Genomic DNA, 907,179 nt, shown 5'->3' on the forward strand with positions numbered 1-907,179 from the left:
ATGAGCTACACGGCCGCCTCGACCGGCGCCGCGCAGCGCGTGGACGGCGCGTTCCAGCAGATCAACACGCAGCTGGCACAGGGTGCGAGCGGGCAGATTGCCGCCTCGGGCTTCATCGCGGGTGCGGCGCAGCTGCAGCAATCGCCGAACGTCGCCGTGGCGCAGCGCTCGCTGGAAAGCCTGTCCGGCCAGCTGCACGCGGCGAGCGCGGCAATGACGCTGCAAGCCATCGATGCGGGCACGCGCGCGCTGTCGGATCGTTTCGATCAGCTCGCGCAGGCGCCCGCAGCCGGTGCGTGGGCGCAGAGCCTCGGCTATCAAGGTTCGATGGGACGCGCCGGCTACGGCAACGTCGGCCTGGATCTCAACGGCTGGATGGTGGGGCAGGACCGGCGCCTGGGCGCGAACGGCTTCGCCGGTTTCGCGGTGGCGCGCATGCAGGGGCTGGGGCGTCTGACCGAAAGCGCTGACGCCGGCCGCAGCCGTGCCGTGGAAGGCAGTTTCTATGCTGGCGTCACGCGCGATGCGTGGTACGCGATGGGCCGCGTCGGCGTCGGCGATTACCAGGAAAACATGCGTCGCCGCCTGCAACTGGGCGACGCAAATACGGCGGTGGCCAGCGACACGCGTGGGCGCTACGGCGTGGCCTACGGCGAAAGCGGCTATCGCCTCGACGTCGGTGCGGTGCGCGTCACGCCGTACGTGGATATGCAGTACACGCGCATCCAGCGCGATGCCTTCAATGAATTGGGTGGCTACGGTTTCGGCCTGAAGGCCTCAGGCCAGACCATCGAGCGCTGGCAGGCCGGCACCGGCCTGCGCGCCACGCGCAGCTGGCTGGTGCCGAGCCTGGGCCGCCTGGACCTGAAGGCACGCGTGGCCTGGCAGCAGTCGTTCGCCACGCGAGGCGATGTCTTCGACGCCAGCTTCACCGGCCTCAACCAATGGGCCCCGCTGGGCGGCATCGGCCTGGCGCGCTACGCGGGCCAGGCCGGCCTGGGGCTGGACTGGCGCTTCTCTTCGCGCGGCAGCCTGCAGCTCGGCTACGACCATTACTTCGGTCAGCACGATCAGTCGCAGATGGCGACGTTGGCGTACCAGTACGCCTGGTGAGCCGGCAGCGCCGGCTTCGACCTGCCTCCGAAAACGCGACGGCCACGGCATGCCTATGCCGTGGCCGTTTCTTCTCACGGAATGGATGTCGCCGCTTACGACTTGCCGTGAAACAGCTCGCGTCCGATCAGCATGCGGCGGATTTCGTTGGTGCCCGCGCCGATTTCGTAGAGCTTGGCATCGCGCAGTAGCCGGCCGGCGGGAAATTCGTTGATGTAGCCGTTGCCGCCCAGCGCCTGGATCGCCTCCAGCGCCACCTTCACCGCGTTTTGCGAGGCATTGAGCAGGCAGGCGGCCGGATCGATGCGCGACTTGCCGCCGCGGTCGAACTCGGCGGCCACCATGTAGGCGAAGCCGCGCGAGGACTGCAGCGCGGTGTACATGTCCGCCACCTTGGCCTGCATCATGCCGAAGGTGCCGATCGGCGCGTTGAACTGCTTGCGCTCGCGCACGTAGGGCAGCACAAGATCCAGCGCGGCCTGCATCAGGCCGATCGGGCCGCCGGAAAGCACCAGGCGCTCGGTGTCCAGGCCGCTCATCAGCACGCGCACGCCTTCGTTGACCTCGCCGACGATGTTCTCGGCGGGAATCTCGCAATCCTCGAACACCAGTTCGCAGGTGTTGGAGCCGCGCATGCCCAGCTTGTCCAGCTTCTGCGCCGTGCTGAAGCCTTTCATGTCCTTCTCGACGACGAAGGCTGTCATGCAACGGCTGCCGGCGGCGCGCGGAGCGGTGCGCATGTACACCAGCAGCACGTCCGCGTCGGGACCGTTGGTGATCCACATCTTGGAGCCGTTGGCCACCCACACGTCGCCGCGCAGCTCGGCCTTGCAGCTCATCGAGCCGACCACGTCCGAGCCTGCGCCCGGCTCGCTCATCGCCAGCGCGCCCACGTACTCGCCCGAGCACAGCTTGGGGATGTACTTGCGCCGCTGCGCCTCGGTGCCGTTGTGGAACAGGTTCTGCACGCACAGGTTGGAGTGCGCGCCGTAGGACAGGCCCACCGAGCCGGAGGCGCGGGAGATTTCCTCCATCGCGACCATGTGGGCCAGGAAGCCCAGGCCGGTGCCGCCGTATTCCTCGGGGATGGTCATGCCCAGCAGGCCCATCTCGCCGAACTTGCGCCACAGGTCGGCGGGGAAGAGGTTGTCATGGTCGATCTGGGTGGCGCGCGGCGCGATTTCCTTTTCCGCGAAGGCATGCACGCTCTCGCGCAGCAGGTCGATTTCTTCACCGAGGGAAAACGGTCGCATCGCGGGCTCCAGCGAAGGGGGACAATAGGGAGCCGGAAATGGTAGCGCAGGAGGTCCGGGGGGCTTTGGCGCGGCGCACCACGCGGGGCGGGCAGGTCGGAAAACGTCCGATTGCGCTTGTCCGTGAAGTGGATCACAGTTGCGCGCACATAAGGGGTTGGGGGCACTTCAGGAAGAATATGGACGTGAGAGGGTTTCTCGCGCTTCCGGCATTGCTCGGAGGTGTCGTTGCGTGGATGGCCCGGCGACGCGGGCTGAGGGGGCGGCACGTGTCTCCCGTCACGATCGAACTGGGCGCGCTGCGCCTGATCCTGCTGAACCGCGAAGCGCCGGAGGCCAAGGACCCCTGGGCCCGCAACGCGTTGCTGACCCACGCTGCCTGTGCCGTACAGGGGCGCGAGCTGCATGCGTCCGGCGAGCTGATGTCGGCGGTGGATCTGCAGGCATGGCACGGCAAGCTGCCGGCTTTTCTGGACGGCGGAGACGCCGAGCTGCACCTGTGCAGCGTCAGCGATTGCGTCGGCCTGCACCTGCAACAGCCGGTGCGCGACAACATGGCGGCGGTCACCGTGGTGCTGGTCGATCCGTTGGACGACACCCAGACCTTGCACGAGGCCTGGCATGCCGGGCGCGGCCTGCTGTTCCTGGTGACGCGGGGACAGCTGGAAGGTTTTCGCGTCCAGCTGGAAGAGGCCATGCGCCGGTTCCCTGTGCATTACGGCCGCGTCCTGCACGGCATGGCTTGAGCGACGTCACGTCGGCCGCGCTAATGGCGCGTGGCCGGCAGCGCTTGCAGCCGGGCGTAAAACGCGTCAATCCAGTGGTCGCTGGCTGAGCCCTGTCGGCCCATGCCGAAGCCATGCCCGCCGGTGGGATAGATATGCACCGGCGGATTGCGCCGACGTGTAGCGGCCGTCAGGGTACGGGGTGGCCCTTGCTCGCGGTCCAGATGGCGTACCAGTCCTCTGCCGCCAGCCGCACGTCCAGCGCGGCCACGGCTTCGCGCAGGCCGTCGATACGGCCAGTGCCGGTGATCGGATGTGGCCGCGACGGATGGCGCAGGATCCAGGCGAAGGCCAGCGTAGCCACGCTGATGCCGAGCCGCCGCGCGATCTCTTCCATCGCCTGCCGCACGCGCACGGCCTGCGCGTCCTCGCCGGCGAACAGCCGGCCGCCGCCCAGCGGCGACCAGATCATCGGGCGCAGGCCCAGTTGCTGGGCCTGGTCCAGCGTGCCGTCGTCCAGCGCGTTCAGATGCAGCGGCGACAGCTCGATCTGATTGGTCGCCAGCGGATGGCGCGCGTGCAGCAGCGCGAACTGGCTGCTGCGATGGTTGGAGACACCCCAGTGGCGCACCTTGCCCTCGCGCGTGAGCGCCTCGAAGGTGTCGGCCAGCGCGGCCGCGTCCATCAGGTAATCGGGCCGGTGGATCAGCACCAGATCCAGCCAGTCGGTATGCAGGTTGCGCAGCGACTGCTCGACCTGCGCACGCACGTAGCCGGCGGTGGTGTCGTAGTGATTGATGCGGTAAGGCAGCCGCGGCGAGCACAGGCGGATGCCGCACTTGGTCACCAGCTGCATCCTCGCGCGCAACGCGGGCGACGCGGCCAGCGCTTCGCCGAACAGCCGCTCGGCGCCGTAGTCGCCATAGATGTCCGCATGGTCGAACGAGGCGATGCCCAGCTCGAGCGCCTGCTCGATCCAGCGCACGCGTTGTGCCACGTCCAGATTCCAATCGCCCAGCCGCCACAGCCCGGCAACGATGGGAGAGAGTTCGAGACGCGTGGAGGAGGCCGAAGCTTGCATGGCGATGCCGATGGAAACGGGCGCCCATCCTAGCGATCGCTTGCCTCCGCCGCACGCCGGGCGTGCGCAGATGACGCCGGCTCGACGCCCGTCGGCGTAGATGGGCTGCGGGGCAGGTCGCAAGCCATGCCGGCGGCCAGCTCCCTCCCTCTCCCTTTCCGCCCGTGAGGTACGACGCATGAATCGTCTTCTTTCCGCCGTGCTTGCCACGCCGCTGGCGCTCGCCAGTCACGCGGCATTGGCTACCGAAGCGCACGACTGGGCCGCCGTGACGCATGCCTTGCAGCACGGCCAGCGCGTCACGCTGGTGACCGACTTCGCTCAATGCCGCACACCCACCGGTGCTGGCGGCCCGCCGCTGGTCGGTGGCCTGCCCATCGCTTCGTTCCAGCTCGCCGGCAACGCGCTGGTGTTTTCCGAATACCACCCCACCGTGCTGGCCAGCTCGGGGACGCGTGTCGATGAATTCATCCGCTATCGCGCGCAGGCCGACCAGACCTTGACGATCTCGGTGTTCCAGTCGCCGCCGGGCACGGAAAAGCCGACGCAGATCGGTGAGTACCAGTGCGTCATCGGTCAGGGCGCGAAGTTCTACGTCGGGCACCGCTGGGGCAGCGAGGATCGCGGTTGAGCCACCGGGCGGCTCAGCGTTGCTGGGCCGCCACCTTCAACCCGAGCGAAATGAAAATGGCGCCGACGATCTTGCCCTGCCAGCGCACGAGCCATGTCAGCCGTCCGAGCAGGCGGCCCAGCGGGCGGATCGACAAGGCCAGCAGCGTCGTATAGAGCGAACTCAGCGCGACGAAGATGAGCCCGAGCACGGCGAACTGCGCGAATGTCGAGCCATGCTCCGGATGCACGAACTGCGGCATGAAGGCGAGAAAGAACAGCGCCGTCTTCGGATTGAGCAGCTCGGCCGGAATGGCTTGCAGAAAAGCCTTCGCCGGCGCGATGGGCGCCATCGCGGGCAGCGAAGGCGTCTGCGGCTTTTCCAGCATCGCGCGGACGCCGAGATAGATCAGATAAGCGGCGCCGACATATTTCACAGCATGGAAGGCCAGCGCCGAAGTCATCAGCACCGCCGACAAGCCTGCCGCTGCGAACAGGGTATGCATGAAGTCGCCTGCCGCGATACCCAGGCCGGTCAGCACACCGGTCTTTCGCCCACCCTGGATCGTGCGGCTCACCACCAGCAGTACGGCAGGACCTGGCACCAGGAAGAGGCCGATCACGACGGCGACAAACGTAACCAGACTGGCGAGGTCGAACATGACGAATCTCCCGGGAATGGCCGATCCGTATGAATCCCGGACGCGATCACTCTGTCAAGCCAGCCGGGCAGCTTCTGGCGGCACAAAAAAAGCGCGCTCCGGGGAGCGCGCTTCGCGGCGGTTGCGGCGGATGCTCAGTGCACCTTCGCCAGCTTCGCCTTCAGCTGCACGCCGGACATCAGGAAGCCGGCGTGGCATTCGTACTTCTCGCCATCCTTGTATTCGGCGCCGTTGTAGTTGCTGACGATGTCGATCACGGCATTGGCGCCGGCGGCCTTGGCCTCGTCCTGCAGGCCGATCAGCACCGACTGCAGCACCCAGTCGCAGGACTCCTGTTCCTTCTTGCCGAAACCGTTGGTCTTGCGGCTGACGTCGACGTTCTCCTTGACCACGTCCACTTTGCCGGCAGGCGTACTGCCGGCAAGATAGAACTTCACGCTGCCGTCCAGCTTGCCGGCCTTCTCGGCTTCGGCCACCACGGAAGCGAACGGCAGGTGCACCACTTTGTCGGCGGCGAAGGAGGCGACCGGCAGCGCGGTCAGCAGGAGGGCGAGACTGAGGCGAATGGCTTTCATGCGAGTGGATCTCCTTTGGGGTTGATAAGCGCGCGAGGACAGGATGCCCCTGCGAATCAGCACAGCCCGCCGTTGACGGCGAGCACCTGCCGCGTGACATAGCCCGCTTCCGGGCTCATCAGGAACTGCACCGCCGCGGCGACTTCCTCCGGCGTGCCCATGCGCTGCATCGGGATCATCGCCAGGATTTCTTCCAGCGGCAGGTCGGCATCGATCATGTCGGTATCGATCAGCCCCGGCGCGACGCAGTTGACGGTGATCCTGCGCTTGGCCAGCTCGATCGCCAGCGCCTTGGCGGCGCCGATCACGCCGGCTTTGGATGCGCTGTAATTGACCTGGCCGCGGTTGCCGATCAGGCCCGAGACCGAGGTGATGCACACGATGCGGCCCGGCGCGCGGCGGCGGATCATCGGCATCACCAGCGGATGCAGCACGTTGTAGAAACCGTCGAGATTGGTGCGCAGCACCTGGTCCCAGTCGTCGCCGGTCAGCGCGGGGAACGCACCATCGCGGGTAAGCCCGGCATTGCACACGACACCGTAGTAGGCGCCATGCGCCTCGACATCCGCGGTCAGCGCGGCGGCGCAGGCCGCGCGGTCGCCGATATCGAACTGCAGCACGCGCGCCTGCCGGCCCAGCGCCTGGATCTGTGCCTGCACGGCTTCCGCTTCCTCGCGGCGCGAGCGGCAGTGCAGCGCGATGTCGTAGCCGGCGCCGGCCAGGCGCCATGCGATGGCGCGGCCGATGCCGCGGCTGGAGCCGGTGACCAGGATCGTGTCGGTCATGCGGGGGAACCTTTGTCGAGCGATGCGGCAAAGGTAGCCGCGTCGGGGGGGCTGAAGACAGTGAGCCGGGCCTCGGCCGACACGCCGCCGCCGTCGATGCGGCAGGCGAACACGCCCATGCCTTCGTCGTCGTGGAAGCCGCGGGTGGCCTCGACGCGCAGTTCGACGCCGGCGGGAAAGGCGTCCGCGTCGCAGCGGTATTGCCGCGCGCCGAGCAGGAAGCCGAGCCGTACCGGTTCGCCCGCCGCGCGCGCGTGGCAGCCGGCCCAGGCCGCGATGGCCTGCGCCATCAACTCGATGCCGGCCCAGGCGGGCAGGCCGCCGTCGGCATCGACGAAAGGCTCGCCCGCGCGCAGGCCGCGCGCGCACACGATGCGCTCGGCTTCCAGTTCGTCCACGCGGTCGAGCAGGATCATCGCGCCGGCATGCGGCAACACCTCGGCGACCGGCCACCGGCTCATGCAGCGTCTCCCAGCACCAGCGCGGCATTGTTGCCGCCAAAGGCGAAGGAACTGCTCATCAGGCGGCGCGGCCCTTGTGCCGGCAGGCGGTCGCCGACGCGGGCGAAGCGCAGCGGCGGCAAGGCCGGATCGCCTTCGCCATCCCACACGTGCGGGGGCAGACGACCGCCCTCATCGCGCAAGGCCAGCCAGCAGAATGCCGCCTCCAGCGCGCCGGCCGCGCCGAGCGTGTGGCCGGTAAGCGACTTGGTGGAAGAGCACGGCACGCCCTGCGGGAACAGCGCAGCCATCGCCAGGCTTTCCATCGCATCGTTGTGCTCGGTGCCGGTGCCGTGCAGGTTGACGTAGTCGATCTGCTCCGGCGCGAGACCGGCATCGGCCAGCGCCGCGCGCATGGCGGCGCTGGCGCCCACGCCCTGCGGATCCGGCGAGGACATGTGATAGGCATCGGAGCTGGCGCCGCCGCCCAGCAGCGCCACCGGGCCGGGTTCGCGCGTCATCAGGAACAAGGCGGCCGCTTCGCCGATGTTGATGCCGTCGCGCTGGCGCGAGAACGGGCGGCAGCGCTGCGCATCCAGCGCTTCCAGCGCGTGGAAGCCGTTGATCGGCAGGCCGGCCAGCGTATCCGCGCCGCCGCACAGCACGGCATCGCATATCCCCATGCTCAGCAGGCGCCGTGCGCTCAGCAGCGCACGCGCACCGGACGTGCATGCGGTCGAGATGCCGAAGCAGGGGCCGGCCAATCCCAGCCATTCGGCCAGGAATTCGGCTGGCGCGCCCAGTTCCTGGTGCGCGTAGCGATAGCCGGCTGGCCACGCGCCATCGCGGCGGAACGCGGCGATGCCGTGGCAGGCCTCGTCGATGCCGGTGGTGCTGGTGCCGATCACCACGCCGATGCGCTCGCTGCCGTAGCGTGCGATCGCAGCGCGGATCGAAGGCTCGATGTCCAGCGCTGCGGCGTAGAGCAACCGGTTGTTGCGGTTGTCGCGCGTGGCGGCCAGCGCGGGCGGCAGGGCCGGCAGCGCATCCTCCACCGCGGCCAGCGGCACCTCGCGTGCGGGAATCCAGCCACCGGTCGCGCGGATGCGCGAGTCGTCGCCGGCGAACAGCGCTTCGGCCACGGCGGCCTTGCCCATGCCCAGGGCACAGGCCACGCCAAGCTCGTTGAGCCAGGTACTCATGCCGCCACGGCGGGCTTGCGCGCCGCCACGTTGACTAGCGTCTCCTCGCGCTGTCCGGGCGGCGGCGGGGCGCGCAGCCCCCAGCGCTCCAGCAAGCCGAAGTCCTTGGAGCGGCTCCACCACAGATAGGGCAGGGAGACGTGGCGCGGCTCGAACACGAAGCCGCGGCCGCGCAGCATCGCCAGGTATTCGTCGGCGCTCTTCTGCACATCCATCGGATGACGGAAGAACCAGCGGATCACCCAGGTATCGATATAGGCCTTGGTCGATTCGGCGAACAGCAGCAGGCCGCCCGGCTTGAGCACACGCCAGAACTCGTCCAGCGCGCGCTCCTGTTCCACCAGGTGATGGAAGGTCTGATGGCAGAACACGATATCGACGCTGGCATCCGCCACGCGCATCTGCGCGCAGTCCGAGGCGATCAGTTCGGCGTCGATGTTTTCGCGCTGCGCTTCGGCGCGCGAAAGCTCCAGGCTGTGCGGGTCGGCATCGAGGCCGATGATGCGCCGCGGCTGGAACGCATCGCGCAGCAGGCGGAACGACTTGCCCTGGCCGCAGCCGGCATCGAGCAGCACGCCGCCGGTGGGCAGCGGCTCGCCGATCAGGCGCTTGAGGTCGTTGATCGCCACGCGCAGCACATGGTGCTGCCAGGTATGCGTGCGCAGGAACTGAAAGCCGAGGCGGGTTTCCTCGACGTAAGTGGGGCTGGCGTATTTCAGGGAAGGGACGTTCATGTCATGCCACAGCCTCGGCGGCTTGCGCCGCCGGCAGGGTAAAGGGAGCGGTGCGCGCCAGGCGACGCTCCACCGCATCGGTGAAGACGCGCGGCGACAGCAGCTGCATCTCGCCCGCCAGCGTCACCGCCACCTGCACGGTGGCGCCGCGGGTCAGGCGCTCGCCGGTCGCGGCGTCGCGGATCAGGTAATGCACTTTCAGCCGGTTGTGCCATTCGACCAGCTCTGCGGTGACCACCGCGCGCTGCCCGAAGCGCGCCGGGCGTACATAGCGCAGTTGCAGATCGACCACCGGCCACACGTAGCCGGCGGCCCTCATCTGCGTGTAGTCGTGGCCGATGTCGCTGAGCAGGGCGCAGCGGGCGATTTCCAGATACTTCACGTAGTGGCCGTGCCAGACCACGTCCATGGAATCGACGTCGAAGAACGGCACCAGCACGTCCGTGTCGACGCTCAACACGCCTTTAGCGCGCATCGCGGCCCCCTTTGTCCGGCATGCGCCAGTACGGATAGAAATTGAACCACTGCTGCGGCGCTTCCAGGCAACGCTGGCCGAGCCAGTCGGCATAGCCCTGCACCCACGCGCGGATGGCCTCGTCGCGCTGGCCGCGCGGCCAGGTGGTGTGCTCCACATAAGGCTCCAGATGGATGCGATAGCGCCCCTCCACCTTGATGCAGCAGATCAGGTTGACCGGGCAGCGCAGCAGGCCGGCCATCAGCCAGGGCCCCTGCGGGAACGGTGCGGGGTGGCCGAGGAAATCCGCCTTTACGCAACGCTCGCCGTGCAGCGGCACGCGATCGCCGGCGATGGCCAGCCATTCGCCGCGTTCGAGCCGCTGCGACAAGTCCATCATCAGCGCGGCATCCAGCTCGCTTACCTGGATCAGCCGCAGGCGCTGTTCGCCGGCTTCGCCGAGCAGGCGGTTGAAGCGCGCCACGTGGCGGTTATGCACCAGCACATTGAGCGGCACCTGCTCGCCCAGCTCGGCCATCGCGCGCGAGACATCGAGGTTGCCCAGGTGCGTGCACACCAGGATCTGCCCGCGGCCGCCATGGCGCCCGGCCAGCAGCCGCTCGCGCACGCCATGCGGATCGTGCAGCTCCACCTGTTCCAGCCGCAGCTTGCCGTTCCACACGTCCAGGCGGTCGAGCAGGCATTCGGCGAAGGCCATGTACTGGCCGAACACGCGGCGCGTGCTCGGGCCAAGCGCAGGCACGCCGGCCCAGGCTGCCAGGCGCTCCTGATATTCGCGCACCGCGCGGCGCGTGCGGGCGCTGGACAGGAAGAAGTACGCGACGATCCCATGCAGCATCGGCGCCAGCGCACGGCGCCCGAGGCGGCGCGCCACCAGCGCGGTGAACTTCATCAGCACGAAGCTGCCACGCTCCTTCTGCGCGGCCCAGTGGCGCACGCCGTCGGCGGACGCACTCGCGGCGAGGTCGTCGTTCATGCGGCGCCTCCTTCCCAGGCGAAGCGGCCGGAAGAAGCCTCGGTGTCGCCGAGCAGATAGGCGAAATGCAGGCGATGTGCCGCCGCATCGTGGCGCAGCCGCAACAGCGGGCGATCGCCCGGGCGCAGCAGATTCTGGAACTTCAGCATCTCCATGCGGCGGCAGGCGCGGGGCGTGCCGAAGCGCTCCGCGCCGAACGCCAGCGCCCATTGCAGCTGCAGCACGCCGGGCAGCACGGGCAGCGTAGGGAAGTGATCGTCGAAGCAATCCAGGTCCAGCGGCAGGCGCAGCGCCAGGGCCAGCGCGCCAGCGTCGCCGGCGTGTTCGCCGTCGATGAGCGCCGCCGTCGGCTGCGGCTGCCGCAGTACGGTTTCGGCCTCGGGCTGTGCCCAGTCGTCGCATAGCCGCCACGCGGCCGGCGTCGGCGCACCGTGTTCGGCCAGCCAGGTACGCCACGCATTCAACAGCGCTTGCCGTCCATGCGCGCGCAGCACGTCGACGCCGGCGCCGGAAGGCAGCACGGCGGCACCGTCCGCGCACATCGCCGCACGCGTCACCCAAGGGTGCGCGGCGAGGACGCCGGCGACGGTCTCCCAGGCAGTCACGCGGCTTTCCTCAACCGGCGGCGCAGCAGCCATTCGCCGCCGAACAGCACGCCCATGATCAGGTAGGCGATGAAACCGTTGTACAGCGTCCACCACTTCAGCGGCGCCCACAGCGTCAGCGCCGTGGACATCAGGCCGTTGAACACGAAGAAACCCACCCACACCCAGGTCACTTTGCGCGTGTAGGGAATCGCCTCCGGCGGCAGCTCCGGCTCGCGCACGCGCGCGATGCGCTCGACCATCGGCGGGCCGTACTTGAGGCTGATGCCGAACACGAACAGCAGCAGCGCGCTGATCAGGGTGGGATACCAGCGCAGCATCAGCGCTTCGCCACTGAAGGCTAGCATCACGCAATAGGCCAGCGCCGCGCCCAGCATCCAGTGGCCGCCCGGCTGGCGCAGCAGCGCCGGCGCGCGGATCAGCCATACCGCGCCCAGGATCAGCGCGAACACCGGCGTGGAGACGTGCTCCATCCCGAAGTACACGAAGAAGGGATAGAGCAGGCCGATGACCGGCAGCAGGATGGAGCTCAGTTTGCGCATGCGGCCCGTTGCGATTCGACGAAAGCGGCGAGGCTGGCCACCGTCTCGAAATGCCGGCGGGCATCGCGCGAGTCGGAGGCGATCTGGATGTCGTAACGCTTCTGCAGCGCCAGCGCCAGTTCCAGCGCATCGACCGAATCCAGGCCCAGGCCCTGGCCGAACAGCGGCTGTTCCGGCGGGATGTCGCCGGCCTGCATACCCTCCAGGCTCAGGGTGTCGATGATCAGCTGGGCAATGTCCTGTTGCAGTGCATTCATGGCGATGCGAGTTCCTTCAGATAGAGGCGGTGCAGATGTTCGTTGAGACGTCGCGAGGCTATCGGCAGCGGCGCGGCGTCATTGAACGTGTTCGGCTGGATGTCCTCACCGACGCGCACCCGCACATGGATGCGGCGGTCGGGAATGCGGTACCAGGGCTCGGCCTTGGTCAGCGTGGTGGGGTTGACGGTGATGAATACCGGCGTGATGACGCGTGCGCCGCGCAGCGCGATGGCCGCGGCGCCGCGGTGGAACACCGGCGCGTGGCCAGGCGTGGTGCGCGTGCCCTCGGGAAACACGATCAGCGTCTGGCCTTCGCGCAGCACGTCGGCGGCCTGCTCGAGCATCTCGGGGCTGCCGTTGTTGCTGATGTATTCGGCGGCGCGCACCGGGCCGCGCATGCAGGGATTGCGCCACAGGCTCTGCTTGACCACGCAGTTGGCGTCGCCCATCAGCGAGCCCAGGAAGACCACGTCGATCAGCGAGGGATGGTTGGCGATCACCATCTGTCCCGGTTTGCCCAGGCGCTCGCCGCCATCGACCTGGAAGGTGAGCACGCCGCTGCGATGCATGAACCAGACATGCAGATGGAAGGCGCGCCGGATCGCCGCGCGCACGCGGCGGCGATGCGCCAGTCGGCCACCCGGCAGCAGCGACAGCAGCGGGAACCACAGCAGCCGCAACGCCAGGCCGCCCACGCCGAAGAGCAGGAAGCTCATGCCCGTGGCGAGCAGCCGCCACCAGTAGAAATCGCGCCGTCGGCGCATCGTCAGGGCGTCGGCTGCCATGTCCATCGGCGTTGTTTCCAGGCGTGAGTGAGCGGAACCCGCGGCGCGTGCAATGCGCGCAGGAACGACAGCGCGTGCGGCCACGCGGCGGCCGCATCGTTGGTGTTGCGATCCAGCCGCAGGCGCCACGCGGCGTTCGGCGGTACGGCGTCCTGCGCGCGAGCGGCGCCTACGCGCAGGGCTACCGCGTAGGAGAACGGCACGTCGTCGATCCAGCTGTCGTAGGCGGCCGGCGGACGCTCCTCGGCCAGCACCACCAGGGCCGCGGGTGCGCCGCCGTCCAGCAGCATCGCTGCTTCCAGCATGGCGTGTTCGAAGGTGTCGGCCTCGCCGGCGATGGCGCTGGCCTCGCCGCGCTGTCCGCGCAGGATCGACCATTGCCCGGCGATGGCGTTGTGCACCGACAGCCCGAACGAGGTGGGCGACAGCGGCTGGCCATCGGCCACGTCGCCGAGCAGGGCGTAGGTGCGTTGTGTTTCGCCGTGGCGCGAGGCGAACACCAGCGGCAGCTGCTCGTCGTCGCCGCACAGCGGCCACGCGGTCTCCAGCGCCATGCGTGCCATGCGGCTCAGCCGGCGGCGCTGCATCGGCGGCAGGAAGGCGCAGTCGGGCTGCTCGCCCTGGTCGGCGGGCGTCCACGGTTCGCGCGCCCAGGCAAGCCACGCCGCTTCGTCGGTGAGCGACGGCGCCCAGGCGCGCCAGGCGGCGATACGCAGATCGATCATGCGGCGGTCTCCGCGGCGCCGAACATCAGCGCGGCGCAGCTGCCGCCGAAGCCGAAGCTGTTGGACAGCACGCTGTCCACGCGGCGCGCGACCGGCGCGGCGAGCAGCGGCGCCTCGGCGAAGGCGGCATCCGGCGTGTCCACCGGCGTGCCGGAAGCAAGGAAACCTTCCTGCAGCATCAGGATCGAAGCCACCGCATCGAGCGCGCCGGCCGCGGCCGGCGCATGGCCGAGCAACCCTTTGATCGACGACATCGGCGGCACCGCCGCGCCGCGCTCGGCGAACACGCCGGCGATGGCCTCCCATTCGGCGAGATCGCCCTGCGGCGTGGAGCAGGCGTGCGTGTTGATGTAGCCGGGCAGCGTGGCGGCCTGGTCCAGCGCCTCGCGCATGGCGCGCGCGATACCCTCGGCGCCGGACATCACCATGCTCTGCGCATCGGTGGCCGCGCCATAGCCGAGCACTTCGGCCAGCACCCTGGCGCCACGCGCACGCGCATGCTCCAGCGATTCGAGCACCAGCGCGCCGGCGCCGGCGGCCAGCACCAGGCCATCGCGCCCGGCGTCGTAAGGACGCGAGGCGCGTTCGGGATGTTCGTTGCCATTCACCGACAAAGCGGCCATGGCGTCGAACCATAGCGCGGTGGTGTCGTGCAGTTCTTCGCTGCCGCCGCACAGCACCACGTCCTGGCGGCCCAGCTGGATCAGTTCCATGGCCTGGCCGATGGCGTGCGCCCCGCTGGTGCAGGCCGAGCTGACCACGTGGCTGCGCCCGCCGATGCCGAACGCATGCGCCAGGCCGGCGGCCAGCGCGCTGCTCATGCCGCGCGGCACGATGAACGGCGACAGCTTGGCCACGCCGCGGGTGTGGAAGCTGTGCAGGGCCGCCTCGTGCTCGCTCAGCGCCGCGCCGCCGCCCATCACCAGGCCGCAGCGTGGCGAGGCGAGCGCGGTCTCGGCGAGGCCGGCCTGTGCGATGGCTTCGCGCAACGCCTGCCAGCCGTACCACGTGGTGGCGGGAAGAAAACGGCGCAGCTTGCGCGGCGGTTCGTCCAGCGCGCTTTCGTCCACCGGCCCGCCGACATGGCAGCGCATGCCCAGCGCGGCGAGGCGCTCCATATGGCGGATGCCGCTGCGGCTGTGGCGCAGCGCGTCGAGCAGCCCCGCGTTGCCGATGCCAGCGCACGACACCGAGCCCATGCCGGTGATCACGACGCGTGGCGTGGCGGTGCGGCGCTGCGGTGCGGCGTTCATGCGTCAGCGGCCTTGAAGATCAGCGACGTATTGATGCCGCCGAACGCGAAGTTGTTGTTCATCACGTATGGCGTATCGATCGCGCGGCCTTCACCCACGATGTAGTCGAGCGTGGCGCACTCCGGATCGATCTCGTCGAGATTGATGGTCGGCGCGAACCAGCGTTCGCGCATCATCTCGATCGCCCACCACGATTCCAGCGCGCCGCAGGCGCCCAGCGTGTGGCCGACGTAGCTCTTCATCGAACTGACCGGCACGCGGTCGCCCATCACGCTGGCGGTGGCATGGCTCTCGGCCACGTCGCCGCGATCGGTGGCGGTGCCGTGCGCGCTGACATAGCCGATGCGTTCCGGTGCGAGGCCGGCATCGTCCAGCGCCATGCGCATCGCCACGGCCATGGTCTCGCGCGTGGGCTGGGTGATGTGGGCGCCGTCGGAGTTGCAGCCGAAGCCGACGATCTCCGCGTAGATGCGCGCGTCGCGCGCCTTGGCGTGCTCGTATTCCTCCAGCACCAAAGTCACCGCGCCTTCGCCGACGACCAGGCCGTCGCGCTTGCGGTCGAACGGGCGCGGCGTGTGCTGCGCGTCGTCATTGCGCGTGCTGGTGGCGAACAAGGTGTCGAACACCGCCGCGCCTGGGCCGGAGAGTTCCTCCGCGCCGCCGCACAGCATCAGCGTCTGCTTGCCCTGCTGGATCGCTTCATAGCCGTAGCCGATCGCCTGGCTGCCGGAGGTGCAGGCGCTGGAGGTGGGAATGATGCGGCCCTTGAGGCCGAAGAACACGCCGACGTTCACCGCCGTGGTGTGCGCCATCATCTGGATATAGCTGGTCGCGGTCACGCCCTGCATCGAACCGGTGTTGAGCATGTGGCCCATCGCACCGATCGGCTCCACGCTGCCGCCGGAGGAGCCGTAAGCCACGCCCATGCGGCCGTCGCTGATCCGCGCATCGCCTTCGAGTCCCGCGTCGCGCAGCGCGCGCTCGCTGGCGGCCACGGCCAGCTGCGCCACGCGACCCATCGAGCGCACCTGCTTGCGCGGCCAGCCGGGCAACTCGAAATCGTCGACCGGACAGCCGAGGCGTCCGTTGAGCGCGTCGAAGTAATCCCACTCGGGCATGTAGCGCACCGCGTTGCGGTAGGTGCGCAGCCGCAACGCGATGGCGGACCAGTCATGGCCCAGCGGTGTGATGCCGCCGATGCCGGTGATCACGACGCGCTTCATCGGGCGCCTCGCATGAGGAAAGAACAGTTCATGCCGATACGTACTCGCGAACAGGCCGGGCCACCGGCACCAGCAGTGCGGTGAAGCCGATGCCCAGCAGAAGGGTGATGCCGAAATGCTGCAGCGCAGGCATCGAGCTCAGCGCCAGCAGGCCGAAGGAGAGCAGGGCGGTGGCCGCCGAAAGCAGCACGCCCGCGTAGGCCGCGCCCGGCACATGGGCAGCGTGCGGTTCGCCTTCGTGCAGGAACACGGCGTAGTTGGCGCCGACGCCGAGCACCAGCATCAGCGCCATCCAGTGGAACAGGGTCAGCGGCTGCCCGAGCCAGCCCAGCGCGGCCAGCGTCAGGCCGATGCCGAGCAGCGGCGGCGCCAGCACGCGCGGCGCGGCGCGGCGATAGCGCCAGGCGAACGCCGCGGCGACCGCGACCGCCGCCGCGGCCAGCCACAGGCTGGCGTATTGGCGATAGCGGCCGAACAGGGTGGAGATGCTGGCCGGCTTGTCCACGAAGGAGACGCCCGGCAGCGCCGCGGCCACCGCGCGCAGTGCGGATGCGTCGGCATTGCCTTGCGGCAGCACGATGGAGGCGATGCCGCGCGCGCCTTCGTCCATCCACAGATAGCGATACGGCGTGCTGGCCGGCAGCTTGAGCCAGGCGGCCGGTTCGAGCGGATGGCCGGGCCACGTCGCGAGATAGGCATCGGCCGCTTCCGCGCGCAGTCCCGCCTGCGTCATCAGCGCAAGCAGCCGCGCGCGGTCGGCGAACAGCGGGGCGAGCAGGGCCGCGTCGGCCTGCTGGCGCGCGAGCGAAGGCAGCATCGCGGCCATGCCGAGCCAGCCGTCGAGCTTGCCGTCGGCGGCAAGTGCCCGCAGGCGGGCCTCCAGTGCTTCGCCGCGCTGAAGCACCTGCTCGGCGCTGTCGCCGGTCACCAGCAGAAACTGGGTGCCGCCGCCGATGCCGGCGATCTGCCCGATGCGGGCTTCCTGCCGGGTGAGTTCCGCGGGCGGTGCGATCAGCAGCCGGATGTCGTCGTCGTGGCCGAGCCGCCACCAGCCGGGCAGGGCGAAGGCGAGCGTCAGCGCGAAGGCGACCATGGCCGCACGGCCATGCCCGAGGCGGCCCGCGCCGCGCTGCAGCGCGCGCGCGAGGCCTGTCAGCGATGGCGCCAGCGGCCGCCGCGCCGGGCGGCGCAGCAGCGCGGGCAGCAGCAGGAACACGCTCAGGCAGGCGGCGCTCATGCCGGTGATGGCGAAGCAGGCCATCTGGCGCAGCGCCGGAAACGGCACCAGCCCGAGCAGGGCATAGCCCAGCAGCGACGTAGCCAGTGCCAGTAGCAGTGCCGGACGTACCTGGCGCAGACCGCACGCCGGCTCCCACGCGGGCCCCGCGTTGGCGCGCGCGCACAAGTACTGGATCGAGTAATCCACCGCTTCGCCCAGCAGTGCGGCGCCGAACACCAGCGTGAGCAGGTGGATGCGCCCGAACACCAGCACGGTCACGGTGATGGCGCAGGCCACGCCGATCGCGGTGGACAGGAACGCGAGCAGCAGCGGACGCGGCGAACGGTAGGTCCACATCAACAGCAGCGCGATGCCCAGCGTGGAAGCGATGCCCACCACATGCACGTCGCGCTCGGCGGATGCGCGCGCGGCGGCGGCGTGGAACACCGCGCCGGCGCGCAGCAGTTCGATGCCGGGATGCGCCTGGATGGTCGCCGCTTCCGCGCGCGCCAGCGCGGCCAGCGAATCGCGCTGCACGCGGTCGTCGTAGGCCGAGCCGCGCAGCGTGGCGATCACCATCGCGTAGGTGCGATCGTCGCGGTGGGCGACGAGCAGGTCGTCTTCCGGCAGCAGCGACGAGCGGTTCCACGGCTGCTGGTCCAGCCAGTGCTGCAGCCAGCCGAACGGATCCTCGCCCAGGCTGGTGCCCACGCCGGCGAGGAACGGTTCGTTGAGGCGGCGCGCCAGCGCCTGCGCTGGATCGAACCCGGGCTGCGCGAGTGCGGCGCGATCGGCGTCAGTCAGCAGCTGAAAGCGGTGAGCGAGATAGGGAGCGACCAGGTCGCGCAGATCGAACGGCGGCAGCTCGGCGGTCACCGCGGCGAATGCAGGCTCGGCGGCAAGGCGGCGGCCAAGCTCGCGCGCGGCGTCCTTCGCGACCGCATCGTCGGCATGGCCGAGCAGCAGCACCATGCGGTCGCCACTGGCGTGGGCCAGGCGTTCCACCGCGTCCTCGGCCAGCGGATCGCGCTCGGTCGCCGGCAACATCGCCAGCAGGTCGGTCTGGATGGGCGATGCCCCGCGGCCGAACAGCAGCCAACCGCCGAGCAGGACCAGTGCGAGCACGGCCACGACGAACGTGGCCGTGCCGGCCAGGCGCGGCGAACGGGCGGGCGCGTTCATGGAGGCATGCCCAGGGCGCGTTGTTCGAGCGTGCTCAGCGGACCGGCCTCGCGCGTATCGGCGAACTGGATGCGCGTGCTTTCGCCGTTCTCCATGTCCACCACGATCCCTTGCAGGAATTCGCCGCCGCTCAGCTCGATGCGGCGAAGCACGCGTGCCATGCGGGCTTGGCGCGGAGTGAAGCGCAGCGTCCATTGCGCGCGGCTGCCCTCGGCGGCCACGTCGAACTGGCGCAGGGCCTCGTCGGGCTTGCCCGAAAGCATGCCTTGCAGCATCTGCGACACCTGCGCCACGCCGCGGTCGCCGCGCACCGGCTGCGGGCGACCATCCTCGTTCACGCGGGCGGCGCGTTCGCCGGTGAGCGCGAGGGTTTCCTGGTATGGCGCCTGGACCTGCCACAGCATGCCGCGGCCGAGTACGAACAACAGCTTGCCGCTGCTGGATTGCGGTTGCGCCAGGGCGGGGTTTTCGCGTGTCTGGGTGAAGCCGGCGCGCACGGCGGCATGGCGGCCCAGCTCGTCCAGCACTTCGCGCAGCAGGTCCGGCGACTGCGCATGCGCGGCGAGTGCCGCGCACCAGCCCAGCATGATGGCGATCAGGCGGCGCATGGCGCCTCCGCGCGGCGCAGCCGGCGCCACAGCAGGGTGGGCGCCCGCGGCAGCATGCCCAGCAGCAGGCGGGTGTGCATGGCCGAGATGCGCAGGTTGTCGCGCCACATGCGGAAATGCGACAAACCGTTCTCCGGATAGATCACCCGCGTGGGCAGGTTGCGCACCGGCACGCCGCGCCAGTACAGGCGTACGGCGATCTCGGTATCGAAATCCATGCGCGCCGGCAGCGGCTTGCGCGCGATCTCGGCGCGGGTCGGCGCCAGCGGGTACAGACGAAAGCCGCACATCGAGTCCTGGATGTCCAGCGACAGCGTCTCCACCCATACGAAGAAGTGCGTGACGTAGCGGCCGTAGAGACGCGCGCGCGGCACGCTGTCGTCGTACACCGGCTTGCCGCAGACCATCGCGCGCGGATCGGCCTCGGCTTCGGCGAGGAAGCGCGGCACGTCGGCCACGTCGTGCTGGCCGTCGGCGTCGATCTGCAGCACGTGCGTGTGGCCGGCCTCATGCGCGGCGATGAAGCCGGCGCTCAGCGCGCGGCCCTTGCCCTGGTTCTGCGGCAGGCGCAGCAGGCGGATGCCGTCCTCGGTGGCGAGCACGTCCAGCACCGCGCGCGTGGCCGCGTCGCTGCCATCATCCACCACCAGCACGGGCAGGCCGTGCGCACGCAGCGCCCTCGCCGTGGCCGCGATGGTGTCTTTGTGGTTGTAGATGGGAATGACTGCGCAGGGCGAGAACGCCCCGGCGCCACCGGCACGGATCTGCATCGGCGAAAGATCCGCGCTCAGCGCTCGAGCAGCGTCTTCACCGTGGCGACGACGTCGCTCACCGTGCGCACGCTCTTGAAATCCTCGGGCTTGATGCGGGTGCCGGTCATGTCCTGCACGTGGATCGCCAGATCGACCGCGTCGATGCTGTCCAGCTCCAGATCGGTGAACAGATGCGCGGCCGGCGTGACGCGGGCCGGCTCGATCTCGAAGGTGTCGTGCAGCACCTGTCGCAGACGGGCGAGGATGTCCTCGTCGCTGATGCCGCTGGCCATGATCGTGCTCATAGAGAATCCCTGTTCTGTGCGCGCTCGGTACGTTCCCTGTCGCGTCGTGCGGTGCCCGCGGACCGGCCGGCCCTGCACGGGCCAACACGGGAGCGCGACGGCGTCCTGGTAAGACGTAGCCGTGTTGTGCTTCTTCTCGTTGGATCAACTACCCGCGAGGCGGGTCCCCTGTTTTTTGCCTTGCCATGAGGCGAGGCGGTGCCGCTCGTAACTTATGGCGCCCATGCTACCAGAATCGCCCCGGGAGCTCGCCCCCGCCGGAAGTCCTGGCCCCTCAGGCGCCGTCCAGTTCGCCGGCCAGCTGAGCGAGGCGCTGGCGTTGCGCGAGGATCAGCCCGAGCTGGGCGAGCACCAGGCGCGCGGTTTCGTCCTCCGCGGCGGCGGACGGTACCGGCGTCGACGCCAGGTCGGCGGGCGTGTCGTGGGCGGCGAGGTCGGCGGCGAGACGTTCCAGGGACGCCACCGCTTGGGCGCCTGCCTCCAGTACCGCCTCGCGCGCCGGCCCGGATGCGATGGCTTGCCGGTTGGCGCCGAGTGCCGACAGGTGGCCAAGCAGGCTGTGCGCGGCGCTGAGGAAGCGCAGCGGCGCCTCGCTGCCCGGGCGGTACCGCCCGGGTTCGCGGAGCATGTTGGACAGCACGCCGCTCAGGGTCGCGTCGGCGTTGTGCGCGTCGCGCCGGGCGATGCGGTAGGCGAGGCTGTCGTGCCGCCCGCCGGCATACTGCGCCAGGATGCTCTCCAGGTAGCGCGCGTCGCAGCGCACCGTATCGGCCAGCACCGCGTGCAGCCGGCGGCCCTGCCAGTCCGGCAGCACCAGGTGCACCGCCAGCGCCGCGATCGCCACGCCGATCAGCGTGTCGAGCATGCGTGGCCACATCACCTCGTAGCCGCGCCCCACCTGGTTGAAGCACAACACCACGAACAGGGTGATCGCTGCCGTGGCCAGCGTGTAGCGGCGCTGGCGCGCGGCGAAGAACACCACGCCGGCCACGATCAGCAGCGGCACCTGTACCGTCTCGAACGGCAGCAGCCGCAGCGCGGCCCAGCCGGCGACCAGGCCGGCCAGCGTGCCGGCCATGCGCTCGAGCAGGCGCCGGCGGGTGGCGCCGTAGCTGGGCTGGCACACCAGCAGCGTGGTCAGCAGGATCCAGTAGCCGTTCTGCGGATGGACCACGCGCAGCACGCCGTAGCCGGCCAGCAACGCCAGCGCCAGGCGCAGCGCGTGGCGGAAGCGGAACGAGCGCGGCGTGAACTGGATGCGGATGCGCTCCCACGCTTCGGCCAGGTCGCGCGGTCCCGGATCCTGCAAGGCGCTGTCTTCGCCCGGTATCGGGCCGGCCGGCGGCGTTTCCCGCTCCAGCAACGATTGGATCGCGCCCATGTTACGCAGGAGCGCATCGAGCGAACGCAGCAGGTGCGCCGCCGGTGGGGCTGCCTGCGCGCGCAGCGCCTCGATCGCCTGGCGCACGTCGTCCAGCGCGGCAGGGGCGTCGGGATCGGCACGCAGCGGCACGCGCAGGCGCAGCGCGGCCGCGCGGCGACGGCACAGCTCGGCATGGCGGCGCAGCAGATGCTCGCAGCGGAACAGCACGTCGCTGTGGAAGAACGCTTCAGCCAGCGCCTCGTACGGGTAGTGCGAGGAACTGACGCGCTCGTGGATGTCCTGCGCGGCGAAATACAGGCGCAGCCGCGCCGCGGTGGGGCCGCGCGGCCGGCGCGGGCCGATGCGGTCCAGCAGCACCAGGCGCGTCTCGTTCAATGCCCGTACCACCGCTTCATTGCGCATGGCCAGCGCCAGCTGCATGCCTTCACGGTCCAGCCCGGGCAGCGGCGCGAACAGCGCGGCCTTGCCGTCGAGGTAGGCGGCCAGCGCATCGAAGGTGCGCGCCAGCGCGTGGCGCACCGCCTGTTGCGGCGACAGCGCGCTCCACAGCAGCGACAGCACGCCGTACCAGGCAGCGCCGGCCAGCAGCAGGCCGGGTTCGCGCAGCGGATCGGCGCGCACGGCCGCATCGGCGCCGATCATCGTGTACACCGACAGCAGCAAGGTGGCGCCGGCAATGGTGGCGTAGCGCTGGCTGACCGCGCCCAGCATCACCAGCGCGAAGGTCGCCAGCGGCAGGCCCAGCGCGAACAGCGGCGGGTACGGCAGCAGCTGTTCGACCGCAAACGCGGCGACGGCGAAGCAGGCGAGCGTCACCAGCAGCGTGCCGAGCCGGTTGCGCCAGTGGTCTTCGGTTTCGGCGAGGGCACAGGCGATCACGCCCAGCAGCGCCGGGATCGCATCGGCGAAGCGCCTTTCGGCCAGGCAATAGAGCACCACGCCGCCGAGGCCCAGCAGTACGCGCAGGCATTCGGCGAAGCGGTCGGAGCCGCGCAGGCGGCGCCAGTTTTCGATGAGGGAGGCGGGGAGGACGGTCACGCGTGCGAGGATACGACGCGCGTGCCGTCGGGATGCTGTCCGGCGGCGATACCCTTGAACAGCGATCGTTGCGCGGCCACGCCTGTCATCACGCCGGCCGCCGCGCCGCGCGTGGCATGGGTGAATGATGTGGCGGCATCGCTGGCGGCGAAGACGCCCGGCGCGCTGGTCTGCTGCATGCCGTCCGTGCGGGTTGCGGCGGTGTGTTGGTCTTGGTCGCGCTGGTGTTGGGTTGTCGCGATCTGGCCGCTTATGCGGCGGGCGTTTCTGTGGGGCGTCCTGTTGTTTGGGTTATCGCGACCTGGCCGCTTATGCAGCGGGCATTCCGGACGGCTGCCGCCGCCCGGGTCACTTTCTCTTTGCTGGCCCAAAGAGAAAGTAACCAAAGAGAAATGGCCTGAGAGCCAAGGCTCGTGGCTGGACTATGGAGAGCGGTGGACGGTCATGGCAACGGATTAACCTGGGGCGATCCGAGGCCGCACTGCGGTTTCGGAACGGGGACTTCGAGGCATCCGTAGTGGAGAGGACGCAGGGAGGTAGATGGGGCTGGGTGGTTTTTCGCGCCTGGTTGCTTCGTGCGTTGCGCGGATAGGTGAGCGTGTCGCCTGTGCTTTCGACTGAGGGGATAGAAGCGGTGCGCTTCGTAGGGCCCCTCACCCCGGCCCTCTCCCCGGCGGGGAGAGGGAGAAGTGCGGGACCGCCGCAACGTGGCTCGGAGAGCGTCACGCAAACTCGTGAGGAGACGCCAAGGCAACCGCTCCTTGTCTATCTCCCTGTGTCCTCTCCACCACGGATGCCTCGAAGTCACCGTTCCGAAACCGCACGGCGGCCTCGCGTCGACTCAGGTTAATCCGTTGCCATGACCTATCCCTGCTCTCCTTAGTCCAGCCACGAGCTCTGGCTCTCAGGCCATTTCTTTTGGGTTACTTTTTCTTTGGGCCAGCAAAGAAAAAGTGACTCGGGCGGCGGCAGCCGTCCGAAACGCCCGCTGCGTAAGCGGCCAGATCGCGGTAACCCGACCAATAGCGCGACACCCAGAAACGCCAACTACGAAAGCGCCCAGATCGCGATAACCCACCAGCGCTGCGCCCAAAAAAAAACGCCCCCCACACGGGAGGCGTTTCCAAAACCAAACCAGTCGATGCGGCTTACTGCCCGCGCATCCGGCCCGCAAAACGCGGTGCGCCATTACCCATGTGCGGCAGCTTGATCTTGCCGATCGCCGAAATGCGCTCCTCCGCCAGGCGATCCGCCGCCTTGTAGGTCGGCACATTCTCCGACTTCGAGATCTCGAAGATGCGGCCCAGGTTGTAATAGATCGTGCGCATCATGCGCATCGCACGCTCGCGGTTGTAGCCGTCGATCTCCAGCGACACGTTCATCACGCCGCCGGCGTTCACCGCGTAGTCCGGCGCGTACAGCACGCCGCGGCGGGTCAGCTCGTCGCCGATCGCGTCGGTGGCCAGCTGGTTGTTGGCGGCGCCGCAGATGATCTTGGCCTTGATGCGGTCGATGGTCTGCTCGTTGAGCGTGCCGCCCAGCGCGCAGGGCGAGTACACGTCGGCGTCGACGTCGTAGATCTCGTCCAGGCCCACGGCTTCGCAACCCAGTTCGTCCACGCAGCGCTGCACCGCATCCTTGTTGATGTCGGTGACGAACACCTTCGCACCCTGCTCGCGCAGCAGCTTGATGAACTCGCTGCCCACGTGGCCGCAACCCTGCACGGCGTAGCTGTACTTGCCCACGTCTTCATTGCCGTGCTTGACCTGCAGCGCGGCCATCAGGCCCTGCAGGGTGCCGAACGCGGTGAACGGCGACGGGTCGCCCGAGCCGCCGTGCACCTGGTGCACGCCGGTCACGTATTCGGTCTCGCGGAACACGTATTCCATGTCGTTGACGTCGATGCCCACGTCTTCGGCCGTGATGTAGCGGCCGTTGAGCGAGTTGACGAAGCGGCCGAAGGCGCGGAACAGCGCTTCCGACTTGTCCTTGGAGGGATCGCCGATGATCACCGCCTTGCCGCCGCCCAGGTTCAGGCCGGCCACGGCGTTCTTGTAGGTCATGCCGCGCGACAGGCGCAGCACGTCGTTGACCGCATCCTGCTCGGTCTTGTACGGCCACATGCGCAGGCCGCCGAGCGCCGGGCCCAGCACCGTGTTGTGGATCGCGATGATGGCCTTCAGGCCGGCGTCCTTGTTGTGGCAGAAGACGACTTCTTCGTGACCCGTTTTGGCGATGGTTTCGAAAATCATTGGAACTCCACGTGGTGGCGCGGTTGGGGATGCGGTGGCCGGTCCGGCGGTCGCTGAAGAAAAATCTTCCCGCGGCCGTGCACGAGCCTGAAAGTCAAAGCCCCGACCAGAGGTCGGGGCGGGAATACAGTCGAATATTCTAGTACGGCCTCGGAGCAATCGCTGCTGCGACGCAGCACCTGCCCGAACGCGGGGGCAAGCGGCGCGTTCGCCCTGATCCGGCAGCGAAACAAAAGGCCCCGCCTGGGCGGGGCCTTCGATCCTGCAAGTCGGGCATGGGCGTCCGCGCGGACGCGCCGTCAGAACGTGAGCGTGGCGCGCACCCAGTAATACCGTCCCATCACGTCATAGGTGGCCACGTCGGTGTTCGAGTTCGTCACGTTGTTCTGGTAGAGCAGCGGCGGTTGCTTGTCGGCGAGGTTATCGACGCCGATGTCCAGGCGCGTATGCCACGGCTTCACCTCGTAGCCGGCCTGCACGCTGTGATAGGCATACGCGCCGACCTTGCGTACCACTGCGGGGACGGAGAGATCGGCGGACAGCTGCTGGCGCTCGTCCGCGCTGCCGACCTCGGTGCGACCGACATAGCGGATGCGCCAGCTGGCGCTCCACGGTCCGCGCGACCAGCTCAGCGTGGCCAGTCCGCGCCAGCGCGGGAAGTTGCCGTAGGCATAGGTGTAGCGTCCGGCGTTGTGGATGGTCACCGAGGTGGGATCGGACGGATCGGGATTGACGTCGTAGCGCGCCACGTACGTCGTATCCAGGCGCAGGCCGAAGCGCCCGTAGCGCTCGGTGTCGAAGCGGTAGGCCACGGCGCTGTCCACACCCTTGGTGGAGAGCGCACCCAGGTTCACCGTCGGCTCGGCGACGTAGTTGATGTCGCCGCTGGCGAAGCGGTGGATGAAGCCGCAGAACGCGCTGGACGGATTGGCATAGCATTGATTGAGCACGGTCTGCGCCGAGATCGCGGTGATGGTGTCGTTGAGGTTGATGCGCCACACGTCGGCGCTCAGCGACAGCCCGGGCAGCCACTGCGGGTCGTACACCACGCCGAAGTCGAACGATTTGCCTTGTTCGGGCTTGAGCTTGTAGCCGGCGGCGATCGAGCCGGAAGTCTTGGCCGAGACCTGCGGGTTGGCCTGCTGGTAGCTGCCGTCGGTGGGCACGTTGGCGCAGGCCTGCGAATGGCCGCCGGTGTAGAAGTTGCACGGGTCGTTGACGGTGGGCGAGTCGCCCGCGATACCGGAGTAGAGCTCGCTGATGTTCGGCGCGCGGAAGACTTCGGACACGGTACCGCGCAGCAGCAGGTTCTCCACCGGGCGCCATTCCACGGCCAGCTTGCTGTTGGTGCTCTTGCCCGCGCTGCTGTAGTCGGACCAGCGCGTGCCCAGGGTCAGGTTGAGCGTCTGCGCCCAGGGCTGGCCTGACAGCAGCGGGATCAGCGTTTCGGCATAGGCCTCCTTCACGTTGAAGCTGCCGGCGAGCACAGAGCTGCAGAACTCGACCACGCCGCACAAGCCGTTGAGATCGGCGACCGCGAGCGGATCGGTGCGGGTCGAAGTGCTCTCCTTGCGGTAGGAAATGCCAGTGGCGAGATTGACCGTGCCGGCGGGCAGGTCGAACAGGTTGCCGTTGGCGTTGGCCTCGAACTGCTTGACCGTGTATTCGGTGGTCGTCGCCGGATTGCGCTGGATACTCTTGAGCGCCGCGATGGTGGTCGGGTCGTTGACGTTGAAGATGTTGATCGGCGTGCAGCCGGCGATCGGGTTGCCCGGCGTGCCGCAGGTCACCTTGCCGGTAGCCGAATCCAGATAAGAGGGGCCGAGCCCCTGCTGCAGGCCCGCATAGTCGAGGAAGCCGTAGTTGACCGACTTCTGCCGCACCTTGCCGTAGTTGAATGCGGCATCCCACTGCCACGAGCTGTCGCCAAAGTTGCCGCGCAGGCCCGGTGTCACCTGGAGGTTGTAGGTCTGGTAGGCGTAGCGGCGGTAGCCGAGCGTATTGAAGCGGGTGTTGAAGTCGCCGTTGTTGGCTCCGCTGACGCGGTCGGTGCCGAAGTCCACGCCGAACGGGTTGTAGTAGTTGCTCCTGGAGACGATGAAGTTGTCGCCGTTGGCGAACACGGGGACCGGCGCGAGCTGCGAGTCCGACTGCGTCTTGGTGTAGTAGAGGTTGCCGTAGGCTTCGATCGAATCGGTCAGCTTGTACTTGCCGAGCACGAAGAAGTTGTCGCGCTTCTGCGGCGTCTGCAGGATGTTGTCGCCCTGATAGTTGTAGCTGTCGGCCACGCTGTAGCAGTGATAGTCGCCGAGCGAGGTGGCGCCGCTCACGCCGTGGTTGAGCGCCACGCGCGAAGAACATCCCAGCGAATTGGCCAGCGCGCGCGGCAGGGTGATCGCGCCGTACGGGTTGGCCGAGGAGCCGCTGACGATCACTTTGCCGTCGGTAAGGTTGAGCGCGTCGCGCGAGAACGCGCGGTCGCGCGCGGACACCGCGTCCAGGCTCTGGTGGCCCAGGCCTGCCACGATGCTGCCGCGCTCGCCGCTATGGCCGGCGGTGAGGGTGAAGTTGCGGCGCAAGCCGTCGCTGCGGCTGCTCTCGGCGAAATCGCCGGATAGCTGTACGCCGTCGAAGCGTTCGCGCAGGATGAAGTTCACCACGCCGCCGATCGCATCCGAACCGTAGATCGCCGAGGCGCCGTCGCTGAGCACTTCCACGCGGTCGATCATGTTGGCGGGAATGCTGTTGACGTCGTTGTAGGCCAGGCGCACGCCATTGACCAGGATCAGCGTGCGCTTGTCGCCCATGCCGCGCAGCGAAATGGTCGCCGCGCCCGTGCCGCCGCCATTGTTGGTGTTGGCGTTGGTGGCGTTGCCGGCGATGGAGGGCAGTTCCTGCACCAGGTCGCCCAAGGTGGCCTTGCCGGTGGCGGCGATCTGCGACCGGTCGAGGGTGACCACCGGATTGGCGGTCTCCACGTCCACACGACGGATGCGCGAGCCGGTGACGGTGACACCCTCGAGATTCTTGGCCTTGTCCGGATTGGCGGCGTTTTCGCCAGTGGCGGCATCCTGCGCCCAGCCGTGGGCGGCGATGCTGAGCAGGGCGACACCGAGGGCGAACTTCACGGCATGGCTCAGGGCACGGCGGCCGAGCGGTGCGCGTGGACAGCGATAAGCGGATGGCAGAGCGGATCTGGGCAGCATGAGCGGGTACCTCGCATGGCGTGTGGCGTCGGTGACGTCGGCGGGTGAAGCGGGCCCTCCTGGGCGCATGGTTTTCCTCAGGCAACAGTTCGCCGTGCCGGGTGGAAACCCGACCGTGTCCGTTGCGGTTTTGCGGCCCGCGCGAACGGGCAAAGGCGCGCTCAGCCTTGGCTGGGCACGCCTGATTCGAATAATCCGTACACGGCGCGGCGTTTGCCGCGCATGTCGTTCAGCGCCATCGGCGCGAACGTGGCGGCCGCGGCAGCCGTGTTCTTCAGAAATCGCCTGTGGTGATCGCTACAGCCTGACGGCATGCCCTCTCCCCGTTCGTGCCCGCCGCGCGCGTGCGCGGCATGGCGGTTGGCGGCGCATTCCCCGACGCGCATGGTTTCATCGTGCCGTCACATGTCCGGAGCGTCTTGTCGTATTTGGGGAGGGAGCGTGCGGAATTCCGCACAGACGTCCATATCGTGACGTCGGTGCGGTTCGCTGAGGATGTAACAAACGTAACGATTCGGCACTTGCTTCATGGCGCCGCCGCATCGTTCACGACGGTCACGACTAGGCGAAGCTGGCCGAAATCCGCACGATCCGTCCCGCTTCGCCACTCAGTCGCACCATCTCGCCGCGGCGCTGCTTCGCTTCGACACCGTCGACGAGTACATGGTCCAGACGCTTGCCCTCGGGCGCGCGCAGGCTCAGCCACACCGCCGCGGGCATCGAGCGCTCCGGCAGCGTCACTTCGCCAGCGACGCCGCCGTGCCCATCGGGTTGCAGGCGGACGCTGGTCCGCCCCCATCGCGTTGGCGCGCTCATCATGGCGATCGCCTGGTCGCCGCCCATCCAGCGCCGCGGCACCGCGCGTGCGAGATAGAGGGTTTCCCCGGCGCTGTCGTCGAACACCATCATCCAGCGCAGCAGCAACGGGATGGTCAGCTGTGCGGGTATGCAGAAAAGCGGCATGCCGCCGCTGAGGTCCGAGACCTCGCCCGCGGTCCAGCTGCCCGGCGTGTGCGCGTGATAGCGGTGCGCGTAAAGGAAGAGCAGGTACTCGTCGATGCGGTCAAGGCGCAGCAGCTGCTGCGCGTAGCCGTAGGAGATGAAGCCGAGGATGTCGCGCCCATCTTCGCTGGGCGGCGCCACATTGGCGACCACGCCGAGGCTGGTGGCGCCGTGGCCGCGCATGCAGTCGATCACCAGGTTGGCGAGTTCGGCAGGCAGGACGTCCGCCTGCAGCAGTTCGGCGTAGGCGCGGTGCGGCCATTGCTGTTCGCTCGGCTTTTCCTGCGTGAGCGACTGGCGGAAGGTGAGCTTCGCGCCGGGCAGGGGGCCGACGTAAGGCGGATGCAGGTCGCGCCGCACGTTGGCGCGCAGCGTGCGTTCCACTTGTGTCGCGAGTATGCGTGAGCGCTGCCGCCAGCGTTGCGCGGATTCGGCGCCGCCCGCGTCGATGCGCGTCCATACCACAGCCAGATCCTGCAGGCCCCGCGCGGCCAGCGCGCTGTTGGCATAGTAGGGCTTCCACCAAAGCTGCGGCTCGGGGAAGAGACACGCATCCGATTCGTTCCAGCCGTGAATCAGGCCGTAGCCCGGGTTGTCGCTCGGCAGCTGCAAGCTGGCGTCGTGCAGGTCGAGCAGGATGCGGGCGGTGGCCTCGATCTTGCCGCGGTGCTTGCGCAGCAAGGCATCGTCGCCGGTGTACTGGAGATAGCGCGCCAGCAGCGACAGGGTGAGGCCAAACTGGCCGGTTTCGGCGCCGCGCATGTTGATCATGCCGTCCGGTTGCACGAAATCGGTGAAATAGCCGTCGAGCACGATGGCGGCCTGCGCGAAGCGGCCCCATTCCAGATTGGCGTAGAGCGAGCTGGTGAAGGTGTCCTGGAAGCCGTCGTATTCGTTGCCGTAGTAGTCGCGATCCACCGCGCCGTACTTCGGGTAGCTGCCGCCAGGGCGTACGACCAGCTCGCGGGCGAAGGCGAAACGCGCCATGTCGCTCCAGCTTGGATCGGGCGCCTGGAAAGCGGCCGCATCGGCGAGATGCCGCTGCCACGCGTCATGGAAGCGCAGCAGCGCGCGATAGAACTCGGCCGCGGAAGGCGCCTGGCGCGTCGGCGGGTAGGCCGGATAGCTGTGACCGTAGTGCACCTGGCTGACCTTGCCGTGCTCGACCAGCGCGGTACGGTGCCAGGTCTGCACCACGAAGCGGTCGTCCGCATCCACGTCGGCGAAGACCAGCACGTCGTACCAGCGGCCTTCGTTCAGCGGAAACACCTTGTGAACGGCCGGCAGCCATCCGCCGAGCAGGCCCTCGCGCCGCCGCGCGGCGAGCTTGTCGTCGCGCAGGGCGGCGATGTCCTGCTCGGGATGGAATGTGCGCGTGCGGCCGTTGGGGAATACCGGCATGGTGTCGGCGCAGGCGATGGTACCGACGAAGGTCGTCCACGGGAGGCGGCCGGCATAGTCCTTCGGATCGAGCTTGGAGGCGAGCGGCGGCGCCGCGAGGCGGACCTGCGCCGGATCGGGCTCGCCATCCCGAAGCAGGCGGTCGGCAAGCAGATCGGCGTCGGTCAGCGCGATGTCCTTGAGCGCCAGGCCGAGATAGGGCGTTGCCGCCTCCGTCGCGCAGGCCTCGGTGCGTTTGCTCAATACGCAGCCGCCGTCGGGGCCGAGCAGGACCAACCGACCGTCGGTGGAGCTCAGATCCTCGAACACGGTCCACGCGGCGCCGTCCAGGTCGAAGCTGGCAAGGCGCGCAAGGCCATCGGTGGAAAGCGAGGCGGTCGGCAGGCGCGGAACGGTTGCGGATTGCCGGCTTGGCGGCCGGGCTGTGGTCTGTGCCCATGCGCCATCCAGTCCACCTAGGCCGGCGGCTGCGCCAGTCGCGGTCAGCCCTTGCAGAAATCGGCGCCGATCCATTCTTCTCCCCTCTTTGGCTTCGCTCCCCCGTATGCGGACCGACAACGGAGCAGGCCCGCGTACGGGGCCGCTACGCGAGCGGAAGGGGGAGGCGCATCCGCACGCGGGCCTGATCGGCAGGCTCCCACGCGCCTGTCGACCGGTCTTGCATGGATGCGTCGGCTACCGTGCGGAAAACCGCATAACGCCCTGGCGCCGGCGCAAGCGCGGCTTGATGCAGATCAATTCCACACCGCGGGCCTTTGACTAGCGTGAAGTCAGGCCGCCGCGCTTTCCGACCGCGCAATGGCAGACGCCATGTTCACTCACATCCTGCTCCCCACCGACGGCACCACGCACTCCGAATGCGCCATCCGCCTAGGCGTACGCCTTGCCGCTTCCCTCGGCGCGCGCGTCACCGGATTCGCGATGATTCATCTTCACGGCAGCAGCAGCGCGAGCCTGCCCGTGGGGGATGAAGAAACCCTCCGCGCGCGGGCCCGGCTGCGCTTCATCAAGGAGGTGGCCAATGGCCGTGGCGTGGATTGCGATGTCACCTTGGCGCATGGCAACGATGTCGCCCAGGCCATCCTGGCCGCCGCGAAAGAGCTCCACTGCGATCTGGTGGTGATGGGGTCGCACGGGCGCAAGGGATTGCAGGCATTGGTGCTGGGCAGCGAGACGCGGAAGGTGCTGCTGCACGGGAGCATCCCTGTGCTCGTATGCCGCTGACGGCACGCATGGCTCCGCGGTCCGCTCGGAAAGGTAAGGGTCGGCCGCGCCGTGTTCTTGCCCGGCGCTCGATGGTCAAGGCCGTGACCTACCGCCTGCTGATCGTGTGCCTGGACTTCACCACAATCTATCTGCTGACTGGCAAAGCCCATCTGGCCCTGGGCTTCATGATTGCCAGCAACCTCTACACCACCGTCGCCTACCTGCTGCACGAGCGAATCTGGGCCAGAATCCGCTGGGGTCTGCGGCAGCAGCCCGACAGGCGGCATTTGCGCCAGAGCAGCTGACGAGTCCGGATCCGGCGAGTCAACCTCGAGCGGGCGGTGATACTGAAACCCCAGTCCCTGCCTCGGCGCCGGAAGCCAGCCGGCTGTGGCCCCGCCCATACGCCAGATATACGACAAACCCGATCAACAGCCAGATACCAAAACGCACATACGTCACCACCGGCAACCCCCAGATCAGCCAGCAGGAAAACCCCACCCCGATCAACGGCACCACCGGCACCCACGGCGTGCGGAATGGCCGGGGCAGATCCGGCCGGCGGAAGCGCAGCACCGCCACTGCCATGCAGATGACGATGAACGCGCCCAGCACGCCGATATTCACCAGCTTCGCCAGCTCATCCAGCGGAAACGCACCCGCCGCGACTGCCGTCACCGTACCCAGCAACAGAGTGGAGCGATGCGGCGTACCCCAGCGCGCGTGCACGCCGGCGAACCAGCCCGGCAGCAGGCCATCGCGGCCCAGGCTGAAGCCAATGCGCGCGCCGGCCAGCAGGTTCGCGAAGATCACGCTGGTGATGCCGCACACCGAGGCCAGCGAAATCACCACCATCGCCCAGGGCAGGCCGATGCGGATGAAGGCATTGGCCACCGGTGCGGCGTTGTCCAGCGTGCCGTAGGGCACGATGCCGGTCAGCACCAGGCAGATCGCGAAGTACAGCAGCATCGCGACACCGAGCGACAGCAGCACGGCGCGGGGCAGATCGCGCTGCGGATTGCGCGATTCCTCCGCGGCAGTGGTCAGCTGGTCGTAGCCGAACACGGCGAAGAACACCACCGCCGCGCCGGTCACCACGCCGTGCATGCCGAACGGCATGAAGGGATGCCAGCGCTCCGGCTTCACGTAGGCTGCGCCCACTACCACGATCAGTGCGGCGCCGACGATCTTGATCGCCACGATCAGCGTGTTGAAGCGCGCGCCCCATTCCATGCGCATGGCCAGCAGCGCGGTAATGGCCAGCGAGATGAGCACCGCCGGCAAGTTCACTACGCGGCCTGGTGCGCTGCCCCAGGCGCCGCGTGCCCATTCGGGCAAGGTCAGGCCCATCGCGTCGAGCAGGGCTTGCGCGTAGCCGGACCAGCCCACCGCGACCACCGCGGCGATCAGCGCGTACTCCAGAAGCAGATCCCAGCCGATGATCCATCCGGCCAGTTCGCCCAGCACGGCATAGCTGTAGGTGTAGGCGCTGCCGGAGACCGGGATCATGCCGGCGAACTCGGCATAGCACAGCGCCGCCGCGCCGCTGGCGATGCCGGCGATGAGGAACGACAGCAGCACCGCCGGCCCCGCCTGCGTCGCGGCCACGGTGCCGGTGAGCACGAAGATGCCCACGCCGATGATGCCGCCCAGGCCGATGGCGGTGAGCTGCCACAGGCCGAGCACACGGCGCAGGCCGGTGCCTTTGTCCGCTTCGCCTTGCAGGCTTTCCACCGGCTTGCGCCGGATGATGTCGTCGATCAGCGCCATCGTGTTCCTCCCCGGAACCTCGTTTCGTGCGTTACGGTGCTTTCGCTTGCGCGTACGGCGACTTGCCGCCATCCGCGATGAACTGGTCCACGCGCTGCTGCAGCACCGGCAGCGGCACGGAGCCGAGCGACAGCACGGTGTCGTGGAAGGCGCGCAGATCGAAGCGCTCGCCCAACGCCTTCTCCGCCTTCGCGCGTGCATCGACAATCGCCATTTCGCCCAGGTAGTACGACAGCGCCTGGCCGGGCCAGGCGATGTAGCGGTCCACCTCGGTCTCGATCTCGTGCTCGCTCAGCGCGGTGTGGTCGCGCATGAAGGCCTGTGCCTGCTCGCGCGTCCAGCCCAGGTGGTGAATACCCGTATCCACCACCAGGCGGCATGCGCGCCACATCTGATAGCTCAGATAGCCGAAGCGGTCGTACGGCGTGTCGTACATGCCCATCTCCACGCCCAGCCGTTCGGCATACAGCGCCCAGCCTTCGCCATAGGCGGAGATGTATGTGTAGCGGCGGAAATCCGGCAGCCCTTCATGTTCGGCCGCCAGCGGCATCTGCAGCGCATGGCCGGGCGCGGATTCGTGCAGGGTCAGCGCGGGCAGCGAATACAGCGGGCGCGAGGGCAGGTCGTAGGTGTTGACCAGGTAGATGCCCGGTCCGCCACGGCCGCCGGTATAGAACGGCGCCAGGTCCGGCGGCACCGGCTCGATGGCGAAGCGCTGGCGCGGCAGGCGGCCGATGTACTGGCCGATCTTGCCGTCCACGCGCTTGGCGATCCACGCCGCGTCCTTGAGCAACTCGTCGGCGCTCTTCGGATAGAACTTCGGATCGGTGCGCAGGTAGTGCAGGAACTCGGCGAAGCTGCCCTTGAAACCGCTGTCGTGGATGGTCTGGTCCATCTCCGCGCGGATGCGCGCGACTTCCTGCTGACCGATCGCATGGATCTGCTCGGGGCTCAGGTCCAGCGTGGTGAACTCGCGGATCTGCGCCTGGTAGAACGCCTTGCCGTCCGGCATCGATTCGGCCGCGAGCGTGGTGCGTGCCTGCTTCATGTAGGTATGGCGCATGAAGTCCAGCAGCTTGGCGTAGGCCGGCACGACTTGTTCGCCGATGATCTTGCGCGCCTGGGCGCGCAACTGGTCCTGCGCGGCAGCCGGGATGGTGTCCGGCATCTTGCGGAACGGCGTGTAGAACAGATTGTCCTCGCCCTTGGCCTGCGCCACGTCGGCGATGGACTGATCGCGCCCGGCGAGCGTCACGCGCGGCACGCTGAAGCCGCGCGCAAGCCCGGCGCGCATGTTGGCGATCTGTTCGTCGAAGTAGCGCGGGATGTCGCGCAGCTGGCCGAGATAGCGGCGGTAATCGTCCGCGGTGCGCATCGGCTTGCGCGCGGTGAAGCCGAGATTGGTCCAGAAGGCCGTGTCGCTGTTGAACGGCATCTCCCAGGTGCGAAAGCGCTGGTCGGCCAGCAGTGTCTCGATCTGGTTGCGGTAGACCGCGTAGTTCACCGGGTCGTCGCCGCGCAGGTCGTTCGGCGACATCGCGTCGAGCCGCTTGAGCACGTCGGCCCAGTAGCGTTCGCGCTCCGCCTGCGTCGCCGGATCGATCTTGGGCAGATGGTCGGCCGCCTTGCCTTCGCCGTTCTCGTCGTCGTCGCCGGCGAACTGCGCCTGGCGCCACTGCCACTCCTGCGTGTAGATGGCGCGGAAACGCTCATCCGCATCGTCGGCGGCGTGGCCGAGGAGAGGAGCGATGGCGAGGCAGATAGCGCAGGTGAGCGTGGCGATCGGTCTTTTCATCGGCTCCTCTCTCGGTGCATCAGGCGAAGGGCTGGTCGATGGCCGGCGACGGTGGGGTGAACCAGGCGGCGCCGTTCTCGGTGACGTAGAAGTGATCCTCGAGGCGTATGCCGAAGCGCTCGGGCACCACGATCATCGGTTCGTCGCTGCAGCACATGCCTGGCCGCAGCGCGGTGCGCGACCCGCGCACCAGGTAAGGCATTTCGTGGATCGCCATGCCGCAACCGTGACCTGTGCGGTGCGGCACGCCGGGCAGGCGGTAGTCGGGGCCGAGGCCGGCGCGTTCCACCACGGCGCGTGCGGCATCGTCCACGGACTCGCAGGTGGCGCCGGGTCGTGCGGCTTCGAAGGCGGCGCGCTGCGCGGCCTGTTCCAGCGCCCAGATGCGCGCCTGCTCCGCCGTCGGCGTGCCGAACACGTAAGTGCGCGTGATATCGGAGTGGTAGCCCTGCACGGTGCAACCGGTATCGATCAGCACCAGCTGATTGCGTTCCAGGTACTGCTCGCCCGGAATGCCATGCGGATAAGCGGTGGCGTGGCCGAACTGCACGATGCAGAAAGTGGAGCCGTTGTCCGCGCCCATGGCGCGATGCGCCTCGTCGATGAAGCGCACCAGCTCGGTGCGCGAGATGCCTTCGCGCATCAGGCCGGCGGCGAGGCGATGGACTTCCAGCGTCATCGCGGTCGCTTGTTTCATCAGCGCCAGTTCGGCCGAGGATTTGCACATGCGGCAGCCGTCGACGATGGTGCTGGCATCGATCAGTGGCTTGCCGCCGAGCACGGCGCGCAGGCGCTCGGCCACGACGAACGGCGCGGCGGGATCGAGCGCGAGGCTGCCGGCGCCGCGTTCGGCCAGCGCATCCGCCACGAGCTGCTGCGGATCGTCGTGCTCTTCCCACAGCCGCACGTCGGCCGGAATGCGCAGCACGGCGGCGAGCGAGCCGGCCTCGAAGCCGGGGCAGATCAGGATGGGGTCGCCGTGCGCGGTGAGCAGCATGCCGACCAACCGTTCGCTCGCGCCCCAGGCCACGCCGGTGAAGTAGCGCAGCGAGGTGCCGGCGGTGATGAGCAGCGCATCGAGCCGCTGCGCGCGCAGCAGGGCGCGGGCGTGTTCCAGGCGGTGCTGGTATTCATCCGCGCCGATCGCCGGCGCGGGGGTGTGCCACGAACCCAGGCGCGAACGCGCCTGGGCAAGGTCGAGGCCGCCGATCTGCGTGGCGCTCATGCGTGCCTGGTGTCCTGGCCGAGATCGTCCACGCACCAGCAGCCATCGATCTGCCGCGCCACCCCGCCCGGGTTGTGGTCGCGCAGTTCGGGCGGCAGCTGATGCTCGGGCACGTTGTCGTAGCTGTGCAGGGCGGCGAAGCGGCGGATCGCCGCAGGCATGCCGACGGCGGTGAAGCCAGGATGGCCGGTGCTCGGATACGGACCGCCATGGTTCATCGCCGGGCTGACCGCCACGCCGGTGGGCATGCGGTTGCCGATCAGGCGGCCGACGCGCGGACGCAGCGCATGAGCGACTTCGCTCCACGCCGCATCATCGGAACCGTCGGCGGCCGAATACAGCGTACCGGTGAGGTTGCCCTCGAACGCCGCGGCGACCTGTGCCATCTGCGCGACGCCGTCGACGCGCACCAGCAGGCTGGCGGGGCCGAAGGCTTCGGTCTGCAGGGCCTGCGGTTCGCGCAGGAATTGCGCGGCATCGACCTCCAGCAAGGTCGGGGCATGACGGTATCCGGGGGAAGCGGTCGTGCCGCCCGTCAGCAGTCGCGCACCGGCCGATTGCAGCGTGGCGATGCCTTTGCGCAGGTGTTCCAGTACGCCGCCGGAGAACAGCACGCTCGGCGCGGCGGCGGCGAAGTGTGCCTTGGCCGCTTCGACGAACGCATCGCCGGCCGCGTCACGCGGCACGATCACCACGCCGGGGTTCGTACAGAACTGGCCGCTGCCCATGGTGCAGGAGGTGAAGAATTCCTGCGCCAGCGCGGCGCCGCGCTCGGCCAGCGCGCCGGGTAGCAGGAACACCGGGTTCACGCTGGACAGCTCCACATACGCCGGTACGCCGGCGGCGTCCGCCGCAGCCTTGAGCGCCAGGCCGCCCGCGCGGCTGCCGGTGAAGCCGATCGCGCCCAGGCGTGCATCGCCGGCGAGCTTGGCGCCGATGGCGTGGTCGAAGTGATACAGCATCTGCACCGCGGCGGCCGGCAGGCCGCTCTTGCGCAGCGCGTCGAACGCGAGGCGCGCCAGCCGCGCGCTGGTGGCCGGGTGCGAGGGATGCGCCTTGGCGATCACCGGATTGCGCGCGGCGATGGCGGAGGCGAAGTCGCTGCCGGCGATCGCGTTGAAGGCGAACGGGAAGTTGTTGGGACCGAACACGAGTACCGGCTTGCCCAGCGGCGCGAAGTGCGCGCGCAGGTTGGCGGCGGTGTCGATCACCGGCTGCGTCCATGCGTAGCTGCGCACGGCCTTGGCGGCCTGGCGCAATTGGCCGGTGGTGCGCGGCAATTCCACCGCTGCCAGACGCGGATGCTTGGGCAAGGCGGTCTCGGCGTGCGCCGTGTCGACCAGCGCTTCGGCATCCGCCTCGATGCCGTCGGCATAGGCTTCGAGGAAGGCAGCGATGCGCTCGGGCGGCGTGGCGGCCAGCTCGGCGGCCACGGCGGTGGCGGCGGCCAGGGCCGCCTCCACGTCCGCTGCGCCGCAGACCGGGAATGCCGGGCCGATGGGTTCGCCGGTGGTCGGGTCCTCGGCGCGGAACTGGCCGACCGGCGCGTTTGCCGCGCGCCAGTCGCCTGCGATCAGAACGGGTTGGATGTCCATGTCATACCTTTGGGGCGTGGGCGATGGCGTGGTCGATCACGCGCAGCGCGGCTTCGCGTTCCGCCCCGGCGACGGCCAGGCGCGGTGCGCGGACGTATTCGCTGCCCATGCCGACCTTGGCCTGCACCAGCTTGATCAGCTGCACGAAGGTCGGCACGGTATCCAGGCGCAGCAGCGGAAGGAACCAGCGGTACAGCTCCAGCGCCGCGTCGGTGCCGCCGTCGCGGGCCAGCTCGAACAGTTTCACCGATTCCTTCGGGTAAGCGTTCACCAGGCCGGCGATCCAGCCGCGCGCACCCATCGCCACGCCTTCGACGATGGCATCGTCCATGCCCACCAGCAGCTCGATGCGGTCGCCCAGCAGCGCGCGGATGCCGGCGAAGCGGCGCACGTCGCCGGAGGATTCCTTCACTGCCTGCACGTTGGGGAATTCGCGCGCGAGCTCGGCAATATGCTCAGGCGAGAAGTCCGTCTTGTAGGCGACCGGGTTGTTGTAGAGCATGCACGGCAGGTCGGTGGCGGCGATCACGGCGCGCAGGTGCGCGCCCATCTCGCGCCAGTCGGTGGAGTACACGTACGGCGGCAGCACCATCAGGCCGGAGCAGCCCAGCGCCTTGGCTTCCTTGGCCAGGCGCACGGCCTCGGCGGTGGAGAGCGCGGCGATGCCGGGAATGACCGGCGCGCGGCCGTCCAGCGCTTTCACCAGGGTGCGGATGATCTCGACCTTCTCCTCGAACGTGAGCGTAGCCGCTTCGCCCAGCGAACCGAGCGGCACGATGCCGGTGCAGCCGGCGTCGATCAGCTGGTTCGCATGCTTGGCGAGGAAGGCATGGTCGACCTGGCCCTCGGCGGTGAACGGCGTGGTGATAGCGGGGATCACGCCGCGCCAGATGGATGCGTTGCTCATGTCGATGACCTCTCGTCGGAAGGGGAAAGAGCGAGCCCCGCCAAGGTGGCGAGGCGCGCGGGAAACAGGGGCGGGCGGCCGCCGTGGCGCGGGAAGCGGCCGAGCTCGGCCAGCGCCGCGCCGCAGATGCGGCCCTGGCAGGCGCCCATGCCGCAGCGGGTGGCGAGCTTGGCATCGCGTGCGTCGGCGAAACCGTCCAGCGCGCCGAGCGGCACGTCTTCGCAGCGGCATATCAGGGTCTGCGGCGTGGCGAGCGCGTGAACGCGTTCGCCGGGCGCGAAATGCGTGGCCAGCAAGGCGCCGAAGCGTCGCGCGCGTTCGCGCCCGGGCAGCAGTGCGCGCGCCGGGTCGAGTTGCCCGGCGGCGACATGGCCGGCGATCGCGCCTTCGATGCGCGCGGTCGCCAGGCCGCCGATGCCGCCGGCTTCGCCCGCGGCGAGCACGCCGGGCACGCTGGTACGCATGAACTCGTCCACCTGTACGCGCGGATGCGTCGCGGCGTGGTCGAGGGCGCAGCCGAGCAGTTGCGCAAGCTCGACATTGGGGACCAGCCCGTAGCCGACGGCGAGCAGATCGCAGTCGACGCAGGCAGTGCCCTGGGCATCTTCGATCTCCACCATGCGCAGCGCGCCATCGCCATGCGCACGGCGCACGATCGAGCCGAAGCGATACGGCACGCCGGCCAGCCGCGCCCGCAGCATCAGTGCCTGAGCGGCGCGCGCGGGCCAATGAATGAGCTGGCGCGCGAAGGCATGAACGCGTTCTGCCGGTGCCTGCTCGTGGATGCCCAGCACCTTCGCGCCATGCGCGTGCAGTGTGGCCGCCGCGGCCAGCAGCAGTGGGCCAGTGCCGGCGACGACGACCCGTTTGCCCGCGACGGGCCAACCCTGCTTGGCCAGCGCCTGCAGGCCGCCGGCGCCGCTGACGCCGGGCAGCGTCCAGCCGGGAAAGGGAAGCAACAGTTCACGCGCCCCGGTGGCCAGCACCAGGCTGCCGTAGGTCAGAAGCGCGGAGCCTTGGGGCGTTTCGGCGCGCAGCGCGCCATCTTCGCTGGCGATCACGCTGTGCTGCGTCAGCAGCGCGACATCACGCAGGGCGGCGACGGCGTCACGCGCCGCGCCTGGAGCGCCCTTGCGCACGTCGTGGCGCCACACTTGGCCACCCGCGCGCGGCTGCGCATCGAGCAGGCCGACGCGGGCGCCGTGCGAAGCTGCCGCGGCCGCCGCGGCGAGGCCAGCGGGGCCGGCGCCGACGATCAGGACGTCGTAGCGCTCAGCCATCGCTGTCCACCCGCATGCCGTCGCGTGCCGGCGTCATGCATGCGCGCTGGTGCGCGACGCCGTCGATACGCACGCGGCATTCGAAACACACGCCCATGCCGCACAGCGGCGCGCGCGCTTCGCCGCTCACCGAGGTGCGGAAATGCAGCGTCCAGTGCGCCACCGCGGCGGCGACGCTGGCGCCTTGCGGCACGTCGACCGGCTGGCCGTTGATCTGCAGGCGCACGGTGGCGCTCATGCGGCGAGCCTCGCCGGCGCGTACGGCAGCGGATCGATCGCCGGCTGACGGTTCTGGATCAGATCGAGCAGCAGGCGCGCGCTGCCCAGGGCGGTCGTCACGCCCAGGCCTTCGTGGCCGGCGGCGACCCATTGGTCGGCGGCACCGGGCACGGCGCCGAGATACGGGCGTCCGTCCGGCGTGGTAGGACGGAAGCCGGTCCATGCGCGCAGTGCCTGCAAGTCGCGCAAGGCGGGGACGAAAGTGAAGCAGCGCTCGAGCATCCGGCGCAGCATCGCCGGCGAGACGTCCGCATCCGTCGCGCTGAATTCGCGCGACGAACCGATCAGGATCTGGCCGGTCGGCCGCGGCTGCACATTGAAGGCGACGCTGCTGTCCGAGTCGCCATGCGCGCTGTCGGCGTAGCCCAGTTCGAGCAGCTGGTGCCGGACGAGGCCGGGATAGCGGTCGGTGATTACCAGGTGCCCCTTGCGCGCGCGCATCGGCAGCTGCGGCAGCAGCGCGGGCAGGGCGCAGCCGGTGGCGACCAGCACGGGGCCGCTGAGCGACGAGCCGTCGTCGAGCTGCGCGCCGCCGCGGCGCAGCGCTTGCGCGCGGCGTCCGGCATAAAGCACGGCGCCCCGGGATTGCGCGCGGCGCACGAGATGGCGCGCGACGCGCGGCGGATACACCACCGCTTCGCGCGGCACCAGCATGCCGCCGGCCATGCCGGGGGCGAGCGCCGGTTCCTGTTCGTAGAGGGTCTTGGCGTCCAGTACGTGCGCTTCGATGCCGGCGGCGTCCAGGCGCTCCGCGCGCATGGTCGCGGCGGCCAGTTCGCTGTCGCTGCGCGCCACCCACAACGTGCCGCAGCGGCTGAACTCGGCGTCCGGCAGATCGGCGAAGGCTTCCCACTGGCGCAGGGAGTAGCGCGCGAGCGCCAGCTCGGCCGGATCGTCGTCCATCGCCACCAGATGGCCCATCGCCGCGGCGGTGGTGCCGCCGCCGATCGGGCCCGGTTCCACGATCGCCACGCGCAGGCCGTCGGCGCTGGCCGCGTCCGCGCAGGCGGCGCCGACGATGCCGGCACCGATGACGATGAGGTCGTAGCTGTTGGTACCGCCGGTCATTCCGCGCCGCTGCCCCAGGTAAAGGCATCGGCCTCGTCGAACAGCAGGGTGGAGCGCGCCACGACGTAGGCGCTGCCGGTAATGCGCGGCAGCACGCCGTGCGCGCCGGCGGTATATGTGGCGGTGAACTCGCTGCCGAGGATGCTTTCCTGTCGCCAGGTCTCGCCCGGCGCCAGCTTGCCGTCGGCGGCCAGGCAGGCGAGCTTGGCGCTGGTGCCGGTGCCGCAGGGCGAGCGGTCGTAGGCCAGGCCCGGGCACAGCACGAAGTTGCGGCCGGCCTTGCCGGGCAGGTCGGCGTTGATCTCGATATGGTCGATTTCGCCGCCTTCGGCGCCGCTGATGCCTTGCGCTTCGAGCACGCGACGGATCGCTTCGGTGTACGCGGTCAGCTCGCGCTGGTGATGGATCTCCAGCGGCAGCGGCGTGTCCTTGGTGATGAAGAACCAGTTGCCGCCCCAGGCGATGTCGCCGGTGACCTTGCCGTAGCCCGGCACGTCCACCTGCACGTCCTTGGCGTGGCGGTAGCTCTCCACATTGTCGATGGAAACGCGGCCATCGGCGTGCAGTTCGGCACCCACCGTGCCCACCGGCGTCTCGATGCGATGCAGGCCCGGGCCGATGCGCCCCATGTGCTGCAAGGTGCGCACCACGCCGATGGTGCCGTGGCCGCACATGCCCAGGTAGCTGACGTTGTTGAAATAGATGACGCCCACGCAGGCATCCGGGCTCTGCGGCGGCAGCAGCAGTGCGCCGACCACCGTGGCCGAGCCGCGCGGTTCGCAGGCGATGGCCGCGCGCCACGGGTCGAAGTCGCGCCGGAAACGTTCGCGCTGCTCCATGAGCGTGCCAGCGCCCAGGTCGGGAAAGCCGGCGATGACGGTGCGGGTGGGTTCGCCGCCGGTGTGCGAGTCGATCACGTCGATGGTATGCATGGCGGCCATGCTCGCCGCCGGGGCGACGCAGCGTCTAGAAATGCTTGGCGACGGCACATGCGGAAATCCGCACAATGCTTTCTGCCGATTTTGTGCCATGCTGCGGCTGCACAAGGCTTCGCGACCGGGCAGGACCTGCGATGGACATGAAGATTTCAGCCGACGAACTGGAGGCGCTGTTCGACGCCTTGCCCGACGTGGTGTTCTTCGTGAAGGACGGGCAGGGCCGCTACACGCATGCCAATCTCACCCTGGTGCGACGCCTGGGCCTGAAGCAGCGCGCCGACGTGATCGGCCGCAGCGTGGTCGAGCTTTTCCCCGCCACGCTGGGCGGCTCCTATGCCTCGCAGGACCGGCGCGTGCTGGAGGGCGAGGTGATCGAGAACCAGCTCGAAGTGCACATGTTCCCCAACCGCGTGCCTGGTTGGTGCCTTACCTGCAAGCGGCCTCTGCTCAAGCGCGGTGAAGTGCAGGGCATCGTCGGCATCTCGCGTGACCTGGGCAAGCCGGACGGCCGCCATCCCACCTATGTGCGCCTGCGCCGCGTGCTGGCCTACCTGCAGGAGCACTACGCCGAAGGCGTGCGCGTGGCGAAGCTCGCGGAGCTGGCCGGCGTCTCGGTGGCGCAGCTGGAGCGGCATTTCCGTCGCGTGTTCCAGCTCACGCCGCAGCAGGTGCAGACCAAGCTGCGCATCGAGGCGGCGATGCGGCTGCTGCGCGGTGAGGAAAGCGTGGCGGCGATTGGCCTGGCCTGCGGCTTCGCCGACCAGAGCGCTTTCGCGCGGCAGTTCAAGGCGACGGTGGGTATGACGCCGCGGGATTACCGCGCGCTGGCGCCGAGCGCCATGCGCTCCGCGCCAGCACGGGCCTGAATCACGGCCACGTTCGCGCGGCCAGGGCGTCGCGCACCTGCATCACCACCGAAGCCCAGTCGCCGCGTGCCGGCTGGAACAGCCGCGCGCCGGAATACCAGGGGCTGTCGTGCCGATCGCGCAGCCAGCGCCAATCCGCAACGTGAGGCAGCAGGATCCACACGGGCCGGCCGAGCGCGCCGGCCAGGTGCGCCAGGAGGTGTCTATCGAACCCTTCTCATAAGGAAAACAGCGAAGGCGCTTCCGCTCGAGCGCCTCCGCCGGACTGCCGCACGAATGATGCTTAGCCGTTCACCCACACGCCAACATTGAGATGCCAGCCATCGTTGTGGCGTTCGTAGTGCGGATGCACGTAGCGATAACCCGGCCGCACCACTTCCCAATGTCCAGGCACCGCGACGTACTCGCGGCCGCTCCAGCGCCAGTAGCCGCGCGCCCACAGATAGCCGGGACGCGGCGCCGGTTCCACCTCCACCACGCGCGGCGGCGGAGGCATCGGCGCGATCACTTCCTCGATCACTTCGCGCTGCACTACTGGCCGCTCCACGATCACCGGTCGCTCCACGACCACGGGGCGCGGGTGCACCACGCGTTCCTCGACACAGCCGCTGGCGAGCAGGGTGAGCGCGGCCAGTGCCGCGATACGGATTTGCATGAGTCAGTCCTTAAGTAGAGAGGCGATATGAAAAGCGCAGCCGCGTTCGCTGCAGCCGCGCAGGTGAAAGCGAGCGCTCAATGGCGCCAGTAGCCGTCGTGAAAACGCCAGCCGCCGCGGTAGGGCTCCCAGCGTGGCGGGCGGTAGTAGTAGCCGCGGCGCGCCGGCATCCAGCGGCCGACCGTCCAGATGTGGCGGCGCGCATACGGATCCCAGCGCCAATAGCCCGGCGCCCACACGTAGCCGATGCGCGGCGGAGGCACCACTTCGTAGCGCGGCGGCGGAGGCGCCACGCCGATCTGCACCGAGACCTGGGTGCGGGCGGCTGCATCAGGCGCGTAGGCGGCGCAGCCCAGCGCCAGGCCCGCGGCGGTCAGCGCGGCGAAGGTGCGGATAAGCGGCTTCATGAGTGTCTCCCGGAAGCCACGCAACGAGTGGCTCGCAGGGGGAGAAACGGAAGCTGGCCGCGTCTGTTGACGCGTCGGACCGCGGTTCGTTCAGAAGCCGGTGGGGTTGAGGGGAACCGTCGACTCCCGCCCTGGCATCAGAGCATGCAGTTGGGCTTGTGCCCGCTGGCGCGCGCCTGCTCGTAGACCGGCATCAGCTGCACGGCCTGGTTGCCGAGCGCCTGCTGACGGTTGTAGGTGGCGGGATGCGTGGAGAGGAAGGCCGGCGGCTTGGAACCGCCCTGCGAACCCATCTTCTGCCACAGCGTGGCGGCCGCGCGCGGATCGAAGCCCGCCTGCGCCATGTAGCGCTGGCCCAGCGTGTCGGCCTCGCTTTCCTGCGTGCGCGAGAACGGCAGCAGGATGCCCACCTCCGCGCCCAGACCCAGCGCGGCCGCGGCGTAGCCGGCATTGGTGCCGCGGCTGGCGGCGTACGCGCTGCCGGCGATCACCGCCGCCTGCGCGGCCATGTTGTCGGACACGCGTTCGGCGCCGTGCCGTGCCACCACATGCGACAGCTCGTGGCCCAGCACCACGGCGAGTTGATCCTGGTCGCTGGCGATCTTGAACATGCCGCGATTCACGCCGATGCGGCCGCCGGGCAGGGCGAAGGCATTGGGCGTGTTGTCGTCGATGATCTGCACCTCCCACTGCTGCGTATTCCACGGCGGCGGCAGCACCGCGATCAGCGCGTTGGAGACGCAGGTGGCGTAGGCACGCTCCTTGGGCGAATCGACGAATTTGCCCTGCTTGCGCATGTCATTGAACGCGGACAGGCCCATCTTCGACATCTCGCCATCGGAGACCATCATCAGCTGGGAGCGCCCGGTGGGCGATGTGACGCAGCCGGAAAGCAGGGCGCCGAGAACCAGCGCGAGCGGCAGGCGGAGCTTCATGCGTTTACCTCCCTGGAAAGCTGGGTCGAAGGATAGTGCGGCCTGGCCCGGGTAAGACAGTTCGTTAAGAATGTTCTTGAAAAAGAACGAACGGTCGTGCTATTCATGCCCGCCATGAACGCCACCGCAATCCCCGGCAAACGCGCCGCCACCCGCGACATGATCCTGGACCGGGCCTACGCCATGGCCTGCAACGACGGGCTGGAAGGCCTGTCGATCGGTGGCCTGGCCCAGGCCGCCGAGATGTCCAAGAGCGGTGTGTTCGCCCATTTCGGTTCGCGCGAAGACCTGCAGCTGGCCGTGCTCGAGTTCGGCGCCGCGCGGTTCACCGCCAACGTGCTGATGCCGGCGCTGAAGGCGCCGCGCGGCTTGCCGCGCCTGCGCGCGATCGTCGAACACTGGTGCGCGTGGAGCCGCACATATGCGCGCGGCTGCGTGCTGCTGTCGGCCGCCAGCGAATACGACGGCCGCGACGGTGTGCTGCATGATGCTGTCGCGCGCCAGCAGACCGGCTGGCGGGGTCAGCTGGAAATCGCGATCGGGCAGGCCGTGGCGGAAGGGCATCTCGCCGCGGATACCGACGCGGCCCAGCTCGCCTTCGAGATCTACGCCCTGATGCTCGGCCTGCACCACGACGGCGGCCTGTTCGGCTTCGACCAGGCGCAGCACCGCACCTTTGCCGCCGTCGATCGGCTGTTCGCCAGTTATCGCCCCTGACACTTTCGAGGAGCATCGCCATGCCACGTCCGCAGCGTTCGCATCGTCATGGCCGACCCTCGGCCGGCATGCTGCTCAAACTCGGCGCGGTGCGCGCGGGCTTCGCGCTCGGCGGGCGACTGGCACCTCACCGCACCGCGAATCGCGCCGCGCGCCTGTTCGCCACGCCTTTCGCCAGCAGCCGCAGCCGCGCGCACGCCGCGCGGCCGGACGAGGCCATGCGCCAGGGCGAGCTGAAGGTCGGCGAGGAAACCATTGCCACTTATGTGTGGGGCGACCCGCGCACGCAGCCCTATGCACTGCTGGTGCACGGCTGGTCCAGCTTCGGCCTGCGCTTTCTGCCGTGGGTGCAGCGCCTGCGCGAACTGGGACTGGCGGTGGTCAGCTTCGACCAGCCCGGCCACGGCCGCAGCAGCGGGCGGCTGTGCACGCTGCCGGATTTTATCGCCACCATCCGTGCGATCGGCCAGCACTACGGCAACGCGGAACTGGCCATCGGCCATTCGCTCGGCGGCGCGGCGCTCGCCTTGGCGCAGGGCGAGACCTGGCTGGCGCGGCGACTGGTGCTGATCGCGCCGGCCGCCGACATGGAAGCGGCCACCGGCCGCTTCTTCCGCTTCGTCCGGCTGGGCGATCACCTGCGCGAGATTTTCTACGGCTGGCTGGAACGACGTACCGGCGTCACCGTGCGCGACTTGCAGGTGCACAAGCATCTGCCGGCGCTCGGCCAGGCCGGCCTGGTCGTGCACGATCTGGACGACCGCGACGTGCCGTGGGAGGAGGGCGAGCGCTATGCGCGCTACTGGCCCGGCGCGCGTCTGCTCACCACCGAAGGCCTGGGCCACCACAAGGTGGTCGACGCGCCCGAAGTGATCGAGGCGACCTTTGCCTTCCTGCGCGGCGAGACGGTGGGCGACCGCGTGGTAGCCACGCCGAACCTGCCGTACGGCGTGGCCTGAGTATTCCTTTCATCGCGGCAACGCGCGCGCGGTGTGATAGCTGCGATACCTGCATATGTCGAAGCCGCGGCTGACCAGTACGCGGCCGTCGGCGAACCTCGCGCGCAGGTCGCGGCGGCAGCCTTCGCGGCCATCCAGCTCGACCGTCACGGCATGGCCGCCGCCCGGCAGCGGGCGGTCGCCGATGGCCAGGTCGCGATAGCCGTCGCCGCCGGCCGGCGCGGCCGCCAGCGCCACCATGCTGGCGGGCGCATCGTTGTAGATCTCCAGGTAGCGCGTCTGCGCCGCGGCCGTGACAGCGCGGTGGCGAATGCAAGCAGCAGGACCGTACGCATGTTTCTTCTCCACGAGATCGCCGCGACGGCGGCGGACACGCGGATTGGGATGCAGGCACCGGCCAGGCGGTTGCCGCCGCGGCCTGAGCATCCGCACGCTGATCGTGGACGACGAGCCGATCGCCCGGCACAGCATCGCGCGCCTGCTGCGCAAGGAAGCGGAGTTCGCGATCGTCGGCGAGTTCGGCGATGGCGCCAGCGCCCTGGACGCGATCCGCCCGCTCTGGTTTTCCTCGATATCCAGATGCCCGAGATGACCGGCATCGACGTGGCCGCCGCGCTCGGCGAGGACGCGCTGCCCGCCACGGTCTTCGTCACCGCCTATGAGCAATACGCAGTACGCGCGTTCGAGGCCAATGCGGTGGACTATCTGGTCAAGCCCTTCAGCCGCGAGCGCTTCGACGCCATGCTGCACCGCGCCCGGCGGTGGCTGGCGGGAGAAGGCGGGCAGGCCGCGCCTGCGCAGGTCTGGCAGGCCCTGGCGGAACTGCGGCGCGAGCAGGGCTATGCGCGCCGCCTGCCGATCCCGGTGGACGGCAGCGTGATCCTGCTGGACGTGGCGCGCATCGACTGGATCGAAGCCGACCGCAACCGCGTGCGCCTGCACGTGGGCAAGGACGCCTACGAACTGCGCGAGACCATGGCCGCGCTGGAGCAGCGCCTCGACCCGCGCCGGTTCGCCCGCGTGCACCGCTCGGCCATCGTCAACATCGACCGCATCCAGGCCATCCATCCCTGGTTCCTACCACATGGTGGTGCTGAGCACGGGGCAGGAGCTGCACATGAGCCGCTACTAGCACGAGACGTTCCGCGGTCTGGCGCGGTTCCAGGCGCGGACGCCGTAGCGGCGCCCGCGCGCGGCGGTCAGGACGGATCCAGCGCGGTGATCAGGTGCGGGCCGTCGCCGACTAGGTGAAGGCCGTCAGGCAGTGCGTCGGCGCCCACGCTGTCTTCCTTGTGCGTGCGGCGGTACTCGTCCAGCCACGGAATCGATGCCTTGGGGCCAGGGCTGTAAACCTGCCAGGCGAGATCCCGCGGACCCCGGGTCTGGTCCGTCTGCAGCTTGTAGGTGATGGGCATGCGGATGATCCAGCTATCGTCGTCCTTGTGCGGGCCGGCGGGCGGATTGAATACCCACTTGCGCGCGACGCGGACGCTGGATTCGGCCAGCGCGTTGCGCAACTGGCGCAGGACGCCTTCGCTGCCGGTATGGTCGAGATTGACCTGCTCGGCTGCCGCGTCACCCACCGTGCCGTCGCGCTGGATGCGCAACACCAGGAACACGGTGCCGCCGATGCCGGCCCTGACCGCGGCATCGGGGTAGGTGAGCATCGCGCTGTGATCCTTGTAGGTCACGCCATGCGCGTAGCTGCCGTTGGCGAAGGTGGCGCTGGCGATCCGCACCTGGAAGGTCTGTCCGTCGGCCGCGGGCGACGCCACTATCCGCAGGTGCATCGGCGCTTTCGCGGCGACCGGCGCGCCGTTCTCCAGCACCGGCTCGAAGCGCCATCTGGCGGAACTGCGCTTGATCATGTCCACCACGGGTGCCGGCAGCTGATCCTGATGATCCAGATCGAACGCGCTGACCGTTCCATCCTGCGCGAGCAGGATATGTCCGTTGACCAGCAGGCTGGCCTCGGTGTGCCCAGGCGCCGTGTCGGCGGCTTGCGCGGCGGCGATGCCGCACAGCGCCAGGCAGAGCAACTCCATTCCCCATCGTTTCATCGACTTCCCCCTTTCGTCAGTCGTGTCAACGCATGAATATCCGTGATGGCCGAGGCGGCCAGGCCGGCGGCCGAGTTGCCTCGGCGTCTTCTTACGAGCGATTCAGCGGCGTGATCAGGCGCGGGCCGCTGCCGACCAGGTAGAGCCCTTCGTCGGGAAGCGCATCGCTGCCGAGCCCTTCTTCCGGGTGCGTGCGGCGATAGGCTTCCATCCACGGAATCGGGTCCTTGGGGCCGGGAATGTAGGCCTGCCAGGTGCCGTACTCGGAGCGCGGCATCTTGCCCATTTCATTGAGGTGATAAGCCACCGGAACACGCACGATCCAACTGTCGTCGTTCTTGTGAGTGCCGTCGGCCGGCCGGGTGAAGGTCCAGTTGCGCGCGGTCCGGATGCTGGCCTCCGCCAGAACGTCGCGCCAATGGCGCATGGCTCTTTCGTTGTCCACCACGGTGAGGTTGACCTGTTCGGCAGCGATGTCGCCGACCGTGCCGTCCGGCTGCACGCGGATCAGCAGGAATACCGTGCCGGCCACGCGGCTCCTGATCGCATCCTCTGGGTAACGCGGCGCCTTGTGCTCCTTGAAACCCGGGCCCGTTCCCGCCTTGCCGTCGCTGAACGTGGCGCCGGCAAGGTGCACGTGAAAGGTGTCGCCATCGCCGGTGGGCGAGGCCACCACGCGCAGATGCATGGGCGCTTCGGCCGCCACCGCGGTGCCGTCGACCCGTATCGGCTCGAAGCGCCAGGTCGCGGCATTGCGCTTGATCAGATCCACCACGGGCGCGGGCAGCCGGTCCTGCTGATCGAGGCTGCACGAACGGACGCTGCCGTCCGGCGCCAGCACGATATGGCCGTTGACCAGCATGCTGGCTTCGGCCTGCTTGCGCACCGCGCTGGCGCTCTGCGCGAGGCTCGTGCCGCAAAGAGCGAGGCCCAGCAACAGCGCTATCCCTGACCGTTTCATCGACATCCCCTTGTCTGCGGTGTGAGGGCGCGAGTATCCCTTAGGGTCGTGGCGGCCGCCAGATGGGGAGATGTCGATTTGCGGCGCCCTGGTTCGTCGATCAGACGAGCCGGCCATGGCGCCGGCGTAAAGCGATCATCCGCACGTCCATCCCTTAGGAGTCCGATCATGCGCATCCTGCCCCGCCGTTCCCTGCATCGCTTCGCCGCCGCCACCGCCCTGGCCCTCGCCGGCACCGCCGCACACGCCGCCTCGGCGACCTACACCATCGATCCGATGCATACCTATCCGAGCTTCGAAGCCGACCACTTCGGCGGCCTGTCGGTATGGCGCGGCAAGTTCAATCGCACCAGCGGCAAGGTCACGCTGGACAAGGACGCTGGCACGGGCAGCGTCGACATCACGGTGGACATGAACAGCGTGAACTTCGGCCTGGACAAGATGGACGAAGCCGCGCGGGGCAAGGAGCTGTTCGAGACGGACAAGTACCCGACCGCCACCTACAAGGGCAAGCTGGCCGGCTTCGTCGACGGCAAGCCCACCAAGGTGGTGGGCGAACTGACTCTGCATGGCGTGACCCGTCCGCTGGAGCTCACCGTCCATTCGTTCAAGTGCATCCAGCACCCGATGTTCAAACGAGAGCTGTGCGGCGCCGACGCTGGCGCCACCTTCCAACGCGATGCCTTCGGCATGGGCGCGGGCAAGGACTACGGCTTCAAGATGGATGTGGCGTTGCGCATCCAGGTGGAAGCGTTGATCGATGAGACGGATGGCAAAAAGGTCGCCGAGCGCTGACCTCGGATGCGGGTCAAAGGCAGCTCTTGAGCCGGCGCACCGCTTCGTCCAGGGCGTGTGCGTCGGCACCGCCGTAGCCCATGATCACGCCGCCGCGCGCCGGCGGTTCGGCGTAGCACGGCGACAGCGGCCGCGCCGACACGCCCATTTGCGCAGCGCGGCGCGACAGCGCCACGTCGTCCACGCCCGGCGGCAGCAGCGCGGTCAGCTGCATGCCGGCTTCGGCGCCGATCACTTCCAGCGTGTCCGGCAGATGCGCATGGATCGACGCGACCAGCGCCGCCCGGCGCTCCGCGTACAGCATGCGCATGCGGCGGATGTGCCGCGCGAAGTGGCCTTCGCGGATGAAGTCGTGCATGGCCAGCTGCGGCAGCGTGGCCGTGCAGGTGTCCAGCGCGTCGCGGCAGGCCGTGAAGGCGGGTACCAGGTCCTTCGGTACCACCAGGTAGCCCAGGCGCAGGGAAGGGAACATGACCTTGCTGAAGGTGCCTACGTAGATCACGCGCGCGTCCGTATCGAGGCCCTGCAGCGAGGCGATCGGACGGCCGCCGAAGCGGTACTCGCTGTCGTAGTCGTCCTCGACGATCCAGGCGCCTGCGCGCGCCGCCCATTGCAGCAGTTGCATGCGCCGCGCGGCGCTCAGCGTCATGCCCAGCGGGAACTGATGCGAGGGCGACACGTAGGCCAGCCGCGCGTCGGGCGCGCGGCGGATGCCTTCGGCCACGTCCAGCCCTTCCTGATCCACCGGCACCGGCACGGCGCGCGCGCCCACGGTGCCGAAAGCCTGGCGCGCGCCGGGGTAGCCCGGATCTTCCAGCCAGGCGCGATCGCCCGCATCCAGCAGTGCATGCGCGCAGATCTGCACGCCCTGCTGCGAGCCGGTGGTGATGAAAACCTGCGAGGCGTCGGTGCGTACCGCACGCATCGCGCCGAGGTAATCGGCGATGGCTTCGCGCAACAGCGGGCAACCGCGCGCGTCGCCGTAGGCGAGCGCTTCGGCGCTGGGCGCACGGGCATGCCGCGCCAGCAGCCTGGCCCAGAGTTCGGAGGGAAAGTGTTCCAGCGCAGGCAGGCCGACGCGGAACGCGCCCTGGCTGTCCAGCCAGGTCTGCTCGTACGGCCGCATTGCGGCCACGCGTTGCGCCACGCGGCGTGCGGTGCCGCCGGTCGCCAGCGGCATGGAGGCCTTCGGGCGCGGCGGTTTCAGCGCCCCGGCCGGGATCGACTGCGCCACGCGGGTGCCGGCACCCACGGCGCTCTGCAGATAGCCTTCCGCCAGCAACTGCTCATAGGCGCTGAGCACCGGCAGCCGCGACACCCGCAGCTCGCTGGCCAGGCTGCGCGTGGACGGCACGCGCTGGCCGGGACGCAGCTGGCCATCGGCGATGGCGCGCCGGAACCACTCGGACAGCTGCTGGTAGATCGGCACGCCGCTGCCCGTTTCCAGGGCGATCGGCGGCAGGAACGATGTGGCGGCGCGGGGCATGGCGGGAGCTCCGGAGGACCTGGCGAAGTGGTCATGCCGGATCATAGCCAAGTGGCTATTCGCCGCGGCCACTGCCATTCGTAGTGTCACGGCCGCCGGCGCGTGGCCGGGGCGAGTGACGGAGATGGGCGTGGGTCAGATGGGCGCGTACGGGAAAAAGGCGAACGGAACGGCGAAGCGACGGCTCCTGGCGGCCGGGCTGCTGGCCTGCCTGGCAGGCTCGTCCGCCATGGCGCAGGACGCCATGGGGCCGATCCGCCAGTCGCGCGACGACGCCTGGTGGACCGGCCCCATGCTGGCCAATGGCGCCGAGACGCTGCCTGCCGGCCACATGCTGATCGAGCCCTACATCTATGACGTGATGACGCCCGGCGTGGATGCGTTCGGTTCGCGCGCCTACGTGCTGTACGGACTGACCGATCGCCTGACGGTCGGCATGATCCCGATCATCGGCTACAACCGCGTCAGCGGCGGCCCGAACAGTTCCGGCATCGGTCTGGGCGACCAGATCCTGCAGGCGCAGTACCGCCTGCATCGTTTCCACGAGGGCAGCTGGGTGCCCACCGTTTCGCTGATGCTGCAGGAAGCCTTGCCGACCGGCCGCTACGACCGCCTGGGGCGCCGGCCGGCCAACGGCATGGGGGGCGGCGCGTATGCGACGACGCTGGGTGTGAACATGCAGAGTTATTTCTGGATGCCGAACGGGCGCATCCTGCGTGCGCGCCTGAACATCACCGGCTCTTTGCCCGGGCGCGCGGACGTCGAAGGCGTGAGCACGTACGGCACCGGGCAGGATTTTCGCGGCCATGCACGCGGCGGCAGCAACATCTTTGTCGGCACGGCCGTCGAATACAGCCTCACCACGCGCTGGGTGCTGGCGCTCGACGTCACCTACAGCCACAACGGCGACACCGTGGTGAAGGGTTTCGATGTGCTGCCGGGGGCCGAGCCGGTGCGCGTGAGCCGCAAGTCCGGGCATAGCGACGCGGTCGGGTATGCGCCGGCCATCGAGTACAACTGGTCGCCGAATGTCGGCGTGCTGTTCGGGGTGCGCGTGGTGGCGGGCGGGCATAACACGCAACGTTCGGTGACGCCGGCGATCGCGCTCAACTACGTGCATTGAGGTCGTTCCGGCCACCCGGAGGCGGGTTGGCGTGAGTCGCCGGCGATTCCCCATCGCCGCGAACGTTCGTCCCGGCGCGCATCCCCCGCAGTCGCCGGCGGCTCACGCCAGCCCGCGGGGGTGAGTGGGATGAGAACGATTCGCATCCATGTGCTAAGGTCGCGCACCTTCATCCAGCACCACCATCGTTCATGTCGTCCACACCCCGTCCGTCCACACCCCATCACTGGCGCCCCCGCGACCTGCTGCGCAGGCTGCATCTCTGGCTGGGCTTGAGCGTGGGGCTCGCCTTCGCCGTGCTGGCGCTGTCCGGCACGGTGCTGGCCTTTCAGACGGAACTGCTGCGCTGGCGCCATCCGGCGCTGTTCGAACATGCACTGCCCACGCCGGAACAGCGCGCGGCGGTCCTGCAACGCATCTACGACACGCGCTGGCCGGCGCCGCTGCGCAGCGTGGATACGCCAAGCGCCGTCTTGCCGGTATGGCAGGTCTACCTGGCGGGCGAGCAGCGCGTGTATCTCGATCCGGCGGACGGCCACGAGCTGCTGGTCCGTTCCAAGGACCACGACGCCGTGCTGTGGCTGCGCGATCTGCACACCCATCTGCTTGGCGGCAAGAACGGCGAAACGGCGTTGGGAGTTCTCGGCCTGGCCGAACTGGCGTTGATCCTGATCGGCCTCGCGCTGTGGTGGCCGCGCCGCGGCCATTGGCGCCATGCGGTGAGCATGTATGCGCAGCCGCCGACGCGTCGCTGGCGCAGCTGGCACCAGAGCGTGGGCGCCATGCTGTTTCCTTTGTTGCTGCTGAGCACGTTCACCGGCGTCACGCTGGTCTACAAGGACACCACACGCACGGCGCTCGCGGCGCTGTTCGGCGATAAGCCCGGCAAGCCGCCGAAGGTGCCGACGGTGCCGCCACGCGATGCGCCGCTGCGCTGGGCCGATGCGCTCGCCGCCGCGCAGGCAGCGTTGCCCGCGGCCGAACTTCGCCGCATCACCTTGCCTGGCGAAAAGAATGCGGCACTGGTCATCCGCGCACGCGGACCGGAAGAGTGGAACGCGGTCGGCCGCAGCGTCGTGACCGTCGATCCGTACACCGCCACGGTGCTGTCCGTGCATGATGCACAAGGGCAGGGCAGCGGCACGAAACTGAGCGAGAAGATCTACCCGGTGCACGCCGCTGCGGTCGGTGGCACGCCGTGGCAACTTTTGATTGCCGTGGCGGGCGTGTTGCCGGCGTTCTTTCTCGTTACCGGCTTCCTGTTCTGGCGGACGCGCACGCGGCATCTCAAGCATGCGCGGCGCGCCTCTGTCTAGCGTTCCCGTACGCTCAGGTACGCGCGCTGCAGCAAGCGCTTAACGGCGATCCCCACTAGAATTGTGCGTCTTACGCACATCGAAGTCGGAGTCGCCATGAGTTCCCCCGCCCAGCACGTTTCCGCCAGTGCTGCAGTGCACGAAAGTCGTCCCCTGCGCTTCGTTACAGCCGCCAGCCTGTTCGATGGCCATGACGCGGCGATCAATATCATGCGCCGCATCATCCAGTCGCAGGGGGCGGAGGTGATCCACCTCGGCCATAACCGCTCGGTGGAAGACGTGGTCCGCGCGGCGCTGCAGGAAGACGCCGACGCCATCGCGCTGTCCTCGTACCAGGGCGGCCACGTCGAGTACTTCAAGTACATGGTGGACATGCTCAAGGAACACGGCGCCGCGCATATCCGCGTGTTCGGCGGTGGCGGCGGCACCATTACCCCGGAGGAAATCCGCGAGCTGCAGGCCTACGGCGTCGAGCGCATCTACCATCCCAACGACGGTATGAAGCTCGGTCTCACCGAGATGATCGAGGACGTGATGCGCCGCACTCGCGAGGCCGCCGACCGGCGCGCCAGCGCGGAGCAGGCCACCGCCGTCGCGCCGCGCGTGGACATCGATGACGAGATCTCGATCGGCCACATGCTTTCGGCGATCGAAGAAGGCCACCTGCCGGAGGCGGAACTCGACCACCTGCGCAAGCAGTGGAAGATGGCCGGCAAGCAGACGCCGGTGCTCGGCGTCACCGGCACCGGCGGCGCGGGCAAGTCCTCGGTGGTGGACGAACTGCTGTTGCGCTTTCTGCATGCTTTCCCCGAGATGCGCATCGCCGTGCTCGCCGTGGACCCGACGCGCCGCCGCAGCGGTGGCGCGCTGCTGGGCGACCGCATCCGCATGAACTCGCTGCGCAGCCATCGCGTGTACATGCGCTCGATGGCCACGCGCCGCCAGCACGCCGCCACCAGCGTGGTGCTGCACGACTGCATCGATTTCCTCAAGGCGCAGCCCTACGACCTGGTGATCGTGGAAACCGCCGGCATCGGCCAGAGCGACTCGGAGATCGTCGACCTGGTCGACTTCCCGATGTACGTGATGACCAGCGACTACGGCGCGGCCAGCCAGCTCGAGAAGATCGATATGCTGGATTTCGCCGAGCTGGTGGTGCTCAACAAGTTCGACAAGCGTGGCGCCGAAGACGCGCTGCGTGACGTGCGCAAGCAGTGGAAGCGCAACCGCACCGCCTTCGCCCTGAAGGACGACGAGGTGCCGGTCTACCCGACCATCGCCAGCCAGTTCAACGATCCGGGCGTGACCTGGATGTTCGCCAACCTGTGCCGCCTGCTGCGCGACAAGCTCACGCTGCCCGCGCCCAAATGGACGCCGGATCTGGACACCTCGCTGAAGGAGCCGCGCGCCACCGTGCTGATTCCCGGCAGCCGCGTGCGCTACCTGGCCGAGATCGCCGAGCAGGGGCGTGGCATCAATGCCCAGATCGAGCGCGAAGCCGAGTTCGCCAGCAAGGCGCAGCACTACTACGAGTCGCTGAAAGACCTGGGCGATGCGCGCTTGCCGCGCGAGCTGTCGCGCTACGACAGCGCGTCGCTGCACGAAGAGGGTGCCGACCGCACGCTGCTCACGCTGCGTCAGCGCTACAACCAGGCGGTGAAGGAACTGAGCCATGAGGCCGTGCACCTGCTGCACGACTGGCCGGCGCGCTACAAGTCGGTCACCGACGAGTACAACGAGTACAAGGTGCGCGACAAGACGATCCGCGTGGAGAACTATCGCGAATCGCTGAGCCACCAGAAGATCCCCAAGGTCTCGCCGCCCAAGACCAAGGACTGGGGTGACCTGCTGCGCTTCCTGATGCGCGAGAACCTGCCGGGCCATTACCCCTACACCGGCGGCGTGTATCCGTACCGCCGCACGGGCGAAGATCCCACCCGCATGTTCGCGGGCGAGGGCACGCCCGAGCGCACCAACCGCCGCTTCCACTACCTCAGCCAGGGCGGCGCGGCCACGCGCCTGTCCACCGCGTTCGACTCGGTCACGCTGTACGGCGAAGACCCGGCGCCGCGTCCGGACATCTACGGCAAGATCGGCAACTCCGGCGTCAACGTCGCCACGCTGGACGACATGAAGAAGCTGTACTCCGGCTTCGACCTGAGCGCGCCCAGCAGTTCGGTGTCCATGACCATCAACGGTCCGGCGCCGATCATCCTCGCGATGTTCATGAACACCGCGATCGACCAGAACGTGGAAAAGCACCTCAAGGCCGATCCGGCGCGCTGGGCCGAAGCGCAGCAGAAGATCGCCGCGCTGCAACCGCACGGCGGCCCGCGTTATTCCGGCGAACTGCCCAAGGGCAACGAAGGCCTGGGCCTGGGCCTGCTCGGCGTCACCGGCGACCAGCTGGTGGATGCCGAAACCTACGCGCGCATCAAGGAAGAAACCCTGCAGACCGTGCGCGGCACGGTGCAGGCGGACATCCTGAAGGAAGACCAGGCGCAGAACACCTGCATCTTCAGCACCGAGTTCGCGCTGCGCATGATGGGCGACATCCAGCAGTACTTCGTCGACCACAAGGTGCGCAACTTCTATTCGGTGTCGATCTCCGGCTACCACATCGCCGAGGCCGGCGCGAACCCGATCAGCCAGCTCGCCTTCACGCTCTCGAACGGCTTCACCATCGTCGAGTACTACCTCGCGCGCGGCATGCACATCGACGACTTCGCGCCGAACCTGTCGTTCTTCTTCTCCAACGGCATGGATCCGGAATACACCGTGATCGGCCGTGTGGCCCGCCGCATCTGGGCGCGCGCGATGCGCGAGCGTTACGGCGCCAGCGCGCGCAGCCAGATGCTGAAGTACCACATCCAGACCTCCGGCCGCTCGCTGCACGCGCAGGAGATCCAGTTCAACGACATCCGCACCACTCTGCAGGCGCTGTACGCGCTGTTCGACAACTGCAACAGCCTGCACACCAACGCCTACGACGAGGCGATCACCACGCCGACCGAGGAAAGCGTGCGCCGCGCGGTGGCGATCCAGCTCATCATCAACCGCGAGCTGGGCCTGAACTTCAACGAGAACCCCTGGCAGGGCAGCTTCGTGGTCGATGCGCTCACCGACCTGGTCGAGGAGGCCGTCTACCGCGAGTTCGAGGCGATCAGCGAGCGCGGCGGCGTGCTCGGCGCGATGGACACCATGTACCAGCGCGGCAAGATCCAGGAAGAGTCGATGTACTACGAGCAGAAGAAGCACGACGGCAGCCTCCCGCTGATCGGCGTGAACACCTTCCTGCCCAAGGACCACGGCGGCGAGATCGCCACTGAGATCGAACTGATCCGCTCGACCGAAGAAGAAAAGGGCCAGCAGATCGACAACGTGCAGGCCTATGCCAAGGCTCGCAATGGCCTGGCCCCGGACAGCCTGAAGGTCCTGCAGAACACCGCGCGCGAACGCCGCAACGTGTTCGAGCAGCTGATGGAGGCGGTGAAGTACAACTCGCTCGGCCAGATCAGCCACGCGCTGTACGACGTCGGCGGCGAGTATCGCCGCAACATGTAACCGAGAAGGGGCCGCAAGGCCCCTTTTCTTTCGTCGGGCCTCGCGCCGGCGCCCCTCTCCCCGCCGCGGAGAGGGCAAGGTGAGTGGGCTCGCGCCGCCGCTGCTGCCGAAGGACCGGCCGCAGCACCCACACACCACAGGGGGCCCGCCATGACCAGATGGACTACTTCCATCGCCTTAGTCGTCGCACTTTTCGCCAACACCTGCGCTGCCCATGCAGCAGCAACGACACCGCCGATCGCCGTCGACGACGTCTACCGCTTCTACGAGCTCTATGACGCTGCCAGCGGCCATCCCACCGCCGAACAATTGCAGCATGACTATCTGGATGCCGGCTCCCCGGGACTTCACCACTTGGCCGGCATTCGCAAGGTCACCGGCGAATCCATCGCCAAGTCCTTGGTCGCGCAGCCAGCCGTCTACGCGGATGCCAAGCGCTGCATGGCGGTGCTGCCTGGCGTGCGCGAACGACTGGCCGCCGCGCTGGACCGTTTCCGGCAACTCTACCCATCGATGGAGCTGGCGTCATCGACCGTCGCCGTCGGCCGCGGCAAGCCGGTGGGCGTCACCGACAAGGAAGGCGTCATCATCGGCCTGGAAGCCCTGTGTGGCGTCAGCTACCTCGAGGCCAACCTGGAAGACCGCTTCGTCCATGTGATGGCCCACGAATATGCCCACGTGCAGCAAGCACGGAAGTCGCCTGAACTGTCCAGCTTGGACAAGCCCACGGTGCTGCAGCAATCCCTGCTCGAAGGCGCGGCGGAATTCGTCGGCGAACAGATATCCGGCAGTGTCGCGTATACGGGTTTGCCTGCGATGGCACGAGGTCGCGAGAAGGCGCTGGAAACGTCGTTCCTCGCCGACCAGGACAAGACCGATCTCTCGGCCTGGCTCTACAACGGCACGCTGACCAAGCCGGGCGATCTCGGCTACTGGGTGGGCTATCGCATCGTCAAGGCGTATTACCTGCGCGCGAAGGACAAGCCGCGCGCGCTGCGCGACATTCTGGAGATGAAGGACGCCAAGGCGTTCCTTGCCGCCAGCGGCTGGACGCCGGGGGTGTCGCTGCCGTAATGCCGCATCCGCGGGTGCGATGGTCCTCGGCCAAAGCAGCTATTGCGGCGCAGCATCCGCGCTGGCATGGTGTGGGGCCGGCGGCCTTGAGCGGCGCCGGTCGCTTCCCGAGGCACGACATTCCATGAATCACCTACGCCGGTGGGCTTCGCAGCTCGTCCGCCGCCCGTTCGCTTTACTCGCCGTACTGGCGTGGCTGGTGCTCGCATCCTTGCCTTTGCGCGCGCAGGACGTGAACGTCGTGCCGCGCATCGCCGCCAGCCCGCTCGATCGCCCCCTCGCCGAGCTGCATCACACCGCCTACGCCGAGCGGCAGGATGCGCCCGCCTCGTTCAACGGCGCGGCCCAGACTTCCGATGGTTTCCTGTGGTTCGGCAGTTCGCGCGGGGTAGTGCGCTTCGACGGTGTGCGTTTCGAAGACCTGCCGGGCCGCCTGCCGAACCTGCGCACCATGGCACTGTACGGTGACGAGCGCGGTGGCCTGTGGATCGGCTACAAGATGGGCGGCCTTACGTATGCGCGCCATGGCCGCCTGACCCACTATCAGGGCGGCAAGGACATTCCCGACGGTACCTTGTTCGCCATCCTGCCCGGTCCCGATGGCCGTCTGTGGATCGCCACGACAAAAGGGGTGGCGCGGCAAGCGGGCGACCGCTGGGAATCGGTCGGTCCGGCCATGGGCTACGACGGCACGCAGCCGGAAGGCATGCGCATGATCGACGGCACGCTGTGGATCATCGACGTGGCCGGTGCGTGGCTGCTCGATCGCGGCGCGACGCGCTTCCGGCGCATGGACCGCGAGGCCGCGATCGTGGCGATGTGGAGCCGGCAGGGCGACCCGCCGCGGCTTTACAACGCTTCGACCGACGGCGCCGCCATGGCCGATTCGTCCGGCGCACTGTGGCTGTCGGTGAGCGAGGGACTGGAGCGCCATCGCTGGGTTGCCGACGCCCAGGGCAGAAAGCGGCATATCACCGAACACTTCACTCACGCCGACGGCTTGTCCAGCGACGAAGTGATGGATTTCTTCGAGGACCGGGAGCACAACGTATGGGTGCTCACCGGCGGCGGACTCGACCAGTTCCGCGCGAGCAAGCTGCGGCCGGTAGCCTTTCCCGGCCACTTCAGCAGCCCGGCTCTGGTCGAAGGCGGTGACGGCAGCGTCTGGGTCGGCAATACCTGGATGCCGCCGTTCGTCCTCGGCGGCGAGTCGCCGGTTTCGAAGCCTGGCCTGCCCGATGCGGTGATCACGGCGATGCGCGACCGGCACGGCACGTTGTGGATGGGCGGGTATCGCGGCCTCGCTGCCTACCGCGACGGCGAGACGCAGGCCATCGCGCTGCCGTCCGCGCTGAAGGACATCGGCAACCGGTTTCAGGCGCTGGCGCTCGATGAGGAAGATGCGCTGTGGGTCAGTGCCTCCGGCTATGGTCTATATCGCTACGCGCATGGCCAGTGGTCGCGCAAGGACGGCAGCGACGGTTTTCCCGAAGGCCCGCCGCTGCGCATGCTCGACGACGGACAGGGGCGCTTGTGGCTGGCCTATCCGCATGATGTGCTGATCGTGCGTTCGGGTCAGGGTATCCGGCGTTACGACGCCGAAAACGGCTTGCAGGCGGGCGGCCTCACGGCGGTCCAGGTGCGCGGCGAGCACGTATGGATCGGCGGAGACAATGGCCTGTTCGCGCTGCGTGGCGATCGCTTCGTGCCCGTGCTCGGCGAGGGCGGCGAACATTTTCGCGGCATCAGCGGCATCGTGGAGACGGCGCAGGGCGATCTGTGGCTCAACGCGTTCGATGGCGCCTATCGCCTGAAGGGCAACGACCTGGCCATGGCGCTGCAAGATGAGACGTATCGCGTGCCGTTCCTGCGCTTGGGCGCCGACGACGGCCGCTTGGGCGTGCCTGCCTCGATCCGGCCGTTGCCGACGCTGCTGCAGGGCGCCGACGGGCGGCTCTGGTTCGCCACCAACAGCGCGGTGTCATGGCTCGATCCGGCGCACATCCTGGAAAACCGCCTGCCTCCCACCGTGTCGATCGACGCCGTGCATGCCGGGGACCGGCGCTATCCGACCGGCGCCGCGATCGAGTTGCCGCCGTTGACGCGCCGCCTGGAGCTGGATTACACCGCCGCCTCGATGACGCAACCGCAGCGCGTACGCTTCCGCTATCGCCTCGATGGCGTGGACGAGGATTGGCAGGATGCCGGCGACAGCCGTCGCGCTTCATACACCAACCTCTCGCCCGGCACCTATCGTTTTCGCGTGCAGGCATTCAACGAAGATGGCGTGCCCAGCCAGGATGATGCACATGTCGACTTCGTCATCGCGCCCGCCTGGCATCAGTCAGCGTGGTTCCGGCTGGTCTGCCTGGCGCTGTTCGCGGCGCTGATCTGGCTGGCTTTCCTGCTGCGTGCGCGCTACGTCCATGCGCGTACCTGGGCCGCCATCGAGGCGCGCCATGGTGAGCGCGAACGCATCGCACGCGAGCTGCACGACACCTTGCTGCAAGGCATCCAGGGCTTGCTGTTGCGCGTGCAGGCATGGGCCGCCGATGCATCGCTGTCCGCGACACGGCGCCAGGAGATGGAAACGGCGGCCGACCGCGCGCGCGACATTCTCGGCGAAGGCCGCGACCGCATCATGATCTTGCGGCACGGCGCGATCGTCCAAGGCAGCCTGGCCGACGCCCTGCGCGAAACCGGCGAGGAAGGCGCCGCCACTTACGGCGTGCCGTTCAGTTTGACCGAGCGAGGCAGGCCGCGTGAACTGGACGCCGACGTCGTCGCGCAGGCGGTCGAGATCGCGCGCGAGGCCATGCGCAACGCCTTCGTCCACGCCAGCGCCCGCCATGTCACCGTGACCATCGTGCACACCTGGCTGTGCCTGCGCGTGACGGTCAGCGACGATGGCCAGGGCATCGATCCGGCCCTGCTGCGCGCGGGTGGCCGCGACGGCCACTGGGGCATGGACGGCATGCGCGAACGCGCCTATTGCATCGGTGCGCGACTGCGCTGGCGTTCGCATGGCGGCAAGGGAACCGACGTGCGGTTGATCGTGCCGCGCTGGGCGCATCGGCCGCTGCATCGGAAGGGGCGCGATCGCTGACGCGTGGCGGCGAGACGCGGTCTCGCCGCCGCTTCATTCTTCCGGCCGCTGCCGCCAGGCCCACGCCTTCGCCAGGATCGGATGGGTCTCCGGCATCTGCACCAGCACCGGCAGCACGATGATCGCCACCAGCGCGATCATCGCGCCGGGCATGGCGTGCCACCCCGTCATGCGTACGAACAGCTCGGCGAGGAACGGCGTCAGCCCGCCGAACACCGCCGTCGCCATGGTCACGCCCAGCGCCAGTCCGCTCAGCCGGCCTTCGCCGGGAAACTGCTCGGCGGTGGCCGGCGCGCCGACCGCGCTCACGCCGCCGGCGAGGCAGGCCAGCACCATCGCGCCGGCGAGAATCTGCGTCAGGCTGCCGCGCGCCATCAGCGAGAACATCAGCAGCGGCAACAGCACCCCGGCCACCGCCAGGCCGATCAGCACGGGGCGGCGGCCGACGCGATCGGACAGTGCACCGGTCAGCGGCGTCACCAGGATCACCGCCACCGCGGCGACGGTCGACAGCCACAGCGAGCGGCTTTCGTCGAGTACGGCAGCCGAAGTGAGGAACGCCGGCACATAGGTGATGCCGACGTAGTAGGTGATCGAGCCCAGCGCCGAGATGGCGAACGTCCGCAGCAGGGCAGGGCGATGGTGCGCCAGCGTATGGCGGATCGGCGAGTCGGGCACGGTGTGCTGCTTCACCTGCCGCATGAAATCCGGCGATTCCTCCATCGCCGAACGCGCGATCCACACCGCGCCGGCCAGCGCCGCGCCGACGAAGAACGGAATGCGCCAGCCCCATGCATCCAGGTTGGCGACGCTCATGGCGCCGACCGTCGCAGCCGAGACACCCACCGCCAGCAGCGCACCGACTTCGCTCGCCGCGGAAGCGGAAGAGGTGATCAGTCCGCGCCGGTCTTCACGCGCGCCTTCCAGCAAATAGGCCACTACGCCGGTGTATTCCCCGCCTACCGAGAAGGCCATCAGGCAGCGCAACAGCAGGAGCAGGCCGCCAGCGGCCGGGCCGATCCGCTCGAAGGTCGGCAATAAGGCGGTGGCGAGCATGGCCACGGTCATCAGCGTCATCGACAGCAGCAACGTAGCGCGCCGCCCGATGCGATCGCCGATATGCCCGAAGACGACCGCGCCGAGCGGGCGCATGGCGTAGGAGATGGCGAAGCCGGCGAGCGTGGCCAGCAGCGAGGTTTCGCCGCCGCCGAAGAAGACGCGCGAGAGTACGGTGGCGAAGTAGAGGTACAGGGTGAAGTCGTACCACTCGACGACGGTGGAGAGGGCGGCGATGGTCATCGAGCCGCGGGAGATTTCCTGGGGTGGGCCTGGGGTGGGGGTCCGGGTCATGGCTGGATCGTAACCGCATGGGGCGTGTGTGTGCGGTTGATGGGGGTTTTTTTGTGGGGCTGTGGTTTCTGTGTTTTTTCGTTGGGGGGTATATGGGTTGTCGCGCTGTTGTTTGGGTTGTCGCGACCTGGCCGCTTATGCAGCGGGCATTCCGGACGACTGCCGTCGCCCGGGTCACTTTCTCTTTGCTGGCCCAAAGAGAAAGTAACCAAAGAGAAATGGCCTCAGAGCCAAGGCTCGTGGCTGGACTAAGCAGAGCAGTGGACGGTCATGGCAACGGATTAACCTGGGGCGACGCGAGGCCGCCGTGCGGTTTCGGAACGGTGGCTTCGAGGCATCCGTGGTGAAGAGGACACAGGGAGATAGATAAGGGACGTTTGCCTTGGCGTCTCGTCACGCCGCTGCATGACGCTCTCCGAGCCACGTTGCGGCGATACCGCACTTCTCCCTCTCCCCGCCGGGGAGAGGGCCGGGGTGAGGGGCCCTACGAAGCGCACCGCTTCGAGCACCTCAGTCGAAAGCACCAGCGACACCCTTACCTATCCGCGCAACGCACGAAGCAACCAGGCGCAGAAAATCGCCCAGCCCGACCTATCTCCCTGTGTCCTCTCCACTACGGATGCCTCGAAGTCCCCGTTCCGAAACCGCACGGTGGCCTCGCGTCGACTCAGGTTAATCCGTTGCCATGACCGCCCACTGCTCTGCTTAGTCCAGCCACGAGCCTTGGCTCTGAGGCCATTTCTCTTTGGTTACTTTCTCTTTGGGCCAGCAAAGAGAAAGTGACCCGGGCGGCGGCAGCCGTCCGGAATGCCCGCTGCATAAGCGGCCAGATCGCGACAACCCCACCAACAGAGCGACACACACAAACGCCCGCTACGCAAGCAGCCAGGTCGCGCCACCTCCACCAGCGCGCCAACACAACAACACCCAAGCCACCACCCCCAGCGCGACGCCCCCTAACTCACGCCGCCACCCGCGGAAAATAACCATCCCGATCCACATCCTCGATCAAACCCAGCCCCACAGGCTCCCACCCAAGCGACACCCGAGTCCTCACACTCGACGCCGGAAGATCGATCGCGAAGAAATGCCCAAGAAAACCAAAATGCTCCTGCGCCTCCTCGCGCGGCTTGGACACCACCGGCAAACCAAGCCGCCGCCCGATCACCTCCGCGATGCGCCGCGTCGCCACGCCTTCCTCCGCCACCGCGTGATAGCGCGAACCAGCGCTGCCGCGAGTCAGCGCCAGGGAGTAAACCTCCGCGGCATCCAGGCGATGCACCGCCGGCCAGCGATTCATGCCATCGCCGATGTATGCCGAAACCCCCTTCTCGCGCGCGATGCGAATCAGCCACGGCACGAAGCCATGATCGCCATCGCCATGCACCGACGGCGGCAGCCGCACGATCATCGAGCGCACGCCGCGCCGGGCCAGCGCGATGGCTAGCTCCTCCGTCGGCGCCCGCGGTGAAGCGGAGGAGCCTGGGCTGGCGACATCGTCTTCGCTGCCCACTCGGCCGGGCGACAACAGGCCGATACCGGAGGTGCAGATCAGCGGGCGGTCCGAGCCGGCCAGCGCCTCGCCCATGGCTTCGACCGCGCGGCGTTCGTCGGCCGCGTTCTCCGCGAAGCGCGAGAAATCGTGATTGAAGGCGGTGTGGATCACGCCATCGCAGGCCGCGGCGCCTGCCGCGAAACTTTCCGGCGCCTCCAGCGAACCCCGATGGACATCCACGCGGCGCGTGGCCAGCGCGGCCGCCGCCGCATCCGAACGGGCCAGGCCGAGCACCGTGTGCCCGGCGGCAAGCAATGTATCGACGACGGCGGAACCGACGAACCCTGTCGCACCAGTGACAAAGACACGCACAATGCATTCTCCAGGTTTTGGGGTACGCGCATCCTCCGCGCGCGCGCGACCCGGATGAAGTCGTGATGTCTTACCGGTATAGGAACTAACAGGATGAGCCTTGCATGAGCACGCCAGCCGCCACCGCCAATCTGCTCGGCGACTACCTGCGCGATCGCCGCGCCAGGCTTGATCCGGCCGCGCTGGGCTATCCGCTCGCACGCCGCCGCACGCCCGGTCTGCGCCGCGAAGAAGTGGCGCAACGCGCCAACGTCAGCGCCACCTGGTACACCTGGCTGGAACAGGGACGGGGCGGCGCGCCCTCGGACGAAGTGCTGGACCGCATCGCCCATGCGCTGCTGCTCAACGAGGTGGAGCGGGAGCACTTGTTCCTGCTCGCCCTGGGGCGTCCGCCGGAGATCCAGTACCAGGGGCGCGACAGCGTGACGCCGCGGCTGCAACGCGTGCTCGATGCGCTGGTGCTGAGCCCGGCCCTGGTACGCACCGCCACCTGGGACGTGGTCGCCTGGAATCGCGCGGCCGCCGCGGTATTCACCGACTACGGCACGCTCCCGCCGGCGGAGCGCAACATTCTCCGCCTCGTCTTCTGCGATCCGGGCGCGCGTGCGCGGCAGGCGGACTGGGCAAGCGTGGCGCGTTTCGTGGTGGCTTCGTTTCGCGCGGATGCGACGCGCGCCGGCGCGGCGCGCAGCGTGCAGGCCATGGTGAACGAGTTATGCGAGCGCAGCGCCGACTTCGCGGCGCTGTGGAAGGAGCACGATGTCCACGCCCACGGCGAAGGCACCAAGCATCTGCGTCATCCGGCGGCCGGCACCATCGCTGTCGAGTACTCATCCTTCGCCGTCGACGGCCGTCCCGACCTGGCCATGGTGGTCTACAACCCGCTCACGCCAGATGATGCCGGGCGGATCCGGCGGTTGATCGAGGCGTCGGCCGGCGGAGACTGACGCCGCCTCGCCTTCTGCGGCAACGAAAACGGCGCCCCTGCCGTTGGTCATCTTCCCGCGGGAAGAATCATGTATACACTGTATACATGGCAAGGCTGACTACCCCCGAAAAGATCCTTCGCGCCGCGCATCGGCTGATGGACCGCGAAGGCCCCGACGCCGTCACCATGCGCCGCGTCGCCGAGGCCGTTGGCATCACACCGATGGCGATCTATCGGCATTTCCCCAATCGCGAGGCGCTGCTCAAGCGCATATCCGACGACAGCTTCGCAGGCGTGGCGATGGATTGGGAGACGGCGTCGCGGCATGCGGACACCGTCAAAGGATTGATGAAGTCTTTTGAGCGCTATCTGGACTACGCGCTCGATCATCCGCACATGTTCGATCACGCATTTTCCGTGCGGCGCGACGATGCCCGCCGTTTTCCCGACGATTTCCACGCCCGCCGCTCGCCGACCTTGAACGTCGTCGCCGATCGACTGAGCGAAGGCATGCGCAAAGGCGTGCTGCGCGACATCGACCCCTGGGATGCCGCCATGACGATGTGGGCGCTCGCCCATGGTCTGATTTCGCTGTATCGCGCCGGGCGCTTCAGCTACGACGACAAGCAGTTCCGCGCCTTCTATCTTCACTCACTGGGAATCGCCTTCGATGGCATCAAACGTTGACTTCCGGCGCGCCGGTATGGTTTTCGCCGCCACGATCGTGTCCGCTGCGCTCGCCTATCTGGGCACGAGCCTGCACCCCCAACCCTGGCTGACCTGGCTGGCGCCGCTGCCGCTGGCGTGGATCGCGCCGCGCATTCAGGCCCGCTGGCTTGCGCTGGCGGCGTTTGCTGCCGGCGTGCTCGGGGCCTTGAGTCACTGGCATTACCTGCATGGCGTCATCGCCTTGCCGCTGGGCGTGATCGTGCCCGCCACGCTCGCACCCGGCATCATGCTGGCGCTGTGCCTCCTTCTGTTCCGGCGCCTGCTGCTGCGCGGCCGTCACGTCGCGGCGGTGCTGGCCGCACCGGCGCTGTGGGTGGCGATCGAGTATGTCCGTGCGCTGACGTCTCCGCATGGGACGTTCGACAACATGGCCTACACGCAGATGGACATGCTGCCGGTCCTCCAGCTCGCGTCCGTCACCGGCCTGTGGGGCATCAGCTTTCTGTTGATGCTGGTGCCGCTCGGATGGGCGGTGGCGCTGATGCGGGATACCGCGCTCCGTACGCGGATCGCGGTCAGCGCGATAGTGACCCTCGCGCTGGGCGCCACCCTCGTGTTCGGCATGGCGCGGCTGCGCGCGCCGGCTGTGGAGTCGCTGCGCATTGGCCTGGTTTCCTTGGAGAAGCCGATCCGTCCGGCGCTGGCGTCGCCGGAAGGGCAGGCGTTGCAGCAAGGCTACGTGGCCGCGATCGACCGTCTCGCCGCCGCCGGTGCGCGCGTAGTGGTCACGCCGGAAACCTCGTTCGCCACTGCCGATACGTCGGTACCGGCGTTTGCCGACGCTGCGCAACGCCACGGCCTGATCCTGGCCGCGGGTGTCGATGCCAAAGGCGCGGCGGACGGCGAACGCAATGCGCAGTGGGTCTTTCGTGCCGATCTCTCATCACCGGCCACCTACGCCAAGCATCACCTGATCCCCGGGTTTGAGGCGCAGTACACGCCAGGCACCAGCTACACCATGCTCGATGGCTCGCCGCGCATCGGTCTGGCGGTCTGCAAGGATATGGACTTCCACGACATCGGCCGCGCCTACGCCGAACGCCATGCCCAGCTGCTGCTGGTACCGGCCTGGGACTTCGGCGTCGACGGCTGGTTGCACGGCCGCATGGCCATCATGCGTGGCGTCGAAAGCGGCTTCGCTATCGCCCGTGCGGCGCGCAGCGGACGCCTCACGCTCAGCGACGACCGTGGCCGCGTGGTGGCCGAAGCGTCGAGCGAAGAGCACGACGCCGAAGTCGTGGGCGATCTTCCGCTGCATGCCTCCCGCACGCTCTATGCGCAGTGGGGCGACTGGTTCGTGTGGCTGGATCTGGCGCTGCTGGCATTCGTATTGGTGCTTGCGTGGATGCCCGCCAAGCGCGCCGGGACCACGCTGCCCTGAGCCGACGGACCGGTACCAGACCGACTCGCCGCCTCAGTCGAACGTATCGCCGCATTCCGCTGGCGGCTGGCCGGGTGTGTGGGCCTAATTCGGTCCACCTCAGCCGCCCCGGAGTCGCCGTGAAATCGATTGCCCTCGCGTTCTGCCTGTTCGCCGCCTTGACGGTACCCGTCCACGCCAAGGACGCGCCCGCCGCCGGCCAATCCGCTTCCCGCGCCCAGATCCAGCAGCTGGTCGAACAGTTCAAGCTCGCTATCAAAGCGCATGACGGCGAGAGCCTGCGCAAGCTGTTCCTGCCTGGCGGCTCGTGGCTGCAGGGGCTCGACGATGCCTCGTGGAACAAAATCAAGGACAAGAAGCCCGAAGCCAGGCAATTCATGCCTGGGGATTACCAGAAGTTCTCCCAGTTCGTGGCCGGCGCGACCAAACCCATCGAGGAGACCTTCGACAACGTGCGCATCGAGACCGATGGCACCATCGCCACGGTGTACTTCGACTATTCCTTCCTGGAGTCCGGCAAGCCGACCAACCACGGCGCCGAGACCTGGCAGCTGGTGCGCACGCCGGAGGGCTGGAAGATCAGCGCCATGCTGTATTCGGTCATCATGGATGACATGCGCTGAGCTTCGGGCTAGCGTGCGCCGGACCGGCAGCGGCCGGCGCACTTTCGGGTTTCACCGCCATGCACGTCTTGCCGACGCGACCGACGCTTCCTCCGTTCTGGCTGCCCCTGGTGGCGGGCCTGCCCATCACCCTGTGCATGGGCGTGATGGCCTTGCCGGAGCTGGGCCACGCCTATGCGGGCGCGTTTCGCGCCTTCTTCGCGGCGGCCTACCTGTTCTGGATCGTGCCGTTGAGCGCGTTGCAGCGGGTGTTGTGGCGCCGGCGCACGCCGGCGTACATCACGGCCGCCGTGCTGCTGGTGGCGACCTACATACCCTCGGTGATCAATAACGCCATCGCCGGCCACGCTGCCGTGCAGCTGGGACTGGCTCAACCCATGCCGCTGCGACGCCTTTTCGCCGGCCTGGATGGCTGCTGGCTGGCGCTGATCGCGTTCTGCGCGATCCATGCGCTGGTGCTGCACTACACCGAGCTGCAGCAAGCGCGCCTGCGCGAAGCCGAAGCCGCCCGCTTCGCCCGCGAGGCGCAGCTGCGCGCGCTGCAATACCAGCTGCAGCCGCATTTCCTGTTCAACACGCTCAACAGCATTTCATCGCTGGTCGCCGAAGGGCGAGGCACGGACGCCACGCGCATGCTCGCGCGCCTGGGCGACCTGCTGCGCGATTCGCTCGAGCGCAGAGACGCGCAGGAAGTGACGCTGGCCGAAGAGCTCTCCACCACCGAGCATTACCTCGACATCGAAAAGGCGCGCCTGGGCCGCCGCCTGCATGTGGAGATGCGCATCGGCCCGAGCGTGCTGCATGCGCTGGTGCCGCCGCTTCTGTTGCAACCACTGGTGGAGAACGCCATCCGTCACGGCATCGCGCCGCGCGTGGACGGCGGCACGCTGGCGATCCACATCGAACGCGACGGCGAACGCCTCGGCATCGTCCTGCGTAATGACGGCGTGCCAGCGCACGGTGATGGCCGGCACGGCCGCACCGGCGCCATCGGCCTGAACAATGTGCGTCAGCGCTTGGCGGTGCTCTATCCCGATGCGCACGACTTCCAGCTGGAGCTGGCGCAGGACGGCACCTGTCGCGTGGGCCTGTCGTTGCCGCTGCGTCTGGCGCAGCCGTTGCGCATGGCCGAGGCGCATAGCGCATGATGCGCGTGCTGGTGGTGGACGACGAGGGCTTGGCGCGCGGCGGCGTGCGTGCCCGCCTGGCCGCGCATGCGGACATGCAGCTGATCGGCGAGGCCGGCGACGGCGAGGAAGCGATTCGCCAGATCCAAGTCCTGCATCCCGACCTGGTCTTCATGGACGTACAGATGCCCGGCATCGACGGCTTGGAAGCGCTGCGCCGCTTCGCTCCGGCGCAACGTCCGCTGGCCATCCTGCTCACCGCCTACGATCATTTCGCGGTCGGTGCTTTCGAGGTGCAGGCGCTGGACTACCTGCTCAAGCCGATCGACGACGAGCGCTTCCGCGAGGCGCTGGACCGCGCCCGCGCGGCCTTCCGTCATCGCGCGACGGGCGCGGGCGCCAAGCCTTCGTATGCGCGCCGCTTCACGGTACGCACCGGTCAGCGCATCGCCGTGATCGATGCCGGCGAGATCGACTGGATCGAAGCTTGCGACGACTACGCCGGCCTGCATGTCGGCGTCAGCCTGCATCTCCTGCGCGAGCCGTTGCACCAGCTGGCGGGGCGTCTGGATCCGGCCTGCTTCGTGCGCATTCATCGCTCCGCCATCGTGCGGCTGGATCGCATCGCCGAGATGGAGCCGCTCGCCAATCGCGACTGCCTGCTGCGGCTGCGCGACGGCACGCCGTTGCGGGTGAGCCGCACCTATATCGATCAGTTGAACGCGGCGCTGGCTGCGGCCTGAGGTGGTCAGGGCGCCGGTTTGCCGGCGGATGCATGGACCGACACGGCGAGGGTTTTCAGGGCGGTTTCCGTGCCCTCGCAGGTGTCGTTGGCGAGCAGCGCGAAGCCTTCACCCTGGGTCGGGAACAGCACCACCTGGCTGGACATGCCGAAGCTGCCGCCGCCGTGCGCGAGCATCGGCTGGCCGTCCGCACGGGCAAGGTGCCACGGCATGGCGTCGCCTTCCTGTGCGTTGCCGGCCAGTGGCTGACGCATGCGCTGGACAACGGGATCGTTGCCGTCGAGTTGCCAGCGCACGTACTTCGCCATGTCTTCGGCGGTCGAGTACAACCCCCATGCGGCGCCGGCATTGCGCAGGTGATAGGGCATGGCGCGGCCCTGGCGATCGAAGCCGGTCAGCAGGCGCGCGCGTTGAGGCTCGTTCACGACGAATCCTGTGGCGCTCATACCCAGTGGCTTGAGCAGGCGCTGGCGCATCAAAGCCTCGAAGGGCAGCCCGTACACTTTCTCCAGCCCAAATCCGATCGTCAGGTAGCCAGCATTGGAGTACGCCTCCTTGGCGCCCGGCTCGTCGCGCAGGGTGACGCCGTGCAGCGCCGCGAGCAGCTTGCCGTGATCCATCCCCTTCTGCAGCGCGATCAGCTCATAGGGCAGGGTGGTGAAGTCTTTCTTGGCGAAGATGGCGTCCGAGTCCGGAATGTCGCGCGGCATGCCTGCGCGGTGCGTGATCAGCGTCGCCAGCCTGATCGGCTTGCCTTGCTATGCGAGATTGGCGAAATCGCCCGGCAGATAAGGCCGGAAATCCGCCTCCAGCCGCATCCTTCCATCCACCACGGCGCGCGCGGCCAGCGCGGCGGTGATTGTCTTGGTGACCGAGGCGATCTCATAGATGCTGCGCTGTGTCGGCGGCACGTGGCCATGCGGTTCGGTCGCACCGTAGTCGTAGAAGAACTGGCCCTCGGTCGTTACCGCCGCGACGGACAGGCCGACGTGGCATCGGTTGCGGAAATACTCGCCGGCGGCGATATCGATGGCGCGGTCCAGCGCGGTATGGCGCGGGTTGTCGGTGGCAACAGCGCTGCCTGGCGCGCCGGCAGCCTGCGACGCGGCGACGAGCAGCGCAGCGAAGCCGGCGCAAAGGGCGGCGCGATTCGGCGGCGACATGGCTTGCTCCGGGTGTTATTGCCAACGGGGAGTGGGCAAGGATCCATCCTCCGCTACCGCCCGGGGGCAAGCCTTGTGGCGAAGGTCATGGTGAGGGCGCGAAAATCGCGCGCACCCCATCTGCCGCCATGGCACCATGGGGCCGTAAGGCAAAGCTCGATGCCGCCATGGGCGGCCTGGATTGAATCTGCGGCTCACAGGGACCGTGTGTCGGGGGCGACATGAAAAGAACACGCATGGCATGGGTACTCATCCTGCTTCTTGTGGCGATCAGTCTCGCCGCGACGGTCATAGGCAGGGGAGGCAGTGAGGATGGCCACGCCGTGGAAACGCCGCGAAGGGAGCTTCTGCTCTGGTTCGGTAGCAAAGGCGAAGTCACTCTGGATGGCAAGCCGGTCGATCCAGACAACTGGAAAGAGCCATGGCGGGCGGCATTGGCGGTGGGCCGGCAACGGCAGGCACTCATCGGCGCGGATGATGATGTTCCCTATGCACGCTTGCACGAAGCCTATGCTGCTGCCCGGCAAAGCCGTGTGCGAGAGGCAGGCTATGCGCTCGACCGGCAGGGACGTGCCGTGGTCCTCACCGAACTCACACAGGCCGATGTCTCGACGCAGCCTGGCCCGCATGTGCTCGCCATCGAGGCCGACGGACGGCTTACCTGGGATGGCACGACTGTCGAGCAGCACGGATTGGGTCGATGGATGAAACAGCAGGTCATGCCGAAATTGGCGCAGGATCACTTCGTGGCGCTGGTCGAACTGAGGGTCGATCCACGTACGCCTTATGGCCGCGTCAAGCAATTGCTGAATGCCGTCGCGGAGGGCGGTCCGCCTCGCATCGCCAGCTATGAGGAGAGCGAAACTGTCGCGCGCAAACTTCTGCCCTTGCCACCGGTGCAGAAGGTACCGCCGCCCGGGAGCGGGTGTCCCTCGCCACCGCCGGGAATCACCTGCCAATAAGCGTTGCTGTTCACAGGAGCCCATCCGCATTCGCGGTGGTGGCGCGCATGAGGAAATCCGTTGTGTCAATTGTGCTTCCCGCACTGTTCTCTCGCGATCTGTTCGACCTGCCAGATGACTCGCTCTGGCTCTCCCACTGCAAGGATGGCCCCATCCCGCGCGCCTCGGCACAGCGCATGGCGGCGCTGCTCGACACGGAGTTGCGTCCTTGGTCGCTGCGCTGGAACGAAGACTTCCTCGACATCCAGGCTGCGCTGCGCCGGGCGGGCGCGACGTTCTTCGACGTGGAGGCGGACGACATCAGCCTGACCACCTGCACCACCACCGGGCTGGAGGCGGTGTCACTGGGGTATCCGTGGCAGGAGGGCGATGAGGTGCTCATCCCTGTCGGTGAGTTCCCCAGCAATCGCTTGCCGTGGCTGGCGCTGTCCCGGCGTGGCGTGCGTTGCACCGAGGTGTCGTTATGGCCGGGCCAGAGCAGTAACGCGTCCGCGCCGCCGCAAGCGGATATTGAGCCGGAGCAACGCCTGCTCGATGCCATCACGCCGAGTACGCGCATGATCGCCGCCTCATGGGTGCGCTACCAGGATGGCGTCCGCCTCGATCTGGCGAAGCTCGGGCGCGGCTGCCGCGAGCGTGGCGTGCATCTGGTGATCGATGGCATCCAGGGAACGGGCACCGTGATGCCTTCGTTCGAAGGCGTGAGCGCATTCGCCACCGGCGGGCACAAAGGGCTGCTTGGTCTCCAAGGGCAGGGTCTGCTGTGGACCGATACGGCTTTTCGCCAGCAGCTGATGCCCTTGGGCACCTGGCTCTCGGCACCGGATGCATTCTCGCAGACAGGCACGCAGGTCTTGGGCGGCGATCATTGGGCCGCCGATGGCCGGCGTCTGGAGGCGGGCAGTCCTTCCATCCTGTCCTGCGCCGTGCTGGCATCGTCGATTCAGATGCTGATCGATCATGGCGGCGCCAAGGCGATTCAACATCATGTGGGCGAGTTGCAGAAGGCGTTGCTGACACGACTTGCCTCGTCATCCGCATGGGCTGACGAAGCACGACGCCTGCAGGGTTTGCTGAGCGCGGGCAGACTGGGTTCGATTCTGTCCTTCGCCGTGCCGGGCGACTGGCATGAGACCTTGCTGCGCCGCGCGGAGGCCATGGGTATCGGTATCAGCATTCGCGAGGGCTACCTACGCGTGGCGTTCCACGGGTGGCACTCGGGGGAGGATGTGGAACGGTGCGGGGACTGGCTGCTGGCGGGGCGCTAGTTGTCGCGCATACACACCTCAAGCAGTGCTGGGTGGTGGCTCCCTCATGCCAACTGTTGGGTGCGGACTGATCTGACAGAATTCTGGCAATTGTCGGGCAGCATTAGCGGCCTGTAAGGTCACGTACTTCAGATGTCAGGGACATCGGAGTACGTCATGAAATATCTGGTTATGGCTGCATGTATGGGCGTTGTCATGCACGCTGCTGCAAGCGATGTCGGGCCTTCGTTATCTGATATCGGGGTTCGGTCTTCTTACATGGCCTGTTTGACGGCGCCGACCGATGCCGTTCCGGATTGGTACTCTTGCTCGGCTAGCGAGTATGCGTACCAAGACACGCGCTTGAATCGCGCCTACAAGGCGCTGATTACTAAATTGCCTAAAGGCGATAGAGCGGCGTTACGAATCAGCGAACGCCGTTGGATTGATGTGCGCGATCAATCCTGCGCTATCGACGGCAGCGATCTCGACGGCCGAAGCCTGAAATCCAATGACTGTGTCGTACAACTGACGGCCCGTCGAGCGTCTGATCTGGAGAAGGGGGCATATGGTGATATGCCGGCGCCATTCGCCTGGAGGCGGCAGATCGAGGCTTTCGCTGGAAGCGATCGCAAGGTGGTGGCTTATCAGGTGGGCTTCTTAGGGAAGGGGGCGGAGCTCGGCGCTCTACTGATTCTCGATAAAGCAACAGATCGATCGGTGATTCTGGCGGCGCTCACAGGTGGGGTGCTCAAGACCATTGCAGAGAACGACAAACTTGTACCTTGTGCCACCTGCGCGGGATTGCGAGGTGATCCCTTGGGCTTTGCCCGCATCGCCGCCGGGCGTTTCTTCGTTACGGCCGAAGGTGGCGGCGCTAATCGTTGGTCGAGCATCTATGTGTTCGCTTACGAGCCTGTGCACAGCGGGTGGTATCTCAGCGAGGTTCAGCGCAGCGTTTCGGATATCGACGATGGTCGGCTCAAGGTGCAGCGTCTGACTGCAAAGGATTTTGGGGCTATTCGATTCGAGACCTTCGATCCGGCGAAGCTCCCCGGCTTCAATTTGGAGTGAGTTCCGGGGGCAAAGTAAGAAGCTGGTCACTAAGGAGTAAGGCATGGCTACGGAACGCGAGGTCCAACTGCTACTGGCAGCACGGCATGCGGGCATGACATCGCCGGCGGAGTTGGCGAACTTCATGGCTCAGGTGGGCCAAGAATCGGCAAATCTGACTAGGCTGGAAGAGGGTTTCATATATACGAAGGGCATTCGGCAGATCACGGAAGATGCCAACGTGAAGTCGGCATTGCGTCAAGGGGCCGAAGCTTTGGAGGCCGCTCGGGTCGAGGCATTGAATGGTCGCCCGCAGGAGCTTGCAGAATTGATGTACGGCGGACGAATGGGGAATGACGAGCCAGGTGATGGTTACAAGTACCGAGGCCGTGGATATATCCAGCTGACCGGCAAGAATCAGTATCGCGCAGCGGGCGAGGCATTGAACTTGGACCTTGTCGGAGAGCCTGGCCTGGCTGCTAAGCCGGAGAACGCTAGCCGCATTGCGACGTGGTATTGGAACCAGAACGTTCATGCTAGGGCGCCGGAAGACGTCGCCCAGGCTACGTTGATCATCAACAACGGATTCAATGGCCTAAAAGAGCGACAAGCACGATTCGCTGCTTGGCAGTCTCAGCTCACGCCTGACGTGATGGAAGGTTTGGCCCAAGGTGAAATGAGGGTGCTCATCGAGGTCAGGGCCCAGGTTGTCGGTGGACACCTACTCCGCCAGGGAAGTCGCGGAGAGGAAGTAGAGCGTCTACAAGACCGGCTGGCAGCGCTGGGTTATACCGGACAGGATGGTCTCCCGTTGCAGGCCGATCAGCGCTTTGGCCCTTCCACGTTTGCAGCGGTGCAGGCATTCCAACAGGATCATGGCCTTGAACCGGATGGCGTTGTTGGCAAGGACACGCTGAAGGAACTGCAGGCCCAGCTCGAGTTTCGGCGGCAGGTAGATCTGACGATTTCCGAATCCGTGCTGACGAGGCTGGATGACTCCAGTCATCCGGCTTACGGCATGTATCTTCAAGCACGCGACCAGGTCTATCTGTTGGACCAGCAGCAGGGTCGCACGCCGGATGAGCGGAGCCACAACCTGGCCGCGGCGCTGACGGTGGAGGCAAGCAAGGAAGGTCTGCAACGTATCGACCAAGTTGTATTGAGCGATGATGCCAGTCGTGTATGGGCAGTGCAGCGTCCGCCGGGAATGCGAGATCACTTCTTCGATAGGCATGTGAGCGTGGATACGGCATGGGCAGTCGGTGCAACGATTGAACAGAGCAGCGCGACCTGGATCCGTAATCAGCACGAACAAACCAGCCATACGGAACCTGCGCAACAACAGGCGCAGGATCAGACTCAGCAGAGCCAGCAACCACCGCCCCCGGAGATATCGTTGCGGCGCTAGCGATGGAAGTGCATTCTCAAATCATTCATTTGGCGCGGTTGAGGTTACGCGTCGATAGCTATGAAGCTCTTTTGGAGGAAATCAAATTCACGCATGATCAGAACGAGGCGCGCGCAGTCTAGCTGTTCAGGAATCTGTGACTCACCACCCATGGCGTCCCACACTTGATTCACTAGGCTTGCCACTCATCGCCTCAGGACACGCCAGCATGTGCAGCTTAGGTATCGGTCTAGCCCTGAGCCTTATGGCTCAGGCCAGCTTCGCAGAGCAGCCGTCCTTGCTCCCTGCCAGGGTAGAGACGGCGATCAAGGCACGCCTCGACGCCAACCAGTATTCGGCGCTTACCGTCGTCGTGATCGACGGCGACAAAGCGGCGATCTATCCGTTCGGCAAGCTGGGCAACGGCAAGGCCCCTGCGGCCGATACGGTGTTCGAGGTTGGTTCGGCGACCAAGACCTTCACGGCCACGCTGCTGGCCGATCAGGTGCTGCAGGGCAAGCTGAAGCTTGATGCGCCGGTGGCTTCCCTGCTGCCGGGTTTCAGCATCCCGTCGCGCAACGGCAAGGTGATCACGCTGGAGAATCTCGCCACGCAGCATTCCGGCCTGCCGCGCGTGCCGACCAATGTCACGCTGTCGGATCTCAAGGATCCTTATGCCAGCTATGGCGCGCCCCAGTTGAAGCAGTTCCTCGCCGGTTATGCGCTGCAGAGCGATCCGGGCGCCAACTACGAATACTCGAACACCGGTTTCGGCTTGCTCGGCTATGCGCTCGGGCAGCAGGCCGGGCACGGCTATGGCGCCGCGCTCAAGGCGCGGGTGATCGATCCGCTGGGGATGCGCGACACCGTGCTTCTGCCGGAAAAGGTGCGCGCCGGCAAGCTGGCTGATGGACACGACATGCTGGGACGGCCGACACCGCACTGGCATTTCAATGTTCTGGCGCCGACCGGCAGCGTGTTGAGCAGTGCGCGGGACATGCAGCGCTATCTGCAGGCCAATATGGGGCGGCTGAAGACGTCGCTGTACCCGGCGATGCAGCTGGCCCAGACGCCGCGTGCCGAGCTTCCCAAGGGCGGCGCGCGCATCGGCCTGGCCTGGATGACCTCGCCGACCAAGGATGGCCCGATCGTCTGGCACGACGGCATGACCGGCGGCTTCGCCAGCTTCATCGGCTTCACGCAGGACAGCAAGCGGGGCGTGGTGGTGCTGGCAAGCCGCGCCGAATCGGTCGACGACATCGGCATGGCCGTCCTGGCGCCTTCGGCACCGCTGGCCCCGGCGCACGTGCAGGTGAAGCTGCCAGTCGAGACTCTGGACGATTATGTCGGCCGCTACGAGCTCGCGCCGCGCGCCATCATGACCATCTCGCGCCAGGGCGATCGGCTGTTCGTGCAGAACACGGGGCAGGATGCGCTCGAGCTTTCGGCCAGCGCCAAGGATGAATTTCACATCTGGAGCATCGGCGTCGGCATCAGCTTCCAGCGCGGCAAGGATGGCAAGGTGAGCGGCCTGGTGTTGCACCAGAACGGCGATCATCCGGCCCCACGGATGGCCGAAGCGGATGCGGCCAGGCCGGCGCAGTAGTCCGGCCGGAACCACACGCCGCGCCGCCGCGCCGCAGACGCCTGTTCGCGATGTGGCGAACGAAACGCGGGCTACGACACCCGATAGAACTGAAGCACATTGCCGCCGGGATCGCGCAGGTGAAACTCGCGCGTACCCCACGGCGTTTCCGCCGGGACCGACCACGGACCGGCACGGTCGGCATCCGCGTCGATCCGGCCGCTGCCGGCGAACTCCTCGTACAGCCGATCGACGTCCTCGACGAGGAAGCGGTAAGCGGGGCGATCCGTCGGATAGGCCCATTGCGTCGGATCGCCCCATTGAAGATGCAGCTCGACATGGTCACGGCGGATGCCGGCGTACTTCGGCGCTTCCGGCAGGTCCTGGAACAGCAGGTCGAAGCCCAGATCCTGATAGAAGCGCACCGAGTCCGTCACATCCCGCGCCATCAGCACAGGATGGACGCTTTGGAGAAAAGTCTTCATGCCTGCTCCTCGATGCTTCACCGGTCGTCCAGTGCGCGGATGCCCACGCCACCACGCTCGCCCGATATTGCCACCTTCCGGCCGAAGCCTCTTGAGGCAAGGCGCGTGCCCCTCTAGGTCCGCTGCAGGAAGCTGCTCACCCGATGTGCGATGGCGTCCGGCGCGTCCTCGAAGCTGTAATGGCCGACGCCTTCGAGCTCATGCACCGGCGCCAAGGGAAACAGCTCGGTGAACAGCGGCAGGAAGTGTCGCGCGTGCAAGGTGCGATCCGCCATGCCCCAGATCGCCATGGCTGGCACGGCCTGGATCGCGCGACGGGCGGCCTCGTCCGGTACCTCAAAGCGATGCATGCCCTGCGCGAAACCTTTCGCCCACCCGATGGCGCCCAGGCATTGCGAGGGTGTCGGGAAAGGTGAGCCGTAAGCGCGCAACCAGGTGTCGTCGATCAGCGCATGGTTCTGGAAGCCGTTGAGCTTGAGCGTGCTGAGGATGCCGTAGCCGAGTTCATCGAGCACCGGATCGAGGCGGCCTTCGGCGTCGGCACGGACAATCCATTGGAACCAGGGCGCTTCCTGTGCGTTAGCCGTCAGCCGTTCCAGCAGGCTGGCCTGTCCGAACGGCGTGGGGCCATTGACCGAGACGATGCGGTGGATGCGTTCCGGGCGTCGCGCGGCCAGGCCCATGCCCACGGGCCCGCCGAAGTCGTGCAGCACCAGCGTGATGCCGCGCAGGTTCAGCGCAAGCACGAAGTGTTCAAGATTGTCGATGTGATCCTGCAGCCAGTAGCTGCGCTCCGGTGGCGTGGCGCTTTTGCCGAAGCCCATGTGATCGGGCACGACGACGCGGTATGCAGGCCGCAACCTTGCGATGAGATGGCGGAACAGGTATCCCCACGTGGGTTCGCCGTGCAGGCAGAGCACCACGTCGCCGTCGCCGGGGCCTTCATCGACGTAGTGCATGGCAAAGCCGGGGGCGTCAGTGAAGCGGGGTGCGAACGGAAACGTGCCGTCGAACGTCTCGTCTGGGCGGATCATGGTCTCGTCTCGAAGTAGGGAGGGAAGCCTGGCGTGCGGGCGCAGCATGCCCTCACCCGGCGCGGGTGCCTGCGGTTGCGAAAACGGATGCGTGCCGCCACCGTCGAGCGGGTAGCGTCATAGGTTTCAAGTTGAAACCTGTTGCCTTTGTAGCAAGTCCGGTTTTATGTTGCAACCACTGTCGCCGTTGCGGACCGAACTCGACCATGGTCAAACGCGTTACCCAGGAAGACTCGCTGTGCGGTGTCGCCCGTCCGATGGACGCGATCGGCGACGGCTGGTCGCTGCTGATCGTGCGCGATGCGTTCGACGGCATGCGCCGTTTCGGCGAGTTTCAGAAGAGCCTGGGCCTGTCCAAGAACATCCTTGCCGCGCGCCTGCGCCATCTGGTGGCGCACGGCATCATGGAAGCGGTGCCGGCGGCCGATGGCGGGCCCTACCAGGAGTACGTGCTCACCGAGAAAGGTCAGGGCCTGTTCCCGGTGCTGGTGGCCCTGCGGCAATGGGGCGAGGACTTCTTCTTCATGCGCAAGGAGCCGCGGGTGAGCCTTGTGGACAAGGCGACCGGAAAACCTTTGCAGAAGATGCGGCCGCAGGCGCAGGACGGGCGCGAGGTGGCGCCCGGGGACACCGAGCTGCGCTGGCCTGGCCGGCGCGCCGCGGCGAAGACCACCGGATGAAGGGCGGGGGGAATGCCATGCTCGCGCAGTGGCTGGGACTTCACGACCGCCGTAGCGTCATCGTGTTCACGCTGGCCGGCGCTGGGGTGGCGATCTGCTTGGTATTGGCCGTGCAGCGCGATGGCCATGCGCGCGGACACCTGCTGTTTGCCGCAATGATGATGTCGTGGCTGGGAAGCATGACGATCGGACAGCGCTGGCGCTACTTGACGAAGACGCCGAGGCAGATCGTAGAGGACACTATGCGGCGTGGCGTGCGCAGGGGCTTCGCCGAACGGTTGCTGTCGCTGCTGACCATCGTGCTCGGGGCTCTGTCGATATATGCGCAGTACGTGGCGTAATTCGAATGGGGCATGCCGTGCCGAACTCGCTGAATAACCGAATGAGAAGATGAGAGAGCTCACTTACTCAAGGCATAGCCACTCGTCGGTCCGGTACGACGGCGCTACCGATCAAGCGATCGACGAGTTTTTCCGCGCGCGTGGCTTGGCATGCCCGACTGATTACGCGGACTTTCTGCGGCGATACAACGGTGGCTGTTTCAGCGAAGGCTTTCTTGCGCAGACGCCGCTGGGGCCATTGCTCGTGTCGTATTTCTCGACGCTTGCACCGAGTCCGCGCAGGTACATCCCCGCGATGATGGAACACCTGGAGGAGTACATCCCCGCGGGCTTCGTGCCGGTGGCCGACGATCCCGGCGGCAATCTGTATCTGCTCGACTGCGGACGTGACTCGGAGCACAACGGCAAGGTTTACTTCTGGGACCACGAGCGCGCGCTGCCCGCCGAGGATCCGGTCCTGGACAGCTTCGACAATCTCACACTGCTTTTCCCCTCGTTCACCGCATTCCTGGATGCGATGAAGGACAAGGATTCAAGCGTGTACTGAACGGCGAACGATGCGGCGAAGTGTCAGCTCGAGGGTTTTGCGGCGGGCGTCAGTTCGACAAGCACGATGTCGTTGTCGTGCATGGGCACCGACAGTTCAGCGTTGCCGGATGCGTCGACATGCAATTGGCTGGTGCGCGGCTGGTCCGCCGTCGCTTCGCGCAGCTGCGCCAGTTGCGCCTCGCTCAACGAAGCGGGCGAACCCATGCGCAGATACGCGGTGTACGCATCGTTGGCATCGAAACCGGTGCGGCGGATCGCGACGCGGTAATCGCCGGGGCGCAGCCCCTTGAGCGCGAAGCGGATGCCTGGTGCCGCCGCGGCCGGCTGCACGCGCGTGTAGAAGGAGCGGTTGCTCTGCGTCTGCTCGGGCTGGCGGAAACGCCACACCAGCGTCTTGAGCGTAGTGCCGTCCCAGGTCGCGATGCTTTCCGGGTCATCCATCGGCAGCGCACGTTCGCCGAGCTGGTGCAGGTACTTGTAGGCGAAGTAGGCGGGCTTGCGGATGCCCTGCGGATTGAGCAGCCCGAAGCCGCCCTGGAATGGCGCGCTGGGCGGGCCCGGTTCTTCGAACAAGTCGCTGAAGGTCCAGTAGCTCATGCCTTGCGCCACGCCATCGACTGCCTTGAGCTTGGCGAGGATGTAGGCCGCGCTGACATACGAGTCGTGTACCGCGTCGCGCGGCGTGTAACTGGTGCTCCATTCGGTGAAGTAGAGCGGCAGGCCGGGGTGCGCCGAGGCCTGGATCTGTTCCCGTACGTGGCGCACGTCCCCGACGATGGCGTCGGGCGAGGGCGAGAGCTTGGTGTCTTCCTTGCCTTGCTCGTCCAGGAAACCGCCGTCGACGCCGTAGGTGTGCGTGGCCACGAAGTCGACGGGCACCTTGGCGGCCGCGGCGTGCGCGATGAACTCCGGTACCCAGGCCGCGCCCGCCGTCGCCGGTCCGCCGACGCGCAACTGCGGGTCGACGCGCTTGAGCGCGCGGGCGGTGGCGTCGTAGAGCGCGAAGTAGGCCGCCTGATCTGCGCCTTCCCAGAAGCCGGCGAGGTTGGGTTCGTTCCACACCTCGAAATACCAGCGCCGGATTTCGTCGCGGCCGTAGCGTTGCTGCAGATGGCGCGCGAAGGCGTCGATCAGCGCGCTCCACTTCGCCGGATCCGGATGCGAAGTGTTGCCCTTCCAGTAGAAGATGCGCTGGTCCGACGTCTTCATCGCTTCTGGAGTAAAGCCGAGTTCGACGAAGGGGCGGATGCCCATGGCGAGCAGGTGGTCGTAGAGCGCGTCGATCCGGGTCCAGTCGTAAACCGGCTTGCCGTGGTCTTCGCGGTAGGTACCGAGCACGTCATGGAAGATCGCGTGGAAGCGGATATAGCGGAAGCCCAGTTCCTCGCGCACGGTCTTGAGCTGCGCGAGGCTGTCTTCGCGCTGCAGCGTGCCTGGGTAGTCCGAGCCGATGGAAAAGGTTTCGAAGCCGCTGCGCGCCTGGGTGGGGCGTGCGACATTGATGGTGATGTTGCGCGTCGGCGCTGCCGCCGCGTAGGTGCCGTTTGCCAGCAGCAATGCGCACGCCGCTGCGGCGAAGCGTTTGGTCAAGGTCATCACGATGCCTTGTCTCCCCATCCGGTGATCGTGTCGCCGGATCGTATCGGCGTGCGCGAAGGATGCGGCATCGCGCGCGGCGCGGCTGACGCAAAACGTAACGTGCGGCGGCGGATATCGCAAAAATCCGCGACCGGAAAAGCATCGCGGTGGCAGCGCCCAGCCGCGCCTCGCGCTTTGCTACGCTGCGCGCCACGAATCCGGCGAGGGGAAGCGGGGCATGGCGGTGGAGCACCAGGGCGTGGCGTTGTTGCCGGTCATCACGCTGCTCGCGGCCGGTGTGGTCGCCGCGCCGCTGTTCAAGCGGCTCGGGCTGGGCGCGGTGCTGGGCTACCTGGCCGGCGGCCTGGCGATCGGCCCGTTCGGGCTGAAAGTCTTCAACGATCCCGGCGCCATCCTCCAGGTGGCGGAGCTGGGCGTGGTGATGTTCCTGTTCCTGATCGGCCTGGAAATGCATCCCTCGCGCCTGTGGAGCCTGCGCCGGCAGATCTTCGGGCTCGGGCTGGCGCAGGTGCTGGTGTGCGCGGTCGCGCTCACTGCGGTGGGCGTGCTGACCGGCTATCCGGTGGCGCCGTCGTTCGTGGCCGGTGCGGGTTTCGTGCTGACCTCCACGGCGATCGTGATGCAGCTGCTGGAAGAACGGCGCGAGGTGAACGAGCCCAGCGGCCAGCGCATCGTCTGCGTGCTGCTGCTGGAGGACTTGATGATCGTGCCGCTGCTGGCGGCGGTGGCCTTCCTGGCGCCGATCGCGCCGGGCAGCGCCGCGGCGCATCACGGCATCGACTGGCGCGGGGTGGCCATCGGCGCGGGCTCGATCGCCGGCTTGCTGCTGGCGGGGCGCTACCTGCTCAATCCCATGTTCGGCTTGCTGGCGAGCGCACGGGCGCGCGAAGTGATGACCGGCGCCGCCCTGCTGGTGGTGCTGGGCTCGGCCTACCTGATGGAACTGGGCGGCCTGTCGATGGCGATGGGCGCGTTCGTGGCCGGGGTGCTGCTGTCGGAGTCCTCGTACCGGCACCAGCTGGAGGCGGATGTGGAACCGTTCCGCGGCATCCTGCTCGGCTTGTTCTTCATCGCGGTGGGCATGTCGCTGGACTTGCGCGTGGTAGCGGCGAGCTGGCGCACGATCCTGTTCTATGTGTGTTGCTACATGGTCGCCAAGGCGCTGGTGATTTACGCGGTGGCGCGACTGTTCCGCTCTTCGCATCGCGAAGCGGTGGACCGCGCGGTGTTCATGGCGCAGGGCGGCGAGTTCGCTTTCGTGCTGTACGCCGCGGCTGCCGCGGCGGGGATTATCAACGCCGAGCAGCATGCCCAGCTCACCGCGATCATCATCCTGTCCATGGTGCTGACGCCGTTGGCGATCGCGCTGCTGAACGCGATCCGCGCACGCCTGCAACCATCGACTGCCGGCTATGAGCGGCCGGATGGCCTGAACGGTGCGGCGCTGGTGATCGGCTTCGGCCGCGTCGGCCAGATCGCCAGCCAGTTCCTGTTCGAGCGCGGCTACGACATCTCGATCATTGACACCGACGTGGAGATGATCGATACCGCGCGCAGCCTGGACTTCAAGGTCTACTACGGCGACGGCACCCGCCTGGACATCCTCGAGGCCGCCGGCGCCGGCCGCGCCGGCGTGATCCTGGTGTGCGTGGACAAGGCCGACGAGGGCACGCGCATCACCGAGCTGATCAAGGCCGAGTTCCCGCTGGTGCCGGTGCTGGTGCGCGCCGTCGATCGCCGCCACAGCATCGCCCTGATCAAGGCCGGTGCCGATGTGGAGATACGCGAGACCTACGAATCGGCCGTACTGCTGGGCAGGGCGGCTCTGGAGAGGCTCGGCGTCGATCCGGCGGAAATCGACGCGATCGGCCAGCGCCTGCGCGAGCGCGATCGGGAGCGGTTGCAGCTGGAGTTCGTCGGCGGGATGTTCGCGGGGCGTGCCTTGTTCAGCGGGAAGCGCGATGCGTCGTCGGACCATGGCGCGTCGTAGGCTTATGCCTCGCCGCGCATGCGCCGGCTAAGCTGCCGGTACGCCAGAAGGAAAGCTATGGACAGCGATACGCAACGACCGGAACCGGGCACCACCGCCGGAGTCACCAGAGAAACCTGGCGAGCACGCCTTGGCTACGGCGTTGCGACCACCTTGCAGCTCGCGGTGTTCTTCTGTGCCGGCCTGCTGTGCACCAAGTACGCCAGCATCCATACCGAGGGCGCAGCATTCGCCGGCGCCTTCCTGTGCCTCGCGCTGATCTATCCCTGCGCGCTGATTCATGAGCTGGGTCACTGGTTCGCCGCGCGGCGCGGTGGCATGAAGGCGGTGCGCGTGCGCGTGGCGGCGCTCGAGGTGATGCCGATGCGGCGCGGCTGGCGGGTGCGCTGGCGCAGGCCGTTGAAGGGCGAGCCGGCAGGCGCGGTCATCGCCTTGGGCGATCCCGCGCATCGTCACCGCCGTGCACTGCTGGCCTTCATGGCCGGCGGTCCCGCGGCGAACGCCGTGGCCGCCGCGGCAGCGTGGCTGGCGAGCTGGCCGCTGGCGGCCTTCTCCTGGGGCTGGATCGCCGTGCTGGTGGCGGGCATGAACCTCGCCTTCGCGATTGCCAATCTGATTCCGCGCGCCGGTGCGAAGCCGACGGATGGCATGTGGATCTGGCGTCTGCTGCGCGATCGTGCGCCGCAGTTCGACACGCCTCAGTACCGGGTCATCGCGCGCTCCCTGTTCGGCTGCACGGCGGATCGCCTGCCGGAGAGCGAGCTTGCCGCGGTGGAGCAACAACCGTTTCCGTTGTCGCTGGTCGGCCTGTGGTTCCGCCTCAAGGCGAGCTTGCATCGCGGCGAATGGGCGGCGGCTGCGGCGATGCAGCCGGTGGTGGAAGCATTGCTGGCGGCCACGGACAGCCGGCAGAGAACGGCGGTCCGTTCGCTGGCGGCATGCGTGCGTACCGAGCTGGCGTTCGCCCGCGCGATGCACACGGGCGATGCCAGCGCACTGACCGACGATCTGCTGCCCCGCTACGCCGCGTGGGAGGAGCCGCATCTGTGGCCACGATGCCTGGCGTTGCGGGCGGCGCTGGCGGGAGATCGCTCCGGGTTCGAGCAATGGATGACGACGTCGCAGAGACATGCACGCAACTCCGTGGACGATTCGCTGCCCGTGAGCGAGGCGATCATTCGCGGATATGTGGAGGCGGTGCTGGAGGCGCGGCGCGTAGTAGCCGAGGCAGGATCCCGAGCAACGTAGGTTGGGGTGAGCCATCGGCGAACCCCAACGGACCTGGCACGCTGTCGTCACGTTGGGGTTCGCTGCGCTACCGTTACTGCACCGTCAGGTAATACGTCAGCGTGTTGGTCATCCCCTTCATGTCCGTCATCGTGCGCACGATGGTGTGCTGGCCCGGGCGCAGCGGGCGGAACATCAGGTAATAGCCATAGTTCACCGCGGGCTGCCAGTTCGTGGTGATGCATGGATCGAAGGTGGCCTGCAGGCTGGCATCGCCCTTGAGCGAGAACACGTTCTCCGACGTGTAGAGATAGTCCATCACGTCGCGCAGCGGGCGGCCGTCGAGGGAGACGCTCATGCTGCCCATCATCATGTAGGTCTTGGCGTCCGCGACAAGGAAGTCATAGAGCGACTGTCCCGGCTTGGGACCGAAGTTCGGGTCCGGGCACGGATAGGTGTCGCTGACGAAGCCGATCATCAGCAGCACGGCTTTGTCGTGCGGCAGGGTGCAGGTGCGCGACACGTTGCCGGCCATCATCATCTGCATGGAGGCCGGCGGCAGGTTCCAGACCGGGCCGTCCTGGTTTACCGCGCATAGCGCGCCGGTATTGTCGAAGAACGGGTTGCTGGCAAACGGCTGGGCGTACAGCCATTGGAGCGAGCGGTCGGCCCAGCCATAGATGCTCTTGCCGAAGGGGCGGGAATGCTTCGGATACAGCGCGGGGTTAGGGCCGAAGCCGAGCAGATCCTGGCCGGGCGGCTCGGCCGCCTGCGCGGCGGCGAGGGTGGAACAGGCAAACAACAGACCGCAGAACGTCTTGTACATAACGCCCTCCTGGTGAGTGTGCATGTGCTTGAAAAAACGGTGGGGACGGTGGGTGCCGCGGGTGCAGCTTGGGCGCCCAGGGTGGCGGAGCGCTTCCGGAAACGTGCTTCGTCCGGCCGCGCGAAACGCGCGCTTTTTCCAGGGAAATCAGCCAGGATGCGCGGTGTCTCCGGCGGGCGCTTCCGGAAACGTGCTTTCGTGCGCGTGGCCGCTTTATCGGCCTGGCGCGGGCGTATGATCGGCCGCGGATGCCGGCGGGGGCCTTCGGTCATGGCGACTTTGCAGACGGTGCTGCGTTCCCCTCACGTTGACGTGATCAACCAGGAGTGCCGCTACCCGCGCGTGAACTGCGGCGGTGGCGGCGGTGAGCCGGGGCGGTTCCTGTTCACGCGATGCGGCGCGTTCGCGCTGCGCATCGGCCAGCAGGCGTGTCTCGCGCGGCCGGGGCAGGTGGTGTTCATCGGCAAGGACGTGGAGTATCGCGTCACGCATCCCGATCACCAGGGTTGCGCCTGCTGCACTGACGTCTTGATGGACGAAGCCTGGCTCGATGCGCTGGGGCTGGCTGGCGCGAGCGCACCCGACTGCCGCGAGTTTCCGCACGACATGCCGCTGCAGGAGGCGCACGTGGAAATGCTGGCGGGGATGCGTCGTGGCGTCGATGCGCTGGATGCCGAGGAAGCCGTGCTGGCGGTTCTCGACGGACTCATGGCAGGTGACCGTGTGCCGCTGTCGGCGGTAAGGAGCGCGAATGCGCGAGGCCAGGTGCGTCGCGTGGAAGAGGCGATCGTCGCGCGTCCAGGCGACAACCTCGACGTCGACGGGCTGGCGCGGCTGGCAGGTTGTTCGCCGTTTCATCTGTGTCGGATCTTCCGCCAGGGCACCGGGCAGTCGCTGCGCCAGTTCCGCCTGCAGCAGCGGCTGGGCACGGCGCTGGGGCGGCTGGGCGATGGCGAGGAAGACCTCGCCGCGCTTGCCTGCGACGTAGGTTTCAGCAGCCACAGCCATATGACGGACGCGTTCCGCCAGGTGCTGGGCGCTTCGCCGAGCGAATTGCGCGAGCGGCTGCGCACGGGACAGTTGCGGGAACTCGAGCGGAGACTGCGCTCGCGGCGCCCGCTGCATTGACGCGCAGGCGTGCAAGGCAGGCCTGCGCCGGCGAGGCCGATCAGGGTGAGTGTGGTGCGGGCTTGGCATCCGTGGCGTGGCTTGCCACCGGCGCCATCCGCTTCGATGCATTGATCCAGTTGATCTCCCAGGTCTTGCCGCCATCGGCGGAGAACGCCTGTTCGTCGCGGTTCGAACCTTCGGCGAGATTGAGGAACGAGAAGCGCGCGAGTATGGCCCTGCCGTCGTACGGTTCCTGGTCATAGAAATCGCCGCGCCCGTTGGCGAAGGCACCGATCATCGGCGAGCCGAACACGCCGCTGTTGCTGCTGACGAAATTCAGGCTCCACTGGTGCGCGGTGGGGTTGAACAGGCGCAGCGAGAGAAATTCCAGGTGACCGGACGGTCCCTGCGTGTCGATTTCCGCGAGATTGGCGCGGCCGTTCCACAGCTTGCGCACGCGCACGCTGCCGTCGAGTGGCGTCCAGTCCTGCCGGACGGAAAGCGGGTGTCGCATGCGCGACATATGGATGTCCCAGTCGCCGAGCTGCCAGTCGAAGTCGCGCTGGCCCGGCGTATCGCCTACCGGCTTCATCGCGGTGACCGCCTCGCCGGATTTTACGCGCGTGAGGTCGGCGATGAAGTTCGTTTCCCAGGTCTTGCCGCCGTCGTCGGAGTAGGCCTGCTCGTAGCGGTGCGCATCCGGCGAGATGTTCGACCAGGTGCCGCGCAGCAACACGGCGCGGCCTGCGTAGAGCTCCTGGCTGTAGAACTGGCCCTGGCCGTGTTCGAAGCGGCCGACGGACGGCGTTTCCAGCGTGCCATCGTCGCTGTTGGCGAAGTACTGGCGCCATTGGCGGTGAGCCGGATCGTAGAGGAACACGGTCATGCCTTCGAAGCGGCCATCGGCACCATCCGCTTCGATCTCCTCCACTTGCGCCTTGCCGTTCCAGATCGGGTTCACCCGGACGGTGCCGCGCATCTCGACCCAGTCGACATGTCCGGACAACGGCTGCTTGAGCCGGCGAATGTGGGTATGCCAGGTGCCGAGGTTGAAATCAAAATCATGACTGCCGTCGGCGCGGGATACGGACGGAGCGACGGGCGCCTGCTCGGCCCACGAGGCCGGACAGGCGAGGCCGGAGGCGATGGCGGCGCAGAGCAGGAGCCTTACCGTGACTTGCATGGCGCATCTCGACAGTGGAGGGACGCGACAGAAGCTACGTGGACAAGTGGTTTGCTTGAATAGCCACTTTTGCCATGTTTGACATAGCCACTTTGACGTTGCGGCCGGCCTTGCCGTGGCAGTCCGCGCGATATGCAGCGGCGGGCGTCATAGGTAGCCCTGCTTCTTCCATGACGCGATCGCGAATCCTTCCGCGGCGTAGGGAATATCGCCCGCCAGCAGCCTCGCGTTGTAGCGCAGCAGCATGCGCCGGCCCCGCTCGAAGATCCGCACCGCCTGCCGCAGCGCTTCGCTGCTGGCGATGTAGCTCAAGGGCACCGAGCTGTCGTCCTCGGTCGGGCGGTAGCCGATGGCGACGCATTCGCTGCCGTCCAGCTGGCGCTGCACGGTATACAGGAACACTTCGCGGCGTTCCTCGCCGCTGCCACCGGCGGCGTACTCGCGCACCAGCCGCAGCATGGCCGACTGAGGTTCGCCCTTGTACAGCTCGCCCTCGCGGCGGAACGAACAGAACAGCGGGCCGGCCCAGAAGCCGGTGCGGTCTTCGTCGTAGAAGTCGTCGTAGGGCGCCGTGACGGGCAGGGCCAGCAAGGCATGCACGTCTTCGGCGCGGATCAGATGCCGTGCGTATTCGAAGGTGGACATGCCGCTCAGCAGCGTGAGCCACGCCGTGCCGAGGAATGTGCGCACGGCTTCGGGCGCATCCGTGCCGCAGGGTTCCCAGGGTGTTTCCTCGTCGCTGACGCGGCGCACGTGCGCGGCGAACACCCAGGCCGGCGCGCCTTCGGTCGTACGAGTGCGGTCGCTGCGCAGGCGTACCGCGTAGTCGTCGCCTTGCAGGTAGACGATGCGGAAGGCGTTCTCCTGCGCGGCGGGCGCGAAGGCGAGCACGCGGCAGAACGTGTCGCCATGCCAGAACGCGTAGCGCGAGCTGACTTCGTCCGGTGCGGGCGCCGGCAGCCAGGTCGGCGAGGCGAGGCGATCGATGTTGGCCGGCGCGATCGACGTGTCGGGAAAGGCGAGAGGGATGGCCGGTGCCGATACGGCGACGAGATGTTCGGCGCGAAACACCGGACGCTTCGAGCGCACGCGCGCGAGGATCGCTTCGCGATCCAGCGCCAGGCCGTCGTCCGCATCGTCCAGGCAGTCCGGCTCCATGAACGCCGACGGGTCGTGCGTTTCCAGATCCTGCCATTGGCTTTGCTCGTCCCACTGGCTCAGGTGCCGCACGGCGTCGAGTCGTCCTGCCACATTCACGTGATACTGATCGGTATCGATGAACAGCGCGGCGCGCACGTCGCCTTCCACGGTGAGGTCGCCATGGTTGTAGTCGCCCCAGAACAGGCCGTCGACATGCACGTTGCCGGTGACATAGATCTCCTGGCCGCCGACGACCATGTCGCGCGCATGCAGGTCGCCGAGCACGATGAGGCCCATGGCGCCGTCGGTTTCCTCGTTGGTGATGGCGCCATCGACGCGCAGGTTGCCGGCGACCAGCAACAGGAACGGATACTCGCCGTCTTCGTTGCGTGCCATGTCCAGGTCGAGCTGATCCAGCCGCAGATCGCCGTCGTGGAACAGTACGAGCTCGTTCTCGAACTCGCCGTCGTTGCGCGCATTGCGCCTCGCTGCCCATGCCTTGGACGGCAGGCGGTGCTTGATTGCGGAGAGACGGTGGGGCTGCAGCGGGGAGGTCGACATGCGGCGATCCTTGCCGGGTGCGAAGTGGTGAGCGGCGATGATAGACCACGGTGCATTGCGTCGCTCACGGCCATGCCGCACATTGCCGTTCCGGCCGAAGGAGAAGGCAGATGGAATGGAGCGACGTACGGATCTTCCTCGCGGTGGCGCGCCAGCAATCCCTGGGCGCGGCCGCGCGTTCGCTGGGCATCAGCCATCCCACCGTGGGGCGCCGCCTGCGCGCGCTGGAAGAGGCGACGGGCCAGACGCTGTTTCAGCGCCATAACGAGGGCGCGGTGCTGACCGAGGCGGGGATCGCGGTGCTTCGCCTGGCCGAAGACATGGAGGCGAGCGCGCTGGCCTTGCAGCGGCGTCTGGCCGGCGAGAGCGATTCGCCCGAAGGCGTGTTGCGCCTGTCCGCGCCGGCCTGGTTCGCGGCCTATGTGCTGCCGCCGGTACTGGAAGAGCTGGGGCGACGGCATCCGCGCATCGTGCCGGAACTGATCGCCGATACGCGGCTGTTCGATCTGTCGCGGCGCGAGGCCGACATCGTGTTTCGAGTGGTGCCGTTCGACGAGGCAGATATCGTGCAGCGTCGCCTGATGCGCGTGTCTTACGCCGTCTACGTGGCGAGCGATGCGGGCGATCCGGCGGAGGACGGCGAGGGCTCGGCCCTGTTGGCCATGGACACCAGCCGCCTGCAGTACCCGGACGTGCCGTGGCTGCACGAGCGGCTGCCGCGGGCGCGCAGCGTGTTCACCACCAATAGCCGCGAGGTGCAGGCGCGGCTGTGCGCACGCGGCATGGGCGTGGCGGTGCTGCCCCGCCCGGTGGGCGAACAGACGCCCGGGCTGCGCGAGGTCGATCTCGGCGAGATGCCGCCCGGACGCGATGTCTGGATGGGCTATCACCGCGATCTGCGCCGCATGGATCGTCTGCGCGCGATCGCCGATCTGGCCGTGCAATGGCTGAGTGACGAGCGGATCGGCCCCCCCTGACGGAAGTGAACGGGCGCAGTACGTTTTCATCAGTGTTCGCGCCGTGGCGGGCTACGCATCCTGGCGGCCTCTTGATGACGAGGATCAGCCATGTGTCCGACCGTTCCGGTTTCGTCCCGCGCCACCGCCGCGCTCATGCCATCGTTCAAGCGCAGCTTCTTCGCGATGGCATGGGGCGACGCGAGGGTGATCGCGCTTTCGGATGGCCAGTTCGACCTGCCTGCCGGGCGCCTGCTGATCGGCGAGCGACCAGGGCAGGTCGATGCCTTGCTGGCGCAAGCCGGCCTGGCGCCGGTGGTGCGTAGCGCGGTCAACGCTTTCCTGATCGACACCGGTGAGGCGCGCATCCTGATCGATGCGGGCGCCGGCGACCTTCAGGGAGCGGGATTGGGAAAGCTGGAAGTTTCGTTGCGCGAGGCGGGCTATGTGCCGGAGGACGTCGACGCGGTCTTGCTCACGCATCTGCACCCGGATCACGTCGGCGGCATCGCGCGCGAGGGGCGCCGCGTGTTTCCCACCGCGACGGTGTGGGTGGATGCGCGCGAGGTGGCGTTCTGGTGCGACAGCGAGCGCCGCGCGCGCGTGGATGAGAGCGTGCGCGCCACGTTCGATGGCGCGATCGCTTCGTTGCGGCCGTACATGGATGCGGGGCGCTTGCGGACGTTCACTCCGGGCGAACAGCCGGTGCACGGCATCCGTGCGCTGGCGTTGGAGGGGCATACGCAAGGCCATACCGGTTTTCGCGTGGAACGCGGTGGCGAAGGCCTGGTGATCTGCGGCGACGTATTGCATGTGGCGCCGGTGCAACTGGCGCAGCCGCGGCTGGCGATCCGCTATGACAGCGAGCCGGCACGTGCCAGCGATGCGCGGGAGTGCCTGCTGGCGGAGGCGGCGGAACGCGGCGACTGGCTAGCCGCGGCGCATGCGCCGTTTCCGGGCATCGGGCGAGTACGGCGAGAAGGGCACGGCTTCGCGTGGCTGCCGCACGAAGAGTGTGAGCGCAAGTGAGCCGGAGCTCGCTTGCGCCCGCACCCGTGCCGGCATGGGCAATGACTCAGCGCACGCCGCCGCCGGCGTACAGCTTCTCGCCGGTCAACCAGAACGAATCGTCGGAAGCCAGGAACACCGCGATGGAAGCGATGTCTTGCGGCTGGCCGATGCGTCCCAGCGGGGTCTGCGCGATCGCGTGCGAATGGAAATCCGAGCCGATGAAGCCGGCGGCATGAGTGCCTTCGGTTTCCACCATGCCGGGGTTGAGCGCATTGACGCGGATTTGGCGCGGGCCAAGCTCGCGCGAGAGCACGCCGGTGATGGCGTCGACCGCACCCTTGGTGGCGGTGTAGACCGCGCTGCCTTCCGGCACGATGCGGGTGACCAGCGAGCCGATGTTGATGACGCTGCCGCCATCATTCATGTGCTTGGCAGCGGCCTGGGTGGTCAGCAGCAGGCCCAGTACGTTCACGTTGAACTGCTTGTGGTAGTGCTCTTCGTTGATCTGATCCAGCGGCGCGAACTCATACACGCCGGAGTTGTTGACCAGTACGTCGAGGCGGCCGAACTCCTTGACGGCGGCGTCGACGATGGCCTGCGCGTCGGCGGCCTTGGAGACGTCGCCCTTCACGGCGACGGCCTTGCCGCCGGCCTTGGTGATGGCGTCGACCACGGCATCCGCGCCAGCCTTGCTGGACGCATAGTTGACGACCACGGCGGCGCCTTCGGCGGCCAGCGCCTTGGCGATGCCGGCGCCGATGCCCTTGGAGGCGCCGGTAACCAGCGCGACTTTGCCTTTGAGCTTGCTCATGACGGGGTATTCCTGAGGTGGAGTGGGAGGTGTACTGACGGGTTCAGTAATCCAGTAGTTCGCAACTTATGAACTAACGAACTCAAAGTCAAGGGCTGCTAAGATGACGGCCATGCGACCGCTCGTTCACCCCGCCATCGAAGACGTCACCGTGGAAGGCATCCTCCACGCGCTGGCCGACCCGGCGCGGGCGGCCATCTACGCCGGGCTGAGCGCGAGCGAGCACGGCACGAGCTGCTCGGCCTTCCTGCAACTGGAAGACCGCGAGATTCCCAAGTCCACGCTTTCCCAGCATTTCCGCGCGCTGCGCGAGGCCGGCCTGATCCGCAGCGAGCGCCATGGCGTGGAGATGCGCAACACCACGCGCTGCGCGGAGATCAACCAGCGCTTTCCCGGGCTGCTGCCGGCATTGCTGGGGGCCTACAAGGCGCAGATGGAAGAGAAGGCAAAGGCGGCCCGGCGCAAGGCGCAGCGCGCCAGGGGCGCCTGAGGCGCGTCATCGTCGGATCGCTAAAGAATCTGACAGCGTCGCGTCCTCCCCGATGGCTCAATGACACTCACCCGGACGTCGGGTGTCACCAGCGAGCCAAAGCCATGTCTGAGAAAACCTGTGCCGCCTGCGATTGCGAGCTCGATGCGAGCGCGATCCAGGTGAAGATCGGCGGCAGGACCGTCGAAGTGTGTTGCGAAGAGTGTGCGGAAAAGCTGCGCGAGGCGCATGCCTCGACGGCGCCGGCACGCTGACGCGTCATGGGCGAACACACGGGCCGCGTTGACCGCGGCTCGTGTCATGTCAGGGCATCTCAGGTCGTCTGCTTGAAGGCGCTCGGCGTGCGCCCGTAAGCCTGGCGGAACGCATTGGCGAAATGGCTGTGGCTGGAGAAGCCGAGGTCCGCGGCCAGCGCCGAAAGATCCTCGCAGCCCGGCACCAGGTCCAGCGCGCGCGCGAGGCGCAGATGCAGGTGATAGCGATAGAGCGGCACGCCTTCCACCTGCCGGAACACTTGCGTGAGATAGACCGGCGAGCAGCCGGTTTCCAAGCCGATGTCGGCCAGCGTCCAGCGTCGTGACAGATCGCTGGCGAGCAGCACTTTCACCCGATCGGCCAGGCGCCGCCGCGCATGCGTGGCGGCAGGTTCGCGCGTGCTGCGCGGGCCCAGGGCGCGGCCGATCAGGGTAAGCAGCAAGGCTTCCGCTTCGAGCGGCTCGATGCTGTCGCGTTCGAGGTTATGGCGCAGCAGCGCGACCAGCGCCTGCGCGCGCGGATCGATCGGCTGCGCCTGCCGGTTGAAGCCGACCTTGTCGCCGCCGTGGCGCAGGATCGGACGCGGCGCCAGCTCGTCGAGCATTGCATCCGGCAGCGCCACCGACAGGCAGGCATCGCCGCCGTCGACCGGGTGGCTGACCTGGTACGCCTCGTCCGCGTTGAAGAACAGCATGTGGTTGGCATCGGCCACCGACTGGTCGCTGCCGACGTGGCGCACGTAGACGCCCCGATAGGGAAACACCAGGTTGGTCGACGAGGCGCACTCTTCCGCGCTGCGGTGCCGGCAGGCGCCGTCGCAGCGCACATTGCGCAGCGCCACGGTATCCGTGCTCAGCCAGTGGTCGACGTGGAAGGCGGACATGGGCGCAGGATAGCCGGATCGCGGCAGGGATGCCGCACTCAGGGCGGGGCGGGATAGCCGAAGGAGAGACTGGCGAAATCGGTCTCGAAATCGACGTCTTCACCGGGCGGCAACGGGCGCGTCCAGATCACGTTGAGCAGCCAGCTGCCATTGGCCGGCACGGTGAAAGTGGCGCGGCCGGCGGCATCGGTGCGATGGGTCTCCAGCGGGCTCTCGTCGTGTTCCAGGCGGGTCAGTTTGACCAGTGCGCCGGGCAGCGGCCGGCCGAGGTAGAGCACGCGGACAGGGAGCGTGTCCTGGTGGGGCAAGGCGTAAGGGCTGTGTTCGGGCACGATCTCCAGAGGCATGCCGAGCGCTCGTGTGGCCGCGTTGGCGTCTGCTTGTGTACCGATTTGCACCAGTGCCTTGGCATGGCGGCTGTAGCGTTCGGCGCCATCGCGGTCGGTGCGGTGCGTGCGCTCGCGTTCGGCCAGCGCCGGCGTCAGGCCCTCCGCGTGGAGATAGTCGTTGAAGCGGATCGCGGGCAACGAAGTGACCGCGCGATCATCGGTTTCCAGCACCAGCATGTGGGTACCGGGCGCTGTCAGCGACGCGTCCGCGTCGCTGACAGCGCCGAGATGCAATCGCGTGCGCAGGTCGATGACGTCGCCATCCGGCCCGATCGCCTGGAAACGCACGATGCGCCGCGCCGGGATCGGTGAGCGTTGCCGGTACGGGCCATGTCCGACTTGCAGCGTCAGCGGCACGAGGGTCGCTGACGCGGACCAGTACGCTTGTGGCTGCAGCCAGAAGTCGTGGGCGGCCGCCGGCAGTGCGATCCAGGCAAGCACGGCGCCGCCGAGCCACATGCAAATCTTCTTCATTCGAGATGATCCGGCAGGTAGCCCGGGGTGACGGGCAGATAGGGCAGGGCAGCGGCGAGCACGGCGATGGCGATCAGCCAGCTCGATACCACCTTGGCGGCGACGGCGAGGCGCCAGCGCGGCGCGAGCGCGGCGGGCAGCAAGGCGAGCACGCCGCACCATGCGTGGAACACATCGGGCCCATGTCCGTCGAGAGCGACCAGCGCACCGCTCCACAGGCCGGCGTTGAACGACAGCAGCATGGCGGGGCCAGGCGACAGACCTCGCGGCAGATGCACCGTTGCCGCGCAGGCGATCACGCTGACCCAGCCGCACAGAAATGCCGCGCCAGCGATCGCCGGAGGGATCGGCAAGGCGAGTCCCGGCATCGTGGCGCCGGCCAGCAGCGCAAGGCAGACCGGCCAGGTACGGCGCGGCGCGAAGGCGAGCGCCACGCCGAGTGCTGCGCACAACAGCGTGGCCGCGAGCACGCCGCCTCTCATGCCACCGCTCCGGCCAGGAAATACAGCCCCGCCATGCCAATCGCACCGCCAAGCCAGCGCGTGACGAGCAGGCCGGCCGGACGCGCGTGCAGCAGCCCCAGCGCGATGCCAGCCACATGCAACAGGCCGGTGGCGAGGACGAAGCCGGTGCTGTAGCCGACCGGATCGGCGGCAGCCGGCAACTCGCGGCCATGCGCATAGCCATGGAACAACGCGAACACCGCCACCACCGCGATCGCCGCCCAGGCCGGCGCCTTCCATGCAAAGGCGATGCACAGGCCCAGCACCAGTACCGACAGCGCGATGCCGCATTCCACCGGCGGCAAAACCGCGCCATACATGCCGAGCATGGCGCCGCCGACCATCATCACGGGGAACACCACCGGCAGCACGTGCACCAGAGGACGGCCGAGGAAGGCACCCCACAAGCCGACCGACACCATCGCCAGCAGATGATCCGCGCCCGACAGCGGGTGGGCGAAGCCGGCGCGGAAGCCGCCGGCCAGGCCCGTGCCCGTATGCGCCTGCACCGGCAGCGCGCAGGCGATGAGCATCGCCATGACGACGAAGTGCGCCGGCCGATTCGTGATCATTGATAAGCCCCGGCGGGAGCGACGGCCGAGGGTGCATCCGGTGGCGCGAGGAAGGGAAACACGCTGTCCGAATGGGTGCGTTCGTCGTGCTCCAGGCCGTCGCTGACGCTGTGGATGGTGCCGTCGACCAGCATCGAGCGATAGATGTTGGACGCGCTGTAGTTCGGCGTGCGTCCGCCGCAATCGTTCGCCAGCGCACGCTCGCCGCTCAGCGCGGCACGCTCCACCGCGAAGAACTGGGTGCAGGTCGCGGAGGCGCCGTTCACCCACAGCCGGTCGTCGGCGAGCAACGCAGCGAGGGCGTGATAGCGCTTGGTGGCCGGCGCCTTGGCGTCGGCCAGCCACTGGTTGCCGCACTGGCCGTCGAAGCCGTCGTACAGGCCGAGGTTGCTGGCGATCTCATCGACGAACTTCGCACCATCCGCGGGCGTGGCAGCGTTATAGGTTTCCTTGAACGCGTCGCTGATCTCTTCCGGCGCCAGCGTGCCGAGCAAGGCATTGCCGGTGAGCGGCCGCCCGGCGCGATCGATCTGGCGCTTCGGGCCGTTGGTGCTGGCCCATACCGCGAGCAGCGGGCCGCCGCGGTTGACCTGGTCCAGGTCGATGGAGACCGCGATGGCCGAGGTCGTCCAGCCGGCGAGCAGATTCTTGGCCGGGCCGCCCTGGGTGTGACGCCACTCGTCGGCGATGACGCGAACCGTGGCCGCGTCGAAGGCCGGGCAGCCGGCGGCGTCCCTGCGGGCGCCGGCGTGGAGTGCGGCCAGCGCCTTGTCATACGCGGCACGCGTGCCCTTGACGTTGTTGAAGAACGGATCGTCGCGCTGTCCGGCGAAGACGCGGAAGCGGTGATGCGCGCTTTCCAGCCCCTTCGGATCGCTGGGATCGCCCTGAGCCTTGTCGTCGCCAGCGGTGCAGACCACGTCGGTGCCGGAACGGAAGCGGCAGACGATGTCGGTGGTGGCGGTGGTGTGGCCCAGGCGCTTGCCGCTATCGATGTGGAGGACGTAGTCGAGCCGGTCCGAAAAGGTGTGCCCGACGATGTCCAGCACGAGGTTCAGGCGCTTGCCGTCGGGCGAGGTCCAGGCGTACAGGTCGCCGATGTCGGCGCGCGGGTCGCCGATTACCGATGGCGTGTCGAGATGGTCGGAAGCCTGCGCGGCGTTGCAGCCGCCCAGGCACAGGGCCGTGGCGGCGAGCGCCCGGGCTGCTTGCATGGCTGTGGTTCGGATCATGTCCGCGTGCTCGTTGAGGAAGGCGTGGGCAGTAGGCCCGAGGGGGCCGGAACGGGCTATCAGAATCTTTAGCTGACGCCGGCGGACATGGACGAGGTCGTCGGTTCTATGATGGCTTCTTGGCAACCCAAGATTGGCCTCCATGACCACCGCGCTTCTCGTCGTCGACATGCAACAGGCGCTTTGCGCCGGACCGTGGGCCATGGCCGGCATCGAGGAGGTGCTGTCGCGCGTCAACGGGCTGATCGACCGCGCCCGCGCGGCCGGCGTGCCGGTGGTGCTGATCCAGCACGAGGAGGACGGGGACGAGCTGCGCTACGGCACCGAGGGCTGGCAGCTGGCCGACGGCCTGCATGCCGAGGCCGGCGACCCGCGCGTGCGCAAGGCCACGCCGGATTCCTTCTACGAGACCGAGCTGGGCCAGCTGCTGCAGCAGCGCGGCATCGATCATCTGGTGGTCTGCGGCGTGCAGAGCGATTTCTGCATCGACACCACGGTACGCCGCGCGCTGGCGCTGGGTTACCACGTCACGCTGGCTGGCGATGCGCACACCACGATCGACAACGACGTGCTGACCGCGGCGCAAATCACCGCGCATCACAACTGGGTGCTGGCGAGGCTGCAGACGTTCGGGACGCGGATGTCCGTAGTGCCCGCCGAGCAAATCCGGTTCGCCTGATATCCGGGTAGTTTCCCTGGCAACCGACGGTTGCGCAGGATGATCTGTGGCAGGGGTATCGCTTCGTATTTGCTTACATGCCGTACCCGCAGCTTTCACCGAGCTGAATCCTTCCACAGCAAGTTGTTGCGGCGCGGAATGACGGCGCGCAGGCGCTCGCTCATTCTCCGCGCAAATTCGCGCGCGCATCGATAAACAGAAGCGGGCATCTCGCGATGACTCGCCGATTTTGCGTGCGTGCCTGCGCTCAGGGGAGCGCTCATCAAAAGAGGGAGGAAGGAGCATGAACGAGGATTTCGTGCCGCGCATGCGGTCCAGCAAAGGCATCGCGCGCCGGCCGCTCGCCGTCGCCTGCATCGCTGCGTTGATGATGTCTGGCGTCGCCGTCGCCCAGGACGCGACGCCGCCACCGGCCAAGCCAGCCGACCATGCGCAGCCGTCGCAGACGCCACCCGATCAGGCCGACCAAGCCAAGAAGAAGCCGGCGCCGGGGCAGGTGAGCAACCTGCAGGAAGTGGTCGTCACCGGCATCCGCGGCAGCATCGAGAGTTCGATCCGCGCCAAGCAGAACTCCGACAGCATCATCGAGGCGATCTCGGCCGAGGACATCGGCAAGTTGCCGGATGCGAGCATCGCCGAGAGCCTGGCCCGCCTGTCGGGCCTGGCGACGCAGCGCGTGGATGGTCGCGCCAACGTCATTTCGATTCGCGGCCTGTCGCCGGACTTCGCCGGTACCACGCTCAACGGGCGCGAGCAGGCGACCATCGGCGAAAACCGCGGCGTGGAATATGACCAGTATCCGTCGGAGCTGATCAGCGGCGCGGCCGTCTACAAGACCCCGGACGCCAGCCTGGTCGGCCAGGGTCTCTCCGGCACCGTCGATCTGCATACGATCAAGCCGCTGGATCTGCCCAAGCGCGCCATCGCCGTGAACCTGCGCGGCGAACACACGACTAACGGCAAGCTCAACCCGGGCTCGGGCGTGGGCGACATGGGGCATCGCGCGAGCTTCTCCTACATCGACCAGTTCTTCGACCACACGCTGGGCGTGGCGGTGGGCTTCGCGCAGCTGGATTCGCCGATTCAGGAGAAGCAGTACCAGGCGTGGTGGTGGAGCCTGAACAACGGACCCAACGGCATCGAAGGGCAATGGGGCGGCTCGCACACGCCTGGCCTGCCGGACAACGTGCTCTCGCAGGAAGGCATGCAGCTGCGCGCGCAATCGGAGAACCAGCTGCGCAACGGCCTGATGACCGTGCTGGAGTGGGCGCCGGGCGACCACTACCACACCACGCTGGACCTCTATTACTCGACCTTCAACGAGCGCAAGTACAAGAACGGCGTGCAGTGGTCGAGCAGCCCGTACAACACCAATGGCGTACCGGTCTACAGCAACGTCGGCATATCGCCGGCTTCGCCGTATCCGATCGTCACGTCCGGCACGATGAGCAACATCGCGCCGATCCTGCAGAACGAGTACATCAAGGAGAAGGACAAGCTGTTCTCCGCCGGGTGGAATCACCAGTACGACTTCGGCAACGGCTGGGTGCTCACTGGCGACCTGTCGTACTCCATGGCGAAGCGGCGGCTGCGCGATGCCTATCTGTTCGGCGGCCTGGCTGGCAGTCCCACCACGGACGTGTTCTTCCACACGCCGACCGGCGACGACTATCCGTATTTCCGGCCGGGCGTGGATCTGGCCAACCCGGCCAATATCGTATTCACCGATCCGGACAACTACGGTTACAACGGCCGCCAGGAGTTCGACAAACAGAAGGACACGATCAAAGCCGCGCGCTTCCAGGTATCGCATCCGGTGGGCTGGATCTTCAGCACGGTGGATGTCGGCGCGGCGTACTCGGAGCGCAAGAAGACCAAGCAGGCCGATGTGTTCTTCGCGTGGCTCAACGGCAATGGCGACGGCAAGGATCTGGGCCCTTATGACCACACGCTTGGCGTGCCGGTCGGCTCGGCATTTCTGCGCGGGCCGACCGATCTGGGGTACGGCGGCATTCCGGGCATCCTCAACTACAACGTGCTGGACGCGCTGTCGAACCAGTTCTACCTGACCCAGCGCAATGGCCAGGCCGACTGGAGCCGTAACTATTCGATCACGGAGAAAGTCCCGGTCGCCTACGTCAAGTTCAACATCGACACGCATCTGGGCGATGTGCCGCTGCGTGGCAACGTGGGCGTGCAGTTCGTGCGTACGGATCAGTCGTCCACCTCGTACCAGACCAACGGCGATGCGCTGGTGGGAACGCTCAAGGGCGGTGCGAAGTACAACAAGTTCCTGCCCAGCTTGAACCTGGTCGCGCAGATCGCCGACGGCCAGTACCTGCGCTTCGGCCTGGCCAAGACCATGGCGCGCGGTCGCATCGACGATGAGAAGGTGGCCAGCTCCGCCTCGGTGGCGCGCGTCACCGAGGGGCCGGGCGCGGGTCAGGTGTTGTGGTCCGGCAGCGGCGGCAATCCGCAGCTGCGGCCGTATATCGCGGTGGGCACGGACCTGTCGTGGGAGAAGTACTTCGGTAAATCCAGCTATGTGGCCGTGGCGGTCTTCAACAAGAACCTGTTGAACTACATCTACGACAAGACCGTGCTGGATTTCGATTTTCAGAAGGCCGGCTTCGTCAATGACAACCCGACGCTGCAACCGACCAGTCCCTTCGGTTCGTTCACCCGTCCGGAGAACGGCACGGGCGGACGCATGGAAGGCCTGGAGTTGTCCGGCGCATTCGAAGGCGGGCTGGTGTCGCCGGTGCTGGACGGCTTCGGCGTGCAGGCCAACTTCTCGCTGACCAACAGCTCGATTCCGGAGAGTTCGGTATCGTCCATCCCGGGTGGCCCGAAGACGCTGCCGGGCTTGTCGCGCAAGGTCGCCAATCTGGCGGTGTATTACGAGAAGTACGGCTGGTCGATCCGCGTGGCCGAACGCTATCGCTCGTCGTTCACCGGCGAAGCGGTGCCGCTGTTCGACCAGCTCGGTTATGTGAAGGTGCTGGCGGACAAGCAGACCGACCTGCAGGTGGGCTACGCCTTCGACGAACACACCCGTCTGAACGGTTTGTCGCTGCTGCTGCAGGTGAACAACCTCACCAACTCGCCGCAGAAGACCCAGCAGATAGCGAGCCTGCCGAACGGCGTGCAGGTGGGGCGCCCGCTCGACTACACCACCTGGGGTCGCACGATCATGTTCGGCTTGAACTACAAGCTCTGAGCTTCATCGCAGTCCGCGAGAAAACAACGCCCGGCCATGGCCGGGCGTTGTGCTTTCGGGGGGGGGCATCAGAACGAACCGGCCAGGTCTTCCTGTTTCGGCCGGGTCAGCATGTTGAGCCGACCGGGCACGCCCTGGACATCGATACCCGCAACGGGGCGCGCTTCGAGCAGATCGCAGGAACCGCTCATACGTTTGACGCGATCCTGCCCGACATAGGTGAACTGGTCGCGTGAGCTGGTAAGGGTGAGATACCGCTCATTGGGCAGGCCCGGACACACGCTGGTATGCAGCAGCCAGGTATGGCCGTCGCCGCCCCGCACCAGCAGGTGCTGGTTGCCCAGCGCTTCCCACGAGGCGTTGTCCGATGGCAGGCGGAACATCGCCACCTCCGGCCCGGCATGCGCCAGCGCGGTATCGAGGCGATCGTCGGCATGCGCCTGCTGGCGCAGGCGCTGCTCGGCGCAGCCGGCAAGAACGAGGGAAAAAGGGAGGAGAGTAACCAGGGTCTTGATCGCTTGCATACACGCTCCTTGGGTATGAGGACCAGCCGCGCGAGTGTGCGCCCGCCCCAGGGGCCAGGCAAGGTGCGTCCGCCATGCCTGGCGAGTCCGCCTCGTCCGTCGGGCAGGGGAGATGGTGGCGAGCGCTTGCAAGGGTCAGTCGTACTGCAACTTCGGATACCAGTCGGTTCCGCGTCCCTCCGGCGTCATGTCCAGCAGCGTCCACAGCAGCATCGGTCCAGGCGCGCCGCGCGGATCCTGGCCCGGATCGGCGGTGGGAAAGGTCATTTCCTCGCCCCAGAAATGGCGAATGATGCCGTCGCGGCGCGTGAATACGTTGAGCGATGGGATGTCGCTGCCGTCATCGGCGATACCGCGGAAGTCGCGTGTGTAGTTGCCGTTGAGATCGGTATACAGCGGCAGGTCGCGCCAGCCGCGCTCGCGCTTGAAGGCGAGCAGGCGTTCGATCGGAGCGCCCGCGATCACCGCCAGCGCCACGCGCTGCTCGAGGTCGCGCGCTTCGCCCTCCCAGGCGCCGAGCATCGAGGTGCACATGGGGCAAGGGCGTTCGCGCTTGGCGCCGAACATGTAGCCGTAGACGATCAAGGTTTGCTTGTCGCCGAACAGGTCGGCGAAATCGGCCGAGCCGTGTTCGCCCTGGAAGCGGTAGTCGCCTTCGATCGGCGCGCCGGGCGGCAGCGCGCGACGCAGTTCGGCGACGCGTTCGAGGTGACGACGCAGCTCGATTTCCTCGGCCAGCAGGGCGGTGCGCGCACGGCGATAGGCCGCGCTTTCGCCGGGGATGGTGACGCCGGCGCGGGCGGCCAGCTCCGGCGCGGGAACCAGTGGAGTGCTGCTCATGCTTGTGTCTCCTGTGTGAGTGACAAGGCGTCAGTCGCGATCGGGCGCGCCCAGCGGGAACAGCGGGCGATAAGGACGCGCTTCGTCCACCGCGCGCGCGAACGAGGGGCGCGCGAGCAGGCGCTGGCGATAGGCAATGACGTTGGCGAAAGACGGATCGATCCGATGCGTCCAGTCCGCGTAGAACAGGAACGGCGCCGCGCCGCAGTCGGCCAGACTGAAGCGGTCGCCGGCGGCCCAGGTACGGTCGGCCATGGTGCGGTCCAGCCAGCTGTAGGCGGCGTCGAGCATGCCGCGCGCTTCCTGCACGCCGTAGGCGTCGCGCGAGTCTTCCGGGCGGAGCGCGTTGAACACGATCTTCTGCTGCGGCGTGGAAATGTAGTTATCGAAGAAGCGATCCATCGCGCGTACTTCCAGTGCCTCGCGTGGATCTTCCGGCAGCAGGCGCAACGGCCCGGGATAGTGCAGCTGCAGGAACTCGATGATGGTGGTGGCCTCCGTGATCATCCGCTCGCCGTCGATCAGCACCGGAAAGCGCTTGACCGGCCACATCGCGAGCCAGTCCTGAATGTGTTGGGGATAGTCGGGCGCAAGCATGCGCCATTCGAACGGCGTGTCGTTTTCGTAAAGCGCGACCAGGACTTTCTGGCTGTAGGACGAGAAGGGGTGGGCGTAGAGCTGCAAGGCCATGACGGCTCCGTCGGGTGGGGTCTCCTGAAGATGACGAACGGCCCGGGCGCGGATCGACATGACGGTGCGTGACAATTTACGAAGGTAAACTTTGTAGTTTTCCTGTTGATCGGCTACGATGCCGGGCCATGAACGCAAAGTCCTCACGCAGCGATACCACCCACGTCCTCGCCGTAGAGATGCGCGTCGTGCTCGGCAAGCTGGCGCGGCGCCTGCGCAAGCAAGGCCGCACGGATCAGCTCAGCTCGGCGCAGACTTCGGTGCTGATCCAGCTCGAACGCCACGGTGCGATGACCGTGACGGCACTGGCTCATGCCGAGAGCGTGCGCCCTCAGTCGATGGGCGCCACGGTCGCCGCGCTGGAAGCGGCGGGGCTGCTGGCCGGCGCGGCGGATCCGGCGGACCGGCGGCAGACGCTGTGGACGCTGACGCCCGCCTGCCACGAACTGGTGCGCGCCAGCCGGGCCGCGCGCGAAGACTGGCTGTACCAGGTGCTGCGCGAACAGTTGGACGAGCGCGAGCAGTCGCAGCTCGCCGCCGCGATGCCGTTGTTGCGACGCCTGCTCGAGGCGTCGACGGAGCCCGGCGTAAGTTGACCGTTCTTTCTCCCCCTGGCGCGCCCGCGCGGTGCGCCTGTCCCCTTCCTGCCGATGGAGCCGCGCCATGAGCATCACTGCAATCGACGAAAAGACCGCCCTCATCCTGATCGACCTGCAGAAAGGCATCGTCGGCCAGAAGACTGTGCATCCCTCTGACGATGTGCTGCGGCATGCCGGCGAGCTGGCTGCTGCGTTCCGCAGCCATTGCCTGCCGGTGGTACTGGTGAACGTGATCGGCGGCGCACCGGGACGCGTGGAGCAGCAGCGCAGCGGCGGCGAGCGTCCTGCGGACTGGGCCGAGCTGATGCCGCAGCTGGATGCGCAACCGGGCGATCATCGCGTGAGCAAGCGCACCTGGGGTGCTTTCGCGAGTACGGATCTGGCCGAGTATCTGCACGGCCAGGGCGTGACCCAGGTAGTGATCGGCGGCGTGTCCACCAGCATCGGCGTGGAGTCCACGGCGCGCCAGGCCTACGAGGGCGGTTTCAACGTGACGCTCGCGGTGGACGCGATGACGGATACCAATGCGGACGCGCACGCCAACAGCATCGGCCGCATCTTCCCGCGCCTGGGCGAGACCGGCACCGTGCGCGAGATCGTCGAGCACCTCGACGCGCGCGCATGAGCGACGCCATGCCGGCACGACAGGGAGTGCGCCGATGCTAGGCGCCTTCCGTTCGCTGCGCAGTTACAACTACCGCGTGTGGGCGGCCGGCGGACTGGTCTCCAACGTCGGTACCTGGATGCAGCGCACGGCGCAGGATTGGCTGGTGCTCACCGAGCTGACGCAGAAGAACGCCACTGCGGTCGGCATCGTGATGGCGTTGCAGTTCGGGCCGCAGCTGCTGCTGTTGCCGCTCACCGGCTATGCGGCCGATCACTTCGACCGGCGCAAGCTGCTGTCTTTGACGCAGGGGCTGATGGGCGCGCTGGCCCTGGGGCTGGGCCTGCTCACGCTGATGGGCTGGGTGAAGCTGTGGCACGTGTACGTGTTCGCCGGATTGCTCGGCGCGGTGGCAGCGTTCGATGCGCCCGCCCGGCAGACTTTCGTATCGGAGCTGGCGGGCGAAGACGATCTCTCCAATGCGGTGGCGCTCAATTCCACCTCGTTCAACGCCGCGCGCATGATCGGTCCGGCGGTGGCCGGTGGCTTGCTGGCGACGATGAGTTCGGGCTGGGTATTCCTGCTGAACGCGCTGTCCTACATCGCGGTGCTCATCTCGCTGGGCATGCTGCGGCCCGCGCAGTTTTTTCCGCGCCATCGTCCGGCGCAGCGTGGCGGCTTGCTGGAAGGCTTCCGCTACGTGTGGGATCGCCACGACCTGCGCGCGGTGCTGCTGATGCTGTTCCTGATCGGCACCTTCGGCCTGAATTTCCCCATCTTCATCTCGGCGATGGTGGTGAAGGCCTATCAGGGCGGTGCGGACAAGTACGGCCTGCTCACGTCAGTCATGGCTGTCGGTTCCGTGGCGGGCGCGCTGTTCGCCGCGCAGCAGATGCGGCCGCGTCTGGGCTACCTGATCGCCGGCTCACTCGGTTTTGGCGTCGGCTGCATGCTGGCAGCGGTCATGCCGACGTACGTGTGGTTCGGCGTGATGCTGGTGGCGGTGGGCATGGCCGCGCAGATGTACACCACCTCGACCAATAGCCTGGTGCAGCTATCGACGGAGCCGGCGATGCGCGGCCGCGTGATTGCCATCCAGTTCGCCATTGCGTTGGGCGGCACGCCGCTGGGCGCGCCGCTGGTGGGCTGGGTGGCGGACACCTTGGGGCCGCGCTGGTCGCTGCTGCTAGGCGCGTTGTCGGGTTTTGCCGCGGTGGTGGTGGGGTTGCGCTATCTGGTGCGTTACCGCGGACTGCGCGTGGTGACTATCGACGGGCGCCGGCGCTTCAGCGTGTCGCTTGCGCCGCAAGGGCAGGACGCGGAGACCCCCGAGCGAGGCACGGCGGCGTAAGGCTGGCGCGACGCTTTCCCGCAGGCAAAAAAAACCGCATCCGGCGGGGTGACGGCGGATGCGGGAAAAAGCGCCTACAGGGTGGACGAGGCGCCCGAGGATGGGAGGCCCGGCGGCCAGCTGGCCGCTCCCCGGCCGGGCGCGAGATATGCAGGCGATGGCGTGAGGCGGCCGTGAAAACAGCGACGGCGGCTCTGGGCCGCCGTCGCGTCGCACTCCCTGCGGATGGTTCTCCCGGATGGCTAACCCGGCATCACGGCGTGGTGATGTGCGTGCTGCATTCGACCGGGTCCTTGCAGACCGGCTCGGCGAGCAGGCGCAGGAGGCCATTGGCCTGCGGCGCGGCCGTGACTTGCACGTCGCCGTCGCGATAGACCGTCTCGCCCTGCGCGGACGGCTGCGTGGCGCTGCCGACGTCCACGCCGGCGGTGCCCATCGGCAGGACCAGGAACACGCCGTTGGCGGTGGCGAAGGCGCCGCGCACGGCGCCGCGCGCGTCGTTGATCTGCACGTAGCGGACGCCGTCGCGTTCGAAGGCATACACGTGCCAGCGCGGGCTGACGGAGAGGTCCGGCGCGTTGGGCCAGGCCTGACCCAGGCCCGATGCCGGCTGTGCGGCGAAGGCGAACGCCGGGGCCAGCAGGCCGGCGAGGACGAAACAGCTCAAGGCGCGGTGCATGGTGGAACGGATCATGGTCAACCCCCTTCCTGTGGATGTTGGTGGACACGCACTTCACGAGCGGGAGTCACTTTAGCGCGGCCCGTTCGCAGAAGCTGCGACGGTTGGAACGCCCGGCCGCGCAACGCGGGGTTGTCCGTCGCGGCCCCGTGAACGGTCGGGCGGTGCAGCATCACGCCGGCTCCACGGGCTCGGCGAGACCTTACCGCCGCCGCGCCAGGGGGGCGCAACAGGGGGCATATCGCGACTTTCCCAACTCAGGCATCCCTGGCGACGACGCGTCGCCGGCAGTGATCGGCATGGCCGGTCCGGGGCCAGGCCGTATCCGGACATCGGTGGCGCGGGCGCAACGCCCGCGCCAGGGGGTACCACGTAAACAGGGAGTGGAACATGCAGAAGATTCGAAGCAGGACATGGGGAACGCTGGCGGCGTTGGTGCTGGCGACGGGCGTGGCAAACGCGGGAACGTTTCCGGACTTCGGCTACCAGCCGCCGTCCGATGCGTACAAGGGGCCGCTGTTCCACCTGAGCCAGGACTACCCCAAGCAGATGCCGCAGACGCCGCCGCCGGCGTTCTTCAAGCAGTTGCCCAGTCCGCTGAGCAACAACTTCGAGCAGTGGCGGCCGTACGTGGATGCGGTGAAGAAGTACTGCCTGGAAGGCAACGTCGAGACCGACTGGGTAGTGCAGAGGAACCCGGTGCGCCGCTGGTACCACGCGCCGTGGCAGCACTACGGCCCGGATGGCCGCGAGGGTGTGCATGGCCTCACCAAGGAAGCACAGATCCAGGCCAAGCAGCTGGCGTCGACGCAGACCACCACCGGCCAGACCTATGCGGTAGGCATCTACAACGACGTAGGCGGCTACATCTTCGGGCAGGTGTGGAAAGACCCGCAGAACCCCGATCCGACCTATACCTCCAAGCCGAACAGCTTTCCCAACGGCACGGTGGTGTGCAAAGCGCTGTTCGCGGACGTGGATCTGAGCCAGGTGCCGTTCCTGAAGAACCCGGTGCAGTGGGATGCGTACATCACCGACTCGTTCAAGTCGTCCAACCGCGTGATGCGCAAGGTCGCGCTGATCCAGATGGACTTCGCCGTGCGCGATACGCGCATTCCGGGCACGGGCTGGATCTTCGGTACTTTCCAGTACAACGGCGCGATGAGCGGCAAGCCGGGTTGGGACAACCTGGTGCCGGTGGGCGTGATGTGGGGTAACGATCCGCAGAACAACGGCAGCACGTACGACAACCCGCAGCCGACGGTCACCAAGATCAATCCCGACCTGAAAGAGACCGCGATCAACGCCAACACCAAGGAGCTGCCGCCGACGCACCTGGGCTGGAACGGACGCCTCAACGGCCCGGTGGACAATCCGGTCAGCGCCTGCATGAGTTGCCACATGACGGCGGAGAGCCCGGCGGTGTCGCCGATGAATCCGACCTTTCAGGCCAACCCGCCGCCGATGGGGTCGCCGACGTGGATGCGTTGGTTCCAGAACGAACCGGCCGGTTGGCCGTTCGATCCGGGCAAGGCGTTGAGCACCGACTACAGCTTGCAGCTGGCTGCGGGCCTGCAGAACTTCTACGACTGGAAGTGCAACCAGGGTGGCGTGTTCGTCGATGGCGGCAATGCCTGCCAGAAGGCCAAGGCGTTGCGCCTGCATCTGAACGAGAAGACGCCGGAGCCGGTGAAGATCTTCAAGGTGACGCGCGATCCGGGGCTGGAGGAAGTCCACTGACGCACTGAGCAAGTCCCGGCGCGTTTTCAGGCGGGCGGCGCAGTGTTGCGCCGCCCGTACTGGGAGACGCTAGCGTTCGACGAAGGCGCTCAGGCGGCCAAGTACCGCATCCCACTGCGCCGCGATCGCATCCAGCGACCGCCGCGCCTCATCCAGGCGCGCCGGTTCCAGTTCCCACATCCGTTCGCGCCCGAGCTTCGCATCGCGTACCACGCCGGCGTCCGCAAGCACCTGCAGATGCTTGGTTACCGCCTGGCGGGTCACGTCGGTACCGCCGGTCAGCTGGGCGATAGACATCGCGCCGCCCGCGCAGAGCAGGGCGACCAGGCGCAGGCGAGTCGGATCGCCCAGCGCGGCGAACACCGGCGCGGCCGCCTGCAGGGCAGCCGCCTGGCGGGAAGGCTTAGTGCGTGTCGACATACTTGCGGATGTTCTCCATCTGCTCGGTCCAGCCGCCGCTGTTCATGCGGTAGGCCTCATCGCGGCGTCCGGCGGGGATGCGATCGAAGCCCGACTCGATGACGCGCACCAGCGTGCCGCCGCCGATCTCCTCCAGCTCGAACTCCACCAAGGTGGTGGGCTCGGTAGAGTAGTCCTTGTCGGGATCGATGGCATACGGATGCCAGCGGAAGGACAGGTAGCGCTCCGGTTCGACGCGCTCGACCAACGCCTCGAACACCAGATGCTCATAGCCGGGATAAGTGATGTGGCCGCGCGCGTATTCGCCCGCGGCGAAGCGCTGTCCCGCGAGCTTGACGCCGAACCACTCGCCGAAGGTTTCGGCGTTGGCGATGGCCTGCCAGACGCGCGAGCGCTTGGCCTTGAGCTGGATCTGGCGTTCGATGCGGTCGGTGGTGGCGTTCATGACTTGCCTCCGCAGGTCGGGGGGGGGGGGGGATAAGCAACTAATAGGTTGCATGTTAGGTCGATGCCGGGGCGGCTGCAACCATTTAGTTGCCTATTGGCCGTAGAGGGCCGCACTTCGATACGCCTGGATGTTCGGCCAAGTGAGAATGGCGCGGCCGGCTCGCGGCTCCGCTGCCGATCATCGCCAAGCAGCAAACTGGTCGGTCTGCTCAGGAGCCGCAAGGGTGGGCCTGATTCTATTTCGATCGCTATGTCTTGACGTGCTTGCCGATGTGCGCGCTTGGCAACGCTACTTCAGCCATGCTGTCGACTCCCCGCAAATCAGTGCCACGCTAAATTAGAGGTCGCCGGGTCGTTCTGAAGTCGGAATTCGACGGGCGTGAGCCCGCCGAGGCTGTCATGGGGAATTTCCTGGTTGTAGTCGGCCAGCCATCGTTCGGTCCGCTCCCGCACCTCGGTCCGCGTCCGGAATACATACATGTCGAGCACGCCTTGTCGGTAGCTGCCATTGAAGCGTTCGACGAAGCCGTTTTGCATCGGTCGTCCGGGTTCGATGAAGTCCAATGCAATACCCTTGCGCTCGGCCCACTCGGCCAGTGCTAGCGCGACAAACTCCGGACCATTGTCCAGGCGAAGCTTCATCGGATAACCGCGCCAGGCTGCGATCCGCTCCAGCGTGCGAATGACACGCGCCGCCGGCAGGTTCAGATCCACCTCGATAGCTAGCGCTTCGCGACTGAAATCGTCGATGACATTGAAGGTGTGGAAACGCCGCCCGTCCCACAGGGCATCGGACATAAAATCGATCGACCAACCCGAATTGATCTGCTCGCCGGCCACCAGCGGCAGTGGATGTCGGTTGGGCACGCGTTTCTTTCCGCGTCGACGGCGATTGAGCTGCATCAGGCAATACACCCGCCACACCCTTTTGTGATTCCAGACCAGGCCGCGTCGCCGAATCAGCTGAAACAGCTTGTCGAATCCCCGCTCGGGAAATCGCTCAGCTAGCTCCGCCAACAAGGCGATGACCTCTTCATCTCGATCAGGCCGAGCTCGATAGCGAGCGGTCGACCGCGACAGTCCAAGTGCCACACAAGCCCGGCGCTCGCTCCAGTCGTGTTGCTGCATCAGCCACGCCAGGAGCGGGCGCTTATGCGCCGGGTCTACAGCTTTTTTGCGATGAGATCCTTCAGCGCGTGGTTCTCCATCGCCAACTCGGCATACATCCGCTTGAGCTTGGCGTGCTCGGCCTCAATGTCCCGCAGCCGCTGCACGTCCGAGGCTTCCATGCCACCGTACTTGGACTTCCATACGTAGTACGTCGCCTCGGAAATGCCTAGCTCGCGGCACACGTCCTTGACCTGCCGGCCGCCCTCGACCTGCTTCAGGGTGGCGACGATCTGGCTCTCGGTGAATTTGCTCTTGCGCATCGTGGGTCTCCTTGGGGGCTACTTTGCCCGGAGACCTCTGGTTATGGGTGGCGTGAGTTTAAGGGGAGTCGACACGACAATATCCAAGCGCGCCACCCAAAAAAGTAAGTAGGCCGCCGAGGGTGATTTTTATTATATGTCCCATGAATTATTGGATTGGCTTGGTTGGTTCTGGTCGTGGCGTTACTCGCAAGCCGTAGCCGTACATTTTGTATCTATATTTCAGTAAATTACGATACATCTGCATGCCCTGTTGGTCGACATAAGCCATATCAGGGGGAGCGATGCCGCTGCTGCGGTAATAGAGTTCCTGGCCCGCAGATTCATCACCCATGATGTAGGCCATGCGCAAAGCAGCTAGTGAATTGAGCTTGTCTTGGAGCAAGCCCGGCGCGGCATAAACATCACTTAGAACATAGGCGCCATATAACGACCCATCAGCCATGCTGCGCAATGCTTCGCGGCTGGCATCCATCTGCGCCCCTTGCTCGAGGATCCGTTCTGCGTACAGGGCGCGCCACACCGGGGATTCCTGGGCTTTTTTTGCCAAGTCGGCGACATTCATGAGCTTGGCATCTTCCAGGTCTTGCTGCGTGGGATAGCCTCTATCCTTGAGCCATTGAGCCATGGCGGGATTCGTGGCGGTTGTGGCGTCTTTACACTTTTTGCCTGTGGGGCACCTGTACGCCTGATAGAGGCGTTCGGAATCTTTGCGGGAGTCGGGTGTCATCCCCTTTTGGGTGGCGGAGGGCGTGGTTTCTGTATTCGTGGTTGCTGATGCGTTAGGCGGGAAGTCGCTGGTTTCTTTCTTTTGATCTGATGGGGCTGTTTTATAATTTTCCGTTTCCTTTGACGTCTCATTAGTGACGCGTATTTTTGCCTCCCACAATGTGATTGCGGCAACGACAGTGGTGAGAAGTGCGGCTAGCCAATATCGGCGTTTCAATTCTTTCTCCTTGAATAATTGTACGTCGTTCGTGGCGTGGCGTTTGATGTGATCTTAGTGCCTGTTATTTGTAGTGTCTGTCAGGTATCGACTACAAGGTGAATGGTTTTCTTCTTGGTGTAATTAGGATTAATGAATTTGAATTATCTTAATGGTGTTATTCGTATGTGTTGCTCACGGATGGTATTGAGATTGATGAACGTCATTCTTGTTGGGTCGCAGCGAAGGGCATGGTGGTGTCGCCCACCCCATCGGCCTGTATCAGTGCTACCGTTCCGTGGTCTCGACGCAGTAGATACGGTTAACCCATGAATCACCCATTTCGGCGGTTCGTCGCCGCCGCCTTGCTCTTTACCGCCGCGCAGGCGGGCCTGGCACAGACGCCCAGGACGGTCTTGCTCGAAGACCTCACCTGGACCGAAGTCCGCGACGCCGTCCAGGCCGGCAAAACCACCATCATCATTCCCATCGGCGGCACCGAGCAGAGCGGTCCGGGCATCGCGTTGGGCAAGCACAATGCGCGGGCGGCGTTCCTCGCCCGCAAGATCGCCGAACAACTGGGTGATGCCTTGGTGGCGCCGGTGGTGGCGTACGTGCCCGAGGGTGCGGTGACGCCGGCGCAGGGCCATATGAAATTCCCGGGGACGATCACCGTGCCCGACGCCGCGTTCGAGGCCATGCTGGTCTCGGCGGCGCAGAGCTTCGCCGCGCATGGTTTCCGCAACGTGGTGTTCCTGGGTGACCACGGCGGTTACCAGAGCGATCTGAAGCGCGTCGTGGCGCAGCTGGACAAGGCCTGGGCTGGCAAGCCGGCGCACGCGCTGGTGCCGGCGGCTTACTACCAGACCAGCTCCGACGGCTTCGACGCCATGCTGCGCAAGCAGGGTTATCGCGACGACGAGATCGGCACGCATGCCGGCCTGGCCGATACCTCGCTGCAGCTGGCCGTGGCGCCGGAGATGGTGCGGCTGGCCGCGCTGCGCAACGGGCCAAGGCTGGGCGCGGCGGACGGTGTGTTCGGCGGCGATCCGCGGCGTTCCAGCGCAGCGCTCGGCCAGGCCGGCGTGGATGCTATCGTTGCGCGCACCGTGGCGGCGATACGCCAGGCCACGGGCGGCCGCTGAATGCCGGCCGGCGCTTTTTCCCCCAAGAAATCCCTACGAAGAAACGGAACTCCCATGATGTCTCGATCCCGTTGCGTGTCGCGGTCCGCCACTCTGGCGTGCGCCGCGCTGGCCGGCCTCGGCCTTTCCGCTACCGCGTTTGCCGCTTCGTCCGCGCCGGTGAAAACCGTGGCCGGCATGCCGCCGGTGGTCAATCCGGCCAACATGTACACCGAGGCGCGCGCGGGCAATTTCAGTCCGGCGGTGAAGGGCGCGCTGGAGCGCATCTATGTGCCCAACCTGCGTTCCAACAGCGTGTCGGTGATCGATCCGGCGACCTACAAGGTGATCGATACGCTCCCGGTGGGCCGCAGCCCGCAGCACGTGGTGCCCGCGTGGGACTTGCAGACGTTGTGGGTGACCAATAACGCCGAGGGCCGCAACGACGGCAGCCTCACTCCGATCGACCCGAAGACCGGCAAGGCCGGCAAAGCGATCGAGGTGGACGATCCGTACAACATGTACTTCACGCCGGACGGCAAGGAAGCCATCGTGGTGGCCGAGGCGCACGCGCGACTCGACTTCCGCGATGCGCACAGCATGCAGCTGCTCAGCAAGCTCGACGCGCCGGAGTGCAAGGGCATCAACCATGCCGACTTCGCCATTGATGGCCGCTACGCGATCTTCACCTGCGAGTTCGGCGGCAAGCTGGTCAAGATCGACATGGTCAACCGCAAGGTGCTCGGCTACCTCGATCTGGACAAGAAGGGCATGCCGCAGGACATCCGCGTCTCGCCGGATGGCAAGGTGTTCTACGTGGCCGACATGATGGCTGACGGCGTGTACCTGGTGGATGGCGACAGCTTCACCAAGATCGGTTTCGTCAAGACCGGCATCGGGACGCACGGCCTGTATCCGAGCCGCGATGGCACCAAGCTGTACGTGGCCAACCGCGGTTCCAACCATGTGCACGGCGAGCGCCGCGGCAACAAGAAGGGCGTGAACAAGGGCAGCGTGTCGGTGATCGATTTCGCGACGCGCGAAGTGGTAGCCAACTGGCCGATCCCCGGCGGCGGCAGCCCGGACATGGGCAACGTGAGCGCGGACGGCAAGACGCTGTGGTTGTCCGGCCGCTACGACGATCTGGTGTACGCCTTCGATACGTCCACCGGTGCGGTGCGCAAGATCAAGGTGGGCGCCGAGCCGCACGGCCTGGCCGTGTGGCCGCAGCCGGGCCGCTATTCGCTGGGCCATACCGGCATCATGCGCTGAGCGCAGCGGGAGCCTGCCGCACAGGCAGGCTCCCCATGTGTGTCGACGCGCTCAGCGAGCGTCTTCGAGGATCATCGCCGCCGCTTTCTCCGCCACCATCATGGTGGCGGCATTGATGTTGCCGGAGGTGACGTTGGGGAACACCGACGCGTCCGCCACCCGCAGCCCCTGCATGCCATGCACGTTCAGGCGTGCGTCGACGACGCTGGTCGCCGGATCGCTGCCCATCGCGCAGGAACCGCACAGGTGATAGATCGATCCACAGTTCTGGCGGAAATACGCCAGTAGCGCCTCGTCGCTCGCCGCGGCCGGGCCGGGCAGGGTTTCCTCGACGGTGATGGCTTTCAGTGCGGGGGCCTGCATGATTCGGCGCACCAGGCGGCTACCTTCGATGGCCTCGCGCACGTCGTGTTCGGTGCTCAGATACCGGGGATCGATCAGCGGCGCGTCGCCGGGCTGGTCCGAGGCGATTTCCACCGTGCCGCGACTGGTCGGGCGGCAGGGATTGAAGCACAGGAGAAAGCCCGAATAAGGCTCCGGCTGGATCGTGGCGCGGCTGCTCTTGGGGATCTGGTACGAGAGCGGATTGAAATACAGCTGAAGATTCGGATGCGGCCGTGCCGCGTCGCCGCGGAAGAAGCCGCCGGCCTGGTTGACGCTGACCGACAGCGGCCCCTTGCGCGTGAACAGATATTCGAGACCGACGCGGGCCTTGCCCAGCCACGAGCGCAGGTCGTCGTTGAGCGTGCGCACATTGGCTTTGTAGTAGTAGCTGACGCACAGGTGGTCCTGCAGGTTGCGCCCCACGGCTGGCAGGTGATGAACGGTGGTGAGGCCGTGGCGCTGCAACAGCTCGCGATCGGCCACGCCGGACAGCTGCAGCAGCTTTGGCGTATCCACCGCACCGGCGGCAAGAACCACTTCGCGCGCGGCCGTGAACGTGTGCTGCAGGCCGTGCTGGCGCACGCGCACGCCAAGCGCGCGCCGGCGGTCGTCGAAGATCACGCGCTCGACCTGAGCCTCGCGTTCGATGCGCAGGTTGGCGCGGCCGGCGGCGGGGTGAAGATAGGCCATGCTGCTGGAGCAGCGACGACCGTCGCGCGTATTGATGTCGTAGATACCGGCGCCTTCGATCTGCGCGCCGTTGAAGTCGGCGCTGAGCGGATAGCCCAGCTCGTCGCAACCGGCGAGGAAGCGATCGCACAACGGATGCGTCTTGCCGCGCATCGGCGTGACGTGGATCGGGCCATGCGCACCGTGGTATTCGGTGTCACCGGCAGGGTGCGTCTCCAGCTTCTTGAACCACGGCAGCACGTCGCGGAACGCCCAGCCTGGGTTGCCCTGCGCGGCCCAGTCGTCGAAATCCCGCGGCTGCCCGCGCACGTAGATCATCGCGTTGATCGAGCCGGAACCGCCCTGGACCTTGCCACGCGGCGCATACAGCTGGCGGCCGCCGAGCTGGGTCTGCGGCTGGCTGTAGTACATCCAGTTGAACCGCGGGTTGTAGTACAGCTTGACGAAGCCGGCCGGCAGCTTGATCCAGAACGAGTCGTCCTTGCGGCCCGCTTCCAGCAACAGCACCGAGTACTTGCCCGATTCGCTCAAGCGAGCGGCAAGGATGCAGCCGGCGGAACCGGCGCCGACGACGATGTAGTCGTAGTTGAGGGGGATATCGCTCATGCGCTTGCTCCTTTGCTCAGCCACGGGCGGGCGAGTGGTCTCTGACGTCGGCCGGCGTGGCGGCCATCTGCAGGTGGAGGCGTTCGCCGGTGTAGGGCGAGTGGCGGCGCACCACATCCATGTCCAGTTCGACGCCGAGGCCGGGTTCGCGCGAGGGAATGATGTAGCCGTCTTCCCATCGCAGCGGCTGCTTGAGGATCTCGGCGTGGAAACCGTCCCAGGTGCCGATGCTTTCCTGGATCAGGAAATTCGGTGTGCAGGCGGCAAGCTGGAAACTGGCCGCCGCGCCGACCGGGCCGTTGTAGAGGTGCGGCGCGATCTGTGCGTAGAACGCCTCGGCCATGCCGGCGATCTTCTTCGCCTCGAGCAGGCCGCCGCAGCGACCCACGTTCATCTGCAGGATCGACGCGCCGCCGGCCTGCAGCAGCTTGAAGAACTCGTACTTGGTGGTGAGCCGTTCGCCGGTGGCGATCGGAATGCTGGTGTGCGCGGCGACCTGGCCCATGGCGTCCTCCTGGCCGGGCGGAATCGGCTCCTCGAACCACAGCGGATCGTATTTCTCCAGGCGTCTTGCGAGGCGGATCGCGGAGGAGGGCACCATCTGGCCGTGCGTACCGAACAGCAGGTCGGCGCGGTTGCCTATGGCTTCGCGGATCCTGCGGCAGAACGTTTCGCAGCGTTCCAGCACCTCCAGCGAGAGCTGGTGGCCGGAGTAGGCCGTATACGGACCGGCGGGGTCGAACTTCACCGCGGTGAAGCCGCGTTCCACGTTGCGCAGCGCGCACTCGGCGGCGAGGTCCGGATCGCCGTAGTCGTACTCGCCCCTGGCGTTGACCGGATACAGGTAGGTGTAGGAGCGCAGCCGCTCGTGCACCTTGCCGCCCAGCAACTCGTACACCGGTTTGCCGGCGGCCTTGCCGACGATGTCCCAGCAGGCCATCTCCAGGCCGCTGACGATGCCCATCATGGTCAGGTCGGGGCGCTGGGTGAAACCGCTGGAATAGGCCTGGCGGAAGAAGCGTTCGACATGGTGCGGATCGTGCTCGAGCAGGTAGCGTTCGAACACGTCTTCGATCGCCGGCACCATCGCCCGGGGATGGAAGGTGGCGGCATAGATTTCGCCGACGCCTTCGATGCCGCAGGCGGTGCGCAGCTTCACGAACAGCCAGTACATGCCGCCGATGTGCGGCGGCGGCACGGCGACGACGTGGATGTCGAGCGAGATGATTTTCATGACTGGCGAGCCTTCCTGCGCTGGATCATGCGGTGGAGAACGAGCGTCGCGGCCACGCCGAGCAGGCCCGCGACCGTGATGTAGGAGAAATAGATCTGGTAGCCGACGACACCGGGGTAGTGCTGGGTGATCCAGCCGTTGAGCAGCGGCAGGAACGCGTCGGGCAGGTAGCCGATCACCGAGATCACGCCGATGGCCAGGCCGGTGATGCGCAGCGGTACGTTGCAGTCGTCGAGGATGGCCCAGTACAGGCTGCGGATCGCGCAGGTCATCAGGCCGATGAAGATCACCAGCGCAGCCATCAGCGGCACCATCTTCAGCGAGGGCAGGAGGATGAGGCCGATCATGCCCAGCGCGGCCAGCGCCATCGCGAGCGTCAGCATGCGCAGCCGCGAGAAGCGGTCGCCCAGCCAGCCGCCGCCGATGCCGCCGACCGGACGCATCCACAGCTTGATCGTCGTGATGACGCCGGCGGCGGTGGCGCTCAGGCCCATGCCGCCTTTCTCCAGGTAATCGGAGAAGCTGTAGGTGGCGTAGAAGAAATGGAAGCCGCAGAAGACGATGGCGGTGACCAGCCAAAGCTCGCGGATGCGCAGCAGCGCTTTCACATCGGTCCACAGCGAACCTCGGTCGCTGCGCGCGCTTTGCGGCTGTGGCTTTTCCGCACCGGCTGGGTCGCTCAGCAGTGCCAGCACGACGCCGAGCGCCAGGCACGCGACGGCATACAGATGGATGACGCGGCGGAATGCGTCTGCCGGTGCCGCGCTGGCGTCGATGGCGCGGGAGAACAACCAGATCGCGGTGGTGGCCAGCAGCGCTTCGATCAAGCCGCGGCCGCCGTCTAGGATGCCGAAGAAGCGGCCCTGCTCGTTGTCGGCCGCGATCGTCTTCACGCGTTTGAGCAGTGCCGCCCAGAAGGTCAGGCCGGCGAAAATGCCGAAGCCGAAGAAAATGGCCAGCAGCGAGGGAAATGCCGGCAATGTGCCGTACCACAAGGCCAGTCCGCCGACACCCAGCAGCGACAGGCTGATCAGCACGCGCGGCGGCATGCGGTCGGCCAGCCAGCCGCTGGGCAGGTAGCCGATGGCGAAGGCCGTGCCCAGGATCGAGTACAGATAGCCCAGTTGCTCGTCGCTGATGGCGAGCACGTCGAGCATGGTGCTCTGATAGACCTGCCGCAGGTAAAGCACGGGATAGATCGCGCCGGCCGCCACCACCAGCAGCATCAGCTGCAGGTAGCGATAGAAACGGTCGGAGCGGGGGCCGGCGATCGCCGGCGCGTGCAAGGGTGTCTTCATGGGAAATTCCGCGGAAGGGCACGCAATCGCCGGCACGGCGGTTCCGCGCGGGAGAAAGGATTCAGTGCTTCATCACCACTAGGCGGGTCTGGGTGAACTCGAGCATCCCGTGCTTGCCGTCGTCGCCGCCCAGACCCGAGCGTTTCCAGCCGGCATGGAAGCCCTGATAGGGATCGGCCGGCGTGCGATTGATATAGAGCTCGCCCGCCTCGATGCGGCTGGCGACCTTCATCGCGACGCGATAGCTCTCGCTGTACAGCACCGAGGACAGGCCGAACTGATGATCGTTGGCCATCGCCAGCGCATCGTCGAGCGTGTCGTAGCGAAGCACCGGAAGCACCGGGCCGAAGGTTTCCTCCTGCACGATCTCCATGTCCTGCCGGCAATGGCTGAGCAGGGTGGCCGGATAGAAATAGCCTTCGCCTTGCGGCAGCACGCCGCCGGTTTCGAGCACGGCGCCCGCCGCCACCGCGCGCCGCACTTTCGCGTGGACGTCTTGGCGCGCCTTGTCGCTGACCAGCGGCCCCATGCGGGCGGCGTCGACGGCACGGTCGCCGATGCGTATGGCGGCGAAGCGTTCGCGCAGCAGCTCGAGGAAGCGGTCATGGACCGAGGTGTGCACATAGACGCGTTCGATCGCCGTGCACAGCTGACCGCAATGCGTGGTCTTCGAGGCGACGATGGCGGTCGCGGCGGCTTCGAGATCGGCATCCGGCTCGATGATCGCCGGCGTCTTGCCGCCCAGCTCCAGCGAGGGCTTGGCGATGTTCGCCTTGCAGTACTCCAGCACGGTCCGGCCGACACCGACGCTGCCGGTGAGCGTGATCATGCCGACGGCCGGATGGGTGCACAGCGTGGCGGCCACATCGTGGTGCATGGCGAGGATATTCACCACGCCTGCGGGCAGGCCCGCTTCCTGCGCGGCGCGGGCGATGTCGATCGCGCTGAGCGGCGTGTTGTTGCTCGGCCGGACGACCACCGTGTTGCCGGCAATCAGCGCGGGCGCGATTTTGCGCAGCAGCGTGTACACCGGGTAGTTGTAGGGGATCAGGCAGGCCACCACGCCGATCGGTTCGCGCTGCAGCAAGATGGTCTCGTCGGCGCTGTCGCTGGGGATGACTTCCCCTTCGATGCGACGGGCCCATTCGGCGTGATAGCGCATGATCTCGGCGGCGTAGATCGCTTCGCTGGCGGCATCGTCCAGGCTCTTGCCCGATTCTGCGGCGAGCGTGGCGCCGATGCGCGATGCGCCCGCGGTGATCGCATCGGCGAAGCGGCGAAGATATTGCGCACGTTCGATGGCCGGCAGCCGGCGCCATGCTCTCTGTGCGCGGGCGGCTGCCTCGACGGCTTCGGTCGTCTGCGCGGGCGTGGCGGCGGCGATAACGCCGATGGGCAAACCGGTGGCGGGGTTGCGGACGACGATGGCGTCGTCCTCTGCGGCGGCCACGAAGGTGCCGTCGATGAAGTTCGGGGTCATGCGCTTCTCCACGGAGAGGGGCTTGCGGGATGGGTGGCGATTCACGCGCAGCGTCCGCGGCTCAGAAGTAGTAGCCGAGGTTCATGTAGAACTGGGAGCTCCAGCGGTTGGAGCCGCCGCGCGCCAGGCTCTGCGCATAGTTGCTGCCGCCGAGGTATGGATCGTTGCGGCCCGTCTGCCATTCGATGGCGACGATCAGCGAATGCAGCGCGAAGCTCGCGCCGGTGAGCAGTCGCTGGGTGGCGCGGAAGCCGCGTGCGGATTTTTCGAAGCGGCTGTAGCTGATGTACGGCGTGAGCGAGGTCAGTGCGCCGCCGGTGAAGCTGTCGGGCACTTCGTAGGCAAGGTTGGCGGCATAGAGGTTGCCGCGCGCGGCGAGATTGAAGGTGCCGTCGTAGGCGCCGACGGTAACGGTCTCGCTGCCGTCGGGATTGCGCGGCTTCATCTGCTGGCGCGCGAATTGCAGTTTCACCGACCACGGGCCGTTCTGCGCCTGCACGTGCACGGCGTAGGCGTTGCGCGGGCCGCTGCGGTGGGTATCGCGATTACGCAGTTGGCCTTGGTAGGCGGACAGGCCGGCTTCGCCCTTCCAGTCGCCAAGCTCGATCGCCCGTGCGAGCCGCGCGACCAGAGTGTTGCGCTCCTCGTTGCGGCTGCCGCCGGCGACGCCCGGGTCGGCCGGTGTCACGACGACGGAATAGGTGGTGCCGTTGCCGGTGCCGACACCGTGCCAGGCGGGGCGCGCGTAGTAGCCCAGGCTCAGGTCCCAGCCGCCCTGCAGGTGCACGTACTTGACGCCGACCATGTACAGATCTTCGAGGCCGATCGGGTTGCCCAGCGTTTCCAGGAAGCTGCTGCTGAACAGCGGTTGCAGGCCGAACGGCACCCGGTTGAGACCGAACTGCCAGCGGTTGTCGTCGTCCTGGCGGTAACCGACCCAGGCGTATTCCATGAAGCGCAGGGCACCGAAGTAGGTGTACTGGTACGGGTAGGCCTTGCCTTGCAGGCGGTAGCGCGCGCCGGCGCTCCAGCGGCCATCGTCGTAGCTGCCGCGCAGCATGAACGTGTCGACGCCGAACTTGCGGATGTCGCGGCCGGGATCGATGTCCACGCGCGCGCGTAGCGCGCCGCCGAGGTCGAGGTGATCGGTGACCTCCACGGCCGCCGCCGGCATGGCCGGCACGCTGGCGGCAAGCGACAGGAGCCAAAGGTGATAGCGGTTTGCGCGGGCCATGCGGAGCGTCTCTCGAAGCGAGCCGCACGCATCGGATAAATCATGGGGAGCATGCGCGCAGCCCTGGAAAACGGCCCGCTTTATTCCATACAACCGGCGATATGCCCGGCTTTATGGGCGAAAAGTACAAGAACTTCAGGCATTTCCGAGTGAGCGAGGGCGCGGCGGGGTGGGTTGTAGAGGGAAAAGTCCCCGTCACCCTGGGTGGGCGTCACAGGTTTTCGTAGGAAGTTGCTTTAAGCTTTGTCTGATCGATGACGAGGATGTCGCGGCGCCCGCCGCCGCGCCCGCCATCGACGCGGCGACCGCAAGCGCTCGCCGCAGGGATCGACACCAACACTGGCATGGGAGCCACATCGATATGACCCCGACCCGTTATTCCATTCTCGCGGCGAGCCTCGCCGCGCTGCTGCTCAGCGCCTGTGGTCCCGGCGACAAGCCATCCGCCAAGGAAGAGACCGCCGCGGCCGCGCCCAAGGCACCCGCCCCGGCGGCCTTCAACGTCGCGCTCTGCCTCAACGACCACTGCGGTCTGGTCGATCAGGCCGGCGGCATGCTGGTGCCGTTCGAGAACGACTACGACAGCTTTTCGTCCTTCGTGATGCACGACACCGCGCTGGTCAAGAAAAACGAGCAGTGGCAACTGCTCGACGCCAAGACCAAGGCGCCGATCAAGATGCTCGAAGGCGACGTCTACAACGCCGTGCCGGGTTACTTCGGCTTCGAGCGCGACGGCAAGGTCGGCCTGATGGACTACAAGGGCAACGAAGTGCAGGCACCGCGCTTCGACCAGCTCTATACCGGCGGCGAGGACCAGTACATCGGCTTCGACATCGGCGAGAAGCGCGGCCTGCTCGATACGCATGGCAAATTGCTCACCGACGCGCTCTACGACAGCGCGGAGGTACGTGACGACTTCGACCAGCGCGGCGGCCTCGTAGCGGCCGAGCGCGGCGAGACACGCTGGGTGATCGATCTGAAGAACGGCGCGCAGAAGGAAGTGCCGTACGAGCGCCTGGGCAAGCTCTACGACGGCCACATGGTCGCGTCGGTGGTCCTGGCCAACAAGAGCGGCCTGGCCGATGCCTCCGGCGCGCTGGCGATCCCGCTGAAGTACGAGTGGCTGGGTGAACCCGGCGAAGGCCTGGTGGCATTCCGCGAGAAGGGCGACAGCTGCGGTTACATGGATTACCAGGGCAAGGTGGTGATCGAGCCGCGTTTCATCAGCTGCCACGCGTTCGGCAAGAAAGGCGCATTCGTGAAAGAGCACACGGCCGACGGCGGCGTGGGCAAGGCGGGCTTCATCGATCGCTCTGGCGCGTGGATCGTCCAGCCGACCTACGCCGACGTGGGCGAGGCCGAGCACAGCGTACTGGGCATGATCGGCTACGTGCCCGGCTACAACGCGATCTACAAGGAGACCGGTCCGCTCAGTTACGACGTGGGCCTGTTCGACACCAATCAGGGGCGCGAGCTGCTCGCGCCGGGCTTCCAGCAGGTGGGTGTGTTGACACCCGATCGCCTGCTGTTCAGTCCGAAGAATGCGCCGATGCTCGATTTCAGTTTCCTCGGCCAGGCCAACAAGGTGCCGGCGGTAGGCCTGATGGATGCCGGCGGCAAGGTGTTGCTGAAGCCGGAGCGCTTCATCAACCTCACGCTGGACAAATCCGGTCGCTACATCGTCGGTACGGATGGCGCGGAGCGGCCGCGCGAGGCGCTGTACGACCTCGACGGCAAGGAGCTGATCGCGCCGCAATGGCACAAGCTGGTGGTCGATCTGGAGAACGCGGTGGTGTTCGGCTACGAGGTCGAAGGCATGGGCGACGACGAAGTACGTCACCTCAAGGCCGCCTACGATCTCGCCGGTAAGCCGCTGTTCGTGGTCAAGCGCACCGAATGCGGCGCGGAACAGCTGGTGGACGGCGCAGGCAAGACGGTATGGCCGCAGGACCTGAAGCCGTATTGCGCCGCGGACGCAGGCAAAGCTGGCTGAGGCGCGTAAACCCGCACCTTGAGGAAAGGGATGGTGAGGATTCGGACGGAGCTCGACACGGATCGGCGTCGCTCCGCCGTACCCTCATCCGTTCAAAGGCACCTTCTTCAGAGAGGGAGGTGCCGCATCGGAGGCTGTCGCCGGCGTCTCGCCATCCGCCTGCAGGAACGCGATCTTTTTCCCCTTCGGCAACTGCTTGATCGACCATTCCGCGCGCGACGCGGCGGCGCGGTCCGGAAACGCCCTGGCGCCGAGCAGCCGCTGCGGCGGATGCGAGCGCGTGTAGCGCGCGCCCTTGCCCTCGAGGTGCGCACGGTAGCGAGCTTCCAGATCGTTGGTGATACCGGCGTAGTAGGAGCCGTCGCGGCATTCGATCAGATAGAGATACCAGGGGCGTTCGGCGCAGGACACGTGGCGGACAGGCAGCGGGGCTGGCGCGATGGTAGCCAAGCCTGCGGCATCGTGCGCGCGGAGCCGGGCGGGGCGGGCGGCTATAATCGTCAGCCCTTTGCCTTTGCTGGAACCGTGCCATGTCCGACATCCCCGCCTGCCCGATCTGCGGCATGGAGAACACCTATCCGGATGGCGACAACTTCGTCTGCGCGGACTGCGGCCACGAATGGCCGGCCGCCGGCGTGGCGTCGGACGAGGAAACCATCGTGGTGCGCGACGTCAACGGCAACGTGCTCAATGGCGGCGACACCGTGGTGGTGATCAAGGACCTGAAGGTCAAAGGCTCGTCCATCCCGCTGAAGCAGGGTACGGTGATCCGCAACATCCGCCTGGTAGACGGCGATCCGGAACACATCGAAGGTAACTCGGACAAGATCAAGGGCCTGGTGCTGAAGGTGTGTTTCCTGCGCAAGGCTTGAGGGCCGGTCCAAGGCTCGTGGGAAAGCGCGTCCGGTCACGGAACCGGTGCTCAAGAAATCCCGGCGGCTGCCGATAGGCGGTGGAACCCACCGCCGGCCGGAGGCCGCCCATCCATGCAGAAAACGCCCACCCGCTGGACCAATCATCGCGTCGACTGGGATGACGAACGCCTGTCCGCGCTGCTCAAGAAGACCGAGAGCTGGACGCTGGACAACCGCGGCAGCCAGGCGCAGCAGGCCGTGCAGCTGCACGTCGGCTGGGGCGCATCCACGGGGCGCCACGCGATGCTGGTGTGGGAACGCGAGCAGGCCGTGGTGCTGCTGACGGATTTCGTCATCCCCACCGGCGAGCACGTGCGCATCGACCGCTATGCGGGCGAGGACGTCCGCAGCGCCTGGGGCATGGTGATCGACGGGCGCGCCGGTTTCCGCGCCGAGGATCGCCAGAGCGGGGCGTGGGTGCATTGGGTACACCTGCGCTGAGAGACACCCGCCGAGCGTGGCGGTGAAACGCGGCACGCGTTCACCCAAAATCCCCGAGAAGGCGGCAAAATCGGCCCATCCTGTTCCGCCGGTGCCAGCGAATGAGCTTCCACAAGCCGCCGTCCAAGTGGGAATCCAACAAGGTCGACTGGAACGACCCTGATCTCCAGGCGCTGCTGCAGCGCTCGGAGAGCTGGACCCTGGACAACCGCGGCAGCTTCAGCCGGCAGGACGTCGAGCTGCACGTCGGCTGGGGCGCCGGCAGCGGACGGCCCGCCGTGCTGGTATGGGAGCGCGGCCAGGCGCTGGTGGTGGAAACGCGGTTCCCGCTCGCCAAGGAGGAGCCGGTGCGCATCGACCGGCATACACCGGCCGGCCTGCGCAGCGCGTGGGGCGTGGTCGCCGACGGGCGCAAGGGCACGCGCAGTGAAGACGAAGCGCAAGGCATCTACGTGCACTGGGTGCACCTGCGTTGATGCGCCGGTTTCATGCCCCCGCGGGGACATGAAACAGAAGCCCTGCTGCTCGCGACGTTTCTTCAGGCCTCGGCCGCCTCGAAGATCTTGTCCAGCTCGATCTTCTTCATCTGCATCACCGCGCCCATGGCGCGCTGCGCCTTGCCCTGGTCCGGGCCGGTCATCAGCTCCAGCAACTGCTCGGGCACGATCTGCCAGGACAGGCCGTAGCGATCCTTCAACCAGCCGCAAGCCTGTGCCTTCGGGTCGCCGCCGTCGGAGAGGCGATTCCAGAAGTGATCCACTTCCTTCTGCGAGCGGCAATGCACGACCAGCGAGAGCGCTTCGTTGAACTTGAACAGCGGGCCGCCGTTGAGCGCGGTGAACGGCTGGCCGTCCAGCTCGAAGGCCACCACCATCACGTCGCCTTCCTTGTTTCCGGAGGCCTGGGCGACCTCCTTGGTGTAGCGCGAGACATGCGTGATGCGCGAGTTCTCGAAGATGGAGATGTAGTGGTTCACCGCCTCCTCGGCCTGGCGGTCGAACCAAAGAAACGGGGTGATGCGCTGGAATCGGGTGCTCATGGCTCGGGTCCTCTCGTCGGGGGTGGATGAAGAAGGGGGCCGGCCCGCAACGGGCCGGAGGGCATTCCCATCCAGGCGACGAACGGGCGCGCCGGGAATCGACACGGCGCCACGGAAACTTTTGCGATCCTGCCGCCATGCTGGGCGAGTTGGCGTGAAAGCACGAAGGGCGACGCATCCGGCGTCGCCCTGCGCCGATCATGCCTGGCGACGTCTGGTCAGGGTGTCGCGTCGAAATCGATGCCGCCCAGGCCTTGCGCTTTCACATCGGCGAGCACGCGGGCGACCGCCTCATAGGCGGCGCCGTCCGCGACGCGGATCGACAGGCGTGGCGGCGAAGCCTGCTGTGCGGCGACGGCCAGTTCGGCGCGCAGCTGGGTCCGATCGACCGGCACATCGTTCCAGTACAGCGATCCATCCGCGCGGATGGCCACCCGTATCGGATCGACCTGCGGCTCACGCTGGCTGTGGCCGGGATACGGCAGGTCGATGCCGGTGCGATGCGTCACTACCGGCGCGGTGATCATGAAGATGATGAGCAGCACCAGCAGCACGTCGATCAGCGGCGTGACATTGATGGTGGAGATGGCATTGCTGTGGGCACGCGCAGAGAAAGCCATGGTTCTTCCTCCTGGACGAAGCGGCGATGTGGGAACTGCTCTGGACCGCGGCCGATGGGGGAATGCCGCGGCGCTTGCAGGTTACTGCGGCGGGTAAGCGCGTCGCCATGGGGGGCGATACGGCCATCGGAGGCGCCGACGGGATGAACCATCGGGACATCGGCCAGTCTCATCTCACTGGCAGTGAAGATCGAGGATGGTGCAGTGAAGAAAGATCGACAGACTTCGTTCGGCGCGTGGCTGGTGGCCGTGGTCGTAGTGGCGGGCGCGATCGCAGCGGGCGTGTTCCTCTGGCGCAAGGGGTTGCAAGGTCCTGCCGCGGAAGCGCCGGCGCCGGCTTCTGCGGCGACTTCCGCCGCGCCCGCGGCGGCCGCATCGGCGATCCGCCACCCCATCGCGGATGCCGCTCCGGCGCCGGCTTCCACCGCGCCACTGCCCGCTCTCGGCGGCAGCGACGGTATGGTGGCGGACGAACTGGCGCGGCTGGGCGGCGACGATCTCGCCGGTCTGCTCCTGCGGCAACAGATTATTCCGCGCATCGTCGCCACGGTGGATGCGCTGCCGCGCCGTGGCGTCGCCACACGCATCCTGCCGCTGCGCACGCCCGCCGGTGCGTTCGCGGCGGACACGCAGGCCACGGGCGCGACGATCGCGGCGCGCAATGCCGAGCGCTACGCGCCGTACATGCGCGTGGTCGATGCGGTGGATGCCGGGCAGGCCATCGCCTGGTATGTGCGTTATTACCCGCTGTTCCAGCAGGCGTATCGCGAGCTGGGTTATCCGCGCGGCTACTTCAACGACCGGCTGGTCGCCGCGATCGATGACATGCTCGCCACGCCGGCCGTGCCGCAGCCGATCGCGCTGGTGCGCACGGAGACGTACTACCAGTTCGCCGATCCTTCGCTGCAGGGACTCTCGGCGGGGCAGAAGCTGTTACTGCGGATGGGGCCGGACAATGCGGCGAAACTGAAGGCCCGGTTGCGCGAGATCCGTGCCGCGCTGGTCGGGCACGGCCCCGTGCACGGTTGAAGGCGATCTCGTGTAGAGTGAAGGAAGTCAGCGCCACGCAAGGTGGCGCTGACAGCGGGCTTGAATTCAAGAACTCATTAGTTCAATAATTCACCCCTCCGTCGGCATCCGCATTTTCCGCGCACGCCGGCCCGACCGCCCGCCAGGCCGGTCTCCCATCGCAAGGACATACCCCCATGCAATCCCGGTTCTTCGGGGCGGCGCTGATTCTCGGCCTGCTTTCGGCGATAGGCCCCTTCGCCATCGACATGTATCTGCCCGCGCTGCCGACCATCCGCGAGGCACTGCACACGGACGTGGACACCGCGCAGATGAGCCTGATGGCCTTCTTCGGCGCGGTCGGCCTCGGCCAGCTGGTCTATGGCCCCGTATCGGACATGGTCGGGCGCAAGCTGCCCATCTACTTCGGCCTGGTCGTGTTCGGTCTGGGCAGCATCGGCTGCGCGATGGCGAACGACGTGCATACGCTGATTCTGTTCCGCGCCGTGCAGGGCCTGGGCGCCTGTGCCGGCATGGTGGTGCCGCGCGCCGTGGTGCGCGACATGCACACCGGCCACGACGCGGCGCGCCTGATGTCGCTGCTGATGCTGGTGTTCAGTGTGTCGCCGATTCTCGCCCCGCTCACCGGCAGCCTGGTGATCAAGCTGGCCGGCTGGCGCGGCATCTTCTGGACGGTGGCCGGCGCGGCTGCGCTCGGCCTGGTGTTGGCGGCGACGGCGCTGAAGGAAACGCGGCCGCCCGAGGCGCGCGTGAACAGCAGTTTCGCCAGCGCGCTTAGCGCCTACGGCACTCTGCTGCGCGACCGGCACTATCTGGGCCTGGTCTTCATCTGTTCGTTCGGCGTGGCCAGTTTCTTCGCCTATGTCGCCAATTCGTCGTTCGTGCTGATCGATCACTACGGACTGTCGCCGATGCTGTACGGCATGGCGTTCTCGGTGAATGCGGTGTCCTTCATCGGAGCGGCGCAGTTCACCGGCAAGCTGGGCAAGCGGTACGGGCTGGCGCGTCTGGTGCGCACCGCCGTGGTGGGCTACTGCGTGGTGATGGTGGGGCTGTTCGGGCTGCAGCTGGCCGGCGTGGACAACCTCGGCGTGATGATGGCGCTGCTGTTCGTCGGCTACGGTTTCCTGGGCCTGGTCATGCCCAGCTCGGCGGTGCTGGCGCTGGAGGACCACGGCAAGATCGCCGGCACCGCCTCGGCGCTGCTGGGCACGTTCCAGTTCGCCACCGGCGCATGCGTGATCGCCGTGCTGGGGCATTTCCTTGATGGCAGCGCGCGGCCGATGCTCGGTGGCATCGCCGTCTGCTCGATCATGGCGCTGCTGCTGGCGCAGGCGACGCTGCGCCAGAAGCGCTCTCACGTGGCGGAAGCCGCGACCGGCGAGGCCGACTGACTCAAGTCAGCGCCGTGTGCGCATGAAACGGCAGCATGGTGGCGCCGGTGCGCGCCACCGCCGGCTCGGCCATTTCGAGCTGATCCTTGCTGCCGTCCAGCACGACCAGGATGTGGCCGGTGGCCAGTTCGCCGCAGAACTTCCGGTGGATCACATCCGGCACTTCGCTGCCGATCAGCGCGCCGGTCCAGCCGCCCACCGCGGCACCGGCTACCGCGGCGAAGCCGGCGGTCACCAGCGGCACGCCCAGTGGCGGCACCGCCGCGGCGACCAGGCCGAGCATCAGGCCGGCACCGCCGCCGCAGGCCACGCCGCGAAGCGCCGACGGCACGAAATCGGTGCGCCCGGCCATGCGGTGGTCCGGGATCTGCGCCAGCTCGATATCGTCGCGTGCCACCAGGCAGATGTCGTTGTCATCGATGCCGGCATCCCGCGCGGCCTGCATGGCGGCGCGCGCGGCATTCACGTCCGGGGTGCTGAAGACGCAGCGGTTTTTCATGACGACCTCCCGCCGCCGTCGGGCGGCTTGCCGCGCGGCGGTCGTCCAGGTCGCCGCCGCATAGCGGGGCTTTTCCAAGCTTATTTTTCGCCTGGGCGGGTGATGGTTGCGTGGGCTTGTTGTTATTGCCGCGTACGGTGCGCGCCGATGCGCTAAGGTGCGCGCCATGCACGTCTACGACCGCCACGATGCCGCACGTATTTGACGCTCCCCAGCTGGATCTGCTCGGCGGCCAGGCCGAACCGGCGCAGACCCATCGCCTGTTCTTCGCGCTGATGCCGGACGAGGCGACGAGCGTTGCCTTCGCCCGCGCCGCCGACGCGCTGAAGGCCGGGCATCCAGGCTTGCGCGCCCGCTGGGTGGCGCCGACGCGTTATCACGCCACCATGCATTTTCTCGGCGACTATCCGATGCTGCGTGATGACATCGTGCGCGCGGCGAAGCAGGCGGGCGATGGGCTGCGCGGCGCGGCATTCGATTGGGCGCTGGACTACGTTGCCACGTTCCACGGTCGCGAGCCGCCGTGCGTGCTGCGTTCCACCGACGTGCCGGCGCCGCTGGGCGAGTTGTGGGAGCGGTTGCGCGAAGGCCTGATCCGCGCCGGGCAGGGCGCGCACCTGTCGCGCGTCTTCACCCCGCACGTCACCCTCGGCTACAGCCGCGGCGGCATGCTGCCGTCCACGCCGATCGAGCCGATCCGCTGGCCGGTGACGCGGCTGGCGCTGATTCACAGCGTGGTCGGACGAGGGGATTACCAGACCCTGCAGGCTTGGACGTTGCCGCCTTCCTGACGGGGATGCCGAAAGTCACGCCGCCACGCGCGCGCGCGTCGGCGCACAATGCCGCACCCAACCTTCCGCGGAGTTCCGTCATGCGTAAGACCGTTCTCGCTGCGTTGATCGCCCTCGCGTTGCCGCTCACAGCCGCCGCGCAGGCGCCGAAGCCGGCCGGCGCCGCCGTGCCCTCGAATATTTCCGCCGCGCTCGCCGATCCGGCACGCAAGGCGGATGCCGCGATCGATGCGCGCCGCAGAGGCGGCGAGCTGCTGGCGTTCGCGCAGGTCAAGCCTGGGCAGAGCGTGGTGGATCTGATTCCCGGCGGCGGCTATTTCACGCGACTGTTCAGCGCCGCCGTCGGCAGCAACGGGCATGTCTATGCGGTGTGGCCGAACGAGTACGCGCAGGAAGCCGAGTCGGACGTGAAGGCTTCCAAGACGCTGGCGGCGCAGCCGCACTACAAGAATGTCAGCGTGCTGCTGCAGCCAGCCAATCAGCTGAGCGTGCCGCATCCGGCGGATGTCGTTTTCACCTCGCAGAACTACCACGACTATCCGGACAAGTTCATGGGCAGCATCGATCCGGCCGTGCTCAACAAGCAGGTGTTCGACGCGCTCAAGCCCGGCGGCGTGTACGTGATCGTCGACCATGTGGCGGAAGCCGGTTCGGGCATGCGCGATGTCGACACGCTGCACCGCATCGACCCGGCCATCGTGCGCAAGCAGGTCGAAGCCGCCGGCTTCGTGTTCGACGGCGAGAGCGATCTGCTGCGCAACCCGGCCGATCCGCACAACATCAAGGTCTTCGACAAGTCGATCCGCGGTCGCACCGATCAGTTCGTGTACCGCTTCCGCAAGCCGGGCTGAGCCTTGGCAGAGGAAACCGGCCAGCATGCGTCGGAAGGGGGTATGCCTTCCGACGATCCGCGTCCGGCCAAGCCGATCGAGCCGGACGCGCTCGATTGCTGCGGCGAGGGTTGCGTACCCTGCGTTTACGATCTCTATGAGGAAGCGCTGGAGCGCTACAAGGCGGAGCTCGCCGCCTGGCTGAAGCGCCATCCGGACGCAAAGCCCTAGCGCGTCGCGGCGCCGAACTGGTGCTGCAGATCCTGCTGGCAGCGCGCTACCTGCGCCGGCGCGAAACGATCCGGCCAGGCCTGGCTGAGATCGGGGCAGGTATCGATCACGCGGTGGTCGCTCAGCAATTGCGCCATCGACAGATAGTGCGCCACGTGCAGCGTGCGGCCCAGCGGCGTGGGGGTGTCCGGCGTCTCCTCCTGCGCGTGCTCCAGCAGAGCCTGGATGACCGTGTCGGGCAGTTCCCAGTGCCGCGCCGCACGCAGCGTCAGTTGCGCGCTCAGCCGCGCGCAGCTTTCCAGGAAGGCAGGGCTGAGGGTTTCCGGTGTATCGACGTCTTCCATGCTCAGCAAGTGGATCACCGCGCCGGTGCCGGTGTTGCTGACCACGCCGGCGAGATAGGCGGCGAACGCATCGCAGCCGGCGAACTTGCCCAGAAAAGCGCTGGCCTGCGCGCAGCGCTCGGCGTGATCCCACAGCCGCTGGCCCGCGACCAGTCCATGCGCGCCGGCACTGGCCTGCAGGATCGGCTTCATCATGTGCTGGGTCACCACGCGGCGCAGGCCGTCCTGGCCGAGCAGCACCACGGCGTGCTGCAGGCTCTGGATCGAATGCAAGGTGCGGTAATAGATGCTGCGACTGACCCGCATCACCTCGCCGACCAGCATGGGGTCGCGGCCGACCAGCCGCGCCAGTTCCGCACCGGCGACGTCGTCGTTCTTCAGCGCGTGCAGCAGCTGCGGCAACACCGCGGGCAGGCGTGGCAGGCTGCGCACGTCGAAGCGCTCGGCGACGATCTGCAAGCGTCGCAGCAGCGCCGCTTCGCCGGCATTGGCGCCGGGGCGCCCGTCCGGCAAGCCGAGCATGAAGCGCTGGAAGCGGCCGGCCAGTGCATCGAGGTCCGCATGCGGCATGGCTGCGATGGGTGATGGCGCCGCGATGGCGCGAGCGGAAGGCGTGCGCGACGGCGGAGGCCAGTCCGACAGCGTGCGCGTTGCCGGATGCGCGACGGCAGCGGGCCGGGCGGCGAAGAAGCGCCTTAGCCATTGCATCGTGTGGTTCCCCCGATAACCGCAATACGGTCTCCCGTGGGGGTTATCGGCAGCCCGGGCGAAATCTGTAAGGCCGATTTTCTGTACTGCCGAGCGCGGCACAGTTTCTGTACCGATGGGGCTGGGAATGGCCGCAAGCGTCCCCAGATGAAAGGCTTCGTTCGTGAAGGAAGCCCCATGATTCCGTTTTCCGTCCTAGATCTGGCACCGGTCACCCAAGGTCATACGCCGGCCCAGGCTTTCGCCAACAGCCTCGATCTGGCCCGCCTGGCCGAGCGTCTGGGATATCAGCGCTACTGGTTGGCCGAACACCACAACATGCCTGGCATCGCCAGCGCGGCGACCTCGGTGCTGATCGGCCACATCGCGGGCGGCACGTCGACGATCCGCGTGGGCGCCGGCGGGATCATGCTGCCCAACCACGCGCCGCTGCAGGTGGCCGAGCAGTTCGGCACGCTGGCTTCGCTGTATCCCGGCCGCATCGACCTGGGGCTGGGTCGCGCGCCCGGTACCGATCAGCCGACCGCGCGAGCGCTGCGCCGCTATTACGAAAGCGCCGAGGCCTTCCCCGAGGACGTGCAGGAGCTGCTGATGTACTTCGAGCCGGCACAACCTGGCCAGCCCGTGCGCGCGGTGCCCGGCGCGGGCATCGACGTGCCGGTGTGGATTCTCGGTTCGAGCCTGTTCGGCGCGCGCCTGGCCGCGGCGCTGGGTTTGCCGTACGCGTTCGCTTCGCATTTCGCGCCGGATGCGATGGACGAGGCGCTGGCGCTGTACCGGCGCGACTTCCGTCCGTCGGCGCGGCTGGCGCATCCGCACGCGATGTTGGGCATCAATGTGGTGGCGGCCGAAAGCGATGCGGAAGCGCGGCGGTTGTTCACGACGCAGCAGCAGAGTTTCATCAATCTGCGTCGTGGGATGCCGGGGCTGATTCCGCCGCCGATCGACGATATCGAGAGTTACTGGACGCCGACGGAGAAGTTTGGCGTGGAGCGTGCGTTGGCGTGCTCGGTGGTTGGCGATGCGCGCATGGTGCGCGAGGGGTTGCTGGCGTTCATCGGGCGCCATCGGCCGGATGAGCTGATGATTACGGCGAATGTGTTCGACCATGCGCTGCGGCGGCGGTCGTATGAGATGGTGGCCGAGGTGCGGGAGGCGTTGGCGGAAGCATGATCCGGCGGTCGCGTAGGTTGGGGTAAGCCGAAGGCGAACCCCACCACGGCAGATATCTTGAGGGCGGCGAACATTGAGGTTCGCCTTCGGCTCACTCCAACTTACGGCCGATCGACTCTTTCCTGCAGCGCCATCGCCGCGGCCGGATTGCGATGCTTGGCTGCGCTGATGAAGTAGATGAAGGCGTCGCGGGGCGTCTGTTTCGGCAGCGGGTCGGCTGCATGCGGCAGTTCCGGAAGATCCTCGCCCTGCGCCAGGCGTCGTGCGCGTTCGGCCCAGGTATCCAGCGCGTCATTCGTATAGCCGGTGGCGATCTCGTCCGCGCTGCGCATCAGGCGTGCGTAGCTGAAATCGCCGGTGAGATCGGCGAGGTTCGGATAGTCGGGCGAGTCGGTGTACACCGTGGGGATGCGATGTGCGCGCGCCAGCGTCACGTAGGCGTCGCTGACGAAGCTGCGGTGACGCACTTCCAGCACGTGCCGCAGCGGGGCGCCGTTCAATTCGCGTGGCAGCAGGTCGAGAAACGCGGCCAGGTCGTCGGCATCGAACGGTCGCGACGGCGGCAGCTGCCACAGGAGCGGGCCGAGGCGATCGCCCATCTCCGCCAGGCCGCCGTGCACGAAACCGTCGATGCCTTTGCCGGCGGCGGCCAGGCGCTTGCCTTCGGTGACGTAGCGCGGGGCCTTCAGCGAGAACATGAAACCGGCGGGCGTTTCCGCCGCCCACCGGCCGTAGGTTTCGGCCTTCTGCGCGCCGTAGTAGGTGCCGTTGATCTCGATCGCGCGCAGGTGGCGGCTGGCGTATTCCAGTTCGCGCCGCTGCGGCAGGCCGTCGGGATAGAAGTTCTTGCGCCAGGGCGCATAGTTCCAGCCGCCGATGCCGACGCGGATGCGTTCGGCGCGAGGGCTGGCTTGGCTGAAGAGATCGTCCATCGGCATGGTCGTGGGCGCTGCGCGGCGGGCCATCATGCCATGGGGCAACGTGAATCGCCGGTCGTGACTTCAGGCACGCGCCGGCGCGCGCGGCGAAGCGTATCCAGGCGCATCGCCGGTCCGGCGCCCCACCGAGGTCATCCATGAAGCCGCTTGCTTGCGCCTTGCTGTCGTCGGCTCTGTGCATGGCGGCATCCGCCATGGCCGAGACGCGGGAGCCACTCCCGGAAATCTTCGCCCCCGGTGTCATTTCAGGTCCGGCCAATGAAGACTCGGTGGCATTCTCGCCCGATGGCCACACCGTATTCTTCGACCGCATCAGCTGGCCCAACGCGGTGATCCTGGAGTCGCACAAGATCGGCCATGCCTGGTCGGAACCGCGGATCGCGCCGTTCTCCGGGCAGTGGCTGGATCACGACCCGGCGATTGCGCCGGATGGATCGTTCATCGTGTTCACGTCCAACCGCCCCGACACGCCCGGCGGCAAGGCGCTGGATGCGGTGATGGCCAGCGGCAAGGTGCAGCCGGGCGCCGGCGGACACCTGTGGCGCGTCGACCGCAAGGGCGACGGCTGGGGCGAGCCGGTGCGGCTGCCCGATGCGGTCAACAGCAGCTCGCGCACGTATGCGCCGAGTATTGCCGCCGACGGCAGCGTGTACTTCCAGCGACCGGGCGACGACGACGAATTCCGCCTGTATCGCACGCAGTACAAGGACGGCACCTATCAGTCGCCCGAGCCGGTGGCGCTGGGCGATTCGGCGGCGCACAAGCTCGATCCCGCCATCGCGCCGGACCAGTCGTTCATCGTGTTCGACGCGGATTTCGCCGGCAAAGGCAAGCCCGACCGTCTCTACATCGCGTTCCGCGAGGGCAATGGCTGGGGCGTGCCGATCGACCTGGGCGATACGGTGAATGTCGGCGACCCATGGGGTTCGCACCTGGGGCCGGATGGCCGCACGCTCTACTTCAGCAGCCATCGCTCCGAGCAGGTGAGCTACCCGCGTACGCCGGAGCAGGCCGAGCGCGATCTGGCGCGCATGCAGGCGTGGGACAACGCGAGCGAGAACATCTGGTCGGTGTCGCTCGCACCATGGCTGGATGGGCGAGCGAAGAGCTCACGCTGACGCCACGCTCGCGATTCAGGCCGCGGCGCGCAGGCGCAGGTTTTCCGCCATGCCGATGCACAGCAACAGCCAGAGCGTGCCGAAGGCGTAACCGGCCATCACGTCGCTGAAATAGTGCACCTGCAACAAGATACGGCTGATGCCGATGCCGCCGATCAGCAGCATCGCACCGGCGATCACCGCGCGATGCCAGCGCGGCGGCAGCAGGCGCAGCAGCACATAGGCGAGCATGCCGTAGAACACCACCGAACCGAGCGCATGGCCGCTGGGGAAACTCCAGCCGGCCTCGGTGACGAAGCCGTGGTCGTGCAGCGGGCGAGGGCGCTCGACGATCGCCTTGATACCGCTGGTGAGCGGCATGATGCCGATCTGAGCGATCGCCCATACGCCGGCCAGCCCCCATTCGCGACGCAGCAGCAGGACCAGCAGCGTCAGGGTCGCCATCGTCGCCACCCATGGCGTGCCGCCGAGCTGGGTGAACATGGCAAGCGCACGCAGCACCGCGGGAGGCAAGTGCGCACGCAGCTGCTCGGCGAGGGCACCGTCGAATGCGGCCAGCGTGCCCGGCTGGCCGACGCCGATCGCGTAGGCGATGCCGCCGAACACCACCAGCAGCACCAGCGCCAGCGCGAAACCGGTGTGGCGGCGCATCACCGGCGCAAGGCGCCGGCCGGCCTGCGCGGCGACGCGCAACCGCGCGCTGCGTTGCCAGGCCAGGTCGGCGGCGAGCAGTGCGAACAGCAGGACGAGTATCCATAGCGACAGGGCGTGGGCGGCGATCCAGTCCGGGCTCAAGAACATGCAGTCATCCAAGGCGTCACGGCGAAAGCGGCCATCATCCGGACTCGGCGGCGCTCCGTCGAGGCCGTGCCTGGGCCGGATGACTTCCAGCGCTGGCGCGGCGCGGGCTTTGCCGCGATAGTTGGCCGCTTCGAAACGCTGGAGCCCGTTGATGTCGCCGCGAATCCTGTCACTGGCCTGCTGCGCCGCGTTGTCCATCCTGGCCGCCCCGGCCTTCGCCCTGCCGGATTCGGCGCCGGAGATGGCACTGTCCGCTTCCGGAACGGCCGCGCTGCCCGCGCAGCTGCAGGACTTCCCCGCCTACGTCGACGGCGTGCGCAAACAGTTCGACGTGCCGGGCATCGCGGTGGCCATCGTCAAGGACGGCAAGGTGGTGCTGGAGCAGGGTTTCGGCGAGAAAGAAACCGGCAAGCCCGGCGCGGTGGATGCGCACACGCTGTTCGCCATCGCTTCGAACACCAAGGCTTTCACCGCCGCCGCGCTGCAGCAGCTGGCCGAGCAGGGCAAGCTGAAGATGGACGACCGCGTGATCGATCATCTGCCGTGGTTCCAGATGTCCGATCCGTACGTCACGCGCGAGATGCGCATCCGCGATCTGCTCGCGCACCGCAGCGGCCTCGGCTTGGGCGCCGGCGATCTCCTGTATTGGCCGCCGACCAAGTACACCACCAAGGAAGTCGTGCAGCGCCTGCGCGAGGTGCCGCTGGCGACCAGCTTCCGCAGCGCGTATGCGTACGACAACATCCTGTTCGCCGTGGCCACGCTGGTGATCGAGGAAGCGTCCGGCCAGAGCTACGCGGACTATGTGCGGGAGCATCTGTTCGCGCCGGCGGGCATGGACGAATCGCTGGTCGACATGACCTACCTCAAGCCGGGCATGGACGTGGCCATGGGCCACGCCAAATTCGATTTCAAGGATCTCAAGCCCGTGCCGCCGATGGCGTGGGTCAACAATCCCGGCGCCGGCGGCATCTACGCTAGCGTGCACGACCTGGCCAAGTGGATGAACGCGCAGCTCGCCGGCGGACGCCTGCCGGACGGCGCCGACGGCAAGGAGCGGCGGTTGTTCAAGGAAGACAGCCAGAAGCAGATGTGGTCGATGCTCACCCCGATGAAGATCGGCGAGCCGCCCGTGCCGGAACTGGCCGCCGTCAAGCCCAACTTCGCCGGCTACGGCGAGGGCTGGTTCCTGACCGACTATCGCGGGCAGCGCCTGGTGTGGCACACCGGCGGCTGGCCGGGCATGGTCTCGCGCCTCACCCTGGTGCCGGAACTGAAGCTCGGCGTGGTGGTGCTGACCAATCAGGAATCCGGCGCGGCCTTCAACGCGGTGACCTACCGTGTGCTCGATGCGTACATGGGCCGCGACAAGACCGATTGGACGGCCGCCTATGCCGCTGCCGTGAAGAAGTCCGAAGCCAAGGCCGACGACAGCTGGAAGAAACACGAAGCCGCGCGCGACAAGAACGGCAAGCTGTCGCTGGCGCCGGCCAAGTACGCCGGCACCTACCGCGATCCGTGGTACGGCGACGTCATCGTCGCGCAGGAAGGTGGCAAGCTGCGCCTGCGCTTCGGCAAGACGCCGCAGCTGGTGGGTACGATGACGCCGTGGCAGCACGACACCTTCATCGTGCGCTGGGACGACCGCTCGTTGAACGCGGACGCTTTCGTCACCTTCACGCTGGACGCCGACGGTGTCATCCGCGAAGTGCGCATGGAGCCGATCTCGCCGTTGACCGATTTCAGCTTCGATTTCCAGGACCTGCGCCTGGCGCCGGTGAAGAACGCGAAAGAAGGTTGATTCACGCACGGCGGCGCGACGGAAGCCCGCGCCGCCTTTTTTGCTCCGGCTTCCGCGCAGGGGAGACTGTCATGCTGTTTCGCCGTTCCGTCGCCGCCACGCTGCTGAGCTTCGCGCTCCTGGGCGGCACCGCGCAGGCGCGCAACGATGCGCCGCGCGCGCATCACTACGTTCCGGTGGAGTTGGGCGGCGCGCAGAACGCGCCGGTCGGCGGCCGCTTGCTGCTATTCGTCACTCGCGCCGACGCTGCCAAGGCGCAGGCCAAGGACGGCAAGGTCGACGAAGTCGACATCGATCCGCTGCATCCGGATCAGACGCTGGTAGCCGCGCGTGAAGTGACGCGCCTGGCGCCCGGCGACACGGTGACGCTCGATCCGGACGACCTGGCCTTTCCCGGTCCGCTCGCGCAGTTGCCGCCTGGCGATTACCTGATGCAGGCCGTGCTCGACGTCAACCACAACTACAACTACGGCGGACGCGGTGCGGGCGATGTGGTCAGCGAGGTGACGCCGCTGCATCTGCCGACGGCCGACCTGCCCGCGCTGAAGCTGGCCAGGACGCTCCCGGCGCGCGAGGCGTGGAGCTTGCCGCCTTCCGCGCCGCAGGCGTTGCGCGACGCCTTGCCCGCGACGCGCGAACACGCGAAGGCGATCGATGTCGTCAGTCCCGCGCTGTCGGCATTCTGGGGACGTCCGATCCATATGCGCGGCTGGGTGCTGTTGCCGCCGGACTACGACGCGAAGAAGGGCGAGCGCTATCCGGTGGTGTATTACACGCACGGTTTCGGTGGCGGTGGCGATCGTCTGTACGGTCCGATCGTCAACAGCTACGTGGCGATGAGCAAAGGCGAGATGCCGCCGATGATCTGGGTGTTCCTCGACGAGTCCAGTCCCACCGGCACGCACGAATTCGCCGACTCGGTGAATAACGGCCCGTGGGGCAAGGCTCTCACCGAAGAGCTGATTCCCTCGCTGGAGAAGCAGTACCGCATGGACGGCAAGGCGCAGGGGCGCTTCCTCAACGGCCATTCCTCCGGCGGCTGGGCCACCCTGTGGCTGCAGACGCGCTACCCGAAGATCTTCGGCGGTACCTGGTCCACCTCGCCGGACCCGAGCGACTTCCACGATTTCACCGGCGTCGATCTGTACGCACCGAACGCCAACGCCTACCGCAAGCCGGACGGATCGGCCAACCCGCTGATCCGCGACAAGGGCAAGGTGCTGGCCACCTTCGAGCAGTTCTCCCGGCTCGAACGCGTGCTCGGTCCGTACGGCGGCCAGATCGCCTCGTTCGAGTGGGTGTTCTCCCCGCGTGGTGAAGATGGACGTCCGCAGCCGATGTTCGACCGCGATACCGGTGTGGTGGATCCGGCGGTAGCGACGTACTGGATCGACCACTACGACATCGCCCATCGCCTGCAGAAGGAATGGCCGGCGTTGAAGCCGGACCTGGACGGCAAGATCCACCTGATCATCGGCACGGCCGACACTTTCTATCTGGATGGCGCGGCGCATCGCCTGAAGGCGGTGCTCGATGGCCTGCACGCGAAGGCGGAGGTGCGCTTCGTGCCGGACCGCACGCATTTCGATCTCTACGTGGAAGGCGGCGACCGCATCGCGCTGCTCAAGAAGATCACCTGGGAGATGTATGCGATCGCCCGCCCCGACGCCAAGCTAAACCCGGCTAAAGCCGCGCCGTAAAAGCTTGCGAAACGGCAGCATGAAAGATGAACGCGCCTTGCCGCAGGGCATGGCGCGTTCTTTTTTTTGATGCATAGTCGCGCCGCGTGCGCCGGTCGGCGCACTGGGCTTCGCGGCGTCGGGCGCATCGGTGCAGCCGCCGTGAAGGCAATGGAAAGTCATTCGCGTTGGAGGGAGTGGAAATGAAATCGTTCGTTTCGATGGCGGTGTTTGCGGCTTGTCTGCTGGCCGGGTCCGCGGCGTTCGCGCAGCAGGCGTCCGCGCCGGCCGGTTCCACCGGCCAATGCAAGGATGGTTCGTATACCGACCATGCCACCAAGAAGGGGGCTTGCTCCGGCCATAAGGGCGTGAAGGAGTGGTATGCGGCGGCGAATGCCGCGGCCGCGACCGCACCCGCCGCCGCTCCGGCAGCTCCGGCCGCCACACCTGCCGCGGCACCCGCTCCGCAAGCCGCGGCGCCGGCGCCGGCGCCGGCAGCGCCTGCCGCCGCTCCCGCGACGAAGAAGATGCCGCCGGCACCGCCGGCCGCCGCGGCGCCGGGTGGCGGCCCGGGCATGGTGTGGGTCAACTCGAGCAGCAAGGTCTATCACTGCCCGAGCGACAAGTGGTACGGCAAGACCAAGCAGGGCTCGTACATGAGCGAAGCCGACGCCAAGGCCAAGGGCTTCCATGGCGACCACGGCAAGACCTGCACGCCGTAATCGCGACGCGGAATATAAAGAAACAGCGCAGGTTGAGGTGAGCGCAGCGAACCTCAACGTCGCGGTACCAAAGCAAAAGGGGCTGGCGTTTCCGCCAGCCCCTTTTTTTGCGCCGCTGAATGATCGATGGTGCGATGTCGGGGTTCGCTGCGCTCCCCCCGACCGACGTCATTTGACCACCGGCAGACTGATCGAGCTGGCGGTACCGGGCGCGTGGAACACGCGCTGCGTGGCCTTCTGGTAGTCCGCGGGCTTGGCGTCGAAGATGTTCGGCACGAAGGTCTGCGGATTGCGGTCGTACAGCGGGAACAGCGTCGACTGCACCTGCACCATGATGCGATGGCCGGGCTGGAACACATGGTTCACCGTCGGCAGACCGAAACGGTACTGCAGCGGCTGGTCCGGCGTGATCGCCTGGGGATGCTCGAAGCTGGTGCGGTAGCGGCCGCGGAAGATGTCCAGCGACACCGGCAGTTCATAGCCGCCCATGTCCGGATCGGAGGCCACCGTGTCCGGATACACGTCGATCAGCTTGACCGCCCAGTCGCTGTCGGTGCCGCTGGTCGACGCGAACAGATTCACCTGCGGCGCGCCGCCCACATGCAGCGGTGCCTTCAGCGGTTCGCTGACATAGGTGAGCACGTCCGGACGGCCATCGACGAAGCGCTGGTCCATTACCAGCCAGCGCGTCCACGCGTCATGGTCGGCGAAATGCACCGGACGTGGCTGGTAGGGCACGGGCTTGGCCGGATCGGAGACGTATTCGTCGAACTTCGCCGCGCCGTCGGCCGGCGCGTCGAACGAGAGCTTGCCGCCGGCTTCCAGGTACAGCGACTTCGGCTTGCTGGCGCAGCCGCTGTCGCAGCTGAGCGGCCAGGACTTGTAGCGGTCCCAGCGGTTCTCGCCGGTGTTGTAGATCAGCACCGGCGGCGTGTTCGCCTTGGGCGCGCCGTCCACCAGGTACTGGTCGAAGAACGGCTTGAGCACGTCGCGGCGGAATTGCAGCGCGGTGTCGCCGTCCCACTTCAGCGGGCCCAGCGAGGTGCCGTCGTAGTTCACCTGGCTATGGCGCCACGGGCCCATCACCAGGAAGTTCTTGTCGTTGCCCTTGTCCTTGGGTTCGGTCGCTTCGTAGCTGTGGATGGCGCCCCACATGTCCTCCTGGTCCCACAGGCCTTGCAGCCACATGGTGGGCACCTTCAGCGGTTGCTGCGCCATGATCTTGTCCAGCGCCTGGCCCTGCCAGAAGGCGTCGTAGGCGGGATGCTCGTCGAGCTTCTTCCAGAACGGCAGCTGCTCGAAGCCGTTGGCGCGCGCGTAGTCGCCGGCCGAGCCGGCGTCGAGGAAGTTGCTGTAGTCGTCGTAGCCCTCGCGCGGTGCGCTCGAGCCCTTGCCCTTCTGCGCGGTCTGGCCGCGGATGTAATCGAAGTTGGTCTGGCGGTAGGCGCCATAGTGGAACCAGTCGTCGCCCATCCAGCCGTCGACCATGGGACTTTCCGGCGCGGCGACCTTCAACGCGGGATGCGGATTGATCAGCGCCATCACCACGGTGAAGCCTTCATAGGAGGAGCCGAGCATGCCGACCTTGCCGTTGGACTCGGGCAGGTTCTTCACCAGCCAGTCGATGGTGTCGTAGGCGTCGGTGGAGTGGTCGACCTCGCTGCTGTTCAGAGGGCCGCGCAGCGGACGGGTCATCACGTACTCGCCTTCGGAGCCGTACTTGCCGCGTACGTCCTGGAACACGCGGATGTAGCCGCCGCGCACGAACACTTCATCGCCTTGCGGCAACTGCGCGAGCATGCTCGGCGAGTCCAGCCGGGCGGCACGGCCGCTGGCGTTGTACGGCGTGCGCGTGAGCAGGATCGGCGCATGCCTGGCGCCTTTGGGAATCACGATCACCGTGTGCAGCTTCACGCCGTCGCGCATCGGGATCATCACGTCGCGCTTGACGTAGTCGTAGCCGGCGGCGGGCGCGTCGAACTTGGCGGGGATGTCCGGCGTGAGAGGCGCGGTCTGCGCGTGGACGGCACCGGCGCCGAGCGCAGTGACCAACGCGGCGGCGAGGAAGGACGGAGCGAACGGGCGGCGAATCGGCATGAAACCTCCGGGCAGGGCCGCAGAGCGCTCCGTCGCGGGCGGCATGGCTGAAAAAAAGAGATGAACACCGACTTTACGAGCCAGGGGCGAGCCTGCCCACCATGACTTCTTGCCTAGAGCGCTTGCGGCGGGCCATGTGCACTGCGCAGGATCGGAACCGCCGACGCCAACCGGCGCGGCGATGCTGGCCTTCCCGCCACCGCCCGGAGCCATGTCGTGAAAAGCCAGACCCGCAACCGTTATGTGCAGCGCATCGATCGCGCCGTCGCCCTGCTGGAGCAGGCGATCAACGCGGGCGAGGAACTGCCCGACCCGGCGCGCCTGGCCGAGGCCGCGCACCTGTCGCCGTTCCACTTTCACCGCGTGTATCGCGCTTTGACCGGCGAAACGCCGGGGAACACCGCCTTGCGCCTGCGTCTGCTGCGCGCGCTGCGCCTGCTGGCCGATCCGGTGCAGCCGGTCACCGACGCGGCGCTCGCGGTCGGCTACGAAACGCCGCAGGCGTTCGCGCGGGCATTCCGCCAGGCCTTCGGCGATACGCCGAGCGCACTGCGCGCCGACCCCGCGCGGCTGGCCGCGGCGATCGAGCAGTGCCGCCATGCGCCGGCCGAACAGCGCGTGCCCGCGCCGCCATTGCAGGTGGAAGTGACATCGGTGGAACCGTTCCGGGTGATCGCGCTGCGCAACCGCGGCGACTACGCGGATCTCGACCAGGCCTTCGTGCGCCTGTTCGGCTGGGCGGCGGAAAAGGGGCTGGTGGAGCGCATCGCCGGCATCTATGGCGTGCCGTACAGCGACCATCGCGACACGCCGCCGGACGACTTCGTCTTTGACAGCGCGCTCGCCTTCGATGCACTGGCCGAGCCGGGGCAGGGGCTATTCGCGCTCGAACTGGGCGGTGGCCGGTGGGCGCGCCTGCGCCACGTCGGCAACTACGACGGGATGGATGCGCTCACCGAACGGCTGCTGGCCGAATGGCTGCCGGACAGCGGGCATGAGTTGCGCGATACGCCGCTGTTCCATCACTACCTGGACGATCCGGAGCAGACGCCCGAGTCGATGCTGCGTTCGGACGTCTATCTGCCGTTGGCCTAGGAAGCTGGCTTCGGATCCTGCGGCTTCGCCGGCACGACGGTGACGGGCGCGGGATCGGGTGGCACGGGTGCCGACGGGCGGCGCAGCACCATGTCCTGCGGCGTGGACATCGGCAGCTGCGCCGTGGCGAGCTTGTCGAGCATGTCGAACAGCAGGTCGCTCTTCACCGCGGCAACTTCGCGCGGACTGCCGACATAGGCGGTACATACGAAGATCAGCGACTGGCCGTCGATAGTGTCCAGCTGCACGCTCGGCTTGGGCGTCTCGAGCGTGGAAGGGTGCTCGCCCATCACGCCCAGCAGCACCTTGCGCGCCTTGCCCGCCTCGGTGCTCAGCGGCATCGGCAGGCGGATCTGCACGCGGCCCAGCGCGCCGGCCTGGGTCACGTTGCGCACGTTCTGGGTGATCAGCTGCGAATTGGGCACGATCACGGTGGAGCGGTCGCCTTGCTGGATCTCGGTGGCGCGCACGTTGATGCGCTTGACGTCGCCTTCCACGCCCGCGCCGGGCAGGCTGATCCAGTCGCCCACTTTTACCGGACGCTCTGCCAGCAGGATCAGGCCGGAGATGAAGTTCTGCACGATCGCCTGCAGGCCGAAGCCGATGCCTACCGAGAGCGCCGAGGCGACCCAGGTGATGCTCTGCAGATTCACCTTCAGAGCGCCGAGCACCAGCACGAACACCAGCACGCCGCAGACGTAGCCGAGCAGGGTGACGATGGACATTTGCATGCCCGGCTCGAGCGCGGTCTTGGGCAGCAGTTGCTGCGACAGCCAGCGCCTGATCAGGCGCGTCGCCGCCACGCCGGCGGCCAGGATCACCGCTGCCGTGAAGATGTTGCCCGGGTCGATCGCCACCGTGCCGACCGTGCGTACGGCGAACAGCTGGCCGCCGCGGTTGAACAGTTCCTCGGGACCGGCGCCGTAGGGGGCCAGCAGCAGCGGGATCGCCAGCAACAGCAGGAACGCGCGGCTCAGGCCGGAGAGCACCACCGCCGTCTGCTCCAGCCGTATGGGCGATACGCCGAACGACTCCTGCATGCGCATGCCGGTGCGCGACTGCGGCGAGAACAGCGTTTCGAACAGGTCGTTGACCAGGTGCATCAGCAGATACACCGAGCCGACGATCACCCCGCCGGCAAGCATCTGGCGCGCCACGAAGAAGGCAAATGCGATGTAGCCGGTGAGCAGGCCCAGCCATACCAGGGCGACGCCGGCGAACGCCGCCGCTACCAGCAGGCCCACCCACAGCGGCCGCTTGCCCGGCACGGTGCCAGCCGCGAGCAATGCGCGCCGCGCACGGCCCATGCGCACCAGCGCAGCGGCGATCAGGCCGGCCACCAGCAGCGCGAGCAGGCCGTTGACCGCCACGGTAGCCGACAGCGACGCACCGATCTGCGCGGTGATGCGCTCAGCCAGGCCGAGCAGCAGGGTGCACCAGGCCAGCAGCGGCGGGAACGGGCGCAGGCGCCGCGCCAGGTCGTCGCTCAGCGCCGGCATGCGCCAGGACGGGCGGCCCGCGCTGAGCAGTGCGCGGCCCAGGCCGGCGATGTAGGCACTGGTCCAGGCGAGCACGACCATCGATACGGCGAGGCTGCCGATCTCCTCGCCCAGCGTGCCGTTCCAGTCCAGCGCGAGATAGAGCAGGTAAGCGGCGAAGCCGTAGGTGAGCGTAGTGCCCAGTGTGATGAACATGGCCAGCGCGCTGCGCCGCAGATGGCCGGCCGGCATGCGGTCGCTGGTCAGGCGCAGCAACACGCGTTCAAGCAAGCGGCGGCCGACGGCGAACAGCGCGATCGCCGCGGCCAGGCAGATGAAGAATGGCGTACGGTTGCCTGGTTGCCAGGCCTGGCTGGTGGCCGTCCACACATCCCGGCCGAGCTCGGCCAGGCCTGCGCCGTCATCCGGCGCGTTGCGCGACAGCGAGGCCCAGAAGGCGCGACTCAGCGGCGAGGAGGTGCGCTGGCTCAGCCGCGCCTCGAACAGCTGACGGCGCAATGCGGCGACCTGGTTGGCAAGCTGCAGGCTTTCGAGGCTGACCGTCTTGGCCTGCTTGATCTGCGCGTCCAGGTCGGCCTTGTCCTTGCCCAGCTGCTTGCGCTGATTGGCCACTTCCTGCGGTTCGGCCGGCTGGCCCTTCTCCGGGGCGGGCCCGAGCACGTCGAGCTTGGCCTTCAGTCCGTCCGCCTGCGGCGACAACAACGCCACCAGCTGATCGGCCTGCTGCTGCAGCGCCTGGGCACGCGTGCGCAGGTCCTGCAGGGCGGTGTCGCCGAGCTTGTCGGTCTTGGCCAGCACTTCCCTGAGCTGCTCGAGCTGGCCGTTGAGCTGGTCCACGCCTGGTGGAGCGGATGATGGGGCGGGGGCGGCGGTGTCCGGCGCGTCCTGGGCCAGGGTCAGGGAGCTGCCGCCGATGGCCAGCAGCAGGATCAGCACGGTGCGAAGCAGGATAGACATGGCGGCATGATCCGGACGCGCCCGTGCAGGGTCAATCAATACGCAGCCGGTTTTGACGGCGCGTTCAGTCGCCTGCCGCCACCCTTGCCCGATGGACTGGACGACGATCAACGATGCCGTGCCCGCGTGGGACGGCGACGTGGCCAAGGCCCGCGAGCTGCAGACCGAATGGGCCCGGCGCGTGAGCCTGGTGGAAGACTTCCCCGAACCGGAACGCATTGCCGGCGTGGACGTGGGTTTCGAGGAGCAGGGCGCGATCACGCGCGCCGCGGCCGTGCTGCTGGACGCGCACACGCTGCAGCCGCTCGCCGAGGTGGTGGCACGCTTGCCCACGCGCATGCCCTACATCCCTGGCCTGCTGTCGTTTCGCGAGCTGCCGGCGGTGCTGGAAGCGCTGGCGGCCTTGCCCGAACGTCCCGGGCTGGTCTTCGTCGACGGGCAGGGCATCGCGCATCCGCGCGGGCTGGGCATCGCCTCGCATCTGGGCGTGATCACCGGATTGCCGACCATCGGCGTGGCCAAGACCATCCTGGTCGGCACGCACGGCGCGCTGGGCGAAGAGCGCGGCGCACACGTGCCGCTGCTCTATCGCGGCCGCACGATCGGCACGGTGTTGCGCAGCAAGGAGCGCGTGCGGCCGCTGATCGTCTCGCCGGGGCATCGGGTGAGCATCGAAGGCGCAGCGCGGCGCGTGCTGGCCGGCTGCACCCGCTACCGCTTGCCGGAGGCCACGCGGCTGGCCGATCGCCTGGCTTCGCGCCGCGCCTGACCGCGTGGTGCGGATCGCATCACGCGTGCCAGGGATGCTCCGGGAAATACCGCGCCATCATGCGCGAGGCATACGCGACGAGGTTCGCGTGTCCCTCCGCCGTTTCGCGCAGAGGCGATTCGAAGAACGGCGTGAGCACGCCGGCGAGCATCGCCGACGCGGTGGCATCGGTGGCGCTGGGGCGATCGCCGAACAGGTACTCGCGATCGCCCAGCCATGCCGATGTGGCGTCCAGGCTGCGCCGGCCGAGGTCGAGGATCTCATCAGGGGCGTGGCGTCCCAGGCCATGCATGCGCAGGGTTTCCGCCACGCGTGCCTGCATCTCGGCACGCAGCTGCGGACGCAACGCTTCCGGCGCATGGTCGACGTTGTGCGCGGGGCCTTTGGCGAAGTTGTCCAGGTCCATCCAGCGGTAATAGATCAGCGCCCAATAAAGGTGATCTTCCAGCAGGCGCTCCAGCGTCCAGGCCTGCGCGCGCTGCTGCGCGGACAGCCCGGCGTCGAGGTCGATGCCATCGCGGCGTTCGAGATAGGTGCGGATCAGCGTCGAATCGCCCATGCGCGTGCCGGCGTCCTCGATATAGGGGAACTTGCCTTTGGGCGCTTCTTCGCGACTGCCGGTGCGCTTTTCGTAGGGAATGCCGGCCATCTTCAGCTGGGTTTCGGCCTTGTGCACGAAGGGGCTCTTGTCGGGCAGGCCGAAACCGGCGCCGGCGCCGAACAGGACGATAGATGCGTACTGCATAGGGTTGCCTGGGTGGGAAGAATGGCGCGCAGCTTGCGCGGGGCCTGCTGCCAGCGTGTTGTCAGCAGCGCTCAGCCGGCATCCGTCGTCGTGCCGGCGGCGTGCTCGCGGCGGAAGCGCGCCGGCGTGGTGCCCATGTAGTGGCGGAATGCCTTGCCGAAGGCGGCTTCCGACTGGTAGCCCACGTCCTGGCCGATGTCGCCTGTGCGGCGGCGCGAATGCAGCAGCAGGTCGCCGGCGATCTGCATGCGCAGGCGCGCGAGGCATTCGCCCGGCGTCATGCCGGCGCGTTCGCCGAAGTGGCGGGCGAAGCTGGCGCGTGACATCGCCGCGATGCGGCCCAGTTCTTCCAGGGTCCAGGCGCGTGCCGGCTCGGCCAGCATCGCGCGCACCGCGGCGCCGAGCCGTGCGTCGGCCAGCAGCGGCAGCAGGCCGGCATGCCGCGCATCGCCTTCGGCGTGCGCGCGCAGCGCCAGGGCGAACAGCGCCTGGGTCAGCGCGGTGATCACCGCCAGCGCGCCGGGTTGCTGCCGTCCGGCTTCGGCACGCAAGAGCGCGACCAGGACGCGCAGCGTCTCCATGCCGGCGGCATCGCGCAGCGACACCTTCAGCACGGAAGGCAGCGCCGACAGCAGCAGGCTCGCCGAGGCAGGCGCATAAAGGAAGCGTCCGCACAGGAGGTCCAGCTCGGGCGTGCCGTCGGTATTGCGGCGCACCGGCAGCAGGCCGTCGTGGTCGAGGCGCAGCGGCGCGCGCTGGGCGGCGCCGTGGCAGTCGCGGACCCGGTGCTCCGCGCCACGCGGGAAGATGGCCAGGTCGCCGGTTGCCAGCGACAGCGGCTTGGCGCCTTCCGCTTCGATCACGCAGCCGCCGTCGAGCACCAGGTGGAACCACGCCTCGCCTGGCCGCGCCGGTGCATGGTCGACGGCGAAGCCGCCGGCGAACTGGCAGCGCAGGTCGAGCTGACCCTGCAGACGCGCGAGCTGGATCAGACGGCTTAGGGCATCCATGGTGGGCTCTGAGACGATCGCGCCAGAAACGGAGTCGCACGAGTATTCAGCGTGACGGCGGGCGGCGCAACACTGGTCCTCACGGCGGGCGAGGTGCCTGCCGCTCTTGATTGGAGAATCGTCATGCTCGACTGGGTGGAATACCGCAAAGAACTGCTGGGCCGCATCGGTGAAGTCGGCAAGCTGAGCCCCGGCACGCTGGCCGGCTACCAGACGCTTTCCAGCGCCGGCGCCAAGACCGGCCATCTCGATGCCAAGACGCGCGAGCTCATTGCGCTGGCCGTGGCGGTGACCACGCGCTGCGATGGCTGTATCACCGTGCACTCGGCCGCGGCGTTGAAGGAGGGCGCGAGCCACGAGGAAATCGCCGAAGCGCTCGGTGTAGCCGTAGCTTTGAACGCTGGTGCCGCGCTGGTCTATTCGGCGCGCGTGATGGACGCGGTGAGCGCGCACGAAGCCGCCTGATGCGCGAGCGGCCGGAAACGAGCGTTCCGGCCGCTCGCCCGCGCGGCGAACGAAACCCAGGGAGAACGAACGATGCGTTGGAACGACGGCGGCGCCACGGCGCCATGGCCGGTGGCCTTGTTCGCCAGCGTGATGGGCCTTGCCGGCCTGGCGTTGGCGTGGCGGCTGGCGGGGCAGGGAACGGTGCTGAGCTTGGTGGGCGATGCATTCGCCGCATTGGCCTGGATGTTGTTCGCGTTGCTGTGTGCCGTGCAATGGCGGCGTCTTCGCCGCGACCGCGCCGCCTGGCTGGCCGAGTTGCGGCAGCCGGCGGGCGCGCCGTTCGCCGGCACGTTCTGGATCAGCCTGTTGTTGCTGCCGATGCTGCTGCCGACGTATGCCGTATTACCTGCGCGCGTGCTGTGGCTGTTCGGCGCGGGCGGCATGGTGGTGTTCGTGTGGCGTATCTGTCGGAGCTGGCTGGCCGAACGGCAGGTCATGCGGCACGTCAACGCTGCTTGGCTGATTCCCGCCGTGGGCCTGTTGGACATACCGCTGGCGTTTCCCGCGCTCGGCTGGCCGGCATGGCGCGAGGTCATGGTGATTGCGCTGGCCGGAGGATGGCTGCTGGCGGCGATGCTGTTCGTGCTGGTCAGTGCGCGGCTGTTGTTCCATCCAGCCTGGCCGCCCGCGCTGCGGCCGTCGCTGCTGATCCTGTCGGCGCCATTCGCCGTGGGATTTTCCGCGTATGTCGCTTTAGCCGGCGCGGTGGACGCGTTCGCTCGCGCGCTGTTCCATCTCGATGTCCTGCTGCTCGCGCTGCTGCTTCCGCGCACCGTGTCGTGGTTGCGTGGTCAGCCGTTCCTGCTGTCGTGGTGGGCGCTGGGCTTTCCGCTGGCCGCCAGCGCGGTGGCGGCGCAGCGCTACGCGAAGGCGATGCCTTCGGTGTGGGCCGAGTGGCTGGCGCTGGCGTTGCTGCTCGTTGCCAGCGGCACGATCGCCGCGCTGGCCTGGCGCAGCCTGCGCGGTCTGTTGCGCGGCGAAACGATGCTGCCCATGCCGGCGCGCTGAGCGATCAGCGCGTGGCCGAGGGTTCGCGTTGCGGGCGGTAGCTGCCGGCGAGGCTGGCGCCGCCGCGGCAGAAATAGGCGAGCGAGAAGCGGTCGTCTTCCTGCTCGCTGAGCACGTCGAGATTGCCGTCGGCCGCGCGGCGGATGGTGAGCACGGCGCCGCTCTTCCAGTTCTGCAACGAGGCGAGCAGGCGATCGCCGACCGCCAGCGCGGGGCCGGTGAAGGCGCAATGGCCGGGCGCATCGCCATGGATCTCCAGCCAGTAGCCACCGTCGCGTCGCGAGATGTCCAGGCGCTGGCCGTCCTGGACGTAGCTGCCTTCGAACGACATGGGCGGCGTCGGCGTGGTGGCGACAGGCGCCGGCGAAGGGCTGCAGCCGGCAAGTGCGCCGCCGAGCGCGAGCATCAGAAGGCGAGGCAGGGAGAGCGATGCGCACCGCATGGCGGCGACATTAGCGCAGGCGCCGGGTCAACGGCGTGCCATGCGGAGCAGAGCGCGTAAAATGCCCCGGTTTCCCTTTCGACAAGGCTCGCCGGTGAGTGTCGCCGCCTCGTCCTCCGCGCAAGCCGCGCTGGAGGCCCTGTTCGTTCCCGTCGCCAGCGGCCAGCTCGCTTTGCCGCCGGATGGACGCGTGCTGTTTCTCCATGCGCGCGACGGCTTCAGTCTGCGCGAGATGGCGCGGCCCGGCTGGATCTGCGAGCAGAGCTTCAAGCCATTCGCCGAGATGCTGGAACGCAGCGGCCTGCGCGTAGCGGAACCGGCACAGGACGAACGTTTTCCGCTGGTATTAGTGCTGCCTCCGCGCCAGCGCGATGAGGCGCGCGCGCTGTTCGCCCGCGCGGTGCGCCATGCGATGCCCGGCGGCGTCGTACTGGCCTGCATGCCCAATACGGACGGTGCGCGTTCGGGTGAGGCGGACCTGGCGCGGCTCGCCGGCAGCGTGGCGCAGGCGTCCAAGCACAAATGCCGCGTGTTCTGGACCGCGCCGCTGGATCAGCGCGTGGACGAGGCGCTGCTGCAGGCATGGCTCGCACTGGATGCGCCGCGCATCAACGCAGCCGGATACTGGAGCCGCCCCGGGCTGTTCGCCTGGGATCGCGTGGATGCGGCTTCGGCATTGCTTGCCGCGCATCTGCCTGACGACCTGCATGGGCGCGTGGCCGATCTCGGCGCCGGTTACGGTTATCTCTCCGCGCAGGTGCTGGCCCGCTGTCCGCAGGTAACGGCGATCGATCTTTACGAAGCGGATGCGCGCGCACTGGAACCAGCGCGGTTGAACATGGCAGCCGCGCAGCGCGAAGCGGGACGAGCCGTCGACGTGCGCGTGCGCTGGCATGACGTCGCCGCCGGTTTGCCGGAGCGCTACGACGCGATCGTCAGCAATCCGCCATTCCATCTGCAGAGCCGCGAGGACCTGCCCGAACTCGGCCGCGCCTTCATCGACGCGGCCGCCTCGGCGCTGCGGCCGCACGGACGCCTGTGGCTGGTCGCCAATCGTCACCTGCCGTACGAGGCCACGCTGGCCGCGCGGTTCGGCGAGGTGCGCCCGGTGATCGCGCAAGATGGATTCAAAGTGATCGAGGCACGGAGCGTACGCGCATGAAACTGGTCAAGCTGATCGCCAACCTCGGCTACGGCAGCCGCAAGGACGTGGCGTGGATGTTCCGCGAAGGCCGCATCACCGACGCGCAGGGCGAGGTGCTGTACGCCGACGACAAAGTGCCGCCCGAGCAGATCCGCCTTGATGGCGAGCCGCTGGATCCGGCGCCGGGCATCGTACTGATGATGCACAAGCCGCTGGGCTACACCTGTTCGCGCAAGGATCCGGGGCGCGTCGTCTATGACCTGCTGCCGCCGCGTTTCCGCATGCGCGATCCGGCGCTGTCCACGGTGGGGCGGCTGGACCGCGATACCTCGGGGCTGCTGCTGTTCACCGACGATGGCGCGCTGCTGCACCGGATCATTTCGCCGCGCGCGCAGGTGGCCAAGGTGTACGAGGCGGAGCTGGCGAGCGACCTGCGCGGCGACGAAGGCGAACTGTTCGCCAGTGGCCGCATGCTGCTGGAGTCGGAGGACGAACCGCTGGAGCCCGCGCAGCTGGAGGTACTCGGGCCGCGTCGCGCGCGGCTGGCGGTGACGGAAGGGCGCTACCACCAGGTGCGACGCATGTTCGCGGCGGTGGGCAATCACGTGGAGACGTTGCACCGCCGGTCGGTCGGCGGCCTCGCCCTCGGCGAGGATCTCGCGCCCGGCGCGTGGCGCCTGCTGGCGCCGGACGAGGTGGCGGCGATTTTTCGCTAGCTCAGGACTCGATCGTCGAGAACAGCTGCTGCTGGCGCGCCCGCGCCAGCTCGTCCTCGCGGCGCGAGCGTGCGCCCGGCTGCCAGGAAACCAGGTGGAAGTCCGAGTGCTGCTTGCGCTCGGTTTTCGCGTCCAGGCCCGCTTTCGCGGCAAGCATCCCTGCGATTCGCTGTATCCCGCGCCCGAAGGCGGAGTCAGCCAATGGCATGTGCATGTGGTTCGCTCCGAGGCTGCCCCTGCGCAGCCATGAATGCATAGTAAACAGGTTTATCGGGTTTGTGTGTGAAATGTGAAATTCGTTGGGTTCGGCCTGTTCGATCGAGCCCGGTCGGGGCTTGCAACGTTCATACCGCTGCGATTACGGCGCCTTGCTTTGCCGCCCAGTCGCCGCGATATGGAGTGAGCGCAGCCGCGCGTGTCCGTCGCCATCGCCATGCAAAAACTCCGTTTCGACAATGCCTTCGTGCGCGAACTTCCGGCCGATCCGGAGCAGGGTGCCGCAGTGCGTCAAGTGGCCGCGGCCTACTCGCGGGTGGAACCGACGCCGGTGAAGGCGCCCCGCCTAGTCGCCTGGTCGCCGGAGGTGGCTGCCGCACTGGGGCTGGATGAGACGGATCTGGTCAGGCCGCAGTTCGTCCAGGTGTTCGGCGGCAATGCGCTGATGCCGGGCATGGAGCCGTGGGCGGCCAACTACGGCGGCCACCAGTTCGGCGTGTGGGCGGGGCAGCTCGGCGACGGGCGCGCGATCTCGCTGGGCGAGTTGGCCGACGATGCCGGGCGGCGCTTCGAACTGCAGCTCAAGGGTGCCGGCCCCACGCCGTACTCGCGCGGTGCCGACGGCCGCGCGGTGCTGCGTTCGTCGATCCGCGAATTCCTGTGCAGCGAGGCGATGCATCACCTGGGCGTGCCGACCACGCGCGCGCTGAGCCTGGTACTCACGGGTGACCACGTCGTGCGCGACATGTTCTACGACGGTCACCCGCGCGAAGAGCCCGGCGCGATCGTGTGCCGTGTGGCGCCATCGTTCATCCGCTTCGGCAACTTCGAGTTGCCTGCATCGCGCGGCGACGTGACGCTGCTGCGGCAGCTGGTCGACTTCACCATTCGTCGCGATTTCCCCGAACTGCAAGGCGAGGGCGAGGCGCTGTATACCGAATGGTTCGGGCAGGTGTGCGAACGCACCGCGCTGATGGCGGCGCACTGGATGCGCGTGGGCTTCGTGCACGGCGTGATGAATACCGACAACATGTCCATCCTCGGTCTGACCATCGACTACGGCCCGTATGGCTGGATCGACGATTTCGATCCGGACTGGACGCCCAACACCACCGATGCGGGCCGCCGCCGCTACCGCTTCGGCCAGCAGCCCGGCATCGCCTGGTGGAACCTCAGCCGCCTCGCCGGTGCGCTGTCGCCGCTGTTCGCCGGCGCAGAGCCGCTGCAGGCCGGACTGGACCGCTATGCGGCCGCCTTCGCCGCGGCGGACCGTCGCTTCGTCGCCGCGAAGCTCGGCCTGGCCGAATGCCGCGACGAGGACGTCGAGCTGATGAAGTCGCTGCAAGCGTTGCTGCAGGAAGGTGAGGTCGATATGACGCTGTTCTTCCGTGCGCTGTCCGACGTCGATCCGTACGCGCCGACGCTGGAACCGCTGCGGCACGCTTTCTACGACGAGGCGAAAGCCTGGCGCACCGAGGCGGGCTTCCAGGCCTGGCTGGCGCGCTATACCGCGCGGCTGGTCGAAGATCCGCTGATGCACGACGCGCGGCGCGCGCTGATGCATAGCGTCAATCCGCGCTACGTGCTGCGCAACTATCTTGCGCAGGAAGCGATCGATCGTGCGGAGCAGGGCGACTATGCCGGCATCCATGAACTGCTGGACGTGATGCGCCATCCCTACGATGAGCAGCCGGGGCGTGAGCGCTTCGCGCAGAAGCGGCCGGACTGGGCGAGGACGAAGGCGGGCTGTTCGATGCTTTCGTGCAGTTCGTGATGGCCGAGCGTGCGGTTTCCGGCGTGCATCGCTAACGCGTTTTCGACGGCGTCGTTTCGGTATCCGGCGAAACGATGCCTCGCCGCGGCGTGCAGCATGGGGTGAGGTTTCCCATGAGTACGCTACATGTCGCTTCTGTTTGCCATCGGCCTGGCGGCCGTGTCGTCATCGCATACCTCTTTCCTGTCGGCGGGCGCGGACGGTCAGCGCGTGGCGCTGCACTGCATCGAGCCGGACGTGCCCGCGCGACACGCCGCGTTGTTCGTGCATGGCGCCAGTTTTCCTACCAGCCTGGCAGCCGGGTTCGAGTTCGCGCCCGGCGATTCGTGGCTGGCCTTCATGGCGCGTCGCGGCTTCCTGGCCTGCGGCCTTGATTTCCTCGGCTTCGGCGACTCGAGCCGGCCACCGGCGCTGGCCGGTCCGGCCGATGCGTCGAAGCCGGCGACGGATGCGCTGGAAGCGGCACGGGAGATCGGTCTGGCCATGGACGAACTGCACGGCCGACGCGGCCTTGCCGTGCATCTGATCGCGCATTCCTGGGGCACGATTCCCGCGGCGGCTTATGCCGCGGAGCACCCGGATGCGCTGGCCTCGCTCACCTTGTTCGGTCCGGTGGTGCCGACCGGCGCAACCGCCACGGAGGTCGCACCGGCGTGGTGGGGCATCACCGCACAGGAGCGCTACCGCCAGTTGCGTTTCGAGGACGTGCTGCCGCAAGGCACGCAACTGCTGGAGCCGGCCGTCGCACGCCACTGGGCGGCGGCGTTCGATGCCTCCGTGCCCCATGTGCGCGGCGATGCGCCAGGACTGCTGCGCATCCCCGGCGGTCCGCTGGCCGATATCGCCGAGGTGCAGCGCGGGCGCTATCCCTACGATCCGTCACGCATCGCCGTGCCGGTGTTCGCGGTGTACGGCGACTACGACAATGTCGTGAACGACGCGCAGGCCGCCGCCTTCATGGCGCGTTTCAGCGGCAGCCCGCTCGCATGGCGGCTGCGCATCGATCACGGCACGCACGTGATGCATCTGGAGCGGTATCGGTTTTCGCTTTATCACAGCATCGCCGCATTCATCGATGCGGCCGAGGACGTGCCGATCAGCGCAGCGCGTTCTCGATGAACTGCCTCAGCTGAGCCGGCGGCAGCGCGCCGGCCTGCCGCGCGATTTCGCGGCCGCCGCGCAGCAGCATCAGCGTGGGAATGCTGCGGATGCCGTAGCGCTGCGCCAGCGCCTGTTGCGCATCGGTGTCCACCTTGGCGAAGCGCAGGCGCGGCTCCCACTGCCGCGCGGCTTCGGCGAACACCGGCGCGAACGAGCGGCAGGGGCCGCACCAGGTCGCCCAGAAATCGACGATCACCGGGAGATCGCCGCGCAACGCGACGGCGTCGAAGCGCGCGGTGTCCAGTTCCATCGGATGACCCTCGAATAAGGCCTGCTTGCAGCGTCCGCAGACGGGATGCTCGCCGAGGCGATCGGCGGGTACGCGATTGAGTGCGCCGCAATGCGGGCAGGGGACATTCGCGGTGGCGGACATGGCAGACTCCAGCGGTCTGGAAGACGAATGCACGGGAAGATGGTGATGGCCGCGCGGGAAACAAGACACAAGCCGTCCATGACGCTGCGGCTGCTGCGCCTGGCCGGAGCGCTATGGACCTCGCCCAATACCGTGATCGGCCTGCTGCCGGGCCTGTGCTGCCTGCCGTTCGGTGCGCGCATGCAGTGGCGCGGCGCGGATCTGGCACTGACCTTCGTGCGCATGCCGTGGCGTGGCGCGGGCGGCGCGATCACCTTCGGCAATGTGATCCTCTGCACCGGCGACGAGCTGGATACGCTGTGCCACACCTACGCGCATCGCGCCGGCCATGGCGCGGAACCGCTGGTATCGCTGGCTGCTCACGAACGCGCCCATGTGTACCAGTACATGCTGCTGGGGCCGCTGTTCCTGCCGCTGTATGCGCTGGGCGGTGGCGTCAGTGCGCGCAATCCGTTCGAACGCGCCGCCGACCGCTATGCGCGCGACGGCGGCGCCGCGTGGTGGCCGTGGATCAAAGCGGGTAGCGCACCACCAGGTTGATGCTGTTGTTCCAGTAGCCGGAGCCGCCATTGCTGGCCGATGCCGCGGAGCTGCGCGCCAGTTGCAGATCGAGGCGGCCATTGCCGGGCAGACGGCCCTGCAGCGAGATGCCCACGGTGTAGACGCCCGCGCCGGCGCCATCGATCACCTGGCGCCCGCCGGATACCAGCGCGCGCAGCTTCCACTCCGGGTTGACGCTGTATACGCCGATCAGGCCGAACTGTCCCGAGCGGTAGTTGCGCGGATTGAAGTACACACCGTGGCTGGGCTGGTCGCTGTGGAAGATGCGGCCCGAGAACTCCGCACCGACCGCCGCGCTGGTGCCGGGGATGTCATACGGGCTCAGCAGTACGCGCAGCGCGCCGCCGTCGCGGTGATTGCCGTCGCTGAAGTTCTGCCGGTAGTAGGTCGGCAGCACATACAGGCGCGCGGCCGGCCGCAGGCTGACGCCCGCGCTGAACAGGTTGTAGATCAGGTGGTGATCGATCGCCGTATCGGTCGGCACCGGAGCGCGCTCGGCGCCGGCGGTGAAGCTGAAGCGATCGCCCGGCTGGATCGTCCAGTCGGCATTGCCTTGCAGGTAGTGCCAGCGGCCGGCGCGGCCGGGACCGATATGCAGGTTGATCGCGTTGTCTTCGCCCAGGCGCAGCTGGCCGGTCAGCGAGAGATCGTCGAGGCGGCGCGAATGACCGTCATGGTCGATGTGCGTCGTACCGGCGGCGACGCCCCAGCGTTGCGACCAGTCGTCGTTGCCCGTCGGGGCGAAGCGATAGGCCGCGCCCAGGCGCCAGGTATCGAGCCCGTCGCTGTCGTGGCTGAAGCCGAGACCGCCTTCGAGCTGCGGTGCGCGATTGAACGCGACGTCGTCCTTGAGCAGGCGGTACTGCGTGGCCAGGTAGCCGCTGCCGTCCGGCGCAGGCGCGGCATCCGCGTAGCGTTCGCCGCGATCCAGCCAGCCCAAGGCCTGCTCGGCGCGCAACAGCTCCACCGTGGGGCGGGTCTGGCTCATCGCGTACGGCGCGACCAGGGCATGTGCTTCGCGGGGAAAATCGCGCGCATTCAGCGCCTGGGCCAGGCCGGTGGACGCGGCCTGTCGTGCCGCGTCATCGGCGGCGCTCGTGCGTGCGATGCGGAAGGCGCGATCGGCGGCGGCATAGTCGCCCAGCCACAGCGCGGCCTGACCCAGGCCCATCGCGGCGGCGTAGCGTTCGTCAGCCGGGGCGTCACCGGCGGCGGCCAGCGCCGCGGCGAAGTGGTCGCGCGCCTGCGCCGGCTGGTTCGCGGCGAGCGCCGCGCGGCCGGCGCGGATGTCGTCCGCCACCGGAGCGGCCTGCGCATGCAGGACGCTGACGGGAGCGAGCAGCAATGCCATGACTGCCCAGCGCGTGTTCATTTGGTCCCCCAGCGCTTGCGCATCTTCAGCAGCTCGGCGGCATAGCCGAGCACGCAGCCCGGCTGCAGTACGATGCCGTAGAACAGCGTATAGACCAGCAGCCCCAGCGGGTTGTGACGCACCTTCAGTCCCTGCGCGCGGAACATGCGCGACTGGATGAAGAACATGATGTAGTTGACCAGTCCGGCCATCGGCAGCACCAGCAGCGTCATCGGCCCGGCCAGCCAGTAGATGCCGAAACAGGCCAGGATCAGCCCGGGAATGAAGACCAGCGTGTAGACCAGGTCCATGTAGGGGAACAGGAGGTTCCACCAGATGAAGAGCGTGCTCATGCGGCGCTGGAACAGCAGCGCGCCGTGTGTCTTGAACGCCTCGATCAGTCCGCGCGACCAGCGCTGGCGCTGGCGGATGAACTGGCGGAAGGTGGTCGGCGCGTTGGTGAAGGTGACCGCGTCCTCGCAGTAGCCGACGCGATGGCCCAGGCGCAGGATCGCCCAGGTCAGCACGATGTCCTCGCCCACGCACTCGGGCCAGCCGCCGACCTGGCGCAGGATGTCGGTGCGGTACAGCGAGAACGCGCCCTGCGCCACCAGCGTGCCCTGGAACAGGCTCTGCAGGCGCTTCACCGCGGCGATGCCATGGAAGTAATCCCACTCCTGCATGCGCGTGATCAGGTTCTGGCGCGAATTGCGCACCAGTACCGCGCCGGCCACCGCGGCGGTGTTCGGCGGATCGCTGAGGTAGCGCTCGACCAGGCGGCGCAGCGCATGGCGGTAGAGATACGAATCGGCGTCCAGCGTGATGGTCAGCGGCTGAGTGGCGTGGCGCAGGCCGACGTTGAGCGCGTTGGCCTTGCCGCCATTGCACTTCAGGTCGATCACGTGCAGCCAGGGGTAGGACACGCTGCGCAGCTTGTCCATGGTGCCGTCGGTGGAGCCGTCGTTGATGACGATCACTTCCAGCGTGCCGCCGTAGTACTGGCGGTCGATGCTGGCGAGGGTGGAGAGGATCGAATCTTCTTCGTTGTAGGCGGCGACCAGTACGGTGACGCCCGGCAGCTCGGCGTCGGACACGTAACGGCGCACCGGGCGGCGATCGAACAGCAGGCCGGCGACCAGGAACGCATTCATGAAGCCGGGCAGGATGGCGATGCCGAAGATCATGACCATCGCCAGCACGTTGCCTTCCACCGCGGCCAGATCGTGCAGCCAGCGGCGCGCCAGCGTGTAGGAGAGCACCGACCAGGTCAGCGCGAGCACCACGGTGAGCACGAACTTCACGCGTACCGACAGGTAGTAGCGGCGGTGCTGCTCGCTGTCGACCGGCGTCGCGGGCGCAGGCGCGACCGGCGGCAGCGGCGCAGGGTATTTGGACCAGTCTTGGGCGTGCGTGCTCATGGCGGCTTCCGTGTTGGGCGCCGGCCGGCACGAGGATCCCTGCCCCTGCCGGTGAGTGCCGGAGTGGAACGTCTTTCGCTGATGGTGGAATGGGCCCGCACCCCTTGGATCTTCGCTATCGGCGGGCTTGAAGCCTGTGTTTCGCTGGAGCGGTGGCAAAAGCTATGCCATGGGCAATAGCGCCAAAATGGGTGTAGAAACAGTCGGTTACCAGTGAAGGCGTCTGCACGAACATGAATGAGGCGCAGAAGATGTATGCGCTTTGTCACAAGATGACAGGGCGCGGCTCGGACGAAAGTGATAGGCCAAAGGGCGAACGCCACGGGCGGGCCGTGGCGGTCGCCCGAACGTGGCCGATACGAGGAGAAGCGATCAGTTGCCGCCCTGCGTCGGCGCGGGGCGAGGCTGCGGCCGCGGGCGCGGCGCGGAGCCGTTGCCCGGCCCAGGCGGGCGGGTTCCGTTGCCGGGGCCGGGCGGCCGCGTGCCGCCATTGCCGGGACCCGGGGGACGCGTTCCGGGACCGGGCCGGTTGCCGTTGCCCGGCGGTCGCGTACCCGGCCCGGGTCCTGGCCCTGGATGGGGTCGATGGCCGCCATGACCTGGAGGCCGCGGCGGTGGCGGGCGGACGATCGGCCGCGGCGGCGGCCGGTGGATCGGGCGATGAATGGGGCGGTGGTACCAGTAGTCGCGCTGGCGATAGAACGGACGGTCGCTGTAGTAGCTGCCCCAGTAGGCGCCGATCACGAAGGAGATGATCGGGATGCCGACGCGCGCGCCGTTATCGCGCACGATCACGCGCTGGTCCTGATAGGTGTACTGGACGTAGTCGCCGGATACCCACCCGCGCGTCCCCATGGTGACCACGTCGCACCATTCCCAGCCTTCGGTGCAGCCCTGGATGGACACCGCGGTGCCCAGCGGTACGACGGTGACGACGGGGTATTGCGTATCGGGGCCGGCGCGCAGGTTCACGTTGCCGGTGACGTAGCCGTCGGCGGCGAAGGCGGGCAAGGCCACGCAGGCGAACAGAGCAAGTGCGTACTGCAGGAGACGTCTCATTGCGTTCACTCCCGGGCAGTCGGATGGATGGCCAGCGGGCTGGCCGGCGCACTGTGGCGCCTGGTCCGGTCCGCTGCAAGCGAACGGCGTCAGGATTCCGGGGATATGGGTTTCGCCGTCGCGCGAAGCCGTTGCCAAAGGAAGACCGGCAACCCGAGCAGCAACAGCACACCGCCCCACAGCAGCGCTTCGGCGCCCGTACCGATCAGCGCCCACAGGCTATAGGCCAGCGCGAGCACTGCCACCACACGCTTGGCCAGGCTGGCCGACTGCTCGATGCGCCACCAGGCCAGCACGCTGAGCACGTAGGGCAGCAGCGTGGCCGCGGTCGACAGCAGGATCGACAGGGTGAACAGCGCCACCAGCGATTTGCTGCCGTTGGCGGCGATCAGCACGCTGGCCAGCACGCTGCTGAGCAGCAGGCCGAACCACGGCGTACCGCGCGCGTCGGTACGCGCGAATGGGGCGGGAAACAGGCCGTCCTGCGCGGCTGCGTACGGCGTCTGTCCCTGCAGCAGCACCCAGCCGTTGAGCGCGCCCAGGCAGGACACCGTTGCCACCAGTCCCATCGCCCAGCCGGCGGCGGGACCCCAGACCTGCGCCGCGGCCGCGGCCATCGGCGCGGCGGAAGCCTGCGCCGCCGCGCGCGGCAGCAGGCCGATCACCGCGGTGCAGGCGAGCATGGTGGCGATGCCTGCGATCAGCATGCCGGCCACGGTAGCGCGCGGCACCGTGCGTCGCGGGTCGCGCACCACGCCGGTGGGAACGGTCGCCGCTTCCAGGCCGAGGAAGGCCCATAGCGTGAGCGCCGCCGTGGCGGTGGTCACCGACGGCAGCGATTGCCCGCTCGGGTTGAAGGGGTGGTACGACGCGCCGTGGACCAGGGCGAGGCCGACGATGCCGAACACAAGCAGGGGGATCACCTTCAGCGCGGTAGTGACCAGCTGCATGCGGCCTGCCTCGCGCACGCCGGCCGCATTGATCGCGGTGCACAGCCACAGCACGCCCAGCGCCGCGGCCGTGCCGCGCCAAGGTTCGGCATTCGCGGCGGGCCAGACCGCGCCGAGGCTGCCGGCGAAAGCCACCGCGATCGCCGCATTGGCGGTCCACACGCAGATCCAGTAGCTCCACGCCGCGACGAAGCCGGCGCCGTCGCCGAAGGCGAGCCGTGCATAGGCATAGGCGCCGCCGTGGTTGGCGACGATCTGCGCCAGCCATGCGTGCACCAGCGCCAGCAGCAGCGCACCGGCCAGGGTGAACGCCCAACCGAGCAGGCTGGCCGCGCCATAAGGCGCAAGCGACGCGGGCAGCACGAATACGCCCGAACCGATCATGTTGCCCACCACCAGCGCGGTGAGCATCCATGGGCCGAGCAGCCGTGCCGGGGCCGTCATGCGTGGGCGCTTTCGCGGTAGGCGCGACGCAGCAGTTCGTGGAAGTGATGCACGGCGTTCTCACGCAGAGGGTTGAGCCGGCCCGCCTCATAGGAGCCGGAGGCTAGCCCGCGCTGCACGTCTTCGCAGATGGTCACGTCCTCCACCTGTACTTCGTCGCTGAAAGCGATGTCGGCGGCGCGGCGTGCCTGCGCGGCCTCGCCAACGTCGGGCGCGTAGTAGAAGTCGAATTCCACGCGGCAGCGGTCCACGCCCAGCGGCAGCACGCGGTTGGTCTGCAGGCGGCCGGGCAGGATGTTGAGCATGGCGTTCGGGTAGAGGAAGTAATACAGCGCCTCGCCGCTGCCGTAGAGGTCGCTCGCGCTTTCCAGCGGGCTGAACTGGTAGGAGTACCACTCGGCCGTCTCGGTGATGTAGCTGCGATAGTCGAGCAGGCTGTTGAGGCCCGGATGGATGTGCGGGACGTGGTAACCCTCCAGGTAGTTGTCCACGTACACCTTCCAGTTGCAGGCGACGTCGTAGCCGACGCGATGGTGGAACTCGAAACCATCCAGCGCGCGGCCCGCGCCCAGGCGTGCGTCGATACCGTCCACGAAGCGCTCGAACGGCGGCGCTTCGCCGACGGCGACGAAGACCAGCCCTTGCCAGAGCCGTACGCGCACTTCGGGCAGGCGGATCTGGCTCGGGTCGAAATCGGGCGTGCGCCCCATCTCCGGGGCGCCGCGCAGCACGCCGTCGAGGCCATAGGTCCAGCCGTGGTAGCGGCAGCGCAGCGCCTTGGCGCCCTTGCCGTCGCAGCTGGCCAGCGGACCTGCGCGATGGCGGCAGACGTTATGGAAGGCGCGGATGGTGTGTTCGTCGCTGCGTACGATCAGCAGCGGCAGGCCGGCGATGTCAGTCACCACGTGGTCGCCCGGCGCCGCCAGTTGCGCGCGATGGCAGACCAGTTGCCAGCTGTGCGCGAATACCGCGCGTGCGTCGAGCGATGGCGCGGCGGGGTGGGTATAGAAACGGGCGGACAACGCCAGCGCATGATCGAGCGCCTGCGGTGCGAGGACGTCGGGCGAAAGCAGTTCGGACATGACGGGGGCCGTCGGCGGCGATGGCCGAGTATCGGCCCCGCACGCCGGCGGCGTGAAGGAGCGCCGCAGCATGCGGCGCCGGCACGGTCACTGTTGGAGCTGGGCCTGTACTTCGTTGATCGAGTTGCGGATGCGCGCGCTGAAGATCGAATCGGCGTGGTGGATCATCACCAGCCGCTCGGTCGCGCGCGTCATCGCCACGTACAGCAGCCGCGCCTCTTCCGCCTCGTCCTTGCCCGGCATCGGCAGCGAGCCGAGGCCGGGGACGATCACCAGCGGGAATTCCAGGCCCTTGCTGGAATGCATGGTGACCAGCTTGACGGTGTCCTCGCCGGGCTTGAACAGCGCGCGCTTGCCGTCGCCTTCGGCGAGGCGGCTGGGAATCTCGGCGCGCTGCAGGGCTTCGTGCAGGCGCTCGCCTTCCCATGCATTGCGGAAGATCACGGCCATGTGGGCGAGCGGTCGGCCGAGCGTGCGTTCCTCGCGCAGGCGGTCGATGATCGCCGGCAACTGGTCCTCGGTGCGCTCCACGCGGATCAGCTCGGGCAGGGCGCCCCGGCGGCCGGCGCTTTCGGGCGTCACCAGCGGCACGCCGTCGCCGTCCTCGTCGTCGCGGCCCAGCAGCAGTTCGTTGGCGAAGCCGCGCGCCACCGAGAGGATCTCCAGGGTGTTGCGGTAATTGAGCTTGAGGATGGTGGTGCGACCCTGCGCCTGCACGCCGAGGCTCTTCCAGCTCAGGCGCTTGCGGTCGGGCTTGCCGTAGATGTTCTGCGCGTCGTCGTACAGCACCAGCAGCGAGTTGGTGTTCGGATCGATCATTTGCACGATCAGCCGATACCACTCCGGCTCGAAGTCGTGGCCTTCGTCGATCAGCACGGCGCCGTACTGGAAGCGCGGAATCTGTCCCTTGTCGACGCCTTCGATCACCGCCGGCGGCAGCGCGTCGAAGAAACCGCGGCCGTCGGGCGGCAGTGGCACGTGGTACGCGGTGAGCATCGCGCGGCACCACTTGTGGAAGTTGTAGACCTGCACCTTGTCGCTGAGGCCACGTTCGCCCATCAGCTGGTCCAGCCGCGCCGCCAGCGTCTTGTTGTAGCAGAGCACCAGGATCGGCTTGTTGAGCGCGCGCGCCAGGTGCATGGCGCGGAAGCCCAGGATCATGGTTTTGCCCGAACCGGCCACGCCATGGATGATGCGGTGCTCGTCGCCCAGCGAGCGCGCCAGCTGCTCCTGCTGCGCGTCCATCACCTTGACCAGGTCGGGGATTTCGACCCTGGCGACGGCGCCGCCGGTGGACTGGTCGAACAGGCCGAACTGGCCCGAGCCGGGTTCGACGCGGATTTCCGGGAACAGATGCCAGCGCACACGATCGATCTGCGGCAGCGTGAGCGCGGTGGGAAACACCTGCGGGTACATCGCCCACAACCGCTCCTGGAAGATCTCCGCGTCGACCGATTCGTACATCTCGTCCTGGCAGATCACCAGATGCGAGGGAATCACCGCGTCCAGGCCGCCGGCGTCGAACTGCTTGCGGCTGATGTTGGCCAGCACCACGCCGTAGCCCCACGGCATGATCAGCTTGCCCTCGTAGTGGTGGCCGGGCGGATGGCGCAGCGCCGGGTCGTGCTGGAGCAGCTTGTAGACCTCGCTGGCGCAGTCGCGCGCCTGCATCAGCGGGTTGTGCTCCTTCACACTGGAGCGGCCGGTGAGCAGGGTGAACAGAGTGGGATCGGCCTGCTGGATGGTGTCGGGCTTCCAGTCCTTCACTTCCAGCGTAAGCAGGCCGCGGCGCGGGTGGAACACGATGAAGTCCGGGCGGCGCTGGCGCGGGCCGATCGGCACGTCGTACCAAAGCAGGTAGTCTTCCTCGAGCTTCTGCTCCAGCCGTTCGGAGAAGCGCTTCTCCCCGCTGGTCATCCGCGACAGGCAGCTGTTTCGGGTTGGAATGAGCGTCGCCACCAGCGGCTTCCCTTCAGACAGGTGGCGGCGACGTTAACGGATCACGGTTCGGTGTCAATTCGCGAGGGGGCGGACGGCGCCCGGCGGAGGGTGCATCATGGCCGTTCCATCCCCCAGGAAGACCGCCATGGATGCTTCGTCCTTGCCCGTGATCCACGAAGTTTTCCCGTACCTGCGCGTGCACGACGCGGAGGCCGCGCTGGATTTCTACCAGCGCGTGTTCGGCGCGCGCCTGCGCCTGCGGCTGGACGAAGCCGGCACCGGCAAGATCGGCCATGCCGAGCTGGTGTTCGGCGAGAGCGCGGTCGTAATGGTGTCGGACGAGTATCCGGAGTACGGCATCGTCGGCCCGAAGTCGGTCGGCGGCATCAGCATCACCTTGCACCTGCACGTGGATGACGCCGATCGCTTGATTGCCCGTGCGGTGGAAGCCGGCGCCGAACTGGTACGACCGCCGGCCGATGCGTTTTATGGCGAGCGTGGCGGCACGATCCGCGACCCGTTCGGACACGAGTGGCTGATCGGCCACACCATCGAAGAGGTCAGTCCCGAGGAAATGCAGCGCCGCTACGATGCGTTGATGGCCGGCGACTGATCAGCGCCAGCGATACAGCGCCTCCGGCGGCACGCCGACGCGCCGGCAGGCGCGGCTGGCGATGCCTTCCTTGAGCGCGGCGCGGAACAGCGGGGACATCGCCCACAGCGTGCGCGCCGCCATTCGGGCCTGGGCGCGCTGCAGCGGCGTGCGCTCCAGCAGCGCGGCCGCCCAGGGCGGGAGCAGGGAAGCGCCGGCGAGCAGGAACAGGTCGCGCGAGAGACCCGCCGCCGGCACCGGCAGGCGTACCTGCGACAGGATGCCGAGCACCGTGCGTGCGCGTTCGCCGTAAAGCAGTTCGGACCGCGTGCGTTCGAAGTATGCCGTCACCTGCGCTTCCGAGGCCGGCACGTCGCGCGCGCCCAGCGCCTCGGCGATGCGGCGCACTTCGTCGTAGTAGCGGTCGGTCGCGCCGGGCGGCATGGGGATATGGCTGAAGCGGCGATAGCCTTCGAGGAAGCTGTGCGCCTCGGTGACATGGACCCAGGTGAGCAGGTCAGGGTCGTCCGCCGCATAGGGCCGCCCGTCTTCCGCCGTGCCGACGACCTGGGCGTGGATCTGCCTCACATGGTCGATCAACTGCTCGGCCTGCCCGCGCGGCGCGTAGGTGGTGCCGCCGACGAAGGCGGTGGTCCGGCGCAGGCGGCCGACCAGGTCCTCGCGGAAATTGGAGTGATCCCACACGCCGGCCAGGGCCCGCGGATGCAGGGTCTGCAGCATCAGCGCGGCCAGGCCGCCGGCGAGCATGCCCGGAAAATCCGAGTGCACGCGCCAGGTGGCGCTATCGGGTCCGAACAGGCCTGGATCGCCAGCCGGATGGTCGTAGTCCAGGCCGCCGCTGCCATGGCGGGGGAAGGCGCCGAGCACCCAGCGGCGGATCGAGGCCTGAGCGGGAAGCGTGAGGAACTGGATCGGAGAGGGCATAGGCCCCGAATTCTAGCGGGCGGCCATGCGTGTGCGTTTGGAAGGCCAAATGCATTGGTTGCGAACGCAACCGAATCGGCATTTTCCAACCGGGGGTTTGCATTCGCCGGATGCTGTGTTATCCATACGTCCCATGACCTTCCCCTCCGCCCGCTATTACTTTTGGTTTTACGGCTATCCGATGCCGGCGGCGGAGGAAGGGGCGCGATCGTAAGAAGCAAGATCGAAACCTCATCCAAGAAAGCCGCCAGCTCCACTGGCGGCTTTTTTAATGGCCGCCGCTGGAACCCCCCACCAGGAACCGAGCCATGACACTGCCCCACACCGACGACCTGCGCATCCGCGCCATCACGCCCTTGAGCACGCCTGCCGCGGTGATGCGCGACTGCTTCGCCGGCGAGCGCGCCCTCGATACCGTGGCCCACGCCCGCGCGGCGGTGCACGACATTCTTTCCGGCCAGGATGACCGGCTGGTGGTGGTGATCGGGCCATGCTCGATTCACGACACCGCGGCCGCGCTGGAGTACGCACGGCGGCTGGTGGCGCAGCGACGCCGTTTCGCCGACACGCTGGAGATCGTGATGCGCGTGTATTTCGAGAAGCCGCGCACCACGGTGGGCTGGAAGGGCCTGATCAACGACCCGGACCTGGACGGCAGCTTCCGCATCGACAAGGGGCTGCGCCTGGCGCGCACGCTGTTGCGCGACATCAACGAGCTGGGCGTGCCGGCCGGTTGCGAATTCCTGGACATGATCACGCCGCAGTACATCGCCGACCTGGTGGCCTGGGGCGCGATCGGCGCGCGCACCACCGAGAGCCAGGTGCACCGCGAGCTCGCTTCGGGGCTGTCCTGCCCGGTGGGTTTCAAGAACGGCACCGACGGTAACGTGAAGATCGCGGTGGACGCGGTACAGGCCGCCTCGCAGCCGCACCATTTCATGGCGGTGACCAAGGATGGCCAGACCGCCATCGCCAGCACCGAGGGCAATGAGGACTGCCACGTGATCCTGCGCGGCGGCAAGCTGCCCAATTACGACGCGGCCAGCGTGGAAGCGGCCTGCGAAGCCATCGCGCGCACGGGTCTGGCGCCGCGCCTGATGGTCGATGCCAGTCACGCCAACAGCGCCAAGCGGCCGGAAAACCAGCCGCGCGTGATCGACGATATCGCCAGCCAGGTCGAAGACGGCGAGCGGCGCGTCATCGGCGTGATGGTGGAAAGCCACCTGGTCGGTGGCCGCCAGGATCTGGTACCCGGCGAAGCACTGCGTTACGGCCAGAGCATCACCGACGGCTGCATCGATTGGGACGCGTCAGTCGGCGTGCTGGAACGGCTGGACGAGGCGGTGCGCCGTCGCCGAGCCGGCGGCGGCGTAGCGGCGCGTCTGCGTCAGGCGGTCGGTTGCTGACGGGATGCTCGAGCGCCTGGGTCGGACATGGTCGATCCTCAGCCTTCCAGGGCGGCGTCGAGTCCGATCTGCGCCTTGAGCACTTTGGATACCGGGCAGTTGAGCTTGGTGTCCTGCGCGATGCGATCGAACGCGGCGGTGTCGATCGTCGGCACGTTGGCGCGGCAGGTGAGCTCGACCGAGGTGATGGCGAAACCATTGCCGTCCTTGTCCAGAGTGACGACCGCACGCGTCTGGATATGGTCCGCGGTGAAGCCCGCCTCGCCCAGCGCGGCAGCGAGGGCCATGGTGTAGCAGCCGGCATGCGCGGCGCCGATCAGCTCCTCCGGGTTGGTGCCCGGTCCGTCCTCGAAACGGGCGCGGAAGCCATAGGGCGTGTCGCGCAAGGCGCCGCTGCCGGTGGAGAGGTTGCCCTTGCCATCCTTGAGATTGCCGCTCCAGGCGGCGGACGCGGAACGTTTCATGCTGCGCTCCCGGTGACGGTGAGAAGCGCAGCATGCGCTGCGCCGGATGCAGGGAATGCGAACGACTTGTTCACGCACGCGCCATTCACGGCGAGAGGCCGGCCCGCTGTCTTATGCTGCCGCGCCTGGAATCCCACGGAGAGCCATGCATGAGCTACGAGATCAAGCACCAGCCCAATGAGCAGCGCTTTTCCACCGCGGTGGAGCTGGAGCTGTGCGTGCTCGATTACACCCTGTCGGGCGACGTCATGACCATCACCCACACCGAAGTGCCGCCACCGGTGGAAGGCCGGGGCATCGCTTCGGTACTGGTCAAGACGGCGCTGGACTACGCGCGCGAGCGGCATTGGAAGGTGCGGCCCGCGTGTTCTTACGCCAACGCATGGATGCGCCGCCATCCGGAGTACGAAGACCTGCGCGCGGGTTGACGGCATCGCTATCATCCTGCCGGTCGCCCATGGCCGAGGAGGGCCGCGATGAACAGTACGGTGCCGGGAAAGACCCGGCCGAAGACGCACCGGCGCTTCCACTATCTGCGTTCGCGACCGCGGTTGATGGTCTCGGCGGGGATCTTCCTCGCGGCGCTTGGGGTATTGCAGTTCTGCGGGCTGCGGGCCTCCATGGTGTTGCTGCTGGCGTTCGATTTCGCCGCGCTGGTGTATCTGGTCCTGCTGGCCGTGCTGTTCTCGCGCGCAAGCCCGGAACTGATGCGCTGCCAGGCGCGCGCGCAGGACACCGGGCGCTGGGGCTTCCTGTGGAGCGCGATCGTGCTGACCGCCGTGGTGATGGTGGCGCTGGGCGCGGAGCTGCACGGCGGCCAGGATGGAGGTATGGGCGCCATTGCGCTGGCCGCGGGCAGCATCGTGCTGTCGTGGCTGTTCATGAACACCATGTTCGCCATGCATTACGCGCATGGCTATTACGGCGACTTCGGCAAGAAGCACGAAGGACTGGAGTTTCCCCAGACGCCGGAACCGGATTACTGGGACTTCGCGTACTTCGCCATCGTGATCGGCATGACCTTCCAGGTCTCGGACGTGCAGATCACCAGCCGCTACCTGCGCCGCGTGGCGCTGCTGCACAGCGTGATCGCGTTCTTCTTCAACGTGTTCATCATCGCGTTGAGCGTGAACGTGGTGGCCGGTAAAGCTTGATGCGCTTGCTCCCTCTCCCCGGCGGAGAGAGGGCTGGGGTGAGGGGGACCTGCGAAGCGTAGAAGCGGGAACCTTTCTTTTAAAGCATGCGTCGCTTCGCAGAGCCTTCCCTGCGAGCACCGCCCCTCATCCGGATGTGACCGAAGGGAATCCCCGTGGGACCGCCACCTTCCTTGCTCCTCGGAGCAGAGCACATCCTTGTGCTCTCCCCGCGGACTCCCCGGTGGGGAGAAGGATTCACTAGGGGACTCAGTCGCGGAAGTTATCGAACTGCAGCGGCAGTTCCACTTCCGCCTTGCGCAACACCTGCATCGCCAGCTGCAGGTCGTCGCGCTTCTTGCCGGTGACGCGCAGCTTGTCGCCGTTGATCTGCGCCTCGACCTTGAGCTTGGCCTCTTTCAGCGCGGCGACGAGTTTCTTGGCGATGGGCTGCTCGATGCCCTGCTTGACGGTGATCTTCTGGCGCGAGCCGCCCAGGTTGGTCTCGGGATCGGCCAGGTCCAGGGCGCGGACATCGATCTTCCGCGACACGAGGCGGCCGCGCAGGATGTCCAGCATCTGCTCGAGCTGGAATTCGCTCGGCGCGCTCTGGGTAATCACGAACTTGTCCAGCTCGAACTTGGCGTCCGTGCCCTTGAAGTCGAAGCGGTTGGCCAGTTCGCGGTTGGCCTGGTCGACGGCGTTGGTGAGTTCGTGCTTGTCGACTTCGGATACGACATCGAAGGAAGGCATGGGCATCTCTCGCGGGGAAAACGGATGAGGAAGTGTACGCGGGTAGGCGATAATCCGTCCCCTTGCGGACTGCGGCGGGTGATGGCGTGAAGGTGGATGTGCTGGTGATCGGCGCGGGCGCGGCCGGCTTGATGTGCGCGATCGTGGCCGGGCAGCGCGGCCGGCGCGTGCTGGTGGTGGACCACGCCAACAAGCCGGGCAAGAAGATCCTGATGTCCGGCGGCGGACGCTGCAATTTCACCAACCTGGGCGTGACGCCGGCCAATTACCTTTCCGCTAACCCGCACTTCGCCAAGTCCGCCCTGGCCCGCTACACCCCCGCCGATTTCATCGCGCTGGTCGAAAAACACCGCATCGCCTACCACGAGAAAGAGCTGGGCCAGCTTTTCTGCGACGAGTCTTCCAAGCTGATCGTGCGCATGCTGCTGGACGAATGCGTTGCCGTCGACGCCCGCGTGGAGACCGATTGCGCGGTCGAAAGCGTGCGCAGGACGGAGGAGGGTTTCAACGTGCGCACCGCGCGCGGCGAGGTGCACGCACAGTCGCTGGTGGTTGCCACCGGTGGCCTGTCCATCCCCAGCATGGGCGCGACCGGTTTCGGCTACGAACTGGCGCGACAGTTTGGCCACGACGTGCTGCCGACCCGCGCGGGGCTAGTGCCGCTGACGCTCAGCGGCAAGCACCAGGAACGCTACCAGGATCTGGCTGGCGTGGCGCTGCCCCAGGTGGAAGCGCGTGTAGGCAAGCGACGCTTCCGCGCCGGCATGCTGTTCACCCATCGTGGCCTCAGCGGCCCGGCGATCCTGCAGATCTCGTCGTACTGGCAGCCCGGCGACGACCTGCGCATCGACCTGGTGCCCGGCCAGGATGCCGGCGGTTGGCTGCAGGCGCAGCGTGGCGCGCGTCCGGGGATGGAGCTGAAGAACGTGCTGGCCGACCTGGTGCCGCGCCGCCTGGCGCAGCGGTTGTGCGAGGTGTGGTTCGAGAGCCGGCCGATGAAGCAATACCGGCCGGCCGAACTGGACGAGATCGCCGCGCAGCTGCGCGACTGGCCGGTCGTCGCCAGCGGCACCGAGGGCTATCGCACGGCGGAAGTGACCTTGGGCGGCGTCGATACGGATGGCCTGTCGTCGAGCACGATGCAGTCCAAGCGGGTGCCGGGGCTGTACTTCATCGGCGAAGTGGTGGACGTCACCGGTTGGCTTGGCGGTTACAACTTCCAGTGGGCGTGGGCATCCGGTCATGCGGCTGGCCAGGCAGTCTGAGTCACGCCGCGTCCACCCGGCCGGGCGCACGGTTGCGCGTCAGGCGTGGGTTTCCTTGCAGAGGGTTTCACTATGAAAGTCGGTTTCATCGGCCTGGGCGCGATGGGCAGCGCGATGGCCAGCAATCTGATCAAGGCCGGCCACAGCGTGACGGTATGGAATCGTTCGCCGGAGGCTGCCGCGCCACTCGCCTCGCTGGGCGCGAAAGTGGCCGCCACGCCAGGCCGTGCGGCACAGGGCGACGCGCTCTTCAGCATGCTTGCCAACGACAAGGCGGTGCGCGAGGTCGTGCTGGACGGCGGATTGCTGGAAGAGATGGACAAGGGCACGGTGCACGTCAACCACGCCACGGTATCCGTGGCGCTGGCACAGGAGCTGGCGGCAGCGCATGCGGAGCGCGGCGTGGACTATCTCGCAGCACCTGTGTTCGGGCGTCCGGACGTAGCGGCTGCCGGCAAACTCAACATCGTGGTGGGCGGCAAGCCGGCGGCGCTTGAGCGCGTGCGGTCGCTGCTGGAGGCGATGGGCAGCGCGATCTGGCCGATGGGCGATGCGCCGGAGCGTGCGAACGTGGTGAAGATCGCCGGCAATTTCATGCTCGGTGCGGCGATCGAGAGCATGGCCGAAGCCACGGCGCTGACTCGCGCGCATGGCGTGAGCGCGGCGGATTTCCTCGGCCTGATGACTGGCACGCTGTTCGCCGCGCCGGCTTACCAGGGCTATGCCCGGCTGATCGCCGAGCAGCGCTTCAAGCCGGCCGGCTTCGCGCTGCCGCTGGGCTACAAGGACATCAACCTGGCGCTCGCCGCCGGCGATGCGGCGAGGGTGCCGCTGCCGTTCGCCAGCGTGCTGCGCGACAGCCTGCTCGAAACGCTGGCGCTGGGTGACGAGGACGTCGACTGGTCGGCGTTGGCGACTTTGGCGGCCCGCCGCGCGGGATTGGATCGCGGTCAGCCTTGATCAGCCGCGCGCCTTGCGTGCTTGGCGCAGGCGCACGAGCCAGCTGTCGAGCTGATTGGCGAAGGCCTGCTTGTCGCGGGCATGGAAGGCCGCCGGCCCGCCGGTGTCGACGCCGGCGCCGCGCAGTTCTTCCATGAAGTTGCGCATGCCCAGGCGCTGGGCGATGGAATCCGAGGTGAACAGCTCGCCGCGCGGATGCACGGCCAGCGCGCCCTTGGCGATTACCTGCGCGGCCAGCGGGATGTCCTGTGTCACCACCAGATCGCCCGGTGCCACACGCTCGGCGATTTCCGCATCGGCGACATCGAAGCCGCCGGCCACCTGAATGGCGCGCACGAAGCGCGAGGGCGGCGTGCGCAGGAACTGATTGGCGACCAGGGTAACCGTCACCTGTTCGCGCTCGGCGGCGCGGAACAGGATCTCCTTGATCGCCGCCGGGCAGGCGTCCGCGTCGACCCAGATACGTGCGTCGGGGTGGGCCGCGGGGAGGTTCAAGCGGCGCCGTCCCAGCGCAGCGTGCCGTCGATCACCGTGTTGGTGCGTCCGCCGATCCACACGGTGCCATCGATGATGCGCACGCGCAGGCTGGCGTCGTGGCTGATCTCGCGGCCCTGGCTCACCGTGTAGCCGGCGGCGAGTGCGCCGTGCGGCTCGGCGTGGGCGATATAGGCTGCGATCAGGCCATTGGCGGCGCCGGATGCAGGGTCTTCCACGATGCCGACACCGGCGGGGAAGGCGCGCACCACCAGCTGATAATCAGGGTCTGCGCTACGTGCGAAGGCGCACAGGCCCAGACTGTCGGTGGCACGGGCGAGGGCGCCTATGGCCTGATGGTCGGGGACCCAGGCGCGCAGGCTGGCTTCGTCGGCGCATTCGGCCAGCCACCAGTGGCGGCCGCCGGCGACGTAGGCGGGCGGCAGGGCGCCCAGCGGGATGCCGGCCAGTGCGGCGGCGAGCAACGGGTGCGCGTCGGTGCCGGTCTTCTCCACGATGGCGTGCGGCGATTGCAGCAGCAACTGCCGCGCGTCACCTGCGCCCTCGACGCGAATGGGCAGCACGCCCGCGCCGCACTCCTGCCACAGCAGGCCGTCGCGCGGTGCGGCAAAGCCGCATTCGAGCACCGCGTGGGCGCTGCCGATGCTGGGATGCCCGGCGAAGGGGATTTCCTTGTGCGGCGTGAAGATGCGCACGCGGTAGCTGGCCTTCGGATCGTCCGGCGGCAGCAGGAAGGTGGTCTCGACCAGATCGGTCCAGCGGGCGAAGCGTTGCATCCGTGCGTCGCTCCAGCCGGTGGCATCGGTGACGACGCCGAGATGGTTGCCACCGCCATAAGAAGCGGCAAAGACGTCCAGATGCAGATAGCGAATGAGGGACATGAGGGGACTTGCGTCGCGGGGGAGGAAGCGCGGAAGCCGCGCATCATACGTTGCCGCAGGGCGGCGGGCGAGGTCGACAAGCGCCCGCGCGGCCGCCAAGATGCGCGTTTCGCCCGATCCCCGCTACAGGGAAACGTACATGCTGATCACCCTCGCCATCCTCGCCATCACCTGCATCGTGTCGTTCATGGCGTTCAACAATGGGCGCCTGATGCAGGACCTGATCCTGTGGCCGCCGGCGATCGAGAAGAAGAAGGAATACCACCGGCTGGTGACCTATGGCCTGATCCATGCGGACTTCGGGCACCTGCTGTTCAACATGATCACGCTGTTCTTCTTCGGTCGCGCGGTGGAGCCGTTCTACACCGCGCACCTGGGGATGACGGGGTTTGCGCTGTTCTACATCGGCGCGCTGGTGGTCTCGATCCTGCCTACCTACCTGGCCAACCGGCACAACGCGAACTATCGCAGCCTGGGCGCTTCCGGTGCCGTGTCGGCGGTGCTGTTCGCCTTCATCCTGAACGCGCCGTGGGCGCGCATCGTGGTGTTCGTGATCCCGATGCCGGCCATCATCTACGCCGTGCTGTACGTGATGTATTCGATCTGGATGGATCGCCACGGCCGCGACAACGTCAATCACAGTGCGCATCTGTGGGGAGCGGCTTACGGCATCGCCTTCACCGTGCTGGTCGAGCCCAACCTCATTTCGCACTTCCTGGGGCAGCTGGCGCAACCGCGGTTCTGACGCACGCTGCGGGCTAAACACCTGCCGCACGGTGGTTTTTCGCTCAGTGCGCGTTCAACGCGGCGAGCCTAGCTTGGGTGGCGTCAACCTCCCGAGGTGCCCCATGAAACGCCTGCTTGCCGGCCTGACGATCGCCGCCGCTACCGCGACGCTGTCGGGCTGCTATTACGATCCGGGTTACAGCTACGTGCGCAGTTCCACCTACGTCGGCGACGCCTACTACGGCAGCGGCGGCGGCACGGTGGTGTACGACGACGGCTATTACGCCCCGGCTTATCCGTCTTACTACGGCGGCGGCTACTACGGCTGCTGCTACGCGCCGCCCGTGAGCATCGGCATCAGCGGCGTGTGGTATGGCGGTTCGCGCTGGCACGATCGCGGCGGCCGCTATTGGGATCGCGGCGGTTCCTGGCGCGGCGGCCATCGCGGCGGCTGGGGCGGTGGTCGCGGCCATTGGGACGGACATCACCACTGAGTCCTGGTCCATGCCGGCCCGTCGATAGCAGGGGCGCGCCTTGCCCGGCACAATCGCCGGCATGGGATATCCGGGCCGGACCGCGCCGTTACGACTGAACAGGCTCATCGCCCTCGTGGCGGTGGGCCTTTTGCTATCCGCCTGCGGTGGATTGCGTTACTACGCTCATGTGGCGCACGGGCAGGGCGAACTGCTGCTGCATCAGCGGGCCGTGTCCAGCGTGATCGCCGACCCGGCCACCGATCCGAAGCTGGCCGGACGGCTGCGACTGGCGCAACAGGCCCGCCGCTTCGCATCGCAGCGCCTGGGGCTGCCCGAAAACCGCAGCTATACGCGCTATGTCGAACTCGGGCGTCCCTATGTAGTTTGGAACGTGTTCGCCGCGCCACGCTATTCCGTGGATCCGGTGCGGCACTGCTTTCCGATCGCCGGTTGCGTGGCCTATCGGGGCTATTTCGAAGAGGCCAGGGCAAAAGCCGAAGCGGCGCGGCTGAAGGCGGACGGCAATGACGTGTATGTCGGCGGCGTCTCGGCGTATTCCACACTGGGCTGGTTCGCCGATCCGATCCTCAGCAGCATGCTGCGCTGGGACGACGACGAATTGGCCGGCACCATCTTCCACGAGCTGGCGCACCAGCGGATCTACGTGCAGGACGACAGCGCCTTCAACGAATCCTTCGCCAGCTTCGTACAGGAGCAGGGCCTGCGCGAATGGCGGCAGGCACAGGGTTTGCCGGCCCCGCTCGGCCATGATCAGGCGGTGGAGGATGGTTTTACCCGGCTGGTACTCGACCTGCGTGCCCGCCTGCGCAAGGCCTACGCCAAGGATGGCGGTGACGTTGCGCTGGAGTCGGCCAAGCAGGCGGAGATCGCGGCTTTCCGCGAGCGCTATCGCCAGTGGCGTGAGGCGAACTGGCCCGCGGACCATCGCTACGACGCCTGGGTGGCGGCACCGATCAATAACGCGCGCCTGCTCCCGTTCGGGCTCTACGATCAATGGAAACCGGCATTCGCCATGCTGTTCCGGCAGGCAGAAGAGCAGTGGCCGACGTTCTACGCGGACGTGCGCAGGCTGGCGCAGCAACCGAAATCCGAGCGGGACGGCAGGCTGCGCAAACTTGCGTCGGAATCGGCCCAGGCGCAATCGCCTGGCGGCTAGTATCGTTCTCGACAGGAAACGCTGTGTTGCCGTTTGGCCGTCCAGACGGCCGCGGCCGTTGTAAGGTCGATGTCTTCGCAGTGAGGAGAAAGGCCGTGAAGCTAGTCGCCTGGTGGCTTGGCATACGTTTCTGGAAGCGCGTGCTCGCGGGTTTCGTGCTGGGCGCGCTGGCCGGCTGGCTGTGCGGTCCTGGCGCCGTGGCGTGGTTCCAGCCGCTGGGCGAGGTCTATGTTTCGCTGATCAAGATGATCGCGGTGCCGCTGGTGTTTTTCGCGGTGGTCAACAGCGTGTCCAGCCTGCACGGCGTGCAGCGCATGGCGGCGCTGGGCGGGCGGACCTTCCTGTGGTTCGCGGTGACGGCGACGCTGGCGGTGGGCGTAGGGCTGCTGGTTGGACATCTGACCAATCCCGGCCTGGGCGTGGGGCAGTTGACCATGGCCGACAGCTACAAGGCGCGTGAAGTGCCTTCGGCGATCAAGGTGCTGCTCGATGTGGTGCCCACCAACCCGTTCCGCGCCCTGTCCGAGGGCAAGATTCTGCAGGTGATCTTCTTTGCCGGCCTGCTCGGCCTGGCGCTGGTGAAGATCGGCGAAAAATCCGCGCGTCTGCGTGAACTGTTCGGCGAAGCCAACAACGCGATGATCCAGGTCACGCGCTTCGTGCTGGAGATGACGCCGATCGGCACCTTCGGCCTGATCGCCGCGCTGGTTGCCGGCTACGGTTTCGAGAAGCTGCTGCCGCTGGGCAAGTTCGTGCTGGCGCTGTATGTCGCTTGTGCGGTGCAGATCGTGGTGGTGTATGGCGGTTTGCTGCTGACGCACGGGCTGAGCCCGCGGCGTTTCTTCCGCGGGGTGTTCCCGGCGATGCAGGTGGCTTTCACATCGTCATCCAGCTTTGCCTCGATGCCGGTGGCGCTGCGCAGCGTGACGCAGAATCTGGGTGTGTCGCCTGCGTACGCATCCTTTGCGGTGCCGCTGGGCGCGAGCATCAAGATGGACGGCTGTGGCGCGATCTATCCGGCGATCAGCGCGATCTTCGTGGCGCAGTATTACGGTCTGGCCCTGGAGCCCTCGCAGTATTTCGTGATCTTGCTGGCGTCGGTGCTGGGCTCGTTCGGTACCGCTGGCGTGCCGGGCACGGCGACCGTGATGGTCACGCTGGTGCTCAGTTCCGCCAACCTGCCGGTGGAAGGCATCGGCTATCTGGTGGCTATCGACCGCGTGCTGGACATGATGCGCACCATGACCAACGTGACCGGTCAGATGCTGGTGCCGGTGCTGGTGGCGCGGGAGCAAGGTTTGCTGGATCTGGATGTCTACAACCAGGAGGCGGATCAGTCATTGCACGCCGACGGACAACCGGCGCGCTGAAGGGACCTCAAGGCTTGGTTTTGCGGCCGGCCATGTGGCGCAGGTAGGCGAGCAGGGCATCCAGATCTGCGTCGCTCATCGCCTTGGTGTCGAAGCCCGGCATCTTCGCCTGCGGCCAATGCCGCAGCGATTGCGGATCGCGCACGTAGGCGCGCAGCAGGTCGGCGCGCAGGTATTCGGTCGGGTTATGCGGGATGTTGAGGTCGGGCCCCAGGCGCGCATCGCCCTGGCCGTTGAGGGTATGGCAGGCGAAGCAGTTGCGCTGGAATACCTCGAAGCCGCGGCGCACGGGGTTTTCGGCCGGCAGGGCAGGGTCTGGCACGACGGCGGGGAAGCGCGCGGCCACCGTGTCGAGCTTGCGGATGGAGGCGAGCTGGTAGGGCCATTGCTCCGGGCCGACACCGCCGGCTTCCGGGCGCGTCCAGACCACGTAGAACGGACCGGCGCTGGCGGCCTTGGCGGGCAGGGCCGGCCAGGGCCTGGCGCTGTCCTCTATGGCCAGCCAGGCCTCCGCACCGTGGCCGTCCAGGATCAGGGCGGCGGGCACCTCGGCGGCGAAGCCGTCGTTGGCGACGAACTGCAGGTGATCCGATGCCGCCAGGCCGGCAAGCAGAGCCTTGAGCGGCACGGCGCGGTAGCGCATGGCGCGGTGGTAGGCCACGTCCGCCGGGATATCCACCTCGCGCGCGTCCGGCCGGGCGGCCAGCTTCGCGCCGTCGAGGGTCTGCGGGCCGCGCCCCAGGTCGAGCTTCAGTTCGGCAGCGCCGGCAGGCAGGGCGATCAGCAGTGCGAGCAGGCACAGGCGGCGAAGCAGGGGCATGACGGACTCCTTGTCGGAAAGCCGCGCATTGTAGTGGTCCTGTCGCGAAGCTGGCGGAAACCTGAACCGATCCAAATAGGCCCTTGAACTCCGTTCGGGCCGGCCACACTAAGCCATCGTATCGCCGTGAGGCGACATGAGATGGTGCAGACGATCGCATCGTCGGGGGCCGCCTCTTTTTCTCCCCCTCTTTGTAGAGGACGGCCTGACAAGACCCCGGTAGCTACTCCCCTGGCTACCGGGGTTTTTCATTTTCCGGGTTTCGTTTTTCGGGGTCGCATTCGTCCGCATCGCACGGAGATAATCGGGGACGGCGTGCGCGCCGCTTCTCTCTTCCGTGGATCCGCGATGATCATCCGCTCGTTGCTCGACACCGATCTGTACAAGTTCTCGATGATGCAGGTGGTGCTTCACCACTATCCGGCCGCGCAGGTCGAATACCGTTTCAAGTGCCGCAACCCGGGCATCGACCTGGTGCCGTACATCGGCGAGATCCGCGCCGAGCTGGAGCAGCTGTGCAGCCTGCGCTTCAGCGAGGAGGAACTGGACTATCTGCGCAGCTGGCGTTTCATCAAGAGCGACTTCGTCGATTTCCTCGGGTTGTTCCAGCTCAACGCCAAGTACGTGAGCATCGAGCCGGCCGAGAGCGGCAACGGCGAGATCGAGATCCGCATCGTCGGCCCCTGGCTGCATACCATCCTGTTCGAAGTGCCGCTGCTGGCGATCGTCAACGAGGTGTATTTCCGCCACATGCATCCGGGCCTGGACCTGGCCGAAGGGCGTCGCCGCTTGCGCGAGAAGATCGCGCTGCTGCGAGACACCGCCGGCTACGACACCTGCAAGATCGCCGACTACGGCACGCGCCGCCGCTTCTCGCGCGAATGGCATGCGGAAGTGGTGGAAACCCTGCGCGATGGCCTGGGGCCGCAGCTGGCCGGCACCAGCAACGTCTGGCTGGCCTGGAAGCTGGGCCTGACGCCGCTGGGCACGCTGGCGCACGAATACCTGCAGGCGCATCAGGCGCTGGGGCCGCGCCTGCGCGATTCGCAGGTGGCCGCACTGGAAACCTGGGCGAAGGAATACCGCGGCGACCTGGGCATCGCCCTGTCCGACGTGTATGGCCTCAGCGCGTTCCTGCGCGATTTCGATATGTATTTCTGCAAGCTGTTCGACGGCACGCGCCACGATTCGGGCGATCCGTTCGCCTGGGGCGAGCGCGTGCTGGCGCATTACCGCGCCAACCGCGTGGACCCGCGCAGCAAGGTCCTGGTGTTCAGCGATGGCCTGGACATCCCCAAGGTGATGCGCCTGTACGAGCATTTCCGCGGACGTTGCCTGCTCGCCTTTGGCGTGGGCACCAATCTCTCCAACGACGTCGGCCCCACGCCGCTGAACATCGTGATCAAAATGATTCGCTGCAACGGCCAGCCAGTGGCCAAGCTCAGCGATTCGCCGGGCAAGAACATGTGCGAGGACAAGGCCTATGTGACCTACCTGCGGCAGGTGTTCGACATTCCGGTACCGGTCGATGAGGCGGTGGCCTGACGCTGAAACGAGAAACGCCGGGCATGACCCGGCGTTTCCTCATGGGGCAAGCACGGGCCGCGTTCAGAACGCCGGCAGCACCGCACCCTGGTACTTCTGCTCGATGAAGGCCTTCACCTCGGGGCTGTTCAGCGCCTTGGCGAGCTTCTGCACGCGCGGATCGTCCTTGTTGTCGGGACGGCCGACCAGGTAGTTCACGTAAGGCGAATCCTTGCCCTCGATCAGCAATGCGTCCTTGGTCGGATTGAGGCCGGCGGCGAGCGCGTAGTTGGTATTGATCAGCGCCAGGTCCACTTCGTCGAGCGTACGCGGCAGCATCGCCGCTTCCAGCTCGCGGAACTTCAGATGCTTCGGATTGGCGGTGATGTCTTTCTGCGTCGCCAGTTCGTCGTTCGGGTTCTTCAGGGTGATGATGCCGTTGCGCGCCAGCAGTAACAGCGCGCGGCTGTTGTTGCTGGGGTCGTTCGGCAGGGTGACGGTGGCGCCATCGGGCAGGTCGCCGATGCTCTTGAGCTTGCGCGAATAGGCGCCGAACGGCTCGATATGCACGCCGGTGACGATGGTCAGCTGGGTGCCGCGCTGGCGATTGAATTCATCCAGGTAAGGCTTGGTCTGGAAGTAATTCACATCGACGGCTTTCTCGACCACCTGGGTGTTCGGCTGCACATAGTCGGAGAACACCTTGATCTCCAGCTCGACGCCTTCCTTTTCCAGCAGCGGCTTGACCTGCTTGAGGATTTCCGCGTGCGGCACGGCGGTGGCGGCAACGATGAGCTTCTGGCTGGCGGCGTCGCCGCCGGAGCCGGAGGACGAGCAGCCGGCCAGCGCGAGCAGGGCGGACAAGGCGACGAGCAGCTTCTTCATGGAGGGCGGACCCTTGATGCGGTGCATCAGAATAGCCGTCCATACGGCCGGTTGCAAAGTTGCCGCCGGCGCGGGCCTTTCCCCGTCAGTGCCTGGTGTAATGGGCGACTACGCGGTCGCCGACCATCTGCAACAGTTGCACCAGAACGATCAGGAGTACCACGGTCACCACGGTGTAGTCCGACTTGTAGCCGAGATAGCCGTAGCGGTAGGCCAGGTCGCCCAGACCGCCCGCACCGACGGCGCCGCCCATGGCGGTATAGCCGACCAGGGCGATGCCGGTGACGGTCACGCCGGCGATCAGGCCGCCGCGCGCCTCGGGCAGCAGCACGCGGGACACGATCTGCCAGGTATCGGCGCCCATGGCCTGGCTGGCCTCGATCACGCCGCTGTGCACTTCGCGCAGCGCGGTTTCCACCAGGCGCGCGAAGAAGGGGGCCGCGCCGATGACCAGCGGCGGGATCGCGCCGCGGATGCCCAGCTTGGTGCCGACCAGCACGTAAGTGAGCGGCATCAGCACGATCATCAGGATGATGAAGGGAATCGAGCGCAGGATATTCACCACCAGCGATAGCGCCGCATAGAGCTTAGGCATCTCGCGCAGCTGACCCTTGCCGGTGAGATAAAGCAGCACGCCCAGCGGCAGTCCGATCACCACCGTCAGCGCCAGCGAGCCGCCCAGCATCAGCAGCGTGTCGAGGCAGGCGCGGCCGATCTCCGCCCAGTCGTCGATCTGGGGGAACACGTTTTGCAGCAAGGGGGCGGTCATCGCGTCAGCTCCTCGATTTCGATACCGGCGGCGCGCAGCGCGACAAGCGCCTGGTCCACGCCGTCGCCCTGCATGGCGAGCGTCAGCTGGCCGTAGGGAAGGTCCTTGATGCGGTCGATGCGTCCGGCCAGGATGTTGAAGTCCACGCCGGTTTCGCGGGCGACCCGGCCCAGCGCCGGCGTCCACGTTGCTTCGCCACGAAAGGACAGGCGCAGGACACGGCCCGGCACGTGAGCGTAGGGCGCCATTTCACCCGCGGCTTCCTCCGGCAGTGCCTCGTTGACGAAGCGCCGCGTGGTCGGATGGCGTGGATGCAGAAACACATCGGCCACCGTGCCCTGTTCCACGATGCGGCCGGCATCGAGTACCGCCACGCGATCGCAGACCCGGCGCACGACGTCCATTTCATGGGTGATCAGCACGATGGTGAGCTTGAGCTCGCGATTGATCTCCGCCAGCAGGTCCAGCACTGCGGCGGTGGTCTGCGGATCCAGTGCGCTGGTGGCCTCGTCGCACAGCAGGATGGATGGCCGGTTGGCGAGGGCGCGGGCGATGCCTACCCGCTGCTTCTGGCCGCCCGAAAGCTGGGAGGGGTATTTGGCCGCGTGCTCCACCAGCCCGACCCGACGCAGCAGTTCGTCGACGCGTCCGCGGATCGCGCCTTCGTCGCGCTCGCCGGCCAGCCGCAGCGGAAAGGCGATGTTATCGGCTACGGTCTGCGAGCTGAGCAGGTTGAAGTGCTGGAAGATCATGCCGATGCGCCGGCGCTGGGCGCGCAGTCCCCAGTTGTCCAGGGTGGTCATTTCCTTGCCGTTGACCTGGATGCTGCCGCCGCTTGGGCGTTCCAGCAGGTTGATCAGCCGGATCAACGTGGACTTGCCCGCGCCGGAATGCCCGATGATGCCGAACACCTCGCCATCGGCGATGTCCAGGCTGAAGGGGCGCAGGGCGGGGATGTCCTTGCCGTCGACACGGTAGGACTTGTGGACATCGACGAAGCGGATCACGACGGGCCTTGGACAATGACCGGAGGCGGCATTCTATGCCAGGGCGGCCGGGCTTGGCGTAGACTCCCGCGCACCCTTGCCGGAGCCCATGTCATGACCACTGCCTACGACTTCAGCGCCCGTGACATCGACGGCAACGAACGCTCGCTCGGCGAGTGGCGGGGCAAGCCGATGCTGATCGTCAATGTCGCTTCCAAGTGCGGCTTCACTCCGCAGTACGAGGGGCTGGAGAAGCTGTGGCGTGCCGAACGCGACAAGGGGCTGGTGGTGCTGGGTTTTCCGTGCGACCAGTTCGGCCACCAGGAGCCGGGCGACGAGGCGCAGATCAAGAACTTCTGCAGCACCAGCTACGATGTGAGCTTCCCGATGTTCGCCAAGATCGAGGTGAACGGCGACGGCACGCATCCGCTCTACCGGTGGCTCAAGAGCGAGGGCAAGGGCATCCTCGGCAGCGAATCGATCAAGTGGAACTTCACCAAGTTCCTGGTCGATCGCGAGGGACAGGTCGTCAAGCGTTACGCGCCGACCGATACGCCGGAGAAGATCGGCAAGGACCTCCAGGCTCAGTTGGCCGGCTGAGCCGCCACCGCGCCGGCCTTCTCCGGCGATGGGGCATCCGCGCGCATGCCGGCCAGCATCACCGCGATCGCATCGATATCGCGGCTGGCGCCGGGAGCGCCAGCCGGCGGATCGTAATTGTTGAGCATGATGGCGAAGGCCAGACGCTCGCCGCCCGCGGTAGTGACATAGCCGGCCAGGCAGTGCACCAGCGACATGCTGCCGGTCTTGGCACGCAGATTGTTGCTCGCAGGCGTGTCGCGCATGCGCCATTGCAGCGTGCCGTCGACGCCCGCGACGGGCAGGGCCTCCAGCAGCGTCGGTGCGTAGGATTGCGCGGCGAGAAAGGACAGCAGGCGCACCATCGCGCCGGGCGTGCTCAGATCGCGGCGCGACAGGCCGGTGCCCTCCTCGATCACCGTCGCGCCGGGCGCCACGCCCATGCGCTCGAGCAGTTGGCGCAGGCCGCGCACGCCCCAGTTCTCGGTGCTGAGAAAGCCGGTCGGCGGGTTGGCCCCCTGCATCGCGTCGGATTGCGCGCGCACGCCGGCGATCAGCAGCAGGTTCTGCAGATACAGGTTCTGCGAACGCTTGAGCCCGCGCTGCAGGATCTCGCCCAGCGCAGGCGACAGCACTTCGGCGACTACCTCGGTGTCCTCGCGTAAGGATTCGCTGCTCTGCGGCCAGTGCAGCGCGCGCACGCCGCCCTGCACGGACACGCCGTGGCGCGCCAGGGCGGTACGCAATTGCTCGCCGGCCAGCAGCGCCGGATCGAACGTGGCGAGCTTGAAGCGCTGTGCCGCGCCGCGCGCAGCAATGTTGCCGAAGGCGTAGAGGGTGCGATCACCCGGTGCACGGTAGAGATTGATGTCGTTGCGCACCGATGGCGCGCTGGTGGTGATGCGGTCCAGTACCTCGGGCAACGCACCGGCCGGGTCCAGTGAAACGATGGCGGGCCGGCCCTCGTGCGCGGCGGGGGTAATCGTCACGTCTACCTGGTTTTCCTGCACGCTCAGCGCGGATGTCGGTACCGCGAACCAGCTCTGCAAATCCGCGGCTTCCCAGCCGGAACCCATCGCCGGACTGGCGAAATACGTGTCGTCGGCGATCAGGTCGCCCTTCACCGTATGGATGCCGCGCGCGGCGACCTGTTTGGCCATCCGATCGGCCCAGTCGGCCGTCGATGCGTCGGCGCCCAGCGTGGGGTCGCCCATGCCGTAGAGGATCAGCGGGCCGTCCAGCACCGCGCCGCGCTGATGGTCGCGTGCCAGCAGGCGGGTGGGGATGCGGTAGTCGGCGCCCAGCTCGCTCAGCGCGAGAGCCGCCGTGAACAGCTTGGCGGTGGACGCGGTCTGGTACAGGCGGTCGCCGTCATGCGCATAGAGCAGGTGGCCGGTGTCCAGCGAGACCACCGCGATGCCCCAGCGAGCGCCGGCGAAGCGCGGCTGGGCGATATGGGCATCGATGCGCGCGGCCAGCGAAGCGCCGTCCTCGGCATGTGCGGCGGCGCTCAGCAGCAGCGCCGCCGGCAGTATCCATCCACGGATATGGCGTAGCACGTTCATGGCCGGAGTATCGCTCAGCCGCCCGCCTGCGTGGAGACAAGCGACGCCTTTCAGGCAATCCACGCTCCGCGCCGCCGCAGGCGCAGGGCGAGGGTTCCCAGAGAGGCACCACGAACCGCCATGAAGGCGAGGAAAGCCAGCCACAGGCCGGCGTTGCCCCAGCCGCGCGCGGCCCATGCGAGCAAGGCGAACAGCACGACGGCCAGCAGCATGGCATCGCGCATTTCCCGTGCCCGCGTGGCGCCGATGAAGAGGCCGTCGAGCAGGTAGCTCCACACGGCGACCAGCGGCAGCGCCGCCAGCCAGGGCAGCGCGCGATACGCCACCGCGCGCACCTCGGTCAGGCTGGTCTGTACGTCGACGAACAGATGGCCGCCGAGAACGAACAGCAGCGCATAGCCGAGGCTGCCCAGCAGCGACCACCCGCCCGCGACGACCAGCGCGCGGCGCAGCGCGAGCGAATCGCGCGCACCGATGGCGTGGCCGCACAGGGCCTCTACCGCGTTGGCCAGGCCGTCCAGACCGAAGGCCGTGAGCATCAGTCCATTGAGCAGCAGGGCATTGGCCGCGACGGTGGCGTCGCCCAGGCGTGCGCCCAGCAGCGAGATGCTGAAGAACACGCCTTCCAGCGCCAGCGTGCGCACGAAGATGTCGCGATTGACTGCCAGCAGCGGCACCCAATGCGTGGGTGATCGCATCGCCGACCAGTCCACCTTGCCGGGCAGGCCGCTCAGGGCGTGCCGCGCGCGCCACAGCCCGAACAGCGCGCCGCACCACTCGCCGCAAGCCGACGCCATGGCGATGCCGGGTACGCCCCAGCCGAAGCCGAGCACGAACAGCAGGTTCAAGGCGATGTTCACCAGATTGGCCACCAGCAACAGGCTCAACGTGACGCCCGCGCGCTGCGCGCCGATGAACCAGCCGGCCAGGGCGAAGTTGAGCAGGGCGCCGGGCAGGCCGATGAGGCGGATGTGCAGGTAATCGAGGCTGCGGCTGGCCAGTGCTGGCGTGGCGTACATCTGCGCGATCAGCCATGGCAGCAGCGGAAGCATGAGCACGCCGATGGCGAAGCCGAGCACCGCTGCCAGCAGCAACGCCTGGATCTGCACGGTGCGCAGCGCGGTGTGGTCGCCCGCGCCCGTGGCCTGCGCGGCGAAGCCGGTCGTGCCCATGCGCAGGAAACCCAGGCTCCATACCGGCAAGGCATAGATCGCGCTGCCGACCGCGACCGCCCCCAAGTCCTGCGTGTGCGGCAGGTGGCCGGCCACGGCGCTGTCCACCAGGGCGACCAGCGGCACGGTGAGGTTCGACAAGATCATTGGTACGGCCAGCGCCCAGACCCGACGATGGGTGGGGCGATGGCGCCAGGCATCGAGGAGCAAGGTCATCGGCGGGCAGAAGCGGAAGCAGGGCGCAGGGTATCGCCTATGCCGCCGTGCGGGCATGGGTCGAGGCTGCGCGAAGCGCGCCACGATTCGCGGAAAAAGCGCGTCGACGCCCAAGCTGGTAGGCTTGCCGTTCCTTTCGCGCCGGCCCAGGAACTGGCGCTCCCTTATTTCCCTTTGTGAGAAACACCATGCAGATCGACAAGAACGCCGTCGCGTCCTTCCATTACACGCTGACCGACGACCAGGGTCAGGTCCTCGACAGCTCCGAAGGCCGCGAGCCGCTGACCTATCTGCATGGCGTCGGCCAGATCGTGCCGGGCCTGGAAAAAGCGATGACCGGTCGCGTAGCCGGCGACCAGTTCAAGGTCGACGTCGCTCCCGAGGAAGGTTACGGCGTGCATCACGCGGAATTGACCCAGAGCGTGCCGCGCGAGGCTTTCCAGGGCGTGGAGGACATCCAGCCTGGCATGCAGTTCCAGGGCCATGGTCCGCAGGGCGTCATCAACGTCACCGTCACCAAAGTGGACGATGACGTGGTGCACATCGACGGCAACCATCCGCTGGCCGGCAAGACGCTGCATTTCGCCATCGAGGTGACCGATGTGCGTGCGGCCAGCGAGGATGAACTCGCTCACGGCCACGTGCACGGGGAAGGCGGCCACCACCACTGAGGTTTTCTCGCGTACGCCGGCCCGGCTCATGCCGGGCCGGCGTTTTCGTGTCCGGGCCGCGAGGCCCGTCGCTCAAGGATCGAGTTGCGCCATGCGTGAACGCCTGCGTATCGCTATTGTCGGCTATGGCGCCGCCGGCCAGGCCGCGGCGTTGTTTCTCTCCGCGCAAGGGCACGCGTTGAGCGTGTTCGAGCAGGCGCCCAGGCCGGGGCCGGTCGGCGCCGGTTTCCTGCTGCAGCCCACCGGTCTGGGCGTACTGGAGCGCCTGGGCCTGCACGAACAGGCGCTCGCGCAAGGGCAGCGCATCGCGCGCCTGCATGGCGTCAATCACCGCGGCCGGCGCGTGATGGATATGCGGTATGCCGATCACGCGCCCGATTGCTTCGGCCTGGGCATGACTCGCGGCACGCTGTTTACCTTGCTGCGCGATGCCTACGCGGACGCCGACCGCATTCATACCGGCGTCGCCATCGATGCCGTACTGGGCGACGGGGTCCGGTTGCGCGACCGCCAAGGCAGCATGCACGGCCCGTTCGACCTGACCGTGGTGGCCGATGGCGCCCACTCGCGTCTGCGCGCCGGTTTGCCCGAACGGCAGGTGCGGCGCGCGTCGATGTATCCATGGGGAGCGGTGTGGTGTCTGTTGCCTGCGGACGACTGGCCGCATGGCGACGAGTTGCGGCAGCGCTACGCCGGTACGCGCGAAATGATCGGCCTGCTGCCGGTGGGGCGCCGCGCCGATCGCGATGGCCAATGGCTCACTTTCTTCTTCAGTCTGCCCGGCGAACAGGTGGAACATTTCGACGATGCGGCCCTGGCGCGGCTGCGCGAGCGCGTCGCCGGCATCTGGCCTGAGGCAACGCAGCTGCTGCGTGGCATCGATTCGCCTGAGCAGTTGCATCGCGCCCGGTATCGCGACGTGGTGCTGCGCCATCCGGTCCATGGCCGGACGGTATTCCTGGGCGATGCCGCGCATGCGATGAGTCCGCAGTTGGGGCAGGGCGTGAACATGGCGCTGCTCGATGCCGAGGCGCTGGCTGACGCATTGGCCGGAGACCATGCGCTGGATGCGGCGCTGGCAGGTTATGCGCGGCGAAGGCGTCATCACCTTGCCGTGTACCAGCGCGTGAGTCGCTGGCTGACGCCGCTGTTCCAGTCGCATCGCGATGGCCTGGCATGGTGGCGCGATCTTGCTTTCCAGCCCATGAGCCGTCTGCCGCTGGCGCGCGGGCAGACGCTGAAGATCCTCACCGGCACGAAAAAGGCCTGGTGGCGCTGACCACCAGGCCTTGATGGCGCGCGTATGCTCAGTACCAGTCGAGCAGCGAGATACCCACGCCCAGATACGTCGCGTTGTGGTTGTAATCGATCATGCTCTCGCCGTAGCCCTTGAACAGCTCCATGTAGGCGCGCAGGTTGCCGCTGATCGGGAACGCCCAGGTCAGCTGGCCGGCGCCGTGGCTGCGGCTGCCGCCGCGTAGCGAATGGCGCAGCATCAGGCCGAATTCCTGCCCCTTCCATTCGCGCACGATCTGCATGTCGCCACGCCCTACGTAATCGCTGATGTCGGGGTTGTTATCGTCCTTGGCCTTTTCCGGCACGCGCCACCAGGGGCGGAACATCACCGTCCAGCCGTCGCGTTCGAAGCCGATGTTGCCGATCACGCGATTCCAGCTGCGCGACAGCGGATTGGAGCGTCCATTGGACTGATGGTTGAAGCCGATGCCGAGCAGGCGACCATCCCAGCCCAGCACGTCGTAATGCGTGTTGAAGATCAGCAGCGCTTCCGGCTCGTAGTTGGTCTCGCGGAACGGACGCGAGGTGTGGCTGTTGTAGACCTGCCAGCGCGAGGACTGCGTATAGCCCACCCACAGGTCGCCCTGGTCGCCGAACACGCCTTGCCACACCTTGGACTTGAGGCTGATCTGGAACTTGGCCTCGATGTTCTGCACGTGCTGTGGCGTCTGTACCGTGTTCTCCGGGTTGGGACTGGTCGGGCGTGCGTTCTGGTTGCTGGTGGCGAACACCGGCATCAAGTAGAGCGGCTTGTAGCCGCGCAGGTTGAACGTGCCAAGCTTGCTTTCCGGCGAGAGTTCCCAGCGCGAATCGAGCAGTGACAGCGGGCGGGCGACTTCGGGATTGCCCTGCGTAGCCACGTCGCGCTGACTCTTGTCGGAAGGGAAAACTCCTGGCGCCACGGCGTTCTCATTCGCTTTCTTCTGCGCGGCCGGAAGGTTCACGCGTCCAGTGGCGTGGTCGTAGCAGGCCAGGCGCTGCGAATCGCTTTCGATGGCGGTGCAGGCGCGGATATCCATCGGATCCGGATTCTGCGCATGCGCGGCCGGGGCGGCGAGGCCCGCCATCAACAGCAACGCCATCAGGACGGTCGGTCGCGTCATTGCGTACTCCACGAAAAGGCGGGCCCATCTGGGCAGGAGGAAATGGCGCGGGCGATGAGGGTTGCCGCACACGAAAACGCCGGCCGCGGCGGACCACGGCCGGCGTCAGGGTGCCGGAAGCTCAGCGCTGCTTCAACCAGCGCGCATAGGCGGCCTTGCTCAGATGCTTGTTGCCGCCGGACGCATGCAGGAAGTCGTTGGCGAGCGGCGGATAGGCAGCGGCATCGTCTTCGGTGATGTACGCCTTGCCGTTGGCGAGCGTGGCGAAGTCCGGCGGTGGACCGGCGTCCTTGGTCGCCGGCATGCTCGAGGTAACGCTCACCTGAGCCTGTGCGCCGCTGGCGGCACTGTCCTGCGCCGGTTGCGGCATCGGTTGCGGCGTGGCCCGCGGTTGCGGTGCCGGCATGCTCTGCTGGGCAGGTGCGGGCGGTTGCGAGGGCACGGGCGGCTGCGTTGACTGATCCTGCGCGAGAAGCGCGCCGGCGAACAGCAGCGATGTGGAAGCTATGAGGGTGAGCACGGGTTTGCGTGAAGTCATCGTCAATACTCCATGCCAGAATCACTGGTCTTGAAGGGAAGAGAGCGCGGAATCGCCGCGGCCGTCGACGAACACGCCATGGCGCTCCAACGCTATCCCCACGCTAGCAAAGGGCGGGTAAATGCCTGCACAACCAAGGGATGCACAACGCGTGAAGAATCCGTCATCGCAGCCGCCTGTTGTTTCGATCGCGCGCCTTACGCTCGCGCAGGCACAGCGCCTGCAACTGGCTGCGCAAGGGCTGCTGCAGGCACCCCGCCGCCGCGCGCGGCCCGGCGACATCGTCGCCGCGATCGGGCGGATGCGGCTGCTGCAGATCGACACCATCCACGTGGTGGCGCGCAGTCCTTATCTCGTCCTGCATTCGCGCCTGGGCGACTACGAGCCGGCCTGGCTCGACGATGCGCTGGCGCAGGGACGTATTGCCGAATGCTGGGCGCACGAAGCTTGTTTCGTGCCGGCCGGCGACTATGCCTGGCATCGCGCCTGGCGTGATCGCCGCGGTACTCACTGGGCGCATCGCCACGCCGCGCGCATGCATAGCGAGCAGCGCGCAGGCATGGACGGATTATTGGAGCGCATCCGAGCCGAGGGTGCCTTGCGCGCCGCGGATTTCGAGCACGAGGCGCGCGGCGGTACCAGCGGCTGGTGGTCGTGGAAGCCCGAAAAGAAGTGGCTGGAAGCTTGGTTCGCGCTGGGCGAGTTGATGGTGGCCCGCCGCGATCGCTTCCAGCGGGTGTACGACCTCGCGGAGCGAGTGATCGCCGGGCTGGAGCCGCCGCTCGACCCCGCGCCCGAGGCGATGGACCCTGCCGCGTTGCGCCGACGCTTCGTGCTCGACGCAGTCCGCGCGCTGGGTATCGTCCAGGCACGCTGGGTGGCGGACTACCACCGGCTGAAGCCGGCGGTGACCGATCGCGAGCTGGAGCTTCTGGTGGCGTCGGGCGAGCTGCTTGAAGTGGCGGTAGCGGGCTGGAACGCACGCGCCTATGTGCACGCCGATCACGGCGAACTCCTCGCGCGAGCCGCGCGCGGCCGCTTGCGTGCGACATACACCACGTTGCTTTCGCCCTTTGATCCGCTGGTATGGGACCGGGCGCGCGCACTGGCCATGTTCGGCTTCGAGTACACCATCGAGTGCTACGTGCCCGCACCGAAACGTCGCTATGGCTATTACGTGCTTCCCATCCTGCACCGGGGGCGCCTGGTGGGACGGCTAGACGCCAAGGCGCATCGCGCCGAAGGTGTATTCGAGGTGAAAGCGATATATCTGGAAGAGGGCGTGGAGCCGCAGCCGGTGATGTTGGAGGAGATTGCCCTCGCTATCGCGGCGACCGCGCGCTGGCATGGCACACCGAAAATCAGGCTGGGGCGTTGCCGTCCGGCAGGCATGGCGGCGGCACTGCGCGCGCATTGGCGCGCGCAGGCCTGACTTTTTCAGTGTGAGGCGCCGCTGGCCGGCGCGGCCGGCTGGGTGGCGCAGGATTTACCGTGCAGGGCCTGGTGCAGCTGGTTGGCCAGCGAGGTGCAGCGGTTGCCCAGCTGCGGGCGGATATCCGGGTCCATCGAGTCGCGCAGCAGGCTTTCGCGCATCGCCTCGTAGCGGCCTTCGATCTGGTCGGGCGCATAGATGGCGGCAGCCTGGTGGCAGGCGATGTAGCTGGACAGATAGTTGTCACAGGCGGGAATGCCGGTCTGGTCCGGCAGCGCTTCGGCCGGCGCTGCCTTGGGCTTGGCCGTCGTCGTACGCGCTGGCGCGGCAGTGCGTGTGGTGGTCGCCGACGTGCTCGTCGTGGTGGTCCCGGTGGTTCTGGCGGGGCGGGTGGTCTTGTCGTTGCATCCGGCCAGGACAAGCCCGCCGGCGAACAGGAGCAGGGCCAGGCGCGCTGGAAGCTTGGTCATGATCGATCTCCTTGACTGGCGGCCTCTGGGTGGGCCGGAACCACGAGCGGAAAGGCAACTTCAGGTTGCGCAGGCAGGCGCAATAGACACTGCGGCCCGTAAAGAAAAGCTGAATCGTGCGCGTTTTGGGGTGAAGGGAAAACCCGCCGAAGCCTGTCGTGATTATCTTCGTTCAGCTTTCCGGAAGAAGCGGGATATTCGCTTTTCGCTACGTGGAAAGGCTATGATGTAGCTACTGTAGTTTGCTGGGGTCACCTCGTGACCCGATGCCGCTGATCAGCGATCCGCCTCATCGCCTCACCCCTAGGGTTTTCCTTGCGACTCAGTAAGTCGGCCTTTCCGCTGGAAAGGCTGAGCCTCATCTAAAACCTTATGGAGTGTTTCAAATGTCTGATCGTCAGATCGGTACCGTCAAGTGGTTCAACGACGCCAAGGGCTTCGGCTTCATCAGCCGTGACAACGGCCCGGATGTCTTCGTGCATTTCCGCGCCATCCAGGGCAACGGCTTCAAGAGCCTCGCCGAGGGTGACAAGGTCAGCTTCAAGGTGGTGCAGGGCCAGAAGGGCCTGCAGGCCGACGAAGTGCAGAAGGCCTGAGCGATTCAATCGTTCCAAGCGAAAAAAGCCGGGCTTCATGCCCGGCTTTTTTTATGCGGATATTCCGGCCTGACAGGCTTTCCACGTTGCCTCTCGCGAAAATCCGCTATGCTCCGGCCACTGTGTCTGCTAGGCCACGCGTGCCCCGATGTCCGGTTCCATCCGCATCGCCCCACCGATTCCCTGCATGCCCAGTAAGTCGTCGGCCGTAAGGGGGAGGCCGGCTTGTCTCAGCATCGAGCTGATCGGAGTGAGTCATGTCGGACGATCGTGAAGTTGGTACGGTGAAGTGGTTCAACGACGAGAAGGGTTTCGGCTTCATCAGCCGTGAACAAGGAGATGACGTATTCGTGCATTTCCGCGCGATTGCGGGCAGCGGTTTCAAGAGCCTGAAAGAGGGCCAGAAAGTCAGTTTCAAGGTGGTGAAGGGCCAGAAAGGCCTGCAGGCCGAGGAAGTGACTCCCGCCTGAGCCGGGATCGGTTTTACGTGTAAGAGAAGCCGGGCAGCGACGCCCGGCTTTTTTTCTTCTTATCCTGACTTGGCCCGGTACCGCCGCCGGGTGCGAAAAAATAGGCTATGCTCGGAAGCACTGTGTTTGCCAGGCCACGCGCGTGCGTCCGATGTCCCGGCCCAAGCCTCGCATCGCTTCACCGGTTCCCTGCAGCCCAGTAAGTCGTCGGCCGTAAGGGGGAGGCTGACTTGTCTCGATCGAAATGATTGGAGTGAGTCATGTCGGAAGGTAATGGCCGTAAAAGCGGCACGGTGAAGTGGTTCAACGACGCGAAAGGGTTTGGATTCATCACGCCTGATGACGGGGGCGCGGATCTCTTCGTGCACTTTCGTGCCATTCAGGGGACTGGCTTCAAGTCCCTCAAGGAAGGACAGAAGGTGTCCTTCAAGTCGGTGCAGGGGCAGAAAGGCCTCCAGGCCGACGAGGTGGTTCCCAGCTGAGGGGGCGATTGAGCGAACCACAAGAAAGGCCGGCGCGAGCCGGCCTTTCTTATGTGCGCCTCGGCGGTGAAAGTGCATGCTAGCCTGCCCCTTCGTCCTGACGGGAGCGACCGCGTGCAGCCATCGCCAGCCTTTTCCGCCGAACCGAAGGTGCTGCCGGTCGCGGCGGGCGATGGCGCCCGGTCGGAACTTCTGCTTTCGCTTCCGCCGGGAACCCCGACGGCCCTGTTGTACTGGCTGCCGGCCATGGGCATCGCCGCCAAGCATTACCTGCCGCTTGCGCAGGCGCTGTCGGCGCGCGGTGTCGCGGTCGCGTTGCACGAGTGGCGCGGGATCGGCTCGAGTGACCGGCGCGCAAGCCGGCGCTGCGACTGGGGCTATCGTCAACTGCTCGGCGACGACCTGCCGGCGGGCGTCGCGGTCGCGCAGCGGCATTGCCCCGACGTGGCCTGTTGGTTGGGCGGGCACAGCCTCGGTGGGCAGATCGCCTCCCTTTATGCGGGACAGCATTCGCAGGCGCTCGCCGGGCTGGTGCTGGTGGCTAGCGGGGCGCCGTACTGGCGCCAGTTTCGGCACCGGTTCCCGATTGGCTTGGCCTATGTCCTGGCCCCGTGGCTGGCAGGGTTGACGGGCTACCTGCCAGGGCGGCGCATCGGCTTCGGTGGCAACGAGGCGCGCGGCGTGATTGCCGATTGGGCGCGAAGTGGCCGTACCGGGCGCTATGCGGCGGCCGGCGCGTCGTGGGATCTGGAGGCGGGCCTGGCCATGCTGGACGTGCCGCTGCTGGCAGTCCGTCTGCATGACGACTGGCTGGGGCCGGAGCGATCGCTGGACTGGTTGTTGCGCAAGATGCCGCGGACTGGGCAGCGGCGAGTCTCGCTCGGTGCAGAAGCACTGGGCGGACCGGCAGACCATTTCTCCTGGATGAAGGCGCCAGACGCTGTCGCCGTGACCATCGCCGGCTGGCTGGATGACGCGGGCCAGCGGCCGTCGCGCCGCGCGGCCTCTTGAACCGTGCCTCCGCCGACGGCATGTGAGTGGCTTCGCTTGTAATCGTGCAAGGTCCTTCATGAAGCTTTTTACGCCCCTGGTCCAGCGCGGCGTCACGCTGCGCAACCGCCTGGCGATCGCCCCGATGTGCCAATACTCCGCGACCGACGGGTTGCCAGACCATTGGCATCTCGTGCATTTGGGCAGCCGCGCCGTGGGCGGTGCCGGCCTGATCATCGCGGAAGCGACTGCGGTGTCACCGGAAGGGCGTATCTCACCATCCGATGTCGGCCTGTGGAACGAAGCTCAGCGCGAGGCCTGGCGGCCAATCACCCGCTTCATCGCAGCGCAGGGTGCGGTGCCTGGCGTGCAGCTCGCGCACGCCGGCCGCAAGGCCAGCTCACTGCGGCCGTGGGAAGGTGGCGGCCCGGTCAAGGAGGGGGCCTGGGACACCGTGGCACCTTCGGCGATTCCGTTCGACGCGGGCTGGCATACGCCGCAGGCGCTGGATGAAGACGGATTGCGCAAGGTGATCGACGATTTCCGCGCCGCCGCCGCCCGTGCGCTCGAGGCCGGTTTCCGGCTGATCGAAGTGCACGGGGCGCATGGGTATCTGCTGCACCAGTTCCTTTCGCCGCTGAGCAATCACCGCGAGGACGCCTATGGCGGCAACTTCGAGAACCGTACGCGTCTGCTGCGCGAAGTCATCACGGCGGTGCGCGAGGTATGGCCGGCCGAGCTGCCGCTGTGGGTGCGCATTTCGGCGACAGATTGGCACGAAGGCGGCTGGGACATCGAGCAGAGCATAAGGTTGGCGCGCGAACTGCCGGCGCTGGGCGTAGACCTCGTCGACGTCTCCACTGGCGGCCTTGTGCCGCACGTGAAGATCCCGCTGGGCCCCGGCTACCAGGTTCCGTTCGCGGCACGCATCCGCCGCGAGGCGGGTATCGCCACCGGCGCGGTCGGATTGATCACTACCGCGGAGCAGGCCGCGCGCATCGTCGATCAAGATGAAGCCGATGTGGTGCTGATTGCGCGCGAGAGCCTGCGCGATCCGTACTTCCCCCGCCGCGCCGCGCAGGAGCTCGGTGCGCAAATCGATGCGCCGGCGCAATATCGCCGGGCATGGTGACGAGGAGCTGGACTTGGAACAGAACCCGATATTGATCGATGGGCGCCTGCACGACCTGGGCGACGGTTTTCAGGTGCGCAGGCTGCTGCCCGTACTGCTGGCGCGCCATCTGGGCCCATTCGTGTTCTTCGACCTGATTGGGCCGGTGGATTTCGCGCCGGGCAAAGGCATGGATGTGCGGCCGCATCCGCATATCGGTCTGGCCACGGTCACCTGGCTGTTCGATGGCGCGATCCGCCATCGCGACAGCGTCGGCAGCCTGGCTGACATTCGCCCCGGCGAAGTGAACTGGATGACCGCGGGTCGTGGCATTGCGCATTCGGAGCGCACGCCGCCGGAGCAGCGTCGCGATGGCCAGCGCATGCATGGTGTGCAGGTCTGGGTGGCGCTGCCGCAGAAGGACGAAGAAGTCGCACCGGAATTCCATCATCACGACGCCGCCAGCCTTCCACGCATCCGCCGGCCTGGCGCCGAGCTGGTGCTGATCGCGGGCACGGCCTATGGCGAGCGTTCGCCGGTGAAAGTGTTTGCACCGATGTTCTTCATCGAAGCCACGCTGGAAGCCGGCAGCGAACTCGCGTGGCCGGACGAGCATACCGAGCGCGGTGTGTGCGTGATCGACGGCGAAGTGACCTGGGGCGATCTGACCGTGTCCGCTAACCAGGCGGCGGCCCAGGCCGGCGAAACGGCCGCGTCGCTGATGGCGCCGGTGCGCAGCCGCGTCATGCTGTTCGGCGGCGCACCGCTGGATGGCGAGCGCCACCTGTGGTGGAACTTCGTGTCCAGCCGCAAGGAGCGCATCGAGCAGGCCAAGCTCGAATGGCAGGAGCAGCGCTACGGCAAGGTCGCCGGCGATGAGGAAGAGTTCATCCCGCTGCCGTCCCGCTGAGTCTTGCTGCGGGCGCGCATGCGCCCACGGCACAGTGGCGTTAGGCTGATTCGGTTGATGAGGGAACAACCATGTCCGGCTTCGCCAGCTTCCGCGAGTTCTATCCGTTCTATCTGGGCGAGCACAGCGACCGTCGCTGCCGCCAGCTGCACTTCATCGGCAGCACGCTGGTGCTGGTGGTGATCGCGCTGGCGCTATTTACCGGTCGCTGGGCATGGCTGTGGCTGGCGCCGGTCGCCGGCTACGGTTTCGCCTGGGTCGGGCATTTCGCGTTCGAGAAGAACCGGCCGGCCACCTTCCGTCATCCGCTCTACAGCCTGATGGGCGACTGGGTGATGTACTGGGACGTGCTGCGCGGGAAGGTAAAGCTGTAGACGCGTAAAGCGAGAGCCTCAGCGGTACTTCTGATGGCAGGACTGACAGGTCTCGCCGACCGGCTTCAGCGCGGCCGCGAGCGAGGTGCAGTCCGCCGGCGCAGCCTGCGCCGCCGCCTGCAGGCGGGTATGCAACTGCGTGGCCTCGTCCGTGAACCCCTGGTCGACGCTGGGGAAGGCCTGGGCGATGTCTGTGGAGGTGGAGAGCAGCCGCTCCAGGTGCTGGGCATTGGACGCCGCATCGCAGCGCTGCGTCTTGACCGCGTTGCGCAACTCGCCGGTGTGATGGGCCATGACCGCCATGACGGCATGCGGGAACGGGTTGCGTTGCTTGAGGGCATTCATCGCGAAGACGGTGCCCACGATGCCGATCGCCAGGCCCAGGACGATCAGGAGTGCTGCGCGCATGCGTGTCTATCCATCCAGGGAAACGAAGAGTTCGGGAGGGTAGCACAGCGCTCCGCAGCGCCCGGCATGCTTCGCCGCTAAAATAGGCGGCTTCGTCATCTCGCTTTTTTTCCGTCATGTCAGTTCGCACTTCCATCCTTTGCGGAGCCCCTGCCCATGAGTGAAGTCGCCTTTCCCGCGGAGCGCTTCCAGGGCGTGGAGCGCCTGTACGGCGTGGGTAGCTCCGAACGCTTGCGGCAGGCGCATGTCTGCGTGATCGGTATCGGCGGCGTCGGTTCGTGGGCGGCCGAAGCGCTCGCCCGCAGCGGCGTGGGACGGCTTACGCTGATCGACGCGGATGAAGTGTGCGTTTCCAATACCAACCGGCAGCTGCACGCTCTTGACGGCGAATACGGCAAGCCGAAGGTCGCGGTGATCGCGGCGCGCGTCCGTGCGATCAACCCGGCGATCCAGGTGGATGCGATCGAGCGCTTTCTCACGCCATCCACCCTGGACGAACTGCTGGATCGCGGCTACGACGTCGTGCTCGACGCCTGCGATGCCTTCCGCGTGAAGCTGGAGGCGATCGCCTGGTGCCGCCGCCGCAAACTGCCGATGGTGACGGTCGGGTCGGCCGGCGGACGCACCGATCCGACCATGATCCGCGTGCGCGATCTCTCGCGCACCGAGCACGATGCGATGTTCAGTCTGATCCGCAAGAAGCTGAGACAGGATTTCGGCTTTCCGCGCAATCCCGACCGCTACTTTGGCGTGTCGGCGGTGTATTCGCTGCAGAACGTGCAATACCCGCAACCGGATGGCACGGTCTGCGGCACGCGTCCTCCTGGCGGCGACGCACTGAATCTCGCTTGCGGTGGAGGCCTGGGTGCGGCGACTCACATCACCGGCACGTTCGCCTTCGCCGCGGTGGGCAAGGTGCTGGAAAAGTTGCTCGAACGCTGAAAACGAAACGGGCAGGCACAAAGGCCTGCCCGTCTTGCATCGGCCGCCAGGACAAGGCTTACCAGCCCATGTAGTGGCCGCCGTTGATGGCGAGATTGGTGCCGGTGATCCAAGCGGCTTCGTCGCCGGTGAGGAAGGCCACGGCGTGGGCGATTTCCTCCGGCTTGCCCAGGCGGCCCACCGGGATCTGGGCCACGATCTTCTCGCGGACCTCCTCCGGGACGGCCATCACCATGTCGGTGGCCACGTAGCCGGGAGACACGGTGTTCACCGTGATGCCGAACTTGGCGTTCTCCTGCGCGAGCGAAATAGTGAAGCCATGCATGCCGGCCTTGGCCGCGGCGTAGTTGGCCTGACCATACTGGCCCTTCTGGCCGTTGATCGAGCTGATCTGCACGATGCGGCCCCACTTGCGCCCACGCATGCCGTCGATCACCGGGCGGGTGACGTTGAAGCAGGCGTTGAGGTTGGTGTTCACCACGTCCGTCCACTGCTGATAGCTCATCTTGTGGAAGGTGGTATCGCGGGTGATGCCCGCGTTGTTGACCAGGATTTCGACCGGACCGGCCTGCGCCTCGATCTCGCGCACCATCGCTTCGCAGGAGGACGGGTCGGAGACGTCGCCTTGCACCATGGTTACCTCGATGCCTTCGTGCTTCATCGCCGCGCGCCATGCGTCGGCCTTGGTCGGGTCGCGGTAATTGGTGGCGACGCGATGGCCCTGGCGGGCCAGATACCGAACGATGGCGGTGCCGATGCCACCCGTGCCACCCGTGACCAATGCCGTGCGCTGCGTCATGCCTTGCCTCCAGTTGTCCGCGAAGAAAACTTCCGACCCGATCCTGCCGGGCCGAACCATGTTGAACGAGGAACATGGCAAATCGTCTACGGGAGGCCTGCTGCCGGCCGCGTCATGCGATGGGTCTTGGCAGCGGGTTCTTTATAGCGGTTTATGCGGCCAAACGTACGCTGCAGTGCGGCAAAAAAGCCGGGTCGAAGTGTTCCAGGGCGTGTGCGAGCAGGAACTCGGGATGTTTCGCTGCGGCATCGTCCGGCAAATCCAGAAATCGCAAGGCGCGGCGGAGCGCCGGCAAGGGATCGCGGGGGTCGACCGGCCGGGCCTGCTCCGACTTCGACAGCTTGCGGCCTTCCGCGTCCACCGCGAGCGGGAGGTGCAGGTAAGCGGGGGTGGGCAGGCCCAGGCAGCGCTGCAGCCAGATCTGGCGCGGCGTGGAATCCAGCAAGTCGTTGCCGCGGACTACCTCGGTCACGCCCTGCCATGCGTCATCCACCACGCAGGCGAGCTGGTAGGCATAGAACCCCTCCACCCGGCGGATCACGAAATCGCCTGCCACCTCGCGCAGATTCTGCCGCTGCGGCCCTTGCAAGGCATCGTCGAAGGCGACCTCCAGGTCGGGTGAGCGCAGCCGCCAGGCCGGTGCGCGAGAAGGATCGGCCAAGGCTACGCATTGCCCATCCCGGTGCATGCCGCCTGCGGCAGCCAGGTCGGCGCGGCTGCACCAGCAGGGAAACACATGACCGGTGGCGCGCAGCTGTTTGAAGGCGGCATCGTAGGCCTCGATCCGACGGGACTGGAACACGGCAGGCTCGTCCGCGGTCAGGCCGAAGGCGGGCAGGGCGGCCAGGATGTCGCGCGCGGATCCCGGGACTTCGCGCGGCGGATCGATGTCCTCCATCCGCAGCAGCCAGCGCCCGCCCGCGTGGCGCGCGCACAGCCAGCTGGCTAGCGCGGCGACGAGGGAACCGAAATGGAGTTGGCCGGTCGGAGAGGGGGCGAAGCGTCCGCGGTAGCTCATCCGCGTATTGTACGTGTCGACCTCGGGGTCTCCCCGCGCGTCGGCGGCTGATCCTCGGCAGCGCTCTTGAAACCTGGCCGCTTCGCCACGATTTCATACGGGCGGCAGGCGCCGCTCCCTTTTTCATGACTGCCCAGAGAGACAGCCATGCGACGCATCGCTCTGTTCGTCCTTACCAACCTCGCCGTCCTCCTCCTGCTCAGCATCGTCTGCCGCCTGTTCGGCATCGATCAATGGGCCGCTTCCCGTGGCTTCGGGGGCATGGGCGGGCTGCTGGTCTACGCCGCCGTCTTCGGTATGGGCGGCGCTTTCATTTCGCTGGCGATGTCCAAGTGGACCGCAAAGATGTCCACCGGCGCCCGCGTGATCGAGCAGCCGCAGAACGAGACGGAGCGCTGGCTGGTCGAGACCGTGCGCCGTCACGCCCAGAACGCCGGCATCGGCATGCCCGAGGTGGCCGTGTATGACGCCCCGGAAATGAACGCCTTCGCCACCGGCATGACCAGGAACAGCTCGCTGGTGGCGGTGAGCACCGGTCTCCTGCAGCAGATGGATCGCGAGCAGGTCTCGGCGGTGCTCGGTCACGAGATCGGCCACGTCGCCAATGGCGACATGGTCACCCTGACCCTGATCCAGGGCGTGCTCAACACCCTGGTGATCGTGGCCGCCCGCCTGGTCGGCCGCGTGGTGGACAGCTGGCTGTCCGGCGGGCGCGATCGCGAAGGGGGCGGCGGTATCGGCTATTTCGTGTCGGTGATGGTGCTGCAGCTGGTGTTCGGCTTGTTCGCCTCGATGATCGTGATGGCGTTTTCACGCTGGCGCGAGTTCCGTGCCGACGCGGCAGGTGCCCAACTGGCCGGCCGCGGCTCGATGATCTCCGCGCTGCAGCGTCTGCAGGCCAACCATGGCGAGAGCACGCTGCCGCAGACCATGGCCGCCTTCGGCATCGCCGGCCACCTCGCTTCCGGCTTCCGCCGCCTGTTCATGAGCCATCCGCCGCTGGAAGAGCGCATCGCCGCGCTGCAAAGCCGGGCCTGAGCGGTTACCTTTCCTGGAGGCGGGCGCCCGGCGCCCGCCTCCCTTTCGTCCATTGTCACGAGCCATCCACGCAACGATTCCGCGTCCATGACTACCGCCAACGTCGAAACCCGCAAGTTCGAAGCCGAGGTCGCCCAGGTCCTGCATCTGGTGACCCATTCGCTGTACTCGCACAAGGAAATCTTCCTGCGCGAGCTGATCTCCAACGCCTCCGATGCCTGCGACAAGCTGCGCTTCGAATCCATCGCCCAGCCGGAACTGCTGGCCGGCGAGGGCGAGCTGCGCATCGATGTCAGCTGGGATCCGCAGGCGCGCACCGTCACCGTGCGCGACAACGGCGTGGGCATGACGCTCGATGAAGTGGTCGCCAACATCGGCACCATCGCCAGCTCCGGCACGCGGCGCTTCCTGGAGGCGATGAGCGCCGAGCAGAAGACCGACGCCCGCCTGATCGGCCAGTTCGGCGTGGGCTTCTACTCCGCATTCGTCGTGGCCGACCGCGTCACCGTGCTCACCCGGCGCGCCGGCGCGCCGGTCGGCGAGGGCGTGAAGTGGGAGAGCGACGGCAAGGGCGAGTATTCGCTGGAGAAGCTCGACCTGCCCGAACGCGGTACCGCCGTGGTCCTGCATCTGAAGCCCGACGAGGACGATTTCCTGCAGCCGTGGACGTTGCGTTCGCTGATCACACGCTACTCCGACCACGTCGCCTTCCCGATCCGCATGCCCAAGGATGAGGATGGCAAGCCCGGTAGCGAGTGGGAGACGGTCAACGCTGCGTCGGCCCTGTGGACCAAGCCCAAGTCGGAGATCAGCGACGAGGACTACCAGAGCTTCTACAAATCGCTGGGCCACGATTTCAACGACGCGCTGGCGTGGTCGCACAACCGCGTGGAAGGCAGCCAGAGCTTCACTACGTTGCTGTACATCCCTGCACAGCCGCCGTTCGAGCTGATGATGGGCGGGCGCGATGAGCGCAAGGGGCTGAAGCTCTACATCAAGCGCGTCTTCATCATGGACGCGGCCGAAGAGCTGCTGCCCAACTATCTGCGCTTCGTGCGCGGCGTGGTGGATGCGGACGACCTGCCGCTCAATGTCAGCCGCGAGATCCTGCAGCAGAACCGGCAACTGGAGCGCATTAAGAGTGCCTGCGTGAAGCGCGTGCTCGACCTGCTCGAGAAGCTGGCGCGCGACGAGCCCGAGAAGTTCGCCACCTTCTACAAGGACTTCGGCAATACGCTGAAGGAAGGCATCGTCGAGGACCACGCCAACCGCGAGCGCATCGCCAAGCTGCTGCGTTTTGCCTCTACCAAGGGCGATGGCGCGGCGCAGACGGTGTCGCTGGACGACTACATCGGTCGCATGCCCGTCGGGCAGGACACCATCTGGTACATCACTGCCGACAGCCATGCCGCGGCTGCTGGCAGCCCGCAGCTGGAAGCGTTCAAGGCCAAAGATATCGAAGTCCTGCTGATGTCCGACCGCATCGACGAATGGATGCTGGGCAGCCTCACCGAGTACGCCGGCAAGAAATTGCAGAACGTCGCCAAGGGCGAGCTGCCGCTGGACGAGGCGGACAAGCAGAAGCAGGAAGAAGCCACCAAGGCCGCCGAGCCGCTGCTGAAGAAGCTCAAGGAGCTGCTGGGCGAGCGGGTGAAGGACGTGCGCGTGTCGGCACGCCTCACCGATTCGCCGTCCTGCCTGGCGCTGTCCGATTACGAGATGGCGCCGCACCTGGCGCGCCTGCTGCGCGAAGCCGGGCATGACTTGCCGGAGAGCAAGCCGACGTTGGAGATCAATCCGCGGCATGTCCTGCTCCAGCGTGTCGAAGCCGAGGCCGACCAGGGCAAGGCCAGCGACCTGGCCAATCTTCTGCTGGAACAGGCGGAGATCGCGGCCGGCGCGCCGCTGCCGGATCCGGCGGCATTCGTGCAGCGCATGAATCGCGTGCTGCTGGGTTGACGACTCGCTTCGTTCGCCAACAAAAAAAGCCCGCCATATCGGCGGGCTTTTTTGTTGTTCTACGGCGATGAATGCTAACGCTGCCGCCCTGGCGAGGAAGCGGCATTCGTAGCCGCCGGTTGCGAGGGAGTGATCGTCGGCATGCGTGTTTCGCCCACGGGGGAGCGGAAGCCCCGGTCGGGCATGAAGCGTTCGGGGTAAACGTGCTGCCGGAAGTCATCGTTGGCCAGCATCAGGCGGCGACCGTCCAAGTTGACCCAATGCCATTTGCCGATCGGGACCGGCTGGGTGGACACATAAGCGAAGCCGGCATCGTACTTGCCGTCGGGCCGCGGATCCGCCTTCAAGGCAACGTTGATGATGCACTGGCTGCTGACGGCCTTGTCTTTCCAGTGCGCAGGGCCGGATACCATCTCGTCCAGATTCGTACGCAGGATCCGCTGGATCGCAGGCGGCAGCTGCATCGCCGGCGAGGCGTCGGTGATCTTGCCGGTGTTGTCGACGCTGACCAGGACGGGCAGGGCCTTCAACGGAAAATCGCTGAGCGAATCGCTGGCCGCCGCCGCATGGGATGCGACGAGGGAGACGCCCAGTACCGCGAGGAAACGAAAACGCTTCATGGCTGGCTCCTTGTCTCGACGTGGCCCCCCGGCCGCGTGCGGCCTCCTCCACGGCGGATAACTCTGATCCTGGCCAGGATCGGTGTCAACGAACGCTCGCACGGGGCTGAGTGCGCCCCAGCTCGCTGTCGCTCGAGACGCAATTGCTTGTGGCGCCCGAAAAAAGCTGCCACGCGAAAAAGCTTTGTCGTCTAATGGCGTATCGCGGACTTTCCCTCGTTCCCATGGAAGCTTTACTGCTGATTTTCGCGTGCCTCGGTCTGGGCATGCTGGTCAGGCGCTTCGCGTCGCCGCCGGCCGGGACGGTACACGGCATCAACTGGTGGGTGATCAACGTCGCGCTGCCGGCCCTGGTGCTCGAGCTGGTGCCGCAGGTGAAGGTGGATCCACAGTTGTGGTTTCCCGTCGCCACCATGTGGATCACATTCTTCGGGGCGTGGGGGCTGTTCGCTCTGCTCGGACGCTGGCTGGGCTGGTCACGCGGTCGGGTGGGGGCGCTCACCTTGGTCTGCGGCCTGGGCAATACCTCGTTCATGGGGTATCCGATGATGCAGGCGCTGCATGGAGCCGAAGGCTTGAAGCTGGCGGTGGTGGCCGACCAGCTCGGCTGTTTTCCGCTGCTGGCCTCCGCTGGCGTCGTGGTGGCCAATCTGTACGCGGGACACCGGCCGCAGCCGCTTGCCATCGTTCGCCGCATTCTGACGTTTCCCGCCTTCCTGGCCCTGGTTGTCGGCGCCATCGCCGGGGCGTTCGGAGGCTGGCCGGTGCTGGTGGATGGTGTGCTGGCGCCGGTGGGCGCCACGCTGACGCCGCTGGCGCTGTTCTCGGTCGGCCTTCAGTTCAAATTTCATCTTGGCGAGCGCCAGGGCGGCGCGCTCGGCCTGGGTCTGGCCTGGAAGCTGGCGCTCGCGCCGCTGCTGGGGCTGGCGCTGGGTCTGGCAGCGGGGGTGGGCGGCCTGGTGCTCACGGTGGGCGTGTTGCAAGCGGCGATGGCGCCGATGATTTCCGCGGCGATCCTGGCGGACGAGCATGGCCTGGAGCCTTCGCTGGCCAATACCGTGCTGGGCGCCGGCATCGTGCTTTCCCTGGTGACGGTGCCGTTGGCGAATCTGCTCCTAGGCGCTTGACGCTGGCGCGATAATAAGCGGCATGATTTCGCCCATCCCTGCATCGACCACCGTGCGCGCGGACGTCTGGCTCTGGGCCGCGCGCTTCTTCAAGACCCGCAGCCTCGCCAAGCAGGCCATCGACGGCGGCAAGATCAGCGTCAACGATGTCGGCTGCAAGCCCGCCAAGACGCTACGCCCAGGCGATCGCATCCGCATCACCCGCGGCGAGGAGCGGCTGGAGGTCGAGGTGCTGGTCATGTCCGAACAGCGCGGGCCGGCCAGCGTGGCGCAGACGCTGTATCGGGAGACCGAGGCGAGCCTGCAGGCGCGCGAAGCGGCGCGTGAACAGCGGCGTCTGGTCGGAGCGATTGGCCCGCTGCGGCGCCCGGACAAGCAGGAGCGTCGCGAATTGCGACGGTTGAAGGACTCCGGCTGAGCAGCGTATCGCAGTTTGTCCGGCGCATCTGAGGGAGCATGGGCGCCAGGACAACAAAGCGGCGCGCACGATAAGCGACCGCGCACAGGCTGCAAGGGGGCATGCCATGACGGGGATCGGATTCTTCAAGCGCCTGCTCGGCGCCACCGCGCACGAGCCGGATTCACCGCATCGGCTACAGGCTCCGGAGGGCACCCGCGTACTGGTGGTCGACGATTCGCCGACCATCCTGGCGGTGCTGGGCAAGCAGCTGGACCAGGAAGGCTACGCGACGGTGAAGGCTGCCGACGGCGAGCGCGCGCTGGAGCTGGCGCGCGAGGAACAGCCGGCACTGATCTTCCTGGACATCGTGCTGCCGGGCATCAACGGCTTCAAGGTATTGCGCACGTTGCGGCACGACCCGCTGACGCGCGATATCCCGATCGTGATGATCAGCGGCAATCAGCAGGCAACCGAACAGTTCTACGTGCAACGCTTCGGCGCCGACGATTTCATCAAGAAGCCGTTCGGACGCGCCGAGCTGACCGCCTGCATCCACAAGCTGGTGTCGTCGGGCCGCCTTGCGGCGCGCGAAGTGGTACGCGAGATCGCAGCGCCGCCGATGCCGGAAGAGAGTGTCGTACCGGAATCGGTGGCAGGCATCGCCGCCTGATCGAACAAAAAAAACGGCCCGCGCATGCGGGCCGTTTTTTTGTACCTCATGGCATCAGGCCAGATCGAAGCGGTCCAGGTTCATCACTTTGTCCCAGGCCGCCACGAAATCGTGGACGAACTTCGTCTGAGCGTCGGCGCTCCCGTACACCTCCGCCAGAGCGCGAAGCTGCGAGTTGGAGCCGAAAACCAGGTCCACGCGAGTGCCGGTCCACTTCAGCTCGCCGGTCTTGCGGTCGCGGCCCTCGAACACGTCCTGGGACCGGGAGACCGCCTTCCACTCCGTGCCCATGTCGAGCAGGTTCACGAAGAAGTCGTTGGTCAGTGCCTGTGGCCGCTGGGTAAAGACGCCGTGGCGGGTGTGTCCGACGTTCGTATCGAGCGCGCGCAGCCCGCCGACCAGCACGGTCATCTCCGGCGCATTGAGCGTCAGCAGCTGCGCCTTGTCGACCAGCAGTACCTCGGCCGGCACGCTGTACTTGCCCTTGAGGTAGTTGCGGAAACCATCCGCGATGGGTTCCAGCACGGCGAAGGATTCCACGTCGGTCTGCTCTTGCGAGGCGTCCATGCGGCCCGGCGCGAACGGCACGGTCACCTCGACGCCGGCGTTTCTGGCTGCCTGCTCCACGCCGGCACCGCCACCCAGCACGATCAGGTCGGCCAGCGAGATTTGCTTGCCGCCCACAGCGGACCGGTTGAAATCCTGCTGGATGCCTTCGAGCGTCTTCAGCACCTTCGCCAGCTGTTCCGGTTGATTGGCCTCCCAATCCTTCTGCGGGGCCAGACGGATGCGCGCACCGTTGGCGCCGCCGCGCTTGTCGGAGCCGCGGAAGGTAGAAGCCGACGCCCAGGCGGTCGAGACCAGCTCCGACACGGACAGGCCCGAAGCGAGGATCTTGCTCTTGAGCGCGGCGATGTCCTGCGCATCGATCAGTGCATGGTCGACGGCCGGAATCGGGTCCTGCCAGATCAGCGCTTCGGCCGGCACTTCCGGACCGAGGTAGCGTGCGCGCGGGCCCATGTCGCGATGGGTGAGCTTGAACCACGCGCGGGCGAAGGCATCGGCGAACTGCTCCGGGTGCTCGCGGAAACGGCGGGAGATCTTCTCGTAGGCGGGGTCGAAACGCAGCGAGAGGTCCGTCGTCAGCATGGTCGGCCGGTGCTTCTTCGAGGCGTCGTGCGCATCCGGGATGACCTCGCCGGCATCCTTCGCCACCCACTGGTGTGCGCCGGCGGGACTCTTGGTGAGCTCCCACTCGTAGCCGAACAGATTCTCGAAGAAGCCATTGCCCCAGCGGGTCGGCGTGGTGGTCCAGGTGACTTCCAGGCCGCTGGTGATGGCGTCGCCGCCCTTGCCGGTGTTGAAGCTGCTGCGCCAGCCGAGGCCTTGTTCTTCGAGGCCAGCCGCTTCCGGCTCCGCGCCCACATGGTCGGCGGGGCCGGCGCCGTGGGTCTTGCCGAAGGTGTGGCCGCCGGCGATCAGGGCGACGGTCTCTTCGTCGTTCATCGCCATGCGGGCGAAGGTTTCGCGGATGTCCCTGGCTGCCGCAAGCGGATCGGGCTTGCCTTCAGGGCCTTCCGGGTTCACGTAGATCAAGCCCATCTGCACGGCGGCCAGCGGATTTTCCAGATCGCGCTCGCCGGAATAGCGCTTGTCGCCACCCAGCCAAGTGGTCTCGGTACCCCAGTAGACGTCTTCTTCCGGTTCCCACACGTCGGGACGGCCGCCGGCGAAGCCGAAGGTCTTGAAGCCCATCGATTCCAGCGCGACGTTGCCGGCGAGAATCATCAGGTCGGCCCAGGAAATGTTGCGCCCGTACTTCTGCTTGACCGGCCACAGCAGGCGGCGCGCCTTGTCCAGGTTGCCGTTGTCCGGCCAGCTGTTGAGCGGCGCGAAGCGCTGCTGCCCCGCGCCCGCTCCGCCGCGGCCATCGCCGGTGCGGTAGGTGCCGGCGCTGTGCCAGGCCATGCGGATGAACAGCGGGCCGTAATGGCCGAAGTCGGCCGGCCACCAATCCTGCGAATCTGTCATCAATGCGAGCAGGTCGCGCTTCACCGCCGGCAGGTCCAGGCTCTTGAACGCCGCGGCGTAGTCGAAGCCCGGATCCATCGGATCGGACTTCGACGAATGCTGGTGCAGGATCTTCAGATTCAGCTGGTTCGGCCACCAATCCTTGTTAGTGGTGCCGCTGCCGCCGGCGGCGTGGTGGAACGGACATTTCGACTCGCGCGACAGCTCGGGCGCGGTCTCGGCGGTCGGGGTCACGATATGGGGGTCTTGATTCACGGCGGCGTTCCTTATCTGGTCGGAGTGGCTGGCGTCGGCTGGCTGACGATCCCAATCTACGCAGGCCGCGAGCTTAGGTGAATTAGATTGTTTTGATTCAAACCATAGTCTGCGACTATGACGCGCGAGTGGCTGTCTCCGGGTCGATCAGTTCCAGCGCCACTGTCTGCGCGGCGTGCCGCACCTCGTCGGCGAATCTGCGGTCATCGATCGTGCGGGCGAGGATCATCGCGCCCACGCACATCGCGGTGACCGCCAGGCCACGCTCGCGCGCCTTGGCGTCGCCGACGCTGCCCATGCCGCTACTCATCATGTCGGCCATATGCTCGAGCAGCTGGCAGTAGGCCTGCCGCACCTGCGGTCCGGCGCGGGCGGCGTCGGAAGGCAGGGCGATCATCGGGCAATGGCCTTCGAGATCCTCCAGATGCGCGGTGGAGAGATAGATGTTCACCATCTGCCGCGCGCAGGCGGAGCCCTGCGCTTGCGGATCGAAACGGATGCCATCCCATCGCTCGGTGGGATTGAAGGTCAGGTAGAGCGACACAGCTTCGGCATAGAGTTCTTCCTTGGCTTTGAAGTGGTTGTAGAAACCACCGCGAGTGAGGCCGGCGCGCTGCATGATTTCATCGATGGAGACATTGGCGAAGCCGCGGCGATTGAACAGTTCACGTGCGCACTCGACGATGCGTTGCCGGGTCTTCTGTTTGTGTTCGGCGGTATAAGGCATGGCGACATCACGGACGTGGAGGCACCAGACGGGAGCCGGGCGGCGCAAGCCTACTCCTGAAGCACCTGCTCCTGAAGCAGAATATGTTCTTGAACATATGTAGTGCGCGGGCAGACTGCTGGTCATCCCCCTGGGGCACCAGCCCCTTATCCATGGAGGCATGACCATGAAGCTGTACTACGCGCAGACCATGAACCCGCGCAAGGCTTGTGCGGTGGCGAAGTACCTGGGATCGCCGGTGGAGTTCGTGCAGGTGGACCTGGCCAAGGGCGAGCATCGCTCTCCGGCCTTCCTCGCCGAGAATCCGAACGGCAAGGTCCCGCTGCTGGTCGACGGCGATCTTCATCTGTGGGAAAGCACGGCCATCATGGCTCATCTGGCGGTGAAGGCAGGCTCGGACCTCTGGCCCTCGGATGCCGCCAGCCAGGTGGAAGTGCTGCGCTGGCTGTCGTGGGATATCGCGCATTTCTCGCGCCACGGCGGCTCGCTGTACTTCGAACACATCATCAAGCCCTGGGCCGGGCTGGGCGAAGCGAATGCGGCGGCGGTGGAGGAGGCGACCGGTTTCTTCCGGCGTTTCGCGGCCGTGCTCGATGCGCACCTGGCCACGCGCGACTATCTGGTGGGCGACAAGCTGAGCATTGCGGATTTCGGCGTCGGCGTGCTGCTGCCGTGGGCGAAGGAGGCGCGCCTGCCGGTGGACGGTTTTGCCAACATCCTGCGCTGGCACGAGCGGCTGATGGCCTTGCCTGCCTGGCGCGATCCGTTCCCTGCGCCGCTGCCTGTTGCGGCCTGATCGCGATTGAAAAACGGGGCGCCGCTGGCGCCCCGTTCCATGTGTCTCAGAGCAGAGCCTTGAGGCGATAGAGCACGTCCAGCGCTTCGCGCGGCGTCAGCGCGTCGGGATCCACGTCTTCCAGCGCGCGTTCGGCGGCCGACGGTTCGGCGGGCGCGAACAGGCCCAGCTGCGGTGAGCTGCCGGCTTTCGGCTTTGCCGCCGATGCCTGCTGATGCATGCCTTTCTCGAGTTCCGCCAGGGTGCGGCGTGCGTCCGCGATCACCGATTTGGGCAAGCCCGCCAGCGCCGCCACCTGCAGGCCGAAGCTGCGATTGGCGGGGCCTTCCTTCACTGCATGCATGAAGACCAGCTGGTCGCCGTATTCCACGGCATCCAGGTGCACGTTGGCGATGGTCGAGTACTCATTGGCCAGCTCGGTCAGTTCGAAGTAGTGCGTGGCGAACAGCGTGTAGGCGCGACTGCTCGCGGCCAGGTGCACCGCGGCAGCGCGTGCCAGGGCCAGGCCGTCGTAGGTGCTGGTGCCGCGGCCCACCTCGTCCATCAGCACCAGGCTCGCTTCGGTGGCATTGTGCAGGATGTTGGCGGTCTCGCTCATTTCCACCATGAAGGTGGATTGGCCGCGCGAGAGATCGTCGCCCGCGCCAATGCGCGTGAAGATGCGGTCGATGGGCCCGATGGCCGCGCGGCTGGCCGGCACGTAGCTGCCGATGTGGGCGAGCAGCACGATCAAGGCGTTCTGACGCATGTAGGTCGATTTACCACCCATGTTCGGGCCGGTGATCACCAGCATGCGGCGCGCATCGCCGAGCAGGAGGTCGTTCGGCTCGAACGGTTCGGCGCGCACCTTTTCCACCACCGGATGGCGGCCGCGCTCGATCAGGATGCCCGGCTCGTCGCTGAGTTCGGGCTGGCTCCAGTCCAGCGTGGCGGCGCGTTCGGCGAGCGTGGACAGCACGTCCAGCTCGGCCATCGCGGCGGCGGCGGCTTTCAGCGGTTCGAGACGTTCGGTCAGCGTATCGAGCAAGGCTTCGTACAGTGCGCGCTCGCGCATCAGCGAGCGTTCCTTGGCGGAAAGCACCTTGTCTTCGAAGGTCTTCAGCTCTTCGGTGATGTAGCGCTCGGCGTTCTTGGTGGTCTGGCGGCGCGTGTAGTGCGTGGGCGCCTTGTCGGCCTGACCCTTGCTGATCTCGATGTAGTAGCCGTGGACGCGGTTGTAGCCGACCTTCAGCGTCGAAATGCCGCTGGCGGCTTTCTCGCGCTCTTCCAGTTCGACCAGGAACTGATCGGCGTGGGTGGCCAGGCGGCGCAGTTCGTCCAGCTCGGCGTCGTAGCCGTCGGCGATCACGCCGCCGTCGCGCTGCAGTACCGGCGGCTGCGGCACGATCGCCGCGACGAGCAGGGCGGCGTTGTCGGCGTGGTCGCCGATGCGCTCGACCAGGGCGTGCAGCAGCGGACTGTCCAGCGTAGCGATTTCTTCGCGCAGCAGCGGCGCGGCGGCAAGGCCGTCGCGCAGGGTGGAGAGGTCGCGCGGCCGCGCCGAGCGCAAGGCCACGCGGGCGAGAATGCGTTCCAGGTCGCCGATGCCGCGCAGGCGTTCGCGCAGGCTTTCGTAGCGGCGATGGTCGATCAGCGCGCCGATCGCCTGGTGGCGCCGGCGCAGCGGCTCGCGCGCGCGCAGCGGGCGGTTGAGCCATCGGCGCAGCAGGCGCGCGCCCATCGGCGTCACGCTCTCGTCGAGCACGCCGAGCAAGGTGTGTTCGGTGCGGCCGCTCGGATGCGTGTCCAGTTCCAGGTTGCGGCGGGTGGCCGCGTCCATGGCGATGGTTTCGCTGGCGCTTTCTACCGCCATGCCGGAGAGATGCGGCAGCGCGCTCTTCTGGGTCTCTTCGACATAGCCGAGCAGGCAGCCGGCGGCGGCGATCGCCAGCGGTAGGTTGTCCACGCCGAAACCGCCCAGGTCGCGCGTGCCGAAGAAGCGGTTGAGTTCGCGCCGCGCCGCATCGCCGTCGAAATGCCAGGGCGGCCGCCGGCGCAGGCCGGGCAGGGAGCTGACCAGTTTGGGCCAGGCCACGGCTTCGTCGACCAGTGTTTCGGCGGGTTGCAAGCGCGCCAGTTCGGCGGCGAGGGCTTCGGCGCCCGGTACTTCGCTGAGCAGGAAGCGGCCGCTGCCCAGGTCCACCCAGGCCAGGCCGTAGGAGGCTTGCGGACCGGCGGCGATGGCCAGCAGCAGATTGTCGCGGCGTTCTTCCAGCAACGCGGCATCGGTAACCGTGCCCGGCGTGACGATGCGCACTACCTTGCGCTCGACGATGCCCTTGGCCAGCGCCGGATCGCCGATCTGTTCGCAGATCGCCACCGACTCGCCCAGCCGCACGAGCTTGGCCAGGTAGTTCTCCACGGCGTGGTAGGGCACGCCCGCCATCGGAATCGGCTGGCCGGCCGACTGGCCGCGCTGGGTCAGCGTGATGTCGAGCAGCCGCGCCGCCTTGCGGGCGTCGTCATAAAACAGCTCATAGAAATCGCCCATGCGGAAGAACAGCAGCACCTCCGGATGCTCGGCCTTGGCCGAGAGGTACTGGCGCATGAGGGGGGTATGTTCGAGATGGGCGTCCGTCATCGTGTCCGTGAGTTCCAAGGAGCTCCGCCATGGCTGGCCGGGAGCGTGCATCCCCGGCGCCGGTGAGATGCCCAGGGAGGCGAGGCGGCGGGAGCGAAAGAGCCGAAGGATACGGCCTCGGGCTTCGGTGCACGAGGGGCGACGCATCGGACGGTCGCGGCGGTCGTTTCAAATTTCGCGGGTGACTTCGTCGTTCGGGGGCCTTTCCCCTTTTCGCGAGTGCGACCTTTGAACGCCCGACCCACTTCCTCCGCTTCCGACGTCCTGACGACGGGCCTCGGTGCATGGCACCGGGCGGATGGACCCCTGTTCCGGCGGCCGCGCAACGCCGGCGCCGGCTGGATTGCCTCCCTGCAAGACCGCCACGATTGGCCCGAAGATACGTATCTGCGCTGCCGCGAAGCGGTGAAGTACCTGGCCAGAAGCGCATGCCTGCCTTGGCGGCATTCGCGCTATCTGCATTTCATCCAGGGACAGGGGAGGCTGCGCGCCCTGCGGCAGCGCGATCCCCGGCTGCTCGAGCGCCATCTGCACCGGTTCGTCAACCTGCACTGGCGGCGCCGCGATCGCGTGCGCGCTCTGCTTTCGCACTACCGCTTCATGCTGGCGCGCCTGCCGGGAGCCTTGTTCGATGCGGTTTACCTGGAAGGCGGCGTGCCCCTTGGCCTGCTGCCGCTGAAGGACGGGCGCGAACTGGTGCTCAGCCTGCGCCCGTCCATCCACAAAGGATGCGAGGGCGAACTCACGCTGCAGCTCGACGATCTGGATGGCCGCGCCTTGTACCGCATCGTATTCACCGTCATCGATGACGGCAGTGCGCTGGCCATCGGCTGTCTGCAGGGGCCGGGCGGCGCCGACGCGCGCGACCTGGTGCGCGATCTCACGCGCCAGATGCATGGCCTGCGACCGAAGCAGCTGATGCTGGCGCTGACGTATGCGTTTGCGCGCGAGCTGGGTATCTCCCGCCTGCTGGGCATCGCCAATGCGGCCCACCCCCTGCATCGCCGCCGTGGCGAGCGTTTCCAGGCCGACTACGACGCGTTCTGGCTGGAGCAGCAAGGCGTCGCCGATCCGCGGGGATGGTTCGCGCTGCCGACGGAGGCGCCGCGCAAGAGCGAAGCGGAGGTGCCAAGCAACCACCGCAGTGCGTTCCGGCGCCGCGAAGCGTTGCGCTGCCAGGCGGAGGCACTGCTGACGGGTGCATTGCGCCGCGCCCCGTTGACGTCCACCATGCCGGCCTGTGCCGCGCACGGCACGTCGTTCCCGCTGCCAGTGGAGCACGCTTGGATACCTTGACGCCCTTTCCGGAACCGTCCGGCGCGGGCAAGACGCACGCCCAGCGCCTGGAGGCGCTGTGCCGCGAGCACCACCGTGCGCTGATCGCGTTCCTGCAGTGCCGCCTGCAATCGGCCTCCGACGCACAGGAGGTGGCGCAGGAGTCGTACGTGCGGCTGCTCACGCTGGAACGCCCCGAGCAGGTGGAAGACCTGCGTGCCTACTTGTTCCGTACCGCATCGAATCTTGCGCTGGACCGTCTGCGTCAGCGCGTGGTGCACATGCGCGCGCTGGACGAGACCGCTGTGCGCGAACCGCGCACGGCTCCCGCGCCGGAGCGCAGGGCGATGGCGGTGGAGCGCCTGCAGGGGATGCGCAGCGCCTTGGGCGAATTGCCGCCGAAAACGCGCGAGGCATTCATGGCGCACATCATCGAAGGGCGTGATTTCGGTGTGGTCGCCCGCGCCATGAAACTCAGCGAGCGCATGGTGCGTTATCACGTGAACCGGGCTCTGGCGCATTGCCGCGCCAGGCTCGATCAGATGGAGGAAGGGTGATGTCCCACATCGGCACGAACGATGAAGCGCTGCTGCGGGATGCCGCCGACTGGTGCCTGCGCCTGCGCGCGCCAGAGCTTGCGGACGAGACCCTGGCACAGTGGCTGGTCTGGTCCGAGCAGCCCGGACACTTGGCCGCCTTCGAGCGCATGAGCGCGATGCTCGACGACGTGGCGGCGCTGGACGAGGCTGGGCGCGACGTGCTGCGCAAGGCTGCGCCCGCACCGCGCGCACGGCGCTGGATGCCGCTGGCCCTGGCCGCTGGCCTGGCCACGCTGGCACTGGGCGGGTATCTGGCATGGACCTTTGCCACTGCCGCGTTCTCGCGCGACTACGCCAGCGACATCGCGCAGCGCCGCGATGTGAAGTTGCCCGATGGCACACGAGTAGCACTGGGTGGCGCATCGAGGCTGGGGGCGCATTTCGACGGCGCCATGCGCCGCGTGAATCTGCGCGAAGGCGAGGCGTTCTTCCAGATCGCCCCCAACGATGCGCCATTCGAAGTGAGCGCAGGCGCGGTGCGTATCCTCGATGTCGGCACGGCATTCGATGTGCGGCGTGGTGGCGATCGCGTCACGGTAGATGTAGCCGAAGGGCGCGTGCGGGTATTTACCCCCGGGCACGGCGGCGTGGAGGCCATCGCCGGCCAGCGCATCGTCTATGTGCCGGAGAGCGGCGTGAGCGTGGCGCGGATCGACCCGGCGCGCACGGCCGCCTGGCGCGACAACCGGCTGGAATTCGACAACGAGCCGCTGGGTGCGGTGGTGGCCAGCCTCAACCGCTACAGCGCAAGGCCGGTACGCATCGCCGACAGTGGGCTGGCCTCGCTCGGCTTCACCGGCACCATCCGCACGGATGCGATCGACCACTGGCTCGAGGCCTTGCCACAGGTGTTGCCGGTGCGCGTGGAGTCGCACCCGGACGAAATCGTGCTGAGTCGCCGGTAGTTCCCGCGACAGTCCGGCGCAAGGTCCGGGCAGGCTGGCGTTGTTGCGGGCCAGCGTTCCAGCGGGCGTTGCGCATGTCAAAATCGCCATTTTTCGCACTGGGGAATGGCGCAGGACATGGGGCGTTTCACGTTGCTGTTCGCCTGCGGCTGCCTGCTGGTATCGCCGTGGGCGTGCCGTGCGGCGGCTGAGGCAGCCGATGGTGCCCTGGCGTCCGCGCACCTGCATTTCGCCCTTCCTTCCCAGGCGCTGGCGCCGGCGCTGATCGCCTATGGCGAGCAGGCGAATGTTCAGGTGCTGGTGTCCGGCGAGCTGGCGGCCTCGCTGCGCTCGACGGCGATGCAGGGCGAATTCTCCCGCGAGGAGGCGCTTGCCGGATTGCTGCGCGGTACGTCGCTGACTTATCGCTTCATCGGCGCCACGACGGTGGTAATCAGGCCCCGTTCCGCGCCGGCCGAGGGGCCGCAGGAAACGCCGCCGGTACCGGTGACAGACCTAGCGCCGGTGCACGCCTTCGGGCTGTTTGCCAGAGGATATCGGGCCGAGTACGCCAGCGGCTCCGCGCGCCTGGATGCCGATCCGGCCGATCTGCCGCAGTCGGTGGGCGTGGTGACGCGGGATCTGATGGAAGCGCGCCAGGATCGCACCGTGCCCGATGCGCTGCGCACCTTGGCCGGCGTGCAATACGTGGACACCGACGTGGGCCTGCCACAGTTCCGCATCCGCGGTTTCCGCACCGGCAATGGATTGACCGACGGCATGCCCAACGCGGTGGTCGGCGTTGGCGACATGCCGCCGCTGGTGGCGGTCGAGCGCATCGAAGTGCCGCGCGGGCCGCAGTCGATCCTGGGCGATGTCTCTACCAACAATAATTTTGGCGGACTGGTCGGCCTGGTGATGAAGAGGCCGCAGGCCGAGCCGGTGCGGCGCCTGTCGTGGGCGCTGGGCAGTCGCGGCGATACCCAGCTCGACGGCGATATCGCTGGTGCGTTCGATCATGAAAAGCACTGGCTTTATCGATTGGTGGTCTCCGCCGATCGCGTCGACCACACGCCGCAGGGTTACGTTGGGCGACGTACCAACTACGTGGCGCCTTCGATCGGCTGGAACGGGCGCGATACGCAATGGATCGTGGGCCTGTCGCGCATGGTCAATCGTTTTCCGTTGCCGGACTATGTGACCTGGCTGGACGGCACGCCGTCCTCGGCGACGCCGGCGCGACTGCTGCTGGGTAATGCGCAGGATCACGCCACGTTCCGTACGAGTCGCTACTACTACCTGTTCGAGCACGCCTTCGACGATATCTGGTCGCTGCGCAGCCGCGCGCAGTACGTGCACGAAACCAATCTGCAGGAAGCATGGCTGGTGGACTTTCCATCGTCCGACGGGCCCGCCGATGCGGTGGCGGACAAGTACCGCTACACGGATGCGTTCTACACGCTGCAGAACGAACTGGTTGCCGCTTTCGCGTTCGGCGCGACGCGCCACACAATGATGCTCGGCTTCGACTATTCGCGTGCCCGCGTCGGACGTTTCGAGGACGAGCAGGCGATTATCGGCGACGGCAGCATCGATTTGCTGGGCGGCGAGCGCCTGCCGCCGGTCAGTTCGCTCGCGCTGGACAAGGGCATGGGCCTGCTGGGCGCGGGCAGTTATTCAGGCGAGCCGTGGGTGACCGACAGCGGTTTGTTCCTGCAGGACCAGATGCAGTTGGGCGAGCACTGGAATGCGCTGGTGGCGATCCGCCGTTCCGCCTATGTGCTTTCCACCCAGCATCGTGACGGCTCGCCGTGGGTGCGGCGCAAGGCGCAGTGGGTGCCCAACCTCGGCGTGGTCTACAAGCCGAGACCGGGCGTAGCGCTCTATGCCAGCCTTTCTCACGGCTTCCAGCCGGACACGGTGCTCGGCAGGAACGGCAAGCCGTTGCTGCCAGCGCTATCGCGGCAGCTCGAGGCAGGTGCGAAGTTCGATCTGGCCCAGGAACGGGCGCGGCTGACGGTGGCGTGGTATCGGATCGCGCTCGATCGCAGCACCGATCTGTTTTCACCCAAGCCGCCTTATTTCGGCTATCGCGGGCCGGGACAGACCAATCAGGGCATCGAAGTCGAACTCAACGGCCGGTTGACGCGCGGGCTGGACGTCAGCGCGAGCTACACGTATGCGCGCGTGCAGAAACATGATGGATCACCAGCGACTGGCGCGCCGCGCAGCCGTCTTGATGCATGGGCAACGTACACCTTCGACGCCGGCGCGCGGGCCGGCTGGGGCATCGGCGGCGGGCTGCACGCACGCAGCCGCGCGATCGGCGTGCTGAGCGATGGCCAGACCACGTTCCGCAATCCAGGCCAGTACAGCCTCGATGCGAATGTCTTCTATCGCGCGCCGCGCTGGAGCGTGGCGCTGGGTGTGCGCAATCTGCTCGGGAGGCAGCTGCGCGCCGAGGATTTCGACGACAGCTTCGTTCCGCTTGGCGAGCGACGCAGTGTGCTGCTTAGCGGCAGCTACGACTTTTAAGGCGCATGCGTCGCGTCAAGTCTTGGCCCGGGGAGCGTTAAGGGGTAGAACAGCCCGCTCCGCACCTCTCGAAGGAAGTGCCGTTCGCCCGCTGGAGTTTTCATGACCGTGCCGTCCGTTCCCACCGATGCCGATCTGGAGGCGCTGGCGCGCGACGTCGCCGCCGCCGCGCTGGCCGCCAAGCTCATGCTGGTGACCGCCGAATCCTGCACCGGCGGCTGGATCGCCAAGGCGCTGACCGACCTGCCGGGCAGCTCGGCGTGGTTCGACGCCGGTGTGGTGACCTACAGCTACGAAGCGAAGGAGGCGTTGCTGGGCGTCAATCCGCGCACGCTCGAGCGCACCGGTGCGGTGAGCGAAGAAACCGCGCTGGAAATGGTTTCCGGCGCGCTGGCACGCTTCGGCGCCGGCATGGCGGTAGCGGTTACTGGCATTGCCGGCCCCAGCGGCGGCACCGCGGACAAGCCGGTCGGTACGGTGTGGATCGGCTGGAAGCGCCGCGGCGGGTATGCGCACGGCCGGCTGTTCCACTTCGAGGGCGACCGCGAAGCGATCCGGCGCCAGACCGTGGCGGCGGCCCTCGTCGGCGTGCGCAAGGCGCTGACGGAATAAGCATCTCGCGCCTACACGGACCGGCTTGACCGGTGTGGGATACTGGCCGTCTGCCTGATCGCAGCCCATGAGACGCGGCCGGCGCATCATGCTCGCCACTCACTGACCACTCCTACAGCACTCGGGATACAAGACGATGGATGACAACAAGCGCAAGGCGCTCGCTTCCGCTCTCGGCCAGATCGAAAAGCAGTTCGGCAAGGGCGCGGTCATGCGCATGGGCGACCGCACCGACGACGCCATCGAGACCGTATCCACCGGCTCGCTGGGCCTGGACATCGCGCTGGGCGTGGGTGGCCTGCCGCGCGGCCGCGTGATCGAGATCTACGGTCCGGAATCCTCGGGCAAGACCACGCTCACCCTGCAAGTCATCGCCAATTGCCAGAAGAACGGCGGTACCGCGGCCTTCGTCGACGCCGAGCACGCGCTGGACCCGACCTACGCCGCCAAGCTGGGCGTGAACGTGGACGACCTGCTGGTCTCCCAGCCCGATACCGGCGAGCAGGCACTGGAAATCGCCGACATGCTGGTGCGCTCCGGCGCGGTGGACGTGGTGGTGGTCGACTCGGTCGCCGCACTGACCCCGAAAGCCGAAATCGAAGGCGAGATGGGCGATTCCCACGTCGGCCTGCACGCCCGCCTGATGAGCCAGGCGCTGCGCAAGCTCACCGCCAACATCAAGAAGTCCAACTGCCTGGTGATCTTCATCAACCAGATCCGCATGAAGATCGGCGTGATGTTCGGCAGCCCCGAGACCACCACCGGCGGCAACGCGCTGAAGTTCTACGCCTCGGTGCGCCTGGACATTCGCCGCATCGGCGCGGTGAAGAAGGGCGAGGAAGTGATCGGCTCGGAGACCCGCGTCAAGGTGGTCAAGAACAAGGTGGCCCCGCCGTTCCGCCAGGCCGAGTTCGAGATCCTCTACGGCGAGGGCAGCTCGCGCGAGGGCGAGATCATCGAGCTGGGCGTGGCGCAGAACCTGATCGACAAGTCCGGCGCCTGGTACAGCTATAAGGGCGACCGCATCGGCCAGGGCAAGGAGAACGTGCGCCAGTTCCTGCGCGACAACCCGGCCATCGCCAACGAGATCGACCAGGAGCTGCGCGCGCGCCTGCTGGTGAGCAGCGGCGGCGGCAAGGGCAGCACGCCGGCGTCCGAAGAGGCGCTGGAAGAGGCCTGAGGCCCACATGGGCCGGGCGCCACGCCCGGCCCGGGCCCCTCTGATCCGAACGGCCCGGACGCATGAGCCGTAAAGACGACAAGGATGACAAGCCTCGGCGCAGCGCCTATGACAAGGCGCTGGGCCTGCTGGCGCGCCGCGAGCACTCACGTCGGGAGCTGCGCCAGAAGCTGCGCCAGGGTGGCTACGACGGCGAGGAGTCCGGCGAGGCACTCGACCGCCTCGGTGCGCAGCACTACCAGGACGACGACCGCTTCGGCGAGGTGCTGGTGCGTAGCCGCGCCGCCCAGGGCTACGGCCCGGTGCGCCTGCGCGCGGAACTGAAGAGCCATGGCCTGTCCGATGCCCGTATCCGCGAATTGGTGGACGGGGCCGACGTGGACTGGGCCGAATCCGCCGCTGCCCAGCTGCGCCGACGCTATGGCGCCAAGGCCCCCGCGGACACGGCCGAAAAGGCCCGTCGGGCGCAATTTCTCTTGCGCCGGGGCTTTCCCGCCGCCACAGTAAGAGGTCTTACCCACGCCGAAGTGGACGAGGCCGACGAAAGCGACTGATCGCCCGGCTCCGTCGCGGCGTGGCCTGCAGCTCCGGCGCCACAGACCAACGATCCGCACGCAATGAAGACGGCCGACATCCGCTCCACCTTCCTCGAATTCTTCCGTTCCAAGGACCACACCATTGTGCCGTCCAGCTCGCTGGTGCCGGCCAGCGACCCGACCCTGCTGTTCACCAACTCGGGCATGGTGCAGTTCAAGAACGTGTTCCTGGGCAGCGAGAAGCTGCCGTACGTGCGCGCTGCCGACGTGCAGCGCTGCCTGCGTGCGGGCGGCAAGCACAACGACCTGGATTCAGTGGGCTACACCGCGCGCCACCACACGTTCTTCGAGATGCTCGGCAACTGGTCGTTCGGCGATTACTTCAAGCGCGACGCCATTCGCTACGCATGGGAGCTGCTGACCGGCGTCTTCAAGCTGCCGGCGGAGAAGCTGTGGGTCACCGTCTACCACACGGACGACGAGGCCTACGGCATCTGGCACCAGGAGATGGGCGTGCCGGCGGAGCGCATCGTGCGCATCGGCGACAACAAGGGCGCGCCATTCGCGTCGGACAACTTCTGGCAGATGGCCGATACCGGGCCCTGCGGTCCCTGCACCGAGATCTTTTACGACCACGGCCCGCAGATCGCCGGTGGCCCGCCCGGCTCGCCCGAAGAGGACGGCGACCGCTACATCGAGATCTGGAATCTGGTGTTCATGCAGTTCGACCGCGCCCCCGACGGCACGCTGTCGCCGTTGCCCGCCCCGTGCGTGGATACGGGCATGGGCCTGGAGCGCCTGGCCGCCGTGCTGCAGCACGTGCATTCGAATTATGAGATCGACCTGTTCGAGCACTTGATCAAGGTCGCGGCCCAGCTTACCGGCACGCCGGATCTGGCGAACAAGTCGCTGCGCGTGATCGCCGACCACATCCGCGCCTGCTCCTTCCTGATCGTGGATGGCGTGCTGCCGTCGAACGAGGGCCGCGGCTATGTGCTCCGCCGCATCATCCGCCGGGCGCTGCGCCACGGTTGGATGCTGGGCGTGCGCGGCGATTTCTTCTGGAAGATGGTCCAGCCGCTGGTGGAAGAGATGGGCGCGGCGTACCCGGAGCTGGCCGCCAAGCAAGCTTTCGTCGAGGACGCCCTGCGCACCGAAGAGCAGCGTTTCGGCGAGACGCTGGAGCACGGCATGCGCGTGTTCGACGAGGTGGCGGGCAAGTCCGGTCAGACCATCCCAGGCGCGGATGCGTTCCGTCTCTACGACACCTATGGTTTTCCGGTCGACCTGACGGCCGACATTGCGCGCGAGCGCGGTCTCTCGGTGGATATGGAAGGTTTCGAGCGGGCCATGGAGGAGCAGCAGGAGCGCAGCCGCAAAGGCAGCCGCTTCGAGGCCAAGGGCACCATGCCGGCCGAACTGGCCAGCCAGCTCAAGCCCACCGATTTCCTCGGCTACGAGGCCATCTCGGCCAAGGGCTGCAAGGTCGTCGGCATCGTGCGCGACGGCAAGCAGGTCGAGCAACTGGCCGAAGGCGAGGAGGGGTTCGTGATCCTCGACCGCACGCCGTTCTATGCCGAGTCTGGCGGCCAGGTCGGCGATACCGGCAATCTCGTCAATGGCGCTGGCCGTTTCGACGTGGCCGACACCTTGAAGATGGGCGGCGTATTCTTCGGCCATGCCGGCCGCTGGCACGGCGCGCAGCCGCTGCGCGCGGGCGACGCCGTCGATGCGTTGGTCGACGGCGCGCGTCGCCAGGCGATCGTGTTGAACCATTCGGCTACCCATCTGCTGCATGCTGCCCTGCGAAAGGTGCTGGGCGAGCATGTGACGCAGAAGGGTTCGCTGGTGGCGCCACAGCGCCTGCGCTTCGACTTCGCGCACTTCAAACCGGTATCGCGCGAGGAACTTGCGCGCATCGAAGAACTGGTCAACGCGGAAGTGCGCCGCAACGCCGAGGCCGAAATTCGCCACATGGGCTACGACCAGGCGATCGAGTTCGGCGCCATGGCGCTGTTCGGCGAGAAGTACGGCGATGAAGTGCGCGTGCTGAAGATGGGCGACTTCTCGACCGAGCTGTGCGGCGGCACGCACGTTGGCCGCACCGGCGACATCGGCCTGTTCAAGATCGTCAGCGAAGCGGGCGTGGCCTCGGGCGTGCGCCGCATCGAAGCGGTGACCGGTACCGGTGCGTTGGCTTACGTGACGGATGAAGAGCGTCGCCTGGGCGAGCTTTCGCAACTGCTCTCGACCAGTGGCGAAGAGGTGGTGGAGAAGCTGCGCCAGCTGCTGGACAAGCAGAAGAAGCTCGAACGCGAGCTGGAGTCGCTGCGCGCCAAGGCAGCAGGCTCGGCCACGGCCGACCTGGCCTCGTCCGCGCACGATGTAGGTGGCGTGAAAGTGGTCGCGGCTCGCCTGGAAGGCCTCGACGCGAAGGCGCTGCGCGACAGCGTGGATCAGCTCAAGCAGCAACTGGCCGATTGCGTGGTGCTGCTGGCCGGCGCCGCCGATGGCCGCGTGTCGCTGGTGGCCGGCGTGCACGGCAAGGCGCTGGGCCGCGTGAAGGCTGGCGATGTCGTGGCTCATGTCGCCAGCCAGATCGATGGCAAGGGCGGCGGCCGCCCTGACATGGCCCAGGGTGGTGGCGCGGATACCGCGGCATTGCCCGCTCTGCTGGCGGCTCTGCCGGCCTGGATTGGTGAGCGCCTGGTTGGATAAAACCAAGGTGAATAGACCGCATGCCATAGGCCGAGCGCATTGCGCTGCGCGCGCGCGCTCGGCTAGTATCGGACGAATGTCGGCTACGCTCGTTGCGGTGTCGCCAGGCGGCCGGGAGCTCTCTTCGAGCGACTTGTCGTGTGCCGGGGAAGGCGGTAGGGCCTTCGATGGACAGTTCGTCGAAATTTCAGATGGTGTAGCTCAGGGGTGAGGTTTCACCATCTGCTGGCCTGTGACCACATAGCTTTCATGGAGTGGCAAACATGTTGATTCTGACCCGCAGGGTCGGTGAAACCCTGATGATCGGCGACGAGGTGACCGTCACCGTCCTGGGCGTGAAGGGCAATCAGGTGCGTATCGGCATCAATGCGCCCAAGAACGTAGCCGTGCATCGCGAAGAGATCTATCAGCGGATCCAGAGCGAGCACAAAACCGAAGGCGGCTCCGGTTCGGACGATCACTGATCCACCTAAGGCTTTACGAAAGAGCCGTTGGCCGGTATCCTTGCCGGCTCCGCAGAAATGCGGCACAAAAACGGAGAGATGCCCGAGAGGCCGAAGGGGCTCCCCTGCTAAGGGAGTATAGGGTCAAAAGCCTTATCGAGGGTTCGAATCCCTCTCTCTCCGCCAGATACGCAAAACGCCCCCTCGTGGGGCGTTTTGCGTATCTGGCCAGAGCGTTGTCGGCGAACTTTTCGGGTTCGACAAATGCCAAGAAGCCAAAAACAAAAACGCCCCTTTTTCGGGGCGTTTTTTGTTTTTGGCGATATGAGGGGCGCTTCGAGGGTTTAACCCAGCGCGAGCCCTCGCAGCTCCACATCCCCAGGCGTCACCTTCAATACCGATCCCTGCTCGTACCAGTCGCCCAGCACGATACGTTCGGCCGGCTGGCCGTCCAGATCGAAACCATGAATGGCCGGGCGATGGGTGTGCCCGTGGATCAGCCGCGTCACGCCGGCCTTGCGCATGGCATCGGCCACCGCACCGGCGTTGACGTCCATGATGGTTTCCATGGTGCTGCCGGTATGCGCGCGGCTGTCTTCGCGCGCCTTTGCCGCGAAGGCACGGCGGGCGTCCAGGGACATGGCGAGAATCTGGGCCTGCCATGCGGGCGTGCGCACCTGCGCGCGCACCGTCTGATAGGCCACGTCATCGGTGCATAGCAGGTCGCCGTGCATCAGCAGGGTGGGGCGCCCGTACAGTTCATGCACGGTGCCGTCGTCGAGCAGGGTGAGACCGGCGCGACGGGCGAATGTCTCGCCCAGCAGGAAGTCGCGGTTACCCACCATGAAGTACACCGGCACGCCGGCATCGCGCACGCCTTGCGTGGCGGTTGCGATGCGGCTGGGCTGTTCCGCGTCGTCGTCGTCGCCGATCCAGGCTTCCACGAGATCGCCGAGGATGTACAGCGCGTCGGCGCTGCGGACTTCTTCGCTGGCGAGGAAGTCCTCGAACAGGCGGGTGATCGCCGGGCGGCTTGCGTCCAGGTGAAGATCGGCAATGAATAGCGTATGCATAGCCTGCTCAGCCTTTGCCGTTCTTCTTGGATGCCGGCTTCGCGGCGGGCGTCGCGGTGGCGGGAGCCGGCGTGCTGGCCGCGGTCGCGGGCCCTTCCTCGCCGACCACATTGGCGCTGTCGATCGTGACCAGCGGATTGGGCACGTCGTTGGCAAACGGGCCCAGCGCACGGGTGGGCAGGCCGGCGATCTTGTCGATCACGTCCATGCCTTTGACCACTTTGCCGAACACCGTGTAGCCCCAGGTCATGCCGCTCTGGGTGCCGACGTAATCGAGGCGACGGTTGTCGACCAGGTTGATGAAGAACTGCGACGTACCCGAATTAAGGTCGGAGCCGCGCGCCACGGCGATGGTGCCACGCAGGTTGGACAAGCCGTTGTCCGCCTCGCCGGGCACCGCGGCACGGGTGCGCTTGGGCTGCAGGTCGCGGGTGTACAGGCCACCCTGCACCATGTAGCCGGCGATCGCGCGATGAAACACCGTGCCGCCATAGAAGCCATCGCGGACGTACTGCAGGAAATTGGCCACGCTCTTGGGGGCTTTGTCCGGGTACAGCTCGAGCGTCACGTCGCCCATCGAGGTATGCATCACGACCTGCGGATGAGGCTGGGGGACGGGGGCGGCCGCGGGCTTGGCGGCCTGCGCGGCGAGCGTGAAGGGCAAGATCAGCAACAGGGCGGAGAGCAGGATTCGTGGCATGGCGAGGTTGGCGGCGTCAGGCATCGGGGCATGATACGCGGCAGCGGTGAGGCTGGCCTTAAAGCGGATCGGGCGCATCGACTCAGACCGCGCTCAGGTCGAGCGCGAGACCCAGCTCGGCCATGGGGGAGCGCTCCTGTTCCAGGTCGGCCTCGGTCAGCGGGTGCTGCTCCAGCCAGGCCGTGGGCAGGGCCAGGCGCAGGCGCTGGCTGGTCGCTGCCAGGCGCATCTGGGGCATTGACTCGGGGCGGCGCGCGCGGCGGAACAGCACGGCCAGGCGCAACAACGCGGTGATCTGGCGGGCCAGCGGGCGATAGCGCTGTGGCAGCGCCGAGAACAGCGTCTTCTCGGGTTTGCGGCGATGGGCTTCCACCACGGCGGCCAGCAGCTGCTGCTCTTGCCGGGAGAAGCCGGCGAGGTCCGCGTGGCGCAGGATGTAGGCGCCGTGGTGGTGGTGCTGGCTGTGTGCGATGGCCAGGCCGATTTCGTGCACGCGCGACACCCAAGACAGCCACTCGCGCGCCTCGCCGTCGAGCTTCCACGACTTGGCGACCTGGTCGAACAGCATCAGCGCGGTGGATTCCACGCGGCGTGCCTGGGCGCGATCCACGCCGTAGCGCGCGGCCAGCGCATCGATGCTGGCGGTGCGCGGGTCGGTGCCGCCGGCGCGGCCCAGCAGATCCCACAGCAGGCCTTCGCGCATGGAGCTTTCGCACACGCGCATGCGCTCGATGCCCAGGGCCTCGAACGCGGCCTCGAAAATCACCACGCCGCCGGCGATCACCGGCGCGCGGTCGTCGGAAAGGCCTGGCAACTTGATCGCGCTGATCTGTCCTTGGTCGAGCAGCGCATCGCGCAGCGACGCCAGCGAGGCGGGAGTGATGCCGTCGTCGGAAAACTTCATCGCCTGCACCACGGCGCCGATCGCCTTGGCGGTACCCGACGAACCGTACGCGTCCACCCAGCTGGCCTCGCGGTAGTCCTCGGCGAACTGCTGCAGCAGCACGCCCAGTTCACCGTTGGCGCGCTGCCAGCGCTTGCGATTGAGCTTGCCGCCGGGAAAGAAGCGCATGGTGGAGGCGATGCAGCCGGCCTGCACGCTTTCGGTGTGCAGCGGGGCGAGGCCGCGGCCGATGATGAATTCGGTGCTGCCGCCGCCGACATCGATCACCAGGCGGTTCTCGCGCGAAGCGGGCAGATCATGGGAGGCGCCGAGGAAGATCAGGCGCCCTTCTTCGCGGCCGGAGACGATTTCGACCGGATGGCCCAGCGCGGTCTCCGCCGCGGTGAGGAAGGCCTGCGGCGAAGCCAGGCGGCGCACCGTATTGGTCGCCACCGCGCGCACGCGGGCCGAGGGGAGTCCGGCGATGCGCTGGCCGAAGCGGGCCAGGCAGTTGAGGGCGCGGGCGCGGTGTTCGGCGTCGAGCGTGCCGTCGGCGCGCAGGCCGGCCGCCATGCGCACCGTATCGCGCAGTCGGTCGATCACCCGGGGTTCGCCGTGTTCGACCCTCGCCACGACCATGTGATAGCTGTTGGAACCCATATCCACGGCGGCGATGAGCTCGCCGTCCTTGATCGGATTCTGTTCGCCTTGAATCATGCGGAGCTCGTTCCGTGCGATTGACGGCGGATTCTCGCACGCACAGCCGCGCCTGCGTCAGCCTGGCCGCGCCTCGCTCAGGTGCTGCCGGGGCTGAGCTTGTCCAGCAGCCATTGCTGCGCGCTATGGGGCGGGTTCTCGCCAGGATGGGCGCGTGCGTAGCGGCCGTCGCTGTCGAGCAGCCAGGCCTGGGTGTTGTCCGCCAGGTAGTTGGCGAGCGTCTCGTCGTACACGCGCTGTGCCAGCGCCGGGTCGAGGATGGGGAAGGCCACCTCGATACGGCGCATGAGATTGCGCTCCATCCAGTCCGCGCTGCCGCAGTAGGTTTCCGGCGCGCCGTCGTTGGCAAACCAGTACACACGGCTGTGCTCGAGGAAGCGCCCCACGATGGAGCGCACGCGGATGCGCTCGGAAATGCCGGGCAGCCCCGGGCGCAACGTGCAGGCGCCGCGCACGATCAGGTCAATCTCGACGCCCGCCTGGGACGCGCGATAGAGCGCTTCGATCACGTGGGCTTCGTTCAATGCATTGAGCTTGGCCACGATGCGCGCCGGCTTGCCAGCCCGGGCGTGAGCGGTTTCACGCTCGATCTTGGCCACCACGCTCTTGTACAGCGTGAAGGGCGAATGCAGCAGGCGCTTGAGCTGGATCATGGGGCCCAGCCCCGAGAGCTGCTGGAACACCTTGTGCAAGTCTTCGCCGATGTCCGCATTGGCGGTCATCAGGCCGATGTCGGTATAGGCGCGACTGTTGGCCTGGTGGTAGTTGCCGGTGGACAGATGCACGTAACGGCGCAGCAGTTCGCCCTCGCGGCGCACGATCAGCAGCATCTTGGCGTGGGTCTTGTAGCCGACCACGCCGTATACCACTTGTACGCCGGCTTCCTGCAGGCGCGTGGCGAGGCGAATGTTGGCCTCCTCGTCAAAGCGCGCGCGTAGCTCGATCACCACGGTCACGTCCTTGCCATTGCGCGCGGCTTCGACCAGCAGATCCACCAGCGGCGTGTCGGCGCCGGCGCGGTAGAGCGTCTGCTTGATCGCGAGCACGGCGGGATCCTGCGCGGCCTGGCGCAGCAGATCCACGACGGTGGCGAAGGATTCGTACGGGTGGTGCAGCAGCACGTCGCGCTCGCGCAGCACTTCGAATTTGCACTTGCTGGCGTCGAAAGCCTTGGGCAGCTGCGGCGTGAAGCGCGGGAACTTCAGCGACGGACGGTCGAGGCTGTCATATACGCTGCCGGCGCGGATGATGTTCACCGGGCCATCGCAGCGATAGACGTCGCTCTCTTCCAGTTCGAAGTTGGCGATCAGCATCGACACGATCGCCTTCGGGCAGTCGCCGCCGATTTCCAGCCGCACGGGCTTGGCATAACCGCGGCCGAGCAATTCCTCGCTGAGCGCGCGCGCGAGGTTTTCCACCTCGGCTTCTTCGACCATCAGCTCGCTGTTGCGGGTGACGCGGAACTGGTACGAGCCGGCCACCTTGAATCCGGGGAACATCTGGTCGACGAACCCTTGCAGCAGTTCGGCGAGGAATACGAAGTGGTCGCCCGGGCCGCACACCTCGTTGGGCAGGCGGATGATGCGCGGCAATGAGCGCGGCGCGCGCACCAAGGCCATGTGGCCTTCGCGTCCGAATGCGTCGCGGCCCTTGAGCACCACGGCCAGGTTCAGCGTCTTGTTGAGGATGCGCGGAAACGGATGTGCCGGATCCAGGCCCAGCGGCGAGAGCACCGGCAGCACTTCGTTCTCGAAGTAGCCTTGCAGCCAGCGGCGCTGGCGCTCGCTCCAGCGGTCGCGCGTGAGGAAATGGATGTCCTCGGCACCCAGCGCCGGCTTCAGTTCCTCCTGCCAGGTGGTGTACTGCGCATCGACCAGATCCAGCACGCGCTTACGGATGCGCGCGAGCAATTCGCCCGAAGGAATACCGTCCGGGCCTGGCGCGGCGGAGCCGAAGCTGTGGTGATGTTTGAGCATCGCCACGCGCACCTCGAAAAACTCGTCGAGATTGTTGGCGACGATGCTGAGGAAGCGCAGGCGTTCGAGCAACGGCACGTCCGTGTCGCGGGCCTGGGCCAGCACACGGAAATTGAATTCCAGCGCGGCCAGTTCGCGGCTGAAGAACAGCTCGGGAGCGGCGGGATCGATCACGGGGGAAGGAGTGGCGGGTTTGCGGCGCATCAGAGCATTCTGTCTGATGGCGTTCGTAAGCTCATGCGGCAGTGCCGCGTAGGGTGAAGGCCTGCTTGGCTTGCGTTCATGCCGGCGTGAGCGCAGGCCTTTTCCAGATCCTCCCCCGGAAGAGGGAGGCGCGTCAGACCTCGTCCATACCGCCGGGCTTGAGCAGACGCTCAGGTCCGAAGATGCAGGCGAAGGTGGAACCCTGGCCGGGCTCGCTTTCGATGTCCAGCCTCGCCTGGTGCAGGTTCAGCACGTGCTTGACGATGGAAAGCCCCAGGCCGGTACCGCCGCTGTCGCGCGAGCGGCTGGAGGAGACGCGGTAGAAGCGCTCGGTGAGCCGGGCCAGGTGGGCGGCGGGGATGCCGAAGCCGGTATCGGTGACCGAATAGGTGGCGCCTTCCTGCGTGCGCCTCCAGCGGATGGTGATGGCACCGCCGGTTGGCGTGTAGCGCACCGCATTGCTGACCAGGTTGGACAGGGCGCTGTGGAGATCCTTGGGCGAGCCCAGCAGGTCGGCCTCGGCGGTGTTCTCCACCGTGATGTGGTGGCGGCCCTGGCTCAGCGCCTCCGCCTCCTTGCGGATCGTGGCGAGCAGCGGCGTCATCGGCACGCGCTCGTCGGTGATGTGCTCCTGGGTCTCCAGACGCGACAGCGTGAGGAGATCTTCCACGATCTGCCCCATGCGCTTGGACTGCGCGCGCATCTCGCCCAGCACCGGTGCCAGTTCCGGCACGTCTTCCGGATCGATCAGCTCCAGGTAGCCATGGATCACGGTGAGCGGCGTGCGCAGCTCGTGCGACACGTTCGCCACGAAGTCGCGGCGGATCTGCTCCAGGCGGGTCAGGTGACTGATGTCGCGGGCCAGCAGCAGGCGTTGGCGGCGACCGAACGGCAGCAGGGTGACATTGATGTGGCGGTTGGGATGGCCCGGTGCCACTACGTCATTGAGCGGCTCGTGTGCGCCATTCTGCAGCCAGCCGGCCAGCTCCGTGGTGCCCATGCGCTCATGCAGGTGGATGCCGCGGTCCTGCGGGCGGCGCAGGCCGAGCAGGTCTTCGGCGGCGTGATTGAACCAGCGCACGTGCTGATCGTTGTCGAGCAGCACGACGGCGTCCGGCAGGCTGCCGGCGGCGCTGCGCAGGTCGCGCAGACTGGAGGCGATGCGACGGGAACGCGTCATGAAGCGGTCATGCTGCAGAGAGCTGATGGAGGGAGGCGGCGGCATGATGTGCCGTGTTTCATGACGGATTCGAGTCAGCAGCAAGACGGTTTCGGCGACCGCGACGACGGCCACGCCAAGCGTCGCACCGGCGCCGCTCAGCCAGCCGGCGGAGCCGCCGACAAGCAAGCCGGCCGCGAGGGTGGCCGGCAGTTTCCAGGAGCGGTCGAAGGGCTCAGGCATCGGGAATCGGGCCTTGTGTCGCCGAAGAGCGGGTCGCCGAAAAGGCGAGCAAGCATATCGGCAAACGCCGCCGGCCCGGCAATCCGCCGAGTCCGGCCGGAATCAGACGCTGGCCGAGAAGCGGTAGCCCGCGCCGCGCACGGTCTGCACCATTTCGTCCAATTTCCACGGCTCGAGCGTCTTGCGCAGGCGACGGATGTGCACGTCGACGGTGCGCTCCTCCACATACACGCTGCCGCCCCACACGTGGTCCAGCAGTTGGGCGCGCGAGTAGACGCGCTCGGGATGGGTCATGAAGAAGTACAGCAGGCGGTATTCGGTCGGGCCGATCGGCACCGAATCCTCGCCGGCGAACACGCGGTGGGCCGGGCCGTCGATGCGCAGTCCGCCCAGTTCCACCATGCCGGAACCGTCGTCGCCCTGGCTGCGCCGCAGCACCGCCTTGATGCGGGCGATCAGCTCGCGGGTGGAGAACGGCTTGACCACGTAGTCGTCCACGCCGGCCTCGAGGCCGTTGACGCGGTCCATTTCCTCGCCGCGGGCGGTGAGCATAATGATCGGGATTTCCCGGCTCAGCTCCTCCTTGCGCAGGCGGCGGGCCAGTTCCAGGCCGCTGGTGCCCGGGAGCATCCAGTCCAGCAGGATCAGGTCCGGTACCTGTTCGGCGATGGCGATCTGGGCGGCTCGCGCGTCGGCGGCGTGGACTGCGTCCATGCCGGCCTTGCGGAGGGCGAAGGCGACCATGTCGCGGATCGAAGCTTCGTCTTCGACGATAAGAATGCGCTTGTGCACGCGTAGGGGTCCGCTGGGCCTGTGACGCAAATATTGCAACGATCCAATGTTACGTCCCTATGACATTTCACAGAGTCGCAACGAAATCGTCCGATGCGCCCTGTGACGGGCGCGTGTGCGGGAGGCTCAGCGGGCGCCGTTGGCGCTGAAACAGAGACGGGCGCCGCAGTCGCCGTCGGGGCGTCGCCATTGCTGGGTGCGGCCGTCGGGATTGTCCTCGGTCTGCACCTTGCGTTTGCGCAGTTCCATCACCAGCGGGGTGAGCTCGCTGATGCGGGACTGGATGCGGGCGCGGGCGTAGTAATCCAGGTCGGGACGCTTGAGCAGGCGCTTGAGCTGTTCCATGGCATCGAAAGGACGGCCGGACAGGTAACTGGCGTCCGCGTAGGCCTCGCCCGAACGCACGGCGTCGCCGGCTCGCTCGCTGGCGCGGGCATAGCTGCGATACAGCTCCGGCTCGTCCGCGTTGTCCAGCATCGGGCGCAGCATGTCGGCCGCGCGAGTCGCCTCGGCGGTGCTGCCGCCCTCGGTCAGTGCCTTGGCATAGCCCAGGGCGATGGCGCGGTTGCGCGGCGACTGGCCGTTGAGTTCCGCGTAGATCGCCAGTGCCTCGGCGCGCTGCCCGCCTTGGAGTTTGGCGTCGGCCATGGCCAGCTGCAGGATCTGGTTGCCGGGAGCGTTCTTCAGCAGTGGCTGCAGCTCTTCCACCGCCTTGGCGCCGCGGCCGCTGCGGGTGAGCGCCAGCGCATAGCCGTAGCGATTGGACGGCGTATCGAATTCCGGATGCTTGCCCAGGTTGGAGGCGTAGTAGGTGCTCAGCTGCAGGGCATCGCCGGACAGCACGCGTACGCGTTCGCGCATCAGGCTGTATGTGTCCGGGCCGTTGCCGCCGCTGCCGGAGGCGATCAGCAACGTCGGATCCTTGACGTACGGAATCGGCGCCGTGCTTTTCTCCCACTGGTTCTTGACCAGGGTCGGCGCGGCGGGACGCAGCTTCTGCTGGGCGAGCAGCGCACCGGCGCGCGACTTGGCGTCGCTGATGCGCGACAGCGTTACCGGGTGGGTCTGCAGCAGTTCGGGCACGTCATGGTCACCGCCGGAACCGGCGCGCAGGGTGTCCTGCATACGCTCGAAGAAGCTGGCCATGGCGTTGGGATCGAAGCCGGCATTGGAAAGCGTCTGGATGCCGGCGCGGTCGGCCTCGACCTCGTCCTTGCGGGTGAAGTTGATCTGTCGCTGCAGCATCAAGCCCTGGCCGCCCATCAGCACCGCCCCGGCGGCGTCGCCGGCGTGCGCGCCCGCGCCGGCGGCAATCGCGCCCAGCAGCACCAGCGCCATCAGCGGCGCGTCTTTTTTGGACGCTTCGAACGCGCGCTGCAGGTGGTTCTGGGTGATATGGCCGATTTCATGCGCGATCACGCCGGCCAGTTCGCTTTCGCTGCTGGTGATGTTGATCAGTCCGGAATTCACCGCGATGTAGCCGCCAGGCGCGGCGAAGGCGTTGATCACCGAATCCTTCACGATGAAGAACGAGAAGTGGTCCTTGGGCTTTTCGCTGGAGGCGACCAGGCGGTAGCCAAGGTTGTTGATGTAGTCGTCCAGCATGGCGTCGTCCACCACCATGTCCAGCGCGCGCATCTGGCGCAGCATGGCGGCACCGTAGTCCTGCGCCTCCTGGGGAGAGACCAGGGCGTTGGCCGAACTGCCGAGATCGGGCAGCCGCACGCTGGTGTCCTGGGCGCCTGCGCCGAAGGACAGCAGGGCACAGGCGAGGGCGGCGGCGAGCCGGGAGGGAGCGGTACGTGGTGCCATGCGCATAGGTGGGTGACAATAGCACTTGTGACCGCGTCCGATGGGCCTGGTTCACCGCCTGAGGCGGCTTGTTTTCAGGGGCTGAGCCCCCACCTAGCCAGCCATCGTCGTTGCCTTCCCGGAGTCCGTCGTGCCCAAGATCGAGGTCTATTCCACCGCCGTTTGCCCGTACTGCGTGTCGGCCAAGCGCTTGCTGAAATCCAAGGGCCTGGAATGGACCGAAGTGATGGTCGATGCCGAGCCCGCGCGCCGCGAGGAAATGCTCCAGCGCAGCGGCGGTCGCCGCACCGTGCCGCAGATCTTCATCAACGACCACCACGTCGGCGGCTTCGACGACCTGGTGGCCGCCGACCGCAGCGGCAAGCTGGCTCAGCTGCTGGGAGAGGCGGCATGAGCGGCGGCGAGCAGGGCAAGGACCGCGTCGCCGAATTCACCGCGTTTCGCCAGCGCATGAATGAGCGCATCCTGGCCGAGGACAATCAGGTCGTGCGGCGCTTCTTCGCCCTAGATACGCAGACCTACAAGGCCGGCGCCCTGGACGTGAAGACCAAGGAGCTGCTGGGCCTGGTGGCGTCGCTCGTGCTGCGCTGCGACGACTGCATCAGCTACCACGTCGCGCAGTGCAAGGAGGCGGGCGTCAGCCGCGAAGAATTTTTCGAAACCTTCAGCGTGGGGCTGGTGGTGGGCGGTTCGATCGTGATTCCGCACCTGCGCCGCGCGGTGGACTTCCTGGACCAGCTCGAGGCAGGCTCCACCCCCGCAGGAGAGACCTGCTCCAGCCACGCTTGATCAAGGAGCCCGGCCCTGCGCCGGGCTCTTCCGTGCGAGTTTGTGGAATGCTCCGTGCGAGGATTTGCAACGCCACCCGAGGTCTGCGCACTGGCCGCCTTCGGCGGCATTGGGGATAATTGAAAGGATTTTTCGACGGGCCTCTTCCCACGCCCGTCGCTCGATTCTTTCCTCCAAGGAGTTCCCCCCCATGAGCAAGACCATCGCCGTTATCCCGGGTGACGGCATCGGCCCGGAGATCATGAAAGCGACGCTGCGCGTGCTCGACGCACTGGACTGCGGCCTTTCCTACGATTTCGTCGACGCGGGCATGGTGGCCCTGGAGAAGCACGGTGACCTGCTGCCCAAGGACACGCTTGACGCCATCGCCAAGCACAAGATTGCGCTGAAGGGTCCGCTGACCACGCCGATCGGCGGCGGCTTCACCTCGATCAACGTCACGCTGCGCCGCCATTTCGACCTGTACGCCAACGTGCGTCCGGCGATCAGCTTCCCGGGCACCAAGGCGCGCTTCGACAACATCGACATCATCACGGTGCGCGAGAACACCGAGGGCGCCTACCTGTCCGAAGGTCAGACCCTCTCCGAGGACGGCGAAGTCGCCACCTCGATGGTGCGCAACACCCGCAAGGGCAGCACGCGCATCGTGAAGTACGCCTTCGAGATGGCTCGCCGGAAGGGCCGCAAGAAAGTCACCGCCGTGCACAAGGCGAACATCATGAAGACCAGCTCGGGTCTGTTCCTCAACGTCGCCCGCGAGGTGGCCAAGGAATATCCCGACATCGAGTTCAACGAGATGATCGTCGACAACACCTGCATGCAGCTGGTGATGAAGCCGGAACAGTTCGACGTGATCGTCACCACCAACCTGTTCGGCGACATCCTGTCGGACCTGTGCGCCGGCCTGGTCGGCGGCCTGGGCCTGGCGCCGGGCGACAACATCGGCGAGGGCGCGGCGATCTTCGAAGCAGTGCACGGCTCGGCGCCGGACATCGCCGGCAAGGGCATCGCCAATCCGTGCGCGCTGCTGTTGGCGGCGGCCGACATGCTCGACCATCTGGGCATGGCCGACAAGGGCAACAAGGTGCGCGCGGCGATCCGCGACACCATGGCCAACGACCGCGACGCGGTCACCCCGGACCTGGGCGGCAAGGGCACGACCGACACCTTCGGCGACGCCATCGTCAAGCGCGTCAAGGCGGCCTGATCTTCACCGCTTCAACAGAAAAGCCGCGGCAGACGCCGCGGCTTTTTTTGTGCCTCGCAAACGCCGCGATCAGCCGAACATGCCCGGCTGATAGTCGCCTCCGGGGGTATGCGCCGCCAGGTTGATGCGGTTCCAGGTGTTGATCAGCGTCACCAGCAGGGTGAGGTCGACCAGTTCCTTTTCGTTGAAGACCTGGCTGGCTGCCTGGTACAGCGCATCGGGTACCGAGTCGCCCGGCACCAGCCGGGTCAAGGCCTCGGCCCAGGCGAAAGCGGTGCGTTCGCGCTCGCTGTAGCACGACGCCTCGCGCCAGCCGGCCAGCAGGAACAGGCGCTGCTCGGATTCGCCGGCGGCGCGTGCGTCCTTGCTGTGCATGTCAAGGCAGAAACAGCAGCCATTGATGAGCGACACACGCATCAGCACCAGCTCGATGAGTGCCGGCTCCAGGCTGCCGGACTTGACGTTCTTGCCCAGCGCGAACAGTGGCTGCAGGGCCTTCGAATGGGCGGCGATATTGAAACGGGACATGGCGGTTTCCTTGGTGGGAAGCGGCCGCGGTGGCCGCTCTTCAGTGCAAGGACGCAGAAGCCGCGCGTTTCGTGACCGCTTCCAGCCGAGCCAGCTTTTCCGGGTGGCGGATGGAGTGGATCGCGGTGATGCGTTCCTCGTCGCACTCCACCCATAGCGCGGAGGTAAGCCGACCGTCGGTCCAGATCAGCATCGCCGGCGCGCCATTGAGCTCGCTCATCTGCCGCACGGTGCCGGGGCCGGAGGAGTGCAGGGCGATCTGGCGGTACAGGCGGGCCAGCCGATCCTGGCCGTACAGCGGACGCAGCACGGCGCGCACCACGCCGCCGCCATCGGAGATATGCACGGCATCCTCGGCGAACAGCGCGCGCAGCGAATCGAGATCAGGACGATCCATGGCGGCGAGGAAACGCTGCAGGAGACGCTGTTGCATCAAATGATCGACGCGAAAACGCGGTCGTCCATCGCGCAAACGGGTCTTGGCGCGATGCACGCGCTGGCGGCAGGCATCTTCGGCGATGCCCAGAATGGCGGCGGTTTCGGCGTGGCTGTAATCGAACACTTCCTTGAGCAGGAAGGCGGCGCGCTCTTCGGGGCTCAAACGTTCGAGCAGCAGCAGGAAGGACAGGCTCAGGGTCTCCGACCGCTCCAGCGCATCCTGCGGGGCTTCCTCGATGGGTTCCAGCGGCTCGGGCAGCCAGGGGCCGGTGTAGTGCTCGCGCTCGGTCTTGGCGCGGCGCAGGCGGTCCAGGGCGAGGCGGGTGGTCACGGTGACCAGCCAGGCCTCCGGGTCGTCGAGGACCGTGGCGTCCTGCTCGTGCCAGCGCAGCCAGGCATCGTGCAACACGTCTTCGGCGTCGGACGGCCGGCCAAGCATGCGGTAGGCCAGGCCGAACAGGCGCTGGCGGTGTTGCTGGAAGAGGGCGGTCTGGGCGTCCATCGGGTGCTCCTGGTCGGCGGCGATAATGCCAGGACGCGCCGGGTGGCCGGAACGTGACAGGCCCCGAAGGGGCGGGCGATCCGCTCAGCGCACGAACGGATACGGTGCCAGGAACACCAGCCAGATCATCAGCACGATGCCCGCGTACTTCACCGCGCGGAACAGTTTCGGATGGCGTTTCTTGAACACCCGGCTGCGTTCGCGGGAGCGCTGGTTGAGCGCGAACATGCGGTTGACGAAGCCGGTCTTTTCCTCGGGCGACTCGGTGTTCGGCGAGGCGGTGATCTTGCCCATGAAGGCGCCGACGCGCCGGTTGAGCGCCGTCATCCAGCGCGTGCGCAGCGGGCGCTCCACATCGGCGAACAGGATCACGCGGGTCTGGTCGGTCCGGTTCTCGGCCCAGTGCACGTAAGTCTCGTCGAAGACCACGTCCTTGCCGTCACCCCAGGCGTGCATTTCGCCATCGACGAAGATGCGGCAATCGTCCGAGTTGGGCGTGATCAGCCCCAGGTGGTAGCGCAGCGAGCCTGCGAACGGATCGCGGTGCGGGTTGAGCTTGCTGCCTGGCGGCAGCAGGGCGAACATCGCCGCCTTTACGCTGGGAATGGCGTTGAGCAGCTTCACCGTCTCCGGACATAGCGTTTCGGCCGAGGCCAGCGGTTCGCCGTACCACTTCAGGTAGAAGCGCTTCCAGCCCTGCTTGAAGAAGCTGTTGAAGCTGGCGTCGTTGTGCTTCTCCGCTGCGCGGATGAAGCCCTCGTCGAACAGGTGCAGCGCTTCTTCACGAATGGTCTGCCAGTTGGCTTGCAGCAGGTCCAGCTGGGGGAAGCCGCTGCGATCCAGGATCGGGCGCGCCGGCACCGCGGAGAAGGTGTACATCAGCAGGTTGTAAGGCGCGAACACGGCCGAGTGGTCCACCAGCTGCCGATCGAAACGCAGGCGCGAGCGGCCACGCAGGTGCACCGCGAGCACGCACAGTGCGAAGACGGCGAAAAGGAGCAGCAGGATCAGGCGGGGCGCAAGGATCATCGAGGCGGCGGGCGGACAGGAGAACCGGCCGTCATTCTACCCCCACGGCGCCCGCCGCTCCGCGCGTCAATGCCGCAGCACGCGTGCCTCGCCGCCGCCCGGGCAGTAGCCCTGGGCCAGGGCGCGGTGGACATAGGTCACCGCACGGCGCACCGCGGCTCGCGGGGCTTGCCCTTTGGCCAGTTCGGCGGCAATGGCCGAGGCCAGCGTGCAGCCAGTGCCATGGCCTTCGGCGCGCAGGCGCGGGTGGCGCAGTTCCAGCACGCCGGCCGCGTCGTAGAAGCGGTCCACCACCTCGCCACCGCGAGCGTGGCCGCCCTTGAGCAGCACCGCGTCTGCGCCGAGTGCGCGTAGCGCTTCGCCGGCACGGTCGTAGTCGCGAGCGGTGCGGATGGGATGGCCCAGCAGCGCCTCCGCCTCCGGCAGATTGGGCGTGAGGATATCGGCGAGCGGAATCAGCTCTCGCACCATCGCCTGCACGGCGTCCTCGGTGAGCAGGCGGGCGCCGCTGGTGGCGATCATCACCGGATCCACCACCAGCCAAGCTGGTCGCCGGCGCCTCAGTTCGCGCGCGACCAGCCGCGTAATGGCAGCGTTGCCGAGCATGCCGGTCTTCACCGCGCCGATCGGGAAGTCGTCGAACACCGCCTCGATCTGGCTGCGGATATGCGCCAGCGGCACTGGGTGCACTGCGGTCACGCCGCGCGTGTTCTGCGAGGTAATGGCGGCGATCACCGAGAGGCCGTGCACGCCGCGCGCATGGAATGCCTTCAGATCGGCCTGGATACCTGCGCCGCCGCCGGAGTCGGAGCCGGCGATGGTAAGGGCGATGGGAGGAGAAGGCAGGGAGGTGTCGTCTTTTGTGTGCATGGTGATCGCCGTTCCGGTGTGGGCCGGAACGGCGATTGTCCCATGAGCAGGCTTACAGCGCCTCGGAAGCGAAATCCGCCAGGCGCGAACGTTCGCCACGCCGCAGCGTGATGTGCGCCGAGTGTTCCCAGTTCTTGAAGCGGTCGACCGCGTAGGTGAGGCCGGAGGTGGTTTCGGTGAGGTATGGGGTATCGATCTGTTCCACGTTGCCCAGGCACACGATCTTGGTGCCGGGGCCGGCGCGGGTGATCAGCGTCTTCATCTGCTTCGGCGTGAGGTTCTGTGCCTCGTCGATGATCAGGTAGCGCGACAGGAACGTGCGGCCGCGCATGAAGTTCAGCGAACGGATCTTGATGCGCGAAGCGAGCAGGTCATTGGTTGCCTGACGACCCCAGCTACCGCCTTCCTCCGGGTTGGCGAGCACTTCGAGGTTGTCGGTCAGGGCGCCCATCCACGGCGTCATCTTTTCCTCTTCGGTACCGGGCAGGAAGCCGATGTCCTCGCCGACCGACACCGTGGCGCGAGTCATGATGATCTCGCGATAACGCTGCTGGTCCATCACTTGCGCGAGACCGGCGGCGAGCGCGAGCAGGGTCTTGCCGGTGCCGGCGGTGCCGAGCAAGGTGACGAAATCCACATCCGGATCCATCAGCACGTTGAGTGCGAAATTCTGCTCGCGGTTGCGCGCGGCGATCCCCCACACGGCGTGATTGGCATGGCTGTGATCGTCCAGCAGTACCAGCGTGGCGTCTTCCTCGTCCACATGGAGTACGCGCAGCTCGACGCTGTTGTCGCCGGGCAGGAACAGGCACTGGTTCGGATGCCAGTCTTCGTCGTCGCGGCGCTTGACCTTGTAATAGGTGCGACCGCGCTCGTTCCACGATTGCACTTCCGGATGGTGGTCCCAGAAGTCCTCGGCCAGCTCGGCGGAGCCGGTATACAGCAGCGCGAAATCGTCCAGCGCACGGTCGTTTTCGTAATCCTCCGCATCGATGCCGTAGATCTTGGCCTTGATGCGCAGATTGATGTCCTTGCTGACCAGGATCACCGCGCGATCGGGATTCTGGTCGCGCAGCTCGATCACCGCGGACAGGATCTGGTTGTCGGCCTTGCCATGGCCGTTGGTGGCGCGCTGCTGAAAGTACAGCCGGCCCACTGTGTTGTTGCGCTTGAGCTTGATGCCTTGCGGGCTGGTCAGCTCCAGTCCGTTGCTGATGCCGTGGCCATTGCCTTGCTCGATCAGCTCGTTGAGGAAACGGCTGACCTGGCGCCCGTTGCGGGAGACTTCCGATGCGCCTTTTTTCTTTTCGTCCAGCTCCTCCAGCACTGTCATGGGGATGAACACGTCGTGTTCTTCGAAGCGGAACAGTGACGTGGGATCGTGCAGCAGAACATTGGTGTCGAGAGCGTAAATGCGCTTGCTTCCGGTCATACGGAAGGTGCCTCGCTGGCTTGCTGGTGGATGGAACGCGGCATGGGCCATGCCGTGGATGTCCGGCGCTTGCAGCCGGAAAGCATGCGTCCAGCCCATCGGCACGCGTGGTGCCGATGGGGTCGAACAAATGGCTGGGAAGGCTTCACTTGGCGGGGATGGCGTCGAGCACGGCCTGGGCGTGTCCGGGGACTTTCACGTTGCGCCATTCCTGGATCAGCCGTCCTTCGGGATCGATGAGGAAGGTACTTCGTACGACACCCATGTGACGTTTTCCGTACAGCACCTTCTCGTGAATCACATCGAAGGCCTGGCACCAGGTCTCCTCGGGATCGGAAACCAGCGGAAAGGGCAGCTCCTGCTTCGCGGCGAAATTGGCGTGCGATTTCACCGAGTCGCGGGAGACGCCGACGATCTCGGCGTTGCGCTTGCGGAACTTCGGATAGAGGTCGCGAAAATCCTTGGCCTCGTTGGTGCAGCCCGGTGTGCTGTCCTTGGGATAGAAATACACCACTACCCATTGGCCCCTGAGGGCGTCGAGCTTCAGCTCGCTGCCGTCGCCGGTGTCGCCTTTGAGTTTGGGGGCCTTCTTGCCGATGTCGGGCATGGTTTCTCCTGCGGGGCCGCGGCGGGCTCCGGCTTGCGGGTGTGATCGGGGAGGAGAGGCCGGGCGCCGGCTGGCGGCGCGGAGTGGAAGCGGGCGCATCGCGCGATGGGAATCGCTCGATCTGCTGACTGCATGCGCGCCGGCCCTCCGGTGTTGCCTCTCGGTGGCAAGACTAGCGCTTGCGGCGGCCGATGACAGCCCTTGTCAACCAAGGTGAGGCAGGGGCATGCTGGGCGTCCCTCGCGAAACGGCCGTTCCGGCCCGTGTACGGACGCGAACGCCGCTTCAGAACTTGACCGGATCCATGATGGCATCCAGGTTGAGGCCGTCGCAGAACTCCAGGAAATCGTCGCGCAGCGCCGCGATGTGCGTGTCGGCGGGAATCCCCACGGTGATCTGGGCCTGGAACATGGCGGCGCCGGTCTGCATGGCTTGGTAGCGCATCGAGCTGAGCTGCTCCACGGCGATGCCGTGGCGGTCAAAGAAATCGATGATGCGCACCAGGATGCCCGGCCGATCGGCGGAGATGACTTCCACCAGATAAGGCAGCAGGCGCGAAGCCTGACCATGCGTGTCCGTGCGGTAGTGCACCAGGTGCAGGTCTTCTTCGCGGGCGACTTTGCTCAGGGCGGACTCGAGCTTGGCCACGGCATCCCAGGAACCGGTCGCCAGCAGGGTGAGCGAGGTGTCCGGGCCGAGCGTGGAGACGCGCGCGTCGGCCAGGTTACAGCCGGCATCGGCGATGCGGCGGGCCAGATTCAGCAGGGGAGTCCGTGACGAAGGGGTCAGCGTCTGGATCAGCAGCTGGTGGTCGTTGCCGGTACGCGAGGAACGATTCAAGGGCATGGGCCTGTAGCAAGGCGCGCGCGGCACAGGACGGCCGCGCAGGGCTCGGGGAGCTTACTTGTCGCCCCTCGGAGGTCGCAAGTAACATCACGGGCTTGGCTTTTGGCCGGAGCATGCCTTGAAGATTCGTGGAAGCATTTGCGCCCTGGCGACGCCGTTCACTGCGGACGGCGCGCTGGACATGGACGCCTTCGGGCGTCTGCTCGACTACCAGATCGCTGGCGGTACGGAAGCGGTCGTGGTCGCCGGCTCCACCGGCGAGGCGCACATGCTCGAGCATGACGAGTACGGGGATCTGCTGGCCTTTGCGGTCAAAAGGGTGGCGGGGCGCATTCCCGTTATTGCCGGCACCGGCGAGGCGGGCACGGCCAAGACCGTGGCGCTGACCCGCCGCGCGCGCGACCTGGGCGTAGATGCCGCGCTCGTGGTGGCGCCTTTCTACGTGCGCCCCACCCAGGAAGGCCTGCGCCGTCATTTCGTGGAAGTCGCCGACAAGGGCGGGCTGCCCGTGCTGCTCTACAACGTGCCCTCCCGGACGGGCTGCGACCTGCTGCCCGAGACCGTCGCCGCACTGGTTGATCATCCGGCCATCATCGGCATCAAGGAGGCGGTGGGTAGCGACGAGCGCATCCATGCGCTGGCGGAACTTGCGCGCCCGGATTTCGTCTACCTCTCCGGTGACGATCCGACCGCCGGCAAAGCCATGCTGGCCGGCGCGGCCGGTACCATTTCGGTGGTGGCAAACCTGGCGCCCAAGGCCTTCCGCGAGCTCTGCGACGCGGCGACCGCTGGCGACGAGGCGGCCACGGCGCGCTGCGACGGGATCCTGGCTCCGCTGGTGCAGGCCCTGAACTGCGCGCCCAACCCGATCGCGGTGAAAGCAGGCCTGCCGGCGCTGGGGCTGGGTTCGGCGGTGCTGCGCCTGCCCCTGGTTGAACTGCAGGAGGGGCCGGAGCGGGCGCGCATCACCGAAGCGCTGGCGGCTCTGGCATCCTTGGCAAACGCGGCCTGACGGCCGCCCGATCTCTTAACGGAACTCCAATTCAATGAAGAAATCCCCGCTCGTCCTCGCCATGCCGGTCCTGGCCCTGTCCGCCTTGCTGCTTTCCGGTTGCGGCATGTTCCGCTCGGAAAAGGCCTGGGAAACCGCCAAGCAGGAAACGCCGCTGGAGATCCCGCCGGGCCTGGATACCCCCTCGACCAGCGCCGCGCTGGTCATCCCCGAGGCGGGCGCGAACAACCCGACCGCCAATGGCGCGACCGCCCAGGTGGGCAAGGGTGGCGGCGTCATCGCCGACGGCTTCGTGCTGGCGGATACGGTCGACAATGCCTATCGGCGCGTCGGCCAGGCCCTGGAGCAAGGCGACATCGGCCAGGTCGTGTCGCACGACGATGCCGGCCATACCTACACGTTGAACGTGGTGGCGTCGGCTGCGCAGGGGAACAAGCCTGGTTTCTTCCGCCGCATGTTCGGTGGCGGCAAGAAGGACACGGCCGCCGCGCCGGGCGCGGCGCCGCATCAGGTGCAACTGACCGTCGGCCCGAGCGGCCAGAACGCCAGCGAAGTCCGCGCGCAGGGCGATGCGGCGGCGGTGGCCAAGGTGGTGGATACGCTCAAGGGGCGCGTGGGCGGGAATTGATCCCGCCCCTCAGGCCATGGTCATGACCCAAGAAAAAAGCCGCCCATCGGGCGGCTTTTTTCTTGTTCGGGTGTGAGGCGAGGCGCTGAATTCAGCGTTGCAGGAGGTCCAGCTTGCCCGCCTTGTTTTCCCACTCCTTGGCATCGGGCAGGCCGTCCTTGCGCTCCGTGATGACGGGCCAGGCCTTGGCCAGCTCCGCGTTCAGCGCGACGAAGCCTTCCTGCCCGGCGGGCACGTCGTCTTCGGGATAGATCGCATTGATCGGGCACTCGGGCTCGCAGAGGGTGCAGTCGATGCACTCGTCCGGATCGATCACGAGGAAGTTGGGGCCTTCATGGAAGGCGTCGACCGGACAGACTTCGACACAGTCGGTGTACTTGCACTTGATGCAGTTGTCGGTGACGACAAAGGTCATGCGATCGCGGGCCTGATGTATGCCGGAGGGCCTGTGCTGGCCCGGAGGTGGCGCTCCCTACGAGGTTCGAACTCGTGTTCCCGCCTTGAGAGGGCGGTGTCCTAGGCCACTAGACGAAGGGAGCGAAAAGCACCGGAGCGCGCTAGTATATCGGAATTGTTTCGGCCGGCAATGCCTCCGTGACAATCGTTTCACGCCCGAGGACCATGGCATGGCCGGCGCCCCTCGACGGGGACGCAAGGCCTGACCGGCCTGGTCCGGGCACCCTTCCGCTGCAAGGATTCAAACCGCTTGAACTTGAACGCAAGGAACGAGGCAACGCCGTCGCTGCGCATCATTCCGCGCGAGCAGCACGTGATTTCGCGCAAGAACATCAGCAAGGCTGCGCTGCGCGTGCTGTACCGCCTCCATGAAGCCGGCTATGACGCCTTCCTGGTGGGTGGCGCCGTGCGCGACCTGCTGCTGGGCGGCCATCCGAAGGATTTCGACGTGGCCACCAACGCCACGCCGGAAGACGTCAAGAAGCTCTTTCGCAACTGCCGCCTGATCGGCCGTCGCTTCCGCCTCGCCCATGTCGTGTACGGGCCGGAGATCATCGAGGTCGCCACCTTCCGCGGCACCGGCGAGGACGATGGCGAAGGCGGCGACCGGCACATCGTCGACGGCCGCATCGTGCGCGACAACGTGTGGGGCACGATCGAGGAAGACGCGCTGCGCCGCGACTTCCGCGTCAACGCGCTGTACTACGACATCAGCGATTTCTCGGTGCGCGACTACGTCGGCGGCATGAAGGACGTGGAAGACCGCGTGCTGCATCTGATCGGCGATCCGGTCACGCGCTATCGCGAGGATCCGGTGCGCATGCTGCGCGCCGTGCGACTGGCGGCCAAGCTCGGTTTTCGCATCGACAAGGCGGCAGCCGCGCCGTTCGAAGAACTCGGCCCGCTGCTGCTGGATGCGCCGCCCGCACGCCTGTTTGACGAGTCGCTGAAAATGTTCCTGAGCGGCCATGGGCTGAAGAGCTTCCGCATGCTCGAGCAATGCGGCCTGCTCAAGTTCATGTTCCCGGCCACCGCGCGCTCGCTCAAGCGTGGCGACGAGGCGCTGCGCGCGCTGATCGAGGACGGCCTGAAGAACACGGATGCCCGCGTCGCTGAAGGCAAGTCGGTGACGCCGGCATTCCTGTTCGCCGTACTGCTGTGGGGCGAGGTGCGCGACCTGGCGCATGCGTGGATCGTCAAAGGCGTTGAAAGCTCGCAGGCCTGGGGTCGTGCGGTAGCGCACGTGGTGTCAGAGCAATGCCAGCGCGTGGCGATCCCGCGCCGCTTCACGATCACCATGGAAGAGATCTGGGCGCTGCAGCCGCGCTTCGAGCAGGTGCAGCGCAAGCGCGTATTCCGCTTGATGGCTCACCCGCGTTTCCGCGCGGCATTCGATTTCCTGTTGTTGCGCGCGGCCGAATCGCCGGCTATCCACGAACTGGGACAGTGGTGGGCGCATGCCCAGCAGTTGCCGCAGGAGACGCTGGCTGCGGCTCTGGCGGGCGCAGTGGAGATGCCGACGCCGAGTGGCGGTGGCGCCCCCGCGAGCAAGCCGCGCAAACGTCGCCGCCGCCGCAAGCCGGACGGTAAATCGGGCGCTGCGTGACCACCGCATACGTCGCCCTGGGAAGCAATCTGGGCGATTCCCGGCAGTATCTGGCAGAAGCGATCCAGGCCATGGATCGCTTGCCGGAAACCCGGGTGATCGCGCGCTCCCGCCTGTACCACACGCCGCCTTGGGGCCGGCTGGACCAGCCGCCTTTCATCAATGCCGTGGTGAGCCTGGATACCGGATTGGCCGCCGAAACCCTGCTGGATGCCTTGCTCGGCATCGAGCGCGCCGCAGGTCGCAACAGGGACGGCGGACGCTGGGGGCCACGCACGCTCGATCTCGATCTTCTGTACATGGACGGCGTGCTTGTCGATGGCGAGCGTCTGACCCTGCCACACCCTCGCATCGGCGAACGCGCGTTCGTGCTGCTGCCGCTCAACGACATTGCGCCCGAACTGGATATTCCGGGCCAGGGACGGGTGGCCGAGCTGCTCGCCCAGGTTGATCGGAGCGGTTGCCAAGTATTGCCTTGAGCCTTTTGTGCTGTGCAGCGGATAATCGCTGCCTTCCTTTTTCCCAAGGAATTTCCGTGTACGTGCAGAATGCCAACACCCCTGTGCGCAAGTCCGTGACGGTTCCCGGCCTGCGAGCCATGAAGGGGGAAGGGCGGCGCATCGTCATGTTGACCGCCTACGACTACAGCTTCGCCTGGCAACTTGAGGCGGCGGGCGTGGACGTGGCCCTGGTCGGCGACTCGCTGGGCATGGTGGTGCAGGGACACAAGAGCACGCTGCCGGTGACCCTGGATCACATGGTCTATCACACTGCCGCGGTGGCGCGCGGCCTGTCGGCCACCCTGCTGATCAGCGACCTGCCGTTCATGAGCGACCGCGACATGCCGCACCTGCTGGATGCCGGCGCACGCCTGGTGGCCGAAGGCGGCGCGGCGGCGGTGAAGATCGAGGGCGCTGCGCCGCATATCCTGGACGGCATCCATGCCCTGGTCAGCCGGGCGATTCCGGTCTGCGCGCACCTGGGCCTCACGCCGCAGTCGGTGCACAAGTTCGGCGGCTTCCGCATCCAGGGGCGCGAGCAGGAGGCGGCCGACCACGTGGTGGCCGAGGCCAAGGCGGTGGAGCAGGCGGGCGCCGACCTGCTGGTGCTCGAAGGCGTGCCGACCGCGCTGGGCGAGCGGGTGACCAAGGCGGTCGGCATTCCGGTGATCGGCATCGGTGCCGGTCCGCACTGCGACGGCCAGGTGCTGGTGCTGCAGGACATGCTCGGTATCACGCCGGGCAAGCGGCCGAAATTCAGCAAGGATTTCCTGGCTGGACGCGATTCTGTAGCGGCCGCACTGGTCGCCTATGCCGAGGACGTGCGCAGCGGCGCCTTCCCGGCTCCCGAACACTGTTTCAGCTGAGACACACCTCCATGCAGACTGTGCAAGACGCCGCGGCATTGCGCGCCGTGATCCGCGGCTGGCGCTCCCAGGGCCAGACCGTGGGTTTCGTGCCGACCATGGGTAACCTCCATGCCGGTCACCACTCGCTGATCAAGCTGGCCCGTGCGCGCACCGACCGTGTGGTGGCGAGTGTGTTCGTCAATCCCACGCAGTTCGGCCCGAACGAAGACTTCGACCGCTATCCGCGCACGCTGGTGCAGGATCAGGCTGGCCTCGCCGAACAACACTGCGACCTGCTGTTCGCCCCCGATGTGGCGACGATGTATCCGTTCGGCGCGGCGGGCAGCGTCAGCGTGCACGTGCCGCAGGTGACCGATACGCTGGAGGGCGCGCATCGTCCGGGACATTTCGACGGCGTCGCCACGGTGGTCTGCAAGCTGTTCAACCTGGTACAGCCGGACGTGGCCGTGTTCGGCCAGAAGGATTTCCAGCAGCTGAAGGTGATCGAGCGCATGGTGCGCGATCTCGCCCTCCCGGTGAAGGTAATGGGGGCGCCCACGCTGCGCGCCGAGGACGGGCTGGCGCTCAGTTCGCGCAACCAGTACCTGTCGCTCGCCGAGCGTGCGCTGGCACCGCAGATCTACGCCACCCTGCAGCAGATGCGGGAGCTGGTCGCCAAAGGGCATGCGGTCAAGGTGGTCGAGCAGGCCGCGGCCTCCAAGCTGGCGCGGGCGGGCTTCGACCCCGACTATGCCGTGATCCGCCGGGCGGACGACCTGTCCGAGCCGGCCGAAAGCGAGCGCGAGGGTCTGGTGGCGCTGATCGCCGCCCGCCTGGGCAGCACCCGCCTGATCGACAACTTGCCCTTCGACTGACCCGTCCCCATGTACCGCCGCGTCCGGCCCTCGTTGCGGGATGCCGGGCGCCGATCCGATAATTGCCCGCTACGCAGACCTTTTCTGCTGGAAGTCATGCCATGAACCTGAACATGCTCAAGGCCAAGATCCACCGCGCGACGGTGACACACGCCGAGCTGCACTACGAGGGCTCGATCGCGATCGACGGCCTGCTGCTCGATGCCTCCGGCATCCGCGAGTACGAGCAGATCCACGCGTGGAACATCAACAACGGCAAGCGCTTCGTCACCTATGCGCTGCGTGCGGAAGAAGGCTCCGGCATCATCTCCGTCAACGGCAGCGCGGCCCATCGCGCCCAGCCGGGCGACCTGGTCATCATCGCCGCGTTCGCGCAGCTGTCCGAGGCCGAGCTGGAGAAGTTCCAGCCGATGCTGGTCTATGTCGACGCCGACAACTGCATTTCGCACACCAATCGTTCCATTCCCAAGCAGATGGCGGCGGCCTGAGGCACGTCGTCGCTTAGATGGTCCGGACTGTGCGGGGCATGCTACTCACATGCCCCGCGATGGCTCTAAGATCGGGGTTTCCTCCCCGTCAAGTACGAGCCCATGTCGCAGCAGCGCAGTCCGTCCTTCCTGGCAGCACACGTCGAACGTCTTTCGCGCACGCATCTGCGCGACCTGCTGAAGGATCGCGCACGTGGCGAGCGCCTGCGCCATCGCGTGGGGCCGCTGCTGCTCGATCTCAGCCGGCAGAAACTGGACGAAGCCGCGTGGCAGGCGCTGGGCGAGCATGTCCAAGCCAGCGGCTGGCAGAAGGCGCGCGACGCCATGTTCGCGGGCGAGCCAATCAATACCTCCGAGCATCGCGCGGTGCTGCACACGGCGTTGCGCGCCGGTGCATCGCATCTGCCTAAGATCGCTCCGCGCGATGCGCAGCAGGAAATCGAGCAGACGCTGCAACGCATCGATACTTTGGTGCGGGCGATCGAGCGCGGCGATTCGGCCGGCATGGGCCTGCCGCCGAAGATCACCGATGTAGTGAACATCGGCATCGGCGGCTCCGATCTGGGGCCGCGCCTGGCTGTGCGTGCGTTGACCCCGTTCCACGTGCCGGAGCTGCGCAGCCACTTCCTCACCAATGTCGACGGCCAGGCCGCCTACGAGCTGATGCGCCAGCTCGATCCGCGGCGAACACTGGTGATCGTGGTGTCCAAGACCTTCACCACGCAGGAAACGCTGCTCAACGCCAACGTGCTGCGCGACTGGATCGTGCGTGCCTACGAGGGCGATGCGCGAGCCGCCTCGCGACACTTCCTCGCGGTGAGCGCGAACACGGCGGAAGCCGAGCGTTGGGGCGTGGCCGCTGCCAATGTCTACCCGATGTGGGACTTCGTTGGTGGCCGCTTCTCGCTGTGGTCCGCGGTCGGCCTTTCGCTGGCGTTGGCGGTGGGCATGGACCACTTTCGCGCGTTGCTCGCCGGCGCGGCTCGCATCGACGACCATTTCCGTACCGCACCCTGGCAGGAAAATCTGCCGGTGCTGCTGAGCCTGGTCGAGTACTGGAACCGTAATGCACAGGGGCGCGCAAGTCGCGCGGTGGTGCCTTATGCCGATCTGCTCGGCGATCTCACTTCGTATCTCCAGCAGTTGGAAATGGAGAGCCTGGGCAAGCAGGTCACGCCGCAGGGCGAGCCGGTGGCGCAGGCGACGTCGCCGGTGGTGTGGGGCAGCGTCGGTACCAATGCGCAGCATGCGTATTTCCAGTCGTTGCATCAGGGCACGGACACGGTGCCGCTGGAATTCATCGGCGTGGTGCGCCCGGCTCATCCGCTGCGCGCCAACCATGATGCGCTGCTGTCCAACCTGCTGGCACAGGCTGCCGCGCTCGCCTTGGGCAAGACCTTCGACGAGGCGCTGGCCGAGGCGAAGGGCGGCGACGAAGCCGCGCGCCGCGTGCTGGCGGCGCAGCGTACCTTTCCGGGGGATCGCCCGAGCACCGTGATCCTGCTTGATTCGCTGACGCCGGAGAGCCTCGGGGCCCTGATCGCGCTGTACGAGCACAAGGTATTCATGCTCGGCCATCTGTGGAGCATCAACGCGTTCGACCAGTGGGGCGTGGAGCTGGGCAAGTCGATCGCACGGCAGATCCTGCCTGCACTGGAAGGGCAGGCGGACGATCTCTCTTCGTTCGATAGCGCTACGCGCGCCTTGCTCGACGAGATCGCCCAGCGCCGCGAAGGCTGAGCTTCCGCTTACGTCGCCTGGTGCCGCGCGAGCGCCCAGGCGACATGTTCGCGCACCAGCGCCGACGGATGCGCTGCGCGTGAACGCAACGCGTCGATCACTTCGCCTGAAGCGGGTGCATTGCCGAGCGCGATTGCGATATTGCGCAACCAGCCTTCGTAGCCGGTACGGCGAATCGCCATGCCTTCGGTGCGGCGCAGGAATTCCTCTTCGCTCCAGGCGAACAGCTCGACCAGACGCGCGCCGTCCAGACTGTGGCGCGGCGCGAAATCCGGCTCGGCCGCATCGCGCGCGAATTTGTTCCAGGGGCAGATCAGCTGGCAGTCGTCGCAACCGAAGATGCGGTTGCCCATCGGTGCGCGCAGCTCCTCGGGAATGCTGCCCTTGAGCTCGATCGTGAGGTAGGAAATGCAGCGGCGCGCGTCGAGCCGGTACGGTGCGACGATAGCCTGGGTCGGACAGATATCGATGCAGCGGCGGCAACTGCCGCAATGCGCGGTCGCCGGCTCGTCGACCGGAAGAGGCAGATCGGTATAGAGCTCACCCAGGAAGAAATACGAGCCGGCGCGGCGATTGATCAGCACGGTGTGCTTGCCGATCCAGCCAAGCCCTGCGTTGCGGCCCAGGGCCTTCTCCAGTACCGGCGCGGAATCCACATAAGCGCGGTAACCGAAATCACCCACTGCCGCACGAATGCGTTCGGCCAGTTTCTGCAGGCGATTGCGCATCAGCTTGTGGTAGTCGCGTCCGAGCGCATAGCGCGCGACGTAGCCCGCACCGGGGTCTTCCAGAACGCCCCAGGCGTTGCGCGTGCCGGGCGGTACGTAGTCCATGCGCACGGAGATCACACGCACGGTGCCGGGTTCCAGCTCGGCCGGGCGGCTGCGTTTCGTGCCATGGCGGGCCATGTAATCCATGTCGCCGTGATGGCCGTCGTCCAACCAGCGCAGCAGGTGCCGCTCGTCCTCGCCCAGCTCGATGCCGGCGATGCCGGCGTCGGCGAAGCCGAGTTTGCTTGCCCAGCGCTTGATGTCGCTGGCGAGCGCGGCGTAGTCGTGGGCAAGGGCGGCGGGGGCTGGCATGGCGTCCATTGTAAGTCCGCCGTGGATAGCCCCCGAGGGATGTCTCCTATAATCCGGCCCATGACGCCTCGCACGCATAGCCACGAGCTCTATTCCGTCGACCAGGTGCGTGCGCTCGACCGGCGCGCCATCGATCACCTGGGCGTCCCTGGCATCGAACTGATGCGGCGCGCGGCCGAGGCCGGCTTCGCCATCCTGCGGCGGCGCTGGCCGCAGGCGCGGCGGATCGCGGTGTACTGCGGCCCGGGCAATAACGGTGGCGACGGTTTCCTGGTAGGGCTGCTTGCCTTGCAGGCGGGGTGCGAGGTCGTGCTGTTCGCGTTGACCGATGCGTCCCGCGGCGATGCCGCGGTGGCGCGCGAGCGCTTCGAGCAGGCCGGCGGCCAAGTGCGGCGCTGGGACGATGCGGCAGACCTGCCGGTAGCCGATGTCCACGTCGATGCCTTGTACGGCACGGGCCTCACGCGCGCGCCGGAGCGCACCGCTACCGATCTGATCTGGCGCTTGAATGCGAGTGGTCAGCCGATCCTGGCGCTCGACGTGCCGTCGGGACTGAATGCGGACACGGGGCAGTGCCCGGGTGAAACGGTCAGGGCCGACGTCACTATCACGTTCATCGCGCATAAGCGCGGCCTGCACACCGGCCGCGCCGCCGAATACGTGGGCAAGCTGGCGCTCGATACGCTGGCCTTGCCCGATGCGCTGTGGGAAGGCGTGCAGCCCGATGCGACCTTGCTGGAAGCCGTGTCACTGCCCAGGCGTCCGCGCCATGCGCACAAGGGCGATAACGGCCACGTACTGGCGATCGGCGGCGAACTGGGCACCGCCGGGGCGATCCGTCTGTGCGGCGAGGCTGCCCTGCGCGCGGGCGCCGGGCTGGTCAGCGTGGCGACGCGCGGAGCCAATCTGCTTGCGCTCAACAGCGCGCGTCCGGAGTTGATGGCGCATGGCGTGGACGGCCCGCAGGCCTTGCAGGCATTGCTCGATCGCGCCGACATCCTCGCCCTGGGGCCGGGATTGGGACAAGGCGCCTGGAGCCATGCGCTGTGGCTGACCGCGCTCGACGCGGGGAAGCCGATGGTGCTGGATGCCGATGGCCTCAACCTGCTCGCGCGCGAACAGCGCAGCTTCGAAGCGCCGGTCGTGCTGACACCACATCCTGGCGAAGCCGCACGGCTGCTGGACATGCCGGTGCCGCAGGTCGAGGCAGACCGTTTCCACGCGGCACGTGAACTGGCTCGCCGCTACCACGCGGTCGTAGTGCTTAAGGGCGCGGGCAGTCTCATCGCCGATCCGCACGGCCGCTGTGCGGTATGCCCATGGGGCAATCCAGGCATGGCCGTGGGCGGCATGGGCGATCTGCTCACCGGCATCGTCGCCGCGCTGATGGCGCAAGGCGGCGCGGCGTGGGAGGCGGCCTGCCTCGGCGTGGGGCTGCATGCCCGCGCCGGAGACGCCGCGGCGGTCGAGGGCGAGCGCGGCTTGCTAGCCACCGATCTGCTGCCGGCGCTGCGCCGCCTTCTGAACGGACTGGATGCATGAGCGCCTATCGCCAATCCCTTCCCGACGAGCGGGCCACCGCCGCCTTTGCCGCGCGGCTGGCCGGCATGGCCGGCGGCGACGGTGCCGTGATCTACCTGCATGGCGACCTGGGCGCCGGCAAGACCAGCTTCGCGCGCGCCTTCCTGCAGAGCCTGGGCGTGGGAGAGCGGGTAAAGAGCCCGACCTACAGCCTGGTCGAGTCTTATCAGCTCGGGACGCGCACCGCGTGGCACCTGGACCTCTACCGCATCGCGGACCCCGGTGAGCTCGAATGGCTGGGCCTGGATGCCTTGTCGGACCCTGAAGCCCTGGTCCTGGTGGAGTGGCCTGAGCGCGGCACGGGCGCATTGCCAACGCCCGATCTGCAAATCGATCTGGCTTACGCGGGGACCGGGCGCGAGGCGCAGGTGAGGCCGCGCAGTCCGCGTGGCGAGCGCCTGCTGGAACGTCTTTCGACGGGTAGCTGATGCCGTCAGAGCTAAGTATCGATACTTAATGAGATTTTTGATTTTCCCCACTTCTCCGGGAGAAACCTTCAAGGAGCGTGGCTTGCGGCCGATAGCTGGATAGAGTCTGACAAAGCGGCTGCAGGTTATGGATATTCAAGGAAAAAGCACTTGCATTCAGGAAAGTGCTGAGCTTCAATGCCGCCCCATGAGGGGCTATCCGACCACCATTCGTTCGTTGTCCTGCCTGATTGCGCTGGCGGTGGCACCGTTGTGCGCCGTGAACGCTGCCGACGTGAAGTCCGCGCGCGTCTGGGCAGGCCCGGAATACACCCGCCTGGTGCTCGATGTCTCCGGGCCCGTGACCTACAAGGCGCGCCAGGATGGCGACCAGCTGGTCATCGATATCGACCGCAGCGCCCTGGCCGGCGGTTTCGCCGCGCCGAAGGCGCAGGGCCTCTACAAGAGCCTGGACACCAACCAGCAGGGCGGACGCCTGCAACTGGTTGCCAAGGTCAACGCCTCCAGCAGCTACAAGAGCTTCCTGCTGAAGCCGGCCGAGGACTACGGCTATCGCCTGGTGGTCGACGTCTACCCGGGGACCGGTGTGGCATCGACGCAAAAGGCGGCGCCGACCAAGGCGGCGGCACCTGCCGACGACAGCGGCGGTGATGACGATGCCGCGTCCGTGGCGCCTGCGCCGGTCGTTGTCAAGACGCCGCAAGCGCCCAGCAAGAACAGCGTCAAGAGCACGCAGAGCGGCATGGCTTCCACGCGCCAGGCGGCTGCCTTGCTCAATGGCGAGCGCAAGGTGGTCGTGGCGGTCGATGCCGGCCATGGCGGCCAGGACCCGGGCGCCCATGGTCCCGGCGGCACCCTGGAGAAGAACGTCACGCTCGCCGTGGCGCGCGAGCTGGCCGAGCAGATCAACAAGCAGCCGGGCATGAAGGCGGTGCTGACCCGCAACGCCGACTTCTTCATCCCGCTGAAGCAGCGCTACCAGATCGCCCGCCAGAACAACGCCGACCTGTTCGTCTCGATCCATGCGGACGCCTTCATCAACGGCGACGCCAAGGGCTCGTCGGTATGGGTCTTGTCGCCGCGCGGCAAGACCAGCGAGGCGGCGCGTTGGCTGGCCGACCGCGAAAACCGCGCCGACCTGATCGGCGGCGTCTCGCTGGACGACAAGGACGACAGCCTGGCCGCCGTGCTGCTGGACCTGCAGCAGGGCTACGCCATGCAGGCCAGCGAGTCGGTAGCCGGCAACGTGCTCAAGGCTCTGGGCAGCCTCGGCCCGACGCACCGTGGCTACGTCGAGCGCGCCAACTTCGTGGTGCTGCGCTCGCCGGACGTGCCCTCGATCCTGGTCGAGACGGCCTTCATCAGCAATCCGGACGAAGAGCGCCGGCTGAAGGATCCCGCGCACCAGTCGCGTCTCGCCGCGGCGGTGATGGGGGGCGTGCGCAGCTATTTCGAATCCACGCCGCCGCCGGGCACCTGGTTCGCCGCGCAGGCCGGGCGCCGCAGCGGCACGATGGTCGCCTCGTCCAAGGCCGACGATGGCGGCGATAGCGCCATGTCCACCGCCGCGAACAAGGCGGTCGCCGACGCCGTGGCCAGCTCGCCGAAGCAGGTCGCCGACAAGGGCACCGCCGCGGAGCGTGCCGATGCCAACGTGCGCGACCTGCACCGCGTCACCGCCGGTGAAAGCCTGCGCAGCATTGCGCGCCAGTACGGCGTGAGCATCAGCGCGCTCAGGAGCGCCAACCGCATCAGCAGCGATGCCTCGGTGCGCACGGGCATGGTGCTGGCGATTCCGGCCGGCTGATTTCGCGCAAGCGCCTGATTTCGACGAACGCCACCCATCGGGTGGCGTTCGTGCTTCTGGAGTCCGCAGGACAAGGCTTCGGCATTGCCTTAAGCTTCGCCGATGTCTGCCATCCGTACGCTGCCCCCTGAGCTCATCAACCAGATCGCCGCCGGCGAAGTGATCGAACGGCCTTCTTCCGTAGTGAAGGAACTGGTCGAGAACAGCCTCGATGCAGGCGCGACGCGCATCGAAGTGGATATCGAGCAGGGTGGTTCGCGCCTGATCCGCATCCGCGACGACGGCGGCGGTATCGAGCCGGACGATCTGCAATTGGCGGTGGCGTCGCACGCCACCAGCAAGATCCGCAGCTTCGATGATCTCGAGCACGTGGCCAGCATGGGTTTCCGTGGCGAGGCGCTGGCTTCGGTGTCATCCGTGGCGCGCTTCGCGCTTACCTCGCGCGCGCGCGGCCATGACACCGCTTTCCGCATCGAAGTGGACGGCGGCAAGATGCAAGCCGCGCGGCCAGCCCAGCATCCGCAGGGCACCAGCGTGGAAGTACGTGATTTGTTCTACAACGTCCCTGCGCGCCGGAAATTCCTGCGCGCGGAACGCACGGAATTCGCGCATATCGACGATCTGCTCAAGTCGCTCGCCCTGGCACGTGGTTCGGTGGAATTCCGGCTGAGCCACAACGGCAAGCCGGTGCGCATCCTCAAGGTTGCCAAGAGCGAACAGACCGCGCTGCAGCGCGTGGCCGAGGTGATGGGCGAGGATTTTCCCGCGCAGAGCCTGCGCATCGATCATGCGGCCGCGGGCTTGCATCTGTCAGGCTGGGTGGGCCTGCCGACGGCGTCGCGCTCGCAGGCCGACTCACAGTACTTCTACGTCAACGGGCGGCTCGTGCGCGATCGCGTGGTGGCGCATGCGGTGCGGCAGGCTTATGCCGACGTGCTGTTCCACGGTCGCCATCCGGCCTTCGTGCTTTATCTCGAACTCGACCCGGCGGGCGTGGACGTCAACGTGCATCCGGCCAAGCATGAAGTGCGCTTCCGCGAGCAACGGCTGGTCCATGATTTTCTGTTTCGCACCCTGCACGAGGCGCTTGCGCAGACCCGCGCCGGGCAGGGTGGCGGCATGGCGGCGGCATTCGACGCGCCAGAGGCCGGCGCCACAATGGCGAACTACGTGCCGTCCGTCTCTACGGCGCCCCCCATGTCGACGCCAGCGTGGTCAGGCCAGTTCAGCCAGAGCCGCCTGAACCTCGGTGTGCGGGACGAGCCTCTGGCCGATTACGCCGCTCTGCTGGGCGAGCCTGCGCGCCTGCCGGAAGCGCAGGCGGCGAACATGCCTATGCCGGCGACGGAAGAAGGCGAAGCCCCGCCGCTGGGCTTCGCCATCGCGCAGCTCAAGGGCATCTACATCCTGGCCGAGAATGCGCACGGTCTCGTGCTGGTGGACATGCACGCTGCGCACGAGCGCATCACCTATGAAAAGCTCAAGACCGGCCGCGCCTGCAGCAACCTGCGTTCGCAGATCCTGCTGGTGCCGTTGACCGTGCCGGTGAGTGCGAAGGAAGCCGCGGCAGCGGAGGAGCACGCCGACGCGCTGGCCGAATGGGGGCTGGAACTGTCGCGCAGCGGTCCCTCCGGTGTGGTGGTGCGACGGATTCCCGCGCTGCTGGAGGGGGCGGACGTCGCGCAGCTATGCCGCGATGTATTGGCCGAGCTGGCTCAGCACGGCAGTTCGCGCCGGCTGCAAGAGCTGGAGAACGAACTGCTGGCTACCATGGCCTGTCACGGTTCGGTGCGCGCCGGCCGTCGCCTCACTGCGCCTGAGATGAATGCGCTGCTGCGCGAGATGGAGGCCACGGAGCGTTCCGGCCAGTGCAATCACGGTCGGCCGACCTGGACCCAGCTGAGCCTCGGTGAGCTGGACAAGCTGTTTCTGCGAGGGCGCTGAGCCGCTTGCGGCTACGCCAAATAGACGTCCATACTCGGAACACCGCATCTTCGATGGGTTCCACGTCATGCCGCGCAGCGCTGCCTTTGCCCTCGTCGTCGCCCTGAGCCTTGGAGTTGTCACCGTGCAAGCCGAAACCGCCCACGTCGCCGCGTCCATCGACTACCAGCAGGAGATCCTGCAGTGGCGCGCCAAGCGCACCGCCAACCTCACCGCGCCAACCGGCTGGCTCAGCCTGATCGGTCTGGAATGGCTGCATGAGGGCGACAACCGCGTCGGCAGCGCCAGCGACAATGGCATCGTTCTGAAGGCCGGGCCTGCGCACCTTGGCGTGATCCATCTCGGCAAAGATGGCCAATCGCGCATCACGCTGGAAGAGCACAGCGGCGCGACCGTCGACGGCAAGAGCGTGCGCGAGGCGGTTTTGGTCGACGACATGCACGCCGGCGAGGCGGCACCGACCACCGTGGCGTTCGGTGCGGCGAGCTTCTATGTGATCGAGCGCGACGGTCGCAAGGCGCTGCGTGTAAAAGACAGCGAAGCGCAAACGCGCAAGGACTTCGTCGGCATCGATTACTTCCCGGTCGATCCTTCCTGGCGCGTGGTCGCCGACTGGGTGCCGTTCGATCCGCCGCACAAGCTGGAGATCGGCTCGGTGATCGGCACCATCGACAAAGTCGACGTGCCGGGCAAGGCAGTCTTCCAGCGCGATGGTCATACGTTCGAGTTGCTGCCTTACCAGGAAGAGCCGGGTGGCGAGCTGTTCTTCGTGCTCGCCGATCGCACCTCGGGCAAGGAGACCTACGGCGCAGCGCGTTTCCTGTACGCCGCGCTGCCGAAGGACGGCAAGGTCGTGCTGGATTTCAACAAGGCCTACAACCCGCCGTGCGCCTTTACCCCGTTCGCCACGTGCCCGCTGGCGCCGCCGGAGAATCGCCTGGATGTTGCGGTCACCGCGGGCGAGAAGAAGTATCGCGGCGGCCATCACTGAGCATGGGCATGCAGCCGCGTTTTTCCTCTAGGCTGGCATTCGCCCCCATCGCGCTCGCGGTACTGCCGCTGCTGCTCACGCTGGGGGCCGGAGCGGCGCATGCGGACGACGGTTACACGAAACAGGTCGAGCAGGCGCGTGCGGCACGCGTCCAGGCTTTGCAGAATGCGGATGGCTATCTGAGCCTGATCGGTTCGGGCTGGCTCGAGCTTGGCGATAACACGATCGGCGCGGCCTCCGATAACCACGTCCAGATTCCCGGTACACCGGACCATCTGGGCGTATTGCAGTTGGGTACCGATGGTGCCGTCAGGCTGCGCATGCTGGGCGGAGCGACGGTGACGATCGATGGCAAGGCGGTGACTGCGGCATCGATGCTGACGCAGGGCACGCATGGCGAACGTGCGCCGACGCGCGCATATCTGAGCGCGGAGCGCTACTTTTACGTCATCGAGACGGGCGCCCGCCGTGGCCTGCGCGTCAAGGACAATGCCGCGCCATTGCGGACGCATTTTCCCGGCTTCGCGTATTTCCCGATCGATCCGTCCTGGAAAGTCGAAGCGCGATGGCAGCCGTTTTCCGTGCCGCGTACGCTCAAACTGGCGAACGTGGCCGGCGCCGAGAGCGACGAACCGGTCGCCGGCGAGGCGGTGTTCGAGCGGGACGGGCATCGCTACGCGCTGATACCGATGGAAGAGGACGGGCGCCTGTTCTTCGTCTTCAGCGACCGCACGGCCGGCAAGCTCACCTATGGCGGCGCGCGCTTCCTCTATGCCGATAAACCGAAGGGCGGCAAGGTGGTGCTGGATTTCAATCTGGCGGAGAACCCGCCGTGCGCCATCACGCCGCACGTGGTCTGTCCGCTGGCGCCGCCGGAGAACCGCCTGGGCGTCGCGGTGACGGCGGGCGAGAAGAAATTCGAGGGCGCGGGACATTGATGCCCGCGCCCTCGCGGCGTATCACCGGCCCTTGAATTCGGCCTTGCGCTTTTCCAGGAAGGCCGTGGTGCCTTCGCGCATGTCTTCGGTCGAGAAAGCGAGCGCGAAGGCCTGGGTCTCGAACTCCAGGCCCTGATCGATCACCGTCTCGCCGCCTTGCAGGATGGCGTCGAGGATGCCCGCCGCGGCAAGCGGCGCGGCCGCGGCGAGCTGGTCGGCGAGTGCGTCCACGGCTTCGTCCAGCGCTTCCGGGGCGACGACGCGGTTGACGACGCCCAGTTCGTAGGCGCGCCGGGCGTCGACCGTCGCGCCGGTCAGACACAGCTCCAGCGCGGCGGCGCGACCGGCCAGGCGCAACAGGCGCTGGGTGCCGCCGAAGCCGGGGATCAGGCCGAGGTTGATCTCCGGCTGACCGAAGCGGGCCTTCTCGCTGGCCACGCGAAGATGGCAGGCCATGGCCAGCTCCATGCCGCCGCCCAGGGCGAAGCCCTGGATGCGGGCGACCACCGGCTTGCCGAGCCGTTCGATCGACGCCATCAGGCGCTGTCCGGCGCGCGAGAAACCCTGCGCCTGCATCGGGGTATAGCCGTTCATTTCCGCGATATCGGCACCTGCCACGAAAGCCTTCTCACCCGCACCGGCCAGCACCACCGCGCGCACGGCATCGTCCTGCGCGGCCTGGGCGAAGGCCAAGGTCAGTTCGTTGAGGGTGTCTCGGTTGAGCGCGTTGAGCTTGTCCGGGCGATTGACGGTGATGGTGCGCACCGTGCCGCGGTTGCCGATTTCCAGGTTGCGATAGGCCATGGCCAATTCCTGCGGAACGAAAACCGGGATGGTAACAGCGGGAACCTTTGGCGCCGCGCGCGTTCTCAGCGGGACGGCGCGCCAGTGCTGCCGGTCCGCCGCACTGGCGGCCAATGCAGGCTAGGCGAACAGCGCGAACAGGCCCTAGGATGTGCCGGCTCGCGCGTAGCGATGGAGGATTGGCATGACACGACTGCGTTGGCTGGCCCTGGGCATGACCTTGCTGGGTGCGGCGGCCACACACGCGCAGAACCGCGCCCCCGCGTCCGCCGCGCAGGCGTCGGGGCTGGACAAGAACAAGCTGTCCTATGCGATCGGCTACCAGATCGGCAGCCAGTTCGCCAATGGCGATCCGGACGTGGACCTGGCCACCATGCAGCGCGCCATCCAGGACGCATACAACAAGCGCCGCCCGGCCGTGCCCATGCAGGACATGCATGAGCAGCTGCGTCGTCTCGACAAGCATATGCACGACAAGGCCGAGGCCGACTTCCAGAGCCTGGCGACGGCCAACGCGACCAAGAGCGCCGACTTCCTCGCGAAGAACCGCCAGAAGCCGGGCGTGGTGCAGCTGCCGTCGGGCATCCAGTACCAGGTGCTCAAGCAAGGTACCGGCAAGGATCAGCCGGCGCTCAACAGCACCGTCACCGTGAATTTCCGCGCCACGCTGATCGATGGCACGGAGTTCGACAGCTCCTGGGCGCATGGCTCCCCGGTCAGCTTCATCGTCAACAACAAGGTGATCCCGGGCTGGCAGGACGTGATCCAGCGCATGCACGTCGGTGACAAATGGCGTGTGGTGATCCCGCCGGCGCTGGCCTACGGCGAACGCGGCAACCTGCCGCGCATCGGCCCGAACGAGGCGCTGGTCTTCGAGATCGAGCTGCTGGAAATCAAGCAATAGCGCATGGCGGCACGCCGGAGGCAGGGTCCTTCGGCTAGCATGTCCGGTCCATGCCTCCCGATCCTGCTCCCGTTCCTCCTGCACCCCTGACTCCTTGCATCGGCGTCTGTCGCCTCGATCCGCGCGGCTTCTGCGAAGGCTGCCTGCGTACCGGCGAAGAGATCGCGCGGTGGCGCGGCTTGAGCGATGCGGAGCGCCTGCGCTACATGCGCGACGTGCTGCCGGCACGGCGGAAGGCGCCATGATGGACGACCCTCTGTCGATCGTCGCCGCCGCGGTGCGACCCTTGTCCGAGCCGCCGCAGGGGCCGGGCTGGAACTACCGCGAGATGGCCGAGCTGATCGGCGATTCGCCCCGGCGTGCCGCCGCGGTGCTGCTGGGCTGGCGCGAAGGCGTGCAGCCTCGGCTGGTACTCACCGTGCGCAACGACAGCCTGCAGGCGCATGCCGGCCAGGTGGCGTTTCCAGGCGGACGCACGGATCCGGAAGATGCCGATGCCATCGCCACGGCATTGCGCGAGAGCGAGGAAGAGATCGGTCTCGATCGCCAACTGGTGACACCGCTGGGCTATCTCGACAGCTTCGACACCATCAGCGGCTACCGCATCACGCCAGTAGTCGCCAGGGTCGCGCCCGAGGCGCGGCTGTATCCCGCACCGGCGGAAGTGGCGGAGGTGTTCGAAGTGCCGCTGGCGTTCTTTCTGGACCCGGCCAACCTGCGGCGCTACACCATGGAATTCCGCGGCCATCGCCGCGACATGGTGGAATTCGTCCATGGCGGCCATCGCATCTGGGGGGCCACCGCCGCCATGCTCGTCAATCTGCTTCAGCGAATGGGACGACTATGAATCCGCGCACCACGCTCATCGAAGCCGGCGAACTTGCCGCCATGTCGCCCGACGACGTGCTGATCGTCGATTGCCGCTTCGAACTGGCCGTCGCCGGTGGCGATCCCGACAAGGGCGAGCACGCGTATCGCGCAGCGCATATCCCCGGTGCCGTCTACGCCCATCTGAATCGCGACCTCTCCGACCTGTCGCGTGAGCGTGAGGGGCTGGGACGGCATCCGTTGCCGTCCGAGCAGGCATTTTCCAGAGTGCTGTCGCGCCTGGGCTGGCGGCCCGGCCTGCAAGTGGTGAGCTACGACGCAGCAGGCGGCGCGCTGGCCGCCGCGCGGTTGTGGTGGCTGCTGCGGCTGGTCGGCATCCGCGAAGCGGCCGTGCTGGATGGCGGCTTCCAGGCCTGGGAGGCGGCGGGGCTGCCGCTGGAGTCTGGCGAGGTGCGGCGCGTACCGACCAACGTATCGATGCATTACGACTCGGCGCGCTACATCGTGGATCATCAGGCCGTGGCGGCGCAGCCGGGCCAGTTGCTCATCGACGCGCGCGCCACGCCGCGCTATCGCGGCGAGGTCGAGCCGATCGATCGTGTCGGCGGACACGTGCCGGGGGCGGCGAATCGGCCGTATTCGGACAACCTGGATGCGCAGGGACGCTACAAATCCGCAGATCAGCTGCGGCAGGAATTCGGCGCGCTGCTCGACGGACTGCCGCCGGAGCGCGTCGTGCACATGTGCGGATCCGGCGTGACTGCCTGCCACAATTTGCTGGCGATGGAACACGCCGGACTCGAGGGTTCGCGCCTGTACGCGCCGTCGTGGAGCGGCTGGGTCAGCGATCCGGCGCGCCCCGTGGAAAAAGCCTGACGGCGGACGGCGCTTACTTCTTCTTGAGGCGTGCCACCAGCTGTTGGAGCACGGCCTGGGTTTCGTCGCTGAAGAACGCATCGACGAACTGATCGACCGGCAGCGCCTCCGGGCGGGCCCATACAGCGGTGAGATCGGCGCGCGAGATTTGCCGCGTGGCCAGCATGGCACCGCGCGGCAGCGCGATCAGTTCGTTGAGCCAGTGCAGTGCGCGCGTGGTGACCTGGTCCACCGCGGTCAGCTCGTCCACGAAGCCGCAGGCCAGTGCTTGCTGTGCTTCGATCATCGCACCGGCCACCAGCAGGCGTTCGGCGCGGTAGGTGCCCACCACGCGGCGCAGGGCGAGCTGGATGCACTCCGGCACGATCAGCCCGACCTGCACTTCATTGAGGCCGATGCGATACGGTCCCTCGGCCATCACGCGGTAATCGCAGAACAGCGACAGCACCGCACCCCCGGCGGGCGCGTGCCCGGTGATCGCCGCCACCACCGGCACGGGCGACATGGCGATCGCCGAACAGGTGGCGAAGAACGTGCGCCAGAACGTGTAGACGCCTTCGCGATCCTGGCCGAGCAGCGCGGGCACATCGACGCCGGCCGAGAACATGCCGGACGCGCCGGACAGCACGATGCCGCGCGCGCCATCCTCGACGGCCTTGGCCAGGCCATCCTGGATAGCCTTCAGCAGATCGAGATTCAAGGCATTGACCGGCGGTCGCGCAAGGTTGATCTCGACGATCGCGTCGTGCCTGACGAGGTTGAGCATGGCGGCATCCCCTGCAAAGAAGTGAGGCCCGCGAGCGTAGCAAACTCGCGGGCCTCGTCGTTGCGGTCTTGGCTTACTGCTGCGGCTGGTCGGTCTCGCTCCAGCGGTAGCGCACCGCGTAGTCCAGTGTGGCCTTGCCGCCCGCCGGCACTTCGACGCGGAATTCCAGCAGGTCCGGCTTCTGTTCGGACGGCTTGAGGCTGGACGACACCAGCGTCCATTCGCGCCAGCGGTTCGGGTGCTCGCGCACGGTCACGGTGCGCGCGGCGTCGCCGGCATTGGTCAGCGTGATGCGGAAGGACTCCTCCATGCTGCGGCCGGCTTTGTCCAGCTTGAATTCGGTCCGTTCGCGGTCGGCGCGCAAGTCGAAGGCCTTGCCCAGGGTGATCGTGGCGTCGGTGCCTTTGGGCGTGTCTTCGATGCGCCCTTCGCCGATGAACTGCGGCGTGCCGTCGCGATCGGCGGTGAGCACGCGCAGGTTGCCCGCCGGCAAGCTGTCGAAGGCGCGCAGGCGCAACGTGCTGGTCACCGTGTTGCCGCCACCGTTGTTGAAATCGCGGTTGATCATCGGTTGCGGCGGCGTCCAGCGTCCGCCGGTTTCGTACAGCAGCGTGCGCTCGCAATCGATCTGCCGCGTGGCGTAGAGCGGCACCTGGCTGACGCTGCCGTCCGGGAGGTCAACCGCGCCGGGCAGGGTGTAGCTGCGGTAGTCCGCCACGGAACCCTGCTGCGGCATGTCGGCGGCCTCCGCCTTGCCGCGGTAGGCCATCGCCATTACCGGGCCGGGGCCGGGCGAACGCGTGATTTGCGGCTCGCCGGCGATGAGGGTGAGACCTACGCCGTTCCAGTCGCGCCCGCTGCGGTTGGCGATGCTCGCGCGCGACTCGAAACGCAGCTTGCAGCCATTGCCCGGCAGCAACGTGCCGATATAGGCGGCGCGCCAGCCCAGGCCGGCGGTGGGATAGCTCAGGACGGTGCGGGCGTTGCCGGCGCGGGCAGCCTCGACGCGCAGCTCCAGGCTGGAGCCGGTACTGAAATGGCCGGACGCGCGCACCGCGGCATAGTCGCGGATCAGGCTGGTGCGGCCGCCGGCATCGCTCACCAGCAGGCCGTCGCCGGCGCGCAGCAAGGTGCCGCTGGCCAAGGTCTGGCCACTGCTGCCGAGCACTTCTACCGACTGGCCAACCAGACTGCCCAGCGCGGCATCGCGGCCCTGGGCCAGGCGCAGGCGCTGCGAGAGCACGTGCGCCGCGTCACCTTCGACGCTCAGCGACAAGGCTTCGGTATCGAGATAAGCAGGCAGGCCGCCGAGGCTGATGTCCTGCACGCCTTGCTTCAGGTCCAACTGGCGCGGCTCGCGCGCCATGGCGTAACCACTGCCGACGCTGCCGCCGTCACCGACGTTGAACAGCGAAGCATCATCGCTGCGATACAGAGTCAATTCGGTGCGGCCGGGTGTCGCGGCGGACGCGCTCGCGGCGAATCCGGTGGCGCAGGCCAGGGCGAGGGCGGTGAAGGGGAACTTGCTCACGGGCGAACTCCTTTCGTTGGGCGCCGCCGATCTTACGCGTCGCGCATGAAGGCGCGGCATCCGGCGCGGCGAACGCCTTAACCCCTCGGGAAGCCTGGCGCGTTGCCGCCGTTCAATGGCTGGCGAAATACCCGCGCAGCGTCTCGGTATCGGTGCTCAGCGTAAGCCCGAGCGCCAGCAGGATGCGCGCCTTCTGCGGACTGAAGTCCTCGCCGGCGATGAAACCGGCTTCCTGCAGATACCGGCGGCGCGCGACGCGTCCCAGCGGCGAGCGCGTACATTGCACGACAGCGATGCCACGCGCGATGGCGGCTTCCAGCGCCAGCTTTTCCGCCCGGGTGACCAGGCCGGGCGCCAGGCCGGCGGAAACGATGCCGCGCGCGCCCTTGGCGAGCACGGCTTCGATCATGGTCTCGTCCGCGCCGACGTACGAATAGGCGATATCGACGCGAGGCGGCTGCGCATCGTCGGGAAGACCGGCGAAGGCCGCCGTGGGTGCAGGGCGGCCTTCAGGGCGGCGGCGGTAGCGGATGCCGTCGGGATCCACCGTGCCGAGCACGCCGTGGTCCATCGAGCGGAACGTATCCAGCCGCAGCGTTGACACCTTGATCACATCGCGCGCGGCGTAGATGCCGTCGTTGAACACCACCAGCCCGCCGCGTTCCCGCGACGCTGGATCGCCAGCGACGCGGGTAGAGCCCAGCAGGTTCATCGGCGCGTCGGAGCCCAGCGCGCTCAGCGGACGCTGCGAGCCGGTGAGTACCACGGTCTGTGGGATGTCGAGGGTGAGGTCGAGGAAGAACGCGGTTTCTTCCAAGGTCGCGGTGCCATGCAGGATTACGAACCCGGCCAGTTCCGGCTGCTCGCGCGACAGGCGCCGCAGCGTCGCACGCAGCTCGAACCAGTCCGTCATGGTGAGGTTGTTGCTGCCGACCGAGCGAAATGGCACTGGCTGTGCGTCCGCCACCAGCGATATTTCCGGCACGCGTGCAAGGATCTGTGCGACGTCGAGCTTGCTGCCGTGTTCCGGGTAGTCCATCAGATCCAGGCTGGATGTACCCAGCGAGGCGATGGTGCCGCCACAACCGATGATGGCGACGCGGGGAAGGGCGGTAGTCATGGGGAACGTCGGATGCCTGCGCAGAAAGAAGGAGGTGGCTTCAGCCCGGCGCGACAGCGTCGCGGATGGCCTGCGGCAGCGAAACCGGCTTGCCGGTATGCGGATTCATCCAGACCATCACCACGTGGCCGTCGCTATACAACTGCTGCGGCTGTTCGGCGTCCACGATGCGATGGCCGATGGTCATCGAGCTGTTGCCCAGGCGCAGGCAGAACAGCTCGACGTGCAATTGCGCGGGCCATTCGATCGGCATGCGGTAGTTGATCTCGCTGGCCGCCAGCACCGGCATCGACTCCTCATCGAACCATGGCCCGGGCACGTGCTTGAGCCACTGCAGCCGCGCCTCTTCGAGGTAAGTGAGGTAATTGGAATTGTTGACGTGATTGAACGCGTCCAGATCGCGCCAGCGCACGCCGATGGATGCGGTGAACAGTGCCTGCGGCGCGGTCTGTTCCGCGACGGGCGCAGGCGCCGCGGCCTCCGCCTCGGCGGTCTTGCGGCGACGCGCCGGGGCGGGCTTGTCGGTACTGCTGGAACTCATGCGGTCTTCTTCCGGATGGCCTTGTCGCGGCCGTTGTTCTTCTGCGGCTTGGCCGGCGTCATGCCGAGGTGCGGCGCAAGGAAGCGGCCGGTATGCGAAGCGGCCGCTTCGGCCACGGTTTCGGGCGTGCCGGCGACCAGGATGCGGCCACCGCCCGCGCCGCCCTCGGGACCGAGATCGACGATCCAGTCGGCGGTCTTGATCACGTCGAGGTTGTGCTCGATTACCACCACCGTGTTGCCCTGGTCCACCAGCTGGTGCAGCACGTCGAGCAACTGCTCGATGTCGTGGAAGTGCAGACCCGTGGTGGGTTCGTCGAGGATGTACAACGTGCGGCCGGTGTCGCGCTTGGACAGCTCCTTGGAGAGCTTCACGCGCTGCGCTTCACCGCCGGACAGCGTGGTCGCACTCTGGCCGAGCTTGATGTAATCCAGGCCGACCGCGCGCAGCGTTTCCAGCTTGCGTGCGATGGTGGGGACGTTCTCGAACAGCTTGAGCGCATCTTCCACCGTCATGTCGAGCACGTCGGCGATGGTATGGCCCTTGTAGGTAATTTCCAGCGTTTCGCGGTTGTAGCGCTTGCCGTGGCAGACGTCGCAGGGCACGTACACGTCGGGCAGGAAGTGCATCTCCACCTTGATCATGCCGTCGCCTTCGCAGGCTTCGCAGCGGCCGCCGCGCACGTTGAAGCTGAAGCGGCCGGCGGTATAGCCGCGCGAACGCGCTTCCGGCACCTGCGCGTACAGCTCGCGCAACGGGGTGAACAGGCCGGTATACGTGGCGGGATTCGAACGCGGCGTGCGGCCGATCGGCGACTGGTCGATGTCCACGACCTTGTCGAACAGCTCCAGTCCTTCGACCGACTTGTACGGTGCAGGCTGCTCGCTGGCGCCGTTGAGTTCGGCGGCGGTGATGCGGAACAGCGTGTCGTTGATCAGCGTGGACTTGCCCGAACCGGAGACACCGGTGACGCAAGTGAACAGGCCTGCCGGAATGGACAGGTCGACGTTCTTGAGGTTGTTGCCGCTGGCGCCGCGCAGATGCAACCAGGATTCTTTGTCCTCCTGCTCTCGGCGTTCGGCCGGCACTTCGATGGCGCGCCGACCGGACAGGAACTGGCCGGTCACCGAGCGCTTGGAGCCGAGGATGTCCTTGAGCGAACCCTGCGCTACCACCTCGCCGCCATGCACGCCGGCGCCGGGGCCGATGTCCAGGACGTGATCGGCCAGGCGGATCGCGTCCTCGTCGTGCTCTACCACGATCACCGTGTTGCCCAGGTCGCGCAGGCGCGTCAGGGTGCCCAGCAGGCGCTCGTTGTCGCGCTGGTGCAGGCCGATCGAGGGTTCGTCCAGCACGTACATCACGCCGACCAGGCCTGCGCCGATCTGCGAGGCCAGGCGGATGCGCTGCGCCTCGCCGCCGGAAAGCGAATCGGCCTGGCGGTCCAGCGTCAGGTAGTTCAGGCCCACGTCGTTGAGGAAGCTCAGGCGTTCGCGGATCTCCTTGACGATCTTCACCGCGATTTCGCCGCGCCAGCCGGCGAGCGTGAGCGTGTCGAAGAAGCCGAGCGCATCGTCGATCGAGCGCGAAGTCAGCGAAGGCAGGGCGTGGTCGGCGACGAACACGTTGCGCGCGGAGCGGTTCAGGCGCTGGCCGTGGCAATCGGGGCAGGGCTGGTCGCTGATGTACTTGGCCAGCTCCTCGCGCACGGCGGCCGACTCGGTTTCCTTATAGCGGCGCTCCAGATTGGGCAGGATGCCTTCGAAGGTGTGTTCGCGCGTCACCTTGCCGCCGCGCTCGGTGAGGTAGCGGAACTGGATCTGTTCGTTCCCGCTGCCGTACAGCACGGCCTTCTGCACGGCCGCCGACAGTTTCTGCCAGGGCGTGTCGACGTCGAAGCCATAGTGTTTGGCCAGCGACAGGATCATCTGGAAGTAGTACGCGTTGCGGCGGTCCCAGCCACGCACGGCGCCGCCGGACAACGGCAGCTCCGGATGGCCGATCACGCGGGCCGGATCGAACACCTGGGTCACGCCGAGGCCATCGCAGGTCGGGCAGGCGCCGATCGGCGAGTTGAAGGAGAACAGGCGCGGTTCCAGCTCAGGCAGCGAGTAGTCGCACACCGGGCAGGAGTAGCGCGACGACAGCAATTGCTCCGGCGCCTTCGCATCGTCCATGTCGGCCAGGATCGCCAGGCCGTCGCCCAGGCGCAGCGCGGTTTCGAACGATTCGGCCAGACGCTGCTTGATGTCGTCGCGCGGACGGAAGCGGTCGATCACCACTTCGATGGTGTGCTTCTGGCGCAGGGTCAGCGGGGGCACGGCGTCGAGTTCGTACACGGCGCCGTCCACGCGGGCGCGCACGAAACCCTGCGCGCGCAGCTGCTCGAACACCTGCACGTGTTCGCCCTTGCGCTCGCGCACTACCGGAGCCAGCAGCATGAAACGCTTTTCCGGGTCCAGGGCGAGAGTGGCGTCCACCATCTGGCTCACCGTCTGCGCTTCCAGCGGGATGCCGTGGTCCGGGCAGCGCGGCGTGCCGACGCGCGCATAAAGCAGACGCAGGTAGTCGTAGATCTCGGTGATGGTGCCCACGGTCGAGCGCGGGTTGTGCGAGGTGGACTTCTGCTCGATCGAAATGGCCGGGGACAGGCCCTCGATATGGTCGACGTCCGGCTTCTCCATCATGGAGAGGAACTGGCGGGCGTAGGCCGAGAGGGATTCCACGTAGCGGCGCTGGCCTTCCGCATAGATGGTGTCGAAGGCCAGCGACGATTTGCCCGAGCCGGACAGGCCCGTGATCACGATCAGCTTGTCGCGGGGCAGATCCAGGTCGATGTTCTTGAGGTTGTGCGTGCGCGCGCCGCGGATGCGGATGGTGTCCATGAACGCCGGGGAGTGGGAGGAGGGAAAAACTGCACTATACCAAACCAGTCAGGTCAGTTATTGCCCCTGATCGGAGGTTGGCCGGGTGCCGGGAGAGTTACTTAGGTGGGACGCCATCAAAGTGTTAACAAGGGGGTTGGCTTAATAACTCTTTTGGCCGCGAGGCCGGGGCAGCGAGACAGGTACACATGCGCAAGTGGAAAGGATGGGGGATCGCGCTGGCGCTGGCGGCATGGATGGGCTCGGCGGTCGCCGCGACCCAGCCCAGCGAGGAGCAGGTGCGCCAGCTGATGGATGTGGTCGGGGTGGGCAAGATGCTCAGCCAGATGAACACCCAGGCGGTAAGCGTGATGCAGCAATCGCTGCCGTGCATTCCGGCCAGCTATTGGCAGGGCTACATGGATGCCAATGGCACCCAGCAGTTCATCGGCCGCCTGGTGCCGATCTACCAGCGCCATTTCACGGCCGATGAGATCGAAGGGATGCTGAAGTTCTATCGATCTCCTCTCGGCCAGAAAGTCATCACCGAGATGCCTACCACCATGGGCGAGGCCAACCAGGCCGGCCTGCAGTGGAGCAAGGAGCGCAGCGACCAGATGATCGCCGAGCTCAAACAGAAGGGCAGCCTGGATACCAACGGGCGTTGCCCGGCGGCGCCCGGAGTGACCGCGTCCGGGGCTGCGGCAGCCACCGGGCTGGCGGCAGGAGCGGCTGCCGGCGGCGACGACGAGGAGGACGAGCCCCAGGACGAGGCACCGGCCAAGCCCGTGGCGAAGAAGGCCGCGGCAACCGGTGGCAAGGCCAAGGCCACCAAGTCCAAGGCCAAGGCGCCAGCCAAGACGAACGGCAAGAAGGCCCCGGCCAAGGCTGCGCCCAAGCCGGCGCCCAAGGCTTCGTCCCAGCCGCAGACCAAGGCCCCCGCCAAGTCGGCGACGGACAAGACGACGACCTCCTGAGCGGGGGCGGAAAGGGTGGTCAGTAATTGACCAGTGGCCGCGCGGGTCGCTATACTCCCGCGTTCGCCGGCCCCGAAAAGGCCATGGCGAAACCCAAGAGAATAACGACAGAAGGGATAATCCCATGAGTTATGCAGTCATCAAGACCGGCGGCAAGCAGTACCGCGTCCAGCAGGGCGACGTCCTGCGCGTGGAGCTGCTGAACGCCGACGAAGGCGCCAGCGTGAAGTTCGACCAGGTGCTGCTGGTCGGCTCGGGCGAGACCATCACCGTCGGCGCGCCGACCGTGACCGGCGCCACCGTCACCGCCACTGTGCGCAAGCATGGTCGCGCCGACAAAGTCCGCATCATCAAGTTCCGCCGCCGCAAGCACCACAAGAAGCAGCAGGGACATCGTCAGCATTTCACCGAAGTCGAGATCACGGGCATCAACGCCTGATCCGCCAATTCTGGAGTAATCAGTCATGGCACATAAAAAAGGCGTAGGTTCGTCCCGCAACGGTCGCGACTCGAACCCGAAGTATCTCGGCGTGAAGATCTACGGTGGCCAGGCCATCGAGGCCGGCAACATCATCGTGCGTCAGCGCGGCACCAAGTTCCATGCCGGTACCGGCGTTGGCCTGGGTCGTGACCACACGCTGTTCGCGCTGGTCGACGGCACGGTCGAGTTCAAGACCCGTGGCGAGAAGAACCGCAAGTACGTGAACGTCGTCCAGGGCTGAGCCCGGGCCGTATCGTTGCAAGGGCCCCGCTTCGGCGGGGCTTTTGTTTTTTGAAGGCAGGGAAGGGAGAGCTGGAACGGGAAGAGCGCGTTCCCGGTTCCCTATATGATGCGCAAGGCGCGTCCGATCCCTGTTCCCGTTTTCCTCTTCCCGATTCCTTCCCATGAAATTTGTCGACGAAGCCATCATCAAGGTCCAGGCCGGTGACGGCGGCAACGGATGCATCAGCTTCCGTCGCGAAAAATTCATTCCCTTCGGCGGCCCGGATGGCGGCGACGGCGGCAGCGGCGGCTCGGTGTGGCTGGTGGCCGACGAGGGCCTCAACACGCTGGTCGATTTCCGCCACCAGCGCGCGTTCAAGGCGCAGCGCGGCCAGAACGGCATGGGCAGCGACATGTACGGCAAGGGCGGCGACGACACCGTGATCCGCGTGCCGGTCGGCACCGTGGTGACCAATGTCGATACCGACGAAGTCATTGGCGACCTCACCGCGCACGGCCACCGCCTGCTGGTCGCGCAGGGCGGCAAGGGCGGCCTGGGCAACATCCATTTCAAAAGCTCGGTGAACCGGGCACCGCGCAAATCCACGCCGGGTACGCCGGGCGAAGTGCGCGAGCTGAAGCTGGAGCTGAAGCTGCTGGCCGACGTGGGCTTGCTGGGTTTCCCGAACGCGGGCAAGTCCACCTTCATCCGCGCTGTATCCGCCGCGACGCCGCGCGTCGCCGACTACCCGTTCACCACGCTGCATCCCAATCTGGGCGTGGTCAGCTTGGGGCCGGAGCAGAGTTTCGTCATCGCGGACATTCCCGGCTTGATCGAGGGCGCCGCGGAAGGCGCGGGCCTGGGCATCCAGTTCCTGCGTCATGTCTCCCGCACCCGCCTGCTGCTGCATCTGGTGGATGTCGCGCCGATCGATGGCTCGGACGTGGTCGAGCAAGTGCATGCCATCGAGCACGAGCTGGAAAAATTCGATCCCGAACTGCTTCATCGCCCGCGCTGGCTGGTGCTCAACAAGTCCGATGCCTTGCCGGAGGACGAGCGCCAGGCCGTGGCCGAGGACATCGTGCAGCGGCTCGGCTGGACCCAGCCATGGTTCCTGGTCTCGGCGATCGCACGCGACAACACCATGAATGTATGCCAGCAGATCCAGCGCTTCTTCGAGTCGCAGCGCGAAGCTCGCGAGGGACGTACCGACATGCTGCCGGGCGACGTGCGGCTGCGCGGGGAAGCGCCGCGCGAGTGAGCCTGCCGCGTTCCGCCGTTCTCCGCGCCGCCAGGAGCGACATCCACGCATGAAGCTGCAAGCCCGCATCGCCGGCTATCGCCGGCTGCGCGAACAGGCCCTGTGGCGGCTCCTGGCCGCCGACCATGCCCCCGAACTGATCGGCCTTCTGCAGGCTCTGCTGCAGGACGGCGAACGCCGCCTGCCGGCTTCCGCATTGCATGAGCGCCTGCAGGAGCATCTGGACGCCATCAACGCCTCCGATCTGCCTACCGAGCTGCCGCGCACGGCCCAGGCCTATGTGGCGCACTGGCTATCGCAGGGGTACCTCGAGCGCCGTCTGCCTGAAGGCGCGAGCGAGGAGGAGTACGAACTGTCGGCTCAGGCTGCTCAGGCCGTGCGTTTCATCACCGGCCTGCATACCCCCCGTCACGCGGCGACCGAAAGCCGCCTGTCGCTGGTCATCCAGCAGCTGGTGCAGCTGGCCGAACAGACCGAGACGGATGCGGCTGCGCGCCTCGATGCGCTCCTCGCCGAGCGAGCTCGCCTCGATGCCGAGATCGAGCGCGTCAGAAGCGGCAAGGTGGACGCGCTCGGCGGTCAGCGCGCGATCGAGCGCACGCGCGAAGTCATCCAGCTCGCCGATGATCTCGCCGAGGATTTTCGGCGTGTGCGCGAAGATTTCGAGCGACTCAACCGCGAATTCCGCGAACGCATCATCGATGACGAGGGGCACCGCGGCGACCTGCTGGACCGCCTGTTCGAAGGCGTCGACGTGATCGGCGACAGCGAAGCCGGTCGCAGCTTCGGCGCGTTCTGGAGATTGCTGAACGACGTCGAGCAGAGCACACAGTTGGATGCAGCGATGGAGATCGTGCTGTCGCGCAGCTTCGCACGTCGGCTGCAGCGCGAGGAACGGCAGATGCTGCGCAGCTTCACGCGCGTGATGCTGGAGCGCGGCAGCCAGGTGCACGATGTCATGCAGCATTTCGCGCGCAGCCTGCGCGGCTTCGTGCAGAGCCGCGGCTACCTGGAGCAGCGCCGCCTCAATCAGCTGCTCAAGCAGGCGCAGGCGGAAGCGCTGCAGCTTCGCGACGAGGTGGGGGCGCATCGGCGCATGCCGGTGGAGCTGCCTCTGAGCAGCAGTCGGCTGCGCTCGGTGTCGCAATGGCGGTTGCATGATCCGCGGCATGCACGGGTCGACGGTCGCATCGATGTTTCGGGCGGAGTCGCCATTTCGCTGGACAGCGTCGGCGCGCTGGTGGCGCAGTCGGAGATCAACTTCCGCGGCCTGCGCCGCGACCTTCATGACCTGCTGCAGGAACGGGAGCAGCTGTCGATCGCGCAGGTGCTCGTGGCCCGTCCGGCCGAGCAGGGCCTGGGCAGCATCATCGGTTACCTGTCGCTGGCCACGCGCCATGGCGTGGTCGCCGAGGGCGGGCTGGAAGAAGTGTCGTGGCAAGGCGGTGACGGCCGGTGGCGCCATGCGCGCGTACCCCTGGTGTGGTTCCTGAGAGAGAAGCGCGATGAATTTGCGTGAAGAGGCCGAGCTGGCGGCAGCCATGCCCGTCGTGTCGGATGTTGCCGTGAAGAATGCGCTGTTCGAGGGCGATACGGGCGTGCTGCCGCTTGAGGTGCGCCGCGCGCTATGTCAGCTGCTGGCCGGGCCCAGTATTGACGCGGGTCGCCATGCCGCGTTGTGGCCTGTGCTGTTGCGCTACGAAACCACGCTGCGCTCACAGCTGTGCGAGTTGTTCCTGGAGCTGGTGGTCGATCGTGAATCCGGTGTCGCCTTCGTGCGCCAGGCCGAGACCGGCGAGCTGGACACGCCGGTGCTATTGCGCTCGTCGCCGCTGACTTTCATTGACACGGTGCTGCTGCTGCACCTGCGCCAGCAGCTGCTGGAAGGCGAGGCGCAGGGACGCCGCGCGGTAGTGGAGGAGGGCGCCCTGGTCGATGCGCTGTCCGTCTACGAGAAGAATTTCTCCACCGACCGTGCCGGCTTCGCCAGGCGCGTCGCCGCGGCGATCGGCAAGATGCGCGAGAGTCACGTACTGGAACGCTTGCGCGGCAGCGAAGATCGCTACGAAGTCTCGCCGACCTTGAAGTTGCTGTTCTCCGCCGAGGACGTGCAAGCGCTGACGCAGGTGTATCGCGAGCTGCGCGGTGCCGAGGTAGTGCTGCAGGAGGGTGCGGATGAGCAGTAAGGGCAAGACGCCGGCAAAAGGCGCGGTCGGCAAGAAGGCGGCAGGCAAGGCGCCCGTGAAGAAAGCGAAGACGGCCAAGTCGAGGCCGAATGGCGCCAGTGCGAGCAAGGTCGCTGGAAACACGTCGACGCCGAAGAAAGCAAAGGTCGCCACGCCGGTCGATCTGAGTCCACCCCTGATGACGCCTGTCGCAGCGGCTGAAGTCATGGCGACGGCTTCCGCTCGCCCCTCGAAAGCCAAGACGGCACCTACGGCCGCACCGTCGCTGTTCCTCTCCGACCTGCCCGATCCGCGCGACGAGCAGTTCCGCATGCGGCGGCTGCAGGTGTTCAACTGGGGCACGTTCAGCGGCTTGGTCGATATTCCGATTGCCGAGAAGGGCTTTCTTTTCGTGGGACGTTCCGGTTCGGGCAAGTCGACCTTGCTCGATGCGATGTCCGCTCTGCTGGTGCCGCCGAGCCTGGTGGACTTCAACGCAGCGGCCCGCGAGGCCGATCGCAGCGGGCGCGATCGCAACCTGGCTTCGTACGTGCGAGGCGCATGGGCCGACCAGCACGACAGCGATTCCGGCGAGATCGCCACCCAGTACCTGCGCAAGGGCACCACCTGGTCAGCGCTGGCATTGGAGTACCGCAATGCGATGGGCGCCACGGTGTCGCTGATCCGTCTGTTCTGGATCGCGGGTACCGGCTCGGCCGCGGCTGACGTGCGCAAGCACTACATGGTCACTGAGCGCCCATTCGACGTCGCCAGGGACCTGGACGGCTTCGACCTGGACCTGCGCCGCCTCAAGACTCGCCTTGGCGAAGAGGTGCACCATTTCGACGCTTTCGCTGGCTATGCGGAACGCTTCCGCCGCCTGCTCGGCATCCAGAACGATATGGCGCTCAGGTTGCTGCACAAGACGCAGTCGGCCAAGAACCTGGGCGATCTCAATCATTTCCTGCGCGGCTTCATGCTGGAGGAGCCGGAGACGTTCGTTGCGGCCGATCGGCTGGTGGCGGACTTCGCGGAACTGGACGCCGCGCACAAGGCGGTGGTGATCGCGCGCGAGCAGGTACAGACGCTCGTGCCGGCGCGGCAAGCTCACGAGAATCTGCAGGCGCTGAGGCGCGAAACCAGCGAGCTGCGCGAGCAACAGCAGGGCGTAGATCTGTTCCGTGAGCAGCGGCGCCTGATGTTGCTGGACGACCGCAGGGCCGCATTGGACGTGCAGGCCCAGGCGCTGGAGGGCGAGCTGGCCCAGCGCAAGCAGGTGCTCGAGAACCACGACCAGCGGCTGGCCGACATGGAGCGGCAGCGCCGCGAGCAGGGTGGTGACGCGGTCGATCAGCTCGAACGCGAGCGTGAGCAGGTAGCGCGCGAGCGTGATGAGCGCATGCGCCGCCGTAACAAACTCGAAGCCGCCTGTCGTGAGCTGGACTGGGCGCTGCCGGGCACCGCGCGCGCTTTCGCTGAACTGGCGGGGCAGGCGCGCGAGCTCGTGAGCGGCGCGCGCGATAAGGGAGGCGCTCTCGAAGAAAAAATGGATGCGATCAAGCGCGACAGCGGTCAGGCCGCGCAGCGCTTCGCGACGGTGCGCGCGGAAATCGACGCCCTGAAGAAGCACCCATCCAATATTCCTGCGCCGGTGCAGGCGATGCGTGCGCGGCTTTGCCAGGAGCTTGGCTGGTCCGAGAACGCTTTGCCCTTCGTCGGCGAGTTGCTGCAGGTGAAAGATGAGTTTGCGCCGTGGCGCGGCGCCATCGAACGCGTGCTGCATGGTTTCGCGCTGTCGCTGCTGGTCGATGAGCAGCAGTACGCGCAGGTCGCTGCCTGGATCAACAAGACGCACCTGGGCGGCAAGTTCGTGTATTACCGGGTCGGCCGCGTGGAATCGTTCGGTCAGCGCCGACCAGACGGTCGTTCGTTGGTGCATCGTCTGGAGCTGCGCGATCACGCGCATCGCGACTGGCTGCAGGCCGAACTGGCTCGCCGGTTCGACTACAGCTGTGTGGACAATGCCGCGGCGTTGCGTCAGGCCGATCGCGCCATCACGCGCGAAGGCCAAGTCAAGCATCCGGGCGATCGCTACGAGAAGGACGATCGGCGCGCGGTGGACGACCGTCGTCACTGGGTGCTCGGATTCGATAATCGCGACAAGCTGATGCTGTTCGAAAAGGAAGGGCTCGAACTGGCCCAGGCGCTGGCGCGCGGCGGTGATGCGCTGGCTGACCTCAAGACGCAGCGCGAGCGCGAGGGCGACCGCCGCGTGGCGGCGGCCACGCTGGCGGGCATGGACTGGGAAGAGATCGACATCGCTCCCAAGCTGCAGCGACTGGCCGATATCGAAGATCAGCTGCGCCAGTTGAATGAGGGTGACGAGGGACTGCACGAGCTGGGACGCCGGCTCGAAGCGGAGCGGGCGGCACGTCAGAACGCCGCCAAGAGTTGCGAGGACACGGCCGCCGAGCGCATCGCGGTGGAGCGCGAGCGCCGCGGTCTGGACGCGCAGCGCGACGCCTGTGCTACGCGTGCCGGCGCGGCGACCCTGACGCCCTTGCAGCTGGATGGCCTGCGCGCGCGCCTGCCGATATCGCCCGCGCTGTCGTTGGAGAACATCGACGGGCAGTTCCGTACCTTGGAGCGCTCCTTGCTGGACGTGCTGCAGACGCAGGGCGAACGCGATCACGCATTGGTGCAGTCCGTGGAGGAATGCTTCCGTGCGTTCTGCCGCCGCTGGCCCCAGGACAGCGCAGACTTCACGCCACGGCTGGATTCGGCCGAGGGTTTCCTGGCTCGCCTGCGCCGTCTCGAACTGGATGGCCTGCCCAAGCATGAAGTGCGTTTCTTCGATCTGCTGCAGAGCCAGAGCAAGCAGGATCTGCTGGTGCTCCAGAAACACATGACCGAGGCGCGCAAGTCGATCGGCCAGCGCATGGAGGAGGTCAACGAGAGTCTCGAGCGGGTGCCATTCAACCGCGGAACGCTCCTGCAGATCGAGGTGAGCGATCGCGGTCTGCAGGAAGTGCGCGACTTCCAGGCGCAGCTGCGCGAGGTGCTCATGCAGCACCAGACCGAGGACCGCGAGCGTGCCGAAGCGCAGTTCGCCGTGCTGCGCGAATTGGTGGAGCGCCTGGGGGCGACGGACCCCGAGCATCGCCGCTGGCGTGAGCAGGTGCTGGATGTGCGTCTGCATGTGGAATTCGTCGGCGTGGAGATCGAGGCCGATACGCGCCGGCAGGTCGAGGTGTATCGCAGCGGCGCCGGCAAGTCCGGTGGCCAGCGCCAGAAGCTCGCCACGACCTGCCTGGCGGCCGCGCTGCGCTACCAGCTTGGCGGCGACGACGGGCACCTGCCGCGCTATGCGCCGGTGGTGCTGGACGAGGCTTTCGACAAAGCGGACAACGAGTTCACCGCTCTGGCGATGAATATCTTCGAGAACTTCGGTTTCCAGATGGTGGTGGCCACGCCGCTGAAGTCGGTCATGACGCTGGAGCCGTTCATTGGCGGCGCATGTTTCGTGGACATCAACGGGCGCCACGACTCGGGCGTGCTGCTGATCGAATACGACGCCGAGGAGCGGCGGCTGGCGCTGCCGGAGAAGGCGCGCGAAGTGGCGGCGTAGAACGCTTCTTACGGCTCGATGGACGGGGGGCGTATCGCTCCGCCCCTGTTCTCCTCCAGCTGCCACCACTTTCTCCAGAGAGGGAAGGGTTTCAGCGCGAGCACGCCGAGGGAGCCTGCGCGGCGCGCAATAAAAAGCCGGCTTTGGCCGGCTGGCTTTCAGATACCAAAAAGGCCGGCGAAAGCCGGCCTTTTTGCCAACCCGAATCGCAGGAAGCCGGCTTACGCCAGCTCGCGGATCTTCGCGTTGAGGCGGCTCTTGTGGCGAGCGGCCTTGTTCTTGTGGATCAGGCCGCGGGCGGCGTAGCGATCCATGACCGGCTGGGCGGCAGCAAAGGCTTCGACGGCGCCGGCCTTGTCCTTGGCCTCAATGGCCTTGACGACCTTCTTGAGGGCGGTGCGCACCATGGAACGGGCGCTGACGTTGCGCAGGCGGCGCTGCTCGGACTGGCGCGCGCGCTTCTTCGCGGACTTGATGTTGGCCAAGGTAGAACTCCGGAATCGCTTGGGTTGGGTGGAAAAAGGCGGTGATTATGACGCCAATGAGTCGCTGCGTCAACAGCTTAGCGACATTCAGGCCCCGTGGGCCTGCTCAGCGGCGGGAGAAGTCCGCCGCTCCCGTGAACGGAGCCGGCATTTTGCCACGTTTGGCGCTGTCTTCTCGCCCGCGCCGGCTGTCAAACTACGCGCTTTGCCGGCCGCCCGCCCGGGGAGCGGGGCCGTGCGATTCCCCTGACAGACCACAAGAAGGTACCGGCGCGCGCATGAAGTCTCCCAGCATGTTCCGAGGGCTGCTGTCGTTCAGCGGCATGACCATGATCTCGCGCGTCCTCGGGCTGGTCCGGGATATGTCGATCAACGCGGCTTTCGGCGCCAATGCGGCGACCGATGCGTTCTGGGTGGCGTTCCGCATCCCCAATTTCATGCGCCGCCTGTTTGCCGAGGGCTCGTTCTCGACGGCCTTCGTACCGGTCTTCACCGAGGTCAAGGAGAAGCGCAGCCACGACGATCTCAAGGCCTTAATGTCGCGGGTCTCCGGCACCCTGGGCGGGGTGCTGCTGCTGGTCACCGCGCTGGGCGTGATCTTCGCGCCGCAGGTCACGGTGCTGTTCTCGCCCGGCGCGATCGAGACACCGGAGAAGTTCGCGCTGACGGTGGACCTGTTGCGGCTGACCTTTCCCTTTCTGCTGTTCGTCTCGCTGACCGCCCTGTCGGGCGGTGCGCTCAACAGCTTCCATCGCTTCGGCCTGCCGGCACTGACACCGGTGATCCTCAACCTGTGCATGATCGGCGGCGCGCTGTGGCTGGCGCCGCGCCTGCACACGCCGATCATGGCGATGGGCTGGGCGATCCTCGCGGCGGGCATCCTGCAGCTGCTGTTCCAGCTGCCGGCGCTGCGTCAGCTCAATTTGCTGACCTTGCCCCGCTGGGGCTGGAGCCACCCGGACGTGCGCCGGATCCTCAAGCTGATGGTGCCGACCCTGTTCGGCTCGTCGGTGGCGCAGATCAATCTGCTGCTGGACACGGTGATCGCCTCGCTGCTGTTCATCGGGTCGCAGAGCTGGTTGTCCCAGGCAGATCGGTTCCTGGAATTGCCGCTGGGCGTGTTCGGCGTGGCGTTGGGCACAGTGATCCTGCCGTCCCTGTCGCGTCACCACGTGGCGACCGACAGCGATGGTTTTTCCAAGGCACTGGATTGGGGGCTGCGCACGACTTTGCTGATTGCCGTGCCGGCCATGTTCGCGCTCATGCTGCTGGCGGAGCCGCTGGTCGCCACGCTGTTCCAGCACGGTCGTTTCACGCCGTTCGATACGCGCATGGCCACGTTGTCGATTTCCGCCTTGAGCTTCGGCTTGCCAGCCTTCGCCCTGGTGAAAGTGGTGCTGCCAGCGTTCTATGCCCGCCAGGACACGCGCACGCCGGTGCGCGCGGGCGTCGCGTCGCTGATCTCGAACATGGTCCTCAATGTGCTGTTCCTGGCGCTGTTGTTCGCCCTGTGGGCACCGGCCGACGTGAAGCAGGGGCCGCTGCTGGAGGGGCTGGCCAAAGTCCCTGGCCTGCATATGGCGCTGGGCATCGCCAGCGCCGCCGCCAGCTACATCAACCTTGGGCTGCTGTGGCACTGGCTGGGCAAGGCGGGGGTGTATCAGCGGCAGGCGGGCTGGGCGCGACATCTGGGGCGGCTGGCACTGGCCTGCGCGGTGATGATCGGCGTGCTGCTGGCGGGCCTGTGGGTCTGGCCGGACTGGACGGAGGCATCCAAGTGGACGCGAGTCTGGCACCTGGCCGCACTCGTTTCGGCGGGCGGCGGCGCCTACCTCGCGACGCTGTTCGCGGCGGGCTTCCGTCTGCGTGAACTGCGCGGCGTTTGATGCGCCGCCGCAGGGCATCGCGCTGAGGCTATACTCGCGCGATGACAAGACTTTCCAGGGATATCGCCGGTCCGTGCCTGGCGCCCGGCGGTAGCGTGGTCGCCGTCGGCGCATTCGACGGGCTGCACCGGGGGCACCAGGCGCTGCTGGCGCAAGTACGTGAACGCGCGCAGGCGTCCGGCCTGACGCCAATCGCGGTGAGCTTCGAACCGCTGCCGCGTGCCTTCTTTTCGAAGGAGCCCGTGCCGCGCCTGTCCAGCGTGCGCGAGAAGCTGCTGGGTTTCGAGGCGGCCGGGGTGAAGAAGGCGCTGATCCTGCGCTTCAATCATGAGCTGACTTCGATGCCGGCGGAGGATTTCGTGCGCCGCGTGCTGGTCGAGCGCCTGGGCACGCGCGAGGTATGGGTCGGCGGCGATTTCCGTTTCGGCCACAAGCGTGGTGGCGATGTCGCGCTGCTGGAAAAGATGGGCGCGGAGCTCGGGTTCACCGCCCGTGTGATGCCGCCGGTGCTGCTCGACGGCGCGCGCGTTTCCGCCACGCGCGTGCGCATGCTGCTGGCCGCGGGCGAATTCGCCGGCGCCGCGCCATTGCTGGGACGTCCCTTCGTCATCGAAGGCAAGGTGGAGTACGGCAACCAGCTGGGCCGTGAGCTGGGTTTTCCCACCGCCAACATCCATCTGCGCGATCGGGTACCGCCAGTGCATGGCATTTTCGCGGTGCGCGTGGGCCTGGGCGAGTGCGAATGCGCCTGGCCGGGCGTGGCGAGCCTGGGCATCCGACCCACGGTGAACCAGGTGCTGCAACCGCTGCTGGAAGTGCACCTGTTCGATTTCGAAGGCGATCTCTACGGCCAGCGCATGGCGGTGGAGTTCGTCGCCAAGCTGCGCGACGAGCTGAAATTCGACAGCCTGGAGGCGCTCACCGAGCAGATGCACCGCGATGCCCGTGCGGCGCGCGAAGTGCTCGGCATGAACCCGCGCCTGGCCGAGGCATGAGGCGGCGGATTCCGTTAACGTTCCGGCTCCCGTCCGGCGCGCAGCGCGCGCCGGCATGATCTACGACGGCGACGGCACGAGGGCCGCGCCCGACAACCCCGATGGCATCCGAGCAATGACCCAGGATTACAAGAACACCATCAACCTGCCGCAGACGGACTTCCCGATGCGCGGCGACCTGCCCAAGCGCGAGCCCCAGTGGCTGGCGGAGTGGGAGAAGGTCGGCCGCTACGCGCAGATCCAGCAGCGCACGGCGGGGCGCGACAAGGTGTTCGTGCTGCACGACGGCCCGCCGTACGCCAATGGCGTGATCCACCTGGGTCATGCGGTGAACAAGGTGCTCAAGGATGTGGTGGTGAAGTCGCGCCTGCTGGCCGGCTACCGCTCGCCGTACGTGCCGGGCTGGGACTGCCACGGTCTGCCGATCGAGATCGCGGTGGAGAAGAAGCACGGCAAGGCTGGCGACAAGCTCGATGCCGTTGCCTTCCGCCAGAAATGCCGCGAGTACGCACAGCAGCAGATCGATCTGCAGCGCACCGACTTCAAGCGTCTGGGTGTGCTGGGCGATTGGGAGCATCCCTACCGCACCATGGACTACAAGTTCGAGGCAGATATGCTGCGCGCGCTGGCACGCATCGTCGCCAACGGCCACGTGGTGCGCGGCTTCAAGCCGGTGTACTGGTGCTTCGACTGCGGCTCGGCGCTGGCCGAGGCCGAGATCGAGTACGCGGACAAGGTCTCGCCCGCTATCGACGTGGCGTATGACGCGCTCGATCCCAGGGCGCTTGCCGCGAAGTTCGGTGTGGACGCGGGCGACGCCATCGTGGCCATCCCGATCTGGACCACCACGCCGTGGACGCTGCCGGAAAGCCAGGCGGTGTCGATGGGTGCGGACCTGGAATACGCGCTGGTAGAAGGCCCTGCGCGCGACGGTCGCCGTGTGCTGCTGGTGCTGGCATCCGCGCTGGTGGAGAAGGCTTCGCATCGTTACGGCGTGGAGCAGCCGGTCGTGCTCGGGCATGCCGCTGGCCAGGCGCTGGAAGGCGTGCTGCTGCAGCATCCGTTCTACGACCGCAAGATTCCGGTGTTGCTGGGCGAGCACGTCTCGGCGGAGGACGGCACCGGCGCGGTGCATACCTCGCCTGATCATGGCGTGGAAGACTTCGTGGTCTCGCGCAAATACGGCATCGAAACGCTCAATTTCGTCGAACCGCGTGGCACCTATCGCGCGGACACGCCGCCGGCCGACGGCCTGCAGCTGGCCGGTACACATTTGTGGAAGGCCAACGACGCTCTCGTCGACGTGCTGCGCGCGCGCGGCCTGCTGCTGGCCTACCACAAGATCGAGCATAGCTATCCGCATTGCTGGCGCCACAAGACGCCGGTGATCTTCCGCGCCACGCCGCAGTGGTTCATCAGCATGGAGCAGGCGGGCCTGCGCAAGACGGCGATGGATTCCATCCGCCAGGTGCGCTGGGTGCCGGGCTGGGGCGAGGAGCGCATCGCCGGCATGGTCGGCGACCGTCCGGACTGGTGCATCTCGCGCCAGCGCACCTGGGGCGTGCCGATTGCGCTGTTCGTGCATAAGGGCACGCAGGAGCCGCATCCGAAGTCGGTCGAGCTGCTGGAGCAGGTCGCCAGGCGCGTGGAGCAGGGCAGCATCGACGCGTGGTACGCGCTCGATCCGGCCGAGCTGCTGGGCGATGAGGCCAAGGATTACGAGAAGGTCAACGACGTGCTCGACGTCTGGTTCGATTCCGGCGTCACGCACTTCGCCGTGGTCGGCCAGCGTCCCGAGCTGCAGCAAGGCGATGCGGCGGCGTACAAGGTGATGTACCTGGAAGGCTCGGATCAGCATCGCGGCTGGTTCCAGTCCTCGCTGCTCACCTCCGCCGCCATCCACGGCCGCGCGCCTTACGACGACGTGCTCACCCACGGCTTCACGGTGGACGCGCAGGGTCGCAAGATGTCCAAGTCGCTGGGCAACGGCATCGAGCCGCAGGACATCATGAAGAACCTGGGTGCGGACATCCTGCGCCTGTGGATCTGCTCCACCGACTACCGCAACGAGATGTCGCTGTCGGACGAAATCCTCAAGCGCGTCTCCGACATGTACCGCCGCATCCGCAACACTGCACGCTTCCTGCTGGGCAACCTCGACGGTTTCGATCCGGCGAAGCATTTGCTGCCCGTGGAGGAATGCCTGCCGCTGGACCAGTGGGCGGTGCAGCAGGCCTATGACGTGCAGCAGGCGGTGGCGGCCGCGTACGACCGCTACGATTTCCCGGAGATCGTGCAGCGCGTGCAGAACTTCTGTACCAACGAATTGGGCGCCCTCTACCTGGATATCACCAAGGATCGCCTCTACACGATGCCGACCGACAGCCGCGGCCGGCGCAGCGCGCAGAGCGCGATGTTCCGCATCGCCGAGGCGCTGGTGCGCTGGCTGGCGCCGATGCTCAGCTTCACCGCCGAGGAAATCTGGAAGGCGCTGCCGGGTGAGCGTGGCGAGAGCGTGTTGTTCGAAACCTGGTACGAAGGGTTGTCCGCCGCCCAGGGTTCGCCGGAGCAGCGCCGCTACTGGTCGGATCTGCTGGCGATCCGCGATACCGCCTCGCGCGTGCTCGAAGGCATGCGCAAGGCGGAGCAGATCGGCGCATCGCTGGAAGCGAAGCTGGCCATCCACGCCGATCCGGCGCTAGTGGCCCGTTACGCCGCGGCGGCCGATGAGTTGCGCTTCTTCTTCATCACGTCTGACGTGCGCCTCGATATGGCCGGCGGCCAGCCGGACACGGCCGTGCTGTCGGAGCTGGAGGGCGCGGACGTGTGGGTGTCGGCCACAGTCAGCGGCGCGGCCAAGTGCGTGCGCTGCTGGCATCGCCGCGAAGATGTCGGCCAGCATCCGGATCACCCGGAGCTGTGCGGACGTTGCGTAAGCAACGTCGACGGGCCGGGCGAAGATCGCCGCTGGTTCTAAAGCCGCGGGCGGCCGGCGCGAGCCGGTCGCCCTCCTTGCATTCCTTCAGCAGAACGCGCATGAGCAGCAAACCCAACGCATTGCCCTGGCTGTGGCTGTCCGCCCTGGTGATCGCGCTCGACCAGGCGACCAAATGGTGGGCGCTGTCGGCGCTGCAGCCGGCCGGTACGCAGCACGTGATCATTCCGGGATTCCTCAACTGGACTCTGGCCTTCAACACCGGCGCCGCCTTCAGTTTTCTGGCCGACAGCGCCGGTTGGCAGCGCTGGTTCTTCGTCGGTCTGGCGATCGCGATCAGCGGCGCGCTCCTGGTGTGGCTCACGCGCACCGAACGGCGCGACTGGCGCTCGGCCCTGCCGCTGGGCCTGATCATCGGCGGTGCCATCGGCAACCTGATCGACCGCCTGCATGCGGCCCAGGTGACCGACTTCATCCAGGTCCATTACCAGGACTGGTATTACCCTGTCTTCAACGTCGCCGACTGCGGCATTACGGTGGGCGCCGTGCTGTTGATCGCGTTCGGACTGTTTGCCGGCAAGCAGTCCGGGGGCGTGAGATAATCGACGCCTAGGTACCCGAGCAGGCCACGAGCCGGCCGGGGCCCCACCATCGAGGCTTCTTTTGGACATCCTTCTCGCCAATCCCCGCGGATTCTGCGCCGGCGTCGACCGCGCCATCGCCATCGTCGAGCGGGCGCTCGAGTCCTATGGCGCTCCGATCTACGTGCGTCACGAAGTAGTGCACAACCGCTATGTGGTCGACAAGCTGCGCGCGGGCGGAGCGGTCTTCGTCGAGGAACTGGACGAGGTGCCCGACGGCGCCACGGTCATCTTCAGCGCGCATGGCGTGTCCAAGGCCGTGCGCGAAGAGGCGGACCGCCGTCGCCTGAACGTGTTCGACGCCACCTGTCCGCTGGTGACCAAGGTGCATATGGAAGTGGCACGCCTGGGCCGCACCGGGCGCAGCGTGGTGTTGATCGGCCACGCCGGACACCCGGAGGTCGAGGGCACGATGGGCCAGTGGAATCCGGCCAATGCCGGCGAGATCCTGCTGGTCGAGTCGGTGGAATGCGTGGCGAAGCTGGAGCCGCGTTTTCCGCATGCGCTTTCGTATGTCACTCAGACCACGCTGTCGGTCGACGACACCAAGGCCATCATCGCGGCCTTGCGCGAGAAATTCTCCGACATCGAAGGGCCGCGCAAGGACGACATCTGCTACGCCACCCAGAACCGCCAGGATGCGGTGCGCCGGCTGGCCGACGAAGTCGACCTGGTCCTGGTGGTCGGCTCGGTGAACAGCTCCAACTCGAACCGCCTGCGCGAGCTGGCGGAGAAGCAGGGCGTGCGTGCGTTCCTTATCGACGGTGCCGAGCACATCGAGCGCGCCTGGCTGGACGGCGTGCGCAGCATCGGTATTACTGCCGGCGCTTCGGCGCCGGAGAAGCTGGTGCGGGATGTCATCGCCCGGCTGCAATCCTGGGGGGCGGGCGAGGTGCACGACCTTGAGGGCGAGGCCGAGACGATCACCTTCGCCTTGCCCAAGGAGTTGCGCCTCGCCGGCGGCAGCCCGTCGGCGCAGCTCTGACGCCAGCCCGCTGCTGCAAGCGAAGCAAAGAAAAAGGCCCGCCGATCAGGCGGGCCTTTTTTTTCTGGTGCCGGAAACAGGAGTCGAACCTGCGACCTACGCATTACGAATGCGCCGCTCTACCAACTGAGCTATTCCGGCAGAGAGCCGCGAATTGTACGGATCGTTCTGCCGGGAAGCAAGACAGGGATCTTCCTGCCGGCCGGCCGGACTAACGCACGCTTTAAGTCCTTGGGGGATGTTTTCGGAGCAGTCCCAATGCCTTGAGTGCACCGGTCCGCTTCAGAATGCCTGCAGCGGGCCACATGCCGGTGTAGGTGAAGCGGCATTCCGGCTGTCATCCGACAGCCCAAGGGGACAAGAAGCGCCGGCCTGCTTCCAATCGACCTTCCTATCAGGGAGGCGCTCGACACCGAGGGGAGGTACAGCATGCGTTTCATGGCTTCCACGGACAAGCCACGGTTTTCTTTTGAAGACAGTCTCGGGCTGGGGCTGGTCGTGATCTGTGCGTTAGCTTGCTGCCGCCTCCTGGCACGCGATGTCGCAGCGAAATCCGGGGAATGGGCGCAAGGCGCCGCGATGTCGCCGCATGACGGATCCTGGCCGGATAGCGGTCTGTGGTCCCGGGCCGGCTGGCTGGCCGACCTGTCGCTTTGCCTTGCGTTCGTGGCCATCGCGATCGCGATGGCGTGCCTCTGGCGTCGCCAGAGGATGATTCGGCAGGCCGCTTCGCGACAGGGTGCCGTCTGCGCGGCCATGCTCGATGCCCTGCCGCATCCCGTGTTCTGCGAGGACGCACAAGGCAGGTGCCTCGCCGCCAATGAAGCCTACGGGCATGTCTTCGGCGCGGAAGGCATCTGCGATGCCCTTCGCACGCGTGGCGATGCCAAAGAAGCGTCCGGCACGTTCTCGCGCCGGGATCGGGAGGGTGTCGAGCGCCGTTATCGCCTCGCTCTGTTTCCCGTTGCATCGGTTTGGGACGCTGTGCAGCTTGGCATGCTGGATGAAGCGGAAGATCAGGATCGCGATGAGCTCAGCGCGCCGGGTCTGGACAATTCGCTCCTGGCGGCGATGAGCCATGATTTGCGCACACCGATGACGGGCATCCTCGGGACGCTCGAGCTGCTTGGCTGCTCCGTTCTGGATCCCCATCAGCGAGTGCTTCTGCGTGGGGCGGAAGTCGCCTCGCACACGTTGCAGCACATGCTCGACGACATATTGAACCTGGCCAGGCTGGAAGCGGGTGGTGCGGCGTCGGAGTCTCGCCCGTTCGACCCAAGTGACATCACCGCTCAAGAAGCGGAGACCTGGAGGGCGGAAGGCATGGACGTATCTGCGGGCGTGGCGAGCGGCGTCGACTTCCGTCTGAAAGGAAGCGAGGAGAGTGTGAAGCACGCCCTGCGATCGCTCTGGCGCTATGCCATGACGAAAGGTGGCGCTTCATGGCGGCAGAGTCTCCGCGTGCTGCACGAAGACGACAGCTGGCAGGAAATCGAGTGGCTGCTCGAGCCGATGCGAGAAGCCTCGGATGCGCCCGTTGTCGGCCAGGCATGCCAGACGGAGCTGGTTCGACGATTGATCGGCAAATGGTGCGAACGCGCGGGCCTTTCATGGTGGGAAGAGAATGGCGGCGCAGTACCCATCCGGCTGGGCATGAAAGGACGATTCGAGCGAGGGTGCGGTGACGCGCTATCCACCGGCCACGCCGTCTTGGTGGTCGAAGACAATGACATCGCGCGAACCCTGCTGGGCCGCCAACTGGAACTCCTGAGTTGGGATTGCGACTTGGCGAGCGACGGTCACGAAGCCCTGGAGGCACTGTCGAAAAGGCGCTACGCCATGGTTCTCACCGATTGCCAGATGCCTGGCATCGACGGCCTTGAGCTCGCACGTCGCATCCGCTCCATGGAAACCGTACGTACGCTGCCGATTATCGCGTTGACGGCCAATCCCTCGCATGCTCACCGTGAGCGATGTCTCCAGGCCGGGATGGATGATGTGCTACCCAAATCGATCCGGCTATCGCTGCTGGCGGACAAGCTGCACTCCTGGCTCGGGCCTCGGTCCGGACATGGTGGAGCGAAGCCTTGCGCGCCGACCGATCCGGGCTCGGTCGATGCCGAACATTTGAGCTCGCGCATACGTGAAGTATTCGGCGAAGACTCGTCTCTGCTGGAAAGCTATCTGCGCGACATGCGCGAAGAGCAGGACCGCCTCCGCACGGGTATGGCCGCGAAAGACGCCTCGTGCCTTCGCCAGGTCAGCCACGCCGTCAGTGGGATGAGTGCTTTCTTTGGGGCGATGTCGTTGTCCAGCGCGGCGTCCTTGGTGGAGAGGAGCGAATCGGAGCGGGAAGTCTTCGATCGCGCGCAAAAACTCGATGCATGCATCGACAAGTTCATTGATGGCATGCGTGGATATATCTCATCGAGCGGCACATTTCCGACGAGTACGAGCAAATTTTCGGAAAAGTCGCATAGAACGCTGTGACGTCCCCCATTGAGAATCCCAATAACTGCACGTAAGGCTCAGGGATGGCTTGGCTGGCCTTTTCGGGATGCACCGCGCAGAAGATCCATGCCGACGGAATCATCCGTTCATTTCCTTAGGGCGGCTTTCGACAGCCAAGGAGTTCATCCCGTGAATACGAAGAACGATTCAAGCATCAGAATCATCATCGCCGACGATCATCCCATCATCCGCAAGGGGGTCATGGCCGTCCTCAGCGGCAGCGACATTCAGGTCGTTGGCGAGGCATCCTGCCCGGTTGAACTCCTTTCGCTGCTCGACCGCGTCGAATGCGATGCCGTGGTTACCGACTACGTGATGCCGAGCGACAGTTCACCGGACGGTATCCGCCTGATCGAGCGCCTGCGCCACCTGCGCCCGCGCCTGCCCATCATTGTGCTGACCATGCTGCGCAATGTCGGGCTGCTGCAGGCGCTGTTGTCTTCCGGCGTGAAGGCGATCGTGGACAAGACCACCGCCATAGCTGAGATCCATACTGCGGTCAGGCTCGCCGCGATGGGGCATGTTTTCGTCAGCGCCACTTTCGAAGGCCGCCTGGCGCGCTTCGGGGCGCATTCGGTGAGCAAGCTCACGGAGCGCGAGAGCGAAGTGATCCGCCTGCTGGTAGCCGGCATGAGCGTTACCGAGATCGCCAACAAGCTGGACCGCAGCGTCAAAACGGTGAGCAAGCAGAAGACCGATGCGATGAAGAAGCTCGGCCTTCGTTCCGACATGGAGATCTACGCCTACGCCACTGAAGTCGGTTACTGACCGGTGCTCCGTTTCCACGGGAAGCCCGGCGTGGCGAGGGTCATTCACGGACAAGACGCAGCATGTTTACCGCCGTCATCGTAGACGATCATCCATTGATCAATGAGGCCATCCGTTCCCTGCTGGAGCGGGCAGGGGATTTCAAGGTACTGGCGGAATGCACGGACGGGGAGGCGGCGCTTTCCGTGGTGCTCGAGTTGCGGCCCGACATGCTGATCATCGATCTGGACCTGCCGCTGCTCGATGGCATCGAAGTGATCTCCGCTCTGAGGCGGGACTACGGCAGCATCGCGATCCTCGTGGTGTCGGCCGGCGACGAGCTCGTGGGCGGCGTACGCGCGTTCCGTGCCGGCGCTGACGGCTTCGTACACAAGCGCACCGCCTTGGACGACATCGTGATAGCGGCCAAGCTGGCAGCGCGGGGAATGGTCTATTTCAGCCGGGACATCATGGTTGCCGCGGCCGCTTCGCCGGTAGCACCGCGGAAAGCCGACAATCCGCTCGCCATGCTTGGCAGACGCGAACTGGAGGTGTTTCGCTGCCTGGCGCTCGGCATGCCCAACATCGACATCTCACGGCGTATGGGCATCAGCAACAAGACCGTGAGCGCGCACAAGCGCAACGTGATGGAAAAGCTGGGCTTGACCAATATCCGCGACGTGATCGATCTGGCGAGAAGTCATCGCGTCATCGACTGACGGGCGCACCGTACCGTTGCGAGTCAATCCGTCGACGCTTTCCCATGGTGCAGGCGCCATCGTTGCATCAGCGCAAACGCGCCCACGCCGGCGCAGATCACCGCCACGCATCCGGTCGGCGGCCACCACAGACCGGCACCGCGCAGCAGTCCGATGCTGATGACGAAACAGGCGGCCAATGTGAGCACGGCGATCGGCCACATGCGCGACAGGCCGGGCAGTCCATACAGCAGAAACGGCAGTGCGAGCACGGCGGCGCCAATCGCCAGCTGACCGGTCAGATTGAGCGGCGCCAGCGTCGACCCGTTCCTCACCGATTCGAGCAGGTTGGCCTGGTACTCCACGCCGGGCATGCGTTCGCTGCCGCCGGACGCGGAAGTGTCGAGCAGATCGCCCAGCCCCGCTGCCGTTGCGCCGATCAGCACCCACCGGTTCTTCAGCAGCGTCGCCGGCACGTGCCCCTCGAGCACGTCGACATACGAGACCTGGTCGAAGCTGCCGACCGGCCCGGCGAAATGCAGCATGACGTAGTCGTCGCGTATCCATTGATAGGGCGAACCTTTTTCGGCGGCCGAGCGATGCAGGCTGGCCGGCTCCGGCGCGGACGCGTGTTCGCCTCCAAGATCATGGACGGCGACGGCGAGCGCGGACCAGTAGGCGCTGCCCAGCCCGGCCTTGAGATACGCGCCGCGCACGACGCCGTCCTCGTCCTTGGCCGCGTCCACGTGTCCGAACGTCGCCGCTGCGCTGGCGATCACGGGCGTGGGCAGCATCTCTTCCAGCGTGCCACCGAGTTCCGCCGCTTCGGGAAAAACGGGCATCACTACGTGCGCATTGCGGCGCATCGCCTGGGCCAGCGACTGATCGTTCTCGGGATGCCGCAGGTCGGGCTCGGCCATGGTGACGTCCATCCCGACCGCGCGCACGCCGGCCTCGCTGAGGCGATCGAGCAGCTGCGCATGGATAGCGCGCGGCCACGGCCAGTTGCCCAGGATGGACAGGCTCTTCGGATCGATCGCGATGATCGCCACGGCATCGCCGGGACGATACGTCCACGAGCGCATGTGCAGATCGTAGAAGGCGTTGTCCAGCCGCGTCGCCATGCCGCTGGCGAGGATCAGCGTGAGCGCAGCCACGCCCATCATCCAGCCCAGCACGCGGGCGAGCAGGGCGAGGGGATCCGGACGCTTCATGCGAGGCCGCGCCTCGAAGCGATACACATCCCGTCGCCGTGCTCGCTCATCCGGTCACAGCACCAGCCAGAGCAGGGCAGCGCCACCGCCGGCAAGCGCCCAGCGGCAGGATACGCAGGAAATACGCGTCTTCTGCGCGGGGCTCCACGGGCCGGCATAGCCATCGGTATCGATGGTCTGCACGCGCACGTACCACTTGCCGGATTTCAACTTCTTCAGGTCCAGCTCCGGTTTGTCCACGGTCGTGTCCACCTCCGGCTGCTGGAAGTCGGGCGTGCGCGCCAGTTGCACGTGATAGCGCTGGCCGGGCGTGTCGCCGCCTTGCCAGCTCAGCACCAGGTCGCCACGCGAGCGCTTGGGCTCGCCGGGCACCGGTGCCGGCGGTTCTTCGACCAGATCGAACGGCAGCGCGTGGGTGTAGGGGCCGACCTTGCCACTGTTGTCGCGGCTGGCGACGCGCCAGTAATAGCGTCCCAGAGAGAGCGCCTGCGGAGCGCGCGCGCTGTCGCCACGCACTTCAGGCTGCTCGGCGAGCACTTGCGCGAACGCCGGGTCAGACGAAAGCTGCCACTGATAAGAGACTGCCTGCACGCTTTCGGTCCAGCGGAACGTCGGGCGCTTGTCGCGCACCTTGCTGTCCGGTTGCGGCGACACCACCAGCGGCGGCTGCGGCGTTCCATCGATCGCCACCTTGGGGCAGGTCGCATCGAGGCCTTCGAGGCCGTCGGCGCGGATGCCGCGCACGCGGATCGCATACGTGCCGTCTGGCAGATCAGGCAGGGTGGCCTTGATGCCGGTCACCGTGCGATCGAGCAGCAGCGCCTCGAACTTCTCGTTCGGCGCGATCTGCAGGCGATAGCGTGGCGTGTCCGTCTGTTCGGCCCAGTGCAGCTCGGCGGGAAACTGATTGATCGGACCCACCGGGCACTCCAATGCAGGCGCGGCCGGCAGCTCCTGCGGCTGGCCGGGTGCCGCGCCATCCTGCGTGGCCACGCCACGGCCGGACTTCACCAGCACATGGCGGCTCTTGCCGCCGACATCCACCTTGCCGCCGGTCACCTCGGTGCGCGCCGCGCCGGCATCCGGATCGGCGACCACACGGAAATGCGTGCCGCGCACGCTCGAAATGGTGCCCGGCGTGGACACGCTGAAGCGCGCCGCGCTGCCGGTGAGCGGATGCACGTCGCTGTTGACGCGTCCGCGCTGCAGGCGCAGCCGCGTGTCGACCATGCCGGTATCGCCATAGGCGCTGAGGCGATCCAACGCCAGTTCGCTGTTGGACTGCACGAGCACGCGCGAGCCATCGGCGAATTCCAGCGTGAGGCTGGTGTCGTTACCGGTCGCCAGGCTGGTGCCGTAGCCGAAGCTCATACCGGCTTTCACCGGCATCGGCTGGGCGCTGTCGGGCACGGTGGCGGTGGCGTCGCCGATCACCGCGATCACCTTCGCCTTGGCCGGCTCCAGGCGCAGCCAGGCGACCGGAATATGCAACGTCATGCCGGGCGGGAGATGCAGAGGATCACTGACCTGGTTGTAGTCCTGCAGCTTCTGCCAGGGGATGCCCGGCTTCAGGTAATGCGCGGCCAGGTCCCAGATGTTGTCCTTGGGCCGTACCCGGTAGCTCCAGTCGGAGGACGGGGTCGCGGCGAAGGCCGATGCAGCGAAGGCGAGAACGAACGGAGCGGCGAATAACCAGCGGTCGAGCCTGGGCCGCCCCCAAACCCTGTAGTTCATGGGAAAACTCTCCTGTTGCGCCCCCTGACGCTCGCCCGCACGGTCCCTCTAGGCGGATGGATGTCCGTCACCATGCGCCTACTGCGGAGTTCAGATATTTCCTATTGTCGCGGACGCCTGGGAAAATAGCTAACCGGCTTTCCGCTCGGTCGGCGCATCGTTCAGCTTGGTGAGGAGCCGCTCCACCTCGGCCGCGAAGCCGGCGAGGTCCGGCAGCACCTCCGGCGCGGCTGGCCCGTGCAAGGCTTCCAGCAGATGACGGCCCTGATCCAGCAGCGGGCCATCGCTGAACAGTTGCAGTGCCCCCAGCAAGCGGTGCAGGCTCAGAGCCGCGGCTGCGGGATCGCGCCCCACGACGCTGTGGCGTAGCTCGCCCAGATCGTCGCGGCTGGCGCTGGTGAAGGCGCGCAGCATGTCCGAATACAGCGCCGGCCCGTCTTCCGCGGCCTCCATGCCGGTCAGTGCGCCGGCCGCCAGCGGTCGGAGCGACAGGGCAGCGCCCGGGCCGCCGGGCGAAGGCGGCGCGGCTCCCGCGTCGGGCAGCCACTGGCTCAGCTTCTGGCTGAGCGGCTGCAACTGCAGGGGCTTGGCCAGCACGTCGTCCATGCCGGCGTCGCGCACGCGGATGGCCTCTCCGGCCAGTGCGTTGGCGGTCATCGCGATGATCGGCAGACGCCGCGGACTGCCGCTTTCGGCTTCGCGCCGGCGCCACGCGGTGGCCAGCTCGTAGCCGCTCATGCCGGGCATGTTGCAGTCGGTCAGCAGCAGGGCGTAGTCGTGGCTATCCAGCGCCTCGAACGCATCGACGCCGTTGTCCACCACATCGCAGTTGAGGCCAAGGATCGCCAGCTGCCGCTGGATCAGCTGCTGGCTGACCGGGTGGTCTTCCGCCACCAGCACGTGCCCATGCGGCGCGGCTACCGCGGTCAACGCCGATCCCGGCTGCGCGTCGGCCGGCGCCGCGGATTCCTGCGGAAGCGTCGGCGTTTCCGCGTAAGCGTCCTCGCGCAGTTCCAGCGCGCCCAGGCAGGCACGTATCAGCGCCTGCCAGCGCAGCGGGTTCGTGCTCAGGAACAGGCGCTCGCCGCGGCGTTCGGTGCCGCCGGAGGGAATGGCCTCGTCGGTCACCGCCACCACGTGCGCGCTCAGCCGCGTCTCGCTGTCCTGATCGGCCGGATCGACGAACAACAGGCTGGCGGCCATGCCTTCGCGCAGCGGCTGTTGGGGCGGCGCCTGTTCCACGGTCATGCCCAGCGATTTCAAGTGCTCGCCTACCGCCGCGGCCGGGTCGGCGGCGCGCAGGCGCACTACCGCGTGGCGTCCGCGCAAAGCGGCTGGCGTATCGGTTTCGCGCCGCTCCACCGGCAGACGTACGTCGAAGGCCACGGTCGTGCCGACGCCGGGTTCGCTGTGCAGTTCGACCGTGCCGTCCATCAGCTCCGCCAGGCGACGGCAGATCGCCAGGCCCAGGCCGGTGCCGCCATAGCGGCGGGCGGTGGAAACCTCGGCCTGGGTGAACGGATCGAACAGATGCGCCTGCTTTTCCAGCGGGATGCCGATGCCGGTGTCGGTCACCGTGATGCGCAGCTGCTGTCGCACGCCGTCATCGCCCAGCACCACCACGCGCACGGCCACGCTGCCGCGCTCGGTGAACTTGGTGGCGTTGCTCAGCAGGTTCAGCAGGATCTGCCGCAGGCGCACGCTGTCGCCGCGCACGACACCGGCCACGGTGGCGTCCACCGCCAGATGGATCGCCAGGCCCTTGGCCTGCGCTCGCGCGGCCATCACGCTCACCACGTTGTCGGCCAGCACGCGCGGATCGAACGGCGTCTCGTCCAGTCGCAGGTCGCCGGCTTCGAGCTTGGAGAAATCCAGGATGTCATTGAGTACCTGCAGCAGCACGCTGGCGGAGTCCTCCACCGCGCGCAGCAGCTCGCGCTGCTCAGCATTCACCGGCGTGCGGCCGAGCAGTTCGAGCATGCCGATCACGCCGTTCATCGGCGTGCGGATCTCGTGGCTCATCGTCGCCAGGAAATCGGCTTTGGCTTTCGATGCGCGCTCGGCCACGTCGCGTGCGATGCGCAGCGCTTCGTTGCGCGCATTGATTTCGGTCGTATCGATGAAATAGCCGACCAGGCGCATGCCGCCGTCCGGCAGAATGCGTGGCGCGAGCATGGCGTGGATCCAGCGCAGGCCCTCGCCGCCGAACGCGCGGAAGTCCAGCGAGCGTGGGGCGGTATCGTCGCCTACCGGGGAGATCAACTGCATGAAAGCGCCCACGTCATCGGGGTGGATGCGCTCCTGCAATGGCCGTTCCTGCAGGACGCCGTCCGGCGTGAGCAACTCGGAAGCTTCCACGCCGAACAACGCGCGCGCGTCGCCGGCAGAGAAGGTCACGCGCCGCACGCCATGCACGTCACGGTGCAAGGTGAATACCAGCACCGGAATGTGCTGGGTGATTTCGCGCAGGCCCTGGTCGGTGATCTTCGCGGCACGTTCGGCATCGCGGAACGCCGTGATGTCGAGCAGCAGCGCGAGTGCGCTGTCACTGCCCGCCGCGTGCTTCCACAGCAGCGCCTGGTGCGGGCTGCCCGCGTCGTCGGCGTAGCTCAGTTCGTGCGGCCACGGGCCTTCGCCGTTCGCTTCGAGCGCCGTTCGCATGGCCACCGCCGCGGCGGCTTGTCGTTCCGCTTCGGCGTTGGCCGTCGCCACGCCGCCGTTGGCATCGAGCACCAGCACCGGAGCGGGCAGGGCATCGAGCGCGGCTCGCGAGAACGCATGCTGTGCATCCAGCCGGCTCTGCAATCGCCGCAATTTTTCGGCCTGGCCCTGCAGTCGCCAGGCCAGTGCCATCGCCGCCATGGCGACCAGGATCAGCAGTGCCGCCAGCATCAGCGTGACGCCGGATACCGGAATCGCCTGGTTATCGACCCACAGCATGGCCATCAGCGCGCGTGCGGCGGCCAGCCTGGACGACGGGGGGCGAAAGATCTTCGGCATGACGCTCCTGGGCGACGCGGTGCGGATCGGGTGCACGGCAAGCACGTCGACTTCGGCGCCGCCCGCACAGTGGTTATCCCCATGGCGCAGGCGGCCGGAGTCCATGCCTCGCTGCGCGTTCATGCTACTGTTGCCCGCGGTCCGGTACAAACCGGGCGCGTCGGCCATGGAGCGCCCGGCGCAGGTTGGCGAACGGATTCCCTATCGGCATGGGTGGCGCATCTTGCGGGTCATTATTTCCGACGATCATCCCGTCGTCCTGATGGGACTGAAGGCCGCCCTGCAAAGCTATGGGGACCGCTTCCGCATCGTCGGCGAGGCACGCAGCGGCAAGGAGCTGTTCGAACTGCTCGCTCGCGAATCCTGCGATCTGCTCATCACCGATTTCGCCATGCCCTCCGAGAACCCCGACGAGGACGGCCTGGCCATGCTCGCGCGCGTGCGCGAAAGCCTTCCCCAGCTGCCCGTCCTGGTGCTGACCATGCTCAGCAACCCCGCCCTGGTGCAGAGCATGCTTGCCGCCGGCGTGCGCGGCGTGGTGGACAAGATGGCGATGACCCGCGAGCTGATGCTCGCCATCGACATGATCAAGGCCGGGCGCGTCTATCTCAGCGAACGCACTCGCCGGCAGATCGACGGCGGCGAGGAGACCGGTGCGCTCTCTCCGCGCGAAGCCGAGGTAGTGCGCTTCCTCGCCCAGGGCGTCACCGTCTCCGAAATTGCCCGTCGCACCGATCGCAGCGTCAAGACGATCAGCCAGCAGAAGCGCGACGCTATGCGCAAGCTCGGCCTGGAAAGCGACAAGCAGCTGTTCGACTACGCCCGTTCCAGCGGACTGCTGTAACCGCTTTCCCACCTTCCCGCGAACCCGACCCGTGTCTGCAGCTGCCGGCACGCGGGTCATCGCGCGTCTGTTTTCTGGGCCGGTATGCCTAGCATGCGTCAAGAGCATATAAATGTGACTAAAAGCACATTTTAGCGCCGTTAGGACTTTTCTGATTCAAAGCGTGCGACACGTCACCAAAATATGCCTCACCAAGTGCGACGGGGCACGTCCGCTTTTTCCGGGTCTTCCGCCCGCCCCGTGCCGCACCCGGTTTCCCGCATACCAAGGATGCGTATGTGTCGGCGAGCTAACGCTGGCGGTACTCAGGCTCTAGCCCCCTGGCGCCTGGGTGCCGGGATCTCGTTTCCCAAGGGGGCCCTACAGGGGTAGGCGAAACCACTCCATGACTGGCCGCCGGGCGACTCGCCCGGTGCGGCCCGGTGCGGCCTAGCACACCCCGCTTTCCAGGCGGTGAGGCGCGTTGCGGTGTTCCGCGGCGTCTCCACAGGGTGACCGAGAGGCAGTCATGAACAAGATTTTCAGCAAGGTGTGGAATCGTTCGCTGGGCCAGGTGGTCGTGGCGTCGGAACTGGCCCGCGGCGACAGCGGCAACGCCGCGAGCGGCACGGCCTCCGCCGGACTGAGGCTGGGCACGCTGGCGGCTGCGCTGGCGGCGGTGGTGCAGTTCTGGCCGTCGGCGGCACTTGCCAATACCTACAACTCGAGCCAGAGCTGCACCACAAGCAGCACTGGTCTCGTCGGGCGCACCAATCCGGGCACCACATCAGCCTATGCGGTGGATGGCAGCGGCACGTATTCCAATGTCGCCGGCTGCAACGCATCCGGTAACGGATACACGGGCGTGAGCGTCTACGGCTCGTTCGCCCAGGCCAACGGCAACGGTGCGGCAGCGTTCGGTCTGATGAGCAATGCGTCGAAATGGGGCTCGGCCTTCGGCTTGGAGTCCGTCGCGTCGGGCACGAGCAGTACCGCGCTCGGTTTCGGCAGCAACGCCACCGCCCTCAACACCGTCGCCATCGGCGGCGCCGGCGGCGACGGCACCACTCCGCTGTCGGTCGCCAATTCGACCACCGCCTCCGGTTCGGGCGCGGTCGCCATCGGCAGCAACAGCACCAAGGGCGCGCAGGCGGCCGCGGCGGACGGTATCGCGATCGGCGGCCAGTCGTCGGTCGCTTCCGGCGCCACCTCCGGCATCGCGTTCGGCCGTGGTTCCTCCGTGACCGCGGCTTTCGGTCTGGCCGCGGGCGATGCCGCTACGGCGGCCAACAGCGCGGTGGCGGTCGGCAAGAGCGCCAATGCCTACGGCAGCAACTCGATCGCGCAAGGCCTCAATGCCGTGGCCGGCGTGAGCGGTTCCACCGCGATCGTCAACGACATCGCCATCGGCCCCAGTACCAAGGCGACCGGCGGCAATACGGTGGCAATCGGCGGCAATGCCGCCTCCGCGGGCGTGGACAGCGTGGCGCTGGGCTACAACGCCGCCTCCAGCGGCACGACCAGCACGGCGCTGGGCTACGGCACCGTCGCCTCCAACACCGACGCGACCGCGGTCGGCAATCAGGCCAGGGCCAGCGGGCCGCAGGACACCGCGATCGGTGTGACGTCGGCCGCGACGGGCGGCAACAGCACGGCGGTCGGCAATCAGGCGGCTTCGGCCGGCGCCAACAGTACGGCGGTCGGCGCTACGGCCAATGCGTCCGGCGGACAGGCCTCCGCGTTCGGCCTGGGCGCGGCCGCGAGCGGCACCAACGCCACGGCGCTGGGCATCGGCACGGTCGCCTCGAACTTCGCCGCCACCGCGGTAGGCAATCAGTCCAAGGCCACCGGCGCCAGCTCGGTAGCGCTGGGCAGCCTGTCCACGGCCTCGGCGGGGAGCACGGTGGCGATCGGCGACACGTCTTCCGTGGCTGCGGCCGCGGGGCTGGGCTCGACGGCCATCGGCTACAAGTCCAGCGTGAGCAGCGGCATCGGCGCGGTGGCGATCGGCAACCAGCAGACGGCCAGCGGCAACGGCGCGGTGGCGATCGGCGATCCGAACTCGGCCACCGGCACGGGTGCGGTGGCGGTCGGCGCCGACAACACCGCCAACGGCAACGGCGCCGTGGCACAGGGCAACAGCAACACCGCGACCGGCCAGGGCTCGGTCGCCTTGGGCAATGCATCGAACGCAGCGGCGGCGGGTTCGCTCGCTTTCGGCGACACGGCGGCCGCCTCGGCAAGCAAGGGCGTGGCGCTGGGTTCCGGTTCGAGCGCGGTCAACGCCAGCGACGTGGCGCTGGGTGCCGGTTCGGCGACGGCGGCGCCGCATGCCGGCACGTTCGCGATGTATGGCGGTACGGCCGCGGCGACCACGCCGGCATCGGTGGTCTCGATCGGCGCGGCGGGCAGTGAACGGCAACTGCAGAACGTGGCGGCGGGCGTGATCTCCGCCTCCAGCACCGACGCGATCAACGGCTCGCAGCTCAACACCGTGGTGACCGGCTTGAACAGCCTGGGCGGCTCGACCGCGAGCACGCTTGGCGGGGGCGCCTCCTACAACAGCGCCACCGGCGCCGTCGGCGGCTTCAGCCAGCCGATCAACAGCGTCAGCACGACCGGTGCGGTCGGTGCGCCCACCAGTCAGACCACCGTGGCCGGCGCGCTGGGCGCGCTGAACAGCAACGTCGCCAACACCGCCAACATCGCGGTGAAGTACGACGCGCCCAACGGCGACACCATCACTCTCGGCGCGACCGGCGGTGCCGGCGCGCCCGCGGGCGGCGTGAAGATCACCAACCTCACGGCGGGTACGCTGTCATCGACCAGCACGGACGCGGTGAACGGCTCGCAGCTGTACGCCACCAACCAGCAGGTGAGTACCAACACGACCAACATCGCCAACAACACGACGGCGATCACTAACCTGGGCAACCAGACCACCACCAACACCAACAACATCACGGCCCTGCAGCAGGACGCGCTGCAGTGGAACAGCGCGCTGGGCGCCTACGATGCCAGCCACGGCAGCGGTTCGCCGCAGCAGATCACGAACGTCGGCGCCGGCACGCTGTCCTCGAGCAGCACCGATGCGGTGAACGGCTCGCAGCTGTACGCCACCAACCAGCAAGTCAGCACCAACACCACCAACATCGCCAACAACACGACGGCGATCACCAACCTGGGCAACCAGGTCAACAACGTCTACGCCACTGGCACCAAGTACTTCCACGCCAATTCCACCGGCACGGATAGCACTGCCACCGGCGCGGACAGCGTTGCCATCGGCCAGAGCGCAGTTGCCAGCAACGCCAACGACGTTGCCCTGGGCGCTAACAGCACCACGGCGGCACCGCATGCCGGCACGACGGCAGCGTTCGGCGGTACGGCGGCGGGCATTGCCAAGGCAGCGAGCGGCGTGGTTTCGGTGGGCGCGTCGGGCGCGGAGCGTCAGCTCCAGAACGTGGCGGCCGGCGTGATCTCGTCTTCCAGCACGGACGCGATCAACGGCAGTCAGCTGTACGCGACCAACCAGCAGGTGAGCACCAACACGACCAACATCGCCAACAACACGACGGCGATCACTAACCTGGGCAACCAGACCACCACCAACACCAACAACATCACGGCCCTGCAGCAGGACGCGCTGCAGTGGAACAGCTCGCTGGGCGCCTACGATGCCAGCCACGGCAGCGGTTCGCCGCAGAAGATCACCAACGTCGGCGCCGGCACGCTGTCCTCGAGCAGCACCGACGCGGTGAATGGCTCGCAGCTGTACGCCACCAATCAGCAGGTCAGCAACAACACGACGGCGATCACCAACCTGGGCAATCAGGTCAACAACGTCTACGCCACCGGCACCAAGTACTTCCACGCCAATTCCACCGGCACGGATTCCAGCGCCGTTGGCGTCGACAGCGTGGCGATCGGCACCAGCGCGAGCTCGGGCGGCACCAATAGCGTGGCGATGGGCAACGGCGCCAAGACCACGTTCGCCAACGATGTCGCGCTGGGCGCGGGTTCGGCCGATACGCGCGGTGCGCAGACCAACTACACGGCCTTCGGCCTGGCCGTGCCGCAGACGTCGGCAGGCGAGGTGAATGTCGGCAATCGGCAGATCACCGGCGTGGCCGCAGGCAGCGCGGGCACCGACGCGGTGAACGTAAGTCAGCTGCAGGCGGTGGTGGGTGCGGCCACGGGTAACGCCGTGATGTACGACAGCAGCGCGAAGACCAGCGTAACGCTGGGCGGCGCCGGCGCCACCGCGCCAGTAACGGTGACTAACGTGGCGCCGGGCGCGCTGTCCTCGACCAGCACCGATGCGGTGAACGGTTCGCAGCTCAATGCGACCAACCAGCAGGTGAGCAGCAACACCACCAACATCGCCAACAACACGACGGCGATCACCAATCTCGGCAACCAGACCACCACCAACACCAACAACATCACGGCGCTGCAGCAGGACGCACTGCAGTGGAACAGCGCGCTGGGCGCCTACGATGCCAGCCACGGCAGCGGCTCGCCGCAGAAGATCACCAACGTCGGCGCCGGCACGCTGTCCTCGAGCAGCACCGATGCGGTGAACGGCTCGCAGCTGTACGCGACCAACCAGCAGGTCAACGCCAACACCACCAACATCGCCAACAACACTACGGCGATCACCAATCTGGGCAACCAGGTCAACAATGTCTACGCCACCGGCACCAAGTACTTCCACGCCAATTCCACCGGCACCGACAGCACTGCCACCGGCACGAACAGCGTCGCGATCGGCCAGAGCGCGGTCGCCAACAACGCCAACGATGTGGCTTTGGGCGCCAACTCGACCACGGGCGTGGCGGTCGGTACGGTGAACGCCACCATCAACGGCACGACCTACGGCTTTGCCGGGACCACGCCAGGCAGCACGGTGAGCGTGGGCGCCGCCGGCGCCGAACGCACCGTCACCAACGTGGCGGCGGGGCGACTCAGCAACAGCAGCACCGATGCGGTCAATGGCAGCCAGCTGTACGCGACCAATCAGGCGGTGGATAGCCTGGGCTCGCAGATAGGCACGCTGTCCGGCAACGCCGTGCAATACGACAACACGGGCAAGACCAGCGTGACGCTGGGTGGCGCCGGTTCCACCACGCCGGTCAACCTGACCAACGTGGCAGCGGGCAATCTGTCCTCGACCAGCACGGATGCGGTCAACGGTTCGCAGCTCAATGCGACCAACCAGCAGGTGAGCGCCAACACTACGAACATCGCCAACAACACCACGGCGATCACCAACCTGGGCAACCAGACCACCACCAACACGAGCAACATCACGGCGCTGCAGCAGGATGCGCTGCAGTGGAACAGCGCGCTGGGCGCCTACGATGCCAGCCACGGCAGCGGCTCGGCGCAGAAAATCACCAACGTCGGCGCCGGCACGCTGTCCTCCACCAGCACCGATGCGGTGAACGGCTCGCAGCTCAATGCCACCAACACGACGGTGAACAACCTGGGCAGCTCCGTGGCGACCTCGCTGGGCGGCAACAGCAGCTACGACCCGACCACCGGCACGGTCACCACCTCGCTCGATTACAACGGTGCGAGCTACAGCTCCGTGCAGAACGTGCTGAACCAGATCGGCGGTTCGATCAACGGCGGCGGCATCAAGTACTTCCACGCCAACTCGACGCAGGCCGACAGCGTGGCGGCGGGTTCCGACAGTGTGGCGGTCGGCCCGGCAGCCAATGCCTACGGCAACGGCTCGATCGCGCAGGGCGTCAACGCAGTTGCCGGCGTGAGCGGCAACGCCACCATCGCCAATGACATCGCGCTCGGCAACGGCGCCAAGGCCACTGGCGGCAATTCGATCGCGCAGGGTACCGGCGCCGTAGCGGATTCGGCCGGCGCAGTGGCGATCGGCCAGTCCGCGACCGCCACCGGCGGCAAGGCGGTCTCGATCGGTGTGGGCAACGTGGCTTCGGGCAACGGTGCGGTGGCGATCGGCGATCCCAACACGGCCACCGGCACCGGCGCCGTCGCGATGGGCGCGAACAACACCGCCGCCGGCCAGGGCGCGGTGGCGCTTGGCAATCAGAGCGCGGCGAACGGGCAGGGCGCCGTCGCGCTGGGCAACGCATCGAGCGCCAGTGGCGCCGGCGCGGTGGCCATGGGCGACACGGCCAGCGCATCGGCACAGAACGCCGTGGCGATCGGTTCCGGTGCCAAGGCCAGCAACGCCGGTGATGTGGCACTGGGCGCAGGCTCCACCACGTCCGCGGCGGTGGCCACCACCGGCACCACGATCAACGGCACCAGTTACAGCTTTGCCGGCACGGCGCCGACCAGCACGGTCAGCGTGGGCAGCGCCGGCGCCGAGCGTACTGTCACCAACGTCGCAGCCGGGCAGCTCAACGCCAACAGCACCGACGCGGTGAACGGGTCGCAGCTCTATGCCACCAACCAAGCGGTGAACAACCTCGGCTCGCAGGTCAGCAACCTCAGCAGCAACGCAGTGCAGTACGACAACAGCGGCAAGGGCAGCGTCACCCTGGGCGGCACGACATCGACCGACGGCGGCGCGACCGGCGGCACCACCATCAGCAACGTGCACCAGGGCGCGGTCAGCGCCACCAGCACCGACGCGGTGAACGGCTCGCAGCTGTATGCCACCAATCAGCAGGTGTCGAACAACACCACCGCCATCACCAACCTGCAGAACGGCAAGGACGGCTACTTCCAGGTCAATGACAGCTCGGCCAAGGGCAAGCCGCAGGCATCCGGTACCGATGCCACGGCCGGCGGTGCCGGCGCGGTGGCCTCGGGCAGCGCCAGCACGGCGGTGGGTTCCGGTGCGCAGGCCACGGCGACCAACAGCGTCGCCGTGGGCAGCGGCTCAGTGGCCGACCGCGCCAACAGCGTGTCGGTCGGCGCGGCCGGCAGCGAGCGCCAGGTGACCAACGTGGCGGCCGGCACGGCCGATACCGATGCGGTCAACGTCAGCCAGCTCAAGGCCTCGCAGTCCGGCGCGGTGAAGTACGACACCACCGTGAACGGCGGCACCGACTACGGCAGCGTCACGCTCAACGGCGGCGGTTCGCCCACCGTGATCCACAACGTGGGCCCCGGCACGGCGACCACCGACGCGGCCAACGTCGGCCAGTTGAACGATGCGATCAACCAGGCCAAGGATTGGTCAAAGAGCTACACGGACAGCCGTTTCGAGACGGTGGACCGCAACCTCAACCAGATCGGCAATCGCGCCAACGCCGGTATCGCTTCGGCGATGGCGATGGCGAGCCTGCCGCAGGCCTACCAGCCGAACCAGAGCTCGGCCGGCGTGGCGCTGGGCAACTTCCATGGCGAGACCGGCATCGCCGTCGGCGTGTCGACCATCAGCGAAAGCGGCCGCTACGTGTTCAAGCTCAACGCCACCACCAATTCGCGCGGCGATGCGGGCGTGGGCGTGGGCGCGGGCATGGTGTGGTGACCGGGGAGGGGCGCGGCGTTCCGCCGGAACGCTGCGCGCCAGCCACCGTTTCAAGGAGTGCAGAATCGATGATCCTTTCCTTCAAGCAGTTCGTCCTGTTGCTCGCGGCGCTCGGCGCCGCCGGCATGCTCACCGCCTGCGGCAACGTCAGCCGTGGCATCGCGCGCGATGGCCGCACGGCCGAGGCGCTGGTATGGCCGGCGCCGGAAGACGCCACGCCGATGCACCGCGACGGCACGTTCCCCAGCCCAGCGAGCCTGCGGCTGGTGCAGCAGGGCATCGGCAAGTCGCAGATCGCCGCGTTGATCGGCTATCCGCATTTCAGCGAGGGCGTGTGGGGTGTGCGCGAGTGGAATTACCTGTTCCATTTCCGCGATGCGGGCGGCGCGGTGAGCACCTGCCAGTTCAAGATCCTGTTCGACCAGGACCAGCTCGCGCGCAGCTTCTACTGGAAGCCTGAGACCTGCGCGCGCTATCAGCAGCAAGCCGAAGCACAGGCATCGTCCGCGACGCAGAACTTCATTCTGTCCGCCGATGCGCTGTTCGCTTTCGACCGCGCCACCGTCGCCGATATCACCCACGACGGCCGCGCGCAGCTCAACGCGCTCGCCGCGAACCTGCTGGCCCATCGCGAGCGCATCGCCAACATCCGCATCGCCGGCTATACCGACCGCCTGGGCAGCGACGATCACAACGATCAGCTTTCCGGCCGCCGCGCCTACGCGGTGATGGACTACCTGGCGAGCAAGGGACTGCCGTCGGAACTGTTCCAGGCGGAAGGCCTGGGCAAGGTCGATCCGGTCAAGACTTGCGACGACACCGCGCGCGACGTATTGATCGCATGCCTGGCGCCGAATCGCCGCGTAGTAGTGCAGGTGAGCCTGGCTGATGCCGCGCTGGCCGAGCGCACGCCTTGACCGGCATGCATAGCGGCGCGGCATGGCCGCTTCGGCGTCGACCGCTGCCGGATGTACTGCGTCTGGTGGCGGATGCGCGCACGCTGCCGTACCAACATCCGCGCGACCTTCTTCTCTGGAGAGATCTGGCCGCCATCGCAGCCGAGGCCTCGCCGGACGACGCGGCCTCGCTGGCACGCGTCCGCCTGCCGCTGCTGCGCTGCATCCTGGTATCGGAATGGGGCAAGCCCGCGCTGCAGGATGACATCGCCCTGGCGATGCTGCGCGCGGTGGACCGTCTGGTCGTGATCGACCCGGACATGCATGACGTGCTGCGCCGCGCCGTCGCGACGCTCAAGCGTCTGTACTGAACCGCAAACTCAGGCGCGATCTACCGCGATGGTGTGGCCGCAGCTCACCAGCTCGATGCGTGCATCGTCGTCGCTGCGTTCGCGCGCCAGCAGGCGCGCCAGTTTGATCGCCGGCCCCAGACGCAGTCCGGCCGAGATGGCGTGATCGCCGGTCCACAAGGTCCAGAGTCCGTTCTGGTCTTCCTGGATGCGGTAAACGATGGTTTTCATGATGTCGCCCCCATGCGTTCGCCGTGAGCGCACAGCACCTTGCCGCGCGCCCAGGGCGAGTGATCGAACGTCGCGCTCAGGCGCGGCGGAACAGGCGCACCACGAACAGCAGCACGATCGCGCCGACGGTAGCGGTGACGATGGAGGCGAGCATGCCGCCGCCGAGGCTGATGCCCAGCAGGCCGGCCAGCCAGCCGCCGATGAAGGCGCCGACGATGCCCACCACGATGTCGACCAGCAGGCCGAAGCCGCTGCCTTTCATCACCAGGCCGGCGAGCCAGCCGGCCACCGCGCCGATGATCAGCCAGGCCAGAATGCCGTGAGTCATGCGAAGTCCTCCCTCGAAATGATGCGGTGGGCGGACGTGCCCAGCCGCGCTCCGCGCGCTGCGTATCGGCGCGGGGAGCGGCGGCAGTCTAGGGAGCGGGATCGGAAGGCTCTTTCAGATAATTCCTAGCGACGACGATACGGCCCGTTCCATGCGGTGTTCATTCAGGCTCGCGTGGAAGGGAAAGGTCTTTTTGCGATGCGGTACCCAGATTGACGGCGTTTTCACGGCCAGCGGCGCCACACTCCGCCGGCGCGTGTTCAGCGCGCGTTTTTCTTACGGAAGGTTCGTCGCCGCCGCTCCAACCCGGCGCAGGAGCGGACGACTGGCAGGGGATCGAGGCTCGTGTACGGAGTGCACGGGTAGCTTCGATGGAAGTTGAACCGGCCGCTTCGGTGAAGCGGCAGAACTGGCTCGCGGCTGTTCGGGGGCGTGGACGCCTCCATGGGGAACGCGAACCGGCAACGGTGCGGTGTCTATCGGAAAGGAGGCTGTCATGCAGGTGCGTCGTTCCAGGGCTCGCGGTTACCTGTTCCACTGCGACGGGCCGCCCTAGGCCATAGCCCCCATAGCCCACGCCCGGCCAAGCCGCGCGAGAGGGCTTTTCTCATCCTTGTCAGCTTCGATCCGCCGCCCGCGGGGCGGCGTCGTGGCCGCGCGCGCGCCTTGTCCCCTAGGCGGCGGTAGCGGTGTTTGCCCCTTCGTGCAAAGGAGAAGCGTCATGCCGGTGCATCGTCTTGGCCGTTTCGGCCGCCGTCCCCTGGTCAAAGGCATCCTGCTCGCCCTCGCGCCGGTGATGGCGCTGCCGTTCACCAGCGGCGCGGTATTCGCCGCGTGCACCACCGCGGGCACGACCGTCACCTGCGCAACCGGCTCCAGCACGAACAATCTCGCCAACAGCACCAGCAACGTCACGGTGAACGTGCAGACCGGTGCGGTGGTGAGCTCGCCGCCGATCATCGGCGGCAATTCGCTCACGCTCACCGGCAACGGCATCACGCTCAACAACCAGGGCACGATCGATCCGACCACCAACAGCGCGGGCCTGTCGCTGGTGATGGCCGGTTCCGTCATCGGCAACGCCAGCGCCAACACCAACACCATCGCGGTGAACAACCTGGCCGGCGGTTCGATGCGTGGCATGTTCAACATCGCCACGCTGCTGGGTTTCGGCGGGCAGGCGCTGGTGGTGCAGAACGGTGCCGGCGGCGCGACCACGATCATCAACGACGGCGACATCGGCATGTCGCTGCTGGGCGTAGGCAGCACATCGGATGCGGCAGCCGTGGTGACCTACGGCGGCGCCGCGGTCAATCTCACCAACACCGGCACCATCACCGGCCGCGTCGGTCTGGGCACGGCCGGCAGCGGCAGCAACAGCTTCCTCAATGCGGGCACGGTCAACGGCAGCATCTACCTGGGCGATTCCGCCGCGGGCAGCACGTTCACCGCGGTGTCCGGCTCCAGCGTCAATGCCTCCGGCGGCAGCGCCATCGCCGGCGTCATGACCGGCGTCACCGGCGTGAAGCTGGCCGCCGCCGGCACGGTCAGCGCGGGTACCGGCGCGAACAACACGCTGGTGTTGCAGAACTCCGCGAGCGGTCCGGGTTCGGGCACCGGCGGCGCGGCGACGACAGTGGGCGCGACCGGTTACCTCGGCTTCCAGCATCTGACCGTTCACAGCGGTACCTGGAACTTGCAGGGCGCTCTGGTCAGCGCCGACGCCACGTTCAACGACGGTCTCGTCAACTTCGACAACGCCAACGTTTTCGGCACCGGTTCGCTCACCGTCAACGGTGGCGCGCTGGCGGCGTCGGCCGCCGGCTTGTCGCTGGGCAACAACATCGCGCTCAACGGCAGCTTCTCGCTCAGCGGCGCGAACAACTTCGGCCTCGGCGGCGTGCTGTCCGGCACGGGCGGGCTGGCCATCGACGCCACGGCGCCGATCACGCTTTCCGGCGCCAACACGTTCGGCGGAGGCGTGGCGCTCAACACGGGCGGTCTGGTGGTGGCGAACGGCTCGGCACTGGGCGGCGGCGCGCTGAACGTCGGCGGCAATGTTTCGTTCGATAGCTCGCTGAGCCTGTCGCTGGGCAATGCGGTGAATCTCGGTGCGGGCGGCACGCTCAATCTTCTGGGCGGTCAGCCGCTGGTATTCAATGGCGCGATCGCCGGCGTCGGCGGCCTCGTCAAGAGCGGCGGCGCGCTGCTCACCTTGAATGGCGCCAACAGCTTCGGCGGTGGCCTCTCGCTCAACGGCGGCGGCCTCATGCTGGGCAACGGCGGCGCCCTCGGCGCGGGCGCGCTGAACGTGGGCGGCAATGCGACGCTCGATGCGTCGGTCGGCCTGTCGCTCGGTAACGCGGTGAATCTTGGCGCGGGTACATCGTTGAACCTGCTCGGCGGGCAGGCGCTTACTTTCAACGGCTTGATCGGCGGCGCCGGCGGCCTGACCAAGACCGGCAGCGCACTGCTGACCTTGAACGGCGCCAGCACGTTCAGCGGCGGCCTGGCGCTCAATGGCGGCGGCCTGATGCTGGGTGATGGCGCCGCCCTGGGCAGCGGCGCGTTGAACGTCGGCGGCAACGCGACGCTCGATGCATCGATCGGTCTCTCGCTCGGCAACGCGATCAATCTCGGTGCGGGCACGTCGCTCAGTCTGCTCGGCGGGCAGGCATTGGCCTTCAACGGCGCGATCGGCGGTACCGGCGGTCTGGCCAAGAGCGGCAATGCGCTGCTGACCTTGAACGGCCTCAACAGCTTCAGCGGTGGTTTCGCGCTCAACGGCGGCGGCCTGCTGCTGGGCAATGCCGGTGCGCTCGGTACGGGGGCGCTGAACGTGGGCGGCACCGCCACGCTGGATACCAGCGGCGCATTCGCGCTGAACAACGACATCGCCATCGGTGCCGGCGGCTCGCTCAATCTGCTGGGCAGCTCGGCGCTGACCTTGAACGGCGGCCTGTCCGGCGCCGGCAGCCTGCTCAAGAGCGGTGCATCGACGTTGACGCTCGGCGGCGCGAACACGCTCAGCGGCGGCCTGTCCATTCTCGGCGGCACGCTGGCGCTGGGTGCGGGCGGCAGTCTGTCGCCGGGCGCCGGCCTCACCCTATCGGCCGGCACCAGTCTCGATCTCTCCGGCGCCGGCACGGATCAGGCGATCGGTTCGCTGGCCGGTCTCGGCGGTTCGATCAATCTCGGCGCGCGCACGCTCACGCTCAATGGCCTTGGCGATACCAGCTTTGCCGGCAGCATCGCGGGCAGCGGTGGCCTGGTGAAACTCGGCAGCGGCATTCAGACGCTCGCCGGCGCGAGCACCTTCGGTGGCGGCGTGGCCTTGAATGCGGGCGGCTTGCTGCTCGGCGACGGCGCGGCGCTGGGCACCGGCACGCTCGGCGTGGGTGGCAACGTCTCGCTGGATGGCACCGGTGCGTTGACGCTGGGCAACGCGGTGAATCTCGGCGCAGGCGGCACGCTCAACCTGCTCGGTGGTCAGCCGCTCACGTTCAATGGCGCGATCGGCGGCGCGGGTGCGTTGGTGAAGAACGGCGGCGCGCTGCTGACCTTGAATGGCGCCAACACTTTCGGCGGCGGCCTCGCGCTCAATGGCGGCGGACTGTTGCTGGGCAACGGCAGTGCACTCGGCACAGGCGCGTTGAATGTCGGCGGCAACGTCACGCTGGATGCGTCGCTGGGTCTCACGCTAGGCAATGCGATCAGCCTCGGCGCAGGCGGTTCGCTCAACGTGCTCGGCGGCCAGCCGCTGGTGTTCAACGGTGGGCTTACCGGTGCGGGCGGTCTGGTCAAGAGCGGCGCATCGCTGCTCACCTTGAACGGCGCCAACGATTTCAGCGGTGGCCTGGCCATCAACGCCGGCACGCTGGCGATGGGCGCGAGCGGCAGCCTCAGCGCCAATGTCGATGTCGGGCTCGCGACCGGCGCCACGTTCGATCTTAGCGGCGGCACGAACCAGACCATCGGCACGCTCTCCGGTCTCGGTGGCACGGTCAATCTGGGCGGCAACACGCTCACTTTCGGCAACGCAGGCAGCCAGAGTTTCGGTGGCCTGATCACCGGCGCCGGCGGCTTGGTGAAGGTCGGTGCCGGCGTGCAGACGCTGACTGGCGCCAACAACTTCACCGGCGGCGTGGCGCTCAATGCCGGCGGCCTGCTGCTGGGGAACGATGCGGCATTGGGTACCGGCACGCTCGGCGTGGGCGGCAACGTCACACTGGACGGCACCGGCGCATTGACGCTCGGCAATGCGGTGAATCTCGGCGCTGGCGGCACACTCAATCTGCTCGGCGGGCAGGCCCTCACGTTCAATGGCGCGATCGGCGGCGCGGGTGCGCTGGTGAAGAACGGCGGCGCGCTGCTGACCTTGAACGGCGCTAACAGTTTCGGCGGCGGTCTCGCGCTCAATGCCGGCGGACTGTTGCTGGGCAATGGCAGCGCGCTCGGCACAGGTGCGTTGAATGTCGGCGGCAACGTCACGCTGGATGCATCGCTGGGCCTCACGCTAGGCAATGCGATCAGCCTCGGCGCAGGCGGTTCGCTCAACGTGCTCGGCGGCCAGCCGCTGGTGTTCAACGGTGGGCTGACCGGTGCGGGCGGCCTGATCAAGAGCGGCGCATCGCTGCTCACCTTGAACGGCGCCAACGATTTCAGCGGTGGCCTGGCCATCAACGCCGGCACGTTGGCGATGGGGGCGGGCGGAAGCCTCAGCGCGAACATCGATGTCGCGCTCGCCACCGGCGCCACGTTCGATCTGAGCGGTAGCGCGAACCAGACCATCGGTTCGCTGGCCGGCCTCGGCGGCACCGTCAATCTCGGCGCGCAGACGCTGACGCTGGGCAATGCGACCAGCCAGACCTTCGGCGGTCTGATCACCGGCGCCGGCGGCTTGGTGAAGGTTGGTGCCGGCATACAGACACTGACCGGTGCCAACAACTTCACGGGCGGCGTGGCGCTCAATGCCGGCGGCCTGCTGCTGGGCAATGGCGCGGCGCTGGGCACCGGCACGCTAAGCGTCGGCGGCAACGTCACGCTGGACGGCACCGCTGCGTTGACGCTGGGTAATGCGGTGAATCTCGGCGCGGGCGGCACGCTCAACCTGCTCGGCGGCCAGCCGCTCACCTTCAATGGCGCGATCGGCGGCGCGGGTGCGCTGGTGAAGAACGGCGGCGCGCAGCTCACGCTCAACGCGGCCAACACCTATACGGGCGGTACCGTCATCGGCGCGGGAACGCTGGCGCTGGGCGCCGGCGGCAGCCTCGCTGCGGCAGGCGCGTTGAACCTGGGCGGCGTCGGCGCGACCTTCGACCTGTCCGGGGCGGGAGCCGACCAGACTATCGGCGATCTGTCCGGCGCCGTGGGCAGCAGTATCGCGCTGGGCGGTCGCAACCTTACCTTCGGCGGCGCGCTCAATACGACGTTTGCCGGCGCGATCGGCGGCACCGGCGGCATCGTCAAAGCCGGCACGGGCATCGTCACGCTGACCGGCGCCAACACCTATCTCGGCGGCACCACCATCGGCGCCGGCACGCTGGCACTGGGTGTCGGCGGCAGCCTTGCCGCCGGCGGCGCGCTGAATCTCACCGGCGCTGGCGCGAGTTTCGACATGAGCCTCGGCGGCAACCAGTCGATCGGCTCGCTGGCCGGCGTGGCAGGCAGCGCGGTGAATCTCGGCGGGAACCTGCTCACGCTCGGCGCGACCGACGCCAGCTTCGCCGGTGCGATCACCGGTGGCGGCGGCATCATCAAGGACGGCGCCGGTATCCAGACGCTTAACGGCGCCAGCACCTTCGGCGGCGGCGTCCAGCTCAATGCGGGCGGCCTCGTGGTCGGCAACAACACGGCGCTGGGCACGGGCGTGCTCAACGTCACCGGCAACGGCACGCTCGCCGCCAACGGCAACATCAACCTCGCCAACGGCATCACCATCGGCAACGGCGTGGGCCTCGCCGTGCAGGGCAATGGCGCGTTGACGCTGGGAGGCGCGATCGTCGGCGCCGGCGGCCTCACCATGAACGGTGCGTCCACGCTGACGCTCACCGGCGCCAACCTCTATACCGGAGGCACCAGCATCCTCGGCGGCACGCTGGCACTGGGCACGGGCGGCAGCTTGAGTTCCACCGGCACGGTGACGCTCGGCGGCACGGGCTTGTTCGATATCTCCGGCGGCGGCAACCAGACGATCGGCGTGCTCGCCGGTCTTGGCGGCAACGTCAATCTCGGCGCCAACACGCTCACGATCGGCGGCGCGGGCAACGGCAGTTTCGCCGGCGGTATCGGCGGGACGGGCGGGCTGGTCATCGGTGGCGGCGTGCAGACGCTGTCGGGCAACAACAGCTTCAGCGGCGGCGTGACGCTCAATGCCGGCAGCGGCCTCACCGTGGGCAGCAACACGGCGCTCGGCACCGGCGTGCTCACCGTCGGCGGTGCCACACTGGATGCGGATGCCGCCGTCACGCTCGCCAACAACATGCTGCTCAATGCCGATCTCACCTTCGGTGGCAGCAACGCGCTGACGCTCAACGGCAATCTCGGCGGCAACGGTGGCGTCATCAAGAATGGCGCCGCCGCGCTGATCTTGAACGGCACCAACAGCTACCTGGGCGGCACGTTCATCAACAGCGGCACGCTGGCGCTTGGCGCAGGGGCCAGTCTCGCCAGCACCGGCACGGTGAACGTCGCCGTCGGCGCGACCTTCGATCTTTCCGCCGGCAACGGCGCGCAGAGCTTCGGCACGTTGACCGGCGGCGGCACCGTGAACATGGGCGCGAACATGCTCAACGTCGGCGGTGCCGCCAACGGCACCTTCAGCGGTGCGATCGCCGGCACCGGCGGGGTCACCAAGATCGGCGCCGGCATCGAGACGTTCACCGGCGCCAACACCTACACCGGCGGCACACTCATCAGCGGCGGCACGTTGGCGCTCGGCGCCGGCGGCAGCCTCAACGCCACGGGTGCGGTGTCGCTGGCCAATGCCGGTACCGGCTTCGACATCAGTGCCGGCGGCAACCAGACCATCGGCATGTTGTCGGGCGTGGCCGGCAGCGCGCTGACGCTCGGCGCCAGCACGCTCACCTTCGGCGATGCGGCTGACGCAAGTTTCGACGGCGTCATCGGCGGTACCGGCGGGCTGATCAAGAACGGGACGGGCGTGCAGACGCTCAGCGGCGCCAATACGTTCAGCGGCGGCCTGACGCTCAACGCCGGCGGCCTGATCGTGGGCAACAACACCGCGCTGGGCACCGGCGCGCTCAACGTCGCCGGCAATGGCACGCTCGCCGCCAATGGCAATGTGAGCCTCGCCAACAACATCACGCTGGGCGCGGGCCTGACCGTGCAGGGCGGCGGTGCGTTGACGCTGGGCGGTGTGCTCTCCGGTGGCGGCAGCCTCACCATGAACGGTGGTTCCACGCTCACCCTCACAGGCGCCAATACCTACACCGGCGGCACCAGCATTCTCGGCGGTGTGCTGGCGATTGGTGCAGGCGGCAGCCTCAGTTCCACCGGCGCGGTGACGCTTGGCGGCACCGGCACGTTCGACATTTCGGCGGGCGGCAATCAGACCATCGGTGCGCTCGCCGGTACGTCGGGCAACATCAATCTCGGCGGCAGCACGCTGACGTTCGGCGACGCGAGCAACCAGAGCTTTGCCGGCACCATCGGCGGTGCCGGTGGATTGATCAAGAACGGCAGCGGTATCGAGACGCTGTCGGGCAACAACACGTTCAGCGGCGGCGTCGCGCTCAATGCGGGCGGGCTGATCGTCGGCAGCAACACCGCGCTGGGTGCCGGTGCACTCACGGTGGGCGGCGTGGGCACGACGCTGGACTCGAGCACGGCCGTGACGCTGTCCAACAATGTGCAGCTCAATGCCGACCTCACCTTCGCCGGCAGCAACGCATTGACGCTCAGCGGCAACCTGACCGGCAGCGGCGGCGTGATCAAGAACGGCGCCGCCACGCTGACCTTGGACGGCACCAACACCTATCTGGGCAATACGCTGATCAACAGCGGCACGCTGGCCCTGGGCGCCGGCGCCAGCCTCAATGCGGGCGGCCTGGTGAACGTCGCCACCGGCGCGACGTTCGACCTGTCCGCCGGCAACGGCACGCAGACCTTCGGCACGCTCACCGGCGGCGGTACGGTGAACATGGGCAACAACACGCTCACCATCGGCGGTACCGGCAACGGTGTGTTCAGCGGCTCCATCGCCGGTACCGGCGGCCTGTTCAAGGATGGTCCCGGCACCGAGACGCTGACCGGCACCAACACCTTCACCGGCGGCACCACGATCAATGCCGGCACGCTGGCGATCGGCGCCGGCGGCAGCCTCAGCGCGACCGGCCTGGTCTCGCTGGTCAATCCTGGCGCCACTTTCGATATCGCTGGCGGCGGCAACCAGGCGATCGGTGCGCTGGTCGGAGGGGCCGGTACCACGGTGAGCCTGGGCGGTAGCACGCTCACCCTCAATGGCGTCAGCAATACCATCTTCGGCGGCACGATTTCCGGCACCGGCGGGTTGGTCAAGGACGGCGCGGGCGTGCAAAGCCTCACCGGTGCGAACAGCTTCAGCGGCGGCGTCGCGCTCAACGCGGGTGGACTGAGCCTGGGCAATGCCGGCGCGCTGGGTTCCGGCACGCTTACCGTCAATGGTGCGGCGACGCTCGACGCCACGACGGCGCTCAACGTGGCCAACGCCGTCACCTTGAATGCCAACCTCGACGTGCTGGGCAGCACGCCGCTCACCCTGGGCGGCGCGATCGCCGGCAGCGGCGGCCTCATCAAGGACGGCGCCACCACGCTGACCCTCACCGGCGCCAACAGCTACACCGGCGGCACCACCATCAACGCCGGCACGCTCGCCCTGGGCGCGGGCGGCAGCTTGAGTTCCACCGGCACGGTGACGCTCGGCGGCAGCGGCACCTTCGACATCAGTGCGGCGGGCAACCAGACCATCGGCGCGCTGGCCGGCGTCAGCGGCACGGTCAACCTGGGCGCCGCCAGCCTGACCCTCGGCGGTACCGCCAATAACGTGTTCGCCGGCGCCATCAACGGCAGCGGCGGGCTGATCAAGGACGGCACCGGCGTGCAGACGCTGACCGGCGCCAGCACCTTCAGCGGCGGCATCACGCTCAATGGCGGCGGCCTGGTGGTAGGCAACAATGCGGCGCTCGGCACGGGCGCACTCAATGTCGGTGCCTCCGCTTCGCTGGACGCGAGCGGTCCGGTCACGCTGGCCAACAGCGTCACGCTCGGCGCGGGCGCCGCGCTCGACGTACTCGGCGGCAGCGCGCTCGGCTTGAACGGCGCAGTGAGCGGCAGCGGCAGCCTGGTCAAGGGCGGCACCGCGACGCTGACTTTGAACGGCGCGAACACCTATACCGGCGGCACGACCATCAACGCCGGCACTTTGGCGCTGGGCGCGGGCGGCAGCCTCGCGGCCACCGGCGCAGTGACGCTCAACGGTACCGGCACGCTGGATCTGAGCGCGGCCGGCGGCACGCAGACCATCGGCGCCCTGAGCGGTGCTGGCGGCGGCGTCAATCTCGGCGCCAACGCCTTGGCCTTCGGCGACGCCACCAACCAGAGCTTCGCCGGCACCATCAGCGGCAGCGGCAGCCTGATCAAGAACGGCACGGGCATCGAGACGCTGTCGGGCAACAACAGCTTCGGCGGCGGCGTCACGCTCAACGCGGGCGGCCTGCTGCTCGGCAGCCCCACCGCGCTCGGCGGCGGCGCGCTCACCGTCAACGGCGCGGCGACGCTCGATGCCACCACGGCGCTGAACGTGGCCAACAACGTCGCTCTCAACGGCGGCGCGGCACTCACGCTGCCCGGCGCGAGCGGCGCGGTGAACCTGGGCGGCACTGTCAGCGGCAGCGGCAGCCTGATCAAGGACGGCACCTCGATGCTCACGCTCGGCGGCGCCAACACCTTCAGCGGTGGCGTCACGCTCAACGGCGGCGGCGTGATCCTCGGCACGGCCACGGCGCTGGGCACGGGCAGCTTGAACGTCAATGGCGCGGCCACGCTCGACGCGACCGCGCCGGTCACGGTGGGCAACGCGATCGCGCTCGGCGGCGGCAGCGCGCTGACGCTGCCGGGTGCGGGCGGCGCGCTTACGCTCGGCGGTGCGATCAGCGGCGGCGGCAGCCTGATCAAGGACGGTACGTCGACGCTCACCCTGGGCGGTGCCAACACGTTCACCGGCGGCGTCACCAGCAACGGCGGCGGCTTGGTGCTGGGCAATGCCTCGGCGCTGGGTACCGGCGCGCTCGACGTCGCCGGTGCCACTACGCTCGATGCGACGGGGCCGCTCACGGTGGCCAATGACGTCATGCTCGGCGCCGCGCTCAACGTCGGCGGCGCACAGGCGCTGACCCTCGGCGGCACGATCTCCGGCAGCGGCGCCGTGAACGTGGGCGGCAGCGCGCCGCTCACCTTGAACGGTGCGAACACCTTCAGCGGCGGCGTCGCGCTGGGCGGCGGCAACCTGGTGGTGGGCAATGCGACCGCACTGGGCACCGGCACGCTGACGGCCAACGGCGGCACGCTGCAATCCGATACGGCGGTGACGCTCGCCAACAACGTCAGCATCGGCAGCGGCGGACTCACCGTGCAGGGCCCACAGGATCTAGGCCTGAGCGGCGCCCTCAGCGGCAGCGGCACGCTGGCGAAAGAGGGCAGCGGCACGCTCACGCTCGGCGGCACGCTGGGCGGCTTCGGTGGCGCGCTGGCAGTGAACGGCGGCACGCTCACTGCCACCTCGCCGTACAGCGGCGGCATCAGCATCGGTACGGGCGCTACCGCCAATCTGCAAGGCAGCGGCAGCAGCGCGACGGTGACCGGCCCGCTGGCCGGCACGCTCAACCTGGGCGCGGGCAGCGCGGTCAATGTGAACTATGCGCAGCTGGGCGGCGTCACCGGCACGGTCAACGGGCAGGGCGCCGGCACCGCGCTCAATCTCACCGGCAGTGGCGAAGCGACCTTGCCGGCCGGTTCCTTCAACAACATCGACAACCTCAACGTCGGCACCGGCGGCACGCTGAGCGTCGCCGGCGGCACCGCGGCGAGCTTCCTCGGCGGCAGCACGATCGGCGGCAACCTGGTGGTGAACAGCAACGCCAGCCTCAGCGGTCCGGCGACCGTCGCGAGCGGCGGCGCGCTGGTCGGCAGCGGCACGCTGGGTGGCAACGTTACGCTGGCCGGCACGCTCGCGCCCAGCGGCGTGCCCGGCGCCACCGGCGCGGCGGCCGGCAGCGGCGCTGCCGGCAGCACCATCACGCTCGGCGGCTTGAGCAGCGGCCCGAGCGCGATCACCGACATCCGCACCACCGCGACCGGCACCAGCGATCACATCCAGGTCAACGGTGCCGCCACGCTCGGCGGCCAGCTGGTGGCGCTGCCGACGGCCGGTTCGTACGGGCCGACCACGACCTACACCATCCTCAACGCCACCGGCGGCGTCAGCGGCAGCTATACCAGCGTGGTGCAGAACGTGTTGCCGTTCCTCAACGCCAGCGTGACGGCGCAGGGCAACGCGGTGCTGCTGACCCTGACCCAGGCCGGCAGCGGCGGCACTCCGACGGGCGGTACGCCGTTCAACCAGTACCCCGGCCTGTCTTCCAACCAGGTGGCGATGGCGACGGCGCTGCAGACGATTTCGCAGCAGACGCCGCAGCGTCTGACCACGCTGCTGGGCTACGCGCGCGGCCTCACCAACGACCAGGTGATCGGTTCGTTCGAGACGCTGACCGGCGAGACCTACGCGTCGTCCGCGCGCTACGAGCTCAACGGCCAGGGCCAGTTCCTCGATACCGTGTTCCATCGCCTGAAGCTGGCGCGCGACACGGGCGAGCAGGGCACGGCGGCATGGGCCGAGCCGTATACCTACAGCTCCAGCCGCGATGCGACCCATGGCGTGGCCGAAACCGATTACCGCATCCGCGGCGTGATCGCGGGCGTGGATACCTCGGTCGGCTCGGATCTGCGTCTGGGCGCGCACGCCAGCTTCGCCAACTCGCGCACGCAGGTGGACAGCCGCCGCGACTACGTCGACGTCGACCAGTACGCCGTCGGCGTGCACGCGCTGTACATGCCGGCGCAGGAGTGGTGGGTGGAAGGCGCGGCCTCGTACGGCTGGCAGCGCGCCAGCGGCGACCGCACCATCCATGTCGGGCCGCTGTTCGATTCGCGCGCCAGTTCGCGCTACGACGGCAAGTCGCTCAATGCGGGCGTGGAAGGCGGCTACCGCTTCAACAGCGGCGCGTGGCATCTGGAGCCGTTCGTCGGCGCGTACTACGCCAAGGTGAAGTACGACGCCTTCACCGAACAGGGCGCGGGCGACGCCGCTCTTGCGGTCGGCCGCACGCGAGCCAGCAGCATGGCGTACGGCGCGGGCCTGCGCGTGATCGGCGATTTCGCGAAACAGCCCAATGGCACGCAGATCCATCCGATCTTCCTGCTGCGCTACCTGCACGACACCCGCGCCGACTCCGACGCCACCGCCAGCGTCGCCTTCGCCGGCGCACCGGACGTGGGCTTCGGCGTGCGCGGCACGCCCGGCGTGAACAACCACTGGCAGGCCGGCGCGGGTCTGGCCTTCGACATCTCGCCGCAGGCCAGCGCCTACGCCTACTACACCGCCGATATCGCCAGCCGCGGCAACAGCCACGCCGCCAATCTGGGCGTGCGCTGGAGCTTCGCCGCGCCTGCCGCGGCCATGGCGGCGGCCGCGCATCGCACGGATACCTTGCCGAACGCGCCGCTGGCGCCGGCCGCTGCTGTCGCGGCGCCCGTCGCGGCATCCTCGCCGGCGGCTGACGATCCGTCCTCGCGCGGCGACAAGGCGGCGCCGCTCGCCGCCGGTGCCGCACTGGCGGCCGCCGGTGCAGGGGCGGCGATGACGGATGCCGGCAAACCCGCCGCGACGGACGACGCGCCGCTGGGCAAGTGCAAGCCGCGCGCCGCCGCCGGTACCAAGAAAGCCGCCATCGCCAAGAGCAAGCGCGTGGGGCCTCGGCATGTGCCCGCACCCGGGAACGGCGCGAAGCCGGCGGTCGTGGCGAAGAAGAAGCGGGTGCTGCCGGCCAAGCCGAAGGCGGCGGCTGCCGAGCCGCTGTGCGACGGTTGAGCGGAAAAGAAAAAGGGCACCCCCCATGGGGAGGCGCCCTTTTTCAGGCGAATGGTGCGGCGGCGGTCAGAGCTGCACGACGTCGAAATGCACGTCGGGATTCACCTCGGCCGCGTAATCCACATCCTTGCGCCCGAAGCCGAACAGCTTCTGGAATTCCGCCTTGAAGCCCTCGTAATCGGTGATGTCTTTCAGGTTGGCGGTGGTCACGGTCGGCCACAGCGCCTTGCAGGCCTGCTGGACGTCCTCGCGCAGCTCCCAGTCGTCCAGGCGCAGGCGGCCTTCGGCGTCGGTCGGTGCCGGCTTGCCGTCGGCGCGATACAGGAACTGGTGGAACAGGCGGTTGGCCTGCTCGATGCAGCCTTCGTGGATGCCCTTCTCCTTCATGATGCGGAAGGCGAGGGACACGTACAGCGGGATCACCGGGATCGCCGCGCTGGCCTGGGTCACCACCGACTTCATCACGCCGACGCGGGCGTCCAGGCCAGGGTGGCGCTGGCGCAGCTTGAGCGCGGTCTCGTCCAGGTGCTGCTTGGCCTTGCCCAGGGTGCCGTGCCAGTAGATCGGCCAGGTGATCTCGGTGCCTACGTAGCTGTAGGCGATGGTCTTGGCGTCCGCCGCCAGCACGCCGGCCTGGCTCAGGGCGTCGATCCACAGCGCCCAGTCCTCGCCGCCCATCACGGTGATGGTGTCCTTGATCTCCTGCTCGGTGGCGGGCTCGACCGAGGCCTGGATGACCTCGTCCTTGTCGGTGTTGACCGAGGTGGCGGTGAAGGTCTCGCCGATGGTCTTGAGCGCCGAGCGCACCACCTCGCCGGAACCCGGCAGCTTGCGCACCGGCGAGGCCAGCGAATAGACCACCAGGTCGATCGGGCCGCCCATCTCGTTCTTGATGATCTCGATGGCGCGCTCGCGCGTCTCGTCGGCGAAGGCGTCGCCGTTGATCGACTTGCTGTACAGGCCGGCCTGCTTGGCCGCCTCGTCGAAGGCCCAGGCGTTGTACCAGCCGGCCGTGCCGGGCTTGGCCTCGCTGGATGGCTTCTCGAAGAACACGCCCAGGGTGGCCGCCCCGTAGCCGAACGCCGCGGCGATGCGCGAGGCCAGCCCGTAGCCGGTGGACGCGCCGATCACCAGCACCCGCTTGGGGCCGTCCGCGGAAACGCCCGCCTGGCGGGTGATCCCGATCTGCTCGAGCACGTTTTCCCGGCAGCCGGTGGGGTGGGCGGTGACGCAGATGAAGCCGCGGATCTTGGGGTTGATGATCACGAGTCTCGGGTCCGTCTTGGGGCGTGAAAGCCGGGCATTTTAGCCAACTGGCGCGGATTTGCCCGTACGGGGACGTAGGTTTGGGGGCCGCCGAGGGGCGCCCGCGGGCCGGACTTTCACAAGATCGCCATGGGACCCCACTGGATTCTGAAAGGCTTACCCCTCACATTAGGCGGCTATCCATTCAACCCACCCATCCACCTACCTACCCGGAACCGGCCGCATGGCACGCCAGAAACCGCTCTCGCTCTACCGCAACATCGGCATCATCGCCCACATCGACGCCGGCAAGACCACCACGACCGAACGCGTCCTGTACTACACGGGCAAGAAGCACCAGATCGTGGACGTGCACGACACCAAGGACGGCAAGGGCTCCACCACCACGGACTACCTGGAGCAGGAGCGCAAGCGCGGCATCACCATCCAGTCGGCCGCCGTGTCGACCGAATGGAAGGGCCACCAGATCAACGTGATCGACACCCCCGGGCACGTGGACTTCACCATCGAGGTGAACCGCAGCCTGCGCGTGCTCGACGGTGCCGTGGTCGTGTTCGATGGCGTGGCCGGTGTGGAACCGCAGACCGAGACCAACTGGCGCCTGGCCGACCAGTACAACGTGCCGCGCATGTGCTACGTCAACAAGATGGACCGCATCGGCGCGAACTTTAAGCACGCCGTCGAGGGCATCAAGAATCGCCTGGGCGCCAACGCGCTGCTGTGCCAGGTACCGCTGGGCAGCCACGACGAATTCATCGGCATGGCCGACCTGGTGGCCGGTGTCGCCTACGTGTGGCAGGGCGACGACAAGGACAGCACCTGGGAAACCATCCCGCTGGACCAGGTCGCCAGCCATCCGAAGTGCCAGTTCTCCGCCGCGGGCGACCGCGAGTGGGTCGCCAACCTGACCAAGCTGCATGAAGAAACCATCGAGCGCGCCCTGGAAATGGACGACGAGGCGTTCGACAAGCTGCTGCATGCCGGCGACGTGGAAACCTTCGTCAAGAGCGGCGACTTCAGCATGGAAGTGCTGAAGAAGGCGATCCGCAAGGGCTGCGTCAGCGGCAAGCTGGTGCCGGTGTTCTGCGGCTCGTCCTACCGCAACAAGGGCGTGCAGCAGCTGCTGGACGCGGTGATCGACTACATGCCGTACCCCGGCGAGAACGGCGGCATCGCGCTGGTCGACGAGGATGGCCATGCCGTCGGTGAGCAGGGCGTGGTGGACGACGCGCCGGCGCGCGTGCTGGCCTTCAAGGTAATCAACGATCAGTTCGGCAGCCTGACCTTCTGCCGCGTCTACTCCGGCGTGATCAAGAAGGGCGACACCCTGCAGAACGTCACGCGCGGCAAGAAGGAGCGCATCGGCCGCATCGTGGAAGTGCAGGCCAATGCCACCAAGGACATCGAGGAAGTGCGTGCCGGCGATATCTGCGCCTTCGTCTCGCTGAAGGAAACCGAGACAGGCGACTCGCTCACCGATCCGGCCCATCCGGTGCTGCTGGAGCGCATGCGCTTCCCCGATCCGGTGATCAGCGTGGCGGTGGAGCCGAAGAACCGCAACGACATCGACAAGCTCTCCACCGCGCTCTACAAGATGGTGAAGGCCGATCCGTCGCTGAAGCTCGAAGTGGACAAGGAAACCGGCGAGACCGTGCTCAAGGGCATGGGCGAGCTGCACCTGGAAATCACCATCGACCGCATGCGCACGGAGCTTGGCGTGGACGCCAACATGGGCAAGCCGCGCGTGAGCTTCCGCGAAGCGTTCGGCAACACCGTCGAGCACACCTACACCCATAAGAAGCAGTCTGGTGGTTCGGGCCAGTTCGCCGAAGTGAAGATCATCTTCGAACCGGGCGAGCCGGGCAGCGGCGTGATCTTCTCCGACGAAATCGTCGGCGGCCGCGTGCCGCGCGAGTACATCCCGGCGGTGGAACACGCCGTGATGGTGGAGTCGCGCGAAGGCCAGGTGGCCGGCTACGAAGTGCTCGACTTCAAGGCGCGCCTGGTCGACGGCAAGTACCACGACGTGGACTCGTCCGCGCTGGCCTTCGAAATCGCCGGCAAGGCGTGCTTCCGCGAAGCGCACAAGATGTCCAAGCCGAAGCTGCTGGAGCCGGTGATGCGCCTGGAAGTGGTCACCGAAGCCGACTACCTCGGCGACGTGATCGGCGACATCAACCGCCGCCGCGGTTCGGTCAGCGACCAGGGCCAGCGCGGCACCAACGCCTTCGTGCAGGGCTTCGTGCCGCTGGCGGAGATGTTCGGCTACATCAACTTCCTGCGTTCGGCCACCAGCGGCCGCGGCACCTTCACCATGGAGTTCGACCATTACGAGGAAGTGCCGGCGAGCATGGTGGCGAAGCTGATGGAAAAGGAAGGCGGCAAGTAAGCGGCGCGGTATTCCGCATCCGCACCGAAAGCCGCCGGGTTCGCCCGGCGGCTTTTTTCATGGGCGGCCGGGTGGCGAACGGCACGGCGGCCGTGCCCCGGGTCGTCGCGAGCAGGCATGGCATGCATCGTCCTCGCTCCCTGCCGCTCCCCGTCCATGCGCAACGCCATGCCTGCGTCGATCGATCCGGGCGAGCCGCCACTCGGGCCGCCGCGCCGTCGCCGGAATGGATTGGAACACTCGCGTTTGCGCGTGTATGCCGGGCCGCGCCGACGCGCGCCCGGGAAAACGTGTAGGAGGGGCGCGTCCTGGGCCAGGTCCGATAGGCAGGCACGGCGCGCCTGCCTACAGTGGCCCCCGCCCGCGGTCGGGCGGCGGCTCCACTCCCAGGTACGCCACCCGTCGTTGATCAGGGAATGCCGGCAAAGGACGCCATCACGGGCGGATCGGAGCCGCGGGCAACTCTTATTCGGGACCGGCGGGCCTTGCCTCCACTGGCATGGCCCGCCGCGCCGCGTTCAACTCGAAGGGCTGGCCTACCCCATCGCACCGCGTGGCTCGCGGATGGGCTAGATTCACGCCGGACCGGGGCCGGACGCCGCGGCCACCCAGGGAGACCGGTTTCGATGAGCCAGCGCGATGCCACGCACGTCCAGCCGGGCGCGCCCACCGGCGATATCGAAGGGCTGCGCCGCCATTACCGCCGGCTGCTGTTCGGCGGCGGCGGGCTGCTGAGCCTGCTGATCGTCGTGACCATGCTGGCCGGCGCCGCGTCCCTCGTCGGCGATTTCCACGCGCGGCATCGCCAGGTCTTCCACGACGGACAGGTCGCCATCGACTACTTCCTGGCTCAGCGCGATCGTGCCTACGCCAGCAGCATGAACGCCAACGACCTGCTGTGGGCGACACAGCAGGCGAGCCTTGCCCGCAGCGGTATGGCGCTGGCGCAGGCGTTCGCCGCGCACGGCGAGCAACTGGAAATCGTGGCCGAAGGCAAACTGGCCGCGCCGTGGCTGGCGCTGGGCGACGGCACCGCCGCGATGCCGCCGGAGAAGCTCGCCGCCTACCTGGCGATGCTCAAGGAGTACTCCGCCTATACCGCCGTCACCGTTACCGCGGTACAGGCGCGCGGCGCGATCGTTGCCTATGCCTACGAACCCTCCGGCACGCTGTTCGCCATCACCGGTGTACGCGACGAGGCGCAACTGCTGCAGGCGCTGAAGGTGAGCACGCGCGCGCAGGCTTTCACGCTGCTACGCGAGGGCGAGGCGCATCTGCGAGGTGCACAGCCGCGTACCGGACCGGTCGCCAGCTCGTTCGCGGGCGAGCGCGTCGTGTCCTACTACGGCGTCAACCCGATCACCGGGCAACCGTCGCTGGTCGGCCTGCTGACGCTGAGCGCAGGCGGCAAGCCTTACTTCCGCCGCGTGGTGTTCGAATCGCTGGATTACATCAAGACGCGCCTCGAGGCGTCCACGACGGGCAGCTTCCTGGTGGTGGACGGGCAGGGCCAGCTGGTCCTGGAGCACGGTGCGATACCCGCTGGCGCCGCGGCCGCAGTGGCGGCGGCGCGCGCGCCGGCGCAGAGCGATGCCGCCGTGCGGAGGGAGCATCGCGGTGGTCTGTTTTTCGTGGCCGGTCCCTTGCTCGGCGTGGACTGGACGGTGGCGCACGTCTACACCTGGAGCGACCTGTTCGCCGAGCAGGGCACGAAGCTGGGCGCGCTGGCCGGTGCAGCCGTCCTGCTGCTGGCCTTGCTCTGGATGCTGCTTTCGCGGCTGGATCGCCGCGTCTTCGCTCCCGCGCTGGCCGATGCGTCGCGTGTCTACGCGAGCGAAGCGCTGAGCCGGGTCATCATCGGCACCTCGCCGGTGGGTTTGTGCCTGCTCGACCGCGCCAGCGGCGCGCCGATGGTGGAGAACGACGCCGCTCGCGAACTGGCGGGAACGGCGCCGGCCGACGCCGGCAGCTCGACGCTCTATGCCGATCTCATCGCGCACGTCCAGGCCGAGGGCGCCGCCGAACTGCACGAATTCCAGTGGACGCGCGATACGTCGGACGGCCGCCGCGAACACCTCCAGGTGGGCATGGCGCTGTCCTCGTACCTGGAGCATCCCGTATGGGTGTGCGCGCTGCGGGACGTCACCGCGCAGGCCGAACTGGAGGAAAACCTGCGGCGCGCGCGGCGCGATTCGGAACAGGCGCGCCAGGCTGCCGAATCGGCCAGCCGCGCCAAGAGCGCTTTCGTCGCGACGATGAGCCACGAGATCCGCACGCCGCTCAACGCCGTGCTCGGTCATCTCGAGCTGCTGTCGCGCTCGCGGCTGGAAGCGCCGCAGCGCGAGCGCATCGAACGTATCCGCCTGTCCGCTGACGCCTTGCTGGCGATCATCAGTGACGTACTGGATTTCTCCAAGATCGAAGCCGGTCAGCTCGACATCGCCAACGCGCCGTTCGCCCTGCGCCCGCTGGTGGAGCAGGCCGCGCTGCTGTACGCGCCGGAGGCGCAGCGCAAGGGCGTAAAGCTGTTCTACGCCGTCGACGCATCGCTGGCGCGCAGCTATGTCTCCGACGCGCATCGCATCCGCCAGATCGTCAACAACCTGCTGAGCAACGCAGTGAAGTTCACCGAGTCGGGCCGCATCGTGTTGCGCGTATCGGCGGCGCAGGCGGAGACGCCGCGGCTGCGCTTCCAGGTGATCGATTCGGGTATCGGCATGAACGCCGCGCAGCTGGAGCAGCTGTTCGAACCGTTCACCCAGGCCGATGCGAGCATCTCGCGCCGCTATGGCGGCAGCGGCCTGGGGCTGGCCCTGTGCCGGCAGCTGGCGCGATTGCTCGGCGGCGAGGTGCGCGCCGAAAGCACGGCCGGGGTAGGCAGCGTATTCACGCTGGACTTGCCAGTAGCGCCGGTGCCGGAAACCGCCGCGCCATCACGTCCGCTGCAAGGCCATCGCGTCACCTTGTTGTCGTTCGCGCCCGAGTGGCGCAGCGAGATCGGTGCGCTGCTGTCCGGCTGGGGCGCCACGGTGACGGTGATCGCACAGCCGGTCGAAGCGCCGGCGGAAGGCGAAGTGCTGCTGATCTTCGGCGAGCTGCGTACATGGAGCGAAGACGACGAACGCGCGTTGCTCGCGCGGCATGGCCGCGTCATTCACGCCCACGCCAACGGCCCGCTGGTGCCCGAAGTACGCGACGGCGCGACGTATCTGTCCTGCTACGCGAGCCAGGCGCTGCTGGCAGCGATCCGGCAGGAGCCTGCCACGCGCGAAGACGTGCCGGCGGTGCCGGAACATCGCGGGGATCGCGGCCGCCTGCTGCTGGTAGAAGACCATGCCGTCAATCGCGAGCTGATCCAGCAACAGCTGGAAGAACTCGGCTTCGCCGTCGACAGCGCGGAGAACGGCGAGGAAGCGCTGCGCCGCTGGGAGCCGGCGACGTATGCGGCCGTACTGACCGATATCAGCATGCCGGTGATGGACGGCTATGCGTTCGCGCGCGCCTTGCGCGAGCGCGAACGCGATGTACCGATCCTGGCGATTACCGCGACCGCGCTGGCCAGCGAGCGGGCGCGCTGCAAGGCGGCCGGGATCACCGATCTGCTGCTCAAGCCTTTGTCGCTGGAACGGCTGGATGAAGCGCTTGCGCATCTGGTGCCCGCGCCGGCGGGCGAGCGGGTCGTGCCGCAGCCTGCGCCGGCTGCCGCGCCGCCGCGTTTTCCTGAAAAGGTGCGCCGCGCCTTCGTCGATACCGGACGACATGATCTGATCCGCCTGGACGAGGCGAACCGCGCGCGCGACGGACAGGCCCTGCTCGACATCGTGCACAGCTTCAAAGGCGTCCTGCTGATGATGGGTGAGCGCGATGCCGGCGAGCAGTGCGCGGCGCTCGAAACGCGCCTGCGCGACGAAGGTTCCGGCGTGCCGGCGCAGGATATCCGGCATCTGATCGAACGGCTCGATGCGGTGCTGCGCCGCTTCGAGGCCGAGCTGGAAGCGCAGGTCTAGGCGCGCACGAAATGGGCCGCGTCCGATACTTCGCGTACGGCCGCTTTCCGATGATGCGGGCAACGGACCAGGGGGTCCGATGGAGCCTTGCTCGTGCGCGATCCGATCAGTTATCACCTCATGCGCGCGCCGCAGGATCGCTGGCACGTCTGGCGCGACAAGCAACCGCTGCTGCTGAACTGCGATCTGCACCTGGCGGTGGACATCGCCAACAGTCTCGCCGAGATCGAGGCCCGCGCCGGCGCCAGCGTGAAGGTGCTCTGGCAGGGCTGCCGCTTCGCCTGAGCGGCGCTGCCGCTCGATCCGATTCACTCATCGTTCCGTCCCGGCGGCTTGCCGCCCGGGCCGGAACGTCGCGTTCTCCTTCACCCGGGCCATGACCATGCACGAGCAGCCATCTACAGGAAACACGGAAGCGCCGGTCGCGTGGCGACTGCGGCTTGCCCGCGCGCGTCTGATCAGCAGTGTCGATCACGCGGCGGTGATGGCCAACGTGGCCGACGGCGGCGGCCTCTCGCCACGCTATGCCTTCATGGCGATCATGTCCTGCGGCATCGCCATCCTCGGCCTCTTGCAGTCGTCGGCCGCGGTGGTCATCGGCGCGATGCTCATCTCGCCGCTGATGGGGCCGATCGTGCAGCTGGGCTTTTCGCTGAGCGTGGTGGATTTCCGCATGATGGGGCGCTCGCTGCTCGCTGCTCGCGCTGGCCGCAGGCGTAGGCCTGGCACTGGCGACGGCGATGAGCATCGTATGGCTGTCGCCGCTGAAGGAAGCGACCAGCGAGATCCTCGCGCGCACCCAGCCCACTTTGTTCGATCTGCTGGTGGCCGTTTTCTCCGGTCTTGCCGGCGGCTATGCGGTGATCACCCGCAAGGGCGAGGCCATCGTCGGCGTGGCCATCGCCACCGCGCTGATGCCGCCGTTGGCGGTGGTCGCGTTCGGTCTGGCCACGGGCGACATGGCGATCGCCGGCGGTGCGTTCTTCCTGTTCATGACCAACTTGCTGGCGATCGCGCTCAGCGTCACCCTCATCGCCAAGTGGTATGGCTTCGGCATCGGCAATTCGCCGCAGCACACCGCGTGGCAGGGCGCGGTGATCGTCGGTACCTTCGCGCTGCTGGCCGTGCCGCTGGGCTTCGCCTTGCGCGACATTGCCGAACAGACCGTGGCCGCCAATCAGGCGCGCAGTGTCGTGCAGAGCTATCTGGCCGAGCGTGGCGGCAGCATCGAGCAGCTGAAGACGGAGCGCTCCGGCCAGCGCTATGAGGTGACCGTCGTGGCGATGGTGCCCGCCTATATCGCCGACGCGCAGGCCGAGCTGGGACGACGCCTGTCGCAACGCTTGCGCCGCGACGCCGACGTCGTGGTGCGCCAGACCCTGGAAGCGAGCGACAACCTCAGCCGCGACCGTGCCGACCTGGACGAGCTGCGCCTGCGCGTGAACGAGCTGAGCCAGCTCACCGCGCAACTGCAGCGCCAATCCGCGCCGTGGATCGCCGCCCACGTTCGCGGCGTGCTGGCGGAGCCAGCCGCCGAGGTGGCGGTGGACGCCACGCAGCATCACATCGCCGTGACCTTGCCCGCGAGCGATGCGCTGGACGATGCGGGCATGCAGGCGCTCAAGGCGCGCCTGGAAGCGGTGGAGCAGGGCTGGAGCGTCGAGCTGCAGCGGGCGCCTTTGCCCGAAGAGGCGGTGCCGGCATCTTCCGATCCGGTACCCGCCGCATCGACGCATGCGCCGGCGCCGGCTGCCGGCGTCCGATGAGTTTCCGTGCGGTGCGCTCAGCGTCCGTCGGGTGGCGGCAGCAGCCCCAGTTCCGCCGCGTGCTTGAACAGGTCGGCATCTTTCTCGATGCCGAGCTTGGCCATGCCGCTGACTTTCTGCGTGCTGACGGTCTGCTTGCGACGGTCGAGCTTTTCGGCGATCTCGTTGATGGTGGCGCCGCCCACGTAGAGCGACAGCACTTCTTTCTCGCGCGGCGACAGCTTGGCCGCGGGGCGCGTGGCGCCGCGCGGCGGCGCCAGCGGCGCGATGCTGGGCGACAGATAGCGGCGGCCCACGCGCGCGGCCTGCACCGCGGCCGGTACGTGCGACATGTCGTCGGCTTTGCTGAGGATGTGATCGATGCCTTGCGCGAGCAGCGCATGCACCATCGCGGGCCGATCGATGCCGGTCAGCACCACGATGGCCAGCGCCGGATAACGCCGGCGCAGGAAGGCAAGCAGCTCCATGCCGTCGCCGTAGTCGCCGCCGGGCATCGCGTAGTCGGTCACCAGCACGTCGCAGGCCTGCGCATCGAGCAGCGCCACCAGCTCGGTGGAGTTGCCGGCCGAGCCGATGCGGCGCAGCGTCGGCACATCGTCCAGCGTTGCCTCGACGCCCATGCGGATGACCGGATGATCGTCCGCGACCGCGACCCGGATGAGCGAACTCTGCATGGCGATCTCCTGGAGCGCGTGAGTGCGACGCGTGGCGGCTCCCCCCGACGCGGCGCGTACTATATAGGCCGTCGCGCGGAGCGGGGCAAGCTGGCCGCCGTCCCGATTCTTTCTTCTGCCCGGAGCATCCCGTCGTGAGCATACGCGTCGTCATCGCCGATGATCATCCGGTTCTCCTGGCCGGCATGGAGCACATGCTGTCCGGCGTGCGCGACATGGCCGTCGCCGGCCTGGTGCGCGATTCCACCGGACTGGTGGAGCTGTTGGGCCGGCAGGCGGTGGACGTGGTGGTCACGGACTTCTCCATGCCCAAGGGCCGCTACGGCGACGGCATTGCGTTGTTGCGTTTCCTTGGCCGCCGGTTCCCGCAGGTGCGGCTGGTGGTGCTGACCGGCGTGGAAAGCCCGTGGGTGCTGCGCAGCGTGCTGGATATCGGCGTGCGCGTCATCGTGAGCAAGGCCGATCCGCACGATTGCCTGGAGGTCGCGATCCGCGCCGCGTACGATGGCCGCGATTATCTGTCGCCGGAAGCCGCGCGGCTGGTCGAACAGGCACAGGGCGAAGAGACCCTCGAGACTGGCGGCAAGCTCACCAAGCGCGAAACCGAAGTGCTGAGGATGTTCGCCGAAGGCCTGTCGGTGGCGGAGATCGGCGCGCGCGTCGGACGCAGCCGCAAGACGGTCAGCACGCAAAAGATGTCGGCCATGCGCAAGCTCGGGCTCGAACGCGACGTGGATGTCTTTCAGTACGCCATGGCGCAGGGGTTGATCCAGGCGTCGCAGCAGTCGCGCAGTCACGCCGCTGGCGGCGAGGATGATCGCTGAGCCGCAGACCGAAATGGGCCGAGTCCGATAGTTGGCGCGGCGGCGCGACCCTACCTTTTCCTCTGTCCGGCACCGCCGGGAAAACGCCTTACAGACAGAGGTTTATCGCCATGAACGAGCACTTCGCGGCCAAGGTCGCCACCATGCTGTTGCGCTTCAGCGACATGAGCAAGGCGCAGCAGGACGCTTTCCTCAACGGTTTGAGCCGCTATCTGTTCAACACGCCGGAAGAGCGCGAGCATCTCATCGAGATGTGGCAGCGCAGCCTGCGTACGGCGGCGTAGGCGTAGCGCGAGTGTGATGTCAATCGCGATTCGCGCCGCCGATGAACGCCGCCACGCCCGATTGGGCACCGTCCGATAGTCCTGCAGTCTTGCGCCACTAGGCTTGTGGCTTATCCCGCGTCGCGAGGACGCGTGGCATAAGGCGAGTGCAGGGACGTGAAACGGTTGGAACAAAAACAGGTCGCCGCATTGCTCCTCGACTTCAGCGCGTTGAGCAAGAAGCAGCAGGATGCCTTCCTGGACGGCCTCAATCGCTATCTGTTCGTATCGCCCGGCCAGCGCCAGCAGTTGCGCGTGCACTGGCAGGCGTCGCGCGAGCGCGACGGATCTTCCCCCATCCCTTGAATGCGATGGCCCGGCGCGCGTCACGCGTGCCGTTTTTTTTTGTCCGCGCGATACGCGATGCGGCGCGTGCAAGCGGCCGCGACAAATACGCCGCGTCCGATAGGTCACCAGCCCCTCGTTTCCTACCCTTGATGCGTGCCCGGCGAAGACGCAAGGGCACGCCTGCGAAACATCGGGCATGCGCCTTCGGGGCGGGTGCCAAGGGCCAAGAGAGCCGCTCATCGATCCGATTCGACCACGCGCGACCCGTTCGCGCGCCGGCGGAGTGCGCTCTCGCGAAAGGCATCGACCCATCGACGGAGAAAACATCTATGAACACTATCTATCGCATCGTCTGGAATAGCGTCACCGGTAAATGGGTGGTGGCTTCCGAGCTGGCCAAGAGCCGCACGAAGAAGGCGAAGCGCATTGCAGGCGTGACGGTGGCGATGGCGCTCGGCCTGAGTCTCGGTGGCCATGCGGCCATGGCGCAGAGCGTCGCGGTGGCCGGTGAGTCCTGTACATCGACCGACGGTCAGGTCGGCACGATCGATGCGGCGGGATACTGCGCGGTCAGCACCTCCGGCGGCTTGGGTTTGCGATCGATCGGTACGACGGCCACGGTGGATGACGCTTACATCAAGGTCAATGGTTCTGCGGCCGCTTCCGCGACGGGCACCAATACGATCGCCATCGGCAATGGAGCGCAGTCGAACATCGCGGGAACGGCCAACGGCAATATCGCCATCGGCTCGAATGCCACGAACCAGAACACCGGTAACGGCGCTATCGTGATGGGCGCGGGTGCGACGATTCAGGGCACCAATGGCAACAGTGCCATCACGGGTGCGTACTCCATGGCAATGGGCAGCAGCTCCAATGTGTATGGCAACTACTCGATGGCGATCGGCCCGTATGCCTCGGTGACGCATTCGTACGACATTGCCATCGGCAGCAATGCGTCGGTCACCGGCAACAGTTCCACGGCGCTGGGTTATCGTGCGTCGGCTTCCGCGGACAACGCGGTCGCACTGGGCAGCGGCGCGGTAGCCAATCGCAACAACACGGTGTCTGTGGGTACCGCTACGAGCACGCGCCAGATCGCGAATCTCGGTGCCGGCACGCAGTCCACCGATGCGGTCAATCTGGGCCAGCTGACGCCGGTGGTGGCGGCATTGGGTGGCACGGTCAATGCGAACGGCAGCGTCACCACGCCGACCTACACGGTTCAGGGTACGGGATATAGCGATGTCGCCGGGGCGGTCGGGGCGATCGACGGCAGCGTCACCAGCATCAAGACGGATGTCACGAACCTTGACCAGCGCGTGACGCTCAACGAGGGCAGTATCGCCAACCTGCTGGAAGGCAAGACCGGCCTGGTGCAGCAGGCGGATGCGAACGCAGCCGTGACGGTGGCCGTTGCCACGGGTGGAGCGGCGGTGAACTTCGCCGGCACAGCGGGCGACCGCCAGCTCAAGGGCGTGGCGGCCGGCACCGCGGACAACGACGCGGTGAACGTCGCGCAGCTGAAATCGTCCGGCCTGATCGGCGACAGTGGCAACGTGGCCAATGTAGTGGTCTACGACAGCGCCGCGAAGAATGCGGTGACGCTGGGTGGCGCCATGGCATCCGCGCCGGTGGCGCTGAAGAACGTGGCCGGCGGCGAGCTCAGCAGCACCAGCACCGACGCGGTGAACGGCTCGCAGCTGTACGCGACCAACCAGCAGGTGGCCAAGAACACGGGCGACATCTCCACGATCAACAACCAGTTGAGCAAGGTTGTCGCCAACAACAAGTACATCGACGTCAAGAGTGGCACGTGGTCGACGGATGTCGCCGCGGTAGCGGGCAACGGCTCGACGGCGATCGGTGCGAATGCGCAGGCGGGCGGCATGTCCTCCGTGGCGGTGGGCGGCAACACCATCGCGAACGGTGGCGATTCGACGTCGGTGGGCCGCGGCGCGCAGTCTGGCTTGCAGGCCATGGCGATCGGCGCGAGCGCCCACGCCAACAATCAGGGGGCGGCCGCGCTCGGTTTCCGTGCCGATGCCAGCGGCTTGGCCAGCGTCGCGGCCGGCAATCTTGCCGCTGCATCGGGTGACCGCGCGGTGGCCGTGGGACCGCGCTCCGTCGCTTCGGGCGATTACGCGCTCGCCCTGGGGCCCTGGGCCACTGCCTCGAACAACAACGCCGTCGCCCTGGGTCGGGGTTCGGTGACGGATCGCGACAACAGCGTCTCGGTCGGCGCAGCCGGCAACGAGCGTCAGATCACCCACGTGGCCGACGGCACGGAGGAGACCGATGCGGTGAACGTGCGCCAGCTCAAAGCCGCCGGCCTGGTCGGCAGCGACGGCAGCACGCTCGATGCGGTGGTGTACGACGCCGGTTCCAGCCGTGGCCAGATCACCTTCGGCGGCCTCAACGGCACGCTGCTGACCAACGTGGCGCCGGGCCGCATCGCCGAAGGCAGCATGGATGCCGTCAACGGCAGCCAGCTGTGGGGCGTGCAGAACCAGCTCAACCAGCTGGGCGATCGCGTGACCAACGTCGAGAACAATCTGGTGGCGCAGCCGGTCGCGCCGGTGGATCCGGTGAATCCGATCATAACGCCGGCCGTGCAGGACCCGCACTTCGCCGCCAACGGCGATGCGGCCAAGCCGGCGGTGGCATCGGGTACCGGCAGCGTGGCGGCGGGCGAGAACGCGCAGGCCACCGGCAACGGCAGCACGGCGATCGGCGCCGGCAGCACCGCGTCGGCAGGCAACAGCGTGGCGGTGGGTAGCGGCTCGGTGGCCGACCGCGCCGACACGGTGTCGGTGGGCAGCGCCGGCAGCGAGCGCCAGGTGACCAACGTGGCAGCCGGCACGGCGACCACCGACGCCGCCAACGTGGGTCAGCTCAACGACGTGCGCAACTGGGCGCAGCGCTACACCGACCAGCGTGTGAACGCGCTGGAGCGGAACATCGACAAGGTCAACCGTCGCGCTGCCGCAGGTACGGCCTCGGCCATCGCCATGGCCAACATGCCGCAGGGCTACGCGCCGGGCATGAACACCGTGTCGGCCGGCGTGGGCACCTTCAATGGCCAGAGCGCCATCGCGTTGGGCATGACGGGTATCTCCGAGAGCGGCCGCTGGATCTTCCGCGCCAGTGCCACGGCCAACGGCCAGGGCGACCGCGGTGCCGGCTTCGGCGCGGCGATGGCCTGGTAAGCGATAACGACAACACGATAACGACAGCACGATAACGACAGCACGATGATGAAACCTTGCCCGGACACTGCGGTGTCCGGGCTTTTCTCGTTGCCGGGACAGGCGCGCCGGCAACGAAGGCGGGACGCGAGCCGGAACCTGTCGCATGATCGCGGGCTCGTGCGCCGGATCACCTTGAAAGGAGCAAGCCATGGGTTACTTCGCGGATCATGGACGCCGGCTGCTCGCATGCGTGGCCTTGTCGCTCGGCATCGCCAGCGCGTCGGCAGGCGAGCTGCGCCACTTTCTGTACACCGGCTCCGATGACCTGGCGCGGATCGACACGCTGCTCGAACGCTCCGACATCGCAGGCGTGCAGATCGTCTATAGCTGGAAGTCGCTGGAACCAGAGCGGGGCAGCTACGACTTCTCGGCGATCGAACGCGACCTGGCCTATCTGGAACAGCGGCACAAGCAGCTGTTCGTGCAGGTGCAGGACCGGTTCTTCCTACCCACGGCGCGGCACATCCCCGCATATCTGCTGACCGATCCGGCGTACGGTGGCGGCCTGGTGCGCCAGTCCGACGACTCGGAAGTGAATCCCGGCGGCAGCGGCTGGGTGGCCGAGCAATGGAACTCGGCTTTGCGCAAGCGCTTCCAGGCACTGCTCGCCGCGCTGGCCAAGCGGTTCGACGGCCGTATCGCGGGCATCAACCTGCCGGAAACCGCGATCGACATCGACCGCAAGCGCGACCGTACCGGCTTCAGCTGCGACCGCTACTTCGACGCCACGCTGGAAAACCTGCGTTTCGCCAGGCGGCAGTTCCAGCATGCGGCCGTGGTGCAGTACGTGAACTTCTGGCCGTGCGAATGGAACAACGATCATCGCTACATGTCCCGCCTGTTCGCCGCCGCGGCGCAGGAAGGCATCGGGCTGGGCGGGCCGGACATCGTGCCGTGGAAGAAGGCGCAGATGAAGAACGCGTATCCGTTCTTCCATCAGTACCAGGGCAAGCTGTCACTGGTGGCGATGGCGGTGCAAGAACCGACGTTGCGCTACGTCAATCCGAAAACGGGCAAGCCCTTCACCAAGGACGAGTTCGTCGCATTCGCCGGCGACTACCTGGGCGTGGATGTGATCTTCTGGTCGGTGGAGTCGCCGTGGCTCCACGGCGAGGGACGCTGACCCTCGAACGCCGGCGGCGGGACATTGGGCCGCGTCCGATGTTTCCCCGGGGAGGCTTTGGCGACCATGGATGAGAGTTATCCATCCGTGTTTCCCGCTGTGCGGTGCGCTTCCGGCCACCGCCCACCGTCAAGGAGCCAAGCCATGCGCCAAGCCACGCCTGCGCCGATCCGCGTGATCCTCGCCGACGACCATCCCGTGATCCGCATGGGACTGGGCACCATCATGGAGAACAGCGAATTCCAGGTGGTGGGCGAAGCCTCGTGTCCCGGCGAGCTGTTTTCGCTGCTGCGGGACGTCGAATGCGACGTGCTGGTGACCGATTACCTGATGCCCGGCGACGAGACACCCGACGGCCACCGCATGATCGAGCGCGTACGCGCGGGCTGGCCGACGCTGCCGCTGGTGGTGCTGACCATGCTGCGCAATCCCAGCCTGCTGCGCGCCCTGTGGGCGTCGCGCGTCAATGCGCTGGTGGACAAGACCACCGCCTTGCAGGACATCGTGCCGGCGCTGCGCCTGGCCGCGGGCGGCCACACTTTTCTCAGTGCCAACTACGGCGCGCGCCTGGCCGAATTCAGCAGCGGCGGCGATGCGCTCTCCAGCCGCGAGGCGGACGTGCTGCGCATGCTGGTATCCGGCATGAGCGTGTCGGAGATCGCCCGCAAGCATGGGCGCAGCATCAAGACCATCAGCAAGCAGAAGATGGACGCGATGCGCAAACTCGGGCTGCGTACCGATATGGAACTGCACCGCTACGCGCTGGACGTCGGTTGCTGTGGAGCGGGTCCGGCGATCGCCCATAAAAATGGCCCCCTTGCGGGGGCCAGGCCATCCGTTGGGAAATAGCCTGTCGGGAGGTTGAAAGGGGGGTCAAGACCGTCCCGACGGTGCATGAATACTGGGTGCGGTGTGAAGGCTTCGTCAGTATCTCAACGACTTTTCTTGGCCGACGCGGATTCGTGACGCAGCGCGTGAACAGGCCGTCCGGGCGGGGCGGCACGCTCATTCTTCACAAGCTCTCGATGGACACCCGCGCCGGGGTGCCCGACGATGATTTCGCCCGAAAGTAAAACCTCGCGGTTACTCTCGAGGCACTCCCAAGGCCCCCCATGCGGGGGCCTTTCTTTTGGCGTAGCGTCCCAGGTAACCACAAGACGATTCCCTGCGAAGAACAGCCCGTACTCAACGAATCTTCGGAACGAGGCGAATGATGGCGACGGGATCGACCGGCGGTTGGCGGCAGGCATGGCGGCGGATGCGCCCCGGCATGAGTCGCGGGTGGCGCTATGCGGCGATCGGCGGCGTGCCGCTGCTGGTGGCGGCGGGGCTCGGCTATGCCGGCGGCTGGCTGGCGCCGGGCCGGCTCACGGCGCAGAAATTGATCGACCAGTTGCAGGCGAACGGCGGCGAGCATCCCGGTTACCGCCGCAATCACGCCAAGGGCGTCTGCGTGGCCGGCCAGTTCGTCGGCAATGGCGCCTTGCAACCGTACTCCCGCGCGCAGGTGTTCGAGCGGGGAAGCGTGCCGGTGGTGGGGCGTTTCGCGCTCCCGGGAGGTAACCCTTACGCGCCGGACGGCAGCGTGCCGATCCGCAGCATGGCCTTGCGCCTGACCCAGCCCAACGGGCAGCAATGGCGTACCGGCATGAACAGCATGCCGGTGTTTCCGGTGGCGACGCCGCAGGCGTTCTACGAACAGTTGCGCGCGCAGCAGCCGGACCCGGCCACCGGCAAGCCGGATCCGGCCAAGGTCGGCGCGTTCTTCGCCGCGCACCCGGAGACGGCGGCCTTCCGCACCTGGGCGAAGAGCGCCAAGCCTTCGCCCAGCTACGCGGTGGACACCTATTGGGGCTTGAATGCCTTCGAGCTGGTCGATGCGCAGGGCGCGCGTTACGCGGTGCGCTGGCGCATGGTGCCCGAGGCCGCCGCCGACGGCGCAACCGGGCAGGGCGCGGATTATCTTGCCGCGGATCTGTCCGCGCGCTTGGCGCATGGCCCACTGCGCTGGCATCTGCTGATGACCCTGGCCGAGCCTGGTGATCCCACCGACGACGCCACCAAGGCCTGGCCCGCCGGCCGCCGCGAGATCGACGCCGGCACACTCGAACTGACCAGCACCACGCCGCAGGACAGCGGCGATTGTCGCGATGTCAATTACGACCCGCTGGTGCTGCCCGACGGTATCCAGGCCTCCGACGATCCCCTGCTGCCGGCGCGCTCGGCCGCCTATGCCGATTCGTACCTGCGCCGCACCAGCGAGGAAGCGCATCTGCCCGGCACCGCAGCGGTGACCAAGGAGGTGCGCTGATGGCCCGCCCGTCCGAGGTGTTCGTGTGGCCCGCGCGCGTGCTGCATTGGCTGATGGCGGCGATGATCCTCGCCATGCTCTTCGTCGGCGTGGGCATGGTCGCGTCCGTGTCGGAGCGGCATGCCTGGCTGGTCGCTCTGCACAAGCCGCTGGGTATCGGCATCCTGCTGCTGGCGGTCGTGCGCCTCGCCGTCCGCCTGCGTCATCCGCCGCCGCCCTTGCCGGCGGACCTGCCGGCGCTGCAGAAGCTGGCCGCGCATGCGTCGCACTGGCTGTTGTACGCGCTGATGTTCCTGCTGCCGCTGGTCGGCTGGGCGATGCTCTCGGCGGGTGGTTATCCGGTGATGCTGGGAAGTTCGCTGCGGCTGCCGTCGATCTTCCCCGCCAATGCGGTGGCGTTCGCCTGGCTGCGGCATGCGCATGCGTGGCTGGCGGCGCTGCTGTTCCTCACCTTCCTGGCGCACCTGGGCGCGGCGCTGTATCACGGCCTGATCCGCCGCGATGGCGTGCTGTCGAGCATGACGGGATGGCGCCGCGAGCCATAAAAAATGGGCCCTCGCGACGAGGGCCCACCCGTTCATACACTAAAAGGAGACGTTCGCCGGCTCGCCACAGGAAGTAGGGGAGTTCGCTTGCCGGCGAGAGATAGGTTGCCGCTCTGGGGCCGATTACTCCATGAGGAAATTCCTAATCTTCTAAGCGCGTGGCTGAGTTCGCCGTCGCCACCGGATGTAAACGTTCTCGCTGTATTTCATCCGGGCGAGCCCATCCCGTAATCCGTCGCAGGCCGCATCAGGCAAGGGTTTTCGGGAGCCCCGCTCACCCGGCCATCACGACGGCTTGGTCACGATGCGCCGCCACCACAGGGGTGGAATCCGCGAAAAGGGAGAGTCACGACTATGAAGCTGCGATACCTCGCGCTGGGCCTGTTTCTTACCTGCAGTTCGGCCGCATGGGCGACCCAGCAGGCATCCGCCGTACAGGGCATGGGAAGTGCCGCGCCGGGCACCTCGGACCGCTCGCTGAGCCCACGCTGGCACGTCTATCTCTTCGTGAAAGACGGCATCGAGTACGTGCAGGTCAACGACACCGCCGGCCGCGTGCGCGCGGGCATCGCAGCGTCGGCCGGCACGCATCTGGTGCTGCCGATGGGTACGGATGCCGCCAATGTCGCCACCCCGGAGGCGCCGCTCGCGGCGGGCAACGTCCGCGGTTTGGAACGGGTGTACAAGGACGCGCTCGTCACGCTGACCGTAGGCATCAACGATGCCGGGCAGCCCGTCTGGACGGTGGCCGACACCTCCACCGGCAAGCTCGCGCCCGTTTCCAACTGCAAGGAAGATCCGAACAGCTGCCCGATCAACCGGATCACGACCGCAGCGCCGGCCGATGAGTCCAACTGCAAGGAAGATCCGAACAGCTGCCCGATCAACCGGATCACGACCGCAGCGCCGGCCGACGAGTCTAACTGCAAGGAAGATCCGAACAGCTGCCCGATCAACCGGATCACGACCGCAGCGCCGGCCGATGAGTCCAACTGCAAGGAAGATCCAAACAGCTGCCCGATCAACCGGATCACGACCGCTGCACCGGCCGACGAGTCCAACTGCAAGGAAGATCCGAACAGCTGCCCGATCAACAGGATCGCGCCGGCGGCGATGCGTCAGACGGCGGCGCCGGCCGACAGCATCGTATCCAACTGCAAGGAAGACCCGAACAGCTGTCCGATCAACCGTTGATCAGGCCGTAGCGCAGGGCCGCCAGTTCTTGCCGCAGGGTCACCTGGACGCCACGCTCGTCCACGGTGACCTCGCCGTTGAAGAGCTGTGCCCGCAGGCGCAGCTCTTCCAGGCCCAGTCCCAGCGTACCCAGGCAGTTCATCACCTTGTCCTGCGGCGGCGGCGCGATCGGCGTGCCGTCGCTGCGCACGCTCAGGCGGATGGTCGCTTCGTAGCCGCTGACGGCGGTGTCGGTGGCCAGCACGATGCGGTCGCTCGGACGCTCCTGCAGCAGATACGCCACGGCTTCGCAGGCGAGCCGGTAGAGCAGGGTCAGCGAATGGCGCGGCAGGCGGCTCCATGGCCCCTGCACGTCGGCCTGGTAATCGATGCCGAGGTTTTCCAGCAGCTGCGTCAGCGGGCCTTCGGTGAGCGCGTGCGGATGGCCGGCGCCCATCGGTGGTGCCAGCGCGTCGGCCAACTCCTTCAGGCGCGAGGTGGTTAAAGCCAGCCTGCGCTTGTAGGCATCCACCTCGTCGCGATCGGCCGACCGGTCAAGCTGGATCAGCAGATGGCGGTGCGTGCGCGCCAGTTCGCCGCTCACATAGGCCAGCTCGAACGAACTGCGCTGCAGTTTCATCTCGGCCAGGTGCTGCTCCATCCGCGCCTTGTCCATGTGCTGGTCCATCGCCGCCAGCGCGTGTTTCAGACGCGTGGTCTGCATGCCCAGCACGGTGAATAGGGTGAGGAACAGCGCCATCATGGTCTGGGTCATCAATGTGGCGTTGTCGAACATCGATGGCATCAGCGCCACGATGCCGAAGCTGCAGATCGCGCCGATCACCGCCGCGCCTTTCCAGCCCCACGTGACGGCGAAATAGGCCGCCGGGACAAACAGCACGGCCTGGCCGGTGAAGCGCAACAGCGCGTTGTCGGTACTGGACAGGGCCAGTACCTCCACCGCCACGGCGGCCATGGTGACCAGCGCGGCCTGCAGCAGTGCGCGGTTGTTTTCCCAGATGCCGCGCAGCGAGCCGTGCTCGTGCCATTGCAGGCTCGCGGCCAAGGCCAGCGGCACCACCGCGAGCATGCCGCTGTAGGTGCCGAGGAAGTAGTCGGACAGCAGGTCCAGCAGCGGCTTGCGCCCGGCGTCTGAGGCCCCTGACATCAACGAGGCCACCATCAGGCCATCCGCCACCAGCACCATGCTGGCCGCGAAGATGCACACCAGTACGCTGCCCAGGCGGATGTCCGGCGGCGCGAGGCCGGGCAGCCTGTCTTGGCAGAAGCCGACCACTGCCATCAGCAGCGCGATCGGCGGCATCACGGAAACGAGGTAGAACGCCCAGCCGAACGTGGCGATGCCGTCGGAGAGGTCGTAGGCGAGCAGCACGGTTTCGCTGACCAGCAGTACTGGCCAGTAGCGTCGCGGCATCAGCAGCAGCACGCCCAGTTTCAGGCCGCTGGCCGGCACGAAGTGCGCAAAGCCGACTTTGCGCAGCAGCATGTAGGTGATGCCATAGATGATCGCGACCAGCAGCTGTCGCCCTAACCATCCCAGCCGTGCTTCCATGTCCGCCCCGTGAAACGCTCTCTCCCCGAACTGGCGTTGCAACTTAGGGACAGCGGTGTGAAATGTCCGAGAAGGATGGCGGGTGCGAAAAGCGAGGCCGCAACGTGTTTCCGGTGAAACCTTGGCGGCGACGCTGGCGATCGCGAAGCGGGACGGACACTTCGCTCAAAGTCATCGCGTATTTCCTGACATCCGAGTCAGAAATCGATGGCATGGAATGCCTCGGAAATGTGCGCTGTCTGACCGTCGCGGACCCGCCCTCCCGGAGAGCGATCGAGTCCGCGACCAGCGTTTTACGCGGCGCTTTCGCGCGTCAGTCGCTGATGCCGTGCGCCTTCAGCACGCCGGAGATATCCACGCGCCACAGGTTGCGTGAACCGTTGAGCGCGCCGCTCAAGCGTTTCTGCAGCGAGCCGATATCGTCGCGCCGCTTGGGGAAGCTCATTTCGTCCTGGCGATTGCTCGATACATAGAGTTCGCCGAAGCGCGGACCCAGCGTCGGCGCGTTCTCCAGCGACGGTGTGTTCACGTCGCCCCCCAGATGTTCCGGCTTGCCCCAGCGGCCATCGGCCTGGCGGAAGGCGATGTAGATATCGGCGCTGCCGAGCGAGTCGCCCTCGTTGCCGGCATACAGGATGAAGCGGCCGCGCGGATCGATGCACGGATCCATGCGGTTGTGCTCGCTGTCGCCCAGCTCCACGCGTTGCGGCGCGGCATAGCCCTGGCCCGCGGGATGCATGACGTACACCTGGTAGAACTTGCCGGAATCGGGGCGGTGCGCGGAGAAATAGATGTCGCCGTTGGCCGCGATCGAGGGGTTGTAGAGCATGGCGCCCTCGTTGTGCGCGCCATCGACGTGCACCGGCTCGCCCCAGCGGCCGTCTGCCTTCCGTTCCACGTACCACAGGTGGGTGCCCGCGAAATGCTGCCCGCCCATTTCCGCCGTGACCGGCGCGTCGCCCGGATGCGGCGGGCGGTTGGAAACGAAGTACAGGCGCTTGCCGTCCGGAGCGAAAGCCGGTTCGGAGTCATGCCATTGGCCGGAGAACGGCGCCACTTCCGGCGCGGACCAGCCGTCGCCGTGGCGCTGCGCGATCAGGATGGTGTCGTCTTTCTCGGCAAAGTCCGAGCGCATGAACACCAGCGTCTTGCCGTCGGGCGAGAAGGCGGCCGTGGTCTCCTGCAGCCCGGTGGAAACGACGCCGGGGCCGAGCAGCTCGGCGGCGTGCAGGGGCGCGGCGCAGCCGAGCGCGAAAGCGGTGGCCCAGGCGAACGTGTGCAGCTTCATGTGGAGTTCCTTCGGCGTTGGGTGAATTCCTGGCCGCAGGATGGGATGGCCGGCATGGCGGCGCTCGGGTTTTGTGATGAGCGGTCTTTGGCGTGGGTCGAGCGGAAGGCAGCGATGCCTCAAGCCATCCCCAGCACGTCCCGCGCCTGCGCCCGGAAGCGCCGGCTCAGATTCAAGCGCGTGCCATCGCGCAGCACGACCTCCGCATTGCCCTGAAACAGCGGATGGATTTCGCGGATGCGCTCCACGTTGACCAGGGTGCCGCGGTGGATGCGCAGGAAGCGCCGCGGATCCAGCGTTTCCAGCAGGTGGCTCAGCGTCTCGCGGTGCAGGTAGCTCGCGCCGGCGACGTGGATATGCACGTAGTTGCCGTCGGCGCGGATCCAGTCGATATCGTCCGTGGCGATCACGCGGATGCTTTCGCCCACGCGTACGCTGAGGCGCTGCGCGTGGGCGGGAAGCGGCGCCGGCGCGGCGCGAGCGGGGACGTTCGCATGGAGTCCTGCCCATTGCCGCCGCACGCGCGCCATCGCCTGGTCGAAGCGCGCCTGGTCGATCGGCTTGAGCACGTAATCCACCGCGTTGGCGTCGAATGCGCGCAGCGCGTGTTGGCCGTAGGCGGTGGCGAAGACCACCATCGGCAGGGTGTCGGGCTGGAGCTTGTGCAGCAGCTTGAAGCCATCCATGCCGGGCATGCGGATGTCCAGGAACACCAGCGCAGGCTCGAGTGCCGCGATGGCCTGCATGGCTTCGTGCGCATTGCCGCATTCGCCCACGATCGCCACATCGGTGTGCACCGCCAGCGCCTGGCGCAGCGCGAGGCGGGCCAGGACTTCGTCGTCCACCAGCAGGGTGCGGATCGGCGACGTGTTCATGCGGCGGTCTCCGCGACGTGATGGCGGAACGGGAAGCGCAGCTCCACGCGCGTGCCGCCGCCGTCCCGCCGCGCCAGCGCCACCGAGGCCGCCTCGCCGAACAGCATGCGCAGGCGCGCGCGCGTATTGCCCAGGCCCAGGCCTTCGGACATACCTTCGGGCAGGCCCAGGCCATCGTCGTCCACGCGCAGGTAGAGCTGCGCGCCTTCGCGGCGGCCGAGGATCTGCAGGCGTCCGGGCTCGGGCTTGTCGAGCAGGCCGTGGCGCAGCGCGTTCTCCACCAGCGGCTGCAGAATCATGCTGGGCACGGCGGCGTGCAGGGTGTCCGCCTCTACGTCCATCTGCGTGCTCAGGCGGTCCTGGAAACGCACCTGCTGGATGTCGAGATAGCAGCGCAGCAGTTCCAGTTCGTGCGCCAGCGGCACTTCCAGCGCATGGCGCTCTTCCAGGGTCAGGCGCAGCAGGTCGCTGAGGCGCGAGATCATCAGGCGCGCCTGATGGGGGTCGGCCAGGGCCAGCGCGGAAATCGCGTTGAGCGTGTTGAACAGGAAGTGCGGCTGCAGTTGCACGCGCAGCGTGCGCAGCTGTGCCTGCGCTAGCTGCGTTTCCAGCTGGACGCTGCGCAGGCGCTCGTCGCGCAGCCGGCGCCGCGAGTCCAGTCCGCGCAGCACCACCAGGATCACCCAGTACAGCAGCAAGGCGAAGTGATAGCTGTAGGCGAACTGCATGCGCAGGAAGCCGCCGAAGCTGCTTACCGGCGCGCGCCCCGGCCCGCATGTGATCCAGAAGATCGCCAGGTGCACCAGCAGTTGGGCCAGCGCCACGATCAATCCCGCCGGCACGTGCACGGCGGCGAAGCGGCGCCAGCCGCCGTCCGCCGCGCGCCGCCCCAGCCAGGCCACCACGGGCACCAGCAGCATCCACAGATAGAAGTCGCTGAAATTCCACACTCCCACGCGCCACCAGCTCGGCGCCTGACCCTCGCTGATCTGCGACAGGCCATTGCTGAGCGTGTAGGACGCCCCCAGCAGGGTCCACAGACCCAACTGCGCGACGACGGCGGCCAGTGGGTTCATGCGGGAGGGCGTCATGCGTGCGGACTCGGGCATTTCATCGGCAACCGCGGGTTGGCATCCGCCGAGTGTGCGGCGGATGCCGACGGCCGGGTAGTGCCGCAGGGCCTAGGGCGTGGCGGCGCGACCGACATCCGCCACGGCCGCATGCCTGGCCAGCCAGCCGCGCAGATCGAACGCATGCACGCGCCGGTCCGGGGCGTTGTAATACAGCGTGGCCCGATCGGACGACAGCCGCGGCTCGATGCCGGCCACGCCCAGCGGCTGCGGCGAACTCCAATTCTCGCCGTGGGCGAAAGCGAGGAAGAGCTCGCTGCCTGCCGCCGTGGCCGGCGCGCGCTGGGAGCTGAAGACGATGAAGGATTGGTCCGGCGCCACCACCGGATCGAAATCCCCGGTCACGCCATCGCTGAAAGGCAACGGTTGCGGCGCCTGGTACTGGCCGCCCGCCAGGCGGCTGCGGAACAGGCGGAACGCGCCCTTGCCGTTGGCATCCGGATCGGTGCGCATGAAATACAGCGTGCCGTCGGCGGCCAGCGCCGGCGCGAACACGGAGGCGTTGGTGTTGAGCAGCGACGACAGACGCTGCGGCGTGCCCCAGCCATCGCGGGTGCGCGCGACCTGCCACAGATTGCCGCCACGCCCCGGGAAGCGCTGGCCGTTGAAGAAGCCGTCCAGCGCCGTGCCGCCGTCGTGCTCGGGGCGATTGGAGATGAAGATCAGCGACGAACCGTCCGGCGCCATCGCCGGCTCGATGTCCTGCCATTGCGTCGAAAACGGCAGCGGCTGCGGTGCCGACCAGCGCTCGCCGTCGCGCGTCGAGGCGAACAGCCGGGCGGTCTTGTCCACGGCGCGCGTGAACACCACCGAGTGCCCGGCCGGATCGAACGCCGGCGAAGCGTCGTTGGCGCGATCCCATGGGCCGGCGACCGGCGAGCCATCGCGCGCGTGGACATCCAGCCATGGCGCCAGCGTGACCTGCCAGAGATTGTCGCCCTCCTTGTTCCAGTCGGCGTTTTCGCCAGGTACGCGCAGGTCGCTGTTGTAGTAGAGCGTGCGGCCGTCCGGCCCGAGCTGGGCGCCCATCGCGTGGGTGCCGGCGTTGACGGCGTCGCCCAGGTCCTGCGGCAGGCTCCAGCCCTGCGGCGTGGCGAAGGCGATCGCCAACCGATACGACTGCATTTTCGAGCGCTTGATGCTGACCACGAGGAACGAGCCGTCGCGTGCGATCGCCGGATCGCGGATGGTCATGTCGTCCGTGCCCAGCACCACAGGGTCGGGCGTCTGGTAGCGGCCATTGCGCAGCACCGAACGCAGCGGGTGCAGCGCACCGTCCGCGCCGCAGCTGATGTAGTAGAGCGTGCCGTCCGCACTGATGCTGGGCGCGAACACCGAATCGCAGCCGTTCACCGTATCGGGCAGGCGTTCCGGTGCGCCCCAGCCGTCGCCGCGTCGCGCCACCCGCCACAGATTCATGCCCTTGCCGGGATAGAGCGTGCGATCGCGCACCTGGTCGAGCGGCGGACCCTTGCCATCGGCCGGGCGGTTGGAACCGAACACCAGGAACGATCCGTCCGGCGCGATCGCCACATCGCTATCGAGCCAATGGCCGGAGAACGACGCGACCTGCGGTTCGGACCAGCCGGCGCCTTCGCGGCGCGAGACCATGATGGCGTAGTGATCGCCAACGCTGCGCGAGAAATAGACGGCTGAGCCGTCCGGGAGGAAGGCGGCGGAGCCTTCGTCGCCGACGCCGGAAATCACGCCGGGGGAGAACACGGTTGGCTTGGGGTTGTCGTTGGCGGCGGCGACGGTGCCGGCCAGGGCGGACAGAAGGGCGAGGGAGAGCAGGCGGCGCATCGGTAGAACCTCGTCGGAGAGATGCCGGCGACGTTAGGGCGATGCGACAGGGCAATCACGGGTTGCGTGATGAGCGGCGCGAACGCGGGGATGAGCGGTATAGCGCGCAGCCTCACTCCCTTTTTCCGCCAGGGTGAGGGGCCGGGCGGAGCGTAGAAGCGGAGCCTCGCTTAGCTCCCTCTCCCCGCCGGGGAGAGGGCTGGGGTGAGGGGCCGGGCGAAGCGTAGAAGCGGAAGCTTCAAAGCACACTTCGCTCCATAGAACGTCTTTCTCGAGCACTCGCCGCTCATCCGCCTGCCGGCACCTTCCTCGCTCCTCAGAGCAGAGCACATCCATGTGCTCTCACCGCGTACTCCCCGGAGGGAGAAGGATTCGCTAGCTGGACGTCGCTTCGCTCACCTTGCGCCCGGCGCCCAGCCGCCACTTCAAATTCACCCCAAGCGTCCCCGCCACGATCAGTGCCAGCCCGGCCAGTTGCACCGGCACCAGCCGGTGCCCATAGATCAGATAATCCAGCAGCAGCGTCACCAGCGGATACACGAACGCCACCACGGCGATGGTCACCACCGGCAGGCGCGGATACGCGCCATAGAACAGCACGTACACGATGCCGCTGTGAATCACGCCCAGCCCCGCCAGCCACAGCCAGTGCGTGCCGAGATGGAATACGCCCGGACTGGAGAAGCCCGCCAGCATCGCCACGCCGACCCAGCACTGCACCATCACCAGCGCGAACGGGCGCTCGCGTCCCACCTGGCGCGACATCAGCAGCGACGCGCCGCACAGCACCGCGCCCAGCAGGGTCAGGCCGATGCCGATCAGGTACGAGGTATCGGCGTCGTGCCACAGCTTGGCGGGATTGGCCGAGCAAGCCACGCCGATAAAGCCCAGCAGTGTCCAGGCCAGATCGGCCGGGTGCGTGCGTTCGCCCTGCAACAGCGCGGCGAGGATCAGCATCACGAACGGAAAGAAGTGATAGACCAGCGTAGCCACGCCGATCGACGAGCGCGCCATGCCGGCGAACAGCGCCACCCAGTTGAGCACCAGCAGTACGCCGCTGAATACCGCGCCGCGCAGCAGCGCGCGCTCCTTGAGCAATCCGCGCAGGTAGCCGCGTGCCAGGCCCAGCACGAGCAGGAACACGCCGCCGAACAGACAGCGATAGAACACCGCGGTCACCGGGTCCTGGCCGCTTTCATGCACGAACACGCCGACCGAACCGATCAGCAGTTCGGCGACCAGCAGTTGGAACAGCGCCGCGCGCGAGGCGTCGCGGCCGGGCAGGGTGGTCATGAGAGTGGTTCCGACGGAAAGACAGCGTCAGCGTAGGCTTTCGGCACCGACCGATACAGATTCAGATAGGATGGAAATCGACCAATACAGATGGGATGGCCGCCATGCTGCTCTACGAACGCCTCGCCGGTGAACTGCGCGGGCAGATCGCGCACGGCGCGCTGCGCGCGGGCGAGCGCCTGCCGTCGATCCGCCAGCTCGCGCAAGGGCACGGCATCAGCGCCGCCACCGCGGTGCAGGCTTGCCTGCAACTGGAGCGCGAAGGACTGGTGGTGGCGCGTCCGCGCTCGGGCTACTACGTGCGCGCCGCGGTGCCTGCGCTGCCCGCGCCGAAGCCGCCGCGGCGACGCGCGCCCGGCACGGTGAGCAACCCGGCCTTGCAAGACGTGCTGGACATGCTTTCGCGCAGCGACGTGCTGCCTCTGCATAGCGCGACGCCCGCACCGGCACTGCTGCCGCAGGCGGCGCTCACTGCCGCGCTGAGCCGCAGCTTGCGCCACCGCCCGGCCGCCGCGCTGGATTACGCGCCACCGCAAGGCCTGCCCGCGCTGCGCCGGCAGATCGCACGCCGCTACGCACAGCTGGGTGCGGTGGTGGACCCGGACGAGATCCTCATCACCGCCGGCGCGATGGAAGGCATCAGCCTGGCGCTGCGCACGCTCACCATGCCCGGCGACGTGGTGCTGGTGGAGACGCCGACTTATCACGGCATCCTGCAGGCGGTGGCGGCATTGCGGCTTAAGGTGCTGGAAGTGCCCAACCTGCCGGGTAGCGGCATCGACACGGCGCGGCTGGAGCCATTGCTGCAACAGAACCGCGCGCGTGCCGCCGTGCTCGTGCCCAACTTCAACAATCCGCTGGGCAGCGTCACCGACGACGCGGGGAAGCAGGCGCTGCTGGCCAGTTGCGCACGCCACGGCACGGTGGTGATCGAAGACGACATCTACGGCGACTTGGCCTGGTCCGGCGAGCGGCCCTCGCCGTTGCGCCGATGGGATGTGCACGGCAGCGTGATCGCATGCGGTTCGTTCTCCAAGACGCTGTCGCCCGGCCTGCGCGTGGGCTGGGTCGCCGGTGGCGCCTGGACCGAGGCGCTGGTGCGCGCCAAGTATTTCTCGACCGTCGGCAGCGCGAGCCTGCCGCAGCTGGCGATGGCCGAGTACCTGCAACGCCATGATCTGGAGCGCCATCTGCGGCGCCTGCGACGCACCCTGGCCGACAACGCGCAGCGTCTGCACGAGGCGATTGCGCGGCATTGGCCGGCCGGCACACGCGCCTGCGAACCACGTGGCGGCCTGTCGCTATGGTTGCAGTTGCCGGAGGGCGGCAGCGGTTATGCGCTGTTCGAGGCCGCGCTGGCGGAAGGCATCGGTACGTCGCCCGGCGTGCTTTTCTCTTCGCGCGGCGATTACGGCGATTGCCTGCGCCTGAGCTGCGGCATGCCGTGGAGTCCGCGCCTGGACCAGGCCCTGAAACGACTGGGCCAGCTGGCGCGACGCCAGCTGGCCCGGTAAACGGCAGGAAGAGGCTGCAGGCCGGTGGTCCACGGCAGACCCGGGCGCTAGCCCCCGGCCTGCAGCCTGCAACGCGCGGCTTACTCTTCGTCTTCTTCCTCGTCTTCTTCGTCCTCTTCGTCTTCTTCGAAGGTGGACAGTTCTTCCACGCGCAGGAAGTTGGGCGTCTCGTCGGCGAAGACCATGGCGTGGCCGTCGGCGCAGACGGCGCGCACGCTGCGGCGGCGGGTGCCACCGGCTTCGGATTCGACCAGGGCGAAGCAGACGATGGCCTGCGCGCTTTCTTCGCCGCCTTCGTCGTAGACGGCGACCCAGCCGGTGGCGGGCATGATCTGGAGGATGGTGTCGAGGTTCGACATGGGTGGGTTCCTGGTGGGGGAAAAGGGTTAGCTTGCCCGGGCGGGGAGGGAGGCCGCAAGGCGTTGCGTGCGGTGGCGCGGCGTGCTTGCTGGCGTGGTGGCTTGGTCGCCGCTTTGTGGCGAGGAGGTGTAGTGGCGCACGTTGGGGTGAGCGCTGGCGAACCCCAAACGGGAGACTGGCGTGGGAACTTGTTCTTGCTCATCGATGCGTCTGATGCATTCGTGTCTCGCCTTATGGGCGAGGGTTTCGTCTCGCTGCCGCGGGCCGAGTTACTTTTCTCTGCTTGCCCAGAGAAAGTAACCAAAAGAGAGGGCGCCCCGGCACGTCGCCCCGCGAAGCTGCGCTGCTCCGGGTGCATGAGGGCCGGCCGGGCTTTTCGACACGACATCCCTGCCGGCTCCTCCTTCGGGGCCTGATCGTCCAGCCCTCACCGACGCACAGGGGCCCCGGCAGGTCAAAAGCCAGAGCAAGAGCCGCCGCGTTGCTCATGGCTGCTTGCGGGTGCGCTGCATTTCGCCCTCTCCCCGCTGGGGAGAGGGTGGGGTGAGGGGATCTACGGAGCGTGTCTTTTCAATGTCGCCGATGCCCATCGCCCGCCTCCCCAGCGGCGCGACGGAACTTCCCGCGCAAGGCCCCGCACGGCGATGATCGCCGCCTCGGAGCGACTGACGCGAAGAAAGACCGCACATGGTCATCCTGACGCTGTTTGCTCTGCCGGTGGTCTTCGGCGTGATCCTGCTGGTGGTCGCCCGGCGCGGCAGCAGCCGTGCCGGATGCGTCGAAGCTCCAGGCGGTGAAAGTGCTGGCCTGGATGATGGTCGGCATGGGCGTGCTCGCCATCGGCGAGCTCTACAGCATCGGCATCCTGCTGTCGGGATGCTGAGATCTAATGACGCAGCGCCGGTTCGGGCGTAAGCATCATCAGATACGCGGCCGCCGACCAGCTGAAGTTCGGCGACTGATAACCGTTGCCGGTCAGCGGATCGTAGTTCTCATAGAACGGCGCCTGCGCGGTGAGGCCCTGCGCATCGAGCACCAGTCGGCGCGCCATTTCGTCCGCCTGCGCCGCGTAGCCGTAGCGCCGCAGCGCCTCCACACCGAAGTACGCCTGATCGAGCCATACCGGTCCGCGCCAATAGCCCTTGATGGGCGAGAAGCGCGGATCGTCGGCGGCGAGGGTGGGGAAGGGCATGCGCGTGGCGAATTTCGCCGGATCGAGCATCACCTTGGTGACGGCGCGCGCCTGCGCATCGTCGGCCAGGCCGGTCCATAGCGGTGTCCAGCCTTCCGGCCCGTACACGCGCACCGGCGCGCCGTCGGTCAGGCGGATGTCGAAGAAATAGCCGCGCTCGCGGTCGAACATGCGCGTGCGCACCGCGGCCTGCGTGTGCTTCGCTTCCGCGAGCCAGGCCTTGCGGTCGTCGTCCTTGCCGAGCACGCCGGCGATGCGCGCGAGGTCCTGCGCTTCCTTGAACAGATAGGCGTTGAGATCGACCGATGCCTGGTCGATCGACCACGCGCCGGGGCCATTCGCCAGCATTTTTGCGTCGTCGAAGCGCACCGCGTTGTCCATGCCGCTTTCCCACGCAGCGGCGATGCGCGTGCCGTCGGTCGCGCCGAATTCGGCCAGGCCGTCGTGGTCGTGGTCGCGCTGCTGTGACCACCAGCGATGATAGCGCGCCAGCTTGTCGTACATCTCGGCGAGGAAGGCGCGGTCGCCGGTGGCGTCGTACACCGCCAGCACCGCCCAGCTCGCCAGCGGCGGCTTGGTGTCGCGCCAGTTGTTTTCCTTCGCGTCGAGATAGATGCAGTCCGGCACCATGCCGTCCGCGCGCTGCCAGTCGAACATGGTGCGGATCTGCTCGCGCGCGAGGTCCGGCGCGAAGCGCGCGAGCGCCGCGGCGTGTTTCCACGAATCCCAGGCCCAGAAGCCATTGAAATCGGGATTGGAGTACGAAGGAATCACGCCGTCGTGCCGCATGTCGCCGCGCGCGGCGCGCCAGTTGGCGAGCAAGGTGACCATTGCCTTGGCCGCGACGCGGCGCGCCTGCTCGTCGGGGACGCCGGGCAGGCGGGCGCTGTCGGCGGCGGCCAGATAGCCCTGCCAGCGCGTGCGGTTGCGCCGCCAGGCATCCGCGTGATCGAGCGTCGGCGGCTTTTCCTTCGCGCTGTCGTGCAGCAGGGTCTGCTCGACGTACAGGACCAGGGGGTGGCCGGCTTCCAGATGCAGCGCGCCGACAGGCACCAGGCGATAGTGCGGACCCTCCGCGCCGGCCTTGACGGTGCCGACGCCGAACAGCTGCGTGGTAAGCGAAGCCTGCCGGCCCAGGATCTGCACGACAGCATCGCCTTGGGCGCGCGGCGCATCGGTCATGGTTTCGCCTTCCACGCGCAGGCGCACGTCGCGCGCCTCGGTGGACGAAAGCTCGATGCGGGCGACCGCGCGCCATGCGTCGGCGAAGAACAGCGTCTCGCGCACGCTCAATCCGACACCGGCGTGCGTGCGCTCCAGGTAACCGGGGCCGGCATGGCCCGCTTGTGCGGCCAGTGCGAGCGGCTTGCCTTCGGCGTTCTGCAAGGTCCAGGCAGCAAAGCGGTGCCCGGCCCAGCGCCCACCATCCAGACTATGCGCGAACGGGCCGCTGAAGCCGGTACCTTCGTCGCGCGCCGGCAGGCTGTAGCCGTGCCATGCGCCGGCATCGAAGAACAGGTTGAAGCGGCGGTCGGTAGCCGACGTCGGCGTGCCATGCAGGTCGAGCAGGTCGAGATAGCGGTCGTCGTCTCGCGGTACGGCGGCGAAGGCCGGGGCAAGCGAGGCGGCCAGCAGCAGGGCGAACAGCGGTTGGCGCATCAGGGGCACTCGTCGAAGCGGAAGCGGCGATCTATGCCGCATCCATCGCGGCTTGTCGCGTGCCGTTCGCTGGTGTCGACCTTGGCGCGGTCCGCCGCGGCGGGCTGATGCGGGCCGCCGACCCCGTTTGATCCAGGTCAAGGCGGACCAGGCGGGTATTGTCCAAGCTCTCGGCCATGAGCACGATGCTGGACACCCTCGAATTCGATCCGGACCTGATCGCCCGCTACGACGGCACCGGGCCGCGCTACACCAGCTATCCGACCGCACCGCAATTCCATAGCGGTTTCGATGAAGCGGCGCTGCGCACGGCGGCCAGGGCGTCCAACGACGAACCGATCCCGCGCCCGCTGTCGCTGTACGTGCACGTACCGTTCTGTTTCAGTCCCTGTTTCTACTGCGGCTGTCATCGCGTGATCACGCGCGACGCCGCCAAGGCCGACCGTTATCTGGAGCAGCTCTATCGCGAGATCGAATTGGCCGCGCCACTGTTCGATCGCGACCGGCCGGTGAGGCAGCTGCACTTCGGCGGCGGCACGCCCAATTTCCTGGATATCCGCCGCATGGCGGAACTGATGGATTGCCTGGCGCGGCATTTCAGTTTCCTCGGCGGCGAAGAGCGCGAGTACGGCATCGAACTGGACCCGCGTTTCGCCGATGCCGGCTACGTGCGCGCGCTGGGGCGGCTGGGTTTCAATCGCGTGTCGGTGGGCATCCAGGATTTCGACCCGGCGGTGCAGGAGGCGGTCAACCGCCTGCAGACCGAAGCGCAGACGCGCGAGGTGATCGACGCGGCGCGCGACGCCGGTTTCCGTTCGGCCAGCGTGGATTTGATCTATGGCCTGCCGCGGCAGAGCGTGGACGGTTTTCGCCGCACGCTGCGGCAGGTCGTCGACCTGCAACCCGATCGGGTGGCTGTCTACGGCTACGCGCATCTGCCGGCACTGTTCAAGGCGCAGAACCAGATCGACCCGGCCGAGCTGCCCGATCCGGCCACCCGCCTGGCACTGCTGCGTACGGCGCTGGAGGTGCTCATCGCTGCCGGCTACATCTATATCGGCATGGACCATTTCGCCCGCGCCGACGACGAGCTGGCGCGCGCGCAGCGGGCGGGCAGCCTGCAGCGCAACTTCCAGGGCTATTCGACCCATGGCGGTTGCGACATCGTCGGCCTCGGGGTGAGCGCGATCAGCCGCATCGGCGACAGCTACAGCCAGAACGCGCGCGACCTGGTCGGTTATTACGCCGCCCTCGACAGTGGCCGCCTGCCGGTAGCGCGCGGTCTGGCGTTGAGCGAAGACGACCTGATCCGACGCGAGGCGATCAACCAGCTGATGTGCCATGGCCGGCTGGACAAGGCCGCGTTCGGTGCGCGCCATCGCGTGCTGTTCGAGGTGTATTTCGCCGAAGCGCTGGCGCGCCTCGCGTCGATGCAGGCCGACGGCCTGGTACGCGTGGACGAGCGCGAAATCCGCGTGACGCCACGCGGACGCATGCTGTCGCGGATCATTGCCATGTGCTTCGACGCCTATCTCGGCGGCGCGCAACCGGCGCCGCGCTATTCGCGCACCATCTGAGCGGCGAGCCACGGATGCGCCGGTGCTTCCCGGCCGCGCGCAGCGACCGGCACGCTGACGATCAGGCGCACGTGGCCGGAGGTTGCCATTCGCCGCTGTCCGCGCATGCGCGCAGCGCCTCCAGCCAACGCTCGGGATGGATCGCCCGCGCGGCGCGCCAGTTCGGATCGAACAAAGTCTGTTCGTAGCGTTCGCCCCGGTCGCAGAGCAGGGTGACGATACTTCCCGCTTCGCCGCAGGCACGCATGGCCGAGGCCAGCTGCAGGCATGCGATGAGGTTGGTTCCCGACGAGCCGCCGTAGCGGCGGCCGAGGCATGCCTCCAGGAACAAGGCCGCGGCGATGGAGGCAGTGTCCGGTACTTCGATCACATGATCCACGACGTCGAACAGGAAGCCTGGTTCCACCCTGGGCCGGCCGATACCTTCGATCAGCGTCGGCTGCGTGGCGCAGGCGTCGCGATCGCGCGTGCGCCAGCCTTCCGCGAACGCGGCGCCCGTCGGCTCGGCCACGCACAGCCAGCTGTCCAGGCGGCGGTAGCGCAGGTAGCGGCCGATGGTGGCCGAGGTGCCTCCGGTGCCGGCGCCGCAGACGATCCATGCCGGCACGGGCCAGGGCTCGAGGCGCAGCTGGCCCAGGATGGATTCGGCGATGTTGTTGTTGCTGCGCCAGTCGGTGGCCCGCTCGGCGAGCCCGAACTGGTCGAGGTGGCAGGCGCCGCGCGCGGCATGCTCGGCGGCGCGCGCGTGCACCTGCGCCGGATCGTCCACCAGCTCGCAGGTGCCGCCCAGCGCCTGCACGTCGCGGATCTTTCCCGGCGCGGTGGCGGCCGGCATCACGGCGATGAAGGGCAGGCCGAGCATCCGCGCGAACCACGCCTCGGCGATCGCCGTGCTGCCGGATGAGGCATCGACCACGGTCTGTCCTTCCGCCAGCCGTCCATTGCACAGCGCATACAGAAACAGCGAGCGCGCGAGCCTGTGCTTCAGGCTGCCGCTGGGATGGGACGACTCGTCCTTGAAGTAGAAAGGAATATGCGCAAAGCCCGGCAGCTGCAGCTTCAGCAGGTGCGTGTCGGCCGAACGCGCCGCCTCCTGCGCGAGATGCTCCAGCGCCTCGTGCACCCAGCGGCGAGCACGGCCGACACGCGGGAAATCGCGCTCGCCGTGGGGACGCATCGGCATGCTCATGCGCGCGGCCGCCTTCCGTTCATTTGCCCAGGGACAGCGTGCCCTTCATCAGCGCGGCATGGCCGGGGAAGGAGCAGAAGAAGGCGTAGGTCTGGCCGCCCTGCAGTTTGGCCACAGGTATCGTGGCCGTCGCGCTCTCGCCGCCGCCGATCAGCTTCGTGTGCGCGATCACGCGCGTGTCGCCGGGCTTGAGGTAATCGTTGTCCGCGCCGGCCTTGGCGCCGTCGGCATTGATGCCGGCCTCATCCGCCGTAGCCGCCAGCACCCAGTTGTGGCCCATGGCGGCCCTGGGCAGCTTGCCGGTGTGCTTGAGGGTTACCGTGAACTGCTTGCAGGTCTTGGGTACATCGATGCTCTTCTGATTGAATTGCATGGCGTCGTTGGCCTCGATGGTGGCCGAGCAGTCGGCAGCGAAGGCGGGGGAGGCGGCCAGACCCAGCAGGGCGATGGCGGCGAGCTTGCGGTACATGCGGGTAGTCCTTGATGGAGGGATACGGGGGCGAGCATCGGTTCGCGCCAGTCCCCTTGCCTTGACCTGGATCAAGCATGGCAAGGGCCGAACGCCGCGGCCTGGCGCATTCCATCCCCGGATTTGCGGCTTTCGTCGGCGCATGGCCGGTTTGGTCGCCGCTGCGGCGAAAGCGCGCAGGGACCGGGCTATGCTCCGCCGCGTCGATACCTCAGGGGCAAGCCTTCATGACCAGTTTCTTCTTCGTGATCCGCCTGGCGCTGGCCTGGCTGCTGGCCTACCTGTTCGCCGTGATCGTGTGGAATGGCGCGAACGATGGCTACCACGGCCCCGGCTGGCCGTTCGTGCTCATCGCCTGGGTCCTGCTGGGCATCGTGGTCACCGGGGGCTTTTCCCATGTGCGGCGCGTGCGCTTGATCGCCGGCCGCGTGGATGCCGCCACGCTGAGCAGCCGCCAGCGCCGGCAGGTGGAGATTCCCTTCGAGGCGGGCGAGGCCTTCCGCGTGCTGGATGCGGCCATCCGCGAACTGCCGCGCACCGAGTCCATCGAAAGCGCCCCGGACAGCCTGCAGGTGCGCGCCAAGGTGCGCCGCCTCGATCCCTACGGCAACAAACAGCCCCGGCGCTTCTCGCTGTTCGGCTGGTTCAACCACCGCGACAACCAGATCCTCGCCACGGTGACGCCGGGCGATGGCAGCAGCAGCGTCACGCTGATCTGCGAACCGTGCAGCGGCGCGTGGAGCGACTGGTTTCGCGTCGACGACGGCACCAACCTGGAGAACGCCGAAGCGATCACTCGCGCCATCACGCGCCGCGTCGCCGGTCATCGCCGCGGCGAGCAGGCCGCGGCGCGGCAGACCGCGACGGAGAAGGAGCTCACCGTCGCGCGGCTGAACCTGCTGCACGCCCAGGTGGAACCGCACTTCCTCTACAACACGCTGGCCAGCGCGCAATACCTCACGCGCACCGACCCGGCGCGCGCGGACCAGATGCTGGGCCACCTGATTACTTACCTGCGCCACTCGCTGCCGCGTACGGACGAGGCCTTGTCCACGCTGGGGCGGGAGCTGGAGCGCTCGCAGGCTTATCTGGAGATCCTGCGCATCCGCATGGGCGAGCGCCTGCAATTGCAGATCGACGTGGCATCCGAACTGCACGCCACGCCGCTACCGCCGATGATGCTGCAGACCCTGGTGGAGAACGCGGTCAAGCACGGCCTGGAACCCAAGCCGGGCGGCGGCACCATCTGGCTGCTGGCCCGCGCACGCGACGGTGTCGTATCCGTCACCGTGGCCGACGATGGCCTGGGCTTCTCCGACGCGGGCAGCGGTACCGGCATCGGCCTGAAGAATGTGCGCGAACGCCTGGCCCTGGTGTATGGCGGTGCCGGTTCGCTATCGATCGTGGGCAACTTCCCCAGCGGCGTCGCCGCGACGATCAGCGTGCCGGCCGCGTTCGCCGCGGAGGCCGTCCATGGCTAAGTGCGTGATCGCCGAAGACGAGCCGCTGCTGCGCCAGGCGTTGCGCGAACAGCTGGAGCGCGCGTGGCCCGCGCTCGACATCGTCGCCGAGTGCGAAGACGGCGCCGAGGCGCTGGACGCCATCGCCGATCATCGTCCCGAGGTCGCCTTCCTGGATATCCGCATGCCCGGCCTCACCGGCCTGGAAGTGGCCGCGGGCGCGGCCGAGGCCAGCCCGGCGACGCAGGTGGTGTTCGTCACCGCTTATGACCAGTACGCCGTGGATGCCTTCGAGCGCGGTGCGATCGATTACCTGCTCAAGCCGATTGCCCCCGAACGCCTCGCCGCGACGATCCGGCGCATCCAGGCGCGCCTCGCCGGCGGCGACGCGTCCGGCGAAGCGCTGGCGGCGCTGCTGCGCCAGTTCGATGCGGGCCGGCTCGCCATGGCGCCGCGCACGCCGCTGACCTGGGTCACGGCCAGCGCGGGGCGCGAGACGCGGCTGATCATGATCGACGACGTGCTGTATTTCCGCGCCGACAACAAATACACCACGGTGATGACGGCCGAAGGCGAGGCGCTGCTGCGCAAGCCCATCCGCGAGCTGCTGGCGGTGCTGGACCCGACCGTGTTCAAGCAGATCCACCGCTCCACCATCGTCAATTTGAAGGCCGTCGCGTCCATCGTCCGCGATGACACCGGCAAGGGCACGCTGCGCCTGAAGCAGCGGCCGGAAACGCTGCTGGTGAGCCAGCCCTTCATGACCTTGTTCCGCCACATGTGACCGCGCGATCAACGCGAAGGAGGCGAACGATGCGCAACATACTGGCCATGCTGTATTACCTGTTCGCGGTCGTCGGTTGTTCCGGTGGCCGCGTCACCGACATCCGCAGCGAGAGCGACGGGCGCGATGTTCTGCACGGAAGGATCGAAGTGAGCGCGGAGGTGGCGAAGTTCGAATGCCTGGCCAGTTCGAGCGGGCAGTGCCACTTCTCGCTGTTCGATCCGTCCTGCGCCGATCCGTCGCGCACCTGCGACAAGCCGCCGGAGCGCTTCGCGCTGGCGGAAGGCGCGAGCCGGGAGATCGTCGGATTGCCCCAGGGCTTCCAGCCGTGCGTCGACAGCACAGGGCAATCATTGGGTGCGGATTGCAAGGCCGCGCCCTGACGCAGATTCAATCCGCGCCGATAGCCAGCAAGGCCTTCTCAATCACTTCATCGCGCCCCGCGCGGAACCCCGCGACGGTCTGCTCCGCCGGCACGTCCGGCGCGACGCCCAGCAGATGGATACGCGAATGCCCGTCGTGCCTGGTCACGCGCATGCCGGTGTAGCGCACGTAATAGCCGCCCGGCGTAAAGAAGGCCTGGATGTTGCCGCTGGTGCCGGCGCTGGTGCCACCGACGATCAGGCCAAGATGCTCTTCATCCACGTAACCCAGTACCGAGTCGGCGAAGCTGATCGAGTTGCCGCCGGCGAGGAACACGGCGCGGCCGCGCAAGCGCGGCGTGGCCGGTGTGAGATTCCAGCCGGCATCGTCGGAGCCGGCGATCCGGCCGAACGGGCCATCGACGTAAGCCAGGTGACTCCACGGCGCATGCTCGGCGTGCTCGAGCAGATGGCTCAGTACGAACACCGGCGCATCGTCCCTGGGATAGTTGCGCAGGTCGAACACCACGGCGTCGGCATCGACCAGACGGTCCATGTAGAGCTGCAGGTCGCTGGTGCCGGTGCGGCTGAAATCGACGTACCACACGCGCGGGCGCAGCTCGGCGATCGGCGCGGGCAGGACGGCGCTGGCCAGGCCCGCGGAGGAGAGGCCGTCGTAATGCACGGCGACATCGATGCGACGGCCCGCGCGCTCCAGGCGCAGCGGCAACGCGCTGCCCATCGGCGCGGATTTCAACTCGATCATCGCGCGCCACGGCCGCCATTGCGGCGATCCGGAGGCGAGACGCGTCGCGCGCTCCAGCCACTGTCTTGCCGGCATGCCGTCGAGCGCGACGATGCGGTCGCCGGGCAACACGGCAGGATCGCGGCTGGCCGTGACCAGCAAGTGGCCCTGGATCGGTTCGATGCGCAGCGGCAGATTGCCGTTGCGCGCCTGCCGATCGATCACCTGGCCGTGGCCATCCTCCGCCGCCGCGATCAGGCGCCGCAATGTGTCGCGCTGCTCGTCGCGCGTCCCCGGCCGGTTGGCTTCGCGCAGGCGCGGCAACAGTTGCGCATCCCAGTCGACGTCGAGGTCGACCCAGTACGGATAGAAGTGGCGCAGGACATTCCAGGTGATCAGCACGTCGGCCTGCCGCTGCGCGGGCGCCAGGGTCGCGCCGGGCGCCGGTACCGACTGATCGAGGCGTGCCTTGAGCACATCCAGCGCCAGCCGCTGCGCGGGCGTCACCGCCGCGTCGGCGGGCGCAAGGTCCAGCGGCACGCGCGCCTTCCAGCCATCGCCGAGCGGAAAATCCACCACACGCCCAAGCGTCGGCGGCACCGGGTAGAGCACCGCCTCGGGTGCATCGTAGGGCGAGCCTGGCGGCGTGGGCGTGGGCGGATACGAAGCGGCGAGGCCGGCGCGATGCGAGCGTTTGGCCTGATAGAACGAATCCGGACTCACCCCGTCCGCATAGCCGACGTGCTGCCACAGGATGCGCGACGGATCGTTCACCGCCGGCGGTACGGGCGGGTAGGGCTGGCCCTCGGGAAGGATGATCACGCCCGGCGCGAAGGGCGCGAACAGCTCGCGCAGCGTCTGCCCCAGCGCGCGATGGTTCGGTGCAGCCTGTGCCTGTTGCGCGCCGTAGACGGCGAAGCGGTTCCAGTCGATTTCCTGCAAGGCATCGCCGGGATGGAAGTGGCGCACCACGCCGTACAGCCGCGCGAACGCGGCGACCTGTTCGGCGCCACGCGTGCCGCTGTCGGCCTCCGCGTCGGCGGCGACGGCAGGCACGAACGCGGCAAGAGACAACAGCAAGCCCAAGGTCCGCAGCATCGTCATGGGGACTCTCCGTGGTGTCGTGTTGCAGGTGGGCGCTGCGCTGCGCGGGCGCCTTTGGAAGCGCGTGCGTCTACGGCTGCGAGAAATCCAGATTGACCGGCGCGGAGGGATAGACAGGGCGGCCGATGCCGGTGACGGGCACGTCCTTGCTCACTTCTTCCAGCTTAAAATCGTCGGCCAGCACTTCGCCCTTGCCCTCGAGCAGGAAGCCGAAGGCGATGAGTTCGGCGTTCTGCGGCACGTCCAGCACGATGTCGTAGCGCTTCCAGTCGGTGTCACCGTGCAGGGAGCGCTTGTCCATGTTGTCGAAGCCCACAGTCTGGTGCCCGGCCGCGTCGATGCGCATCCACATGGCGGCGCTGTTGGCGTCGCGTGTGCTCAGGTAGCCGGACAGGCGCAGTCGTTTGCCGCGGTAGGCCTCGGCGCCGATGCTCTGCATCATCGTGCCGAAGCCGTGCACCTGCGGCAGGGCGCGGATATAGGCGTTGCGGTCGCCGGCGCGGCGATCGCCGGGGCGCGCGCTCATCTCATAAGCCTCCGGCGCCGAGCCGGCGGCGTGCCAGCCCTTGGGCGGCTCGGCGGCATGGACCGGGGCGATCAGCAGCGCGGCGGCGAGAGCGAGGACGGTGCGTCGGGTCATGGCAGGGTTCCGAAGGTGTCGTGGCGCAGCTCCACGCCATAGCTGGCGTCGAGCCTGGACGAAGGTGGCGTGATATCCATCTGCAGCAGATAGGCGCGGGTGGCCTCGTCCGCGTCGGACATGCGATGGCGCGGCATGCCGTGCTGCGCGGCCAGCCACAGCGCGAGGCTGGCCGCGAAGGCCAGGCCCAGCCACGGCCAGGCGTGCAGGGTGGACGTGCGCTTCTCGGCTTCGCGCAGGACGCGCGCATCGAGGCGCCTGGGCGCGGTTTCGTTGGCGCTCTGGCGGTACAGCGCGACCAGTTCGTCGAAGGCTTCGTCATTCATAGCCATGGCTCCAGCGCTTCGCGCAGACGCTGCTGCGCATAGCGCAGGCGGCTCTTCACGGTTTCGCGCGGCACGCCGGTGGCCAGCGCGATGTCCTCCAGGCTCAGGCCGCCCTCGGCCTTCATCAGGAACGCCTCGCGCTGCGGCAGCGGTAAGGCGCGCACGGCGCGCTGCAGCGCATGGCCCAGCGCGTCGTTGTGGGCATGGCCTTCGGGCGAAAGTCCGGCAGCCGGCGTGCTTTCGTGCGCGGACTGCATGTTGTCGGCGCCCGCCGCGTGCACGCCATCCGGCGCGTGGCGGCCGAGCGCGCGCCAGCGGTCGGCGGCGCGCCGGTGCGCGATGGAGAACAGCCATGAAGCAAAGGATGCTCCCGGCGCGTAACCGTGCTTGCCGCGCACCACGGCCAGCCACACCTCCTGGAACACTTCCTCCGCTTCTTGCGGATGCGCCGCCAGACGCAAGGTGTAGCGGTAGAGCTTGTCGCGGTAGCGCAGGTACAGCACACGGAAGGAGCGCTCGTCCCCGTCCTGCCAGCGCAGCATGCAGTCTTCGTCGGCCACCGCGTCGATGCGCAGCGGCGTGGCCATCACGATTTCGTCCTGCGCCAGCCAGGGCCATTGCGCCTGCAGGAAGCCGATGGCGTCGGCGCGGGGCCAGTCGCTGGGCACGGCATGGGCGGTCATCGGGATCCCTTCCTCGGTCGCTGTCTATCCAGGGTATTCGCTGCAAACCGGGAAATGGGGTTAATCGCGTTGTCTGCCTCATTCTCCCGGGGTGGAATCGTTTCCCTTCGGGTACCGCTGAAGAGCCGGCAGGTCGGGGTTCGCCGATGGCTCACCCCGACCTGCGCTTCTCATGCCTCGGCCTGGCGCTTCTTGCGCTCTTCCCGCAGTTCCAGCCATTCGTACAGTGTCGGCAACAGCACCAGCGTCAGCAGCGTCGAGGTGATCAGGCCGCCGACCACCACGGTGGCCAGCGGGCGCTGGGTCTCGGCGCCGACGCCGGAGGACAGCAGCATCGGCACCAGGCCGAGGATCGCCACGCTGGCCGTCATCAGCACCGGTCGCAGGCGCAGCGCCGTGCCGCGCATCACCGCTTCGCGCACGGACAAGCCCTGGCCGCGCTGCTCGTTGAGGAAGCTCACCAGTACGATGCCGTTGAGCATCGCCACGCCGAACACGGCGATGAAGCCGATCGCCGAGGGCACCGACAGGTACTGCCCGGTGATGGCCAGGCCCACGATGCCGCCGATCGTGGCGAACGGCACGTTGGCCAGGATCAGGGCCGCGTATCGCATCGAATGGAAAGCGGTGTAGAGCAGGATGAAGATGAAGAAGATCGTCGCCGGCACGATCAGCGCCAGCCGCTTCAGCGCGCGCTGCTGGTTTTCGAACGCGCCGCCCCATTCGGTGTAATAGCCGGTCGGCAGCTTCACTTTCTGCGCGATGGCGGCTTCGGCCTCGCGCACGAAGCCGTCGATGTCGCGGCCGCGCACGTCCATCTGGATCACCGCATAGCGTTGCAGCTGCTCACGGCGGATGAAGGAATACCCTTCGGCCTGGCTCACTTCGGCCACCTGCGACAGCTGCACCAGGGCGCCGCTGGCCGAGCGGATCGGGATGCGCTCGATCGCCGGCAGCGAATCCTTGCTGGCCTCGTCCAGTCGCACGGCGATATCGAAGCGCCGCACACCGTCCAGCAGGGTGGATACCGGTTCGCCGCCGATACCGTTCTTCACCACGGTGAGCACGTCCTGCGCGTTGAGGCCATAGCGGGCCAGCGCCTCGCGGTCGACGCGGATGCGGATCTGCGGCTTGCCGAGATTGGCTTCCAGGGCGAGGTCGGCAACGCCGGGCACGCCCGCCAGCACATCCTTGATGCGGCCGCTGAGCCGGTCCAGTTCGCCCAGGTCGTCGCCGTAGAGCTTGAGCGCCAGGGTGGCGCGCACGCCGGAGATCAGTTCTTCGATGCGCATCTGGATCGGCTGGGTATAGCTCACCACGGCGGTGGGCAGGGCGGCGCTCAGTGCCTTCTGCATGTCCGCTTCGATGCTTTCCAGGGTCTGGCCCTTGCGCCATTGATCCTTCGGCTTGAGCGGCGTGTATACCTCCATGTAGTTCACGTCCGCCGTCTCGCCTTTCTCGGCACGGCCGATCATGGCGAGCGTGGTGTCGACCTCGGGGAATGTCTGCTTGACCAGGGTTTCGACCTGCTTGGAGATCGCGATCGATTCGTCCAGCGACGCCGACGGGATCGAGGTGATGCGCCACATGATCGAGCCTTCCTTGAGATTGGGCATGAACTCCTTGCCGAGGAAGGGGAACAGCGCGAGGCTGCCGATCAGCGCGGCGACGGCGATGGCCACCACGGTGCCCCGACGCGCCAGCGACCAGTTCAGTACGGCCGCATAGTGGCGCTTGAGGAAGGCCACCAGCCGCGTGTCCTTTTCCTGCTTGGGTTTGAGCACGAGTGCCGCAAGCACGGGGATCAGCGTCAGCGCCAGGATCAGCGAGCCGGCCATGGCGAAGCTGATGTTGAAGGCCATCGGCTTGAACATCTTGCCTTCCAGCCCCTGGAGGCTGAACAGCGGCAGGAACACCACGATGATGATCAGGATCGCGAACGCGATCGGATTGGCCACCTCGCGCGCCGCCGCCAGCACCGCCGCGGTGCGGTCCACCGGCAGGCCGTGCGCCTTGCGCTCGGCCATGATGCGAAAGGCGTTCTCCACCATCACCACGGCGCCGTCCACCATCATGCCGATGCCGATCGCCAGGCCCGCCAGCGACATCAGGTTGGCCGACAGGCCTGCCTGCTCCATGCAGATGAAGGCGATCAGCATGGCCAGCGGCAGTGCGACCACCACCACCAGCGCACTGCGCAGTTCGCCGAGGAACAGGAACAGCACCAGGGCGACCAGCACGGAGCCTTCGACCAGCGCGCGAACGGCGGTTTCCACGGCCTTGTTCACCAGCTCCGTGCGCTCGTAGACGGGCTTGACCAGGGTACCTTCGGGCAAGGCCTGCTTGACCGTGTCGAGCTTCGTCTTGACCGCATCGACCACGTTCTTGGCGTTCTCGCCGATGCGCGCCAGCGCCTGTCCCAGTACCACCTCCTTGCCGTCGCGGGTGACGGCGCCGGTGCGCGGGGCGCCGGCTTCGGTGACCGTGGCGACATCGCGCACGTAGACCGGCGTGCCGTCTTCGCTCTTCAGCACGATGCTGCCGATATCGCGGCCGTCCTTGACCAGTCCGAGGCCGCGCACCAGGTACTGCTCGCGGCCGACGTCGACGAAGTTGCCGCCGACCTGGGCGTTGTTCGCCTCGAGCGCTTCCATCACCTCCTTGAAGCCGAGCTTGTGCGCGATCAGCTTCATCGGATCGATGCGCACCTGGTACTGCTTCTCCTGGCCGCCCCACGAAGTAACGTCGTCAACGCCGGGGGCGGTGCGCAGGATCAGGCGGATGGTCCAGTCCTGCAGGGTGCGCAGGTCCATGTCGTTCGGCGCGTCCTTCAGCGTGTCGTCCGCGCGTTCGACCGTGTACCAGAACACCTGGCCCAGGCCCGAGGTATTGGGGCCCATCTCGGGTTTGCCGTAGCCGGCGGGCAGGCGGTCGCCGACTTGCTGCAAGCGCTCGTTGACGAGCTGGCGGGCGAAGTAGATGTCCATGTCGTCTTGGAAATAGACCGATACGTAGGACAGGCCGAACAGGCTGACCGAGCGGATCTCCTGCACCTTAGGCAAGCCGGCGAGCGCGGATTCGACCGGCGTGGTCAGCAGTTGCTCCACGTCTTCGGCGGCCAGGCCGGAGGCCTCGGTGTAGACGTTGACCTGCACCGGCGTGACGTCGGGAAAGGCATCGATCGGTAGCGAGCGCACGGCCCCGTAGCCGGCGATGCCGACCACCAGGAACAGGATCAGCACCAGCAGCTTGTAGCGCAGGGAGAGTTCGACGAGGCGTCCGAGCATCATTCTTCTCCCAGCTGCGAGCGCAGCAGCCGCGCCTTCAGCGCGAAGGCACCCTGGCGCACGTAGGCGGTGCCGGCCTTGAGTCCCTGCCTGATCTCCACCCAGCCGTCGCGGGCTTCGCCCACCTGCACCGGCGCCGGCTCGAACTGACCGTTGCCCTTGGCGACGAACACCGTGGTCTGGTTCTGCAGCAGGATCACCGCGTCGGCCTGCACCGCCAGCACCGGCTTGCCGGCGCCGACCGCCAGCCGCGCATCGACCAGTTCGCCTTGATGCAAGAGGTCGTCGCGATTATCGACTTCGATGCGCACGGGCACCGTGCGCGTTCGCTCGTCGGTCTGATGCGAGCGCTGCACCACCTTGCCGGGCAGCGATTTGCCATGCACCAGGATGCGCGCGTCGCCACCCTGTTTCACGCGTTCGGCGTCCGCCGGCGGCAGTTGCGCCTCCACCCACACGGAGTCTTCCTGGACCAGGGTGAACAGCATGCGGCCCGCATCCACGCGTTCGCCGACCAGAAACTGATCGTTGGTGATGCGGCCGCTGGATGGCGCGAGCAGTTCATAGCTGCCGTCTGCGTTGGCCGAGCCCTTGCGCAGGACGTTGCGGATCTGTCCGTCCGAGAGGCCGTAGGCGCGCAGCTTGGCCTGCGCCTGGTCGCGTTGCACTTTCACTTCGGTATAGCGCCGGCCCGACACGGCCTGCGGGCCCAGCGAAGCCACGCGTTGCCAGTCCTGTTCAGCCACGATCAGTGCGCCCTGGGTTTCGGCAACCTGCACGCTGGACAGCACGACCAGCGGCTGACCGGCCTTGACCACATCGCCGAGCTTGGCCAGGCGCTTGATCACCATCGATTCGATGCGCGGGGAAACCAGCACCGTCGAATAGGCATCGGCCTTGACCTCGCCCGGCGCCTTGATTTCGTCGGTGAGGTTGCGCGAGCCGAGCGTGGCCACGTCGATGCCCGCTTCCTTCACGGCCTGCGCGTCGAGCGCGAGCGGATTGCCGGCGGGCGCCTGCGGATTCTCTGCGGCGTGCGCGGACGCGAGAGCCGCGGTGACGGCAAGGCAGAACAGCGTGTTGCGGAACAGGAAGCGGCTCATGGGGAAGCATCCTTGGTGCTGCCATCGACCCAGTCGGTGAGACGGCCGGCGGCGGAGAGATAGTCGAACCAGGCTTGCCAGGCCTGGCTTTCGAGGTCGAGGCCCGACAGCGCGGTATCGAGGCTTTGCTTGAGCTGCACGAGGTAATCGGAGGTGCCGATCTCACCGGCGCGCCAGAGCTTTTCCAGCAGCGCCGTGCGTTCGTCGAACGCCGCGGCACGACTGACGCGGAACGACCGCGCGGCGCCGAGCAGCGCGTCGTAGCGCGCCTGCGCCTCGCGCAGTCGCGCTTTCGCGCCCAGCCGCTGCGCCTGCACGCCGGCCGATGCGGCGTCGGCTTCGGCGCGCGCGGCATCGACTTCGGCGCGTCCCGTATTGAGCACGGGCAGCGGGATGGCGACGCTCAAGCCGATGACGCGGTCGTTCACCGGCCCGTTGCGGACCTGGCCGCCCGTCAGGCTGATGGTCGGGTCGGGGATGCGTGCGCGCCGCGCCACCTGCACGCCGGCTTCGGCACTGGCTTGCAGCGAACGCGCCTTGACCAGTTCGGGATACGCATCCAGGTGCAGGGGGGCGATGGTGACGGAAGCCGGCGGCAAGGCGGTGGGCAAGCTGCCCGCGCTGGTGACTGCGTCGCCGCCGATCGCGGCAAGCGTGGCGCTGGCTGCTGCTTCGTTGCCGATCAGCGAGGCTTGCTGGATCTGCGCTTCGCCCAGCGCGAGGCCGGCCAGGTCGCGTTCGGGGCTGCTGATGTCGCCGACCTTGAGTCGCTGCACGGCGAGTTCGTCGAAGCGGCGCATGAGTTCCACGCGGCGCTCGCCGAGTTCGCGCTGTCTGGATGCGAGCGCCAGGGTGGACCATGCCTTCAGCCAGCGCGTGGCGATATCCCGGCGCAACAAATCGTAGCCCGCCTGGCTGGCCTGCAGCTCCGCCGAGCCCTGGCCGGCGCGCGCTTTGCGCTTGCCGGAAAGATCGAGCGCGAGGCTCAGGCCTGCCGTGCGTCGGTTGACATCGGCATTCTCGGCGTCAAGCGATAGCGTGGGGTTGTAGAGCGGCTGCGCGGCAGCGCGCGCCCGCGCTTCCGCGGCCCGCAGATCGGCGCGTGCGACCTGTACGTCGGGACTGTTGTCCCAGACGGCGCGGATCGCCTGCTGCAGCGAAGGCGCGGCGGATGCGGCGGGTGGTGGATCGATTGTCGATGAAACCGGCGAGGCACCGGTGGCACCGGCGTAAAGCACGCAGGCAACCCCGAGCAGGGCTGCGCGAAAAACGAACATGATGGGTGTCTCCTAAAAACCGTCAGGACGCGCGGCCATGGGATCGGCGGCGCGGTGTCGAGGGTTTTCAGGCGGCGATGGGAGGGCGCAGCAGGGACGCCATCCGCGCGGATCGGTGATCGACGGGCGCGGGCGGCAGATCGAAGGGAATGGTTTGGGCGGTGACGCTCAACATCACCATCGTCGGCACCGGTGCGGCGTGGGTGCAGGCGCAATGGCAGGAGCCGCCTTCGCCGAGCAGGCAGTCGCCGCCGCTATCGCTGTCCGGCGTCGCCGCCGCATCAGCCAGTACGGCCGCGGAGCGCTGTGTCTCCTTCACGTCGGCAAAGCGCGCGCCATCGGCGGCACACAGCGTGCCGCCGACCAGCTTGATCATCAACGCGAACACGGCCAGCAGCCACAGGCCGCGATAGCGGCGCAGGCGGGTCAACCATGGTCGGGATGCGCGAGACATAGGCCGTCATCGTAGAGGGCGATCTATGTGTTAGACAATTTCATCCCTTGCGCCGCGATCGGCGCGTGCTCAGAAACCGAGTTCGCTCAACTCCGGATGCCCATCCGGCCGCCGTCCCGCCGGCCAGTGATACTTGCGCTCCGCTTCGGCGATCGGCTTGTCATTGATGCTCGCGTGGCGGTTGATCATCAGTCCGTCGTCGTTGAACTCCCAGTTCTCGTTCCCATAGCTGCGATACCACTGGCCCGCATCGTCGTGCCATTCGTAGGCGAAGCGCACGGCGATGCGGTGACCGCCGAATGCCCACAGCTCCTTGATCAGGCGGTAGTCCAGCTCGCGGTCCCACTTGCGGCGGAGAAAGGCCTTCACCGCTTCGCGGCCGTCGAGGAATTCGGCGCGGTTGCGCCAGTGCGTGTCTTCCGTATAGACCAGCGCGACGCGTTCGGGGTCGCGGGTGTTCCATGCGTCTTCGGCGAGGCGCACTTTTTGCCGCGCCGTTTCCAGGGTGAATGGAGGAAGGGGAGGACGGGTGGTCATGGGATGCCTCGGCGAGGAAGAGGGGAGTCGTCAAGCCTGGCTACGATAGCGGCTCTGTTCCACCGCAGGCTTACGGCGCTACCCGCGGTTCCGCCTCGTAGGCACGTCGCAAGGTGGCGACGAAGGCATTGGCCTCTGGCAGGTCGATGCCGCCCATGCGATGCACCGGCACGGCCGGCGTCCACGAATTCATCACGACGGCGCCAGCCATCCCGTCGAGATCGTTCAAGGTCACGGCCTGCACCCGTTGCTCTATCCCGAGGCGCGTCAGTTGCCTGCGCAGGATCGCCATGGTCACGCCGGGCAGCATGTCGGCGTCCGGCCAGATGACGCCGGTGCCATCCCAGAACGCCATATTCCAGATCGACGCTTCGCTGATCCGTCCTTGGCGATCGATGAAGGCCGCGTCGTCGAAGCCCTGAGCGACGGCATCGCGCAGGTAGTACGTCTTGGCGATCTCGCCGACGTGCTTGATCCCCGGCAGCATACGCTCGTGCATCACGGCGGCCAGCGACAGCGGGCCGGCGGGACCGTCGGTAGGCGGGGCGGTGCGGATGAGAATGTCCAGCGGCGCGTCATGACGCGCGGTGAACTCGCCGGCAGGCGAATGGATGGTGGCGGTCAGCGAGAGATCGGCAGGACTGTCGGCCAGCGCGGTGCGCAGGTGGGTCCGTACCTGTTCATCCGGCAGGGCCTGGCCGAACAGCGCGAGCGAGGCTTGGCGCAAGCGACGCAGATGCAGGTCCATGCCACGGATACCGCCGCCGCGCACCTGTGCCGCGGTGAAGTGCGCGTAGCCGGCGAAAGCCAGCGGAGCCAAGGCGTTCGCGGTCGCGGGCTGGCCGTTGCGGTGGACGATGGCGGGAAAGGGGGCGGGCATCGAAAGCGGCTCCGGTTATGGGTGACTCAAGTCCATTGATAGTCACGTATTGCCATCATCCGGAAAAACGAATATTTCTTGACTGTCTTTCAAATTTGGCTTGAGGCAGATATGAGTCGGATCCTGCCCGGTACGCGCGCGTTGAGGACAATCGAGGCGGCGGGCCGTCATCTGAGTTTTACTCGCGCCGCCGAGGAGGTCGGGCTGACGCCGGCCGCCGTCAGCTACCAGGTCAAGGAAATCGAAGACCAGCTGGGCTTCGCCCTGTTCACCCGCCATCGGCGCGGCATCGAGCTGACGCCGGCGGGCACGTTGCTGTTCGAGGCGGTGGCCGATGCCCTGGGCGGCATGCGCCGCGCGGTGGCGCGTGCGCGCCGTACCATGCAGGAGGATGCGCCGCTGCGCATCTCCATGGCGCCGCGGTTTGCGACTAACTGGCTGATGCCGCGCCTGTCGCGTTTTCGCGATGCCCATCCCGGGTTGGACCTGAGCTTCGATGTCACCGACCGCGTGCGCGATTTCGACGAGGACGATGTGGACGTCGCGATCCGTTTCGGAAGAGGCGTGCATGAGCATGTGCATGCGGATTTCCTGTTCGGCACCGAAGTGGTCGCGGTCGGCGGCCCGGCGCTGCGCAAGGCCGGCAAGCGGCCCGCATCGCCACGCGAGTTGAGGCAGCACACGCTCTGCTATGTCGACTGCGAGACCGACGGCCTGACCTGGCCCGGTTGGCGCGCATGGATGGCCGCAGCGGGCGTGAAGAACTTCGACGACAGCCGCTGCGTGGCGTTCTCCGATACCAGCCATGTGGTGCAGGCCGTCGCCGACGGCGGCGCGATCGGTCTGGTCGAGTCGGCGATGATCGAGCCGGAGCTGGCGCAGGGACGCCTGGTGAAGCTGTTCGAACTGAGCGTGGCCTTGCCGGCGCCCTACGGGTACCGGCTGGTGTATCCGCAGAGCGCGGCGGGCGACGCTCGCGTGCAAGCCCTGCGCGAGTGGATGCTTGCCGAGGTTGCATCATCGACGCACATCGCAAGAGAGTGAAAAACATCACGAACCGCATTCACGCCGTCGTGATGTAGTCATGCGCAGCGGTGGCGGCGCGATGCTCCGCCATGTGGAGAGAGGGAAGCGATACATGCCCAGGGACCGGGAACATTCGCCGCTTTCGACAGCGGCAAGCGTGAAGCCTTCGTCGAGGCGGTTCCGTGCGTCCCCGTATTCCAGCGAGACTCAGCCGGCCTGTGTAGGGTGTGGCTTTCGTGATGGCTTTCGAAGGAGACGTACCGCCCATGGACAAGCTCGAGGAACTGATCGGACTGCTCGCCCGCGGCGAACTCGATCGCGAGGCGGTCGAAGCGCGCGCCGCCGCCATGCGCAACGCGCGGGAAGATCTCGACCTGGCCTGGTTGCGCGACGCCGATGAGGCGGAGCTGTTGCAGGCCTCGCTGCTGTCGCAGCTGAGCGACGTACTGATGGTGAGCGATCAACTGGACGACCTGCACGTGCGCATCAGCGAGGCGTTCCAGCCGGCGTTGCCGGGCTTTCCGTACGACCGCCGGGATTTCTGGCCCGACGACTACTTCGAGTGGCTGGACGAAGTGGTGATGCCGCGCGGGCGCGAGGTGATGATGCTGGGCAATCCGGAGGATCGCCTGACGGCGGCGGTGGTGCGGCGCGAGGATACGGCGCGGATCCTGGCGCTGGCGGAGGCGCTGGGGCTGATCGTCGAGAAATCCACGCAGCGGCGCTATGCGTGAGCGCGCGGTGCGTAGGTTGGGGTTCGCCTGCGACTCACCCCATCAACGCGGCTCGCTTCAACTTCGTCGGAGGTGGTGAGGACGAAGTGGTCGAGGTGGTCGATCATGGGCGGGCCTCCTGGTGGTCGACGGACTGCCAGAGATAGCGCGCGAACGCGCCTGCGGCACCGTCCGAAGGGTAGTGCGTGAAGCCGCCGATGAGTTTTTCGACGTCGCCGTCGCGCAGGCGCAGGTAGCTGACGCCGTGCGGCGGGACCGGCGGTCGGAGCGGTGGCTCGATCGGTTGTCCGTCGGCGTCGTACTTCACCGGATCGCCATTGGGATCGAGCTGCCAGGCTTCATTGGCGAGGCAGACGAGGCGTTCGATCTGTGCCGGCGTGAGCGCGCGCTCCACCACCGCTTCGTCCACGATGCGCCCTGACGAATCGGTGATGCGGCGCGTCCTGGCCCCGCGGGACTCCTGCGGCCAGGACGACGCATAAGGCGACGCCTCCGGCGAGCAACGGAACACGCGGTAGCCCTTGGCGCGATCCAGATCGACCAGCACGGTGGTGCTGCACCCCCAATTCCATGCGCCTGCCGCAACGCTGTGCACCGGCGGCGCCACGCCTTCCGGCGGTGTCGCGGAGAACATGGCTTCGTACTGGCTGATCCCGACGAAGGGCCGCTTCACGTGGCCAAAGGCCTGGCCGCCGTGGCAGTCGGTGACCGCGTGCGCGCCCGTTGCGAGGAGCAGAGGGAGCAGGAGTGGGACGGTCCGGGTCCGCATGCGTGTCGTTCCTTCGGTGGAGAGATAGTCAGTCTAAAGCGATCCGGCCAGCTCAGCCCCGGGCGGACTTGCGTGGGCGACCACCTTTGCGCCCGTTCTCCCGCGCGCTCCTGGCCTTGGCGGCGGAGCGTTTCTGTCCTCCCGCGGCGCCGAGCTGGCTGGCCATCCAGCGTTTGGTACCGAAGACGCCCTGCAGAAGGGCGGGCAGGTAGACGTCGGCGTCCAGCCGTGGCCAATGCAGGCCCAGCCCGGCCGGCGTGATGTCGATGTCACCGAGCTGGGCTGCCGTGGCATGCGCCAGTCCTTGCACCATGCGGACTGGAAAGGCGACTTCGATACCGGAAGACAACTCGATGGCGATACGTGCCTTGCGACGGTCGTAGCGCGCGGATACCGCATGCGCGGTTTCGCGCAGGGCGCCCATGCGTTGTTCCGCGTTCTTGAGTTCGTGGTCAGTAACGGCCATGGAGGTCCTTCCATGCCAGGCACAACGTGGTCGTGCTGGCGGACAGGGCGTTCTTGATCCGCCCCAGATCCGGGCGGCCGAAGCCGAAGCTCTCGCGAAGTTCAGCAGGTCCGGCCGGGCAGTGCAGAAGGAACACGGCTTCTCCATGTGGCCCGATGACGTGGACGTGAGCGGGTCGATGATCGTTGGGATACATCACCACGCGTAAACCATGCATGCGCAGAACGGTTGGCATTGGCATCCTACCAAAAACCCAAGCGGTTAGGATGTGGCGAAGTGGCGCGCATGCCGAGGGTGATACCGCCGAGTTCGGAGCCTGCCTAATCCATCCGGACAGTTTCGAAGTGGCCTCGAGCAGCGTCCGTGTCTGCTGCGATGCCTGCGACGAATATCAACAAACCTCCACAAGCGAACGCGCAGACTGCGCCGTTCGTGCGATGTGGACATCAGGGTGAACGCAGGTTCTATCCGGCGCCCATCGCGCGAATCCCCCGCCGGCATCGACCGGCGTTCCCCGCTTTCATGGAGATCCGCATGAAGAACCTGGCGTTGTGGAAGTTCGCCCCTTTGTTCGGCGCCTTGCTTGCCGCTTTGCCCGTGGCCCAGGCCCGCGCCGACGGCCATACCTACTACGTCGCCACCACCGGCAGCGATAGCGCGGCCGGTACGCTGGACGCGCCATGGCGCACCATCGGTCGCGCGGCGCGCGGCGTGATGCCGGGCGATACGGTGTATGTGCGTGGTGGTACCTATAACGAGACGATCGACGTGAATACGTCCGGCTCGGCGGCGGCCGGGCCGATCGTGTTCGCCAGCTATCCGGGCGAAAAGGCCGCGGTGAGCGGCACCGGGCTGACCGTGCCGGCCACCATGCGTGGCCTGTGGAACCTCAACAACGTCAGCTACGTGACAGTACAGGGCTTCGACGTCGGCGACTACAGCACGGCCAGCACCAAGGGCACGCCGGTGGGCATCTACGTCAACGGCGGCGGCACGCAGGTGAGCCTCCTGAACAACCGCGTGCACGACATCGTCAATCGCACGGAGAGCTGCCCTGACGGCAACGCGTTCGGTATCGAGGTGTACGCCAACGACGCAGCCAACTCGATCAACCACCTCACCATCAGCGGCAACGAAGTGGACCATCTGCGCACGGGTTGCAGCGAGTCGTTGTCGCTGACCGGCAACGTCGAGCAATGGACGATCAGCAACAACGCCGTGCACGACAACGACAACATCGGCATCGCGGCGCTTGGCTTCGAGACCATGTCAGGCATCAACGGCGGCACCTTCCAGAGCCAGGCGCGCGACGGCACGATCAGCGGCAACACGGTCTACAACATCAGCTCGCAGGGCAACGCGGCGTACCCGGCCGGCGATTACTCGGCCGACGGCATCTATGTGGAAGGCGGCACGCGCGTGCTGATCGAGCGCAACCTGGTGAACCGGGCGGACCTCGGCATCGAGCTGGCGAGCGAAACCAAGGGCAAGTTCAGCAGCAACGTGACAGTGCGCAACAACCTGGTGATGTTCTCTAACGTTACCGGCATCTCGCTCGGCGGCGCCGCGGCCAGCAACGGCGGCATGCAGAACGCCACCATCGTCAACAACACTTTGTTTCGCAACGATGCGCTGGCCACCGGCAGCGGCGAGCTGCAGATCCAGTTCCATGTCAGCGGCACGGTGTTCGAGAACAACCTGCTGTATGCGACCAGCGACGGGCTGCTGGTGAACTTCTGGCCCAGCACCACCGCCAATCCCGGCTACGGCAACCCGGGCACGCTCGATCGCAATCTGTACTTCGCCGACGGCGGCACCGGCAACGCCAACTGGGTGTGGCTGGGGCGCAGCTATACCGGCGTCAGCGGCTATCGCACGGCCAGCGGGCAAGACAAGACCACGCTGCTGGTCAATCCGCAGTTCGCCAGCCTCACCTTGCCGGATCTGCACGTGAGCAGCACGTCCGCCGCGCGCGGCGCGGGGTTGGTGCTGCAGGCGTCGACGACAGGCACGGTGGATTACGACGGGAATCCGCGCCTGAGTTCCACGGGGACGATCGACATCGGCGCCTACCAGCAACCGTAACGAACCCCAACGGTGCGGCCCCGGGGCGGCGGCGTAGGTTGGGGTGAGCGCAGCGAACCCCAACGGTGCAGCCCTCGGGGCCGCGGCGTAAGTTGGGGTTCGCCTGTTGGCTAACCCCAACCTGCGTAACGTCTTCTCAACCCTGCTTCACCGTATTCGCCGGCACGAACGTATAGCCCATCGCCTGCAAACCTTCGACGATCTGGTGCAGATAGTTGATGTCGAGGTACGGGTGGAAGAAGAAGCTCTGCACACTGTCCTGTACCACCACGTTGCGCTGCGCGCTGTACAGGATGTCAGCCGGGAAGCGCGGCGGGTTATGGTTGAACTCCTGCGTCTCCACGTTGCCTAGTTGCTCGCCGATCACCACGGTGCCGTAGATATCGCGCACCAGATACGGGAAGAACTGGCCGTAGATCTTGGTGTAGTCCGGGGCGCCTGTGCCGCAGGCACCGTTCGGGCACCAGCCGGCCGCGTAGAGGCCGCGGTCGTAGCGCACGCCGAATTGGGTGTTGAACACCTGGTAATCGATCGCCGATGCGGCATAGTGCGGCGGTTCGAAGATAGTCGGCGCAAGGAAGCCCGCGGCGGCGAACTCCAGTAGTCCGTTGATCAGGCGGCCCTGTGCCCATAGCGCGGAATCCTCGGCCACGGGCGTGTCGTAAATGACATAGTTGTCGGTGCTGATATGAGCGCGGTAGAACTCGAAGTCGTCCGCGCTGACGCCGCTGTAGGGATTGGCTACGTTGGAATACTGATGCGTGTAGCCATGCATGATGATGGTGCCGCCCTTGGACTGCATGTACTTGAGCGCATTGACCACGCCGCGTGCCTGCGAGAGATGCTCAGTCATCGGCACGCCATTGTTGTAGTAGCCGTTGGGGTCCTTGTAGAGCGGAATTACCGCCACCGAGAACGGCACATGTTTGCTGTACAGATAATCGGCAATGGCGCGCAGCTGCGCAGGGTCATCCGTCGCGTTGACGTCCTCGATGCGCACCAGCGCGCGCTTGCGCGCGAGCATGGCCGGGTTGGACACCTTGCCGATCAGGTCGGCCGCGACCAGGTAGCGATCGTTCGGGCCGACATAGCTGAAGGGGATTTCGCCGATGTAAGTCAGGTTGGCGCCTGTGGTGGCCCAGTTCACGGTGCCCCCGGTGTCATTCGTTGCCACCGCCACCGCCTGCGCCTTGGTCGCGTCGTTGATCACCGTCTGCAGCAGGCCCGACGGCACCGACAGGGCGTTTCGCTGCAAGGCCACGCCCTTGTAGTTCACGGTGAGGGTGTTGGTGAAATCGAAGAACATCGGCGTGAAGCCGTACTGCGCGGCGAAGTTCGGCGAGCGCGCGGCCAGTTGCCAGATGTTGTCGTTCATCCATAGCACGGGCTTGGTGGTGGCGAGCACGTCGTCGAGCAGTGCGGTGGGCAGCGGCTCGCCGTAGGTGGAACCGACATAGATCAGCCCGGTGTAACCGTTGAGCTGGCCAGCCACGTAGCTGACCGCCGGCAGCAGCGTGTACTTGCTGCCGTGCGAGGCAAGCTGGCCGGCCATGACGCCGTAGGCTTCGCCAAGCCAGCCCCAGGTCCCGGTGCTGTCGTACAGCACCAGCGTGCTCTGGTTGGCGTTGGCGCCAGGCGCGCCGGCAAAGGCGTTGGGCACGCCGCCCAGCAGATTGCCCTGCAGCGACGATTGGCGGATGCCCGACGTGGTCGATGTCGTCGACGTCGTGGCGAGCATCGCCGCATTCTTCTGCGTCCTCAGGTTGGACAGCGTCGAAGACGGCGGCGGTGGCGGCGCGGGAAGCAGGTGGGTGCCCATGTTTTCGAAGGCATGGGCAGGGGAGACCGAGCCGGCGGCAGCGACGAACACCAAGGCGGCGCTGGCTAGGACGTACCTCAGAACTGAGGGTTTGGGGCGGGACCTGGTCATGGGAGTTCCTCTCATGCTGCGATGGAATCGACGCACGTCGCATTGCCTGGCGCGTGCGCGCTAAGGCTGGAGTGCGATCGCATTCCAAAGTCCCAGGTCCCTGTTCCCGAGCGTGGAGAGGCACCGCCCCCACGCTGAAGCTTACGGACGCGCGGGTCACGTTTTTATTGGCCTGTCGAGGTATGGCTTTCAGTCAATCGCGGCGAGCGCCGGGGGCGGGCCAATATTCGGGCCGAACGCACGCCTGACCAGTCACGCAACCACGCGGACTCCTTCAGCCGACAACGTCTACATCCGGGGACCAGGGACCCCGGACGAGCCAGCTTCTCCGCCGGGGAGGTTGGGGCTCGCCGGACACCTGGCCGCGGAATCCGCATCGCTTTCCTTGAGGGGGGAGGAGCCATGCAGGACATCCTTATCATCTGCGGCACGCGCCCGGAGATCATCAAGCTCGCACCGGTGTATCACGCGCTGCGCGACAGCGGCTGGGCACGCCCGTGCTGGCTGCATACCGGCCAGCACGGCGACATGGCGCGGCAGATGCTGACCTGTTTCGACATCGAGCCGGATATCGAGCTGGAACGCGGCGGCGAGAGCCTGGCCGAGTTCAGCACGCGCTGCCGCACGCTGCTCGATGGCGTGATGGCCAGCCGCGACTGGTCGCTGGTGATGGTGCAGGGCGATACCGAAAGCACGTTTCTCGGCGCGCTGGCCGGCTTCTACAACCACGTTCCGGTGGCCCATGTAGAAGCCGGTTTGCGTACCTACGACCTGTCGCGCCCATTCCCCGAGGAAGGGCTGCGCCAGATGGTCAGCCGCATCGCGAGCTTCCATTTCGCGCCGACGCAGCGCGCCGCGCAGGCGCTGCACGCCGAGGCGGTGCCGGCCGACCGTGTGTTCGTCACCGGCAACACGGTGATCGACGCGCAGCACTGGGTGACGCATCGCCGGCGCATCCGGCGCGGCGTGGAAGGGCGTGGCCACCTGCTCGTCACCGCGCATCGCCGCGAGAACTGGGGCAGCGACCTGCGCGAGATCTGCTACGCCATCGCCGATGTGGCCAGCCACCATCCGGAGCTCGACGTGCTGTTTCCGGTGCATCTGAATCCAGTGGTGAGCAAGCCGGTCCACGCGATCCTCGGCGAGCTGGGCAATGTGCGCCTGAGCGCACCGTTCGATTACCTGCGCATGCAGCAGGCGCTGCTGGACGCCTGGCTGGTGCTGACCGATTCCGGCGGACTGCAGGAAGAGGCACCCACCTTCGGCGTGCCGCTGCTGGTGCTGCGCACCGAAACCGAGCGGCCCGAGGCGATCGAGGCAGGCTGCGCGCGGCTGGCTGGCACGCGCCGTGCATCGATCGTGGGGCAGATCGAGAAGCTGTGGGAGGACCAGGAGGCCTACGCCGCGATGGCGCGCGCGGGCAATCCCTTCGGCGACGGGCAGGCCAGCGGCCGCATCGTCGACGTGCTGCAGGGGGCGCTCGAAGGCGAACGCCGGCGCGAGGCGGTCTGATCGAAATCCGAACAGGGGACACTAAGGATGTGGTGGCTGGATGCATTCACGACCTATCTCTATGTCTTGAGCGTGGTCGTCGCTGTCATCGCCGTGCTGATGCTGATCAGCGGGCTGGATGATCTTTTCATCGATGTCGTCTACTGGGTGCGCCGCGTGTGGAAGGCGCTGGTGGTCTATCGCCGCCACGAGCGCACCTACTATCACGAGCTGTATCGTCCTGCCGAGAAGCCGCTGGCGATCATGGTGCCGGCCTGGCACGAGACCGGCGTGATCGGGCACATGGCGGAGCTGGCGGCCAGCACGCTGGACTACGAGAACTACCACATCTTCGTCGGCACCTATCCGAACGATCCGGATACGCAGCGCGACGTGGACGAGGTGTGCGCGCGCTTTCCCAACGTGCATAAAGTGGTGTGCGCGCGGCCGGGGCCGACCAGCAAGGCCGACTGCCTCAACAACGTGCTGGACGCCATCATGCAGTTCGAGCGGCGCGCGCGGGTGAGCTTCGAAGGCTTCATCCTGCACGATGCCGAGGACGTGGTATGTCAGATGGAACTGCGCCTGTTCAATTTCCTGGTGGGGCGCAAGGACCTGATCCAGATCCCGGTGTATCCGTTCGAGCGGCAGTGGAACAACTTCACCAGCCTGCATTACCTGGACGAATTCGCCGAACTGCATGGCAAGGACGTGCCGGTGCGCGAAGCGCTGGCGGGGCAGGTGCCAAGCGCCGGCGTCGGCACCTGCTTCAGCCGCCGCGCGGTGCAGGCGTTGATCGAGGAAGGCAACGGCATCGCCTTCGACGTGCAGAGCCTTACCGAGGATTACGACATCGGCCTGCGCCTGAAGGCGCGCGGGATGCAAGAGATCTTCGTGCGCTTCCCGGTGCTGCGCTACCGCCGGCACGAGCGGCGCCAGCCGTTCGGGCAGAGCCGGCGCGAGTCCAACGTGATCTGCGTGCGCGAGTATTTCCCGGATCGCCTGTCTACCGCGGTACGGCAGAAATCGCGCTGGATCATCGGCATCGTCTACCAGGGCTACCGCACCCATGGCTGGAAGTGGCGTCACGGGCTGGTGCTGAATTATTTCCTGTGGCGCGACCGCAAGGGTGCGATCGCCAATTTCGTCAGCTTCGGCGCCATGCTGGTGCTGCTGCAGCTGGGCGGCATCTGGCTGGTGCAGCAGCTGTGGCCGGGCGCCCCGCGCTTCATCTCCATCTTCGAGGGCCAGCCGTGGCTGGATACGGTACTGGCGGCCAACGCGACGCTGATGGTCAACCGCATCTTTCAGCGCATCGTGTTCGTTTCAGGCTACTACGGCGTGAAGCAGGGATTGCTGGCGATCCCGCGGCTGCTGTGGAGCAACCTGGTCAACTTCCTGGCCAACTGGCGCGCGATCAAGCAGATCGTGCAGACCGGCGATCCGCGCCGCGTGGCCTGGGACAAGACCACGCACGATTTTCCCAGCCTTGGCGGCGACAACCGCGCCAAGCGTTCGCTGGAAGAGCTGTTGGTGATCCAGGGGGCGATCTCCGAAGCGCGCCTGCATGAGGCCAGCGCGCATCCCGTGGAAGGTCTGCAGCTGGGCAGCGCGCTGATCCACAAGGGCCTGATCACGCCCGAGCAGCTGGCGCGTCCGGTCGCCGAGCAGAGCGGCGTAGCCTGCGAAGCGGTAGATGCCGAGGCGTTGCCGCGCGAACTGATCGACGCCGTCCCGGCGCGGGTGGCGCTGCACTACGCCGTGCTGCCGTTGCGCGTGGACGGCGGCACGCTGGTGCTGGCCAGCGAGGCGTACGTGGATCCAGTGTCACTGGCGGCGATCGCGCGCAAGCTTGACCGGCCGGTGCGCTACGTCATCGCCCACAAAGGCCAGGTCACGGTCGGGTTGCGCCGCTGGTATGCGCAGGCCAACGGGCACGAGCACGATCCGCGCAGCCTGCTCGACGCCGCCGCGCGCAGCGGCCGCATCGACACCGAGCGCGCGCGAGCGTTGTGGGAAAGCTATGTATCCCGGCAGGTGATGCTGGGCGAGATCCTGGTGGCGCAGGGGCACCTGGACGAAGTGGCATTCAAGGCATTGCTGTTGAGCCATGCGCGCAGCGGGCAGCCGCTGGGCGCTTTCCTGGTGGCGCAGGGCGTCATCGGGCAGGACACGCTCGACCGCCTGCTGTCCCTGCAATCGGCGCTGCAGCCGAGCATCGCGGCGCTCCTGGAGAAGGAGGCCGCCCCGCCGGTGCAGCTGGTCAAGCAGTGGACGGAGCGCGTGGCATGAAACGCCCTTGGCCGACTCGTTGCGCGGCCGCGCTGTTCGCGATGGCGCCGGCCTTGCCGTTGTGCGCGGCAGGCCAGCAGCCCGACAGCGCCAGCCGTTACCAGCAGTTCCTGTTGTATCCCCACCGGCAGGCCGGCTTCGCGGCGCTGCGCGCCGGCGACGAGCGCACCGCGCTGACCGAGTTCGCGCGCGCCCGCGAGCTGGCGCCCAGGAGCATCGATACGGCGCTGGACCTGGCCGAGGCCTATCGACATTTCGGCCATGCGGACAAGGCGCGCGCGGTGCTCGACGAGCAGCGTCGCTACACGCCGGACGACCCGCGCCTGCGCGCGCCGCCGGCGGCGCAGGCGGCCGTGGACTGCAAGGTCGACAATCGCCCGGTATGTCGTGCCCAGCGCGGCTTCGACGCACTCCAGGCGGGCGAGCTTGGCAAGGCGCAGCGCGAGCTCGACGCCGCCGATTTCGCGCGCGCGCCGGAGGGCCTGGCGTTGCGGCGCGCGTTGATTCAGCGGGCCATTTTCCTGCACGACCTGCCGCGCGCCGACGCGCAGCTGGCCGCGCTGGACGCGCAGGGGCAGCTGGGTGCCGACGAGCGCGCGCAATGGTTCAATCTACTGCTGATGGAAGGCAAGGCGATCGATGCGCGCGATCTGCAGGCGCGTGGAGGCCTGGGCACGCCGGCGCAGGAGCTGGCGGTAGCGCTGGGGTTGTCCGCGGCCGGCGAACACAAGGCGCTGGCCGACTATCTGGCGGTACATCAGCCAGCGTTCGAGGAGGAAAAGGACGAGCGGCAGTGGGTCAACCTGCTGGCGCAGGTGGGCCGGGCCCGTCCGGAGCTGCTGGATCTCTACGAGGCGCGCTTTCCGGCCAACGGCACCTGGCAGGCGCGCTCGGCCTTGCCGCTGGCGATGGCACGGCACGACGATGCCGCCGCGCAGCGCCTGCTCGCGCGCCTGCCCAAAGATGGCTACCGCGAGGAACGTTTCTCCCTCGCGCTGGCACAAGGGCGTTACAGCGAAGCGCGGCAGCAGGCCGAGGCCTTGGTGGCGCAGCCGGACGGGCATCGGCTGCTCGATCCGCTGAGCTACCGCCTGATGAATGCCGGCGCGGCCGGCGAAGCGCAGCGGCTGCTGCTGGCCTCGTATCCGTTCGGCGGCAATCCTAAGGCCGGTGCGCTGTTCGCGCGGCTCGCCGTGCTCGCGTCGAAGCAGGCGGCGGCGTTCTCCGCCGACGATCGTGCACGCCTGGCACGTCCGCTGGAGAACGTGCCCTTGCGCATCGCGCAGGTACCGATCCTGGCCGCCCTGCGCGACTGTGACGGCATCCGCCAGGTGATGTCCGATCTCTCGCCCGACTATCCGGCCGAACTGTGGCGCCAGCTGGGCGACTGCTACGGCAGCGACCGTCCAGGCTTGGCCGAATACGCCTATGCCGAGGCCAACAAGCGCAAGCCCGATCCGGACACCACGCGCGCGCTGGCTTACCAGGCCTATGGCGCACGCGATTACGCCACGGCGTTGCAGGCCTGGCGTGCGGTGCCGGCGGGTCACATGAAGCCCGACGATCTGCTTGCCGCCGCCACCACCGCGCTCGGCGCGAACGAAGCTGCGCCCGCCCGCGCCTGGCTGGACAGTTATGCGGAGCAGGGCGGCCGGCAGGACCATGCCTACTGGTGGTTGCGCGCGCAGGCCGACGAACCGCGCGACCCGGTGTTGGCGCGTACCGATCTGGAAAGCGCCATCGCCCAGCATCCGGACCCGCGCTATTACGCGAAGCTGGCGGCGCTGCAGACGCAGGCCGGTGAATCGAAGCAGGCGCTGGTCTCGTTGCAGCGCGCGGCGGTGCTCGCACCCGACGATGACAAGCTGGCCGCGCAGCTGGGCTACGCCTATCTGCAGGACGGCTCGCCGCAGCTGGCCGTGACGCAGTTCGAGCGGGCGCACCAGGCCAATCCGGAAGATCCCAAGCTCACCTGGCAGCTGCTCTACGTGCACCAGCAGCTGGGCGACAGCGCGCAGGCGCGCGACTACGCCGCGCAGGCGATCGATCAGCTCGATATGACAGGCACCGGCACGGACGGGGCCGTGCAGGACAGCAAGGGAATCGGCGGCAGCGCGCAGGAGGAAAGTCAGCAGCGCTTCGCCTTGCGCCGCCTGCACGAGGATCTGGGACGCAAATGGCGCTTCAACGCCGACCTGACGATCGGCGACACGGTGTCCTCGGCGGCCAACGCGGCCAACCCCGGCCAGTCGTACCGCAGCTACTTCCAGATGGAAGGGCAGTACCGTTTCGACCCGCCCTGGGCCGGTGCCGACATGAACACGCTGGCGGCGTACGCGCGCGTGTTCGCCGGCAGCGGCGCCGGCGGCGCGGTGTGGCCGGTCCATGGCTGGATGCTGGGCGTGGGCGTGCACTGGAAGCCGCTGACCACGCAGAACATCGTGCTGTCGGCCGAACAGCAGACGCCGGTGTCCGGCAGCCGCTTCACGCGCAACGACACCATGTTGCGCGCCGCCGGCTCGTGGTCATTCAGTCCGCGCCTCAACGACGACTGGCATGCGGGAGGGAGCGGCTGGTGGTCGCAGAATTTCTACGTGGACGTGGCGCGTTATCTGCGCGCCAAACAGACGGTGTTCACCACCGATTATCAGCTGGGCTGGCACCGCAAGCTGGCCGAAGGGCAGTCGATCGAACCTTACGTGCGGGTGCAGTTCACCGGCATCGACCGCAACCACGGCAGTTTCCAGCGCGACGGACGTGTCGGCCTGGGCGTGCAGTGGAATCTGTGGTTCGGCGAAACGCATTACGACGCGTATCCGCATCGCGTCAGCGTGGCGGTGGAAGGGCAGCACGCCTTCACCAGCTATCTGCGCGAGAAGAATGCGTTGTTCCTGATCGTGAGGACCGCGTGGTGAGGCGCGGGCTCGCATGGTGGCTGGCCATCGCGCTGCTGCTGGCGCCATGGCTGGTCAACGCCGCCACGGCGATCTTCTATCAGCCGCAGTTGCGCGACCGCGAGGTGCCGGCCGCGCAGTGGCCAGGGGTATTCGCGCAGGTGCGCGGACGCGGCTTCGACACCCTGGTGGTCCAATGGACGCAGTACGGCGATGCCTTCGGCGATGCGGCCGGGCATGCATGGCTGCTGCAGCGGGTTCGCGAAGCGCATGCCGCCGGGTTGCGCATCGTGTTGGGGCTGCGCAGCGATCCGGCGTTCTTCCAGCGCCAGGAAGTGCAAGTGGCGGCGCTGGACGACTATCTGCGTACGTTGGCCCGCCAGGATGCCGAGGTGGCGCGGCGCTGGGCGGGGGATCTGGGCGAAGGCGCGATCGCCGGCTGGTACCTGCCGATGGAGATCGATGACCGCCGCTGGCGCGAGCCGGAGGCGCGCGAGGCGCTGCGGGATTATCTGGCGCAGGAACGGAGGCAACTGGACCGCATCGCGGCGCGGCCGGTGTATGTGACCTCGTTCTTCGCCGGGCATATGGCGCCGCCGGCGTATGCGCAACTGCTGGCCGAGGTGCGCGGCAGCGGGGTGCGTGCATGGGTGCAGGATGGCGCGGGAACCGGGCGCCTGAGTCGCGGCGAGATGGCGGTATACCTGGCGGCGGCCGCTTCGTGCGAAGGAAAGGGCGCCGCCGGCGTGGTGTACGAGGTGTTCCACCAGACCGGTAGCGATGCCGCGTTCAAAGCCGAACCGCTCGGCGGCGGCGAGATGGATGCGGCACTGGCGCAGCGGGCGCCGTGCGGGAGCGATACGGCCTTCTTCGAGTTGAGGTACTTGCCGGAGATGGCGTTGCTGCGGCAGAGGTAGGTTGGAGTGAGCCGCAGGCGAACCCCAACGTGCGCTGCGCATGGTGACGCGGCGTCCGTTGGGGTTCGCTGCGCTCACCCCAACCTACGTTCGGCCTTTGGCCTTTACTGCGGCACCTTCAGCGGCGCGATGGTCTGGTACAGCGTGGTCCAGTACGTCTTGGTGTAAGGCACCATCTGCTCGGCGTAGTTCCACCAGAAAAAGCCGCCGATGAAGCGCGGATCGTTGAAGGTGTTCACCATCGGGTAGTAGGTCTTGATCAGGCCGGTCTGCACGCTGGTCGGCGCGCTCAGGCTCGAGGTGCCGATCTCGCCGAAGCCCACCTTGGCGTTCGGGAAGATACCCTCCAGCGCGGTGAAGTCGGCGGACCACGACGGCGACAGGCCGGGGCAGTCCTGGTAGGGGTAGTAGCTGAAGAGCGCGTAGTCGGTGCTCTGGCGCACGGACAGCGGCAGGAACGTGGTCGGCCACGTCTTCCAGTAGTCCACCGGCTTCTCCCAGCAATTGTTGCCCTTGCTGTCGTCGTTGTAATACAGCGTCACGGCGGTCTTGCCGCCCACGCCCTTCACGATCTGGCTGGCCGCGGCGACCATCTGGCCGATCTGCGTTTCTTCCGCGTTGACCACCGTGCTGCTGCCGCTGGGATCCTGGCGCAGCCACTCGCCATTGATCTCGTTGGCGATCTCCCACACGTCGACGAGGCCGTTGAGGCCGTACACCAGCTCCTTGGTGCGCGCGGTGTAGGTGTTGATATCGGTCGGGAAGTAATACGAGTCCATGATCTCGCCCATCACATAGGCGACGCTGTGTAGCTTGACCAGGGCGGGGTAGTACTGCGCGGCGGTGGTACCGGGATCGAACACGACGCGTACCGTCGGGCGGTACGGCAGCTTGCTGAGCGAGGTGACGATGGCGTTGATGTTGGAGACGTCGTCCAGCGTCACGCCGTAGATCGGGGCCTTGATGGTGGTGGCGGCCTGGGCGTGAGCGCTGGAGGACAGCGGGGCTGCGCCGGCGTAGAGCGCGAGCGCGGCGGCGAGTGAAGTGAGGAAAGTCTTGGTGGCTTTGGCGATGGTCATCGAGTTCTGTTCGCTTGCGTGGGCGTCCCTTACCCGGAAGTGCCGCGGCGACAGGGAGCCGCGGCGATACGGCGGCCGCCCCCAGAAAGTCGGCGCGGCCGGGCTTAGGTCGTGCTTCCGCGCACTGGTGCAGTTCTTCCGTACAACGGAACCCCTGACCCCGAAAGCACGAAGCGCGGGGCGCAAATTCAGGGTGCCGCTGGGAGTGCCGGCGAAAACGGCGAAGCCGCCTGGAGCGAGGCGCGGGCCGGACGATGTCCTTCACGCGCGGCTCCGCCCGTCCTTGAGAGCGGGCCGGACCGTAACACCCGGGAAACAACGCACCGGGCTTCGCTGGCGGCGGTGAGTCTAGTCAATCGTCGTTCCGATGGATGAAGTTTTGGTTAGGACGGCCCTGATGGATCGAGATAAGGCGTTCGAGACGCGCACGTGGCTGTCGCGGGACTGACGTGGTGCCGCCAGATGCGCGGTTTTTCAGCGGCTTGCGCTGACGGGTCGCCAACAGGTGTATCAGCTCTGAGACACGCGAATCGTTCATGTTACGTCGCAACGCCACCGGGCGTCGCCGCGATCGGGTGTGATGGCTTGCGCGCACGCAGGCCGTTCTGCGAAGCGGTATTTCATCGGAAGACGAAGCTGCGCCATGCGCGCAGCGCGCCCATGGCGGGTGTGCACGCCCCCTGGCGCAGCGCACGATGACAGCGACGCGCTTGCTTCGACTTTTCCCCTTTCCTCCGGACAGCCGCGAGGACCGCTTCGGCCTGTTCGATGAAATGTTTCGGCCCTTGCCGGCGCTGCACGCAATGAAAGCGTTCCTCGACCATCCGCAACCCTGACTGGCGTGGCTTCGCAGAAAAAACGCAACGCGTGTTGCCGGAAATCACAATCGCCGCTTGTCGAAGATGGCGCTTTGGGCGGAGGGGATGGCATGGCGCGACGGACATGGGCGATGGTGTGGGCTTGCTGCGTCGGGTGGGGCATGGCCATGGGCGCAGGCGCCGCGCCTGCCGAGGCGGGAACGGCGCAGGTGACGATCCAGGTGGATCGGCCGGGGGCGATCATCCACCGCGAGATCTACGGCCAGTTCGCCGAGCAGCTGGGGCGTGGCATCGATGAGGGGCTGTGGGTGGGCGAGCACTCGCCGATCCCCAACGTGCATGGCTTCCGCAAGGACGTGATCGACGCGCTCAAGGCGATCCGCGTGCCGGTGATCCGCTGGCCCGGCGGCTGTTATGCCGACGAATACCGCTGGCGCGACGGCGTCGGTCCGCGCGAGCGACGTCCGGTGCGGCCGAACTATTCCTGGGGCGGCGAAGAGCGCAACGCCGTCGGCACGCATGAGTTCATGGACTTTACCGAGGTCGTCGGTGCGCAGGCCTATCTGGCCGCCAACATGGGCACCGGCTCGCCGCGCGAGATGAGCGACTGGCTGGAATACCTCGCCGGGGACGGCCAGACCACCCTGGCGCGCGAGCGCCGCGCCAACGGGCGGGACAAGCCGTGGCGGGTGGCCTATCTGGGCATCGGCAACGAAAGCTGGGGCTGCGGCGGCCACATGCGCGGCGCCTATTACGCGGACCAGTACCGCCAGTACGCCACCTTCGCGCGCCTGCCCGGCGGGCAGACGCTGACCCGGGTGGCCAGCGGCGCCAATGCCGACGACTACGCCTGGACCGAAGCGGTGCTGGCCGGCGCGGCGGAGCAGATCGACGCCTACGGCGTGCATTACTACACGCTGCCCACCGGCGACTGGAAGCACAAGGGCGCAGCAACCGGCTTCGACGAAAAGGCGTGGATCGCGACGCTGAAGGCCGCGTTGCACATGGACGAACTGGTCACGCGCCACAGCGCGATCATGGACAAATACGATCCGGCCAAGCGCATCGCGCTGGCGGTGGACGAGTGGGGCACCTGGTACGACACCGAGCCGGGCGCTTCCGCGCTGTACCAGCAGAACAGCCTGCGTGACGCGCTGGTGGCCGCGGTGACGCTGGACATCTTCCACGCCCATGCCGATCGCGTGCGCATGGCCAACATCGCGCAGATGGTCAACGTGCTGCAGGCGATGATCCTGACCGACAAGGCACGCATGGTGCTGACGCCGACGTATCACGTGTTCGACCTGTACCAGGTGTTCCAGGACGCCACCGCGCTGCCGGCGGCGGTGCGTGCCGGCGACTACGTCTACGGCGGCATGCGCATTCCGGGCCTGTATGCCACGGCGGCGCGCGGCAAGGATGGCGCGGTGCATGTCGCGCTGGTCAATCCCGATCCGGCAAAAAGCCTGCGCGTGGCGCTCGCCTTCAGCGGCTTCAAGGCCGCCAAGGTGCGCGGGCGCGTGCTCACCGCGCCGGCGATCGACACGATCAATACGTTCGAGCACCCCGATACGGTGAAGCCGGCGGCATTCGATGGCGCGAAGACGGAGGCTGACGGCGGCGTCACGGTCGCCATGCCGGCCAAGGCCGTGGTCGTGCTGGAGCTGCGCTGAGGCTCAGCCGGGCAGGGCGGGAAACACGATCGCGATACCGAAGCCGCGGCCATCGAGACCGGCACCGGTCTCGATGGCCGCACCGTGTGATTGCGCGATGCGCGCCACCAGCGACAGGCCGATCCCGCTGCCGCGCTCGTTGCTGCCGGGGATGCGGAAAAAACGGTCGAAAATGCGTGGGCGGTCTTCCGCCGGTACGCCGGGGCCGTTGTCGTGCACCTCCAGTCGCACGTCGGTGCCATCGTGCCGGCAGTGCACGGCGACGCGGCCGCCGGGCGGCGTATAACGCAAGGCATTGTCGATCAGGTTGCCGATCAGGATGCCTAGCTCGTCGACGTCGCCCGCGATCGGGCTGGTGGAGGTATCCAGCGCGATGGTCTGGCCCTTGGTGGTGGCGACGGTCTCGAACTCGCGCGTGATCACCGCGACCAGATCGGCCAGTTCCACCGGGTCGCGTTCGCCGGCCTGGCGATCGGCGTCGAGCCGCGCCGAATCCAGCAGCTGCTGCGATAGCCGCGCGCTGCGCTCTACGCCTTTGACCAATTGCTGCAGCGGCGCCTTGGCTTCTTCCAGGCTGCGCGAGCGCTGCGCCACTTGCGCGTGGGTGAGCAGGGCGGCCAGCGGCGTGCGCAGTTCGTGCGCGGCTTCGGCGAGGAACTGGCGCTCGTTGCGCATCGCCCGATCGAGCCGGGCCAGCAGACGGTTGAAGGACTCGACCAGCGGCTGGACTTCGTTGGGCAGGTCGTCGTCGGGCAGGGGCTTGAGGTCCAGCGTATCGCGCGTGGTGATGGCCTTCTGGATGCGCGTGATCGGACGCAGCGACCAATAAAGCACCCGCTGGATCGCCACGGCGAGCACCAGCAGGAGCAGCGCGGTGGTCAGCAAACCGATGCGTACGCCCTTGCGCAGGTCCGCCGCGAGATCGGCGGTGGGCTTGCCGACCTGCACCTGCACTTCGCCGCGCGCATCGGTGATGGCGTAGATGCGCCATTCCTCGCCGTCGATGCGGCGGGTGACGAAGCCGTCCTCGAAATCCGGCCGCAACGGCGTGCGGAACCGATCGAGCGAATGCACGACCAGGTGCCGGCGGTCCTTGACCCAGACCTGGAAGATCAGGCGACCGAGTTTGCCGTGCCGGTCCGGCGGCGGCGCCGCACTGTCCGGGAGGCGCAGGTTGGCGTTGCCGTCCAGCACCCGGATATCGGCCGGCATGGAAACCAGGATCTCGCGTCCGATGTCATTGAGGCCGCTGTCCCACAGGCCCGTGCGCTCGCGCGAGTAGCGCACGCCAAGGCAGGTGAGTGTGACGCTCCACGCGATCACGAAGATCGTCAGCATCACGACGAACAGGCGCCGTCGCAGCGAGCGTATCTTCAGACGCATCAGATGCATCAGCGTTCTTCGCCCAGGCGATAGCCATAGCCGTGCACGGTGGCGATCACGTCCTCGCCGAGCTTGCGGCGCAGCTGATGCACATACACGGCGATGGTATTGCTCTCGATCGAACCCTGGCCGCCGTAGACGAGCTCCTCGAGCAGGTCGCGCGCGACCGCGCGGCCTTGCCGCTCCATCAGGGCCAGCAGCGTGCGGTATTCGTGCGCGGCCAGCCGCACGGGCTCGCCGTCGCGGGTGACGCTGCGCCGCGCCGGATCCAGCATGATGCCTTTCCAGCTCAGCACGGGGGAAACGCGCCCTTCGCTGCGCCGGATCACCGCGCGCAGCCGCGCCAGCAGCTCATCGATCTGGAAGGGCTTGACCAGGTAATCGTCCGCGCCGGCGTCGAGGCCGCGGATGCGGTCGCCCAGCTGGTCGCGCGCGGTGATGATCAGCGCCGGCGTCGTGTCGTAGCGCTCGCGCATCGCGCGCAGCACGTCCAGGCCGGAGCCATGCGGCAGGCCCAGGTCGAGCAGGGCGGCGGCATAGCCGTGGTCGGTGAGCGCAATACGCGCTGCCGCCGCGTCGTGCGCGCAGTCCACGCGCCAGCCGTCCTGGCGCAGCGCCGCGGCGATGGCGTCGGCCAGCATGCGGTCGTCTTCGACGAGCAGGATGTTGGGCAAGAGTTTCCCCGGGATTCAAAACCGTGTCGCAAGTCATGCAGGGTAGGCATCCGGCTTTAAAGAATTCTTAAATCCGGACGGCCAGACTGCCAGACATCCGGCCCGTCCGCCCGTGCGCCGCCACCCCATGGACGGACAGCACAGGGCCGGACCCTCCCCTGCAAGAGACGATGCCATGAGCGCCGATACCAGCCGCCTGTCCGTCGATGTGCCGCATGACGACACCGTCGCGACCGAATCCGCGCCGCCACGCCGCGCCATGCGCCTGAGCGTCAACGGCCACGCGCATGCGATCCAGGCCGACCCCGATGCATCGCTGCTGCGCGTCCTGCGCCAGGAGCTTGGGCTGACCGGCACCGCTTTCGCCTGCACGCATGGGCGCTGCAGCGGCTGCACGGTGCATATCGACGATCGCCCCACCCGCGCCTGCCGCGTGCCGGTGCACGTGGTGCAGGGCGCGCAGGTCGTCACCATCGAAGGCCTCGCCGCGCGCGAAGGCCTGGCGCCGGACCAATTGCATGCGGTGCAGCGCGCGTGGCTCGAATGCGGCGTGCCGCCATGCCCTTGCCAGGCCGGCATGATCATGGCCGCCGCGGCCCTGCTGATGGACAACCCTGACCCGAGCCAGGCCGAGATCGAGGCAGCGGTGTACCTCGACTGCGGCTGTGGCGTGCGGCCTCATGCCCTGCGTGCGATCCGCTCGCTCGCCGAGCGCATGCGCACATGGTGATGAGTCATCGTCGAACGGCCTCCCTTTCCCCACCCCTGGAGTTCCCCATGCATGTTCATGCGCGCCGCGGTCTCCGCGCGTTGTCGTTGGTCGTTTTCCTGTCCGGCAGCGGTGCCGCTTTCGCGGCGGACGACGGCTGGCGCGTGATCGTCGGCGCTGGCGGGCTGGACCTGCCGCGCTATCCGGGCAGCGCCGAGCGACGCAGCCAGCTCGTGCCCATGCTCAGCGCGAGCTATGGCCGCTTCTTCCTCGGCGGCGCGCCGGGCTCGGGTTCGCCGGCGGGCCTTGGCATGAATTTCCATCAGGATCAGCAATGGCGCGCGGGCATCTCCTTTGCCTACGACTTCGTCCAACCGCGCAAGGAATCGGACGACCGGCGACATCTGCGCGGCCTCGGCGATATCGACCGCACCGTGCGCGCCACGCTGTTCGGCAGCTACACCATCGACTGGTTCACGCTGCGCGGCAACGTCTCCACGGATATCGGCGGCAAGGACCAGGGCACGACTGCCTCGCTGGACCTGGAAGGCAAATACCGCTGGAACGACCGGCTGAGTTTCGTGGCAGGCCCCGGCGTGGCGTGGTCCGACGGCAAGCACAACCGTACCTTCTACGGCGTGGACGACGTGCAGGCGCTGCGCTCCGGTTATGCGGCGTACCGCCCAGGTGCGGGCATCGAATCACTGCGCTTCTCGCTGGGCGTCGACTACCGCATCGGCGAGCGCTGGACGCTCGGAGCGCGCGCCATCGCGGCGCGCCTGCAAGGCGATGCGGCGGACAGTCCGATCGTGGAAAAGCGCATGCAGAACACCTACGTGGCGTACGCGTACTATCGCTTCTGAAGCGTCGGCGTCACGCGAAAGGGTAGCGTTCGCGGGAGAAAGTCCGGGCGCGCCGCTCGTCGATGCCGACGTTGCGGCGCCGCCGTTCAATGTGTCGTGTCGCGCGCTTCCGCCAGCGCCTTGCGTGCCGCATCGGCTTGTGCGGGCAGGTGCAGTTTCTCGGCGAGCGCCAGGGCTTCGCTGCGTCGACGCCGGGCGTCTTCGGCATGGCCGAGTTTCTGGTCGAGCTCGGCGACTTGCAGCATGGAGTAGGGCACGTAGACCTGAAAGCCGATGCGCTGGCGGATCGCCAGGCTGTCGGCGGCGAAGCGGTGCGCGCCGGCCAGATCGCCCTCGAGTTCGGCGACTTCGGCCAGATGGCGCAGGTCGTACGACAGCTCCAGATCGCAACGATGGCCTTCGGCCAGTTGTCGCGCCTGGCGCAGGCCCGGCGCCGAGTCGGCGACGCGATCTTGCATCTGGAACATCAAGGCGGCGAAGAACAGCGCGTCGGCGCGGCGGCAGGGATCGGCAAGTGCCAGGGCAGTCTGGTCGAAAGCGGCCTGCAGCGGCTTGAGGTCGCCGAGCGACGCACCGGTGAGGCGCTTGAAATACTCCGACACGGTGGCGGCGAATTGGATGCGTGCCTTCAGGTCGGCATCGGCGTCGTCGGACTTGGCCAGCGCGGCCAGCGCCGCCAGCGTGGCGTCTTCCTGTGCATCGGGCAGGCCTGAGAGGCGGGCGATTTGCTGCACGCGGACCTGCTGGAGCAGCAGGTCGGCTTTCGCATGCGGCGCCGGATCGCCCTGCAAGGCCTTGCGCAGCGGCGACTGCGCGGCGACGAAATCGCCGGCATACATCGCGCGCTCGGCTTGTGCGATGGCGTTCGAGGTGGACGGCGCGGCGACGGCTGCGGTGGCGAAGGCGCAGACGAAGAAGAGTATGGGGCGCATGCGGTGACCCTTGACCAGGAAGGGACGTGGATGGATCGGCCGAACGTACGGCGAGCGGCGCCGGCGCGCATGCGCCGGACGGCGGGGGGCGCAGCGGCCGGCGGCGTCAGCGCCCGGGCCGCTTGAACGCCTTGCGCGCCTTCTCCACCTTGGCGCGGATCGAGCACGTTTCCACGTGGTCGTCGACCAGGCCCATCGCCTGCATGAAGGCATACATCGTCGTCGGTCCGACGAACTTCCAGCCTTGCTTCTTCAGGGCCTTCGACAAGGCTTCCGATTCCGCCGACGTCGCGACGGGTTGTGCCGGTGCCGGCCTGCCGCGCTCCGCCTCGTAGCGCCACAGATAGGCGGCCAGCGAACCTTCGCTGTCCGCCAGCTCGACCGCGTGTCGCGCGTTGTTGATCACCGCTTCGATCTTGCCGCGGTGGCGGATGATGCCTTCGTTCTTCAGCAGCCGCTGCACGTCGCGTTCGGTGAAACGCGCGACGCGGTGGTAGTCGAAGCCATGGAACGCTGCGCGGAAGTTCTCGCGCTTGGTCAGGATCGTCCGCCAGCTCAGGCCGGACTGGAAACCCTCGAGGCTGAGCTTCTCGAACAGGCGGAAATCGTCGTCGACCGGGAAGCCCCATTCGGTGTCGTGGTAATGCATGAAATCCGGCGCCGCCGCGCTCCAGCGGCAGCGCGGCTTGCCGTCGGGACCGGCGATGGTGTCGCTCATGGAGAAGCTTCCTTGGCGAGGCAGTGCCGGCGATCGTAATTCACGCCGGCCGCTTGCGGACCAGGCACTGTTCGATCATCGGCTTGCCCCAATGCTCGCCGGGCGCTTCCGACGTGAGGTGGAAGCCGGCTTGTTCGTACAGGTGTCGCGCCGCATCGAGACCTTTCACCGTCCGCAGGCGGATTTCGTCAAAACCCTGTTCGTCGCAGAAGCGCAGAGCTGCCTCGAGCAGGCGTCGGCCGACGCCGCGCCCCTGCATGCGCGCATCGACGATGAAGGTGCGCAGATGAGCGATGCCCGGGCCCATGCTTTCGCCGTCGATGGCAACCGAACCGACCAGCGTATCGCCGAGCATGGCGCGCCAGATCTGGTTGACAGGCCGATCCAGGCGCGCGGTGACATCGGCCACGGCCGCCGCCACGCGGCTTTCGAAGACCTGCCCGAACCCGACCGCCGGTGCGTAGTACGCCATGTGCAGGGATGCCACGCCGCCGATCACGCCCGGTGCGTAACCCGTTTCGATGCGGACATCTTCCTGAGCTGGCGCGTCGCCGCGGCGGTGGGCACGCAGCGCACCCGCGTAGGCGTCGAGGCTGGTGCATACCGTATCGAGTTCATCCGGCGCGAGATGCGCGGTGGCCGCCGTGACCTGGCGGCGCGCGAACGCGTCGATGCCGGCAAGCGTGCGACGGCCTTTCTCGGTCAGCACCAGCGGCTTGGCGCGCGCATCGCCGTCGCTGTCGAGCACGGCGATCTCGCCGGCGGCGGTGAGTTTGGCGAGCAGGCGGCTGATGCTGGATTTGTCCAGGCCTAGCACGTCGACCAGCTCGGCGGCGGTCAAGGTGCCGCGCCGGCCCAGCTCGACGATGGCGTGCACGGCGGAAGCCGAATAGGCGGTGCCGGCCAGGGTGGGGCGCAGGAAGCCCCATTCGCGTGCCATCTGGCGCGAGGCGGCGCGGATGCGGTCGATGGGATCGGTCATGGCGGGGCTCCGATGTCGATATGGTTGCACTATACAACCATGTTTCGTCGAGATGCCATGCTCTTCAAATACCTGGGTAATACATTGATTCTTTAAGATATTACCCGTGTGTATTCAGCCGACGACGGTGCTTGAGTCCATCAGAATTCCATTTGACCCGGTATATATTGAACCACTCAAATCATCCGGGTATATTGCCGCCGACCTGAACAAGCCATGCCGTGAGGATCCCCCCATGTCGTCCCCCATTCCCCACCTGGAGCCGACCCAGGCCGCCGGCCGCGATTTCGTGATGCGCGGGCTCGACGGTCCGGTCTACATGCTCAATCTGCTGCGTTTGCGCGAGGTCGCCGATTACTCGGCGACGCCGGAACTGACGCCGCCTGCACCGATCAGCGGTGCCGAAGCCTTCCGCCGCTACATCAGGCACACCTTGCCGTACCTGCGCGAGTCGGGTGGCGAGGTGGTCTTTCTCGGCACGGGCGGCCCCTGGCTGATCGGTCCGGCGCAGGAGCGCTGGAACATGGCCATGCTGGTGCGGCAGAGCAGCGCCGCCGCTTTTCTCGCCTTCGCCGCGCACGAGGCGTATCTGGCCGGTCTCGGTCATCGCACGGCGGCGCTGGAAGATTCGCGCCTGCTGCCGCTGACCGATCTGCCCATGACGACCGTGGAGCAAGCACGATGAGCGCGCCGCTGAACACGGCCCGCCCCATTCGCCTGCTCGAGCGCCATTGGGCCTGGCTCGAGGCGCAACCGTCCGGTCCGGACGCGAGCCTGCGTCGCCTGGTGGAGCAGGCCAGCCGCGATGCCGACGGCCGCTATCGCCGCGCTGCCGCGAAAGAGGCCTGCTACTTCTACATGCGCGACGCCGCGGGCGATCGTCCGCATTTCGAGGACGCGGCGCGCGCCTTGTTCGCCGACGACGCGCAAGCGCTGCACCGCTGCATCGCGACCTGGCCGGACAGTGTCCGCGCGCGCATCGCCGCGCTGCTGGCCGACGCGCCATGAAGGATCGCACCCGGCGCAAGGCGCTGATCGATGCCTACAAGCTGGCCTTCCCGCCGATGGGCATCTACCGCATCCACAATCTCGAGAGCGGCCGCGCGCTCATCGGCCAGAGCGCCAACACCACCGCAGCGCTCAATCGCCACCGCGCCGAACTGCGGCTGGGCGTGCATCGCATCGGTGATTTGCAGGAGGACTGGCACCGGCTGGGAGAAGCCGGCTTCACCTTCGACGTGCTGCAGGCGTTGGAGGAACGCACCGACCCGGCGTTCGATTATGCGGCCGAGCTGGCGAGGCTGCTGATGGCGTGGCACGAACGGGTTCCGCCGGGATCGAAGGACTCTTATCTGTAGTGGCTACGGCCCGCCGAGCGGTTCGGCGATCCCGCGCGCCGCGCGGGCGATCACGCCCCATTCGGGCAGCATGCGATCGGTCATGAGGATACCGTCGAGGTGGTCGACTTCGTGCTGGACGAGCTCCGCGATGTCCTCGGGGACTTGCTCCATGCGGAAGGGGCGCATGCGTTCGTCGACGGCCTGCAAGGTGACCGAGCGATGGCGGCGTACGCGTACGGCGATCTCGGGCAGGCACATGCAGTCGTCCCACACCTCGTAAAGCGCCTCGCTGCGCCACGTGATCGCGGGATTCAGCACGAAGCGAGGGCCGTCGCCGAGATCGAGCGCGATGATGCGCAGATTCACGCCCAGTTGCGGCATGGCGATCGCGCGTCCCCAGCCGTGCCCGGAGCGGAAAGACGCCAGCGCCGCGGCCAGATCCGTGAGATGACGGGACAGCTCGCGTTCGTCGCCGGTCACCGGCATGCTGACCCGGCGCAGGCGCGGATCGCCCAGGGGAAGGATGTCGGCCATGCGTGGACCTCGCAGATCGGAACAAGCCGGTGAGACTACGCGACGATGGCGCGGCCCGACCGCATCTTGGCGGGGCGCGACGCGGGCCGGCCGCATGTACGCAGCCGAATATGCGCGGAATTTACGCGCGAACGGCCGCGCTTGGTGGAGCCTTTATCCGCGTCGTCGGCAAGATGGATGCCTGTCCCATCTGCCAAGGCGCCATCGAACATGACCATCCTGATCGTGCAAGGCCCGCATGCCGAAGGGCACGCCGTCGGCGGCGAGTTCGTCGCCGCGCTGCAACGCGCGGTGCAGGCGGCAGGGCACTCGCTGGCCGTGTGCGAGTGCGGCGGCGTGCAAGAGCTGGTGAGCCATATCCGCGCGTTGCGCCATGGCGACGCCGAGTTCGTGGTGCTGGATCCGGGCGAGCTGGCCGACTCGCTGCGCGCGCAGTCCGATACGGGCCTGGATGAAGCGCTGGACGGCCTTCCTTCGCCCTATATCGACATCCACGACGACAGCGGTGCGGCGCTGGCGCCGCCGGGAGCCGCGCGTCACGCGCCGGTGGCGACGATCGTGATCAATGGCGATCTCTCCACCAGTTATCGCATCGCCATGGGCATCGCGCTGCGCCAGCTCGCGGCCTGAAGGCGGCATGGAATGTGATGCGCGTCGCGGTTGTGTCATATCCGTATGCGAGGCTTCGCGCTCCGCAAGGGCAAGTACGTAAGAAGAAGAGGATGGCGATGCCCATCGAACTCGACCACACCGATATCGATGTGCTGCGCCGGATCCAGACCGGCCAGCTGAAGCTGGTGGAGGCCAGGCAGGCGGTCCGGCTCATGTTGATGGGCTATCTCGCGCCGCTCGAAGAAGGTTGCGCCGCGCTGGCACCGGCACAGACGGTGCGCCAGGGCCGCATGCAGCCGCTGCGCATCACCTACGGCGGCATCCGCCTGCTGGCGCGCGCACGTCGCGACGAAATCCCTGCTGCTCAGGGCGAGCGCAAGCTGGGCTGAGCCATGCCGGCATCACCCCAGCCTGCGTGTCGACGTATCGGTCATGGGGTATGCGCGCGTGCCGCCGCGCGCTCGAGCGCTGGCAACACGGTTTCCAGCGGGCACAGGCCCGTGGCAGCCGGTGCGCAGCCGGCGGGCGTGAGGGCCTGCGTCGCCGGCGGCGCCGTGGCGTCGAGCGGCTGCAGTTCGCGCAGCTGGTCCAGGCTTTGTGCCTGGTAGAACACACGCACGTAGCGGCGCGTCGTCGCCGGATCTCGCCATAGCTCGATGCCGAGCGCGCCGCCGATCGGCGGATCGTCCGGCGCATAACCGGCTAGCTGGAAGTGCAGCCCCAGTACCGCGGCGAGCGCGACGATGTTGTTGTCGCTGCCGACCAGCACGTTGAGGCGCGGTGCATGTTCGCCGCGCAGCACGGCGAGGACCCGGCCGCTCATGCCCGAGGCGACACGCTCGGCCATGTAGGCGGGGCGCGCGTGGATATCGAACAGCAGCGCGTGCAACTGCGACAGCTGTTCGCGCCGCTTCGCATCGGTGCGGCCCCAGCCGACGTCCGGCAGGGGGCGCCCCTCGGCGTAGGCCATCAGGATCGCTTCGGCCGTACCCGACGTGGTGGCGATGGGGCCGGTCAGGCGCATCCCGCCGGTATCCGGCGCAAGCTCCAGGCTGCCGTGCCACTGGCGGGGTGAGCACCATGAGGGATCGTTCGCCGTGCCGCAGCCCATCACCTGCATCATCGTGGCGAGTGCGTCGGCGTGCGGCGCGGTCAAGGCATCCGGCCCGCCCGTGGCGTGCTGGATCGAAGCGACCGCATCGGCCGCGTTCCATGCGGTGGTCTTCGCCTCGATCGGATGGAACAACGGATCGTCGCTGCCTTGGGGCAGATGGCCCACGGCGACGTGGCATCCAGGCGCGAAGCCGGTGGCCAGCTCCCTGGCGCTGTCGATGGTGCGCTGATCGGTGTTGGCCCAGAACCACAGCTGTCCCGTCGGCGGGCAGCCGTGCCCGGCGAACAGGCCCAGCGCGGCGAGGCGTTGTCGATCGTAGGCGCCCATCAGCCGGACTCCGGCGATGCCATGCGGGGTCAGCTGGCTGGGCGCCTGCGCCCAGGTGGGCCACGGCTTGCCGCTGGCTTCGTCGAGCTGGATCTCACCGGGCAGCGGCGTGCGTACGCCGTGGCGATAGAGCAGGACGACGCGCTCCAGGCGCAGACCCTCGGTGCTGGCCGATGCCCTGGCCGACACCAGAGCCAGGCCCAGGCCAAGCAACAGCCACGCTGCGACGTGCGGCAGCCAGCGATAAGTCGAGATTCGAGTCGCCATGGTTTCGATTCCGTGGAAAAGCGCCACCGACGCGTGCCGGCGGCGCGACGTGCCATGCATCAGAAGCTGTAGCTGAGGTTGAGCATGTAGATGCGCCCGGTTTCCAGGTAGGCGCCGTCCGCGCCCGGATCGTAGGCGAGGTAACGACGCGACTTGCCCTGGGTCTCATGGAAGGTGCTGTTGTCGAGCAGGTTCTTCACCGCGAAACCGACCTCGAAGCCGTAGGGCAGGTGATAGCTGGCATTGAGGTTGAGCGTGCGCGTCGGCTGCAGGTAATAGTCCAGGCCGTTGCCGGTGAGGCCGAGCAATTGCAGACCGGTGTAGTTGTAGGTGAGGTCGGCACGCAGCGCGCCGTCGTCGTAGAACAGGTCGACGTTGTACATGCGCTGCGGCGCGCGCGGCAGCCAGGTCTTGCGGCCGTCGTGGTCGGGGCGCTGGCTGTCGGCGGAGCTGTGCTGCAGGGTGAGGTTGGCGCCCGCGCCGACATGGCTCCACACGCCGGGCAGTTCGGTGAACTGGCGGCGGCCGGCCAGTTCCAGGCCGTACAGGCGTGCGGTGCCGCCATTCTCCGGCATCGTCACGGGAACGCCATCGGTGATGACCGTGCCGGTGGGCACGTTGCCGCCCAGCGTGCTGTCATTGCCGGTCGTCGACTGCGAGGTATAGATGAAGTTCTTGATGCGCTTGTAGTAGGCGGCGGCGCTGAGCACGCCGCCCTGGGCATCGTAGAACTCGGCGGAGAAGTCCAGATTGTCCGCGGTGCTGGGCTTGAGGTCGGGGTTGGGCCTGGAGATGCCCAGTACCTGGCCGGTGATGTCATCGATCGAATAGGTCGTCTGGCCGGAGATCAGGCCGAAGGCCGGACGGCTGAAGCTGCGGCGCAGCGAGGTGCGGTACACGCTCAGTTCGTCCGGGCGGTAATTGAGGCTGATGCCCGGAAGAAACTCGCCATAGCTGCGGCTCATGCCGACGAAGCGGCCCGTCGCATCGTCGCCATTGGATTGCCACGCGTCGGCCGAGTAGTGCGTGCGCTCGTAACGCAGCCCCGGCAGCACGCTCAGCGCGCCGAAGCGCAGCGTGGTCATGAAGTACGCCGCGTAGATGTTCTCTCGGCTCGAAGTGGTGTTGGCGTTGTAGTCGTTGGCAGTGTAGTTGCCCGCGCCGTCGGGATCGTTGACGTACTTGTAGGGCACGGCCTGCGCGAGGACCCAGTGGCGGTCGATCAGCTTGAACGGGCCGGCGTAGCGACCGTCGAAGGCACCGGTGAGCACCTTGCCCGGCAGCGCGCCGAGCGTGGGGCCGCCTGGCGCGTAGTACGGATAGTTCGGGCCGCCGAAATACGGGCCGCCATAGATGAAATTGTTGTCGTCGTGGAAGAACGGGTGATCGTAGGCGTCGCGCTTGGAGGTATCGCCGGCCACGCCGAACTTCACGCTTTCGACGGGGCCATCCTCGAAGCGATAGGTCGCGTCGGCGTGCGCGTTGATACGCGTGTCCTTGCTGCCGGCATCATGGCCTTGCACCTTCCAGAAGCGGTTGGAGTCGAGGCTGTAGAAGTAGTTCTTCAGCGCGGTCGTGCTGCCGGCGATGCTCGGCCAGGTGGGGTCGCTCAGGTCGAACGCGAACTGGCCGGCCGGCACCGGACCGTAGAGGCTGGCCTCCACATAGTTGGGCCGCTTGCGCGTGCCGTAGCCGTAGGACGTGCCGTAGTCGATGTCCCAGCCGTCGACCACGCTGCTGCCGCCCAGTTGCAGCGCGGCCGTCTTCTCGCGCAGGTCGCGCGTGTTGAAGTAGCCGCCGCGCTGGGCAGTGGCCGCCGAAGGATTGCGCGCGGACGCCTGATTTTGCTCGCCCGTGACGCTGTACACGCCGTAGATCGCGCGCGCATACAGCGATGTGGTCTCGCCGTGCCAGTCCAGCGAGGCATTGGCGCCGTAGCGCTTAATCTGGTTGGTGTAGATGCTGTACTTGTACTGCGAACTCTGCAGCGGGCCGGCGTTGCTCAGGTCATCCGCCTTCGCCTGCGCCGGGTCGACCGGCTTGTAGGACGCGTTCGGCGCCACGGCTTCGGCGGCGTTGCGGTTCTTACCGTAATAAGCCGCTACATACAGGCCCAGGGATTGCGCCGGACCGAACCGGCGCGCGAACTCCTGCTGCACGGTTCCGCCTTTGTTGGATACGCCAAGGTCGGAGGCTAGGCTGTTCATCTGCCCCTGCACGGTGGTGCGCGCATAACCGTCCTTGGCGAAGTCGAAGGCGGTGGGCGTGCGCATGTCGATGCTGCCGCCGATCGAGTCGCCGGGCAGATCCGGCGTCGGCGCCTTGGACACTTTCACCGACTGGATGCCGAACGGCGCGAGCATGTTCAGCGAAATGGCGCGCGTGGAAGCATCGGTCTCCGGCAGCGCGAAGCCGTTGAGGGTATAGGCGTTGTAGCTGGAATCGAGACCGCGGATCGTCACGTACTCGTTCTCGCCGGTGGCCGCCTGACCCAGATGCATGTCGCTGTAGGCAGACAGCCCGGGCAGGCGCGCGACGACGTCGGCAATGTTCGCCGACGGTATGGCGTTCATCTCCTGCTTGCTCATCACGGTGTTGACGCTGATCGAGAGTCGCTGTTCGTCGACGGTACCGATCTGCGGCATGGAGTCGGCGCTGACGCTCACGGCGGAGAGCGTCTTGGGGTTTTTCTCGGCATCGTCGTCGGCAGCATGGCCGATGGGGCTGAGACCGAGGCCGAGCAGGATCGAAGCGGCGAGCAGATGAGGACGATGGAAGGAGCGCATGGGGATGGGCTTGCAGTGGGGGAGGTGGGGCGGCGACCGGCTTGCGCGAGCAAGCCGTCGCCATGCCGCGCCTTGGCGCAGCGGGGGCGGTCAGGCTGGACGCGGCGCGCTTCGCGTGTGCGGCCGGTCAGGGTGAGAGATCGGCCTCGGCGCAGCGCAGTCCGGCGAATTGCGGATTGCAGCGCGCACGCTGGTGACCCGGGAAACTCACGACGTAGCCGGTCGCGGCGGGCTCGCCATCGGGGTAATCGGTACTGAGGATCTGTGCGCCGCTGGCCAGCATGGCGTCGCGGCGTGTGGTGTCGTTGCCCAGCGCTTCCTTGAGGTCGGCATCGGTGCGAGTGCGCACCAGATAGCCTTGCCTGACCAGGTCGGCGATGCGATCGGCGGGACCGTCGTTGAGTTCGGTGAAGGCGGCGTCGGCGTCACCCGGCGCGGCATTGGTGAACAGCACGCGGCCGCGCAGCGAGGGATGGCCTTGCAGATAAGCCGGGCCGACGTGGCGCTGGTCGAGCAGGAAGATGATCTTCCCGCGCGCACTGTCCAGTGCGGGCCAGCCCTGGGCACGGATGGCCGCGTTGAGGGTGGGGAAATGGCCGCGTACGTCGTCGGGCGCAAGGTAGTCCTTGCGTGCGAACACCGAGCGGATTTCTGCGTCCAGTGCGTCCAATGCCTTGGTGTCGAACGGCTCCGGCTGCACCGTGGGGAACGACAGCTGCAGCGGCGACTCTTCGGTTTCCAGCAGCACGAACAGCGGCAGATGGCGCGGATGCGCCTGCGACCACGCGCGCACTTCCCGCAAGCAAGCCACCAGCGGCTGGCAGACGGCGCGCTGGTCCAGGTCGTGGATGTGCATCACCTTGAAGCCCGGGCGGCGCATCACGTCGGGATCGGCGAACGGCGGATCCGCCGGCAAGCCGGCCTTCGCCACCTGTTCCACGATGGCCGGGTGCGCATAGCGGCCACCTTTGGCGTCGGCGTAGATGTCCAGTTCGATCTGGCGCACGCCGTCGTCGAGCTGCCTGGTCAGCGGCGGATGCGTGTAATCGATCTTGGCGAACAGCGCGGGGTCGACCTGTTTCCACACGGCCTTTTCGCCGGGAGCGAGGCCGGCGTGGTAGCTGTTGTGGCTGCCGATGTACTGCAACTGGTTGAGGCGCAGCGGTGCGGATTCCATGGCGAGCGACGGCAGCGAGGCCAGCGTGAGCAGCACGGCGCGGACGTGCGTGGCGAGCGCGATCGCATCCAGCTGGCGGTGCTGACGGGCAGGGGATTCCCGCGACTCGGACGAAGGGCGCATATCGGACATGGCGATGCTCGTGAGCGGAGGGATCGGCCGCGCCGGGGGCACGGCATCACACAAGGATGGTTTGGATCGATCCAAGTAACGGAATTCTAAGGGCGCGGTTTTTGCATTTCGGTGACGGCGGCGTGAAGTCTTTGCCTTGCGTTTGGACGTCTAAATGACAGTGCTGTCATCTTCGACGCGCCGGAGGTGACGTTTTCAGGCGATATGTGCGTCGCGTCACGCAAGATGGCGTGCATCCGGGTCGTGCCGACTTTCGCGTGACTGACATCCGCTTGCGTGAATGCAGCGGCTCGCCCAGCTGCGGGGCGTATCACGCTTTTCCTCGGAGGCGTTTCTTACCATCGCCGGCGCAGGGGGAAACCAGTTGGAGATCATCATGCTCCCCGGAATTGCCGGCCGCTTCGCCGTGTCCGTCCTGCTCGCCGGTTTCGCCTGCACCATCAACGCCGCGGAGGCGCCGACGCCAGGTGCCGATGTGCTGGCACGGGCCGATCCTCTGGTACCGCGTCCATCGGTCACGCCCTGTACGGAAGAGCTGGCCGATGTGGCCACGATCGGCGAAGGCCACGGCAGTTTCGATTTCTCGCCCCATCACTGCGGCGCGGGTCCGTGGGCCAAGATCGTGCTGGAGATGGATTTCATCCTGGGCGACGACCGGCAGGGCAACCAGGTGCCGTTGCCGCTCAATGTGTGGCTCAACGGCGTGAACCTGTATGCCGGCAGCATCGCCCTGGCCGGCAACCATGACGTGATGGCGCCATGCTACGAGGTGTACTGCGGGCATCTGGAGCGCGACGTCACCGATTATGCGTCTGTGCTGCGCTGGCGCGGACCGGTGCAGCGCGGGGCCGGCAACTGGAGTGCCGGCGTGGGTAACGAAACCACGCACCGTGGTCCGAGCTTTGTCGGCATCGCCCGCTTGAAGTACTACCCGCCCACGCTCACCGAGCCCGCACCGGCGGTGCCCGATACGGTGCTGCCGCTGGGTGCCGGCAACTTCTTCACCAGCACCTATGCCACTGGTGCACTCGCCGATCTGCGCGGGACGGGCGATCGCCTGGCGACGAGCTTCAACACTTCCGGACAGGCGAGCTTGCCCAGGAATATCGAGCGCGCCTATCTCGACGTGACGGTGCGCCCGTCTGCCTACAACTACGTGCCGACCAGCAAGACCATGGGCTATCTCGATACCAACGATCCCTGGTACAGCTGCCTGCCGGCGCCACTGGCGGTTGCGCTCCCGCGCCTGCTGCTGGACGAGAAGCACAAGTTCGCCGCGCAGTGCATCGGTGGCGCGTTCCGAGAAGCGGAGGTGAGCATCGACCAGCAGCCGGCCGGCGTGGTCCCGCTGTATCCGAGCTATCCGACCACCAGCGAGCGCGATGTGCAGCTGTGGCGCCCGTCGATGCAGCCGCAGGAGTTGCTGTACGTGCCGCATCGCGTGGATCTCAGCCCGTTCGCCGCGCTGCTCAGCGACGGCGCGCCGCACACGATCGCGGTGCGCATCGCCAGCAATAGCCATCCGGGCCTGACCAACAACCCCGTGGCAGGTGCCTGGGCTTCGGCGAACCTGCTGCTCTATCAGGATCATCGCGTGAAGCAGGTCACCGGCATGCTCACCCGCAACGATCTGGCCGGGCAGCCGGCAGTACCCCGCGAGCGCAGCACGGTGACGCGCGGTCGCGACGGCAACCTGAGCGGCAGCGTGGTCACGGCCTTGCAGCGGCATTTCGTGATCGACGGCTATGTGGACGGTTCCAAGGGGCGCATCCGCCATCGGGTGGAGCGCTGGGTGAACTTCGACGACACGCAGGACTTCACGGTGACGAGCGAACAGGTGGGCGCGCAACCGCGCCGGACCTTCGAGAAGACCATCACCTTGCACAGTACCGAGACCGGCAAGACCCGCACTTACCTCAATGGCGTGCTGGCGGACGAGCACATCACCAACTATGGCTATCCGGCGTCGGGTTATTACTACCTTTGGCACGATCCCACGGTGGAGCGCGAGATCCGCAAGTTCCGCCAGGATGTCGGCCTGCAGCTGGTGCAGCATGCCGGCAACGGCAGCACGCTCTACGGCGCCGTAACGCAGAATCTGACCGGCGCCAAGCTCGATGTCACCACCGGCTTGTTCCCGTATCGCGTGTTCACCAAGGTTAACGACCGCGGCACCTGGCAGACCTTCCGCTTCGGCGATACCGCGGGCAGCTGTTACGACACCATGCTGACCACCCGTGACGGCAAGCTGGCGAGCTGGGAGACCGGCGGCAACTGCACGGACGGGCAGAACCGTCTGTCGTGGCAGAGCCGGCCGGATGGTTCGCCCGACGCGCTGGGCTGGCTGTCTTATCCCTGAGGGTGCTCTGGTCCATGCCTCGGGCCCCAGGCGGTCCGGTGGCGCAGCATCACCCCGGCGATCTCCTTGAGCAGCTTGGCTGCCAGCGTCGCGGTGATGTCGTCCCAATCGCGGCGAGGGTTGTACTCGACGATGTCGGCGGCGATCACGGGTTGCTGCAGGGCGTGGATCCAGCCGATCACCTGGCGCGGCGAAAGCCCGCCAGGTTCGCGGTGCGAGACGCCGGGGGCGTAGGCCGGATCGAAGGCGTCGATATCGACGGACAGATAGATCGGCGTGCGGATGTCGAACGGCAACCGCTCGCCGCATGCCGCGGCATCGATCGCTTCGACGCCGAAGCGCCGCCATTGCTCGCGATGGTGATCATTGACCGTGCGCAGGCCCGCCTGGATCAGCCGGCCGGCCAGCCCGTCCTCCATGATGCGCGCGAAGGGCGAAGCGTGTGAGCGAGGGTTGCCCTGATAGGCGTGGTAGATGTCCGCGTGCGCATCGATGTGCAGGATGGTCAGTGATGCATGGTGCGCATGCGCGGCACGCAGCAGGGGATAGGTGATGGCGTGGTCGCCGCCGAGGCTGATCAGTGGCGTGCCGGTGGCAAGGATGGCGCTCGCTTCGCGTTCGATCTTCGTCCAGGCGTCCTCGCTTTCGTCGAAGCCGATATCGCCATGGTCGACCAGCCGGCCAGGTGCGCCAAGATCGATGCCAGTCTCGCTCCAGATGCTGTAAGCGTCGGAGTAGAGCTCACGCCGGATCGCCTCCGGCGCTTGCGCAGCACCCTTGAGAAACGATGAGTTCTCGTCATGGGGAATGCCGAGCAGGGCAACGCTGGTCATGGCGTGGAATCCGTTTGGAGGGTATTCGCAGCGGCACGCTAGAGCCATTGATTGCGCAGGTCTACTTCACGAAACTGAAGTGTTATATAAGCTTTGCTTCATGTTCGATCTGACCCGCCTGCGCCTGTTTCGCGAGCTTGCCCGCCGCGGCACCATGAACGCTGTCGCCACCGCGTTCGAGCTGACTTCGTCCGCCGTATCCCAGCAGCTGGCCACCCTGGAGCGCGAAAGCGGCATGCGCTTGCTCGAACGCGTAGGGCGTGGCGTGCGCCTGACGCCGGAAGGCCTGCGCCTGGCCGAGCATGCCGAAGCCATCCTGCGCACCGTCGAGGCGGCCGAACGAGATCTGCGTGCGGTGAAGCATCCCGGCGGCGGCCTGGCGGTCGCCAGCTTCTCGACCTATGCGCGCTGGCAATTGCTACCCGCGCTCGCATGCCTGCGGCAACGTTCGCCGGATCTGCACGTGACGATCCATGAGATGGAGCCGGCGGACGGCATCGCCGCCGTGCGCCGTGGCGACTGCCAGCTTGCGGTGAGCTTCACCTACAGCCTGGCGCCGCGTGCGATCGACGAGGATCTGCTGGTGTTGCCGATTCTGGATGAGCCGATCGTGCTCGCGTTACCGCCGGCATGGCGCACGGAACGCGGCGCCGTCGATCTGCGCAAGCTGGCCGGGGAGCAGTGGATCGTCGGCTCGCGCGGCGCCGACGATATCCAGCTGGCCGAACGTGCCTGCGCCTTGGCCGGCTTCGTACCTCTCATCACCCATCGGGTGGACGACTATGGGTTGCTGCTGGACATGGTGGCCGCAGGATTCGGAATCGGCTTCGTACCGGAACTGGCGTTGGGTACGAGCAAGGCCAGAGTGGTCGTGCGCGCGCCGCGGCAGATGGCGCTGCGGCGGCAGATCCAGGCGGTCACGCGCGCCGGGCTGGTGGCGTCGCCTGTGCTGCGCGGCCTGGTGGATGAATTGAGGCGCGGCAAGCGCGCCGCGAAGCAGTGACCCAGGGCCGCTCAGTCGAGCGGCCGCACCCAGATGTTGCGGAAGCTGATCGGCGCCGAGGGATCGCCATGCGCCTGCAGCTTGATCGGCGCATCGGTGTAGGGCTTGTAGACCGGCTTGCCGATATACAGCGTTTCGCCGGTGAGCTGCGTGTGGTTCTGCACCAGCACGCCGTTGTGGATCACGGTGACGTAGGCCGGCGACTTCAGGGTGCCGTCGGCGGCGAATGTCGGCGCGGTCCACACGATGTCGTAGTTCTGCCACTCGCCCGGCGGACGCATCGCGTTGGCCAGCGGCGCCGCCTGCTTGTACACGGCGGCGGCCTGGCCGTTGACATACGTCTGGTTCTTGTAGGAGTCGAGGATCTGCACCTCGTAGCCTTCGTCGCCCGGGCCGGTGGAGGCGAGGAAGACGCCGCTGTTGCCGCGGGCCTGGCCTTCGCCGGCGATGTTCTTCGGCTCCAGCCATTCCAGGTGCAGCTGGTAGCTCTTGAAGCGCTTCTTGGTCTGGATGTTGCCCGTGGCCTTGTCGACGGTCAGCACGCCGTCATGGACTTTCCAATGCGCCGGCGAATGATCCTTGGAGGCTTCCCACTGTTCCAGGCCGTGGCCGTCGAACAGCACGATGGCGTCGGAAGGCGGCGCGGCGTCGCGCGCGCCCGGCGTCACCACCGGCGGCACGGGCGTCCACTGCTCGGTGGCCTTGGGATCGCCGGCCGGCGGCGCGTTCTGTGCCGAAGCGATACCCGCGGCGAAGGTCAGTGGGAGAAGGGCGAAGGCGAGGCGCGGATTCATAAGCAGGTCCGGTGAGCGATCAGACGGTGCAGATCTTGTAAGCGTCGGCGAAGGCGGCGAACGGATCGGGGCCCGCCGGCATGAACTCGTGTGCGATATAGCCCTGGTAACCCAGGTCCGCGATGGCCTTGGCCACGGCGTGGTAGTTGAGTTCCTGGGTGCCGTCGATTTCGTGGCGGCCCGGCACGCCGCCGGTATGGAAATGGCCGATCCACTGGAAGTTGTCGCGGATGGTGCGGATCACGTCGCCTTCCATGATCTGCATGTGATAGATGTCGTACAGCAGCTTCACGTTGGGCGAGCCGATGCCTTTCATCACCTCCACGCCGAAGCGCGTGCTGTCGCCCTGGTAGCCGTGGTGGTCGACCTTGCTGTTGAGCAGTTCCACGCACAGGGTGATGCCGTGTTCGGCGGCGAGCGGCGCGATCTTGGACAGGCCCGCGACACAGTTGTCGCGCGCCTGGTTGTCGTCGATGCCCGGGACGCGGTTGCCGAACATGGTGATGACGTTGGTGACGCCGGCCTTTTTCGCGAGCGGGATGGTGGCTTCCAGCTCCTTCAGCAGCGTGGCGTGATTGGCCGGATCGTTGAAGCCCATCGCGATGAAGTTGTCGCGCTTGGACGGGTAGCCCATGGTGACCTTCAGCCCGCTGTCGTTGACGGTGGCCCACTCGTCCGCGTAGAGCAGGTCGATGCCGGCGAAGCCGAGGCTCTTGAGGCGCTTGCATAGTTCCGGCAGCGGCGCCTTGGAGGTCCAGCGGCTCAGCGATTGCTTGAGACGGCCGGAGCCGGCTTTCTGCGTGGCGGCGAATGCGGCCTCGGCGGGCGCCAGCGCGGCGGTGGCGCCGAAGGCCGCCGCGGCGGCGAGCTGGCCGAGCATGGCGCGGCGGGTGATGCCTCGCGAATCGATGGTCATTCGAGCCCCAGTACCTGGCGATTGAATCCACGGTCGGCGCCGGTCGCGGCGAAATCGTCGAACGCGCGCTCGGTGACCTTGATGATGTGGTCGCGGATGAACACCGCGCCTTCCTTCGCGCCCTGCTGGGCGTCCTTGATGCAGCACTCCCACTCCAGCACGGCCCAGCCCGGATAGTCGTACTGCGCCATCTTGCTGAAGATCGCGCCGAAGTCGATCTGCCCGTCGCCCAGCGAACGGAAGCGGCCGGGCCGGTCGATCCAGCTCTGATAGCCACCGTACACGCCGGCGCGGCCGTTGGGCCGGAACTCCGCATCCTTCACATGGAAGGCGCGGATGCGCTGGTGGTAGAAGTCGATGAATTCCAGGTAGTCCAGCTGCTGCAGCACCATGTGGCTGGGGTCATACAGGATGTTCGCGCGCGGGTGCTGGCCGACGGCGTCGAGGAAGCGCTCGAAGGTGGCGCCGTCGTGCAGGTCCTCGCCGGGATGCAGCTCGTAGCAGACGTCCACGCCGGCCTCGTCGAAAGCATCGAGGATCGGCCGCCAGCGCTTGCCCAGTTCGGCAAAGGCTTCTTCCACCAGTCCTGCCGGACGCTGCGGCCACGGATAGAACAGGTGCCAGGCCAGCGCGCCGGAGAACGTCGCGTGCGCGGTGAGGCCGAGGTGGCGGCTCGCCTTGGCGGCCAGTTTCAGCTGCTCGACCGCCCAGGCCTGGCGCGCCTGCGGCTTGCCGCGCAGAGCAGGGGGCGCGAAGCCGTCGAACAGGCGATCGTAGGCCGGATGCGAGGCGACCAGCTGACCTTGCAGGTGCGTTGACAGCTCGGTCACCGCCAGGCCGTGCTCGGCGAGCGTGCCGGCGATGTCGTCGCAATAGGTCTTGCTGGCGGCGGCCTGTTCGAGGTCGAACAGGCGCTTGTCGTTGGACGGGATCTGCACGCCCACGAAGCCGAGCGATGCCGCCCAGCGGGCGATGTCCGGCAGCGTATTGAACGGTGCGACATCTCCCGCGTACTGCGCAAGGAAGATGCCGGGGCCTTTGAGTGTCTTCATGTCAGATTCTCAGCACCGTCTCGACCGCCCACGCCTTGCCGTTGCCGGCCTCCGACTGCGGAATGTCGCCGTGGTAGGCGCCGGGCACGGCCGCGTACTGGAGCACCTGGGTGCACCCCGGCTGCGACAGGAAAAAGCCCGACATGGTGAGCTTCTTGGTCATCAGTACGAACGAGGACGCGGAGTAGGGATCGAGGTCCTTGCCCTTGATCAGGGCTTCCTCGTTGAGCCTGGTCACCAGCGCCTTGCGATGCGCGGCGTCGAGCTGGAGGAACGGCTTGCCGCTTTCCTTCTCGAAGGCCGCCATGGCGGTCAGATAGCGCTTCTGCTCATCCGGCGTATAGACGTCCTTGAACATCTGGTCGATGAAGCGGGGTACGCCCGCATCGGTTGCGCCGGGAGTATCGGAGCGAGGAATGATGACGTCGGCCACGGCGCCGATCAGATCGATCTGCGGCGTGCTGAAGAACTGCGGTGCCGGCCCGCCGGCCTGGGCGGCGGCGTGCGCGTCGAGCACGGCCAGCAGCGACGGTGCGGCAACGGCGCCGATGGCCAGCGCGGACATGCTTTTCAACCATTCGCGACGGTTCATGGCGTTCTCCTTCAGACGTTGCCGCGCTTGAGTTCTTCCACCGCATGGGCGGCCGCGCGCGCGGTCATCGCCATGTAGGTGAGCGAGGGATTCTGGCAGCCGGAGGAAGCCATGAACGAGCCGTCGGTGACGAACACGTTCTTGCAGGCGTGCATCTGGTTCCAGCCGTTGAGCACCGAGGTCTTCGGATCGCGGCCCATGCGCGCGGTGCCCATCTCGTGGATGCCGGCGCCGACGTTGGCCGGCGTGACGAACGAGCGTACGTCGCGATAGCCGGCGGCGCTGAACATTTCCAGCCCATCGTCGATGATCGCCTTGGCGATCGCCTGCTCGTTCTCCTCGTGCGCGGCATCGAAGTTGAGCAGGGGCAGGCCGTACTTGTCTTTGCGGTCGCGGTCCAGGGTCACCTTGTTGCGGTGGGACGGCAGCATTTCGCCGAAGCCCATCATGGAAATGGTCCACGGGCCCGGCGCCTGCGCGGCGCGCTTGAGTTCGTCGCCGATCATCGGCGTGTTGACCAGGCGCGTCCAGTCGCGGCGGCTGGCGCCACCCTGATAGCCGAAGCCGCGCAGGAACCTGCTCTTGTCCTTGCCGACGTTGCGGTAGCGCGGAATGTAGAAGCCGTTGGGGCGCCGGCCGGAGTAATAGCGATCCTCGTGGCCGTCGACCAGCGCGTGCACGCCGCTGCCGAACAGGTGGTCCATGATGTTGTGGCCCAGCTCGCCGCTGTCGTTGCCGAAACCGTTGGGGAAGCGGCTGGAGACGGAGTTGAGCAGGATCTGCGTGGTGCCGAAGGTCGAGGCGCACATGAAGATGACCTTGGCGAAATACTCGGTCTGGTGGCCGGTCTCCGCATCCAGCACGCGCACGCCGGTGGCCTTGCCCTTGACGTTGTCGTAGATCAGCTCGTAGACGATGGCGTTGGTCACCATGGTCATGTTGCCGGTCTTCTGCGCGGCAGGCAGGGTAGAGGAGTTGCTGCTGAAGTAGGCGCCGAAGGGGCAGCCGCGCATGCACAGGTTGCGGTACTGGCAGGGTGCGCGCTGCGGGCTCTTGTCGTGCTTGAGCGGCCCGGAGAGGTTGGCGGTACGGCCGATGATCAGCTTGCGGCCATCGAACTTGGAGGCGATCTTGTCGCGGAAATCCTTCTCCGGAGCCGTCAGGTCCATCGGCGGCAGGAAATCGCCGTCCGGCAGCTGCGGCAGGTGTTCGACCGAGCCGCTGACGCCGATGAAGTGCTCGACGTAGTCATACCAGGGCGCCACGTCCTCATAGCGAATCGGCCAGTCGACGCCGACGCCTTCCTTGCCATTGGCCTCGAAGTCCATCGGGCTGAGGCGGTAGCTCTGGCGGCCCCACATCAACGAACGGCCGCCGACGTGGTAGCCGCGGAACCAGTCGAACGGACGGGTCTCGACGTAGGGATTGTCGATGTCGTCGACGAACCAGTGCTTGGTGGACTGCGTGATGCCGTAGAACGAGGGGCGCGTGTGGATCGGATGGCGCTCGATGTCGTGCCGCGTGGGCTCGTCGCCGTAGGGCAGTTCCCACGGCGCCTTCATCGCGGTGGGGTAGTCGCCGTGCTCGACCATGCGGCCGCGCTCCAGCACCAGTGTCTTGAGGCCTTTCTCGGTCAGTTCTTTCGCGGCCCAGCCGCCGCTGACGCCAGTGCCGACGACGATGGCGTCGTATGTGTTCTTTTCCATGCTGTTCCCTTGGGGCAGGTTCAACGAGGTATCGGTGGAAGCGGCGCTCAGCGCAGCGGTTTCAGGTAGGCGTAGTCCACGCGCGCGGCCTGGAGCTGATCCATGCGCGCGAACGGGCCTTCCTGCTCGACGAAGCAGTGCTTGAGGCCGGAGGCGTCAGCCGCGGCCATGATCGGCTTGTAGTCGAGCGTGCCGCGACCCAGTTCCGCGCCCGGGAAGTCCTTGCCGCCGGCGCCGGGCAGGAAATCCTTGGCGTGCATCAGCGGGATGCGTCCCGGGTTGGCCTTGAAGTAGTCGGCGGGATTCTTGCCGCCCATGTGCACCCAGCCGCAGTCGAGTTCGAACTGCACCAGCTTGGGGTCGGTTTCCTTCAGCAGCACATCGTAGAAGGTCAGCCCGCCGCCCACGTCGGTGAACTCCCTGTGGTGATTGTGATAGGCGTACTGCAGGCCGGCCGCGCGCGCTTTCTCGCCGATGCGGTTGGCGTATTCGGCGGTGCGCTTGGCTTCGTCGAGCGAGTAGGTCGGCTCCGGCGCGGGCTTGCCCTTGGCGGCCAGTTCCTTCTGCATCATCGACGGCAGCATGCTGCTGACCATGTACTGCGCGCCGAGCACGTGCGCGGCCTCGATGCCCGGCTCGACGCCGAGACTGTCGATGTGCAGGCTGGGGCTGCGCAGGCCGGTTTCGTTCAACTGGTCGCGCAGCGTCTTGGCGGTGGTGGTGACGATGGCTTCGATCTCGCTGTAGCCGATCGCCTTGAGCGTCTTGAGCGAGCCGACCGGGTCGTCCTGGTAAGCCTTGAGGATCATGTAGAGCTGGATGCCGAGCGGCTTGCCTTGCGCGGGCGCGGCCAGCAGCCGGCCGGGCGCGCTGGCGGCAAGCCATGCGGCGCCGGCGCCGAGCACCGAGCGAGCCAGGAATTGCCTGCGGGTCATCATCATGGGGTGGATCTCCTGGTAAGCCGAAGGGGAGGTCAATCGGTAACGGCGGCGATGCTGCCGACGGTGCTCTTGCGGTCCTTGAACGCCAGCAGGAACAGCACCAGCACGAACGCGGCGCAGCCGCCGGCGATGAGCCAGATCGGGCGCCAGTCGTGGGCGACCGCGCCCTGGGTCGCGTACATGTCAACCACTTTCCCCGACAGCCACGAGCCGACGAACATGCCCAGGCCGTAGGTGAGGAAGGTGATCAGGCCCTGCGTCGCCGCGCGCAGCGCGGGCGGTGCCTCGCGGTCGATGTAGATCTGGCCCACCACGAAGAAGAAGTCGAAGCAGATGCCGTGCAGCACGATGCCCAGCCACAACATCCACATCAGATCGCCGGGCGTGCCGAAGGCGAACATCACATAGCGCGCGACCCAGGCCAGCATGCCCACGGCGAGCATGTACTTCACGCCAAGGCGGCGGAAGAACCAGGGGATCAGCAGCATGCAGAGGATTTCCGACATCTGCCCGCCGGTCATCTTGCCGACGGCGTTCTCCACGCCGACCTCGTTGAGGAACAGATTGGTGAAGGCGTAGTAGAACTGCAGCGGGATGCAGATCAGGAACGAAGCGAGGGCGAACACCGCCATCGAGCGATCGCGCAGCAGGTGCAGCGCTTCGAGCGGCAGCGCGTGGCGCAGCTCGAAACGCTGGTTGCGCGCGAGCGGCGGGGTGGGCGGCAGGGTGAAGCAGTACAGCGCCATCACCACCGACAGCCCGGCGGCCAGATGCATCGGCGCGGCCGTGGCTTCCACGCCCCACTTGCCGACGATCAGGCCGACCACGATCCAGCCGATCGTGCCGAGCACGCGGATGCCGCCGAACTCTTCGCGCGGATCGTCGATATGGCGCATCGCCAGCGAAGTGGTCAGGGCCAGGGTCGGCATGTAGCAGAGGCTGTAGGCCAGCAGGGAGGCGTACACCATCGGAAACGACGTCTGCTTCGCCGCCACGACCAGCAGCACCGCGCCGAGGAGATGCAGCGCGGCGAGCACGCGACGCGTGTCGAACAGGCGGTCGGCCAGCAGGCCCACGAACAGCGGCGAGATCATCGCGCCGACCGCGGTGGTGCTGGCGACGGCGCCGATCTCCTGGCCGCTGAAATGCAGGGTCTTGCCCAGCCAGGTACCGACGGTGACGAACCAGGCGCCCCAGACCGCGTACTCGAACAGCATCATCAAGCGAAGGCGCCACTTCATCGACGGGTCCCCTTTTTGCGCGGTGAGCGGAGGCTGTCTTCCACGCTTTGCCACACGCCGCCGGCGGCGTGGCTCCTGAGCATGGCATCGATCAGCAGGTTGTTGCGGTAGCCGTCGGCGAAGGTCGGCAGCGCGGCGGGCTTCTTCGCCGGCGCGCCGCCGAGACGGATCCATGCATAGGCATCGGCGATCAGGTTGCGGAACGCATCGGCCCAGGCTTCCGGATGGCCGGCAGGCAGGTGCGCGTAGCCGCGCGCGGCCGGATCGAGCTGGGCGGGGTCGCGCGTCAGCACGGTGCTGGGCTGCGCGTGATGGCCGATCCACAGATCATTGGGCTGCTCCTGCCGCCAGGCGAGGGAGGCCGCGCGGCCATTCACTTCCAGGCGCAGGTCGTTCTTGTGGCCCGGCAGCACCTGGCCGACGGTGACGCAGCCGCGCGCGCCGTTGTCGAAGCGCAGCAGCACGCTGGCCAGGTCTTCGCTGGCGATCTTCACCTTGCGGCGCGGCGCGTTCTTCGCCGTGCCGGCGAAAGCCTTGGGCGAGGCGGTCGGCGCTTCGCGCACCGGTACCGCCGTGTGCAGGTCGGCCAGCACTTCGACGATGCGCGCGCCGGTGACGTGCTCGGCCAGGTCGCACCAGTGCGAGCCGATGTCACCCAGCGCGGAACTGGCGCCGCCGAGCTTGGGATCCAGGCGCCAGGAATAGGCGCGCTCGTCGGTGAGCCAGTCTTGCAGGTAACAGCCATGCACGAAGACCGGCGCGCCGAGCTTGCCCTTGGCGATCATCGCGCGCGCCTGCTGGATCAGCGCGTGCCCGCGATAGTTGAAGGTGACCACGTGCGCCACGCCGGCCGTGCGCGCGGCTTCGTACAGCTCGCGGCTTTCGTCGAGGCTGCTGGCCAGCGGCTTGTCGGAGATCACGTGCTTGCCGGCGCGCAGCGCGGCCAGCGAGACCTCTTTGTGCAGGTGGTTGGGCGTGGTGTTGTGCACGACCTGTACGGCCGGATCGGCCAGCAGCTCGCGGTAGTTTTCGTAGGCGTGGCCTACGCCCAGTTCGCGTGCTCGCTTCTTCGCCGAGTCGAGACTGGAGCCGGCGACGCCGAGGATGTCGACATCACCCAGGCGGCGCACGGCATCCAGATGATGCGCGGCGATGAAGCCGGGGCCGACCAGGCCCATGCCCAGCCGAGTCATCGGATGGCAACTCCGCCGGAACGGAATACCGGCGCGAACGACGCGCCCTGCGCTATGCCGGCGTTGCCGGCGACGGACTGGCTTGCCATGAACCCCTCCACGGTGCTCGCTGCCGCTGAAATGTATTCGATTACATCCGCATGAAACCGTGGTTTCTGACCGGTTTTACACGTGCCTCTCCATCGCGCGTCGGCATCTTCCCCCGATGTCGCCTGCGCTAGGATCGTGGCAAATCGATGCAGCGAGGTGTAGCAGATGAACGAACGCCGACGCAACGGTTTTATGTAATCCATTACATTGCATTGCACCAAAGCATCACCGGTTGACGAACTGCCGTTATGCTTCCCGCGCCGTCCGCCAGCTGCGACGCGGATGGCATGGTCCGGCGCGCAGCGGCGAACAAGGAGTCACGGACTCGTGAGTGCAGGGGAATCCAGGCGCGGGAAGGGCGCCAAGGGCGGACGGACGAAGACCGCACCGCAGCAAAATCAGGTCCGCACGGTCAAGGAAATCGCCGCCGCCGCCAATGTCTCGGTGGCGACCGTGTCGCGCGCCCTGCAACGGCCGGAGATCGTCAGCGAGACGACGCGCCAGCGCATCCAGGAAGTGGTCAAGCGACTGGGCTACACGCCCAACGCTCTGGCGCGCAATCTGCGCACCGCGCGCACGCGCCTGATCGTCGCGTTGCTGCCGGACATCGCCAACCCGTTCTTCTCCGAAGTGATCCGCGGCATCGAGCAGGTCGCGCACGAGAACGGCTATTCGGTCTTGCTGGGCGAGACCCAGGGCAGCCTGGTGCGCGAGCAGGCTTATGCCGACATGGTCGCGGCACGCCAGGCCGATGGCATCATCACCATGTCGCCGCGCGTGCCGGCGATTCCGGTGCAGGGTCGCCTGCCGGTGGTCAACGCCTGCGAGTACGTCAAGGACGGGCAGGTCTCCAGCGTCTACATCGACAACGTCGCCGCCGCCGGCACCGCGATGGATTACCTGCTGATGCTGGGGCACCGCGACATCGCCTTCATCGCCGGACCGCCGTCCAGTCCGATCAGCGTGGATCGCGAGCAGGGCTATCGCCTGGCTTTGCAGAAGGCGAAGATCCCCGCGCGCGCGGCGCTGACCGTGGCGGGCGACTTCTCCATCGAATCGGGCGAGCGCGCCATCGAGCTGCTGCTTTCGCAAGGCAAGCCGTTCACCGCGGTGTTCTGCTCCAACGACGAGATGGCGATCGGTGCACTGCGCGCGCTCGCCTCGCACGGCCTGCGCGTACCGGAAGACGTCTCGGTGGTCGGCTTCGACGACATCCGCTTCGCCCGCTACACCTCGCCGCCGCTGACGACGATAGCTCAGCCGAAGAACGCGCTGGGGCGCGAAGCGATGAGCATGCTGCTGGAGCTGCTCAACGATCCGGCGGTGCCGCCGCGCAAGCGGGTGTTGACGGCGGATCTGGTAGTGCGGGGATCGACGGCACCCAGGGCGGCAGGACGCAGGTAGCGGGCTTCGCACTCGCGACGCCCGTCAGCGCTCTGGCGGAAGTGCCCGCGTCACTCGGGCTCCGGCGACGCCTTCTCTTTCTTCTCGCGACTGCGCCGACGTACCGGCGCGGTTTTGGGTGTATCCCTGGCGGTAGCGATGCCGCGCTGAAGCTGCTCCAGCCACGACAGCGCGTCGACATAGCCCAGGAATCGCTGCAGGTATTCCGGCGACAGCTCGCTCATCAGTGCGATCGAACGGTGCACCAGCGTGCCGGAGTTCAACGGGCCGGCGTTCTCGGGCACCTGTTCCAGGGTCTGCCGCACGTGGCTCTCGGTGCGCAGCCGCTCCCAGCGCTGGCGGAATGCTTCCAGCGCGGGGAGTTCCGGATAGACGGCGGCATGTTCGCCCGCGTTATCGGCAAGGGCGCGGAGTGCGCCGGCCGCCGGTGTGCGCTCGGCCATGCCAGTGGCTGCCGCACGCTGAGCGATATCGCCGGCATAGGCGTCGAGCCACGCAGCCAGCCGCTGGTCGAGCAGTTGCCGCGCCTGACCGTCCAGCATCGCGGCGCGTTTCTCCAGCGCATCCATGGCGTGAAAGCGCAGCGGATCCAGGCGATCGGCGCCTTGTTCGCGCCATGCCTCGAGCGTCGCCCTGGCGCTGGTCGTACGTTCGCTCATGGCGCCGGCGCGGCAACGCGCGAAAGCCTGGGTACCGGGGCGATCTCCACGCGCCGGTTGCGGGCGCGGCCTTCGTCGTTCGCGTTGGAATCGACCGGTTGCTCGGCACCGAACGCGGCGGCGAACACGGCCGACGGCGGCACGCCTTCGGCGATCAGCGCGCGGGTCACGGTGAGCGCGCGTTCGGCCGACAGCTCCCAGTTGTCGGCGAACTGGCGATTGCCGTCGCGCACCTGGCGATCGTCGGTGAAGCCGCTGACCATCAGTGCTTCGTCGCGCGATTTCAGATAGCCGGCGAGCGGACCGGCCAGGCTCTTGAGCACTTCGCGGCCTTCCGGCTGCAACTGGTCGGAGTTGAGCGCGAACAGCACGCTGCCGCGGATGCCGATGCGGCCATCGACCAACGTCACCTGGCCGGCGGCGAGTGGCGCGGCCAGCGCCTGTTCCAGGGTCTGGCGCCGCTGCGCTTCGAGCTGGCGCTGCTTTACTTCTTCGTCGAGCCGGTGGGAGAGCTGCTGCTGCACGCCGATCATGCCGACCAGGATCAGCACGAACACGCCCAGCAGCACCGACATCAGGTCGCCGAAGGCGGCCCAGATCGGGGCCGATTCGGTCTCGAACTCCAGATCGTCGCTCATGCCGGTTCGGCCCCGGCGCTGGCGCGCCGCTCGGCGAGCAGTTGGATCTCTTCGATGATCTGCTTCTGCGACAGCACGCTCAGGTCGACCACTTCGCGTGCCTGGGCCACGTAGTAGGCGAGCTGTTCGTCGCTGCGCGAGAGCGAGTTCTCCAGTGCGGTAGCGATCTGTTGCAGGCGCTCGGCCAGCGCTTCGTTGGACTGGCCGAACAGCCGCGTCGCCGTTTCCATCGCCTCACCGAGACTGGCCACTTCGGCTGCGCCGGCGGCAACTTGCGCGGAGATGGCGCCGAGTTGGCCGGTGCCGGTTTCGACCTGTGCCTCGAAGCGCGTGCCGACGCGTTCGAGCAGATCGGCCGAGGTGGCGACCAAGGCGTCGATGGCGGCACGCTGTTCGGTGGACGCGTGGTTGACCGCGTCGAGCAGGGTTTCCACGGTAGCGAGCAGGCGGCCGCGTTCTTCCAGCGTGGCCGTGTCGCGCAGCATGCTGTCGGAGAGTTTCTGGCGCAGCTCGGCGATCACTTCGGCGGCGGCCTTCGGCGCTTCGGATGCGGCCTGCACGAGGCGGGAGATTTCCGCGATGGTGTCGCCGGCATGGGCTTGCGTGTGCGCGGCGATATCGCGCGCGGTCTGCGCCAGGGTGTCGCAGATCTCGCGTTGGCGGTCCGCGGCATGGTCGGCCGCTTGCGCCCAATGCTCGCGCAGCGCGGCGGTGGTCGCGCCCAGCGTCTGCGCCCAGCTGTCCAGGCGCTCGCGGTCATGCGAAGCCAGCGCGGCCTGCAGCGCTTCGTGCGACTGGTGCACCACGCCGACCAGCGCGGCCGCCTGCGTCTCGAAGGCCGCTGTCGCGTCCGTCATCGCCTGCTTATTGCGGGCGACCAGCTCGGCGTGGACGGTGTCCTGGCGCGACAGCGTATCGGTCCACGAGGCCGCCGCCTGCGTCGCGGTGGCGTCGAGGCGGGCGGCAATGTCGTCGACCAGGCGCGTGGAGCGCTGGTCGAACGTATCGGCGAAGCCTTCCAGCGAAACCCGAAGATCCTGCGTGAGCGCTTCGCCGGCACGGCGCTGCTCGGTCACTGCATCCTTCCAGGCTTCGGCCACGGTGGCGGTCGTCGTCGCGAAACCTGCCGATGCTTCGGTCCACGTCGCCGCGGCGCGGTCCACGCTGGCGTCGAGTCGTGCCGCCACGCTTTGGACCAGGCCGGTCGAGCGCTGGTCGAAGGTATCGGCGAAGCGTGCCAGCGAAGCCTGCAGATCCTGCGAGAGTGCTTCACCGGCGCGGCGCTGCTCGGCCACGGCATCCTTCCATATATCCGCCACGCCAGCGGTCGTCGCCGCGAAGCCAGCCGACACATTGGTCAGGTGCGTGCGCACGCCGTCAATCACGGCCTCGCGCATCGCGGTCGTTTCGCGCGCGAGGCCGGCCATGGTGGCTTCCGCCAGCGGCTGGATCGATGCGCTGACAGCGTGCGCGCTTTCGGTGACGCCTTGCTTCAAAGACTGTTCGACCGAAACGGCGAGGCGCGCATAGGTGGCCTCGGTGCGAGCATGGAACGCATCCTGGCCGGCCAGCTGCCGTTCGTGCGCGGACACGCTCTGCTGCTCGAGGGCGGCCATCATCGCTTGCAGGCGCTCGACCAGCACGGGCATCAGCTCGGTCTGGCGCCGCAGCAGCTCAAACGCTTCTTCACGCTGATGCGCCTGAGAAAAGGGACGCAGCGTGGTGGCGATGCCCGCATCCAGAGCCTGCGCCGCCTGCAGGCGCTCGCGCCGGCACAGCGCGGAAAGCAGGCCGAGCATGGCCGAGCTGGCGACGCCGGCGATCGAGGTGCCGAAGGCGAAGCCCAGGCCCTTCACCGGCGCGGCGAGCGAGCCGCGCATCGCCTGCAGGTCGGTGGCGCTTTCCAGCGCCAGGCCGGTGCCGCGCAAGGTGGCCATCATGCCCAGCAAGGTGCCCAGCATGCCCAGCAGCACCAGCAGGCCCACCAGGTACGGGGTCAGCGTGGGCGCAGGCAGCGCCGCGCGTTCACCTTCGACGCGCAGACGCACGACGCCGCGCAGGGACGGATGCAGGCGGCCGAGCCATTCACCGAGGCTGGAAGGCGGCGAAGAGAGTTCGCCGATGGCTCGCTGCAAGGTCGCGGTGGCCTGCCGGTAGCGCAGCAATTCATAGCCGCCGGCGAGATAGCACAGGCCGATCAGCAGCGCGACCGCAGCGCCCAGCGGGTTGGAACCCACGTAGCCCGCGCCGATCCAGCAGACGGCGGCGAGGCCCACGAAGAACACGGCGGCATGAAGAAAATGTCTGTACATGAGTTTCCGATTAGCGGGTGCGAAGGGCCGCGAGCAGGCCTTCGACCGGTTGAAAACGAACATCCAGCTCGGCGAGCAGCACCTGGCGCATGTCCTGGCGGAACCCGTCCAGCCAGGCGCCGGGCGACGCCGCGGCATCGTCCGGCGCGGATCGGCGCAGGCGCTCGAAATGGGTGCCGAGCAAGGTGGGAATGGCGGCGAGCAGGGCCTGTTCGCGCGGACTGAGGGCCAGTTCCATCACCGCGTCCACTGCGGCGAGCCGGGCATGGGCGCCCGGTTGTGCGCCGAGCTGATCGCGCAGACGGCCGCGCAGGCGCCCGGTGGCCGCCTGCATGGAACGCTGTAAAGCGAAATAGCGCTTGCGGAAGAGGTCGTAGTCGACGGCCTCGTCGGCGGCATCGGCGGACGACGCGGCCAGCTCGGGGGCGTTGGCGATGGCCTGGGTCAGCGTGGCGCGCACGCGGGCGCACTCCTCTTCCTCGTCACCGCCGGAAGCCGGGGCGGCGCCGGACGGCGAGCCGTCGAGGGCGGTCGACAGCGCAATGGCGTGCGTCCAGTCGAGCCATTGGCTCAACCGGTCCGCGAGGGATGGGTTGGACTGCGGGGCATCGACGTCCGTCAGGCGGGCGAGCAGGCGGATGAACGTCGGCCCACGGACAGTGGTCCGTTGGGGCGCTTGCACTATCTAACTGGTTAAAAACCGTCGATTTTACACGCGATACGCGATCCGTCGATGCGTGCCGGGTCGATGGCTGCCCGGAGGCCGTCGATTACCAGTGGCTACATTCTTGCGTTTGACGCAAATATGTTTCGCTGATAACGGGCTTAATCGGCAAGGGTCGCGACGGCAGACTGCGCGCCATCGATGTTCCTTACCGGATCGCAGCCATGCCCCTTGCACTGTTTGCCCTCACCCTGGCGGCCTTCGCCATCGGCACGACGGAGTTCGTCATCGTCGGCCTGATTCCCACGATTGCCGGTGACCTCGGTGTCGGCCTTCCTTCGGCCGGCCTGCTGGTCAGCCTTTACGCGCTCGGCGTCGCGGTCGGCGCGCCCATCCTGTCCGCGTTGACCGGCCGCGTGCCGCGCAAGCCGCTGCTGGTCGGGCTGATGGCGTTGTTCACCGTCGGCAACCTGGTCGCGTGGATAGCGCTAGGCTACGACACGCTGATCGTGGCGCGCCTGCTCACCGGCCTCGCGCATGGCGTGTTCTTCTCGGTCGGTTCGATCGTCGCCACCAGCCTGGTGCCGCGCGAAAAGGCGGCCAGCGCGATCGCCACCATGTTCAGCGGCATGACCGTGGCGTTCGTCACCGGCATTCCGCTGGGCACGTTCATCGGCCAGCACTTCGGCTGGCGCATGACCTTCCTGGCCGTGGCGGCGTTCGGCGTGGTCGCGTTGATCGGCGCGCTGGCGCTGGTGCCCAATCACATTCGCCATGCCGCTCCGGCGCCGCTGCGCCGGCAGATGCGCGTATTGCTGGAGCCGCGCCTGCTGCTCGTCTATGCGATGACGGCGGTCGGCTACGGCGGTTCGCTGATCGCCTTCACCTTCCTGGCGCCGATCCTGGAGAACATCGCCGGCTTCAAGCCCGACATGGTCGGCGTGGTGCTGCTGGCGTACGGCGTTTCGGTCGCGATCGGCAATGTCTGGGGCGGCCGCCTGGCCGACCGGCGCGGTCCGGTGAGCGCGCTTACGATCATCTTCGGACTGCTGGCTGTCGTATTGCTGGTGCTGACCTTCACCGCGCCGAGCAAGCCGCTGGTCGTGCTGACGGTGCTGGCGTGGGGCGCGGTGGCGTTCGGCAACGTGCCGGCCTTGCAGGTCTACGTCGTGCGGCAGGCCGAACAGGTGGCGCCGGATGCCACCGACGTCGCCGCCGGTTTCAACATCTCCGCATTCAACCTCGGCGTCGCCGGCGGTTCCTGGGCCGGGGCGCAGGTGGTGAGCCATCTCGGCCTGGCGCATACGCCGTGGATTGCCGCGCTGGTGACGCTGGGCGCGCTGGGTCTGACGGTGCTTGCCGGACGCCTGGATGCCCGCACCCCGGCCGCGCTGCCCGCGCGGGCGTGATCGCCTTCTCTTCTTCTTTCGTTCGCAACGCAATGACTTTCAGGAGTTCCCCATGAGCATTCCTTCGTTTGGCGTCGGCACCTTCCGCCTGACCGGACAGACCGTGATCGACTCGGTGCGCAACGCGCTGGACCTGGGCTATCGCGCGGTCGACACCGCGCAGATCTATGGCAACGAGGCCGAGGTCGGCCAGGCGATCGCCGACAGCGGCGTGAAGCGCGACGAGTTGTTCGTCACCACCAAGATCTGGACCGAGAACTACGCCGGCAACAAGCTGGTGCCGAGCCTGCGCGACAGCCTGGCGAAGCTGCGCATGCCGTACGTGGATCTCACCCTGATCCACTGGCCGGCGCCCGGCAACGGCGTCGAGCTGCCCGAGTACATGGCCGCGCTGGCCGAGGCCAAGGCGCAGGGCCTGACCCGGCAGATCGGCATTTCCAACTTCAACATCGAGCTGACCCGTCAGGCGATCGCGGCGGTGGGCAAGGGCGAGATCGCCACCAACCAGATCGAGCTCAGCCCTTATCTGCAAAGCCGCAAGCTCACGGCCTTCCTTGAGGAGCAGGGCATCGCGGTCACTTCGTACATGACGCTGGCCTACGGCAAGGTGCTGAAGGATCCGGCGCTGGCGCAGATCGCGGACAAGCATCGCGCGACCGTGGCGCAGGTGGCGCTGGCCTGGGCGCTGCAGCTCGGCTACGCAGTGATTCCGTCGTCCACCCGACGCGAGAACCTGGCCAGCAATCTGCTTGCGCGCGATCTGCATCTGGATGCCGACGACATGGCGCGGATCGCGACGCTTGAGCGCAACGGTCGCGAAGTCAGCCCGGCGGGCCTCAGCCCGGTGTGGGACTGATCGAAGCCCTTCCGCGTGCCCTCGCTTTCACTTCATTCGACCGGCGACGACAAGCCGGTCCCGGAGATTGTCATGCCCGTTACGCCCGATCCGCTGTTCCAGCCGTATGCGCTGGGCAGCCTGCAACTGCCCAACCGCATCGTCATGCCGCCGATGACGCGCTCGCGCGCCAGCCAGCCCGGCGACGTGCCCAATGAGCTGATGGCCGAGTACTACGCGCAGCGCGCCGGTGCCGGGCTGATCGTCAGCGAGGGCACCTGGATTTCCCCGCTGGGCAAGGGTTATGCGTGGACGCCGGGCATCCACACGCCCGCGCAGGTTGCCGGCTGGCGCAAGGTCACCCAGGCGGTGCACGCGGCGGGCGGACGCATCTTCGCCCAGCTCTGGCATGTGGGTCGCCTGAGTCACACCAGCCTGCTCGATGGCCGCGCGCCGGTGTCCTCGTCGGCGATCCAGGCCGAGGGCGTCAAGGTGTTCATCGCCGAGCGCGACGGCAAGCCGGGGTTCGTGCAGGCCTCCAAGCCACGCGCGCTCGGCCTGGATGACATCCAGGCCATCGTCGACGAGTACCGCCAGGCCGCGCGCAACGCCATGGCCGCGGGTTTCGATGGCGTGGAACTGCATGCGGCGAACGGTTACCTGGTCAACCAGTTCATCGATTCCAATGCCAACGACCGTACCGATGCCTACGGCGGCTCGCTGGATAATCGCCTGCGTTTTCTCAGTGAGGTCGCGCAGGCGTTGATCGAAGGCACCGGCGACAAGTCGCGCGTAGGCATTCGCCTGGCGCCGCTGACCACGCTCAACGGCTGCGCCGACGCCGATCCGCAGACCACCTATCTCGCCGCCGCGAAACGGCTGGGCGAACTCGGCGTGGCATACATCCACATCGCCGAAGCCGACTGGGACGACGCGCCGCATATGCCGGTGGCATTCAAGCAGCAGTTGCGCGAAGCATTCCCCGGCACGCTGATCTATGCCGGCAAGTACACCGCGGAGCGCGCGCGGGCCGCATTGCGCGAGGGCTGGGCGGATCTGATCGCGTTCGGCCGTCCGTTCGTGGCCAATCCGGATCTGCCGGAACGCCTGCGCACCGGCGCGCCGCTCAACGTGCACGATCGCGACACGTTGTTCGGCGGCGGGGCGCATGGCCTTACCGACTATCCGGCGCTGGCCACCGAGGCGGCGTGAACGAGCACGCAGGCACCGCGGACAAACCGCCGGCTCAATCGTCGATCAGGCCGCGCTCGCGGGCTTCGACGAACGCCGGAGCGGGCCACACGGCCACCGAGATGCCACGGAACGGCTGGATATACACGGCGTGCTCGCGGTCTTCGCCGCTGAGCCGCCGCGGATAGGTAATGACCAGGCCGTCGGGATGCGTGGCGCTCCACGCCTTCAAGGCATCCATGCCGCGCAGTTGCGTGACCGGCTGCTTCAATCGCCCGAGGAAGGTGTACTGCCCGTCGTTCGATTCCAGATTGGCGACGGGACGTCCACCGGCCTCGGCCTTGGCCAGGATGCGGGCGACCGGTGTGAAGTCATAAGCGGGCCACAGCGAAAGCGTGAACAAGCCATTCGCGCCGACCGTGGCGATCAGTCCCGCGATGGCGATGCGATACAGCGCGTCTTTGCCGGCCTTCAGCAGCACCACGGAGAGTGCCACGAACAACACGCCGAACGGCAAGGCATGCGGCTGCACCGTCGCGAGGACGGAATCGGCGAGCCGTCCGGGTTGCACCATCAGGTTGAGCGCCAGTAGCGCCACGCCGGCTGCAGCGCTTAGCAGGGCGAGCGGCCAGGGGCCCAGCCAGGGACTGTCGCCGATGCGGCGTTCCTGCAGATGCGCCAGCGCCGCCGCCATGAGGATCGCGAAGCCACCATATTCGGGCAGCAGGTAGTAGGCCTGCTTGCCGCTGACCAGCGAGAACCCGAGCAGCACCGGGCCTAGCCATGCGAGCAGGCAGCGCAGCCCCGGGGCGAGGGGGCGGCGCAGCGTGGCCAGCGCCACCCACAGGCGCGGCCATAGCGCGAACGGAAAGATCAGCGCGGGCAGCAGGGGCAGGTACCACCAGAAAGGCTGGGCGTGCGCGAACGAATCCACCACGCGTCCGGCGGTCTGATGGAACAGCAGGTTCTGCCGATACGTCTCGCCACCCGACCACGCCGCCAGCAGCGCCCAGGCGATCAGCACACAGCAGCCGGCCAGCAGCGCCAGCGCGCCCTGTGCGTACCAGCGGCGACGCTCGCGTCTGGCCCAGGCATTCCAGTACGGGCCCAGCAGCCAAGGGAAGCTCACATGCAGCAGCATCACCGGTCCCTTGGCGAGCAGGCCAAGCCCGATCGCCACGGCCAGCCAGCCGAAGCGCGGCGACTCGCGTTGCGTGTCAGGCGCCAGGCACAGCAGCGCGGCGAGCACGCAATCGGCAAGCAGCACCTCGTACATGATCTGCAAGCCGAACAAGAAGCCGTAGGTGAAGGCCAGCAGGATCCAGGGCGCGGCCATCGCCACCGGCGGGTATGCCGGAAACAGGCGCCTGGCCAGCTTCGACGCCAGCACCAGCTGCAAGGCGCCGAGCATCACGTCGAGCGCGCGCGGCCACACATCGCCCACGCCGCCCACCGCCCAGCCGGCATGGATCAGCCACAGCAGCAATGGCGGCTTGTCGCTGTAAGGCACGCCGTTGAGATACGGCACGAGATAGCTGTGGCGCATCCACATCTCCCACGCCACCGACAAGGTGCGCGTGGAGTACATCGGCATGGGGCCATGCTGGAAGATCGCCACCGACGCGCAGGCGATCCAGAACACCAGCCATGACCATGTGCCGGCCAGACGAACGGCGGGGTGCTTTGTGATGTCGGAGAATGTCACGCGAACCATGAGCAGAAGATGTGAGCCGCCATCGCGGCGACGAGTGGTGGCCGATGCATCAGCGGGAGCGGTCGATGCCGCCCCAATCCTCCACGGCTCCCACGGGAACCTTGCCGCCGCGGCAATCCGGCGCGACGGCGTCCAGGCGATAGAGACGCCAGTCGCGGCCGCTGGTGATGCCCGCGTCGATCGTCGCTTCCGGTTTGACGCACGGTGCCATGACGTCGCTCAGGATGAGCACCCAGCGTGTCCGTGGCGCCTGCTCCTGCCATCGGATGGCATTGGCCAGCTGCTGATGCCACGGCGTGACGAAGCCGAAGTCGATCGGCTTGCGGGTGAATGCCGGCGGCAGTTCTTCCTTCCAGGCCACCAGCGCCAGCTCGGCATCCGGTCCGATCGTCTGCTCGACGCGCTGAGCCAAGGGTTTCGGCGAGCTCGCTCTCGCCAGCAACGGCGCAGCCCACAGCCCCCACAGCAGCCACACACCGGCCAGGCCGGCGAGCAGCGCCATGCCGGCGCGGCGCGGACCCAGGGCGGCGATGCACGACAGAATCCATGCGCCCGTCACCAGCAGCATCAGCCAGAACGATGTGGCCTGGTCGCCGAGCTGGCGCGCCGCGGCGAAGCGTGTCGTCCATGCGTTGGGGAACCATAGCCCGCGCATGCCGAGCCACAGCGCGGGCAGGGCCAGCAGAAGGAGAAAAGCCAGCGCCGCCCACCGGGCCCAGCGCCGCTGCATGACGTCGCGCAGCAACGGCCCCGCGCAGAGTGCGAGCAGCGGCAGTGCCGGCATGATGTACACGTCGCGCTTGGCGCGGGTAAGGCTGAAGAACACGATCACCAGCACGGACCAGGCGAGCGGCAGCAGATAGCGCCCATCCTGTTCGCGCAGGCGCCGCCACCACGCCGGCAGCAGCGCCGGCAAAGCCAGGCTCAGCGGCAGCCACGAGGTGAAGATCACTTCGAGGTAGAACCATGGCGGCTGGAAGCTGTTCCACGGACGCACGTATCGGTGCACCGTCTGGTTGACGAAGATGTCGTCGAGATAGGCGCGCGCTTCGGCGCTGTCGTGCGTATGCACATACGCCAGCAAGGGCAGCAGCCAGATCGCGATGGCGGCGACAAAGGCCAGGCCGCCGCCCAGCCAGGTGCGCCATCCTCCGGTGTTGGCGGCCAGATGGCGCCATGCGCGGTGGCGCGCATACAGCCATGGCACCAGCATCAGGAAGGCGAGGATTCCCACGCCTTTGGTGATCACACCGAGTCCGGCAGCGAAGCATCCGAGCCATAAGGCGCGGCGATCCGGCCCGAGCAGCAAGTGCCGCAGCAGCCCGTAGTTCGCCAGCGTCACGAAGAAGGTGACCGTCGGATCGATCTGGCCGCGTTTGGCCTGGAACACGAACTGCACCGTGCACAGCAAACCCAGCGCCGCCCAGATGCCGGCCTGGTGCCCCCACAGCCGGCGACCGAGGTCGTAGGTCAGCCACAGGGTGCCCAGCGAGCAAAGCAGGGAGGGCAGCAGGAATGCGATCCACCAGTGGCCGGTCAGCGTGTACGACAGAGCCTGCATGACCATGAAGGTCGGCGGCTTGTCGGAGTACCAGTCGGCACCTCGGTGCGGAATCAGCCATTGGCCGGATGCCACCATCTGGTGCGCGACGAGGGCGAAGCGCGGCTCGTCCGAGGGCGTCGGCCCTCGCATGCCGATACCGGCTGCCAGCACGAGCAAGGCGCCCAGCATCAGCAGCCATCGTTGGATAGCCTCGCGTCGTGCCTGAATCTGCGTGCCGACGTCCCCTGTCTTCTCCATCAGCGCGATAACACCTGAGGCCGAGACTGGCCGGCGCTGCCCGCGGCGGCGAGCGAGGCGGGGTGCGCTGCCGCCTCGGGGCCGTGGCCGAGCAGGGCAGGGAAGGCGGCCACCACCTTCATCGCCGCTTCGCGCGCGGACAACCCTTGCGTGTTCAAGGCGCAGCTGCCCAGTCCGTACGGCGAATACACGGCTTCGTCGGTCACGCAGAACATGCCCACCGTCGGCACTTTCGACGCCACCGCCAGGTGCATTACACCGCAGTCAGCGCTGATCATCAGGTCCATGCCCGCCATGACCGCGCCCATGCGTCGGATATCGGAAGAGTAATAGCCCGGCCACGCTTCACCCAGCATCGAATGCCCATGCATCGGGATCAGCTCGATGAGGCTCGACTGCGGACTGGCTTCCTTGAACGCGGTGATGAACTCGCTCCACCAGCTGGCCGGATAACGCTTCGCGCCCGTGGCATTGGCGAAGATGCCCACCACCGGCGGGGTCACCGTCTGCATGGAGTCGCAAAGCAGCTGCTGGATGGCGGCCCGGCCCTGCGCACGTTCGGCGTCGGTCAGGCGTATGTCCAGCGAAGGATACGTCTCGCCGTCGCTTCCCGGCGCCAGCGCGGCCCGCAGCAGATTCACCGGGCGCTGAGCCATATGTCGCATGGCCACGGCCTCCGGCACGGCATGCGTCAGTCCGGAGCCTTTGAGCTCATCGCTGAAGCCCAGCTTGTAGCGGCCGCGGAAGAACTTTGTCAGCGCACGGCTGAAACCGGAGCCGACGCAAGGATCCACGATCAGGTCGTAAGTGGTCTTGCGCACCTTCAGCAGCATGCCGAGGAACGGCACGGGATGCTTGAAGCCACGCTTGGGAAGGCAGTAGATGTTCTTCACGCTGAAGAAGCTCTCGAACACTTCGCAGGCGACATCGCCTTCGGAAATGATGTCGATCTCCGCACCCTTGTAGATGCGCTCCAATTCACTGATGAGCGGCGTCAGCAAAATAGTGTTGCCCAACCGATGATTCGGTCGGCAAACAAGGATGCGATAAATTCCTTTTCTCGGAATGGCCTCCTGCCCGGTATTCACGAGAGAGTGATTCAAGCTTCACCGTGACGTGTGTTGAGCGGATGGGTTCATCCCGCAAGATCGCCGATAAGGCAAATTTTTGCGGTCTATCACGGTGAAAAGTATGCGTATCCCGCCTTTGGTTTGGCTTACGGATCAGGTGCCGGAAAGTGGATCGGAGGCTTTCCGTTGATTGCGGTCGTGGATTCAATGAATGAGCCATCAAAAAGTAACGCAATCTTTACCATTCGGCCCGCAGCTGTTAGCTTTCACGGGTGGCTATGGGGGTGCTTCCTTCTACTCTGAAACTAGCGTCCCCGCTCTCCACATACGCCTGCCGCTCCGGCAGGCGTTTTTCTATGGATCGGATGCCATGAACGAAATTTACCTGCGTCGACTGGGCAAGGTTTACGTCAAGGAAGGCGCGGCGCATGGACAGCATGCCCTTGTCGCCACGATGCAGAAGGAAGTCGAGGCCTTCGGTTATGTCTTCGCGCCAGAGCTAATCGAAAGGCTAGGCACGCTCGAGCCCCTGGCGATGTCCGACTTCCTGCACGATCTGCTGAGGGTACTGCGCAGATTGACCGGCGCCCATCATGTCCATCAGCCGCTCTATCCCGGTTTTCCTCTGCAGGTGGTCGAGGCCAGCGAGGCCACGTTGTACCTCAACGCGGTCATGCATTACGTCACCCTGCGACGCCCCACGCCCGATCAGCCCATGCCTGAGCGTCCGCCGTTGCTGCATCGGAGGCAGCCGCGCGTGATCGGTCTGGGGACCCTGGAGGAGTTTCAGGCCATCTTTCAGCGACTGACGCTGGCCAAGGCTTCGCTTTCGCCGCAGGATCGCAGCGACCTCACCTGGTTCGTGCGGCAGTACCGGCACCGCATCTACGATTTGCTGCCCGCGCAGGTTCCGTTCAAGGAAAACCTGGCCGTGCTCGGCGCGTTGCTGTATCGCCACGCCGGCGGGCCGTTGGCGTCGGCTTTTCTGCATGCGCAATTGCGCACCGCTACGGATGTGCTGCGCTGGGTGGTTGCCTTGAATGATGGCGATCCTTCGCTGGCGCAGCCCTGCCGCTTCGCCTCGATGCGCCGCGCGTTGCGCCGCGATGTGCTGGGGTTGCTCGAACCGATGCAGGCACTTGTGCCTGACATGTTCCGCCACGCCGAGCGTTGGAAGCGCGTGGGCGAGCGACTGCATCCTGGCGAGCACGTACAACGCTTTCCGCATGCGTGCGCCGGCTTTGCTCAGGTGCGCGCGGGCCGCAGGCCGGCGACGTTTGCGGCCAAAGTGGAAGAGCACCTGCGGTTGGGCGACATCAGCGCCGCCGCGGCACTGCTGGCCGACCGTCCTGGCGAATTGGCGCGGCGGCTCGATCAGTTGCTGCGGCGTGGTGCTGATGTCGAAGGCGTGCTTGAGCTGTTCCGGAAGACCGCCGGACGCGTCGCCACGCCGGTGCTGCTGCAATTGCTCAGCCACTTTCGTCGGTTGCCGATGGTGGACGCGTTGCGGGTATTTTTCCCGAAAGGCGGCGAGGCCAAGCTGTTTGCGCTGCGGGAGCGCAGGCCAGTCCTGGCTCCCAACGTGGCGGGACTCGCGGCTGGAATCGCCGAGGGCGCCCTGATGCAGCGTTTTGCCCGGCTCGCTGCGCTGGGGCGCTGCTACGTCGATCCCGCCTTGGCAGACTATGCCGTGCCGCTGGCGCAACGCGCGATGTCGCGTTCGCTGCGCACGCTGGCGCGCGGCAGTCGCTTGCCGCTGCCCGCCAGGCGCTTCATCCGTCTTTTCCTGTGGTGGAAGAACGGTCTTCACCGTACCGATATCGATCTCAGTGCCGCCTTCTTCGGCGCAGATTTCAAGTTCATGGACCTGGTTGCCTATCACAACCTGCGTAACTACGGCGGTTACCACAGCGGCGATATCGTCGATGCTCCGCAAGGCGCCGCGGAATTCATCGATCTGGATCTGCCTCGCTTGCGGGAGCGTGGTGTGCGTTTCGTCGTCGTTTCGCTCAACAGCTTCACGCAGCAGCCGTACTGCGAACTGCCGGAATGCTTCGCCGGCTGGATGGCCCGCAGCGATGCCAACTCGGGCGAAATATTCGAGCCGCGCACTGTCGAGGATCGTATCGACATCGCCTCGGCCGCGTGCATGTGCATTCCATTCGTGCTGGACCTGGAAACGCAGAAGGTCTTGTGGAGTGACATGAGCTATAGCATCGGCCTGGGGTGGAACAACACCATCAACAACCTGTCCGGCGTCTCGCTGATCCTGCGCGCGATGGTCGATTGGCATCGGGCCGACCTGCATACCTTGTTCACCTTGCACGCGCGGGCTCGCGGAGAGTTGGTCGAGCAGGCCGAGGCCGCCGAGACCGTGTTTGCGGTCGATCAAGGCATCACGCCGTTCGAGCTCGATCGGATTCGCGCGGAGTTCATCTAGATCTGTTCGACGGGAGCGGATTCCAGGCGGCTTCTGACGGGGAAGCGTTACGCGGTCACTTACCAGTCGTATGTGGCCGTCAACAGCGCCGTGCGCCCAGTGCCGTAGATGCAACGCGTCGCGTCGTAGCAGCCGGCGATATATGCCTTGTTCGCCAGGTTGCTCAGGTTCAGCGCCAGGCGCCATTGCGGCAGTTGGTAGAACGCGGTGGCGTCGATCAGCGTGTAGGAGGGAATGTGGAGCGAATTGTCCGGCGCGCCGCGAGACGAACTGATGTAGCGCACACCTGCGCCGAAGCCCAGCCCGGCCAGGTCGCCGCGTGGAAGGGTGTAGTCGGCCCATACCGATGCCAGCTCGTGCGGAATGGGGATAGACGTTGGCCACTTGTTGCGGGAGGCATCATTGGCCTTGGCGTTGCGCACGTCCTGATAGGTGTATGCACCGAGCAGGTTGAAGCCATCGTCGAAGGCGGCGCGCGCTTCCAGCTCCACGCCGTGCGAGCGCACTTCGCCGGTCTGCACCGATCCGTTGGGGTAGTTCTGCTGGTCGGGGTTCGGGGTGAGCACATTCTGCTGGCGGATCTGGAACATCGCAGCGGTGAGAGAGCTGCGTCCGCCTGTCGGCTGGAAGCGCAGCCCCGCCTCGTATTGCTTGCCGGTGGCAGGACGGAACGGTGCTCCGTACGCATTGGGTGTCGTGACCGGATTGAAGGATTCGGAGTAGCTGAGGTAAGGCGCCAGGCCGTTGTCGGCCAGATACACCACGCCGATGCGGCCGGTGAACGCGTGATCGTTCTGTCGCGCTGCGGTGGCGTCGGCCACGGCGTGATCGACGGCGTTCAGTCGGCTCCAGTCCTGGCGACCCGACAGCACGAGGACCCAGCGGTCCGCGTACTTGATCTGGTCTTGCGCATAGATCCCCAGCTGCTTCTGCGTCTCGCGGATATTCTGCGGATAGTTGGCGCCGCCTGGCGCAAAGATCATGGGGTCGATCGGCAGGTACACCGGGTTGTACAGATCGATGGGCGGAGCCAGCGCATAGTTCTCCGGGTCAACGGTGCGCTGGTGCTGGTAGTCCGCGCCGAGCAGCACGGTGTGCTCGAAGGCGCCGGTCTGGAAGTGCGCTTGCAGTTGATTGTCGACGGTGAAGCGGCGGTAATCCGGCTTGGCGAAGCCGGCAAAGCGGTCGATGCTGCGGCCATCGCCGGCCAGGCCCACGCCGTAGACCATATTGTTGTCCAGCCATGTACGCGAATAGCGCGCGTTCTGGCGGAACGTCCAGGTTTTGCCGAAGTGGTGTTCGAAGCGATAGCCGACGGCGTATTCGCTCTTGTGGTAGCGGGTGAAGTCCGGATCGCCGGTATAGGTGTGCCGCGAGATGCGGCCGAATGGGCTCGGCAGGATGGTGCCTTCCGCGGGCAGGAAGTTGCCGGCGTAATTGGAGTGGTCGCGCAGATAGTTGGAGGTAAATACCAGCGAGGTGTCGGCGGACGGCTTCCAGGACAGCGACGGCGCCAGCAGCACGCGCGAAGCGTGGAATGGCGAATTGGCCACATCCTGGCTGCGACCCAGCGCGACCATGCGATACGACCAGGCGCCCGCGTCGTCGAGATAGCCGCCCATATCCGCCGCCAGTTGCCGGCGTGCATGATCGCCGAGCTGGAACTGCACTTCGCGCACCGGCGCGCCGCCAGCTACCTTGCTCACCATGTCCACCGTGCCGCCGGGATCGCCCTGGCCGTAGAGCACGGAGGACGGGCCATGCAGCACATCGACGCGTTCGAGCTGGTAAGGGTCGGTGATCCAGCTGGCGAGGTTCAGCGTGATGGGTAGTTGCAGGCCGTCCAGGTAGACGGAAGGCGAGAAGCCACGGATCACCGTGTACCAATCCGAGCGCGAATCGGGACCGTAGCCGGCGATACCGGCCGAATAGCCCAGCGCCTGGATCACGCTCTGTGCGCCGCGCACACGCATCTGTTCCTGCGTCACTACCGACACCACCTGCGGTGTTTCGATCAGCGGCGTACGCGTCTTGGTGGCCGCATCGGCGGTTTGTGCGTCCAGCGTGGTGACGCTGGCTCGCACGTCGATGGCGGAAAGCTCCTTGGCCTGGTTTTCGGCGTCGGGGACCTTGGCCGGCTCAGCGGGCGAGGACGTCTTCGTGTGCGCAAAGGCGCCCTGGGGAAGCAGGAGCGCGGCCAGCACGACGCCGGCCAGGAGTTTGGTCATCATCGGAACGGAATGCCTTGAAGTCCATGCGCATCGCTTCGTCCATCGGTAGAAAGGCGAACCTGTTGCCAGGGAAGCGAGAGGCGGGCTGTGTTGAGTGTTCCTAAATGATAACGATTCTTATTTGATGCGCAAGTGATTCAGGCGATGGTGAAGAAGGAGTGGGCAATCGAAACGGCTTTTTTTTGACTCGATTAACCGCCCTTGGTGATGATGACTCGCCCGGTCTGCTTGAGTCGGCGCATGGAACGCACCTATGTTTTCGATCGACAGGGTTGATCTGCTTCGTCCGACTCAAGCTGACCACTCAAGGTGACTGCCTCATTGAAGCCTGAAGACTTGCAACGACTGGTCACCACGACCATGCCCTACGGCAAATACCAGGGGCGCCTCATCGCCGACCTGCCTGGTGCGTATCTGGCATGGTTCGCCCGCAAAGGTTTCCCGCCCGGCGACCTCGGCAACCTGCTGGCGTTGGCGCATGAGCTCGATCACAACGGCTTGAAGCCCTTGCTCGATCCATTGAGGAAGGGCTATCGGCGTTCGTAAGTCGCTGTCTGACGTAACGGCGTGCCGCATGGCGTGAGATGCCGCCCAGGCTCGTAATGCGCAAAGAGTCATCGGGCGCCGTTGGGTTGGAGTCAAGGTCAGAGGCGATCGTAGTGCAGCTGCTGATCATCGCTGCCGTATTCGTCAGGGGCGCCTGCATTGGAGAGCGCTGCGACGTCGCGACCAGCGAAGCAAACCGGGCGTTCCAGGCGGCGTCATCGACGGCGAGTCAGCTTCCACTACAGTTTCAGTTGAAAGTGGACTTGAAGAACGGTTGCAGCTCGCCTTGCCGGATCCGTTCCCGGGTCAATGACATATTGAATGTCGGGCTGGACCGAGAACTTTGAGTTCACCTGCAAGAGATAGGTGGCTTCCATTGAAGTCTCCTTGCGTGCCACCGGGATCGAACTCGAATGCATCGAATTGAGATAGTGAGGTCCGTTCTGCGCGGTCGTGACTGCGAAGCCCAGCTGATCGTCCGATCTGTTTGTGATTAATCCAGAGGCGGCAAGCCCTGCAGACAGGTATGAACTAAAGCGATTCACTCGGCCGTCCCCGATGCCGTACTGGATGAATCCGGAGATCCGGCCTCCAGGCTCCACCTTGGTTCGATAGAGCGTCGAGTCGATCAATGCATATGCGCCGCTGCTGCCTTTATGTACTACGGGGAGACCTCTCTCGTTCTCCAGAAAAAGATCGCGGAAGGTGCCTGTGTAGTGCCATGCGCCGATAGCGATCTTGTCGTCGTAGGCTGGAAAATTTGCACCTCGACCGAGCTGATACTTGGCGGCACCGTGCGGGTCATCCGATGCTGGCCGCGTCAAGAACGCCATCTCGGAGACGAACAAAAGGCCTTTCTTCTCCCCCGGAAATTTGACCTCATCATCCGCCCCGTCAACGGGCTCTCCATCCAGCATGGCTGCTCGAATCAGGATGCTTGGCGTGGGTTTGTAAGCCACTCTGAGACCGATCGACGTGTCGGGAAAAACGGATGGCCCGCCGATGCCGCTCTGGGAGAACTCAGGCCCCATGGCGAACGAGCTGTTCATGAAAAGACCCGCGGATGCGAGGCGATAGAACTCGGAGTTGATGTCATATCGGCCAGCGAGAAACGACCAATGCCCGTTGGCTGAGCTGTACTGGCCCCATGCCTCATAGAGGCGCCATGTCGACTTGGCCGAGTAGCTATTGACGCCTTGGGCATCGCCTATGAGATTGCTGGGCTGGCCGCCGTGTATCGAGAGCAGCTGGAGGAATGCTGTCCAGCCGGGCGCGTGGAATAGACGCTTGCCGTCCAGGGCGACCTGAAGCCGCAGGTTTCCGACGTATGCGTCGCCTCTCCGGGCTCCTCCCGAAACATTCGCCACGACGCTCCCGTCGTAGATCAATGCGGAGGTAATGCCCCTGCGAACAAGAAGCGCGTTGTAATCGAGGGAATCTTCGGATCGAGCAGGCCCGGAGAAGGCCAGGGCTGCTACCAGGACGCTATAAATGAGCGTTTTTGGGCACGGCGCTGTCTGCACGTAGGGACCATGGTCGTTGATACGCTCGCCCGTCCTGTTAAAGCCGCGATGCGCGTTCCTGCTGCCATACGCGCTGACGAAGCCAATGTAGAGCCATCTGTGTGCCATCTGGCGCGCTGTCCCCCATTGCTTGCTTCGACAACTCACTTTTCAGGCATGCGCGGTAGTCGCTGCAGAACTTTCAGGAACACATTTTAGCGACGGGACCCTCGGGATACCCTGAGTGATCGCGGAGAAGGGCCGGGGGCTCAGTGCCACTCTTAGGGGCTGGCACCAGGATGATGGTCCCCAGTGACAAGGTTAAGGACTCTCGACACCCAGGACGGGCTTTCAAACCAGGACTTGACTCTAGACCTTTATCAAGGGTCTAGACTTGTCCCATGAACCCGACCAACCTCTCTCTGACCATCGGTGCCGTCGCCAAGCGCGTCGGCGTGAATATCGACACCATCCGCTTCTATGAGCGCGAAGGCCTGTTGCCGGAGCCCGTGCGGCGGGCGTCCGGGTACCGCAGCTATGACGAAGGTGCGGTGCGGCAGTTGCGCTTCATCCGGCGCGCCAAGGATCTGGGCTTCACGCTGGAGGAGATCCGCGACTTGCTGGCGCTCTCGGCCGATCGCCAGCGCGGGGTGAAGGCGGTGAAGCAGCGGGCGCAGGAGCGGCTGGCGGCGATCGATGCACGTATCGCCGAGCTGACCCGCGTGCGCAATGGCCTGGAAGATCTGATCGAAGCCTGTCCGGGCCACGGTTCGCCGGACCAGTGTCCGATCCTGCGGGCGCTGGCCGACGAGGAGGATCAGGCATGAGCGCTCACGAGAAGCCTTGCTGCGGTTCGGCCGCGAAGGTGGCGCAGGCGGCTGCGCCGGCCTGCTGTTCGTCGGAGACGGACAAGCATGGCGCGCACCACGACCATGCCATGCATCCGGGCGAGCACGCGCATGACGACGCATCGTGCTGCGCCTCGCACGGCGAGGCGGCGCCCCCCGCATGCTGCAGCGGCGAGAACGACACTCACGCGGGGCACGACACCCAGGCCCATGATGAGCATCACACGCACGCCCACGATCATGACCACCACGCGCACGGCAGCTCCGCGCAGCACGGCGTGAAGGATCCGGTCTGCGGCATGACGGTCGATCCGCACACGGCCAAGCATCGTGCCGAGTTCGAGGGGCACGCGTACTACTTCTGTTCCGCACGCTGCCGCGAGAAATTCGAGGCGACCCCGATGGCCTATCTCGGTGAGCGCCCCAAGCCGGTCGCCGCGCCGCCCGGCACGATCTACACCTGCCCGATGCATCCGGAAGTGCAGCAGGTCGGCCCTGGCGATTGCCCGAAGTGCGGCATGGCGCTGGAACCGATGATGCCGACCCTGGACGAAGACGATGGCGGCGAGCTGCGCCATCTGTCGAGGCGCTTCTGGACACTTGTGGCACTGACCGTGCCGGCGTTCCTGCTGGCGATGGGGCCGCACCTGTTCGGCTGGCATCTGCCGATGCCTTGGGATGGCGTGGCGGCGTGGACCGAGGCGCTGCTTTCCAGCGTGGTGGTGCTCTGGGGCGGCGCTTCGTTCTTCGCGCGCGGATGGCGCTCGCTCAAGCCGTGGTCGCCCAATATGTACACGCTGATCGCACTGGGCACCGGCGTGGCGTGGTTGTACAGCACGGTGGCATTCTTCCTGCCGCAGGTATTTCCGGCCGGATTCCGCGATGCGCACGGGCGCGTGGGCGTGTACTTCGAATCCGCCGCGGTGATCGTCACGCTGGTCACGCTCGGCGATTTCCTCGAGCTGCGCGCACGCCGCCGTACCGGTGCGGCGCTGAAGGCGCTGCTCGGGCTCGCGCCGAAGACCGCGCGCCGGGTAGGCGATGACGGCAGCGAGCAGGATGTGTCGCTGGAGGACGTGCGCGTCGGCGACGTACTGCGCGTGCGTCCCGGCGAGAAGGTGCCGGTGGATGGCGTGGTGCTCGACGGTGCCAGCCATGTCGACGAATCGATGCTGACCGGTGAGCCGCTGCCCGTCACCAAGGGACGGGACGATCGCATCACCGGCGGCACCGTGAACCAGGACGGCGCGCTGACCATGCGTGCGGAAAAGGTCGGCGGCGAAACGATGCTGGCGCAGATCGTCGCGCTGGTGGCACAGGCACAGCGCAGCAAGGCGCCGTTGCAGCGCGTGGCCGACCAGGTCGCCGCGTGGTTCGTACCGGCGGTGGTGGCGGTGGCGGTGCTGGCATTCGCGGCCTGGGCCGTGTGGGGGCCGGATCCGCGCCTGGCGCATGCGCTGATCGCGCTGGTGTCGGTGCTGATCATCGCCTGTCCCTGCGCGCTGGGCCTGGCGACGCCGATCTCGATCATGGTCGCCAGCGGCCGCGGCGCGCACTACGGCGTGCTGTTCAAGGACGCCGCCGCGATCGAGGCGTTGCGCGACGTGGACACGCTGGTGCTGGACAAGACGGGCACGCTGACCGAAGGCAAGCCCGCGCTCAACGATGTGGTGAGCACCGGCGCGATGCCATGGGATCAGCTGCTGGCCGTGGCGGCGGCGCTGGAACGTCCCAGCGAACATCCGCTGGCCCGCGCAATCCTGGCCGGAGCCGAGGCGCGCGGCGTGAAGGTGCCGGAGGTGAGCGATTTCCGCACGCTTACCGGCGGCGGCGTGCAGGGCAGGGTGAACGGGCACGAGACGGCGCTGGGCAATGCACGGCTGTTCCAGACGCTGGGCATCGCCCTCGGCGAGGAGACGAAGGCGCGCGCCGATGCGATGCGCAAGCAAGGCGCCACAGTGATGTTTCTCGCGGTGGACGGCGCGCTGGTCGGCCTGCTGGCCGTGGCCGACCGCGTCAAGGAAACCACGCCGCAGGCGATCGCCGGCCTGCACGCGGCCGGTTTGCGCATCGTGATGCTTACCGGCGACAACGCGGTGACCGCGCAGGCGGTGGCGAAGACGCTGAGCATCGATGCGGTGCACGCAGATGTCTCGCCGGCGGACAAGGCCGCGGTGGTCAATGCGCTGCGCGCTGAAGGCCGGCGCGTGGCAATGGCCGGTGACGGCATCAACGACGCGCCCGCGCTGGCGGCGGCGGACGTGGGCATCGCCATGGGCAGCGGCACCGACGTAGCGATGGAAAGTGCGCAGATCACCCTGGTCAAGGGCGACCTGACGGCCATCCTGCGTGCCCGCGCGCTGTCGCAGGCGACCGTCTCCAACATCCGCCAGAACCTGTTCTTCGCCTTCATCTACAACGCGCTTGGCGTCCCGATCGCGGCGGGCGCGCTGTATCCGTGGCTGGGCGTGACCTTGTCGCCGATGATCGCGGCGTTGGCGATGAGCCTGTCGTCGGTGTCGGTGGTGAGCAATGCGCTGAGGCTGAACCGCGCGAAGCTTTGACGACTCTCGCAGGATGGGGCTAGCCGAACGCAGCCCCAACCTGCAGGTCGGCGCCGGCTAGCAATCGAAGGGCAGCCAGCGGCTGAGCGAGGGCATGCCCCAATGCGCTACGAACGGTCCCGCGAGCGTCGCGACCGCCATGACGAGCAACAGTGCGGCGCCGGCGCGGCGGAATACCGCCCGTCCCAGCCAGCGCGACAGCACACCGCTGCCGGCGCTCGCCGCCAGCATCGAGGGCAAGGTGCCCAGCCCGAACGCCAGCATGCTCGATGCGCTGCGCCACGGATCGAAACTGGCCAGCGCCAGCAGCAGCACGGTGTACACGAAGCCACACGGCATCCAGCCCCACAGCAGTCCGACACCCAGCGCACGGGCCGTCGTATTGACCGGAAACAGTGCCCGCGCCCTTGGCGCCAGTCGTTGCCACAGGCGCACGCCGAGCATCCGTTCGAGCCATCCGCGGCCCGCGAGCAAGGCCATCGCCGCGGTGGCGAATGCTGTCGCCGTCAGCGCGCGCAGGGCGACGCGCAAACCATCGTGGTCGAGCAGCACATACAGTCCCGCGCCGATCGAACCGAACAGCAGCCCGGCCAGTGCGTAGCCGCCGATACGGCCGAACTGGTAGGCCAGCAGCAAGCGCGGCAACGGCCGCCCGTCCGCGCCGCGCTGCGTTCCCAGCGCGAGCGCGCCGGAAATCCCGCCGCACATCAGCACGCAATGGCCGGACGCGGCCAGGCCCAGCCACAGTGCGGCGAGCAGGCCCAGGCCTTGGCTCATGGGGTGCCTTGCGGCGGTTCGGGGGGATCTGCCTTCGGGTCGCGATCGGTGAGCGGCAGCAGCCGCGCGCTGTCCATGTCGTCGAACTGGTCGTGATTCACCGCCCAGAAGAACGCGCCGCCGGCGACCAGCAGAAGCAGGAAGGTGAGCGGAATGAGGATCAGCATGGTGGTCATGCGTGCGCCTCCCGCAATGCGTCGCGATGGGCAGGCGCAGGCGAGGACTCGCGGCCGATGCGCAGCGCATTGAGTACCACCAGCAGCGAGCTGGCCGACATGCCGATCGCCGCCAGCCACGGCGGTACCAGGCCCAGCGCGGCCGGCGGCACCACGCACAAGTTGTAGCCGAGCGACCAGCGATGGTTCTGGCGCAGGATGCGCAGCGTCTGCCGCGCGAGGCGGCGCGCCTCGGGCAACGCCTGCAGGCGGCCGCCGGTGAGCACGATGTCGCTGCTGGCCTGTGCCAGCGGCGTACCGTTGCCCATGGCTACCGCGACGTCGGCGCCGGCCAGCACCGGCGCGTCATTGATACCGTCGCCCACGGCGATCACCTTGGCGCCTTGCGCGCGCAGGCTTTCGAGACGGGCGAGCTTGTCGGCCGGCGTCTGGCGCGCGCGCCATGCGGCCGCGTGGAGTGCCGCCGCGATGGTGCGCACGCGCTGGGGCGCGTCGCCGCTGAGCACTTCGACCGCGAGGCCCTGTGCGCGCAATCCGTCCACGCACTCGGCCGCACCGTCGCGCAGGCGTTCGCGCGGATGGAAGGCGGCGAGCATGCCGTGGCGGTCGGCGAGCACCACGGCATCGGCGAGCGCGCCTTCGCCCACCGCGCCGCGCAGCGCGAAGTCGGCGCGGCCCAGGCGTAGTGTGCGCCCGTCGACGACGCCTTCCACGCCGAGGCCGGCGTGCGCGATGACCTGCGTGGCCACCGGCTGCGACGCATCGGACGCGGCGGCCTCGACGATGGCGCGTGCCAGCGGGTGGCTGCTGGCGCGTGCGAGCGCGGCAGCCAGCGGCAACGCCGCGGTATCGCCGGCGAGCTGCCGGACATAGGGCACGGTGAGCGTGCCGGTCTTGTCGAAGACCACGTGATCGGCTTGCGCCAGTTTCTCCACGGCATCGGCATGGGCGACCAGTACGCCGCGGCGCGCGAGCACGGCCAGCGCGCGTGTCATCGCCGCCGGCACCGCCAGGGCGAACGCGCAGGGGCAGGACACCACCAGTACCGCCAGCGTGGCGGTGAGCACGCGCGCCGGGTCGAGCAGGCTCCAGCCAAGTGCGGTGAGGGCGGTCAGCGCGAGCACGCGCGCGACGAAGCGTGCGGCGGCGCGTTCGCCGGCCAGGGCCAGGCGTGGGCGTTCGGTCTGTGCGCGGGTGACCAGGGCGACGATGCCGGCGAGTGCCGTGTCGGCGCCGACGCGTTCCACGCGCAGGCGCACCGGGCCGTCCTGCAGCACGCTGCCGGCGATCAGCATGTCGCCGGGATGCCTGGCCACCGGCTGGGATTCGCCGGTGAGCAGCGATTCGTCCACGCGGCAGGCGCGCTCCAGCAGCACGCCATCGGCCGGTATGCTGCCGCCCTCGGCTACGTGCACCACGTCGCCCACACACAACTCGGCGGCGCCGATGCGCTCGAGCGAACCGTCCGTGCGGCAGCGATCGGCGAACACGGGCGTGAGTCGCGCCAGCGCATCGACCAGGTCGCCGGAGCGGTGCCGCGCGCGCATCTCCAGAAAGCGTCCCAACAGCAGAAAGAACACGAACATGCTGACCGAATCGAAGTACACCTCGGCGCCGCCGCGAAGCGCCTCGGCCAGGCTCGCCGCGTAAATCAGGCCGACCGCCAGCGCGACCGGCACGTCCATGCCAAGTCGCCGCACACGCAGGTTGCGCAGCGCGCCGGCGAAGAATGGGCGGGCCGCGTAAAGCACCACCGGCGTGGCGACCAGGAAGCCGATCCAGCGCAGCAGTTCGCGCGTGCTGGCGTCCATGTCCTGGAACGCGCCGACGTACAGCGCGACGCCGTACATCATCGCCTGCATGGCGCCGAAGCCAGCCACGGCCAGGCGCTTGAGCGCATCGCGCGTTTCGCGGCGGCGCGCATCGTCCAGCGCGCGGGCATCCAGCGGCAGGGCGCGATAACCGGTGCGCGCAAGGTGATCGAGCAGCACGGGCAGCGGCGTGCGCGATGGGTCCCACACCACGCGGGCGCGTGCGGCCGCGGCGTTGACCTGCACGTCGGCGACGCCGGGCAGCCCGCCCAGGCTGCGCTCGATCAGCCACACGCAGGCGGCGCAGCGCACGCCTTCGATCAGCAGGCACACCTCGCTGCGCGCATCGCCGAGTTGGCGCACCACATGACGGCCGAGCTCGGGACGCGCCCAGGCGGTGTTTTCGGCGACTGCATCGACTTTCGGCGCGGGTACGTCGCGCAACCGGTAGTAGTCGCCCAGGCCGAGCTGGTCGATCCATTCGGCGGCGGCGCGGCAGCCGAGGCAGCAAAAGGCGCGTGTCGCGCCGCCGAGGGAAGCGACGATGGAATCGCCCGCCGGGAGCGGTTCATGGCAGTGATAGCAGGCGGCGTTCATCGCGCAGGCTCGCGCAACTCGGCGAAGGCCGCACCGGCCTGCCATTCGCCGACGAGAGCGTCATCGCGCCGTGGCGTATCGACGCGCACGTGCATCGCCAGTGGCGGCAGGGCGGGCAGCCGTGCCGCGTAGCTGCCGTCCGGCTGGCGCTCCAGCCGGATGGTCAGGTCGTGCTCCGCGCGGGTGTTCCAGAACAGCAACTGCAAGGATGTCGGCGTCGCGGCCTGCGCGTGCAGCACGATGCGATCGCCGTCGCGCGCAAGACGCGCCTGCGACGGCAGCGCGGCGGACAGGCGTTGCGCGGAGACCTGCATGCGCGCGCGGCGATCCACCGGGTCGGGCAGATCGGCGTCGCCATGGCGCGAGGCCGTGCGGATCAGCGAGATGCATCCGCCGATCGCCGTGGCGAGCACCGCCGCGCCCAGCCATACCACCGGCTCGCGGTACCAGCGGAAGGCGCGCGCGGCGGTGGCGGTCATGGCGCGGCGGCAGCGACCGGGGCGGCCTGGGCGGCCCGTTCCTGCAAGGCGTTATGGCGCAGCCAGGCGGCGATCAGGCGGACCTGGTCTTCGCCCAGGCGATCCTTCCACGCCGGCATGTGACCGTTGCGACCGTCGCGGATGCTCTGCGTCACGGCGGCGAGGTCGCCACCGTAGATCCAGCTGCGATCGGTGAGGTCGGGCGCGCCCAGCGCCTTGTTGCCCTTGGCGTCGGCGCCATGGCAGGCCACGCAGGTCTCCTTGAAGCGCGTTTCGCCGGCTGGCACGCGGGCGGCATCGTGCGGCGCGCCAGACAGGCTGAGCACGTAGTTGGCGACATCGGTCACGCCTTGCTCGCCGAGCACGGCACCCCACGGCGGCATCACGCCGTTGCGCCCGTTGAGCGCGGTGGCCATGACAAAGTCGCCATCGTCGCCATTGACGGTGAGCGCGGGAAACCCGCGGCCGCCTTCGGCCTTCACGCCATGGCAGGCGGCGCAGTTGTCCTGAAACAGGCGATGTCCGTACTGCAGGGCCACGCTGTCGTCGGACAGGCGGTCGATCGGGTACTGGCGGTAGCGCGCGAACAGCTCGTCGAGCTTCTTCGCGTTCTCCTCGCGGGCTTCCTTCACCTGCTGCTCGGAGGTCCAGCCCAGCACGCCCTTGAAGTTGCCGAAGCCGGGGAACAGCACCAGGTAGCCGATCGCCACGATGAGCGAGCCCAGCGACATGATCGCCCACCAGCGCGGCAGCTTGCGCACGGATTCGCGCAGCTTGCCGTTGTCCCAGCTATGGCCGGTGGTGCCTTCGCCGTCGATGGGGATCTTCACCCGCGTGCCGTAGAAGTACAGAAAGATCGCCAGGATCAGGTTGCTGGTGACCAGCACGCCGACATAGATGCTCCAGAACAAGCTCATGGCGCGTTTCCTTCGCGGCGTGTCGCGATCCGGTCGTGTTCGAGCGGCAGGCGGGCGGCGGCGTCGAAGGTATCTTTGTGGCGGCGGTTCCAGGCCCAGGCCCAGATACCGAGGAACAGGCCCATCAGCACGAGGATGCTGACGCCGTACAGATGTCCGATCCAGGAAGCGGTCATGGGGCGTTCTCCGCGGGAGCGGTGGGAGCGTGCACGCCGGTGGCGGGCAGGGCGGTGCCGAGGCTTTGCAGGTAGGCGATCAGGGCGTCCATCTCGGTCTTGCCCTTGAGCGTTTCCGGCGCCGCGGCGATCTCGGCATCGCCGTACGGCGTGCCGAGCGTGCGCAGCACCTTCATGCGTGCCTGCACATCGGCGGCGTCGAGCGGGCGCTCGGCCAGCCAGGGATAGCCGGGCATGTTGGAATCCTTGCCGCCCGGCACGCTGCGCGGATCGATCAGATGCTGGCGGTGCCAGTCGTCGCTGTATTTGCCGCCGACGCGCGCCAGGTCCGGGCCGGTGCGCTTGCTGCCCCACTGGTGCGGATGGTCGTACACGGATTCGCCCGCGTCGGAGTAGTGGCCGTAGCGCTCGGTCTCGGCGCGCAGCGTGCGGATCATCTGCGAATGGCAGCCGTAGCAACCCTCGCGCACGTACACGTCGAAACCGGCCAGGCGCAGCGGATCGCGCGGCTCCACGCCGGGCAGGGCCTTGACCACATGGGCCTGGAAGAACAGCGGAATGATTTCGGCCAGGCCACCGAACGACACGGCGATGGCGATCAGCACGCCGAGCAGGCCGGCGTGGGTCTCGATGAATTCGAAATAGCGGTAGCGGCGGAAGCCGGTGGGGGGCGTGTCACTCATGGCTCAGGCTCCCTGCGGGATGGCGACGGGTTCGACGCCGCGTTCGCGGGCCGGCGCCCAGGTGCGCCACATGTTCCAGGCCATCACGAGCATGCCGCCGACGATCATGGCCCCGCCCATGGCGCGGATGACGTACATCGGATGGACCGCGCGCAGGCTGTCCATGAAGCTGTAGGCCAGCGAGCCGCTGGGCAGGGTTTCGCGCCACATCACGCCTTCGGTGACGCCAGCGGTCCACATCGCGAACACGTACATGATGGTGCCGCCGGCATGCATCCAGAAATGCACGTTGATGGCGCGGGTCGAGTGCATCGCTTCCTGGCCCAGCACGCGCGGCGCCATGGAGTACAGGGAGCCGATGGTGATCATCGCCACCCAGCCGAGCGCGCCGGAGTGCACGTGGGCGATGGTCCAGTCGGTGTAGTGGGAGAGTGCGTTGACGCTCTTGATCGCCATCATCGAGCCTTCGAAGGTGGCCGCGGCGTAGAACACCAGCGCCATCACCATGAACTTGCTGATCGGATCGGTCTTGAGCTTGTGCCAGGCGCCGTTGTAGGTCATGAGGCCGTTGGCGGCCGAGCCCCAGCTGGGCATCAGCAGAATCAGCGAGAAGATCATGCCCACCGACTGCACCCAGTCCGGCAGCGCCGTGTACAGCAGGTGGTGCGAACCGGCCCACATGTACATGGAGATCAGCGCCCAGAAGTTGACGATGGAGAAGCGGTAGCTCCACAGCGGGCGATCGGCCTGGCGCGGCACGAAGTAATACATCATGGCCAGGAAGCCGGCGGTGAGGAAAAACGCCACTGCGTTGTGGCCGTACCACCACTGCACCATCGCGTCGACCGCGCCGGAATACACGATGTACGACTTGGTCAGCGAGACCGGGATGGCGATGTTGTTGACGATGTGCAACAGGCCCACGGCGATGATGAAGGCGCCGTAGTACCAGTTGGCCACGTAGATGTGGCGGATGCGCCGGCGCGTCAGCGTGCCGAAGAAGTTCCAGCCGAAGGCGACCCACACGATGGCGATCAGCAGGTCGATCGGCCATTCCAGTTCGGCGTATTCCTTGCTCTGGGTGATGCCCAGCGGCAGGGTGATCACGGCCGCCACCAGCACCGCCTGCCAGCCCCAGAAAGTAAAGCTGGCGAGCCGGTCGGAGAACAGCCGGGTGTGGCAGGTGCGTTGCACGACGTAGTAGCAGGAGGCCATCAGCGCGCTGCCGCCGAAGGCGAAGATCACGCCGTTGGTGTGCAGCGGGCGGATGCGGCTGTAGGTGAGCCAGGGGATATCGAAGTTGAGCGCGGGCCAGGCGAGCTGGGCGGCGGCGAGGAGGCCGACGGCCATGCCGACGATGCCCCAGAACACGGCCGCGGCCATGAATTGGCGCACGACTTTGTCGTTATAGGTGTGTGGTCCGGATGGTGGATTGCGCATGGGCGGGCGCCTGCGTGGTGTTGGCGCGCAGGGTAGGTTTGGGCGCGGCGGGGGTTATTGACGCCGGTCAATTGGGGTGGGCGGTTTGCCGCAGTTGGAGCGGGGGTGTGGCGTTATGTCGCCCGGGCGTTTTCCCTGTGGCGATTCGGCCGCCGATGCGGTGGGTGCTTTGAGGGGGCTGCCGCTTGGTTTTTCGCAGCACCGCGGCGGCGGCGTCGAAGACCGCCTCGTCCTGGCGCCGCTGACAGCGATGCTATATTCCGCTGTCTGGCCGGCCTTGAGCATCCTTTGGACGACATGGCAACCACCCTTGGCAAAGGGGCGATATGAAACTACTGCACGGTGCCCGGGTCGTCGCCGCCCAGCGTTACCGGATTCGTACGCTGACTGTCCATCACAGTCTCTTCGTGGCCGTGCTCAGCGGGCGCAAGAGCCTGCACGCCGATGGCAGCATGCTTGCAGCACGACCTCGCGAAGGCATGCTGGTGGCGCAGGGCACGCAGTGGGATGTGGTTAACGATCCCGACGGGCAGCATCAATACGAGGCGCTCGCGCTGACGTTCGACGACACCATCCTGGGTGACTTTGACATGTTGTCCATTGCCGGAGCGGCGTCGCCAGTCATATCGGCCCATGTTGCGCGCGTCGATGACGAGCTGGTCGATGCGATGCGGCGGACACTGCCGCCCACGACGCCCACGCCCGTCAGCGACGCCCTGCTGCGCCATCGCCTCTTGGAGGTGTTGATCCTGCTCGCCGGGCGCGGCTGGCGATTCACGACGGGGGCCGCGTTGAGCTGGCCGGACAGAGTGCGCCGGCTCGTGTCGCAACGCCCGGATGGCGAATGGGGCGTGGCATCCGTGGCGAACCTCTTTCATGTCAGCGAATCGACGCTACGCCGACGACTGGAATCCAGTGGTACGACACTCGCCGCGTTGATCCGGGAGGTCAGGCTCGAAACGGCATTGGACATGCTGCAGACCAAGGACTTGCCGGTGAGCGAGGTGGCTCGTCGTTGCGGCTGGGATTCGCACAGTCGGTTCACCGCGGCCTTCCACCAGCGCTGGGGCGTGCCGCCTTCGGTGGTTCGCATGCGCTTGAAAGAATCCGTACAGTCGTTGACGGAATCGGGCTAATTTCTTGCAGGCGGTTGAATGATCATCGGTGCTCCCTTTGAGCCACCGAGATCCATGATGTCTTTCTTGCGTACCGCCGCATTCCTGGCCTTCTCCGCTTGCTGTCTCTCGGCCCAGGCGTCCGATTTCACCGTATCCAGTGATTCGTTCAAGAATGGCGCCACGCTGCAACAGGCGCAGCTGTTCCATGGTTTCGGTTGCTCCGGCGGAAATCTTTCCCCGGCATTGGCCTGGAAGGGAGAGCCGAAGGGAACGCGCAGCTTCGCCGTCACCGTATACGATCCGGATGCACCGACGGGCTCGGGCTGGTGGCATTGGATGGTCTTCGACCTGCCCGCCAGCACACACGCGCTCCTGGAAGGTGCGGGCAGTGTGGATGGCCAGGCACTTCCCGCTGGCGCCGTGCAAGCGCGTTCCGACTTCGGTACGGCGGCATTCGGTGGTGCGTGTCCGCCGCAGGGAAGCAAGCCCCATCGCTATATCGTCACGGTATACGCGCTGAAGGTGGACCGTCTTGACGTGCCTAAAGATGCCTCGACCGCCATGATCGGTTTCATGATTCATGGCGCAACGCTGGGGAGCGCCTCGGTACAGGCTGTTTACGGGCGTTAAGTGCGCATCATCAGACTCAAAGGCTCCAGTGCATGAACTCCGGAATCGACCAGCAGTGGGATCCCGCCGCCTATGATCGGCATGGGCGTTTCGTTTCAAACCTGGGCGCGCCGGTCCTTGACCTGCTGCAGGCGGTCGAAGGCGAGCGCATCCTGGACCTCGGTTGTGGCGATGGCGCGCTGACGCAGAAGATCGCGCGCATGGGCTGCGATGTGCTGGGTATCGATCAAAGCCAGCCGATGGTCGAGGCCACTCGCGCACTTGGCCTGGACGCGCAGGTAATGGATGGCCAGAGGCTTGCGTTCGACCAGCAGTTCGACGCCGTCTTCAGCAATGCCGCACTTCACTGGATGCCAAAGGCAGAGCGGGTGATCGATGGCGTCTGGAAAGCGCTAAAGCCCGGCGGCCGATTCGTTGCCGAGTTCGGCGGGCATGGCAACGTCGCGAGCATTGTCCGTGCATTGGAGGCGGCCTTGCTTGCCCGCGGGCTTCGCGTTCCTCATCCCTGGTTTTTCCCCACGATGGAGCATTACCGCACCATGGTGGAGGAACGAGGTTTCGTGGTCGACGTCCTGACGTTGGTGCCGCGCCCCACCGCGCTCCCAGGCGACGTTGGGGACTGGCTATCCACGTTCGCACAGCCCTTCATCATGGAGGTCCCGGACCTCGAACGCCCGGCGTTCATCGCCTCGCTGGTCGAGTCGCTGCGTCCGTCGATGTGTGACGAGAAAGGTACGTGGTGGGCGGATTACGTGCGCATCCGCTGCAGGGCGAACAAGCCGGTTTAATAAGGAGAACGCATGGCGGGCCTGGAAGCGTGTTTTGGCTGAGCCGTGCCGATCCGGGCCACGTTGAAGGGATCGGGGCGGCAAAGAGAAGGACTCGGGCGGCGGCAGCGCATCACTGCAAAACGTGCTGCCCCGCGAAACGCAACCCCTGCACATCCAGCACCGTCAGGCCCGAACGCTCGATACGAACCCAACCCGCCTCGCGGAACCTCGCCAGCAATCGACTCACCGTTTCCGTCGCCAGCCGCAGGTGGTTTCCGATATCGGCACGCGACATCGGCAGCGGCAGATGATCCGAGGCGAGGCCGAGCATCGCGCGGCGGTCGAGCAGGTCCACCAGGAACGCCGCCATGCGCTCGCCGGCCGAATAATCGCCGCCGCTCAGGCGCTGGTGATGGATCTGGCGACTCATGGTGTGCAACAGATGCCATTGCACCTCCGGCTGGCCGGCGGCGAGCGTGCGCAGCTGATCGATAGGGAAGCGGCATAGCTGCGTGCGACCCAGCGCGATCGCGGCGTTGTCGTGATAGCCCAGGCAGATCGCATCCAGGCCGAACAGCTCGCCAGGCAAATGAAAGGCCAGCACCTGCTCGCGGCCGGCGCGGTCCACTGCCACCGTCTTGGCCATGCCGGCCTGTACGGCATACAGCGCGCGCAACGGCGTGCGCGGGCGGTACAGGTATTCGCCGTCGCGCAGCAGGCCGACGCGCTCGACGATACCGCGCAGGCCGGCGAGCGCATCCTTGCCGTAGCCGCAGGCCTCGCAGGCGGAGACGTGGGCGCAGCCGGCGCAGCCGCGTGCGCGGGGGGCGGCGACGCGCTGGGCGGTCGGGGTTTCGATGGCGTAGGCGACGGACATGCCGGTGATCTCCCTGTGGCGTGGCATGCCAACCATGATGAGCGTTGCTCCCGGGCCCGGCGCGCGCATGCGCCCTTATGCCGCGCGGCGCGGCGCCGCGCCCCGGCGGAGGCGCGGTCATGTTCGGTCGTGCATGGTTCCGTCATGAAGCCGCCGGCCGCCTGAAGTATCCTTGCGGCTTGCCGCGCGGCCCGCGTGGCCCTTTCATTCAGCCGGTTTCTTCATGAGCGACAAGTCTTCCTCCATTCCCCGGCCGGCCGAGCCCGGCGCGCGCCGCCCGAGCGTCGGCGTGCACATCGGCAAGGTCACGGTGGGCGGCGGCGCGCCGATCGTGGTGCAGTCGATGACCAATACCGACACCGAGGATCCGGCCAGCACCGCCAAACAGATCGCCGAGCTGGCCCGGGCCGGTTCAGAGCTGGTGCGCATCACCGTGAATACGCCGGCCGCCGCCGCCGCGGTGCCGCGCATCCGCGAGCGCCTGGCGATGATGGGGGTGGAGGTGCCGATCATTGGCGACTTCCACTACAACGGCCACCAGCTGTTGAAACAGGAGCCGGCCTGCGCCGAGGCGCTCGCCAAGTACCGTATCAATCCGGGCAACGTCGGCTTCGGCAAGAAGAAGGACAGCCAGTTCGCCGCGATCATCGAGAAGGCCATCCAGTACGGCAAGCCGGTGCGCATCGGCGCCAACTGGGGCTCGCTCGACCAGTCCATGGTGGCCGCGCTGATGGACGAGAACCACCGGCGCGTCGAACCGTGGGACGCGGCGCTAGTGGCGCGCGAGGCGCTGATCCGTTCGGCGCTGGACTCGGCCGTCCGCGCCGAAGAGATCGGCCTGCCGCGCGAGCGCATCATTCTTTCCTGCAAGGTGTCCGGCGTGCAGGAGCTGATCGCGGTGTACCGCGACCTGGCCGCGCGCTGCGATTACGCGCTGCACCTGGGCCTGACCGAAGCCGGCATGGGCTCCAAGGGCATCACCGCGTCCAGCGCGGCGCTGGCGGTGCTGCTGCAGGAAGGCATCGGCGACACCATCCGCATCTCGCTCACGCCGGAGCCGGGCGCCTCGCGTACCGGCGAGGTGGTGGTCGCGCAGGAACTGCTGCAGACCATGGGCCTGCGCGCGTTCTCTCCGCTGGTCACCGCCTGTCCGGGTTGCGGCCGCACCACCAGCGAGTTCTTCCAGGAACTGGCCAAGACGGTGCAGGCGCACGTGCGCGAACGCATGCCGGAATGGCGCGTGAAGTACGACGGTGTAGAGAACCTCACCCTGGCGGTGATGGGCTGCGTGGTGAACGGGCCGGGCGAATCCAAGCACGCCAACATCGGCATCTCGCTACCGGGCAATGGCGAGGCACCGGCGGCTCCGGTGTTCATCGACGGCGAGAAGTCGATGACTTTGCGCGGCGACAACATCGCCGCGGAGTTCATCGGCATCCTGGATAACTACGTGGCCACGCGCTACACGGCGCGCGGCGGCTGAGCGGCGCACGCGGCGGCGAGGGAGGGATACCGTGAGCGATACCCCCGCCGCCGAAGCCGCGATTCTCGCCGCCTGGGACAGCAATGCCTTGCCGTGGGCCGAGGCAGTGCGCGGACAGCGCATCGAGAGCCGGCGGCTGGTCACCGATCGCGCCATCGTCGAGGCCGCCATGGCCTGCGCGCCTCGCCGTGCGATCGACCTCGGCTGCGGCGAGGGCTGGCTGGTCCGCGCGCTGGCCGAACGTGGCGTGGACGCGCTAGGCGTGGATGCGATCCCCGCCTTGATCGATGCCGCGCGGGAGCGAGGCGGCGGCCGTTTCGAGGCGATGAGCTACGAAAGCATCGCCGCCGGCGCGTTGCAGGCGAAGGCGGACGTGGCGATCTGCAATTTCTCGCTGCTGGGGCAGGCGTCGACCGAGGCGCTGCTGGCCGCGGTACCGGGCCTGCTCGAGCCTGACGGCGTACTGCTGGTGCAGACCCTGCATCCGCTGATGGCCTGCGGCGAGCTGGCGTACCGCGACGGTTGGCGCGAAGGTTCCTGGGCCGGTTGCGGCGACGGCTTCGCGCAGCCGGCGCCCTGGTACTTCCGCACATTGGGCGGCTGGCTCGACACCTTCGTCGCCTGCGGCCTGCGCCTGCTGCGCATGGACGAGCCGCTGCATCCGCACAGCGGCAAACCCGCCTCGATCCTGTTCGTGCTCGCGCCTTCGCGCGCATGAGCCAAAGCGCACATCCATCCCCGGCCGGTTGGCGGTAAGCTCGCCTTTCCCGCCTGCAGGGAAGGACGTCCCTGGGCGGCCAGGGGAACCGGAATGAGATTGAAGCCGCAAGTACGCACGGTGCTCGCGTATGTGGTGGTGGCCAGTCTGTGGATCTGGCTGTCCAATCGCGTACTGCTGGGCATCGTGCACGATACCGATACGCTGAGCCTGCTGCAGAGCGTCAAGGGCACGTTCTTCGTCGTCGTGACGGGCGGCATGCTCTACGTGATGATCGACCGCGACATCCGTCGCCTGGCCCGGACCAACCGCAGCCTGCTGGAAGGCAACGAGCAGGCGCTGCGCGTGCTGGTGCACGCGATGGACATCCGCCACAAGGAAACCAGCGACCATTCCGACCGTGTGATGCGCATGACCGTGGCGCTGGCGCGCCTGGCCGGCGTGCAGGGCGACGAGCTGCGCAAGCTGCGCATCGGCGCGCTGCTGCACGACATCGGCAAGCTGGCGCTCCCGGACGCGATCCTGATCAAGCCCGGTCCGCTGACGCCGGACGAAATCGCGTTGATGCGCACGCATCCGCGTATCGGCCACGATCTGCTGCAGCGCGTGGATTTCCTGCGCGACGTGGTGGAGATCCCCTTCAGCCATCACGAGCGCTGGGACGGCGGCGGCTATCCGCGCGGCCTGTACGGCGAGCAGATTCCGTTGGCGGCGCGGGTATTCAGCGTGGTGGACGTGTGGGACGCGTTGAGCTTCCCGCGCGTGTACAAGCCGGCCTGGCCGGAGGACGAAGTATTGGCCTACCTGCAGCAGATCGCGGGAAGCCAGCTGGATCCGTCGGTGGTGGCGCTGTTCCTCGAACACTACGAAGAGGTCAAGCAGGCGGGCAGAAGCCCTGAAGACTGAGCGCCGCGCACCTCAGGCCGCCCTGGATGCGCAGAACGTGCGCCGGTAGTTCGCCGGCGAGGTGCGGAACGCGCGCTGGAACTGCTGGCGCAGCGTGACCGGCGAGCCCATGCCCACCGCGGCGGCAATGCGCTCCAGCGACAGCGTGGTGGTTTCCAGCAGGCGCTGTGCTTCGCTCAGGCGTTGCGCGGTCAGCCAGTCGCCGAAGCTCGAACCGGTGAGCTGGCGGAAATGGCGAGTGAAGCTGCGCCGGCTCATGGCGGCGCGCGCGGCGATGCCGTCCAGGTCGTGCGGCTGGTGCAGCTTGCGGCGGACGTCGTCCAGGAGCCTGGCCATGCGCTCGTCGCCAGCCATCGACGGCACGGGCTGCTCGATGAACTGCGCCTGCCCGCCGTGGCGGAAAGGCGACACCACCATGCGCCGCGCGATGCGATTGGCCGCTTCGCTGCCCAGCAGCTGGCGCACCAGGTGCAGGCAGCAATCGATGCCCGCGGCCGCGCCGGCGGACGTGACTACCTGGCCGGCGTCCACGTACAGCACGTCCGGATCCACTTCGGTGGTGGGAAATTGCTCGGCCAGATCCTTCGTGGCGAACCAATGCGTGGTGGCGCGCCGCCCGTCGAGCAAACCCGCGTGGCCGAGCACGAAGGCGCCCATGCACAGCCCCACGATGCGCTTGCCGCGCGCGGCGGCACGGCGCAGCGCCTCAAGCAGTGCTTCCGGCGGGCGCTCGGCTGCGTCGCGCCAGGACGGCACGATCACGATGTCGGCGTTGCGCAATTCGTCCAGGCCGTACTCGGTGGCGATGAGAAAGCCCGAGGCGCTGCGCAGCCGCTTGCCTTCGGCCGAACACACGCGCAGCCGGAACGGCGAATCCTGCTCGCGCAGTACGGCCTGGAATACGCCGCAGGGCACGGAGAGATGAAAGGGGAGGATGTCGTGGAACGCCACCACGGCGATGCGGATCTTGCGCATGGGTGAAATCCGGTTTGGCCCGATAGCATCGATGATTGTCCTTCGGGCCACTACCGTGCAAGTGCGCCCGAGCGCAGCATGTGTCCACCGTTTTCAACCAAGGAGCCATGCCATGAACCACTCGCAATCGCCCCGCCGCGCGCTGATCGTGATCGACGTGCAGAACGAATACTTCGACGGCAACCTGCAGATCGAGTACCCGCCGGTGTCCGACAGCCTGCCGAAGATCGTGCGCGCGATGGATGCGGCTACCGCAGCCGGCATCCCGGTGATCGTGATCCAGCAGGATTCGCCGGCCGATGCGCCCGCTTTCGCCAAGGGCTCGCATGGCTGGGAGCTGCATCCGGAAGTGGCTCGCCGCCAGCGCGACGTGCTGTTCGGCAAGCCGCTGCCGAGCGCTTTCGCGGAAACCGGCCTGGCTGCCTGGCTGGAAGAAGGCGGCATCGATACGTTGAGCGTGATCGGTTACATGACCCACAACTGCAACGACACCACCATCAAGCATGCGTTCGATCGCGGCATGGAGGTGGAATTCCTGCACGATGCTTCCGGCGCGGTCTCGTATGCCAACCGCGCGGGCTATGCGACGGCCGAGGAAATCCATCGCGTGTTCGCCGTGGTCGAGCAGTCTCGCTTTGCCGCCGTGCTGAGCGTGGACGAGTGGGAACGCTGCCTGGCTACCGGCGAGGCGCCGGTGCGCGAAGGGATTCTGGATTCCTATGCGAATGCGCGGAAGCTGCGCGAGGCCAAGGCGGCCTGAGATCCTTTCTTTGCTCCCTCTCCCCGCCGGGGAGAGGGTTGGGGTGATGGGGTGCTACGGAGCGTAGATGCGGGAGCGTGGAGGCACGACTCGCGTCGTAGCACCTGTTCGGCGCGCACCCGACCCTCATCCGGCTGTCGCCACCGTCTCCCCGGCGGGGAGCAGGGAGGCACTAGCAGCGTTTCAGCGTCGCCAGCGTTTCTTCCGCCAGTGGCGTGAACTCCTTCCAGCTCCCGGGTTGCCCCGGCAGCTTCACCAGCTGCCGCACCGTGCGCAGGAACTGCTCGCGCGGATATTCCACGGCGCCGAGGCTGAGCAGGTGGTTGTTGGTGACCTGCGCGTCGATCAACGGGAAATCCCAGCGTTGCAGCAATTGGCCGAGAGCGAGCAGGGCGAGCTTGGAGCCGCCGCTTTCGCGACTGAACATGGATTCGCCGCAGAACAACCGCCCCACCGCCACGCCGTAGATGCCGCCGACGAGGCGGTCGCCATCCCACACCTCCACGCTGTGGGCATGGCCCATGTCGTGCAGCTCGGCGTAGGCATCGATCATCGGCGGCACGATCCAGGTGCCGAGTTGCCCGGGACGCGGCGCCGCGCAGGCTTCGACGGTGGCGCGGAAGGCATGGTCCAGGGTGATGCGCCAGGGCTTGCGGCCGATCTGCCGGCGCAGGCTGCGGTTGGCCTGGAGCCGTTCGGTGTGGAACACGCAGCGCGGATCGGGCGACCACCACAGGATCGGCTCATCCTCGTTGTACCAGGGGAAGATGCCGCGCGAATACGCGGCCAGCAGGCGGCGTGGCGTGAGATCGCCGCCGAAGGCGAGCAAGCCGTTGGGATCGGCCATGGCGCGGCCGGGATCGGGGAACTGCTCGGGATGGGCGGCGTCGAGCAGGGGCAGGCGGATCATGGTCAGGCGTCGCGGTGGGCGTACGGGCTGTGGTCGAGCAGGTCGGCGGCGTAAGCGTCGACTGCTTCGGCTTCGCGCGCAAGCGCCACGCGCACGGCGTCGCGAAAACGCGGGTCGGCCAGGTAATGGCGCGAGTGGGTGCGCACGGGCAGGAAGCCCCGAGCCAGTTTGTGTTCGCCCTGCGCGCCGGGCTCGAAGCGCCGCAAGCCGGCGCGGATCGCGTGCTCGATGCCCTGGTAGTAGCACAGCTCGAAATGCAGTCCGGGCACGTCGACGCGGCTGCCCCAGTAGCGTCCATACAGCGCATCGCTGCTTTGCAGGAACAGCGCCATGGCTACCGTGCGATCGCCGTCGCGCGCGAGAGCCAGGTGCGTGGCCTCGCCCAGGCCGCGACCCAGCTCGCCGAAGAACGCGCCCGTCAGCGCAGCATGGTTGCCCTTGGCATCGAAGGTATGCTCGTAGAGGCGGTGGATGTCGCGCCATGCGTCCGCATCGAGGCTGTCGCCGCGACGCCATTCCAGGCGCAGGCCGGCGCGGGCCACCTGGGCGCGCTCGTGGCGGATGTTCTTGCGCTTCTTGTGATTGAGGGCGGCGAGGAAATCTTCGAAGCCGTCGTAGCCGGTATTGAGCCAATGGAACTGCACGTCCGAACGTGCGAGCCAGTCGTCGCCGAAAGCGGGCAGGTCGTCGACGGCGAGGAAGTTGGCGTGGACCGAGGACAGTCCATGGCTGTCGGCCAGCTCGCGCATCGCCGTCACCAGTGCCTCGCGCAGCGCCGGTGCCCGTTCGTCGGTGCCGGCGAGCAGGCGCGGCCCCGGTACCGGCGAGTAGGGCACGGCATTGAGCAGCTTGGGGTAGTAGTCGCCGCCGGCGCGCTCCCAGGCGGAAGCCCAGCTCCAGTCGAACACGAACTCGCCGTGCGAATTGCCCTTCACGTACAACGGCGCGGCAGCGACCAGCCGGCCATCGTCGTACAGGCCCAGGTGATGCGCGCGCCAGCCCCAATCCTCGCGGATGCAGCCGGTGGCTTCCAGCGCGGCCAGGAAGGCGTGGGAGAGAAAAGGGTTGTCGTCGCCGCGCAGCGCATCCCATGCGTCAGCGGGCAGCTCGGCGATATGCGGGTGGAAGCGGGCTTCGAGCACGGCGCGCCGTGGCGCGGCCATCGACGGGCGATGGCCGCGCGTCATTCAGTGCACCGCCGGCAGACGGGCGGCGAGGCGTTCGACGAAGGCGTCGGGCCGGCCGTAGTCCTGCTGGTGCGGTACGACCTGATAGCTGCCGTGCACCTCCAGCACCAGAGTGGGGAAGCCCTGGCCGCCCACTTCGCCGAGCAGCCGGCGGCTGGCCTGGATGTGCTCGAGGGCGTCATGGCGGATGGCGTCGTCCAGCGCGTCGGCGAAGCCGGCGCCGTCCAGGCCCAGTTCCTCGGCCAGTTCCGCCAGCACGTCGCTTTCGACCACGCGCAGGCCGCGCCGGTAATGCGCGTTCTGGATCGCTACCAGCATGGGGTAGGCCGCATCGCGCGTCAGCGCTTCGGCGGCCAGCACCGCGGCGATCGGCGGCAGCGAATACAGCACGGTGCCGCGTTCGGCCAGCAGGCCCTCGGTGTAGGCATCGCCGAAGGGCTGCCCGCTGAGCTGCTCGATGCGCTCGTCGGCATGCACGATGTGCTCGGCCATCTGCGGCGTCAGCTCGCGCGGCTCGGCGAACAGGCCGCCGCCGTGCAGGCGCAGCTCGAAGCGGTCGCCGAGCATGGCGACCGCCGCGCTCACCAGCGGCTGGGCGCCGTAGCACCAGCCGCACAGCGGGTCGTGGATGTAATGCAGGATGGCGCGCGGCGTGCTCATCAGGCTGCCGGAGTCTGCTGGTCCAGCCAGCGCTCGGCGTCCAGTGCGGCCATGCAGCCGAAGCCGGCGGAAGTGATGGCCTGACGGTACACGTGGTCGGCCACGTCGCCGGCGGCGAACACGCCCGGCACCGAAGTCATGGTGGCAAAGCCTTCCTGGCCGCTGCGGATCTTCAGGTAGCCGTCCTGCATGTCCAGCTGGCTTTCGAAGATGCCGGTGTTCGGCGTGTGGCCGATGGCCACGAAGAAGCCGGTGGCCTGGATGTCGCGGGTGGCACCGCTGTTGACGTCCTTCACGCGCACGCCGGTGACGCCGCTGGCATCGCCCAGCACCTCGGCCACGGTGTGGTTCCACACCAGGTCGATCTTGCCGGCGGCAGCCTTTTCGAACAGTTTGTCTTGCATGATCTTTTCGGCGCGCAGCTTGTCGCGGCGGTGCACCAGGGTGACCTTGCTGCACAAGTTGGACAAGTACAGCGCCTCTTCGACGGCGGTATTGCCGCCGCCGATCACCACCACTTCCTGGTTGCGGAAGAAGAAGCCGTCGCAAGTGGCGCAGGCGGAAACGCCCTTGCCCTTGTAGTGCTGCTCGCTCTCGATGCCCAGGTACTTGGCGGTGGCGCCGGTGGCGATGATCAGCGCGTCGGCGGTGTATTCGCCCGAATCGCCCTTCAGGCGGAACGGGCGCTGGCTCAGGTCGGCGCTATGGATATGGTCGAACACCATTTCGGTCTCGAAGTGCTCGGCGTGCTCGGCCAAGCGCTGCATCAGGTCCGGGCCCTGCACGGCCTTGTCGCCGGGCCAGTTCTCCACGTCGGTGGTGGTCATGAGCTGGCCGCCCTGCTGCAGTCCGGTGACGAGCGTCGGCTTGAGATTGGCGCGGGCCGCGTACACGGCCGCGGTGTAGCCGGCGGGGCCGGAGCCGAGGATCAGCAGGCGGCTGTGCTTGGGGGTGCTCATGGTTATAATCCTTGGGTGTTATTCGCAGCTTGGAATTGCTATCCGTTCCGGCCTTTACGGCGGTTTCCTCACACCGGTTCAAAGGCGCGGCGAAACGTCGGAGCCCGACAGAATGGGGAAGACGGCAGGACGATTCAAGGCGGCGGAACCGACGGGGCCTGGCCACGTCGTCGCACCCCGGCTCCGGCCGGGGCTCAGGTTCGGGACCCGCGGGGGCGTGGGGGTCCGGTACGGAATCCGGCTGTTCTGGCTTTTGCCGGGACGACGCAGTAGAAGCGGGTCCTTCGGACCGGCACGCGAGGAATACGGTGGCGCGTAGCGCGAACGTCAAGAAAGCGAAAGAAAAGGAACGCGAGGGCCTCAGCGAGGAGCTGAAGCGCCGCCTGCGTGAAGCCGGCGCACTGTTGCTGCTGCCGCTGGCGCTGTATCTGCTGGTCTGCCTGTTCAGCTACAACGACCAGGACCCGAGCTGGGGCCACGCCAGCACGGTGGAGCATGCGCGCAACTTCGGCGGCGAAGTGGGGGCGAATATCGCCAACCTGCTGCGCTACATCTTCGGCCTGGTGGCCTACTGCTTCCCGCTGCTGTTGCTGGCGCTGGGCGTGCAGGTGCTGCGCCACCGTGGCGTGCGCACGGTGCAGCCGTGGGAGCCGTCGCTGCGGCTGATCGGCTCGGTGTTCTTCTTCATCACCGCGCCGGCGCTGCTGTACCTGAAGTTCCACGACGAACCGGTGCTGCCCCAGGGTGTGGGCGGCATCATCGGCATGTGGGTGGGGCGCGGGCTGCTGCATGCGTTCGGCGACACCGGTGCGCCGCTGCTGCTGCTGGCGATCTTCCTGATCGCGGTGACGCTGGCGACGGGGCTGTCCTGGTTCAAGCTGATGGACCTGATCGGGCAGGGCATGCTGAAGATCGGCGGCTGGTTCGGCGGCAAGCTCAAAGAGGCGCCCGAGGCGCTGGCCGCGCGCCAGGCACGTGCCGAGCGCGACGTGGTCAAGAAAGTCGAGGCAGTCAAGCAGGCCAAGCGCGAACCGGTGCGCATCGAAGCACCGCCGCCGCCGGCGCCCAAGAGCGAGCGCGCCAAGGTCGAGACGCAGATTCCGCTGTTCACCGGGGCTTCCGCGGCCGGCGAGCTGCCGCCGCTGTCGCTGCTGGACGAGGCGCCGCCACAGGGGCCGGGCTACTCCGAGGAAACGCTCGAGGTGCTGTCGCGCCAGGTCGAGCTGAAGCTCAAGGACTTCCGCATCGAAGCCAAGGTGATGGGCGTGTACCCGGGCCCGGTGATCACCCGCTTCGAGCTGGAGCCGGCGGCTGGTGTGCGCGGCTCGCAGGTGTCGAGCCTGGACAAGGACATCGCGCGCGGCCTTTCCGTGGTGAGCGTGCGCGTGGTCGACGTGATCCCGGGCAAGAACGTGATCGGCCTGGAGATCCCCAACGCCAAGAAGCAGATCGTGTATCTGTCGGAGATCCTGCGTTCGGAGAAATACGACCAGACCAAGTCGCCGCTGGCGCTGGCTCTGGGCAAGGACATCGCCGGCCGCCCGGTGGTGGCGGATCTGGCGAAGATGCCGCACCTGCTGGTGGCCGGTACCACCGGCTCGGGCAAGTCGGTGGCGGTGAACGCCATGGTGCTGAGCCTGCTGTACAAGGCCAGCGCCAAGGACGTGCGCATGATCATGATCGACCCGAAGATGCTGGAACTGTCGGTCTACGAGGGCATCCCGCATCTGCTGGCGCCGGTCGTGACGGACATGAAGGAGGCGGCCAACGCGCTGCGCTGGTGCGTGGCCGAAATGGAGCGCCGCTACAAGCTGATGGCTGCGGTGGGCGTGCGCAACCTGGCGGGTTTCAACAAGAAGGTGAAGGACGCCGAGAACGCCGGCCAGCCGCTGCTGGATCCGTTGTTCCGTCCGAATCCGGAGATGCCGAATCTGGCCGCCGAGCCGCTGGAGCCGCTGCCGTACATCGTGATCATCATCGACGAGTTCGCCGACATGATGATGATCGTCGGCAAGAAGGTCGAAGAGCTGATCGCCCGCCTCGCACAGAAGGCGCGCGCGGCCGGCGTGCATCTGGTGCTGGCGACGCAGCGCCCGTCGGTGGACGTGATCACCGGCCTCATCAAGGCCAACATCCCGACCCGCATCGCCTTTCAGGTGTCGAGCAAGATCGATTCGCGCACCATTCTCGACCAGTCCGGCGCCGAAGCGCTGCTGGGCCACGGCGACATGCTTTATCTGCCGCCCGGCACGGCGACGCCGGAGCGCGTGCACGGCGCGTTCGTGGACGACCATGAAGTGCATGGCGTGGTGAACTGGTTGCGGGCTCAGGGCTCGCCGCAGTACATCGAGGGTGTGCTGGAAGAGGTGCAGGCCACCGCCGATGGCAAGTTCATCAACGACTCCGGGCTGCCGCAGGATGGCGAGGAAGGCGGCGACGCCGACACTCAGCTGTACGACAAGGCGGTGCGCATCGTCACCGAGACGCGGCGCGCGTCCATTTCCGGCGTGCAGCGCCACCTGCGCATCGGCTACAACCGCGCCGCGCGACTGATCGAGCAGATGGAGCAGGACGGCGTGGTCAGCGCCCCGCAGCACAACGGCAACCGCGAGGTGCTGGCGCCGCCGCCGCCCAAGTGAACGCAAGCGTCTTTCATTAAGCGATGGCGGCGCAGACTGCGCCGCCATCGCCATACGTCAACAGGGACCCTCATGAACCGCTTTTTCGCTTTCTGCGCCGCGCTGGCCCTGACGGCCGCCGGCGCCGTCCATGCCGCCGCCGGCCCGGCGCGCGCGCGGCTGGATGCTTTTGCCACCGGCCTGCACGCGCTGACCGGCCAGTTCAGCCAGACCCTCACCGACGCCAACGGCAACGCCGGCAAGCCCAGCTCCGGCACGCTGGCACTGGAAGCGCCGCGCCAGTTCCGCTGGGAAACGCTGGCCCCGTACAAGCAGACCATCGTGGCCGACGGCAGCCGCGTGTGGCTGTACGACCCGGACCTGGATCAGGTGACCGTGCGCGTGCAGAGCACCGAGGAGGCGCACAGCCCGCTGACGGTGCTGACGGACCTCAAGCAGATGGACCGCGACTTCAAGGTGACCGAGCAGGGCGAGCGCGAGGGCCTGGCCTGGTTGCGCCTGACCTCCACCGCCAAGGATCCGCAGTTCGCCTATGCTGACCTGGGTTTCGACGCGAACGGCCTGGCGCGCATGACCTTCCGCGACCAACTCGGTGCGGTGACGGATATCCGTTTCTCCGGCTGGCAGCGCAATCCGACGATCCCGCCGGCGACCTTCAACTTCGTGCCGCCGAAAGGCGCCGACGTGATCGGCGACGCGCCGGTGATCCAGACGCAGCCGCTGAAGGACTGACCGCTCTCCCATGTTACGCCAGCTGCCGCGCTGGGCCTGGATCGGCGGAGGGCTGCTGGCCTTCATCGCCGGCATGATCAACGCCGTCGGCTTCATGGGGTTCCGCCATCAGGCGATCACCCACCTTACCGGTACCGCCACGCTGATGGGCGTGGCGGCCGCCGAAGGCAACCGCGGCGAACTGGTGCACTGGGCGCTGGCCATCACGGCCTTTCTTGGCGGTGCGGTGCTCAGCGGTTTCATCGTGCAGCAGCACACGCTGAAGCTGGGGCGGCGCTACGGTGTCGCATTGATGGTGGAGTCGGCGCTGCTGTTCGCGGCAGTGCCATTGATCCACGCCAGCAACGACATCGGCCTCTACCTGGCCTCGATCGCCTGCGGCTTGCAGAACGCGATGGCCAGTACCTATAGCGGCGCGACGTTCCGTACGACGCATCTGTCCGGCATCTTCACGGATCTTGGCATTTACCTCGGCCAGCGCTTGCGCGGGCTGGAGGTCGACCGGTTGCGCATCCAGGTTTGCGTGCTGGTGGCCGGCAGTTTCATCGCAGGCAGCGCGATCGGTGCGCTGGCCTTCGGCGTGCTGGCCGAGCGTACGCTGCTGCTGCCGGCGGTGATGACCGGTGTCATCGGCCTGGCCTACGCGATCTACCGCCATCGCCATCTGACCGATTGAGTGGCGGGGCGCTATCATCGGCCGCATGTCCGCCCGTGGTTCCTCCTCTTCCGACCTTTTCCCCGAATCCGACGAGCTGAAGCCGCTGGCCGAGCGCATGCGGCCGCGCAGCCTGGATGAAATCGTGGGCCAGCAGCGCGTGCTGGCGCCAGGCAAGGCGTTGCGCCGCGCGCTGGAAGCCGGCCGCGTGCATTCGATGGTGTTGTGGGGGCCGCCCGGTTGCGGCAAGACCACGCTGGCGCTGCTGGTGGCGCGCTATGCCGACGCCGATTTCCGCGCCATTTCTGCCGTGCTGTCGGGGTTGCCGGAGGTGCGCAAGGCGCTGGCCGAGGCGGAGGCTAACTTCGCGCAGGGGCGACGCACCGTGCTGTTCGTGGACGAGGTGCATCGCTTCAACAAGGCGCAGCAGGATGCCTTCCTGCCGCATATCGAGCGCGGCGTGATCATCTTCGTCGGCGCCACCACCGAGAATCCGTCGTTCGAACTCAACTCCGCGCTGCTGTCGCGTTGCCGCGTGCATGTGCTCGAGGCGGTGTCGGCGGACGACATCGTCGGTGCGCTCAAGCGTGCGCTGGCCGACGAGGAGCGCGGCCTGGGCGGGCAGGGGCTGACGGTGAGCGACGAATCGCTGCACTTGATCGCGCGTGCCGCCGACGGCGATGTGCGCCGCGCGCTCACGCTGCTGGAGATCGCCGCCGAATTGGCCGAGGACGGCCGTATCGACGAAGCCACGCTCGAGCAGGTGCTGGCCGATCGCACGCGACGCTTCGACAAGGGCGGCGAGCAGTTCTACGACCAGATCTCGGCGCTGCACAAATCCGTGCGCTCGTCCGATCCCGACGCGGCGGTGTACTGGCTGTGCCGCATGCTCGACGGCGGCGTGGATCCTCTATACCTGGCCCGCCGCATGACCCGCATGGCGGTGGAAGACGTCGGCCTGGCCGAGCCGCGCGCCTGGCGCATGGCGCTGGATGCTTGGGACACCTACGAGCGCCTCGGCAGTCCCGAAGGCGAACTCGGTCTCGCGCAACTGGCCATCTGGCTCGCCATCGCACCGAAGAGCAACGCCGCCTACAACGCTTACAACCAGGCTCGCGCCGTAGTGCGCGACACTGGCACGCTCGAGGTGCCGATGCACCTGCGCAACGCACCCACCAAGCTGATGAAAGGCCTCGGTTACGGCAAGGGCTATCAGTACGACCACGATGCTGAGGGCGGCATCGCCCTCGACCAGCAATGCCTGCCCGACGCGCTGGAAGGCACGGTGTTCTACGAGCCGGTGGAGCGCGGCCTGGAGCTGAAACTGCGCGAGAAGCTGCTGAGCTTGCGTGAGGCGCGGCGGCAGGCACGCGACGACAAGAAGTGACTTCCACGGCGTGCGTAGCACGTCGTCACCCATGGGGCCCGTGATGTCTATCGCCTGGTACTTCGATTTCGTCTCTCCCTTCGCCTGGCTGCAATGGCCGAAGATCAAGGCGCTGGCCGAAGAGCGGCCGGTGATGTTGCGGCCGATCCTGTTCGCCGGAGTGCTCGACCGCGTCGGCCAGAAAGGGCCGGCGGAAATTCCGGCCAAGCGCGAGTTCATCTATCGGCATGTGCTGTGGCGCGCGCGGCAGGCGGGGTATCCGCTGCGCTTTCCGTCAGCGCATCCGTTCAATCCGCTCGCCGCCTTGCGCCTGTGCATTGCCGCGGGCGGCGATGTGCGGGCCACCGAGGCGATCTTCGACTGGATCTGGGGGCAGGGGCAGACAGGCGATAGCGCACAGGCGCTGGCGCCGGTGGCGGCGCGTCTGGGCATCGCTGATCCGGCCGCGGCGATCGCCGAGCCTGCGGTGAAGGCGCAGCTCAAGGCCAATTTCGATGCCGCCATGGCCGAGCAGGTGTTCGGCGTGCCGACGTTGTCCATCGACGGACATCTCTTCTGGGGTGGCGACGCGCACGATTTCGCCTTGGACTATCTGCGCGATCCGACGCTGTGGGACGAGGCGGAAATGCATCGCGTCGCCCACTTGCCGATCGGCGCCTCGCGCCTCTGAGCTGCTGCCGCGGCCGCCCTTGCGGGGCTTCGGCGCGCGGGCATAGATTTCCGCCACCGCAGCACTCGAACCGGGGGAGGGACGGATATGCGCGTACTCGTGGCCGCTCTGATCGGCGGCATCGTGATGTTCATCTGGGGCGCCGTGGCGCACATGGCGCTGGGCCTGGGCAGCGTCGGCATTCGGCAACCCGCTGGCGAGGACGTCGTGCTGAGCAGCCTGCACCAGGAGCTGGGGAGGCAAACCGGTGTGTACATCCTGCCTTCGTTCGATCCCGCCAAGATGTCCGATCAGGCGGCGGTCAACGCCTATTCCGACAAGGCCAAGTCGTCGCCGTACGCCTGGATCGTGTACATGCCGCAAGGCGAGGACATGATGCGGATGGGCCCGCAGCTTGGCAGGCAGTGGGCTTCCGACACGTTATCCGCGCTGGCATTGGCTTTCGTCATGGGGCTGGCTGCGTTTGGCTTCGCCACGCGCCTGGGGATTGCCGTGGCGGCGGCGCTGTTCGCCTGGCTGAGTTCCATGGTGCCGTACTGGAACTGGTATCGCTTCCCGCTGGATTTCACGCTGGCCGCGCTCACGGCACAGGTGGTGGGCTGGCTGTTGGCGGGCGCCGCCATGGCCTGGTGGCTGGGGCGCGGGGAACGCCGGCAAGTCTGACTGGAGCGGTGTCGCGGGCCGTGGCGCACCAAGGGGCGTCGCGGCCCCGTCGCATTGCGGCCATACGGGGCCGGCCGCCATAATCGGCCGTTCCAAGACCGCCACCGGACCCGATCATGCTGGACCCCGCACTGCTGCGCTCGCGCCTGGCCGACACCGCCGCGCGCCTCAAGGAAACCCGTGGCTACGACCTCGACGTATCCGCCGTGGAAGCCCTGGAGAGCGAGCGCAAGCGGCTGTCCACCGAGACGCAGGAGCTGCAGAACCTGCGCAACACGCGTTCCAAGGCGATCGGCCAGGCCAAGGCCAAGGGCGAAGACGTCGCGCCGCTGATGGCCGAGGTCGCCGGCATCGGCGACAAGCTCAAGGCCAACGAACATGCGTTGGCCGAGGTGCAGGCGAAGCTCGCGCAGATCGCGCTGGGCATCCCCAATATCCCGCACGAGTCCGTGCCGCTGGGCAAGGACGAAACCGAGAACGCCGAACAGTTGCGCTGGGGCACGCCGCGCGCCTTCGATTTCGAAGTGAAGGACCATGTCGACCTCGGCGCCCGCCACGGCTGGCTCGATGCCGATGCCGGCGCCAAGCTGTCCGGCGCGCGCTTCACGGTGATGCGCGGCCAGCTCGCCCAGCTGCATCGCGCGCTCGCCCAGTTCATGCTCAACCTGCACGCCAGCGAGCACGGCTATCTGGAGTGCAACGTACCGCTGCTGGTCAATGCCGAGACCATGCAGGGCACCGGCCAGCTGCCGAAGTTCGAGGAAGACCTGTTCGCCACCCACGTGGGCGACAGCAAGCGTTATCTGATTCCGACCGCGGAAGTCGCGTTGACCAATTTGGTCGCCGACACCATCGTCGAAGCCGACGCGCTGCCGATGCGCCTGACCGCGCATTCGATGTGCTTTCGTGCCGAAGCGGGCAGCTACGGTCGCGACACGCGCGGCATGATCCGCCAGCACCAGTTCGAAAAGGTCGAGATGGTGCAGATCGCCACGCCGGAGCAGTCGCACGCGCAGCTGGAAGAAATGGTCGGCCACGCCGAGAAGGTGTTGCAGCTGCTGGGCCTGCCCTATCGCAAGGTATTGCTGTGCACCGGCGACATGGGCTTCGCGGCGATCAAGACCTACGACCTCGAAGTGTGGCTGCCGAGCCAGAACACGTATCGCGAGATTTCCTCGTGCTCCAACTGCGGCGACTTCCAGGCCCGCCGCATGCAGGCCCGCTGGCGTAACCCCGCCACCAGCAAGCCCGAGCTGCTGCACACCTTGAATGGCTCGGGTCTCGCCGTGGGCCGCACGCTGGTGGCGGTGATGGAGAACTATCAGAACGCCGATGGTTCGATCACGGTGCCGGACGCGTTGCGGCCTTATATGCACGGGCTGGAAAAGATCGCCTGAGGGCATGTGCCCCGGCATGGAAAAGCCCGGCGAATGCCGGGCTTTTTTTGGAATTTCGATTTCTCCGCCAGATACCAGAACGCCCCCATGCGGGGGCGTTCTGGTATCTGGCGGAGAGAGTGGGATTCGAACCCACGGAAGGTTTGACCCTTCGCCGGTTTTCAAGACCGGTGCCTTAAACCGCTCGGCCATCTCTCCTGGTCCGGATGGACGGCGCATGGCCGTCCAGGGCCGCCATGCTAACAGGAATCGGGCACCATCAGAGCCGGGCATGCCTGGTTCCCGCCGGTGCAGGGCGATATGAATACGCAATGGTTCTCTCATCAGATCGACCGCTGGCGACTCGCGCCCGACGGTGAAGCTATCGTCACGCCCCGCGCTCGCCTGTTGCCGGTTCGCCGCGATGGCATTCCCATGATGCTGAAGGTCGCCACCGATGCCGAGGAACGGTTCGGGGGCATCCTGCTTGACTGGTGGGGCGGCGAGGGGGCGGCGAAGGTATTCGACGTAGAAGGCGATGCCATCTTGATGGAGCGCGCGTCGGGGCATCGATCGTTGACTTCATACGCGCAGGACGGAAGGGATGACGAGGCGACGCGGATTCTTTGCGACGTCATCGCGGGTTTGCACAAGGCGCGATCCCGGCCAGTGCCCGAAGGGCTGGTGACCTTGCCGGTATGGTTCGAGGCATTGGAGCCGACTGCGCGCTCGCATGGCGGCTGGCTGCTTCGCGCGGCGGCGGAGGCGCGCTCTTTGCTGGCCGGGCAAGGGGAGGCGATCCCGTTGCATGGTGACATCCACCACGACAACGTGCTGGATTTCGGCGAGCGCGGCTGGCTGGCGATCGATCCCAAGCACATCCGTGGCGACCGCGCCTTCGATTACGCCAATCTCTTCTGCAATCCGGACATGGATTTTCCCGAGCGCCCGGTGGCTGTGCTGCACGAGCGTTTCCTGCGTCGCCTGGACATCGTGCTCGAGCATTCGGGGCTGGAACGCACCCGGTTGCTTCGATGGATCGTGGCCTGGACCGGTTTGTCCGCGGCGTGGCTGATCCAGGATGGCGCCCCCGCCGAGGTGGATACGCGAGTGGGTGCGATGGCGCTTGCGCAACTGGATGGCTGATCGTGCCGCTGCCGGTACTGATGCATCATGCACGCCTCTGCCGTCGGAACGATGCTCTTCCATGACTGCCATCGTCTGGTTCCGCCATGATCTGCGCCTGGCCGATAACCCGGCCCTGACCGCCGCGAGTGCGGCGCACGAGTGCGTGCTTCCGGTCTATATCCACGCTCCGGAAGAAGAGGGGGATTGGCCACCGGGTGAGGCGAGCCGGTGGTGGCTGCATCACTCGCTGGCGGCGTTGTCGGGGACGCTGGCACAGAATGGCGGTGGTCTGCATCTGCGCGTGGGGGACAGCCTGGGGAACCTGCTCGCACTGTGTCGCGCGACCGGCGCCACGGCGGTGTATTGGAATCGGCGCTACGAGCCGGCGGCGATCGCGCGCGATACGCACATCAAGGCCGCGCTGCGCGCGCAGCGGATCGAAGCGGAAAGCTTTCAGGCCGCGCTCTGGGTGGAGCCGTGGCAGGTGACTACGAAACAGGGCGAGCCCTACCGGGTGTTCACGCCGTTCTGGCGCGCCGTGCGGCCGCGGCTGGCGCCGGACGCACCGCAACCGGTGCCTGCGGTGCGCTTCGCCATGGCGGAGGGCGGTATTCCCCTGGAAGCGCTGGATCTGCTGCCGCGCATTCGCTGGGACTCGGGCCTCGGCGAGACCTGGACGCCTGGCGAGCGCGGCGCGAAGGAGGCGCTGGAACTGTTCGTCGACGATGCGTTGAGCGGCTACGCGGGTCTGCGCGACCTGCCGGCCAGGCACGGTACCTCGCGTCTTTCGCCGCATCTGCATTTCGGCGAGATCTCGCCGCGGCAGATCCATCATCGCCTTCACCACGAGGCCCGTGAGCGCGCGAGCCGGCGCCGCCCTGATGTGGAGCCGTTCCTGCGCGAACTGGGCTGGCGCGAATTCGCGCATCACTTGCTGTACCACTTCCCGCGCACGCCCACGGAGAACTTCAACCCGAGCTTCGCGAATTTCCGGTGGGCCGACGGCGACGAAGCGCTGCTGGAGCGCTGGCGGCGCGGTTGCACGGGCATTCCGCTGGTCGACGCGGGCATGCGCGAGCTGTGGCACACCGGCTGGATGCATAACCGCGTACGCATGGTGGTGGCGAGTTTCCTCACCAAGAACCTGCGCCAGCATTGGCAGCACGGTGCGCGTTGGTTCTGGGACACGCTGGTGGATGCGGATCTGGCGAACAATACGCTGGGCTGGCAGTGGGTAGCCGGCTGTGGCGCGGATGCGGCGCCGTACTTTCGCGTGTTCAATCCGACGAGCCAGGCGCAGAAATTCGACGGGGAGGGCGAGTATCTGCGTCGCTGGCTGCCGGAGTTGAGGCGTGCACCCGTGCCGCTGCTCCACGAACCATGGAAGGATCCGGCACGGCTCGGCGACAGCGGTTACCCCGCGCCGATGGTCGATCTGGCCGCATCGCGCCGGCACGCGCTGGACGCGTACCAGGCGATGCGCGGGCGCGGCTGATCAGCCGCGCGTGTCGGGCTCCACCACGCCGCCGTCAGCGCGCTTGAGCAGCAACGCCAGCACCGGCGGCGTCACCATCGCGGTGAGCAGCGACATCGCCACGATGATGGCGTAGGTGCGGTCGCTGAAGACGCCGGCGGTGAGGCCCAGGCTGGCGATCACCACGCCTACTTCGCCGCGCGGCACCATGCCGAAGCCGACGATGGTGGCGCCGCGCTTGCCCAGCGAGAGCGCGCCGAGAAAGCCGCCGGCAAGCTTGGACACGATCGCGATGGCGGTGACGATAGCCAGCGTGACCAGCGCATCGGCGCTGCCCAGCTGCTGCAAATCGATCTTGCTGCCGGTGATCACGAAGAAGAACGGCGTGAGCAGGGCGAGCAGCGGCTGCACCTGCTTTTCCAGCGTGTGCTGCTGGCGTGTCTCCGAGGCGATCATGCCGGCCAGGAAGGCGCCGATGATCGCCGCCAGGCCGAACAGGGTGGAGACGTAGGCCAGGCCCAGGCACAGCGCCAGCACGATGCCCAGCGCCGAATGCTGAGCGCGGGGCTTGTCCAGCCAGCTGGAATTCCAGCGCATCGCGCGCGCACCGCCGAAGCCGATCACCGCGATGAAGCCGATGGCGCCGACGAGCGTGGTTGCCAGGTGCATCAGGTTGAAACCCTCGCCGCCCTGCAGCGAGACCACCACGCCCAGCAGCAGCATGGCGAGGATGTCGTCGATGACCGCGGCGCCGAGGATCACCTTGCTCTCGGTGCGCTGCAGCGCGTTGAGCTCCTGCAGCACGCGCGCGGTGATGCCCGCCGAGGTGGCGACGAAGGCGGCTGCAATGAACAGTGACTTGCCCCAGTCGTAGCCGCTGGCATGCGCCCACACGCCGCCCAGGCCGAACGGCACCAGTACGCCGAGCACGCCCACCAGGAAGGCGACCTTGCCGACGCGCTTGAGATCCTCCAGGCGCGTTTCCAGGCCTACGGCGAACAGCAGTAGGACCACACCTATTTCGGCGAGCACGTCCAGCGGTGTGCCGGTGGCGATCTGATCGGGCTTGATCCAGCCCAGCACGGACGGGCCCACCACGCAGCCGGCGGCAATCTCGCCGACGACGCCCGGCAGCTTGAGCCGTTGCGCGATTTCGCCGCCGATCTGCGCGGCGACGAACACGATGAACAGGGTGAGCAGGATGTCGGCTGCGTGGTGCATGCAGGTTCTTCCGGTGAATCAGACCCGGGGCATGCTACATGGTCGCGCCGCGCTTCGGCGCATCGCGTCCCAGGCGACTGAAGACCCAGCTGGCGGTGGCGGTGACGATGCCCAGCAGCAGCACCGTCCAGCGGAACGAGACCACGTAGTCCTCGTGCGCATGGCCCTGCATCAGGGCCTCCATCAGCAGCGAAGCCAGGGCGATGCCGAAGCTCATCGACAGGTATTGCGCGGTGGAGGCCATGGACGACGCCATGGACGCGTACTTCACGTCCAGGTCGTTGTAGATCAGCGTGTTCATCGCGGTGTACTGCAGGCCCATGAAGCCGCCGTAGACGAACACCAGCGCCGCGATCAGCCACATCGGCGAGTCCTTGCCCAACAGGGCGAAGGAGGCCAGCAGCACGGCGACGATCAGCGTGTTGGACAACAGGAAGCGGCGGTAGCCCATGCGCTGCAGCAGGCGGTTGATCACCCACTTGGCGCAGATCGAACCCAGCGCCTGCGGCACCATCATCAGGCCGGCCATGGTCGGCGACCAGCCGCAGCCCACCTGCAGGAACAGCACCAGCAACAGGAACATGCCGGACACGCCCAGGCGGGTGAACAGGTTGCCGGCCAGCGAAACCCACACGCTGCGTACGCGCAGCAGGCCCAGGTCGGCCACCGGATACTCGGTGCGGCGGCTGTGCCATACGTACACACCGCCGAAGATCACCGCAAACGCGCCGCTGATCGCGATCTGCGGCCACTGCCCGCCGCCGCCGCTTGCTACTTCGGACGCGGTCAGCAGCATGGCCGACGCAGTGGCGAACAGCAGGAAGCCCGGCAGGTCGAAGCGGTGCGGATCGGCCAGGCGGTAGTCGGGCATCTCGCGCTGGTTCATCCAATAACCCACGATGCCGACCGGGACATTGATCAGGAAGATCAGGCGCCATGAGGTGTATTGCGCCAGCACGCCGCCGAGCAGCGGGCCGATCACCGAGCCGAGCAGGCCGACCGTGGCGACCGTACTCATCGCGCGCACGAAGTCGCGCTTGTCGATGCTGCGTACGAGCACATAGCGGCCGACCGGCATCAGCGCGGCGCCGCCCAGGCCCTGCAGCACGCGTGCGCCCACCAGTTGCGGCAGCGTCTGCGCCACGCCGCAGAGCAGCGAGCCGGCGGTGAAGGTGGCGATGGCCGCGGCGAACACATGACGCGTGCCGAAGCGGTCGCACATCCACGGGCTGGCGGGGATGAAGATCGCCAGCGTGAGCACATAGCTGGTCAGCGCGATGCGCATGCCCAGGGGCGTGACCTCCAGCGCTTCGGCCATCGCCGGCACCGCGGTGTTGACGATGGTGGAATCGAGCGCCTGCATGAAGAAGGCTGCGGCGACCAGCCAGATCAGGCCGCGATAGCGTTCGCGCGAGGAAGGCGATGGCGGGACGGACGGCGCGCCGGCGGCGGGAGTGCTCAACTCGGGCGGCACTTCCGTGGCTGCGGAGGTATCGGACATGACCCGCGCATGATAGCGCCTAAGCTGGCTTGCTTTTCATGCGTTGGCCGTCCAAAGTCAGTGGCGTTTCATCCAGGCCGCCAAAAAGGCCATCGAATCCACTCGCGCCGGGCGCTTCCGTTCCCGGCGCGAATTTTTTGTGCAAGCGGCGCACGGACGCCATCGATCAGGACATCGCCAGGACATCGCTATGAGCAGCAAACCGCCCATCATCATTTCCCGCCTCGACCTCGAGCGCATCGACGCGCTGCTGGAGCGCATGCCTGTAGCGCAGGCCGAAAGCTACGCGGCCCTGCGCGACGAACTGGACCGCGCCGAAGTACGCGAGCCGGCGCAGATGCCGGCGGACGTGGTGACGATGAACTCGCGGGTGGTGGTAGAGGATGAAAGCCATGGCGAGCGCCTCACCCTGACGCTGGTGTATCCCGCCGCGGCCGGGGAAGCCGGGCACGTCTCCGTGCTCGCCCCGGTCGGTAGCGCCTTGCTGGGCCTGGCCAAGGGCCAGACGATCGATTGGCCGATGCCGGAAGGTCGCGTGCGTCACCTGCGCGTCGTGGAGATCAGCTATCAGCCGGAGGCAGCCGGACACCTGCACCGCTGAGTTTCCGTGCAGGCGGCGTGAAGAGCAGCGGCAAGCGCCGCCGCTTCCGCGTCGCGGTCAGTCCCAGTGCTTGGAGAAACCGATCTGCACGCCGTGCGGCAGGAAGCTCACGACCCAGGGCGACTGGCGGCGTGAGGCCCAGATGCCGACGCCGGCGCCGATCGCCGCGCCCACCAGCACATCGCTCTGCCAGTGGCCGTGGGTTTTCACGCGGGCCACTGCATCGTAGGCGGGCAGCAGGGCCAGGGCGTAGACGGCCGGGTGCTCGTCGCCGTAGCGCGCCATGATCGGCGTCACGGCTGCGGTGACCGCGGCGACCTCCCCGCTGGGGAAGCTCTGGGCGTGCAAGCCCTTGAACCACCGGTTGGGGCTGTCGGTCTGTGATGGGCGTTCGCGCTGGAAGGTCCATTTCAGCGCCTGGGTGCCCACCGCGGTGACCACCATCGAATCGACCGAGCGCCAGAGCGTGTCGCCGAGCCCGTCCCCGTCGTCGCCCAACCAGAGCGCGCCGGCGCCGACGGAGAGGATGGTGCCGTAGTAGACGATGTTCTGGTTGGTGCGCTTCCACACGCCGCTGTTGTCGTAGCGGATCTTGTGGTCGATCCCGAACGGGCCGCCGCCGGCCAAGGCGGGTGACGGCAGGCTGGCGGCCATCGTGGCGGCCGCGAGCAGGCAAGCAGTAATTCCGGTGACACGCATGGCCAAACCCCTCCCGAGCAGGTCGGATGTCCCCCGTCATCTAAGCTAGCCCCCGCCGCTTTCGGTCTGCTTACTTCGCTAAACTCCCGAGCAGAAGGAGCATCCCATGACCCATTCCCATGCCGCCCCCGAGGCCCGTGCCCGCGCGGTCGACTTGCGCGAGCGCATCGAGCGCGCCAACTACTGCTATCACGTGCTGGACGAGCCGCAGATCACCGACGCCGAGTTCGACCGCATGCTGCGCGAGCTGGAAGCGCTGGAGAATCAATATCCCGAACTGGCTACGCCCGATTCGCCGACACGGCGAGTGGGCGCCAAGGCGGTAGGCGGCTTCGCCGAGGTGCGCCATGCCATGCCGATGCTGTCGCTGAGCAATGCTTTCGAGCAGGAGGGCGATGGCGATCGGGAGCGTTTCCGCGAGGTGGCCGAATTCGAGCGCCGTATCGAGCAGACCCTGCATCGGCGCGAGCCGGTGTTCTCGGTGGAGCCGAAGCTCGACGGTCTGGCGATCAGCCTGCGCTACGAGAACGGCGTGTTCATGCAGGGCGCGACGCGAGGCGACGGCGAGACCGGCGAGGATGTCACCGCCAACCTGCGTACCGTCGAGGCGATCCCATTGCATCTGCGCGGCGACGATTGGCCGAAGGTGCTGGAAGTGCGCGGCGAAGTGATCATGCTGCGCAAGGATTTCGAGGCATTCAACGCGCATGCCCGTGCACATGGCGAGAAAGTCCTGGCCAATCCGCGCAATGGCGCGGCCGGTTCACTGCGGCAGCTGGATCCGGCCATCACCAAGAAGCGCAAGCTGAGCTTCTTCGCTTATGCCATTGGTGTGGTGGAAGGCGGCGAGATCCCGGACACGCATTCGGCGACACTGCAGAAGCTGCGCGACTGGGGCTTTCCCGTGTCGCACGAGGTGGGCACGGCCAAGGGCTTCAAAGGCCTGATCGCCTACTACCGCCGGATCGGCGAGAAGCGCGACAAGCTGCCGTTCGACATCGACGGCGTGGTCTACAAGCTGGACGACTACGCAGGTCAGCGCGAGATGGGCTTCGTCTCGCGCGCGCCGCGCTGGGCCATCGCGCACAAGTTCCCTGCGCAGGAGCAGACCACGACGGTCGAGGCGATCGAGATCAACATCGGCCGCACCGGCGCCGCCACGCCGCTGGCGCGGCTCAAGCCGGTGCAGGTGGCCGGCGTCACGGTCAGCAACGCGACCCTGCACAACGCCGATCAGGTGGCGCGCCTGGATGTGCGCGTGGGCGATACCGTGATCGTGCGCCGCGCGGGCGACGTGATTCCGGAAGTAGTGCGGGTGATGCCGGAGCTGCGTCCGCCGCATGCCAAGGCATGGCATATGCCATCGCATTGCCCGGTTTGCGGTTCGGAGCTGCTGCGCGAAGAAGGCGAGGCGGTGTGGCGGTGCTCGGGCGGACTGATCTGCGCCGCGCAGCGCAAGGAGGCGCTGATCCACTTTGCCGCACGCCGCGCGATGGATATCGAAGGCGTCGGCGAGCGCTTCGTCGATGCGCTGGTGGACTTCGGCTACGTGCACACGCCGGCGGATCTGTACAAGCTGACGCTGGATGATTTCCTCGAGATGAAGCGCCGCGCCGACGAGCGCGATGGCACCACGCCGGAAACAGTGAAGCAGGGCAAGGTTGCCACCAAGTGGGCGGAGAATCTGCTGGAGGCGATCGAGGCGAGCAAGCGCAGCACGCTGCCGCGCTTCCTGTACGCGCTGGGCATCATGCATATCGGCGAAAGCACGGCCAAGACGCTGGCAACCTGGCTGGGTCGCCTGGACCTGGTGCGCTCCATGCCTGCGCCCGTGCTGCGTGTGCTGCCGGACATCGGCGATGAAGTGGCCCGTTCCATCGATGGCTTCTTCGCGCAGGAAGGCAATCAGAAGGTGGTCGACGATTTGCTGGCTTCCGGCATCGTGCTCGGCGACGAAAGCGCACCGTCGCCCAAACTGCGCGGCCAACTGGGCCTGGATGTGCTGCTCGATACGGCGAAGGTGTCCAAGCTGGGGCCCAAGAGCACACAGCTGCTGGCACAGCATTATCGCAGCCTGAAGCAGCTGGCGGATGCAGGCGCCGCGCACTGGGTGGTGGCCGGCGTGCCGTCGGCAGCCGCGACCAATCTGGAGGCGTTCCTGGCGGACCGGGAAAATCTCGCGGCGCTGGCCGGGGCAGAGGCGGCGATGCAGCGTCTGCTGGATGCGATTCCCCAGTCTGCAAAGGCGACGGCGGCGCCGCTCGAAGGGCAGACGGTGGTGCTTACCGGCACCCTGGCCGGCTTGACGCGCGATGAGGCCAAAGAACGGTTGGAGGCACTGGGTGCGAAGGTCTCCGGCTCGGTCTCCAAGAAGACCAGCTTTGTGGTCGCTGGCGAGGCCGCAGGTTCCAAGCTGGACAAGGCGCAGGAATTGGGCGTGGAGGTATGGGACGAGGCACGCCTGCTGGCCCTCCTGGCCGAACACGAGGGCGGGGCATGACGGCGAAGGATTCCCGCCGTGTCGTGCCGCTGCCGCGCAGCCGGGCGTCGCTGCAACTGCGCGCCGGCTTGAATGCGCTGGTACGCAGCTTTTTCACCGAACGCGGCGTGCTGGAAGTGGAGACGCCGATATTGTCGGCGGCCGGCAACACAGATCCGAACATCGAGAGTTTCAGCACGCAATTCAGCGGCCACGTCGATGCCGGCCCGCGCGAGCGCTGGCTGCGCACCTCGCCGGAATATCCGCTCAAGCGCCTGCTCGCCGCCGGCGTAGGCGATTGCTATGAACTCGGCCGCGTGTTCCGCAATGGCGAGGCGGGCGGGCGGCACAATCCCGAGTTCACCATGCTGGAGTGGTACCGCGTGGGCTGGGATCACCGGCAGCTGATGGAGGAGGCCATTACGCTGGTGCAGGCGGCTCTGGGCCTGGTCGGCCGCCGTGCCGAAGTGGTGGTGGAAAGTTACCGGCAGCTGTTCCTCGATGAGCTGGGGCTGGATCCGATCCATGCGTCCATCGACGAGCTGCGCGCGCCGCTGGCCGGCTATGGGATCGGCCCGGAAGGACTGGGGCGCGACGATTGGCTGGATCTGCTGATCACGCACAAGCTGCAGCCGGCCTTTCCGCGTGATCGCATCACCGTGATCCACGATTATCCGGCCAGCCAGTGTGCGCTCGCGCGCATCCGGCCGGGCGATCCGCCGATGGCCGAGCGCTTCGAGCTTTACCTGGGGCGTTATGAGCTGGCCAATGGCTACCACGAACTCAACGACGGAGCCGAACAGCGCAGGCGCTTCGAGCGCGACAACGCGGTGCGCCGTGGACGTGATCTACGTGAGATCCCGTTGGACGAGCACCTGCTGGCCGTGCTCGATGCGATGCCCGATTGCGCCGGCGTAGCCATGGGCATGGAGCGGCTGCTGATGTGCCTGGCCGGTACCGATGCGATCGCCGAGGTGCTGGCATTCCCGTTCGCCGAGGCCTAGGAAGGCTTTCCCAACAGGCGCGGAATGGCTGTCCGCGACGGATTGACTCCCTTGGGCCGCGCCCGCAGAGTGGCCGCCGTACCGACCACTACGAGACTTCGATGAAACCCAGCGTACCCGGCGTCATTCTGATCGTCATCGGCGTGCTGTTTCTGTTACGCAATCTCGGCGTCGACCTGAGGCTGGGCCAGCTGTTCGCCACCTGGTGGCCGCTGGCGCTGATCGCGCTGGGCGCCGGCATGATGTTCCGCCGCACCAACTGAGCCGCTGACACACCCAGGAAAAAGGCCGGGCGCCTGGAGCATCTTCCCGATGCCCAGGCGCCCGGCCTTTATGGTTTGCGGTCAGTCCTTGCTTTCGAGCAGGTGGCGGTAGATCAGGCCACCTATCGCGCCGCCGATCAGCGGCACCAGCCAGAACACCCACAGCTGCTGCAGCGCCCAGCTGCCCTGGAAGATCGCCACGCCAGTGCTGCGCGCCGGGTTCACCGACGTATTGGTCACCGGGATGCTGATCAGGTGGATCAAGGTGAGGGCCAGGCCGATGGCCAGGGGGCCGAAGCCGGCCGGCGCGCGCTTGTCGGTCGAGCCGTGGATCACCAGCAGGAAGAACGCGGTGAGGACCAGTTCGGCCACGATTGCGGCGTGCAGGGAATAGCCGCCCGGGGAATGATCGCCATAGCCGTTGGAGGCGAAGCCTGTGCTGGCATTGAAGTCGCTCTTGCCGCTGGCGATCATGTAGAGCACGCCACCGGCGGCGATGGCACCGATGACCTGGGCGACGATGTAAGGCACCACGTCTTTGGCCGGGAAGCGGCCGCCGGCACACAGACCCACCGTGACGGCCGGATTGAAGTGGCCGCCGGAAATATGGCCCACGGCGTATGCCATGGTCACCACGGTGAGGCCGAAGGCGAGCGCGACGCCCGCGAAGCCGATGCCAAGACCGGGAAATGCCGCGGCCAGCACGGCGCTGCCGCAACCGCCGAATACCAGCCAGAAAGTGCCGAAGAATTCGGCGGTCAAGCGCTTGCCAATGCTCATGAGCAGGTCTCCTTGCGAAGGCGGGAAGGGAAGGCCAAACGGACGTGCTTTGATTGCCCCTACTGCCCCGGGGGTCCTTCTCCGGCGCGCCGCTAGCCTAGCAAACGGTCGGTGGAATGGAATATCGGATTCGTACACTTCTGGCGGCAGCATCCGGTGGCGCTGGGTGCTATGGTCCGCGAACCTTCCGCCATGCTCCCCGCTGCCGACGATGATGCAAGCCGCTCCGTCCGTGCCTTCGCTGGACACCTCGCCGCTGACCCGCAACGACTTCCGCACCCTTGGCCTGGCCGCTCTCGGCGGCGCGCTGGAGTTCTACGATTTCGTCGTATTCGTGTTTTTCACCAAGATGCTGGGTCAGCTGTTCTTTCCCGCGGACATGCCCGAATGGCTGGCGCAGGTGCAGGTATACGGCATCTTCGCGGCCGGCTATCTCGCCCGGCCGCTGGGCGGCATCGTGATGGCGCACTTCGGCGACCGTTCGGGGCGCAAGCGGATGTTCACCCTGAGCGTGTTCCTGATGGCGCTGCCGACGCTGTGTATCGGCCTGCTGCCCACGTTCGCGCAGCTGGATGCCCGGCTGGGCATGGGGGTGCTGGCGCCGATCCTGTTGTTGTTGCTGCGCGTGGTGCAGGGTGTCGCGATCGGTGGTGAAGTGCCGGGAGCCTGGGTCTTCGTGGCCGAGCATGCGCCGGCCGGACGCGTGGGCTTCGCTTGCGCCAGCCTCACCTCTGGCCTCACCGCCGGCATTCTCATCGGCTCGCTGGTTGCTGCGGGCATCAGCGGGATGGGAACGGACAAGGTGGTGGCCTATGGCTGGCGCATCCCCTTCATTCTCGGTGGCGTGTTCGGTTTCTTCGCGGTATGGCTGCGCCGTTGGCTGAGCGAGACGCCGGTATTCGCGGCGATGCGCGAGCGCAAGGAGCTGGCCAGCGAACTGCCGCTCAAGCGCGTACTCACCGGTCACCTGGACGGCGTGCTGCTGTGCATGGCGGTGACCTGGATGCTGACCGCGGCGATCGTGGTGGTGATCCTGATGACGCCGACACTGGTACAGAGCAGCTTCCATCTGCCGCAGTCGCTGGCATTCCGCGGTAACAGCCTTGCAGCGCTGATGCTGTGTTTCGGTTGCATCGGCGGTGGGCTGGCGGTGGATCGTTTCGGGCGCGGGCGCTCGTTGCTGGTCGGCTCGCTGGCACTGCTGGTCAGCACTTACCTGCTATACCGCGACCTGGGGCAGGGGGCGGAGCATTTCATGCTGCTGTACGCGCTGGCCGGCCTGTGTGTGGGCGTGGTGGGCGTGATCCCGGCGGTGATGGTGGCGGTGTTTCCACCAGCCGTACGCTTTTCCGGCCTGTCGTTTTCCTACAACATCGCCTATGCCGTGTTCGGTGCGATCACGCCGCCGCTGATCGCTTACCTGGCTGCGAAGCTGGGTGCGATGGCGCCGGCGCACTACGTTGCGATCACTGCCGTGGTGGGAGTGGCCTGTGCGCTGTATCTGTTGAGGACACGGCGGACCTTCCACGAGCAGTAATCGCGTCGCCGGGATGCCGCCTGGTCAGAAATCCAGTTCCTGGGTGGCGCACAGATAATCGATCATCGGCGCCAGCCGCTTATAGGTCTCGACCAGCCATGGGCGCAGTTCGGCCGAACAGGCCAGCTTCTCGTCGAAGCCTTCGCCAGCGGCGAAATCCTTGCGCTTGATGTCCTCGATCAGCTCGTGCGCCGGATCGAAGCCGCGCGGCGGGCGGGTCAGCGCCTCGCCCCAGAAGGTGAAGTGCTCACGGAAGGCCTTGCTCTGCGTGGCGCGCTTCCAGGCCGCCGGATTGTCGGCAAGGAAGGCGCGGATGCGCTTCAGCGCATCCGGCTCCGGATGCCACATGCCGCCGCCGGCGAAGCAGTCGCCCGACTGGATATGCACGTAGAACGACGGCGCGGGGATCTCGTGCCGGCGCTCGTGGAAGAAGCGCGCACCCTGCCAGGGCTTGTACGGTTCCTTGTTGTTGGAGAAACGCGTATCGCGATAGATACGAAACAGCGAGCCGCCGTTCTTGCGGGCATCGGCGCGGTAATAGGCGCTGATCTTGCTCAGCGGCGCCTGCATGTCGGCGATCAGTTGCAGGAACGGGTCGCGCACATCGCGTTCGTATTCGGCCTTGTGCGCCTGGAACCATTCGCGGTTGTTGTTGCGGTCCAGCGCACGGAGGAAGCGGAACGTCGCGGGGGTGAAGTAAGCAGTGGCCATGGTTCTCTTGGCGTCAGGCGGGCAAGGGGGCGAGATCCGCGGCGAGCGTGTCGCCCCAGACCTGCAACTGGTCGAGCAGAGCGAGCTTGGTCGCATCGTTCGCATGTTCGGCGCGCAGCAGCGCAATGCGGGCGAAGTAATCGTCCAGGGTGAGGCTGGTCAGTGGCGTCGGCTTGGTCAGCCGCTCACGACGGAAGGCGTCCCAGCGTTCGCGTTCGTCAGGCGTGAGAGTTTCCGGCCAGTTGCGCGCCCGGTAACGGAACAGCAGTTCCGGATAACGGGCATCGCGGAACGGAAAGGTGCGTACTCCCAGCTGTTCGGGCGGCGCGGCGCGCACTTCCGCCAGAAGGCGCTTGTCCGCGTCGGGCAGGAAGCCGCTGTAGATAGCCAGCTCGGGGTCGGCCGGCGGCGGCAGGTCGGCGGCGCGCTGGAAGACGCGGCGCAGCTTTTCGGCCAGGCCGTCGATGGCGGCGAGCTGGTCGCGGTGGGCGAGGCAGCGCTCCACATCCAGTTGCAGGCGCGCGGTATCGGCACCCTTGAGCACCGACAGCGGCGCCAGCGCCGGCGCGCGGTTCGCGCGCACGGTACGCAGGGGGATGCGTTCGATCCCCTCGGGCAGATCGGCGCGGGCGGTGAACACGCGGTCGGCGATCTCGTCCTCGTCCAGGGCCAGCAGTGGCGAGGGATCGACCGACAGGTCGTACACGATGATCTCGCCCGACCGGGTCGGATGCTGGGCGATCGGCGCGACGATGGCCAGGCAGAAGCGGCTGGCCGGGTAGCGCGAGGACACATGCAGCACGGGCGTCATGCCGACCACGTCCAGCAGTTCGAACACTTTCTGCTTGCGGCGCAGGGCGAAGTGCCAATCCCACAGGCGCGGCTGGCGCACCCGGATCAGGCGCGCCAGGCCGATCAGCGCGTGCACGTCGGAGAGTGCATCGTGCGCGCGCTCCTGTTGAAGGTGGTTGGCGGCGGCGAGGTGCTCGAGCCTGAAGCTCAGGGTGCCGTCCTCGCGCAGGGGCCACTCGATGCCCTCCGGGCGCAGCGCGGCGCACATGCGTACCAGGTCGATCAGGTCCCAGCGCGAATTGCCGTTCTCCCACTCGCGGCCGTAGGGTTCGTGAAAGTTGCGGTAGAGCATCTGCCGCGTGAACTCGTCGTCGAAGCGCAGCGAGTTGTAGCCCACGCCGCAGGTGCCCGGTGCAGCCAGCTGCTCGTGCACGCGTGCGGCGAAGTCGGCCTCGCCCAGGCCGTCGCGCTCGGCCTGCTGGGGAGTGATGCCGGTGATCAGGCAGGCTTCCGGATGAGGCGGCATCTCGCGTGGAGGCTTGCCGAAGAACATCACCGGTTCACCAACGATTTCCAGGTCCATCGTGGTGCGGATGCCCGCGAACTGCAGCGGGCGGTCGCGCCAGGGATCGGCGCCGCTGGTTTCGTAGTCGTGCCAGAAGAAGGTCTGCATGGCGGGATGATCGCATGGAGGCGCGTGGCCGATGTGCGCGCCCGCACATGACTGCCCCCGGGCCGGGCCCGCACACTCGGGCCGCGTGCGGCCTGCTGCTAGACTGCGTGGCCAGGAGGGCGCATGAGCCAAGCGAACGACGACAACCTGATCTGGATCGATCTGGAAATGACCGGCCTGGATACCGATAACGACTCCATTCTCGAGATCGCCACCATCGTGACCGACAAGGAACTGAACATCCTGGCCGAGGGGCCGGTGTTCGCCATCCGGCACGAGTCGGAGCGGCTGGAGGCGATGGACGCCTGGAACCGCAATCAGCATCGCAAGTCCGGGCTGTGGGAGCAGGTGCTCGCGTCCGCCGACGACCATACGGCAGCCGAGCAGGCCACGCTCGATTTCCTCAAAGCCTGGGTGCCTGCGGGCAAGTCGCCGATGTGCGGCAATTCGATCTGCCAGGATCGCCGCTTCATGCATCGCCAGATGCCGCGCCTGGAGCGCTATTTCCACTACCGCAACCTCGACGTGTCCACGCTCAAGGAGCTGTCGCGCCGCTGGTCGCCAAGCATCTGCAAGAACTTCAGCAAGGAATCGGCGCATACCGCGCTGTCGGATATCCGCGACTCCATCGAGGAGCTGCGCTATTACCGGCAGTTCATGGGCGCGCTGGGCGGCGCGGGCTGACGGCCCGCTTCCGAAGCCTGCATCAAACAGGAGCGCGCATGTCAGCCGACCTTTTCGCCCCCGTGCTCGACTGCGCCGGCAGGCGCCTCGTGCTCGACCGCCCGCGTGTCGTGGGCATCGTCAATGTCACGCCCGATTCGTTCTCCGACGGCGGCAGCCATGCCACCGCCGAAGCGGCGGTGGCCCATGGCCTGCGCTTGGCGGAAGAGGGCGCGGATATGCTGGATGTAGGCGGAGAATCGACTCGTCCCGGCGCGGATGACGTGCCGGTGGAGGAAGAACTGCGCCGCGTGATTCCGGTGATCGAGCAACTGGCGGCCCGCACGTCGCTGCCGATCGCGGTGGATACCTCCAAGCCCGAAGTGATGCGCGCGGCAGTCGCCGCCGGCGCCGGCATGATCAACGACGTCTATGCGCTGCGCCGCGACGGCGCGCTGGACGCCGCCGCCGAGCTGCGCGTGCCCCTATGCCTGATGCACATGCAAGGCGAGCCGCGCGGCATGCAGGACGACCCGCGGTACGACGACGTGGTGGGCGAGGTGCACCGGTTTCTCGCCGATCGGCTGTTCGCCTGCGAACTGTCCGGCATCGACAAGCGGCGGGTGATGGTCGACCCGGGCTTCGGCTTCGGCAAAAGCCTGGAGCACAACCTTGCGCTGCTGCGCGCACTGCAGCGGTTCGCCGATCTGGGCAGCGGGTGCTATGTGGGTCTTTCGCGCAAATCCATGATCGGCCAGCTCACCGGGCGTGGCGAGCCGGCACAGCGCGCGGCAGGTTCCGCGGCCGCGGCGCTCATCGCCGTGCAACGTGGCGCCCGTATGGTACGCGTACATGATGTAGCCGCTACGGTCGATGTTTTGGCGGTATGGCAGGCCGTGGCTGCAGGGGAGCCGGCGGTGCGCCGCGATGATCGTCCGCCGGCGCCACGCTGGCCGGACGACGAATAAGAGACCAACCACCGCGCCCCTTCCGGCGCGTTACAGGATCCCCTATGAGCGAACGCAAATACTTCGGTACCGATGGCATCCGCGGTCCGGTCGGCCAGTGGCCGATCAGCGCCGACTTCATGCTGCGCCTGGGGCGCGCGGCGGGCGTTGCGCTGGCGCGCGATACCCGGGAAGGCCGGCGGCCGAAGGTGCTGATCGGCAAGGACACCCGCGTGTCCGGCTACATGTTCGAGGCGGCGCTGGAGGCGGGCCTGGTCGCCGCCGGCGTGGATGTGGGACTGCTGGGGCCGATGCCGACGCCAGCCGTGGCGTTCCTCACCCGTTCGCTGCGCGCGCAGGCCGGTATCGTGATCAGCGCCTCGCACAATCCGCATCAAGACAACGGCATCAAGTTTTTTTCCGCCACGGGCGAGAAGCTCTCCGATGAGGTGGAGCTGGCGATCGAAGAGGGGCTGGACGGCGAGTTCACGACCGAGCCTTCCGAGCGCCTGGGCAAGGCCAGCCGCATCGATGACGCCGGCGGTCGCTACGTGGAATTCTGCAAGCGCACGCTGGTGGATAGCCAGTTCACGCTGCGCGGCCTGCGCATCGTGCTGGACTGTGCCAACGGCGCGACTTACCAGGTGGCGCCGAAGGTCTTCTCCGAACTCGGCGCGGACGTGATCACGATCGGCCACAAACCGGACGGTTTCAACATCAACCTGGGTGTCGGCTCGACCCATCCGCAAGCTTTGCAGCTGGCCGTGCTCGAACATCGCGCCGACGTAGGCATCGCCTTCGACGGCGACGGCGACCGCGTGCAGATGGTGGATCGCGAAGGCGTGCTGCTGGACGGCGACGACATGCTGTTCGTCCTCGCCCTGGCCTGGCAGGCGCAGGGGCGGTTGAAGGGGCCGGTGGTCGGCACCTTGATGAGCAACTACGGCCTGCAGCAGGCGCTGGGTGCGCTGGACATCGAGCTCATCCGCGCCAACGTTGGCGACCGTTACGTGCTGCAGAAGCTCAAGGAGCACGACGGCCTGCTCGGCGGCGAGACGTCGGGTCACATCCTGTGCCTGGATCGCGCGACCACCGGTGACGGCATCGTGTCCGCGCTGGCCGTGCTGGAGGCACTGGGCGGACGCGACCTGGCGGAGGCGCGCCAGGGGCTGCGCAAGATGCCGCAGATCATGATCAACGTGCGCGCCCAGGGGGCTCGCGAGGCATTGCATAGCGATCAGGTCAAGCAGGCGCTGGCCGAGACCGAGGACGCGCTGCGCGGTCGGGGCAGGGTGGTGCTGCGCGCTTCCGGCACCGAGCCGCTGGTCCGCGTGACGGTGGAGGCTGCCGACGAGGCCGAGGTGCGGCGGATGGCGGAGAAGCTGGCGGAAGTCGTAAAATCCGCCGCCGAACGCTCGTGAGCCAGCGGGGGCGGTGTTGTCGCACCGACTCCTGCCCAGGTCGCCAAGGATTGGCCCGACGTGCCCCGCCCCTGCGGTGGCGGGTTCGATAAATCGACCGCACGCCTACCTGTGGATCACGACACCATGAATACGACCGTCAAACGGGTTCCTACCCTCGATATCCGCCGTTACGAGACCGACCGCGACGCTTTCGTTGCGGAACTGGGCGCCGCCTATCGTGAATACGGCTTCTGCGGCATCAGCGGCCACGGCATTTCGCCCGAGCTGATCGATGGCGCCTACGAGGCGTTCCAGCAGTTCTTCGCCTTGCCCGCCGAAACCAAGATGAAGTATCACGTGCCCGGCACTGGTGGCGCGCGCGGCTACACCCCCTTCAAGGTGGAAACGGCCAAGGACAGCAAGTACGCCGATCTCAAGGAGTTCTGGCACGTAGGCCGTGAGATCGCGCGCGACTCCCGCTTCGCCGACGTGATGGCGCCGAACCTGTGGCCGGAAGAAGTGCCTGCCTTCAAGCCTCGTGGCTATGGCCTGTTCGAAGCGCTGGACCAGCTGGGCACTCGCGTACTGCGCGCGCTGGCCCTGCACATCGGGCTGCCGGAAAACTACTTCGAAGACAAGACCGACCAGGGCAACTCCATCCTGCGCCCGATCCATTACCCGCCGATCGCCGAGGAGAATATCCCGAACGTGCGCGCGGGCGCCCACGAGGACATCAACTTCATCACTCTGCTGGTCGGCGCCAGCGCCGAGGGCCTGGAAGTGCTGACCCGCGAAGGCGAATGGCTGCCGATCACTACCGAGGGCGACGCCATCGTGGTGAACATCGGCGACATGCTGCAGCGCCTGACCAACCACGTGTACCCATCGACCACCCATCGCGTGGTGAATCCCCAGAACGAGAATGCGCGCAAGCCGCGTTATTCGGTGCCGTTCTTCCTGCATCCGAACCCGGACGTGGTGCTCGATCCGCTGCCGCAGTGCGTGACGCCGGACAACCCGCGCCGCTACGACACGTCGATCACTTCGCACGAGTATCTGCAGCAGCGCCTGCGCGAGATCAAGCTGATCTGATCGTCCCCTGCATGACTTCCGGTCGGTCCGTACCGGCCGGGAGTGGGCTAGCCTCGCGGCATCTCCGCTTCGGGATGCCGTGATGCGCGCCGTATCTCTCTTCCTCGTTCTTTCACTGGCGGGCGCTGCCGCCGAGGCAACCGCGTCCGGCGCTTCGATCCAGGCCATGCAGCCCTTGCTGGGGAGCTGGCGTTGCGATGGCGTCTTCCCGGCCAGCGGCAAGACCATCGCGTCAGTGATGCGCCTGGAAGCCGATCTCGGCGACGCCATCGTGCTCAAGCATCACGATGATCTCGCGCCGGCGACTTACAAAGCCGTCGAGGCCTGGACCTACGATGCGAAGAGCGGGCAATTCAATGCTGTCGTGATCGACAGCCTGGGGGGCGCACGCCGTTTCAGTTCAAGCGGCTGGGAGGGCGATACATTGACGTGGATGTCGGCGCCCGACGTGCAGCCGGCGCAGAAATTCGTCTATGTGCGCGAGCAGGACGGCACGCTTCGCGTGGATTGGCAACGGATGCGCGAAGGGCGCTTCGTCGTGGGCGACACGCTTACCTGCAAACGCCAGTGATTCGCCTTCGTATACCGTCGCGCGGTCGACGTCGGCGGTAGAGTGGCGGCGCCTTCCAAGGAGCGCCGCCATGCCGCTGACCCCTCATACGGAGAAGCATTTCACCGCCTCGGATACGGTGCGCGATCTGGTGATCGGCATGGCCGACGGCCTGACCGTGCCGTTCGCGCTGGCTGCGGGCCTTTCCGGCGCGGTGGCGGCGAGCCGGCTGGTGGTGGTCGCCGGCGTGGCGGAGATCGCCGCCGGCGCGATCGCGATGGGCCTGGGCGGCTACCTTGCGGCGCGGGGCGATGCCGATCACTACGCGGCCGAACGCGCCCGTGAACATTACGAAGTACGCGAGCTGGCGCATCGCGAAGAGGACGAGGTGGTGCAGATCCTCGCGCACTACGGCCTGGACCGGGCCACCTGCGCGCCCATCCTGGCTCACTTCCGCGCCCATCCGGACAAATGGGTCGATTTCATGATGCGTTTCGAGCTGGGGCTGGAGCAGCCCGAGCCCGGGCGTGCGCTGCGTAGCGCACTCACTATCGGCGGCGCCTATGTGCTCGGCGGCCTGGTGCCGCTGCTGCCGTACATGCTGGTGGATCAGTTATCGCGGGCGCTGCCGTTTTCAGTCGTCTGTACGCTCGCCGCGCTAGGCATCTTCGGCGCCGCGAAGGCCCGCTTCACCGGGATCGGCATGCTCCGTGGCGCCATGCAGACCATGCTGGTGGGCGGCCTTGCCTCGGCCGCCGCGTTCCTGCTGGCGCGCTGGATCGGCGGATGAGCGCCTACTGCGGCGGGGATTGGCGATAACGTCGAGATTCGCGCGCGGACAGCCACAAAGCCATGCGGTCCGGAATCAGCTTCACCAGTGATTTGATGAAGCGGTTGACGCGGCCGGTGACGTGCACGATCTCGCCGCGCTCGGCCGCTTCGTAAGCTTCCCGCACGACATCTTCGGCGGTCTGCCACATAAAGCGGGGCATCTGGTTCATCAGTTCTCGGGTGCCAGTGACATCGTGGAACTCCGACCATGTGAAACCAGGGCATAGCGCGCAGACATGCACGCCCAGGTGGCGGTTCTCCAGCGCGAGCGACTGCGAGAACTTGATCTGGTACGCCTTGGATGCTCCATACAGGGTGTGTCCCGCGGTGCCCGGCACATGGCCGGCCAGCGAGGCGACATTGACGATGCGGCCATAGCGCCGCTGGCGCATGCCGGGCAACAGGCGCCAGGCCAGTTCGGTCGGGGCGGTCATCAATACCTGGATGAAGGCCGCGTGCGCCTCCCAGGTATTGGCGTCGAACGTGCCCGGCAGGCCGTAGCCGGCGTTGTTGATCAACCAGTCGACGGCGAGGCCGCGTCGTTCGAGCTCTTCGCATAGCTCCCGGGGGGCCGCGGGATCGGCCAGGTCCAGCGGCAACACCGTGATGTCGCAGCCGTGCGCGGCCTGCAGGGTCTGCGCGAGTGCCTCCAGGCGGTCCACGCGGCGCGCGGTGAGGACCAGGTCATGGCCGCGCGCGGCGAGATCGCGGGCGAAGGCGGCGCCGATGCCGGCCGAAGCACCGGTCACCAGGCTGAGGGGGCGGGACTGCGACATGCCGGTTCCTTGTGGGCGCGGTCGAAAGCGGCGATCTTGCGGTCAGTTCGCCGAATGCGCCAGCGCCCGTGCCGTTGCCGGTCCTGGGGGTGCTCGCTAAGCTTCCGCGTTTTTAGCGAAAGGGAGACAGGCCATGCGCAAGAAGCTCGTCGCCGGTAACTGGAAAATGCACGGCAGCCGCTCGATGGCCGAGGGGCTGGCCAGCGAGATCGCGGCCGGTATGCCTGCGTCGATCGACGTGGCCGTGTTTCCCCCGTTTCCCTATATCGCCGGGCTGGTCGAGCGTCACGCTGAGTCCGGTCTTGGTGTCGGTGCGCAGGACGTGAGCGAACACGAAGGGCAGGGCGCGTACACCGGCGAGGTCTCCGCGGCGATGCTGGCGGATATCGGGGCTCATTGGGTGCTGGTGGGGCATTCGGAGCGGCGCCAGTACCACCACGAGAGCGACGAACTGGTCGCGCGCAAGTTCGCCGCCGCCCGTGCGGGCGGACTGACGCCCGTACTGTGCGTGGGCGAGACGCTGGAGCAGCGCGAGGCGGGCGAGACCGAGGCGGTGATCGGCCGCCAGTTGCGGGCCGTGCTGGCACTCAACGGCGTGGCCAGCTTCGATACCGCGGTGATCGCCTACGAACCGGTCTGGGCCATCGGCACCGGCCGTACCGCGACACCGGCACAGGCACAGGAGGTCCATGCCTTCATCCGTAGCCAATTGGCCAAAGAGGATGCTATGATCGCCCGTCTGACTCGGCTGCTTTATGGCGGCAGCGTCAAGCCGGCCAACGCCGCGGAATTGTTCGCGCAAGTGGATGTGGACGGGGGGCTCGTCGGAGGTGCATGCCTGACCTCGGCCGATTTCCTCAAGATCTGCGCCGCTGCGCAATAAGCGCACGGACTTCCTGGAAACCCATGTTCGTCATCTTCAGCGTCTTCTACATCCTGATCGCCGCCGCGATGATCGTGCTGATCCTGATGCAGCGCGGGGCGGGTGCCGATGCGGGTTCGGGCTTCGGCGGCGGTGCTTCCGCCACGGTGTTCGGTGCACGCGGTTCGTCCAGCTTCATGACGCGGGCCACGGCCGTGCTGGCTGCGCTGTTTTTCCTGCTCAGCCTCGGCATGGGTATCTACCTGAGTCGTCATGGTGCGCCGCAGAACAATGGCGCCGATCTCGGCGTGATGTCCGGGCTTGCCAACCAGCCCGCGGCCACGCAGAATGCGCAGCCCTCGGCGCCGGCCAACGCGGAAATCCCGCAGGCCACCAAGCCGGCGGCCACGGCCGGCGAGGTTCCCGCGGCCACTCCGGCGCAGAGCAACGGCGAAGTCCCGACGGCCACCGCGCCGGCGAAGGCCGCCACCGAAGCCCCGGCTTCGGAACCGAAGAAGAAGTAAGCAAACAACACCTGCCCAGGTGGCGGAATTGGTAGACGCACTACCTTGAGGTGGTAGCGACGCAAGTCGTGGGGGTTCGAGTCCCCCCTTGGGCACCATTACAGAATTGCAGCTGGTAGCTAAAGGCTGCAATCTCCGAAGAAACAATAAGTTAGGCCGCTCGCGAGAGCGGCCTTTCTTGCTTTCAGTTGCATCGAATTGCACAAGGTTGCACCCTGTTGCACAGCTTTTGCACGCGGGGATTGCACACGGATGGCCAGCATCTACAAGGTCGGAAAGCGGTGGCGCGCGCAGGTGCTGATCCGTGGCCAGCGGCAGGGCCAGGTCTTCGACACCAAGACCGAAGCCTCGCAGTGGGCCCTCCAGGTGCAAGCCGAGGGAAGGAAAGCCCCGTCCTCCACCGTCCTTCTCAAGGACGGTCTGGGCACGCTCGCGGCTCTGGAAAGTCGGCTGGACAAGCTTTCGCTGCTTCCTTCCGATCTCGGTCAAAAGACGAGCGCTGTCGCCGGTAGGCTGCGATCGATCATGGGAAGAACTCAGTGGGTGGCAACCAATATCAGAACGACCGCTCCGGCTGACTACGAGGCGCAGCTTTCCCCCTATATCAAGAGCATGCGCGAGGCGCTGTCGGACCTTCGAGATGTCCTTGACTACGCACATGGCTACGGCTTTTAAAGGCATCACGCCTCACCCCGCTCGCCGTCATCCTCGTCATCGTCCTGATCGCAGGTCGAGAACAGGTATTTGGCCGTCACGCTAACGGTGAACTGGCCATCGCATGACGGGCACTCAAGTTCGTGATCGCCTTCCGCGTAGAGATGCCAAGCCTCCATGTCCTCGATGTTGCAAACATGCCCGCAGTGTGGGCACTTGGGGTAGTCGTTTCCCCAGAACTCCAGGTGGCCGCCGCTCTTAAGCGCCGCGAATGTGTGCTCACCCATTCCCATCTCCCCGCTTGCCGGCAATGGCTTGGTCGATCGCGCGATGCTTTGGAGCCAATGGATATGGATGCCACATATCCGGCTTCGGGTATTCGTCATCGCTCTTGTCATCAGGATTCATCCACTTGCCTAACTCGGATAAGTAGATGACTGGCAATACCTCGGTGTATTCAGGCGAACGGAACCAAGCCCCCATGATCAGCTTGTCGATTGGAGCGGAATCCATCTCACGCCAACCGCCCGCATCCCTCACATCCTCCGCCGTGGCGCGTGGTGAGGCGAGCAGGGCGAATGCGCGCATGCGATCGCACCAGATATGGAAGTCAGCCTTCGTCATGTACTTCCGGTTGCCTTCCCATCCGGCTTGCAATGACAGACGCTCGATATCGTCGTCAGTCAGGTCCACCACCTCCCCACCCTTGTCCTCGCTGCTCGCGTGGGCGACGGCGGCTTGCCGGGTGTTCCAGGCGTCGATCGCCTCCTCGGGTCCGAAGAAGTCGTTTACCCCAGCGCCGCACCTGCATCGGATGTTGTGTAGGAGGACGTCTTCGTCATAGCTGGACCCTTTCATAGGTTTGCCGCCACAAAATGGACACGGCAACAACTCAACCTTCTGCTGGTCGGTCATGCGGAATACCCCTTGAGGTCTTCGTAACACCGGATCATGGCGACGACATCGCCCGCGACCATGGCGGCATGTGCAGTCCTGATCGGGTTGCGCATCATGGTTGAGGCGAAAATGCCAGTTGGGATCGCATCGTATAGCGGAAGCAGCTCCTGGACGCGCTCAATCTCGCGTGGCAGGGCATCGGCAAGGGAGTCGGACATCACGCACCCTCCTTCCCGGCGAGTGTCGGGGCGGTGAGCAAGGATTGATAGCTGGCGCGAACCTGATCGCGAGCAGTGCCGTATTCATTCCAGCCACGATCACCGCCCAGATAGCGGCAAGCATCTTCGACGCAGCGTTCGAGGATAGCGGTGCGGCTCTCGTGCACTGTGTCAGTGTCCAGGGCGAGTCCGCCCATACTCTGAAAGGAGGCGACCGTGGCGGGTTGGTATGAACTGAAGCGGAGTGGCGATCAATTCATGTTCAATCTCAAGGCGGGGAACGGGGAAACGATCCTCACCAGCGAGCGATACACCTCCAAGTCCGCAGCCCAGGGCGGCATCGCTTCGGTGCAGAAGAACAGCCCGGACGACGCACGCTACGAGCGCAAGACATCGAAGTCTGACGAGCCGTACTTCGTGCTCAAAGCGGCGAACCATGAGGTGATCGGCAGGAGCGAGATGTACTCGTCGAAGTCGGCCATGGAGAACGGCATCGCTTCAGTCAAAACCAATGGCCCGACGACGGACGTTCGCGACAACAGCTGACGTCGCGTTTTGGTGCGATGGACAGTGACGCCACTGGGCCTCCGGAAACGGGGGCCTTTTCCATATGTGTGTTCTGCGTTCGATGGTGGTGGCGCCACGACTTCTCAGGGCAAGGTCAAGCCTCGGGCTTGGGTATTGGGCATAATCCGATTCCCATTCAAGCTGCCGCCCACTGTCGAGGGAACGATGAGCGACGACCTGCACTTTTCCAGCAACTACCGTGACCTCTGCCAGCAATACGGCACCGGTGCGGGTTTCCAGTTCGAGTTCTATTGCCAGAGCTGCAGTGATACGTGGCGCTCGCCTTTCGCGCCTTATCGAAGCGGCCAGGCATCGGGGTGGATGCGGGAGATCGGCAACTTCGCCAGCAATTTGCTGGGCGGTGTGGGTAACGGCATCGACAATGCGGTGGAAGGACTGGCGAAGGCAGGCTGGGGCACGGCGCGAGATGCAGCGTTCAAGGACGCCATCGGCGCGGCACAGCATCACTTTCATCGCTGCGCCCGTTGCAACCACTATGTCTGCGATCGCTGCTGGAGCGCGGATAAAGGGCTGTGCGAAACCTGCGCGCCGGATCTCGCCACGGAAGTGCAAGCGGCGCGGCACCAAGGGCAGCTGGATGCCGCACGTGACAACGCACGTGAATTCGGCAAAGGCATGGCGGGCAAAGTGGACGTCAAGACCGAACGCCAGCTGGTCTGCCCTCAATGCGGTTGCGAGGCGCGTGGCGGGAAATTCTGTCCGGACTGCGGCCATCGGCTGGGCGACCCCAGCCAATGCTCCGGTTGTCAGGCGCAGCTTCCCGCAGGTAGCCGTTTCTGTCCGGAGTGCGGGCAGGCCACCGGAAATGCGGTACGTGCGAGCTAGCGATGCCTATGCCGATCCGCGCCGCGGCGAATGACGAGGTGCAGGCCCTCGCGCGGTTATGGCACGACGGCTGGCGGGACGCCCACGCCGCGATCCTGCCGGAGGCGCTGGCGAGGCTGCGCACGCTGGAAAGTTTCGCCGAGCGCCTGGCGGCGCATCTGGATGACGTGCGCGTGGTCGGCCCGAACGGTGCGCCACTCGGCTTTTGCATGCTCAAAGACGACGAGTTGTACCAGCTGTTCGTCGCCGCCGAGGCGCGGGGTACAGGTCTGGCGGCCTCGCTGATCGCTGATGGCGAGGCTCGTCTGGCGGAGCGCGGCCATGCGGTAGCGTGGCTGGCCTGCGCGATCGGCAACGAGCGGGCGGCTCGCTTCTATCGCAAATGCGGTTGGCATTTCGCTGGTACCTTCGTCAGTCGGCTGGAGACCCATGCCGGTCCCTATGATCTCGAAGTCTGGCGCTACGAGAAGCGGTTGCACCCGGGCGAATAACGTTAACTGGGGCTGCCATGAGAACTACGCCACAAGCGATATAAGAAATCCCCTACAAAAAGCCGAGCGGTTCGCCGCTAGGGGACGGGGTGGGAGTGCGCGCAAGCTGTCTCTGCCCCGCGAGTCAGGCGGCGAGCCTCAAGCTCGTGCCAGCCGATGACCGGGGCGTTCTTCTGCATGACTCATGCCCCTGAGTCCAAGCATTGGCGCCCTGCGTCCCAGGGCGCCTTTTCTATGCTTGCGTTCCAGCCCATGGCGATAGCCCGGAGCCGAGGCGGTCGCTGCCGATGGCTGGCGTGCCGCAATCGGTTGTCCTGAACTACCTGCCGCGACAGCAAAATACATGACGCAGTAGACGAGCAATTTTTGCGCTGCGTCACATCTTTTACTGACAGCCAAGTAGTCCGAAGCCTACACATCCTGCCGCCAAGGCCTGATAGGACGAATCCTTGAGGGAATGCATGCTTGCCTCACCGGTAAATCAGGCGGAGCGCTGACGCCACAGGGCAGCCTGCCGACGACCGGTGTCCACTTTTTCGGGCCGCGCAAATGATCATCTATTCGCTCAAGCCATCGGCGGAAGGTCATTGGAGCATCTGCCGCTCGGGCTTCTGCCTGTTCAGCGACCTCCGGCTGGGGCCGGCCATCACGCTGGCGCGCGAAGTCGCACGTGACGAGCATGCGCGCTCCGGGCGGGCGGTCTGCGTGGAGTTGCCCGGGACAGAGTCGAGCATCCGGCTGGCGCAGTACGAGAACCGTATCGCGAGGGCGGTTGCCGGCGCGATCTGAGTTGGCGGGGGGATGGCCATCCGATTCTTGTCATATCTGCCTGGACGCGGGCAAAGTGGGACGATTCCCTTACCAGGACGCCTCGCATGCCTTTGTCCCGCTGTCTCGCCGCCGCCGTTCTGCTGGCGCTTTCCATGGGGCCGCTGCATGCGGCTACCGTACTGGTCAATGCCCGCATACATACGCTGGATCCGGACAAGCCGCAGGCCGGTGCGCTGGCCTGGAGCGATGACGGGCGCCTGCTCGCGGTAGGCGGTGCGGAAGAGGTGCAGCAGCAGTATCCGGATGCCAGCAAGATCGACGCTCATGGCGCCACCGTCATTCCCGGTCTGATCGACGCCCATGGTCATGTGCTCGGCCTGGGCATGGTGCGCGGACAGGCCGATCTGGTCGGCACCCGCTCCAAGGCCGAGATCCTGCAGCGGTTGAAGGACTTCGCGGCGAAGTTGCCCAAGGACGCTTGGGTGATCGGTCATGGCTGGGACCAGAACCTGTGGCCGGACAAGCAGTTTCCCAGCGCGGCTGATCTGGATGAAGCCTTCCCCGATCGTCCGGTCTTCCTCGAGCGCATCGATGGCCACGCCTCCTGGGCGAATACTGCCGCGATGAAGCACGCGACGAAGTCGTTGGATGGCGACTGGCAGCCCGACGGCGGACGTATCGTCCGTGTCGGCAAGCGCGCGACCGGTGTTCTGGTCGATGGCGCGCAGCCGCTGGTTGGCGCCGCGGTGCCGGCGCTCACCCCGGAGCAGACCCGTGAAGCTTACGCGCGTGCGTTCAAGGAACTGGTGGCGCAGGGCCTGACCGGCGTACACGACGCTGGCGTGAGCCTGGATGATTTCAGAGTGCTGCAGAAGATGGCGAGGGACGGGGATATCCCGCTGCGCCTGTATGAGATGGCCGACGGCAACCACGCCGCGCTGGACTGGCTGTGTATGCAGGGTGGGCAGTGGGCCGACTCCGGCGGTCACCTGCGCATGCACACCGTCAAGCTCTACATGGATGGTGCGCTAGGCAGCCGCGGCGCCGCGTTGTTGCAGGACTACAGCGACGATCATGGCAACCGCGGGATCTTCGTGACTTCGCCGCAGGACTATCGCGTCGCCGTGGAAAAGGCGCATGGCTGCCACGTACAGGTCGCCACGCATGCGATCGGCGATCGCGGCAACCGCACCGTGCTGGATACCTATCAGGCCGTATTGGGCAAGGATGCGGACAGCGATCATCGTTGGCGCGTGGAGCATGCGCAGATCGTCGCGCTGGACGATATCCCGCGCTTCGCCAAGCTGCGTCTGATCGCGTCCATGCAGCCGACCCACGCCACCTCTGACATGCCATGGGCAGCGCAGCGCCTGGGCAATGAGCGGCTGAAGGGCGCTTACGCCTGGCAACGCTTCCTGCACGAACAGGTGCCGCTGGCTTTCGGCTCCGATTTTCCGGTGGAAAGCCCGAATCCGATGCTCGGCCTCTATGCGGCGATCACCCGCCAGGACCTCAAGGGTCAGCCCCCGGGCGGCTGGCTACCGGACCAGAAGGTCAGTCGCATCCAGGCGTTGGTCGGCTTCACGCGCGCCGCCGCGTATGCGGCCTTCATGGAGCACGAAGTGGGCATGCTGAAGGAAGGCATGCGTGCGGACTTCGTGCTGCTCAATGCCGATCCGCTGCAGATCGAGCCGCGGCAGATCGCTGATCTGAAGCCGCTCAGTACCTGGGTGGATGGCAAGGCGGTCTATCAGGCCGGACAAACCGACGCCGCGCGCTGAATGGCGCGGCGCCAGTCCGGAGGGGGATCGATGTGGAGCGAGTGGAGGCTCAGGCGGCCTTGCGGGCGACGACGCCGATCGTGGCCTGCGCGGTCTTCAGGGCTTCCGCCTTGTGGTCGGCGCTGACATTCACACCCTCGGCACGGACATATTCGATGTCGGTAATGCCGAGGAAGCCGAGCACGGCGCGCAGGTAGGGCTCCTGGAAGTCCATCGGCTGGCCGGCGGTGCCGGTGCCGTAGAAGCCGCCGCGGCTGGAGGCGATGATCACGCGCTTACCCTTGGCCATGCCCTCGGGGCCCTCGGCGGTGTAGCGGAAGGTCTTGCCGGCGACCGCCACGCGGTCGATCCAGGCCTTGAGTGCGCTGGGGATCGAGAAGTTGTACATCGGCGCGCCGATCACGATCACGTCGGCCGCCAGGAACTCTTCCAGCACCTCCGTGCCGAGCGCGGCAGCCGGATCGGCGGCATCGGCCACCGGGCTCCAATGGGGGAGGGGCCGGGCGGCCAGGTCGCGGTAGGTCACTTCCGCACCGGGCTGCTCGCGGACGAGCTCGGCTACGATGGAGGCGGTCAGGCCGCGCGAAACGGAGTGGCTGCCCAGGGAGCTGGAATCGATATGCAGGAGCTTCATGGCTATTCCTCGATCAGGGGCCGGCGGTGTGTCGGCGACGGGAATAACGATATTCTTGGAACAATCGACCGATAAGATGGTCATTTGCGAACTAATTGTTCTGAATTGGAAACAAAGATGACTGTACTCGATGGCGCCTTGCAGGATCTCAACGACCTCTACTTCTTCGCCTCGGTCGTCGAGCATGGCGGCTTTTCGGCGGCCGGGCGGGCGCTGGGCATTCCCAAGTCGCGTCTGAGCAAGCGCATTGCGCAGCTGGAGGAGCGCCTTGGCGTGCGCCTGCTGCAGCGGACCACGCGCCGTTTCGTGGTCACCGAGGTGGGCGAGCGCTTCTACACGCATTGCCGCGCCGTGCTGGAGGAAGCGCGCGCCGCGCAGGATGCGGTGGACGAACTGCGGGCCGAGCCACGCGGCGTGGTGCGCGTGAGCTGCCCCAATTCGCTGGCGCAGACCATCGTGGCGCATGTCCTTCCGGATTTCCTCGCGCAGTATCCGAAGGTGCAGGTACGGCTGCAGGCCACCAACCGTCGAGTGGACCTGATCGGCGAGGGCGTGGACCTGGCGATCCGCGTGCGCAGCAAGCTGGACACCGACGCGACGCTGGTGATGCGTACCTTCGGGCAGTCGCGCGTGCTGCCCGTGGCCAGCCCGGCGCTGCTCAAGCAATGGGGGCGCCCGAAAGTACCGGCCGACTTGTCGTCGATGCCTGCGCTGGCAATGAACGAGCACGAAGGCGCGCAGAGCTGGGAGCTGCTCGGGGCGGATGGCGAGCGTGTCGTGGTGGACATCCAGCCGCGCCTGGTCTGCGGCGACTTCTCGGTACTGCTGGAGTCCGCCCGCCGCGGCATTGGCGTGACGCTGTTGCCGGAATTCGTCTGCGCACCGGCGATCAGCAATGGCGATCTGGAAGTAGTGCTTCCGGATTGGAGCGTGCCGGAGGGCACCATGCACTTCGTCTATCCCAGCCGGCGCGGCCTGCTGCCCGGCGTGCGCGCCTTTGTCGATTTCCTCGCCGAGCGGTTGCCGGAGACGACGCTGCGCAAGCACGAGGAATGCCGTAAGCGGCCATGCCCGGAGGTTTGATCCGGGCGGTGTGCCAAGCGGCAGGGCTTGGCGGCGCTGCGTGCTAGCATCTGCGTTTGGACTTCCAAACACCCAAGGCCCCATGCATATCGACACCAAGCTTCCGAAGGTGGGCACGACCATCTTCAGTGTGATGAGCCAGCTCGCGGTGGAGCACAAAGCCGTCAATCTGGGGCAGGGCTTTCCCGATTTCGAACCGCCGGAGGCACTGCGCGATGCGATCACGCGCGCGATGGCCGAAGGGCGCAATCAATATGCGCCGGGCATCGGTCTGCCGACGCTGCGCGAACAGATTGCGCTGAAGACCGAGCGCATGTACGGGCGCCGCGTCAACGCCGATACGGATGTCACGGTCACCTCCGGCGCTACCGAGGCTCTGTTTGCCGCTATCGCGGCGGTGGTCCGTGCGGGCGACGAAGTGATCGTGTTCGATCCGGCTTACGACAGCTACGAGCCGGCGATCGAGCTGCAGGGTGCCAAGGCGGTGCATATCCCGCTGACCGTCCCGAGCTTCGGCATCGACTGGCAGCGGGTGCGCGACGCCATCACGCCGCGTACGCGGATGATCCTGGTCAACAGCCCCCACAATCCGTCGGGCGCGGTGTTGTCCGCCGCCGACCTGGACGAACTGGCGGCGATCGTGCGCGATACCGAGATCGTGGTGCTCTCCGACGAGGTCTATGAGCACATCGTGTTCGACGGTGCGCTGCATCAGAGCGTACTGCGCCATGCTGAACTGGCCGAGCGCAGCATCGTGGTGTCTTCGTTCGGCAAGACCTACCACTGCACGGGCTGGAAGGTGGGCTATGCAGTGGCGCCCAGGACGCTGTCGGCTGAGTTCCGCAAAGTGCATCAGTACCTCACCTTCTGCACGTTTCATCCCGCACAGGTCGCGTTCGCCGAATTCATGGCGAGCACCCCCGAGCACTACCTGGAATTGCCGGCGTTCTATCAGGCCAAGCGCGATCGCTTTCGCGCACTGCTGAAGCCGTCGCGGCTGAAGCTGCTGGACGTGCCGGGCGGCTATTTCCAGCTGGTCGATTACTCCGTTATTCGCGAAGAGCCGGATCTGGCTTTCTGCGAGTGGCTGGTCAAGCAAGCCGGCGTGGCGGCGATTCCGTTGGCGCCGTTCTACGAAACGGCGCCGGAGACCCGCCTGGTGCGCCTGTGTTTCGCCAAGAGCGATGCGACCATGGAAGCGGCAGCGGAGCGTCTATGCAAACTCTGAGCGTCAGCTTGGTCCAGGGCGCCACGCGTTGGCATGACGCGACGGCCAATCGCGAGTATTACGGCGAACTGGTGCGCGGTCTCGCCGGCAGGACCGATCTGGTGGTGCTGCCGGAAACGTTCCTTTCCGGTTTCAGCAACGACACCCGCGTGAGCGCGGAGACGATGGACGGCGAGGGCGTGGCCTGGCTGCGCGCGCTGGCGCAGGAGGTAGATGCGACCCTGTGCGGCAGTCTGGCGATCCGCGAAGGCGATACGGTCTACAACCGCCTGCTGTGGGTGCGTCCTGATGGCAGCTTCGCGCAATACGACAAGCGCCATCTGTTCCGCATGGCCGGCGAACACACGCGCTATGGCGGCGGTCATGAACGCCTGATCGTGGAGTTGAAGGGCTGGCGCATTCTTCCGCAGGTCTGCTACGACCTGCGCTTCCCTGTGTGGCTGCGCAACCGGCGCGTGGAATCGGCGGCGGGTGGGATGGATTACGACCTCGCGCTGTTCGTCGCCAACTGGCCCGCCCCGCGCCGCCAGCCCTGGCGCACGCTGCTGCGCGCCCGCGCGATCGAGAACCTGAGCTATGTGGTCGGCCTCAACCGCGTCGGCGTGGATGGCAACGACCTGCCGTATGCCGGTGACAGCGCGGTGATCGATGCGGTGGGCGAGCCGCTGATCGAACTGGGGGCGCAGGAACAAGTGGCGACGGTGATGCTGGACCCGGCGCCCTTGCTGGCGCATCGCGAGCGGTTCCCGGCCTGGATGGATGCGGACGAATTTTCATTGCGCCTCGATTGAACAGGCAGCGCCCTTGCGCATGAAAAAAGGCCGCCCTTGAGGCGGCCTTTTTTGTGGGCGCTACAGAATGCCCAGCACCGATTCTGGCGGGCGTCCCAGCCTGGCCTTGCCGTTGGCGACCACGATGGGACGCTCGATCAGGCGTGGATGATGGGACATCGCGGCGATCAGCTCGTAGTCGCTCAATGCAGGATCGTCCAGGCCCAGCTCGGCGTACTCCGTTTCACCCTTGCGGATCAGTTCGCGCGGAGTCATGCCGAGCTGATCGAGCAACTGGACCAGTTCCTCCACGCTGGGAGGCGTGTCGAGATAATTGATCACCTCGCACTGACACCCGCGCTCCTGCAGTAACGCCAAGGTCGCGCGTGATTTGGAGCAGCGACTGTTGTGGTAGATGCGGACCGCGTTCATCGCGTTGCTCAGCGATTGCCACCACGCGGACCGCCACGGCCGCCACCGTGTGGGCGGCCGCCGCTGCCAGGACGATTGCCGCCACCCTGGGTCGGGCGATTGCCGCCGCCCTGGCCACCCGGGCGATTGCCGCCGCTACGCGCCTGCGGACGTCCGCCCTTGCCCTGGCCGCCGCCAAAGCCACCGCGATTACCGCCGCCGCCAAAACCACCATAGGGATTGCCACCGCCTTGCGCCTGGCCCGCCGGGCCACGCTTGCCGCCGCCACGGCGGTTGCCGCCGCCGTAACCCTGGCCCTGGCCCTGGGACGGGCTGCCGCCTTCACGGCTCTCGCCGGCGAACCAGGTGCGCACGGAGGGCAGCTCCTGGCCCGGCGCGACGCCGCGCTTGCCCTTGCGGCGACCGGCCGCCGGCGCGCGCTCGGGGCGCGCCACGTTGCCGTTCACTTCCTTGCCGGGACGGCGGCGCTGCTGCTTGCCGCGCGCCGGCTCCTCGCGGATGCGGTCGAATGCGCGCAGTTCGCGTGCTTCGTCGTGATAGGAGCCGCTCCAGGCGTTGCCGGCACCGCGCTCCGGGCGGTATTCGGTGACGTTGCGAGTGGCGCGGCGCTGGTGCAGGACCGGGCTGAGTGTCAGCACCGGCTGCGGCGCGCCGAGGCCGCTGGTCTCGCGCAGCTGCTTCACGGCTTCCTCGTCCAGTGCCTCGCAATCGCCGCGGCGCAGCATGCGAGGCAGCTCGACGCTGCCGTAGCGGATGCGCTTGAGGCGGCTCACCAGGAAGCCCTGGGAATCCCACAGCCGGCGCACTTCGCGGTTGCGGCCTTCGCGGATCACCACGCGGAACCAGCTATGGCTGCCGCCGCGGCTGATCACGCCGATCTCGTCGAAGCGGGCAGGGCCGTCTTCGAGCTCCACGCCGGCTTTCAGTTTCTCGATGATCTCATCGGGCACCTCACCATGGACGCGGCACAGGTACTCGCGCTCCAGGCCGCTGCGCGGATGCATCAGCGCATTGGCCAGTTCGCCGTCGGTGGTGAGCAGGAGCAGGCCGGTGGTGTTGATGTCCAGGCGGCCTACGGCGACCCAGCGCGCACCTTTCAGGCGCGGCAACTGCTCGAACACGGTGGGACGGCCTTCGGGATCTTCGCGCGTGGTCACCACGCCCTCGGGCTTGTGATAGACCAGCACTTCGGTTTCGTCGCGGTTGTCGGTGGCGACGACGAACTGCTTGCCGTCGATCACCACGCGGTCGCCCGCGTGCACGCTCGCGCCGATGCCGGCGGGGCTGCCGTTGACTTCGACTTCACCGGCCTGGATACGCTGTTCGAGCATGCGGCGCGAGCCCAGGCCTGCGTTGGCGAGCACCTTGTGCAGGCGCTCTTCGAGGGCGGGGGCGGCGGGGCGCGCGTCGCGCTTGAGGGTCAAAACGGATTTCTGCGGCGCATTCATGCGCGGTACTCCTCGGTGTCTTTCGGGGCGTCGCCGGGTTCGGCGTCCGCCTGGTTCTCTGCCTCGACGGCAGTGATGGTGGAAGGTGCGGCGGGCATGGCCTCGCCGGTTTCGTAAGACGCGGCCTCGACGGCGGCGGCTTCGGCGTGTTCGTTGATCGGTGCGGCGGCATCGCCGGGTTCGGTGACGGCAGCGACCTCCGCAACTTCGACGTCATCGGGCTGCTGGCCGGCGACATGGAAGGGTTCTTCGCCTTCGCCGTCGGTATTGTCCTCCAGTTGGCCTTCCGCGGCGGTTTCGCCGGATTCGGCCGTTTCGGCGTCGGGATCCACCGGCAGGTCGCGCGCGACGCGGACCGGCAGTTCCTCGATGAAGCGCATCTGCGGATCTTCCATGTCGCGAATCTCGGACAAGGGCGGCAGCTCATCCAGCGACTTGAGATTGAAGTAGTCGAGGAAGGCACGCGTAGTGCCGAACAGCGCCGGTTTGCCCGGGACGTCGCGGTAGCCCACGACGCGGATCCACTCGCGCTCTTCCATCGTCTTGATGATGTTGGAGGAGACCACGACACCGCGGATCTGTTCGATCTCCGGGCGCGTGATCGGCTGGCGGTAGGCGATCAGGGCGAGCGTTTCGAGCAGGGCTCGGGAGTAGCGGCTGGGCTTTTCCGTCCACATGCGCGAGATCCAAGTATGAACCTCCTGGCGCACCTGGTAGCGGAAGCCGGAGGCCACTTCCCTGAGCTCCACGCCGCGACCGGCGCAGTCCTCGGCCAGCGCTTCCAGCGCGCGGCCGATCTGCTCGCGGTCGACCTCGTCTTCCTCGCCGAAAAGTTCGCCCAGCTGCTGAACGGTGAGCGGCTGGGTGGCGGCGAGCAGGGCTGCCTCGATGATGTTCTTCAGTTGCTCGATCTGCATGGCCTTGATCGGATGCGGATGCGGTTAGTCGGCTTAGTCGGCGGCGGCCTGTTGGGGCTCGTCTTCGACGGATTCTTCTTCGGCTCGGGTGGCTTTCGCCCTGACGTAGATCGGCGCGAGCGGTTCCTCCTGCACGATCTCCACCAGCATTTCCTTGGCCAGCTCCAGCATGGCCAGGAAGGTGACCACCACACCGAGACGGCCTTCCTCGGCGTCGAACAGCGATTCGAAGCGGTGGAAGCTCGCATCGCCGAGCCGGCCCAGCAGATCGCCCATGCGCTGGCGCACGCTCAGCGCCTCGCGCTTGATCGCGTGGTGACCGAACAGTTCGGCGCGGCGCAGCACGTCCTTGAGCGCCAAAAGCAATTCCTTCAGGTCCAGCGGCGGCGGGAGCTTGATCACCGTGCGCTCACCGGTGTCCGCATGCACCACTACCGTGTCGCGCTCCACGCGGGGCAGGGTGTCGATGTCCTCCGCCGCTTTCTTGAAGCGCTCGTACTCCTGCAACCTGCGCACCAGCTCGGCGCGCGGGTCTTCCTCGATGCCTTCCTCCGCCGGTGGGCGAGGCAACAACAGCCGCGACTTGATCTCGGCCAGGATCGCGGCCATCAGCAGGTATTCGGCGGCCAGCTCCAGCCGCATCACGTCCCGCATCATGTCGATGTATTCCATGTATTGCCGGGTGATCTCGGCAATCGGAATGTCCAGGATGTCCAGGTTCTGCCGGCGGATCAGGTAAAGCAGCAGATCCAGCGGGCCCTCGAACGCTTCCAGGATGACTTCCAGCGCATCCGGCGGGATGTACAGGTCCTGCGGCATCTGCAACACCGGTTCGCCGCGCACGATGGCCAGCGGCATTTCCTGCTGTTGCGGTACCGACGCGAAAGCGTCCTGTGGTGTTGCCACCGGCTGAGGCTCGACTGGCTCAGTGCTCATCAATACATGTCGTTGGGCCGTCCACGACGGCTTGCAGTGCGTTCACGTTCGGAACTGTTGGATTCCACCGGCATTCGCTCGAGGAACGTCCCCGTTCGGGTGAAGACCTGCCGTCGAACACCCGTGAAACTCCTTGCACGATGACTAGCCAGGACGCGCTTGGCGCCCGTCGCGGCACCTGCATGACGAAGCCGCGCGGACGGCGGTATCGATCAGGCTGGCCGTGAGCGACCCTTGTGCGCTTGAGCCGGGAGGCGATCCACGGCGAAGGGCAAGCCGAAACGCGTGATGGTCTGCGTCACGGACGGACAAGAGGTCTGCTGAGTGCATCGGGTGGGTGCCCTGGCTGCCGCTGGCTTGTTCGGCAGGCGCACCCTCTGACCCACGCGGAATCAAGGTTAACGGCTGCTACCCGCCAAGTCCAGTATGTCGAATGCGCCAGGGCAGCTACCGCGGCGAACGGGCCATCGGCAGAATAGATGCGGCATGCCTATGGCCGAACGCTCGATCATTCACGTCGACATGGACGCCTTCTACGCGTCCGTGGAGCAGCTCGACCGGCCGGAGCTGCTCGGCCAGCCGGTGATCGTCGCCGGTCTCGGGCGGCGCGGTGTGGTTTCGACCTGCAGCTACGAGGCCCGGCGCTACGGCGTGCGCTCGGCCATGCCGACCGCCCAGGCGCGGCATCTCTGTCCCGACGGCGTATACCTGGCGCCGAGGGCCGCGCGCTACGAGGAGGTTTCGGCCCAGGTCTTCGCCGTGTTCGAAGCAATCACGCCGCAGGTGGAGGGGCTTTCGCTGGATGAAGCTTTCCTGGATGTGTCCGCCAGCCTGCGGCTGCTGGGCGACATGGCGGGCATCGGCCGGCGCATCAAGCAGGAGATCCGGGAGCGCACCGGCCTGACGGCCTCTGTCGGCATGGGACCGAACAAGCTGCTGGCCAAGCTGGCCAGCGAGCTTTCCAAGCCCGACGGCCTCCTGCGCATCCGCGCGGAAGAGGCCACCGAAAGTCTGGCTCCGCTCCCGGTCGGCCGGTTGTGGACGGTAGGACAGGTTACCGAACAAGCCCTGCATAAGCTGGGCATCCGCACTATCGGTGAATTGGCAGCATGTGACCCGGCGCGTCTGACCCGGGCGCTGGGGCGTCAGGCCACGGTGTTGCAGACACTGGCTCGCGGCGAGGACGAGCGGCCGGTGCAAGCCGTGCGGGCGGAGCAGTCAATCGGTGCCGAGCACACCTTCGACCAAGACCTGGAGCAGTTGGAACTGGCCGAATCCTGGCTGTTGCGCCAATGCGAGCGCGTGGCCGCGAGGGCGCGTGCCCGCGGTCTCGAAGGCGCGACGGTGACAGTGAAACTGCGTGAGCCGCCCTTCATCACGGCTACCCGGCAAGCGCCACTGGGCGCGCCCAGTGCGTCGGTCGCAGAGATTTACGCAGTGGCACGCCGCTTGCTTAACATCTGGTGGCAGAGGCAGTCGAGGCCACGCCTGCGCTTGCTCGGCGTGAGCCTGTCAGGGTTCGACCGGCCTCCGCAGGAAGATATGTTCGCGATGGGCTCCAAGGGGGCGGCGACGGACCAGGTGCAGGACCGGATCAATCTGCGCTTCGGCACGGGCAGTCTGGTGCGCGGGGGAATTCTGCGCACGCACAAGCGGGATTGAACCGTTCGCGGCTGTTTCATCAGCGGCCGTGGATAACGTGGACGGCACCGCATGACGGTGGCGGCCGTGGATGGGATGGGGAGGAGATGGCATGACCAAAGCCGACGGCAAGCACAACAGCAGCGGTGAGCAGCTGCGCCCGGCGCGCATGCGCATCGAGACCACCGTGCTGATGAGCCGTGGCAGCCAGTCGCAGCCGACCGAATTGGTGGATATCTCGGCGACCGGGGCGCTGCTGCGCCGGCCGCTGGGTTGGCAGGGAGAGGTGGGGCAGAGCTGGATGCTGGACATGATTTTCGGCCATGACCTGCATATCCACCTGGAGGCCCAGGTGGCGCGCGTGTCCGACCGTCACATCGGCTTCGCCTACACGCGCATTCCGGAGGACAAGCAGGTGCCGTTGTGGAACCTGCTGGGCGGCTACGCCGACATCCTGGAGACGTGGCACGACGACTGATGTCGTCGCGGCGGCCGTTCGGGAGCGCCCGCACCGTCCGGTGCGGGCGTCACGTCAGGCGATTCGTACTCAGGCCGCGGGAGCGGCGCTCTTCTTCTCGTCGCGCAGCTCGCGGCGAAGGATCTTGCCCACGTTGCTCTTGGGCAGCGAATCACGGAATTCGATGTACTTGGGGCGCTTGTAGCCGGTGAGGTTGGCGCGGCAGAACTCCTTGAGCGCCTCGACCGTGAGATTCGGATCCTTGCGCACCACGAACAGCTTCACCACTTCGCCGGAATGCTCGTCGGACACACCCACGGCGGCCACTTCGGCCACGCCCGGATGGGTCATCACGATGTCCTCGACCTCGTTCGGATACACGTTGAAGCCGGACACCAGGATCATGTCCTTCTTGCGGTCGACGATGTAGAAGTAGCCGTTCTCGTCCATGCGGGCGATGTCGCCGGTATGCAGCCAGCCGTCCGGGCCGAGCACCTTGGCGGTCTCGTCGGGGCGATTCCAGTATCCCTGCATCACCTGCGGGCCTTTCACCATCAGTTCGCCCACCTCGCCGACCGGCAGCGACTGGCCTTCCTCCGACCAGATCGCGACATCGGTCGAGGGGATGGGCAGGCCGATGGAGCTGTTGTAGTCCTTGAGGTCGAGCGGATTGATGCAGGCGGCCGGCGAGGTTTCGGTCAGGCCGTAGGCTTCGGCCAGCGTCACGCCGGTCACTTTCTTCCAGCGCTCGGCCACGGCGCGCTGCACCGCCATGCCGCCGCCAAGGGTCAGGTGCAGGCGCGAGAAATCGACCTCGGTGAAACCGGGCGTGTTGAGCAGGCCATTGAACAGCGTGTTGACGCCGGTGAGCGCGGTGAAGCGGGATTTCTTGAGCTCCTTGACGAAGCCGGGCATGTCGCGCGGGTTGGTGATCAGCCAGTTCAACCCGCCCAGGCGCATGAACACCAGGCCGTTCGCCGTCAGCGAGAAGATGTGGTACAGCGGCAACGCCGTGATGATCACCTCTTCGCCCGGCTTGGCGTTGCTGCCGATCCAGGCGCCTGCCTGCAGCATGTTGGCAACCATGTTGCCGTGCGAAAGCATCGCGCCCTTGGCCACGCCGGTGGTGCCACCGGTGTACTGAAGGAAGGCGAGGTCGGCGTGGGTGAGCGTCACCTTGGGCATCGGATGCGCGGCACCCTGTGCGAGGGCGTCGCGGAAACGTACCGCATGCGGGATCCGGTACGGCGGCACCATCTTCTTGACGTGCTTGAGCACGAAATTGATCACCGCACCCTTGAGGCCGAGCAGGTCGCCGATGCCGGTAGTGACGACGTGTTCCACCTCGGTCTCGGCCACGACCTGTTGCAGCGTCGCGGCGAAGTTGTCCAGCACCACGATCGCCTTGGCGCCGGAGTCTTCCAGCTGATGTTTCAGTTCGCGCGCGGTGTACATCGGGTTGGTGTTGACCACGACCAGCCCGGCGCGCAATGCACCAAACAGCGCGATGGGGTACTGCAGCACGTTGGGCATCATGATCGCGATGCGATCGCCCTTGGAAAGTTTGAGCGTGCCGGTGAGGTAGCCGGCGAACTGCGCGCTCAGCTCATCGATCTGCCCGTAGCTGAGCTCCTTGCCGAAGCTGTGAAACGCGGGGCGGTCGCGGAACTTCGCAAAGGCTTCCTCCAGCACCGCGGCGACGGAGGCGTAGGCATTGAGGTCGATCTGCGCGGGTACGCCTTCCGGGTAGTGGGCCAGCCACGGACGCTCGTTGCTCATGTTTGTTCCCTGCTCCTGTATCGAATGCCGTCGTCGCCGTCGCGCGCCCTGAGGCATCATGGTGACGCGGCATTGGAGCATACGCCCGCGTACAGCGGCAAGCCGCGCCGCAGCGGGATTTCGGGGGTATCCAGGCCAATGCGCAAGCTTGTTTTCGCCGTGTTTTTCTCCGTGCTGGCGCTATGCCTCGCCGGTTGCCGCCGCGCGCCTGACGAGGTGCGCATCCGCCAGTCCATCGAGTCCGCACGGACCTCCGCGACGCAGGTAGATGCCGGCGGGCTGACCGACGTGTTGAGCGAAGACTTCGACGGCAACGGCGGCGCGATGGGCCGGAAGGACCTCGGCAATCTGCTGCGCCTGGCCCGGTTCCGTGGGGAAACCGTGCATGCGGTGACGGGCCCGATCGATGTGGAGCGGCGCGGCGATCGCTATGTGGCGCGCTTCACGGTCACGCTGAGCAGCGGCGGCAAGCTGTTTCCGGCGGAACTGGGGATGTTCAAGGTGGAAACGGGCTGGCGCAGGGAAGGGCGTGAGTGGCGCTGCTATACGGCGAGCTGGGAACGCCAGCTCTAGCGTCGGAAAGAAGAACGCCGCCCGAGGGCGGCGTTCTCGTCTGACATCGCGCTACGATCAACCCGCCTTCCTGCCGGCCAGCTGGCGCAGCACGTACTGCAGGATGCCGCCGTGGCGGAAGAACTCGCGCTCCTTCGGCGTGAGCAGCAGCACCTTCACGGTGAATTCCTTCCTGCTGCCGTCGGGCGCGGTGGCGGTGACCTTCGCTTCCTTCGACTCGCCGTCGCGCAGCCCGGTAATGTCGAAAGTTTCCTTGCCGGTCAGGCCCAGCGATTGCGCGTTCTGGCCGTCTTCGAACTGGCAGGGCAGCACGCCCATGCCCACCAGATTGGAGCGATGGATGCGCTCGAAGCTTTCGGCGATCACTGCCTTGACCCCCAGCAGTAGCGTGCCCTTGGCCGCCCAGTCGCGCGAAGAGCCGGTGCCGTATTCCTTGCCGGCCAGCACCACCAGCGGCGTCTTGTCGGCCTTGTACTTCATGGCCGCGTCGTAGATCGCCATCTGCTCGCCGCTGGGCACGTACAGCGTGTAGCCGCCTTCGACGCCGTCGAGCATCAGGTTCTTGATGCGGATATTGGCGAAGGTGCCGCGCACCATCACGTCGTCATTGCCGCGGCGCGAGCCGTAGGAATTGAAGTCCTTCGGCTCGACGCCCTTGCTGATGAGGAAGCGACCCGCCGGGCTGTCCTTCTTGATCGAGCCGGCCGGCGAGATGTGATCGGTGGTGATCGAATCGCCGAACAGGCCGAGTACGCGGGCGCCGTGGATGTCTTCCACCTTGCCGACGTCACGCGTCATCCCGTCGAAGTAGGGCGGGTTCTTGATGTAGGTGGAGTCGCCCCACTGGTATACCGAGCCGTCGGGCGAGGCGATGTGATTCCAGCGGTCATCGCCCTTGAACACGTCGGCGTAGCTCTTCTCGAACATGGCCGGGTTGATCGCGCCGGCGATGGTGTCGGAGATCTCCTGGTTGCTCGGCCAGATATCCTGCAGATAGACCGGCTTGCCGTCGCTGCCGGTGCCGAGCGGGTCCTTGCTCAGGTCGATGCCCAGCGAACCGGCCAGCGCATAGGCGACCACCAGCGGCGGCGACGCGAGGTAGTTCATCTTCACCTCGGGATGCACGCGGCCCTCGAAGTTGCGGTTGCCGGACAGCACGGAGGCCACCGCCAGGTCGCCCTCGGCGATGCCCTTGCTGATCTCCATCGGCAGCGGCCCGGAATTACCGATGCAAGTCGTGCAGCCGTAGCCGACGATGTAGAAGCCGACCTTCTCCAGCTCCTTCAGCAGCCCGGTCTTTTCCAGATAGTCGGTGACCACCTTGGAGCCGGGGCCGATCGAGGTCTTCACCCATGGCTGCGCCTTGAGGCCCTTGGCGGCCGCCTTCTTGGCGAGCAGGCCGGCGCCGAGCATCACGGCGGGGTTCGACGTATTGGTGCAGGAGGTGATCGCCGCGATCACCACGGCGCCATCGGACAGGCGGAAGTTCTGCCCGTCCTTCTCCACCAGCACACCGCTCTCGGAGACGGCATTGGCGGGGTTGCCGATCGCGGCGGACCCGCCTTCATTGATGAAGCTGGAGGTTTCTCCATCGCGAGGACGGCGGTTGGCGGTGAGCGGGCCGAGCGCGTCGTGGAAGCTCTTCTTCACGTCCGGCAGCAGCACGCGGTCCTGCGGGCGCTTCGGGCCGGCGAGGGACGGGCGCACATCGCCCAGGTCCAGTTCCAGCGTGGTGGTGAACTGCGCGTGCGGGGTGTTCTCGTCGTGCCACAGGCCCTGCGCCTGCGCATAGGCTTTCACCAGTTCGATCTGCGCTTCGCTGCGGCCGGACAGGCGCAGGTAGTTCAGTGCTTCCTGATCGATCGGGAAGATGCCGCAGGTAGCGCCGTATTCGGGCGCCATGTTGCCGATCGTGGCGCGATCGGCCAGCGCGAGATCCTTGAGGCCCGGGCCGAAGAACTCCACGAACTTGCCCACGACGCCGAGCTTGCGCAGCATCTGAGTGACGGTGAGCACCAGGTCGGTGGCGGTGACGCCCTCGGAAAGCTTGCCGGTGAGCTTGAAGCCCACTACCTGCGGAATCAGCATCGACGACGGCTGGCCCAGCATGGCTGCCTCGGCCTCGATGCCGCCCACGCCCCAGCCCAGGACGCCCACGCCATTGATCATGGTGGTGTGCGAGTCGGTGCCGAAGACGGTGTCCGGATAGGCCCACGACTGGCCATCCTTCTCGGCGGTGAACACCACACGAGCCAGATGCTCGAGGTTCACCTGGTGCACGATGCCCGTGCGCGGGGGCACGACCTTGAAGTTGTCGAAGGCCTTCTGGCCCCAGCGCAGGAATGCATAGCGCTCCTGGTTGCGCTGGAACTCGATCTCCACGTTCTTCTCCAGCGCGGATTCCGAGCCGTAGACGTCCACCTGCACCGAGTGGTCGATCACCAGTTCGGCCGGCGCCAGCGGATTGATCTGCTTGGCGTCGCCGCCGAGCTTGACCACCGCGTCGCGCATGGCGGCCAGGTCCACCACGCAGGGCACGCCGGTGAAATCCTGCAGCACCACGCGGGCGGGCATGAAGGCGATTTCGGTATCCGGCTCGGCTTTCGGGTTCCAGCGCGCGACCGCCTCGATCTCCTTGGCGGTGACGTTGACGCCGTCTTCGTGGCGCAACAGGTTCTCCAGCAGGATCTTCATCGAATAGGGCAGGTGCCTGATATCGAAGCGCTGGCCGAGCTTGGCGAGGCTGGCGATCTGGTACGAGCTGCCGTTGACCTTGAGGGTGTCGCGGGTGGCGAATGAATCCAGCATGGGAATAGCTCCTGTTGCTTGAGTCTGCGGCGCACGGGGGCGTGGCCGGGGGATCCTAGAGCAGCGGGTGTGAGCGAGGGCGCAAACGCAGGATTCCGCTCCACCGATTCTGGGCAGTTTGAGGCAAAAGGCGCTACGCGCAAGTTACCCATCCGGCTATTTCGCGTGCTCGGCCTTGCAAGATATCGAACGCTGGCGGAAACAACGTCTTGCGTTGCGGCGCATGCTGCACGGCTGGCAAAATATGCGGCTGAAATGACGCCCGGAAACGGCTTGGGGACTGGCTTCGCAGCTCTTCGCCCGGACCTGGCCTCGTTCTGCCGCGGCCGTCCCGTCTTGTGCGCCGGCGGTCCGCCTCCCGCCATTCAACGGACGAGAACCACATGCTCAACGCCTATCGCCAACACGTCGCCGAGCGCGCCGCCCTGGGTATTCCGCCGCTGCCGCTGACGGCCCAGCAGACGGCCGACCTGATCGAGCTGCTGAAGAACCCGCCCGCTGGCGAAGAGGCCTTCCTGGTCGACCTGATCGCGAACCGTGTGCCGGCCGGCGTGGACGATGCGGCCAAGGTCAAGGCGTCGTATCTCGCCGCCGTGGCGTTCGGCACCGAGAAGTGCCCGCTGATCACCCGTGAGAAGGCGACCGAACTGCTCGGCACCATGCTGGGCGGCTACAACATCCATCCGCTGATCGAGCTGCTGGACGATGCGCAGGTGGGTGGCATCGCCGCCGAGGCGCTGAAGAAGACCCTGCTGATGTTCGACGCCTTCCACGACGTCAAGGACAAGGCGGACAAGGGCAACGCGAATGCCAGGTCGGTGCTGCAGAGCTGGGCCGACGCGGAGTGGTTCACCAGCCGCCCGCAGGTGCCCGAGAGCCTGACCATCACCGTGTTCAAGGTGCCGGGCGAGACCAACACCGACGACCTGTCGCCGGCCCCCGACGCCACCACCCGACCGGACATCCCGCTGCACGCGCTGGCGATGCTGAAGAACAAGCGCGAAGGCGCGCCGTTCCAGCCGGAGGAAGACGGCAAGCGCGGCCCGATCCAGCAGATCCAGGACTTGGCCAAGCAGGGGCACCTGGTCGCTTATGTCGGCGACGTGGTGGGTACCGGTTCCAGCCGCAAGTCCGCCACCAACTCGGTGCTGTGGTGGACGGGCGAGGACATCCCGTTCATCCCGAACAAGCGCTTCGGCGGCGTGTGCCTGGGCGGCAAGATCGCCCCGATCTTCTACAACACGATGGAAGATGCCGGCGCGCTGCCGATCGAACTGGACGTCTCCAAGATGGAGATGGGCGACGTGGTCGAACTGCGTCCCTATGAGGGCAAGGCGCTGAAGAACGGCGAAGTGATCGCCGAGTTCCAGGTGAAGTCCGACGTGCTGTTCGACGAAGTGCGCGCCGGCGGCCGTATTCCGCTGATCATCGGCCGCGGCCTCACCGCCAAGGCGCGCGAGGCGCTGGGGCTGGCCCCGTCCGCACTATTCCGCTTGCCGCAGAACCCGGCCGATACCGGCAAGGGCTTCACCCTGGCGCAGAAGATGGTCGGCCGCGCCTGCGGTCTGGCCGAGGGCCACGGCGTGCGTCCAGGCACCTACTGCGAGCCGAAGATGACCTCGGTGGGTTCGCAGGACACCACCGGCCCGATGACCCGCGACGAGCTGAAGGACTTGGCTTGCCTGGGCTTCTCGGCCGATCTGGTGATGCAGTCGTTCTGCCACACCGCCGCCTACCCGAAGCCGGTGGACGTGAAGACCCACCACGAGCTGCCCGCCTTCATCTCCACCCGCGGCGGCATCTCGCTGCGCCCGGGCGACGGCGTGATCCACTCCTGGCTCAACCGCATGCTGCTGCCCGACACCGTGGGCACCGGCGGTGACAGCCACACCCGTTTCCCGATCGGCATTTCGTTCCCGGCCGGCTCCGGCCTGGTGGCCTTCGCGGCCGCCACCGGCGTGATGCCGCTGGACATGCCCGAGTCGGTGCTGGTGCGCTTCAAGGGCGAGCTGCAGCCGGGCGTCACGCTGCGCGACCTGGTCAACGCCATTCCGCTGTACGCCATCAAGCAAGGCCTGCTGACGGTCGCCAAGCAGGGCAAGAAGAACATCTTCTCCGGCCGCATCCTGGAGATCGAAGGCCTGCCGAACCTCAAGGTGGAACAGGCCTTCGAGCTGTCCGACGCCTCGGCCGAGCGTTCGGCCGCCGGCTGCACCGTGCGCCTGGACAAGGCGCCGATCATCGAATACCTCAACAGCAACATCACGCTGCTGAAGTACATGATCGCCCAGGGTTACCAGGACGCCCGCTCACTGGCCCGCCGCATCAAGAAGATGGAGGAGTGGCTGGCCAACCCGCAACTGCTGGAGCCGGATGCGGACGCCGAGTACGCCGCGGTCATCGACATCGACCTGGCCGACGTGCACGAGCCCATCGTGGCCTGCCCGAACGATCCGGACGACGTGAAGTCCCTGTCCGATGTGGCCGGCGCCAAGATCGACGAGGTGTTCATCGGTTCGTGCATGACCAACATCGGTCACTTCCGCGCGGCGTCGAAGCTGCTGGAAGGCAAGCGCGACATCCCGACCCGCCTGTGGGTGGCTCCGCCGACCAAGATGGACCAGCAGCAGCTGACCGAGGAAGGCCACTACGGCGTGCTCGGCACGGCTGGCGCGCGCATGGAAATGCCGGGTTGCTCGCTGTGCATGGGCAACCAGGCGCAGGTGCGCGAAGGGGCCACGGTGATGTCCACCAGCACCCGCAACTTCCCCAACCGCCTGGGCAAGAACACCAACGTGTACCTCGGCTCGGCGGAGCTGGCGGCGATCTGCTCGCGCCTGGGCCGTATCCCGACCAAGGAGGAGTACATGGCGGACATCGGCGTGATCAACGCCAATGGGGAGAAGATCTACCGCTACATGAACTTCGACCAGATCGCCGACTTCAAGGACGTCGCGGACACGGTCACGGCCTGAGCTTCCCCAGGCAGGTAATGCGAAGCCCGGCCCTGTGCCGGGCTTCGTCGTTTATGCTTTGCGCCGCCTCGATGCCGGGGCAGGGCGACGAGGCGCAGGCTGCAGATGATTTCCACCCACCTATCGGTCGTCTCGCTGCGTGACCTGACGCTGGTGCAGGCGGTGCGGCGCCATGGCAGCTTCAACAGCGCCGCGCGCGCGATGCACATCAGCCCCTCGGGCCTTTCGCATCAGGTGCAGAAGGTCGAGCAGGCGCTGGGTACGCCGCTGTTCGAGCGCGGCGGTCGGCGCGTGGTGCCTACGGCAGGCGGGCAACGCCTGCTGGAGCAGATCGATGCGGTGCTGCTGGCGGCCGAGCATCTGCAGCAGGCGGCGCGTGCCGGCGAGACCGCGTTCGGCGGGGAGCTGCGGCTGGGCGTGCTCGCCACACTGGGGCCGTACCTGCTGCCTCATCTGATCGCGCCCTTTCCCCAGCATTTCCCGGGTGCCCGCCTGAGCCTTTCCGAAGGCAAGCCGCGCGGCCTGCTGCGGCGCTTGCAGGAGGGCGAGCTGGATGCGGTGCTGGCGCCGCCGGCGCCGCCCGTGAGCGGCGTCGCGGTGCGTGCGCTGTTCTTCGAGCCGTGGGAGGTCATGCTGCGCGCGGATCATCCTCTGGCCGGCCGCCGCAGCGTCACGCTGGATCAACTGGATGCCGCCGATGCCACATTGATGGCCGAAAGCCACGCGGATGGCGTTCTCGGCGGCGGCCACGTGCAGGACGTGAGCCTGGAAAGCCTGGCAGCCCTGGTGGGGCTGCGCGGCGGCTATGCCCTGGTGCCTGCGCTGGCGCACGAACGCCTGGCTTCGATGCCAGATATCGCGCTGGCGAGGTTCAAGGGGCAGGCGCCGGGGCGCGAAATCGCCCTGTACTGGCGTGAGGCATCGCCTTGGCATGCCGATCTGAAGGCGTTCGCCGAGCTCTTGCGCAAAGTGGCGAAACAGCGTCCGGGACTGAAGGTCGCGGACGCTCGCTGAGCGGCGGAGGTCAGCCGCTGGAACCCTTGTTCAGCCGTTGTCGAGCGTGACGCCGGTGAGCAGCCCGCGCGCCAGCATGCTGCACTGGCGCCGGTAGAGCAGCAACTGCCACTGCCGCCCGCCGATCTGGCGCCACAGCACGGCCGAGCGCACCGCGGCGAGCAGGCTCGCACGTACCTTCTCCACCACATTGGGCTGCTGCAGCTGCTGCGGGTTGCCGGTCACCATCACGCGCGGCTTGAGCGTGGAAAGCGTGGAGGCATACAGGGAAGCGAGCCGCTTGATCACCTGCGGGGAATCCTGGCCGAAGTGTTCGACCTGGCGCTGCGCCTGGAGGATGCCTTTGTGCAGGTCATCCAGCAGATGGCGCTGGCGCGACAGGCTGCGTTCCAGGCGCATCACGGTGACGGCCATGCGGGTGACGGCCATGTCGCGGCCGGTGTCGTCCAGCTGCGAAATCAGCTGGCGCAAGCCCAGGCGCACACCGCCGACATTGCCGTAGACGCTCACCACCGAAGGGGCGTCGATGCGGAACACGCTGCTCAGGCTGGACTCGAACGCGCTTTCGTCGCAGCGGCCGTCGTTGGCCAGCTGCTGGGCGAGTGCGGTGGCCTGGAACAGGCCAGCGAGAGCGAGCACGCGCTCCTCATTCATGGCATAGGCTTCAAACACGTTGTACGGACTCTTCGGGGATGGTGGCGGCGGTCCAGCCGCCGTAAGGGGCGTCGGTGCAGGCGATCACGGCGCCGCCGAGGCAGGTTTCGCCATCGTAGAAGACGACGGACTGGCCGGGTGTGACCGCGCGCTGAGGTTCGTCGAAGCGCACTTCCAGGCCATCGGCTTCGATGCACACGGTACAGTGCTGGTCGTACTGGCGGTAGCGCGTCTTGGCGGTGCAGCGGAACTCGCGCGCAGGCGCTTCGCCGGCCACCCAGGTCGGTGTCTCGGCGCGTAACAGGCGGGAATACAGCCAGTGATTCTCGCCGCCCTGCGCTACGTACAGCACATTGGCGTGCACGTCCTTGCCAACCACATACCAGGCCTCGCCGCTGGCGCCCTGGCGTCCGCCGATGCCCAGGCCGTTGCGCTGGCCCAGCGTGTAATACATGACACCCTGGTGCTCGCCCAGCCGCATGCCGTCGGGTGTGCGCATCTCTCCGGGACGGGCGGGGATGTACTGGCTCAGGAACTCGCGGAAATCGCGCTCGCCGATGAAGCAGATGCCGGTGGAGTCCTTCTTGGCGTGGGTCGGCAACGCGGCCTCTTGTGCCATGCGCCGGACTTCGGACTTCTGGATTTCGCCGACAGGGAAGAGGGTGGCGGCGAGCTGGCGCTGGCCCAGCGCGTGGAGGAAATAGGTCTGGTCCTTGGATGTGTCGATCGCGCGCAGCAACCGGTAGCGGCCGTCATGCTCGTCCACCCGCGCGTAGTGGCCGGTAGCGATCTTCTCCGCGCCGAGCGCGCGAGCTTCGTCGAGGAAGGTCTTGAACTTGATCTCGCGATTGCACAGCACGTCCGGGTTGGGTGTGCGGCCTGCGCGATATTCGGCGAGGAAGTGCTCGAACACGCCGTCCCAGTACTCCGCGGCGAAATTGCGCGCGTGGAACGGGATGCCCAGGCGGCCGCACACGGCCACGGCGTCCTTGCGGTCGGCGTCCGCGGTGCAGGGACCGTTGCGGTCGTCTTCCTCCCAGTTCTGCATGAACAGGCCTTCGACGTCGTGGCCAGCCTGCTGCAGAAGCAGTGCGGCGACTGAGGAATCGACGCCGCCGGAAATGCCCAGCATCACTTTCACGGGTAGCGGTCCTCGGGCAGCAGGCTGCCCAGCATGGACAACGGCATGCGCTGACCGGCCAGCCAGGCGTCGATGCTGTGGAGGACCAGTGGGCTGCGCAGGCGATCGCCAAGCGCGGCGATCTCGGCGCGGGTCAGCCACAGGGCGCGGCGGATGCCGGCGTCGAGCGGGCGGTCGGGATCGTGCCGCATGGCGCGTGCGGCGAAACTGAAGCGCAATACGCTTTCGCCATGCTCGGTGCTGCGCCACTGGTGCACGCCCACCAGGCAGTCGAGCTCGACCGTCCAGCCAGTTTCCTCCAGCGTTTCGCGCGCGGCAGCGCTAGCCAGGCTTTCACCATCGTCCAGATGGCCGGCTGGCTGGTTGTAGGCGAGGCGTCCGCCGATTTCTTCCTCCACCATCAGATAGCGCCCGTCCGCCGCGACGATACAGGCCACGGTGACGCGGGGGCACCAGACGGAGGGGGAGCGGGAAGGGGCCAGGGTGTCGTTCATGGGCGTGATATGGCGCCGGGACCGGCACTGGAAAAGGACCATTGTGCCATCACCTAGTGCCATCACCTGAAAGTGATAGTCCGAGCTGCGGGCTTTCTCCCGCGGGCCGGGCGGTATACTCACCCACAAGATCGAGACTACGGAACTCATGGCGCACGAACCCGAACACGAGCAGGGCACCGGACACGGCTTGGCGCTGGAAACCTCACGCCCGGAGGTGGCGCGACCGCCGTTGTTCCAGGTGGTTCTCCTCAATGACGATTTCACCCCGATGGATTTCGTGGTGGAGGTCCTGCGCAGCTTCTTCGGCCTGGATCAGGAACGCGCGGTGCAGGTGATGCTTCACGTCCATACCCGTGGCAAGGGTGTGTGCGGGGTCTTCACGAGGGAGGTGGCCGAGACCAAGGTGACCCAGGTGAACGAATATTCACGTGCTCATCAGCATCCGTTGTTGTGCACTATGGAAAAGCTCTGAGCGCCCCCATTTCGTGGTCATCGCGGCGTTAGCCGCCCTGCCATTCAAGCGGAGAAGGTCCGGATGTTCAGCAAGGATCTCGAAGTCACCATCGGCCAGTGCTACAAGCAGGCCCGTGAGCAGCGCCACGAATTCATGACGGTGGAGCACCTGCTGCTCGCGCTCACCGAAAACCAGTCGGCCCTCGGCGCGCTGCGCGCCTGCGGCGTCGACCTGCCGCGGCTCACTCATGAGCTGGAAAAGATCATCGCCGAAACCGTGCCGGTGCTGCCGCACGGCGACGAGCGTGACACCCAGCCCACGCTGGGTTTCCAGCGCGTGCTGCAACGGGCCGTGTATCACGTGCAGTCCTCCGGCCGCAAAGAAGTCACGGGCGCCAATGTGCTGGTGGCGATTTTCGGCGAGAAGGATTCGCATGCCGTCTATTTCCTGCACCAGCAGGAAATCACGCGGCTGGACGTGGTCAATTACATCTCGCACGGCATCGCCAAGATTGGTGACGAGCCGTCCTCGGGGATTCCCGGCACGGAACGGGAGAGCGAGGAGGGCGGGGAGCCGAAGGGCAATCCGCTGAGCGAGTACGCGTCCAATCTCAACGAACTGGCGCTGGAAGGCAAGATCGACCCGCTGATCGGTCGCCAGGACGAGATCGAGCGCACCATCCAGGTGTTGTGCCGCCGCCGCAAGAACAACCCGCTGTACGTGGGCGAGGCCGGCGTGGGCAAGACCGCCCTGGCCGAAGGCCTGGCCAAGCGCATCGTCGATGGCGACGTACCGGAGGTGCTGGAAAACGCCACCATCTGGTCGCTCGACCTTGGGGCCCTCGTGGCCGGCACCAAATACCGCGGCGATTTCGAGAAGCGCCTGAAGGCGGTGATCTCCCAGCTGAAGAAGCAGCCGGGGGCCATTCTGTTCATCGACGAGATCCACACCATTATCGGCGCCGGCTCCGCGTCGGGCGGCACCATGGACGCCTCGAACCTGATCAAGCCCATGCTGGCCTCCGGCGAGCTGCGCTGCATCGGTTCGACCACCTTCCAGGAGTTCCGCGGGATCTTCGAGAAGGACCGCGCGCTGGCTCGCCGCTTCCAGAAGATCGATGTGGTCGAGCCCACCGTGGCCGACAGTATCGAGATTCTCAAGGGGCTGCGTTCGCGCTTCGAGGAACACCACAACGTCGTCTACACCAACGAGTCGCTGAAGGCGGCGGTGGACCTGTCGGTGAAGCACATCCCTGACCGCCTGCTGCCGGACAAGGCGATCGACGTGATCGACGAGGCTGGTGCGCGTCAGCGCCTGCTGCCGGTCGACCAGCGCACGGGCAAGATCGATGTGCCTGAGGTCGAATATATCGTGGCCAAGATGGCGCGGATTCCGGCCAAGCAGGTCTCGGCTTCCGACCGCGACGTGCTGCGTAATCTCGAGCGCAACCTGAAAATGGTGGTGTTCGGGCAGGACGCAGCGATCGAAGCGCTGGCCTCGTCGATCAAGATGGCACGCTCTGGCCTGGCGGATCCATCCAAGCCGATCGGCGCCTTCCTGCTTGCCGGTCCGACCGGCGTGGGCAAGACCGAAGTGACCCGCCAGCTCGCACTGCAGCTGGGCATCGAGATGATCCGTTTCGACATGTCCGAATACATGGAAGCGCATTCGGTCTCTCGGCTGGTCGGTGCACCTCCGGGTTACGTGGGCTTCGACCAGGGCGGTCTGCTGACCGAGGCGGTGACCAAGCATCCGCACGCGGTGCTGTTGCTGGACGAAATCGAGAAGGCGCACCCGGATGTGTACAACATCCTGTTGCAAGTGATGGACCGCGGTGTACTGACCGATACCAATGGGCGCGAGGCCAACTTTAAGAACGTGGTGGTCGTGATGACCACGAACGCAGGCGCCCAGCAGGCGGCCCGCCGCGGCATTGGCTTCGTCAAGCAGAGCCATGCGACCGACGCGATGGAAGTGATCCGCCGTACGTTCACGCCGGAATTCCGCAATCGTCTGGACGCGATCATTCAGTTCAATGCGCTGGACTTCGAGCACATCCTTCGTGTGGTCGACAAGTTCCTGATCGAGCTGGAATCACAGCTGTCGGAGAAGCACGTCGCCCTGGATGTGGACGCCGATGCACGCCGCTGGCTGGCCGAGCATGGCTTCGATCCGCAGATGGGCGCCCGCCCGATGGCCCGTGTGATCCAGGAGAAGGTGAAGCGCGCGCTGGCGGATGAGCTGCTGTTCGGCAAGCTGGCCGAGGGCGGCAAGGTGAAGCTCAGCGTCGCCGACGGCGAATTGAAGGTAGACACCGAGGCGGCGGAGAAGCTGCCGGCCGTGGTCTCCTGAAGTCAGTCGGATCGCTGGTGGAAACACGAAAAGGCCGCGCAGTGCGCGGCCTTTTTTTATCGAGCCCTGACCTGGTGGGCGCGAGGCGTTCCGATGCCTCTCGCCGCGCCGGTCGCCGGCCGGATCACTTCATGCGGTAGGTGATGCGACCCTTGGTGAGGTCGTACGGAGTCATCTCCACCTTCACCTTGTCGCCGGTGAGGATGCGGATGTAGTGCTTGCGCATGCGTCCGGAGATATGGGCGGTGATGGTGTGCCCATTTTCCAGCTGCACGCGGAACATGGTGTTGGGCAGGGTCTCCATGACCGTGCCTTCCATTTCGATGACGTCGTCTTTGGCCATGCGTTCCGGTCGGTAAAGGAAGCGGCCGGTACGGCCGCGTAAGCGGGCAATTATGCCACGGAATAACGGATGGTTAAAGAATCATCAGCCGAAGTGCTCGTCGAGCTTCCGGCGGATCTCCTGTTCCACCATCCCCTTGAGGGGCGCCAGCATCATGCCGAGCTCGGCTTTGACCTGGATGGCGTCGGCGCCGACTTCGATCGATCCGTTCACGCCAGGGCGGGAAAAGCTCAGCGTGTCACCCTTCCACTGACCATCCATGCCGAACTTCTCGCGCATGCGCGCGGCCACCTGTTCCACCACCGCACGGGCATCGGCGATGGACAGCTGGTGCGGTCGGCGGATATCGATCTTGGGCATGGCCATTTCCTGACGGGAAACCGCACATAATAGCGACGATGGCGTCGAATGGCCGCATCCATCTGCTAGAGTCCCGCCGTCTATCGACTGGTTCACAGATGCGCATCGAGTTTCCTCATTCGGCCCGCGAGGACTTTCATTGGGAGCAGCCGCTGCTGAAGATCGGCAGCGCTCCCGACAATGATCTGGTGCTCGCCGCCAAGCAGACAGGAAACCATCACCTGCGCATCCATCAGGATCGTCGCGGCTGGGTGCTGCAGGTCTTGCCGCAGGGCAATCGCATCTATGTCAATGCGCGTCCGGTACGGGAGCAGGCGTTGCTGCGCCCGGGCGACATTCTCAGCGTGGGGGATTGCCGCATGCTGCTGCGTGCGGACGAGGAGCCCGGCTCCCGGCCGCCATTACAGGACGTACCGGGTCCGGAGCGATGCACGGTGGCCCTGCGCGCGGTAGCGGGGCCTCTGTCCGGTCGCGTGTTGTCGGTCCGGGACAAGCTGGAGTTCGATCCGCTTGGACGTTATCCGCTGGAACTTCCGCAGGGCGAGGCGGCGTCGTTGCGCCTGGCTTGGCTGGATGGCCAGCTGTGGCTGGAATTGCTGCAGGCATCGGCGCGTTATCCCTTGCGGGTGAATGGCGTCACGGTAGAGAGGGTCGCACTGCGCCCGGGGGATCAGATCGGTCTGGCCATGCACCGTTTCGTGGTGGATGCCCCCGGCATGGAGCGGGAGCCCGAGCTGCCCCCGCCGCCCGCCGATCCTGTGCACCTCCCCGAGGAGGACGCCGGCCCCCGCGGCGAAGTGTGGTGGCTGATCGTCACTGCGGCAGTGCTGGCGCTTGGCATCGCCTTGATCCTGCTGGTTCGTTTCTGACGTAACCATTTGCGCGGTTGACGCTGGGTTGTTGCGCCGCGCCATAATGCGTCTCTTCACTCGGAGAGGCGTCATTCGTGAGCAGGGTTTGGAACTTCAGCGCGGGTCCCGCAGCCATCCCCACCCCCGTACTGGAGCGCGCGCAGCGCGAGTTGCTCGATTGGAACGGCAGTGGCGCCTCGGTCATGGAGCTGTCGCATCGCGGCAAGATGTTCATCGGGCTGGCGCAGCAGGCTGAAGCCGATCTGCGCGAATTGCTGAAGATTCCGGCGGAGTACGCGGTGTTGTTCCTGCAGGGCGGCGCCACCCAGCATTTCGCCCAGATCCCGATGAACCTGGCGGGAGAGGGCGACAGCGCCGATTACATCGTCAACGGCCATTGGGGCGAAAAGGCTGCGAGCGAGGCGGCGCCCTATGTTCGCGTGAATCTCGCCGCGAGCAGCAAGGCCGATCAGTACCTGCGCCTGCCGCCGCGCGAGAGCTGGCGGCTCGATGCGCGCGCCGCTTATGTGCATTACACGCCGAACGAGACCATCCACGGCGTCGAGTATCACGACATTCCGGACGTGGGCGATGTGCCGCTAGTGGCCGACATGTCCTCGAACATTCTGTCCGAGCCGCTGGATGTCAGCCGCTTCGGGCTGATCTACGCTGGCGCGCAGAAGAACATCGGACCATCGGGGTTGGTGGTGATGATCGTGCGTCGCGATCTGCTGCAACGTGCGCCGCGCGCCATGGCGAAGATCTTCCGTTACGCCGACCATGCGGCCAACGATTCCATGCTCAATACGCCCAACACTTGGGGTTGGTACCTGGCCGGGCTCACCTTCCAGTGGCTGAAAGAACAGGGCGGCGTGGAAGCGATGGCGCGGCGAAACCAGGCCAAGGCGACGCTTCTCTATGACACCATCGACGGTTCCGGCGGGTTTTACCGTAATCCGGTCGAGGTGACCGCCCGTTCGCGCATGAACGTGCCTTTCACGCTGTACGACAGCAACCTGGATACCGCCTTCCTCGAGGAGTCGGCAGCGGCCGGCCTGTTGGCGCTCAAGGGGCACAAGGCGCTCGGAGGCATGCGCGCTTCGATCTACAACGCGGTACCGCTCGAGGCCGTGCAGGTGCTGGTGCAGTTCATGAAAGACTTCGCCAAGCGCCACGGCTGAGCCGCGAAAGCGCCCGTTTCGAACCGGAATAGGGCACTATGCGGATTCTCCGTTTAGACATCTTTACTCCCATAGCCACATGACCGACCAAAAGCTCTCGCTCGAACAGGTGCGCGATCGCATCGACAGCATCGACCGTCACATCCAGGAGCTCATTTCCGAGCGCGCGACCTGGGCGCAGGAAGTGGCGCGCGTCAAGGGCGAGGGGCTTTCGGCGATCGACTATTACCGACCCGAGCGCGAGGCACATGTGCTGCGCATGGTGGTGGACCGCAACAGCGGTCCGCTGTCCGATACCGAGATGGTGCGGCTGTTCCGCGAGATCATGTCGTCCTGCCTGGCGCAGGAAGATCCCCTCAAGGTCGGCTTCCTTGGCCCCGAGGGGACCTTCAGCGAGCAGGCCGTGCGCAAGCATTTCGGCCATGCCGCGTACGGGCTGCCGCTCGGCAGCATCGAGGAAGTGTTCCAGGAGGTCGCTGCCGGACACGCGGACTTTGGCGTGGTGCCCGTGGAGAACTCCGGGCAAGGCATGATCCAGGTGACGCTGGACATGTTCCTCACCTCCGAGGCCACCATCTGCGGCGAGATCGAGCTGCGCGTGCATCAGTGCCTGCATTCGCAGAACGGCAAGATGGCGGACATCCGCCGCGTCTATGCCCACGCGCAATCGCTGCAGCAGTGCAAGACCTGGTTGCGCATCAATCTGCCCAACGTGGAATGCATCGCCGTCAGCAGCAATGCGGAAGCCGCGCGGCTGGCCCGCCATGCGGACGACGCGGCGGCCATCGCCGGTGAAACGGCGGGGCGCGTCTATGGCCTGAAGACCCTCGCCACCGGCATCGAGGATCGCGCGGATAACACGACGCGCTTCCTGGTGATCGGGCGCTCGTTGTTCCCGCCGTCGGGCAACGATCGTACCTCGCTGCTGATTACCGTGAACGACAAGCCTGGCGCGCTCTACGACGTGCTCAGCCCGTTCGCCAAGCACGGGGTCAGCCTCAATCGCATCGAGTCGCGCCCGGCGCATACCGGCAAGTGGCAGTACGCCTTCTTCATCGACGTGTCCGGCCATATGAAAGACGCGCCGATCCAGGCCGCGATGCAGGAAATGGACGGGGCGGCTGCGCAAGTGCGCGTGCTCGGCTCCTACCCGGTGGCCTTGCCCTGATCTTAGAAGACGCGGCGGCCTGGGCGCCGCCGCCGGAGAACATTCGTGAGTCGACTCGACTGGTTGAGCCAGCCAGCCCACGCGCTGCACGGCAGTGCGCGTGTGCCTGGCGACAAATCCGTTTCCCATCGTGCCCTGATGCTTTCCGCATTGGCGGAAGGCCGTTCGCACGTCAGGGGCTTTCTGGAGGGAGAGGACACCCGTGCCACCGCGGCGGTGCTGCAGCAGCTGGGTGTGCGCATCGAGATGCCGAACGATGGCGAGCGCGTGGTGCATGGCGTCGGCCTGCATGGCTTGCGTGGTACGGCACAGGCGCTGGATTGCGGCAATGCCGGTACAGGCATGCGCCTGCTGGCGGGCCTGCTTGCGGGACAGGCTTTCGATAGCACGCTCACCGGCGATGCCTCTCTATCCAAGCGGCCGATGCGCCGCGTCACCGATCCGCTCGCTGCGATGGGGGCACGCATCGACACGCAGGATGGCTTGCCGCCGCTGCGTGTGCATGGTGGCCAGCCGTTGCGCGGCATCCGCTACACGCTGCCGGTGGCGAGCGCCCAGGTGAAGTCCGCCTTGCTGCTGGCTGGCCTGTATGCGCAGGGCGAGACCGAGGTGATCGAACCGCACCCGACCCGCGATTACACCGAACGCATGCTGGCCGCTTTCGGCTGGCCCATCGATTTCGAGCCCGGGCGTGCGCGCCTCAGCGGCGGGCATCACCTGCGCGCCACCGACGTGGACGTGCCGGCTGATTTTTCCTCCGCTGCGTTTTTTCTCGTGGCCGGCAGCATCGTGCCTGGGTCGGAGCTGCGTCTCCCGGCAGTGGGATTGAACCCGCGTCGCACTGGCCTGCTGCAGGCATTGCGGTTGATGGGGGCGGATATCCGGATCGAGAACGAGCGCGCAAGCGGTGGCGAGCCGGTGGGGGATCTGGTCGTTCGCCACGCGCCGCTGCATGGCGTCGAGCTGCCTCAAGCTCTGGTGCCGGACATGATCGATGAATTCCCTGCGCTGTTCGTGGCCGCAGCAGTGGCCAAGGGGCGCACCGTGGTGCGTGGCGCCGCCGAGTTGCGGGTGAAGGAGTCAGACCGCATCGCCACCATGGCGGCCGGCCTCAAGGCGATCGGGGCAACGGTGGAGGAAACGCCGGATGGCGCCGTCATCGACGGCGGCGCGCTGCGCGGTGGCGAGGTCGACAGCCATGGCGATCATCGCATCGCGATGAGCTTTGCGGTGGCCGGCCTGGTGGCGCAGTCGCCGATCCGCATCGCCGACTGCGCCAATGTCGCCACCTCTTTCCCAGGCTTCCTGGAACTGGCCAATCACTGCGGCTTCGCGCTCGCGGCTGCGGACTGACCCCTCGTCTGGGCGCTGCCCAGCGGTTAGGCTTGGCGGCTTCCGCAAGAGGTCGCCATGTCCAGCCAGGTACCGCCCTTCATCGTCGCCATCCCCGCCCGTTACGGCTCCACCCGGTTGCCGGCCAAGCCGTTGCGGGAGATCGGCGGCGTGCCCATGGTGGTGCGGGTGGCGCAGCGTGCCATGCAGGCCGGCGCGGCCCAGGTCGTGGTGGCGGTGGACGACCAGCGCATTGCCGATGCGCTGGTCGGGCAGGGCGTCGACATTTGCATGACCCGCAGCGATCACGCATCGGGCAGTGACAGGCTGGCCGAATGCGCCGGCCTTTATGGTTGGGCCGACGAAGCCATTGTCGTGAACTTGCAGGGCGACGAGCCCTTCGCGCCTGCCGCGGGGATACGCGAAGTCGCGCTCGCGCTGGCAGAGGACGATGCGCCGGTAGCGACGCTGGCGACGCCGATCGAGGATGCGCACGAGTTGTTCGACCCGAATGTGGTGAAGGTGGTCCGGGCGGTCTCCGGGCGAGCGATGTATTTCAGTCGCGCGCCGCTGCCGTGGGCACGCGATGCTTTCGCGGCGAACCGCGAAAGCCTGCCGTCCGACATGCCATTCCTGCGGCACATTGGCATCTACGCCTATCGCGCAGGTTTCCTCAAGCGCTACGCGGGCCTCGGCCGTACACCACTTGAGCAGATCGAGGCGCTGGAGCAATTGCGCGTCATGGAGCACGGCCATGCCATTGCCGTGCGCCTGACGCCGGAACCATTTCCCCCCGGCATCGATACCGAAGCCGATCTGGTGCGTGCCGAGCGCTGGCTGGCGGGACAGGGATGAGCGTGCCGCGCGTTCTGTTCGTCTGTCTGGGGAATATCTGCCGCTCCCCGCTGGTGGAAGCCGTGGCGCGCAAGCGTTGTGCCGAGGCGGGACTCACGGCTGCGTTCGCCTCCTGCGGTACCGGCCATTGGCATGTGGGAAAGGGGGCAGACGAGCGCATGGTGCGTGCGGCGGCTGTCGCCGGTTTCGATCTGGGCGCGCATCGTGCGCGTCAATTGCGATCGGCGGACCTGGACGACTATGACCTCGTGCTGGCCATGGACAGCGACAATCTGAAGGGCATCACGCGGTTCGTCACCTCGAGCTCACACGCACGGACCGGCCTGTTTCTGGCATGGACCGGGGCAGCGCCGCCAGCGGATTTCCCGGACCCTTACTTTGGCTCGACCGAGGGATTCGCCTTCTCCGTGGCCCTGGCCGAACGAGGCGTCGCCGGACTGATCGAACGCCTGCGTGTGCTCTGATCCCGGCATTGCAAAGACGCGGAAAGCCTCCATTAGAGCAAGGCAAATCCCGCTAGAATCCCTTGCATGCAGCCCGACTCGCCGCAGGCCTTCGACGGCAAGGCCTTCGTTCGTACCCTGACCACTTCGCCTGGCGTCTACCGCTACTTCGACGCGGAGGGCGAACTGCTGTACGTCGGCAAGGCCGGCAATCTCAAGAAACGTGTCGGCAGCTACTTCCTCAAGCCGCGCATGGAGCCGCGCATCGCCTCCATGGTCTCGCAGATCATGCGGGCGGAGATCACCGTCACTCGCACCGAGGGCGAGGCGCTGCTGCTGGAATCGCAGCTGATCAAGTCGCTGAAGCCGCGCTACAACATCCTGCTGCGCGACGATAAAAGCTACCCATATATCTATCTGTCCGGCGGCGAGGATTACCCGCGCCTGGCTTTCCACCGCGGCGCGAAGAATCTGCCTGGCCGCTATTTCGGACCGTATCCGAGTGCTTTCGCAGTGCGCGAAAGCCTCAATCTGATGCAAAAGCTGTTCAAGGTGCGCCAGTGCGAGGACAGTTATTTCCGCAACCGCTCGCGCCCATGCCTGCAGCATCAGATCGGGCGTTGCACGGCGCCCTGCGTGCAGCTTGTTACGGTAGAAGATTACCGCGCTGACGTGCGCCATGCGGAGATGTTCCTCGAAGGACGCAGTAGCGCGGTGATCGATGAACTGGTGGCATCGATGGAGCAGGCCAGCAAGTCGTTGGAGTTCGAGCGCGCCGCGTCCATGCGCGATCAGATCGCCGCGTTGCGTGGGCTGCAGGCGCAGCACCATGTGCATGGGGCCAGCGCGGACATGGACGTGATCGCTTGCCGCATCGAAGCAGGCATGGCCTGTGTCAGCGTGCTGTTCTTCCGCAACGGCATCAGCCTGGGCACGCGAGATTTCTTCCCGCGGCTACCGTTGGACGCCGAGACGGGGGACGTGCTGGCGCAGTTCGTCGCCCAGTATTACCTCGACCGGCCGGTGCCGCGCGAACTGATCCTGTGCGACCCCATCCCCGATCAGGACATCCTGGCCGAGCTGCTGACCCAGCAATCGGGGCATGCGGTGGAGCTGAAGTCCAGCGTACGTGGCGAACGCGCGCGCTTCCTGCAAATGGCCGAGCGCAATGCGCAGGCATCGCTCACGGCGCGCCTGGCCAGCCGGCAGACGCTCGGCGCGCGTTTCGACGATCTGCAGAAATTGCTCGGGCTGAGCGAGCCACCGCGGCGCATCGAGTGTTTCGATATCAGCCATACCATGGGCGAGGCAACGGTGGCTTCATGCGTCGTGTTCGGCCCCGAGGGCGCGGAGAAATCGCACTACCGCCGCTTCAACATCACCGGTATCACGCCTGGCGACGACTACGCCGCCATGCACCAGGCGCTGACGCGTCGTTTCCGTAAGGTGGCGGAGGGCGATGGAGCCTGTCCCGACATCCTGCTGATCGACGGCGGTGGCGGGCAGGTGGCGCAGGCTTTGGATGTCCTGAAAGCATTAGGCGTCGCCGGCGTGCGCGTGGTCGGCGTGGCCAAAGGGCCGGGTCGTCGCGCGGGCGAGGAAACGCTGATCCTGGCCGATTCGGGACGCGAGCTGCATCCGGGGCCGGCTTCGCCGGCCTTGCACCTGGTGGCCGCCGTGCGCGACGAAGCGCATCGGTTTGCGATCACCGGCCACCGCAAGCGACGCGAGAAGGCCCGTGAGCGCAGCGTGCTGGAGGAAGTCCCGGGCATCGGTGCGCGCCGCCGCGCGGCCTTGCTCAAGGCATTTGGCGGCCTCGGCGGCGTTGAGGCCGCTGGCGTGGAAGAACTTACGAGAGTCAAAGGCATCGACCGTGGCCTGGCGGAGCGCATTTATGCGGCATTGCATGGCTGAGGTTGCAGTGCTTCCGTTGAACCCGGCGCGTGCGACACTGCGCCGATGACCGGCAAGGAACCTATGCGTATCAATCTGCCGACCTGGCTCACTTTGTTCCGCGTGGCGCTGCTGCCTGTGATGGTGGTCGTGTTCTACTGGCAATTCCCTGGGCACAACATCGCGGCGGCGATCGTGTTCGTCTTTGCGGCGATTACGGACTGGCTCGATGGTTATCTGGCGCGACGCCTGAACCTCACGTCGGCATTCGGTGCGTTTCTCGATCCGGTGGCCGACAAGCTGATGGTGGCGGTGACGCTTTTCCTCCTGGTGGAGTCGCACCGCGGCGGCTGGTCGGGGGTGCTGATGGCCGTAACCGCGGCGGTGATCGTCGGGCGTGAGATCAGCGTATCTGCGTTGCGCGAATGGATGGCGGAAATCGGCATGCGCGCCGCCGTGAAGGTGGCCTTCGTCGGCAAGCTCAAGACCGCCATGCAGATGGTCGCCCTGGTGGTGCTGATCGTGCAGCACGAGAAGAGCGCAGAGGCATTGCGCCTCTACCATATCGGCGAGGTCTTGCTCGTGGTGGCTGGCGTGTTGACGATCTGGTCGGGCCTTTATTACCTGCGCGCCGCCTGGCCGATGCTGCGCGGCGAACCGCCCCATCGAGACCCGGCCAAAGAGGACGCATGAGCTGCGTTACAGAGGCTTGACGATCCGGATTCAGCCATTACAATGCGCGACTCCGATGCGGGAATAGCTCAGTTGGTAGAGCACGACCTTGCCAAGGTCGGGGTCGCGAGTTCGAGTCTCGTTTCCCGCTCCAAAGTTTCAGAAAAGAAGCCCCGGTGATCCCGGGGCTTCTTTCGTTTGGGTGATCTGGCGGTGGGGAATCCTGGCAGGGCCAGCCGTGAAATGTGAAAAAATCCCTCCCTGGAGTCTTCACAAATGCTGATCTTCTGCTATGATTTCTGACTCCGATGCGGGAATAGCTCAGTTGGTAGAGCACGACCTTGCCAAGGTCGGGGTCGCGAGTTCGAGTCTCGTTTCCCGCTCCAGTTTTCAGCAAAACCTCGGATCTCCGGGGTTTTGTTTTATCGGCGAAGCGTGATCGTTCCGGTTACGATTCGTTCGCAATGGCCTGGTGGCAGAGTGGTCATGCAGCGGCCTGCAAAGCCGTGTACGCCGGTTCGATTCCGACCCAGGCCTCCATTGCGATGAAATTCCCAGCCCGCCTCGCGCGGGCTTTTTCGTGTTTGAGGCACTACGGCTGTCGACGCGCCGACACCATACCCCTCGCTGCCTCCGGTCTTTGCCTGACGCAGAAAGAGCGCAAGGCAGGTTCTCCCTGAAAAACACCAACCGAGGGGCCGCGCAGCGAATCGCTACCGGCCCGTGAAGAAGCATGTCTGCAGGAAGACTGGTGCCCGGAGCGGGGATCGAACCCGCATAGCCTTTCGGCTGAGGGATTTTAAGTTTCACATCCCTTGCTTCAATATCAAGCACTTGCGGCATTTCTATTTACACGGCTGGCCGGCATAAGTTGCTGATTCTTCGTATGCGGCATGCCCATTTTTACACGCGTTTTGGGCGTGATTCCGGGGTCGGGACGACCGGCAGTTCCTTGTCGTAGACATCCATCATCCGCTCGGATTTGTGGCCGCTGGCGTGCTGTTTGTCGTGGCGCGTCCCGGGCGTGTCGGTGATGCCCTTACGCTTGTTGTCGTGCGTGCCGAAGCGCTGGTCTTCATGGATCACACCGGCCTCGACGGCGGCCGTCACCAGAGCCTGCCAGCGGCTATGGAAACTGCTCTTGGCCATGGGTGTGCCGGTCTGGGTGACAAACAGGACGCGCTTAGCCGGATCGATCTGCTCGGGCAGCGCGTGGCGCCGCATGATGTCCTGCCGGCGGGCGACCGCGGCGTCCCAAGCGGCGCGCAGGCGTGGCGTCCACGCAACGATGTTGTCGCGGCTCCCTTTGCGCCGATTCGTGCGCAGGCCTTCTGGTAATTCCGCATCCATGGCCAGGGTCACCACCTCGATGCTGCGCAGGCGGCATAGATACATGAGCTCTCCGCCGATCCACAGGTACGGCGCGAGGCTGCCCTTTCGGTGGGACGTGTAGCCCGCGCGCTCCTTGGCGAAGCCGATCAGGGCGTCCCAGGCATCGTCCGTCGGTGTGCGCTGGCGCTTGCGCTCGATCGCCTGCTTGACCCCCTTCACGGGGTTGGTGGGCACCTTGCCGTACCGAACGCCCCAGGAGTACACCAGCCGGACCAGGCGCATGAAATGGTTGGCCTTGGTGGGCGTGCCTTCCTCGTGGGCGATGCGCGCCACGAGCCCCTGGAAGAGGTCGGTCGACAGCTTCGCCGCGGGCAGCTTGCCTAGCGGGCCGGCCTTCGTCTTCTGCGCGGACGCCACGGCGATGTACTGCCGATATTTCTTCTGGGTGTCGTCCGTCAGGGCGGCGAACTCCATGCCCTTGGTGTACTCGTTCATGAGCCAATCGAGCGTGCTGGTGTCGACGCCGCGCACGGCGTCCATGGCTGCATGGATGTCGGCAAGCCGAGCCTTGTCATCGGCCAGCTTCACGCGGCGGGACTTAACCCCGTCCGTCGTGATCGTGTACCAGTTCGCGTCTCGCCGGTTCCAGTAGACGCCTGCGGGGATCTCGTCCTGCTTGACATGGGCCGGAATGGTCGGGTCATAGACCCGTTTCCGGCCGCGCCTCACAAGATCTCGGACCCGATCTTTTCGTTGTCCGGTTTGCCCGGGACCAGGCCCGCGGCCGCGTTTATCAGGTCGATGGTTGTCCATGGCTTGCCGCCCTTGCCTAGGAAATAGCGGATGTGCTGGTCGTCCAGCGCCCGGCGCAGGTCACCGACGCGATCATAGTCCGTGGCCGCCAGCAGCTGCTCGGTATCGATGATGCCGGGGTTGGCGCTCATGCCGCGCGCGCCTCCTGTTCGATCCGGCGAAACTCCACCACCCACACCCAGGGATTGGCGTCCCAGCTGCCGGAGCCGTTCATCTGCTCCCAGAGCAAAGAGAACTTCGTGCGCACCAGGGCCACTTCTTCGCTGGCCCAGCCGGTGTGCTCCGGGTTGATGCCCTCGGCTATCGCGTCCTCTTCGCTGATGTCCTGCAACCGCTCCACGCGCACGCCGGTCACCTCCAGGGTGATGCGGCTGGCCCAGCGGGGCATGTGGATGCTCGGTCGCCTTTTACCCGTTTTAGCGTGTCCGTCTGCCCAGTAGTGAACGGATCGCGTCGTCAGATCAGCAGGACGAACCGCATCGAACGCGGCATGCGTCGACCACGTCTCGCGCACCCACAGTCGGTTTCCTTCCCGCAAGAGGTCATTCTTCGCGGCGCCATAGGGGCACGCCAGCCCACTTTCTGCGGCGTACACGTCGCATGTGAAGCCGTCGCTGTCGCCGCCAGGCCACAGGATGTCCTCGACCGTTTCGGCTTCCTCACGGTCGTAGGCTTCAAGAAATGCGTCACGATCCGGGAAGCGACCCCAAAAGTGCCGTGGGTAAGCAGCACCGGAGTAGGTTCCGATGGCGCCCCTGTAGAACGGTGTGTCTGCCGGCGGCTGTGGCTTCAGGATCCGACGCGTCACCGTCTTGCGGCCGTCGAGGATCGCGCGGACCATGGGCGCACTGAACAAGATGGGGGATTCACGCATGGCGGTTTTCAACGTTGGTGAGTTCATGGTTCACCCTGGCGTTACGGGGCAGGGCGACGCCTGGCGCGGGCACTTTTCCATCACGACGCCGGATGGCAGGGGTGGTACGCACCGGTTTGGAGTGACCAAAGTGGCGGGCGCCTTCGGAACTGAAGAGGGAGCCATGCAGGCGGCGCGTGACGCCGGCCGCCATATGGCTACGCAGCTCGACCAGCAGGGGCGTATCGATCCGCTCAACGACAACGACTGACATAACGCCGCCTCCCGGACGCTTTGGGTGGGGGTACATGTGGCCATTCATTAGGAAGGGGGATTCACGCATGAGTGGTGCTCTCTCGGTGCTGAAACCGCTTGGTCACTCGTGGCCGTGGGATATCGGCCATTGGTGGATGACGCTCACCGCTGCCGACCAGGGAGCGTGGGTCTCTGGACTCGGGGCATTTGCTGCGGCCTTCGTTGCTCTGCGAGTTGCGGGTCGAGAACGGCGCAACCGTAAGCGTGAAAAGGAAGAGCTGGCGCGCGTCGCTACCGCGTTCGTCTATATGGATATGCAGCAGATCTCGGTGTTTGGATGCCAGCTCCACGGACTGCTTCTCAAGCTTTCCGAGCACCCTGATGGAAGCGCGTTCACCGGGATACTTAACAATATCAATGGGTGCGCTGAACGGATAAGAATAATGAGCGAGCGCACGTCGCTTGATCGTATTAATGCCCTTCCCGAGGAAGTTGCCATAGCCGTCTGCCGAGCGGTTGGCGGCGTTCCGTTCGCGTGTGATGCGGTTGCTGTCACTGCGTTCAAGTTGGGTTCTATGACAAGCCGCTTGAGCGACGAGAGAGAAAATTTGGCTGACCACGCGCGCACATTGAGTAAGCCGCTGCGTGGTCTCATTCCCTACTTTGAATGGTTTGGTAGAGCGTTTCCCGAAGACAAGCGAGATAGTGCCGATGCCTCGATCGAGGCTATTGTTAAGGAGCTTTCCGTCCATAAGCAGAGTTGATGCACCCATCACGCCTCACCCCGCTCGCCGTCATCATCGTTGGCAGTCGCCAGTTGGCGGACCTTGTCGATGACGTCTTCGATCTCAAAACCATCGCGGCCATTGAACCCGAGGGCATAGGCGATGCGCCGCATGCCTGTCTCCCATCGGTCTTTGCGAACGATCTCGCCGTCGTCACGCCACTCGTAGTCTTCGAGCTTGGCGCCACGAAACTCGGGCATGCGAAAGTCGTCTTCGCTCAACGGAAGGCCTGTGTCGGGATGACGATCACCCATTCCCCACCTCCCGCCCTTCGGCCATGGCTTGGTCGATGGCTTTATCGAACTCGGCAGTGTCGAACAACTCCTTGAGCTGTTCGAGTATTTCGTTTCCGGTGAGATCACGCAGCCACCGGTAACGCTCTGCATCCCTCACATCCTCCGCCGCGGCGCGTGGTGAGGTGTCGACAATAGACAGCGATGCGACGAAATTGATGATTCCGGGCAATGCGGCGTTTATGTGTTTAGCCACTACGACGAGCGGGAAGCGCGCGGCTAGTTCGTCCACTACGCGAGAGGGATCGGCGCAGTGCGCGTTGACAGCCGACTTGGCCGCCTCATCCCATCGTTCGCGCGGAGGTTTACCTTCCGCCTTTCGCCACGCGTTGAAGGCTATATCACCAATCGTCAGTTCGCTTAATGATCGATCAGTGTCGCTAAACGCCACCGCCTCCCCACCTTTGGCCTCATTGGCGCGGGTGTTCCAGGCGGCTTGCCAGCCTTCCCACATGTCTTGCACGTATTCTGCCGTGTAAGAGAGTTTTGCGGCGCTCCATTCGGCACTGTGTGCGTGTCCGTTAATATCGCACCACGCCTCGAACACCTCCCGGCACTCCCTCAGCTCGTCGTTGTTGGCGGTCACGCGGCATCCTCCTGTTCGGTAACCTGGCGCTCTTCGCAAAAGATGCCGCAGTCGAAATCTAGGTTCTTCATGGGGCGTCCAACGTCGGTGACCTTCAGCTGATCGAGGAAAATGCGCTCGCCACGCACGCGAACCAACTTGGCCCCGATCTCGCGCGATTGAACGGTGCGCTCTTCGAAGACATTTGGATGGCATTTGCGGACATGGTTCCAGTACGTGGGCGATGTCGCCTTTACGCACCCGATGCAATTTGCATTGGGGTAACCCATGCCATAGACCCTTGGTGGCGAAATGCCGTCCCTAAGCAGCCGCTGGTAGCAATTGCCCTTCGTCAGGCCGGCATCGATCAGCACCGGGCTTACGTTATCGCGCTCTGTAAGGACGAACCTGGCGTGCCTACCGCGCTCTTCGGCCGTGAAGCCAAGCACATGGAAGTCCGGCTTGTTTATCAGCTCCCACTGTTGCCTGGCGTGCTTCTTAAGGAACTTAGTGCAGGTGCGCCCTCCGGGCCGGACATGAACTTCTCGTGCCGCCACACCTCGGCCGCCGATGCATTTGGAAACTTCGAGTTGACCGCCGTTTCAATGGTCACGCCGAGCCAGTCCTGCACGTCCCTGGCGAATCGTCGGTTGTCTTCGTCTTCTTCAGCCACGGGGTTGTTTACGATGCGAACATCGTGCGTGTCGCCGAATCGCTCAAGCGTCAGCTTGGCGGCAACAGCACTGGCCGCTCCACAGGAAAACCAAACCGCAATCATCGGCCTGGCGCCCATCTCAACCCTCCTTCCCGGCGAGCGTCGGGGCGGCGAGCAGTGCATCCAGCGTGGCGAGTGCATTGGTGAACTTGGCTCGCTCGTTGCCTACAGGCGCGCGGCAATCGCGCTCAGCATCGACGATATCGCGCGCGAACTGGATGGATGTACGCCAAGTGCGCGGCAAGCCATCCACCACCCGCGCACCTTCGGGAGGCTGAGGGGCGGCGGTGAGCGCTTTCAGATCCGACAGGCGAATTTCTGCGGCGTACTCGGTGCCCGTATGAATCGCATAGATGACATCCGGATCACTGCCACGCAACGGTTTCGCCTCGATCATGGCGACAAAACGGCTAAGACCATCCGGCACGGCCGCGCGCTCGGCGGGGTGCGTGTAGAGCGTTCGGTGCTGCCAACCCGCATATGTCCCGTTGTTGTAAAAACGCTCGGACACTTCCTGCCATTGACATTCATCGGTCTGGCGCATTTGATAGACCGCCTCACCCTGCACGCCCTGCGATAGACGGGCGGCGAAGGATTCTAGGGCGGTTCGCATGATGGTGTTTACAAGTTCGTCGGTGTATCGACCAGGGAGATAATCGCGTACACAGTTTCCGCCTTCGACTTCCGCATTCAGCGCACGCTGAATATGGTTATCCGTCACCCGCACCTTTGCCTGCGCGGAGAGGTGGGCTTTGATGCACTTCCATGAATCGCTGAAGGCGATAGACGGCAATGTGCGTTCAATGTTCTTGATTGCGATATCAAGCGTCATTGCCATGTCCGGTCTCCTTGGTTTCGTTGGGAGTGGCGCGGGCGGCGTCGATGGCTTCATCCAACTCTTCACCGAAAAGAAGGCATGAACCATCGTCCTGATACATGCTGTAAGGAAGCTCCACTTGTGGAACTGGACGGGGAATATTTTGCGATTCATCCCGTAGCCACCGATAGCGCTCCGCATCAGCCCGATACGCCTCCACCTCCGCTTGCAGGCCAGCTACTTTTGCCTGTAATTCGGCGACATGATTCCAATAAGTGATGCAATCCGCTTGCATGCGCTGGCGGGCGGCGAGAAGGGATCGAAGCATCTCACTCGTATCGTTATGCCCTGTGTCCCAAACAATCTGCGCGCGGACAAGCACCTGCTCATCCGTGTAACTCGTGGGGTTATTCATGGGCGTGGCCTTGGGCTTTGGCTAGCGCTGTGCGCGTCAATAGCAATGCGCGTTCTCTTCGATCAGCCATGCCGGAAACTAGTCCGTCATTCCAATCGATCCATGAGCGCAACGCTTCCAGCAGATCAGGCGCGGCGGCGATGAGGCTGGCTGTGTCGAAGGCTTCGTAACAAGTATCAGGAGCTATCCACGCAACAACTCCACCATCTTCATTTGTGATGTATGGACACCCGTGCATATCCGAATAGAAATGCCACGGTCCTGGATTGAATTCGCTCATCTCAACCTCCTATAGGGTGGCGGGGCTGGTCAGGGCGCAACGCCAAGGACCTTGGCCACAAGCGGTCGCAAGACTGCGGCGGTGTTCGCTGCCTTGAAGGCGTAGCCCGCGTCTGTCGGATGCGTGTGGTCATCCGATAGCCATGCCGTGTCCCACTGCGGGAGGCGCTGATACGTATCGAATTGGTGAACGATTGGCGCGTTCATCTGTTGCGCAACCTGGCGCAACACGTAGACGTAGCTGTAGATGGACGGGTTGTACTGCGGCTTCCACGTCTGTCCCACGCCGAGAACCGGGTTCGGCTCCTGGAAGACGCAGATCTTTCCGTGGTCGCGAGCGATCTGGCACAGCTCAGCCATGTAGAACCAGTAGTCGTCGACGCCCTCGCGGATATAGCCAGGCTGTGGCGCGGCGTTGTAATAGAAATCGTTGAGCGCGAAGTTGAAGACGACGATATCGGCGGGGCTGGCAGCCATCTCCGCATCAAAGGCCTTGTGCCTTCCATCGGTGCCGTACAGCAGCTGGGACGCCTGGGTGCCACCGACGCCATGATTAAGGGCTACGACTCGGCCCGGCCCAAAGTACATCTGCAGCATCGACTGGACGACGGCCGGCTCATTGAGCGGCGTCTGCGCAGGTTGCCCGTTGTTTGTCTGGGCTCCATACGTTGTCGAGTCGCCGTAGAAGGCAATGGTCACGGACGTGTCCGCGTGCGCGACGACGCCGAAGGCGACGACAAGCAAGAACGTGAATATCTTGATCATGGTGACTGTCACCAAAGGTTGCGTTGAAGGTATGCCGCGCGCAGTGGCGCGACGTCTCAATCGGACGGGTGGGACTGTTCCTTGGCATCGGCCTTCCGGAGCAGGCGCCGGCGGCGCACCTCTGCCTCACCCTGTGCGTACGAGATGTCCCGCTGGGCGCGGGCGAGGGCGGCGGTGATCTTGGGCGGGCACCTGCCACCTGCGGCATGGTCGAGTGCTGCCTGCAGCTGGGCGGCGGCCTTGGTGCACGCGACGCTGGCTTGCGTGCAGTGCTCGGCGCGGCTGCGGATGGCTTGGGTTTCGACGCTCATGGGTTCCTCGCTTGGAAGGTGCGGCAGTAATGCAGCGCCATGGGGTAGGGGTACTGGCCGATCAGGCCGGCGTCGCACCTGCTGATGGCGGCCTCCGGATTGATCGGGTTCGGGATGAAGTGCCGGCAGTCCTCGCACCGCACCCGCAGCTCGGTGATGCGCGGGCGCGGCGCATCTGCCGGCCACGCGTACCAATCGCGCGGAAGGCTCTGGCGCGGGCCCGGCACGTTCAGTTCCTTTGCCGGCCGTCGGCCGGCGTGTTGTATCTGTTGGCGTTGGCGGGGAGATCGGGATACGAGCCCCATGCCTTGTGCATCTCGCGCCACGGCGTGTCCGTGTAGCCGACGGCACCTTTCGACGCGTACCGGCGCAGCGCGCCGTCCTGCCAGACCTCTCGGCGGCCGGTGAGCTGGTTGTCGAAGATCCCGTCGAAGAGGTCGGCCGTGGGCATGGCTGTAGCTCAGGCCGTGGCCGCTTGCGGCACGTCGGTGGCGACCTCGCTGGGCGCTTTCAGCGCGTCGGGAAAGGCGCGATCGAGCGTGTTCGCCATGCGCACGGGCATGATGAGGCCAAGGCCCTTGCCACCACCGCGCGGCTCGACCGTGAAGAGAGTCGCGTGGTGATCAGCGACATCGTCCAACCGGCGATAGAACTGGACGTAGCCGGGCAGGTCCAGCGCCTTGCGCATATACGCCGTGTTGAAGCCAGCGTGCAGACCCTTAGTCCACTGGCTCGGGTCGCCGATCAGCGGCGGAAAGTTCGGATAGACCGCATCGATAAGGCAGTTGCCCGGCTCGACGTACAGCGCCTCCATCGTTTCGCCGTTGACGATCATGGCGATGCCACCCTTGTCGTCGCGGGTCACCACCACCTTGTTGCCCTTCTTGAGGAAGAAGGCGGCGCGCTTGGACAGGCGCAGGATCAGCTTTTCGCTGACCATGCCGATGTCGTCCTCTTCCAGGTACAGCATGTGTCCGTCGGTTCCGACCACCAGCGGCGCGGCACCGGGGAAGAGTCCCAGCCCGTTGAGGTAGTAACGGACGTCTTCCTTCGCCGCGAAGGGATAGACGCGGCCGACAACCGCAGCGTTGAGGATGGCGATCGGTGCAGACGGCTGCTCAGCGGCGACGGCTTCGGTCTTCGGCCGGTGCTTGGTGCTGGTGCTCGACATCGGGACTCTCCTTGGAGCCTGCGCGGCCAATCGGCCGCAGTGATGGAACGAAGGGATCAGCGGCGCTTGTCGGCCGCCATCAGGAACTGGGGAACGGAGCGGCGGGGCAGGCGCGGCCGCGGCCACCAGATGCGCACGTTGCTGGCGCGGCGAACCTCGAACGATTCCAGAGCGGCGCGCGCGCGGGCGCCGCGGTCGTGGGAGACAGGCGGCTTGACCCACTGGCGCTGCTCGCCGGGCTGGTTGACGCCGCGCCGGCGCCAGATGCTCTCGTCGGCGTAATAGGCCAAGGCGCTCACCAGCTCTGCGTTGGCAGCCTCCAGCTCGCGGGTGCGCTTGCGGAAGAACAGGAAGAGCATCAGGCGTGGCCTCCCACGGTCATGCACAAGGCCAGGCCGAGGAACAGGGCTAGGTCCATCAGGGCGGCGACCTTGAGCAGGTCGAACCAATCGGCACGGGTGGCCGGGCGCAGCTCGCGCTCACTCATGGGTAGGCTCCAGGAAGAGAACGCCGGCCCCGGATGAAGCGGGGGCGTGCTCCACGGTCGTCGACAAAGGCAGCGACGCCGGGGCCGGCAGAACTGAAAGGGGACGGGATGCGCGGCGGACAACGAGCATCCGTTGCAGGGCGGCCATCTGCGCATCGACTGCGCGCTGTTCGGCGGCGGTCAGGCTGGCCAGCAAGGCCTATCTGGACCCGGCCAATTTCTACATCACGAACCCGAACCTCGGTCGGTCGGTTAATGCGGAATGGATCGAGGACCAACTGCGGAAGGTTCAGCGCAGCACGGATGGATCGCTGCAGAAGTTCCTTGCGAAGCACCTAAACGTGGAAATCGGCCTGGCGCTTCGCTCGGATCGGTGGGCCGGGGTGGACTTCTGGGAGGCGGCGAAAGACGCGACGCCCGTCAAGGGTTACCGCGAACTGGTCGCGCGATGCGACTGCATCACGGCGGGCATCGATGGTGGTGGTCTTGACGACCTTCTCGGCCTGGCGCTGCTTGGGCGAGAGCTTGGGACGCGCCGATGGCTACTGTGGGTACATGCGTGGGCGCACCAGATCGTCCTGGAACGTCGAAAGGAGATCGCCCCCAAGTTGCTGGACTTCCAGAAGGACGGTGACCTGACCGTGGTCGACTCGCCGGGCCAGGACGTCGAGGAACTGGCCAACATCCTGTGCGATGTGCGCGAAGCGGGGCTGCTGCCTGCCGAGAAGGCCATCGGCGTTGATCCGGCGGGCATCACGGACGTGATCGACGAGCTGACATCCCCTGAAAGGGGGTTCGAAATGCCTCAGATCGTGGCTGTTTCTCAGGGCTGGAAGCTTTGCGGAGCCATCAAGACGACAGAACGCAAGGTGGCCGGTGGTGAGCTGGTGCATGCGGCACAGCCGCTCATGGACTGGTGCGTCAGCAATGCGCGCATCGTCACCAGCGGCAATGCGATTTTGGTGACGAAGGCCATCTCTGGAACGGCGAAGATCGACCCGCTAATGGCTTGCTACAGCGCGGTAACCCTGATGGGTCTCAATCCCGAGGCCGCAAATGACGACTTTTCTGGCTTCCTGGCCAGTCCGGTGAAGGCATGAACCCATTTCCGTTGATCGGTGCGCTGCTGGTGCTCGCGGCGGCCTTGATCGTGGCTGGCGTAGCGCTGCTGGCTGGTCTGGCCTGGGCCCTGATTGCTGCCGGCGCGTGCTGCGCGCTGTTGGCTGTGAATTTGACTTGGAACCTGCTCCGTTTTGCGAGCGGCCGTTCCAGCGAGGGGATTGCTGATGCCTAAGCTGGCCGAGATGATGAAGAAATCGCGCGCCGGCGTGGATTTCTTCAATGGCATGTCGAATTTCTTCGGTTCGATGGCCGGTGGCTGGCATCTTCATCGACTCCATCTCGAAAAAGATCGCTGGTGATATCAGCCAGGGACGCGGCCCGGTCACGGGTGCAATCGCTGGTCGATTCGGACTCAACAAGGGAGCAAACAGCTAATGGCAGACCCGGTCTTCCCGGCTACGTTGCCAGCTTGCCGCGTAGGCGACGGCTATGGGTACAAGCCCGAGGATGCGTTCAGCCGTACGAACATGGACAGCGGCTACGCGCGGCAGCGCCGGCGCTTCACCAGCACGCCAACGGCGGTCACTGGCAAATGGCGTCTGACCACCGCACAGCTCGGCGATTTCGAGCGTTTCTGGAAGCGCGACATCATGGATGGCGCCGCGTGGTTCGTCGTACGCCTCACCAATGGCCGCGGGACGAATGCTGTTCGCGCCCGCTTCACTGAGGCTTACCAGGTCACCGGCACCGACAGCCCCGACGTGTTTGACGTGGCAGGCAAGCTCGAAACCTTCTCGCTGCCGGTGGCCCCCTGATGGCTACGTATTCCCAAGCGTTGAAGGAGGCGTATGCCTCGGCGCCGGTCGACCAGATCATCCTCGACACGCTGGAGATTCGGCACCCGGCCTTCGTCGACGAGAACGGCCAGCCGGCCGCCGGCCGCATCGTCCGCGGCTACGAAGATCTCTATGCTGTCCTCGAGCCGGACGCGCCGATGAACCCCGGGCAGCAGGTCCGGTTCCTGGCCATGGCGTTCGATATGCGTCTGCCTGGGTTCGAAGAGGGCAAGGTGCCGGAGCTAGTGATCACGCTGGACAACGTCGGCCGGGAGCTGATGGGCTGGCTGGAGGCCGCGGCGAGCGATCCGCACGTGATCGAGGTCACCTATCGCCCCTACCTGATCTCCGACCTGTCGCATCCGCAGATGGACCCGCCGATCACCATGCTGGCCACGGCCGTGAGCGTCGACGTGTTCCAGATTCAAATCACCGCGACGCTGGACGACGTGCAGAACTGGGCGTTCCCCCATCGCCTGTATCAGCCCGACGATTTCCCTGGGCTGATTCGATGACGCCAGAGCAGGTCGTGGGCCTGATCGGCAAGCGCTACGAGTTGGGCGCCGACGGCCCGGACAGCTACGACTGCCGAGGGCTGCTGCTGCACTGCCAGCGGCAGTTCTTCGGGCGTGAGTTGCCGGAGCTTCCCATGGGGGCAGCCATGCGTGACCTGTTCGAGGAACGGCTCGCGCGTGGAATTTGGGAGCCTGTGCCTGTACCGGAGCACGGCGATGCGGCCCTTCTGCGCGGCGGTGACCACCCGCATGTGGGCATCTATCTGGTCTGCGATGAACCGGGCGTGCTGCACGCGCTGGACGGCGTAGGCGTCGTCTGGTCGCCGCTCCCGACGCTGCGCTTGCTCGGTTTCTCTCGGGTCAACTACATCCGATTTCACGATTAGGCTACGCTCCGGCCATTGCCATGGGATGGGGGAGCTATGCGAAAGGAGCTGATTGTTTCATTGATGTGGTTCGCCGGTGCTGCTGCGGCTAGCGACGCGCCCAGAGCGCCGAGAGATGCGACGCCCGACGAGGTTTCGATTATTCGCACTGGAATGGAAGCGCAACTCAAGGACGCCGAGTCCGCAAAGTTCAAGGATGTGCGGATTCTCGATCCGGCGATTGGACACGTCGGTCTAACCGCGTGTGGTCTCATAAACGCCAAGAACAGCAATGGGGCCTATAGCGGGTACTCTGCTTTCCAGGCCATGATCATGACAGGCAACGGTGGCAAACCGTACGCGGTTCCTATCGCGATCGATGAAGAGCCAGGCGGAGTCGCGGCGATAGTTTGCAAGAAACAAGGCCTGCTTTAAGGCAGAAGGGCTCCCACTAAAACCCCGCTTCGGCGGGGTTTTTGCTTTTATCAAGGCGCTGCATGAATTCGACCATCGTTGAAATTACGGACTGGGCGCGCCCGCAGGTGGGGCGCAAGGTTCATCGCGTAAAAGGCCGGTCGCGAATCGACACGCAGCTGCGCAAGCAGGGGCTAATTGTGGGTCGCGGTCGCCGCATGCGCCGCACCAAGCCCTTCGTGGTCACTACCAATGGCAAGGACTTCCTGCTCGCCGCCGACTGGCGTCGATGCCTTCGCGATGGCGAAGTGCTGGTGGTCATCACTGCGCCCCCTGCGGGTGGCGGTGGTGGTTCGCGCATCCTCGCCGTCCTGGCCATCGTCGCCCTGTCGATCGTCACTGCCGGCGCCGCGGCGATGCTTGCCACGAGCCTGGGCACGGTTGCGGCCGCCACGGCAACGACACTGGGGTCGATCGTCTATGGCGTGACCGCCGCCGCGGTAACCATGGTGGGCAACATGTTGCTCAACGCCATCATGCCGCCGCCCAAGCCGCCAAGCGGCCAGAATCGAGGCAGCACGAGTCCCAACTACAGCATTGCCGCGCAAGGCAATTCGGCGCGCCTGCTCGAGGCGATCCCCGTGCTCTATGGTCGGTTCCGGCTGTACCCCGATTTCGCCGCGCAGCCGTACACGGACTATCAGAGCAACGAGCAGTATCTCTATCAGCTGTTCGTGATCTCGCAGGGCAAGCTGCAGATCGAACAGATCCGCATCGACGAAACTGACGTCACAAAGTTCTCGGACGTGCATTACGAGGTCATCCAGCCTGGCGGCCAGGTGACCCTGTTCCCGGACAACGTCGTCAGCTCCGAGGCCGTGGGCGGCATCCAGCTGAAGAAGCCGAGCGACGGCGGCGGGTGGTCGGGCCCGTTCGTGACCAATCCGCCCCAGACGCAGACCAACAAGATCGCGGTGGATGTGGCCTGGCCGGGCGGCCTGTATCGCTACAACGACAAGGGCAAGAAGCGTACGGCGAACAGCCATTGGGTTTTACAGGCGCAGCGTATCGACGACAGCGGTAACACGCTGGGCGACTGGTTCAACCTGATCGACCAGGACAAATGGGACCAGACCGAGAAGCCGGTCTATCTGTCCTACAACTTCAACGTCGAACCTGGCCGCTACCAGGTGCGGATGGGCCTCAATCAGCCGGCGGACCTGGACGGCCAGATTGTCGACCAGATGGTATGGCAGGGCCTCAAGGCCTTCCTGCCCAGCAAGGCGAGCTACGGCGATTGCACCCTGCTGGCGATGGTGATGAAGGCGGGCGCCCAGGTGAACGGCCAGACGGCCCGTAAGGTCAACGTCATCGGCACGCGCATCCTGCCGGTGTGGGATGGGAACCAGTGGACCGAGCAGGCGACGCGCAACCCCGCCTGGGCGATCGCTGACGCGTTCCGCAACACGACCTATGGGCGAGGCTGGCCAGACAAGCGCATCAACCTCACCGGCCTGCTGGCGCACGCTCAGACCTGGGCGCAGCGCGGAGACACCTATGACGGCGTCTTCGACACCAAGGTCACCCTTTGGGATGCGGTGACGCAGATTGCGCGCGTCGGTCGAGCGATGCCGATGTACTTCGCCGGCGTCGTGGAGGTGATCCGGGACGCGCCTCGGTCCGTGCCGACCATCATGGTCACGCCGGACAACATGGTGCAGGGAAGCCTAAAGATTGACTACAGCTACCCGACCTACGACACGCCCGACTATGTCGTCGTCGAATACACCAACGACAAGACCTGGCAGCCGGAGACGGTGCCTTGCGCGCTGACGGGGAGTGCCAAGCAGCAGCCCAAGAACGTGCAGCTCGTCGGAGTGACCACGCGGGACCAGGCGTTCCGCGAAGGGATGTACATGGCGGCGGCGAACCGCGATCAGCGCAAGTTCGTCACGCTGCAGGTGGAGATGGAGGGATACATCCCCCGGTACGGCGATCGCATCGACGTGAGCCACGACACGCCGGCCTGGGGCCTGACTGGCCGCATCCTGGGCTACGACGCGCCCACGGGCATCCTGACCACCAGCGAGCCGCTGGCGTGGTATGCGGGGCAGAACCACTATGTTGCGCTGCGCGCGCTTGATGGGTCGTCCCAGGGGCCGTACCGGGTGGTCCAGGGCGCGGATCTCAACCACATGGTGCTCACTGGGCTGACGGACGAGCAAAAGGCAGCCCTCTACATCTCGGACGGCAGCGAGGCCGAGCCGACGTTCTACGCGTTCGGCCCGGGCAGCCAGCAGGCGCAGTCCATCATCTTGCTGCGCGCGACCCCGCAGGGCGACGACAAAGTCGAGCTGTATGGGGTTAATTACGCGCCTTCGGTGCACCTCGCGGAGACCGATGGGTCGGTGCCGCCGCCTGGCTCACCTTCGTTGCTCACGCCTGCGAGCGGCGCGCCCGACGTCGGCAGCATCGGGGTAGGGCAGAACAGCGGCTCGCAGACCGTGCATCTGTACGTGGACCCGGTCGCCGGCGCCGTCGCCTACGAGTTCGAGGTCAGCTACGACGGCGGGGTGACGTGGGTACCGGTGGGCGTCAGCGTGACCAACTCCATCGATGCCGTCATTCAGCCTGGCACGTGGATCGTGCGTGCGCGCGCCGTCGGCGCGAGTGGCATTCCCGGCGGCTGGAATCAGAACCCGGTCACTGTGGATGGAAAGCCGTGGCCACTCGGCGCGCTGCAGTCATTCACGACAACTGCCCAGATCTTCGGCATCCGCTTGCTCTGGTCGTTTCCCAGTGGCTTCGGTGTCCTAGACGCCGGCGCCACGGAGATCCGCTATGCAGCCACGAACAACTTCGCCGCCTCGCAGCCGCTGACCATTGCCAGCTATCCCAGCAATGCCTATGCGATCCAGGGGCTTCCGGCCGGTGATCAGCTCTACTTCTGGGCGCGGCTGGTCAGCAAGAGCGACGGCGATCCTGGCCCGTGGTTCGGTCCTGTTGCTGGCCTTACGAGCTCCGATGCAGGTGCAATTCTCGGGTATTTGACGGGGCAGATCACAAAGACGCAGCTGGCTCAGGATCTTCTTGCCCCCATCAACGATATGACGCCAGACATGGCGGGCGAGGCCACCATATTCGCCGGCGACAACGCCCACTATTCGGGTGTGTGGTCGCAGCTCACCGCGCAGCAGCAGGGCGACATGGCGATCGCCAAGCGCGTCGACACCGTGCAGGCAACGGTAGATAGCACCACGGCGACCGTTCAACAGACCTCGCAGTCGCTGGTAAATCTCAGCGGAAAAGTGAGTGCAACGTGGACGATTCGCTGCCAGGTCACGGCTGATGGTCGCATCTATGGCGCCGGCATGGGCCTTGGTGTTGAGCAACAGGCGGATGGCAGCTACCAGTCGCAGGCGCTTTTTCAAGCCGACCGGTTTGCGGTCATCAACGTCGTTAATGGCGTCACGTCCGTTCCCTTCGTGATCCAGGGTGGGCAGGTCTACATCTCGCAGGCGTTGATCGGCGTGGGCTGGATTCAGAACGCGCACATTGCCGACGCCGCGATCACGAACGCGAAGATTGCCGGCGTGATTTCTTCCGCAGTCAACGATGCCACCGGAAATCCTCTCTGGTCGCTCGACAAGGGTGGTGGGATGACCTTGCGCGCAAGCTCTGGTGGTAATCGCGTGGAGATCGATGGCAATGGCGGGCGCGTGTACGACAGCAATGGCGTCCTGCGCGTGCGATGGGGGATGTGGTAATGCCATTCGGGTTCCAATGCTTCGACGGCAACGGCGCCACGAACTTCGACACCGCCACCATCCCGGGTCGCGTCGTCGGATGGCTGGACAATCAGGGGCAGCAAGGGCAGTTGAACGTTCCGGAATTCAGCCTTGGGCATCCCTTCTTCCTGATCTGCTCGGCAACCGTTCCTTTCGCTCAGCAGACCGAGAACGGGCAGTGGCGCTATCCACTTCAGGTGGACATCTCCGGCACGCTTCTCAAATGGACATATCGGTCTCCGACCGGCAATAGCTCCCTTGATAGGGCGGTCATCGCGTACGGGTACTACCCATGACAGCCGGCTTCGAAGTACGCGCGGACACTGGCAACGTTTCTGTCGACCACAGCTTTTTCAACTACGCGTTCATCGCCAAGTACAGCCTGGCTTTCAACAACCAGAACTTGGCGAGCATCACCTACAGCGGTGTTGCGCCGGTGGTCGCGATCTACTCCACAAACGGTCTTGTCGCCATCCGCAACATCGACAAGAACGCCAACGGTTCGCTGACGGCATGGTTCATCAGCGATGGAAATGCCAGTGCTGCTGAAGCTTACGTGTTCGATCGTGTGCCACAGCAGCAGTCCGCAAACTTCGGCTTTCAGACGTTCGATGCGAGCGGCGCATTGATCTTCGACTCGGGCAGGAAGTACCTGAACGTTGTCGCCTTCGCCTTCGCAAATCAGGGTGTATCTGGCCTTCCAAATGCGAAGTATGGCTTCTGCTACGGAAGCATCGGCGTCACCTTTGTCCAGGTAGCTGGCGGGTTCGCCCAGGCACAAATTCCGTGCTACCGATCCTCCTTGAACGGCATCGTCGCGCAGTCGATTCCGTACATGAATTTCCCCTCCACGTACTTGGGCATGCAGACCACGTCGACGATTTGCGTGGTCAACCTCAACGGGCTGTGAGGCTCGACTTTCCACGGTGAGAACATGGCACAGCAGCACATTAACCTCGGGACACCGCCGGCCGGAAGCGATGGCGACACGGTACGCATCGCGTTTACCAAGGCGGAGAGCAACTTCAATGAACTCTATCCTATCGCCACGTCTGCCCAGAGCGTGGCGAACGCGGCTGTCGCCTTGGATGGCAGCAAGACGATAACGGGAGGCCTGACTTTTCAGGGTTCGGGGAACGCGGTGCGCCGAGGCGTGTTACTGCACAATGCGAACTCCCAGGTTGATTACGGCTACAAGATGGCCCTGACCTGGTCGGGCAGTACTACCGAGCTTGGGTACGTGGCGCTTGTGCCAACTGGTGCCAATGGCTACGCCACTGACCTTCAGGTGACCTTGAAGTCTGCCGACTACTACAACGCACCAACTGTGCTGGCACTCCAGGTAACCCCCACGGCATTCAAGTACAACGGCAACGCGGTCTGGCATGCGGGCAACACCACCGTCGACGCCAACAACTTCATCAAGAAGGTATGACCATGGGCATCGTAACCGCAGCGTTTAATGTTAGGCCCGATGGTTCGATCGTCATGGACGGCGAGCACTCGCCAGGCGTGAGCGCCTACACCTTCGAGCAGGTGGCTATCGCCAGCACGCGCATTGATGTCGGGCACTACCAGATTTCCGGGCCCGGCATTGCGTTGCCCGATGGCTGGCGCTGCACCGTCTATCGCGACGAGAACGACGAGCCGACCGTGCGCGTGTCGCTGACGACCGGTGATGGCGTGATCGACGTGGTGACGACCGATCGAGCGACGGGCGCGGCCAAGGACATCGTCTATTTGCTGACGCTTCGAGTGGCCGTTACCTTTGAGCCGCCGGCCGATCCCGAGCCGCATCCGGCGGCGGAATCATCCGACAGCGCCAGCGCTCAAGACGTTGCGGCGTGAACCCGCGCGCTGCGTCGGCATTCGCCTACAGCATTGGCCCAGTCCCGGCGGCACACTGAGCCTGCCCCGCGAGTCCAGGCGGCGCCCATGGAAGGGTGCGTCAGCCGATGACCGGGGCGCCTTCTCCCATGGGATCTCTCAAACAACGTCTTAGCAATCAATATGATACGATTTTGCTCGCAGATAGGAGATGATCTCCGTGGGAACAGAATCGGGTTCATCGTTGATGAATGCCAAGCTCCAAAAACTATTTGAGGCGACGAAGCCCCTTATGGGGGAGAAAGAACGGCGCGTGTTTGGTAATTTCGCGCAGTCGCTGATCAAGGAAGAGCGGGCCTTCAACGAACAGGTCAAGCGAGTCCAGGAGACCATCGAGCGTGGAGCACGGCAAGGAAAAGGACGTTTCCGTCTTTGACTTTCTCTATGTAAACCGGGGAAGGCTTACTTCTCTGCTTTCGCAGCTGAGCGACGACGGTGTATCTACATCGATCAAGCGGGTTTCATCGCGCTCCGGAACTAGCACCGGCGGGATGAAGGTCAGCACGCTTGTTGCGTCAGGCGAAGGTTCGATTGTTGACCAAGCGACAGAAGCTCTTGAGCAGCAGTTTGATTCAAGCGGCCTCGTCGCAATCAACGCTTTGACGGTATTGGAAGAGTCAGGGCTGATGCATCGCGGATTGAGAGCTTCGCTAGGGCAGATTGTCCTATTCAGTGGCTCGATTCTTCTGCAGGACATCAGCACTGTAAAGCGCATATGGGCTCCGGTAATGCAGCTACTTGCATCCGAGGAGAAGGCTGCGAGGAAGAAGGGTGGCCACGTTGCGTCAGTGGGCCACAGCCAAGACACATTGCGTGCGGCTGGAGGCATCCTCAAGGAATTGCCCGATTACGTGCAAATATTGGTTTCGTCGGGCGACGATTTTGCGTGGGGCATCATAGGGAACGATGATCCAGCGTTCGATCCGGCAATGATCGGTCTAAAGCACGGTCCTATGGTTCAAGGCGAATGGCACGTGATCGGCATCCTCGATGCGCTTCCAGACGAGCCCGAAGAGCTGCCTACGGGTGCGGGCATCAGTATTCTTGGTAACTTGTCCGCCATCGTGCAGCAGTTGCGCGTCGTAATGGGCCGCCCCAATATTGCGTATGGTGTTACGCCACTGGCGATTTTCCGAGAGCATCCGCGGTCGACCCGTGATCCTGTGTCTGGCACTGCTTCGGATTGAATCGGCAGCCGATGACCGGGGCGCCCCTCTCGGGCTCTGAGACGGTGCCGGCGTAGCCTGGGCCGATGGCGCCTGAAGTCGAAATCGAGTGGGAAGCGGTCGGGTGCGGGCTGCAAGATACCGGCACCATCATTGGTCGGCTGATCCGCCCCGTTCGCACCGTCCAGTTTGTGAAGGTCGTGAAACGCCTCGATGGCGGATGGAGCCTGTGGTTCTGCCCCAAGGGCGTCAGCATCTACACGCCATACAGCATCCACCGCTACGGCTTCGACCGGGCCAAGCCCATGGCGGCCGCTAAGCGATGGGCGACATCCCACTGGCAGACGATTCCGCGGGGCTGATGCCGGGTGTAGCCTGATGGCTCCGCTCCTGCCTGCGCACGCCCCATGTGCTACTCAGCCCAGATCAAAGCCGACTACGGCAAGTTCGTCCGGGAGTTCGGCGCCGTCATCGACATCCACGAGTTCGTCCGACTCTTCTGGGAGAAGCGCGAGGACGGGGGCTGGACGAAGCTGCCCAAGGCCATGCGCGATTCCTTCCGGAAGCCCGCCGGCGAGGAAGGGTTCGAGCTGGCCAAGATCGTCGCCGAGGGAGACCGGGAGCTGGAGGCAAAGCTGGTGGCCGAGCTGGCCGCCCAACAGGAGCGCCTGGCCAAGGCCGAGGCGGTACTGGCCGGCCCGAAGCCGACCAAGAAGGCGCAGGAGGATCAGCGCATCGCCGGCAACAAGGTGAAGGCGGCCCAGCGCAACCTGGAAGACCTGCGGCGCACGGAGCCCGATCCGAAGGATTCCCGCATCTACCCGGGCAGCTATGCCCCGGTGCTGATCGCCGACGCCAAGACCGGCCAGCGCCGCGTTATCCCCATGCGCTACCAGTGCCGGCTGCCGGGCTGGACTGAGGTGATCGAGCGCAAGTACCCCGGGACGTACAACGCGCGCCGCGACAAGCTCGAGGAATCCTGGGGCAAGCTCTTCGGCTACCACCACGGCATCATGATCGTGACCAAGTTCTACGAGAACGTGGATCGCGACGGGAAGAACGCCGTCCTGGAGTTCACCCCGAACCCTCCACAGGAGATGCTGGTGGCTTGCCTGTGGTCGCACACGAAGGGGCCGGGCGGGGAGCTATGGTCCTTCGCGGCGATCACCGACGAGCCGCCGCCGGAAGTCCTGGCCGCAGGCCACGACCGCTGCATCATCCCCATCAAGGACGAGCACCTGGATGCCTGGCTTAACCCGGATCCGCGCGACCTCCAGGCGCTCTACGCCATCCTCGACGACAGGCCGCGGCCGTACTACGAGCATCGGCTGGCGGCCTAGTCCACTGACGCCACTTCCTTGTGGCTGGAAATCGTCAGTGGTGTTGCTCTGCTCAGATCATTCCTAAGAGTTTCAGCAGCTAGATGGCTTTATCCACCACGGTCAGCATGGCGGCAATCAGCTTTACTACGATCGCCGCCTACTTCAGCTTGGACTTCTTCATTGCAGTGTCCTCTTAACTAGCCGGCATTGAGCCGACACCGGAAGACGATCTCCCGGTACGCTCATTTTACGGCGGCCTTGACCATTCGATTCCAGGCATGAAAAAGGCCGCGTCGATGGCGGCCTTAATCGAACGAGAGTCCGCTTCCGGCGGCGCAAATTCGAGCTGATTTTTACACGCAATTTTACACGCGCCACGTGTGGCCAATTCCGGAAGCGTGTAAGTCAATGATTAGACTGGTGCCCGGAGCGGGGATCGAACCCGCATAGCCTTTCGGCTGAGGGATTTTAAGTCCCTTGCGTCTACCAGTTTCGCCATCCGGGCGGCGTGCGGCGTCTCGACTGGAGGCGCCGGGCATTGAAGGGATCGCATCCTAGCATGCAGGCCTGGCGCCGCCGCATTGCAGTAGCGTCAAAAGCCTGGCTGCCGGCCACTCACGATGTTGAACGCCTCGGGCCACTTTGTTCGGATCCTTTCACGGCCGTCGTTGCCGGGTTGGATCCTCCGTGGAGAATGCGGAGGCGGAGGTTCGCCATGAAAGAAATAGCGGGGATATACCAAGGCTACCGCTACGACACTTCCTTCGTTTCCGATGGCCACAAAACCATTTGTGTCTTCGCCATTACGTGGCGCGGCGAAATCATTGACGTCCGCTCGGACGTACTGCCGCTGGAACTGGAGGTGGCCGAAGAGGAGGCTGCCATCCACGCAAGGATCCGTGCCCATATCGATACGCTTGTGCGGGATTCCGGCTGGGCCGCTGGGCTGGCGCGGTCATCCGGGTGGGTGCATCGGAGGGTCAGACGTGCAACCCGATAGGGGTTTCGACCGCCGGAAAGCCCTACTTCGGCTCGCGAATGCAGGCGTCCGCAGGTCAGCCGGGCCTGGGATGACTCCTAAAGCAGGGCGGCACCGTGGATAACGGCTGTAGGCGAATGCCACCCTCGCCAACCTAGAATTTCCAAGGGATTGCCAACTAAATCTGGCAGATCGAGAAAGCGCTTACGTCGTCACGAAGACATAACGCTCGCCAGCTTATGACGACATCACGTAGGTCAAGACTGACAGACGCGCCAAAAGGTTCGAAGATACTTACCCGCCAGCAGGGGCTGCGAGCAGTCGCTCGTCTGGCACAGGGAGGCTAGAAGACGTATTTATGTTGGTCGAAGCCATAGACAGGGGAGTGCTTGCATCGCCCATGCAGGCCGCCTACTTTGAGGAACTTGACCCACGGAGGGCGGCGAAGTGATCAAGCTGGTCCTGATCGATGATCACGAGCTCGTCCGCACCGGGTTCAAGATGATCCTGCAGCAGCAGCCGGACATGCATATCTGCGGTGAGGCTGGAAACGCGGAAGAGGGGTTGAAGCTCCTGCGTGCCCATGAACCGCAGATTGCGCTGGTCGACGTGCACATGCCGGGCATGAGCGGCATCGAGCTCACGGAGCGCGTCGTGCGCGCCAAGATGGCCACCCAGATCATCATTATCACGGTGGTCGAGGACGCGCGTTTTCCCAAGCGTCTGCTGGAGGCTGGCGCAACGGGGTACCTCACCAAGGGCTGCACCGCAGAAGAGCTGCTTTGCGCGGTACGGCAGGTCGCGGGCGGTCGGCGCTATCTTGCCCCTGCGGTAGCCCAGCAACTCGCGCTTGCGACGCTGGATGGAGAGGCCTCGCCTTTCGATTCGTTGTCCAGCCGCGAACTGGAAGTGGCCATGATGCTCGTGCGCGGCAAGGCACTGACGACGATCGGCGAGCAACTCAGCCTCAGTCCCAAAACTGTGTCGACATACAAGCAACGTCTGATGGAGAAGCTCCAGGTCGACCACATCGTGAGCCTGGCGCATCTGATGACCATCCACGGCCTGCTCGATACCCACAACAACCAGATCGGCGGCTGATTATCCTGCCGTGGAGCGGCCATTCTCGGTCGCAGCTCAACGGAAAAGAAAAGCCGGACGCAAGGTCCGGCTTTTTTTATAGGCGATGCAATCAGGGGTCAGCCGTTGGAAACGTGGCTGTCCTTCTTTTCCTGAGGTTGGCCGGCCTGGTCTTCCTCGGTGCTGCTGCTTTCACCGTGGTGGGGGGCGGACTCCTGTGACTCCTGCGCAACCGAGGGTTCGCTGTGAGGAACCGTGTGGCCCAGCAAATCACCCTGAGTGGGAAGTTGCGCGACAGGCACGACGGCCTCGGTGCGAGACGAAGTGCCTTCGTCTGTCGCGGCGGCGACAACTTCCTCGACCTTCGTGACGACTTCGTCGGCCTCGGCCGGTGATGCATGCTCCACGACTGGCGTCGGATGAACGATTTCCATCGGCTCGACGGCGAACAGCGAAGCGGATTCGATAGCCACCGTGGCCGGAGCCGCCGGATGACCTTCGCCCTCAGTGACCGATGTCTGCGCCGGGCTCACGCTGTCAGCCGTGGGGGCTCGCGTTTCCGTGGGGACGTGGGCCACCACCGGTGCGATGGGCGCCTCGTCGGCAACCTCACCGGCCGGCGCCTCTTGCTTGAGCGGAATCGGCGGCAGCGCCGGCAGATTGAAGGAAGCAGGAGCAGGGGCGGGCGTTTCCACCACCGGCAGTTCGTGATCGGTATAGGGCGGCGTAGCGACCGTGGTTTCCGTCGCTTCGGCAGTGACGAGGGTGGCTGCAGCGATACCCGCGATGGCTGCCGGCGCGGCGGCTGGCGGACGGGATTCGCCGCCAGCTGCCTCAGTCGCGGACTCGTCGCGATCCTCGTCGTCCAGGTCGAGCTCACCTTCCAGCTGGGCCTCGGGTGCACCAGCCTGGGCGGCGTCCTCGTGGCGACGGCGGCGGCGTCCACCACGGCGTCCACGGCGGCGGCGCGGCTGGCTACCATCGGTTTCTGCACCGGCCGCCTCGATCGCATCGGGAGCGACCGCATCGGTGACAGGTTTGGCGGTGGCAGCTTCCTGAGCGGCTTCATCAGCAGGGGCGGCGACGGGGCGTTGCGGCTGGGCGGCAGGCTGCGACTGCTGCAGCGCAGGCTGTTGCTGTTGTGCTGCCTGCGCACGCGGCTGACGCGGTTCCTGCGCCTGCTGCTGAGTGGCCGGCTGCCTGGACTGCTCCTGGCGCGGCTGTTGCTGCTTGCGCTCGGCCTGCTCGGCCTTGGGCTGCTGCTGGCGCGGCTCCTGCCGGTCCTGCTTGTTGGCCGTCGGCGGCTGATTCTGCTGCTGGCGCGGTTGTTCGTTGCCGCGCTGACGGCTGCCCTTGCCTTGCTGCTGGGCCTGGTTAGCCTGTGGCTGCTTGGCCTGCGCCGGCTCGCGGCGCTGCTGTTGCGGCTGCTGGCGTCCCTGCTGCCCACGGCCGCGCTCATCGCGGCGGTTGCTGCGGGCGCCGGACGGCTGGGTGGATTCGCGCTTGGTTTCCGGCGCGGGAGCCGGGGCCGGCGCGGCGCGGAACCAGCCGAGGAATCGCGCGATCAGGCCCCCGTTGGGCGTCGGCGCGGAGGGCTGGCGAGTGGTCGGCTGGACCTGCTGAGGCGCCGGCACGGTTTCTTCGCGCACGGGAGCGGGCGAAGCGGGCACGATGCCGCTCACGGCGGGCTGTTCGCCACTGCCCAAGGCCTGGCCCATCTTCGGGATCGGCGAAGCTTCGACCGCGGTGAGGCGCTCGTAGCTGGGCTTGCTGTGCTCGCCCATTTCTGACTCGCGGATGCGCTGGATCTGGATATGTGGCGTCTCGAGCTTGTCGTCGGCCACGATCACCACATGGACCTTGTTGCGCAGCTCGACCTCAACCACGCCGGCGCGCTTCTCGTTGAGCATGAAGTTGGCCACGGTCGGCGGAGCTTGCACCAGCACCTGGCCGGTGTTGTCCTTCATCGCGTGCTCTTCGATCAAGCGCAGGGTGGATAGCGCCAGGGACTCCACGCTGCGTATGTGGCCGTGGCCTTCGCAACGCGGGCATACGATCTGGGTGGCCTCGCCCAGGCTCGGACGCAAGCGCTGACGGGACATTTCCAGCAGACCGAAGCGGGAAATGCGGCCGATCTGCACGCGGGCGCGGTCCAGCTTCAGGGCGTCCTTCAGGCGCTCTTCCACCTCGCGCTGGTGCTTGGGGCTGTCCATGTCGATGAAATCGATCACGATCAGGCCGCCGGCATCGCGGATGCGCAGCTGGCGGGCGATTTCAACCGCCGCCTCGCAGTTGGTGTTGAACGCGGTTTCCTCGATGTCGCTGCCCTTGGTGGCCTTCGAGGAGTTGATATCGATGGCGGTGAGCGCCTCGGTCTGGTCGATCACAATCGAGCCGCCGGAGGGCAGGCGGACCTGGCGGTCGAATGCGCTCTCGATCTGGGTTTCGATCTGGTAGCGCGAGAACAGCGGAGTGTCGTCGCGGTACAGCTTGAGCTTGCGCAGGGCATTGGGCATGACCTGCTGCACGAACTCGCGGGCATCGTTGTACAGCGCTTCCTCGTCGATGAGGATCTCGCCGATGTCGTTGCGCAGGTAGTCGCGCAGGGCGCGGATGAACAGCTTCGATTCCTGGTAGATCAGGAACGGCGCCTTCTGGGCGCTGGCAGCAGCCGAGATGGCCTTCCACAGCTGGAGCAGGTAATCGAGGTCCCATTGCAGCTCTTCGGCGTCGCGGCCCATGCCGGCGGTGCGCACGATCAGGCCCACATCGTCCGGCACCGTCAGGTGCTCGAGGGCTTCCTTCAGGGCCTGCCGGTCCTCACCCTCGATCCGGCGCGAGACGCCGCCGGCTTTCGGGTTGTTCGGCATCAGCACCATGTAGCGGCCGGCCAGGCTGATGTACGTGGTGAGGGCCGCACCCTTGTTGCCGCGCTCTTCCTTTTCGACCTGGACGACCACTTCGTGGCCTTCCTTGATCAGATCGCGGATGTTGGCTTTGTTGGGGTCGAGGCCGGGAGTGAAATATTCCCGGGCGATTTCTTTCAACGGCAGGAAGCCGTGGCGTTCGGCACCGTAATCGACGAAACAGGCTTCGAGAGAGGGTTCGACGCGAGTGATGCGGCCCTTGTAGATGTTGGCCTTTTTCTGTTCGCGGGAGGGGATTTCGATGTCGAGATCGTACAGGGTCTGGCCATCGACGATGGCCACACGCAACTCTTCACGCTGAGTTGCGTTGATCAACATACGTTTCATTGTGTTGTTTCCTTGGCTTGCCGCGCGTCGCGTGCCGCGGTGGCGCCTTCAGGGCGGCCTGCCGGGGATCGCGCCGCAACGGTCAGCGGCAATAAAGACGGCGCCGTTACCGGCTCCGGGGTATTCGTGGCAGCACGCCAGCCGCGCCGATTCTTCTTAGTTAACCGGACAAACGGCGACCCGAACCGTTACGATGAAAGGGAGCAGCGACCGGCTGCCGGGAGGGCGACCGGCGCTATCCTCGCCGGCGTTACGGGCGGGCGTCCCGGCCCGAGTCGGACTTCGGCGGGCTAGGACGTAGCGCCGGTCGAGTATCCTATCTAGTCAGGTTTTTTTCAATGCAGACGGCAACTTCCCACGACGCACCTCAAGGTGTGCGTCAAGTCGTGATCGGCCCGGAAAGGGACGGCCAGCGGATCGACAACGCCTTGGCCACCCTTCTGAAGGGAGTGCCGAAGAGCATGATTTATCGCCTCCTGCGCACTGGGCAGGTGCGGGTGAACGGCAAGCGCGCCAAGCCTGAGACTCGTCTCACTGCTGGCGATACCCTGCGCATTCCACCCGTACGGACCGCCGAGCGGGCGAATGCCGATCGAGCGCCGTCCACCGAGCTGGTGCAGGCAATCACCGATGCCATCATCTTCGAGGACAAGCACTTCCTGGTGATCGACAAGCCGACCGGCATCGCCAGCCACGGCGGCAGCGGGGTCAGTCACGGTGCGATCGAGCTGCTGCGCGCCGCGCGGCCCAACGAGCATCTGGAACTGGTTCACCGCCTGGATCGTGACACCAGCGGTGTGCTCGTGTTCGCCAGGACCCGGGCCGGCCTGACGGGCCTGCAGGAGCTGATCCGCTCCGGCGGAGTCACCAAGCAATACCTCTGCCTGATGGTGGGGCACCCGCCCAAGGCGAAGTTCGATGTCAACGCGCCCCTGCAAAAGTCCGTGCTCCAGGGCGGAGAGCGTATGGTAAGAGTGTCCGATAACGGCAAGCCATCACTCACTTTTTTCCGCGAGATGGAACAGTACCCTGGCGCCCGCCTGATGCAGGCCACCCTGGGCACGGGCCGTACCCACCAGATCCGTGTGCATGCCGCGCATATTGGCCATCCCTTGGCCGGAGACGCCAAGTACGGCGACAAGGAGGCCAATAAGCGCTTCCGCGAGCTTGGGCTGCAGCGCCTGTTCCTGCACGCATCGCATATGGGCTTCGAGCTGGACGGGCGCGCCTATGGCTTCTCTGCGCCGTTGCCCGACGATCTCAGCAATTTCCTGGATGTCCTTGCCGTCAAAGGAAAATATCCGGAGTCGTACCGGCCTAGAGGAAAAAACGCGCGCTGACTTCCAGCGAGCGTAGCGTTCCGCCCACCCAAGCGCTCTCCACCAGGAGAGCCGCGCTGGCATGAGCCAGGGCGATAGGCAGCAGCGCCCGCGAACGCAGGAAACACCAGCCCCACCACAGTTCCGCCAGCAAGCAGAGCTGCATGAGGAGATGGTTGGGGGTATGCAGCAGCGCGAACAGGGCAGCGGTCGCAAGGACTCGAGCGGCCGGCGGTAGCCGCCAGCGTTCGAAGCCCCGCAGTGCCACCGTCAGCATCAGCCATTGCTGCAGCGCCGCCCAGGCCAGATAGGTCGCCGCATGGCGTGGATCGGGAGCCGTGAAGCCGTGCCCCGACCAAGCCCCCCAACCCCATGCGACGGGCAGCAGAGCCAGCGGCCAGACCCAGTCGCGCCACGAATGCCCGAGCCAGCGCCAGTCATTGGGTCGCCGCCGCCATTCGGTCCACGTCGCGTAAAGCAGGGCAGCCATGAACGCGAGCAGGCCGGGCATGGACGGGCGCCATCCCCACTGCAAACCGGCGATCAGCCACAGTGGCCCGGCCATGATCAGCGGCAGCTCTCCGGGTGAGGAACGGTCGGTACCGCGGATGCCGAGCCAGATCAGCGCCGCTACATAAAAGGCGCAGATGGCCCACACAAGCCAGGTCGGCGCTGGCACCTGCGCTACGGCAGGTATCGACGCGGTCCCCACCGCGATCACGGCCCCCGGCCATGCGTGGAGGATGCGGTCCCGCAAGCCAAGCCATTCCTCGGGCGTTGCGGAAGGGGCGAGCAGGAACAGCGGCGCTGCCGGAGGATCGATCTGGCGGGCGAGTACGGCCAAGTCGCGTTCCGCTTCAACGGTGTCGCCCGGCAACGCGATCTCAGGTTGATTGGGTACCCGCGTCGCCAAGGGCAAGAACGCGGCCTCCTTGAGGAGGGCTGACGATCCAGCCGTCATCGCTATGCGCAATCGCAACATGTAAGCGACTACGCGTGGCGGTGGGCAGGCCCGACCGTCCTCGGTGTGCCAGGCCAGCCCGCGCAGATCGACGAGTAATTGCCCCTGGATGCTATCTCGCGCGCCTGTGCCACTCGCCAGGCAGGCTGGCGAGTGCTCATCTGACTGGACTACCAGATCGAAGCGATCGCCAGGCAAGCCATCGATGTCCAGCCTCAGCAGCGGCCAATGCGCAAGATCGAGCGGCCGCATGACCGGCAGCCCCACTTCGAACGGCGAACCGTCGCGGCTCGTCACCCGCAGGCCGCCGCGCTCGCCTTTTGCCGTGGCCGCACCGAAGGGCCGGCCGGCTACCAGGTCGCGCGGTTCGCGCGTTTTCCACTGCCACAGCGGCTGACCCGCCTGCAGCGCGGACAACCGTGCCTCGGCCTCGTGCTGCAGATGGGTCCGGACGATCCATGCCGATAGCCCATGCAACGCCATCAGCAGCACGACGGCGACCAGCACCGTTCCAAGGATTGCGACAGAACGGCGCAACAGGCGCATGTTCAGCGGGCCAGCAAGGCCTCGACGCGCGCGGCGCAGATGAAGTCGTTGAGCGATAGGCCGCCGACATCATGGGTCGACCACAGCACCTGACAGTGGCCGTAGCCCGCTTCCAGATCCGGATGATGATCTTCCTGGTTCGCCATGAAACCGACGGCATTGATAAAACCCAGGGTGTGATGGAAATCGGAGAATTTGAAATCCTTCACGATGGCCTGGCCCTCGATCGCCAGCTTCCAGCCCGGCAATCGGGCCAGCATGTCATCGATCTGGGCGCGCTGCAGGGCGTGTTCCTTGCCCTTGCGCGGGACGCAATGCTGGCTGGCGAGATCGGCGTAGCTCATGGGGCGGCTCCAGGGATGCGAAAACGCGAAGCGTCAAAGTTGCGCGCGAAAAAGTCAAAACCATGCAGTGGGGACAAAACAGGACTAAAATGGTGCTGTTTCCGGCGTCGAGTTCGACCCCCGCCGCCGGCCGTTCTTCCGGAGCAGGCATGATCGAGATTTCCGAACGCGCGCAGCAGCACTTTCTGCGCCTTCTTTCCCAGCAGGGCATCGATGGTTTGAGCATCCGCCTGCGGGTGACCGCGCCGGGTACGCCGGCCGCCAATTGCGAACTGGAGTTCTGTGAGCCGGATGAGTTGACCGGCAACGAATGGACCATCGAATGCGCGGGTTTCCTGTTCCACGTCGAGGGCAGTAGCGCGCCCTGGCTGGATGGCGCCAGCATCGACTACGAGTCCAATCCTACTGGTGGCCAGCTCAACATCCGCGCACCGCGGATCAAGGGCGACATGCCCGGCATGGATGCCGGCCTGGTCGAACGGGTGCGCTACGTGCTGGAAGCGGAAGTGAATCCGCGCATCGCGGCGCACGGTGGGCGCATCTCCCTGCTCGAGGTGAGTGCGGATGGCGTGGTGGTCCTGCAGTTCGGCGGTGGCTGCCATGGTTGCGGCATGGTGGATGTCACGCTCAAGCACGGCGTCGAAAAGACCTTGCGCGAACGCGTGCCGGAGATCACCGAAGTGCGTGACGCCACCGATCACGCGGGCGGCAGCAACCCTTACTACAGCAAGAAGGAAGGCCGCTCAGCCATCGGCTGAGCGCTGCATCGGCCGCAAAAAGAAGGCCCGCCTAGGCGGGCCTTCTTCATTTTGCGCAAGCGATCAGTTCTTGTCGCCCTGGATATGGCCGTTGAGGCTGTCCAGCTTGGTCGGCAACGAGGAGAAGTAGGTGGCGACGTCCTCGATGTCCTGCTCGGACAAGGTGGCGACGAAACCCTTCATGATCGCGTTGCTGCGCGCGCCGGTCTTGTACTCGTGCAAGGCGCGCTGGAGGTATACGTTGTACTGGCCGGCGAGGCGGGGGTACTGCGGATCGACCGCGTTGCCGTCAGCGCCGTGGCAGGCGAAGCAGGTAGCGGCCTTTTGCTTGCCGGCCTCGACGTTGCCGGCGGCCCGCGCCTGGAGGGAAGCGAACGCCAGGGCGGCGCCGAACGAAAGCAGGGTGAGCGCACGATTCATGCGGAATCCTCGGTTCCTTGGCTACTTACTTGGCGAGGCTGGACAGGTAGGCGGCGATGTCCTCGATGTCCTTGTCGGACAGACTCTGCGCCTGGGCATCCATGGTCGGATGGCTGCGTTCGCCGCTCTTGTAGCCGTGCAGGGCGTTGACGATGTACTGCGCATTCTGGCCGGCGATCTTGGGTACCGGATAGCGCGGATAGGCGTTCTCGTAACCCACGATGCCGTGGCAGCCGTTGCAGGTGTAGATCAGTTTGCGGCCGGCGGCCTTGTCGCCTTCGGCGTGCACGTTGCCAGTGACGAGTAGTGCGGCAGCGACGGACAGGCCGAGCAGTTGCAGTCGAGTCATCATCATTCCCACGATTCCGGCGGGTACATGGCGTTAAAGTCTCGGAAGTATAGTGGCTGGGTCCGAGCAGGGACAATAACGCCGACCGGCTCCCGGAAGGCCGCGCCGCCAAGGCTCGTGGGTAAGGAGAGAAGCATGGGTGCAACCTCGTCGGCCGCGCGCCGGGCGATCGTCCGCTGGCTGGTCGCGCTGTCCCTGGCATGGCTGTCCGGCGGGCTTGCCGCCAAGGAGGCGCCTCGCGCCTATCGCATCGTCGGGTATGTCTCCGACTCCGATCCGCTGCCGCCGATCGATCCGGCCAAGGTGGATGTCCTCAACTACGCGTTCGGCACGCTGGACGAGCAGGGCGACATCGTCTTGCGCAGCCCCCATGCGGCGAAGGCGCTGTCGCAACTGGTGGCGCTGCGCAAGCGCAACCCGCAGTTGCGGATAATGCTCTCGGTCGGCGGCTGGAGTGCGGGGCACTTCTCCGAAGCGGCGCTGACCGACGCCGCGCGCCGGCGCTTCGCGGACGACGCAGCCCGGCTGATCGAACAGCACGACCTCGACGGCCTGGATGTCGACTGGGAATACCCCACGCTGCCCGGCGGCAATATCAGCCACCGACCGGAAGACCGTCGCAACTTCAGTCTGCTGCTCGAAGCGGCGCGCGCGCGGCTGGATGCCCTGAGCAAGCAGCACGGCGGGCGCCACTATCTGCTGACCATCGCTTCGGCCGACGGCGAATTCGTTGCCGGTATCGAACTGGCCCGCGTGGCGCGCTCGCTCGACTGGTTCAATCTCATGTCCTACGACTTCCACAACAGCCTGACCTCGACCACCGGGCATCACGCCGGCCTGTATCCCTCGGCGATCGACCCGAGCGACGACCGCGCCGCCGCCAAGGCGGTTCGGCAGTATCTGGATGCGGGCGTGCCGGCCGCCAAGCTGGTCCTGGGCGTACCGTTCTATGGGCGTGCGTTCTCCGGTGTCGATCCGGCGCATGACGGCCTGCAGCAGAAATACGCCAAATTTGCCGGCGCACCGTCCTGGCGCGAGCTGGTGGCCGGCTACATCGGCAAGAACGGCTACGAGCGACATTGGGATGCGCAGGCACAGGTGCCGTATCTGTGGAATCCGCAGACGCGCACCTTCGTGAGCTACGAGGACCCTCAGTCGTTGCGCATCAAGGCCGATTTCATCCGGAAGCAGGGCCTGGGCGGAGCGATGTACTGGGAGCAGAGTCTCGACAAAGACAGCGAATTGCTCGACGTGCTCGATCAGGGGCTGCATCCGAAGCGATAGCCGATACGTCGCCTGCGTCGGATCTGCGGCATAGGCGTGCCTGCTGCGTTCGGAGTTCCTGGCTTGTGACGTACGTATCGCGGTCGGGCAGAACTGAAGCGGGGTGGACGCGCGCATGCGCGTTCCGTTGATCGCGCTGATCTAGAACAGGCTTTTGAAAATGTGGATGCCGGCGGTGTACTCACCGGCGATGGTGCCCACGCATACCAGCAGGAAGTTGAGCAGGGTGCGCGCGACACGGTTCTTCCACCAACCGGTCCAGTGACCGATATCGTCGCGCAGCGTTTCGAAGTCGGCCACGCGCGGCTTGCGCACCCATGCTTCCGCCATCGCGCTGATCGCGCCCGAGGGCACGCCAGGGCGAAACGGCTTGATGGGGCCGGCCACGGCCGCAGCCAGGACGCTCAGCGGGTGTCCACCGGCGATGATCGCTCCTAGCGCGGAGAAGCCAGCGGTATACATGACCCAGTCGCGCAGCGCCTGTGCGCCCAAGGCCGTGTTGCGATGGAACGCGATGGCGATCGCGATGAACACCAGCAGCACCAGGCCTAGCGCGATCCACTTCGGCCACCGCGATGTCGGCGGTAGCGCGGCCAGTGCTTGCGCTTCGAGGACAGGATCGCCTTGCTCGCTGCGCAGCCGTTCGCAAAGTCCCTTGAGGTGTCCCGCACCGATGACCACCAGCACGCGCCGTGGTTCGTCGCCGAAACCGGCCAGGGCTGCTTCTTCGCGTAGCCGTGCCGCCATGTAGGCATCGCGCTCGGCGATCAGGCTGCGATACAGAGGCTCGGACTGGCTGGCGAATTCGCTGAAGGCGCTTTCCAGCATGTCGCCTTCCTTGAGCTTCTCGATTTCCTTCTCTTCGACGTTTTCGCGTTCGAAGACGCTGGCGAGCAGGCCACCCATCAGCCCGAAGCGTTGCCAGAAACCCACGCTGCGCCAAGCACGCTTGAACGTGGTGCCGACGTCGCGGTCCACCAGCCAAACGGGTACGCCGCGCTGCTCGGCGCCCGTCATTGCGGCCTTCATTTCTGCGCCGGGCTCGATGCCGAACTGATCGGCCAGGCGCTTCTGAAAGCTGGACAACACCAGGCTCGCCGCGACCATGCCAGCCTTGCCCTGACGGATCACCTGGAACAGATCCATCTTCTTCAGCGCATCGGGATCACGCATGCCTTGCGCGCGGCTGGGACACAACTCCACAGCAACTGCGTCGAAGTGTTCGCGCGCGAGCAGTTCGTTTACCGCCTCTACGCTGGCGCGCGATACGTGCGCCGTACCCAGCACGACGTACTCCACGCCATCGCGCAGCACGCGCGCGATGGGCTGGCCCTCGAGGGCGGCGGGCAGGGTGTCGGTCGCGTCCAGGCTCATGCGTCAGTTCGAAGAGGGCGGAAGATCATTGCATGGGGTCGGCCGCCGGTCAGCGCAAGCCGCCGGCGGCCGGCGCTTCAGTCGCGAAAACGCTTGAGCAGATCGCCGTACGCGTCAATGCGACGGTCGCGCAGAAATGGCCAGATGCGGCGCACGTGCTCGCTGCGCGCCATGTCGACCTCGACGATCAGCAACTCGCGCTGCTCGGTGCCGGCCTTGGCGAGGAACTCACCCTGCGGGCCGGCCACGAAGCTGGTACCCCAGAACTGGATGCCGGCGCCCACGCCGGCAGGGTCCGGTTCGTAGCCGGTGCGGTTGCAAGCCAGCAACGGCAGGCCATTGGCCACGGCGTGGCCGCGCTGCACGGTGACCCAGGCCTCGCGCTGGCGATCTTTCTCGGCCTGTTCGTCGTTGGGATCCCAGCCGATCGCGGTGGGATAGAGCAGCAGCTCCGCACCGGCCAGCGCCATCAGGCGCGCGGCCTCCGGATACCACTGGTCCCAGCACACCAGCACGCCGAGGCGGCCCACCGAGGTATCGATGGGATCGAAACCGAGGTCGCCAGGCGTGAAGTAGAACTTCTCGTAGAACGCCGGATCATCCGGGATGTGCATCTTGCGGTACTTGCCGGCGATCTTCGCCGAGCGATCGAACACCACCGCGGTGTTGTGGTACAGGCCGGTGGCGCGCTTTTCGAACAGCGAGGACACCACCACGAGTTTGAGCTCCTCGGCCAGCTTGCCGATGCGCTCGGTGCTGGGGCCGGGGATCGTCTCGGCGTGGTCGAATTCCGCCACCGACTCGTGCTGGCAGAAATACGGGCCGTTGTGCAGCTCCTGCAGCAGCACCAGCTCGGCCCCGGCCGCGGCGGCTTCGCGCAGGCCGGCTTCGATGGCGTCGAGGTTGGCATCGCGGTTGCCGCGGTCGGTTTCCTGCAGCAGCGCGACCTTGAGGGTCTTGCGGGTCATGGGAGAGTCCTGCTCGCTGGGGGCGAAAGAGCGCGATTGTACCGAACCGGGCTCCGGCGTTTCCTCGCGGCACGCGATCGATACTGGGCGCGATGCGATGAAGGCGCCCGCAGGCGCCTTCGCCGGACTCAGCCGTAGATCCCTGCCGGCAGCTGCATGGTGATGCAATGCAGGCTGCCGTTCTGCCAGATCAACGGACGGCACGGCACCTGCACCACTTCGCGGCCTGGATGGGCGGCGGCGATGACGCGCACGGCTTCGTCGTCCGCGGCATCGCCATACGCCGGCACCAGTACGGCGCCATTGACGATCAGATAGTTGGCATAGGAAGCGGCCAGGCGGCGGCCTTCGTCGATGACCGGCTTGGCCCAGGGCAGGGGATGGAGCGTGTAGGGCTTGCCGTTGGGCGTGCGCAGCGCGGCCAGCTCGGCGGCCATGCCGCCCAATTCTTCGTGATGCTTGTCGGCAGGATCGTCGCAGGCCTGGAACACGATGCCGCCCTCCGGCGCGAAGCGCGCGAGCGTATCGATGTGGGCGTCGGTGTCGTCGCCTTCCAGGTAGCCGTAGTCGAGCCACAGGATGCGCCTGGCATGCAGGCCGTCGCGCAGAATGGCGCTCATTTCGTCGCGCGATTGTTCCGGATGGCGCTGGACCAGGCAGCGCCAGGTGGTCAGCACGGTGCCTGCGCCGTCGCTCTCGATGCCGCCGCCTTCCAGCGCCCAGTCGATGCGCTTGTGCCTGGCGCCGCCGAACACGCCGGCCTGCACCAGGCCCGCCACCAGCGCGTCGTCCTGCTCGGCGCCGAACTTGCCGCCCCAGCCGGTGAAGCGGAAATCGGTGAGCTGGAACGCGCCCTGGTCGTCCTTGAGCGTGATCGGGCCGGAATCGCGCAGCCAGGTATCGTCATACGGCAGCTGCACGAAGCGGACGCGGCCCAGGTCCACGCCGGCCTCGCGCAGCTTCGTTTCCACGTGCACCTGCAGTGCCGCGTCGGCGACCACGATGATCAGCGGTTCGAAGCGCGTCGCCGCCGCGGCCAGGGCCACATAAGTGGTCTCCACCTCGGCCAGGCGTTCGGCCCAGTCGGTGCCGGCATGCGGCCAGGCGATCAGGACGGCCGATTGCGGCTCCCATTCGGCCGGCAGGCGCAGGGTGGAGTGGCTCATGGGGGGACTCGCGCTTCAAGGGGAAACGCGAATTGTAGGGCGGGGATGCGGGAATGGGGAGTCGCAAGCAGCGGCCGCGGCACGTGCGGCCGCGCTCTTCGGTGCCCGATTCGCTATCCCCGTTTCCCCTTCCTGGGGCGCAGTCCTTCAGTTCACCGACTCGGGAGTCTTGTTGTTACCCGCCGGCGTATTGAGCACCGCATGGATGACATGGCTGTGTTCGAAGTACACGATGAAGCTGGCGTAGTCCCAGCGGTTGATCACCGGATGCTTGGCGCTGTCGCCGCCGCGGGGCGACAGCTTGCGCTTGGGCGCTCCGTACTTCTGTTCCACCTGCGCCATGCTCATGCCGCGGGTGGGGAGGTCCATGCCCTGTTCCTGCTTGACACGATTGATCAGCAGGTTGTCCGCCCGGGCCGACTGCGGCGCGGCGGCGCCGGCGGCGAGCAGCACGATCATGGGCAGGCTGATGCTGAGCTTGGTCATGGTCCCCTCTCCACGTCGACGGGGGCAGTCCGGGCTGCGCCTCCGCACGTTCAATATGTATGTCGATGCCCCCAGGCGGCAGCGGTGCACGACCGCTGCGCAGTGCGGCGCCGTTGTAGCAGATGCGCCCCGGGGAGCGCTACGTCGGCGCTTCGCGACTGCGATGGGGTGGGCATTCCGGTTGTCCGGGAGCCTCGGGGGCGCAGAGCGCGTCGGCTATGATGCGCGGCTGCGGGCGGCTGTACGCCCCCATCATCAGCCATGCTGGATACGCTGTTCCCATGATCGCTTTTCGCCATTTCGCCCTGCGCCGCGGTGCGCGCCTGCTGCTTTCCGACATCGACCTGGTCATCCAGAGCGGCTGGCGGCTGGGCGTGGTCGGCCGCAACGGCTGCGGCAAGTCCAGCCTGTTCGCCGCCTTGCAGGGCCAGTTGGAGGCCGATACCGGCGAGCTGGACATGCCGGCGAAGCTTCGCCTCGCCTCGGTGGCACAGGAAACGCCGGCCTTGCCGGATCCGGCCATCGAGTACGTCATGGGCGGCGACGAGGAGCTGGCGATCGCACTGCGCGACGAACTGGACGCCCAGGCGCGTGGCGATACCGAAGCCATGGCCAAGGCCCATCACCGCATCGAAGAACTGCACGGCTACGACGCGCGGGCCCGTGCCGGCCGCTTGCTGCATGGTCTGGGCTTCACGCCGGACACGCACGAGCGCGCGGTGCGCGAGTTCTCCGGCGGCTGGCGCGTACGCCTCAATCTGGCGCGCGCGCTGATGGCACCGTCCGAACTGCTGCTGCTCGACGAGCCGACCAACCATCTCGACCTCGATGCCGTGCTGTGGCTGGAGGAATGGTTGCGCCGCTACCAGGGCACGCTGCTGGTGATTTCGCACGACCGCGAATTTCTCGATGGCGTGATCACCCATACGCTGCATCTGAACGAGGGCAGGGCGAAGCTCTATACCGGTAACTACAGCGCCTTCGAGCGCCAGCGTTCCGAGCAGCTGCGCCTGCAGCAGATCGCGCATGAGCGCGAGCAGGCCGAGCGCGCCCACCTGCAATCCTTCATCGATCGCTTCAAGGCCAAGGCCAGCAAGGCCAAGCAGGCGCAGTCGCGCATGAAACGACTGGAAAAGATGGCTGGCACCGAGGCGGTGCGTGCGGAGCGGCCATTCCGCTTCCAGTTCGCGGTGCCCGAGCGCCTGCCCGATTCCATGCTGCAGTTGGAAGAGGTCGTAGCCGGCTATCCGGACGAACACGGCGGCGAGCCCGCGGTGATCCTGCGTGACGTGCGTTTCCGCCTGGAAGCCGGCGACCGGGTGGGCCTGCTCGGTCCCAACGGCGCGGGTAAATCGACTCTGGTGAAGACGCTCGTCGGCGAGCTGGCCACGCTCGGCGGCGAGCGCAAGACGCACAAGGATCTGAAGATCGGCTACTTCGCCCAGCACACGGTCGAGAGCCTCCACGAAGGCGCCAGTCCGTTCGATCATCTGCAGGACAAGGCGCCTGGCATCAGCGCGCAGGTACTACGCGACTTCCTCGGTGGCTGGAACTTCGCCGGCGATCGCGCCTTCGAATCGGTGGACGGCTTCTCCGGCGGCGAGCGCGCACGCCTGGCTCTTGCGCTGATCGCCTGGGACAAGCCCAACCTGTTGCTGCTCGACGAGCCGACCAACCACCTGGATCTGGACATGCGCGAAGCCTTGGCCGATGCGCTGGCCGATTTCGACGGCGCGCTGGTGCTGGTGTCGCACGATCGCCACCTGCTTGGCATGGTCTGCGACAGCTTCTGGCGCGTCGCCGACGGCAAGGTCGAGAACTTCGACGGCGATCTGGACGACTACGCACGCTGGCTGCGCGCCCGCGGCAATGCGGCGAAGAAGAGCACGGACGAGTCCGCCGGCGCATCCGCGCCGTCGGCCGCCGATCGCCGCCGCGCCGCCGCCGCGCAGCGCGAGAACGAGAAGGCCACCCGCCAGCGCGTGAAAAAGATCGAGACGCGCATGGCGGCCATCGACGAGGAGCTGGGCAAGCTGGAAGTGAAGCTCGCCGATCCGGACACTTATAACGGCCCGACCGCCGAACTGATGAAGCTGGGGCAGCGCCAGACCGAACTGCGCCGCGAGAAGGAAACGCTCGAGGGCGAGTGGCTGGAACTCTACGAACTGCTGGAAGCCTGAGCCATGGCCGATGCCGCGATGCCGTTGGAGATCTGGTTGCCGGACCTGACCCGCTTCGATCCGGCGCATCCCTTGCGTGCCTGGCTGGCGCGCGCCGACCGCGTCGAGGACGGCCCGAAAGGGTATCTCGCCGGCTTGGCCGGCTACTTCCACTGCGTAGGCGGTTTCGCCCCTGCCGCGCTCACGCGCGAACTGCTGGCCGGCGATGCCGGCGACGACGCCTGGCTGAGCGCCGATCCGGCCTGGATCCAGCCCGATCTCAATGGCGCCCGGTTGCTCGCCTGCGGTCAGATGCAGCTGAGCATGGAAGAGGCGCAGACGCTGGCCCGTCCGCTCAAACCGGTATTTGGCGACGCGGGAGTGATCCTCGAAGTCAGCTCGCCCGATCGCTGGCACCTGCGCTTGCCGCGCGATGCGCAGCTGCCCGATTTCGCCGCGCCGGAGCAGGCGCTGGGCGAAGACTTTGCGCAGCATCTACCGCAGGGCACGGAAGGGCGCCGCTGGCGCGCTCTGCTGACCGAGGTGCAGGTGATCCTTCACCAGCATCCCCTCAATGCGCAGCGCCGCGAGCGCGGCCTGCCACCGATCAACAGCCTGTGGCTGTGGGGCGGTGGCACGCTGCCTGCCGCGGTGCGCGGCGCCTGGACGCGCGTGATCGGCGACGATGTGCTGCTTGGTGCGCTGGCCCGACGCGCCGGCGTCGCCGTCGTGCCGCGCAGCGAGGACAGCGTGCGCGAGGCCGGATCGAGTTGGCTGGTCGATCTGCAGGATCTGCCGCCTGCCGACATCGATGCCGTGTGGTGGCCTTTGCTCGAGAAGCATGTGTCGTCACAGCCGTTGCGCCTGTCGTTCGCCAGCGGCGAACGCTGGCGGCATCAGCCTTCGCATCGCCTGCGTTTCTGGCGCGGTCTGCGCCGGTGAGCGCGCCCCTGTATCTGCGCCGCCGCGCGCCGAAGGGAGAGCCGCGCGGCTGGAACGAGGCCGTGCATCCGGTGCTGCGCCAGATCTATGCAGCACGCGGCGTACTGAGTCCGGCGGAGGCCGATCACCGGCTCGCCTGCATGCTGACGCCGCACCAGCTGGGCGGCATGGATCGCGCGGTGGCGTTGCTGATCGAGGCGATCCGCGACGACTGGAGCATCCTCGTCGCCGGCGATTACGATTGCGATGGCGCCACCGGCACGGCCGTTGCCGTGCGTGGCCTGCGCATGCTCGGCGCCAGGCAGGTGGGTTATGCCGTACCCAACCGCTTCATTCACGGCTACGGCCTGAGTCCTGCCCTGGTGGAATCGTTGCAGCCGCCGCCGCGCTTGATCATCACCGTGGACAACGGCGTGGCGAGTGTGGCGGGTGTCGCCGCGGCGCAAGCCCTGGGCATCCGCGTGATCGTGACCGACCACCATCTGCCCGGCGAGCAGCTGCCGGCGGCCGATGCGATGGTCAACCCGAACCTTGCCGGCGACGGTTTTGCGAGCAAGGCATTGGCGGGTGTGGGTGTGATGTTCTACCTGTTGCTGGCGCTGCGCGCGAAGCTGCGCGAGGAAGGCGCTTTTGCAGTGGGTGCGGAACCGGATCTGTCGGTGCTGCTGGACCTGGTGGCGCTGGGCACGGTCGCCGACTTGGTGCCGCTGGACTACAACAATCGCGTGCTGGTCGAGGCGGGGCTCAAGCGCATCCGCGCCGGCCGCGCCTGTCCGGGCATCGTCGCGCTGGTGGAATCAGGCCGGCGCAGCCTCGCCACACTGTGCGCCAGCGATCTTGGCTATTCGGTAGGGCCGCGTCTCAATGCCGCCGGCAGGCTGGAAGACATGCGGCTGGGCGTGGAATGCCTGCTCACCGACAACGCCTCGATCGCCCGCCGCTACGCCGAGCAGCTCAGCGCGATCAACCAGGAGCGCCGCGATCTCCAGGCCGCGATGGTGGCGGAGGCCGAGGTCATGGTCACGCGCGCCGCCGACAGCGACGCGGTAGGCGTCGCTCTATTCGAGCCGTCCTGGCACGCGGGCGTGGTGGGGCTGGTCGCGTCCAAGCTGAAAGAGCGGCTGCATCGCCCGGTGATCGCATTCGCGCCGGCCAGCGACGACAACACCGAAGAACTGCGTGGCTCCGGCCGCTCCATTGCCGGCTTCCATATCCGCGACGCGCTGGCCGCCATCGATGCGCGCCAGCCGGGCCTGATCGAGCGCTTCGGCGGCCATGCCATGGCGGCGGGCCTGAGCCTCCGCGCCGGGGACTTCGCACGTTTCGCGGCCGCGTTCGATGCCATCGCCCGCGAATGGCTGGACGAAGAGCGGCTCGAGCATGTGCTCTACACCGACGGTGAACTTCCGCCCGGTGCGGCCACCCTCGAACTGGCCCGCCAGCTGCGTTATGCCGGCCCGTGGGGGCAGGCGTTCCCCGAGCCGGTCTTCGACAATGAATTTATCTGCGCTACCTGGCGTGTGATGGGGGAGACCCATCTGCGCCTGAGCCTGACCGACCCGCGCGATGGCAGCGTGCACGATGCGGTGATGTTCGGCGCCTACACTGGCCAGCCCCCGCCGCAGCGGCTGCGCGCGGCCTATGAGCTGACTATCAACGACTGGCAGGGCCGCGAAAGCCCGCGCCTGCTGTTGCGCTACATGGAGCCGCTGTAGGCGGCAATTGTTGGCCGTGTCTTCACGGAGCCTAGCTGTCGGCGCAACGGTCCCCGCGCTTGGATAGCACCAGTCTCTTGCAGAAGGAATCGGCGCCATGATCGTGCAGATGCCAGGCCTGCCGCCCGGCGTGATCGGTTTCACCGCGCATAACCAGGTCACCGCGGCGGACTACGAGCGGGTCGTGATTCCCGATATCGAGGCGGCGTTCGCGCTCAACCGCAAGCTGCGGGTGATCTTCCACATCGACCAGGACTTCACCGGCTTCGACGCTGGCGCGGTGTGGGACGACGCCAAGCTGGGCTTCCGTCATTTCAGCGGCTGGGAACGGGCGGCGCTGGTCACCGACGTCGGCTGGATCCGTCGCGTGGCCAAGGCGCTCGGGTTTCTCTCGCCGGGCGAATTCCGGCTGTTCGGCAGCGCCGAGCTGGACGAAGCGCGGAACTGGGTCAGCGCGCCCAAAGAGTGAACGGGGGCAGGGGGCGAAAAAATCCTCTTGCGCGGCGCAGCATGGCTGTGCTCTAGTCAGCGCCATGTCCGCCATCTCCGCCAGCCAGCGCAACGCCTTCGCCGCCCCTGCGGTCGGCCTGCGCTTGCCCGCGAACGGCCTGAATAACAACAACGCCAATAACAATCCCCGCATCGACGGGTGGGCCGGCGTGTAGACACGAAACAAGTCTAGCAATCCACGCAAAAGGGCCCGCCAACCGCGGGCCCTTTTGTTTTTCCGTACGTCGTTTTTTTGCGCGTCATCCAACTCAGGAGCGTCAAACCATGTGTTCGATCTTCGGCATGTTCGACCTGCAGCCCGGCGACGACCTGGCCGCCTTGCGCCGCCAGGCCCTGGAGCTGTCGCAGCGCCAGCGCCACCGCGGGCCGGACTGGAGCGGTGTCTTCGTCGACGCCGGTGTGATCCTGGTGCACGAGCGCCTGGCCATCGTCGACCCGGCCAGCGGCTCCCAGCCGCTGCGCTCGCGCGACGAGACCCTGGCCCTGGCGGTGAACGGCGAGATCTACAACCATCGCGAGCTGCGCGCGGCCAGCGGCTACGACTTCACCACCGGGTCGGACTGCGAAGTAATCAACGCGCTCTACCGCGAGCTTGGTGCGGACGAGTTCATCGCGCGTGGCGTAAAGCAGCTCAATGGCATCTTCGCCTTTGCGCTGTGGGACGCGGCCGCGCAACGTTACGTGATCGCGCGAGATCCGATCGGCGTCTGCCCGCTGTACTGGGGCCACGATGCGGAAGGCCGACTGTGCGTGGCATCGGAGATGAAGGCGCTGGTCGGCGTCTGCGCGGATGTCTCCGCCTTTCCGCCGGGGCATGTCTACGACAGCGCGACCGGCGAAATGACGCGCTACTACCGCAAGACGTGGCGCTCCTATGAAGTCACGCATGGGCAGAAGCTCGAGCCGTCGGAACTGCGCGAAGCCTTCGAGCAGGCCGTGCACCGCCAGTTGATGACCGACGTGCCGTATGGCGTGCTGCTGTCCGGCGGCCTGGATTCATCGCTGGTGGCCGCCTGCGCGGCACGCTTCGCGCGCGAGCGCATCGAGGACGACGATCGCAGCGAAGCCTGGTGGCCGCGCCTGCATTCTTTCGCGATCGGCCTGGAGGGTTCGCCCGACCTGGCCGCCGCCCAGGTGGCCGCCGACGCGCTGGGCACCGTGCATCACGGCTTCGTCTACACCTTCTGGGAAGGGCTGGATGCGTTGCCGGAAGTGATCCGCCACATCGAGACCTATGACGTCACCACGATCCGCGCCTCCACGCCGATGTTCCTGCTCGCCCGGCGCATCAAGGCGATGGGCGTGAAGATGGTGCTGTCCGGCGAAGGCTCGGATGAGATCTTCGGCGGCTACCTGTACTTCCACAAGGCGCCGTCGCCGGAGGCTTTCCACGAGGAAACGGTGCGCAAGCTCGATGCGCTGCACAGCTTCGATTGCCTGCGCGCCAACAAGGCGATGATGGCCTGGGGCGTGGAGGCGCGCGTACCGTTCCTGGATCTGGCGTTCCTGGATATCGCGATGGGGCTGGACGCCAAGTACAAGATGGCCGGCCACGGCCGCATCGAGAAAGCGGTGCTGCGCGAAGCATTTCAGGGCGCGCTGCCGGATTCGATCCTGTGGCGGCAGAAGGAGCAGTTCAGCGACGGCGTCGGCTACGGCTGGATCGACGGCCTGAAGGCGCACGCCGAGCAGGTGATCAGCGACCGCGAATTTGCCGCGGCGTCGACCCGTTTCCCGCACAACCCGCCAGCCACGAAGGAGGCCTATCTCTACCGCCGCATCTTCGAGCAGCACTTCCCAGGGGAAGCCTGCGCGACGACCGTGCCCGGCGGCAAATCGATCGCCTGTTCCTCACCGGCCGCGCTGGCCTGGGATCCCGCGTTCGCCACGGCAGCGGATCCCTCGGGGCGCGCGGTCCGTGGCGTACATCAGCAGGCGCTTGCGTAATCGGGGAGGCAGGTGAGGGGAACGGCGCGCAGGAGGCGATCCGTTCCCCGCCTCCATCATTCGACCCGGTACACCCGTCCTTGCCGTCCATCCACCCGCACGCGGTCGCCATTGCGCAGCAACTGCATCGCGTGCCGCACGCTCATCACTGCCGGCAGGCCCAATTCGCGCGCGGTGACCGCGCCGTGCGAGAGCGGTCCGCCGCTCTCGGTGATTACGCCGGCGGCCTGGTAGAACAGGGCAGTCCAGGCCGGATTGGTGGTGCGCGCGACGAGGATCGCCTGGCGCGGGAAGCGGGCGAAATCTTCCGGACCATGCACCAGGAAGACTTCGCCTTCGATGACGCCGGGGCTGCCCCCCAAGCCTTGCAGCGTGTCGCCATCCGCCACGGGCGTGGCTTCGTGTTCGCCATGCACCCACTCGGGCGTGCGCGCGCGAGCCGCTTCATAACCGGCCTTGTGCGTCGCGGCCAAAGCCCGCAGCGCGGCGACATCGCCCGAGCGCAGCGCGGCGTCCAGCGGCTCGAACGGCACGAAGAACACATCCATCGGTTCGGCCAGCGCGCCGGCCGCCATCAGCCGCTCGCCGATCGCGCGCAGGCCGCGGCGGAACGGCAGGGTGAGGCGAGTGGTCTGGTAGTGCTCCAGATCGTCGAGCGCCGTGTAGACGCGCGCCAGGCGGATCACCTCATGCACCAGATAGCGCAGCTCCTCGGGCGCGGCGGCGAGCACCTGGTGCTCCATGTCCGCCTGCGCTGCCTTGTGGCGGCGCTCCGCACCGGCGCGGTCTTCGTCGGGCCGTTCGCACAGCAGCTTGATCTGGTCCAGCACGGTATGCGGCGCTTCGGCCCAGGTCGGGTGGTAGGCGTCGAAGTCCAGTTCGCGGTGACCGTGGCGCTGCAGCAAGGCGTCGAACGCTGCCTTGAACGCTGGATGCGCCGGCAGTTCGGCAACCAGCGCCTGGCCGTCCAGCCGCGCCATTTTTTCCCGCAGGGCCGGCTCGCCGCGGGCCTGCCGCGACAGCGCCCAAAGCTCCGCATTGACCTGGCCGGTCTTGGTATCGGTGACGGCCAGCAGGCGGTCGAACACCTGCTGCGCCTGCTCGGGCGGCAGCGCCAGCTTGAGCATGTGCAGCAGCGCGGCGTACAGCGTGCGCTGAGTCAGCGAGATGGCGATGTTGGGCAGGAAGTAGCGCGAGCCCAGCGTGTTGATGCGCAGCACGTAGTCCCACAGCTCGGCCAGCGGGCGGCCGTCCAGCGGCTCGCGCATCAGCGCGCCGATCTCGATGAGATAGGTGTCCAGGTCGCGCATCCAGGTCACCGGCAGCTCCTGCACCCAGGCGTACTGGCGGGCGATCTCGGGCAGGGCGGCGCGCAGACTGTCCACGTCCTTTAGGAAGCGCAGCGGCGTGCGTCCGCTATACAGCGCCACTGCATTCTGGTTGCCGTAGATGTGGTAGTCGCGCATGGCGAACCACTTGTCACCGAACGGCGGCAGGCCCATCAGTTTGAAGCTGTGATTGAGCGAGGCATGGAAGCCCGCTTCGCACAGGTCCCAGGTCAGCGGCGTCACCGCGCTGGGGAAACGCTCGGCCGATTCGTCGCGCGTCCAGCGCGCGGGAATGCGGGTGACCGGACGCGACTGCAGCAGATACAGCTCGCCATCCTGCCAGGCCCACTCGATGTCCTGCGGAAAACCGAAATGCGTTTCCGCCGCCAGCGCCAACGTGGCGACCGCGCGACGCTGAGCTTCGTCCAGCGACGCGCGGGTACGTTGCGCCGCGGGCAGTTCGATCTGCCGCGTGCCGCGCGCGATATCGGAGATCAAAGCGTGCGGCTTGTCGGCCACCACGCTGTCCACGTCGGTCAGGCCCTCGCGCAGCAGGCGGAATTCATCGACGGGCGATTCGCCCGCGACTACGGTCTCGCCGAGGCCGAAGGCGGCATTGATGAGCACCTCGCCCAGCTCGCCGCGCACCGGATCGATGGAGAAGGCGACGCCGGCCGCTTCTTCCGCGCCGACCTGCACCATCCGCTGCACCACCACGGCCATGGTCGCGTCCAGGTGATCCAGGCCCAGGCGCTCGCGATAGGGCAGCACGTGCGCGTTCCATAGCGAGGCGTAGCAGCGACGGGTCGCGTCCAGCATGGCTTCGACACCGCACATGCCGAGAAAGGTGTCGTGCTGGCCGGCGAACGCCGCGCCGGGCAGATCCTCCATGGTGCCGGATGAGCGCACGGCTACCGGCGTATCGTGCAGACCGGCGGCGGTGAGCGCGGCGGTCAGCTCGTCACGCAGTCCGGCGGGCCACGCCTGCGCGAGCAGCAGGGTGCGGATGCGTTCGCTCTTGCCGGCATGGTCGAGCGCGGAATCGGCAAGCACGTCGCCGATGCGCGCGCGCAGCGGCGCCACGAAGTCGCGGTAGACCGCCGCGTCGATCACCGCACCCGGTGGTACCGGCAGGTGCTGCGCGGCGCGCGCCAGGCTGGCGCCTTTGCCGCCGCTGCGGGAGGCATCCATGGCGTTGGGGTCGGTGAGGGTGAGCATGCGGCTCATAGAGTGCGTTCCTTGCGATAGCGTTGGACGAAAGCCAGCACCGCAGCCGCGAGGGCAAGCCCCCAGAGCAGATCGATGCCGTAGTGATAGCGCAGATACACGGTGGCGAGCACCAGCGCGGCGACCACCGGAGCCAGCAGCAGGGCGATGCGGCGGTAGCCGCCCAGCGCGAAGAAGCCCAGCACATAGACGCCGATACCCGCGTGCAGACTGGGGAAGACGTCCATGCCGGTGATCCCGTTCTTCACCACGCCGGCGAGGAAGGCGGTCATTGCGCCGCCGTGCACCGGATATGGAAAGACCTCGGGAAAGGCCAGATATGGTCCGCCCGCCGGCACCAGCACATAGCCCGCGAAGCCGATGAGGTACATCGCGGTCAGCCCGGCAAAGAACACGCGCGCTTCCTTGTGCCGGCGCCGCACGCTGAAGGCGATCGCCGGCAGCAGCACCACGAAATAGAACAGGAAGTAGCCGGCGCTGACGACCTCCGATAGCCAGGGCCGCTCCCAGCTCAGCAGGTGCTCGGGCAGGCTTGCGCCGCCCCAGAGCCAGCGGTCAAGGCGCAGCAGGGTGGCGTCGGCGGTATGGACGATCCATACCTCGCGGATCGCCTTGAACAGCGGAAATACCAGCCAGCATGCGACGAACTGCAACGTGCCGCGCCACGCACGCCAGGCGCTGTCAGGTCCGGACACGGTGGCGCGCGCCAGCAGCAGCCAGGCGGCGCCGCCGATGAAGCTCGCCGCGTGCAGCGCCGGATCGTCCAGCCGCCACGCGGCGACGGTGCCGGTCAGCAGGACGAGCAGCAGTTGCACCGTGAAGGCCGCGCCGATCGCTCGCGCCCATCGTTCCATTGACATCGGGTGAATTCCTTTCAAGCGAGCGGGCGCGGCCAGCGCCACCAGCCCAGTGCGGCGAGCGCCCAGGCGACGGCCATCGGCAGGGGGTGCCACAGCGTGAGCGCGAGCAGCGCCGGCAGCCACAACCAAGCCACGGCGAGGCCGGCCGCCATGCGGAAGAAGGTCACGGTATTGCGCGCATCGGCCCGCTTGCCCGCGGCGAGGCCGGCCAGCAGCACCGGAGCGAACAGCACGGCGAAGCAGGCAGCGAGGGCGTAGTCCCATGGCCAGTTTCGCCGCGGGCGTGACGCGGGCGGCACGGGGAGGGCACGTCCCTCGCGCAAGGCTCGCTGGACTTCCACGAAGGCGTCGGCATAGCTGCCGCCGGCCTGGGCGGTGGCCAGGGAGAGATGCGCGACGGCATCGAAGGCTTCGGGCGAAGGCACATCGACCGAGACCTGGTCCAACGCTGCGCCGATCGCTTCATGCACCCGGTTTTCCCAGGCGCGCCGGGGTTCGTCCGAGGCCTGCGCCGGCAGCGCGACGGGTGGCCCGGCGAGCAGCTCGGCGCGTGAGCGGAAGCGGTCCGGCTGCGCGTAATGCAGGCCGAGCGGGACCACCTGCACCGCGACGCCTTCGGCCAGCAAGGCACAGGCCATGCGTGCGGCACCGCGGTGATAAGGCAGCGGCCGCCAGCCCCATTCGCTGCTGCCCTCCGGAAACACCACCAGGTCGCCGCCCGCGCGCAGATGCGCGCAGCCGGCCTCGACCGGGTCGCCGAAAGCCTCGCGCCGGATGCCATGGCGCTTGTGATCCTTGTCGCGCACCACCGGTATGCCGGCGAACAGCAGGCGCAGTAACGGATGGCGCAGCAACTGCACGGCGACCAGGAACTGCGCCCGGGGAAAGGCCTGCATCACCAGGTAACCGTCGATGGCGCCGTTGCGGTGGCTGCTGACGATCAGCCGCGGCGCGCCGGTCCCGCCCGCGGGCACGGGGGCGCCGCGCACGTTCACGCGGCCGAAATAGATGCCGCGCAAAAGCCAGGCGATGAAGCGGTAATAGCGGGGCAGCGGGTGCCCGATGCGGGCAGAAGCCGACGTCCTTGTGCCAGCCATGGCGGTCCGTGTAGCCAGGTCGGCGCGGATCATGCCCGTTTATGGGCCGGATAGCGTAAAAAAATCGGTGGCGCCTCGCGTTTCCGGCTGGCTTGCCCCTCGTGCCGCCTGGGCCGGCCCTGTTATCCTAATCGGCCAACTTCACAGCCCATCCATCCATGATCGAAATCAATCCGATCCTTGCGAAGATCGCGGACCTCAAGGGCCGCGTCGAATCGCTTAGGGGGTATCTTTGACTACGCCACCAAGCGTGAGCGTCTCGAAGAAGTAAGCCGCGAGCTGGAAAGCCCCAACGTCTGGGACGATCCGCCGCGCGCGCAGGAACTGGGCCGCGAACGCGCCCGCCTGGACACCATCGTCAGCGGCATCGATACGCTGACCGCCGGCCTCGCCGACGCCGGCGACCTGCTGGAGATGGCCGTCGCCGACAGCGACGAAGACACCGTGCAGTCCATCGTCAGCGATCTGGACAAGCTCGACGCGCAGGTGGGCAAGCTGGAATTCCAGCGCATGTTCTCCGGCAAGATGGACGCCTCCAACGCCTTCGTGGACATCCAGGCCGGCGCCGGCGGCACCGAGGCGCAGGACTGGGCCGAGATGCTGCTGCGCATGTACCTGCGCTGGGCCGAGTCGCGCGGCTGGAAGACGGAACTCCTGGAAGCCAGTGGCGGCGACGTGGCCGGCATCAAGTCCGCCACCTTCCGCGTAGAAGGCGATTACGCCTACGGCTGGCTGAAGACCGAGATCGGCGTGCACCGCCTGGTGCGCAAGAGCCCGTTCGATTCCGACAACCGCCGCCACACCAGCTTCACCTCGGTGTTCGTCTCGCCGGAAGTCGACGACGACATCGACATCGAGATCAACCCGGCGGACCTGAAGACCGACGTCTACCGTTCGTCCGGCGCCGGCGGCCAGCACGTGAACAAGACCGAGTCGGCGGTGCGCATCACGCACGTGCCGTCGGGCGTCGTGGTGGCTTGCCAGACCGAACGCAGCCAGCATGCCAACCGCGATCGCGCGATGAAGATGCTGAAGGCCAAGCTGTACGAGATCGAAGTGCAGAAGCGCAACGCCGAGAAGGATGCGCTGGAAGCCAGCAAGTCCGACATCGGCTGGGGCAGCCAGATCCGCAACTACGTGCTGGACCAGAGCCGCATCAAGGATCTGCGCACGGGCGTGGAGCGCTCGGACACGCAGAAGGTGCTTGACGGCGACCTGGACGAGTTCGTCGAGGCCAGCCTGAAGGCGGGCCTGGATGCCGGCGCCAAGCGCATCGACGCGTAATCGCACGGCAGCCGCCAGTCCAACCCCATTGCCAGAACCACGAGGAGGCGTTCGCATGAACCGCAACAAGACCTTCCGCATCCTGATCGCCTGGATGGCGCTGGCCGCATGTGCCGGCGCCACGAACGCGCAGGACAGTGCAGGACAAGGCATCAAGCAGGACGCCAAGGCGGCCGGCCATGCCGTCGGCGACGCCGGCCGCGACGTCGGCCACGCGACCAGGGACGCGGCTGTCGAAGTGGGGCACGGTGCGAAGGACGCCGGCGTCAAAGTCGGGCATGGCGCCAGGGATGTCGGCGTCAAGGTCGGACATGGCGCGCGGGATGCTGGTGTGGCGATCGGCCATGGCGCGCGCGATGCCGGCGTGAAGGTCGGCCACGGCGCCAAGGAAGTGGGCCAGTCGATCGGCCATGGCGCCCGCGAAGGCTGGGACGCGACCAAGGACACGGCCAAGAAAGTGTTCGGCAAAGGCGACTGAGGGGCGGTGCTGGTGCACCGCGATCACAAGACCAACGAAGAAGCGTCCGTCCATCGGCGGGCGCCAGCAGCTACGGAAAACCCATGAGCGAACCGATCGACACCCAGCCCATCGACGAGAACAAGTTGATCGCCGAGCGCCGCGAGAAACTCAAAGCGCTGCGCGGGCAGGGCATCGCGTTCCCCAACGATTTCAAGGTCGACGCTTTCGCCGGTGATTTGCAGGACGAGTACGCCGACAAGGACGCTCACGGCGCCGAGGCGATCGATGCGCTCGCGCGCCGCGTCAAGGTGGCCGGCCGCATCGTGCTCAAGCGCGTGCAGGGCAAGGTCAGCTTCGTGCAGATGCAGGACATGACCGGCCGCATCCAGCTGTTCATCCACCAGGGCACGGTGGGCGAAGCGACCTACGATGCCTTCAAGAGCTGGGACGCGGGCGACATCGTCGGCGCCGAAGGCCTGCTGATGCGTACCAAGACCGGCGAGCTGTCGGTCAAGGTGGAGACCCTGCGCCTGCTCACCAAGAGCCTGCGTCCGCTGCCGGACAAGTTCCACGGTCTGGCCGACGTCGAGCAGCGCTATCGCCAGCGCTACGTCGACCTGATCGTCACCGAGGAGGCGCGCCGCACCTTCCTGCTGCGCTCGAAGATCATCGGCCATATCCGCAAGTGGCTGGAGGCCGAGCCGCGCCGCTTCATGGAAGTTGAGACGCCGATGATGCAGATCATCCCGGGCGGCGCCACGGCCAAGCCATTCATCACGCACCACAATGCGCTGGACATCGACCTGTATCTGCGCGTGGCGCCGGAGCTGTACCTGAAGCGCCTGGTGGTCGGCGGCTTCGATCGCGTGTACGAAATCAACCGCAACTTCCGCAACGAGGGCGTGTCCACCCGGCACAATCCCGAGTTCACCATGCTCGAGCTGTATCAGGCGTACGCCACGTACACCGAGATCATGGACCTCACCGAGGCGGTGATCCGCGATACCGCGCAGCACGTGATCGGCAGCACGCAGATCCAGTGGGAAGGCGCCGACATCGACCTCGGCCCGGCGTTCCGTCGCTGGTCGATGGAGGATGCGGTGCTCGAGCACAACCCCGAGATCCGCCGCGAAGAGCTGCGCGACCGCGCCGCCATGGCTGCCCATGCCAAGCGTCTGGGCTGCCAGGTCAAGGACGGCTACGGCTGGGGCAAGCTGCTGCTGGAAATCTTCGAAAAGACGGTCGAACACACCCTGATCCAGCCGACTTTCATCACCCAGCATCCGGTCGAGGTCTCGCCGCTGGCGCGCGAAAGCGATACCGACAAGGGCATCACCGATCGCTTCGAGCTGTTCATCAACGGCAAGGAGCTGGCCAACGGCTTCTCCGAGTTGAATGATCCGGAGGACCAGGAGGCGCGTTTCCGCGCCCAGGTGGCGGCCAAGGACGCCGGCGACGACGAGGCGATGCATTTCGACGCCGACTACATCCGCGCGCTGGAAGTCGGCCTGCCGCCGACCGGCGGCCTGGGCATCGGCATCGACCGCCTGGTGATGCTGCTGACCGGTTCCACCTCGATCCGCGACGTGCTGCTGTTCCCCTACATGCGACCGGAGGCCTGAGACATGTGGTACGCCATCGTCGGCACTGACGTTCCCTCGTCGCTGGAAAAGCGCCTGTCCGCGCGTCCGGCCCATCTGGCCCGCCTGCAGCAGCTGCAGGCCGAAGGCCGCATGCTGCTGGCCGGTCCGTTCCCGGCCATCGACGCGGAAGACCCGGGCAGCGCCGGCTTCAGCGGCAGCTTGATCGTGGCGGAGTTCGCCTCGCTGGCCGAGGCGCAGGTCTGGGCGGATGCCGACCCTTACGTGGCGGCCGGGGTTTATGCTTCGGTCTCGGTCAAGCCCTTCCGCAAGGTACTGCCCTGACCATGACCGCCACGATGGCCACCCAGATCCGCGAACGCCTGCAGGCCGCGCTTGCCCCGGTCGAGCTGGAAGTGCTGGATGAGGGCCACAAGCACGCTGGCCATGCCAACGAGGGCAAGGGCCATTTCCACGTGCGCATCGTCAGTCCGGTGTTCGCCGGCAAGGCGCCCTTGCAGCGCCATCGCATGATCTACGCCGCTCTCGACGGCCTGATGGACAACGGTATCCACGCGCTTTCCATCGACGCGCGTCCGCCGGACACATAAAAGCCTTTCCGGAACACGGACATGGGCCTTATTCTTGAGGCCGTGTCCAGCTGTTGCCGCGCATTGCGACCCCGCCCCGCGTTTGGCACAGTGCCCCATCGCCCGTTTTCGCCGGGCCTTTTCCGTAGAGCTGCCGCGGATTCCGCATGCGCCTGACCACGATCAAACTCGCCGGCTTCAAGTCGTTCGTCGATCCGACCACTCTCCATCTGCCGACCAATATGACCGGCGTGGTAGGTCCGAACGGCTGCGGCAAGTCCAACATCATCGACGCCATCCGCTGGGTGATGGGCGAGAGCGCGGCCAGCCGCCTGCGCGGCGACTCGCTCACCGACGTGATCTTCTCCGGCTCCAACTCGCGCAAGCCGGTGGGCCAGGCGACGGTCGAGCTGATCTTCGACAACAGTGACGGCACCATCCAGGGCGAGTACGGCCAGTACGCCGAGATCTCGGTGAAGCGCCAGGTCACCCGCGATGGCCAGTCGGCGTACTTCCTCAATGGTGCGCGCTGCCGCCGCCGCGACATCACCGATCTGTTCCTCGGCACCGGCCTTGGTCCGCGCAGCTACTCGATCATCGAGCAGGGCATGATCAGCCAGATCGTGGAGGCCGCGCCGGAAGAATTGCGTGTGCACCTGGAGGAGGCCGCCGGCATCTCCAAGTACAAGGAGCGCCGCAAGGAGACCGAAAGCCGCATCAAGTCCACGCGCGAGAACCTCGATCGCGTCAGGGATGTGCGCGACGAAGTGGACAAGCAGCTCGAGCACCTCAATCGCCAGGCCCGTGCCGCCGAGCGCTGGAAGGCCTTGAAGGAGGAGCAGACCCGCAAGGAAGCCGAACTGCGCGCGCTGGAGTACCGCGGGCTCAAGAGCCAGCACGACGGCGAAGGCGCAGGGCTTTCGGCCGCCGAGATCGAGATCGAGAAGCGCGTGGCCGGGCAACGCAACGTCGAGGCCCAGCTCGAGAGCGTGCGCGAACGCCACACCGCCGCCAGCGAGCACCTCAATCAGGTGCAGGGCGAGGTCTACAAGGTCGGCGCCGAAATCGCGCGCGTCGAACAGCAGGTGCGCTTCAACCGCGAGACCGCCGAGCGCCTGCAGCGCGCCCAGGGCGATGCCGAGCGCGAGCACGATGAACTGGCCGCGCACATCGCCACCGACCGCGAGCAGATGGAGACGCTGCGCCTGGCCCTGGCCGAGGGCGAGCCCAAGCTCGAAGCCCTGCAGCAGATGCAGGACGACACCGCGGACGCGCAGCGCGATACCGAAACCAAACTGGCCGACTGGCAGCAGCGCTGGGACGCCTACACCCGCACCGCGGGCGAAGCCAGCCGCGCGGCGGAAGTGGAGCGCACCAAGCTGGCCTATCTGGATCGCCAGTCGATCGACCTGTCTCGGCGCCGCGAGACGCTGGATACGGAGCAGAAAGCCACCGACATCGAAGCGCTGGATGCGTCCTTCGAGCAGCTGCAGGGTGAGCACGAAACCCAGCGCGAGCGCGTCGAGACGCTCGGCGGCATGCTCGACCAGCACAAGCTGTCCTACGAAAAGGTGCTCGACGAGGAGCGCCAGGTGCAGGCGTCGCTCAACGAGGCGCGCCAGCAGTTGCAGACCGCGCGCGGCCGCCAGGCGTCGCTGGAGGCGCTGCAGAACGCCGCGCTGGGCCAGGAGGAAAGCGCCGCGAGCGGCTGGCTGGCTCGCCTGGGCCTGGACAAGTCGCGCCGCCTCGGCGAGTCGCTGCAGGTGGAGGCGGGCTGGGAAACCGCGGTGGAAACCGCGCTGGCCGGCTTTCTCGACAGCGTGCTGGTCGACGGCTCGCATGATTTCGCCAAGCACTTCGGCGACCTGAAGGATGCCGACGTCGCGCTGCTGGACAGCGCCGAAGGCGGCGCCAACACCACCGGCACGCTGGCCGCCCACGTGCGCGGCCCGGCCGCCGCCGTGGCCATCCTGGGCCACGTGCTTACCGCCGAGAACCTCGACGAGGCGCATCAGCGCGTCGCGGGGCTGTCCGCGCTGGCGCCGTACCAGTCGGTGATGACCCGCGCCGGCGAATGGTTGGGCCCGGGCTGGGCACGCGTGCGTCGCGCGCAGGGCAACCAGGTCGGCGTGCTGGCGCGCGAACGCGAGATGCGTCTGCTGGCCGAGCAGATCGAGGCGCTGGAAGCGCGTATCGAAGAGGCCACCGGCCAGCTCGACGACCTGCGCACCAGCAAATTCGAAGCCGAGCGCGCGCGCGACGACGCGCAGCGCGAGCTGTACAACGCACACCGCCGCCAGTCCGAGCTGGCCGGCCAGCTGCAGAGCCACCGCGGCAAGATGGAGACCGCCCGCGCCCGCGCCGAAAAGGTGACCGGCGAACTGAGCGAGATCGTCAACCAGCTCGACGAGCTTCAGACTCAGATTCGCGAGGCGCGCGCGCGCCTGGATGAATCGGTCAACCACATGGGCGATCTGGAGGACCAGCGGCGCGAGCTTGAAAACGAGCGCCGCGCACTGCTGGAATCGCGCGAGGAGGCCCGCATGAACGCGCGCGAGGCCGCCGACCAGGCGCATGCGCTGGCGCTCTCCATGGAGTCGAAGCGTTCCTCGCTCACGTCCCTGGAGCAGGCGCTGGCGCGCATGGAGACGCAGATCCGTCAGATCGAGTCGCGGCGCACCGAGATCGCCGAGCAGCTCGCCGCCGGCTCCGACCCCATCGCCGAGCTCGAGGCTGAGCGCCAGACGTACCTCGACCAGCGCCTGCTGGTCGACAAGCAACTGGTGGAAGCACGCCGCGCGCTGGAAGACTGCGACGCCGAATTCCGCCGCCTGGAGCAGGAGCGCCAGCGCATCGAGCAGAGCCTCCACCAACTGCGCGAGAGCCTGTCGCAGAAGCGCCTGGCCGCCCAGGCTCTGGAGCTGCGTGCGCAGCAGCTGGCCGAGGCGATTGCCGCCTCCGGCCTGGAACTGGAGCCGCTGCTGGCCGAGCTGGCCGAGGATGCCGACGCCGCGCAGTGGCGCGGCTCGCTGACCGAGATCGCGCAGAAGATCCAGCGCCTGGAGCCGGTCAACCTGGCCGCGATCCAGGAGCACGCCGAGCAGAGCGAGCGCAAGACCTATCTGGACAACCAGCTGACCGACCTGACCTCGGCCATGGAAACGCTGGAGAACGCGATCAAGAAGATCGACCGCGAGACGCGCCAGCGCTTCAAGGAAACCTTCGACCGTGTCAACGCCGGCGTGCAGGAGCTGTTCCCGCGCCTGTTCGGCGGCGGCCACGCCTATCTGGAACTGACCGGCGACGACCTGCTCGATACCGGCGTGGCCATCATGGCGCGTCCGCCCGGCAAGCGCGTCTCCAACATCTCGCTGCTGTCCGGCGGCGAGAAGGCGCTCACCGCTGTCTCGCTGGTGTTCTCCATTTTCGGCCTCAATCCCGCGCCGTTCTGTCTGCTCGACGAGGTGGACGCGCCGCTGGACGAAGCCAACGTGGGACGCTTCTCCAACATGGTGAAGGAGATGAGCGAGAAGGTGCAGTTCATTTTCGTCAGCCACAACAAAGCCACCATGGAAGCGGCGTCGCAGCTGTGCGGCGTCACCATGCGCGAACCCGGCGTGTCGCGCCTGGTGCAGGTGGACCTGGCCGAGGCGGCCAAACTCGCCGGCGCAGCCTGAGGATTCGAATCATGACCATGCAACCCGTGCTCGCCTTCGCCTGGAATCCGGCCGTAGGCATTCCGCTGCTCATCGTGGGCATGATCGTGCTCGGCCTGATCTGGCTGTTCGGCCAGCCCAGGAAGGAGCAGGGCCGCCGTCGCGCCTCGGCCGCGCAGGCCGGCGACGAACGCCGCGAGCCCACCTTCGGCGACGCTGAGATGGATGTGTCCGACGAGTCGGCACCGCACTTCAGCGCACGCGACGACTTCCGCCTGGATCCGCTGGACGAGCCTGCGCCGGGGCCGGGTGCGCCCAGGCAGGGTGAGCTGGACATGGGCCTGCGCCAGGAACTCGAGAAACTCGGCGCAGCCCTCGCCGGCGAGCGCGTCGCGCCGGCGCCTGTGGGCAAGCCCAGCAGCACCGCCGCCTCCATCGTGGAAGCGCTGCGCGCGCCGCCGGAACAGTTCCAGGCCGGCCAGACGCACGCCGCCGCCGCCCCGGTCGCGCCGCCGGTCGAACCTGCGCCGCGTGCACAGGCCCCGGCGCCCGCGCCAGCTCCCGCGCCGGCCGCACCACGCGTGCCGCCGCGCTCCGAGGTGGGGCATCGCCCGCCCCAGATGTCGGTGGAGCGCATCGTCACCTTGTTCGTAGTGGCGCGCGAGGGCGCGGCATTCCAGGGCGCGGACCTGATCGTGGCGGCGGAGAAGGCCGGCCTCGAGTTCGGCGCCATGGGCATCTACCACCGCATGCTCGACGGCAAGCGCGAACAGGGGCCGATCTTCAGCGTGGCCAACATGCTCAAGCCAGGCAACTTCGACCTGAGCCGCCTCGATGCGCTGCGCACGCCCGGCCTGAGCTTCTTCATGACCCTGCCGGCGCCCATCCCGGCACTGGACGCCTGGGATGCGATGCTGCCGACGGCGCAGCGTCTGGCCGAGCTGCTCGACGGTCAGGTACTGGACGAGGAACGCAACGCCCTCGGCCGCCAGCGCATTGCCCATATCCGCGACGAACTGCGCGGCTGGGACCGAGACCATGAGGGCAAGGAGATCATCTTCGGCCGCTGAGCTCCGATACTCACCGAAGCTATTTTCGAGGCATTTCGGGCCCGCCCCTCCATCAGGACGGGCGGGCTTTTTACTTTGGCCTGCGGAGCGGAAGCCCGGCGGCCGGCCGGTTTTCCCTGGAAAACAGGGCTCCCGTCATACCCGGGATGACAAAAACACCATGCCGTAAGACACATTTATGCGTTTACGTCTTGGCGGCACCGCTCGCTTGCCATACATTCCACCTGCCGAAAGGCACAGGTTCAAACCAAACCCATCAAAACTACGGGGAATGTATGGCCAAGAAAGCCGCCAAGAAGACCACCGCCAAGGCTGCCGCCAAGCCGGCCGCGCCGAAGCCGATCAAGGAAGCTCTGAGCAAGTCCGGGCTGGTCGCCCACATCGCTGAAGCCAGCGGTGTTGTGGCCAAGGACGTACGCGCCGTGCTGGCCTCGCTGGAGCACGCTGTGGCTGGCTCGGTCCACAAGAAGGGCCACGGTTCGTTCACGCTGCCGGGTCTGCTGAAGATCACCGCGATCAATGTGCCGGCCAAGCCGAAGCGCAAGGGCATCAACCCCTTCACCAAGGAAGAGCAGTGGTTCGCCGCCAAGCCGGCCACCGTGAAGGTGAAGGTCCGTCCGCTGAAGAAGCTGAAGGACGCCGCGATCGGCTAATCCGACCCGCGAGGAAGAACGCGGCGGCGAAAGCCGTCGCGTTTTTTTGGGTAGTTCCTAAGCTTTCCGGACCAAAATGGACCGCAAATCTTGGATCGAAACCTGGCGAAGAAGCCTTGAAAACAGAGGTTTGAGGTCTTCGCCGCGATGGTTGAAACGGTAGCAGACTCCGGCCAAGTAGAGATGGAAGTAAGTCTGGGTACGCCGCGATAGGGATAGAGCCAGTTCTTCGCGTAGCTCCAGAACCTGTCGATGCCATTGATGTGGTCGCGTCCCACCGGCTTGCCCTTCTCCTTGCGGATCAGCACGTGATCGCCACGCAGCTTCAAGGTGGCGTAGGCCTGCCACTCGTCGGTGTAGTAGAGCGCGCCTTCGCGGGTATGTGCCTGGATCTGATGCATGACCGAGACGCGGTCATGGGTGGTGATCGGCATGGCCTTGACCCGGCCGTTGCGCTTGACCAGACCAAACACGATCACTTTGCCTGCCGCTCCCCAGCCGCGTTTGCCATGACGTGCCCCGCCAAACGTGGTTTCGTCGCACTCGATCGCTCCCACGAATGGCCCGCGGAGCTGCTCCTCCCAGGCGCAGCATGCGCGTAGCAGGCGATAGAACCGTTCGCGCGAAGCAGCGCTCGTCGCGCTTGAAAAGCGTTGCCGATACGACGACACGCCCAGTACGAACAGGTCCAGCAGGCGATGCTTGGTCGCCACGGGCAGTCGGATCGAATCCCACACCGATGTCCAGCTGAAACGACGGCGGCATGATCGGCATTTGTACCGACCATCGCTCAATCGATACAGCCGACTGGCGCCACACTCCGGGCATCGCTTCATGACCAAATCCTCTCAGATTTGGTCCGGTTTGCTTAGGAATTACCTTTTTTTGTGCCCGCGCCCGGCAGGGCGTGCCTGAGCGTTCCAGTCGTATGCTCGATCGGGTCGAGTGCTTTGTTATATTCAAAGCCAATCTAAGGACGGAGAGGTTGCGGCAGCGGGATGGAAACGGGCTCCGCCGATATGACGACAGCGCCGGCAAGAAGATGGCGTGTGCTGGTGCTTGAGGACGACGAAATTCTCCGCGAGCACATCTTGCTCCCCGGCTTGGCCGATCACGGCTTTCACGCCACTGGCGTCGGCAGTGCCGCCGATCTCTATCGCCACATGCTCTCCAGTCGGTACGACATTGCGCTGCTGGACGTCGGCCTGCCCGGCGAGGACGGCATCACCGTGGCCCGCCACTTGCGGCAGTTGTCTCCCATGGGCATCGTGATGCTGACAGGCAACCACGGGCGCGACGATCATCTGCGGGCGCTCATCGCAGGTGCCGATGCCTATCTGTCCAAACCGGTGGATATCGAGGTGCTTGCGGCCAGCCTGTATAGCTTGGCTCGCAGGCTGCAGACACCGGACGGCGCGCCTTCGGGAAAAGAACGGGAACTCGAGAGACAGGGAGATGGCGTGAAGCCCTTGCGTAAGGGCTGGCGCCTGGAAACCGATGACTGGTGCCTCTTTACACCTGGCAACGCAAGCATCGCGTTGTCCGGCTCGGAGCGTTGCGTGATGCAGCAGTTGATGATGGCCAAGAGCACAGCCGTCTCGCGCGAGCACCTGATCGCGACGCTGAGCAGGAACATCTACGATTTCGATCCGCATCGGCTGGAGATGCTGGTGCACCGCCTGCGCCGCAAGGTGCGCGAACATGGCGAGGTGCTACCGTTGATGACGATCCGCGGTACCGGTTATGCCTTTGTGGTCGAGCAGGGCAGGGTCGAAACGGATTCAGACACCCGCTAGCGGAATATGCAGGGAGAAGGCGCTCCCTTGGCCCGGTGCGCTATCGACCGTGATCCTGCCTCCATATTCCCTGACCAGGCGGCTCACCGCATCGAGGCCGAGGCCCGTGCCGCTGTGCGCAGGTTTGGTGGTGTAGAACGGCTCGAAGATGCGCTTGGCGACGACCTTCTCCATGCCTATGCCGGTGTCTTTGAACACGAATAAAGCATGGGTGCTTGCCGTGTCGCGTTGCGCGGTTATGTCGAGGCGGCCACCATCGGGCATGGCGTCGCGAGCATTCGAGGCCAGGTTGAGCAGCATGAGCTCGAATCGGCCGCGGTCCATGTACAGGGGCAGCGGTGCGCCTTCCGGGCAGGTCAGTTCGACCCTGACCCTGACACCGCATAGCTGGCGGAGCATGGGAATGCAGTCGCGCAGTACTTCGCAGGCGTCGAAGCGCTCGCTATCGCCGGGATCGTCGCGCGAGAAGGTGAGCAGGCGCCGGCTGAGCTTCATCGCCCGTCGGGTTGCTTGCTCGATACCCAACAGCGCCTCCAGTAATGCGGATATGCCTTTGCCGGCCAGGCGCTCACCTGCGGTGGCGTATCCGAGAATCACCGAAAGCACATTATCGAAATCGTGGGCGATGCCGCCGGCCACGCGTCCGACCGCCTCCATCTTCTGTGCATGAAACAGGCGTGACTGCGTGCGTTCGCGTTTCGCGATTTCCGTTTGCAACTGTTCGCCTCGTCTTCTGGACTCCTCCAGCGCTGTCAGCAAGGCATGCAGGCAGCGGTCGATCACCACGGTGATGACCAGATAGCTGAGCAGGGCGGAGGGGGCATTACCGAAGGCGGTTCCGGTCAGGTGGTCGGTGGCGTGGCGATGCGCGTCGGTCACCATCCCCATGGCGAAGATGCCCAGCAAGGCCAAAAAAATAACCCACAGCGCGCGATGCCCAAGCACGAGGCCTCCGATCACCAGGCTGAGCAAGGCATAGGTCTGGTCGAACATCAGCGCTTGAAGGCCGATCGTCAGCGAACCCACGGCGATTCCACCAAGCAGTACGGCGAGATAAGTCATCACCGCAAGGCGAGGTTTCCGCTTGCGCACCAAAAGCAAGCTAGCCAGGGCGGCTGCAGCGGTAGCCAGGTCAGCGGCGAACAACACTTTGCGCCAACCCGTCGGTGGAAGGTGCATCGTTAGATACAGATAAATCCAATTGGCCGGAAGCATGACAGCCATAAGCAGCATGAGCAGCTGCATTGCCTTGGCGTGACGTTGATGCAGCGTATTGGTTCGCTCGACTGCTTCTATCCAGCGTTTCAGGTATTTCCATGCGGCTTCCTTCGCCGTCTTGTTACTTGCTTTACGTGCATAGGAACTCTCCGAAAATTTTCCTTTCTTCATGGAAAGTTTTTAGCCATCCAAACGGTATATGTGTTTTCTCACTTTATTTTGCGTCAAATCAAGTGCGAGGTGGCGTGAGTTTGGTGAGTTTTGTTGGATTGCCGAAGAAAGTGTGCGTGACTGTCGACACGCTGTCGCGAATCCTTTCGCATGCAAGAGGCGCCTGACAAAGAGGGGTCTCCGCATCCGCCGGCACCGCTGATGTGCGGGCTGTGCAGATTTCTTGTGGCTTGGAATACACCCCGACTGGATCGGTTCCACGCCTTTGCATACGTCATGGAGCACGTGAATGAACAAGATTTACAGCAAGGTTTGGAGCAAGTCGCTGGGCAAGCTGGTGGTGGCATCGGAACATGCGCGGGCAAATGGCAAAGGGGGCGCATCGCGCCGTCTGCGCGCGGCTATGGGTGCATTGGCCATGGCGACGGCAAGCCTGATGTCGGGACATGCGATGGCTGCCGGACAAGGCGTTGCGCCCGACAGCAAAGCCAAGAAGGCCGTAGTGACGGATGCGGTGGTACGGGGTTTGCCGAATCCGGATGGCAGTTATGCGGATGGCGGCGCGACCATCGCGGGTCGCCGGGCGACTGCCATCGGTAGCAACGCCGAAGCAGTGGCGGACGACACCACAGCCTATGGCGCCAATGCCAAGGCGAAGAAGATCAGCGCCACGGCGATCGGTGGTAACGCCAACGCCGCCGAGACCAATAGCACAGCAGTTGGCACGAACGCCCAGGCTCTGCAGGCCACGGCGACTGCGCTGGGTTCCAACGCGCAGTCCCGCGCCAACGCCGGTACAGCGGTGGGTTACGACTCACGCGTACTGGAGAGCGCTGCCAATGGCACGGCCATCGGTAGCCGTGCCCGCGCCGAAGCCATCAATAGTGTGGCCCTGGGCGCGGGTTCCAAGGCTGATCGCGAAAACTCCGTGTCGGTGGGTTCGGCGGGCAGCGAGCGCCAGATCGTCAATGTCGCCGCGGGTATCCAGGGCACGGATGCGGTAAACAAGTCGCAACTCGACGCCGTCAGCGAAAGCGTCAGCGATGCACAGCACTACTTCAAGGCCAATGGCAAAAGAGATGGCAGCGATGACGCGCAAGCCTCCGGCGAATACAGCACGGCAGCTGGAGCAGGCAGTTATGCGGGCGGCATAGGGTCATCGGCATTCGGTTCGGGGACCTACGCTATCGGCGATTTCGCCACAGCACTGGGCTATGGCAGCACCGCGCTTGGCGCCAGCAGTGTGGCCGCCGGTGAAGGCAACAACGCGAATGGTTTGCGCTCGGTCGCGATCGGCAGCGTCAATACGGTCGACAGCGATGGCGCGATAGCGCTGGGCGCCGGCAATGTCGTCGGTGCAAACGCTGCTGCAAGTGTTGGTATTGGCGTAGGTGCCAACATCGGCAACAACGCCAGCAATGGCATTGCCATGGGTACTTTCGCGACGGTTCGCGATGAGGCCAGGAATGGTGTCGCCATCGGATCGTTCTCCGAGGCGTCAGCTGAAGATGCGACTAGCATCGGCGGCCTCTACAACGATGTCCTGGCTAACGGCGACATTGTTACTCGCAACACGCACGCTAGTGGCAAGTACTCCACGGCGCTGGGTTCGGGGGCCGTAGCGGAGGGTGGGAAAAGTACAGCGGTCGGCGTGGGGAGCATGGCAGCGGGGGATGGTGCGACCGCAGTCGGAGCGAATGCATCTGCATCAGCGAATGACAGCCTGGCACTTGGCAACAATAGCCAGGCAAGTGGATATCATGGGATCGCTATTGGCGCGGCAATGGCGCAGGATCTAGGCACCGTGGCGATCGGCGATCAAGCAAAAGCATCTGGTATCGGTGCTGCTGCCTTGGGTGCTTTCGCGAGTGCGCATTCGCATGGCGCTTTGGCCGCGGGCTATCTCGCCCAGGCCAATGGCACGGAAGCGGTGGCGTTAGGTTCCGGTGCTTCCGCTCAGGGATACGGCGGCATGGCTATTGGCGGCGGATCCAAGGCAAATAGTTTTTCTGTTGGCTTGGGGTTCGGCGCTAATGCAACCGGTGACGTAAGTGTCGCGCTGGGTCGGTCTAGTCAGGCGACAGGAGGAGTTTCCATCGCGGTAGGCGCTGGTGCCAATGCAGCAGCTGACTACAGCGCTGCTTTGGGATTCGATAGCCATGCGACTGGCATGGACAGTATCGCCTTGGGCAGCAAAGCGATTGCAGCTAGTTTTGATGCTACTGCATTAGGAGCATTGGCCACCGCATCAGGTAATGACGCTACTGCCCTCGGTGCACTGGCGCAGGCTTCCGGTGAACAGAGCTTGGCAGCCGGCGCGGGTGCCAGTGCTTTCGGCAATGGCTCGATCGCTAGCGGCCATGCGGCACTGGCCGGCGGTGAAGGGGCTATTGCGATGGGCGACAGCGCCATTGCGATGACGGATGGTTCGGTCGCATTGGGGCAGCGCTCCATTGCAACTGGCGAGGATTCCATTGCGCTTGGCAGTCATTCGTCGACATCGGCCGACAATGCCGTGGCACTTGGAGCCCATTCCGTTGCCGATCGCGGTAACACTGTTTCTGTGGGCAGTGCCGGCAACGAACGTCAGGTCACGAACGTGGCCGCTGGCACCGAAGCTACCGATGCGGTGAACAAGACTCAGCTCGATGCCCTGGCTAGCAGCGTCGGCGATGCGCAGCACTATTTCAAGGCCAGCGGCAAGGGGGACGGTAGCGACGACGCCCAGATCACCGGAGGCATGGCGGTGGCTGCTGGCGCTAACAGCGTGGCAGGAGGCGCGTCCACCGCGATGGGTAATCAGGCAATTGCCGTTGGCATTGGCAGTTCCGCCTTCGGTCGAAATGCGATCGCCGGGGGGGATGCCTCTGTTGCGATAGGTCAGAGCTCGCTCTCCGTGGGTTTTGGCAATACGGCCGTTGGTGCCCATGCAGAGGCCAGTGCCGATCAGGCTGCTACGGCGCTGGGTGCGTTGAGCATCGCTTCGGGTATGGGCTCCACCGCGGTGGGCGGCGCTGCCGAAGCGAATGGTGCGGGTAGTCTGGCAGCAGGTTTCGGCGCCAAAGCTAATGGCGAGGCCAGTGTGGCAGATGGTGCTTACAGTATTGCCGCTGGTGACTTCAGTGTCGCAAGTGGGCAAGGTGCATGGGCGATTGGCAACACCGCCATCGCTGTAGGTAATGACTCCACGGCCGTTTCGGATAACTCGATTGCGATCGGCAATCTGGCCGCGGCGAATGGCGATTCGAGTGTCGCAATGGGTGGTGAGTTGGTCACCATCAATGGCACGCAGTCGACGTTGGCCGAAGGCTATGCCGCGAGTGCCTTTGGCGCGGGTGCCGTCTCCAGCGGAAACGGTGCGACCGCACTCGGCGCAGGCGCCCTTGCCAATGGTTATTCTGGTACTGCCGTGGGCCTATTCAGTGGGGCTTCCGGTATGGAATCGACTGCTGTCGGTGCGCACTCCCAGGCTGTGGCGGATGAGTCGATCGCCATCGGTCACATAAGCACTGCTGCGGGTGATGGATCGATCTCGATCGGCGGCAAGTTGTCCTGCGATGGGTCGATTTGCATCGACTACTACACACGTGCCGAAGGACAGAACGCTGTCGCTTTGGGTGCTGGCGCTTACGCACAAGCAAACAATAGTGTTGCTATCGGACCACGGGCGCAGTCAGTGGGCCTGAACTCCGTGGCGCTCGGCTACGATTCGGTGGCTATCCGCGACAACACGGTTTCAGTGGGTAACGAGGGAAATCAACGCCAGATCATCAATGTCGCTGCCGGTACCGAAGCTACCGATGCGGTGAACAAGGCACAGCTGGATGCCGTAGCCGGCAGTATTGGCGATGCGCAGCACTACTTCAAAGCCAACGGCAAGAACGATGGCAGCGATGATGCCACTGCAAGCGGCGATCTCGCACTCGCTGCGGGCGCGAACAGTAAGGCTTTGGCGAATGCCACCACTGCCATCGGTGCCGAATCGCTCGCCTCTGGTATCGGTAGTTCGGCTTTCGGCCAGGATGCGAAAGCCTTCGGCGACGCTTCGGTCGCTGTGGGCCAGGGTTCCTATGCAGGCAATACGGAATCCGAACTGGGCGGTTTGGGCAATGTCGCCGTGGGTACCTATGCCACCGCCGATGCCGATCAGGCCGCGACCGCCATCGGTGGTCTGAGTCAGGCCTCGGGCACTGGTTCCACCGCCCTCGGCGGCGAAGCATTGGCTCGCGGTAATGGCAGTTTGGCCGCGGGCTTCGGTGCCATCAGCGCGGGCGATTCCAGTGTCGCGACGGGGGGCAATGCATGGGCGCTGGGCAAGGCCAGCGTGGCTATGGGTTCGCTGTCGACGGCTAGCCTTGAGGCCGGCATTGCGATTGGTGATCGAGCGCTATCGGATGGTGTGGCCAGTGTCGCCATCGGCGGCCTGTCTGTGGCCACGGGTCCTTATGCCACGGCTCTGGGTGCAGAAGCTGAAGCGGGCATGGAGAGTACGGCATTGGGTCATAACGCCGAAGCGAAGGGCTGGCGGAGTATTGCCGTTGGCAATGGAGCCATCGCCGACCAATCTTTCAGCATGGCCATCGGCGTTGACAGTAAAGCCAATGCGTGGGGCACGGCGGTCGGCTACCAGGCCGATGCATCCGGTCATCATGGCTCGGCATTTGGCATGAACTCGGCCGCTACGGCTGACAATGCATCAACCTTTGGCGCGGAGAGCTGGGCACAGGCGGAGAACAGCACAGCCCTTGGCTTCAATGCCTGGGCACAGGCGAACAATAGCGTCGCCCTGGGTCAAAGTTCGGTGGCCGACCGCGAAAACACCGTATCGGTCGGTTCCGTGGGCCATGAGCGGCAGATCGTCAACGTGGCCGCTGGCGTGCAGGGCACTGATGCGGTGAACAAGTCGCAACTGGATGAAGTCGCGCACAACGCCGAAGCGGCAAACAAGTACTTCAAGGCCAACGGCGACCAAGGTATTGGCTTCTTCGATGATGCTATCGCCGAAGGCGATTATGCGATCGCAGTTGGCAGCTCCAGCTACGCAAGCGGTTCGCATGCCGTGGCGATGGGCAAGGGCGCGCGTGCCACAGGCGAACAGTCCATGGCGCTAGGCGATGGCGCGGACGCTTCGGGCTACGATGCTACAGCTGTAGGCACTGGCAGCGTCATCGCGCCAGAAGCTACCAATGCGGTCGCTCTCGGTGCAGGCTCGCTTGCCGATCGCGCCAACTCGGTGTCCGTTGGCAATGTGGGTCATGAACGTCAGATCGCGAATGTCGCTGCCGGTACCGAAGACACCGATGCAGTGAACCTTGCGCAGTTGAAGGATGCAACGGCGGGTTCGGTTGCCGCTAACCACTACTTCAAGGCTAATGGCAAGGGCGATGGCAGCGACGACGTGATGGCCGACGGCGACCTGGCGACTGCCGCGGGTTCCGGTAGTTATGCCGCAGAAACCGGTTCGTCGGCATTCGGCAGTGGTGCAAATGCGCTTGGCAAATTCAGCACGGCAGCGGGTTACGGCAGCACCGCGCTGGGCGTGAACAGCACTGCGGTCGGTGCCAATGCGCAGGCCAATGCTCAGAGCTCTTCGGCGTTTGGTGCAGATTCGACGGCGGATGGCGTGTATTCGTTGGCGATGAATGGTGGCGCGGTGGGCAATGGCGCCAACTTTGGCATGGCCATGGGTTATGGCTCATCGGTCAGCGAGGGGGCGCTCGGGTCCATCGCCATAGGCCCGATTTCGGCGGTGGTCAAGGGTGCCCAGGGTGCTATCGCCATGGGTGTCAACGCAGTTGCCGGCAACAATTTCGCCATCGCCATTGGCGGCTTTGGTGCCTTCTATGATCAGACGGCACACACGATCCATGCAGGTGGCCCGGTGTCGACAGGCATGAGCGCCATTGCATTGGGAGGCGCTTCCCTAGCCACCGGCGATGAGAGTGTTGCTCTAGGTACTGGAGCCAATGCCACGGGCAAACGTTCGGTTGCACTGGGCGCGGGCGCAGGTATTCATGGCCTGACTGATCAGAGTGTCGCCATCGGTGAATTGAGTTCGGTTACCGGCGCTAATGCCGTGGCACTGGGGGCGCTCTCGGTCGCCGACCGGGCCAACTCGGTTTCGGTGGGCAGCGTCGGTCATGAACGCCAGATCACCAACGTGGCTGATGGTACGCAAGGCACGGATGCGGTGAACAAGTCGCAGCTGGATGCGGTGGCTAATGCCGGCGCCGCAACTAATCGGTACTTCAAGGCCAATGGTAATAACGACGGCAACGACGATGCGAAGGCGGAAGGTAAGTATTCGCTGGCTGTTGGCGCTTCGGCTCATGCCGATACCAAAGGTGTGGCAATTGGCCACAACGCCGGCACTGCGGGTGCAAATGCAACGGCTCTCGGCGACAGTGCAACGGCCAATAGCTACGGCTCGACAGCCATTGGCTCAGGTGCTGTTGCGGAAACCAAGACCAGTGCTATGTACTCTCCCTACGCTTTCAGCGCCACCGCTGTCGGTTTTCAGGCAAAGGCCGTCAATGACTATGCCGTTGCGCTCGGCATGATGTCCAGAGCCGAAGGTAACTCGTCGGTAGCGATGGGCTCAAAGGCGGTAGCTACGGCCTATAACTCGGTGGCCTTGGGCGCCAACTCGCTGGCTAACCGCGCCAATAGTGTTTCCATTGGCAGCGTGGGTCACGAGCGGCAACTCAGCAATCTTGCCGCGGGCACGGCGGACACAGATGGTGTCAACGTCAAGCAGCTGAACAGCGCCATCGAAGGCGTCAGCGGCGATCTGGCCGGTGCTGTGAAGTACGACGACGCCAGCAAGAAGTCGATCACCCTGGAAGGCCAGAGCGGCACGACCATTGCCAATGTGGCCAATGGCAAGCTGGGTGCGAATAGCACCGACGCCGCCAATGCGGGCCAACTGTTCAATCTGGGCGACCAGACGGCACAGATGCTGGGTGGCGGTGCCTACATGACCGGTGCCGGGCTGGTCGCGCCGAACTACATCATCCAGGGCAATTCCTACTACAACGTGGGCGATGCTTTCAGTGCGGTGGACGGCGTGCTGGGTTCGCTGGACCACCGCGTGGGCAATCTGGAGAACGTGGCATTGGGCGGATCGATGTTTAATGCCAACGTCGCCAGCAGTGCCCCAGTGGTTGCGCCGGAGGCGCCGGCAGCGGTTCCTTCAGCAGCCCCGGTGGCACCTGCGTCCGCTGCGCCGGCTGCCGCTCCGGCGGTGGTCAGCAACGTCGCCAATGGCGTCGCACCGACGGATGCCGCCAACGTCAGCCAAGTGGACGAGGCATTGGTGACCGCCAAATCCTACACCGACACCACGGCACAGCAGACGCTCTCGGATGCCAAGTCGTACACCGATCAAAAGACCGCCAATATGGTGAGCAATTCGGACTTCGATGCCTTCAAGTCCGACGTCAATACTCGCTTCAATGGGCTCGATACTCGCTTGAATCGCGTGGGTGCCATGGGTACGGCGATGGCCGGCATGGCTGGTGCGATTGCCGCGGCGCCGGGTACCCAAAATCGCGTGAGTGCGGCGGTTGGCGGATATCGTGGGCAGGCGGCGTTGGCAGTGGGTTATGCCGCACGCATTCCCGGCAACGGTGCGGTGCTGCTCGGTGGCTCCATCGCCGGCGGCGGTGAATCCAGCGGCACGATTGGCGTCAGCTTCGGCTGGTAATGCCGGTCTCCCCCTTCGGCTCTGCCGGAGGGGGAGTTCTTTTTGAGGTGATGACATCCCCCTGAAGCCTGGCGGCAGCGTGGTTGTTTCACCAGTTTCCTTCAGGATGCGGAAATACCGTGTTCTTCTATCTGAGCTAAGGATTTTGAATGAAGATGTCTACTTCGATGTGCGGTAGTGTCATGGCCATCGCATTGGCCGTGGCGATTCCTGCGGCTTATGCCGCGGATGCGCCGAATTTGCCGACGGGGAAGTTGCCCGGCGCTCAGTCGAATCAAGGCTATAACCGCTTCATCATTACCTACCGCGCTGGCAGCTCGGAGCGCGTTCAGCGCGATGCTGTCGTGCAGAACGTGATGGCGGCCGTTGGCCGGGCCGGCCTGAACCGCGCAGCCACCGGTACGACGATGGCGCCGCTGAGCGTGACCTATCAGCGCAAGCTTGCGATGGGTGCGGATCTGGTGCGCACTTCGCGCAGGCTCGATCGGGAACAAGCCGATGCATTGATGAAACAGCTCGCGGCCGATCCCGCCGTAGCTTATGTGGAGCCTGATGTAATCTTGCATGCGGTGCGCGACATGGCCGCACCTGCCGGCATGGCGCCGCAAACATTCACGCCGGATGATCCGCACTACGAAAAATACCAGTGGCATTTCAGCAACCCGACAGGCGGTGCGAATATCAATAACGCCTGGGATCTGGCCGATGGCTCGGGCGTCACGGTAGCCGTGCTTGACACCGGTGTCACCCATCATCCGGATCTCGATCTTTCGCTGGCTGACTCAGGCTACGATTTCATCTCCGATGGACTTGTGTCCGGCCGGGGTACCGATGGTCGCGCAGCGGGCGGTTGGGATACCGGTGACTGGACCACCACCGAACCGTATCTCAGTGCCTGCACGGATGAATCCAACCCGCCGGAGGACAGCAGTTGGCATGGCACTCACGTCGCCGGTACGGCGACCGAGCGAACCGATAATGGCGAAGGTATGGCGGGTATCGCCTACAACGCCAAATTGCTTCCTGTGCGCGTGCTGGGGCACTGTGGCGGTGACACATCCGATATTGCCGATGCCGTGATATGGGCGTCGGGTGGTCATGTGGACGGGGTGCCGGATAACCAGAACCCGGCACAGGTCATCAACATGAGTCTCGGGGGCGGTGGCTCCTGCTCGGCAAACAGTGCGATGGGTCGGGCCATCGCCGATGCCCGCAGCCGCGGCACTACCGTAGTCGTTGCGGCTGGCAACAGCAATGCGGACGTAGCGAACTACACTCCGGCAAGCTGCCCGGGTGTCATCACCGTCGCTTCGAACGGCATTACCGGAAGGCGCGCTTTTTATTCAAGCTATGGCGCTGGGGTTACTCTGTCGGCTCCGGGTGGTGGGTATTACACCAACGACGATCCCAACACCGGCACCGTAGCGAATCCTGAGGGCTTTGTCTGGTCGGCAATCGACTTGGGCACGACGATTCCGGAAGAAGCCGGCTACGGCGGTTTCGTGGGAACCTCACAGGCAGCCCCACATGTGACCGGCACGATTGCGCTGGTACTGAGTGCCATGAAACAGGCCGGCCTGGCGGCACCAACACCTGATCAGGTCAAGAGCATCCTGGTTAAATCAGCACGCCGTTTCCCGGTGAGTCCCGACCAGCCCATCGGCGCAGGTATCGTCGATGCTTATGCGGCGGTCAATCTCGCCTTGGGTAATAACAGCGAGGGGGATGACGCCATCATGCTGAGCCCGGGCGTGTTGTTGAGCGGACAGAGCGGCGGCACGGGCTCCCAGGTTCTCTACGCCATCGAAGTTCCGGAGGGCGCGCGCAATCTGAACTTGCGTACGCTTGGCGGCAGCGGCGATGTGTCGCTGTTCGTCAAGGCAGGTAGTGCACCTGACGTCGATGGCTCCGGCGCCGACTTCAAGTCGGTCAGGCCAGGCAACAGCGAGGTTGTGGTGATCGCCAGGCCGCAGGCCGGTACGTACTACCTGCGTGTAGTGGGGGTGCAGGCCTACAAGAACGTTTCCGTGCTGGCCACATATACGAAATAACTTCTCAGTGGGTGAGGGAGAAGGGAAACCCCGGCTTCGGCCGGGGTTTTTCTTGTGCACCATCACGCCCGGCGATTCGTCGAGCGGACATCCGAAAGCGCTCCGCATCATCATCTACGTCACTAACGGCAAGCACCGACGGGTTCTCCTGGTGCAGTTTGTTACGGTCGGAAAGTCACTTGTGCGTTTCGATTTCCTCGGCGCGAGTCGCCTTCATCGCAGCACCTGAAAGAAGCGCGGATGGGACGCTATCGATCCCTTGAGGTCAAGGGCATGAGCAGTCAGCTATTTTGTTAAGTTGACAGAAAGCCTTCTAGACGTCTGGAAATGCATGTGCATATGCACATCGATCATTTCTGCTGCTTGGCCGCAGAGGGCAACCTAGCCGGGTTTTCGATCCTCGAGGGAAAGAAGCTGGCATGGTGTGGTTGTGGCACGCAGGCGCGGTGAGATCGGTCAGTGGGGGTGGCCTGGGTACTCGGCCTGTGGCTGGTTCTCCGCCCGGATTGCGCCAGCGGGGGCTATGACTTCTATGGCGACTGGCCCACTTATCGGAAAGTTGGAGACGGCGCCGACGCCGGCATCGCCGAGATCTATCAGAGCCAGGCTCCATCGCGTTTCCGTCGATTGCGACCGCTTTCAGCGAGACGGCTCTGCCGGCCCGGGCCTTTGGGGAGGGGAGGGCTACGATATCGAGCCGAGCATGGCATCGCGCGAAACGCCGGAATGGCACGGTGGTGTGCCGCCGCGACAAGTTAGCGTGTCCGGCCGGAAGGAGGCCCATGGTCGATTCATCTGGTCGACTCTGGCGCACTGCCTTACGCGCATTGGCATCGAGTGGCGAGGCTTGGAGGCAGTTCCTAGCGCCTCGCTGACGATCTTTGAATGAATGATGTGGGACAAAGCGAGGCAGGGCAGGGACGCATACCCTGTCCGCCTAGCCTGATTCGACACGACCGACTGGGAGCCCGAACATGTTACGACTACGCCCATCCATGCTGCTTGCGCTTGCCGGCATGTTGCTGAGCGCAGCCGCACAGGCGCAAGACAGCCGTCTGCTCAACGTTTCTTTCGATCCCACCCGAGAGCTTTACAAGCAACTCGACCAGGCCTTCGCCGAATCGTGGAAGAAACAGACCGGCAAGGAGGTGCGCATCACCACGTCCAACGGCGGCTCCGCCAAACAATCGCGTGCGGTGCAGGACGGCCTGCCGGCTGACGTGGTGACGCTGGCGCTCGCCTGGGACATCGACGTGCTGGCCGATCGCGGGCTGCTGCCCAGGGACTGGCAGTCGCGCCTGCCCGAGCAAAGCACGCCATACACCTCGACCGTGGTGTTCCTGGTGCGCAAGGGCAATCCCAGGCAGATCCATGACTGGCCGGATCTGGTGCGCAGCGGCGTGCAAGTGATCACGCCCAACCCGAAGACCTCCGGCGGCGCCCGCTGGAATTTCCTGGCGGCCTGGGGCTGGGCGTTGCGTCAGCCCGGCGGCAATGCCGACACTGCGCGTGCCTACGTCAGTGAGCTCTACAAGCATGTGCCGGTGCTGGATACTGGTGCGCGCGGCGCTACCAACACCTTCGTACAGCGCGGGATCGGCGATGTGCTGATCGCGTGGGAGAGCGAAGCCCTGCAATCGGAGCAGGAGCTTGGCAAGGACAAGTTCGACATCGTGGTGCCGTCGCTGAGCATCCTGGGGGAGCCGCCGGTGGCGGTGGTGGACAAGACGGTGGACCGGCGCGGCACCCGACAGGCGGCCGAGGCCTATCTGAAATTCCTGTATTCGCCCGAGGGGCAGGAGCTGGTGGCGAAGTACTTCTACCGGCCGCGCTCGGCGGAAGTCGCCGCCAGGTATGCCGCGCAATTCGCGCCGGTAAAGACCTTCACGTTGGCCGAAGTGTTCGGCGACTGGCGCAAGGCCCAGGCCACGTACTTCGCCGACGGCGGCGTGTACGATCAGATCAGCGAAGCGGGGCATTGAGCATGCGCCGCGCCTTGCCAGGGTTCGGCCTGAGCCTGGGCATCACGCTGGCTTGGCTGGGCGGCATCGTGCTGCTGCCGCTGGCCGCGTTGGCGTGGAAGGCCGCCAGCCTGGGGCCGGCGGCGTGGTGGGCGCAGATCGGCACCCGCCGCGTGCTGCAGGCTCTGCAGCTCAGTTTTGGCGGCGCGCTGCTGGCGGCGGCCATCGATGTCGTGGTGGGCTTGCTGCTGGCCTGGGTGTTGGTGCGCTATCGCTTCCCGTTCCGCCGTGTCTGCGATGCGCTGATCGATCTTCCATTTGCCCTGCCCACCGCCGTGGCGGGCATTGCGCTGACCGCGCTGTACGCGCCCAATGGATGGATCGGCCGCCTGCTGCAACCGTGGGGGATCCAGGTGGCCTACACGCGCCTGGGCGTGCTGCTGGCGATGGTGTTCGTCGGCCTTCCGTTCGTGGTGCGGACCTTGCAGCCGGTGCTGGAAAGCCTGGAGCGCGAGGTGGAAGAGGCGGCGTGCACGCTCGGCGCCAACCGCTGGCAGAGTTTCCGCCGCGTGCTGCTGCCGATGCTCACGCCGACTTTGCTGACCGGCTTCGCGCTCGCACTGGCTCGCGCGGTCGGCGAGTACGGCTCGGTGATCTACATCTCAGGCAACCTGCCCATGCGCACGGAAATCGTGCCGCTCCTGATCGTGCAGAAGATCGACGCCGGCGGCGATACCAGTCCCGCTGCCTTGCTCGGCGCGGTGATGTTGCTCGCCTCGCTGGCGGTGCTGCTGGCGGTGAATCTGTTGCAGCGCTGGAATCGCCGCTGGTCCGAGGTGGCCTGATGTCTGCCATTGCGACCCATGCCATCCATCGTTCGCGCCGCTGGACCGTGTCCGTGGGACGGGGGGTGATGATCGCGCTGGCCTTGCTGTGCGTGGTGGGGCTGTTGGTGCTGCCATTGCTGGCGGTTTTCGTGGAAGCCTTCGGCAAAGGCTGGCAGGTGTTCGTCGAAGCTATCACCGACCCCGATGCGCGCACCGCGGTACGGCTCACTCTCACGGTGGCGGTTATCGCGGTGCCTGCGAACATGGTGTTCGGCCTGGCCGCGGCCTGGTTGATGACGCACTACGAATTCCGCGGCAAACACTTGCTCGGTGCCCTGATCGACCTGCCGTTCTCGGTGTCGCCGGTGGTGGCGGGCCTGGTCTATGTGCTGGTGTACGGTGTGCACGGCTGGTTCGGCGGCTGGCTCGATGACCACGGCATACGGGTGATTTTCGCGGTGCCGGGACTGGTGCTGGCGACGGTGTTCGTGGCGTTTCCTTTCGTAGCGCGCGAGCTGATCCCGTTAATGCAGGCTCAGGGCAACGAGGAAGAGCACGCGGCACGCACCCTCGGCGCCGGCGGCTGGCAGATCTTCTTCCGCGTGACCTTGCCCAAGGTGCGCTGGGCGCTGCTGTACGGCGTGTTGTTATGCAATGCGCGCAGCATGGGTGAATTCGGCGCGGTATCGGTGGTTTCGGGACATCTGCCGGGGCTGACCAATACGCTGCCACTGCAAGTGGACCAGGTCTATAACGGCGGCGGCGAGCACGCGATCGCCGCGGCGTTCGGTCTGGCTTCGCTGCTGGCCCTGCTGACTTTGCTGACGCTGTTGATCAAGTGGCTGGTCGAGTGGCGGCACGGCGGCGAACTGGCGCATCCGGCGCAAAGGCGTTGAGGTAACGATCGCATGAGTCTTTCCATTCAAAGCCTGACCCGCCGCTACGGATTATTCAGCGCGCTGGAGCACGTGTCGCTGGATATCGCATCCGGCGAATTCGTGGCGCTGCTGGGCCCTTCCGGTTCGGGCAAGAGCACGCTGCTGCGCATCCTCGCCGGCCTGGACGAGCCCGATTGCGGCGAAGTACTGCGCGACGGCGAGGATCTGCTCGCGCTTCCCGCGCAGCGCCGCGGCGTGGGCCTGGTGTTTCAGCACTACGCGCTGTTCGCGCACATGACAGTGACAGAGAACGTCGCCTTCGGCCTGCGCGTGCGGCCGCGCGCTCGGCGGCCGTCGCGGCGAGAAATCGCCGCGAGAGTGGAAGCACTGCTGCGCCGCGTGCAACTGGAAGCGCTGGCGCGACGTTATCCAGCGCAGCTGTCCGGTGGCCAGCGCCAGCGCGTGGCGCTGGCGCGCGCGTTGGCGGTGGAGCCGTCCTTGCTCTTGCTGGACGAGCCCTTCGGCGCGCTCGACGCGCAGGTGCGCGTAAGCCTGCGCGGGTGGCTGCGCGAGCTGCAGCGCTCGCTCGGCCTCACCACCTTGCTGGTCACGCACGACCAGGACGAAGCGCTGGAACTGGCCGATCGCGTCGTGGTGATGAACCAGGGACGCATCGAACAGGTCGGCACGCCGGAGGAGATTTACCGCGCGCCGGCCACGCCGTTCGTGCATGGTTTCGTGGGACGCGCCAGCCGCGCCGCCGGACACGTCGAGCGCGACCGTCTGCACCTGGGCGGCCTGGCGGTGCAGGGCGAGCTGCCACCGGAATTCTCGGGACGCGCGGTGGATGTATGGCTGCGTCCGGAACACCTGCCGCTGGCACCGCGCGGCGAAGCCGGCTGGAGCGCGCGCATACTGCATCTGGACCAGGCCGGTCCGCTTGCGCGGGCGCGGCTCGCCCTGCCGGGCGAGGGATTGGAACTGGACGCGGAATGGAACGCTGCCGAAACGGCCGCCCGCAGCCTCGTCGTGGGTGATGTCGTGGCCGTGCAGCCGCGCGAACTCACGCTGTATCTCGAAGCGGCCGGCGGCGTGCGCCGCCATCGTTTCCTGCCGCTGCCCGGCGGCGTGCACGGTGCGCACACCATCGAGCTGGCGACCTGGCTGCATCGCAAGGCCTGAGCGTCTTCACGGCACCGCGATCCGGGTTTCACTTTCGGATTACCGCACGGTCACGGACAGCCGGGGCCGTCGTGCCTTAGCATCGCCCGAAGCGCCGCCGCCATAGGGATGGCCGCGCGCGAGCGGCCGGCACCCGGCCCGGCCGCGGGGAACGGTGTTCTGTGGTCGCCTCCGGCGGGACGCATGCCCGTCGTGGGACCGCGCGCGCCGAAGTTCATGGATCGCGAACGCCGGCGCCCAGGCACCGGCAGGGGGCACGCATGAATCTGCCGCAGACCTTCGGCGAGCTCGATGACCTCGCCGAGGAGCTTTACCGGGGACGACGCAAGCTGCACGAACTGCCGGAACACCTGAGCATCGACCAGACTGCGCGCGTGCGCCGCAAGGCCTTCGAGCGCCGCGCGGAATGGTCTCTCGACGTCATCGGCAGCTACTCCGTGGACATGGCGGCGGCGTGCTGCGAGAACCTGATCGGCACGGTGCAGGTGCCGCTGGGCGTGGTCGGTCCGCTGAGCGCACGCGGCTGCCGCGCGATCCGCGATGCCGGCGGTGCGCTGTCGGGCGTGGAAGACGTGGGCATGACGCGCGCACCGGCGTTCCGCAGCGAAGGCATCGAGCAGACGCGCCGTTTCCTCGAGTGGGTGGTGCACGCATCGGTCCACCTGCCGGACATGCCACTCGCGGCGATCGGCGGCGGCACCGTGCTGGGCGCCTTGCCCGATCCGGTGGCGGCCAGCCATCTGGCGGACGCCTACCAGCGGTTCGGCCGTCCGGCGGCATGCGGATGAGCGCCGTCACCGCCATCGCACCAGGCAAGGTGATCGTGATGGGCGAACACGCCGCGGTGTTCGGCCGTCCAGCCATCATCGCCGCGCTGGGCCTGTACTGCAGCGCGGTCGCGCGCGACAGCATGCAGGAGGGCGTGCAGCTCGACCTGCCCGATATCGGCCTGCGCGGCACCTATACCTGGCACGACATCGACGATTACACCGCTGCGACCCGCGCGCGCTGGCTCGACTATGCGCAGCGGCCCGATCCGTCCGCGTTCCGGCGCATGCGCGGCGCGGACCCGGCGCACCTGGCCCTGGTCGCCATCGGCGAAAGCCTGCCGTTCGCGACGCGGCGGCCACGCGGCCTGGCGCTGCACGTGGCGTCGCAGATTCCATGCGGTGCCGGCTTCGGCAACTCGGCCGCCGTCGCGGTCGCCATCGCAGCGGCTTCGCTGGGGCTGGGCGGCGATCGCACGGACACGAGCACGCTCGAAGCACTGGTGCTGGATATCGAGCGGCGGCAGCACGGCCAGCCGTCCGGTATCGACCACGGCACCGTCCTGCGCGGCGGGCTGGTGCGCGCGGCGCGACGCGCTGCCGGCGGACTCGTGCTGGTACCCATGGCGTTCCGGCGCGAGCGGCTGCGCCGCCTGCAGCTGTATCACACCGGCGCCGCCGCCGAGGCGACGGGCACGGTGGTGAGCGCCGTGCGCGAGCGGCTTGCGCACGACGGCGACGCGACCGCGCTGCTCGCTTCGATGGAGCGCGCCACGCTGGCCTTCGGCGCATGGCTGGCGGGGAAGGGCGATCTCGCGCTCGGCGGCGTGGCGGCGATGCGGGATTACGAGCGCTGCCTGGAATGCCTCGGCGTGGTGCCGCCGCCGGTGCGCGCGGCGATCCGCGCTATCGAGGCCGCCGGCGGCGCGGCGAAGATTTCCGGCGCCGGTTCGCTGGCCGGCCCCGGCGCCGGCGCGCTGCTGGTGCTGTGGCCCGGCCGTCCGCCGCTGCGCGTGTGCGAGCTGACCGGATGGGAGCGCTTCACCGTGCCGCTGGGCATGCCCGGCCTGCGCGTGGAGCGCGCGGTGGAGGCGATCGCGTGAAAGTCACGGCTATCGCGCCGGCGAATATCGCGCTGATCAAATATTGGGGCATGCGCGATGCCGCGCTCACATTGCCGGCGAACGCCTCCATCTCGATGATGCTCAGCCGCTGCGTCGCACGCACCACGCTCGAAGCCATCGATGGCAAGCGCGACGAAGCATGGCTTGCAGCCGACGATACGCTGCGCGGGCAGACGAAGCGTTCGCCGGCAAAGTGCGCGCGCAACTCGATCGCCTTCGCGCACATGCACGCTCCAGTCCGGCGTTCCGGTGCGTCAGGCCGATCCCGATAGGCCGGCCATTACGCGAAACCGCCGAACACGGAGCGCGCCGCCGAACCGGAGCCGGACTGGCGCGCCAGGCCCGACCACGCGGCGGCGTCGGCTTGAATGCCCAGCGCGCCGGAGGCCGGCCTCTCGGCACGAACCGTCAACGGGCCATGGCGTCCTGCGTTGGCGACTCCGAGGGGCGGAAAACCAGTGCCGCATGCCATCCGTTTGCCTCAGGATGGTGGTGATATGTCTCGCGCGGAGCGGCGACAGTATTGTTGGCAAGAATTATTCCTATGGCCTACGGTCTAGCCGAACGACATGGCACGCTTCTTTCATAACGTTCGGTGAGTATCCGAGGTGCCGGTGTCCGTGCATCCTTGGGCCTGCCGGCCGTGCCACAATGGCATCGGATCGGGAGGGCCTTCCGGGCTCAAGCGGACGTCGGCGGCGTCGCCGGGCAAGTTCAGCGTGAAGCGCATCACACATTCGAAGACTTGCCCCCCAATGCACCGGTCCAACGACGTAGCGTGGGAAACTGTTCCGTCCGATCATTAGTCCATCCAGGATCGCAAGGGGAGCCGATCCAGGCGAGGGCAGGGTTTCATGCAGCAGCGAGCGGTAGCCGCCAAAGGCGACCGGAGGACGATGGCGACGACGGGGAGGGAGGCTATGCGGGAGGAATCGATCCGTTTCGTATGGTGGCGTCACCTTCTGGTGGCGGCCGTCTATGCGGCCGTGTATGTCCTGCTCCGCAGCGTGTCCGTGTCCAACTGGAACCTGCCGGCCAGCCTGCGCCTCGCCGCGCTGCTGTTCATGCCTGTCCGCTACTGGCCCGCGCTGGTGCTTGGCGAGGCGATTCCCGTCGGTTACCAGGCATGGCTGTGCCATGACCAGTTCGGCGCGGCATGGGCGATGTTCGCCGCCTTCCCGCCGATCGCGCTGTGCGCGCCGGCGGTGGCATGGTTCCGTCGCCATACGCGCATTCTCCAGGCGGACGGCCAGGTCGACATGCCGGCATTGCTCGGCGCGATCCTCGCCTGCGCGGTGCTCACTGCCGCGGGCAATGTCGCCGCGCTCGCCACGGTGCAGATGCCGGCCGGCCATGCGGCGCCCGCAGTGACCGCGCGCATCGTATTTGGTTACTTCCTCGGCAATTACCTCGGTGGCCTGACCCTGACCCCGCTGGTGCTTGCCGCACGCGGCTGGTTCGCGGGGCTGCGCGCCGGTACGGTGTGGATCGCACTGCGCCATAGCGTGCTGCTGCGCGACGGCGCGATGAGTCTGGTGCTGCCGCTCACCGCGCTGGCGTGGCTGGGCTATGCCAGCGGCAACGGCGATGCCATGCAGGTCTGCCGCATCGCGATGTTCCTGCCGGTGGCCTGGCTCACCCTGCGCCATGGCTGGCGCGGCGCGGCGCTGGGTGGCGCGGCAGCGAGCTGCGCGGTCGCGCTCACGTCCACCATCGTGCGCGACCCGTCGATGATCCAGGCGCAGGCGATCATCGCGTTCGCGGTGTCCACGCTGCTGATGTTCGGCGCGCAGCTGTTGCGCCCGTCGGCTGCGGGTGACGCCGCCGAGTCGCGTGAGCGCATCGATCGCGAGTACGGGCTGCTGCTGGCGCAGCAGGGCCTGTATCAGGAAGAGCTGCGCATGAAGAATGCGGCCGAAGCGCTGGAGCAGCTGCGCCAGTCGATGCGCGACATGCAGAACCGCCTGCTCGAACGCCTGCGCGAAAAATCGATTCCCGCCAACGAAGAGCGTGCGTATTCGCGCCAGGCCGCGCTGGCCCAGCACGAGATGCATCGCCTCACCAATGCGTTGTATCCGCGCGTATGGCGCGAGCAGGGCGAGCCTTCGCCCTTGCGCGAAGGCCCGGTGGCGCAGGCCGCCGCCGCAGTGGGCGCGACCTACGAGTGCGAGCTGGTCGGGCAGGATCTGGAGCACCTGGCTTCCGACGTGCACATGGCCTTGTATCGCCTGGCGGGCGAGGCGCTGGTGTATGCGTTGAGCTGCCAGCCCACGCGCCACGTGAACCTGCTGATCCGCGGCGGGCACAGCCAGGGCCATCGCTGGGTGGTGATGCGCATGGACTGCGATCGCGCCGCGGCGACGGATGGAGGCGTGCGCCTGGCGCAGGAGCAGTGGAAGAAGGCGATGTCGCTGCTCGGTACCAGCGGTTCGGGGCTGGATACGATCCGCGAGCGCGCGCAGATCTACGGAGGCGATGCGCACGTGCGCGAGAATCCGATGGGCTTGCGCATTACGGTGCTGCTGCACGATTCGCTGCGCAGCATGTCGCGGCCGGTGGAGCAGCTGCCGCGCGCCTCCGCGCCCTGAGCTCTGTGCTGTCCGTCCCTTGAGCGTATCGGCTTAGGTTGGGGTGAGCGCCAGCGAACCCCGACGCAGGGCTGGCGTTGGCACTGGCTCATCGATGCGTCTGGTGTATTCGTGTATCGCCCTTTGGGCGAGGGTTTCGGCCCGCTGCCGCGGCCCGGGTTACTTCTCTTTGCTTGCCCAATAGAGAAGTAACCAGGAGAAAGGCACCCCGGCAGATCAAGAGCAACCAGCAAAAAGCAAAAGCGGCAGCGGCGGCCGCGCCGTTCGCTCGTGGCTGCTTGCGGCTGCATCGCACTTCCCTTTCACCCCGCCGAGGGAGAGGGCGGGATGCTTGCCGTGGCGCTGATCGACGCGAAGGAGCAAACAAAAAAGGGCGCGGCCTTCGCCGCGCCCTCGATTACGTCAAACCGCCTGCTGGTCAATTGATCCGCGAGCTGCACTCCACCGGATCGCTGCAGGTCGAATCGACCGCCTGCATCGTCATCACGCCGTTGGCTTGCGGCGTCACCTGCAGCTGCACGGCGCTGTCGTGGTAGACGATCTCGCCGCTGGTGTTTGCCGGCGCCGGCTGCGGATCCTGCGGCGTGGCGACGCGGGCGGCGTCGCTGCCGATGGGCAGCACGAGGAAGTTGCCGCCCTGCGCGGCGAAAGCTGCGCGTACGTTGCCGCGCAAGTCGTTGAGCTGTACGTAGCGGATACCGTCGCGTTCGAATACATAGACGTGCCAGCGCGGACTCGCGCTCACGTCCTGGGCATTGGGCCACGCCTGGCCGAGGCCAGTGGCACGTTTGTCCGCCATGGCAGGTCCGCAGACCGCCATCCCTGCGAGCAGCGCGAACGCCGCAAGCGCTTGATAACCCCGAATCGGCAGATGCCGCATATGCGTCCCCTCCATTGCTAACCGATCTTAGGAAGATGCCGTAAGTAAGCACCTCATTTCAACAAGCACCACAGGGTGGTGCTGTGCAGTGGTTTGCGCTTCCGCGCGCGAACTCTCAAGAGGCAAAGTGTGAACTACGTCATAGGATTGATCAAAACATCGCCAACGTGGCGTGAATTCGAGGTCCAGAGCGCATTGACGAGCGCGCGCCGGCGCTGGTTCGTCTGCTAACGAATATTCGGCACCTCACTGAAGATCGCAGCCACATCCCGGCGCGTCCATGCAGGCGTCAGCCGCCACGCCGTCCCAACCGTTTCGCCAGCGCCATCGCATCGAAAGGCGCACGCACCTTCTGGTCGTTGTCGAAATACACGTACACATCGCGCGACTGGCGCCTGGGAGGCGCAGCATCCGGCGCCGCGAGATGCGCGTCGCGCGGCTGCGAACCGGACATCCACGCGCGCAGGCGTCGTTCCCAGGCGCGCAATGCCGCCGTGCTGTAGCCGCTGGCATAAAGCTCCTCGTCGCCGTGCAGACGCAGGTACATGAAGCCTGCGGTGACGTCTTCCAGCAGTGGCCAGCGGCTCGCGGTATCGGCGACCACCAGGGCCACGCCATGGCGGCGCAGCTGCGCGATGAAGGCTGGATCGCGGAAGCTCTCGTGGCGCACCTCCAACGCATGGCGCAGGCGTCGTCGTCGATCGGTCTCGAGCGCGACACGATCTCTGTCCATGGCGCCGTGGCGCTTGGCTAGCGCGACGGCCTGCTCGGTGTTCGCCGGCAACTGGCGCAGGAAGTCCTCCAGCACGTCCTGGTGGTAACGCAGGCTCGGCGGCAGCTGCCACAGGATGGGGCCGAGCTTGGCGCGCAGGCACAGCACGCCGGAGGCGAAGAAATTGGCCAGTCCTTCTTCCACATGACGCAGGCGCCGCACGTGAGTGACGTAGCGCGGCGCCTTCACGGCGAAGACGAAGCCACGCGGCGTGGCATCGCGCCAGCGCGCGTAGTACGCCGGGCGCTGCAGGCTGTAGAACGAGCCGTTGATCTCGATGCTGGCCAGCTGCCGCGAGGCGTAGGCCAGCTCCTCCCGCTGCGGCAGGTCTTCCGGATAGAACACGCCGCGCCACGGCGCGTAGCGCCAGCCGGAAATACCGATGCGTGCACGTGCCATGCGGCGGCGGCCTCAGCGAATGCCGGTGTCGCGCTTGGCGGCCTTGTCGGCGACTTTCTCGCCCTCGCGGATCTTGCGGTCGCGATCTTTCTGTCCCTTGCGGTCCTGGCGAGCCACGGCATTCACGTTGCGATCGCCGCTGCCGTGGGGCCGGTCGGCGGGTGGCTTGGGCATGACGGTTACCTCTTCGCTCTCAATCGTTGGCGCCGAACAGGCCGGCGAGCACTTGCCGTGCGGTCTGGCGCAGTACTCCACCGGCATCGCTGTCGCCTTTGCTCAATGCGGACATCAAGTGGCGCGCCTGTTCCCAGTTCACATGCGGCGGAAGCGGAGGCACATCCGGATCGGTGATGGCCTCCAACAGCACCGGACGGTCCGCGGCGAAGGCCTCTCGCCACGCGTCTGCCAACTGCTCGGGCCGTTCTACGCGTATGCCGCGCATGCCCAGCAGCTCGGCGTAGCGCGCATAGGGAAACCGTTCCACCTGCTGCGCGGCATCGAACTTGGGATCGCCGGCCAGCGCGCGCTGCTCCCACGTCACCTGATTGAGGTCGTGATTGGCCACGACCAGTACAACGAAGCGGGGGTCGCTCCAGGCTCCGCTGTATTGCTTGACCGTGATCAGCTCGGCATTGCCGTTCATCTGCATCGCGCCATCGCCAACGATCGCCAGCACCGGCCGGCCCGGCCACGCCATCTTGGCGGCGATGGCATAAGGCAGACCGCTGCCCATGGTCGCCAGTCCTCCGGACAACGAAGCCATCATGCCCTCGCGCAGCCTGACGTCGCGCGCGTACCAGCCGGTGTGCGAGCCGCAATCGCCGCAGATGATCACGTTGTCCGGCAGTGCCGCCGACAGCTCACGGAAGACGCGCTGCGGGTTGATCGGGTCGGCCGGCGCCAGCGCGCGAGCTTCCAGCAGGCGCCACCATTTGCGTACATCCAGTTCGATACGCTCGCGCCAATCGGGATGGCGCTTCTCGTGCAACAGGGGCAGCAAGCGTCGCAGTACCGCCGCTGCATCGCCGACGAGGTTCACTTCCGCCGGGTAGCGCAGCGACATGTTGCGAGGCGCGATGTCGATCTGCACTGCGCGCGCCTGGCCGTCCGGCGGCAGGAATTCCGAGTACGGGAACGTGGTGCCGATCATCAGCAAGGTGTCGCAACCATTCATCAGATGCCAGCTGGGCTTGCTGCCGAGCAGGCCGATGGGGCCGGTCACGTAGGGCAGATCGTCCGGCAGCACCGCTTTGCCCAGCAGCGCCTTGGCCACGCCGGCGTCGAGATGCTCGGCCAGCGCGCGCACTTCCGTACCGGCGCCGAGCGCGCCCGCGCCGACCAGGATCGCAACCTTCTCGCCGGCATTGATCACCGCCGCCGCTCGTTCCAGTTCCGCCGCATCGGGTTGCGCGTGGGGCAGGGCCGGCCCCACGCCCGAATACACGCTGCCGTGCTTGCGCGGCGGGCTGGGTACGGCCGGCAGCAGTTGCAGATCGTGCGGCACGATCACGCAGCTGACGGCGCGCTCGGCTTGCGCGATGCGGATCGCGCGATCCAGCACGTGGCGCACCTGCGCCGACGCGGTGATCGTCTGCACATAGGCGGCGACATCCTTGAACAGCGCCTGCAGATCCACTTCCTGCTGATAATCGCTGCCCAATGCGGATCGCGCCTGCTGTCCGACGATCGCCAGCACGGGCATGTGATCGAGCTTGGCGTCGTACAACCCGTTGAGCAGATGGATGGCGCCGGGACCGGACGTGGCCAGGCATACACCGATCTGGCCGGTGAACTTGGCGTGGCCGCAGGCCATGAACGCTGCCATCTCCTCGTGCCGCACGCGCACGTAGTCGAAGCGATCGACGGCTCGGCCCAGCGCACCCATGAGGCCGTTGATCCCATCGCCCGGATAGCCGAACACGCGCCGGATGCCCCAGGCGCTGAGGCGTTCGAGCATGAAATCGCCGACGGTATGCATGCCGCCGGAGTGTGGGTGCGCATGGTTCAAGCGCGCGGCACGACGGCGTGAACAGGCTGGTGCACGCTGCGCGCGCCGCAAGTTCATGTCGTCACGCTCTTCACAGCCAGCGGACAACGCATCGACTTCGTGCTGACTAGATTTCCAGCTCACCTGGACAAAGGGAGCCAACGCATGAATCAAGCAACCAGGCACTCGACGGCTCGCGCCGCAGTGAAGTTTTCGACGGCCGTCCTGCTCGCCTGCGCCGGTGGCACCGCCGCGGCGCAGCAGTCGCCCGCGCTGGACAACGTAAGCGTGTGGCTGGGCGGCTACTACGCCATGACCGATACCAAGGTGGGCGCCAGCGATCCCGGTCGCGGCCTCAGTGGCCATATCAATCTCGAGGACGACCTGGGCTTTCCCGATCACAAGTTCAGCCCGCGCGCACGCGTGGACGTGCTGATCGGTGAGCATCAGGGCTTTTCGTTCGACTACTACCGCATCGATCGACGGGAAACCCGCTCGATCAGCCGCGCCATCAGCTACGGCGGCTACGATTACGCGGCATCGGCGCGCGTCAGCGCCAAACTCGACTTCGATTTCGGCAGCGCCGCTTATCGCTGGTGGTTCGGCAGCGGGCAGGGTGTGTTCGGCGTCGGCGTGGGCGCGGCCTACTACGGGCTGAGCACGGGTCTCAGCGGCGAAGCGTCGGCCCTCGGCCAGACGGTGCAGGCGTCCACGCACAGCCGCGACAGCGCATGGGCGCCGATGTTGCAGCTGGGCTGGCGCTACGCGATCGACGATCAGTTCCGCCTGTACGCGGATGCGTCGGGCGTGAAGAAGGGCGGCGGCAAGCTGGCTGGCCATATCTGGAACGCCGCGGTCGGGCTGGAATGGTTTCCGTGGAAGAACGTCGGCCTCGGCGCCGAATACGGCTACACGGACATCAAGATTAAGCGCAACCGTCGCAGCTATGACGAGCGCTTGGACATGAGCCTGAACGGGCCGTCGGTGTTCGTGCGGTTGAGGTTCTGACGGGCGGAAACGGGAAGCGGGGAAGGCATGACGTCATGCAGGCCGTTCCCCGTCTCTTCACCGCTTCTTGTGTCCAGCCCGTTTCGTCGCCGTCTTCTTCGCGGCTCCCGCGGCCTTCTTCCGGGGTGCTTTCTTTGCCGTCTTCCTGGCGGCCGGCGTGCGCTTGTTCTCGGCCAGGCTCTTCTGCAACAGCGACATGAAGTCCACCACGTTGGTGGTTTCCTCCATCGGCTCTTCCTCGTGTTCGACCGGCGTTACCACGCCCTTGGTCTTCATGCGCTTCTCGATGGTCTGTTTCAGGCGGACGCGGTATTCGTCCTTGTAGTCGGATGGTTTCCAGGCCGTGCTCATGGAGCCAAGCAGCTGCTCGGCCATGTCCATCTCGCGCTCGGAGACGCGATAGTGCGATGGCGCTTCGTCGGGGATGTTGTACTCGTCCATGTCGACCAGTTCCTGCGGATAGCGCAGCAGCAGGAGATACAGCGCGGCGCCGCGCGGCATCACCGCGCACAGGTATTCGCGCGAGCGGATCACCACGCGGGCGATGCCCACGCGGCCGGTGCGCGACAGGATCTCGCGCAGCAGCACATAGCCTTTCTCGGCCTTCTTTGCCGGCACCAGCACGTAGGGCTTCTCGAAATATTCCGGGCCTACCGAGGCGGCATCGACGAACGCCTCGATCTCCACCATTTCCTTGCTCTCCGAACGCGCGGCCTGGATATCTTCCGGCTCCAGCACGACGTAGCTGCCCTTCTTGTACTCGAACGCGCGCACCACATCTTTCCACGGCACTTCCTCGCCTGTCTCGGCATTGACGCGCTCGTAGCGGACAGGCGCGTTGTTGCGCGAATCGAGCATGCGGAAATGCAGGTCGACGTTGCGCTCGGCCGGCATCAGCGACATCGGGATGTTGAGCAGGCCGAACGACAGGGAGCCGTTCCATAGAGGGCGAGGCATGGCACACCTTCGGTCACATCGGTAACGGCTAGCAAAGCCCGCGCACGGTAAAGCGCGCGTGACCGCAACGTATGCAGGGCGCTATCGCGCGCCTTGTCGACCTGATGGTCACGGTCGCGGGGCTACGTTGGCTCGGGCCGCCGGCTTCGGGTCATGCCATGAAACTTCACGACTACCGCCGCAAGCGCGATTTCCGCCAGACCGCCGAACCGCCGCCGGCCGCGCCGGCCAAGGCCGGGGGCAGCATCTTCGTGGTGCAGAAGCACGCCGCACGGCGCCTGCACTACGACTTCCGCCTGGAAGTCGGCGGCGTGCTCAAGAGCTGGGCGGTGCCCAAGGAGCCGAGCTTCGATCCCGGCGTGAAGCGCCTGGCGGTAGAAGTGGAAGATCACCCGCTGGCCTATGCCGATTTCGAGGGCGATATCCCCAAGGGCAACTACGGCGCGGGCCACGTGGATTGCTACGACCGCGGCGTATGGTCCACGGATGGCGACGTGGCGCAGCAGCTGCGCAAGGGGCACCTGCGCTTCACCTTGCACGGGCGTCGCCTCAAGGGCAGCTGGCATCTGGTGCGCAGCCACCGCAAGGAGCGCCAGCCGGCGTGGTTCCTGATCAAGGCGCACGATCGCTATGCCAGCGAGGAAGGCAAGGCTCCGCCCCCCGCGCCCGCCCGCAAGGCGCGCAAGACCGCTACGCCGAAAAGCACTGCCACACGTCGCGGCGGCAAGCGTGCGACGCGGTCTTCCCTGGCCACGCTGGTGAAGCAGGCCGCCGCGTTGCCTGGCGCGCGCAAGGCCAGCATCGCGGCCGAGTTCTTCGCGCCCGAGCTGTGCCGGCTGGTGGAGCAGCCGCCGCGCGGCGCGGACTGGCTGCACGAGGTGAAATGGGACGGCTATCGCCTGCTCGCCGGCGTGGCGGACGGCCAGGTGCGCCTCTGGTCGCGCAACCGGATCGAGTGGACGGCGCGCGTGCCGGGCATCGTGCAGGCGATCGAGGCGCTGGGGCTGGACAGTGCCCGGCTGGACGGCGAGCTGATCGCGGTGAAAGACGGCCATAGCGATTTCGGCGTGCTGCAGCAGGTACTTTCCGGCGAATCCAACGCGCCGCTGATGTACGCGGCGTTCGACCTGATCCATCTGCAAGGTTACGACCTGAGCCGCGTCGCGCTGCGCGAACGCAAGGATCTATTGCAGCGCTTGCTGGCCGGCGCGCCGGACACGGAGGGCCTGTTGCTGTTCAGCGCTCATCACGTGGGGGAGGGCGAGCGGATGCTGGGGTTGGCCGCGCAGTGGAAGGTCGAGGGCATCGTGTCCAAGGCGGCCGATTCGCCGTATCGCGGCGGTCGCGGCGACGACTGGCGCAAGGCCAAGCTGCTGCAGAGCGACGAGTTCGCGATCGTCGGCTTCACCCCCGGCAAGGGTACGCGCGAGGGCTTCGGCTCGCTGCTGCTGGGGCGGCCCAACAGCAGCGGCGGCTGGGATTTCGCCGGTCGCGTCGGTACCGGTTTCGGCGCCGGGCAGCTGCGCGACCTTGCGCGGCGCCTGCGCCGGCTGGTCCGGCGCCAACCGGCAGTGGAGGCGGGTACGATCGATCCGCTGCTGCGCCAGGCCACCTGGGTCACGCCGGAGATCGTGGTCGAAGTGTTCTTCCGCGGTTACGGCAACCATGGTCTTCTGCGGCAGCCGAGCCTGAAGGCGGTGCGCATCGACAAGGACATCGCCGATCTCAAGCACCCGGACCGGGCCGCGCCCGCGAAGAAGACCGTCAAGTCCGGCACGAAACGCGGCAGCCGCGCTTCCGTCAAGGCAGAGGAGCCAGCCATGGTGACCATCACCCATCCCGACCGCGTGATCTTTGCCGATCTCGGCGTCACCAAGCAGGACGTCGCCGATTACTACGCGGCGGTGATGACGGCGTTCCTGCCCGGCGTGAGCGGTCGCCCCGTATCCGTGCTGCGCTGTCCGGAGGGTATCGCCGGCGACTGCTTCTTTCAGAAGCACATGATGCAGGGACTGCGCCATGTGCATGGCGCGAAGCTCAAGGAGCAGCGTGGCGCCAGCGCGGTCTATTTGTGTCCGGACAGTGCCGAGTCGGTGCTGGAACTGGTGCAGTTTGGCGCCATCGAGTTCCATCCCTGGGGTGCGCTGGCCAGCGATCCGGATCGTGCGGACATGCTGGTGTTCGACCTGGACCCGGCGCCTGACGTGGCGTGGCCGCGCGTCGCGGAGGCCGCGCGGCTGGTGCGGCGCCTGCTCCGGCAGGTGGGCCTGCAATCGTTCCTGCGCGTCACCGGCGGCAAGGGCCTGCACGTGGTGGTGCCGTTGCGTCCGTCGTGCCCGTGGGCGGCGGTCAAGGGCTTCGCGCATGCCTTCGCCGATGCGCTGGCGCGCGCCTGGCCGGAGGAGTTCATCGCGGTGGCGAGCAAGGGGCGGCGCGGCGGCCTGATCTTCATCGATTACCTGCGCAATGCACGCGGCTCCACCAGTATCGCCTCCTACTCGCTGCGTGCGCGCAAGGGTGCGCCGGTGGCGATGCCGGTGCGCTGGGAAGAACTGGGCAAGTTGAGCGGCGGCGACGCCTTCGACATCCACACCGCCGTGCAGCGCCTGAAGCGTCAGCGCAAGGATCCGTGGGCGGGTTTTCGGGAGATCGCGCAGAGCGTCGAAGACGTGGATGCGAGCCTGCTGTCGATGTAGCCGGCATGTGCTTATTCTCGCCTTGGAGGAGAGCACCGGGTGTGGACAGCGAGGACCGCGGCTTCACCGCGCTGCAGGCAGCCCTCTCCCCGAAGGGAGAGGGAGCAGAAGAAAGAAACCTCATCCGTGCAGCATGTGCTTCATCCGGCTCATCTGGTCATGTCCGCTGCGTACCGAGAGGTTGGCGTCGGCGATGATCGCCTTGGTGTCGCTGGAGAGTTCGCGATCGTCGAGCGCGTCTTCGAACTTGTGCTTGATGTGATCCTCGCCGCGCTCGACCTCGTCGATCACGGCGGTGTCGCTGTCGGTGAGGCTGTTGCGCAGGTTGGTGAACACGCGATGCGCGGAGGCGAGGATCGTGCCGCTGTCCTCCGGCTTGCCGCCGAGGAAAGCCACCCGCTGCTGCAGTGAACCCACCACCTGCTCACGCTCGCCCGCGCGGTCGCGGAACAGGTTCGCCAGCTGAGAACTCTTTGCGTCCTTGGCAGCCTCGGCGTAGCCGTCGGCGCTGTCGAGCGTGGTAGCGATGAGGTCGTTGAGTACCTTGACGTCATGTTCGTTGGTGGTCATGGAAAGCCTCCGGTTGGGAAGATGAACAGGGAGTGGCGGGCCGGTGGCTCACCGGGCGGGAGGCGATCGCGTGGCATGGTTACTGCTGCGCCATGGACACACCCACGAAGATGAGGAGAAGCGCCATGTCACTTTCCCTGATCCTTCTGATCGTGCTCGTCCTGTTGCTGATCGGCGCGGTTCCTACCTGGCCCTACAGCCGATCCTGGGGTTATGGACCAAGCGGCGGGCTGGGCATCCTGCTGGTCATCGTGATCATTCTCTTCCTCGTGGGCGTGCTGTGAGATGCGCCTGTTCCGACCGGCGGCGCTGCCGCCGCTGATCCCGTCGCAACATCCATGCCAGCGCCCGCTGTCGCGTGAACCGCGGCCGGCGGGCGCCTGCATGGGCGAGCTATCGCCTGCGCTTGAAGATAAGTGCATCGAGGGGAAGAAATTACATGGGCGCGCACACGGATGTGCAGTGAGCGTGACGACGCTTTCGCCGCGCTCACTGCTTCTGCGCCAGGCTGTCGCTGGAGGCGTAGCGGGCAAGCTTGTTGTAGATGGTCTTGAGGCTGATGCCGAGCACTTCGGCGGTGCGCGCCTTGTCGTTATCGAAGTACTCCAGTGTGCCGAGAAGTACGCGCTTCTCCATTTCATCCAGCGACAGGCCGACGTGCATCTCGAAGCGTGCGCGGTCGCGCAGCGGCGCGCCTATCGTGTCCAGCTCCGCCGGGATGTCGATGCTGTCTTCGGCCAGCACGAAGGCGCGCTGGATCACGTGCCGCAGCTCGCGCACGTTACCCGGCCAGTGATGGGCCATGAGACGGGTCATGGCGTCTGGAGAAAACGCCTTCTCGGTGCCGTAGTGTGCGTTGAGTCCATCGAGCAAATGGGCGGCGATGTAGGGAATGTCTTCCGGGTGCTCGCGCAACGCCGGCATGCGGATGGGAAAATCCATCAGTCGGTAGTAGAGATCCTGGCGAAGCACGCCCTGATCCACCGCCTCGGCCGGCACGCGATTGCACGCGGCCACCACGCGCACGTCGACGGCGTGACTCTTGTGAGCGCCCACGCGGGTGACGCGCCGTTCCTCCAGCACGCGCAACAGGTGTGTCTGCAGCGCCAGCGGCATCTCGGTGAATTCGTCCAGGAACAAGGTGCCGCCCTGCGCCTGCTCGAAATAGCCTGCATGATCGCGTACCGCACCGGTAAAGCTGCCGCGTTCGTGACCGAACATTTCGCTGGACAGAAGCTCCGGTGCCACCGCGCCGCAATTGACCGCCACGAAGCGACCTTGACGTCCGCTCAGATCGTGCAATGCGCGCGCGGCCAGCTCTTTGCCGGTGCCGCTTTCGCCGTGGATCAGTACCGTCACATCCATCGGCGCGACGCGTTCGATCTTCTCGAACAGCGAGCGCATCGCGCGGCTGTGGCCGATCAGTTCGCCGCAGCGCGCGCTGCAGCCTTCGGCCGCCTGGCGCAATGCCGCGCTGGCGCGGGCCTTGTCGAGCAGTTCGTCCAGCTTGTCGCCGCGGATCGGCTTGACCAAGTAATCCGCTGCCGGCAGGCGTACGCTGCGGATCGCGCTGTCCACCGTGGGATAGCCGGTGACCACGATGGCCTGACCGTGGCGCGACAGTTCGATGCGCTCGAGCAGATCCAGGCCGCTGCCGTCAGGCAGCGATACGTCCACCAGGGCCAGATCGTAGACGTGCGCGGCAGCCGCGTCGCGGGCGGCGGCGACACTGGTAGCCGCGACGACCTTGCAGCCTTTGAGCTTGGCATGCGCCGTGGTGGCCTGGAGGTATCCGGGGTCGTCGTCAATCAGCAGGATCGTCGGTGCGATAGCGGTCATAGCCTTCTCTAGGGAGGATGCAGCCGCCTGGGTCGCGCAAGGCGCAACCTCCATACCGTGTTGCCTCGTGGAGCGGCGGCTACCACTTGGGGAAGGCATGGTGCGCGTCATCGGGTGCACATGCCGTCTAATTCGTGTGGATATGCCGCTAGAGCACGATTGCGTCGCGCTGGCATACGCCTTGCTGCCTCTCGTACGTCGATCGATGAAGCGAGGAGCGGGACGGATGCGAGATCTGCCGGTGGTGGTGCTGGTGCACGATACGCTGGGTGATGTGGAGCGGGCCGCAGGCCGATTGCGCGACGCGGGCCTGCGCAATCCGATGGCTCAGCTGCGCAGTCTTGGCGAGTTCGCGACGTGGCGTGCGCATAACACCGGCGAGATCGCCTTCCTGATCGTGCATGCCGGCATCTGGCGCGATACGGGCCAGTGCGAAGCCCAGGAGCGACTGCCGGCCTATCCGGCCTTCGTGGTGGAAACCATCGGCAACCGGCTGATGGCGTCGATGCGCCTGGCGCCAGGCAGCGCATCGGTCGCGCCGATGCCGTTCGACGCACACGCGGTGATGCGTTCGCTGCACGCACTTGGCCTGCGCTGGCTGGTGGTGTGATGTCCCCGCTCGGTACGCCTGTTCAGTACGCCGTGGTGTCCCGGTTTCGCACGTGCAGGCGATTCTCCACCTCGCGCGCGCCGTGCGTGCTTTCGGCGATCGCCGCGGCGTCACGCCTTGCCTGACGCGACGGGACCGAGCCGGCCAGGATGACCAGCCCTTCCTGCACACTTACATCGATGTCGCTGGCATCCAGGTCCGAATCGCAGGCGAGGCGCTCGCAGATGCGGTCGAGCACTTCCTCGTCGGCGGGCGCGGCGCGGCGCGGGCCCTGACCGCGGAAATCTCGCGGCGTATCGCCCCAGCCCGGCGCATGCCCGCGCGAATAGCCGCGGGCGTAGTCGGTCGGATCGCCAGGATATTCGCCGGAGGGGCGCGGCCGTGCCGGGCCGCCATAAGCGCGCATGTGGCGTTGCTGCGCGGCCGGATAATCGTCGTCGCCCGAATCGGCATAGCCGCCGTAGCTCTCCGGGCGGTTGACCCAGCGAGGCTCGCGTTCATCTTGCCGGCGCGGATGGCGATCGTCGTGACGAGTGGGTTTCATGATGCGCTCCTGACATGTCGGCGGCGGTGCCGCTTGCAGGCATACAAACGCCGTGCCAAGCGGCACGATGTGCGTTCACGCCATACCTTCGTCGATTGCATCGCCGCTTCACGCGCACGATTCCATGCTGCGAACCCATGCGGAGGATCCAGGTATGAGCGAACGTGATCGCAAAGACATCAAGCATCCCCTGGACGCGCCGCCGAAAGAGCGCGAGACGGCCTCGGAGCGCGAGGCGCGCAAACGGCGCGAGAGCGAAAACCAGGATCACTCGCTGGAGGAGACCTTTCCGGCCAGCGATCCGGTGTCTCCGTTCGTACCTGCCAAGCCGCCGAAGGACTGAGTCGCGCCGGCGAAAACAGGGCGGTCGTCATGAGGCGGCGTGCTTCGCCGACGCCGGCAGGGTTCACCCTGTCCGCGCCAGCCCATCGATCTTCGTCAGCAACGCGCCCATGTCGAACGGCTTGGTGAGCATGTCCGAGCGCTTGTCCAGCGGTTCGCCGTGCTGCAGCACCCAGATATCGGTGTAGCCAGTGGTGTAGAGCACGCGCAGGTCGTTGCGGTGAGGCGGGGCTTTTTCCATCATCGTGCGGCCATTGAGACCGGGCAGGCCGATATCGGCGATGACCAGGTCGAGCGGCCGCCCCGAGCGCAGCACTTCCAGGCCGCGAAAGCCGTTATCGGCCTCGATCACCTCGAAGCCAAGCTCGCGCAGGCGCAACGCCACCGGTTCGCGCAGCGCCGGCTCGTCCTCCACCAGCAAGATGGCGGCAACGCCATCCAGCTTGCGTGGGCGGGGCGTCTCATCCGCGACGACATCGTCGGCGTCGCGTGCGGTCGGCAGATAGAGCGTCACGGTCGTGCCGTGGCCAGGCTCGCTGTGGATACGCACGGTGCCACCCGATTGCACGGCGAATCCGTACACCATCGACAGTCCGAGGCCGGTGCCGTGTTCCTTGGGCTTAGTGGTGAAGAACGGATCCAGTGCGCGCTTTAGCGTTTCCGGCGCCATACCGCAGCCGTTGTCGGAGACGGCGATCACCGCGTAGCTGCCAGGGCCGAGATGGGCGACGAGCGGCTGATGCAAGGGGTTCTCGATCTGTCCCAGCGCGATGGTCAGCCGGCCGCCGTCCGACATGGCATCGCGCGCATTGATCGCCAGGTTGAGCAGCGAGCTTTCGAAGTGATTGGGATCGCAGCGCGCCAGGCAGGTATCCGGGGGGAAATCCAGGTGCAGCGCGATCAGCTCGCCGATCGTCTGGCGCAGCATCGGCTCCATGCCCAGGATGGAGTCGCGCAGGTCCACCGTGCGCATCACCAATGGCTGTCGCCGCGCGAAGGCCAGCAGGCGATGGGTGAGGGCGGCGGCGCGGTCGGCCGCGCGACGCGCACTGTCGATGAAGCGCGTGCTGTCCGACGGGTTGTTCTGCGATATGCGCAGGCGCGCCACTTCCAGCGAGCCGACGATGCCCTGCAGCAGATTGTTGAAATCGTGCGCGATGCCGCTGGTCAGCTGGCCAAGCGCTTCGATCTTCTGCGACTGGAACAGCTGCGCGCGGATGTCTTCCAGCCGGCGCTCGTTCTCCTTGCGTTCGGAGATGTCGCGGGTGACCACGGCGAAGCCGAGCAGGCGATCGGACTGATCGTGCACCGCGTCCATGATGACGCTGGCCTCGAAGCGGGTGCCATCGTTGCGCACCTGCCGGCATTCGATCGCCGCTTTGCCGGCGAGCCGCGCCTCGTCCTGAAGGTGGCGGGGCATGCCGGCTTCGATGTCTTCCGGCGTGAAGAACAGCGAGAAATGCCGGCCCACCACTTCCTCGGCATAGAAACCCTTGATCCTGCGCGCGCCGACGTTCCATTCCGTGACCTGGCCTTCCACGTTGAGCATGCAGATGGCGCAATCGGAAACGCTGTTCATGAACAGCCGGAAGCGCCGCTCGCTTTCGCGCAGCTTTTCCTCGGCCTTGCGCCGGTCGGTCATGTCGCGCAGCACCTTGGCGAAGCCGACCAGATGGCCTTCCTCGTCGCGGATGGCATCCATCGCGACGTGGGCCCAAAAGCGATGAGCGTCCTTGCGCACGCGCCATCCTTCCTCCGCGTGGCGCCCCATGCGCGCCGATATCGCCAGCGCATGCTGCGAGCGGCTCGCCTTGCGGTCGGCCGCCGTGTAGAAGAGCGACACGTGGCGGCCGATCACGTCGTCGGCGCGGTAGCCAAGGATGCGCTGCGCACCTACGTTCCAGCTGGTGACCAAGCCATCGCGATCGAGCATGTAGATGGCGTAATCCTCGATCGCGTGGACGAGCAGGTCGTAGCGCGGGCTCGCGAAAGTTGGCATGGGCGGCTCCTGAGACACGGCCCGCACGTTTGGCCGGACGGTAATGCGCGGTATCCGGGGCGCGACGGCCGGATGTCCTTGACGGGATCTTCTAGAGGAAGGCTTGCATGCGTCGCGGGGCCTGCGCTTCCGCGACGGAGCGCTGGCGCGCTTCGACGATCGCCGCAAGCAGCTGACGGCGGCCATAGGGCTTGGGAAGAAAGGCCGCGTGCGGGTGGTGCCATCCGCCGAACGGGTCCATATCGCCTGAGACCACCACCATCGCGGCGCGCGAGCCCTGCTCGAGCAACTGATCGACCAGGGCAGTGCCGCTCATGCCGTGGCCGAGGTTGACGTCGGTAAACACGACATCGATATCGTCGCGCGACAGCGCCAACCGGATACCTTCCTCGGCATTGCGCGCATTGAGTACGTCGTACCCCGACGAACTGAGCAGCACGCTGGTGACTTCGAGGATCTCCGGCTCGTCTTCGATGACAAGAATGATGGACATGCGCTTGGACTTGGGACCGTCGGCAGCATCGGCGATATAGCGAGCACGACTGTCCTACCTCCCGAGTCACGGGAACGTGATGGCGCCCACGTCAGTCTTCCGACACGCTCCGCGAGACCCGTCGGCGCAACGCACGAAAGTCGCACACGGAAAATCGCCCAGCAGCCTCTTTTCGCCTAGTCGCTTGGCCACGGTCGCCAACCGCGCGCCACCAAACGCACTTACCAGCACAGCAGTCGCCAACCCATCCTTATGGCATCCCCATTGCTAACTGCCAAACGTGCGACCACCCCGGACGCACGACCCATCCTACTGAGGAGAACCGACATGACAGGCAAGCAAAAAGGCCAAGGCGACATGAGCGTCCGCGAAGCCGGCCGCCGCGGCGGCGAAGCGCGCAAGGAAGCGCTGGGCCCCGAGGGCTACGCGAAGCTAGGCAGGCAAGGCGGCGAAGCGCGTAAACAAGCGCTCGGCGCCGAAGGCTACGCCGAACTCGGCCAAAAGGGCGGTCATCGCGTGCGCGAGCTGATCGACAAAGGCAAGTCGGTCGAGTGAGTGCAGCGGCACGCCTGGGCGGTCGTGCACCAGGCAGCCGCCGGCATGGCCGCGAACGAATTACCAAAGCCGCCAACTTTTACAACGTCGCGCTGACGCCTCCGCGCGATCAGTTGCCCACAAGACACACGCCGATGCCCGCACCGCGATGGCATGGCGGTTGCAAAACAGCTCCTGCGCGGTGACGCAGTCCGTGCATTCCATTCCACAGCCACTGGAGGAAACATGGCCACCAACGAACGAAACCACGGCAGCGGCAAGGGTGACATGAGCGTGCGCGACGCCGGTCACAAGGGCGGCGAAACCCGCAGAGAGGCGCTCGGTCCCGAGGGCTACGCCGAACTCGGCAAGCAAGGCGTGGAGGCGTTGCGCGAACAGCGCGGGCCCGACGCCATGTCGCAGATCGGCAAGCAGGGCGGCGAAGCCCGCAAGGAAGAGCTGGGGCCGGAAGGCTACTCCACGCTCGGCAAGCAAGGCGGGCATCGCGTGCGCGAGCTGGTCGAGAAGGGCAAGCAATCCGAGGGCGAGTGAGCGTGCCGCACGCGCCTGCCGATCACCACGGGAGGACCATCCCATGACACGAGGTATCGGGGGGCATTCCCCCGCCAACGTGCAGAAGTATCTGCACGACGTCGACTACCCGGCCAGCAAGCAGGACCTGCTCGAGCAGGCCAGGCGCAACAGCGCCCCGCAGGACATCCTGGACACCATCGAACGTCTCCCCGAAGACCGGTTCGGCGGACCCCAGGAAGTCATGAAAGGCTACGGCCAGATCGAGTAGCAACCCCAGGCAGAACCCACATACGACAAGCTAACGAGGTGCATCATGGCTAGCAAAGATCAAGACAAGGGCTCGATGAGCGTCCGCGAGGCCGGCCAGAAAGGCGGCGAGATCCGCAAGGAACAGCTCGGCCCCGAAGGTTATTCGGAGATGGGCAAGAAGGGCGGTGAAGCCCGCAAGGAAGAGCTGGGGCCGGAGGGCTACTCGGCGCTCGGCAAGCAGGGCGGCGAAGCGCGCAAGGAAGAACTCGGTCCCGAGGGCTATTCGGAACTCGGCAAGCAGGGCGGGCATCGCGTCCGCGAGCTGATCGAGAAGGGCAAGCAGTCCGAGTAAACATCACTGCCGGCAGGCGCAGACTAGCCTGCAAGCCGCCGTGCGGCGTACGCCACGCCAGGTGGCGACGTGTCGTGCGGCGGCGCTTTGTCGTCTGGAGATGATGCACGTCTGTCCCGGGACGGCACGGCCTTATCCGGCGTGCATGGAAAGATCTTCCGCGGCAGGCAAGTTTTTCAGTGCATGCCCTGCCGATACCGCTGCGGTTTATGACAGCGCCGAGGGCGTATCGAACGGCAACCTCGTCGCGCCGATTCGCCTCAGACCACCGTCCGCGCGCGCCAGCGCGGCATCCTCACCGTCCAGTACCAGCAGAATGCGGCCTTCGCGGACCTCGCCCTCGAACTTGCGCCGCACCGGGTCGGGCACCGCGGAGCCGGCCAGGGCGCTGGACCATGCGCCCATGCTGGCGCCGATCAGCGCCATCGCACCCGCACCCGCCAGCGTGAGGCCGATCGGCGCGATCGCCACCGCCACCAGTCCGGCCAGGAGACCCGAAGCGCCGCCGATGGCCGCGCCGCGGACGGCGGCGGGATAGAAATCGTTGGTGACCACCTTGCGCTCCTCGGGGATGGCTTCCAGTTCGATGTCGTCGCGGGCGACCAGCGAAATATCGTCGTGAGCGATACCGGACTGGCGCGCGATCTTCATGCCTTCCTTGACCATGTCCATGCCCGTGGTGCTGTAGACGTGTCGTGTCTTCATGGCTTTCCTCGATGCGTGAGTGGGTGGCGATGCATTCACATGCCATGCGCGCGGCGGCGGGAACACTGTGCGCCCGGCCGTGGCAGGGCATTGCCGCCGGCCGTTCGTTCGCCAGGAGGATCCGCGTGTCCATGGCCGAGAGCTCCCCGCATCAGCGCGATGCAAGACGCGTGCTCGTCTACGCCCCCATGGGGGAAACACCCAGCGGACACGAGCTGGCTTCCCACCTGTGGGTGGCCGAGCGCCTGGCCGGCCTGCTCGGCATGAGCTACGGCGGCATCGGCCGCGACACCGAGCGCCATCCACGCGGCGCGCGCTACGTGGTGCCGTACCGCACCTTGAGCCTGCGCGAGGCGCGACGCTTCGGCATCGAGAGCGCGGGCGACCTCTTCGGTGGCGCGGTGAGCCAGGCCTTCATGGGCACCAAGCTCATCACCCACGGCCTGCCGCGCGCCGGCGCGGTGGCTCCGGCGGGCTGGTCGGAGGCTTTTGCCGAGAAAGTGCGCGACGTGGTGCTGCCGGGTTATTCGGTGTTCACCGCCGCGGATCTGCGCGAAGCCGCGGGCGCGCTGTTGCGTGAAGGCCGCGTGCGCATCAAGTCGCCGTACGACAGCGGCGGCCTGGGCCAGCGCGTGATCGACACGCTGGCGGAGCTGGAACCGCTGATCGAGGCGCGCGGCCACGGCCCCTGGCTGGAGGACGGCCTGGTGGCCGAGCGCAATCTGAGCGACGTCGCCACCATTAGCGTGGGGACGGTGTTGCTGGACGGCATCCAGGCCAGCTATGTGGGGCGCCAGCGCGCGGCGCGCAATCATGACGGCGCCATGGTGTACGGCGGCACCGATCTGCTGTGCACGCGCGGCGATCTCGAGGCGCTGCGCCAGCTGCCCTTGACCGGCGACCAGCGCCTGGCGGTGGAGCAGGCGCGCTGTTACCACGACGAGGCGCTGGCGTGCTTCCCCGGCACCTTCGCCTCGCGCGCCAACTACGACGTGGCGCAGGGCAGGGATGACGGCGGTCGCTGGTATTCCGGCGTACTGGAACAGTCATGGCGCATCGGCGGCGCCAGCGCGGCCGAGGTGGAAGCGGTGAGCGCACTGCTCGATCATCCGTCGCGCCGCGCGGTCTGGGCGGCTACCCGCGAGAGCTACGACCCGGCCGAGACGGTGCCCGAGGACGCCAAGATCGTCTTTCGCGGCGGCGATCCCGACGTCGGGTATCTGGTGAAATACGTGAGGACAAGACGCAGTGCCGGTACGTGACGACGTCATCCACATCACCATGCGCGGCCGCGATCTGGCGGGCACGCTGATCTCGCCCGCGCCGCGCATGCCCGGCGTGCTGATGGTGCACGGCTGGGGCGGCAGCCAGCGGCAGTATCACGACAATGCACACCAGGTCGCGGCGCTTGGTTGCGTATGCCTGACCTTCGACCTGACCGGTCACGTCGCCACCGCCAGCCAGCGCGACACGGTCTCGCGCGAAGAGAACCTGCACGACGTGCTGGCTGCCTACGACTTCCTGGCCGCGCATCCATTGGTGGAGCGCGATTCCATCGCCGTGGTCGGCAGCAGTTATGGTGGCTATCTGGCTGCGCTGCTCACCGAGCACCGGCCAGTACGCTGGCTCGGCCTGCGCGCGCCGGCGATCTATCGCGACGACGACTGGATGGTGCCAAAGCGCCTGTTGGCTCGTGTTCAACATCTGGCCGAATACCGCCGGCAACCCATCGAAGCGGAACACAACCGCGCCTTGCGCGCCTGCACGCAGTTCACCGGCGATGCGCTCATCGTGGAATCCCAGCACGACGAGATCGTGCCGTCGCCCGTGCTCGCCAGCTACCGCAAAGCGTGCACGCACACGCACTCGCTGACGTACCGCGTGATCCAGGGCGCCGATCACAGCCTCACCGGCGAGGATGCGCGCGAAGCCTATGCCTCGATCCTGGCGCACTGGCTGGAGGAAATGATGCTCGGCGCGAAAGGCCAGGTGCGCGCGGCGTCGGCCAAAGTGCGTGGCAGCGAGAAGCATGCATTGCCGTTGCGGCGTTCGTAGTCGGCATTCGCCCGCGGCTCGCCTGGCGTACACGCTATCGCGCTGCCGTTTTGACAGCGCATTTATCGCGCGCAACCGACCATCGAAACAGCGAAGACACGCCACTGCGGCGTCGTCATGCACGAGCCCGCCGCGAGGAGAGCATCGATGGCCACCCGTACCCGAGCCAAAGCCGCAAGCGCCGCCAACCGTCAACGCGCCGTGCAGCGCGATATCGACGAAAAAGATGCGGCCAAGACGCGCAAGCCCGACGCCAAGAAAACCGCCAAGCCGAAGCAGGCCGGTGCGCGCAAGCATCCTGAGACGCCGCTGCCGCCGCAGCACCAGGCCAAGCCCGGCAAGGAGCATCAGCTGCAGCCGCGCCCGCAGTTCAAGGCGCCGGCCTATGTCGGCAGCGACAAGCTCAAGGGCATGGCCGCATTGATCACCGGCGGCGACTCGGGCATCGGCCGTGCGGTGGCGGTGCTGTTCGCGCGCGAGGGCGCGGATGTCGGCGTGGTGTACCTGGACGCGACCGACGACGCGGAAGAAACGCGCCGCCATGTCGAGAAAGAGGGCGGCCGTTGCCTGCTGATCCAGGGCGACGTGGCCGATCCGGATTTCTGCCAGCACGCCGTGGACGAAGCCGTCGAAGCCTTCGGCCGGCTCGACGTGTTGGTCAACAATGCCGCCTTCCAGGAACACGCCGACTCGCTGGAGGACATCACCGAAGCGCACATGGACCTGACCTTCCGCACCAATCTCTACGGTTACTTTCATATGGCGCGCGCGGCGCTGCCCTACATGAAACCTGGCGGCAGCATCATCAATACCGGCTCGGAAACCGGTCTGTTCGGCAATCCCAAGTTGCTCGATTACTCGGCGACCAAGGGCGCGATCCATGCGTTCACGCGCTCGCTTTCGTCGAACCTGGTGCACAAGGGCATCCGCGTGAACGCCGTGGCGCCGGGGCCGGTATGGACGCCGCTCAACCCCGCCGACAAGCCCGCCAAGGGCGTGGCGACGTTCGGTGCTTCCAATCCCATGGGCCGCCCCGCGCAGCCGGAGGAAGTGGCCCCCGCCTACGTATTCCTCGCGGCACCGAGCTGCGCCAGCTACATCTCCGGCGCGATCCTGCCCGTGATGGGAGGGCCGACCGGCTGAGCACAATGGCGGAGGCGCCATGAGCCTGTTCTCCCTCACCATGCCCTGGTACATGTTCGTGATCCGGGGCGCCATCGCCTACATCGGCTTGCTGGTGCTGCTGCGGCTGGGCGGCAAGCGCACCTTCGGTGAGTTGTCCGCCATCGACATCGTGGTGCTGATCCTGGTCGGCGGCACGTTGCGCACGGCGATCGTGGGCGACGACAACTCGCTGCTGGGCGCCTTCATCGGCGTGGGCACCATCCTGGCGCTGGACCGGTGCATCGCTTTCTTCGCCGCGCGCGCGCCGCGGTTCAATCGCCTGGTCGAAGGCCGGCCGGCCGTGCTGGCGCGCTATGGGCTAGTCGATCGCGAGGCGCTGCGGCGCGATAACGTGCCGATGGCCATGTTCGAACGTGCGCTGCGCTCGCAGGGCGTGCGGAGCATTGGCGATGTGGTCGAGGCGCGACTCGAGCCAAACGGCAAGATCACCGTCGTGTCCCGATGAACGGCGCGAACGCGGGCGACCATTGGCGCATGGCGCGCGAGCGGCCATCGCGGCGCGTGATCTGGGCAGCGCTGATGGGCAACGGCGCGATCGCCGCCACCAAGGCCGTGGCCGCCTTCGTCACCGGCAGTTCGGCGATGTGGAGCGAGGCCGTCCATTCGGTGGTGGATACCGGCAACCAGCTGCTGCTCCTGCACGGCCTGCGCCGCGCGGCGCGTCCGCCCACGTCGCGGCATCCGTTCGGCCATGGCCTGGAGCTGTATTTCTGGGCCTTCATGGTGGCGATCCTGATCTTCGGCCTGGGCGCGGGCGTGTCGCTGTACCAGGGCCTGGAGAAAATCCGCGACCCGCATCCGATCCGCCACGTATGGGCCAGTTACGTGGTGCTGGGTGCCGCGGCCGTGTTCGAGGGCAGCGTATGGCTGCTCGCCTTGCGCACGTTCCGCCGCCAGACACGGCATCTGACCTTGCTCGAGGCGGTGCGGGCGAGCAAGGATCCGACCATCTTCACCGTGCTGTTCGAAGATACCGCCGCGTTGCTGGGCATCCTGGTGGCACTGGCCGGCGTGACCGCATCGACGCTGTCCGGCAATCCGCTGTACGACGGCCTGGCGTCGCTGGTGATCGGCCTGATCCTCGCCGCCACCGCGCTGTTGCTGTCCAACGAGTGCCGCAGTTTGCTGGTGGGCGAGGCGGTGAGCCCCGACGTGGCGGCGGACGTGCGGCGCCTGGTGCTGGCGCAGGCGGAGGTCAGCGGCATCAACGAACTGCTCACCATGCACTTCGCTCCGCGCGAAGTGCTGCTGAACATCAGCCTGTCGTTCGTCCCGTCGTTGCCGGCGGCGGCGATCCAGGACGCAGTGAGCCGGATGGAGGCGCTGATCAAACGCCAGCACCCGGAGATCCGTCGCGTGTTCATCGAGGCGCAATGGGTGCCGCGGACGAACGGTTGAGGCGCGGCGCTCACCGGGGCAGAACGGCAAATCCCAACTGCCCCGGCAGCGTTGCGAACATCACCGCATCCGCGGCCGCCATCACGGCGACAGCCGCCCATCCGCCCCAGCGCACCCAGGCCGCCACGCGGCATTCGCCCATCACCCGCGCATCGCCGGCCAGCAACAAGATCACGGCCATCAGCGGCACCGCCGCCACGCCGTTGATGACCGCGCTCCAGAACAGCGCCTTGATCGGGTCGATCGGCGTCAACGTCAACGCCGTACCCAGCAGCACCGAAGCGATCAGCGCGCCATAGAACGCCTTCGCCTGGCCGGCCGTCTTCTCCAGCCCGACCGGTCGCCCCCATGCGTCGGCGAGGAAATACGCCGTCGATCCGGCCAGCACCGGCACCGCGAGCAGTCCCGTGCCGACGATGCCGGTGGCGAACAGCGCGAAGGCGAGCGGACCGGCCACGGGTCGCAGCGCGGCGGCGGCATCCACCGAACTCTGGATATCGGTCTTGCCGTGCGCATGCAGCACCACCGCGGCGGTGAGCATGATGCAGAACGCCACCGCGTTGGAGTACACCATGCCCACCATCGTATCCAGGCGGATGCGCCGACGCGCGTCGGGTGCTTGCGCGGGCGCCATCTTCAGCGGCGTGCGGCGCCGGCTGTGGCGCAGCTCCTCCACTTCCTGCGCGGCTTGCCAGTAGAACAGGTAGGGACTGATGGTGGTGCCCAGGACGGCCACGATCACCACCGCATAGTCGGCACTGAAGACCGGACGCGGCGCGACCAGCGCGATCAGCGCGTCCTTCCATGGCACCGTCACCACGAACAGCGTGCCCACGTAGGCGAACAGGCTGAAGGTGAGCACCTTCAGGTACGGCGAGTAGCGCGAGAACGGCACGTACACCTGCAGCGCCAGCGACACCAGCGCGGCGATCGCGCTGTACAGCAGGCGCGGGCCGCCGGCCAGCAGCTGGATCGCCGCGCCCATCGCGGCGATGTCGGCGCCGAGGTTGAAGATGTTGGCGATGGCGACCCACACCGCCAGCATGCGCACCAGCCACGCAGGAAAGCGCTTGCGCATGCTATGCGCCAGGCCCTGGCCGGTGGTGCGGCCGATCAGTGCGCAGGCCGCCTGGATCGCCACCATCAGCGGAATGGAGACAAGCACCGACCACAGCGTGGCGAAGCCATACTTCGCGCCGGCCTGGGAATACGTGGCGATGCCGCTGGGATCGTCATCGGCCGCGCCAGTGATCAGGCCGGCACCCAGGCGCTTGAGCCAGGAGCCGGCGGCGGGTGCGTGCGGCGCATCAGGACGCGGTGCGTGGCGGGTAGGCATAGGGCGCTGGCCAGGGAAGGGGGCGCCAGCTTCCGTCGCACGCGTTCTCGCATGCGTGAATTCCATGCGGTCGCGCGGTGAGCGCGCCGTGCTCCGGTCCGCTGACGGAACCTCGACTCCGGCTTCAGACGCGTTGGGCTAGGACCGGTGGCGACTTCGTTTGCGCGGGTATCGCCATGCCATCACGCAGGACTCAAGCGACGCTCGCCGCGCCACAGATCCCTCTCGCCCGGCCGCCGGAAAAGCTTCCCACCGGTTCACTCGCCACCGTGCGGCGCAAGGCGCTGCATTGTCATGACTGCCCATTGTGGGAGCACGCCACGCAGACCGTGTTCGGCCGCGGGCCCGCCCATGCGCAGGTGATGCTGGTGGGCGAGCAGCCCGGCGCGCAGGAAGACTTGAGCGGCGAACCTTTCGTCGGGCCGGCAGGGCGCGTGCTGAATAAGGCGCTGGAAGAGGCGGGCTTGCAGCGCGATACGCTGTATCTGACCAACACCGTCAAGCATTTCAAGTATGAGCCGCGCGGCAAGGCGCGCCTGCACAAACGGGCCAGCGCCGCCGAGCAGGCGGCGTGCCGCCAGTGGCTCGCGGCCGAACTGCTGCGCGTGCGGCCGCGCATCGTGGTGGCGCTGGGCGCGATGGCGGCACAGGCGCTGTTCGGCGCGCAGTTCCGCATGACGCGTCAACGCGGCCAGTGGCTGCCGTTGAGCGCATCCGCCGAAGGATTGTCGACCTGGCATCCCTCTTATGTGCTGCGCGCCCGCGACGAAGCGGCGCGCGAGCGCGCCTACGCCGAGCTGGTGGCGGACCTGCGCACGGTGGTCGCGCGACTCGCGGCTTAGCCGACCATGGCATGAACACGCGCGCCGCTGTGGAAGAGGCCGTTGACCCCATGCAGCCATAGTCTTCAATCGCCGCCACGCACCATGCATGCGTGCGGAACGCTCGGGCATGGGCCCGGCCATCCACGGTTCCCGCGCATCTTTCGATACCGGAGAAAAGGCATGAACGACAGCAAACGTGGTTTCGGCTCGATGGACGAAAAGAAACAGCGCGAGATCGCCAGCAAGGGCGGCAAGGCCAGCCATGGCGGCACCAGCCAGGAAGACACCCAGCAGGGCAAGAGCGCCGGCAGCCGCGGCGGTACGCACGAGCAGCAGGTGCGCGCCGGCGAACAGAGCCACAAGAACCGCTGAGCACGCAGACAAGCCGGGACCGCGGAGCGCCGCGGCCCCGTGGAGGCAAGCGATGAAGGCAAGCGATGAAGGCAAGAGACATCATGACCCCGCAGCCGCGCTGCTGTTCGGCCGACGACACGCTGGAACACGCCGCGCGCATCATGCTCGAGGAAGACGTGGGCGAAGTGCCGGTGCTCGATGCGCAGCGCCACCTGGCCGGCGTCATCACCGACCGCGACATCGTCGTGCGCTGCGTCGCCAGCGGGTATCGCACCGACCGGGCCATGGTAGGGCAGTGCATGACCGCGCCGGCGCGGACCTGCCAGGACGATGCGTCGCTGGAAGATGTCGCCAATCTGATGAAAGGCGAACGCATCCGCCGCGTGCCGATCGTCGATAGCAACGGCGAGATCTGCGGCATCGTCGCGCTGGCCGATCTGGAGCGCACCAACGCCCGCTCGCTCAAGGCGGAGGTTTCCGAGCGCGTATCCGCGCCGCATTGAGCGCCGGCACGAACCCGATCCACGACCGAAGAGGTTCTCCCCATGAAACGCTTAAGCGCGTATGCGATCACGCTTCTTTCCCTCACCGTCCTGGCCGCTGGCGGCTGCCACAACAAGGACGATCAAGGCATGCAGCCGGGCGCGTCCAGTCCGGCCGCGCCGGCGACCGCGCCGGCCGCGACGCCACCGCCTCCGCCAGCTAACCCCAATAGTTCGAACCTGCCGCCGCCCGGCGGTTCGGCTCCTCAACCCGGCAACAGCGCCACGGCGCCCGCGCCTTCGACGACGTCGGCGCGCTGATGCGCAGGCGGGATTTCGCCCATGACCTTGTCTGATGTTCTCAGCGATGCCGACATCCGCGTTGCGCGCTGCGCACGCGCCACGCTGGCATGGCCCGGCGACGTGCCCGCGCCCACGCCGGACCCGGTGAAACCGCCCGGTCCGCCGCCACCGTCCCCCACGCCGCTGCCGGAAACGCCCGAGATCCCGCCCTTGCCGGAACCCGTGTCACCGCCGCTGATCGATCCGGACCCCCCTCCGCCCGTGATCGACCCGGTCCCTCCGCCCGACCAGCGCCCCCGCGCCTGGTTCTAGCGAGCCGCACTTCCGGCCTCTCCCCATCGGGGAGAAGGCCGGAATGAGGGGCTGCGGATGCGACCCCGGGCGCCCTGGAACGAAACGACGCCCATCGCCCGAGGGCGGGCATCGAGATCATGCCCGCCCTCCGTCGTGCGTGGTGCTCAGTGCCGACTCTCCTGCGTCGTCCCGAATGTCCCCGCGCCAGCACTGGTACTGCGCAGGTTCTCATCGCGGTTGTCCTGCGGCCGCTCGACGCGCACGCGGTTCTCCACGTCTTTCACGCCGAACACGCGATCGGCGCAATCCTCGGCCAGATGTTTCATATGCCGCGAAGGCACCGCGCCTTTCAGCGTGACGACGCCCGCCTGCACGCTCACTTCGATTTCGCTGGCATCGATCTGCGCATCTTCGGAAAGGCGTTCGCACACGTCTTCGCTGATGCGCTGGTCCGAGCGCTGGTAGCCCTTGGGGCCGCGGCCGTAGTGGCCGGCATCCGCGGCATAGTCGTGCGGGTAGGGATAGCGCTCTTCCATGAAGTCGGTCGGACTGCGCGCGTACCGGCGGCGGCCGTAGTCGGCCTGGTAATCGGGATGCTGCGGATCGTTCCAGTGCGGGCCGCCCCAGCTGCGGCCGCCGGAAGGCGAACCGTAGCCTTGGCCGAACGACGGCGCGGGACCAGGGCCTTCGTCACGGCGCGTGCCGTAGGGCCCCTGCAGGCGGCCCATGCGATCGGCGCCATAGCCGGCGAAACCGTGCGGGTATTCGTCGTGCGGGCGGTTGCCCCATTGGCCGCCGTGGCTGAAGCCGCCGTAGCCATAGCCGTATTCCTGCTGCTGAGCATTGCCCGAGGTATCGCTGGCGAACGTGTTGCGATAGCCGCCGTGCTGCGAACCGGCTTCTTCCCAATCGGGAGGCAGGTAGCTGTCGTCCATGTCGCCGTAGCCGCGTTCCATCGCCGACTGGTAATCGCTGGCGGCGCCGTAGCGTTCGTAACCGTGGCCGTGGCCACGGCGGGGATCGTCCTGCGGTGGCCAGGGCTGCCGCCACTGGCCCTGGCCGCGGCGGCCCTGGCCGTGCCATGCGCCGCCACGCTGGCGGCGTGAGGGATCGTTGTCGCGTCGATTCATGGCAATACTCCGTGGCGGGCGCCACGCGGGGCGCCCGGATCAAGGGAATGAGGTGGGAGGAAACATCGAAGCCCAACGCTGCGGTTCAATGCCCGCTGGGTGGCGGCGTGGACGGCGGCGGCGTTTCCTGCATCGGGGTGGGCGGGTTCTGCGGGTTGCCCTGCGGTACGCCCTGCATGCTGCTTTCGTGGCTCGTCTGGCGCAGATCGCGCGCCATCTGCAGATGGTTCTTCAGCACCGGCAGCGTCTGCGCGGCAAATTGCTTGACGTCGGCGTCCTTGGCGCTGGTGGAGGCCTTCGTGAACAGCTTGATGGCGTCCTGGTGGTCTTTGATCATGGCCTGCGCGTAGGCACGATCGAAGGCATCGCCGTCGAGTTTCTGCAGCTTGTCCATCTTCTGCTTGTGCGCGGCGTCCGGCTCCGGCGCCACCGTGATCTGCTTCTGGCGCGCCAGCGCCACCAGTTGCTCGTTGGCCTTGGTGTGATCGTCGACGATGTGTTGCGCGAGCTGCCTGGTTGGCGTGGCGCTGTTTTTCTGCAGCGCCAGTTGTCCCAGCGCCACCTCGGCGCTGCCGTCGGCGGCGGCGCGGGTGAGGAAGGCCTGATCCGCGGACGCGCCGGCCTGACCTGAGGGTTCGGTCTGGGCGGCCGCATGGCAGGCGACCGCGAGGGTCGCCGCCGTGAGGACCGTCAAAAGAAAGCTGCGTTTGGACATGGCGCTCTCCGATCCTTTGTCGTGGGGAAATAACGCTGGTCGGGGCGGAGCGGCCCGTCAGGAGGGCTGGGTCCCTTCGCGTTGCGCACGCAGCCGCCGGCCGCCGATGCGACCGATGGTCGCCATGTGCTCGCGATTTTCGCTGACCGCCTTGCCTCCCTTGTGACCGGCCAGGCGCGCTTCCTCGCTGGTGAATTCGTGGGCGCTGCCACGCGCGTGTGCCGTGCGTCCGCCCAGGGAAGACACCTGGCGCTGGCGCTGGGGATCCATCCGTGCGAAGCCGCGAAGAGGCGCTGCTTGTCCTGCCATCTCTTTGGAGGTCATGGGGTGTTCTCTCTCGTAGTCGAAGGGGGAGGGCGGACCGCCGGCGGCGGCCGCATCCATGCGTCGCAACATCCGTGCCATGTGCGCGAATGGCGTGGTACGGCGTTTTCCGCGCGGCGCGCTGCGTGCAGGACGCGCAAATTTTTCGCGGCAGTGAAAGAAATACACGCACGTGCCGCACGTCGCGCACGCGCAGGGCCCACGCGCGCGGCTGAACCGCATCGGTCTGCAGGCATGGGCTTGACGCGCCATCGACCCGCCGTCGACGGCGCACGCCTTAAACGTGGCAGACACGATTCGATGCGCGGAGGAAAAACGCCATGCCCGAGCAGAAAACCCGCAAAGCCGCTGCCCGAGACAAGCGCGAAGGCAAGGCGCCTAGCACGCAAGCCGGCGAATACGTCAAGGAAGAGATCGAGCATGTGCGCGAAGGCAAGCACGGCGCACGCTCGGCCAAGCAGGCCATCGCCATCGGTCTGTCCAAGGCGCGCCGCGCCGGGGTGAAAGCGCCGGTGAAGAAATCCGCCAGCAAGGCCACGCGCAAGAAGGCCGCGCAGGACGAGCGTGCCGCGCGCCATCCGCACAAGACCTCGGCACGGCGTTCGCGCGCTACCGAAGGCGCGTTGAAGCGCGAGGGCCATGCGTCGGCCTCGCACGAGTCCCTGTCCAGGCAGGGCAAGCGCGCGGCCGCGAAGCGCTCGTCGTCGTCGCGCTCGGCAGCGGCGAAGAAGGCGGCGCACACCAAGGGCGCGGCCGGCCGGTCCGCCGCGGCGAAGAAGGCAGCGCGTACGCGCAAGGCCCATGCCGCCGGCCGCAAGACCGCGGCGAAGAAGGCGGCACGCCGCCGGGCCTGACTTTCTTCGTCTCCAGGAGAGAGAGGGGATCGCTGGGCGGACGAGTGGGCGGGTGCTCGGATCCTCTCTCCGGCGGGGAGAGGGGCTGCAAGTCGCACCGGTTTCAAATTCCTGACGCACGAACGTCTAGGCTGTTCTCGTTCCGTCCGAAGAAGACGTTCCGTCCGATGACCGCCTTGCCCATCCCCGATGGCCGCGCCGCGCATGGCTAGCCCGGATCACGCCGCGGACCGGCCCGCCGCACCGCCCGGCGCGGAAGACCGCGCCGCGCAGGTTGCCGCGCTGTTCCGCGAGCACAACCGCACCCTGGTGGCCTTCCTGCAGGCGCGCCTGAACTCGCGTTCGGACGCGCAGGAGCTGGCGCAGGAGGTCTATGTGCGGATGCTGACGATGAAGGACGCCGAACCCATCGCCGCGCCGCGCGCGCTGCTGTTCCGCATCGCCGCCAACCTGGCGGTGGACCGCCTGCGCATGCGCGCCGTGCGCGCCAACGCACCGGCGGACGCGCCCGACGACGACTGGTTCGCCCAGCCCATTCCCGAACAGCACGCCTCCGCGCTGGAGCAATGGCGCGAAGTTCGCGCGGCGCTGCGCGAACTTCCTGCCAAGACCAGCAAGGCCTTTGTGATGCATGTGATCGAGGGGCGCGATTTCAGCGCCATCGCCCAGACCATGAAACTCAGCGAGCGCATGGTGCGCTACCACGTCAGCAATGCGCTGGCGCATTGCCGTACGCGGCTTCAAGCCGCCGAGCCTCAAGCCACGGAGACCACGCCATGATGGCCATGACGCTGCCCGGCGCCGGCGACCGCATCACCCAGGCCGCGGCGCAATGGTGGACCCGCCTGCGCGAGGCCGACCCCTCCGAGGCCACCATCGCGCAATGGCTGGCCTGGATGGACGAGGACGAGCGCCACGTCCAGGCCTTCGAGGACGTCAGTCGTCTCGCCCAGCGCCTGGGCCGGCTGGACGTCCATGCACGCGAGGATGTCGTCGTCGAGTTCGCGCGCCCCGTGGGGCGCCGCGTGCGCTGGCCGGTGTGGGCCGGGGCGGTGGCCGCTTCGCTGCTGGTGGCGGTGCTTGGCGCCGGCCTGCTGGATCGCGCGTACCGGCCCAAGCCCGAACCCTACGCCAGCGAAGTGGGGCAGAACCGCGACCTGGCCCTGCCGGACGGCACCCGCGTCGCGCTGGGCGGCGCCACCGCCATCGTGGCGCGCTATGCCGACGACCTGCGCAAAGTGGAGCTGCGCGAGGGCGAGGCGTTCTTCACCGTCACTCATGAGCGCCGCCCGTTCGAAGTGTCCGCCGGACCGGTGCGCATCCTCGACCTGGGCACCGCCTTCAATGTGCGCCGCACCGGCGACCTGGTGGCCGTGGCGGTGACCGAAGGCCGCGTGCGGGTGACGCCGCCGGGCGGTCAGGGCGCGCTGGAGGCCGGCGTGGGCCAGCAGGTGCTGTACGACCCCGCCGCGGGCCTGCGCCTGGGGCCGATCGCGGTGGAGGATGCCACCGCCTGGCGCGGGCGCCGGCTGGAATTCGTCAACGAACCGCTATCGGTAGTGGTGGCCAACATCAACCGCTACAGCCGCCGCCCGGTGCAAATCGCCGATCCGCGGGTGGGTGCGCTGACCTTCACCGGCACCGTGCGGGTCGATGCGATCGACCGCTGGGTGGAGGCGCTGCCGCGGGTGTTCCCGGTGCAGGTGAGCGCCTTCGGCGACCACGTGGTGCTGTCCAGCGCGGAAAGGCAGTGAGCGGCGGGGGCTTGGGGCGGGTGGCGGAAGCGTACGTTCGCGTCGCGGTCGTGGTCTGGATGGACCGCTGGCGCGCCTTCGCGACTCCCCAGCCAGCGAAGGGGTTCGGCGGCACGCTTTCGCCACCCGCCCCAAGCCCCCATGGCTCGATCCGGCCTTGGTGCGCACGCCCGACCATGCCAGACTCCGGCCTTTAGGACATTGGTAGTCGGGGGATTCCACACGGCATGGTTCGGCGCGCGCTTTTCCGGTTCGGCGGCAGCTTCGCGCTGGCGTTCGCCATCGCCGCCGCGCCGGCCAGCCCCGCGCCGCGTCTCACGCTGGACCTCGCCATTCCCGCGCAGCAGCTGTCCAGCGCGCTGATCGCGTTCGGCAAGCAGGCCAACGTGCAGGTGCTCACCGCCGGCGAGGCGATCGCCGGCCTGCGCAGCGAAGGCGCCAGCGGCGCGCTGACCCTGGAGCAGGGCATGGCCGCGCTGCTGCGCGGCACCGGCCTGGCCTACGAAAGCGTCGATCCCGGCACCGTGGTGATCAAGCGCGGGCCGCTGCCGCCGGCGGCCAGCTACCGCAGCAGCCTGCTCGAGGCCAAGCCCAGCGTGCCGATCGTCGCTTCGCTCGCGGCGATCCAGGTGCAGGGCACGGCGATGGGCGACCTGGGCTACCTGGCTTCGTCCACGCGCGCCGCCACGCGCACCGACACGCCGCTGGCCAAGGTGCCGCAGTCGGTCAGCATCGTCACGCGCGACCTGATGGACACGCAGCAGGCGGTGACCGTCGCCGATGCGGTGCGCAACGTCGCCGGCGTGCAATACATGGACGGCTTCGACGGCCCTGCGCTGTTCCGCATCCGCGGCTTCAACGCCGGCAACGGCATGACCGACGGCATGCCCAACGGCGTGGCTCGCACCGAGGATCTGCCGCCGCTGGTCGGCATCGAGCGCATCGAAGTGCTGAAGGGGCCGGAGGCGATCCTCGGCGACGCTTCGGTCAACAACAATTTCGGCGGGCTGGTGAACGTGGTGATGAAGCGCCCGCAAAGCGAACCGGTGCGCGAACTCAGCTGGTCGCTCGGGCGCTACGACGGCGCGCGCCTGGGCCTGGACCTGGCCGGCGCCGTGGATGGGCACGACGGCTGGACCTATCGCTTGGTGGCCGCCGGCAATCACGCCGACCACAGCGCCCAGGGCTACCGCGGCCAGCGCAGCGCGTACTTCGCACCTTCGCTCGGCTGGGAGCGTGGCGCGACCCGCTTCACGCTCGGCTACGAACACATCACCAACCGCGTGCCGGGGCCGGATCACACGGTGCTGCTGGGCGACACGCTGGCGGCGATGTCACCGTACGACGTGCTGCCGGGCAATCCGGGCGACCATTCGACCTACCGCACCAACCGCGCCGTCTACACCTTCGAACAAGGCCTGGGCCGCGACTGGATCTTCCGCAGCCGCGGCCAGTACGTGCAGCAGCGCACCAGCGGGCAGGGCTGGTCGCTGACCGACGGTTACCTGAGCGGCGACGTCGACGCGACCGCGCGCAGCTTCCGCTACTCGGATGCGTTCTACACGCTGCAGAACGATCTCACCGGCGTGTTCGAGAACGGCAGCATCACGCACACCGTGGTGCTGGGCGTGGACTACGCGCGCACCAAGGCCGGCCGCGACCGCCAGCGCGACACGCTGAAAGTCGGCCCGTCGCAGTCGTTCAATCTGTTCGCCGACACGATGCTGCCGAGCGCGCGCGTCAGCACGGACCAGGCAGCCATGGTGCAGACGCTGGGCGGCGGCGCCTGGACCACCGAAACCGGCCTGTTCCTGCAAGACCAGATCGCGCTGGGCGAACGCTGGGATGCGCTGCTCGCATTGCGGCGCACGTCGTACGAACTGTCCACCTCATGGGCCGACGGCAGTCCGCGCCGCCTGCGCAAGAATCAATGGGTGCCCAAGGCCGGCGTGCTGTTCAAGGCCGCGCCGGAGCTGGCGCTGTACGTGAACCACACGGCTGGCTTCCAGGCCAATTCGCTGCTGGGCGAGGACGGCCAGCCGCTGCCGCCGGCCAAGTCGCGCCAGTGGGAGGCGGGCACGCGCATCGATCTGTTCCAGCACCGCGCGCGGCTCAATGTGGCGTGGTACCGCATCACGCTGGACCACAGCGTGGACTACATCGCGCCGGAGCCGCCGTATTTCGCCACGCCCGGTCCCGGCCAGACCAACCATGGCGTGGAAGTGGAATTCGCCGGCCAGATCACGCGAGGCCTCGAAGGCGTGGTCAATTACACCAACGCGCGCATCCGCAACGACGACGGCACGCCGCCGGTGGCCGCGCCCAAGCAGCTGCTGAGCGCCTGGGTCAGCTACCGCTTCCAGCGCGAACCGCTGCAGGCCTGGGGTGTCGCCGCCGGCGTCGCCGCGCGCAGCCGCAGCATCGGGCGTCTGCAGGGCGGCGGCTATTTCGACCTGCCGGGCCAGGCGAGCATCGATGCCAACGTCACCTACTACGGCACCAACTGGCACGCCACGCTGGGCCTGAAGAATCTGTTCGATCGCACGCTCTATGCGATCAACGCCGACCAGACGTTCGTGCCGGTGCGGCAGGGGCGGGTGGCGATGCTGACCGGCGTCTACGATTTCTGAAACGCAGGTAGGGGTTCGCTGCGCTCACCCCCTGCGCGGCGGCTACCAGCGTGCGGATGGCGCGCGCCCCGGCCGGCTGTCGAGGGCGCGCAGGAAGATCGCCCGTGCGTCATCCAGGAACTGCTCGCGCCGCCGCCTGGCCGCGCGTCGCTTGCTGGGCAGCGCCCGCACGGCGCGCCGGGCGCCGAAGCGCGGCAGATCGTAGAAGCCTTCCGCGCCGGAAACGCCGCCGTTTTCGTTCCAGAAACCGTCGTAATCGGCGTGGATCTGTGCGGCGAACGGATGCGCTGCGCGCGACACGCCGCGCAGCCGCTCGATCCCGTACAGCCGCGCCAGCACGCGCATCAGCGTCAGCAGGAGATTCTTCGGCCGCACGCCATGGCTGCCGCGGGTGAAGGCGCGCACCGGCTCGCGCCCCAGGAACGGCCACGCGCCCTGCATCGCGCCGATCAGCAGGCCCGCCTCGCCGCCGAAGGTGAACGTGCACGACGACAGCACTTCCTTGTCGCCATTGAGCAGATACAGCCCCAGCTCGCCCATCGTGCGCACCGCCGGCTTGCGCATGTGCAGATAGACCGGCTCGCCGTTGCGCAGGCGCAGCGTGCCCAGCCGCACGTCGTGGCCGCGCAGCAGCTTGTCGCTCAGGCGTGGCGGGAAGCGTTCGAGCAGGAATCGGTAATGGGCCTGCAGGATGCGCAGGCGCGCCATCGGGTCCAGGCCGCGCGAGACGAACGGGCCGTGCCAGCGCCCGTACAGCGCCGGATCGGCGCGCACCGCCTGGCGCATCGCTTCGGAACCATCGAGAAAACGCAGCCAGTGCAGCTGCTGCGGTAGCCAGGTCAGGCTATGCCGCACATAACCGGCATAGCCGCGCACCTGGCGCGGTGCCGGTGCATGGCCCAAATCCCAGCGTCCCCGGAACGAATGCAGCAGCAACAACGCTCCTGCGCGCGGCGTCGCCGCCTCGGCGAAGCCGTCCAACCACCCCTCGCGTACTGCTGCTGCCTTCATGACGCATCCGACCCAAAGCCGCTTGAACGGAAGCCAAGACGGGCAAGAGCGGCATTTTTGAAATCGCCTGTGAAGGCTTCGTCAATAAGCCTTTGCGACGGGCTCAGGCATCCCAGCTTTCGTCGTCGTCGAAGGCCAGGTTATCGGTCGGTTCGCCGGTGATCGCTTCGCGCAGCGGGGCCATCTGGCGGCTGGTTTCGTGACACCACGGCGCCACCGAGGCGCCGAGCGCGGCGGCCTGGGCCTCGACCTGGTCGAGCGGGGCGACGATGGCCTGGTAGAGGGCGGTCAGTTTCTTGCGGGAAACGAGGGTTCCTGCGAGACGGTGGTAGTCGGCGAGGCGGTCGCGCAGCTGCGCGACGATCTGGTGGAGCGGTGCTGCGACATCGCGGGATAGCAAGGCGTCGAGTTCGCCGAGGTCGAAGGTGATGAGCGGGGCGGTGACGAGGGCGGGCATCGATTTCTCCGGGTGACGCTGCATAGTTTGCTATGGAATGCCGTTTTCCGGTCGAGAGGAGGTGAGGTTGCACGAAGTTCTCTTCGCTCGCGCCGCAATGAGGGAAGTGCAGGTGCGGAGCCGGGCAAGCACCAGCTTTCCAATTCCCGCCACCTCGACGTCGTCGTCACTTGCCGCCGCTTAGCCTGCGCGCGATCCGATGCCCGTCGCCGAATCGCCGCGCGGCACGGACGGCCGCCGAAAGCCATGGATGGCCAACCAACGTTCCCGGAAAACGGCCGGCCTGCCCGGCGGCGCCATGCGTGAGTGCCCTCGTCGTTTTCGAGTGGCCCGCAGGTGTTACCCCTCTATTCCGCAGAGAATACCGACAGACCGCTAGTGAACCCGCACACCGATTACGCCATCTACACGCTGGACACCGACGGAGCGGTGCGCAGCTGGAACCAGGGGGCGGAGCGCTGCGAAGGCTACGCGGCCGAGGAGATCCTGGGCGCGAACTTCGAGACCTTCTTCCTGGCGGAGGATCGCGAGGCCGGCCTGCCGGCGCGCATGCTCGCCCAGGCCCGCGACGAGGGCCGCCACGAAAGCGAATGCTGGCAGTGCCGCAAGGATGGCGGCCGCTTCTGGGCACGCATGGCGGTGGATGCCACCTACGGCGACGCCGGCCAGCCGACGGGTTTTGCCGTGCTCGCGCGCGATCTCACCGAACGGCAGCGGGCACAGGCGAGCCTGCGCCGCAGCGAGGAACAGTTCCGCATCCTGGTCCAGGGCGTCACCGACTACGCCATCTACCTGCTCGATACCGAAGGCAACATCTCCAGCTGGAACGTCGGCGCGCAGCGCATCAAGGGTTATGCGCCGCGCGAAATCATCGGCAAGCACTTCTCCACTTTCTACACGCCGGAGGATCGCGAGTCCGGCCTGCCGGCCAAGGGGCTGGCCACCGCGGCGCGGCTGGGCCGCTTCGAGAACGAAGGCTGGCGCGTGCGCAAGGACGGCAGTCGTTTCTGGGCGCACATCGTGATCGATCGCATCCTGGACGACGACGGCCGCCACATCGGTTTCGCCAAGGTCACCCGCGACATCAGCGCCAGGCGCGAAGCCGAACGCGAGCTGGCGCAGACGCGCGAAGCGCTATTCCACGCGCAGAAGATGGAGGCGGTCGGCCAGCTCACCGGCGGCGTGGCGCACGACTTCAACAACCTGCTGGCGGCGATCATCGGCAACCTGGAGCTGCTGGAGAAAAAACTGCAGCACGATCCGCAAGGCCTGGCCTGGCTGAAGAACGCCCTGTCCGGCGCCGAGCGCGGCGCATCGCTGACACGGCGCATGCTGGCATTCGCGCGACGGCAGGAGCTCAAGCCCGCCGCGCTGGACCTGCGCCCGCTGGTGCGCAACATCGCCGGCCTGATGGAGCGCTCGCTGGGCCCGCAGATCGGCATCGACCTGAGCTTCCCGATGGCGCTGGAGCGCGTGCTGGTGGATGGCAACCAGCTGGAGCTGGCCATTCTCAATCTGGTGATGAATGCGCGCGATGCATTGCCCGCCGGGGGACGCATCGATATCGGCGCGCAGTCGATGGCGATCGATAGCGGCCACGCCGTGGGCCTTCCCCCGGGCCGCTATGTCTGCCTGTGGGTGGAGGACCAGGGCACGGGCATGGATGCGACGACGCTGGAGCGCGCGACCGAGCCGTTCTTTACCACCAAGGGCGTAGGCAAGGGCACCGGCCTGGGCCTGTCGATGGTGCATGGCCTGGCCGAGCAAACCGGCGGACGCCTGGTGTTGCGCAGTGAAGCGGGCAAGGGGACGCGCGCGGAAATCTGGTTGCCGGTGGCGCTGGTGGGCGAAGCGGCCGAGCGCGCGCCTTCGGCCATGGACGAACCATCGCGCAATGGCCAGCTGCGCGTGATGCTGGTGGATGACGATCCGCTGATCCTGGCCACCACCGCCGCGGTGCTGGAGGACATCGGACACTTGATCTACGAGATGTCCTCCGCCAACGATGCAATGGCATCGCTGCTGGGCGGCGTCGAGGTGGACCTGCTGATCACCGACCAGATGATGCCTGCAGTCACCGGCGCCGAGCTGATCGCGCAGGTGCGCGCGCAGTGGCCGAAACTGCCGGCCATCCTCGCCTCCGGTTATGCCGAGACGCCGCAGGGGTTGCCCGAGCACATCGTGCGCCTGTCCAAGCCGTATGGGCGCGCCGAACTGATGCGCGCGATGGACCAGGCCGTGCTGGCGCAGATGCCGGCGTAGGGCGCGTCGGGTGACGGCTTGTAGCGCTGCCCCTCGAGCGGCGCGAACGTTCCATGGCCTTGCTCAATGCGATGCCGTTGCGCCGACCAATCCCGCTTGTGCCTCCAGGACGGCCATCATCGCCAGGATCTGCGCCCCGGTTGCCCGCGGATGCAGCAGCAGAAACCGGCTTCCGTCCAATCCGTCCATGCGCCGCGCTCCGGCCAGGCAGAGCTGACCATCGCCGCAGGCGAGCACCGGCGGCATCGAGTAACGCGGATCCCACACTTGCCGCCGCACCAGCCCATGTTGCGGGCCGCCGCAGATCAGGCATTCGACGATCTGTTCCATCCGTGCCTCCCCCTTGCACACGAGGCCTTTCGGCTCTCGCGTGAAGATAAGCAGGCACCGCGCCAGTCATGCGGCTGGCATGTGCGTTAGATCACGTTTTCTCGCTGAATGATGTTCAGCATGCCGCCGAGATCGTGGCAATCGGCACGACGTGCCGCGCGAAGAACGGCGCGAACCTGAAAAAGGGCAGCCATACGCGGAGACTTCCATCTTGCGCATGCCTGCTGCGGAGCCTGCGCCCTATGTCTTTTGGCCGAGCAGACGCGATGCGCGTGACGCAAGAAGTGACCATCCACGGCACACGATGCGCCGCGCATGCGCATGCCGCAGCGCCGGCTCCCGCGCGGAAGCCGGCGCCGATGCGCTAAGCCTTCGCCTTCACGCCCGTCACCAGGCTGTAGTGCCCGAAGCTCGGTATCACTTCGATGGAAGAGAAGCCCGCTTCGCCCAGCGCGCGCGTCAGTTCGCCCGGCGCGTACTGCTCGCCCTCGGTCCAGCCCATCATCATCAGGCTGAATGCCGCCGCGGCCAGCGGCCCGCTCTTGTCGTCGTGGTAAAGCACTTCGTGCAGCACGATCCTGCCGCCCGGCGGCAGGGCCTCGAAACTCTTGCGGGCAAGGAAGGCGGCTTTCTGCGGCGTCCAGTCGTGAAAGATGTTGGAGTAGAAGTGCAGGTCCGCCGGCGGGAAAGGATCCTTCCACATGTCGCCGGCATGTAGCTCCAGGCGCCCCGGCGGCGCATCGCCCAGGAACGAACGGGCCAGTTCGCACACCGCGGCCAGGTCGAACAGCACGCCGTGCAGCTGCGGCCACGCGGCCAGCGCGCCTTTCAGATGTACGCCGGAACCGCCGCCGATATCGAGCATGGTTTTGTAAGGCCCCAGGTCGAGCCGCGTCGGCCACACCGGCGCATGGGTGACGCTCACGCTCTGCATGGCGCGGGTGAAGCGCATGCCCAGTTCCTGTTCCTGCTCGTGCGTGCGGAAGATGTCGCGCTCGCCGTACGCCTTGGGCGCATTGCGCCGCAAAGCTTCCTCGATGCCCTGGACCGAGTAGGTTTCGGCGTTGTCGTACATCAGGTCCCAGAACGCGCCGAAATAGGTGGGGCTGTGCTCCAGCAGCAGGTCCTCGCCCAGCGTGGTCAGGCGATAGCGCGCACCGTCGCGCTGCGCGAAGCCGAGCGCGACGGCCGCATTGGCCAGCGCCTCGACCGGGCGCCGATCCAGCCCGAGCGCGGCGCCCAGCTCGGCGAGCGTGCACGGCCCTTCGCCGAGCCGGCGGAACAGGCCCAGGCGATGGGCCACCAGCATGGCCGGGTAAACGAACAGGCCGAAGGTCACGTCGTAGGCCGGCGTGTCGTCATGGCGTGGAAGGCGGGCGTTCATAGCGCCACCTCCGTCCGTGCGCTGCCCGTGATGGACGCAGTGACGGCGATGGCCGGTGCTTCGACCGCGCGATCGACCAGCTGCGCTGCCTCATGTGTCCAGGCCGCGAACGCGTCGAACGTGCGATCGACCAGGGCGAGGCAGCGTTGTCGTTGCTCGTCGTCCAGCACGATGCGCGCCAGCTCGGCGTGCTCGCCGTTCTGCAGGTGCCCGGATTCGAGCGCGAAGTGAAAGTCGCCCATGTAGCGCAGCTCGATGCCGGTCTGCTCGCGCACCGTCGCGGCGATCCGCGTGGTCAGCGCGAACAGTACGTTGCCGGTTTCCTCGATCGCTTCGATCACGGCCAGTCGCTCGGCGCTGTCGCAGCCGGCAAGGATGGCGCACAGCTCGTACATCAGCAGCCGGCTGTGGTGGGTTTCCTCCGACCACAGCGCGCGCAATGCGTTGGTCGTGGTGGTGAGGCGGCTCCAGCCGAGCTTCTCCAGATCTTCCAGGAACCACGGCCAGTGGTGGTCGTCCTCGTAGGTGTGCGCGTTCACGCGTTCCTGGTGGGCGTCCGTCGCGGGCACGCGCCGCAACACGTAACGGTTGAGATCGGCGAACGCCATGATGAAGAACGCCAGGCCGGGCATGAAACCGAGCCGCACCGGCGCGGGGAGGTTGTCGTCGCGCAGGCGGTCGAACAGGGGCAATGAGGCATACGCGCGTTTCCTGCGCATGACGTGGGCAAGCACCGTCTTCATGAAGGTCTCCTCGAGTGAGTAATGGCGCGCGGGCACAGATGCCCGGACGCAACGGTCCGTGCGGTGGTGACCAACGATCTGCGATGCCCGATCGCCATGTGCGCGCTGCGGTGGCGCGCTGGGTTCACGCGGCGGAAGAGTGGCCGGTATGGCGCCGGCGTACAGTCCTGGAAAGAAAGCGCGAGAAGCGCTTGCCGGCCGCGTCCCCTGTGTGGCGGCGACGTTCCGCGCGACGCGGTGAAACGGGTGTGAGCGGCGCGTCGATTCCCCATCAACGTGCCGGGGCGGCCGTCGCTTGTGCGAGGCCGGTCTCAATCCGGCTTGCGGTCAGGTGCCCGTATCGAGCACGCACCATCCGGGCAGCGGTTCCGGCGTGCGGGCCTGTGCCGGTTCCGCCGTTGCCGGCGTCTCGCGCGAGGCGAGCCACGCGGCCACCGCTTGCACGTCCGACGCCTGCATGCGGTTGGCTACCACCGCCATGCAATCGGGTTCGCGCGCGCCGCGCACATGCTTGCGCCAGGCCTGCAGCTGCGCCTGGAGGTAGTCGGTGGAGAGTCCGGCGAGGCCGGGAATCAGCGGCTGCACGCCACTGAGTTTCGTGCCGTGGCAGCTCACGCAGGAAGGCAGGCCGCGAGTGCCGTCGCCGCGTCGGACCAGTTGCTCGCCGCGACGCATCGCATCGTCCGTGGCCGCCGGCGAGGCGGTATGCGGGTAGGGTACGTCCTGGCGCGCGAAGTAGTCGGCCATGGCGCGCAGGTAGTCCGGATCGAGGTAGCGCACCATGTAAGACATCGTGGCGTGGCGGCGCTGCCCGCTCTGGAAGTAGCGCAGCTGCAACGCGAGATACGCCGCGGGCTTGCCCGCCAGGCGCGGGGCGGCATCCGCGCCGTCGAAGCCCTCGCCGCGTTCGCCGTGGCAGGACGTGCAGGCGGCGATGCGCTGGCGGAAGGCGGCATCGGCGTCGGCGGCAGGGACGACGATGGGCGCAACGGCGGCGATAACGCCGAGGAGAATCGCGCCAGCAGGCGTGCGCGAGGCGTGAGTAGAGGAGCGCATTGCCTCATCGTGGAGGAACGCGCCGAGTTGCACGCTGATCCAGATCATGGCGTGCCGCGCCAAAGCGCCGCAGGGCCATGGACAAGGCGCTCGGGGGCCATCGTTCGTCGTGGTCTCAGGTCCTGAGATCAGGCCGCGCCACGCTTGCGGGCTCGTCCATGGAGAGCCCGCCATGTCCTACGTCGACCGGATGTGCCTGCGCCTGATGGCGCCCTGCCTGCTGCCCGCGCTGTGCGGCGCCATGTTCGCCTGGGCGGCCGAGGCGGTGCTCGGCCTGCCGCGGCTCGCCGGCGGGCCAGTTCTGGCGCCGAGCCTGCCTTCCTATCTGATCGTCGCCGGCGGCGCGGCAAGCGTCGCGCTGTACGCGGTGCAGGCGGGGCGGTTGTTGCGCTGGCGGCGCGGACGCGGCCATGCCTGCTATGTATGCGGCTGCCTGCTCGGACGCGTGCGGGAGGGGCGATGGGGGCCGTATCGGCGATGCCTGGGTTGCGGCAAGCATCACACCGAGTGACGAGCCGATGCGCCGCGACTAGAGCAGTGCCATGGCGTCGCGTGCCGCGATCCATGCTTCGTTGGTAGGTTCGACGCCGACGATCACGCGGCTGGCCGGTGCGGAAACAGTGAACGCGTTCGCCGCATTCGCCGTTTCGTCCAGCGCAATACCCAGATACCGCAGGTCCCGGCACACCCGCTCGCGGATCACCGCGTTGTGCTCGCCGATGCCCGCACTGAATACCAGCAAGTCCAGTCCGCCGAGCACCGCCGCCAGCGCACCGATCTCCCGCACGATGCGCCGCACATAGAGCGCCAGCGCGAGGGCAACCCGCTCGTCGCTCTGTTCGCGCGGCAACAGTTCGCGCGGATCGGCGGAGACGCCGGAAACGCCAAGGAGGCCCGAGCGGTGATAGAGCAACTGGCCCAGCGCGTGGGCATCCAGTTTCCGGCTCTCCAGCAGGTACAGCACCGCGCCAGGATCCAGTGCGCCGCAGCGCGTGCCCATCATCAGTCCGTCCAGGGCGGAGAAACCCATGGTGGTGGCGACGCTGCGCAGATCGTCCATGGCGCACAGACTGGCGCCGCAGCCCAGGTGCGCGCAGATCGTGCGGCCGCGCGAGCGGTCGCCATAGCGCTCGGCCAGTGCGACCGCGAGGTAGGCGTACGAGAGGCCGTGGAAGCCGTAGCGGCGCAAACCCTGCTCACGCGCGTCTTGCGGCAGCGGCAGCGCCGTTTCCACCGCGGGCAGGGTGTGATGGAAGGCAGTGTCGAAGCTGGCCGCCTGAGGCACGTCCGGATGCTCGCGCAGCAGCAGCTCGATCACCTCCAGCGCAAACGGCTGGTGCAGCGGCGCAAGCGGAACATAGGAACGCAGGTCAGACAGCACCTGCGCGTCGATGCGCACAGGGCGGACATACCTGGCGCCGCCATGCACGACGCGGTGCGCGAAGGCCGCCGGCCGTCCGCCACGCAGTCGATCGCGCAGGCGTTCGCGGATATGAGCCAGTGCGGCGTGAGATGGAGCGTCCGTATCCAGTTCGAGCGGCGTGCTGGTGCCGTCGCTGTCCCGATAAGCCGCCTTGGCGCCGATGCCGTCGATCTGTCCGCTCCACGTCGGCGTGCGCGGTGGCGGGCGGGATGCGTCGAACAGGGCGAACTTGATACTGGACGAGCCGCCGTTGAACACCGCCACCTGGCCGCTCATGGTCTGACCTCGCGGTAGCGATGCGCTACCAGCGCCGCCAGCGCGCAAGATGCCGTGCGCGTCTGGCTCGTATCGGCGCGACTGGTCAGTACGATCGGTACGCGCGCCCCCATCACGAGGCCGGCGCTGGAGGCGCCACCAAGGTATTCGAGCTGTTTGGCCAGCATGTTTCCGCTTTCCAGATCCGGCACCACCAGCACATCCGCCATGCCGGCGACCGGCGAGGCGATGCCCTTGATGCGCGCGGCCGCGGCCGAGATCGCATTGTCGAAGGCCAGCGGGCCGTCGAGCGTGGCGCCGGCGATCTGGCCGCGGTCGGCCATCTTGCACAGCGCGGCGGCGTCCAGCGTGGCGGGCATGCGCGCGTTGATCGTCTCTACCGCCGCGAGGATCGCCACGCGCGGATGGTCCACGCCGATAATGCGCGCCAGTTCGATCGCGTTGCGCACGATGTCGGCCTTGGCGCCGAGGTCCGGCGCAATGTTGATCGCCGCGTCGGTGATGATGAAAGGACGCGGATAGGCGGGCGTCTGCATCAGATAGCAATGCGAGGCGCGTCGCTCGGTGCGCAGCGGGGACCCGTGCGCCAGCACCGCACTCATCAGCTCGTCGGTATGCAGGCAGCCTTTCATCAGCGCCTCGACCTTGCAGGCACCAGCCAGCACCACGGCGCGCGCGGCGGCAGCGTGGCTGTGCGGTACGTCCTCGATCGGCAAGCCCGACAAATCGAGGCCGGCCGCGCGCGCGACGGCTTCGAGCCGGGCCCGGGGCGCCACCAGCAGCGGCTCGATCAGCCCGGCACGCATCGCTTCGAACACCGCCGAGAGGCTGGATTCGTCGCACGGGTGCACCACCGCCACGCGCACCGGGCCAAGTGGGCGCGCACGCTCCAGCAGCGGCTTGCCGATGCCATCGGTCAGGCCCTGCGTGGGGAGCGCGATGCTCGGCTGTTCGATGTGCGCGGCCGGCGCGATCACCTGCGCCTCGCCGTCGATGACGATGGTTCCGTCCTGGTTGATGCAGGCGCAAGCGAGCGTCACGCGCTGCTCGGTCGTGTCGCGGGCGATGACTTCCACGCGCGCGTGCAGGCTGTCTCCGATGCGCACCGGCGCGCGGAAATGCAGTGTCTGTCCGAAGTAAGCGGTTCCCGGGCCGGGCAGCCGTGTGTCGAGCACGGCGGCAATCAGGCTGGCGGCCCACAGGCCGGGCGCGATCAGGTCGTGGCCGCTGCCGGCATCGACGGCGTCCGCCTCGCCGGACCATGCGGTGAATGCGTGCAGGTCCGCGGCGGCCAGGGTGCGTTCGATGGACGCGCTGTCGCCGATGGCGATGTCGTCGAACACCTGGTTGCGGATCATGCGCGGCGTGGCCTTGGCGTCGTCGTTCATGCATCACCTCCGAGAAACGATGTCCCGGCGACACGATCGCGGCGCGCATGGGCTCGGTGCGTCATGGCACGACATCCTCGTCGCGGCCGGGCAGGGTGTCCGGCGCATAGCGGTTGCGCGGATTCCACAACATCCAGCCGTCGCTGTCTTGCGCCTCGGCAGCCCGTATCTGCGCCGCGATCTGGAGCGCGCCGAACTCGCGCTTGTCGAAAGCGTAATCCCGAAAGGCTTGCAGCCAGGGCCGGAAGCGCGGGCCGGGCAGGCCGGTCCGCTGTCTTGCCGAGGCCAGCGAGCGGGTGACGATACGGCCGGGATCGAGCATGGGGTCGGGCTGCCCGGGCAGGCCCCACGTGAAGCCGGAGGGGTAGAGCATCGGCGAGACGTAATCCAGCAACGGCGCAAGGCTCTCCAGCTGCTGTCCGATGGCCGTGTCGTCGGCGTTCCAGCACACGTAGCCGAAGATGTCGGCGGCGATGAAGACGTTGTAGCGGACCAGGCGCACTCGTGCGGCGCGGAGGAAGCCTTCGATCGCCTCCGTGCGACTCGCGCGCGTGCTCGGTTGCGAGAAATGCGGCGCGCCGGAATCGGGAAAGCGCACGTAGTCGAATTGGATTTCATCGAAGCCCATGGCCGCCGCCTCCTCCGCGAGCGCCAGGTTGTGCTCCCACACGGCCGGGATGAAAGGATCGACCCATTGCAGGTGTTCGCGATCCTCCCAGCGGCCGCCCCTGGCGTCGTGCACGGCCCATTCGGGATGGGCCGAGGCCAGCGGGTCATCCTTGAACACGACGATGCGCGCGATGAGGTAGAAGCCCTGCCGGTGCAGTTCGGCAAGCAGGCTGTCCAGACCGGTACGCGGCAACGGCGGCGCGTAGCGGGCGGCGCCCGCCGCTTCGCGGGCGCCGCTGGGATAGGGTGTCTGGCCGCGATCGTTCTTCAGATCGATGACCAGAGCGTCGATGCCGTTGCTGTCTTTCAAGGCGAGCGCCGCGTTGCGCAGTGACGCGGTGGCGATGCCGTAGGCGGACAGATACACGGCCTTGGGGCGGTATGGAGCCAGCTCGATCACCGGTGAGGCGGCATCGGCCGGTAGCGGCAGCGCCGCGCGGCGATAGCCCGGCGCACGGGCCAGCACCTCCCGCGTGCCGGCAGGCAGCGCGAACGTACCGTCGTCACCGGCACGGTGCTCGGCCCCGTCCACGATGACGATCGCACCCGGCACCGGCAAACGGGTCACCTGATCGATGACCGTGCCATAGGGTGACTGCGCCATCGCCACGGTGGTGACGCCAAGCAGCCATAGCGCGATGACCTTGATATTCATGGCGAGCCCGTCGATGCGCGGGGTGCGTCCCGTTCGCCCAGCAAGCGGCCCAGGACGGCCGGCGTAACGGCGTCCGTGATGAGGAAGCGCGGCAAGGCCATGACCGTGTCGCCGCGGCGCACCGGTCGCGCTTCCAGCGTGAAGCCGGCGACATAGCCGGCCAGTACGGCCCGGTCGCGCAGCTGCGCATCGTCGATGCCGAAGGGCCACGCCAGCTGATCGACCGCGCTGCCCAGCTCCTGCTGGAGCTTTTCTTTCGAGCGGATCAGCTGCGTGTCGACGAACGCCTGGTAATCGGCATCGCCGCGACGGCGGCGTTCGACGTGGAAGTTCGGGTGCCAGTACGTATGCGATTGCACGTCGAACAGGCCGGTGGCGCGCAACTCGCGCAACTGCTGCCAGGTCATCGCGTAGGAGGCGTTGCTGATGGCCGACGGGTAGATGAACAGCGTCACCGGCAGATGATCGCGCCGTGCGATCGGCGCCAGCACGTCGTAGACCGAGCGATGTCCGTCGTCGGCGGTGAGTGCTACCGACCTGGGCGGCAGCTCGGCTGCCGGATCGCGCAGCCAGGCCAGGACGTCGCGCAGCGGGACGCAGCGATAGCCGTGCGCGCGCAGCCAGGCCAGCTGCGCCTCGAAGGTGGACGTGCGCACGGTCATGCTGTCGTTCACGTGGTCGGCGAAGCGGTGGTAGACCAGGATCGCCACGCTGGGCGCTTGGGCATGCAGGGTCGGGCACGGCGCGCATGCCAGCAGCAGGCCGAGGCATCGCGGCAGGAGGGCGGTCAAGATCGGCGACGCTCCGCGCGTGCGCCGCGGAAACATCGGCATACGGCATCCATGACGGTGAGGTGGCGTTCGTCGATAGTGTGCGCATCACGGCGGGGATGGGCGGTTGACCCAGATCAATCGGGCCTCTTGTCTTGCGCGCCTTGCCGCTCGCGCGTGCCGTGGCTAGGCTGGCCGCCTCGCATGAGGACGGCGCATGTCTGACAGTCTGCTTTCCCTCAACGGCCTGATGGAGCCGCTGCGCGGTTTCGTCGCGGTGGGGCGGCGCATGAGCATCACGCTCGCCGCCGAAGAACTGTGCCTGACCCAATCCGCGGTGAGCCGACAGGTGCAGGCGCTGGAACGGCGCCTGGGCGTGCGGTTGCTGTTGCGCGGCCATCGTTCCGTGGCGTTTACCGAGGAAGGCGCGCGATTGTTCCGCAGCGCCGACCTGGCCTTGCGCCAGCTGCAGGAGACCGTCGCCAGCGTGGCGCCGCCGGTCGCGCGGCGGCCGGTGACGGTGAGCGCCAGCATCGGCGTCACCGGCCTGTGGCTGCTGCCGCGCATGGGCCGCTTCCAGCAGCAGCATCCCGGCATCGACCTGCGCGTGGCAGCCGGCAACCGGCTGGTGGACCTGCGCGCGGAGAACGTGGACCTGGCGATCCGCTACTGCGCCCGCGCCGATGCGCCGGCGGGCGCCACCCATTTGTTCGACGAGCACGTGGCGCCGGTGGCGCGCCCGGCGCCCGGCTCGGGACGCATGCGTTCGGCTGCTGATCTGGACGGACAGGTGCTGCTCGAATACGAGGATGCGCAACGCCCCTGGCTGCAATGGCAACCGTGGCTGGCGGCGCGCGGCTGGCGGCCGCGGCCCAAGGCCATGCTGCGCTTCAACCAGTACGACCAGGCCGTGCTTGCCGCGGCGGCCGGGCAGGGCATCGCGCTGGGGCGGCTGCCGTTGCTGCGGTCATGGCTGGAGGAGAAGCGCCTGCGGGTGCTGGACACGCCGCGCCCGCCGCTGGGCACGGATCATGCCTACTGGCTGTTGCGCGCCGAGGCTTCGCCGCGTCATGCGGTGCGCGCGGTGGTGGCGTGGTTGATGCAGGAGGCCGGGGCCTCGTGACGCCCCCGTCTTCGCATGCGCGACGTGCATGCGAAGACGGCGCAGCTTGCGTTTGTCCTGTGCGCCACGTCGGCGCCCAATGGCGCTCCCGCCACTTTGGGGAGCCGCCATGTCCGTTCCGTATGCCGCCGTCGCTACATCGGCGCCGCCCGTCATCCGCGCGTCGTTGAGCTATCTCGCGGAAGGCGAGGGCGCACCCGTGCATTACGCGTTCGAGCCGCCGCCGGGCGAGCCCTGGGAGAACGTGCGTTACGACGAGCGCCTGACCGAGATCGGCGATGCGCGCCATGCGAGCCAGCGTCCCTCGGTGCATCGCGAAGGCTTCGAGCTGTGGGATGCGCCGACCGGCTTGCGCGACCATCGCGACGAAGAACAGATCTATCGCGTGTATTACCCCGAACTCGAACAACTGGTCCTGGGCGTCACCGGCGGCCAGCGCGTGTACGTGTTCGATCACTTGGTGCGCGAACGCGCGCCGGACCGGCGCGCGCTCGATTTCGGCCGCTCCGCACGCGGCCAGACCGCGGCGCCGAACGCGCGCATCCACAACGACTACACCGAGCGCTCCGGTCGCTGGCGTCCGGGCCTGGTGCTGGGCGAGGAGTTCGGCCAACGCGCCACGCCGCGCTACTGCATCGTCAACGTGTGGCGTTCGCTGCGCGGCCCGGTGCTGGATACGCCGCTGGCGGTGTGCGACGCGCGCAGCGTCGACGCGTCGGACCTGGTCGAGGCGCAAGTGCGCTATCCGCGGCGCAACGGCGAGATCTACGTGCTGGCGCACGCGCGGCGCCATCGCTGGTGGTACTACCCCGGCATGGACCGGCACGAGGCGCTGGTGTTCAAGCAGTACGACTCGCGCCTGAGCGGCGTCGCGCGCTTCGTGCCGCACGCCGCCTTCGCCCACCCTGACGCGCCGGCAGATGCGCCGCCGCGCCTGAGCATCGAGGCGCGCTGCCTGGTGTTGTTCGATGAATCCCCGTGGAGAAGGCCATGATCGAGTGCTGGTTCGAGTTCGGCAGCAATTACAGCTATCTGTCCGTGATGCGCATCGAACAGGAGGCGCAGCGCCGCGGCGAGCGCGTGGCATGGCGCCCGTTCCTGCTCGGTCCGATCTTCAAGGCGATGGGCTGGGACAACTCGCCCTTCGTGCTGCAACAGGCCAAGGGCGAATACGTCTGGCAGGACATGGCGCGCCAATGCCGCAAGTACGGTCTGCCGTGGCGCCAGCCCAGCCAGTTTCCGCGCCGCGCGCTGCTGCCGATGCGCGTCGCCCTGCTGGGCGAGGAGCAGCCATGGATGGGCGAATACTGCCGGCGGATGATGCGGATGAACTTCGCCGAAGACCGCGATATCGACAACCCGCAAGCCGTGAGCGAGGCGCTGCAAGGCCTGGGCGTGGCGGTGGACGAGGTGTTGCGCCAAGCCGCCGGCGATGCGGTGAAGCAGCGCTTGCGCGCGCGGACGGAAGAGGCGCAGGCGAGGCGGATCTTCGGCGCGCCGATGTTCTTCGTCGGCACGGACATGTATTGGGGCAACGACCGGCTAGACGACGCGCTGAACGAGGCGATGGCGCGCGGCTTGGGCTGAGGGTTCGGGCGGAGCGGGCTTCCTTGCGTCCGATCCGGGCTACGCGAACCGCTTCGCGCCCGCCACGCACCCCACCACCCATACGGTCACCGCGACCATGCTCCACGCCACCGGCTCGCGCAGCAGCAGGCCGGCCAGCGCCAACCCGAGCAACGGTTGCAGCAATTGCAGCTGCCCGACGCCGGCGATTCCTCCGAGCGCGAGGCCGCGGTACCAGAACACGAAGCCGACCAGCATGCTGAATACCGATACGTAGGCCAGGCCGATCCAGGCCGGCGCATCGATCGCAGTCCAGCTGGCCGGCAGCGTGGCCAGCGCGATGGCGGCCGTCACGGGCAGCGACAGCGCCAGAGCCCATGAAATCACCTGCCAGCCGCCGAGACGACGCGACAGCGTGGCGCCTTCGGCATAGCCCAGGCCGCACAGCAGCACCGCGCCGATCATCAGCAGGTCGCCTTGCAGCGAGACGGTGCCGCCGCGCGAGAAGGCGAACGAGGCGACGGCCAGGCCGCCGAGCCCGGCGAACAACCAGAACGCCGGCTTGGGCAGCTCCGCGCCGCGCAACACGCCGAACAGGGCGGTGGCCAGCGGCAGCAGGCCAATGAAAACGATCGAGTGCGCCGAGGTGATGTGTTGCAGAGCCAGCGCGGTCAGCAGCGGAAATCCCAGCACGACGCCCAGCGCCACGATCGCCAGCGACGGCAGGTCCGCGCGCGAGGGGCGCTTCTGGCGCCACAGCACCAGCAACAGCAGGCCGAGCAGCGCCGCGATCACTGCCCGCGCGCAGGTGAGGAACCATGGCGAGAAGCTCGCCACGGCGACCCGCGTGGCAGGCAGAGAGCCACTGAAGATCACCACGCCCAGCAGGCCGCTGCCCCAACCATTGCCCGTGCCGTTTCTGAGGGTCGCTTGCATCGAGGGTTCCTTCGGCGGCCATCGCGGAGAAGCCGGCACGATAAAGCGTCGGCGCCGCGGCGCGGCGGCGAAGGCATGCGCGGCGCAAGGCAAAGTGGAGGCAATGCAGGGTGGCGTGCCGCGCCGGCATCAGAGCGCGTAGCGAGTGAACACATCGTCGTGTCCGTTCGCGCGCGCCTGGTGGCAGCCCAGGCACGTGCGATGCTGCGCTTCGTCCACCGGTTTGCCGGCGACGAAGCGGCCATAGCCCCAGCCGCCGCTCGCCGCATAGCGGCGCGAGTCCTTCACCATGACCTGCACCGTGGTGGCCGCGCCCGGCACGGTCGCGGAGGGAAAGGCCGCCGAACGCTGCCGCTTCCAGGCGAGTTTGACCAGGATCGACCCGTCGGGAAACGGCAGGCGCCCGGCGCGATAGGCATCCACCGCCGTCTTGTTGCCGACGACGGCGCGGATTTCGTCCAGCGGCGCGTCTTCCAGCGCCGGCGCGATCAGCTCCCATTGGCGATAGCCGTCGGGCAGGGCGACGCCGTAGATCGGCGAGACGTCGGCCGGTGGCGAGGCGATACCGCCATGCAGGCCCGCCGCGAGCGCCGCGGATGCCAGCGCGATGCCGGCGCCAAGTGCGAATAAGCGTTTCATCGTCCGTCTCCCATGTCGTCGGCGCGCGCCGTCAGCACACCCCATCAAAACCGGTCCACATCGATCACCGCCTGCGCGAACGCGCGCGGTGCTTCCTGCGGCAGGTTGTGGCCGATGCCGCCGCTGATCTGGCGGTGCTCGTAGCGCCCGGTGAAGCGCTTGGCGTAGGCGGACGGGTCCGGATGCGGCGCCCCGTTGGCGTCGCCTTCCAGGGTGATGGCCGGGACGGCGATGGACGGCTGCGCGGCGAGTTGCGCTTCCAGCGCGTCGTACTTCGCTTCGCCCTGGGCCAGGCCCAGGCGCCAGCGGTAATTGTGGATGGACACGGCGACGTGATCGGGGTTGTCGAAGGCCTCCGCGGAGCGCGCGAAGGTGGCATCGTCGAAAGCCCACTTGGGCGAAGCCAGTTCCCAGATCAGCCGCGCGAAATCGTGCGTGTACTTTGCATAGCCGGCCTCGCCGCGCTCGGTGGCGAAGTAGAACTGGTACCACCATTGCAGCTCGGCCTTGGGCGGCAGCGGCGCGCGATTGGCCTCCTGGCTGCCGATCAGATAGCCGCTCACCGACACCAGCGCCTTGCAGCGCTGCGGCCACAGTGCGGCCATGATGTCGGCCGTGCGCGCGCCCCAGTCGAAGCCGGCGACGATGGCGCGGTCGATCTTCAGTGCATCCAGCAGCGCGATGCCGTCGGTCGCCAGCGCGGCCTGCTGGCCGTTGCGCGGCGTTTCCGCCGAACGGAAGCGCGTGCCGCCGTAGCCTCGCAGGTAAGGCACGATCACCCGGTAGCCCGCTGCTGCGAGGATCGGTGCGACCTCGGCGAAAGCGTGGATGTCGTAGGGCCAGCCGTGCAGCAGCAACACCGGCTGACCATCCTGCGGGCCTTCTTCGGCGTAGGCGACGCTGAGGTCGCCGGCATCGATCCGCTTCAGCGCGGCGAACGAGGCTGGCGTATGCGAGGCGCCGGCGGGCCGGGCCGGTTTCGTCGCCTGGCCTTCGTCCGCGCCGGCGAACGCCAGGCGGCTGAGGGACGCGGCGGCGAGGCCCAGGGCCGCGGTGCCGAGGAAGTTGCGGCGGTGCTGATCGACGAGGTGGGACATATGCCTTCTCCTGGTGATGGCGAATCGTGCGATGGGGCGGATCAGCGCGAAGCGCGGGGGCCTTCCGGGCCGATCTGGGAGGGGTAGTCGATGTCGTCGCTGCGGGAGGCATCCGCGGCAGCGGCGCGCGTCGTCCGCATCGACACAGTGTCGTTGGCGCGCGTCGACAGGTCGCGGGCGACACGCGGAGCGGCGGTGCCGGTGGTCAGGACAATGTGGGTCGTGCCTGCCCGCGCCATCACGGGCGTGGCGGCGAAGGCGGGGGCGGCGGCCATCAGGGCGATGGCGAGGATCGGCAGGGTGCGCATGGGAGGTCTCCTCGGGAAGCATGGGATGGACGGCCCGTTGGCCGGTGCATCCAGGAGAACCGCTGTGCGTATCGGCGATATGTCCCGGATCGCGCGCGAATGCATCGCCGTGTGTCGGGGCGGCCGGCGGATACATGCCGATACAAAACCGGGCCGGCGGCGGCCTGTGTACAAAGCGATACAAAAAGCCGGCAGCGTGGACATGCGCGATACAAGCGGGCCTGGTCTCCTGTATGCACCTTTTCCCCCATGGGAGCCGCAACGATGAAAACCTTGCGCATCGCTGTCGCCGCGGCCGCTTTCGGCGCGGCCCTGCTGGCCGCCTGGCCGGGCAGCTGGAACCTGGCCGCGGCCGGTCTTCCCGCCGAACCGGCCGCCTCGCCGGCGCCGGACCTGACCGGCGCCACGCAATGGCTCAACAGCCCGCCGCTGTCCACGCAGGCGCTGCGCGGCAAGGTGGTGCTGGTGGAGTTCTGGACGCGCGAATGCATCAACTGCCTGCACGTGCTGCCGCACACCAAGGCGCTGTACGAGCGCTACAAGGACGATGGCCTGGTGGTGATCGGCGTGCACACGCCCGAATACGACGAAGAGCGCGACCCGGCCAGCGTGCGCGCCGCCGCCGTGCGCCTGGGCATCGCCTGGCCGGTGGCGATCGACAACGACTACCGGATCTGGAACGCCTGGAACAACCGTTTCTGGCCGGCGCTGTACCTCATCGACCGCGACGGGCACGTGGTCTACCGCTACGTCGGCGAGGGCGGCTACGATCGCACGGAAGCGAAGGTCCGCCAGTTGTTGGGCAAGGCGTGACGGCGTTTTGCCAACGGAGATGAGCATGGACCATACCGACCACATCCTCGTCGTGGACGACGACCACGGCATCCGCACGGGGATCGTGGATTACCTGCGCAAGAACGGCCTGCGCGCCACCGGAGCGGCCGACGGGCGCGAGATGTTCGCCCAGCTCGACGGCTCGGCCTTCGATCTGGTGGTGCTGGACATCATGATGCCGGGCGACGACGGCCTGGTGCTGTGCCGCAATCTGCGCGCGGGCAAGCATCGCCATCTGCCGGTGGTGCTGCTGACCGCGCGCGACGACGAGACCGACCGCATCGTCGGCCTGGAGATGGGCGCGGACGACTACGTGACCAAGCCGTTCTCGCCGCGCGAGCTGCTGGCGCGCATCAAGGCGGTGATCCGCCGCACGCGCATGCTGCCGCCCAACCTGCGCGTCACCGAGAGCAGCGACGACATCGGCTTCGGCCGCTGGCGCCTGGATACCACCGCGCGCCACCTGCTGGACCAGGATGGCACGGTGGTGTCGTTGAGCGGCGCGGAATACCGGCTGCTGCGCGTGTTTCTCGACCATCCGCAGCGCGTGCTGTCGCGCGACCAGCTGCTCAACCTCACCCAGGGCCGCGACGCGGAGCTGTTCGACCGCTCCATCGACCTGCTGGTGAGCCGCCTGCGCCAGCGCCTGCTCGATGACGCGCGCGAGCCGGCCTACATCAAGACCGTGCGCAGCGAGGGTTATGTGTTCGCCATGCCGGTGGTCCTCAACGGCGGCGGCGCATGAATGCCGCCGTCCGCCGCTGGCTGCCGCGCAGCATGGCCTCGCGGCTGTCGCTGATCCTGTTCGCGGGGCTGTTGCTCGCGCAGGGACTGTCGTTCGCGCTGCTCTACATGGAGCGCCAGCAGACCGCGACGGCGGTGATGTTCAACACGCTGGAACACGACGTGGGCACCTCGGTCGCCGTGCTCGACCGGCTGCCCGCGGCCGAGCGTGCGGCGTGGCTGCACCGGCTGGAGCGCGACAACTATTTCTATCGCCTGGATGCGGGCCAGCCGGGCGACCAGCTCGCCACCGCGCGTTCGCGCACCGTGGTCGGCCTGATCGCCAAGGAAGTCGGGCCGGACTATCGCGTCTACGGCAACACCATCTCGATGGCGCCGGAGCGCTACCAGGTGCACTTCACCCTGCACGACGGCTCGCCGCTGACGCTGGAGCTCACGCCGCAGATGAAGCCGCTGGCGACCTGGCTGCCGTTCGTGTTCGTGTCGCAGGTGATCCTGCTGCTGCTCTGTACCTGGTTCGCCGTGCGCCTGGCGACGCGGCCGCTGTCGGCGCTCGCGGCGGCCGCCGACGCGATGACGCCCGCCGCCGGCGGCCCGCGCATGGCGCAGGACGGCCCCACCGAAGTGGCGCACGCGGCGCGCGCGTTCAATACGATGCAGGAGCGCATCGCGCGGCACCTCAAAGAGCGCCTGCACATCCTGGCGGCGATCTCCCACGACCTGCAGACACCGATCACCCGCATGCGCCTGCGCGTCGAGGTGCTGGACGATTCGCCCGAGCAGCAGCGCATCCTGGACGATCTGCGCGAGCTGGAGCACCTGGTGCGCGAAGGCGTGGCCTATGCGCGCAGCGCCCATGGCGATGCCGAGGCGCCGGTGCGCGTGGACCTGGGGGCGTTCCTCGAAAGCCTGGTGTTCGACTATCAGGATGTCGGCAAGCCGGTGTCGATGGAGGCGCGTTTCGACGGCGCCGCGGTGATTCGCCCGCAGGCCTTGCGCCGCGTGCTGGTCAACCTGATCGACAACGCGGTCAAGTACGGCGGTTCCGCCGAGGTGTCCGCGCAGCGAACGGAAGCCTCCGGCCTGACGATCACCGTGGCCGACCGTGGCCCCGGCATTCTGCAGGAAGAACTGGAGCGCGTGCTGGAGCCGTTCTATCGGCTGGAATCGTCGCGCAACCGTGGAACCGGCGGCTCGGGCCTGGGCTTGGCGATCGCCGCGCAGCTGATGGCGTCGATCGGCGGGTCGTTGCGGCTGGCCAATCGCGACGGCGGCGGCTTGGCCGCCATCCTCACGCTTGCGTAGGTCGGGGGTTTGCCTTCCATATTGATCGCTGGGCCGCCATCTGTTCTCCTGCCGCACCCGCCCGATCGAATACGCCATGTCTTCGCCTGCTATCCAGGACATCTGGATCCCCACCGAACTGGGCCGTCTCTACGCCAGGCGCTGGCGACCGGCGGCCGCACCGACGGATGCGGCGCCCATCGTGCTGTTCCACGATTCGCTCGGCTGCGTGGCGCTGTGGCGCGATTTCCCGGAGCGCCTCGCCGAGGCCACCGGCCGCGAGGTGATCGCCTACGACCGGCTCGGCTTCGGCCAGTCCGATCCGCATCCGGGCCAGCTCGACGAGTATTTCGTGGGGGATGAAGCGCAGCACGGTTTCCGCGCCTTGCGCGAAATGCTGGCACTGGAGCGTTTCGTCGCGTTCGGACACAGCGTTGGCGGCGGCATGGCGATCGCGTGCGCGGCGGCCTATCCGGGTGCGTGTCGTGCGCTGGTCACGGAGTCGGCGCAGGCGTTCGTGGAAGAACGCACGCTGGAAGGCATCCGTGCCGCCAGGGCAACATTCGCACAGCCGGAGCAGGTGGATCGCCTGCGCAAGTATCACGGCGACAAGGCGCCGTGGGTGTTGTCCGCCTGGATCGACACATGGACGGCGCCGTCCTTCGCCGACTGGAACCTCGACGACGAACTGCGGCGCGTGGCCTGTCCGGTGCTGGCGATCCATGGCGATCAGGACGAATACGGTTCGCTGCGCCATCCCAGGCGTATCGCCTCGCTGTCGGCGGCGCCGGTGACCTTGCGCATCGGCGAGGGCTGGGGGCACGTGCCGCATCGCGAGCACGGGGCCGAGGTACTTGCCGCGGTCGAGGCATGCTTGCGTGACATGACCACGATCTGACGACAATGGACCGGCGGCGGAAAGCGTTGCCAGCCTAGACATCTTTATTGCCCAGGCAACGCAGGGGGACTAGCATGCCCGCTGCAGCCCACGGCGAGCCACCCTCATGAACGCTTCGCAAGAGTTTCACCAACTCTTCGCGGCAGTACGGCAGCTACGCACGCGCGCGACGCCCGAGCCGGCGGCGCTGGCGACGATCGTGCGTACGCAGGGTTCGACCTTTCGCCGTGCTGGCGCCAGCATGCTCGTGCATGCCAACGGCGAGGTGACATGCGCGCTCTCAGGCGGCTGCCCGCAACGCGACATCGTGCTGCGCGCGCAGCGCGCGATCGAGCAGCGCACGCCGGCGCTGGTGCCGTACAACCGCCAATCCAATTTCGACGTGATGCTGGAGATGGGCTGCGGCGGCGAACTCGACGTGCTGATCGAGCCCTTGCTTTGCCCGCCGGATTTCCATTTTCTGGACGAGCTGGCGCGCCTGCACGATGCGCGCGGCGAAGGCGTGGTTGCGACGGTGTTCGCGCGCGGCGGCGCGGTGTCGACACCGCGGCCGTGGCGCTCGATCCAGCATGCCGCCGGACACTGGACGGATATCCCCGCGCCGGGCCTTGCCGAGCGCGTGCTGGCGATGGCTGTCGCGGCTCCGTCGCGCGGCCAGGCCGTGGTCGAACGCGTGGAAGCCGACGGCGCCGCCTTCGAGGTCCTGTTGACGACGTGGCGGCCCAAGCCCGCGCTGGTCGTGGTCGGGCATAACGATGGCGCCTTCGCGCTGGCGCGCCTCGGCCACGGGCTGGGCTGGCAGGTCACGCTGGTCGATCACGCCGACGCGGCACTGCCGCCGAGCCTCGACGATGCGGCCGCATCGATCGTGGCGACGCCCGCCGTGCTGCCGGCCGCCTTGCCGTTCGACCGCCGCACCGCCGTGGTGGTGATGACGCACAACGTGGAGCGCGACCTTGCCTATGCACAGGCCCTGGCGCCGCTGTCAGTGGCTTACCTGGGCGTGATCGGCTCGCGCGAGCGCGCGCGGCGCATCCGCGAGGCGGTGGGCGAGACCGCGGCGCCGCTGCATGCGCCGGCCGGGCTGGATATCGGTTCGGAAACGCCGCAGGAAATCGCCTTGTCCATCGCGGCGGAGATTCTTGCCGCGCTCAACACCAAATCGGGCGATCGCCTGAGCTGGACGCAGGGGCCGATCCACGCATGACCGCTGCGCGCGCCACCGCCATCGTCGTGCTCGCCGCGGGCGAGGCTGCGCGCTACGGCGCGGCCAAGCAGCTGCTTGCCGTCGACGGGCAGCCGCAGGTACGCCGGATCGCGGAAGCGGCCCTGCGGGTATCGCCGCGCGTCACGGTGGTGACGGGCGCGCATCGGGCGCCGGTCGAAGCCGCGCTGGCAGGCCTGGCGGTGGATCCGGCGTTCCACGCCGAGTGGGCGGCCGGCATGGGGGCGTCGCTGGCGTTCGGCGTGCGCCGCGCGCTCGATCGCGATGCCGCGCTGGACGCGATCGCCATCTGTCTGTGCGACCAGCCGGCGGTCGGCGCGACGCAACTCCAGTCATTGCTGCGCGCTTGGTTCGATGTGCCGCGCCGCATCGTCGCAGCGTCTTATGGCGACGGCGTTCGCGGTGCACCGTGCGTGTTCCCGGCGCGGTTCTTCGACGAACTGCTGGCGCTGCGCGGCGCGGAGGGCGCGCGCGGCGTGCTCGCCCGCCATGCCGGCGACGTGGTTGCCGTACCCATGCCCGAGGCGCGCATCGACATCGATACGCCCGACGATTACCACCGCTGGCGCACCGGCAGTACCGGCTAGCGCCAGCGGCACGAACGCTCACATCCCATCGCGGAGGCAGTCATGCTGGTCCTGAACATCAATGGAGAATCCAGGCAGGTCGACGTGCCGGACGATATGCCGCTGCTGTGGGTGCTGCGCGACGTGATCGGGCTCACCGGCACCAAGTACGGCTGCGGCATCGCCCAATGCGGCGCGTGCACGGTGCACCTGGACGGCGTCGCGGTGCGTTCGTGCGTGCTGCCGGCGAGCGCCGCGGTCGGCAAGGCTGTCACCACCATCGAAGGCGTGGGCGCGAGCGATGTCGGCAAGAAAGTGCAGCAGGCCTGGCTCGACATCGAAGTGGTGCAATGCGGCTACTGCCAGCCGGGCCAGATCATGTCGGCCACCGCGCTGCTGGCGGGCACGCCGATGCCGTCGGACGCGCAGATCGATGCGGCGATGTCCGGCAACATCTGCCGCTGCGGCACTTATGTGCGCATCCGCCAGGCGATCAAGCAGGCGGCGACGGGCGACAAGGTCGTCCCGCAGACCATTCCCAACGAGGCGCCGGCCAAGACTGGCGCGACCGCCGCAGTGCTGCGGCGGCTGCCGCAGGAGGACGTGGCATGAACACGCGTACCGACATGCCGCTGGACGAAGCGCGCCCGCAGAATCCCTCGCGCCGCGAAGCCCTGAAGATGGGTGGCCTGGTGGTCGCCTTCCTGTGGCTGGGCGGTGGCGCCAAGGTGCTGGGGCGTGGCGTGCAGGCCGGGCGCATCGAGGCGGGCGATCCGGCCTTCGCGCCGAACGCGTTCATCCGCGTCGGCAACGATGGCTCGGTGCATCTGGTGATGCCGAGCATCGAGATGGGGCAGGGCTCGTACACCGGCCAGGCCACGCTGCTGGCCGAGGAGATGGACCTGGGCCTGGACCAGATCACCGTCGAGCACGCACCGCCGAATCGCAAGCTCTACGCCAATCCGCTGCTCGGCGACCAGGCCACCGGCGGCTCCACCACCATTCGTTTCTGCTGGACCACGCTGCGCCAGGCCGGCGCCGCCGCGCGCGCCTTGCTGGTCAATGCCGCGGCTGCGCGCTGGAAGGTCGAGCCGTCGCAGTGCAAGGTGGCGCGCGGCGTGATCCGGCATGATGCGAGCGGCCGCACGCTCGGCTACGGCGACGTGGCCGCGGCGGCCGCGCAACTGCCGGTGCCGGAGAAGGTGCAGGAAAAAGAGGCGTCGGCCTTCGCCCTGATCGGCAAGCCGCTGCGGCGCGTGGACACCGCCGGCAAGGTAGACGGTTCGCTGCCTTTCGGCATCGACATCCGCGTGCCCGACATGAAAATCGCTACGGTCAAGGCTTGCCCGACCCTCGGCGGCAAGCTGGTCTCGGTCGACGACACGCGCGCGCGGCAGGTGCCGGGCTACGTCACGGTGCTGAAGATCGCCGACGCGGTGGCCACGGTGGGCGAGCACTTCTGGGCGGCGAAGCAGGCGATGGACGCGCTGGACATCGTGTGGGATCACGGCTCCAACGCGCATTACTCCACCGATCAGTTGTTCAAGGACCTGGCCGAGGCGTCGAAGAACGGCACGCCCATCCTGGGGCGCGAGGCAGGGCACGTCGATGGCATGAAAGGCAAGGCGGTGGAGGCGGTGTATCAGCTGCCACTGCTCGCGCACGCGACGATGGAGCCGCAGAACGCGATCGTGCACGTGCGCCAGGACGGCTGCGAGATCTGGACCGGCACCCAGGTGCCGGCGCGCGTGGTCGATGTCGCTGCCAGGATCACGGGCCTGAAGCCCGAGACCATCGTGGTGCATAACCAGTACATGGGCGGCGGCTTCGGGCGAAGGCTGTTCGAGGACCCGCCGGAGCAGGCGGTGGCGTTCGCGCGCCAGGTCAACTATCCGCTCAAGGTGGTGTGGACGCGCGAAGAGGACATGACGCACGACCGCTATCGTCCTGCCTATTACGACCGTATCGCTGCCACGCTCGATGGCGACGGCAAGCCCGCGGCATGGACGCATCGCATCACCAGCGGCTCGGTGCTCGCCACCTTCGCGCCGCCGGCGATGGGCAAGAACGGCCTGGATTCGGATGCCGTGGAATGCGCCGCCGAATTGCCCTACGACCTGCCGAACATGCGTGTGGACTGGGTGCGCCACGATATGCCCGAGGGCGTGCATCTGGGGTGGTGGCGCGGCGTCGGCCCGACCCATAACGTGTTCGTGGTCGAAGGTTTCATCGATGAGCTGGCGCATGCGGCCGGCAAGGACCCGCTGGCCTATCGCCGCGCGCTGCTGCAGAAGAACCCGCGCGCGCTCGCCGTGCTGGAGCTGGCGGCCAGGAAGGCCGGCTGGGGCGAAGGCAAGCTGCCGGCGCGGGTCGGCCGCGGCGTGGCGGTGGCGGCGCCGTTCGGCAGCTATCTGTGCGTGATCGCCGATGCGGAGGTGTCGCCGCAAGGCGAGATCAAGCTGCTGCGCGCCGTCGCGGCGGTCGATTGCGGCACCGTGGTCAATCCCAACACGGTCGAGGCGCAGATCCAGGGCGGCCTGGTGTTCGGCTGGACGGCCGCGCTGTACAACGGCATCACGCTCAAGAACGGTGCGGTGGAGCAGAGCAACTTCAACGACTACCGCATGATGCGCATCAACGAGACGCCCTCGATCGAGGTGCACATCGTCGATAGCAAGGAAGCGCCCGGCGGCATCGGCGAAACCGGCACCGTGATGGCGCTGCCGACCCTGGCCAATGCGATCTTTGCGGCTACCGGCGTGCGCCTGCGCAGTTATCCCTTCGAGCGCTCGGCGCTGGTGCAGGGCGCCGAAGCCTTGAAGGCCGTGATCACCGATGCGTTCGACGCCGCTGCTGCCAGCGGCAAGGAGGCGGTATGAAACTCGGGCGCGCGATTCTCACCCTGGTAGGTGTCATCGTGGCCGGCGCAGTGGTGTTTGCGGCCTACGCCTGGTTCACCGTCCGCGACGGCAAGGAAACCAATGCGCCGCCGCCCGCGGTCGCGGGCGCGCCGGCCAGCATCACCGACCCGGTGGCGCGCGGCGAGTACCTCACACGCGCCGCCGACTGCGTGGCCTGCCACACCGTGCCGGGTGGGCAGCCGTTCACGGGTGGTCTCGCCTTCAAGACGCCGTTCGGCACCATCTATTCCACCAACATCACGGCGGACAAGGACACCGGCATCGGCAACTACAGCGACGACGACTTCGTGCGCGCGCTGCACGCCGGCGTGCGCCGGGACGGCCAGCCGCTGTATCCGGCTTTTCCGTACACCTCGTACACCGCGTTGAGCCGCGATGACGTACTCGCCATCAAGACGTATCTGTTCAGCCTGCCGCCCGCGCATGCGGCGGCCAAGGCGAACGAACTGTCGTTTCCGTTCAATCAGCGCTGGGCGCTGAGCCTTTGGAACGCGCTGTTCCTGAAGAAAGAGCGTTTCGCGCCGGTGGAGGGCAAGAGCCCCGCGTGGAATCGCGGCGCATATCTGGCGACGGCGCTGGGCCATTGCGGCGAGTGCCATACGCCGCGCAACGCCTTGTATGCGATGAAAGGCGGCCAGGCCCTGGGCGGCCAGGTGCTGCAGGGCTGGAAGGCCTACAACATCACCTCCGACAAGACGTACGGCATCGGCGGGTGGACCGATCAGCAGCTCACCGATTACCTGTCCAAGGGGCACGCCAGCGGGCGTGGCACCGCATCGGGCCCGATGGGCGAAGCGGTGGAATACAGCCTGCGCTACCTGACGCCGGAGGACATCGGTGCGCTGGTCGCTTATCTGCGCGATGTGCCGCCGCAGCAGGGCGCCTCCGGCAGTGAAGTGAACGAGCACCCGCCGCTGGCATTGGCTTCGAATGCCCTGGCCCCGGGCGCGGACGAGCTGGCGCAGGGCGGCCTCGGCCAGCATCTGTTCCAGGGAGCCTGCGCCGGCTGTCACCTGTGGAACGGCCAGGGCCGCCAGGGCGATGTCGCCGCCTTGCTCGGCGCGCGCAGCGCGAACGATCCGGAAGCGCACAACCTCACTCAGATCATCCTGCAAGGGTCGTCGCTGCACGGGCAGGCCGCGATGCCACCGTTCGGTCATGCCTACACGGATGCGGAAGTCGCGGCGCTGGGCAACTTCGTGCTGATCCATTTCGGCGGCAAGCCGGCGGTGCTCACCGCGGATGAAGTGGCGAAGCGGCGCGCGCAGTGATGCATGGCGGCGGCGCTCCGTAGCGCCGCTCGCCGCGGCCCGTTTCCCGGCGGGGAGAGGGCCGCGTGGGGTCATGCGCGAGACCACATCCCCTTGACCGGCGTCTCGCCCGGCCATCACGCGCCGGGTGCTATCTAGCGGCCGTTTCCCTGGCGCCTCACCGCGGAGGCGAATGCCCATGCGCACCGCTAGCGTCGAGGTCGCCGGCCTGCATATCGCCGTCAGCTACAGCGGCGATCCGACTCGCCCCGCGCTGCTGCTCCCTGTGCGGCGACGCGGGTGCCGATGCCACCGCGATGCAGTCCTACACGCGCGGCCTGGCAGCCAAGGGCGTACGCCACCTTGGGTCGCGCCGCATCGCCGGTGCCGGCGAATACCTTCCGCTGGAAGCCGGCGAAGCGTTCGTGGAGGCGATCCGCGCGTTGCGGACTTCCGTCTAATTTGGGTTTCGCGCGAGGCAGCGCAGCACGGCCTGCTCGAGCTTCCGCGGCGGCATCCCCGCGATGTGCTGCAGGCGGCCGGCTTCCCAGGCTTCGAAGGCGTGTGGGTGGATGTACGACGCGCGGCATACGGCCGGCGTGTTGCCGAGCATCCGCGCCACCTCGCACACCACCTGCCGCGCGGCGGCAGTGCGTGCGTGCCGGCTCCCGGCGGCTGGCGTGTCGGCGAGCAGGGCAATGGCGCGTACCGTGCCGGCCCAGGTGCGGAAGTCCTTCGCGGTGAAATCGCCACCGCTGGCTTCGCGCACGTAGTCGTTGACCATGCCCGAATCGACCGCGCGGTACCTGCCGTCGTCGTCGCGGTACTGGAACAGGCGTTGCCCGGGCAGTTGCTGCGCGCGCCGCAGCAGGCGCACCAGCCTTCGGTCGCTCAGCGTCAGCTCCATTCGCTTGCCGCTCTTGGCCCGGAAGCTCAGGCGCAGGCGGCCGGCTTCCGGCCGCACATGGCGTGAACGCAAGGTAGTGAGGCCGTAGTGGCCGTTGTCGTTGGCATAAGCTTCATTGCCTACGCGGATGAGCGTCTGGTCGAGCAGGCGCACGACCAGCGCCAGCACTTTCTCGCGGGGCCAGCCGGGCAGGGCGAGGTCGCGCCGCACTTTGCGGCGCAGGCGCGGCAGTGCCTTGCCGAACGCGCGGATGTGCACGAACTTGCCGGCATCGCGCACTCGCCGCCAGCTCGGGTGGTAGCGGTATTGCTTGCGGCCGCGCGCATCGCGTCCGGTAGCTTGCAGATGGCCGCGCGGATTCGGGCAGATCCATACGTCGACGTAAGCCGGTGGAATCACCAGCCGCCGGATGCGCTCGAGCTCGGCGGCGCGCGTGATGCGGCGGCCGCGCGCATCGATATAGACGAAGCCCTTGCCATGGCGGCGGCGTCGCAGGCCGGGCTGGTCGTCGTGCACATAGACCAGGCCTTCGGCGGCGGCATCCGCCTGTGGCGTGGCCAGTCGCGCGGCTCGGGGAGACATGCGCGCGATGCTTCCAGCGGCCGCGTGAAACCGGCGACAGGCGGGCGTGAGGAAGGCGGCAAGCCTGGCGCCGGCACGCGCCCGCGGCGCGGATCGGTGCATGATCGCCGCCATGGACGATTTCCTCCCGCCCCGCACGCTCGGCAAAGGCCGCAGCTACGTGTACATGCTGCCGTGCCGCGACCAGGATCTGCTGAAGATCGGTTTCTCGCGGGAACCGCTGGAGCGTTTCCGCACGCTGCATCGTCGCTTCTTCGATTACTTCGACCTGGAGCGCGGTCTGCTGCTGGAAGTGGAGAAAGTGGCACAGGCGCGTGCGATCGAGCGCGACATTCTGCTGCGCCATGCCGAAGAGCGCTCGCCGGCGCCGCTGGTCATCGCCGACCGGGCGGCCGGCTACAGCGAATGGCTGCGTGGCGTCGAGCCGCTGGTCTCGGCGCGCCTGCACGAGTTCGCCGCCCGCGGCGGCTATCCGATCCATGCCTTGCGCACGTGGGTGCGCGGCATGTTCGAGGCGCAGTCGGACGCTTTTTACGACTGGTCGCTGAAACTGCTGGAGGCGATCGAGTATGAAGCGTTCAACGTACCGGCGGAGCTGGCCACGGGGCAGGCAATGCGCGCATTGGCCTATGCGATGGACGCCTGCGAAGCGGTGGGGATCGATGCGCGGTCGGTCTTTCCGGGCGAAGTGCTGGCTTGGCGCGCGCGACAGCCATGATGCGCGGCGCGGGCGTGCCGATGCCCGCGGCTATGTGTCCTTGTAATACGCATCGGCCTTGATCACCTCCACGCCGCGCCAGCCCCAGTACACGCGGTGGGCCTGGATCAGGCCACCGCGGATTTCCATGATCTCGACGAAATCCATCTGCTCGCCATCCGGCGTTTCGCGCGGGTATTCCCACATCAGGAAGGCGCCGTCGGTGAAATAGCCACGGCGAAAAAAATGGCGGCTGCCGGGTTTGCGCGGTGCGGCTTTGCCGAGCAGCTGGCGGATCGCATCGCGGCCTTTGATTGCGCCGACATTGCCGCCGAGCAGATGAGGGACCAGCGGACTTTCCAGCGTGGCATCCGGTGCGTAGAGGGCGATCATCGCGTCGAGGTCGTCTTCGGACCAGGTGCGGTCCCACTCGCGGTAGATGCGTTCGATGGTTTGCGCGTCGGTGTCGGGCAGGTGTTCGCGGCTGAGGTTGGAAGACATGGGGAGCGGCCTCGGGCGTGGAAGAGCGATCGGCGGTACCGAGTCGCCTGCATAACGCCCGCGCTGTTCAGCCCATGTCGATGCGCCGCGCACGCGGTGTGGCGGCGCTCGCCTGGCGCGCGGCGTCAGTGCTCCGCCAGCGCTGTCCGCACCTCGCTCAATGCCATCTGCAAGGCAGCCGGTTCGCGCAGCGCCTTGCGCGCCGCGCCCACGGCCTGGCGCACCCGGCCCGGCGTGGCGCCGCGTTCGATCAGCGCGACCGCCGGCGCGTGGCAGGCCAGCAGCGTATCCGCCCAGTCCGCTTGCATCGCATGGGCGCGTCGGGTGAGCAGGCGGATCGCGCGGAACGGCGGAAGCACTTGTTGCACCTGTGTCAGCGCGGCTTCGAAACGGGCAGGGCTGCGCATCGGCGTCGCGGGGTCGATGGCTTCGGCGAGCGCGGCCAGCGCGTCGGCGAGGCGTCGGCGCAGCACGTCGGTGGAACGCACCGGCAGGACCCACCACGCCGCGCCGACGCCGATGGCCGCGCCAATGACGATTTCTTCCAGTCGCTGGCCGAGCAGGGCGGCCGGGGAGGCGTCGGCAAAGCCTTGCAGCAGCGCCAGCGCCACGGTGACGAACAGCGCCCACCACGCATAGCCGAACGGGCGCAGCCACAGGCCGAAAAACAACGCGGCGAGGGTCAGCGCGCCGGCGACGGACGGGCTGGCAAGCGCATGCGCATGGAGCAGCAGGGCGATCACGGTGCCGGCCGCCGCGCCGACGATGCGCATGCCGCTCTTGTAGAGCACGTCCAGGCGTCCGCGGTTGCCGCTGTTGACGATGAATGCCGTGAGTACCACCCAGGCCCAGCGATCGGGAAAGACGCTGACGCCGACCACGAAGGCGAGCGCCAGCGCCACGGCCATCTGCAGCGCCATGCGCGTGCTCGGCGGCAATCGCTGCGCGCCGGGCTGCGTCTGGCCGGGTGCAGGTTCGTCGGGCGCCGGTCCGGCGGGGTCGAACGGGGCTCGGCGTTGCACGCGGCGCGTGAGCAGATGCGCCAGCGTCACCCAGCCCAGGGCCAGCAGCGCGACCACGATGGGCACGAGAAAGGCCGGCAGTGCACCATGCGCGACGGACCCGGCATGCGGCACGGTGAGCAGCGCCACCAGCGGCAGCGCGATCAGGCTGCCGGCGCGCTGTGCGGCCGGCCCGAAACGACGCAGCCAGATGGACACCGACATGCCCGCCACGAAGGTCGTCGCGCCCAGCCAGGGCAGATGGCGCAGCAGCAGGCCGATGCCCAGCGCGCCCAGTCCCACCAGCGGCAACACCGCCACCGCTTCCAGCCGGCCGCGCAGGTCGCGGTCGAGCTGACTGTTCGACAGCGATACGCATAGCACCACGGCCATCACCGCAGGGCCGGGGCCTGGCGCGAACAGGCCGGCGCACAGCATGGTGGCGATCGCGGCGAGCAAGGTGGCCGTCGCTTCGACCAGCGAACTGCCCAAGGTCGGGGTCTGCAGGCGAGGGTGGCGTGGCGGCGTCATCGGAACCTGTGGGTAGGCGGGACGGCGCATGGTAGCCCGCGCCTCGCGCCGGCGAATGGCCCGCACGCGCGGGCTGCGGAAGAGCGACGTTTTGTCGCCGCCGCCCGTTGTCCGCCCATGGGATGATGCCGGCGCGGGCGCCTCGATCCGGCGCCAGGGGACGATGTGATTCTTTCGAGCACACGCAAGCGGCTCATCGCATGGCTGGCTTTCGCCGCCATGGCGCTGCTCGTGGGTGCGCCGGTGGTATCCCGGCTGCTGCCGTCGCCATCCGCCATGGCGGACATGGGCATGCATTGCGACGAACATGCCGGGCACGGCGGGCAGCCGTCGACGCCCGATCCGCATGCGCCCTCGTCGATGGAGAAGTGCGGCTACTGCGGACTGCTCGGCCATAGCCCGGCGCTCGGCAGCGCGCTATGGCTGCCGCCGCCGCGGCCGTTGCCTTCGCGCGATGTCATGCCGTCGCGGGCCGAACCCGCCGCGACGCGGCGCGGATGCCTGGTCGCCGCACCCCGCGGTCCGCCGGTGCGCGTCAACGCCTGATCGCTTCCGATCGAACCTGCGCGACGACTCGCGCGGGTCGCGTTGTTCGCCTATCTCAAGGACTGACATGTTTGCCATGCCCGTGCACGGGCGCGTTCGCGCGCGCCCGTCGTCGTTCGTTCTTCCATGCCGCCGTGCCCGCGTAGCGGCGGCCGTCGCCGCGCTGGCGGCGCCTTCCGCCTATGCCGAACCGTTGCCGCAGACCTTGCCGCCGGTGGTCGTCACCGCGCCGATGCAGACCGATCCGCTCACCGTGGAGACGGATCCCAAGGCGCCGCGCCAGCCCGTGCCGGCCAGCGACGGCGCGGATTTCCTCAAGAGCATCCCTGGCTTCGCCAGCATCCGCAAAGGCGGCAGCAACGGCGATCCGCTGTTGCGCGGCATGGCCGGTTCGCGCCTCAACATTCAGATCGACGGTGGCCAGATCGGCGGCGGCTGTCCATCGCGCATGGATCCGCCCACGGCGTACATCTCGCCGCAGTTGTTCGACAAGGTGACGGTCATCAAGGGGCCGCAGACGGTGCGCTATGGGCCCGGCAATTCCGCCGGCACGGTGCTGTTCGAGCGCGAATTCACCCGCTATGCCGCGCCCGCGGCCAGCTTCCAGGGCAGCGTGCTGGGCGGTTCCGCCGGACGCAACGATCAGCTGGCCGATGCGCGCGCGGGCACGCCCGAGGGTTACGTGGAGCTGCGCGCCAACCACACGCATGCGCAGGATTACCGCGATGGCGACGGCCGCCGCGTGCATTCGGCCTACGACCGCTGGAACGCCGACGCCGCGCTGGGCTGGACGCCGGACGACGACACGCGCGTGGAACTGACCGCCGGCAAGGGCAATGGCCATGCCGCGTACGCCTTCAGCGGGATGGACGGCGCGCAGTTCCTGCGCGAAAGCGCGGCAATGAAGGTCGAGCGTCGCCGGCTGGGCGGCGCTTTCGACACGCTGGAGGCGCAGGTCTACTACAACTACGCCGACCACGTGATGGACAACTACACGCTGCGCCAACCCGATCCGCACAGCATGATGCCGATGGCGATGGCCAGCGACGTGGACCGCCGCACGGTCGGCGGTCGCATGGCCGGCCGCTGGATCTGGCCGGAGGCATGGCAGCTCGATGCCGGCATCGATGGCTCGATCAGCACGCACACCGCACGCAACGGCGGGCCGCCGGGCAGCCCGATGGGCGACTATCGCGAGCAGCCCCGCGAACGCGATGCACGCCTGCGCAACCTCGGCGCGTTCGGTGAAGCGCGCTGGACGATGGCGCGAGGCGAACGGTTGATCGGCGGCCTGCGCGTGGATCGTGCCACGGCGCATGGCTATGGGCTGGCGCTGGCCGATGGCGGCATGGGTATGGGCATGGACGCGCGCGCAGGCATCACCGCCGATGCGCGCCGCGGCGCCACGCTGCCCTCCGGCTTCGTGCGCTACGAGCATGATTTCGCCGAACTGCCGGCGACGTTCTATGCCGGCGTCGGCCACGTGCGCCGCTTTCCCGATTACTGGGAGCTGTTCGGCCAGCACGCCGACAAGACGCTGGCCTCTTTTTCCAGCCTGCGTCCGGAGAAGACCACGCAGCTGGACCTGGGCCTGCAATACCGCACGGCGCGGTTGCAGGCGTGGGTCTCCGGCTACGCGGGCGTGGTGGATGACTTCATTCTGTTCCGCTACGGCCAGGGCATGGCCGGAGGACGCGCGCTGAATGTTCGGGCGCGTATCGCCGGCGGCGAGGCGGGCATGGTGTACGCGCTGGCGGCGCGGTGGAAGCTCGATGCGACCGTGGCCTACGCGTGGGGCGTCAATCGCACGGAACAGCATCCGTTGCCGCAGCTGCCGCCGCTGGAGGCGCGTCTTGGCCTGACTTACGACACCGGCGCGTGGTCGGCCGGTGCGTTGTGGCGACTCGCCGCCGCGCAGCGGCGCGTGGCGGCGGGCGAGGGCAATCTGGTCGGACAGGATCTCGGCCCCAGCGGCGGTTTCGGCGTGTTCTCGCTCAATGCGGGTTATCGCTTGGGCCACGGGCTCACGCTCAGCGCGGGTATCGACAACCTGTTCGGCAAGACCTATGCCGAGCACGTCAACGCAGCCAACGCCGGGCTCGCCGGCTACGTGAATACCGTGCGCGTGAATGAGCCAGGCCGTACGGGCTGGCTCAAATTCGATCTCGGTCTGTGACTTTTCCGCGGCGCGCAAATGCGCCGCGGCCTATCATGCAATGGCGCCTGCGAGGCCTCGAACCATGTCATCCATCCGACGCTTTCTTTCCCCCGTGCTGGCTGCCGCCGCGCTCGCCGCGCCCGGTTTCGCCGCCGCCTGTTCCACCTGCGGGTGTTCGCTCAATTCCGACTGGTCCAGCCAGGGCTACGCCACCAGCCTGGGCTGGCATCTGAGCCTGCGCGAGGATTACTTCAACCAGTCCCAGCTGCGCAGCGGCACCGACCGCGTCAGCCGTGCCTCGTTCGACTATCCGGCCGACCAGGAAGTGCAGCGCAAGACCATCAACCGCAACACGCTGCTGGGCGCCGACTACAACTTCTCCCGCTACTGGGGGTTATCGCTGCAGTTGCCATACATGGACCGCCATCATCAGACGATCGGTGAGGGAGATACGGCTGTGTCGACGTCCGATGCACGCGGTATCGGCGACTTGCGCGTGGTGCTGCGTTATCAAGGCTGGAGCGAAGACGCCGGCATCGGCATGCAGTTCGGCCTGAAGCTGCCGACCGGGCGTTTCAAGCAGAACTTCGCCTCGGGCCCGCAGGCGGGTGCCTTGCTGGATCGCGGCCTGCAGCTGGGCACCGGCACGACGGATGCGCTGCTGGGCATCTACAAGTTCGGCTACCTCAGCGAGTCGGTCGGTTACTTCGGCCAGGCGATGGCGCAGGTGGCGCTGGATGCGCGCGACCATTTCCGGCCCGGCAATTCGCTCAATCTCAACCTGGGCCTGCGTTATCTCGACGCCGGTCGCTTCACGCCGCAGATCCAGCTGAACCTGCACGGCGAACGGCGCGAAAGCGGTGCGCAGGCAGACCGCCCCAACAGCGGCGCGGTGCTCGCTTATATCAGCCCCGGGCTCGGCGTGAAGCTCACGCCGCGGCTGGATGCGTTCGCGTTCGTGCAATGGCCGCTGTGGCAGCGGGTGAACGGCTTGCAGCTGGAGCCGGGACGGTTGTGGTCGCTGGGCTTGCAGTATCGCCTGTGAGCGGGCGTCAGCGCAGGTAACTGCGCAGGATCGCCAGCACCGGCTCGAGTTCGCGTACTGCCTTGGGATGGTTGTCCGTGACGTGCTCGCGCAGGTGTTCTTCCAGCAGCTGGCTCATCAAGCCCTGCACGGCGCCGCGGATGGATGCGACCTGCTGCAGCACCACGCCGCAATCGGTGTCCGCTTCCAGCGCCCGTTCCAGCGAGGCGACCTGGCCGCCGATGCGGCGGACCCGCGTGATGAGCGCTTTCTTGTTGCCGATGGTGTGCGACATGGCGGCCTCCCGATGATCTGGATAGTATAGGGGGGTATACGTCATTTGAGGAATCGCCCGTGAGCGCGCCCGATCCGTCGCCCTTCATGCACGTCCACCGGTTCAACGAAGGGAATCCGCTGGCGGAGAAGAACACGCTGCGCGCCGTGGTCATCACCGCGGTGATGATGGTGGTGGAGATCGCCGGCGGTTACGCGCTCAACTCGATGGCGCTGCTGGCCGACGGCTGGCACATGAGTTCGCACGCGCTGGCGCTGGGTCTTTCCGTCGGTGCCTACGTGCTGGCGAGGCGACTGGCCACGGATGCCCGCTTCGCGTTCGGCACCTGGAAGATCGAAGTGCTGGGCGGCTACAGCAGCGCCTTGCTGCTGGGGGTGGTGGCGTTGCTGATGCTGGTGCAGTCGGTGGAACGCCTGTTCGAGCCGGCGCCGATCCATTACGACGAAGCGGTGGCCATCGCGGCGGTGGGTCTGCTGGTCAATCTGCTGTGCGCATGGCTGCTCAAGGACGGCCATCATCACGACCATGGTCACGATCACGGCCATCATCATGATGAGGCTCATGGCCACGCCGGACACGCCCACCATCACGACATCAACTTGCGCTCCGCGTATCTGCACGTGATCGCCGACGCGGCCACCTCAGTGCTGGCGATCCTGGCCCTGCTGGGCGGCAAGTATTTCGGTGCCAACTGGCTGGACCCGGTGATGGGCATCGTCGGCGCGGGCCTGGTCGCGCGGTGGGCGGCCAGCCTGCTCAAGCAATCGGGCCGCATCCTGCTGGATGCGGACATGGATGCGCCGGTGGTGCAGGAGATCCGCGAGGTGGTGGCCCAGCGGATGCCGCAGGCGGCGATCAGCGACCTGCACGTATGGCGCGTCGGCAAGGGACGCTATGCCTGCATTCTCGGCCTGGTCAGCCAGCAGCCGCTGACGGCCGCGGCGGTCCGCGGCTATCTGTCGGTGCACGAGGAGCTGGTGCACGTCACGGTGGAAATCGCCCACGCGCACGAGCCGTCGATGGTATTCCTGCCCACGCAGCGGCGGGCCTGAAGGTCAAGCCGGGCGCGCGATTCAGTGCGCCCTGGCGCGTTGCGCGATCCGCTGCCCCAGCGCATCCACGGCGATCGCCGCGTTCACTTGCCTGGCGCCACCGGTCACGCTGCCGCTCGCCAGCAGCAGCTGCTTCGCCGATGCGGCGTCCAGTTCCGGCGCCACCGCCAGCAGCAAAGCAAGAATGCCGCTGACGTGCGCGGCGGCCATCGAGGATCCCGAGCTGAAGTCGTAGCCGCCGCCGGGCTGGGTGGTGAGGATGTCCTTGCCCGGCGCGCTCACCACGTCGGGCGGCGCATTCGATCCACTGCCGGCGCGCACCACGATCACGCCCGGCGCGTTATCGGGAAAACCGCCGACGCGCCCGTCTGGCGGCAGCGCGGCGACCACCAGGCGTCCTTGTTTGAGCAGTACATCCAGAAGCTTGCCCAGCAGTGGATCGGCCGGGCCGCCGAGACTGAGATTGACGATGCGCGCGTCGGTATCCAGCACCGCCGCCAGGGCCTTGGCCAGCGTGAATGAATTGCAGCGCGCGCCGGCCCGGCTGTCGTCGCCATACCAGCACGCCTTGTAGAGACTGAGCGTGGCCTTCGGCGCAATGCCGACGATGCCCACGTGGTTGTCGCCGGTCGCGGCGATGATGCCGGCCACTTCGGTGCCGTGCGCGTCGCGATTGAAGCGGTCGGCGTCGGTGTCCACCGTGTTGTGCTGATCGGCGATGCGCCCTTGCAGGTCCGGATGATTGAGATCCGCGCCGGTGTCGACCACCGCCACGCGCACGCCGCGGCCCTGGCTGGTCGCATGGGCGCGCGCCGCATCGGTTTCCACGAAGCCGCGCTGGAGATCGGCGTAGGGGTCGTTGTAGTGATGCACGCCGCTGCGCGTATCGGCGGCGGGCGGGTCGTCGGAGTAGACGGCGTAATCCTGCAACGGCTGCGCCAGCTGGACGCGCCCGTCCTCGTTCAAGGCTTTGATCAGCGCATCGCGCTCCATGCCCGGCGGCGGCTCCAGCACCAGGCAATACAGGCCCAGCGCCTTGATCGGCCAGCCGGTGACTTCGCGCAGGCCGTATTGCTGCTTGAGCGTCGCCAGCAGGGAGGCCGCGCGCTGGCCGGCGCCGTAGTTGGCCGGCGGGGTGTAGCCGAGCAGGGTGGAGCCGGCGTGGGTGGCCGGCGGATCGATCGGGTTGGCCACGGCCAGCACGATGTCGCGCGCACTGTCCATCGCCGCCGGACTCGCCGTGGCGGCCGCCTCACGCGATGCGGCCAACGGCGCACGCGTGGTGGCGCAGGCGCTCAGCGCGAGCGCCGCCAACACGATGGCCGCCCGTGCACAGGCTCTCATGGCGTGTCGGCGACGGGTTCCGCCATGCGGATGCCGCGCGTGGCGCGCAGCTGCCGCAGGATGTCCGCGGTGACCACGCCCTTGGCGACGGGCGCGACGGTATAGGCGCCTACGTCGTTGGGGCCGCCGATCACCTGCAGGTGCAGCGCGCGCATCGCGGTATTCCAGTCGGCCAGCGACATGCCGGCGTCCGGTACGACGTGGATCGCGCCGGCCGGCGCGACGGCGGCGGAGGTCTGGCTGAAGGTGCGGTAGGCGGGGTTTTCCCCGTTCCGCAGTTTCATGCCCAGGATGCCGATGCCGACGGCCTGCAGCAGCACGGCCGCCACGAGCGCGCGGGTGAGCCAGCCGCCGGCGCGCGCACGCACGGGCGCCGGCGTCGCCGCTTCGGTGTCATGGGCATCGAGCCGATCGAGCAGACGCTTCAATCCGGCGTTGGCGTCCAGGGTGATGTCGGGAGGAAGTTGCATGGCTTGCTGCAGAAAGCTTTGGCGTTCGTATTCCGCACGGCAGGAAGCGCACTCCGCCAGATGGCTGGCCAGCCATTCGGTCTGCTCGGCCGAGGCGGTGTGCTGCAACACCCAGGGCATCGCGTCCCAGGCGCGGGCGCATTCCCTGCGGGTGCTGACGGTAAAACTCATGGTGCCCTCCCGAGTTGCATGGACGAATCGCCGGCCAGTTCCGGCAGAACATTGCGCAGCTTTACCCGCGCATGGAACAGGCGGGCCTTCACCGTACCCACCGGGCACTGCATGATCACCGCCACATCGTTGAGCGAATGTCCCACACCATAGACCAGCTCCAGGACGGCGCGCTGGTCCACGCTGAGGCAGTCCAGCGCCTTGCCCAGCCAGTCGCGCATTTCGTGTTCCTCGCCCGGGTCATGGCTCGGCGCGCGCTCGCCATACAGGCTGTCGTCCTCGATCGGTTCGTCGCCGTGCTGGCGCAGAGCCTTGAGGCCGCAGCGGTAGGCGATGCCCATGATCCAGGTGGAGACGCGCGAATCGCCCTGGAACGTCCCGGCTTTCTGCCAGGCGATCCAGAAGCAGTCGTTGATGACTTCTTCGATGACGTCAGGTCGTCGGGTCAGACGCGAGAGAAACCGGCACAAGCGGCCGTGGTAGCCGCGATACAGCGTGGCAAGGGCCGCGCGATCGCCAGCCGCCATGCGCTGGAGCAGCTGGCGGTCGGCACTATCGGCTTCGATATCGGCGTCGTTCATGGGCGTATCACCGGTCGGAGGCGGTGGAGACTGTCCCCCTGGGTGCCGGTTCCGGGCGAAAAGGTTGCGTTCGTCGAGAACGGGGCGCAGAGGGGCCCTTAGAAAGACCACTGCAAGGTAGCCACCCAATGTTGCAGCGTCGGGTAGGCCTGCCGGTATTTGTACTCCTGGTCGGTGGCGACGCGCAGCACTTCCACGCGCCACGGGCCCTGGGTCCAGGCCAGACCGGCCTGGCCATAGCGGTAGGGTTTGTAGGGGGCGACGAAGGCGCGGGCCACGCCGGCGCCGGCCGATAGCGAGAGGTGCCGGGTCAGCGGCCAGTGAAAGGTGGCATCGGCCGCCTCGCGCAGGTGGCCGCTGTCGTCGTGGACGGTGGACGTGGCCGAGACGCCGAAGGTGAGCACGTCGCGCCAGGTCCAGTGCAGGCCGGCCTCGGCGCGGTCGAAGAAGCGCCAGCGCCGCGGGTATTTGTAGTAGAGCGCACTGGCCTGCATGGACCAGTCGCCGGACAGCGACCAGTAGCGCGCCGCCTGCGCGGTGGCTTCCACGAAATGGCCGCCCGGCGCATGGATGCGCGCGCTGCCGGCGACGCCGAAAGCCCATCCCGCGCTGGACGTCCAGGCCAGGTTGCCTTGCACGATGGGCGTGGCCGGGGTGATGGGCTGGCCGCGGTCGATCAGTTGCGAGCTGAGCGCGAGCGCGCCGCTGATGTCGCCCGCGTGTGCGTGCAGCGGCAACATGATCCCCAGCGCGAGGGCGCCGCCGCAGGCGTGGCGCAGGTGCCACCCGGCGGGCGGTTTCGGCGGCCCCGGATCGGGTGCATGGATGCGCCGCGTCGCCACGGCCGGCTTCAGGCGTGCGCCGCCATGGCGGCGCGGCGCGGACAAGATCGTAGGTACATGCGCCCGGTCGTCAGTGAAGTGTGCCCAGGTAGGTGATCAGATCGTCGAGCTGTTTCTGATCGCTCAGGCCATCGTATTTCATTTTCGTGCCGGGATTGGCGCGCTTGGCCGGTTGCGCGAGATAAGCGTGAAGCTGTTCCGGTGTCCACGTCCACGCGCTCTGTGCGCGCAAGGCATCCGAGTACTCGTAGTCCGGCAGCGCGGCGGCCTTGCGCCCGACCACGCCGAACAGGCTCGGGCCTTTTTTGTGGCGGCCTTCCTTGATGCTGTGGCATTCGGCGCATTCGGTCTTGAAGACATCCTTGCCCGCCTCGGCGTCGCCGGCATGCGCCGGCGGCGCGATCCACGCCAGAAGGAGGGCGGCCAGCGCGATGGCGCGCAAGTTTCGCGTCAGGAGAATGCTGCGATTCGTCATGTCGGTCATGCTCAGAACGCCACGCTGGCGGAAAGGGAAAAGGCATTGAAGTCGCCGGCGTTCGTGCCGGGCGCGCCGAAGATATTCGTGCGGCTGCCGTTGAAACGGCGGAAGCGGAACCAGGTCGCGGCCAGCTTGAGGTTGGCGACCGACGTGAACGAGTCGTCCTTGCCGAACGGCGCCCAGTACAGGCTGATCAGATTGGCCGTGGTATCGGGCACGCCGTACGGAATGAAGCGCGCCTCGTCGCGCGAACCCGTGCTCACCAGGTGCGAGACCAGCAGCGTGTAGGTCTGCTGGAAGGTATAGGCGGCGGTGAGCGTCTGGTCGTGCACCATGCCGCGCGGCTTGGCGAACACACCGGGTGCGACCGGGCTGGCCGGCGTGCTGCCGTACTTGCGCCGCTCCAGGATGTTCACGTAGCTCAGCTGCACGATGTGCTCGCGATTGCCGAGGAACTGGTAGGTGACGTCGTAGCCGAGATCGGTGAGATCGTCGCGCGGGCCGCCGCGCGGCAGTTCGCGCTTGGTCGTCAGCGCCACCACGCCGGCGGAGAAGAACTGGCGCCGCATGTCGCGCATGTAGGCGAAGCGCGCGTAGCCGGTGTCGTGCAGCTCGCCCGGATCGCCGTTCGGGTTGTAGCCGAGCCGGTCCTGGGTGGAGCGCTGCAGCGAGCGATACGTGCCGGCCTCGCCGTACCAGTGCGAGTCGTACAGGCCATACACCGTGGCGCCGATCACGCGGTCGGCCGGCGCGCTGGGGCTGGATGGATTGAGCACCGTACCGGTGACGCCGGGCGGGCCGAGCGTCGACGCGGCGGGCAGGGCGGCGATCGGATCCTGGAAGCCCGGGTTGTTGTTGACGCTCACGCCGAGCGTGAGGTCCTTGCCGCCGAGCTTCAGCTCCTTGGCGACGAAGCGCAGATCGACATCGCTGAGTTTGGTGTTGAAGTGATTGCGGCCGTCGTTGTCGGTCTCGACTTTCACATAGCCGCCGACCTGGTCGGTCAGTCGCCCCGCCAGATAGACGTCCGCTTCGGTGAGGCGGTTGCTGCTGTTGCCGCGCGCGGGCATGGCGCGCGTGCCGACCAACTGCGCGCCCACCGGCAGCTTGAAGCCCTTGCCGTCAGTATCGGTGTAGCCGTTGAGCTTGAAACGCATGCCGTACGGCGTGAGCGCCGGCCCGTACGCGCCGGCGTGGCAGTCGGCGCAGGCCGATCCGGTCTGGCGCGCATACACGGGAATGGCGTGCGCGGTAGTGCAGGCCAGCGAGACGGCTGCACCCGCGCCGGCCAGCGCATACGCATGGATCCGTCGCCGGGCGCGGCGTGGCGAAGACAGCATGAGGCCTCCTTGAGGCGGGTTGGGAAGGGGCATGGGGTGCTGCGGGGTTTTCTTGTCGGTTTTCAGGTCTGTCGCGCGGGCCACATCGCGCGCAGCACGTCGTCGCGCCGGATGAAGTGGTGCCACAGCGCCGCCGCGATATGCAGCGACACCAGTGCGAGCAGCACCCAGGCGAGGTCCTGGTGCCAGGCGAGCAACCGGTCGGCGAGGTCGTCGTCTTCGGCGACCAGCGCCGGCAGCGCGAGGCCGAACAGATGCGGTGGCTTGCCGGCGGCGTCGCTCAGCGCCCAGCCGAGCAGCGGCAGGGCGAGCAGTGCGGCGTAGAGCGCGGCGTGGGTGAGCCAGGCGGCGATGCGCATGGCTGGCGTTTGTGCGGGTCGCGGATGTGTTCCGCGGCGAAGGCGCAGGGCGATACGCAGTGCCGCGAGCACGAGAATCAGCAGGCCGAGGTGGCGATGTCCTTCGAGCAGCCATTGCCGCGCGAGGCGGCTGGCGACTTCGTCGCGGATGAGGGCGGTGGTGGCGACGGCGAGCAGGCTCAGGGCGGTGAGCCAGTGCAGGTATCGGGTGCTGCGGGGGTGTGTGGTGTTTTGTGGGTGTTGCGCGGTGCTTTGGTGTTTCGAAACCATCCAGCCGTTTCCCATGCGTTTGGTCTTTGTTGTTGGGAGTGGGTGCCTGGGTGGGGTGGAAAGGTTGTGGGTGGGTGGTGTGCTTTTTTTGTGGGGGCGTTTTCGCTTGGTCTGTGTGGGTGTTGTGTGTCGCGCTGTTGTTTGGGTTGTCGCGACCTGGCCGCTTATGCAGCGGGCATTCCGGACGGCTGCCGCCGCCCGGGTCACTTTCTCTTTGCTGGCCCAAAGAGAAAGTAACCAAAGAGAAATGGCCTGAGAGCCAAGGCTCGTGGCTGGACTAAGGAGAGCAGGGATAGGTCATGGCAACGGATTAACCTGAGTCGACGCGAGGCCGCCGTGCGGTTTCGGAGCGGTGACTTCGAGGCATCCGTAGTGGAGAGGACACAGGGAGATAGACAAGGAGAGGTTGCCTTGGCGTCTCGTCACGCTGCTGCATGACGCTCTCCGAGCCACGTTGCGGCGGTCCCGCACTTCTCCCTCTCCCCGCCGGGGAGAGGGCCGGGGTGAGGGGCCCTACGAAGCGCACCGCTTCTATCCCCTCAGTCGAAAGCACAGGCGACACGCTCACCTATCCGCGCAACGCACGAAGCAACCAGGCGCGAAAAACCACCCAGCACCACCTACCTCCCTGCGTCCTCTCCACCACGGATGCCTCGAAGTCCCCGATCCGAAACCGCACGGTGGCCTCGAATCGCCCCAGGTTAATCCGTTGCCATCACCGCCCACTGCTCTCCATAGTCCAGCCACGAGCCTTGGCTCTGAGGCCATTTCTCTTTGGTTACTTTCTCTTTGGGCCAGCAAAGAGAAAGTGACCCGGGCGGCGGCAGCCGTCCGGAATGCCCGCTGCATAAGCGGCCAGGTCGCGGTAACCCGACCAACAGCGCGACACCCGGAAACGCCCACCGCGTAAGCGGCCAGGTCGCGACACCCCACCCACCAGCGCGCGACACCGAAAAAACCCATCAAGGCGACACAAAGGAAAAAGAACCGCCGCCAGGCAACCTTTCCCCCACCCCCCGGCACTCATCCGCAAAAGCCGCACTCCAGCGAACAGGGCCGGGCCACCACCATGGACATCGAGCGAATCCAGTTTCAGAAACACGGCGACCACGGCGGCATGCTCGTCGCGCTGGAACAGGAGCGCAACGTACCGTTCGAGATCCGCCGCGTGTACTACGTCTACGCCACCGAACCGGACATCCACCGCGGTCGTCACGCCCACCGCCACCTCAAGCAACTCGCCGTCGCCGTACGCGGCGCCGTCACCATCCTGCTCGACGACGGCACCGGGCCGGTCGAAGTGCGGCTGGACGACCCCTCGCAGGGGCTGCTGCTGGGCGACATGGTGTGGCGCGAGCTGTACGACTTCAGCGAAGACTGCGTGCTGATGGTGCTGGCCGACCAGTACTACGACCCGGCCGACTACATCACCGACTACGACGAATTCCTGCGCGAAGCCAACGGCTTCCACCGGCTCGGGGGCGCGGTGGCATGAGCCGGCCGCTGGTGCTCGTCGGCGCGGGGGAGATGGCGCAGATCGCCTGCGAGTACTTCGAACACGACAGTGACTACGACGTGGTCGCCTTCAGCGTCGAGCGCGCGCATCTGAAAGAACCGGAACTGGCCGGCCGCCCGGTGATTCCTTACGAAGAGCTCCAAAGCCGCTTCGCGCCGGCCGATGCGGCGCTGTTCGTGGCCATTCCCGCGACGGGACTCAACCGCCTGCGCACGCGTTTCTACCTGGACGCGAAGCAGAAGGGCTACCGCTTCGCCAGCTATGTCAGCAGCCGCGCTTTCGTCTGGCGCAACGCCCAGATCGGCGAGAACACCTTCATCTTCGAGAACAACGTGATCCAGCCCTTCGTGCGCGTGGGCAGCAACTGCATCCTGTGGAGCGGCAATCACGTAGGGCATCGCACGGTGGTGCACGATCATGTGTTCGTCGCTTCCCACGCGGTGATTTCCGGCTTCTGCGAGATCGGCCGGAGCAGCTTCGTGGGTGTCAACGCCACCTTCAACGATGGCGTGAAAGTGGCCGAGGACAACGTGATCGGCTCCGGCGCGCTGGTCGTGCGCGATACCGAGCCGGGCAAGGTCTACGTCGGTTCGCCGGCGCGCGCGCTGGCGGATCGTTCCAGTCTCGACGTGAGGTTCTGATCGCGCATGATTCGCTGGACCAAGCGAGGACTCGTATTCGACGTCGCGCGCCAGGGCGTGGGCGGCTGGATGCGCCATTCGGCGCTGACGCCGACGCCATGGGCGCGCGGCGACGGCAGCATCCGTGTCTACGCGAGCTTCCGCGACGCCGACGGCGTGGGCCGCATCGGCTATGTCGACGTGATGGCCGACGATCCGACGCGCGTCCTGCGGGTAAGCGCGGCGCCCGTGCTGGACGTGGGGCGCGGCGGCTGTTTCGACGACAGCGGCATGATCCTGGGCGATGTGGTGGAGGCGCCGGGCGGGCTGCATCTGTTCTATGTGGGCTTCCAGCGTGTGGCGGGCGCGAAGTTCCTGGCCTTTACCGGCCTGGCGGTTTCTACCGACGGCGGCGAGCGCTTCGTCCGCGTGCAGGAGACGCCGATCCTCGATCGCGCGCCGGGGCGCAGCACCATCGCCGCCATCCATAGCGCACGTTACGAAAACGGCCTGTGGCGCCTGTGGTATGCGGTGGGCGACGACTGGGAATCGCTGGGCGGACAGCCGTATCCGCGCTACCACATTCGCTATGCCCAGACGCGCGATCTGGCGGCCATTCCGCGCGACGACCACGTCTGCCTCGTGCCGCGTGGCGACGAGTACCGCATCGGCCGTCCGCGCGTGTACCGCCTGGGCGACCGCTACGCGATGTACGCCACCTGGGGCGATCGCGCCGGCCGCTACCAGCCGGGCCTGGCCTACAGCGACGACGGCCTGCGCTGGGAGCGGCACGACGAAGCTCTCGGTATCGCGCCTTCGCCGGAAGGCTGGGACGCGCGAGCGCTGTGCTATCCGGCGCTGATCCGCCACGGCGAGCGGCTGCTGATGTTCTACAACGGCAACGACATGGGCCGGGACGGTTTCGGCCTGGCCGAGGCGGAGGCTGCCGATGCTCTCGGTTAGGCCTTACGCGCCCGCGGATGCCGCGGCCTGGGATGCGCTGGTGGAACGCTCGCGCAACGGCAATCTGCTGCATCGGCGCGACTACATGGACTACCACGCCGACCGCTTCACCGACGCCTCGCTGATGGTGGAGAAGAACGGCGAGCCGATCGCGGTGTTTCCGGCCGACCGTGCCGGCGAGCAGGTGACCAGCCACGGCGGGCTGACCTATGCCGGACTAATCAGCACCCAGGCCCTGCGCGCCGAAGCCACGCTCATGGTGTTCGAACAGATCCGCGAGCACTACCGCGCGCAAGGTGCCGCGCGGCTGCTGTACAAGGCGGTGCCGCACCTGTTCCATCACTATCCGGCCGAGGAAGACCTGTACGCGCTGCACCGGCTCGGCGCGCGACTGGTCCGGCGCGACCTGTCGTCGGCAGTGGCGCTGGAGGCGGGCGTATCGCTCACGCCTGAGCGGCGCCGCGCCGTGGCCAGGGCGAAGAAGGACGGCGTACGCACCCGGACCGGCGGCGATCCGGCGGCCTTCCATGCACTGCTCGGCGAGGTGCTGGCCAGGCACGACGCCACGCCCACGCACAGCCTGGCCGAGCTGCGCCTGCTGATGGGCCGCTTCCCCGGCCGCATCGTGCTGCACGAGGCCTGTCGCGAGGGCGAGTTGCTGGCTGGCGCGCTGATCTACGACTTCGGCCATGCGGTGCACACGCAGTACCTGGCCGCGTCGGACGAAGGGCGGCGCCTGCACGCGCTGACTCTGCTGCTGGCCGAGCTGATGGAACAGGTGTATGCGCAGCGGCGCTATTTCAGCTTCGGCATCTCCACCGAGCAGGCGGGGCGGGTGCTGAACGCCGGGCTGGTGGAGCAGAAGGAGCGTTTCGGCGCGCGCGCCGTGGTGCACGATTTCTACGCCTGGGAGCTGGCATGAGCGTCGCGTTCTTCGACCTCAAGGCGATCAATGCGCGCTACGCCGAGGCGCTGAAAGCCGCGGCCGCGCGAGTGATCGACTCCGGCTGGTACGTGCTGGGCGACGAGCTGGTCGCGTTCGAGCAGGCGTTCGCCGCGTACTGCGGCGTGCCGCACGCGATCGGCGTGGGTAATGGGCTGGATGCGCTGGCATTGATCTTCCGTGCCTATCGCGAACTCGGCGCGCTGCACGAAGGCGACGAGGTGATCGTGCCGGCCAATACTTTCATCGCCACGTTTCTCGCGGCCAGCCAGAGCGGCTTGCGACCGGTGCCGGTGGAGCCGGACCCGGCCAGCTTCAATCTGGACCCGGCCCGGGTAGCGGCGGCGATCGGCCCGCGCACGCGCGCCATCGTGGCGGTGCACCTGTACGGGCAGCTGGCGGACATGCCGGCGCTGGCCGATTTGTCGCAACGTCACGGATTACTGCTGATCGAAGACGCGGCGCAGGCGCACGGCGCCACGCTCGACGGGCGCAAAGCCGGCGCGTTGGGTGACGCCGCGGCCTTCAGTTTCTTTCCGACCAAGAACCTCGGCGCGCTGGGCGACGGCGGTGCGGTGACCACGCGTGACGTGACGCTGGCGCACCGCATCGCCGCCTTGCGCAATTACGGTTCCGAAACGAAATATCACCATCTGTTCCAGGGTGTGAACTCGCGCCTGGACGAAATGCAGGCGGCGTTGCTGCGGGTGAAGCTGGCGTACCTGGACGACGAGATCGCGCGACGCCGTTACGTAGCGCGCCGTTATCGCGAGGCGATCCGGCATCCGGCGCTCGGGCTGCCGCAGGTGTCGCGGGAAGAGGCGCATGTCTGGCATCTGTTCGTGCTGCGCTGTCGCCAGCGCGATGCCTTGCAGCGCCACTTGCTGGCGCACGGCATCCACACCCAGGTGCATTACCCGGTGCCGGCACACCGGCAGCCGGCGTACGCGCCGCTGCATCACCTGGCCTTGCCGGTGACCGAGGCGCTGCATGCGCAGGTGTTGAGCCTGCCGATGGGGCCGGCGCTGGACGATGCGGCCATCGACGCGGTGATCGCCGCCTGCAACGCCTTCCGGGAGGATGCATGAACATCGCCCGCGCCGGCCTGTACAGCGCCGTCGGCACCGCCGCGCGTCTGCTTGCGGGGCTGGCGGTGGTGAAGCTGGTGGCGTGGATCGCCGGACCCGACGGGGTCGGCAAGATGGGCCAGTTCATGAGCCTGATGTCGCTGCTGGCGGTGCTGGCCGGCGGCGGCATCGGCGCGGCGGTGGTCAAGTACGTGGCCGAATATCGCGACGATCCGCAGCGCCTCGCGCGTCTGCTGCGCGCGGGGCTTGGCTATGCCGCCTGCGCATCGCTGCTGATGGGCGCGGTCGCGTGGCTGTTCAGCGAACCGCTGGCGGCATGGCTGCTGGGCGATGCGCGCTACGCCAGCCTGCTGCGCGTGCTGGCGGTGGCGCAGCTGGGCATCGCGCTGAGCAACTACGTGATCGCCACCATCAACGGCTTCATGGACGTGCGTCGGCTGGTCTTCGTGCAGGTGGCCGGCTCGCTGCTGAGCGTGGCGCTGGCCGCATGGCTGTCGTGGTGGCTGGGTCTGTACGGCGCGCTGCTGTCGCTGGTGCTGGGGCAGCTGCTGTGGCTGGCGGTGGGCCTGCCGGCGTGGCGGCGCAGCCCGGACTTCCGCCCCGGGCTGCTGCGTCCGGGTTTCGACCGCGAAATGATCGGGCGGCTGGCGGCGTTTTCGGTGATGACCTTGAGTTCCGCGCTGTGCGCGCCGCTGGTGAACATCGCCGTACGCGATCACCTGGCCGCGCACTTCGGCTGGACCGAGGTGGGCTACTGGCAGGCGGTGAGCCGCGTGTCGGATGCGTACCTGCTGTTTCTCACCACGGCGATCAACGTGTACTACCTGCCCAAGCTGGCCGGCATCCACGAGCGCGATGCGCTGCGGCGCGAGCTGGGCCAGGCGTGGCGGCAGCTGCTGCCGGCGGCCGCGGTGCTGGCGCTGCTGGTGTACCTGACGCGCGAGTGGGTGACGCGCCTGCTGTTCAGCGCGGACTTCGCCGCCGCCAACGCGCTGTACGCGCCGCAGCTGATCGGCGACGTGATCAAGATCGGCTCCTTCGTGCTGTCGTACCTGATGCTGGCCAAGGCCATGACCGGCCTGTTCGTGCTGTCGGAGTTCGCCTTCGCGGGCAGCTATTTCGTGCTGGTGGTGCTGTTCACCCGCTGGTACGGGTTGCCCGGGGCGGTCTACGCCTTCGCGCTGAACTATGTGCTGTACCTGGTCTTCAATCTGCTGGTGGCGCGGCATTACCTGCGGAGGCTTCCGGCATGAGCGGCACGCGTCCCCTGGTGTCGGTGCTGGTGCCGGCGCACAACCACGAGCGCTTCGTACTGCGCTGCCTGGATAGCGTGCTGGAGGATGCGTACCCGGCCAAGGAGCTGGTGGTGATCGACGATGGCTCGATCGACGGCACCGGCGCGAAGATCGCGCAGTGGATCGCGCGGCACGAAGGCGAACTGCCGGTGGTGTTCCGCCGCCGCGAGAACCGCGGCGTGGCGGCCACACTCAATGAGCTGGCGGGGCTGGCCAATGGCGAATTCCTGCGCCTGGGCGCGAGCGACGACTATCTGCTGCCCGGCGGCATCGAGGCGCAGGTGCGCTACCTGGAGGCGCATCCGCGCAAGAGCGCGGTGATCGGCGATTCGGTGGTGGTCGACCGCTACGGCAATCGCCTGCACGGCAGCGGCATGCGCGACCTGCACGGCGCCGACAAGCGCCGCTACGCCACCGACGAAGGCATCCGTCGCGCCGTCATCGCGCAATGGGCGATCGGCGGCCCGGTGGCGCTGTTGCGGCGCGGGGCGGCGGGGCAGGCGGGCTGGACGGAAAGCCTGCGCATCGACGACTGGGATTTCTTCCTGCGCCTGGTGGCGCGCGATGCGCTGGGCTTCATCGACGTGCCGGTCTGCGCCTATCGCCTGCACGGCAACAACGTGAGCCGCACGCGGCACGTGGCCACGCGCATCGCCAATCTGTCCGAGGCGCAGCGCGTGGCGCAGGCGCGCGCGGATCTGTTCGAGGGCGGCGATCGCGCCCTGCTCAAGGCGCAGGGTCACTACATCGGCGCCAAGATTGCCTTCCTGCAACGGCAGCCGCTGCGGCTGGCGCTGCACCTGTCGGCTTTCGCGGCGTTGCGCGCGGCCTCCGGGCTGCGCGTGTCGCCGGCGCATCCGCTGGTGGAAAAGGCATGAGCGCGCTGCTGCGCCGTCCGTCGACTTACCTGGCGCTGCCGATGCTGCTGGCCTGCGCGGCGACCTTGCTGACCTTCGATCTGCCGTCCGGTTATCTCGATGGCGTGCTGTTGCTGGCCGCCTGCGCGGTCGGAGTGTGGCTGCTGGATGCGCTGGTCGGCCCGCGGCTGCCGCCGTTCGAGCGTTTTCGTGCGAGGGATTACACCGGTACGCGCGAAGCCATGGTGGCCTTGGCCTTCTGCGCGCTGGTGGGCGTGTTCTGCCTGCTCGATCTGACCCTGTTCCCGATTCCGCTGCTGGACAACCCGCAGGCATACGCGCAGATGGAGGGCGCGCGCGAGCATGTGCGGCACGTGTCGGCCTGGTGCTGGGTGTTTCCGCCGGTGGGGTTGCTGTGCGTGCGCAACCGCGCCGTGCGTTACGGACTGATCGCCGCGGGCATCGTGTTTCCGGTGCTGGTGATCGACCGCAACCGCATCTTCGCCTCGCTGTTTTCGCTGGCGCTGGTGATCGTGCTGCGCCGGGACGCGCGGCGTTCGCTGCCGTGGAAGACCGTGGGCCTGCTGGGGCTGGCCGGCGCGGTGCTGTTCGCGGTGCTGGGCATCATCCGCTCGGGCACGCTCGATACCGTGACGCTGCCGTTCCAGGGCTGGTACCGCGAGGCGCCGCCGGGGCTGAAGTGGCTGCTGCTGTATGTGAGCGCCGGTCCGTACAACTTCGCGTCGATGCTGGCCAAGCATTACGAGAACGTCGACTTCCTGCTCAACCAGGTGATCCCTGGCCGCGGTTCGATCGTCACCGCCGGCACCGGCATTCCGCTGGATGCGCCCAACATCAATGTGGGCACCGAGTTCTTCCCGTTCCTGATGGCGCTGGGGCCGCTCGGCGCGATCGCCGCCTTCGCCGCGCTGTATGGGCTGCTGGCGTGGAGCGCGCGGCTGCTGCGCGGGCGGATATCGCTGTTCGCGCTGCTGATCTTTCTGCGCATGAGCTATGTGGCCGTGATGGCGCCGTTCGCGCCGCAGGCCTTCACCTTCATGACGGCTGGCTTCCTGGTCCTGTGCCTGGCGATGCAACTGTTCGCCGCCTGGCTGCCGGACCGGCGCACGATGCCGCCGCCTGCGGTTTTCCCTGATGCCACGACGAGCCGATGACCATGCCACAGGATGAAATCTTTCTGATCGATATCGGGCGGATCCTGCGCCGCGAATGGCGCAGTTTCCTCATCGTTGCGCTGTGCGTGCTGGCACTGGCGCTGGCCTATGCGCTGCTGGCCAGGCCGCGCTGGGAGGCGGTCGCGTGGGTGCAGATCGGCCAGGTCGGGACGGCGCCGGGTGGGCAGGACCCGCGTCCCGAGCCGTTCCAGCGCACGGTCGAGCGCTTGCAGACGCGCGTGTTCCAGGATCAGGTGCTGGCCGGCGCGGGTATCGCGACCGACGCGCCGGAAGCGGGGCTCTATCGCGGCACGCTCAAGATCGATCCGTCGCCGTATGCCGGCCTGATCAAGCTCAGCGTGCGCGGCGCCTCGCCGGAACAGGCGCGCAAGCTCGCGCAGGCGACGGTGGATGCGCTGCAGGACCTGCATAGGCAGATCCAGGCGGCGCCACTGGCCCAGGCGCATGCGCGGCTGGACGAGGTGCAGACCGATCTGCAGGCGGCGCAGGCCGAGCGCGATGGTCTGCGCCAGGCGGCGAGCGGCGGCGGGCAGGGTGCGGCGGTGGCCGGCCTGCTGCTGTCCAGCAAGGATACGGAGATCCGCGGGCTGCGCGATGCGCGCAGCGATCTCAACGCGCGCCTCAGCAACAACTACACCTTCCCCACGTCGATGCCGTGGCCGATCTATCAGCCGAACCATCCGGTATCGCCCAATCGCCCGCTGATCGTGGGCCTGGGGCTGCTCGCCGGACTGGGCCTGGGCTTGTTCGCGGCGGTGGCGCGCGACGCGCGGCGCCGTGCCTCGGCGCAACCGGGACGGGCCGGCACGGCACTCACCGGCGAGACGGCGCACGCCTGAAGCGGAGAGTGGCAAAAGCATGAGCAGGCATGACGAACTGGATGTCGCCGACGGCGTAGCGGCGCTGCCCGAGGCGCAGGCGCGCGAAGCGGCGTACCTGGAGGACACCCGGCGCGCCTTCGACAGCGTGGCCGCCGACTACGACGGCCCGCGCGGCAATAACGAGCTGATCCAGCGCATGCGGCAGACGCTGTGGGACACGGTGCTGCGCGAATGCCGTCCCGGCTCGCGACTGGTCGACCTCGGCTGCGGCACGGGCCTGGATGCGGCGCATTTCGCGCGCCTGGGTTTCGAGGTGCTGGCCACGGACTGGTCGCCGTGCATGGTCGAGCGTGCGCGCGAGCGCGCACGCGCCGAAGGACTCGACGAGCGCATGCACGCGGCGCACGTGGGTATCCAGGAGCTGGCGCGCATCGGCGATGGCGCGGGGCGGTTCGACGGCATGTATTCGAACTTCGGTCCGCTCAACTGCGTGCCGGATCTGCCCGCGGTCGCCGCCGAATGCGCGCGCCTGCTGCGCCCCGGCGGCGTGCTGGTGTTCTCGGTGATCGGGCGGATCTGCCCATGGGAAGTGGTGCACTACGCGTTGCGCGGGCGCTTGCGCCGTGCCGCGGTGCGCGCCGCGCGCGGCGTGACGCCGGTGGGCATGAACCGTCACACCATCTGGACGCGCTACTACCTGCCGCGCGAGTTCTATCGCGACTTCGCCGCGCATTTCGAGCTGGCCGAGTACCGCGCGCTGAGCCTGTTCATGCCGCCGCCTTATCTGGTGGAGCGCTATCGCCGCCATCCGCAGCGCTACGAACGGCTGGGCCGGATGGACGATCGCTGGGGCGCGCTGCCGCTGCTGCGCGACATGGGCGATCACTTCCTTATCGTGATGCGCCGGCGCTGACGCTTATGGATGCCACGCTGCACGGCGCGACCTGGATGACGCCCGCCGGCGTCGCGCAGGATCTGACGATCCGCGACGGCCGCATTGCCGAGGGTGCGCACGCGCGCGGTTTTCGCATGGAGCTGCGCGGCCATCTGGTGTTCCCGGGGCTGATCAATGCCCACGAACATCTGCACGTCAACAGCGTGCCGCCGCTGCCGCATGGCGTACCGTTCCTCAACAGCTACGCCTGGATCGAAGCGTTCCAGGCGCATTTGCGCACACCGGCGGTGGCCGCCGCGCTGGCCGTGCCCAAGGCCTTGCGCCTGCGCCACGGCGCGCTGAAGAACCTGCTGGCCGGCGCCACCTGCGTGGCGCATCACGATCCGTGGGATGCTGCGCTGGATGCGGCGGATTTCCCCATCGCGCTGCTGCGCGAGCACGGCTGGGCCTATGCGCCGGGCTGGCCGGCGTTCGGGCCGCCGTTGCGCGAAAGTTTTCTCGCCACGCCGCCAGAACGGCCGTGGCTGATCCATGCGGCCGAAGGCACCGATGCGATTGCCCGTGCGGAACTGGCGCAGCTGGAGGCGCACGGTTGTCTCGCCGCCAACACGGTGCTGATCCACGGCGTCGGCCTTGGCGAGCGCGACGTGACGCGGGTGATCGAGTGCGGCGCGGCGGTGGTGTGGTGCCCGGCCAGCAATCTCACCCTGCTGGGCCGCACGCTCGATCCGCGCCGCCTGCATGCCGCCGGACGTCTGGCGCTGGGCACGGATTCGCGCCTGAGCGGCGCGCGCGACTTGCTGGAAGAGCTGTGCGTGGCTGCGGTGATCGGCGGACTGGGTACGACGGATCTGCTCCAGCTGGTTACCGCACGCGCGGCCGACGTGCTGCGTCTGCCGGCGCATGGGCGCCTCGTGCCCGGCGTGCCGGCGGATCTGGTGGTCGTCGCTCGTGGTAGCGGCGCGCCGGCGGACAGCCTGGTGGGCTTGAGTCGCGCCGATCTGCGCGCGGTGGTGCGCGGCGGGCGGCCATGCATTGCCGATCCGGATTTCGCCGAGTGGTTCGACGCGGCGGGCGTCGAGGCGGTACGCGTGACGCTGGACGGCCGTCCCAAGCTGCTGGCCAAAACGTTGGCCGAGCCGGCGCTGCTTGCGCTCGAGCCGGGACTGGAGCGCGCGGAAATGCTGGCCGCGTCGCCCGTTCTGGCCGGAGCCGGCGCATGACGCGGCCTGCCGTGCTCGCGCCGGAGGCCGCGTACGCGCTGTGGGCGCCGAACTATCCGGCGCGCGCGCACAACCCGGTGATGCATGCCGAGGAGCGCGCGATGCTTGCGCTGCTGCCGGCCGATCTGCACGGCCTTGCCGTGCTCGATGCCGGCTGCGGCAGCGGTCGCTACCTGCTGCACGCGGCGCGGCGTGGCGCGGCCATGCTCACGGGCGTGGACCTGTCCGCCGCGATGCTCGCGCGCGCCGAGACCGAGCTGGCGCCGCTGCGCGCGCAGGCGCAGCTGACCTTGCGGCGCGGCGACCTCACGGCGATGCCGGTGTCCGATGGTGCGGCCGACCTCACGATCTGCGGCCTCGCCGTCGGTCATGTGGAGCGGCTCGCGCCGGCGCTGGCCGAACTGTGTCGCGTCACGCGGCCGGGCGGCCTGGTGTTGTGCAGTGACTTTCATCCGACCGGCCATGCGCTCGGCTGGCAGCGCGACTTCAAGGCCGATGGCCAGCGCTATGCGGTGCGCCACACGCCGCACCTGTACAGCGATTGGCACCGCGCCTGCGCGGAACTCGGCCTGGCGATCGAGGAGGTGCGCGAACCCATGCTCGATCCGGCCGATATCCCGCCCGGCGCGCATTTCGATCCGGCCGCGCTGCGCGTGCCGGTGGCCCTGGTATGCCGCCTGCGGCGGTGCTGACGACCTACGCCATGCCCCAGACCTTGCTGATCAATCCCACCATGACTTCGCGCGCCGGCGCGCGCTTTCCGCTGTCGCTGCTGCATCTGGCTTCGGCGCTGGATCGCCACGGCACCAGCGCGATCGTCGACGGCAACGTCGATCGCGACGTGGTCGGCGCCACGCTGCGCGCACTGGACCAGGGGCGCTTCGATGCTGTGGGCCTGAGCGTGATGGGCGGGCCGCAGCTGGCGCCGGCGATCGCCGTCTCCCAGGCGATCCGCGCGCATCGTCCCGGCCTGCCGATCGTGTGGGGCGGCTATTTCCCCACGCTGTACACCGATGCCGCGCTGGCCGCGCCTTATGTCGACTATGCGATCCGCGGACAGGGCGAGCAGACCCTCGTCGAGCTGGCCGCGACGTTGGCGGGCGAAGGCGCGTCGCTGGAACGCATCGCGGGCGTGTCGTTCAAGCGCGATGGCGGCATCGTGCACAACCCGTCCCGGCCGATCGCGCCGGACGATCCGGCGCGGCGCCTGCCGTACGACAAGCTGGGCGATCCGCGACGCTATCTGGCACGCACCTTCCTCGGGCGGCGCACGGCCGCGCACCAGGCGGCGCTGGGCTGCCGCTTTCGCTGCACCTTCTGCGGCGTGGCGGCGCTGTTCGGCGGCGCCACCTCGCTGCCCACCGCGCAGCGGCTGGAACGCGAACTGGGGTATCTCAAGTACGAACTGGGCGCCGATTCGATCCAGTTCTTCGACCACAACTTCTTCGATCGCGAAGCGGACATGATCCCGCTGCTGGAAGTGATGGCGAAGCTGGAGATGCCATGGTGGTGCTATGCGCGCGCCGACGCGCTGCTGAATTTGTCCGAGAGCACCTGGAAGCTGGTGCGCAAAAGCCGCCTGAAGATGGCCTACATCGGCGCCGAATCGCCCAGCGGCAAGATGCTCAAGGAGATCCGCAAGGGCACGCGGCCGGACCAGACGCTGGAAGTGGCCGAGCTGTGCCGGCGCCAGGGCGTGATCCCGGAGCTGTCCTTCATGGTGGCGCCGCCGGTGGATACCGAGGAGGAGACCGAGCACACCTTCGAATTCATCCGCGAACTGAAGCGGATCAATCCGGCCTCGGAAATCATCGTCTACGTCTACACGCCATTGCCGGAAAGCAGCCGGCACGAGAAGGATCGCGGCAAGCGGCCGTCGATGCCGCTGCTCGATCTGGACGGCGAGCCGGTGGTATTTCCCGCCACGCCGGAGGAGTGGGCGCAGCCGCAATGGGTGAAGTACGCCTGCCATGCCGACGCGCCCTGGCTCACCGACAAGCTGCGCCAGCGCATCCACGATTTCGTGACGGTGCTGCGCTGCCGTTATCCGACGGTGCAGGACATGGGGACGCCGGGCTGGGCCAAGCGCGGCCTGCGCACCATGGCGTCGTGGCGCTATCGCTATCGTCGCTACGACCGGCCGTGGGAGCTGGACCTGGCCAATCGCTGGGTGAAGCTGCGCATGCCGCAGGTGTCGGGGCTGTAGGTCTGTGCACGTCGCCCAGCTCAACCTGGTGCCGGCGCCGCCGTCGATCGCGCCGGCGGAGCTGCCCGAGCACTGGCCATCGCTGGCGGACATCGCCGAAGCGGCAGTCGAGGCGGGCGTGCGCGTGTCGGTGGTGCAATGCGCGGTGCGCGAAGTGAGCTTTCTGCGTCGCGGCATCGATTACCACTTCATGCCGTTGTATGGCCCGGACGCGCCGCGCCGGCTGGCCGCGCGACTGGCCGGGCTGGGCGTGGACCTGGCGCACGTGCACGGGCTGGATTTCGCGCCGCAGGCGCATGCGCTGGCCGCGCGCCTGCCATGGCTGCCGATCCTGCTGCAGGACCACGCCAATCGTCCGCCGCGCTGGTGGCGCCGCGCACGCTGGCGGCGCTGGTACGCGGCGGCATCGGCGGTGAGCTTCACCTCGATGGCACTAGCGCAGCCGTTCCTCGATGCGGGCCTGTTCGCGCCGTCGACGCGCGTGTTCGCCATCCCCGAATCGAGCAGCCGCTTCACGCCGGGCGACCGCGCGGCGGCGCGAGCGGCGACGGGGCTGCATGGCGATCCCTGCGTGCTGTGGATCGGCCACCTGGATGCCAACAAGGATCCGCTGACCTTGCTGGACGGCGTGGCGCTGGCCGCGCGGCGATTGCCGGGGCTGCGCCTGTGGTGCGCATTCGGCCAGGCGCCGCTGCTGGGCGCGGTACGCGCGCGCATCGCGCGCGATGCGGACCTGGCCGGAAGGGTGGAATTGCTCGGCCGTGTGCCGCATGCGCAGGTGGAAAGCCTGCTGCGCGCCGCCGACCTGTTCGTCTCCGCGTCGCGGCGGGAAAGCTGCGGCTATGCCGCGCTGGAGGCCATGGCCTGCGGCGTGACGCCGGTACTTGCCGACAACCCCGCGTTCCGTGCGCTCACCGGCGACGGCCGCATCGGTCGCCTGTGGCCGGCCGGCGATGCGCTGCGGCTGGCCGAGGCGCTGGAAGCCGCTGCCCTCCATGCTCCGGCGTCCGCGCAGGTGCGCGCGCATTTCGATGCGACGCTATCGCTTCGCGCGGTGGGCGAGCGCTGGGCGCAGGCCTATGCGCAGATCCACGCCGCGCGGCGGAGGGCGGCATGAAGCTCGCGCTGGTAGTGCCCGGCGGCGTGGATTGCAGCGGCGAATACCGGGTGATCCCGGTGCTGCTGAGCCTGATCGCGCATCTGGCGCGCCGCCACGAAGTGCATGTGTTCGCGCTGCGGCAGGAAGCAGCGCCAGGGCGCTGGGAGCTGCGCGGCGCGACGGTTCACAACATCGGTGACGGCTGGACCCGGCCGCGCGCGATCGCGGCGATCCTGCGCGAGCATCGGCGCGCACCGTTCGATGCCGTGCAGGCGATCTTCTCCGGCCATTGCAGCCTGGTGGCGATCGCCGCCGCGCGGCTGCTGCGGCGGCCGGGACTGGTGCACATCGCCGGTGGCGAACTGGTGGCGCTGCCGGCGATCGGTTATGGCGGCCGCCTGCATTGGCGCGGCCGCCTGCGCGAAGCGGCGACCTTGCGCGCCGCCGCGGCTGTCACCGCGGCGAGCGCGCCGATCATCGATGCGCTGCGCGCGCTCGGCCTGGAGGCGGAGCGGTTGCCGCTGGGTGTCGATGTGGCCGAGTGGCCGTCGTCGCCGCCGCGTGCGCGCGCTGCCGGACCCGCCCGCCTGCTGCACGTGGCCAGCCAGAATCGCGTGAAGGATCAGCCCACGCTGCTGCGCGCGTTGGCTGTGCTGGCCCATGCAGGCGTGGATTTCCATCTGGATCTGGTGGGGGTCGATACGCTGGACGGCGCCGTGCCGCGCCTGGCGCAGGAACTGGGTCTGGCCGGGCGCGTGCGCTTCCTCGGTTTCAAGACGCAGCGCGAGCTGCGGCCGTTGATGGACGAGACGGACCTGCTGGTGATGTCTTCGCTGCACGAAGCCGGCCCGCTGGTACTGCTTGAAGCGGCGGTGGCCGGCGTGCCGACGGTCGGCACGGCGGTCGGCCATCTCGCGGAATGGGCCCCCGCGGCTGCGCTGGCCGTGTCGCCCGGCGACTGGGCCGCACTGGCCGGCGCGATAGGGCAGGTGCTTGATGACGATGCGCTGCGCCTGCGGCTTGCGCACGCCGCGCAGCAGCGCGCGCTGCACGAAGACGCCGCATATACCGCGGCGCGTTTCGAGGCGCTGTACCGGCGCGTCGCGGCCGTGCCGTAATGGGCGCGTCGGCGGACAAGCTGGCGTGGATCCAGGCGCTGCGTGGCGTGGCCGCGTCCATGGTGGTGCTGGTGCATAGCCGCAGCATGCTGATGGGCACGGCTCTGGGAAAAAACGTGGCCGACCAGGTACTGCTGCCTATGGCCATGGGCGTGGATCTGTTTTTTCTCATCAGCGGCTTTCTGATGGTGTGGACCACGCGCGACTACGACGGCAGCTGGGCGTATGCGCGCACGTTTCTGCTCAAGCGCTTCGCCAGGATCTGGCCGCTGTTCGCGGTGATGACGCTGGTGGCGTTGCTGGTGGAGCATGGCCTTCGCGGCCTGTTCGATCGCTCCGTGCTGCCTGCGTATCTGGAAGGGCTGGCCTTCGTGCCGCACGATCCGGCGGCATCGGGCATCTACTTCCGGATGGCCGTCGGCGTGGCCTGGACGCTGTGCTTCGAGTGGTACTTCTACCTGGTGTTCGCCGCGGCGATGCTGTGCGGCCGCTGGCGCTATGTGGCCATGGCGTCCTGGTTCGCACTGACGCTGCTGGCGATACCGCTGCTGCGCGGCGGCTACACGCTGGATGTGGCTGCGCAGCCGCTGGTGGCGTGGTCGCGTTACGCCAACCTCGCGGTCAATCCGATCGTGTGGGATTTCGTCGCCGGCATGGCGGCGGGGTGGCTCTATGGGTCGCGGATCGAGATCCGGTCGGCCTGGAAGATCCGGGCCGCTGTCGCGATAGCCCTTGTGCTGCTGCTGGCGAGCCGGGATAGGTTTGGCATGCTGGATTTCTTCGGCCCGCGAGGATGGTGCGCGCCGTTGGCGATCGTGTTCGCCGGGCTCGTGCTGCTGGCGAAGGCGGGGGCACTGAAGGTGCCTCGGTGGTCGGTGTGGCTGGGCGGGATCTCCTATTCGCTGTATCTGGTGCACGTCTACGTGTTCGTGCTCTTGCAGCGCGCCGCGACGGCGATCGGGCTGGCGCACCCTGCCTTCGAGATCACGCTGTTCGTGCTGCGTCCCGCCGTCGCCGTGGCTTGTGCGTGGATGGTGTTTCGCTACGTGGAGTCGCCGCTGTCGGCGTGGCTGCGACGGCGTTTGTCGGGTGAACCTCTCGCCCGGGGTGTGAAGCTGGCGACGTAACGGCGCAGGTCGGGGTTCGCCTTTGGCTCACCACAACCTGCGGCGCTAATCCGTCGCCTCCAACGCCGCGCGAACCACATACAGCGTGTCCATCCGCGGCACCGCATGCATCAGTCGCGTCAACATCCGGCGACGTTGCGATTGGGTGACCCACGACTGGCCTTGCAGCCACAGCTGAGTGCGCACCATGTCCTTGCGCTCGCGCTCGATCTCGCCATCGGGCCGCAGGCGGCGCTTGAGGTAGCGCGCGACTTCACCCGCGCTGCGCGACCATTCGATCCCCGGCATGGCCTGCAGCCACAGGTGGGAGCAGGACACGCGGGTGAGGGTCTGTCGCCGCGAGACCAGGCGCAGCCAGTGCGGGCAGTCCTGCCGCGCGCGCTGCAGCACCGCGGCGGGAATCGCGTTGCGGTAATAGCGGGCGACCAGGCGCAGCACCGGCCACGCCCACCATGGCGGGCCGGCGGCCCACAGCGTTTCCCAGTCGGTGGCGCTCATGCGCGCGGCGAGCAGGGCGATGTCGTTGAGATGGAGCAGGCGCAGCGTGCGCGCGCAGACATTGCCCGCGGCGTGCAGCAGCAGATGGCCCATCAGCGCGCCGTTGGTCGGATAGGGGTTGAGGCCTGGGCGAGGCTTGGCGGGGAAGATCGACGGCGTGATGTCCACGATGGATACCGGCAGGCGTTCGTGGATGCGCGTGTGCAGCTCGATATTGATGGGCGTGTCGCGATGCTCGCCCAGGCCGCTGACCGGCGTGCCTTCCGCCGGCTTGTACACGCGATGCTTCCACACCACGAAGGTGCATACGTAGCCCAGGCCGCGCAGCAGCGTATCCATGCGCTCGAGGTCGCTCCCGCGCACCAGCAGGTCGATGTCGGCCATGGGCCGGTCGCCCGGCGTGTACAGGCCGATGGCGTGCAGCGCGGCACCTTTGAGCGCCATCGTGGGCAGGTGCATGTCGCGCGCCGCCACATCGATGCGGCGCAGCAGCGCTTCGATACGCTCGTGCCGTTCGGCCACGTGGCTGCGCTGCTCGCCGAGAAAGCGCCGCCATGGCAGCAGCTGCCAGGTGGAGAAGCGCTCCAGCAGCGGCGCGACGCCGTGCGCGGCCGCGGCCGCTGCGGCGAGGCGCCATTCCAGTGGGCTCCATGGCGGCAGCACGCCACCAGGGCGCACCAGCGCCAGCTCTTCGGCCAGCGCCTCGGTGGCGCGAGAGAGGCCGGCGCGGAGGGTTTTGAGCGGGGGCAGGGTGGTGGACATGAGGTTCTCTTGCGTTCGAGTTGAAAGCTGGCCGCCACCTGTCCCTCTCCCCTCCGGGGAAAGGGTTGGGGTGAGGGGCCGGGCGGAGCGGGGCGCGGAAGTTCGCTACAAGCTCAACAGCTTTTCTTCGCCCTGCAGCGGCGCTTTCTCGAGCACCCGCCCCTCATCCGGCTGCCGCCACTTTCTCCCCGGAGGGGAGAAGGATCTCCACGTCGGCCGGCGTCGCATCCGGGCGGCGATAGCGCATCTCCTCCGCCATCAGCGCGTCCCATCGCTGGTCCAGCGTCGCCAGTCCCGCCTCGTCGCGCGCCACCTGCATCACCACCTGCTCATGCAGCAGATCGCGCACGCTCCGGTAGAACTCCGACTCATAGGCGCCGCGGAACATCATCGCGAGGTCGTTGCTTTCCTCCCAATGCGTCTTCTTGCCCAGCTGCGCCTTCACCTGCTCGTAGAACTTCGTGCCGGGCAACGGATACGACACGCTCACGCCGATGTCATCCGGTGCGGCCTGCGCGAGCAGCGCGCGCGTGGCCTGGATGTCTTCCAGCCGTTCGCCGAGGTAGCCAAGCTGCACGAAGAAACCCACGCGGATGCCATGGCGGCCGAAGCGCTCGCGCGCGGCGATCAGTTCGGCCACGGTGGTGCCCTTGTTCATCCTGTCCAGTACTTGCTGGCTGCCGCTCTCGGCGCCGATCCAGGCCTCCGCGCAGCCGGCTCTGGCCAGTGCGGCGACCATGCGTTCGCTGGACAGGTCCGCGCGCGTCTGGATGGTGAATGGCACCGAGCCGTCGGCGGCGCGCAGGTGGTCGGCGAACGCCTCCACCCAATGCACGTGGAAGCCGAAGATGTCGTCGGCCATCCATACGTGGTCCGGACGGAAGGCGCGCTTGAGATGGGTCATTTCCGCCGCGACGTCGGCCGGACCGCGCTGCTTGTAGTGGTTGCCCCAGATCGGCTTGGCACACCAGTGGCAGCGGAACGGACAGCCGCGCGAGGCGGCCATGTTGAGGCTGAAATAGCCATGGCGCTCGCGCCACAGCGCACGGTAGCGCTCGATCTCGACCAGATCCCAGGCCGCCAGGCCGGCCAGGCGCGGGTCGGGCGGTTGCGCGCCGATACGTAGCGGCCGCGTGCCGCTTTCTGCCGGCGTGGCCACTCCAGGGATGTTCGTCGTCGACGTGGCGGCAAGGCCTTCGCGGTCCCAGCGTTCGACCAGTTGCAGCAGCGCGTCGATGCCTTCGCCCAGCAGCACCGCATCGGCGCCGGCGGCGAGAAAGGCTTCCGGCTGGTCCGAGGCGTCGGAGCCGGCCACGATCACCCGCGCGCCGTGGGCGCGCGCTTCGCCGATCATGCGGCAGGCCGCTTCGCGCATGCGGTTGAGGCACATCTTGGTGAGGTAGTTGAAGTTGTCTTCGTACAGCACCACCACCTGCGGCGCCTGCGCGGACAGCGCGGCCGCGTAATCCTCGACGCCTTCGGCGAGCATGGCGTCGAACAAGCCGACCTGGTGGCCTTGTTCGCGCAACAGCGCCGCCACCTGCAGGGTGGCCAGGGGCGGGTAGGGCTTGCCGCGTTCCCACTGCTTGCGGTCATAGCGCAAAAAGTAGGCGTGGCCGACCTGGATGCTCAGCATGGGTTGAAAGCCTTCTCGTCGCCCTCGGGGCGGGTCACTGCGCCGTTGGTTCCGTCGTCGCTTGGGCGTGAGTGCCGCGATGCGCGGCAACGGTTGCGGCGGCGCTGCATGGCCCGGCGAGGCAACCTTTGGCGGTGCGCGGTGCACTCACCGGCGGATTGGCCACGTCCGGGCCAAGGACCGAGCGGAGTCGCCCGATTGAGTCACGCCGAACCGAATCGCGCCCGGGCGGATGCGCCTTCCGCGCACCGCCACGACGAACGCGCCGATCCCTTCCGCGAGCGGCTGCCGCGCCGGGTATTGCCGCGCAAGCGCATCCTCGGCGCCGACATCCGCTTCGACAGCGACAGCGAGGCATTGCTGTCGCTGGTGGAAACGGCTTATGGCGGATTGCCCGAACATCGCCTTTCGCTCGGCGCGCCGGAGCTGCGCATCGAGTTGCGGCTGGTCTGGCGGGATGGCATGCCGGCCGCCGACGAGCCGCCGCCGGTGCGCGCGCAAGGCGGCGCGGATCTGCTGTGCGGCGTGATGAATGCCTGCAACTACGTCGCGATCGCGCCGGCACAGCAGCAGGCGCTGGTGGTGGTTTCCGCCGACATGCTGGAGCGCCATCCGTATCACGTGCGCTATGAGCTGATCGAGTTCGCCGTGTTCGTGCTGGCCGCGCGAGCACAGGCGCTGGTGCCGCTGCATGGCGCCTGCGTCGGACGCGACGGGCGCGGCCTGCTGCTGCTCGGCGCGAGCGGCGCGGGCAAATCGACGCTCGCCCTGCATGCCTGGCTGCGCGGCCTGGCTTTTCTCGCCGAGGACGCCGTGTTCGTGCAGCCGGATACGCTGCTCGCTACGGGAGTGGGCAATTATCTGCACGTGAAGGATGACGCGTTGCGTTTCGTGGTGGATGCGGCCGCGCGCGACTGGATCCGTACATCGCCGGTCATCTGCCGGCGCAGCGGCGTGGCGAAGTACGAAGCGGACTTGCGCCACGGCGCGGGCATGCTGGCCGCGGCGCCGCTCAAGCTGGCGGGCGTGGTCATGCTGAGCGAGCGCATGGCGGACGATCCGTCGCGGCTGCTGCGGCGATTGCCGGCGGACGATGTGCCGCGGCTGCTGTCGGCCGACCAGCCCTACGCGGCCGCGCAGCCGGGCTGGGATCGCTTCAGCTTCGCCTGCCTCGCGTTGGGCGTGCATCGCCTGGAACGCGGGCGCCATCCCGACGATGCGGTGGCCGCGTTGTCGGCGCTGCTGGATTGAGCGGCATGCGCGCTGCCTCCGTGCTGGAACGCATCCTGCCGGCCGTCTTCGCCGGCACCATCGCGCGGCGGCATGCGTGGCGGATCGCGTTCTACGTCGCGCTGTCGCTGGGCTCGGCGCTGGTCGGCAGCGCCGCGGCGATGCTGATGGTGCCGCTGGTCAATCTCGGCGGCGGGCAGGCGGCGCCGTTCGGCAGCATCGAACGGCAGGCGCTGGTGTTCTTCGTCGCCGTGGCGCTGCTGGCGCTGCTGCGCTGGCTGTCCTCGCGTGTCGCCGCGCTGCTGGTGAGTGGCTATGGCGCCGATCTGCGACGGCGCGTGCACGCGCGGCTGATCCATGCGCCGCTCGCCGCGCTGGCCGATGCGAGTTCGGCCGAGGTGGCGAACGTGCTTACCTATAACGTGGAGATCATGGTGCAAGGCTTCAGCGGCCTGTTGCAGCTGTGGGTGGCGGGGCTGACCTGCGCGATCAGTCTGGCCATCGCGTTCTGGATCTCGCCGTGGCTGCTGCTGGCGGTACCGCTGCTGGCGCTGGCCGGCGTGGCGGTATCGCGTTCGCGCGGACAGGAGCAGGCGCAGGTGAGCCGTGCCTATGTGGCCGATATGACGCGGCTGTTCTGGCTGAGCGAGGATTTTCCGCGGCGCCTGCGGCATATCCGTTCGTTCGGCCGCGAGGCGGCGGAGCGCGCCGCTTATGGCGATATCTCGGCCCGGCTCGCGCGCGGCTACGAGCGTCAGCTGGACATGCAATCCTCCGGCCGCCTGCTGCTGGAGCTGCTGGCCGGCGGCGGCATCGCGGCGATGTTCGTGCTGGCGCATCGCAGCCACGGCAGCGCGCAGACGTCGCTGATCGCGGTGAGCCTGCTGCTGGGGCGTCTGCTGCCGTATCTGCTGTCGACGCGGCAGAGCTTTCGCCAGCTGCGTTCGGCGGTCGCAGCGTTCGAGTTGTGGCGGCGCTACATGGCGATCGACGGCGAACGCGAAGCGCTCGGGCCCGTGGCGCGCAAGCGCGGCGCGGCGACTATCCATATCGAACACATCCGCCGGCGCCTGTCGCCCGGCGGCGTCGACGTGCGCGATCTGCCGCTCGTGCCCGGTGAGCTGACCCTGATCGGCGGCGATTCGGGCGCGGGCAAGAGCAGCCTGGCCGACGTGCTGGCGGGCATGATCGCGCCCGACGAATTCGTTGCGTACGTCGAAGGGCGTGCCTTGTCGTTCGAGGCATACCGCCGCTTGATCCGTCATGGCGCCTATGTCAGCCAGCATGTGCGCCCGTGGCAGGCCACGGTGCGCGACTGCCTGCGCTGGGCCGATGCGCAGGCGAGCGAAGCGGCGATGCGCGCGGCGCTTGCCGACGTTGGCCTGGAGCAGCGCCTGCACGCAGGCGGGCAGGGACTCGATACCGAGCTGCGCGGCAGCGCGAGCCAGCTCTCCGGCGGCGAGCTGCAACGCCTGTTGCTGGCCCAGGTGCTGCTGCGCAAGCCGTTCCTTGCCCTGCTCGACGAATCCACCGGCGCGCTGGATGCCGCCTCCGAGCTGGCCGTGCTGCGCACGCTCAAGCAGCGACTGCCCGCCACGATCTTCGTGGTGATCTCGCATCGCCCCGGCGTGGCGGCGATCGCGGATCGCCATCTGACGATCGGGCAGGGTGACGTCCATACATCGCGACACCAGCGGACCGCCATATAACCCGAAATGATTAGTCGTCCGACGCGCTTCATCGCGCATGCGGCACGTGTTCCCGTGGCAAGATCCGGATCGATGACGCCCGCCGATCCGCCGTATGTGCGAAACGATGTCGCACGCCGTGTCCGGCCGAGGCCCAAACAACGCCTGGGAGGAAAGGATGACGGGAAAACGGTGGCGCGCACGCATGGGCATGTTCGGTGGCATGTTGGGGGCCATGTCTGCATGGGCGGGTGAGGCGCCGGCCGAAAGCGAGCTTTATCTGGATCTGCGTTATCGCTACGGCAACTTGCATTCGGACGCCAAGCCCAGGCGTGGACATGCCAATACCGTGCGCGCGCAGCTGGGCTATCGGTGGGCGATCGGCGATGGCTGGAGCGTCTACGGCGAAGGCACGCGCGTGTGGCGGCTGTTCGGCGAGCAGTACGACGATACCTCCGGACGGCGCACGCCTTATCCGGCTGAAGCCGACCCGGCGGCGACCACGCTGACCAATGCATGGATCGGCTATCGCGGCGGGCGTTTCGGATTCCGCGCCGGACGTCAGTACGTGCGTCTGGATAACGGTCGCTTCTTCAGCAACAACCCGTGGCGGCAGACCCAGCAGTCGTTCGACGGCGCCAACTTCGCCTGGACGCTACGGCAAGGGACCGAGCTGAGCTACTACTGGCTGGGCCGGGTCAATCGTACGGTCGGCGCCGATTTTCCCGATCGCGACCAGCGCCGGTGGAAGTTGAACACGCATCTGCTGCACGTGGACCAGGCCTTGCCGCTGGGCAAGCTCGCCGCCTACGGCTATTTCGTGCGCAACGATACGCGGCCAGTCAACTCGGTGCGCACCCTCGGTGTGCGCTGGACCGGAACCAGGACATTCGCGGTCGACGGAGGCACCCTGGGCTGGACGGCGGAACTCGCCCGCCAGCACGACTATGCCAACCAGCCCGCGCGTTTCAGCCTCGGCTATCACCTGGCCGAAGTCAGCTACGGCTACAAGCCGTTGTCGGCGAAGCTGGGCGAGGAGCGGCTGGACGGCAACGGCACCACGGCGTTCAACGTGGCCTATGGCGCGGTGCGCGGCTTCAATGGCTGGGTGGTCGCCTTCCGCCTTCCGCCGCAGGGATTGCGCGAGCGCTACGCCGGTGTGTACGGCGCCGTGCCGGGCACGCCCAGGCTCAGCTGGCAGATGACCTATCGCCGTTTCACACCGGTGCGCGCCGGCTCCTCGCTCGGTCATGAGCTGGATGCCGGCGTGCTGCTGGATATGGGGCGCGGCCTGAGTTTCGAAATGCAATACGGCGACTACCGCGCCGGCAGTCACGGCGTGGACGAGCGGAAGCTCTGGTTGATAGCGCAGTATCGCTACGGCCATCAGCCGAAGTAGGGCGCTGTCTCGTTCGGAGCAGCGTCACGATGCCTGCCTGAAATCGCGTTGCCCGCGCGCACGGAGAAAAACGGTCCGACGCCGCGATCGAAGACGACTTGCGAAGCCTCGCGCGCATCCGCGCAGGCGATGATCGTCGCCGTCGACGCCGGGCTCTGCGCTACCTTCGAAGCGCCTTGTGCGCCATGGGTCAAAAGGCCGATCGGCAAGTCATTCCGGGCCAAAGATTTGCGCCTGGCGTCGAAAGAAAATGCCTGTGTGAACGATCTCCGCATTCGCGTCGCCGGAGGACGCGTATGCGCGCCGAAAACGAGTAAAAAGGCGCGGTCGCCAGCTGGCGACGAAGGCTTGAGAGGTGAATGCGGTATGCGGTTTGAAATGTTTCGCGGACGGCGCAAGGCGGCATTCGCGGCGCGTCTGCTGGCGGCGGCTCTCGCTGCGGGTGCCGGTGCGCAGGCCCGTGCCGAAGCTTCGACTTTCGTCCATCCCGGCCTGCTGCACACCGAGCAGGATTTCGCGCGGATGGCCGCCAAGGCGAAGCAGGGCGCGCAGCCGTGGAGCGAAGGGTGGCAGAAGCTGATCGACAATCGCCATGCGTCGCTGGCGTGGACGCCGCGCGCGCAGAGCATGGTGTATCGCGGTCGCGATGGCACGCACGCCGAGAACTATCCGGTGCTGTATAACGATGCCGCTGCCGCGTACGCCCTGGCCTTGCGCTGGCGCATCTCGGGCGACAAGGACTACGCGGACAAGGCGGTCGAGGTGCTCAATGCGTGGTCGTCGACGCTCACCGGCATCGGTGGCAGTTCGGACCGGTTTCTCGCCTTGGGCATCTATGGTTACCAGCTGGCCAACGCAGGCGAAATGCTGCGCGACTACCGCGGCTGGAAGCCGGCGGATTTCAGCCGGTTCCAGCACATGATGCTCACCGTGTTCTATCCGATGAACCACGATTTCCTGGTCCATCACAACGGCGCCAGGATCGATCACTACTGGGCGAACTGGGATCTGGCCAACATGAGCAGCATGCTCGCCATCGGCGTGCTTGCCGATCGCCACGACATCTATCAGGAAGCGGCCGAATACTTTCGCCATGGCGCCGGCAATGGCGCCATCGAACATGCGGTATGGAAGCTCTACGACGGCGGCATCGGCCAGTTGCAGGAGAGCGGGCGCGACCAGGGGCACTCCATGCTCGACGTGGCCCTGCTGGGCGTGTTCTGCCAGATGGCCTGGAGCCAGGGCGACGACTTCTTCGGTTACGAGGACAACCGGGTGCTCAAAGGCGCGGAATATGCCGCTCGCTACAGCCTGGGCGAGAACGTGCCTTACACCAGCTACAGCAACAGCGATGTCACCCAGCCGGAGATTTCTCCCGGGGCTCGCGGCGACACGCGGCCGGTGTGGGAGCTGATCTATAACCACTATGTGGTGCTGAAGGGATTGAAGTCGCCCGCCGTGCAGGCGTTCGCCGCGAAGGTGCGGCCGGAAGGCGGCGGTGGTGACTACGGCCCGAACAGTGGCGGCTTCGACCAGCTCGGTTACGGCACGCTGACCTATACGCGCTGAAGGCGCGCTTCGGCGGGCGGCATCGCGACATTACGCCGCGATGCCGCAGTCGCAGGGTTTACCGGGCCCCATGGCGATCGCCGGTTGTCGCAGCAGCGCGAGCTTGACGTGCTGCGCGCGATAGGCGCCCGGCGCCTTGCCGGTCCAGCGCCGGAAAGCCCGCGCGAAGTTGGCCTGGTCGGTGTAGCCCACCATGGCGGCGATGTCTTCGATGCGCAGCGACGGATTGGCCATGGCGCGCAGCGCTGCGTGCTTGCGCGCGTCATCGACGACCGCCCGATAGCTGCGGCCTTCTTCCTGCAGGCGGCGCTTCAAGGTGCGGGTGGACACACATAGCGCCCTGGCCGCCTCTTCGATGGGCATCGGTGCGTCGAGGCGCCGTTCGAGCAGGCGCTCCACGCGCCCGACCCAATCGCCTGGCTGCCTGGCCCGGACGTGTTCGAGTTCGCATTGCTGGAGCAACACACTCAGGACAGCCGCATGTCCGGTGGCGATGGCGGCGTTCAAGGCGGTCGACGGTACGAGAAGCCGGGGCTGGGATGAGGTCACCGCCATCGGCGGGAGCCTGGCGCCATCGGTCGCCGGGGCGAAGCGTGACAGCATGCGCGCCGGCAGCTGGAGTTTGAGCGCGCAAAGCGGCACCCCGGCAAGCAGCTCGCCGAGGCGCAGGGTGAAAGCCACGAACCGATCCATGGCGACGATCCGGCCGGGCAGGTCCGGATGGAGGTCGTGGATGGTCAGTTCCAGCCGGTCCGCGGTAACGGCCTGGCGGATCTCGAATCCGCCGGCCAGGGTCGGAGCGAAGCGGATCCACAGCTTGAGGGCCTCGCCGAGCGTGGCGCAGCTCATCAGGGCGTAACCCAGTACGCCGTGGTCGAGGATGCGGGCCGCGAAGCCGGCGGCATAGCCGAGTCCGGGCGCGAAGCCCCATTCCTCGGCTCGCGCGCAGAGCTGGCCGTCGATGCGCAGAGGTATCGTCCCGTCGCTGCCGGCGCGCAGGATGTCGCGCTCCAGCTCCGCCCATACCTGGGACGCGCGTGGCAGGCGCGCGGCGACCAGCCGGTGCAGGGTCAGGGCATGCGTAACAGGTATCAGCAGTCGCTCCGGCGACATGGGCGACATGGGCGTCATGTGAGCTGCAATCCCTCGGTGCGGGGATGGGCGCGCCAGTCTTTGGTGTCGTCGCCGGAGCGGCATTCGCGAGCGATGCTCGCGCCATGCATTTTCTATGTGGCGGCGTTTTTGAGAGTCGTGTCAGCGACTTGGAGAGAGGTTCGGGCGCGTCCGGCGGGCCGGTTCGGCGTTGCGCGAAGGCGGCCGTATCATGTGCCGATGGGGAAAACAGTTTATATCTTCGGCCACTTTCGCCTGGATCCATTGGCGCGCGAACTGCGTCGGAGCGGCGAGGCGATCACGCTGCCCGCGAGCGCATTCGACTGCCTGGTCTATCTGGTCGAGCACCGCGAACGCCCGGTCGGCAAGGACGAATTGATCGCTGCCGTCTGGGGCCGCGCCGAGGTCAGCGACAATCTGCTGGCTCAGCACATCGTCCGTTTGCGCCGTACGTTGGACGAGGATGGCTCCTGCATCCGCACCGTGCCGCGGTTCGGCTACCACTGGGTTGCGGCGACGGCGGTCGAGTGTCCGCGGTCCGAGCCGGACGATGCGGCCGCGCCTGTCGAGACGCCGCCCGGCCATGGCGAAGCGGCGGCACCCGTCAGGCGCGGCATGCGGTGGCGAATCTGGGCGGGTATCACGGTGCTGGTCGGCGTCGCCTTGCTGGGCGCAGGCTGGTGGTGGCGTGCCGGGCCGGGCGCACGGCATGCCTATGTCAGCCCGATGCCGGAGGCGCTGATCGTCGTGCTGCCGGCCAAGGTCGAGGCCAAGGGCGAATGGAGCTGGTTGCGCTACGGCCTGATGGATATCGTCGCCAATCATCTCAAGGCGGCCGGCATCCGCACCGTGCCCAGCGAAGCGGTGATGGCCATGTACCGCGACAACGACCCCGGTACGAATGAGGGCCAGGTGGCGCGCCGCTTCGACGCGTCCTGGCAGATCGAGCCCTCGGTGGAATCCGTCCAAGGGCGCTGGCGCGTCCGTCTCGGCCTGCGTTCGGACGTGAGCGGCGCCGATAGCGTAGACGCGAGCGACAAGGACGTGCTGGTCGCGGCGAAGCTGGCGTCGAACGCCTTGCTGGGCCGGCTGGGCCGCGCGTCGCCGACCGAAGGGGGCGGGGCGACGCAGCTGGACGACTGGCTGGCCAAGGTGGCCGCGGCGCGCATGGACAACAAGTACGACGAAGCGCAGAAAGTGATCGACAACGTGCCCGCCGCATGGCGCGACGCGCCGAAGGTCGAATACACCCGGGCCTTGCTCGAATGCGATCGCGGCGAGCGCGACGCCTGCGAAAAGCGCCTGCTGGCGCTGCTCGACCGCCTGCGCGGCGACAAGGACCCGCTGCTGCGCGGCGAGGCGATGTACACCTTGGCGATGCGCTACGTCACCGGCGGCCAGGTCGAGAAAGGCGCGCAAACGATGGATGAGGCCATCGGTCTGCTTGAAGCGGGCAAGGGTGGCGACGTTCTTGCCAATGCCTATCTCAATCGGGCGTGGCTGGCGCAGAGCACGGATCAGGTCGATCTGGCGATGACCTATCTGGGCAAGGGGCGCGCCACCTATACGCTCAGCGGCAATATTTATGGCACGGCGCGCGCCGATTTCGACATGGGCCTGATCGCGGCCAGGCAAGGGCAGCTCGACAGCGCGATGACGTTTCTGCAGCGCTCGTACGACCAGTTCTCCCGGTACGGCGCGCGCGCGATGCTGCTGGTGGTGCTCGACGGCATGGCCAGCGTGACCAAGCTGCAGCTGAAATACCGCGACGAACTGGCGATCACCGATCGCTTCTGGCCGGTCAGCCCGGACATCGTGGACGTGCACATGCGCAGGGAGCTGACGCTCGTTCGCGCCATCGCGCTGGCTGATAACGGCCGGGTGACGGAAGCATCCTCGCTGGCCGGCCAGCTCCTGCGCGAGCTCGATCCCAAGGAGGACGAAGCGCTGTTGGCCGAAGTGCCGGAGCTGCTGGCGCAGCTGGCCTATGGCAGTGGCAACGATGCCGAGGCCATCCGCCAGGCCAGGGCGGCGTTGCGCGGAAAGGCGCTGGATCATGCCGAGCGGGCGAACGTCTGGCTCGTGCTTTCGAGGGCGCTGCGCCGCAGCGGCCAGTCGGAGCAGGCCGCCGAAACGATCAGCGAGTTCAAGGCGTGGGCAGGCACGCTGGTCCAGAACGGCGGATGGTTTCTCCTTTACGCCGATCTGGCCGACGCCGAATCCGCCGCCGCCGCCGATCGCGCGCACGGCTTCGAGCGGCTTGCGCCACTGCTGCCGCGCGCGCAGAAGTCCGGCGTTCCGGAACTCATCGTCAGCGTGGGTTACGCCTACGCCAGCGCGCTGCTGCAGGCGGGGCAGGTGAATCAGGCGATGGCGGTAAGCGGCGCCCTGTCGGCCTGGACGCAGGACGATCTGCGCGTCGTGATGCTGGAGGCCAGGATCTACGATGCGCTGGGTCGTGCCGATGCGCGCGACAAGGCGCTGGAGCGCGCACGTTCGCTGGCCGGGGAGCGTGCGCTTCCGTCGCCGTGAGCTTGTCATGCATACGCGCGACCTTGGCCCGTTCCGACATGGCCGATGCGACACCGGCGCACTAACCTGATATCGCCTTGCACGGATTTTCGGTCCGGGATCTCCGCTCCCTCCGGGCCGCCGCGCAGGGCTGGAGCCGCCGACGGCGAGCAACCCTTCGGGGGCTCCTCTTCTTCCAGAACCGTCTGGTCCGCACCGGAGATGGGATGCCCGGAGCGTGTCCGCGTTCAAGCCCTCGCCCCTGGGGACTTCATCGCGGACAGGTTATGCGTGCCGGAAGGCGGCACTCCCCAGGCCATGGGCAGTGCAATGAACCTCCGACTCATTGGCTGTACCGTTTGGCCGGCGATCACTGTCGCCGGCATTTTTTCATGCCGGCACCGGCGGGGCTTGCGGGCCGTCTGGCACGACGTGTTCGCGCGACAGCAGGCGGGCGATGCCGTCGAGCAGGTCATCGATACCGAAGGGTTTGCCCATGAAGATGCTGCCGGTGACGCCTTGCTCGTCCCAGGCCGCTTCCGCATGGCCTGACATGTAGATCACCGGGAGGTCGGCGTGCATGGCTCTGGCCGCGCGCGCCAGGCTCCAGCCGCAGGCGCGCGGCAAGCCGATGTCGGTGATGAGCAGGGCGACATCGACGCCGTTGCGGAGCAGGTCGAGCGCCGCTTCGGCCGAGTCCGCGGTTTTTACGTCGTAGCCGGAGCGGACCAGCAGAAAACACAGCGTGTCGAGCAGGACCTTGCTGTCGTCCACCAGCAGGATCGTGGCGCCGGGCATGGCAGGAGTGTGAGGGCTCATCGATGACACTTTGTGCGGTTATGGCTGCGCGCGAGCGTAGTCATGCCGGCGCGGCGAGCCCACGGAACGGCAGGCCATATGCGTGTCATCCGAGGCCAGCGCGCGGCGATGGCCTCGAATGACCTGCGCCTGTGCTGGCCTGGCCCAGGAGCGTCGCCGTCATGGGCTGCGCCCGCGGTGCGCAGCCGTCATCCATCGCCGCATCTGCCGTCGACGTTCCCGGCCGGCCGCTCGTGCACCGGCCGGGAACGGAGGTCAGTTCGACGAGGTTCCATACAGGATGCCGCGCCCGCTGGCCGGCACCACGTACACGGTGCCGAACGTACGCGGGTCGCCGACCACCAGCGAATAGCCGCCCCACTGGTGCTGGTCGTCATTGATGCGCACCCAGCTCGCGCCGGCATCGGTGGAGCGGAACACGCCCGTCGTACCGCTGACAGTGCCGGCGAGGTAAATCGCCGGATACGAGGTGCCCACGGCCGCCTTGCCGAAGCCGACCGAGATCGCCGAACTCACCGTGGACGATGCGGCGCGCGTCCAGCTCCAGCCGGAATTGGTGCTCCGGTAGAGGCCTGACGACGTGGCCAGCCACAGATCGCCCTGGATGCCGGTGACCGCGCTGGCCTTGCCGTTCGTGGGCAGGCCCGTGGACGAGGCATACCAACTCACGCCTTTGTCCGAACTCGTATAGAACGTGCCCGAAGACGGGTTCCACGCATAGAACAGATTGGCGTTATAGCCGTCCGAAAGCAGCTGTGCCCCCACCGGCAGCATGCTCGACAGCGACGTCCAGCTGTTGCCGTTGTCGGTGGAACGGGAAGGAGCCACGTCGCCGGGCGCCCACACCACCGTGCCGCCATCCGCGGAGACGGCGACCGTGCCGCCGCCTTGCGAAGAACCGGCCTGGTTGGCGAACGGCGTCCAGTTGCTGCCGCCGTCGCTGGACACCGCGCCGAACACACTGCCGCCGGTGCCGACGCGTACCAGCTTCGATGGCGTGTTCTTGGCGAAGTCCACGCCCGTGCCGTTGCTGCACACCGGGTTGGTGAAGGTCGTGGTCGGCGAGGTCGTGAGGCTGGTTGTGCACGAAGCCGCAGACGTCGCCGATGGCGCTGACCAGCGGTGCGCCGCTGGTGGGTGAGGTCAGCCCGAGCACGGCGGTTTCCTCGATGCCGCTGGAGCCCACCGTCCAGTGCGTGGCCTGGCCGCTGTCGGCGGCGGTGAGATCGCGGCTGGCCCAGATGCCGCCGCCGAAGGTGTAGAAGGCGTGCGTCGAATCGAACGGGTCGATCACCGCCTGGCCCCAGTTGCCGAAGCCCGCCTGGGCCTGGCCGCCGGTGATCCACGGCGACAGGCTGGAATCGCGTACCGCCTTGGCGCCCACGTCGGTCCAGGTCGCGCCGGCGTCGGTGCTGCGATACATGGTGTCGGACGGCCACCAGTGGTCCATCGTCATCACGATCAGCGTGCCGGAACGCGCCGGATCGATGGCCAGTCCGCTGAAGCCGGACGGATAGTTGTACGGGTCAGGCGGCGTGATGTTGGTCCAGCTGTCCCAGCCGATGCTGTACTTCCATACCTGGCCGGCGGTCATGCCGTTGGGGCCGGCCGCGTTGCCATAGGTGATGTAGAGGTTGCCGTCCGGTCCGATGAGGCCGCGCTGCGGCATCATGCCGGCGGCGGGCCCGCCGGATACCGGGGTCCAGCTCACGCCGCCGTCGGTGCTCTTGTAGAGCGAGGACGTCGCGGTCTTGGTCGACACGCCGACATAGATTGTCTTGGTCGCCGAACCCTTGCTGCCTGAGGGCTTGTAGAAGGCGACGAAGGCTACGCCCACGCCGCTGCCGTCGCTGGACAGTGCGGGAAAGCCGCTCACTTTGTTCCAGGTGCTGCCGCTGTCGGTGCTCTTCCACAGGCCGTTGGTGTTCGGCTGGGAGGCGTCGTTGAAGGTGCCGTAGAACAAGGTGGAACCGAGGTTGGGGTCGACCTGCAGTTTTTCGCCCGCGTTGCGTCCGTCGACGTTGCCGCCGACGCGGAAGCTCAGCGGATGCGCGGTGAAGCTCGCGCCCTGGTTGGTCGACACCAGCACGGCGCCATTGCTGCCCCACCAGGACTGGGTGTAGAGGCCGGCGACCATGTAGAGCTTCTGCGCGTCGTTGGGATCGATGGCGATGGTCTCGATGCCCATCCCGTTGGAATTGGCCGGCGACGTCCAGTCGTTGAGCGGCACCCATGTCGCGGTGGTCGCGTCATAGCGATAGGCGCCGCCGATGTCGGTGCGGGCGTAGAACAGCCCCGATTGCGCCGGGTGCGCCACGATGCCGTCGACGTAACCGCCGGCGACGATGCGCACGTTGTTCCAGGCGTAGGAGGGTGTGGCGGCATGCGCCGGGGCAGCGGGCAGGGCGACGAGCGCGCTGCCCAGCAGTGTCGCGGCGATGACCTGATGCAGGATTTTGATCATGGCGAGGTATCCGGCTTGTCGATGTGGCGGGCCGCGGGGCGCGTTGTCATCGTCGCGCCGTCGCATGGTTTGCGTCGGTCGGCGATCCGCGCTCCACGCGAGAGGGAGCCAAATCGCCGTGGCTTTCTAGACCAAAGCGGCTTCAGATATCTCGCTGCATCAATTACGTTTTTATATGCACGTGTGCGCACTCTCACGATGCGCGACGCTGGCTCCTGCCGCGTCGGCATCTGTGATGCGGTGCGTGTATCGGGGGAGGGAATTGGCGCTATGTCTGCGAGTTTGTGCATCCGTTGCCGGATGACCGCGCCCATGCCGTCGGACCGCCCCTGGATTCCCGCAGGTCCCGGCGCTTAAGAGAGAGAGGGAACTGCGCCAGTCAACGCAGTTCCACGACCACCAGCCCTTGTGCCGGCACATCGACATGCAAGTGGCCATCGTTGAGCGTCGCCTGTTCCGGCGCCGCCAGCTCACCGGCCTTGCGCAGCTGCGCGATCTGCTCGCGGCTCGGCCAGTCGGGCCGCCCCATCTTGTCGAATGCGGCGACCGCGTTGCCGTGTTCCTGGTCGAGGCGCCACAGCGTCGCCTGCGCGCCGGTCTTCAGGTGCTTCAGGTCGACGTCGAAATGCTTGTCCGGGCCCGCGGGCGTTCCGGGCGTGTAAGTGGCGGTATCGCCCAGCGGTGGCGTGTAGTTCCATAGCGCCAGCACTACGGTGCCGTCGGAACGGCGCGTGGCGAGCGCGTTCTCGGTGTTCAGCGGCAGCCGCACGTCGCCGAGCTTGTGCAGCAGGGCGAAAGCATTGAAGGCCGGCTTCGGGATACGGTCGGCGGCGATCAGGCCGAAGCCGCCGTAGAAGGGGTTCTTCACCACGCCTTGTTCGTCGAACACGTCGGAGAACGACCAGAAGCTCATCAGCTCGACTTTGCCGGCGCAGGCGCGGATGGTGTTGGCCATCCACGGGCCCATGTACACCGTGTCGGTGACATTGGGCAGGTTGGCGTACGAGGCGTTGTATTCGCTGTAGACCAGCGGCAGCCGCGGGAACGGCGACGCGGCGATCTCCCGGTGCGACTTCTCGACCGCACGACACACCATGTCGCGGCGGGCGATCTTCTCGTCGGTCTTGAACACGTTGTCGGCGGTGTCGTCGCCGTAGACGTGCGTGCTGACGAAATCGATCGGCGTGCCGCGCTGTTTCATCTGCTTGAGAAAGTCCGGCAGCCAGGCGGCCTGCGCCGTGGCCGGGCCGCCCACGCGCAATCGCGGGTTCACTGCCTTGAGCAGGCGGGCGGTGCGGTCGTACAGGTCGTAGTAGGTGGATTGCTCGGGCTTGCCGCCCCAGAACGAGAGGTTGGGCTCGTTCCACACTTCGAAGTACCAGCTCGATACTTCCTCGATGCCGTAACGTTCGATTACGTGCCGGGTGAAGGCGGTCACCAGCGCGTCCCATTCGGCCCAGTCTTTCGGCGGCATCACATTGGGGTGGTACCAGAAGTCGTGATGGCTGGCCGGGTCGGCACTCATTTCCGGCGGCATGAAGCCCAGCTCCACGAACGGCTTGACGCCGCGTTCGAGCAGGCCGTCGTAGACCTGGTCGACGTAGCTGAAATTGAATTGCAGCTTGCCCTGAGCATCGCGCGAGGCCACGCCCATGTCGCGATCGAAGATGCCGTGGAAGCGGATGTAGCCGAAGCCCGTGGCGCTCTTCACCGCGTCGAGATCCTTGCGGTAATCGTCGCGCAGCGCGAGTACGGCTCGGCCGGAGCCGAACATCTGTTCCCAGAAATGCGGCAGGGGCGTGCCCTTGGCCGCCGCGTCGATCTGCAGTCGCTCGGTATCGGCGGGGCTGGCCTGGGCCGTATCTAGCAGGGCGAGGCCGAGAGCGGCGCAGACGGCGGCGCGGCGGAGCGTGGTGAGCATGGGCATGGCGGTTCCTTGCGGTGGAGCTGGAATGTAAACGTTTACATCCGAGGTTTCGCAGTCTCCATGGATCGGCGCCGCCAATCAATATGCGAAAGGTGAAACCGGTGCTCGCGCGCCTGTCGCGGCGATCAACGCGTGTCCGCTTCTTCCAGAAACAGCCCGATCCATGCATCGAGCACGCCCCAGAACTCGACCTGCTCGAGGCGATCCGGATCTTCGTGCCACCACACGCAGCCGGCCGCGTCGCCGCCGGGGGCATCCACGCACAGATAATCGCCGGCGCCGTTGTGCATGACGGTCCTGACTTGCGCTACGCGTGCGGACGGTGCATCGAGCTTGTCCGCGAGCGGTGCTTGTTCGGCGAGCGGCAACGGGCCCATCGAGTGCGATGGAAAGAATGTCCATCCATCGTGGACGTGCTGATGGAAGTGGCGCAGTCCGGCGGGCAGCGCGCGCCATGCCGGGGCATCCGTCGGCACTCGCTCGCCGAGCGGCGGGCGGCCGATGAAAAAATTCAGATCGTCCTGTTCGACGGTGTACGGATAGAGCAACCGCAACGCGCCGTCGTCCTGGCGCAGCAGTGCGGGGCGCCGCAGCTTGTCGGCGAAGAAGCGCGCAACGGCGGGCAGCCGATCGATGACACCTGACCACAGTGTCGCCACGCGTTCGCCGAGCAGCGCCTCCGGCGTGTCGAGCAAGGCGAGCCAGGCGTCCGGCACCGCTGCATCCGCAGGGACATCGGCGCGGTGGATCCATACATCGCCGCGCAGGCGAAAGCGGCGCAGTTCTGCTGCGTAGACATCGGCCGATGATTCGAACATGGGAAGACGAGCCTTTCCGTGGCGACGGTGCATGGGTCAGTAGCGCAATGGTACGCGAGGTCATTGCGATCGATGGCCACGGGTGTGATGCGGTTGGCACGGCGAGGCGAAGTTGTGCCGTATCCCCGCCGGATGTTGCGCCGCAGCTTGATCTGCCATCGAAGCCCATCCAATGATTCGTCTGTCCATCATATTTGTATGATTAAGTGACATTCGAAACCGATCGCGGGGGCGGCCGGTTTCGTAATCCGCCTCGACTAGCTAGCAAGAGCTGGGCGAGCAAGAGCTAGGCGAGCAAGAGCTAGGCGAGCAAGAGCAGGGCATCCGTTGAGCAGGACGGCGCTTTCGGCGTCGGGTTACCTCGCTGTGCCGGCGTGGCAGCAACTGCCGTCGCCGCACAGTGACGCAAGTGTTCGTTCATACGTTCAAACACCTAAGCGTGCGACCAAATTGGGAGAGGGTGGAATGCATCGGCAGATTCTGGCGGGTTCGATTCATCAGGCTTTATTCGCGGCGGCGGCCATCGCGTGTTTCGCCGCGTGCGATACCGCACACGCACAGGACGCGGCGGCCACATCGGGCGGCGCAACCGCCGCACCGGCCAACGGCGCGCAGACCGGCAGCAAGGAAAAACGCGACGGCAAGGACGTCACCGAACTCAACGGCGTCAGCGTCACCGGCCAGCTCGCTTCGATCCGCCGCGCGCAGGCGATCAAGCAGGACGCCACCAGCGTGGTGGACGCGGTGTCGGCCGAAGAGGCCGGCAAGTTCCCCGATCCCAACGTCGCCGATGCGCTGCAGCGAGTGCCGGGCGTGGCGGTGGATCGCAGCGGCGGCGAATCGAGCCGCATCACGGTGCGCGGTTTCGGCCCGGACTTCGTCAACGTGCTGCTCAACGGTCGCACCATGGCCACCGACGCGACCGACCGCGCGTTCAACTTCGACGTGCTGCCCTCGCAGCTGATCAGCACCGCCGAAGTGCGCAAGACCGCGACGGCGGAGATTGCCGAGGGCGGCATCGGCGGCACGGTCAACATCATCACCGCGCGTCCGCTGGATACCAAAGGCTTCCATGCCGCGGCGAGCATCGCCGGGGTCAACGACAACCTGTCCAGCTCGATCAAGGGCGGCGTCACGCCGCGCGCCTCGGCGATCTTGAGCAACACCAACGCCGACGGTACCTTCGGCTGGTTGATCGCGGGCATGTACGACCGCCGCGACCACCGCGAGCAGACCATGAATACCTCCGGCTGGATCACCGGGCTCAACTACAGCCAGATCAATCCGGCCTATACCAACATCGCGCTGCCGCAGACGCTGTCCGGCTCGGACTACGTGCAGACCCGTACGCGCCGCGGCATCAGCGGCGCGATCGACTGGAAGCCGCTGGAACAGCTGACGGTCAAGTTCGACACGATGATCTCCAACTACAAGATCGATTCGCGCTATCACGCGTTCGGTTCGTATATGAATACCGCGGACGTGCAGTCGCTGACCGCCGACCCCAATGGCACCGCGCTGAGCTATGTGCGCGGCAACACAGGCGTGCTGGCCAACGATCACATCGAAGAGAAGAACCCGCGCAACGCCTATAACGAGCAGACCGGCCTGAACCTGGCGTGGCAGTTCAATCCGTCCACGGTGCTGGACTGGGATACGGCGGTGTCGCGCGCGTGGAACAAGGAATCGGCCAACGGCTATTTCATGGTGGTCGGCACCCGCAACATCGGCGTCAACCCGACCTGGACCAATAACGGTTCCTCGCAGCTGCCCAGCTACAGCAACCTGATCTCGACCACCGACGCTTCCGACCTGCGTGCGCATTGCTGCTCGCTGGGCGGCGAATCGCCGAACGTGAGCGACCGCATCCTGCAGAGCCGGCTGCATTTCGGCAAGAGCTTCACCGAAGGCGTGCTGGCCCAGCTCGACTTTGGCGCGGAATTCATGAAGCGCACCAAGACCGAAGTGACCTGGCGCACGCCCAACAGCCTGCTGTGCGGCGAGTACTGCGGTTACGTGGCCTCGATCCCCGCCAGCGTCATCGATGCGCGCGTCTACAACGCCGGCACCATGGTCGATGGCGTCTCGCCCGGCTATCCGCGGCAGTGGCTGACCTACGACGTGCCCAAGCTGCTGGCCTACCTGGCCAGTCCGGCGGCCTACAACCAGCTGCCCAATCCCGCTGCGTTCGCCGCGGCGCTGGCCGCCAACGGCGGCGGCTTCGCGCCAGCGCCGGATCCGTCCGGCTACAGCCAGGTGGCGGAGCGCACCAAGTCCGCCTACGGCAAGGCCAACTTCCAGGGCAATCTGATGGAGCGGCCGTGGTCGCTGGAAGTGGGCCTGCGCTACACCAAGACGGACACCAACTCGCGCGCCTACGCGGTGCCGCTGGTGGCCATCACCATCAACCCGAACGACACCAGCAACGCCATCCCCACTTACGGCACGCTGGCGCCTGTCTCGGCGCAGGGCAGCTATTCGAACTGGCTGCCCTCGGCCAACTTCAAGTGGAGCCTGCGCGACGACCTCATCTTCCGCGCCGCCGTGTCCAAGACCGTCACGCGCCCGGACCTGAGCAACCTGTCCGCCGCCACCAGCTACAACTTCCGTCCGGCGACGCAAGGCGTGACCCAGGGCAACACGGGCTTGAAGCCCTACACGTCGAAGAACTACGACCTGGGCCTGGAGTGGTACCTCTCCGACACCAGCTACCTGGCGCTGGGCGGCTTCCAGAAGAAGGTGAGCAACTTCACCACCCTGGTCACCACCAAGACCAATATCCTGGGCTTCCCCTTCGACCTGACCCGGCCGATCAACCTCAACACAGCCACCATCAAGGGCCTGGAAGCGGCCGCCACGTATCAGCTCACCTGGCTGCCCGATCCCTTCGACGGCCTGGGCGTGGCCGCCAATTACACGCACGTGATCAGCAGCGCCTCGGCCAATGCGGGCGACGTCGGCACGCAGGGCAAGTTCGCCGTGCCGGGCATCGGCGATTCGGCCAATGCCAGCGTCTATTACGAGAAGGGGCCGGTGCAGGTACGCGTGGCCTACAACTGGCGCGACGCCTATCTGGAGACCATCTCCGGCGACGAGAGCCAGCCGACCACGGTCAAGGCCTACGGCCAGCTGGACATGAGCGCCAGCTACAAGTTGATGGAAAACGTGGCGGTGTTCGTCGACGCCACCAACCTCACGCGCGAGAAGATCTCCAAGTATCAGGTCTACACGAACCGGCCCTCGTATGCGGAAATCAACGGCAGGACGATTTCCGCCGGCGTGCGCGCTTCGTGGTGAGTTTCCCCGGACGGGCGGCGCGCCTCCCCCTCGAGTCGTCACGCGCCGCCCGTCATCTTTTTTCCTGAAAGAACGCCTGGAGAGATTGGATGAAAGGTTTTACCGCCACCCTGACCCGCATCGCCGCCTGCCTGGCCGTGACCTTCGCCGCCGCCGCGTGCGCCGAGGACGTCAAGCCGGAGTGGTCCAGCGCCGCCGTGCCGCAGATGGGCTTCAACAACTGGAACTCCACCCACTGCCGCGACGAGTTCAATGAAGACATGGTCCGCGGCGTCGCCGACAAGATGGTCAGCTCCGGCCTGCGCGACGCCGGCTATCGCCACATCAATCTGGACGACTGCTGGGCAGACTGGCAGCGCGACAAGAAGGGCAATCTGCAACCCAACCTCAAGCGCTTCCCGCACGGCATCAAGGCGTTGGCCGACTATGTCCACTCCAAGGGCTTCGCCTTCGGCCTGTACTCCAGCGCCGGCACCAACACCTGCGAACCGCACCAGGCCAATCGCGGCTTCCCCGGCGGCCTGGGCCACGAGAAGCAGGATGCGGCGTTCTTTGCCTCGGTCGGCGCGGACTACCTCAAGTACGACAACTGCAACAACCAGAAGAAGCCCGCCAAGGAGCGTTACGCCGCGATGGGCGAAGCGCTGCGCGCCACCGGCCGCCCGATCTTCTACAGCCTGTGCGAATGGGGCGAGAACAAGGCCTGGCTGTGGGGCACCGATCCGGCCGTCGGCGCGCAGTCGTGGCGCACTACCGGCGACATCAGCGACAACTACGCCTCGATGCTGAAGATCTTCAAGGAGAACGTGGTGCTCGACGCGTATGCCGGCCCGGGCCACTGGAACGATCCGGACATGCTCGAAGTGGGCAATGGCGGCATGACCGACGTGGAATACCGCTCGCACTTCAGCCTGTGGTCGATCATGGCCGCGCCGCTGCTGATCGGCACCGACCTGCGCAAGATCAGCCCGTCCGCGCTGGAGATCCTGTTGAACAAGGATGTGATCGCGGTGGACCAGGACCCGCTGGGCGTGCAGGGCAAGCAGGTGCGCGACGCCGACGGCATCCACGTGATCGTCAAGCCGATGAAGGACGGCAGCAAGGCGGTGGCGGTGTTCAACGAGGGTGATGCGTCGAAAGAAGTTGCGGTGGGCGCGCAGGAGCTGGGCCTGAAGGCCGGCAAGTACCGCATGCGGGACCTGTGGGCGCACAGCGATGCGCAGGGCGATGGTTCGATCAAGGTGAAGCTGGCGCCGCATGCGACGGTTATGTACCGGGTGTACTCGCTCTAAGCCTGCGGCACGCAGGTCGGGGGAGCCGCAGGCGACCCCCGGCCTGCATCCAGGCGCTCGTCCCTGGACGGCTCCTGCACATCCTTGGCAAGATCGCCGCGCATCACCACTACCCGCCAACTCAGCCTGCCGAGGTCGCGTCATTCATGAGGAAGCCGAATGCCGTCCGCAACCTGTACGGTCATGTGATGCAGGAGATCGGCCAGCGCATCGTCAGCGGCAAGGTGCTACCTGGTGAAGTGCTGCCGCGCGAGGAGTCGCTCGCCGAAAGCCTCCAGGTCAGCCGCACCGCCTTGCGCGAGGCGATGAAGGTGCTCTCAGCCAAAGGCTTGATCGAGTCGCGCGCCGGGGTGGGCGCGCGCGTGCTGGAAGAACGCTTCTGGAACCAGCTGGATGCCGACGTGCTGGCCTGGCGATGCGCTTCCATGCCCACCGACGATTTCATCGACAAGCTGGTGGAGATGCGCGAGATCATCGAGCCGGCCGCGGCCGCGGCCGCGGCGCGCCGCCGCACCGAAACGCAGCTGGTCGAAATCCATGCCGCCTATGCGGCGATGGATGCGGCGCAGACGCTGGACGCGTGGGCCGAGGCGGATCTGCGTTTCCACGAGGCCGTGCTGCACGCCACCGGCAATGAACTGCTGACCTCGCTGTTTTCCGTGGTGGACACCGCGCTGGGTACGTTCTTCGTGCTGTCAGCGCGCACCGCGCGCGATTTCCGTTACTCGCTGCCTCACCATCAGAAGGTGCTGGAGGCGATCCGCAAGAAGCAGCCCGAGGCCGCGCACAAGGCGATGCTGGCGATGATTGCCGACTCCCAGGCCAATCTGCGCGGCCGCCGCGGCAAAGGGCGCAGCAAGGCGGGCGGCTAGGGCGACGTATTCGTCCGCCGGCGCACCTGTGGCGCACGGTTACTCGGTACTTGCGCGTGCCGCTTGCTCGCGCTTCCAATCGTCGGTGAGCAACCCCGCGTAGCCCCAGTCTTCCTCGGCGATCTCCTGGATGACCACATGCGTGTGCTCGGGCTTCTTGCCCAGTACGCGAACCAGCGAGTCCGTGACGTCCTTGACCAGTTGCGCCTTCTGCTCCCTGGTCGCGCCGCGGGTGATCTGGATGTTGACGTAGGGCATGGCAGCCGGTCCTTGTCGTGTCGGGGCGCGCATTGTGCCGGACGGGCGTGGAGATGCGATAGCGCGCGCCGCGATAACTGTCATAAGCGGCGCTTATCGCGGAACAAGCAAAAATGACTTGGTGTCCCGTGGCGCCAGCGCCCATACTGCGGGGCATGCACGAGCGGCGCTGGGGCCTGCCGCGGAACGCCCCGACGGAACATAAGTGAAGTGAATGTGATGCCTTCGATGCCTGGACCGGGAGGGACAACGCAGTCGGCCCGCGATTCCCGCCGGGGGGGAGGGCACGCATGTCACCGCTGACCGATCGCTACGGCCGTCACTTTCCTTATCTGCGCCTGTCGGTCATCCCGGCCTGCAACTTCCGTTGCACCTATTGCCTGCCCAACGGCTACCACGCCGCGCCCGGCGCCGCCGCGCCGCTGAGCCTGGCGGAAATCGCGCGGCTGCTGCGCGGCTTCGCGGCGGTGGGCATGCACAAGCTGCGCATCACTGGCGGCGAACCCTCGGTGCGCCACGACCTCACGGATATCCTGCGCACCGCGGCCGCCGAGCCGGGCGTGCGCAAGCTGGCGATGACCACCAACGGCACGCTGCTGTCGCGGCGGCTGGGCGAGTGGATGGACGCCGGCCTCAACGCCATCAATATCAGCGTGGACAGCCTGGATCGTGCCAGCTTCGCGCGCATCACCGGGCACGACCGGCTGGACGACATTCTGGCAGGCATCGACATGGCGCTGGCCGCCGGGTTGCCGTCGGTGAAGCTCAATGCGGTGCTGCTGCGCGACGTCAACGATCGCGAACTGCCGGCCTGGCTCGACTACCTGCGCGAGCGGCCCGTCGGCCTGCGCTTCATCGAACTGATGCAGACCGGCGACAACCTGATGTTCTTCCGCGAGCGTCACGTGCGGGCCGAAGCGCTGGAGACCCAGCTGCTGGAAGCGGGCTGGGAAGCGCTGCCGCGCGCCGCCGATGCCGGCCCCGCGCGTGAATACCGCCACGCGGACTATGCCGGCCGCATCGGCATCATCGCCCCTTATTCGAAAGACTTCTGCGCCGGCTGCAACCGCCTGCGCGTCACCGCCACGGGCGATCTGCGCCTGTGCCTGTTCGGCGAGCACGGCATTCCGCTGCGCCCGCTGCTGCAGAGCGACGACCAGCTCGACGCGCTGGTGCGCACGCTCGGCGGCCAGCTGCAGGACAAGGAGCGCACGCACTTCCTGCACGAAGGCCGCACCGGCATCACTCCCCACCTCGCATCCACCGGAGGCTGATTCATGCATGAGCGCGATCCCCGCGACCACGCTCCCGCCACCCCGTCCCATTTCCACATGGCCGACGTGCGCCGCAAGCGCGCTACCTCACGTCGCGCCGTGGCCGTCGGCGAACTGTTCGCCGGCAGCGCTTTCGAGGCCGTCGCGCACGGCCGCCTGCCCAAAGGCGATGCCATCGCCATGGCCGAGATTGCCGGCCTGCAGGGCGCGAAGAACGCGTCGCAACTGATGCCGCTGTGCCATCCGCTGCCGCTGGAGTACATCGAAGTGCGCTGCGAGCCGGTGCCCGAGCGCCAGGCCATCCGCGTCTATTGCGAAGTGGCCACGTTCTCCCGCACCGGCGTGGAGATGGAGGCGCTGGCCGGCGCCAGCGCCGCGCTGCTCACGCTGTACGACCTGACCAAGCCGGTGCAGCCGGCGTTGTCGATCGGCGGCGTGCGCCTGCTGTTCAAGGAAGGCGGCAAGAAAGGCCTGTGGCTGCATCCGGACGGGCTGAGCGACGCCGAACGCGCGCACTACCGCCCGCGCGCGGCGGCGCGGCTGGAGGGTGTGGCTGCCGCCGTGGTCACGCTCAGCGACCGCGCCAGCCGCGGCGATTACGAAGATCGTTCCGGCCCGCTGCTGGTCGAGCGCCTGCGCGCGCTTGGCGCCGAGACGGGTGCCGCCGAGGTGCGCCCGGACGATGCCGATGCGCTGGCCGCACGCCTGCGCGAACTGGCCGCCACCGGCGTCCGCCTGGTGCTGTGCACCGGCGGCACGGGGCTGGCGCCGCGCGACCGCACGCCCGAAGCGCTGGCGATGGTGGCCGACCGCCACGTCGACGGCATCGGCGAACTGTTCCGCAGCGAAAGCGGCCGGCACACGCCGATGGCCTGGCTGAGCCGCGCCGATGCGGTGCTGGTCGGCGGCACGCTGGTGATTGCCTTGCCCGGCAGCGCCAAGGCGGTGGCCGAAGGCATGGACATCCTCGCGCCGATCCTTGCCCATGCGCTGGACATGGCGGCCGGCGGGGGCCACGCATGAGTCACGAGTTGCTGGATCCGGCCGACGCGCTGCGGATCATCCTGGATGCTTGCACGCCGACGGCGGAGGAAGTCTGCGGCAGCGCCGCGGCCGTCGGCCGCGTACTGCGCAGGGACGTGGCCAGCCCGGCCGACCTGCCGCCGTTCGACAACTCGGCGATGGACGGCTATGCCCTCGGCGGCGGCGTCGACGCGCTGCCGGCCGGCAGCACCTGGCCGATCGAAGGCGAACAAGCCGCCGGTGACGGCGCGCGCGATGCCGCGCACGGCGCCTGGGAAATCATGACCGGCGCACGCCTGCCGGATGGATTGGACCGCGTAATCGCGGTGGAGCAGACCGAGCGGGTCGAGGCCTCGCGCGTGCGCCTGCTGGCGGAGGTGGCGCCGGGGCAGAACGTGCGCCTGTCCGGCTCCGACGTGGCGGCGGGCGAGGCTGTGTTCGCCGCCGGCAGCTTGCTCGCACCGCAGCACCTCATGCTGCTCGCCGCGCTGGGCGTGGCCAGCGTCACCGTCGCCGCGCGGCCGAAAGTGGCGGCGCTGTGCACCGGTCGCGAGCTGGTCGACGATCCCGCGGCGCCGCTGGCGTCGGGGCAGATCCGCAATTCCAACGGGCCGTTCCTGGCCGCGCGGATACCGCTGGCCGGCGCCGAGCTGGCGCATGCCGAAACGGTCGGCGACGATGTCGATGCGTTTCTCGCCGCGGTGGCGCGCTCCCGCGCCGCCGGCGCGCGCGTGCTGATTTCCACCGGCGCGGTATCGATGGGGCGCTACGACTTCGTGCCGGCCGCGCTGGAGCGGCTCGGCGCCCAAGTGCTGTTCCACAAGCTCGCCATCCGCCCCGGCAAGCCGCTGCTGTTCGCCAGGCTGCCGGACGGCACGTTGTTCTTCGGTCTGCCCGGCAACCCTGTCGCCGTGGCGGCGGGGTTGCGCTTCTTCGTCGAGCCGGCGCTGCGCGCGATGCTCGGCTTGCCGCGCGAGCGCGTGCAGCGGGTGCCGCTGGCCAGATCGTTCTTCAAGAAGCCGCGCCTGCATTTCTATGTGAAGTCCCATCTGGCGATGGACGAGCGCGGCCAGTTGGCGGTCACCGTGCTGACGGGGCAGGAGTCCTATCGCATCCGCCCGCTGGCCGAGGCGAATGCATGGGTGCACATACCGATCGAGGCGACGGAACTGCCGGCGGGCACGCTGGTGGAGGTGTACGGCCTGGGTCATCTGGAAAGCCCCGCCTGGGGCTGGAGCGCCGCATGAAGGTCCGGATCGCGCTGTACGGCGCACTGCGCGAGGCGGATCCTCGCGGCTATCTCGAACTGGACGTGCCGCCCGGCAGCACCATCGCGACGCTGCGCGAACTGCTGGCCGCGCATCTGCGCGAGCATGCGCCGGCGGTCAACGCGGGGCTCGTGCGCATCTGCGCGTTCGCCAGCACGGAAGAGATCCTGCACAACCACCGCGCGGTGCCCGAAGACCTGGAGCTGGCGGTGCTGCCGCCGGTGAGTGGAGGTTGAGCGTGGATACGAGCAACCAAGACATCGGCACCGATGACACCGGCATCGACGACATCCGCGTCGCCGTGGTCGAGCGCAAGGAAGGCGTGCTGGATGTCGCGGCGGCGCTGGATTTCGTCTCCGATCCGCGCTTCGGCGGCATCTCGGTCTTCGTGGGCAAGGTGCGCGACTTCAATCTCGGGCGCCAGGTCACCGGCATCAGCTACGACCTGTTCGTGCCGCTGGCCCTGCGCACCTTCCGCGCGATCGGCGAGCGGGCGCGCAAGGAAATCGGCGCGCCGCTGAAGCTGTACATCGCGCATGCGAAAGGCGACCTGGGCTTGAGCGATCTGGCCGTGGTGGTCGCAGCCGGCACGCCGCATCGCGCCGAGGCGTTCCGCGCCTGCCGGCTGGCGATCGAGGCGGTCAAGCACGAAGCGCCGATCTGGAAGCAGGAGCACTACATCGACGGCGACAGTGCCTGGAGCGAAGGCTGCTCGCTGTGCGATGTCCAGCCCGAGGCCGGGCATGATCACCACGAGGCCTCCGGCCATGGGCACGGCCACTGAGCGCCTGCCGTGCATCGGCGTGGTGCTGGCCGGCGGGCTGTCTTCGCGCATGGGGCGCGACAAGGCGCTGCTGTCGTGGCGGGGGCGGCCGCTGATCGAGCATCAGATCGCGGTGCTGCGCGAGGCCGGCGTGGATGAGGTCCGCGTCAGCGGCGACCGGCCCGGCTACGGCGGCGTGGCCGACGCCAGGCCGCAGCTCGGGCCGCTGGGCGGTTTCGCCAGCATCGCCGGCGCGTTGAACGGCGACGCCGAGCTGCTGGTGATTCCGGTCGACATGCCGTTGCTGCATGCGGCGCTGCTGCGGCGCCTGCGGGTCGAGCGACCGGCGGTGCGCTGCCTCGCGTTCGCCGGCCACGTCATGCCGCTGCGCGTGCGCCTGGATGCATCGAGCCGGGCGGCGCTGGACGCGCTGATGGCGCACGACGATCCGCGCCGTCGTTCGCTGCGTGCCTTGCAGGCGGAGGTGGGTCACGAGGAACTCGCGCTCGCCGCCGACGAGGCGGCGCAGCTGGCGGACTGCAACACCGAAACCCAATGGAGCGAGGTGGCCCGATGAAAGTGCAACTGCAAGGCCAGACCTTGCGCCTGCGCATCGACGAAGCGGAGCTGGCGCAGTTGCTCGGCGGCGCGGCGGTGGGCAATCGCACGCAGTGGCCGGATGGACGTGCAGAGCAGCACCAGCTGGTCTTGGGCGACGCCCATGCGTGGCAGCGCGATGCGGCGGGCTGGCAGGTCGTATTGAACGATGCCCAGGTACGCGACTTCGCCTCCCGCCTGCCCAGCCGCGACGGCCTGGAGGTCGCCTTGCCGGTGCCGGGCGGTGAATCGCTGCAACTGACGTTCGACGTGGATGTGCGCGACAGCGTGCGGCATCGGCGGGGTAAGGAGGGCGGGACATGAGGCATCGCCACCTGCTGCGCTGGTTGGCGGCGCTGCTGTGGTTGTTCGCCGTGCCGTCGCCGGCGGCTGACACGTCCGTCCTCCGCGTCGCCTACGCCGGTTCCATGGGCGTCGTGATGGACCAGTCGCTCGGTCCGGCCTTCAGCAAGGCGCACGAGGCGCGCTTCGAAGGCGTGGGGCAGGGCTCCTTCGCGCTGGCGCGCCTGCTGGCCGGCAAGCAGATGCAGGCGGATGTCTTCGTCGCGATCACGCCGCCGCCGATGAAGGTGGTGCGCGATGCCGGCCTGGCCGAGCGTGCCGTGCCGGTGGCGAGCACGCGCATGGTGGTGATCTACAGCCCCGGCAGCCGTTTCGCCAACGACTTCGAAGCCGCGGCCAAGGGCAGGAAACCCTGGTACGAGGTGCTGCGCCAGTCCGGCCTGCGCCTCGGGCGCACCGATCCGGCGGTGGATCCGCAGGGCGCCAATGCCTTGTTGACGCTGCAGCTGGCGGAGAGCTACTACCACCAGCCGGGTCTGCTGAAAGACATTGCCGGCGATTTGCAGAATCCCCAGCAGATCTTCGCCGAGCCGTCATTGATGTCGCGCTTGCAGGCCGGCCAGATCGATGCAGCGGTCGGCTATGCCAGCGCGGCGTTCTCGCATCATCTGCCGACCATCGACCTGCCCGACGAGATCGATCTCGCACAGCCATCGATGCAGGACGCGTGGTACGCGAAAGCCAGCCTCACGCTGGCCGACGGCAAGGTGCTGAAGGCGCAGCCGCTGGTGTTCTATGCCGCCGTGCTGGGCAACGCGAAGCAAGCGCAGCTGGGCGCCGATTTCCTGCGCTTGCTGCAATCGGCCGAAGGGCAGGCGATGTTCAAGGAACGCGGCTACGACCCGCCGCACGGCGGGGCGCTGTGACCGCATTGCCTGCTATCGCGCCATCGCGTTCGCGCCTGGCCGTGTGGCCGGCGGCGCTGGCCTTGCTGTTGCTCGCCACGCCGTTCGTCGGATTGCTGCTGGCGACCGACTGGCGCCACTTCGGTTTCGCCCATGGCGACGGCAAGGCGGTGGGCGTGTCGCTGGGTTACAGCCTGCTGGCGCTGGTGCCGATCGTGGCCTTGGGTACGCCGCTGGCGTGGTGGCTGGCGCGTCATCGCGTGCGCGGGCAGTGGCTGGTCGATGCCTTGCTGCTGGTGGCGCTGCTCACGCCGCCGCTGGCGATGGGCCTGTTGCTCGCGTCCATGTATGGCCCTTACGGTCCGGCCGGCCAGCTGCTGGAACGGGCGGGCGTGCTGCTCACCAATTCCGCGCCGGCTTTCATCCTGGCGCAGTTCTACGCCGCGCTGCCGTACTACGTGATGGCCGCGCGCACCGCCTTCGAGGGCGTGCCGCGCGAGCTGGAGCAGATCGCGCTGACGCTGGGCTATTCGCCGTGGCGCAGCTTCGTCCATGTCAGCCTGCCGCTGGCGCGGCTGGGCCTGGCCGCGGCGGTGGCGCTGGCCTGGGTGCGCGCGCTGGGGGAATTCGGCGCGGTGCTGATCGTCGCCTACTACCCGCAGGGCATCCCCGTGAAGCTGTGGGTCAACCTGCAGGACATCGGGCTGGCGGCGGTGTATCCGCTTTTGTGGGTGTTCTTCCTGGTGGCATTGCCGTTGCCGCTGGTGCTGGGCATGGCTGTGCGCAGGCGCCTGTCGTGATGCTGATCGATTACCGCATCGAGCATCCGGTGGCGCTGCATGCGCGCTTCGAGGTGGATGGCTTCACCGTGCTGCTGGGCGCCAGCGGCGAGGGCAAGACGCTGCTGCTGAGCGCGATCGCCGGCCTGCTGCCGGCCAGCGGCGAACCGTTCGACGGCCTGCCGCCGCAGCAGCGCGCGGTGGGCTATCTGCCGCAGGGGCATGCGCTGTTTCCGCACCTGCGCGCGTGGGAGAACGTGGCCTTCAGCCTGCGCGGCCCGGAGCGCCGCCGCCTCGCCATCCAGTGGCTGGAACGCGTGGGCATGGCAGCTTTGGCGGAACGCTGGCCGACATCGCTTTCCGGCGGACAGCAGCAGCGCGTCGCGCTGGCCCGCGCGCTGGCGCGCCGCCCGAGCCTGCTGCTGCTGGACGAGCCGACGTCGGCGCTGGACCCGGTGACGCGCGACGAGGTGCTGGCCGAGCTGATCGCCGAGGTGCATGAAGCGGGCATCCCCGCGCTGGCCGTCAGCCACGACCCGGCGCTGGCCGCGGTGGCCGATCGCCTGGTGTTGATGCATCGCCGCCGCATCGTGCAGATCGGCACGCCCGCGCAGGTGCACGCGCAGCCGGCCAGCGGCGCGGTCGCGCGCCTGCTCGGCCTGCGCAACGTGCAGCGCGGCCGCGTCGTCGGCGCGGCCGGCGCGCGGCGCCTGTCGTGGCCGGAAGCGGAGGCGGTGCTGCCGGTGCATACCGAACTGCCCGAAGGCACCGTGGTGGACTGGCATATCGCACCCGCGGCGGTGCGCATGCATGCGCCCACGGCGGCGCCGGCCGATGCCATCGCCACCTCGTTCGAACTGCGCCAGACCAGCGCGCATGGCAGTTATCTCGGCATGCGCTGCGGACGCGCGCGGCTGTGGGTGGAGCCGCCTTCGGGCGGCGAGCTGCCGGCTATGCCGATGCTGTCGCTGCCGCCGGAAGCGATTCGCTGCTGGCCTGCCGATCCTCATCACTGACCGCGACTCGTCGCTTCATTTCTCTCTCAAGTTACTGCGCCATCCCATGAGCACGCCTCCGAAGAAAGCCGATCTCGACAAATCCATCCATCCCTACGACGGCCCCGCCGGCGGCTGGGGTGCGCTGCGTGCCGTGGCCGGCGCCATCCGCGGCCAGATGGCGGTGGAGCGCTCGGTCGGTGCGCTGCGCCGCGTCAACCAGCCGATGGGTTTCGATTGCCCCGGCTGCGCCTGGCCCGACCCGCGCCATACATCGTCGTTCGAGTTCTGCGAGAACGGTGCCAAGGCGGTGTCCTGGGAGGCGACCTCCAAGCGCACCACGCCGGCATTCTTCGCCGGTCATACGCTGGCCGAGCTGTGGGAGTGGAGCGACTACGCGCTGGAAGACGAAGGCCGCCTGACCCATCCGATGGTCTACGACGCCGCGCAGGACAAGTACCTGCCGATCTCGTGGGAAGACGCCGCGGTGCGCATCGGCGCAGCGCTGCGTGCGTTGCCCGATCCGGTGATGGCCGAGTTCTACACCTCCGGCCGCGCCTCCAACGAGGCGGCCTTCCTGTACCAGCTGTTCGTGCGCGAGTACGGCTGCAACAACTTCCCTGATTGCTCGAACATGTGCCACGAGGCATCGAGCGTAGGCCTGCCCGAAGCGATCGGCGTGGGCAAGGGCACTGTGTCGCTGGAGGATTTCGAGCACGCCGACGCGGTGTTCTGCATCGGCCACAATCCCGGCACCAATCATCCGCGTATGCTCGGCACGCTGCGTGAGGTGTCGCTGCGAGGCGCGCCGATCGTGGTGCTCAATCCCATGCCCGAGCGCGGCCTGGAACGCTTCACCTCGCCGCAGGACCCGGCCGAGATGCTCACCGGCCGCTCGGTGCCGATCGCTTCGACGTATTTCAAGCCGAAGATCGGCGGCGACGTAGCCACGCTCACCGGCATGATGAAGTGGCTGTTCGAAGCCGACGCCGCCGACCTCGCGGCCGGCGGCAGCGGCGTGCTGGACCATGCCTTCATCGCCGCGCATACCAGTGGGCTGGATGCGCTGAAAGCGGATGTGCTGGCCACGCCGTGGGAGCGCATCGAGCGCGACTCGGGCCTGACCCGCGCGGAGATCGAAACCGTCGCCGGCATCTACGCCCGCGCCGAGCGCGTGATCCTCTGCTACGGCATGGGCATCACCCAGCATCGGCATGGCGTGGAGAACGTGCAGCAGCTGGTCAACCTGCTGCTTCTGCGCGGCAATATCGGCAAGCCCGGCGCCGGCATCTGCCCGTTGCGCGGGCACTCCAACGTGCAGGGCGACCGTACGGTGGGCATTACCGAGAAGCCGAATGCGGCACTGCTGGATGGCATTCGCCGTACCTACGGCTTCGAGCCTCCCGCGGCGCACGGCCACGATGCCGTGGCGGCGGTGCAGGCTATCGCCGAAGGGCGTTCCAAGGCGCTGATCTGCCTCGGCGGCAACCTGGCGGTGGCGATGCCCGACCCGCAGCTCACCTACCCGGCGATGCGCAAGCTGGATCTGGCCGTGCACATCGCCACCAAGCTCAATCGCTCGCACCTGATCCCGGCGCGCGAAACCTTTCTGCTGCCATGCCTGGGCCGCACCGAGATCGACGTGCAGTCCGGCGTGCCGCAGTCGGTGTCGGTGGAGGATTCGATGTCGATGGTGCATGCCTCGCAGGGGCGGCTGAAGCCCGCGTCCGAGCATCTGTTGTCGGAGCCGGCCATCGTCGCGCTGCTGGCGCGCGCCACGCTGCCGGATTCCAAGGTGGACTGGGAGGGCATGGTGGCCGACTACGACCGTATCCGCGACGCGATCGAGGCGGTGTTCCCGATCTTCGCCAACTACAACGAACGCATCCGCGTGCCCGGCGGCTTTCACCTGGACAACGCCGCGCGGCGACGCCAATGGAACACCCCGGACGGCAAGGCGCGCTTCCTGCGGTCGCGCGGCCTGGATGAAGATCCGCCGGTCGCCGGCAACCTGCTGAAGCTCGCCACGGTGCGCTCGCACGACCAGTACAACACCACCATTTACGGCCTCAACGATCGCTACCGCGGCATCACCGGGCGGCGCGACGTGGTGTTCGTGAATCCTGATGACCTGGCCGAGCGCGGCTTGCGCGAGGGCGACCGCATCGATGTGGAGGCCAGTCGCGCGGACGGCACGCCGAACGGACGCGCGGTGCGCGGCTTCGTGGCGGTGGCCTACGGCATCGCGCGCGGCTCGGTGGCGATGTACTACCCGGAGGGCAACGGCCTGCTGGCGCTGGACGAGCACGATACGCGCTCGGGCACGCCCGGCTACAAGTCGATTCCGGTGCGCCTGGCCGCCTCGGCGGCGCAGGCCGGGCGCGAGGTCTGAGGCCATGGACCGTCCCGGCCTGGCGCGCCGCGCCGTCATCGTTCACCAGGGCGCCGGCCAGCAGCAGGGCGAGGACTGGCTGGCCGAGGAGGCGCCGGTGGAGCTGCGCTACAACGGCGAGGCCTTCGCGGTGATGATGGCCACGCCGGCGGATCTGGAGGATTTCGCGTTCGGCTTTTCGCTGACCGAAGGGCGTGTGGCGAGCGCGGCGCAGATTCGCGGTGTCGCCATCCACGAACAGCTGGAAGGTTATGTCGTGGACGTCGACGCCACCGGCGTGGACGCGGTGGACGAGGAGGCGGCCCGTCTGCTGCCCGGGCGCAGCGGTTGCGGGTTGTGCGGCAGCCGGCATCTGGAAGACGTGCTGCGTCCGCTGGCGCGGGTGCCCGCCGGGCCAGTGCTGGCGCCGCATGCGCTGGAGCGGGCGCTGGAGGCGCTGGCGCAGCACCAGCCGCTCAATCGCCAGACCGGTGCCGTGCACGCGGCGGCGTGGGCATCGCCTGAAGGCGACATGCTGCTGGTACGCGAGGACGTCGGCCGCCACAACGCGCTGGACAAGCTGCTCGGCGCGCTGGTCCGCGGCGGCGTGGACGTGCGCGGCGGCTTCGTGCTGGTGACCAGCCGCGCCAGCTACGAAATGGTCACCAAGGCGGCCAGCCTGGGTGTCGGGGTGCTGGCGGCGATTTCGGCGCCGACGGCGCTGGCGGTGACGCTGGCGCAGTCGTGCGGCCTGACGCTGACGGGTTTCGTCAGGCCGGGGCGGCACGTGATTTACAGCCATCCCGAGCGCCTTGCACCGTAGGTCGGGGTGAGCGCGGCGAACCCCGATACAGCCCGCCCGATGGAGATTTGCCGGGTTCGCTCCTGCGCCGGCTATCGTGCGCGTATCCTCTACGCACGTTTTCATCAGGAGTCGATAGTGCCCACCGTTCTTTCCCAGCCGGTTACCTCCACGCTGACCCCTGCGGCGATTTACCTGGTCGCGACCATGCAGCCCGGCGCGGCCGCCGAGGATGCGGTGCGCGCGCTCTGCGGCGACCTGGCGGGACTGTGGCGTGCCGTGCGCTTCCGCGATCTCGACGGCGGCCTGACCTGCGTGATGGGCATCGGTTCGGAGGCCTGGGACCGCCTCTTCGACGGCCCGCGTCCAGCCGGATTGCATCCGTTCCGTGCGATCGACGGCGTGCACCGGGCGGTATCCACGCCGGGCGACCTGCTTTTCCACATCCGTGCCACGCGCATGGATCTGTGTTTCGAGCTGGCGACCCAGATCATGTCCCGCCTGGGCGATAGCGTGACCGTGGTGGACGAAGTCCACGGCTTCAAATATTTCGACGAACGCGACTTGCTCGGCTTCGTCGACGGCACCGAGAACCCGGTGGACGAGGAAGCCGTCGCCGCAGCCATCGTCGGCGACGAGGATGCCGGCTTCACCGGCGGCAGCTACGTGATCGTGCAGAAGTACCTGCACGACCTGAAGGCCTGGGAGGCCATTCCGGTCGAGCAGCAGGAGCGCATCATCGGCCGCAAGAAACTCTCGGACATCGAGCTGGACGACGATGCCAAGCCTTCGTACGCGCACAACGTGCTGACCGTGATCGAGGAGAACGGCGAGGAGCTGGACATCCTGCGCCACAACATGCCGTTCGGCGATGTCGGCAAGGGCGAGTTCGGCACGTACTTCATCGGCTACGCGTGTTCGCCCGACCGCATCGAAAAGATGCTGGTGAACATGTTCGTCGGCAAGCCGCCGGGCAACTACGACCGTCTGCTGGACGTGAGCAGGGCGGTCACCGGCACGCTGTTCTTCGTGCCGTCGGCCACCTTCCTCGCCGACATCCCGGCGAAGGCCGCCGCGGCCGCCGAGGCCACGTGATCGTCCGCCCCACCCATAGCCACTCGGTCGCGACGCTGCTGTTTGCGATGCGCGGCTCGGTGATTCCGATCATCTGGCCGCGCGTGCTGTACACGGTCCTGCTGTCGCTGGCGGTGGTGGTGGCGACATGGCAGGGCGTGGCGCTGCATTTCACGCTGGATGCGGCACCGCTGACGCTGCTGGGCCTGACCCTGGCGATCTTCCTGGGTTTTCGCAACACGGTGGCCTACCAGCGCTGGTGGGAAGCGCGCACGCTGTGGGGCGAACTGGTGATCGCGGCGCGCAGCCTCGCGCGGCAGACGGTGGCTTTTTTGCCGGCGCTGAGTGCCGGGCGCCGGCAACAGCTGGTCTATGGATTGATCGCTTTCACCCATGCGCTGCGCCATCACCTGCGCGGCACGGACCCGGAAGCAGACCTTCGTCACTGGCTGAGCGCCGACCTGTGCGCCGCCGTGCTCGCCTCGCCGAACCGACCCAATGCGGTGCTCGGCGCCCTGGGCAAGGCTTACGCGGAAGCGGCGCGCGATGCCGATGCAGGCGACATCCTGCTTGCGCGCATGGATGGCGAACTCGATCACTTGTCGAATGTGCTCGGCGGCTGCGAGCGCATCAAGGGCACGCCCATTCCCTTCGCCTACATCCTGCTGCTGCATCGCACGGTGCACGTGTACTGCTTCATGCTGCCGTTCTGCCTGATGCGGCCGTTCGGCTGGCTGACGCCGCTGGCGGTCGGCGTGGTGGCTTATACCTTCTTCGGCCTGGATGCCATCGGCGAGCAGATCGAGGACCCGTTCGACCTGCTGCCGAACGATCTGCCGCTGGATGCGCTGAGCCGCAACGTGGAGATCAGCCTGCGCAGCCTGCTGGGCGAAACCGATCTGCCGCAGCCGCTGGAGCCGAAGGACTTCGTGCTCACCTAGTCCGCAGGTTGGGGTGAGCGCAGCGAACCCCAGCGAGACCTTGCCATGTGTCGCTTCGTTGGGGTTCGCTGCGCTCACCCCAACCTACACCGATTCTTGAGCGCCGATGAGCGATGATGCTCGTCTCCATCATGCGCAAGGCCATCTCATGAACCAGCACTTCGATGCCGTGGTGATCGGCGCCGGCCAGGCCGGTCCGCCGCTCGCCGAACGCCTGGGCAAGGCGGGGCGGCGCGTCGCCGTGATCGAGCGCAAGCTGGTCGGCGGCACGTGCGTCAATACCGGCTGCATTCCCACCAAGGCCATGGTCGCGAGCGCCTACGTGGCGCACATGTCGCGGCGCGCGCACGAATACGGCGTGCGCCGCGGCGACGACGGCGGCGTCGACATGCGGCGGGTGTGGGAGCGCACCCAGGGCATTTCGGGCAAGGCGCGGCAGGGCGTGGAGCAATGGCTGCGCGGCATGCCCAACGTCACGCTGCTGCAAGGGCATGCGCGCTTCGAGGCGCCGCACCGCCTGCGTCTGGGCGATGCGCTGATCGAGGCGGAGTCGTTCTTCGTCAACGTGGGCGGGCGCGCGTCGGTGCCGGATTTCCCGGGTATCGACGACGTGCCGTACCTGACCAACACCGGCATGATGGCGCTGAGCGAGCTGCCGGAGCACCTGATCATCGTCGGCGGCAGCTACATCGGGCTGGAGTTCGGTCAGATGTTCCGGCGCTTCGGTTCGCAGGTGACCATCGTCGAGCGCTCGCCGCGCTTCCTGCCGCGCGAGGATGCCGATGTCGCCGACGCGGTGCTGGCCATGCTGCGCGACGAGGGCATCACAGTGCACCTGGGGGCCGAATGCATCGCGCTGGAAGGCAAGGCCGGCGCCATTCGGGTGAAGGCGCGCGGCAACCAGCTCTGCGAAAAGGCCATAGGCAGCCATCTGCTGCTTGCGGTGGGGCGGCGCCCCAATACCGACGACCTGGGCCTGGAGCAGGCCGGCGTCGCGCTCGACGAGCGCGGCTATATCCAGGTGGACGACCACGGCCGCAGCAACGTGCCACACATCTGGGCGATGGGCGACTGCAATGGTAAAGGTGCTTTCACCCACACCTCGTACAACGATTTCGAGATCGTCGCCGATGCCGTGCTGGGGCAGGGCAGGCGGCGCATCGCCGACCGCATTCCCGTGTACAGCCTGTTCACCGATCCGCCGCTGGCGCGCATCGGCATGAGCGAAGAAGAGGCTCGCAAGGCAGGCCGCGACGTGCTGGTCGGCATGCGGCCAATGGCGCGGGTGGGGCGCGCCGTCGAGCGCGGCGAAACGGTGGGCTTCATGAAGGTGGTCGTCGATGGCGCCTCGAAGAAGCTGCTCGGCGCGGCCATCTTCGGCGTGAACGGCGACGAGGCGATCCATAGCCTGCTCGACACGATGTATGCGCAGGCGCCGTATACGACGGTCGCCGAGGCCATGCATATCCACCCGACGGTGGCGGAATTGTTGCCGACGGTGCTGCAGGATCTGCGGGCGGGGTGATGCGGCAGCGCCGTGGTGCAGCGGCGCAGGTCGGGGTTCGCTTCGCTCCCCCCGACCTGCGCGTGTGTCAGGCGGTCGCTTCGGTGCGTCGCCCCATCTTTCCCGAAGCGAAACGCAGCGCCAGTCCGGCCGCGCACAGCAGCACCGCGAACACCTTCATGTGCAGGGCGAACAACGCCACCGCGCCGAACAGCACCGCCACGAACAGTTCCTGGAACAGCCAGCTCCATGCGCGCGGTGCGGGCACATCCGGGGCGAGCTTGCCGACGAAGGCGGCATAGCCCCACGAGGCGGCAAGGAGCAGGTAGTTGACCAGCAACGCCATCGAATAGATCAGCATGCCGTGCTCGGCGATCTCGCCGCCCTCGGTCATCATCACGCGGATCACCACCGGCATCAGCGATACCACGCTGAGCACCGCGAGCGTGAGCACGGTCATGGGCGTATCTACCCGGCGCAGGTGGGTCAATACACGCCGGTGGCGGATCCACACGCCGCCGACGATGAAGAAGCTCAGGAAGTAGATCAGCAGCGGCGTCGTCCACAGCTCGATCAGGCTATGCGTGCCCGTCACGGTCCCCTCGGGCTTCAGTTCGACAGCCGACAGCGTCATGGCGATCGCGAACACGCCGTCGGAGAGCATGACCAGCCGGTCGAAATGGCGCTGATGGATGTGATGCTCGCGCACCGGCTGCGGATGGTTGGCTTCCACGTCGTTTCCTTCCCCCTGGTTGGCAGCGCGCATGATGCCCCAGCCAGGAGTGCCGCTATAAGCCGTTGTTTGGATTGGGTGCGGATGTCCTGTGCAGGACGGGAGGGCCGGGCGCTGTGTCGGTGCATCGATGGGCCGTCGGCGCAGCGATCACCGCGCGATCGCTCGCGTGAAGAAAAAGTGCATGGCGGAGCGCGATGTATTTGGACGTCTAAATGTCCAATCGATTTCGCACGAAAGAGTTGACAAGCGGGTGGCAGCGTTGCAAGTTGGCGACAAGCCCGGCGGGACCCGCTCCTTCCGGGCTTTATAGGGGGCGGGATTTGGATCGATCCATGTAAGGGATTGCCGGGCCGGTCCTGGCTTCAGGTGCTCCGCCTCCCTGGCGCACTCGCTTGCCGACGTGTCGACCAACGACACGGTCATCTCGTCCGTGGGCTCATGCCAGCGATGGGGATGAACAATGATCAAAGCGACGCAGCCGCTGCCGACTTCGCGCCTTTTCGCATGCGCGCTCGCCATCGGCGCGATAGCCTCGGGCGAGGCGCTCGCCCAATCGACGACGGGCAGCATCTTCGGCCAGGTCGCCGCCAGCGGCGGAGAGACGGTATTGATCGAGAGCGCCAATGGCTTCCGGCGCGAGGTGGGCGTGGATGCGCGCGGCCGCTACGTCGCCTCGCAGCTGCCGCTGGGAACTTATACGGTGTCGTTGCGCCGCAACGGGCAGACGGTGGATACGCGCAGCCAGGTGGCACTGCAGGTCGGCGCGGGTACCGACGTCTCGTTCACCGGCGCGCCCGCCGGCAAGGAGGTGGCCAATCTCAGTTCGGTGACCGTGACCGGCAATGCGTTGCCGGCGATCGACGTGACCAGCGTGGATTCGCGCACGGTCATCACCGCCGAGCAGCTCGCGAAACTGCCGCTGGCGCGTTCCGCCGAGGCGATCGCCATGCTCGCCCCGGGCGTCAACCGCAACAGTGCCAACTTCACCACCGCGACGGGCAAGCCGCTGGTGAGCTTCGGCGGCTCGGCCGCCACCGAGAACGCTTATTACATCAACGGCTTCAACACCACCGATCCGCTCAACGGCCACGGCGGCATCACCTTGCCGTACGGCGCGATCGATCAGCAGGAGGTCTATACCGGCGGCTACAGCGCGCAGTACGGGCGCTCCGACGGCGGCGTGATCAACCAGGTCGGCAAGCGCGGCGGCAATGCCTGGCACTTCGGCGCCCAGCTGCTGTGGGAGCCCTCGTTCGCGCGGAGCGACTACACCGATCTGTACTACGCCAACGGCACGCCGGCGTCGCCCGTGGCCGGACGGCTCTACGATCCCAAGAGCAAGAACCACCTGTGGATCACGACCGCCAGCGCCTACGCGGGAGGGCCGCTGATCAAGGACCGGCTGTTCTTCTTCGTCGCCGGCGAGTTCGAACGCCAGCAGGGGGCCAACGTCAACGCCGTGGACAACAGCAAGCCCTACCAGACTTTCCGCTACGACAGCCCCCGCTGGTACGGCAAGCTGGACTGGAACATCAGCGACAGCCACATCCTCGAACTCACCGGCGCCTCGGACAAGCGCAGCGGCAGCGGTTCGATCTACGGCTACGACTACGACGCCAGGCGCAAGGGCGATTTCATCAACGCCGACGACAACACCAAGGTCGGCGGCGATCTCTACGTGGCCAAATACACCGGCTACCTCACCGACAACCTCACCGTGAGCGCGATGTACGGCGAGATGAAGACGCGCGACTACGACGTGCCGGGAAGCTACGACGAAAGCCTCACCTACGTCAGCGGCATCACCAACCAGAATCCGGCGCTCAACGGCGGCGTGCCGCGCGGCAACAACCAGATCGTCTCCACGCTCTACGACCCCGCCCGCGGCAACAAGACCACCAACACCCGCCTGGACCTGAGCTACCACCTGGGCGACCACATGCTCAGCGTGGGCATCGACAACCAGCGCTCGGAGGCGCTGAACCAGGGCAACCGCAATGCCGGCCCCGGCTACACCTGGCAGTACGGACATACCGAGACGCCGGAGCTGCCTCTGGTGTCCGGTCTTGGCGTGCCGGCGCCGGCGGGTTTTCCCAATGGCCAGGGTGGTTACTACGTGCAGAAGAACGTGGCCAACAACGCCGTGAGCGTGCGTTCCATGCAGCGCGCGCAGTACGTGGAAGACAAGTGGCAGGTCAGCGACCGCTGGCTGCTGTCGCTGGGCCTGCGCAACGACCAGTTCACCGACTACAACCCCAGCGGCGAGGCCTTCATCACCCAGACCAAGCCGCAATGGGCGCCGCGGCTTGGCTTCAGCTGGGACGTCAACGGCGATTCCAGCTTCAAGATCTATGGCAACGCCGGACGCTACTACCTGAGCATGCCGCTCAATCCCGCCACCGGCGCGGCCGCCGGCTACGTCAGCACGCAGCAGTACTACACCTATGGCGGCATCGCCGCCGACGGCACGCCGACGGACCTGACGGTGATGTCCGCGCCCGTATCGGCGAACAACTCGTTCGGCGTGCCGCCGGATCCGCGTACGGTCACCGCGCAGGGCATCAAGGCGGAGAACCAGGACGAGTTCATCCTGGGCTTCACCAAGACCGCCGGTCCTGCCTGGGTCTACGGTGCCAAGCTGACGCAGCGCATCCTGCGCAATGCCATCGACGACTTCTGCGACGTCAACCGCGTGCTCGACAAGGCGCAGGCGCTGGGCTACGACATCGCATCCAGCAACAGCTGCTATCTGATCAATCCCGGTCGCGCCAATACGTTCAATCTGGTCACGGCCGACGGGCGCCTGATCGGCGTCACGATGAGCAACGCCGAGCTGGGCTTCGACCGGCTCAAGCGCCGCTACTACGGCCTGGAGGCATTCCTGGAGCATCCCTTCGACGGCACCTGGTACGGCAAGATCGACTACGTCTTCTCGCGCAGCTACGGCAACACCGAGGGGCAGGTGCGTTCGGATCTGTTGCAGGGCGGCGCTTCGGCCAGCGAGGACTGGGACAACTACGCCATCATGGAGCACACCAACGGTCCGCAGAACAACGACCACACCCACGTGGTGAAGCTCTACGGCTATTACCAGCTCACGCCCGAGTGGCAGCTCTCCGGCAATCTCAGCGTGCAGTCCGGCAATCCGCGCATCTGCCTGGGCTATTACGGACCGGACCATATCGACCCGGTGGGCTACGGCAACGCCTATCACTATTGCGATGGCCAGCCATCGCCGCCAGGCAGTCACGGGCGTTTGCCCTGGCTGCACCAGCTCGACCTGGGCGTGACGTATCGCCCGGCGTTCGCGGCCAAGCGGCTGGCCATCGCCGCCAACGTCTTCAACGTGTTCAACGAGCAGCGTCCGACCTTCCTGCAGCCGAACTCCGAGCAGGCGCCATATTCACCCAACCCGCTGTTCGGCACCGCGCTGTACCGCGAGGCCCCGCGCTATATCCGCCTGAGCGTGAGCTACGACTACTGAGGGCACCCCGCCGCGGCCCGTCGCACTGCATCGTGGCGGGGCTTGCCCCTATACTCCGCCGCCGGGAAGCGCCCATGCTTTCCGGCGCGGCCGGGCATGCTCCAGGCCGCCACGGCGCTCGATGGCTGCATCACCAACGAAAGGCTTCATCCGTGACTCTTACCAGGGGCGAGTCGCTGATCCCGCTTGGATTCGCCTGTCGTGGCGTCGCGCGGCGCGCCTGGCGGTGCGTGCTGGCGTGGTGCCTGTCGTGCGTGCTGTTCGCGCCGCTGGCCGCGTCGGCGGCGCAGCTTCCGCTCACGCTCTATGACCAGGGCAGCGGCCTGACCAGTCTGTCGGTGGTGCGTCTGCACCAGGATGGCGAAGGCTTCGTATGGGTCGGTACGGAGAAAGGCCTGTACCGCTTCGACGGCGTGGCCTTCAGCCAGGTCGGCGCGGAGCAGGGCTTTCAGGTCTCCGAGGTGATCAGCTTCGCCGAAGACGCGCGCGGACGCCTTTGGGTCGGTTCGCGCGCGGGCCTGCAGTTGCGCGAGAGCCAGCATTTCACCTGGGTGCGTCCCGAGGGGCGCCCGCTGCTGAGCGATCGCGGACAGACGCTCGCCGCCGACGCCGCCGGCGGCATGTGGGTGGTCAGCGCCAACCGCCTGTCGCTGCTGGAGCCGGACGGCCGGGGCGGATGGGTCACGCGGACGCCTTTCAGCGAGGAGCAGCGCCAGGCTTTCCCGGGGCTGGGCCAGGTCAGCGCGGTCTTTCATCGCGCCGGCACCACCTGGTTCGGTTGCGGCGCCGAGCTGTGCAGCCTGCGCGACGGACAGTTGCGCCGCTACGGCGCGGATGCCGGGGTGCCGCCCGACAAGTGGCTGGGTTTCCTCGGCGCACAGGACGGCAGCCTGTGGGTGCGCGGCATTCACGCCGTGCGCATGCTCGCGCCCGGCGCCGAACAGTTCACCGCGCGCGACATGCCCGGCAACAGCGCGGACGTGGCCGCATCCAGCATCGACATCGTGGAGGATCATCAGGGGCGCATCGTCACGCGCAGCTCCACCGGCCTGGCGCGCTGGAACGGCTGGCGCTGGGAGCTGTTCGGCACCGACGACGGTCTGCCGCAGGCGGGTGTGTCCTCGCTGGCGGTGGACCAGGACGGCACGTTGTGGATCGGCACCTATGGCCGCGGCCTGCTGCACTGGAGCGGCCGCGACGCGGTGGAAAACTGGACCGCCGCGCAAGGCCTGAGCGGTTCGCTGATCTGGTCGATCACGCGCGCGGCATCGGGTGCCGTATGGGTGGCCGACGACTGGGGCGGCAGCATGATCGCGCTGGGCCAGGAGCGCGCGCAACCGTGGCCGCTGGCCGTGGCGCCGCCGCATCAGACACGCACCGTGCTGGCCGCGGCGGATGGCTCGGTCTGGTACTTCCTGTTCGACGGACGCGTGCTGCGCTACGACCCGGATCATCGCCAGACGCGCGTGGTCGCCACGCTGCCGTTCCTGGTACGCGGCGCCTTCCTGGACAGTCGCGGACGCTTCTGGGCGTACACCCTCGGCGGGCTCTACGGACTGGACGCGGCCACCGGTGCGCTGGAGCGTGCGGCGCCGGATCTCATCCCCACGGCGATGTGCTCGGACCTCGCGGAGGATCGCGCCGGCCGCCTGTGGGCGGCCTGCCGCGCCGGTTTGTTCCGTTACAGCCAGGGCCGCTGGGCGCGGGTGAAAGTGGCGCCGGAAGAAAGCCTGGGCGGGTATGAGAACGTCGCCGTCACGCGCGACGGACGCCTGTGGCTGAGTTCGTTGCAACCTGGCCTGCTCGCGGGCGCCGCCGGCGACGGCGACAGCGTGACCTTCACGCCGGTCGACGATGCGTTGCTTGCCGATTCGCGCGTCTATTTCCTGCGCGCCGACCGCCGCGGCCGCCTGTGGGTGGGCGGCAACAATGGCGTGGATGTCTTGAACGACGGCCGCTGGACACGGCTGAGCTCGCGCGACGGCCTGCTGTGGGACGAAACCAATCACGGCGCCTTCCACGCCGACGAGGACGGCTCGGTGTGGATCGGCACGCCGGTCGGTCTGTCACATCTGCTGAAACCCGAAGAGCTGCTGGCGCCGCGTGAGCTCCATCCGTGGTTGGTTTCGGCGGTGTACGACGGGAAGGAGCTGTCCGGTTCGCATGCGCAGGTCGACTTCGATGTAGCCGGCGCGCTGGTGCTGCGCTTCGCCGTGCTGGGCAACAGTTCGGGCAGCCCGGTGCGCTTCCGCTATCGCCTGTCGGGCATCGATCGCGACTGGGTGGAGGCGCCGGCGCGCGAATTGCGCTACGCCTCGCTGCCGCCGGGCAGCTACCGTTTCGAACTGCAGGCGATCGACGACAACCAGCGTCGCCTGTCCGCGCCGATCAGTCTCGCCTTTACATTGACGCCGCCGTGGTGGCGCAGCCCGGCCGCTTATGCCGCGCTCGCCTTGCTGCTGCTGGCCGCCATCGCGCTGGCCTGGCGCTGGCGCGTGCGTGTGCTGGTCAGGCATGCGCAGCGCCTGGAGCAGGCGGTGGCGGTGCGCACCGAACAGCTGCAGAACGCGATGCGCGCGCGCAGCATGCTGCTGGCGCGCATCAGCCACGATCTGCGCTCGCCGCTGGCCGGCATCATCGAGAGCGTGCGGCAATGGCGCCGCGGCGGCGGGCAGCGCGACTACCCCGCGCTGATCGAGGGCAGCGCGCGGCAGCAGCTGGATCTGATCGACGAGTTGCTGGAGTTCTCGCGCGACGAGCTGACCGATCTGGAACTGGTCGAGGCGCCTGCCTACCTGCATGCGTTCCTGCAAAGCGTGGCCGAGCAGGCCGGTCTGCTGGCGGAGCGGCGCGGCAATCGTTTCCTCACGCGGTTCGCCGACGACCTGCCGGCCGTGGTCGAGCTGGATGTCCGCCGCTTGCGCCAGGCGCTGATGAACCTGATCGGCAATGCGGTGAAGTTCACCGACGATGGCTATGTCCAGCTATCCGTCACAGGCACACCGGCGGCCCAGGGCAGGGCGCGTCTGCATATCGTGGTCGAGGACAGCGGCATCGGCATCGAGCCGTCGGAGCGCGAACGCCTCGCCCAGCCCTTCGAGCGCGGCGGCAATGCCTCGCCGTACGACGGCTATGGCCTTGGACTGGCGATCGTCACGCAGATTCTCCAGCGCATGGGCAGCCGCCTGAACATCGAGGCCGCTCCCGGCGGCGGCAGCCGCTTCGGCTTCGTGCTGGAGGTGGCGCTGGCCGACGAGAGCGAGGTCGAGCCGGGTTTGTCCGGCGATGCGGTGAGCGACGCGATCGATGGCGCGGGGCGGCGCGTGCTGGTGGTGGACGATCACGCGTCCAGTCGCGAAACCTTGTGCGATCTGCTCGATGGCTTCGGTTTCGAGAGCGTGCCGGCGGCGTCGGGGACGGAAGCGCTGGCGGCGCTGCGGGAGCAGCCGGTCGAGCTGGTGGTGACGGATCAGTTCATGCCGGGGATGGATGGCTGGGCGCTGCTGCGCGCGCTGCGGCGGGAGTTTCCCGGGGTGCCGGTGTTGCTGTATTCGTCGGTGCCGCCGCGGTGGGCTGGGGAGGGGGTTGCGTTTGATGGGGTGTTGCTTAAGCCGGCGGCGGGGCGGGAGTTGCTGGTGTTGGTTGAGGGGTTGATGGGGGCGCGTGGTGTGGTGGCGCCTTGAGTTTTTTTGGGGGTGTATTGGTGTCGCGCTGTTGTTTGGGTTATCGGGCCCTGGCCGCTTATGCAGCGGGCATTCCGGACGACTGCCGTCGCCCGGGTCACTTTCTCTTTGCTGGCCCAAAGAGAAAGTAACCAAAGAGAAATGGCCTGAGAGCCAAGGCTCGTGGCTGGACTATGGAGAGCAGTGGACGGTCATGGCAACGGATTAACCTGGGGCGATCCGAGGCCGCACTGCGGTTTCGGAACGGGGACTTCGAGGCATCCGTAGTGGAGAGGACGCAGGGAGGTAGATGGGGCTGGGTGGTTTTTCGCGCCTGGCTGCTTCGTGCATTGCGCGGATAGGTAAGTGGGTCGCCTGTGCTTTCGACTGAGGGGATCGAAGCGATGCGCTTCGTAGGGCCCCTCACCCCGGCCCTCTCCCCGGCGGGGAGAGGGAGAAGTGCGGTATCGCCGCAACGTGGCTCGGAGAGCGTCATGCAGCAGCGTGACGAGACGCCAAGGCAACCGCTCCTTGTCTATCTCCCTGTGTCCTCTTCACCACGGATGCCTCGAAGTCCCCGTTCCGAAACCGCACGGCGGCCTCGCGTCGACTCAGGTTAATCCGTTGCCATGACCTATCCCTGCTCTGCTTAGTCCAGCCACGAGCTCTGGCTCTCAGGCCATTTCTCTTTGGTTACTTTCTCTTTGGGCCAGCAAAGAGAAAGTGACCCGGGCGACGGCAGTCGTCCGGAATGCCCGCTGCATAAGCGGCCAGGTCGCGATAACCCAAACAACAGCGCGACCCACAGAAACGCCCACCGCGTAAGCGGCCGGGTCGCGATAACCCAAACAACAGCGCGACCCACAGAAACGCCCACCGCGTAAGCGGCCAAGTCGCGATAACCCAACCACCAGCGCGACCCCCAGAAACGCCCGCTGCGCAAGCGCCCAGGCCGCGACAATCAATGCTCCCCAGTCGTCACCCCAGGCAACCGCGCCAACGCCAACTGCTTACGCAAACTCTGCACCACCCCCCGCGTCGCCGTCGTCAACGCCAACCCCGACAAACTGAGCAAATGCACCGGCACCGGCTCCGGATCGAAACCCTCGAACACCCGCTGCAACCGGTTCACCTTCAAATCCTCCGCGCACGCATACAACGGCAACTGCGCCACACCAGCCCCCTCGCGCGCCGCCACCAGCAACGTCGACAGATGCCCCGTGCTCAACGGCGCCGCCGGTTTGCGCGGCCGCGTGCCGCGCAGCACCCACGGACGCATCCCGGCCGCGCCGGAATGGCCCAGGCAATGCCGATCCTCGAGCTGATCCGGATGCGTCGGCGAACCCAGTCGGCGCAGCAGGTGCGGGCTGCCCACCGTCACCATGCGCACGTGGCAGAGGCGGTGCGCCACGATGTCGCTGCGATCCGGCACGCGCTCGTCCATATGCAGCGCCAGGTCGATGCGTTGCGCCAGCAGGGCGTCGATGCCGCCATTGGTACTCAGCGACAGCTGCAGCCGCTCGTGCTGAGCCGACACCGCCACCAGCGCCTGCGACAGCAGGTCGCCAGCCAGGTCCGGTACGTCGACGCGGACGCGGCCGGCGGGATTGCCCACCACATCCCGCGCGGCATGCAGGGCCGCCTCGGCGGCCTCGCACATCAGCAGCGCGTGGCGGTAGACCTCCTCGCCCAGCGGCGTCACCGCGAAGTGGCGCGCATTGCGCAACAGCAGCTGGGCGCCCAGGCGCTGCTCCAGGCCGACGATGCGCCGGCTCAGCAACGAGCGGGTCATGCCGGTCTGCCGCGCGGCCGCGGCGAACCCGCCTGCCTCGATCACGCGCGTGAGCAGATACAAGTCGTTGAGGTTGTCGGTCAGGACCATCGATGCGGGGTAGGGAGCCAGCGGCGGCGCAAGGATAGGTCGGCCCGGGCGGGCCGGCCTTTGCCAGGGCGGACAGCTGTTTTGCCCGGGCGGACGCCCGGCCGAAGCCGCTATATACTCGGTTCGCTCGTATCGCCGGACGGCAACGGGCGGTTGGCAGCGGCCGAGGCCGCTTCAGGGGGCAAGATGCCAGCGCACGCGACACCACACATTCTGGTCATCGAGGATTCGCCGGAAGAACTGCGCGGGCTGCAGAATCTGCTGCGCGGCGAAGGCTACCGCGTCACGCTGGCCACCGATGGCCGCCAGGGTTTCCAGCGCGCGCTGGCCCTGCAGCCGGATCTGATCCTGCTGGACGTGCGCATGCCGGTGCTGGACGGCTTCGCAACCTGCCGCCTGCTCAAGGAAGCACCGCGCACGCAACACATCCCGGTGATCTTCCTCAGTTCGGCCGGCGCGCTGGAAGAGCGGCTCGAGGGCCTGACCCACGGCGGCGTCGACTACGTGCTCAAGCCCAGCCATCCCGATGAGGTGCTGGCGCGCCTGCGCATCCACCTGCGGCTCGGTTCGCGCGTGCCGGCGGCGTCGGCGGCAGCGGATGGTTTTCTCTCGCATGACGAAATCACCCTGCGTGCCGCCATGCGGCTGATCCGCGAGCAGCTGGCCATGCTGCCGTCGCTGGAAGAGATCGCGCGCAAGGTGGGCACGCACGACAAGCGGCTGTCGGCGATCTTCCGCCAGCACATGGGCACCACGGTGTTTGCGTGGATCCGCGAAGAGCGCCTGCGTCGCGGCCGCGAACTGCTGATGGAAACCTCGCTGGGCATGCAGGACATCGCCGAGAGCGTGGGTTTCCGCAGCGCCTGCAACTTCATCACCGCCTTCCGCGAGCGCATGGGTGTGACACCCAACCAGTTCCGCAAGGCGTCGCGCGAGGAAGCCGCGCCCAGCTACGCCGGCATCGGGCGCTAGAGTCATCCACGGCGCGCTGCGTACGTTTTAAGCAGCGACGGGCAGCGGTTCACAGTTTCCAGAATCGGCGATTGCAAGCGGCGCGGGACTCCGGTGAACTGCCGCAGCGAACGAACACCGCCTGTCAGGTCGCGTCGTTCCCGCTCTATCAGGCTTCGTTTTTCCGGCGATCCGCACCGCTCCGGCAAAACCCCGAATCCGCCACGCGGTCCATGCCGCCTCGGCAAAACAGCCTCGCCGATCGCTCTTTCCTCCACGCCCGTCACGCCAAAGTTTTGGCGCAGCGGCGCAGCGTCTCATTTCCGTCAACCTAAGTTCCCGAATGGCGGCCTTCTGTGCCGCTTAGGTGACGCTTACCATCCGCGCCGCTGACGACACCGATGCGGCATGGATGGGACATGCCGACGTTGGTCAAGGCCTCCACGCAGAATCGCGGGCGGCCGGGCCAAAGGGGGTAACCGGTGTCGTCAGCATGGCTTTAGCAATTTGAGGCCGTGACGGCAGCTACAGGGACTGCCGCCGCCATCTCCTCACCCATCCCAAGCCTTCAAAAGGTGCATCCGTCCTGCTCGGGAGAGCAGCGACGGCAGGGTTCGTTTTGTCCTGTGCAAAGCACCTCGCCGGCAACGGCGAGGCAGGTACGGCTGCGCCTTTTTCCCAGGCGATGGCGTCTTCGTCATCGAACCGGGCGGCTCCCTTGGCGGGAGGCGCCCCGCTGGCTGCGTGCAGAACGCGCCGGTGCCACGCGCATGAGAGTGCATGGATATGTTCGCTTCGATGGATGGTGGTACAGGGGGACGCGTCAAAGCGTCGATCATCAGGAAACTGCTCGCGCTGCTGGCGCTGTGCGTAATGGGGCTGGTCATGCCGGCGGTGGCGGAAGCCGCCAACAACCAGTGCCGCATGGCGAACCCTAATTCGAAGGGGCAGCACGTCGATGAGATCTGCTGGCTGCAGCTCAATGGCGTGAATTTCACCGCCAACGGCTCCACGCCGCTGACGTTCGACCTGCCCGATGGTTCGACCATGTCGTTCACCGTCGACGTGAGCAACGTGGCCACCAGTGCAGGGCTCAAGGGCACGCAGGCGCCGACGTGGAGCGGCTCGCAATTCAGCGGCAGCACCGGCTACTACACCATCTACACGCCCAACACGGCGGCGCTGTACACCAACACCGGCTCGGTCGCCAACGACACCACGGTGACGCTGCGCGACATTCACCTGTTCGGTCCCAGCGGCGTGGAGAGCACCAATCCGTTCGAGATGGTGGTCGCCGACGGCGAGAGCACCAACAGCAACGAGTACCTCGATTTCGGCGTAGTTTCCGGCGGCAGTCCGTTGAACCTGGTGGAGTGGCTCGGCGCCACCGCCGGCAACAACCTCGTCTATGGCGCACCCGGCAGCTCCGGCGTGCCCGCCACGCCGGCTTCGGCCTGCGCCGGCATGATCGATTGCATCCGCATGGTCGGCAAAAGCGGCACCGCCAACGCGGCCGTGTTCTCGACCACGCGCACCGGCTCGCCCTTCACCGTGATGGGGCAGGTGCACACCAACGCCAGCAGCTTGCAGGGCTTCGCCTTCGGCGTGCGCTGGGGCGGCGTGCGCCTGCGCAAGGCGCTGCCGTCGGGTCGCCTGGACAGCACCGATCAGTTCACCTATCGCGTCATCAACGTGAAGGGCCAGGAGATCATCAACACCTCCACCACGGGCGCCGCCACGGGCAACTACACCTACATCAGCGGCCAGGCCACCATGCCGGGCAACATCATCACGCTGAAGGAGGAGATGGCGCCGGGCAGCAAATCCACGCTGCAGCAGTACGACCGCACTATCGTCTGTACCAACGGCAACCCTGGTTCGGCCACCGTGCTGCCCAGCGGCAGCTTCGATCCGGCCAATCCGCCCACGGTCGATCTGCAGCAGCTCGGCGACCGTGTGGATTGCACGCTGACCAATATTCCGCGCATCGCGGATCTCAAGCTGGTGAAGTCCGCGCCCGCCACCGTGCAGGCCGGCCAGCCGCTGAGTTATACGCTGGCGATCAGCAACAACGGCACGCACACGGCCACCGGCGCGGTGTTCACCGACACGCTGCCGGTCGGCATCACCGGCGTCACCGCCGGTGGCGTGAGCTGCGGCAGTGCGACCAATGGCGCGGTGTGCGGCGCGATGGGCGTCAGCGTCACCGGCAGCGATGCGGCCGGTTACACCGTTACCGGCGCGATCCAGAGCCTGCCGGCGAACGGTAGTGTCGTCGTCACGATCAATGCGACCGCACCGGTCAATATCACCGGCGCCATCACCAACACGGCGACGGTGAAACTCGCCAGTACCGACACCACCGTCGGCGAGCCCGCCGCCAACACCGCCGACAACACTTCCAGCGCGCAGACCACCGTGCAGGGCACGCCAGCGCTGCAGGTGACCAAGACCGCCACGCTCGGCGACACCAACGGCAACGGCAAGGCCGACGTCGGCGAAGTCATCAACTACGTCATCACCGCGACCAACAGCGGCAACGTGACTCTGAACGGCCTGACCGTGTCCGACCCGATGGCCGGCAGCACGGCGCTGGCGTGCTCGCCGACCTCGATCGACCCGGGCAAGACCGCCAACTGCGGCAGCTTCAGCTACACGGTGACGCAGGCCGACGTGGATGCAGGCGCGGCGATCCACAACGTCGCCACCATCACCGGCACGCCGCCGGGTGGCGGTTCGCCGGTGACCTCGACCGGCACCACGGACACGCCGATCGGCAGCGTGCAGATCATCGCCAAGAACGACACGTATAACGTGCCCAACGGCGCCAATGGCGGCAGCACCGGCAACGTGGTGGGCAACGATCAGCTCGGCACCACGACCGGCCCGGCGATCGGCACCGCCATGGGGCAGGTGACGCTGGCCTGGGGCAGCGTGAGCAATCCGCCGGCGAGCGGCGGCTTTACTCTCAACGCCGACGGCACCATCACCGTGAAGCCGGGCACGCCGGCCGGCACCTACAAGGTTCCGTACACGATTTGCGAAGCGACGCAGCCGAGCAACTGCGCGACGGCGGAAGCCGACGTGACGGTCGGCGCAGCCGCGATTGCCGCCACGCCCGACAGCTACACCGGCATCGATGGCGGCGCCGGCCAGCCCAATGCGGGCAATGCGCTGGACAACGACACGCTCAATGGCGTGAAGGCCACGCCGGGCACGGTCAACCTCACGGTGACCGCGCCGGCCAGCAACCCGAACGTCAAGCTCGATCCGGCCACCGGCCAGGTCTCGGTCGCGCCAGGCACTCCCGCGGGCACGTACACCATCGGCTATCAGATCTGCGAGAAGCTCAATCCGAGCAATTGCGCCACTACGACGATCAGCGTCACGGTCGTCGCCGGCAAGATCGCCGCGAGCAACGACAGTTACACCGGCATCGACGGCGGCACCGGCCAGCCCAACGCAGGCAATGTGCTGGACAACGATACGCTCAACGGCGCGGCGGCCACGCCGTCCACCGTCAACGTGACGGTGACGACGCCGGCCAGCAACCCGAACGTCAAGCTCGATCCGGCCACCGGCCAGGTCTCGGTCGCGCCGGGTACGCCGGCGGGCACATACACCATCGGCTACCAGATCTGCGAGAAGCTCAACCCGACCAACTGCGCTACCGCTACGGCGAGCGTGACGGTGGCGGCCGGCAAGATCGCCGCGAGCAACGATGGCTACACCGGCGTCAATAGCAGTGTCGGCAATACGCATGTCGGCAATGTCCTCGACAACGACACGCTCAACGGCAGCGCGGCGACGACCGCCACGGTCACGCTGGGCGTCACCGCGCCGGCCAGCAACGCCAATGTGAAGCTCGATCCGGCCACGGGCGAGCTGTCGGTTGCGCCGGGCACGCCCGCTGGCACGTACACCATCGGTTACCAGATCTGCGAGAAGCTCAATCCGAGCAACTGCGCCACCGCCACCGCGACGGTCACCGTCGCGGCCGGCCCGATCACCGCCGGCAGCGATAGCTACACCGGTATCGACGGCAGCGGCAATCCGTCGGTGGGCAATGCACTGGACAACGACACGCTCAACGGCGCCAAGGCCACACCGGCCACGGTCACCATGACGGTGACGACGCCGGCCAGCAACCCGAACGTCAAGCTCGATCCGTCCACGGGCGAAGTCTCGGTCGCGCCGGGCACACCGGCCGGCACGTACACCATCGGCTACCGCATCTGCGACAAGATCAACCCGAGCAACTGCGCGGACACGACCATCAGCGTGACCGTGGCCGCCGGCAAGATCGTCGCCACCAACGACGCCTATACCGGCATCGACGGCGGCGCCGGCCAGCCGAACGCGGGCAACGTGCTGGACAACGACACGCTCGACGGCGTGAAGGCGACGCCATCCACCGTCAATCTCACGGTGACGACGCCGGCCAGCAACCCGAATGTGAAGCTCGACCCGGCCACCGGCCAGGTCTCGGTGGCGCCGGGTACGCCGGCCGGCACCTACACCATCGGCTACCAGATCTGCGAGAAGCTCAATCCGACCAACTGCGCCACGGCCACGGCCAGCGTCACGGTCATCGCGGGCAAGATCGTCGCCACCAACGACGCCTACACGGGTATCGATGGCGGCGTCGGCAAGGCGTCGGTCGGCAACGTGCTTGACAACGACACGCTCAATGGCGCGAAGACCACGCCGTCGACCGTCAACCTCACGGTGACGACGCCGGCCAGCAACCCGAACGTGAAGGTCGATCCGGCGACGGGCGAAATCTCCGTCGCGCCGGGCACGCCGGCCGGTACCTACACCGTCGGCTATCAGATCTGCGAGAAGCTCAATCCGACCAACTGCGCCACGGCGACGGCCAGCGTGACGGTCGCTGCCGGCAAGATCGCCGCCACCGGCGACAGCTACACCGGCATCGATGGCGGCACCGGCAATCCGTCGGTAGGCAACGTGCTGGACAACGACACGCTCAATGGCAGCAAGGTCACGCCGTCCACCGTTACGGTGACGGTGACCACGCCGGCCAGTAACCCGAACGTGAAGCTCGATCCGTCGACGGGCGAAGTCTCGGTCGCGCCGGGCACGCCCGCCGGCACGTACACCATCACCTATCAGATCTGCGAGAAGCTCAATCCGAGCAATTGCGCCTCGGCCACGGTCAGCGTCACCGTCGACGCGGGCAAGATCGTCGCGACCGACGACAGCTACACCGGCATCGACGGCGGCGCCGGCAAGCCGAACGCCGGCAACGTGCTGGACAACGACACGCTCGACGGCGCCAAGGCGACGCCTGCCACCGTCAACCTCACGGTGACCACGCCGGCCAGCAACCCGAACGTGAAGCTCGATCCGGCCACCGGCCAGGTCTCGATCGCGCCGGGCACGCCGGCCGGCACGTACACCATCGGCTACCAGATCTGCGAGAAGCTCAATCCGGCCAACTGCAAGACGGCCACCGTCACGGTGACCGTGGTGTCGCTGCCGCTGCAGGCGGTCAACGACGATTACAGCAATACGCCGATCAACGGCGCCACCGGCGGTACGCCCGGCAAGGTGCTGGGCAACGACACCCAGGGCGGTGTGGTGATCGGCGATCCGTCCCGCGTGAGCACCACGCTGATCGACAACGGCGGCCTGCGCGGTGCTGCGATCGGTCCTGACGGCAGTCTGATCGTTCCGGCCGGTACGGCACGCGGTACCTATACGTTGAGCTATCGCATCTGCGACACGCTCGCGCCCACCAATTGCAGCACGGCCTCGATCACTCTTGCTGTCAGCGACGATGCGCTGCTGCAGGTCAGCAAGCAGGCCACGCCGCAGACGGTGAAGGTCGGTGACGTGGTGCGCTACAGCGTCACCATCCAGAACCCGGGCAAGGCCGACGTGCACCAGGCGGTGCTGGCCGACACGCCGCCGGTAGGCTTCACCCTGGTGGCCGAGTCGCTCAACGTCGGCACGTCCGGCGGCCGCCTGGCCGGCAACAGCCCGATCCGCGTCGAAGGCATCGACGTCGCCGCCGGCAAGAGCGTGGTGGTGGTGTATCTGATGCGCGTCGGCCCGGGCGCCTCGGCGCGCGGCGAGTACGTCAACACCGCGCAGATGCTGCTCAACGGCGTGCGCACCAGCAACGTGGCGCAGGCCAAGGTGCAGCGCGATGCCGATCCGTTGTTCGAAGACAGCCGCGTGTTCGGCACCGTGTTCGACGATCGCAACGGCGACGGCTGGCAGGCCAGCGCCACGGCTGAAGGCCTGCATGTGCAGGGTGGCTTCGCGCCGGAGGCCTATGTGCCCGGTTCCACCACGGTAGATCGCGGGCAGGGGCCGCAGCCGGAGCCGGATGCCAGCGCACCGCTGCTGCACGGCATCGCACTGGGTTCGCTGCGCGGCCGCGACAGCGTCGCTCAGCCGGAAGGTCTGCGTCGGATCGTGATCTCGCAGCGCCTGCGCAGCGCTGACTTCAACAGCGACTTCCAGCTCACCAGCACAGGCGGCACCACGCTGCACCTGCGCGCCGACGGTCGCAACGACGTGACCCTGAGCGGCGACGCCGCCAAGGGCTACTCAGCCGAGGCGCTGCGCGTGGAACGCCACGTCGCGCCGGACACGGATGGCACGTTGCGCGTGGACTACGTCATCACCAATCGCGGCATCGACGAGCGCGGCATCCCTGGCGTGCGCATCGGCACGGTGGAGGGCAACCTCATCGAGACCGACGCCTACGGCCGCTTCCACCTGGAAGGCATCGACGTGCCGAACATGGCGCGCGGACGCAACTTCATCATGAAGGTCGACCCGGCCACCGTGCCGCCGGGCAGTGAATTCACCACGCCCAATCCGCAGGTGAAGCGCCTGACCCAAGGCATCCCGGCCCGCTTCGACTTTGGCGTGAAGCTGCCGGAGCAGACCTTGCCCGCGCCGCCGCCGTCAGGGCCGCCACCGGAGAACGCCGCCACTCGCGGCGCAGCGCAGACGGGAGGGCAGCCATGAACGCCCGCCGCTCTCACTCTCCGACCAAGGCAGCCAGGACCATGCGCATCAGGACGTTGGACGCCGCCATCCTCGGCGTGCTTATCGCGGGCATCTCGCTGCCCATCCAGGCGCAGTCGGCGAATGCCGCCGCGCCCGTCGCGGCCGCATCAGGCGCGCCGGCCGTGGCGCAGGGACGCTATAGCGTCGACCTTCCCAACGGCGGCCTGATCTGGGCCACGGAAGACCCGACACTGACCTCGCCGCTGCTCAATGTGCAGGGCAGCGCGGTGGCCGCGTTCGAACGCGGGCAGGTCACCGAGCCGGTGCACTTCCAGGTCTACAGCAACTACGACGCCTTCATCCGCAAGATGCAGGTCAGCATCTACCGCGGCGACGACACCAGTCTTTCCACGCCGCTGGCGGTGGTGGACGTGACGCCCGGCGCGGTGGTGCAGGCCACCTGGGACGGCAAGCTGCCGGCAGGCACCTCGCTGCAGGTCGGCCAGCAGCTCAGCTACGTGCTGCGCGCCTGGGGCGAGGATGGCAGCGTGGACGAGACCTACCCGCGCACGTTGCAGCTGGTGCGGCCGGAAGATCGCCAGCGTTCGCTGGACCAGCGTCGCCAGGGCGCCACCGGCGAGCTGCGCGCGCTGTCGTCCGCACAGCTGGAAGATCGCGAACTGCTCGATGCCACCTTCGGCGGCAACGCGCTGCGCCGGCAGAACATCACCATCCGCGGTTCGCGCGTGCGGGTGTACGGCCAGAACGTGCCCGACCAGTACGCCGTGAGCATCGCCGGCCAGAACGTGCCGATCGATCAGCAGCGCAAGTTCGTCGCCGAATACTTGCTGCCGAGCGGCGCGCATACGCTGGATGTTTCGCTGCGCGGCCTGGGTGGCGATGCCAGCCACTATCCGCTGGCGGTGAACGTGCGCGACAACTACCTGTTCGCCATCGCCATCGCCGACCTCACCGCGTCCAAGAGTTCGATCAGCGGCACCGGCGCCTCGGCGTTGACGGTGGACCCGCGCTATCGCGACGGCTTCCTCGACGAGGGCCGCCTGGCCTTCTACATGAAGGGCAAGCTGGAAGGGCGCTACCTGCTGACCGCGCAGGCCGACACCACCGAGCGCAATACGGGCAGCCTGTTCAACGGCTTCTTCAAGGCCGACCCGAAGGACGTGTTCCGCCGCCTCGACCCGAACATGTATTACCCGGTCTACGGTGACGACTCGACCACGTACCGTGACATCGACACGCAGGGCAAGCTCTACGTGCGCCTGGACTGGGACAAGAGTCAGGCCTTGTGGGGCAATTACCAGACCGGCTTCACCGGCACGCAATACGCGCAGTACGTGCGCAGCCTGTACGGTGCGGCGGTGGATTGGCGCAGCCGCGCCAGCACGCCGCTGGGCGATCCCAATACGCTGCTGAAGGCCTTCGCTTCGGAAGCGCAGACGGTGCTGGGCCATACCGAGTTTCTCGGTACTGGCGGCAGCCTGTACTACCTGCGCCATACCGACATCCTGCCCGGCTCGGACCAGATTGTGCTGGAGGTGCGCGACCCGGCTACCGGCAGCGTGGTGTCGCGCATCAACCTGGTGCGCGGCGTCGACTACGACATCAACGAGATGCAGGGCCGCCTGCTGCTGACCCGCCCGCTGGCGCAGATCGCGCAAGCCAACGTCAGCACGCTGTTCCGCGACCGCCCGCAGGGCGGCTACGAGAATCACCTGCTGGCCGATTACGAGTACGTGCCCTCGGGTTTCGACAGCAACGACGTTACCGCCGGCGTGCGTGCCAAGCACTGGTTCGGCGAGCACGTGGCGGTGGGCGGTACCTATGTCGACGAGGGCCGTTCCGGCGACGACTACTCGCTTAAAGGCGCGGACGTCACCTTGCAGGCCGGGCGCGGCACCTACCTCAAGGTGGAGCGCTCGCACAGCGATGCCGCGGTGGCGCCGATCTTCTATTCGGACAACGGCGGCCTTAGCTTCATCCGCACCAATCCCAACACGCAGGGCGCCAGCAAGGGCAATGCGACGGCCGTGGATGCGCGCGCCAACTTCCGCGAGCTGGGCTGGACCGATCGCGATTGGACCGTGGGCGCGTGGTGGCGCGATGTCGATGCCGGCTACTCGGTGGCGCGCGCGGACCAGGGGCTGGCGATTCACGAGTACGGCGCGGAGTTCGCCGGCCAGCTGCGCGACGACCTGCGCCTGTCCGGCCGCTATAGCTACGCCAAGCGCGGTCACGATGCGCTGGAACAGGGCCAGGTGCAGCTGGATTGGCAGCTGGCCGAGAAGTCGGACCTGATCGCGGAGATCCGTCGCGTCACCGAGACCTACCAGCTGCGCAACGGCACCGGCACGCTGGCGGCGCTGGGTTATACGCAGCGTATCGGCAGCTCGCTGGACGTATACGCCACGGGGCAGGTGACGCTGGCCAACGACAACGGCGCGTATCCGACCAACGATGCCGTCACCGTCGGGGCGAAGTACCAGTTCGGCGACCTGTCCAACGCCGGCGCGGAAGTGACGCGCGGCTCGCGCGGCAATGCCGCGCAGGTGAACGGCGAATACCGCCTCAACCCGGACCACTCGCTGTACGGCGCGTACACCCATTCGGTGGATTCCACGCTGTACAACGATTCGAGCCTGCTGTCGCAGACGCCGGACGGCCTGACGCTGGGCCAGCGCTGGCGCGTCACCGACAAGAGCAATCTCTACAACGAGAGCCAATGGCTGAAGTCCGGCCCGGATACCGGCATCGGTCACACCTTCGGCATGGATTTCTATCCGAGCCAGGGCTGGACGCTTGGCTTCACTCTGCAACAGGGTTCGCTCGATGCCGCCAGCGGGGCGGGACGTGTCGATCGCCACGCGGGCAGCCTCAATGCGGGCCTCACCAACCCGACCACCAGCTGGGCCAGCAAGCTCGAATACCGTCGCGACCGCGGCGCCGAGCAGCGCGACCAGTGGGTCACCACGCATCGGCTCAGCTACAAGATCAACGAGTCGTGGCAGGTGGCCGGGCGGCTCAACTGGTCGCGCACGCGCGACAAGGTGGACCCGAGCAACAACGCGCGTTTCAACGAGACCAATGTCGGTTTCGCGTGGCGTCCGTGGAACAGCGTGCGCTGGACCGTGCTGGGCAAGTACACCTATCTGTACGACCTGTCGTCGCCGGGCCAGACCGAGTCCGACAGCTATTACGACCAGCGCTCCAGCGTGTTCTCCCTGGAAGGCGTGTACCGCCTGGATACGCAGTGGGAGTTCGCGGCCAAGCTGGCCACGCGCGAGGGCGAGGCCCGTACCGGCCGTGGCGTCGGCGCGTGGTACGACAACCGCGCCACCATGCTGGCCGGTCAGGCACGCCGCTATGTGTTCGGCGGCTTCAGCCTGATGGGCGAGTATCGCGTGCTGCGCGCCACCGAAGGCGGTACCCGCAAGGGCTGGCTGGCCAGCGTCGACTACGACGTGAGCAAGCACTTCCGCATGGGACTCGGCTACAACTTCACCGACTTCAACGACGACATGACCAAGCTGGGGTATCGCTACAAGGGCGTGTTCTTGAACGTGGTGGGGTACTACTGAGCGCGAGGGGCTGGCGGAGACGTAGGTTGGGGTGAGCCAAAGGCGAACCCCAACGACACGCGCCAGACACGCCACCGAGTTTGGCGCCCAGGTGTGAGCCTTCCCGCATTGGAAGGCGCCGGCGGCGGGAGGATGACCGTCCCTGTCTCCCGCCGGTCGCGCCTGGGCGTCTTTTTTTAATGGCGTGATGAGGGGTGAGAACGTCGCGCGTTTACTTCGCCGAAGCGGGGCCGTTCGACGACAGCAGGTCGTCGCGGGTGGAGGCGATCAGGTCGATGGTCTCTTCGTCGCAGGCCATCGCCATGGCGCGCTCGAGATGGCCGAGCACGTCCTTCAGCAGGTCCGTGTCGTCCCACATGGGTGGGCCGAGTTCGAAGGTCGAGCAATAAGTCACAGCAGCGTCTTCACATCTCATTGACGCTGCCATTGTCGGCGTGGCATAGACGCAGGTCTTTCAGAAAAATCCTACCGCCAGGTCGACGGATGGGGCGGGGTTAGGTTGCGCGTCATCGAACGGTCAAGGATGGGGCCGACCCCATCCCCCTGCGATCTGGGTTAGCATCTTTCGGCCTCGCGAAGCAGTTGCGCCACTTGGTGCCATGACCGGCATCTCGGACGCGCCGTCGCTTTCAGGGCAAGCTAAGACGAGGCATTACACGCATGGACGCCAAGGGTCGTCGCTCCCTCCCGAAGAGCGGCGGCCGAGAGGGGGGCTCTGGGGTCCATGGTCGATCATGGATGCGGCGCTGAAGGATGGCGCCCTCGGAGACATTGCACGATGAAGAAGCTACCCCTCTCCCTTTGGCTGGCGATCCCCCTGGCCGTCAGCGCCTGTGGCGGCCAGCCTCAGGAAACCGCGCCATCCGCGGCGGCGCCCACGCCCGCTCATTCGGCGCCTGCGGCATCTGCCCATGTGCCAGCCGAGGCTCCTGAGAACCAGCTGCAGCCGCCAGCGCCACCCGAGGTGCTGGAGTCGATCTACCAGCGGAGCAGCCAAGGCAAGGACCGCATGGATATCGCCAACGGCAGCGTGGCGATTTATTGGTACGGCCTGCAGTTCGATCTCAAGGGCAAGCACTACTTCACCGGCTTCGCCACGGATACGCCGGAGAAATACGGCAAGCAGCCGGATGGCTATCTTCCCGCGCCAGATGCCAAGGTCACCTTGACCGAAGCCACCTTCGAACGAACCGGCGAGCGGGAAAGCACCTGGACGTTCGTCGGCGCGGAACGCGATATCGGCGAGTTCGGTGGGCGCGAGCAAGCCAATGCCATCGACGAAAAGCGCCGGGCGGTCTCGCATGAAACGCCTGACGGCCAGTTCCTTCTGGCTGTCCCCACCTGGTATCTGGAACAGGGTACGGAACTCAAGCTGTGGGAAGTCTTCGTTTTCAATCCGGGCAAGCTGAAGGATGTTGAAGATACGCACTGGACATACAGCGGCACGCTGGCGGCTGGTGCGGACAGCTCGGCCGCATGCGACGAGAAGAGCGGCGGTCCGTTGCTCTGCGTCGACAGCATCGGCGCGCTGAGCTTCGTGCCGCAGGACGGTAGCGCCATGCCGCTGGTCCGCATCCGGTTCAGCGGAACGGACGTCGACGACCAGGGCAAGAAGCGCACCCTGGGCGCCTCGGATGTAAAGACGTATCGGTACGACACGGCAAAAAAGCGGTACGTGGAATAGGCCAGCGCGTTCTTAAGGACAAACGAGCGATCAAGGAGATGGATATGACTGGCTTGCACACCCGCGCGGAAGTGCTGGACATGCTCGGGCGTTGAAGCGCGCCGGCTCGAAACGGTTTTGCTGCAGCGGATGGATCAAGGGGCGCGAAAGCGCCCCTTGGTCGTGAAGGACGATGCGCTGTCGCTGTTCGGCAGCCGCTCCGTCACCGCTACGATCGCAGCTTGTACCCCGTGCGGAAAATCCACGCGATCGCCACCGCGCACAAGGCCAGGAATGCGACCGTCATGCTCGCGCTCAACACCACGTTGACGTCCGCGTGCCCATAGAAGCTCCAGCGGAAGCCGCTGATCAGGTACACCACCGGATTGAACAGCGCGACCTTCTGCCAGAACGGCGGCAGCATGCCGATCGAATAGAACGCGCCGCCGAGGAAGGTGAGCGGCGTGACCACCATCAGCGGGATGACCTGCAGCTTCTGAAAGTCATCGGCCCACAAGCCGATGATGAAGCCGAACGAGCTGAAGGTAACGGCCGTGAGCAGCAGGAAGGCCACCATCCAGACCGGATGCGCGATGCTGTAAGGCACGAAGAAACGCGCCGTCAGCAGGATCAGCAAGCCGAGCATCACCGACTTGGTGGACGCGGCCCCGACATAGCCGAGCACTGCTTCCAGTGGCGATACCGGCGCGGACAGCAGCTCGTAGATGGTGCCGGACCACTTGGGCAGGTAGATGCCGAACGACGCATTGGAAATGCTTTCGTTGAGCAGCGACAGCATGATCAGGCCGGGGATGATGAAGGCGCCGTAGCTGGTGCCGCCGATCTCGCCCATGCGCGACCCGATGGCGGTGCCGAACACGATGAAGTACAGCGAGGTCGACAGCACCGGCGAGATGATGCTCTGGGTCAGCGTGCGGAAGGTGCGGGCCATCTCGAAGCGGTAGATGGCACGAATGGCATGGATGTTCATCGCGTTCCCCGCACCAGGCTGACAAAAATATCTTCGAGCGAGCTTTCCTGCGTATGCAGGTCCTTGAAGTCCACCCCGCGGTCGCCGAGCTTGCGCAGTAGCACCGCGATACCCGTATCGTCGCCCTGGGCATCGAAGGTGTAAGTCAGGGTCGCGCCATCGTCGGCCAGTTCCAGTGCGTACTCGTCCAGGCCCTGGGGCAGGGCGTCGATGGTCGTTCTCAGGCTGATGGCCAGCTGTTTCTTGCCCAGCTTGCGCATCAGCACGTGCTTGTCTTCGACCAGGATCAGTTCGCCGCGGTTGATGACGCCCACGCGGTCGGCCATTTCCTCGGCCTCTTCGATGTAATGCGTGGTCAGGATCACGGTGACGCCGGTCTCGCGCAGCTGGCGCACCATCTGCCACATGTCGTGGCGCAGCTCCACGTCCACGCCGGCGGTGGGTTCGTCCAGGAACAGGATGCTCGGCTCATGCGCCAGCGCCTTGGCGATCAGCACGCGCCGCTTCATACCGCCGGACAGCGTCATGATCTTGGCGTCCTTCTTTTCCCACAGCGACAGCGCGCGCAGCACCTTCTCGATGTGCTTGTCGTCGCGGGCGCGCCCGAACAGGCCGCGGCTGAAACTCACCGAGGCCCATACCGTTTCGAACGCATCGGTCGACAGCTCCTGCGGCACCAGGCCGATCTTCGACCGGGTGAGGCGGTAGTCGCGCAGGACGTCGTGGCCGTCGGCGCTCACCGTGCCGGTGCTCGGTTTGACGATGCCGCAGATGATGCTGATCAACGTGGTCTTGCCGGCGCCGTTGGGGCCGAGCAGCGCGAAGATCTCGCCTTGCCGGATATCGAGGTCGATCGACTTCAGTGCCTGGAAGCCGCTCTTGTAGGTCTTGCTGATGCCGCGGATGGAAATCGCGTGCGGCGTCGAAGGCGTGTGTTTGTTCATGGCGTGAAGTCTACGCGCAGGTTGGGGTGAGCGCAGCGAACCCCAACGGAGCCCGTTACGCGTCATCCCGACGTTGGGGTTCGCTGCGCTCACCCCAACCTGTGATCGGTCAGACGTAAGGTGTGCCGGCGAGGGCGGCATCCACCCCGGTAAAACCTCGCTTCATCACGCGCTTGAAGGCGGCGCGCGACTTGCTGTCATTGCGAAAGGCCTGCATCGCCTCCCGATACGCCACGACCAGCGTATCCATCAGCATCGCCGCCGCCAGTCGCGCATTTGCATCGGAAGCCGACTTTCCGGCCGCTTCCGCCAGCATCGCCGCCAGGTCCTCCACCAGCGTCCCCTGCAGCTCCCGCGCCCGCATCACCAGTGCCGGGCTCTCTGCCACGGTGCGCCAGAACCGGAGCGGCCGCTCCGACATCTTGAACATCGGATGCTGCTTCTCCACCAGGTCGCGCATCAAGGCCTGGAACGCCGCCACCGGCGTCTGCTCGCCGCGCTCGGCGATCGCCCTGCGCACCATCTCACGCCCTTCGTCCTCGCGGTCGAATACCAGGTCTTCCTTGCGCGGGAAGTAGTTGAACACCGTCTTGCGCGAGACGTCGGCTTCGCGCGCGATCTCGTCGACAGAGACGTTTTCGAAGCCGCGCTCGACGAACAGGCGCGTCGCCACGTTCGAAATCATCAGGCGCGTGGCCGCCTTCTTGCTGTGGCGCAACCCTGGCTCGTTTGACATGGCGATGCGTCCTCCGTGAAACTTACACTAAGTGTAACATTCTTCGCCGCGACCAGCGGCCCTCTCTTTGGCTTGGCTCCCTTCGAGGAAATGGCCTTGATCTATGACGTCGTGATCGCCGGAGCGGGCCCCGTCGGCCTGTTCCTCGCCTGCGAGCTGCGGCTCGCCCATTGCTCCGTACTCGTGCTGGAGCAGGCCGACGACCCGGCATCGCCTTTGAAGCGTCCGCCGTTCGGGCGACGTGGTCTTTGGGTATCGACCATCGATGCGTTTTCTCGCCGCGGCTTGCTGGATGACGTGCTGGCGTTGCAGCTCCCCATGGATATCCCGGGTAGAAACGGCCCGGCGTCAGCACAGGCGCGCCGCCCGGGCGGTCACTTCGCCGGCATCCAGTTCTTCATGGATCAGGTCGATACCTCGGCGTGGCCGTACCACTTGCCGGGCCATGACGTGACCAGCGTGTCGGTCGACATGGCCTCGCTCGAAAGCGCGTTGACCGCTCGCGCGGAGGCGATGGGCGTGGCGATCCGGCGAGGCGTTGCTGTCGAGCGTTTCGAGCCATCGAGCGATGGTGTCACCATCCATGCGGCGCAGGAAACCTCCCGCGGCCGCTGGCTCGTCGGCTGCGATGGCGGCCGCAGCACGGTGCGCAAGGCGGGCGGTTTCGATTTCACCGGTACCGAGCCGGAATTCACCGGTTACTCGGTGATGGTCGAGCTGACCGAACCGGATGCGCTTCGCCTGGGGCGCCACTACACGCCCACCGGCATGTACAACTGCACGCGTCCCGGCACCATCATGATGGTCGAGTTCGATGGTGGCGCGTTTCATCGGACGCAAGTCACGCAAGATCACGTACAGGCCGTCCTGCGTCGCGTTACTGGCATCGATGTCACCGTCACGGCGCTTCGCCTCGCCACCACCTGGACGGACCGCGCCTTTCAGACCACGACCTATCGCAAGGGGCGTGTGTTGCTTGCCGGCGACGCCGCGCACATCCATTCGCCGCTGGGTGGCCAGGGCCTCAACCTCGGCCTCGGCGACGCCACGAACCTGGGTTGGAAACTCGCCGCCGTCATCCGCGGCGACGTATCGGAGGATCTGCTCGACACCTATACAAGCGAGCGGCATCCGATCGGCGCGCAGATCCTCGACTGGTCGCGCGCCCAGGTCGCCCTGATGCGGCCCAGCCGCAGCTCGCGCGCACTGGAGGCGATCATCCGCGACCTGGTTGCCACGCGCGACGGTGCCACGTACTTCGCCGAGCGCGTGTGGGGTGTATCGCAGCGTTACGACCTGGGCAATGACCATCCGCTGGTGGGGCGAAGCGCGCCGGAGTTCACGTTGAGCGACGGCCGGCGGCTTGGCGATCTGCTCAGGGCGGGCAGGGGCGTGATGCTCGATTTCGAAGCGAGTGCGCCATTGCAGGAAATGGTAGAGCACTGGGCTGGTCGCATCGATTATGTGGCGAGCGCTGCGAAAGATGCGCTGGGGTTGAGCGCCGTGCTGGTGCGTCCGGATGGTGTCGTGGCGTGGGTCGCCGAGGGCGCGCCGAATCTCGAGGAGGTTGCCGACGCAGCATCGCGCTGGTTCGGCAACCCCGGGCGGAGCTAGCCTCTGTGCCTCTGGCTCCAGCGCCCTCTCCCTTCCGGGGAGAGGGGCGTGGTGAGGGGCGCCTACGAAGCGCCCCCTTCGTTATAACCCGTCGCCACATCGAGTCGATAACTCATCGACTCCGCATACCGACTCAGGTAATGCACCGCCGCAAACACTCCCTCCACACACGTCGGCGGCAACGGCCACTCTCCCTCCTGCGCCGGCACGCCACACGCCTGCTGATCCCGAAAACTCTCGCTATGCGCAAGCATGCCATTCAGTACGTTGATTGCCATGCTGATCCCCGCCAGGTCGGCGAACCGATTCGCCTGCGGATCGGCATCGTCGTCAGTGGGGTAAAAGGGGCGGCCTAACGGGCTAGTGCGGGGTTCTTCTGGACTCGGAACCTTCGAGCCGTAGTCTGCCGTATCATCGCGGGTAGCCATGACTTAACTCCTTGCTAGTTAGTTGTGGTCAGCGGGTCGTATGGGTGCCAGCCCATGCGGCTCGCGCTTTCTACTTCATTGCTGAAGGCCGTCGGCGATTCCTGTTGGATAAGCGGAGCGCCGGCGACCTTGCGACGGTAGAAGAAGGGGGTAAGGGGTGTCTGTAGGGGATCGCCTTTTTTGTGTAGGGGCTGTCGGGCGTGGCGCGCGGATGGGGCTGCGGGTTGATTCTGTTAGCGGACGGCTTGTTCAGTAATAGGCGGCATCCGCTTTCGACCCATAGCGGGCCCAAAAACTTCCTGATATCGAGTGGCTTACCGGATGATGGACAAGATCATCGGATTCACAGGAACAAGCGAAGGTGCGACTGCTGAGCAATTGCACGAGCTCGAAGAGCATCTCGCGAAACTAAAGGCCGAGGGCTTCGTCGAGTTTCATCATGGCCTTTGCATAGGAGCAGATGAGCAGGCGGCGGAGATCGCGGTGAGGTTTGGCTACTTTGTGATAGCCCACCCGGGCTTGGCGGAGGACCCGTTCAATCTGGAGCGGCGTTCCGGTTTCGTCGGAAATGATCGGGTCATGGAAGCAAAGCCATTCGCCGACCGTGACCGGGACATTGTTGACGCCGCCGATCGATTGCTTGCGGCTCCTCGGACCCAGTTCGAGGAAACTGGCTCCGGCACGTGGACAACTGTGCGTTACGCCCACAGGCTGGGAAAGCCGGTCGACTTGATACTTCCTGTCTTGACCTAGAGAAAAGGGCTATTGAATCAGGTAGAGAGCAATGTCCGCTTCCACTTGCGCGTCTATAGCGTGTTGCGTTGACCGGCCGAAGTCGCAACTCGAAGCGGACATGACGATAAGGACAAGACGAGATGGCTCGGCTCTGATGAAAACATACCCGCTCAAACGGGACGATGGTCAGATCTTTGCGTTCGAAATCCCCGCTGCCGGGCTTTGGACGGGTTCGCTCGCGCGATTGCTTCGGCGCGCGCCTGGCGTGGCAGGGGTTCGCCGGATCCATAGTAACGACAATCGCATTGCATTCGAGCTCAATGGCGAGCCTTTTGTGGTGTGGGAGCCGTGGGGCGACAACTCGCGATACTGGATTGGCCCTGCGAACACCGGTGCGAGGTTGGGAAATGCCAGTGCGTTGGAGGCCTATTTCAAGCAAGCCCCAGCGTCGTTCCAGTGGCCTTGGCGCTTGCTTGGAGGTAATTGATGGCCTCCTGATTTGCACACTAGTGTTCGTTTTCTACCCAAAGCCGACCCTTCGCTTTGGCATCGCCACCCACTTACACCATCAAGGAAGACTTCACCGAAATGGCAACGATTCACTTGGTTGAAGGGCCGGTTGGCGCCGGCAAATCTACGTTTGTCGCCGAACTCCGAAAGCAATACGCGGCACCGGGTTTTATCCTGGATGCGTGGTTCGTCAGACTATATAGCCCGGATCGTCCTGCGGCGAACGTGATGGAGTGGTACATCGCCAGGAAGGCGCGTTGCCTTGATCAGATATGGATGGCGGCCCGGGAGGTTCTGGATGCGGGCCATGATGTCGTCCTTGAGCTCGGGCTGGTGGAGCGGGCTAGCCGAGAGCACTTCTACGCACAAGTGAACGAGGCCGGATACGACTTGGCCATCTACTTGTTGGATGCCCCGCGCGGGGTGCGACGGGAGCGTGTCCGCAAGCGCAATCTGGAACGAGGCGCGACATACGCGATGGATGTGCCTGATGCGTTTTTCGAGCTGGCAAGCGATCACTGGGAGCCGATCGGTGAGGTTGAGCGTGAGATGTACGATGTACGCGTAGTTAGCTTGGCTTGAAGGTCTGCTTTCGACCGGTGGCCGACATCGCCAATGAAACGCGTGATTCAAGATCTCTTGCCAGTGGATTGCTTGATATGAACTTTTCGCAGGCACCTCTCGTATCGGCCTGGCTAGCGCTTCAGCATGCGCCCCAAGGATCTGCTGACTATGAATCGCTCTTTTGGGCATTCGAAGAGGTTGATGAGCTATGTAGAAGCTCACCAGACGAGGCATGGTCTTTTATCGGCGCGGCGTGGCTTGCCGACAAGTCCAAGGTGGTTGCCGAGAACCTTTCAGCAGGTCCCTTGGAAGATTTATTGGCGAAGCACGGAGAGTCCGTGATTGATCGGGTCGAGACTGAGGCAAGTGCAAACCCAACATTCGCCTTTCTACTGGGTGGCGTGTGGCGAAATGAGATAAAGGAGGCCGTGTGGACGCGGGTGGTTGCTGTTCGTGACCGTAGAGGCTGGGATGGAATCCCGTTTCCTTCGGGTGATATCGAATCGAACTAAGGTCTGCTTCCGACCGAGGCTGTGTGAAAACGCAAAACGCCATCTCGCGCTGCGCAGTTCTTGATCAAAATGCTCTGCGTAGATGGAATTCTGACCTACTCGCTTTCGACAAGTGGGTCAGGTTTCGCGTAGGAGCCACGTCGTTGTTGATGGTCCGGCGTTTTCACACAGCCTGGACCCGGAGAAGGCATTGGTCGTGACATAAATCACACCATGTCAACGAGCTGAAAGGTGATTTCGATGAAACGCCTCTGGACCATCATCGGGGTAGAAAACGTCGCCGCGAGTTTCAAGTGGTACCAGACACTTTTCGGGCAGGCATCAACTGAACCAAGCCATGATTATTTCGGCCAGATTCGCGACGCCGATGGAACGGTTCTTTTGTGCCTGCACGCCTGGGGTGCGCATGAGCATCCCACGCTGACTAGCGCCGATGTGGGGAGGCCCGGTAAAGGGCTTGTTCTCTTTTTTCGCGTCGACGATTTTGACGCAGCGCTTTCGAGAGCTCGTGTGCTGGTCGGCCAACTGGCCGAGGAGCCCAACGAAAATCCAGCTACTGGCACCATGGAATTTTCGCTCGTCGATCTCGATGGCTACTATGTCATGGTTAGCGCGCTTCCTTCTTCGTAAGTCGTTCCTGGAACCCGTCGCACCCATTGTGGACTTCGGTGGCAAAGTGATTCGATAGGCCCGCTTCCGAACTGCGATTTCAGTCGGTCAACGCAACACTTTTGCGAAATAAGTTTCGCCTGTTGTTTCACGGGCTGATGTCTTTCTCGGCCGCCCGCTCAACGATTCTGCTTTTCCAGCAAGTCAGAATGCGCCGGAAAACGAGGCATTCTCAGCTCTTGGGCCTTCGGGCAATGAATCGATACTCTATATGTCATCGCAACATCCCTTCTGCTGGCCCGATGTCGGGGTGTTGCATTGACCCATTGAGCCTGCAACTCAAAGTGGACAGTCGCGAACTGGGAGAGCGATGGGGCCTATGGTCGGACCTGACTTGCCCACGCCTGCTTCTAATGCTTCAAGAGCTTCAAACCACGTCCTCGCAGGAATGGCAATCCAACATGCCCACTAAGGAATTGTCATAAATTTTAAATGATGTGAGACTGTGAGGTAATTCACGGAAGTGTTCTTAGATGGGCACAGGGTTTGCAGGAGGGCGGACTCAATGGATACTGGTACCCGGATAAAGCCAATTGCCATCCTTGGCATTGATATCTCTACCGCCAGCTCGCTGAAGCAGGCACTGCGGAGTTCCATTTGCCACCGCCGCACCATCTTGGGTGCCGCACTGATGGCATTGCTACCTTCCGCGCAGGCGCTAGCGCAATGCGCGAGTGCCCCGACAGGACCGCTCAACCAGAGTTCCGGCACCTGCGTCGAAACCAACGTCACCCGTAACGGCGCGGGCGCGCAGGGCGCAGTCTCCGTCTCCAACAGCGCCTCCTACACTGGCACAGGCGTCACCCTGACGGCCCCGAGCGGGGTGACGACGGTCACTGTCGACAACACGGCCTCGCTCCTGCTGATCGACAGTTCGGTCGCCGCAAATGGCGCAGTGGGCCTGAAGCAATTCAACGGCATCGGCGAGCTGCGCGGCACCAACATTACGTCCACGGCGACCTCAGCCGCGACCGGGGTGGATGTCCGGTCCGGCGCGCTGACCATCGGCAGCAGCGCCAGCGGCGCGACACATATCACCGCCACCTCGACCGGTACCAGCAGCGGCGCCGGCACAGCCCTGCAGACGACCGGCGGCGGCGCGATGATCAATGCGACCGACGCCATCCTCCAGGCCAGCGGGCAGAGTACCGATACCAACGCAGGTGCCTTCGCAACGGCCGGCGCGATCAATCTGACGGGCGGCAGCATCACCGTGAGCGGCTCCGGCAGCAACGGTCTCTGGGTTGGCCAAGGTGCCACCATCACTGCCAATGGCGTCAATATCCAGGCGGACCGCAATGGAGTTGTCGCCAGCGGCACCCTCACCCTGGGCCTCGATACCCGCAATCCCTCGACCCCCATCCCTACCGCGATCCATGCCGGCTCGATCGGCATCTACGCCACCGGGGGCAGCGTCACCGGGACCGATGCCGAGGTCAGCTCCAAGAATTGGGGCGTCATCGTCAACCAGGCCGGCAAGGTGGACCTGACCGGCGGCGCGGTCACCGCGGTCACCGGCGTCCTCAATACCGATGCCGCGAAGGGTGGCACCTTCACCGGCAGCGGCACCGCCATCAGCACAACCGGCACCGGCGTTGACACCAATGGTGCCAATAGCGTGAGCACCCTGCAGGACAACGGCACCGACCACACGACGATCACCACCAGCAACGGTGCCACCGGCATCTCCGTGCGTAGCGGTGGGCGGGTCACCGGCAGCGGCGTGGTCGTCAACGCTGGCGGGACCGGTGTCGACGCCAGCGGCGCCAATTCGCGAGTGACATTGCAGGACGGCAGCTCCGGCGGCCACGCCACCGTCACCGCCGGCGGTACGTCGCTGCGGGTGAGGGCCGGCGCCAGCGCCATCGGCACCAACGCAGTGCTCATCACGACAGGCGCCGCAGGCGTCGCCTATGGCGCCTATGCTCAAGGGGCGACGATCGACCTGACCGGCGGCTCGGTCGTCGCGCAGGGTGCCAATGGGGTCGGCATTTTCGCCGATACCGCTGCGACCATCACCGCCAAAAGCACCGCGATCGCGACCACCGCCGACAATGCCTTCGGCGCGCAGGCCCGAGGCGGGGCGATCACCCTGATCGGCACGCCCTCGGATGGCGTCACGGTCAGCACAGCTGGCAAGGGCAGTTATGGCCTCAATGCCGATACCGGAGGCCTGATCACCGGCAGCTATACCTCCGTCTCCACGAGCGGCGTTGACGCCATTGGCGTCCGGGCGGTCGGGACGGGTAGCAGCATCACGCTGACCGATAGCGGGGTGAGCACGGCGGGCGCCAATGCGCATGGCGCCTATGCGGCGAGCGGCGGGGCGATCTCCCTGACCCGCACCGACGTCACGACCTTGGGTGCGGGCGCCGGCGCTGCTTACGCGAATGCCGGCGGCGCGATCACCCTCAACAACTCGAACATGTTCACCTACGGCGACAACGCCTCGGCTGCCGTCGCCCTCGGCACCGGCAGCAGCCTGGCCCTGAACGGCACCTATGTGAGCGCCTACGGCAACAACAGCGCCGGGTTGTTCGCCGTCGGCGGCGGAACGATCGCCATGAGCAGCGGCGCCGCCGTGACCGGCGACTATTACGGTGGCAGCATCATCGCCAATTCCTCGGGCATGCTTGCCCAGGGCGCCGGCAGCAGCATCCAGGTCAGCAACGGGGCGAGCTCCGCCACCTATGGCGCGAACAGTCCGGGGGTACGGGCGGATGCCGGAGGCAAGATCGTTTTCTCGGGCTACGGCATTTTCACCTATCAACCCAAGTCCCCCGGCGCGGTGGCGAGTGGAGCGGGCAGCACGGTCACCCTGACCAACACCATCGACCGCACCACCGGCCCTTCCAGCGCAGGCGTCCTCGTCAACAGTGCCGGCACGGTCATCGTGACGGGCAGCGAGATCACCACCGGATATCAGGTAACTGGGAGCAACCCTCCGGTTCTCCAGTTCCCGGACGCCCAGATTGGCCTGGAGGCCCATGGCGCCGATGTAATCGGGACTGACAGCCGGCTGCAGGCCGAGAACACCAAGATTGCTACCAACGGTGATGGCGCCGTGGGCGTCAGGGTCAGTCAGGGCGGCACGGCCTCGATCACCGGCGGCACCGTCACGACCCATGGCGCCGATACCGCCACGGTTGGCGGCGCCGACGGCCTCCGCGCGACCGACACTGGCAGCAGCATCGCTCTGGCCGGTACCTCGGTCACCACTACGAACATCAACGCCGTGGGCCTGCACGCGATGGCGGCTGGCACGATCGCCGCGTCGGATGCGACGGTCGCCACGCAGGGGCAGAACGCTTTCGGCGCCTCTGCGCAGGACGCAGGCAGCACCATCACTCTGACGCGTTCCGCCGTCACCACTGCTGGCGCCGCTGCCTTCGGCGTCCAGGCCGGCAATGCGGGTGCCGTGCAGATCACCGGCGGCTCGGTCAACACCGCCGGCAGCGGCGCGCATGGCATCGCCGCCATCGATGGCGGCATGCTCACCGCCTCCGGCACCGCGGTCGCAGCGAGCGGCGCCGGATCGTCGGCGATCTATCTCGCCGGAAGCGCGCCGAGCACGGTGTCGGTCACCGGCGGCAGTCTGAGCGCGACCAACGGCGCGATCGTCCGGGCCGAGGGGGGCACCGGCATCGTCTCGATCAGCGGTGGCGCCACGATCGCTCCGGCGGTCGTCAACGGCAGGTCCCTGCTCGCGCAGGTGACCGAAGATGCGGCGGGCATGCCGAGCAACCTGACGCTGAACATCGCCGGCATACCGTCGCTCGCCGGCGACATCCTCGTCGATCCCTCGAGCCTGACCTACAACCTCGGCAGCAGCGCCTGGACCGGCAACCTGGTGCTCACCGGCCCGGGCAACACCGCCAGCGCCAATCTAACTGCATCGCAATGGACGGGCGACTTGTTGGCCGATGCCGGCAACACCGCTGACGTGGCGCTGGCGCAGGGCAGTCTCTGGACCGGCTTGGCGCGGAATGCGACCCATGTCGCGATCGATGCCAGCAGCAGCTGGAACGTGACCGGGGATTCCAACGCAACCGGCACGGTAAGCAATGCCGGCCTGATTCAATTCCTTGCACGGTCGGGAGCCTATAGTTCGCTGACGGTCGGCAACTATGCCGGTAGTGCCGGGAGCCGCATCGGCTTCAACACCTATCTTGGCGCCGACAATTCACCGAGCAACCTGCTGGTGATCAATGGCGGCCGGGCCGGCGGCACGTCATCGGTGTTCGTCAACAATACCGGCGGCCCAGGTGCGCAGACGGCGGCGGATGGCATCCGGCTCGTGCAGGTGACTGGCGGTGGCACCACCGCAACCGACGCCTTCGTGCTCGGCCAGCGCGTCGCTGCTGGCGCCTATGAGTACGAGCTCTTCCGCGGTGGCTCCACGGATCCCAATGACTGGTTCCTACGATCCCATCTCATCAATACACCGACGGACCCGACGACACCGAGCGCTCCGGGGACGACACCGAGCACGCCGGACATCCCGCTCTACCGGCCGGAAGTGGCGCTCTACACGCCCATCCCGGCGGTCGCGCGACAGATGAGCCTCTCGACCTTGGGGACGCTGCATGAGCGCGTCGGCGAGGAAGAGAACCTGCGGGGTCTGCCGGAGTCGCGGGCCTATGCGAACGGCGCCTGGGGGCGTGTGTTCGGGGAGCGGGTGAACAACCGCTGGAACGGGACGGTGGATGTGCGCGCGGCCGGTAGCCTGACTGGGTTCCAGACGGGCTTCGATGTCCTGCGGCGAACGACGGACAGCGGACACCGCGACCATATCGGCGTGTATGTGGCCTACTCGAACTACAACTCGTCCTCGGTGCGAGGCTTTGCGCTGGGGCTGCAGAATCTGGCGGTGGGCCGGTTGCAGTTGAACGGCCCATCGGTGGGCGCCTACTGGACGCATTTCGGCCCGAGCGGCTGGTATGTCGACGCAGTGTTCCAGGAGAGCTGGTACGACGCAAAGGCGACATCCCTCTACGGTGCCGGGATCTCCACCAATGCAACGGGATCTACGGGATCGCTGGAGGCGGGTCATCCGTTCCACTTTGGAGAGGGCAACGACTGGCTGATCGAGCCGCAGGCGCAGATCGTCTACCAGAGCGTCTCGGTGGATCGGTCGCGGGACCAGTATTCCAGTGTGGACTGGAACGAGGGTACGGCTTGGACGGGACGGCTTGGGGCGCGGCTACAGTACACCGGGCGCGATGAGCAGGGGACGCTGTGGCAGCCCTATGCGCGGGTCAACCTCTGGCACGCCTTCTCCGGCAATGACAGCGCGCTCTTCGGGCAATCCTCGCCAGCGATCAAGACCCGCTTTGGCAGTAACGCGCTCGAGGTCGGTGGCGGCGTGACCGCGCGGGTGAACCAGAATGTGAGCTTCTACGGCCAGGCCAGTTACCGGTGGTCGCTTGAGGGCAATCGGCGTCGCCAGGCCGCTACCGCCGGCATCTTCGGCATCCGCGTCAACTGGTGACCAGCGCATCCATTGGCGATCCTTCCATTTGACGATCCTTCGCGAACTGGCTGATCCAGCGGTAAGGTGGGGGCGTCCCACTTCCGCGTCGACATAACCATCGCGCATTTCTGACTGCCTTTTGAAGCGTCCTCATACTTTCGAGTCATCCGGAAGTAGAGGTGTTTGATGACGCCATGGCATAACGGATGAGCGACGGCCGCCGAGAGAGCGATGCGGTCGGTCATGGTTGTGGCGGTGCTGCCGGTCCACGCCGCCAGGGTGGGGGCTGGACTTTACGCGGCGGTGCGCGACACGGTCACGCTCGCGAGCCACGGCGAACACATCGCATCGATGGTGCCGGATGCGCGGCTGGTTATGACTTCCTGCGGAAAGCCAAGGCTGCCTGATGGCGGACTAGTAAGGGGCCAGGCCGACTTTCGATCTTCTTGAAAGCGAGCCCGGCCTCTTCCTAGGCAGGCTCAGCCGAATTTCGCCCCAAGCCTCGGCACCACGACACCGGGATCGCTTTCATCCCACGGCGCATCGATGTCTGCCGCATAGCGAATCTCCGCCGCCAGCGCCTGCTTCTCGCTTTCCGTCAGAGGGTATTCCTTGAGGGCCGCCAGGGCTTTTGGGTAATCCCGGGGTATGGCGGTCTTCTCGAAGTAAGCCGAGAACCCGGCCGCCAGCATGTCCTCGTCGTAGGCCTCGTCCATTTTGACGTCGATGTCCGCCAGGCTGTCCGGGTCGGCCAGTGCGCGCATGAATACGTCCTTGCCTTGGGCGGTGAGCCAGCCGCGGAAGTAGTCGAAGCCGTCGTCGCCGCAGCCGCCGTTGATCACATAGGCGGCAGCCCAGAGCCGGCTCTTGTATGACAGCCTCTGGTAGGCATCGAAGAAGTGCGTCCAGCGCATGATCTCACCGACCTCCAGCCTGGCAAGCTTGTCCACCAATGATGCCGCTGTATCGCCGGAAGGGCCGGCTTCGCGGCGGGCTTCGTCGATGAGTTGCCAGAACAGCGCCTTATCCATGGATCGTCCTTGATAGTGGTTGCGCGCGCGGAGTGTATCGGTTTGTGTGGCAGGATTGGCGGGGTAGTCCAGGCATCCTGGATGAGCGGTCAACCGGCTGCTTCAGGGATAAGTTCGCGGGTGCATCGTATTCGGTGTTGCCAGCCTCGGCAGGCGCCAGAGGATTGCCGATCTTCATCGACATGAAGATCACGAATTGATCGGGCGACAGGTGCGGGTTCGTTTTCTCAAGTGGATGGCAAAGTGACTTCACACCTTCAAATCGCCAGCAGCAAGGCGAGGTCAGGCTGAAGCGTGAACCCATTCTCGACTTTTGCAGTGTGGAGTGTTCGGATGCGCTTTCACGTCGCTGTTGCCATCACCTTCGGTTCGTTCCTTGCTCAGGCCATCGCAACCGGAGCTTCGGCGCAATCACAAATTCCTGCCAGGTCGGCCAGGCCGGTAGACAGTGCAACGCTGGCGGCGGCGAACAAGCGAGCCGTCGAGGACGCTCGCCATGGCCGATATATCGATGCCTCATTCGGCTTGCTGAAGGAGCTTGGCGTCCCCGATCCGGGGCAGATCAGCGATCCGGATGTCTTCGACCAGTGGGCACAGGCCATGTCGTGCATGACGGGAACGCCGACATTCAATCCGGCGAAGGGGGCGGACTTCCATGTTCCGGCAGAGCAGTTGGCCGATTTGCGTGCGGCGAAGGGCGTGCCTGCCATTCGCGAAATCGTGAAGCTGGCGCGCAAGACGCGCATCGTCATCCTCGACGAGAACCATCTCGATCCGCGCGGCCGAGCGTTTGGCCTGGAGGTCGCCCGCGCGCTGCGGCCGCTGGGATATACCGTGCTGGCCGCCGAGGCTTTGAAGCCTGGCGCGGATGACGACGCCACCCGGGAGAAAATGGCGAAGCTTGCCGCCGATGGCTATGCCCGGCAAACAACGGGCTATTACTTCGACGATCCGGTTTTCGCTGATTTCCTGCGGCAGTCGTTGGCGCTGGGGTATCGTCCGGTGGCCTATGAAACGTTGCGCACGCAGTACGCCAAGGATCCTCAGGTGGCGCAGGAACAGCGTGAGCAGGACCAGGCGGACAACCTGATGCGCCGCGCGGTGCGCGCGTTTCCTGATGCGAAGATCCTGATCTACCTCGGGGAGCATCACGCGGCCGAGCGCCCGATCGCGATGGAGGGCGGGAAGGTGCATCTGATGGCGGAGCTGCTCAAGCGCGCCTCCGGCGTCGATCCCTTGACCATCGATCAGGCGGGTCTGTCGCCGATCCCCATGAATCGCCCGGATGCGGATCTGTACGCGATCGCCAGCCAGAAGGCTACCAGCCAGTCCGTCGTACTCATGCTGCATGGCAAGCCTTTTACAGCTGGCTTGCTTGCCGGTTCCGTGGACCTGCAGGTCGTGCATCCTGCGGCCAGGGCAGAGCACGGAAGAGTGGACTGGCTGTCCGGCATGGGGCGAAGCCCGTCGCCCATTCCTTCCTCGCTGATGCCATCGGCAGGTACGCGATTGGTCCAGGCATTCCTGGCGACCGAAGCGCAAGATGCCATCCCGATCGATCAAGCCCTGGTTGTCGCTGGGAAGCCGGCGCCGTTCCTGATGCTGCCGCACGCCGCCATGCGTTATGCCGTGCAGGAGGTGCCCATCGATGCGGCCGCGAGTTCGGAGACGGCGCGCGCCACGCACTAGTCGCGAGGAGCGAGTTCATGCCTTCAACTCATCCACACAGCGACGCATAAGGACATGACGATGCATATCCCCCGGCGCAACCATGTCGTATTTGGCGTTGCACTCTTCTTTATAGGCGCACTGACCTGGCTCATCGTGGGCCCTTTGCTCGTGGTGCTCGTTACCGATGCGGAGTGGATCAAGAACGTGGCTCTCGCCGCCTTCGCTATTCCGCTGTCCATCGCGGCATGGCGTGAGCACAGGCAGGGGCGCACGCGCAGGATCGTCTACCTGGTGGCCGGCTGGCTTCTTGCGAGTGTTGTGGTGGGAGGAGGGCTTTATCTCGTGCTTTATGCGATCGGACCTGTCCCGCGGGGTTAGCCACACCTGCGATCTATCGCCTTTGAATTGAGCGTGGCGCCGTCCCGCGCCTTGAAAGGGAGCCGGCCTCGTGATTCATGCCACTTGCAACTCCGGCGGAATTGCATAGTTTCATGCGCTGCATCGGCGAGACCGTCTACAGGCGCGGGGAGAACCCATGAAGACTTTGTTGTTGACGATGGCGTTGACCCTTGGTACGGCGACGGCGAGCGCGGAAGACTCGCCCGCTGCCAGGATCGATGCGGCCCTTCCGCGCTCGGGTTCCGCCGATATGCCGGGTTGTGCGGTAGGGGTGCAATCGGGCGACAGCGCTCCGGTGCGGCGCGCCTTCGGTGTGGCGGATCTGGAGCATGCGGTGCCGATCGGTGTCGACACCGTGTTCGAGGCAGGGTCGGTGAGCAAGCAGTTCACGGCGGCGGCGACATTGCTGCTCGCAGGCGAAGGCCGGCTTTCGCTGGACGACGACATTCGCAAATACCTTCCCGAGATGCCGGACTACGGGCATCGGATCACGGTCGCCGAGCTGCTGGGGCATACCAGCGGGCTGCGGGACTGGGGCGACATCGAGGCCATTGCCGGCTGGCCGAGAACCGAGCGCGTTTACGACACGGTAGATGTGCTGCAGATCGCAAGCCGCCAGCGTGCGTTGAATTTCGATCCTGGCACCGCATGGTCATACAACAACACCGGCTATAACTTGCTGACCCTCGTCGTCGAGCGCGTGAGCGGTTCCTCGTTCGTCGATTTCACGCGAGAGCACTTGTTCGCCCCGCTGGGCATGACGCATACGCAGTGGCGCGACGATTTCCGTCGCGTAGTGCGAGATCGAGCGATTGCCTATCACCGTGTGTCCGACGGTGTTTACGAACAGCTGATGCCGTTCGAGAACACCTACGGGCATGGCGCCCTGCTCACCACGGTCAGCGACTTGCTGTCCTGGAACCGAGCCCTGGACGATGGACGCCTGCCTGCCTTCGTCACCCGGGAATTGCAGACGCGCACGTTGCTGGCTGACGGCCGCCCCACTGTTTACGCCCGAGGTCTCTTTGAGCGCCGTTATCACGGCGTGCGCGAGATATCCCATGACGGCGCCACGGCGGGCTATCGCGCCTGGCTCGGCCGCTTTCCCGATCAGCACCTGTCCATCGCCATCCTGTGCAACGCCGATAGCGCGCTGCCATCCGACCTGGCGCATGCGGTGGCCGATCGTTATCTGCCCGAAACCAAGCCGGCGCATACGCCGTACACGCTGGCGCCATCACCGGCGCTCGCCGGGGTCTATGCGAGCGAGCGCGATGGTTCTCCATTGCGCCTGATCATGCGCGATAAGCGGTTGCAGACCGATGCCGGTCTGACCGTGATGGCGGCCAAGGACGGAACATTGGCGTTGCAGCGGAACGATGGCTCGATCGCCAGGACCGGCGTGCAGCTTCCCGGCGGGCGCTTGGGCCTCAAGTCCGAAGGCGACACCACCGTTTATGCGCGGTCCGCGGCGTATGCGCCGACACCAGCCGACCTTGCACGCATCTCGGGCCGCTATCGCAACGAAGAGGTGCCAGTGACCTACCAGGTCACAGTGGTGTCAGGAGGTTTGAAAGTCATCGCCGAAGGTCGCCCCAGCCAAAGCCATGTGTTCACCCCTGTTTACTCAGATGCCTTCCTGTCGGGGGACATGGTGTTGCGCCCCGTGCGTGGCCCCGATGGAAGGGTGACGGGCATTCGTATCTCGGATGACCGGGTGTGGAACCTGCCATTCGATCGGCTGGCGGATTGATGAGTCCCGCCAACCGACGGGCGCTCTACGTCCTTTAGAAGAGCGTTCCTCTCGACCGGCTCGATCCGCATGTTCTTGCGTCCTGTCGATTTCCAGCCCGCCCGTTCGTCGTCCTTCTGAAAGCCGGCCATCAGCGCTTCTCCCGGGCTGACGGAAATACACCCATCTTCAGGAGGACCTCATGCAAAAGGCGAAGCGCGCTCTCGAACTCCTCGGTGCCGTACTGCTTGTCACTTTCGGCGCGTCGCAGCAGGCGATGGCGCAGGACGCTCCCAAGCCCGCCGCGGCGGAACCCTATCCGACGATGGCCCCGGTCGAGCAATACCTGATGGACCGGGACGCCGAAATCGCCCTGGCGCGCAGCGCGGGGCCCGCATCCGTCTCACGCGATGCCACCGTGCTGGTGCTTGGCCGCAAAGGTTACGAGACCGCGGTGAAAGGCAAGAACGGCTTCGTCTGCCTGGTGGGCCGGAGCTGGTCGGGGCCGTTCGACTGGCCCGAGTTCTGGAATCCGAAGATCCGTGCCGCCGATTGCCTGAACCCACAGGCCGCGCGCGCGCTCGTGCCAGTGTTCGAGCTACGCGCCAGGTTGACGCTGGCGGGACGTTCGAAAGCGGAGATGCAAGCGGCGCTCCAAGCCGCTTACAAGAACAAGCAACTGCCCGCGCTTGAAAGCGGCGCCATGGATTACATGATGTCCAAGTCGTCGTACCTCACCGACGAAGGGGACCACAACATGGCGCATCTGATGTTCGACACCTTGGTGAAGGACGGCAAGGATTGGGGCGCCAATGCGGAGGACTCGCCGGTAATGGCGAGCCCGTATTGGTTTTTCTCTCCGGAGAAACATGCGCAGATGAAAGAGCTGCCGCCTATCCTCGTGTTCCTGGTCGGTACCGATCATTGGTCCGACGGCACGCCAGCGAAAATGCAGGGGCATTGATGTCATGACCGGTCAGGCTCGCTTCCTCATCTTGGCAAGGTGAGCCTGATCCGTTCCGAGCGCGACTCGGTTGTGGCATGGGATAGGACAGGCGGCGTGCCCCGTCGCTGCGCATCACTCGCCCGATGCTCGTTCGCACGACTGCGCATCGCGCCCATCGGCGGCACCCAATGCGTCCGCCGGCCCTGCAAGCACGGACTGCAAGCGCGTCTTGCGGTTGGCATCGGTCACATCCTCCGCCCGCGCACCACGCCGCAGCAGCGCGTGAACAAGGCGAGCGTTGCCGGCATCGACGGCCAGCCACAGAGGCTCGCTTTGGTTGTGCGCGGGGTGGACATCGAGCTTGTCCAGCGCGTCGAGCATGGCGTCGAGCCGGGCGGTCCATACATCCGGCCGGCTATGGTTGGTCCATGCAACGAACGTTACCCAGAGCAGGTTCGTTTCATCCGTGGAGCGCGCACCGTGGCTGGCCAGCCAGCTCAGTGCGTCGGCGGCGCCGGTGCTCGTCGCAAACGTCATGGCGTCGTCGACGGGTTCGCCAGGAGGTGCATCCTCAGCCCTGGTTCGCCGTGGATCCGCGCCGCGTTCCATCAACCGCTGCATGAGCGCGACCTGGTTGCCCATGGCGGCGCCGTCGAACGCCTGTTGCACCTGCTCCCGATCCCATAGTGGCAGCAGTTGATCGATGATGGCCGGGTTGCCCTTGGCGCCGGCCAGGGCGGCGAGTGTGAGATAGCCTTCGTAGTAGGCGCCATCCATGCAGATGCCATCGTTCTCGGCCTTGCTCATGCCGCTGGCATAGTCCGCCCGCGTGACACCCTGGAGCAGCAGCGCGAGGGTGCGCGGCGCCTGCGCGGCAACGGCCTTGCGCACCCAGAGCGGCCGCGGGCAGGCATCCCCGCAGGCCTGCTGATGCACACCGAACTGCGCGACATCGTCGCTGCGCAAGGCTATGTCCATCTGGCGTTCCTGCTCGGCAGCCTGTTCGGCTGACCGTTGCGCGGCCGCGTGCTGGCGGCGGTCCCGCCAGTCATCGAGCGCGAAGCCGGCGGCGGCGAGGCCGATCACCGCCACGGCGAGCACCTGCATCCAGAAGAACCATGCCTGCGACGCCGGCCGGCGCCATGGCTTGGCGACCATTGCATAGAGCGCCACCAACAGCGCGCCGGCAGGGCAGGCGTAGGCGCTGATCCGGAACAGCACGACGGCGAGCAGGAAGGGGCCTTCGCCGCCCTGGCCGCGGCCGATCCAGAGCAGGGCGAAGCACAGCAGCGGGCCCCACAGGCACAACGCGGCGGCAAACAGCGCCAGGTTCAGGAGAAAGCCTGCCTGGATGGGAGGCTTGGGGTGATCGCGTTCCATGCTTCTGTTCCGTGTTCGATGCTCAGGCGACATGACGGAGGGTGCCTGGCAAGCTCGCGCAGCGTAGCACGCGCGAATTGCCGCCCAAGGTGGCGATGGCGTCCGGTTGAAACGGTGGAGCTGCTGCTCTCGTCGCGCTATCTCACGATGCGGCTACCGCCGAATCGCTTCGCATGATCATGCGACAAGAACCCCGACTTTCCGCACATGGTTCCCCCGTCTGCCCGTTGTAGCGTCGCGCCTTCTCCATGATGGAGTCGCGCCATGCTGCTGCGCTCGCGCCTGCTTCCTGGCTTGCTGTTGACGGGGACACTTCTGGCTCCCGCCGCGTTTTCCGCGCCAATGCCTGGCGCCACGTCGGCATCGGACACGCAAATTACTCAGCTGCTCACCCGGCTCGAAAAAGTCACGCATATCGGCGCCGTGGCGATCTCGCCCGATGGCGCGCACGTGGCCTGGGTGCTGGCCGGCAAGGAGCCCGTCATCGAACTGGCCGACGTCGATGGCCATCATGCGCACGCGTTGAGCCTCGGCGTGCCATTGGCCGGATGCGGCAAGCGCGATCTGGCGTGGGCGCCGGATTCGCGCGGGTTGGCCTTCATCGCCGACTGTGGCCACGACACGACGAATACCAAGGCGATCCATAACGATCTCTACCTCGCCGATATCGCCGGTGCCGGCACGCCGCGCCGTCTGGCCGAGCTGTCCGGCTACGCTCGCGCTCTGGCATGGACGAAGGATGGCCAGTCGCTGGGCTTCCTCTATGTGCCTGGCGCCACGCGGCAGGCGACCGCGATCGCGGCGGACAAGGCGCAGGTGGGTGTGATCGGTGAAGGGGATGCCGAATTGCAGCATGTGGCCGGTCTGGACGTCGCCAGTGGCGCGGTGCGCATGCTCACGCCCGATGCGCTGTATGCGTACGAGTTCGACTGGTCACCGGATGGCTCGCGCATCGCTTATATGGCCGCACCGCCGCCGGGCGATGGCAACTGGTGGGTGGCGAAGCTGTATGTCCAGGATGCAGGCGCGGGTGCCGAGCCGCGCGTCGTGGTCGATCCGGCCACCGTGCGGGGCTCGTTGCAAGGCTTGCAGATGGCGCTGCCGCGCTGGTCGCCGGATGGTGCGCGGATCGCCTTCATCGGTGGCCTGATGAGCGACCAGGGTTCCAACGGCGGAGATCTCTACAGCGTGCCGGCGGCTGGCGGCACGGTGAGCGACCTCACGCCAGGCATCGCCGTGACGCCGCAATGGTTCGCCTGGACGGCGCCCGATGCGCTGCTCGTCAATCAGAACGCCAGGGGCGAGGTGCAGCTCGCCGCGTATACGGTGAGCGGCGGCCGTGCGGTGATGCAGGCGCCGTACTTCACGCTGCCGGCGACGATCGGTTCGGGCAGTTCCACGCTCTCGATATCGCTGTCGGCCGATCACCGGTGGGTGGCGTTCCAGCAAAGCTCATTCGAGCGCGGACCAGAAGTGCACGCCGGAGTGCTGGGCCATGCGCCGCCGCCCGCCATCACCGCGCTCAACATCGCGCTGACGCCGGAATGGGGCAGGGCCGCATCGCTGGAGTGGAGCAGCGACGGCCGCCGCGTGCAGGGCTGGCTGCTTTATCCGAAGAACTTCGATCCGCACAAGACCTATCCGCTGATCGTCAATGTGCACGGTGGGCCGTCCTGGGGCGTGTTGTCGAGCTGGCCGGGCACGGAGGCGATGTATGCGGCCAGCGGGTACTTCCAGTTCATGCCCAATCCGCGCGGCAGCTTCGGCCAGGGCGAGGCCTTCGTACAGGCCAACCGCAAGGATTTCGGTTACGGCGACCTGCGCGACATCCTGGCCGGCATCGATGCGGTGGAGAAACAGGCGCCGGTGGACGATGGCCGCGTCGGCATCACCGGTTCGAGCTACGGCGGGTTCATGAGTATGTTCGCGCCGACGCAGACGCGGCGCTTCCGCGCCGCGGTGGCTGGCGCCGGCTTGTCCGATTGGCAGAGCTATTACGGCGAGAACCGCATCGATCAGTGGATGATCCCGTACTTCGGCGCATCGCTGTACGACGATCCGGCCGTTTATGCCAAGAGCTCGGCGATCCAGTTCGTCAAGCAGGCGAAGACGCCCACGCTGATCGTGGTGGGCGATCGCGACGAGGAATCTCCCCCGCCGCAGTCCTTCGAGTACTGGCATGCGCTCAAGGCGATGGGCGTGCCTGCGCAGCTGGTGGTCTATCCCGACGAAGGGCACCAGTTTGCGGACGCCGAGCATGTACATGACTTGCTGCGGCGTTCGCTGGACTGGTTCGCGACCTACCTGCCGGCAGGGCGGTAAGGAAGGTTACGGCGCCAGGCGCTTGTGCAGCTTGCCGGCAAAGCGTTCCGCCGCTTCGGGCTGCTCGCCCAGGTGAAGGAAGGGCTCGATCATTTCCAGCTCCATCAGCAGGAAACGGCCCTGGACGATGACGCCGTCAACGCGCGCGTAGGCAGCATCGGCGTGGCCGAGCGCGGCGGCGGCCGCGAGCGCTTGTTGCGCACTGGCGACGATCGCCGGATCAGGATCGATGGCATGGGCGGTGCCGCCGAAATCCGATTGCACGCGGTAGTCGCCGTCGGCGGCCCGCTTGACGACCGCATGGCTGAACTCGCCGTCGAAGAACAGCAGGGACAGCTCGCCCTGGCTGACGATCTCCGGCACGAACGGCTGCACCAGATATTCGAATTCCCTGGGCAACGGCGCGATGGCCTGGTCGAAGGCGGCGCTGCCGACCACGCCACGCGCCGTATGCCAGGCCGTGCCGCTGATGGTCGGTTTGACGACGACTTCCTGCCCGGCCATGCCGGCCAGTGCCTGGCGCAGCTGCGCACCTGAGGCGAGGGTCGTGGGAATGATGTCGACGCCTTGCGCCGCCAGCTCGATCAGATAGCGCTTGTTGCTGTTCCAGCGCAGCAGTGCCCGCGGGTTGATCGTCGGCACGGGCAGCTGGTCCAGCCATGCGCTGAATGCGGCGTAGTGCTTGAAGTAGTCCCAGGTCGAGCGCATCAGCACGGCGTCGTAGCGCGACCAGTCCACCGCGGGGTCGTTCCAGACGCAGGCGGTGGTCTCGACGCCGAGGCGCCGCAGCGTGGCGGCCAGATGGGCGTCATCCGGATGGATGTCCGGAATCATCGACGAGGTGGCAATGGCAAGGCGGTGCGTCATGGCGTTGAGCATGGCAAATCCTCCAGCAATGGAGGGCGCCCTTGTGTGATCGATCGGAACCGAGCGTGGCGGATAGTGATCCGTCGCAGCACCCCTCGGGCCCGACTGCGCACCCGTTATCTGGCACGCAATGGTTGGCATCGGATGGCCGACGCGCGGCGAGTCTCGCTGAGCGGGCGGCGTCCAGTCAATGCTTCAACTCGCGACAGTCGATGTGCATGGGGTATTTCGCCATTTCTCCAGGTAATCGCGACAACCGCTGTGCCACCATGACCTGGTCATCGGCCGCGCGGCCTCGCCCATGCAAGTCTTCGAAACCATTCTCGTGCTTCTGCTCGGCGCGGCAACGGTGTCGTCGTTTGCCAAGCGCATCAGCATTCCCTATCCGGTGCTGCTGGCGGTGGCCGGCGCGCTGGTGGCATTCCTGCCGGAGGGGCCGCGACTGGAGTTTCCACCGGATCTGGTGCTGGCGCTGTTCGTCGCGCCGGTGCTGATGGATGCGGCCTACGACACCTCGTTGCGTGACCTGGGCGCGATGTGGGTGCCGGTGCTGTCGCTGGTGCTGGCGGCGGTGGTGCTGACCACGGTGGCGGTAGCGTTCGCGGTGCGCTGGTTCTTTCCGGATATGCCATGGGCCGCCGCGGTCGCGCTGGGCGCCTTGCTCGCGCCGCCGGATGCGGTGGTGGCGACCACCGTGGTGCGCCGCCTGCCGGTGCCGTTGCGCATGCGCATGGTGCTGGAGGGGGAGGGGCTGCTGAACGATGCATCGGCCTTGCTGATCTACAAGGTGGCCGTGGGCGCCGCGGTGGCGGGCAGCTTCCATGCCGCCGATGCGCTGCCGATGTTCGGGTTGGTGGTGTTCGGCAGCGTGGCGGCCGGCTTGTTGCTGGCCTGGCCGATCAGCCGCTTCATGCGCCACTTCGACGAAGCCGCCAGCGCGGTGATTTTCCAGTTCGGCCTGACCTTCGGGCTGTGGTTGCTCAGCGAACGCTTGAAGCTGTCGCCCATCGTCACCGTGGTGACGTTCGCGCTGGCCATGTCGCGACTTGGCACGCGGCTGATGTCAGCCAGCATCCGCACCGCCTCGTTCGCCATCTGGGAAACGGCGACGGTCGTGCTGAACGTGCTGGCCTTCACTTTGATCGGCTTGCAGCTGCGTCCGATCCTCGAAGCCCTGGGCCCCGGCGAGCGTTCGCGGGCGTTCGACGTGGCGCTGGCCATGTTGGCAGTGGTGATCGGCGTGCGCCTGGGCTGGGTGTTCATCCATCACCTGATGGTGCGGATCGGCAGTCCCCGGGGGGGCGCGGTCGGCGACGAACCGAAGCCTGGCCCGCCGGCCACGGTCAAGGGCGCACTGGTGATCGGCTGGTCCGGCATGCGCGGCATCGTGACCCTGGCCGCGGCGATGGCGCTGCCGGCGGGTTTTCCGTATCGGGACTTCATCCAGCTGACCGCCTTCGTGGTGGTGCTGGGCACGCTGGTGATCCAGGGGCTGACCCTGCGGCCGTTGCTGAAGTGGGTGAACCTCGCGCCGGACGATACGGTGGAGCGCGAGCTGCAACGGGCACGCGCCATGGCGACGCGGGCAGCGCTGACCGCGCTGGAGCGTGACGAAACGCCCGCGGCCGCGCGCGTGAGGCAGGAGTTCCTCGCCATGCTCGATCACCTCGAACGCGGCCACGCGCCGGGCGAACACGCGGACAACGTGCTGCGTCGCCGCCTGGTTTCGGTCTCGCGGCTTGCCATTCAGCGGATGCGCCAGGCCGGCGACATCGGTGACGATGCCTTCCGACAGGTGGAGGCGGAGCTGGACTGGATGGAGCTGGGCGCCGGGGCGCCAGACGAGCCGGATCCGCCGGAACACCGAGAAGGCTGAGGCGCCGCGTCGGCGACGCCTCGGCATCGTTCAATCCGCCGCTTCGAAATGCGCCATCTGATCCGCGAGCGCCTTGGCGAACGCCGGCCGGGCGGTGGCGCGCGCGATGTAGTCGCGGCAGGCGGGATGATCCGCCAGGCCGCCGAGGCGCTCGATCGGGCGCAGCACGTCCGCCATGGCGATATCGGCGACGGAGAAATTCCCCGCCAGCCATTCGCGATCGGCCAGGACGGGCTCCAGCCGCGAGAGCCTCGATTGGTGAAGGAACTGGTCCAGGCATTGCCGCTCCGGCGTGTCGTCGCGGAAGCCGGAGAAGATGAAGACGGACCAGCACACGCTGACCATTTCCACGGAATTGAGCGCCGCGAACACCCATTGCATGACCTGGCTGCGGCCATGCGGGTCGGCGGGCATCAGTTTTTCGCTGCGCAGCCCGAGATGCAGCAGGATGGCGCCGCTCTCGAAGATGGACGTATCGCCGTCGATCAGCCAAGGCACCTGGGCGAAGGGCTGGTGCGCGAGGTGGTCGGGTCCCCGGTCGCGGAACGGCACGCTTTGCACGCGATACGGCAGCCCGGCTTCTTCCAGCGCCCAGCGCACGCGCAGGTCGCGCACGAGGCCGCGGGGCATGGGAGGAACCCAGTCATAGGTGGCGAGGATCAGATCGCTCATCGGATATTCCTTGGCGTAGGGGTGATGCCCAGCGTACCCATGAGGGAAATAGGTTAAAGAACATATTTTGCGCGAGTGACGCGAACGGAAAAAATTTTCCGGAGCTTGTCGAGATTCGCGCTGTCCGTTCGTCGTCATGATGAGAGCGGGTACCGCGCTTGAATCCAGTCACTCATCTTCGCCGGGAGCATCCAGCCATGACCATTACGATTACCGCTTTCGAACGCTCGCCCGATGGCGGCAAAGGCCTGGCACGCGACACGCGCGTGCGCTGGGCGCTGGAAGAAGTGGGCCAGCCCTACGAGGTTCGCCTCGTCTCGTTCGGCGCGATGAAGGAGGCCGCGCACGTGGCCCTGCATCCCTTCGGTCAGATCCCGACCTATGAGGAAGGCGACCTCGTGCTGTTCGAAACCGGCGCGATTGTCTTCCATCTCGCGCAGCGTCATTCGGGCCTGCTGCCGGAGGATGCCAATGCGCGAGCCCGCGCGGTCATGTGGATGTTCGCCGCGCTCAATTCCGTGGAGCCGCCGATCCTCGATCTCATCGTCGCCAAGTTCCAGGAGGGCGACAAGCCGTGGGCGAAGGAGCGCATGCCCCTGGTGCACGAACGCATCCGCCAGAGGCTGCGCCAGCTTGTCGCGCGCCTGGGCGATGCCGAATGGCTCGATGGCGCGTTCAGCGCGGGCGATCTGTTGATGGTGTCGGTACTGCTGCGGCTGAGGCCCTCGGGCATCCTGGACGAATTTCCGAGCCTGGCTGCCTATGTCGCCCGCGGCGAGGCGCGGCCGGCGTACAAGCGGGCGTTCGCCGCCCAGCTGGCGATCAATGCGCCGGAGGCGCAGGTCGGCTGAGCGATGCCTTCAAGAACGACGACGGGCGCGACGGAGGTCCCTCCATCGCGCCCGTTGCTTTTTTTTTTGCACCTGGCGGGGCCTCAGAGCCCCACCGCCGAAATACGCGTCGCCCAATTGCTGAGCGCACCACGTGTGCCGCCGCATTGGAACAGCGGTGGTGTCAGATATTGCGCCAGCGTGCAGGTCTGCGCGATGTACTCCGATGCCAGCCAGATGGTGTTGCCATCGGCGGCGGCCGCACCGTAGTCGCCCCAGCGCGGCCGTCCACCGCCGAGGTACGGGATGCCGGTAAAGCCATCCCAGGGGCCGGCGCCCGCGGCGGCGATATGCACATCGCCGGCGCCAATCTTGGCATCCAGGCTGGCGTAGCCCGCGCTGGGGTGGTCGTTGGGGCCGACCACGGTGAAGGCGATGACGCCGCGCCCGCTTTGCGTCACGGCGGCGGCGCCGTAGGTCAGGTTGGCGTCGGGCAGGGCGAGTGTGCCGTTGGCGAAGATGCCGCCGGAGCCCGGATTGATCACGAAGTAGTTGATGCCCGAGCCATGGCTGCCGTCGCTCAGCACGACATCGGTATCGAGCGTGCCCCAGAGTTTGCCGTTGGCATAGCTCACCTGCTGCATGCGCGAGTCGTTGACCGCCAGGTCGCGTGGCGTGGCGTAGACGAAGTTCGGATAACCCAGGTAGGTCGGTGCGCAGCCGGTGAGGGCGAAGCAATCGCGCAGCGGCGCGCTGCCCGGTTTCTGCCTGGCCAAGCTGCTGGGCACGGCATAGGTCTGCACGGTGAGCGGGGCCACATTGAGTGTCACGGCCGAAGGCATCGTGTCGATCGCCTGCGTGTTCATCACCGACCACAGCCACAAGGTGTTGGACGTGCCGGAGTCGTAGAACACGGCGTCCGAACTGAGCAGGTATTCCGTACCGCCGTTGGTCGTGACGTACTGGCCACCCGAAGAAATCGCCGGCCATACGGTAAACGCGGGCGCCGGGATGCTCGGATCGCCGCCGTTGAACAACACGGCATTCGCCACAGTGCCCGCGACCAGGGCCCGCTTGGAAATGGCATAGATCTGCGCGCCGTAGAACCCGCTGCCGAACAGCGCGAACTCGTTGGTGGTGAGGAAAATGGCGTTGGCGTCGGCGCCGATGTGCGGATAGTCGCCCAGGCAGAAACCGCCTGCGCAGCCGTGGTCCGGCGTGCCGCCCGTGCCGTTGTTCTGCACCGGCAGGTGATAGATGGACCAGGCGCCCGTGGGATTGGCGGTCTGGCTGACTGCGATGTCCAGGTGATTAGGGCCGGCCAGCGACGAGCTGGTGCCGATGCGGTCCAGCGTCAGGACGACCTGGAACCAGCGCTGCGTGGCGGCGTCGTAGTAGCAGGATGGGTCGGTGATTTCAGGTCCGACCGCGCCGGTGCTGCGATTGATCGCCGCCGGGTAGCCGTAGAACGTATTGAGATCGACCGGTCCGACGAGCTTGTTGCCGGCGTTGTCGTAGATCGCCAGGACGTCGTTGACGCTTTCCATGACGAAGCCGTTGCCCGCGCACAAGCCCTGATCGGGCGGCTCCACCGAGAACTGATTGCCACCGTTGGCATAGCGCTGGTCGTGGAAGTTCAGGCCATTGAAGCCGCCCAGCAGCTCGGGATTCGACTTGGCGCGATTGGCGTTGCCCATGCGATTGCTGCCCGCGTGCCCGTGGGCGATGGTGCGATTGACCACTGGCGGCGGTCCCAGGTCGCCGCCGTCGCCGGAGTCGGCATCGCCGGCGCTCATGGCCGGATCCAGTTCCAGGCTGGTCCATGGCGCACCGCCGACGGGCGTGGTGGTCGGCACGGTGGTGGTGCTCCGTTGCAGCTTGAGCGTCGCCGGGGACGCCCCCAGGGCGCACGTCGCGAACGCCATGGATGCCACGGCGAAAAGCAGTCGAGTCTGCATAGCACTAGGTCTCCTGTTCGATTCGATAGGTGACCGCGCCCCTGTGAAACGCCGATATCGGCCGCGCCGATGGCGTTCGCGCATGTACGCATATGGGAGATATGCGTGCGCGCACGATAGGTGGATCGGCCGAGGGGTGCCATCGTCCATACGGCCAGGGCTCTGCCGCGGAGCACGGAGAATGCGTCGCCTAAGTCTTCCAGGCGTCAGTGCGGCGAAAGCGAGTCATCGATCGGCTGCCTCATCTACACTGCGGCACCCAGGCGCATCTGTCTCGTCAGGGCAACATCAGGAGCATCATGAACAGGAATGTCGTCACGGCCGTGCTGGCCTCGCTCTATTTCGTCGCCGGTCCGTTCGCGACCTTGTCGCTGGCCGTCAAATCCGCCACGGCCTTGGTTGAAGCCAGGCACGTCTCGAACTTCGAGGGAGCCTCCGGCTACGCCACGATGTACCAGACCCCGATATGGTGGCTGCTGTACATGGCGTTGCTGGTGGCGGCGTTCGTGCTGCTGCGCCGGAGGCCATGGTTGCTGGTGGCCGCTGCCGCGGTGCTGGTCGTGCTGTCGATGCCAGCGATCAGCTTTATCGCGAATCTGGCGTGGGACATAAGCCTTCCCGCCGGGCCGCTCGGCCGGCTTTGAACGGAACCGGAAGTGGCGGACATGCGCAACTGGGGCTAGGATGCCCACTTTTCGCCCCATTCCCCAGGGGGCCACGGCAGGAGGCCGGGTTGGAACACGCATGGATACGCACGTCCTGGCGCGCACGCGCCATTCCCTTCTTGCTGACACTGATCCTGAGCCTGGGCTGGCATAGTCCGGTGCGGGCGTCGGACGAGCCGTTCACCGGCAAGGATCGCGAGCTGGCCAAGCAATGCGCGGCGCTGCTCGAGCGTGACCTGGGCCGGTTGCGCAAGCTGCTCGGCGGCAAACCGCTGTATGCGCTGACCACGAACTGCCCGGGTTATCCGCCGGTGCGCTTCGCCGATCTGGGTACCGAAAACCTGCCTTACGAGCAGTGGCTCCAGTTCCGCGACATGGCGGCGCCGGAGGAGCGCGAGCGGCTGACGGATCTGCGCCTGCGCTTCGTGCTGGGTGCGCTGACGCGCCTGGACCAGGTGAAGACCGGGCTCGATCGCATCGACGACATGATGGAGCAGGGCGCCTTGCCGCGTGGCGAGGACGGCAAGGTGAGCTGGTCCAGCGTGGCAGACGTGCTGGACGTGCTGCATCTGCCCGAAGCCAAGGCCACCGCCGAGGACAAGGCGCATGCCACGCGCATCTTCATGGAACGCATGCTCGCTCGGCTGCCGGCGGAGCGCGATGCGGATCTGACGCCCTTGTGGAAAGGGTTGGTCTATCTGCCCGATCCCGAGCTGCTGAAAGCGGTCGGCCTGCTCAAGACGCGCTTTGGCGCCTTCAGCCCGAGCCGGGAGGCCTGGCAGGCCGCGCCGCAGACGGCTTATCCGTTACAGAGCGCCAGGCTGTTCATGTATAGCGAAGAGCCGCATCTGTCGGATGCGGCCGTGCTCGCCATCGTCGATCTGCGCCTGCCGGCGCCGCCGACCATGTCCACCTGGAACGGCGTGATCGATCAGGATCGGCAGGCCTTGCTCGATACCTTCATCCAGCGCGGCTATCCGTTGCCGCAGGAGAAGGAAAGTGGAACATGGCGCTCCGTCCTGGTCACGGGCGTCGCGGCGATCAATGCGCGCGGCGACACGCGCTCGCTGGACAAGCTGCTTGGCGCGACCAGGCGCGAGGACTTGCAGCCGGATATCGCCGATCGCCTGATCCTGATGCTGGCGTTCGCGCGCCCGAAGGCGCCGCTGCCGGATCTGCCCATCGCCAAGCGCTGGCGGTTCATCGACCGCCTGGTGGCGCTGGGTGCCGACGCCAACCGCGCCTTCGCCAACAAGTCCGAAGTGGGCTACCAGTTCGACATGTACACGCTCACGCGCCGAAATCCCGAGGTGGCAGTGGGTCTGCTCGATCACGGGCTGAGCCCGACCGCGCCGGTGCTGCCATCGGGCAGCAATATCTTGAACAACTACCTGATGACCAGGCGGCCGGTGTCCGAACCGGAGCCCGACATCGCGGTGATCCGCGCCATCCTCAAGCACAAGAACATCATCAATACCTTCGATCCGGGCGTGAGGCATTTCCCGATCGAGTTCGCGGTGATGAACCACTCGCCAGAATTTGCCAGGGCGTTCGCTGCGCTGGGCGTGGACTACCACATCCGCGACCCGAATGGTTATGGCCTGATGACCCGCGCCGCGGCCAACGGCTATGCCAAGCTGGTGAAGTTCCTGCTGGAGGCGGGTGTCGATGCCAACGAAAGCACGCCCGACGGTATCAGTCCGCTGGCCTACGCACAGTGTGCGAACAATGCGGAAGTGATCGAGCTGTTGCAGAAGAAGGGCGGGTTGGTCAAAGGCACTCCCCACTGTGGGCCAGGCTAGCGGCGAGAGGTGCGGCGCACCTGTCTGGCTGCCGTATCTTCGCTGTTCCGTGAGCAAGGCATACGCATGAGACTCGGCGTACTCAACAAACTGCTGCCACGCAAGACCTGGAAGCGCATCGCCCTCGTGCTGCTGCTCGGCGCGGTGGCGTGGGCCGTCCACATGACGTCGCCGCGCGCGGTCGCGCCGCGCGTCAGCGCCTATGTCGCCAGGCCGATGTTGATGCAGCACAGCCGTGACGAGTATGCGCAGGAGCTTTTCTATTACCTCGTACCCGCCAGCCCGGCTCAGGTGCGGGCGGCCTTGCAGGCGAAACTGGACGGCGAGGGCTACGCCTGGGCCGACGACAGTGCGCCGCTGGACCGCCTCAGTTCCTACTGGGTGAACATCACGGCGCGCCATCGTCCGGAGATCCGCCGCGCCTTGCTCGACGCGCATGGCATCACCAGCACGCCGGTGCTGGAGGAGGCTCTGGCCAAAGGCGTGGTCACGCCCGACGAGAAAGCAGCGTTCGAGGCGGCCCTGGCCGGGCAGGGCGAATTCGACGACGACACGGTCAAGCAGGTGCCGTTCTTTGCGCAGCGCATCCAGCGCTGGCGCTTTACGCGTACTCGCGGCGACCTGATCCGCTACGACGACGATGGTGGCCTGATGGACGTGTCGTCCTTGTTCGATCGAGGGCCGATGACGCTGGTCTGGTTCCATGGCGTGCGTACGGCAAGGTATTACCGGCCGCATCTGCTCAGCTGCATCACTGGCGTGACGTGTTTTCCAGACCCGAGCATCGAGGTCAGGAACGATGCCGTGATGTACGTGGATGCCGCGCTCGACCGTGACATCCATGAGGTTGCCGGCCGTTTCCATGCCCTGGACGCGGCGTCGACGGAGGACTTGCTGAGCGATTTCGTCCGGAGCGGCGCCGGCAACGAGGTCGCGCCGCCGCTGCGCGATGCGGCAGGCGCACCCGCCGTGGCGCTCGCCGCGCACGACCTCCCCGCGGACGAGGCCGACCTGCGCCGCTACGACAACGACAGCTGGCGCCTGCTCGCGTTGCCGGATGGCTCGGCGCTGGCAGCTGGCAGCCAGTCGCGCCGCTATGTCTTGAACGACGACAAGCTGGTCCTGCGCGATGAGCCGCTGGTGGTCGGCGCCGAAGGCGGCGTGCGGATGGACGCGCGAGGCGCCGTATGGGGCTTCAGCCGGCCAGAGGCGGACGACGACCTGGGGCTGGTGCGCTGGACGCCGGGGCAGCCTGCGGCCAAGCCGGTGCCGGTGCCGTACGCCATGGAGGACTGGACACTGATCCCAGGGCATGGCGTCGGCTTGCGCGAGGGCGACGGCAAGCTGCATGTCCTCGATATACGCACGGGTCAATGGAGCCACGCCGCCTGGAACGATGCGTTGCGCGGCAAGGTGAGCGACAGTCTCGAGCAGGTGATGCCATCGGCCAGCAGCGCTGTGCCCATCCATTTTCACGATGGTTTGCTGTGGCTTGGCGATCGGGATCTTTATGGCATCTCGCCGCTGACTGGCAAGGTGGCGGCCGCCGCGAAGCTGACCAAGCATTCGCACTTGCTGACGAGCGTGTTCTTCGGCAGCCGCGATGCGGGTTGGGCGATCGCGCTCACGGACGCGCCATCCGGCTCGACGGTATACCGGCTGTTCGACCTGGCGACGGGCGAGCCGCGCGCGGATCTGCTGGCGGGCAGCGCGAACTATCCCGTGGGCGTGGCGCGTACCGCCCGCGGCCGGCTGCTGGCGACCGCCAGTTCGTCCGAGAACGTGCCTGTCACGGTTTTCGATACGCGTACCGGCCAGCCGCTGGTCAACCTGACGCCGCCCGCCGGCTATGCGGCCAGTGCCGTGGCTTTCAGCTGGAAGGGCGATGGCCTGTGGGTCTATCTCGAAGAGGCCGGTGCCGACTCGCACCGCAAGCTGGCCTGGTGGCCGGTGCCCGAGGCCTATCGCGATGCCGCTTCGGGCGAGGCGGTGCCGGACCAGCTGCGCTGCGACCGGCGTCTGGACGCCTGCAGGCTTTGATTGGGCGAAGACGGCACGGGCGCCTGCGCCCGAACGAATCCGCCGATGGAACGAAGGAGCATCATCATGAGTTCACCGACCATCGCCGCCAGGCGGCGCACCTTCCGTCAGTTGCACCAGACGGGTTTTTTCCTGCTGCCGAACCCATGGGATGTCGGCAGCGCGCTATGGCTGCAGCGGCACGGCGCGGTGGCGCTGGCCACGACCAGCTCGGGCATGGCCTGGTCGCTCGGCCGTCCGGATGGCGGCGTGTCGCGCGATGAGGTGCTCGCGCATCTGCGCGCCATCGTCGACGCGACAGACGTGCCGATCAATGCCGACTTCGAGCGCGGTTTCGGCGACGATCCCGACGCGGTCTACGAGAGCGTGCGGCTGGCCGCGCGTACCGGCGTGGCCGGCCTGTCGATCGAGGACTCGACCGGCGATCCGACCGCACCACAGATGCCTGTCGCGGTGGCGGTCGAGCGGATCCGCGCGGCGCGCGCGGCCCTCTACGCGGAAGAGGCCGATGTGATGCTGGTAGGTCGCGCCGAAAGCTTCCTGGTCGGCAACCCGGACATCGACGACACGATCGCGCGCCTCGTCGCCTATGCCGACGCCGGCGCCGACTGCCTGTACGCCCCGGGCATCCGCAGCCGCGAAGACATCGCGGCCGTCGTCGCGGCGGTGGCGCCCCGGCCGGTCAACGTGCTGGTCGGCGGGGGTATCGGACTGTCATTGCGCGAGCTGGAGGATCTTGGCGTGCGCCGCGCCAGCATCGGCGGTGCCTTGGCGCGTACGGCGTGGACGGGGTTCTTCCGTGCGGCGGGGGCGTTGCTGGAGCGCGGTTCGTTCGACGGATTCGATGGCGTCATGGCGTATGACGCGGTGGATGCGGCGTTCAAGTGAGCGGCGCGGAGGCGATCGGGTGCGCTCGATCGCCTCCCTCTTGCATCATGCCGGCTGCCACAGCTCGATCGGGTTGCCTTCCGGATCGTGCAGCCGCGCGAAGCGTCCATAGCTCTCGTCCGGATTGACCTCGACCTCGATGCCGGCCTTGCGCAGCTGCGCCACCATCCTGTCGAGGTTGTGGACGCGGAAATTGATCATCCAGCGCTTGCTGGCGTCGAAATATTTGGTGGTCTCGGAGAAGGGGCTGAAGGCGGTCGTGCCCGCCTCCTGTTCCCAGGGCGTGTCGCCGGCCTTGGTCGGGGTGGGCGAGACGCCGAGGTGCTCCTGGTACCACTTCGTCAGTCCTTGCGGATCGTGCGCCCGGAAGAACAACCCGCCGATGCCGGCTACTTTCTCCATATCGGTTCCCCTCGATTCGTGATTGGCCGCGGCCGCCTTGGCCGGTGGCTGCGCATGGCTTGGCCGCGCGGCGTTCTGCGTCGTCGCAGCGGATGTGCGGCGGGGCAGCATGAAGCCGGCCCCGAAAGCGTAAGTCATGGCTTGCAACCATTGGCGCCGTTGAAAGCTCATGCCGTCCTCCCCTTCGAGGCTTCGAGCGCGCCTACGATACTCGCGTCAATGGGGCTTGCGGCAAGGTGTGGCCGGTCGACGCGGGTCATGGCGCGGCAAGTGCCGGCGCCGTTCCATGCGGCCCCCGCCAGATCTCATCTCGTGTGACAAAATCCGGCTCCGACAAGACTTTGCGCCAAGGCCACCGAAGGAACGCCCGGACGGATGAAACACACGAGTCATGCCCTGATCCTTCGCTGCGCCCTCCTGGTCACTCTGCTGTGCCTCAACGCCTGCGCCATGGTCGGCGTCAGCCGCATCAACGCGCACGACTCGGTCAGCGAGCAGCGAGGCGATGTCATCAGCACCGGGCGCCTGAGCGACCAGAGCGTGCAGTCGCTCAATGTGGTGGCGTTGACGGCGCGCGATTGCGAGCGGGCGTTCCCGAGTTGCGTGCAGACCGTACTGCATTCGCCGGGGCTCAATGACGAGCAGCGGCTTTCCGCGCTGGCCGAGCTCTGGCTTGGCCGGGCCATCAAGGCGGACCGGGGCGCTCGCGATGCGCCGATGAGCGACGAGGCGCTGGATGCCTATATGCAGGCGGGCCGATATGCCTACGCTTATCTGTTCTATACGAAGCGCCAGCCGTCCGACCGTTCTTTCGAGCTGCGCCAGGTGCGCGTGATCGGTTTCTACAACTTCGCGGTGCAACGGGCGATGGCGCGGTTCTTCCAGGAGTTGCCGCATCTGGATCCGCAATGGACGCATGTCCAGCTCGCCGGCTGGACCGTGGCCCGCGCCGAGACGGGCACGCGCTGGGACCCGGATACCGCCGAGCCGTCGGAGCTGATTCCCGCGGGGGTGCTGCGCTTCCATGGGCTGCGCAACGTGTATCGTCGCGACGGTTTCGGCTCCGAGTTCGTTTCCGTCGCGCCGGCGGATACGCCCGCCAAGGACGTGCCCTGGCGCGATCCGGACTACGTGTCGATGACCGGCGCCATCCTGTTCGACGGCGCCAGCCTGGATGACGTGCTCGCCACCAAGCAAGCCAAGGCACTGGCCGAAGATCCTTATCGGATCGACTCGGTCAATGTGGCGGGGCGCGAAGTGCCGCTCGCGGGCAACTTCACCGCGGCGTATGGCGTGTGGCTGGCGCGCTCGGGTTTCGCCAGCCAGTCGATCCGCTCGCTGCTCGGCCGGGAAGGCGGCATCAAGACGCCGCGCGTGCTGCTGATGCAGCCCTACGATCCGGACCGGATGACGGTGATCATGCTGCATGGCCTGGCCAGCAGCCCGGAAGCCTGGATCAACGTGTCCAACGAAGTGATGGGCGATGAGGAGCTGCGCCACAACTACCAGGTATGGGAGATCTACTACCCGACCAATGCGCCCATCGCGGTCAACCTCGCCAACATCCGCAAGGCACTGGACGCCACGTTCAAGCATTTCGATCCGGACGGCCAAGCGCGCGCGTCGAACAACGTGGTGCTGATCGGCCACAGCATGGGCGGCGTGATCGCACGCCTGCTGGTGTCCTCCAGCGGCGACAAGCTATGGAGCCTGATGCCCGCACGCGCCGACCTGTCGAAGGCCAAGCAGGCGAGGTTGCGCGAACGCCTGGCGCCCTACCTGCAATTCGCGCCGATGCCGCAAGTGACCCGTGCGGTCTTTCTCGCCTCGCCACAGCGCGGCACGCCTTACGCACAGAACACCATCGCCCGCTGGACCGGCAACCTGATCCGCCTGCCGGCCAATGTGCTCAAGGAAGTGGCGAGCGTGGCCGACCTGCTCAAAGACAGCGAAAGCGGCACGCAGGTGCGCATCCCCAACAGCATCGACAACCTCAGTGACGCCGATCCCTTCATCGTGGCCGCCGCCAGCCTGCCGATCGCGCCGCAGGTGCGCTACCACACCATCGTCGGCGTCTACACGCCACCCGGTCCGCTGGCCGACAGCAGCGACGGCGTCGTGCCGTACAAGAGCGCGCATCTGGATGGCGCGGAGTCCGAACTGGCCGTGCCCTCGTGGCACAGCGTGCAGGAAACGCCCGCGGCCATCCTGGAGCTGCGACGGATTCTGCGCCTGCATCTGGCGGCGACGAGCGTAGTGCGCTGACGCAGACGCCTGGCGATGGACGGTGCCTGATTTCCCTTGCGCTTGCCGGCAACTTTCAGGTGGATTTGTCCGTATTCACGCAATGACACTGATGCCTGGGGCGGTGCGGATGCAGTGACCAGGCGAGCGAGTGACGAGGGGCCGGAGCCTGGCGCGGCACGTGCGCGCCAGGCTCTGCTCGACCTTCAGGACACGACCGCGCGTCCCAGGGTCTCCTCATCCAGGCCGATGGATCGCACCAGATACCTGCGCAGGCTGTCCCGGTCGAACACCGGCTCGGTGATGTCGCTGCCGGCCAGGAACGCCTTGACGTTGGCGCATTCCCATCGATAAGTGTCCTGGTACAGCTCCACGGTGGATTGCCCGCCGTACATCACGTCCTTGAACAGGCTCAGCAGGGGATACAGGTGGGCATGGCTGTCGTTTTCCCATTGGGCGCGCCACTGCGTGTAAGGCAGGCGTTCGAAGGCGAATCCGAACTCGTCCTCGAGCTTCTGGAAGAACTCCTGCAGCGTGAGGTTGTTCGCGCCTGAGTGGATCAGGTTGAACTTCTTGCCCAGCGCCGCCGGGTTGCGCGAGATGTGCGCGATGGCCCGCGTCATGTAGTCCACGGTGGTGAGGCCTTCGAGCAGGTTGTGCAGGTCCGGCGCGTTGCCGAATTCCAGGCAGGTCTTCACCAGTCGCGACCACCACTGGTAATCGGCGCAGACGCCCGTCTTGCCGTGGAAGGTGGCATAGCCGAGGCGGAAGGTCATCAGCGGCAGGCCCCGCGCGGCAGCGAGATCCGCGATCTTCTCCATGACCCATTTGCTGCGCACGTAGCCGATGTCGGTAATGACGGCAGGCAGGTTCTGATCGATGTCGTCGTCCTCTCGCATCACGGTCTTGCCGGTATGCAGGTGGCCCCAGCTGTAGACGGAGATGGTCGACAGCAGGATCAGCGGCTTGAGCTTGTCGGTCGCCGCGAAGCCGATGATTTCGCGCAGTCCTTGCACATTGTCGCGCCGCATATACGAGTACGGCTGGATGAAGTTGACGGCGCTGGCGGAGTGATAGACCAGATCGACTGTTTCGCAGAGGAACCGGTAATCCGCGGCCGACAGACCGAAACCGCTCTCCGCCAGATCCGCGGCATAGACGCGGATGCGGTCGAGCGCTTCCTGCGTGAGCCGGATGTCGTAGCGGTTCATGGTTTCGGCGAAGCGCTCCTGTGCGTGCGCCTGGTCTTTTGCCCGGATCGGGCAGTGCAGAACGGCCTCGCTGGTCGCGAGCAGTTCCTGGGCGAGATGGGCGCCGACGAAACCGGTCACGCCGGTGACCAGGGCATGCCTGGGGGCGGTGATCTGCGTGGACTGGTAATCGCGTTTCAGTGCCAGAGTGTCGGGCAGATGGATGTCGTCTTGCAGGGCGCGAATCGGTTCGCCGTCGATGTCCGGCGCGGAAGCGTCGGCGCGTCGCTGGAGTTCGGCATACAGGCGGTTGACGGTCGGGTGCTCGTAGATGTCGCGGATATACGCCTTGACACCCGTGGTCTCCGAAATCTCCATGATCAGCTGCGCGGCAAGCAGCGAGTGACCGCCGATGTCGAAGAAGTTGTCGTCGAGGTCAAAGGCGCCATGGCCCAGCACGTCGCTGAAGATGCTGGCAAGGGTTGCCTTGCCGTAGCGGCGGGGTTCCGCCTGCTTCGATGTGGCGGCGGGTTTTTCCGCGCGGTGTTGCAGCAGGGCTTTCTTGTCTGTCTTGCCGTTGGGTGTCAGCGGAAAGCTATCCACGATCCGATAGTCGGCGGGACGCATGTAGTCGGGAAGGGCGAGTTTCAGCATGTCCTTGACCTGCGCGATGAAGTGCTCATCGGTGTGCTGATCCCCGCCATCGCGAATCAGGAAGGCGATGATTTCTTTCCGTGACGGATCATCGGGCGATGTCGCCGCCACCGCCGCTTTCGTGACGCCAGCGATACGCTCCAGCTGGCTCTCGATCTCGGCCAGTTCCACGCGGTTGCCGCGGATCTTGATCTGTTCGTCCAGGCGGCCAAGAAACTGCAGCGTTCCATCCGGCAGATAGCGGGCGAGATCGCCGGTGCGATAGAAGCGCCTGCCATCGTGCATGACGAATTTTTCCCGGGTCAACGCAGGGTTGTTCAAATAGCCTCGGGCCACACCCGGCCCCGCGATGCACAGCTCTCCGGATTCACCGGCCGGAAGCTCGGTCAGCGCGTTATCGAGAATCCGCACGTCGGCGCCGGCGACGGGGCGACCGATCGAGGAGGGCATGCCCAGGCTCGCGCTCGGCACGCGATGGGCGGTGGCGAAGATCGTGGCCTCGGTGGGGCCGTAGTAATCGACCAGTGCGTAGTGCGCGCGGTCCGTGTCGACCGGGTTGAGCTTTTCGCCGGCCGTGAACAGGTACTGCAGTGGCAAGGACATCGATGCCGACGCCTTCACCACGTCCGCGATCATCACGGTCGGCACGAAAGCATGGGTAATGGCGTGCTGCGCGAAGTACTCGCACAGGGCGCGTGCATCGACCCGCGTGAGGTCGTCCAGGAGATGCAGCTGGCCGCCGGCGCACAGGGCGGACCAGACCTCCCACTGCGACACGTCGAAACCGATCTTCGCCATCTGGGTCAGCCGGCTTTGCGCATCGACTGCAAACTCTCGGTTGTGCCACGCGATGAGGTTGTCCAGCGAGGCATGTTCGATCACCACGCCTTTGGGGAAGCCCGTGGTGCCGGAGGTGAAGATCACATACACGGCGTGCGCGGCGTCCGGCATGGACGATGGCACCTGCACTGGCGTCGCGATCAGGTCGGCGATGACGGCGCCGTCGTATCCGTCGATCGCCGTCGCCGCGGTGGCGGCGAGCACCTGCCTGGAGCCTGACTGCTCGATGATGTATCGCTGCCGCTGTTCCGGGTAGCTGTGATCGACAGGGACATAGGCGGCGCCGGTTTTCACGATGCCGAGCAGGCCGGCAATGGTTTCGGGCGACCGGTCCGCCAGCAAGGGAACCAGGTCGCCGGTGCGCACGCCATGGGCAATCAGCCAGGCGGCCACGGTATCGCTGTGCCGGTCCAGTTCGGCATAGCTCCATGCGTGATCTTTCCCGACCACGGCGATCGCGTGGGGATGCGCGCGTGCCTGCAAAAGGAAGCGATCCAGCACGGTGGATGTAGCGGTAGAAACCATGATGTTCTCCATGGGGCGGGATGACGTCGCGGCCGCTTCAGGTTCATGTGCGCGCCGTTGTCGACGAGTGGCTCGAAAAAAACACAAAAGGGGGTCGTGCCCGCGAAAAGGCGTGGGCAAAAAGAGGGAGTCAGCCCCTGTGCTCCAGGCCACTGTCAGGCCTGGAGTTATCAAGCTGAAAAGAGTGATTGGATGGTGCGGCGGAAGTGCGGCGAATAAGACCAGATGCGCACCAGGTCGAGAGTGACTCAATGCACAAATACTTTCGGCGAGCGAAGGATTCTTGCTTGCCGCGAAGCGACGCCCGTGACGTATGTGGAGCGACGGTGAAAATGCCCACGACAGCGGGTGAGATTATTCAGTGCATATTTTTTTTTGCGGTGTATTGGCCCGGCGCTTGAATGGCCTGTATGGCCCGGATACACCAAATGACCCGGATGCATCGGTGTCCATGCATCCGGGCCCTCCTGCTTTCGCACGAGCGCGGCGAATGGCCGCTCAGCCACCGCGCAACCTCAGTACCAGATGCAAGGTCGCTTCTTTCTGGATGTTGTAGTCGGACAGGGTGCGGCCATCTTCCAATTGCTTGCCGGCGAAGATCAGCCGCTGCTGGTCCGGCGGGATGCCCTCCTTGTCCTGGATTTTTGCTTTGACGTTCTCGATGGTGTCGCTGGGCTCGACCTCCAGCGTGATGGTCTTGCCCGTCAGGGTCTTGGTGAAGATCTGCATGGCCATGGCGGCGGGCGCGACGACCGTGCCGGCGGCGACGAGCAGGGCGAGCGCGCACACGCGCGCCCGATAGGTGCATGACGTTTTCATGAGGGACTCCTTGCGCGAAAGGGGAGGGGCGTTATTGCGTCACCGCCAGACCCGTGGGTTCGACGCCCAGCGCGCCTTGCGCGGCATTGCCGAAATCACTGATCGCGGTGCGCGCACCCGTGTCCGGATCGACCAGGAAGACCGCGCCATTGCCGCCGGTGCCCGCCAGGCTGTCGGAAACGCCCAGGCCGCCGTATTGAGGGAGCCAGGCCAAGCCGGTCGGATTGACGCCGGTCGCTCCCTGCGAAGCGTTGTTGAAGTCGCTGATCAGCGTGCGGTAGCCGGTGGATGGATCGACGCGTACGAGCGCGCCGGCATTGCTGGAGCCGACTTCGGCGACCAATACGTAGACCTGATTGGCCGGCGACACCACGACGCTGACCGGTGTGCTGGCCGGATCCGCATCGACCCAGCCCTGGCTGCTGTCGCCGAAATCGCTGATCACGGTGCGTGTCCTGGCGACCGGGTCGACGCGGAATAGCACGCCATGCTCATTGGTGCCGGCGCTGCCGTCGGCGACCAGGACGGAGCGGCCCAGCCCGAGCAGACCGCCGTACAGCGCCATGCTGTCCGGGTAGACACCCTGGTAGCCGCCGGTGTCGCCGAAATCGATGAGGACGGTGCGCTGGCCGCTGGCGTCCACCGAGAAGAGCGCGCCCCGGCCATCCGTGCCGGCGTACGAATCGCAGACCAGTACGCCGCTCCAGCTGAGCAGCCCCGGCGGCACTGCGAGTACCGCTTCCGGATACAAGCCCAGCGGTCCCTGTGCGCTATTGCCGAAATCACTCAGCAAGGCGCGTTGACCGGTGGCAGGATCGATGGTGTAGAGCGCGCCGTGTCCATCGGTGCCGCCGCTGCTGTCGGTGACCAGCACGGCGGCAGGGATCAGGCCCAGCAATTGGGACGGCAGCCACGCGACCGCGTTCGGGTCGGTCCCGAGCACGCCTTGAGCGGCATTGTTGAAATCGCTGAAGACGATGCGCTGCCCGGTGCTCTGATTGACCGTGAACAGTGAGCCGCGATGCTGCGGGCCGGCCATCTGGTCCACGGTCAACAAGGTTCCCGGCGACAGCGAGGCGGCCAGCGCACTCCCTGAGAAAGCGCCTGCGCAGAGCAGGCACAGCAAAAGACGATGTTTCATCGTTGCATCCCTTTGGCTGAGTGGTGGAGTTGCGAAACATCGAAGACATTCAGGCGCGCGCGGCGGTAAACACCCTGCGCATGGCGCAGAGGCGATGCTTGCCTGTGAGGCTTCCCGCATGGGCACTATCGCCAGATGGGTTGCCGGCGCGGCGAGCGCCCGTGATGTCGGGCCGGGCAACTCGCCGCGGTCTTTCTACGGTGTTGCGCATGCGACGGCGTCAATGGGCGATGAAATACCCATTCCGCTGATTGGTTCTGTGACGCGGCAGGGAAGCTTTCGTAAAGCACCCGCGGCAACTTCACGCCGCGGCGATGCGCGGCGTTATTAAGGGTTAGCGTTGAAACCTTTAATAAGGATGCCGCTTATTGAAGGTTAGGCCTCCAGGCCTTGCCGTAACCTCGTGTCTTGGCCGGAGCTGCGCCGCCGCATCGCCTGCGGCGGCTGTCCGAACGCCCGCAGGAACGCCCGGCGCATCCGCTCGCGATCGGCGAAGCCCACCTCGCGCGCGACCACCTCGATGGGATGGCGCGTCTCTTCCATCATCAGCCGGGCCGCTTCCACGCGCAGGTGCTCGACCGCCTTCGCCGGCGATTGCCCGGTTTCGGCGCGGAAAGCTCGGCTGAACTGGCGGGGGCTGAGGCTGGCCGCGTCGGCCAGCTCCTCCACGGTAAGAGGTGAGCGCAGGTGGCTGCGGGCGTAGGCGAGGGCGGTCTGGATGCGGTCGGACTTGGGCTCCAGTTCCAGCATCGCGGAGAACTGCGACTGGCCGCCGGTGCGGCGGTGGTAGACCACCAGCTTCTGCGCCACCTTGCGCGCCACCTCGGTGCCGAGATCCTTCTCCACCAGGGCCAGCGCCAGGTCGATGCCGGCGGTGACGCCAGCGGACGTCCACACATGGCCGTCGATGATGAAGATGCGATCTTCCTCCACCTTGACCTTGGGGTAGCGCTGCTGCAGATGCCGCGCGAGCAGCCAATGCGTGGTGGCGCGGCGCCCGTCGAGCAGGCCTGCTTCCGCGGCGAGAAAGGCGCCGGTGCAGACCGCGGCGAAGCGGCGCGAAGTACGGGCCGCCGAGCGCAGGTACTTCAGCAGGCCCGGCGTCGATGCGGGTACGCCCAGGCCGCCGCTCACCATCACCGTGTCGAAGCGACGGCGGGAGAACGCCTCCGTATCGATGCTGATGCCGAACGAGCCTGCCACCGGCCCGCCTTTCTCGGAGAGATAACGCACGTCGTAGAACGGTCGCCCCACGGTGTGGTTGGCGAACTCGAACGCTGACACGACCGCCAGGCCCATGGCCTGGAAGCCGGGAAACACGACGAGACCGATGCGCAGCATGGCGGGATCCTCGATGGCCTAAAAAGTGGCATATGTGACATTTAAGCCTACGCCCGCCGGCCTTACAAATGCGTTGTGGCGACGGCACCCCGCCGGCGCATGCGGAGACAAGACCATGTCCAAGCAAGACCAAGGCACCGCCTTGATCACCGGCGCCTCCACCGGCATCGGTGCCATCTATGCCGATCGTCTGGCCCGCCGCGGGCACGATCTGATCCTGGTGGCGCGCAATCGCGAGCGCCTCGATCAGCTCGCGCGCCGCCTGACCGACGAGACGGGCCGTTCCGTGCAGGTGTTCCAGGCCGACCTGGCCGATCCGGCCGAACTGGCCGGGGTGGAGCGCCTGCTGCGCACCGATCGCAGCATCTCGATGCTGGTCAACAACGCCGGTATCGGCGCGGTGGCGCCGCTGCTGGAATCCGACGTGGCGCGCATGAGCGAGATGATCGCGCTCAACGTCGACGCGCTGACGCGCCTGACCTATGCCGTCGTGCCCGGTTTCGTCGAACGGAGCAGCGGTGCCGTGATCAACATCGCCTCGGTCGTCGGCGTGGCGCCGGAAATGCTCAACGGCGTGTATGGCGCCAGCAAGGCCTACGTGCTCGCCTTCACCCGTTCGCTGCATCACGAGCTGGCTTCGCAGGGCGTGCGTGTGCAGGCCGTGTTGCCAGGCGCGACGGCGACGGAGTTCTGGAGTCTCTCCGGCCGTCCGGTGAGCCATCTGCCCGCGTCGATCGTGATGTCGGCCGAGGCCATGGTGGATGCCGCGCTGGCCGGTTTCGACCAGGGCGAAGTCTTCACCGTGCCCTCTCTGCCGGATGCGCGCGACTGGGCCGCCTATGAGGCCGCCCGCGACAAGCTGCTGCCGAACCTGTCGCGCGCCGAACCCGCGTCGCGCTATCTCGCTGCCTGAGCCTGCGTCATGTCCGCTATCACTGAAGACCTCCCGGTCGGCCGGCGCCGCTCGCAAGTGCTCAAGCCGCTGATCGGGGCGATCGCCGGCATCGGCATCGCCGTGTACGGCCTGCACTGGTGGAATACGGGGCGTTTTATCGAAACCACCGACGATGCCTATGTCGGCGGCGACACCACGGTCATCGGCGCCAAGGTGCCCGGTTTCATCGAGGCGGTGGCGGTGGCGGACAACCAATCCGTGCGCCGTGGCGATCTGCTGGTGAAGATCGACGATCGCGACTACCGCGCCGCTGCCGCCAAGGCGGACGCCGCGGTGGCCGCGCAGCAGGCTGCACTGGGCAACCTGGACGCGCAGAAGCATTTGCAGGAGAGCGTGATCGCCCAGGCGCAGGCCGCACTGGCCGGCGCGAGCGCCGAAGCGAAGCGCTCCAGGCTGGACGACGCGCGTTATCGCGAGCTGGCCGGCCGCGCCGCGGTGTCGATCGAAAGCGCCCAGCGTGCCGAGGCCACCTTCGCCACCGCGGCAGCCGCCACACAGCGCGCCGCCGCGGCGGTACAGGCGGCGCAGCGCCAGCTGGAAGTGATCGACACCCAGCGTCACCAGGCCGAGGCCGCCTTGATGCAGGCCAGGGCCGAAGCGGAACTGGCAAAGCTCAATCTGTCGTATACCGAGTTGCGCGCGCCGGTGGATGGCGCGGTCGGCAACCGGCGTGCCCGCGTCGGCGCCTACGCCGCGGCGGGCAGCCAGCTGGTGGCGGTGGTGCCGGCGCACGGCCTGTGGATCGATGCCAATTTCAAGGAGGATCAGCTCAAGCGCATGCGCGTCGGCCAGGTGGTGGACGTGCGCGCGGACATCCTGCCCGATCGCGTGTTCAAGGGGCACGTCGCCAGCCTGGCGCCGGCGACCGGCGCGCAGTTCAGCGTGCTGCCGCCGGAGAACGCCACCGGCAACTTCACCAAGATCGTCCAGCGCGTGCCGGTACGCGTCGTGCTGGATGGCGCCGATGGCGATCTGGGCCTGCTGCGCCCGGGCCTGTCGGTCACCGCGCGCATCGACACCAAGGCGCCATGAGCCCCGTCGCCCACCTCAGTCCCGGGCAGAAGGTCTTCGCCTTCGCCAGCATGTGCCTGGGCATGTTCATTGCACTGCTGGATATCCAGATCGTGTCCGCCTCGCTGCGCGATATCGGCGGCGGTCTGTCGGCCGGCGCCGACGATGTGGCGTGGATCCAGACCGCCTACCTGATTGCCGAGATCGTGGTGATTCCGCTGTCGGGCTGGCTGTCGCGGGTGTTTTCCACGCGCTGGCTGTTCGCGGCCTCGGCGGCGGGATTCACTCTCACCAGCCTGCTGTGCGGTGTGGCGTGGGATATCCAGAGCATGATCGTGTTCCGCGCGGCGCAGGGTTTCCTGGGCGGTTCGATGATCCCGCTGGTGTTCACGACGGCCTTCGTGTTCTTCGACGGCAAGCAGCGCGTGATCGCCGCCGCGACCATCGGCGCGATCGCCTCGCTGGCGCCCACGCTCGGGCCGACGCTGGGCGGCTGGATCACCGATCACTATTCCTGGCACTGGCTGTTCTTCATCAATCTGGTGCCGGGCATGTTCGTCACGCTCGCCGTGCCGATGCTGGTGAAGATCGACGAGCCGGATCTTGCGCTGCTCAAGAACGGCGACTGGATCGGCATCGCGTTGATCGCCTTTTTCCTTGGCTGCCTTGAGTACACGCTGGAAGAGGGGCCGCGCTGGAACTGGCTGGAAGACGACACGATCCGCACCACGGCATGGATCAGCCTGGTTGCCGGCGTGCTGTTCGTGTGGCGCGGACTGGCCGCAGCGCACCCGGTGGTCGATCTTCGCGCCCTCAAGGATCGCAACTTCGCGCTGGGCTGCTTCTTCTCCTTCGTCACCGGCATCGGCCTGTTCGCGACCATCTATCTCACCCCGCTGTTTCTCGGGCGAGTGGAGGGCTACAGCGCGCTCCAGATCGGCAAGGCGGTGTTTTCCACCGGCGTGTTCCAGATCCTCACCATTCCGTTGTATGCCTTTCTGGCCAACCGCGTGGACCTGCGCTGGCTGCTGATGCTCGGGCTGGCCTTGTTTGCCGCGTCGATGTTCGAGTTCACCCCGATCACGCACGACTGGAGCAGCGCCGAGCTGTTGCTGCCGCAGGCGCTGCGCGGCATGGGCCAGCAGCTGGCGGTACCGCCGACCGTGACGCTCACCCTGGGCGGATTGCCGCCGGCGCGGCTCAAGCTGGCCTCGGGCCTGTTCAACCTGATGCGCAACCTCGGTGGCGCGATGGGCATCGCCGGCTGCGCCACCCTTCTCAACGATCGCGCCAACCTGCATTTCTTCCGCATGGCCGAGCACCTGACCCCGGCAAACGAAGCGATGAACGCAAGGTGGGGCGACCTGTCCGGCGCCACCGATGCGTCGCGCGCGGCGCTGCGGCAGTTGTGGCTGCTGACTTTCCGCGAGGCGCAGACGCTGACCTACGCCGACGCTTTCTTCTGCATCATGCTGTGCTTCGCCATCGCCACCGTGATGGTGCCGCTGATGCGCAAGGTGCAGCCCCCGACCGGACCTTCTGCCGATGCGCACTAGTTGGATGTCCTCTTTGCTTGTCCTTGGTCTGGCCGGTTGCACTGCCGGCGCCGACTACATCAAGCCAGCCTTGCCTGCGCCGCAGGCGTTTCATGAGCAGGGTGTTCCCGTCGCTTCGGCGAGCAGCCCGCCGCCCGCGCTGGATCGCTGGTGGACGGGGTTCGGCGATCCGGAGCTCGTGCGCATCATCGAGCGCGTGCTTGCGCAGAATCTCGATCTGGCCGCATCGGCCGCCCGCGTGGAGCAGGCGCGTGCCGCCATGCGCCATGCTCAGTCCGAGCGCTTGCCACAAGGCGCGCTGGACGGAAGTGTCTCGCGTCTGCGCACCTCCGAACGCAATGCGTTCGGCAAGGTCGCCAGCGCGCTCCCGGGTTACGAGCGCGACCAGACCTTGCGTGACATCGGCGCCGGCGCGAGCTGGGAGCTGGACCTCGCCGGCGGCTTGCGTCGCCAGGCGGAAGCGGCGAACGACGAGTACGAGGCGGCCGAAGCCACGCATGCCGGCGTGCGCATCTCGCTCGCGGCCGAGGCGGCGGACGCGTATTTCCGCGTACGTGGCGCTCAGGCGCGCCTGGCGATTGCCGAGGACCAGATCCGCAACGAACAAGGTCTGCTCGAGCTGGTGCAGTTGCGCGAGGAGCGTGGCCTGGGTACCGCGCGCGAAACGGCGCAGGCCCAGGCGCTGCTGCTGCAGGCGCAGGCCACCGTGCCGCCATTGAAGATCGAACGCGATACGCAGCTCCATCGTCTGGATGTGTTGATGGGCGCAGCGCCAGGTACCTACGCCACCGAAATCGCGCCCGCTGCCGGGCCCTTCGCGATCCCTTCCGTGGGTACCGCCGAAGGCCCTGCATCGCTGTTGCGTCGCCGTCCCGACGTGATCGCCGCCGAACGCCGCCTCGCCGCCAGCCATGCACGCATCGGTGCCGCGCTGGCGCAGTACTACCCGTCATTCTCGCTGTCGGCCTTGCTGGGCTTCAGCTCGCTCGGCGGCGGCAAGGTGTTCGCCGATCGGGCCTTCCAGGCTGGCGGGGCGCTCGGGCTGCACTGGCGTCTGTTCGATTTCGGGCGAGTGGATGCGGAAGTCCAGGCGGCGAAGGGCGCCAACGCCGAGGCGCTCGCCGACTACCGCGGCGCGATGCTGCACGCGACGGAAGATGTGGAAAACGCACTGGTCGGCCTGGTCCAGCTCGAGGCGCGCCATGGTCTGCTGAGCGACGAAGTGGCCGCGCACATCAAGGCGCGCGATGCCGCGCAGGATGCCTATCGCGGCGGCGCGGTGAGCCTGATCGAAGTGCTGGACGAAGACCGCCAGCTGCTGGCCGCCCGCGACCAGCTGGCCAGCACGCATGCCGATCAGGCGCGCATGGCGGTCGCCGCGTTCCGTGCGCTGGGCGGTGGCTGGGATGCGCCGGAGGAGCCGGTGGCGTCGCTGCGCTGAGGGCGCTTGCGGATACAGGTGTCCCGAAAAACCTAAAGTTCTCGATTTGGCCGCCGATAGGGATCCAATCGGCGATCAGGTTGTGACTGCGCAGATCAGGTCGTTGCTGCTGTCTGCCAGCCGCGCCGCCTGATCCATCGGGCCGCAAGGCCATCGCTCCGGAATGGCTGCCTTCCTGCAACGGATGCTTTCCATGGAAAAAGAGGATTTTCTTTCTTATCAGCTGGAGCTGGAAAAGCTCATGGCGGCCCGCCAGGAACAGCTTTCTTCCCGAATCCAGGCCTTGGACCGGGAACACGCCAGCCGCGCGGATGCCTTGCTTCGGGAACTTAATGATGCACGGCTGGAGATCATCAACACCAAGCAGTCCTTGACGGCGGATCTGGAGAAGTCGAAGGCGGAAATCGCCGAAGTGGCGGTCGACCGTACCCTCAAGCTCTTTGCCGAGGCCAAGGGGATCGTGCAGACGGCAGCTTTGTGCCTCATTCCCATCGTCTTCGGCGCGGGCTATCTGGCCTACAGTTCGCTGAAGTCGACGACGACGATGTTTGTCGATTCGAAGGTGAAGGAGTGGCTCTCGCTTTCCACGACGGATTCACCGGTGAAGATGGCACTGGAGGATCTACGTACGCAGACGGTGCTGGATGCCTTGACGGTGAAGCTGGCTCGCCAGGAGGCGGAGGGGCGAAGATCGCGGTTTTCCTTCGGCGAGTTTGCGCAGGACGAGATCCGCAGGCTGCATCAAATACTGCTGAACCCGGCATCGACGCGGCCAAGTTTCATCGACGCGGCAAAGTTGATCGCTGCGTCAAGAGAGGGTCTGGCTGGGATAAACGTCGATCCAGACATGGCCAATACCGTCAACGTCATTCTTTCCGGCAAGGACTTCGATAACGAACGGAAGAGTGACCTGTTCGACATATGGTGGAAAGACCGGGTATTTACGCCGCAGAGCATCGCGATACTTGACGGCGGCCCATCCAGGGCAGGTGAGGCTTGGTCATTGTTGGCGTTCAAGAACCTGGAGCGCAACGCTTCCGGCTTGGCGACGTCTCATGCGTCCGCCTTGCTCGCAGGCCAAAGCGAAGCATTGCAGTTGGAGGCAGCTGATTATCTGGCTGGTGCCGATCCGCTCCATGCCGGTTTGGCCAATTGGATGGAGCGCTATCGAGCGGCTCATCCGGATAAATATCCGGCGATCCAGGCAGCCTTGGCGTCGAATGCGTCTTCCTACCTGAGCAAGCATCACGACGTGAACGTTATGGAAGCATCTTCCGCTCGCCTTTTTGCTGCTATTCAAGCGGGCGCCAGGCTTCGGTTGATGGCGTGGGGCATGGGTGAAAACGTGCGCTGGGAAAAACAAGTCAAGGATTTTACTTACGCCGGTAACATCAATGATATGCGTGCGTACTTTGAGAACGATGGCCTGCTGACAGGCACGTTACGTCGTGCCGGCCATGATGTGCCCATGCTGGCCGGGCTGGTGTCGGCCATGGAGGTGCTGGATGGAGAGCAACCACTGGCAACTATCGAGATGTCGCTGGGCGAAAATTCGGCCCTGCTGCTGGAGAAGCCTGCAGGGGCGTTGCATAAGGCCGATGCGGTGGGACCGGTCCGGCTCCATGCGGTGAGCGCTGGCAAGCTCATGGCTACCTGGCGTCAGCCTAATGGCGAGTATGTATCGTCCGCCGTCACTGGCGGGCAGTTCGGCGATGCCACCTATAGCTACGCCTATGATCGATACAAGGTGGGACAGATCGATTTGCGCAGGGTTAACGAATACTTCCAGTAGGCTGGTAAGGCCTGTCTCGTTCCTGATGCTGTTCGGACGCTATAGTGCGTATTCATTGTTCAGCCGCATGCGCCGCAGGCTCGCCAGCCACTTAAGCGCGAAGCGTCCGGAGTCAATGCCGTCTCGTGCCTTGGCATCGCGAACCATTTGGGTCAGCGGGTCATCGTCGATCGCCATCGAGAACTCGTTCTGCAGCAAGGCGGCCAATCCCGCGACGGACTTTGCGTCTGCCGTTGGATCGGCGATGACGGCTGTCGCGTTGTCGACGAAGCCCTTGTCCAGATAGGCCGCTGTGGCGGCCAGCTGCGGCGAGGTCCAGCTGCCCATGCGCAGCCGGTTCCATAGCGCATCCATCGCCGGTTCGGTATGGAAGCCATCCGCCATGGCCATGCATGCCAGCAGATGCAGTCGCCATTCGTGGTGCGAAAACACGCGGCAGATATCCCGTTCGACGGTGTTGGCGGGATGGCAGGCAAGGGCAGCGCGAAGCCGTTTCACCGCATCCGCCGTATCGGGCTGGCTCAGATGCAGGAACAGCAGGTACGGCGCTACGGGCAGCTTGCAAGGCCTGCCTTCGAACACGCCGTCCTGGAAAAAGACCAGATCGTCCATGCTCATTCGCCGCCGTTGGACGCGATGATGCCTTCGAGCAGCTCGGCACGGTCCGCCAGCGACTGCAGCAGATAGCCGGAGCTGACGATGTAGACCACCTGGCCGTTGTGGCCGCCGCGTTCCTGCAGCAGATGGTAGGTCTCGTCGCGCGCCTGCACCCAAGCCTTCTGCGCCTTGTCGAGCTGCGCGATGCCTTCCGGATCGTCGGTCCACAGCTTGACGATCTTGTTGTAGGCCTGGTTGATGCGCTGCTTCAGTCGCTTGATCTCCGCCTCGTCGCAGGCCGCGGGGGCGGACTGGTCATAGAAGCCGGGCGAACCGGCCTTCGCGATGCAGGCGTCGTAAGTCTTCGAGAAACGGCCGGTCGCCTGTTCGGCGTGCGCGCTCGTGCCGGCGAAAGTCAGCCAGGCCAGCGCGGCGATGGTGAGAGGCTTCATGCGGTCCTTCCTGGACGTCTGGATCTGAGGCAGGGATTTCGCCCGAGTGCGAGGCCTATCGTCAAGTGGCCCTCGCAAACGGACGCAACCATGATCTTCGCATCGTCGTGGCTCATGCCATTTGCGCGTCTTTCTCACGGCGATAACGCTTGTGGCCGATCGCTTAACCGTGACTGTGGATCGAACTCGTGCATGCGCTGAATTTCACGATCGAGTTACGCGACGATTTCTAAAAACGCTTCGTCGCAATCCGCGGCACGGAGGATGTCATGGACAAGAATCGCATCGAAGGTACCAAGCACGAAGTCAAGGGCGCCATCAAAGAAGGCGTCGGCAAAGTCACCGGCAATCCGGTGAAGGAAGCCGCCGGCAAGATCGAAAAGAATGCCGGCAAGGTGCAGAAGGAAATCGGCAAGGAAAACGATCGCCAGCGCGATCAGGATCGTTATCGCGAATAATCGCGACGGGGAGGGCGGCCCTTGCGCCGCCTCTCCCCGGCGATGCCGGATGACGGCAGATGTGGCAGGCTTGGCGGTGCGGGACGCCCGATTCGCCGCACGACGAAACACACAGGGAAGTTGCCATGTCGCTCCACGAACTCTATGTCTTTCCCCGCCATTTCCACGGCGCCCGGCCCGACTGGGCAGCACTCGAACGCCGCTTGCTCAATGAAGCCATCCTGTTGCCGCCAGTGGGTGACAACATCCCTCGCCAGGATATCTACGGCCTGGTGCACCGCCTGTCGCCCACGGGGTTTCTGCCTCTGCATGAGGCGGGCCGGGTCGGCAGCATCGGCGAGCTGATCGAGCTGTACAAGAACGAAGGCGCGCTGCCCGGCACTGTGGCGATCACGGCTGACATGGGTGTGGCCGATATCCTCGCGACGTTGCGGGCGCACGACGTAAGCATGGATGAGCGCTGGCTCAACGACGGCCGGCGTCACCGGCTGGGGCCGGGCGCGCGCGAGCTGTTCGCCAGTGCGCGGCACTGGGAAGAAAATCACCGGGAATTCGCCATCACGCTACAGCAGTTCGACGACATGCCCACGGTCACGGCGGGCGAGAACCTTCAGCCGCCCTTGTCGCCAAGCACTGGCGAGCCGCTGGACGAGCTGGCGCCGTTCGGCAGCCACCTCGATTTCATTGGCGCGGTTTATGAGGATCCGACTGCGACCTGGACGGATCCGCTTACAGGTCTGCCGCATTACATCCTCGACCTGGATTGGGGCCGGAGCCTTGGCATGGGCTATCGCGCCGTGAGGCTCGAGTACGGCCTCGGTTCGGGTGACGAAGTGTTCTATGCACGCTTCACCGAGCGGCTTTCGCAGTGGATCGGCGAGCCCATGGTGATGGCTTACCTGCATCTGTGAACCCAACCGCCGTGCGCGCTCGCCGAATCGTTCTTTGCTCGATTTTCCTGTCCGCCGCGGTGGCGTCGGTCGTTCATGCGGGCGGCGCGCCCGAGCAAACGTTGCAAGGTTGCTGGCGCGGCGAGCGCACGGTGCTTCACTACGAAGACGGCACGACCAGCGAAACCGGCGCGCATTGCGTCGTGCGCTACGGCGAGCGTCGCTATCTCACCGTTTGCGCCGATCCTTCGGGCCGCGGCGCGGATGCGCGCATGGAAGGGCGCTACGAGCAGATCGGCGATGGCACCTACATCGCCACGCTGACCCGCCATACCCGTTCCCCCCAGCTGGTGGGGCAGCGCAGCACCGTGCATTTCCATCTTGCCGGCGACCGCCTGCTCACCACGGTCTATCCGCCGCGCAAGCCGGGCATGAAACAGATCGTGGCGGTGGAGACGAGTTCAGTGCGCATGCCCGACGACAGACCTTCGCTGCGTTGCCCCATGCTGTGAAACGGCGGGCGCGCTAGTCCAACTGATCCTTTACGTAGGCTTCCACGGCCATGCGCCGCGCCTCACGCCTGTGCTGCATGCGCCACAACGCAAGGCCGTTCAACGACAGGCATAGCAGGGCAAGTGCACCAATCAGCAAGGGCGCGAGGGTATCCACCAGACGGTACGGGCGGGCTTCTTCGCGCACGATCAGGACGGGAGGCCCGGTACCGCTGTCGCTCAGCAAGGCAACCGTGCCTTCGAACCAGAACTCCAGGCCCATCAGGCCGGAGAGTGCGTCCTCGCGTGCTTGTTCGGTCAAGCTGCCAGGCATGATGTCGCTTTCGGTTTGCAGCACCAATGCAGGCGGTGCGGCGGCGCTGGCCTTGCGCCACAACGCCAGTCGGGCCTGCCGGATGGCCGGCGCGAGCAGCTCGTCGAAACGATCCGTCAGCACGCGCGCGTCGTGCGGCGGTATGCGCACGTCCGGCATGGCATGGCCGTCGGCCTGGGCCTGCGCGACGGCGCCCGGCCAGTCGCCCTCGTGCCCCGCCAGCGCGGCGATGCTGTCGCGCAGCGAGGCGCACGCGTCGTCCTTGCGTTGTGCGCAGACGCGGTCCAGTTCGAGCAGGTGCTGCGCGAAGTCGTCCAGTCTGACCGGCAGGCCAGGCATGTCCAGCAGGGCCAGGGTGGCCTCCTGCCGGGGATCGCCGTTGTGCAGCCGCGGCGATGGCGGGAGATCGGCCCCGGGAAGAGGGCGGATCTTCTCGACGAAAGCCTGCAGGGCCTGCAGGTCGGCGGGCAGGCGATAGCTGCTCAAGTCGATCGGCTGCTCGCGCCAGCCGAGGCGGTGACAGTCGAGGGATGATCTGGCATTGCCCGCCGTGGCGGACTCCATGTCGTCGGCGTCCGCGGTCGGCAGGCAATCCGCCGTGCCGCTGAGGACGAGCCGGTCCCACGGGCGCGGCTGCTGCGCGAGTAACGCCGTGGGCGTCGATGCTTCCAGCGTTCGCACATGCAGGATGGCTGCGGCGCGGCTGAGCGTGCGGTCCAGCGGCCAGGCGGCTTGCAGCGACAGCATCAGCATCGCGGTGGCCGCTGTCAGCAGCGCGAGATGCCAGCCCCAGCGTTGCACGGGAAAGCGCCGTCGCTCTTCGTACAGCGAGAGGCGATCGTGTCGCACGACTTCGTGGTTGAGGTCGAGGTCGACCTCGCAGGCCTGTCCATCGCGTCCGGCCAGATGAGGGAGCCAGTGCGCCGGATAGCGCACTTCCATTCCGCCGATCCGTGCCTGATGCCAGGGCGCTGGCTTGCCGCGTCCATCCGAGGCATCGAGCACGAGCATGCCGCGCAGCGTGCGGATCTGCGCCGGCCTGGGCGCGGGCCGGGCAAGGCGCAGATAAAGCAGGATCGCACCGCAGACCATGCAAGCCAGTGCTGGTATGGCGAGGAACGTCTGGTCGCTGGGCTGCAGCGCGGGAACGATAGCCAACGCTACGCCGCCCAGGCCGAGCAACAACGCCCAGCCGCTCGCCGATCCTGCCCAGGCGACGCGCAAGGCGGCCTCGGCGGATGTCTCCTGGCGGCTGGCGCCCAATGTGGCTGGCGACGCCTCACCGTCTTCGCCGGCCGGTTCCAATGCCACGCCACTGCGCGCGTGGCGCAGCCGTGCGTCCATGCGCATCTGGCGCACTTGCTCGGCAGCGACTGCCGGAAGGGCGGCATGATTAAGGCGCAGCGGAAGCGCCGCGCGAGAGCCGAGCACGACCTCGCAGACATTATGGGGAGCAATGAAGGTCTCCCAGTCACGAAAGGGCTTTATCTCCACGCTGCCGATCAAGTAGTGCAAGATCGGCTGGCCGTTCATGACGAGCTGGTGCTCGTAGGCGACGCCTTCGATCCGAAAGACGGGCGCATCGATCGCGACGTCGACGCCGAACGCCGCCCGCACCGCTTCGCGCTCCGCCTCGGTGATCCGGCGCACGGGCTGGGCATGCCGGCGCAGACCGCGCAGTTCCATCCTGCTCCCGACGCGCCGCGCGACATAGGCAAGCAGGCTCGCCAGCGCCACGCAGATCGCGAAGATGCTTCCTGTCAGTCCCATGTACTTCTCCCTGGCGCACCCGTCGGCGCAGGCCTGTTTCTCAGTCCTTGCGCATGCCGCAGCTGGCGATCTGGCGGCCAGGCGTCACGGCGTCTTTCCAGCCGGGCTCCTCGCGGCGGTCGTAGGCTTCGCGCGATGGATAGCCGTTCACTGTCCACGACCACTCGCTGTAGTACTTCAGCTCCACCACCTCGAGGCCGCAGGCCTTGTCGCCGCCTTCCAGCGCTACCGCGAGGCGGGGCTTTGCGCCGTCTTCCTGTGCGATGCGGCGGTAGCGCACCGGGCCGCAGCGAAAGAAGCTCGCATGCCATTCCAGCGTGCGTTCGCGCAGATACAGGCCGCCGAAACAGGCGCGGCCCTCGCCTTTGTAGACGCCGACGAACGGGTTTGGCGCGGCGAGAGCGCTGGTGCTCGACAAAGCGAGCGCGAGGAGGGTGAGTCGAAAACGGTGCATGCTCGGAACGGCCGGTCAGCAGCGCCGCCGCTCGGTGGCGCGCTCGGCGTACACGCCGATGTCCGTGCACAGCGCCAGGATGCGCGCCGTATCGTCCCGCCCCACGGCGAACGCATAGATGTTGTCGTCGAAACGATCCCGCCACAGCAGCAGCTCATAGCCATGTCCGGCCAGCACGCTATCCATCCATCGGAAATAGTCGGCTGAGGAGAAATCCATTTTGTTGGCGTGATGAGGGAAGGGCGGCAATGGCTCCTGGAAGTCGGCGATGATCTTGTCGTGGAGTTCGTCGATCTTGTCGCTCCAGGCGATCCAGTCGTCCAGCTGCACGCGGATCAGGAACTGCAGACGATCGTTTTCCTCTTCGACAAAGGCCAGATCCGGGTCGTCCATGTCGGCGCGCACCGCCGCCGCGCAGGTCTGCGCGTCCTCGCCCTGGAGGTCGCCACAGGTCAACAGGGAAATCAGTTCGGCGAGCTTGTCCATCGTTATCGCGGTCGTCCGTGTAATGCGTGGGTGTCGAGGTCAGTCATGGGCTTTATATGGACAGGGGCGATTCACGGATAACCTCGCGTGTCGTCCACCTTGACGATCTTCCAGCGGCCGCCTTCCCAGCGCAGGAACACCACCACGCTTCCCGGCTGCGTCTCGCCGAACCGTACCGGCACGACGGCGACGTCGCCGAGCAGGGCGGCTGGGCGCGCGTCGACATGCGTGGGCCAGTCGCGCTGATAGTCCTGCACTTTCAGGAAATAGTCGGCGTCGCCCGGCAGGTCTTCGCGGCGGTAGGCGTCGCGCAGGCCATTGACCGTCCGCTCGGCGACATGGGCGCGGATGCCGTCGTCGAGCAGCGGGAAGCCGCCTTTGGCATCCTTGGCGAAGTACCACGCGTAGAACGCGCGCACCGCGGCTTCGGGCGAGGCGGCCTCGCGGGCGGAAACGGTCAAGGCCGCCAGGGCGAGGGCGGTGATCGCCAGCAGGCGGAACAGACGGCCGGGGCCGGGGAAACGGTAAGCATCCATGCCTGGGTTCCTGACATGCCAACCGGCGGTTGCCGGCATGGCCGAAACGATTAGTGTGATCGAGCGAGATTGCGCAGTAAACGTTTACCTGTCAATCTGCGCGGCGCCTTCCCGGCAGCCCTTGCGGTGCAAGCCTGGCGCAAGAAAAATGCAGCCCATCCCACGCCCATGAATCAAGGAGGAGCAGGGCAGTGAACCGGTCTGTGCACGCGCTGCCGAATCTCGGTGTGCGCGCCGCTCTTACCTCGCAGGAACGCTCGGCCGTCCAGGTGTTCTGGTCGTCGAAACAGGGCGTGCGCGACGTGCTCACCATCGGCTCGACGCTGGTCGCCTTTGCGGCGTTCTTCCTGCTGGTCATTGGCCTGCTTCACGCATTCACCGGGCAGCATCGCGACAGCGAGGGCTGGGTGTTTCTCGCGCTCGGCCTGGGGCTGCTCCTGGTGGCGTTGCCGCTGCTCTGGCTGGTATGGCGCAACAGCCGCCGCGTCGCCGCCGACCTGGCGCTGGGCGAGAAAATCCTCATCGATGGCGTAGTGCGCGACCGGGCCTGCTCGTGCAGCCGCGGCCTGTGCAGCTACGCGATACGCGTCGTGGCATCGTCGGGCAAGGGGCCCGGCCGCTTCGCCGTGCCCGAGCGCGTATTCAAGGGTCTGAGCGAGGGCGAGACCGTGCGCTGCGCCTATCTGCCCGCTTCGCGCATGCTGCTCGCGCTCGATACGGCCCGGCTGTCCTACGCGCTGGGCGACCCCGCCTGACTCCTTCCCCACCCGATCCACAAGGATGTCCCATGGACCATTTGAACGAACTGATCCACTTGCTGAGCCGCCGCGAACTGTCCGGCGAGAACCTGGAAGCCTGTGTCGATGCCGTGCGTAACGCCGACGCCAACGACGATTACGACTGGCTGGATGAGGGCCACGAACGCCAGCAGTACGCGGTAGTGGCCGAGCTTACCGACTGGGTCGCCGTCGGCGACAAGGTCGATGAACTGCATGAGGTAATTACCGACATCGTCTTCGATCATCCGCTGCCGCCGTTTCCCTATCACGACAACAACGAGGATTTCCCGCCGCCGGCGTACTTCCGCTGGGTGGACGAGCAGCTGGCGGCCAGTGGCGAGGGCTACGAGCTGGTGTTGTGGGATCACGGCTACGACGACAATCTCAACGTGCTGGTGGTGCGGCGCGAAGACACGCCGCGTATCCTCGCCTTGGCCGGGACGCTCGACTTTCCGGTCGTGCGCGCGACGGATGCGTTTGCGTTTTCCGCCTGAGTCGAGGCTACGCGCATGACCGAGCCGCCGTCTCTTCCGCCTGAAGCGTCGCCAGATGTGCCGCCCGTTCCGCCGGTGGGCGCGCGGCAAGTCATCGCCTTCCTGGTGATCCTCGCGTTGCCGCTGGCCGTGGGCATCTTGCAGGACGGCGTGTGGCGCTTGCCCCATGGCGTCTACGGCGGCATCGGCCTGGGCATGATGCTGCCGTTCTTGCTGCTCAACCTGGTGGTGGACCTGGGCGTGGTGGCCGGCATCACGACGGCGATGGCGGCCTTGGGGCGGTTCCGCGGGAAGCTGGTGTTCGGCTTGTTCGCCTATGCCTTGGGTATGAGCGCGGTGGCTTTTTTCGGAGTGATCGACTGATGCGCGGTTCGAGATGCTGGACGATGGAGGCGGTTCGATGAGCGACAGCAGGCGCATGCCCGGGCTGGATGAGGTCCCGCCGAAGTCATTCTTCAAGCGCTACGGGTTTGGTCTCATCCTGAGCGGGGCCCTGACGGCGCTGCTGTTGTGGCTGGACATGGAAGTGGTGACCCATCCGGACATGGGCTATGGCGGGATCGCGCTGGCACTCGTGGCGATCTTCGTCGGAGGGCCCTTGGCCGTGGCGCTGCTGATTACCTGGTCGGTGTACATGATCCGCTCGCGCGGCAATCTGCCCGGCAAGGCGCATCTGTTGATGTTCGTGCCGCCGCTGCTGTCGCTGTTCGTCATCCCGCTGGCCGACGATATCCGGACGTCGGATGCCGAGCGTTTTCGGGATGTTCATCCGGCGATGACGGAAATCCACGTCAATCTGAGCGGCAAGCCGCTGTGGCTGGCGCCGGATGTCCTGGCATCGATGGGGTCCACCACCTCGATCGAGATGCCGATGAAGCCTGCGCCCTGGGCGAGCTTCGCGAGCTTCACGCGCTACCCCGACAGCACGTCGTTGAGTTCGGGTGCGTTTCCTTATGACGGCGTCCGGCTGCGCGACGGCGTCAGCACGTACACCTATGGGACTGGCGAGACGAACGGGCAGGCCAACGCCAACGGGCGCAGCGTGCCTCTGGTGCGTTTGCCTTATCCGGATCTCCGGCCGTTGGCGTCCTTCCAGGATCAGGGCGTGCCGGTGGTGCATCAGTACTTTCACTATGGCGATCGCGTGGAGGTGGCCCCGACGTTGAGTCCACCGGTGTCCGACGAGGAGCTGCGCGGCAAGGTGCCCAACCTGGTGCGCTTCTATCTTTCCCGTCGCCTGCCGCCCGCCATCGCGCGGCTTGAAGTGAATGGGCAGGCGCTGGCCATGGGCGCCGAAGGCCCGATCGAAGCGGATGCCTCATGCAGGCATGCCTATGCGTCCGCCGGCTACGCCCTGGCGGACCTGGGCCGCGCGCTGAAGTTGCGCTGGCAGACGCTGGACAATCCATGGCAATGGCACGAGGCGAGCCTCACGCTGCCGGCACTGCCCGCGCCGCCGCGCGGCACGCCCACATCGCTCCCGAGCGTGCTGCTGTACTTCCCCGGCGGCGATCGTGTGTCGGTGGAGCGTTTCCAGATGTGGCGGCTCGAGGATGGCCGGAGCGGGCTGCAGGCCACGGGCCTCCCGGCCGATGTACAGGCCGATCAGGTCTGCGGCAGCGCCGCGGATGCCTACGGTCCGCAGGTCGTCACGTTGCCGCACTAGCGGCGTGGCATAAGAAGGGCGATTCGCGATGCAGACAGTCGGCTTTTTCAGGCCCCGCCATTTCCCGTCGGGTGCGATGCGCCTCATGGCCGCGTGGCTGCTATGCGCAGCACCCTTGGCGGCTTTCGCCGCCAGCTTCGATTGCGCCAAGGCCGGCCAGCCGGTGGAGCGCGCGATCTGCGCAGACCCGAAACTTTCCATGCTGGACGAATCACTCGATAAGGCCTATCGCGCCGCGCTGGCTCGGCCCGACGACGGCACCGGTCGACTGCCTGCCGAGCAGCGCGCATGGCTTTCGCGGCGCGCCCCGGACGGGCAGGTGCTGGATACGGCGAGCCTCATCGCTCTCTACCAGGGGCGCATCGACCAGTTGAAGGCGCTGCCGGCATTTCCCGCGCCGGATCAGCCCGTCGAAGAACCGGTGATCGAGCTGACCAAGGTCTCGCCGACGTACGACTTCAGCTTGCGCTTGATGGATGTCTGCGAGTCGACGTTCGACAGCAGTCCCTGCCGTCGCGGCCAGCTACTGGTGCGTCGCAAAGGGCAGTCCACGCCGATCCAGCACATCGATCTGCCCAAGGTGTCGCTGGAGCCGCAGATCGTGATCGGCGATTTCAATTTCGACGGGCAGGAGGACTTCGCCATCAAGAACGGCGACACCGGCAGCTACAACAGCCCCAGCTACGACGTATTCCTGTTCGACGCCGGCCACCGGCGCTTCGTCTACAACGAACCGCTGACGACGCTGATTGCGCAGACCATGGGCATGTTCGCCATCGACCCGGCCAGGAAGCGGATCCAGACCGACAACAAGGGCGGCTGCTGTCATCACGAGACGACCACTTACAGGATCGTGCGCGACCGGCCCGAGCCCGTCGCCGTGCACAGCGAAACGCTCGTTGCGGATGGCACCAGGCTGGAAATCGTCGATGAGACGATCGTCAACGGGCGCTGGCAGACGCGCCGGCGCTACGAGGCGGTCAAGCCCTGACCCTGGAGCCCATGAATATCAGAGACCCGCTTCTGCTCGATCAGATCCTGGCCAGGCATGGCCTGCCGGAAGGCCGCGAGATCGACTGCTTCGGCACGCTGGATGACCCGTCGGACTTCGTCTATTTCAAGATTTATTCGGATCGGCTGCGGATACAGCTTCACCGTGTCCTTTCGGGTGTCGCCGCTTTCGATTTCCACTTCGTGCTTCGCCGCGATGAGGATGGCGTGGTCGTCGAGCGCATCGTTCATTCCGTCGAGGGCGGCAATAAACGCATCCGCGCGGCACTGGGCGAGGCCTACGCCAAGACCAGCATCGGCATGCCCTTCACCGATCTGTCGGAGGACGAGGAAGCGTGGGTGGCGATGGCGCTGCGGACCTTCCGCAAATACCGGATGACGTGACTCGCTGTTGCGAGCCGGCCATCACGCCGGGCGCGGAAGCATGTCCTGAAGCAGGGCAAACAGAACGTGTTGGTTGGACAGGCGATTCTCGTTGATGGAGAGCTGGCGCTCGGCGCTCGCCACATGCAGCGTGCGCACGTGAACGCCCTGGTCGTTCTCGCTGGCGAAGCGGATCTCGACGATGGCGCGTAGCGGCAGGCTGTCCTTGGGGAAGTGAAGCGCCTCGCGATCCAGGGCGACGCCTTTGCCGAAATCGATCTTCCCGCCACGCGCCAACGTGGCCTTTGCCTGCGCGTATAGGTGAGGAAAGGTGCGTTCGAGCAGCAGCGCGTTCCAGTCCTGGTCGTTGATCCAGATATCCCAGCGCAGCAGCTGGCGGGGGCCTTTGGCCAGCGTGATGCGCGTGGCTTCCGAGCTGGCATCGCAGACGATGCCCGTCATCTGGTCATAGGGGTACGACACGCCGTCAAGCACCATCGCCTGCTCGCCGAATGCCAGCTGCCTGGGCCCGAAGGCGTACGAGCACAGCGTCGGCAGTTGCCCCAGCAGCATCAGGAGCAGCAAGACGCAGAACACCTGTATGGACGTGGGCAGCGCGTTCAGTCCATGAAGCAGGCCATAAGCGGCGATGGCGCCCGAGCCCAGCGCACCGGCCAGGGCGATCAGCAGGGCCTTGCGCGGCAGGCGGCGCTCGCCGACGAGCGGCGCGACAGCGTCAGCCATGACGGTCGCCTTGGCGTGCCGCCGTGGCGTACAGGTCGCACAGGCGCAGATAGTCGTCGCTGGTGATGGTCAGCCATTTGGCGTTGACCATGTACGACTTCTCCCGGGCGCTATCGCGCAGCGTGATGATGGCGCTGGTTTTCATGAAGCCGTAGCGGTTTTCGTGCCAGGTGTTCTCGGTCACGTTCGCCCACGGCACGAGCTTGTCGCCATCTTTGCGCGCAAGGCGGATGCCTTCCTTGGAGAGCACCAGGATGGGCTGCGTGCGGTATTTCCAGTGCTTGAAGACGCCGAAGGACGCCAGCAGCAGGATCGCCGCGGCGATCAGGGGCCATGTCAGGCCATGTTTCGCATAGGAGACGCCGCCGATCAGCGCCGCGGCGACGACATAGGTCAGCAGGCTCAGGCACATCTTCGGTGCCGAGGTGAAGATCTCGCGGGGTTGTTCCAGGGAGAGGGCGGCTGCTTCGCCGAGATAGACGGCCATGCGCTTACATCCTTGTCGTGTGGCTCGGGGCCGGGCGGCTTTGCGGCCCTTCAATGGGCGGCACGGGATTATAGGAATAAATGCGCGATCGGGCGATGTTTGAAACGCCGCACCGCAAGTAATCACATACCTAAACAAGCGCGCTCATCGCATCGCAAGATTGATGACAGGGTTCGCACTTCTTTGCGTAAACCGCAGGTTGTCACGTTTTATTGACCAACCCGCATGATAGCGTCCCCGGGCCGCCTGCTAGGGGCGTGGCGGCATTTCAAGCAATTCAAGCAACTCGTTTTGCACAGAAGCGCATCGCCGGTGCGGCGTAGGTTCTTGCCCTTTTCTCGGGGGCAGGAGTGGGGACGGCTTGCTTCTTAATCATCGTTTTCGCAAGCACATGTTCCTGTTTGGGGAGTGTTTTGACGCTGCCCGGTGGTTTCCCATAACCCTTTGGAGAACACCGCAAATGAATAGTGCAAAGATGGGGCATAAGCGTGCATGTCTGTGGATCGCCGTCATGGGGATGATCGGCGTTACCAGCGTGCATGCGGCAGAAATGAAGCATCTGAACGCGCAGAGCCTGGGCGCCACGCCCAACAACCAGCTCGCCGCGAAACTGGGGCTCAGCGCCGATAACACCTTCGTGGCGCGCCAGGCATCCAAGACGGTGCGCGGCACGCAGGTCGTGCGCATGCAGCAGTACTACAAGGGCGTGCCCGTGTATGGCCGCAGCATCGCGGTCGAGCAGGACGCCGGCGGCAACGCGCTGACGGCTGACGGCAGCCTGCTGCAGAACGCGCAGGTCGATCTGAGTTCGGTGACGCCGAAGCTGAGCACCGGCCAGGCACTGTCCGCGCTGCGCGCCACCAAGGGCTTCCTTGCCACCACGGCGCAGGCGCCGCGCAACGAGCGCGCCGACCTGTACGTGTATCCGGATCAGAGCGGCCGCGCGCGCCTGGTCTACCTGACCTCGTACGTCGTCGACGGCCCGAACCCGACGCGCCCCACGGCGATCGTCGATGCCAACACCGGACAGGTCATCAAGCAGTGGGAAGGCCTGACCAACGCCGACGCGACCGGCCCGGGCGGCAACACCAAAACCGGCAAGTACACCTACGGCACGGATTACCCGTACCTCAACGTGACCCAGTCCGGCAGCACCTGCACGTTCCAGAACGCGAACGTGAAGACCTACAACATGAATCACGCCACCAGCGGCTCGGGCACGCTGTGGAGCTTCACTTGCTCCAACAGCGACGAGGCGGACGTCAACGGCGCTTATGCGCCGATCAATGACGCCCACCACTTCGGCGGCGTCGTGCACGATCTTTACCAGAGCTGGTTCGGCGCGCCGCCGCTCAACCAGGTGCTGGTGATGAAGGTGCACTACGGCAACAGCTACGAGAACGCGTTCTGGGACGGCAGCTCGATGACCTTCGGCGACGGCGCCAGCACTTTCTACCCGCTGGTGTCGCTGGACGTGACCGGCCATGAAATCAGCCATGGCTTCACCGAGCAGCACTCCAACCTGGAGTACAGCGGTCAGTCCGGTGGCATGAACGAGGCTTTCTCGGACATGGCCGGCGAAGCGGCGGAGTATTTCGACCGCAACGGCAACAACGACTGGCTGGTGGGCGCGGAGATCTTCAAGTCCTCCAGCGGCGCGCTACGCTACATGTGCAACCCGACCCAGGACGGCGCCTCGATCGACAACGCGGCCAACTACTACGACGGCCTGGATGTCCACTACTCGAGCGGCGTCTACAACAAGGCGTTCTGCGTGCTGGCCAAGACCACCGGCTGGAACACCAGGAAGGCGTTCGAAGTGTTCGAAGGCGCCAACGCGGTGTACTGGACCGCAACCTCCGACTACAAGGACGGCGCCTGCGGCGTCGAGAAGGCGGCCGTGGACAAGGGTTACACCAAGGCCGACGTGACCGCGGCATTCACCGCCGTGGGCGTGAGCTGCTCGGGCGGCGGCGGTGGCGGCACGGCGTTGCAGAACGGCGTGGCGGTGACCGGCCTGTCCGGCGCTTCGGGCAGTGCGCTTAACTACACGGTCGCGATCCCGGCCGGTGCGCGCAACCTGAAGATCGCCATCTCCGGCGGCAGCGGCGACGCGGACCTGTACGTGAAGTTCGGCTCCGCGCCGACCACGTCCAGCTACAACTGCCGTCCGTACCTGACCGGCAACAACGAGAGCTGCAGCTTCGCCACCCCGTCCACCGGCACGTACTACGTGATGGTGCGCGGTTACAGCTCGTTCTCGGGTGCATCGATCAAGGCGACCTGGACGCCTTGATCGACGTCGCGATCTCGCTGCCGCCGTGGCGGCGAGTGATGCGATGAGGTGAGTCGAAGAGCCGGCGGGCGCGATGCGTCCGCCGGCTTTTGTGCTGACTGGAAGCAAGATTGATCCATTCAACGGGCGCCGGCCGACGGGGCAGGCTGCGCCGTGTCTCATCTTGCCTTGAAGCGCATGCCCCATAGGGCCATGCGCGCGCCGCGCACGGCTACAATCGCCCCGATTTCAAGCCGCTGCCGCATGGCCGCTTCCCCCGCGCACTTGTCAGGCACGTCCTCATGTCGCTCCACCCTGGCAAGCCGACGTCATCGACGATGATCCGCTCGCTCGTTTTCGCTATCGCCCCCTGCTGCCGGAAGCGCCAAGGCCGCCGGCTGGCGACCCTGCTGTTCGTCGGGCTCTTCCTGCTGGTAACGAGCCCTTGGGTTTGGGCGGATTCCATCTTCGACCATCGCGTGGGCGTGCGGGTATACAGCAGCGACGACGGCCTGCCGCAGTCGCACGTCAATGCGATCATCCAGGCCCGCGACGGTTATCTGTGGGTCGGCACCTTCGGTGGCCTGGCGCGTTTCGACGGCACGACCTTCACCCTTTTTCATGGCCGCAGCCGACCGGGTGCGGGATATGCCGAGGGCCCGGCCAGCGACCGCGTCACCGCGCTGCTCGAAGACCGCGACGGGCGTCTGTGGATCGGCACCGAGGATGCGGGGCTCAGCGTGCGTGACCGCGCTGGTTTCCGGCAGCTGCCGGCGTGTGCCGGGAGCTGCCAGGTCAACGCGATGCTGCAGGGGGGCGACGGCGCCATCTGGATCGCCAGCACCGCGGGTCTTCTGAAGGTCGATCCGGCGAGCGGCGAGGTGCGTTGGAGGGAACACTCCAGTCCGGTCGGCTACGTCCAGCTTGCCATGGGGCGAACGGGTACGCTGTTCGTCGGCGGCAGCGATGGTCTGCACTGGCTCGATGGCGGCGAACTTCGACGGATCGTCTTGCCGGGCGGCGATCACACGGTCTGGCTGCTCAAGTGCGATGGCGATGGTTTGCTGGTCGGCACCGAGCGGGAGCTGTACCGGTATGTGCCGGCTGCGCAATCCTGGCAGACACTCGGCGTGGCCCAGCCCAGGGCTGCCACCCAGGCGTCCAACGGTCGATGGTGGGTGGCGCAGGCCACCGGACACGTGCTCGTGCAGGATGGTCGTGGCGGATGGCAGGAAATGCCCGAGCTGTCCGTGCCCGGCGTCGGCAACCTGATGTGGGACCGCGAGGGCGATCTGTGGGCGGGCAGTGGCCACAACGGTTTGATCAAGGCGCGAACGCCGCTGTTCGGACTGGTGGCGGAGCCCCGGCTCGGCACGGCCATGGCCGGTCGCGCCATCGCTTCGGATGGAGGTGACGGGCTGTGGCTGGGCTCGGCCTGCGGTGGCCTCTATCACTGGGATCCCGATGGGCAGGCGCATGCCGTGCCGACCCAGGCCACGCTCGGCAGCACCTGCATCTTCAGCCTGCTGCTGGATCGCCAGGGTGTGTTGTGGGTAGGGACGGCCAACGGACAGCTCGGCCGCCTTGAGCGCGGCGAGCTGAGACTCGTCGAAGCCTGGCCGAGCAAGGAGTCGGTCAACATCTGGCAACGTGAGGATGGTGCCTACGTGGTCGCCACCGGCGGCTCGGTCTTCGTGCTCGATATCGACGCCAACGGGCGCATCACCGGCCGGCGACGCATCGAAGCCTTGCAGGGCATGCGCATCAACAGCGTCGTCAAAGCCCTGAAGGGCGGCTACTGGTATGTGGGAGATCATGGCGTCTGGCGCTTGCAGGACGAGCGCGTCGCCGAGCGCTGGACGGTCGACGCAGGGCTTTCGTCGCGGTTCGCGCGCGCGCTGTACGAGGACTCCGCCGGGACCTTGTGGATCGGCACCTATGGCGGCGGACTCGATCGCATCCGTGGCGGCAGGATTCAGAACTACAACCGCAACAACAGCCTGTTCGACGATACGGTGTCCTGCATCCAGGCCGACGAGCGCGGGCGCTTGTGGCTGGCGGGCAATCTCGGCGTGACCATGCTGCCCTCGCCGCAGCAGGCGGCCGGTTCGATCGAATCGGTGCGCTTCGCGGAGCGCGACGGCCTGATTCCCGCCGAGATCAACGGCGGCGGTTCGGCCGCCTGCCATCGGGACGGGCAGGGCAGGTTGTGGTTCTCCCTGGTGTCGGGATTTGGCGTGCTTGACCCTGGCAAGGTGTCCGCGCTCGATGCCGCGCCGCCCACGCCGCACGTGGAATACGCGGCAGTCAGCGGTCGCGCGCTGAACCTCGCCGGCCCGACGCTGATGCTCCCGCCGTTTTCGCGCAACCTGGAGATTCGCTACACGGCGGTCAATCTCGGGCGGCCACAAGAAACCTTGTTCCGCTTTCGCCTGGTCGGCGTGGACCGCGACTGGGTCGATGCCGGCCAAAACCGCAGCCTGCTCTATGCCACCGTGCCATGGGGCACACATCGGCTCGAAGTGCAGGCGCGCGTGATCGGCGGCGCCTGGGGCGCGGCGCCCGCGGTGCTGACTCTCGTCCATCCCCAGCCCTGGTATCAGCGGCCGTGGATCTGGACGCTGGTCACCTTGCTCGGCCTGCTCGTGCTGGTGGCCAGCGGTCGCCAGGATGGCGGCGGAATGTCGAGCGTGCGGCGTTTCCGCTCGCCTTCCTGACTCAGGCGGTCGCCGCCGTATCGCCGATCGGCGGCAGCCTTATCGCAATCCGCGTGCCGCCGCCGGGCCGGCTGTCCATCGCGATGCTGCCGCTGCAGTCGGTCACGAAGCGGTGGACGATGCTCAGGCCGATGCCCGTGCCCTCGCCGCGCGGCTTGGTGGTGAAGAACGGGGTGAACGCGTGGGACAGCACGTCCGGTGTCATGCCGACGCCGCTGTCTTCGACGCGGATCAGGGCGTGTGTGCCATCCACGCTGGCCGATAACTTGAACTGTCCTTCGCCCGGCATGGCGTCGGAGGCGTTGGCGGCGAGGTTCAGCAACGCCAGCTCCAGTTCGTCGCGATCCGCTCTGACCAGCAGATCGCCGGCGGACAGGTCGACTTGCACCTTGACGCGGGGCGGGAACATCGCGGCAATCAGCGCGGACATGTCGTCGATTGCCTCGCCTAGATCGAATACCGTCATGTCGCGGCTTTGCGGTCGGCTGAAACTGAGCAGGCGCCGGGTGAGGATGGTGCCGCGCCGGGCCGCCTGTTCGATACGGGACAAGGTCGCGTCCGGTCCGCCGTTCGACGCGGGCGCGCCAGTCAGCCGGAGGATGACGCTGAGAATGTGGTTGAAGTCGTGGGCCACGCCGGTCGACAGCCGGCCGATGGCTTCCATGCGCTGCGATTCCAGCAGCCGCGCATAGGCGCGTTCCTTTTCGTCCATGGTCTGCTGCAGCTCCCTGTACGCCGCATCCAGCTCCCGGCTGCGCGCCATCGCCCGCTGCGAGGAAAGGATCAGGCGATCCAGGATGGTCGCCAGCACCAGGAAGTTCATGCCGGAAAGAAACAGGCTGGACCAGGTTTCCGGCGAGGCCCAGGCATGCATCGCGGCTTGCGCATCGCTCCATGCGCCGAGGGTCAGCGAAACGGCGCTGCCCAGGGCCACCCACCACACCGCGGCCCGCCCCAGCAGCAGGCCGGCAAGCAACAGGGGCAGCAGATGGATCATCAGCAGATCCGGCTGCGCCTGCAGCCCGTACAGGTAATAGCCGGCGCCGATGAGCAGCAGGCTGCCGATCACCGCCAGACTCGCCGACCAGCGGTAGTAGCCGGCTCGCGCGAGCCCGAGGCAGGCGCATGCGTAAGCGCCGATGCCCAGCGCATTCCAGACATCCCGCGTCTGTCCCGTCTCCGCATCGCCGTGCGCGGCGACGGCGGCGATCAGCGCCGCCACGCTTACCGCGGCGAGGATCGCCTGGAGCATCTTGTCATTGCGCGGCTCGGGGGATGGCGAAGGAGGCAGTTGCCGGCGATCGAGCGGTTGCCGTGGATGCGATGGGGCTTCGGTGGACATGGGCTGGTGGGTGGTGCCGTGAAGTGAATTGGACAGCCGGCGAACGCGATGCATCCGCCGGCTTTTCATTGATTCAAGGGCGGCAGGGGCGCTGCGGAGATAGGGATGCCATGAGGCGCATCCTGTATGTCGACCGTGCCGCTCTCGGTAACCGTCATCAGTTTTTGCTGGGCGGTTCTTGAAGTAAATCCTTTAGTGAGCAAGAGATATAGCGTGCGGCCTCCGAGCTCTTTATATCCGGCCTCATAGGACAGCTGGATGCCATTGACTGGAAACCTCTGGATCTTGGCCAGCTGCCCTCCATCGAGCTCGAACTTCTTTCCGAAAGCCAGAATGGTGAGCTTCGAGATGCCATCGTTTCCCTGTTCTCCAGCGACGGTCACCGGACCGGACTGGCCGATGCCCTTTGAGCTGAGCTGGAACGAATCCATGGCGAGGATGCCTTCCTTCGATGCGTGCACAGGCTCAGGTCCGGTAAGGGGCAGGAGTAGGACGATCAGGGTGCATAGCTTTCTCATGAGTGCGAGATCCGCTCGATGTACAGCACTTCGTGCGGATGGTGTTCCCGGATGGTCGCCACAGCGTCCTCGACTTGAGATGGATGGTGCGGGTCAATCCAATGCACAAAGTTGGTCAGATGCAGACCTTTATTGCGATAGTGGCTCATGTCCAGCTCGCTCAGCAGGCCATGATTCAACCAGACGAATATCTGCCTGGTCAGAGCGAGCTCCAATATCTCGGGCAGGCCGTGTGGCGTAAGCGCGAAGAAAACCATGATCCCCCCATCATGTCGGTTTTGATGTACTGCCCGGGACCGAAAGCATTGCATTCGATCCGCTGGCTCACTGATGCCGGACTGGTGCGACCCATATTGGGGGTGACAGGACGGATGGTCGCTGGGAGTATCGGTCAGCGCTTCCGCTGGGAAAACCTCCGACATCGAAGCGGGAGACACCCGCCTTGCCCCAGTCAAGCTCCCTCTCCCCTATGGGGAGAGGGGTGGGGTGAGGGGGCCTACGAAGCGCACCCTCCACCAGCCGCCTCAAGATCCTCCAGCCAATAACTAAGCTCTTCCCCATGCCGACTCAGGTAATGCACCGCCGCAAACGCGCCATCGACGCACATCGGCGGCAACGGCTGCTCTCCTTCTACGCAAGTGCATAGCACGCCTGCTGATCGCAAAAGCTCTCACCATTCGCCTGGATGCCGTTCAACACTTTTTGCTATGGAGGGAATAACTGGACGTTAGTTGATGGCGGAGATGTTCATGAGAGCGGTCGGCGTTCTTAGAGCTGCCGAACGTCAAAGCCGAAGTAACGGAGAACTTTCGTTGTTCGTCCATTAATTACAGGAAGATCTTCCTTGTTCTTCCAGCCGATCATTTCCTGGACATTGGCAACGCCGAAGGAGTTGAGTTTGTATTCGGCGCCATAGATGAGATTCGCCATTCGCTGTATCACCTCATCCTTGCCGTGAACCAGATAGGCGAGACTGTCTCTCACCCTGATCGGATCATTGCTATCCATGAAGGCTTTTCTGAGGCCGGGTATGCCGCCCTGGTGAAAGCGAAGGCGATCATGGAAAGAGTGAAGGGTAAGTAGTGCCTCAAAGAGATCGTCGTCGTTAGCTTGCCTGATCGTTTGAGGCGAATCAAAAACTGCGCACAGTCGTGGATAGTTCTCGCCAACAATGGTCGATTCAAGATGTGGAAATGACTCCGAGTGCCATTTCTCTAGTGCCGAGGTGAGGTCGGCCTGACGAGCGCTCGTCCATCCGATGGGTGGCTCGCTCCATGTTTCTCCAGTAGCGAAGTGGTCACGTACAAAGCTGAAGAATGAGTCGATCTCCAGTCGGAGCGGCAGTAAGTCCTCGGATACTTTTCGCTTTCCGAGCTCAAGATACTTTTCGCGAGTCGTCTTAAAGGCGCTCACGGCTTCTTGATAGGTGCGTCGATAGCTATTGACGAACAAGTTCTCTTTGGACTTCTTCCGCTCACTGCGATCGATGTTTGCAAATGTCACTTTGCCTATAGCTGCATCTATTTCCTGCTCCATTTTGAAGATGCCGGATTCGATCTCCTTATGAGCGTCAAAGACTTTGCGGTATTTTTCAAGGGCGTTCTCCGTGAGGACGGCCGCTTGTTCCCAGTATTCGCCAAAGAGCGAGGCAAGATGTTCGAAACGATCGTCGTTCGCCGGGATGGCGGCGAGTATCTCTTGGTTGGATATGCAGGCCGAATTCGTGAGATTGGCTGATCCAAGGTAGGCGATGCGGTTGCCATAGACGTAAAGCTTGGGGTGGAAGGTTCGATCGCTGAAATAGCGAACATCGATAAATGGATTCTTAAGGGCTTCCGCAAGCGCCGGCGGCGATGTGGGATAGCCTAAGCGAACCACTAGACGGACTCGACGACTTGCTTGCGCGACATTCTTCAGTATTTCGTAATCGGTAAAGAAAGCAGTCGCGATGAAGATAGGCTCATCGATTTGGGCTTCGCCGAGGAGAGCGTTCCGTACAAAATCGCGACGTGTATTGGAATTAGTAAAAAGCATGTCCATCCCTCGATTTTCATGGCGAACTGGCTAGTAATCCAGCCGGGCTTTACTTCCTCGTCTTCCCCACAAACCCCAGCGCCCGCACCCATTCCGCATCCCGCCGCGTCGTCTCCACCCGCTGCTTTCGGTAGTGCCTCTCGGCACGGTCCTGCACATAAGTCACCCAGCGCCGGAACCAGCGCTCGCTATGGCGCATGTCGCGAATCAGCCAGCCCATCAGGCGACGTCCGGCGGCGGGGGCGAAGCGTAGAAAGAGGTCGTCTTCCACGCTGATGATGGCTTCCGTGGTGCCGGGATCGCCCTGGCGTGCGCTGCGCCCGAACAGCTGGCGATCCACGCGCGCCGATTCGTGGAACTCGGTAAGGATCACGTGCAGGCCGCCGGTCGCTTCGACGTCCTTGGCCAGTTTGATGTCGGTCCCGCGTCCGGCCATGTTGGTGGCCACCGTGATCCGCCCCGGCTGCCCGGCGTCCGAGACAATCTCCGCCTCGCTCTTGTCCTGGCGCGCATTGAGCACGATGTGCTCGACGCCCGACTCCTCGAACAGGCGTCCGAGCACTTCGGAGGCCTCGACCGAGCGCGTGCCTACCAGTACCGCGCGGCCCTGGCTCGCCAATTCGATCGCTCGACGCGCCACTTCCCGCCAGCGCTGCTCGCCACCCGCGCAGATGCGGTCAGCCAGGCGTTGCCGCCGGCTTGGCTTGTGCGTGGGGATGCGCGTGACGGGCAGGCCATACGTTTGCTTCACCTCCGTCGCCACTTCCTGTGCCGTGCCCGTCATCCCGCTCAGCAGCAAATATCGGCCGAAGAATCGCTGATAGGTGATCTGTGCCAAGGTCCGCCGCTGCCCGGTGATCTCGGCGCCTTCCTTGCACTCGATCATCTGATGCAGTCCGCGCTCCCAGGTACGATCCGGCATCACGCGCCCGGTGGATTCGTCGACGATCTGCACCTTGCCGTCGGCCAGGATGTAGTCCTGGTCGCGGGTGAAGCAATGCACCGCGGACAGCGCCTTCTGCACGAACTCGTCGCGCCACAGCGGCGAGCGCCACAGGCCGCCGAACGAGGCGGTCAGTTCACGCACGCGCTTGCGACCGGCTTCGGTCAACCAGATGTCGCGTCGCGCGCCCTTGATGTAATCGACGCCGGATTCGAGTGTCTGCGCCAGTTCCACGGATTGCGCGTAGACCGCCGGGTCCAGATCGTCCGGCAAGGTCTCAGAGATGATCAGCGGCGTGCTGGCCTCGTCGATCAGCACGCTGTCGGCCTCGTCGATGATGGCGAAATGCAATCCGCGCAGGATCGGCGGTTCGCCGCGCACACCACCCGCCAGTTCGCGAATGCGCTGCTGGGTCAGCGAGATTTCGCCCAGGGCGATGCAGTCCTTCAGGTAATCGAAGGTCAGCTCTTTGTTCGACACGTAGGCGATATCGCAGGCATAGGCCTTGCGTCGATCCGGCACGGCCATGTCTTGCAACACCACGCCCGCGCTCATGCCGAGAAAATCGAATAGCGGGCGGTTATGTTCCGCATCGCGCTCAGCCAGGTAGTCGTTTACCGTAACCACATGCACCGCTGCGCCGGTGGCGGCCGCGGCGCAGGCGGCGAGGGTGGCGGCGAGGGTCTTGCCTTCGCCGGTGGACATTTCGGCGAGGCGGCCCTGTAGCAAGGCGCGCCCGGCGAGCAACTGCACGTCGTGGTGGCGCATGCCGAGCGTGCGGCGCGACGCTTCGCGGATCAGCGCGAAGGCGTCGGGCAAGATGGCGTCGGTGAAGCCCTCGCGATGCATGCGCTGGGCGGCGGCGCGCAGCCGCTCGCGCACCTGCCCGTCGGTGGCCGCGCGGGCATCGTCTTCGCGTGCCGCGGTGGCGGCTAGGAAGTTGCGCACCTTGCCGCCGTCGAAGCGGGGGCGGCTGTCGAGCATAGCGCGCAGCCGGTCTTCCCAGCGCGAGCGCTTGGCGTCCAGGCGCTCCAGGTAAGGGCCGTCGCCGAGCCGCAGATCGCGTCCGGCCAGCAGGGCGCGTACGTCAGACACCGAAGTGCCCCAGGAATACTTGCCGCAGCCTCCTCAGGCCCTGCCGCGCGAGTGATTCGCTGCCGTGGTCGAAACGTACGTGCACGCGCTCGCCGAAGGGCGGCTCGGTGCCAGCGGGTAAAGCGACGTCGACGATGAACACGCGTTGCAGCGTCTTCAGGCCGTTGCTGTCATTGGGGTTGGTGGGAATGACGCCGCCGCCGTTGAGGCTGAGCGCCGCGGTGGGCAGTTCGTCCACCGCGCCAGGGAAGCTGCGTACCACGCGGGAATCGTGCACGTCGGCGAGCGAATCGGCGAGCCGCAGCTGCACGCCATGCAGGCGTTGGTGCACCAGATCGATATCGTCCTGCTGCACCACGACGCGCACCATGAGATCCCGCGGCGTCAGCACGTAGCCCAGCAGCTCGCCCTTTTTGTAGTAGTGGCCGGGCATATCCTGCGGCGTGGCGGCGATCAGTCGGCCGTCGCCGCCGGCATGGCCGATCAGGCGGGCGGCGCGCAGTTCGGCGCGTTCCAGCACTTCGCGAGCTTCCTGCAACTGGCGGCCGCTGACCTGGGCCTTGGTCGGATCGGCGAAGGCGTCCGCGTCGTAACGCGCCTGCGCCTCGTCGAGCTTGGCCCGATCCACCGCCAGCTCCGCTTGCAGCGACGGGTTGTCGAGCAGGTAGACGGGCTGGTCGCGCCGCACGGCCTGTTCGGGCTCCTTCATCCAGGCGTGGAAGAAGCCGTTCTCCTGCGCGTGCAGCATGGAGCGATCCGGCAGCCACACCACGCCTTCGGCCTTGGTGTGCAGCGGCACGGGCACGAACAGCAGCACGGCCAGCAAAAGGCCGACCGCGACGGCGGTGCGTCGATAAGCCCGCCCGCGCACGCGATGCAGTGCACCGGCGGTGCGCAGATGTTTCAGCCCCTTGCGGACTGGCCCGACGAACAGCCCGAACGCGCTCCAGCAAGCCATCAGCACGCCGACGATGAAGTACTTGCCCGCGACCAGGAAGATCACTGAGAGCGTGACCGACGTGCGGTAGATCCACGCCAGCGGCGTATAGAAGAACAGCCAGCGCTGCTCGGCCGGCGTCTCGTCCGGCTTGACCGCGTCGGCGGAGCCGAAGGCGTAGCGGTCCAGCAGCCAGGTCCACCATGCACTGCCGCGTTGCGCCAGGTTGGGCATCTCGATCAGGTCGGCCAGGATGTAATAGCCGTCGTAGCGCAACAGCGGGTTGCCATTGACCAGCAGGGTAGAGACGCCGCCGATCACCATCACGTTGAAGGCCACGGCACGCAACACGCCAGGCTCCGCCGCCAGCCACACATACAAGGCGAGCGCCGCGAGCAACAGTTCCACCAGCATGCCCGCCGCCGCCACCAGAGCCCGGCGGTACTTGGAAGGAAAGGCCGCCGACGACGAGGCCTCCACATACGGCACCGGCGCGAAGATCAGGAACATCACGCCCAGTTCGCGCACCGCGCCGCCCCAGCGCTTCACCGCGAAGCCGTGGCCCAGTTCATGCAGCAGCTTCACTACCGGATACACCGCCAGCATCACCAGCAGGTTGCTGGACGACAGCACGCGGTCGGAAAGGTTGTGCGTCAGCTCACCCCAGTGCTGCGCGGCCAGTACCGCCGCCGGCAGCATTACCGCCAGCCACAGCAGAGCGCCGATGGGGCCGAAGCACCAGGAGACGAAGGGCGACAGGCGGGTAAGGAAGCGATCCGGATTGAGCAGCGGCAGCTTGATGCTCATTGGATTGAGCAGCCACTGGCGGAGTGTTTCGGTGCGCTTGCGCCTGTGGCGATCCAGTGCCTCAGCCGAATCCGGCGCCACGTCGGTCTGCAGCAGGTCGGCGGCATGCAGCTGCACGAGCAGGTCGACCACTTCCGGTTGCGTGCAGGCGTCGCGCGACTCGGAGGTGTTGGCGCGCTCCCACAGGGCCTGCACGGTCTGGCGGCCGTCCATGCCGGCGATGAACGCGTAGGCGGCGGTGGAGAGGCGATACACGCGGCCGCCGGTCTGATCCTGCACGACGTACCAGGGCTTGCCGCGGAACACCACGCGCTGCACCGTGGCATACGGCATCAGCCGTGGCCGCAGCAGCGCCACGCTATGCCATGAAGGGCTGAACGGGCTGCGCGCCATGGCCTACAGGCCCCAGCTCCACAGATTGAGCCGCAACCAGTCGAACAGGCCGTGCAGCAGCACCCAGCCCAGCTTGCGCTTGCCGGCGCCGACCTTGCCGATGCCTTCCATGCCCGGCAGCACCAGTGGCGAATCCTCCTTGAGCCGCGCTTCGACGCGATAGAAGTTGCGGCCGTCCTGCGCGGTCGCCACCGGCATGATCTTGGCCACGGTGAACGGCATCGGGTCGCCTGCCAGGCCGGTCATCACCAGTTCGCCGGATTGGCCTGTGCGCAGCTGGCCGATGTCGCGCTCGTCCACCTGCAGGATGATGCGGTAGCTGTGCAGCGGCGCGATCTCGAATAGCTTCTTGCCGGCTTCCACCGGCGTGCCGACCTGCTGGCTCAGGTCGCCGGTGACGATGACGCCGTCGTAAGGCGCGAGCACTTTGACGCGCGACAGCTTGTCGTCCAGCAGATCGAGCTGCGCCTGCGCCTCGCGCAGCTGCGCGCCGACCACCTGCATCGCGGTCAGGTCGTGCCCGGCCATCGCTTCGCGCAGCTTGTTGTCGTACTGGTCGCGCTCGCTGGCCCACTTGGCGCGCTCCACGCGAAGGTCGTGATCGTCGAGCTGGGCCAGCGGCTGATCCTTGGCCACGGTATCGCCGGCGCGCACGAAGCTGGCGGCGAGAAAGCCTTCGAACGGCGCGGCGGCGACGCGCTGGATCTCGCCTTCGGTCACCGTCTTGGCGGAGACCCGGTACGGCACGGGCAGAAACACCAGCAAGGCGATCGCCAGCGTTGCCGCGAGGCCGCCGGCCTTCCATAGCAAATGGCGCGGGCCGAGCAGCGCGGCGAGAAAGCGGCGTGCCTCATCGCGAAGCCGTTGCCACGAGCCGCGCTCCGCGTCCACGCGTTGCGCGATCACTGGCGCGAGAAGGGCGCCGAATGTCTCCAGCCATTTGCGCTCGTCCTCGCCGAACGGCGCGGGCGCTTCGCGCTCGATCGTTACTACGGCCACGCACTTTGCCTGCTGCGTAATGGGCAGCGAAAGCAGGCGACCCGCGCCGGTGCGTTGCAGCAGCGCCGTGTGTGCGCGGAAGCTGTCGGGTGCGTCGTGCTCGGGTGCGGCGGCTTCCACCGGCTGCGCGAGATCGCAGGCTTCGTTCATCGCGGCGGTGTAGGCCTGCACGAGTGGCGAAGACTTCTCGAACGTCGCCGCTTCCGATAGGGCGGCGAGCTTCACTTCGCCATGGCGCATCAGCCCGATGGCCACGCGGGTGCCGTTGAAACGGCGGCGCAGTTCATTGCTCAGGTCGAACAGCGCCTGCTGGAAGCGTTCGTGACGCAGCGCGATGGCGATGGCTTCGAGCACGCCCAGTGAACGTGCGCTGGCGGCGATCGCCGCGTCGTGTTCGCGTCGGGCGAACAGGTTGCTCAGCCAGGCGCTGCCCCAGTGCAGCTCGCGCAGCAAGAAGGGCACGGTCTCGTCATGTGTGGTGAGTTCCAGCACGACGGAGCCGGCGATACGGTCGTGCACGGCCAGCGGCGCGGCGACGTGCCACAGATGGGCCGGCTCCGCACAGGGCTGCACCACCACGCGGCGATCGGCGAGGGCGCGCTGCACGGCTTCGCCCATGCGCGCCATGTCGCTGTTGGCCTGCGGATACACCGCGATCGGCACATAGTTCTGACCGTCCGCGGATTCCACCAGGATGGCCGCCTGCGCGATCAACGGAAACTTGTCGCGCAGCACCGCCAGCCAGGCGTCGCAGAACTCTGCCGACGTGCGCGCGAGGATGAAACGCGACCAGCCGTCGATCGGCAGCGGCGTCGGCGCGGAGGGATCGGGCGTGACGGGCAGGGCACTCATCGCGGCACATGCTCCGGGTTGATCGAGGCGGTGGCTTCGGTGTGCGATGGCACGAAGCACTGATCCAGCTCGTCGATATCGGTCACGCTCAGGTCGCCGAGCGTGGCCCTGAGCTTGATGTAGGACGTGAGCTGCTGGTAGCGGCCCTTGCGCATGTCGCGGCGCGAGGCGGCGATCTGTTGCTTGGCCGCCAGCGTGTCGGCGTCGGTCTTCAGGCCACGTTCGCTGCCGCGCTCGGCGACGGCCAGCGCGCGCTGCGCGGCCGTGATGGCGATGCGCGCGGCGTGTGCTTTGGCCAGGCCCGCGCGCCAGGCGAGGAAGGCGGTCTTCACGTTGAGGATGGCCTGCCGCCGCGCCGCTTCCAGGTCGTCGCGCGCCTTGTCGCGCAGGGCCAGCGCCTCGGCTACCTTGGCCGACTGCGTGCCGCCGGAATAGATCGGCACGTTGAGCTGCAGGCCCACGGTGAGCGTCCGGATGCGGTAGCCGGCCTGCCCGGGGAAGTTGCCGACGTTCTGGTCGGTGTTGCCGTAGCTGGCCACCATGTCCAGCGTCGGCTGGTGGCCGGCGCGCTGCTTGCTCACCTCGTCTTCCGCCGCGGCGACGGCACGGGAGGCGGCACGCAGGGCGGGGCTGCTGGTGTCGATCTGCGTAAGCCAGGCGTCGAGGTCGCCGCCGATCAGGTCGGGCAGTTCGAGCGTGTCGTCCAGATACGGTTGCTGCAGGTCTTCCGCCGAACCGACCCACTGCTCCAGCGCCGCAAGCTTGGTCGCGTGATCGGCCTCCGCCGAGGCGGCATCCGCGGCGGCTTCTTCGTACTTGGCGCGTGCGTCGTCGGCCTGCGGCTCGCCTTGTGCGCCCAGCTCCGCTGCGCGACGGGCGATGTCCCACTGTGCGCGCAGGGCATCGCGCTGCGCGGCGGTGAACTCCACCGCGTCGCGCGCTTCCATCAGGTCGAACCAGGCCGACGCGAGTTTTTGATAAAGCTGCTGCTCAGTGTCCTTGAGCTGGTACTCGGTCTGCCTCTCCACCTGCTCGGCCTGATGCAGGCTCGCGGTGTTGGCCGGACGCCACAGCGGCTGGGTCAGGCTGACCTGGCCGGTGTCGCCGTGATAGCGGTCGTGCAGGGTGTGCGTGACCTTGTCCAGCGTGTCGTAACGACGACGATTGCCATTGCTGGTGGCGGTGGCGGAAATCTGCGGCAGCATCGCGCCGAAGGCCTGACGCGTGCGGGCGCGCGAAGCATCGAGGCTGGCCTTGGCGGCGCGATAACCGGGCTCGCTGTCGTGCGCGATGGAAAACAGCTCGCCTAATGAGGCGACGGTAGAGGCAGCGAAGGCGGGCGCGGCAATAAAAATGCTCGCGCAGAGCAGAGTCAGCAGCGGCGCGCGACGCAGCAACGACGACCTGCCAAGGCGTACGACCGGAACCTGCTCCCTCGCGTCATCACTTTCGCGTCGCACCTCAAATCCCTTCGCTGTGCCCGGAGGGAGAGGCCGGCCCGTCGTGGACCGCAACGGCAAGCGACGCACCGGAAAACCGCACGGTGCGGACTGACGTTATTCCAGAATTTCCCCCTGAAGCGGGGGCATTTTGGCATCGGGTCCGGGGCGTGCCAAGGGCTGGTTTTGTTCAGTCTTTTCGCAAGGTTTTGCGGTCACGGGTACTCAATGAGCCGGAGGTATCGGAGCAAGACTGGCACCCAGGTGCCGGCGGACCTTGGCCAGCGCCGCAGCATCGGCTGCTGCCAGGGCGGCCAGTCCGCGTGTCCGCTTGACCGGGTCGGGATCGTAGCCACTGGGAGCGATATAGCCTTGACGGGCCAACTGGCAGGGTGCGCAAGGCGAGGGCATCTCTCCGCTCGTGATCATCAGCGTCGTGCCCGGTATGCCGCCGTCTGCGTACGGGGCGCCCGTGAGCTCGAACGTGAGCGTGATGGCCCAGCTCCCGCCATAGCCGCTCTTTTTGCGACGCTCGGCGAGACGGAAGCCGGATTGCTCGTAGGCTTCGGTATAAACGCGCTCGATCTGCTCTGGCGACGCGCCTGGGTGGTCCACCATGGCGATCACGCGACTCTCCGCAAGCGATGCATTCACGACGCTTCCCAGCAGCAGACCCAGAACAAGGCATAGATGTCGGGCGGGCACGGGACGATCTCCTGGTCTTTCGCTCGGCATGTGGAACGCCGCCCGCGGCGCCGGAGGGTCAATTTCTCTGGCGCTTTCCGCTATCCATTCCGCAGATTATTGCGGCTAGGAAGGGCCGCTTTCGCCCCGCGAACTTGCGGTACCATGCCGACTAGTCACCAGCGCGCGGCGCATCCAGCGCCAGTCTCAGGGGGAGTCATGAAGCGCATCATGGGAGCGGCCGTACTGGCGGCCGCCTTGGCCGGCTGTCACACCACTGGCCAGAAAATCACCAGGCTCGATCCGGGCAGCAGTCGCGACGAGGTCGTCGCCACGCTGGGGCGGCCGGATGCGATGAGCACCATGGGTGATTTCGAGGTCTATACCTATCTCGCTCGTCACCGCACGCGCACGTCACTGGTCCACACCGACTACACGGTGGTGATGAAGGACGGCAAGGTGACACAGTTCGGTCCCGGCCTTGCGCGGCGCGAAGGCTTGCACGGCATTGCCATCGTTTCGTCGGCCGAATGAGCACGCGGACGCGGTTCGGTTGGCGCAGGGAGGACAGGGATGAAGTCCAGATGGAGCATGCGGTTGCTCGCCATCCTGGCGGTCGCCATGGCCGTCATCGCGGTGTGTGTCGTGCTGCTCCGCCCCCAAGGATCCCGTCAGATAGCGGACGTGCCGCTCGCTCGGCAGCTGTTGGACGCCCCGACGCCTGAGGGTGGGGAACTCAGGGCGGCGGCGGAAAAGTTCTATGCGCTGGGTTTCGCCGATGAGGGCGACCGCTTACTCAATTATCCGCGCGTACGCGCGCTGCTGCCCTTGCTAGGCAAAGGCACGCCAGCGGCAGCGACGGTGCGCGATGTCCTGGCTATGCCGGAGACTTCCGATCAGGGTCTACAACAACTTCGCGATAGCCTGCTCGACCAAGCCGTATTGGCAAAGATCACGGATACCGTCGAACAAGAACTGCCCGACCTGAAGCTTGCGATTGAGCCATACGGCGCGGACCCAACACCACCCGAGCATGTACAAGGCGCTCTGTGGCGCACTCAGGTGAGCGATCGGGTGGATAACCATGCCGCACGTCCTTTATGGCTCGTCACGCTGTCCGTAACACAGCACTTGGTGCGGCCAGTAAGTTTGCGGCTGGCGTTGCGTGTCGGGGCGTCATCGTTCCTGTTCTGCCGGACTGGGGCGCTCGTACCGGCCCAGGTGACCACGGTCGTCTGCGCGGCACCTGCAGGCATCTTGCCGAACGGGCATCCCGCCGACCCGGAGCTTCCTAAGTTGGTTGCATCCGGCAGCGTGTTCAAACTGCAATCGATCGAAGTGGTGGATACGCAAGGCTTCACCTTGGCAGACGTGACTCGAGGTGCGGATGTAGCCGAGCGCCAGGCACGCACCATTATCGCGAATAGCTCCGGAGCCACGGTGGCCTACGTCAGTTGCGGACAGCGTGGCGATTGCGCGCGCACCTTTGTCGCTGCTGTGTTCAACCCAGGTTCCCTCGGTTTTCTGCTGGTGGCAGCGGGCATGATATGGTCGGTCAGATGGCGCTGGCGCGGGCAATACGATGAAGGTCGTGGCAACCCATTCAAGCCGGCATTCGCCATCTATCTGGTTCTGATACTCCTGGCGATTCCCGTCGATCTGCTGGATTCGCGTGCCGTGCAAGGTGGCGCGCCGCTGTTCACCGGCCTGCTCAGCACCGCCTATAACATGATATTGGCGATGCCCTGGATGGCTTTTCGCATGCAGCAGGTCAGCCATGGTTCCGGCGCAGCTCTGATCGGAAGCCCCAAGGTCGACATCTTGCTGAGCTGGATATTTATGCTGGCCAACCTGGCTTGGCTCTGGTGCATGGCCTATCCACCAGCACCGGCGCGTCGTGGCGCGAGGATGTAGCGATCGCTCAGCCGCAGCTCTGCTAATAGGCGTCCCGCACCAGCACGCCCTGGTTGCCTACGTAATAGTTATGGAATTCCTCCACCTCGAGGTTGTAGACGCGCACCTTGAGATACGGGTCGGGCTCTTCCATTTCGTCGGGATAGGTGGCTTCCAGATCGAGATAGTCGGGCTTGCCTGAGAAATCGACTTCAAAGCCGATATCGTCCAGATAGATGCTGGTGTTGTACCAGCCGACATGGGGGCGCGGGGTGCGATACACGGGCGATACGATCCGGACGCTGACCGCGCGGCCATCTTCCAGCTGGAAGCGCGTGCCGCCATCCGGGACTTCGTCCGACAGCCGGTCCACGCGGCGCCAGCCGACCCCTTCGATCCAGAACGCATGGTTGCGCGTGGGATAGAGGAGGAAGCTGCTGTTGGGCTTGGTGTCGTCGAGGTGCTTGATGCCGAAAATTTCCTGGTCGTCGTGGACGAGCGTCCGAGTTACCGCACGGTAATCCGGTGTGCCGCCGCTTTGGGGGCGCGACAGCACTTTGTCGCCCACCTTGATCTGCTCGATCGGAACCGGGCCTTTGTCGGTCCTTACCAAGGTGCCGCAGGCGAAGCCGCTGCTGGTGGTCAATGAGTTCATGATTGATGCGTTTCCAAGCGAGTCGTAGTGGGGTGTATGCGTCAGCCGTATTCATAGCCATTGCTGTAGCCGATCACCCTGCGCAGCTTCGGCACGATCTGCCATAGGGACGTCTGTTTGCCGCAGTCTCGCGGCACCAGGGCGTCCGGCGCGCTGCTGCCTGGGCGCAGGATGAAGGACATGGGCAGTCCGTCGAGTTCGCCGCGATAGCTCAGACCTTGCGTGTCCTTGATGACGACCGAGGCGGTGGTCGTCGCGCAGGTCTCCTCGCCATTGGTGTCGAGCAGCTTCCGGCCCGGAAGCAGGTAATAGGTAAGGCCGCTGTCGGGTACATCGAGGGCCTTCCACTGGGATGGCTGGCTGGTGATGCGCGGCGCGTCGTGACGTTTCGCGAGCGCGCCCCGCAGAGCGTCGGCCTCGTCGGAAGATACTGCGCGCTCGGCGAAGGTGCGTGCAGGGAAGGGAGTGGGCGAAAGCACCACCGGCGGATCCGGCACATCGGCGTACGTCGGCTTGATCGCCGGCGTCAGCCAGAGAAACAGCACCTCCTCGTCCGCAGCAGTCACCTTGGTGCAGGTGTGTGGCCGTGCATCTCCCGGGGTCCATAGCTGGCCGCGCTTGAGGCAGGCTGCGCGAATGGCCTCCGCGCCTTTGGCGGAAAGCGTGATGTTGTGTCCGTCCTCGGCGGGAAAATGCCCGCCGTCGACGCCGCCGATCACGGTGGGTGGCACCAGGGTGTAGCCGCCTGGGTAGTCGCCGGCCAGGCACGACATCGTTACGCATGCTGCCGCGAGGGAGAGAAAGCCGCGCTGCCAGAAGGATTTCATGGTCTTGGACTCGCCAGGGTTGTCTCGCAGCGGAAGGGCGCGTCCGGCTTGGCAGTTCATGGCTGGTATTCCGGAAAGCCGTTCAATCCCTGATGATCGCGCGGCACGGCCACGCCGAAGAACTTCGGGTCCGACATCATTCCGATATAGACGCGCTCCCGCGCATCGCACATGCGCTTGCCCAGAAGCTTGCCCTTCCTCTCGACGATGACGCCGCCCTCTTCATGCGCGTCGGTTTGCTGATAGGTCGGGGCGACCACTTCGAAGAACACGGCATAGCTGGTGTCGCCATGAACCAGCCGGAGATAGGTAAGCTCGCCGCGCCCACCGCTGCCGAGCTCATTGCCGCTTGCATAGCTCACCAGTGGCGCAGGTTTTCGAGGAAATTCCAATTCCACGCCCCGATCGTCTCCAAAGCGGTAGCGCAGGACGCCAAAGGCGGACTCCTGAGTAGGAGTGGCGCACACGGCGATTTTTTTGTCGCCAGAGGGGCAGGCGAACATCACGGTCTCGCCAGCGCGGCAAAGCGTCCCTTGCAAGGTCTCGCTGAAGAATTGCTGCGCGTGAACGAACGACGCAGGCATGGCGAGCAGGGTCATTTGAAGAAGAAATCGTCGTATGGCTGCTGTGAGCGTCATTCTCATGTCGCCATCATGTCTATGGGTACGGACGGAGCAGGTCTGTTCAATGCCGCCCCCAGACCCACACGTCGCCGTGCTCGTCGATGGCTGCGCTGCTGTTGTAGCCGGCCGCGATCGCCACGGCCTTGCCGATGCCGGGCACCAGCCGTGGTACAGCGGTGAAGCCGGCGAGGGTTCCTCGCCCATACTCATTGCTGCAGGCGGGGCTTCCGTCCTTGCTCAGATCGATCCGCTCGCCGAGTTCGGTGTCGGAGTTCTCGCTTGAAGTACTCGACGTATGCCTCGCCGCCTTCACGGCCGAAATCGTTCATACCCGACGACCACAAGCTGCCATCGGCGCGTGCGAACAGCATGTGCCTGTCGCCGGAAGCTGAGGCGACGATCTTGTCCAGACCTGCCATTTTTGACGGCGTGCATGTGGCGCCGGCTGTTCCACAGCGATCCGGGAATTCCAGGCCGAGTGAAATGATGGCTTGGCCGTTCATCAGTATCGATGCCCGGTGCGCTTCGCGAGGCAGTCCGGCTTGCGGATACAGCTTCATCGCCGTGTCCGCCGCCAGCACTTTGACCGGCGCCGGATCGGCGCAAGTGGACTCGCCACGAAAATACGTCCAGACATTGCCCTGCCGATCGATGGCTACGAGCCTGCTGTCCACGAAGGAAATCGAAGTGATATCCCGCAACTCCGGGAGACGTCGTGAAGGGTTGAACCCGTAACGAGGGCAGGAATTGGGATTGGACGAAGCCATGCCGCCCGGATTGAAGTGTCGGTGCTGAAAGGCGAGCCGGGCACTCCATGCGCCGAATAACAACAGCATAAGCAGCAAGGTGAAGGAAATACGGCTCATCGGGAGCCCGGGCCGCCTTGGGAAGCAACCGGGTGCCAATCATCGGGAATGAATTCATGCATTGACGCGATATGTACTTCCGCCATCCGGTGGCGTTTGCCGGAAGCGAGGCGCCGCAGGACCGCGGCGCCTCGCTTTCATCAGTTGACCCGCTTGACCGACAGTCCGGTCGCCTGGCTGAGATCATCCGGCGGTAGTGCCTGATCCTGCACCAGCGTGTTCCACCACACGCCGCCGACATTGGCCGACGTGCCGATGCTGCCGTCCGTCGATGCCTGCCAGTCGATCGCGGCCGCACTGTCGTCGACGCTGCTGCGCCGGACGATGATGTAGCTCTGGCTGGCGGACGACCAGTCATAGCTCGGCTGGCTGGCGGCCACCATCACGCTCTGCCCATTCCAGCAGCCGCCACTGGCGGTCACGTTGATGCTGACCGTCGCCGTCGCACTGAGCTTGCCGTCGCTGACCGTATACGCAAATCCGTCGGTACCGGTGTAGCCATAAGCCGGCCGATAGGTGTACGTGCCATCCCAGTTCCGGCTCAGCGTGCCGTGTGAAGCGCGGCCCAGGCTCAGTGCCAGGCAATCCCCGTCGGCGTCGTCGATCAGGCAGCCGAAGTCGATGCGCACGCTGCCATCCTTCTGCACCTGGAAGCTGGCGTTGCGGGCGGTCGGTGCGTGATTCACCGGCACGACCGTGATGCACACCATCGCCACGTTCGAGTCGGCCTGGCCGTCGCTGTCGCGGTAGCTGAAGCTGTCGGTGCCGTACCAGCCCTTGGTCGGCGTGTAGGTGTAGCTGCCGTCCGCGTTGAGGTTGAGCGTGCCGTGGCAAGGGGCACAGACGATGCGGGCGGTGAGCTTGTCGCCGTCCGCGTCGGTGTCGTTGGCCAGCACATTGATGCGCACTGGCGTACCCGCGTTGGTGGTGGCCTGGTCGTCCTTGGCGACCGGGGCGTGGTTGGGTGCGAGTACCGTGATGGTCACCGTGGCGGGCGGGGACTTCAGTTCATCGTCGTCGGCGACGTAGACGAAGCTGTCCGTGCCGACGAAGCCTGCCTGCGCGGTGTAGCTGAAGCTGCCGTCGCAGTTGCGCGTCAACGTGCCGTGCTTGGGCGCGGACACCACGGTGGCATCGAGGTCGTCATCGTTGTCGTCATCCGTGTCGTTGGCAAGTACATCGAGGCGGGTCGGCTGGCCGGCGCGGACGGTGAAGGCATCGTTGTTCGCCACCGGCGGCTGGTCGACGTGCGCCACGCGGATCCACACCGTGGCCGGGTTGGAATCGAACTGTCCGTCGTTGGCGACGTAGACGAAACCGTCCAGGCCGTACCAGTTGGTGGCCGGCGTGTAGGTGTAGGTGCCGTCCGCGTTGAGCGACAAGGTGCCATGGCTTGGCGGGCACAGAATGCGCGCGGTGAGCTTGTCGCCGTTGATATCCCAGTCGTTGGCGACCGGGTCGATCTTTACCGAGCCGTTCTCGTTGACGTAAGCGGCATCGTCGAAGGCGAGCGGCGGCAGGTTCGGGCCCAGCACCGTGATGGTTACGGTGGCGAGGTTCGAATCCACCTTGCCATCGTTGGCGACGTAGGTGAACGTGTCGGTGCCGGTGTAGCCGCAGGTCGCCGTGTAACTGAAGCTGCCGTCGGCGTTATGCACCAGGGTCCCGTGCTTCGGGCCGGTGACCAGACGCGAAGTCAGCGTGTCGCCATCGGCATCCGTGTCATTGGCGAGCACGCGGATGGTGGCGGTCTGGTTGTTGTGCAGCGTGGCGCTGTCGTTCGCCGCCACCGGTGCCTGGTTGGCCGAGGCGATCACCAGGCGCACCGTCGCCACGTTGGACAGCGACTTGCCGTCGCTGGCCTGGTAGGTGAGCGAGTCGGTGCCATACCAGCTGTCGGTCGGCACGTAACTCAGGCTGCCGTCGGCGTTGCGGGTGAGCGTGCCGTGCGCCGGGCCGGACACGATGACCACCGACAGCGGATCGCCATCGGCATCCGTGTCGTTGCTCAACGGATTGAAGGTCAGCGCCTGACCTTGCTTGCCGTTGTACGCATCATCGTTGGCCACCGGCGGATGGTTGGTAGCGCGCACGGTGATAGTGACCGAGGCCACCGCCGAGTCGAGCTGCCCATCGTTGGCGACGTAGCTGAAGCTGTCGGTGCCGCTGAAGGCCGCATTGGGCACATAGGTGATCGTGCCGTCCGCATTAACCGTGAGCGTGCCGTTGGCCGGCTGACTGATGATGCGCGCGGTAAGGCCGGCGTTGGCCGCGCGGCCGGAGCCCGCGTTGGTGCCGGTGCTGTTGTCGATGTCGCTGTCGTTGGCCAGGACATTGATGGTCACCGGCACGCCCTGGTCGGTGGCGGCGGTGTCGTTCACCGCGACCGGCGCGTGGTTCACCGGCGTCACCGTCAGGACGATGGTGGCCACGTTCGAATCGACCGTGCCGTCGTTGACCTTGTAGGTGAAGCTGTCGCCGCCGGCGTAGTACTGCGTGGGCGTGTAGGTGAATGTGCCATCGGCATTGCGCACCAGCGAGCCGTGAGCCGGGCCGCTGACGATCACCACCGACAGCGGGTCGCCATCGACGTCCTTGGCGCTCTGGCGCGGGTCGAGGGCGACGGCGCCGTCCTCGGCTACCGTCGCGTTGCCGTCGCTGGCGGTCGGCGCGTGGTTCACCGGGGTGACGGTCAGCGTGATGGCGGCGACGTTCGAATCCACCGTGCCGTCGTTGACCTTGTAGCTGAAGCTGTCGGAGCCGCGATACAGCGCGTTCGGCACGTAGGTGAAGCTACCGTCGGCGTTCTGAGCGAGTGTGCCGTGCGCCGGCCCGCTGACGATGACGGTGGTGAGCGGATCGCCATCGACGTCCTTGGCGTCGGTGCGCGGGTCGAGCGTAAGGTTGCCGTCTTCGGGCAGCGTGGCCGTGGCGTCGCCGGCCGTCGGCGCGTGATTGATCGGCGTCACAGTGATCTTCACCGTGGCGACGTTCGAATCCACCGTGCCGTCGTTCACCTTGTAGCTGAAGCTGTCGTCGCCACGGTACAGCGCGTCCGGCACGTACTGATAGCTGCCGTCCGCCAGGCGGGTGAGGGTGCCGTGCTGCGGGCCGTTGACGATGACGGTGGTCAGCGCATCGCCGTCCACGTCGGTGGCGCCGCTGCGCGGATCGATCGCCAGCAGGCCTTCCTCCGCCACCGTGGTGGCGAGGTCGGTGACGACTGGCGCGTGGTTCACCGGGTCCATGGTGATGGTGAGCGTGGCCACGGCCGAGGTGAGCTGGCCGTCGCTCAGCTGGTAGCTGAAGCTGTCCGTGCCGCGGTACAGCGCGTTCGGCGTGTAGGTGAAGCTGCCGTCGGCGTTGAAGGTGAGCGTGCCGTGCTGCGGGCCGTTGACCAGTACGGCCGTCAGCGGATCGCCATCCACATCCGTGCCGTAGTTCATCACCTGGCCGGTGAGGGCCTGTTCCTCCAGTGTGTGCACCTGTGCGTTGGTCGCGATCGGCGCATGGTTCACGTGGACCACCACCAGGCTGATGGTGGCCGTCGGCGAGTCGGTGGTGCCGTCGTTGGCGACATAGGTGAAAGTGTCGTCGCCGTAGAACAGCGGGCCGGGCACGTAGGTGTAGGTGCCGTCCGCGTTCTGCGTCAGCGCGCCGTGCTGCGGCTGGTCGACGATGCGGTAGGTGAGGGCATCGCCATCCACGTCGGAGGTCAGCTGCTTGAGGTCGATGATCGCGCTGCCGTCCTCCTGCAACGTCACCGTCAGGTTGTTCGCGCCCGGCGCATGGTTCACATGCGCGATGGCGAGACTGACCGTGGCGACGTTGGACTGCGCCTTACCGTTGTTCAGCAGGTAGGTGAAGCTGTCGTTGCCGTAGTACAGCGCGTCCGGCGTGTAGGTGAAGCTGCCGTCGGCGTTGAGGGTGAGCGTACCGTGCTGCGGGCCAGTGACGATGGTCGGCGTGGCGCCGGCCGTGTTGGTGTCGTTGCCCAGCACGTTGACGTTGACCGCGCTGTCTTCCTGGCCCTTCACCAGATCGTCGTTGGCCTGCGGCAGGCCCATCAGGCCGATGTCGCTGACCGTGACGTGGCTGCCGGCCGGGCCGAAGCCGATCAGGTCGAAGGACAGGTTGACCGCCGTGCCCGCCGCGATGCCGCGCAGGTCGACCAGGTAGGTGCGGCTGCCGTCGGGGTTGGTGACGAAGGTGACGCCCTGACCAAGATGCGCGCTGCCGTCGCCTTGCAGGTTGAGCAGGGCATCGGTGCGGCTGAGGTCGATGGCTCCGCCCAGCGAGGCGCCGGTGAGGGCGTCGAGCAGGGCGGCTTCGAAGGCGTCTTCGGGCATGTCGCCCGGGTTCTGTAGATTGAGGTTGCTCACGGTGAAGTGCAGGAATCGATCATTGGCACCCAGCGTGAAGACCTGGTTGAGGCGCGTCTGTCGGGTGGCATTCTCTTCCAGGGTTGCGCTGGTGCTACTGCCGTAAACCACCTCGCCGACCTGGGTCCAGTAACTGTGGTCGGACTCGAACTGCGGGTTCACTACCGCCGGCGTGACACCTTGCGAGGTCGAGCCGCCGCCATTTGCGGGCGACTGCACCGGAGTGGTGACGCGTGTGCCCGTGACGCCGGTGAACAGCACGCCACCTGCCACCTGTAGCAGGCCGGTGTCGACGGCATCAGGCAAGCGACGCTCACCCGGCTGCAGGTATTGGCCCATGTTGTCGATATCGCTGGAGATATCCGACAGGCCAAGTACGTGGCCCAGCTCATGGATAAGCACGGTGAGCAGATCGATCTTATTCGCCGCATCGGAGCCCGTCGCGGCCTGGAACAGCGTGGGCGAGGAGGTCGCCGTGAAGCACGAGAAATCCGGTGCGACATACCAGCCCCAGCCCGAGCCGGAGGCGTCGAGTGTGATGGCATGGGTTTTCATGTCGGTGATGGCGGCCTGCCCCTGGGGCAGAGTGGCGATCTGCACGGTCGCACGATCGAGCGTCACCTGCGACGCGCCGGCATTCGTCCAATACTGCTTGGCCAATGGCAGCAAAGCCTGCACCTGCGCCAGCGTGAGCACGGCGGTGCTCGTTGTGGCAGGCCCTTCAACGTGAACGTCCTGGTGGGCGTAATCGGCGCGTCCGAACTGGATGCGGCCGCTCTGGATCATTTGCCGTATGCGGGCAATGCGATCGGCGGCATCGGCGAAGGCGGGACCTAGGGTCAGGCCCTTTGAAGGTGGGTACGAGAACATCGAGATAAGCGTCGGATCGTTATCCAGGATGCGCTGGACCACGAGCTTCGTCGAATTTGCCAAGGCGGCGTCGGAGTCGAACGCGTAGAACACGGCGGCATTGGGGTTGGCTCCAAGCATTTCCGTATCACGGAACAGAGTGTAGACCGCCGAGTTCACGGTCTTGTCGGCCAGCGGCTGGAATGTGCTATCGATCGGGCCCCAGGATTCTTTACGGTCGATGTAGGTGGTGGTGTTGCCTTCTACCTTGCGGCCCTCGTAGGCCCGGTAGTTGTTCACATCCGGATGAGCGGCCGCGTCTTCGTTCCTGAAGAGGGCGGCATACTCGGAATGGGCCCCCATATCGTCAACGCGAGCGCCCCATACGTCACGCTCGAGTACGCCCGCGCTGTCTGGGCGATCGAACGAGTGGAGTATGAACATGCCCCCGTTTTCAGGATTGGGGAACATGGCATTGACCTCGTGTTCGTAGAGGTGCGCCGTGTTCGCCGGGATCGGCTCGCCTCGCGCAGGATCACGCAAGGTCGAGGTAAAGCTCTGCTGCGGATGCGCGCCGCTGCAATTGGTGTTGTGGGCCCACAGGCCTTCCTCGCCCACGTAGTAGGTGTGGAAATCTTCCACCTCGATGTTGAACACCCGTCGGCGCATCTGCGGGGCGTCCTGCCTCAGGTGATGCAGCAAGTTCTCACCATCGTTGCCCACGGTGTTGAAACCGTGCTCGAGGTCTACGCGGAAGCCGAAATATTTATCGGCATGGTCGGTGGTGACGAAGCCGACGTTAGGGTCGTTGGTCTGGTAAAGCGTTTCGCACTTGTAGACGACGGCAATGGTGCCGTCACTGAATTCCAGGTTCTGCCCTGGCTTCAGATGTTCCAGCGCGATCCAGCCGACGTCCTGCACCCAGAACGGGTGGTTGCCCGTGGCGTAGAGATACCCGATGTCCTCCTTGCGCGGGTCGTAGTAGGAAAGGTGCCAAATCACCTTGTCTTCATGCACGAAGGTATTAAGCACTCGCTTGTACTGCCGCTCGCCGGTGGCCTCGGGCTGCGACAGAACCATGTCACCGGGCTTGAGCTGCTCGATGGGTACCAGGCCGTGCTCCGTCCATACCGGCGTGCCTTCCACGAAGCAGCCGATATCACTCTCGGGATAGTTCTCGCGCATCATTTCGCATAGCGATTTGATTTCCTGGTCGTACAGGGCGTCGCCCGAGTAGGTCTTTTTCAGGGTGGCTGCGATTTCTTCCAGCGACGGCACCTGGTGACGTTCGGCAAAGCGCGCGCCGAGATCGGCTTCTATCAGCGAATTCTTCGCCGCATCGCGGATCGACTCGCGCAGGAGCAAGGCTTCACGCACCTGCAATGCCTTGGGCTGGGTGGTGTCGATCATGTTGGTGATGTTGCCGACCATGTCGCGGTACCAGCCTTCCGCCTGGCCCAGGGTCATTGATTGCGCATCGGGGCTGGTGAAGAGGAATTTGCCGTTGAAGCTGATGTTGTCGTGCCCAACCAATGTCGGTGCTTCGGTATCAAAGGCGGCGGTATCCCCGCCGGCTTCGACCGCTGGCGAGAAATGGGCCTCGTCGCTGGCGGACGGCGTACCGTCGCTGCTCAGTTTGCCGCGCACCGGATCGGCGCCGATGCCGATCATCTTGCCGATGCCGGCAAACAGGCCATGCGCTAGCGCGCCGACACCGCTGCCCATGAGGATCGACTCCAACAGCTCCGAGAACGAGAAGCTCGGTTGTCCGGTGGCGCCGTTAGTGAGGTCATAGATCTCCATCAGGCCGTTTTGCAAGATGGCATCGAACGTGGCCGCCGCCGCCGCACCGCCGCCCACGGCCGACGCAAGCTTGCCCAGGCCGGCCAAACTGATCGTGCTGCCAACCAGTTTGCCTGCGTGCATGGAAATGCTGGTGGCGAAGCCGGTATTCATGCAGTCCACGAAATTGGCAGTGAGGAAATCCTGGTATTGGAGTTTGCCGGCGTTGTACTGCTGCAAGCGTTGGTCGTAGCGACCCATGTAGCCGCCGCTGACCAGCAGGTCGAGGCCCTTGAACACCATCTTCGCGGCGAGGGTGTCGTCCGGGTTGAAGAACTGCTCCAGGTTCAGGGGCTGCACTACCGGTGGGCCCGTGACCACATCGAGGCTGGGCGCCGGCACGTTGACGGCATCGAGTTTCACAGGCAATCCGGGCACCGTGTAACTGGCCATGCCGAAAATCCACCCATCCCAGAGCTGGCCTGCGGCGGGGTTGTCGTAGCGCGAGGGCGTCACGGCCGGGATCAGATCGCCGATACCGGGCCGCGTGACGTAGGTGCGATCGATCGGCATGGTTCTCGGGTCGATGCCGCGCGCCCTGAAAGCGTTCTGTATATCGGGCGAGTTGAAATTCAATGCCGCCTGCACCAGAGCGGCCGCGTTCCACGTGTACATGGTGTAGGTCATGGGCGCGCCGGGGTCATAGTCGGGCTCGTAGCTCCACACGCCCGCATACAGGATGCCGTCCATGCCTATCGTCAGCTTGTCGATCGCGCAGCCGGCGATCGGCGTGGTGGCACCGAGATAGACCGGCGGTTGACCGTTGAGGCCGAACGGGTTCTGGATGATGCCGATCTTGCCGCCCACCTGTGAGCTGGGCAGGCCACCGCTCTCCAGATCGAAGGTCGGGTCGTTGAAAAAGTAATTGAAGTCGGCGACCAGGGCGTATTGCTGGCCCTTGTAGGTGACGATGACGGTGCCGGCGGGCTGCTGGATGTCCTGGTGATAAGCATGTTGATTGGCCCGGAAACCGACCGGCGCGCGCATCGCGACCGCGGTGCCGCTGGCGGTCGTGCTGCTGTCGATCTGGCCGGTGCTCCCGGTGTGGAGGGTGATGGCGCCGAGTCCGTTGTCGACGTCGTCCCGGTTGCTGATCAGGAATTCGCCGCCGTCCAGGCCCGAAACGACGTACCAGGGGCGCTTGCCGCGGTTTGCCGTTCCGTAGACTTCGCCGCCGAACGTGGTCACCGCACCGGCCCCGACGATGCCCAGGTCGTCGATCTGGTTCAAGTCCACCACATGCACCGTGCCATCGGTGGAGACCACGGCCAGGTAGCTGTCGTCGTTGATGGCGAGGTCGCGATACCCCTGCGGGGGCACCGCGCCGCCGAGATCGATCGATTGCTCCTGATTGAGGAAGTCGCTGTGCACCGGATCGATATTGATGCGCAGCAGGCCGCCGGCACCGCCGGTCCCCGAACGCAGGGCGACGTACAGCCACTGGTCGGTAATGGCCATGGCCGTGATGTTGCCGGGTGAGGACGTGCTCAGATGGTAGGTGTACACCACCGAGCGCGTCATCATGTCTACGACGTAGATGTCTTGATTGCCACCGGCGACGTAGGCGATCGACCCGTCCTTCGAGTAGGTGATGCAGTGCCCTGTGCCTCGGGCCATGGCCAGCGGGAGGCCGCGTTCGTCCGTGGTGATCTGTTCCTGGAGCGCGATCGGTGCACTGTTGCCGTCCGTGCCGGGGCCTCCCGAGTGGTAGACGAAGATGGTGCTTGGCGTGGTGACCAGGGTGTTGCGTCGCGCTTCCTCCGACACCTGGCTGTATGCCTGGATCGGCGCGGTGAAAACACTGCCGCTGTCGACCTGGTCGCCGTCGCCGGCATACGCCGTGGCAATGCGCTCAACGCGTATCACGTGCTGCGACAGCGCCACGTCGTTCGGTATGTCGAACTCGATGGTCTGATCCGGTCCGCTGCCGGAGGCAGTGACGTCGAAGGCCTGCCAGATCAAGCCATGCTCCGCGGCCGCTCCGGATACATCCGGCTCGGTCAGCTGATCGCCGATGGGCTGTACCCATACGCGCAATCGGAAGTTGCCGCTCGACTGCCCGCTGGGAATGAAGTCGCCGGTGAGCTTGATGTGGTGGCTGCCCGCCTGATAGTTGAACCCGGTGATCTGCGGTTGCGCATCCGAGCCGGCCGGATCCAGCGCGGGGAACGTCACGTTGGGATCGGTCGAGGTGAGTGCCGACATCGGCACATTGGCCTGGTACGTGCCAGCGATGGTGTATCGGATTTGCGAGATGGCCGTGGGCAGATCCAGCAGCAGATTCAGGCCTGCCAGCGGAGCGGACGGCGAGATCAGATTGGCCATCGCGACACTGGCCATGTTCGACCAGAAGACCTGCCAGTTGAAGGCCCAGCCGTTGAGCGTGACATCGCCATGCGGCCCCGGCGGAGACTTGCGCATCGAGATGATGTAGTTGCCGCCGCCCAGTGCGCCGCCATAGGGCGGGCTGGCCGTATGTGCAAGGCCATCGCTGCCGATCACGCCGGTATCGGCCAGCCACCAGGTGTTATGCACCACGCCGTCGGCCGACGTTATGGTGCCTTCGCGCCAGAACATCACCTCGGTGCCGGTCGCATAGGTGGTGGGCTGGCCCGTGGCGGGGTCGATCGGGCCGGCGACCTTGATCGCCAACTGCAACGGGGTACTCGCTCTTTCTCCGCCCAGGTCGATCTTCACGGCCGCGACGATGTTGAGCAGCGTGGGTGCCGGTAGCGGGGTGACGAAACTGTTCTGGTCCGCCGCCTGGATGGAGGCCGTGGTGTCTGCCGCCAATGCGCCGGCGCCAATCATCAGGGTATTGCCGTTGGCGTCGGTGGTGACGCCGCCGGTGGCCGCATTGATTAATGTGGGGCCGACCACGGGCGCGACCACGGTGACGGTGATGGTGCTCTGCAGCCCGTTGTTGACGATGGTGATGACCGCGGTTCCCGGGCCCTTGGCCTGCACCAGGCCATCTGCCGTGACGCTGACCACATCGGGGTTGCTGACAAAATACCGCGTGCCCGAAGTTGCTGTGCTCAGGTCGGTGGTGACTTGGCCGACAGCGCCGAAGTTGTGCACGTCGATCTGACGCTGCCCTACGTTCTCAGGCAAGTCAAAGCGCGGCGGGAACACGTCCAGCTCGTTGCCGAGGCCGTCGACGAACGGTGCGTTGGGCTGCGCGCCCACGGTCAAGGCATTGACGGCGAACACGTTGCCGGCGGAGATCTCGATCACCGCATGGCCATTGCCCGCGCCGTGGATCAAGCCGTTGGCGTCGATCGTTGCGACCGACGTGTCGGTGGACAGCTCTTGCACGTAACTGCTGTCGAGCGAGACGCCGACCTGATCCTCAAAGTCACCGATGATGTGCAAGGCTTGCGCGGTGCCGGTGTTCAGAGTGGGCATGCGGTCGACGTGCAGCGCGATCAACTTGGCGGCGCTTACGTTAATGTTGAGCGATATCGGTGCGCCGGCGGCGTACCCGTCGTCGGCTTGCACCACCACCGTGGCGGCGCCGCTGTAACCCGCGGTCGGCGTAAACAGGATCGAGCGTCCATCGCTGCTGAGCTTTGCGCTGCCATTGCTGACGCTGAGGATGCGCCAGTAGATCGGTGAACCGTTGTAGTCGACCGCCACCTGATCCAGTGCGATGCTTGTGCCCAGGCCCACGTGCGTGAGTGTGGTCGGCAGATTCGCCAGCGGCTGCGGCGGCAAAGCGGCCTGGAAGCCGTAGTTGGCGTAGAGGATCTGTCGATCGCCCTGATTGACCACACCATCGCCGCTAAGGTCGCCGGCGAGGTTCTTCGTCGCCAGATCCTGCTCGAAGGCGGCGCTGTCGCTGCCGTCGATCTTGCCGTCGCGATTGAGATCGCCCGCGATGGACACACTGATATTCGCGGTTCCCGTGCCGCTGAGGCGGATCAGCTTCATGCCAGCCCGGGTGACGCGTACCAGCAGGGTGTGCACGCCGTTGAGCACGGTATCGCCCAGCACGGTGCCACCGACCACTTGCAGGCTCGACGATGCATCGCTGAACTGCGCGGAGATCGCCAGGATGACGACGCCCGTGCTGCCGGGGACCTTTACCGTCGAAGCCAGTTCGCTGTCGCGCACCTGGAAGGCGATGGAGGTGGTCTGTCCCGCCTGCAGGCTGCCGCTCCACTGGTTCGCCGTGCTGTTGCCCAGCCAGTTCGCTGCGGTGCCGAGGTTGGCGGTGATGCTGTCCTGGTACGGCAGGCTGTTGCTGTCGTAGCCATACGGCGTACCCATGCCGGTGTCGTCCAGCGCGCGAACGAGGACGAGGCGGTTCTGCATGTCATAGCGATAGACGATGCTGCGGCTATGGCCATTCGCATCCAGCGGGCCCGTGATGCGTGCAATGCGGCCCTGTGCATCGCGCACGATATCGACGCGATCGGTGACCTGGCCATCCGCCAGTGCAATGCACGCATCCGATACCAGCCAGTGCGCGCCGTCGGCGAACACCACGTCGGTCAGCTTTCCTTGCGCGTCGAGGCTGTAATGCGTGCCGTCCGGCGCGGTGAGCACGTACCCGCCCGGGACCCACGGCAAACCGGTGATCTGGTCGTACAAATGGTTGCCCTGACGCTGCAGGTGATCGCCGCCGACGGCCTGCAACTGCCAACCCTGGTCATGGCCAAAGCTGGCCTGATACACCACCGGCGCACCGGGACCGCCGGGCAGGGTGGTGGATGTGGTGCCCAGGGTGAAGCTGAGGTTCTGGATGCTGGCGTTGGCGTCGCTGAGATTGCCCGGCATGCGCAGCCATACGCGCGCACCAGTCGCCCACGCCGCGGTTGCGCCGGTGGCCGTCGTGGCCAGCTGATCCGTGGTGAGGTGGGTGGCAAAGCCGGTCAAGCTCCAATTGCCGAAGTCGGCGCCGGCGCTGTTGTCCAGCGCGCGATCGACCGTGAATGCATGGCCGCCGAGCTGGAAGGTGGTGTCGTTTGCAACTTGCTGGCTGAAGCTCTTTTGCGCCGTATCCACAATGACTCGTGCATCGATTTCGCTGGTGCGGCCGTTTAGGTCCCACGCAGTGAGCCGCAATTGGTACACGCCATTGCGGAACTGAGCCGGGTCGAGCGTGCCGAGGGCCAGCGCCTGATTGACGTTGGTGGCGTCATCGCTTTCTTGTGCGAGCGTTTGCCACTGGTCGCTGTTGGCGCCGGCGATCTCCAGTCGATAGCCCATCAGCTGCATTTCCTGCAGTGTGGCCTGCAGCGCGATCGGCGAATCCACTTCAACCGGTTGGCTGGTGGAGGTCGATCCGGCCAATGCGCCGAGCCAGTTGATCGCGGGCGCCTGCGTATCGGCGGGATCCCTTACGCGCAACTGGTTGTCCTTGGCACTGCTGAAGCCGTCCGCGTCGGTGGCGTTCACGCGTACATCGATCAGCCCCGGCTGTGCCGCCTGCAGATGGAATCGGCCGCTGGCGTCCAGCGCCACGGTCTGCCACTGATCGCTGCCGAGCGCGGTGCCGCGCACCTGCACGACCATGTTGGCGATCGGACTGAAGCTGCTCGCGCGCACCGTGACCAGCAGGGTCTGGCCGGGCAGGGCCGGTGTACTGGGTACGCTGTCGACCAGGATGCTCGGTGCGTTGGCGGAGGCATCCGCCACCACGCGCACGGTGAAGGTCTTCTGTACGGTGGCCTGGCCATCGCTGACCAGCGCCGTGATGATGAAATCACCCACCTGGCCCGGACCTGGCGTCCAGTTCAAGCGCTGTGCCTGGACGTCGTAACTGGCGCCGTCGGGCAGGCCGTTGAAGCTGACGGTGAGTCCGGCGGTTTGCGTGGCGCCGTCCGGATCGATGGCATAGATGCTGCCGCCGCTGTTGGCGCCGCCGAGCTGAATCGGCAGGCTCAGTGCCTGGCCCACGGTCACGGCATGGCTGCTGACGGTGAGCGCGGGAGCGCGGTTCACGTCCAACACGCGAACACTGACGGTCTGCGTGGTGGTGAGCGTGCCGTCGGTGGCCTTGAAGGTGAAGGTGAAATCCTTGCTGGCGGCCGTGGCGTTGTTCACCACGTCGTAGCCCGGGGTCCATTCGAAATAACCGTTGGCCGGGTTGAACGACACGCCGGCTGGGGTGTTGTCGTCGTACACCAGACTCATCTGCAACGGGTCGCCATCGGCGTCGGCGCCGCGCAGGTAGAACGAGAGCGTGCTGCCTTCGTTCACCAGCTGTACCGGCATCGGCAGGATCACCGGCGCGTTGTCGACGTGCGCTATGTGCACCTCGAAGGTGCGGGTGAAACTGGCCGCACCGTCGCCGCCGGTCACCGTGAAGCGATAGACGCCCGGATGCGAGCCGGCGAGGTTGCTGCTCTTCGCGGCGAACATGCCCGGCGTCCAGGTCAGCGTGGCCTGATTGCCATTGGCGGCGCTGGGGACGTTGAGCGTCATGCCCGCAGGCAGGCCCGTCACGTTCCAGCTGATCAGGTCGGATTCCGTGTCATTGGCAAACAGGTCGAGCTTGAGCGGACTGCTTTCGCTGCCGTTGATCACCATCGGCACCGAAGCATCCCCACTGTCGGTGACGGCGTTGCCGTTGAGCTGTATGCCCAGCAACTGTGGCACCGTGTCGGCGGCGCGCACCACGATACGGAAGGTGTGACTGACTGCATTCGGCACCGGGTTGGCCGGGTTGGTGTAACCCTGGTCCTGCGGCGGCAGGCCGCTGTCCGTGACGGTGACGGTGATGTCGTGGGGGCCGATGTCGTCGCTGGTCGGCGTCCAGGTCAACACGGCCTGGCCGTACTGCGCCTGCATGGTCAGCTGTGCGCCGAGCGGCAAGCCGGTGGCACTCAGGTGCAGTGCGTCCTGATCGGCGTCGATGACCGCAATGGGCAGGCTCATCGGCTGCCCGGCCACGGCCACGATCTGCTGCGGCAGGTTGAATACCGGCGGCTCGGTGAGGCTGCGCGCGGTGACCACGAAGCTCAGCGACGTCGCCTGGGCCTGATTGGGCGTGCTGCCGCCCGTATCTTGGGCAATCAACGTGAGGGTGTAATCGCCGCGATCATTGTCGCCCGGTGCGAAATGAATCGTGCCGGTGATATGGCCGTTGGCGCTGGGTGGATTCTGGGCGTAGCTCGCAAAACGCGGCAAGCCGTTGATGCTGATCTGAATCGGATTGCCGTCGACATTGGTGATATCGAACGGGATATCCAGCGTGGCGCCCTTATCCACGAAGGCATTGCTGATCGGTGCGATCAACGGCGCACGCGTCGTGTCGGCCACCACGATGGGAATGATCACCTGCGTGGATGCCGGCACCCCGGTGCCGTCACCATCGTTGGTGGCGATCACCGTCACATGATACGTGCCGGCCTCCGTATAGGTGGGCGTCCAGTCGATGTCGAGCGTATCCGGATCGAAGGTGGCTCCCGCAGGCAAGCCAAGCACCTGATAGGTGACGGTAGCGGGCGTGCTGTCGCCACCCTCCTGGTCCACCAGCGGGCCGCCTGGCCGCAGGCGCACCTTGGGTACGAAACCGGGATTGTTGGGGTCGAAGGCGAACACGTTGATCTGCAGCGGCTGGCCTTCCAGCGTGTTCCAGGTCTGGTTCAACGATGGGTCGAACCGCGGCGCGCCGTTGACGTTCAACACGTTCAACTGCACGGTTTGCTGGGTGCTGGTGCGCTCCACCTGCCCCCCGGGCAGGGTGCAGATGGCGGTGAGGGTCACGACTACGCTGTAGTTGCCATGCTGGGCGTAGCCCGGTGTCCAGTTCAGCCAGCCGGTATCGTGGTTGAGCTGCATGCCGCCAGGCAGGTTGGCCGCGGAGTAACTGAGCTTGATCGTCGTGCCGTCGGGCTTGCTGAGGCCGCCCGGCATGCTGCCGGCCAATTGCAGGGCAAAGGCGTCGCCTTCGCGCAGGGTCTGCGCCGGCACCGGTGTGAGTACCGGCTGGGAGAAGGCTTGCTCCACCGTGATATCGAACTGTTCGCTGACGGTGGTCTTGCCGTCGCTGACCCGCACGGTCACGTTGCGATACATCCCTGCCTGATCGTAGGTCGGCGTCCAGCTGAGCACGCCGGTGCGCGCGTCAAACACGGCGCCGGGCGGCAGGTTGGTCACGCTGAGGGTGAGCGGATCGCCGTCGACGTCAGACGCGCTCAGCGGCAGCGAAAGCGACTGGCCTTCGATGAGCGTCACATTGCCTTGTGCCGCGAAGATGGGCGCGTGATCGCCGTTGGTTACGGGCAGGTGCAGCGTGCGCAGGGCCACGCCGCCGCGGCTGTCCTGCACGCGCAGGATCACCACGGTGTCGACGTCGGCCTGGGCGCCCGGTGTCCAGTTGAGCGTCGCGGACGAATGATACGCGCCATCGGCGCCGGCCGTGCTGCCCGAGGGCGGCGTCAGCGTGAGGCCGGCCGGGCCTTGCACGATCTGCCAATAGAACACGGTGCCATCGGCGTCGCTGGCATCGACCTGGGCCGTCCAGGCCTGGCCGACCGTGGCGCCTTGGGTGAAGGTGTCCGGGCTGGCGGTGCTGCCCACTGGTCCGATCGACGGCGGCAGATTGGCCTGCGGCGCGGCATAGACGCTGTGGCCGAGGTTGAACTTGGCGAGGTCCGCCAGGGTGCCGGCGCCGCCGAACTGGCTGAGCGGCACGACGCTCACCGTGATATTCGCCAGCGTGGCGCCGACGGCCAGCTTGCCACCCAGCGCCTGCAGCGCGCTGGTGAGATCGATCGACCACAGCTGGGCCTGATCGCCCGTGCCCTGGGTCGCACCGGTGATGGCGCTGCCGAAATAACTGCCCGGATCGAGCAGCAACACCAGCGGGCCGCGCAGATCGTCGGTGCCGATGTTGGTCAGGCTGACGTCGTAGCTGACGGCGCCGGTGTTGCGGTCCGCGCGGGTATTGCTGAAGGCGATCTGCACCTGGCTGCTCATGTTGAGCAGGGCGGTGAAGCCGCTGATGGTGTCCTGGCCGATGCGCAGCTGCATAGCGCTGCGCAGGTTGCCGCTGATAGTCAGCTGGTAATGGCCAGGGCTGAGGCCGCTGACGTCCAGATACGCTGTATGCGTGGCGGCATCCCAGCGCACGCTCTTGGGCGCGACGGCGCTCTGGCTGCCGATGAGCTCGTAGTTGAGCGCATCCAGCACGCTGGACGGGTCGGCGGCCGACGTGCCATTGCCCAGCCACATATCCTGATCGAACTGCACCGCGATCTCGCCCAGCGGCAGCGGCACTAGCGCCCCATCCGGCACGCTGGTAGCAATCACCTTCGGCGCCCGAGCCGGGGCGATCTCATCGATGTGATGCGTCTCGGCAACAAGGATGCGCCCGTCCGCGGTGGTGAGGATTGCTTCGCCCTGCGTGCCGCCGCCGGCCACCTGTAGTACCCGGCGCGATTGCAGTTCGATCATCCACACCGACGAGCCGGTGGTGGTGTCGGCCACGCCCGCGGTCTGCACGTGCTGGGGCAGGGCGCCGGAGGCGACCAGGACGCCGTCGAGCAGTGAGCCGGGTGCGCCGAAGGCGATGCTGTCCACCACGCCATTGAGGCGATACTCCAGCTCCGCGCGGCCGAGCGTGATGCCGCTCATCGGGAAGCTGACGATGTCGGTCGTGCCATTCGGATTGGCGGCGGTGATGTCGCTGCCCGTCCAGCGCACGCCCCACAGGCGGCCGTCCGGACCGAAGGCGAGGTCGCCGACGCGGGTATTGCTGAAGTGCTGCCAGGCCCGGTTCGGGTCGGTTTCGTTCGGGTGGAACACCTCGATGCCGTCGCCGTCGGAGACATAGATGTCGCCGGTGCCGGGCTGGATCGCCAGCGCATGCGTCAGCGGCTGGTGGCTCGGGCCCTGCATGCGGCGCACGATGGCGCCACTGGTGGCGTCGACCTGCAGCAGTTCGTTGCCGGTCATCACCCACAGCTGGCCGTAGGCGTCCACCGCCATGTCGAGCACGGGCTGATCGAGTACGAACAGCGGCGTGACGTTGTGGCCGCCGTCCTTGCCGTAGCGGTACACCTCGTTGCGCTGCTGGCCCGCGCTGACCAGGATCGATCCGTCGGCCAGCTGCACCATCGCCATCGCGCCGATATCGGCGCTGCCGGTGGTGAAGCCATCGGCGAAGCCGCGCGCAGCGAACGGCGCAAGCACGTTGGTGAGATCGCCCGCGTTAACGCTCGCCACCGGGCCCGGCAGCATCTGCGTGGCCTGCTGGAACAGCGGATTGATGGCGTAGCTGCGATCGGGCGTCGCCTGCGGCACCTGCGCGGTCTGGTCGACGCCCGGCGTGACGCCGAGGCCGTCCAGCACCTGTTGACGTGCGCCGTCATCCGGCAGCACGGCATTGCTCACCGTGGCAGCTTCGCGGTTGCCCGCCAAGTCGGTGGCCACGGCGAGGAACTCGTAATGGCTGCCGGCCTCGCCGGTGAAGATTGCTTCGGTGGTGCCAGGGCCGACCTGGCGCTGCCAGATCTTGAAGTCGCCGCCGTTGGTGGCGACGTAGACCGTCACGAAACGGATGCCGCTGGCATCGTCCTGCGCGTTCCACTTCACGTCGTAGGTCGGCGCGCCCTGGGCGTTGTTGCCCAGCGAGGTGACGGTGACGGTGGTGGTCGGTGCCTTGGCGTCCAGGGTGACGTTGACGGTGGCGCTGTCGATCGGAGGCGTCTGGTCGAAGAAGACGCGCGCCTGCATGGCGATCTTCGCGCCAGAGGCCGCATTCACGCCCGCGGCCACGGTGAAGCTGACGAAGCCGCCCTGACTGGTACCGGCGAGCAGGCCGCGCGTGGCGTCCTGCATCACTTCGCCCGTGATCGGGTCGATCGCCTGCAGCAGCCAGGTGGCGATGCCGGTCTCGGCGTCCACGCCCGCGCTCACGCGCAGGATGAAGCCCTTGCTGCCGGTGAAGTCGAAATCGCCCTGGAAGTTGGCGCGGTCGGCCGGCACATGGATGTTGATGTCGCCGATCTTCAGATCGCCCAGGCGCAGCGAACGCGGATCGAGATCGGGGTCGAGCTGCGACACGATACGGATCTGGCCCACGCCCTGACCGGTCGGATTGCTGAAGGCGAAGGTGTACGGCAGCGGCGTCGCCGCCGGTACGTACGCGCTGCCATCGGTTGCCACCGCCTGGCCCTGCGGGCCCTGCACGCTGATCGCCGCGTTGGTGGCACCGGCCTGCTGCGCGACCAGTTGCAGGTACTGCGTGAGATTGAGGCTCTTGCCCGGCAGCGGGTTGAACTTGTCGTCGAGCAGGCCCTGCGCGCGCAGGTATTCCAGCTCGGCCTGGCCGCCGACGAAGATCTGGAAGTTCTCGAATTGCAGAGTGCGGCCGGCGTGCTGGTCGTAGTCGGCCGGGTTGGCCAGCGCGGGCACCGGCACCTGGACCTCATCGCCCTCGTCGTCGGTGCGGGTCTCGTAGTGATCGATCGGACCCTTGGCGGCATTGGGATCGCCGGCATAGGTGGCGGTGTCGCCGTACCACTGCTGCACCTTGGCGAAGAAGCCGAGGATGTCGGCCTGCGTGCGATAGCTGTCGCCGCCCTTGGACATCAGGATGCCGGCGGCGAGCGTAGCGTTGAGGCTGACCACCTGCGGGTTGGTGGTGATCGGCGGCGCCTGGTCGGCCGGCAACAGCATGCCGGAGGCTTCCAGCGCGGCGAGCCAGCCGTTGACCCATTGCGAGGCGTCGGCGGCGAGCGCGGCCAGGTTGCTTGGCGCGCTGGCGTCGGCCAGCACGGCGGTGCGCAGCTTCAGTGCATAGGCGGTTTGTTCGGCGATGAATTCGTCGCGGGTGAGCGCAGTGGCCGATGCCACCACGTTCATCTGGAACGACTCCGACAGCGCTTCGATCTTGGTAAGGATGTCGTCCGGATCGGTGGAGCGGAAGCGCGCGGCCAGGCCCTGCTGGATCTTGTCCAGGTCGGACACGCCGCCGTCGAGCAGGCCCTGCGCGCGCCAGTCCGGGTGGACGGCGTAGAGGGCGTCGCGCAGGCCGCTGAAGTCGCGGTTGATCCAGGCGGTGAGGCCCGGATAGGTCTGCAGGCGGAAGCTCATGCCGACGAAGCCGTGCGCGGCCACGTCGAAGGCATAGCCCGGTGCCAGGTTGTAGCCGCTGGTATTGAGCGTGCCGTCCAGCGACGCCCACGGAATATCCGTGCGCGGCAAGGTGGAGCCGGTCTGGCCATAGGCCTGGTTGTTGGCGGGCGAGCCGCTGATGTTGCCGAACGGCGAGCCGCCCACGTTGGAGCCGAAGATCGCGTAGGGCAGGTTGAGGCCGTCGATCAGGTACTGGTTGTAGCCCATCTCGACTGCGCCGATGTCGAAGCGCACATAGGGCGTGTCGACGTTGGTCAGACTCTGCAGCGAGACCGAGTAAGTGGCACCGTCGCCGGGATTGAGATTGCGCGGGCCGCCGATGCCGATGGTGACGTCGTCCTCGATGCCGCGTTCGACCAGGTAGCGATTCGCTTCGGTGACGCTCTGGCCGTTGGGGTTGATGACGGTGACGTCGTACAGGCCCAGCGGGAAGTTGCGCGTGTCGAAGATGGCGCGGATGTGCGTGGCGTCCAGCACCTGCCAGCGATCCGGCTCGGCCTCGAACACGCCCGGACGGGTGAGCTTGACCAGCGCGCCGGCCTGGAAGGCCGAGCCGTAGATATCCAGCGTGACCCAGCGGTGGTCATCGTCGCTGACGCCCCCGTTATCCGGCGTGACCTTGGTGATCGACAGCGGCAGCAGGTCCGCGCGCAGCGTCGCCGGCACGGCGTTGCCGCTGCGCGAACGCACCAGGATGTAGTAGTCGCCGGCGAGCGTGCTGGGGATCACCGCCTGCTGGTCCGCTGCCGACGGATTAGTGTAGGCCGCGTCATAGGCGTAGGTGGTGGGGATATCGCCATAGCGGATGTACAGCTCGTTGTCGCCGCTGGCGGCCATCGAATCGAGCAGTACGCGCAGGGTCTGGCCGGCCGCGACGGTCACCTTGTACAGCTGCACGTCGCCGTTGGATAGCGTGGTTTGCAGCGGGCTGGCGATGGCCAGCGGCGGCACCTGGGTCTGGATGGTGGCGGCCGAGGCGGTGAGGTTGTTGGCCTCGCCCGGGGCCATCACCAGGCCGTTCGGGCCGTAGCTGATGCCGCCTTCGTACACCTCGTTGTACAGGTCGGGACGCACGATGATGCGCCAGTTGCCGTCCTTCAGCGGCGGCAGCTGAGCGGTCAATGTGCCGCTGTAACTCGCTCCGCCGGCGAGGTCGCCATGATGGGTGACCTTGCCCAGCAGGATGTCGTCCAGGCCCCAGACGTTGTCCATCGACAGATAGATGGCGTCGGTCCACTGGCCATAGGCCGGGTTGGTGGAGTCGTTGACGATGGTGTAGTTCACCGTCACCGCGTCGCCCACCTTGGCCTGAGGCGGCACGGTTACGTCGGTCACCTTCAGGTCCGCCGGCGGCGGCGTCTGCACCAGCATCGGCTGCACGGCAGCGGTAGCGTTGTTCTGATCGTTGCCGAACTCCATCACCTTGCCGTACGGACCAGCGCCAAAGGCGCGCGCCGGGTCGGTGATGACGAACACGTAGTACGGGCCGTCCAGGTCGCGCGGCGCGGTGACAGTGAAGCGCCCGTCGTAGCCGCCGCCGGCGGCGAGACCGCCGCTATGGCCGAGGTAGCCGAGGTAGCGATCCTGGTTGACGTCCAGGAAGCGGTCGCGCGAGAGGTAGATCAAGTCGTTCCACTGGCCCTGATCGCTCGGCGTGTCGCCGCCGGCGTTGGTCACGTGGTAATCGACGGTGAAACTCTGGCCGGCCACCACCGTGGCGGGCGCGGTGACCACGCTCACCTGCAGGTCCGGCGGCGTGGCCAGGGTGATCGGCAACGCGATCGAGGAAACGTTGTTGCCTTCGTTCTGGAACTCGAGCACCGAGCCCGGACCGCTGCCGGTGACCACATCCAGGCCATCGCGGATCGAGCTTGGCTCGCTGTAGTACCAGTCTTTGATGGTGGAAGTGTCGGCCTTGACGATGATGTTGTAGTTGCCGCTGATCGACTGCGGCAGGTGGAACGTGGCGGACATCGTGTACGACTCGCCCGGCTGCAGGAAGCGCGGCTTGCCGTCGGCGTCGACCAGGGAGACGGCTTTCACGCGGCCCGGGTTGTCGTAGAGCGAGCCTTCCACCAGCGGGTAATCGGTCGGATCGAGCGACGTATCGTTCGAGAGGTACACGCCGTCGTTCCACGAACTGACCCGCGTGGCGCGATTGCCGCGGTTGGTCACCACCCAGGTGACGGTGATCTGGTCGCCGGACTTCGGCGCCGGGTTGGAGACCTGGATACTGTCGATCTGCAGGTCGGCTTCGCGGTAGGTGATGTCCAGCGGACTGCTGCCGACGTTGTTGTTATTGGCGCTGCCTTCGTAGACCGAGGTTGCGTAAAGGTTGAGCGGCCAGCTGTTGTCCCCGCCGCTGAGGATTTCGTCGGCGGCGCGTGGCGGCAGGCCGTTGCTGTCCGGGCGGGCGCTGTCAGTGATGACGTAGATGTAGTAGCGCCCGTTGGTACCCGGCGGCAACGCCACGTTGACCGTGGTGGTGTAGCTGGCGCCGGCTGCGAGGCCGTTGGTGTTCTGGTGTTCGAACCGGCCCAGCGCGATGGCGCGGCTGGGGATGAAGGTCGGGTCGGTGCTGATGAACACCGAGTCCTGCCAGCTGACCGTGCCCGGCCACACGGACTGGCCGAAGTTGGTGACCGTCCAGCTGATCGGGGTCAGCTCGCCGGAGTAGTTCTGCGGCTGCACCTGCACCGCGGTCACTTGCAGGTCGGCCGGGTGCGGGATGACCGCCGCCGCGTACGGCGTGTTGTTGTTGCTCTCGTTGAGCTCACGCACCTGATTGAGCGCGTCGGTCTTGACGATGATGTAGCTGCCGGTGATGTCCGGTGCCAGCTGCACGGTCTGATTGACCGTGTACTTCTCGCCGTTGTTGAGCGTGCGGTTCTGCGTGTAGCTGCCGATGGTCCACACGCGCGTGGCCTTGCTCAGGTCCGCGTTGTCGGCCACGTAGATGGTGTCGGTCCAGCCACCGGTGAACAGGTCGCCCTGATTCTGCACGGTGTAGCTGAAGCTGACCGGGCCGCCGGCGTCGATGGTAGTCGGCGCATTGATCTGGGTTACCACCAGATCGGGCGGGGTGATGCCCAGCACGCTGATCTTGCGACCTTTGTAGTCGTTGTTGTTGAACTGCGTCGAGTCATCCCCATTGACGTTTTGCGCCAGCGTATCTTCCAGGATGGTTTCGTAGGTATTGGTCCAGACAGTGATGTAGTACTGGCCGCTGAGTGTGCCGTCCGGAATGGTGACCTGCATATCGCCCAGATAGTCCTCGCCGATGGCGAGGTTGCCGGTATGCACCATCGAAGCGAGCAGCACGTCACCCTTGCTGGCGCCCGGGCGTTTCGGGTCCTTGGCCAGCCACACGGTATCGGTCCAGCTGTTGACGTCCGCGGTCGCGCCGCGCGTGGTGGCGGCGCCGAGATTGCTGACCTTGTAGCGCACGTCGATGGTGGCGCCGTGCACGGCCTGGTCGGGTGCGACGACATCGCTGGTGACCAGGTCGGAGAACGGCACCGGGTCGATGTAGAAGCGCACCGCCTTATAGTTGTTGTTGTCGTTGGGGTACTCGTCGACGTTGTTGTCGCCGTCGGCCACCACGATCAGGTACGCATCGCCGGGGAAGCGGATCGGGATGCTGATGCTGCCGGTGACGTTGGAATAGCTTTCGGTCGGCGCCAGCGCGCTGCCGTTGTCGAAGACGCCGACCAGTTGGTCGTCGCCGCTGAGTATGCCGTCATGCGACAGGTAGACCTTGTCGCGCCAGTGGCCGCTGGCGGGCACGGAGCCCAGGTTGGTGACGGTGTACTGGATGCCGACGTTGGTGCCTGCGGTGACGTGGTCGGGGATGGTGATCGCGCTCACCTGCAGGTCGGGGCGCGGTTGCAGTGCGACCGCTGTCGGGTTGCTGGCGATCAGCACATTGTTGCTGCCGGCGGCGCCATACTCGTACACCTGCGCGCCGTTGTTGCTGCCGAAGTTGGCGTTGGTGACGATCTCCAGGCGATATAGCCCTTCGATCTTCGCGGGCAGGCGCAACTGTTCGGTGCGGGTATAGCTCAGGCCCGCCCCGAGCGGGCGGTCGTAGGTGAAGCTGCCCAGCACAATGGGCGCGCCGCTTCCGCTGGTCGGCACCAGCTTGACGGTGTCCACCCAGGGACCGATCGCATCGGCCTGGCCCTGGTTGCTCACCGTCCAGGTCACGTCGGCGAGCGTGCCTTCGAGCAGGCTGCCGTCTGCCGCCTGGCTGTCTGGCGAGGCCGGCGCGATGGCCGCCGATTGCACGATCAGATCCGGCGAGGGTGCCAGCGTGACCGGCACGGCCACGCTGTGGCCGACGTCGTTGTCGCCGTAGACGAATTCGAACGGCCCGCCGGTGCGCACGTTGAGGTAGTAGTTGCCCGATAGGCCGTTGGGCAGGGTGATATTGAGGCTCGCGGTGTAGCTGCCATTCACCGCCAGCTGGCCGATGTGGCTGGCGCTACCGAACTGCGCGATCACGCCGGAGCCGTCCGGATTAGTGCTCAGCCACACTTGATCCGTCCACTCGGAGGTATCGGTGATGCCGATGCCCTGGTTGCTCACCGTCCAGGTCACCGTCAGCGGCTGGCCGCTGACCGGCGTGCCCTGCGCGAGGACGGATTGCACCTGCAGATCCGCATACGGCTTGGGCATCACGTCGACGTTGTGGCCAAGCAGGGCGGTGTCGTCGGCGGTGTTGCCGTTCTCGAACACCTGGTGCGTGGCATCGGTGACTACGAACAGCTTGTAGCGGCCAGTGGTGCCTGGCGGCAGCATCACGCTGAGCGCGCCGTCGTAGCTGGCTCCTGCGGCCAGTGCGCCGTTGTGTGCGACCTCGCCGATGACGCGGTCGTCGCCATTGCCGAGCACGCCGTCGGTGGACAGGATCACGCGGTCCACCCACTGCGAGGTGATGCCGGCGCCAGTGCCGTTGTTGGTCACCGTCCAGTGCACGTCGATGGTGGCCGGGTCGGCGATCAGTGTGGGCGGCGCCTGCACGGCGCTCACCGCAAGATCGGCGTAGGGCGCCAATTGCACGGTGAGATCCTGCTGTGCGGTGTTGTTGGCGCGGCTGTGGTCGTCGATCGCGCTGCCGGCGTCGGTTACCACGACGATTTCGTAAGCGCCGTTCGCGTCCAGCGGCAGCTGGATGTCGGCAAAGGCGTCGTAACTGCCATTGGTCGCCAGCGGGCCGGCATGCGCCAGCTCGGCGACCTTGGTCAGCGTGCCGTTATGCGACAGGAACACCTGGTCGAGCCAGCTGCCGGTGGCCACGCCGCCGCTGTTGGTGACGCTCCACTGCACGTGCAGCGTGCTGCCGGACAACACCAGGCCGGGGCCGCTGACCTTGCTGACGGCCAGGTCCGGCCGCGCGACCACGACGGGCGTCGCGGCCGAGGCGCTGTTGTCGTTCTCGCCATCGCGCTCGTACACGGTGTTGTCGGTGTCGGTGCGCACCACGAAGGTGTAGCTACCTTCGGTGAAACCCGGCGGCAGGGTGAAGCTGATCGTGCGCGCGGCGCTGGCGCCGGCGGCCAGGCCGTCGGTGAAGAACTGATTGGCCACTTCGATCTGATGGCCCTGGCCGTCGTCCAGATATACGCGGTCGCGCCACACGCCGGTGGCGTCGCCGGTGCCGAGGTTGTGCGCGGTGTAGCTCACGCTCGCCGTGTCGCCCGGGCGCAGCGTGGCCGGGCCGCTGACGTCGCTCACGGTGAGATTGGCCGAGGGCGCCAGGGTGATGTGCAGCGCGACGGCCGTCGCGCCGGTGTTGTTGCCGGTATGGCCGTTCTCGACCACCGTGTTGTTGAGGTTGGTGTAGACCAGGATGTAGTAGTCGCCCACCAGGTCGCGCGGCAGGGTCAGCGTGGCGTTGGCGGTGTAGCTGTCGCCATTGGCCAGCACGCCGGCGTGCGTGACCGAGCCGGCCAGCACGATATCGTCCGCCGAGGGCACGCCGGTGCGCGACAGCACCACGCGATCGTTCCACAAGGCGAGGTTGGTCGGCGCGTTGCCGGTGTTGTTGACCGTCCAGCTGACGTTGACGTTCTCGCCGCTGAGGGCGGTGGTCGGGGCGGTGACCGCGACGACGCCGAGGTCGGCGTAGGCCGCTGCGACGTTGATCGGCTGGCCGGCGCTGGCGTTGTTGCCGCGGGTATCGGGTTCGAGCACTTCGCCGTCGGCATCGCTGCGCACGGCGATGTAGTAATGCCCGTCGGGCAGGTAGGGCAGGTTGACCGACGCGCTTTGCGTGTAGCTCTGGCCCACGCCCAGGGCGCCGGTGTGACGCACGGTGCCGATGATGATGTCGTCGCCGTTGCCGATGATGGCATCGGTGCTGACCACGATGACGTCGTTCCACGCGTCGCTGGTGGCGGCCTGGCCATGATTGGCAACCGTCCAGTTCACCGTGACCGGCTGTCCGCCGATGCCGGCCGGCGGCACGTTCACGCTGTCCACGCGCAGGTCGGCATATGGCACGGCGGCGGAAACCACCACCGTCGCGGCGCTGTTGTTGGTCTCCGCGTCGTGGGTGAGGTTGGTTTCGTACAGCACGCCAATGCCGGCGGCGTTCTGGTCGGTAGTGACCGTGATGTTGATGTTGCCGGTGCCCTTGAGGCCATCGGGCAGGCGGAAGGTGAAGCTGCGCAGGCGATGGCCGCCGGGACCGATGGCGCCGTTGGCCTGGCCGTTGGTCAGGGCAAGCGGATCGTAGACCACGCTGGTGTCGAGCAGGACCAGGTTCGAGTCGGCGCGCTTGATCGTGATGCGATCGTTGAACGCGGTGCCGGTCGCGCTGGCGCCCTGGTTCCAGTCCTCCCAGGTGATAGTGACCAGGCCGCCAGCCTGCACGGCAGGGCTGGTGACCTGCAGGTTCTTCACCAGCATGTCCGGGCCCACCGCCTGGTCGATCTCGGCGACGTTGTTGCTCTCGCCGGTGCCCTGCGCATTCGATTCGGGAATCTCGCCGAGGCTGTCGGCGATGACGCGGATGGCGAAGTTGCCGGAGGCGTCCACGCCGTCAGGCCAGGTGAAGCTGGTGTTGCGCTGGCGGCTGGCGCCGGCGGCGAGCGCACCCTGGTCGAGCGTGTCGCGCACCACCACCGTGGCGACGACCGTGCCGGTAGACAGGTTGCGCACTTCAAGCGTTTCGCTCCAGGCCTGCGCGACGCTGACGTTGCCCTGGTTGCTCGTGATCCAGCTGACGTTGACCGTCTGGCCCGGCTGGAATGCGCTGGCCGGTTGCAGCGTGAGGTTCTGCACGGTCAGATCGGCATACGGCGCCAGTTGCACCGTGACGTGCGCAGTAGCGACGTTGTTGCTTTCGGCTGTGCCGCTGCTGTTGCTTTCCTTGACGACGTTGTCGGCGTCGGTGATCACCGTGATGGTGACGTCACCGGCGGCATACGAGCCGTCCGGCAGGCGGATCTGCTGGTGGCGCGTGCGCGCGTCGCCGTTGGCGATGTTGCCATTGGCCGCATCGCTGGCGTCATACGGCACCGTGATGTCGGCGAGGATGACGCCGGTGGCACTGTTGCGCACCACGATGCGATCGTTCCAGCTGCCGCTGGTGGGCAGGATGCCCTGGTTGGCGACCACCCACTGCACGTCGATGGTCTGCCCGGTCTGCAAGGTGCCGGACGGGCTGATCGCGACGCTGGTGACGGTGAGGTCGGGCGCCGGGTTGACGACCAGCGTGTCCAGGATCACCGGCGGCGCAACAGGCACCGTGACCACACTGAAGCGGATGTTCGCCGGTGCGCCGAAATTGTTGTTCGGCATGCCGAGGACGAGCGTGTACTGGCCCGATTCGGCCAGCGTGCCCAGATCGATGCCGGTGCCGTTGAACTGGTAGAGCCAGGTGCCCTGCGTGCTATCCCACACCGAGCCGATCGAGCCGGCGGATTGCGAGTTGAACACCGCGCGGCCGAGCGGGTCGAGCAGCGTCCACTGCGGCACGTAGCCATAGTTGGGCGAACTCTGGCCGAGCAGCGCGTCCAGGAAGTAGTGCGTACCGGCCTGCGCATTGAAGCGGAACAGCTGCATGCCGCCAGGCTTGTCGATGGTGGTGCTGACCGGCGTATCGGCTGTCACCAGCGGCGCCTCGGACGCGTCGAGCACGCGGAACGTGAATGGTGCCGCGGACGAGGTGACGTTGTAGACCGTCAGCTCGTAATCGCCGGCGGCCAGCAGGCCGCTGAAGTCATATACGTAGTAGTTGTCGTAATAGCCGCCGTTGTTGAGGGCGGTATCGAATACGCGCGTGCCGCCGGGTCCATCCAGTCGCCAGCTGGCGCCGCTGGCGGCGCCGAGACTGTCGAAGGTGTACACGCCGCTCGCGCCGACGTGCAGGCTGTAGTGCAACGGCACGCCTGCCGCGGGCAAGCTGCCGGTGACGACCGTATTGAGAGGCAGGGTCGTGGGCTGGGTATCCAGCGCAAAGCTGTAGCCGAACGTGCCGTTGAGGTAATAACCCGGCTGGTCGATCACCAGCGTGTAGCTGCCGGCAGGCAGCACCAGTCCGCCGACCGTCGTATTGAGAACGCCGCTGGCGACGACGTTGCCGTAGACGGAGACCAGGTGCCAGCGCAGATAAGAGGTGGTGTAGCTGTTGCTGAGATTGGTGAAGGAGAAGGTGCCCGCCTGCGCGACATCGAAGTGGTAGGCCTGCATGCCGACCGTCATGTCGACACCACCGGTGACCACCGTATCCGCCGTGACTGCCGGCGCGGTGGCCAGATCGCTCAGCACGAAGTTGAAGTTGCGCGCGTACGTCGACCCGTTCAGATCGGTCAGGCGCAGCGTGTACGTGCCGGCGCCCGGCAGCACCAGAGCGCGGTTCGCCTGGTCCGGATTGAACGAATAGAGCAGGGTGCCCTGGCTGTCGTACAGGTCGATCCTGACGTAGGGGTCGCCGGTGGCGGCGCTGGCGAACCACAGGCTGGTGGCCTGGCCGACTTGCAGCTGGAAGGCTGCCGAGCCGTTCTGCATGGCGGCCGTGGTGACCTGGCCGACGGTGAGGGTCGGCAAGGTGTGCGAGACATTCAGCGTGAAGGTGAATGGCTGCGCCGTTCCGACGGTGTCGGCGGAGGTGTCGCGCAGCAGGTAGTAACGACCGGTGCGTGGAAGGTTGTTGAGTGAACTGCCCGCGGCGATCTGCTGCAGCTGCCGGCCGAAGGCGTCGTAGAGCGTCCACGTCGAGGCGGTGTCGGTCGTCGCCAGCGATACCGTGTCGCCCTGGATCGCGTCGAACGCATAGAGATTGGCGGAGCCGGGCGTGGCGCTGTCTGTGATGGACGCGCCGTTGTCCACGGCGACCGCCTGGCTCAGGTCGAGCAGGCGCACGCTCATGTTGGCGTAGCCGTACGGCGCGTACCCGAGCACCAGCTGGTAGTCGCCCGGTTCGAGCTGGAAGATATTGTTGCCGGATGCGGTATTGGCGTTGGCGGTACTGCTGTACACCACTTTGCCGTACTGGGTGATCTGGTAGTTCACATAGCCGCCGGACGCGATGAAGCCGGCGTCGAACATCAGGCGCGTGGTCTGGTCCAGGTGGAAGTCGTAGGGGACGTTCTGCTGCGGCGACAGCCAGCTGCCGATCTCGAACGGGAGCTGATTCGTCGCCGTGCCGAGCGCGAACTGGATCGGCACCGGCGTGGTATCGGCGGCCGCATCGGCGTTCCACACCAGCAGGTAGCGGCCGTTCTGCAAATAGAAATCGCCGGCGTCGGCCAGCGAGCCGCTGGCGTACCGGTTGCCGTTGAGATCGAGGATCGTCCACGCGCCGCTCAGCGTGCTGCCGGCGGGCGGCGTGAGATGGATCTGCTGACCGGTGCCGTCGATGGCGTAGACCAGCTGCTGGCCTGGGGCGAGGCTCGCCGAGACCGGCTGATTGATGGGCGCCACCGGCGCCTGCGTAATGTCGCTGAGCAGCAGCGACAGGTGGCTGGCGTCGCCGCCCTGGGCGCGCACGCTCAGTTCATAGGTGCCCGCCTGGAGCTGGACAGCGGACGGATTGAAGTTGCCCGAGCTGAAGTAGCCGCCGCCGAACCATGCGTCGAGCTGGGTGAGTTGCCAGCTGAAGCCGTCACCGCTGTTGTTCAGCGCGTTGATGAGGACGCGGGCGTCCTGGCTCAGCGTGAACGTGTAGACGTGCGTGCTCGCCGGGCCGGTGGTGTCGAGCAGCAGCGGCTGTTCCAGCGATACGCTGCCGGTGGGCTGCGGGGCGGTGCTGCCGAGGGTGTAGTTGTAGGTGGCCGGCGCCGAGTCGTTCGACGACCACAGCAGGAAATAGGTGCCGTCGTCGGAGAAAGCGGGCAGGCTGTCCTGCGCATCGGAGGCGTCGCTGTACAGCTGGTTGCCCTGGGCGTCGTACAGCGTCCAGTGGCCGCTGGTGGGTACGCCGTCCTGAGGCAGGAAATACAGGCGCTGGCCGGCCTGCGCGGTGAACTGGAAGGCTTTGGCCTGGCCCGGGTCGAGTTCGACCGAGAGTGCAGTGTCCGCGGTGATGACCGGCGCGCTGGTCATGGTGTTGAAGAGCAGGCTGTACGGCACGTCCGGGGCAGCGGTCATGCTTTCGCCGCCCTGGTTGTAACCGACCACCGTGACGCGATACGTGCCGGCCGCCAGGTACACCACCTGGTAGCCGTTGCTGAGGTTCAGGTTCTGCACGCCGGGGCCACTGAGCGTGGCCTGCATGCCGCCCTGCACCGGCATCTGGATGTACACCAGCTGCGGCTGGTCGACCGTGAGCGAATACACGCGCGTGCCGCCGCTGGCGGGCATGGCCGCCTTGGTTTCCTGATCCAGGGTGATCGGAGCTGCTGCGGCGACGTGAAGTATGGAGTCGGTGGGCCCGTTGCCGCCGGACGCGACGATGTACCAGATCTCATCGCTGTCGGCGTGCTGGACGATGATGTTGTCCGAGTTGTAGAGCGTGCCGCTGGTCAGTGTGGTGAGATCGGCGCGATAGATCGTGTAGTTGACATACGACTGGCCGGTAATGAAGTAATCCTTGCCGGCCTGCACGTGAAGGGCATAGATGCCCTGCGTGCTGGGTACATCGACCGCATCCTGCGCGACGTTTGCGCTGGCCTGGGTGAGGACGCTGAAGTCGACATTGACTGTGCCGTCGACCGAAGCCGTCAGTTCCAGCGTGTAGTCGCCCGCGCCAAGTACCGTGCTGCTGAACTGGCCATCGCCGGGATAGAGGCCGCCGCTGAGCCATTGGCCTGCCGCGTTGCGCAGCACCCAGTTCACACCATAGCCATCGCTGTGGCCGCGCAGGCCGAGCAGAGAGGTGCCGTCGAGATGGAAGGTGTAGATGTGCTGATCGGTGCCGCTGAACGGCACGGCATAGTCCTGGCCTAGCACCAGCGCTTCGGGCGTGACCACCGGCTGGCTGCCCTGGCTGACCAGCGTCGTGGTGAAGGTGGCGGTCAACGCCGGGTTGGCATTGAGCACCACCAGGACGTAATGCCCGCCCTGACTGAACGTGATCGACTGCGTGCCGCCAGTCTGGTTGAACCAGCTGCCTGCGATCTCGTTGTTGTTCGGATCGAGGATGTACCAGAACGCTTGCGATGAGGCGTTGCCGCTCGCCGCCGTCAGCGCGTTCAGATTGAGCACGTCGCCAGCGCCGGCGGTGATGCTTGCGGTCTGCACGTCCTGGTAGCTGGTGAGGCTGAGCGAGGCGGTATGGCCGGCCGAGAGATTGGGACCCCCGTCGAGGTCGATCAGCGTGAAGGCGGCATCGATGGACGGTGCGGCATCAGTGCCGCTGTCGACCACGGCCATGGCCATCGCGGCCGACTCGCCGCCACCGCCACCGTGGTTGAAACCCGCCGGCTTCAGCAGGTGCAAGGTAAAGCTGCCTGCCGGAAGTTGCAGAACGGCGTTGTTGCTGTTGCCGAAGTTGCTTTCGGCCCAGATATGGCCCTGCGCATCGGTGATGGTGTAGGAGATGCCGTCGCCGCCGCTGGTCGGCGCCACCAGCATGTAGCGTCCCGCGGTCGCGGTACTGAAGGTGAAGTCGGCCAGGTAGCCGTTGGCAGCCAGCAGCGTGGCGTCCTGCTGCTGGCCCACGACCAGCGCGCTGGTCGGCACGGTGGCGACGGTGACCGCGGCGCTGTAGTTGACGATGTCGGTGCCGGCTGCGGTGCGATAGAGCACCAGCGTGTAATGGTCTGTCGGCCAGATTTGCGTCGGGCTGTCGCCGTTGACCTGCGAGGCGACCAGATTGCCGCCGCCGTCGTAGACCAGCCAGCTCAAGGCATCGCTGCCCGTCGACAGCGTCAGCGGCGTATGGCCGTCGCCGGTGAAGCGGAAGGTGGCGGTCGACTGCGCGGATGGCAGCTGGCCTTGGAGCGGACTGCCGGTCGTCAAGGCTTGCGCAGTGCCGGCGTCCACCAGCATGAACTGATAGCCGGCACCGGCACGCCAGCCGCTGACGCGGATGTCGTACATGCCGGCCTGCAGCATGTAGCGATCGCCGCTGCGCGGCGGGTTGTAGTAGCGCCCGTCGAGGTAGAACTCGATGTTCACATTGCGCTGCGCGTCCAGTTCGCTCAGCAGCAGCGTTGTGTCGGCGGCGAGGTTCAGCCGATAGCTCTGCGCCTTGCTCGGATCGTTGCCGAGCGTCCCCAGTACGACGTCGCCAGGCTGGACCACCGGCGGCGTGAACGTGGCGGTGGTGATGTCGTAGGTGACCGGGCTCGCGTTGCCGCTGACCGCCTTGAGCACCAGGGTGTAGGTGCCAGCCGGCAAGGTGTCGACATCGGCGTTGCCGGCATCGATGCCTTGGGCGGCGAGGTTGCCGTTCTGATCGAGCAGGCTCCAGCAGACGTCGCCGACGTTCTGCACGCCGAACGACAGGTGATAAGCCGAGGCCGCGGGCACCGTCAGGCGCAGCATCGTGGCGGAACTGCCATCGGCGAGCGTGCCCTGGGTGTCCGTGGCGCCCAGGTCCGGCGCGAGCGCGGCGTTGAGCAACTGGAACGCGAACTGCCCGCCGTCGTTGGTGCTGCGGATCCACAGCTGGTAGCTGCCGGCATCGTAGGCACGGGTTGCGGGGTAGCCGTTCTCCGGGTCGTTCTGGCCCGCGCTTTCGGTGGCGACGTTGTACCAGTTCGGCGTCTCCCCGACTGGCACGATGGCCCACTGCACGCCCGGTGTCGCGCCAAGATTGTGCAGTTGGAGAACCGTGCGCGCCGTCAGGTCGAAGCGATAACCCACGACCGTGGCGGTCGAGCCTAGCGTGCCGCTGAAGTGGTCGTCGAAGGACAGGGTGGGAAGCGGCAGGATCTGTACGCTCAAGCCGAAGGTCGCGCCAGCGGCGAGGCTGCCGTGCTCGACCATCAGAGTGTACGTGCCGGCGATGAGGATCGGCGTGTCGGTGCTGCTGGTTGCGCTGCCGGCATCGGCGACGCGATGGCCTTGCGCATCGAACAAGGCCCAGTCGAAATCGGTGGCGCCCTGCGCGTCGAGCAGCACGCGCAACGCGCTCGGCGACGACAGTTCGTAGCGATACAGTGCCGCACCCTGGCCGGTGGCCATCGAACCTTGCACCGGTGCGCCGAGCACGGACGCGGCGGCGGTATCGAGGGTCTGCAGCGCATAACTGGCGTTGTTGGCCGTGGCCTCGATGCTCAGGATGTAGTCGCCGGCCTGGGGCAGGCTGTCGTAATAGCTGCTGTTCTGGTCCTGCCACGGCGCGTTGTCGCCGCTGTCGGCGCGGACGATGCGCCAATGGATGCCCTGCGAACCCAGGTCGTGCAGCAGTTCGTTGAAGCTCATCGCTTGCGTGAAGTTCATCGCGAGGCGATAGCTGGCCACGTCGCCGGCAAGTGCGAACGAGCCGGTCAGCGTGGCGCCCCAGCCCAGCAGAGCCGGCGGCGGCGCCGCGGCTTCGCTCGGCGTCAGGGTGAAGCTGGCCGGTGCATTGCCGTCGATCACGATGTAGCGACCGACACCGGCGCGCACGCTGGCTGCGACCACGCTCGACGCCATCGCGCCCTGGGTGGACAGCACCAGCTGCCCGGCCGCATCGAACACGCGCACGATGGCGCCGGCCGCCGCTGCGGTGTCCACCTGCAGGCTCAGTGAGGCTTGATCGAGGGTCGCGGCGACGTGATAGATCAGGGCGTGGCCATCGGTGACGGACACCGGCGTGGCCTGGCCCAGCGGCAACTCCGTGGCGGTGGCGGCATCGACGATGCGCACGCCGTACGCGCCCAATGCGCTGCTGTCGGCCGCGCGGATCTCCAAAGTGTAGGTGCCCGGGCCAAGGCGCACCGGCGCGGCCACGCCGAGCTGGCCCGACTGCACTACCGCACCGCTGGCATCGCGCACGAGCCAGCCCGCGCTGCCGGCCAGGCCGTCCACCACGAACATCGCCGGCGCCGTGGCCGAGAACGTATAGATATCGGGCACGCCGGTGATGGCGAGGCTGCCCTGGGCGTCGACGCCCGGGGCCAGTGCCACGGCGACCGGGGTGATGACGTTGGCGTCGTAGCTCAGGTCGACCGGCGAGGTGTTGGCGATGTCGCCATCGAACAGCAGCGTGTAGCGGCCGTCACCAGGCAGCTTCACGGCAACATCGGCACCGCCCGCCAACGGGGACGAGGGCAGGATCACGTTGCCATTGGCATCGAGAACGCGCACGCGCACCACGCCGCCTTGCGGCGCCTGCACGTGCAGCTTCAGGTAATCGCCTGCGTGCGCCTGCACGGCATAGGCCGCCGACGCGCTGCCGGTGTCCATGTGCAGGGCCTGGCCGTTGCCGGTGGGCAGCGCGCCGATCGCGCCCAGGTCCAGCAGATTGAAGGCATAGGCGCCGGTGGCGGCACCCTCAGGCACCACGGTCAGGCGGTAATGGCCGGCGGCGAGCAGCGCGATCAGCGGGTTGCCGGACGCGTTCTCGGCCTGGGTCAGCGACTGGCGGTTGACGATCTGCCCGGTGGGGCCGACCAGTTGCCAGTCGATATCCGCGCGATTGCTGAGCGCGTCGAACAGCACCTGCGTTGGCGCGGCGAGGTCGAAGTCGTATTCGTAGCGCCGCGCGATCGCGTCCACATTGCCGATCACCGGCGTGCCTGGCGTCATGGATAGCGCCGTGGTGACCACGTGGCGAAGGGTGAAGTTGCAGCTGTTGTCGGGCTGGCCGGAGTAGGGGTTGTACCAGGTCAGCACGTAGGTGCCGGCCATCAGGTGGAACGGATCGACTGCCATGTTGGCGCTGTCGCCGTTGGCCACCACGTTGCCCTGCACGTTCTGCAGGGACCAGCGGGAGTACTGCTGCCCGGGCGGCGCTTCCATGGTGTAGTCGCCGTCGGCGCCCACGGTGAAGGCGTAGGGCGTGGACTGGCCGTTCTGGTAGACCGGGGCGGTGGTTGCCGTGTCGGCGTTCAACGTGGCCATCGACCCTGTATCGATCAGGCCGAAATGGAAGTTGCCGGTCGACAGATCCGAATAGGCCACGGTCAGGACGTACGTACCCACCGGCAGCGACAGCAGATTGCTGTAGCTGTTGCCGAAGCTGCGCTGCGAGGCTTCCTGCCCGCGCGGACCGACCAGGCTCCATTGCAGGTTGGACTGCGCCAGCGGCGTGTTCATCAGCAGTGTGCCGGGCGCGTCGAGCGTGAAGCTGTAGGAGATGGTCTGGCCCGGCTGGGTGATGGTGCCGGCGATGTCGCTGCCCAGGGTCAGCGGCGCGGATACGGTGCTGCGCTTGCCCAGCGTGAAGTTGAGCGACTGCGTAAGCGGCGGGTTGTAGTAGTTCTGCATGGGCGAGAACACGAGCAGGTATTCGCCCGAGTACGCCGCGAGAATGTCGCTGGTGTCGTAGTAGTTGTAGGCCGAGCCCTGCGCGACCACGGTGCCTTGCGGCCCGAACAGCTGCCAGTTCGCATTGAAGTTGACGTTGCGGCGGTCCGCGGCGAAATACAGGTGATCGCCGGCGCTGGCATTGAAGCGGTAGATGCTGGTCTTGTCGCTGGCGAGCGTGGTCTGCGTGGCGGTGCCCACGCTCAGATCCTGGGCGACATTGCGATCGAGCAGGCGGAAGCCGAAGCTGGTGGGCGTGTCCTGCACGTTGCGCAGGAGCACCGTGTACTGGCCGGGCGGAAACAGCACGCCTGATGCAGTGTCGTACGACATCTGCTGCCAGCTCGTGAGCGTGCCCGTCGTCGAGCGCACCATCCATTGCACATTGGCCGGGATGCCGCTGGCGCCGGCGAGGCTGTCGAACACCAGCACCTGCGGGTGATCCACGGTGAAGGTGTACCTGGCGAGACTCTGGCGGCCCGTCAGCGAGCCTGTCGCGGCATCGTTGAAGCTCAGGGGCGCGTCGGTGATGTCCTGCCGGCTCAGGGTGAAGGTGTCGCTGGAAGCACCGGAGGTGTCGTAGTACTGCCCCGTGTCCATCAGGGTGTAGGTGCCGTCGGCAGGAATGGCGAACAGCGTTCCCGGGGTGTCGCCGGACTGCCCATTGATCACCTGGCCCTGTGGGCCGATGAGGTACCAGGCGGGCGAGTAGTAGCCGGTGATGCGATCGACATTGAGCACCAGCGTGGACCCGGCGGTCGCCTGCACGCGGTAGCCCACCGTTGCATTGGCCGGCGTGCGGTTGGCCACGGTCGACTGGCCCAGCTGCAGTGTCGGCAGGGTAGCCAGGTCAGTCACGCGGAATGCGTAGGCACCATTGCCGACGCCATAGCCTTGCGGCGCGCCCTGCACCGTAAGCGCATAGTCGCCCGCGGGCAGCGTGAGCACGCGGTCGTTGGTGTTGGACAGGAAAGACTGGTTGAACTCCGTGCCGCGCGGGCCGCGCAGCGTCCAGATCGCGTTGTTGCCGCTGTTTTGGCTGTCGAACAGCAGTTGCGTGTCGCCGGTGAGCGTGAAGCGATACGTCTTGGTGGCGTCCCACGTCGCCAGCGTGCCGGCGACGGTGCTGCCGAGGGCGAGCGGATCGCCGGCCGGCAGCGGCGTCGGCGCCGTGTTGCTGACAAAATCGATGCGTTCCTGGAAATTGACCGCCGCGGTGTTGGTCGGATCGCCTTCCACCAGCAGCATATAGGTGCCACCAAGGGCCAGCGAGATATTGCCGCTGTCGTACGACAGCGAAGCGGCGCCGGCCACCACGCGGCCGAAACTGTCGTAGAGGCGCCAGGTGGCCGCGCCACCGGTCACGCCCATGCCGTGCAGGTTGATCACGTCGCCGGCCGCCGCGGAGAACCGGAATGCCGTGCTCGCGTTGCCTGGGGACAGCGCGCCGCTGAACGCCGTGCCCTGGGTTTCCGCCGTCGCCTGGGACAGGTCCAGCAAATTGAACGCGTAGGCGCCCGTGGCCGCGCCGCTGCCTTGCACGGTGAGCGTGTAGTCGCCCGCCGGAAGCGCCATGACGCTGTTGCTGCTATAGCCGTCGGAGCTGCCCATCGCGCGGCCGTTCACTTCCTGTCCGCGCGGGCCGCGCAGCGACCACAGCACGTCGTTGCGGGAGGTGAGCGCATCGAAGGCCAGCTGCGTGGCGGCGGCCAGGTGGAAGCTGTAGACGGTCGATTGGCCGGCCAGCGCGATGCTGCCGTTGACGGCGGTGCCCACGGCCAGCGAAGCGGCGATGTCCGGCACGAGATTGAGCTGGAATCCGTAGTTGACCGCGGCCGTCGCGCTGTTGCCGTCCGAGCCGTCGAGTACCAGCCAGTAGTCGCCGTTCGCTGCCGCGGTATAGGCGTTGCCTGCCTGTCCGAGCGCGCCGCTGGCCACGTTGGTGCCGTAGGGATCGAGCAGGCGCCAGTTCACCGCGCCGCCGGCGGGCGAGGTGCTGCTCAGGCACAGCTTCTGCCCCTGCGACAGCGACACTTTGTAGATGGCCGAGCCGTTCGCATAGTCGAGGCTTCCGCTGACCGCAGTGTTGGCCGCGAGCGGCTGTGCGGACGCACCGGTCAGCAGGCGGAACGGCACGCTGCCCAGCGCGCCGTTGTCCATGCTGATCGCCAGCGAGTAATGGCCCGCCACCAGATTCATGCGGTTGGCGTTCTCGCTGTAACTCGGGTTATGGCGAGAAACGACCTGCCCGTAGGGGCCGTTCAACGACCACTCGAAGCCGGCGCTGGTCAGCCTGTCGAAGAGCGCCGGCGTCGCGGTGCTCAGGTCGAAGTCGTAATAGGCCGTCTGCCCGGGTTGCGTGATGGTGGCGGTCGTGGCCTGGTCGAGCGCGAGCGTTGCGTGAGTGTCGTTGACCGGACTGAGATTGAACGCATAGTTCAGCGGCGAGGCATTGCCGCTGGCGCCTTCGACCAGCAGGAGGTATTCGCCGCTGCTCTTGAGCGCGAACGTGCCCTGGTCGTATGCCAGATTGTTGACGGTGCCTTCCTGGCGGCCATACGGATCGATCAGGCGCCAATAGGCGCTGCCGCCGGTGGTGGCGCTGACGCCGCCGGCCTTGAAGTAGAACTGCTGGCCGGCGGTGGCGTCGAAACGGTACACGCTGGTCTCGTTGCCCTGGATCAACGTGTCGGACACCGCCGTGCCCGGCGTGAGGTTGGCTGCCGCGCTGGCGTCGATGATGCGCATCGCATACGCGCCGACGGCATCGTTGAGGCCATTGACGGTCAGCGTGTAGGTGCCGGCCGTCAGGTCGAAGGCGGGCAGGTTGCCGCCACCATCGGCGGAGAACTGGGCGTGGTTGACCAGCGACCCGTTCGGTCCCGTGAGTGACCAGTTGATGTCGCTGCGATTAGTGAGGCTGTCGAACACCACCCGCTTGGTGTCCTGCACGGTGAACTGGTAGGTCTTCTGCTGCCCCGGCGCATCGAGCGTGCCGTTAATGGAGAGGGCGGCGGGGTTCACGTCGCCGGAGAGCAGCACGCGCGGCTCCAGCGCTTCGAAGCGGATGGCCGGTGTCGAAGTTGCGGCGGACGCGGTGTCGGCCGCATCGGCGGCGAGGTTTTCGGGGGCGAGCTTGCCGTTGCTGTTGCCGTGCGACTGTTCCATGTTGCCCTCTTGGCAGGCCGGGCCGCGCATGCGCGGCAGGCCGATCGACGTTGATTGAATGGGGTCAGTGCTGCTTGCCGGCGCCGCGCTGGCGTCGCCGTTGAATCCGCGAAACGGGCGCTACTTCTGGAGCGAGGCTTTGCACTTCACGCCCGACGGTACGTCGAGCTTGGGATTGGGCAGATCCATGAACACCACGAAGGTGCCGCTGGCCGCATCGATGATGCGGTCGACGCTGGTGATCTTCGCGGTGTAGTTCCTGCCTGGCTGGATCTCGGGCGCGATGCTGGCTTCCATGCCCGCGGCCGGCTGGCCGAAGGCGCGCATCGGCATCACCACGCGCACGCGCAGCGGGTTGAGCTGCGCGACTTTGAGGATGGCGTGCTTGGTGGAGCCAGGCTCGAAGATTTCACCGGGCCACATCATCTGGTCGACCACCACGCCGTCGAACGGGCTGCGGATGGTGCGCAGCGCCAGCTGGCTGCTCTGCTGGACGTATTCCAGGCGTGCCACCTCGCGGTTTTCCTTGGCGGTGACCAGCTCCGCCTGCGCCTGTTTCAGCTCCGACTCGGCATCGTCGCTGTCCTGCTTGGACATCAGCTTTTCCGCCGCCATGTCGCGGCGGCGGCTGAATTTGCGTTGGGAAAATTCGATCTTGCCCTGCGCCAGTTGCGTGGGACCGGCAAGTTGCGACTTGTAATGCGCAAGATCCGCCGCCGCCTGCTCCGCATGCGATTCCAGCGATGCGAGCACCTGGTTGCGCGTCACGCGATCGCCGCGCTTGACCAGTACGCGATCGATCAGTCCGCTCACTGGCGCGCCGAGTTCGACCATCTGGGTCGGTTCGATCAGGCAGTCATAAGTAGCAACGTCAGCTGCGGCAGCGATGCACGGAACGACGCTCAGCAGCAGGAGGCATGCGCAGAAGCGGGCGCGCGGGCGGGACGGCCGTGGGCGATTCCATGCCCGCTGAAGGCCCGGAGGCCCAGCCAGAAGAGTCATTCCGTTGTCCCCTGTGATGCGAACGCCGACGGACCCCCTGTGACCCGTCCAAGCGTGTTCGCGGTCGCAAAATTAGCCGCTCGTTTTGCCCGGGACAAGTGGGTTTTTGGCGTAACTTCTTGCGGTTAGCGTTCGATCGGCAGATGTCCCTGATAGATCTGGAATTGTTGTTCTTGCGATTTGAACAGGCGCGCGCGAAGCAAAAAAATCATCTGGCGCGGCGGTCGTGCGGGGCGCTCCGATAAAACATCCATCGATTCGCCAAGTTAGGCGGGCTTCTTCGACAAGGCTGAAGCAATGCGCTTTCTTATCAGCGGCGGGGCGTAGCCTGGGGTGAGCCATTGGCGAACCCGGCAGACGTACCATGGCCTCGCCGCGTTGGGGTTCGCTGCGCTCATCCGAGCCGACGCGAGCTACGGCGCGATCAACGGCAGCGATATGGTGAAAACCGCACCCGCCTTCGCCGAGTTGCGCACGCGCAGGCGGCCGCCATGCTGCTGCACCAGGCTGCGCACCATGGCCAGGCCGAGCCCGGAGCCTTCGGCCTGCCGATCGACTTTCGAGGCCAGCGTCATCCGCTCGCGATAGGCCGATACCGTCAATCGCGCCGTGAGGCGTTCGGGTACGCCGGGGCCTGCATCGCGGACTTGCAGGATGGCCCAGCGTTCGTCTCTGGCGACGCGCACGCGCAGCAGGCCGCCGGAGGCGGCGTAGCGCAGCACGTTGTCGAACAGGTTGGAAAGGATCTGGCGCACGCGATCGGGATCGGCCGTCACCATCGCCGGCGCCGTGCGCAGATCGGTGCGGATGCCTCGCTTCTGCGCCAGGGCGACATAGGCCTGCAGGTGATCCTCAACCAGCATGGCCAGGTCGAGCGGGACGCACTGCAGGGAGAGGCGGCCGGCTTCCGACAGGGATAGTTGGCGCAGATCTTCGACCAGCCGCCCGAGATGGACCACCTGGCCGAGCAGCTTCTGGTATTCGCTGGATGAGCCTTCGATCACTTGGTCGCACAGCGCGTGCAGGCGTCCTTGCAGGATGGCCAGCGGCGTGCGCAGTTCGTGCGCGATGGCGGCCGCGGTCTCCTTGCGTTCGCGCTCCAGCGCTTCGAGCGAGGCGGCCATCTGATTGAAGTGCTCGACCAGCTCGACCAGTTCGCCGGTGCCCGCCACGTGATCGGCGCGTGCCTCCAGGTCGCCGCTGGCGATGCGCATCGCCGCGTCGGCGACGGACGACATGGGGCGCGTGACCGCGCGTGCAAGCAGGAACGATACCGTGCTGGCGAGTGCCGTGCAGATGATCAGCGTGATGGCGACCGCCGTGACGTTGCCGTACAGAGGGTCGTCCCTCCAGTACTGATCGTAGATCTGCATCGCGCGCAGGCCGTGCGCATGACCACCACGACCCAGTGCCTGCATTTCGGCGCGGACGTCCGCCGGCAGGCCGGCAATGAACGCGTGCAGTTGCAATGCCTGCAAGGCCCACAGGCTGGACAGCAGCACCACGACCGTCAACGCCATCACCAGGGTGACGTAGACGCCGAGGCGTACCCAGGTGTGCTTCAGGATTCGGGCCATAGCCGGTAACCCACGCCGCGCACGCTTTCGATCAGCGACCCGGCGCCGGCTTGCTGCAGCTTGTTGCGCAGCTTGCTCAGGTGCGAATCGATCACGCGTTCCAGCGCATCGCTTTCGGGCAGGCAGGCCTGGATCAGGTCCTGCCGCGCGAAGCAGCGCCGGGGATTGCGTCCCATGTGCGCGAGCAGGCGGAATTCGGTGAGGGTCAGCGTCAGCGGGCGCGGCTGGCCATCGTCGTCGATCACGCTGGCCAGATGGGCCTCGTGGTCGATCTGGATGCGTCCCAGGCTGATGGGGCGCGACGGCCGGGTGGCTGCCTGCTGCCGCCGCAGCACGGCCTTGACGCGGGCGACGACTTCGCCGGGGTTGAACGGCTTGACGACGTAATCGTCCGCGCCGATGTGCAAGGCGACCAGCTTGTCGGTGTCGTCGGCCAGGGCCGTCACCATGATGACGGGCGTGTCCCAGGTCCGGCGTATTTCACGCAGCACCTCCATGCCGTTGGGCGCGGGCAGGCGGATATCCAGCAGGACCAGGTCCGGCTTCATCTGCTGATGCAGCTGCAAGGCGCGCTCGCCGTCCTGCGCGCGCTGGGTCTGGTAGCCGTCGCGCCGCAGATAGCTGTCGAGCACGTCGGCGATATCCGGCTCGTCTTCCACGATGAGAATCAGCGGTGCGTTTGCCACGGTAGCTTCGATTCGATGCAGACAAGATCCATCTCGATAAAAATCATCGTGACGCATTCCAGGCGCGTTCGCCAGCGATTCGCATCGTCATGCATCGACATGTCGGATCTCCATCGAATCTCCATAAAACATGCACGTCACATCCATGCCGGCGCGTAGCGTGCTTTCGCCGCCCGGCATGCGGCAGCGCTTTTTCCGGCGCTCGCATAACAACAATCACGTCGTCGTCCCGATCGGCGACTCCCCGCTGGGCCGTCACTCGCTGACGGCCCTATTTTTTGCCCGCACTTATTCGACGGGAACATGGCGTGTACATGGCGTCCGTGGCGAGCGACACCCCTGATCGCCCGTCCACGCGGTTTCCACGTTCCGTCCATCGAATCTCCATCCAAGGGCTTATGTTGAATTTCCATAAATTCAGCGGCCCATCGGATGGCCGGCGCACGTCCGATAGCTAGGGGTCGTCGTTTCGCGCCCTTATCGATCGAGCAGCCAATGGATAGGGCCAGGGGCTGGCCCGGCGCTGCCGATCGCCTTTCTTTATTTGTTTCAACGAGGGGAGATCTATGTACTCGATGCAGCGCAGGGCCATCTTGCGGCGTTCCGCGATGGCCATCGCCCTGGCATGTGTTTTTGCAGATGCCGCGTGGGCGCAATCCAATACCTCCGGCGCGATCTACGGACAAGTAACCGGCGCCGCCGGCGGCACGGTCCAGATCGACAACACCGACAACGGCATGACGCGCACGGTGACCGTGGACAGCGACGGTCGCTATCGCGCCTCGTCGCTTCCCGTGGGCCACTACAAGGTGACGTTGCTCAAGGACGGGCAGCCGGTCGAAAGCCGGGAGGGCATCAACGTCACCATCGCCGGCAATTCGGAGGTCTCCTTCGGCGGCACCCGTCCCAAAACGCTCGAAGGCGTCACGGTGGTGGCGTCGGCGCTGCCCGGCATCGATGTTTCCTCGGTGGATACGCGCACGGTGTTCACCGCCGATCAGCTGGCGAAGATCCCGGTAGCGCGCAACGTGCTCGCCGTCGCCTTGCTGGCGCCTGGCGTGGTGCCGGGCGACAACCGCTTCCCGGATGCGGGCCTGGCCATCGGCGGTTCCGGCATTTCCGAGAACGCGTACTCGATCAACGGCTACAACGTCACCAATCCGTTGAACAACGAGACCTTCTTCGAGCTGCCTTTCGGCGCGATCGACCAGCAGCAGGTCCTGCTCGGTGGCGCGGGTGCGGAGTTCGGCCACAGCACCGGCGGCTATATCAACCTGGTGGGCAAGCGCGGCACCAACGAATGGAAGGGCGGCGTCGCGGTGTTCTGGCGTCCGGATTCGCTGCGCAGCGACCCGCGCAACTACAACTATCCCGATCATCCGGATGCCGAGTCGCTGGCCATCGGTCCCGGGCCTTTCAATCACCGGGACAAGAACGGCAACCTGCTGACCGATGAGGAGGGCATCAATCGCCCGTTCGGCTCCGACGGCAAGCTGCGGCGCTATCGGGCCAAGAACACCTACGGCCAGTTCGATTACGCGGCGTGGGTCGGCGGCCCGCTGATCAAGGATCGGCTGTTCTTCTTCGGCGCGGCGGAATTCACCAAGACCGACCAGCAGGGCACATTGGCCTCGGGTGATGCAACCTACACGCCCGGCGGGCAGCTCACGCCGTCGGGCGCGAATAATGCCAACGGCGGCTTCCAGAAAGATCACGACAAGGCGACCAAGTGGTACGCCAAGTTCGACTGGAACATCACCGACAACCATCTGCTGGAACTGACCGCGCTGCAGGACAACGCGCAGAGCACGTTGCGCAACTACGGCTGGAGCAATGCCACGCTCACGCCGTTGAACCACAATGCGAGCGCCGACGGCCGCACCAAGAACAACAACGAGCTGTACCTGGGCAAGTACACCGGCTACATCACCGACGATTTCACCGTTACCGCGGTCTACGGTGAGAGCAAGACCTTCCAGCCGAATCTCGCCAATGTCCCCGACTATCCGATGGTGCGGGTTTCGCCCAGCGCGCCGGCGTCGGTGAAGAACGCCTTCCACGCCTATCAGCCCCTGGGCAACCTGCTGTACGACACGACCAACAAGACCAAGGGTTGGCGCCTGGATCTGGAATACCGGCTCGGCGCGCACGACCTGCGTGGCGGTATCGATCGGCAGACCCTGCGCAGTGCCGCCGGCGAGGCCTTTGTGAATTCCGACAAGTACGGCGGGCAATGGCTTTACGGCAGCGGCAACACCGTCCAGCTGATCACGCACAAGCAGGGCGGTCAGTACAAGCTCGAACAGAATGCCTATTACCTCGAGGATCACTGGCAGGTGTCGGATCGCTGGCTGGCCTACCTGGGCGTGCGCAACGAAGGCTTCAAGAACTACAACAGTGCGGGCGTGGTGTTCATGAAGCAGAGCAACCAGTGGGCGCCACGGCTGGGCGTGAGCTGGGATGTGCGCGGCGATTCCAGCCTGAAGGTCTACGCCAATGCGGGTCGCTATTACCTGGCGCTGCCCAATGGCGTGGCCATCCGCGGCGCGGGCGGTTCGCTCAATACCCAGCAGAGGTTTACGTATGACGGGATCGACCCCAAGACCGATCTCCCGCTCAATCTCAAGCCATTGGGGCCGGCGGTCTCCCCGAACGCCGAGTTCGGCCAGCCACGTGACCCCAGCACCGCGCATATCAAGGACCTGCGCTCGCATTACCAGGATGAGTTCATTCTCGGCGCCGACCAGCAGTTGTCGCCGTCGCTCACGGTCGGTGCGCGCGCTACCTATCGGCAGCTGAAATCGCAGGTGGACGATACCTCTGATCCGCGGCCGGTCTGCGCCTACCTGTCCAGCCATTACCAGGACTTCGGCAGCGCCGCCGATTGCCTGGATCAGCTCCACTACCCGGGCGTGATCTTCAACCCCGGCCGTGGCGCGGAGTTCGACGTGAACGTGGCGCAGCCGGGCGCCACGCCGGTGCTCCGTCACGTGAAGCTGACTGCGCAGGACCTGGGCATGCCCAAGCCCGTGCGCAAATACCTGGCCCTGAACCTTTACGCGGAGCATCCGTTCGACGGCACCTGGTACGGCCGCGTGGACTACGTGTGGTCGCACAACTGGGGCAATACCGAGGGCCAGATCAAATCCGACATCGTGCAGGGCGACGTCGCCGCCTCGCAGGACTGGGATTTCCCGGAGTTCATGCGCTATGCCAGCGGCAACCTGCCGAACGATCGCCGCCACGCGATACGTGCGTTCGGCTACTGGCAGTTGACGCCGGAATGGCTGATCAGCAGCACGGTGACGGCGACCTCCGGTCGTCCCAAGAACTGCCTGGGCGCCTGGTTCGCCGGTCCCGACGGGGTCTACACCGATCCGGGAGGCTACATGGGGCGGGATGGCGATAGCGGCGCCTATCACGTCTGCTACGGCCAGATCTCGCCGCGCGGATCGAAGGGCACGCTGCCCTGGACATATCGCCTCGACGTCGGTGCGCAGTGGCGTCCGGCGTTTGCCGGGCACAAGCTGGCCCTGGGGCTGGATGTGTTCAACGTGCTCAACCAGCAGCGCGCGATCTCGATCAACGAGACGGCGGTCAACGGCGTGGTGGCCAACAATCCCGACGGCAGCTCGCTGGGTGGCCGGCCGAACAATATGTACGGCGGCATCATGGGCTACACCGAGCCGCGCTACGTGCGGATCTCTGCGCAATATGATTTCTCGCTCTAAGCCATAGCTTGCCGCGGGACCGGGAGCCATCGCCGGAAACGGCGGTGGCTTCCGCCATAGAGGGGCCATTGGCCGGGCCGGCCGATCAATCGACACAGGACAGCAGCGACTCCTCCGCGAGCCACGCCGCGGCGCTGGACAGCATGACGAACGGAGCGTCCGGGGCCGGCTGGAAATACAGCGCCAAGCCCGGCGAAGCCGCGGCAAAGGGCGGTGCGATCAGCCACTCCGCGCGTGCCTTCGCCATGCGCAGCGAGGCCATGGTGCGCTGGCACAGGCGGAAGACCGGGATGTCCAGTGGCGCGATGCGCCAGTAGGTCGGCGCGCGGCGCAGCGTCCAGAGCGTGCGGCGGGACGAGGCCGCCATCAGCGACAGCACGAATGTTTCGGCGGACGAGGCGGCCTTCGGCGCAGGCAGCCGGATGGCGAGTCGAAGCGCTTCCTCCGGTTCGCCTTTCGCGCCCACGGCGGCGAAGCGCACGGCGTAGGGGTCGGCGTTGACCCAGTCCAGGGCTTGGTCGGCAGTGGCCGCGACAGGCTGAAACATCCGGGTGTCCCGCTGAGGAGATACCCTGACGACGATGTCCGCCGGGTAATTTGAAATGGCCGGGTAATTTTTGTCAGCCTGCTATCGGGGAGCCGGTCTGGCGTGCCCGCTGACCTCCGGCCCATGGACTGCGGCGGTCGCCGGGTGTTCCATGTTCACCTTGGCTTTTCCCGATTCACGACCGCTTCGTTCGCAGACACTACGGGAGGAGATATGCGCTCATCGCTTACGTATGCCGCCTGCGTCGCGGCACTGATCGCCACGTCGGCCATGGCGAAAGAGGTCGGCGACTACCATGGCTTGCCCAAGGATCTCGCCGATGCGGCGACGGCTTACGATGTGGCGCAGTTCAAGGCCGACAAGGCGGAGCTGGAGCGGGTGCTCGCCGACGACTACACGCTGGCCGGCACCAGCGGCAAGAACCGCAGCAAGGCGGACTTCATCGCCGAACAGACGGCGCCCGGCAACAAGACTCTTTCCGTCGACATCTACGATCAGGTCAGCAAGGTCTGGTCGGACGGCGCGGTGCTGGCCGGCATGGTCGATGCCAAGGGCGAGAACCAGGGCAAGGCCTATACGTTCCGCGGCCGCTTCGTCGATGTGTGGGCCAAGCGCAACGGGCGCTGGCAGGTGGTTTTTACGCAGATCCATGCGACACCCTGAGGGCTCGCATCCAGCTGGCGATCGCTGCTCCTGCGATCGCACAGCTGGTGTGCATCGCTAGTCCCAGCTCTCGCTCAGCACGCGATACTCCTCCACCAGCGCGGGACCGTTCAGGGCGCCGACTCGCTCGCGCAGCACATGCACCGGCTCGTTATCGTCTGAGATCGTGACCATCAGAAGAAAATCGTCACCCCGGCCGGCAAAGAAGTCCCGGCGCAGGCGCAACTGCACCTTGATGCATGAGGCGATCAATCGCTGCTTGAAGTCCACGAAGGCCGCGGGATCGTCACCGATCGCGAAGACATGCTCCCGCACGACATCGCAGATCGCGTTGAAAGCCGCGTCGGCGCCCACGCTTTCGTAAGGCCATTCGGAGGGCAAGTATTTGCAGTGGAGCCATTCGTCAGGCTCTTCGATCATCTTGCGTTCGACAAATGCCTTGGTACACAGGGCAGGGCACACCGTCATCGCCCCGGCGTCGGTGTACAGGGCGAACGCGCTGAACGTCTCGTCGGGATGCTTTGCGGTGACTTCTTCGAAGGCTTGCCGCGAAGCGGCCTCGATCGCTGCTTCGAGGTGGTCGAAATCGAAGTGGGCCATGGCTCGTCCTTGTTGATGGAAGTGCGATTCTAGCGACTTGCGCGCGTAAGCGACCCCATGGATGAAACGGCGTAACGTGCCACGTAACGCACTGAAAACGTCGCATACGTCACATCGATCGCTGGATCATCGACGGACAAATAACTGTCACCGCGCTTTGACAATCCTGACCTCTTCTTGATCGAAGCTCCCCGTTTTCGTACAGGCGCCGTGCGCGTTCTGTCAGACTGGGGCGAAGTGGTACTGCAGGATGCGCCGCCCAAGGGGGGACATGTTCATCCTGCAGGGTTGTGTGTGATGACGAATCGCTATGGCTGGATCTGGGCTTTTCGCAAGGCCCGTCACTGGAACATCGCGCCGGGACGCGCCGCGTGGATCGCCACCAAGTACGTGGTGCGCGGCGATTCCGGGCGTGTCGTTTCACGCAATGGCAAGACGTATCGGCTGGTGCGGCGCGAGATGCAGGTCTGGTAGGGCACGCATCACAAATGCTGGTCGGCATCGACGCGCCGCAGCAGCTCGTAGCGTGCCCGGTCGTGGTCGATCTGCGTGCGCGTCTGCACGCCGATGGTCTGGCGCAACAGGCCGCCATCCTTGTCCGCTGCGGCGGGCCACTTCGGCAGGCCCGCGCCATTGGGGTCGCCGGTCTTGATGAAGTTCGCCCAGTAGCCTTGCATGGTCTCGGAGACGCGGCGGTCGGCCGGCGTCCAGGCATACACGGCATTGCCGGGCAGGTTGCCCAGCGCGTACTCGATTTCACCGCTGTGTACGGCGCCGGCATCCGCGGGGGCGCTGCCGTCGCGCTTGGCCGGCCGAGGCTGGTCGAAGTAGTAGTAGAACACCGGCGTATGCCCGGTCTGGCGATGCAGGCGCATCCATTGCCATGTCGAGAAGGCGATGAACTGGTCGCCGGCCAGCGCGGTGCCGGACGCCTTGATCTCCGCTTCGGTACGGCCCGGGTAGAGCTCAAGCACTTCCTTGGCGTGCTCGCCGAACTGCTTCTGGACGGCGGCGCGGTAGTTCTCCGGCGTCGGCGCTTTCTGGTCGAGCAGGTTGGCGTAATAGCCTTCCTGGGAGTTCGCGCCAAGCAGCAACGGGATGGCCGCCTGTTCGCCGGCTTCGTAGATCGCGTCGGGCGAGCGCGGCAGGAAGTAGCCGTCGATGGTGGGACGGAATTCGGGCACGTCCTTCTGGCCGGCGGCGTCGAGCAGCGTCTGCGCATTCATCGCGCGCAGCGCATCGAGCGATGACGCACCGACTCGCCGGGCGAAGGCCTCGCCGTCGCGCATGGCCTCATCCAGCGGCATCGGCGTGAGATTGCCGAGCATGGCGCCGCTTTCGCCGATGGCGCGCTGCATCAGTCCCTTCGACAGCGGCGAAGCCATCAGCGCCGACACCGACATCGAGCCAGCCGATTCGCCACCGATGGTGATCTGTGCCGGATCGCCGCCGAATGCAGCAATGTTGTGCTTTACCCATTGCAGCGCGGTGGCCTGGTCGAGCAGGCCGTAGTTGCCGGCGGCATGTTCGGGCGATTCGACGCGCAGGTCGGGCGAAGCGAGGAAGCCGAAGACGTCCAGCCGGTAGTTCACCGTGACCGTCACGATGCCGCGCCGCGCGAGGCCGGCACCGTCGTAGCGCGATTCCGAGCCGTCGCCGCCGATGAAGCCGCCGCCGTAGAAATAGACCAGCACCGGCAGTTTCCTGGCTGCGCCGTCGCGCGGGCTGCTCGCCGGCGTCCATACATTGAGGTACAGGCAGTCTTCGCTCATCCCGGCGGAGCGGAACACCATGTCGCTGAAAACCGGGCGCTGCATGCAGCGCGGGCCGAAATGGTCCGCGCGACGAACGCCGGCCCATGCGGCCGCCGGCTGCGGCGGTTTCCAGCGCAGCGGCCCGACGGGCGGCGCGGCGTAGGGAATGCCCTTGAATGTGTCCAGGCCTGCCTCGCGAAGACCGGACAGGCGTCCGCCGGCGACGGTCGCCATCGGCGCGGGATCGGCGGCCAGGGCGGTCGCGGCGACAAGCGCTGCGAGCAGCCCGAGGGACATGGCGCGCGGCAACAGGGGTGCATCGAACATGATCGGCCCTTCTCGGAATGGTGGTGCGTCTCTACGGCAAAGCCGCTTCAGATATCAGCCGTGCCAGCTTATGTTTTTTCCTGGGGCCGAAGCGAGACGTGCGCCGCCCAAGCCATCGTCAAGATGTCGCGCATATCGCTGCGCGCGTTGCGCTATCATTCGCCAACTTTCGATGGCCAGTGAGGATGCGCCCCATGTGATCCGTGCCACCGCCGAAGACATCCGGCGACATCGACTCCGCTTTTCGGGCGGAGGCGACACACGACATCACAGGAGCATCCATGACGGCATCTTCGATCACGCTGCAGCGCGCGGCGTTTGCATGGCCCGACGGCCATCGCCTTTTCACCGATATCGATTTTCAGCTCGACCGTCGCCACACCGGCCTGGTCGGACGCAACGGCGTGGGCAAGAGCGCACTCGCGCGCATCCTCGCCGGGCAGCTCGAGCTGAGCGCCGGGCGCTATACGCGCGAAGGCACGGTGCTTTACCTGCCACAGCTCGTCGCGTGCCCGCCCGGCGCTACCGTGGCATCCATGGCCGGCGTACAGGCGGCGCTCGACGCGCTGGAGCGCATCGAGGCGGGTAGTGTCGCGCATGCCGATTTCGAACTCGTGGCGGATCGCTGGGACCTCCGTCAGCGGTTCGCCGAATGCCTGGACGAATACGGCCTCGGCCATCTCGCGCCGGCGCAGAGCGCCGTCACGCTCAGCGGCGGCGAGCTGACACGCCTGGCCCTGCTGGGCGCGTGGATGACCGATCCGGACGTACTCATCCTCGACGAGCCGACCAATCATCTGGACCGGCCGCAACGCGATCTGCTGCTGCGCAAGCTGGAGGCGTGGCCGAAAGGGCTGCTGGTCGCCAGCCACGACCGCGAACTGCTGGATCACATGCAGCGCATCGTCGAACTGTCGCCCTCGGGCTTGCGCGACTATGGCGGAAACTATGCCTTTTACGCGCAAGCGCGGGCGGACGAGCGGGCGCGGGCGCAGCAGGCCCTGGATCACCGCAAGGCCGAGCAGCGTCGCGGCGACAAGGCGTGGCGCGCCAAGCAAGAGAATCTGCAGCGCCGACAGGCGCGCGCCACGCGCGAAGGACGCGATGCCAACCAGGCCGCCATCCTGCTCGGCGGGCGCCAGCAGAACAGCCAGGTGAGCACGGGCAAGCGGCAGCGCACGCTGGAGGATCGCCATAACGCATTGGCGCAACAGGTCCGCGAGGCCGCCGCGCAGCTGCCGGAGGAGGCGGACATCGCGCTGCTGGTGCCGACGACGACCATGGCAGCGCAGCGCAAGGTCGCCGTGCTGGAGAACGTCCGGCTGCCCCATGGCGCTGCCGCCGGCCATTCGCTCGATCTGACGATACGTGGGGCCCAGCGCATCGGCGTGACCGGCGCCAACGGCAGTGGCAAGTCCACGTTATTGAAGTTGCTTGCGGGCACAGCCTCGCCCATCGCGGGGCGTTGCGACGTGCATGTGCGCACCGCGCTGCTCGACCAGCAGCTGGATCTGCTCGATCCGCGGGCATCGGTCCTGCAGCAACTGCTGGCATCCCATCCATCGGCGACCGAAGCCGCCATGCGTACGCGACTCGCTCTGATCGGGCTATCCGGCGAGCAGGCCCTGCAGCCGAGCGCGTGGCTCAGCGGTGGCGAGCGGCTGAAGGCCGCGCTGGCTTGCGTCATATACGCCGAGCGGCCGGCCGAGCTGTTGCTTCTCGACGAGCCGACCAACCATCTGGATCTGCGTTCGATCAAAGCGGTCGAGCAGATGCTGTCGCAGTATCGCGGCGCGCTGGTCGTGGTGTCGCACGATCAGGTCTTTCTCGACGCGCTGTCGCTCGATACCCGGATAGAGGTGTCGGCGGCGGGTTATCGCACGACCATGGTGACGTAGCGAGCCGGGCCTTCGCGGGTGGGGCCCGCCATCGCATGCGTCCGATGCGCCGCAAGGCGGGCGTTTCACGTGGCCTATACGGCGCGCTGCCTACGCTCGTGTCTGGGGGATTCCATACGCTTCACGCAGCGCCGCGACAACGCTCTTCGGCTCGCGCCTCGTGCTCTGTCTGGGAACCGCAGGACGGTCGGTACCAAGAAGGGGGCGTATCCAGGTCTTTGCGATCTTTGCCGGCGCATCGCGACCGCGTTGATGTTGCCGGCTCGGATCGGCGTTCCCTTGGATCTTTTCGAATCGCCGCGGGCGCGGCGACGGGCATAGTTTTGTCCAGCACAGGGGGAAGGGATCATGCGTTTCGCAGGCACGGGCCGTCTTGGCCACAGCATCGCCATGCTTGCCGCTTTCAGCGCGGCGGGAGCCGTTCACGCACAAAGCACGCCGCCGGCGGCCGCCGCGCCGCGGGCGATGACCGCGCAGGAGGCGCAGGATGTCCAGCACGTCCTGGGCATGCTCAAGCCGGGGCGGCCGTACGTACTCAATCTCGCCGATCCGCAGCAGCTGCGCTTCACGCAGCGTGCACTGGCGGCGGCTGGTCGCACGCCGTCGAACGCGCCGGCGACCTTCGCCGCCTTGCAAAGCACGGTGCAGCAAGCGCATAAGCTGGCCGCTGCCGCGAAGGCCGGGCCGATGGCGCTGGCCGCCACGCCGCTGCAAGCGAAGACCGCCGGTGCGCCGCAGGATCTGGCGCTGCTGTCCAACTTCGGCGACGACGGCAATGGCGTCTACACGGCCACCGGCTATTCCTCGGTGATGGGCGGCACCACGCAGACCACCATCACGACCGAGCTGTTCGACACCGCCAACCAGACGGTCTTCGCCGTGGCGCGCAACACGCAGTTCGGGCAGGGCACCAATTTCCAGGTGCCGGTGAGCGGCAAGGTCTCTGATCCGGCGCACCTGGCGGCGATGACGACCATCGTCACTACGGTAGGCAGCAACAGCACCACGACGGTGATCAGCACCGCCGCGCAAGTGCCGGCCACCGCTGGCACGATGACTGCACCCAACTACTGCGTGCGCACCAATCCCGGCGACCCGAGTTCCAACTGCGTCATCAACGGCGGCAAGACGACGTACCAGACCGGCAGCACCACGCTGGTGCCCAATCCGCCGTTGATCAAGATCTGCTTCAACCGCGGCAGCCAGCAGTCCTGCGATTACTACAACGCGTCGGGCCGGCCGGCGACGAGCGTGTTCTTTCCGACCGCCGGCACGGCGACCTTCGGCAGCTACACGATCGACAGCAGCTATGCCACGGCCGGCACTTACACCGCTTCGGTGGCCGACCCGAACCAGGGTGGCGCCTGCGTGTTCGCCGATCACCAGCCGCTGGGGACGGGCTGGAGCGCATCCGGTTCCACCATCACCTGGAACCTGTCGCAGGTATCGCCGACCAATCCGAACAATTGTCTGGGCTACAGCGGCGGACGGCCGGTGACGTTCAATTTCTATATCGAGTTGCCGCTGGATCTGCCCGGCGGCCAGAAGAACACCGGCTTCGTCAACTTCACCAGCGCGTTCGCGCCGCCGATGCCGCCGGGCTTCCTCGGCGTTCCGGGCATCTACCTGGAGGACAGCTGCGTCGCGGCCGGCACCAGGGTGCATATGGCCGACGGCAGCGAAACCCCGATCGAGAACATCACGGCCGACAATTCGCCGCAGGTGATCTCGGCCACCGGCGACAAGCGCACCGTGCAGGGCACCGCCAGCGGCGTCGAGCTGCATCCGATGATCCACCTGAAGACCAGCCTGGGGCAGGATCTGCTGATCACCCGCACGCATCCGGTGCTGACCGTCAACGGCCTGGTCATGGCCCGCGACTTGAAGGCCGGCGACAGCGTGAAGACCGAAAAGGGCGTAGCCAAGATCGTCTCGGTCGCGGCGCAGCCCTACACCGGCCATGTCTACAGCCTGCGCCTGGGCTGGTTCGACGAAGCGAAGTCCGACAAGCGTACGCATAGCGCTAACGGCATCTTCATCGGCGACTCGATCTCGCAGGTGCAGATGGAGCAGGAAGAGCTGGCGCGCCTGAAGACCGACAAGAACGAGGTGATGCGCCGTCTGCCGAACGATCAGTGGCGCAAGGAATACCAGACGTTCCTCCAGCAATCGCACTGAAGGCGGCCGCGGCGCAGGCCGCGGCATCCTGCCGGCCTGTCGCGCGAACGCTTGTGTCGCGCGCGGGCAAGCCGGCAGGCATCCGCGCCTGACGCCGCGCCGCATGTCCTCACGCACTTCACTCCGAAGGACTTGCAAGCATGGCCGTGCCGACCATCCAGAGCGTCTACACCAGCGGCGCCACCTTGAAAGTGATGTGGACGACCGTCGCCGATTCGGCGATCACCCAATATGTCGTCACCGTATTCTTCGGGGTGGATACGGTGTTCACCACCGCCAGCTTCGCCCCCAGCAGCGCGGCGCTGCAGTTCGGCAGCCTGAACCTTCCCGGCGGGCCGCTGGACACCAATACGCCGTATTTCGTGCAAGTCAGCACGATGTGGGGCAGTTCGCCCGGGCAGAACGAGACCAGTCAGCTGGTGCCGCTGATCGCCCGCCCGCCGACGCTGCTGGCGGGCTATTACGACGGCACCAATTTCTACGTCCAATGGGCGCCGACCGAGCAGGCGACGCTCGGTTACTACCTGCAGATCTACGGCAGCAGCGGCAATCCGTTCACCGCCTCGACACCGAACCCTGGTGACAGCTGGGCGATGATTTCCAGTCCCGCGCTGGCGGCCGGTCAGCAGTGGTACGTGCAGGTGTCCGCGGCCGCCAGCGTGGCCAGCGACGCCGGCGACAAGGCCTATGCGGCGCAGGCCGCGTCGCCGCTGATGGCCTCGCCGCAACCGAGTCTCTCCGGCGTGAGCGCGCGCTATCTGCAGGCCGGGCAGGGCAGCCTGATCGGCGCGCAATGGACCGCACTCGGCAGCGCGACCGGCGTCACGCGCTATCGCCTGCAAAGCTATGCGCCGGACGGTACGCCGGGCGCCTTCGCCGACGTCGTGGGTGCGGCCAGCACCAGCGGCACGCTGTTTCTGCCGGGGCCGCTCGCGCCGGGCTCATCGCTGCGCGTGCTCGCGCTCAACAGCGCCGGCATCGGCGTCGCCACGCCGGCCAGCCCGGTCGTCACCAGCCTGCCGGTGCTGGCCGGCGCGGCGTTCGCCTCGGACAACAAATCCATCGCGGTGAGCTGGCAGGCCGGCAGCGATGCGGCGGTGACCGGCTTCACCATCGAGGTCTACAACCTCGCCGATCCGACGCAGAGCTACACACAGACGGTCACGGGCGGCAGCAGCCGCAGCGCGAGCTTCACCAGCCTGCCCGGGAGCGGACTGGATGCGACCAAGAGCTGGGGCATCCGCGTCTGGGCGACTGGCACCACGGGCAGCACGCCAGCGGTCGGCGGGAGCTGGGCCTTGCCATCGGTCGCGCCGACCGTCGCCACGCTGCAATGCCTTGGGTCGACGTTGAACGTAACCTGGAGCCTGCCGGCCGGCGCCGCCATGCCCGTTGCCTACGCCGTCAGCCTGCTTGCCGGCGGCAAGACCATATCCAGCGTGCGCGTGGCGGGCGGGCAGGCGACGCAGGCGCAGCTGTCGCTCACCGATGCGACGCTGGACTATTCGGTGGTGATCGCCGCCATCGGTGCGGAAGGTGCGCAGGGGCCGAACAGCGCCGGCGTCAAGCCGCTGGTGGCGACGGTCAGTGCCGTGGCCGCCGTGACGAATGCCATCACCGGCCAGTGCACGATGACCTGGACCGGGCCGGCCAGCGCCACCAGCTACCGGCTCGATTTCGGCAACGGCATCGTCACGCAAGAGTCCAGCACCTACAACTTCAACGAGGCGCTGCCGGACGGCGTCGACCTGACCGTGGCGATCACGCCGCTGGCGACACCGACCGGGCAGAGCATCATCGGGCCGACGACGGTGCATCGCCTGCCGACGCTGCGTGCCAGCGTCACGCAGGTCAGCTTCAACGCGTCGGCGATGAGCGCCACCGGCAGCTGGGATGCGCTGGCCGGGGCCACCGGCTATCGCGTCGCGCTGATGGCCAACGCCGGCGGCACGTTGACGGAGATTGCCAATACCACGGTGGCTGCGGGCGTCACGCAGGCCACCCTCGCGTTTCCCAGCGGCTACACCCTCGTCTCCACCACGCAGTATCAGTTCCTGGTGCAGGGCGTGTGGGGCAGCGATCGCGGCCTGCAGGCCAATCAGCCGTCCATTTTCACGGAAGGTTTCTATCTTTCCTCCAGCGCCGCGGGCACGGCGCCGCCCTTCGTCTATCCGGCCACGCTGATCACCACGGCGACGGCGGCCAACAACGCCATGACCGGCGAACCGCTGACGCTGTACCTGCCGGATATCGGCGCGGGTACGCCGCTGACCACGCCGTTGCCATCGCAGGGCGCGTTCGCGCTGACCGCCAATACCGATACCGCGCGCAACAGCGCGGTCTATCCGTACATCCTGACCATCTCCAACACGGTCACCAGCAACAACCCGTGGACCTTCGCGCCTGCGCAGGCGATCCGCACCGGCCTGGCCAGCGACGTGCAGACCTTCCTCAAGAACGTGGAGGCCGCCGGCGCGGTGCCATGGGGCATCGTGCTGTTGCAGCAGATGCTGGCGCGCGCGCTGCCGCAGACTTTCGCCGAGCAGCTGTACTACAACTTCGGGCTCAACTTCCCCGGTGCGGGCGTAGCGCAGGGTTATGTGGACCTGCGTCCGGGCATGCTGCTGCGCGTGGTGCCCAATCCGTACCAGACGGTGCCGGGGCAGACGCAGGGCTCGTGGCTCAGCGGCTACGTAGGCTCGGCGAGCATCGACTATCCGATCGGCAGCCTGCTCAGCGCCAACGGCGCGTGGAGCGCCGGCTTCGACAGCTTCATCGGGCAGCTCGTCAACAACGGCGCGTTGAGCGTGAATCCGCCATCGGCCAATCCGAGCACCGGCCAGGAACAAGGCGTGGCCGAAGCGGCGGATCTTTACTTCCCCGCGTTCAACCAGTCGTTCTACCGATTGTTCGTTCCCAATGCGCTGTTGTCGCCGAGCGGGCAGGGCAGCATCAAGGCCAGCGACAACTTCGTGCTCGCCGCCGCGGCCAGTTTCGCCGGCATCTCCAGCGCGACCAGCGCGCCGTCGACCAATGTCAACGTGGCCTATTTCCGTGGTCGCGCGGTGCTGAAGGCCTGCCTGCAGGTCAGCCTCGACGGCGTGACCCACGTGGTGCCGGTGGGCACCACGCTCGGCAATCTGCTGGAGCAGCGCGGACGCCTGATGCCGGCCGTGCCGATGCCGCTGAGCGGCGTGCAGATCGAACGCGGACTGGGCGGCATCGTGCTCGATCCGAACAAACCCGCGCAGCCGGCGTCCGCGCCGATACAGCTGAACTGGCAGGCAGCCGCCAGCGCGGTCTATGGGCCCGGCTGGGGCGCGGCGTCGCTGCCGTTGCTGCCCGGCGACTGCATCACGCTGGAGTAGGCCATGGATGCTCCGGTATTCACCGCCGTCGCGAGCGGATCGCGCCTGTACGCCAGCAGCGCGATGCCGGTGGGTGGCTTCGCCGGTTACTGGTGCAGCGCGTCGGCGGCATTCGGTGGCACCGCGACCTTGGCGCAGACATGGGCGGATGTCGGCGGGCTCTACGTCATCGCGTTCGCGCTGCCCGCCGATCTGACGGCTTTCGCGCAGCAGCTCGCTCAGTTGATTCCGCGCATCTCGCCGACCGGCCTGGTGCGCGTGCTGTGGTTGTCCAACGGCGTCGACAGCAGCTGGAACTACTGGCAGGCCACGACGCTCACCGCCTTGCCGCAGGCCACGCCCAGCGGCCCCTGGGCGCTGGTGACGCCGGCGCGCTGGGTGCTGGGCGACTACCGCCTGGAGCTGGCCGCCGGCAGCACCTTGTCGTTGCAGAACGCCGGCACCGGCTACGGCCTGGCGCTGCCGGCGGCAGCGGCGACGTTCAGCCGCGGCGATTTCGCCTTGAATGCGAGCGGCGCGGTCATGCTGCCCCTGGCGGGCAGCGCGGTCGGCGCGCTGTCCATGCCGATCACGCTGCGTCCGCAGCAGCCCGATCCGCTCGAGCAGCTCGGCGTGATGCTGCGTTATGCCACCGTGCCGGCGCCGGACGATGCAGAGGCGCTGGCACAGAACCTGGCGCGCTATCTGTCCATGCCCGTGCTGCGCCTGCGCGCCGGCAGCCTGGGTGCGCGGCTGCACGTCGATCCGAGCGCGCCGCTCGATCCGCACCGCAGCTATGTCGACCTGGCGCCGAGCGGCGCGCCGCCGTACGCGCTGTCCAGCGCGTTCGTGACCACGTTGGGCTACACCACCACGCTCACGCCGACGGCATCACTGCAAGGCGCCCGCTCGGCACGGCTGGCGTTCTGCAAGAGTCCGCTGTTCGCGGTAGAGGGTCCGAGTGCCGGCAGCGAGGTGTTCCATCTCGCGCCGGACGGCAGTTTCTCGATCAGCGTGGAAGTGCCGCCGAGCGTGCAGCAACGCCGCGCTGCGGTAGTACCGAGCAGCGGCAGCGCCGAACAGGATCACTGGATGTTCGGCGACTCCGGCGCCGAGTACGCCACGCTGGCCGCGTCCACGGGCGACATCGCCGTCTTCGGGGCCGGCAAGCCCGCCTACATTCCCGGCGTCGTCGCGCAAGGCACCTTGCCGTTGCGCACCGCGGCCACCACCGCTTACATGACGCTGGTGCCTGGCTCCGCCAGCGCGAGGGGCCTGCCTTATTACGCGCAGCCGTTGCAGGCGCCGCTGTTCATGGCGGCAAGCGATCTTGGCACCGGCTTCCTCGATTTCCACACCATGCCCGCGGGCCGGTTGCCGGCGGCATCGCAGGCAGGCGATCTGGCGGCGCAGTGCTTTCCGGCCGGCGCGTATCGCTGGCTGGCCGCCGGCGACATCGCGCTGGCGCGCGAGATCGAAGCGGCGGTGCTCGCACCGGTACGCCGCGCGGCGATCGGAGGATTGCCGCCGCCGACGGCGGCGGACGCGCCGATCGGACCGGTGGGGCCGGCCACGGCGCCGCTCGCCGTCACGCCGCAGGGTTTGCTGGCGCAGCTTTCCGCCGACGGCTCCGCCTGGGCCGGGGTGCTGTTCGCGCATCTGGCCGGCGGCGCGCAGGACCTGGTGCTCACGCCGGTGAAGGAGCGCTTCGCGCTCGCGCTGCAATCGAACCAGCTGTTTTTCGTGGTCGCCGATACGACGGAGTTCAACCAGCAGAGCGGCGTCGGCCCGAACGGTCTGGACTGCCAGCTGGACGGCTGGACGTTCCGGCTCGCTCCCGACGACTGGCGCCGCGGCAAGGACGCCAATCCCACGTTGATGCTGTTCAAGTACTGCAATCGCCGCTTGACCGAACTGGCCGACGACACCAGCGCCTGGGGCTGGCTGGAAGCTGCCGGCAATGTGGCGCAGACCCAGCAGCAGTTGCAGGACATCCTGCGCGCGGCGCGCGAACGGGCTCTGGATCCGGCGACCCCGCCGGGCGATCCCTACCGGATCTTCTACGAGGAGGTGGCGAACAACCCGATGTGGAACGGCGTGCTGTTCCTCAATGCGCCGGTCGCGCTCGGGCTGATGCCGCCGGACCTGAAGTTCCTCGCCGCCGGCATCGATCCGAAACGGTTCTATGCCCATCACGTCGGCTTCTCGGTGACACCGGTCGCCGCCGGTACCGACACCATTACGCCGGGGCAGACCGCCGCGTTCGCGCTGATCGACTACGAGGACCCGCAGGATCTGGCGCCCAGCAGCACCACGCCGTTCGGCTTCAAGACGCTGCAATTGAAGATCCGCTTCGCCAATGCGCGCATCGCCGATTTCGCCGCGCAGTGTCAGCTGATGGTCAACACCTTGTTCGGCGCGCCGCTGGCCAAGCAGGACCCGTCGCGCGGCAACAACCTGATCATGAATGGCAGTTGCCAGCGCGTCGCGGGCGTGCCGTCGTACAGCTTCGTGCTGACCGGCGAGAACCTGTTCAATGCGCAGCGATCGGCCATGGTCAGCGCGCAGGTGCAGGCGGTGCGCATCGATACCGCCACTGCGCCGGACGGCGATGCGGTCACCTCGAGTTTCACGTTGCAGGGAAATCTGCGTTTCCGCGAACTGGCCGCGTTCGACATGTTCTGCTACGGCGCGGACGCGCAGGGCGAGGACGGCTATCTGCGCTTCACCGGCCTGTCGATCCGCATGCAGTTCAAGCTGTCCGATCCGACCAAACAGGCCTTCACCGCCTTCGAAAGCGCCACCACGCTGGACCCGGCCAACAGCAAGCCGCGCGCCCGTTCGCTGGCCGCCAACTTTCCGCTGCGTGCAAGCGGCATCGAGATCGCTCCGATCGCCACCAAGGACAAGGGTCTGACGCCGGAGCAGCTGGGCTTCGTCTCCATCGCCTGTCCGCTCGACCAGACCCCGATGTCGGCGCCCTGGTACGGCCTGCGCTACACCATGGATCTCGGCTCGCTGGGCGCATTGTCCGGCAGCATCGGCCTGAGCATGAGCGTGCTGGCCGCGTGGTCCACCGGCGCTGATGGCGATCCGCCGGTCTACCTGGGCCTGCGCCTGGCGTCGTTCGTGCGTGGCGCCGGCAGTCTGCCGCTGCAAGGCGTGCTCAAGCTCGGCTTCCGCGGCTTCGAATTCATCACCTATGCGGCCGGCGCAGGCCTCGGCTACCAGCTGTGGATGCGCCGCTTCGCGCTGTCGGTGCTGTGCTGGAGCTTTCCGCCGGGGAATGCGGATCTGGTGCTGTTCGGGGCGCCGGGGAACCCGAGTGCGTCGCTGGGGTGGTACGCGGCGTATGACAAGGATCCGGAGAAGAAGTCGGACAAGACAGACGATGCGACGCTCCGGCTCGATGCGCCGGCGCGGCTTCTGGCCAATGGGCGGCGTACGCCGCCGGTGGCCTGACTTCAGCAGCGGGGTTTCCTCATGGCCATCAGCAAGGTTGTCACTACCGTCGTCGATGTGGGGCAGGGGCAGTGCACGTTCGTGCGTCTGTACGACGACAGCTCGCCCGCCGAGCTGGTGCACACCCTGCTATTCGACTGCGGCACCGATAAGAGAAGCGAGCCGATGACCGACGGCAACATTGCCTGGATCGCCGACACGCTCAAGCTGATGGACACGCCGACGATCGACTTGCTCGTGTTCTCGCACAGCGACAACGACCATATCAGCCTGATGTACGACCTGCTCTCGGCCTACGGCACCAAACCCAAGCCGCTCAAAGTCGCCAGCGTCTGGTATGCCGGGAATCCGGACTTCTACACCAAGAATAAATTCAACATCCTCGACTACCTTGGCAGTTACTGCAAAAGCTTCACCGCCCCCGATTTTGGTGAAACGCAATACAACAAGACCAAGGGCGACTGGAAGAAGGGGTTGATCTGGAGCAGCACGGACGAATCGGTCCGGGTCGGAATGCTGATCGGCAACGTCATCGACGACGAGCCCGGCGTGCTGGTCGAAGACGACTTCGGCACGGTGGCGGAAAAGAAGAACCGCGTATCCATCGTCTGCGCGTTGATGCACGACGGTCGCACCATGCTGATCTGCGGCGATGCCACCAACCGCACGATGGCGTGGGTCAACGATGCGCTGGGCGACAATGAGTTCAATGACTGCCTGATGGTCACGCTGCCGCACCACGGCAGTCGCGCTACCGGCCTGGCGGTGAGTTCGAACGCGACCGCCAGCAAGAAAGCCGTCGACGTGGTGAAGACCTTCGTAAGCAAGTCGGCCGCCAAGACCGTAACGATCAGCGCGTTCGCCAAGCACCACCATCCGTCGATCGAGCTGATCAATCTGTTCATGCCCGCCATGACGCCCACGGCGACGCTCTACGACAAGCGCCTGGAGAATGCCGAGAAGAGCCATTTCTCGGTATGTAACGTGGACGTGACGCTGGTGATGCCCGACTTCACCGCGATCACCAAGAACTATCACACGCTGACCACCCAGGTGAACGTGCTGGCGACGTATTACTACAGCGAGGTCGCAACGTTCTCCTATCAGTTCCAGCCGACCACGGTGGACAAGCCGACGAAGTTCGTGGACCCCAAGAAAAAACCGGTCATCAATCCGCACGCGTGCTGGACTTATGCCACCACGGCGGGAAAAGGCAATACCGTGACCGGTTATAAGTCCATGCCCGGCACCGATACCTCGCGCTTCACGAATATCGGCACGGTTCCGGAAACGCTGGCTCCATCCGTGGGCGAGAAGCCCGTGATGATTTCCGATCGCGGTGAGCCAGTATCCGTGAGCGAATTCTTCCCCGAATGGCATCCGCCGTCCTCGCCGACGCCGCGCACGCCCGTGCTGGCGTCCACGCCGTCCGGCGGTGCTGTGCCCGGGCGATTGCGGACGTTCCGCTGATCGCCTGACCCTTCTCCTTTCGAGCCGACATACGCCATGGCTGCCAGCGCCGTCTACAACGCTCTTCAAGCCGCGATCGGCGGCCCCAATCACAGCATCGATCTATGGGGCGCCGCCAACGGCTCGCCGGCACTGTCGGATCTGATAGGGGTGCTCGCGCTGTTCGGCATCAAGAGCAGCTACACGCTGACCAACGCAGCCCTCTCCGGCGACAACAACAGCGTCAGCCTGACCGCTAACGGCCAGTACGGCGTGCCCGGTGCGGCGGCTGCCAATCAGTACGCGATCGCGGCCACGCTTACTTACTCCGACAACGCACGCTTCACGCTGACCCTGCGCGTCGTGGACAGCAAGCCGTGGACATTTGGCGCCTTCTTCCCGAAGCTCCCGAAGAGCCGGCGTTCCACGCTGGACGCAAGCGGAACCAAAGGCATTCGCTGGACTGCTTCGTTCCTTGCTGACGGCGTGGCCGGTCACGAGGTGTTGGTCACGTCGCCGTCCTTTTCCGCGCAGAGCGGCAGAGGCGTCAAACTGCAATTGCAGGGTTTTCTGCCCGAATTCGCCGACTCGGATATCGACGGCAAGCTGGGCCTGCTCTCGCCGTGGCCTCTGCGGTTGAGCGGCAGCCTCGTCATGCCGGCGAGCGCGAACGATTATCCGAGCATGCTGCTCACGGCGCAGGGCAGCTCCACCAACATGCTGAGCGGTAGCCGGGAGGCCGGCGTCAAAGGTCCCGATCCGTTCGACGTGAATGCGCTGTACCTGCAAATTGCTGTCGACAAACTGCGCCAGCCCGTTCTGGGCAACAGCAGCGAATCCACGCTGATCCTGGGTGGAGCTTTTTCCCTGGGCGATGGGCCATCGGGCACCATTACCACGCCGGTATTGACGGCCTCCACGGTGTGGTCGTTCAGCGCGCAGTTCGATCCGGAGACGTCGTCGCTCACCCAGGGACTGCGGGCGATCACCAGGATGTTCGGGGTGGAAATTCCCATTCCGATGGATTTTCCGCTGCTGAGCGAATTCCATTTCGCCGAAGTGGATGCGGAACTCGTCAACAACGCGGGAGAGAACGCGACGCCGAGTTTTTCGCTGCAGTCCTTTGCACTCAGCATTCAGTCCAACCGGCCCTGGGTGCCGCCGGTGCCTTTCGTGTCGTTCACCAATGTGGGTATTCGCTGGGTCTGGGGCTCCACAAGAGTGCGGAATCCCGATACCGGCAAGATGG

General features: G+C 66.8%; 782 protein-coding genes, 9 tRNA genes, 5 pseudogenes and 1 riboswitch (2 of these 797 running past the window's edge). Of the genes and pseudogenes, 430 read left to right on the forward strand and 366 right to left on the reverse strand.

Going from position 1 to position 907,179, the window contains the following annotated elements:
• On the forward strand, positions 1–1,113 hold the 3' portion of the coding sequence (locus ACNR9O_RS04440) for a S8 family serine peptidase (protein WP_473682476.1). The gene continues 1,689 nt to the left of window position 1, outside the view; only the last 1,113 of its 2,802 coding nucleotides appear in the window; its start codon lies beyond the left edge, outside the window; its stop codon occupies positions 1,111–1,113.
• Between the two features lie 95 nt (positions 1,114–1,208).
• Here the strand turns inward: ACNR9O_RS04440 and ACNR9O_RS04445 are convergent, their stop codons facing one another.
• Positions 1,209–2,366, reverse strand: a complete 1,158-nt coding sequence (locus tag ACNR9O_RS04445; RefSeq protein WP_473682475.1) for an isovaleryl-CoA dehydrogenase — start codon at positions 2,364–2,366, stop codon at positions 1,209–1,211.
• A 269-nt stretch (positions 2,367–2,635) separates the two neighbouring features.
• Here ACNR9O_RS04445 and ACNR9O_RS04450 point away from each other — a divergent pair, with 269 nt between their 5' ends.
• Positions 2,636–3,112, forward strand: a complete 477-nt coding sequence (locus tag ACNR9O_RS04450; RefSeq protein WP_473682474.1) for a WapI family immunity protein — start codon at positions 2,636–2,638, stop codon at positions 3,110–3,112.
• Between the two features lie 169 nt (positions 3,113–3,281).
• Here the strand turns inward: ACNR9O_RS04450 and ACNR9O_RS04455 are convergent, their stop codons facing one another.
• Positions 3,282–4,172, reverse strand: coding sequence for an aldo/keto reductase (locus tag ACNR9O_RS04455; protein ID WP_473682473.1), 891 nt, complete (start codon positions 4,170–4,172; stop codon positions 3,282–3,284).
• A gap of 178 nt (positions 4,173–4,350) precedes the next feature.
• Here ACNR9O_RS04455 and ACNR9O_RS04460 point away from each other — a divergent pair, with 178 nt between their 5' ends.
• The gene (locus ACNR9O_RS04460) at positions 4,351–4,803 is read left to right on the forward strand and encodes a VirK family protein (protein ID WP_473682472.1); all 453 of its coding nucleotides are present in this window, start codon (positions 4,351–4,353) and stop codon (positions 4,801–4,803) included.
• Between the two features lie 13 nt (positions 4,804–4,816).
• On the opposite strand, the gene ACNR9O_RS04465 is transcribed toward ACNR9O_RS04460, so the two are convergent.
• The 25 genes from ACNR9O_RS04465 to ACNR9O_RS04585 all read right to left on the reverse strand — a co-directional run bounded on the left by ACNR9O_RS04465 (position 4,817) and on the right by ACNR9O_RS04585 (position 30,885).
• Positions 4,817–5,443, reverse strand: a complete 627-nt coding sequence (locus tag ACNR9O_RS04465; protein WP_473682471.1) for a LysE family translocator — start codon at positions 5,441–5,443, stop codon at positions 4,817–4,819.
• Positions 5,444–5,577: 134 nt separating this feature from the next.
• Positions 5,578–6,018, reverse strand: coding sequence for a hypothetical protein (locus ACNR9O_RS04470; protein WP_473682470.1), 441 nt, complete (start codon positions 6,016–6,018; stop codon positions 5,578–5,580).
• Between the two features lie 56 nt (positions 6,019–6,074).
• Complete coding sequence (fabG, locus tag ACNR9O_RS04475; RefSeq protein ID WP_473682469.1) at positions 6,075–6,803, reverse strand: 3-oxoacyl-ACP reductase FabG; 729 nt, start codon at positions 6,801–6,803, stop codon at positions 6,075–6,077.
• Positions 6,800–7,264, reverse strand: coding sequence for a hotdog family protein (locus tag ACNR9O_RS04480; protein ID WP_473682468.1), 465 nt, complete (start codon positions 7,262–7,264; stop codon positions 6,800–6,802). The genes fabG and ACNR9O_RS04480 overlap by 4 nt, the downstream gene beginning before the upstream one ends.
• A complete protein-coding gene (locus ACNR9O_RS04485; RefSeq protein WP_473682467.1) occupies positions 7,261–8,445 on the reverse strand; it encodes a beta-ketoacyl-ACP synthase in 1,185 nt (394 codons plus the stop codon). Before ACNR9O_RS04485 ends, ACNR9O_RS04480 begins: the two co-directional genes overlap by 4 nt.
• The gene (locus tag ACNR9O_RS04490; protein ID WP_473682466.1) at positions 8,442–9,179 is read right to left on the reverse strand and encodes a class I SAM-dependent methyltransferase; all 738 of its coding nucleotides are present in this window, start codon (positions 9,177–9,179) and stop codon (positions 8,442–8,444) included. The genes ACNR9O_RS04485 and ACNR9O_RS04490 overlap by 4 nt, the downstream gene beginning before the upstream one ends.
• A gap of 1 nt (position 9,180) precedes the next feature.
• Positions 9,181–9,654, reverse strand: coding sequence for an acyl-CoA thioesterase (locus ACNR9O_RS04495; protein ID WP_473682465.1), 474 nt, complete (start codon positions 9,652–9,654; stop codon positions 9,181–9,183).
• The gene (locus tag ACNR9O_RS04500; protein ID WP_473682464.1) at positions 9,644–10,630 is read right to left on the reverse strand and encodes an LpxL/LpxP family acyltransferase; all 987 of its coding nucleotides are present in this window, start codon (positions 10,628–10,630) and stop codon (positions 9,644–9,646) included. The genes ACNR9O_RS04495 and ACNR9O_RS04500 overlap by 11 nt, the downstream gene beginning before the upstream one ends.
• Positions 10,627–11,235: an ApeI family dehydratase gene (locus ACNR9O_RS04505; protein ID WP_473682463.1), complete on the reverse strand. Its 609-nt coding sequence runs from the start codon at positions 11,233–11,235 to the stop codon at positions 10,627–10,629. The genes ACNR9O_RS04500 and ACNR9O_RS04505 overlap by 4 nt, the downstream gene beginning before the upstream one ends.
• Entirely contained in the window at positions 11,232–11,777 is a 546-nt protein-coding gene (locus tag ACNR9O_RS04510) for a COG4648 family protein (protein ID WP_473682462.1), read from the reverse strand. The genes ACNR9O_RS04505 and ACNR9O_RS04510 overlap by 4 nt, the downstream gene beginning before the upstream one ends.
• Positions 11,765–12,034, reverse strand: a complete 270-nt coding sequence (locus tag ACNR9O_RS04515) for a phosphopantetheine-binding protein (RefSeq protein WP_473682461.1) — start codon at positions 12,032–12,034, stop codon at positions 11,765–11,767. The genes ACNR9O_RS04510 and ACNR9O_RS04515 overlap by 13 nt, the downstream gene beginning before the upstream one ends.
• Positions 12,031–12,822, reverse strand: a complete 792-nt coding sequence (locus tag ACNR9O_RS04520) for a lysophospholipid acyltransferase family protein (RefSeq protein ID WP_473682460.1) — start codon at positions 12,820–12,822, stop codon at positions 12,031–12,033. The genes ACNR9O_RS04515 and ACNR9O_RS04520 overlap by 4 nt, the downstream gene beginning before the upstream one ends.
• On the reverse strand, positions 12,804–13,547 hold the full coding sequence (locus tag ACNR9O_RS04525) for a beta-ketoacyl synthase chain length factor (protein ID WP_473682459.1): 744 nt from the start codon (positions 13,545–13,547) through the stop codon (positions 12,804–12,806). The genes ACNR9O_RS04520 and ACNR9O_RS04525 overlap by 19 nt, the downstream gene beginning before the upstream one ends.
• A complete protein-coding gene (locus tag ACNR9O_RS04530) occupies positions 13,544–14,800 on the reverse strand; it encodes a beta-ketoacyl-[acyl-carrier-protein] synthase family protein (protein WP_473682458.1) in 1,257 nt (418 codons plus the stop codon). The genes ACNR9O_RS04525 and ACNR9O_RS04530 overlap by 4 nt, the downstream gene beginning before the upstream one ends.
• Positions 14,797–16,023: a beta-ketoacyl-ACP synthase gene (locus ACNR9O_RS04535; RefSeq protein WP_473682457.1), complete on the reverse strand. Its 1,227-nt coding sequence runs from the start codon at positions 16,021–16,023 to the stop codon at positions 14,797–14,799. Before ACNR9O_RS04535 ends, ACNR9O_RS04530 begins: the two co-directional genes overlap by 4 nt.
• Before the next feature lie 28 nt (positions 16,024–16,051).
• On the reverse strand, positions 16,052–18,424 hold the full coding sequence (locus tag ACNR9O_RS04540) for an MMPL family transporter (protein WP_473682456.1): 2,373 nt from the start codon (positions 18,422–18,424) through the stop codon (positions 16,052–16,054).
• Entirely contained in the window at positions 18,421–19,032 is a 612-nt protein-coding gene (locus ACNR9O_RS04545; protein WP_473682455.1) for a LolA family protein, read from the reverse strand. Before ACNR9O_RS04545 ends, ACNR9O_RS04540 begins: the two co-directional genes overlap by 4 nt.
• Positions 19,020–19,802: a glycosyltransferase family 2 protein gene (locus tag ACNR9O_RS04550; RefSeq protein WP_473682454.1), complete on the reverse strand. Its 783-nt coding sequence runs from the start codon at positions 19,800–19,802 to the stop codon at positions 19,020–19,022. Before ACNR9O_RS04550 ends, ACNR9O_RS04545 begins: the two co-directional genes overlap by 13 nt.
• Positions 19,803–19,819: 17 nt before the next feature.
• Positions 19,820–20,089, reverse strand: a complete 270-nt coding sequence (locus tag ACNR9O_RS04555; protein WP_473682453.1) for an acyl carrier protein — start codon at positions 20,087–20,089, stop codon at positions 19,820–19,822.
• A 274-nt stretch (positions 20,090–20,363) separates the two neighbouring features.
• Positions 20,364–22,511, reverse strand: coding sequence for a YccS family putative transporter (gene yccS / locus ACNR9O_RS04560; protein ID WP_473682452.1), 2,148 nt, complete (start codon positions 22,509–22,511; stop codon positions 20,364–20,366).
• A complete protein-coding gene (locus ACNR9O_RS04565; RefSeq protein ID WP_473682451.1) occupies positions 22,508–22,690 on the reverse strand; it encodes a hypothetical protein in 183 nt (60 codons plus the stop codon). Before ACNR9O_RS04565 ends, yccS begins: the two co-directional genes overlap by 4 nt.
• Positions 22,691–23,659: 969 nt before the next feature.
• Positions 23,660–24,763: a Glu/Leu/Phe/Val dehydrogenase dimerization domain-containing protein gene (locus ACNR9O_RS04570; protein ID WP_473682450.1), complete on the reverse strand. Its 1,104-nt coding sequence runs from the start codon at positions 24,761–24,763 to the stop codon at positions 23,660–23,662.
• A 299-nt stretch (positions 24,764–25,062) separates the two neighbouring features.
• Positions 25,063–27,969, reverse strand: a complete 2,907-nt coding sequence (locus ACNR9O_RS04575) for a TonB-dependent receptor domain-containing protein (RefSeq protein ID WP_473700702.1) — start codon at positions 27,967–27,969, stop codon at positions 25,063–25,065.
• A 161-nt stretch (positions 27,970–28,130) separates the two neighbouring features.
• Positions 28,131–28,355: a hypothetical protein gene (locus ACNR9O_RS04580; protein WP_473682448.1), complete on the reverse strand. Its 225-nt coding sequence runs from the start codon at positions 28,353–28,355 to the stop codon at positions 28,131–28,133.
• A 175-nt stretch (positions 28,356–28,530) separates the two neighbouring features.
• On the reverse strand, positions 28,531–30,885 hold the full coding sequence (locus ACNR9O_RS04585; RefSeq protein WP_473682447.1) for a twin-arginine translocation signal domain-containing protein: 2,355 nt from the start codon (positions 30,883–30,885) through the stop codon (positions 28,531–28,533).
• Between the two features lie 297 nt (positions 30,886–31,182).
• On the opposite strand from ACNR9O_RS04585, the gene ACNR9O_RS04590 reads away from it, so the two are divergent.
• Together ACNR9O_RS04590 and ACNR9O_RS04595 are read left to right on the forward strand one after the other, a co-directional pair.
• The gene (locus ACNR9O_RS04590; protein WP_473682446.1) at positions 31,183–31,596 is read left to right on the forward strand and encodes a universal stress protein; all 414 of its coding nucleotides are present in this window, start codon (positions 31,183–31,185) and stop codon (positions 31,594–31,596) included.
• Between the two features lie 83 nt (positions 31,597–31,679).
• Positions 31,680–31,883, forward strand: a complete 204-nt coding sequence (locus ACNR9O_RS04595) for a DUF2061 domain-containing protein (protein ID WP_473682445.1) — start codon at positions 31,680–31,682, stop codon at positions 31,881–31,883.
• A gap of 19 nt (positions 31,884–31,902) precedes the next feature.
• On the opposite strand, the gene ACNR9O_RS04600 is transcribed toward ACNR9O_RS04595, so the two are convergent.
• From ACNR9O_RS04600 to ACNR9O_RS04640, 9 genes are read right to left on the reverse strand one after another with little or no spacing between them, the layout of a single operon-like run.
• Positions 31,903–33,348, reverse strand: coding sequence for an amino acid permease (locus ACNR9O_RS04600; RefSeq protein ID WP_473682444.1), 1,446 nt, complete (start codon positions 33,346–33,348; stop codon positions 31,903–31,905).
• Between the two features lie 31 nt (positions 33,349–33,379).
• Positions 33,380–35,143 carry a DUF885 domain-containing protein gene (locus ACNR9O_RS04605; RefSeq protein WP_473682443.1) on the reverse strand — a complete coding sequence of 588 codons (1,764 nt, stop codon included), beginning with the start codon at positions 35,141–35,143 and terminating at the stop codon, positions 33,380–33,382.
• 19 nt (positions 35,144–35,162) lie between these two features.
• Positions 35,163–36,368: a M24 family metallopeptidase gene (locus tag ACNR9O_RS04610; RefSeq protein WP_473682442.1), complete on the reverse strand. Its 1,206-nt coding sequence runs from the start codon at positions 36,366–36,368 to the stop codon at positions 35,163–35,165.
• The gene (locus tag ACNR9O_RS04615) at positions 36,365–37,963 is read right to left on the reverse strand and encodes an aldehyde dehydrogenase family protein (protein ID WP_473682441.1); all 1,599 of its coding nucleotides are present in this window, start codon (positions 37,961–37,963) and stop codon (positions 36,365–36,367) included. The genes ACNR9O_RS04610 and ACNR9O_RS04615 overlap by 4 nt, the downstream gene beginning before the upstream one ends.
• A gap of 1 nt (position 37,964) precedes the next feature.
• Complete coding sequence (locus ACNR9O_RS04620; protein ID WP_473682440.1) at positions 37,965–38,870, reverse strand: dihydrodipicolinate synthase family protein; 906 nt, start codon at positions 38,868–38,870, stop codon at positions 37,965–37,967.
• Complete coding sequence (locus tag ACNR9O_RS04625) at positions 38,867–40,150, reverse strand: FAD-dependent oxidoreductase (RefSeq protein WP_473682439.1); 1,284 nt, start codon at positions 40,148–40,150, stop codon at positions 38,867–38,869. Before ACNR9O_RS04625 ends, ACNR9O_RS04620 begins: the two co-directional genes overlap by 4 nt.
• Positions 40,143–40,388, reverse strand: a complete 246-nt coding sequence (locus ACNR9O_RS04630; protein WP_473682438.1) for a (2Fe-2S)-binding protein — start codon at positions 40,386–40,388, stop codon at positions 40,143–40,145. The genes ACNR9O_RS04625 and ACNR9O_RS04630 overlap by 8 nt, the downstream gene beginning before the upstream one ends.
• Positions 40,385–41,497, reverse strand: a complete 1,113-nt coding sequence (locus ACNR9O_RS04635; RefSeq protein ID WP_473682437.1) for an NAD(P)/FAD-dependent oxidoreductase — start codon at positions 41,495–41,497, stop codon at positions 40,385–40,387. Before ACNR9O_RS04635 ends, ACNR9O_RS04630 begins: the two co-directional genes overlap by 4 nt.
• Entirely contained in the window at positions 41,494–42,429 is a 936-nt protein-coding gene (locus ACNR9O_RS04640) for a 4-hydroxyproline epimerase (protein WP_473682436.1), read from the reverse strand. Before ACNR9O_RS04640 ends, ACNR9O_RS04635 begins: the two co-directional genes overlap by 4 nt.
• A gap of 140 nt (positions 42,430–42,569) precedes the next feature.
• Between ACNR9O_RS04640 and ACNR9O_RS04645 the strand changes: the two genes are divergently transcribed.
• On the forward strand, positions 42,570–43,301 hold the full coding sequence (locus ACNR9O_RS04645; protein ID WP_473700703.1) for a PAS domain-containing protein: 732 nt from the start codon (positions 42,570–42,572) through the stop codon (positions 43,299–43,301).
• A 1-nt stretch (position 43,302) separates the two neighbouring features.
• On the opposite strand, the gene ACNR9O_RS04650 is transcribed toward ACNR9O_RS04645, so the two are convergent.
• From ACNR9O_RS04650 to ACNR9O_RS04665, 4 genes are all read right to left on the reverse strand, one after another.
• Positions 43,303–43,464 (reverse strand): hypothetical protein, encoded by a 162-nt coding sequence (locus tag ACNR9O_RS04650; RefSeq protein WP_473682434.1) that lies wholly within the window; start codon positions 43,462–43,464, stop codon positions 43,303–43,305.
• 120 nt (positions 43,465–43,584) lie between these two features.
• Positions 43,585–43,956 (reverse strand): YXWGXW repeat-containing protein, encoded by a 372-nt coding sequence (locus ACNR9O_RS04655; protein ID WP_473682433.1) that lies wholly within the window; start codon positions 43,954–43,956, stop codon positions 43,585–43,587.
• Between the two features lie 77 nt (positions 43,957–44,033).
• Complete coding sequence (locus ACNR9O_RS04660; protein WP_473682432.1) at positions 44,034–44,363, reverse strand: hypothetical protein; 330 nt, start codon at positions 44,361–44,363, stop codon at positions 44,034–44,036.
• A 137-nt stretch (positions 44,364–44,500) separates the two neighbouring features.
• Entirely contained in the window at positions 44,501–45,298 is a 798-nt protein-coding gene (locus ACNR9O_RS04665) for a M48 family metallopeptidase (RefSeq protein WP_473682431.1), read from the reverse strand.
• Between the two features lie 114 nt (positions 45,299–45,412).
• Here ACNR9O_RS04665 and ACNR9O_RS04670 point away from each other — a divergent pair, with 114 nt between their 5' ends.
• Together ACNR9O_RS04670 and ACNR9O_RS04675 are read left to right on the forward strand one after the other, a co-directional pair.
• A complete protein-coding gene (locus ACNR9O_RS04670; RefSeq protein WP_473682430.1) occupies positions 45,413–46,015 on the forward strand; it encodes a TetR/AcrR family transcriptional regulator in 603 nt (200 codons plus the stop codon).
• A gap of 20 nt (positions 46,016–46,035) precedes the next feature.
• Positions 46,036–46,974, forward strand: a complete 939-nt coding sequence (locus tag ACNR9O_RS04675) for an alpha/beta hydrolase (protein WP_473682429.1) — start codon at positions 46,036–46,038, stop codon at positions 46,972–46,974.
• A 9-nt stretch (positions 46,975–46,983) separates the two neighbouring features.
• On the opposite strand, the gene ACNR9O_RS04680 is transcribed toward ACNR9O_RS04675, so the two are convergent.
• Positions 46,984–47,322 (reverse strand): hypothetical protein, encoded by a 339-nt coding sequence (locus ACNR9O_RS04680; RefSeq protein ID WP_473682428.1) that lies wholly within the window; start codon positions 47,320–47,322, stop codon positions 46,984–46,986.
• A gap of 91 nt (positions 47,323–47,413) precedes the next feature.
• On the opposite strand from ACNR9O_RS04680, the gene ACNR9O_RS04685 reads away from it, so the two are divergent.
• Positions 47,414–47,566 (forward strand): response regulator transcription factor, encoded by a 153-nt coding sequence (locus ACNR9O_RS04685; protein ID WP_473682427.1) that lies wholly within the window; start codon positions 47,414–47,416, stop codon positions 47,564–47,566.
• Positions 47,563–48,225 carry a LytR/AlgR family response regulator transcription factor gene (locus tag ACNR9O_RS04690; protein ID WP_473682426.1) on the forward strand — a complete coding sequence of 221 codons (663 nt, stop codon included), beginning with the start codon at positions 47,563–47,565 and terminating at the stop codon, positions 48,223–48,225. The genes ACNR9O_RS04685 and ACNR9O_RS04690 overlap by 4 nt, the downstream gene beginning before the upstream one ends.
• On the opposite strand, the gene ACNR9O_RS04695 is transcribed toward ACNR9O_RS04690, so the two are convergent.
• A complete protein-coding gene (locus tag ACNR9O_RS04695; protein WP_473682425.1) occupies positions 48,174–49,034 on the reverse strand; it encodes an energy transducer TonB in 861 nt (286 codons plus the stop codon). The two genes, ACNR9O_RS04690 and ACNR9O_RS04695, sit on opposite strands and share 52 nt — an antisense overlap.
• Before the next feature lie 91 nt (positions 49,035–49,125).
• The gene (locus ACNR9O_RS04700) at positions 49,126–49,995 is read right to left on the reverse strand and encodes an energy transducer TonB (RefSeq protein WP_473682424.1); all 870 of its coding nucleotides are present in this window, start codon (positions 49,993–49,995) and stop codon (positions 49,126–49,128) included.
• A 168-nt stretch (positions 49,996–50,163) separates the two neighbouring features.
• On the opposite strand from ACNR9O_RS04700, the gene ACNR9O_RS04705 reads away from it, so the two are divergent.
• Positions 50,164–50,790 carry a YceI family protein gene (locus tag ACNR9O_RS04705; RefSeq protein WP_473682423.1) on the forward strand — a complete coding sequence of 209 codons (627 nt, stop codon included), beginning with the start codon at positions 50,164–50,166 and terminating at the stop codon, positions 50,788–50,790.
• A gap of 13 nt (positions 50,791–50,803) precedes the next feature.
• Here the strand turns inward: ACNR9O_RS04705 and pdxR are convergent, their stop codons facing one another.
• The gene (gene pdxR / locus ACNR9O_RS04710; RefSeq protein WP_473682422.1) at positions 50,804–52,276 is read right to left on the reverse strand and encodes a MocR-like pyridoxine biosynthesis transcription factor PdxR; all 1,473 of its coding nucleotides are present in this window, start codon (positions 52,274–52,276) and stop codon (positions 50,804–50,806) included.
• Between the two features lie 229 nt (positions 52,277–52,505).
• Between pdxR and ACNR9O_RS04715 the strand changes: the two genes are divergently transcribed.
• The 5 genes from ACNR9O_RS04715 to ACNR9O_RS04735 all read left to right on the forward strand — a co-directional run bounded on the left by ACNR9O_RS04715 (position 52,506) and on the right by ACNR9O_RS04735 (position 62,459).
• A complete protein-coding gene (locus tag ACNR9O_RS04715; RefSeq protein ID WP_473682421.1) occupies positions 52,506–53,399 on the forward strand; it encodes a hypothetical protein in 894 nt (297 codons plus the stop codon).
• 191 nt (positions 53,400–53,590) lie between these two features.
• Positions 53,591–54,715: a PepSY-associated TM helix domain-containing protein gene (locus ACNR9O_RS04720; protein WP_473682420.1), complete on the forward strand. Its 1,125-nt coding sequence runs from the start codon at positions 53,591–53,593 to the stop codon at positions 54,713–54,715.
• 96 nt (positions 54,716–54,811) lie between these two features.
• A complete protein-coding gene (locus ACNR9O_RS04725; RefSeq protein ID WP_473682419.1) occupies positions 54,812–58,279 on the forward strand; it encodes a methylmalonyl-CoA mutase family protein in 3,468 nt (1,155 codons plus the stop codon).
• Between the two features lie 150 nt (positions 58,280–58,429).
• Positions 58,430–59,353 carry a gliding motility protein GldB-related protein gene (locus tag ACNR9O_RS04730; protein WP_473682418.1) on the forward strand — a complete coding sequence of 308 codons (924 nt, stop codon included), beginning with the start codon at positions 58,430–58,432 and terminating at the stop codon, positions 59,351–59,353.
• 124 nt (positions 59,354–59,477) lie between these two features.
• On the forward strand, positions 59,478–62,459 hold the full coding sequence (locus ACNR9O_RS04735) for a sensor histidine kinase (RefSeq protein WP_473682417.1): 2,982 nt from the start codon (positions 59,478–59,480) through the stop codon (positions 62,457–62,459).
• 33 nt (positions 62,460–62,492) lie between these two features.
• Here the strand turns inward: ACNR9O_RS04735 and ACNR9O_RS04740 are convergent, their stop codons facing one another.
• Positions 62,493–63,758 (reverse strand): MFS transporter, encoded by a 1,266-nt coding sequence (locus ACNR9O_RS04740; protein WP_473700704.1) that lies wholly within the window; start codon positions 63,756–63,758, stop codon positions 62,493–62,495.
• 1,012 nt (positions 63,759–64,770) lie between these two features.
• Positions 64,771–65,676 (reverse strand): SDR family oxidoreductase, encoded by a 906-nt coding sequence (locus ACNR9O_RS04745; protein WP_473682415.1) that lies wholly within the window; start codon positions 65,674–65,676, stop codon positions 64,771–64,773.
• Between the two features lie 104 nt (positions 65,677–65,780).
• Here ACNR9O_RS04745 and ACNR9O_RS04750 point away from each other — a divergent pair, with 104 nt between their 5' ends.
• The 6 genes from ACNR9O_RS04750 to ACNR9O_RS04775 all read left to right on the forward strand — a co-directional run bounded on the left by ACNR9O_RS04750 (position 65,781) and on the right by ACNR9O_RS04775 (position 71,207).
• Positions 65,781–66,623: a helix-turn-helix transcriptional regulator gene (locus tag ACNR9O_RS04750; RefSeq protein WP_473682414.1), complete on the forward strand. Its 843-nt coding sequence runs from the start codon at positions 65,781–65,783 to the stop codon at positions 66,621–66,623.
• Between the two features lie 167 nt (positions 66,624–66,790).
• On the forward strand, positions 66,791–67,291 hold the full coding sequence (locus tag ACNR9O_RS04755; protein WP_473700705.1) for a TetR/AcrR family transcriptional regulator: 501 nt from the start codon (positions 66,791–66,793) through the stop codon (positions 67,289–67,291).
• Between the two features lie 16 nt (positions 67,292–67,307).
• Positions 67,308–68,714: a nitrilase-related carbon-nitrogen hydrolase gene (locus tag ACNR9O_RS04760; RefSeq protein WP_473682412.1), complete on the forward strand. Its 1,407-nt coding sequence runs from the start codon at positions 67,308–67,310 to the stop codon at positions 68,712–68,714.
• A gap of 119 nt (positions 68,715–68,833) precedes the next feature.
• The gene (locus ACNR9O_RS04765; RefSeq protein ID WP_473682411.1) at positions 68,834–69,337 is read left to right on the forward strand and encodes a YybH family protein; all 504 of its coding nucleotides are present in this window, start codon (positions 68,834–68,836) and stop codon (positions 69,335–69,337) included.
• Between the two features lie 59 nt (positions 69,338–69,396).
• Positions 69,397–70,485 carry a sensor histidine kinase gene (locus tag ACNR9O_RS04770; RefSeq protein ID WP_473682410.1) on the forward strand — a complete coding sequence of 363 codons (1,089 nt, stop codon included), beginning with the start codon at positions 69,397–69,399 and terminating at the stop codon, positions 70,483–70,485.
• Entirely contained in the window at positions 70,482–71,207 is a 726-nt protein-coding gene (locus ACNR9O_RS04775; RefSeq protein ID WP_473682409.1) for a LytR/AlgR family response regulator transcription factor, read from the forward strand. Before ACNR9O_RS04770 ends, ACNR9O_RS04775 begins: the two co-directional genes overlap by 4 nt.
• A 5-nt stretch (positions 71,208–71,212) precedes the next feature.
• On the opposite strand, the pseudogene ACNR9O_RS04780 reads toward ACNR9O_RS04775, so the two are convergent.
• Positions 71,213–72,370: pseudogene (locus tag ACNR9O_RS04780) on the reverse strand (serine hydrolase domain-containing protein).
• 236 nt (positions 72,371–72,606) lie between these two features.
• Here ACNR9O_RS04780 and ACNR9O_RS04785 point away from each other — a divergent pair.
• From ACNR9O_RS04785 to ACNR9O_RS04805, 5 genes are all read left to right on the forward strand, one after another.
• Entirely contained in the window at positions 72,607–73,332 is a 726-nt protein-coding gene (locus ACNR9O_RS04785; RefSeq protein ID WP_473682408.1) for an ExbD/TolR family protein, read from the forward strand.
• A 176-nt stretch (positions 73,333–73,508) separates the two neighbouring features.
• Positions 73,509–74,600 carry an aminotransferase class V-fold PLP-dependent enzyme gene (locus tag ACNR9O_RS04790; RefSeq protein WP_473682407.1) on the forward strand — a complete coding sequence of 364 codons (1,092 nt, stop codon included), beginning with the start codon at positions 73,509–73,511 and terminating at the stop codon, positions 74,598–74,600.
• 156 nt (positions 74,601–74,756) lie between these two features.
• Entirely contained in the window at positions 74,757–75,653 is an 897-nt protein-coding gene (locus tag ACNR9O_RS04795; protein WP_473682406.1) for a lysozyme inhibitor LprI family protein, read from the forward strand.
• 43 nt (positions 75,654–75,696) lie between these two features.
• A complete protein-coding gene (locus tag ACNR9O_RS04800) occupies positions 75,697–77,040 on the forward strand; it encodes an XVIPCD domain-containing protein (protein WP_473682405.1) in 1,344 nt (447 codons plus the stop codon).
• Positions 77,041–77,317: 277 nt separating this feature from the next.
• Positions 77,318–78,625, forward strand: coding sequence for a serine hydrolase (locus ACNR9O_RS04805; protein ID WP_473682404.1), 1,308 nt, complete (start codon positions 77,318–77,320; stop codon positions 78,623–78,625).
• A gap of 71 nt (positions 78,626–78,696) precedes the next feature.
• Here the strand turns inward: ACNR9O_RS04805 and ACNR9O_RS04810 are convergent, their stop codons facing one another.
• Positions 78,697–79,089 (reverse strand): VOC family protein, encoded by a 393-nt coding sequence (locus ACNR9O_RS04810; protein WP_473682403.1) that lies wholly within the window; start codon positions 79,087–79,089, stop codon positions 78,697–78,699.
• 113 nt (positions 79,090–79,202) lie between these two features.
• On the reverse strand, positions 79,203–80,123 hold the full coding sequence (locus tag ACNR9O_RS04815) for an alpha/beta fold hydrolase (protein WP_473682402.1): 921 nt from the start codon (positions 80,121–80,123) through the stop codon (positions 79,203–79,205).
• A gap of 206 nt (positions 80,124–80,329) precedes the next feature.
• Between ACNR9O_RS04815 and ACNR9O_RS04820 the strand changes: the two genes are divergently transcribed.
• From ACNR9O_RS04820 to ACNR9O_RS04830, 3 genes are read left to right on the forward strand one after another with little or no spacing between them, the layout of a single operon-like run.
• The gene (locus ACNR9O_RS04820) at positions 80,330–80,803 is read left to right on the forward strand and encodes a winged helix-turn-helix transcriptional regulator (protein ID WP_473682401.1); all 474 of its coding nucleotides are present in this window, start codon (positions 80,330–80,332) and stop codon (positions 80,801–80,803) included.
• 17 nt (positions 80,804–80,820) lie between these two features.
• Positions 80,821–81,144, forward strand: coding sequence for a hypothetical protein (locus tag ACNR9O_RS04825; RefSeq protein ID WP_473682400.1), 324 nt, complete (start codon positions 80,821–80,823; stop codon positions 81,142–81,144).
• Positions 81,145–81,193: 49 nt separating this feature from the next.
• Entirely contained in the window at positions 81,194–81,691 is a 498-nt protein-coding gene (locus ACNR9O_RS04830; RefSeq protein ID WP_473682399.1) for an SMI1/KNR4 family protein, read from the forward strand.
• Positions 81,692–81,714: 23 nt separating this feature from the next.
• Here the strand turns inward: ACNR9O_RS04830 and ACNR9O_RS04835 are convergent, their stop codons facing one another.
• Positions 81,715–83,283, reverse strand: coding sequence for a GH39 family glycosyl hydrolase (locus tag ACNR9O_RS04835; RefSeq protein ID WP_473700743.1), 1,569 nt, complete (start codon positions 83,281–83,283; stop codon positions 81,715–81,717).
• A gap of 226 nt (positions 83,284–83,509) precedes the next feature.
• Here ACNR9O_RS04835 and ACNR9O_RS04840 point away from each other — a divergent pair.
• Both ACNR9O_RS04840 and ACNR9O_RS04845 read left to right on the forward strand, forming a co-directional pair.
• A pseudogene (locus tag ACNR9O_RS04840) lies at positions 83,510–85,216 on the forward strand (monovalent cation:proton antiporter-2 (CPA2) family protein); the annotation flags it as partial.
• A 123-nt stretch (positions 85,217–85,339) separates the two neighbouring features.
• A complete protein-coding gene (locus tag ACNR9O_RS04845) occupies positions 85,340–86,530 on the forward strand; it encodes a site-2 protease family protein (RefSeq protein WP_473682396.1) in 1,191 nt (396 codons plus the stop codon).
• 73 nt (positions 86,531–86,603) lie between these two features.
• Here ACNR9O_RS04845 and ACNR9O_RS04850 read toward each other — a convergent pair whose 3' ends face one another.
• Positions 86,604–87,335 (reverse strand): hypothetical protein, encoded by a 732-nt coding sequence (locus ACNR9O_RS04850; RefSeq protein ID WP_473682395.1) that lies wholly within the window; start codon positions 87,333–87,335, stop codon positions 86,604–86,606.
• A 270-nt stretch (positions 87,336–87,605) separates the two neighbouring features.
• Between ACNR9O_RS04850 and ACNR9O_RS04855 the strand changes: the two genes are divergently transcribed.
• Positions 87,606–88,463 (forward strand): helix-turn-helix domain-containing protein, encoded by an 858-nt coding sequence (locus ACNR9O_RS04855; protein ID WP_473682394.1) that lies wholly within the window; start codon positions 87,606–87,608, stop codon positions 88,461–88,463.
• Positions 88,464–88,503: 40 nt separating this feature from the next.
• Here ACNR9O_RS04855 and ACNR9O_RS04860 read toward each other — a convergent pair whose 3' ends face one another.
• Both ACNR9O_RS04860 and ACNR9O_RS04865 read right to left on the reverse strand, forming a co-directional pair.
• A complete protein-coding gene (locus ACNR9O_RS04860) occupies positions 88,504–89,628 on the reverse strand; it encodes a hypothetical protein (protein WP_473682393.1) in 1,125 nt (374 codons plus the stop codon).
• A gap of 147 nt (positions 89,629–89,775) precedes the next feature.
• Entirely contained in the window at positions 89,776–91,329 is a 1,554-nt protein-coding gene (locus ACNR9O_RS04865) for a bactofilin family protein (RefSeq protein WP_473682392.1), read from the reverse strand.
• Between the two features lie 110 nt (positions 91,330–91,439).
• Here ACNR9O_RS04865 and ACNR9O_RS04870 point away from each other — a divergent pair, with 110 nt between their 5' ends.
• Complete coding sequence (locus ACNR9O_RS04870) at positions 91,440–92,306, forward strand: LysR family transcriptional regulator (protein ID WP_473682391.1); 867 nt, start codon at positions 91,440–91,442, stop codon at positions 92,304–92,306.
• Positions 92,307–92,396: 90 nt separating this feature from the next.
• Positions 92,397–93,314, forward strand: a complete 918-nt coding sequence (locus tag ACNR9O_RS04875; protein ID WP_473682390.1) for an MBL fold metallo-hydrolase — start codon at positions 92,397–92,399, stop codon at positions 93,312–93,314.
• Positions 93,315–93,360: 46 nt separating this feature from the next.
• Here ACNR9O_RS04875 and ACNR9O_RS04880 read toward each other — a convergent pair whose 3' ends face one another.
• On the reverse strand, positions 93,361–94,107 hold the full coding sequence (locus ACNR9O_RS04880; protein WP_473682389.1) for a glucose 1-dehydrogenase: 747 nt from the start codon (positions 94,105–94,107) through the stop codon (positions 93,361–93,363).
• A gap of 112 nt (positions 94,108–94,219) precedes the next feature.
• Between ACNR9O_RS04880 and ACNR9O_RS04885 the strand changes: the two genes are divergently transcribed.
• The gene (locus tag ACNR9O_RS04885) at positions 94,220–94,597 is read left to right on the forward strand and encodes an ArsR/SmtB family transcription factor (RefSeq protein WP_473682388.1); all 378 of its coding nucleotides are present in this window, start codon (positions 94,220–94,222) and stop codon (positions 94,595–94,597) included.
• Positions 94,598–94,701: 104 nt separating this feature from the next.
• The gene (locus ACNR9O_RS04890) at positions 94,702–94,851 is read left to right on the forward strand and encodes a hypothetical protein (protein WP_473682387.1); all 150 of its coding nucleotides are present in this window, start codon (positions 94,702–94,704) and stop codon (positions 94,849–94,851) included.
• A gap of 59 nt (positions 94,852–94,910) precedes the next feature.
• On the opposite strand, the gene ACNR9O_RS04895 is transcribed toward ACNR9O_RS04890, so the two are convergent.
• Genes ACNR9O_RS04895 through ACNR9O_RS04915 form a run of 5 tightly spaced genes read right to left on the reverse strand, consistent with a single transcriptional unit; the run spans position 94,911 to position 98,905 of the window.
• Positions 94,911–95,735, reverse strand: a complete 825-nt coding sequence (locus ACNR9O_RS04895) for a helix-turn-helix transcriptional regulator (RefSeq protein ID WP_473682386.1) — start codon at positions 95,733–95,735, stop codon at positions 94,911–94,913.
• Positions 95,736–95,773: 38 nt separating this feature from the next.
• Positions 95,774–96,598 carry a DUF4198 domain-containing protein gene (locus ACNR9O_RS04900; RefSeq protein ID WP_473682385.1) on the reverse strand — a complete coding sequence of 275 codons (825 nt, stop codon included), beginning with the start codon at positions 96,596–96,598 and terminating at the stop codon, positions 95,774–95,776.
• Complete coding sequence (locus ACNR9O_RS04905) at positions 96,595–97,080, reverse strand: hypothetical protein (RefSeq protein ID WP_473682384.1); 486 nt, start codon at positions 97,078–97,080, stop codon at positions 96,595–96,597. Before ACNR9O_RS04905 ends, ACNR9O_RS04900 begins: the two co-directional genes overlap by 4 nt.
• Positions 97,077–97,673: a HupE/UreJ family protein gene (locus tag ACNR9O_RS04910; RefSeq protein ID WP_473682383.1), complete on the reverse strand. Its 597-nt coding sequence runs from the start codon at positions 97,671–97,673 to the stop codon at positions 97,077–97,079. The genes ACNR9O_RS04905 and ACNR9O_RS04910 overlap by 4 nt, the downstream gene beginning before the upstream one ends.
• Positions 97,670–98,905, reverse strand: coding sequence for a DUF4331 family protein (locus tag ACNR9O_RS04915; protein WP_473682382.1), 1,236 nt, complete (start codon positions 98,903–98,905; stop codon positions 97,670–97,672). Before ACNR9O_RS04915 ends, ACNR9O_RS04910 begins: the two co-directional genes overlap by 4 nt.
• Before the next feature lie 142 nt (positions 98,906–99,047).
• Here ACNR9O_RS04915 and ACNR9O_RS04920 point away from each other — a divergent pair, with 142 nt between their 5' ends.
• Positions 99,048–99,584: a cysteine hydrolase family protein gene (locus ACNR9O_RS04920; RefSeq protein WP_473682381.1), complete on the forward strand. Its 537-nt coding sequence runs from the start codon at positions 99,048–99,050 to the stop codon at positions 99,582–99,584.
• Positions 99,585–99,867: 283 nt separating this feature from the next.
• On the forward strand, positions 99,868–102,804 hold the full coding sequence (locus ACNR9O_RS04925) for a TonB-dependent receptor (protein ID WP_473682380.1): 2,937 nt from the start codon (positions 99,868–99,870) through the stop codon (positions 102,802–102,804).
• Positions 102,805–102,872: 68 nt separating this feature from the next.
• Here ACNR9O_RS04925 and ACNR9O_RS04930 read toward each other — a convergent pair whose 3' ends face one another.
• The 3 genes from ACNR9O_RS04930 to ACNR9O_RS04940 form a co-directional block, all read right to left on the reverse strand.
• Positions 102,873–103,328: a DUF6491 family protein gene (locus ACNR9O_RS04930; protein ID WP_473682379.1), complete on the reverse strand. Its 456-nt coding sequence runs from the start codon at positions 103,326–103,328 to the stop codon at positions 102,873–102,875.
• 135 nt (positions 103,329–103,463) lie between these two features.
• Positions 103,464–104,168 (reverse strand): DUF899 family protein, encoded by a 705-nt coding sequence (locus ACNR9O_RS04935; protein ID WP_473682378.1) that lies wholly within the window; start codon positions 104,166–104,168, stop codon positions 103,464–103,466.
• A 30-nt stretch (positions 104,169–104,198) separates the two neighbouring features.
• Positions 104,199–104,858, reverse strand: a complete 660-nt coding sequence (locus ACNR9O_RS04940; RefSeq protein ID WP_473682377.1) for a glutathione S-transferase family protein — start codon at positions 104,856–104,858, stop codon at positions 104,199–104,201.
• Between the two features lie 128 nt (positions 104,859–104,986).
• Between ACNR9O_RS04940 and ACNR9O_RS04945 the strand changes: the two genes are divergently transcribed.
• From ACNR9O_RS04945 to ACNR9O_RS04955, 3 genes are all read left to right on the forward strand, one after another.
• Positions 104,987–105,454, forward strand: a complete 468-nt coding sequence (locus ACNR9O_RS04945; RefSeq protein WP_473682376.1) for a MarR family winged helix-turn-helix transcriptional regulator — start codon at positions 104,987–104,989, stop codon at positions 105,452–105,454.
• Between the two features lie 67 nt (positions 105,455–105,521).
• Positions 105,522–106,082 (forward strand): isochorismatase family protein, encoded by a 561-nt coding sequence (locus ACNR9O_RS04950; RefSeq protein ID WP_473682375.1) that lies wholly within the window; start codon positions 105,522–105,524, stop codon positions 106,080–106,082.
• 34 nt (positions 106,083–106,116) lie between these two features.
• Positions 106,117–107,412 carry an MFS transporter gene (locus ACNR9O_RS04955; RefSeq protein ID WP_473682374.1) on the forward strand — a complete coding sequence of 432 codons (1,296 nt, stop codon included), beginning with the start codon at positions 106,117–106,119 and terminating at the stop codon, positions 107,410–107,412.
• Positions 107,413–107,665: 253 nt separating this feature from the next.
• On the opposite strand, the gene ACNR9O_RS04960 is transcribed toward ACNR9O_RS04955, so the two are convergent.
• Positions 107,666–108,106 carry a hypothetical protein gene (locus ACNR9O_RS04960; protein ID WP_473682373.1) on the reverse strand — a complete coding sequence of 147 codons (441 nt, stop codon included), beginning with the start codon at positions 108,104–108,106 and terminating at the stop codon, positions 107,666–107,668.
• A 375-nt stretch (positions 108,107–108,481) separates the two neighbouring features.
• Here ACNR9O_RS04960 and ACNR9O_RS04965 point away from each other — a divergent pair, with 375 nt between their 5' ends.
• Positions 108,482–109,831, forward strand: a complete 1,350-nt coding sequence (locus ACNR9O_RS04965; protein WP_473682372.1) for a hypothetical protein — start codon at positions 108,482–108,484, stop codon at positions 109,829–109,831.
• 69 nt (positions 109,832–109,900) lie between these two features.
• Here ACNR9O_RS04965 and ACNR9O_RS04970 read toward each other — a convergent pair whose 3' ends face one another.
• The 4 genes from ACNR9O_RS04970 to ACNR9O_RS04985 form a co-directional block, all read right to left on the reverse strand.
• On the reverse strand, positions 109,901–110,251 hold the full coding sequence (locus tag ACNR9O_RS04970; RefSeq protein ID WP_473682371.1) for an ArsR/SmtB family transcription factor: 351 nt from the start codon (positions 110,249–110,251) through the stop codon (positions 109,901–109,903).
• Positions 110,235–110,696, reverse strand: coding sequence for an SRPBCC family protein (locus ACNR9O_RS04975; protein ID WP_473682370.1), 462 nt, complete (start codon positions 110,694–110,696; stop codon positions 110,235–110,237). Before ACNR9O_RS04975 ends, ACNR9O_RS04970 begins: the two co-directional genes overlap by 17 nt.
• A 323-nt stretch (positions 110,697–111,019) precedes the next feature.
• A protein-coding gene (locus ACNR9O_RS04980; RefSeq protein WP_473682369.1) for an IS3 family transposase occupies positions 111,020–112,128 on the reverse strand; the annotation gives its coding sequence in 2 pieces (ribosomal slippage) (positions 111,020–111,867 and positions 111,867–112,128; 1,110 coding nt in all).
• 148 nt (positions 112,129–112,276) lie between these two features.
• Entirely contained in the window at positions 112,277–113,074 is a 798-nt protein-coding gene (locus ACNR9O_RS04985; RefSeq protein ID WP_473682368.1) for a hypothetical protein, read from the reverse strand.
• A 308-nt stretch (positions 113,075–113,382) separates the two neighbouring features.
• Here ACNR9O_RS04985 and ACNR9O_RS04990 point away from each other — a divergent pair, with 308 nt between their 5' ends.
• Both ACNR9O_RS04990 and ACNR9O_RS04995 read left to right on the forward strand, forming a co-directional pair.
• Positions 113,383–114,198 (forward strand): creatininase family protein, encoded by an 816-nt coding sequence (locus ACNR9O_RS04990; RefSeq protein ID WP_473682367.1) that lies wholly within the window; start codon positions 113,383–113,385, stop codon positions 114,196–114,198.
• Positions 114,199–114,252: 54 nt separating this feature from the next.
• Positions 114,253–115,449 carry a YncE family protein gene (locus ACNR9O_RS04995; RefSeq protein WP_473682366.1) on the forward strand — a complete coding sequence of 399 codons (1,197 nt, stop codon included), beginning with the start codon at positions 114,253–114,255 and terminating at the stop codon, positions 115,447–115,449.
• Between the two features lie 51 nt (positions 115,450–115,500).
• Here ACNR9O_RS04995 and ACNR9O_RS05000 read toward each other — a convergent pair whose 3' ends face one another.
• From ACNR9O_RS05000 to ACNR9O_RS05025, 6 genes are all read right to left on the reverse strand, one after another.
• Entirely contained in the window at positions 115,501–117,129 is a 1,629-nt protein-coding gene (locus ACNR9O_RS05000; protein ID WP_473682365.1) for a GMC family oxidoreductase, read from the reverse strand.
• 16 nt (positions 117,130–117,145) lie between these two features.
• The gene (locus ACNR9O_RS05005; protein WP_473682364.1) at positions 117,146–118,363 is read right to left on the reverse strand and encodes a mandelate racemase/muconate lactonizing enzyme family protein; all 1,218 of its coding nucleotides are present in this window, start codon (positions 118,361–118,363) and stop codon (positions 117,146–117,148) included.
• Positions 118,360–119,661 (reverse strand): MFS transporter, encoded by a 1,302-nt coding sequence (locus ACNR9O_RS05010; protein ID WP_473682363.1) that lies wholly within the window; start codon positions 119,659–119,661, stop codon positions 118,360–118,362. Before ACNR9O_RS05010 ends, ACNR9O_RS05005 begins: the two co-directional genes overlap by 4 nt.
• 61 nt (positions 119,662–119,722) lie before the next feature.
• Positions 119,723–121,141 carry an aldehyde dehydrogenase gene (aldA, locus tag ACNR9O_RS05015; RefSeq protein ID WP_473682362.1) on the reverse strand — a complete coding sequence of 473 codons (1,419 nt, stop codon included), beginning with the start codon at positions 121,139–121,141 and terminating at the stop codon, positions 119,723–119,725.
• A 61-nt stretch (positions 121,142–121,202) separates the two neighbouring features.
• The gene (locus ACNR9O_RS05020; RefSeq protein ID WP_473682361.1) at positions 121,203–122,375 is read right to left on the reverse strand and encodes a porin family protein; all 1,173 of its coding nucleotides are present in this window, start codon (positions 122,373–122,375) and stop codon (positions 121,203–121,205) included.
• 211 nt (positions 122,376–122,586) lie between these two features.
• Positions 122,587–122,721 carry a hypothetical protein gene (locus ACNR9O_RS05025; RefSeq protein ID WP_473682360.1) on the reverse strand — a complete coding sequence of 45 codons (135 nt, stop codon included), beginning with the start codon at positions 122,719–122,721 and terminating at the stop codon, positions 122,587–122,589.
• Positions 122,722–122,736: 15 nt separating this feature from the next.
• Here ACNR9O_RS05025 and ACNR9O_RS05030 point away from each other — a divergent pair, with 15 nt between their 5' ends.
• Positions 122,737–124,368, forward strand: a complete 1,632-nt coding sequence (locus ACNR9O_RS05030) for a WG repeat-containing protein (RefSeq protein WP_473682359.1) — start codon at positions 122,737–122,739, stop codon at positions 124,366–124,368.
• Positions 124,369–124,452: 84 nt separating this feature from the next.
• Here the strand turns inward: ACNR9O_RS05030 and ACNR9O_RS05035 are convergent, their stop codons facing one another.
• Entirely contained in the window at positions 124,453–124,779 is a 327-nt protein-coding gene (locus ACNR9O_RS05035; protein WP_473700744.1) for a GIY-YIG nuclease family protein, read from the reverse strand.
• A 119-nt stretch (positions 124,780–124,898) separates the two neighbouring features.
• Here ACNR9O_RS05035 and ACNR9O_RS05040 point away from each other — a divergent pair, with 119 nt between their 5' ends.
• The 3 genes from ACNR9O_RS05040 to ACNR9O_RS05050 all read left to right on the forward strand — a co-directional run bounded on the left by ACNR9O_RS05040 (position 124,899) and on the right by ACNR9O_RS05050 (position 126,199).
• The gene (locus ACNR9O_RS05040; protein ID WP_473682357.1) at positions 124,899–125,240 is read left to right on the forward strand and encodes a zinc ribbon domain-containing protein YjdM; all 342 of its coding nucleotides are present in this window, start codon (positions 124,899–124,901) and stop codon (positions 125,238–125,240) included.
• A gap of 114 nt (positions 125,241–125,354) precedes the next feature.
• Positions 125,355–125,723 carry a hypothetical protein gene (locus ACNR9O_RS05045; protein WP_473682356.1) on the forward strand — a complete coding sequence of 123 codons (369 nt, stop codon included), beginning with the start codon at positions 125,355–125,357 and terminating at the stop codon, positions 125,721–125,723.
• A 101-nt stretch (positions 125,724–125,824) separates the two neighbouring features.
• A complete protein-coding gene (locus tag ACNR9O_RS05050; protein WP_473682355.1) occupies positions 125,825–126,199 on the forward strand; it encodes a hypothetical protein in 375 nt (124 codons plus the stop codon).
• A 62-nt stretch (positions 126,200–126,261) separates the two neighbouring features.
• On the opposite strand, the gene ACNR9O_RS05055 is transcribed toward ACNR9O_RS05050, so the two are convergent.
• Both ACNR9O_RS05055 and ACNR9O_RS05060 read right to left on the reverse strand, forming a co-directional pair.
• The gene (locus ACNR9O_RS05055) at positions 126,262–126,762 is read right to left on the reverse strand and encodes a VOC family protein (protein WP_473682354.1); all 501 of its coding nucleotides are present in this window, start codon (positions 126,760–126,762) and stop codon (positions 126,262–126,264) included.
• Between the two features lie 218 nt (positions 126,763–126,980).
• Complete coding sequence (locus ACNR9O_RS05060; RefSeq protein WP_473682353.1) at positions 126,981–127,382, reverse strand: ExbD/TolR family protein; 402 nt, start codon at positions 127,380–127,382, stop codon at positions 126,981–126,983.
• 204 nt (positions 127,383–127,586) lie between these two features.
• Between ACNR9O_RS05060 and ACNR9O_RS05065 the strand changes: the two genes are divergently transcribed.
• Together ACNR9O_RS05065 and ACNR9O_RS05070 are read left to right on the forward strand one after the other, a co-directional pair.
• Positions 127,587–128,411, forward strand: a complete 825-nt coding sequence (locus tag ACNR9O_RS05065; RefSeq protein WP_473682352.1) for a DUF3014 domain-containing protein — start codon at positions 127,587–127,589, stop codon at positions 128,409–128,411.
• Between the two features lie 176 nt (positions 128,412–128,587).
• The gene (locus ACNR9O_RS05070) at positions 128,588–129,805 is read left to right on the forward strand and encodes a multidrug effflux MFS transporter (protein ID WP_473682351.1); all 1,218 of its coding nucleotides are present in this window, start codon (positions 128,588–128,590) and stop codon (positions 129,803–129,805) included.
• A gap of 1 nt (position 129,806) precedes the next feature.
• Here the strand turns inward: ACNR9O_RS05070 and ACNR9O_RS05075 are convergent, their stop codons facing one another.
• Entirely contained in the window at positions 129,807–130,304 is a 498-nt protein-coding gene (locus ACNR9O_RS05075; RefSeq protein ID WP_473682350.1) for a hypothetical protein, read from the reverse strand.
• A gap of 188 nt (positions 130,305–130,492) precedes the next feature.
• On the opposite strand from ACNR9O_RS05075, the gene ACNR9O_RS05080 reads away from it, so the two are divergent.
• The 3 genes from ACNR9O_RS05080 (at position 130,493) to ACNR9O_RS05090 (ending at position 132,156) form a co-directional block, all read left to right on the forward strand.
• A complete protein-coding gene (locus ACNR9O_RS05080; RefSeq protein WP_473682349.1) occupies positions 130,493–131,095 on the forward strand; it encodes a 2'-5' RNA ligase family protein in 603 nt (200 codons plus the stop codon).
• A gap of 80 nt (positions 131,096–131,175) precedes the next feature.
• Positions 131,176–131,946, forward strand: a complete 771-nt coding sequence (locus tag ACNR9O_RS05085; RefSeq protein WP_473682348.1) for a class I SAM-dependent methyltransferase — start codon at positions 131,176–131,178, stop codon at positions 131,944–131,946.
• A gap of 42 nt (positions 131,947–131,988) precedes the next feature.
• Positions 131,989–132,156, forward strand: coding sequence for an oxidoreductase-like domain-containing protein (locus ACNR9O_RS05090; RefSeq protein WP_473682347.1), 168 nt, complete (start codon positions 131,989–131,991; stop codon positions 132,154–132,156).
• On the opposite strand, the gene ACNR9O_RS05095 is transcribed toward ACNR9O_RS05090, so the two are convergent.
• Positions 132,153–133,208 carry an HDOD domain-containing protein gene (locus ACNR9O_RS05095; protein ID WP_473682345.1) on the reverse strand — a complete coding sequence of 352 codons (1,056 nt, stop codon included), beginning with the start codon at positions 133,206–133,208 and terminating at the stop codon, positions 132,153–132,155. The two genes, ACNR9O_RS05090 and ACNR9O_RS05095, sit on opposite strands and share 4 nt — an antisense overlap.
• A gap of 177 nt (positions 133,209–133,385) precedes the next feature.
• Here ACNR9O_RS05095 and ACNR9O_RS05100 point away from each other — a divergent pair, with 177 nt between their 5' ends.
• Positions 133,386–134,381: an LLM class flavin-dependent oxidoreductase gene (locus ACNR9O_RS05100; RefSeq protein ID WP_473682344.1), complete on the forward strand. Its 996-nt coding sequence runs from the start codon at positions 133,386–133,388 to the stop codon at positions 134,379–134,381.
• Between the two features lie 101 nt (positions 134,382–134,482).
• On the opposite strand, the gene ACNR9O_RS05105 is transcribed toward ACNR9O_RS05100, so the two are convergent.
• Positions 134,483–135,313 (reverse strand): DUF72 domain-containing protein, encoded by an 831-nt coding sequence (locus ACNR9O_RS05105; protein WP_473682343.1) that lies wholly within the window; start codon positions 135,311–135,313, stop codon positions 134,483–134,485.
• A 143-nt stretch (positions 135,314–135,456) separates the two neighbouring features.
• Between ACNR9O_RS05105 and ACNR9O_RS05110 the strand changes: the two genes are divergently transcribed.
• Positions 135,457–136,437, forward strand: coding sequence for a TolB family protein (locus ACNR9O_RS05110; RefSeq protein WP_473682342.1), 981 nt, complete (start codon positions 135,457–135,459; stop codon positions 136,435–136,437).
• Positions 136,438–136,452: 15 nt separating this feature from the next.
• Here ACNR9O_RS05110 and ACNR9O_RS05115 read toward each other — a convergent pair whose 3' ends face one another.
• The gene (locus ACNR9O_RS05115; protein ID WP_473682341.1) at positions 136,453–137,238 is read right to left on the reverse strand and encodes a phosphatase PAP2 family protein; all 786 of its coding nucleotides are present in this window, start codon (positions 137,236–137,238) and stop codon (positions 136,453–136,455) included.
• A 151-nt stretch (positions 137,239–137,389) separates the two neighbouring features.
• Here ACNR9O_RS05115 and ACNR9O_RS05120 point away from each other — a divergent pair, with 151 nt between their 5' ends.
• From ACNR9O_RS05120 to ACNR9O_RS05135, 4 genes and pseudogenes are all read left to right on the forward strand, one after another.
• Positions 137,390–139,039: a serine hydrolase gene (locus ACNR9O_RS05120; protein ID WP_473682340.1), complete on the forward strand. Its 1,650-nt coding sequence runs from the start codon at positions 137,390–137,392 to the stop codon at positions 139,037–139,039.
• A 71-nt stretch (positions 139,040–139,110) separates the two neighbouring features.
• On the forward strand, positions 139,111–140,739 hold the full coding sequence (locus ACNR9O_RS05125; RefSeq protein ID WP_473682339.1) for an alpha/beta hydrolase: 1,629 nt from the start codon (positions 139,111–139,113) through the stop codon (positions 140,737–140,739).
• Between the two features lie 200 nt (positions 140,740–140,939).
• Positions 140,940–141,089, forward strand: a pseudogene (locus ACNR9O_RS05130) (DUF3761 domain-containing protein); the annotation flags it as partial.
• Positions 141,090–141,298: 209 nt separating this feature from the next.
• Positions 141,299–141,481: a hypothetical protein gene (locus tag ACNR9O_RS05135; RefSeq protein ID WP_473700706.1), complete on the forward strand. Its 183-nt coding sequence runs from the start codon at positions 141,299–141,301 to the stop codon at positions 141,479–141,481.
• A gap of 127 nt (positions 141,482–141,608) precedes the next feature.
• Here the strand turns inward: ACNR9O_RS05135 and ACNR9O_RS05140 are convergent, their stop codons facing one another.
• A complete protein-coding gene (locus ACNR9O_RS05140; protein WP_473682338.1) occupies positions 141,609–143,537 on the reverse strand; it encodes a CocE/NonD family hydrolase in 1,929 nt (642 codons plus the stop codon).
• Between the two features lie 216 nt (positions 143,538–143,753).
• Between ACNR9O_RS05140 and ACNR9O_RS05145 the strand changes: the two genes are divergently transcribed.
• The gene (locus ACNR9O_RS05145; protein ID WP_473682337.1) at positions 143,754–144,632 is read left to right on the forward strand and encodes an AraC family transcriptional regulator; all 879 of its coding nucleotides are present in this window, start codon (positions 143,754–143,756) and stop codon (positions 144,630–144,632) included.
• Here ACNR9O_RS05145 and ACNR9O_RS05150 read toward each other — a convergent pair.
• Positions 144,629–147,088, reverse strand: coding sequence for a DUF3772 domain-containing protein (locus ACNR9O_RS05150; RefSeq protein WP_473682336.1), 2,460 nt, complete (start codon positions 147,086–147,088; stop codon positions 144,629–144,631). The genes ACNR9O_RS05145 and ACNR9O_RS05150 overlap by 4 nt on opposite strands.
• A 91-nt stretch (positions 147,089–147,179) precedes the next feature.
• Between ACNR9O_RS05150 and nfi the strand changes: the two genes are divergently transcribed.
• A complete protein-coding gene (gene nfi, locus ACNR9O_RS05155; protein WP_473682335.1) occupies positions 147,180–147,857 on the forward strand; it encodes a deoxyribonuclease V in 678 nt (225 codons plus the stop codon).
• 19 nt (positions 147,858–147,876) lie between these two features.
• Here nfi and ACNR9O_RS05160 read toward each other — a convergent pair whose 3' ends face one another.
• Together ACNR9O_RS05160 and ACNR9O_RS05165 are read right to left on the reverse strand one after the other, a co-directional pair.
• Positions 147,877–148,602, reverse strand: coding sequence for a glutathione S-transferase family protein (locus ACNR9O_RS05160; protein WP_473682334.1), 726 nt, complete (start codon positions 148,600–148,602; stop codon positions 147,877–147,879).
• A 71-nt stretch (positions 148,603–148,673) separates the two neighbouring features.
• Entirely contained in the window at positions 148,674–149,612 is a 939-nt protein-coding gene (locus ACNR9O_RS05165) for a cupin domain-containing protein (protein ID WP_473682333.1), read from the reverse strand.
• Positions 149,613–149,735: 123 nt separating this feature from the next.
• Between ACNR9O_RS05165 and ACNR9O_RS05170 the strand changes: the two genes are divergently transcribed.
• Both ACNR9O_RS05170 and ACNR9O_RS05175 read left to right on the forward strand, forming a co-directional pair.
• A complete protein-coding gene (locus tag ACNR9O_RS05170; RefSeq protein WP_473682332.1) occupies positions 149,736–150,077 on the forward strand; it encodes a carboxymuconolactone decarboxylase family protein in 342 nt (113 codons plus the stop codon).
• Between the two features lie 72 nt (positions 150,078–150,149).
• Entirely contained in the window at positions 150,150–151,127 is a 978-nt protein-coding gene (locus ACNR9O_RS05175) for an SLAC1 family transporter (RefSeq protein ID WP_473682331.1), read from the forward strand.
• Between the two features lie 4 nt (positions 151,128–151,131).
• Here ACNR9O_RS05175 and ACNR9O_RS05180 read toward each other — a convergent pair whose 3' ends face one another.
• The gene (locus ACNR9O_RS05180) at positions 151,132–151,458 is read right to left on the reverse strand and encodes a hypothetical protein (protein WP_473682330.1); all 327 of its coding nucleotides are present in this window, start codon (positions 151,456–151,458) and stop codon (positions 151,132–151,134) included.
• 172 nt (positions 151,459–151,630) lie between these two features.
• Between ACNR9O_RS05180 and ACNR9O_RS05185 the strand changes: the two genes are divergently transcribed.
• Positions 151,631–152,731 (forward strand): class I SAM-dependent methyltransferase, encoded by a 1,101-nt coding sequence (locus tag ACNR9O_RS05185; RefSeq protein WP_473700707.1) that lies wholly within the window; start codon positions 151,631–151,633, stop codon positions 152,729–152,731.
• A complete protein-coding gene (locus ACNR9O_RS05190; RefSeq protein ID WP_473682328.1) occupies positions 152,728–153,429 on the forward strand; it encodes a pseudouridine synthase in 702 nt (233 codons plus the stop codon). Before ACNR9O_RS05185 ends, ACNR9O_RS05190 begins: the two co-directional genes overlap by 4 nt.
• A 1-nt stretch (position 153,430) precedes the next feature.
• On the opposite strand, the gene ACNR9O_RS05195 is transcribed toward ACNR9O_RS05190, so the two are convergent.
• Positions 153,431–153,643 carry a hypothetical protein gene (locus ACNR9O_RS05195; protein WP_473682327.1) on the reverse strand — a complete coding sequence of 71 codons (213 nt, stop codon included), beginning with the start codon at positions 153,641–153,643 and terminating at the stop codon, positions 153,431–153,433.
• A gap of 219 nt (positions 153,644–153,862) precedes the next feature.
• Here ACNR9O_RS05195 and ACNR9O_RS05200 point away from each other — a divergent pair, with 219 nt between their 5' ends.
• Together ACNR9O_RS05200 and ACNR9O_RS05205 are read left to right on the forward strand one after the other, a co-directional pair.
• A complete protein-coding gene (locus ACNR9O_RS05200) occupies positions 153,863–155,419 on the forward strand; it encodes a protein adenylyltransferase SelO (protein WP_473700745.1) in 1,557 nt (518 codons plus the stop codon).
• A gap of 126 nt (positions 155,420–155,545) precedes the next feature.
• Positions 155,546–156,538: an alpha/beta hydrolase gene (locus ACNR9O_RS05205; RefSeq protein WP_473682325.1), complete on the forward strand. Its 993-nt coding sequence runs from the start codon at positions 155,546–155,548 to the stop codon at positions 156,536–156,538.
• On the opposite strand, the gene trxC is transcribed toward ACNR9O_RS05205, so the two are convergent.
• Positions 156,516–156,953 (reverse strand): thioredoxin TrxC, encoded by a 438-nt coding sequence (gene trxC / locus ACNR9O_RS05210; RefSeq protein WP_473682324.1) that lies wholly within the window; start codon positions 156,951–156,953, stop codon positions 156,516–156,518. The genes ACNR9O_RS05205 and trxC overlap by 23 nt on opposite strands.
• 78 nt (positions 156,954–157,031) lie before the next feature.
• Here trxC and ACNR9O_RS05215 point away from each other — a divergent pair, with 78 nt between their 5' ends.
• A complete protein-coding gene (locus ACNR9O_RS05215; protein ID WP_473682323.1) occupies positions 157,032–157,493 on the forward strand; it encodes a hypothetical protein in 462 nt (153 codons plus the stop codon).
• Here the strand turns inward: ACNR9O_RS05215 and ACNR9O_RS05220 are convergent.
• From ACNR9O_RS05220 to ACNR9O_RS05245, 6 genes are all read right to left on the reverse strand, one after another.
• The gene (locus ACNR9O_RS05220) at positions 157,465–158,886 is read right to left on the reverse strand and encodes a hypothetical protein (RefSeq protein WP_473682322.1); all 1,422 of its coding nucleotides are present in this window, start codon (positions 158,884–158,886) and stop codon (positions 157,465–157,467) included. The two genes, ACNR9O_RS05215 and ACNR9O_RS05220, sit on opposite strands and share 29 nt — an antisense overlap.
• Positions 158,883–160,283, reverse strand: a complete 1,401-nt coding sequence (locus tag ACNR9O_RS05225) for a glycosyltransferase family 2 protein (RefSeq protein WP_473682321.1) — start codon at positions 160,281–160,283, stop codon at positions 158,883–158,885. The genes ACNR9O_RS05220 and ACNR9O_RS05225 overlap by 4 nt, the downstream gene beginning before the upstream one ends.
• Positions 160,284–160,655: 372 nt before the next feature.
• Positions 160,656–161,342, reverse strand: coding sequence for an SH3 domain-containing protein (locus ACNR9O_RS05230; RefSeq protein WP_473682320.1), 687 nt, complete (start codon positions 161,340–161,342; stop codon positions 160,656–160,658).
• A gap of 89 nt (positions 161,343–161,431) precedes the next feature.
• Positions 161,432–162,736, reverse strand: a complete 1,305-nt coding sequence (locus ACNR9O_RS05235) for an amino acid permease (protein WP_473682319.1) — start codon at positions 162,734–162,736, stop codon at positions 161,432–161,434.
• Positions 162,733–163,818, reverse strand: a complete 1,086-nt coding sequence (locus ACNR9O_RS05240) for an aromatic ring-hydroxylating oxygenase subunit alpha (RefSeq protein WP_473682318.1) — start codon at positions 163,816–163,818, stop codon at positions 162,733–162,735. The genes ACNR9O_RS05235 and ACNR9O_RS05240 overlap by 4 nt, the downstream gene beginning before the upstream one ends.
• A gap of 87 nt (positions 163,819–163,905) precedes the next feature.
• Positions 163,906–165,777, reverse strand: coding sequence for a 3'-5' exonuclease (locus ACNR9O_RS05245; RefSeq protein WP_473682317.1), 1,872 nt, complete (start codon positions 165,775–165,777; stop codon positions 163,906–163,908).
• 127 nt (positions 165,778–165,904) lie between these two features.
• Between ACNR9O_RS05245 and ACNR9O_RS05250 the strand changes: the two genes are divergently transcribed.
• Complete coding sequence (locus ACNR9O_RS05250) at positions 165,905–166,372, forward strand: VOC family protein (protein ID WP_473682316.1); 468 nt, start codon at positions 165,905–165,907, stop codon at positions 166,370–166,372.
• On the opposite strand, the gene ACNR9O_RS05255 is transcribed toward ACNR9O_RS05250, so the two are convergent.
• Positions 166,373–167,296: an oxygenase MpaB family protein gene (locus tag ACNR9O_RS05255; protein WP_473682315.1), complete on the reverse strand. Its 924-nt coding sequence runs from the start codon at positions 167,294–167,296 to the stop codon at positions 166,373–166,375. It abuts the gene before it with no gap.
• A gap of 308 nt (positions 167,297–167,604) precedes the next feature.
• Here ACNR9O_RS05255 and ACNR9O_RS05260 point away from each other — a divergent pair, with 308 nt between their 5' ends.
• Positions 167,605–168,702 carry a 3-deoxy-7-phosphoheptulonate synthase gene (locus ACNR9O_RS05260; RefSeq protein ID WP_473682314.1) on the forward strand — a complete coding sequence of 366 codons (1,098 nt, stop codon included), beginning with the start codon at positions 167,605–167,607 and terminating at the stop codon, positions 168,700–168,702.
• Between the two features lie 38 nt (positions 168,703–168,740).
• Here ACNR9O_RS05260 and ACNR9O_RS05265 read toward each other — a convergent pair whose 3' ends face one another.
• Positions 168,741–169,166 carry an OsmC family protein gene (locus ACNR9O_RS05265; protein WP_473682313.1) on the reverse strand — a complete coding sequence of 142 codons (426 nt, stop codon included), beginning with the start codon at positions 169,164–169,166 and terminating at the stop codon, positions 168,741–168,743.
• A 149-nt stretch (positions 169,167–169,315) separates the two neighbouring features.
• Here ACNR9O_RS05265 and ACNR9O_RS05270 point away from each other — a divergent pair, with 149 nt between their 5' ends.
• Together ACNR9O_RS05270 and ACNR9O_RS05275 are read left to right on the forward strand one after the other, a co-directional pair.
• A complete protein-coding gene (locus tag ACNR9O_RS05270) occupies positions 169,316–169,594 on the forward strand; it encodes a GNAT family N-acetyltransferase (RefSeq protein ID WP_473682312.1) in 279 nt (92 codons plus the stop codon).
• A gap of 48 nt (positions 169,595–169,642) precedes the next feature.
• Positions 169,643–170,320 (forward strand): DUF1345 domain-containing protein, encoded by a 678-nt coding sequence (locus ACNR9O_RS05275; protein ID WP_473682311.1) that lies wholly within the window; start codon positions 169,643–169,645, stop codon positions 170,318–170,320.
• Between the two features lie 249 nt (positions 170,321–170,569).
• Here ACNR9O_RS05275 and ACNR9O_RS05280 read toward each other — a convergent pair whose 3' ends face one another.
• Positions 170,570–171,052, reverse strand: a complete 483-nt coding sequence (locus ACNR9O_RS05280) for a YajQ family cyclic di-GMP-binding protein (protein WP_473682310.1) — start codon at positions 171,050–171,052, stop codon at positions 170,570–170,572.
• 86 nt (positions 171,053–171,138) lie between these two features.
• On the opposite strand from ACNR9O_RS05280, the gene ACNR9O_RS05285 reads away from it, so the two are divergent.
• Complete coding sequence (locus ACNR9O_RS05285) at positions 171,139–172,317, forward strand: BaiN/RdsA family NAD(P)/FAD-dependent oxidoreductase (RefSeq protein WP_473682309.1); 1,179 nt, start codon at positions 171,139–171,141, stop codon at positions 172,315–172,317.
• Between the two features lie 72 nt (positions 172,318–172,389).
• Positions 172,390–173,277, forward strand: coding sequence for an NAD(P)-dependent oxidoreductase (locus tag ACNR9O_RS05290; protein WP_473682308.1), 888 nt, complete (start codon positions 172,390–172,392; stop codon positions 173,275–173,277).
• Here the strand turns inward: ACNR9O_RS05290 and ACNR9O_RS05295 are convergent, their stop codons facing one another.
• Both ACNR9O_RS05295 and ACNR9O_RS05300 read right to left on the reverse strand, forming a co-directional pair.
• Complete coding sequence (locus ACNR9O_RS05295; protein WP_473682307.1) at positions 173,278–173,772, reverse strand: YaiI/YqxD family protein; 495 nt, start codon at positions 173,770–173,772, stop codon at positions 173,278–173,280.
• Positions 173,769–174,653 (reverse strand): PhzF family phenazine biosynthesis protein, encoded by an 885-nt coding sequence (locus ACNR9O_RS05300; protein WP_473682306.1) that lies wholly within the window; start codon positions 174,651–174,653, stop codon positions 173,769–173,771. Before ACNR9O_RS05300 ends, ACNR9O_RS05295 begins: the two co-directional genes overlap by 4 nt.
• A gap of 139 nt (positions 174,654–174,792) precedes the next feature.
• Here ACNR9O_RS05300 and ACNR9O_RS05305 point away from each other — a divergent pair, with 139 nt between their 5' ends.
• From ACNR9O_RS05305 to ACNR9O_RS05320, 4 genes are all read left to right on the forward strand, one after another.
• The gene (locus ACNR9O_RS05305; protein ID WP_473682305.1) at positions 174,793–175,398 is read left to right on the forward strand and encodes a rhomboid family intramembrane serine protease; all 606 of its coding nucleotides are present in this window, start codon (positions 174,793–174,795) and stop codon (positions 175,396–175,398) included.
• A 103-nt stretch (positions 175,399–175,501) separates the two neighbouring features.
• Entirely contained in the window at positions 175,502–175,873 is a 372-nt protein-coding gene (locus ACNR9O_RS05310; protein WP_473682304.1) for a hypothetical protein, read from the forward strand.
• A 121-nt stretch (positions 175,874–175,994) separates the two neighbouring features.
• Positions 175,995–177,032: an aminopeptidase gene (locus tag ACNR9O_RS05315; RefSeq protein ID WP_473700746.1), complete on the forward strand. Its 1,038-nt coding sequence runs from the start codon at positions 175,995–175,997 to the stop codon at positions 177,030–177,032.
• A 95-nt stretch (positions 177,033–177,127) separates the two neighbouring features.
• Positions 177,128–178,402, forward strand: coding sequence for a dicarboxylate/amino acid:cation symporter (locus ACNR9O_RS05320; protein WP_473682302.1), 1,275 nt, complete (start codon positions 177,128–177,130; stop codon positions 178,400–178,402).
• Between the two features lie 7 nt (positions 178,403–178,409).
• Here the strand turns inward: ACNR9O_RS05320 and ACNR9O_RS05325 are convergent, their stop codons facing one another.
• Positions 178,410–179,222: a cytochrome c gene (locus ACNR9O_RS05325; RefSeq protein WP_473682301.1), complete on the reverse strand. Its 813-nt coding sequence runs from the start codon at positions 179,220–179,222 to the stop codon at positions 178,410–178,412.
• 348 nt (positions 179,223–179,570) lie between these two features.
• On the opposite strand from ACNR9O_RS05325, the gene pncB reads away from it, so the two are divergent.
• Positions 179,571–180,767: a nicotinate phosphoribosyltransferase gene (pncB, locus tag ACNR9O_RS05330; RefSeq protein WP_473682300.1), complete on the forward strand. Its 1,197-nt coding sequence runs from the start codon at positions 179,571–179,573 to the stop codon at positions 180,765–180,767.
• A gap of 63 nt (positions 180,768–180,830) precedes the next feature.
• On the opposite strand, the gene ACNR9O_RS05335 is transcribed toward pncB, so the two are convergent.
• The 3 genes from ACNR9O_RS05335 to ACNR9O_RS05345 all read right to left on the reverse strand — a co-directional run bounded on the left by ACNR9O_RS05335 (position 180,831) and on the right by ACNR9O_RS05345 (position 183,407).
• Entirely contained in the window at positions 180,831–181,631 is an 801-nt protein-coding gene (locus tag ACNR9O_RS05335) for a MetQ/NlpA family ABC transporter substrate-binding protein (RefSeq protein WP_473682299.1), read from the reverse strand.
• 85 nt (positions 181,632–181,716) lie between these two features.
• Positions 181,717–182,400, reverse strand: coding sequence for a methionine ABC transporter permease (locus ACNR9O_RS05340; RefSeq protein WP_473682298.1), 684 nt, complete (start codon positions 182,398–182,400; stop codon positions 181,717–181,719).
• Complete coding sequence (locus ACNR9O_RS05345) at positions 182,397–183,407, reverse strand: methionine ABC transporter ATP-binding protein (RefSeq protein WP_473682297.1); 1,011 nt, start codon at positions 183,405–183,407, stop codon at positions 182,397–182,399. Before ACNR9O_RS05345 ends, ACNR9O_RS05340 begins: the two co-directional genes overlap by 4 nt.
• Before the next feature lie 93 nt (positions 183,408–183,500).
• Between ACNR9O_RS05345 and ACNR9O_RS05350 the strand changes: the two genes are divergently transcribed.
• On the forward strand, positions 183,501–183,986 hold the full coding sequence (locus tag ACNR9O_RS05350) for a glutathione peroxidase (RefSeq protein WP_473682296.1): 486 nt from the start codon (positions 183,501–183,503) through the stop codon (positions 183,984–183,986).
• On the opposite strand, the gene dacB is transcribed toward ACNR9O_RS05350, so the two are convergent.
• Both dacB and ACNR9O_RS05360 read right to left on the reverse strand, forming a co-directional pair.
• Positions 183,971–185,530, reverse strand: a complete 1,560-nt coding sequence (gene dacB / locus ACNR9O_RS05355; RefSeq protein ID WP_473682295.1) for a D-alanyl-D-alanine carboxypeptidase/D-alanyl-D-alanine endopeptidase — start codon at positions 185,528–185,530, stop codon at positions 183,971–183,973. The genes ACNR9O_RS05350 and dacB overlap by 16 nt on opposite strands.
• A 50-nt stretch (positions 185,531–185,580) precedes the next feature.
• Positions 185,581–186,918 (reverse strand): MATE family efflux transporter, encoded by a 1,338-nt coding sequence (locus ACNR9O_RS05360; RefSeq protein ID WP_473682294.1) that lies wholly within the window; start codon positions 186,916–186,918, stop codon positions 185,581–185,583.
• A 188-nt stretch (positions 186,919–187,106) separates the two neighbouring features.
• On the opposite strand from ACNR9O_RS05360, the gene ACNR9O_RS05365 reads away from it, so the two are divergent.
• A complete protein-coding gene (locus ACNR9O_RS05365; RefSeq protein WP_473682293.1) occupies positions 187,107–187,589 on the forward strand; it encodes an FKBP-type peptidyl-prolyl cis-trans isomerase in 483 nt (160 codons plus the stop codon).
• A 91-nt stretch (positions 187,590–187,680) separates the two neighbouring features.
• Positions 187,681–188,868, forward strand: coding sequence for an FAD-dependent oxidoreductase (locus ACNR9O_RS05370; protein WP_473682292.1), 1,188 nt, complete (start codon positions 187,681–187,683; stop codon positions 188,866–188,868).
• A gap of 28 nt (positions 188,869–188,896) precedes the next feature.
• Here the strand turns inward: ACNR9O_RS05370 and ACNR9O_RS05375 are convergent, their stop codons facing one another.
• Positions 188,897–189,988 (reverse strand): phospholipase A, encoded by a 1,092-nt coding sequence (locus ACNR9O_RS05375; RefSeq protein WP_473682291.1) that lies wholly within the window; start codon positions 189,986–189,988, stop codon positions 188,897–188,899.
• Between the two features lie 121 nt (positions 189,989–190,109).
• Positions 190,110–190,526: a hypothetical protein gene (locus ACNR9O_RS05380; protein ID WP_473682290.1), complete on the reverse strand. Its 417-nt coding sequence runs from the start codon at positions 190,524–190,526 to the stop codon at positions 190,110–190,112.
• Positions 190,527–190,677: 151 nt separating this feature from the next.
• On the opposite strand from ACNR9O_RS05380, the gene ACNR9O_RS05385 reads away from it, so the two are divergent.
• Entirely contained in the window at positions 190,678–191,958 is a 1,281-nt protein-coding gene (locus ACNR9O_RS05385) for a winged helix-turn-helix domain-containing protein (protein ID WP_473682288.1), read from the forward strand.
• 5 nt (positions 191,959–191,963) lie between these two features.
• Here ACNR9O_RS05385 and ACNR9O_RS05390 read toward each other — a convergent pair whose 3' ends face one another.
• The gene (locus ACNR9O_RS05390; RefSeq protein WP_473682287.1) at positions 191,964–192,428 is read right to left on the reverse strand and encodes a hypothetical protein; all 465 of its coding nucleotides are present in this window, start codon (positions 192,426–192,428) and stop codon (positions 191,964–191,966) included.
• Here ACNR9O_RS05390 and ACNR9O_RS05395 point away from each other — a divergent pair.
• From ACNR9O_RS05395 to ACNR9O_RS05430, 8 genes are all read left to right on the forward strand, one after another.
• Complete coding sequence (locus ACNR9O_RS05395; RefSeq protein ID WP_473682286.1) at positions 192,427–192,660, forward strand: hypothetical protein; 234 nt, start codon at positions 192,427–192,429, stop codon at positions 192,658–192,660. The two genes, ACNR9O_RS05390 and ACNR9O_RS05395, sit on opposite strands and share 2 nt — an antisense overlap.
• 154 nt (positions 192,661–192,814) lie before the next feature.
• A complete protein-coding gene (locus ACNR9O_RS05400) occupies positions 192,815–193,024 on the forward strand; it encodes a cold-shock protein (protein ID WP_026636216.1) in 210 nt (69 codons plus the stop codon).
• Between the two features lie 257 nt (positions 193,025–193,281).
• Complete coding sequence (locus tag ACNR9O_RS05405; protein ID WP_473682285.1) at positions 193,282–193,494, forward strand: cold-shock protein; 213 nt, start codon at positions 193,282–193,284, stop codon at positions 193,492–193,494.
• Positions 193,495–193,754: 260 nt separating this feature from the next.
• A complete protein-coding gene (locus tag ACNR9O_RS05410) occupies positions 193,755–193,976 on the forward strand; it encodes a cold-shock protein (RefSeq protein ID WP_473682284.1) in 222 nt (73 codons plus the stop codon).
• A 114-nt stretch (positions 193,977–194,090) separates the two neighbouring features.
• Positions 194,091–194,987: an alpha/beta hydrolase family protein gene (locus ACNR9O_RS05415; protein ID WP_473682283.1), complete on the forward strand. Its 897-nt coding sequence runs from the start codon at positions 194,091–194,093 to the stop codon at positions 194,985–194,987.
• Between the two features lie 58 nt (positions 194,988–195,045).
• Complete coding sequence (locus ACNR9O_RS05420; RefSeq protein ID WP_473682282.1) at positions 195,046–196,098, forward strand: NADH:flavin oxidoreductase/NADH oxidase; 1,053 nt, start codon at positions 195,046–195,048, stop codon at positions 196,096–196,098.
• Positions 196,067–196,987 carry a pirin family protein gene (locus tag ACNR9O_RS05425; RefSeq protein ID WP_473700747.1) on the forward strand — a complete coding sequence of 307 codons (921 nt, stop codon included), beginning with the start codon at positions 196,067–196,069 and terminating at the stop codon, positions 196,985–196,987. The genes ACNR9O_RS05420 and ACNR9O_RS05425 overlap by 32 nt, the downstream gene beginning before the upstream one ends.
• Before the next feature lie 71 nt (positions 196,988–197,058).
• The gene (locus ACNR9O_RS05430; protein ID WP_473682280.1) at positions 197,059–197,361 is read left to right on the forward strand and encodes an Mpo1-like protein; all 303 of its coding nucleotides are present in this window, start codon (positions 197,059–197,061) and stop codon (positions 197,359–197,361) included.
• Between the two features lie 18 nt (positions 197,362–197,379).
• Here ACNR9O_RS05430 and ACNR9O_RS05435 read toward each other — a convergent pair whose 3' ends face one another.
• Entirely contained in the window at positions 197,380–197,769 is a 390-nt protein-coding gene (locus tag ACNR9O_RS05435) for a cytochrome c (protein WP_473682279.1), read from the reverse strand.
• 156 nt (positions 197,770–197,925) lie between these two features.
• Here ACNR9O_RS05435 and ACNR9O_RS05440 point away from each other — a divergent pair, with 156 nt between their 5' ends.
• Positions 197,926–198,711 (forward strand): tRNA threonylcarbamoyladenosine dehydratase, encoded by a 786-nt coding sequence (locus tag ACNR9O_RS05440; RefSeq protein ID WP_473682278.1) that lies wholly within the window; start codon positions 197,926–197,928, stop codon positions 198,709–198,711.
• A gap of 58 nt (positions 198,712–198,769) precedes the next feature.
• On the opposite strand, the gene phbB is transcribed toward ACNR9O_RS05440, so the two are convergent.
• Positions 198,770–199,510: an acetoacetyl-CoA reductase gene (phbB, locus tag ACNR9O_RS05445; protein ID WP_473682277.1), complete on the reverse strand. Its 741-nt coding sequence runs from the start codon at positions 199,508–199,510 to the stop codon at positions 198,770–198,772.
• A gap of 151 nt (positions 199,511–199,661) precedes the next feature.
• Complete coding sequence (gene gluQRS, locus ACNR9O_RS05450) at positions 199,662–200,528, reverse strand: tRNA glutamyl-Q(34) synthetase GluQRS (RefSeq protein ID WP_473682276.1); 867 nt, start codon at positions 200,526–200,528, stop codon at positions 199,662–199,664.
• Between the two features lie 147 nt (positions 200,529–200,675).
• Here gluQRS and htpX point away from each other — a divergent pair, with 147 nt between their 5' ends.
• Both htpX and htpG read left to right on the forward strand, forming a co-directional pair.
• Positions 200,676–201,566, forward strand: a complete 891-nt coding sequence (gene htpX, locus ACNR9O_RS05455) for a protease HtpX (RefSeq protein WP_473682275.1) — start codon at positions 200,676–200,678, stop codon at positions 201,564–201,566.
• 87 nt (positions 201,567–201,653) lie between these two features.
• Positions 201,654–203,525, forward strand: a complete 1,872-nt coding sequence (htpG, locus tag ACNR9O_RS05460) for a molecular chaperone HtpG (protein ID WP_473682274.1) — start codon at positions 201,654–201,656, stop codon at positions 203,523–203,525.
• A 74-nt stretch (positions 203,526–203,599) separates the two neighbouring features.
• Here htpG and ACNR9O_RS05465 read toward each other — a convergent pair whose 3' ends face one another.
• Positions 203,600–204,145: a hypothetical protein gene (locus ACNR9O_RS05465; RefSeq protein ID WP_473682273.1), complete on the reverse strand. Its 546-nt coding sequence runs from the start codon at positions 204,143–204,145 to the stop codon at positions 203,600–203,602.
• A gap of 224 nt (positions 204,146–204,369) precedes the next feature.
• Between ACNR9O_RS05465 and ACNR9O_RS05470 the strand changes: the two genes are divergently transcribed.
• The 3 genes from ACNR9O_RS05470 (at position 204,370) to ACNR9O_RS05480 (ending at position 206,342) form a co-directional block, all read left to right on the forward strand.
• Positions 204,370–205,272: an AEC family transporter gene (locus tag ACNR9O_RS05470; protein ID WP_473682272.1), complete on the forward strand. Its 903-nt coding sequence runs from the start codon at positions 204,370–204,372 to the stop codon at positions 205,270–205,272.
• A 22-nt stretch (positions 205,273–205,294) separates the two neighbouring features.
• Positions 205,295–205,690: an RNA-binding S4 domain-containing protein gene (locus ACNR9O_RS05475; RefSeq protein WP_473682271.1), complete on the forward strand. Its 396-nt coding sequence runs from the start codon at positions 205,295–205,297 to the stop codon at positions 205,688–205,690.
• A gap of 106 nt (positions 205,691–205,796) precedes the next feature.
• Positions 205,797–206,342 (forward strand): response regulator, encoded by a 546-nt coding sequence (locus tag ACNR9O_RS05480; RefSeq protein WP_473682270.1) that lies wholly within the window; start codon positions 205,797–205,799, stop codon positions 206,340–206,342.
• A gap of 54 nt (positions 206,343–206,396) precedes the next feature.
• Here the strand turns inward: ACNR9O_RS05480 and katG are convergent, their stop codons facing one another.
• Entirely contained in the window at positions 206,397–208,577 is a 2,181-nt protein-coding gene (gene katG, locus ACNR9O_RS05485) for a catalase/peroxidase HPI (RefSeq protein WP_473700748.1), read from the reverse strand.
• Positions 208,578–208,743: 166 nt separating this feature from the next.
• Positions 208,744–209,481, reverse strand: a complete 738-nt coding sequence (locus tag ACNR9O_RS05490; protein ID WP_473682268.1) for a TetR/AcrR family transcriptional regulator — start codon at positions 209,479–209,481, stop codon at positions 208,744–208,746.
• 40 nt (positions 209,482–209,521) lie between these two features.
• Between ACNR9O_RS05490 and ACNR9O_RS05495 the strand changes: the two genes are divergently transcribed.
• Positions 209,522–210,151: a glutathione S-transferase family protein gene (locus ACNR9O_RS05495; RefSeq protein ID WP_473682267.1), complete on the forward strand. Its 630-nt coding sequence runs from the start codon at positions 209,522–209,524 to the stop codon at positions 210,149–210,151.
• 46 nt (positions 210,152–210,197) lie between these two features.
• On the opposite strand, the gene mutS is transcribed toward ACNR9O_RS05495, so the two are convergent.
• Positions 210,198–212,771, reverse strand: a complete 2,574-nt coding sequence (gene mutS / locus ACNR9O_RS05500) for a DNA mismatch repair protein MutS (RefSeq protein ID WP_473700708.1) — start codon at positions 212,769–212,771, stop codon at positions 210,198–210,200.
• A gap of 228 nt (positions 212,772–212,999) precedes the next feature.
• On the opposite strand from mutS, the gene ACNR9O_RS05505 reads away from it, so the two are divergent.
• The 10 genes from ACNR9O_RS05505 (at position 213,000) to ACNR9O_RS05550 (ending at position 223,739) form a co-directional block, all read left to right on the forward strand.
• The gene (locus ACNR9O_RS05505) at positions 213,000–214,067 is read left to right on the forward strand and encodes a VirK/YbjX family protein (protein WP_473682265.1); all 1,068 of its coding nucleotides are present in this window, start codon (positions 213,000–213,002) and stop codon (positions 214,065–214,067) included.
• On the forward strand, positions 214,055–214,603 hold the full coding sequence (locus ACNR9O_RS05510; RefSeq protein ID WP_473682264.1) for an RNA polymerase sigma factor: 549 nt from the start codon (positions 214,055–214,057) through the stop codon (positions 214,601–214,603). The genes ACNR9O_RS05505 and ACNR9O_RS05510 overlap by 13 nt, the downstream gene beginning before the upstream one ends.
• On the forward strand, positions 214,603–215,550 hold the full coding sequence (locus tag ACNR9O_RS05515; protein WP_473682263.1) for a FecR family protein: 948 nt from the start codon (positions 214,603–214,605) through the stop codon (positions 215,548–215,550). The genes ACNR9O_RS05510 and ACNR9O_RS05515 overlap by 1 nt, the downstream gene beginning before the upstream one ends.
• A 117-nt stretch (positions 215,551–215,667) precedes the next feature.
• Positions 215,668–218,064: a TonB-dependent siderophore receptor gene (locus ACNR9O_RS05520; RefSeq protein ID WP_473682262.1), complete on the forward strand. Its 2,397-nt coding sequence runs from the start codon at positions 215,668–215,670 to the stop codon at positions 218,062–218,064.
• Positions 218,065–218,166: 102 nt separating this feature from the next.
• Positions 218,167–218,676: a CinA family protein gene (locus ACNR9O_RS05525; RefSeq protein WP_473682261.1), complete on the forward strand. Its 510-nt coding sequence runs from the start codon at positions 218,167–218,169 to the stop codon at positions 218,674–218,676.
• Positions 218,677–218,812: 136 nt separating this feature from the next.
• Entirely contained in the window at positions 218,813–219,856 is a 1,044-nt protein-coding gene (recA, locus tag ACNR9O_RS05530; protein WP_473682260.1) for a recombinase RecA, read from the forward strand.
• A gap of 62 nt (positions 219,857–219,918) precedes the next feature.
• On the forward strand, positions 219,919–220,410 hold the full coding sequence (locus ACNR9O_RS05535) for a regulatory protein RecX (RefSeq protein WP_473682259.1): 492 nt from the start codon (positions 219,919–219,921) through the stop codon (positions 220,408–220,410).
• 63 nt (positions 220,411–220,473) lie between these two features.
• A complete protein-coding gene (gene alaS, locus ACNR9O_RS05540; protein ID WP_473682258.1) occupies positions 220,474–223,110 on the forward strand; it encodes an alanine--tRNA ligase in 2,637 nt (878 codons plus the stop codon).
• A 263-nt stretch (positions 223,111–223,373) separates the two neighbouring features.
• Positions 223,374–223,574 carry a carbon storage regulator CsrA gene (gene csrA, locus ACNR9O_RS05545; RefSeq protein ID WP_473682257.1) on the forward strand — a complete coding sequence of 67 codons (201 nt, stop codon included), beginning with the start codon at positions 223,374–223,376 and terminating at the stop codon, positions 223,572–223,574.
• Positions 223,575–223,646: 72 nt separating this feature from the next.
• Positions 223,647–223,739 (forward strand) — tRNA-Ser (locus ACNR9O_RS05550).
• A 158-nt stretch (positions 223,740–223,897) separates the two neighbouring features.
• On the opposite strand, the gene ACNR9O_RS05555 is transcribed toward ACNR9O_RS05550, so the two are convergent.
• The 7 genes from ACNR9O_RS05555 to ACNR9O_RS05585 form a co-directional block, all read right to left on the reverse strand.
• Positions 223,898–224,626: a UDP-2,3-diacylglucosamine diphosphatase gene (locus tag ACNR9O_RS05555; RefSeq protein ID WP_473682256.1), complete on the reverse strand. Its 729-nt coding sequence runs from the start codon at positions 224,624–224,626 to the stop codon at positions 223,898–223,900.
• A 7-nt stretch (positions 224,627–224,633) separates the two neighbouring features.
• The gene (locus ACNR9O_RS05560) at positions 224,634–225,326 is read right to left on the reverse strand and encodes a peptidylprolyl isomerase (RefSeq protein WP_473682255.1); all 693 of its coding nucleotides are present in this window, start codon (positions 225,324–225,326) and stop codon (positions 224,634–224,636) included.
• 82 nt (positions 225,327–225,408) lie between these two features.
• Positions 225,409–226,926: a Ppx/GppA phosphatase family protein gene (locus tag ACNR9O_RS05565; RefSeq protein ID WP_473682254.1), complete on the reverse strand. Its 1,518-nt coding sequence runs from the start codon at positions 226,924–226,926 to the stop codon at positions 225,409–225,411.
• A gap of 77 nt (positions 226,927–227,003) precedes the next feature.
• The gene (gene ppk1 / locus ACNR9O_RS05570; RefSeq protein WP_473682253.1) at positions 227,004–229,106 is read right to left on the reverse strand and encodes a polyphosphate kinase 1; all 2,103 of its coding nucleotides are present in this window, start codon (positions 229,104–229,106) and stop codon (positions 227,004–227,006) included.
• A 133-nt stretch (positions 229,107–229,239) separates the two neighbouring features.
• Positions 229,240–230,508 carry a phosphate regulon sensor histidine kinase PhoR gene (phoR, locus tag ACNR9O_RS05575; RefSeq protein ID WP_473682252.1) on the reverse strand — a complete coding sequence of 423 codons (1,269 nt, stop codon included), beginning with the start codon at positions 230,506–230,508 and terminating at the stop codon, positions 229,240–229,242.
• Between the two features lie 102 nt (positions 230,509–230,610).
• Positions 230,611–231,300 (reverse strand): phosphate regulon transcriptional regulator PhoB, encoded by a 690-nt coding sequence (gene phoB / locus ACNR9O_RS05580; protein WP_473682251.1) that lies wholly within the window; start codon positions 231,298–231,300, stop codon positions 230,611–230,613.
• A 126-nt stretch (positions 231,301–231,426) separates the two neighbouring features.
• Positions 231,427–233,118 carry a M48 family metalloprotease gene (locus ACNR9O_RS05585; RefSeq protein WP_473700709.1) on the reverse strand — a complete coding sequence of 564 codons (1,692 nt, stop codon included), beginning with the start codon at positions 233,116–233,118 and terminating at the stop codon, positions 231,427–231,429.
• A gap of 124 nt (positions 233,119–233,242) precedes the next feature.
• Here ACNR9O_RS05585 and grxC point away from each other — a divergent pair, with 124 nt between their 5' ends.
• The 3 genes from grxC to ACNR9O_RS05600 all read left to right on the forward strand — a co-directional run bounded on the left by grxC (position 233,243) and on the right by ACNR9O_RS05600 (position 235,108).
• Positions 233,243–233,506 (forward strand): glutaredoxin 3, encoded by a 264-nt coding sequence (gene grxC / locus ACNR9O_RS05590; protein WP_473682249.1) that lies wholly within the window; start codon positions 233,243–233,245, stop codon positions 233,504–233,506.
• The gene (locus tag ACNR9O_RS05595; protein WP_473682248.1) at positions 233,503–233,901 is read left to right on the forward strand and encodes a carboxymuconolactone decarboxylase family protein; all 399 of its coding nucleotides are present in this window, start codon (positions 233,503–233,505) and stop codon (positions 233,899–233,901) included. The genes grxC and ACNR9O_RS05595 overlap by 4 nt, the downstream gene beginning before the upstream one ends.
• Positions 233,902–234,091: 190 nt before the next feature.
• A complete protein-coding gene (locus ACNR9O_RS05600) occupies positions 234,092–235,108 on the forward strand; it encodes an isocitrate dehydrogenase (RefSeq protein WP_473682247.1) in 1,017 nt (338 codons plus the stop codon).
• A gap of 69 nt (positions 235,109–235,177) precedes the next feature.
• On the opposite strand, the gene ACNR9O_RS05605 is transcribed toward ACNR9O_RS05600, so the two are convergent.
• The 7 genes from ACNR9O_RS05605 to ACNR9O_RS05635 form a co-directional block, all read right to left on the reverse strand.
• Positions 235,178–235,636: a carboxymuconolactone decarboxylase family protein gene (locus ACNR9O_RS05605; RefSeq protein ID WP_473682246.1), complete on the reverse strand. Its 459-nt coding sequence runs from the start codon at positions 235,634–235,636 to the stop codon at positions 235,178–235,180.
• Positions 235,637–235,676: 40 nt separating this feature from the next.
• Complete coding sequence (gene sigJ / locus ACNR9O_RS05610) at positions 235,677–236,576, reverse strand: RNA polymerase sigma factor SigJ (protein ID WP_473682245.1); 900 nt, start codon at positions 236,574–236,576, stop codon at positions 235,677–235,679.
• Between the two features lie 84 nt (positions 236,577–236,660).
• Complete coding sequence (locus ACNR9O_RS05615; RefSeq protein WP_473700749.1) at positions 236,661–237,587, reverse strand: aspartyl/asparaginyl beta-hydroxylase domain-containing protein; 927 nt, start codon at positions 237,585–237,587, stop codon at positions 236,661–236,663.
• Between the two features lie 84 nt (positions 237,588–237,671).
• Complete coding sequence (thiD, locus tag ACNR9O_RS05620; protein WP_473682243.1) at positions 237,672–238,475, reverse strand: bifunctional hydroxymethylpyrimidine kinase/phosphomethylpyrimidine kinase; 804 nt, start codon at positions 238,473–238,475, stop codon at positions 237,672–237,674.
• A gap of 52 nt (positions 238,476–238,527) precedes the next feature.
• On the reverse strand, positions 238,528–239,907 hold the full coding sequence (locus ACNR9O_RS05625; RefSeq protein WP_473682242.1) for a PhoH family protein: 1,380 nt from the start codon (positions 239,905–239,907) through the stop codon (positions 238,528–238,530).
• Positions 239,908–240,052: 145 nt separating this feature from the next.
• Entirely contained in the window at positions 240,053–240,514 is a 462-nt protein-coding gene (locus tag ACNR9O_RS05630; RefSeq protein ID WP_473682241.1) for a peroxiredoxin, read from the reverse strand.
• 285 nt (positions 240,515–240,799) lie between these two features.
• Complete coding sequence (locus ACNR9O_RS05635) at positions 240,800–241,360, reverse strand: glycine cleavage system transcriptional repressor (RefSeq protein WP_473700710.1); 561 nt, start codon at positions 241,358–241,360, stop codon at positions 240,800–240,802.
• A gap of 118 nt (positions 241,361–241,478) precedes the next feature.
• Between ACNR9O_RS05635 and dapA the strand changes: the two genes are divergently transcribed.
• The gene (dapA, locus tag ACNR9O_RS05640) at positions 241,479–242,372 is read left to right on the forward strand and encodes a 4-hydroxy-tetrahydrodipicolinate synthase (protein WP_473682239.1); all 894 of its coding nucleotides are present in this window, start codon (positions 241,479–241,481) and stop codon (positions 242,370–242,372) included.
• Positions 242,373–242,406: 34 nt separating this feature from the next.
• Positions 242,407–243,000 carry a hypothetical protein gene (locus ACNR9O_RS05645; protein WP_473682238.1) on the forward strand — a complete coding sequence of 198 codons (594 nt, stop codon included), beginning with the start codon at positions 242,407–242,409 and terminating at the stop codon, positions 242,998–243,000.
• A 91-nt stretch (positions 243,001–243,091) separates the two neighbouring features.
• On the opposite strand, the gene fdxA is transcribed toward ACNR9O_RS05645, so the two are convergent.
• Both fdxA and ACNR9O_RS05655 read right to left on the reverse strand, forming a co-directional pair.
• Positions 243,092–243,415 (reverse strand): ferredoxin FdxA, encoded by a 324-nt coding sequence (fdxA, locus tag ACNR9O_RS05650; RefSeq protein ID WP_473682237.1) that lies wholly within the window; start codon positions 243,413–243,415, stop codon positions 243,092–243,094.
• 48 nt (positions 243,416–243,463) lie between these two features.
• Positions 243,464–243,539: transfer RNA gene (locus ACNR9O_RS05655), tRNA-Glu, on the reverse strand.
• A gap of 167 nt (positions 243,540–243,706) precedes the next feature.
• Between ACNR9O_RS05655 and pcnB the strand changes: the two genes are divergently transcribed.
• From pcnB to pgi, 6 genes are all read left to right on the forward strand, one after another.
• Entirely contained in the window at positions 243,707–245,062 is a 1,356-nt protein-coding gene (gene pcnB, locus ACNR9O_RS05660) for a polynucleotide adenylyltransferase PcnB (protein ID WP_473682236.1), read from the forward strand.
• On the forward strand, positions 245,059–245,541 hold the full coding sequence (folK, locus tag ACNR9O_RS05665; RefSeq protein ID WP_473682235.1) for a 2-amino-4-hydroxy-6-hydroxymethyldihydropteridine diphosphokinase: 483 nt from the start codon (positions 245,059–245,061) through the stop codon (positions 245,539–245,541). Before pcnB ends, folK begins: the two co-directional genes overlap by 4 nt.
• A 56-nt stretch (positions 245,542–245,597) precedes the next feature.
• Positions 245,598–246,428 carry a 3-methyl-2-oxobutanoate hydroxymethyltransferase gene (gene panB / locus ACNR9O_RS05670; protein WP_473682234.1) on the forward strand — a complete coding sequence of 277 codons (831 nt, stop codon included), beginning with the start codon at positions 245,598–245,600 and terminating at the stop codon, positions 246,426–246,428.
• A gap of 11 nt (positions 246,429–246,439) precedes the next feature.
• Entirely contained in the window at positions 246,440–247,285 is an 846-nt protein-coding gene (panC, locus tag ACNR9O_RS05675) for a pantoate--beta-alanine ligase (RefSeq protein WP_473682233.1), read from the forward strand.
• 101 nt (positions 247,286–247,386) lie between these two features.
• Positions 247,387–247,773, forward strand: coding sequence for an aspartate 1-decarboxylase (gene panD, locus ACNR9O_RS05680; protein ID WP_473682232.1), 387 nt, complete (start codon positions 247,387–247,389; stop codon positions 247,771–247,773).
• 102 nt (positions 247,774–247,875) lie between these two features.
• A complete protein-coding gene (gene pgi / locus ACNR9O_RS05685) occupies positions 247,876–249,513 on the forward strand; it encodes a glucose-6-phosphate isomerase (RefSeq protein ID WP_473682231.1) in 1,638 nt (545 codons plus the stop codon).
• A gap of 8 nt (positions 249,514–249,521) precedes the next feature.
• Here the strand turns inward: pgi and queG are convergent, their stop codons facing one another.
• Positions 249,522–250,595, reverse strand: a complete 1,074-nt coding sequence (gene queG / locus ACNR9O_RS05690; RefSeq protein ID WP_473682230.1) for a tRNA epoxyqueuosine(34) reductase QueG — start codon at positions 250,593–250,595, stop codon at positions 249,522–249,524.
• 60 nt (positions 250,596–250,655) lie between these two features.
• Here queG and ACNR9O_RS05695 point away from each other — a divergent pair, with 60 nt between their 5' ends.
• The 6 genes from ACNR9O_RS05695 (at position 250,656) to ACNR9O_RS05720 (ending at position 258,284) form a co-directional block, all read left to right on the forward strand.
• Positions 250,656–252,137 carry an NAD(P)H-hydrate dehydratase gene (locus tag ACNR9O_RS05695; protein WP_473682229.1) on the forward strand — a complete coding sequence of 494 codons (1,482 nt, stop codon included), beginning with the start codon at positions 250,656–250,658 and terminating at the stop codon, positions 252,135–252,137.
• The gene (tsaE, locus tag ACNR9O_RS05700; RefSeq protein WP_473682228.1) at positions 252,134–252,604 is read left to right on the forward strand and encodes a tRNA (adenosine(37)-N6)-threonylcarbamoyltransferase complex ATPase subunit type 1 TsaE; all 471 of its coding nucleotides are present in this window, start codon (positions 252,134–252,136) and stop codon (positions 252,602–252,604) included. The genes ACNR9O_RS05695 and tsaE overlap by 4 nt, the downstream gene beginning before the upstream one ends.
• 187 nt (positions 252,605–252,791) lie before the next feature.
• Positions 252,792–254,411: an N-acetylmuramoyl-L-alanine amidase gene (locus ACNR9O_RS05705; RefSeq protein ID WP_473682227.1), complete on the forward strand. Its 1,620-nt coding sequence runs from the start codon at positions 252,792–252,794 to the stop codon at positions 254,409–254,411.
• 102 nt (positions 254,412–254,513) lie between these two features.
• Positions 254,514–256,355, forward strand: coding sequence for a DNA mismatch repair endonuclease MutL (mutL, locus tag ACNR9O_RS05710; protein ID WP_473682226.1), 1,842 nt, complete (start codon positions 254,514–254,516; stop codon positions 256,353–256,355).
• A 67-nt stretch (positions 256,356–256,422) separates the two neighbouring features.
• Positions 256,423–257,346, forward strand: a complete 924-nt coding sequence (locus ACNR9O_RS05715) for a DUF1684 domain-containing protein (protein ID WP_473682225.1) — start codon at positions 256,423–256,425, stop codon at positions 257,344–257,346.
• Between the two features lie 8 nt (positions 257,347–257,354).
• The gene (locus ACNR9O_RS05720) at positions 257,355–258,284 is read left to right on the forward strand and encodes a DUF1684 domain-containing protein (protein ID WP_473682224.1); all 930 of its coding nucleotides are present in this window, start codon (positions 257,355–257,357) and stop codon (positions 258,282–258,284) included.
• A gap of 21 nt (positions 258,285–258,305) precedes the next feature.
• Here the strand turns inward: ACNR9O_RS05720 and ACNR9O_RS05725 are convergent, their stop codons facing one another.
• Positions 258,306–259,088 carry an enoyl-CoA hydratase-related protein gene (locus tag ACNR9O_RS05725; protein ID WP_473682223.1) on the reverse strand — a complete coding sequence of 261 codons (783 nt, stop codon included), beginning with the start codon at positions 259,086–259,088 and terminating at the stop codon, positions 258,306–258,308.
• A 184-nt stretch (positions 259,089–259,272) separates the two neighbouring features.
• On the opposite strand from ACNR9O_RS05725, the gene ACNR9O_RS05730 reads away from it, so the two are divergent.
• The 3 genes and pseudogenes from ACNR9O_RS05730 (at position 259,273) to ACNR9O_RS05740 (ending at position 261,696) form a co-directional block, all read left to right on the forward strand.
• Complete coding sequence (locus ACNR9O_RS05730) at positions 259,273–259,992, forward strand: FKBP-type peptidyl-prolyl cis-trans isomerase (protein WP_473682222.1); 720 nt, start codon at positions 259,273–259,275, stop codon at positions 259,990–259,992.
• A gap of 50 nt (positions 259,993–260,042) precedes the next feature.
• Positions 260,043–260,839 (forward strand): annotated as a pseudogene (locus ACNR9O_RS05735) (CoA pyrophosphatase).
• Positions 260,836–261,696 (forward strand): sulfurtransferase, encoded by an 861-nt coding sequence (locus ACNR9O_RS05740; protein WP_473682219.1) that lies wholly within the window; start codon positions 260,836–260,838, stop codon positions 261,694–261,696. Before ACNR9O_RS05735 ends, ACNR9O_RS05740 begins: the two are co-directional and overlap by 4 nt.
• Before the next feature lie 13 nt (positions 261,697–261,709).
• Here ACNR9O_RS05740 and ACNR9O_RS05745 read toward each other — a convergent pair whose 3' ends face one another.
• From ACNR9O_RS05745 to uvrA, 5 genes are all read right to left on the reverse strand, one after another.
• Positions 261,710–262,462, reverse strand: a complete 753-nt coding sequence (locus tag ACNR9O_RS05745; RefSeq protein ID WP_473682218.1) for an enoyl-CoA hydratase/isomerase family protein — start codon at positions 262,460–262,462, stop codon at positions 261,710–261,712.
• 73 nt (positions 262,463–262,535) lie between these two features.
• The gene (locus ACNR9O_RS05750) at positions 262,536–263,993 is read right to left on the reverse strand and encodes a DUF4139 domain-containing protein (RefSeq protein ID WP_473682217.1); all 1,458 of its coding nucleotides are present in this window, start codon (positions 263,991–263,993) and stop codon (positions 262,536–262,538) included.
• Between the two features lie 112 nt (positions 263,994–264,105).
• Complete coding sequence (locus ACNR9O_RS05755; RefSeq protein ID WP_473682216.1) at positions 264,106–265,113, reverse strand: asparaginase; 1,008 nt, start codon at positions 265,111–265,113, stop codon at positions 264,106–264,108.
• A 40-nt stretch (positions 265,114–265,153) separates the two neighbouring features.
• The gene (locus ACNR9O_RS05760) at positions 265,154–265,654 is read right to left on the reverse strand and encodes an acyl-CoA thioesterase (protein ID WP_473682215.1); all 501 of its coding nucleotides are present in this window, start codon (positions 265,652–265,654) and stop codon (positions 265,154–265,156) included.
• Complete coding sequence (gene uvrA, locus ACNR9O_RS05765; protein ID WP_473682214.1) at positions 265,651–268,539, reverse strand: excinuclease ABC subunit UvrA; 2,889 nt, start codon at positions 268,537–268,539, stop codon at positions 265,651–265,653. The genes ACNR9O_RS05760 and uvrA overlap by 4 nt, the downstream gene beginning before the upstream one ends.
• 188 nt (positions 268,540–268,727) lie before the next feature.
• On the opposite strand from uvrA, the gene ACNR9O_RS05770 reads away from it, so the two are divergent.
• The 7 genes and pseudogenes from ACNR9O_RS05770 to ACNR9O_RS05800 all read left to right on the forward strand — a co-directional run.
• Entirely contained in the window at positions 268,728–269,495 is a 768-nt protein-coding gene (locus ACNR9O_RS05770) for a DUF2059 domain-containing protein (RefSeq protein WP_473682213.1), read from the forward strand.
• 124 nt (positions 269,496–269,619) lie between these two features.
• Positions 269,620–269,934: a 50S ribosomal protein L21 gene (rplU, locus tag ACNR9O_RS05775; RefSeq protein ID WP_473682212.1), complete on the forward strand. Its 315-nt coding sequence runs from the start codon at positions 269,620–269,622 to the stop codon at positions 269,932–269,934.
• Positions 269,935–269,959: 25 nt separating this feature from the next.
• Positions 269,960–270,217 carry a 50S ribosomal protein L27 gene (gene rpmA / locus ACNR9O_RS05780; protein ID WP_473682211.1) on the forward strand — a complete coding sequence of 86 codons (258 nt, stop codon included), beginning with the start codon at positions 269,960–269,962 and terminating at the stop codon, positions 270,215–270,217.
• A 163-nt stretch (positions 270,218–270,380) separates the two neighbouring features.
• On the forward strand, positions 270,381–271,460 hold the full coding sequence (gene cgtA / locus ACNR9O_RS05785) for an Obg family GTPase CgtA (RefSeq protein ID WP_473682210.1): 1,080 nt from the start codon (positions 270,381–270,383) through the stop codon (positions 271,458–271,460).
• Positions 271,461–271,509: 49 nt separating this feature from the next.
• Complete coding sequence (locus ACNR9O_RS05790) at positions 271,510–272,979, forward strand: DUF3375 domain-containing protein (RefSeq protein ID WP_473682209.1); 1,470 nt, start codon at positions 271,510–271,512, stop codon at positions 272,977–272,979.
• Positions 272,980–273,001: 22 nt separating this feature from the next.
• Complete coding sequence (locus ACNR9O_RS05795) at positions 273,002–273,646, forward strand: DUF4194 domain-containing protein (protein ID WP_473700750.1); 645 nt, start codon at positions 273,002–273,004, stop codon at positions 273,644–273,646.
• A 205-nt stretch (positions 273,647–273,851) separates the two neighbouring features.
• Positions 273,852–277,238: pseudogene (locus ACNR9O_RS05800) on the forward strand (ATP-binding protein); the annotation flags it as partial.
• Positions 277,239–277,474: 236 nt separating this feature from the next.
• Here ACNR9O_RS05800 and rpsT read toward each other — a convergent pair.
• Positions 277,475–277,738, reverse strand: coding sequence for a 30S ribosomal protein S20 (rpsT, locus tag ACNR9O_RS05805; protein ID WP_267224003.1), 264 nt, complete (start codon positions 277,736–277,738; stop codon positions 277,475–277,477).
• Between the two features lie 278 nt (positions 277,739–278,016).
• On the opposite strand from rpsT, the gene murJ reads away from it, so the two are divergent.
• The 5 genes from murJ (at position 278,017) to ispH (ending at position 285,180) form a co-directional block, all read left to right on the forward strand.
• Positions 278,017–279,624 carry a murein biosynthesis integral membrane protein MurJ gene (murJ, locus tag ACNR9O_RS05810; RefSeq protein ID WP_473682206.1) on the forward strand — a complete coding sequence of 536 codons (1,608 nt, stop codon included), beginning with the start codon at positions 278,017–278,019 and terminating at the stop codon, positions 279,622–279,624.
• 41 nt (positions 279,625–279,665) lie between these two features.
• Positions 279,666–280,619, forward strand: coding sequence for a bifunctional riboflavin kinase/FAD synthetase (locus ACNR9O_RS05815; RefSeq protein WP_473682205.1), 954 nt, complete (start codon positions 279,666–279,668; stop codon positions 280,617–280,619).
• Between the two features lie 115 nt (positions 280,620–280,734).
• Complete coding sequence (gene ileS / locus ACNR9O_RS05820) at positions 280,735–283,596, forward strand: isoleucine--tRNA ligase (RefSeq protein ID WP_473700751.1); 2,862 nt, start codon at positions 280,735–280,737, stop codon at positions 283,594–283,596.
• A 59-nt stretch (positions 283,597–283,655) separates the two neighbouring features.
• Entirely contained in the window at positions 283,656–284,156 is a 501-nt protein-coding gene (gene lspA / locus ACNR9O_RS05825) for a signal peptidase II (protein ID WP_473682203.1), read from the forward strand.
• A 61-nt stretch (positions 284,157–284,217) separates the two neighbouring features.
• Positions 284,218–285,180, forward strand: coding sequence for a 4-hydroxy-3-methylbut-2-enyl diphosphate reductase (ispH, locus tag ACNR9O_RS05830; RefSeq protein ID WP_473682202.1), 963 nt, complete (start codon positions 284,218–284,220; stop codon positions 285,178–285,180).
• 65 nt (positions 285,181–285,245) lie between these two features.
• On the opposite strand, the gene ACNR9O_RS05835 is transcribed toward ispH, so the two are convergent.
• Positions 285,246–285,321, reverse strand: a tRNA-Thr gene (locus ACNR9O_RS05835).
• A gap of 288 nt (positions 285,322–285,609) precedes the next feature.
• On the opposite strand from ACNR9O_RS05835, the gene ACNR9O_RS05840 reads away from it, so the two are divergent.
• The 3 genes from ACNR9O_RS05840 to ACNR9O_RS05850 all read left to right on the forward strand — a co-directional run bounded on the left by ACNR9O_RS05840 (position 285,610) and on the right by ACNR9O_RS05850 (position 289,157).
• Entirely contained in the window at positions 285,610–287,670 is a 2,061-nt protein-coding gene (locus ACNR9O_RS05840) for a response regulator (protein WP_473682201.1), read from the forward strand.
• An 87-nt stretch (positions 287,671–287,757) separates the two neighbouring features.
• Complete coding sequence (locus tag ACNR9O_RS05845) at positions 287,758–288,459, forward strand: response regulator (protein ID WP_473682200.1); 702 nt, start codon at positions 287,758–287,760, stop codon at positions 288,457–288,459.
• Positions 288,460–288,521: 62 nt separating this feature from the next.
• A complete protein-coding gene (locus ACNR9O_RS05850; protein ID WP_473682199.1) occupies positions 288,522–289,157 on the forward strand; it encodes a response regulator in 636 nt (211 codons plus the stop codon).
• A gap of 23 nt (positions 289,158–289,180) precedes the next feature.
• On the opposite strand, the gene ACNR9O_RS05855 is transcribed toward ACNR9O_RS05850, so the two are convergent.
• The 3 genes from ACNR9O_RS05855 to ACNR9O_RS05865 form a co-directional block, all read right to left on the reverse strand.
• The gene (locus tag ACNR9O_RS05855) at positions 289,181–290,350 is read right to left on the reverse strand and encodes a CHASE2 domain-containing protein (protein ID WP_473682198.1); all 1,170 of its coding nucleotides are present in this window, start codon (positions 290,348–290,350) and stop codon (positions 289,181–289,183) included.
• A 54-nt stretch (positions 290,351–290,404) separates the two neighbouring features.
• Positions 290,405–292,084 (reverse strand): FecR family protein, encoded by a 1,680-nt coding sequence (locus ACNR9O_RS05860; protein ID WP_473682197.1) that lies wholly within the window; start codon positions 292,082–292,084, stop codon positions 290,405–290,407.
• Between the two features lie 129 nt (positions 292,085–292,213).
• Positions 292,214–295,084, reverse strand: coding sequence for a hybrid sensor histidine kinase/response regulator (locus ACNR9O_RS05865; RefSeq protein WP_473682196.1), 2,871 nt, complete (start codon positions 295,082–295,084; stop codon positions 292,214–292,216).
• Between ACNR9O_RS05865 and ACNR9O_RS05870 the strand changes: the two genes are divergently transcribed.
• The 4 genes from ACNR9O_RS05870 (at position 295,083) to ACNR9O_RS05885 (ending at position 304,639) form a co-directional block, all read left to right on the forward strand.
• Positions 295,083–295,928 (forward strand): response regulator, encoded by an 846-nt coding sequence (locus tag ACNR9O_RS05870; RefSeq protein ID WP_473700711.1) that lies wholly within the window; start codon positions 295,083–295,085, stop codon positions 295,926–295,928. The two genes, ACNR9O_RS05865 and ACNR9O_RS05870, sit on opposite strands and share 2 nt — an antisense overlap.
• 508 nt (positions 295,929–296,436) lie before the next feature.
• Complete coding sequence (locus ACNR9O_RS05875; RefSeq protein ID WP_473682194.1) at positions 296,437–303,372, forward strand: ESPR-type extended signal peptide-containing protein; 6,936 nt, start codon at positions 296,437–296,439, stop codon at positions 303,370–303,372.
• Positions 303,373–303,440: 68 nt separating this feature from the next.
• Positions 303,441–304,289, forward strand: coding sequence for an OmpA family protein (locus ACNR9O_RS05880; protein ID WP_473682193.1), 849 nt, complete (start codon positions 303,441–303,443; stop codon positions 304,287–304,289).
• Positions 304,286–304,639 carry a hypothetical protein gene (locus ACNR9O_RS05885; protein ID WP_473682192.1) on the forward strand — a complete coding sequence of 118 codons (354 nt, stop codon included), beginning with the start codon at positions 304,286–304,288 and terminating at the stop codon, positions 304,637–304,639. Before ACNR9O_RS05880 ends, ACNR9O_RS05885 begins: the two co-directional genes overlap by 4 nt.
• 9 nt (positions 304,640–304,648) lie before the next feature.
• Here the strand turns inward: ACNR9O_RS05885 and ACNR9O_RS05890 are convergent, their stop codons facing one another.
• Positions 304,649–304,849, reverse strand: a complete 201-nt coding sequence (locus ACNR9O_RS05890) for a hypothetical protein (protein ID WP_473682191.1) — start codon at positions 304,847–304,849, stop codon at positions 304,649–304,651.
• 76 nt (positions 304,850–304,925) lie between these two features.
• On the reverse strand, positions 304,926–305,177 hold the full coding sequence (locus ACNR9O_RS05895) for a GlsB/YeaQ/YmgE family stress response membrane protein (RefSeq protein WP_473682190.1): 252 nt from the start codon (positions 305,175–305,177) through the stop codon (positions 304,926–304,928).
• A 721-nt stretch (positions 305,178–305,898) separates the two neighbouring features.
• On the opposite strand from ACNR9O_RS05895, the gene ACNR9O_RS05900 reads away from it, so the two are divergent.
• Entirely contained in the window at positions 305,899–318,321 is a 12,423-nt protein-coding gene (locus ACNR9O_RS05900; RefSeq protein WP_473682189.1) for an autotransporter-associated beta strand repeat-containing protein, read from the forward strand.
• Positions 318,322–318,387: 66 nt separating this feature from the next.
• On the opposite strand, the gene fabV is transcribed toward ACNR9O_RS05900, so the two are convergent.
• Complete coding sequence (fabV, locus tag ACNR9O_RS05905; RefSeq protein WP_473682188.1) at positions 318,388–319,587, reverse strand: enoyl-ACP reductase FabV; 1,200 nt, start codon at positions 319,585–319,587, stop codon at positions 318,388–318,390.
• Positions 319,588–319,810: 223 nt separating this feature from the next.
• Between fabV and fusA the strand changes: the two genes are divergently transcribed.
• From fusA to ACNR9O_RS05920, 3 genes are all read left to right on the forward strand, one after another.
• Complete coding sequence (gene fusA / locus ACNR9O_RS05910) at positions 319,811–321,976, forward strand: elongation factor G (protein WP_473682187.1); 2,166 nt, start codon at positions 319,811–319,813, stop codon at positions 321,974–321,976.
• Between the two features lie 626 nt (positions 321,977–322,602).
• On the forward strand, positions 322,603–325,983 hold the full coding sequence (locus ACNR9O_RS05915) for a hybrid sensor histidine kinase/response regulator (protein ID WP_473682186.1): 3,381 nt from the start codon (positions 322,603–322,605) through the stop codon (positions 325,981–325,983).
• Between the two features lie 93 nt (positions 325,984–326,076).
• Complete coding sequence (locus ACNR9O_RS05920) at positions 326,077–326,268, forward strand: hypothetical protein (RefSeq protein WP_473682185.1); 192 nt, start codon at positions 326,077–326,079, stop codon at positions 326,266–326,268.
• Between the two features lie 237 nt (positions 326,269–326,505).
• Here the strand turns inward: ACNR9O_RS05920 and ACNR9O_RS05925 are convergent, their stop codons facing one another.
• Positions 326,506–326,658, reverse strand: coding sequence for a hypothetical protein (locus ACNR9O_RS05925; protein ID WP_473682184.1), 153 nt, complete (start codon positions 326,656–326,658; stop codon positions 326,506–326,508).
• 20 nt (positions 326,659–326,678) lie between these two features.
• Between ACNR9O_RS05925 and ACNR9O_RS05930 the strand changes: the two genes are divergently transcribed.
• On the forward strand, positions 326,679–327,749 hold the full coding sequence (locus ACNR9O_RS05930; protein WP_473688405.1) for a DUF389 domain-containing protein: 1,071 nt from the start codon (positions 326,679–326,681) through the stop codon (positions 327,747–327,749).
• Between the two features lie 17 nt (positions 327,750–327,766).
• On the opposite strand, the gene ACNR9O_RS05935 is transcribed toward ACNR9O_RS05930, so the two are convergent.
• A complete protein-coding gene (locus ACNR9O_RS05935; protein ID WP_473682183.1) occupies positions 327,767–328,423 on the reverse strand; it encodes a response regulator in 657 nt (218 codons plus the stop codon).
• A 134-nt stretch (positions 328,424–328,557) separates the two neighbouring features.
• Between ACNR9O_RS05935 and ACNR9O_RS05940 the strand changes: the two genes are divergently transcribed.
• From ACNR9O_RS05940 to ACNR9O_RS05980, 9 genes are all read left to right on the forward strand, one after another.
• On the forward strand, positions 328,558–329,247 hold the full coding sequence (locus tag ACNR9O_RS05940; RefSeq protein ID WP_473682182.1) for a response regulator: 690 nt from the start codon (positions 328,558–328,560) through the stop codon (positions 329,245–329,247).
• A 110-nt stretch (positions 329,248–329,357) separates the two neighbouring features.
• Entirely contained in the window at positions 329,358–329,531 is a 174-nt protein-coding gene (locus ACNR9O_RS05945; protein WP_473682181.1) for a hypothetical protein, read from the forward strand.
• Positions 329,532–329,687: 156 nt separating this feature from the next.
• Positions 329,688–329,876, forward strand: coding sequence for a hypothetical protein (locus ACNR9O_RS05950; RefSeq protein WP_473682180.1), 189 nt, complete (start codon positions 329,688–329,690; stop codon positions 329,874–329,876).
• Between the two features lie 311 nt (positions 329,877–330,187).
• A complete protein-coding gene (locus ACNR9O_RS05955; RefSeq protein WP_473682179.1) occupies positions 330,188–333,067 on the forward strand; it encodes an ESPR-type extended signal peptide-containing protein in 2,880 nt (959 codons plus the stop codon).
• A 190-nt stretch (positions 333,068–333,257) separates the two neighbouring features.
• Positions 333,258–334,232 (forward strand): hypothetical protein, encoded by a 975-nt coding sequence (locus ACNR9O_RS05960; RefSeq protein WP_473682178.1) that lies wholly within the window; start codon positions 333,258–333,260, stop codon positions 334,230–334,232.
• Positions 334,233–334,376: 144 nt separating this feature from the next.
• Positions 334,377–335,081, forward strand: coding sequence for a response regulator (locus ACNR9O_RS05965; RefSeq protein WP_473682177.1), 705 nt, complete (start codon positions 334,377–334,379; stop codon positions 335,079–335,081).
• 421 nt (positions 335,082–335,502) lie between these two features.
• Complete coding sequence (locus tag ACNR9O_RS05970; protein WP_473682176.1) at positions 335,503–336,543, forward strand: catalase family peroxidase; 1,041 nt, start codon at positions 335,503–335,505, stop codon at positions 336,541–336,543.
• Entirely contained in the window at positions 336,543–337,088 is a 546-nt protein-coding gene (locus tag ACNR9O_RS05975) for a cytochrome b (protein ID WP_473682175.1), read from the forward strand. Before ACNR9O_RS05970 ends, ACNR9O_RS05975 begins: the two co-directional genes overlap by 1 nt.
• 354 nt (positions 337,089–337,442) lie before the next feature.
• Positions 337,443–338,282: a hypothetical protein gene (locus ACNR9O_RS05980; protein ID WP_473682174.1), complete on the forward strand. Its 840-nt coding sequence runs from the start codon at positions 337,443–337,445 to the stop codon at positions 338,280–338,282.
• On the opposite strand, the gene ACNR9O_RS05985 is transcribed toward ACNR9O_RS05980, so the two are convergent.
• From ACNR9O_RS05985 to ACNR9O_RS06010, 6 genes are all read right to left on the reverse strand, one after another.
• Positions 338,272–339,834 (reverse strand): MASE1 domain-containing protein, encoded by a 1,563-nt coding sequence (locus ACNR9O_RS05985; protein ID WP_473682173.1) that lies wholly within the window; start codon positions 339,832–339,834, stop codon positions 338,272–338,274. The genes ACNR9O_RS05980 and ACNR9O_RS05985 overlap by 11 nt on opposite strands.
• A 313-nt stretch (positions 339,835–340,147) precedes the next feature.
• Positions 340,148–341,122 (reverse strand): hypothetical protein, encoded by a 975-nt coding sequence (locus tag ACNR9O_RS05990; protein ID WP_473682172.1) that lies wholly within the window; start codon positions 341,120–341,122, stop codon positions 340,148–340,150.
• Between the two features lie 119 nt (positions 341,123–341,241).
• Positions 341,242–341,997 (reverse strand): LytR/AlgR family response regulator transcription factor, encoded by a 756-nt coding sequence (locus ACNR9O_RS05995; protein WP_473682171.1) that lies wholly within the window; start codon positions 341,995–341,997, stop codon positions 341,242–341,244.
• The gene (locus ACNR9O_RS06000) at positions 341,994–343,088 is read right to left on the reverse strand and encodes a sensor histidine kinase (RefSeq protein ID WP_473682170.1); all 1,095 of its coding nucleotides are present in this window, start codon (positions 343,086–343,088) and stop codon (positions 341,994–341,996) included. The genes ACNR9O_RS05995 and ACNR9O_RS06000 overlap by 4 nt, the downstream gene beginning before the upstream one ends.
• A 90-nt stretch (positions 343,089–343,178) precedes the next feature.
• Positions 343,179–344,930, reverse strand: coding sequence for a TolB family protein (locus tag ACNR9O_RS06005; RefSeq protein ID WP_473682169.1), 1,752 nt, complete (start codon positions 344,928–344,930; stop codon positions 343,179–343,181).
• 375 nt (positions 344,931–345,305) lie between these two features.
• Positions 345,306–346,223: a DMT family transporter gene (locus ACNR9O_RS06010; protein ID WP_473682168.1), complete on the reverse strand. Its 918-nt coding sequence runs from the start codon at positions 346,221–346,223 to the stop codon at positions 345,306–345,308.
• 104 nt (positions 346,224–346,327) lie between these two features.
• Between ACNR9O_RS06010 and ACNR9O_RS06015 the strand changes: the two genes are divergently transcribed.
• Complete coding sequence (locus tag ACNR9O_RS06015) at positions 346,328–347,737, forward strand: aminotransferase-like domain-containing protein (protein ID WP_473682167.1); 1,410 nt, start codon at positions 346,328–346,330, stop codon at positions 347,735–347,737.
• A gap of 80 nt (positions 347,738–347,817) precedes the next feature.
• Here the strand turns inward: ACNR9O_RS06015 and ACNR9O_RS06020 are convergent, their stop codons facing one another.
• Together ACNR9O_RS06020 and ACNR9O_RS06025 are read right to left on the reverse strand one after the other, a co-directional pair.
• On the reverse strand, positions 347,818–348,096 hold the full coding sequence (locus tag ACNR9O_RS06020) for a hypothetical protein (RefSeq protein WP_473682166.1): 279 nt from the start codon (positions 348,094–348,096) through the stop codon (positions 347,818–347,820).
• Between the two features lie 887 nt (positions 348,097–348,983).
• The gene (locus tag ACNR9O_RS06025; RefSeq protein ID WP_473682165.1) at positions 348,984–350,948 is read right to left on the reverse strand and encodes an MGH1-like glycoside hydrolase domain-containing protein; all 1,965 of its coding nucleotides are present in this window, start codon (positions 350,946–350,948) and stop codon (positions 348,984–348,986) included.
• A gap of 176 nt (positions 350,949–351,124) precedes the next feature.
• Here ACNR9O_RS06025 and hemN point away from each other — a divergent pair, with 176 nt between their 5' ends.
• Positions 351,125–352,525, forward strand: coding sequence for an oxygen-independent coproporphyrinogen III oxidase (gene hemN, locus ACNR9O_RS06030; protein ID WP_473682164.1), 1,401 nt, complete (start codon positions 351,125–351,127; stop codon positions 352,523–352,525).
• 61 nt (positions 352,526–352,586) lie between these two features.
• On the opposite strand, the gene ACNR9O_RS06035 is transcribed toward hemN, so the two are convergent.
• The gene (locus ACNR9O_RS06035; protein WP_473700752.1) at positions 352,587–353,708 is read right to left on the reverse strand and encodes a PLP-dependent cysteine synthase family protein; all 1,122 of its coding nucleotides are present in this window, start codon (positions 353,706–353,708) and stop codon (positions 352,587–352,589) included.
• A gap of 25 nt (positions 353,709–353,733) precedes the next feature.
• On the reverse strand, positions 353,734–354,183 hold the full coding sequence (azu, locus tag ACNR9O_RS06040; protein WP_473682162.1) for an azurin: 450 nt from the start codon (positions 354,181–354,183) through the stop codon (positions 353,734–353,736).
• A 227-nt stretch (positions 354,184–354,410) separates the two neighbouring features.
• Here azu and ACNR9O_RS06045 point away from each other — a divergent pair, with 227 nt between their 5' ends.
• The 3 genes from ACNR9O_RS06045 to ACNR9O_RS06055 are packed head-to-tail and all read left to right on the forward strand — an operon-like array spanning position 354,411 to position 356,810.
• Complete coding sequence (locus tag ACNR9O_RS06045) at positions 354,411–355,664, forward strand: sensor histidine kinase (protein ID WP_473682161.1); 1,254 nt, start codon at positions 354,411–354,413, stop codon at positions 355,662–355,664.
• Positions 355,657–356,427, forward strand: a complete 771-nt coding sequence (locus ACNR9O_RS06050; RefSeq protein ID WP_473682160.1) for a LytR/AlgR family response regulator transcription factor — start codon at positions 355,657–355,659, stop codon at positions 356,425–356,427. Before ACNR9O_RS06045 ends, ACNR9O_RS06050 begins: the two co-directional genes overlap by 8 nt.
• Before the next feature lie 29 nt (positions 356,428–356,456).
• Complete coding sequence (locus ACNR9O_RS06055) at positions 356,457–356,810, forward strand: hypothetical protein (RefSeq protein WP_473682159.1); 354 nt, start codon at positions 356,457–356,459, stop codon at positions 356,808–356,810.
• Between the two features lie 7 nt (positions 356,811–356,817).
• Here the strand turns inward: ACNR9O_RS06055 and ACNR9O_RS06060 are convergent, their stop codons facing one another.
• From ACNR9O_RS06060 to ACNR9O_RS06105, 10 genes are all read right to left on the reverse strand, one after another.
• Positions 356,818–358,638 (reverse strand): S41 family peptidase, encoded by a 1,821-nt coding sequence (locus ACNR9O_RS06060; RefSeq protein WP_473682158.1) that lies wholly within the window; start codon positions 358,636–358,638, stop codon positions 356,818–356,820.
• Between the two features lie 70 nt (positions 358,639–358,708).
• Complete coding sequence (locus ACNR9O_RS06065) at positions 358,709–359,278, reverse strand: hypothetical protein (protein WP_473682157.1); 570 nt, start codon at positions 359,276–359,278, stop codon at positions 358,709–358,711.
• Positions 359,275–359,604, reverse strand: coding sequence for a hypothetical protein (locus tag ACNR9O_RS06070; RefSeq protein ID WP_473682156.1), 330 nt, complete (start codon positions 359,602–359,604; stop codon positions 359,275–359,277). Before ACNR9O_RS06070 ends, ACNR9O_RS06065 begins: the two co-directional genes overlap by 4 nt.
• Positions 359,601–360,287 (reverse strand): sigma-70 family RNA polymerase sigma factor, encoded by a 687-nt coding sequence (locus ACNR9O_RS06075; RefSeq protein WP_473682155.1) that lies wholly within the window; start codon positions 360,285–360,287, stop codon positions 359,601–359,603. Before ACNR9O_RS06075 ends, ACNR9O_RS06070 begins: the two co-directional genes overlap by 4 nt.
• A 170-nt stretch (positions 360,288–360,457) precedes the next feature.
• Positions 360,458–363,574, reverse strand: coding sequence for an efflux RND transporter permease subunit (locus tag ACNR9O_RS06080; RefSeq protein WP_473700753.1), 3,117 nt, complete (start codon positions 363,572–363,574; stop codon positions 360,458–360,460).
• Positions 363,574–364,677 carry an efflux RND transporter periplasmic adaptor subunit gene (locus ACNR9O_RS06085; protein ID WP_473682153.1) on the reverse strand — a complete coding sequence of 368 codons (1,104 nt, stop codon included), beginning with the start codon at positions 364,675–364,677 and terminating at the stop codon, positions 363,574–363,576. The genes ACNR9O_RS06080 and ACNR9O_RS06085 overlap by 1 nt, the downstream gene beginning before the upstream one ends.
• On the reverse strand, positions 364,674–365,954 hold the full coding sequence (locus tag ACNR9O_RS06090) for a TolC family protein (RefSeq protein WP_473682152.1): 1,281 nt from the start codon (positions 365,952–365,954) through the stop codon (positions 364,674–364,676). Before ACNR9O_RS06090 ends, ACNR9O_RS06085 begins: the two co-directional genes overlap by 4 nt.
• Positions 365,955–366,021: 67 nt before the next feature.
• The gene (locus ACNR9O_RS06095) at positions 366,022–366,384 is read right to left on the reverse strand and encodes a hypothetical protein (protein ID WP_473682151.1); all 363 of its coding nucleotides are present in this window, start codon (positions 366,382–366,384) and stop codon (positions 366,022–366,024) included.
• Between the two features lie 93 nt (positions 366,385–366,477).
• Positions 366,478–366,945, reverse strand: coding sequence for a nuclear transport factor 2 family protein (locus ACNR9O_RS06100; RefSeq protein WP_473682150.1), 468 nt, complete (start codon positions 366,943–366,945; stop codon positions 366,478–366,480).
• 70 nt (positions 366,946–367,015) lie between these two features.
• The gene (locus ACNR9O_RS06105) at positions 367,016–367,825 is read right to left on the reverse strand and encodes an aminotransferase class IV family protein (protein ID WP_473682149.1); all 810 of its coding nucleotides are present in this window, start codon (positions 367,823–367,825) and stop codon (positions 367,016–367,018) included.
• 111 nt (positions 367,826–367,936) lie between these two features.
• Here ACNR9O_RS06105 and ACNR9O_RS06110 point away from each other — a divergent pair, with 111 nt between their 5' ends.
• Positions 367,937–368,869, forward strand: coding sequence for a LysR substrate-binding domain-containing protein (locus ACNR9O_RS06110; protein WP_473682148.1), 933 nt, complete (start codon positions 367,937–367,939; stop codon positions 368,867–368,869).
• Positions 368,870–369,117: 248 nt separating this feature from the next.
• The gene (locus ACNR9O_RS06115; protein ID WP_473682147.1) at positions 369,118–369,585 is read left to right on the forward strand and encodes a hypothetical protein; all 468 of its coding nucleotides are present in this window, start codon (positions 369,118–369,120) and stop codon (positions 369,583–369,585) included.
• 103 nt (positions 369,586–369,688) lie between these two features.
• On the opposite strand, the gene ACNR9O_RS06120 is transcribed toward ACNR9O_RS06115, so the two are convergent.
• The 3 genes from ACNR9O_RS06120 to ACNR9O_RS06130 are packed head-to-tail and all read right to left on the reverse strand — an operon-like array spanning position 369,689 to position 371,055.
• Positions 369,689–370,354, reverse strand: coding sequence for a hypothetical protein (locus tag ACNR9O_RS06120; protein WP_473682146.1), 666 nt, complete (start codon positions 370,352–370,354; stop codon positions 369,689–369,691).
• A 52-nt stretch (positions 370,355–370,406) separates the two neighbouring features.
• On the reverse strand, positions 370,407–370,820 hold the full coding sequence (locus ACNR9O_RS06125; protein ID WP_473682145.1) for a DUF2442 domain-containing protein: 414 nt from the start codon (positions 370,818–370,820) through the stop codon (positions 370,407–370,409).
• Positions 370,807–371,055, reverse strand: a complete 249-nt coding sequence (locus ACNR9O_RS06130) for a DUF4160 domain-containing protein (RefSeq protein WP_473682144.1) — start codon at positions 371,053–371,055, stop codon at positions 370,807–370,809. Before ACNR9O_RS06130 ends, ACNR9O_RS06125 begins: the two co-directional genes overlap by 14 nt.
• A 299-nt stretch (positions 371,056–371,354) precedes the next feature.
• On the opposite strand from ACNR9O_RS06130, the gene ACNR9O_RS06135 reads away from it, so the two are divergent.
• Positions 371,355–372,905: a right-handed parallel beta-helix repeat-containing protein gene (locus ACNR9O_RS06135; protein WP_473682143.1), complete on the forward strand. Its 1,551-nt coding sequence runs from the start codon at positions 371,355–371,357 to the stop codon at positions 372,903–372,905.
• A gap of 136 nt (positions 372,906–373,041) precedes the next feature.
• On the opposite strand, the gene ACNR9O_RS06140 is transcribed toward ACNR9O_RS06135, so the two are convergent.
• On the reverse strand, positions 373,042–374,835 hold the full coding sequence (locus ACNR9O_RS06140) for a DUF2334 domain-containing protein (protein ID WP_473682142.1): 1,794 nt from the start codon (positions 374,833–374,835) through the stop codon (positions 373,042–373,044).
• Between the two features lie 402 nt (positions 374,836–375,237).
• Here ACNR9O_RS06140 and wecB point away from each other — a divergent pair, with 402 nt between their 5' ends.
• From wecB to ACNR9O_RS06160, 4 genes are read left to right on the forward strand one after another with little or no spacing between them, the layout of a single operon-like run.
• On the forward strand, positions 375,238–376,347 hold the full coding sequence (wecB, locus tag ACNR9O_RS06145) for a non-hydrolyzing UDP-N-acetylglucosamine 2-epimerase (RefSeq protein WP_473682141.1): 1,110 nt from the start codon (positions 375,238–375,240) through the stop codon (positions 376,345–376,347).
• A 27-nt stretch (positions 376,348–376,374) separates the two neighbouring features.
• On the forward strand, positions 376,375–378,618 hold the full coding sequence (locus ACNR9O_RS06150) for a glycosyl transferase family protein (protein ID WP_473682140.1): 2,244 nt from the start codon (positions 376,375–376,377) through the stop codon (positions 378,616–378,618).
• Positions 378,615–381,533, forward strand: a complete 2,919-nt coding sequence (locus ACNR9O_RS06155) for an NfrA family protein (protein WP_473682139.1) — start codon at positions 378,615–378,617, stop codon at positions 381,531–381,533. The genes ACNR9O_RS06150 and ACNR9O_RS06155 overlap by 4 nt, the downstream gene beginning before the upstream one ends.
• Positions 381,530–382,429, forward strand: coding sequence for a DUF4434 domain-containing protein (locus ACNR9O_RS06160; protein WP_473682138.1), 900 nt, complete (start codon positions 381,530–381,532; stop codon positions 382,427–382,429). The genes ACNR9O_RS06155 and ACNR9O_RS06160 overlap by 4 nt, the downstream gene beginning before the upstream one ends.
• Positions 382,430–382,533: 104 nt before the next feature.
• On the opposite strand, the gene ACNR9O_RS06165 is transcribed toward ACNR9O_RS06160, so the two are convergent.
• Positions 382,534–383,508, reverse strand: a complete 975-nt coding sequence (locus ACNR9O_RS06165) for a hypothetical protein (RefSeq protein WP_473682137.1) — start codon at positions 383,506–383,508, stop codon at positions 382,534–382,536.
• Between the two features lie 620 nt (positions 383,509–384,128).
• A complete protein-coding gene (locus ACNR9O_RS06170; RefSeq protein WP_473682136.1) occupies positions 384,129–384,332 on the reverse strand; it encodes a hypothetical protein in 204 nt (67 codons plus the stop codon).
• 104 nt (positions 384,333–384,436) lie between these two features.
• Here ACNR9O_RS06170 and ACNR9O_RS06175 point away from each other — a divergent pair, with 104 nt between their 5' ends.
• On the forward strand, positions 384,437–385,999 hold the full coding sequence (locus ACNR9O_RS06175; RefSeq protein ID WP_473682135.1) for an alpha-N-arabinofuranosidase: 1,563 nt from the start codon (positions 384,437–384,439) through the stop codon (positions 385,997–385,999).
• A gap of 3 nt (positions 386,000–386,002) precedes the next feature.
• On the opposite strand, the gene ACNR9O_RS06180 is transcribed toward ACNR9O_RS06175, so the two are convergent.
• Both ACNR9O_RS06180 and ACNR9O_RS06185 read right to left on the reverse strand, forming a co-directional pair.
• Positions 386,003–387,382: an ATP-binding protein gene (locus tag ACNR9O_RS06180; RefSeq protein ID WP_473682134.1), complete on the reverse strand. Its 1,380-nt coding sequence runs from the start codon at positions 387,380–387,382 to the stop codon at positions 386,003–386,005.
• An 8-nt stretch (positions 387,383–387,390) separates the two neighbouring features.
• Positions 387,391–388,056 (reverse strand): response regulator transcription factor, encoded by a 666-nt coding sequence (locus ACNR9O_RS06185; RefSeq protein ID WP_473682133.1) that lies wholly within the window; start codon positions 388,054–388,056, stop codon positions 387,391–387,393.
• A 175-nt stretch (positions 388,057–388,231) separates the two neighbouring features.
• Here ACNR9O_RS06185 and ACNR9O_RS06190 point away from each other — a divergent pair, with 175 nt between their 5' ends.
• Positions 388,232–388,786, forward strand: coding sequence for a (2Fe-2S)-binding protein (locus tag ACNR9O_RS06190; protein ID WP_473682132.1), 555 nt, complete (start codon positions 388,232–388,234; stop codon positions 388,784–388,786).
• A gap of 47 nt (positions 388,787–388,833) precedes the next feature.
• Positions 388,834–389,628 (forward strand): MipA/OmpV family protein, encoded by a 795-nt coding sequence (locus ACNR9O_RS06195; protein ID WP_473682131.1) that lies wholly within the window; start codon positions 388,834–388,836, stop codon positions 389,626–389,628.
• Between the two features lie 86 nt (positions 389,629–389,714).
• Here ACNR9O_RS06195 and ACNR9O_RS06200 read toward each other — a convergent pair whose 3' ends face one another.
• The 3 genes from ACNR9O_RS06200 to ACNR9O_RS06210 form a co-directional block, all read right to left on the reverse strand.
• Positions 389,715–390,560: a hypothetical protein gene (locus ACNR9O_RS06200; protein WP_473682130.1), complete on the reverse strand. Its 846-nt coding sequence runs from the start codon at positions 390,558–390,560 to the stop codon at positions 389,715–389,717.
• Positions 390,561–390,666: 106 nt separating this feature from the next.
• Positions 390,667–391,278 carry a DNA-3-methyladenine glycosylase I gene (locus tag ACNR9O_RS06205; protein ID WP_473682129.1) on the reverse strand — a complete coding sequence of 204 codons (612 nt, stop codon included), beginning with the start codon at positions 391,276–391,278 and terminating at the stop codon, positions 390,667–390,669.
• Between the two features lie 40 nt (positions 391,279–391,318).
• Positions 391,319–392,260: a bifunctional helix-turn-helix transcriptional regulator/GNAT family N-acetyltransferase gene (locus ACNR9O_RS06210; RefSeq protein ID WP_473700712.1), complete on the reverse strand. Its 942-nt coding sequence runs from the start codon at positions 392,258–392,260 to the stop codon at positions 391,319–391,321.
• 235 nt (positions 392,261–392,495) lie between these two features.
• Here ACNR9O_RS06210 and ACNR9O_RS06215 point away from each other — a divergent pair, with 235 nt between their 5' ends.
• The 3 genes from ACNR9O_RS06215 to ACNR9O_RS06225 are packed head-to-tail and all read left to right on the forward strand — an operon-like array spanning position 392,496 to position 393,618.
• Positions 392,496–392,945: a hypothetical protein gene (locus ACNR9O_RS06215; protein WP_473682127.1), complete on the forward strand. Its 450-nt coding sequence runs from the start codon at positions 392,496–392,498 to the stop codon at positions 392,943–392,945.
• Entirely contained in the window at positions 392,942–393,268 is a 327-nt protein-coding gene (locus ACNR9O_RS06220) for a DUF2239 family protein (protein WP_473682126.1), read from the forward strand. The genes ACNR9O_RS06215 and ACNR9O_RS06220 overlap by 4 nt, the downstream gene beginning before the upstream one ends.
• Positions 393,265–393,618: a GIY-YIG nuclease family protein gene (locus ACNR9O_RS06225; protein ID WP_473682125.1), complete on the forward strand. Its 354-nt coding sequence runs from the start codon at positions 393,265–393,267 to the stop codon at positions 393,616–393,618. The genes ACNR9O_RS06220 and ACNR9O_RS06225 overlap by 4 nt, the downstream gene beginning before the upstream one ends.
• 3 nt (positions 393,619–393,621) lie before the next feature.
• On the opposite strand, the gene ACNR9O_RS06230 is transcribed toward ACNR9O_RS06225, so the two are convergent.
• A complete protein-coding gene (locus tag ACNR9O_RS06230; protein ID WP_473682124.1) occupies positions 393,622–394,134 on the reverse strand; it encodes a peptide deformylase in 513 nt (170 codons plus the stop codon).
• A gap of 210 nt (positions 394,135–394,344) precedes the next feature.
• Between ACNR9O_RS06230 and ACNR9O_RS06235 the strand changes: the two genes are divergently transcribed.
• Entirely contained in the window at positions 394,345–394,764 is a 420-nt protein-coding gene (locus ACNR9O_RS06235; protein ID WP_473682123.1) for a hypothetical protein, read from the forward strand.
• Positions 394,765–394,856: 92 nt separating this feature from the next.
• The gene (locus ACNR9O_RS06240; protein WP_473682122.1) at positions 394,857–395,135 is read left to right on the forward strand and encodes a hypothetical protein; all 279 of its coding nucleotides are present in this window, start codon (positions 394,857–394,859) and stop codon (positions 395,133–395,135) included.
• A 41-nt stretch (positions 395,136–395,176) separates the two neighbouring features.
• Here the strand turns inward: ACNR9O_RS06240 and ACNR9O_RS06245 are convergent, their stop codons facing one another.
• From ACNR9O_RS06245 to ACNR9O_RS06255, 3 genes are all read right to left on the reverse strand, one after another.
• Complete coding sequence (locus ACNR9O_RS06245) at positions 395,177–396,454, reverse strand: histidine-type phosphatase (RefSeq protein ID WP_473682121.1); 1,278 nt, start codon at positions 396,452–396,454, stop codon at positions 395,177–395,179.
• Between the two features lie 59 nt (positions 396,455–396,513).
• Positions 396,514–399,240, reverse strand: a complete 2,727-nt coding sequence (locus ACNR9O_RS06250; RefSeq protein WP_473682120.1) for a TonB-dependent receptor — start codon at positions 399,238–399,240, stop codon at positions 396,514–396,516.
• A 127-nt stretch (positions 399,241–399,367) separates the two neighbouring features.
• A complete protein-coding gene (locus ACNR9O_RS06255; protein WP_473700754.1) occupies positions 399,368–400,417 on the reverse strand; it encodes a phosphatidylinositol-specific phospholipase C1-like protein in 1,050 nt (349 codons plus the stop codon).
• A gap of 508 nt (positions 400,418–400,925) precedes the next feature.
• Between ACNR9O_RS06255 and ACNR9O_RS06260 the strand changes: the two genes are divergently transcribed.
• The gene (locus ACNR9O_RS06260) at positions 400,926–402,908 is read left to right on the forward strand and encodes a peptide-N4-asparagine amidase (protein ID WP_473682118.1); all 1,983 of its coding nucleotides are present in this window, start codon (positions 400,926–400,928) and stop codon (positions 402,906–402,908) included.
• Here the strand turns inward: ACNR9O_RS06260 and ACNR9O_RS06265 are convergent.
• Positions 402,899–403,741: an agmatinase family protein gene (locus ACNR9O_RS06265; RefSeq protein WP_473682117.1), complete on the reverse strand. Its 843-nt coding sequence runs from the start codon at positions 403,739–403,741 to the stop codon at positions 402,899–402,901. The genes ACNR9O_RS06260 and ACNR9O_RS06265 overlap by 10 nt on opposite strands.
• A 100-nt stretch (positions 403,742–403,841) precedes the next feature.
• Here ACNR9O_RS06265 and ACNR9O_RS06270 point away from each other — a divergent pair, with 100 nt between their 5' ends.
• Entirely contained in the window at positions 403,842–404,744 is a 903-nt protein-coding gene (locus ACNR9O_RS06270) for a LysR substrate-binding domain-containing protein (RefSeq protein ID WP_473682116.1), read from the forward strand.
• Between the two features lie 11 nt (positions 404,745–404,755).
• On the opposite strand, the gene ACNR9O_RS06275 is transcribed toward ACNR9O_RS06270, so the two are convergent.
• From ACNR9O_RS06275 to ACNR9O_RS06310, 8 genes are read right to left on the reverse strand one after another with little or no spacing between them, the layout of a single operon-like run.
• On the reverse strand, positions 404,756–405,538 hold the full coding sequence (locus ACNR9O_RS06275; RefSeq protein ID WP_473682115.1) for a 3-keto-disaccharide hydrolase: 783 nt from the start codon (positions 405,536–405,538) through the stop codon (positions 404,756–404,758).
• 19 nt (positions 405,539–405,557) lie between these two features.
• On the reverse strand, positions 405,558–406,454 hold the full coding sequence (locus tag ACNR9O_RS06280) for a hydroxypyruvate isomerase family protein (RefSeq protein WP_473682114.1): 897 nt from the start codon (positions 406,452–406,454) through the stop codon (positions 405,558–405,560).
• Positions 406,451–407,506 (reverse strand): sugar phosphate isomerase/epimerase family protein, encoded by a 1,056-nt coding sequence (locus ACNR9O_RS06285; protein WP_473682113.1) that lies wholly within the window; start codon positions 407,504–407,506, stop codon positions 406,451–406,453. Before ACNR9O_RS06285 ends, ACNR9O_RS06280 begins: the two co-directional genes overlap by 4 nt.
• Before the next feature lies 1 nt (position 407,507).
• On the reverse strand, positions 407,508–408,098 hold the full coding sequence (locus ACNR9O_RS06290) for a gluconate 2-dehydrogenase subunit 3 family protein (RefSeq protein ID WP_473682112.1): 591 nt from the start codon (positions 408,096–408,098) through the stop codon (positions 407,508–407,510).
• 11 nt (positions 408,099–408,109) lie between these two features.
• Positions 408,110–409,804 (reverse strand): GMC oxidoreductase, encoded by a 1,695-nt coding sequence (locus tag ACNR9O_RS06295; protein ID WP_473682111.1) that lies wholly within the window; start codon positions 409,802–409,804, stop codon positions 408,110–408,112.
• Between the two features lie 47 nt (positions 409,805–409,851).
• Positions 409,852–410,745 carry a sugar phosphate isomerase/epimerase family protein gene (locus ACNR9O_RS06300; RefSeq protein ID WP_473682110.1) on the reverse strand — a complete coding sequence of 298 codons (894 nt, stop codon included), beginning with the start codon at positions 410,743–410,745 and terminating at the stop codon, positions 409,852–409,854.
• Positions 410,746–410,777: 32 nt separating this feature from the next.
• Positions 410,778–411,986, reverse strand: a complete 1,209-nt coding sequence (locus tag ACNR9O_RS06305) for a nucleoside permease (RefSeq protein WP_473682109.1) — start codon at positions 411,984–411,986, stop codon at positions 410,778–410,780.
• The gene (locus ACNR9O_RS06310; protein ID WP_473682108.1) at positions 411,983–413,179 is read right to left on the reverse strand and encodes a Gfo/Idh/MocA family protein; all 1,197 of its coding nucleotides are present in this window, start codon (positions 413,177–413,179) and stop codon (positions 411,983–411,985) included. Before ACNR9O_RS06310 ends, ACNR9O_RS06305 begins: the two co-directional genes overlap by 4 nt.
• Positions 413,180–413,596: 417 nt before the next feature.
• Between ACNR9O_RS06310 and ACNR9O_RS06315 the strand changes: the two genes are divergently transcribed.
• The gene (locus ACNR9O_RS06315) at positions 413,597–414,673 is read left to right on the forward strand and encodes a LacI family DNA-binding transcriptional regulator (protein WP_473682107.1); all 1,077 of its coding nucleotides are present in this window, start codon (positions 413,597–413,599) and stop codon (positions 414,671–414,673) included.
• 50 nt (positions 414,674–414,723) lie between these two features.
• Here the strand turns inward: ACNR9O_RS06315 and ACNR9O_RS06320 are convergent, their stop codons facing one another.
• From ACNR9O_RS06320 to ACNR9O_RS06335, 4 genes are read right to left on the reverse strand one after another with little or no spacing between them, the layout of a single operon-like run.
• Positions 414,724–415,332 (reverse strand): DUF2894 domain-containing protein, encoded by a 609-nt coding sequence (locus tag ACNR9O_RS06320; protein WP_473682106.1) that lies wholly within the window; start codon positions 415,330–415,332, stop codon positions 414,724–414,726.
• Positions 415,329–415,970 carry an OmpA family protein gene (locus ACNR9O_RS06325; protein WP_473682105.1) on the reverse strand — a complete coding sequence of 214 codons (642 nt, stop codon included), beginning with the start codon at positions 415,968–415,970 and terminating at the stop codon, positions 415,329–415,331. The genes ACNR9O_RS06320 and ACNR9O_RS06325 overlap by 4 nt, the downstream gene beginning before the upstream one ends.
• The gene (locus tag ACNR9O_RS06330) at positions 415,967–418,282 is read right to left on the reverse strand and encodes a DUF802 domain-containing protein (protein ID WP_473682104.1); all 2,316 of its coding nucleotides are present in this window, start codon (positions 418,280–418,282) and stop codon (positions 415,967–415,969) included. The genes ACNR9O_RS06325 and ACNR9O_RS06330 overlap by 4 nt, the downstream gene beginning before the upstream one ends.
• Before the next feature lie 10 nt (positions 418,283–418,292).
• A complete protein-coding gene (locus ACNR9O_RS06335; protein ID WP_473700755.1) occupies positions 418,293–418,967 on the reverse strand; it encodes a DUF3348 domain-containing protein in 675 nt (224 codons plus the stop codon).
• Between the two features lie 203 nt (positions 418,968–419,170).
• Between ACNR9O_RS06335 and ACNR9O_RS06340 the strand changes: the two genes are divergently transcribed.
• The 3 genes from ACNR9O_RS06340 to ACNR9O_RS06350 all read left to right on the forward strand — a co-directional run bounded on the left by ACNR9O_RS06340 (position 419,171) and on the right by ACNR9O_RS06350 (position 422,402).
• Positions 419,171–420,355, forward strand: a complete 1,185-nt coding sequence (locus tag ACNR9O_RS06340) for an MFS transporter (RefSeq protein ID WP_473682101.1) — start codon at positions 419,171–419,173, stop codon at positions 420,353–420,355.
• A gap of 52 nt (positions 420,356–420,407) precedes the next feature.
• Positions 420,408–421,211 (forward strand): 2,5-didehydrogluconate reductase DkgB, encoded by an 804-nt coding sequence (gene dkgB, locus ACNR9O_RS06345; RefSeq protein WP_473682099.1) that lies wholly within the window; start codon positions 420,408–420,410, stop codon positions 421,209–421,211.
• A gap of 72 nt (positions 421,212–421,283) precedes the next feature.
• Positions 421,284–422,402, forward strand: coding sequence for an alkene reductase (locus ACNR9O_RS06350; protein WP_473682098.1), 1,119 nt, complete (start codon positions 421,284–421,286; stop codon positions 422,400–422,402).
• A 34-nt stretch (positions 422,403–422,436) separates the two neighbouring features.
• Here ACNR9O_RS06350 and ACNR9O_RS06355 read toward each other — a convergent pair whose 3' ends face one another.
• Genes ACNR9O_RS06355 through ACNR9O_RS06365 form a run of 3 tightly spaced genes read right to left on the reverse strand, consistent with a single transcriptional unit; the run spans position 422,437 to position 426,912 of the window.
• Positions 422,437–424,086, reverse strand: coding sequence for an ArnT family glycosyltransferase (locus tag ACNR9O_RS06355; protein ID WP_473682097.1), 1,650 nt, complete (start codon positions 424,084–424,086; stop codon positions 422,437–422,439).
• Positions 424,087–424,144: 58 nt separating this feature from the next.
• A complete protein-coding gene (locus tag ACNR9O_RS06360) occupies positions 424,145–425,896 on the reverse strand; it encodes an ArnT family glycosyltransferase (protein WP_473682096.1) in 1,752 nt (583 codons plus the stop codon).
• A complete protein-coding gene (locus ACNR9O_RS06365) occupies positions 425,896–426,912 on the reverse strand; it encodes a glycosyltransferase family 9 protein (RefSeq protein WP_473682095.1) in 1,017 nt (338 codons plus the stop codon). Before ACNR9O_RS06365 ends, ACNR9O_RS06360 begins: the two co-directional genes overlap by 1 nt.
• Positions 426,913–427,177: 265 nt before the next feature.
• Here ACNR9O_RS06365 and ACNR9O_RS06370 point away from each other — a divergent pair, with 265 nt between their 5' ends.
• Positions 427,178–429,406, forward strand: coding sequence for a TerD family protein (locus tag ACNR9O_RS06370; RefSeq protein ID WP_473682094.1), 2,229 nt, complete (start codon positions 427,178–427,180; stop codon positions 429,404–429,406).
• Positions 429,407–429,465: 59 nt separating this feature from the next.
• Here ACNR9O_RS06370 and ACNR9O_RS06375 read toward each other — a convergent pair whose 3' ends face one another.
• On the reverse strand, positions 429,466–431,637 hold the full coding sequence (locus ACNR9O_RS06375; RefSeq protein ID WP_473682093.1) for a TonB-dependent siderophore receptor: 2,172 nt from the start codon (positions 431,635–431,637) through the stop codon (positions 429,466–429,468).
• Positions 431,638–431,958: 321 nt separating this feature from the next.
• Between ACNR9O_RS06375 and ACNR9O_RS06380 the strand changes: the two genes are divergently transcribed.
• Complete coding sequence (locus tag ACNR9O_RS06380; RefSeq protein WP_473682092.1) at positions 431,959–432,183, forward strand: DUF3820 family protein; 225 nt, start codon at positions 431,959–431,961, stop codon at positions 432,181–432,183.
• 239 nt (positions 432,184–432,422) lie between these two features.
• On the opposite strand, the gene ACNR9O_RS06385 is transcribed toward ACNR9O_RS06380, so the two are convergent.
• Complete coding sequence (locus ACNR9O_RS06385) at positions 432,423–433,814, reverse strand: carbohydrate porin (protein WP_473682091.1); 1,392 nt, start codon at positions 433,812–433,814, stop codon at positions 432,423–432,425.
• A 272-nt stretch (positions 433,815–434,086) separates the two neighbouring features.
• Here ACNR9O_RS06385 and ACNR9O_RS06390 point away from each other — a divergent pair, with 272 nt between their 5' ends.
• The gene (locus ACNR9O_RS06390) at positions 434,087–434,512 is read left to right on the forward strand and encodes a heavy metal-responsive transcriptional regulator (RefSeq protein ID WP_473682090.1); all 426 of its coding nucleotides are present in this window, start codon (positions 434,087–434,089) and stop codon (positions 434,510–434,512) included.
• Positions 434,509–437,097, forward strand: coding sequence for a heavy metal translocating P-type ATPase (locus tag ACNR9O_RS06395; protein WP_473682089.1), 2,589 nt, complete (start codon positions 434,509–434,511; stop codon positions 437,095–437,097). Before ACNR9O_RS06390 ends, ACNR9O_RS06395 begins: the two co-directional genes overlap by 4 nt.
• 57 nt (positions 437,098–437,154) lie before the next feature.
• Here the strand turns inward: ACNR9O_RS06395 and ACNR9O_RS06400 are convergent, their stop codons facing one another.
• Genes ACNR9O_RS06400 through ccoN form a run of 8 tightly spaced genes read right to left on the reverse strand, consistent with a single transcriptional unit; the run spans position 437,155 to position 444,153 of the window.
• Complete coding sequence (locus ACNR9O_RS06400; RefSeq protein WP_473682088.1) at positions 437,155–437,874, reverse strand: sulfite exporter TauE/SafE family protein; 720 nt, start codon at positions 437,872–437,874, stop codon at positions 437,155–437,157.
• Positions 437,871–438,050: a cbb3-type cytochrome oxidase assembly protein CcoS gene (ccoS, locus tag ACNR9O_RS06405; protein WP_473682087.1), complete on the reverse strand. Its 180-nt coding sequence runs from the start codon at positions 438,048–438,050 to the stop codon at positions 437,871–437,873. The genes ACNR9O_RS06400 and ccoS overlap by 4 nt, the downstream gene beginning before the upstream one ends.
• Positions 438,047–440,458, reverse strand: coding sequence for a heavy metal translocating P-type ATPase (locus ACNR9O_RS06410; RefSeq protein WP_473682086.1), 2,412 nt, complete (start codon positions 440,456–440,458; stop codon positions 438,047–438,049). The genes ccoS and ACNR9O_RS06410 overlap by 4 nt, the downstream gene beginning before the upstream one ends.
• A complete protein-coding gene (locus ACNR9O_RS06415; protein WP_473682085.1) occupies positions 440,455–440,937 on the reverse strand; it encodes a hypothetical protein in 483 nt (160 codons plus the stop codon). Before ACNR9O_RS06415 ends, ACNR9O_RS06410 begins: the two co-directional genes overlap by 4 nt.
• Positions 440,934–441,854, reverse strand: a complete 921-nt coding sequence (gene ccoP, locus ACNR9O_RS06420; protein ID WP_473682084.1) for a cytochrome-c oxidase, cbb3-type subunit III — start codon at positions 441,852–441,854, stop codon at positions 440,934–440,936. The genes ACNR9O_RS06415 and ccoP overlap by 4 nt, the downstream gene beginning before the upstream one ends.
• Positions 441,851–442,030, reverse strand: a complete 180-nt coding sequence (locus ACNR9O_RS06425; protein WP_473682083.1) for a cbb3-type cytochrome oxidase subunit 3 — start codon at positions 442,028–442,030, stop codon at positions 441,851–441,853. The genes ccoP and ACNR9O_RS06425 overlap by 4 nt, the downstream gene beginning before the upstream one ends.
• Positions 442,027–442,713: a cytochrome-c oxidase, cbb3-type subunit II gene (ccoO, locus tag ACNR9O_RS06430; RefSeq protein ID WP_473682082.1), complete on the reverse strand. Its 687-nt coding sequence runs from the start codon at positions 442,711–442,713 to the stop codon at positions 442,027–442,029. The genes ACNR9O_RS06425 and ccoO overlap by 4 nt, the downstream gene beginning before the upstream one ends.
• 3 nt (positions 442,714–442,716) lie before the next feature.
• The gene (gene ccoN / locus ACNR9O_RS06435) at positions 442,717–444,153 is read right to left on the reverse strand and encodes a cytochrome-c oxidase, cbb3-type subunit I (protein WP_473682081.1); all 1,437 of its coding nucleotides are present in this window, start codon (positions 444,151–444,153) and stop codon (positions 442,717–442,719) included.
• A gap of 326 nt (positions 444,154–444,479) precedes the next feature.
• On the opposite strand from ccoN, the gene ACNR9O_RS06440 reads away from it, so the two are divergent.
• The 3 genes from ACNR9O_RS06440 to ACNR9O_RS06450 are packed head-to-tail and all read left to right on the forward strand — an operon-like array spanning position 444,480 to position 446,689.
• Positions 444,480–445,289 carry a helix-turn-helix domain-containing protein gene (locus tag ACNR9O_RS06440; RefSeq protein WP_473682080.1) on the forward strand — a complete coding sequence of 270 codons (810 nt, stop codon included), beginning with the start codon at positions 444,480–444,482 and terminating at the stop codon, positions 445,287–445,289.
• 18 nt (positions 445,290–445,307) lie between these two features.
• On the forward strand, positions 445,308–445,901 hold the full coding sequence (locus tag ACNR9O_RS06445) for a YbhB/YbcL family Raf kinase inhibitor-like protein (protein ID WP_473682079.1): 594 nt from the start codon (positions 445,308–445,310) through the stop codon (positions 445,899–445,901).
• 32 nt (positions 445,902–445,933) lie between these two features.
• Positions 445,934–446,689 (forward strand): class I SAM-dependent methyltransferase, encoded by a 756-nt coding sequence (locus ACNR9O_RS06450; protein WP_473682078.1) that lies wholly within the window; start codon positions 445,934–445,936, stop codon positions 446,687–446,689.
• Positions 446,690–446,801: 112 nt separating this feature from the next.
• Here ACNR9O_RS06450 and ACNR9O_RS06455 read toward each other — a convergent pair whose 3' ends face one another.
• A complete protein-coding gene (locus ACNR9O_RS06455; RefSeq protein WP_473682077.1) occupies positions 446,802–447,548 on the reverse strand; it encodes a Crp/Fnr family transcriptional regulator in 747 nt (248 codons plus the stop codon).
• A gap of 223 nt (positions 447,549–447,771) precedes the next feature.
• On the opposite strand from ACNR9O_RS06455, the gene ispG reads away from it, so the two are divergent.
• The 3 genes from ispG to ACNR9O_RS06470 all read left to right on the forward strand — a co-directional run bounded on the left by ispG (position 447,772) and on the right by ACNR9O_RS06470 (position 450,655).
• Entirely contained in the window at positions 447,772–449,031 is a 1,260-nt protein-coding gene (ispG, locus tag ACNR9O_RS06460) for a flavodoxin-dependent (E)-4-hydroxy-3-methylbut-2-enyl-diphosphate synthase (RefSeq protein ID WP_473682076.1), read from the forward strand.
• Positions 449,032–449,062: 31 nt separating this feature from the next.
• Complete coding sequence (locus ACNR9O_RS06465) at positions 449,063–449,749, forward strand: class I SAM-dependent methyltransferase (protein WP_473682075.1); 687 nt, start codon at positions 449,063–449,065, stop codon at positions 449,747–449,749.
• A 93-nt stretch (positions 449,750–449,842) separates the two neighbouring features.
• The gene (locus ACNR9O_RS06470) at positions 449,843–450,655 is read left to right on the forward strand and encodes an HD-GYP domain-containing protein (protein WP_473682074.1); all 813 of its coding nucleotides are present in this window, start codon (positions 449,843–449,845) and stop codon (positions 450,653–450,655) included.
• A 12-nt stretch (positions 450,656–450,667) separates the two neighbouring features.
• On the opposite strand, the gene ACNR9O_RS06475 is transcribed toward ACNR9O_RS06470, so the two are convergent.
• Positions 450,668–451,630, reverse strand: a complete 963-nt coding sequence (locus ACNR9O_RS06475; RefSeq protein ID WP_473682073.1) for a GlxA family transcriptional regulator — start codon at positions 451,628–451,630, stop codon at positions 450,668–450,670.
• 112 nt (positions 451,631–451,742) lie between these two features.
• On the opposite strand from ACNR9O_RS06475, the gene ACNR9O_RS06480 reads away from it, so the two are divergent.
• Positions 451,743–452,390: a cysteine hydrolase family protein gene (locus tag ACNR9O_RS06480; protein ID WP_473682072.1), complete on the forward strand. Its 648-nt coding sequence runs from the start codon at positions 451,743–451,745 to the stop codon at positions 452,388–452,390.
• Between the two features lie 172 nt (positions 452,391–452,562).
• On the opposite strand, the gene aat is transcribed toward ACNR9O_RS06480, so the two are convergent.
• Genes aat through trxB form a run of 4 tightly spaced genes read right to left on the reverse strand, consistent with a single transcriptional unit; the run spans position 452,563 to position 456,106 of the window.
• The gene (gene aat, locus ACNR9O_RS06485; RefSeq protein WP_473682071.1) at positions 452,563–453,300 is read right to left on the reverse strand and encodes a leucyl/phenylalanyl-tRNA--protein transferase; all 738 of its coding nucleotides are present in this window, start codon (positions 453,298–453,300) and stop codon (positions 452,563–452,565) included.
• Positions 453,301–453,302: 2 nt separating this feature from the next.
• Positions 453,303–454,487 carry a GNAT family N-acetyltransferase gene (locus tag ACNR9O_RS06490; protein ID WP_473682070.1) on the reverse strand — a complete coding sequence of 395 codons (1,185 nt, stop codon included), beginning with the start codon at positions 454,485–454,487 and terminating at the stop codon, positions 453,303–453,305.
• Entirely contained in the window at positions 454,488–455,147 is a 660-nt protein-coding gene (locus ACNR9O_RS06495) for a DsbA family protein (protein ID WP_473682069.1), read from the reverse strand.
• Positions 455,147–456,106 carry a thioredoxin-disulfide reductase gene (trxB, locus tag ACNR9O_RS06500; protein WP_473682068.1) on the reverse strand — a complete coding sequence of 320 codons (960 nt, stop codon included), beginning with the start codon at positions 456,104–456,106 and terminating at the stop codon, positions 455,147–455,149. Before trxB ends, ACNR9O_RS06495 begins: the two co-directional genes overlap by 1 nt.
• Before the next feature lie 308 nt (positions 456,107–456,414).
• Here trxB and ACNR9O_RS06505 point away from each other — a divergent pair, with 308 nt between their 5' ends.
• From ACNR9O_RS06505 to serS, 7 genes are all read left to right on the forward strand, one after another.
• Positions 456,415–458,745: a DNA translocase FtsK gene (locus tag ACNR9O_RS06505; RefSeq protein WP_473682067.1), complete on the forward strand. Its 2,331-nt coding sequence runs from the start codon at positions 456,415–456,417 to the stop codon at positions 458,743–458,745.
• A gap of 72 nt (positions 458,746–458,817) precedes the next feature.
• On the forward strand, positions 458,818–459,477 hold the full coding sequence (gene lolA, locus ACNR9O_RS06510) for an outer membrane lipoprotein periplasmic chaperone LolA (RefSeq protein WP_473682066.1): 660 nt from the start codon (positions 458,818–458,820) through the stop codon (positions 459,475–459,477).
• Between the two features lie 10 nt (positions 459,478–459,487).
• Positions 459,488–460,153: a YoaK family protein gene (locus tag ACNR9O_RS06515; protein ID WP_473682065.1), complete on the forward strand. Its 666-nt coding sequence runs from the start codon at positions 459,488–459,490 to the stop codon at positions 460,151–460,153.
• Between the two features lie 25 nt (positions 460,154–460,178).
• Positions 460,179–461,519 (forward strand): replication-associated recombination protein A, encoded by a 1,341-nt coding sequence (locus ACNR9O_RS06520; protein WP_473682063.1) that lies wholly within the window; start codon positions 460,179–460,181, stop codon positions 461,517–461,519.
• 40 nt (positions 461,520–461,559) lie between these two features.
• Entirely contained in the window at positions 461,560–462,189 is a 630-nt protein-coding gene (locus ACNR9O_RS06525; protein ID WP_473700713.1) for a DsbA family protein, read from the forward strand.
• An 87-nt stretch (positions 462,190–462,276) separates the two neighbouring features.
• Positions 462,277–462,852, forward strand: a complete 576-nt coding sequence (locus ACNR9O_RS06530) for a hypothetical protein (RefSeq protein WP_473682060.1) — start codon at positions 462,277–462,279, stop codon at positions 462,850–462,852.
• Positions 462,853–462,968: 116 nt separating this feature from the next.
• Complete coding sequence (gene serS, locus ACNR9O_RS06535) at positions 462,969–464,249, forward strand: serine--tRNA ligase (RefSeq protein WP_473682059.1); 1,281 nt, start codon at positions 462,969–462,971, stop codon at positions 464,247–464,249.
• Positions 464,250–464,357: 108 nt separating this feature from the next.
• Here serS and ACNR9O_RS06540 read toward each other — a convergent pair.
• Positions 464,358–464,447: transfer RNA gene (locus tag ACNR9O_RS06540), tRNA-Ser, on the reverse strand.
• Between the two features lie 102 nt (positions 464,448–464,549).
• On the opposite strand from ACNR9O_RS06540, the gene ACNR9O_RS06545 reads away from it, so the two are divergent.
• Both ACNR9O_RS06545 and ACNR9O_RS06550 read left to right on the forward strand, forming a co-directional pair.
• Positions 464,550–465,374, forward strand: coding sequence for an aminoglycoside phosphotransferase family protein (locus ACNR9O_RS06545; protein ID WP_473682058.1), 825 nt, complete (start codon positions 464,550–464,552; stop codon positions 465,372–465,374).
• 61 nt (positions 465,375–465,435) lie between these two features.
• The gene (locus tag ACNR9O_RS06550; RefSeq protein WP_473682057.1) at positions 465,436–466,851 is read left to right on the forward strand and encodes a cryptochrome/photolyase family protein; all 1,416 of its coding nucleotides are present in this window, start codon (positions 465,436–465,438) and stop codon (positions 466,849–466,851) included.
• On the opposite strand, the gene ACNR9O_RS06555 is transcribed toward ACNR9O_RS06550, so the two are convergent.
• Both ACNR9O_RS06555 and ACNR9O_RS06560 read right to left on the reverse strand, forming a co-directional pair.
• Positions 466,852–468,051, reverse strand: coding sequence for a cation:proton antiporter (locus tag ACNR9O_RS06555; RefSeq protein WP_473682056.1), 1,200 nt, complete (start codon positions 468,049–468,051; stop codon positions 466,852–466,854).
• Between the two features lie 34 nt (positions 468,052–468,085).
• Positions 468,086–469,552, reverse strand: a complete 1,467-nt coding sequence (locus tag ACNR9O_RS06560) for an MFS transporter (RefSeq protein ID WP_473682054.1) — start codon at positions 469,550–469,552, stop codon at positions 468,086–468,088.
• A gap of 190 nt (positions 469,553–469,742) precedes the next feature.
• Here ACNR9O_RS06560 and rnk point away from each other — a divergent pair, with 190 nt between their 5' ends.
• Entirely contained in the window at positions 469,743–470,153 is a 411-nt protein-coding gene (rnk, locus tag ACNR9O_RS06565) for a nucleoside diphosphate kinase regulator (RefSeq protein WP_473682053.1), read from the forward strand.
• 57 nt (positions 470,154–470,210) lie between these two features.
• Here rnk and ACNR9O_RS06570 read toward each other — a convergent pair whose 3' ends face one another.
• The gene (locus ACNR9O_RS06570; RefSeq protein ID WP_473700756.1) at positions 470,211–470,807 is read right to left on the reverse strand and encodes a phosphatase PAP2 family protein; all 597 of its coding nucleotides are present in this window, start codon (positions 470,805–470,807) and stop codon (positions 470,211–470,213) included.
• A 151-nt stretch (positions 470,808–470,958) separates the two neighbouring features.
• On the opposite strand from ACNR9O_RS06570, the gene ligA reads away from it, so the two are divergent.
• The 3 genes from ligA to ACNR9O_RS06585 all read left to right on the forward strand — a co-directional run bounded on the left by ligA (position 470,959) and on the right by ACNR9O_RS06585 (position 474,598).
• A complete protein-coding gene (gene ligA / locus ACNR9O_RS06575; RefSeq protein WP_473682050.1) occupies positions 470,959–473,352 on the forward strand; it encodes an NAD-dependent DNA ligase LigA in 2,394 nt (797 codons plus the stop codon).
• Complete coding sequence (gene epmA, locus ACNR9O_RS06580) at positions 473,349–474,335, forward strand: EF-P lysine aminoacylase EpmA (RefSeq protein ID WP_473682049.1); 987 nt, start codon at positions 473,349–473,351, stop codon at positions 474,333–474,335. The genes ligA and epmA overlap by 4 nt, the downstream gene beginning before the upstream one ends.
• 101 nt (positions 474,336–474,436) lie before the next feature.
• The gene (locus tag ACNR9O_RS06585) at positions 474,437–474,598 is read left to right on the forward strand and encodes a LiaI-LiaF-like domain-containing protein (RefSeq protein ID WP_473682048.1); all 162 of its coding nucleotides are present in this window, start codon (positions 474,437–474,439) and stop codon (positions 474,596–474,598) included.
• 81 nt (positions 474,599–474,679) lie between these two features.
• Here the strand turns inward: ACNR9O_RS06585 and aqpZ are convergent, their stop codons facing one another.
• The gene (gene aqpZ / locus ACNR9O_RS06590; RefSeq protein WP_473682047.1) at positions 474,680–475,378 is read right to left on the reverse strand and encodes an aquaporin Z; all 699 of its coding nucleotides are present in this window, start codon (positions 475,376–475,378) and stop codon (positions 474,680–474,682) included.
• A gap of 211 nt (positions 475,379–475,589) precedes the next feature.
• On the opposite strand from aqpZ, the gene ACNR9O_RS06595 reads away from it, so the two are divergent.
• Positions 475,590–476,915: an MFS transporter gene (locus ACNR9O_RS06595; protein ID WP_473682046.1), complete on the forward strand. Its 1,326-nt coding sequence runs from the start codon at positions 475,590–475,592 to the stop codon at positions 476,913–476,915.
• 24 nt (positions 476,916–476,939) lie between these two features.
• Here the strand turns inward: ACNR9O_RS06595 and ACNR9O_RS06600 are convergent, their stop codons facing one another.
• Together ACNR9O_RS06600 and sbcB are read right to left on the reverse strand one after the other, a co-directional pair.
• Complete coding sequence (locus ACNR9O_RS06600) at positions 476,940–477,626, reverse strand: DUF2461 domain-containing protein (RefSeq protein ID WP_473682045.1); 687 nt, start codon at positions 477,624–477,626, stop codon at positions 476,940–476,942.
• A 13-nt stretch (positions 477,627–477,639) separates the two neighbouring features.
• A complete protein-coding gene (gene sbcB, locus ACNR9O_RS06605) occupies positions 477,640–479,091 on the reverse strand; it encodes an exodeoxyribonuclease I (protein ID WP_473682044.1) in 1,452 nt (483 codons plus the stop codon).
• Positions 479,092–479,214: 123 nt separating this feature from the next.
• Between sbcB and orn the strand changes: the two genes are divergently transcribed.
• The 6 genes from orn to ACNR9O_RS06635 all read left to right on the forward strand — a co-directional run bounded on the left by orn (position 479,215) and on the right by ACNR9O_RS06635 (position 484,536).
• Entirely contained in the window at positions 479,215–479,775 is a 561-nt protein-coding gene (orn, locus tag ACNR9O_RS06610) for an oligoribonuclease (protein ID WP_473682043.1), read from the forward strand.
• A gap of 38 nt (positions 479,776–479,813) precedes the next feature.
• Positions 479,814–480,722, forward strand: a complete 909-nt coding sequence (gene folP, locus ACNR9O_RS06615; RefSeq protein WP_473682041.1) for a dihydropteroate synthase — start codon at positions 479,814–479,816, stop codon at positions 480,720–480,722.
• A gap of 44 nt (positions 480,723–480,766) precedes the next feature.
• On the forward strand, positions 480,767–482,122 hold the full coding sequence (gene glmM, locus ACNR9O_RS06620) for a phosphoglucosamine mutase (protein WP_473682039.1): 1,356 nt from the start codon (positions 480,767–480,769) through the stop codon (positions 482,120–482,122).
• Positions 482,123–482,248: 126 nt separating this feature from the next.
• Positions 482,249–483,196, forward strand: coding sequence for an isopenicillin N synthase family dioxygenase (locus tag ACNR9O_RS06625; protein WP_473682038.1), 948 nt, complete (start codon positions 482,249–482,251; stop codon positions 483,194–483,196).
• Positions 483,197–483,278: 82 nt separating this feature from the next.
• Complete coding sequence (locus tag ACNR9O_RS06630; RefSeq protein WP_473682037.1) at positions 483,279–483,767, forward strand: hypothetical protein; 489 nt, start codon at positions 483,279–483,281, stop codon at positions 483,765–483,767.
• Positions 483,768–483,837: 70 nt separating this feature from the next.
• Positions 483,838–484,536, forward strand: coding sequence for a VIT1/CCC1 transporter family protein (locus ACNR9O_RS06635; RefSeq protein ID WP_473682035.1), 699 nt, complete (start codon positions 483,838–483,840; stop codon positions 484,534–484,536).
• 4 nt (positions 484,537–484,540) lie between these two features.
• Here the strand turns inward: ACNR9O_RS06635 and ACNR9O_RS06640 are convergent, their stop codons facing one another.
• Positions 484,541–485,353, reverse strand: a complete 813-nt coding sequence (locus ACNR9O_RS06640) for an SDR family NAD(P)-dependent oxidoreductase (protein ID WP_473682034.1) — start codon at positions 485,351–485,353, stop codon at positions 484,541–484,543.
• Positions 485,354–485,486: 133 nt separating this feature from the next.
• Between ACNR9O_RS06640 and tpiA the strand changes: the two genes are divergently transcribed.
• From tpiA to ACNR9O_RS06660, 4 genes are all read left to right on the forward strand, one after another.
• Positions 485,487–486,236 carry a triose-phosphate isomerase gene (tpiA, locus tag ACNR9O_RS06645; RefSeq protein ID WP_473682033.1) on the forward strand — a complete coding sequence of 250 codons (750 nt, stop codon included), beginning with the start codon at positions 485,487–485,489 and terminating at the stop codon, positions 486,234–486,236.
• Positions 486,237–486,259: 23 nt separating this feature from the next.
• Positions 486,260–486,739 carry a preprotein translocase subunit SecG gene (gene secG / locus ACNR9O_RS06650; RefSeq protein WP_473682032.1) on the forward strand — a complete coding sequence of 160 codons (480 nt, stop codon included), beginning with the start codon at positions 486,260–486,262 and terminating at the stop codon, positions 486,737–486,739.
• Between the two features lie 13 nt (positions 486,740–486,752).
• Positions 486,753–486,837, forward strand: a tRNA-Leu gene (locus ACNR9O_RS06655).
• A 154-nt stretch (positions 486,838–486,991) separates the two neighbouring features.
• Entirely contained in the window at positions 486,992–487,414 is a 423-nt protein-coding gene (locus ACNR9O_RS06660) for a hypothetical protein (RefSeq protein WP_473682031.1), read from the forward strand.
• Between the two features lie 5 nt (positions 487,415–487,419).
• Here the strand turns inward: ACNR9O_RS06660 and ACNR9O_RS06665 are convergent, their stop codons facing one another.
• The 3 genes from ACNR9O_RS06665 to ACNR9O_RS06675 are packed head-to-tail and all read right to left on the reverse strand — an operon-like array spanning position 487,420 to position 488,508.
• Positions 487,420–487,680: a hypothetical protein gene (locus ACNR9O_RS06665; protein WP_473682030.1), complete on the reverse strand. Its 261-nt coding sequence runs from the start codon at positions 487,678–487,680 to the stop codon at positions 487,420–487,422.
• A complete protein-coding gene (locus ACNR9O_RS06670; protein ID WP_473682029.1) occupies positions 487,673–488,308 on the reverse strand; it encodes a Lar family restriction alleviation protein in 636 nt (211 codons plus the stop codon). The genes ACNR9O_RS06665 and ACNR9O_RS06670 overlap by 8 nt, the downstream gene beginning before the upstream one ends.
• Positions 488,305–488,508: a hypothetical protein gene (locus ACNR9O_RS06675; protein ID WP_473682028.1), complete on the reverse strand. Its 204-nt coding sequence runs from the start codon at positions 488,506–488,508 to the stop codon at positions 488,305–488,307. The genes ACNR9O_RS06670 and ACNR9O_RS06675 overlap by 4 nt, the downstream gene beginning before the upstream one ends.
• Positions 488,509–488,766: 258 nt before the next feature.
• On the opposite strand from ACNR9O_RS06675, the gene ACNR9O_RS06680 reads away from it, so the two are divergent.
• From ACNR9O_RS06680 to ACNR9O_RS06700, 5 genes are all read left to right on the forward strand, one after another.
• The gene (locus tag ACNR9O_RS06680; RefSeq protein WP_473682027.1) at positions 488,767–489,054 is read left to right on the forward strand and encodes a YegP family protein; all 288 of its coding nucleotides are present in this window, start codon (positions 488,767–488,769) and stop codon (positions 489,052–489,054) included.
• 186 nt (positions 489,055–489,240) lie between these two features.
• Complete coding sequence (locus tag ACNR9O_RS06685) at positions 489,241–489,921, forward strand: zinc ribbon domain-containing protein (protein WP_473682026.1); 681 nt, start codon at positions 489,241–489,243, stop codon at positions 489,919–489,921.
• Between the two features lie 2 nt (positions 489,922–489,923).
• Positions 489,924–490,412: a GNAT family N-acetyltransferase gene (locus ACNR9O_RS06690; RefSeq protein WP_473682025.1), complete on the forward strand. Its 489-nt coding sequence runs from the start codon at positions 489,924–489,926 to the stop codon at positions 490,410–490,412.
• Between the two features lie 549 nt (positions 490,413–490,961).
• The gene (locus ACNR9O_RS06695; protein WP_473682024.1) at positions 490,962–491,201 is read left to right on the forward strand and encodes a hypothetical protein; all 240 of its coding nucleotides are present in this window, start codon (positions 490,962–490,964) and stop codon (positions 491,199–491,201) included.
• Positions 491,202–491,287: 86 nt separating this feature from the next.
• The gene (locus ACNR9O_RS06700; RefSeq protein WP_473682023.1) at positions 491,288–492,964 is read left to right on the forward strand and encodes an amidohydrolase; all 1,677 of its coding nucleotides are present in this window, start codon (positions 491,288–491,290) and stop codon (positions 492,962–492,964) included.
• A gap of 49 nt (positions 492,965–493,013) precedes the next feature.
• On the opposite strand, the gene ACNR9O_RS06705 is transcribed toward ACNR9O_RS06700, so the two are convergent.
• Positions 493,014–493,598: an FMN-dependent NADH-azoreductase gene (locus ACNR9O_RS06705; RefSeq protein WP_473682022.1), complete on the reverse strand. Its 585-nt coding sequence runs from the start codon at positions 493,596–493,598 to the stop codon at positions 493,014–493,016.
• A 117-nt stretch (positions 493,599–493,715) separates the two neighbouring features.
• On the opposite strand from ACNR9O_RS06705, the gene ACNR9O_RS06710 reads away from it, so the two are divergent.
• From ACNR9O_RS06710 to ACNR9O_RS06720, 3 genes are all read left to right on the forward strand, one after another.
• The gene (locus tag ACNR9O_RS06710) at positions 493,716–494,681 is read left to right on the forward strand and encodes a LysR substrate-binding domain-containing protein (RefSeq protein ID WP_473682021.1); all 966 of its coding nucleotides are present in this window, start codon (positions 493,716–493,718) and stop codon (positions 494,679–494,681) included.
• Positions 494,682–494,763: 82 nt separating this feature from the next.
• Complete coding sequence (locus ACNR9O_RS06715) at positions 494,764–495,909, forward strand: pyridoxal phosphate-dependent aminotransferase (RefSeq protein ID WP_473682020.1); 1,146 nt, start codon at positions 494,764–494,766, stop codon at positions 495,907–495,909.
• Positions 495,897–496,700: an amidohydrolase gene (locus ACNR9O_RS06720; RefSeq protein WP_473682019.1), complete on the forward strand. Its 804-nt coding sequence runs from the start codon at positions 495,897–495,899 to the stop codon at positions 496,698–496,700. The genes ACNR9O_RS06715 and ACNR9O_RS06720 overlap by 13 nt, the downstream gene beginning before the upstream one ends.
• Positions 496,701–496,760: 60 nt before the next feature.
• Here ACNR9O_RS06720 and arsC read toward each other — a convergent pair whose 3' ends face one another.
• From arsC to ACNR9O_RS06740, 4 genes are read right to left on the reverse strand one after another with little or no spacing between them, the layout of a single operon-like run.
• A complete protein-coding gene (arsC, locus tag ACNR9O_RS06725; protein ID WP_473682018.1) occupies positions 496,761–497,111 on the reverse strand; it encodes an arsenate reductase (glutaredoxin) in 351 nt (116 codons plus the stop codon).
• Positions 497,112–497,119: 8 nt separating this feature from the next.
• Positions 497,120–498,559, reverse strand: a complete 1,440-nt coding sequence (locus ACNR9O_RS06730) for a pseudouridine synthase (protein WP_473682017.1) — start codon at positions 498,557–498,559, stop codon at positions 497,120–497,122.
• Positions 498,556–499,476, reverse strand: a complete 921-nt coding sequence (gene scpB / locus ACNR9O_RS06735; protein ID WP_473682016.1) for an SMC-Scp complex subunit ScpB — start codon at positions 499,474–499,476, stop codon at positions 498,556–498,558. The genes ACNR9O_RS06730 and scpB overlap by 4 nt, the downstream gene beginning before the upstream one ends.
• A gap of 33 nt (positions 499,477–499,509) precedes the next feature.
• Complete coding sequence (locus tag ACNR9O_RS06740; protein ID WP_473682015.1) at positions 499,510–500,412, reverse strand: segregation and condensation protein A; 903 nt, start codon at positions 500,410–500,412, stop codon at positions 499,510–499,512.
• A gap of 486 nt (positions 500,413–500,898) precedes the next feature.
• On the opposite strand from ACNR9O_RS06740, the gene ACNR9O_RS06745 reads away from it, so the two are divergent.
• Positions 500,899–502,074 (forward strand): DNA polymerase IV, encoded by a 1,176-nt coding sequence (locus ACNR9O_RS06745; protein WP_473682014.1) that lies wholly within the window; start codon positions 500,899–500,901, stop codon positions 502,072–502,074.
• A gap of 91 nt (positions 502,075–502,165) precedes the next feature.
• Positions 502,166–502,531: a PilZ domain-containing protein gene (locus ACNR9O_RS06750; protein WP_473682013.1), complete on the forward strand. Its 366-nt coding sequence runs from the start codon at positions 502,166–502,168 to the stop codon at positions 502,529–502,531.
• A 69-nt stretch (positions 502,532–502,600) separates the two neighbouring features.
• On the opposite strand, the gene ACNR9O_RS06755 is transcribed toward ACNR9O_RS06750, so the two are convergent.
• A complete protein-coding gene (locus ACNR9O_RS06755) occupies positions 502,601–504,289 on the reverse strand; it encodes a long-chain-fatty-acid--CoA ligase (protein ID WP_473682012.1) in 1,689 nt (562 codons plus the stop codon).
• Positions 504,290–504,427: 138 nt separating this feature from the next.
• On the opposite strand from ACNR9O_RS06755, the gene ACNR9O_RS06760 reads away from it, so the two are divergent.
• The gene (locus ACNR9O_RS06760; RefSeq protein ID WP_473682011.1) at positions 504,428–504,862 is read left to right on the forward strand and encodes a hypothetical protein; all 435 of its coding nucleotides are present in this window, start codon (positions 504,428–504,430) and stop codon (positions 504,860–504,862) included.
• 57 nt (positions 504,863–504,919) lie between these two features.
• Here the strand turns inward: ACNR9O_RS06760 and acnA are convergent, their stop codons facing one another.
• Positions 504,920–507,670, reverse strand: coding sequence for an aconitate hydratase AcnA (gene acnA / locus ACNR9O_RS06765; protein WP_473700714.1), 2,751 nt, complete (start codon positions 507,668–507,670; stop codon positions 504,920–504,922).
• Between the two features lie 383 nt (positions 507,671–508,053).
• Here acnA and acnB point away from each other — a divergent pair, with 383 nt between their 5' ends.
• Entirely contained in the window at positions 508,054–510,645 is a 2,592-nt protein-coding gene (acnB, locus tag ACNR9O_RS06770; protein WP_473682010.1) for a bifunctional aconitate hydratase 2/2-methylisocitrate dehydratase, read from the forward strand.
• 105 nt (positions 510,646–510,750) lie between these two features.
• Complete coding sequence (locus tag ACNR9O_RS06775; RefSeq protein ID WP_473682009.1) at positions 510,751–511,659, forward strand: LysR family transcriptional regulator; 909 nt, start codon at positions 510,751–510,753, stop codon at positions 511,657–511,659.
• Positions 511,660–511,689: 30 nt separating this feature from the next.
• On the opposite strand, the gene hflD is transcribed toward ACNR9O_RS06775, so the two are convergent.
• Genes hflD through ACNR9O_RS06790 form a run of 3 tightly spaced genes read right to left on the reverse strand, consistent with a single transcriptional unit; the run spans position 511,690 to position 513,948 of the window.
• Positions 511,690–512,313: a high frequency lysogenization protein HflD gene (gene hflD, locus ACNR9O_RS06780; RefSeq protein ID WP_473682008.1), complete on the reverse strand. Its 624-nt coding sequence runs from the start codon at positions 512,311–512,313 to the stop codon at positions 511,690–511,692.
• A gap of 10 nt (positions 512,314–512,323) precedes the next feature.
• A complete protein-coding gene (mnmA, locus tag ACNR9O_RS06785) occupies positions 512,324–513,445 on the reverse strand; it encodes a tRNA 2-thiouridine(34) synthase MnmA (RefSeq protein WP_473688399.1) in 1,122 nt (373 codons plus the stop codon).
• A 5-nt stretch (positions 513,446–513,450) separates the two neighbouring features.
• Positions 513,451–513,948 (reverse strand): NUDIX hydrolase, encoded by a 498-nt coding sequence (locus ACNR9O_RS06790; protein ID WP_473682007.1) that lies wholly within the window; start codon positions 513,946–513,948, stop codon positions 513,451–513,453.
• Between the two features lie 148 nt (positions 513,949–514,096).
• On the opposite strand from ACNR9O_RS06790, the gene clpS reads away from it, so the two are divergent.
• Both clpS and clpA read left to right on the forward strand, forming a co-directional pair.
• Complete coding sequence (gene clpS, locus ACNR9O_RS06795) at positions 514,097–514,423, forward strand: ATP-dependent Clp protease adapter ClpS (protein WP_311838703.1); 327 nt, start codon at positions 514,097–514,099, stop codon at positions 514,421–514,423.
• 63 nt (positions 514,424–514,486) lie between these two features.
• Positions 514,487–516,757, forward strand: a complete 2,271-nt coding sequence (gene clpA, locus ACNR9O_RS06800; protein WP_473682006.1) for an ATP-dependent Clp protease ATP-binding subunit ClpA — start codon at positions 514,487–514,489, stop codon at positions 516,755–516,757.
• A gap of 124 nt (positions 516,758–516,881) precedes the next feature.
• Here the strand turns inward: clpA and infA are convergent, their stop codons facing one another.
• Both infA and ACNR9O_RS06810 read right to left on the reverse strand, forming a co-directional pair.
• Entirely contained in the window at positions 516,882–517,100 is a 219-nt protein-coding gene (gene infA, locus ACNR9O_RS06805; protein WP_473682005.1) for a translation initiation factor IF-1, read from the reverse strand.
• 84 nt (positions 517,101–517,184) lie between these two features.
• The gene (locus tag ACNR9O_RS06810; protein ID WP_473682003.1) at positions 517,185–517,460 is read right to left on the reverse strand and encodes a polyhydroxyalkanoic acid system family protein; all 276 of its coding nucleotides are present in this window, start codon (positions 517,458–517,460) and stop codon (positions 517,185–517,187) included.
• 98 nt (positions 517,461–517,558) lie between these two features.
• Here ACNR9O_RS06810 and ACNR9O_RS06815 point away from each other — a divergent pair, with 98 nt between their 5' ends.
• The 11 genes from ACNR9O_RS06815 (at position 517,559) to ACNR9O_RS06865 (ending at position 526,395) form a co-directional block, all read left to right on the forward strand.
• Positions 517,559–518,329, forward strand: a complete 771-nt coding sequence (locus ACNR9O_RS06815) for an FHA domain-containing protein (RefSeq protein ID WP_473682002.1) — start codon at positions 517,559–517,561, stop codon at positions 518,327–518,329.
• A 77-nt stretch (positions 518,330–518,406) separates the two neighbouring features.
• The gene (gene serC / locus ACNR9O_RS06820) at positions 518,407–519,492 is read left to right on the forward strand and encodes a 3-phosphoserine/phosphohydroxythreonine transaminase (protein ID WP_473682001.1); all 1,086 of its coding nucleotides are present in this window, start codon (positions 518,407–518,409) and stop codon (positions 519,490–519,492) included.
• A 79-nt stretch (positions 519,493–519,571) separates the two neighbouring features.
• On the forward strand, positions 519,572–520,660 hold the full coding sequence (pheA, locus tag ACNR9O_RS06825) for a prephenate dehydratase (RefSeq protein ID WP_473682000.1): 1,089 nt from the start codon (positions 519,572–519,574) through the stop codon (positions 520,658–520,660).
• Between the two features lie 45 nt (positions 520,661–520,705).
• The gene (gene aroA, locus ACNR9O_RS06830) at positions 520,706–522,013 is read left to right on the forward strand and encodes a 3-phosphoshikimate 1-carboxyvinyltransferase (RefSeq protein ID WP_473681999.1); all 1,308 of its coding nucleotides are present in this window, start codon (positions 520,706–520,708) and stop codon (positions 522,011–522,013) included.
• A 57-nt stretch (positions 522,014–522,070) separates the two neighbouring features.
• Positions 522,071–522,847, forward strand: a complete 777-nt coding sequence (gene kdsB / locus ACNR9O_RS06835) for a 3-deoxy-manno-octulosonate cytidylyltransferase (RefSeq protein WP_473681998.1) — start codon at positions 522,071–522,073, stop codon at positions 522,845–522,847.
• Positions 522,844–523,311, forward strand: coding sequence for a low molecular weight protein-tyrosine-phosphatase (locus ACNR9O_RS06840; protein ID WP_473681997.1), 468 nt, complete (start codon positions 522,844–522,846; stop codon positions 523,309–523,311). Before kdsB ends, ACNR9O_RS06840 begins: the two co-directional genes overlap by 4 nt.
• 66 nt (positions 523,312–523,377) lie before the next feature.
• Positions 523,378–525,204 (forward strand): excinuclease ABC subunit UvrC, encoded by a 1,827-nt coding sequence (uvrC, locus tag ACNR9O_RS06845; protein WP_473681996.1) that lies wholly within the window; start codon positions 523,378–523,380, stop codon positions 525,202–525,204.
• 63 nt (positions 525,205–525,267) lie between these two features.
• Positions 525,268–525,876, forward strand: coding sequence for a CDP-diacylglycerol--glycerol-3-phosphate 3-phosphatidyltransferase (gene pgsA, locus ACNR9O_RS06850; RefSeq protein ID WP_473700757.1), 609 nt, complete (start codon positions 525,268–525,270; stop codon positions 525,874–525,876).
• Between the two features lie 57 nt (positions 525,877–525,933).
• Positions 525,934–526,009: transfer RNA gene (locus ACNR9O_RS06855), tRNA-Gly, on the forward strand.
• Positions 526,010–526,165: 156 nt separating this feature from the next.
• Positions 526,166–526,241 (forward strand) — tRNA-Gly (locus ACNR9O_RS06860).
• Between the two features lie 80 nt (positions 526,242–526,321).
• Positions 526,322–526,395, forward strand: a tRNA-Cys gene (locus tag ACNR9O_RS06865).
• 363 nt (positions 526,396–526,758) lie between these two features.
• Here ACNR9O_RS06865 and ACNR9O_RS06870 read toward each other — a convergent pair.
• From ACNR9O_RS06870 to ACNR9O_RS06880, 3 genes are read right to left on the reverse strand one after another with little or no spacing between them, the layout of a single operon-like run.
• Positions 526,759–527,916, reverse strand: a complete 1,158-nt coding sequence (locus ACNR9O_RS06870) for a site-specific integrase (RefSeq protein WP_473681994.1) — start codon at positions 527,914–527,916, stop codon at positions 526,759–526,761.
• On the reverse strand, positions 527,913–528,131 hold the full coding sequence (locus ACNR9O_RS06875; protein WP_473681993.1) for a hypothetical protein: 219 nt from the start codon (positions 528,129–528,131) through the stop codon (positions 527,913–527,915). The genes ACNR9O_RS06870 and ACNR9O_RS06875 overlap by 4 nt, the downstream gene beginning before the upstream one ends.
• Positions 528,128–528,841: a hypothetical protein gene (locus ACNR9O_RS06880; protein ID WP_473681992.1), complete on the reverse strand. Its 714-nt coding sequence runs from the start codon at positions 528,839–528,841 to the stop codon at positions 528,128–528,130. The genes ACNR9O_RS06875 and ACNR9O_RS06880 overlap by 4 nt, the downstream gene beginning before the upstream one ends.
• Here ACNR9O_RS06880 and ACNR9O_RS06885 point away from each other — a divergent pair.
• Complete coding sequence (locus tag ACNR9O_RS06885) at positions 528,840–529,124, forward strand: hypothetical protein (RefSeq protein WP_473681991.1); 285 nt, start codon at positions 528,840–528,842, stop codon at positions 529,122–529,124. The two genes, ACNR9O_RS06880 and ACNR9O_RS06885, sit on opposite strands and share 2 nt — an antisense overlap.
• Positions 529,125–529,194: 70 nt before the next feature.
• Entirely contained in the window at positions 529,195–529,872 is a 678-nt protein-coding gene (locus ACNR9O_RS06890) for a hypothetical protein (protein ID WP_473681990.1), read from the forward strand.
• Positions 529,873–529,880: 8 nt separating this feature from the next.
• On the opposite strand, the gene ACNR9O_RS06895 is transcribed toward ACNR9O_RS06890, so the two are convergent.
• The 14 genes from ACNR9O_RS06895 to ACNR9O_RS06960 all read right to left on the reverse strand — a co-directional run bounded on the left by ACNR9O_RS06895 (position 529,881) and on the right by ACNR9O_RS06960 (position 535,711).
• Positions 529,881–530,147, reverse strand: a complete 267-nt coding sequence (locus ACNR9O_RS06895) for a hypothetical protein (protein ID WP_473681989.1) — start codon at positions 530,145–530,147, stop codon at positions 529,881–529,883.
• The gene (locus ACNR9O_RS06900; protein WP_473681988.1) at positions 530,140–530,772 is read right to left on the reverse strand and encodes a hypothetical protein; all 633 of its coding nucleotides are present in this window, start codon (positions 530,770–530,772) and stop codon (positions 530,140–530,142) included. Before ACNR9O_RS06900 ends, ACNR9O_RS06895 begins: the two co-directional genes overlap by 8 nt.
• Positions 530,769–531,125, reverse strand: a complete 357-nt coding sequence (locus ACNR9O_RS06905) for a hypothetical protein (RefSeq protein ID WP_473700715.1) — start codon at positions 531,123–531,125, stop codon at positions 530,769–530,771. The genes ACNR9O_RS06900 and ACNR9O_RS06905 overlap by 4 nt, the downstream gene beginning before the upstream one ends.
• Positions 531,126–531,220: 95 nt before the next feature.
• A complete protein-coding gene (locus tag ACNR9O_RS06910; protein WP_473700716.1) occupies positions 531,221–531,544 on the reverse strand; it encodes a hypothetical protein in 324 nt (107 codons plus the stop codon).
• Position 531,545: 1 nt separating this feature from the next.
• A complete protein-coding gene (locus ACNR9O_RS06915; protein ID WP_473681986.1) occupies positions 531,546–532,304 on the reverse strand; it encodes a hypothetical protein in 759 nt (252 codons plus the stop codon).
• On the reverse strand, positions 532,288–532,698 hold the full coding sequence (locus ACNR9O_RS06920; protein ID WP_473681985.1) for a hypothetical protein: 411 nt from the start codon (positions 532,696–532,698) through the stop codon (positions 532,288–532,290). Before ACNR9O_RS06920 ends, ACNR9O_RS06915 begins: the two co-directional genes overlap by 17 nt.
• Complete coding sequence (locus tag ACNR9O_RS06925; RefSeq protein ID WP_473681984.1) at positions 532,691–532,978, reverse strand: hypothetical protein; 288 nt, start codon at positions 532,976–532,978, stop codon at positions 532,691–532,693. Before ACNR9O_RS06925 ends, ACNR9O_RS06920 begins: the two co-directional genes overlap by 8 nt.
• Positions 532,979–533,007: 29 nt before the next feature.
• On the reverse strand, positions 533,008–533,742 hold the full coding sequence (locus ACNR9O_RS06930; protein ID WP_473681983.1) for an SGNH/GDSL hydrolase family protein: 735 nt from the start codon (positions 533,740–533,742) through the stop codon (positions 533,008–533,010).
• 56 nt (positions 533,743–533,798) lie between these two features.
• Positions 533,799–534,053 (reverse strand): hypothetical protein, encoded by a 255-nt coding sequence (locus tag ACNR9O_RS06935; protein ID WP_473681982.1) that lies wholly within the window; start codon positions 534,051–534,053, stop codon positions 533,799–533,801.
• Positions 534,050–534,280: a hypothetical protein gene (locus ACNR9O_RS06940; RefSeq protein ID WP_473681981.1), complete on the reverse strand. Its 231-nt coding sequence runs from the start codon at positions 534,278–534,280 to the stop codon at positions 534,050–534,052. Before ACNR9O_RS06940 ends, ACNR9O_RS06935 begins: the two co-directional genes overlap by 4 nt.
• A 2-nt stretch (positions 534,281–534,282) precedes the next feature.
• Positions 534,283–534,504, reverse strand: a complete 222-nt coding sequence (locus ACNR9O_RS06945) for a hypothetical protein (RefSeq protein WP_473681980.1) — start codon at positions 534,502–534,504, stop codon at positions 534,283–534,285.
• Between the two features lie 9 nt (positions 534,505–534,513).
• A complete protein-coding gene (locus ACNR9O_RS06950; RefSeq protein WP_473681979.1) occupies positions 534,514–535,224 on the reverse strand; it encodes a hypothetical protein in 711 nt (236 codons plus the stop codon).
• 56 nt (positions 535,225–535,280) lie between these two features.
• Positions 535,281–535,583, reverse strand: coding sequence for a hypothetical protein (locus tag ACNR9O_RS06955; RefSeq protein ID WP_473681978.1), 303 nt, complete (start codon positions 535,581–535,583; stop codon positions 535,281–535,283).
• The gene (locus tag ACNR9O_RS06960) at positions 535,583–535,711 is read right to left on the reverse strand and encodes a hypothetical protein (protein WP_473681977.1); all 129 of its coding nucleotides are present in this window, start codon (positions 535,709–535,711) and stop codon (positions 535,583–535,585) included. The genes ACNR9O_RS06955 and ACNR9O_RS06960 overlap by 1 nt, the downstream gene beginning before the upstream one ends.
• Before the next feature lie 203 nt (positions 535,712–535,914).
• On the opposite strand from ACNR9O_RS06960, the gene ACNR9O_RS06965 reads away from it, so the two are divergent.
• The 16 genes from ACNR9O_RS06965 (at position 535,915) to ACNR9O_RS07040 (ending at position 547,084) form a co-directional block, all read left to right on the forward strand.
• Positions 535,915–536,811, forward strand: coding sequence for a terminase TerL endonuclease subunit (locus tag ACNR9O_RS06965; RefSeq protein ID WP_473700758.1), 897 nt, complete (start codon positions 535,915–535,917; stop codon positions 536,809–536,811).
• A complete protein-coding gene (locus tag ACNR9O_RS06970) occupies positions 536,808–537,005 on the forward strand; it encodes a hypothetical protein (RefSeq protein WP_473681976.1) in 198 nt (65 codons plus the stop codon). Before ACNR9O_RS06965 ends, ACNR9O_RS06970 begins: the two co-directional genes overlap by 4 nt.
• The gene (locus tag ACNR9O_RS06975) at positions 536,998–537,132 is read left to right on the forward strand and encodes a hypothetical protein (protein ID WP_473681975.1); all 135 of its coding nucleotides are present in this window, start codon (positions 536,998–537,000) and stop codon (positions 537,130–537,132) included. The genes ACNR9O_RS06970 and ACNR9O_RS06975 overlap by 8 nt, the downstream gene beginning before the upstream one ends.
• Before the next feature lie 75 nt (positions 537,133–537,207).
• Entirely contained in the window at positions 537,208–537,588 is a 381-nt protein-coding gene (locus ACNR9O_RS06980; RefSeq protein ID WP_473681974.1) for a hypothetical protein, read from the forward strand.
• Positions 537,588–538,124 (forward strand): DUF1833 family protein, encoded by a 537-nt coding sequence (locus tag ACNR9O_RS06985; protein WP_473681973.1) that lies wholly within the window; start codon positions 537,588–537,590, stop codon positions 538,122–538,124. Before ACNR9O_RS06980 ends, ACNR9O_RS06985 begins: the two co-directional genes overlap by 1 nt.
• Entirely contained in the window at positions 538,121–538,510 is a 390-nt protein-coding gene (locus ACNR9O_RS06990) for an NlpC/P60 family protein (protein ID WP_473681972.1), read from the forward strand. The genes ACNR9O_RS06985 and ACNR9O_RS06990 overlap by 4 nt, the downstream gene beginning before the upstream one ends.
• 36 nt (positions 538,511–538,546) lie before the next feature.
• Positions 538,547–538,924, forward strand: a complete 378-nt coding sequence (locus ACNR9O_RS06995) for a hypothetical protein (RefSeq protein WP_473681971.1) — start codon at positions 538,547–538,549, stop codon at positions 538,922–538,924.
• Between the two features lie 62 nt (positions 538,925–538,986).
• A complete protein-coding gene (locus tag ACNR9O_RS07000; protein WP_473681970.1) occupies positions 538,987–542,670 on the forward strand; it encodes a host specificity factor TipJ family phage tail protein in 3,684 nt (1,227 codons plus the stop codon).
• Positions 542,670–542,987, forward strand: coding sequence for a hypothetical protein (locus ACNR9O_RS07005; RefSeq protein WP_473681969.1), 318 nt, complete (start codon positions 542,670–542,672; stop codon positions 542,985–542,987). The genes ACNR9O_RS07000 and ACNR9O_RS07005 overlap by 1 nt, the downstream gene beginning before the upstream one ends.
• Positions 542,984–543,601, forward strand: coding sequence for a hypothetical protein (locus ACNR9O_RS07010; RefSeq protein WP_473681968.1), 618 nt, complete (start codon positions 542,984–542,986; stop codon positions 543,599–543,601). Before ACNR9O_RS07005 ends, ACNR9O_RS07010 begins: the two co-directional genes overlap by 4 nt.
• Positions 543,602–543,625: 24 nt before the next feature.
• Positions 543,626–544,126 (forward strand): hypothetical protein, encoded by a 501-nt coding sequence (locus ACNR9O_RS07015; RefSeq protein ID WP_473681967.1) that lies wholly within the window; start codon positions 543,626–543,628, stop codon positions 544,124–544,126.
• A gap of 2 nt (positions 544,127–544,128) precedes the next feature.
• Entirely contained in the window at positions 544,129–544,539 is a 411-nt protein-coding gene (locus ACNR9O_RS07020) for a hypothetical protein (RefSeq protein ID WP_473681966.1), read from the forward strand.
• A gap of 226 nt (positions 544,540–544,765) precedes the next feature.
• Positions 544,766–544,954 carry a hypothetical protein gene (locus ACNR9O_RS07025; protein WP_473681965.1) on the forward strand — a complete coding sequence of 63 codons (189 nt, stop codon included), beginning with the start codon at positions 544,766–544,768 and terminating at the stop codon, positions 544,952–544,954.
• A complete protein-coding gene (locus ACNR9O_RS07030) occupies positions 544,917–545,765 on the forward strand; it encodes a hypothetical protein (protein WP_473681964.1) in 849 nt (282 codons plus the stop codon). Before ACNR9O_RS07025 ends, ACNR9O_RS07030 begins: the two co-directional genes overlap by 38 nt.
• A gap of 65 nt (positions 545,766–545,830) precedes the next feature.
• On the forward strand, positions 545,831–546,106 hold the full coding sequence (locus ACNR9O_RS07035; protein WP_473681963.1) for a hypothetical protein: 276 nt from the start codon (positions 545,831–545,833) through the stop codon (positions 546,104–546,106).
• 45 nt (positions 546,107–546,151) lie between these two features.
• Entirely contained in the window at positions 546,152–547,084 is a 933-nt protein-coding gene (locus ACNR9O_RS07040) for an SOS response-associated peptidase family protein (protein ID WP_473681962.1), read from the forward strand.
• 400 nt (positions 547,085–547,484) lie between these two features.
• Here the strand turns inward: ACNR9O_RS07040 and ACNR9O_RS07045 are convergent.
• A tRNA-Leu gene (locus ACNR9O_RS07045) sits at positions 547,485–547,571 on the reverse strand.
• Between the two features lie 921 nt (positions 547,572–548,492).
• Here ACNR9O_RS07045 and ACNR9O_RS07050 point away from each other — a divergent pair.
• Positions 548,493–549,146: a response regulator gene (locus ACNR9O_RS07050; protein WP_473681961.1), complete on the forward strand. Its 654-nt coding sequence runs from the start codon at positions 548,493–548,495 to the stop codon at positions 549,144–549,146.
• A 98-nt stretch (positions 549,147–549,244) separates the two neighbouring features.
• On the opposite strand, the gene ACNR9O_RS07055 is transcribed toward ACNR9O_RS07050, so the two are convergent.
• The gene (locus tag ACNR9O_RS07055; RefSeq protein WP_473681960.1) at positions 549,245–552,379 is read right to left on the reverse strand and encodes an Rne/Rng family ribonuclease; all 3,135 of its coding nucleotides are present in this window, start codon (positions 552,377–552,379) and stop codon (positions 549,245–549,247) included.
• A 338-nt stretch (positions 552,380–552,717) separates the two neighbouring features.
• Between ACNR9O_RS07055 and ACNR9O_RS07060 the strand changes: the two genes are divergently transcribed.
• Positions 552,718–553,719, forward strand: a complete 1,002-nt coding sequence (locus ACNR9O_RS07060) for an RluA family pseudouridine synthase (protein WP_473681959.1) — start codon at positions 552,718–552,720, stop codon at positions 553,717–553,719.
• Here ACNR9O_RS07060 and ACNR9O_RS07065 read toward each other — a convergent pair.
• Positions 553,697–555,205: a hypothetical protein gene (locus tag ACNR9O_RS07065; RefSeq protein ID WP_473681958.1), complete on the reverse strand. Its 1,509-nt coding sequence runs from the start codon at positions 555,203–555,205 to the stop codon at positions 553,697–553,699. The genes ACNR9O_RS07060 and ACNR9O_RS07065 overlap by 23 nt on opposite strands.
• Before the next feature lie 2 nt (positions 555,206–555,207).
• Complete coding sequence (locus ACNR9O_RS07070; protein ID WP_473681957.1) at positions 555,208–555,549, reverse strand: 4a-hydroxytetrahydrobiopterin dehydratase; 342 nt, start codon at positions 555,547–555,549, stop codon at positions 555,208–555,210.
• A 149-nt stretch (positions 555,550–555,698) separates the two neighbouring features.
• Here ACNR9O_RS07070 and ACNR9O_RS07075 point away from each other — a divergent pair, with 149 nt between their 5' ends.
• Complete coding sequence (locus tag ACNR9O_RS07075) at positions 555,699–556,307, forward strand: NfuA family Fe-S biogenesis protein (protein ID WP_473681956.1); 609 nt, start codon at positions 555,699–555,701, stop codon at positions 556,305–556,307.
• Between the two features lie 63 nt (positions 556,308–556,370).
• Here ACNR9O_RS07075 and ACNR9O_RS07080 read toward each other — a convergent pair whose 3' ends face one another.
• Both ACNR9O_RS07080 and ACNR9O_RS07085 read right to left on the reverse strand, forming a co-directional pair.
• Positions 556,371–556,727 carry a c-type cytochrome gene (locus ACNR9O_RS07080; RefSeq protein WP_473681955.1) on the reverse strand — a complete coding sequence of 119 codons (357 nt, stop codon included), beginning with the start codon at positions 556,725–556,727 and terminating at the stop codon, positions 556,371–556,373.
• Positions 556,728–556,752: 25 nt separating this feature from the next.
• Complete coding sequence (locus ACNR9O_RS07085) at positions 556,753–557,076, reverse strand: c-type cytochrome (RefSeq protein WP_473700717.1); 324 nt, start codon at positions 557,074–557,076, stop codon at positions 556,753–556,755.
• Between the two features lie 135 nt (positions 557,077–557,211).
• Here ACNR9O_RS07085 and ACNR9O_RS07090 point away from each other — a divergent pair, with 135 nt between their 5' ends.
• Positions 557,212–558,360, forward strand: coding sequence for a glycoside hydrolase family 18 protein (locus ACNR9O_RS07090; RefSeq protein ID WP_473681953.1), 1,149 nt, complete (start codon positions 557,212–557,214; stop codon positions 558,358–558,360).
• 141 nt (positions 558,361–558,501) lie between these two features.
• Here the strand turns inward: ACNR9O_RS07090 and ACNR9O_RS07095 are convergent, their stop codons facing one another.
• The 4 genes from ACNR9O_RS07095 to ACNR9O_RS07110 all read right to left on the reverse strand — a co-directional run bounded on the left by ACNR9O_RS07095 (position 558,502) and on the right by ACNR9O_RS07110 (position 562,354).
• Positions 558,502–559,734, reverse strand: coding sequence for a TraB/GumN family protein (locus ACNR9O_RS07095; protein ID WP_473681952.1), 1,233 nt, complete (start codon positions 559,732–559,734; stop codon positions 558,502–558,504).
• A gap of 77 nt (positions 559,735–559,811) precedes the next feature.
• On the reverse strand, positions 559,812–560,702 hold the full coding sequence (locus tag ACNR9O_RS07100) for a carbon-nitrogen hydrolase (RefSeq protein ID WP_473681951.1): 891 nt from the start codon (positions 560,700–560,702) through the stop codon (positions 559,812–559,814).
• Between the two features lie 128 nt (positions 560,703–560,830).
• Complete coding sequence (locus ACNR9O_RS07105; protein ID WP_473681950.1) at positions 560,831–561,868, reverse strand: agmatine deiminase family protein; 1,038 nt, start codon at positions 561,866–561,868, stop codon at positions 560,831–560,833.
• A 147-nt stretch (positions 561,869–562,015) separates the two neighbouring features.
• Positions 562,016–562,354: a hypothetical protein gene (locus ACNR9O_RS07110; protein ID WP_473681949.1), complete on the reverse strand. Its 339-nt coding sequence runs from the start codon at positions 562,352–562,354 to the stop codon at positions 562,016–562,018.
• Between the two features lie 281 nt (positions 562,355–562,635).
• Here ACNR9O_RS07110 and ACNR9O_RS07115 point away from each other — a divergent pair, with 281 nt between their 5' ends.
• From ACNR9O_RS07115 to asnB, 6 genes are all read left to right on the forward strand, one after another.
• A complete protein-coding gene (locus ACNR9O_RS07115; RefSeq protein ID WP_473681948.1) occupies positions 562,636–564,534 on the forward strand; it encodes an ABC-F family ATP-binding cassette domain-containing protein in 1,899 nt (632 codons plus the stop codon).
• Between the two features lie 3 nt (positions 564,535–564,537).
• Complete coding sequence (locus ACNR9O_RS07120; protein ID WP_473681947.1) at positions 564,538–565,455, forward strand: hypothetical protein; 918 nt, start codon at positions 564,538–564,540, stop codon at positions 565,453–565,455.
• Positions 565,452–567,170 (forward strand): single-stranded-DNA-specific exonuclease RecJ, encoded by a 1,719-nt coding sequence (recJ, locus tag ACNR9O_RS07125; RefSeq protein ID WP_473681946.1) that lies wholly within the window; start codon positions 565,452–565,454, stop codon positions 567,168–567,170. Before ACNR9O_RS07120 ends, recJ begins: the two co-directional genes overlap by 4 nt.
• A gap of 97 nt (positions 567,171–567,267) precedes the next feature.
• Positions 567,268–567,639 carry a SpoIIAA family protein gene (locus ACNR9O_RS07130; RefSeq protein WP_473681945.1) on the forward strand — a complete coding sequence of 124 codons (372 nt, stop codon included), beginning with the start codon at positions 567,268–567,270 and terminating at the stop codon, positions 567,637–567,639.
• 64 nt (positions 567,640–567,703) lie between these two features.
• The gene (locus tag ACNR9O_RS07135; protein WP_473681944.1) at positions 567,704–567,835 is read left to right on the forward strand and encodes a hypothetical protein; all 132 of its coding nucleotides are present in this window, start codon (positions 567,704–567,706) and stop codon (positions 567,833–567,835) included.
• A 109-nt stretch (positions 567,836–567,944) separates the two neighbouring features.
• Positions 567,945–569,627: an asparagine synthase B gene (gene asnB / locus ACNR9O_RS07140; RefSeq protein WP_473681943.1), complete on the forward strand. Its 1,683-nt coding sequence runs from the start codon at positions 567,945–567,947 to the stop codon at positions 569,625–569,627.
• A 56-nt stretch (positions 569,628–569,683) separates the two neighbouring features.
• On the opposite strand, the gene ACNR9O_RS07145 is transcribed toward asnB, so the two are convergent.
• The 3 genes from ACNR9O_RS07145 to ACNR9O_RS07155 are packed head-to-tail and all read right to left on the reverse strand — an operon-like array spanning position 569,684 to position 574,139.
• A complete protein-coding gene (locus tag ACNR9O_RS07145; RefSeq protein WP_473681942.1) occupies positions 569,684–572,182 on the reverse strand; it encodes a PEP/pyruvate-binding domain-containing protein in 2,499 nt (832 codons plus the stop codon).
• On the reverse strand, positions 572,179–573,042 hold the full coding sequence (locus ACNR9O_RS07150) for a phosphatase PAP2 family protein (RefSeq protein WP_473681941.1): 864 nt from the start codon (positions 573,040–573,042) through the stop codon (positions 572,179–572,181). The genes ACNR9O_RS07145 and ACNR9O_RS07150 overlap by 4 nt, the downstream gene beginning before the upstream one ends.
• A 14-nt stretch (positions 573,043–573,056) precedes the next feature.
• Positions 573,057–574,139 (reverse strand): 1-acyl-sn-glycerol-3-phosphate acyltransferase, encoded by a 1,083-nt coding sequence (locus ACNR9O_RS07155; RefSeq protein WP_473681940.1) that lies wholly within the window; start codon positions 574,137–574,139, stop codon positions 573,057–573,059.
• A gap of 158 nt (positions 574,140–574,297) precedes the next feature.
• On the opposite strand from ACNR9O_RS07155, the gene prfB reads away from it, so the two are divergent.
• The 8 genes from prfB to ACNR9O_RS07195 all read left to right on the forward strand — a co-directional run bounded on the left by prfB (position 574,298) and on the right by ACNR9O_RS07195 (position 583,432).
• Positions 574,298–575,423 (forward strand): peptide chain release factor 2 gene (gene prfB, locus ACNR9O_RS07160; RefSeq protein WP_473681939.1). Its coding sequence is split into 2 segments (ribosomal slippage): positions 574,298–574,372 and positions 574,374–575,423, totalling 1,125 coding nucleotides; the frame shifts between segments, so codons are not numbered across the junction.
• 55 nt (positions 575,424–575,478) lie between these two features.
• Positions 575,479–575,901 carry a hypothetical protein gene (locus ACNR9O_RS07165; protein WP_473681938.1) on the forward strand — a complete coding sequence of 141 codons (423 nt, stop codon included), beginning with the start codon at positions 575,479–575,481 and terminating at the stop codon, positions 575,899–575,901.
• An 83-nt stretch (positions 575,902–575,984) separates the two neighbouring features.
• Complete coding sequence (lysS, locus tag ACNR9O_RS07170) at positions 575,985–577,505, forward strand: lysine--tRNA ligase (RefSeq protein ID WP_473681937.1); 1,521 nt, start codon at positions 575,985–575,987, stop codon at positions 577,503–577,505.
• A gap of 3 nt (positions 577,506–577,508) precedes the next feature.
• The gene (locus ACNR9O_RS07175) at positions 577,509–577,808 is read left to right on the forward strand and encodes a YciI family protein (RefSeq protein WP_473681936.1); all 300 of its coding nucleotides are present in this window, start codon (positions 577,509–577,511) and stop codon (positions 577,806–577,808) included.
• A 14-nt stretch (positions 577,809–577,822) separates the two neighbouring features.
• Positions 577,823–578,074: a BolA family protein gene (locus ACNR9O_RS07180; protein ID WP_473700759.1), complete on the forward strand. Its 252-nt coding sequence runs from the start codon at positions 577,823–577,825 to the stop codon at positions 578,072–578,074.
• A 146-nt stretch (positions 578,075–578,220) separates the two neighbouring features.
• A complete protein-coding gene (gene smc, locus ACNR9O_RS07185) occupies positions 578,221–581,730 on the forward strand; it encodes a chromosome segregation protein SMC (RefSeq protein ID WP_473681934.1) in 3,510 nt (1,169 codons plus the stop codon).
• Between the two features lie 11 nt (positions 581,731–581,741).
• Positions 581,742–582,779 carry a cell division protein ZipA gene (gene zipA, locus ACNR9O_RS07190; protein WP_473681933.1) on the forward strand — a complete coding sequence of 346 codons (1,038 nt, stop codon included), beginning with the start codon at positions 581,742–581,744 and terminating at the stop codon, positions 582,777–582,779.
• A 275-nt stretch (positions 582,780–583,054) separates the two neighbouring features.
• Positions 583,055–583,432 (forward strand): HU family DNA-binding protein, encoded by a 378-nt coding sequence (locus tag ACNR9O_RS07195; RefSeq protein WP_473681932.1) that lies wholly within the window; start codon positions 583,055–583,057, stop codon positions 583,430–583,432.
• Here ACNR9O_RS07195 and ACNR9O_RS07200 read toward each other — a convergent pair.
• A complete protein-coding gene (locus tag ACNR9O_RS07200) occupies positions 583,429–584,268 on the reverse strand; it encodes an IS1595 family transposase (RefSeq protein WP_473681931.1) in 840 nt (279 codons plus the stop codon). The two genes, ACNR9O_RS07195 and ACNR9O_RS07200, sit on opposite strands and share 4 nt — an antisense overlap.
• A 213-nt stretch (positions 584,269–584,481) precedes the next feature.
• Here ACNR9O_RS07200 and ACNR9O_RS07205 point away from each other — a divergent pair, with 213 nt between their 5' ends.
• Positions 584,482–585,228 carry a response regulator transcription factor gene (locus ACNR9O_RS07205; RefSeq protein WP_473681930.1) on the forward strand — a complete coding sequence of 249 codons (747 nt, stop codon included), beginning with the start codon at positions 584,482–584,484 and terminating at the stop codon, positions 585,226–585,228.
• On the opposite strand, the gene ACNR9O_RS07210 is transcribed toward ACNR9O_RS07205, so the two are convergent.
• Complete coding sequence (locus ACNR9O_RS07210; RefSeq protein WP_473681929.1) at positions 585,214–586,617, reverse strand: sensor histidine kinase; 1,404 nt, start codon at positions 586,615–586,617, stop codon at positions 585,214–585,216. The two genes, ACNR9O_RS07205 and ACNR9O_RS07210, sit on opposite strands and share 15 nt — an antisense overlap.
• Before the next feature lie 289 nt (positions 586,618–586,906).
• Between ACNR9O_RS07210 and ACNR9O_RS07215 the strand changes: the two genes are divergently transcribed.
• The 9 genes from ACNR9O_RS07215 (at position 586,907) to ACNR9O_RS07255 (ending at position 603,384) form a co-directional block, all read left to right on the forward strand.
• Positions 586,907–594,322 (forward strand): ESPR-type extended signal peptide-containing protein, encoded by a 7,416-nt coding sequence (locus tag ACNR9O_RS07215; RefSeq protein ID WP_473681928.1) that lies wholly within the window; start codon positions 586,907–586,909, stop codon positions 594,320–594,322.
• A 149-nt stretch (positions 594,323–594,471) separates the two neighbouring features.
• Positions 594,472–596,373: a S8 family peptidase gene (locus tag ACNR9O_RS07220; protein WP_473681927.1), complete on the forward strand. Its 1,902-nt coding sequence runs from the start codon at positions 594,472–594,474 to the stop codon at positions 596,371–596,373.
• 974 nt (positions 596,374–597,347) lie between these two features.
• Positions 597,348–598,355, forward strand: coding sequence for a sulfate ABC transporter substrate-binding protein (locus ACNR9O_RS07225; protein WP_473681926.1), 1,008 nt, complete (start codon positions 597,348–597,350; stop codon positions 598,353–598,355).
• A gap of 2 nt (positions 598,356–598,357) precedes the next feature.
• The gene (gene cysT / locus ACNR9O_RS07230; RefSeq protein WP_473688395.1) at positions 598,358–599,179 is read left to right on the forward strand and encodes a sulfate ABC transporter permease subunit CysT; all 822 of its coding nucleotides are present in this window, start codon (positions 598,358–598,360) and stop codon (positions 599,177–599,179) included.
• Positions 599,179–600,057 carry a sulfate ABC transporter permease subunit CysW gene (gene cysW, locus ACNR9O_RS07235; protein ID WP_473681925.1) on the forward strand — a complete coding sequence of 293 codons (879 nt, stop codon included), beginning with the start codon at positions 599,179–599,181 and terminating at the stop codon, positions 600,055–600,057. The genes cysT and cysW overlap by 1 nt, the downstream gene beginning before the upstream one ends.
• A 12-nt stretch (positions 600,058–600,069) precedes the next feature.
• Positions 600,070–601,221, forward strand: coding sequence for a sulfate/molybdate ABC transporter ATP-binding protein (locus ACNR9O_RS07240; RefSeq protein WP_473681924.1), 1,152 nt, complete (start codon positions 600,070–600,072; stop codon positions 601,219–601,221).
• A gap of 260 nt (positions 601,222–601,481) precedes the next feature.
• Positions 601,482–602,009, forward strand: coding sequence for a hypothetical protein (locus ACNR9O_RS07245; protein ID WP_473681923.1), 528 nt, complete (start codon positions 601,482–601,484; stop codon positions 602,007–602,009).
• Positions 602,006–603,091 (forward strand): mevalonate kinase family protein, encoded by a 1,086-nt coding sequence (locus ACNR9O_RS07250; RefSeq protein ID WP_473681922.1) that lies wholly within the window; start codon positions 602,006–602,008, stop codon positions 603,089–603,091. Before ACNR9O_RS07245 ends, ACNR9O_RS07250 begins: the two co-directional genes overlap by 4 nt.
• The gene (locus ACNR9O_RS07255; protein ID WP_473681921.1) at positions 603,088–603,384 is read left to right on the forward strand and encodes a hypothetical protein; all 297 of its coding nucleotides are present in this window, start codon (positions 603,088–603,090) and stop codon (positions 603,382–603,384) included. The genes ACNR9O_RS07250 and ACNR9O_RS07255 overlap by 4 nt, the downstream gene beginning before the upstream one ends.
• A gap of 8 nt (positions 603,385–603,392) precedes the next feature.
• Here ACNR9O_RS07255 and ACNR9O_RS07260 read toward each other — a convergent pair whose 3' ends face one another.
• Complete coding sequence (locus tag ACNR9O_RS07260) at positions 603,393–603,524, reverse strand: hypothetical protein (protein ID WP_473681920.1); 132 nt, start codon at positions 603,522–603,524, stop codon at positions 603,393–603,395.
• Positions 603,525–604,032: 508 nt separating this feature from the next.
• Here ACNR9O_RS07260 and ACNR9O_RS07265 point away from each other — a divergent pair.
• Positions 604,033–605,700, forward strand: a complete 1,668-nt coding sequence (locus ACNR9O_RS07265; RefSeq protein ID WP_473681919.1) for an MASE1 domain-containing protein — start codon at positions 604,033–604,035, stop codon at positions 605,698–605,700.
• A gap of 418 nt (positions 605,701–606,118) precedes the next feature.
• On the opposite strand, the gene ACNR9O_RS07270 is transcribed toward ACNR9O_RS07265, so the two are convergent.
• The 4 genes from ACNR9O_RS07270 to ACNR9O_RS07285 all read right to left on the reverse strand — a co-directional run bounded on the left by ACNR9O_RS07270 (position 606,119) and on the right by ACNR9O_RS07285 (position 609,816).
• Entirely contained in the window at positions 606,119–606,499 is a 381-nt protein-coding gene (locus ACNR9O_RS07270; RefSeq protein ID WP_473681918.1) for a hypothetical protein, read from the reverse strand.
• A 370-nt stretch (positions 606,500–606,869) separates the two neighbouring features.
• Positions 606,870–607,751 (reverse strand): DUF72 domain-containing protein, encoded by an 882-nt coding sequence (locus ACNR9O_RS07275; RefSeq protein WP_473681917.1) that lies wholly within the window; start codon positions 607,749–607,751, stop codon positions 606,870–606,872.
• Positions 607,752–607,763: 12 nt separating this feature from the next.
• Positions 607,764–607,925, reverse strand: a complete 162-nt coding sequence (locus tag ACNR9O_RS07280) for a hypothetical protein (protein WP_473681916.1) — start codon at positions 607,923–607,925, stop codon at positions 607,764–607,766.
• 19 nt (positions 607,926–607,944) lie between these two features.
• Complete coding sequence (locus tag ACNR9O_RS07285; RefSeq protein ID WP_473681915.1) at positions 607,945–609,816, reverse strand: thiamine pyrophosphate-requiring protein; 1,872 nt, start codon at positions 609,814–609,816, stop codon at positions 607,945–607,947.
• Positions 609,817–609,903: 87 nt separating this feature from the next.
• Between ACNR9O_RS07285 and ACNR9O_RS07290 the strand changes: the two genes are divergently transcribed.
• On the forward strand, positions 609,904–610,746 hold the full coding sequence (locus ACNR9O_RS07290) for a hypothetical protein (RefSeq protein WP_473681914.1): 843 nt from the start codon (positions 609,904–609,906) through the stop codon (positions 610,744–610,746).
• Positions 610,747–610,803: 57 nt separating this feature from the next.
• On the opposite strand, the gene ku is transcribed toward ACNR9O_RS07290, so the two are convergent.
• On the reverse strand, positions 610,804–611,703 hold the full coding sequence (gene ku / locus ACNR9O_RS07295) for a non-homologous end joining protein Ku (protein ID WP_473681913.1): 900 nt from the start codon (positions 611,701–611,703) through the stop codon (positions 610,804–610,806).
• A 158-nt stretch (positions 611,704–611,861) separates the two neighbouring features.
• On the opposite strand from ku, the gene ligD reads away from it, so the two are divergent.
• Complete coding sequence (ligD, locus tag ACNR9O_RS07300; protein WP_473681912.1) at positions 611,862–614,399, forward strand: DNA ligase D; 2,538 nt, start codon at positions 611,862–611,864, stop codon at positions 614,397–614,399.
• A gap of 120 nt (positions 614,400–614,519) precedes the next feature.
• Here the strand turns inward: ligD and ACNR9O_RS07305 are convergent, their stop codons facing one another.
• Entirely contained in the window at positions 614,520–614,969 is a 450-nt protein-coding gene (locus ACNR9O_RS07305; RefSeq protein ID WP_473681911.1) for a PA2169 family four-helix-bundle protein, read from the reverse strand.
• Between the two features lie 125 nt (positions 614,970–615,094).
• Here ACNR9O_RS07305 and ACNR9O_RS07310 point away from each other — a divergent pair, with 125 nt between their 5' ends.
• The gene (locus ACNR9O_RS07310; RefSeq protein WP_473681910.1) at positions 615,095–615,253 is read left to right on the forward strand and encodes a DUF3309 family protein; all 159 of its coding nucleotides are present in this window, start codon (positions 615,095–615,097) and stop codon (positions 615,251–615,253) included.
• Positions 615,254–615,458: 205 nt separating this feature from the next.
• Here the strand turns inward: ACNR9O_RS07310 and ACNR9O_RS07315 are convergent, their stop codons facing one another.
• Entirely contained in the window at positions 615,459–616,808 is a 1,350-nt protein-coding gene (locus tag ACNR9O_RS07315; RefSeq protein ID WP_473681909.1) for a sigma-54-dependent transcriptional regulator, read from the reverse strand.
• 226 nt (positions 616,809–617,034) lie between these two features.
• On the opposite strand from ACNR9O_RS07315, the gene ACNR9O_RS07320 reads away from it, so the two are divergent.
• Entirely contained in the window at positions 617,035–617,418 is a 384-nt protein-coding gene (locus tag ACNR9O_RS07320; protein ID WP_473681908.1) for a hypothetical protein, read from the forward strand.
• 22 nt (positions 617,419–617,440) lie between these two features.
• Here ACNR9O_RS07320 and ACNR9O_RS07325 read toward each other — a convergent pair whose 3' ends face one another.
• Positions 617,441–617,962 carry a BON domain-containing protein gene (locus ACNR9O_RS07325; protein ID WP_473681907.1) on the reverse strand — a complete coding sequence of 174 codons (522 nt, stop codon included), beginning with the start codon at positions 617,960–617,962 and terminating at the stop codon, positions 617,441–617,443.
• 154 nt (positions 617,963–618,116) lie between these two features.
• Between ACNR9O_RS07325 and ACNR9O_RS07330 the strand changes: the two genes are divergently transcribed.
• Positions 618,117–618,305, forward strand: coding sequence for a hypothetical protein (locus ACNR9O_RS07330; protein ID WP_473681906.1), 189 nt, complete (start codon positions 618,117–618,119; stop codon positions 618,303–618,305).
• A 63-nt stretch (positions 618,306–618,368) separates the two neighbouring features.
• Here ACNR9O_RS07330 and ACNR9O_RS07335 read toward each other — a convergent pair whose 3' ends face one another.
• A complete protein-coding gene (locus ACNR9O_RS07335) occupies positions 618,369–620,303 on the reverse strand; it encodes a hybrid sensor histidine kinase/response regulator (protein ID WP_473681905.1) in 1,935 nt (644 codons plus the stop codon).
• Between the two features lie 91 nt (positions 620,304–620,394).
• Positions 620,395–620,796, reverse strand: a complete 402-nt coding sequence (locus tag ACNR9O_RS07340; RefSeq protein WP_473681904.1) for a response regulator — start codon at positions 620,794–620,796, stop codon at positions 620,395–620,397.
• Between the two features lie 327 nt (positions 620,797–621,123).
• On the opposite strand from ACNR9O_RS07340, the gene ACNR9O_RS07345 reads away from it, so the two are divergent.
• From ACNR9O_RS07345 to ACNR9O_RS07360, 4 genes are all read left to right on the forward strand, one after another.
• Complete coding sequence (locus tag ACNR9O_RS07345; protein WP_473681903.1) at positions 621,124–621,351, forward strand: KGG domain-containing protein; 228 nt, start codon at positions 621,124–621,126, stop codon at positions 621,349–621,351.
• Between the two features lie 225 nt (positions 621,352–621,576).
• Positions 621,577–621,882 (forward strand): hypothetical protein, encoded by a 306-nt coding sequence (locus ACNR9O_RS07350; protein WP_473681902.1) that lies wholly within the window; start codon positions 621,577–621,579, stop codon positions 621,880–621,882.
• Between the two features lie 43 nt (positions 621,883–621,925).
• Entirely contained in the window at positions 621,926–622,132 is a 207-nt protein-coding gene (locus tag ACNR9O_RS07355; RefSeq protein ID WP_473681901.1) for a DUF2795 domain-containing protein, read from the forward strand.
• Positions 622,133–622,177: 45 nt separating this feature from the next.
• Positions 622,178–622,465 (forward strand): KGG domain-containing protein, encoded by a 288-nt coding sequence (locus ACNR9O_RS07360; protein WP_473681900.1) that lies wholly within the window; start codon positions 622,178–622,180, stop codon positions 622,463–622,465.
• A 207-nt stretch (positions 622,466–622,672) separates the two neighbouring features.
• Here ACNR9O_RS07360 and ACNR9O_RS07365 read toward each other — a convergent pair whose 3' ends face one another.
• Positions 622,673–623,170 (reverse strand): hypothetical protein, encoded by a 498-nt coding sequence (locus ACNR9O_RS07365; RefSeq protein ID WP_473681899.1) that lies wholly within the window; start codon positions 623,168–623,170, stop codon positions 622,673–622,675.
• Positions 623,171–623,301: 131 nt separating this feature from the next.
• Here ACNR9O_RS07365 and ACNR9O_RS07370 point away from each other — a divergent pair, with 131 nt between their 5' ends.
• From ACNR9O_RS07370 to ACNR9O_RS07390, 5 genes are all read left to right on the forward strand, one after another.
• Entirely contained in the window at positions 623,302–624,432 is a 1,131-nt protein-coding gene (locus tag ACNR9O_RS07370; RefSeq protein WP_473681898.1) for a DUF3182 family protein, read from the forward strand.
• On the forward strand, positions 624,419–625,225 hold the full coding sequence (locus tag ACNR9O_RS07375) for an alpha/beta hydrolase family protein (protein WP_473681897.1): 807 nt from the start codon (positions 624,419–624,421) through the stop codon (positions 625,223–625,225). The genes ACNR9O_RS07370 and ACNR9O_RS07375 overlap by 14 nt, the downstream gene beginning before the upstream one ends.
• A gap of 117 nt (positions 625,226–625,342) precedes the next feature.
• Positions 625,343–626,368, forward strand: coding sequence for an SDR family oxidoreductase (locus ACNR9O_RS07380; RefSeq protein WP_473700718.1), 1,026 nt, complete (start codon positions 625,343–625,345; stop codon positions 626,366–626,368).
• Between the two features lie 19 nt (positions 626,369–626,387).
• Positions 626,388–626,855: a DUF421 domain-containing protein gene (locus ACNR9O_RS07385; RefSeq protein WP_473681895.1), complete on the forward strand. Its 468-nt coding sequence runs from the start codon at positions 626,388–626,390 to the stop codon at positions 626,853–626,855.
• Complete coding sequence (locus tag ACNR9O_RS07390) at positions 626,852–627,808, forward strand: cation diffusion facilitator family transporter (RefSeq protein ID WP_473681894.1); 957 nt, start codon at positions 626,852–626,854, stop codon at positions 627,806–627,808. Before ACNR9O_RS07385 ends, ACNR9O_RS07390 begins: the two co-directional genes overlap by 4 nt.
• A 10-nt stretch (positions 627,809–627,818) precedes the next feature.
• On the opposite strand, the gene ACNR9O_RS07395 is transcribed toward ACNR9O_RS07390, so the two are convergent.
• Positions 627,819–629,144 carry an NRAMP family divalent metal transporter gene (locus ACNR9O_RS07395; protein WP_473681893.1) on the reverse strand — a complete coding sequence of 442 codons (1,326 nt, stop codon included), beginning with the start codon at positions 629,142–629,144 and terminating at the stop codon, positions 627,819–627,821.
• A 176-nt stretch (positions 629,145–629,320) separates the two neighbouring features.
• Here ACNR9O_RS07395 and ACNR9O_RS07400 point away from each other — a divergent pair, with 176 nt between their 5' ends.
• The 5 genes from ACNR9O_RS07400 to ACNR9O_RS07420 all read left to right on the forward strand — a co-directional run bounded on the left by ACNR9O_RS07400 (position 629,321) and on the right by ACNR9O_RS07420 (position 631,419).
• Positions 629,321–629,986: a UdgX family uracil-DNA binding protein gene (locus tag ACNR9O_RS07400; protein ID WP_473681892.1), complete on the forward strand. Its 666-nt coding sequence runs from the start codon at positions 629,321–629,323 to the stop codon at positions 629,984–629,986.
• A 162-nt stretch (positions 629,987–630,148) separates the two neighbouring features.
• A complete protein-coding gene (locus tag ACNR9O_RS07405; protein WP_473681891.1) occupies positions 630,149–630,340 on the forward strand; it encodes a KGG domain-containing protein in 192 nt (63 codons plus the stop codon).
• Between the two features lie 83 nt (positions 630,341–630,423).
• Positions 630,424–630,825 (forward strand): CBS domain-containing protein, encoded by a 402-nt coding sequence (locus ACNR9O_RS07410; protein ID WP_473681890.1) that lies wholly within the window; start codon positions 630,424–630,426, stop codon positions 630,823–630,825.
• A 42-nt stretch (positions 630,826–630,867) separates the two neighbouring features.
• Positions 630,868–631,125, forward strand: coding sequence for a hypothetical protein (locus ACNR9O_RS07415; RefSeq protein ID WP_473681889.1), 258 nt, complete (start codon positions 630,868–630,870; stop codon positions 631,123–631,125).
• Between the two features lie 21 nt (positions 631,126–631,146).
• The gene (locus ACNR9O_RS07420) at positions 631,147–631,419 is read left to right on the forward strand and encodes a hypothetical protein (RefSeq protein ID WP_473681888.1); all 273 of its coding nucleotides are present in this window, start codon (positions 631,147–631,149) and stop codon (positions 631,417–631,419) included.
• A 146-nt stretch (positions 631,420–631,565) separates the two neighbouring features.
• On the opposite strand, the gene ACNR9O_RS07425 is transcribed toward ACNR9O_RS07420, so the two are convergent.
• The 3 genes from ACNR9O_RS07425 to ACNR9O_RS07435 form a co-directional block, all read right to left on the reverse strand.
• Positions 631,566–632,531: a BON domain-containing protein gene (locus ACNR9O_RS07425; protein WP_473681887.1), complete on the reverse strand. Its 966-nt coding sequence runs from the start codon at positions 632,529–632,531 to the stop codon at positions 631,566–631,568.
• An 85-nt stretch (positions 632,532–632,616) separates the two neighbouring features.
• Positions 632,617–633,246 carry a DUF4142 domain-containing protein gene (locus ACNR9O_RS07430; RefSeq protein ID WP_473681886.1) on the reverse strand — a complete coding sequence of 210 codons (630 nt, stop codon included), beginning with the start codon at positions 633,244–633,246 and terminating at the stop codon, positions 632,617–632,619.
• A 57-nt stretch (positions 633,247–633,303) separates the two neighbouring features.
• Positions 633,304–633,516, reverse strand: a complete 213-nt coding sequence (locus tag ACNR9O_RS07435) for a hypothetical protein (RefSeq protein WP_473681885.1) — start codon at positions 633,514–633,516, stop codon at positions 633,304–633,306.
• 374 nt (positions 633,517–633,890) lie between these two features.
• Between ACNR9O_RS07435 and ACNR9O_RS07440 the strand changes: the two genes are divergently transcribed.
• The 4 genes from ACNR9O_RS07440 to ACNR9O_RS07455 all read left to right on the forward strand — a co-directional run bounded on the left by ACNR9O_RS07440 (position 633,891) and on the right by ACNR9O_RS07455 (position 638,808).
• Positions 633,891–634,424, forward strand: a complete 534-nt coding sequence (locus ACNR9O_RS07440; RefSeq protein ID WP_473681884.1) for a DUF6496 domain-containing protein — start codon at positions 633,891–633,893, stop codon at positions 634,422–634,424.
• A gap of 204 nt (positions 634,425–634,628) precedes the next feature.
• Positions 634,629–635,204, forward strand: coding sequence for an RNA polymerase sigma factor (locus ACNR9O_RS07445; RefSeq protein ID WP_473681883.1), 576 nt, complete (start codon positions 634,629–634,631; stop codon positions 635,202–635,204).
• The gene (locus ACNR9O_RS07450; RefSeq protein ID WP_473681882.1) at positions 635,201–636,178 is read left to right on the forward strand and encodes a FecR family protein; all 978 of its coding nucleotides are present in this window, start codon (positions 635,201–635,203) and stop codon (positions 636,176–636,178) included. The genes ACNR9O_RS07445 and ACNR9O_RS07450 overlap by 4 nt, the downstream gene beginning before the upstream one ends.
• Positions 636,179–636,405: 227 nt before the next feature.
• The gene (locus ACNR9O_RS07455; RefSeq protein WP_473681881.1) at positions 636,406–638,808 is read left to right on the forward strand and encodes a TonB-dependent siderophore receptor; all 2,403 of its coding nucleotides are present in this window, start codon (positions 636,406–636,408) and stop codon (positions 638,806–638,808) included.
• A 42-nt stretch (positions 638,809–638,850) separates the two neighbouring features.
• Here the strand turns inward: ACNR9O_RS07455 and ACNR9O_RS07460 are convergent, their stop codons facing one another.
• Both ACNR9O_RS07460 and ACNR9O_RS07465 read right to left on the reverse strand, forming a co-directional pair.
• Positions 638,851–639,819 (reverse strand): DUF535 family protein, encoded by a 969-nt coding sequence (locus tag ACNR9O_RS07460; protein WP_473681880.1) that lies wholly within the window; start codon positions 639,817–639,819, stop codon positions 638,851–638,853.
• Between the two features lie 103 nt (positions 639,820–639,922).
• Positions 639,923–640,276, reverse strand: coding sequence for a hypothetical protein (locus tag ACNR9O_RS07465; RefSeq protein ID WP_473681879.1), 354 nt, complete (start codon positions 640,274–640,276; stop codon positions 639,923–639,925).
• Positions 640,277–640,654: 378 nt separating this feature from the next.
• Between ACNR9O_RS07465 and ACNR9O_RS07470 the strand changes: the two genes are divergently transcribed.
• Positions 640,655–642,538, forward strand: coding sequence for a hybrid sensor histidine kinase/response regulator (locus ACNR9O_RS07470; protein ID WP_473681878.1), 1,884 nt, complete (start codon positions 640,655–640,657; stop codon positions 642,536–642,538).
• 63 nt (positions 642,539–642,601) lie between these two features.
• Here the strand turns inward: ACNR9O_RS07470 and ACNR9O_RS07475 are convergent, their stop codons facing one another.
• The 4 genes from ACNR9O_RS07475 to ACNR9O_RS07490 form a co-directional block, all read right to left on the reverse strand.
• The gene (locus tag ACNR9O_RS07475) at positions 642,602–642,868 is read right to left on the reverse strand and encodes a hypothetical protein (RefSeq protein ID WP_473681877.1); all 267 of its coding nucleotides are present in this window, start codon (positions 642,866–642,868) and stop codon (positions 642,602–642,604) included.
• Positions 642,869–643,232: 364 nt separating this feature from the next.
• Positions 643,233–644,252 (reverse strand): methyltransferase, encoded by a 1,020-nt coding sequence (locus ACNR9O_RS07480; protein ID WP_473681876.1) that lies wholly within the window; start codon positions 644,250–644,252, stop codon positions 643,233–643,235.
• On the reverse strand, positions 644,249–644,995 hold the full coding sequence (locus ACNR9O_RS07485) for a hypothetical protein (protein WP_473681875.1): 747 nt from the start codon (positions 644,993–644,995) through the stop codon (positions 644,249–644,251). The genes ACNR9O_RS07480 and ACNR9O_RS07485 overlap by 4 nt, the downstream gene beginning before the upstream one ends.
• 327 nt (positions 644,996–645,322) lie before the next feature.
• Complete coding sequence (locus tag ACNR9O_RS07490; RefSeq protein ID WP_473681874.1) at positions 645,323–646,099, reverse strand: c-type cytochrome; 777 nt, start codon at positions 646,097–646,099, stop codon at positions 645,323–645,325.
• Between the two features lie 124 nt (positions 646,100–646,223).
• Between ACNR9O_RS07490 and ACNR9O_RS07495 the strand changes: the two genes are divergently transcribed.
• Positions 646,224–646,562 (forward strand): hypothetical protein, encoded by a 339-nt coding sequence (locus tag ACNR9O_RS07495; protein ID WP_473681873.1) that lies wholly within the window; start codon positions 646,224–646,226, stop codon positions 646,560–646,562.
• 18 nt (positions 646,563–646,580) lie between these two features.
• Here the strand turns inward: ACNR9O_RS07495 and ACNR9O_RS07500 are convergent, their stop codons facing one another.
• The 4 genes from ACNR9O_RS07500 to ACNR9O_RS07515 all read right to left on the reverse strand — a co-directional run bounded on the left by ACNR9O_RS07500 (position 646,581) and on the right by ACNR9O_RS07515 (position 651,253).
• Complete coding sequence (locus ACNR9O_RS07500) at positions 646,581–647,750, reverse strand: acetate/propionate family kinase (protein WP_473681872.1); 1,170 nt, start codon at positions 647,748–647,750, stop codon at positions 646,581–646,583.
• Positions 647,747–649,138, reverse strand: coding sequence for a bifunctional enoyl-CoA hydratase/phosphate acetyltransferase (locus ACNR9O_RS07505; RefSeq protein ID WP_473681871.1), 1,392 nt, complete (start codon positions 649,136–649,138; stop codon positions 647,747–647,749). The genes ACNR9O_RS07500 and ACNR9O_RS07505 overlap by 4 nt, the downstream gene beginning before the upstream one ends.
• Before the next feature lie 61 nt (positions 649,139–649,199).
• On the reverse strand, positions 649,200–650,462 hold the full coding sequence (locus ACNR9O_RS07510) for a putative glycoside hydrolase (protein ID WP_473681870.1): 1,263 nt from the start codon (positions 650,460–650,462) through the stop codon (positions 649,200–649,202).
• On the reverse strand, positions 650,459–651,253 hold the full coding sequence (locus ACNR9O_RS07515) for a polysaccharide deacetylase family protein (protein WP_473681869.1): 795 nt from the start codon (positions 651,251–651,253) through the stop codon (positions 650,459–650,461). Before ACNR9O_RS07515 ends, ACNR9O_RS07510 begins: the two co-directional genes overlap by 4 nt.
• A gap of 196 nt (positions 651,254–651,449) precedes the next feature.
• Here ACNR9O_RS07515 and ACNR9O_RS07520 point away from each other — a divergent pair, with 196 nt between their 5' ends.
• From ACNR9O_RS07520 to ACNR9O_RS07530, 3 genes are all read left to right on the forward strand, one after another.
• Positions 651,450–652,355: a LysR substrate-binding domain-containing protein gene (locus ACNR9O_RS07520; protein WP_473681868.1), complete on the forward strand. Its 906-nt coding sequence runs from the start codon at positions 651,450–651,452 to the stop codon at positions 652,353–652,355.
• Between the two features lie 109 nt (positions 652,356–652,464).
• Positions 652,465–653,349 (forward strand): CmcJ/NvfI family oxidoreductase, encoded by an 885-nt coding sequence (locus ACNR9O_RS07525; protein ID WP_473681867.1) that lies wholly within the window; start codon positions 652,465–652,467, stop codon positions 653,347–653,349.
• Positions 653,346–653,942, forward strand: coding sequence for a DsbA family protein (locus tag ACNR9O_RS07530; protein ID WP_473681866.1), 597 nt, complete (start codon positions 653,346–653,348; stop codon positions 653,940–653,942). Before ACNR9O_RS07525 ends, ACNR9O_RS07530 begins: the two co-directional genes overlap by 4 nt.
• Before the next feature lie 39 nt (positions 653,943–653,981).
• Here ACNR9O_RS07530 and ACNR9O_RS07535 read toward each other — a convergent pair whose 3' ends face one another.
• The 4 genes from ACNR9O_RS07535 to ACNR9O_RS07550 all read right to left on the reverse strand — a co-directional run bounded on the left by ACNR9O_RS07535 (position 653,982) and on the right by ACNR9O_RS07550 (position 656,901).
• On the reverse strand, positions 653,982–654,857 hold the full coding sequence (locus ACNR9O_RS07535; RefSeq protein WP_473681865.1) for a DMT family transporter: 876 nt from the start codon (positions 654,855–654,857) through the stop codon (positions 653,982–653,984).
• A 129-nt stretch (positions 654,858–654,986) separates the two neighbouring features.
• A complete protein-coding gene (locus ACNR9O_RS07540; RefSeq protein ID WP_473681864.1) occupies positions 654,987–655,496 on the reverse strand; it encodes a cytochrome P460 family protein in 510 nt (169 codons plus the stop codon).
• Positions 655,497–655,540: 44 nt separating this feature from the next.
• On the reverse strand, positions 655,541–656,593 hold the full coding sequence (locus ACNR9O_RS07545; RefSeq protein WP_473681863.1) for an alpha/beta fold hydrolase: 1,053 nt from the start codon (positions 656,591–656,593) through the stop codon (positions 655,541–655,543).
• Between the two features lie 41 nt (positions 656,594–656,634).
• Positions 656,635–656,901, reverse strand: coding sequence for a hypothetical protein (locus ACNR9O_RS07550; RefSeq protein WP_473681862.1), 267 nt, complete (start codon positions 656,899–656,901; stop codon positions 656,635–656,637).
• Positions 656,902–657,165: 264 nt separating this feature from the next.
• On the opposite strand from ACNR9O_RS07550, the gene ACNR9O_RS07555 reads away from it, so the two are divergent.
• From ACNR9O_RS07555 to ACNR9O_RS07600, 10 genes are all read left to right on the forward strand, one after another.
• The gene (locus ACNR9O_RS07555) at positions 657,166–657,714 is read left to right on the forward strand and encodes a redoxin family protein (RefSeq protein WP_473681861.1); all 549 of its coding nucleotides are present in this window, start codon (positions 657,166–657,168) and stop codon (positions 657,712–657,714) included.
• Between the two features lie 25 nt (positions 657,715–657,739).
• Positions 657,740–658,480: a response regulator gene (locus ACNR9O_RS07560; protein WP_473681860.1), complete on the forward strand. Its 741-nt coding sequence runs from the start codon at positions 657,740–657,742 to the stop codon at positions 658,478–658,480.
• A complete protein-coding gene (locus ACNR9O_RS07565; RefSeq protein WP_473681859.1) occupies positions 658,477–659,784 on the forward strand; it encodes a sensor histidine kinase in 1,308 nt (435 codons plus the stop codon). The genes ACNR9O_RS07560 and ACNR9O_RS07565 overlap by 4 nt, the downstream gene beginning before the upstream one ends.
• Before the next feature lie 76 nt (positions 659,785–659,860).
• Positions 659,861–660,661, forward strand: coding sequence for an alpha/beta fold hydrolase (locus ACNR9O_RS07570; protein ID WP_473681858.1), 801 nt, complete (start codon positions 659,861–659,863; stop codon positions 660,659–660,661).
• 106 nt (positions 660,662–660,767) lie between these two features.
• Positions 660,768–661,868, forward strand: coding sequence for an XdhC family protein (locus tag ACNR9O_RS07575; protein ID WP_473681857.1), 1,101 nt, complete (start codon positions 660,768–660,770; stop codon positions 661,866–661,868).
• Positions 661,865–662,473, forward strand: a complete 609-nt coding sequence (locus tag ACNR9O_RS07580; RefSeq protein WP_473681856.1) for a nucleotidyltransferase family protein — start codon at positions 661,865–661,867, stop codon at positions 662,471–662,473. Before ACNR9O_RS07575 ends, ACNR9O_RS07580 begins: the two co-directional genes overlap by 4 nt.
• A 42-nt stretch (positions 662,474–662,515) precedes the next feature.
• Positions 662,516–663,064 carry a (2Fe-2S)-binding protein gene (locus ACNR9O_RS07585; RefSeq protein ID WP_473681855.1) on the forward strand — a complete coding sequence of 183 codons (549 nt, stop codon included), beginning with the start codon at positions 662,516–662,518 and terminating at the stop codon, positions 663,062–663,064.
• Positions 663,061–665,331, forward strand: coding sequence for a xanthine dehydrogenase family protein molybdopterin-binding subunit (locus tag ACNR9O_RS07590; protein WP_473681854.1), 2,271 nt, complete (start codon positions 663,061–663,063; stop codon positions 665,329–665,331). Before ACNR9O_RS07585 ends, ACNR9O_RS07590 begins: the two co-directional genes overlap by 4 nt.
• Positions 665,328–666,644 (forward strand): c-type cytochrome, encoded by a 1,317-nt coding sequence (locus ACNR9O_RS07595; protein WP_473681853.1) that lies wholly within the window; start codon positions 665,328–665,330, stop codon positions 666,642–666,644. Before ACNR9O_RS07590 ends, ACNR9O_RS07595 begins: the two co-directional genes overlap by 4 nt.
• Before the next feature lie 296 nt (positions 666,645–666,940).
• On the forward strand, positions 666,941–667,084 hold the full coding sequence (locus ACNR9O_RS07600) for a hypothetical protein (protein WP_473681852.1): 144 nt from the start codon (positions 666,941–666,943) through the stop codon (positions 667,082–667,084).
• On the opposite strand, the gene ACNR9O_RS07605 is transcribed toward ACNR9O_RS07600, so the two are convergent.
• Entirely contained in the window at positions 667,081–668,112 is a 1,032-nt protein-coding gene (locus ACNR9O_RS07605) for a DNA topoisomerase IB (protein ID WP_473681851.1), read from the reverse strand. The two genes, ACNR9O_RS07600 and ACNR9O_RS07605, sit on opposite strands and share 4 nt — an antisense overlap.
• Before the next feature lie 100 nt (positions 668,113–668,212).
• Between ACNR9O_RS07605 and ACNR9O_RS07610 the strand changes: the two genes are divergently transcribed.
• Positions 668,213–668,830 carry a hypothetical protein gene (locus ACNR9O_RS07610; RefSeq protein ID WP_473681850.1) on the forward strand — a complete coding sequence of 206 codons (618 nt, stop codon included), beginning with the start codon at positions 668,213–668,215 and terminating at the stop codon, positions 668,828–668,830.
• A 30-nt stretch (positions 668,831–668,860) separates the two neighbouring features.
• Here ACNR9O_RS07610 and ACNR9O_RS07615 read toward each other — a convergent pair whose 3' ends face one another.
• Entirely contained in the window at positions 668,861–669,310 is a 450-nt protein-coding gene (locus ACNR9O_RS07615) for a nuclear transport factor 2 family protein (protein WP_473681849.1), read from the reverse strand.
• Between the two features lie 125 nt (positions 669,311–669,435).
• Positions 669,436–670,872 carry an FUSC family protein gene (locus ACNR9O_RS07620; RefSeq protein WP_473681848.1) on the reverse strand — a complete coding sequence of 479 codons (1,437 nt, stop codon included), beginning with the start codon at positions 670,870–670,872 and terminating at the stop codon, positions 669,436–669,438.
• A 135-nt stretch (positions 670,873–671,007) separates the two neighbouring features.
• On the opposite strand from ACNR9O_RS07620, the gene ACNR9O_RS07625 reads away from it, so the two are divergent.
• The 3 genes from ACNR9O_RS07625 (at position 671,008) to ACNR9O_RS07635 (ending at position 674,591) form a co-directional block, all read left to right on the forward strand.
• A complete protein-coding gene (locus ACNR9O_RS07625; protein WP_473681847.1) occupies positions 671,008–671,388 on the forward strand; it encodes a DUF2946 domain-containing protein in 381 nt (126 codons plus the stop codon).
• A gap of 76 nt (positions 671,389–671,464) precedes the next feature.
• Positions 671,465–673,564, forward strand: coding sequence for a TonB-dependent copper receptor (locus tag ACNR9O_RS07630; protein WP_473700760.1), 2,100 nt, complete (start codon positions 671,465–671,467; stop codon positions 673,562–673,564).
• Positions 673,565–673,628: 64 nt separating this feature from the next.
• Entirely contained in the window at positions 673,629–674,591 is a 963-nt protein-coding gene (locus ACNR9O_RS07635) for a transporter (protein WP_473681845.1), read from the forward strand.
• 7 nt (positions 674,592–674,598) lie between these two features.
• Here the strand turns inward: ACNR9O_RS07635 and ACNR9O_RS07640 are convergent, their stop codons facing one another.
• Positions 674,599–674,865: a metal/formaldehyde-sensitive transcriptional repressor gene (locus ACNR9O_RS07640; RefSeq protein WP_473681844.1), complete on the reverse strand. Its 267-nt coding sequence runs from the start codon at positions 674,863–674,865 to the stop codon at positions 674,599–674,601.
• An 86-nt stretch (positions 674,866–674,951) separates the two neighbouring features.
• Here ACNR9O_RS07640 and dmeF point away from each other — a divergent pair, with 86 nt between their 5' ends.
• Positions 674,952–675,917 (forward strand): CDF family Co(II)/Ni(II) efflux transporter DmeF, encoded by a 966-nt coding sequence (dmeF, locus tag ACNR9O_RS07645; protein ID WP_473700761.1) that lies wholly within the window; start codon positions 674,952–674,954, stop codon positions 675,915–675,917.
• Positions 675,918–675,938: 21 nt separating this feature from the next.
• On the opposite strand, the gene ACNR9O_RS07650 is transcribed toward dmeF, so the two are convergent.
• The 7 genes from ACNR9O_RS07650 to ACNR9O_RS07680 all read right to left on the reverse strand — a co-directional run bounded on the left by ACNR9O_RS07650 (position 675,939) and on the right by ACNR9O_RS07680 (position 681,772).
• Positions 675,939–677,261: a S8 family serine peptidase gene (locus tag ACNR9O_RS07650; RefSeq protein ID WP_473681842.1), complete on the reverse strand. Its 1,323-nt coding sequence runs from the start codon at positions 677,259–677,261 to the stop codon at positions 675,939–675,941.
• Entirely contained in the window at positions 677,258–677,902 is a 645-nt protein-coding gene (locus ACNR9O_RS07655; protein ID WP_473681841.1) for a zf-HC2 domain-containing protein, read from the reverse strand. The genes ACNR9O_RS07650 and ACNR9O_RS07655 overlap by 4 nt, the downstream gene beginning before the upstream one ends.
• The gene (locus tag ACNR9O_RS07660; protein ID WP_473681840.1) at positions 677,899–678,483 is read right to left on the reverse strand and encodes an RNA polymerase sigma factor; all 585 of its coding nucleotides are present in this window, start codon (positions 678,481–678,483) and stop codon (positions 677,899–677,901) included. The genes ACNR9O_RS07655 and ACNR9O_RS07660 overlap by 4 nt, the downstream gene beginning before the upstream one ends.
• 98 nt (positions 678,484–678,581) lie before the next feature.
• Positions 678,582–679,370, reverse strand: coding sequence for a TorF family putative porin (locus ACNR9O_RS07665; protein ID WP_473681839.1), 789 nt, complete (start codon positions 679,368–679,370; stop codon positions 678,582–678,584).
• Positions 679,371–679,395: 25 nt separating this feature from the next.
• Complete coding sequence (locus ACNR9O_RS07670; protein WP_473681838.1) at positions 679,396–679,800, reverse strand: c-type cytochrome; 405 nt, start codon at positions 679,798–679,800, stop codon at positions 679,396–679,398.
• A gap of 11 nt (positions 679,801–679,811) precedes the next feature.
• Complete coding sequence (locus ACNR9O_RS07675) at positions 679,812–681,176, reverse strand: cytochrome C (protein ID WP_473700719.1); 1,365 nt, start codon at positions 681,174–681,176, stop codon at positions 679,812–679,814.
• Positions 681,177–681,205: 29 nt separating this feature from the next.
• Positions 681,206–681,772 carry a cytochrome b gene (locus ACNR9O_RS07680; protein WP_473681836.1) on the reverse strand — a complete coding sequence of 189 codons (567 nt, stop codon included), beginning with the start codon at positions 681,770–681,772 and terminating at the stop codon, positions 681,206–681,208.
• 1,069 nt (positions 681,773–682,841) lie between these two features.
• On the opposite strand from ACNR9O_RS07680, the gene ACNR9O_RS07685 reads away from it, so the two are divergent.
• Genes ACNR9O_RS07685 through ACNR9O_RS07760 form a run of 16 tightly spaced genes read left to right on the forward strand, consistent with a single transcriptional unit; the run spans position 682,842 to position 698,739 of the window.
• Positions 682,842–683,267 carry a sugar 3,4-ketoisomerase gene (locus ACNR9O_RS07685; RefSeq protein ID WP_473681835.1) on the forward strand — a complete coding sequence of 142 codons (426 nt, stop codon included), beginning with the start codon at positions 682,842–682,844 and terminating at the stop codon, positions 683,265–683,267.
• On the forward strand, positions 683,264–683,929 hold the full coding sequence (locus tag ACNR9O_RS07690) for an acetyltransferase (RefSeq protein ID WP_473681834.1): 666 nt from the start codon (positions 683,264–683,266) through the stop codon (positions 683,927–683,929). Before ACNR9O_RS07685 ends, ACNR9O_RS07690 begins: the two co-directional genes overlap by 4 nt.
• A gap of 6 nt (positions 683,930–683,935) precedes the next feature.
• Positions 683,936–684,871 carry a hypothetical protein gene (locus ACNR9O_RS07695; protein ID WP_473681833.1) on the forward strand — a complete coding sequence of 312 codons (936 nt, stop codon included), beginning with the start codon at positions 683,936–683,938 and terminating at the stop codon, positions 684,869–684,871.
• Positions 684,858–685,793 carry a GNAT family N-acetyltransferase gene (locus ACNR9O_RS07700; protein WP_473681832.1) on the forward strand — a complete coding sequence of 312 codons (936 nt, stop codon included), beginning with the start codon at positions 684,858–684,860 and terminating at the stop codon, positions 685,791–685,793. The genes ACNR9O_RS07695 and ACNR9O_RS07700 overlap by 14 nt, the downstream gene beginning before the upstream one ends.
• The gene (locus ACNR9O_RS07705; protein ID WP_473681831.1) at positions 685,790–686,902 is read left to right on the forward strand and encodes a DegT/DnrJ/EryC1/StrS family aminotransferase; all 1,113 of its coding nucleotides are present in this window, start codon (positions 685,790–685,792) and stop codon (positions 686,900–686,902) included. The genes ACNR9O_RS07700 and ACNR9O_RS07705 overlap by 4 nt, the downstream gene beginning before the upstream one ends.
• A complete protein-coding gene (locus ACNR9O_RS07710) occupies positions 686,899–688,155 on the forward strand; it encodes an O-antigen translocase (RefSeq protein WP_473681830.1) in 1,257 nt (418 codons plus the stop codon). Before ACNR9O_RS07705 ends, ACNR9O_RS07710 begins: the two co-directional genes overlap by 4 nt.
• The gene (locus ACNR9O_RS07715; RefSeq protein WP_473681829.1) at positions 688,152–689,075 is read left to right on the forward strand and encodes a glycosyltransferase family 2 protein; all 924 of its coding nucleotides are present in this window, start codon (positions 688,152–688,154) and stop codon (positions 689,073–689,075) included. The genes ACNR9O_RS07710 and ACNR9O_RS07715 overlap by 4 nt, the downstream gene beginning before the upstream one ends.
• Positions 689,072–690,229: a hypothetical protein gene (locus tag ACNR9O_RS07720; protein ID WP_473681828.1), complete on the forward strand. Its 1,158-nt coding sequence runs from the start codon at positions 689,072–689,074 to the stop codon at positions 690,227–690,229. Before ACNR9O_RS07715 ends, ACNR9O_RS07720 begins: the two co-directional genes overlap by 4 nt.
• 2 nt (positions 690,230–690,231) lie before the next feature.
• Positions 690,232–691,089 carry a Wzz/FepE/Etk N-terminal domain-containing protein gene (locus ACNR9O_RS07725; RefSeq protein WP_473681827.1) on the forward strand — a complete coding sequence of 286 codons (858 nt, stop codon included), beginning with the start codon at positions 690,232–690,234 and terminating at the stop codon, positions 691,087–691,089.
• Between the two features lie 19 nt (positions 691,090–691,108).
• Complete coding sequence (locus ACNR9O_RS07730) at positions 691,109–691,984, forward strand: class I SAM-dependent methyltransferase (protein ID WP_473681826.1); 876 nt, start codon at positions 691,109–691,111, stop codon at positions 691,982–691,984.
• A complete protein-coding gene (locus ACNR9O_RS07735; RefSeq protein ID WP_473700762.1) occupies positions 691,981–693,189 on the forward strand; it encodes an amidohydrolase family protein in 1,209 nt (402 codons plus the stop codon). Before ACNR9O_RS07730 ends, ACNR9O_RS07735 begins: the two co-directional genes overlap by 4 nt.
• The gene (locus ACNR9O_RS07740) at positions 693,186–693,881 is read left to right on the forward strand and encodes a class I SAM-dependent methyltransferase (protein ID WP_473681824.1); all 696 of its coding nucleotides are present in this window, start codon (positions 693,186–693,188) and stop codon (positions 693,879–693,881) included. Before ACNR9O_RS07735 ends, ACNR9O_RS07740 begins: the two co-directional genes overlap by 4 nt.
• Before the next feature lie 11 nt (positions 693,882–693,892).
• The gene (locus tag ACNR9O_RS07745) at positions 693,893–695,395 is read left to right on the forward strand and encodes a B12-binding domain-containing radical SAM protein (RefSeq protein WP_473681823.1); all 1,503 of its coding nucleotides are present in this window, start codon (positions 693,893–693,895) and stop codon (positions 695,393–695,395) included.
• Positions 695,396–695,399: 4 nt separating this feature from the next.
• Positions 695,400–696,512 (forward strand): glycosyltransferase family 4 protein, encoded by a 1,113-nt coding sequence (locus ACNR9O_RS07750; RefSeq protein WP_473681822.1) that lies wholly within the window; start codon positions 695,400–695,402, stop codon positions 696,510–696,512.
• Positions 696,509–697,612, forward strand: a complete 1,104-nt coding sequence (locus tag ACNR9O_RS07755; protein ID WP_473681821.1) for a glycosyltransferase family 4 protein — start codon at positions 696,509–696,511, stop codon at positions 697,610–697,612. Before ACNR9O_RS07750 ends, ACNR9O_RS07755 begins: the two co-directional genes overlap by 4 nt.
• Positions 697,612–698,739, forward strand: a complete 1,128-nt coding sequence (locus ACNR9O_RS07760; RefSeq protein WP_473681820.1) for an acyltransferase family protein — start codon at positions 697,612–697,614, stop codon at positions 698,737–698,739. Before ACNR9O_RS07755 ends, ACNR9O_RS07760 begins: the two co-directional genes overlap by 1 nt.
• Positions 698,740–698,784: 45 nt before the next feature.
• Here the strand turns inward: ACNR9O_RS07760 and ACNR9O_RS07765 are convergent, their stop codons facing one another.
• Both ACNR9O_RS07765 and ACNR9O_RS07770 read right to left on the reverse strand, forming a co-directional pair.
• Positions 698,785–699,987 carry a nucleotidyltransferase family protein gene (locus ACNR9O_RS07765; protein ID WP_473700763.1) on the reverse strand — a complete coding sequence of 401 codons (1,203 nt, stop codon included), beginning with the start codon at positions 699,985–699,987 and terminating at the stop codon, positions 698,785–698,787.
• A 175-nt stretch (positions 699,988–700,162) separates the two neighbouring features.
• The gene (locus tag ACNR9O_RS07770; RefSeq protein ID WP_473681818.1) at positions 700,163–701,635 is read right to left on the reverse strand and encodes a B12-binding domain-containing radical SAM protein; all 1,473 of its coding nucleotides are present in this window, start codon (positions 701,633–701,635) and stop codon (positions 700,163–700,165) included.
• A gap of 198 nt (positions 701,636–701,833) precedes the next feature.
• Between ACNR9O_RS07770 and ACNR9O_RS07775 the strand changes: the two genes are divergently transcribed.
• The 3 genes from ACNR9O_RS07775 (at position 701,834) to ACNR9O_RS07785 (ending at position 705,952) form a co-directional block, all read left to right on the forward strand.
• A complete protein-coding gene (locus tag ACNR9O_RS07775; RefSeq protein ID WP_473681817.1) occupies positions 701,834–702,886 on the forward strand; it encodes a hypothetical protein in 1,053 nt (350 codons plus the stop codon).
• 5 nt (positions 702,887–702,891) lie between these two features.
• Positions 702,892–704,574, forward strand: a complete 1,683-nt coding sequence (locus tag ACNR9O_RS07780; RefSeq protein ID WP_473681816.1) for an ATP-binding cassette domain-containing protein — start codon at positions 702,892–702,894, stop codon at positions 704,572–704,574.
• 214 nt (positions 704,575–704,788) lie between these two features.
• Positions 704,789–705,952 carry an alginate export family protein gene (locus ACNR9O_RS07785; RefSeq protein WP_473681815.1) on the forward strand — a complete coding sequence of 388 codons (1,164 nt, stop codon included), beginning with the start codon at positions 704,789–704,791 and terminating at the stop codon, positions 705,950–705,952.
• Here ACNR9O_RS07785 and ACNR9O_RS07790 read toward each other — a convergent pair.
• Positions 705,940–706,161: a hypothetical protein gene (locus ACNR9O_RS07790; RefSeq protein WP_473681814.1), complete on the reverse strand. Its 222-nt coding sequence runs from the start codon at positions 706,159–706,161 to the stop codon at positions 705,940–705,942. The genes ACNR9O_RS07785 and ACNR9O_RS07790 overlap by 13 nt on opposite strands.
• A gap of 157 nt (positions 706,162–706,318) precedes the next feature.
• Between ACNR9O_RS07790 and ACNR9O_RS07795 the strand changes: the two genes are divergently transcribed.
• A complete protein-coding gene (locus tag ACNR9O_RS07795; RefSeq protein WP_473681813.1) occupies positions 706,319–707,521 on the forward strand; it encodes an alginate lyase family protein in 1,203 nt (400 codons plus the stop codon).
• Between the two features lie 30 nt (positions 707,522–707,551).
• Here ACNR9O_RS07795 and ACNR9O_RS07800 read toward each other — a convergent pair whose 3' ends face one another.
• Entirely contained in the window at positions 707,552–708,652 is a 1,101-nt protein-coding gene (locus ACNR9O_RS07800; protein ID WP_473681812.1) for an AraC family transcriptional regulator, read from the reverse strand.
• 201 nt (positions 708,653–708,853) lie between these two features.
• On the opposite strand from ACNR9O_RS07800, the gene ACNR9O_RS07805 reads away from it, so the two are divergent.
• On the forward strand, positions 708,854–711,166 hold the full coding sequence (locus tag ACNR9O_RS07805; RefSeq protein ID WP_473681811.1) for a winged helix-turn-helix domain-containing protein: 2,313 nt from the start codon (positions 708,854–708,856) through the stop codon (positions 711,164–711,166).
• 369 nt (positions 711,167–711,535) lie between these two features.
• On the opposite strand, the gene ACNR9O_RS07810 is transcribed toward ACNR9O_RS07805, so the two are convergent.
• The 5 genes from ACNR9O_RS07810 to ACNR9O_RS07830 form a co-directional block, all read right to left on the reverse strand.
• Positions 711,536–711,964, reverse strand: a complete 429-nt coding sequence (locus ACNR9O_RS07810) for a response regulator (RefSeq protein ID WP_473681810.1) — start codon at positions 711,962–711,964, stop codon at positions 711,536–711,538.
• A gap of 255 nt (positions 711,965–712,219) precedes the next feature.
• A complete protein-coding gene (locus tag ACNR9O_RS07815; protein WP_473681809.1) occupies positions 712,220–712,792 on the reverse strand; it encodes a WD40/YVTN/BNR-like repeat-containing protein in 573 nt (190 codons plus the stop codon).
• On the reverse strand, positions 712,698–714,428 hold the full coding sequence (locus tag ACNR9O_RS07820) for a WD40/YVTN/BNR-like repeat-containing protein (protein ID WP_473681808.1): 1,731 nt from the start codon (positions 714,426–714,428) through the stop codon (positions 712,698–712,700). Before ACNR9O_RS07820 ends, ACNR9O_RS07815 begins: the two co-directional genes overlap by 95 nt.
• Positions 714,429–714,807: 379 nt before the next feature.
• A complete protein-coding gene (locus ACNR9O_RS07825; RefSeq protein ID WP_473700720.1) occupies positions 714,808–716,349 on the reverse strand; it encodes a GH39 family glycosyl hydrolase in 1,542 nt (513 codons plus the stop codon).
• 131 nt (positions 716,350–716,480) lie between these two features.
• Positions 716,481–717,173: a hypothetical protein gene (locus ACNR9O_RS07830; RefSeq protein WP_473681806.1), complete on the reverse strand. Its 693-nt coding sequence runs from the start codon at positions 717,171–717,173 to the stop codon at positions 716,481–716,483.
• 465 nt (positions 717,174–717,638) lie between these two features.
• Between ACNR9O_RS07830 and ACNR9O_RS07835 the strand changes: the two genes are divergently transcribed.
• From ACNR9O_RS07835 to ACNR9O_RS07845, 3 genes are all read left to right on the forward strand, one after another.
• Positions 717,639–720,470 carry a TonB-dependent receptor gene (locus tag ACNR9O_RS07835; RefSeq protein ID WP_473681805.1) on the forward strand — a complete coding sequence of 944 codons (2,832 nt, stop codon included), beginning with the start codon at positions 717,639–717,641 and terminating at the stop codon, positions 720,468–720,470.
• 89 nt (positions 720,471–720,559) lie between these two features.
• On the forward strand, positions 720,560–721,762 hold the full coding sequence (locus ACNR9O_RS07840; protein ID WP_473681804.1) for a glycoside hydrolase family 27 protein: 1,203 nt from the start codon (positions 720,560–720,562) through the stop codon (positions 721,760–721,762).
• Positions 721,763–721,908: 146 nt separating this feature from the next.
• Positions 721,909–722,634: a FadR/GntR family transcriptional regulator gene (locus ACNR9O_RS07845; RefSeq protein ID WP_473681803.1), complete on the forward strand. Its 726-nt coding sequence runs from the start codon at positions 721,909–721,911 to the stop codon at positions 722,632–722,634.
• Between the two features lie 39 nt (positions 722,635–722,673).
• On the opposite strand, the gene ACNR9O_RS07850 is transcribed toward ACNR9O_RS07845, so the two are convergent.
• Positions 722,674–722,892, reverse strand: coding sequence for a tautomerase family protein (locus ACNR9O_RS07850; RefSeq protein WP_473681802.1), 219 nt, complete (start codon positions 722,890–722,892; stop codon positions 722,674–722,676).
• A gap of 290 nt (positions 722,893–723,182) precedes the next feature.
• Between ACNR9O_RS07850 and moaA the strand changes: the two genes are divergently transcribed.
• The 15 genes from moaA (at position 723,183) to ACNR9O_RS07925 (ending at position 737,512) form a co-directional block, all read left to right on the forward strand.
• Positions 723,183–724,166 carry a GTP 3',8-cyclase MoaA gene (gene moaA / locus ACNR9O_RS07855; protein ID WP_473681801.1) on the forward strand — a complete coding sequence of 328 codons (984 nt, stop codon included), beginning with the start codon at positions 723,183–723,185 and terminating at the stop codon, positions 724,164–724,166.
• A gap of 3 nt (positions 724,167–724,169) precedes the next feature.
• Positions 724,170–725,189 carry a bifunctional molybdenum cofactor biosynthesis protein MoaC/MoaB gene (moaCB, locus tag ACNR9O_RS07860; RefSeq protein ID WP_473681800.1) on the forward strand — a complete coding sequence of 340 codons (1,020 nt, stop codon included), beginning with the start codon at positions 724,170–724,172 and terminating at the stop codon, positions 725,187–725,189.
• An 8-nt stretch (positions 725,190–725,197) separates the two neighbouring features.
• Complete coding sequence (locus tag ACNR9O_RS07865; protein WP_473700764.1) at positions 725,198–726,436, forward strand: molybdopterin molybdotransferase MoeA; 1,239 nt, start codon at positions 725,198–725,200, stop codon at positions 726,434–726,436.
• On the forward strand, positions 726,433–726,693 hold the full coding sequence (locus ACNR9O_RS07870; RefSeq protein WP_473681798.1) for a MoaD/ThiS family protein: 261 nt from the start codon (positions 726,433–726,435) through the stop codon (positions 726,691–726,693). The genes ACNR9O_RS07865 and ACNR9O_RS07870 overlap by 4 nt, the downstream gene beginning before the upstream one ends.
• A gap of 2 nt (positions 726,694–726,695) precedes the next feature.
• Positions 726,696–727,241, forward strand: a complete 546-nt coding sequence (locus tag ACNR9O_RS07875) for a molybdenum cofactor biosynthesis protein MoaE (RefSeq protein ID WP_473681797.1) — start codon at positions 726,696–726,698, stop codon at positions 727,239–727,241.
• Positions 727,225–727,797, forward strand: coding sequence for a molybdenum cofactor guanylyltransferase (gene mobA, locus ACNR9O_RS07880; protein WP_473681796.1), 573 nt, complete (start codon positions 727,225–727,227; stop codon positions 727,795–727,797). Before ACNR9O_RS07875 ends, mobA begins: the two co-directional genes overlap by 17 nt.
• Complete coding sequence (locus ACNR9O_RS07885; protein WP_473681795.1) at positions 727,794–728,141, forward strand: hypothetical protein; 348 nt, start codon at positions 727,794–727,796, stop codon at positions 728,139–728,141. The genes mobA and ACNR9O_RS07885 overlap by 4 nt, the downstream gene beginning before the upstream one ends.
• Entirely contained in the window at positions 728,138–729,046 is a 909-nt protein-coding gene (locus tag ACNR9O_RS07890; RefSeq protein WP_473681794.1) for an extracellular solute-binding protein, read from the forward strand. Before ACNR9O_RS07885 ends, ACNR9O_RS07890 begins: the two co-directional genes overlap by 4 nt.
• Positions 729,043–729,825 carry an ABC transporter permease subunit gene (locus ACNR9O_RS07895; RefSeq protein WP_473681793.1) on the forward strand — a complete coding sequence of 261 codons (783 nt, stop codon included), beginning with the start codon at positions 729,043–729,045 and terminating at the stop codon, positions 729,823–729,825. The genes ACNR9O_RS07890 and ACNR9O_RS07895 overlap by 4 nt, the downstream gene beginning before the upstream one ends.
• The gene (locus ACNR9O_RS07900; protein ID WP_473688393.1) at positions 729,825–730,820 is read left to right on the forward strand and encodes an ABC transporter ATP-binding protein; all 996 of its coding nucleotides are present in this window, start codon (positions 729,825–729,827) and stop codon (positions 730,818–730,820) included. The genes ACNR9O_RS07895 and ACNR9O_RS07900 overlap by 1 nt, the downstream gene beginning before the upstream one ends.
• A 46-nt stretch (positions 730,821–730,866) precedes the next feature.
• Positions 730,867–733,191: an FdhF/YdeP family oxidoreductase gene (locus tag ACNR9O_RS07905; protein ID WP_473681792.1), complete on the forward strand. Its 2,325-nt coding sequence runs from the start codon at positions 730,867–730,869 to the stop codon at positions 733,189–733,191.
• 4 nt (positions 733,192–733,195) lie between these two features.
• On the forward strand, positions 733,196–733,993 hold the full coding sequence (fdhD, locus tag ACNR9O_RS07910) for a formate dehydrogenase accessory sulfurtransferase FdhD (protein ID WP_473681791.1): 798 nt from the start codon (positions 733,196–733,198) through the stop codon (positions 733,991–733,993).
• Positions 733,994–734,110: 117 nt separating this feature from the next.
• Complete coding sequence (locus tag ACNR9O_RS07915) at positions 734,111–735,067, forward strand: Dyp-type peroxidase (RefSeq protein ID WP_473681790.1); 957 nt, start codon at positions 734,111–734,113, stop codon at positions 735,065–735,067.
• Positions 735,064–735,987 carry a bestrophin family protein gene (locus ACNR9O_RS07920; RefSeq protein ID WP_473681789.1) on the forward strand — a complete coding sequence of 308 codons (924 nt, stop codon included), beginning with the start codon at positions 735,064–735,066 and terminating at the stop codon, positions 735,985–735,987. The genes ACNR9O_RS07915 and ACNR9O_RS07920 overlap by 4 nt, the downstream gene beginning before the upstream one ends.
• 148 nt (positions 735,988–736,135) lie before the next feature.
• Entirely contained in the window at positions 736,136–737,512 is a 1,377-nt protein-coding gene (locus ACNR9O_RS07925; RefSeq protein ID WP_473681787.1) for an FAD-containing oxidoreductase, read from the forward strand.
• A gap of 67 nt (positions 737,513–737,579) precedes the next feature.
• On the opposite strand, the gene ACNR9O_RS07930 is transcribed toward ACNR9O_RS07925, so the two are convergent.
• Entirely contained in the window at positions 737,580–738,224 is a 645-nt protein-coding gene (locus ACNR9O_RS07930; protein ID WP_473681785.1) for a TMEM175 family protein, read from the reverse strand.
• 463 nt (positions 738,225–738,687) lie between these two features.
• On the opposite strand from ACNR9O_RS07930, the gene ACNR9O_RS07935 reads away from it, so the two are divergent.
• Positions 738,688–741,711 (forward strand): outer membrane beta-barrel protein, encoded by a 3,024-nt coding sequence (locus tag ACNR9O_RS07935; RefSeq protein ID WP_473681783.1) that lies wholly within the window; start codon positions 738,688–738,690, stop codon positions 741,709–741,711.
• Between the two features lie 152 nt (positions 741,712–741,863).
• Positions 741,864–745,394, forward strand: coding sequence for a two-component regulator propeller domain-containing protein (locus ACNR9O_RS07940; RefSeq protein WP_473681781.1), 3,531 nt, complete (start codon positions 741,864–741,866; stop codon positions 745,392–745,394).
• A 940-nt stretch (positions 745,395–746,334) separates the two neighbouring features.
• Here ACNR9O_RS07940 and ACNR9O_RS07945 read toward each other — a convergent pair.
• Positions 746,335–747,255 (reverse strand): LysR family transcriptional regulator, encoded by a 921-nt coding sequence (locus tag ACNR9O_RS07945; protein ID WP_473681780.1) that lies wholly within the window; start codon positions 747,253–747,255, stop codon positions 746,335–746,337.
• A gap of 186 nt (positions 747,256–747,441) precedes the next feature.
• Between ACNR9O_RS07945 and ACNR9O_RS07950 the strand changes: the two genes are divergently transcribed.
• The 3 genes from ACNR9O_RS07950 to ACNR9O_RS07960 all read left to right on the forward strand — a co-directional run bounded on the left by ACNR9O_RS07950 (position 747,442) and on the right by ACNR9O_RS07960 (position 758,789).
• Positions 747,442–748,227 (forward strand): response regulator, encoded by a 786-nt coding sequence (locus ACNR9O_RS07950; protein WP_473681779.1) that lies wholly within the window; start codon positions 747,442–747,444, stop codon positions 748,225–748,227.
• A 759-nt stretch (positions 748,228–748,986) separates the two neighbouring features.
• Positions 748,987–755,211 carry a DUF7507 domain-containing protein gene (locus ACNR9O_RS07955; protein WP_473681778.1) on the forward strand — a complete coding sequence of 2,075 codons (6,225 nt, stop codon included), beginning with the start codon at positions 748,987–748,989 and terminating at the stop codon, positions 755,209–755,211.
• 41 nt (positions 755,212–755,252) lie between these two features.
• On the forward strand, positions 755,253–758,789 hold the full coding sequence (locus ACNR9O_RS07960) for a hypothetical protein (RefSeq protein WP_473681777.1): 3,537 nt from the start codon (positions 755,253–755,255) through the stop codon (positions 758,787–758,789).
• A 211-nt stretch (positions 758,790–759,000) separates the two neighbouring features.
• Here the strand turns inward: ACNR9O_RS07960 and ACNR9O_RS07965 are convergent, their stop codons facing one another.
• Positions 759,001–759,147, reverse strand: a complete 147-nt coding sequence (locus tag ACNR9O_RS07965) for a hypothetical protein (protein ID WP_473681776.1) — start codon at positions 759,145–759,147, stop codon at positions 759,001–759,003.
• A 420-nt stretch (positions 759,148–759,567) separates the two neighbouring features.
• Here ACNR9O_RS07965 and ACNR9O_RS07970 point away from each other — a divergent pair, with 420 nt between their 5' ends.
• A complete protein-coding gene (locus ACNR9O_RS07970; protein ID WP_473681775.1) occupies positions 759,568–760,473 on the forward strand; it encodes a hypothetical protein in 906 nt (301 codons plus the stop codon).
• A gap of 208 nt (positions 760,474–760,681) precedes the next feature.
• Here ACNR9O_RS07970 and ACNR9O_RS07975 read toward each other — a convergent pair whose 3' ends face one another.
• From ACNR9O_RS07975 to ACNR9O_RS07985, 3 genes are all read right to left on the reverse strand, one after another.
• Positions 760,682–761,443, reverse strand: a complete 762-nt coding sequence (locus ACNR9O_RS07975; RefSeq protein WP_473681774.1) for an ABC transporter permease — start codon at positions 761,441–761,443, stop codon at positions 760,682–760,684.
• Positions 761,440–762,387, reverse strand: a complete 948-nt coding sequence (locus ACNR9O_RS07980) for an ABC transporter ATP-binding protein (protein WP_473681773.1) — start codon at positions 762,385–762,387, stop codon at positions 761,440–761,442. The genes ACNR9O_RS07975 and ACNR9O_RS07980 overlap by 4 nt, the downstream gene beginning before the upstream one ends.
• A 109-nt stretch (positions 762,388–762,496) precedes the next feature.
• Entirely contained in the window at positions 762,497–763,060 is a 564-nt protein-coding gene (locus ACNR9O_RS07985) for a TetR/AcrR family transcriptional regulator (RefSeq protein WP_473681771.1), read from the reverse strand.
• A 153-nt stretch (positions 763,061–763,213) separates the two neighbouring features.
• On the opposite strand from ACNR9O_RS07985, the gene ACNR9O_RS07990 reads away from it, so the two are divergent.
• Positions 763,214–764,737 carry an FAD-dependent monooxygenase gene (locus ACNR9O_RS07990; protein ID WP_473700721.1) on the forward strand — a complete coding sequence of 508 codons (1,524 nt, stop codon included), beginning with the start codon at positions 763,214–763,216 and terminating at the stop codon, positions 764,735–764,737.
• Between the two features lie 62 nt (positions 764,738–764,799).
• Here ACNR9O_RS07990 and ACNR9O_RS07995 read toward each other — a convergent pair whose 3' ends face one another.
• Complete coding sequence (locus ACNR9O_RS07995; RefSeq protein ID WP_473681767.1) at positions 764,800–765,165, reverse strand: hypothetical protein; 366 nt, start codon at positions 765,163–765,165, stop codon at positions 764,800–764,802.
• Between the two features lie 321 nt (positions 765,166–765,486).
• On the opposite strand from ACNR9O_RS07995, the gene ACNR9O_RS08000 reads away from it, so the two are divergent.
• The 5 genes from ACNR9O_RS08000 to ACNR9O_RS08020 all read left to right on the forward strand — a co-directional run bounded on the left by ACNR9O_RS08000 (position 765,487) and on the right by ACNR9O_RS08020 (position 773,646).
• Positions 765,487–765,918: a hypothetical protein gene (locus tag ACNR9O_RS08000; protein ID WP_473681765.1), complete on the forward strand. Its 432-nt coding sequence runs from the start codon at positions 765,487–765,489 to the stop codon at positions 765,916–765,918.
• Between the two features lie 525 nt (positions 765,919–766,443).
• Entirely contained in the window at positions 766,444–766,992 is a 549-nt protein-coding gene (locus tag ACNR9O_RS08005) for a P-loop nucleotide/nucleoside kinase family protein (protein WP_473681763.1), read from the forward strand.
• A gap of 17 nt (positions 766,993–767,009) precedes the next feature.
• A complete protein-coding gene (locus ACNR9O_RS08010; RefSeq protein WP_473681761.1) occupies positions 767,010–767,486 on the forward strand; it encodes a DUF6869 domain-containing protein in 477 nt (158 codons plus the stop codon).
• A 240-nt stretch (positions 767,487–767,726) separates the two neighbouring features.
• Positions 767,727–768,116 carry a VOC family protein gene (locus tag ACNR9O_RS08015; RefSeq protein ID WP_473681759.1) on the forward strand — a complete coding sequence of 130 codons (390 nt, stop codon included), beginning with the start codon at positions 767,727–767,729 and terminating at the stop codon, positions 768,114–768,116.
• Between the two features lie 544 nt (positions 768,117–768,660).
• Entirely contained in the window at positions 768,661–773,646 is a 4,986-nt protein-coding gene (locus tag ACNR9O_RS08020; RefSeq protein WP_473681757.1) for an autotransporter outer membrane beta-barrel domain-containing protein, read from the forward strand.
• Positions 773,647–774,107: 461 nt separating this feature from the next.
• Here ACNR9O_RS08020 and ACNR9O_RS08025 read toward each other — a convergent pair whose 3' ends face one another.
• Entirely contained in the window at positions 774,108–774,659 is a 552-nt protein-coding gene (locus ACNR9O_RS08025; protein ID WP_473681755.1) for a DUF4240 domain-containing protein, read from the reverse strand.
• A gap of 333 nt (positions 774,660–774,992) precedes the next feature.
• Between ACNR9O_RS08025 and ACNR9O_RS08030 the strand changes: the two genes are divergently transcribed.
• From ACNR9O_RS08030 to ACNR9O_RS08045, 4 genes are all read left to right on the forward strand, one after another.
• Positions 774,993–776,348: a hypothetical protein gene (locus ACNR9O_RS08030; RefSeq protein WP_473681753.1), complete on the forward strand. Its 1,356-nt coding sequence runs from the start codon at positions 774,993–774,995 to the stop codon at positions 776,346–776,348.
• A 54-nt stretch (positions 776,349–776,402) separates the two neighbouring features.
• Entirely contained in the window at positions 776,403–776,708 is a 306-nt protein-coding gene (locus tag ACNR9O_RS08035; protein WP_473681751.1) for a hypothetical protein, read from the forward strand.
• A 157-nt stretch (positions 776,709–776,865) separates the two neighbouring features.
• The gene (locus ACNR9O_RS08040) at positions 776,866–778,482 is read left to right on the forward strand and encodes a serine hydrolase domain-containing protein (protein WP_473681749.1); all 1,617 of its coding nucleotides are present in this window, start codon (positions 776,866–776,868) and stop codon (positions 778,480–778,482) included.
• Positions 778,483–778,663: 181 nt separating this feature from the next.
• On the forward strand, positions 778,664–779,425 hold the full coding sequence (locus ACNR9O_RS08045; protein WP_473681747.1) for a hypothetical protein: 762 nt from the start codon (positions 778,664–778,666) through the stop codon (positions 779,423–779,425).
• A gap of 114 nt (positions 779,426–779,539) precedes the next feature.
• Here ACNR9O_RS08045 and ACNR9O_RS08050 read toward each other — a convergent pair whose 3' ends face one another.
• Positions 779,540–780,787 (reverse strand): hypothetical protein, encoded by a 1,248-nt coding sequence (locus ACNR9O_RS08050; protein ID WP_473681745.1) that lies wholly within the window; start codon positions 780,785–780,787, stop codon positions 779,540–779,542.
• A 264-nt stretch (positions 780,788–781,051) separates the two neighbouring features.
• On the opposite strand from ACNR9O_RS08050, the gene ACNR9O_RS08055 reads away from it, so the two are divergent.
• The gene (locus tag ACNR9O_RS08055; protein WP_473681743.1) at positions 781,052–783,109 is read left to right on the forward strand and encodes a S9 family peptidase; all 2,058 of its coding nucleotides are present in this window, start codon (positions 781,052–781,054) and stop codon (positions 783,107–783,109) included.
• Positions 783,110–783,115: 6 nt separating this feature from the next.
• On the opposite strand, the gene ACNR9O_RS08060 is transcribed toward ACNR9O_RS08055, so the two are convergent.
• Positions 783,116–783,988, reverse strand: a complete 873-nt coding sequence (locus tag ACNR9O_RS08060) for an ATP-grasp domain-containing protein (protein WP_473681741.1) — start codon at positions 783,986–783,988, stop codon at positions 783,116–783,118.
• 14 nt (positions 783,989–784,002) lie between these two features.
• Positions 784,003–784,079, reverse strand: a riboswitch (S-adenosyl-L-homocysteine riboswitch).
• A gap of 198 nt (positions 784,080–784,277) precedes the next feature.
• Between ACNR9O_RS08060 and ACNR9O_RS08065 the strand changes: the two genes are divergently transcribed.
• On the forward strand, positions 784,278–785,852 hold the full coding sequence (locus ACNR9O_RS08065; protein WP_473681739.1) for a cation:proton antiporter: 1,575 nt from the start codon (positions 784,278–784,280) through the stop codon (positions 785,850–785,852).
• Positions 785,853–785,882: 30 nt separating this feature from the next.
• Here ACNR9O_RS08065 and ACNR9O_RS08070 read toward each other — a convergent pair whose 3' ends face one another.
• Positions 785,883–786,662 (reverse strand): glutathione S-transferase family protein, encoded by a 780-nt coding sequence (locus ACNR9O_RS08070; protein ID WP_473681737.1) that lies wholly within the window; start codon positions 786,660–786,662, stop codon positions 785,883–785,885.
• 59 nt (positions 786,663–786,721) lie between these two features.
• Here ACNR9O_RS08070 and ACNR9O_RS08075 point away from each other — a divergent pair, with 59 nt between their 5' ends.
• Complete coding sequence (locus ACNR9O_RS08075) at positions 786,722–787,375, forward strand: glutathione S-transferase family protein (RefSeq protein ID WP_473681735.1); 654 nt, start codon at positions 786,722–786,724, stop codon at positions 787,373–787,375.
• Positions 787,376–787,458: 83 nt separating this feature from the next.
• Here the strand turns inward: ACNR9O_RS08075 and ACNR9O_RS08080 are convergent, their stop codons facing one another.
• Positions 787,459–789,312 (reverse strand): hypothetical protein, encoded by a 1,854-nt coding sequence (locus ACNR9O_RS08080; protein WP_473681733.1) that lies wholly within the window; start codon positions 789,310–789,312, stop codon positions 787,459–787,461.
• A 299-nt stretch (positions 789,313–789,611) separates the two neighbouring features.
• Here ACNR9O_RS08080 and ACNR9O_RS08085 point away from each other — a divergent pair, with 299 nt between their 5' ends.
• The 4 genes from ACNR9O_RS08085 (at position 789,612) to ACNR9O_RS08100 (ending at position 794,707) form a co-directional block, all read left to right on the forward strand.
• Positions 789,612–789,956, forward strand: a complete 345-nt coding sequence (locus ACNR9O_RS08085) for a hypothetical protein (protein WP_473681731.1) — start codon at positions 789,612–789,614, stop codon at positions 789,954–789,956.
• A gap of 89 nt (positions 789,957–790,045) precedes the next feature.
• Positions 790,046–791,779: an ankyrin repeat domain-containing protein gene (locus tag ACNR9O_RS08090; protein ID WP_473681729.1), complete on the forward strand. Its 1,734-nt coding sequence runs from the start codon at positions 790,046–790,048 to the stop codon at positions 791,777–791,779.
• 66 nt (positions 791,780–791,845) lie between these two features.
• The gene (locus ACNR9O_RS08095) at positions 791,846–793,819 is read left to right on the forward strand and encodes a WD40 repeat domain-containing protein (protein WP_473681727.1); all 1,974 of its coding nucleotides are present in this window, start codon (positions 791,846–791,848) and stop codon (positions 793,817–793,819) included.
• A gap of 66 nt (positions 793,820–793,885) precedes the next feature.
• Positions 793,886–794,707 (forward strand): isocitrate lyase/PEP mutase family protein, encoded by an 822-nt coding sequence (locus ACNR9O_RS08100; RefSeq protein ID WP_473681725.1) that lies wholly within the window; start codon positions 793,886–793,888, stop codon positions 794,705–794,707.
• Positions 794,708–794,752: 45 nt separating this feature from the next.
• Here the strand turns inward: ACNR9O_RS08100 and ACNR9O_RS08105 are convergent, their stop codons facing one another.
• Positions 794,753–795,247 carry a VOC family protein gene (locus tag ACNR9O_RS08105; RefSeq protein ID WP_473681723.1) on the reverse strand — a complete coding sequence of 165 codons (495 nt, stop codon included), beginning with the start codon at positions 795,245–795,247 and terminating at the stop codon, positions 794,753–794,755.
• A 237-nt stretch (positions 795,248–795,484) separates the two neighbouring features.
• On the opposite strand from ACNR9O_RS08105, the gene ACNR9O_RS08110 reads away from it, so the two are divergent.
• The gene (locus tag ACNR9O_RS08110; protein WP_473681721.1) at positions 795,485–797,374 is read left to right on the forward strand and encodes an esterase/lipase family protein; all 1,890 of its coding nucleotides are present in this window, start codon (positions 795,485–795,487) and stop codon (positions 797,372–797,374) included.
• Between the two features lie 185 nt (positions 797,375–797,559).
• Here ACNR9O_RS08110 and ACNR9O_RS08115 read toward each other — a convergent pair whose 3' ends face one another.
• The 3 genes from ACNR9O_RS08115 to ACNR9O_RS08125 form a co-directional block, all read right to left on the reverse strand.
• A complete protein-coding gene (locus ACNR9O_RS08115; protein ID WP_473681719.1) occupies positions 797,560–800,814 on the reverse strand; it encodes a non-ribosomal peptide synthetase in 3,255 nt (1,084 codons plus the stop codon).
• 246 nt (positions 800,815–801,060) lie between these two features.
• Positions 801,061–801,381: a ubiquitin family protein gene (locus tag ACNR9O_RS08120; protein ID WP_473681717.1), complete on the reverse strand. Its 321-nt coding sequence runs from the start codon at positions 801,379–801,381 to the stop codon at positions 801,061–801,063.
• 31 nt (positions 801,382–801,412) lie between these two features.
• Positions 801,413–802,522, reverse strand: coding sequence for an NHL repeat-containing protein (locus ACNR9O_RS08125; protein ID WP_473681715.1), 1,110 nt, complete (start codon positions 802,520–802,522; stop codon positions 801,413–801,415).
• A 118-nt stretch (positions 802,523–802,640) separates the two neighbouring features.
• Here ACNR9O_RS08125 and ACNR9O_RS08130 point away from each other — a divergent pair, with 118 nt between their 5' ends.
• Positions 802,641–802,853 (forward strand): hypothetical protein, encoded by a 213-nt coding sequence (locus ACNR9O_RS08130; RefSeq protein WP_473681713.1) that lies wholly within the window; start codon positions 802,641–802,643, stop codon positions 802,851–802,853.
• Positions 802,854–802,897: 44 nt separating this feature from the next.
• Here the strand turns inward: ACNR9O_RS08130 and ACNR9O_RS08135 are convergent, their stop codons facing one another.
• Positions 802,898–803,863: a GlxA family transcriptional regulator gene (locus tag ACNR9O_RS08135; RefSeq protein ID WP_473681711.1), complete on the reverse strand. Its 966-nt coding sequence runs from the start codon at positions 803,861–803,863 to the stop codon at positions 802,898–802,900.
• Between the two features lie 115 nt (positions 803,864–803,978).
• Here ACNR9O_RS08135 and ACNR9O_RS08140 point away from each other — a divergent pair, with 115 nt between their 5' ends.
• The 5 genes from ACNR9O_RS08140 (at position 803,979) to ACNR9O_RS08160 (ending at position 810,618) form a co-directional block, all read left to right on the forward strand.
• A complete protein-coding gene (locus ACNR9O_RS08140) occupies positions 803,979–804,776 on the forward strand; it encodes an SDR family NAD(P)-dependent oxidoreductase (protein WP_473681709.1) in 798 nt (265 codons plus the stop codon).
• A 9-nt stretch (positions 804,777–804,785) separates the two neighbouring features.
• The gene (locus ACNR9O_RS08145; protein WP_473681707.1) at positions 804,786–805,850 is read left to right on the forward strand and encodes an HlyD family secretion protein; all 1,065 of its coding nucleotides are present in this window, start codon (positions 804,786–804,788) and stop codon (positions 805,848–805,850) included.
• On the forward strand, positions 805,847–807,385 hold the full coding sequence (locus ACNR9O_RS08150) for a DHA2 family efflux MFS transporter permease subunit (RefSeq protein ID WP_473681705.1): 1,539 nt from the start codon (positions 805,847–805,849) through the stop codon (positions 807,383–807,385). The genes ACNR9O_RS08145 and ACNR9O_RS08150 overlap by 4 nt, the downstream gene beginning before the upstream one ends.
• A gap of 4 nt (positions 807,386–807,389) precedes the next feature.
• Complete coding sequence (locus ACNR9O_RS08155; protein WP_473681703.1) at positions 807,390–808,826, forward strand: efflux transporter outer membrane subunit; 1,437 nt, start codon at positions 807,390–807,392, stop codon at positions 808,824–808,826.
• 163 nt (positions 808,827–808,989) lie between these two features.
• Positions 808,990–810,618: a hypothetical protein gene (locus tag ACNR9O_RS08160; protein ID WP_473681701.1), complete on the forward strand. Its 1,629-nt coding sequence runs from the start codon at positions 808,990–808,992 to the stop codon at positions 810,616–810,618.
• Positions 810,619–810,657: 39 nt separating this feature from the next.
• Here the strand turns inward: ACNR9O_RS08160 and ACNR9O_RS08165 are convergent, their stop codons facing one another.
• Both ACNR9O_RS08165 and ACNR9O_RS08170 read right to left on the reverse strand, forming a co-directional pair.
• On the reverse strand, positions 810,658–811,230 hold the full coding sequence (locus ACNR9O_RS08165; protein WP_473681699.1) for a hypothetical protein: 573 nt from the start codon (positions 811,228–811,230) through the stop codon (positions 810,658–810,660).
• A 2-nt stretch (positions 811,231–811,232) separates the two neighbouring features.
• Positions 811,233–811,667 (reverse strand): lysozyme inhibitor LprI family protein, encoded by a 435-nt coding sequence (locus ACNR9O_RS08170; RefSeq protein WP_473681697.1) that lies wholly within the window; start codon positions 811,665–811,667, stop codon positions 811,233–811,235.
• A 269-nt stretch (positions 811,668–811,936) separates the two neighbouring features.
• On the opposite strand from ACNR9O_RS08170, the gene ACNR9O_RS08175 reads away from it, so the two are divergent.
• From ACNR9O_RS08175 to ACNR9O_RS08185, 3 genes are all read left to right on the forward strand, one after another.
• Complete coding sequence (locus ACNR9O_RS08175) at positions 811,937–812,125, forward strand: CsbD family protein (RefSeq protein ID WP_473681695.1); 189 nt, start codon at positions 811,937–811,939, stop codon at positions 812,123–812,125.
• Positions 812,126–812,250: 125 nt separating this feature from the next.
• Entirely contained in the window at positions 812,251–813,036 is a 786-nt protein-coding gene (locus ACNR9O_RS08180) for a hypothetical protein (protein WP_473681693.1), read from the forward strand.
• An 11-nt stretch (positions 813,037–813,047) separates the two neighbouring features.
• Positions 813,048–813,527: a hypothetical protein gene (locus ACNR9O_RS08185; protein WP_473681691.1), complete on the forward strand. Its 480-nt coding sequence runs from the start codon at positions 813,048–813,050 to the stop codon at positions 813,525–813,527.
• A gap of 13 nt (positions 813,528–813,540) precedes the next feature.
• Here ACNR9O_RS08185 and ACNR9O_RS08190 read toward each other — a convergent pair whose 3' ends face one another.
• The 4 genes from ACNR9O_RS08190 to ACNR9O_RS08205 form a co-directional block, all read right to left on the reverse strand.
• Positions 813,541–815,610 carry an IgaA/UmoB family intracellular growth attenuator gene (locus tag ACNR9O_RS08190; RefSeq protein WP_473681689.1) on the reverse strand — a complete coding sequence of 690 codons (2,070 nt, stop codon included), beginning with the start codon at positions 815,608–815,610 and terminating at the stop codon, positions 813,541–813,543.
• Positions 815,611–815,650: 40 nt separating this feature from the next.
• The gene (locus tag ACNR9O_RS08195; protein WP_473681687.1) at positions 815,651–816,064 is read right to left on the reverse strand and encodes a hypothetical protein; all 414 of its coding nucleotides are present in this window, start codon (positions 816,062–816,064) and stop codon (positions 815,651–815,653) included.
• Positions 816,065–816,079: 15 nt separating this feature from the next.
• Positions 816,080–816,550 (reverse strand): hypothetical protein, encoded by a 471-nt coding sequence (locus ACNR9O_RS08200; protein WP_473681685.1) that lies wholly within the window; start codon positions 816,548–816,550, stop codon positions 816,080–816,082.
• Between the two features lie 71 nt (positions 816,551–816,621).
• Positions 816,622–817,086, reverse strand: coding sequence for a DUF3828 domain-containing protein (locus tag ACNR9O_RS08205; protein WP_473681683.1), 465 nt, complete (start codon positions 817,084–817,086; stop codon positions 816,622–816,624).
• Between the two features lie 191 nt (positions 817,087–817,277).
• Here ACNR9O_RS08205 and ACNR9O_RS08210 point away from each other — a divergent pair, with 191 nt between their 5' ends.
• From ACNR9O_RS08210 to ACNR9O_RS08235, 6 genes are all read left to right on the forward strand, one after another.
• Entirely contained in the window at positions 817,278–817,841 is a 564-nt protein-coding gene (locus ACNR9O_RS08210; RefSeq protein WP_473681681.1) for a hypothetical protein, read from the forward strand.
• Between the two features lie 32 nt (positions 817,842–817,873).
• The gene (locus tag ACNR9O_RS08215) at positions 817,874–818,359 is read left to right on the forward strand and encodes a DUF6630 family protein (protein ID WP_473681679.1); all 486 of its coding nucleotides are present in this window, start codon (positions 817,874–817,876) and stop codon (positions 818,357–818,359) included.
• Positions 818,360–818,374: 15 nt separating this feature from the next.
• Positions 818,375–818,722: a hypothetical protein gene (locus ACNR9O_RS08220; protein WP_473681677.1), complete on the forward strand. Its 348-nt coding sequence runs from the start codon at positions 818,375–818,377 to the stop codon at positions 818,720–818,722.
• Positions 818,723–818,759: 37 nt separating this feature from the next.
• The gene (locus ACNR9O_RS08225) at positions 818,760–820,025 is read left to right on the forward strand and encodes a hypothetical protein (RefSeq protein ID WP_473681675.1); all 1,266 of its coding nucleotides are present in this window, start codon (positions 818,760–818,762) and stop codon (positions 820,023–820,025) included.
• 85 nt (positions 820,026–820,110) lie between these two features.
• Positions 820,111–821,016, forward strand: a complete 906-nt coding sequence (locus ACNR9O_RS08230; RefSeq protein ID WP_473681673.1) for a lysozyme inhibitor LprI family protein — start codon at positions 820,111–820,113, stop codon at positions 821,014–821,016.
• 11 nt (positions 821,017–821,027) lie between these two features.
• Positions 821,028–821,420 (forward strand): hypothetical protein, encoded by a 393-nt coding sequence (locus tag ACNR9O_RS08235; RefSeq protein WP_473681671.1) that lies wholly within the window; start codon positions 821,028–821,030, stop codon positions 821,418–821,420.
• A 21-nt stretch (positions 821,421–821,441) separates the two neighbouring features.
• Here ACNR9O_RS08235 and ACNR9O_RS08240 read toward each other — a convergent pair whose 3' ends face one another.
• Both ACNR9O_RS08240 and ACNR9O_RS08245 read right to left on the reverse strand, forming a co-directional pair.
• Entirely contained in the window at positions 821,442–822,143 is a 702-nt protein-coding gene (locus ACNR9O_RS08240) for a hypothetical protein (RefSeq protein WP_473681669.1), read from the reverse strand.
• The gene (locus ACNR9O_RS08245) at positions 822,136–822,630 is read right to left on the reverse strand and encodes a hypothetical protein (RefSeq protein ID WP_473681667.1); all 495 of its coding nucleotides are present in this window, start codon (positions 822,628–822,630) and stop codon (positions 822,136–822,138) included. Before ACNR9O_RS08245 ends, ACNR9O_RS08240 begins: the two co-directional genes overlap by 8 nt.
• Before the next feature lie 511 nt (positions 822,631–823,141).
• On the opposite strand from ACNR9O_RS08245, the gene ACNR9O_RS08250 reads away from it, so the two are divergent.
• Both ACNR9O_RS08250 and ACNR9O_RS08255 read left to right on the forward strand, forming a co-directional pair.
• Positions 823,142–824,926, forward strand: a complete 1,785-nt coding sequence (locus tag ACNR9O_RS08250) for a M4 family metallopeptidase (RefSeq protein ID WP_473681665.1) — start codon at positions 823,142–823,144, stop codon at positions 824,924–824,926.
• A 281-nt stretch (positions 824,927–825,207) separates the two neighbouring features.
• Positions 825,208–827,622, forward strand: coding sequence for a ligand-binding sensor domain-containing protein (locus tag ACNR9O_RS08255; RefSeq protein WP_473681663.1), 2,415 nt, complete (start codon positions 825,208–825,210; stop codon positions 827,620–827,622).
• Between the two features lies 1 nt (position 827,623).
• Here ACNR9O_RS08255 and ACNR9O_RS08260 read toward each other — a convergent pair whose 3' ends face one another.
• From ACNR9O_RS08260 to ACNR9O_RS08300, 9 genes are all read right to left on the reverse strand, one after another.
• A complete protein-coding gene (locus ACNR9O_RS08260) occupies positions 827,624–828,964 on the reverse strand; it encodes a sensor histidine kinase (protein WP_473681661.1) in 1,341 nt (446 codons plus the stop codon).
• Between the two features lie 65 nt (positions 828,965–829,029).
• Positions 829,030–829,395: a hypothetical protein gene (locus ACNR9O_RS08265; RefSeq protein ID WP_473681659.1), complete on the reverse strand. Its 366-nt coding sequence runs from the start codon at positions 829,393–829,395 to the stop codon at positions 829,030–829,032.
• Positions 829,396–829,478: 83 nt separating this feature from the next.
• A complete protein-coding gene (locus tag ACNR9O_RS08270; RefSeq protein ID WP_473681657.1) occupies positions 829,479–829,739 on the reverse strand; it encodes a hypothetical protein in 261 nt (86 codons plus the stop codon).
• Positions 829,740–830,250: 511 nt separating this feature from the next.
• On the reverse strand, positions 830,251–831,522 hold the full coding sequence (locus ACNR9O_RS08275; protein WP_473681655.1) for a phospholipase D family protein: 1,272 nt from the start codon (positions 831,520–831,522) through the stop codon (positions 830,251–830,253).
• A gap of 43 nt (positions 831,523–831,565) precedes the next feature.
• On the reverse strand, positions 831,566–833,554 hold the full coding sequence (locus ACNR9O_RS08280; RefSeq protein WP_473681653.1) for a preprotein translocase subunit SecA: 1,989 nt from the start codon (positions 833,552–833,554) through the stop codon (positions 831,566–831,568).
• Positions 833,547–835,691, reverse strand: coding sequence for an efflux RND transporter periplasmic adaptor subunit (locus ACNR9O_RS08285; RefSeq protein WP_473681651.1), 2,145 nt, complete (start codon positions 835,689–835,691; stop codon positions 833,547–833,549). The genes ACNR9O_RS08280 and ACNR9O_RS08285 overlap by 8 nt, the downstream gene beginning before the upstream one ends.
• A 3-nt stretch (positions 835,692–835,694) precedes the next feature.
• Positions 835,695–837,542 (reverse strand): efflux RND transporter periplasmic adaptor subunit, encoded by a 1,848-nt coding sequence (locus tag ACNR9O_RS08290; protein WP_473681649.1) that lies wholly within the window; start codon positions 837,540–837,542, stop codon positions 835,695–835,697.
• Positions 837,539–839,002, reverse strand: coding sequence for a TolC family protein (locus ACNR9O_RS08295; protein WP_473681647.1), 1,464 nt, complete (start codon positions 839,000–839,002; stop codon positions 837,539–837,541). The genes ACNR9O_RS08290 and ACNR9O_RS08295 overlap by 4 nt, the downstream gene beginning before the upstream one ends.
• 204 nt (positions 839,003–839,206) lie before the next feature.
• Positions 839,207–839,608 carry a hypothetical protein gene (locus ACNR9O_RS08300; RefSeq protein WP_473681645.1) on the reverse strand — a complete coding sequence of 134 codons (402 nt, stop codon included), beginning with the start codon at positions 839,606–839,608 and terminating at the stop codon, positions 839,207–839,209.
• Between the two features lie 276 nt (positions 839,609–839,884).
• On the opposite strand from ACNR9O_RS08300, the gene bamE reads away from it, so the two are divergent.
• The gene (gene bamE / locus ACNR9O_RS08305) at positions 839,885–840,199 is read left to right on the forward strand and encodes an outer membrane protein assembly factor BamE domain-containing protein (RefSeq protein WP_473681643.1); all 315 of its coding nucleotides are present in this window, start codon (positions 839,885–839,887) and stop codon (positions 840,197–840,199) included.
• 39 nt (positions 840,200–840,238) lie between these two features.
• Positions 840,239–841,579, forward strand: coding sequence for a hypothetical protein (locus ACNR9O_RS08310; RefSeq protein ID WP_473681641.1), 1,341 nt, complete (start codon positions 840,239–840,241; stop codon positions 841,577–841,579).
• 22 nt (positions 841,580–841,601) lie between these two features.
• On the opposite strand, the gene ACNR9O_RS08315 is transcribed toward ACNR9O_RS08310, so the two are convergent.
• From ACNR9O_RS08315 to ACNR9O_RS08355, 9 genes are all read right to left on the reverse strand, one after another.
• Entirely contained in the window at positions 841,602–842,213 is a 612-nt protein-coding gene (locus ACNR9O_RS08315) for a polymorphic toxin-type HINT domain-containing protein (protein WP_473681639.1), read from the reverse strand.
• A gap of 41 nt (positions 842,214–842,254) precedes the next feature.
• Entirely contained in the window at positions 842,255–843,100 is an 846-nt protein-coding gene (locus tag ACNR9O_RS08320; RefSeq protein ID WP_473681637.1) for a hypothetical protein, read from the reverse strand.
• Positions 843,097–843,639, reverse strand: coding sequence for a hypothetical protein (locus ACNR9O_RS08325; RefSeq protein WP_473681635.1), 543 nt, complete (start codon positions 843,637–843,639; stop codon positions 843,097–843,099). Before ACNR9O_RS08325 ends, ACNR9O_RS08320 begins: the two co-directional genes overlap by 4 nt.
• 85 nt (positions 843,640–843,724) lie before the next feature.
• Entirely contained in the window at positions 843,725–843,976 is a 252-nt protein-coding gene (locus tag ACNR9O_RS08330; RefSeq protein WP_473700722.1) for a hypothetical protein, read from the reverse strand.
• The gene (locus tag ACNR9O_RS08335) at positions 843,870–844,529 is read right to left on the reverse strand and encodes an RCC1 domain-containing protein (protein WP_473681633.1); all 660 of its coding nucleotides are present in this window, start codon (positions 844,527–844,529) and stop codon (positions 843,870–843,872) included. The genes ACNR9O_RS08330 and ACNR9O_RS08335 overlap by 107 nt, the downstream gene beginning before the upstream one ends.
• 140 nt (positions 844,530–844,669) lie before the next feature.
• Positions 844,670–882,709, reverse strand: a complete 38,040-nt coding sequence (locus ACNR9O_RS08340) for a tandem-95 repeat protein (RefSeq protein WP_473681631.1) — start codon at positions 882,707–882,709, stop codon at positions 844,670–844,672.
• A 120-nt stretch (positions 882,710–882,829) separates the two neighbouring features.
• Entirely contained in the window at positions 882,830–883,711 is an 882-nt protein-coding gene (locus tag ACNR9O_RS08345) for an efflux RND transporter periplasmic adaptor subunit (protein ID WP_473681629.1), read from the reverse strand.
• 413 nt (positions 883,712–884,124) lie between these two features.
• Positions 884,125–885,288 carry an ATP-binding protein gene (locus tag ACNR9O_RS08350; protein WP_473681627.1) on the reverse strand — a complete coding sequence of 388 codons (1,164 nt, stop codon included), beginning with the start codon at positions 885,286–885,288 and terminating at the stop codon, positions 884,125–884,127.
• A complete protein-coding gene (locus ACNR9O_RS08355; protein WP_473700765.1) occupies positions 885,273–885,986 on the reverse strand; it encodes a response regulator in 714 nt (237 codons plus the stop codon). The genes ACNR9O_RS08350 and ACNR9O_RS08355 overlap by 16 nt, the downstream gene beginning before the upstream one ends.
• Positions 885,987–886,582: 596 nt before the next feature.
• Between ACNR9O_RS08355 and ACNR9O_RS08360 the strand changes: the two genes are divergently transcribed.
• Entirely contained in the window at positions 886,583–889,705 is a 3,123-nt protein-coding gene (locus tag ACNR9O_RS08360; protein ID WP_473681623.1) for a TonB-dependent receptor, read from the forward strand.
• An 85-nt stretch (positions 889,706–889,790) separates the two neighbouring features.
• On the opposite strand, the gene ACNR9O_RS08365 is transcribed toward ACNR9O_RS08360, so the two are convergent.
• A complete protein-coding gene (locus ACNR9O_RS08365; RefSeq protein ID WP_473681621.1) occupies positions 889,791–890,252 on the reverse strand; it encodes a hypothetical protein in 462 nt (153 codons plus the stop codon).
• Between the two features lie 213 nt (positions 890,253–890,465).
• Here ACNR9O_RS08365 and ACNR9O_RS08370 point away from each other — a divergent pair, with 213 nt between their 5' ends.
• On the forward strand, positions 890,466–890,915 hold the full coding sequence (locus tag ACNR9O_RS08370) for a nuclear transport factor 2 family protein (RefSeq protein WP_473681619.1): 450 nt from the start codon (positions 890,466–890,468) through the stop codon (positions 890,913–890,915).
• 57 nt (positions 890,916–890,972) lie between these two features.
• Here ACNR9O_RS08370 and ACNR9O_RS08375 read toward each other — a convergent pair whose 3' ends face one another.
• Positions 890,973–891,515, reverse strand: a complete 543-nt coding sequence (locus ACNR9O_RS08375) for a DUF4303 domain-containing protein (protein ID WP_473681617.1) — start codon at positions 891,513–891,515, stop codon at positions 890,973–890,975.
• Positions 891,516–891,812: 297 nt separating this feature from the next.
• Here ACNR9O_RS08375 and ACNR9O_RS08380 point away from each other — a divergent pair, with 297 nt between their 5' ends.
• On the forward strand, positions 891,813–891,989 hold the full coding sequence (locus ACNR9O_RS08380) for a hypothetical protein (protein ID WP_473681615.1): 177 nt from the start codon (positions 891,813–891,815) through the stop codon (positions 891,987–891,989).
• 8 nt (positions 891,990–891,997) lie between these two features.
• Here ACNR9O_RS08380 and ACNR9O_RS08385 read toward each other — a convergent pair whose 3' ends face one another.
• Complete coding sequence (locus tag ACNR9O_RS08385) at positions 891,998–893,596, reverse strand: carboxylesterase/lipase family protein (protein ID WP_473681613.1); 1,599 nt, start codon at positions 893,594–893,596, stop codon at positions 891,998–892,000.
• Between the two features lie 281 nt (positions 893,597–893,877).
• Between ACNR9O_RS08385 and ACNR9O_RS08390 the strand changes: the two genes are divergently transcribed.
• The 6 genes from ACNR9O_RS08390 to ACNR9O_RS08415 all read left to right on the forward strand — a co-directional run.
• On the forward strand, positions 893,878–895,494 hold the full coding sequence (locus tag ACNR9O_RS08390; RefSeq protein WP_473681611.1) for an ATP-binding cassette domain-containing protein: 1,617 nt from the start codon (positions 893,878–893,880) through the stop codon (positions 895,492–895,494).
• Positions 895,495–895,842: 348 nt separating this feature from the next.
• Positions 895,843–897,672 (forward strand): Hint domain-containing protein, encoded by a 1,830-nt coding sequence (locus ACNR9O_RS08395; RefSeq protein WP_473681609.1) that lies wholly within the window; start codon positions 895,843–895,845, stop codon positions 897,670–897,672.
• Between the two features lie 140 nt (positions 897,673–897,812).
• A complete protein-coding gene (locus ACNR9O_RS08400; RefSeq protein ID WP_473681607.1) occupies positions 897,813–901,040 on the forward strand; it encodes a phage tail protein in 3,228 nt (1,075 codons plus the stop codon).
• Between the two features lie 3 nt (positions 901,041–901,043).
• The gene (locus tag ACNR9O_RS08405) at positions 901,044–904,481 is read left to right on the forward strand and encodes a hypothetical protein (protein ID WP_473681605.1); all 3,438 of its coding nucleotides are present in this window, start codon (positions 901,044–901,046) and stop codon (positions 904,479–904,481) included.
• 21 nt (positions 904,482–904,502) lie between these two features.
• Complete coding sequence (locus ACNR9O_RS08410) at positions 904,503–905,951, forward strand: ComEC/Rec2 family competence protein (protein WP_473681603.1); 1,449 nt, start codon at positions 904,503–904,505, stop codon at positions 905,949–905,951.
• A gap of 36 nt (positions 905,952–905,987) precedes the next feature.
• On the forward strand, positions 905,988–907,179 hold the start of the coding sequence (locus ACNR9O_RS08415; RefSeq protein WP_473681601.1) for a hypothetical protein. 10,676 nt of this gene lie beyond the right edge of the window; 1,192 of the gene's 11,868 nt are visible here — the first part of the coding sequence; it begins with the start codon at positions 905,988–905,990; its stop codon lies off the right edge, out of view.

The organism is Dyella sp. CR10, from assembly GCF_055814425.1.

What these genes read in the sequence shown, in the direction of transcription:
- ACNR9O_RS04445 (WP_473682475.1), bottom strand. Translation starts at nt 2,366, where the DNA reads ATGCGACCGTTTTCCCTCGGTGAAGAAATCGACCTGCTGCGCGAGAGC.
- ACNR9O_RS04455 (WP_473682473.1), bottom strand. Translation starts at nt 4,172, where the DNA reads ATGCAAGCTTCGGCCTCCTCCACGCGTCTCGAACTCTCTCCCATCGTT.
- ACNR9O_RS04460 (WP_473682472.1), top strand. Translation starts at nt 4,351, where the DNA reads ATGAATCGTCTTCTTTCCGCCGTGCTTGCCACGCCGCTGGCGCTCGCC.
- ACNR9O_RS04465 (WP_473682471.1), bottom strand. Translation starts at nt 5,443, where the DNA reads ATGTTCGACCTCGCCAGTCTGGTTACGTTTGTCGCCGTCGTGATCGGC.
- ACNR9O_RS04470 (WP_473682470.1), bottom strand. Translation starts at nt 6,018, where the DNA reads ATGAAAGCCATTCGCCTCAGTCTCGCCCTCCTGCTGACCGCGCTGCCG.
- fabG (WP_473682469.1), bottom strand. Translation starts at nt 6,803, where the DNA reads ATGACCGACACGATCCTGGTCACCGGCTCCAGCCGCGGCATCGGCCGC.
- ACNR9O_RS04480 (WP_473682468.1), bottom strand. Translation starts at nt 7,264, where the DNA reads ATGAGCCGGTGGCCGGTCGCCGAGGTGTTGCCGCATGCCGGCGCGATG.
- ACNR9O_RS04485 (WP_473682467.1), bottom strand. Translation starts at nt 8,445, where the DNA reads ATGAGTACCTGGCTCAACGAGCTTGGCGTGGCCTGTGCCCTGGGCATG.
- ACNR9O_RS04490 (WP_473682466.1), bottom strand. Translation starts at nt 9,179, where the DNA reads ATGAACGTCCCTTCCCTGAAATACGCCAGCCCCACTTACGTCGAGGAA.
- ACNR9O_RS04495 (WP_473682465.1), bottom strand. Translation starts at nt 9,654, where the DNA reads ATGCGCGCTAAAGGCGTGTTGAGCGTCGACACGGACGTGCTGGTGCCG.
- ACNR9O_RS04500 (WP_473682464.1), bottom strand. Translation starts at nt 10,630, where the DNA reads ATGAACGACGACCTCGCCGCGAGTGCGTCCGCCGACGGCGTGCGCCAC.
- ACNR9O_RS04510 (WP_473682462.1), bottom strand. Translation starts at nt 11,777, where the DNA reads ATGCGCAAACTGAGCTCCATCCTGCTGCCGGTCATCGGCCTGCTCTAT.
- ACNR9O_RS04515 (WP_473682461.1), bottom strand. Translation starts at nt 12,034, where the DNA reads ATGAATGCACTGCAACAGGACATTGCCCAGCTGATCATCGACACCCTG.
- ACNR9O_RS04520 (WP_473682460.1), bottom strand. Translation starts at nt 12,822, where the DNA reads ATGGCAGCCGACGCCCTGACGATGCGCCGACGGCGCGATTTCTACTGG.
- ACNR9O_RS04525 (WP_473682459.1), bottom strand. Translation starts at nt 13,547, where the DNA reads ATGATCGATCTGCGTATCGCCGCCTGGCGCGCCTGGGCGCCGTCGCTC.
- ACNR9O_RS04530 (WP_473682458.1), bottom strand. Translation starts at nt 14,800, where the DNA reads ATGAACGCCGCACCGCAGCGCCGCACCGCCACGCCACGCGTCGTGATC.
- ACNR9O_RS04535 (WP_473682457.1), bottom strand. Translation starts at nt 16,023, where the DNA reads ATGAAGCGCGTCGTGATCACCGGCATCGGCGGCATCACACCGCTGGGC.
- ACNR9O_RS04540 (WP_473682456.1), bottom strand. Translation starts at nt 18,424, where the DNA reads ATGAACGCGCCCGCCCGTTCGCCGCGCCTGGCCGGCACGGCCACGTTC.
- ACNR9O_RS04545 (WP_473682455.1), bottom strand. Translation starts at nt 19,032, where the DNA reads ATGCGCCGCCTGATCGCCATCATGCTGGGCTGGTGCGCGGCACTCGCC.
- ACNR9O_RS04550 (WP_473682454.1), bottom strand. Translation starts at nt 19,802, where the DNA reads ATGCAGATCCGTGCCGGTGGCGCCGGGGCGTTCTCGCCCTGCGCAGTC.
- ACNR9O_RS04555 (WP_473682453.1), bottom strand. Translation starts at nt 20,089, where the DNA reads ATGAGCACGATCATGGCCAGCGGCATCAGCGACGAGGACATCCTCGCC.
- ACNR9O_RS04565 (WP_473682451.1), bottom strand. Translation starts at nt 22,690, where the DNA reads ATGCAGCAGACCAGCGCGCCGGGCGTCTTCGCCGCCAGCGATGCCGCC.
- ACNR9O_RS04570 (WP_473682450.1), bottom strand. Translation starts at nt 24,763, where the DNA reads ATGATTTTCGAAACCATCGCCAAAACGGGTCACGAAGAAGTCGTCTTC.
- ACNR9O_RS04575 (WP_473700702.1), bottom strand. Translation starts at nt 27,969, where the DNA reads ATGCTGCCCAGATCCGCTCTGCCATCCGCTTATCGCTGTCCACGCGCA.
- ACNR9O_RS04580 (WP_473682448.1), bottom strand. Translation starts at nt 28,355, where the DNA reads ATGCGCGTCGGGGAATGCGCCGCCAACCGCCATGCCGCGCACGCGCGC.
- ACNR9O_RS04585 (WP_473682447.1), bottom strand. Translation starts at nt 30,885, where the DNA reads ATGGATCGGCGCCGATTTCTGCAAGGGCTGACCGCGACTGGCGCAGCC.
- ACNR9O_RS04590 (WP_473682446.1), top strand. Translation starts at nt 31,183, where the DNA reads ATGTTCACTCACATCCTGCTCCCCACCGACGGCACCACGCACTCCGAA.
- ACNR9O_RS04600 (WP_473682444.1), bottom strand. Translation starts at nt 33,348, where the DNA reads ATGGCGCTGATCGACGACATCATCCGGCGCAAGCCGGTGGAAAGCCTG.
- ACNR9O_RS04605 (WP_473682443.1), bottom strand. Translation starts at nt 35,143, where the DNA reads ATGAAAAGACCGATCGCCACGCTCACCTGCGCTATCTGCCTCGCCATC.
- ACNR9O_RS04610 (WP_473682442.1), bottom strand. Translation starts at nt 36,368, where the DNA reads ATGAGCGCCACGCAGATCGGCGGCCTCGACCTTGCCCAGGCGCGTTCG.
- ACNR9O_RS04615 (WP_473682441.1), bottom strand. Translation starts at nt 37,963, where the DNA reads ATGGACATCCAACCCGTTCTGATCGCAGGCGACTGGCGCGCGGCAAAC.
- ACNR9O_RS04620 (WP_473682440.1), bottom strand. Translation starts at nt 38,870, where the DNA reads ATGAGCAACGCATCCATCTGGCGCGGCGTGATCCCCGCTATCACCACG.
- ACNR9O_RS04625 (WP_473682439.1), bottom strand. Translation starts at nt 40,150, where the DNA reads ATGGCTGAGCGCTACGACGTCCTGATCGTCGGCGCCGGCCCCGCTGGC.
- ACNR9O_RS04630 (WP_473682438.1), bottom strand. Translation starts at nt 40,388, where the DNA reads ATGAGCGCCACCGTGCGCCTGCAGATCAACGGCCAGCCGGTCGACGTG.
- ACNR9O_RS04635 (WP_473682437.1), bottom strand. Translation starts at nt 41,497, where the DNA reads ATGACCGGCGGTACCAACAGCTACGACCTCATCGTCATCGGTGCCGGC.
- ACNR9O_RS04640 (WP_473682436.1), bottom strand. Translation starts at nt 42,429, where the DNA reads ATGCATACCATCGACGTGATCGACTCGCACACCGGCGGCGAACCCACC.
- ACNR9O_RS04645 (WP_473700703.1), top strand. Translation starts at nt 42,570, where the DNA reads ATGGACATGAAGATTTCAGCCGACGAACTGGAGGCGCTGTTCGACGCC.
- ACNR9O_RS04655 (WP_473682433.1), bottom strand. Translation starts at nt 43,956, where the DNA reads ATGCAAATCCGTATCGCGGCACTGGCCGCGCTCACCCTGCTCGCCAGC.
- ACNR9O_RS04660 (WP_473682432.1), bottom strand. Translation starts at nt 44,363, where the DNA reads ATGAAGCCGCTTATCCGCACCTTCGCCGCGCTGACCGCCGCGGGCCTG.
- ACNR9O_RS04665 (WP_473682431.1), bottom strand. Translation starts at nt 45,298, where the DNA reads ATGAAGCTCCGCCTGCCGCTCGCGCTGGTTCTCGGCGCCCTGCTTTCC.
- ACNR9O_RS04670 (WP_473682430.1), top strand. Translation starts at nt 45,413, where the DNA reads ATGAACGCCACCGCAATCCCCGGCAAACGCGCCGCCACCCGCGACATG.
- ACNR9O_RS04675 (WP_473682429.1), top strand. Translation starts at nt 46,036, where the DNA reads ATGCCACGTCCGCAGCGTTCGCATCGTCATGGCCGACCCTCGGCCGGC.
- ACNR9O_RS04690 (WP_473682426.1), top strand. Translation starts at nt 47,563, where the DNA reads ATGACCGGCATCGACGTGGCCGCCGCGCTCGGCGAGGACGCGCTGCCC.
- ACNR9O_RS04695 (WP_473682425.1), bottom strand. Translation starts at nt 49,034, where the DNA reads ATGAAACGATGGGGAATGGAGTTGCTCTGCCTGGCGCTGTGCGGCATC.
- ACNR9O_RS04700 (WP_473682424.1), bottom strand. Translation starts at nt 49,995, where the DNA reads ATGAAACGGTCAGGGATAGCGCTGTTGCTGGGCCTCGCTCTTTGCGGC.
- ACNR9O_RS04705 (WP_473682423.1), top strand. Translation starts at nt 50,164, where the DNA reads ATGCGCATCCTGCCCCGCCGTTCCCTGCATCGCTTCGCCGCCGCCACC.
- pdxR (WP_473682422.1), bottom strand. Translation starts at nt 52,276, where the DNA reads ATGCCCCGCGCCGCCACATCGTTCCTGCCGCCGATCGCCCTGGAAACG.
- ACNR9O_RS04715 (WP_473682421.1), top strand. Translation starts at nt 52,506, where the DNA reads ATGGCGCAGGACGCCATGGGGCCGATCCGCCAGTCGCGCGACGACGCC.
- ACNR9O_RS04720 (WP_473682420.1), top strand. Translation starts at nt 53,591, where the DNA reads ATGTCGTCCACACCCCGTCCGTCCACACCCCATCACTGGCGCCCCCGC.
- ACNR9O_RS04725 (WP_473682419.1), top strand. Translation starts at nt 54,812, where the DNA reads ATGAGTTCCCCCGCCCAGCACGTTTCCGCCAGTGCTGCAGTGCACGAA.
- ACNR9O_RS04730 (WP_473682418.1), top strand. Translation starts at nt 58,430, where the DNA reads ATGACCAGATGGACTACTTCCATCGCCTTAGTCGTCGCACTTTTCGCC.
- ACNR9O_RS04735 (WP_473682417.1), top strand. Translation starts at nt 59,478, where the DNA reads ATGAATCACCTACGCCGGTGGGCTTCGCAGCTCGTCCGCCGCCCGTTC.
- ACNR9O_RS04740 (WP_473700704.1), bottom strand. Translation starts at nt 63,758, where the DNA reads ATGACCATCGCCGCCCTCTCCACCGTCGTCGAGTGGTACGACTTCACC.
- ACNR9O_RS04750 (WP_473682414.1), top strand. Translation starts at nt 65,781, where the DNA reads ATGAGCACGCCAGCCGCCACCGCCAATCTGCTCGGCGACTACCTGCGC.
- ACNR9O_RS04755 (WP_473700705.1), top strand. Translation starts at nt 66,791, where the DNA reads ATGCGCCGCGTCGCCGAGGCCGTTGGCATCACACCGATGGCGATCTAT.
- ACNR9O_RS04760 (WP_473682412.1), top strand. Translation starts at nt 67,308, where the DNA reads ATGGTTTTCGCCGCCACGATCGTGTCCGCTGCGCTCGCCTATCTGGGC.
- ACNR9O_RS04770 (WP_473682410.1), top strand. Translation starts at nt 69,397, where the DNA reads ATGCACGTCTTGCCGACGCGACCGACGCTTCCTCCGTTCTGGCTGCCC.
- ACNR9O_RS04775 (WP_473682409.1), top strand. Translation starts at nt 70,482, where the DNA reads ATGATGCGCGTGCTGGTGGTGGACGACGAGGGCTTGGCGCGCGGCGGC.
- ACNR9O_RS04785 (WP_473682408.1), top strand. Translation starts at nt 72,607, where the DNA reads ATGGCATGGGTACTCATCCTGCTTCTTGTGGCGATCAGTCTCGCCGCG.
- ACNR9O_RS04790 (WP_473682407.1), top strand. Translation starts at nt 73,509, where the DNA reads ATGGCGGCGCTGCTCGACACGGAGTTGCGTCCTTGGTCGCTGCGCTGG.
- ACNR9O_RS04795 (WP_473682406.1), top strand. Translation starts at nt 74,757, where the DNA reads ATGAAATATCTGGTTATGGCTGCATGTATGGGCGTTGTCATGCACGCT.
- ACNR9O_RS04800 (WP_473682405.1), top strand. Translation starts at nt 75,697, where the DNA reads ATGGCTACGGAACGCGAGGTCCAACTGCTACTGGCAGCACGGCATGCG.
- ACNR9O_RS04810 (WP_473682403.1), bottom strand. Translation starts at nt 79,089, where the DNA reads ATGAAGACTTTTCTCCAAAGCGTCCATCCTGTGCTGATGGCGCGGGAT.
- ACNR9O_RS04815 (WP_473682402.1), bottom strand. Translation starts at nt 80,123, where the DNA reads ATGATCCGCCCAGACGAGACGTTCGACGGCACGTTTCCGTTCGCACCC.
- ACNR9O_RS04820 (WP_473682401.1), top strand. Translation starts at nt 80,330, where the DNA reads ATGGTCAAACGCGTTACCCAGGAAGACTCGCTGTGCGGTGTCGCCCGT.
- ACNR9O_RS04825 (WP_473682400.1), top strand. Translation starts at nt 80,821, where the DNA reads ATGCTCGCGCAGTGGCTGGGACTTCACGACCGCCGTAGCGTCATCGTG.
- ACNR9O_RS04830 (WP_473682399.1), top strand. Translation starts at nt 81,194, where the DNA reads ATGAGAGAGCTCACTTACTCAAGGCATAGCCACTCGTCGGTCCGGTAC.
- ACNR9O_RS04845 (WP_473682396.1), top strand. Translation starts at nt 85,340, where the DNA reads ATGGACAGCGATACGCAACGACCGGAACCGGGCACCACCGCCGGAGTC.
- ACNR9O_RS04850 (WP_473682395.1), bottom strand. Translation starts at nt 87,335, where the DNA reads ATGTACAAGACGTTCTGCGGTCTGTTGTTTGCCTGTTCCACCCTCGCC.
- ACNR9O_RS04855 (WP_473682394.1), top strand. Translation starts at nt 87,606, where the DNA reads ATGGCGACTTTGCAGACGGTGCTGCGTTCCCCTCACGTTGACGTGATC.
- ACNR9O_RS04860 (WP_473682393.1), bottom strand. Translation starts at nt 89,628, where the DNA reads ATGCAAGTCACGGTAAGGCTCCTGCTCTGCGCCGCCATCGCCTCCGGC.
- ACNR9O_RS04865 (WP_473682392.1), bottom strand. Translation starts at nt 91,329, where the DNA reads ATGTCGACCTCCCCGCTGCAGCCCCACCGTCTCTCCGCAATCAAGCAC.
- ACNR9O_RS04870 (WP_473682391.1), top strand. Translation starts at nt 91,440, where the DNA reads ATGGAATGGAGCGACGTACGGATCTTCCTCGCGGTGGCGCGCCAGCAA.
- ACNR9O_RS04875 (WP_473682390.1), top strand. Translation starts at nt 92,397, where the DNA reads ATGTGTCCGACCGTTCCGGTTTCGTCCCGCGCCACCGCCGCGCTCATG.
- ACNR9O_RS04880 (WP_473682389.1), bottom strand. Translation starts at nt 94,107, where the DNA reads ATGAGCAAGCTCAAAGGCAAAGTCGCGCTGGTTACCGGCGCCTCCAAG.
- ACNR9O_RS04885 (WP_473682388.1), top strand. Translation starts at nt 94,220, where the DNA reads ATGCGACCGCTCGTTCACCCCGCCATCGAAGACGTCACCGTGGAAGGC.
- ACNR9O_RS04890 (WP_473682387.1), top strand. Translation starts at nt 94,702, where the DNA reads ATGTCTGAGAAAACCTGTGCCGCCTGCGATTGCGAGCTCGATGCGAGC.
- ACNR9O_RS04895 (WP_473682386.1), bottom strand. Translation starts at nt 95,735, where the DNA reads ATGTCCGCCTTCCACGTCGACCACTGGCTGAGCACGGATACCGTGGCG.
- ACNR9O_RS04900 (WP_473682385.1), bottom strand. Translation starts at nt 96,598, where the DNA reads ATGAAGAAGATTTGCATGTGGCTCGGCGGCGCCGTGCTTGCCTGGATC.
- ACNR9O_RS04905 (WP_473682384.1), bottom strand. Translation starts at nt 97,080, where the DNA reads ATGAGAGGCGGCGTGCTCGCGGCCACGCTGTTGTGCGCAGCACTCGGC.
- ACNR9O_RS04910 (WP_473682383.1), bottom strand. Translation starts at nt 97,673, where the DNA reads ATGATCACGAATCGGCCGGCGCACTTCGTCGTCATGGCGATGCTCATC.
- ACNR9O_RS04915 (WP_473682382.1), bottom strand. Translation starts at nt 98,905, where the DNA reads ATGATCCGAACCACAGCCATGCAAGCAGCCCGGGCGCTCGCCGCCACG.
- ACNR9O_RS04920 (WP_473682381.1), top strand. Translation starts at nt 99,048, where the DNA reads ATGACCACCGCGCTTCTCGTCGTCGACATGCAACAGGCGCTTTGCGCC.
- ACNR9O_RS04925 (WP_473682380.1), top strand. Translation starts at nt 99,868, where the DNA reads ATGAACGAGGATTTCGTGCCGCGCATGCGGTCCAGCAAAGGCATCGCG.
- ACNR9O_RS04930 (WP_473682379.1), bottom strand. Translation starts at nt 103,328, where the DNA reads ATGCAAGCGATCAAGACCCTGGTTACTCTCCTCCCTTTTTCCCTCGTT.
- ACNR9O_RS04935 (WP_473682378.1), bottom strand. Translation starts at nt 104,168, where the DNA reads ATGAGCAGCACTCCACTGGTTCCCGCGCCGGAGCTGGCCGCCCGCGCC.
- ACNR9O_RS04940 (WP_473682377.1), bottom strand. Translation starts at nt 104,858, where the DNA reads ATGGCCTTGCAGCTCTACGCCCACCCCTTCTCGTCCTACAGCCAGAAA.
- ACNR9O_RS04945 (WP_473682376.1), top strand. Translation starts at nt 104,987, where the DNA reads ATGAACGCAAAGTCCTCACGCAGCGATACCACCCACGTCCTCGCCGTA.
- ACNR9O_RS04950 (WP_473682375.1), top strand. Translation starts at nt 105,522, where the DNA reads ATGAGCATCACTGCAATCGACGAAAAGACCGCCCTCATCCTGATCGAC.
- ACNR9O_RS04955 (WP_473682374.1), top strand. Translation starts at nt 106,117, where the DNA reads ATGCTAGGCGCCTTCCGTTCGCTGCGCAGTTACAACTACCGCGTGTGG.
- ACNR9O_RS04960 (WP_473682373.1), bottom strand. Translation starts at nt 108,106, where the DNA reads ATGATCCGTTCCACCATGCACCGCGCCTTGAGCTGTTTCGTCCTCGCC.
- ACNR9O_RS04965 (WP_473682372.1), top strand. Translation starts at nt 108,482, where the DNA reads ATGCAGAAGATTCGAAGCAGGACATGGGGAACGCTGGCGGCGTTGGTG.
- ACNR9O_RS04970 (WP_473682371.1), bottom strand. Translation starts at nt 110,251, where the DNA reads ATGTCGACACGCACTAAGCCTTCCCGCCAGGCGGCTGCCCTGCAGGCG.
- ACNR9O_RS04975 (WP_473682370.1), bottom strand. Translation starts at nt 110,696, where the DNA reads ATGAACGCCACCACCGACCGCATCGAACGCCAGATCCAGCTCAAGGCC.
- ACNR9O_RS04990 (WP_473682367.1), top strand. Translation starts at nt 113,383, where the DNA reads ATGAATCACCCATTTCGGCGGTTCGTCGCCGCCGCCTTGCTCTTTACC.
- ACNR9O_RS04995 (WP_473682366.1), top strand. Translation starts at nt 114,253, where the DNA reads ATGATGTCTCGATCCCGTTGCGTGTCGCGGTCCGCCACTCTGGCGTGC.
- ACNR9O_RS05000 (WP_473682365.1), bottom strand. Translation starts at nt 117,129, where the DNA reads ATGAGCGATATCCCCCTCAACTACGACTACATCGTCGTCGGCGCCGGT.
- ACNR9O_RS05005 (WP_473682364.1), bottom strand. Translation starts at nt 118,363, where the DNA reads ATGAAAATCATCTCGCTCGACATCCACGTCGTCGCCGTGCCGCCGCCG.
- ACNR9O_RS05010 (WP_473682363.1), bottom strand. Translation starts at nt 119,661, where the DNA reads ATGAAGACACCCTTGCACGCGCCGGCGATCGCCGGCCCCCGCTCCGAC.
- aldA (WP_473682362.1), bottom strand. Translation starts at nt 121,141, where the DNA reads ATGACCCCGAACTTCATCGACGGCACCTTCGTGGCCGCCGCAGAGGAC.
- ACNR9O_RS05020 (WP_473682361.1), bottom strand. Translation starts at nt 122,375, where the DNA reads ATGGCCCGCGCAAACCGCTATCACCTTTGGCTCCTGTCGCTTGCCGCC.
- ACNR9O_RS05025 (WP_473682360.1), bottom strand. Translation starts at nt 122,721, where the DNA reads ATGCCAGTGTTGGTGTCGATCCCTGCGGCGAGCGCTTGCGGTCGCCGC.
- ACNR9O_RS05030 (WP_473682359.1), top strand. Translation starts at nt 122,737, where the DNA reads ATGACCCCGACCCGTTATTCCATTCTCGCGGCGAGCCTCGCCGCGCTG.
- ACNR9O_RS05040 (WP_473682357.1), top strand. Translation starts at nt 124,899, where the DNA reads ATGTCCGACATCCCCGCCTGCCCGATCTGCGGCATGGAGAACACCTAT.
- ACNR9O_RS05045 (WP_473682356.1), top strand. Translation starts at nt 125,355, where the DNA reads ATGCAGAAAACGCCCACCCGCTGGACCAATCATCGCGTCGACTGGGAT.
- ACNR9O_RS05050 (WP_473682355.1), top strand. Translation starts at nt 125,825, where the DNA reads ATGAGCTTCCACAAGCCGCCGTCCAAGTGGGAATCCAACAAGGTCGAC.
- ACNR9O_RS05055 (WP_473682354.1), bottom strand. Translation starts at nt 126,762, where the DNA reads ATGAGCACCCGATTCCAGCGCATCACCCCGTTTCTTTGGTTCGACCGC.
- ACNR9O_RS05060 (WP_473682353.1), bottom strand. Translation starts at nt 127,382, where the DNA reads ATGGCTTTCTCTGCGCGTGCCCACAGCAATGCCATCTCCACCATCAAT.
- ACNR9O_RS05070 (WP_473682351.1), top strand. Translation starts at nt 128,588, where the DNA reads ATGCAATCCCGGTTCTTCGGGGCGGCGCTGATTCTCGGCCTGCTTTCG.
- ACNR9O_RS05075 (WP_473682350.1), bottom strand. Translation starts at nt 130,304, where the DNA reads ATGAAAAACCGCTGCGTCTTCAGCACCCCGGACGTGAATGCCGCGCGC.
- ACNR9O_RS05080 (WP_473682349.1), top strand. Translation starts at nt 130,493, where the DNA reads ATGCCGCACGTATTTGACGCTCCCCAGCTGGATCTGCTCGGCGGCCAG.
- ACNR9O_RS05085 (WP_473682348.1), top strand. Translation starts at nt 131,176, where the DNA reads ATGCGTAAGACCGTTCTCGCTGCGTTGATCGCCCTCGCGTTGCCGCTC.
- ACNR9O_RS05090 (WP_473682347.1), top strand. Translation starts at nt 131,989, where the DNA reads ATGCCTTCCGACGATCCGCGTCCGGCCAAGCCGATCGAGCCGGACGCG.
- ACNR9O_RS05095 (WP_473682345.1), bottom strand. Translation starts at nt 133,208, where the DNA reads ATGCAATGGCTAAGGCGCTTCTTCGCCGCCCGGCCCGCTGCCGTCGCG.
- ACNR9O_RS05100 (WP_473682344.1), top strand. Translation starts at nt 133,386, where the DNA reads ATGATTCCGTTTTCCGTCCTAGATCTGGCACCGGTCACCCAAGGTCAT.
- ACNR9O_RS05105 (WP_473682343.1), bottom strand. Translation starts at nt 135,313, where the DNA reads ATGGACGATCTCTTCAGCCAAGCCAGCCCTCGCGCCGAACGCATCCGC.
- ACNR9O_RS05110 (WP_473682342.1), top strand. Translation starts at nt 135,457, where the DNA reads ATGAAGCCGCTTGCTTGCGCCTTGCTGTCGTCGGCTCTGTGCATGGCG.
- ACNR9O_RS05115 (WP_473682341.1), bottom strand. Translation starts at nt 137,238, where the DNA reads ATGTTCTTGAGCCCGGACTGGATCGCCGCCCACGCCCTGTCGCTATGG.
- ACNR9O_RS05120 (WP_473682340.1), top strand. Translation starts at nt 137,390, where the DNA reads ATGTCGCCGCGAATCCTGTCACTGGCCTGCTGCGCCGCGTTGTCCATC.
- ACNR9O_RS05125 (WP_473682339.1), top strand. Translation starts at nt 139,111, where the DNA reads ATGCTGTTTCGCCGTTCCGTCGCCGCCACGCTGCTGAGCTTCGCGCTC.
- ACNR9O_RS05140 (WP_473682338.1), bottom strand. Translation starts at nt 143,537, where the DNA reads ATGCCGATTCGCCGCCCGTTCGCTCCGTCCTTCCTCGCCGCCGCGTTG.
- ACNR9O_RS05150 (WP_473682336.1), bottom strand. Translation starts at nt 147,088, where the DNA reads ATGTCTATCCTGCTTCGCACCGTGCTGATCCTGCTGCTGGCCATCGGC.
- nfi (WP_473682335.1), top strand. Translation starts at nt 147,180, where the DNA reads ATGGACTGGACGACGATCAACGATGCCGTGCCCGCGTGGGACGGCGAC.
- ACNR9O_RS05160 (WP_473682334.1), bottom strand. Translation starts at nt 148,602, where the DNA reads ATGCAGTACGCATCTATCGTCCTGTTCGGCGCCGGCGCCGGTTTCGGC.
- ACNR9O_RS05165 (WP_473682333.1), bottom strand. Translation starts at nt 149,612, where the DNA reads ATGGATGCCCTAAGCCGTCTGATCCAGCTCGCGCGTCTGCAGGGTCAG.
- ACNR9O_RS05170 (WP_473682332.1), top strand. Translation starts at nt 149,736, where the DNA reads ATGCTCGACTGGGTGGAATACCGCAAAGAACTGCTGGGCCGCATCGGT.
- ACNR9O_RS05175 (WP_473682331.1), top strand. Translation starts at nt 150,150, where the DNA reads ATGCGTTGGAACGACGGCGGCGCCACGGCGCCATGGCCGGTGGCCTTG.
- ACNR9O_RS05180 (WP_473682330.1), bottom strand. Translation starts at nt 151,458, where the DNA reads ATGTCGTTCGAAGGCAGCTACGTCCAGGACGGCCAGCGCCTGGACATC.
- ACNR9O_RS05185 (WP_473700707.1), top strand. Translation starts at nt 151,631, where the DNA reads ATGCCCCGGTTTCCCTTTCGACAAGGCTCGCCGGTGAGTGTCGCCGCC.
- ACNR9O_RS05190 (WP_473682328.1), top strand. Translation starts at nt 152,728, where the DNA reads ATGAAACTGGTCAAGCTGATCGCCAACCTCGGCTACGGCAGCCGCAAG.
- ACNR9O_RS05195 (WP_473682327.1), bottom strand. Translation starts at nt 153,643, where the DNA reads ATGCACATGCCATTGGCTGACTCCGCCTTCGGGCGCGGGATACAGCGA.
- ACNR9O_RS05200 (WP_473700745.1), top strand. Translation starts at nt 153,863, where the DNA reads ATGCAAAAACTCCGTTTCGACAATGCCTTCGTGCGCGAACTTCCGGCC.
- ACNR9O_RS05205 (WP_473682325.1), top strand. Translation starts at nt 155,546, where the DNA reads ATGTCGCTTCTGTTTGCCATCGGCCTGGCGGCCGTGTCGTCATCGCAT.
- trxC (WP_473682324.1), bottom strand. Translation starts at nt 156,953, where the DNA reads ATGTCCGCCACCGCGAATGTCCCCTGCCCGCATTGCGGCGCACTCAAT.
- ACNR9O_RS05215 (WP_473682323.1), top strand. Translation starts at nt 157,032, where the DNA reads ATGACGCTGCGGCTGCTGCGCCTGGCCGGAGCGCTATGGACCTCGCCC.
- ACNR9O_RS05220 (WP_473682322.1), bottom strand. Translation starts at nt 158,886, where the DNA reads ATGAACACGCGCTGGGCAGTCATGGCATTGCTGCTCGCTCCCGTCAGC.
- ACNR9O_RS05225 (WP_473682321.1), bottom strand. Translation starts at nt 160,283, where the DNA reads ATGAGCACGCACGCCCAAGACTGGTCCAAATACCCTGCGCCGCTGCCG.
- ACNR9O_RS05230 (WP_473682320.1), bottom strand. Translation starts at nt 161,342, where the DNA reads ATGAGACGTCTCCTGCAGTACGCACTTGCTCTGTTCGCCTGCGTGGCC.
- ACNR9O_RS05235 (WP_473682319.1), bottom strand. Translation starts at nt 162,736, where the DNA reads ATGACGGCCCCGGCACGGCTGCTCGGCCCATGGATGCTCACCGCGCTG.
- ACNR9O_RS05240 (WP_473682318.1), bottom strand. Translation starts at nt 163,818, where the DNA reads ATGTCCGAACTGCTTTCGCCCGACGTCCTCGCACCGCAGGCGCTCGAT.
- ACNR9O_RS05250 (WP_473682316.1), top strand. Translation starts at nt 165,905, where the DNA reads ATGGATGCTTCGTCCTTGCCCGTGATCCACGAAGTTTTCCCGTACCTG.
- ACNR9O_RS05255 (WP_473682315.1), bottom strand. Translation starts at nt 167,296, where the DNA reads ATGCCCTCTCCGATCCAGTTCCTCACGCTTCCCGCTCAGGCCTCGATC.
- ACNR9O_RS05260 (WP_473682314.1), top strand. Translation starts at nt 167,605, where the DNA reads ATGACACTGCCCCACACCGACGACCTGCGCATCCGCGCCATCACGCCC.
- ACNR9O_RS05265 (WP_473682313.1), bottom strand. Translation starts at nt 169,166, where the DNA reads ATGAAACGTTCCGCGTCCGCCGCCTGGAGCGGCAATCTCAAGGATGGC.
- ACNR9O_RS05270 (WP_473682312.1), top strand. Translation starts at nt 169,316, where the DNA reads ATGAGCTACGAGATCAAGCACCAGCCCAATGAGCAGCGCTTTTCCACC.
- ACNR9O_RS05275 (WP_473682311.1), top strand. Translation starts at nt 169,643, where the DNA reads ATGAACAGTACGGTGCCGGGAAAGACCCGGCCGAAGACGCACCGGCGC.
- ACNR9O_RS05280 (WP_473682310.1), bottom strand. Translation starts at nt 171,052, where the DNA reads ATGCCTTCCTTCGATGTCGTATCCGAAGTCGACAAGCACGAACTCACC.
- ACNR9O_RS05290 (WP_473682308.1), top strand. Translation starts at nt 172,390, where the DNA reads ATGAAAGTCGGTTTCATCGGCCTGGGCGCGATGGGCAGCGCGATGGCC.
- ACNR9O_RS05300 (WP_473682306.1), bottom strand. Translation starts at nt 174,653, where the DNA reads ATGTCCCTCATTCGCTATCTGCATCTGGACGTCTTTGCCGCTTCTTAT.
- ACNR9O_RS05305 (WP_473682305.1), top strand. Translation starts at nt 174,793, where the DNA reads ATGCTGATCACCCTCGCCATCCTCGCCATCACCTGCATCGTGTCGTTC.
- ACNR9O_RS05310 (WP_473682304.1), top strand. Translation starts at nt 175,502, where the DNA reads ATGAAACGCCTGCTTGCCGGCCTGACGATCGCCGCCGCTACCGCGACG.
- ACNR9O_RS05325 (WP_473682301.1), bottom strand. Translation starts at nt 179,222, where the DNA reads ATGCCCCTGCTTCGCCGCCTGTGCCTGCTCGCACTGCTGATCGCCCTG.
- pncB (WP_473682300.1), top strand. Translation starts at nt 179,571, where the DNA reads ATGATCATCCGCTCGTTGCTCGACACCGATCTGTACAAGTTCTCGATG.
- ACNR9O_RS05335 (WP_473682299.1), bottom strand. Translation starts at nt 181,631, where the DNA reads ATGAAGAAGCTGCTCGTCGCCTTGTCCGCCCTGCTCGCGCTGGCCGGC.
- ACNR9O_RS05340 (WP_473682298.1), bottom strand. Translation starts at nt 182,400, where the DNA reads ATGACCGCCCCCTTGCTGCAAAACGTGTTCCCCCAGATCGACGACTGG.
- ACNR9O_RS05350 (WP_473682296.1), top strand. Translation starts at nt 183,501, where the DNA reads ATGACCACTGCCTACGACTTCAGCGCCCGTGACATCGACGGCAACGAA.
- dacB (WP_473682295.1), bottom strand. Translation starts at nt 185,530, where the DNA reads ATGAACGTGCTACGCCATATCCGTGGATGGATACTGCCGGCGGCGCTG.
- ACNR9O_RS05360 (WP_473682294.1), bottom strand. Translation starts at nt 186,918, where the DNA reads ATGACCTTGCTCCTCGATGCCTGGCGCCATCGCCCCACCCATCGTCGG.
- ACNR9O_RS05365 (WP_473682293.1), top strand. Translation starts at nt 187,107, where the DNA reads ATGCAGATCGACAAGAACGCCGTCGCGTCCTTCCATTACACGCTGACC.
- ACNR9O_RS05370 (WP_473682292.1), top strand. Translation starts at nt 187,681, where the DNA reads ATGCGTGAACGCCTGCGTATCGCTATTGTCGGCTATGGCGCCGCCGGC.
- ACNR9O_RS05375 (WP_473682291.1), bottom strand. Translation starts at nt 189,988, where the DNA reads ATGACGCGACCGACCGTCCTGATGGCGTTGCTGTTGATGGCGGGCCTC.
- ACNR9O_RS05380 (WP_473682290.1), bottom strand. Translation starts at nt 190,526, where the DNA reads ATGACTTCACGCAAACCCGTGCTCACCCTCATAGCTTCCACATCGCTG.
- ACNR9O_RS05395 (WP_473682286.1), top strand. Translation starts at nt 192,427, where the DNA reads ATGATCGATCTCCTTGACTGGCGGCCTCTGGGTGGGCCGGAACCACGA.
- ACNR9O_RS05390 (WP_473682287.1), bottom strand. Translation starts at nt 192,428, where the DNA reads ATGACCAAGCTTCCAGCGCGCCTGGCCCTGCTCCTGTTCGCCGGCGGG.
- ACNR9O_RS05400 (WP_026636216.1), top strand. Translation starts at nt 192,815, where the DNA reads ATGTCTGATCGTCAGATCGGTACCGTCAAGTGGTTCAACGACGCCAAG.
- ACNR9O_RS05405 (WP_473682285.1), top strand. Translation starts at nt 193,282, where the DNA reads ATGTCGGACGATCGTGAAGTTGGTACGGTGAAGTGGTTCAACGACGAG.
- ACNR9O_RS05410 (WP_473682284.1), top strand. Translation starts at nt 193,755, where the DNA reads ATGTCGGAAGGTAATGGCCGTAAAAGCGGCACGGTGAAGTGGTTCAAC.
- ACNR9O_RS05420 (WP_473682282.1), top strand. Translation starts at nt 195,046, where the DNA reads ATGAAGCTTTTTACGCCCCTGGTCCAGCGCGGCGTCACGCTGCGCAAC.
- ACNR9O_RS05425 (WP_473700747.1), top strand. Translation starts at nt 196,067, where the DNA reads ATGCGCCGGCGCAATATCGCCGGGCATGGTGACGAGGAGCTGGACTTG.
- ACNR9O_RS05430 (WP_473682280.1), top strand. Translation starts at nt 197,059, where the DNA reads ATGTCCGGCTTCGCCAGCTTCCGCGAGTTCTATCCGTTCTATCTGGGC.
- ACNR9O_RS05435 (WP_473682279.1), bottom strand. Translation starts at nt 197,769, where the DNA reads ATGCGCGCAGCACTCCTGATCGTCCTGGGCCTGGCGATCGGCATCGTG.
- ACNR9O_RS05440 (WP_473682278.1), top strand. Translation starts at nt 197,926, where the DNA reads ATGAGTGAAGTCGCCTTTCCCGCGGAGCGCTTCCAGGGCGTGGAGCGC.
- phbB (WP_473682277.1), bottom strand. Translation starts at nt 199,510, where the DNA reads ATGACGCAGCGCACGGCATTGGTCACGGGTGGCACGGGTGGCATCGGC.
- gluQRS (WP_473682276.1), bottom strand. Translation starts at nt 200,528, where the DNA reads ATGAGCTACCGCGGACGCTTCGCCCCCTCTCCGACCGGCCAACTCCAT.
- htpX (WP_473682275.1), top strand. Translation starts at nt 200,676, where the DNA reads ATGCGACGCATCGCTCTGTTCGTCCTTACCAACCTCGCCGTCCTCCTC.
- htpG (WP_473682274.1), top strand. Translation starts at nt 201,654, where the DNA reads ATGACTACCGCCAACGTCGAAACCCGCAAGTTCGAAGCCGAGGTCGCC.
- ACNR9O_RS05465 (WP_473682273.1), bottom strand. Translation starts at nt 204,145, where the DNA reads ATGAAGCGTTTTCGTTTCCTCGCGGTACTGGGCGTCTCCCTCGTCGCA.
- ACNR9O_RS05470 (WP_473682272.1), top strand. Translation starts at nt 204,370, where the DNA reads ATGGAAGCTTTACTGCTGATTTTCGCGTGCCTCGGTCTGGGCATGCTG.
- ACNR9O_RS05475 (WP_473682271.1), top strand. Translation starts at nt 205,295, where the DNA reads ATGATTTCGCCCATCCCTGCATCGACCACCGTGCGCGCGGACGTCTGG.
- ACNR9O_RS05480 (WP_473682270.1), top strand. Translation starts at nt 205,797, where the DNA reads ATGACGGGGATCGGATTCTTCAAGCGCCTGCTCGGCGCCACCGCGCAC.
- ACNR9O_RS05490 (WP_473682268.1), bottom strand. Translation starts at nt 209,481, where the DNA reads ATGACCAGCAGTCTGCCCGCGCACTACATATGTTCAAGAACATATTCT.
- ACNR9O_RS05495 (WP_473682267.1), top strand. Translation starts at nt 209,522, where the DNA reads ATGAAGCTGTACTACGCGCAGACCATGAACCCGCGCAAGGCTTGTGCG.
- mutS (WP_473700708.1), bottom strand. Translation starts at nt 212,771, where the DNA reads ATGACGGACGCCCATCTCGAACATACCCCCCTCATGCGCCAGTACCTC.
- ACNR9O_RS05515 (WP_473682263.1), top strand. Translation starts at nt 214,603, where the DNA reads ATGTCCCACATCGGCACGAACGATGAAGCGCTGCTGCGGGATGCCGCC.
- ACNR9O_RS05520 (WP_473682262.1), top strand. Translation starts at nt 215,668, where the DNA reads ATGGGGCGTTTCACGTTGCTGTTCGCCTGCGGCTGCCTGCTGGTATCG.
- ACNR9O_RS05525 (WP_473682261.1), top strand. Translation starts at nt 218,167, where the DNA reads ATGACCGTGCCGTCCGTTCCCACCGATGCCGATCTGGAGGCGCTGGCG.
- recA (WP_473682260.1), top strand. Translation starts at nt 218,813, where the DNA reads ATGGATGACAACAAGCGCAAGGCGCTCGCTTCCGCTCTCGGCCAGATC.
- ACNR9O_RS05535 (WP_473682259.1), top strand. Translation starts at nt 219,919, where the DNA reads ATGAGCCGTAAAGACGACAAGGATGACAAGCCTCGGCGCAGCGCCTAT.
- alaS (WP_473682258.1), top strand. Translation starts at nt 220,474, where the DNA reads ATGAAGACGGCCGACATCCGCTCCACCTTCCTCGAATTCTTCCGTTCC.
- csrA (WP_473682257.1), top strand. Translation starts at nt 223,374, where the DNA reads ATGTTGATTCTGACCCGCAGGGTCGGTGAAACCCTGATGATCGGCGAC.
- ACNR9O_RS05555 (WP_473682256.1), bottom strand. Translation starts at nt 224,626, where the DNA reads ATGCATACGCTATTCATTGCCGATCTTCACCTGGACGCAAGCCGCCCG.
- ACNR9O_RS05560 (WP_473682255.1), bottom strand. Translation starts at nt 225,326, where the DNA reads ATGCCACGAATCCTGCTCTCCGCCCTGTTGCTGATCTTGCCCTTCACG.
- ACNR9O_RS05565 (WP_473682254.1), bottom strand. Translation starts at nt 226,926, where the DNA reads ATGATTCAAGGCGAACAGAATCCGATCAAGGACGGCGAGCTCATCGCC.
- ppk1 (WP_473682253.1), bottom strand. Translation starts at nt 229,106, where the DNA reads ATGCGCCGCAAACCCGCCACTCCTTCCCCCGTGATCGATCCCGCCGCT.
- phoR (WP_473682252.1), bottom strand. Translation starts at nt 230,508, where the DNA reads ATGCCTGAGCCCTTCGACCGCTCCTGGAAACTGCCGGCCACCCTCGCG.
- ACNR9O_RS05585 (WP_473700709.1), bottom strand. Translation starts at nt 233,118, where the DNA reads ATGCGCATGGCACCACGTACCGCTCCCTCCCGGCTCGCCGCCGCCCTC.
- ACNR9O_RS05595 (WP_473682248.1), top strand. Translation starts at nt 233,503, where the DNA reads ATGAGCGGCGGCGAGCAGGGCAAGGACCGCGTCGCCGAATTCACCGCG.
- ACNR9O_RS05600 (WP_473682247.1), top strand. Translation starts at nt 234,092, where the DNA reads ATGAGCAAGACCATCGCCGTTATCCCGGGTGACGGCATCGGCCCGGAG.
- ACNR9O_RS05605 (WP_473682246.1), bottom strand. Translation starts at nt 235,636, where the DNA reads ATGTCCCGTTTCAATATCGCCGCCCATTCGAAGGCCCTGCAGCCACTG.
- sigJ (WP_473682245.1), bottom strand. Translation starts at nt 236,576, where the DNA reads ATGGACGCCCAGACCGCCCTCTTCCAGCAACACCGCCAGCGCCTGTTC.
- thiD (WP_473682243.1), bottom strand. Translation starts at nt 238,475, where the DNA reads ATGCACACAAAAGACGACACCTCCCTGCCTTCTCCTCCCATCGCCCTT.
- ACNR9O_RS05625 (WP_473682242.1), bottom strand. Translation starts at nt 239,907, where the DNA reads ATGACCGGAAGCAAGCGCATTTACGCTCTCGACACCAATGTTCTGCTG.
- ACNR9O_RS05630 (WP_473682241.1), bottom strand. Translation starts at nt 240,514, where the DNA reads ATGCCCGACATCGGCAAGAAGGCCCCCAAACTCAAAGGCGACACCGGC.
- ACNR9O_RS05635 (WP_473700710.1), bottom strand. Translation starts at nt 241,360, where the DNA reads ATGCCCTTGAATCGTTCCTCGCGTACCGGCAACGACCACCAGCTGCTG.
- ACNR9O_RS05645 (WP_473682238.1), top strand. Translation starts at nt 242,407, where the DNA reads ATGAAGAAATCCCCGCTCGTCCTCGCCATGCCGGTCCTGGCCCTGTCC.
- fdxA (WP_473682237.1), bottom strand. Translation starts at nt 243,415, where the DNA reads ATGACCTTTGTCGTCACCGACAACTGCATCAAGTGCAAGTACACCGAC.
- panC (WP_473682233.1), top strand. Translation starts at nt 246,440, where the DNA reads ATGCAGACTGTGCAAGACGCCGCGGCATTGCGCGCCGTGATCCGCGGC.
- panD (WP_473682232.1), top strand. Translation starts at nt 247,387, where the DNA reads ATGAACCTGAACATGCTCAAGGCCAAGATCCACCGCGCGACGGTGACA.
- pgi (WP_473682231.1), top strand. Translation starts at nt 247,876, where the DNA reads ATGTCGCAGCAGCGCAGTCCGTCCTTCCTGGCAGCACACGTCGAACGT.
- queG (WP_473682230.1), bottom strand. Translation starts at nt 250,595, where the DNA reads ATGCCAGCCCCCGCCGCCCTTGCCCACGACTACGCCGCGCTCGCCAGC.
- ACNR9O_RS05695 (WP_473682229.1), top strand. Translation starts at nt 250,656, where the DNA reads ATGACGCCTCGCACGCATAGCCACGAGCTCTATTCCGTCGACCAGGTG.
- tsaE (WP_473682228.1), top strand. Translation starts at nt 252,134, where the DNA reads ATGAGCGCCTATCGCCAATCCCTTCCCGACGAGCGGGCCACCGCCGCC.
- ACNR9O_RS05705 (WP_473682227.1), top strand. Translation starts at nt 252,792, where the DNA reads ATGAGGGGCTATCCGACCACCATTCGTTCGTTGTCCTGCCTGATTGCG.
- mutL (WP_473682226.1), top strand. Translation starts at nt 254,514, where the DNA reads ATGTCTGCCATCCGTACGCTGCCCCCTGAGCTCATCAACCAGATCGCC.
- ACNR9O_RS05715 (WP_473682225.1), top strand. Translation starts at nt 256,423, where the DNA reads ATGCCGCGCAGCGCTGCCTTTGCCCTCGTCGTCGCCCTGAGCCTTGGA.
- ACNR9O_RS05720 (WP_473682224.1), top strand. Translation starts at nt 257,355, where the DNA reads ATGCAGCCGCGTTTTTCCTCTAGGCTGGCATTCGCCCCCATCGCGCTC.
- ACNR9O_RS05725 (WP_473682223.1), bottom strand. Translation starts at nt 259,088, where the DNA reads ATGGCCTATCGCAACCTGGAAATCGGCAACCGCGGCACGGTGCGCACC.
- ACNR9O_RS05730 (WP_473682222.1), top strand. Translation starts at nt 259,273, where the DNA reads ATGACACGACTGCGTTGGCTGGCCCTGGGCATGACCTTGCTGGGTGCG.
- ACNR9O_RS05740 (WP_473682219.1), top strand. Translation starts at nt 260,836, where the DNA reads ATGAATCCGCGCACCACGCTCATCGAAGCCGGCGAACTTGCCGCCATG.
- ACNR9O_RS05745 (WP_473682218.1), bottom strand. Translation starts at nt 262,462, where the DNA reads ATGCTCAACCTCGTCAGGCACGACGCGATCGTCGAGATCAACCTTGCG.
- ACNR9O_RS05755 (WP_473682216.1), bottom strand. Translation starts at nt 265,113, where the DNA reads ATGACTACCGCCCTTCCCCGCGTCGCCATCATCGGTTGTGGCGGCACC.
- ACNR9O_RS05760 (WP_473682215.1), bottom strand. Translation starts at nt 265,654, where the DNA reads ATGAGTTCCAGCAGTACCGACAAGCCCGCCCCGGCGCGTCGCCGCAAG.
- uvrA (WP_473682214.1), bottom strand. Translation starts at nt 268,539, where the DNA reads ATGGACACCATCCGCATCCGCGGCGCGCGCACGCACAACCTCAAGAAC.
- ACNR9O_RS05770 (WP_473682213.1), top strand. Translation starts at nt 268,728, where the DNA reads ATGCGCAAGTGGAAAGGATGGGGGATCGCGCTGGCGCTGGCGGCATGG.
- rplU (WP_473682212.1), top strand. Translation starts at nt 269,620, where the DNA reads ATGAGTTATGCAGTCATCAAGACCGGCGGCAAGCAGTACCGCGTCCAG.
- rpmA (WP_473682211.1), top strand. Translation starts at nt 269,960, where the DNA reads ATGGCACATAAAAAAGGCGTAGGTTCGTCCCGCAACGGTCGCGACTCG.
- cgtA (WP_473682210.1), top strand. Translation starts at nt 270,381, where the DNA reads ATGAAATTTGTCGACGAAGCCATCATCAAGGTCCAGGCCGGTGACGGC.
- ACNR9O_RS05790 (WP_473682209.1), top strand. Translation starts at nt 271,510, where the DNA reads ATGAAGCTGCAAGCCCGCATCGCCGGCTATCGCCGGCTGCGCGAACAG.
- ACNR9O_RS05795 (WP_473700750.1), top strand. Translation starts at nt 273,002, where the DNA reads ATGCCCGTCGTGTCGGATGTTGCCGTGAAGAATGCGCTGTTCGAGGGC.
- murJ (WP_473682206.1), top strand. Translation starts at nt 278,017, where the DNA reads ATGAAGTCTCCCAGCATGTTCCGAGGGCTGCTGTCGTTCAGCGGCATG.
- ACNR9O_RS05815 (WP_473682205.1), top strand. Translation starts at nt 279,666, where the DNA reads ATGACAAGACTTTCCAGGGATATCGCCGGTCCGTGCCTGGCGCCCGGC.
- ileS (WP_473700751.1), top strand. Translation starts at nt 280,735, where the DNA reads ATGACCCAGGATTACAAGAACACCATCAACCTGCCGCAGACGGACTTC.
- lspA (WP_473682203.1), top strand. Translation starts at nt 283,656, where the DNA reads ATGAGCAGCAAACCCAACGCATTGCCCTGGCTGTGGCTGTCCGCCCTG.
- ACNR9O_RS05840 (WP_473682201.1), top strand. Translation starts at nt 285,610, where the DNA reads ATGCGTTTCATGGCTTCCACGGACAAGCCACGGTTTTCTTTTGAAGAC.
- ACNR9O_RS05845 (WP_473682200.1), top strand. Translation starts at nt 287,758, where the DNA reads ATGCCGACGGAATCATCCGTTCATTTCCTTAGGGCGGCTTTCGACAGC.
- ACNR9O_RS05850 (WP_473682199.1), top strand. Translation starts at nt 288,522, where the DNA reads ATGTTTACCGCCGTCATCGTAGACGATCATCCATTGATCAATGAGGCC.
- ACNR9O_RS05855 (WP_473682198.1), bottom strand. Translation starts at nt 290,350, where the DNA reads ATGAAGCGTCCGGATCCCCTCGCCCTGCTCGCCCGCGTGCTGGGCTGG.
- ACNR9O_RS05860 (WP_473682197.1), bottom strand. Translation starts at nt 292,084, where the DNA reads ATGAACTACAGGGTTTGGGGGCGGCCCAGGCTCGACCGCTGGTTATTC.
- ACNR9O_RS05870 (WP_473700711.1), top strand. Translation starts at nt 295,083, where the DNA reads ATGACGCTCCTGGGCGACGCGGTGCGGATCGGGTGCACGGCAAGCACG.
- ACNR9O_RS05865 (WP_473682196.1), bottom strand. Translation starts at nt 295,084, where the DNA reads ATGCCGAAGATCTTTCGCCCCCCGTCGTCCAGGCTGGCCGCCGCACGC.
- ACNR9O_RS05875 (WP_473682194.1), top strand. Translation starts at nt 296,437, where the DNA reads ATGAACAAGATTTTCAGCAAGGTGTGGAATCGTTCGCTGGGCCAGGTG.
- ACNR9O_RS05880 (WP_473682193.1), top strand. Translation starts at nt 303,441, where the DNA reads ATGATCCTTTCCTTCAAGCAGTTCGTCCTGTTGCTCGCGGCGCTCGGC.
- ACNR9O_RS05890 (WP_473682191.1), bottom strand. Translation starts at nt 304,849, where the DNA reads ATGAAAACCATCGTTTACCGCATCCAGGAAGACCAGAACGGACTCTGG.
- ACNR9O_RS05895 (WP_473682190.1), bottom strand. Translation starts at nt 305,177, where the DNA reads ATGACTCACGGCATTCTGGCCTGGCTGATCATCGGCGCGGTGGCCGGC.
- ACNR9O_RS05900 (WP_473682189.1), top strand. Translation starts at nt 305,899, where the DNA reads ATGCCGGTGCATCGTCTTGGCCGTTTCGGCCGCCGTCCCCTGGTCAAA.
- fusA (WP_473682187.1), top strand. Translation starts at nt 319,811, where the DNA reads ATGGCACGCCAGAAACCGCTCTCGCTCTACCGCAACATCGGCATCATC.
- ACNR9O_RS05915 (WP_473682186.1), top strand. Translation starts at nt 322,603, where the DNA reads ATGAGCCAGCGCGATGCCACGCACGTCCAGCCGGGCGCGCCCACCGGC.
- ACNR9O_RS05925 (WP_473682184.1), bottom strand. Translation starts at nt 326,658, where the DNA reads ATGCGGAAATCCACCACGCTCAGCGAAAAGCCCAGCTGCACGATCGGC.
- ACNR9O_RS05935 (WP_473682183.1), bottom strand. Translation starts at nt 328,423, where the DNA reads ATGCAGAGTTCGCTCATCCGGGTCGCGGTCGCGGACGATCATCCGGTC.
- ACNR9O_RS05945 (WP_473682181.1), top strand. Translation starts at nt 329,358, where the DNA reads ATGAACGAGCACTTCGCGGCCAAGGTCGCCACCATGCTGTTGCGCTTC.
- ACNR9O_RS05955 (WP_473682179.1), top strand. Translation starts at nt 330,188, where the DNA reads ATGAACACTATCTATCGCATCGTCTGGAATAGCGTCACCGGTAAATGG.
- ACNR9O_RS05960 (WP_473682178.1), top strand. Translation starts at nt 333,258, where the DNA reads ATGGGTTACTTCGCGGATCATGGACGCCGGCTGCTCGCATGCGTGGCC.
- ACNR9O_RS05965 (WP_473682177.1), top strand. Translation starts at nt 334,377, where the DNA reads ATGCGCCAAGCCACGCCTGCGCCGATCCGCGTGATCCTCGCCGACGAC.
- ACNR9O_RS05970 (WP_473682176.1), top strand. Translation starts at nt 335,503, where the DNA reads ATGAGTCGCGGGTGGCGCTATGCGGCGATCGGCGGCGTGCCGCTGCTG.
- ACNR9O_RS05975 (WP_473682175.1), top strand. Translation starts at nt 336,543, where the DNA reads ATGGCCCGCCCGTCCGAGGTGTTCGTGTGGCCCGCGCGCGTGCTGCAT.
- ACNR9O_RS05980 (WP_473682174.1), top strand. Translation starts at nt 337,443, where the DNA reads ATGAAGCTGCGATACCTCGCGCTGGGCCTGTTTCTTACCTGCAGTTCG.
- ACNR9O_RS05985 (WP_473682173.1), bottom strand. Translation starts at nt 339,834, where the DNA reads ATGGAAGCACGGCTGGGATGGTTAGGGCGACAGCTGCTGGTCGCGATC.
- ACNR9O_RS05990 (WP_473682172.1), bottom strand. Translation starts at nt 341,122, where the DNA reads ATGAAGCTGCACACGTTCGCCTGGGCCACCGCTTTCGCGCTCGGCTGC.
- ACNR9O_RS05995 (WP_473682171.1), bottom strand. Translation starts at nt 341,997, where the DNA reads ATGAACACGTCGCCGATCCGCACCCTGCTGGTGGACGACGAAGTCCTG.
- ACNR9O_RS06000 (WP_473682170.1), bottom strand. Translation starts at nt 343,088, where the DNA reads ATGACGCCCTCCCGCATGAACCCACTGGCCGCCGTCGTCGCGCAGTTG.
- ACNR9O_RS06005 (WP_473682169.1), bottom strand. Translation starts at nt 344,930, where the DNA reads ATGCGCCGCCTGCTCTCCCTCGCCCTTCTGTCCGCCCTGGCCGGCACC.
- ACNR9O_RS06010 (WP_473682168.1), bottom strand. Translation starts at nt 346,223, where the DNA reads ATGACCACCCTGCCCGGCCGCGACGCCTCGCGCGCGGCGCTGTTCCAA.
- ACNR9O_RS06015 (WP_473682167.1), top strand. Translation starts at nt 346,328, where the DNA reads ATGCTGCTCTACGAACGCCTCGCCGGTGAACTGCGCGGGCAGATCGCG.
- ACNR9O_RS06020 (WP_473682166.1), bottom strand. Translation starts at nt 348,096, where the DNA reads ATGTCGAACCTCGACACCATCCTCCAGATCATGCCCGCCACCGGCTGG.
- ACNR9O_RS06025 (WP_473682165.1), bottom strand. Translation starts at nt 350,948, where the DNA reads ATGCGCCAACCGCTGTTCGCCCTGCTGCTGGCCGCCTCGCTTGCCCCG.
- hemN (WP_473682164.1), top strand. Translation starts at nt 351,125, where the DNA reads ATGAGCACGATGCTGGACACCCTCGAATTCGATCCGGACCTGATCGCC.
- ACNR9O_RS06035 (WP_473700752.1), bottom strand. Translation starts at nt 353,708, where the DNA reads ATGCCGATGCGTCCCCACGGCGAGCGCGATTTCCCGCGTGTCGGCCGT.
- azu (WP_473682162.1), bottom strand. Translation starts at nt 354,183, where the DNA reads ATGTACCGCAAGCTCGCCGCCATCGCCCTGCTGGGTCTGGCCGCCTCC.
- ACNR9O_RS06045 (WP_473682161.1), top strand. Translation starts at nt 354,411, where the DNA reads ATGACCAGTTTCTTCTTCGTGATCCGCCTGGCGCTGGCCTGGCTGCTG.
- ACNR9O_RS06050 (WP_473682160.1), top strand. Translation starts at nt 355,657, where the DNA reads ATGGCTAAGTGCGTGATCGCCGAAGACGAGCCGCTGCTGCGCCAGGCG.
- ACNR9O_RS06055 (WP_473682159.1), top strand. Translation starts at nt 356,457, where the DNA reads ATGCGCAACATACTGGCCATGCTGTATTACCTGTTCGCGGTCGTCGGT.
- ACNR9O_RS06060 (WP_473682158.1), bottom strand. Translation starts at nt 358,638, where the DNA reads ATGACGATGCTGCGGACCTTGGGCTTGCTGTTGTCTCTTGCCGCGTTC.
- ACNR9O_RS06065 (WP_473682157.1), bottom strand. Translation starts at nt 359,278, where the DNA reads ATGACCCGACGCACCGTCCTCGCTCTCGCCGCCGCGCTGCTGATCGCC.
- ACNR9O_RS06070 (WP_473682156.1), bottom strand. Translation starts at nt 359,604, where the DNA reads ATGAATGACGAAGCCTTCGACGAACTGGTCGCGCTGTACCGCCAGAGC.
- ACNR9O_RS06075 (WP_473682155.1), bottom strand. Translation starts at nt 360,287, where the DNA reads ATGACCGCCCATGCCGTGCCCAGCGACTGGCCCCGCGCCGACGCCATC.
- ACNR9O_RS06080 (WP_473700753.1), bottom strand. Translation starts at nt 363,574, where the DNA reads ATGCTCGGACGCCTCGTCGAACTCTCCCTGCGCTACAAGCTGCTGGTG.
- ACNR9O_RS06085 (WP_473682153.1), bottom strand. Translation starts at nt 364,677, where the DNA reads ATGAGCCGCTTCCTGTTCCGCAACACGCTGTTCTGCCTTGCCGTCACC.
- ACNR9O_RS06090 (WP_473682152.1), bottom strand. Translation starts at nt 365,954, where the DNA reads ATGTTCGTTTTTCGCGCAGCCCTGCTCGGGGTTGCCTGCGTGCTTTAC.
- ACNR9O_RS06100 (WP_473682150.1), bottom strand. Translation starts at nt 366,945, where the DNA reads ATGACCACCCGTCCTCCCCTTCCTCCATTCACCCTGGAAACGGCGCGG.
- ACNR9O_RS06105 (WP_473682149.1), bottom strand. Translation starts at nt 367,825, where the DNA reads ATGCCCGCCCCCTTTCCCGCCATCGTCCACCGCAACGGCCAGCCCGCG.
- ACNR9O_RS06110 (WP_473682148.1), top strand. Translation starts at nt 367,937, where the DNA reads ATGAGTCGGATCCTGCCCGGTACGCGCGCGTTGAGGACAATCGAGGCG.
- ACNR9O_RS06115 (WP_473682147.1), top strand. Translation starts at nt 369,118, where the DNA reads ATGGACAAGCTCGAGGAACTGATCGGACTGCTCGCCCGCGGCGAACTC.
- ACNR9O_RS06120 (WP_473682146.1), bottom strand. Translation starts at nt 370,354, where the DNA reads ATGCGGACCCGGACCGTCCCACTCCTGCTCCCTCTGCTCCTCGCAACG.
- ACNR9O_RS06125 (WP_473682145.1), bottom strand. Translation starts at nt 370,820, where the DNA reads ATGGCCGTTACTGACCACGAACTCAAGAACGCGGAACAACGCATGGGC.
- ACNR9O_RS06130 (WP_473682144.1), bottom strand. Translation starts at nt 371,055, where the DNA reads ATGCCAACCGTTCTGCGCATGCATGGTTTACGCGTGGTGATGTATCCC.
- ACNR9O_RS06135 (WP_473682143.1), top strand. Translation starts at nt 371,355, where the DNA reads ATGAAGAACCTGGCGTTGTGGAAGTTCGCCCCTTTGTTCGGCGCCTTG.
- ACNR9O_RS06140 (WP_473682142.1), bottom strand. Translation starts at nt 374,835, where the DNA reads ATGACCAGGTCCCGCCCCAAACCCTCAGTTCTGAGGTACGTCCTAGCC.
- wecB (WP_473682141.1), top strand. Translation starts at nt 375,238, where the DNA reads ATGCAGGACATCCTTATCATCTGCGGCACGCGCCCGGAGATCATCAAG.
- ACNR9O_RS06150 (WP_473682140.1), top strand. Translation starts at nt 376,375, where the DNA reads ATGTGGTGGCTGGATGCATTCACGACCTATCTCTATGTCTTGAGCGTG.
- ACNR9O_RS06155 (WP_473682139.1), top strand. Translation starts at nt 378,615, where the DNA reads ATGAAACGCCCTTGGCCGACTCGTTGCGCGGCCGCGCTGTTCGCGATG.
- ACNR9O_RS06165 (WP_473682137.1), bottom strand. Translation starts at nt 383,508, where the DNA reads ATGACCATCGCCAAAGCCACCAAGACTTTCCTCACTTCACTCGCCGCC.
- ACNR9O_RS06170 (WP_473682136.1), bottom strand. Translation starts at nt 384,332, where the DNA reads ATGGTCGAGGAACGCTTTCATTGCGTGCAGCGCCGGCAAGGGCCGAAA.
- ACNR9O_RS06175 (WP_473682135.1), top strand. Translation starts at nt 384,437, where the DNA reads ATGGCGCGACGGACATGGGCGATGGTGTGGGCTTGCTGCGTCGGGTGG.
- ACNR9O_RS06180 (WP_473682134.1), bottom strand. Translation starts at nt 387,382, where the DNA reads ATGCGTCTGAAGATACGCTCGCTGCGACGGCGCCTGTTCGTCGTGATG.
- ACNR9O_RS06190 (WP_473682132.1), top strand. Translation starts at nt 388,232, where the DNA reads ATGAGCGCCGATACCAGCCGCCTGTCCGTCGATGTGCCGCATGACGAC.
- ACNR9O_RS06195 (WP_473682131.1), top strand. Translation starts at nt 388,834, where the DNA reads ATGCATGTTCATGCGCGCCGCGGTCTCCGCGCGTTGTCGTTGGTCGTT.
- ACNR9O_RS06200 (WP_473682130.1), bottom strand. Translation starts at nt 390,560, where the DNA reads ATGCGCCCCATACTCTTCTTCGTCTGCGCCTTCGCCACCGCAGCCGTC.
- ACNR9O_RS06205 (WP_473682129.1), bottom strand. Translation starts at nt 391,278, where the DNA reads ATGAGCGACACCATCGCCGGTCCCGACGGCAAGCCGCGCTGCCGCTGG.
- ACNR9O_RS06210 (WP_473700712.1), bottom strand. Translation starts at nt 392,260, where the DNA reads ATGACCGATCCCATCGACCGCATCCGCGCCGCCTCGCGCCAGATGGCA.
- ACNR9O_RS06215 (WP_473682127.1), top strand. Translation starts at nt 392,496, where the DNA reads ATGTCGTCCCCCATTCCCCACCTGGAGCCGACCCAGGCCGCCGGCCGC.
- ACNR9O_RS06220 (WP_473682126.1), top strand. Translation starts at nt 392,942, where the DNA reads ATGAGCGCGCCGCTGAACACGGCCCGCCCCATTCGCCTGCTCGAGCGC.
- ACNR9O_RS06225 (WP_473682125.1), top strand. Translation starts at nt 393,265, where the DNA reads ATGAAGGATCGCACCCGGCGCAAGGCGCTGATCGATGCCTACAAGCTG.
- ACNR9O_RS06230 (WP_473682124.1), bottom strand. Translation starts at nt 394,134, where the DNA reads ATGGCCGACATCCTTCCCCTGGGCGATCCGCGCCTGCGCCGGGTCAGC.
- ACNR9O_RS06235 (WP_473682123.1), top strand. Translation starts at nt 394,345, where the DNA reads ATGACCATCCTGATCGTGCAAGGCCCGCATGCCGAAGGGCACGCCGTC.
- ACNR9O_RS06240 (WP_473682122.1), top strand. Translation starts at nt 394,857, where the DNA reads ATGGCGATGCCCATCGAACTCGACCACACCGATATCGATGTGCTGCGC.
- ACNR9O_RS06245 (WP_473682121.1), bottom strand. Translation starts at nt 396,454, where the DNA reads ATGGCGACTCGAATCTCGACTTATCGCTGGCTGCCGCACGTCGCAGCG.
- ACNR9O_RS06250 (WP_473682120.1), bottom strand. Translation starts at nt 399,240, where the DNA reads ATGCGCTCCTTCCATCGTCCTCATCTGCTCGCCGCTTCGATCCTGCTC.
- ACNR9O_RS06255 (WP_473700754.1), bottom strand. Translation starts at nt 400,417, where the DNA reads ATGGAATCCGCACCGCTGCGCCTCAACCAGTTGCAGTACATCGGCAGC.
- ACNR9O_RS06260 (WP_473682118.1), top strand. Translation starts at nt 400,926, where the DNA reads ATGCTCCCCGGAATTGCCGGCCGCTTCGCCGTGTCCGTCCTGCTCGCC.
- ACNR9O_RS06265 (WP_473682117.1), bottom strand. Translation starts at nt 403,741, where the DNA reads ATGACCAGCGTTGCCCTGCTCGGCATTCCCCATGACGAGAACTCATCG.
- ACNR9O_RS06270 (WP_473682116.1), top strand. Translation starts at nt 403,842, where the DNA reads ATGTTCGATCTGACCCGCCTGCGCCTGTTTCGCGAGCTTGCCCGCCGC.
- ACNR9O_RS06275 (WP_473682115.1), bottom strand. Translation starts at nt 405,538, where the DNA reads ATGAATCCGCGCCTCGCCTTCGCCCTTCTCCCACTGACCTTCGCCGCG.
- ACNR9O_RS06280 (WP_473682114.1), bottom strand. Translation starts at nt 406,454, where the DNA reads ATGACCATCGATTCGCGAGGCATCACCCGCCGCGCCATGCTCGGCCAG.
- ACNR9O_RS06285 (WP_473682113.1), bottom strand. Translation starts at nt 407,506, where the DNA reads ATGAAGACACTCAAAGGCCCCGGCATCTTCCTTGCGCAGTACGCGGGA.
- ACNR9O_RS06290 (WP_473682112.1), bottom strand. Translation starts at nt 408,098, where the DNA reads ATGAACCGTCGCGAATGGTTGAAAAGCATGTCCGCGCTGGCCATCGGC.
- ACNR9O_RS06295 (WP_473682111.1), bottom strand. Translation starts at nt 409,804, where the DNA reads ATGGAAAAGAACACATACGACGCCATCGTCGTCGGCACTGGCGTCAGC.
- ACNR9O_RS06300 (WP_473682110.1), bottom strand. Translation starts at nt 410,745, where the DNA reads ATGATGATGACCCGCAGGCAATTCCTGGCTCGCTCGGTGCTCGGCGCC.
- ACNR9O_RS06305 (WP_473682109.1), bottom strand. Translation starts at nt 411,986, where the DNA reads ATGAAGTGGCGCCTTCGCTTGATGATGCTGTTCGAGTACGCGGTCTGG.
- ACNR9O_RS06310 (WP_473682108.1), bottom strand. Translation starts at nt 413,179, where the DNA reads ATGACTCGGCTGGGCATGGGCCTGGTCGGCCCCGGCTTCATCGCCGCG.
- ACNR9O_RS06320 (WP_473682106.1), bottom strand. Translation starts at nt 415,332, where the DNA reads ATGAGCGAACGTACGACCAGCGCCAGGGCGACGCTCGAGGCATGGCGC.
- ACNR9O_RS06325 (WP_473682105.1), bottom strand. Translation starts at nt 415,970, where the DNA reads ATGAGCGACGATCTGGAGTTCGAGACCGAATCGGCCCCGATCTGGGCC.
- ACNR9O_RS06330 (WP_473682104.1), bottom strand. Translation starts at nt 418,282, where the DNA reads ATGTACAGACATTTTCTTCATGCCGCCGTGTTCTTCGTGGGCCTCGCC.
- ACNR9O_RS06340 (WP_473682101.1), top strand. Translation starts at nt 419,171, where the DNA reads ATGCCCCTTGCACTGTTTGCCCTCACCCTGGCGGCCTTCGCCATCGGC.
- dkgB (WP_473682099.1), top strand. Translation starts at nt 420,408, where the DNA reads ATGAGCATTCCTTCGTTTGGCGTCGGCACCTTCCGCCTGACCGGACAG.
- ACNR9O_RS06350 (WP_473682098.1), top strand. Translation starts at nt 421,284, where the DNA reads ATGCCCGTTACGCCCGATCCGCTGTTCCAGCCGTATGCGCTGGGCAGC.
- ACNR9O_RS06360 (WP_473682096.1), bottom strand. Translation starts at nt 425,896, where the DNA reads ATGGAGAAGACAGGGGACGTCGGCACGCAGATTCAGGCACGACGCGAG.
- ACNR9O_RS06370 (WP_473682094.1), top strand. Translation starts at nt 427,178, where the DNA reads ATGAGCCATCAAAAAGTAACGCAATCTTTACCATTCGGCCCGCAGCTG.
- ACNR9O_RS06375 (WP_473682093.1), bottom strand. Translation starts at nt 431,637, where the DNA reads ATGATGACCAAACTCCTGGCCGGCGTCGTGCTGGCCGCGCTCCTGCTT.
- ACNR9O_RS06385 (WP_473682091.1), bottom strand. Translation starts at nt 433,814, where the DNA reads ATGGCACACAGATGGCTCTACATTGGCTTCGTCAGCGCGTATGGCAGC.
- ACNR9O_RS06390 (WP_473682090.1), top strand. Translation starts at nt 434,087, where the DNA reads ATGAACCCGACCAACCTCTCTCTGACCATCGGTGCCGTCGCCAAGCGC.
- ACNR9O_RS06395 (WP_473682089.1), top strand. Translation starts at nt 434,509, where the DNA reads ATGAGCGCTCACGAGAAGCCTTGCTGCGGTTCGGCCGCGAAGGTGGCG.
- ACNR9O_RS06400 (WP_473682088.1), bottom strand. Translation starts at nt 437,874, where the DNA reads ATGAGCCAAGGCCTGGGCCTGCTCGCCGCACTGTGGCTGGGCCTGGCC.
- ccoS (WP_473682087.1), bottom strand. Translation starts at nt 438,050, where the DNA reads ATGACCACCATGCTGATCCTCATTCCGCTCACCTTCCTGCTTCTGCTG.
- ACNR9O_RS06410 (WP_473682086.1), bottom strand. Translation starts at nt 440,458, where the DNA reads ATGAACGCCGCCTGCTATCACTGCCATGAACCGCTCCCGGCGGGCGAT.
- ACNR9O_RS06415 (WP_473682085.1), bottom strand. Translation starts at nt 440,937, where the DNA reads ATGACCGCCACCGCCGCGCGCGCCTTCCGCTGGTACCGCGAGCCGGTG.
- ccoP (WP_473682084.1), bottom strand. Translation starts at nt 441,854, where the DNA reads ATGAGCTTGTTCTGGAGCATCTATGTCGGCGTGCTGGTCACCAGCAAC.
- ACNR9O_RS06425 (WP_473682083.1), bottom strand. Translation starts at nt 442,030, where the DNA reads ATGACCGCTTCCTGGATCGGACATCTGTACGGCGTCAGCATCCTCGTG.
- ccoO (WP_473682082.1), bottom strand. Translation starts at nt 442,713, where the DNA reads ATGAGTGACACGCCCCCCACCGGCTTCCGCCGCTACCGCTATTTCGAA.
- ccoN (WP_473682081.1), bottom strand. Translation starts at nt 444,153, where the DNA reads ATGCGCAATCCACCATCCGGACCACACACCTATAACGACAAAGTCGTG.
- ACNR9O_RS06440 (WP_473682080.1), top strand. Translation starts at nt 444,480, where the DNA reads ATGAAACTACTGCACGGTGCCCGGGTCGTCGCCGCCCAGCGTTACCGG.
- ACNR9O_RS06445 (WP_473682079.1), top strand. Translation starts at nt 445,308, where the DNA reads ATGATCATCGGTGCTCCCTTTGAGCCACCGAGATCCATGATGTCTTTC.
- ACNR9O_RS06450 (WP_473682078.1), top strand. Translation starts at nt 445,934, where the DNA reads ATGAACTCCGGAATCGACCAGCAGTGGGATCCCGCCGCCTATGATCGG.
- ACNR9O_RS06455 (WP_473682077.1), bottom strand. Translation starts at nt 447,548, where the DNA reads ATGTCCGTCGCCTACGCCATCGAAACCCCGACCGCCCAGCGCGTCGCC.
- ispG (WP_473682076.1), top strand. Translation starts at nt 447,772, where the DNA reads ATGAGCGACAAGTCTTCCTCCATTCCCCGGCCGGCCGAGCCCGGCGCG.
- ACNR9O_RS06470 (WP_473682074.1), top strand. Translation starts at nt 449,843, where the DNA reads ATGAGATTGAAGCCGCAAGTACGCACGGTGCTCGCGTATGTGGTGGTG.
- ACNR9O_RS06475 (WP_473682073.1), bottom strand. Translation starts at nt 451,630, where the DNA reads ATGCGCAAGATCCGCATCGCCGTGGTGGCGTTCCACGACATCCTCCCC.
- ACNR9O_RS06480 (WP_473682072.1), top strand. Translation starts at nt 451,743, where the DNA reads ATGAACCACTCGCAATCGCCCCGCCGCGCGCTGATCGTGATCGACGTG.
- aat (WP_473682071.1), bottom strand. Translation starts at nt 453,300, where the DNA reads ATGATCCGCCTGCCCCTGCTCGACGCCGCCCATCCCGAGCAGTTCCCC.
- ACNR9O_RS06490 (WP_473682070.1), bottom strand. Translation starts at nt 454,487, where the DNA reads ATGACGCGCGGCCATCGCCCGTCGATGGCCGCGCCACGGCGCGCCGTG.
- ACNR9O_RS06495 (WP_473682069.1), bottom strand. Translation starts at nt 455,147, where the DNA reads ATGAGCACGCCGCGCGCCATCCTGCATTACATCCACGACCCGCTGTGC.
- trxB (WP_473682068.1), bottom strand. Translation starts at nt 456,106, where the DNA reads ATGAGCACCCCCAAGCACAGCCGCCTGCTGATCCTCGGCTCCGGCCCC.
- lolA (WP_473682066.1), top strand. Translation starts at nt 458,818, where the DNA reads ATGAACCGCTTTTTCGCTTTCTGCGCCGCGCTGGCCCTGACGGCCGCC.
- ACNR9O_RS06515 (WP_473682065.1), top strand. Translation starts at nt 459,488, where the DNA reads ATGTTACGCCAGCTGCCGCGCTGGGCCTGGATCGGCGGAGGGCTGCTG.
- ACNR9O_RS06520 (WP_473682063.1), top strand. Translation starts at nt 460,179, where the DNA reads ATGTCCGCCCGTGGTTCCTCCTCTTCCGACCTTTTCCCCGAATCCGAC.
- ACNR9O_RS06530 (WP_473682060.1), top strand. Translation starts at nt 462,277, where the DNA reads ATGCGCGTACTCGTGGCCGCTCTGATCGGCGGCATCGTGATGTTCATC.
- serS (WP_473682059.1), top strand. Translation starts at nt 462,969, where the DNA reads ATGCTGGACCCCGCACTGCTGCGCTCGCGCCTGGCCGACACCGCCGCG.
- ACNR9O_RS06545 (WP_473682058.1), top strand. Translation starts at nt 464,550, where the DNA reads ATGAATACGCAATGGTTCTCTCATCAGATCGACCGCTGGCGACTCGCG.
- ACNR9O_RS06550 (WP_473682057.1), top strand. Translation starts at nt 465,436, where the DNA reads ATGACTGCCATCGTCTGGTTCCGCCATGATCTGCGCCTGGCCGATAAC.
- ACNR9O_RS06555 (WP_473682056.1), bottom strand. Translation starts at nt 468,051, where the DNA reads ATGCACCACGCAGCCGACATCCTGCTCACCCTGTTCATCGTGTTCGTC.
- ACNR9O_RS06560 (WP_473682054.1), bottom strand. Translation starts at nt 469,552, where the DNA reads ATGTCCGATACCTCCGCAGCCACGGAAGTGCCGCCCGAGTTGAGCACT.
- rnk (WP_473682053.1), top strand. Translation starts at nt 469,743, where the DNA reads ATGAGCAGCAAACCGCCCATCATCATTTCCCGCCTCGACCTCGAGCGC.
- ACNR9O_RS06570 (WP_473700756.1), bottom strand. Translation starts at nt 470,807, where the DNA reads ATGGCCGCCAGCCTGCCGTCACCCGCCTTGGCCGGCGGCGGCCCGTTC.
- ligA (WP_473682050.1), top strand. Translation starts at nt 470,959, where the DNA reads ATGACCCATTCCCATGCCGCCCCCGAGGCCCGTGCCCGCGCGGTCGAC.
- epmA (WP_473682049.1), top strand. Translation starts at nt 473,349, where the DNA reads ATGACGGCGAAGGATTCCCGCCGTGTCGTGCCGCTGCCGCGCAGCCGG.
- ACNR9O_RS06585 (WP_473682048.1), top strand. Translation starts at nt 474,437, where the DNA reads ATGAAACCCAGCGTACCCGGCGTCATTCTGATCGTCATCGGCGTGCTG.
- aqpZ (WP_473682047.1), bottom strand. Translation starts at nt 475,378, where the DNA reads ATGAGCATTGGCAAGCGCTTGACCGCCGAATTCTTCGGCACTTTCTGG.
- ACNR9O_RS06595 (WP_473682046.1), top strand. Translation starts at nt 475,590, where the DNA reads ATGATGCAAGCCGCTCCGTCCGTGCCTTCGCTGGACACCTCGCCGCTG.
- ACNR9O_RS06600 (WP_473682045.1), bottom strand. Translation starts at nt 477,626, where the DNA reads ATGGCCACTGCTTACTTCACCCCCGCGACGTTCCGCTTCCTCCGTGCG.
- sbcB (WP_473682044.1), bottom strand. Translation starts at nt 479,091, where the DNA reads ATGCAGACCTTCTTCTGGCACGACTACGAAACCAGCGGCGCCGATCCC.
- orn (WP_473682043.1), top strand. Translation starts at nt 479,215, where the DNA reads ATGAGCCAAGCGAACGACGACAACCTGATCTGGATCGATCTGGAAATG.
- folP (WP_473682041.1), top strand. Translation starts at nt 479,814, where the DNA reads ATGTCAGCCGACCTTTTCGCCCCCGTGCTCGACTGCGCCGGCAGGCGC.
- glmM (WP_473682039.1), top strand. Translation starts at nt 480,767, where the DNA reads ATGAGCGAACGCAAATACTTCGGTACCGATGGCATCCGCGGTCCGGTC.
- ACNR9O_RS06625 (WP_473682038.1), top strand. Translation starts at nt 482,249, where the DNA reads ATGAATACGACCGTCAAACGGGTTCCTACCCTCGATATCCGCCGTTAC.
- ACNR9O_RS06630 (WP_473682037.1), top strand. Translation starts at nt 483,279, where the DNA reads ATGCGCGCCGTATCTCTCTTCCTCGTTCTTTCACTGGCGGGCGCTGCC.
- ACNR9O_RS06635 (WP_473682035.1), top strand. Translation starts at nt 483,838, where the DNA reads ATGCCGCTGACCCCTCATACGGAGAAGCATTTCACCGCCTCGGATACG.
- ACNR9O_RS06640 (WP_473682034.1), bottom strand. Translation starts at nt 485,353, where the DNA reads ATGTCGCAGTCCCGCCCCCTCAGCCTGGTGACCGGTGCTTCGGCCGGC.
- tpiA (WP_473682033.1), top strand. Translation starts at nt 485,487, where the DNA reads ATGCGCAAGAAGCTCGTCGCCGGTAACTGGAAAATGCACGGCAGCCGC.
- secG (WP_473682032.1), top strand. Translation starts at nt 486,260, where the DNA reads ATGTTCGTCATCTTCAGCGTCTTCTACATCCTGATCGCCGCCGCGATG.
- ACNR9O_RS06660 (WP_473682031.1), top strand. Translation starts at nt 486,992, where the DNA reads ATGGCCAGCATCTACAAGGTCGGAAAGCGGTGGCGCGCGCAGGTGCTG.
- ACNR9O_RS06665 (WP_473682030.1), bottom strand. Translation starts at nt 487,680, where the DNA reads ATGGGTGAGCACACATTCGCGGCGCTTAAGAGCGGCGGCCACCTGGAG.
- ACNR9O_RS06670 (WP_473682029.1), bottom strand. Translation starts at nt 488,308, where the DNA reads ATGACCGACCAGCAGAAGGTTGAGTTGTTGCCGTGTCCATTTTGTGGC.
- ACNR9O_RS06675 (WP_473682028.1), bottom strand. Translation starts at nt 488,508, where the DNA reads ATGTCCGACTCCCTTGCCGATGCCCTGCCACGCGAGATTGAGCGCGTC.
- ACNR9O_RS06680 (WP_473682027.1), top strand. Translation starts at nt 488,767, where the DNA reads ATGTTCAATCTCAAGGCGGGGAACGGGGAAACGATCCTCACCAGCGAG.
- ACNR9O_RS06685 (WP_473682026.1), top strand. Translation starts at nt 489,241, where the DNA reads ATGAGCGACGACCTGCACTTTTCCAGCAACTACCGTGACCTCTGCCAG.
- ACNR9O_RS06690 (WP_473682025.1), top strand. Translation starts at nt 489,924, where the DNA reads ATGCCTATGCCGATCCGCGCCGCGGCGAATGACGAGGTGCAGGCCCTC.
- ACNR9O_RS06695 (WP_473682024.1), top strand. Translation starts at nt 490,962, where the DNA reads ATGATCATCTATTCGCTCAAGCCATCGGCGGAAGGTCATTGGAGCATC.
- ACNR9O_RS06700 (WP_473682023.1), top strand. Translation starts at nt 491,288, where the DNA reads ATGCCTTTGTCCCGCTGTCTCGCCGCCGCCGTTCTGCTGGCGCTTTCC.
- ACNR9O_RS06705 (WP_473682022.1), bottom strand. Translation starts at nt 493,598, where the DNA reads ATGAAGCTCCTGCATATCGATTCCAGCTCCCTGGGCAGCCACTCCGTT.
- ACNR9O_RS06710 (WP_473682021.1), top strand. Translation starts at nt 493,716, where the DNA reads ATGACTGTACTCGATGGCGCCTTGCAGGATCTCAACGACCTCTACTTC.
- ACNR9O_RS06715 (WP_473682020.1), top strand. Translation starts at nt 494,764, where the DNA reads ATGCATATCGACACCAAGCTTCCGAAGGTGGGCACGACCATCTTCAGT.
- ACNR9O_RS06720 (WP_473682019.1), top strand. Translation starts at nt 495,897, where the DNA reads ATGCAAACTCTGAGCGTCAGCTTGGTCCAGGGCGCCACGCGTTGGCAT.
- arsC (WP_473682018.1), bottom strand. Translation starts at nt 497,111, where the DNA reads ATGAACGCGGTCCGCATCTACCACAACAGTCGCTGCTCCAAATCACGC.
- ACNR9O_RS06730 (WP_473682017.1), bottom strand. Translation starts at nt 498,559, where the DNA reads ATGAATGCGCCGCAGAAATCCGTTTTGACCCTCAAGCGCGACGCGCGC.
- scpB (WP_473682016.1), bottom strand. Translation starts at nt 499,476, where the DNA reads ATGCAGATCGAGCAACTGAAGAACATCATCGAGGCAGCCCTGCTCGCC.
- ACNR9O_RS06740 (WP_473682015.1), bottom strand. Translation starts at nt 500,412, where the DNA reads ATGAGCACTGAGCCAGTCGAGCCTCAGCCGGTGGCAACACCACAGGAC.
- ACNR9O_RS06745 (WP_473682014.1), top strand. Translation starts at nt 500,899, where the DNA reads ATGCCTATGGCCGAACGCTCGATCATTCACGTCGACATGGACGCCTTC.
- ACNR9O_RS06750 (WP_473682013.1), top strand. Translation starts at nt 502,166, where the DNA reads ATGACCAAAGCCGACGGCAAGCACAACAGCAGCGGTGAGCAGCTGCGC.
- ACNR9O_RS06755 (WP_473682012.1), bottom strand. Translation starts at nt 504,289, where the DNA reads ATGAGCAACGAGCGTCCGTGGCTGGCCCACTACCCGGAAGGCGTACCC.
- ACNR9O_RS06760 (WP_473682011.1), top strand. Translation starts at nt 504,428, where the DNA reads ATGCGCAAGCTTGTTTTCGCCGTGTTTTTCTCCGTGCTGGCGCTATGC.
- acnA (WP_473700714.1), bottom strand. Translation starts at nt 507,670, where the DNA reads ATGCTGGATTCATTCGCCACCCGCGACACCCTCAAGGTCAACGGCAGC.
- acnB (WP_473682010.1), top strand. Translation starts at nt 508,054, where the DNA reads ATGCTCAACGCCTATCGCCAACACGTCGCCGAGCGCGCCGCCCTGGGT.
- ACNR9O_RS06775 (WP_473682009.1), top strand. Translation starts at nt 510,751, where the DNA reads ATGATTTCCACCCACCTATCGGTCGTCTCGCTGCGTGACCTGACGCTG.
- hflD (WP_473682008.1), bottom strand. Translation starts at nt 512,313, where the DNA reads ATGAATGAGGAGCGCGTGCTCGCTCTCGCTGGCCTGTTCCAGGCCACC.
- mnmA (WP_473688399.1), bottom strand. Translation starts at nt 513,445, where the DNA reads ATGCTGGGCATTTCCGGCGGCGTCGATTCCTCAGTCGCCGCACTGCTT.
- ACNR9O_RS06790 (WP_473682007.1), bottom strand. Translation starts at nt 513,948, where the DNA reads ATGAACGACACCCTGGCCCCTTCCCGCTCCCCCTCCGTCTGGTGCCCC.
- clpS (WP_311838703.1), top strand. Translation starts at nt 514,097, where the DNA reads ATGGCGCACGAACCCGAACACGAGCAGGGCACCGGACACGGCTTGGCG.
- clpA (WP_473682006.1), top strand. Translation starts at nt 514,487, where the DNA reads ATGTTCAGCAAGGATCTCGAAGTCACCATCGGCCAGTGCTACAAGCAG.
- infA (WP_473682005.1), bottom strand. Translation starts at nt 517,100, where the DNA reads ATGGCCAAAGACGACGTCATCGAAATGGAAGGCACGGTCATGGAGACC.
- ACNR9O_RS06810 (WP_473682003.1), bottom strand. Translation starts at nt 517,460, where the DNA reads ATGCCCAAGATCGATATCCGCCGACCGCACCAGCTGTCCATCGCCGAT.
- ACNR9O_RS06815 (WP_473682002.1), top strand. Translation starts at nt 517,559, where the DNA reads ATGCGCATCGAGTTTCCTCATTCGGCCCGCGAGGACTTTCATTGGGAG.
- pheA (WP_473682000.1), top strand. Translation starts at nt 519,572, where the DNA reads ATGACCGACCAAAAGCTCTCGCTCGAACAGGTGCGCGATCGCATCGAC.
- kdsB (WP_473681998.1), top strand. Translation starts at nt 522,071, where the DNA reads ATGTCCAGCCAGGTACCGCCCTTCATCGTCGCCATCCCCGCCCGTTAC.
- ACNR9O_RS06840 (WP_473681997.1), top strand. Translation starts at nt 522,844, where the DNA reads ATGAGCGTGCCGCGCGTTCTGTTCGTCTGTCTGGGGAATATCTGCCGC.
- uvrC (WP_473681996.1), top strand. Translation starts at nt 523,378, where the DNA reads ATGCAGCCCGACTCGCCGCAGGCCTTCGACGGCAAGGCCTTCGTTCGT.
- pgsA (WP_473700757.1), top strand. Translation starts at nt 525,268, where the DNA reads ATGCGTATCAATCTGCCGACCTGGCTCACTTTGTTCCGCGTGGCGCTG.
- ACNR9O_RS06875 (WP_473681993.1), bottom strand. Translation starts at nt 528,131, where the DNA reads ATGAGCGCCAACCCCGGCATCATCGATACCGAGCAGCTGCTGGCGGCC.
- ACNR9O_RS06885 (WP_473681991.1), top strand. Translation starts at nt 528,840, where the DNA reads ATGGGCGCACTGAACAAGATGGGGGATTCACGCATGGCGGTTTTCAAC.
- ACNR9O_RS06880 (WP_473681992.1), bottom strand. Translation starts at nt 528,841, where the DNA reads ATGGTCCGCGCGATCCTCGACGGCCGCAAGACGGTGACGCGTCGGATC.
- ACNR9O_RS06890 (WP_473681990.1), top strand. Translation starts at nt 529,195, where the DNA reads ATGAGTGGTGCTCTCTCGGTGCTGAAACCGCTTGGTCACTCGTGGCCG.
- ACNR9O_RS06895 (WP_473681989.1), bottom strand. Translation starts at nt 530,147, where the DNA reads ATGGGTGATCGTCATCCCGACACAGGCCTTCCGTTGAGCGAAGACGAC.
- ACNR9O_RS06910 (WP_473700716.1), bottom strand. Translation starts at nt 531,544, where the DNA reads ATGGGCGCCAGGCCGATGATTGCGGTTTGGTTTTCCTGTGGAGCGGCC.
- ACNR9O_RS06915 (WP_473681986.1), bottom strand. Translation starts at nt 532,304, where the DNA reads ATGGCAATGACGCTTGATATCGCAATCAAGAACATTGAACGCACATTG.
- ACNR9O_RS06920 (WP_473681985.1), bottom strand. Translation starts at nt 532,698, where the DNA reads ATGAATAACCCCACGAGTTACACGGATGAGCAGGTGCTTGTCCGCGCG.
- ACNR9O_RS06925 (WP_473681984.1), bottom strand. Translation starts at nt 532,978, where the DNA reads ATGAGCGAATTCAATCCAGGACCGTGGCATTTCTATTCGGATATGCAC.
- ACNR9O_RS06930 (WP_473681983.1), bottom strand. Translation starts at nt 533,742, where the DNA reads ATGATCAAGATATTCACGTTCTTGCTTGTCGTCGCCTTCGGCGTCGTC.
- ACNR9O_RS06935 (WP_473681982.1), bottom strand. Translation starts at nt 534,053, where the DNA reads ATGAGCGTCGAAACCCAAGCCATCCGCAGCCGCGCCGAGCACTGCACG.
- ACNR9O_RS06945 (WP_473681980.1), bottom strand. Translation starts at nt 534,504, where the DNA reads ATGCCCACGGCCGACCTCTTCGACGGGATCTTCGACAACCAGCTCACC.
- ACNR9O_RS06950 (WP_473681979.1), bottom strand. Translation starts at nt 535,224, where the DNA reads ATGTCGAGCACCAGCACCAAGCACCGGCCGAAGACCGAAGCCGTCGCC.
- ACNR9O_RS06955 (WP_473681978.1), bottom strand. Translation starts at nt 535,583, where the DNA reads ATGCTCTTCCTGTTCTTCCGCAAGCGCACCCGCGAGCTGGAGGCTGCC.
- ACNR9O_RS06960 (WP_473681977.1), bottom strand. Translation starts at nt 535,711, where the DNA reads ATGAGTGAGCGCGAGCTGCGCCCGGCCACCCGTGCCGATTGGTTCGAC.
- ACNR9O_RS06970 (WP_473681976.1), top strand. Translation starts at nt 536,808, where the DNA reads ATGAACCCATTTCCGTTGATCGGTGCGCTGCTGGTGCTCGCGGCGGCC.
- ACNR9O_RS06975 (WP_473681975.1), top strand. Translation starts at nt 536,998, where the DNA reads ATGCCTAAGCTGGCCGAGATGATGAAGAAATCGCGCGCCGGCGTGGAT.
- ACNR9O_RS06980 (WP_473681974.1), top strand. Translation starts at nt 537,208, where the DNA reads ATGGCAGACCCGGTCTTCCCGGCTACGTTGCCAGCTTGCCGCGTAGGC.
- ACNR9O_RS06985 (WP_473681973.1), top strand. Translation starts at nt 537,588, where the DNA reads ATGGCTACGTATTCCCAAGCGTTGAAGGAGGCGTATGCCTCGGCGCCG.
- ACNR9O_RS06990 (WP_473681972.1), top strand. Translation starts at nt 538,121, where the DNA reads ATGACGCCAGAGCAGGTCGTGGGCCTGATCGGCAAGCGCTACGAGTTG.
- ACNR9O_RS06995 (WP_473681971.1), top strand. Translation starts at nt 538,547, where the DNA reads ATGCGAAAGGAGCTGATTGTTTCATTGATGTGGTTCGCCGGTGCTGCT.
- ACNR9O_RS07000 (WP_473681970.1), top strand. Translation starts at nt 538,987, where the DNA reads ATGAATTCGACCATCGTTGAAATTACGGACTGGGCGCGCCCGCAGGTG.
- ACNR9O_RS07005 (WP_473681969.1), top strand. Translation starts at nt 542,670, where the DNA reads ATGCCATTCGGGTTCCAATGCTTCGACGGCAACGGCGCCACGAACTTC.
- ACNR9O_RS07010 (WP_473681968.1), top strand. Translation starts at nt 542,984, where the DNA reads ATGACAGCCGGCTTCGAAGTACGCGCGGACACTGGCAACGTTTCTGTC.
- ACNR9O_RS07015 (WP_473681967.1), top strand. Translation starts at nt 543,626, where the DNA reads ATGGCACAGCAGCACATTAACCTCGGGACACCGCCGGCCGGAAGCGAT.
- ACNR9O_RS07020 (WP_473681966.1), top strand. Translation starts at nt 544,129, where the DNA reads ATGGGCATCGTAACCGCAGCGTTTAATGTTAGGCCCGATGGTTCGATC.
- ACNR9O_RS07025 (WP_473681965.1), top strand. Translation starts at nt 544,766, where the DNA reads ATGAATGCCAAGCTCCAAAAACTATTTGAGGCGACGAAGCCCCTTATG.
- ACNR9O_RS07035 (WP_473681963.1), top strand. Translation starts at nt 545,831, where the DNA reads ATGGCGCCTGAAGTCGAAATCGAGTGGGAAGCGGTCGGGTGCGGGCTG.
- ACNR9O_RS07040 (WP_473681962.1), top strand. Translation starts at nt 546,152, where the DNA reads ATGTGCTACTCAGCCCAGATCAAAGCCGACTACGGCAAGTTCGTCCGG.
- ACNR9O_RS07055 (WP_473681960.1), bottom strand. Translation starts at nt 552,379, where the DNA reads ATGAAACGTATGTTGATCAACGCAACTCAGCGTGAAGAGTTGCGTGTG.
- ACNR9O_RS07060 (WP_473681959.1), top strand. Translation starts at nt 552,718, where the DNA reads ATGCAGACGGCAACTTCCCACGACGCACCTCAAGGTGTGCGTCAAGTC.
- ACNR9O_RS07065 (WP_473681958.1), bottom strand. Translation starts at nt 555,205, where the DNA reads ATGCGCCTGTTGCGCCGTTCTGTCGCAATCCTTGGAACGGTGCTGGTC.
- ACNR9O_RS07070 (WP_473681957.1), bottom strand. Translation starts at nt 555,549, where the DNA reads ATGAGCTACGCCGATCTCGCCAGCCAGCATTGCGTCCCGCGCAAGGGC.
- ACNR9O_RS07075 (WP_473681956.1), top strand. Translation starts at nt 555,699, where the DNA reads ATGATCGAGATTTCCGAACGCGCGCAGCAGCACTTTCTGCGCCTTCTT.
- ACNR9O_RS07080 (WP_473681955.1), bottom strand. Translation starts at nt 556,727, where the DNA reads ATGAATCGTGCGCTCACCCTGCTTTCGTTCGGCGCCGCCCTGGCGTTC.
- ACNR9O_RS07085 (WP_473700717.1), bottom strand. Translation starts at nt 557,076, where the DNA reads ATGACTCGACTGCAACTGCTCGGCCTGTCCGTCGCTGCCGCACTACTC.
- ACNR9O_RS07090 (WP_473681953.1), top strand. Translation starts at nt 557,212, where the DNA reads ATGGGTGCAACCTCGTCGGCCGCGCGCCGGGCGATCGTCCGCTGGCTG.
- ACNR9O_RS07095 (WP_473681952.1), bottom strand. Translation starts at nt 559,734, where the DNA reads ATGAGCCTGGACGCGACCGACACCCTGCCCGCCGCCCTCGAGGGCCAG.
- ACNR9O_RS07100 (WP_473681951.1), bottom strand. Translation starts at nt 560,702, where the DNA reads ATGACCCGCAAGACCCTCAAGGTCGCGCTGCTGCAGGAAACCGACCGC.
- ACNR9O_RS07105 (WP_473681950.1), bottom strand. Translation starts at nt 561,868, where the DNA reads ATGAGCCACTCCACCCTGCGCCTGCCGGCCGAATGGGAGCCGCAATCG.
- ACNR9O_RS07110 (WP_473681949.1), bottom strand. Translation starts at nt 562,354, where the DNA reads ATGACCAAGCTCAGCATCAGCCTGCCCATGATCGTGCTGCTCGCCGCC.
- ACNR9O_RS07115 (WP_473681948.1), top strand. Translation starts at nt 562,636, where the DNA reads ATGATCGCTTTTCGCCATTTCGCCCTGCGCCGCGGTGCGCGCCTGCTG.
- ACNR9O_RS07120 (WP_473681947.1), top strand. Translation starts at nt 564,538, where the DNA reads ATGGCCGATGCCGCGATGCCGTTGGAGATCTGGTTGCCGGACCTGACC.
- ACNR9O_RS07130 (WP_473681945.1), top strand. Translation starts at nt 567,268, where the DNA reads ATGATCGTGCAGATGCCAGGCCTGCCGCCCGGCGTGATCGGTTTCACC.
- ACNR9O_RS07135 (WP_473681944.1), top strand. Translation starts at nt 567,704, where the DNA reads ATGTCCGCCATCTCCGCCAGCCAGCGCAACGCCTTCGCCGCCCCTGCG.
- asnB (WP_473681943.1), top strand. Translation starts at nt 567,945, where the DNA reads ATGTGTTCGATCTTCGGCATGTTCGACCTGCAGCCCGGCGACGACCTG.
- ACNR9O_RS07145 (WP_473681942.1), bottom strand. Translation starts at nt 572,182, where the DNA reads ATGAGCCGCATGCTCACCCTCACCGACCCCAACGCCATGGATGCCTCC.
- ACNR9O_RS07150 (WP_473681941.1), bottom strand. Translation starts at nt 573,042, where the DNA reads ATGTCAATGGAACGATGGGCGCGAGCGATCGGCGCGGCCTTCACGGTG.
- ACNR9O_RS07155 (WP_473681940.1), bottom strand. Translation starts at nt 574,139, where the DNA reads ATGGCTGGCACAAGGACGTCGGCTTCTGCCCGCATCGGGCACCCGCTG.
- ACNR9O_RS07165 (WP_473681938.1), top strand. Translation starts at nt 575,479, where the DNA reads ATGAACCGCAACAAGACCTTCCGCATCCTGATCGCCTGGATGGCGCTG.
- lysS (WP_473681937.1), top strand. Translation starts at nt 575,985, where the DNA reads ATGAGCGAACCGATCGACACCCAGCCCATCGACGAGAACAAGTTGATC.
- ACNR9O_RS07175 (WP_473681936.1), top strand. Translation starts at nt 577,509, where the DNA reads ATGTGGTACGCCATCGTCGGCACTGACGTTCCCTCGTCGCTGGAAAAG.
- ACNR9O_RS07180 (WP_473700759.1), top strand. Translation starts at nt 577,823, where the DNA reads ATGGCCACCCAGATCCGCGAACGCCTGCAGGCCGCGCTTGCCCCGGTC.
- smc (WP_473681934.1), top strand. Translation starts at nt 578,221, where the DNA reads ATGCGCCTGACCACGATCAAACTCGCCGGCTTCAAGTCGTTCGTCGAT.
- zipA (WP_473681933.1), top strand. Translation starts at nt 581,742, where the DNA reads ATGACCATGCAACCCGTGCTCGCCTTCGCCTGGAATCCGGCCGTAGGC.
- ACNR9O_RS07195 (WP_473681932.1), top strand. Translation starts at nt 583,055, where the DNA reads ATGGCCAAGAAAGCCGCCAAGAAGACCACCGCCAAGGCTGCCGCCAAG.
- ACNR9O_RS07200 (WP_473681931.1), bottom strand. Translation starts at nt 584,268, where the DNA reads ATGAAGCGATGCCCGGAGTGTGGCGCCAGTCGGCTGTATCGATTGAGC.
- ACNR9O_RS07210 (WP_473681929.1), bottom strand. Translation starts at nt 586,617, where the DNA reads ATGAAGAAAGGAAAATTTTCGGAGAGTTCCTATGCACGTAAAGCAAGT.
- ACNR9O_RS07215 (WP_473681928.1), top strand. Translation starts at nt 586,907, where the DNA reads ATGAACAAGATTTACAGCAAGGTTTGGAGCAAGTCGCTGGGCAAGCTG.
- ACNR9O_RS07220 (WP_473681927.1), top strand. Translation starts at nt 594,472, where the DNA reads ATGAAGATGTCTACTTCGATGTGCGGTAGTGTCATGGCCATCGCATTG.
- ACNR9O_RS07225 (WP_473681926.1), top strand. Translation starts at nt 597,348, where the DNA reads ATGTTACGACTACGCCCATCCATGCTGCTTGCGCTTGCCGGCATGTTG.
- cysT (WP_473688395.1), top strand. Translation starts at nt 598,358, where the DNA reads ATGCGCCGCGCCTTGCCAGGGTTCGGCCTGAGCCTGGGCATCACGCTG.
- cysW (WP_473681925.1), top strand. Translation starts at nt 599,179, where the DNA reads ATGTCTGCCATTGCGACCCATGCCATCCATCGTTCGCGCCGCTGGACC.
- ACNR9O_RS07240 (WP_473681924.1), top strand. Translation starts at nt 600,070, where the DNA reads ATGAGTCTTTCCATTCAAAGCCTGACCCGCCGCTACGGATTATTCAGC.
- ACNR9O_RS07245 (WP_473681923.1), top strand. Translation starts at nt 601,482, where the DNA reads ATGAATCTGCCGCAGACCTTCGGCGAGCTCGATGACCTCGCCGAGGAG.
- ACNR9O_RS07250 (WP_473681922.1), top strand. Translation starts at nt 602,006, where the DNA reads ATGAGCGCCGTCACCGCCATCGCACCAGGCAAGGTGATCGTGATGGGC.
- ACNR9O_RS07265 (WP_473681919.1), top strand. Translation starts at nt 604,033, where the DNA reads ATGCGGGAGGAATCGATCCGTTTCGTATGGTGGCGTCACCTTCTGGTG.
- ACNR9O_RS07270 (WP_473681918.1), bottom strand. Translation starts at nt 606,499, where the DNA reads ATGGCGGACAAACGTGCCACTGGCCTCGGCCAGGCGTGGCCCAATGCC.
- ACNR9O_RS07275 (WP_473681917.1), bottom strand. Translation starts at nt 607,751, where the DNA reads ATGGCACGTGCACGCATCGGTATTTCCGGCTGGCGCTACGCGCCGTGG.
- ACNR9O_RS07280 (WP_473681916.1), bottom strand. Translation starts at nt 607,925, where the DNA reads ATGCCCAAGCCACCCGCCGACCGGCCCCACGGCAGCGGCGATCGCAAC.
- ACNR9O_RS07285 (WP_473681915.1), bottom strand. Translation starts at nt 609,816, where the DNA reads ATGAACTTGCGGCGCGCGCAGCGTGCACCAGCCTGTTCACGCCGTCGT.
- ACNR9O_RS07290 (WP_473681914.1), top strand. Translation starts at nt 609,904, where the DNA reads ATGAATCAAGCAACCAGGCACTCGACGGCTCGCGCCGCAGTGAAGTTT.
- ku (WP_473681913.1), bottom strand. Translation starts at nt 611,703, where the DNA reads ATGCCTCGCCCTCTATGGAACGGCTCCCTGTCGTTCGGCCTGCTCAAC.
- ligD (WP_473681912.1), top strand. Translation starts at nt 611,862, where the DNA reads ATGAAACTTCACGACTACCGCCGCAAGCGCGATTTCCGCCAGACCGCC.
- ACNR9O_RS07305 (WP_473681911.1), bottom strand. Translation starts at nt 614,969, where the DNA reads ATGACCACCAACGAACATGACGTCAAGGTACTCAACGACCTCATCGCT.
- ACNR9O_RS07310 (WP_473681910.1), top strand. Translation starts at nt 615,095, where the DNA reads ATGTCACTTTCCCTGATCCTTCTGATCGTGCTCGTCCTGTTGCTGATC.
- ACNR9O_RS07315 (WP_473681909.1), bottom strand. Translation starts at nt 616,808, where the DNA reads ATGACCGCTATCGCACCGACGATCCTGCTGATTGACGACGACCCCGGA.
- ACNR9O_RS07320 (WP_473681908.1), top strand. Translation starts at nt 617,035, where the DNA reads ATGCGAGATCTGCCGGTGGTGGTGCTGGTGCACGATACGCTGGGTGAT.
- ACNR9O_RS07325 (WP_473681907.1), bottom strand. Translation starts at nt 617,962, where the DNA reads ATGAAACCCACTCGTCACGACGATCGCCATCCGCGCCGGCAAGATGAA.
- ACNR9O_RS07330 (WP_473681906.1), top strand. Translation starts at nt 618,117, where the DNA reads ATGAGCGAACGTGATCGCAAAGACATCAAGCATCCCCTGGACGCGCCG.
- ACNR9O_RS07335 (WP_473681905.1), bottom strand. Translation starts at nt 620,303, where the DNA reads ATGCCAACTTTCGCGAGCCCGCGCTACGACCTGCTCGTCCACGCGATC.
- ACNR9O_RS07340 (WP_473681904.1), bottom strand. Translation starts at nt 620,796, where the DNA reads ATGTCCATCATTCTTGTCATCGAAGACGAGCCGGAGATCCTCGAAGTC.
- ACNR9O_RS07345 (WP_473681903.1), top strand. Translation starts at nt 621,124, where the DNA reads ATGACAGGCAAGCAAAAAGGCCAAGGCGACATGAGCGTCCGCGAAGCC.
- ACNR9O_RS07350 (WP_473681902.1), top strand. Translation starts at nt 621,577, where the DNA reads ATGGCCACCAACGAACGAAACCACGGCAGCGGCAAGGGTGACATGAGC.
- ACNR9O_RS07355 (WP_473681901.1), top strand. Translation starts at nt 621,926, where the DNA reads ATGACACGAGGTATCGGGGGGCATTCCCCCGCCAACGTGCAGAAGTAT.
- ACNR9O_RS07360 (WP_473681900.1), top strand. Translation starts at nt 622,178, where the DNA reads ATGGCTAGCAAAGATCAAGACAAGGGCTCGATGAGCGTCCGCGAGGCC.
- ACNR9O_RS07365 (WP_473681899.1), bottom strand. Translation starts at nt 623,170, where the DNA reads ATGAAGACACGACACGTCTACAGCACCACGGGCATGGACATGGTCAAG.
- ACNR9O_RS07370 (WP_473681898.1), top strand. Translation starts at nt 623,302, where the DNA reads ATGGCCGAGAGCTCCCCGCATCAGCGCGATGCAAGACGCGTGCTCGTC.
- ACNR9O_RS07380 (WP_473700718.1), top strand. Translation starts at nt 625,343, where the DNA reads ATGCACGAGCCCGCCGCGAGGAGAGCATCGATGGCCACCCGTACCCGA.
- ACNR9O_RS07385 (WP_473681895.1), top strand. Translation starts at nt 626,388, where the DNA reads ATGAGCCTGTTCTCCCTCACCATGCCCTGGTACATGTTCGTGATCCGG.
- ACNR9O_RS07390 (WP_473681894.1), top strand. Translation starts at nt 626,852, where the DNA reads ATGAACGGCGCGAACGCGGGCGACCATTGGCGCATGGCGCGCGAGCGG.
- ACNR9O_RS07395 (WP_473681893.1), bottom strand. Translation starts at nt 629,144, where the DNA reads ATGCCTACCCGCCACGCACCGCGTCCTGATGCGCCGCACGCACCCGCC.
- ACNR9O_RS07400 (WP_473681892.1), top strand. Translation starts at nt 629,321, where the DNA reads ATGCCATCACGCAGGACTCAAGCGACGCTCGCCGCGCCACAGATCCCT.
- ACNR9O_RS07405 (WP_473681891.1), top strand. Translation starts at nt 630,149, where the DNA reads ATGAACGACAGCAAACGTGGTTTCGGCTCGATGGACGAAAAGAAACAG.
- ACNR9O_RS07410 (WP_473681890.1), top strand. Translation starts at nt 630,424, where the DNA reads ATGACCCCGCAGCCGCGCTGCTGTTCGGCCGACGACACGCTGGAACAC.
- ACNR9O_RS07415 (WP_473681889.1), top strand. Translation starts at nt 630,868, where the DNA reads ATGAAACGCTTAAGCGCGTATGCGATCACGCTTCTTTCCCTCACCGTC.
- ACNR9O_RS07420 (WP_473681888.1), top strand. Translation starts at nt 631,147, where the DNA reads ATGACCTTGTCTGATGTTCTCAGCGATGCCGACATCCGCGTTGCGCGC.
- ACNR9O_RS07425 (WP_473681887.1), bottom strand. Translation starts at nt 632,531, where the DNA reads ATGAATCGACGCGACAACGATCCCTCACGCCGCCAGCGTGGCGGCGCA.
- ACNR9O_RS07430 (WP_473681886.1), bottom strand. Translation starts at nt 633,246, where the DNA reads ATGTCCAAACGCAGCTTTCTTTTGACGGTCCTCACGGCGGCGACCCTC.
- ACNR9O_RS07435 (WP_473681885.1), bottom strand. Translation starts at nt 633,516, where the DNA reads ATGGATCCCCAGCGCCAGCGCCAGGTGTCTTCCCTGGGCGGACGCACG.
- ACNR9O_RS07440 (WP_473681884.1), top strand. Translation starts at nt 633,891, where the DNA reads ATGCCCGAGCAGAAAACCCGCAAAGCCGCTGCCCGAGACAAGCGCGAA.
- ACNR9O_RS07445 (WP_473681883.1), top strand. Translation starts at nt 634,629, where the DNA reads ATGGCTAGCCCGGATCACGCCGCGGACCGGCCCGCCGCACCGCCCGGC.
- ACNR9O_RS07450 (WP_473681882.1), top strand. Translation starts at nt 635,201, where the DNA reads ATGATGGCCATGACGCTGCCCGGCGCCGGCGACCGCATCACCCAGGCC.
- ACNR9O_RS07455 (WP_473681881.1), top strand. Translation starts at nt 636,406, where the DNA reads ATGGTTCGGCGCGCGCTTTTCCGGTTCGGCGGCAGCTTCGCGCTGGCG.
- ACNR9O_RS07460 (WP_473681880.1), bottom strand. Translation starts at nt 639,819, where the DNA reads ATGAAGGCAGCAGCAGTACGCGAGGGGTGGTTGGACGGCTTCGCCGAG.
- ACNR9O_RS07465 (WP_473681879.1), bottom strand. Translation starts at nt 640,276, where the DNA reads ATGCCCGCCCTCGTCACCGCCCCGCTCATCACCTTCGACCTCGGCGAA.
- ACNR9O_RS07475 (WP_473681877.1), bottom strand. Translation starts at nt 642,868, where the DNA reads ATGGAACAGATCGTCGAATGCCTGATCTGCGGCGGCCCGCAACATGGG.
- ACNR9O_RS07480 (WP_473681876.1), bottom strand. Translation starts at nt 644,252, where the DNA reads ATGAACGCCCGCCTTCCACGCCATGACGACACGCCGGCCTACGACGTG.
- ACNR9O_RS07485 (WP_473681875.1), bottom strand. Translation starts at nt 644,995, where the DNA reads ATGAAGACGGTGCTTGCCCACGTCATGCGCAGGAAACGCGCGTATGCC.
- ACNR9O_RS07490 (WP_473681874.1), bottom strand. Translation starts at nt 646,099, where the DNA reads ATGATCTGGATCAGCGTGCAACTCGGCGCGTTCCTCCACGATGAGGCA.
- ACNR9O_RS07495 (WP_473681873.1), top strand. Translation starts at nt 646,224, where the DNA reads ATGTCCTACGTCGACCGGATGTGCCTGCGCCTGATGGCGCCCTGCCTG.
- ACNR9O_RS07500 (WP_473681872.1), bottom strand. Translation starts at nt 647,750, where the DNA reads ATGAGCGGCCAGGTGGCGGTGTTCAACGGCGGCTCGTCCAGTATCAAG.
- ACNR9O_RS07505 (WP_473681871.1), bottom strand. Translation starts at nt 649,138, where the DNA reads ATGAACGACGACGCCAAGGCCACGCCGCGCATGATCCGCAACCAGGTG.
- ACNR9O_RS07510 (WP_473681870.1), bottom strand. Translation starts at nt 650,462, where the DNA reads ATGAATATCAAGGTCATCGCGCTATGGCTGCTTGGCGTCACCACCGTG.
- ACNR9O_RS07520 (WP_473681868.1), top strand. Translation starts at nt 651,450, where the DNA reads ATGTCTGACAGTCTGCTTTCCCTCAACGGCCTGATGGAGCCGCTGCGC.
- ACNR9O_RS07525 (WP_473681867.1), top strand. Translation starts at nt 652,465, where the DNA reads ATGTCCGTTCCGTATGCCGCCGTCGCTACATCGGCGCCGCCCGTCATC.
- ACNR9O_RS07530 (WP_473681866.1), top strand. Translation starts at nt 653,346, where the DNA reads ATGATCGAGTGCTGGTTCGAGTTCGGCAGCAATTACAGCTATCTGTCC.
- ACNR9O_RS07535 (WP_473681865.1), bottom strand. Translation starts at nt 654,857, where the DNA reads ATGCAAGCGACCCTCAGAAACGGCACGGGCAATGGTTGGGGCAGCGGC.
- ACNR9O_RS07540 (WP_473681864.1), bottom strand. Translation starts at nt 655,496, where the DNA reads ATGAAACGCTTATTCGCACTTGGCGCCGGCATCGCGCTGGCATCCGCG.
- ACNR9O_RS07545 (WP_473681863.1), bottom strand. Translation starts at nt 656,593, where the DNA reads ATGTCCCACCTCGTCGATCAGCACCGCCGCAACTTCCTCGGCACCGCG.
- ACNR9O_RS07550 (WP_473681862.1), bottom strand. Translation starts at nt 656,901, where the DNA reads ATGCGCACCCTGCCGATCCTCGCCATCGCCCTGATGGCCGCCGCCCCC.
- ACNR9O_RS07555 (WP_473681861.1), top strand. Translation starts at nt 657,166, where the DNA reads ATGAAAACCTTGCGCATCGCTGTCGCCGCGGCCGCTTTCGGCGCGGCC.
- ACNR9O_RS07560 (WP_473681860.1), top strand. Translation starts at nt 657,740, where the DNA reads ATGGACCATACCGACCACATCCTCGTCGTGGACGACGACCACGGCATC.
- ACNR9O_RS07565 (WP_473681859.1), top strand. Translation starts at nt 658,477, where the DNA reads ATGAATGCCGCCGTCCGCCGCTGGCTGCCGCGCAGCATGGCCTCGCGG.
- ACNR9O_RS07570 (WP_473681858.1), top strand. Translation starts at nt 659,861, where the DNA reads ATGTCTTCGCCTGCTATCCAGGACATCTGGATCCCCACCGAACTGGGC.
- ACNR9O_RS07575 (WP_473681857.1), top strand. Translation starts at nt 660,768, where the DNA reads ATGAACGCTTCGCAAGAGTTTCACCAACTCTTCGCGGCAGTACGGCAG.
- ACNR9O_RS07580 (WP_473681856.1), top strand. Translation starts at nt 661,865, where the DNA reads ATGACCGCTGCGCGCGCCACCGCCATCGTCGTGCTCGCCGCGGGCGAG.
- ACNR9O_RS07585 (WP_473681855.1), top strand. Translation starts at nt 662,516, where the DNA reads ATGCTGGTCCTGAACATCAATGGAGAATCCAGGCAGGTCGACGTGCCG.
- ACNR9O_RS07590 (WP_473681854.1), top strand. Translation starts at nt 663,061, where the DNA reads ATGAACACGCGTACCGACATGCCGCTGGACGAAGCGCGCCCGCAGAAT.
- ACNR9O_RS07595 (WP_473681853.1), top strand. Translation starts at nt 665,328, where the DNA reads ATGAAACTCGGGCGCGCGATTCTCACCCTGGTAGGTGTCATCGTGGCC.
- ACNR9O_RS07600 (WP_473681852.1), top strand. Translation starts at nt 666,941, where the DNA reads ATGCAGTCCTACACGCGCGGCCTGGCAGCCAAGGGCGTACGCCACCTT.
- ACNR9O_RS07605 (WP_473681851.1), bottom strand. Translation starts at nt 668,112, where the DNA reads ATGTCTCCCCGAGCCGCGCGACTGGCCACGCCACAGGCGGATGCCGCC.
- ACNR9O_RS07610 (WP_473681850.1), top strand. Translation starts at nt 668,213, where the DNA reads ATGATCGCCGCCATGGACGATTTCCTCCCGCCCCGCACGCTCGGCAAA.
- ACNR9O_RS07615 (WP_473681849.1), bottom strand. Translation starts at nt 669,310, where the DNA reads ATGTCTTCCAACCTCAGCCGCGAACACCTGCCCGACACCGACGCGCAA.
- ACNR9O_RS07620 (WP_473681848.1), bottom strand. Translation starts at nt 670,872, where the DNA reads ATGCGCCGTCCCGCCTACCCACAGGTTCCGATGACGCCGCCACGCCAC.
- ACNR9O_RS07630 (WP_473700760.1), top strand. Translation starts at nt 671,465, where the DNA reads ATGCCCGTGCACGGGCGCGTTCGCGCGCGCCCGTCGTCGTTCGTTCTT.
- ACNR9O_RS07635 (WP_473681845.1), top strand. Translation starts at nt 673,629, where the DNA reads ATGTCATCCATCCGACGCTTTCTTTCCCCCGTGCTGGCTGCCGCCGCG.
- ACNR9O_RS07640 (WP_473681844.1), bottom strand. Translation starts at nt 674,865, where the DNA reads ATGTCGCACACCATCGGCAACAAGAAAGCGCTCATCACGCGGGTCCGC.
- dmeF (WP_473700761.1), top strand. Translation starts at nt 674,952, where the DNA reads ATGCACGTCCACCGGTTCAACGAAGGGAATCCGCTGGCGGAGAAGAAC.
- ACNR9O_RS07650 (WP_473681842.1), bottom strand. Translation starts at nt 677,261, where the DNA reads ATGAGAGCCTGTGCACGGGCGGCCATCGTGTTGGCGGCGCTCGCGCTG.
- ACNR9O_RS07655 (WP_473681841.1), bottom strand. Translation starts at nt 677,902, where the DNA reads ATGAGTTTTACCGTCAGCACCCGCAGGGAATGCGCCCGCGCCTGGGAC.
- ACNR9O_RS07660 (WP_473681840.1), bottom strand. Translation starts at nt 678,483, where the DNA reads ATGAACGACGCCGATATCGAAGCCGATAGTGCCGACCGCCAGCTGCTC.
- ACNR9O_RS07670 (WP_473681838.1), bottom strand. Translation starts at nt 679,800, where the DNA reads ATGACGAATCGCAGCATTCTCCTGACGCGAAACTTGCGCGCCATCGCG.
- ACNR9O_RS07675 (WP_473700719.1), bottom strand. Translation starts at nt 681,176, where the DNA reads ATGCCCCTTCCCAACCCGCCTCAAGGAGGCCTCATGCTGTCTTCGCCA.
- ACNR9O_RS07680 (WP_473681836.1), bottom strand. Translation starts at nt 681,772, where the DNA reads ATGGTTTCGAAACACCAAAGCACCGCGCAACACCCACAAAACACCACA.
- ACNR9O_RS07685 (WP_473681835.1), top strand. Translation starts at nt 682,842, where the DNA reads ATGGACATCGAGCGAATCCAGTTTCAGAAACACGGCGACCACGGCGGC.
- ACNR9O_RS07690 (WP_473681834.1), top strand. Translation starts at nt 683,264, where the DNA reads ATGAGCCGGCCGCTGGTGCTCGTCGGCGCGGGGGAGATGGCGCAGATC.
- ACNR9O_RS07695 (WP_473681833.1), top strand. Translation starts at nt 683,936, where the DNA reads ATGATTCGCTGGACCAAGCGAGGACTCGTATTCGACGTCGCGCGCCAG.
- ACNR9O_RS07700 (WP_473681832.1), top strand. Translation starts at nt 684,858, where the DNA reads ATGCTCTCGGTTAGGCCTTACGCGCCCGCGGATGCCGCGGCCTGGGAT.
- ACNR9O_RS07705 (WP_473681831.1), top strand. Translation starts at nt 685,790, where the DNA reads ATGAGCGTCGCGTTCTTCGACCTCAAGGCGATCAATGCGCGCTACGCC.
- ACNR9O_RS07710 (WP_473681830.1), top strand. Translation starts at nt 686,899, where the DNA reads ATGAACATCGCCCGCGCCGGCCTGTACAGCGCCGTCGGCACCGCCGCG.
- ACNR9O_RS07715 (WP_473681829.1), top strand. Translation starts at nt 688,152, where the DNA reads ATGAGCGGCACGCGTCCCCTGGTGTCGGTGCTGGTGCCGGCGCACAAC.
- ACNR9O_RS07720 (WP_473681828.1), top strand. Translation starts at nt 689,072, where the DNA reads ATGAGCGCGCTGCTGCGCCGTCCGTCGACTTACCTGGCGCTGCCGATG.
- ACNR9O_RS07725 (WP_473681827.1), top strand. Translation starts at nt 690,232, where the DNA reads ATGCCACAGGATGAAATCTTTCTGATCGATATCGGGCGGATCCTGCGC.
- ACNR9O_RS07730 (WP_473681826.1), top strand. Translation starts at nt 691,109, where the DNA reads ATGAGCAGGCATGACGAACTGGATGTCGCCGACGGCGTAGCGGCGCTG.
- ACNR9O_RS07740 (WP_473681824.1), top strand. Translation starts at nt 693,186, where the DNA reads ATGACGCGGCCTGCCGTGCTCGCGCCGGAGGCCGCGTACGCGCTGTGG.
- ACNR9O_RS07745 (WP_473681823.1), top strand. Translation starts at nt 693,893, where the DNA reads ATGCCCCAGACCTTGCTGATCAATCCCACCATGACTTCGCGCGCCGGC.
- ACNR9O_RS07755 (WP_473681821.1), top strand. Translation starts at nt 696,509, where the DNA reads ATGAAGCTCGCGCTGGTAGTGCCCGGCGGCGTGGATTGCAGCGGCGAA.
- ACNR9O_RS07760 (WP_473681820.1), top strand. Translation starts at nt 697,612, where the DNA reads ATGGGCGCGTCGGCGGACAAGCTGGCGTGGATCCAGGCGCTGCGTGGC.
- ACNR9O_RS07770 (WP_473681818.1), bottom strand. Translation starts at nt 701,635, where the DNA reads ATGCTGAGCATCCAGGTCGGCCACGCCTACTTTTTGCGCTATGACCGC.
- ACNR9O_RS07780 (WP_473681816.1), top strand. Translation starts at nt 702,892, where the DNA reads ATGCGCGCTGCCTCCGTGCTGGAACGCATCCTGCCGGCCGTCTTCGCC.
- ACNR9O_RS07785 (WP_473681815.1), top strand. Translation starts at nt 704,789, where the DNA reads ATGTCTGCATGGGCGGGTGAGGCGCCGGCCGAAAGCGAGCTTTATCTG.
- ACNR9O_RS07795 (WP_473681813.1), top strand. Translation starts at nt 706,319, where the DNA reads ATGCGGTTTGAAATGTTTCGCGGACGGCGCAAGGCGGCATTCGCGGCG.
- ACNR9O_RS07800 (WP_473681812.1), bottom strand. Translation starts at nt 708,652, where the DNA reads ATGACGCCCATGTCGCCCATGTCGCCGGAGCGACTGCTGATACCTGTT.
- ACNR9O_RS07805 (WP_473681811.1), top strand. Translation starts at nt 708,854, where the DNA reads ATGGGGAAAACAGTTTATATCTTCGGCCACTTTCGCCTGGATCCATTG.
- ACNR9O_RS07810 (WP_473681810.1), bottom strand. Translation starts at nt 711,964, where the DNA reads ATGAGCCCTCACACTCCTGCCATGCCCGGCGCCACGATCCTGCTGGTG.
- ACNR9O_RS07820 (WP_473681808.1), bottom strand. Translation starts at nt 714,428, where the DNA reads ATGATCAAAATCCTGCATCAGGTCATCGCCGCGACACTGCTGGGCAGC.
- ACNR9O_RS07825 (WP_473700720.1), bottom strand. Translation starts at nt 716,349, where the DNA reads ATGCTCACCACGCTCCGCCGCGCCGCCGTCTGCGCCGCTCTCGGCCTC.
- ACNR9O_RS07830 (WP_473681806.1), bottom strand. Translation starts at nt 717,173, where the DNA reads ATGTTCGAATCATCGGCCGATGTCTACGCAGCAGAACTGCGCCGCTTT.
- ACNR9O_RS07835 (WP_473681805.1), top strand. Translation starts at nt 717,639, where the DNA reads ATGCATCGGCAGATTCTGGCGGGTTCGATTCATCAGGCTTTATTCGCG.
- ACNR9O_RS07840 (WP_473681804.1), top strand. Translation starts at nt 720,560, where the DNA reads ATGAAAGGTTTTACCGCCACCCTGACCCGCATCGCCGCCTGCCTGGCC.
- ACNR9O_RS07845 (WP_473681803.1), top strand. Translation starts at nt 721,909, where the DNA reads ATGAGGAAGCCGAATGCCGTCCGCAACCTGTACGGTCATGTGATGCAG.
- ACNR9O_RS07850 (WP_473681802.1), bottom strand. Translation starts at nt 722,892, where the DNA reads ATGCCCTACGTCAACATCCAGATCACCCGCGGCGCGACCAGGGAGCAG.
- moaA (WP_473681801.1), top strand. Translation starts at nt 723,183, where the DNA reads ATGTCACCGCTGACCGATCGCTACGGCCGTCACTTTCCTTATCTGCGC.
- moaCB (WP_473681800.1), top strand. Translation starts at nt 724,170, where the DNA reads ATGCATGAGCGCGATCCCCGCGACCACGCTCCCGCCACCCCGTCCCAT.
- ACNR9O_RS07870 (WP_473681798.1), top strand. Translation starts at nt 726,433, where the DNA reads ATGAAGGTCCGGATCGCGCTGTACGGCGCACTGCGCGAGGCGGATCCT.
- mobA (WP_473681796.1), top strand. Translation starts at nt 727,225, where the DNA reads ATGGGCACGGCCACTGAGCGCCTGCCGTGCATCGGCGTGGTGCTGGCC.
- ACNR9O_RS07885 (WP_473681795.1), top strand. Translation starts at nt 727,794, where the DNA reads ATGAAAGTGCAACTGCAAGGCCAGACCTTGCGCCTGCGCATCGACGAA.
- ACNR9O_RS07890 (WP_473681794.1), top strand. Translation starts at nt 728,138, where the DNA reads ATGAGGCATCGCCACCTGCTGCGCTGGTTGGCGGCGCTGCTGTGGTTG.
- ACNR9O_RS07900 (WP_473688393.1), top strand. Translation starts at nt 729,825, where the DNA reads ATGCTGATCGATTACCGCATCGAGCATCCGGTGGCGCTGCATGCGCGC.
- ACNR9O_RS07905 (WP_473681792.1), top strand. Translation starts at nt 730,867, where the DNA reads ATGAGCACGCCTCCGAAGAAAGCCGATCTCGACAAATCCATCCATCCC.
- fdhD (WP_473681791.1), top strand. Translation starts at nt 733,196, where the DNA reads ATGGACCGTCCCGGCCTGGCGCGCCGCGCCGTCATCGTTCACCAGGGC.
- ACNR9O_RS07925 (WP_473681787.1), top strand. Translation starts at nt 736,136, where the DNA reads ATGAACCAGCACTTCGATGCCGTGGTGATCGGCGCCGGCCAGGCCGGT.
- ACNR9O_RS07935 (WP_473681783.1), top strand. Translation starts at nt 738,688, where the DNA reads ATGATCAAAGCGACGCAGCCGCTGCCGACTTCGCGCCTTTTCGCATGC.
- ACNR9O_RS07945 (WP_473681780.1), bottom strand. Translation starts at nt 747,255, where the DNA reads ATGGTCCTGACCGACAACCTCAACGACTTGTATCTGCTCACGCGCGTG.
- ACNR9O_RS07950 (WP_473681779.1), top strand. Translation starts at nt 747,442, where the DNA reads ATGCCAGCGCACGCGACACCACACATTCTGGTCATCGAGGATTCGCCG.
- ACNR9O_RS07955 (WP_473681778.1), top strand. Translation starts at nt 748,987, where the DNA reads ATGGATATGTTCGCTTCGATGGATGGTGGTACAGGGGGACGCGTCAAA.
- ACNR9O_RS07960 (WP_473681777.1), top strand. Translation starts at nt 755,253, where the DNA reads ATGCGCATCAGGACGTTGGACGCCGCCATCCTCGGCGTGCTTATCGCG.
- ACNR9O_RS07965 (WP_473681776.1), bottom strand. Translation starts at nt 759,147, where the DNA reads ATGTGGGACGACACGGACCTGCTGAAGGACGTGCTCGGCCATCTCGAG.
- ACNR9O_RS07970 (WP_473681775.1), top strand. Translation starts at nt 759,568, where the DNA reads ATGAAGAAGCTACCCCTCTCCCTTTGGCTGGCGATCCCCCTGGCCGTC.
- ACNR9O_RS07975 (WP_473681774.1), bottom strand. Translation starts at nt 761,443, where the DNA reads ATGAACATCCATGCCATTCGTGCCATCTACCGCTTCGAGATGGCCCGC.
- ACNR9O_RS07980 (WP_473681773.1), bottom strand. Translation starts at nt 762,387, where the DNA reads ATGAACAAACACACGCCTTCGACGCCGCACGCGATTTCCATCCGCGGC.
- ACNR9O_RS07990 (WP_473700721.1), top strand. Translation starts at nt 763,214, where the DNA reads ATGGCCTTGATCTATGACGTCGTGATCGCCGGAGCGGGCCCCGTCGGC.
- ACNR9O_RS07995 (WP_473681767.1), bottom strand. Translation starts at nt 765,165, where the DNA reads ATGGCTACCCGCGATGATACGGCAGACTACGGCTCGAAGGTTCCGAGT.
- ACNR9O_RS08000 (WP_473681765.1), top strand. Translation starts at nt 765,487, where the DNA reads ATGATGGACAAGATCATCGGATTCACAGGAACAAGCGAAGGTGCGACT.
- ACNR9O_RS08015 (WP_473681759.1), top strand. Translation starts at nt 767,727, where the DNA reads ATGAAACGCCTCTGGACCATCATCGGGGTAGAAAACGTCGCCGCGAGT.
- ACNR9O_RS08020 (WP_473681757.1), top strand. Translation starts at nt 768,661, where the DNA reads ATGGATACTGGTACCCGGATAAAGCCAATTGCCATCCTTGGCATTGAT.
- ACNR9O_RS08025 (WP_473681755.1), bottom strand. Translation starts at nt 774,659, where the DNA reads ATGGATAAGGCGCTGTTCTGGCAACTCATCGACGAAGCCCGCCGCGAA.
- ACNR9O_RS08030 (WP_473681753.1), top strand. Translation starts at nt 774,993, where the DNA reads ATGCGCTTTCACGTCGCTGTTGCCATCACCTTCGGTTCGTTCCTTGCT.
- ACNR9O_RS08035 (WP_473681751.1), top strand. Translation starts at nt 776,403, where the DNA reads ATGACGATGCATATCCCCCGGCGCAACCATGTCGTATTTGGCGTTGCA.
- ACNR9O_RS08040 (WP_473681749.1), top strand. Translation starts at nt 776,866, where the DNA reads ATGAAGACTTTGTTGTTGACGATGGCGTTGACCCTTGGTACGGCGACG.
- ACNR9O_RS08045 (WP_473681747.1), top strand. Translation starts at nt 778,664, where the DNA reads ATGCAAAAGGCGAAGCGCGCTCTCGAACTCCTCGGTGCCGTACTGCTT.
- ACNR9O_RS08050 (WP_473681745.1), bottom strand. Translation starts at nt 780,787, where the DNA reads ATGGAACGCGATCACCCCAAGCCTCCCATCCAGGCAGGCTTTCTCCTG.
- ACNR9O_RS08055 (WP_473681743.1), top strand. Translation starts at nt 781,052, where the DNA reads ATGCTGCTGCGCTCGCGCCTGCTTCCTGGCTTGCTGTTGACGGGGACA.
- ACNR9O_RS08060 (WP_473681741.1), bottom strand. Translation starts at nt 783,988, where the DNA reads ATGCTCAACGCCATGACGCACCGCCTTGCCATTGCCACCTCGTCGATG.
- ACNR9O_RS08065 (WP_473681739.1), top strand. Translation starts at nt 784,278, where the DNA reads ATGCAAGTCTTCGAAACCATTCTCGTGCTTCTGCTCGGCGCGGCAACG.
- ACNR9O_RS08070 (WP_473681737.1), bottom strand. Translation starts at nt 786,662, where the DNA reads ATGACGACGAACGGACAGCGCGAATCTCGACAAGCTCCGGAAAATTTT.
- ACNR9O_RS08075 (WP_473681735.1), top strand. Translation starts at nt 786,722, where the DNA reads ATGACCATTACGATTACCGCTTTCGAACGCTCGCCCGATGGCGGCAAA.
- ACNR9O_RS08080 (WP_473681733.1), bottom strand. Translation starts at nt 789,312, where the DNA reads ATGCAGACTCGACTGCTTTTCGCCGTGGCATCCATGGCGTTCGCGACG.
- ACNR9O_RS08085 (WP_473681731.1), top strand. Translation starts at nt 789,612, where the DNA reads ATGAACAGGAATGTCGTCACGGCCGTGCTGGCCTCGCTCTATTTCGTC.
- ACNR9O_RS08095 (WP_473681727.1), top strand. Translation starts at nt 791,846, where the DNA reads ATGAGACTCGGCGTACTCAACAAACTGCTGCCACGCAAGACCTGGAAG.
- ACNR9O_RS08100 (WP_473681725.1), top strand. Translation starts at nt 793,886, where the DNA reads ATGAGTTCACCGACCATCGCCGCCAGGCGGCGCACCTTCCGTCAGTTG.
- ACNR9O_RS08105 (WP_473681723.1), bottom strand. Translation starts at nt 795,247, where the DNA reads ATGACTTACGCTTTCGGGGCCGGCTTCATGCTGCCCCGCCGCACATCC.
- ACNR9O_RS08110 (WP_473681721.1), top strand. Translation starts at nt 795,485, where the DNA reads ATGAAACACACGAGTCATGCCCTGATCCTTCGCTGCGCCCTCCTGGTC.
- ACNR9O_RS08120 (WP_473681717.1), bottom strand. Translation starts at nt 801,381, where the DNA reads ATGAAAACGTCATGCACCTATCGGGCGCGCGTGTGCGCGCTCGCCCTG.
- ACNR9O_RS08125 (WP_473681715.1), bottom strand. Translation starts at nt 802,522, where the DNA reads ATGAAACATCGTCTTTTGCTGTGCCTGCTCTGCGCAGGCGCTTTCTCA.
- ACNR9O_RS08130 (WP_473681713.1), top strand. Translation starts at nt 802,641, where the DNA reads ATGGGCACTATCGCCAGATGGGTTGCCGGCGCGGCGAGCGCCCGTGAT.
- ACNR9O_RS08135 (WP_473681711.1), bottom strand. Translation starts at nt 803,863, where the DNA reads ATGCTGCGCATCGGTCTCGTCGTGTTTCCCGGCTTCCAGGCCATGGGC.
- ACNR9O_RS08140 (WP_473681709.1), top strand. Translation starts at nt 803,979, where the DNA reads ATGTCCAAGCAAGACCAAGGCACCGCCTTGATCACCGGCGCCTCCACC.
- ACNR9O_RS08145 (WP_473681707.1), top strand. Translation starts at nt 804,786, where the DNA reads ATGTCCGCTATCACTGAAGACCTCCCGGTCGGCCGGCGCCGCTCGCAA.
- ACNR9O_RS08150 (WP_473681705.1), top strand. Translation starts at nt 805,847, where the DNA reads ATGAGCCCCGTCGCCCACCTCAGTCCCGGGCAGAAGGTCTTCGCCTTC.
- ACNR9O_RS08155 (WP_473681703.1), top strand. Translation starts at nt 807,390, where the DNA reads ATGTCCTCTTTGCTTGTCCTTGGTCTGGCCGGTTGCACTGCCGGCGCC.
- ACNR9O_RS08160 (WP_473681701.1), top strand. Translation starts at nt 808,990, where the DNA reads ATGGCTGCCTTCCTGCAACGGATGCTTTCCATGGAAAAAGAGGATTTT.
- ACNR9O_RS08165 (WP_473681699.1), bottom strand. Translation starts at nt 811,230, where the DNA reads ATGGACGATCTGGTCTTTTTCCAGGACGGCGTGTTCGAAGGCAGGCCT.
- ACNR9O_RS08170 (WP_473681697.1), bottom strand. Translation starts at nt 811,667, where the DNA reads ATGAAGCCTCTCACCATCGCCGCGCTGGCCTGGCTGACTTTCGCCGGC.
- ACNR9O_RS08175 (WP_473681695.1), top strand. Translation starts at nt 811,937, where the DNA reads ATGGACAAGAATCGCATCGAAGGTACCAAGCACGAAGTCAAGGGCGCC.
- ACNR9O_RS08180 (WP_473681693.1), top strand. Translation starts at nt 812,251, where the DNA reads ATGTCGCTCCACGAACTCTATGTCTTTCCCCGCCATTTCCACGGCGCC.
- ACNR9O_RS08190 (WP_473681689.1), bottom strand. Translation starts at nt 815,610, where the DNA reads ATGGGACTGACAGGAAGCATCTTCGCGATCTGCGTGGCGCTGGCGAGC.
- ACNR9O_RS08195 (WP_473681687.1), bottom strand. Translation starts at nt 816,064, where the DNA reads ATGCACCGTTTTCGACTCACCCTCCTCGCGCTCGCTTTGTCGAGCACC.
- ACNR9O_RS08200 (WP_473681685.1), bottom strand. Translation starts at nt 816,550, where the DNA reads ATGGACAAGCTCGCCGAACTGATTTCCCTGTTGACCTGTGGCGACCTC.
- ACNR9O_RS08205 (WP_473681683.1), bottom strand. Translation starts at nt 817,086, where the DNA reads ATGGATGCTTACCGTTTCCCCGGCCCCGGCCGTCTGTTCCGCCTGCTG.
- ACNR9O_RS08215 (WP_473681679.1), top strand. Translation starts at nt 817,874, where the DNA reads ATGGACCATTTGAACGAACTGATCCACTTGCTGAGCCGCCGCGAACTG.
- ACNR9O_RS08220 (WP_473681677.1), top strand. Translation starts at nt 818,375, where the DNA reads ATGACCGAGCCGCCGTCTCTTCCGCCTGAAGCGTCGCCAGATGTGCCG.
- ACNR9O_RS08225 (WP_473681675.1), top strand. Translation starts at nt 818,760, where the DNA reads ATGAGCGACAGCAGGCGCATGCCCGGGCTGGATGAGGTCCCGCCGAAG.
- ACNR9O_RS08230 (WP_473681673.1), top strand. Translation starts at nt 820,111, where the DNA reads ATGGCCGCGTGGCTGCTATGCGCAGCACCCTTGGCGGCTTTCGCCGCC.
- ACNR9O_RS08235 (WP_473681671.1), top strand. Translation starts at nt 821,028, where the DNA reads ATGAATATCAGAGACCCGCTTCTGCTCGATCAGATCCTGGCCAGGCAT.
- ACNR9O_RS08240 (WP_473681669.1), bottom strand. Translation starts at nt 822,143, where the DNA reads ATGGCTGACGCTGTCGCGCCGCTCGTCGGCGAGCGCCGCCTGCCGCGC.
- ACNR9O_RS08245 (WP_473681667.1), bottom strand. Translation starts at nt 822,630, where the DNA reads ATGGCCGTCTATCTCGGCGAAGCAGCCGCCCTCTCCCTGGAACAACCC.
- ACNR9O_RS08250 (WP_473681665.1), top strand. Translation starts at nt 823,142, where the DNA reads ATGGGGATGATCGGCGTTACCAGCGTGCATGCGGCAGAAATGAAGCAT.
- ACNR9O_RS08255 (WP_473681663.1), top strand. Translation starts at nt 825,208, where the DNA reads ATGTCGCTCCACCCTGGCAAGCCGACGTCATCGACGATGATCCGCTCG.
- ACNR9O_RS08260 (WP_473681661.1), bottom strand. Translation starts at nt 828,964, where the DNA reads ATGTCCACCGAAGCCCCATCGCATCCACGGCAACCGCTCGATCGCCGG.
- ACNR9O_RS08265 (WP_473681659.1), bottom strand. Translation starts at nt 829,395, where the DNA reads ATGGATTCGTTCCAGCTCAGCTCAAAGGGCATCGGCCAGTCCGGTCCG.
- ACNR9O_RS08270 (WP_473681657.1), bottom strand. Translation starts at nt 829,739, where the DNA reads ATGGTTTTCTTCGCGCTTACGCCACACGGCCTGCCCGAGATATTGGAG.
- ACNR9O_RS08275 (WP_473681655.1), bottom strand. Translation starts at nt 831,522, where the DNA reads ATGGACATGCTTTTTACTAATTCCAATACACGTCGCGATTTTGTACGG.
- ACNR9O_RS08285 (WP_473681651.1), bottom strand. Translation starts at nt 835,691, where the DNA reads ATGGCGCGCAGCCCGTTCAGCCCTTCATGGCATAGCGTGGCGCTGCTG.
- ACNR9O_RS08290 (WP_473681649.1), bottom strand. Translation starts at nt 837,542, where the DNA reads ATGAGTGCCCTGCCCGTCACGCCCGATCCCTCCGCGCCGACGCCGCTG.
- bamE (WP_473681643.1), top strand. Translation starts at nt 839,885, where the DNA reads ATGAAGCGCATCATGGGAGCGGCCGTACTGGCGGCCGCCTTGGCCGGC.
- ACNR9O_RS08310 (WP_473681641.1), top strand. Translation starts at nt 840,239, where the DNA reads ATGAAGTCCAGATGGAGCATGCGGTTGCTCGCCATCCTGGCGGTCGCC.
- ACNR9O_RS08315 (WP_473681639.1), bottom strand. Translation starts at nt 842,213, where the DNA reads ATGAACTCATTGACCACCAGCAGCGGCTTCGCCTGCGGCACCTTGGTA.
- ACNR9O_RS08320 (WP_473681637.1), bottom strand. Translation starts at nt 843,100, where the DNA reads ATGAACTGCCAAGCCGGACGCGCCCTTCCGCTGCGAGACAACCCTGGC.
- ACNR9O_RS08325 (WP_473681635.1), bottom strand. Translation starts at nt 843,639, where the DNA reads ATGACCCTGCTCGCCATGCCTGCGTCGTTCGTTCACGCGCAGCAATTC.
- ACNR9O_RS08335 (WP_473681633.1), bottom strand. Translation starts at nt 844,529, where the DNA reads ATGAGCCGTATTTCCTTCACCTTGCTGCTTATGCTGTTGTTATTCGGC.
- ACNR9O_RS08340 (WP_473681631.1), bottom strand. Translation starts at nt 882,709, where the DNA reads ATGGAACAGTCGCACGGCAACAGCAACGGCAAGCTCGCCCCCGAAAAC.
- ACNR9O_RS08345 (WP_473681629.1), bottom strand. Translation starts at nt 883,711, where the DNA reads ATGACTCTTCTGGCTGGGCCTCCGGGCCTTCAGCGGGCATGGAATCGC.
- ACNR9O_RS08350 (WP_473681627.1), bottom strand. Translation starts at nt 885,288, where the DNA reads ATGGCCCGAATCCTGAAGCACACCTGGGTACGCCTCGGCGTCTACGTC.
- ACNR9O_RS08360 (WP_473681623.1), top strand. Translation starts at nt 886,583, where the DNA reads ATGGCCATCGCCCTGGCATGTGTTTTTGCAGATGCCGCGTGGGCGCAA.
- ACNR9O_RS08365 (WP_473681621.1), bottom strand. Translation starts at nt 890,252, where the DNA reads ATGTTTCAGCCTGTCGCGGCCACTGCCGACCAAGCCCTGGACTGGGTC.
- ACNR9O_RS08370 (WP_473681619.1), top strand. Translation starts at nt 890,466, where the DNA reads ATGCGCTCATCGCTTACGTATGCCGCCTGCGTCGCGGCACTGATCGCC.
- ACNR9O_RS08375 (WP_473681617.1), bottom strand. Translation starts at nt 891,515, where the DNA reads ATGGCCCACTTCGATTTCGACCACCTCGAAGCAGCGATCGAGGCCGCT.
- ACNR9O_RS08380 (WP_473681615.1), top strand. Translation starts at nt 891,813, where the DNA reads ATGACGAATCGCTATGGCTGGATCTGGGCTTTTCGCAAGGCCCGTCAC.
- ACNR9O_RS08385 (WP_473681613.1), bottom strand. Translation starts at nt 893,596, where the DNA reads ATGTTCGATGCACCCCTGTTGCCGCGCGCCATGTCCCTCGGGCTGCTC.
- ACNR9O_RS08390 (WP_473681611.1), top strand. Translation starts at nt 893,878, where the DNA reads ATGACGGCATCTTCGATCACGCTGCAGCGCGCGGCGTTTGCATGGCCC.
- ACNR9O_RS08395 (WP_473681609.1), top strand. Translation starts at nt 895,843, where the DNA reads ATGCGTTTCGCAGGCACGGGCCGTCTTGGCCACAGCATCGCCATGCTT.
- ACNR9O_RS08400 (WP_473681607.1), top strand. Translation starts at nt 897,813, where the DNA reads ATGGCCGTGCCGACCATCCAGAGCGTCTACACCAGCGGCGCCACCTTG.
- ACNR9O_RS08405 (WP_473681605.1), top strand. Translation starts at nt 901,044, where the DNA reads ATGGATGCTCCGGTATTCACCGCCGTCGCGAGCGGATCGCGCCTGTAC.
- ACNR9O_RS08410 (WP_473681603.1), top strand. Translation starts at nt 904,503, where the DNA reads ATGGCCATCAGCAAGGTTGTCACTACCGTCGTCGATGTGGGGCAGGGG.